Below are 922,746 nucleotides of genomic sequence, written 5' to 3' on the forward strand. Positions count from 1 at the left end.
ATAATATTTAGAATCAATCTAAACTATGATAGACGTGGAAAGACTAAAAGCCATCATGAACGCCCACAAAATGTCGCAGCATGAATTTGCCAGAAGAGTAAATCTTTCCCAGCCCAAAATCTTTAAAGTTCTTAAAGGAGAACAAACCCTGACGAGTGAAGCCGTCGGCGTGTTGATCAATGATTTTGGGATAAGTCCAGGCTGGCTTTTCGGAAGAGAAGGGGATGCCAGTAAGCCCGAATACACGAAGGACATGGTACCCCGCGTGGAATTGCAGCAGAAAGAGCAGAAAATCTATGATCTCGAAAAAGAGCTGATGGATGTATACCGCCAGCTCGCCGAAGAGCGCCGCACGAAATATGGCCAATCCGGATCAATCAGTACCGAGGAATAATCACTAGAATATCCACAGCATGAGGAAAACTATACTCTTCCTACTACTTGGACTCATTACCCACCTGGCATCAGCCCAGTGCAAAGACTACACCGATCAGCTAACCGGAGAGGTCTCCAGGGGCGGCATGATCTGGATCACCCCCCAGGTAGAAGCCATCAATCTGACCTACGTAGGCGACTCGCTTCAGCTAGTCTACATCAATCCCAACATCAGAGACTTCACGATGAGTGTACGACGAGGGCAACGGGCAATACTCAAAACCAGCCGCGGACTTGATACACTATATATTAATAAGGATTACGACAATAGCCCCACCACGGGCCTGGTCGCCACCTATACCATGGACAAAGACCTGAGCCGCTACCAGAACCTATCAATGATCCGGGTCAATGTCGGCAGCACCCACTACGACGTCACCCTCAAACCGCGCCATACCTCCCAGTGGAACCAGCTACTCGGTTGTATACTAACCAAGCCCACCCGTTGAAACCCTTCACAATTACTTCCCAACTGCACCCCAACATATTGAGATACAGTGCCAGGTCATTTTCTTGTCGGCCAACAGAACAAAAATAAAAACCCGCTCTCAGCAATGTGAGCGGGTTTTTGCTTTTCAGACCTCCTTCTCTCCTCGCAGACAGGCTATTGATTTAGTGAATTTTGTTTCCTAATATTACTAAAGGTTTTGCTGTGGTTCTACCTGGGTTCAGCAGGTACTCTATGGGCAGTTAGATAGTACCGCTAAATGATAGCTCATGGAAGCAGATAACTTGATATATGTATTCAGCTATTTATACTTCCGCTAATACATCTGTGATTTTGGTCCCTCCGTTCGTTTATGGCTAGCAGTCAGGAGTACGCGAGTTATTTTCCGATTAATTTTCATCAGGCCAGGCTTCTGCTGATTGCTGCGGACGATAGTCAGAATAGAGCTGATATCAACGCGGCCCTGCAACAGTGCTTACCTGAGGTCAAACTAGTGGTCGTAGAGGATCTTGGGCAGGCCTACCTACTCCTGGCCGATTGGCAGAACAACCAGCAACCATTACCTAAGTTAATCTTATTGGACCTGTTTCAGAACCAGAATCCCTCTCGTAAGCAGTGGATAAAGGAGTTGAAGGAAGGTACAGCTCCCTACCGGAATATACCGGTGATCGTGATCAGCGATTCGGCCGACCAGGCGGATGTGCGGGAGGCTTACGAAATGGGCTGCTCTGCGTATATGCTCAAATCATGTGATGGACCATCCTGGTTTCAGATTTTAGAGTCTATTCGTCGCTATTGGTGGGATGTTGTCATTCTGCCCTTGTCGTAAGCTGGCTTCCTGACTATAACTTATTATATTTAATGTAGTTATAGATTTACTTCAACTACAGGAGCCATGGTCAAATCCCTACTTTTAGCTTTGATATGGATCAAGGCCATATCAATTAGTTCGGCGCAGGATCAGTCTCCGCGCCGCATACCCGCTAATCCTTTTACCGTGGGGACTGAGGCTCCCAGTCTTGTCTTCAACACGATTGATGGTCGTACAATAAGCCTTGATCACATGAAAGGTGAGGTAATAGTGCTCAACTTCTGGAATATTGGGAGCAAAGGGCGTGAAATGGAGCGTGAGAATATGAATAAGATGAGTGAAAAGCTCAAAGGGCAGGGCGTCCGGTTTGTGGCCATCACTATGAACGGAGGCGAGCAACTTAAGTACTGGCTGAATAAATATCCGGTAAAGTACGAGGTACTTGAGAAGGTGGACTTTATGAACTATACCGGCCCCAACCTGTTCAGCTTTACCTGTATGCCTACAACCATTGTTATTGATCGCGACGGCCGGATACGGTACAACCGCTGCGGTGCCATTGCTTCCAAAGAGGAGACTACTGAGTTTGTCGAACTACTTTCTGTCAAGTAGTCATTCCCTTGCCCCTAAAACAACTTCCGGTATTGGGGCCGCTTACAAGTAGAGGTTATCAATAGCTCGTTTAGTAAAATCTTATACATCTTATTTGGGCAGCACACTACCTGCTGTTGAGCAGGTACCAGGTATTTCTATGTTTTTTTATAGAATATTAAATTATAATTTAGTAAGTTGCGAGCAAAAATCACCTACACTATAATATCATAGTAAACCCACTCTTCTGTTGGTTCCAGGAAGTAATCTTTACGTAATTCATCAAGAATAGCAGGGGTTGTTTCATACAAAACAGTAAAGCAGGTTAATACTAATACCCAGATAGACAAAAAAGGGTACTTCCCGTTTGGCCTATCTGTCTACACCCAAGCAGCGCCACTGGTTAAACAACTGGCAAGGACATAGTGAAAGCAATCTGAAGACGGTAATGCCCTCATTGTGGAAGGCCACGATGTGCTCCCCAGATGAGGATATGGGAGTAGAATGTACCAGCTAGTGGTACATTCGCCATGGCTTTGGTGGTTTCTCACAAAAGAGAGCAGCCAAGGAAAAATTTGCATTATACAGTTCATCAACCTGACCAATTGAACTATTATAGTTCACATTAAAGATTATTAATGCCAAATAAGTATAGGTTTGAGGCCGCTTCGGATACCCGGGCGGCCTTTGTTATTTGTGAGTATAACCCACGGCTGACAGCCCTTGTCAAGGAGTTCCGTACGCACGCAGAGATGGATGCGTACGAATCGGATCACCTGACAGTGCAGGTTCGTAGGCAACTCCCAATACTGTTAGAAGTAGTTCATTCTGAAAGTGAAGACCAGGGACTTGTAAAGAAAAACCTGGTTCGCATGGCTGAGTGGTACTACTATACTCACCTTACCAAACAGCGGTAGGCAGGTAAGTACCATAGATCAGTATGCAGGCCAGACAACACTTACAGCACCGGTATAGGCTGACAGAGGTTCTGCCAAGGAATGCCAGCAACGGTTTTCAGGAGGATATTTTTGAAAGCAACAGGAGAGAGAGAAACAAGAGGAGAAAGATATGTTGTAATTAAAAATAGTTACGTTATTACTGAAAATAAGCTACTACAAGTGACGCTCCTGTAGCTGGTAGTAGTACTTTTACTAAATATATAGCCTTACCACAAGGTAGGTACTTACTAAGCTTAATTACTACTACTCACACACGCTTACGGTAAATTACATGTATACGATTACTTTCCAGGAGCAAAAGCAGTTTGAAGAGCTTCTCTTACATATACTTTCTGCATACAACTGTACCTTTAAGGTAGAACTGGACCCTAATAATAACTGGCTGGCATGTATCATAGAGAGTGAAGTAGGGACAGTAACCGATCTGCACCTGACCGCTCCCGCCCTTAGAGAAATACTGACTACCTACGAAGGCCGAAACGATTTTGAGAAAGCGCTGGAAGAGCACCTGAGACGTGACTGCTGAGGGGCTCTAAGGTACTTATTATGGCTTGAAGGATGCTATCTGGAAAGTTAAGCAGGCTCTGGTTACTTCTGGCTTTGTAGTATAGTACACCCACCGGATTTTGCTTTTATTATTGCTATATTATTCTCATCTTGTGTCGAGATTAGTAGACCCTACCATGAGAATACCTCGTTTCCTCATTACTCAGAACCGCTCGGCCCGGAATACAGTACCGTACGTTATCCATTCCCGGAACCCGGCTTGTACAGCCCGCGTCGTTTTATTGAATGAAGAGCCGACGTCCCGATCTAGAAAGCTTCGTATCCAGATCGGAGAGCTTCCTGCCTTTGTGGAGTTAGTAGAAGTGTACCAGGATGCCCCTCAGGAGGAGGTACGGGAGATACTAAAACAAATGGCTAAGTGGCTATACCACCCTTACCTTAAATCCAGGAAGTAGTTAGTGTGCCTGCCAATAGGCCTGATTCGTCGCGCAGGCTATGAGGTAAGTGCTGAATATATACTAGTAGGGTTGGGACGCAGTAAGACCTATGTCTGAGGCACGTTCCTTTATTGATTCCTCTTTCTGACAAAGAGGATTTATCTCATCTGCACCATTCAAAAATCAGGTAAGGCTGCTCACAGGGAGCATTATAAATTTTATTCATCTGAATAAAATTTATGAATCCTGCTGCCATAGCAGCAGTTTGGTGTCATTTTTGTACCTTATTTCTCTGAAATATTGACATAGTAAGATTTACCTGTAACATTACGTAAATTTGACATTACAAAAATCGTTATTACAAATAAGTAGCCATTACTCACCCGACTCTGTCTAATTATCGTATATAATAACCATATCCCCCTACTATCTATGAGTAACTCTTCTATCCTAAATAATACACGCATAATAACCCACTACAAATGGCTACACAAGTAAAAGTTAAAAAGCGCGACCGCGAACGTACCAAAAACAAAATCCTGAAGGCTGTCGGAGAAGTAGTAGAGCAATATGGCACTGAAAAAGTAGGTGTTAACCTGATTGCCCGTACGGCAGGTGTGAATAAAGTCCTTATCTACCGGTATTTTGGAGGTGTGGATGGACTGATGGAACAGTACGTAAAAGCCGGACAGTATGCCTCTACGATGGGCACCGAGTTTATTGAAAACTTCCCTACTCCTGCTCCCGAAGATCGTGGTAAAGCCTGGGCTAAGGCATTTATAACTATGCTGCGTGATCTACGTGCCCGTAAAGCCACCCGTGATCTGCTCAGATGGGAAATCGGAGCGGGCAAATCATCTCTGACAGATGCACGCGACGAAGCAACGGCGAAATGGCTGGAGAAGATCGGGCCTATACCTGGTGTAGAAGATACCAATGCTGTACTGGCTCTGTTGATAGGAGCAGTATATTATTCAACGTTGGCTGCTGACTACCGCGACAAACTAGCAGAAATAGACATACAGTCAGAAGAAGGGTGGGAGCGTATTGAGAAAGCACTGGAATCTATTCTTGTAGGAAACCGCTAATAGGTATATTACTAATAAGTACTTCAATAGCTCCTCCTCCTCCATTTTGGGGGAGGATTTTTTGTATATAGGCGAATAGGAGATTTAGAAACTGGTGAGTGTATATTTGCAGCCTCCAATAGAGAGGTAATAAGGTGATATGAGTGTTCTGAAAAAATTAGCGAGCGAAACAGCAACATACGGTGTCAGTACGATGCTGGGCAGGCTACTAAACTACCTGCTGGTAATTCTGCATACACAATTGTTCAGGCCTGAGCAATTGAGTGTGCAGGTACAACTCTATGCCTATGCGGGTCTGTCGCTGGTTATATACACCTTTGGTATGGAGACGGCTTATTTTCGCTTTGCCAGTAAGGAGGCCGACCGTCAGAGGTACTACAATGTTATCTTGAGTGCGGTTATTCTGGTCAGTGTGTTCTTCTCCGGGCTTATGTTTGTGTTTGCTGAGCAGGTAGCTGAGTTTATACAATACCCGGAAGATGTAATTCTGGTACGGTGGATGTCCATTATTATGGCTACGGATGGTATCGTATCCATTCCTTTTGCAAGGTTACGCCTGGAAAAGAAAGGCAGGAAGTTTGTTGTGGCCCGTGTAGCTAACATATTGATCAATATCGGCCTCAATATTTTCTTCTTGGTTATATGCCGGGACATCTATCAGGAGAAGTACCTGACTTCCCTAAAGCCAGCCATCGACCTTTTTTATGACCCTGCTATAGCCCCCGGCTACATTATACTGGCCAATCTGATTGCTAACCTGGCGTTCTTCTGGCTGCTGCGCAGGGAGTTTCTGGACTTCCGCTTTGTATTTAGTTTTGAAATATTCAAGCCAGTATGGGTGTATGCATTTCCGATTCTGATCATGAACCTGGCGGCCGTAACCAACTACCTTTTTGACCGGATGGCCCTGCAGTACCTGCTACCGGAAGGCTTTTACGCCGGTCGGACTACCAAAGAAGCCATTGGTATATATGGGCAGTGTTTTAAGCTGTCTATCTTCATGAATCTGGCGATTCAGGCTTTCAAATATGCCGCTGAGCCCTTCTTCTTCTCCAAAGCCGAAGACAAAAATGCTCCTCCGGTATTTGCGGAGGTGATGAAGTGGTTTATCATTATCTGCGTAGTGATGTGGGTAGGTATATGCCTGAATTTGGACCTGCTGGCGGAGCTGTTCCTCCGTAAAGAGATCTACCACGAAGGGCTTAACGTAGTGCCCTGGCTCCTGCTGGGCTTTCTGTTCCTGGGTATATACTATAACCTGGCTGCCTGGTTCAAACTAACCGATAAGACCCAGTACGGTACTTATATCACTATTACGGGTGCAGCAAGTACAGCCGCCCTCAACTTCTTTCTGGTGCCTGAGTTAGGCTATTTGGGTTGTGCGATTGCCTTTGCCGGATCGGGCTTTCTGATGATGAGCCTTTGCTACTACTTCGGGCAGAAGTTCTATCCCGTTCCCTATCAGGTAGGCTCGGCTATTGGGTACATTGTCGCGGCTGGTGCACTGATCTATGGGAGCTCTTTATTCACCATCAGCAACCTGTGGATAGCCGTACCCTACCACATGCTACTGTTCGCCGTATTTATGGTAGGGGCTATACTGGTCGAAAAAGACTCTCTTCCTTTACGCTTTCGTCGTATGCTGGGGAGCAGAGCCGACTAAGACAGCCCTTTGGGAGCCTGGTCGCGGAGGAGCTTATTAGCGAAGATAAACTCATTGAGTTCGGGTACGTTGGTATGGGTCAGGGTAGTATTATCGCCTTCCCACAGTTTGAGTCCCTTGTACAGGAATATGACGTTCTTACCAATCTCCATCACGGAATTCATATCATGGGTGATAACCAGCGTAGTGATCTGAAATTCTTCCGTGATTTCCTGAATCAGCTCATCTATCTTCACCGCCGTCAGCGGGTCGAGGCCTGAGTTAGGCTCATCACAAAAGAGGTACTTGGGGTTCATGACTATGGCACGGGCTATACCTACCCGTTTTTTCATACCTCCACTAATCTCAGATGGCATACGGTCACCGGCTTTCTCCAGGCCTACACGCTGCAGACAAAACTGTACCCGCTCCTGCTTTTCGGCTTCGCTTTGATTCGTAAGCATATCCAGCGGAAAGCGTACGTTTTGCTCTACCGTCTTAGAGTCAAATAGGGCACCTCCCTGAAAAAGGACCCCCATCTCACGTCGGATAGCCTGTTTCTCCTCGTCGTCGCAGCGGTAAAAGTCGCGCCCGTCGTACAGGATCTGCCCCCGATCAGGCTTGATCAGGCCAATGATGCACTTCAGCAGCACGCTTTTTCCAGTACCACTTCCCCCGATAATCAGGTTAGTTTCTCCTTTTTTGAGTGTAGCACTTACCCCTTTCAGTACTTCATTACCATTGAAGGCCTTGGCTACATCTTTTAATTCTATCATAATATGGCTATGTCAGTAGTAGTTGGCTCCTGCCTTTTATAGAAAGAGCTGGGCCAGCAAATAGTCAGCTACCAGTATGGCTATACAGCTATTGGTTACAGCCTGGGTACTGGATTGTCCCACTTCCAGGGCTCCTCCTTTGGTATAGTACCCCTGGTAAGAGGAAATAGTTGAGATCAGGAAGCCAAATACAAAAGGCTTCACACACATAAAAAAGATGTTGTAGGGTACGAACGCATCACGAATACCCAACACATAGTCTTTAGGGGTGATTACTCCCGTAAGCGTACCTGCCAGGTAGCCCCCTAGTATGCCCAGAAATGCGGCAAGAATAACCAGCATCGGGAACGTAACCATGGCGGCTACTACTTTGGGAAGTACCAGGTAGGAGGCAGAGTTGATTCCCATTACTTCCAGGGCATCGACCTGCTCGGTAATACGCATGGTACCCAGTTCACCGGCGATATTGGACCCTACCTTACCAGCCAGCACGATACATGTAATAGTTGGTGCCAGCTCCAGAATCTCCATATCCCGCACAATCAGGGCCACTGTAGACACCGGGATGAAGGGACTTACCAGGTTATAGGCCGTCTGGATACAGGAAACCGCACCGATGAAGGTCGAAACAATAGATACTATAAAGACAGAGTTGACACCTATATTGACTGCCTCTTCCATGAAGCGCCGCCAGTAAACAGATAGCTTTTCACGTCGTGTGAACAGATACCCTAAAAAAACAAAGTATTTGCCTATGGTTACCATTGGACCCGTAGATCGGTTTTAAATAAGTATATAATAGATAGATGAGGTGCTTGTCAAAAATGGGAGTTAGTAGTACCGCGTCAGGCTGATTTTGCTATATAAAAATCGAAGATTCTCGGGGATTCTGTATTTATAACCACGCTACTTCAAACTATATCCCATATTTTCGGGAAAATTAGAAAAAAAATAGATCTAAACAGTAAAATGAAACCATTAGCAGTAGTGACGGGCGGCACGAAGGGAATAGGTCGGGCACTGGTAGAACGATTTGTGAGAGGTGGCTTTGATGTAGTTACCTGTGCCAGACATGAGCAGGATCTGGCGGCGTTGCAGAAAGACATAGCCCATTCTGGCAGTGGTCAGGTACTATGTCAGCAGGCCGACCTGTCCCTCCGGAGCGACCTTGATAATTTTATTACTTTTGTGAACTCGCTGGATCGGCCGGTAAATGTGCTGGTCAACAATACGGGTGTATTTATGCCGGGACAGATTCACAACGAGGAAGAGGGAGTGCTGGAGAAAACCATTGAAACCAATGTATACAGTGCTTACCACCTCACCCGGGGCCTGATCCGGAACATGATGGAGCAGAAGAAGGGCCATATATTCACTATGTGCTCAACAGCCAGTATTACTGCTTACCCTAACGGCGGCTCGTACTGCATCTCCAAATTTGCCCTGTATGGAATGACTAAGGTGTTGCGCGAGGAAATGAAGCCGTTTGGTGTGAAAGTAACAGCCATACTGCCTGGTGCTACCCTGACCAACAGCTGGGAAGGTACTGATCTTCCGGAAGAGCGATTTATGAAGGCAGAAGATGTGGCAGAGACCATCTGGGGCGCTTATCACCTGTCGGCTGGCGCGGTGATTGAGGATATTTTAATGCGCCCTCAGCTAGGCGACATTGGCTGAAATAGTGGTGAATGTAGTAGAAATAACTAACTTTCGGACTGAAAATATAAAACTTCCCTACCATACTCTTTTTCTAAATGGAACAATATCTCGGCATAGATGTAGGCGGTACCAACGTTAAAATGGGAATCGTGGACGCCACTGATGGACGAATTTCAAACTTTTACAGCCACGACACCGCCAGCTGGCGTAAGTCAGGCCACTTTATAGAGCGCCTTGGTGATGCTATCTCGCTTCAGCTCAATGAGTACCCTACTGTAAGACGTGTAGGAATTGGCGTTCCCGGCTTGATTACCCGCGATCGTACCACTCTGCTCGAAATTACTGCCATCCCCGAAATAGACGGAATCACAATAGTACCCGATCTGAAGAAGCGCTTCCCTAACCACGAGTTTTATCTGGAGAATGATGCAAATGCGGCCGCGTTGGGTGAGTACTACTTTGGAGAGGACAAGCTACCTGAAGACTATATATTCGTAACCCTGGGTACGGGTATCGGTGGGGCTGCGATCATTGATAAAAAAGTATTTAAAGGTGGAGGAGGTAATGCGATGGAGCCCGGCCACATCCCTTCCAAGCACGGACGGGTACTGGAGCGTAATATTGGTAAGAAAGAGCTGCTGGATATGGCCAATGAAATGCGTAGCAAGTACAGCGGTCAGACTCAACTACCTGCTGATGGTACTATCTCTACCACAGGTCTGGTAGCGGCAGCGGGCGAAGGCGACGAGCTGGCTAAGCAGATATTTGATGAAATGGGCTATATGCTGGGTGAAGGCTTGGTAGCCATGATTCGTATCCTGGATATCACTACCATTCTGATTGGAGGTGGACTGTCGGCTTCTTTTGACTACATCATGCCTTCTGTCAACGAGCGACTGAAGTTCTGGCTCACCCCTTACTATGAGAAGACACTGGTTGTGAAGAAAGCAACTCTGGCCAACGACGCCGGCCTCCTGGGAGCGGCATCTCTTTGCTTCGACTAAGAAAAAATATATCAGCTATACAAAGGCGGCGACAGGTACTTCTCGTATTCCTGTCGCCGCTTTATTTTTAGTACTTATATGCAAGAAGGCTACTACCTAATCCCTATGTAGCTAAATAAAATTCACCTCCGGTGTAAGCCTGATGCCAAACTTAGCTTCTACCGACGCTTGTACCCGCTCAGCCAGTGCTTTGATCTGTTCGCCGGTACCACCGCCGTAGTTGACCAGTACCAATGCCTGTCGGGTATGCACACCTACCTGGCCCTCCCGGAAACCCTTCCAGCCAGCCTGCTCGATCAGCCATCCAGCCGGTACCTTGATCATATCCGGAGCCGTGACGTATCCCGGAAGCTCCGGGTACTCCTGCTTGAGTTGGTCGTACTGCGCTTTGGGTATCTCAGGATTTTTAAAGAAGCTGCCCGCGTTTCCGATTTGGTTAGGGTCAGGGAGCTTACTCTGGCGAATCTTAATTACAGCCTCGCTGATAGCCCGGGTACTTAACTCCTGGACATTCATTTCAGCCAGGGTCTTTTGAATATCTCCGTACGATACCTGAAAAGCAGGTACCTTATTGACCCGGAAGGTCACGGCAGTAATGATATATTGCCCGCGCAGATCACGCTTAAATACACTTTCGCGGTAGCCAAAGTTGCACTCATCGGCTTTGAAGCGGCGAATCTCCGCCGTTTTAATATGTACAGCCTTTAGTTCTTCAAACACTTCTTTGATTTCTACGCCATAGGCGCCGATATTCTGCATGGGAGCTGCTCCAACAGTACCGGGGATTAGCGATAGATTCTCCAGACCTGAGTAGCCGGCTTCTACCGTGTGCAGGACCAGCTCGTGCCATACTTCTCCTGCCCCTACCCGCAGGTACACATGGTCATCGTCCTCTCCGACTACTTCTATACCCTTAATAGCAATCCTGATCACCAGCGCATCTACGTCCTGCGTCAACAACACATTACTACCGCCGCCCAGGATCCACTTGGGCTCCTGCTGCCAGCGAGAGTCCAGCAGGAGCTGACGAAGTTCATCGGCTGAGGTTACTTCTACAAAATACCTGGCTTTGGCTTCGAGTCCGAATGTATTGTAAGGACGTAAGGAAACGTTTTCTAATAACTGCATACACTATGAATACTTTATCGGGGCAAAGGTAAGAATAGGAGCACAACAATATGCCAGCTGGGAATGTTAATCCATTTTTGGTTATGTTTGTACATTAATCTTGAATATGACTGAGGTATGATACGAATTAGATTAATGGTCCTGCTTTTCCTGGGAGTCGGAGTAGTAGGAATGTCTGGTTGTGGCCGCCGGAGTGTAGCCGGAGGATCAGGTAGTGATTATAAGGAAGATCTGTCAAGCGTACGTCCCAAGTACTCGTACGTTGAACCTGCCATTGATAAGAATAAAACTACTCCTGAGCGTAAGGAGCCCGTTCGGAAGCCCTCGGCCAAAGATGATAAACCACTCTATATTAATAAGCGGCTGGAGGCAGTGCTAGATACGATGTATAGCCAGAACAAGGCTATTAAGTACATCAACGGGTATCGTATCCAGCTGTATGTAGGAAATACCCGCGGGGAAGCGGAGGCTGCCAAATCGTACATATACCAGATGTTCCCGGACCTGATTCCCTACGTGTCATACTCGCAGCCTACCTACCGCGTTAAAGCCGGTGATTTTATGTACCGGGCCGATGCTGAGCAGTACCTGGATCAGATACGTCAGCAGTATCCTTCGTCGATTATATTGTCTGATCGGGTAGAGATCAAAAAGGGGCTGCAGATCGGAGCTACCGCTGAGGCTACTAAAGAATAGTAGGTTAGCTGCCACTCACTAAGTTGTGGCTATAATTGCTGGCCGAACGATTAAGTTTGTAATGTTATAAGGGATCACCCACCACTTCTTATTTTACAATGAAGAAAGCGCTTATTACAGGTATTACAGGGCAGGATGGAGCCTACCTGGCTGAGTTACTATTGAGTAAAGGCTATGAGGTACATGGTATCAAACGTCGTACCTCCCTCTTCAATACTCAGCGTATTGATCATATTTACGAAGATCCACACGAAACAGACGTACGCTTTCATCTCCACTATGGTGATTTGAGTGACTCGACCAACATCATTCGTATTATTCAGGAGGTGCAGCCCGATGAGATTTATAACCTCGGTGCTATGTCACACGTACGGGTGAGCTTTGAAGAACCCGAATACACAGCCAACGTAGACGGTATCGGTACGCTTCGTATACTGGAAGCTGTGCGCCTGCTGGGACTTACCGAGAAAACTAAGATTTATCAGGCCTCTACCTCTGAGCTATACGGTCTGGTACAGGAAGTACCTCAGTCAGAGCGGACGCCTTTCTATCCCCGCTCACCCTATGCGGTAGCGAAGCTGTACGGTTACTGGATTACCGTTAACTACCGTGAGGCATATAATATGTTTGCGGTAAATGGTATTCTGTTCAATCACGAATCACCGCTACGTGGCGAAACCTTTGTGACCCGTAAGATTACCCGCGCCGTAGCCCGTATCGCACTTGGCCTGCAGGATAAGACGTATCTGGGAAATCTGGATGCCCGTCGCGACTGGGGACACGCCAAAGACTTTGTAGAAGCTATGTGGCTAATCTTACAGCAGGACGAGCCGGAGGACTATGTTATTGCTACCGGACAAACCACCAGTATCCGTGATTTTGTAAAGATGGCTTTTGCTGAGGTAGGTATTGAGGTAGCGTTTGAAGGAGAAGGTGTCAAAGAAAGAGCAGTTGTTACTAAATGTAACAATCCTCTCTACCAGTTGCCGGTTGGAAAAGAAGTAGTATGTATTGATGAGCGTTACTTCCGTCCTACGGAGGTTGAACTGCTGATTGGCGATCCTACCAAGGCTATGACCAAACTAGGCTGGAAACCTAAGTATGACTTACCAGCTCTGGTTAAAGATATGGTAAGTGCTGACCTTGAGCTGTTCAAGAAAGATCAACTGCTGGAGAGCAGTGGCCACCGTGTCATGAACTACTTTGAATAATATTTCTTTCGAAGTTACTACATACAAAAATAGAGCGGCCCTGATCATATGACCAGGGCCGCTCTATTTTTGTATTACACTGTGGTATTACAGTCGGAATCCGAAAGTAAATACATCACGTGGCGCGTCGATATAAAAGCCTTCAAACTGCACCATAGTATCAGTTTTACCAGACAAAGCCTGCTCCAGCTCTTTTACCGAGCGTACAGCTTTACCGTTCACTTTCGTGATAATAAAACCTTCCTCTACACCAGCGCGGGCTAGTTTACCACCTTCAATGGCCGTTATTTTCACCCCGCCGGCTACGTTATAACGCGACAGACGCTGTACTTCCTGGTCGTTAAGGTTGCCAAAGAGGGCACCTAAAGTACTTACGGCACTGGTTGATTCTTCACGACGGATGACATCTGATCCACCGGTACGGTTACGCAGCGTTACGTTCAGATCTTTTACCTGACCATTACGGTTAACAGTAACAGTTACCTTGTCGCCAGGGCGGTGCAGACCAATTGCCTGCTGCAGTTGAGGAATAGTTCCAACCGGAATATCATCCACTCTAACGATCACGTCACCTTTGGCGATACCTGCGGCTTTGGCAGCGCTATTATCTGTAAAATCACGTACGTATACACCTTCACTTATTTTAACGCCATACTCTTCGGCTTTACGGCTATCCAGATCATCCAGAGCGATACCCAGATAACCACGCTGTACTGCGCCATACTTAATTATGTCGCTGGATACTTTTTTCACAATGCTTGCAGGAACGGCAAAAGCATATCCGGCAAAGCTACCTGTAGGGCTAGCAATAGCAGTATTGATACCTACCAGTTCACCTCTCAGGTTTACCAGCGCACCACCACTATTACCGGGGTTTACTACCGCGTCAGTCTGGATGAATGACTCAAGGGGAGAATCTCCTTCGAAATCACCGCTGTTGCCATACTTACGGGCGTACTCCTGGCTGATAATACCCAGACCACGACCTTTGGCACTCACAATACCTGCTGTTACTGTAGACTCAAGGTTGAAGGGGTTACCTACGGCTACTACCCACTCACCTACCTTAACGGCATCAGAGTTACCAAATATAACCGCTGGTAGGTCCTTACGGTCTACTTTAATTACGGCAATATCAGTAGATGGGTCAGTACCGATTACCTTGGCAGGAATCTTACTTTTGTTGTAAAGGCTCACTTCCAGTTGGTCAGAACCTTCTACTACGTGGTTGTTAGTTACGATATACCCATCAGCGCTAATAATAACACCTGAGCCGGAAGCTTCAGCACGCTGTGGTCCGCGGGGCTGAGCTCTCATTTCATCACCAAAGAATTCACGGAAGAAATCAGGTACTTGAGGCTGGCCACCACGAGCGGCCTGACGTACCATACTTGACTTAATATGAACTACTGTAGGAGTTGCTACTTCTGCTGCATAAGTAAAGTCACCAGGTGTACCGGCAGGTAATCCGGTAGAGGTAAAGCGTGATAAGGTTTCGGCCGGAGATTCTTTAAAAATCACGTCACGCTCACCATCAGAATCTAATAATTTGAAGCCGGCAATAGTTGTAGCACTTGACAGTACCCCAACCAGCGCTATTGCTTTCCAATTTGTTTTCATAGCCATTTCAATGGGTTTTTTATTAATGTATTTACGAAACGCACTAAGGATGGTATTCTATTCCCGGGTACGAGGTATTTAACAATTTTTAACAAAGATATATAACCTGAAAAAGAATTATACCAAATATGAATGAGGCTGTTATCTTTTATAACAAACAGAGGTGGTATCTGTTTCATCTGACACCACCTCCCGTTTTATAATTCGCTCTTTCTAGTCAGCGATTAGATTAATTTATTTCAATCTGACGTACTGGCTTTACCTTGGCTTCTTCCCGCTTAGGAAGCTCAATGTTTAGAATACCATCAACGTAAGAAGCTGCGATTCGCTCGCTGTCGATCGTAGCAGGCAAGGTAAATGTACGCTTGAAAGAAGAGTACTTAAACTCGCGGCGAGTATATTTTTCATTCTTCTCTTCATTATTCTGCTCCTTCTGAGCAGAAATAGTCAGGCGATTGTTGTTCAGGTCCAGCTTAAAGTCGTCTCTCTTAAGGCCAGGAGCGGCAACTTCAATACGGTACCCCTCTGGCTGCTCGATTACATTCACTGCCGGAGCACTTCCGCTATAAGCAGGTGTGAATAACTCATTCATTGCCTCTTTACCAAAAAAGTTTTCAAACAGGGTAGGATAGGCATATCCGTTTTTTACTACTGCGTTCATAGCTATTATCTGTTTTATAATTATTCTGAATAGATTCTGTTTCTATCGAACTACCCTACTAAATATAAAATAGACATACCATTCCAGATATACGGAGATTTGATGACACTTTGTCTTATTATTCTCACAAATAGTTAACAGGACCTGACGATATGTCATGCTCTTACGTCATTTTTCACAGACTCATCTATGATGTAAGATATAGGAGCGCAAAGAGCAGTAACAGAGGGAGCAGTACTACTAATTTATTCTAGGAAGAAATGGATAAAAAAAGGGGGAGGTGTCGATGGGGAATTAATCCCTCAACCTAAGAGGTGGCTTAGTAGAGTATTAGCTACGTTTACAGGAAATAAACAGGTGGTGAGCTAACTACTTAAGTTCAAGTTGCTCGCAGGCTTTTTCAGCAGCCGACTGTTCGGCTTTTTTCTTGGTATAGCCGTTACCTACTGCAAATGGCTCCTCATCTACCAGGAGTCGGGAGATAAACTCGCGGTGGTGGCGGTTACCACGTTCCTCAACAATCTCAAACCTCACCTCTTTTCCTTCACGTTGAGCCCATTCAATGACGAGGCTCTTGAAGTTAACGTTATTCTGAATGATGTTCTCGAGGTCGTAGTGAGCCAGAAGCTTCTTAACTATGAACTTGCGGGTGAAGTTGAAGCCCTTGTCCAGATAGATAGCACCTACAAAAGCTTCCAGAGCATCGCCATACATAGAAGAGCGGGGCGACATACCCCGGCGATTGCCATCGTACTCGATCAGACGGTCCAGACCCAGCTTACGCGAAATCTGATTAAGCGTCTCACGGTTTACGATACGGGAGCGGATTTCAGTCAGAAAGCCTTCGTCTTTGTAGGGGTACTTGGTGAACAGAAACTCCGCGACTACCATGCCCAATACCGAGTCCCCCAGGTACTCCAGACGTTCGTTAGACTCGCGAAAGCCCTGAATAGCTGTTTCTTTAGAAGCAGACGTATGTCTGAAGGCAAGCTGGTAGACACTCAGGTTAGAAGGACGCTCGCCAATTATATGGGCGATAGCCTTCCTGAATTTCTTCTCTTCATCATCGTTAATGGTAGATTTGAAGAGTGAAATGATCGGTTGCAGGACTCGCTTCGCCAAAGGAAACAATTAAAGGATTAGTCTTCCAACTTCTTGAAGATGACAGACGCATTGTGGCCGCCAAACCCAAAGGTATTGCTGAGTGCTATATTAACGGTACGCTGTTGAGCCTTATTGAAAGTAAGGTTCAGACGAGGATTAATCTCTGGGTCGTCCGTAAAGTGGTTGATGGTAGGAGGTACCACCTGATCTTGTATAGCCAGGATACAAGCTGCTGCTTCGATAGCACCGGCTCCACCTAACAAGTGGCCGGTCATGGACTTGGTTGAGCTTATATTGAGGTTATAAGCAGCATCACCAAACATGCGCTCGATAGCTTTTATTTCCTGAGGGTCTCCAATGGGAGTAGAAGTACCATGCGTATTGATGTAATCTACATCTTCAGGCTTGATACCTGCATCCGCGAGGGCATTCTTCATTACCATATAGGCACCATGTCCCTCGGGGTGGGGCGCTGTGATGTGATAGGCATCAGAGGTCATACCGGCACCGATCATCTCAGCGTAGATTTTTGCGCCACGGGCTTTAGCATGCTCGTACTCTTCCAGAATAAGGGCAGCACCACCTTCTCCCAGTACAAATCCATCACGATCCTTATCATAGGGACGTGAGGCTGTTTCGGGAGAGTCATTACGTTCAGAAAGCGCTTTCAGCGCGTTAAAACCGCCCACACCCGCGTTCGTAACGGCTGCTTCGGATCCACCGCTGATACATACATTCATCATACCCAGTCTGATGTAGTTATAGGCATCAATGAGGGCATTGGTAGAAGACGCACAAGCTGAAACGGTAATAAAGGTAGGCCCACGGAAGCCGTAGCGGATCGAGATTACACCGGAAGCACTATCTGCGATCATTTTGGGGATAAAGAAAGGGTTGAAACGTGGGTTTCGGCCGCCTTCGCTGAAGTTTATCACTTCATCTTCGAAGGTTTTCAGTCCACCAATACCCGAGCCCCATATAACACCTGCTTTATCCAGATCCAGTTTTTCCAGATCAAAGCCGGCATCTTTCATCGCCTCATCGGCGGCAATAACTGCGTATTGGGTGAAGGGGTCCATTTTACGAGCCTCCTGCCGGGGAATGTAGTCATTCAGATCAAGTCCCTTTACCTCACAGGCAAAGCGGGTCCTAAACTTTTCGGCATCGAACCGGGTAATAGGTGCTGCGCCACTGACGCCGGCAACCAGATTCTTCCAAAAAGTCTGAACATCATTTCCTACTGGCGTAAGTGCGCCTAATCCGGTAACTACAACTCGCTTGAAACTCATAAAATGGACAAAATGGGGAAGATAATACGATTAGTATAAGCTTGAGTTACTTCACGTTTTCTTCCAGATAGGTAATAGCCTGACCTACCGTACCGATATTTTCGGCTTGGTCGTCAGGAATAGAGATGTTGAATTCTTTCTCAAATTCCATGATCAACTCAACGGTATCCAGAGAGTCTGCTCCTAAGTCGTTTGTGAAGCTGGCCTCGGGCGTTACCTCCGACTCTTCTACGCCGAGTTTCTCGACGATAATCTGCTTAACTCTTTCTGCGATTTCTGACATTTTGTAAACGCTTTTTGGTTAAAAACGCCACAAAGAAAGATATTTCAAATCACTTTGTCAAACAATTTTTAATACACAGGGGTAGCTATCCTGGCAGCCTATACAAAAAAAATAGCAGTATATCAGTTGCTTACAAAATAATGATTGGCTCTAAAAGTAGATTTGATTCAGAACAACTCAGAGAACCTTACCTTTGGAAAAATTTTTAATTATTACCGAATTCAGAAGCCTATGCTGCGTATTACGAAACTTCAACATACCGATTCTACCAACTTTTTCCTGATGGCAGGTCCCTGCGCCGTAGAGGGGCGGGATATGGCTCTGCGTATTGCTGAACAAATCGTAGCTATAACGGACCGGCTGAAGATACCTTATATATTTAAGGGGTCTTACCGAAAGGCCAACCGTACCAAGGTGGATTCTTTTACAGGGATTGGGGACGAAAAAGCACTCAGTATACTCAAAGAAGTAAGCGATACCTTCGGGGTACCTACCGTTACCGATATCCATGAAGCACACGAAGCCGCCATGGCTGCCGAGTATGTGGATGTACTACAGATTCCAGCCTTCCTGTGCCGCCAGACCGACTTGCTGATAGCTGCCGCCCAGACGGGAAAGGTGGTAAATGTGAAGAAAGGGCAGTTTTTGTCGGGGGCTTCTATGAAATTCGCGGTAGAGAAAATAGGAGCTACTAACTCCGAGGCTCAGGTGATACTCACCGATAGAGGCAACATGTTCGGCTACGGTGACCTGGTTGTAGACTACCGCAACCTGCCCGAGATGCAATCATTCGGTGTACCGGTGGTGATGGATTGTACCCACTCGCTGCAACAACCTAACCAGAGCAGCGGCGTAACGGGTGGTAAGCCTAAACTCATCGAAACTATTGCCAAAGCGGCCATTGCCGTAGGAGCCGATGGGCTATTTATGGAGACGCACTATAATCCATCCGAAGCCAAATCAGACGCGGCCAACATGCTCCCGCTGGATCAACTGGAAGATCTGCTGGAGCGGCTGCTGCGCGTAAGGGAAGCGGTACTATCCTAGACGTTACAATCTGATTGGAGGGAGCCCGGAAGGCTCCTTCACTTTTGATACCAATAGTCCCATATCCACAACTACTGAGTAGCTTATCTATGAAGTTATTTTTCAAATTCTTTTTCTTACTTCTAATTTTCCTACACGGAGCCTTTGGTGTACGTGCACAATATGCTACAGATACGGCTAGCACCACTGTTCGGCCCCGTGAATTTGTTATTCCGGCTGCTTTGATGACATCAGGGCTGATCGTACAGGGCAATATCAGCCGACAGCTGCAGCGTCAGATCATAAACAGGTACCCAAGCTACGCTACCAGAGCAGACGACTTTCTGGCGGTGACGCCGGCAGCGTTTAGCCTGGGACTGGGAGCGGCAGGAGTTAAAGGAAAGCATCCTTTTGGCGAGCAGATTATACTGGCCATAGTGTCAGGAGTACTGGCACAGGGTATCACTACTACTTTTAAGGTACTATCTAAGTACCCCCGGCCCGATAAGGATGGATTTGATTCCTTTGCTTCCGGGCATACTACGGCAGCTTTTACCGGGGCCACGCTGCTGCACCAGGAGTATGGCCACCGGAGCGTGTGGTACAGTGTAGGAGGATACGGAGTGGCTACATCTGTCGCAACACTTCGCATGCTTAATAACCGTCACTGGCTGTCGGATGTACTGTTTGGAGCCGGAGTAGGGATAGGTACTACCAAAGCCATGTACTTGCTATATCCGGCAGTGAAGAGAAAGGTGCTTGAAAAGAGGCGGAAAAGATAGTAGCTTGAAACTTCATTATCTAAATTATACCTCTGCCCATGAAACCTTCCGGAATCAGAACTGTCATCTACGCCGCGCCGGACCTAGACAGTGCCCGCGACTGGTACGCCCGCGCCTTTGAGCAGGAGCCTTACTTCAACGAGCCCTTTTATGTAGGCTTTGACATCAATCACTTTGAGCTGGGGCTGGACCCCAACATACCCTTTCAGGAAGGAAGCACCGTGGCCTACTGGGAGGTGGCAGATATCAGGGCTGATTTTGCCAAACTACTGGAAATTGGAGCCACCGCTTTCGACGAACCTCACGATGTAGGTGGCGGCATCATAGTAGGTACGATCATTGACCCGTTTGGGAATAAAATAGGTCTGATCCAGATGCCCGGATGAGCTACTGCCACTATATCAATCATAACGCATCGGATAGTGCCGATTACCTCCTGCACAAGCACTATCACGATCAGCAATACGGCTTCCCGATTGAGGATGACGATGAGTTGTTTGGGAGGCTGCTGTTAGAAATCAACCAGGCAGGCCTGAGTTGGACGCTTATGCTGCGGAAGCAGGAGGGATTTCGCAGGGCTTACAGTAATTTCAGAATACATGAAGTGGCTGCGTATGGTGAAGAGGATGTCGCCCGTCTACTGGCTGATCCGGGTGTAATTCGTAATCGCCTGAAGGTACAGGCGGCTATTCATAATGCCCGTGTTATCCAGGATATGCAGCAGGAGCACGGTTCGTTCAAAGCCTGGCTGGATCACCACCACCCGGCTACGAAGGAGCAGTGGATCAAGCTATTCAAAAAGAAGTTTCGGTTTGTAGGTGGAGAAATTGTCAATGAATTTCTGATGAGTACAGGATACTTGCCCGGCGCACATAGCGCCGACTGCCCCGTATACCATGAAGTACTAGCTACCAAGCCCCGCTGGCGTGCATGTGTAGAATCATAAAAAGATTGGGCTCATGCACAAAGTACATGAGCCCAATCTTTTTAAATATTAAGAAGCTAACTACTAAAAGCTAATACCTAATAGCTATCTGATCTCAAAACTAGCTAGATTTACAAACTCAAGTACTCGGTTATTTACATCCTGCTCGGTCAGATTGACGATACGCTCGGTACCGAATTTCTCTACGCAGAATGACGCCATGGCCGAACCGTAAATGATAGCCCGCTTCATATTATCAAAGGAGATGTCGTCGGTGCTGGCCAGGTACCCAATAAATCCACCCGCGAAAGTATCACCGGCTCCGGTAGGGTCGAATACTTCTTCCAGAGGCAGAGCGGGAGCAAAGAAGATACGGTCGCCCTGGAAAAGCAGAGCACCGTGCTCACCCTTCTTGATGATGAGTGTCTTTGGGCCCATCTCCATGATCTTGGCGGCTGCTTTACGGAGTGAGTATTCTTTTGAAAGCAGACGAGCTTCCTCGTCATTAATCGTAAGTACATCTACCATACCCAGTACCTGAATCAGATCATCCCACGCTACATCCATCCAGAAGTTCATAGTATCCAGCATGATGAGCTTGGGGCGCTTGTTCAGGCGCTCTATCACCATACGCTGAATGGCCGGAGCCGTATTGCCCAGCATCAGGTACTCACAGTTCTGATAAGCTTCGGGAATAGCAGGGTCAAAATGCTCCATTACGTTTAGCTGAATATCCATGGTATCCCGGGTATTCATATCGGTATGGTACTTGCCCGACCAGAAGAATGTCTTCTCATCCTGCTTAATCTGTAGCCCTTCGGTACTGACACCATGTGTCTGCAACAGGTCTATCATATCCTGAGGGAAGTCGCCTCCCACTACAGCTACCAGGTTGTTTTCCTTGGTGAAGTACGAAGCCGCCAGTGTGATATAAGTGGCAGCTCCTCCAATTATTTTGTCAGTTTTTCCAAATGGTGTTTCAAGGGCATCAAACGCCACGGATCCTACGGTAAGAAGACTCATTGTATATTTTTAAAATTAGAATAGTAACTAAGATTAGTACAGACTAGATGATCGGATGACGGCTAAATTCTTTGGTACGGTCAAACAGGTAGCGGTAGGTTAGATGTGTTTTATGCGGTACTCCTCCGAGCATCTTCGCAAAGTTGATCATCTTAGGATTAAAGTCACCGATCCAGTTCAGCTCAAGGTCTTTGTACTGGTAGTCGGTGTTCCAGGCTATTTTGGAATATGCCAGCGCAATGGCCGACTCAATCCCCTTCCTCTGAAATTCCGGTACCACGCCAAAAATCACCCCAAACGCTTTATGGTTAGTCTTCATCAGCTTGTGGTACATAAACTTGAGCTTCCCGATCCAGTCGAGCTTCCCATTGACATGCTTGAAGATCTGGTTCAGCTCCGGCAGCATGATAAAGAAAGCTACAGGCTCATCCTCGTAGTACCCAAACCACATCAGGTCCTCTTCCAGGATGGGCTTCATCCGGTTGATCAACTGCCGCGATTTTTCAGGAGTCATCTCCCCAACGCCCAGGTGCTTTGCCCAGGCTTTATTATAGATAGTCCTGAAGTCCTCCGCGTACTTGGCCAGATCATTTTTCCTGATATGTCTGAAGTCGTAGCCGGGGGTATTGAATATTTTTTCAGCGCGGGCAAATACGGCCGGATGCAACAGCGGACGAACCCGGTTCTCCTCCATCGGTAAGTAATAGGTATACTGCTCAAAGTAGGTCTGAAAGCCGTAGTCTTCAAAGAACGAGCGGTAGTAAGGCATATGATACCCCATGCCGTAGGTAGGTTCCTTGTCGTAACCATCAACGAGAAGCCCCCAGTGGCGGTCACGCTCACCGAAGTTGATAGGTCCGTCCATGGCTTCCATTCCCCGTTCGGCCAGCCACTTGCGGCATGTTTCAAACAGCAGGTACGCTACGTCGCGGTTATTGGCGCATTCAAAAAAGCCCATACCACCCGTAGGCTGATCGTTACCTTTTTCGGCCAGCTTGCGATTGTAAAAAGCTGCTACGCGCCCGACGGTCTGGCCACTGCCGTCTACCGCCAGCCAGCGTGCCGCCTCTCCGTCCTGAAATAACTTATTTTTATTAGGTTCAAAAACCTCTTCAATGTCTTTGTCAAGCGGACGTATCCAGTAGGGATTGTTGCGGTAAATCCGGACGGGGAGCTGGAGAAACTCACTGCGCAGGTAAGCATCATTTCCTACTTCTACTATTTCCATAGTGGTATATACAGGCCAGGACGGGTGTCCGATAGCGGTTCGTTTTCAGAATAATAGGTGCGAATATAGCGAAAACTGCCGAATAGGGCGGCAGGTCGCTGGGTTAGCCACTATTTTTAGAGGTCAATCCTAACAAATGATTAGTTTTGCAAAATAGAACCAGTTAGAACTACGCATGAGTGAACAGCCTCTGAAGCTATATAATACGCTTACCCGTCAGAAAGAACTTTTCGAACCCCTGTCTCCTCCTTATGTTGGGATGTATGTCTGCGGACCCACCGTATATAATAATGTACACCTGGGCAACGTCCGCACCTTCCTGACCTTTGACACCCTATTCAGGTACCTTACCCATATAGGCTATAAAGTACGCTACGTCCGTAACATTACCGACGTGGGGCACCTGGTGGGTGATGGCGACGAAGGCGAAGATAAAATAGGCCGGATGGCCAAGCTGGAAAAGGTAGAGCCCATGGAGATCGTGCAGCGCTATACTAATGATTTCCATCAGGTAACGGCTACCTTCAACCTACTACCACCCAGCATTGAACCTACCGCAACCGGGCACCTCATCGAGCAGATCGAAGCGGTTAAAAAACTAATTGATTCCGGGTTGGCTTACGAGTCAAACGGATCGGTGTACTTTGATATCTTGAAGTACAACGAGGCCGGGAACAGCTACGGCAAGCTCTCGGGCCGGGTACTCGAAGACCTGCTCAACGAAACGCGCGAGCTGGACGGACAGGCAGAAAAGCGCAATCCCCTCGACTTTGCGATCTGGAAGAATGCTTCACCCGAGCATATCATGCAGTGGAACTCTCCCTGGGGACGCGGCTTTCCGGGCTGGCACCTCGAGTGTACCTGTATGAGTACTAAGTACCTGGGCAGCCAGTTTGATATACATGGGGGCGGTATGGACCTCAAATTCCCTCACCACGAGTGTGAGATTGCGCAGGGTACCGGCCTGACCGGCCACGATCCCGTGCGCTACTGGATGCACTCTAATATGCTGACCGTAAACGGGCAGAAAATGTCCAAGTCTCTGGGCAACTCATTCCTGCCGCACGAACTGTTTACGGGAAGTCATCCGTTGCTGGCGCAGGCTTTTAGCCCCATGACGGTACGTTTCTTCATGCTGCAGAGTCAGTACCGGAGTACATTGGACTTTTCGAACGATGCGCTCAAAGCAGCTCAGAAAGGCTATAAAAGACTGGTGAATGGCTACCGGGTACTCAAGCTTCAGGAATTTGGAGAAGAGGAAGGCGTAGCTATTGACGAAAAGAAGAAAGCTGATGTAGAGAGCTCCATCCGTGGCTTCTACGAAGCTATGAATGATGATATCAATACGGCTGTGGCTATTGCTCACCTGTTCAATCTGCTCAAGTATGCCAACATGCTTTACCTCAACCAGCTGAAGTCAGCGGCTTTGGGGAGAGAGACCTTTGATCTGCTGAAAGAGAAGTTTGTGGTTTTCTTCGAAGATGTACTGGGTCTGCAGGAAGAGAGGACGGCCGGCGATGCTGTCCTGACCGGGATGTTGAGTCTGTACCGTGAGTACAAAGCCGCTCAGGAATACGAAAAAGTGGATGAGATTCGTACTTATTTTAAAAACCAGGGCCTTGTGATCCGCGATATGAAGCACCGCATCGACTGGGCTTACGAAGAATAATTACACTGCTATGCGTCGTAACCGCCAATCCCTCTTTGCACTGATCCTGCTGGGCATTTTTGTCCTGGCCGGTATCGGATATGTAGTTGTACCATTCCTTAACGACAGGAAGTCCGGAGCTGAGACGTCTGCTAGTAGCGGCACGGCTGATACCGGAAGTAGTACACCTGTCTTCACCAAAGAGGGAGAAGTTGTTTTTATGAGTGGTGGAGCAGCCATAAAGAAAATAGATGTAGAGATTGCGGACAATGAGGCCGATCGGGCCAAAGGGCTGATGTACCGCTCGTACATGCCTGATTCGGTAGGGATGTTATTTATCTTTGAGCAATCAGAGCCGCAGTCGTTCTGGATGAAAAATACTATTCTTCCCCTGGATATTCTCTACGTCAACGAAAACAAAGAAATAGTTTATATTCATAAGAATACAACTCCCTACTCCGAACAAGGCCTGCCTTCGTACGATAATGCGCAGTATGTGGTAGAGGTTAATGGTGGCTTCACCGACCGCTACGGTATCAAAGTAGGCGATTCCATTACTTTCTAAGAAGTTATATGAATTTCAACACTATTGCAGGCTTACTGCTGGTTGCAACACTTGGTACCAATTTGGGTTGTACTAAAAAAGATTCTTCAGAACAGACAACCGAACAACAAACTACCGCTCTTGTGCAGGCTCCTGCCTTCAATGCTGATTCTGCCTACGCTTTCGTTGAGAAGCAGGTGGCTTTTGGGCCCCGTGTACCTAACACATCGGCACACAAGCAGACCGGAGACTACCTGGTAGCAACGCTAAAGCAGTACGGCTGGCAGGTGACGGAGCAGCCTTTTACGGCTACGACTTACGATGGTAAGAAGCTCAATGCCCGCAATATTATCGGTAGTTATAATCCGCAGGCTGCTAAGCGGATCATGCTGGCTTCGCACTGGGATTCGCGTCCGTTTGCTGATGAGGATTCTACCGCTCGTACCAAACCTGTACCGGCTGCCAACGACGGAGCCAGTGGGGTAGGTGTACTGCTGGAAGTAGCTCGGGTACTTAGCCAGAGTAGTAATAAAGCGGATGTAGGAGTGGATATCGTATTCTTTGATGCTGAAGACTGGGGAAACTCCCAGGAGGCGAAGGATAAACTCGGAGGATTTTGTTTAGGATCACAGTACTGGGCAGCCAACAGGCACGTGCCCGGCTACACGGCTTACTTCGGCATACTCCTGGATATGGTAGGAGCCAAAGGCGCTACCTTCCCCAAAGAAGGATTCTCAATGCAGTACGGTGCGGAGGTGGTCAATCAGGTATGGAATACAGCCAGCCAGCTTGGATACAACCAGTACTTTATTGATCAGCGTGGACCCGCTATTACGGATGATCATGTGCCCGTTAACGAAACAGCCCGCTTTCCTATGATTGATATTATTCATCTGCGGGTAAATAACCTGAGCCGCACTTTCTTTGACGACTGGCATACAACGGAGGATGATATGGATAATATTGACCGTAATACCCTCAAAGCCGTGGGGCAGACGCTGGTACAGGTAATCTATCAGGAAGCCCAGCCTATTCAATAAGCAATAGCAGAAGTATGAGATTTATACTAAAAGTCGCATTAGTCAGTTTTAGCGTATGGCTTGTGGCCTGTACTTCGGCACCCGAGAAACTGGGTAGTTTGGATCTGGTGAAGTGGCGGCAGGATCGGGGAGCATGTAAAGGGGACCGTGCAACGCTGGTCAATGCCTTTAAGGCAGAGCAGAAAGTACTCGTTGGTAAGTTTGCTAATGAAGTAGGTGAGTTACTGGGGCGGCCAGATATTCATCAGCTGGGGGGACGTAATCAGAAGTTCTATGTGTATTTCCTTGAGAAAGGTACCCACTGTGACGACATTACCAAAAAGTCTTATTCTCCCAAGGTAATTCTACGCTTCAATGCCGTCGGCTTACTTACTGAAATAACTTATCAGAGCCAACCGCTGGAGTAGCCTCTTCCCTTAGACATAGAACTTCTTTCGTATAATCATTTCTTCTACTACATCAGGTACCATGTAGCGTATCGAGCGGCCCTGACGGATGCAGTCCCGGATGTAGGTAGCCGAGATATCTAACAGAGGAGCAGGCACAAAGCGTACTGCCGGATGCTCAACAAAGGCATGAGGAGCTGCTTGCGGACGTGGATATACGTAAAGCCCTACGTACTCAAGTATTTTGTCGTGATTTTTCCAGTTGGGAAATTGGGCCAGATTATCCTCGCCCATGATTAGCCTGAAGGTGTGCTGGGGGTACTTTTCGAGCAGGCGTACCAGCGTATCTATAGTATAGCTGGGGCGCGGCATATGAAATTCGGCATCGGTGGCCTTAAGGCGCGTATTGTCCGAAATTGCCCGCTCTACCATATCGAAGCGGTCAAATTCGTGCAACAGACTCTTGTTCTTTTTAAAGGGGTTTTGCGGACTTACTACAAACCATACCTGCTCAAGGTCTGTTGCAGTAGCCATAGTATTTGCTATGATCAGATGCCCTACATGTATTGGGTTGAAGGATCCAAAGAATAAGCCGATGTTCATGACCAAACGTCTTCTGAAGGAGCTACAAACTCTTTCACAATACTTTCAGCCCTCTGTAAGGCTTCTTCCAGGTTATCATTGACAAGCACCCGATCAAACTCATGCTCAAAGCTTTGTTCGTATCTAACCTTAGCCAGGCGTGTAGCCATGGTTTGTTCGGTTTCGGTACCACGACTGTTGAGGCGCCGCCGGATCTCATCTTCTGAGCTAACCTTGACAAACACGGCAAGTGCCTTGTCTCCGTAGGCTTCCTTGAGCTTTAGCCCGCCTTTTACGTCTACATCAAACAGTACATGCTTCCCTTCGCTCCAGAGTCGCTCAATTTCGGATTTGAGCGTGCCGTAGTAATTACCGGCGTATACTTCCTCCCATTCAGCAAAATCATTATCTGCTATATGCTTCCTGAACTCCTGAGCTGATAGGAAGTAGTAGTCCCGCCCGTGTACTTCGTAGTCCCGCCGGGGCCGGGTACAAGCAGATACAGAAAAAGCGAGCTTTGTAGAGTACTTAGCCAGAAGGTGTCTGACTATTGTAGTTTTACCTGAACCTGAAGGTGCAGAAAATATGATAAGCTTTCCTTCCACCTTTACTAATCAACTGTTTACTTTTGCCTTTATAGCGGCTACTAAATCGTTAGGGCAAGGCTTGCGTGTTACTTTGCTGTGTAACGCTTCCTTTATACATTTCTCGAGGTGGTACGTTTGGATGCATGGCATGCATTTATCCATATTTAACCTGAAATGTTCTTTTTCACTCTCGGTTGCTTCGCCATCAAGAATAGCTTGAATCTTTTTAATACATTCAGCATGATGCTCACAATGTTGCTTCATTGGCTGTTCTTGCTTTTCTCCCTCAGCAGAAGGCCTGTTAGATGGTGCATTCATCACAAAATCGTTCTCGTGAAATTAGTTACAAGTGGTATGGTTGTACCCTGATAACCACAGTGGTCCATGAAAAAGTTTCATGAGTTAAGCGTCATAACCCATTGAACTCGCATAATTTTTTAATTTTTCCTTCAAAAGGTTACGTGCCCGGTGCAGACGTGAGCGTACGGTACCTATTGGGATGTCAAGTATCTTGGCCATTTCCTCGTACGTGAATCCTTCGATATCACAAAGGATGATGACCGTACGGAAGTCAACAGGTAGGGCATTGAGAGCTGTAGCTACCTCATCGCCGATTAAGTCCTGCACGGCATCAGCCCGCAGGTCGACGGTATAAGTAACATCAGCGGCCTCTTCCGAATTATAGGTAGTTTCAACCTCCTGGTAATCAACTTTTGACGGCTCCTTACTTTTCTTGCGGTAGTCGTTAATAAAGCTGTTTTTCAGGATTCGAAATAACCAGGCCTTTGCATTAGTACCCTGTTCAAATGAGGAAATAAAACGGAATGCCTTTAGATAAGTATCCTGTACAAGGTCATTTGCATCGTCCTCATCGGTCGTAAGACGAAAGGCGAAGTTGTACATTGAATCTATATGTGGCATGAACTCGCGATTGAATATCTCATATCGCTGGTCGTCCGTGTATCCTTCTTTTATTATTGCTTCTGACATGACAACTGACATAAGTATGCTGAACTACAAATTTTAGCACAGTCCCAGACACCAACAACCAGTATTTGATGAACGGCATCCGGATAAAATCAGTAGCGATTTATCGTATGACTGTATCTGGAGGGTTTTTATGAACAAACCAATTATTATATAAATGGTTTTGATATATGTGTACTTGTTCCCGTAACTGCCTAAAATTTCGCTCCAGTACCTACTAAAGCCGTCAATTTGTCAGGCAAGAGTCTTTCGGCGGCGGGAAAATAGCTGAATAAGCAGTATAACTACGGTTGTAAAAAGGCTACTGGCAATTATTCGTAACAAAGTGTAGAGCACCATGCCGAAGTGGCTCATTTCAATAAAGAATAAGGCACTGTGGTGAATGAGAACCAGAAGAAAGAGAAAAGAGATATAAGACCCCAGACCTAATGACTGGATGCTGATATCCGTACGGTCAGCACCTTTGGACTCAAACATCAGCTTGATCAGTAGGGGGCGCAGGTATACTGCCAGCAGAGTGGCGGCGGCATGCATTCCTATGGTATTATAAAATACATCAACAATAATACCGGTAGCAAAGCCCAGAAGCAGTAGTAATGTCCGGTTGGCTTCGGTAGGCAGCAGGATCACTCCGGCGATGTACACAAAGCAGAACGCATAATCAAATAGTACCAGATTGCGCATGACCAGGATCTGTAAGGCCATGTACAGCAAGTACCATATAGAATACTGTATTATTTCGCGTAAACTCATTTGCGCTCGTCTTCTATGCGTTTCTGAAGGATATCCTGCTCGGGACGCAGACGGTTCTGTACCACGTAAACATAGGACAGGTTTCGGAAGTCTGTGGCCAGCTGCAGATCAATATCAAAGAAAGTCTGGTCGGGCAGGACAGTCATACCTTGCACAGTACCCACCATGATACCCGGAGGAAATACGGAGTTAAAGTTGGATGTTACGGCTGTATCGCCCTTCTGAACCGGCCGGTAACGTGAGATATCCTGCAGTTTTATCACTTCCGGATTTTTTCCGTCCCATTTGGCGGTACCTATTTCATTGCTACGTACCAGACGGGACGATACCATGAATTGAGAGTGGAGAATGGACGTAACAACAGAGAAGTGTGCCGAACAGAAACGTACCTTCCCTACTACGCCCGTAGCCGATATAACACCCATACCGGGGCGTATTCCCTCGGCGGTACCTTTATCGATAGTGATATAGTTATTGGCCCGGTTGATTTCGTTGTTTACTACTTTAGCCACTCTAAACGTAAAGCGGCTGGCAAATAAGGAGTCTGGCTGATATCCGGCAGGAGCATCGCTTGACCGCTGTTGCTGCAGCTCAGCCACCATAGCGTTCAAACGCACATTTTCCTCGGCCAGGTGCGTATTTACATCCTTTAGGTTAGCAAAGTCACGTACTGAGTTAGAGAAGCCCAGTACCTGTGCTACATAGTAATTAGATGTATTGAAGTACGTAGCTCCCCAATACGAGTTATTCTGGACGATCAGCCAAAAACTGAATACTTCCAGTAACACGAATAGTATAAAATTCCGGTTCCGGGAGAGGAACTCAACAAGTTGAAACATGGGCGAAAGGAGCTCACAAGAAGCAGCCAACCAGGTAGTAGTACTAGCTGGTTGGCTGTGCACATTCCGTTACTAGGTAATCAATACAGGCTTGTACAGCTCAAGGTTTTTCAGAACCTCACCGGTACCACGTACTACTGCCTTAAGAGGCTCTTCGGCTACGTGGATAGGAAGCTTGGTCTTGGCCGCAAGGCGCTTGTCCAGACCATGAATCATGGCACCGCCACCTGTTAAGTGAATACCGTTTTTATAAATATCAGCAGATAACTCTGGTGGGGATATCTCCAGCGCTTTCATAACTGCCTCTTCAATCTTGGAAATAGACTTATCCAGGGCGTAGGCAATCTCGCTGTAAGTTACCTTAATCTCTTTGGGAATACCCGTCATCAGGTCACGACCACGGATCTCGTAATCGTCTGGTGGTGACTCGAGTTCAGGTAAGGATGAACCAATGGCTATTTTGATCATTTCGGCCGAACGCTCTCCAATCAGCAAGTTGTGCTCGCGGCGCATGTAATCAACAATATCACGCGTAAACACATCGCCGGCAATGCGTACCGACTGCTCACAAACAATACCTGAAAGAGCGATCACAGCAATCTCGGTAGTACCGCCACCGATGTCCACGATCATTACTCCATTAGGCTGGGTGATGTCGATACCGATACCGATTGCCGCTGCAATAGGCTCATGTACCATGTATACTTCCTTGGCACCGGCATGTTCGGCTGAGTCCTTAACGGCCCGCTTTTCAACCTCGGTAATGCCGGAAGGAATACAAATCACCATTCGGTGTGAGGCTGAAAAGAAACGACTTCCAGAATCGATCATTTTGATCATACCCCGGATCATCATTTCGGCAGCGGTAAAGTCGGCAATTACACCGTCTTTGAGGGGACGAATGGTTTTTATATTTTCATTGGTCTTTTCATGCATCTGCATCGCCGTGTGGCCAATCGCCAGTACCTTTCCACTAGTCTTGTCAATGGCGATGATGGAGGGCTCGTCTACCACCACGGTGTCTTTGTGAATGATAAGGGTATTGGCAGTACCCAAATCAATAGCGATATCGCTAGTCAAAAAATCAAACAATCCCATGTTTACGCTGATAAAAAATACACTTGCTTGGATTTCAGGATTGCAAAATTAAATATTATTAACCACAAACAAAGGTATTTCAATAAAATCCATAAATGGATGGAAATCAGCTATTATAAGCATCTGTAAAAGGAGGCATGTAACAGATTTTCTAAATACTCTTTACCTTTGCTCAACTATGGGAATAAGATCGCTCTTGAGCCGGCCATTGGCTCAATATATCGTACAGCAACAACAGGAATGGATATCCCGCAGCGTGGAGGTACAGGACCAATGGCGCCAGGCGCTGGTGAAGAAGGCTGCTAACACGCGTTTCGGTAAGGACCACTTCTTCCGGAATATACATAGCTATGAGGACTATAAGCAGGCCGTACCGATACGGGACTACGAAGATCTGAAACCGTACGTTGAGCATATACTGGCCGGAGAGTCGGATGTACTGTGGCCGGATAAGCCTCTGTACTTCGCCAAAACGTCCGGTACTACCTCAGGTACTAAGTACATTCCTATTACGCACGATTCTATCTCCAATCATATTGATTCAGCCCGAAATGCGCTGCTTACTTATATTCATGAAACAGGTAAGTCAGGATTTCTGGACAAGAAACTGATCTTTCTGTCGGGAAGTCCGGTTTTGGATAAGAAGGCAGGTATCCATACGGGAAGGCTGTCGGGAATATCTAATCATCACGTGCCGGGCTACCTGCGTACCAACCAGATGCCCAGCTACGAAACCAACTGCATTGAAGACTGGGAGACCAAGCTGGACCGCATCATAGACGAAACCATCGACCAGCGGATGTCGCTCATCTCGGGGATACCTCCCTGGGTGCAGATGTACTTTGATCGGATTATGGCCCGCACCGGCAAAAAGATCAAGGATGTGTTCCCGGACTTTTCGTTGTTCGTATACGGTGGTGTGAACTTCGAGCCCTACCGGGCCAAACTGTTCGAATCTATAGGGAAACCTGTTGATTCAATTGAACTGTATCCGGCTTCGGAAGGCTTCCTGGCTTATCAGGACTCTCAGCACGAGGAAGGAATGCTGTTGCTGCTGAATACAGGTATATTTTTTGAGTTTATTCCCGCCGAAAATTACTTTGACGAAAATCCAAAACGGTTATCCATTGGTGAAGTGGAGGTCGGTAAGAACTACGCTGTGGTAATCAACTCCAACGCAGGTCTGTGGGGGTACTCGATCGGAGATACCGTTAAGTTCGTATCTACTAATCCATACCGGGTTATTGTATCGGGGCGGATCAAGCATTTTATATCAGCTTTTGGTGAGCACGTAATCGGTGAAGAAGTAGAGAAGGCCTTACGCTATGCCATGGAACGGCATCCAGAAACGGAAGTAGTTGAGTTTACCGTAGCTCCCATGGTAACGCCCCCCGAAGGCGGGCTTCCCTACCACGAGTGGCTCATCGAGTTTGCAACGCCACCTCAGGACCCAGAGGCTTTTGCCAATGATCTGGACCGGAGACTGATGGAGCTGAATGTATACTACGATGACCTGATCACGGGCAATATTCTGAGACGGCTGGTGATTACGCCGCTTCCAAAGAATGCCTTCATTGATCATATGCGTTCGCAGGGAAAGCTGGGGGGGCAGAATAAGGTACCCCGACTGTCTAATGATCGCAAGATTGCAGATAGCCTACGCTCGTTACTAAATAAATAGAGCTACCTTCAAGGTCGCTACAACAAGATAGCTAAAATAATGACTCCCAAAAAAATAGCCTTACTAGGCTCCACCGGATCGATAGGTACTCAGGCGCTGGAAGTAGTGGATGCGAATCCTGATGCTTTTTCGGTTGAGGTACTTACGGCGCAGAACAACGCCGATTTGCTGATCGAACAGGCTGCGCGTTATCGTCCGCGTGAGGTGGTGATCTGTAATGAAGAGCTGTACCAGCAGGTGGCTTCGGCATTGGCACCGCTAGGTATCAAGGTACATGCTGGATTTGCTGCGCTGGCATCAGTAGTGGAGGCTGATTTTATAGATACTGTTCTGACGGCCCTGGTAGGATACTCGGGCTTGTTACCTACCATCAATGCCATTAAAGCAGGTAAACATATAGCGCTGGCCAACAAAGAAACCCTGGTAGTAGCCGGTGAAATGATCACAGGGCTGGCTCGCGAGCACCAGGTGAATATTTATCCGGTCGATTCGGAGCATTCTGCCATATTCCAGTGTTTAACGGGGGAGGAGCAGAATCCTATTGAAAAAATAATACTGACCGCCTCAGGTGGTCCATTCCGTGGGAAAACGCGTGACTTTCTGGCTACGGTAACCAAAGCGCAGGCTTTGAAACACCCCAACTGGAGCATGGGCGCCAAGATCACCATCGATTCAGCAACGCTGATGAATAAGGGACTGGAGGTAATCGAGGCCAAATGGCTGTTTGACCTGCGGCCGGATCAGATTGACGTGGTAGTACATCCGCAGAGTATCATCCACTCGATGGTGCAGTTCGAAGACGGAAGTATTAAAGCGCAGATGGGCTTACCCGACATGCGGCTTCCAATCCAGTATGCCCTTAGCTATCCTGATCGTTTGAAGGCAGATTTTCCTCGTTTTAGTTTTGCCAAGTACCCTGCCCTCACCTTTGAACAACCTGATATGGATACATTCCGTAATCTGAGACTGGCCTTCAAGGCGCTGGAGAGGGGAGGTAATGCAGCCTGTGTCATCAATGCAGCCAACGAGGTAGCGGTAGCAGCCTTCCTCAATGATGAGATAGGCTTCCTGAACATATCATCTATTATCGAAGCTTGTGCTGATAAAGTCACGTTTGTAGCTAAGCCATCCTATGATGATTACGTGCAAACGGACGAAGAAACCCGTCGAATAGCGACTGAACTGGTACGGGGAACCTATGAGTACAAATGATCTCCTGAAATACGCATCAGTAGCACTGGCCAGTGCGCTTAAGTTTTTAGGCGGGCCACTTACGGGAGTGGCCCTGGGCCTTCACTGGCTTGAAACGGCCCTCTGTACCCTTATAGGTATGATGTTCAGTGTAGTGGTAGTCACCTACGTAGGTACCGCCATTCAGCTCCTTTTGAAACGCTGGCGCAAAAAGCCAAGTCGCCGCTTTAGCTCGTCAAGCCGTATGGCGGTCCGTGTATGGAAGCGTTTTGGTATTATCGGTATTGCCATCATGACGCCCCTGCTATTCACTCCCATTGGCGGTACCATCATAGCCGTAGCCTTTCGGGTACCCCGGCCGAGCATCTTTTTATGGATGTTTATCAGTGGCTCCGCCTGGGCCGTCATATTTTCCTACCTGACCTACCGGCTCGTGTTTTATCAAGTCTGGTTTAAGTAAAAGATTACCTACCGGCTCACTACCTGCTGGGGCGCTTTGGATTTTTTCATGAAGTCACCACGAGAGAAGTACTTCTCAATGAGGCAGTACATCAGTATAAAGAAGTAGCGGCTTCCCATTTCTTTGATCTTCAGCTTCGACTCACCGTACTTACGGTTGGTCCAGCTATTAGGTACTACGGCAAAGTTATAGCCCCGTACCATGGCTTTGAGAGGAAGCTCAATGGTAAGGTTAAAGTGCGGGGAAAGAAAAGGTTTGAGGCCTTCGATCGTTTCGCGCTTGTACAGCTTAAAGGCATTAGTGGTATCGTTGTAGTTGATACCCATCATCATCCTGACTATAAAGTTGGCAACACGGTTGATTACCTTCTTAGTTTGAGGGTAGTCAACTACTTTTCCACCCTTCTCCCAGCGACTTCCAAAGACACAGTCGTAGTCGCCATCCAGCATTTTGTAGTAAAACTTCACCAGATCTTCCGGATCATCGGACATATCGGCCATGAATACTGCTACGCAGTCCCCCGTAAAGCGCTCCAGTCCATAACGTACCGCATAGCCAAATCCGTTAGGCCCCATATTGGTATAGTACACTAAGGTCGGAATCTCAATGCTGAGTTCGTCCAGTACCCGCAACGTACCATCTTTTGAGTTGTCGTTGGTGACGCATATCTCGTGAGGAATGTTGTACTTCTTTAGAGTACCATACAGGGTACGAATGGTATCCGGTATGGATTCCTCTTCATTATAGGCCGGAATAACAACACTAAGTTTCATTTGAGTATAGACTATGTTGGTACAGGTTGGATATATCACTTACTAAAACCAGAGACAATATACTTATTATCAACGTAAACTTTTTAATTTACTTATTGTTCGAGCTTCCTAAATCGCTGTAGGTTACGCTGGCTAGCCGAAGCAACAGTGCTCTTATAGCGTCCGACAGGTCAGTTATTTACATTCATAAACATTACTTACTAAGTATTCAATAAGTAGGGGTTGAGACTTGTCCAGGAGCTGCCAATCAGCAAAGCAATCTATTGGGCAGAAAGTTCAACTCGTGAGGCTAAAAGTGGTCTTAGCTATATCTGGTGTGGTTTATAGTATAAAGCTTTTAACAAAGACGGCGTATTATAGTATGTCAATGCTATTGTTACGTTGTAGTTGAAGGACTAACTTTTACGTATTCTTTTTTATTGCGTAGTTCCGCGTAGGCGGTGTGGTAGTAATGCAAAGAAGCTATAAACCCGCATGATCCACTTAGGCAAGATATAGTCGCGTACAATCTCTCTTGTCTCCGAGAAACTTGGTTTCTTGAGAGAAAGATAATAAAAAGCTAATCCTGCTTTTCGGAAGTAGCTGTCTTTGTACTGCTTCGCATCAAGTAGCATGCGATAGTAGCGGGCTATGTTGAGCTTTAGAGTACGGTCATGCTTATACCCGGTCTCTTTATTGATCCCACTGTACATCATGATGCGGTTGCGCAGAAAACGCTCATCCCAATAGTAGTCTCTAAAACTGGCTCCTCCGGTGTTTTTACGGTACACTGACATAATGTATGGGAGGTATCCGATAGGGCCAAACTTGGTAAGTATGATATAGCGGGGTATATCACCGCTGCTGGATTTGAGGAACCAGTCAGGATAATGCATCAGACCATTACGAAACATTACCGCCGAAGTAGCCATAAACCAGATTTCCTGTTCACCAATCAGATCATCCGCTTCAATAACTGGCTTTTGATCTGGTGGATTCAATTCTTCAGTGGGGGTACCATCCTCATACGTTATATAGGCATTATGAAAGCAGGCAGAATAGGTAGGATGAGCATCCATAAAATCTGCCTGCCTCTGTAGCTTTTGAGGATCAGTCCAGTAGTCATCGCCGTCCATGTGGGCGATGTACTGTCCTTGAGCTAGTTTGAGCGTTTCAATAGTGTTGAATAAACCATTCTGCCCAAGATTTTTGGTATGAAACACGGGTTTGACTTTATCCGGATACTTCTTTTGATATTCCAAAATAATATCACGGGTGCCGTCATTAGAGTAGTCGTCACCTACCAGAATCTCGTATTCGAAATCTGTAATCTGATTGACCGCACTTTCTATAGCTTCCCCAATAAAAGCGGCTTGATTATAGGTTAGTATAGTGACGCTGACCTTAGGCATGCTCAATCTTGTCTCCATTTCATGTTTTAGAATCACTAGGCATCACAGTATGTCAGGACGGTGTCGTCAACAACTGCTCGTCTGGCTGTTGTTAGTCCTCCCAAACGGCGTAAGCAAAGCCCGATGTACCAAATCCGTTACCATTGTATAGCAGGTGCTTCTTGCCGTTATGCTTAAAGCAGTGCGCATAGTTGATCATCTGATAATCGAAGTCTTCGGGGTTATCCGATTTTCCTATTCCGACCAGGTTGTCTTTACGCTCCCAGTTAATACCATCTGCTGACTCAGCATAACCCAGGCGGTAGCTCTGGTTACGGTCGGTGCGGTAGTCGAGGGTATGGCGATATGAATAGAACAACTTAAAGATGCCATCCTCTCTGAACACACTTGGACGACCTACGGCATGTAAAAAATCATCAAAATCTATGGCCGGAACCTCATTCGTGTCCCAGTGTATACCATCCTCAGAAGTAGCTGAATGCAAGCGGTAGAAGGGCTCTGGGTATCCGTGTATATATTCGCACTTCTGACCAGAAATATACCACATCCGCCAGGTACCATCGTCTTCACGCATGACCGAAGGCTGTGCTGCCCAGATTGGGTTCACAGTGCTCCGGTCTATGATGGGGCCTCTGAACATTTTTTTGAAAGTCAGTCCGCCATCGTGACTCACGGCTAATCCTACGGATAGTCTGTATGAGTTTCTGGTGAGGGACCATCCGGTGTAGTAAAGCCAGATGTCTCCGTTGGGCATATCTACAAACCAGGCAGGCATAGCTCCTGTTTCGTCGTACTCCCCCGGGCCTCCTACATCCAGTACCGGCTTATCATGAACGTATAAAATCTTGGTTGGATCATTGTAATCTACGTCAATGAAAGTTGGTCTTGATTGTACCTTGTCATCACGTGATGAGAAATAGATTCTCAAGAAATCCTTATGCTTATAGGCGAATGGAACTTGTGCATGCGAACGGCTGTGAGCCATGCTTCCGTCTGGCTTATAAACTACTCCTTTTTTAATCCAGGGCATTTTACAGATTCGATTTTAGAGACCTCAAAATTAGTTTTTAATTCTAAAATACCTTTAATAGACAGGCAACTATTTGCTGTGAAAGGCAAACTTCAAGTTAACAATAATGTACAATATATGTTTCGTGCCCAATAGGTTGGCTGAGCTACATCAGGGGGCTTAGAAAGTATGGTGCTAAAAAAGTATAGATCAAAGATGTGGCTGATGGTGAGTACATTGGTCGCTACATTAGGTATTGATAAAGATTTTTCGTCGTGGGCAAAAAAATACGGATTCACTACCTCCTGCGCGAAGTAAGCCACGTACGGGTATTCAATATTACTGATATTTAAGAGTCGCAGCAGAAAGGCAAAGATGAGCGGGCCCGCCAGCGTCTTTGTCTAAACTCTCGGTTTTCTTAGAACAGGGAAGTGAGCAGGGGCAGTACTTAAATAAGCAGATCTGTCTGGAATAAACTCAAGATCATACGATATATTATTTATCTCTTAATTACTTCGCAGATAAACTCGCTTAATAGATAAAAGTATGTAATAAGAGATTGATTAACAGTAAGATTTACCCTATTGTCTCCAGGATAGCTTCAAGGTAGGTACGATCATTACTCAGGCGGGGTACTTTATTCTGACCACCCAGCTTATTACGCTGTCCCATCCAGGTATAGAAGGTGCCGGGGGCTACAAAGTGAATGAGGGGTGGGAGCAGGGCCATATCCTGGTAACGCTTAGCATCGTAGTCGGAATTGACATGGCGGAGCGTTTCGTCCAGTACCTGGGCAAACAGCTCCCGGCTGCCGGGCTCCTTGGAAAACTCAATGATCCACTCGTGACGACCGCGTGAACCATCACCCATATACACCGGGCCGGCCGTAAAATCACTGACTATAGCACCCGTACGGTTGCAGGCTTCGGTAATGGCTGCCTCCGCATTCTCCACAATTACTTCCTCACCGAAGGCATTGATAAAATGCTTGGTCCGGCCGCTTACCTTGATTCGGAAGGGGTACTTTGATGTAAATTTGACCGTATCACCGATGATGTATCGCCAGAGCCCAGCGTTTGTGGAGATGACCAGCGCGTAGTTTTTGTCCAGTTCGACCTCATCCAGGGTGAGGGTACGAGGGTACTTATTACCCAATTCTTCCATGGGCATAAACTCGTAAAATATACCATAGTCCAGCATCAGGAGCATTTCGCCGACGCGGCTCAGGTCGTCCTGAATGGCTATAAAACCTTCTGAGGCATTATACGTTTCGAGGTAGGTGACCTGATTGGATGGGAAGTATTTGGTCATAAACAGCTCCCGGTAGGGATGAAAGGCCACGGCTCCGTGCACAAATACCTCAAAATCCGGCCACACATCGAGCATCGAGCTAGCTCCTTTGCGCTTCATGATGCGGTCTAGTAACACAATAGTCCAGGTAGGTACTCCCAGAATACTGGTAACATTCTCTTCTGAACAGATCTCAGCCATTCTGTCCAGCTTCTCCTCCCACTTGTCCATCAGTGCTACCTCCAGCGGGGGCGTACGCAGAAACTGAGCCCAGGTAGGCAGATTCTGCATAATGACGGCCGATACATCCCCTGCCTGCGTATTGGGGTTGTAGGGATTGGGGTGCAAAGTACCTCCAATTGATAATCCTTTTCCTTCATATACCTGGGTGTTGGGGCGGTTGTGGATCAGTAGAGTCATCATATCCTTTCCTCCCATGTAGTGACAGTCTTCCAGTGCCTCGGGCGTAACGGGTAAGTACTTGCTTCGGGCATTGGTAGTACCTGATGATTTGGAGAACCACTCTGCCTGGGTTGGCCACAGGACATTAGGCTCACCTTTTAGTACACGCTCCAGATAGGGAAAAATATCTTCATACGTAGAAACAGGTACCTGTTCACGGTATTCACGAATGGTTTTTATCTGTGCATACTGGTACTGCTGCCCCCATTCGGTATAGCGGGCGGTGTGAAGCAAGTCAGAAAAAATAGCCAGCTGCGTTTCGACTGGATTGGTCATGAAATGCTCAATGCGTTCTATACGGCGCTTTAAAAACCAAACCGTTACGTCATTTACTAATTTCATAGCTAAGGATAATTAGGATTAGGATATTGTTCTGTAGAGCAAAGTTAGTGATTTCCTTCGAGGTGACCGAAGTGGTTAAAATAGTCAGAAATCAAGCTAATAATTAATAAGTACCTGAAAGCAGGAATGGCTTCTAATTACCAAAATAAAGCCATACTAATGTACGCTTTACCCGCTGGAATGGCATAACACAACTAGGAGGAAGATAAATAAGCGGGCTGCAAGATTGAATAATGGGGGAGAAAGGATCCAGAAAGACTACTACTGGCTAGTTTAAAAAATTAGCTGCAATGTAGTTATTGCCGGATCAGGAGCCTCTGAAAATGCTGGTGTGGAGGAGCGTCCGGTGGCTTTGGTGATGCAGGAGATCCTAAAATGAGCTCCGTAACTGGTGGGTGAGCTAGAAGTATCAGATAATAAAAAAGCCTTTGAGCAGTAAGGATTAGATAGTTGTATGGTTGGTCGATAGTAGAAAATCAAGCTGATTGTACTACATATACGTATTCTCAACACATACTCCTAATCCTATCCTTTAGCTCAAAGGCTATAAGATTTTGTTTTTATGCTCTTCGGGTACTAAACCGTCTGTAAAGCCAGAGGAGAAGAACAGCTCCCAAAATTGCAATGATCAGGCTACCAAAGTTGAAGCCATCTACGGTACCAAATCCAAATAGAGATGAGACAAATCCACCCAGAATGGCACCACCGATACCAATCAGAATAGTAACAATAAATCCTCCCGGATCTTTACCGGGGTGTATGGCCTTAGCTATAAATCCTGCCACAAGACCTACTAATATCCAAGTCAGAATGCCCATAATAGTTAATGTGTTTTAGTGTCTGAATATATGTTTTGTTGTAGGTAATAAAAAAAGCATGCCATCCAGCTTTACTGGATGGCATGCTTAAACAAACACTATGGCAGATGCAGATCAATGCACAGGTAGTTCCTCAAACATATTACCCCCACCGGCTTTTTCGTCAATTGTTGAGTACACATCAGCACCGGCTTTAATAGTAGGGGCGTCTTCACCTACCCCCTGACGGGCTACACGGCTCCCCAGTATCTGGAAAAGTGTCTCGCCTAGTAGTGGATCACGGGCATCGCCATAGGGATATAGCAGCACACCTTCTGACTTTTCGAAATCAGGCTTAAATCCATTAGTATACTCAGACTGCCGCCGGCTGTTGAAAGATTTGGAAACTATGGGCTGAATTCCCCACTTGATCTTTTTCTTATCATCGCTAAGGGTAATTGAGCCTACATTTTTACCCGTAGTACGCAGTCCTACTACTACCACGTCCATATAGGGCTTAAGGCCATTGATAAGTAGCTCACTGGCTGAGGCCGTATTACCCGAAGTCAGAACGAATATCCGGTTAAGAGTACCTCCTACATTCTGGCTCTTGTTCAAAAACTTATCAGCAAAGAAGTTCTTGCCGTATTCCTTTTCCAGTTCGGGTGTGATGACTTTATTATATTCCTTATAGGCAAATACTTCAGTAGAATTAACCCCCCTACCGATAAGGCTAGCTAGATTGGTTGCTGAGCTTACATAGCCTCCGCGGTTATAGCGTAGGTCAAGGACCAGCTCGTTGATACCCTGAGACTTGAAGTTGGCAAAGATATTATCTAGCTGCTGATCGTATGATTTGGTTGTAGAGCCATTGGGGCCGGGTATAAACTGATGATACACCACATAGCCGATGCGCTTGGAACCTTGTGTAAATACGGTATCGAAGTGTACAGGATTAGCCTGTAGTACAGCGGGAGTTACGTCACGATTTTCGGGGCTATCGACCACACGACCTGATCCATCAAGAGCACCTACCGTGAAGGTCTTCTTGCCATCGCCGGTATAGAGTAAGTTATAATAGTTGGAAACAGTAAGCTTCTGGTCATTAACCTTTGTAAAGTAGTCTCCCCGCTTAAAGCCTGCTTTTGCAGCAGAGGTGTTGGGATGAGTATAGGTAACTACTCCAAATACCTCATCGCTGCCGCTGGCGTAGCGTACAATCCGAAATTCCATACCCGTAGATTTGGTCTCGCCACTCAGAGATGCTTTCAATTCATCGGCACTTTCCTGAATCCAGGAAAAACGGTCGCCATCGGGGCGGTTAACAGCGTCAAACCGGTATAGGATTGATTCGAAGAAAGCTTGGGTACCTTGTTCGTAATTAGGAGCAGTGGGGAGTTTGTCATTCCAGTAGTACCAGGTCTTCATATTATCATATACCCACTCGTTCACTTCCCGGTCAGTAGAGGTGCCTGTGGGATCTATACTATTTTCCCGGCAGGATACAAGCAGGCTGACACTGGCGAACAACACCAATAAACTCTTAATTCTCATTATAGTTGCGGTTGTTGATTAGGTTAGATTTACGTGCTTACAGCTAACGACGGTAACCTTGTTTTAGTACAAATCGTTCCGGATCGTATTGCAGCTCCCGGTAGCTGGCCAGGGAGCAATTATATTTTTATCAAATAACAGCCTTCCCGGTGTCTTTTTACTTAAAAATAAGATAAAGGATAGCATTTTAAGTCGCTCTGAACTTTTCCTTTTCTTTCACACAAGACAATCCTGCCTCTAGCCGTTGTACTTACGAATATATGCATTTTTCGGATCACTAAAAGCAAGGTGTTGAGGATGAAAAATTTTGTGTGGCTAGGTTGTATGTGCCTGATCGGGAGCTCGCTGTCCCTGGATGTAGCGGCACAAGACGACAACAACCCTCGGGAAACTTTTGTGTGCAACTATGTAGATGGGGGGCGGTTGAAGAGTCCTCAGGAAATCTGCAACTATTTATCCTTTACTTCTAACCGCCACGCCGAACGGGTGGTGGAGCGAATTCTGCAGCCGGTAGGTCTTACCCGTAACTTTGTGGTAGTAGAGTGTCCCGAGAGCGACAACTGCTTTGCTACCGTAGTAGATGGTAAGCGCTTTATTATCTACGACGGTAAGTTTATGAAGCAGATCGAAAGTATCACCAACACCGACTGGTCTGCCATCAGTATAGTCGCGCACGAGATCGGGCACCACCTGCAGGGCCATACAATTGACGGAATGGGAAGCCGCCCCAGCAAAGAACTGGAAGCCGACCGGTTTTCCGGATTTGTGCTGCATCAGTTGGGAGCTTCACTGGATGAATCACTGATAGCCATTCGTACCCTATCGGGTCATGAAAACACAGATACCCACCCGGGACGTCAGGTTCGGGTAGATGCTATCCGGCAGGGCTGGGGTGAAGCCGAAAAAATGTATCCTCGTTGGAATAAGTCAAATGGGGGCGTAGCTTCTACTCCTGCACCTTCTCGCCCGGCTCCTGTATATCAGCCTTCGTCACGTCCGGCTCGGGAAAAAGAAGAAGTAATAGAAACAGATATTACCGTCAGAGCTCCGGCAGCACGCGTCAAAGGCTGCGCCTCGGGTGACTGTACCGACGGGATGGGTATTATGGTTCGGGAGAATCAGGAGCGTTACGAAGGGGAATTTATGAACGGTAAAAAGCATGGCGTGGGGATTCAGTATTACCCCGACGGTATGGTCAGATATAAAGGAGAGTTTGTGAGTGATGCCCGCTCTGGACGTGGTACCTACTACTTCTCTAATGGAGACAAGTACATAGGCTACTTCCAGAACAACGTCCCCCACGGCAAAGGAAGCTACTATTATACTGACGGGGAAAGATTCTCCGGTACTTTCAAGAGTGGAGTCAGGGATGGATATGGTGTCCTGTACCGTGCCAATGGTACCCGCCAAGCAGGGTACTACCAGGATGATAAACGAGTCAGGTAATAGGAGCTATCGCTGGTAAGTATTTAGTGTATTCTATAAATAGATTGGGGTGGAAAGCCAGCTTTCCACCCCAATCTATTTATTATTAACCTTCGAAGGTCAGAAAAGCTTCTTCGATTATAGTGCAGGCCTGGTTCATCTGCGCTTCGTTGATAACCAGAGGCGGAGCAAAGCGGATCTTATTGCCGTGCGTAGGCTTGCAGAGCAGCCCCTGCTCCATCATGGTGAGGCAAAGTTGCATGGCCGTAGGGCTTTCTTCGGTATCATTGATTACAATGGCATTGAGCAGCCCTTTTCCCCGCACCTGTTCGATCAGGTTGCATTGTTGTTGAAGAGCCTCCATTCGGTCCCGGAAGATCTGCCCCATCTGCTGTGCATTTTCGGCCAGGTGCTCGTCCTCTACTACCCGGAGGGCTTCTATGGTTACCGCACAGGCCAATGGATTCCCGCCGTAGGTAGATCCGTGCTCGCCGGGGCGTATCGTCATCATGATCTCATCATTGGCCAGCGCCGCCGATACGGGCATAGTACCTCCCGAAAGCGCCTTGCCCAGTACCAGTATGTCGGGTTTTACGTCTTCCCAGTCGCAGGCCAGTCGCTTGCCCGTGCGTCCGATACCGGTCTGTACCTCGTCGGCAATGAATAGTACATTATATTTAGTACATAGCTCCCGTACCCCTTTCAGGTACCCTTTATCAGGTACCAGTACTCCTGCTTCACCCTGTATAGGCTCCACCATGTAGCCAGCTATGTGCGGATCTTTTCTGAACAGGTCTTCCAGAGCATTCAGGTCATTGTAAGGTACTAGCTCATAGCCCGGCAAAAATGGTCCGTAATCATTGGTACTGGAAGGGTCCGTGGAGGACGAGATCGCTGCCAGTGTACGTCCCCAGAAGTTACCTTCGGCGTATACGGTTTTAGCCTGATCCTGCGGGATGCCTTTTACTTTGTAGGCCCACTTGCGCGTTAGTTTCAGAGCCGTTTCGCCACCTTCTACGCCGGAGTTCATCATCAGTACCTTATCGTAGCCAAAGTACTCGCAAAGGAATTTTTCGCATTCGCCCAGGCGATCATTATAAAAGGCACGGGAGGTAAGAGTGAGCCGCTGGGCCTGGTCGATCATCGCCTGCACAATGCGGGGGTGACAGTGGCCCTGGCTTACAGCGCTGTATGCCGACAGGAAGTCCAGGTACTGCTTGCCTTCTACATCCCAGACATACACACCTTCTCCCTTACTCAGTACAACGGGCATAGGCTTATAGTTATGGGCGCCATATCTGGCCTCCATTTCTATGGCCCCCTGGGCTGTGGCTCCTGGTGTGGTAGTTTCAGTAGAGTGTATCATAATACTATCAGATTATATCGGATGAAGCGTATCAAACAAAGATAATAAACACGCTGTTGGAAGGTTAAAATTATAAAAAACCCACATTCAGACCTAATGCATAAGAAGGGTGGTAAATCTGGTAAAACCTCTTTGGCCCAACGTAAGGGACTCTCTGAGGAAGATTATTATTTAAACGATAGTGGCTTGATGGTATTTACGGAACAGTATCATCTAAAGCGCGGCTATTGCTGTAAGAATGGCTGCCGGCACTGCCCTTATGGATTTACTACCAGGGTGGCTGGTGGGGCGGTAAAGCCTGAAAGTGAATAATATTCAGGTATTTTTTGAGAGATAAGCTTGCTGGTTTAGGAAGTTTTGCTGATATTTGCAGCCTCATTTGCAAAAGTTGAAAGAATCATGGCTAAGGTTTGTCAAATTACTGGAAAAAGAACACGTGTAGGTAACAACGTATCGCACGCTAATAATAAGACGAAGCGTAAGTTTTACCCTAACTTGCAGAAGAAGCGCTTTTTCATTCCTTCTACGGGTGAATGGGTTACTCTGAAAGTATCTACGTCGGCTCTTCGCACTATCAACAAGAATGGTGTTGAGGCTGTTATCAAGAAAGCTTACGAAAAAGGTACGCTTACTTTCTAAGACATTGTATCGCGATACAACGAATTTGTTAACGTGTTGCTAAAGGCTTCTCCTACTCGGTGAAGCCTTTTCATTTTTGCCTCCTTCCGTTTTTTCTCGCCTCTTTCCGCTCAGCCCCACTTTTAGCTGTTCATCATTTTTTTGTACCGAACCATTCACGGTATGCGTTGTTTTGCTTTGTATACTAATGAGAAAAATTCAATTCTATGAGATGTTGGCTGCGTTTACTCCTCTCTTCTTTTCTCCTCTTATGCATAGGTACAGCAGGTAAGGCACAGGATAAAGTTACGGTTAGTGGGTATGCTAAGGATGCTTCTAACGGCGAAGGCCTGATCGGGGTATCGGTATATGTACGTGAGGCGGGCACTGGGGTTGTCACCAATCCCTATGGTTTTTATTCACTGACCCTGCCTAGTGGCTCCTATACCCTGGTGTTCAGCTATATCGGGTACAATAAAGTAGAAAGAACAGTCACTCTCACTACCGACCAGCGTCTTGATGTAGAGATGTCAGAGGAAAGCAAGCAGTTGCAGGAGGTAGTAATATCAACCCGGAAGGAGGATGAGAATGTAAGGAGTATAGAAATGTCGGTAAACCGGGTAGAGATGAAAACCATCCGGCAGATGCCCGCCCTGCTGGGGGAAGTGGACCTGATCCGAAGTATCCAATTACTACCGGGTGTGACTACCGTGGGTGAAGGAGCATCGGGTTTCAATGTGCGCGGTGGAGATATCTCTCAGAATCTGGTCCTGCTCGACGAAGCTCCTGTCTACAATTCCTCCCACCTGTTTGGCTTCTTTTCGGTATTCAACCCGGATGTGGTCAAGGATGTCAAACTGATCAAAGGTGGTATACCGGCTCAGTACGGGGGCAGAATCTCGTCCATTCTGGATGTGCGGATGAAGGAAGGAAACTCTAAAAAACGTGAGATTAACGGAGGAATAGGAACTATCTTCTCCCGACTGACCTATGAGCAGCCCTTCATGCAGGGGCGCGGATCATTCATTGTGGCGGCGCGTCGCTCTTATATAGATGTATTGGCTAAGCCTTTCCTGAATAAAGACCTGAAAGGGGCTCGCTTTAACTTCTATGACCTGACCGCCAAAGCCAACTACCGTCTCAATGATAAGAATACCTTCTATGCCTCCGGCTACTTCGGGCGCGATGTATTCGGGGCTGATTTTGGTTTTGGCTGGGGCAATGGTACCGCCACTGCCCGCTGGAACCACATATTTTCGAACAAGCTATTCCTGAACCTGACCGGCTACTATAGCAACTACGACTACGCGCTGGAGTCAAGCCGGGATGAGAATAACCCCGACCGGTTTACCTGGAACTCCAAGATCATCAGTAAGAGCGTCAAGCCGGACTTTACCTACTACCTGACGCCCAACAACCAGATTACCTTTGGGGGCCAGTATATCCACTATGACTCCCGCCCTGGTGCGGCTATAGCGATTTCGGCGGGTGAGCGACGTGATATTAGCCTCGACCCCCGCTATGGCGACGAGTCAGCTCTGTACATAGGTAATGAGCAGAAGGTAGCCGACTGGCTGTCGCTGCAGTATGGCATACGCTACTCCCTCTACCGCTACCTGGGACCAGGACAAGCGTATGACTACCGGGAGATTGTGAAAGGTGAGCGGAAATTTCCGGTACTGCCGGGTGAGCAGTATGAAAAGGGAGAGGTGATACAGCAGTATGGCAACTGGGAGCCCCGCTTCTCAATGAACATAGGTTTATCATCCACGGCTTCGATCAAAGCCAGCTATAACCGCACGGCCCAGTACCTGCACCTGCTCTCCAATACCGCCGCCAGCTCTCCGTTGGATGTATGGACGCTGAGTACCCGCAACATCCGCCCCGAACTGGCCGATCAGGTAGCGCTGGGCTGGTTCCAGAACTTCCGGGACAATACTTTTGAGGCGTCCGTAGAAGTCTACTACAAGACCCTGCTGAATCAGATCGATTACGTCCGCAACTCTGATCTGCTGCTCAACCGTTACGTCGAGGGTGACCTGCTCTTTGGTGAGGGACGGGCCTACGGAGCGGAGTTCTACGTCAAAAAGAACAAAGGCCGTCTGACCGGCTGGCTCAGCTATACACTGGCACGTACAGAGCGCCTGATTGAAGGAGTCAACAATGACGACTGGTTCCCCGCCCGATTTGATAAGCCCCACAACTTTACCGCGGTGGGTATATTCGGGCTGAACGACCGCTGGACCCTTTCTTCCAACTTTACCTATACGTCCGGGACACCCGCTACCTTCCCGACCAACCGCTTTGTCTGGAACGGATGGGCCCTGCCTTACAATACCTACAATGCCCGTAACAACAACCGCATTCCGGCCTACCACCGATTAGACCTGGCGGCTACGCTGAAGGCACGTCGAAAGTTATTCGGAAAGGGTGAAGGAGAGTGGGTATTCTCAGTATACAACGTGTACAATCGCCGCAATCCTTTTTCGGTATATGTACAGCAGAAAGAAGATATGCCTCAGGTCACAGAAGCGATACGCTACTCTGTAATAGGTACCGTAGTACCCGCTGTGACCTATAATTTTAAGTTTTAACCTCTATTTGAAATAATACTATGTCTACTCCTCAAACTATAACCGTACTGGGGGCCACTGGACGTACGGGTATCTGGATCGCGAAGGAAGCGCTGGCGCAGGGATACAAGGTACAGGCCATTGTCCGTAAGCCAGATGCATGGAGGGTACGGCACGAGAACCTAACAGTAATAGAAGGCTCACCCAGCGACGAGCAGGTACTTCGTAAAGCCCTAGCGGGTAGTGATGCCATACTTAGTGCACTAAATATTTCCCGTAAGACCGATTTTCCCTGGTCGGCGCTCCGGTCGCCGGAGGACCTGCTTTCATCTACTGCCCGGAAACTGGTTCGTGTTTGTCAGGAGTTGAAGGTCAAACGTCTGATAGTTACCACCGCCTGGGGGGTAGCCGAAACTAAGAAAGACATACCCGGCTGGTTTCGGTTCCTGATTGATAACAGTAACATAGGAGTACCCTACCGGGACCATGAGCGGCAGGAGGAGGTTATCGAAAAGTCAGGTCTGGACTGGACCCTCGTCCGCCCCGTTGGTCTTACAAATGGTACTGGGGAACAGGAAGTGAAAGTAGTACTAGACTCTACCTCCCGACCTAACCTTACCATCAGCCGCCGGACAGTAGCGCTATTTATGCTGGAGTGCCTGGCGGAAGGGCGATACGTAAAGCAAAAGCCGATAATTTCTTCAAACTAGGAGTAATAGAATATGAAAACGAGACGTAGCTATATTTCATTCGTATACCTGGTAGTACTACTGGCGACGAGTACGTGGCTGGTCAGTTGTGAAGATGTGATAGATCTGGAGGTAGAGAATGGGCCTCAGCTACTCGCGGTAGATGGCTGGATCACCAATCAACCGGGCCCGCAGCGCATCCGCCTGACGCTGGCATCGGGGTACTTTGATAATAACGAGCCTCAGCCCGCCCTGAATGCAGAGGTGACCATAACCGATGATCTGGGTAAGGTATTTACCTTTGAAGATATCAACAACAACGGCGTATATGAGTGGAAGCCTCAGCAGATTGATACGCTCAATGCTTTGACTTTAGATACACTGGGTCATATAGGGCGGAGCTACACACTGCGTGTGAAGTACGCGGGCGAAGAGTATACGGCTACCAGCACTATCAGGCCCGTACCGGTTATTGACTCCCTGGTGTATCAGTTTGAAAGCTTGCCTTTCACGCCACCTAATGGCCCGAAGGAAGGCTATATTGCGGAGTTTTACGCCCGTGATTTTGCAGGCGTAGGGGATACCTATTGGATCAAAGCCCTGCGGGGAGGAGGCTTGTACGCTGATGATCCCGAAAATATTACACTGGCCTTTGACGCGGCATTTTCACCCGGTTCTGTATCGGACGGATTGGTGTTCATACTGCCTCTCCGACGCGCTATCAACGTTAATCAACTCTTTTCGGCCGGCGATACGGTGGGGGTTGAGCTGCATAGTATTACACCCGAGAGTTACTACTTCTTACAGCAGGTACGGCAGGAGTCATCCAACGGAGGCATATTTGCTACGCCACCGGCTAATATTTTTACCAATATCCGTAATCGTAATCCCAACGGACAGAAAGCGCTGGGCTTTTTTGGAGCTTCTGCCATCAGCCGCGCCGAAACTATTATAGATCCGGCGAAAGCGCGCCCGGAGGAGTAGAGTACTGAGTAAGTCAGTGAATGAGTGATTAAGTGAAAGGCCGAATAGGAAGGTGGAGTGGCAAAAGAGTGAAACGTATTCTAAAATTAGCGTGAGGTACCCTATAGCAAATACGAGGAATCTCACTGATATCCTGCCATCGACATTCACTCATCCACTCATTCATCCAATCAAGCACAACTAACTTAAAACTGATACATCACCTGTGCTTTCACATCACTACGGGTACTGCCTTGTATTTCGTTAAGGCCGGAGCTAATAACGTCAATATTGGAGTAGCGGGTTTGGGACCAGCGGAGCCACACCCGCAGGTGCTTGTTAAGTACATACCGCGCCATGAGGTAGTGACGGGTGCCCTGGTTGTAATAGGCGGGTAGCGAGAAAGCATACAGCACATCCTTCTCATATACATACTGGCGGCTGTCGTACCCATCGGTGGAGAAGACAGCTACACGAGCACTCAATTCGAGCTGCCGCCACCGCCAGGTTACGTCCTGTAGTACTGTGACACCTCGTGAGCGGGAGGTACCCTGATAGATAAAGTCCCCACCCTGCACCCGCGTACGCACGCTGTATTTCAGAGGTACTTCGTATTCAAAATTGATCAGAGCCGTACGGCGAATGGTGGTAGCAAGCGGACGCATAGGCTGTTCGCTGCTGCCAGGCAGGTTGCGCTGCTTGTGCTCCTCATGCAGGAGCGCGTAGGTACGCAGTCGGCGGTTGGGCATCCACTGCGCGTGCAGGAAATAGTCATAGCCGTCTGAAGGAGCATTGATCAGGTACTTGAGCCAGGGGAAGCGAAAACGATCGTAAAACCCGCTGAACTGCCAGCGACGACTGGGCGAGTACCTGAGTCCCCAGTAAGTACCCGTTTCGTTGATGGGTCGGGTAGCCTCACCGAATGAGTTGCCGTAGAAGGTGTGAAAGTGCCGGTCGTAGTGGCGGAGCAGGAGGGTAAAGTCCAGTGTCTTGCCCAGAGCAGCTATTAAGCCACCAATCCCCCCAACACCCCCGCTCGTGGATCGTGCCCCCTCACCGAAGAAGTGAATATTCTGCCAGCGGTAGTCGCCGTGTATACCTACCACCAGATTTTCTTTTCCGGTAAATTCAAACCGATTATAAGGAACATTACGTCGCTGGAGATCAGCTCCGAAAGTAGTATGCAGAGCCGTAATACCTACCTGTCCCCGTTGCGAAGGAGCGCGGTACAGAGCATGAAAACCCAGATTCTGCTCCGGGATAATACCCTGCCGGGCCTGCTCAGCGGGCGTTCGGTGCAGTCCGGCTGTTTGTAAAGACGATACCAACAGTTGGCCCGGCAACACGTTATCAGGATTAAGGCTGGCGTCGCGGCGTACGCCCGAGTAAAAGGCCGTAAAGTCGATGGTACGGGTCAGTGCGTAGGTAGCGGCAATCCCCCGAAAGAAGCCTGCCTCCAGTACCGAGGTGTAGGGGCGTAGCCCGAGGGTACTACGGTAGGTAGTCCGGATCACCTCTGCTCCTTTTCCCAGCGAAAAGCCCGCTGCCACCACCATGCCCTGTCCGGCCTGCATCTGAAAATCCCCCACAATAAGGTTCTTGAGCCGCCCCCGGTTCATGATTTGGGCGTGAAAGGAAGTAAAGTCGGGACCGAACACCTGCCGGTCGGGCTGCCAGCGTACTAATTCACCGGCGTCTTTCTCCATGGTAAAGCCAATGCTGTAAGCGCCGGTACGGGCATAGCGGTAGCGGGCGTACCACTGCATAGGACCACCCACGTAGCGGGTCAGGGAGCGTGAAGAGGTATCAACAGCGGTAAAGCCACGCTGGGTTTCGAGAAGCCGCTCCGTGCGAAGCATCAGGAAGTGCTGCGTAGGATTTTGAAGGCTCTGCCTGAAGGGGAGGCCCGTTTCCTGCACAATTACAAACGGCAGCAGGCGTCGGATAGTAGGCAGGTCGAAACCCGGTATGGCCTGTAATTCATACAGCGACAGGAGCGGCCCTAACTTAGCGCGGTAGTCGAAGAAGGCGTTGAGCTGCTCCTGCGACAGCAGATAAGTAGCCGCCAGTTCATCACGGGTGACGGTATTGAGATTGCGCGGGTTGGTGTAAAGCTGGAAAAGAGCTTCGTATAGCTCTTCGTAGTTGGCCTCATCGGTAGGTACCGGGAAAAGCTCCTGAATAAAGGCGTTAATATCGATTTCAGGACGGGGAGGTTCCTGAGCGAATATCGGAGAGGATATCAAAACAAAGAGCCATACCATCTGGCGTAGGGTAGTAACTATCGCGGATGGTATGGCTCTTTTAAAATCCATATCGGTTCAGCTAGCGTCAGAAGGCCTTCAGACTTAGATCCAGGCTCTTGATCTGGTGCGTCAGGGCTCCGCTCGATATACCATCTACACCGGTTTCGGCTACGGCTCTTAGGGTCGTCTCATTGATATTGCCCGACGCCTCGGTCTCGAACCGGTCACCAATGCGGCGTACTGCTTCGCGCATATCATCCAGCGAGAAGTTGTCCAGCATGATGATATCGACTCCCCCTACGCGCAGTATCTCGTCTACCTCGCCCAGGTTACGCGCTTCTACCTCTATTTTGAGGGTTTTTCCAGTTTTCTGAATATAGGTACGGGCGTTGCTGATAGCCGCTTCAATACCTCCGGCGTAGTCTACGTGGTTGTCCTTGATCATGATCATGTCGTAGAGGCCCATGCGGTGGTTAACGGCCCCACCTATACGGGTTGCCATTTTTTCGAAGGCTCTGAAATTGGGAGTAGTCTTCCGGGTATCCAGCAGCTTGACGGGCAGATCGGCAATGAGGTCTACCATGTGTCGGGTAGAGGTAGCTATGCCACTCATGCGCTGCATAATATTGAGTACCAGTCGCTCGGCCTGAAGGATAGAACGCGCGCTGCCTTCAACGGTCAGTACCACATCTCCCACCTTTATCGAGGCACCGTCCTGCAGTTGTACATCTATATCAAGAGTAGCGTCTACTTCTTTGAAAATAGTCAGCGCTACTTCTACTCCCGCCAGTATACCGTCCTGCTTGACCAGCAGGCGAGCCCGCTTGGAGGCCTCAGCAGGTACACAGGACAATGAGGTATGGTCACCATCGCCAATGTCTTCTAGCAGCGCCAGTTTAATAAGATCTAGTAAATTATGAGGATTTGTTTCCATGTCGCCGAAAATACTGTGTACTTATGAAACGACCAAACCTCTATTTTCGTTACAGGGTACATAGAAGGTGCTCATTTGTAGAAGATAACATCTTGATCCTGTATAATGTGTATTTAGATAGTTTCAATATTTTCTTCTTATAATACCACTAATATCTACCAAACATTTGGTTATCTGATTTTTTGGAATGAACTTTGCGCCCTCAAACGTAAACCGACTGCCTGACAGTGCATAAGAAGCAACGACATATCACCCAATTTGTGAGCTGGTTCATGGCCACAATACTGCTTATGGTAGCAGTAGGGGGTAAGTCATGGTCAGTATCGCAGGAGGGAAAGCATAAGGTGGCCCTGGAGCAGAAGGCTACCGCAGCGGATGAGAGTCGCTCTGATGCCGCTAAGGTGAGTGAACTATCGCTGGATGCGGTAGTGATACCGGCGGCTTCTTTTGATTTTGCACAAGCTATTTACTTGCTTCCACCGCCTACCTGGCATTTTGTGGAAGTTGCTACGGCAATACCGGCTTCTTTCAGTGAGCCGTTTTATCTGTTCTCTTACTTTCGAAAAGTCTTTGGGCATCATATTGCCATCAATGCTCCCTAAGCCCGTAACTCACGGACTTCCTTCGCGGAAATACTCTTATCATCAGTAGATACATCGTTCTGTAGCGTATGTCATTGACATAGCGCCAGGGCATAAGTATCACCTATTTCTTCTTATGTAATTATCTTAATCTATCTGTATAACAAATGCGTAACAAAACCGGAATAATCGGATTGACGATAGTAGTGGCTTTGATCTGCCTTTACTACCTGTCATTTACTTTTGTAGCTCGGAACTACAAGCAGAACGCTGAGGCGTATGCTACCGACGCTCAGGGTAAAGTTGATTTCAGCAAAAAACAACGCTACATTGACTCACTATGGCGGGAAGATGTATACCTGGGCCATACGCTTCAGGAAGTAATGGAGCGTGAGTTGGGCCTTGGCCTTGACCTGCAGGGAGGTATGCACGTAGTACTCGAAGTATCACCTACGGATATCGTGAGTGGACTGGCAGGTGGTAACGCCCGTAGCGCGCAGTTCCAACAGGCTCTGAAAAAAGCCAATGAGGCTCAGAAAACCAGCCAGAGTAGCTTTGTAGACCTATTTGTGGATTCTTACAAAGAGATAGCTCCTAACGCTCGTCTGGCCAGTGTGTTTGCTAACAGTGCTAACCGTGGCAAGATCAGCAGCAGCTCATCAGATGCCGAAGTAATCAATATGCTCAATACCGAAGTGGAAGGAGCAATTGATCGTGCTTTCGAAATCATTCAGGCACGTGTGGATAAATTTGGGGTAGCTAACCCTAACCTGCAGCGTCTGCCCGGTACTAACCGTATTTTGGTTGAGCTACCCGGTGTAGATAATCCTGAGCGGGTTCGTCGTCTGCTTTCAGGAGCAGCCAAGCTTGAGTTTACCGAAGTATATACTATTCAGGAGATTGCTCCTGCTATTGATCAGCTAGCCGTATACCTGGCTCGTGAGGATGCTTCTAACAAAGTATCTCCTAACAAAGCAGCAGCAACTACTACTGATACTACCAAGCAAAATGCAGCCAGCAGCCTTGAGGCGCAGCTTGCTCAGAAGAGTGATACTGCTCAGGCCGATACATCAGCTCTGGCCAGCCAGACTGCTGCTCTAACCAACTTGTTTGTACCCCTTCCGCAGGGACTGGGTGTATATCTGAAAGATACAGCTCGTGCCGGTGAGATACTCCGTCGTCCCGAAGTACGTGCCATGTTCCCTAACGATATCGTATTTGCCTGGGAGCGTAAAGGTATGGAAGCTACGAATGGTCAGGAGATCCTGCCTCTGTATTTTGTAAAGAAGCCTAATGGTAAGGCTCCTATGGAAGGTGAAGTGATCGTTGACGCCACCAGTGACTACGATGACCGTGGCCGTCCGGAAGTAACTATGCGTATGAATGGTGAAGGTGCCCGTAAATGGCGTACTCTGACTGCCAACAACATCGGTCGTCCTGTAGCTATTCTTCTGGATAACCTGGTGTACACTGCCCCTACAGTACAAGGTGAGATTCCTAATGGTAACTCCAGCATTAGCGGTAGCTTCACCGTAGAAGAGACCAAGGATATGGCTAACGTACTGAAAGCCGGTAAACTACCTGCTCCTACCAACATTGTAGAGGAAGCCGTGGTAGGTTCAACGCTTGGTTCGGAGTCTGTTACAGCCGGTATCCTTTCTTCACTGGTAGGTTTGGTCGTAGTATTGGTATTCATGGTGGTGTATTATAGCCGTGCCGGTTGGATCGCTGATATTGCTCTGTTCGTTAACTTGTTCTTCCTGATGGGCGTAATGGCCTCACTGGGTGCTGTACTTACACTTTCTGGTATCGCGGGTATCGTACTAACCATTGGTATGGCGGTAGATGCCAACGTACTTATCTATGAGGGTATCAAAGCAGAGATGGAAGCCGGTAAGCCGTTCCGCCAGGCCGTTACAGATGGTTTCAAAGGGGCATTATCTGCCATCATTGACTCGAACGTAACTACCCTGCTGACAGGTGTGATCCTGTTTGTATTCGGTACAGGTCTGGTACTGGGCTTTGCAACTACGCTCGTGATAGGTCTGATAACCTCACTGTTTGCGGCCATCTTCATTACCCGACTGCTGCTGGAGTACCAGGTGAACAAAGGAAAGACATTCACTTTCACTTCATCTCTGACCAAAAACTGGTTCAAGGATACCAACTTTGACTTTGTGTCACAGCGTCGTAAGTTCTACATTATATCTTCGGCTATTATAGCTATTGGTATTGCCTCGTTTATTTTCAAAGGCTTCGGTCTGGGTATTGACTTCAAGGGAGGTCGTTCGTATGTAGTACGTTTCGAGCAGAATGTGAATACGGACGATGTACGTCAGAGCATGACTGCTGCTCTTGGCGAAGCTCCGGAAGTAAAAACCTTTGGTGGATTCAACCAGGTTAAAGTTACGACTGACTACCTGATCGAAGAGACTACTCCCGAAGCGGATGAGCAGGCTAAGGCCAAAATCATCGCTGGTATTTCAGGAGTAAAAGGTAACAGTGGTGAGATCGTAAGCTCTTCAAAGGTAGGACCTACCATGGCATACGATACTATGATCTCGGCTATTTGGGCCATATTGCTGGCGGTAGCGGTTAACTTCGGATATATCTTCCTGCGTTTCCGCCGGTTAGCGTTCAGCTACGGAGCCGTAGCAGCCCTTGCTCATGACGTAATCGTGCTGTTGGCTATCTTCTCGCTCTTCAATGGTCTGCTGCCTTTCTCACTGGATATTGATCAGGCATTCATTGGTTCTATCCTGACTATCATGGGTTACTCCATGAACGATACGGTGGTAATTTTTGACCGTATCCGTGACTATCTCAATGACAAGGGAGGCAAGCGTGAGAGCATTCCAACGATCATTAACAATGCATTGAATAGTACTCTGAGCCGTACGGCTGTAACGGGTATCTCTACCATGCTGGTGTTGGTGGTGCTCCTGATCTTTGGTGGTGAAGTGATCCGCGGATTTACGTTCTCTATGCTGATCGGGGTTATCGTTGGTACTTATTCTTCACTGTTCATTGCAGCGCCTATCGTAGTGGATACTCTACAGCGTGACCAACTGAAGGAAGCTGCCGCAGCTCCGGTAGTACCCGTTGAGACAGCTCCTGCCGGTAAAAAAGCGAAGACTGCTAAGGCATAATTCATACAAATAGAAAAAGGGAAAAGTATCTACTTTTCCCTTTTTCTATTTGTACCAATCCTGCATTAACCAATTTTACATTTGTTTTATTATTCATTGACACTAAAAATTAAGTATCTCTCTTCTTTTTACTATGGCAAATCAACTTTGGATAAGAAAACCTCTGGCGAGATTACAGGAGGAGTCATCCGATGAAGGAAATCAACTGAAACGCTCGCTTGGGGCATCTAGTCTGGTTGCACTTGGGATCGGCGCTATCATAGGGGCCGGTCTTTTTTCACTCACAGGTATTGCCGCTGCCGAACATGCCGGTCCGGCCGTAACCATATCATTTGTACTGGCGGCTGTTGGTTGTGCCTTTGCCGGTCTTTGCTACGCTGAATTTGCTTCAATGATTCCCATAGCCGGGAGCGCCTATACGTATTCTTATACTACCATGGGAGAGTTCGTAGCCTGGATCATAGGCTGGGACCTGGTACTTGAATATGCCCTGGGTGCTGCTACGGTGGCGGTGAGCTGGTCGAGGTACCTGCTCGAGTTTCTGAATGGCTTTGGTATACATCTGCCGGTTGAGTTGGTATGTTCGCCGTTTGAAAAAGTAAAACTCAGTGATGGTACCATTATCGAAGGTGGTGTGATCAACCTGCCGGCTATTCTGATTGTATGGTTGCTGTCGCTGCTGCTCATCAGAGGTACACAGGGGTCTGCCCTAATGAATAACATACTGGTGGTGGTGAAAGTAGCTGTGGTACTTGTTTTTATTGCCCTGGGCTGGAGCCACATTGATCCTGCTAACTATACGCCTTATATTCCGGCTAATACGGGTGAATACGAGCACTTCGGCTGGACGGGTATTGCTACCGGAGCCGCGGTGGTATTCTTCGCCTTTATTGGTTTTGACGCGGTGTCTACAGCAGCGCAGGAGGCTAAGAATCCTCAGCGTGATATGCCCATTGGTATTCTGGGTTCACTAGCCGTTTGTACTATTCTGTACGTACTGTTTGCCCACGTAATGACGGGTCTTGTTAACTACAAGCTATTTGCGAACGATGCCAAGCCGGCTGCTACTGCTTTTGCCCAAACCGGCTATGACTTCCTGCAGAATGGTCTTATCGTTGCTATTCTGGCGGGATATACCTCCGTAATGCTGGTGATGCTACTGGGCCAGAGCCGGGTATTCTATACCATGAGTAAGGATGGACTGCTTCCCAAGTTCTTTAGCGAAGTACACCACAAGTTCAGCACGCCCTGGAAAACCAACATCTTCTTCATGTTGTTCGTAAGTGTTTTTGCTGGTTTTGTGCCGGTTAGCGATCTGGGTCATATGGTAAGTATAGGTACCTTGTTTGCCTTCTGCCTGGTGTGTGCGGGCGTATGGATGCTGCGTCGTAAGATGCCTGATGCTCCCCGTTCGTTCAAGGCGCCTCTGGTTCCTTTCGTACCTTTAGCGGGTATTGTTGTGTGCTTGTATCTGATGTACTCGCTTCCAATAGAAAGCTGGTACCGACTGGCTATCTGGCTGGGAATTGGTCTGGCCATTTACTTTGGCTATGGCAAGAAAAACAGCCTTATGGGCAAAGAATATAACCAGAACCAATAGGTAAAAGTCATTAAAAAATAAAAAAGCCCGCAAGTACTTCACTTGCGGGCTTTTTTATTGCTTCTGATTGCAATTTATAGTAGTTTATGCCTTAATTGGCCAAATATTATTTTACAGATCTACCATAATACTATTCCTTTTTTAAATGCCTTTATGACAAGAAAGCCTCTACTGTTGACCATCCTGGGCTGCTTAAGCAGCGTTTCTCCTCTGTTCGCACAAGACTCTGGAGGCCTGGATAAGAAAATTAATGATGTAGTACAACCCGCCACTGACTTTGTAAGTAGTATTGTTTTTTATCCTATTCAATTAGGAGATACGGAGGCTACTAACATGCCGTTGGTGATTATCTTCCTGCTTCTGTCGGCTATCCTGTTCACCGTCTATTTTAAGTTCATTAATGTTCGGGGGCTACGTACTTCCATCGAGACCGTGCAGGGCAAGTACAGTGACCCAACTAATGCTGGTGAAGTATCACATTTCCAGGCACTGACAGCCGCGGTATCGGGCACCGTAGGCCTGGGTAATATTGCGGGGGTGGCCATTGCCATATCGCTGGGTGGTCCGGGAGCTACTTTCTGGATGATTCTGGCTGGTTTTCTGGGTATGTCCTCTAAGTTTGTCGAATGTACGCTGGGGGTAAAGTTTCGTGAGATAGGGCCAGATGGTAAAGTATACGGTGGACCTATGTACTACCTGACCAAGGGACTCAAAGAGCGGGGGCAGGAGAAGCTGGGTAAAGTACTGGCTGTGTTTTTTGCTATTATGTGCGTAGGTGGTTCTTTTGGGGGAGGCAACATGTTCCAGGCTAATCAGGCCGCCAGCCAGTTTCTGAACATGGTCGGCAGTACATCCAGCTCGGCGGGTACTGTGTTCGGGGTTGTAATGGCTGCTATGGTTGCACTGGTGATTATTGGCGGAATCAAGCGCATTGGCTCCATCACTGAGAAGATAGTACCTTTTATGTGTGGTATTTATATCCTGGCAGGGCTGGTGGTGATAGCCGTTAATATATCTAACCTACCCGAAACGCTAACTATGATATTTACCCAAGCTTTTAGTCCGGTAGCTGTATCGGGTGGTCTGGTAGGCGTACTGGTACAAGGTTTTCGGAGGGCAGCTTTTTCCAACGAAGCAGGGGTCGGTTCTGCGGCTATTGCCCACTCGGCCGTTAAGACTGACTACGCCGCCAGTGAGGGGCTGGTAGCCCTGCTGGAGCCTTTTATCGATACCGTTATCATTTGTACGATGACGGCTGTGGTCGTTGTTATCACCGGCGATTACGATAATGCAGGCAATATGGGTGGAGTAGAAATGACTTCGGAGTCATTTGCTACGGTAATTCCCTGGTTTCCGTACGTGTTGACTTTTACGGTAATACTATTCGCTTTCTCTACTATGATCTCCTGGTCATACTATGGGCTGCAGGCCTGGCTGTTCCTCTTTGGAAAGAACCGTTTCAATGATATTCTCTACAAGGTTATCTTCTGCCTGTTCGTAGTCGTTGGTGCGGCAGCCAGCTTAAGTGCCGTAACTGATTTCTCAGATGCTATGATCTTTGCTATGTCAGTTCCTAACCTAATAGGCTTGTTCTTCCTGCTGCCGGTTGTAAGGTCCGAAGTAACCAGATATATGGCCTTTATTAAAGGAGGTACCTGGAAAAAGTAGCCTGTTACTTTTTTGACTTTCGGGGACGAGGCATCTCGTCTATACCCAGGGTGGTCAGGTGTGGGTTGATGATTCGCTTTGTAATGGTGAGTTGAAAGTACCTGACTCCCTCGGCGCTGAAGGTCTGGGCATAGAGGTTGCGTAGCTTCAGGTCACGATATACGGAGGAGTAACTAACCTGTACCGGCCAGCCCTGTGCTCCCAGTACTATGCGTATGGTATCCACTGCCCGCTTAAGATTAGAGAAGTACGTATAGGTAGGTTCAGTTGAGTTGAAAGGGTTCGTCAGGATCATCGTCTCGACTTTTACTTCATAGATAGGTTGCTGACGCGCGGCCATAGTACATCAGTGATTTGAACTATTTATTGAAATTATAGGCCATTTCCGTAAATGCCTCTTTGTCTGATAAGTTATATATTTATTTTGGAAAACTACGTCACTATTTTTCTCAGGCGCAACTTTTTGTGCAGGTGCCGCGTTTTATAGATGTTACGATTCAACAAGGAGATCCGGCCCTTATACAGAGGAGCCGGATCTTTTGCTTTTGCCCCTATTATAAAGTACGCTCTACTACCTTTCCGTGCTGCAAGCTGAGGGTCTTTGTTACGCAGCCAGGAATCTCATGCGGGTAGTGCGATACATAGATCAGTGTCCGTTCCGGACTGCCTGCTACGGCATCTACAACCGCTTTAAACTTCTCGACAGCGGCTATGTCAAGCCCCTGACAGGGCTCATCCAGGATGAGCAGGGGAGGATTCTTGACAAGAGCTCGAGCCAGCAGCGTAAGCCGTTGTTCTCCTTTGGATAGTTTGCTGAATGAACGGTTTAGCAAGTCTTCCACGCCCAGTAGCTGGGCCGTGCGGTGTACCTGCTCAGTTTGTTCGGGAACTAATTGACGAAAATAAACGCCCGTTGCATCAAAAAATCCTGATGCGATAGTTTTGAAAACAGGTGTATCCGTGGGAAAATACAGATGGAGTTCCGGTGATACATGACCAATCTGCTGCTTAATATCCCAGATCGATTTGCCTTTGCCCCCGCGCTTCTGATCAAATAGGTCATAATCGTTAGCAAAGCGTTGCGGATGATCGGCGGTCAGAATACTTAGTAGAGTAGACTTGCCCGATCCATTAGGGCCACTGAGCGCCCATTTCTCCCCTTTCTTTACATCCCAGTTTACCCCATCCAGTACCGCTTGCCTGTCGTATACTACGCGTATGTTGCGGAGGCTGAAAGCATAGTCAAAGTCAGTAAAGCCCGGAGGTCCAAAGGCCGCTATCGGTTCCTGGGTAGGAGTAGCCACTGGGTCAGTTGCTGGGAGCTCTGTTCGGCTGGAAAGCCACTCAGATAAAGGAAGAGCTTTACTAACAGTCCCATTATCTAGTTCCAGTACGTGAGTAATATAGTCTGGGAGTTCAGAGGGAGGGGTAGCCAGTACAATAGTAACACCATCTGCTGATAGTTGAGACAAGGCTTCCCTGAGTACCTGACGCGAATGAACATCCAGTCCGACAAAAGGGTGGTCAAGCAGGAGAATATCCGGGTGTTTGAGCAGAGAGCGGGCCAGTAGCATGCGGCGGGTTTCGCCGTTGGAAAGGGTAATGAACGGATGGTCCAGGAGGGAAGTCAGATGCAGTAGCTGCGTAACCTGCTCAAAGCGCGCAGCGTCAATGTCTACCTCGGGCAAGTTTACTGACTGTTCATTTACAGTACCTATGGGTTTAAGTCGGCCCGTTAGTACTTCACGTACAGTGGGTGCCACCTCCGCCTCGTACGCCTGAAAGCGCTGCTGGTAGTACTGAGCCGCTGCCCGTACGATACGATTGAATGAATAATCGTTGGCTACAAACTCGATAGTCCCCTGTCGTCGTAGGGTGCCCCGGGCGGTGGCCCAGCGGCCAGCCAGGGTTTCGAGTAAGGTGGTTTTGCCGGAGCCATTGCTACCTACTACAGCCCACTGCTCGCCCGGCTTCACCTGCCACCGCAGGTCGTGTAGTACCGGCGAATCATACTTCCTGACCGAAACATCAGTAAGAGAAAAGATTTCCATCAGCTATCAAAAGTAAAAAATGAGGCCGCACTCTGATCAGAGGCGGCCTCACTGGTTAAATCATTACTGGTCGTATATGCTTAGCGGTACATGACCGAATTTACAGCATCAATGGTACGCTTTACGTTGGGAAGAACTTCTTCGATCAGCGTAGGAGCGTATGGTAGGGGTACATCCCGGTTGGTAACTCTAATGACCGGTGCATCCATAAAGTCAAACGCATAGCGCTGAATCCAGTAGGCAAGCTCAGACGAGATAGACGCCAGCGGCCACGCTTCTTCTACGATTACGCAACGGTTGGTCTTCTTGATTGACTGGATAACTGTTTCGTAGTCAATAGGACGAACCGTACGAAGGTCAACTACTTCGGCTTCGATACCCTGCTTGGCTAGTTCCTGAACCGCCGGCATTACTACGCGGGGTACCATTTTACCAAACGAAATGATGGTTACATCTTTTCCGGACTTCTTAATATCTGCTTTACCAATGGGGATCAGGTACTCCTCATCAGGGATAGCCATTTTATCACCGTACATCAGCTCTGACTCCATAAAAATAACCGGATCATCGTCGCGGATAGATGACTTTAGGAGACCTTTGGCATCGTATGGGTTAGATGGAACAACCACTTTCAGACCAGGAGTATTGGCGTACCAGTTCTCAAAGTTCTGAGAGTGCTGTGCACCCAGCTGGCCCGCGTTACCGGTAGGTCCTCTGAATACCATAGGTACTGAATATTGACCTGCCGACATAGAAAGCATCTTCGCGGCACTATTGATGATCTGATCAATGGCTACCAGCGAGAAGTTGAATGTCATGAACTCTACAATGGGGCGAAGACCGTTGGCGGCGGCTCCTACACCAATACCAGCAAAGCCAAGCTCGGCGATGGGGGTATCAATCACGCGCTCCGGCCCAAACTCATCAAGCATACCCTGGCTGGCTTTATAAGCACCATTATATTCGGCTACTTCTTCACCCAGCAGGAATACCCGCTCATCGCGGCGCATTTCTTCTGACATGGCGTCCCGAATGGCGTCTCTGAATGCTATTTCTTTCATCAGAATTGGTTTCTGTGTAATGATTACGTAAAAAACAGGGTAAAATTAGAGAAACACGACCAATTCTCAAATTGTAATTGGTGCATAATCAATGAAAGACAGGGAGCAGCGGTCAGGAAGCAACAAAAAAACAGCGGCTGTACAGGAGTACTGTACAAATTTCCGGGAGATCCGGCTGATTTTTAATTGAGATTAAGACCAAAGGCTAAGCCAAACCAGGGCTTGTTTTCGTAGATCCAGTGCTGACGGTTGCGGTCCAGGAGGTTGTCCCAGCCCAGGGCTAAGCCGATCGTAACATTGTCAACGCCAAGAATACCCGAAAAGCCATTGGACCAGATGAAGCCATCGTATTCAAGGGTGATGGCATCGTTGGTTACAGTAGGGTTCATGGCGGTACCTCCCAGGCCCGTAAAGGCCCCAAACGAAAACCCATAGTGGGTAGTATGGCGAAGAAAGTGCCTGATGGGGCTATCGTGGTACTTAAGGTGGTAGATGTCGTTACGGTAGCCAAAGTAGACGGCTCCGTTCAGGTTGGTGTTGAACTGGCGCGGGACGCCATGTACCGGTGGACGGTACTTAAAAGGAATAGTCAGAAAGTCAACGTCAAAGCTGTGGTTGCGCAGGTACAGGTTAGTAGGTGGGTTTTCGGATCTTTGGCGGGGAAAGGCTTGTTTGCTCTGCCGGACTGTATCAACCTGATAAGTATTTTCTGCTTTTCTTAGGGGATAGACATATACTACCTCCTCCTCATTATCTACATATACGCGCTCACGTGACTGGGTCATGTAATAACCATTAGCCAATTGGTACTTGGATGTTTCGCGGTAGGTGCCACAACCCAGCAGCCCTGTCAGACTAAAAGCGAGTAGTAATCCGAGAGCTGTTTTCATGACCGGATCCTTACAGGATGTTGAGACGGTTCATGAGTTCATTTTTGTTGGCTCGGCTGATGGGGATTACCTTATCAGCAATGACCAGCGTATTTTCTTCTATATCAATGATCCGGCTCAGATTGACGATAAAGGTGCGGTGTACCCGCATAAACCGACGCGGGTCCAGCTTCTCTTCCAGGTTTTTCATGGTAGTATGTACTATATGGGTCTGGGAAGCCATACGGATCTTTACATAGTCGCCGGTGTTCTCTATGTACAGAATATCATCAAATGATAGCCGGACAAACCGGCCGTCGGTACGTACATAGATGTCGTTGGTGGCAGGTGCCGAGGTAGGTGAAGTCTTCGAAGCCTCAATGATTTTATCTACAGCCTGATTGAACCGGGGTAAAGTAATGGGTTTCTTGAGGTAATCCGCTACCTGGTATTGAAAGGCGTCAAAGGCATATTCGGTCTTGGAAGTAGTCAGGACTACCTGTGGAGTATACGGGAGCATATCCAGAAGCTGCAGGCCGGTTAGCTCGGGCATCTCCACGTCCAGGAAGAGTAAATCAATAGTTTGGGCTTCTAAAATAGCCAAAGCCTCCTGAGCACTGGCACATACGTCAGTGATGTGCAGTTCAGGTCGCTTTGAACACAGGCGTTCCAGCGACTGACGAGCCATTGACTCGTCGTCTACAATCAAACAATTAATTTTCATCCTGAAGACTTTTTAGATGAGTATGGGCTACCTGAACAGCTGGCAAAACCTGAGCCAATTTATTATGAATTATGTCAATAATTGCAGTAGCGTCCTCTAAATTCTGCGAATCTTCCAGCTTTTCAAATAAGTGCTCCAGTTGAGTGACTCCTACCATACTGAAGGTAGGCTTGATTTTATGGCATATTTGGCGGAAATCAGGCCAGTTCTGCTGCTCCGCGACCTGCTTCAGTCCATTAACCTGGGGGATAATCTCCGTCAGGAAGAGATCAAACATCATTGTTGCATAATCAACATCATCAGCATATAACTCTTGCAATATATTCTTATCAAGGGCAGCAGGAAACTGTATTGTAGTCATGTTACGGAGCTTTTCGGGAGCAAAGTACAAAAATGATTTATGAAAGAACAACGCCCCTGATACGATATCTTTTGTACAGGCAAAATTGGCAGCATTATTGCTTCAATACAGTTGCATAGTAAGAATCATGAGAGATGGCCTGATAAAAATGATAGGATTGAGGCAGGAGATAGTAGTAAAAAAGAATATTTAGGGAGGGGAGTGACAGAGAGATTACCAGCAATGTGCATTAAATCTCAAATAGCTGCTCCATACTAGGAATACTAGTCCGGTGTATTTGTTGCTCCACACCACTCCTAAGACAACAGCGTATTCATAATATGCCAACTTAGTTAATGACAACTATGGCTCTTGGCTTGCGTCATGTTTTTCATGCTCTACTGATACTGGTGCTTGTACTGGCACTAGCAGTAGTAATTGCTAAGGGGCAACTGCTGGCAGTTGTAGCCTTGCTGGCCTTACCGATTGCCGTAGGCTATACCGTATGTGTATTCAGGCAGCCTGTGGTAGGGCTATATTCCGTACTGGTTGTTTCTTTCATTGCGATAGGCCTTACCCGCTATGTACCGGCACCGATAGGGCTTGCGGTAGATGCTCTGCTCATTCTGACACTGCTGGCTGAGTTCTTTCACCGCTTCGAAACCCGTCAGTGGCCTTCATTACGCCGTAATCCCGTATTAGTGGCGATCTCTGTATGGGCCCTCTACTGTCTGCTACAGATAGCTAATCCCGAAGCCCGTAGTATGGCCGCTTGGTTTTATGCTATGCGTGGAGTAGCCCTGTACCTGATCCTGACGGTGTGGCTGGTGATGGAGCTGATGAACGATGAAAAGCATTTTGAGAGGTTCATTATGATTTGGTTTGGGTGGTCCTGCGTGGCTGCCCTGTATGGTATAAAGCAGTTCCTTTTTGGAGTAGATGCTGCGGAGCAGGCCTGGCTTAACGCCGGCAACGCCTCCACTCACGTACTCCATGGGCGGCTGCGGGTCTTCTCTTTTTATTCGGATGCGGGACAGTATGGAGCGGCGATGGCACACGCGGGTCTGGCAGGCCTGATTATGGCGTTAGGCAGCTTCTCCCCCAGAAAGCGTCTGTTCTACCTGGCAACGTGCCTGTTGTGCTTTTATGGAATGCTGATTTCCGGTACCAGAGGAGCCTTATTCGTGCCTTTGACGGGCTTTACCGCCTATTTGTTCCTGGCGCGCAACTTCAAACTCCTGGTTGTAGGAGGCCTGGCCGGCGCTTTAGTATTCGGGATGCTAAAGTTTACCTATATAGGTCAGGATAATTATCAGATACAGCGCATGCGGAGCGCTCTTGATCCAAACGATCCGTCGCTGCTGGTCAGGCTCGAAAATCAAAAGAAACTGAGTACCTATCTGGCCTCTCGCCCCTTGGGAGGAGGAATAGGCTCTGCCGGGTACTGGGGGTTGCGGTTCAGCCCCAATACGCTGCTGGCTCAGACGCCTACTGATAGCTGGTATGTGAAGATCTGGGCGGAGACGGGTATCGTCGGTCTGGTACTGCACCTGGCAATGCTGCTATTTTTCCTGGGCTACTTCTTTCTCAGGATCTGGAATATGCCCCATGCCCCCATACGTCAGCAGCTTATGGCGCTATACGCGGGAGTTACAGGTATTACCGCAGCCAGCTATGGTAATCAGGTACTGGGGCAGATCCCGACGGGTACCGTGATGTATATGAGTATCGCTTTCCTGTATTTATTAACGAGACGCCGTACTGATACCCAAAAAAATACGCAGGGACAGCCCCTGCTCTTACAGCATTTTAAGCATTGAAAAGACTAAAGCTATTATCTACTATACTTTATGAATCCCCCAAAAAGCCTATTGATCATAGATGATGAACCAAGTACCAGTAAAGTACTAGAGCATTTTCTGCGGAAAGATTTTCAGGTTGTTACCAAAAGCGATGGGATGGAGGGAATGGCCTGGCTAGAAGAAGGCTATAAAGTAGACATGATCATCGCCGACCTGAATATGCCCAACCTGAACGGAAAGGAATTTGTCAGGGTGGTTAGGGCTAGTAATCTGTACAACGATATTCCTATCATTATTCTGTCAGGAACAGATGATAGTAGTGAACGGATTCAGTGTCTCAATTTGGGGGCTGATGATTTTATGCTCAAACCATTCAACCCAATGGAAGTGGTGGCGAAAGTCAACGCCATTTTAAGACGTATCAATCGCTATTCATACTAATGCTCATGGAGACAAGTACTGCCCTTTCAGCATCCAAAGCAGAAATTACTGTTATGCCTGCTTTATTAAGAGTAGTGTACCTTAATAAAGATTACGAGCAAAGCATAAAGTTTATTGAACGCTTCGGTGACAAGCTGCAGATCGAGTACTTTGACAATATGCAGGAGGCTCTGAAGATGCTCGAAGACCATTACCCGGCCGATGCGGTGATTGCCAGCCTGGATGCCGGTGGAAAACCCCTGCTGGAAGCCATCCATAACAGTCCCTGGCTGCGGAAAATACCTACTATTTTGACCGTCACGAAAATTACACCTCATGTGATCGAGGAAGCCAGGAGGATGAAGGTGGACGATGTATTTCCGAGCAATTTTGACCGGGGCGACCTGATGATCCGCCTTCATTACTTTGTGAAGCGGCAGCACTATGCCGCCATGAAAGCTTCGGAAAAAGTATCCGTACTGCACGTGCAAACGCCCCTGTGGAAGCGGGTACTGGATGTCACAGTAACTGGTACGGCTCTGCTGGCCCTTTTACCCTTGCTATTGCTCGTTGCTATCCTTATCAAGCTGGATTCAAGGGGGCCGGTTGTGTATAAGTCAAAGCGGGTAGGAGCCGGCTACAAGATATTCGAACTGTACAAGTTCCGGACCATGCGTACCGATGCGGATCAGCTCATCAAGAAGATGGCTTCGCTGAATATGTACAACAAGGAGGATCAAAAAGCCGCCCGAAACGGAGTAACACTCTGTGATCAATGTATAGGGAGCGGTACCTGTAGTAATCTGCTGTTTCTGGACGGAGAGCAGGTATGTGAAAAACAGTACCATCAGGAGAAGGAAGCCAAGGTTGCCTTCATGAAATTTCAGAATGACCCGCGTATTACCCGTATTGGTCGGTTTTTGCGTAATACCAGTCTGGATGAACTGCCTCAGTTGTACAACATCTTTCGTGGTGATATGTCGCTGGTCGGCAACCGGCCACTGCCACTTTACGAAGCCGAAAAGCTTACCACTGATGAGCACATCCTCCGGTTTGCGGGACCGGCAGGGCTTACCGGGCTCTGGCAGGTAACCAAGCGGGGCAAGGGCCAACAGGAGATGTCCGAAGAAGAGCGTATCAAGCTGGACATTACCTATGTACAGAACTTCTCCTTCTGGATGGATATGAATATCATCCTTAAGACTGTCCCGGCCTTACTTCAATCCGAAAATGTATGAGAGGGATCAGGGGTATTATTGTATGGGCGGTAGTGCTGGTAGGAAGCCTGACCGGCACTACCGCCTGGGCCCAGACTGCCGCCGATGAGTCTGCCGGACAGTTGATCACGCTACCTCCTCTCAAGAAAGTAGTAGATATGGCCATTCTGCATTCGCCTGCCGTACGTATGCAGGATGCCAGCATGAACAAAAGCCTGTATAATATAGAGAATAAAAAGCGTCAGTGGATGGATGCGATGGGAGTAGATCTGCAGCTGGGGTTAGGAAATCAGGCTCTGATCATGCTGCAGCCTACGGGTACCATTGATGCGTATCGCAACTTCAACAACGGGTATAGGGCGGCTTTCAACGTACGTGTATCAGCTTTTGACTTATTGGGACGTAAAAGCGAAGTCAGGATGGCGGAATACGAAAGTAAGGAAGCCATGGAAAAAAAGGAGGTAACGGAGCAGGAGGTCGAGTTGGCAGTTATCACCAGGTACTACGCCGTACAGACCGCACAAAACCTGCTTAGGATCAAGAGTGAAGCCAAACAGACTACTCAGCTAAACCGCCAGATGGCAGAGAAGGAATTCGGAGAAGGCGGCATCGCGATTGCTGAGCTTTCACGTGTCATAGAAATATCATCCAAAGCAGCGGCCGAATATGAAGTGGCCAAGCAGTATTTATATGAAAATATAAAAGCCTTGGAAGCCCTGACTGGGCAGAGGCTATACTAATATATCATGTCTTTACTTAGGTTCTTACGACTTATTCTGGATCACAAGTGGCTGTTGGTACTATTTCCGGCATCTCTGGCGATAGCGGTATTCTTTATGACCCGCCATACAAAGCGAGAGTTTGCTGCCAATACTCTAATCTATACTGGTCTGGCGTCAGGGTATACTCTTGAGTCCGGAGATGAACAGCGTATCGACTACCTAACCGTTAATAATGCCTTTGATAACCTTATCAACACCATCAAGGCACGCACCAACCTAGAAGAGGTAGGCATCAGGCTACTGGCTACCCACCTGATGATGAGATCGCCGGACCGGGGTATCGCCAACGATGAAACCATTAGCCATCTTTACGAGGTACTTCCCGGGCGAGTCATAAAAGAGGTAGTAGACTACAACTCACTGGATAAGACAGTGGAGAATATCTACCGTTACTCCCTGATCCCTAAAAATGTCATTGCCGAAGAGCTGCTCAACAAGAAAGATGGACCTTACAGTGTACGCGGAATAGCGTCTAACCTGATTGTGGCACGTGAGGGAACAAGTGACATGGTGAAGATCACCTACATCGCGAATGATCCTGCCGTAGTAAAGCGGACGCTGGAACTGATTACATCGGTTTTCATGCGCAGGTACCGCGACATGAAAGTAAGCGAAACCAGTAACGTAGTCACCTACTTTGAGGAACAACTTCGAAAAGCTACCGAAAAGCTGGTCGGCTCGGAAGATAAGCTGAAAGAATACGCCAGCCAGAATAACATCATTAACTATGATGAACAAACCCGTAATGTATCGACTAAGGAGCATGAGATAGACTCAGAAATACAGAAGGTAAGTACGGAGCTGCAGGCTTCAAAGGCGGCTCTCAAACACCTGGAGGATAAGCTGAGTATCCGGCAGGATATTGCCCTTAGAAATCAGGCCATGAATTCGATTCGGGATACGCTGGCGGTTCTGAACTCACGATTGGCCATGCTGGAGATGCAGCCCGAAAGCAGCCAGGCTGATGCTCAGAAGCTCAGGGCTCAGATCGCACAGTATGAGCAGCGGGCTCGTACCAGTATCACAGACCTGTATGATGTCAGTAACACCAAAGACGGGGTACCGGGCAAGCTGATGTTTGGTGACTGGATCGATGCCTTTGTGAGTGTGGATAAAAATGAAGCACGACTGCTGGTGCTGAGCGATATCAAGCGTAACCACGGGCAGCATTATAAGGCGCTGGCGCCGGTGGGATCGGGATTGAGCCGCCTGGAGAGAGAAATTAATGTAGCCGAAAAGGAATACCTCGAAATCCTCCACGGCCTGAACGTAAGTAAGCTTAGGGAACAAAACCTGCTGCTGTCTATTAATCTGAAAGTTATAGATCCTCCTAAGTTTCCGGCACAGCCCGAGCCATCCAAGCGTTTGATACTGGTTATGGCCTCGTTCCTGGTTGGATTTATGTTGGTAATCAGCTATATTGTCGGGAAAGAATACTTTGACTGGTCTCTGAAAAGACCTACCCGTGCCGAGAAGTTGATAGGGATTCCGTTTGTAGGAGGTATGCCTTTGGTAGATCATTCTAAAAATTATATTCATTACGGCACCATTGAAGAACGTACACTCAATCAGTGCGTATCGAGGATCAGGCGCATGGCTATGGTTACGAAGCAGCATCCGGTGTGGATATTGGTCTTCAGTGTTAAAGAAGGAACGGGTAAGAGTCACTTTGCGCGAAAGCTGCAAAGAAAGTTGATGCAGGAAGGCAGCCCGGCACTTTGGCTGAATCCGGATAGACATTCTAATAGTGTAGCAGGAGAGTACGCGTACAAATGGGGGCCTGATCTGGGTGATCTGGATGCGTTGAAGAGCAACGTACCCACAACAGACTGGGAGCAGGTAGAGTTTGTACTTGTTGAGCTGCCAGCTCTGCTTAATTCACCCTTGCTGACGCGATGGGTGCAGCAGGCTGGTTTTTCATTACTGGTTGCCGATGCTACTGCCGTATGGGATACTTCGGACCAATACGCGCTACAAAACTATCTGGATACATCATCTGCGCCGGTAGGTCTATTGCTCAACCAGGTCAAACACGATCAAATGGATGAGTTGATTGGCGATATACCCCGCGATCGTTCTTCTATTCGGCAGTGGCTGAAGAATCTGCTGATCCCAAGGTCAGTGATTCATCATAACTCTGAAAAAATTAGTAGCGTTCAATTACATGTAAGTACTTCTGGTATGTTATCACCACACGAATCTCAAGATCCTAATTCAACAAATTCAGAGCAGACAAATCCTGACGATACGGCTGATATTTCGCAGAGGAGACGTAACCGGCGTCGTAAACAGGCACAAAAGAGCTGGCTGCTTAGAGGAGCCATGTTTATAGGTATTATTGTAGGTGTAGCATTGATATGGTGGATGATTTCACCTAATGCCAAGGGACAAAGCTTCTGGCTGTATTGGTTTGCTAATTCCTCACAAACGACCCAAGAGACTACTGGAAGTGTTCCTTCAATAGATGACTCTCTTTCGCTCAGTGGGCTGGCTCCAGCGGATAATGCTCCGCTACCGGTAGAGCCTGATTCCGCTACGATAACTCAGGATGGGTGGGAGACTGTACTTGCACCCGCACCCGTTGAAAGTAAACCTATGGAGGTAAAACCGGAGAATCCAGTGGTTAGTAAAGTAACTCCAGAGAGTCCGGCGGTTAGTGAGGTAACACCCAAAACAACGCCGAAAGAAGCTCCTAAGGTAATACCCAAAGCAGCCCCCAAAGTAGAGGAAGTCGTGGCCGAAACGGCTCCGGCAGCCAATACCAGGACCGTATACTATGTGCAGGCGGGTAGTTTCAAAAGTCGCAGTAATGCCGTTTATCGTCAGCGGGACCTTAAGGGAGGTGGATACCGTGCCCAAATTCATGATCCCCAGCAGGCGGGAGGAAATTATACAGTAACTGCAGGTCCTTATCAAAATTTTAAGGTAGCTCAGGACGAGGCTGAATCAATTGGCTTCATTCTTGAGATAAAAACTTCTGTAATCAAAAAACAGGAGTAGTACCTATGGCCGCCTATGACATTGTTTGTGTAGCGTTCCCTGCCTGGGAGGGCAACTATGTCAAGAGTACCGTCAAATTAATGGAGGAGCTGGCGAAGCGGCACCGCATATTGTATGTCGATTACCAGTATACCTGGAAAGATACCCTCATGGGCCTGTTGAAATCAACTCCGGTACCCGTGTCCCGGATGCTGGGGGTGTCCAGCCGGCTTAGGGAAATACAGGTAGGAGATGCCACGGTTCACGTTCTGACGCCTCCACCGGTACTGCCGGTTAATTTCCTGAAAAGCACAAAGCTCTACGATACGATACAGAGGTTGAATGCAGGGATAGTACAGCGAGCTATCAGAAAGGCTTACAGTACATTGAATGTCACAAATCCGGTGGTGATCAATGCTTTTAATCCGGCTATGGGAGTACCTCTCACTGGTAAATTGAACGAGCGGTCTCTGATCTACTACTGCTACGATGAAATCAGTGCCTGCGCCTGGGCCAAAGACCATGGGGCCAGATCAGAGGTACAGTTTTCGGAGCTGGTAGATGCTATAGTTGTCTCGTCGGAAGGACTGTTAAAGACTAAACAGAGGTACGGCAAACCAGCTTTTATAGTCAATAATGGTGTGGACTTCAATGAATTTCAGAAGGGCTATATTCCCATTGCTGATAAACCTACTTCCAACGTACTAGGCTATGTAGGCAGCATTGACAGTCGACTGGATTATAATTTGCTGATTAAACTCGCTCAGAAGCTACAAGACCAGAAGCTGCTCATGGTCGGGCGTATCGTTTACGACAAGCCTCACGTAGAGTCAGCCATACAGGTACTAAGTACCCTGCCTAATGTGCTTTTTACCGGAGCAAAGGCTCCACGCGAGCTACCCCATATGCTGGCTCAGTTCAACATAGGATTGATACCCTTTGTAAAGAATGAGCAGACTGAAGCCATATACCCGATGAAGATTAACGAGTATCTGGCCGCCGGTTTGCCTGTAGTAAGTACCGATTTTGCTCCGCTCACGGCATTTAAAGAGGTAGTGGCTGTCACTGCCACCGGGGAAGATTTCATAGCGGCCGTTCAGGAAGCACTGCAGAATAAGTCCGAAAAGGATGAGCAGAAACGTATAGAGCTGGCCCGGCAGCACTCGTGGCAGGAGCGTGCGAATGAGCTGGAAGCTATCATTGACAAAGTAGTCCACACACAAATAGGGAGACAGAAGCCCGCTCTTAGCTCAGCAGGGCAACTGTAATAGACCGCCATTAAGATACCAACCCTTAACTCTATTTCTATTCTTGGCATTACAACGTCTGCTCCGTAATCCCCGCCTGCTTTCTCTGGTCGGAGTGGGGGTCAGTGCGGCCTCTGGCTTTCTGGGGGTGATGGTACTGGCCCGCACCCTTACACCGGGTGAGTTAGGAATCTGGATCCTGTACCTGGCTGTATGGACATTCCTGGATATGCTCAGGTCAGGGCTTGTGCACACGGCCCTGGTACGCTTCTACGCCGCCTCTCAGGACAGCCGGTATACCGGCGCGGCCTGGGCTATCAGTGGTGCTTTTACCATACTGGTGAGTACATTATTGGGGGGAGCTGGTATAGTAGGACTAGAGCTTTCGGATGAATGGCGCCTGGTACTACCACAGCTACCCTGGCTGTTGCTGGCTACCTGGCCTTACAGTGTGGCACTCTGGCAGCGACAGGCCGAAAACCGTTTTGATCATATACTCCGGCTGCGGCTGGGCTTTACGCTACCTTTCCTGGTATTTATCTCATTGGGCTTCTGGCAGAAATGGTCGCTCGAAAGTATCGCCTGGGTGCAGACCGTACTGTATGTACTAGTTTCCATGGTTGCCGTTGCAGCCGGATGGACGCACTGGCAGTCACTAAGAACTTTCGGAAAGCAGCAGGTACGTGAGCTATGGAGCTTTGGACGGTACACCATCGGTACGTTGCTCTGTACTAATCTCCTCAAGAGCTCCGATACCTTCCTGCTGGGCTACTATCTGTCTTCGGCCGTGGTGGCGGCCTATAATCTTCCCTACAAGCTGATCGAGATTGTCGAGATACCGTTGCGTAGCGTCATGGCTACCTTATTGCCGCAGCTTTCGCAACTGCAGTACGGTGATAAACAGAGTATGACGAAAGCCAAAGCGCTATTCTTCAAAGAACTCAAGCTACTGACGCTGGTATTGGTGCCGGTCAGCATGGTGTGCTTTATTATGGCTGAGCCGATGGTGGTACTGATAGGAGGAGAAGCCTATCGAGATTCTGCTGTTTTACTGCAGGTATTTGCGGTGTACAGCCTTTTTCTGCCTGCCGACCGGCTCATAGGCGTTACGCTGGATAGCCTGGGACGGCCCCGCTTTAATACCATCAAGGTGGTACTGATGGCGGTATTCAACATTATTGGAGATATAGTAGTCCTGCACTTTTGGGCTGATCCGATACTTGTGGCTGTCGTAACCATTGGTACTGTGGTGCTGGGAGTCGTGTTTGGTGGAGTGGTACTAAGAAATGTTTTTAATAGTGAAGTGTCCGTGACAGAAGCCGAAAGCAGAGTGCTGTCGGCTACCTCGTAGTTACATTGCCCGTTACGTTTATATGCACCCTCTGGTATCTATCATTACTGTCAACTACGATCAGCCGCAGGTCACGGCGGAGCTGCTCCGTAGCCTGCGCCAAATTACCTACCCCAACGTGGAGGTATGGGTGGTGGACAACGCCAGCCCCCGGCAGGGCGTGGATGAGCTGATACCTCTTTTTCCGGAGGTACGCTTTCTTAAAAGTACTACGAATCTGGGTTTTGCGGGAGGGAATAACCTGGCCGTACATCAGGCTAGGGGTAAGTACCTGCTCTTTCTGAACAACGACACTGAGGTACCCCCAGGGTTTCTGGAACCGCTGGTTGAGCGGATGGAAGCTGACCCGCGTATAGGGATGGTCAGCCCTAAGATCAAGTACTACTACGAGGACAACCTGATCCAGTATGCCGGCAGTACCGAAATCAACCCACTGACAGGGCGGGGGCATTTTATAGGGCACCGTCAAAAGGATGACGGAAGCTTCTCCAGGAGCGGCCAGACTGCCTATATACACGGAGCGGCTATGCTGGTTTCGCGGGCGGTTATAGAGAAGACCGGCCTCATGGACGATACCTACTTCCTGTACTATGAGGAGCTGGACTGGTGCGCCCGGGCTCGTCGCGATGGCTTTGGTGTGTGGTACGTAGCCGAGTCAGAGATCTTACATAAAGAGTCAGTTTCGACGGGGAAGCAGAGTGCGCTGAAGGTATACTACCAGACCCGAAACCGGATCTTATTCATCCGGCGCAACTCCCGTAGCTGGCAGCGGCTGGCCGGACTGGCCTTTTTTTCCTGCATTGCTACTCCCAAAAATACCCTTACCTACCTGCTCAAAAAGCGCTGGGACTACCTCCTGGCTTTCTGGCGCGGCATTACCTGGAACTTAACCCACTAATATATTTTATTGATTAAGATGGAAATCCTGACTCTATTTCTTTATGTACTCCTGAGCATAACTGCCGTGGCAGCTATCTATCAGTTTGTATTCGCGGTAGCCGGTTTGTTCCGTAAGCCGGCCTCTTACCACCCGGCGGCTACCCAGCGACTACGACGGATGGCCGTCTTTCTGCCAGCCTACCGTGAAGACGCGGTTATTCTGGACTCTGCCGTGAGGGCGCTGGATCAGTGCTACTCCAAGGGGCTATTTGATGTAGTAGTCATAGCCGACTCACTGAAGCCGGAGACCGTAGCAACATTGCGGAAACTGCCTATCAAGCTAGTAGAGGTGGTATTTGAGGTATCTACCAAATCCAAGGCCCTCAATGCGGCCATGCAACAGTTGGGCGATGAGTATGAAGTGGCGGTGATACTGGATGCTGACAATATCATAGCCCCCGACTTTCTGAGCCGTATCAACCAGGCAATGGAGCGCGGCTGGCTGGTGGTGCAGGGGCATCGTACGGCCAAGAATACCAATACAAGTACCGCCGTACTGGACGCTATCAGCGAAGAGATCAATAACCATATCCTGCGCAAGGGACACCGGGTACTGGGGCTTTCATCGGCCCTGATCGGCTCGGGTATGGCCTTCGACTATAAACTGTTTAAAGAGGTGATGGGGCAGATCCATACCCTCGGCGGATTTGACAAAGAGCTGGAGATGCGACTACTGAGGCAGCGGGTACGGATCGAGTACCTGGACGATGCCATTTGCTACGACGAGAAAGTGCAGAATCCGGCGGTTTTTGAGAAGCAGCGTACTCGCTGGATCGCTGCCCAGTTTAAGTACGTGCGCCTCAACTTCGTGCCGGGTGTACAGCACCTGCTGCGTGGTAACATCGACTACTTTGATAAAGTATTTCAGAATATGCTTCCCCCGCGCATCATGCTGTTGGGAATGGTGGTACTGGCTACCTGCTTTACCTGGCCCATCTGGGGGGCTAGTACCGTGACCTGGTTTGCAACCATTCAGCTGGTGATGGTGGCTGCTACCTTCTATATTTCCACACCGTCGGAGCTACGGCAAAAACTCGGCTGGCGTGAGTTCTCACAGGTACCAGCCTTGTTCTTACGATTTGTGAGAGCGATTCTGAAAATGGGAGAAGCGCAGAAGAAGTTCCTTCATACGCCCCACGGGACCGAGTAACGCTACTCGGCCCGTCGTACTTTTTCCCAGATACCCGAAGTGGTACCCTGTCGGTAGCGCATGTACCCTAGAATGGCGCACCAGTTCATAAATGAGAAGTAGTAGGGGACAAATAAGAGCTTTACCCGGATTTTACGGCTTTCGAGCGCGTTACCAACCAGCGCAGCGGCATAAAAGCATACCTGCGCTACTAACAGTAGTTGGTAGGTGGAAGCAGGTATGAGCCCTCCCTCTGGCAGCAGAGCCAGCGGAATATTCAGGAGAAGAATCAGGGGGAGGCAGAATGGCGCTACTGCCCAGCGCATGGCCCGATGCGATACGTACTGGAACGTAAGCCAGCCATGGCGGAATATATTGAGCAGATGCGTGAGTCGACTGATGGCCTGAAAACCTCCCGCGGCGATACGTACTTTGCGCTTCTGTTCGTCGGAGATGGAAAACGAAGGTCGCTCGATGGCATAGGCTTCGGGTTCGTAGATGACACGGTAGCCGTCTCCCGCTATACGTAGAGATATTACAAAGTCATCCAGCAGGGTATCCTTCTCCACGTGCCCATACAGGCTGGTACGTACTGCGAACAGTTCCCCCGCCGCACCTACTACGCTGTACAGCTCCGTATCCAGCTTTTTGAGGAACGACTCATACTTCCAATACAAGCCTTCGCCGGCACCGGCAGCCGCCTCGCTACTCAGTACTTCAATGCGTTTTTCACCGGCTACGGCTCCTACCTGCGGGTCTTTGAAGTGCCGCACCAGGTTACGGATCGCCTGTGGGTTAAGTGTAGTGTTGGCATCGGTGAAGATAACCAGCGGGGTAGTGACCTGCGGCATAGCCATGTTCATAGCTTCAATCTTGCCCCGGCGCTCGTTCCCCCCCAGTACCCTCAGATTAGCATATTCCTGTTGTTGAGCTTCCAGTAGCTCGGTAGTGCCGTCGGTAGAGCCCTCCGTAACAAAGAGGAGTCGTAGGCGGTCAGTCGGGTAGTCCAGGGCCAGGGAGTTCTGGAGTTTGGCTTCGATATAGGCTCGTTCGTTATAGGCCGGTACTACCAGGGTTACCTCCGGGAGGTAGTCCGGATCGTTCATTTGGGGTTGACTGATGCCAAGGGCTTTCCGGATCTTTACCAGCAGCCACACCACTATACCATAGCCAATATACGTGTAGCCGACCAGACCAATGCCCAGCCAGAAGAGGGTTTCAAGAAAGAGTTTCATGCGTGAGGTTCTAACTTTTTGATTACCTTGGCGGGAACACCACCCACCATTGTATAAGGGGGTACATCTTTGGTTACGACGGCACCGGCCGCTACTACGGCTCCTTCACCGATCCGGACACCTTTGAGTACCATGCAGCGCGTAGCCAGCCACACGTTATCTTCCAGTATGATGGCTTCGGGAGTAGGTTCTTCATCCCGGTTAACCGTACCATGGAAGTCATTGTCCATTAATATGACCTGATTCGCGATCTGGCAGTTGCGGCCAATCTGGATCAGGTGCCGGGCTGAAAGGATGGTACCGGTATTGATAAAAGTACCTTCTCCGACAATGATCCTGGCGTTCCGGCCAGCCGAGATCTGGGTAGTACCTATGTGTGACCATATCTTGACGCCATTCTGGATAATGATTTCGCCTTTACCCTCGACACGAGGAAAACCTCGCACGGTGACGTACTTGCCTACCTGGGTGCAGTTTCGTAATGAGAAGCGGGCGTTCAGAAGCCGGGTGACACCACTGCTAAGGCGCTTAACGAAGGCAGCAGGTACCCAGTCATCGGGGTTTTCGAGGCGAACGCGATAGAGTTCCAGACGTAAACGTTCAATCATGAGGAGGTCGTATTTGTTCGTAGATGTTCAGCATTGAGCGGGCGGTTTGCTCCCAGGTAAACAAGGCCGGGCGTTTCAGCCCTTCACCTATCATTTTCTGTCGGAGGGGCAGGTCCAGCAGGGCTTTTTTCATCGCCGCCGTTATGTCATCCGCATTGGTGGGATCAACCAGTATGGCAGCGTCGCCCGCTACTTCGGGCATAGAGGTCACGTTGGAGGTAACTACGGGTACTCCGCAGGTCATGGCTTCCAGGATAGGCAGGCCAAAACCTTCATTCAGGGAGGGGTATAGAAATACCTCGCTCTGATGGTACACCGCAGCGATATCCTGCTCCGAGATGTAGCCCGTTAGTACCAGGTGGGATAGCAGGTCTTTTCTGCCTATGGTATTCAGAATAGCCTCTACCACCGCGGAGGAAGTATCGGCGATGACCAGCTTCACATCCGAAATAGAATCGCTCAATTGGGCAAAAGCCTTGAGTACGGTAGGCATGTTCTTCTTAGGGTCAGTGTTACCCAGGAAGAAGAAAAACCGGTCCGGAAGTTTGAACCGCTCTTTTACCCGTAGCTGCTCATCCATGTTAGGGGGAGTCGAAAACCGGTTACTGACCCCGTTATATACTACCTCTACGGCTTGGGTGGGTAGTTGTAAGGTTTTTATGATCCGCTCTTTCTCGTAGTGCGACACCGTGACTACCTTCTGGCACTTCTTTACGACCTGCGGTACCAGCCAGCGACGGTACATATTGCCGAAGCGCTGGTAGGCCGTTTGGGTATTAGGACCCTGGATCTTATCCATAAAGATAAGGTCGTGCAGGGTCAGGATCAGGGGGACGCGCGGCCACAGGGGCGCTGTATTAGCCGTACAGTGCAGTACATCTATCCGGTGACGTTGGGCATACATAGGTAGCTGAACCTGCTCCCAGGTAGCATAGTTAGTCCCCGGAATGGTAACCACCTTGCAATTGGATGAATCGGTAAGACAGATATGCTCATCCGGTTTTACAAAAACAACGTATTCGTGAGGAGTATCCAGGCGTTGCAGGGCTTTGACAAGCTCCAACGCCACTATATCCATCCCGTGTTTATTGGGTCTGAACAGTCTCTGCGCTTCGATACCAATTTTCATTTATTGCTATGCGTGGGTTAGTTCGTAAGGTATACCTGGCACTTATAGCAAAAACCGGGCCTGCATAGCTACTCCGGAGAGAGTACTGCTAGAGGTGGTAGCAGCAGTAACTGCTCTTTGACTACATGATACTCCCCAGGCGCGCTACTTCTTCTTCCAGGATAGGTTTCATGCGCTGAAGCTCGGCGGAAATTTCCTGATAAAGTGTCGGCAGTGAAGAGCGATCTGCTTCAAAGCGGGCGATGCGTTCAAATGCCTCCACCTTAGGGTGGAGCCACGTAAGCCCTACCATTGAGAATGAAGGCTTCAGCCGATGGGCTATTTCGCCGATCTCACCGTATTGGCCCGTTGTAAGCAGGCTGCTTATGTCCTCCCAGCGAGGAACCGAATCTGTCAAAAACGTTTCCAGCATGATATTGACGATAACAGCATCGTCACCATAAATCTGCTGTAGATAATCGACATCAAGAGAGGGATGGAGGTTGAGCATAATATATTCGGAAATAATCAGTATTGTGTGTAGTTATTCAAATACAGAAGGTCAGGACTAAATAGTATAGTATAACTGGTTATCAGGGGAGAACCAATGGATAAGGGCGGTGTGGTGTGATAAGTAAAACTGCATTAAAATAATTAGCTGGAATAAACTCTTACTATTCGTTACAACAAATTGGGACGCTGGTCGATCCAGGGCTGAGCCTGCTCAAGCTGGGCCGCCAGACGAAACATCAAACTTTCTTCCCCCATACGTCCGGTAAACATGACACCTACCGGTAGGTTGTTCTGCGTCCGGTGCATCGGTACAGACATGGACGGCTGCCCGGTCATATTGGCCAGGGTAGTATAAGGTATATAGCTGAAAGTACGCTCAGCTACCTGCTCTATTACTTTGGAGCCTTTCAGAAAGCGGTACCCACCGGTGGTCTGTAACAGCTTAAGCATGATATTCTCCTGGGCGCTGTTTTGCAGTTCACCAATTCGGATCGGTGGACGAGCCATCACAGACGTCAGTAGCAGGTCATACTGCTGATGGAAGGTAGCCATTGTACGCGAAAGCTCATTCCACCTGTACTGAGCATGCGCGTAATCAGCGGCTGTGTATACTTCCCCCAGCTTTGCTATTAACCACGTATTCATTTCTACATCCTCTTTTTGGATAGGCCGGCCCAGCCATTTACTTAAATGGCGAAGGGCGGCGGAAGTCTCTCCCACGAATACAGGCAAAAATGCTTCCAAAAACATCTCCGGCTCGAAAGGAATTGGAACTTCTTCTACTTCGTGACCAAGAGACATCAGTAATCGGGCTGCTTTTTCGACGGCACGTACACAATCGGCATCCAATTTATGCCACGACAGGGGGTGCTGGGTGCTGAACCCAATGCGGAGTTTTTCGGGCGCAGCCTCCACTTCCTGTAAGTAAGGTCGCTCCGGAGCCTGAACTACGTACGGGTCGCCGGGGAAATAGCCACTCAGCAAGTCGAGCAGCAGAGCGCTATCGCGTACGGTACGGGTCACACAGCCACTGACTACGGCTCCGCCCCATGCTTCACCCACCTGCGGCCCCAGCGATATACGACCCCGGGTGGGCTTGAGCCCGAATAGGCCGCAGCAGGAGGCCGGAATACGGATGGACCCACCACCGTCGGAGGCAGTGGCCGCTGGTACAATACCGGCGGCTACCGCGGCGGCCGATCCACCACTGGAACCACCCGTAGAGTAGTCGAGATTCCAGGGATTATGGGAGGGTCCGAAGGCGGTAGGTTCGGTAAATGGATTTAGTCCGAATTCGGGAGTGTTGGTCTTGCCAAAAAAAACCAGTCCGGCGGTCCGGCAGCGCTCTACATAGTAGCTGTCTACACTGGATACGTATTTGAAGTAGGCTTTGTTGCCGGAGCGCATGGGAGTACCCGCCCATTCCAGCGCCAGGTCTTTGAGGAGGAAGGGGACCCCGCGTAGTGGAGCTTCAGCCGGTAGCTCATCAATCATTTTGTACCCTTCGTTATACAGCGGGTGAATGATGGCATTGATCTTAGGATTGACTTTTTCGGCAATAGCCAGAGCCATATCAAGTAGCTCGCGGGGTGTTACCGCCCCCTGTCGAACCAGCCCGGCCAGGCCAATCGCATCATATTTCAGGTACTCGGCTGCTGTCATAGGTGTTGATGAAGTAAGGGTAAAGGATAAAGCGGCTGTTACCGCAGCGGAGCCGAAGCTACCGCTATCTTGGAGTCGGCCGTACCGTAGTACAGCCACCAGCGACCTTTATAGGGAACGAGCGCTTCCAGGAACGTAACGTTGTTGACCTGACCGGTGATCTCGTAAGCCTTGTCCGGCTTCATGAAATAACTTTTGGTACGATCAATCAGCTTGTCAGGCTCTTCCGCATTGAAGAGGAACTGTCCGGCGGTGTAGGTACCTTCGGGCAGGTTAACACGGCCTTTGCTGGCATCATACATACTGTTATAGATCAGTACAATCCCCTTTGGAGTCAGCAGGGCCGGTGGGCCGGGCTCGAGCAGGCGGTTGTCAAACTGGTCGGGTCGTACTTCGGCTACGGCTTTGAGTGACTGGCCGCTCCTGGTGAGGGGGTACCAGTTGATGAGGTCGTCGGAGATAGCTATATATAACTGCGGCTGATCGCCCCAGTACATCCAGTATTTACCGTTGATCTGGGTAGCTACTAATTTGCTGCCCACGCGCCGGCATACGATGGAACCTGACTTGGACCAGTAGTCTTCACCGCCGCCTTTGATGTGGTTTTTGAACACTGGGCCGTACTTGTGCCAGGTGAGCAGGTCGCGGGAGGTAGCTACGCAGAGGCGGGCTTTTTCGCCATCGTAGGCGGTGTAGGTCATGACATAAGTACCATCGGGAGCTTCCACTACGCGCGGGTCCTCTACGCCACCTTCCCATTCGTATTTTTTATAGGCATCGTTGTCCGGATAAAAGACTGGGTTGGGCAAGCGGGTGAAGTGGACGCCGTCGGTGCTGGTAGCCAGGCCGATGCGGGAGGTACCATTATGCTTGCCTACAGTATCTTCGGCCCGGTACAGCATGTGTATCTTACCATTCCGGACTACCGCGGCCGGGTTGAATACATCTTTCTGTTCCCAGTGGACCGTTTCACCCCGCACGGGGCAGTCGAAGGTAGTAGTGGCGCGGGGTGTGAGTACCGGATTAGCCTTATCATGCTTCCGGAATGTACCAATGGTCCACGACTGAGCGTAGGAGCCAGCAGTACCCAAACACAGGAAAGACAGCACCAGCAAACAGATGTAACGTATTCTCATAGCAGTGGTTTGTGGTAGTTTTAATATGTACTATTAGTGCCCTAAGGCTTTTTGAGATAGACTATAAATACATTTCGTATATCACTACGAGGGTCCTCTTTGGTAGGTGTAACAATACCCTCTACACCCGGATGGCTTGGTAGCAGAAAGCTTAGTCCATACTCCTTGCCCGTCATCAGAAAGTCCGGCAGAACTACCTTGTAGGTACGCTGCCGATCAAGGGGAACTCCGGCTACCTGCCAGGTACCTGTACGCTCATCATAGCTGGCATTATGGTGATGCAGAAACCCACCGTTGCCCCGGCTATTTCGACCTGCCTCAAGTACCTGCTGTAGTAGTTCGCCCGTCATAAGTACCTGCGATATACCTCCTCCGAATGGCAATATACGTACGATATCGTACTGAGAGATAGTACCCTCCAGTACATCATCTACCCGCACCGAACCTCCATTAAACAGGGCCAGGTCACTTCCCGGGAAAGCCTCATACATGCTGCTGGCAATGGCGCTGGTGAGGGCAGAGTGCTCGCTTCGGACGGTGGCTTCGCGTCCGTCCCAGGGTACCTGGGTGGTATACACGATTTCGTCGGGCGCAAAGCCCAGCTCCTGAAAGCTCTGTGCGGCTATCTGCTGCCACTTGGACACTAAGGCCGCGGTGCGGGGTTCTTCCGGTACGGAACTATCAATAGTTTTCAGAACAGACTTTACCCTGGCGCGCTTTTGCTTCGGATTGACACGCAGCTGGTGAATGTACACCGTTTTGGCGTTGGCGTCGGCCTTGGCAATTGTGACCGGACCTACCTTCTCCTTCATGTGATCGTGGTCGTGACCTCCCATAATAAGGGTAAGGCCCGGGAGTTGCTCGGCCAGGCGACGGTCATCGGCCATTTCCAGGTGAGTCAGGGCTACTACCACGTCGCAACGGTTTTTCAGGTCCTCATACTCACGGCGTGCTACCTCAAAGGGATCACTTACTGCGACAAAATCCTTCTGCACCGGTAGACACAGGGCAAACATACCCACCCTCACTTTGCCGTTATCCAGAATGACCGAGGTAGGGAAAGCGGCGCCATCCTTAGAAAAAGGTACGGTCTGGTCCCCTTTCTGTAGCTGCATATTGGCAATCACCCACCGGAACCTTGACTCTTCAATGCGCTTATTGAGTACGATGGGGGCCTCTTCGTCGTAGTCAAATTCGTGATTTCCGAAGGTGACATACTCCACTCCCGCGCTGTTCATAACCTCCACCATCTGCTTGCCACGGATGCGCTCACCTTCATGACGAAGGGTACCTATGACCGAAGGACTCAGAAAGTCGCCGGAATGGACAAAGAAGGTACTTTCGGGGTGCTTCCGGCGTAGTTGCTGATTGACATGAGCTACCCGGGCCATTCCTCCTGATTTACCATGATCCAGCGGAGCTATTTCATAGACATCATTAATGTGAAGAAAAGTGATGGTACGGCCCGACTGGCAGGAGGTAAGGAATGCAAACAGGATTCCGGTGGACAGAAGCTTCCACTTATTCATATTGTATCTACGATGGGCTTTCATGGTTATTCTTCCTCTTCAAGTATGTACAGAGTAGCCAGCCATCGTTCCCGCTGGCGTGTGGCCCGGGCGTCGTCCAGTACGTTGAGCTGGACATTGCCGTTACTGAAGGTGGTCATCTGCAGTCCGACAAAAGCCAGGGCTTCGTTGAGGCGGGTCTCCAGCGGAGTGTTGGTATGTATACACTCCTGCCAGTACCAGTCCAGCGGCTGCTCGGCTACCTCTTCTACTACGGCCTTGTAGTCTTCCAGGGTATATCCGACGTAGGGCTTGCCGAAGCGTTGCCACAGCAAACGCATCACGTCGTCCAGCGATCGCTCGTGGTTATGTTTTTTGCGCAGGTACAGGTCCAGGATCAGGGCCACCAGCGCTCCCTTATGATATACGGATACCTTACGTTTGGGGATACCTTTCTCATAGCCATCCAGCCACAGGTCCAGCGATGACTCGATCAGCGACTGAGAGGCTCCGGCGCTATGCTCGAAGTGGCGCTTCATGTATACCTGCAGCTCTTTGAAGTACGCCTCATCATCAAACACCCCGGAGCGCCTCAAGAACAGGTCGCCGTAGTAGGTAGTACAGCCTTCGGCTACAAAGCAGGTCGGGAAGTAGTTTTCTTTCGTGAAATCATAGGGCAGGAGCTCAGCAGGCCGGATCCGAATAATATTCCAGGTATGGAAAAGCTCGTGCGAGCTTACCCCCAGCAGGTCGGTGTACAGGCCTTCGCCCTCATCATCGGGGCCGAGTACAATCATGGTAGAGCTGTGGTGCTCCACGCCGTGGTAGAACGCTGTGGGCAGTATAAGGTTCAGGAAGTGAAACTCCTTCTCCGGAAATTCACCCATGGTAGCAATCTGCTCGCGGGAGAAGCGGGCAAAGTCGGTGCGAATACGTCGCCAGTTAGGTCGCAGGTTGCCGTACATCCACACGTGGAAGTGGATACTACCCTCTTCGTATACTTCGTGCTGAAGGGAGCCCGAAGCCAGCAGAGGGCTATCGACCAGCTGGTAGTAGTCTAAGGCCTCTAAGGTATGCTTTTGTACCTCCGGTAAGCCACAGGCTATTTCGTATTCAGGGGGAAGCGCCAGTTCTATCCGGCATGGCTCGGTAATACGCCCTTCGGTGTAAAGGCAGAAATTGATAAAGTTTAGATACCAGAGGTCTTCGTCCACGTAGCTGCTACCGGCATTCTGGATATTGGCGTAAAAATTGTATCGGATTACAACCTCCTGCTCTCCCGCGGTATCTATCAGCCAGCGGTCTTTGGTAACTTTGCGGAATGACCGCAATTGGCCCGAACCGCCCTGTACTTCCAGGCGTTGTATATATTTAGCAAAATTCTGAATCTCGTAGCGACCGGGGCGCCAGGCAGGAAGTTGTACTTCAATTGACTCGCTTTGTATGTCAGAGACTGTGTAACTTATCTCTAAAAAACGAGAGGCCGGGTCGGCTACGGAAATTTGGTATAGCATGGGCAGGTGTGCTGAAAGGTGGCCGTCGTAACTAGCTACGGTGCGGCTTACAAACCAAAAAGTTAATTTTAAACGTTATTACTAATCAGTAAAAATAGCAATCCTATTTAAAATGAAAAGATTTATCCTCTTATTAATAGTAATCTTCGCCTTTGGAGCAACCAGTCAGGAGGCTCTGGCCCAGATCGATGAATACTTCAAAGTAGATAGTACCCGCAACGAACAACCCCGTCGCCCTACTGATACATCAGTACCCTCCACCAGAGATAATGATCAGGTACCTAATGAGGTACTACCTATCAGCGAGCGTATCCGCCTGGGCGGAAGCTTCGGGCTGGGCTTTGGTACTGTCACCAATATTAACCTATCACCCATGGCCGGTCTTCAGCTCACCGAAAAACTGGTAGGAGGTGTCGGTGTTACCTATATGTGGCTGTACTCCCGCCGCCTGGGTGTCAATAACAACTACTACGGAGGCCGTACCTTCCTGATGTACTCTGTTCTGCCCATGGTGACCCTGCAGGCAGAGTACGAGGGAATGAACGTTGAGTACTATAATCCCGCCGAAAGACGAAACCAGCGCATGTGGATCGGATCGCCCCTGCTGGGAGGTGCCTATACCCAGCCGCTCGGAGGCCGTTACACCAAGGCCGTACACATGACGCTGCTCTATAACCTCAACTACCAGAATCAGCTGAATCCTTACACCGGACGGAATATTTCCCCCTATACCAGTCCGTTTGTATTCCGAATTACATTCCTTTAAGCTACAGCCGGAGCTTAGTACCTGATTCAGGTCTATGAATTAGCCTTACGGGTTCCGTACCTTTGGCCTTTATTTTAAAGTACTACTACTATAACTATGGAGAATCCGGTTTTGATTTTTGGCGCAGGAAGCATCGGCAACCAGGTCTACGATATTTTTCGTCGTAATGGTGTGCTGATCTATGGCTTCCTGGATGATAACAAAGAATTACAGGGGAAAGAAATAGGGGAGGCAAGCGTATTGGGTGACACTGACGACGGTGGCTTCCTGAAGGTAATTGGCTCCAAGTGTGAAGCCTTCGTGGCGATCGGGGAGCGTACCGTACGCGAGCAGCTGGTAGGTATGCTTAACGAAAGGCGCAAAACCATGCCCGTTAATGCAATCCATGACCGGGCTATAGTATCGGAACTGGCCTCGCTGGGGCACGGCAATCTGATAGCCGCGCAGGTATCAGTGGCTGCCCAGGCCCACATTGGTCACCACTGCCAGATCCAGACGGGAGCCATCCTGGATACGTTCGTAGAGGTAGGTGATTTTGTAAACATAGGCGCGGGAGCCGTTATTAATGACCGCGTGACCATCGGGGACGGAGCTTTCATCGGCTCAGGAGCGATTATTGTAGCCGGAATAAAGATCGGGAAGAATGCCCGGATCGGGGCCGGATCGGTCGTGATTGAGAACGTAGCCGATGGCGCCACCGTATTCGGTAACCCGGCTAAAAAATTTTAGTACAAAAGATTTAGGAAACAGTAAGACAATAAATTAGCCTCAAGCTTTTTAATTATTCTTAAAGCCATTATCTTTGCAGTCCTTTTTGGGAAAGTAGTGAAAGAGCTATCTAAATATAACATAGACATATACGGTCTGGAAGACAAACGGTATGTCTACGACTTCGAGTCCGGCGATGCGTTTTTTGAAGAAATGCAGCAGGATGTCATACAGCACGGAACATTTCGGGCTCAGGTGACGCTGGACAAGTCGGCCACAATGGTGCAGCTACAGTTTGAAATCAACGGAAGCGTAGAGTTAACCTGTGACCGCACCCTGGATCCGTTCGATGAACCCATCGATACTCAGGGACGCATGATTCTTAAATTCGGGGACCATGACGAGGAGCTTACGGAGGAGATAGAGATTATCAACCGTAATACCAATCGCATCAATGTAGCCCGTTATATTTTTGATTTCATTGTGCTGTCTCTGCCTATGAAACGACTCCATCCGAGCATACGCAACGAGGAGGAAGGCGATGAGGAAGATGAGTTCGAAGCACTGGTGTACACTTCACACAGTGATAACGAGCCTGACGAAGAGGAGATTACTCCTGACGATGAAAAGGAGGGGGATATCGACCCGCGTTGGGAAGCATTGAGAAAATTAAGAGGAAAGTAACTATAAACGAACAATCATAAATTAGAGTATAGATCATGGCACATCCGAAACGGAGACATTCAAAGACCCGCCGCGATACACGCAGAGCGCATGACTCACTGAGTGGTAAGCAACTAAGTGTAGATTCCACTACCGGTGAAATCCACCAGCTACACCGCGCTCACGTACACGAGGGTAACCTTTACTACCGCGGTAAAATGGTAGTAGAAAATTACGCTAAGACGGTCTAATTCCGTATGTTAGCACCTATGAATTTCGCAGCAGCCGTATAAAAGTTGTTGCGAAATTCTTTTTTACTCCAACGCAACTGCTAATTTTACACCCACGATTTCCTTTTTTTAGCTTATTAAAAGAGTGTAAATGAAAATTGCAGTAGATGCTATGGGTGGCGATTTTGCCCCGCAAGCAATAGTAGAAGGGGTAATAATGGCTACTTCCGAACTACCTTCCGACGCACGTATTGTGCTGGTTGGTCGGGAAGGCATTATCCGCGAGATTTTCCAGAAGCATAACTTTGATTCACCAGTGGTGGAGATTGTCCACACGGAGGATGTAATAGAAATGGGCGAGCACCCCACGAAGGCGCTCTCACAGAAACCCAATTCCAGCATTGGAGTTGGGTTTAAGCTTTTGAAGGAGAAGGCTGTTGATATTTTCTGTAGTGCCGGTAATACCGGAGCTATGACGGTTGGAGCCTTGTTCAGCATACGGGCCATCGAAGGAATCATTCGTCCGGCCATCGCGGGCTATGTACCTCAGATCAGCGGCAGCCATACCATTATGCTGGATATTGGTGCCAATGCCGACTGCAAGCCCGAGACCCTAGCTCAGTTCGGTGAGATCGGCTCACTATACGCCCAGTATACCCTGAAGCTAGATCGGCCTCGCGTAGCCCTGATGAACATTGGCGAAGAGGAGCAGAAAGGCTCTCTGATAGCACAGGCTGCTTATCAATTGCTGAAAGACAACAAACGCATCAACTTTATTGGAAATATTGAAGGCAAAGACCTCTTTGTTGACAAAGCTGATGTCATCGTAACGGATGGCTTTACGGGGAATGCTTTATACAAGCTTGGAGAGTCACTATACGACCTTTCCAAAAAGCGTGGCTTCCAGGATGACTTTATTGATAAGACCAACTACGAAGCCATTGGCGGTAGCCCGATCATTGGTGTCAACGGAAACGTCATGATTGCTCACGGAGTATCATCACCCTTAGCCATTAAGAACATGATATCATGGGCTTATAAACAGGTTAAGGCCAATGCGTATGTACATATTACCCAGGCTCTGGCCTAAGAGTAGCCCAGAATATAGAGGGCTGTTTCGTCTGCTGCGGTACAAGTCCCACCACACCCTAAAAAATATTGTTGCCTAAGATAGTGATTGCGGTTGCTGTCTGCCTACTTGTAAGACAAGCGATAAATTAGTTTGATGAGGTGCCCAGGTACCTGATCATATTCTCAAAGCCCAACTGGGTTTTGTAAAAGAATGTTAAATACCATGACCCACGTAAAAGCCTCTATTACAGGCGTACACGGATACGTTCCTGACTACATCCTGACTAATGCCGAGTTAGAACAAATGGTTGAGACCAATGACGAGTGGATCGTCAGCAGGACGGGGATCAAAGAGAGACGTATTCTGAAAGGGGAAGGCCTGGGTAGTTCACATATGGGAGCTGAGGCCGTCAAAGGTCTGCTTGCCAAAACCAATACCCGACCCGAAGAAATCGATCTGTTGATTTGTGCTACTACTACACCTGACTTTGTGTTTCCGTGTACCGCTAATCTCATATGCGATATGGTCGGAATACGCCAGATCGGGAGTTTTGATATTCAGGCTGCCTGTTCAGGATTTCTTTATGCCCTGACCATTGGTTCACAGTTTATCGAAACGGGTAAATATAAGAAAGTAGTGGTAGTGGGCGCCGATAAGATGTCGGCCATTACTGACTATACCGACCGTACAACCTGTATCCTGTTTGGTGACGGAGCCGGAGCGGTACTGCTTGAGCCCGATGAAGATGGCTTCGGAGTACTTGACTCTATCATCAGATCAGATGGCGTTGGGCAGCCTTACCTGCACCAGAAAGCCGGAGGTAGCCGCTACCCACCCACCCACGAGACGATCGAGAAGCGCTGGCACTACGCCTACCAGGATGGTCCGCAGGTATTTAAGTTTGCGGTGAAGAACATGGCCGATGTATCCGCCGAGATCATGGAACGTAACCAGCTGCGGGGCGATGATGTAGCCTGGCTGGTCCCTCACCAGGCCAACCGCCGTATCATTGAGGCTACGGCCAACCGCATGGGAGTCGGTATGAATAAGGTAATGATGAACATCCATAAATACGGCAACACGACCGCCGCTACCATACCGTTGTGTCTGTGGGATTACGAGTCACAGCTTCATAAAGGAGACAATTTGGTACTCGCAGCCTTTGGAGGCGGTTTTACCTGGGGATCGGCCTATGTAAAGTGGGCGTATGGAGCATAGTGTACTGCCGATACAGGGAAAATAATTGAACAATTACACAGAAGAAAGCATTTGAATAGGGATAGTTTGCTTATTATCAGCTAATTCAAACATTTTACAAACTACATTACTTATTAACTACTAGCATGGCATCGACTGCAGATATCCGTAATGGATTAGTGATTGAATTCAATAATGATCTGTATCAGATTATTGACTTTCAACACGTAAAGCCTGGTAAAGGTAACGCGTTCGTACGTACAAAGCTCAAGAGCCTTACCTCCGGCAAGGTGTTGGATAATACTTTCTCATCGGGAGCTACTATTAACCCGGTACGGGTGGAGCGTCATAAATTTCAGTTTCTGTACAAGGATGAAGTGGGCTACAACTTCATGAACTCTGAGACCTTCGAGCAGATACTGCTGGACGAGAAACTGGTAGACGGAGCCAATCTGATGAAGGAGGGACAGGAAGTTGAAATCCTTATGAATACCGAAAATGATACTCCGCTTACCTGCGAACTACCCGCTTTTGTGGAGCTGGAAGTAACATACGCTGAGCCGGGGGTACGTGGTGATACCGCCAACTCTCCCAAAAAACCGGTGGAAGTAGAAACCGGAGCTACCATCATGGTACCTTTGTTCATCGAGCAGGGGCAGCGGATCAAAGTAGATACTCGTACTCTTGATTACGTTGAAAGGGTAAAATAAGGATACAGTAGCAAAGGAGACTGGATGACATTCGTACTATTTCTGATGCTTCCTTTGCTTGTTCTTGTCACAAATGGTTTAAAATAAGACTACATGGAAACCAACGAAATTCAGAAACTCATTGACTTCATTGCTCAGTCAGGGCTTGATGAAGTGAACATCGAAACAGCTGATTTAAAAATAAAAGTGAAGCGCTACGGTACGCCGGTAGTCGCTAGTGCCGCTCCTGCTCAGGTTTCTTCTGCGCCAGTAGCATCTGTGGCTGCTGCCGCACCAGCCGCTGCTCCTGCTCCTGTTGCTGCTGCGCCTGCCGCGTCAGACGAGTCAAAATATATCACTATCAAGTCGCCCATGATTGGTACTTTCTACCGTGCATCCAGCCCCGAAGCACCTGCTCTGGTAAATATTGGGGATGAGGTTAAGCCCGGTAAGCCCGTGTGTATCATCGAGGCGATGAAACTATTTAATGAGATTGAGTCAGAAGTAGGTGGCCGTATCGTGAAGGTACTGGTTGAGAACGCTACACCGGTAGAGTTCGATCAGCCGCTGTTCCTGGTAGAGCCAGTCTGATCGCTGAGCCTTACTCCCGCCGCTGAAAGGCCCGGATGGGAAACAGGAATAAGTAAAACAATTGGTCATTGATCAATGGTAACTGTTAATAGAAATAACCGTGTTTAAGAAAATACTCATAGCCAACCGAGGCGAAATAGCCCTGCGTATTATCCGGACGTGCCGCGAAATGGGCATCAAAACGGTAGCGGTCTATTCTACCGCTGACCGCGACAGCCTACACGTTCGCTTTGCTGATGAGGCGGTATGTATCGGACCGCCCGTAAGCCGACAGTCTTACCTTAATATCCCTAATATCATATCAGCGGCCGAAGTGACTGGAGCCGATGCCATTCACCCTGGCTACGGATTCTTGTCTGAGAATGCTGAATTCTCTCAGATTTGCGCAGACTACGGCATCAAGTTTATCGGTGCTACCGCTGCCCAGATCAACAGCATGGGTGATAAAGCTACGGCCAAGGCTACCATGCGTGCCGCCGGAGTACCCGTTGTACCCGGTTCAGAAGGTCTGCTTGACTCGATCGAGCAGGGTAAAAAGCTGGCAGTCGATATGGGCTACCCGGTTATCCTGAAAGCTACTGCCGGTGGTGGCGGACGCGGTATGCGTATCGTAAACAAGCCTGAGGAGTTTGAGAAGGCCTGGAATGATGCCCGTACCGAGTCAGGAGCTGCCTTTGGTAATGATGCGCTTTATCTCGAAAAGTTTGTAGAAGAGCCCCGTCACATTGAGATCCAGATTGTAGGTGATCAGTACGGAAAAGTGTGCCACCTGTCGGAGCGTGACTGCTCCATCCAGCGTCGTCACCAGAAGCTGGTAGAAGAAACTCCCTCACCGATCATTACACCCGAACTACGGGAACAGATGGGTGAAGCGGCTGTAAAAGGAGCTCAGTTTATTGGCTACGAAGGAGCCGGTACTATCGAGTTCCTGGTAGATAAGCACGGTAACTTCTACTTTATGGAGATGAATACCCGTATCCAGGTAGAGCACCCCATCACCGAAGAGGTTACTGATTTCGACCTGATTAAGGAGCAGATCAAAGTAGCGGCTGGTGAGCCTATCTCGGGCCGTAATTATACGCCAAAGCTGTTCTCCATGGAGTGCCGTATCAACGCCGAAGATCCGGCGAATGGTTTCCGTCCCAGCCCCGGTAAGATCACTAACCTACACTTCCCCGGGGGGCACGGTGTCAGGATAGATAGCCACGTATACAGCGGCTACACCATCCCGCCTAACTACGACTCTATGATCGCTAAACTGATCGTAACGGGACAGTCGCGGGAGGAAGTAGTAACCCGTATGAAGCGTGCCCTGCAGGAGTTTGTAATTGAAGGAATCAAGACTACGATTCCTTTCCATATCAAGCTTATGGACGACCCAGGCTTCCGCTCTGGCAACTTCACGACTAAGTTCTTAGAAAGTTTTGATTTCAGCGGATTGTAATCGTACAAGATTCACCTATATAGTAAGCCGGACCCTGAGGGGCCGGCTTTTTTTGTAGTTATATCATAAAGTGAATAAGCTGGACCCGATGTGAGGTAGCCTGGGTGCAGGAGGGGGATCAACTATACAGCAGGCGCGGGTGGTATGGGTAAAATAGCAAATGGACTCGCTTTACTATCCAATGTGAGGCGCCACAGTCTCCCTCCCTAAAACCTTTCTTTCTTAATGAACGTACTGCACTGGACGGATTATGTCGTCTTCTTTTTGTATTTCATAGGCGTAAGTACCTATGGCTATTGGGTATACAAACGTAAAAAGAGTAGTGAGGTAAATACTAAAGATTTTTTTCTGGCGGAAGGCTCCCTGACCTGGTGGGCTATTGGAGCTTCGCTGATTGCTTCTAATATCTCGGCAGAGCATTTTATTGGGATGTCAGGCTCGGGCTTTGCCATGGGACTGGCCATATCATCCTATGAATGGATGTCGGCGGCAGCGTTGGTCGTAGTGGCGGTATTCTTTATACCCGTATACCTCCGCAACAAGATCTACACCATGCCGCAACTCCTGTCGCAGCGCTACAACGATACAGTGAGTACCATTATGGCCGTCTTCTGGCTGTTGCTCTACATCTTCGTTAACCTTACTTCTATTCTTTACCTAGGAGCGCTGGCCGTAGAAACCATTTCAGGTATTCCATTCCTGTACTGTATGGTGGGGCTGGCGCTGTTTGCCATTTTTATTACACTGGGAGGTATGAAAGTAATCGGCTATACCGATGTAGTACAGGTAGTCGTACTGGTACTAGGCGGGCTGGTCGTGACTTACCTGGCGCTGGATATGGTATCCGACGAATTTGGCGGCGGCGGTGCACTCGATGGTTTAGGTATACTCCGGCAGGAAGCCGACACGCATTTTCACATGATCTTTGATGAGCGCCACAAGTACTACTACGAGTTGCCCGGCCTGTCTATCCTGATTGGCGGAATGTGGATCAATAACCTGAACTACTGGGGCTGTAACCAGTACATCATCCAGCGTGCACTGGGAGCCGATCTGCCCACGGCCCGGGCGGGTATCCTGTTTGCAGCATTTCTTAAGATTTTCATCCCCATCATTGTTGTAATTCCGGGTATAGCTGCTTATGTGCTATATCAAAATGGGTACTTCCAGCAGGAGATGCTGGATACCGCTGGCCTGGTGAAGCCCGACCACGCGTACCCTACCCTGATGAACCTTCTGCCCAGGGGTCTTAAAGGCCTTGCGTTTGCGGCTTTGACGGCGGCTATTGTAGCCTCGCTGGCGGGTAAGTGTAACAGTATCTCCACTATTTTTAGCCTGGATATTTACCATAAGTTCTTTGATAAAGGGGCTTCTGATCGAAAGATCGTGTGGGTAGGACGTCTGGCTGTTTGGGGAGCTTTTGCTATTGCCCTACTGATCACCCCGCAGCTCCGGCACCTGGAGCAGGCTTACCAATTTATTCAGGAGTACTCCAACTACATCACGCCGGGTGCATTTGCCCTTTTCTTTCTGGGGATTTTCTGGAAGAAGACGACCTCCCTGGCAGCTATGTGGGCGGCTTTCCTGACGCTACCGCTCTCGATCCTGTTCAAATCAATGCCTTTTCTGCTTGACACGCTAGTTGGAATTCAGATCAATCCTATACCATTCCTGGACCGTACACTGTGGGTATTCTGTATTCTGGTAGTGCTCATGGTAGCTATATCACTTCTCATAAAAGAAGATCAGGCAGATAGAAAAGCGTTGGAAGTGAAGCCTAGTATGTTCAGGGTCTCCCCCTCATTCGTAGTACTATCTATCCTGATCGGAGGGATACTTACGGCTCTGTATACGGTGTTCTGGTAGGTAGTACCTACAATCTGGCTAGGCTATGTTTCGTGAAAGGTAATATCAGATTACTACCATTTTTTCGTTAGTAGTGTATAGCGTAGGGGTAACCCCTCCTTCGATTGTCTTAGAAACATAACTAACATAACTTGCCATGAAAAACCTGCGATCTATATCCTTGTGGGCTATCTTGTTACTACTGGGAAGCTTTGCCACTTCCTGTGTGTATCATAATCGCCCACCACGCCGTTACGACTATGGGTATCGTATGCCACCGCCACCTCCACGGGTTATAGTGGTACATCCGGGCCCACCGCCACCCCGTGTAGTATACCGGGACCATCCTGGTAACCATGGCCGTCGGAATGGTCACTACAAGCAAGGGCGCTATGATAACGGACGCCGTAACTATGAGTACGACGAAAGACAGCTTCGTAGCAACCGGAATTACAATCAAAACCGTCGCTATGATGAGAGTGCCCGCCGTGACCGCTCACGTGGCCCGCGCTGATAGAATCAGAAGTAACAGTCTATTTTTGGATTGATAGTCTTATAAACGGCTGCCTTCCCGGCAGCCGTTTATATATTTTTACAGCTTACCTTACCGAATGATGCAGCTGATCATGTATGCAGAACATTTTCTGTCTGATCCGGTTATTTAGGTTCAGTAAGTCTACTGTCATCCAAGCTTTTGTATATATTTACAGAATCAACAGCATTATCGGCTTATCCCTATGAAAACTTCCGAAATAAACGAAAACGAACCGCTGCAAAGCCTTGACCAGTGGGAGGATGATCTTCTGGAACGCTATCCGGAGCCTTTCACCAAAGCCAAAGAAGAGTACCGTAACTACGATACGCCGGAGCGGGACACGGTGCGGGAATTCTATAGACTCAACCACCGCTACCAGACCTATGACTTTGTACTGGAAAAGGAGCGGGAGTTTCTGAAGTTTGACAAGAAGGAAATGCCTGTATGGGCTGCTTTTGACTTCCTGAATACACTGGTGGATGATTCGGACCCAGATACCGATCTGGATCAGCTTCAGCACCTGCTGCAGACTTCCGAGGCTATACGTGCGGACGGCCATCCCGACTGGTTTGTACTGGTAGGTCTGGTACATGACCTCGGTAAAGTACTGTGTCTCTTTGGCGAGCCCCAGTGGGCCGTGGTTGGTGATACCTTCCCGGTAGGTTGTGCGCACTCTGACAAGATCGTATACCCTGAATACTTCAAAGACAACCCCGATACCTACGACGAGCGCTACAACACCAAGTACGGTGTGTACGAGCCGAACTGTGGTCTGCGCAATGTACATATGTCGTGGGGACATGACGAGTACATCTATCAGATGATGAAGGATTATATCCCTGAAGAGGGACTGTACATGCTGCGTTACCACTCATTCTACTCACAGCACCGCGAGCACGCTTATGAGCACCTGATGGATGAGCACGATCACGAGATGTTTAAGTGGGTAGATAAGTTTAACCCGTATGACCTGTACTCTAAATCGCCCGTTGCCCCCAACTGGCAGGAGCTGCGTCCTTACTACGAGAATCTGGTAGCTAAGTACCTGCCTGCTACACTGCGTTTCTAAGTAGGTAGCTGTTAGGCAGTAGCATATAGATATTTCAAAGTCTTTACAAACAAGAGCGGCTCACTGGTACTACCAGTGAGCCGCTCTTGTTTGTACCGTACTATTATTTAGAGAGAAGTACCTGCGCCGCTTGCAAATAAGCTACTTAGCCTTTTTGTTTGCAGGTTGTAAGTACTATCCCCTCTCATCTTGCTATGCTTGCTGTTTCCATTGTTATATATCTGCTGCTCAACCTGGGTATAGGTATGTGGGCTTCGCGCCGGGTATCAACGACCAGGGATTTTATTCTGGCCGGGCGGAGCCTACCGCTGGTGCTGGCCGCCTCCGCCACCTTCGCCACCTGGTTCGGCTCAGAAACGATCATGGGAGCACCGGGAGAATTTATCAAGAATGGGGTACTGGGCATCATTGAAGATCCCTTTGGGGCGGCTCTGTGTCTGTTTCTGGTGGGTATTTTCTTTGCGCGCCGTTTCTACCAGATGAATATCATCACCTTCTGCGATTTCTTTCGGTTGCGGTTCGGTAGACCTGCTGAGTTGCTTTCGGCTATTCTGATTATTCCCTCTTATTTTAGCTGGATAGCCGCACAACTTATAGCCATGGGTATAGTCCTGAAGGTAGTACTTGGCTGGCCCCTTACCGAATGTATTCTACTGAGTTCGGTGGTCGTAATCCTGTACACCCTGATGGGAGGGATGTGGTCTATATCTATTACGGACTTCGTGCAGACCATGATGATCATTGCCGGGCTCGTATTTGTGTCGGTAGTACTGTATCAGAAAGCGGGTGGGTTCACTCCCATTGTTAACCAGATGCCCGACGGCTTCTTTCGCTTCTACCCCGACTGGACATTCAAAAGTTCGGTAGAGTACTTCGCCGCCTGGATTACCATTGGATTGGGCTCCATACCGCAGCAGGATGTATTTCAGCGGGTGATGGCGGCCAGGTCGGCCGATGTGTCGGTGAAGGCGTCGTTGCTGTCGTCCTTTATGTACCTGACCATCGCGCTGCTCCCCCTGTTCATTGGACTTTGCGGACACCTGCTGTACCCCGAGCTAGAGAAGCAGGACTCTCAGATGATCATCCCGAACATGGTGCTGCTGCATACCGGGCTGCCCTTACAGATCCTGTTCTTTGGAGCCCTGGTATCAGCCATTCTCAGTACTACCAGTAGTGCCATACTGGCTCCGGCGGCGGTATTAGGTGAAAATATTGTCAAGTTCTTCCGCCCCGACCTGTCCGACCGTCAGTTGCTGCTGGTAATAAGGGTAGGTATTCTGGCTATTACAGTGATTTGTATTGTGATGGCTACGACGCGTGAAAGCATCTTTGAACTGGTCAGTGAGTCATCGGCTTTTAGCCTGGTGTCCCTGTTTGTACCCTTAGCAGCCGGACTGTACTGGCAACGGGCTAATCAGCTGGGTTGTATCTTATCCATGAGTGTAGGGCTGGTGGTGTGGCTGGCGTGTATGTGGCTGGAAACCGAGTACCCGCCTATGATCTACGGATTGCTAGCTAGTATAGTAGGTATGGTCGCAGGGATTGCTTTCGGCAATTCGGCGGTGAAGTATGATCCGCTGGTGGAGAATAAGGAGGCATTACATTAGCTTTTTGGGTACAGGTTCTTTTATCATAAACCTTAATGGAAAAAGAACCTCATCCTTTGTGGTCTGTTACCCGCCGTGGCTTTATGAAGTCGTCGGTAGGCTTGGCCGTTGCTCCGTTCTTTGGAGCCAAATCCAATCCAGTAGAGGTGTCTCTGCTCTTATCCCCAACTCCTATGTCCCTTCCTGATAGTTCACAAAGTATTATTGGTAACTACGGTAGCTGGGCCGCCGGACTGCGAGCTAATCCGCCTAAGCTATCTCTGCGGGCTACGCCTAAAATGAAGCTGAGCGCCTGGAAAAAGGAAGCTTTGCCCAAGGTAAAAGAACTGGTGGCGAGTCCACCGATCAACCAGGTACCTGCTATGACAGTGGGGAAGAGATATGTGTACGATGGACTGGAAATTGAAGAGTTGACGTGGCAGCTACCCTACGGCCGACCTACCAAAGCGTTACTTCTGAAACCCGAGGGAACTCAAAAACCTCTGCCAGCCATTCTGGCCCTGCACGATCATAGCGGTGAAAAGTACTACGGTTATGCAAAGATCACCCGCACCTCCGACCAGCAGGACCCCCACATGCGCGAGCATCAGGCGGGCTACTACCAGGGCAGAGCCTGGGCCAATGAAGTAGCTAAACGCGGTTATGTGGTGCTGGTGCCGGATGCCTTTCTGTTTGGCAGTCGCCGGGCCTACTACGAAGATGTTGCGGGCATCAGCTGGGGAATGCCTAAAACCGGGGCGAAAAGCGACGCGGAGATTACCACTCAGGAAGAGATAGATGCCTACAACGCCTGGTCGTCTGCCCACGAGCACGTGGTATCCAAATCTTTGTTTTGTGCCGGAACTACCTGGCCTGGCGTAGTACTAGCCGAAGATCAGGTGGCGCTGATGGTACTGAGCCAGCGGCCTGATGTGGACCCAAAACGGCTAGGTTGCGCAGGACTATCGGGAGGCGGCCTGCGCACGGTGTATCTGGCGGGCCTTGACGATCGTATCAAATGCGCGGTGTGTGTGGGTTTTATGTCTACTTGGAATGATTTCCTGCTCAACAAGGCCTACACGCATACCTGGATGACGTACACCCCGCTACTACCCAACTACCTGGAGTTTCCGGAGATACTCGGACTGCGTGCACCTCTGCCCGTGATGGTGCAAAGCAACAATCAGGACCGGCTATTTACAGGGGCCGAAATGAAGAAAGCTGATGCTATTCTGCGGGAAGTATATACCCTTGCCGGTGCGGGAGATGCCTATCAGGGCCGGTTCTACGAAGGAGACCATAAATTCGATGTGGCTATGCAAACTGATGCTTTCGCGTGGTTTGATAAGTGGCTACGTGGATGAAGATAGATCAGTGCCCTTGGGTTTAGGGAACCAAAAGAAAAGTTAATGAAGGTAACTCCAACAAGAGCGGAAAGCTGTTGTTTAGGTAATTGGTTATATTTGTAAAAAGCTCGGTAATGGATAAAGTACTTGAACGCATTACATTAAATCCTGCTGTTTGTAATGGTAAGCCTACGCTTCGGAACATGCGTTTTACCGTGTCGCAGCTATTGGAGCTATTAGCCGCGGGTATGACGGAGGCGGAGATCCTGGCGGACTATCCTTATCTGGAAAAAGAGGATATTCAAGCCTGCCTTCTGTACGCTTCTCACATTGCGGATGCCCGTACTATTGTTCCGGTACAGGATAAAGCGGCGTAAACAGGTATATGTTACGCTTCATTGTTGATACATAGTTGCCACCTGTTCTAGCTACTTTTCTACGCAGAAAAGGCTTTGATGCTACTCACACCACAGATTACCCTCAGGCCCAGTATCTCGCTGATCAGGAAATAAGGCAGATAGCAACTGAAGAAGGTAGGGTTATTGTCACCAAAGATGATGACTTTCTGGACTATTACTGGGCGAAAGGAGCACCGCCTAAGGTTCTTAAACTTTCAATTGGGAACATCAGGAACAATGACTTAATTGATTTACTCGAAGCTAATTTACAAACTATCAATAAGCTTTTTCAAGAGGACGCAAATGTTGTTGTCTTTGGCCGTAACAGCTTGATAAGCTACTAAGAGTACTATTCAATATCCCCATTCCCAAGCTGTTCTTTCGCTGCCGCCAGTTTGTAACTGGTGGCTTAGGTAATAAATGAAGTCTAAGACTGGCACAATAACTTAATGGCTCATGCGCCAGAAGTAGGAAAATCATCGTGGCTATTCAAGTAAAAGACTTATAGGATTATTTACCACCAGTTGCAAACTGGCGGTAACGGAGAACTCATTTGAGATAAAAGTAAGGGAGCCTTCGCTCCCTATTAAATTATCCCCCCACCAGCACGACCTTGCTAGTACCGTCAATACCTTTCTCCACCTGAATCTGTACCGGAATCCGGTCTTTCATTTCGTGGCGGTGCGAGATGACGCCCACGATTTTCTGGCTGTCGCTTTGGAGCCTTTCGAGCGTGGCGAGGGCGATCTCTAACGAGTCGGGATCGAGGGTACCGAAGCCTTCGTCAATGAACAGGCTCTCAATACGCACATTACGGGAGGCAAGATCAGATAGCGCTAACGCCAGAGCCAGGCTAATCGTAAAGGTTTCACCTCCGGAGAGGGTAGTGACGGCGCGAGGTGTATTGCCCTGGTAGGTGTCCAGTACAAATAGGCTGTCGGCGTCGTTGTGGGGCTTGTCCAGGATATAGCGGTCTGACAGCAGGCGGAGCCGCAGGTTGGCCAGCCCAATCAGGTTGCTGAGGGTCAGGCTCTGGGCGTAGTTGCTGAAAGCATTTCCGGTGGCGTCACCAATGTACTTTTTGAGCAATTCCCACTTACGACGCTGGCGGCGCAGTACATCCAGTTCGCTCTGCAGGTGGGCAAAGCGCTTGATGTTATGTTCGTTGTTACGGAGTTGTTCGGCGTAGGTAGCCGCCTCACCCAAGTACTGATCACGAAGCTTGCGGTACTTTTCTACATTAGTTGCCAGGTCCTCGGCCGCTACGTCAGATACCTTGCGCAATTTATTTTTAGCCGTCAGATCTTCATGAAGTGTTTTCTCCTGTGTGTCCAGCTGCTTGCTTCTATCGTTCAATCCCTCAAACTGCTGCTTCAGGCGCTGGTACTCCTGGGGCGGCAGCATACGTGAACTGGCCTCCTCTATCGTAGCGATACCTACCTCCTGCAGACTGGTCAGTAGGGTACTCAGTAGTACCTGTACGGCCTGTTCCGTTTCTGCAGTCTGTGTCTGGTTGGTGAGGGCGGCTTCTTCGGTAGTGCGGGTAGCATTATCCCAGGTCATCCAGCGGTGCCGGAGGCGGTTGGCATCGGCCTGTACATCTTCGCCGGCGTAGCGCTTTCTGAGTACTTCCTGCTGCTTACTGACCTGCTCACGGTAATGAACGAGCTGCGTGAAGTGCTGCTGCATACGTAAGATGGTTTCGGCGGTTTCGCGCGCCTGCACCCATGCCCGTATCCGGGATTTTTTGATATCAGCTTGCTCCCGTTGCTCTTTGATCTGTACTTCTATCGCTTCCGGATCAGCCTTGGTTGTTATGTTCAGGTTGGTTAGGTACTCATTGACCTTTGCATCAGCCTCCTTGTACTGCTCCCGTAAGGCGAGTAGTTCCGGTGTCAGCGTTGCTACCTGATCCTGGGCTGCCTTTAAGGTGGCAGCCAGCTCTCTTTCCCGCTTTTGCAGCTCCTTTTGCTCCTGTTCGGTCGCTTTGATACTCTCCTGCAGGTGGAGCAGGTTATTGACGTACTCATGCACGAAGGGGTGATGGGTAGAGCCGCATAGAGGGCACTCTTCTCCTTCTTTCAGCTGCTTACGTTGCTCATCCAAGCGGTCGCGGGTGAGTTCGCGGTCGCGTTGTTCACGGAGCTGCGTGATCTTTTTGGAGATCTTTTCCAGTTCTTCTCCCAGTTGCGCCAATTTCGGAATAGCCTCCTGTACAGTTTGCTGGGCCTGCGCCAACTTTGTCTTCCGGCTGCTGCCTTCCTCACCTACCGACCGGCGGCGCACCAGTGCATTGGTAAGCTCAATCATTTCTTTTTCCTGCTCATTCAGCACATGGAGTTCCGTATCCGCATCGAAGCCGGTAGGAAAGTAGGCCAATACTGCCTGCTGCTTACTTTCTTCGGCGGCCAGTATGGTCTGAGACTCTTCAATGTTGCGGAAGGGGAGCTTCTGGATAAAGGGAAAACGTGAACCGGCCACCTCATTCTGCAGGATGGTCATGAGCGGTGAGGCTTGCGCCCGTAGCTCTTTTATCTTAGTAGTGAGAGCCTGAATCTGGTTCTCAAAAGTATCAACTTCTTTAAGAAAAGCGTCCTGTACTACCGCTACACCCACCATACCGGCTGCTTCCTCCAGCAGCTTTATACGCTCGGCGGCTAACTGCTCACGCCGTACTGCCAGTTCCCTAGCCTGTTGCCGGAGCTTATCGAGTGTCTGCTGCTTTTCCCGTAGCAGGCTCAAGTCACCCGCAAAAGTACTTACGGACTCATGCTGACGCAGGCGCTCTACCGTAGAGGCAAAGGCTTCAATCTGTTGTTGTAAGGCTACTTTCTCCTGGCCCAGCTTTTCCAGCCGGACCGTCAGGCTCTGACACTCTTCCCACAGCCGCTTCTCCCCATTCCAGTACTCAAACTGACCTTCGGCCACGGCTTTCTCCTGATCGGCCAGCTTACGTTTCTGTTCCAGCTCCCCGATCTGTTCTTTCGAGAGGAGTTGTACACCGTTCATTTCGGCCTCTTTCAGGCGAAGTTTCTCTCCCCACGTCTTGTCCTTTTCGAAGGCAGCAGCACCCAGCGAGCGGTAGATGTGGGTACCCGTAATATCTTCTAAAAGCTTTCCGCGGGTATTCCTGTCCGCTTTCAGGAACTCCGCAAAGCTTCCCTGCGCGAGGATAATGGATTTGATAAACTGCTCGTACTTCAGACCGATGATCTGAGCGTTGATGTCCGGGTAGTCTGTGAGCTTCTTTACGTCCAGGAGCTTACCCTCCGGTAGTTCCGCGATTTCCATCTGGTAGTTGTTCCAGTTACCGTTGCGGTTCTTAGCAATGGACCAGCGGGAGCGGTACTGCTTGCCCCGGGCCTCGTACTCTACTTCGGCGTAGGCTTCGCTTTTAGGCTCCTCGGCGGCTTTCATATTCACTACCGAACCCTGCTTATCTATTTCTGTCTTGGAGATAGTCCGGCCCAGGCGAGGTACTTCATTGTACAACGCCAGCGTGATCACATCCAGCAGGGTAGACTTACCCGCACCCGTCGGACCGGATATGATGAACAGACCAGTTGATGACAAGGGTGAACCCGAGAAATCAATGGCCGGATGCTCGCCGTAAAAGGAATTTATATTCTTAAATCGTATGCGGAGGATTTTCATACTCGGTGGATTATGCCTGTTTACAGTTCGCCCCGTACGTCTTCCAGCAGCTCGTCAAATGCTTCGAGCAGGAGTGAGCGCGTATCGTCGTCAAGTTCTTCGCTTTCGAGGCGGCGGGTGAATACATCCCGTGGAGTCAGGTCTTCGATATCAGTACCTACGGTAAATAGCTCGTCAGCCTCTTTGATGCGGTTCTCGAACGTCAGACGTGGCTTAATGATCCGGAAAGGAGCTTTCTCAAACTCCCGCACCAGCATATCAAACCGGACGCTCTTCTGAGGGTCAAAAGCAGGCTCAACGACATTCAGCTCCAGCAGAGACTCGAGGTTGGTAGAAGGGGTATAAGCTTCCAGGGCCGACCATACCTCGTCCACGGTACCCGTAAAGGTGCGTAGTTCCCGGTGTCTGGGCGTAGGTAGGGCCTCCACACCAGTAAGCTTACCATCCGTAAGGGTAAGTTCGAGTACGTATTTGATATCACTGCGCTCACTGAAGCTAAGCGGGAGTGGCGATCCGGAATAGCGTACAGTATCAGTAAGCTTCTGGGGCTTGTGGATGTGGCCAAGAGCCATGTAGCTGAATCCTTCCGGAAAATGATCACAGCCAAAAGCGGCTAGTCCGCCAATAGCGTGTATTTCGCGTTCGCTGTCGGACATGGTAGCCCCACTTACGTACAGGTGACCCATACCCAGGAGCGTAAGGTCGCGGCACCCGGCTTGGTGCAGGTCTATGAACTGCTGGTAGTGGCCCCGGATGCCTTGCCGGATGGCCTCGGCCCGGTCATCGTAGCTCTGGCCCGATACTGAGCGGCGCAGGTCTATATCACGCAGGTAAGGTACCGCGGCGATGGCTACGTTCATATCCGGGAAGAGCAACAGTGCATCGGAACAGTCGTCGGTGGCGCAGCCCACGACACTAATGTCCATCTGGCGAAGGATTTCGCGCGGTGCATTAAGTACCCCAGGCGAATCATGGTTTCCGCCCGTGATGACTACCCTACACTTACAGCCGATCAGCCGCTGCAAAAAGCTATAATAGAGACTAAGAGCGGCATTGGACGGGAAGGCCGTGTCAAACACATCTCCTGATACCAGTAGCATCTCAATGCCCCGCTCCTCGATGAGGTCGCCCAGCCAGTTCAGAAACAGCCGGTGATCTTCATCCAGCGCGTATTTATGTAGCTGCTTGCCAATGTGCCAGTCAGCCGTATGTAGTATTTTCATTTTTTCTCTCTCACTTAAATTACTCCCCTCCAGGAGCGGCCGCCCCTACCAGAAGAAAGTACCGCTACACCCTTTTCTCACTAATCTTCGGAAGGTCTCACACCTTATATCAATTAGCGAACTACTTTTCGTTTTTCACTAAGGAAGCTACTCTCTCGTCCCTGCGCCATGTTTCACAATCCACGAGAGCCATTTGCCCTGGGCCTTCATAACCTGTTCAATAAGGTCACGAACGGCGCCACAGCCACCATTGCGGGGAGATACATAATCCGATATGGCAATGATTTCGTCCACGGCATCGGCCGGGCAGGCGCTAAGTACCCCCTGCTCCATCACTTCCATATCCGGTATATCATCGCCCATGTATACAATTTCGTCTTCGGACAGATTATTATCCTGAAGGTACTTCTGATAAATAGCCAGCTTGCCATCCGGTGAAGCCCCGATAAAAATGTCTTTCACCCCCAGGTACTCCAGCCGGCGGCGTACGCCTACCTGGTTTTGAGCGGAGATGATGGCCACCCGGTAGCCTAGCTTAACGGCCCGGTTGACGCCGTAGCCATCCCGGACGTTGAAGGTACGTGGTTGTTCGCCACTTTCCAGAGCCAGGATACTACCGTCCGTAAATACGCCGTCAATATCAAAAATAAATGTAGTTATACGCTGAAAACGGTCTGTCAGTGGGGGATTCATAAATAATGGCAGGAATTAGTATTTCAATAAATAGTAGTATATCGGCCAGAAGCCGGAGCTTTATTTTTTTCGGTTCCACACGAAATTAACGTTATTTTTGGTTTTTACCGTACTCCGAATGATTATCTGCTGCTTTGTATGGATATAAAGAAACTAGCCGACCAGTATCATGCCGAGATCCTGCAAAACATACTGCCCTTCTGGGAGAAGTATGCCTTTGACAGCCTGTACGGAGGTGTATACGAAGCGGTAGCCGAAAACGGAGAGGTACTATCAACGGATAAACCTATCAAGGCCCAGGCTGAGGCGATATGGGCGTTTTCGTGGGCTTATAAAACCATCGAGCCACGTACCAAATGGCTGGAACTGGCCGGAGCAACCGCTGAATTTCTGCTAGAAAAAGGGAGAGATAAGAAGGGAAACTGGTACCAGATGCTCGATCGGCGGGGCAGCCCCATCTCAACGGGGAGCGATTACACGGTTCCGCTCTATGTAGTGATGGCTATGGGTCAACTATTCAAAGCTACGGGCGAGGCCCACTTTGTGGAGGTAGCACAGAAGACCCTTATTCAGACGCTCAAACGGAGGGATGCCTCTCTCAAAAAACTGGTTAATGACCCTGATAAGCAGCGATACTTTAAGCCGATAGCTGAGCCGGCACTCATTGGGCACGTACTTCTGGAAGTCGAAAGTTACATGGATCGGAAGTGGTACAAGAATGCCCTCAATAATCTGATCAGAGAGCTTACGGATGATTTTTACGATAAGCGTACGGACGTACTACTGGATCAGGTGACTCCCGAAGGACATTTTTGGGATTGTCCCGAAGGCAGACTCATCGTACCGGGACACGTATTTGAAGTAGCCGGTATACTGATGGAGCTGGCCGATCGGGCGCGGAACCGCAAGCTACTCAATCAGATGCTGGATCTGGTGGAGCTGACCATACAGGCTGCCTGGGATGAGGTATACGGTGGAATATATAATAAAATGGACCTGAAAAGCCAGCCTTCGCTCTATTCCGACTGGCATAACAAGCGAGCCTGGGTGCACCAGGAGGCCCTGCAGACTTTACTAAAAGCCCACCTGCTGTCAGCCCGGAAAGGCTACCTGCAGAACTTCGAAAAAGTACACAAGTACGTCTGGGAACGCTTCCCTGATGCGACCAATGGGGAGTGGTACGATGAACTGGACCGGGAAGGGCAACCCATACTCCGGCACAAGATTACCCCGCAAAAAGGATGCTTCTACACCATCAGAAACCTGGCCGGAACCAGTCAGTTGCTGCGGTTAGCCGCTGATGCCAAACCGGCCCGTCCCCGTGTTCATTCAGATTCAAAATGACGCTGGCGTATGCTTTCGGTCAACTGGCGGTATAGGCTAGCCCAGGCCGGATTGAGCTCCTGCAGGTATTCGAGGTGCTGGCCGGTAATGGCCCAGTCACCGCGTCGGGCGGGACCCGTCTGCACCAGAGCCGGATCTACGGTATGGAGCGCCTTGTTGATGGTTTCGCTGATCAGTGGCTTCATGATCTCAAAGTCCAGCTGCTCGCGGCCCAGCAGGTCATGCGCAATACTCATCAGGTGATTGGTGAAATTACAGGCAAAGACCGCCGCTATGTGCAGGATACGACGTTCGTAGGAGTCGATACGATAGACCTGCGGACTGACACTATTGGCTAGTGCCATTAACTGGCCTTCCACATCGGGCTCAGTGGCCTCTACGCAGAAGGTTACCTGGCTGTAATCAAGTTCTACTTCTTTGGTGAAGGTTTGTAAAGGATAGAGTACCCCCGTACGCACTGGTACATCGCTGTATATGCCTACCAGCCGCTGCAGCTCAGCCAGTGACTGAGTACCTGAAGTATGCACGACCATCGCATTCTCAGGAAATACGATCCGTTCAATGATTTCCGCGAGGGCGTCATCCGAGGTAGCGATGACGAGCAGGTCCGCGTCACTTTCAGCAAAGTTCAGATCAGGCTGTATGTCGGCATCGTATAAAACAGAGGTAAGCTTACGGGCATTTTGCGGATCTCGGCTATACACTTCGATAATAACGTGTCCGGCATTTTCAAAGGCCTGCGCCAGATGCCAGGCTACATTACCGGCTCCCACAAAGGAAATATTCATGAAAGTAAAGTTTTGTCCAAATACTACCAGAGCTGATTGTTGCTGGGCAAGTTAGGACAACTGAACGGATGTAGCTTATTTCACGTATATATTTTTAATGGAACTGTGCCATCTGGTGAAGCAGTAAGTAGTATAACTGCAGTCTTTTACACTGCTGTTTAAGAGGAAAAATAGTTACCTCTATATAATATATGTACAAAATTTAATTAGATACGTATAATATTGACTAAAATAAGTTACCGTAGTGGAAAATAGTTGCATAGTTTTCGGCATTTGTATACTTATCAACAGATAGGATGAGTTTTGCACATAAAAGTACTATACATCTGATACATAAATGGCAGAAATGGTTAATAGTTGCGTAGTTTTTAAAATCAATACCGTTTAATCAACTTATAGATACTTTGTACCCACCGATCATAGATGTAATTATACCAGCATTCAATGAAGAAAATGCAGTTGGTAATGTGGTAAAAGACCTGCCCCGTTCAAGGGTTCGGGAAGTAGTCGTTGTAGATAATAACTCCCGCGATGACACCCGCCGGGCGGCCGAAGAAGCCGGGGCTACTGTGCTGGACGAGCCCCGCCAGGGTTACGGCTACGCCTGCCTGAAAGGGATTGAGTACCTCCGCAATAAGCCTACTCCACCGGATGTTGTCGTTTTCATTGATGCCGACTACTCCGATCACCCTGAAGAGCTCCCGCTGCTGGTAGACTATCTCACTACAAATAATCTGGACATGGTGATAGGCTCACGGGCTTTGGGCAAGCGGGAGCCGGGCTCTATGACGCCTCAGCAGGTATTTGGCAACTGGCTCGCGACTACCCTGATCAGTCGGTTGTACGGAGTCCATTACACTGATCTGGGGCCTTTCCGGGCAGTACGTTATACTGGGCTACTGGAAATGGACATGCAGGATACAACCTACGGCTGGACGGTAGAAATGCAGCTTAAGGCAGCAAAGATGGGCTTCCGCACGGGAGAGGTACCCGTTACCTACCGCCGCCGGATCGGGCACTCCAAGATATCTGGTACCGTTAAAGGTACCCTACTTGCCGGATATAAAATATTGAGCTGGATATTTAAGTATAGGTGATAATTTTCAGTACTTTAGTACTATATCATCCACCCGGTTCAACTCATGAATAAACATCTACACTATGCCTTTTTGGGAGCCCTTGCAGGGATGCTCACAGTAATCAACTCCTATGGACAGGACTGCAAATCTACCTTACGGGTTGAAGGAGCCACTACCTTCTGCGAGGGCGACAGTATTCGCCTGCTTACTTCCGCTAAGCCCAATACTACCTTTCGCTGGCTGCACAATGGTACACCGCTGCCATTACAAACCGATACGGTACTAAGCGTAAAACAGGCGGGTGAGTACAAGCTTGAATCATCCATTCGTGAGGGATCCTGGAAAGTAGTGCAGGAGAAGCTTACAAATTTTAATCTGTATTCGGCGGCTTTTGATGGTGAAGAACTATGGGTGACCGGCGGAGAAAACGTCCTGAGCCTGTATACCTATCCGGCTACATCTACCCATGTAGCACTAGGCATCAAAGCAGATGGCTCGGTTTACAAGCGGGAGGAAACGCATCCCAAGGCGCCCTACTACAAGATCAAATTTGCGGAGGTAAGGAGCCAGGACAGCCGAAAACTCCCTTTCGGATGGCGATTAGGAGACCGGGTGGGCGAGGTAACCAATGACGGAGGGGCTACCTGGCAACCTATTTCTTTCAGCGGAGTTATTAATACCGGCCTAATTGATTTCTCTGATGGTTATTTAAAAGATCCCGCTAATGGTGTTTTAGTGGGCAAATTATACAGTCATAAAATTGCCGGATCGTCGCAACTGGTCATGCGCTTCCAGAATAATCAGGCAATCCCGGTTGAGATATTCTCAAATGGCGTCAGAGGAGGCTATGGGAACGTACCTTATGAGGAGCATATCAGTGGTCTTTTCTTTGCGAATGATAATATTGGCTATGTGGTGTCCGGCAAGGGAGGCATTGCCCGCACTACCAATGGTGGCCTTACCTGGGCTGTCGTAAGAGACAGAAAGACCGATAGCAAGCCATTGAATGGTGTTTACTTTGCCAGCCCGTCGGTGGGTTGGGTAGTTGGAAGCAACGGACTTATCTACAAAACTACCGACGCAGGAGAGACCTGGGAGGATCAGTCGGTAGCGGAGCCTTATACCTTTACCCAAGTCCATTTTGTAGATCATGACCGGGGGTATACTATTGGGTTTGAGGGTACTGATTATATGAACTTGAATGGAATACTGCTGGAAACAGCCAACGGAGGTAAGTCTTGGACTCGGGTAACCCTGCCTGAGCAGCCTCCGTTCAACGACATTCTGTTTACTGATCCGGACCACGGCTGGATTATCGGTAATAATGGTACCGTCTTACAATATTCAGCTTCGTACTGCACTTCGGAATCTGATCCTGTTACTGTTGTAGTAAATCCTCGGCCAGCTCAGCCTACCATTACCGCCAACGCAGATATGAAGCTGGTATCTAGTGCTACTTCGGGGAATCAGTGGTACTTCAATGGCACAGCCATCACCGGAGCTACGGCTGCTGAATATACCCCTGCCCAGTCCGGACGCTATACCGTACAAACCAATCAGACAGGATGCAGCAGTGCTATGTCCGAAGCTTTTGAATTTGTAGTCACGGCTACCGATCCGGCTATGACGGGTTCAGTTATTGTCTATCCCAATCCGACTAGCGATCAGTTGCATGTATCTCTGAAAGATCTGACCGGTGCTGTGCATATAGAGCTAATAAGTCCGGATGGACGAATGGTTGGACAGAAGCAGGTATCTTCTACAAATCAACAAAGTGTTATACCTTTGGAGCTGAAAGGACTGGCTCCGGGAGCTTATGTGGTTAGGGTTCGGAGTTCTGCCTTTACTAAAACCAGTAAGGTGATTCTGAACCAATAGTTATTTTGTCCGAAATCCTGTCCTACATCGTTCTTGCTCTGTACCTACTGCCCATGCTGTTTATCTTCGGATATAGCCTGACGCAGCTGAATCTGGTCATTTTGTACTGGAAAGAGAAGAAAGAAAAGGTAAAAAAGGAGGAGGGGAAAGGAGAAGAGGTGATAGATTGGCCGAAGGTGACGGTACAGTTGCCGGTGTACAATGAGCGCTACGTAGTAGAGCGGCTGATTGATGCCATCGTGGCTTTTGATTATCCGCGTGATCGGCTGGAGATTCAGGTACTTGACGATTCTACGGACGATACTACCGAGATCATAGCCCGTAAAGCCGCCCACTTCCAGGCGCAGGGTTTTTGGATACAACATATTCGGCGTCCTGAACGTACCGGCTACAAAGCGGGTGCCCTGGGCTATGGCCTTGAAAGGGCTCAGGGTGAGTTTATCGCCATTTTTGATGCTGACTTTCTGCCACCCGCTGATTTCCTGCAAAGAACAGTACCTTACTTTCAAAACTCTGAGGTAGGCGTAGTCCAGTCGCGCTGGGGACACCTTAACGAAGACTATTCCCTCATTACCCAGATGCAGTCCTTCGGGCTGGATGCCCACTTCACCATCGAACAGGTAGGCCGCAATACGGGGGGGCATTTTATCAACTTCAACGGTACCGCCGGGATCTGGCGCAAAGCTACCATCGGAGATGCCGGAGGATGGTCGGCCGATACCCTTACCGAAGACCTGGACCTGAGCTACCGCGCCCAGCGGCGAGGATGGCGGTTTGTGTACCTGGAGGACCTGGTGTCGCCGGCTGAGCTACCCGTAACCATGACTGCCGTCAAGTCGCAGCAGTACCGCTGGACCAAGGGAGCCGCCGAGTGCGTCCGCAAGAATCTGCTCCCAGTATGGAAGGACCGTACGCTCCCGCTGGCTACCAAATTGCACGGGTCGTTTCACCTGCTGAATAGCGCCGTATTTATCTGTACTCTGCTGATCGCTCTGCTGAGCGTGCCGATGCTGTGGCTGGGAGTACCCTGGGGCTGGCTGGCCTTCTTTCAGGTGAGTATGGTTATACTGGCTACATTCTACTGGACGGCTTTTCAGAAGAAGTCCGGCATCTGGGACTTTATTTTTCTGTTTCCGACCTTCCTGGCCATTATGCTCGGACTTTCCCTGCACAATGCGGTGGCCGTTATGGAGGGCTATTTAGGAAAAAAATCTCCTTTTGTACGTACGCCTAAGTTTAACGTGCGTAACCGCCGGGACCGCTGGCAGAGCAACGCCTATAACGTCCGGCGCATACCGCCCCTGACCTGGATGGAAATGGTACTGGTACTTTACTTTGCCGTAGGCTTAGTATATGGGCTAACGACAGGGCAGTACGGGGCGGTAGGCTTTCACCTGTTGCTGGTGCTGGGGTACAGCTTTGTTGCTTTCTACTCAGTACGTCATTCCCTCGTAAAGCCATGAGCCGCTACGGGCAGTGGAGTTGGATTGTAGGTTCCCTGATTGGCCACGCGTGGCTGGCCTATGCTACCCCCCGTACCGATACCTCGCAGCTACTGCTCCTCTGGTGCGGGTTGTTTCTGTTGTACGCTTTCCTGTTGAGCAAGCGGGTGGAAAAAGACTTTCTGCTTTTAGTAGGAGCGGCACTCTTGTTTCGGCTGGTATGGATGTTTGCCATGGCCGTGCTTTCGGACGATGTGTACCGCTTTATCTGGGATGGCCGACTCCTGTCGCACGGCTATAATCCTTTTCTGTACCTGCCTTCTCAGATTATAGATACGGGTTGGGCGCAGGAGGTAGGGCTGGGGCAGGAGCTTTTTCAGAAACTAAATTCTCCTGACTACTATACCGTTTATCCGCCCCTGTTGCAGGGTTGGTTTGCGGTAGCTACATGTCTGGGAGAGAGTACCTACTGGGCTACGGTTTGGTTAAAGGTACCTCTACTACTGGCAGAAGCCGGTTCGCTGTGGCTACTTTATCAACTGGTAAAGGAGAAGGATGAAAAGAAAGCCCGCTGGGCGATACTGCTGTATGGCTTGAACCCATTGGTTATAGCGGAATTGACGGGAAATATCCACTATGAAGGGTTGACCATTTTCTTTCTGCTGGCGTGCTTCTACTTTTGGAACAAGCAGCGACTCTATCTTTCGGCTGTTATGCTGGCGCTGGCGGTAGGGGCAAAGTTGCTGCCGCTCATCTTCCTGCCCCTGCTGATCAGTCGGCTGAAATTTAGGGAACAGCTAATGTATGTAGCGATAGTAGGTACTTGTGTGCTGCTTCCGTTCCTGCCTTTCCTGGATTGGGCCATCTGGTACAACATGTCCGATAGCCTCGGGCTGTACTTCCAGCGCTTCGAGTTCAATGCCGGGCTGTACTACCTGCTCCGGGCCCTAGGTACCTGGCTGGTCGGCTATAATCCAATAGGTACGCTGGGGCCGGTGCTATCACTGATAAGCCTTTCGACCATTCTTTTTCTATCCTTCTATCGGAAGCTCCCCTTTTCCTTCTACGAGCGGGCCCTGTTGATCCTGACGGTGTACTTGTTGTGTGCCACTACGGTTCATCCGTGGTACGTAGTACCCCTGGTAGCGCTGGGCGGACTGACCCAATTCAGGTATCCGGTCGTGTGGTCGGTGCTACTGCCTTTGACGTACATCTCTTACGGCAACGTCCCTTTTTCCGAAAGCCTATGGGTCGTAGCGGTTGAGTACCTGGTGGTGGGGGGATGGCTGGTAGCGGAGCTTTTGAGGCGAAAAAGTGGAAGAGCAATGGTGTGAGGGAGGTCAAGATTCGGTTCTATCAATAAACCTGGATCGGCGTCTGATGATTCACTGGAATGGGTTGACAATTAACCAGGCAACGTACCAACAACATCAACGGATAGACAACATCAAACCAACCCGGTATATTCGATAGGTACATCCCTAGTAAGATAAACCCAGCCGTGATACCAAAATAAGTGGCTCTACCTTTCGACGTTGTAGTGGTACCAGTAGCCCAGTAAACCAGCGGTACATGAAGCGGCAGTAAGTACAGTAGCGTTGGGTTCCAGGCCGTAACGCCATCATCCCGTATGAGCCAAAGTACAACTAGAAACCAGCCAACAAATCCCGACACACCGAATAAGAGCCAATCTAACCAGCGATCAACTCTTCTCCCCCTGAGATACCGCCCAATCGTAAACCCTATAACGAGAATACTGAGTAGTGTAAATACAACGTCTGGCTCAGCAACGAAGGGAACCGGCTGACGAACCACTTTTTCGGCTGCAAACAGCGTTGGTTCACTTTGCACAAGCGGTACCACCTGACCATTCGCCTGCCTGATCGTAGCGTGACGCAGCTGGTCAGACAGCTGATCGGGCAGATACATGGCCTGCCAGCCATCTGTCTGCTCATCGGATGGATAACCCAGAGCCAGGTTCATACCCAACTGATACCAGGGCTTCCCAGTTAGATAATCATTCATCCAATCCCGGTACGACTTACCCGTCATGCGGGAGCGGGATGGTATGGTCAGACTATCCCCACAGGCCTGAGCAATCATGTCGCGGGGGCGTGTAGCACAATTATCGTAGTAAAATTTATAGCGGTAGTACCGGTTTTGGGGCAGATAGTTTTCTTCCAAAGCGGCAAATAGTTGCTGGCGTTGGGAAGGAGAAAGATTCAGCGCCTGCTCCTGTATGCTGCGGTTGGCCTGCTGGTAGTAGTAGGCCACCCTATTGATATTGTGAATATCTATATAGTAGAGCAGAGTACCCTGTATGAATTTAAGTATAAACCAGTCGGCTCTGTAATTAAACCCACCATAGCTGTAGTTCTGATCAATACCAAAGATGGGATCAACAATACGTATTTCGGTATGGCCAAAAGCGGACGATATATCATCATCGCCGGGGCCGTAGGTGATCAGGCTGACCCGAGCCGCAGGAGAAAGTTGCTGACTGAATGAATGATGATTTCCCAACCCCAAAACACCGACTACTAGCGAGAGGTAGAATAGCGATTGTGCGATACCTTGTCTACTGGGCTTTGACACTATACTAGTTATGTTACCGCCGCTTTGTGATCGGGTTGACGTTTGACCTTCTGTGTCCGTAAAGCTATATGGATGATTAATGACTCTATCTTTTCCAGTCCAGCGAATGGTAGGCATATCATTTATTTTAAACAGGAACGGTTGCTTCTACCTTTAATTGGAGGGATTACCTTCTTTTTTCTGTCCTGCTTTCTTCCTTCACCGCTCATTTATTCCCCGAAAATTCTGGGTTTGGTTTCATCATCTGAGCATTTACCTCTCTGCCCCAGCTATGTAGTTTGTTAGTAAGCGTAGCGGCTAGTTGAGGCTCCTGAGTAAGGAGGTTATTACGTTCGCCGGGATCAGCTTTCAGGTTGAATAGCTCCTGTGAATGGTCTTCAAAGTACTCTATGAGCTTGTAGTCGCCTTCCCGGATGGCCCAGCCGGGACGACCACCCTGGTTGCTGTAGTGCGGGTAGTGCCAGTAAAGTGGGCGTTGTGGGAAAGTTCGTTGCTGGAGCAGCGGCACCAGGCTTTTGCCGTCAGTAGTACTGGTATTTTTTATTCCAGCCATATCCATGAGGGTAGGGTAGAGGTCGGTAAGTGTAACCGGTACCTGAGATACGTAAGGCTTTTGGCGGCCTTTTGGTAATAACACCAAGAGTGGTACCCGGATACCGCCTTCGTAGAGGTACCCCTTACCGTCCCGTAGCGGATAGTTGGAGGTAGCGGGCGTATTGGGACCTTCCTCCACCGACAAACCGCCATTATCCGATGTAAATATCACCACCGTATTCTGGTCCAGCCCCAACTCTTCCAGTTTCCGCAGTACCCGCCCCACGCTCTGGTCCATGCTTTCGATCATGGCGGCATAAATATGATTCCGCTGGGTACCTTCGGTGGGTACTTTTTGCTGGTACTTAGCGATCAAATCCTGCTTAGCCCGCATCGGAATGTGTACAGCGTAGTGCGCCAGGTACAGCAGGAATGGTCGGGCCTCGCCAGGTCGGGCCTCGTTCGGCTTGTCTTTTTGCTGAGTCAAAAACTGCTCGGCCTCATCGGTAAGGCGGTCGGTGAGGTACTCACCGTCAGTACCCTGCTCGAGGCCGAGCATTTGTTCTTGGCCGGTCTGGCGGTGCCGGTAGGGATAGAAGTAGTTGATGGGGCTACCGCTGTGGTTGCCGGCAATGTTGCTATCGAAGCCCTGCTGCTGCGGTCCATAGCCTTCGCCGCCCAGGTGCCACTTGCCAATATGCGCTGTGGTATAGCCTGCTTCCTTAAGTACCTCTGGTAGGGTAGTAGCGTTGAGTGGTAATTCGGGCAGGAGCTGCGCCCGGAGCATTTTCTGCGAAGGCCGGTCGGTGCGGCCGGGTAGCCAGTCGGTAATCTGCAGGCGGGCCGGGTGCTGGCCGGTCAGGAGCGAAGCGCGGGTTGGAGAGCATACCGGTGAGGGCGCATAGGCCTGCTTAAACTGTACCGAGCGGGCTGCCATCCGGTCCAGGTTTGGGGTCTGGTAGTAGGTACTGCCGTTGAAGCCCACATCGGCCCAGCCCAGATCATCCATCAGGATAATGACGAAGTTCGGTTTCTGGGTGTTCCTGGACGTAGTAGTTCCTGTTTTTGTGCCGGAGCGCTGGCAGCCGAAGTGGATAAACAAAAATAGACCTAGCAGTACCAGGAGGCAGGTTTGTGGCTTAGGGTTCATACAAAGAAATGGTAAATAGCAGGCTCCATTAGATAAAGCAAAACCCACTAACTATTTAACGTTAGTGGGTTTTGCTTTACATCCGTGTACACTACATGGTAAACGGCTTTTCAATCTTCACCTACTAGGAGTAGCTGTTACTTCTGAGCAGTAATCTTTTTTTCGATCTGGCTGGGAGCGGGTGAAAGATTAGAGGCGTGTTTTTTTACCATCTCCTCTATTTCCTTAATCACCTCCGGGTGTGCATCGGCCAGATTGTACTTCTCCGAAGGGTCATGCTGTAAATTATACAGCTGGGGCTTTTCCAGCTTTTCTACCTTGGCCGGATACCCAGCCGGGTTGTTGCTGTAGTAGTACAGCTTGTAGTCACCTTTCCGGGCGGCAAATAGTTTTGACCCGTGGTAGTAGTACATATCATTGCGTGGATTACCTCCCTGCCCGTGCAGAACGGTAGTCAGGTCGTAGCCATCATACACCCGGTCGGTGGGTAGTGTAGCTCCGGCCAGCTTACTGATAGTAGGCAGCAGGTCGAGGGTACTTCCCATACCGGATACTACCGCTGGTTTTACCTTACCGGGGCCCCAGAAGATAGCCGGTACCCGTACCCCACCTTCGTAGCTGGTTCCCTTGGCACCGTAGAGAAGTCCGGCCGAACCGGCGTGTTCGTTGAATATAGCCCAGGGACCGTTGTCAGACGTAAAGACCACGTACGTGTTCTTGTCAAGTCCCTGCTGCCGCAAGGTATTCAGAATCTGGCCTACGCTCCAGTCAATTTCCTCGATAACATCACCGTACAGTCCCCGCTCGCTCTTGCCCAGGAAGTCCTTGGAGGCGAAAAGGGGCACGTGCGGCAGCGAGTGCGCCAGGTACAGGAAGAAAGGCTTGTTTTTATTCGACTTGATGTACTTAACCGCCTCCTCTGTATAACGTTTGGTAATGGTGTTCTGATCGGCGGGCCGTTCAATTTCCTGTGTATTACGCATCAGAGGTACCTGAAAGTATTCAAACTTAGGGTTCAGGAAGGCTGCCTTGTACTCTACGTCATTCACCCGATCCATATCGTTGCTGTACGGAATACCGTAGTAGGAGTCGAAGCCGTGGCTGGTGGGCAGGTACTGGGGCAGGTGGCCCAGGTGCCACTTACCAATGGCGGCCGTACTGTAGCCTCGCCCTTTAAGTACTTTGGCAATGGTATTCTCACTTTGTGGCAGACCCGCGTCTGAATCCGGGAATAACACCCGACGGGTATCGCTGTACATACCGGTCCGGATCGGATAACGGCCCGTCAGCAGGCCAGCCCGCGAAGGAGTACATACGTTGGCGGCTACGTAGAAGTTGGTCCATTTCTGTCCTTCAACGGCCATCCGGTCAATGTTTGGTGTTTTGATGGAGGGATGGCCGTAGCACCCCAAATCACCATAGCCCTGGTCATCGGTAAAGATGATGATAAAGTTGGGTTTGGCGGAGGTTTTTTGAGCCGTTGCCTCGTTATACCCGGATATTGATAATAAAAACAGAGTAGCTGCCCAAAGTGAGTACAGCCCCATATTGAACTGTCTGGTAATGCTTACGTAGTTCATAGTCTTTAATTTTAATAATTAAGGGAAATAATAGTACGGTTTTCAGGTACTGGCTGGCTTTTGCCAGGGTACCCGGCCTGCGTTCTGAATATGCAGCATCAGCAGGCTATTCAGCTTTTTGTAGATTTCGGGGTGTTCTTTAATTACATTTCGGGTCTCCATGGGGTCGTCCTTCAGGTTGTACAGTTCCATGGGTTGAAAAGGTTTGTTTTTCAGTAGTTTCCAGTCACCCAGCCGTAGCGCATAGCTACACTGACCAGCGTAGTCGGTACCACCTTCCCGGCGGGTAAAGTAGAGTGGGCGCTCGGCTTCATTCATCTTCTCTCCCAGCAGCGTTTTCTGAAAGCTGCGTCCCTGTATCGGATGAGTACTTTTAACACCGGCTATTTCCAGTAAGGTGGGATAGATATCCATGGATAAGTTAACCTGGTCAGATACCGTACCGGCCTTTACCTTTCCCGGCCACACAATGCTGGTAGGTACCCGCAGTCCGCCTTCGTACATGCTCTGCTTGCCGTCACGGGTTGGGCCGTTGTTGGCCAGGCTGGGCAGGTGGCCACCGTTGTCGCTGGTGAAGATAATGATGGTATTGTCGTACTGCCCACTCTCTTTCAACGCTTTTATAACCTGCCCAATACCATCGTCCATGTGTTCAATAAAGGCGACCAGCTCAGCTCGCTTTTCTGGCAGGCTGGGCTCCCGCTGCTTTACTTTATCCAGCCACTCTTTGGGCGGCTTCACCGGAAAGTGCGGCGCGTTGTACGCCAGGTACAGGAAGAAAGGGCGGCTGTCCTTTGCCTGCTTCCTGACATAATCCACCGACCACTGCGTAAACAGATCCGTAGCGTGCCCCTGCGGGTCAATCGTCTGCCTGTCCTTCCGCATGTAGTTGATGTCGTGCCGGCGGTGCGTCAGGTAGTCGTCCATCATGTCGCCCAGCCAGCCGTGGAAGTAGTCAAAGCCGTGGTCGTTGGGTAGGTTAGGAGACTCAAGGCCCAGGTGCCATTTGCCAATAATCGCCGTATGGTAACCCGCTTTTTTGAGCATGGCCGGAAGAAGTTTGGCCTTTGGGTCCAGGTACCCCCAGCTATCCTGCGGATAAGTGCGGATTACCCCGGGTACGCCTACATAATCCTGATAGCGGCCCGACAGCAGAGCTGCCCGGGTGGGAGAGCATACAGTACTATTGGCGTAAAAATTATCAAACCGCATTCCCTCCCGCGTGAGCTGATCTATGTTAGGGGTTCGCAGATCTTTGGTGCCGTAGTAGGATACATCATGGTAGCCCTGGTCGTCGGTCAGGATAACTAAGATATTGGGAGCGGTGGCTTTGGAAGTATCAGTACCTGTATAAAAGGCACAGATTACCGCTACCAAAGCGGTCAGCAATCCGGTTAAAAAGAGTCTGCTACCTTTGATTCGCTTGTTCATATAAGAGCGTAAGCTGTTTAACAGTATAAAGGGGCATTTAGAGGAAAACTCTTCAAATGCCCCTTTACTAGCCTTAATAACCCGTATTCTGCTCTAAGTTAGCATTGGCATTGAGTTCAGTGATGGGCAGAGGGAACAGCACGTGGAAAGGCTGCGCATTTTTCCCTTTGGCTTTGGCATTAGAAATAAATTTCCCGTGGCGGATTAGATCCTCCCGGCGTTTCATCTCCGTGTAGAACTCCCATTCTCTTTCCTGAAGAATCTGGTCGCGCAGAGCTTCTTTGGTGAAGTTACCCAGGGCCAGTGGTGCGGCTCCCGCTCTGGTCCGAACCTTATTAATCAGGTCAATAGCCTCCTGGGTGGGGCCATTCAGCTCGTTCAGTGCCTCCGCCCGGGCCAATAGAATATCCGCGTAGCGTACCACCGGAATATCATTGCCCTGTACAGCGCCTGCCGCGTTGGGGTCAAATTCATATTTGCCTGATAGCGACTGATTAATACCCAACAGCTTGGTGTACTTACCTGATGTGTTGGTATACTCCGTCACTATCAGATTCCTGCGTGTATCACCGGCTCCAAATGAGTTGACAAAGTTGTCAAAGAAGTACGAGCGGGCGGCAAAAACCTGCTGGTTAGGCTGGGGCAGGGGGTAGTCGGTAGGGAACGTAAGGGCTACCAGGTTGTGGCCAGCCTGGGCCGAGGCCGGAATTACCCACAGCATCTCGGCGTTACCTTCGTTGGCCAGCGCAAACACATCCTTATAATTAGGCACCAGGGAGTACTTGTTCAGGTCCATGATCTGCTTGGTGATGTCCGCGGTTTTTTGCCACTGCTTTGTATTCAGGTAGAACTTTGCCAGTAGTCCCAGGGCCGCTCCTTTGGTCGCTCTGCCAAACTGAGCTTGTGAAAGGGGCAAAACTGCGGCTACTTCCAGAAATTCCTTCTCGAGGAAGGTCTTCATCTCCTCGTCGGTAACCCGGGGCAATTTAAAATCAGTTAGCGTGGACGTTAAGTACAAGGGGACGGGTCCAAACCAGTCGTACAGTTGATTATAAGCGACGGCACGCACAAACCGGGCTTCGGCGTTAAGCTGCTTATCTAAGGCAGAAGCATCCGTGGCGCTGGTATTATCAATCACGATATTGGCATCGCGAATGGCTCCATACAGGCTTCCCCAGGCATCGCTAAAGTACTGGTGGTTGCTGTCCCAGGTAAAGTTGGTCAGCGGTGTCAGGAGTGCTTCAATACTGCCACCCTGGTTCCAGACTTCCTGCGAAGTGTGGGCCGACAGGAACAGGTAGTTATGACCCCGCATCTGCACATTGCCGTAGGCTGAGGTGAGTACAGCCTGCTTGCCAGTAGTTGTATTGAGAAAGTTACCAGGGGTCAGTTCAGAATAGACGTTTTCTTCTAATATACTTTCACAGCCAGCGCCTTGTAGGAGTAGTACCAGCAGGAGTGCTTTTAAGCTATTTCGTTTCATATAGTATCTGAATTTTACAATGGATCAATTAAAAACCTACATTAACGCCCAGCATCCAGGTACGCGCCAGTGGGTAACCGTTATAGTCTACCCGCACGTTGCTCCGGCCGAAGGCATTGGCCTCAGGATCAAAACCTACGTAGTTGGTGAAGGTAGCCAGGTTCTGCCCCACGACGTATATACGAGCTGACTGTATGAATTTCAGCCTTTCGACGGGCAGATTATAACCTACTGAGAGGTTACGCAGACGTATGTATGACGCATCCTGTAGGGCCAACGTACTTACCTTACCTCCACCGTAGGCCGAGGGCTGTACCCCCGAAGGCCATTTAGCGGTCGGGTTCTCAGGTGTCCAGCGATCGAGTGCCTGCTCTGCAATACGATTCCGGCGGGCATTGTTGGGGTACATGCTTTCCAGTACGTTTATATTCAGCATATCAGCCCCCTGCTGTCCTTGGAAGAAGAAGTCCAGCTGGAACCGCTTATAGGTGATGTTATTGCTGAGACCAAACGTAAAGTCGGGGAAGGGATTGCCTATAATCTGCTGATCCAGAGGCGTGATCTTGTTGTCTCCATTTACATCCCTGAATATAGGGTAGCCGGGTTTAGAGCCAGGCTGAGCCGATCCGGCGATGTTATCATCCTGCTGGAAAATTCCCGTTATTTCGTAGCCATAGTAGGAAAACGCCGGATATCCTACCGTAACGATGGCGGTAGGCCCAATGGATTCGATATTGCCGGTAATGATATTTGTTACATCACCCAGGTCGGTTATTTTGTTTCGGATAGCGGCGAAGTTCAGGGTGGTACTCCACGAAAACTGACCCTTCTTTACGTTGGTAGAGGTAAGCATTACTTCTACTCCCTTGTTCTGCATCTTACCTACGTTTGATAGTATTGAGTTGAAGCCCGTAGCCCGTGGGAGGGGCAGATCAATCAGCATATCCCGTGTATTCTTGATGAAGTAGTCAACGGTAGCGCTGATACGTCCCTGCAGGATACTGGCGTCAATACCAATGTTGGTCTGCTCGGTTGATTCCCATTTCAGGTCAGGATTGGCTATACGCGAAGGCCTGGTTCCTACATTAACCGCATTATTGAATACCGCAGTAGCTCCGGTCGTATAAGTAGTCAGCGACGCGTAGTTGTTGATCTCCTGGTTTCCGGTTAGCCCCCAGCTGGCCCGTAGTTTCAGGTCGTAGAAGAAGCTTGGTAAAAAGCCTTCTTCGCTCAACCTCCATCCCAAAGCCACCGAAGGGAAGTAGCCGAACTTGTTGTTCTCTCCAAAGCGGGAGGAACCGTCAGCCCGCAGAGAAGCCGTAAACAGGTACTTATCATTGAGGGTATAGTTGACCCGGCTCAGGTAGGATAGTATGCTGTTGTCTTCCTGACCGCTAAACAGGTTGTCGTTGTTGGTATCACCCAGGCCCAGGTTATTGGTGGAGAGGGCATCGGAGGGGAAGCCTCTGATAATACCAGAGAAGGACGTATTGTTAAAGTACTGGTAGGTCACCCCGCCCAGCAGGTTAAGCGTGCTCTTTTCGTTTAGCTGCTTGTTGTAGTTCATGGTATATTCCAATAGGGCGTTGGAACGCTCCATGGTAGCAATGTTGGCTATACCCTTGGCCGAAAGTCCGTTGAGGGTTTTGGTGGAGTTGAACAGGTCGCGGCGGGAGGTCTGACGATCTGAGCCGAAGTTCAGTTTGGCATCCAGTCCGGGCAGGATAGTGTACTTTACGAAGATGCTACCCATAGTGCGGTTGGTGACGCTGCTACTGGTCAACCCTTCGATCAGGCTTACCGGGTTGTTGATGGTCAGGTTCTTGGACTGTGAAAACCGGCCGTCCTCTGCAAAGATGGGTTCCGTGGGATCATACAGCAGGGCGGAGTTAATAGGTCCGGCGTTTTCGTTGTTGTTAACACCATCGATGCTATTAGCGTCTTTAACAAGGCTGGTATTAAGGTTGACGCCGATTACAGCCCGCTCGCCCAGTTTTCTTTCCAGATTTACACGCGCTATGTACTTCTTTATTCCTGATCGCTTCACGACCCCTTCCTGATTGAAGTAGTTGAGCGAAGAGAAGAACGTAGTTTTGTCATCCCCGCCGGATACGGATATATTATGACTGTTGAGCGGGGCCCGCTGGTATACCTGATCCTGCCAGTCAGTACCGGCTCCTATCTGAGCAATATCAGCATCCGTAAATACCGGTGCTTTGCCTTCGTCCTTCGCCAGGTCATTCATGAATTTGATGTACTGACTGGCGTTGAGTACCTCCATCTTGTTAGGGACGGTCTGAATACCGGTATTGAAATCGTAGTTGACCCCTATCTTCCCTTTGTTGCCTTTCTTGGTGGTGATCAGGATCACTCCATTGGCACCTCTGGACCCGTAGATAGCGGTAGCTGAGGCGTCTTTCAGGATTTCGATGGAAGCAATGTCGTTGGGATTAATGGAGTTCAACGGGTTACGGGGGTTGTTGTTGGTACCGGTCCCGGCCCCACCGCTGGAGGCCGAGAGTAAAGAGCCATTATCAATAGGTAGTCCGTCAATGACATACAAGGGTTCACTGCCCGCGTTGAGTGAGTTAGCCCCCCGGATTCGGATAGATACCCCGCCGCCGGGCTCTGAGCTGGTCTGGTTGATCTGGACGCCCGCCGAGCGGCCCAGCATCATCTGATCTACGGAGGCGTTGGCACCAGGGTTAAAGTCTTTATCCTTTAAGGATGAAACGGATCCGGTGAGGTCACTCTTCTTTTGGGTACCGTAGCCCACTACTACCACCTCTTCCAGCGCCCGTTCGTCGGATTTCATCCGGATATCAAGCACCGACTGATTTCCTACGGGTACTTCCTGGGGAGCGTATCCCACAAAGGAGAAAATGAGCGTAGCACCATTATCAGGAACGGCCAGGCCAAATTTACCGTCGGCATCGGTGGTGGTACCGCGCTGGGTTCCTTTGAGCACAACGCTCACACCCGGAAGGGCGGCTCCTGCCTCATCGTGAACAGTACCTGAGATATTTCTTTCAGCAACTGCACTGACGTTAGGGGCGTTCAGGTTTCTCCGGTCTGTGGCTATGCCTCTTCTGGCGGCACCCTCTATTGACCTGTTGTCGGTTTCGGGGATGGTTTCCTGAAATCGGGCATCGGCCTCAGCCTTGTTTGTCGACTTTCGGTTTTCGATGATCAGGTAAGAGTTGCTGTTTACCTTTTTGTACTGCAGACCGGATGGCTTTAGTATCCTTTCCAGATTCTTTTCCAGATTCTGACCTTTGATAATAGTATTGGGAGGAATGGTGAGACCTTCCACTACTTTTAATTCAAACAGGATATCAACCTGGTACTGGTTCTTTAGCTCATTGAGTGCGTCTTTTAGCTTAAGGCTATTTGCCTTATTAGCTGTCTGTGACTCTTGCTGTACGTGTCGGGCCATGGCCATGGTTTGGCAGAAACCGGGTTGCTGCCAAAAAGGCAAAGCAATCATGATCAGCCCCAGGACTGGGGCCTTGCGTAACGTTTTAGTCATATTGATTGGATTGGGTAGTTGTTCTTTGCTATTTACTTATCAGCTAGTTGAACGTGATTACCTTGTCTGACTACATCTATATCAAGAAGTTCAGAAATGGATTGTAAAAGCTCATCAATATTATTGGCCTTGAATGACCCCATAATGACTCTTTCTGACAGAGCCTGTCCTTTTATCTCTACTTCCAGGCCATAGTTTTCCTGTAACAGATAGGCTACTTCTTCAAGCGTAGTTTCCTCAAAAACAAAGCGCTTTTCCTCCCATTCCGAGCTGGTTTGCGCCTGCTGGGTAGTTTTAAGTTCAACCCGGTTCTTTCGGTCTATGGTTACCAGGTCGCCGGGCTTCATCATGACCTCCTTTTGTTTGTTCGCCTCCTGATAGCGGACCTGTACTTTCCCTTTCTTCAGTACTACCTTTGAATTGTGCTGGCGGGCGTACATCGTGAACTCTGTGCCCAGTACTACTACCTCAAAATCTTTGGGCGTTTTGACTACGAACTTCTGGTGTTCTGCTGTGTGAGTTATCGAAAAGTTCGCTTCACCTACCAGGTATACTTCACGGTTGTGCTGACCAAACCCGAAGCGTGGTACCCGAAGAGAGGAGTTTGTATTTAACTTGACGAGGCTGCCGTCAGAGAGGGTAATTGTTTTTATCTCACCATAGGCTGTCCGGTAGGTTGTATAGAGTATATTGTCTTTGAACATCCATCCTCCCATACCGAGCAGGATCAGGGTTGTAGCGGCCACTAGCCATCGCGACCAGAGCGGACGTGCTACTGTAGGCTCATCAACAGGAGCATCTTCCTCAGTACTTTCAATAGGATGTGGATGGGAAGCTAAATAAGTGGAGAACTGCTCAAGGATCTGATCAGTGGGAGCTATGTACTGAGGGTACTTGTTTTCCCATTCTTCCAGCCATTCGTAGTACTGTTCTTCGTTGGCTTCTGTTCGTAACCAATCTTCGATCATCTCCCGCTGAAGGGGAGACGCTTTACGAGCGAAATGATCAAAAATGAGTTCTTTTGTTATATTCGTTTTCATTGATTATTCTAGCTATTTAAACATAAGACACAATTTGTAGACAAGTCCCTTAGTCTTATGATAGTGGAATGTGTGGCTTACAGTAATGGAAGTAGTTTTTAGCAGTTAGGCCAGAAGCAGGAGAAGTACCGATACCATCCAATGGTCTTTTAGCCCCAGTCTTATCGTAGTAAGTGCTTTATGCATATGCACTTCCACAGTCTTGACCGATATACCCAGTTCGTCCGCTATTTCTTTGTACTTGTAACCTTCAAAACGACTCAGCAGAAAAACCTTACGACATTGGGCCGGCAGAGATTCAACACTGGCTTCTACGCGGGCAAGTACCTCTTCAAATTGTGTAATGTGATCAGGTCGCTGGCTCCGGGATGACTCCTGGCTTTCAGCCATCTCTATTCCTTCCAGCTTCTGAAATTCAAGCCTCAGGTAATTGAAAGCCTCATTTCTGACACACCGGAAGAGATAAAACCGGTAGGAGGTCGTAACTGCCTCGAAGGCTTTGGTTTTCCAGAATTTAAAGAAAACTTCACTAACCAGATCTTCGGCTATTTCCTTAGAGTAAACATAACGGACAGCATGGCTGCACAGCGCTTTGTGGTAGCGCCTGAAAAGCAGTTCACACCCTTTTTGTGGGCATTCCTCAAATGCCTTTCGAATGAAGATCTCTGAATTATTCCAAAGTCTTTTTTCTACTTCACCGTGCTCATTCTGTGTGTCTTGGACCAGCAACTGCCCGTTCGTGGAAGGAGTAGTCTCGGAAGTTTCTACGGGTACAACTGCTTGCATAACCTACGCCTGTCTTGTAAATAGATTCTCTATAAGTAGAGACAACTTCTATAAAAATTACCCTTAGTAGTTTTTAAATATTTCACTAATAATTTTTGCTTTACCAAGTTGGCCTTTATGGTACCTGATGAGGTACAGGCTAATGAATATCTTATTATTCAGGCCCTTTTTGCCTAGAGATTAGTTTGTTTTTTGTCCATCCTGCCTGCTTTATAATTACCATGAGCGGTTTTTTTTCCAGTACCCGACTAAATTCCAGATCGGTAAAGTCATAGTAAATCTGCTTGTTTTTTAAAATTACAAAAGTGCCGGGAAAGGGTACGTCCTCGTCAATTCCTGCAATTTTATCCCAGACGGCATCAAAGGGAGAGTAAAGTCCAAAAAGCTGCGCAATTCGATTATTAGCATCGTGAAGCATGGTAAAGGGCAGATTTTCCTCCCCAACTCTATTTTTTATCTGGTCCAGATTCTCAGTAGTAAATACCAGGATATTGCCTCCCGATTCACGAATGTCCCTGAATACGTCTTTCAAGCTTTCCAGGTGTCTCTGTCCGTAACTTTTCCAGTCTGGGCTATAAAAACTAATCACCAACGGGCCGGAATTGACCATCCCATGCAAGTGAGTACCCAGGGACTCGTCGAATGCGCAGGTGAAGTTTTGCCATATCCCCTGTTCAACCGAAAGCCTTATATTCGGGACAGAGTCGGTCTGAGTGAGTGGATTTACCTTTCTTTGATTTTTGTTGGTGGTGCTAACGGAATAATCACCACCAATCCTATTATTCATTGTCTTCATTTGAATAGATTTAACTAGGTAAATGACTGCAACATTTCTTTTTCAAATAAAAAGTAGAAGCACCGCTTCCAAGCTTAGTAGTAGGTAGTCGGCCACCAATAATCGCTTTCCAATTTCCGGGTTCAACTTCTGGTAATGCCTGCCCCGGCCCACACTTTCTAGCACCAGCTTCGTACTTCCTTTGATTCCTGCCTGCTTTTTCAAATATATATAAATCTATATAGTCTATAAAATAAGTATACTTAAAGATTTAAAGAATAAATTCTTTTCTTTTCTTAGTGCAAAAAAGGCTAAGGAAAATTTAATATTTCAGAAGATATTCCGGCCCTGAAATCCAGACAAAGTACTAGGATTTCTTGGGAGTCAGTTCCAAAAATTTACTAATTGATATTTTGAGGCATTTATTACCAAACGAAAAAGCCCCAAGTCGGTAAAGTTCAGACCCATACTTATCAAAACAGTAATATTCCCTGCGGATACACTTTTGTTCCTAAATTCTCTTCCATGATCCCTCAACTTGACCCTCCTAAAACAATTACTGGACAACTACGCTATCTGGGTCCTGGCTTTATTATGTCGGCGGCTATAGTGGGTTCCGGCGAGCTGATCGCTACGACTACGCTGGGTGCCAAGGCGGGATTTGTGACGTTCTGGGTGATTATTGTGAGTTGTCTGGTGAAGGTGGCTCTGCAGCTGGAATTCGGCAAGAATGCTATCTACACGGGTACCTTTACGATGTACAATTTTAACCGGTTACCCGGTGCCCGCTGGCGGGGTACCCACTGGAGCCTGTGGCTGTGGCTGTCGCTGCAGGGGCTGAAGCTGTTGCAGGTAGGTGGTATCGTGGGCGGCGTGGCCATCGTACTGAACATGGCTTTTCCGGGCGTATCCGTCAATATATGGGCGCTGCTTTCAGCTCTGATCACGGCCCTGCTGGTGTACCGGGGTTACTATAAGCCCATTGAGAAAGGTTCGCTGGTGATGATCGTGCTGTTTTCGACGGTTGTGCTGGTTTCGCTGGCACTCCTTCAGGGTACCGCCTTTGCGATACGGTGGGAGGATATTCAGGAAGGAATCAGTTTTAATTTACCGCCCGAAGCCGTAGCGGTGGCCTTTGGTGCATTTGGGATTACGGGGGTAGGCGGCGACGAGATCATGTACTACAACTACTGGTGCATCGAGAAAGGCTACGCCGCCTACACCGGCCCCAACGACGGGAGTGCCGCCTGGGCCGAGCGCGCCAAAGGCTGGATCCGGGTTATGTACCTGGATGCTATCCTGTCGATGGTGGTATATACCGTTGTGACAGCGGCATTTTACCTGTTAGGCGCAGCCGTGTTGCACCGCAGCGGTGAAGTACCCGAAGGCTACCGGATGATTGGCGTATTGTCACGAATATTTACTGAAACGCTAGGCCCCTGGGCCGAAACGCTGTTTTTGGTAGGTGCTTTTACGGCTCTATACTCCACGCTATTTACGGCTACAGCCAGTTGGGCGCGGGTATATGGTGATGCCTTCGGGCAACTGGGCTGGCTTCGCTTTGAAACCGTTGAAGAACGTCGCCGTTCCATCGCTATCTTTTCCTGGATCTTCCCCTTTGCGTGGTGCGTTTTCTTCCTGTTCTTCCAGTCACCCGTCATGATGGTCATCCTGGGTGGTATTGCTACCTCAGTCCTCCTGATCCTGATTGTGTGGGTGGCGTGGGTGTACCGTTACCGCGAGTTACCAAAGGCTCTAGTGCCTTCGCGGCTGTATGATGTATTTTTCTGGATCAGCGTGGCCTCTATTTTGGTCGTAAGTGGCTATGGCGTATGGCAAGTGATGAGGTAGTAAATACTATTGCTTATGGGTGGGGGGAGTAATTTCTACTTTCCAGAAGGCGTTAATCAGGTCATTAATCGAACGGGATTTGGCCACATCTTTCAGAATAGCCTTCCATTCGTGTAATAAGATAACAACCAGATTTTGTGAAGCAATAGGCGTTGTTAAGCCATACACAGGAGGCTCCGATTCCTCCTCAAATGTGCCGAACATTCTATCCCAAATAATAAATATAGAACCGTAATTTTTGTCTATATAGATAGGCTGTGAGCCATGATGGGCTCTGTGATGAGAAGGTGTAACGAAGATGTACTCAACCACTTTTCCTAGTTTACCTACTAGTTCGGTATGGCAGAAGAAGCTATAAATGCTTGAAAGAGAGCCCAACGAAATGATAATCAATGGATGGAAACCTAAAATAGGTAACCAGGCATCAAATAGAAAAGAGCCGGTCAGGGTAACGAATATGGACGTTCTGAAATTAGTGGAAAGGCGAAATTCTTCGGAAGAGTGATGTACTACATGAGCTGCCCAAAACCAGCGAATGGTATGAGAGAAACGGTGCATACAGTATTTGCAGAAGTCGTACAGAATAAGCGCTATAAGCCATACCCAGACATCATACTGGAAGGTGTATATACGATGCTCGTAAACGAAAAAATAAACCCCCAATACCAGAATTTTTGTAAAGCCGCTTACGCCTATACTTAAAGCGAAAATAGCCAGGTTATTTCTGGTGTCTTTTGAAAATAACTCTTTTTTATGCTCTTTAAATAAGAAATAGTTTTCGACGAAAATAAAAAGAACATAGAGAGGTAATGCATATCGTAGTATGTGGAATGGAGGTACAAGCATACAGGATCGTCGAGTTTTATTTTCTTCCTTCTAAGAAAAGAGAGGGTTCAAAAGCATAATCTCCGTGTGTAGACTGATCAAAGTTGTACTTGCTCCAGTCAGTAATATCAGAGGTATTATAGTCTTTGATTTGAATGGCTTCAAAACTGGCTTCAGACATGAGCTGACTCAGTGAAACATTATCGTACACCCAAGCTTCGCGCTCCTGCCACCAGTAAAGAGGCGTTTTGGTTAGTCGTACCAATAGCTTACGAAGGGCAGCCCCTAGGATTTTTTTAATCCAGAATCCAAAGCTAGCGCGCTGGCCGTTGAAGTAGGTACGCTTCCATCCATTGTCCTTATAAATCTCTACTTTGGGGTCAAATATGTAGTCCATCGTATCTCCAAACAGATATTTTAGCTGAGAGTTGTCTCTGTATCCACTGTTGTACGCTTCGGCCATTCGCCCTCCTGATTTGGTCCGGGCTAGTTGGTCAACTAAGGTAAGACTCCCCCAATAATACGCCATATAGTTCTTAATAGAGTTGTCGGCTGTATAAGCTTCAAGGTTCCGCAAATACTCTTTTGCCTTCAACACTAAGTCAGGTGTTGAAAGGCGGCAAATACCTCCGGGCTTCAAAACCCGGTGCAACTCTTTCAGGAAAAATATATTTTCCTCAATAGTTAAATGTTCGCAGACATGGTAAGCATAAATAGATGTAAAGCTATTATCAGCAAAAGGAAGTGGACTCCGTAGTGTAGAATTGATTAGTTGTGGCTCGTCAGGGTAGGGTAACCTTGCGAATCGAACAACAAACCAATCTTTTACTAAGCTTCTTTTAATGGGATTGTCCAAAAAACCTTCCATACGAAACAGAAGTAGCTTTTCAGAAAACGGAGTCAATAATTTTGACATATCCTTACAAAATCTGAGGTGAATTTTTTTAAGTTATTAGTATAGTTCTCGTATAAACCTTCCTCATTAGGACTAGCGACTTTGGAGTTTAAGACTGACCAGTTCTGGATAATTTTATTGGCCAGGTCTTTGGCAGAATGAGGATCAAAAAAGATCATGTTTCTGTTTTGATGCTCATGATGCATCGGGATATCTGATAGAAAAATGGTTTTATCCAATGAGCGACAATCTTCCACAAGGGCGCTCCAGCCTTCAAAGAATGAAGGCTGCACCACCGCCATCGCCGCCCGCATCAATTGTACCTGATCTTGCCGTGGTATAAGTCCAAGTTCGTAAATGTATGGCTGAAGGTTCGCTTGAGTTATATAGTTCCGTAGAGTCTGTGCATAAGAGGGAAAGCGCGGGTCTGAGGGGAGCCCGGTACACACCAGAGATATATCTTTAACTCCCATTTTGAGTAGCAGCTCCAGGGCCTGGAAGACCACAAGATGGTTTTTGTGTTTCCACCATTGACTCGGAAGGATCAGAAACTTGGGAGGCAGGTTGTACTTAGCCAGATAGGGTTGCACATCCACCTTATTCCAGTCTTTGCCGAGCCACATGGTAAATGGCAGGACTCTTATTTTAGAGGCTACTTCGGGAACTAACCTGATTGCATCCCTCCGGCTATGTTCATTGCTCACGACAAGTACGTCAGCTAAGGCGGCTATTTTCTTAAGCTGACGATAGCGATAGCGTATATCATAGGCACTGAAATACTCAGGAAAGTGGACCTGTTGGAAATCGGCAACCCAACAGATTTGCCGTACGGGAGAGTTTTTGACTAATAATTCATTGGCAGGAAAGATACTATCAATGCTTTGCTCAACGAACCATTTTTGTAAACGATCCTGAGGCCAGTGGAACTGGAGCTTTTGGAGTTTTTTTAAAAATTGATATGATTTATAGGCAAGCGGCCAGGACTTTCCGTAGTAAAAGTCGAAGTACTTAATCGTCTTCAGATACCCCTGAACTTCTTTATAATCTGATTGCTGATGGAAGTCCTGATGTAAGAATAAATGAAACTCCATCTTTTGGTCAGCATCCAGGAGGTTATTGCCCATAATAAGGCTTTGGCTGTACTGCACACCAGCTATCCACGACTTATTCCCATTACCTATCAGACCAACTTTATTCATGCATTAAGGGAGTAGTAAAGGAAGCCCCTGTTGTATGGCCCATTTGCCGGAACGTATACATTATCCAAAGTGCTGTCCTGACCAACTTATTAAGTAGGGTACCAATAAACATGCCATAGAGCTTGATCCTTATAGCCTCGCATTCAGCCCAGGCTAAATCAGGATTTTTCCCCGAAAAACCAGTTTCATTGAAATTGGCAATAATAGTAGGAACAGTTTTGAGACGGTACCTTTTTAGGAATAGATTTAAGGTAAGTTCGTAATCAGAGGCTATTATGTACTTTTCATCATAGGTGAAGCGATCGAAGACTGTCCGATGATAAAAAGTAGCCTGATGATGTAAACTATGAAAAAGCCACTGAGTATGGGGGCGAGGCCAAAACTTCTTACCGGAAGGTTGATTGATAACAGCTCCTGATATGTAATCATACTTTTGATGATTCAACAGCGGAGCTATCTGTTCTAATACGTAAGGAGTATACAAAGAGTCATCACAGCCTATGAAATACAGCCAGTCCCCCGTTGCCATTTTAATGCCTTCGTTGAGTGCGGCATAGATCTTGACTCCTTTTATTTGTTTTAGCTGGGTAACTACATTAGCGTTTTGAGCCAATAGGTCAAGAGTCTTGTCAGTACTTCCTCCTTCAATAATGATCAGTTCATAATGGAGATAGGATTGCGTAGCAACACTTTGTAAAAAGTGATGAAGCGTTTTTTCTCCATTCAAAACTGTAACTATAATCGAAATAAAGGGGGGCTTAGTCATATTATCTACAAAGTAAATACATATTGGCCTTTCTTTTTTGATCATGTTTTCGTTTTGAATAGAGCTTTGGGGTATTTACTTACAAGCCTTCAAACCCAGAAGCAAAAGCAAGCTCAGTGGTACACCTTACTGATTCCTATTAGCCTGACAATCAAACAAGTTCTGAATGCAAAGCGCAAGCAGAATTAAGGTGGGTGTGTAGCAGTTGCCTTATGAGGCTCTAGTGCCTTCGCGGCTGTATGATGTATTTTTCTGGATCAGCGTGGCGTCTATTCTGCTGGTAAGTTCATATGGGGTGTGGCAGGTAGTATGATAGTTTGTATAAGCTGATAAAAGAGTTGTACTTTAATTTGAGTGGTATATTATTCAGCTATAAATAAATGCTTTTTTGCCTCCATTAGTAGATGCTCTCTCTACGAATCATATCAGTATAGTACTGTAAAAGAAGCCCAAAGGAAGCTTCTCCCGGGTTCTTGCTTTACTTTTTTAAATATACTGAGGTAAATTAGTATAATAAGGGATTAAAATATAATTTAGTGCTGACTGTCAGATAACCAGGCCTGGACTTCTGCTTTTGCCTACCCACTGAACTTCTCAAAAGTACCCGCATCTTACGTATTGCCACAAATCCTGTGGATTTCTTGATTCAATTTCATTAAAACGACATTGTGCAGCAGTCACATACGTCGCTTTACGTAACGCCACGCCCTACGCGACAGGTTGGTCATTACACGCTATCGTAATGGCCTATGCTGTACTTTTTGTTAGCTCCCTATTAAGTCTGTTATCATTTTAACCCTTTATTTATGCGTAGAAAGAGGATTGTTATCCCACTCTTACTTAGCTTAAGTGTACCTGGCTTAGCGATAAGTCAAAGCTTAAGCCCGGAAGTAATTGCAGTTGGCGGAAGTATTGATAAGAATGAAAACCTGTCACTTGAGTGGACCTTAGGGGAGTCGGCCGTAGAGACGGTTGGGCTGCCGGAACGCTTCTATACACAAGGTTTTCATCAACCCATGCTCCTGGTTGAGGCGTTACCTGATGAGGCCGTATCCCTTCATCGTGTTGAGGTATATCCTAATCCGGTCAGCTCAATACTGACTGTAAAGATTGAGTCAGGAGAAAGTGTGTCTGCTCCACTAAAGCTAAGCCTGATTGACGTGACTGGTACATCGTTACTGAATAAGGCCGCCAGCGCTCCTACCGAAACCCTGCAACTAGACCTTAAACAGGCCCCTGCCGGTATGTATATGCTTCAGGTCATTACTGCCGAAGGCCAACCTGTCCGGGTGTTCAAAATCGTCAAGCAATAATAAGTCGTAACTCCACACTCTTAATTTCTATTTATATGAAAAAGATATATGTACTTGTTATCTGGTGCTTATTGTTAAGTCCGTTAGTAAATGCGCAGACAGTGCCGAGGGGCATGAAATACCAGGCAGTGGCTCGTAATCTAACGGGTGGTGTGCTAGCCAGTAAGCCCATTTCTTTAAAAATAAATTTATCGAGCCGAAAGAATAACGTATCAACTGTTCATTACAGCGAAACACATTCTGTTACAACAAATCAGTTTGGCCTATTCACCCTGAACATTGGGGAAGGTGTGGCTATCAACAAAGTAGCTTTTGACCAAATCCCCTGGAGCAGTGAAGATATTTGGCTGGAAGTAGCTATAAAGGAAGATGGGCAACAAAGTTTTACGGCCATTAGCAATAGCAAACTATTAGCAGTCCCCTATGCCTTTCATGCCGGAACGGCCTCATCACTCGCCGGTAATGGCTCCAGTGCGGCCCGTACCGCTGCTGGTCCGGGCGAAGGGGTTCCGGGGCAAGTATGGAGTCTGTTTGGTAACTCCAGGACCGATGCGAATAAAGATCGGTTTGGAACAACAGACTATGTAGATCTGGTAATGATCACAAATAATACTGAGCGCCTCAGAATTACCAAAGATGGTGATATTAACATTGCCAATAGTCTGAAAGTAGGTAAAGACGTAGAAGTAGGTAATGATCTGACCGTAAAGATGAATACGTACCTCAATACGGTAGGTGGATCAACAATCAATAATGGACCATTTACAGTAAATAAGTTGAGTCCGACCTATCTGACCGGCATCTTAACGGTAGATAAGGCTACTACCCTCAAAAGTACTCTGGATGTAGACGGAGCTACCCATCTGAAAAATACTTTAGAAGTTGACCTAGGGACAGACCTAAACAGTACTCTTAACACCGACGGAGCTACTACCCTAAGAAACACGCTGTCTGTCGATGGGGCTACTGACCTGAATAGTACTCTTAATGCCGATGGTGCTACTACTCTTAAAAATACTTTGTCTGTCGACGGAGCTACTGATTTAAACAGTACACTGAATGCTGATGGGGCCACCACTTTAAAAAGTACCTTAACTGTCGATGGGACTTCCGTACTTAACAATACTTTAGGGGTAAATGGCCAAGTCACGATCACAGCGAATTTAGCAAACGCTCAGGATAGTTATGATGACTATCCGCTACGGGTAACAGGTAACGAGCAAGGTATCGTTGTAAAGTTATCCAGCTCGAAGCCCGACCGGGGCAATAACTACATTACCTTCATGAATGGGGGAGGAACGCCAACGGGTCGTATCGAAGGGTTTGGCGGTATAGGTACTCAGCTCCGTAGTGCTGTGAATGGAATCATTGGTGAAGGTAGTGATGATGCTTCGCAGGACCGTGATCAGGATGTACCAGCTAACATACCCGGAGGCGCCGCCGACTATTTTGGTACTAATTATGCTTTTGGCGCCTACCAGTTAACCTTAAGCTTAATTGATAATATCATCAGATTAACCACCAATGCAGTAGCATGCGCCGTTGGTATTGGTATTGCGGGTGACTGTGATGATGTATTCTGGAGCTCAGTAGATGTTATTGTGGGAGGGTTGCAGCTGGGAGGCTATATAGCTTATAATGAAGTTACAGATGCGGCTGGTGTAGGTTATGAATCCGGTGGTGCTGATTATGCTGAATGGTTGCATAAGGCTAATGTCAAAGAAGCACTTACCTATGGAGATGTTGTTGGTATTCAGGGGGGAGAAATTTCTAAGAGTTTTGTTGAAGCCGAGAAATTTATGGTAGTGTCTCATAAGCCCGCTGTAATTGGAGGTATGCCCGAAGCCGGCAAAGAGAATGAATATACCAAAGTAGCATTTATGGGGCAGGTACCTGTAAAGGTGGTTGGCCGGGTGTGTAAAGGTGACTACATCCTTCCATCGGGTAATGGTGACGGAATGGCCACTGCTATTGCACCAGCCGACATGAAAGCCAGAGATTACGGACGTATAATCGGGATTGCCTGGGCTGAATCTGATTCAAGAAAAGTATTCAACTATATCAACACGGCGGTAGGTATCAACTCGAACGATATGTCCGGTATGATCGAACAGATGCAGAGTTTACTTAATGCAATGCAGACAGCCCTCCAGAAAGCTGTTCCGGAGTATAAGCCGTTGTTCTATGCAGTAGATCAGAAATCAATGCTGGCATCGGTTGATTATACCAAAGCAGCCTCACTACAGGAAACGGTAGGGAAAAATGTAAATCGTGGTCAGTACGCAACCTTGAAGGATGCTATGCAGGGAGCCAAGGAGTATGCGGGCACACAGGGCTTTGATCTGAGTCAGTATCCTTTGATGAGTGAGTTCTTTGATAATCCCACTCCCGAAATGGCTAAGAAAGTACAGGATCATTATATGAGAGCGCTGGTAAAAGCACAGGATCTATTGGCTGCTATGGAGAAAAGAAAAGCAGCAACTGGTAGATAGCGTACTACGCTCTGCCCTTAGTTACAGGTTTATTTGATTTACCCGCTGGGAATAGGATAGCCTTACTCCAGCGGGTAAGTTTTTGCATTTGGGTAATGGATAAGTTTAATTCTGCTATTGTACCCATTTAAATAAGTAACGAATCTGACTACTTCACCCGCCCGTACTGCTTCATCAGCTCCAGTACCTTCTGCTTGGGAAGCGCCTCCACTTTATGTCCCTGCGTACCGGTGGTCGTTTCGGCCATGAAGAGCGAGTTAATGATGGCTTCTTCGGTAGCCTCAATGGCCGCCAGGAACAGGGGCGACACGTAGTCATTGTGCAGGAGCGTGATAGGGGCAGTAGGCTGGTTAGCTTCGTGGGGAATACGGTAGGCTGTGGAGAAGGCAATGACGTAGTCGCCGCTACCGTTGGAAGCAATACCACCCGTACGGGCCAGACCCATGAATACCCGCTTAGCCAGTCGCTTGAGGTTGCGGGCGTCAAGAGGGGCATCGGTAGCTACCACCATCATGCAGGAGCCATCTGACGACTTATCCAATGATTCTTTAAACGAATATTTACCCAACTCTTCCCCCACGGGTACTCCATCAATCTGCAATACTCCGCCAAAGTTGGTCTGTACCAGTACTCCTACGGTATAGCCACCGAGTTTTTCGGGGAGCTTGCGGGAAGAGGTACCTATGCCTCCTTTCCAGCCGAAGCAAACCGTACCGGTACCAGCGCCGACGTTGCCTTCGGCCACGGCGCCACTCTGGGCTTTTTGTAGCGCTTCCAATACATGCTCTTTCCGGATTTGGCGTCCGCGTATATCGTTGAGGTAGCCATCGTTTGTTTCCCCCACTACCGGATTCACCGACCGTACCTGCTGATTGCCAGCCCCATTAAGCGTCCAGTCGATGAGGGCATCGGTGGCGGTAGGTACACTTAGAGTATTGGTAAGTACTAGGGGCGTTTCGAGAGTACCTAGTTCTTCGACCTGTGTGTAGCCAGCGAGTTTACCGAAGCCATTCCCGATGTAGATGGCGGTAGGTACCTTCTGCTGGAACAGGTTACTCTCGTGCGGTAGAATGGCTGTGACGCCGGTGCGTACATCCGCGCCCTGAATCAGCGTTACCTGCCCGACTTTCACTCCTGCTACATCCGTAATGGCATTATGTGTACCCACAGGAAGTACCCCGATCTTGATGCCCAGCTCACGGGGGCGTTTCTGACTGAAAGTGGATTGGGTGGACAATAGACCGAAAGCAAGAGTGAGTAGTACTAATTTCATGAAAGGCTTTGATTTAGAAATTCACCTTTCAAACTACATATTTTTCAGGAAGATTGTGGCTGGCACTGTTCACAAAAGTAGGTGGTTCGCCCTCCCACCTTACTCTGTGATACAGGCGTATGGCAGCGGGGACACTGCCGGTGCTGCCCGGCATCCTCGTAAGGGGAGGTGTCCCACGCCCGGGCATGGATAATATACGAAGGTGGAAAATCAGCGTAGCGAGCCTCCTTCTCAATAGCGGTACGCAGTACATCCTGAATGGCGGCGTGCAGGGCTTCTACCTCCTGTTCGGATAGTTGATTCGCTGGTTTTTCGGGATGAATACTGGCCTGAAACAGTAGCTCGTCCGCAATCCAGTTGCCCACACCCGCCGCTACCTGCTGGTCGAGCAGAGCAGACTTGATGGCTGTTTTGCGAGCGGCTAACACAATGGCCAGATCCTCTACGGTCATTTCAAGAGCGTCTTTCCCTATTTTCTTCTCTCGCAGGTAGGTCTCAATATCATTGACCAGCCCCATGCGCTCAAACTTGCGCGGACAGATAAAGCCCAGGTTATACCCACCCTTGAAGTAGATTACAATACGGGCGTGGCGCGGGCGCTCCAGCGACTGGTGGTAGTACTCCAGGTCGCCAGTCATGCCAAAGTGCATGTGCAGGATTACCCCCGGCCGGTCGGTCAGTACAAATAGGTTCTTGCCCACCCGGCGGGTACCGGTAAAGGACCCTCCGCGCAAGGCTTCGAGCAGTACCAGCGGATCAGTCGTAAGAAGTCGGGTATCCTCTACATCCATATCCTCAATGGGCTGATGGAACGAGGTCGCTTCCAGGTAGCGGCGGTATCCTTCTACTTCGGGTAGTTCGGGCATAGAGGCAATAGTTAACTTTTCGCTTGTGTAACCCCCTGTTGGCTCAAATGGTTTGTCAGGCAAAGGCCAGTGGGTAGAGTCGCTGCTGCTCGCGCAGGAGAGCCTGATAAGCCAGCATACCAGCCACCATAAATAACCAGCTCAGCCAGCAAAGTAGCGGAATGAGCAGGAGCCAGCCTCCCGGGAGCGTAGGTAGCAGCAGTTTATAGCTGATAAAAAAGCTTTGGTAGGAATTGAAAAAGAGCACCGCCTGGAGCAGACGGTAGTACTGGATCATAGAGAGCTTGTATCCTTTCTGGGGTTGGCTTTTGTAAAAATAAACCGTGGCCGCCACACCCGCCGCTCCGGCTAAAGAGCCGTTAAGGGTCAGAAAGGTGGAGGCATCAAGATAGTCAAAAGCCACGCACAGGAGCAGGGCTCCCAGGCCTGAGCTGATCAGGAGCGGCAACCGGAACAACTCTTTCAGGTGCTTCCACCACACCCTTCGATCACGGCGAGCCAGAGCTTCTTTCTTTTGTTCCATTACTACGGTAAACCCAAAAATCCCGAACCGGGCGTATACTTTCTGTAGGGCCGCCTCAAACGAAACGGTCGGCTCGGTGGCCATCTGCTGCTCCACCTCACTGGCCAGGTGGTCTACCAGCTCAAGCTGCAGGTCGTAGTAGTCGACATTTTTCTTCTTTACAAAGTTGAACAGCGTGTCAATCTGCGCGTCGGTTAGGGGAGTGGGAGTATGCATGGTAGTACCTGTTTATACGTAGGATCTTCTATATAACTACTACTAATTTTAGATGATCAGCTTATTAGCCCAGCGATAGCTTCGCCCCCAATAGGAGTTGCATGTGCTTCACAAATTCTTCCAGCTCGGCAATCCGGCTTTCGGTCTCCGTTTGTCCTTTGGGCGTAATGGCGTAGTACTTCCTCATACGGTTTCCGACGGGTACTACTTCGGCCGTCAATAACCCATCCGCTTCCAGCTTGTGCAGAGCCGGGTACAGCGCACCCTCGTTAAGGACTACCTCATTGGTGGTGAGCTCCTTTACTTTCTGCGTCAGTTCGTAGCCGTACATGCGGCCATTCTCTTTTAAGAGCTTTAGCAGTACGGTACTTAGGCTACCTTTGTAGAGTTGGGAGTTGTTCATGGTGCTTCTTTTGGGTATACTACGAAGGTAAATATATACCTAAGTTTGTTATGCATCAATAGTTGAGGTAAATTTTTCGCTATGACCTTCTCTGTTACATAACATGGCTGATCCAGTAATTTTTCACTAATTTTGCGCACCAAATTGCCTATCAAAGAGTTAACACTTTTCATAACTATCTAAGAATTACAATGCTACTTAGCGAACAGGAGCTACTTCGTCGCCAAAAACGCGAGGAACTAATGAAGCTGGGGATAGATCCCTACCCCGCCGAGGAATTTGAAGTCAACGTCACGGCTGCCGATATTCATAAAAACTATGACAATAATAAGTTAGACTATAAAAGTGTAACTATTGCCGGACGTCTCATGGGTTTTCGGATTATGGGTAGCGCCTCGTTCGCTGAGCTTCAGGACAACACAGGTCGTATTCAGCTGTACTTCCGCCGCGACGATCTCTGCCCTGACGAAGACAAGACTCTCTATAATACGGTATTCAAAAAACTGCTCGACATCGGTGATATCATCGGAGCGAAAGGTTTTGTATTTACCACCCAGACCGGCGAGGTATCCATCCACGTACAGGAGTTTAAGATCCTGACCAAGTCGCTGCGCCCACTACCCGTAGTGAAGCGCGACGACGAAGGAAACGTATACGATGGCTTCACCGACCCTGAGCTGCGCTACCGCCAGCGCTACGTAGACCTGATCGTAAACCCTGAGGTGCGGGATATATTCGTAAAGCGGGCGCGTATCATTACTACTATGCGCCACTACTTTGACTCCAAAGGTTGGCTGGAGGTAGAGACTCCTGTACTGCAGTCTATCCACGGGGGAGCGGCGGCGCGTCCTTTCAAGACCCACCACAATGCCCTGGATGAGGACCTGTACCTGCGTATCGCTACAGAACTTCACCTCAAGCGTCTGATTGTAGGTGGATTTGATGGCGTGTACGAGTTTGGTAAGCTGTTCCGGAACGAAGGGATGGACCGTACTCACAACCCAGAGTTTACAACGGTAGAGCTTTATGTTGCTTATAAAGATTACCACTGGATGATGGCCATGACCGAGCAGGTACTGGAGCAGGTAGCTCTTGCCGTCAATGGTACTACCAAAGCGACTTTCGGTGATAAAGAGCTGGATTTTGCTGGTCCGTACCCACGTCTGAGCATTACCGAAGCCATCGAAAAATTCACCGGTGTCAACGTGGAAGCGCAGGACCTGGCGTCGCTGCAGGCGCAGTGCCGGGCATGGGGTATGGAGATAGATGACACCATGGGCAAAGGCAAGCTCATAGATGAGATATTCGGAGAGAAGGTAGAGGAGCACATCATCCAGCCTACTTTTATCATTGACCACCCCGTAGAGATGTCCCCGCTGACCAAGAAGCACCGCAGCAAGGCGGGCCGGGTTGAGCGATTTGAGCTGTTTGTTAACGGAAGGGAGATTGCCAATGCCTACTCGGAGCTGAATGATCCTATTGATCAGCGCGAGCGCTTTGAGGATCAGCTACGCCTGAAAGAGCGTGGTGATGATGAGGCCATGGAAATGGACGATGACTTCCTGCGGGCACTTGAGTATGGTATGCCTCCTACCGCCGGTATCGGTATCGGTATCGACCGCCTGACCATGCTCCTGACCAACAATTCCAGCATTCAGGAAGTACTCTTCTTCCCGCAGATGCGCGCCGAGAAGAAGCCTGAGATGGCTACGGATGCTGACTACGAAGCAGCCGGAGTACCCAAGGTATGGATTCCTGCCCTGCAAAAAATGGGTCTGATGACCATTGAGCAGCTCAAAGGTGCTAATCCTAATAAGGTATTTAATGATCTGGGAGGATTACGCAAGAAGCTAAAGATAGAGGCCCCTATGCCTAAGAAAGAAGAAGTAGAAGGCTGGATCAGTTAAGAACTCATTGAGTAAGATTACCAACAAAAAAACCGCAGCAAAGCCGCGGTTTTTTTGTTTTCACTGCCAGAAAAAAGAAATAGTTATATCTTTCTTACTTGAACGGCATTAAGTCCTTTTTTACCTTCTACAACCTCGAATTCAACGCGGTCGTTTTCACGGATGGTGAGACCTCCCAGGCCAGTCACGTGAACGAAGATGTCCCTGTTTGTGTCGTCTTCAACGATGAAGCCATACCCTTTGGCTTCGTTGAAAAATTTTACAGTACCTGTCTGCATGATAATAAAAAATGAAAAAATTAAAAAATAATAAAAAGGTTAAGAATTGTAAAAGCCAGCTCCAAGGGTAGAAGCAAACACAATTACCCGGGTATTGAGATAGATTGGCGAATGCTACCAATATAAATCAATAAGGTTGTTTGATACTTTTTTGTCAGCCAAAGAAGTAAACATTTTACAGATTCTTCAAGCGCAAAGAAACAAAAATTGTTTGGATTCCAACTATTTTGCCAAAACAATTTGATTTAACGGAAGTTATAGTCCGTGTAATTAATAAGTATTTACCACGAAAAGCGTTAGGAGGTAATTTGCTACCGTCAATTTAACTTATTAATTTGGAACTCTAATCAGAGCAACAAGGGTATGAACCGGATTCGCTATTACGTAGAAGACCAGATTTTTGGTGTGTGCGCTCGACTTGGTGAGAAGCTTAGCATTTCGGCCAGCAGCATAAGATTATACTTCATCTATGCCACCTTCCTTGCCTTTGGGTCTCCTATTATCATTTACCTGGTGCTAGCCTTCTGGCTGGAACTGCGCAAGCACTGGCGCCGACACAACAGCCCTACGATTTGGGAGCTATAGGGAAGCCCTTCTTGTACAGCTGAGGAAGTTCAGGAAAGGTATACCTCTTATTCATAAAGTACTCCCATACTACGCTACGGTAGTACAGAGGCGCCCTGTAGGTAGTTCTTTTTAACCCTTTGGATAAGTCATGCACCATGCCGTAGAAGGCAAAGTGCGCCCGCACTATAGCCCACACGTCCGGCCAGGCACCGGTAGCCATAAATCGTACGCTCGAAATCCCGTCCAGTACCAGCCGCATGAATATGGTTTTCCAGCGCCGGCCTATGGGCAGGTTCTTGTAGAGCATGATCAGGTTATTGCGGTAGTTGAGGAAGGTCTTGCGCGGGTTTGACTTGTGCAGCGTACCGCCTCCGACGTGAAATACCTTAGAATAGCCGCAGTACGTAATGCGGTAGCCCATGTTCAGCAGTCGCCAGCAAAGATCTATTTCTTCCATATGAGCAAAGAACCGCTCATCAAAACCTCCCGCCTGGTGGAAGGTATCAGCCCGCATAAATAAGCAGGCTCCGGTAGCCCAGAAGATATCCGAAGTATCGTTGTACTGGCCGTGATCCTCTTCGCGAGTATCAAAGATGCGTCCCCGGCAGAAGGGGTAGCCAAGGTAGTCCATATAACCACCGGCGGCACCCGCGTATTCAAAGTGGGTGCGTAGGTCATAGGCCCGTATCTTGGGCTGACAGGCCGCGATCTGCGGGTCCGATTTCATGTAGGCAATCACGGGCTCTATCCAGCCCGGAGTAACTTCTACATCTGAGTTGAGCAGGACGTAGTAAGAAGCATCTATAGCCTTCAATGCATGGTTATAGCCTCCGGCGTACCCTTTATTATCTGTAATTTGAAGTAAGTGTACCTCCGGATGGTGCGCGCGCAGCCATTCCATAGAGCCATCGGTGGAGGCATTGTCAGCTACCCACACCTCGTGTCCGGAGGAGTGGGTAAGCACGGTGGGTAAAAATTGTTCTAAGTAATGTTTCCCGTTGTAATTCAGGATAACAATAGCAACCTGTGACATTCAGACGGCACTTATTTCATAAAGCCTCCCAGATCCAGACCCGGTATATTGGGCAGGACCCCTTCGGTAGCTTTCTGCAAATGCTCTTTCACTTTAGGTTCTATATTGTCCAGTGCTTTATTAACGGCTGCCACTACCAGATCCTGAAGCATCTCTTTATCATCCGGCTTGATGAGATCGTTATCAATTTCCAGGGATACTACTTTTTTATGGCCGTTCACGGTCACGCGTACCACACCAGCGCCTGACTCGGCCGATTCGGTAATAGTACCGAGTTGCTCCTGAGCTTCTTTCATCCGAGCCTGCAGGTCTTTCATCTTGCCCATCAAGCCCATCATATCACCCATATTTCCGAACATCGTACTTCAGTTTAAATTTTAATAATGCTAGTATCAAAGCACAAAGATAAGGCATTTAGCGCAGAAGCAGAAAGCTTCCGGACTTTACGAAGGGTTTGGAAGTGCTGTCTTTGATCTCAACCCGGTAAATATAATTTCCTTCGGGAGCACGTTCACCATTAATCAATCCATCCCAGCCCTGGGAGGAGTCAGTGGAGCTATATACTACTTCGCCCCAGCGGTTGTAGATCAGCATCTGGAAAGAGTCAAAGAAGATACCTTTCGCCTGGAACACATCATTCTTTCCATCTCCGTTGGGAGAGAAGGCATCGGGCAGAAACAGAGCTGCTTCCTGCCGAAAGAATACCTGGTTGGAGTAGCTGATGAAACTTCCGTTGCGTGAGTGTACCCGTACCTGGTAGTTATACTCCTGCTCGTCCGGGCTGTCAAGCTGAGGGTTATAGCTGGTATTTGTACCTACGTCAATTCCCTGTGCTGGCCCCGAGTCGCTGATTTTGACAACAAAGTAGTTTCCAACCTGGTCTGTAAAGGGCTTATCGCCAGTCCAGCGTATTAGGGTACCAGTATGCTGCAGCCATACCGTACAAATTGGTTCGGTAGGGGTAGAGCGGTTGCCGCATGCATTCTCATACGTGATACGATAGCAGTAGGAGCGTTCGGAAGTCTTGGCTGTGGCGTCGGTGTAACGGTTGCTATTGGTCAGAGCTACCAGTTCCTGAAAGGCACCACTGCCGCTTTCAGCCCGTTCAATGATCACTTTGTAGGAAGTGGTAGCCCCTGTAGCCGGTGGGAGTACCAGAATAGAAACACTCCCATTCTGTTCGACACTCACAAAGGCCTGGGTAATAGGAGCAGGACTCTCGTTAGATACAGCTGTTACCTCTATCGGTGCTGATATAGACACTACCTGGGCAGTCCGGGTGATGACCTGGTATCGGTAAGTTTCGCCGCATTGTACATTAGTATCGGCGAAGGAGAGGCTATCAACTTTATTATAAGTTTTTATAACACTTCCATTACGTAGTACCTGATACTCTGTAAAGCCGGCAGTAACCGGATACTTTGACCAGTTCAGTATATTACGTTGGTTTTGGGGAGTAGCAGTCAGGCTGGTAGTCCAGGCTTGATTAGACTCTTTGCTATTCCCGCAGATATCTGTTGTTTTGATTTGAAAAGAGTACACCTGATTAGGATCAAGGGAAGGTACTACCATCTGCTGGCTCCCGTCTGAACTGCTTTTGAAGCCTGTACCTTCGTAGGCCCCGCCGCCGGACTTGACCATGACTTCTGACTCAGCTCCTTTTACTCCCGTATAGGTCACCGCCACATTACCGCCGATACGACTCTCTACCTGGCTTATTGCGGATTGATTGAGTTTTGTGTCAACAAGGTTGACTGTGATGTCGCTGCTTCTTCCGCCGTTACAGCCACCCCCAAAATAAACACCGCGAGCCCTGATCTGACGCGGACCTGTACCCGTGTAGGTATGTTCGGTTTCCAGAGGTTGCCCTTTATTGATATACTGGACGCCGGAGCCGTCGCGCCAGTCTACCTCAATCTGATCATACTGTCTGGCTATACTGTCATCAACTACAGTTAATTTGACTTTGCCATCCGCGCAGGCTGTAGCCTGTATAGTAAGGGGAGTCGTGTCAAGTACCTTTACCTGTTTACAAGCTGTAAATCCTGCGTTGATTGTACTACTTCCAGCTTGTAAAATGGTATAGGTTCCAGGCTTCGTATAAGTATGTGTAAGTGATCTAGTTGAAGCAGGCAAGTTGCCTCCCTGATAGTTATAGGCCCATTGCAGAAGTGAAGGATTAGAACCTTTAACTGTATCTTCAACAACTACGGTAAGCGGTGCACAGCCCTCCGTGGGTGTTACTATAAAGCCTCCTCCTCCGAGCTCACATAGTTGCGCCTGCCCCTCTAGCGATATAAGGAGTCCGGTCAATAAAAAGAGACCGAACAATAAATACCGCCCCAATACGTGTGTTTTTTGTAGAATTTGCCTCACAATCCAGAGAAAAACGGTTGATTTCCTGACAGAAAGAGCGGGCAAGAAACGTATTGCCCCAAAGCTTTGTTTATTAACTAATCAAAATTAAGAGTTTCGGAGCTAACCCTGTACCTTTACCGCTTAAACGTGATTTTTTGCTTAACTATTTTCCATCAACCTGACTAATGAGCAACAATAATACCAAAATTCCCCTTGATTCCATAGAGGATGCTATCAGAGATGTGCAAGCGGGAAAGATCATCATTGTTGTTGACGATGAAGATCGTGAAAACGAAGGAGATATGATCTGCGCTGCCGAGATGGTAACGCCCGAAATTATAAATTTTATGGCACGCGAAGGGCGAGGGCTCATCTGTGTGGCGCTTACTGAGGAACGCTGTAATGAGCTTGAGCTGGAAATGATGGTTGGTAAGAACACCGCCACGCATGAAACGGCCTTTACCGTATCCGTAGACCTGCTCGGTAACGGATGTACCACGGGTATATCGGCCAGCGACCGCTCCAAAACTATACAAGCTCTGGTCAACCCTAACACCCGACCTGAAGATCTGGGACGTCCCGGACATATATTCCCACTCAAAGCCAAGCAGGGCGGAGTACTTCGCCGTACAGGACATACCGAAGCTGCCGTGGACTTTGCCCGTCTGGCCGGACTGGCTCCGTCGGGGGCGCTGGTAGAGGTGCTGAATGAGGATGGCTCTATGGCCCGCCTGCCCGAGCTACGGCAGTTAGCAGACCGGCTGGGAATGAAGCTGGTTAGTATCAAGGACCTGATCGAGTACCGCCTGCAGAAAGAAACGCTCATCAAGCGTGAGATTGGTGTTGATATGCCTACCGACTGGGGACACTTTGATCTGATCGCTTACCGTCAGCTCAATACAGACGATCTGCACCTGGCCCTTGTCAAGGGTACCTGGGAGAAAGACGAACCTGTACTGGTGCGGGTACATTCATCCTGCGTTACGGGCGACATATTTGGCTCGTGTCGGTGCGACTGCGGCGGGCAGCTACACGCCGCCATGGAAATGGTAGATAAGGCCGGCAAAGGTGTAGTACTGTATATGAATCAGGAGGGCCGGGGCATTGGTCTGATCAATAAACTTAAAGCGTACAAGCTACAGGAAATGGGCCGGGATACTGTTGAGGCTAACCTGGAGCTGGGTTTTCAGATGGATGAGCGTGACTACGGAGTAGGTGCTCAAATCCTGCGTGACCTGGGTATCACTAAGATCAAACTGATCTCTAACAACCCCAAGAAACGCGTTGGTCTGATGGGTTACGGACTGGAAATCGTAGATTCTATCTCCATCGAGATCGCCTCAAACCCCCACAATGAGCGCTACCTGCGGACAAAGCGTGATAAAATGGGACATGTACTGAAAAACCTGACTATACTCAAAGAATGATTCCCGTACTAGTGGCTACCACCGACGAAGACCTGCTCAAATGCCGTCGGGCGGTGCAGGCGCTTCGCCCCAAACTTTCTGATGAAGCCTATGATGAGGCTATTCGTAGTACCCTGGCTGATAACCGGCAGATGATATTTGTAGAAGAAGGGAAGGAGGCTGGCTCTCCGGAGGCAGCAGCGGTGGCCGTGTTCGAAACAGGCTATAACCTGTTCAGAGGAAAGTACATATATATTGATGATCTGTCGACGCTGCCTGAGTACCGGGGCAAAGGCTACGCTGGAACCCTGCTGGACTGGATACTGGACTACGCACAGCGCGAGGGATATGACGAGGTACATCTGGATTCCGGAGTGAGCGAAGCCCGTACCGATGCGCACCGCCTGTACCTCAACAAGCGGTTTCAGGTCACGAGCCTTCACTTTGTTTTAAAGTCCTGATTTATACTATCCTGGTCATTTATTTTGAGCCTGTTGGAGTAGCCACTCCAACAGGCTTTTTTTGTGTCTGTATAAATTTACTGGTCCTCAACGTACCACTTCACGCAACCCTTCCTTACATTCGGTCGTATATCTTCATAAAAGCATTAAAACATGCCCGAGTACAACTCCGCTGTTCTTCTTGAACTGCTCGACGGCTGTTTGCACGGAAACCGTCGTAGTCAGGAATTGCTCTATCGGCAGTTCTACGGCTATGCTATGGGGATTTGCCTCCGGTATACCCACAATCGTGAAGAGGCCAGGGAGGTACTGAACGATGGGTTTCTGAAGGTATTCACAAAGCTGGAAAAGTTTGATTCAGAGCGTTCTTTCAAAGCCTGGCTAAGCCGGATCATGATTAATACAGCCCTCGATAACTACCGCCGGGAAGCACGACAGCAGACGTTGCACGATGATGTACAACTAGCTGAGGTATCCATTGACGAGACGGCCATTAGCCAGCTGGCGCACGAGGAGCTGATTGGCATGATTCAGCAACTGCCACCAGCCTATCGGATGACCTTCAGTATGGCGGTTATAGATGGGTATACGCACGAGGAAATTGCTGATAAGCTGGGTATTACGGTAGGAGGTTCCAAATCGAATCTTTCGCGGGCCCGTGAAAAGTTAAAGGTGATGTTATCAAAAAAAAATGCAGATGATTATGAACGAGTGGCCAGATGACCGCCTGGATGAGCTCTTCAGAAAATCTGCTGAGGAGCTTAATCCTTCCTTTGATTCCGCCGATTGGGAAAACCTGCGCGAACGATTGGATGCGGGTACCAAACCAGCTACGTCAGGGTGGCGCCAAAAGTGGTGGCCCTGGGGAGCGGTAGTACTACTGCTACTACTAACAGGTGGTGGACTCGGTATCTACTACCGGGGAAATACTACTATGGATAAGGACCCGAAGGACAAGCTGGCGACCACCCCTACTAGCCCGGCAGAAGCTGTGCAGGGAGGTGGTGATAAAGCTACTAGCGAAATTACTACTGGGGAAGTGCATCAAAAGCCGGAGGATGTGCGTAATGCAAAGCATGATCCAACGGAACTAGAACCGAAAGTATCCGAAAAGTCCCGAGGTACTGTAGGACAGGAAAAGGCAACATCCCGGAAGATATTGCCCCGGAGTCAGCCGGACGCAAGCGGAGTGCGTCTACGATCCAGCCTGGCTGGTAGGAAGGAGGGCTACGGGGCACCTCATTGGAACAGGAAGGAAACGGCTGCTGAATCAACTCCTTCGGTCAGCAGCCCTGCTGCACCATCAGGAAACAGCGAAGCGGCACGTAAAGCGCCTGCTGGGGAGGCAGGCATCGGTGCAGGTACTTTCAGGGAGGTGAATGGAGTCACTCCGGCGGAGCAGAAGGAAGCTGTCTATGCAGAGCCCCTGCTTCCCCGTCTGGACTTCCGGAGCGCTACTTCTCTTACTCTACCATCCATTAGCTATACCGACTCGGGGCAGGTGGCTGAGCCGTTGGTTGTGAGGCCGGCCTCTGCTCCGAAGTGGGCTGTCAGGCTGGGGGTATCGCCGGATATGAGTTCGGTGGGGCTAACGGGTTTTACGAATCCCGGTCCGGCTACCTCTTTACTGGTTGAGTATGCCGTAATGGATCGATTGTACGTACAGTCAGGTGTAATCCGGAGCCTGAAAACCTACCGGGCGCTACCGGGGCAGTACCAGTGGCCAGCCTACTGGACGCAGTACATCAAGCCCATTAGTGTGGATGGTGACTGTAAGGTACTGGAAGTACCACTGAACCTACGGTATGATATGGCACGGGGGACAAGGTCTACCTGGTTTGCCGGGGCAGGCGTATCATCCTACCACATGCAGAACGAAGTATACAAGTATAATTACGAGCGTCCGGACCCGAGTATTAAACGGTGGCGCTGGGAAGGCCAGACAGGATGGTACTGGCTGAGCCACCTCAACGCTTCGGCCGGGTACGAGTACCGCTTCTCTAACCGGTTGTCGCTGTTGGCTGAGCCGTACGTAAGGGTGCCGTTGCGCCGGGTCGGATACGGTAAGGTCAATCTGTTTACGGCGGGAGTATGGATGTCGGTGCGCTATGTACCCTCATTCATAAAGTAGAAACCTTAATACCAATAAGTTTAGTTTCAACATAACTAGCAGCTATAAAAATGAAAATTAAAGAAGAAAAAGAAACCCTGAAAAGAGGCGAGTTCTTACGCAGTCTGGGACTGAGTACATCGGCATTGATGGCTTTTTATTGCATGGGTACTCTGACAGCGTGCAGCTCGGGAGAAGACGATCCTCAGCCCACCGGGAACAACAACAACGGCGGGACGGGGAGTACCTCAGGCCTTACGGGCAATGCTACGGGTAGTAATATCAACTTCACACTTGATCTGACCAGCAGCAACTACAGCAAGCTAAAGACAGAAGGGGAGTATGTCTTGGCCGGAGACGTTATGGTAGCACTGGCCTCGGGTAATAAGTACGTAGCCTTGTCAAAAAGATGTACACATGAGGGGGCCAATGTACAGTACCGTCTGTCTCAGAACGACGTCTTTTGTAACAACCACGGATCAGTTTTTAATCTGGATGGTACTGTTAAGCAAAGCCCTGCTCCGTCGCCGCTGAAGGCGTATAAAACCGAGCTGAGCCAGAATGGTAATTCGCTTCGCATATACGAATAACAGTACGATCATGACTTTACTCCGCATTATACCTTTTTTGTTAATACCCCTACTGGGCAGAGCGCAGGATGATCTGCTGGGCGAGCTTGAAAAACAGGCTGAGCAGCCGACGGTTCCGGTAGTGGCTACTTTCAAGTCTACCCGGATCATCAACGGGCATTCGGTAGAAACCGTCAAGCGCAACCACATGGACTTCCGGATCTCGCACCGCTTCGGTCGGCTGAACTCCGGGGCCTACGAACTGTTTGGCCTGGATCAGGCTACGATACGCCTGGGGCTTGAATACGGTGTTACCGATAACCTGATGATTGGCATCGGGCGTAGTTCGGAGCAGAAAGCCTATGACTTTTTTGGAAAGTACCGTGTCCTCCGCCAGACTACCGGCGCCCGTACCGTACCCGTATCAGTTACCTTGTTTGGTAGTACGGTCATCCGTACCATCCGATCCTTTATACCCGGTGAGCAGGAGCGCTCTTTTCAGGATAAGCTCACCTACACCGGACAGGTACTCATAGCCCGGAAGTTCAGCGAGCGGCTCTCCCTCCAGCTTACCCCCACCTACCTATACCGTAATCAGCCCGAACTGGCTGCCGACGATCAGCTCTTGCTGGCGGTAGGTATCGGTGGGCGCTACAAGATCAGTAAGCGGGTATCGCTCAACGGCGAGTACTTCTGGGCTCTTCGTGATGAGAGTAGTGATGCTTTGCCCTACTACAACTCCCTGGCCGTTGGCTTTGACATCGAAACGGGCGGGCATGTATTCCAACTGCACTTTACCAATTCGCTGGGGATGATTGAGAAGCAGTTTATCGGCGAAACAGTAGGTACCTGGGGTAAGGGAGATATTCACTATGGATTCAACATATCACGTACGTTCAGCCTGGATAGGAAAAGCAAACGAGCTGCAACGGACTGGTAGAGACCTACTACTATGAACAGGTACTTATTTACATACATACTTTTACTGCTGATTGGCCTTACTGTCTCCGGAACTGTGCGGGCTCAGAGCAAGCTGTACGCTACCGCTACGGGCCAGACCAGCTTTTTTTCCGAGACACCCGCTGAGAATATCACTGCCGTCAATAAAAAGACGCAGGCGATCCTGAATACCTCAACGGGTGAACTGGCTATCCGGATGAATATGCGGGACTTTGACTTTCCCAATGAGTTGATGGAGGAGCACTTCAACGAAAACTACATAGAGTCGGAGAAGTACCCCACGGCCACCTTTCGGGGTAAGGTAGACCAGACGGTAGACTATACTCAAAATGGTACCCATGAGGTTACTGCAACGGGAGCATTCACCGTTCACGGTGTCACCCAAAACCGCACTCTGAAAGGGCAACTCGTTGTGAAAGACAAAGCCATCAGCATCAGCTCAGATTTTGAGGTAGCCCTGGCCGATCACAAAATAGAAGTACCTAAGATCGTATTCATGAAGATAGCCCAGGTAATACAGGTGAAGGCCCGCTACCAGCTTACACCTTACAACCGATAGCAGGCATTATAAGCAGGGGCATAACCCCACAAAAAAGCAGCTACTCCTGAAAAAAGTAGCTGCTTTTTTTTATCAATGGAAACGTAAGCCTCTATAAGTATTGATGAGGTAAAAGTTCTGGGTTGTGGCTATAAGCTGATGTGTACGTCGTACAGCACCGGCGTTACCGGCCCTTTAGCTACCTTCCTGACCACAGGTAACGATACATTCGACACGGAAGCAGATACTAGCCAGCCAAGACATTGCCGCTGCTAACAAGCCAGCGCACTCCCACCAGCCTTACTCAGAAAGAACAGGCAGATAGAAGTGCGCAGGCGTTAACTCCGCTATGAAAGGCTTAATTGACTTTCAGCAGTCGTACGGTTCGAGTCTGACTAGCCGTGCTCACCCGCAGCAGGTACACACCTGGGCTAGCACCTACAGGCAACACCACCCGCTGCTGGGGCTCGGCCTGCTCTACCTGCTGCTGATCCACCACATGCCCCTGCAGGCTCACCAGCACTACTCGCAGGGCTTGCCCGGTGGCTCCGCTGATCAGGACTTCTACCTGGCGGCCACTGACCGGGTTGCCCAGCACCAGCACCTGCAGCTCATCCTGACCTGGCTCGGCCTGACTTGGCTCGGCGCTCAGTCGAGCGTTGGCAGGCGAGGGGCTACAGGTGCCGAGCTGATCACCATGCGCCAGGTGATCCTGCATGCCCCGCTCATCCACACACAACATTTTTCCATTGTGACACACCAGGTATTTGGCTTTTTTGCCGTTCAGCGGCTCGCAGTCGTAGATGTCCAAAACGCCGTCGTTATCATCATCCTCATCACAAGTGTCGCCTTGCCCATCCCGGTCAAAGTCGGCCTGGTTGGCATTGGCCAGCAGAGAGCAGTTGTCCTGGGCATCCGCTACACCATCACCATCATCATCCGTATCGCACACGTTGCCTTGGCCATCACTATCCGTGTCGAGTTGATCGGCATTGGCGGCTAGAGGACAGTTATCTTGAGAGTCGGGCACACCATCACCGTCGCTGTCCGGCACACAAATATTTAGTAAAACACCCAAATTGTTGTTGGAATTTGCCACCACCAGATCAGGCTTACCATCGCCATTGTAGTCGCCGGTTGATAGACCAAGTGGCTGGTCGCCATCGGAGGGAAACGTGGTAGCAATTGAAAAGGTGCCATCACCATTGCCCAGCAGCACACCCACATTGTCAAAGGATAGATTTGTCGCCGCCAGATCAGGCTTTCCATCGCCGTTGAAGTCGCCGGTTGATATACCATATGGCTGACCACCACCGGTGGGGTAGGTGACGGCAGATGCAAAGGTGCCATCGCCATTGCCCAGGAAGATGCCAACTCTGTCAGAGGACAGATTTGCCACCACCAGATCTAGTTTACCATCACCATTGAAGTCGCCGGTTGTAACGTCCCTGGGAGCACCACCACCGGTGGGATAGGTGACGGCAGATGCAAAGGTGCCATCGCCATTGCCGGGCAGGATGCTAACATCATTAGAGACTCCATTCGTCACCGCCAGATCAGGCTTTCCATCGCCGTTGAAGTCGCCGGTGGCGATACCAAATGGCACGTCGCCACCGGAGAGGAAGGTGGTGGCAGCCGCAAAGGTGCCATTGCCATTGCCCAGCAGCACACCCACATTGTCGGAGGATAGATTTGTCACCGCCAGATCGAGTTTACCATCGCCGTTGAAGTCGCCAGTTGATATACCAAGTGGCTCGTTTCCACCGGAGAGGAAGGTGGTGGCAGCCGCAAAGGTGCCATTGCCATTGCCCAGCAGCACACCCACATTGTCGGAGTTAAAATTTGCCACCGCCAGATCGAGTTTACCATCGCCGTTGAAGTCGCCGGTTGTAATATCATATGGCGCACCTCCTCCAGAGGGGAAGGTGTTGGCAGCCGCGAAGGTGCCATCACCACTGCCCAGCAGTACACCAACATTGTTGGAGCCAGCGTTCGTTACTGCTAAATCGGGTTTGCCATCGCTGTTGAAGTCCCCCGTGATTACATAATTAAGGTTATCACCGCCGGAGCTATAAGGTACTGCCGGTGTAAAGCTTGGGGTAGAGCAGCCACTGCTTTGGGCACTCACATTCAGAACACCGGCTACAAGCACTGGCAGTATACATACGGCCCGGGAGCAGGATACTAGCCAGCCAGAACATTGCCGCTGCGAATTTAGGCGGATGAACGAGCTGGGGGAGAGCTCGAGGATTCGCTGAGCGAATGAAGTAAAAAGTAGATACATAGGCAGTTTGCTGAGTGGTTTAAGAGACGATACAACAGCAGCACAAGAGTACGGCTTTCAGCGTCAAACAAGGTGGAGAAATGTTCCGAAAAGGTGGATAATTGTTCAGTCTCTGGCCGAATAGCGAAAGTTACCGGGAGGCGTACCGAATTCTTCTGAAAATACCCGGCTGAAATATTTAGGATCATCGAAGCCTACGGCATAAGCTACTTCGGAAACATTGAGAGCAGTAGTAGATAACAGCTCCTGAGCTTTGCGTAAGCGTAACGTGCGGAGGTACCGGTTCATGGACAGTCCGGTCAGGGCTGTCATCTTTTTATGAAGAGTAGTTCGGCTCATACCCATTAGCCGGCATATGTCGTCTACCGAAAACTCCGCGTTATCCAGGTGCGCTTCTACAGTATTACGCAACTTAACCACAAACTCATCTTCCAGTGGCTCGTCCGCCCCAGCAGGGGGGGAGGTATCCAAGGCAGTACCCAGAGCCAGTTGGCTGTAGTAGATCTGCATCAGGCGCCGGGTCTGGATCAGGTTACCTAACACCAGCAGTAACTCTTCCCGTAAAAATGGTTTGACAAGGTAGGCATCGGCTCCGCGCCGTAGTCCGGTGATACGGTCGTCCACGGCTGCTTTGGCAGTCAACAGTACAATGGGGATATGACTTGTTTGCTCGTCGTTTTTCAGCGTATAACATAACTCGTACCCATCCTTGCGGGGCATCATGACATCACTTAACACCAGGTCCGGCATTTTTTCCAGCGCTTGGTCAATGCCTGCCTGCCCGTCTTCAGCCCAGATTACCTCGTAGTGAGCGCCAATGCAGACCTGGATATAGGCAGCTACATCGTAATTATCCTCCACCAGCAGCAATACTGGCCGATTACCGGAAGCGGCCTGATCCGGCTCACTCCACTGATCCTGGTCCGGCCTGGACAGGTCCGGCTTGGATAAGTCCGGCTTGGATAAGTCTGAACTGTGTAGATCCAGGTTAACTGGTACCGGAGTCAACAACTGCTCCTGAGCCAGCTGTGCCTGACACGTAAAGGGTATACTGACTACAAATTCGGCTCCCTGGTCTTGTCTATCTATTCCCTCCTCGTTTAGTCCGGAGCCATCCACGCCGGACCTATCCAGGCCTGACCGGTTTCGAACAGCCAGACCGCCCCGCATGAGCAACACCAGTTCACGTACCAGAGACAGCCCTATTCCGGTACCATTAGCCTGAGATGCCAGCTGATTATCCGCCTGAAAAAAACGGCCAAATACCTTGGGCTGAGTGGCTGGTTCAATACCGGGGCCGGTATCGCTTACGCTGAACTGAACCCATTGCTTATCCAAACAGGTGGTTGGGGTAATTTCCTCATAGTATCCTAAGGGGCTTAAGGGCTGCCAGTTATCCAGAAGCCTTAGCCGGTAGTAAATATGCCCACCTCTGGGTGTAAACTTCAGGGAGTTGGACAGCAGGTTGGAAAGAATATCCTGAAGCTTATCCCGATCAAAATCAGCTACGCAGGTATCTACCTCCAGATGACAATGCAGTTGGATATCCTTTGCTCTGGCCACCGACTGAAAAGATTCAACAATGTAGCGGGTAAAGCATACCAGATCGGCACGCACTAGGTTCAGATGCATCTCCCCGGCTTCAATTTTGGAGAGGTCCAGTATCTGGTTGATCAGCCTTAGCAGATTAGCACCGTTGCGTTCGATCAATGCGGCTGCATTCTGTAGCCGTGGCAACTGGGCCTCTTGCTTATAGCCTTTGAGCTCGGCCGCCATACCCAATATGACCGTGAGAGGCGTGCGAAACTCATGGGAAATATTAGTGAAAAAGTGGGAGCGGGCTTCGTTGAGCCGCATCAGATCCTGAGCCTGCTTCTCAATGATTTCTTTATCCTGTTCAATGCGGGTAGTGGCTTGCCTGACCTGGACTCCTAGCCGTATTTGTTCCACCTGATGTTGCCAGATGCGCCATCTCAACCAGGCCCATATGCTGGCTCCTACCAGCAGTACCATGATCATCAGGAACCAGGGGCGCAGGTAGATCGGCCGTACCACCACCAGCTCTATGTCAAGCGTATTATCCGACCATTGCCCGTCAGCCGCCTGTGCTTTTATCAGTAATTGATGTTTGCCGAAGGGCAGATTGTTCAGCCTTAAACTGGGTTCCGTCTGGTAAGTCCATTCTTTATTAATGCCCTTGAATTGATAGGCATACACGTTCTTTTCCGCATTAGCATAGTTCAGCAGGGCAAAGTCCAGTTCACTCGAGAGGTCATCAGGCTCTATGGTAATGGTGTTCGAAGTGATTACATCATCCGTCCTGTCTACGATTTTATCCTCTGCATGGTTGTATTGGCGTAATGATGTAATGCGCAGGGGCAACTCAGCTTCTGGCTTCTGCTTTTGAAAGTCATGCGGATTGAATGCCGTAATCCCATTCAACCCCCCAAAGTAGATCCGTCCGTTCTTGTCCTGATAGTGCGCAATCCGGTTGAACTCGTTATGGGTAATGCCATCCTCCACAAAGTACGATCGGGTGGTAAACCGCACCGGGTCAAACTGCATGATGCCATAGTCGCTGCTCATCCAGAGGTGGCCGCGCTCATCGGGGTACACGGCGTAGATATTATCATTGGATAAGCCCTCGCTGCGCCGGAACTGACGGTACTGGTTTTGCCGGCGGTCCCACCGGACCAGCCCGGCATTGGCGGTAGCCAGCCAGTAGATACCTTGGGTATCCTGGTAGAAATGCTGGTAGCTTTCGGCCGGTAGATAAAAACCACTCCCTCCCCCGCTCCAGTAGCGCGCCGTTATACCTTTTTCCGATTTGATCGTGTATAAGCCGGTGTTGGCGCAAATCCAGATGGTACCTTGCCGGTCAGGAGCAATGTGTAGTATATGGGCCTGCGCCAGTTCAGTAAATTGGTTGTACTTTATAAAAGGTTGTAGCTGTCCCTGTTTAGCCTCATACAGCATAAGCCCTCTGCGACCACCCAATAACCAACGCTCCCGGCCAAACGGGTGAAGGGTCCAGGCACCCGACCCCTTGGGTAAATCGGTAGTGGTATGCGTAGCGGTAGACGGTTTATAACGAACCAGCTGATCAGCAATGCCGCCATAGAGCGTACCCTGTCCATCATGGGTTAGCCCATAAGCGGAAGCAAACGCATCACCATTCGTAGTAAATATTTCGGGTACATACACCTTTTTGGGTACTTCGCCCAGGCGTTGGGAGGTATACAGGCCCATGTTCTCCATGTTGGCGAATACCTTATCGCCTAGTACGGTAATACCCCGAATGGCCGCAACGTTTTTACCCTTATTGTTTTCCTGATAGAATAACCGGGCAAAATGGTTTTCGGCTAGTTTGACCTGGTATACGCCAAAGCCGGTACCTAGCCAGAACAGGCCGTTCCGGTCACGGAAAAAGCTTCTGTTTTCAATCTGTTCACCCGACGTCTGACCTTTGATGGTCAATACGACTCCTTTGGTGGAATCTCGCAAACTCATACCATCCCAAACTAATCCGGTACGGTCAAAGGCATAGCAGACCGGAAAAATGTATTGATTCAATGATTTGAGTAGTGGGTACGGCCACTCGCGGCGATGACCTGACTCATCTATGCTATAAAACTTATTAGGTACCCGCTTGGCCGGATCAGCGGCATGATAGAAAAATTCAATACCGGCATTACGCTGCCCGAAGCAGATAATAATGGATGCCTCGGAATGGGAATACTGATTTACAATATGTCCATCCGGCGTGAGTTCAAGCAGATGCTGGTCATCCGCAATGGCCCAGACAGTATTACGGGCGGTGACCTGAAATACGGCCAGCCGCTTAAACTGTGATAAGGGTACATACCGCAACCCGGATTTGGGATGGTACGAAATAAGAACCGCCGGCTGGTAGTCCGTAAAGAATATGGTACCGTTGGCACTGCTGAGCAGGCGCTGTGGAGTATCAAATGAGGTGGAGGGGCGCTGTTTTCCGAATTTTTTTTCGAACGAAACTGCCTCATTGGTTACAGGATTAAAAAGCGTAATATGAGACTGACCATAGGGCCCCAGGAGCCACAAGTACCCGTCTGCATCCTGGACGATAGACTGGATATCGTCAAAGCCAAGTCCGTTCCGTTCTTTGGTGTAGCCCGTAAACTTCAGACCATCGAAGCGGTTGAGGCCAAACTTAGTACCAAACCACATGAAGCCCTGCTTATCCTGAAAAATAGCATTGACCTCCCGGTGGGACAATCCATCTTCCGGACCATAGCGTTTTACTGAAGCAGTATATTGCTGAGCTTTTGCGAGCAAGCATAGGTAGAGGAGTATGCTCAGTGTCAGACTTAAACTTCTCACAGATTCATATGGTGTGTGGACATCGCTCAAAGCAATGCGAAGCTGCCATTAGTGCCACAGTTCGGTGTTGCTTTTACTGAATAGTGTATATAAGTAGATCCGTGAATACTTATATCTATCATCACGCAATATATTTAGTAAAGTAAAATCCTCAACCAGGGTACCTTTGATCATCGCCCTGCTGTGTATTAATACCTGTGGTTCGGATATCTGCTTTATTTACAGTTTAAATACACTACTTTGTCTAACAAAGTAGTGTATTTATATCTTAAAGCTACATTCCCAACCTACCTTGCCATGGATATTATACAGGAGCTTATACATAACGAAAATCTGGCCTCAGTACCGGAGCCGCAACTGCAGTGGCTGGTGGATCAGGGTGAAGTGATACATCTTCAGGATGGAGATTACCTTTTCAAAAAAGATGATCCGATTGATCATCTTCTGGTCGTACTGGAAGGACATTTTAGGTTGTACTTTGTGCAGAACAACGAACAGCGCCTGCTTGAAGACAATGGGAAAGGATATGTAGGTGGCCTGCTGCCGTACTCACGTCTGGAAAAAGCCAATGGCAATGCCATAGCCGTAGGTAATACGACGCTTCTACGACTGCACCGGAGCCAGTTCAGAGAGATGATTGAGAAGCAGGATAAACTGGTAGAAGTACTGGTGCATCTGATGCTCAACCGGGTCCGTAACTTCACGAAGGTACAGCAGCAAAACGAAAAGATGATTTCGCTTGGCAAGCTTTCGGCTGGACTGGCGCACGAGCTCAACAACCCCGCTTCAGCGGTGGTACGCAGTGCTACGGCGCTCAAAAAGCAGCTGGGTATAGTACCGGAGAAGCTTAAAGCTGTACTGGCCCTTCAGCTGACTCCGGAGCAGGTGGAGCAGGTAAGCAAGGTGCTGTTGGGAAAGATGAATGGTGAACCGCAACAACGGCAGCTAAGCCTTATGGAGAAGTCAACCCGTGAGGATGAGCTGGCCGACTGGCTGGAAGAGCATGGTGTGGAGAATGGGTTCGAGATAGCCGAGATTCTGGTAGAATACAACTTTACAACTCAGGACCTGGACGTAATCAGTACCAACCTGTCCGATCAGAACCTGACTTCGGTGCTGGACTGGATGAGTAATGTACTGGCCTCAACGCGACTAGTCACAGAAATAGCGGAAGCTTCGGAAAGAATTGCTAATCTGGTAGGCTCTATCAAGGAGTACTCACATATGGATGGCGGAGCGGACAAAAAGAGAGTATCTTTGAAGGACGGACTTAACAGTACCCTGCGCATCCTGCAGCATAAGCTCAAAAGCAAAAAACTAAACGTACAGCTTAACCTGCCGGACGACCTGCCAGAGATATGTGTATATCCCGGTGAGCTAAACCAGGTGTGGACTAATCTCATTGATAATGCGATTGATGCCTCACCGGAGGGCGGACAGATCCATGTGGAAGCGGTACCGGACCGGCAGTATATCACTATTAACATCATTGACAACGGCAGTGGTATCCCCGAAGAAATGACCGGCAGGATATTCGATCCGTTTTTTACGACTAAAGACATAGGGAAAGGTACCGGACTGGGACTGGAAATTGTACAGAGCATTGTGCAGCAGCACAAGGGCCAGGTGAAAGTACATTCAGAGCCCGGCCGGACGGAGTTCAGCGTGTGTCTGCCCATAGAATAACAAGCGAAAATATCGTATACGATCCTTCTAACCCATACTATTACTTCAACTTGATTCATGAAGAAACCCATCATACTGGCCGTAGATGACGATGAGCAGGTACTGCGGGCACTCACGCGGGACTTACAGGGCGCCTACCGGAAGGATTATAAAATAATGAGTACAGCATCAGCCAATGAAGCCCTGGCCACGCTGAAAGAGCTGAAACAGGGTAATGAAGCAGTAGCTCTGTTTATATCAGACCAGCGAATGCCCGAAATGCTGGGAGTAGATTACCTGACCGAAGCAAGAAAATATTTCCCGAATGCGAAGCGGGTCTTGCTAACGGCTTATTCAGATACGGATGCCGCCATCAAGGCTATCAATAAAGTACAGCTGGACTACTACCTGATGAAGCCCTGGGACCCGCCCGAAGAGAAAATGTTTCCGGTGCTGAACGGACTGCTGGACGACTGGCAGCTTACGTACATACCCGAGTTTGAGGGTATAAAAGTAGTAGGCTACCAGTTTTCGCCGAAGTCACACGAAGTCAAAGATTTTCTTTCGGCGAATCTGCTTCCTTACCAGTGGCTTGACCTTGAGATTAACCAAAAAGGCAAAGATCTTTTGGAGAAACATAATCTGAAGCCCAAGGAAGCGCCCTATGTGTTTCTGGAAGATGGTACTTACCTGACACAGCCGGATCGGCGCCAGATTGCCGAAAAACTGGGCCTGAGCCAGGAAGCCCCCAGCGAACTATACGATGTAGTGATCATCGGAGCCGGGCCGGCCGGACTGTCAGCGGCAGTATACGGAGGCTCGGAAGGACTCAAAACCCTGCTCATCGAACGGAGAGCTCCGGGTGGGCAGGCGGGTACGAGTTCGCGCATTGAGAACTACCTTGGATTTCCATCGGGGCTGAGCGGGGCCGAGCTCTCACAGCGAGCCATCACTCAGGCTACGCGCTTCGGAGTAGATTTTCTGTCGCCGGAAGAGGTAGTTGATATTCAGGCAAAAGGAAACTATAAAATATTAACGCTGGGGAGTGGAGGCCAGATCAATACCAAGAGTGTCATCATCTCGACCGGGGTAGATTATCGCAGGCTGGACTCAAAGGGCGTGGATAGTTTTACCGGAGCCGGTGTGTATTACGGTGCTGCTACGACCGAAGCCCGGGGGTGTAGTGATCGCCAGGTATTTGTAGTAGGTGGAGGCAACTCAGCCGGACAGGGAGCTATGTACCTGTCACAGTTTGCTACCAAAGTACATATAGTAATACATAAGGCTGATCTGACCTCTTCCATGTCGCATTACCTGATTGATCAGATCAATTCTACTCCCAACATTGAGATCATAGCAGATTCAGAAATAGTAGAGGCTAAGGGGGAGGAGCAACTGGCGGAACTGGTTATTGAGAACATTAAGTCGAAGGAAATAAAGACGTATCAGGCCAACGCGCTGTTCATATTTATCGGCGCCAGACCCTACACCGACTGGATCACAACCGATATGCAGAAAACGGAGGATGGCTTTATTATTACCGGTCGGGATCTGGTAAACCGACCGGATTTTGGAAAGATCTGGAAAAAGAAGCGGGAGCCTTTCCCCCTCGAAACCTGCATAACGGGCATATTTGCCGCCGGTGACGTCCGTGCCGATGCCATGAACCGGGTCGCTTCGGCCGTAGGCGAGGGAGCTATGGCTATCAGCTTTGTACACAAGTACCTGGCAGAGGTGTAGATCTTAAGTAGCGATAGTATTATAAACGTCCACCAGTGCCTCTGACGGTTGCTGGTGGATGTTTTTGTATATATTCATTACCGTTAAAGTGTGAAGTACTATTACCGTTCAATCGGTAAGTAGCTCTACGGGTAGAGCTACTGCTGGGCGTGTTTTCTTATTTGCCAATTTACTTCTACCTTTCTGCCATTGTACCACATCAGATTTAATCAGGCAGCTCTACTCACATGATTATCTACGAATCCAACAAAAACTTTCTGCGCGATATTACCCACCTTACCCGTAGCTGGACCATGCAACGTGTCATGCGGGCTGCTTTGGGAGTAGGGGCCGTTACGGCTGTGTTTACCGTAGCTTTCGAGGAGATCTGGCCCATGGAGATCAATGTACCTTCGAGTATATTTTCGCTGTTGGGTATCGTATTGAGTATCCTGCTGGTTTTTCGGACCAATACCGCCTACGACCGCTGGTGGGAAGGGCGTAAGCAGTGGGGAGCTTTGGTGAACAACTGCCGCAACCTGGCCGTAGCGGTACAGACGACTCTGCCCCCAGAAGAGGTCAAGGCACGATTTGAGATAGCGGTACTGATCTCTAATTTCTGCATTACCCTTAAGGAACACCTCAGGACGGGGGCTAAGGTAGAGGAGCTGATTTTTGTTAGTCACGATGAAATCGAAAAGTACAGTCAGCGTACCCACTTACCCAGCTATATCGCATCGCTAATCCACCAGAAGGTCCAGGATTACTACCGCAGTGAGACCATTACCGGAACAGATATGCGTAATATGAAGCCTCACCTGCAGGCCCTGCTGGATGTAGCCGGAGCGTGTGAGCGCATCAAGAAAACGCCCATTCCCTTCTCATACAGCGTATACATTAAGCTGTTGATACTGGGGTACTCTCTCATGCTGCCCTTCGGGCTGATCCGTGACTTTGGGTACTTTACTATTCCACTGGTCACCTTTATATTCTTCACCTTCATTGGTATCGAAATGATGGCTGCCGAAATTGAAGATCCTTTTGGACTGGATTGTAACGACCTGCCTACGGGCGACATCGCGCATACCATCAGGAACAACGTATTCGAGATTCTGGAAGTTACGCACGTTCACCAGCCTGAGCGGGAAGAAAAGCTGTATCAGAAAGTTTTCTGAACTGGTCCATAGCAAGTATATCTTTGTCCCACTCATACAACCTCACGATTATGTATACAATACAACAGCTACTTGACAACAATCAGGAGTGGGTGGCCGAGCAGCTACAATTGGATGCTTCGTACTTTGAAAAAATGGCACAGGGCCAGCAGCCAAAGTTCCTTTGGATCGGGTGCTCGGATAGCCGTGTTCCGCCCGACCAGATCACCAAGACTTCCCCCGGCGATATATTTGTACACCGCAACATTGCCAATCTGGTTGTACAGACCGATATGAATATGCTGAGTGTACTGCAGTATGCCGTGGATGTACTGCATGTAGAGCACGTTATTGTGTGCGGGCACTACGGCTGTGGTGGCGTAAAAGCAGCTATGGGCAATGAGCAGCTAGGCCTGATCGACAACTGGCTGCGGCAGATCAAAGACACCCAGAACTACTACTGGAAACAACTGGCAGAACTGGACGAGCCCACGCGTTTTGACCGGCTGGTCGAGCTGAACGTCATTGAGCAGGTATATAATCTAGGTAAGACCAATACCATCCAGAATGCCTGGGCCCGCCAGGCAGGCCCCTACCTGCACGGGTGGGTGTATGACCTGAATACAGGTCTCATCAAGACACAGACCCACTCCATCAGCAGCGAAGAAGCGCTGAGAGAGGTCTGTAAGTTCGAGATGGGAGTAGTGGGATACTACTAGTTTCCAGGTTTTTAGATTCAAAATACAACTTAAAGGGAAGGCCTTAGGCCTTCCCTTTTTCTATAGTACCTATCTAATTATAAGAATCTTTATTGCTGTTGCATAAACAGCCGAACTGTACGGTTAAACCAGGCTCCGCTTTCCTGAAAGGGGCAGTGACCACCTTCGTAAAGAGCCGTCGTAGCATTGGGAAACCGGAAGGAGGTGTAGTGCTCAGGACCCACGGCATAGTCTTGCAACCCGGCTATGACCAGTACAGGTACTTTGATTTTGGGGGTGAGAGCTGTAAAGTCCTGTTGATATTCGGTGTAGTCCCAGACCTTGTTGCCATAGTCAAAGTTGAACGGGCGACCTATGTCCAGCGTAATGGAGTCACTATGTACCTTGGCTTCGGGCGTGGCAAACATCAGTTTATACCACACGCCCTTCTCACGTAGCTTTCCATGTACCTTTCCGAGCCGCTCCATCTTATCGATGGAGGTATCAGTGTATATGTTGTCCGTAAGGCCCAGTTCCCGGATGCCAAAGTTGATATGGCTGTTGATAGAGTAGGGTAGGTTGAGAGTGCAATTGATGTAGATAGACGAACTTACACGCTGGGGATAATGGAGGGTATAGCTGGTCATGAGTATACCGGCGAATGAATGTCCCATCATTGACCATTTGGAATAGCCCAGGTAGCGACGTAGTTCTTCCAGGTCTTTCTCAAGCCGTGCCAGTGAGTAGTTGTTGTTTTTAGCGCTTTCTGACCGGCCACTTCCCCGCTGGTCAAAGTAGATCATCTGCATAAATTGCTCTACCTGACTCCCCTCTGATTTTTCGAAGTAGTGGCTGGTGGAACCGGGGCCTCCGTGGATAAAAACACATGGTTTGCCCTGTCCGGCTACCCGGACAAATAGTTTGACACTGTCAGAAGTGGTGAAGTAGAACTCGCGCTCCGGCACAGCCTGTGCAAACGCCTGTGATGCAATGGCAACCAGAGCCCAGACATAAATACTGATCTGTTTTTTCATGACTATCTCCTTTGAATTAATATGCTTCAAAGTTGATAGCTTGACCGGTCTTACGAAAACGGAAGTAGTTGAAGTAGCGATTTAGGCCGACAAAGTCGCCTTACAGGGTAACAGAAATTTTAGGAGTGTTATTACTATTCAAGCAAGCGTCAGTGATTAAGCTGAATGATGAAACAGTAGAAACAGAAACAGGTAAATCCACAGTACATCTATAAAGTGCCAGTACGTAGTAAGCAGCTTCATCTTGAGCCGGTTCGGCGGATTGACGCTGTACACAAAGGCATCTATATAAGTCATATTCTTCAAAGAGTCCCAGAAGGTAATTCCTAAGAATGCCAAACCACCTACTATATGTAGAATGTGAAGTCCTGAAAGAAGGTATACAAAAGAACCCGAAACACTTTCCTGCAGCCCTATGCCTTGCCCGATCATTTGAAACCAGCCCCAAACCTGCATAAATACAAAGGCAACCCCCAGCGTGAGCGTGGCACCAAGACAGGTGCGGTATATAGGGAATTTTTCGCGTTGGAAAGCGCGGTGTGCTTCGTGCATGGTCACGCTACTCAGCAGGATAGCAAAAGTACTGATCCAGAATACGCCCGGCAGAGTTACCTGCTGCCAGTCTGGACCTACTTTGCGTATGATATAAATGGCCAGTAGGGTAGTGAATATTAGTACACTTCCTCCTATACCCAACCACAACATAAATTGAAGTGGTTCGCGTCGCTTGGTAAAAGGATTCTCAGGGCTGCGGGTCGTTGGTTTTATAGGCATGATTCGTAAAAGCTTTCTATGGTCGGCATACTATTAAAAACGAAAAATATTTTTTTCTAATGTAAAAAAGTATGCCTGTTGCACCGATAAACTACTATTCAAAAACAATTTATACCACTTTCAGAATCAGGAGAGTTCTCCTTGCCAAACGGAGTAGGAGCTGAAATTGTTCGAGAATTGGGGCTCATTCCCAAAAATTCCATAGACTGTGGAACCGGAGCCACTCATGCTGGCATATAATGCCCCCAACTCGTATAACTGATCTTTGAGGTGAGGTAATTCGGGGTATATCGGGAATAGCGACGCCTCAAAATCATTCACTACAGTAGTACGCCACTCGCTGATGGGTTGTTGCAGAAGCTGCCGCAAATCAGTAGCGGGCTGAGCTGGTTTTACGCCAGCGTAGGCCTCAGCGGTAGAGATGTGTAGCCCCGGGTTGACCAGCACGATCCACTTTCCTGTTAGGCGTAGGTCTATGTCTTCAAACTGGTCGCCTTTGCCGTAGCAGTACTTGGGCTGGTTCTCGATAAAGAAAGCGCAGTCGCTACCCAGCGTGCGGGCGTAGTCTTGCTGCTGCGCGATGGTGAGCTTCAGGTCGAAGAGCCCATTTAATGCCCGGATGGTAAAAGCGGCATCCGCCGACCCGCCACCGAGTCCCGCTCCGATGGGGATAGCCTTGAGCAGGTGTATATCTACGGGCGGTAGTGAGTAGTCGCGAGCCAGAAGATGGTAAGCCTTTACGCATAAATTATTGAGCGCTGTCTCCGGAGTGGTAGCTCCCGGAGTGGTAGCTCCCGGTATGGGCAATCCCGACGACTGGAACGAAAGGCTCTCAGAAGGACGTATTTCGAGGGCGTCGGCCCAGCCCACCGGGTAGAAGCACGATTCAATATTATGAAATCCGTCAGGGCGTTTTTCGGTAATATGAAGGCCAATGTTGATTTTGGCGTTGGGAAATACAACCATTAGTACGATATATGTTACACCACAAATATCGAAAAATATACGAAAGCCCTTTTCATCTATGGAAAGGGCTTTTATGAAACGGTAATGTAGAGAGTTCTAGCGGATAAAAAGTACTTTGAACTCCGTCCGACGATTTCGCTGGTGCTCTTCCTCGGTACATAGTATGCCGTCCTTGCACTGGTTGAGCAGATCTGATTCGCCGTAGCCTTTGGAGGTCATACGGTTACGTGCTATACCCTTGGATGCCATATAGATGAGGGCTGCCCGGGCGCGACGCTCCGATAGGTACTGGTTAAACTGGGCGTTGCCCTGGCTGTCGGTATGCGAGCCTATCTCTATGCGGAGCGAGGGGTACTTGCGCATGGTGGCCACCATTTTGTCCAGTTCGCGGGCGGCATCGGGCCGGATTTCCCACTTGCCTGAGTCGTAATAGATATTATCCAGCGTCACCACATCCCCTACCTTCAGCATTTTCAGATCAGCCGCTACCAGTTTGGACTCCGACATTTCGGTGATTTTTTTAATCGCACTCTTATTGGTACCATACAGTGCCTTAGAGGCTTCCAGCTGATACTCGCAGCCTACTTTCAGAGAAAACTCAAAACGTCCGTCAGGACCCGTCACCGTTTGCATGACGGTACGATCACACCTATTCCGCAGAGTGATCTTTACTCCCTCGATGGCCTTCTTGTCGGTATGGCCGGTAACAGTACCGCGCAGGGTAGGAGTAGCAACTCTATCAGTGGCATTGGCCAGACCACCGGACATAGTGGCTGGCATGACCTCTACAGTATCGACCTGGTAGGGCAGGAGAGCGTATTCCAGGCGGGAGGATTTATCATCCGTAAATCCTGATGTAACAAAGCCCAGGGTACCTGCCAGGTAGCCCTCCCGCGTAACCTCAAACATAAAGTTATTATTTGCCTCCAGACAGACGTTTACTTCACCGTTGGCATTGGTAAATAATTCCTGCTGGTCATGGCCTTCACCCCTTGCTTTCACTACTACCAGGGCGCTATCCAGCGGAGCAAATGTATTCTCATCAATGATCTTTAAGGTAAGGTTACGGCAGCCATTGGCAGAGCCCTCCTTGATGAACCGAAAGATATCGTCATCCCCGCGCAGGCGGTTGCTGCTCAGGTAGCCCGTACTACGATTGCCATCCGTAATCAGTCCGAAGTCATCGGCCGGAGAGTTAAGAGGAGCTTCCAGATGTACAACCGGCCCCGCCACCGCTCCATTGAGTATAGGTACATAGTAGATGTCCAGGCCTCCCAGCCCGGGTTTACGACCACTGGAGGCGAAGTACAGGTTCCCGTTATCATCCACAAAGGGAAACATTTCGTCCCGGTTGGTATTGAGCTGTTTGCCCAGGTTCTGGGGCTTCGACCAGCCGTTCTTCTCCCGGCGCGACACGTAGATATCAGTACCTCCCAACCCTCCGGGGCGATCAGAGGCAAAAAACAGAACGTTCCCGTCACGGCTGAGGGAGGGATGCCCGGTGGAGTACTCGTCGTTATTGAAGGGAAGTTCCTGCACATTCGACCAGCCACCATCTTTGAGATCCGCTGAGTAAAGCTTGAGCTTGGTTACGTTGTCGCTGCTCTTTCTGGAGCGGCCATCACTGTAGTTATTCCGGGTAAAGATGATCTGGCTCCCATCCGCCGAAAAAGTCACAGGGCCTTCGTGGTACTTAGTATTTAGCTCCTTACTGAACACTTCTGCGCTGGCGGTCGTGCTGGTACGGGAGCTTTCCAGCCCCAGGCCCTCCGAAAACTCAAAGGGAGCATACGTACCTACCGTACGAGAGTCATTGGAAGTGGGTCGGGTATAGTTGTCGCGGCCCAGTGCACGCCCGTTTGTATTTGTCGGGGCAGCGGTATTGTTCAGAGGCTTTTCTTTTCCATCGGCTCCGAGCAGACTTACTGCCTGTAAGTCGGCCCGGCGGGGCATGAAGTAGAGGTCGAGGTACCCCTTGTTAGGGGTTGAAGCCCCTCCTGCTCCGCGTCCTGCTATATATACTAATCCTTCCCCAAAGTAAGCGGGGCTGAATTCAGATCCTGTGGAGTTGATGGTAAGGTTTTCGAGCCGGTAGGTAGCCTTTTCGGCCTTGCCAGCTACTGCTACCCGGGTTCCGGTACCGCTGCTGCTACCAGTGGCTACCTTATCCTTTTGTTCCTGGTAGGTAGCATATACCTTCTGGGCTTCGTCGAGCTTTCCGTTATAGCCAAGTGCCTGCGCGTAGTACAAGTAAGCCTGCTGGTGTCTGGGGCTAGGAGTACCTGCTTCCAGAAACTGCTTAAATATAGTTTCGGCCTTGGGCATGTCGCCCACCTCTTTGTAAGAGTACCCCAGATTGTACAGAATATCTCTGCGGTTGTCAGTGTTTATCGAATCATTACGCAGCAATTGTACATAGCTATTGATAGCACGACCGTACAGCTGCGAGTAAAAACTCCGGTCAGCCTGCTGCTTCTGTAAGATAACCTGTGCCAGTATTCCCCTCCCCTCTAACAGCATACAGACCAGCAATACCCAACATAGGGGTTTTTTCAGGCAATAATATGCATAGTAATATGGAGGCATAAATTGGTTTGGTGTCGAATATATTTATTCTGATCTTGTGATGGATACAGTCTTGTTTGTGTGCCAAAGCTAAGACGCGCCGCGTAGCTGTACAATTAGCCAGGACACATTTTTTGGATGGATACAATCCGTCAGCACACTATTGATTACTATTACAGAGGCAAGGGGAGCAATTGTGAAGGGTAAGATACGGCTACTATTATCCTCGGTTGAGGGTAGCATAACATCTACAAAGCCAGTAAGTAATTTACCGGCGGTAGTAAGAAAAGATGTATTACGTATCGAATGTATATGTGTGTTCATAAAATTACGGTACTGAGAACTCCCCCTTATCAGCGACGTACTTTAATACGATGTTATGCATGCCGAACGAAATCTATGCCAACCATCTTCAAACCTCTATTCATGCACGATAGTGATATAAATTATTAAAAAATTTATACACTTGGCTTAAGAGGCTACTTTATAGTTTAGAAGTTCCGGATACTAACCGAGCCACACAAATCATGCCACCTTAGGGACAGGTAAACTTCTTGCTGCATATATGGCCAGGTACCTGATAGTAAAGCCTTAATATACTGAAATACGACAATTAGCTTGTAACTGGCTGGTATGTTTTAAAGAAGACACTACTCCTAAAGAGCAATCTTCCATTTTACCACCGCCACTCCTGACCAAGAACCAGCTCCTGCTTTAGACCCTGTGTAATCAGATAGTCACGTGTTTCCTGAGTATTGAGACGTTTGGCCGGAAGTGAATTGGCATTGGCCAGCGCGTACAGGTACATGGAGGCATAGCGAACTGTATTCTCCAGTTGCTGCTTATCTACCAGGTCAAAGCTATCACAGTCGGCATGGTAGCACTGCAGTACCGAAGGAGATAAGGTACCCGATAGCCCTGCCACCGGTATGCCTTCCAGCATAAAGGGCTGGTGATCGCTGTGCAGGCCCGCGCGGTTGAGGTACTGGTTGGGATAGTCTTCATTGACTTTGGTAATAGCCGTACCTACGCGCTGAAAAAACTCGCTCATATCATCCCTGCCAAAAGCGTTGACTCCCTTGGGATCATTGGTCATATCGAGGTTCATCATGTAACGTACCTTCGCGGTTTCTCCGGTACGGTTTAGCTCCCGTACAAAGTGCTTGGAGCCCAGCAGCCCCTGCTCTTCACCCATGAACATCACAAACTGTATGGTACGGTCGGGCTTTATCTTGAGGGCTTTGAAAGTACGGGCAATATCCAGCACCGCAAAAGAGCCGATGCCGTTATCAATGGCTCCCGTAGAAAGATCCCAGGAGTCGAGGTGACCACCAATAATTACTTTTTCATTTGACTTCCCTTTCAGTGTAGCCACCACGTTACGTGCCTTGATGGTCTTAGAGAAGTTACGCATATCGATATTGGCCTGCAGTGGACCTTCTTCCTGCATCCAGGCGCGAAGCTCACGGCCACTGTCATTTGAGATAGATACGGCCGGTATGGGTATAAGCTCACCGGTTACGGAGGCGGTACCCGTCAGCAGGATCTTGCCCGGAGCCTGATTGACCATGATGATACCCTTGGCTCCGTATTTGATCGCTAGCGCGGTTTTCTCGGAGCGGTGCAGGTTTTTCTTGTCCGTAACGCCTACCAGACCTATGTTGGCCAGCGCTACCTTGCCCTTTACCTTAGTTTTTAGAGTTTCAAAATCTTCTTCCAGACCATTGCCCACATCCACGATTTCACCATGCAGAGAGGCTTCAACGGGCGAATGAGCCAGAGCTACTACGGCTACATCACGAAAGTTATCACTGCTCTTAGGTACTATGCTAAGCGTAACAGTATCCCGCATCCAGGAAACTACCTCGAAAGGCTGGTACTTTACATCGCTGAATCCATAGCTTTTAAGAAGATTATAGGCGTACTCTTCGGCCTTGCGACCATTGTTACTCCCCGTCAGACGGTGCCCGATGCGTGAAGTAGCTTCTTCCAGTGTGTGGTATGCCTTGCTGTTCTTCCTCACCTCTGTATCGATCCGCGAAAAAGCTTTTTCCCATTCGCTGTCTTCGGTTCGGAAGGAGACTAACACAACGCATAAGCTACCGGCAACGGCAGCTAATAATCGTTTTTTCATGATTAGTAAATCAATCGACAAGTTCAGGTAACTTACTATGATATAGACTGGTTGTATAAACAAAGATCAGTAGCTAAGAGTGCCTTATTCAACGTAAGTCGGGGCTGGAAAGTACAATTACGAAACTAAATTAGGTAAGATTTTTATTTATTGTATATCCTCAGGAACCAAAACAGACAGAAACCCGGAAAAATTATAACATGACTTACTTCAACACTAGCCCTACACCTCCGCAAGCTACTAAGATAGAAAAGGTTATGACTCTGCACGGCGATTCACGCACCGATACCTACTATTGGTTGCGTGAGCGTGATAAGCCGGAGGTAGTAGCCCATCTGGAGGCCGAAAACCAATATACGGAGGAGGTACTGGCTCCTCTGAAAGCATTTCGGGAGAAATTATTCCACGAGATGAAGGGGCGAATCAAGGAAAAAGATGAGTCAGTACCCGTCCGTGACGGCAACTACTGGTACTACTCGCGATACGAGGAAGGAGCTGAATATCCCTTCTACTGCCGGAAGTACCAGAGCCTGGATGCTCCCGAAGAAATCATGCTGGACCTCAACCAGCAGGCCGCTGGTCAGGGATACTATCAGGCTACTTTTCCCGAAATAAGTGACAACGAAACCATCGCGGCCATTGGGGAAGATACCGTAAGCCGCCGACTCTATACGCTGCGCTTCCGCAACCTCACTACCGGCGAATGGTATCCCGATGTAATACCCAACACCGAAGGCGGCAACTACGCATGGGCTGCTGATAACAAGACCCTGTTTTATATCCGTAAGGACGTAGATACGCTGCTTGGGTACCAGATCTGGCGGCACGAGCTGGGTACTGATGTGCGCGACGACGTACTGCTGTACGAAGAGGCCGACGACCAGTACTACCTGGGTCTGTACCGGATGAAGTCCAAAAAGTACATAGCCCTGGTGGCTGACCACAATGGCGTAGCTACCGAGTACCACCTGCTACGGGCCGACCAGCCAGCTGGTATCTTTGAGGTAGCGATCCCCCGCCGCCGCGGTCATGAGTACTCAATAGAGCACTACCAGGATACTTTTTACATCGTGACGAACCACAACGGCGCCGAGAACTTCAAACTGGTAAAAGCACCCGAAGGGAAAATTAGCGATACGGAGCAGTGGCAGGAGGTACTCTCGCACCGGCCCGACGTGTACCTGGAAGGCATTGAGGTATTCCGAAAGTACCTGGTGGTACAGGAGAGAAAGGAAGGGCTGCTGCATATCCGTATCATGGACCAGCAGTTAGGTGAGGAGCATTTCCTCGACTTTGGCGAGTCAGCCTATACGGCTTATGCAGGTGGTAATCCCGAGTTTGAGACAGAGGTACTGCGCTACGGCTACACCTCCCTCACAACGCCCAACTCCACCTACGACTACGACATGGAGAGCCGGACCAAGACCTTGCTTAAAGAGCAGGAGGTAGTAGGCAACTTTGATAAGAGTAACTATGTGACCGAGCGCCTGTACGCTCCCGCCCGCGATGGTGCTCAGGTACCTATCTCCATCGTGTACCGCAAAGACTTCGCGCATAATGGGCAGGGGCCACTGCTGCAGTACGCCTATGGCTCTTATGGGGCATCTATGGACCCCATGTTCAGTTCAGCGCGCCTGAGCCTGCTCGATAGAGGCTTTGCCTTTGCCATCTGCCACATCCGGGGCGGACAGGAAATGGGCCGCGCCTGGTACGAAAACGGCCGCCTGCTGCGCAAGATGAACACCTTCTACGACTTTATCGACTGCTCTAAGTACCTGATCAGCGAAGGCTGGACCTCACCCGCAGGGCTCTTTGCCATGGGTGGAAGTGCCGGAGGGTTGTTGATGGGTGCTGTGGCTAACCTGGCTCCCGAGCTATACAAAAGCATGGTAGCGCAGGTACCCTTTGTGGATGTGGTGACCACTATGCTCGACGAAACCATCCCGCTCACCACCGGTGAGTACGAAGAGTGGGGGAACCCGAACGAGAAGCCCTTCTATGATATTATGAAGTCCTACTCGCCCTATGATAATGTCGAGCCAAAGGCGTACCCGCATATGCTGGTAACGACGGGCTTCCACGACTCACAGGTACAGTACTGGGAGCCGGCCAAATGGGTAGCCAAACTGCGTGAACTCAAAACGGATGACCACCTGATCCTGCTGCACTGTGACATGGAAACCGGTCACGGCGGCGCATCGGGACGGTTCAAGCGCCTGCACGACATCGCGCTGGAGTATACCTTTGTGCTGGCTCTGGCGGGTAAGGCGGAGTAGAGGCTAATGACAACGGTCTGCCTGGGTGCCCAGGCAGACCGTTGTCCAGGTTTACAATGTAGGGGGTGTCCTTATATCGGTTGTGTTATATTTGCCAGTATTCGGCTCGTAGTCGCGCTTCGTAAGTCCATATAAGATCAATGAATAGTAAGTAGCACCTTTCAGTATATGCTCCTTTAATTCACCCTCCTTGGTCATTCCACATTTTACCATCACTCTACCGGAAGCCGGATTCTGATCCAGATGACATGATGTTACCTTATTCAATCCCAATGTGTCAAAACCAAAATGTATGAGTGATTGGGTCGCTTCTGTTGTGTACCCTTTGTTCCAAAAGGGTTCTGCAAGCCAGTACCCGATTTCAGCCCTTCTGAACCGGCTCTCTATGGTCAATCCGATGCCACCTATAAATTCAGTTTGTGGCTTTTCTCTGACTCCGAAATACAGGTGTGTACCACTCCTGAAGCCCTGATTCGCCTGATTTATCCAGTAGATAGCATCTTTTTCAGTGTACGGAGAAGGTATATTGAGGGTATAGGCAGTTATACGCTCATTCGCCGCATACTTCACAATAGAAGGAATATCATCTGCTCTAAGTTCGGTCAGCATCAGTCTTTCTGTTTCTATCGTTGGGAATTGTTCCATGGTTGATTCGGGTTTACAAACAATAGCATGAATGATATGACGAGCCAAAGGAAGAGTAATACTAAGGCGATTTGTGAAGAAATTTAATAAGTAACTAGCCGTGGGGCTGGTGTAGCATGCATATTTGCAGCCAGGAAGCAGCCGGTGGATAGCGTTGAGTGGCTTACAGCAGGCTGGCTCCATTTCTATTTTTTAGAGTAACTTTTTTGATGGAACAACTAATCAATGCAATCAATGGAATAATCTGGAGCAATGCTCTGATTATTTTGTGTCTGGGAACGGGGATCTACTTTTCAGTACTTACGCGTTTTTTACAGCTCCGCTATGTGGGACAAATGGTGAAACTGTTATTTGGAGGCAAGTCATCACAAAAAGGAGTCAGTTCATTTCAGGCTTTTTCACTGGCGGTGGCCGGTCGGGTTGGAACCGGTAATATAGCTGGCGTAGCTACGGCCATTGCCATGGGCGGGCCCGGTGCTATATTCTGGATGTGGATCGTAGCCTTTCTGGGTAGTGCCTCCGCGTTTGTAGAGGCGGTCCTGGCTCAGATCTACAAAGAGGTGAAGGACGGGCAGTACCGGGGCGGCCCGGCTTTCTATATCGACAAAGGGTTGGGTATTAAGTGGTACGCTACGCTGTTTGCTGTCGTGACGGCGGTTAGTTCAGCGGCCTTCTTTCCCGGCGTTCAGAGCAACACCATCGCTTCCAGCATGGAGAATGCTTTTAACATTCCGGCCATATATACAGGCGTGGCAGTTACCATACTGGTGGCTTTGATCATATTCGGTGGGGTAAAGCGAATCAGCAAAACAGCTGAGATCATTGTTCCGTTTATGGCCTTTGCCTACATCCTGATGGCAGTTGTCATTATCCTGATCAACATCAATGAAGTACCCGAAGTATTTGGTCTGATCATTCGTTCTGCTTTTGATTTGGAACCAGCCTTCGCGGGTATATTCGGTATGGCTATATCATGGGGTGTCAAGCGGGGGATCTACTCCAATGAAGCTGGATTAGGTACTGCTCCGCACGCTGCCGCCGCCGCGGAGGCCTCCTACCCGGCCAAGCAAGGGCTGATCCAGGCCTTTTCTGTCTATATCGATACGCTGTTTGTATGTACGGCCACGGGGCTGATGATCCTCTTTACGGACCAGTATAATGTCGTCAATCCCGAAGGAGGTTTTCTGGTAGAGAATATGGCCGGAGTACCCGCCGGAACCGGCTATACTCAGAATGCCGTCAGTATCCACTTTCCCAGCCTGGGACCGGGCTTCATTGCCATTTCCTTATTCCTTTTTGCCCTTACCACCATTGTAGCCTACTACTACATAGCCGAAACCAACCTGAGTTTTCTGGTAAAAGAAAGTACTATGGGCTGGAAGTTGACCGTGATGCGCCTGCTGCTGCTGGGAGCGGTATTTTATGGCTCCATAAAAACGGCCGAAGCGGCCTGGGCATTGGGTGATATGGGAGTAGGTCTGGTGGCCTGGTTGAACATCATTGCTATCATACTACTTAGGAAACCCGCTCTACTGGCGCTCAAAGACTACCAAACCCAGCTAAAAGCGGGTGTAGATCCTGTATTTGATCCGGAGCGATTGGGTATTAAAGGCTCAGTAGAGTGGACTACCGTGGAGAAAGAAAAGAACGTAGTATAGTACTAGTGACTCTAGGTTTGAAGGGGGCAACATTCTTCCGCAAACATATCCTGATAAGCCTTGTTAAATGGCAGATGTAGCGTCACATCTGCCATTTTTATTTAATAATAGTTTCAAAATGAAAATATTTCGCTGCACCTGCGGCAATAAGCTGTTTTTTGAGAACTCGGTGTGCCTGTCCTGTAAGCGGGAGGTGGGCTGGTGTCCGGTTTGTAAGGGGATGCACGCCATGGAGCCCGATGGAGCGGGCGGGTACCGATGCACCAATCCCGAGTGCCGGTCCAGCGTAATCAAATGCTTCAACTACGCTACCCACTATGTCTGCAACCGCATGGTAGAAAATCCCGGTCAGCTACCAACGCAGCTGCCGTTGTGCGATTACTGTCAGCTCACGGAGACCATCCCTGACCTGTCGGTGGAGGGGAATCGGGCCAAATGGTACGAACTGGAAGTAGCCAAGAGGCGCCTGCTGTACCTGCTTGACCAACTGGGCCTGCCCTATGGCTCCAAAGGGGAACCCTTCAAACTACCCTTGTCTTTCGACTTCAAGGAAGACATCGAGCCTGTTAAAGAGGGGCGGGGCAACGTCAGGAAAGGTGAAAAAGTATTTACCGGCCACGCCAACGGCAAGATCACCATCAACCTTCGGGAAGCCGATTCGGTAGAGCGTGAAAAGCAACGCGTAGCCTTTGGCGAAACCCAGCGTACCCTGATCGGGCATTTTCGGCACGAGGTCGGGCATTACTATTGGCAACTACTGGTACAGGGCAAGGATGAAGAAGCCTATAAGGCGCTGTTTGGTGATCATGAATCACCCACGTACAGTGAGGCTCTTGACTATTACTACAAAAATGGCCCTAAGCCCAACTGGCAGGAGAGCTACATCAGTGCCTATGCGACCATGCACTCCTGGGAAGACTTCGCCGAGACCTGGGGCGCCTATATGGATATGATCGCCGTACTGGATACGGCTGACAACACTGAACTGCTGGAACTACCCGGTGAAGACCTGCCGAATACGCAACTGGACGAATTGCTGGTCCGCTGCGTGGACCTGAGTATCAGAGTCAATGAAGTAAATCGCTCCATGGGCCTTCCCGACCTACTACCCGAAACCTACACACCCCCGGTGGTAGATAAGTTGCGCTTTATCCATCGGTTGATTAAGAAGAATAGGAAGAAGAAGTGATACTCATTAGGGCCTGGCTGCCTGAAGCGGGTGTTGTTGTGGATAAGTCCTTTCTGTTAGACAGTCTTTTTTCAACACGATCATGTCATAGACTACCTTTACCCACACCAGGATACAAGGAAAGGCTTTAAGTGTGTAAGGTACTACGAACTCTTCGCGCAGGTACCTGGGAAAAACATCGGTAGGAGACAAAGTGGTCAGCACAAAGGCACATGCAAATAGAATAATAGTCAGCGTATCCTTTTTAGCGGTAACAAACCACAGGGCCACCCCTGTCATGGCGATAATGAACGTGGGCGACTCTGCTTTATGATTGAATATCACGATCCAGATCAGGATAGAGCAGAGTGCCAGGTACCTGAATGTGTAGTTCTGGTATTCCCGGTACCTGATCAGGGGAAGCAGGAATAGGAGTACCCCCACTAAAACAATAAGATTTTTATTTACCTCCATACCGAACCAGCTATTCCACCAACCCATTACTGAGTAGCCGTACGAACTGGAGTGGTCGTGGGAAAGCATATTCCAGTAGCTCTGGAATAACCTGATGTACTGCTCATAGCTTACAAAGGCCAGCGGAATCAGAAAGAGGACTACGGCCCACAGGGAAGTATAGAGGGCTAGTTTTTCCTTCCTGGGATAGAAGAGAAACAGGGCAAATCCTACTACTCCGAAGAGTTTGATGAAGGCCGAGAAGACAATGCATAAGGTAGCCCACAGGTACTTCTTGTCTTCCAATAGGCCAAAGGCTAACACTAGTAACCCCGCTATCAATCCATTTGACTGCGAGTTTTGGATGGATGTCAGTAACTCAAGCAGGACAATGACTAGTAGCAGTCCCTTTTCAACATCACGTAGGTGAGGTAAGCGATATACCGCAAAGAGTAAGACGAGTACATTCGCCAGGTTCCACAGGCTCAGGCCCGCCCAATCAGGAAACAGGGCAAACAAGCCGAACAAGGCAGAAAAAGTAGGGGTGTATTTATATAGGTCCCAATGCTCCTGGGGGTACAGAATATATAGGTCCTGATTGTTTAGTAAGTGATAAAACGACTGCTCGAAAATCCTGTAATTGTTGTATGAGGTATAGTGGGTGCCACTATCATCAAATGTTTTTGTCCCGGATAGGAGGGCTTGTATACTTGCGGCTAAGGCAATGGTGATGTATAGTATTAGAAGGCTCCTTTGGTTTGATAAAGCTTTTGTAGCCCAGTCTTTCATTCTACCTTTTATAATCACTCTTCGTTAATATGCAGAAGTATTACGAAGAGCGAGTGGATATTACTCTTTTTCTGCTCAAAACTATTCAGGTAGTACGTAATGTCTTAGTTAAATGGCTGAATTTTATTTACCGGTAGTTACTATTTATTCAAATTTGAAAGCAGGAGAGGGGGCAGAAGTACTAATAGGTAACTAGGAGTATAGGAATAAATGAGGCAGGAGAGCCGTACAGGATACGGCTGAATATCAATGGTAACAAAATAAACCACCTTGAAAGGTACCTTGAGAATCAGCGCCTAGTACAGGCGCTTTTCATAGCTTTCCTTTAAGGCAGTAGAGATTTGGGCTTCGGTAAGTTTTGGATCTTTGATATGAGCTGCCAGAATAGATGCCGGTTTGGGAAGACGATCCTTTTCTAACCAGCTGGAAGAGTCCCAAAGCTGCGCACGTTTAAACGATTTAGCGCAATGGATATAGCATTCTTCCACTTCTATACCTATACCAACGGTGGGAATAGTACCATGGGATTCAAGCAGCGCCATGATTCCCTTGTCTTTGATAACTTTTGCTTTACCGTTGACTCTTAAGGTCTCTTCAAGCCCTGGAATTATAAATATCAAACCGACCTGTGGGTTATCTATAATGTTGCCTAAGGTGTCAAATCTTTTATTGCCGGGGCGCTCAGGTATGACCAACCTTTTTTCGTCCAGTACTAGTACAAAACCAGCTTTATCTCCGCGTGGCGAAACATCACAGCGTCCAGATGCGTCACTTGTAGCAACAAAGAGCATGGGAGACCTAGAAATAAATTCCTGACAGTGCGTATCTATATAGGAAATCACTTTATTCCTGACTACCTCACTGGGTACTCCGAGTAGTGAGTGTAGTTCATCCCTGGATGCTACCACGTCTTCAAACTTATCTGGTTTCATACCTTCCTTACTAATTTGATGTTTTCCTGCTATATCGCTCTCAAAAATAGATGAATAACCAAAATATCCAAGGCGGTTAATAATCCTGCTATTCAGTAGCTGTTGTTCTGGTCCTCATTTGCATTATGGCCCGCCAGGGTTGTACCTTTGCTCTCCATGTTCCTATAATCCCCATTACTATGTATTTTATTGGTTTTGACGTTGGTAGCTCGTCCGTAAAAGCCTGCCTCCTCGATGCTGACACGGGAACAACCGTGGCCTCGGCATTTTACCCTGAGACCGAAATGGCTCTGTCGTCACCCCAGCCCGGATTTGCTGAGCAGCATCCCGATCAGTGGTGGAAAAATGCCTGTCTGGCGTCGCAGGCAGTGATGCAGAAGGCTATGGTACCGGCCGAAGAGGTAAAAGCCATTGGTATATCCTACCAGATGCACGGCCTGGTAGTAGTGGATAAAGACTTGAATGTACTGCGTCCCTCCATCATCTGGTGTGATAGCCGGGCCGTGGGCATAGGCAATAAGGCATTTCAGGACCTGGGCGCGGAGGTAGTACTGCCGCACTTGCTCAATTCGCCCGGTAACTTTACGGCTTCCAAGCTGGCCTGGGTCAAGGAAAATGAACCTGACATCTACGCCAAAGTCCATAAGTTTATGCTTCCCGGCGACTACCTGGCGGCTCGTATGACCGGTGAGGTCGTGACTACACCATCGGGTCTGTCAGAAGGAGTACTCTGGGATTTTCTGGATGAGCAGCCTGCCGGCTTCCTGCTGGACTACTTCGGTTTCAGTACTGATATGATTCCTACCGTAGTACCTACCTTCAGCAACCAGGGCGAACTAACGGCTGAGGCCGCCGAAGCACTCGGACTGGCTGCCGGTACTCCCGTTGCATACCGCGCCGGTGACCAACCCAACAATGCTTTTTCGCTTAACGTACTCGAGCCCGGTGAAGTAGCCGCTACGGCTGGTACTTCGGGGGTAGTATACGGGGTAAGCGACCAGACCAAATATGACTCCAAGTCACGGGTTAATACCTTCCTGCACGTCAACCATATGCTGGGCAGCCCACGCTATGGGGTACTCCTGTGCGTGAATGGTACCGGTATCCTCAATAGCTGGCTCCGCAATACGCTGCTGCAGGGTACTATATCCTACTCCAAAATGAACGAACTGGCCGCGCAGGCCCCTATCGGTGCCGACGGGCTGGTGTGCCTGCCTTTCGGAAACGGAGCCGAGCGTGAGCTGGAAAATAAAGACTTGGGAGCTGCCTTCCGGGGATTACAGTTCAATCGCCACGGCATGAACCACTGGATCAGAGCTTCGCAGGAGGGAATTGTATTTGCACTGTACTACGGGATGCGCGTGATGGAAACCCTTGGGGTGTCGCTGAAGCGGGTACGGGCCGGAGAAGCTAACATGTTCCTGAGCCCGATCTTCCGTGAAACCTTCGCTAACGTATCGGGAGCTACCATAGAACTATACAATACCGACGGAGCGCAGGGCGCAGCCCGGGCGGCTGGCCTGGGGGTAGGCTACTACAAGAGCCGTGAAGATGCCTTCACCGGGCTTACCGCCGTGCAGACCATTGAGCCGGATGCGTCCCGGCAGGTGGCTACCCGGGAGGCATTTGCCCGATGGACGGCCGCTCTGGAAGAAGGTAAGAGATAAAAAAGAAGAGGCAGCCCTAAGGCTGCCTCTCTTGCAATATAGTCTATTCAGATTCTGTTAGTTCAGCTTCTTGACGTCAATCTTACGGATGACGTCTTTCTTGTTGAAAAGAATCCGCCATACCGCAAAGGGTATAGCCTGCTGATTGTAGCAAGACTTACTAATAATATTATCGGCCGGAACGGGTGAATTGTATACAAACAGAGTATCGTTGAGGCGCTGGATATTGTCCGACTGGGGGAGGTTCTTTTCGGTATTGTAGAGGTAGGCGTCGAGCAGCTCCCGCTCCTTGGCCGTATAGGCCGGATTCTTTATATCATCCAGGCCAAGCAACTGTACCTGTACACCATACTCTTTTTTGAGGGCAGCCAGTACCGGTAACTGCTGTAAGTTACTTCCACACAGTTCGGCGGCTTTTTCAGGATTGCTGGTAAGGGAGTCGGTCAGGGCCTTCTGCGAAATAGCTGCGATCTGTCGTCCCCATTGGTCCACAGTCGAAATCAACTGCACGTCAGTAATCCGTTTGATCTTCGAATTCCTGATTTCCTCACTAAGTTCCTTGGTATTGCCTACGCGGTTCTCTATGTTACAGCTTGTAACGATCAGTAGCAGAAGTATATAGAAATATCGGGTCATAGTTAGTAAGTGTAAGTAGTAAAGCCGGTGTAAATCTCGTAAACGAAACGATATATATCCTAATGGAGTTCATATAGTATATCAGTACCCACACAGGTACATCACTGTAAATTACGTATCTTTGCGGTGCCGCTCAGGTGGCATTGCCTGATAGACAGGAAATGATATTCAAGGACTATGCAAGATAAATTAGAAGCATTAAAAGAGCGATTTGAAGAAGTATCGCAGCAAATTATACAGCCCGAAGTTGTTTCGGACGCCAAGCGTTATTCCAAGTTGAGTAAAGAGTATAAAGACCTGGAAAAAATAGTAGTACAATACCAGGCTTATCAAAAACTGCTAAAAGATATAGCAGGAGCCAAAGAACTCATCTCAACTGAAAAGGACGAGGATCTGCGTGAAATGGCAAAAGAGGAGCTCAATGAGCTGCAGCCGCAGAAGGAAGTAATGGAAGCGGCGCTGAAGGATATGCTGATTCCTAAAGATCCCAACGACAGCCGCAACATCATTCTGGAAATAAGAGGAGGTACCGGTGGGGACGAAGCGGCTATATTTGCGGGCGATCTGTTCCGGATGTACCAGCGCTTCTGCGAGCAGATGGGCTGGAGGCTATCAGTGATGGACTATACCGAAGGTACCAACGGGGGCTACAAGGAAATTATAAGTAAGGTAGAAGGGGAAGACGTATACGGTAAACTTAAATTTGAATCGGGTGTACATCGTGTGCAGCGGGTACCGGCTACAGAGTCACAGGGACGTATTCATACGTCAGCAGCCACGGTAGCGGTGCTGCCTGAGGCCGAAGAGGTAGATGTGGAAATTAATATGAACGATGTCCGGGTAGATACCTTCAACTCATCCGGAGCGGGTGGACAGTCCGTAAACACTACGTATTCGGCGGTTCGACTCACGCACATTCCATCGGGCTTGGTTGTGAGCTGTCAGGATGAGCGTTCGCAGCTTAAGAACAAGGATAAAGCCCTGGGCGTACTGCGCTCACGTCTGTACGAAATTGAACTTAAAAAGCAGAATGACGCCATTAGTTCACACCGTAAGTCGATGATAGGAAGTGGCGACCGTTCCGATAAGATCCGTACCTACAACTATCCTCAAAGCCGCGTAACAGATCACCGCATTGGCTATACAGTTCATAACCTGCCAACTGTTATGGAGGGGGATATTGGCGACTTTATCGATCAGTTACGCATAGCCGAAAACGCCGAGCGTATGCAGGAGGGAGAGGCTGTATAAGTCAGGTCTTAGCTTTCAATATAAAAAGAGCCCCTGCCGCACATGCGGCAGGGGCTTATCTGTTTCTTATAGCCTTTGTTACTTGTACAGCTTCGGATAGGTCTCGGCTTTGTACTTGTCGAAAGGTACCTTCTGATAGTGATTATCGCCAATGAAGGTAATGACCTCGTGAAATTCCTTTGTTTTAAGGTAGCCTGGTAGCGGCTGGATCATCTGCATTTTTTCATCCAGGAAAACCGTCGTAGGGTAGCTGGGCTGGTTGTTGGTCAGGCTCAGGGCCAGCTGGTGTACCCCGCTTTTGCCCTGTGATACATACACAAATTTCTGCTGCCCCAGAGTAACGGGCTCGCGCTGCTCGGCGTTGAACTTTACGGGGTAGTAGTTCTTATTAATATACTCAGCCACTTTGGCGTTAGAGTAGGTTTCGCGATCCATCACCTTGCACCAGCCGCACCAGTCGGTATACACATCCACCAGGATCTTGCGGGGCTCTTTCTGCATACGGGCGTACGCCTGCTCCATGGTCAGCCACTGCACCTTGTCGGCTTTGGGCGAAGTAGTATCAGGGCGCAGCGCCAGCAGCGAAGTAAATAGTATACTGGCCAGTACAGCCAGGGTAGCTTGTCGTTTCATAACGGATGAGGATCTTGTTGATTAACTTTTATTCAGAACTTATTTCAAACAAGAAACGTGCCCTGATTACATTTAGTGGCTCACAAGCGTCTTAAGCTTTTTGCTGATGGTGAAATAAAAGGTAGTCCCCTCTGAGCTGGATTTCAGCCATATTTTTCCCCGGTGGCGCTCTACGATGCGCTTACAGATCGCCAGTCCGATACCCGTTCCCGAAAACTCGTCCTTCTTGTGGAGGCGCTGGAAGATGACAAATATCTTCTCAAAATAAGCTTCTTCGATACCAATTCCGTTGTCCTTCACAAAGAAGACCCAGTTGCTGGTCTCTTCGTGACAACCTACTTCCACCACCGGCTTCTCGCTGGCGTTGTACTTCAGACCATTACCGATCAGATTCTGAAACAGGGCAAACATCATCGAGTCTTCCCCTTTGATCATAGGCAGATCGTGGACAACTACCTCCGCGCCTTTTTCAAGGATCGTCTTCTGAAAGGCCTCAATTACGCTGCTGACCAAGGTATTACAGTTGATAGAACGCACTTCCGTATTGATATTACCGAGGCGTGCGTACTGGAGCAGGTCCTGAATCAGGTTTTTCATCCGATCCGCAGCGCGCTTAACGGTCGTGATGTACCGTCGTCCGTTTTCATCCAGGCGGTCGCTGTACTTTCTCTCCAGCAATTCCAGAAACATGTTGACCGTGCGCAGGGGCTCCTGCAGGTCGTGCGATGCCACGTAGGCAAAGCGCTCCAGTTCCGCGTTGGATACAGCCAGGGCCTCGGCTCGTCTGGCTAGTTTTTCGTTCGCCTCCTGGAGTAGCTGTTCGGTTTGTTTAAGACCGGTGATATCCCTTCCTTCCGGAATAAGCAGAATAACATTTCCCTTGTCATCCCACACGGGTTTCAGGGAGAAGTCTATGATCATCCGCTGGTCATCTTTACCCGATATCTCTATTTCACGACGTACAAATTCGCCTCTTGCGGCTTTCTGAACATCCTCCCGCACCTCTTTTTGCAGCTCCGGCGAATAAGCAAACCAGGGAGCTTGCCAGAAAGGTTTTCCTTTGGTCTCTTCCGCCGTAGCCCCCACAAAGACCAGAGCAGCTTGATTTGTCTCTATGAGCGCCCCGTTGGGTTCTAGCAACCCAATGAACTGGTACATGGAGTTGAAGATGGCAACAAAGCGTTGGGAGGTTTTCTTCTCGGCCTTCTCTATACGCTTACGTTCAGAAATGTCAGTGGTAGTACCTACCATCCGGATAGCTTGTCCGCTGGCATCACGTTCTACCACGCTGCCCCGGTTCAGTACCCAGCGGTAGCTACCATCTCTTTTACGGATACGGTGCTCGGTCCGGTAGTTCTGCGTCTGTCCGGCCATATGTTTTTCCAGGGCTTCGTATACGGACTGTTTATCATCCGGATGAATCAGGTCACTCCAGAAGCTGAAGTCAGAGTGGGTTTCATGGCTGTCCAGTCCCAGCAGTTGCCGGTGCTGCGGCGACATGTATATTTCGGGTACCTGAGGCTTCCAGTCCCACACCCCTATGCCGGAACCTTCCAGTGCCAGGTGCCAGCGCTGCTCAGTATCTTTAATGGCTCGTTCCGCTATTTTTAGCTCTGTAATATCGCTGAATGATACTACTACGGCGGTGGGAATACTACCTCCCTGTTCAAAAACCGGCTCTGAGTTGATACTAATCCAGCTAAGGCTGCCATCAGCTTTATAGATGCCCATTACAACGCCCCGCAGGGACTTTCCAGACTGGAGGGTAATAGCGGAAGGATGGGTGTCGAAAGGAAACGGAGAGCCGTCTTCGTGGATACATCGCCATTGCGGATCGATAGGTGCGCGGCCCATGAGCTGCTCAACTGTAATACCCAGGATACGCTCAACAGCCGGATTGCAAAGGATGATATCTGTATGAGTATGTACAATCATTCCCTCAGCCAGGGTACCCAGAAACGTATTGTACTGCTCCTGCTGACGGAGGAGTGACTCTCCTATGATCTTCGGATCGGAAATAATGCTGAAATGAAAGTTGTAGCCGTGTACTTCTTCCTTCCGTTTAAGGTTGTAGAATTTACCGCTAAGTAGCATAATGCTGCCATCGGGCAGGTGATAGCTGACTTGGCCTTCCCAGTTACCACTTTGCTGAAGCAGGTGAAATATTTCCAGTACATTGGATTCAACACTATGGATCTGTATTGTCTGCCGAATGCTTCTGCCTATAACTTCTTCTTCCTGATTAAGGTGTAATATTCTGATAGCAGCCGGATTCAGACTACTTATAACAAAGTCTGCGTCCGTCGAGATAATTCCTTCCGAAGCGTTGAGGTAGAAACACTCGTAAACGTCGTTCATGCCAAACGAAAATAAATAGTATTATGTAAAATATACAACTACGATAGCTGACACATAGTTTGATGAGGCTGGAGGTTCTCTCCGCTTACGACACGATACGATGTAAAGAATATAACGGTACAGTTATGCCAATGTATCAGCGGCTTTCTTCCACTACGGATTGTCCTGATGAGCCATCGCCACTGGTCCAGTGCCAGGTTTCGTGCAGGCGGATCCGGCCATCGGGCAGGAGCTCAGGTACGGAGCGGCATACTCCGGTCATCAACTCTCCGCTGCTATTGAGGTGGTGGTAGCGCATATCCAGAATGCCCTGTGGGTCAGCTTTGGCTATAAGTGAGCCTTTTATGACACTGCCTCCTGCGTATTCAGCCCATACAAGATCTCCCTGCTGATGATAGTAGAAAATGGTTTGGCTATCGACGTCACCATTGTCGGTATTAGAGCTGGAACGGAAAGTTTTCTGATCGTAATGAATCATAAGTAGTTGTGGAGATTCCTACGTAAATTAAGGAAAAATGATCGTAATACTACTATGAAAGTTAAACACGCGATACCTCTGATCAGAATTTTTGATGAAGCCAAGGCTCGCGCCTTCTACGTAGACTGGCTGGGGTTCAATGTTGATTGGGAGCATCGATTTGAAGAGGGAGCACCCCTGTACATGCAGGTATCTCATCCCGCCGGGATCATGCTCCACCTGACCGAGCACCACGGCGACTGCACCCCGGGCACTAAGGTATTCGTTGATTGTGAAGGGTTGGAGGAGTATCACCAGTTGCTGATAGCCAAACAATACCGGTACAATCGTCCCGGCCTGGAGCAGGCGTTCTGGAATGCTCTCATTATGGAAGTAGTTGATCCTTTTGGGAATAAGCTCCTGTTCAGTCAGTCGATGGAGTAGTAGTTTTTACTCTTATGAAGAAGATGACAGGGGCTTTAAATAATGAAAGAGGCCCGCAAGCCTCTTTCAGAATCATCTTCTCTTTTAACGCGTAGCCAGTGGATCTGGTTTTCCGTCGGGATCACCATTAACGCTTCCACGTGTTTGAACTGAGCCCAGTAGTAGAATACCACATACGTGTGGAGCAGCCATAGAAGTACCGCTGATGGTATTGTAGCCTCCGCCTTTCCAGGTAGAAAGAATACTTACCCCCGGTGCACAATAGTCGATAGGTGGGTTACCGAAGTTTGAGAAAGAAGCGAATGCATCCGCAGAATTATGAGCCGAAACCGTATAGACATTGGTATGATTTACCCGGGCTGGAGAGGCTGTATTAGCATCAGCTGAGCTGTTACCGGCGGCAATGGCAAACTTAATACCCTTCCGCACTAAGTACAGCATTATCCAGAGCGCTTGAAATTCCGCCGCCCAAGCTCATGTTAGCAACGTCACCCGGCTTTGCATTGGTTGCTACATATTCAACACCAGCAATAACGCCTGAGTTGGAACCACTACCGCTAGAGCTGAGTACTTTTACAGGTACTACTGTGGCACCCGCCGCTACCCCCACTACTCCTATGTTGTTGTTGAGAGCGGCTACAGTACCCGCTACGTGCGTGCCGTGGCCGTTGCCATCATCAGGCGTATTATCTCTGCCCGATGTAAATACTGACATACCACGCATTTGGTCTACATTCAAATCCGCATGATCAAGGTCTATACCGGTATCGATAATCCAGGCAGTCTTGCCAGTACCGTCGCCAGCACCGCCTACTTTGGTGATACCCCAGGGGGTAGTTTGAGCAGGCTGGGTAGAACCGCCACCGGGCTTACCACCTTTCTGTACAATCGTGACCTCATAGTCTTCTTCAATGTAGGCTACGGCCCCATCTTCAGACAGGGCTCGCAGCTGGGCAGGATTAAGCCTGGCTGAAAAGCCTTGTATAGCATTTGAATACACATAGCCCAGGTTGGCTTCGTCGGCTCCGTGCTTTTTCAGCAGGCCAAGGGCCTTGCCTTTCATCTGGGCACCTAAGCCTCTGATGGCGGCATCTTCCTTTAACACTACTACATACTGTCCTGGTATAGGAGCTACTCCCTGACGGGCAGAGCGAAGCGTATTCGGCTCGGGAGTGGACTCTTGATCGCTATAGGGCTGACTACACCCAATAAGCAAGCCGATAAGGCTCGCAGCAAGGATACTCTTTTTCATTGTACTGTTGATTAAGATGGATAATTAAGGGAATTTGTATTTTCTAGTTACCATTTTTTTATTCAATAATCCAATTTCTGGTTACAAAAGAAGGTGCCACTTAGTAACCGGTCAGAGCGGTAGTAGTAATGATGTAGAAAATGAAAATTTGGAGCAGGTGAGTACTCACACTACCTCTGTGAAGCAACCATCCAGACTACTTCCGTAGCGATACCATGACCCCTCCGCTGATGATCAATACGATACCTATGATCGTAGGCAGATCGGGAAAAGGGTCGCCCAGCCACAGGCCCAGTATAGAAGAGAATACAATGTTGGAGTAACCAATGGCGGCAACGCGACCGGCTTTGTCGTAGGTAAAGGCTTCGGTCAGGAATACCTGTCCTCCTACTGCTATGAGTCCCAGGGCGAATAGGGCCACCCACTGTACCACGGAAGTAGGCCAGTGAAAGGTACCAAGCAGGAAGTCAAAAGAGGTATCAGGGTAGTAGGCGCCAAGGATCATGGAGATAATGGGCATCACGATACCAGACAGCATAAAGGAGAGGATAATGGCGCGGGTATCGTAGTACTGGCTCAGTTGTCGTATAGCCAGGTACGCGATAGAGGTCAGCAAGGCGTTGCTCAAGCCGATGGCGTGGTTGCGGAGGGGCATAGTCAGGTCGGGCCTGAATACAAAAAGGACGCCGCCCAGTCCCACTGCAATGGCGGCCCATTCGCGGTAGGTAAGGGTTTCGCCTACGACCAGCCACGACAGCAGGGCCAGAAATATGGGATACGTATATTGATAGGTTGTAGCCGCCCCCAGCCCCAGCGTTTGTACAGCGTAGAAGAATAAGTACAGCGATAGAGTACCTATAACTCCCCGAAAGATGAGCAGCCCGAGCCGGCCGCCTTTTTGATTAAGTGGTCGCTTGATAACACTGGCTCCGACAAATACGACTCCTACAATATTACGGAACAGTACCAACTGAACTGTGTGAAAGTCAGCGCTGAGCCACTTGGCTATCGCGCCCACTACCCCAAAGCATACCACCGCTCCCAGCATGTACACTATGCCTTTTTGGGAAACACCGGTAGTAGGAATGTCGGAATGTACAGTAGACAAAACAAGAGGTTTTGGGCAAAGGTAATGGATTTCGGTTGATTGCGGATTTGGTACTTCCAACCGCGCTACGTACCTTTGGCCCAGATTTTGGTGCCTGATGCCTCTTCAGAGGGGCTTCCAAGGCTTAATAGGGAATACCCGTGCAAAACGGGAGCTGTCCCCGCAACTGTAAGTCTCACACTAATACCACAGCTGGTTCTATACCCTCATAGCCACTGTCCCTTTCAATGGGGACGGGAAGGCCGGAGCCAGCGAGACAAGCCAGGAGACCTGCCAAGATCAATCCGCAATCACGGTTTTCGGAGGAAAGGCCACGATAGCGTACAATTAGCTAATTCCTTATTTATTCACCACCGCTGGTAGCCCGTTGCTGCCACGGAGTAGATTTGTTTAGCGTGTATAACGTACGACTGGTTCGGGTATATTTAGTGCTGTGGGTAGTACCTCTACTACTGATGGCTCCACAAGGCTATGCGCAGCGTAGCATGCTGGCGGATTCTATTTCGTTAGAAGCTGTTACGGTACATGGTTCTGCTCCTGAGCGCTTCATGGCGGGGCTGAAGGTACAGCGGCTGGACTCTATCACCATACAGCAGTTCCGGTTTCAGCCACTGACAGACTTACTGACTTTCACCACGCCGCTGGCTTTCAGAAATTATGGACCAGGGCAGTTGACGACGGTATCTTTTCGGGGTACTTCTTCCAACCATACCGCTCTCCTCTGGAATGGCATCAACATCAACCAGCCTACCCTGGGGCAGACCGATTTTTCCACCATACCCGTAGCTGGTTTTGATCGCCTTTCGGTGCAGTACGGCTCATCGGCCAGTGTGGTAGGTACCGATGCCGTAGGAGGGAGTATCCTATTGGGAAGTGCTCCACAGACCGAGCCAGGGCTATCGCTGATGGCAGGGCGGCAGCAGGGAAGCTTTGCCAATCAGCAGACACAACTGGGAGCCCGCTACGGCGTGCGCCTAAATAATTCCTGGACCTTTTCCGGAAAAACGCTGCTCTACGACGGGCAGATGAATAATGACTATCCCGACCGGCAACGCCGCGGGTACGCCCTCGAGGCTACGACCACGGCTCAGCAGGGACTGGTACAGGACCTTTTCTTTCATAATACTAAGGGGCATCGGCTATCGGCGCACCTGTGGGTGACGGATAACCAATTTACTCTTACCCCCGAAAACCTCAGCTCGCGCGAACTGACCCGCACCCAGTCCCGACGTACCATGGTACAGTACGAAGCTGGTGCCTGGACCCTGCGCTCTGCCTGGATTCGCGATATCATTGACTTTGGCCGGGGCGACTTCTCCGATATGAGTCATTCCGAAACCGACCGCTTTGCCAACCGTCTGGAGCGGGAGTTTCAGTGGAATCTGGGGCAGCCTGCTTCTTCTCTGACGCTACGTATAGGAGGAGAGTGGTCACACTACCGCACCCGGGTGGATGGCTACGTATTGCCCGTTATTACGGAAGACCGTGGTGACCTGTTCGCGCTGATGCGCTGGCAGGCTACGCGTCGCTGGCTCGTATCGGCCAATCTGCGGCAGGCTTTTGTGACCCGCTTCGACCCTCCGTTTACGCCTTCGGTAGGAACCGAGTACTTTGTATCGGAGAGTGCTAAGCATCTGCTGACAGCGAGAGGCTCCGTGGGGCGTAGCTACCGGGTACCTACACTGAATGAGCGCTACTGGAAAAACTTAGGGAACCCAGACATCCGCCCGGAGAGCGGACTGAACAAGGAAGCCGGTGCCGAGCTGAGACTCTCTCCTAACGCGATCCATACCTTTACCACCTCCCTCACCGCCTACCACAACCGCGTAGACGACTGGACCTACTGGAATCCGGACCGGAACTACCGGGTCGAGAACCTGCAGCTGGTAGTAGCGCGGGGGCTGGAAGCCCAGGCAGGCTGGCAGGGAAGCTGGGGCCAGCTGACAGCTGGGAGCCGGGCTATCTATGCCCTGACTCGTACTTCGCAGGAGCGGGTATATGATGTGTATGCGGTTGACATAATTGGCAAGCAACTTGTATATGTACCTATCCATAGTGGTACGCTTACTATCTATCTGCAGCGGGGACGCAGCCGCCTGACGGGACAGCTACAGGCAGGTAGCAGGCGCTACTACACTTTCGATAATACCAAGTACTTGCCTGGCTACATACTGGCCAACCTGCTGGCGGAGACTACCCTTAAGTGGGGAACCTGGCAGGGACGTCTGCAGGGACAGGTACACAATGTATTGGATACTTTTTATCTCAACGTAAAGCGCAACGCCATGCCGGGGCGACATTTTTCTATTAATCTTTTATTAACGTACAATTCTAAGTAACATGAACAAGCTAGTACTAAGGGTATTGGGAGTGGGGTTATTGGCCGGAATAAGCTGGTCCTGTCAGGAAAGAGATCCTGAACCACAGCAGGCCTACGATAACGGAGTATTTGTACTGAATGCCGGTAACTTTACGGATAACAACGGAAGTATATCCTTCTTTAACCGTGAAAAAACAACGGCCGAGGGAGACATATTCTTTAAAGAGAATGGTGCCGCCCTTACCGGTGGTGTACAGGGCTACGCCGAAGGAGGAGGTTATGGGCTGATCCTGGTGGATAACAGTACCGCCGGACAGGACAAGGTAGAGATCGTAAACAGCGGTACCTTCAAGCGGGAAGCTACTCTGGCGGCACCTGATATCGAGAACCCCCGTTCGGTAGTGGTAGTGAACGCTACTAAGGCGTATGTAGCATGCTGGGATGCTACCGGCGATTTCTCTAACTTCTACAAAAATCCCGGCTACATAGCAGTAGTGGATCTTGTTACGAAGAAGGTGACCAAGAAAATTGCGGTAAACAAGGGTGCCGAGCGTATGGTGCAGGTAGGCAATGATGTGTACCTGGGCTACGTAGGTGACGCCAATAGCATTACCGTAATAGATGCGGGTACTGATGCCATTAAGCGGAGTATTCAGGTAGGAACGGCACCTAACCCAATTGCGGTAGATGCCAATGGTAAAATATGGGTGTCGTCGGGCAAAGAGGTGGTACGTATCAACCCCCAGTCCAATGCCGTCGAAACAACTCTGAAAGTAGGTAGCGATCTTAGAAAGTCGGCCAGCCACTTTGCCATGAGCCCTGATCGTCAGAATATCTATTTTTTGTATTCCTTCTACGATGCAGCGGATGGTTATAAGCAAAAAGGTGAAGTATACCGCTTCAGCATCAACGATACCAGCATCAGTGCTACGCAGCCTTTTGCAAATCGTGTGTTCAGTGGCTTATCAGTAGATCCCATGCAGGGATTGATCTACGCAGGAGTGACGCCTTCCTTTAAGCAGTCAGGCTATGTACTGAGGTACCGTACAGACGGATCGGTGGTAGATTCAGTTAAAGTGGAGATAGCTCCGTCAGGATTCTATTTCAAGCAGAAATAAAGTGGGCTAAAGATATTGCGTCCGGTTGGGGTAGTACATTCAGTGAATGGATTACATCCACCGGGCGCCCACACCAGCAGGGCTTATTTGAAGAAACCCTGTGGATCAGGAAGCTTCTCGCGGAGCAGGTCTACAAACTGTAGGTTAATGAGCGAGAAGTTGAGCTTGCGGCCGTTGTGCAGGTGTTCCCACGATTTATCAAAGTTGCCCCGGTAGTACTCGATCAGCGCTAGGTTATAGTACGTTTGGGCGTAGGTAGAGTCCAGTACGGCGGCGTGCTTCAGTACCCGGTCGGCCTCATTCAGGTCTTCTACCTCACTGACCAGAGCATAATGCTTCAGCTCTACGGTCGAAAGATCAACCAGCAGCGCTACATTGTCCGGTGATAAATCTACTCCTCTCCGAAGCATTCGCTCGGCATCCACCAGTTTATCTTTCTGATAGCATACCACTCCCAGTCCCCAGTAGGCGTCAATATTCTTATCGTTCAGGAGGTAAGCCAGGTTGAAGCGGTAGGTAGCCGTATCAAGCTGGCCTTCCTGGAGGTATTCCCAGCCACGCGTAGCAAAAAAGGTGCTGGCCTCATCGCGACTGGCAAACATCTTGTCACACTCGCTGAGGAACCTGATTTCTTCGTCGATCTGAGCGGATGTCTTGCCCATTTCTCCAAACAGGGGCAGCACGTGGCGTTCAGCCAGGGTCAGGGAGCGGGTTTGGGACACATTGGTGTCGGGGGTATGTCCGTTCCGGGCTAGTTGAACAGTCTGTGCTACTACGCCAAGAGGCAATAGACAAGCCAGTAATATACCAATGTAAACCTTCATTGAGAGTTGTGAAACAGAACCATGCATTTCCGATGAAACGCTTCCCGATAAGCTATTATTGTATATAGTCAACAGCAGTGCCCAATCAGTAACTTACCCGTGAGCCAGCTACCCAAGGTAAACAGAATTAAGTAATTAGCGGCTACCTGTACGGCTAATATTATCTAGCGGCGCGATCCTCTCTTAGGCCCGCCTTTCGAACTGTTTCCGCCTTTCCCCCCGCTTTTCTTATTGGGAGTAGTATGGTATTGTTTTTTCTTCTCATGAAAAGCCCCCTTGAAGGTGGGATCTTCGCGCTTTTTCTGATTATCTATCTCACGGAGCATATTCTGACGTTCTTCCATTGGAGTAGAGCCTATCTCTACCTCATCCGGGAGCGGTTCACGGGGAATCTCCATCCGTATCAATTTCTCTATTTTTCGGATGTGGTACTCATCAGCCATGGTCATGAAGGTGATGGCTTCGCCAGTACGGTTGGCCCGCCCCGTACGCCCGATCCGGTGTACATAGTCTTCGTAGATAAGAGGTACATCAAAGTTTACCACATGGCTCACCTCCGTCACATCTATACCCCGCGAGGCGACGTCGGTAGCTACCAGTACCCGTACATTACCTTCCTTGAAGGCCTCCATGGCATTAATGCGGGTATTCTGACCTTTATTTGCGTGGATAACCCGTATAGCGCCTTCGGCTACGACTTTACGTTCCAGAAACTTGAATATGTTATCGGCTATTTCCTTGCTGCGGGTAAAGATCAGGACCCGGCTAAATCGCTCCTCATCCTGTAGCAGATGGGTCAGCAGGTTGATCTTGGTCCGGCTGTTAGGTACTTCGTAAAGGCGCTGTGTCACCATCTCGGCCGTGGTAGCCGAAGGCGTCACCTCCACCCGCATCGGAAACTCCAGAAACTCATGCGACAGGCGTTCGACTCTTTCGGAAAAGGTAGCCGAAAAAAGCAGGTTCTGGCGCTTGGTCGGTATCACTTCCAGGATGCTCCGGATCTGTGGCATAAAGCCCATATCCATCATCTTGTCAGCTTCGTCAAGTACCATAGTATTGATATGCTTCAGTACAATCTCTCCTTTGAGGTAGATGTCCAGAAACCGGCGCGGGGTACTTACCAGTATATCTACTCCCTGCTGCACTCCCTCAATCTGTGACTTAGGCCCTAGCCCTCCGTAGAGGGAAACGGTACGGATATCGGTATAGCGGCTTAGTTGGGCGATGGTCTCGGCTATCTGCATCACCAGTTCACGGGTAGGGGCCAGTATGAGTGCCCGTGGGTGCTGTCCCTGGGCGTACTTGATCTTCATCAGGATGGGCAGCACAAAGGCTGCCGTTTTGCCGGTACCGGTTTGAGCAATACCTAGTACATCATGACCCGCCTGGGCAAGCGGCATGGCCTGCTCCTGAATAGGGGTAGGCTGGGTATAGCCAGCTTCCTCAATGGCGTTGAGGAGCTGACGGTTGAGTTTGAACTGCTCAAAGGGGTTGGTTGATGTTTCTTCCATACCACAAAGGTACGAAAACTAAACGAGGTCTGGGGCTTATGCCGTCCCGGAGGTCTCTACCTGGTCCGGTACATACTCCAGTATATCCCCCGGCTGACAATCCAGCGCGGCACAGATGGCTTCCAGTGTTGAAAAACGTATGGCTTTGGCCTTGCCCGTTTTCAGAATAGACAGATTAGCCATGGTGATATCTACCTTCTCAGCCAGCTCAGTCAGGGACATCTTGCGACGGGCCATCATTACATCTACATTGACTACTATGGCCATCGCTATATTGTCAGTTCGTTTTCCTGCTGCAGTTCAACACCCCGCCTGAATACCTGCGCAATGATGTATACGATACCAGCAGCTAGTAGGTAGGCGCCGTTGATGTTGAAGGTTATAAGGTCTTTCCCGATTTCCCCCATAGCGTTCACCACTTCGGGCATGCGCTTGTTGAGGTAGTGATTAAAGCTCTTATTAATAAAACTAATGATCCATATAGAGAGCAAGACGTAGCTGATAGCTAAAAGCTTATTGGCTACGGTAATTGTGAATGGACTACTCAAATTCATCTCTGACAGTAGGTCCTTTACTTTTTGCCATAGCTGAGCGTAAAGAACATGGACTGTCAATGTGGAGCTGGCAAGTAGTAGAAGTACACCTACGTGGGGGGCAGGTAGGTCAGGCAAGCTTTCGCTGAGGGAAAACGCTATCATCAATCCTGCCGCTACGACTGCCTGAACAATAGCTCCAATAAATACTATCCATACCACTACACGTAGTAGGTTTAATACGCCTTCTGTTCTCATAGCTTTTTTGAAGTTGATGTTGGTGTAGCAAATGTCGATAATTATTTATTGATTATCAATAAATAATTATCGACATTTTTAATAAAAAGACCAGTACAGATACCTGTTATAGATTCAGTACTGGCATTTATTGTATATCAGCCTATTGTATGAGATACTTACATATCCGCCGTCAGCCCCTCTACCATCTGGGCCGAACCTGTGTAGAAAGGAGATCGCTGGTGCATGGAGTCCGGTTCTACGTCCAGGATGTTACGGTAGCCGTTGGTGGCTTTGGCACCGGCCTGCTCGGCTATGAAAGCCAGCGGGTAGCACTCGTAAAGCAGGCGAAGCTTGCCCTGCGGATCTTTGCGGGTAGAGGGGTACAGATAAATGCCTCCTTTGAGCATATTGCGGTGGAAGTCAGCTACCAGTGAGCCAATATAGCGGGCCGAATAGCCATCTCTGCGGCTGTCGGTAATAAATTGCTGCACGGCGTTATCGTAGCTGTTGTAGTAGGCATCGTTGATGGAGTAAATACTACCCTGTACGGGGCAGCAGATATCTTTGTGCGAGAGGATATATTCACCCAATGACTGATCGTAGGTAAAGCCATTGACCCCGCAACCCGTCGAGTATACTAACATGGTAGAGGAGCCGTAGAGGATATAGCCGGCCGCTACCTGCTTACGTCCTCCCTGTTTGAAGTCCTCGACCGTGGCCTGACTACCTACGGGAGTAACACGCCGGTAGATGGAGAAGATAGTACCTATTGACACATTCACATCGATGTTGGAGGAGCCGTCCAGCGGGTCCATGGCTACAACGTACTTGCCATGATCATTGCCGGTGTAGATAATATCCTCATCCTCCTCGGATATAATGGCGCATACCTCTCCACCATTCTTGAGCGCCCTGATAAATCGTACATTGGCCACAACATCCAGCTTTTGCTGGTGCTCACCCTGTACGTTGGCGGTACCGTTGGCCCCCGTTACATCCACCAGTCCGGCTTTGTTGACCTCCCGGTTGATGATCTTCCCGGCCAGAGCTATGTCACGCAGCAGTTGTGACAGTTCGCCGGTAGCGTAAGGGAAGGCGCTCTGGCTGCGCATAATAAAGCGGTCGAGGGTGACTCCTACCGGTAGTACGAGTTCTTGTGTGGACTTTACGCTCATGTGGATCAGGATTAGATATAGGTATGAAGTAAAGACGAGAAGCAGCAGCCTGACACCTACGGGAAGTGTACTATTTTGAGCAAACGGTAGAGTAGAAGCCGGTAGCTACAGATCAGAAGCGGTCCAGAACGCGCTCCACAGCGCTCAGGTAGCTCTTACCGAACAGGTTGACGTGTACCAGCAGGGGGTAAAGATTATAGATAGGGATGCGCTCCTCAAAGCCCTCTTCCATCGGAAATACATCGTAGTAGGATTCGTAAAACGCGGGATCAAAGCCACCAAAGAGAGACGTAAAGGCGATCTCGGCTTCGCGCAGCCCGTAGTGAGTAGCCGGATCTACCAGACATACATAGCCATGCTGGTCCACGATGACATTGCCCGACCACAGATCACCATGTACCAGGGCCGGACGCTCGCGCGGTAGTATACCGGGTAAGGCTTCGTACAGGGCCTGAAACTTATCGTACTGCTTTTGAGAAATGAGGTTGTTGTACAGAGCCAGCCCCGCCTGTGGCTTGAGCCGTTGCTCTATAAAGAAGGTGACGCCGTCGCTGTGGAGTGCATTATTCTGGGGCAGGGAGCCTATGTAGTTGTCAAAGTGGAGTCCAAAATGCCTCTGGGTGTGGGAGTGTAGCAGCGCCAGCGACTGTCCAAAGCCCTCCCAGTAGTTGTGCTGGATATAGCCCGACTGGATGAATTCAAGGATCAGATACGATTTGTCGCCCCGATGGCCGTGCCCGATTACCCGCGGCACGGTGAGTACATCCGCGTCCAGCAGTAGATTAAGTCCCATGGCCTCGGCCACAAACATGTCTTCCTTCTCTGCCGTATTCCACTTGACAAAGTACGAGCCTTCGGAAGTCATGAGCTGCACCGACATATTGATGCTGCCGCCTGATACCAGCCGCACATCCAGTAGTTCGGGGGCGCTGCCGAAGGTCTCATAGAGTACACCTGCCAAAAATTGTACTTCCTCGTCGCCGGTATGCATGGGTTATTCCAGGTCAGAAAGTTTATCTACTATCTTAGAGTCCTATGAAGCGAACTATAACTTCTATGTACTACTTTGATAAGTGATAAATCTACAAGATAAACTCTAATTTCCAATAGCTGGCCCCTTTTATCAATATTTTGCTGATTCGCTCACCCTGATTTATAATCCAGGTATATTCTTAGCAAGTGTCGCCTTGAAAACGCATAAATGATGCAACGCCAGCGGGCAACCGTCCCAATATAAAAGCGGGGTTAGCTGGTGCTTCTTAATTTAACCATAGATGAAAGGGTAGTGTATATTTTACTCTAACAGGTTTGCCATTAGAGTAGCCCGGTGTCCAAACAGGGGAGCTTTCGAAAACCCTCTTGGCCTCCGCTGTGATATCATCTACTGCTTTCTTTTTCAATATTTCATCAGATCTCTTTCTATAGAAACGCATTTTTTCAAAGTCAAGAGAATCAACGGATAGCTTTCCAGTCGAGTCGATTAAAAATTTGATCATAACAGTACCTTGGTAATGAGTTTTTTCTGCTGATTCTGGATATTTAAAGTTTTTACTAATGTAGGCAAAGAGTGCTTTATAGCCACCAGGAAACTCTGGCTGTACTTCATGTACAGTATGGGCAGAATCTGCTTTTGTAACCTGGGCCATTGTTGAAGTACCAAAGATGATTAGAAGCAAACTTATAAAGAGCCGTAGCTTATTCATTATGGATAGAGGGTATGTTTTTATGAAGCAGAAATATACTAAAAAAGCGTTGGTAGCCTAGTCGGTGCTACCAACGCTTTTTTAGTATATCATAATGGTAATTATCCCAGTCGCACCAGTGCTTCCTTGATGGTAGCGATTTTGGCGTCGGCTTGCTTCTGACGTTCTTTGCTCTACGACATCAACTCGCTCACCCTGATTTGCAATCAGGACGGTCCCCCGCTGGGGTGTATTCTGATCGCGTTTATAACGCAGCTTGGCACGTGTCGCGTTGAAAATGCTAAAAGATCAACGCCAGCGGGCGACCGTCCCAGTTATAAATTGGGGTTAGCGGTTTTATTCAAAAGGGTATTTGATGTTGGCTGGAAGCGGTTCTACTACCATTTTCATCCATTGCCCATCTACTTTGATAACGACAATATTATTGTCTTTGTCGTAGAACATGGTACCGTTACCACTTCCTTTCAGCTCTTTAAAGTTGACATATTTAGCGTCTTCGGTGTACTCTCGTTCGGCATCAGCCTTTACTTCCTCGGTACGGAGATCCTCTTTGCCTATATTACCCAGCGTGAGAGCGTTGGTGAGGCGTAGAGAGCCGTAGAAAATAGCCTTATCGCGTCCAAACAGAAATGAATGTTGACGCACGTCAGAGCCAAGTTTAAACCAATTGTAGGCACTTTCAGAGTGGTCGTACACCGTACTGTAATAGTAGGCTTCCGCTACGGGACGACCCTCCTCCGTATGCTTTATTGACCAGCATAGTAATGCGCGATTTATCGTCGCGGGCGTAACCCTCAAATACATGGTACCCCCAGCGCTTGCGGTTGCGTTCATTTTCATTACCGCGTACCTGAATCATGTACGGAGTACTTAGAATGCCGTCAATGGTCGTGTACATGGGGGTAAGTTGCGGATTAAAGCCGAAGTGGTAGCCACGGTCACGCCAGCGGTGCCAGGTCGTGTCAATATCTGATGATAGTTCCAGCCGCTTCTGCTCCGATTCTTCTGAACCCGGAATAAGTTTGAAGTACGCTGGAAAAGGGGAGGTACTCTGTGCATTGGCTAGCGTAGCCAGGCAGAGTAAGAGGAGGATAAAGGGAAGTTTCATGGGAAATGCAAGTAGGTTTGATACCTTATTGCTAAAGTAAAAAAAGCGGAGACAGTTACTCGTCTCCGCTCTAAGGTATTCATAAACAGTGTCTATCCCAGCCTCACCAGTGCTTCCTTAATAGTAGCAATCTTGGCTTCGGCGTCGGCTTGCTTCTGACGTTCTTTCTCTACGACATCGCCTTTGGCATTTTGTACGAAGCGCTCGTTCGATAGCTTCTTCTGTACTGAGGCCAGGAAGCCTTCGGTATATTCCAGCTCTTTGAGCAGGTTTTCGCGCTCGGCTTCTACGTCTATTTCACCCGCCAGGTTGATGAAGAACTCATCCGACCGCACCAGGAACGACATACCTTCGGCCTGCTCCGATACATACTCAATAGCCGCTACGTTGGCTAGCTTACGCAGCAAGCCTTCCAGTGACTGATATAGATCGGGTGTTTCGGTACGGATAGCAAGCGGCAGTTCTACTTTAGGGCTGAGGCCTTTGGTGTTACGCAGGTTCCGGATGGCCGAAACGACTTCTGATAGTATTTCGAACTGGTTGATCAGGGTAGTATCAATCGCTCCCGGCTGCGGGTACTCAGCTACGCAGATAGAGTCATTCTGGCCGCGTTCGCGGATATTCTGCCAGATCTCCTCCGTAATAAATGGCATGAACGGATGCGTCAGGCGCATCAGACGGTCAAAGAAGTCAAGGGTAGCTTCGTAGGTAGCCGGATCAATCGGCTGCTCGTACTCAGGCTTGATCATCTCGAGGTACTGCGAGCAGAAATCGTCCCAGATCAGTTTGTACACCGCGTTCAGAGCATCCGACATCCTGAACTTATCAAACAGGTCATGTACTTCGGCGAGTGTCTGGTTCAGCTTGGACTCAAACCACTGCGTAGCCAGCTGTGACGCCGGGTTTTGCGCCTCTTCGGATACCGTCCAGCCTTTTACCAGACGGAAAGCGTTCCATACCTTGTTACAGAAGTTACGGCCCTGCTCTACCAGCTTCTCATCGTACAGCAGGTCATTACCGGCCGGTGAGCTGAATAGCATACCCGTCCTGACACCGTCGGCACCGTACTGGGCTATGAGGTCCAGTGGGTCGGGTGAGTTACCCAGCGACTTGGACATCTTGCGGCCCTGCTTGTCACGCACGATACCCGTCAGGTACACATTCTTGAATGGGTACGTGTTGCGGTACTCGTAACCGGCAATGATCATACGTGCAACCCAGAAGAACAGGATTTCGGGAGCGGTCACCAGGTCGTTGGTAGGGTAGTAGTAGTTAATCTCTTCGTTGTCGGGGTTATTGATCCCGTCGAATACCGATATAGGCCACAGCCACGACGAAAACCAGGTATCCAGCACGTCGGGGTCCTGCTCGAGGTCAGCCTCCGTAAGGGCAAATAGCAGCAGCTCGTGCTGTGCCTTACGCAGGGCTTCGCGCTTGTTGCGGGCCACGATCACGGTACCATCTTTGAGGTAGAAGGCCGGGATACGGTGGCCCCACCACAGCTGGCGGCTGATGTTCCAGTCACGGACGTTCTCCATCCAGTGGCGGTAGGTGTTCTTGAACTTCGGCGGAAGCAGTTGTACCGTGTCGTTCATTACGTTCTCGAAGGCTGGCTGCGATATTCGCTTCATCTTCAGGAACCACTGCTCCGACAGCCGGGGCTCTATCACCGCGTTGGTACGTTCCGAGTGCCCTACGTTCGACTTGTACTCTTCTACTTTCTCTATATTTCCTGCTTCTTCCAGCAGCTTGATGATTTTCTTACGGGCTATAAAGCGATCCTCTCCTACCAGGATCTGCGCCTTCTCATTCAGGGTACCATCTTCGTTGAGCAGGTCTATGGTGGGCAGGTTGTGCTTCTTACCCAATTCGTAGTCGTTCTGGTCGTGGGCGGGTGTTACTTTCAAGCAACCGGTACCAAATTCTACCTCTACATACTCGTCGGCAATGATCGGGATGGCCCGGTTGATCAGGGGGATCAGGGCTTTCTTGCCTACCAGATGCTGGTAACGCTCGTCGGTCGGATTTACGCAGATGGCTACGTCGGCCATGATGGTTTCGGGACGAACCGTAGCGATGGTTACGTACTGGCCTTCCTCGCCCTCGATGGCGTAGCGGATGTACACCAGTTTCTGCATCACCTCCTTCATGAGTACCTCCTCGTCCGACACGGTAGTACGGGCCTGGGGGTCCCAGTTCACCATGCGGTGACCCCGGTAGATATCGCCCTTGTTGTACAGGTCTACGAATACATCGATAACGGCATCATACAGGCTGGGCTCCATCGTAAAGCGGGTGCGATCCCAGTCGCAGGAGGCACCGAGCTTACGCAGCTGCTGCAATATGATACCGCCGTACTTGTGTGTCCACTCCCAGCAGTACTCCAGAAACTCCTCACGGGTCAGGTCACTCTTGTTGATCCCCTTTTCACGGAGCATGGCTACCACCTTGGCTTCCGTCGCGATGGAAGCATGGTCGGTACCGGCTACCCAGCAGGCTTCCTTGCCCTCCATACGGGCCTTACGCGTCAGAATATCCTGAATGGTGTTGTTGAGCATGTGTCCCATGTGGAGTACCCCCGTTACGTTCGGCGGCGGGATCACGATGGTATAAGGCTCCTTGTCCGGATTGGGCTTGGAGTTGAAGTACCGGTTTTCGATCCAGTAGCTGTACCACTTATCTTCTATCTCCTGGGGAGAGTACGTCTTTGAAATCATATGGGTTGACTATATCCTGAAACTACTTAAACAGAGCCATCGGCAGAGCGAATCGGCTTGTTTTAAGGCGCAAAGATAAAGAAAAGAGAGACGTAATGGGGAAGTTTGTAGGGGGAAGTTGGAGGTATTCAGCAGATGAGTAGGAGAAGCCTAAGCTATTTATTCCGTGGACTTGCAAGTACATAAAGTACCTGTTCCAACGTCACACTTGGGAAGTCTTCTAAAAACTCTTCCAATAAAATTCCTTTCTCCAGATGCCAGATAAGTGTTTCTACCGGTACACGGGTACCAGCGAAAACAGGCTGTCCACTCTGGATTTTAGGGTCTATCGTGATGTACTTTTTCAAATCCTCCATAGCCAGTTAATAATACTTCTCTTGAAGATATACTTTCACCTCTTGAAGATATCTTCTTCGTAACGTTGGGTTTGTTTTGTGGCAGTTAACTACCAAGTCTTTTCAAACTTCCAACCTAGTTTTATAAGCCCTATAACTTTTCTCCAACTTGTATATTCTCTTACTGCATCATTCGTTAGTGAACTAGTCTAGAGATTCTATTTTACTGTTGTTCATCGTTTTAACTTCGAGTTCAATAATCAGAACTGCAACAAGTTTGAGGGGAGTTCAATCATTAGGGATTTATCTGTCTCTACTTCATCAACTCGATGGTTATATATAGTTATAAGCTTTTTAAAGCTGTTGGTGAGATTATCTTTATTAAAGTCACTAATCTCATCAATATTTTCAGAAACGAAAGATTCTATGGATTCAACAGCTATCTGCTGTTCGCTAACTTGCTCGGCATTTTGTCGCGTGCCAATGAGCTTATTATCAGGTACAAGTAAAAATGGCTTGAGGCCTTGTGAGATGTTATGTTTGCATTTTTCATAAACAGCTGGCATTGGTGCAACAGTAATATGAAAAGCCGTATGGCCAATCAGGAAATCACCAGGGCGTTGAGTTTGCATATCGGCTGTACTCGCTGATTCATTAGAAACATTTATGTTAGGAAAGCGAAGTTGAAGTTTAGCACCTACCAAGTGCTGCGCGATAAATCCTGCCTTGCCTTCGGCGACCGCTGTCTGTAGTAAACTATGAATAACATGCCAAGTGGAATGTGAAGGATTGAATGTTAACTTTATCTTTTGTCTATTATGGAAATCCTTCACTCTATCCACAAGAAAAGATTGCATAAAGTATAAATATTCATTCCTTTCTTCTTTATCTTTATCTTCAAGATTTAACTCTTTAAGCATTTCAAGCAGTGCTTTAACCTCAGCAGGTCCACCTCGATTAGTTCTCCCACCCTCTTTAGCGAAGGGACGCTCTTCTCCAAAAGCTTTTAATATGCTAGCCACAGCAGCGCCACTTGCGCCTTTAATTTGCATTCCACCATCTGCAATATGGGCACTAAAGTTTAAATTATAGTCTGTTATCAAGCGATTCAATACAACTAATGCTGTTGCGATACTACCATTCGCAGGGCCATTATTTGCTTTTACTACTTTTAAAGATTGATACCATTTAATAAATTCTTCAGGAGGCTGCTGCATATTGATCTAATCGAGAAGCTTTTTTATTCAAAATTTTTGAGAGTTCAACGTTAAGGTAATTTTCTGCAATCCAACTAATGACAGGTACACAAACAGCATCTCCAAAGCCAAATAATGCTTCTGTTACTGTTCCTGAAATATTGAAGTTATCTACACCCATTAATCTTGCACATTCTTTTGGGGTCAAAAGACGTACATTCACATCTCCCTTTCCTACTTGAAGTAGAATTTGCCTTGCGCTACCACCTTTAGGAGTTCGTAGGCAACCAGCAATGCCATCAAAACGAATTTCAGCCATTGATTTTCCATCTCTTACTCTTCTGAAGGCAGTATAATATTCATAATAACATTTTTCTTTCTGCTCAAGTATCTTAGAAAGATGACGTTCAAAGGTTTGGTTTAGTAAGTATTCGACTCTTTCTGTATTAAACCATAAGGATGAACTCTTAGGTATATCTTCAACTATATCAGCTATACTCAACCTCAGAACAGGTAGCTTAGGCAAGTCAAAGTTTATATCCCAATTTATCTCAGGATGGTTAAATATAAAGTTTCTAAGCTTTACGGGCCTTAATTCCGTTTCAGGGAAAAAAAGTTTTACAGGAACAGGTGGAGAACTCAGTAGCTTTCCTATAATAAAAAGACGAATGCGGCTTTGTGGTACAAAATGAACTGCATCTATAATAAATGTATCAACAGCATAACCTAAGTCGTTGAGAGCTAATAAAGCATCTCTGAAATCTCTCCCGTCATGAGACGTTAGGAAACCAGTAACATTTTCTAGTAATACTAGCGGTGGCTTCTTACTGCCCATACCTTGTAATATTTCTATAAACCCCCAAAAAGCTGATGAATGTTCTCCCTTCAAGCCAGCTCTACGTCCTGCTAAGGAAAGGTCAGTACAGGGAAATGATGCTGTTGCTAAATCTGTTTGTGGTATTATTGCTGGAGAAACCTTATGAATGTCCTCTAATATAAAATGGTTTTCTGGGTCTTGAAAGTGATTCTGGTAAAGTTTCTGTTTGACCGGATCAATATCGTTGGCAAGAGCAACTGTCCAACCGGCTTGTTCAAGTCCCGCACGCATCAAACCAATTCCCGCAAAATATTCAGCCACTGTCTTTTGTTGTGATAAGTCGTTCATTACCAAGTTATAGTTTGCCAATTAAAGATGCTTGTATTTGGCAGTTAGTTGCCTAACACAAAACTAAGAAAGTAGACACTTGATTCAATAGTTCATAGGAAATACTTTCAATTCATTGGAAGTATTCACTCTTGCCCTGCAACTCCCAAACCCATAACTTTCGGACAGATAAGCTTTTGATCTCCTTAACCATGAAAAGATTTCTCCTTTGGACGGGTGGCCTGGTGGCTATCCTGGCGGTGGGCTACGCGGCTGGCCCCGACATCCCCGACGCTACGCTTGACCCCACCCTGCCTACGGTGACGCAGGACCTGCCCCGGCTGGAAGCCGAAATAGCCAGCACTGAAGCGGCCATCCCTGACCTCAAAGCCGATAACGAAGCCCGCATTATCTGGGCTGATAGTACTAAAAAAGAGAAGACGCCCTACAGCATCGTATACATCCACGGCTTCGGGGCCAGCTGGGCCGAGGGCGACCCGGTGCATAGGGAGCTTTCCAAACGCTACGACGCGAACCTGTACCTGGCCCGCCTGCACGGAGCCGGTAGCGGTGATCCGGATGCTTTCAATGACCTGACGCCCGAGAACTTCGTAGCCGGTGCCAAGCACGCCCTGGCCGTAGGCAAAGCTTTGGGAGACAGCGTCATCGTGATAGGTACTTCGGCGGGTGGCCTGCTGACGGTGTACCTGGCGGCCAACCACCCGGAGCTGAAAGGAATAGTACTGTACTCACCCTGCATGGCGGTATATAATGGAGCTCTGGCCCTGACGACCCGCCCCTGGGGCCGACAAATCATGCACAATGTACTGGGCGAACGGCGCGAGAACTCCTACCAGCCCGACCGGGCAGCTTACTGGCTCACCAGCTACCATACCAATGGGTTGCTTACCCTGCAGCAGGTGATGGATGCGGTGTCGCGGCCGGAGGTGTATGCTCAGGTGAAGGTACCTACCCTGCTGGCCTACTACTACAAGAACGACGACGAGCAGGATAAGGTGGTATCGGTGGCGGCTATGCGGGAGATGTTTCCGCTGCTGGGGACGCCCGACCACCTAAAGGTGGAGAAGGCGCTACCTACAACAGGTAATCACGTAATTGCCTCTCACTTTACATCTAAGGACCTGGATGCGGTGCGGCAGGTAACACAGCAGTTTTTTGAAGACAAATTACATGTCAAACCCATCGCTAAGCCATGAAGGTCACCTTACAGGAGGCTCTTTCGCGGCTGACGCCAGCGCAGCGGTTTGCTCAGGTAATGCAGCATGGTACTATGTCGGTAGAGTTGTATGTACCTGATAAAATAGACCCACAGCAGCCTCACGCTCAGGATGAATTGTACGTGGTTATTAGTGGAACGGGGCAGTTCCTGAATGGGGAGGAGATCTATCCGTTCGGGCCGGGCGATGTCATTTTTGTACCAGCAGGACGGGTACACCGCTTCTTTAATTTTACAGAGGATTTTCAGACGTGGGTAATTTTCTATGGCCCGGAAGGGGGAGAGAAGCCTAAATCGTAGCTTTACCTCCTAAAATTACTTTACTTTGCAGCCGCTTACAGTACCAGAGATCCTCTGGCGGGTTGGCAGACAAACATTGAAAATCAATCAAAACTATGGCTTACGGTTTACTGAAAGGAAAAAGAGGTATTATATCGGGTGCTTTGGACGAAAACTCCATTGCCTGGAAAGTAGCGCTGAAAGCGAAAGAAGAAGGAGCTACCTTTACCCTTACCAACGCTCCTATCGCTATGCGTATGGGCGCTATCAACAAGCTGGCTGAGACGTGCGAAGCACAGATCATTCCGGCTGATGCTACCTCGGTTGAAGACCTCGAAAAACTATATAATGGCTCTATCGAAGCCCTGGGTGGTAAGATCGACTTCGTTCTGCACTCCATCGGGATGAGCCCCAATATCCGTAAAGGAAAAGAGTACGGCGACCTCAATTATGACTGGTACATGAAGAGCCTGGACGTGTCGGCGCTGTCGCTGCACAAGTTCCTGCAGGTAGCCGAGAAACTCGACGCTATCAATGAGTGGGGCTCGGTAGTAGGCCTTTCGTATATCGCAGCTCAGCGTACCTATCCTTTCTATACCGATATGGCCGAGGCTAAGGCTATGCTCGAAAGTATTGCCCGCAGCTACGGCTACCGCTACGGCAAAGCCAGGAAAGTACGGGTGAATACTATTTCGCAGTCACCTACCAAAACCACTGCCGGCTCCGGTATCGGTGGATTTAGCTCGTTCTACGACTTTGCTGATAAAATGAGTCCACTCGGAAACGCGTCGGCCGAAGATTGCGCCAGCTACGTAATTTCCCTGTTCTCGGACCTGACCCGCATGGTGACCATGCAGAACCTGTTCCACGACGGAGGCTACTCTACCACGGGTATCTCCGAAGAACTGATGCAGATGATTCAGCAGCAGCAACAACAATAGTAGCTTACTGTATTAGTAACAGCTATTTGTTGAATACCGCTGCCTGATTAAGATACATATCTTTGCTCCAAATCCCTCCTGTGGCCGCCTGGTCTGGAGGGATTTTTTTGTACTTGCCATGAGCGGAGCAAAAGGTATGGTGGCAGAAACAAGCTATTAATAATGAACAGGTTGTCCAGCCGGGGTTTAATTAGCTGAACTTATATACGCCATCCCGGAGGTAATAATTCAACTACTTGACCGTTAGTGCCGTTGTATGTTGCTAAGAAACTACTTAGCTTCGTTGAGCCATTGAAGAAAAATTAACCTTAAACAGATCCTGCCACTACCAATGCACTATTCACTTAATCCGAAGCATCTCTTACTTTGGGGAATGTTGCTAGTACTATCAGCTTGCGGAGGCGAAACGGACCAAACCCAAACGGCCGTACCCGATGCACCTACTCACACGCTGGTTTTTTTAGATAAAACACAAAGTGTCAATGTGAATAAAGACTTTGTGAATGAGAAGTACCGGCAGGCGCTTGCGGAGATAGTGGAACAGAATATGCGCAATAAGGGAGATAAGCTGGAAGTGTATTTTATTCACGAAAATACCTCTAAGGCTCGTGCGCTGTCCCTAACGGTGCGGGCAGAGAAAGAAAATATGGAGAGTGCCAATGCCACCGACCGTGAAGCCATCGAAACCAGTTTCAATATGGCACTGCAGCGGGAGAAGGGCATATACCTGCGTCAGGCCCTAGCTAAGTTGAACCAGCAGAATGGCGGAGGTTCCAACCAGTGGACTGATATTTGGGCCAGCCTGCCCATTATAGCCAAGGCTGCCGAGGGGGGAGCCAATGTACAGGTATACTACTTCAGTGATATGATCGAGAGCGTACGTGGCACCGGTCGCCGTGACTTCCATACAACTCCGCCGGCTTCGGATGCTCAGGCTGAGGAATGGGCCAAAGAAGATGTAAAGCAACTGGAGCAGTACGCTATTGGCAGTCCGCTGGTAACGGTTATTTCTCCCTTCGAACCTACCGCGTCTACCCGCGAGAACAACCCCCACGTAACACACTACTGGCAGACGCTCTTCCAGGAACTGGGAGGCGTATCTATTGAGGAGCAGTAGGTTTTACAGGCGGTAGGCAATAAGCTTTAAGCCATAATCTTTCTTTTTACCACAGAGGTACACGGAGAAAGAGATACTCTGTGAAACTCGGTGCTAAAACTATATTTTACTCTGTGTTTTAAAAATACAGCACTACCCGTCGCCAATTAAAATTCTCTCAATCTCTCATTCACCACTAGCCCTTCTTCCCCACTACCTGGTACCTGCCTGGGATGGCGCGGTAGCCAATAACTTTGTAGGGAGAGAGTCCGGCGGAACGGTACCAGCTTTGGATTTCCTCAATGGACCAGTTGCCGGAGGCGCTGGTAAGGCCAAAAAACAGGTCAGTACTGCTACCTACCAGCTCGGGTTTGGCCGAGGGATCGGGACGGATAAATTCGTTGATGATAAAGATACCTCCCGGCCGGAGCGCCTGCTGTACTTTGGCAGCTACTGTCTGATTTTGCTCCACGGTGAGGTGATGCGCTACGCTTGACATTAGTACTATGTCGTAGGCTTCCTTTTCCAGCTCATCTGTAGTAACGTTTCCAACCCGATGTACGACCCGATCACCCATACCTTGTTTGGCCAGTAAGGGAGCGGCTTTCTCCACGGCTCCCGGCAGGTCCAGTATGGTTGAACTGAGCTTGGGGTACTTACGACAGGCAGCTACGGAGTGCAATCCGTGTGAGCCGCCGATGTCCAGCATACGGGTAGCCCCACGGGGCATGGGTACTCTCCTAGCAAACTCTTCGGCCTCCGAGATAGCACCGCTCCACATCGCCGACTGGTACAGTTCCCACTGTTCGGAACCAAAGCTGCTGTGAAAGTCGATGCCCTTGCCAGTTTCGAGGTACTCGCCCATTCCTTCCAGCCACGACCACACGATGCGGTTGTTAAAGAGCATGAAGCCGTGCAGAGAGCTTGTGCTCTCTTCCAGTATCCACTTCTCGGTGATGGAGGTAAGGGTATAGTGGCCTTCTTTGAATGTGAAGTACCCTACGGCAGCCAGTACGCCCATTAGTTGTTGGGTAGCTCCTGCATGCAGGCTGCAGGCTTGAGCTACCGCTTCGGCGGTGGTATGTCCGTTGGCTACAGCCTTAAATATACCTCTATCGGTAGCCTCCAATACGGCTTTGCTCACTACTGGAAATATCTGGGCGTGCAGCAGAGGTATAGGTACCAGATTGGCCTGCAGGGCTATCCATTCCAGTATATTATCAGGAGAAACTTTCAGTTGCATCAGCCGGCCCAGTTTTCACGGTCGAGGCTGCGGTACTGGATTGCTTCGGCCAGGTGTTCTATTTTGATATCATCACTACCAGCTAGATCGGCAATGGTACGGGATACTTTCAGGATACGGTCGTACGCCCGCGCCGAGAGGCCCAGTCGGTCCATGGCGGTACGCAGCAGGGCTTTGCCTACTTCACCCACGTCACAAATTTCCTTCACCATCTCAGGGGGCATCATAGCGTTAGAGTATGTTTCCTTGTGGTCTTTAAATCGCTCAGTCTGTCGGTCCCGCGCCTTAATCACGCGCTCCCGGATCTGTTCGCTGCTTTCGGAGCGGCGGGTAGAGGCTATCTGATCAAATGACACAGGCGTTACCTCCACGTGCAGGTCAATACGGTCCAGCAGTGGTCCGCTGATCTTATTGAGGTACTTCTGTACTACCCCCGGACCGCAGACGCACTCCTTATCGGGGTGGTTGTAGTAGCCGCAGGGGCAGGGATTCATACTGGCAATGAGCATGAAGTTGGCCGGAAATTCAACCGCCATCTTAGCCCGCGAGATACTTACTCTACGCTCTTCCAGCGGCTGCCGCATCACCTCCAGTACGGTGCGCTTAAACTCAGGCAGCTCGTCCAGAAAGAGAACTCCATTATGAGCCAATGATATCTCGCCGGGCTGAGGGAAGCTTCCTCCACCCACCAGGGCAGCGTCACTGATGGAGTGGTGTGGTGCCCGAAAGGGACGGCGGGATACCAGCGTAGCGCGGGTACCCAACTTACCGGCCACAGAGTGAATTTTAGTTGTTTCGAGCGCTTCTACCAGCGTCAGCGGGGGCAGGATGGAGGGCAGCCGCTTGGCCAGCATGGTCTTGCCCGCACCCGGCGGACCAATCATGATAGCGTTATGACCACCGGCGGCAGCTATTTCCAGAGCACGTTTTATATTTTCCTGACCCTGTACGTGGGAAAAGTCAGCGTCGTAGTCGTTTTGACTGTTGAAGAACATGTCGCGGGTATCCACGACCAGGGGAGTAATATCTCGTTTGCCTTCGAAAAACTCTACCGCCTCCTGCATGGTCTCGACGGGCAGGACGTCCAGGTTATTAACAATGGCGGCTTCCTGTGCATTCTCGGCAGGTAGCATAAAGCCTTTCAGGCCTTGTCGCCGCGCTTCTATGGCAATGGGCAATACGCCCTTGATAGGCCGCAGCTTGCCGTCCAGCGATAGTTCCCCCATGATGACGTAGTCCTCGAGGTTGCGCTTAGTGACGATCTGCTCTGAAGACTGTAGCACGCAGAGCGCGATGGGCAGGTCATAGGCGGAACCTTCCTTACGGATATCGGCCGGTGCCAGATTGACAACTACCTTCTGCCGGGGCATGCGGTAGTCAAAGAATTTCAAGGAAGCCTCCACGCGCTGTTCGCTTTCCTTGACAGCGCTGTCGGGCAACCCCACCATAAAAAATCGTAGCCCCTGGGTCACCGTTACTTCGATGGTGATCATGGTGGCATTGACTCCGTATACGGCACTACCAAATGTTTTGGCAAGCATGCAGTTAATATTTTATAGAAAGTACTGGCGGTTCAACACAAAGATAACACAGCTACCTGATAGGCAGTGGTTATCGGTCAGCCAGGATATAGTATGATACAAGTACTAACACCGGAATGGCAGTGTTGTTTTGAGCCTGCTCATAAAACCGGCCGTAGCGCGTTGTACAGCTACTACTATGCTAGTCGGCGGGTAGTATTACATAAAAAGTCGACCCCAGATCCGGGATGGAGCTGACGTAGATCTCACCACCGTGGTTGTGGGCTACTTTTTTGCACAGGGCCAGACCTATACCCGTACCCGAGTAGGTATCACGGGAGTGCAGGCGCTTAAATATTGTGAATACTTTCTCGGTATATCGCGTGTCAAAGCCGATACCATTGTCCTCTATACTGATCGTGTAGTAGGAGTGCTTCGGGTTCAGGTAGGGATACTCCCCAATGCTGGTGCTGCAGGTATTGGAAACACTAATGGTAACTCTAGGAGGAATGTTGTCCTTACTGTACTTCAGCGCGTTATTGATCAGGTTGTAAAACAGCTGCCGCATCTGTAAGGGGATGGCCTTAATAGTAGGAAGATCCTCGCAAACGATGCTGGCCCCTTTTTCGGTGATGATCAGTTCCAGATCTTCTTTGACAGCCGCAAGTACCTTGTTCAGATCTACCTTCCTGAATGAGTTCTCCCACTTTCTGACGCTGGAGTAATCCAGCAAGTCATCAATGAGCGCTTTCATTCGGCCGGTTGCTTCATGTATTTTCTTTAGGTAAGACTCCGGATTTATAGTGTCCGGATTCTGTAAAAGATCACTGAAGAACTGAATCTTCCGGATGGGCTCCTTGAGGTCGTGACTGGCTATGTAGGCAAACTGCTCCAGTTCGTCATTGGAGCGCTTTAGATCTATGTTGGCTTTGGTGAGCTCACGGGTTCGTTCCTGTACGCTTTGTTCCAGCTGTTGTGACAGGGTTTTCTGATCGTGTATATCCGTAGAAGTACCCAGCCAGTACAGTACTTCATCTTTTTCGTTCTTGATGGGGACGGCTCTCGCTATATGCCAGCGGTACATGCCATCATACCTGCGGTACATGGACTCTGCCTCATACTGTACTTTATGTTCCAGAGAATAATTCCATTTTTTAAAAACCTCCTCTTCGGTATCTGGCGGCATCGTATTCGCCCATCCTCTTCCCATTGATTCCTCTCTGGTCTGTCCGGTATATTCGTACCAGCGACTATTCAGGTAGTTTAACTGTCCGTCGGGGCCGGCTGTCCAGGCCACGATAGGCAGCGCTTCCAGCATGGATTTGATCCGCTGTTCTTCCTGCTTTCGTTCCGTTATATCTATGCACGAGCCGGCATAACCGCCAAAACTACCGTCAGACTTGTACCAGGGACGACCAGTAGCATAGCACCAAATGAGTTCGCCCCTACGATTTCTGATTCTGAAGTCTGACTCGTACAAGGCCTGAGTTGATATAGCGCTCAATAACCTGGAATAAGTTCTGGCTCTGTCTTCTTCTACAATACAGCGAGCCCAGCCTTCGCCTGCTTGTTGCTCCAGCGGTACCCCTGTCCAGTCTATCCAGGTTTGGTTGACAAAGGTGTTGTGTCCGTGCTCCTCGGTCATCCATAGCGTTACGGGGGATACTGAGGCTATGGTCTCCAGTACCAGTTGATTCTCCTCGGACTTTCTTTGAATAAGTACCTGATCCGTGGCTTCAAATCCAAAAATGATGACGCCGATGATTTTGCCTTCAACTGTGTAGGGATTATAAATAAAGTTGAAGTACTTGGTCGTCAACTGACCGTCATTATTCCAGTCGGCTACGCCGGGAAACTCTTTGAATTGTGCAGGTACGCCAGTTTCATAAACTTGATACAACCCATCAAAAAATCCCTGCCCTTCCAGCTCTGGGACGGCCTCGAGGGGTGATTTGCCAATGAGTTGTCTCCCATCAAAAAGTTTAGAAAACAGGGGGTTACTCAATGTGCATTTAAGCTCTGGACCTTCCAATATGCAAATCATCGCCGGAGCTTGCATAAAGAGGTTACTTACAGTAGGATCGGCAGTAGGGGTATCTGAGGAGGCTAAATCCCGATTTTCAAGCATTACTATAATGGTGGTATTAACGACGAGGCAAATTAAAGAAGTTTAGTGATAGTTTTGGTAACTAAGCAGGGGAAGTCGAATGCCATTTAGTTAATGGCAATAGTGAATTGTCTGCCAGAGCAATACGGGCAGTAAGCAGAGGAAATAGCAGTACTTGTGGCTGAGTATGAGGCTATGAAAGGGGTACTTCTTCTAAAATTTTAATCGGTTTTACGCTCTCTTGTTTCTACTATTAAAAGGTAGATGTATATGAACAAAAATAGCTAGGCAATCAGTGGCTTCACTACTTTGCCGTGTACATCAGTAAGCCGGTAACGGCGTCCCTGGTGCTTAAATACCAGCCGCTCGTGATCGACCCCCAGCAGATGCATAACCGTGGCCTGAAAATCATGTACGTGTACCGGATCTTTGACTACATTATAACCAAAATCATCGGTTTCGCCGTACACAAAGCCTTTCTTTATACCCGCTCCGGCCATCCATACGGTGAAGCTACGGGGGTGGTGATCGCGACCGTAGTTGTCTTTGGTAAGCTTTCCTTGTGAGTAAGAGCCCCGTCCAAATTCCCCTCCCCAGATCACCAGCGTTTCGTCCAGCAGGCCACGCTGTTTCAGGTCCATAATGAGGGCTGCCGAGGCCTGGTCCACGCTTTTAGCCATCACTTTTATATCATTGGGAAGATTTCCGTGCTGGTCCCAACCCTGGTGGTACAACTGCACAAACTTTACATCTTTCTCGATCAGTTTACGAGCCAGCAGGCAGTTGGCGGCGAAGGTACCCGGCTTGCGTGACTCCTCCCCGTACATATCGAATATATAGTCTGGCTCCTGCGAAATATCCATGGTCTCAGGTACGGCAGTTTGCATACGGTAGGCCATTTCGTACTGCTGCACGCGGTAGTTGATCTCCGGGTCGAGGATATGCTCGTACTGGTCCTGGTGTAGTTTGGCCAGGTAGTCGAGCATACGGCGGCGGCTGGTTTTGTCGATACCATCCGGATTACTGAGGTAAAATACCGGATCTGGCCCTGAGCGGAATACTACTCCCTGATGTACCGACGGCAGAAATCCGTTGCTCCACAGCTTGGCGTAGAGAGGTTGGTCCCCGCCGCGCCCCTTGGAGAGCAGTACCACGAAGGAAGGCATATTCTGGTTGTCGGAGCCCAGACCATAGCTGATCCAAGAGCCCCAGGAAGGGCGGCCTCCCTGCTGGCTACCCGTTTGGAAGAAGGTGACAGCCGGGTCATGGTTGATGGCTTCGGTATGCAGAGAGCGCACAAAAGTGGCTTCGTCAGCAATGGTAGAAATATGCGGTAGCAGCTCGCTGATCCACATCCGGCTATGGCCGTACTGCTCAAACTTATACTTAGAGGCCGCCAGTGGAAAAGAGCTTTGACCAGCGGTCATACCGGTAAGGCGCTGTCCCTGTCGTATAGACTCAGGCAGATCCTGTCCCCACATTTGTTCCAGCTTGGGCTTATAGTCAAACAGCTCGAGCTGGGAGGGAGCTCCGCTCTGGAACAGGTAGATCACCCGCTTGGCTTTGGGAGCAAAGTGAGGCTGACCCAGTGGTGTATTCTCCTCGGCGGGCAGCGCACCTTTCTTGGCAAACGAGCTGTCAGCATTCAGGATTGACGACATAGCCGCTGCCCCCAAGCCCAGACTGGTACGTGACAGGAAATTACGGCGGCTTAGCTGCTCGTGTACGTGGTTTTCAAGTTCTTTATAAAAGCTCATAGGTAGCTTTCAGGTAGTAGCTGTTAGTAGTTAGCCATCAGCTAGTGAAAATTTCTGATTTGTATACTTTGTCTTATAGGTACTTATATTTCAGCTTAAGTACCTATGATTATATCTTTTGGACATCAAGTTGGATGGGAGCAGATCAATACATGTTGAGATTCTGCACTCGACAATCGAAATCACCAAGACTATCGCTTGATCACAAACTCGTCAAAGTTCATAATAGTACTGGCTACAATGGCGTTGGTAGCCAGCTCGGCAGGATCTAGTTTACGGTCCCAGGCGTATTCTCCTACTCCTAATAGCTTTTGTGCCCGGCCCTTGTTTTTCTGAAAGTCCTGATACTCTTCAACATAAAGCTGCTTGAGCAGGTTCAATTCGCTGGGGCGGGGCGGGCGGCTGGTCAGGGCTTTGTATGCATAAGTAATACGTTCATCGGGCGTCTGTCCCTGACGTACCATCTGCTCGGCCAATACGCGGGAGGCCTCCACAAACTGCGGGTCATTCATGGTAACCAGGGCCTGCAGGGGCGTACTGGTCTTTTGTCGTTTTACTACGCAGAAGTGCCGCTCCGCCGCGTCGAAGTTCAGCATCATGGGCGGAGGCGAGCTACGCTTCCAGATGGTATACAGGCTGCGACGGTATATGCTATCGCCTTGCTGCTGCTTGTACTGTACGGCATTGCGTGTAGCCAGCGCCTCCCACAAGCCATCGGGTTGGTAGGGGTACGCGCTTTCACCACCTATTCTGGGTGTAAGCAGTCCGCTCGCGGCTAAGGCATTATCACGTATTTGCTCGGCGCTCATGCGGTAGCTGGGGCCACGGGCGTAGAGACGGTTGTCAGGGTCCAGATCACGCAGTTTCTGATCCACTTTGGACGACTGCCGGTAGGTAGCTGACATGACGATCATCTTCTGGAACTGCTTCTGATCCCAACCCATCTCGCGGAAGCGCATCGCTAGCCAGTCTAGCAGTTGAGGATGGGTAGGCAGGTCGCCCTGGTTGCCGAAGTCATCGGTGGAAGTGACCAGCCCCTGCCCGAAGTACTGCTGCCAGAAACGGTTGACGGTGACGCGGGCAAAGAGGGGATGATCTTCATGCAAGAGCCAGCGGGCCAGCCCCAGACGGTTGCGGGGGTACTCTTTCGGTATCTTGAAAAACTGGTCTGGTGTATCAGCCGTCACTTCCTTGTCGGGAGCATCGTAGGCACCGCGCTTCAGGATAAAGGTCTTGCGGGGGTACTTACGCTCCTTCATCACCATCACGTCCAGTTGCGTATTCAGCAACTCGGTTTCTTCCCCGATTAGCTGCCGGCTCTTTGCCAGTTTGTCCTGATAAGGCTTGTCAAAGTGGGTAAGGTAGTAGCTAAGCAGGGCGGATTGCTGCGCAGGTGTGCGCCTGGCGTCAGGAGTTTTAAGTGCTGTCAGTACTTCGTTGCGCTGGGTATATAGCCCCTGCATCTCCAATGAGGTAAGGGAGCGGGCGTATATTTTCAGCTCATCTACTTCGAAGTTCTTGGTAAATTGGTCCGATAGTCGGCCAATCATGAGGTTATCCACGTACCAGTTCGACTTGTTCTTGCCGTACAGGAGACTCTGGTTCAGACCATCGTTATGTACCGTTACCCGCACCGGATTGCCGTTGACATACAGTTTAACACCCCGGGCTTTGCTGAGGCCGTCGTAGGTAAAGGCGAGCTGCGTCCATTTATTCAGGGGAAATTTCTCCGTGGTCTGCAATTCAATGGCATTCTCGGGCCACACGTGGCTGATCAGGAGCCTCAGGCGTCCGTCCGGCAGGCGGAATACATTCCAGCCCCGGTAGCCATTAAAGACCCCATTGGATTTATGAATAAGGGAGCCATGAACGGAAGGATCGTGCAGGTTAAACCACACACTGACGCTGAACGGCTGGTGGCGCTCGAAGAAGGCGAAGTCGCGGCCGAAGTTAACGGCATTCTCCCCGTAGATGTACCGGGCCTTACCAAATCGGCCGGGACGTGAAGCTTTGGCGGAAATAGTCGTATCGCCCTCAGCGCGGGCGGTATGCTTGGCATTGACTCTATTTTGGAACAGGCTACCCGTAGGCTCGTCAAACGTAAAGTGGCCTATGAGTCCTGATGTATCGGGTACCAGGGCTGCTTCAGGTTGTGCTTCTGCCTGGCGGAGCCACGCCTGGTAGCGTTGCTGATAAGTGGGTTGTGCACTTTCCAGCCCCTTTTTCTCGGTGGAAAGGGAGGTACGGATAAAGTTCAGCTTGGCCTCCGCCTCGGGTGTAGGTATGGTAATGCTGGGACTGGCTTCACCGTTGTAGGGAATCTGACCGTTCTCGTTGTTCTGGTTGAAGAAGGCGTAGAGCGAGAAGAAGTCTTTCTGACTGATGGGGTCGTACTTATGATCATGGCAACGGGCGCACTCCACAGTCATCCCCAGGAATACCTTCCCGAAGGTACCCACCCGGTCGGCTACGTACTCCGTCCGGTACTCTTCGGGTACTATACCACCCTCCTGACTCTGCTGGTGCATTCGGTTAAAGGCAGTCGCAAGAATTTGCTCCCGGTTAGGTTTGGGGAGCAGGTCGCCGGCGAGCTGCCAGGTCACAAACTGGTCGTAGGGCAGGTTCTGGTTGTAGGCGTTGATGACCCAGTCGCGGTAGGGCCAGGCTGTGCGCATACCGTCATCCTGATAGCCGTGGGTATCGGCGTAGCGGGCGGCATCTAGCCAGGGCGCCGCCATGTGTTCGCCGTAGTGGGGTGAAGCCAGCAGCCGATCCACCACCTTCTCATAGGCATTGGGAGAGGTATCTTTTATGAATTCATCCACCTGCTGCGTGGTAGGAGGTAACCCCGTCAGGTCCATGTGTACCCTTCTCAGCAGGGTAGTCTTGTCTGCTTCGGGGGCGGGAGAGAGCTTCTGCTCTTCGAGCTTATTCAGGATAAAGCGGTCAATCTCGTTTCTAGCCCACTGCTCATTCTTTACTTTGGGGAGCCCGGGCTTCTCGATCTTGGTGAAGGCCCAGTGTGGCTTATACTCGGCTCCCTGCTCGATCCAGCGAATAAGGGTGGCCTTCTCCTGGGGTGAGAGCGACAGGTGCGAGTCGGGCGTAGGCATCATTACCTCCGGATCAGCCGAGAGTATGCGGTGTACCAGCTCGCTGCTGCCTGGGCTACCGGGCTTGATGGCGCGACGTCCGCTCTCGCACTCCTTGTTCAGAGCGGCTTCTTCTACGTCCAGCCGTAGGTCTGCTTTCTGCTTACTCTGGTCAGGACCGTGGCAGGCAAAGCAGCGGTCGGAGAGGATAGGCTTGACGTGGTAGGTGTAGTCGACCTGCTCGGGTACCTCCTGCATGGCCAGGACTACCTCTTCGGGCAGCTCTACCTTCTCCCCGCAGGAAGCCAGCAGCCAGCTACACAAGCTTAAACCAGTCAATATTTTAGCCCAGGTACTACGCATCAGGAGTTATTTACAGTCACATCTTCAATAGGTTAAAAGAACAAGGGCTTGAAATTTTAACCTATTGAAGTAGAAAAAGAATATTCTGCCTGGACATTAGCGCTTTGTTACGGCTTCATCCATATTCATGATGGTACTACATACTACCGTCAGGGCAGCCAGTTGGGGGGGATTTTTGGTAGAGGGAGCCGGATAATCACCTACCTTGACTAAAGATAGGGCGCGGGCAGGAGTGGCCTGAAACGCCCTATATTCTTCTGTATATAGATCTTTGAGTAATAACAGCTCGCGGGGGCGGGGCGGGCGGCTCAATACAGATTTATAAGCATATGTGATCTGAGCAGAGATATCACCTGATGACTTTACCAGGTTCTGTGCCAGTACCCGCGCCGCTTCTACGTACTGCGGATCATTCATGGTAACCAGAGCCTGTAAAGGGGTACTTGTCTTTTGCCGTTTTACAATGCAGGCGTGGCGCTCGGGTACGTCAAAGATCACCATGGATGGATGCGGTGCCGTACGTTTCCAGATGGTGTACAGACTGCGGCGGTACAACTTGCTACCGCTATCCTGTGGGTACGGCGGCGAAGAAACCGAGGCGGCCAGGGCTTCCCATACTCCCTTAGGCTGGTAAGGATGTACACTTTGTCCACCTATCGTAGGTACTAGCAGTCCACTGGCGGCTAAGGCATTGTCACGGATCTGCTCGGCGCTCATGCGATAACTGGGGCCACGGGCGTAGAGGCGATTGTCTGAGTCCAAGTCACGCAGCTTCTGATCTACTTTGGACGACTGTCGGTAGGTAGCCGACATGACGATCATCTTCTGGAACTGCTTCTGGTCCCAATCCATCTCGCGGAAGCGTACTGAGAGCCAGTCCAGCAGTTGAGGGTGGGTAGGCAGGTCGCCTTGATTGCCGAAGTCATCGGTGGAGGTGACTAGTCCCTGCCCGAAGTACTGCTGCCACAAGCGGTTGACGGTCACGCGGGCAAAGAGTGGGTGATCTTCGTGCAGGAGCCAGCGGGCCAGCCCCAGACGGTTGCGAGGGTACTCCTTTGGTATCTTGAAAAACTGGTCCGGGGTATCACGCTCTACTTTGGCTCCGGGAGCATCGTAGGCTCCCCGATTGAGGATGAAAGCAGGCTTGGGAGCGGCCATTTCTTTCATGATCATGACTTCATCGCAGGCGTCGTACAGGGCAGTCTCTTCCTCCCTAAGGGTACGTATCTGCTGGCGTACCTTATGGGCGACAGGATCGGCCGTAGCCAGGAAGTACTCTACTAGACCCGGCTGAGCGGGAGTTGCCAGCGATTTGGGGAGGAGTGGCTGATTAGTAATCTCGCTCTTTACTTCAAGTGGAGTAAGGGCACGGTTATACAGCCGGAGTTCATCTACCCAAAAATCTGACATGGAGTCACGGAACTTGGCCCCGATCATGAAAGGCATGGTAATTCCGAAGCCGTTGGTATGTCCGGGACCGTAGATCATGCTCCTCTTCAGACCATCAGCCCGTATCCGTACCGGAGCCTGCTTCCCATTCAGATAAATGTGCGTACGCCGGGCGGAGCCGGAGCCATCGTAGGTAACGGTGAGGTAGAGCCACTGGTTGAGGGGAAGCTTCTGGATAGTTTGCAGATCAATGGCGTTGTCGGGGTAGTTGTGCGTCAGGTGGAGGCTCAGCGTACCGTCCGGATTCATTAAACATTCGTAGCCCCGGTCGCCATTATCCAAGCCATTGGAGCGGGCGAAAATCGGTCCCCGTATTCCCTGCCTGCGCAGGTTGATCCACAGGCTAACCGAGAAAGGATCGTGCCTTTCGAAGTAGGCAAAGTCTTTCCCCAGGTCAATATTTCCCTCCCCGTTTACGGCCCGTCCCTTACCGAATTTGCCGGGGATGATTTGGGGTAGTTTTTCTTTATCACCCGTTACCGTGGCGGGGCGCTCCGGATTAGCTTTATTGTAGAAAGTACTTAAGCTATCTTCGTCAAAGGAGTAGCTACCAATCAGGCCAACGGGTTTGTCTATTGGCTTGGGATTAGTCTGTGATTGCTGAACCCAGGCTTTGTAACGTTGCTGTACGGCCGGATGGGTAGGAGCAATTTCCTCTTCCAGAGTCGCTATCTGTTTTTTCAGAGCAGCCAGTTTCTGTTCGGTGGCCGGAGTGGTCAGTATTACTGTGGGGCTCGATTCACCCAAATAAGGTACTTGTCCGGCTTCATTAATATTATTAAAAAAGGCAAAGAGTGAGTAGTAGTCTTTCTGGCTAATGGGGTCGTACTTATGGTCGTGGCAGCGGGCGCACTCGACAGTCATTCCTAGGAATACCTTCCCGAAGGTACCCACCCGGTCGGCTACGTACTCCGTCCGGTATTCTTCCTCCACGATGCCTCCTTCCTGGTTCTGGGGGTGTAGCCGATTAAAAGCCGTAGCAATGAGTTGCTGCTGCGTTGGTCTGGGGAGCAGGTCGCCCGCCAGTTGCCAGGTTACGAACTGGTCGTAGGGCAGGTTCTGGTTGTAAGCTTTGATGACCCAGTCGCGGTAGGGCCAGGCTGTGCGCATCACATCCAGTTGGTAGCCGTGGGTATCAGCGTAGCGGGCAGCATCCAGCCAGGTTGCCGCCATGTGCTCGCCGTAGTGGGGTGAAGCCAGCAGCCGATCCACCACCTTCTCATAGGCATTGGGAGAGGTATCTTTTATGAATTCATCCACCTGCTGCGTGGTAGGAGGTAACCCCGTCAGGTCCATGTGTACCCTTCGCAGCAGGGTAGTTTTGTCTGCTTCGGGGGCGGGAGAGAGCTTCTGCTCTTCGAGCTTATTCAGGATAAAGCGGTCAACACCATTCTTTACCCACTGCTCGTTCTTTACTTTGGGGAGCCCGGGCTTCTCGATCTTGGTGAAGGCCCAGTGCGGCTTGTACTCGGCTCCCTGCTCGATCCAGCGGATAAGGGTGGCCTTCTCCTGCGGTGAGAGCGATAGGTGCGAGTCGGGCGTAGGCATCATTACCTCCGGATCAGCCGAGAGTATGCGGTGTACCAGCTCGCTGCTGCCTGGGCTACCGGGCTTGATGGCGCGACGTCCGCTCTCGCACTCCTTGTTCAGAGCGGCTTCTTCTACGTCCAGCCGTAGGTCTGCTTTCTGCTTACTCTGGTCAGGGCCGTGGCAGGCAAAGCAGCGGTCGGAGAGGATAGGCTTGACGTGGTAGGTGTAGTCGACCTGCTCGGGTACCTCCTGCATGGCCAGGACTACCTCTTCGGGCAGCTCCACTTTCTCCCCGCAGGAAGCCAGTAGCCAGCTACACAAGCTTAATCCGACAAGTACCTTGTACCAGTAAGCCATACCCGAATAGTTAGGGAGAAATACTATGAAAAGAGGTAGGTGTCAGTAATTTAATGAGTAGGCGTAGATGAATCGTAAGAAAATATAAAAGGCTCCCCGGTTGGAGAGCCTCAAAGTATCATGTACTACATCAGGATCGGCCTTTTAACAGCAGCCACCTCCGTCATAGAAGTAGGTAGAGTCAGAAATAAAGATATCATCGCGGCCTAGCTGAGCCAGATTGTTAGCCGTTTTGTCGCAGACAGCTAGCGGCTGGTTCGGTAACAGGACATGGCCTTTGTGGTCATCGAAGCACTCCTCGTTGCCGAAGTAGATAGCAGTTCTGCCGGTAAAGACACAGGGGCCGTCGGCAGGCATAGGATCTTTGATCGCACATACCTCCACCGACTCAATATAGATCAGCTCCTGGGTGGGGTAATGGTTAGGCGACAGGATCCGGTAAGGTCGCTTGGCTCGTATCTCTACCGTTCCGAAGCCGATGTCGGTAATCATCTGGATGTACTCCCGGAGCGGAATGGAACCTGTAAGGCAAAGGGCGCGGAGGCGGTTGTCATTTCGGAGTTCGTCCGACATGTACTGCTCACAAACCGGGTCCGACATCACCAGCTTGCCGTGGGGCTTAAGTACCCGGTACATTTCCTGCAGAGCCTGCTTGAGGTCATCCGCTTTGAAGATGTTGAAGAGGCAGTTCTGAGCGGCTACGTCCACGCTTTCATCCTCAACGGGGAGGTCCAGCGCGCTGCCTTTGCGGATGTCGACGTACTCTCGGTTGAACCACTCATTCTGCTGCTCGGCCTCGAGTAGGTTGGTCCGGCAGGCTTCAATCATTTCGTCCACCACATCTACCCCAATCACACCACTAGGCTTACGGGTGAAGTATGAGAATTGGAAAACCTCCATACCCCCTCCTACACCTACGTACAGGACTGTGGGATTGTTGACCAAGTCACGCGGATTGACGGTACTTCCGCAGCCGTAGTTCATGTCCAGCATGATCTTGGGCATGGATAGGCCCGGCAGTTGCCAGACAGGAGTAGTGGTACAGCACAGACCTACGTCCGGTTTTTCGGCAGCCTGCTTATATACATCAATCGTCGTTTCTAAATAAGACATACAGATAAGTAAATATAAATCAGGCGGTAGTGCCACCGCAGCTGGAACCCGCACCGGCGGTACAGCCGTAGCAGTGCTGGTGTAAGACTATCTCGCGGTTATTAAGAGCGTCAGCACTAAAAAGACTGATGTGCTGAGGCATACGACTATCTACCGGCAGGTCCAGCATCTGGTTAAAATCGCAGTCGAACAGATAGCCATCCCAGCTAACCGAAATGGTATTTCGGCACATGACACCGCGGGCCGCCGCCGGATTGAACGCATTAATCAGCTTTTCCATATAGCCATCGAAATTGCCCGACGAAAACAGGTAGTCGAGGTAGCGGCTTACAGGAATGTTGGTAATGGCAAAGAGGTCATTGAATTCAATCTCAAATTCATCTCTGAGTACCCGCTTAAACTGCCGCTTCAGCCCTTCCTGCGAACCGGGCAGGAAGGCTCCGGCCGGATTGTATACCAGATTCAGGATAAGACCGGTACCTTCTACACCATAACCTACCTCGTTAAGCATTTTCAGGGCACGCACCGAATCCTTGAATACTCCGGTACCGCGCTGACGGTCGGTCTTGTCGGCATTATAGAACGGCAGAGAACTGACAACTTCCACCCCGTGGTCGCGGTAGAACTCGGGCAGGTCGTGGTACTTGGGATTGGCGACGATAATAGTCAGGTTACAGCGTACGATCACGTGCTTTCCTAATTTATGACATTCTTCCACAAACCACCGGAAGTGGGGGTTCATCTCAGGAGCGCCGCCCGTGAGGTCTACGGTAGGAATGTCGGAAGCCGCCAGGGCCGCCAGACACTGCTCCATAGTTTCGCGGGTCATGATCTCTTTACGATCCGGACCGGCATCTACATGGCAGTGTTTGCACACCTGGTTGCACATCTTTCCTACATTGATCTGTAAGATCTCGACACCAGTTGCCTGCAAGGGGAAAAGGCCTGCCTGTTCCATCTTCTGCTGAAAGAGAGGCAAGGCCAGCCGGTCGCGCACACCCTCCTCAAGCAGGTCGAGCTGGGTGGAAGTACTGGCAAGTTCGTGTTGTAACGCGTGTAAGCTTTTCATATAAGTCGTTTAGAAAGAGAGACCGGTGATCGTAGTAGCAGTTCGGCTACCGAATCACATAGATAACTCCTTCGCTTTATTCATCATTTGTACGCCATGTACCAGCGAAGCACCTCCCCGAATGGCGGCGGCTACGTGTACGGCTTCCATCATTTCCTGCTCTGAGCAGCCTTTTTCCATGGTATCTACAGTATAGGCATCTATACAATAGGGACACTGCACGGTATGGGCTACGGCCAGGGCAATGAGCGATTTTTCACGGGCGGTCAGGGCGCCTTCGGCAAATACCTCACCGTAGTAGTCAAAGAACTTCTTGGCTAAGGTTTCCTGAAACTCGCCGATCTTCCCGAATTTCTTAAGATCTTCGGCGTTATAATATGGATTCATACGTGGGGTTTTGGATGGTTACAGATTTATACTCAATTATTTATTGAGTACTGCTTTTAAACATACGTTAAATCCATTTGTTTTGATCAACAGTTTCTGAAAAATCTTCCACTACTTGTTTTACTACTTTACCCGATTCCTTGTCAGGCTGGCTTTACCCATCTTTCTGCGTCGACTATGCGTGGTAGGGCAAAGGGCCGTTCCTTCGCGTGGTCCTGTACTACTGGCTTCCAATCATCCCGATTCTTTTTTTGATGCCGTAGTAGTTGGCTCTCTATTGCCACAACCTATTCATACGCTGACGAGGGGAGACGTTTTCCGTAAGCCCAAAGTAGCCTTCTGGCTCCGACAGATTCACCTGATCCCGGTATTCAGAGGGTCGGAAGGCAGGCAGTATGTACAGAATAATCGAGATACTTTTGATGAAAGCCTGCAGGTGATGCAGTCGGGTGAAGCGGTACTGGTATTCTCTGAGGGGCTTTGTATAAACGAATGGCGGCTACGACCGCTCGGGAAAGGTACCGCTCGTATGGCGTATCAGTCCTGGTACGGAGCCGGCAACCTGACTGATTTGGTGGTGGTACCGGTAGGCCTAACCTATGAGCATTACCGAGGAACCGGAAAGCGGGTGAAGGTCAACTTTGGTGACCCCATTCTTCCTCATCACTTGGATACTGCCCCGGCAGACTATGAGAAATGGCTGCGGGAGTTTAACAACATACTGGCTGATCGGATCAGACAGGGAATGCTTGAGCTTCCGGCCGAACTGACCGATGACGAACAGATACAGCATCTACATACTTACTTCGCCGACTGCCCCAGACCTGCTGCCAACGCTTTTACCCGACTGGTAGGTAGTATAGGCCGTGCTATTCATCGGCCTCTGTACAGGTACTTCAGCCGACGAGTCGCTACACGCACTGCCGGTACTGTCTTTTATGACTCCGTCCTGTTTGGACTGCTGCTCTATCTGTACCCAGTATTGGTCCTGCTGTTGGCCTTGATTGTAGGACTTGTAGCAGGGGGTATATGGGGGCTTGCGGTGTTTATCGGGCTACCCTTATTGGCCTGGGCAGGTAATCGCTATCGCTAATAAAGTACTAGTCACGGACCCGGCTCAGGCTCATCATGCGGAGCATCCAGTTGGGGAGCGGCTTTTGGTGCTTTCTCTTCTGAAGGTCCAGGTACCAGCCTACTTTTTTCAGGATGGGGAGCTTGTGTGTTTCTACCAGCTCAATGAGTGTACCGTCCGGATCCTCTACATAAGCAAACCGTCCTGCTGCTGATTCCATACCGAAAGAGTTCTCACTATCCACCGTAAATTGGTTGCCCCTGCTGGTGAGCATACTCTTGAGCGAATCCATATTCAGGGTATCAAAGCAGACATGAATGTAGCCACAGTCGCCCCAGTAACGGTCCGCAAAAAGACGGCTGGGCTCCCGGTCCAGGGCCTGAATAAGCTCTATCTGTACATTGCCTAGTAGTTGGCTGAAAGCTCCGTGTCTGGTCACGTTCTTACGAAGCAGTACCCGTCTGAAACGCTGACCGGCTACCGAGGCGGGTAGGTCAGGAAATACGCCCACTTGGTCATAGACTACTTCGCAGGGGGCCAGCAGTGCATTATAGAAGTGCAGGGATGCATCCATATCAGATACTCCGATCACCACGCCCGCTACACCTCCGGTAGGTTGTCCGTTCTTGTGAAACCAGGAAGAGTCTTCGGTGACCTGAAATACATTTCCATAGGGATCCTGTCCCCAGAATCCTTCTCCTTCGGGTAATGTACCATAGGCCGATACCAGGGCATGGGGCTGCTGACTGACCCAGTCGTAGGCACGCCGGGCGGAGGGAGCTTTGAACCGGATCGCAAAAATGCCCAAATCACCGGGCTGGGGCTGGAAAGTGCAGTGCTGTGGAGAACGGCTTGTAAACTGCCATATCTCCAACCCGCCGCCTCCGGCCATGTTGAGAGCCATCAGGGCCCGGCGGCTCTGTACCTGTCCTCCCGTGTAGCGGGTCATTAGCCGGGCTTCGGAGTAGTCGTCGAATACCGGTACATCAAAGCCCAGTACCCGTCGGTACCATTGCCAGGCCTGCGCGACATCCGTTACGCCTAGGCCCACCTGCTGTATTCCGGATATATAAGGAGTAGTCATTGTAGCGTCAATAGAGGTGAATAATGCTTCTTTCATTGTTGTGGATAAATATAGGGTAGCCTTTCACCTTTTTAGTTGTACGCCATACTTCTCCGTTTGGATAATAGACTTGTAAAGCCGGACTAGCTTCTCTGTTTTTACACCGGAGAAGTACCCTAAGAAAACCACTGTATTAGCCAGATTGACACGAAAGTAGCTATTGTGGTCGTACTTCCGAGCCGATACTATCACATCCTTCGGAATTATTTTGAACTTGTACCGGCGCCGTGCCCGCAGGATAAACTCGTAGTCCTCCATAACGCAGTGATCTTCGCGGTAGCCTCCCAGTTCTTCAAAGGTGGTCTTGGGTATAAACAAGGTCTGATCGCCGCCCCGGCACCAGATCCGGTCAAAGCGGGTACAGTAGGCATTGAATTTAAGAATAGGAGGCTTATCGGCATCAAACTGGTAGCGGTAGCAGCCTAGCTGATACCCTTCGGTCAGAGCCTGCCGGATATCCTGCACATAGTCCGGATGGACCCGTACATCAGCATGGACAAAGTAGAGTATATCACCCTTAGCCGCTCTGGCTCCGGCATTCATCTGGCAGGCACGTCCGGGCTTGGGTGATACGACCACTAGGGCTCCGGCCTGCTGTGCTAGTTCCCGCGTACGATCTTTACTAGGGGCGTCGGCCACAATGATCTCAGCCAGGCTGTTGCCACCATACCGTAGGAGGTCAGTCACCAGGCGTTCTATGTTGTCCTCCTCATTATAAGTAGGTATAATAATGCTTATTCGCATAGCATACTATTAGGTAAAGGCTAGTAAAGAATGTACGTCACCGGTACCGCTAAGGATGATTGTACCGGTATAAAAGCAGAAAAATTTAGAAAAATCACTATGTGCCGCCAGCACTGGTAATCTATTTCTTAACGGGCATCGTATCTTTGATTCTCCTTATGTTTCATGGTTTTGTCTACGAATATGAATAACCAAGTACAAATAGCTCCTGTTACTGAAAGTCTCCCCTATTTTTTTAGCCAGACCGATTACTCTAAAGTAGTGGTTATAGCCGACGCTCAAACGCGCCGTCATTGCTATCCGCTGGTGAAGCCCCTGCTGCCGGCACACACGCTGATAACCGTCCCAAGCGGTGAGGCGCATAAGAATCTGACTACCTGTGAGCAGATCTGGGATACGATGACAAAGGCTGAGCTGGACCGGCACGCTCTGGTGCTGAACGTAGGAGGTGGCGTAATAGGGGATATGGGGGGCTTTTGTGCGGCTGTATATAAGCGAGGGATTGACTTTGTGCAGATTCCTACCACGCTGCTGTCGCAGGTGGATGCCAGTGTTGGTGGAAAGCTGGGTATTGATTTTCAGGGCTTTAAAAATCACCTGGGTGTGTTTAATATACCTCGTATTGTACTTATTGACCCTATTTTTCTACAAACACTTCCCCCACAGGAACTTAGGTCTGGGTTTGCCGAAATAATAAAACACTGCCTAATTGCTGATGCGGCCAAGTGGGAAGAGATACGGCATAGAGATCTGAGCGAGCAAAACTGGTCTGATCTGATAGCCCATTCGGTCGAAGTAAAAAGTGGGGTAGTAGAGCAGGACCCTACGGAGAAAGGTCTGCGTAAGATACTGAACTTTGGACATACCCTGGGTCATGCCGTTGAAACGCACTTTCTGGGCAAATCCAAAGAACAGAGATTGCTGCACGGGGAAGCCATAGCCGTAGGTATGATCATGGAAAGCCACATCGCCTTCCGTAAAAAGATGATTGATCGTCAATTACTTAATCAGATCGAAGAGTTTATTTTCTCGATTTATGGCAAGGTTTTTATACAGTCAGAGGATGTAGATACAATTATTGCCCTGACCCGGCAGGATAAGAAAAACCGGGGCAAAGAAATCAGGTTCTCCTTACTAGATGGAGTCGGTAGCTGCGCGTTTGACATACCAGTGAGTTCAGCCGATATGCGCCATGCCCTTGCTTATTACGCAGGGTAGCATATTCAGCACAACTAGGGTGGTTAAGATATTGATTATTAAGATATAATATTCTATATTTCCTTTTTATATGTTCTATCCCTAAACTCAATTGAATAGTATGATAAAGTATATTTCTCTGCTTACTGTTGCTTTGTTTGCTTTAGTCATAGCAGGTTGTTCGTTAAATCGTAAAGTATTTGTTGAGCATGACTACAGCTACGAAACAAACTTTAAAGATTATTCCTCGTATACCTTCCTAGAGTGTGAACGGGACACCAACAATCTATGTACTGAAATATACGAGGCCATCCGCCGCCAGATGCAGGCGCGGGGGTACAAACTAACCGCCGACAAGCCGACCCTGTTGGTTAACTACGGTATCTTTTACGACAACCTGCGGTACCAGGGGTACATGCAGCCGGTGATCAAGAACTGGGTGGATACCGAAAACGATGGCTTCCGCTACGAGCCTATTAAGTACGCACTGGATAAAGGTACTTTGATCATATCCCTTATTGATGCTGAATCCGACCAGGTAGTGTGGAGAGGGTATGCTTCGGGAATCTTGAAAGGAGGCGAATCCAACCCTAATAACTACTACCGACATGTAGTACGGCGCATTTTTGATCAATATCCCCTATTTGCCAAAGGATATGATCCCCGCCGGTACGCTGAGGATATTGGAAGATGATACATTGCTCTACTATATAAAAAAAAGCCTGCTTCGAAGCAGGCTTTTTTATGGTTGCGAAGAGGTAGAGGTAAGTACCCTAAATATTTCTTCCAGCGATTCGCCCCGCTGCCTCAGTGTAGCCAACGGACTGTCCGCTACGATGCGGCCGCGGTTGATGATAATGACGCGGTCGCAGAGAGCTTCCACCTCCTGCATAATGTGGGTGGAGAAAAGCACGGTTTTATTCTGCCCGGCTGTACGGATCAGGTTACGTATCTCAAGGATCTGATTCGGGTCCAGCCCCGTAGTAGGTTCGTCAAGGATCAGCACCGCAGGGTCGTGCAACAGCGCCTGTGCCAGACCTACCCGCTGGCGGTATCCCTTGGAGAGCTGTCCTATCTTTTTATGTTTTTCAACATCCAGGCCGCACAGTTGTATGACTTCATCTACCCGGGTCGGGAGTGTACTTGCCGGCATTCCGTAGAGATTTCCCACAAAGAGCAGAAACTCCCGTACGTACATATCCAGATAGAGCGGATTGTGCTCAGGCAGGTACCCTAGCGTACGCCGGGCAGGCATAGGATTAGCGACTACATCATGCCCTGCCACTTCGGCTCGTCCGTCGGTAGGAGTCAGGTAACCGGTAAGTATTTTCATAGTAGTTGACTTGCCGGCTCCGTTAGGACCCAGAAAGCCTACGATCTCGCCCGGACGTAGTTCAAAGCTAATGCTATCAATAGCCCGTTGCGCACCATACTGCTTGGTAAGTTTGGAAACCAGAATAGACATTCGCTCTTTATATAATGTACAACTCGAAGATATAACGGCTATTGTAGTAGCAGAGTTATCTGTCCTATGATTAAAGTAGATTTTCCAACCAGGCTTCTACCGTTGGTCCGGATAGGGTAAAGAGCAGTCCCGGCAGGATACCCAGCAGGAACGCCAGTATCGCCAGGGGCAGTAGTAAACCTATTTCCAGAGCAGTCAGGTCAGAAAGCACTGAAGAAGACTCCTGATCGTGACGGTACCAGAGCTGGCCAAAGTACATACGTTGGTAGGTCCATAGAAAATAGGCTGCCGCCAGTACAATGCCCAGCGTAGACAGAGCAGGAATCCATACGGGTAAGTAGTCCGCCCGGAAGGCGCCCATCAGGGTGAATAATTCTCCGATAAATCCGGAGAACCCCGGAAGACCTAGTGAGGCAAAGAAGGCAACACCAGTCAGTACCGTATAGCGGGGCATAGGTCCGATGAGGCCGCGGTAGTGGTCAATGCGGCGGTCGTGGGTACGGTCATAGATAACCCCTACGAGTAGGAACAGCATAGCCGAAAGTACCCCGTGGCTCACCATCTGGTAAATAGCACCATTGATACCCTCTGGAGTCAGCGAAGCTATACCCAACAGCACAAATCCCATGTGTGAAACCGAGGAGTAGGCTATCATCTTTTTGTAGTCGTACTGCGCCAGGGCATTGAAACCACCGTATACAATAGATATCATTCCTAGTATGCCCAGTGGGGCAGCACTGTACAAAGCTTCGGCCGGAAAGAAGCCATCTACGATGCGGATAAAACCGTACCCACCAATTTTGAGCAGGATACCCGCCAGTACCACCGATACGGGAGTAGGAGCCTCCACGTGGGCGTCAGGGAGCCAGGTGTGTACGGGTACTACGGGCAGCTTTACTGCAAATCCGATAAACAAGAGCCAGAATGCCAGCAAGCGTATGGGGGCTCCCATCAGGTACAAGCTGGAGTCAGGGCTCAGCATGGACTGAGGGAGGTAATTAGTCGCGTCAGCCAGGTACTCAAACCTGAAGGTATGTACCGCATTAGAGGGGGCTATACGACCTGAAGCCAGAAACTCGCGGAGCATAAACAGATGATCGGAGTTAACCGCACTTGCATCGGCTGCCAGTCCGGCAGCTACCGCCGTTTCGACTGGATCAATAGCCGACAGGTATAGCCCAATCATGACCACCAGAATCAGCAACGAGCCCAGGAAGGTATAGATAAAGAACTTAATAGCTGCGTACTCACGCCGTGGACCTCCCCACAGACCAATGAGGAAGTACATCGGCAGCAGCATGAATTCGAAGAACAGGTAAAACAGGAACAGGTCCTGCGCCAGGAAGCACCCTACTACACTACTACTCAGCAGCAGGTACAAGGGGAAGTAGGCGCGTGGCCGCTTGTCAATGTTCCACGAGCTGATGGCTCCTATCAGTAGTACTACCAGCGCCAGTAGGATCAGGGGCATGCTAATACCATCTACACCCAGAGCGTAATCTATGGATACGATTCCTAAGGTACCCAGCGGGAGGGTAATCCAATCTACGGACTCAGTGAGCTGCAGGCCGGGTAGGGAAGGGTTGAAAGACATATACACCAGTACACCCACCAGTAGCTCCAGGACCAGTGTACCTGCTGTAATGGCACGAATATCCCGGGAGCGATGCGAAGGCCATACAACGGCCACTAAGGCGCCGATCAGTGGTATGACTATTAGTAGGGTGAGCAGATATTCACTCATAGAATATTAAATCAACAGTTGTTTTTAGGGTAGTAAGAGGCAGTACATGCTCCTACACTACCAGTATCCAGAGTAACAGCAGGAACACGCCTACTACTGTTACCACAAAATAAGATTGTATTTTACCATTCTGGAGCATCCGTACCAGCTGCCCCGCCGAGCGGGTTGTATAGACGGTCAGGTGCACACCGCCGTCGGCTATGTATCGGTCAATCCAGCTTATTAAATGGGCTAACACTACTGACGCCCTGGCTATGAAATCAACCACTGCATCCAGCAGCCGCACTTCTACCTTATATAGAAACTGCCCGAATCGCAGCATGGGTACCAGGAAGAACTGGTACTGCGAGTTTTCTTCATTATAATCAGCCAGTAGATTACTAGTCTGGAATATACTCTGCCGATCTGTCGGGTTGGTAGAGGTGTTGCCAATAAAGCCACCTCCGGAGGTAGCCTGTCGGTAGGCTAGGAGAATCCCGGCAGCGGTTACCGCAACAGATAGTACAGGAATGGCGAGAGAGTGGTGCTCAGCAAAGGCATTAAGACTTGAGATGAACCAGCCGGAGTCCGCGTCGAGCGGATTCAACGAAAACCATATAAATAGTGATAGTACCGCCAGTAGTGCCATAGGTACCCACATAGTAGCAGGCGACTCATGGGGATGTACAGTGGGATTTTTATCAAATCGGGGCTGGTCAAAGAACACCAGCCACACCTGACGTGTCATGTAGTAGGCCGTCATTCCGGCGGCTAGTACCGCTAGTATGGGTACGATATAAGCAAGAGTACCATGATGACTGGCCCAGGCAAAAGCCCGGATAAATATGGCATCTTTAGAGAGGAAGCCTGAGAAGAAGGGCAAGCCCGCCAGAGCCGCTGCACATACTACAAAGCAGACGAACGTAATGGGAAGTACCTTCTGCAATCCACCCATGTTCCGCATATCCTGCGGGTCAAAATCAGAGGTATTTCCATCAGCCGGAGTCATGGCATGAATCACCGATCCTGACGACAGGAAGAGGCCAGCCTTGAAAAAAGCGTGGGTAGTCAGGTGAAACAGGGCGATCTGCCAGCTACCAAGCCCAACGGCTAGTACCATCAGTCCCAACTGGGAAATGGTAGAGTAGGCCAGTACCCGCTTGATATCCCACGCTCCGGTAGCCCTTATGGCTCCATGCAACATAGTAATAGTACCGATGATAGCAATGACAAGCTGGGCAGTAGGAGTAAGCAGGAAAGCAATACGGGCCAGCAGGAATATACCCGCCGCGACCATAGTAGCCGCGTGTATAAGCGCCGAAACGGGAGTAGGCCCTTCCATGGCATCAGGTAGCCAGGCCGACAGCGGAAACTGCGCTGACTTACCCACGCATCCTCCAAACAAACAAAGGCCTATACCCGTCAGCAGTCCTATGGGTAGATCTGTGATGGCTAGCGCCACAGCATCAAAGTCGGTGGTACCGGTATAGTACATCAGCAACAATATCCCTGTAAGGAAAGCAGCGTCACCAATACGATTAAGTATAAAGGCCTTCTTGGCTGCCCATACCGTCCGGGGGCGGTGGTACCAGAATCCGATGAGCAGGTACGAAGCAAGCCCCACCAGCTCCCAGAATATGTACATGACAAGCAGGCTACCCGACAGGATAATCCCGATCATGGAGAATATAAACAGCTGCAGAAAAGCAAAGTAACGATACAGGCTGCGCTCGTGACTTAGGTAGGTTGTGGAGTAGAGCTGCACCAGCAGGGCCACAAAATGGACCAGTAGCAGCATCAGCCACGTCAGGGAGTCATAGCGGACAGGTAGCTGCAGGGTAAAACTACCCATCTGGATCCAGTTGAATCGCAAAGTAGCTATACCAGATGGATCAGCATATACGATACTTATCAGTAGACCAAGTGCGGTTATAACGATAGCCAGCACGCCCGCCATACGGTTGACACGACGTCCACCGGCCCATAGCCCCACAAAAGTAAGGAAGGGTAATCCCAGAAGCAGTAGTGTACTTAGTGTATAGGAGGATGCAGGCATGAAGCGGACTAAAATTTGACTCGGCAAATATCCTTAATTCAGCGCCTATTTCAAACCCGCTTAGATGTCTTTCTCAACATCGTCAGACTGCACCTCGCCGTGCAGAATATCCAACAGCCCCTTTACCTCATACACGGTACGGTTGTAGGAGTTGCTGAGAAGGATTATAACGAAGTCATCTTCTTTGTTCATCCACATGATGGTATTGTAGCCTTTCCACCATCCGGTATGGTACATATATCGTGTCTTTTGCTGCTCATCCAGGTGTAGGCGGAAGCCGTAGCCGTAGTTTCGGAAGCCAAATTTTTCAAAGCTGCGCGGGGTGAAGGCTTCTTCAAGGGTTTTCTTACTGATCAGACAGCCCGCCATTAATCCTTTGTAGAATCGGTACAGGTCCTGAGTAGTGGAGTATACTCCTTTATCTCCTACCACTTCGTCATAGTAATCTTTCGGAATGACCTGCCCGTGCTGATGCCCTACGGTACGTAGTTGGGTAGAGTCGGCAGGCCTCGTAATCAGAAAGGTGCGATTCATCTCCAGCGGCCCGAATATGTGCTTATGCAGGTAATCGCTGAACGCCATACTGGATACCTTTTCAACAATGGCAGCGAGTACCATATAGTTGGTATTGCTGTAGCTGAATGAACGCTCCGGAATATTATACCGCTGGGGAGTAGGCTTTACGGTAGCGAACCACCGCATTATTTCGATGTTTGCAGGATACTTGCGCCCATGCCGCACACTATCCATGAAGGAGTAGGCATAGTTGGGTAGGCCGCTGCGGTGGCTGAGCAATGAACTGATTTTTATTCCTTTATAAGGAAAGTTTGGAAAGAAGCGCTGGATGGTATCCTCCAGGCTGATCTTGCCCGCTTCCTTCAGCTTAAGTACTGCAATAGCCGTAAAAGGCTTGGACAAGGACGCCAGCTGAAACGTATGATCACTGCTTAGGGAGTCTTTGGCGCGCAAATGAGCATAACCAAAAGAGTTCTGATACAGGATAACTCCCTTTTGGGCTACCAGCACATTACCATTAAAGCCGGCCAGCCGTTTCTTCCTGAAGATTTCTGCAATCTTTACAGCTTTTTCCTCTGCATTGATCTGCTTCCGTATATCCGCTTCCTGCTCAGGTGTAAGTGGACTACCGATACATTCAGTTAGCCAGTCTTTGGATTCTTTAACTTTACTATGTTGGGTTTTCTGTTCGCAGCCAAAGGTTGCTATAACCATTGCAGCCCATACAACCACCCATTGCAATTTCTTCATCACTTTATTAATCACCGGCTACTAAGCCTTCAGGAGTCCACAAAAGTAGGCGTACAGTTACTTTTTTCCTAACGTACGAGTACTTTGGTATGTTGCCTGTGACCATTCTGTTCTAGTGAAAGTAAATACAATCCCATCGGTAGCGGTTGTTGAGGTAGTAGCTCCACCACATCGCCACCTGGGTTGTGGGCCCGGAATGAAATTTCCTGTCCCAGCAAGTTAGTCAGCCTTAGCGATGATACATCAGTTCCGTACGTACGTAGCCGGATTACCTGCGATGTAGCCGGATTAGGACTTACCAGTACCATCGGCACACCAGGCCGTACAATGGCATCAACTACCTTTGAATACTCATATGTACCGTCGTTATCTACCTGCCGCAGCCGATAGTAATTAGCGCCGGGCTGCGGGCTATTATCAATAAAGGTATACTGGTTGCGGCTCTGGGCCTCACCGGCCGCCGCTATACGTCCGATATCATCAAACTCTTTCAGATCGGTACTCCGCTGTACGATAAACTCCTTGCTGTTGCGCTCCCAGGCAGTTTCCCAGGCCAGCTCTACCTGATTGCCCGTTGGCTGGGCACGGAAAGATATCAGGTCAACGGGAAGTATTCCACTCACATCACGGATCAGGAAGTCCGAAAGACGGATAATACCTGCTCCTGCCTGAAACCGGAATGAAAAATCAGAAAGTGCTACCTCCGAACCCGATATACGGGCATAGTTGCGGAGAAAGCGGTCATTATTTATCCAAAGGTCAAAAGATTTGGGATTGAGAATATCTTTTGTACCTAATGGCGTCAGATAGGGGAGTGGAGTACTCTCATTATTCATTACCCAGGTAATAAGTACAGAGCCACTGTAAGTACCGCTGTTAACAGCATTGGTTCCCGTCCTACGGAAAGAAAACCTGTTGTTGCCAAGAAAGTTGACCGAAAACTTGGCAAAAATATTCTGATCGTTAGGAATGGAGTTGTCGGTACTTGACAGATTTTGCCCTACATTGAACGTAGCCACCGTACTTGTTAGGGAGGTATCGAGTGGAACAGACATCCTTACCTGATAATACATGGTAGTAGGCACTGGAGATAAATTTGTAGAGCGAACAATTCTGCCACTACCTGAGCCGGCCGAGCCTGTACGCTCAAACTCCACATAGCCTTGTCCGGAGTTTAACCTTAGAATAGCGCCATTTTGAACATAGATAGCGTCAAACTGAGTGGAGTTGGGGGTACCGGAAGTATAAGGCCCCGGACCCGTAAAATTCTGCTGAAAGAGGATGTTTTGGGCAAAGGCAGCGGGTACAACTAGTAGCAGCCCGGCAATACCTGCCAGACATAGAGTACGAATGTAGGTGTGGTATAGGTGTTGCATTGTACTGGACGCTTTTGCTGTTATAAATAGAAGCTACTCGTATAACTCAACTCTACAAAGATAGTTATCAGAAACTTACACTTTCTTTGACTACTTCCAGGTCACTAAAAAAGCAGTCCAGTTGCTAGCTTTTACTTATTATTTTTTTGGCCATACCTACTGTATTGATCAGTGCCAGCCATGATTTTCTTTTTAGGGTATCCAGCGTATTGGCTACGGGTACATAGGTACTGAAGTTCAGAGGGCCATATGTATTATTGATATACTCCCTGGCTCTTTCTTCTGCCTGCCAGTAGGTGTCTGACTTAAAATAAGCACTGGTACCACTCCCCGAGCTCTCGAAGGGGGCATGTTGGGCGTAGTTTTCCAGGGTCAGATGCTTGAACTTGTAACCCCGCTTCACCATATCATGCGACCAGATCGTACCGGTATCGCTCCCATGCCATACCCCACCAAAGCAGCCAATAGGTCCATTAGGTAAGGTTTCCTTCCGATATTTCTCTACGTCTATCATGGCGCAGAACTCGTTAAGGCGACATTCCGGCAGGATATGTACCCTTCCATTGCGTATAACGTTCAACTGAATATCCTTGCGGGGAGTGCTGTGGCTTTCGGTAAGAGCTATGGCTTCTTCCATGGTCGGTATATACTGATCATAGCGTTCGGGGCCACATACATTTGCCCAACTTGGGCCAGCTGGGCAGCTCCAGCACTGACCTACGGGCCCCACACCAACCAGCTCCTTAGGACCCTTTTCGAATATGTTCAGCATATCTCCGATCATGTCGCCATGAAACAGAAGGTCATTGTGCATCAGACACAGGTACTTCTTATCGGTTACCTCCAGAGCATACTGATACATGATGCTTTGCCTGAATCGGGTATCCGTTTTGGCTCGTTCGTAATCCATAACACCAGCCCCGAGTGCATGGTAAGGGTAGTGAACAACTAGGTTGACGTCATCATTTTTGAAGTAATCTATCACTTTAAAAATGCCGATATAGTCATCATGAGGTTGCAGTCGCTGACGGGATAAATAAATCTTGTCAATGTGCTGTCTGCTGTGCTTTAATAAAGACTTAATTGTAACTATTGCCTGATAGGGCTTACCATAAAATGCAATACTAACATCTACTTTAACACTCATTTGGGGCTCTCAATATGTAAAGGATGAAACTGCATTCAGCATAACTAAATACATCCTGCTTGGTTGAAGTTTAACGTAAGTTTTTAGTGTGCGCAGGTAATAAGGCTCTATATGACAGTACTTAATGCGTTGCAAAAACAGCAGCAGTTTATACAGCCGTTCTAATACAAAGTTAGAAAGCTTATCACAGGAGCAAAACAGTAACTGGTAAATTGAGATTTTAAATTTAACTCTTGAGCCTATTATACTGTCTCAACTACTTAACTATAGGGAGAGTCGCAACCGGGAAATAGCCAGAAAGATGCTGGTAATCTCGCCTGAATAAGAATACTAATGGCTGTTTTACAATTAACGAACAGAGAAAGAACCTTCACCAACCCTGAATCCTTCGGAGAATAGCTCTACTGTATACGTTCCTGATGGGAACGGTGTATTCCGGTCGTACATGATACTTACATCCTGATTGTTATTGGTATAGTTGACCTGCTTACTGACTGTATAGGTCTCCTCACCTCCATTGATCTCGAATGTACCGGATCCCGTAGCGACATCGGAAAGTACAGCACCCTGCGGATTAAGAACGCGCATATATATAGTCTTCGGCTCCTGCTGAGTAAGAGGGTTCTTTTCCAAAATAAAATCAACTCGTACTTTATCAATCCGGCGTGAGCGTACATTTTCGCCTTCGCGTACCTTGCCTTTGGATGAAATAGCGTACACCTTCACGTTACGCGCCCGTAGCGCCGAAGCCATCGTCACTTTTTCTTCCAGCTCCCGGTTTTTACCTACTACGTCCTGTAAAGAATCACTTAATACCTGCCGCTCCTGGACAAGAACAGTCGTTTTGGTAACTAGTGAGTCATTGCGGCTTATTAGTTGTTGATTTTCTTCCCTAAGTTGGGCAAGTTCCTGGTCTTTCCTCGTCAGAAATGCCTCATACTCTTTTACCTTCTGGCTCATAGAGGCATTACCCCGACGTAGTGCAGCCCTATCTGCTTCCAGTTGGGACTTCATTTTCTGCAATTCTTCTACATCTCCCCCCAAGCCTTCTACTTCAGCTATGCGGGCATCCAACTGTTTGGAAATAGAATCCAATTTGATCTCGGCGGTAGCCAATTCGGTCACACGTGTCTCAAGATCCTGCTCCTGCTTGACAGTAATGTTGCGCTCATGATAGTACAAATATCCAAAAACGGCGGCCAGTACTGTCATCAAGATCAAACCCACCAGCAAGCCGGTACTGCTTCTGTTCTCCATGTGAAGTGTGGTTAGGTGAAAAAACTATTTACTACCCTCGTCTAACGAAGAAAATACCATTCCTTGTCTGTATCCTGGCTACTGATAGGTGATCGTAACTATGTAAATATAGTATTTGGCTGGTTATGAATCTATTTTTAAAACAGGTCGCTATAAATATCTAATATGTATTAAGTATAGTAAGAGATGGTAGCGTATGAAATTATAGTTAGTAATCACCTCCGGCGCCACCTCCCCCGAAGCTTCCTCCCCCGAAGCCACCAAAGCCGCCTCCACTGCCTCCCCAGTTGCCGGAGTGACTGCCTCCGCCTGAGTAAGTCGTGTAGGGCCAGAAAATGGGTCCACCGCCCCTGCCGCTGCGATACCCTCTGCCGCCGCCTCCCCGTCCGCCCTTGCTACGGGAGATGATAATCATAATAATGATGAAGACAATAACAAAGATCATGAAGCCGGATGGCCCCTCCTCACCTTGACTTGCCGAAGGATCCGCTTTATACTCCCCGCTGGCGTACTTGATGATGGTATCAATACCCTGGTCCAGGCCCTGGTAGTACTGCTCGTTCCTAAACTGGGGGATAATTACATCAGATATGATACGATTGGCAATGGCGTCAGGTATGGCTCCCTCCAGGCCGTAGCCCGTAGCTATAAATACCTTTCTATCCTTAGGAGCCCACAGTAGTACAATACCATTGTTTTTGTCCTTTTCGCCCACGCCCCACTCACGGCCCAGTTTGAAAGCATAGTCTGCTATGGGGTATTGGCCGGTGGTAGGTACTATCACTAGTGCAATTTGAGAGGAGGTGGAGTCGTCGTAAGCTACCAGCTTACGTTCCAGAGCGGCTCTTTGGTCCGCACTTAATGCGTTGGCAAAGTCATTGACCAGTCGGGGAGGGGTAGGCCTGGCCGGTATGTCCTGTGCTAATGCGCCAAGTGCAACGGCCAGCGTTATTATAAAAGAAAGAAGTAGTTTTTTCATGACGTAGCTTTACCCAAACGATATATCATCGGGTAGTTCGTTAATGTCGTCCGATTGGTACGGGAAGTAGGTTTTAAGCTGTATACCTGCCTCCTGTATTCCTTTGCATAATCCTTCCGTAAACTCCCCCCGCGAGAAGTGGTGGCGGAGCAGTTCTTTGGTACTGTCCCAGAAGCCATGGGGGACTTTCTCGTAGATCCCCTTATCACCGATCACAGCAAACTTGTGGTCTTCGTAGGCAAGATAGAAGAGTACCCCATTCTTGAGGGTCGTTTTCTGCATTCCCAGCTCTTCAAATACTTCCTTGGCTCTCTCAATAGGAAGGCCATCCGGGCAGTATTTTTCAATGTGTACCTTGATCTCTCCCGAAGTCCTGTTCTCAGCCTGCTTGATAGCGGCCACAATCTGTTGCTGGTCTTCCGGCCCTAAGAAATCCTGTTCGCTGGACATACCTTTTGCGGATATAGTGAATAGAACAAAACGCCACCTACCCCAGCCAGAGGTAGTGTGGCGTTTCACAAAAATAGGTTAGAATTGTACCGATGGAGCGGTTTGAGCGGCCTGCGAGGCTTCGAAATAGCCTTTTTGCTGAAACCCGAACACACCGGCAAACATGGCCGCCGGGAAGGTACGTACCGACTGATTGTAATCCCTTACTACGGTATTAAAGTCGTTACGGGCTACCGTTATTCGGTTTTCGGTCCCTTCGAGCTGAGCCTGCAGGTCCCGGAAGTTCTGATTCGCTTTCAGGTCCGGATAGCGCTCTACTGTTACCAGTAGCCTTGATAGTGAGCCACTCAGCTGTTCCTGAGCCTGCTGGAATTTCTGCACGTTCTCCGGAGTCAGTTGATCTGCCGAGAGGTTGATAGAAGTAGCCTTAGCACGAGCTTCTATCACTCCCTGAAGCGTACTTTTTTCAAAGTCAGCGGCTCCTTTTACTGTATTCACCAGATTAGGAATCAGATCGGCCCGGCGCTGGTACTGGCTCTGTACCCTGGCCCAGGCTTCATTTACATTTTCATCTTTATTTACCAAACCATTATAGGTACTACAGCCAAAGAACCCGAAAACAAGGACCAGGGCTATAATGATAATTAGTGCTCTTGACATAGTTATTAAATTGTAAAAGTGTATGATTTGATTCAAAGGTATCCAATATCAGACCAGCGCGACAGTGAATCTACATCATCGGTCTTCGGATGGCTTCAACCACTTATCGGCATGGATGATTGGCAAGGGGTACTCAGCGCCCAACGTAACTCCATATTGTTGCTGCTCATCTGGGGTAAGCTGCCACACACACTGCACCTTTTCGGCAGGTACAGCGGCTAGTTCGGGTAGCCAGTGTTTTACATATGCCCCCTCTGGATCGTAGTAGGTAGCCTGCGAGAGGATGTTGAAGTAGCGGTTGAGGCGTGGGTCATTGCCTACACCCGCTACGTAGTTCCAGTTGCACCAGTTGCTGCATACATCATAATCTACCAGCTGGCTCTCAAAGTACTGCGCGCCCCAGGTCCAGTCAATGCCCAGATCCTTAGCCAGAAAGCTGGCCACATTCTGCCGCCCCCGGTTAGACATGTACCCCGTAGCCTGTAGCTCACGCATATTGGCATCTATAAAAGGTATACCCGTCTGGCCTGTCTTCCATTTCTCAAACAGCTCCCGGTTATGGCTCCATTTTGCATTTACATCATGCTTGATACCCGATGGTTTAAAGATACGGGTGCCGTGCCGTAACGCTACAAAGTGGAAGAAGTCACGCCAGATCAGCTCGAATATGAGCCAGTAGGTCGACTCATTGGCTACACGCTCTGCTTCGTACCGCCGAACCTCTTCATAGATATAGCGGGGAGACAGGCACCCCAGTGACAGCCACACCGAGAACTTTGATGAGTAATCAAGACCCAGCATACCATTGCGTGTTTCCTTGTAGGTACGCAGTCGGTCCTCATCCCACACATAGGTTCTCAGACGCTGCAGGCCGGCGTCTTCGCCGCCTTCAAAGACCGGAGCCTGCTGACTATTATCGCTGTTTATTTCTGCCTCTGAAAAGCCAAGCTCCGCCAGGTCCGGCAGGTCACCCGGTACATAGTCAGCCGGTAGCTTTATATTGGTAGGATGAGCGAACGGAGGCCGTACCTGACATTGCTCCTCAACCGTCTTCCGGAAGTCAGTGAATAGGTCCGGTAGTCGGGAGATCCAGAAGGGCAGGTCACGCGGGTGGTAAAGAGTAGCCGTCCAGATCAGTTCAAAGTCCACATTAATGACTTTGAGCCGCTTGCTGAGGGATGATTCTACCGTCGTTTCTTCCAGCGCTATTTCTTTGCTAGTAAATACCTCCTGAGCATCGTACTGCTCAGCCAGTTCAGAAATTAGTTTCTCCGGCTCGCCCACTCTGATCAGCAGTTCTCCGCCTTTTGATCGTATGTTTTTACGCAGGTTATCCACTGACTCAAGCAGGAAGCGTGTTCTGAATAAACCTGTTTTCCGAAAGCCTAATTCAGTTTCAACAAAAATTCTGGGATCAAATACATACACCGGTACCACTTCGTCTGCCTCCTGAGTGGCACGCAGAAAGGCCTCATTATCGTGAAGACGCAGGTCGTTTCGAAACCAGTAAATAATACGTTTAGCCATTTGACTTAATAATTCTTATAAAATAGTATAACTCCCTTAACAGAGTTTTGTGCACAAAAAAAGCGGGGTGAATCCATTCACCCCGCAAAAGTATCTAAATCAGGAAAGACTAGTAGCTCAATATGGTAAACTCTGTGCGACGGTTGCGCTGATGTTCTTCCTCGGTCCTGGCGTTCTGGACAATAAGCTGCCGCTCTCCGTACCCTCTTGCCGTCAGGCGATCGGCGTCTATGCCTTTGGAAACTATATAGTTAACTGCTGACTCGGCCCGCTGCTGCGATAGAGTCATGTTGTAGGCATCCGTAGCGCGGGCATCAGTATGTGAGCTAAGCTCAATTTTCATAGACGGATTATCTCTCAGGATTTCTACGAGCTTATCCAGTTCCTGCGCCGCGTCAGGTCTGATATTATACTTGTTTAGATCGTAGTAGATGTTGTCAAGTACAAAAGTTTTGTTCAGCTCCAGGCTATCCAGCCGTACTGTCACCCGATAGGTAGTATCCGTTACTACTTTGTTGAGGAAGATCGGCGGGATAGACCGTCCATCCATGGAGAACGGCGTCCGTCGACTGATGTAGCCTTTGCGCTCTACCAGTAGTACATACTCTTTGCCTTCTTCTAGTTTATAATCTCCAAATTTACCCCGGTCACCCGTTACCAGACGTCCTAACTCTACGTCGGCACTATCGGCCAGGATACGTACCGTAGCTGAGTCAATAGGGTTAGCTTTGGGAGAATTGGACAGTACCTCACCTGCCAGGAAGTAGCGTACTACTTTTAACTGGCCATTGATACGTGTAGGATCATTCTGAGCAATGACAGTGGTATCAGGCTGATCTTCTGTAGGTGCTGAGAAATAGTAGATATCATCATCTCCCTTACCGCCTTCGCGGTTAGAGGTAAAGAAGCCGTTGTCGGTACCTTCATGGAATACCAATCCAAAATCATCCTGCGGAGTATTAAAAGGCACCCCCAGGTTGTCTACTGAGATCACGCCCTGCGAGCGGGTCGCAACAAAGAGATCCAGCTTGCCCAGGCCAGGGTGCCCGTCCGAAGCAAAGTATAGTTTACCATCAGCCGCCACGTAGGGGAACATATCATCACCGGCCGTATTGATGTCTTTACCCATGTTGACTGGCTTGCTGAAGCGGCCGGAGGCATCCATGTTGGTACGGTAGATATCGGCCCCGCCTGCCCCGCCCGCCCGGTCAGAAGCGAAGTAAAGCGTTTTGCCATCACGTGAGAAAGCGGGTGAGCCATCCCAGGCCAGTGAGTCATTGACCGGTAAGTAGCGTGGCTCGCTCCATTGCCCATTTACCAGGCGACTCATGTACAGGTCCACGTTCATGGTACCCTTGCGCTTGCCGCTGTTCCCTCTGGCAAATACCATCGTCTTGCCATCAGGGGTAAAAGTAGGGGAGCTTTCGTTGGCATCTTCGGCAAATATGTTGCTGCTAAAGAGGGTAGGGCTACCTCCTGATTCGCTGGGTGCTTCGCCTATTTTGATTTTGTACAGGCCCAGCATAGGCTGGCCGTTGTTCTTATATACTTTCTCTTTTTTGGAAGCCGACACCAGTAGTTCATCACCAAGTATAGCCGACGAGAACTCCGAGCCCGGCGTATTGATAGGCAGGTTTTCCAACTTTGCCTCCATCTTTTTCTGCCCGATACGATCCGTGATCTTCAGCGTTTCGATCTCACGTAGGGCACGATCCTGTAGATTTTTCTTGGCATTGGTATTCTGTGCGAACTGCGCGAACTGCTCTCGGGCCTCATCATACTGCCCTGCAGCTTTCAGAGCATAGCCGTAGTGAAACCTTGCATCCGGATCAGTCAGGCCAGCCTGCAGAGCCTTCTGGTAGAAAGGAATGGCCTCGCGGCTACGGTTGGAAAGCCGGTACGATTCCGCAATCAGGTAGTTGGTCTGGACGGGTTCGTAATTGGCGGAAGCAGCCCGCTGGAAATCTTTAATGGCAAGATCATACTCACCATTCTCAAATTTCTTAACGCCCTGCTTATATGCTTGCATGGTAGGGTTGCAAGCTACCATAAAAACACTCAGTGTAAGGACAATAGCCCATGGAGTGTAGAGGCACCGCAATATATTCATAGTGGTAGGTAAAAAAGCGTCTTCTAAGTCTGCTGTATTTGTTAATTACTGATTGACAATACTAATAAAACAACCTCTGTAAAGAAAATTCTACAATCGACTAACGTTAATTTTTAGATTTTATTGATCTTACAGATAGTCTTACTGCCGAAAATGCAGGAGCCGACCTATAAAAGATCGGCTCTTCTCCGCACATACCACCATAAGTATAGTCAATTGCTTTATTACTCTCCCTGTCCCAGTGAGTAGCCGGGCTGACCATCAAAGGTATAGAGGTTCTCTGTTTTGATAAAGTCAAACCCTTGCTCGTGCAGAAGGCTAAGCAGCTTAAGAGTAGCTTCTTTGGATACTTCTCCGCTGTTATCGCTCACAAAACGGCACCGCCAGTGGTCAGTACAGAATGTCTCAGGCATACCTTCAGGATATACCTTTACCCCCCGGTTGGTGATCATTTTGAGCCGGAGCGGAGAGTCAGATAAGGACGATAGTGCGTCACCCAGTTCGTTGGCAGTACCTTTTTTCCAATCCAGAAATACATCTACCCCTACCAGTTCTTTTTTCTGAGCTGGAGGTATGCCAGGCGTAATATGAATAGGACGAGGAGCCGAGGCATAGCTAACCGCTTTAAAGTGCTGTGGCTGCTGGCCTAGCCGCTCAATGACGGCATCCGCAAACTCTTTAGTACCTACCCGCTGCTTGCTCACCCCTTCCTGATAGATATCGCCGGTATGAATACCTTCCTCGATAGTACGAAGCCAGGCATTGTGTACTTTGGCAGCTACTTCGCCCTGCCCGATATGTACCAGCATCATAATGGCACCATTGATCAGTCCGGATGGATTGGCAATGCCCCGTCCGGCTATATCCGGGGCTGATCCGTGGATGGCCTCAAACATGGCACACTGATCGCCCACGTTAGCCGATCCACCCATACCCACCGAGCCCGCTATCTGAGCGGCTATATCTGATATGATATCACCATAGAGGTTCAGAGTAACGATTACCCCAAAACGTTCGGGCTCGTCGGCCAGTAGCGCCGACCCGATGTCTATGATCCAGTGTTCGCTCTGTATATCTGAGTACTCTTTGGCTATCTCATCAAAGACCTTCCGGAACAGTCCGTCGGTCATTTTCATGATATTGTCCTTGGTAAAGCAGGTAACCTTCTTGCGGTTGTAAGCCCGGGCGTATTCAAACGCATAGCGGATGATTTTTTCACATCCGGGACGGGAGATCAGCTTCAGACACTGGAATACCTGGTCGGTCTGGCGGTGCTCGATACCGGTATACAGGTCTTCTTCATTTTCCCTGATTATGACCAGATCCAGCGCCGGGTGCTTGGTATCTACGTAGGGATAATAGGCCTGGCAGGGACGTACATTGGCAAACAGGCCCAGTGAGGTACGGGCCGTTACATTAAGACTTTTAAAGCCACCACCCTGTGGAGTAGTGATGGGGGCCTTTAGGAATACCTGGGTCCGGCGCAGCGACTCCCAGTCGCTGGGTTGTATGCCAGTTTTGGTACCGCTTTTATATACTTTCTCACCAATTTCAATGACTTCGGGTTCTATCTGAGCACCGGCTGCGTCCAGAATACGTAGCGTAGCATCCATGATTTCGGGTCCGATGCCGTCGCCGTAAGCCACGGTGATAGGGGTTTTGGTGGTAGACATAAGTAGTTTTATAAGGTTTTAATGGGAGTGATGACTGTATGGAACACCGTCAAAAAGTACGGGGCTAATAGTATAACTACTAAAATAGCGTGAGCGTTATGAAAAAAACTAAAACTAACCATTTGTAAATCAGTAGTTGTTTTTATAATTTTGCAGTCCGATTTTTTTCGGAAAAACTATATAAATGATAAACGATTAGTTGATTAACTATTCAAAATCAAGCTATTAAATGCCTACTATTTCACAATTAGTCCGTAAAGGGAGAGAGAAAATGACATGGAAATCCAAGTCTCCGGCTTTGGATTCCTGCCCTCAGCGTCGTGGAGTATGTACTCGTGTGTACACCACAACGCCCAAGAAGCCAAACTCGGCTCTACGTAAAGTAGCCCGTGTGCGTCTTACTAACCAAAAAGAAGTAAACGCCTACATTCCGGGTGAAGGTCACAACCTACAGGAGCACTCTATCGTGCTGATCCGTGGAGGTCGTGTAAAAGATCTACCAGGGGTACGTTACCACATCGTACGTGGTGCGCTCGATACTGCCGGTGTAAATGGTCGTAAGCAGCGTCGTTCTAAGTACGGTGCTAAGCGTCCTAAGCCAGGTCAACCAGCAGCAGCGCCAACAAAAGGCGGTAAGAAGAAATAATCAAAAAGTAACTCTCTCTACTTTTTAGAAATTAACATTCTGATAAAAGGGAAGTAATGCCGAAGCTGAGTAGGCGTGAATGAGTTGCAAAACGAAACCTCGTGCAAACAATCTTATTACAATGAGAAAGGCAAAACCAAAGAAAAGATATATCCTTCCTGACCCTAAGTTCCGGGAAGTACAGGTTACTAAGTTTGTTAACAACCTGATGCTGCAGGGTAAGAAGAGCATCGCCTTCACTATTTTCTATGATGCTCTTGAGATCGTAGAAAAGAAGACCACTGAAAACGGTCTGGAGATTTGGCGTAAAGCGCTTAACAACGTGACTCCTTCTGTAGAGGTAAAGAGCCGTCGTGTAGGTGGTGCTACTTTCCAGGTACCTACTGAAGTGCGTCCTGAGCGTAAGCAGGCTCTTGGTATGAAGTGGTTGATCGGTTACGCTCGTAAGCGTGGTGAAAAAACCATGGTAGACCGTCTGGCTGCTGAGATCATCGCTGCTTCTAAGGGTGAAGGTGCCGCTGTAAAGAAGAAGGATGACACACACCGTATGGCTGAAGCTAATAAGGCGTTCTCGCACTTCCGCTTCTAATCAACGGTATTGTTGGCCTCTAAAGCAAGAGGGCCTGCACATTGTGCGGGCCCTCTTGCTTTAGAGGCCAATGTTCGTGGTAAGTGGTGAAAGCCCTTCGCTACACTTGTCTTTGATCGCAGGTAGATATTACCTATTAGAAAGAGAAATGAAACTCATCAGGTGCGAAGTGTGGTTATAGGATGCAAGTGTGGGATGTGATAACTACCACAAAATATTAAGAGGTAGGTAGTTGCATGTAGGAGAGGGAAAGTTAAGTTCTTTGTAAACGGGTGCTGCTTTATGGTCAGGCAAGCTCTTGCCGAGCATTAGCAGAATTGGATTATTCTCTGCTACAAAAAGGAAGCTCTTTAAAAATATCTACAAAAATTACTGGAGCTAAGTTGTTTTTACATAATTACTTCACTACTTTTGCGGTCTGTTTTTGAGTGGCATAAACCGCCAAATCAATTAGTGGCATCGCCCACATATCAGAATAGAAAATCAGCTTAAATATATAGTCACATTATCATGGCACGTGATTTAAAGTTCACAAGAAATATTGGAATTGCCGCACACATTGATGCCGGTAAGACAACAACAACCGAGCGTATCCTGTATTACGCAGGGGTAAGCCATAAAATCGGAGAAGTACACGATGGGGCTGCCACTATGGACTGGATGGAGCAGGAGCAGGAGCGTGGTATTACTATCACTTCGGCGGCTACTACTGTTAGCTGGCCTTACCGTGACAACACGTACCACATCAACATCATTGATACTCCGGGCCACGTGGACTTTACCGTAGAGGTAAACCGTTCGCTTCGCGTTCTGGATGGTCTTGTGTTCCTGTTTAGTGCAGTAGATGGTGTAGAGCCTCAGTCTGAGACTAACTGGCGTCTGGCCAACAACTATAACGTAGCTCGTATCGGTTTCGTTAACAAAATGGACCGTGCAGGTGCTGACTTCCTTAACGTGTGTAAGCAGGTGAAGGAAATGCTTGGTAGCTACGCAGTTCCCCTACAGTTGCCAATCGGCTCCGAAGAGAACTTCAAAGGAGTAGTTGATCTGGTTAACTTCCGTGGTATCCAGTGGAACGAAGAGGATAAGGGAATGACCTTTACTGAGGTACCTATTCCTGATGATATGATCGAAGAAGCTACTGAGTGGCGTGAGAAACTGCTCGAAGCGGTAGCCGAATTCGACGAGACCCTGATGGAGAAATATTTCGAAGATCCAGAGTCTATTTCAGAAGATGAGATACTGGCGGCTCTTCGTCAGGCTACCATCAGCATGAAGATTGTTCCTATGCTTTGTGGTTCTTCTTTCAAGAACAAAGGTGTTCAGACTATGCTGGACTATGTGATGGCCATTCTGCCTTCACCATTGGACAGAGACAACATCAAAGGAACTGATCCACGTACCGGAAACGAAGTAGTTCGTAAGCCTTCAGGAACTGAGCCTTTCGCTGCTCTTGCGTTTAAGATTGCTACTGACCCTTATGTAGGTCGTCTTTGCTTTATCCGTTCGTACTCAGGAGTACTTGAGTCAGGTTCTTATGTACTGAACAACCGTTCAGGCAACAAAGAGCGTATCTCTCGTATCTTCCAGATGCACGCTAACAAGCAGAATCAGATTGATCGTCTGGAAGCAGGTGATATCGGTGCGGTAGTAGGTTTCAAGGATATCAAGACTGGTGATACACTGTCTGATGAGAAGAATCCTATCGTACTCGAGTCAATGGTATTCCCTGAGCCTGTAATTGGTTACGCTATCGAGCCTAAGAAAACAGCTGATCAGGATAAATTTGGTAATGCTATCTCTAAGCTTATCGAAGAAGATCCAACGCTTCAGGTTAATACAGATGAAGAAACCGGCCAGACCATCATCCGTGGTATGGGTGAGCTTCACCTGGAAATCATCATCGACCGTATGCGTCGTGAATTTAAAGTAGAAGTAAATCAGGGTGCTCCTCAGGTGGCTTACAAAGAAGCTCTTACCAAGAACTTCGAGCACCGAGAAGTATATAAGAAGCAGACTGGTGGTCGTGGTAAGTTTGCCGATATCGTATTCGAAATCGGACCACGTGATGACCAGGAGGAAGATGGCAAGGAGAAGCAAGGCTTACAGTTCGACAATAAGATTGTAGGTGGTGTTATCCCTCGTGAATTTATTCCTTCTATCCAAAAAGGATTTGATGAGGCTATGAAGAATGGTCCTCTGGCAGGTTACCCAATCGACTCTATGAAGGTTCGTCTCTTCCACGGATCATTCCACGATGTTGACTCGGATGCCTTCTCTTTTGAAATGGCTGCCCGTATCGGTTTCAAAGAAGCTGCTCGTAACGCTGGTCCTAAACTGCTGGAACCTATCATGGCAGTAGACGTAGTTACACCAGAAGAGTATACCGGTCCTATCACAGGTGACCTTAACCGTCGTCGTGGTGTGATGAAAGGTATGGATACCAAAGCTGGCTCACAGGTAATCAAAGCAGATGTACCTCTGTCGGAACTGTTTGGTTATGTAACTGACCTGCGTACCATCACATCTGGACGTGCAACAGCTTCACTGACTTTTGCTCACTATGACTTTGTACCACAAAACATTGCCGAAGCAGTGATTGCCAAGGTAAAGGGTACAGCTAAAGCATAATTCAAAAAGATAAGAGTAGGTAGCCTATTGTTACCTACTCTTTATATAAACCTACTGCACTAACGGAGTAAATGGTTCTTTCGTTAGTGAAGGCAAGTCGAGTACAGGCCAACAGAGTGTCAAGAACCAGCAAAAACAAAAAGTAATGAATCAAAAAATTCGCATTAAGCTTAAATCTTTCGACCATAATCTGGTTGATAAGTCAGCCGAGAAAATCGTTAAGGCTGTAAAGGCTACAGGAGCTGTAGTTAGTGGTCCAATCCCTCTTCCAACTGAGAAGGAGATCTTCACTGTACTACGTTCACCCCACGTTAACAAGAAGTCACGGGAGCAGTTCCAGCTTTGTACGTACAAGCGTCTGGTTGATATCTTCTCAACTAGCGCCAAGACTGTAGATGCCCTGATGAAGCTTGAGCTTCCCAGTGGTGTTGATGTAGAGATCAAAGTATAATTACTCGGCGTTAGAGCCGACGACATATGGGTATTATCGGGTGAAGGTCCGGATTCCACTGGAAACCACATCTGAGTTCATTTCCGCTAAAAGCATCTGCCAGTCAGAAAATAGTAGCTTTTACGGTACAAAATGAGGTCAGGTGTATAATACGCCTGACCTTTTTTGCTGATACTCAAAATAATAAACGGAATGGGTTTGGATGCTAAATTGCAAATTTCTAACTTTGCACTCCGTTTTTAAAAATAGGTTAATTCCTGCTATTCTAAAACACAATAAAATGTCTGGTTTAATAGGTAAAAAAATCGGAATGACCAGTTTGTACAATGCTGACGGGCAGGCTCTGGCATGTACTGTTATTCAAGCTGGTCCTTGTGTAGTAACACAAGTAAGATCCGAAGAAAAAGATGGCTATTCTGCGCTGCAGCTAGGCTTTGGTGAGAAGAAAGAAAAGAACACCACCAAACCCATGCTCGGTCACTTCAAGAAGGCTAACACAACTCCCAAGCAAAAGCTGGTTGAGTTCAAGTATTTTGAGGAAGAGCACGAACTGGGCAAAGCCTTAACTATACAGGACATTTTCATCGAAGGTGAATTTGTTGATGTAGTAGGTACTGCTAAGGGACGCGGATTTCAAGGCGTTGTAAAGCGTCATGGATTTGCGGGAGTAGGTGGCCAGACTCACGGTCAGCACAACCGTGCACGTCACCCAGGTTCAATTGGTGCTTGTTCGTTCCCATCACGAGTATTCAAAGGCATTCGTATGGCCGGTCGTATGGGTAACAATCGTGTAAAGATTCAGAACCTGCGTATTCTGAAACTTATTCCGGAGCAAAACCTCCTAGTAGTAAGCGGCTCCGTGCCAGGTTCAAAGAATTCATTTGTAATCATTGAGAAATAATACTGATGGAACTGTCTGTATTAAATATAAAAGGAGAGGATAGCGGTAAAAAAGTGACGTTGTCGGAGGATATCTTTGGTATCGAGCCCAACGAGCATGCTATCTACCTAGATGTAAAGCAGTATCTGGCTAACCAGCGTCAGGGTACTCATAAAGCCAAAGAGCGTGCTGAAGTAAGCTACTCCACACGTAAAATCAAACGTCAGAAAGGTACGGGTGGAGCTCGTGCCGGTAGCATAAAGTCACCCGTGTTCGTTGGTGGTGGTCGTATATTCGGTCCCCGTCCTCGTGACTACGGTTTCAAAGTGAATAAGAAAGTAAAGACACTAGCTCGTATTTCAGCTCTGGCTGCTAAGGCGAAAGGTGATTCTATCTCTGTAATTGAGGCTTTCTCATTTGATGCTCCCAAGACAAAGTCATTCCTGAATGTTTTGAACGCGTTGTCTCTGACAAACACCAAGACACTGTTGATTTTGCCTGATGTTGATAACAATGTGTATCTGTCTAGTCGTAACATTCCTAAGACGAAAGTTGCCACAGCTGATACGGTCAATACATATGACCTCATGAACGCTGAGCGCCTGATCATAAGCGAGCCAGCACTGTCTAAATTGGAAACCCTTTTGAACAAATAAGCAATGAGTGTACTGAAGCGTCCGATCATAACCGAGAAGGTAACCGCTCAGGGTGGTCAAGGAAAATACGCCTTCGAGGTAGCCAAAGATGCCAATAAGGTAGAAATCAAAAAGGCTATCGAGAAAATGTACGGGGTTTCCGTAGAGAGTGTACGCACGATGCGTTGCATTGGGAAAGCTAAATCTCGTATGTCGGGAGGAAAGTTTATCAGCGGAAAAACGTCAACCTTTAAGAAAGCTATCGTAACGGTAGCTGAAGGCGAGCTGATCGATATCTACGGCGAAGCCTAAAACTAAGTTGACTGATTCACAACATTGATGAGCAAGTAAAGCAATGGCAGTTAAAAAATTAAAACCAACAAGCCCAGGTCAGCGCTTCCGCGTAGCTCCTTCTTTCGAAGAGATCACTGCGGTAAAGCCTGAAAGGAGCCTTCTAGAGCCACTTAAGAAATCAGGTGGCCGTAATAACCAGGGCCGTCGTACCATGCGGTACATCGGTGGTGGACATAAGCAGAGGTATCGTGTTATTGATTTCAAAAGAAATCGTATGGATGCTCCTGCCACAGTAGCAACAATTGAATACGATCCTAACCGTTCAGCCCGTATTGCACTGGTGCAGTACGAAGATGGTGAGAAACGCTATATTATTGCTCCTAACGGTCTAAACGTAGGACAAGTAATCGTAGCTGGTAAAGCAGTAGCTCCCGAAGTAGGAAATGCTCTTCCACTAGCTTCCATGCCTATCGGTACAATTGTACATAATATTGAACTTACGCCTGGTAAAGGTGCTCAGTTTGCCCGTAGTGCAGGTACTTATGCACAGCTGGTAGCTCGCGAAGGAAAATATGCTGTATTGAAAATGCCTTCTGGCGAGATGCGCATGATCCTTTCGGCTTGTATGGCTACCGTTGGAACAGTTTCTAATGCTAACCATATGAACGTTAGCATTGGTAAAGCTGGTCGTAAGCGCTGGTTAGGACGTCGTCCTCGTGTAAGAGGTGTTGCTATGAACCCTGTCGATCACCCTATGGGTGGTGGTGAAGGACGTGCATCAGGTGGACACCCACGTTCTAGAAACGGTCTCTTGGCTAAGGGTAAGAAGACTCGTAACAAGAATAAGCACTCTGAGAAACTGATTATTAGCAGACGTAAAAAATAAAATAGGTAAATGGCACGCTCATTAAAAAAAGGTCCCTATATAGATTTTCGTCTGGAAAATAAGATTCAGACGATGAACGATTCGAACAAGAAGTCTGTAATCAAGACATGGTCTCGTCGTTCAATGATCTCCCCTGACTTTATTGGTCATACATTCGCCGTTCATAACGGCAATAAGTTCATCCCTGTTTATGTAACTGAAAACATGGTTGGGCATAAACTGGGTGAATTTGCACCTACGCGTAACTTCCGTGGTCACACGGCAAAAAAGGATAAAGGTAAGAGATAATTAATGTAGACCGTTGGCTTAGGGTCTTTTAGATACAGAGGCTGACGAATACCTGAAAAGAACATGGAAGCAAGAGCAATACTACGAAATGTACCTACCTCACCTCGTAAAATGAGATTGGTAGCTGACATGATTCGCGGTCAGAAGGTCAGCAAAGCTCTGGCCATCTTAAAGTTTCAGCCCCAGGCTGCCTCCTCTACTCTGCACAAAGTACTACTCTCAGCAGTAGCTAACTGGCAGCAGGGCAATGAGGATGCCAAGATTGAGGATGCTGATCTGTACGTAAAAACTGTATTTGTAGATGGTGGACGTATGCTAAAGCGCCTACGCCCTGCCCCCCAGGGTAGAGCCCATCGTATCCGTAAGCGTTCTAATCATATCACAATCGTGATTGATGATGCATCTGCTTTTACGATTACTGCAGACAGTGAAGAAAATAATACCGAATCATAAGTAAACGATCTATATACGAATGGGACAGAAGGTTAACCCGGTAGGTCTAAGACTTGGCATTGTTAGAGGTTGGGAATCGAGCTGGTATGGTGGAAAAGATTTCTCTGACAAACTTGTTGAAGACGAAAAAATCCGCAAATACATCCAGGCTCGTATTCCGAAAGGAGCTATCTCACGGGTAGTTATCGAGCGTACCCTCAAGCGTATCACACTGACTATTCACACTGCCCGTCCGGGTATCGTGATCGGTAAAGGTGGTGCCGAAGTGGATAAAATCAAAGAAGAGCTTAAGAAGATCACTGGTAAAGATGTTCAGATCAACATTTATGAGATCAAACGTCCGGAGATCGATGCCAAACTGATCGGCGAAACTATCGCTCAGCAGCTGGAAGCTCGTATTTCTTACCGCCGTGCTATGAAGCAGTCTATCGCTTCAGCAATGCGTGTAGGAGCACAAGGAATTAAACTACGTCTTTCTGGTCGTTTGGGTGGTGCTGAAATGGCACGTACTGAAGAATACAAAGAAGGTCGTATTCCTCTGCACACTCTTCGTGCTGACATTGATTATGCTATCTCAGAAGCTCAGACTGTATACGGTAAAATCGGTATCAAGGTATGGGTATTCAAAGGAGAGCTATACGGCAAGCGTGATCTGACTCCAAGCGCAGCTGCACCAGCTAACAGTGAGCGTAGCGAACGTGGTGGCGAAAGAAGAGGCGGCCGTGGCGGCGACAACGAAAGAGGTGGTGATCGTGGTGGTGATCGTCGTAAGAGAAGCAGATCTAATAATAAGAAGAAGTAATCAGCAATGGATTTTCTGGCGCGTGAGCGTCGGTATAAATAAATAAAACCATGTTACAGCCGAAAAGAACCAAATTTCGCAAGCAGCAAAAGGGTAAAGGAGCGTCTCAGGGTATCGCATCACGCGGACACGAGATCACTTTTGGCTCCTTTGCTATCAAGGCGCTCGAACCGGGTTGGCTGACTGCCCGTCAGATTGAGGCAGCTCGTATTTCAGTAACCCGTGCTATGAAGCGGGAAGGACAGGTGTGGATTCGGGTATTCCCTGATAAGCCTATCACCAAAAAGCCTGCCGAAGTTCGTATGGGTAAAGGTAAAGGTGCACCCGAATATTGGGTAGCTGTGGTGAAGCCAGGTACTATCTTATTCGAAGCAACCGGCGTTAGCCTGGATACAGCCAATGAAGCACTTCGTCTGGCAGCTCAGAAACTGCCAATCAAGACAAAGTTCATTGTGCGCCGCGATTATCAGGAATAGGCCCAGTGCAACTGCGTATTCTGAACCATACATAATTGAATAAAGCAATGACTAATAAGGAAATACAAGCTCTTTCAGCTGATCAGTTGAAAGAGCAGATAGCCCAGGAAAAAGAGCGCTTGCTACGGTTGAAGTTCGCTCATGCGATTTCTCCGGTTGAGAATCCAATCCGGATTCGGTCTTCGCGTAAGCAGATTGCGAGGCTCATGACGGAGCTGTCGGCCAAGTCAAACCAACAGCAACAATAGTAAAGTAGCTAAGAAATCATGGAGGCATCAAACAGAAATTTGCGTAAAGAAAGAGTTGGCCGCGTTGTGAGCAACAAGATGGAGAAATCTTGTGTGATCACCGTAGAACGTAAGGTTAAGCACCCCATGTACGGTAAGTTTATGAGCAAGACTAGCAAACTTATGGTACATGATGAGAACAATCAGGCCGGTATCGGTGATACGATCCGTGTTATGGAAACCCGTCCGCTTAGCAAGAATAAGCGTTGGAGATTAATTGAAATCCTTGAAAGAGCGAAGTAATCATGGTACAGCAAGAATCTAGACTGTCCGTAGCTGACAATAGCGGCGCCAAAGAAGTACTCGTAATCCGAGTACTTGGTGGAACCGGCAAGCGTTATGCTTCGGTTGGCGATAAGATCGTCGTTACAGTAAAATCAGCACTTTCTTCCAGCAATATGAAGAAAGGTACAGTATCCAAAGCCGTAGTCGTACGCACTAAGAAAGAAGTACGTCGCAAGGATGGCACTTACATCCGCTTTGAGGATAATGCTGCCGTTCTTCTGAACAATAATGACGAACCTCGCGGTACCCGTATCTTTGGGCCGGTAGCTCGTGAATTGCGTGAGAAGCAGTTCATGAAGATCGTATCACTGGCACCTGAAGTACTTTAATACGCCAGTGAACCGTAGTTCTTTGAACCGATAAAGAATACAAAAATGGAAAAGAAGAATACCAAGAAGCCCAAGTTGCATATTCGTACGGGCGATACCGTGAAGGTAATTGCTGGAAACGAGAAAGGTAAAACGGGTCGTGTTACGTCTGTATTGGTTGAGAAGCAGCGTGCTCTGGTGGAAGGTGTCAATATGATCACTAAACACAAGAAGCCTAATGCTCAGAACCCACAGGGTAGCATCGAGAAGATCGAAGGCGCTATTCACATCAGTAATCTGATGGTAGTAGATTCGGCTACTGGCGAAGCAACTCGTACCGGCCGCAAGTTGAATGATAAAGGCAAACTCCAGCGCTTCTCTAAGAAGTCAGGAAACCTTATCTAGTAGAATAGCTGTTATAACAGCATTGATTTTTAACTATATAAAGTAAGGTGGGTCGGAAATCCACCCTAACTGAAAAGCTTCTAATGGCAACTCCAAGATTAAAAGAAAAATACCACGCCGAAGTGGTATCTCAACTGAGAGATAAATTTCAGTACAAGTCAGTAATGCAGGTACCCCGCCTGACTAAGATTGTTATCAATAAGGGTATTGGTGCGGCAGTTGCTGATAAGAAACTAGTCGATACAGGAGTAGAAGAATTGTCTTTGATCACAGGTCAGAAGGCAATTGCTACCATCTCTAAGAAGGCTGTATCTAACTTCAAACTTCGCGAGAACATGCCAATCGGCGCCAAAGTGACTCTTCGCGGAGATCGTATGTACGAATTCCTTGATCGCTTGACTGCTATTGCCATGCCTCGTGTGCGTGACTTCCGTGGAATTAGCGACAAAGGGTTTGATGGACGCGGTAACTACACATTTGGTGTAAAAGAGCAGATTATCTTCCCTGAGATCAGCATTGAGAAAGTCAATAAGATCTCTGGTATGGATATCACCTTTGTTACCTCTACTAATTCTGATGAAGAAAGCTACGAGCTGCTGAAAGCACTTGGTATGCCCTTCACCAATGCGAATAATAAGAATCAGTCGTAAGAAAAGATATTCACTGACAAATGGCAAAAGAATCAGTAAAAGCACGGGAAAGAAAAAGACAAAGACTAGTGGCTAAGTACGCTGACAAGCGTGCTAAATTGAAAGAAGCCGGAGACTGGGTTGGTCTTGATAAATTGCCCCGTAACTCTTCGCCGGTACGTTTACACAACCGCTGTAAGCTAACTGGCCGCCCCCGCGGATACATGCGCAGATTCGGTATCTCACGTGTTACCTTCCGCGAAATGGCTTCGGATGGTAAAATTCCGGGTGTAACTAAGGCAAGTTGGTAAGACCCTTTCAAATCTGATTTCAATTACTTAACTTTGCACGCCTTTTTGAGGGGTGCTTAAACAAGTCACTAAAATGGTAACGGATCCCATAGCAGACTATCTGACTAGAATCAGAAACGCCATAAAGGCGAAGCACCGGGTTGTAGAGATACCTGCTTCCAACATAAAGAAAGAAATTACAAAAGTACTGTTTGACAAAGGATATATCCAGAGTTATAAGTTTGATGAAGTTGGTCCTCAGGGCAGCATCAAAATAGCTCTTAAATATAATCCGGTCACCAAGCAGTCAGCTATAGTAAAGCTTCAGCGTGTGAGTAAGCCAGGTCTTCGTAAGTACTCTGGTGCAACCACTGTCCCTCGCGTATTGAGTGGCCTTGGTACAGTAATCCTTTCAACATCGAAAGGTGTAATGACTGATAAAGAGGCACGCTCACTCAACGTTGGTGGTGAGGTACTGTGCTTTGTATACTAAAATAATAAAGCCCTAAGGCAATGTCACGAATAGGAAAGAAAATCATAGAACTACCCGCAGGTGTATCAGTAGCAGTTGCTGATGACAATGTGGTGTCGGTGAAAGGCCCTAAAGGAACACTTACTCAGGCAGTAGATCCTGAGATGATGGTGGAAATCGAGGGTAATGTGGTAAAGGTATCACGTCCAACTGAGCAGAAGCGTCATAAAGCCCTGCACGGACTGTACCGTTCACTAATCAACAATATGGTGATTGGTGTAAGCACCGGATATAAGAGAGAGCTTGAGATCATTGGAGTAGGTTATAAGGCTAGTGTTGCTAACAATATCCTTGAACTTAACCTGGGTTACTCTCACAACATATTTATGGCTGTGCCTGATGAGATCAAAGTGGCAGCTGTTACCGAAAAAGGTCAGAACCCAAAAGTTATTCTAGAGGGTATTGATAAAGAATTGATTGGGGTAGTCGCTGCTAAAATAAAGTCACTTCGTAAAGTTGAGCCTTACAAGGGTAAAGGTATTCGTTTCACAGGTGAAGTGGTACGCCGCAAAGCTGGTAAGTCAGCATCTAAGAAATAAGGTCGGCTTACAGTATAAATTATTTTTAATACTATTAGATAGAATAATAAAATGGCGACTGCAAAAACAGACAGAAGACAACGCCTCAAATATCATATTCGCAAGAAAGTGCAGGGTACATCTGAGCGTCCACGCTTGACTGTATTCCGGTCTAACACTAACATCTATGCGCAGATCATTGATGATGAGCAAGGCGTAACTTTAGCAAGCGCTTCTTCGCTGGAACTAGGCGAGAAGAAATGGAATACGAACGTTGAAGCTGCGCAGGAAGTGGGTAAGAAGATTGCCGAAAAGGCACAGTCTGCAGGTGTAGCAGCGGTTGTATTTGACCGTAATGGTTACCTGTACCACGGAAAAGTTAAAGCATTGGCCGAAGGAGCCCGTGAGGGTGGTCTCAAATTCTAAGATAGAAGAAAGATGTCTAATCATACAAGACCTGCGAAGGTTAACGAATCAGAACTGAAAGAGCGTGTGGTTGCTATTAACCGCGTTGCCAAAGTAGTAAAAGGTGGCCGCCGTTTTAGTTTCTCTGCCATTGTAGTGGTAGGAGATGGAAAAGGTGTAGTAGGCTACGGACTTGGCAAAGCCAATGAAGTAACAGACGCTATCGCTAAGGGTATTGATGACGCTAAGAAAAACTTGGTACAAGTACCTTTGTTGAAAACAACCGTACCTCATGAGATGGAGGGTAAGTTCAGCGGTGGTTATGTACTGATCAAGCCAGCTGCGCCTGGTACAGGTGTAATCGCTGGTGGTGCTATGCGTGCCGTGTTAGAGGCTGCTGGTATACATGACGTATTAGCTAAATCAAAAGGCTCTTCTAACCCCCACAACGTGGTTAAGGCTACCGTAGATGCTCTTTTGAAGATGCGTGCACCTCATCAGATAGCATTCCAACGCGGTGTGAAGTTGGAGAAAGTGTTTAACGGGTAAAACCAGGTCAACAATAGGTTCGGCCTCTAATCACAAGAAACCATGTCAAAAGTACGTATAACCCAGATCAAGAGTACCATTGATCGTCCTGAAACACAGAAGCGGACTATTAAAGCACTTGGCTTGGGAAAGATCAACCGCTCGGTTGAAAAAGAAAATTCTGATGCCATTGCGGGTATGATCCGTAAGGTGAATCACTTGGTCAAAGTAGAAGAAATTTAAAAAGTATTACAACTATGAATCTTAGTTCATTAAAACCGGCAGCTGGTTCTGTTCGTGATAGAAAGCGGGTAGGTCGCGGAACGGGTTCTGGAAGAGGAGGTACCTCAACGCGTGGTCATAAAGGTGCTCAGTCGCGTTCAGGTTACAGCCAGAAGCGTGCTTTTGAAGGTGGTCAGATGCCCATCCAGCGCCGTCTTCCAAAGTTCGGTTTCAATAATATCAATCGTGTTGAGTACAAAGCAATAAACTTGGATGCTATTCAGGCCCTGGTTGAGAAAACAGGTGCTACTGTAGTAGATGTCGAGTTGTTGCGTAACAATGGTCTGATTAGCAAGAAAGACCTTGTTAAAGTTCTTAATCGCGGCGAAATCAGTGCAGCTGTAGAAGTACAGGCTCACGGATTTTCAGGTTCCGCTGTTAAGGCTATCGAAAAGGCTGGAGGAAAAGCAATAAAATTGTAATCCTGTTAGTAACTCACTAACTTTATAGTTTGATTAACTACAGGTAATACAAGCCTCGCAACATGAAACGATTTATCGATACGATTAAAAATATCTTTTCAATAGAGGAGTTGAGAACACGTATTCTCAACACTCTTTTGTTTATAACGATATTCCGTTTGGGGTCATTTGTCGTGCTTCCTGGTGTTGAACCGGATCGCATGAATTTTGCCTCTCAGGGACTATTGGGACTACTTGACACCTTCGTAGGAGGAGCGTTCAGTAAGGCATCCGTGTTTGCATTGGGTATCATGCCTTATATCTCTGCATCAATTGCTATACAGCTTTTGACCATGGCGCTTCCTTACTTCCAGAAGATGCAGAAAGAAGGAGAGTCCGGGCGTAAAAAACTAAATCAGATTACTCGTGTACTGACTATTGTTGTAACGCTTGCACAAGGACTTACCTATCTTAATACTACAGTACCTGACGAGGCTCTTCTTGTTTCAAGAGGTATATTTACAGTATCCTCTATCTTCGTCCTTATTGCCGGAACGATGTTTTGCGTATGGTTGGGTGAACGTATCACAGATAAAGGAGTAGGTAACGGTATTTCGATGCTAATCATGATCGGTATTGTATCCCGTTTTCCTGGTGCTATCATTCAAGAGTTCTCATCAAGAGGAAGTGGCCAGATCCTGATATTCGTATTAGAGATAGTAGCTCTTTATTTTGTTATCATGGGGGCCGTAATGCTTACACAAGCAGTACGCCGGGTACCTATTCAGTACGCTAAACAAGTCGTAGGTAATCGTGTCATGGGCGGTCAACGCCAGTACTTGCCATTGAAGGTGAATGCTGCCGGTGTGATGCCGATCATCTTTGCTCAGGCTTTGATGTTCATCCCATCACTGATAGCTAGCCTTTTTGCTGAGCAGAGCGACTTTGCCAGTAACGTAGCTACCATTTTTGCTAATTACACAACTTGGCAGTATAACCTGTTGTTTGCTTCTCTGATTATTATTTTCACATTCTTCTATACCGCTATCTCAGTGAATCCACAACAGATAGCAGATGATATGAAGCGTGGGGGGGGATTTATTCCAGGTGTTAAGCCCGGACAGCAGACCTCAGACTATATTAGTTCGATTCTGGATCGTATAACATTCCCGGGCGCTATTATGCTGGCGGTGGTATCTATACTACCTGCAGTTGCAAGCCTACTAGGTATGACCACGGAGTTTGCACAATTCTTTGGCGGTACTTCTCTGCTCATTATGGTGGGTGTTGTACTGGATACTCTTCAGCAGATTGAAAGTTACTTATTAATGCGCCGTTACGAAGGCTTGATGAAGTCAGGTCGGGTGAAAGGCAGAACTGAAAGTGTAGCAGTATAATAGAGATGGTCTACCTGAAAACTGATCAGGAAATAGATTTAATAAAGAAGAGCGCCCAGGTGCTGGGGAAAACCCACGCCGAAGTTGCAAAATGGATTAAGCCAGGTGTTACTACCAGACAGCTTGATAAAGTTGCAGAAGAGTTTATCCGAAATAATGCAGGTATTCCTTCCTTCAAAGGATACAATAAGTTTCCAGCCTCCTTGTGTATATCTGTTAATGAAACAGTAGTTCATGGAATTCCTGGGGCGTACGAGCTGCGAGATGGTGATATAGTATCCATCGACTGCGGCGTAAAGCTAAATGGCTTTCATAGTGACAGTGCCTATACATACCCGGTGGGAGAAATCTCACAGGAGATTATGGATCTGTTGATAAGAACTAAGAAGTCATTGTACCTTGGAATTGAAAAGGCTATCGATGGATTACGCATAGGTGATGTAGGCTTTGCCATTCAAAACTATGTTGAAGGACATGGATACTCAGTAGTAAGGGAGCTGGTAGGGCATGGTGTAGGTAAAAATCTGCATGAAAGTCCCGAAGTACCTAACTATGGTAAGCAAGGTAAGGGAACAAAATTAAAGGAAGGAATGGTTATAGCCATTGAGCCTATGATCAACCTGGGTCACAAAGCAGTTGTACAGGAGCGGGATGGCTGGACCATCCGTACTTCTGACCGAAAGCCTTCGGCCCATTTTGAACATACGGTAGCTGTACGGAAAGGTAAGGCAGAAATTCTGACTACGTTTGAATACATAGAAGAAGTTACCGCTAATACCAGTTTAATGGTAAACGCATAAGATCGATAGATTCATAAACACGAATGGCAAAACAAGCATCCATAGAGCAAGACGGAGTTATAGTAGAAGCATTGTCTAACGCAATGTTTCGTGTACAGTTAGAGAATAAACATGAAGTAATAGCGCATATCTCAGGAAAGATGAGAATGCACTATATCAAGATTCTGCCTGGTGATCGCGTGAAGCTGGAGATGTCTCCTTATGATCTGTCCAAAGCACGTATAGTATATCGCTACAAGTAGGTTTGTCTGCGAGAAATCGCACAACGTTTTACTCGATAATTATATATATACAATGAAAGTTAAAGCATCTGTAAAAAAGCGCAGCGCAGACTGCAAAGTGATCCGCCGTAAAGGTAAGGTCTATGTAATTAACAAAAAGAATCCTCGGTACAAACAAAGACAAGGATAATTTATTATGGCACGTATTGCAGGAGTTGATATTCCCGACAGGAAAAGGGGTGAAATAGCCCTCACGTACATTTATGGCATTGGCCGTAGCGCTGCTCGTAGAATCTTGGATAAGGCTGGCATTGACGCTGATAAAAAAGTGTTGGATTGGTCAGATGATGAGTCAGGAGCAGTTCGTTCAATCATCGCTACTGAATTTAAAGTAGAGGGTGCATTGAAGTCAGAAGTTCAGTTGAGCATTAAGCGCTTAATGGATATTGCTTCTTATCGTGGACTTCGTCACCGGAAAGGTCTTCCGTTGCGCGGACAGAGAACTAAGAACAACTCACGTACTCGTAAGGGTAAGCGTAAGACTGTTGCGAACAAGAAGAAGGCTACGAAATAATAACTAAGATGCGGATCGTGTCCGCATCTTGATCTAGAGCAATAGCAAAATGGCACAGAATAATAAAAGAAAAGACAAAGCTAAAAAAAGAGTAGTGGTGGTTGAGCCAACCGGCCAGGTCCACATCAAAGCTACTTTTAACAACATCATCATCTCTATTACAAACAGCAACGGTCAGGTTATATCCTGGGCATCTGCGGGTAAAATGGGCTTCCGTGGCTCTAAGAAAAATACTCCTTATGCTGCACAAACTGCTGCTCAGAACTGCGCTCAGGTTGCTTTCGACCTTGGTATGCGTAAGGCTGAAGTGTTTGTAAAAGGTCCGGGTTCAGGACGTGAGTCAGCGATTCGTACAATCCAGAATACAGGTATCGAGGTAACATCTATCAGAGATATTACTCCACTACCTCACAATGGATGTCGTCCTCCCAAGCGTAGAAGAGTTTAATTTTAATCTTTTAGTTGATGTTCAATTCGTAATTTGGGAACTGGGGTTATGGAATTGGCAGCGACAGTACAATCAAATAAATAATAATGGCACGTTATACAGGTCCCAAGGCAAAAATCTCAAGACGCTACGGTGAGCCCATCATGGGGCCCAGCAAGGCACTTTCAAAAAAGAATTACCCTCCAGGCATGCATGGGCGCGGACGCCGTTCTAAGAAGTCCGAATATGCATTGCAATTGATGGAGAAGCAAAAAGTGAAATACATTTACGGAATTCTGGAAAGACAATTCCGTAACTTGTTCCAGCGCGCTACTGTAAAGGAAGGCATTACCGGTGAAAACTTGCTGAAGTACTGCGAAGCCCGCCTTGACAATACAGTATACCGCCTGGGTATAGCTCCTACTCGTCGTGCGGCTCGTCAGCTAGTTACCCATAAGCACGTTATGGTAGATGGCGAGATTGTAAACATCCCTTCATATTCCCTACGTCCTGGTCAGACTATATCAGTACGTGAGAAGTCTAAGTCTCTGGAAGCTGTGACTGATAGCCTTGCTGGTCATACTTCAAAAAGATACACTTGGCTGGAGTGGGATGGATCGCAAATGACAGGTAAGTTTGTAACTTATCCTGAGCGCGACCAGATCCCTGAGAACATCAGCGAGCAGCTCATCGTCGAGTTGTACTCGAAGTAATAATAACCTTCATCTACATACGCCCCGGCTTGTCCGGGGCATCCTTATACCCATACTTTGGGGAAACGTTTGCGATCGCAAAGGTAACGATGGCCTGATCAACCATCATTTACTACAAATAAAGGAGCAAAGACTATGTCAATATTAGCTTTCCAAATGCCTGATAAAGTCGTGATGGAAAAAGCCGACGACTTTCACGGGTTGTTTGAGTTTAAGCCATTGGAGAAAGGCTATGGCGTGACCATTGGAAATGCGTTGCGTCGTATTCTACTTTCTTCACTGGAAGGATACGCCATTACGAGCGTGAAGTTCCCCGGTGTACTTCACGAGTTTTCAACCATTGAAGGTATCGTTGAGGATGTTACTGAAATCATCCTGAACCTGAAAATGGTACGATTCAAAAAAGTATCCGATTTAGTAGAAAACCGTATCGTAGTTAATCTGAAAAATGTTTCAGTTATAACTGCCGGCGATATAGGTAAATTTACCAGTTCATTCGAAGTACTTAACCCTGACCAAGTGATTTGTCACATTGATGATCAGAAAGAGTTCGAAATGGAACTGATTCTTGATAAAGGTAGAGGGTATGTACCTGCTGATGAGCCTCGCGCTACCGAACTTCCCTTCGGTCATATCGCTATGGACTCTATCTATACCCCAATCAAAAATGTAAAGTACAGCGTTGAAAATACGCGTGTAGAACAGCGTACTGACTACGAACGCTTGCTGATAGATATCCAGACAGACGGATCTATTCACCCTGAGGACGCTTTGAAAGGAGCGGCCAATATCCTGATTCAGCACTTCATGCTATTCTCAGATCAGACAATGACTTTTGAGAAGCAGAAGGCTGAGGAAGATAACCAGGTGGATGAAGAGATGCTACGTATGCGTAAGCTTCTCAAGACGTCTCTGTCGGAGCTTGACCTCTCGGTACGTGCTTACAACTGTCTTAAGTCAGCCGATGTGAAAACATTGGGCGATCTGGTGAAGCTGGAAATTTCTGATATGATGAAGTTCCGCAACTTTGGTAAGAAATCTCTTACGGAGCTGGAACAACTTGTATCAGAAAAAGGTCTTACCTTCGGCATGGATGTAGCAAAGTACCGTCTGGAGGAGGATTGATAAAATAAATTAGTTTAAAAGAGTTACCATTCTTGAGCGCGGTCAAACGCTGCTCGAATCGGACCGCCGAAGAGGCCAAACAAACAAAAAAATGAGACACGGAAAAAAAGACAACCATCTGGGGAGGACTGCATCGCACAAGCGTGCTATGATGGCAAACATGGCTTCTTCATTGATTTTGCACAAGCGCATCGAAACTACGCTTGCAAAAGCAAAAGAATTAAGAAAATATGTTGAGCCATTGCTGACTCGTTCAAAAGATGATTCAACGCACAACCGTCGGGTAGTATTCTCTTATCTGAACGATAAGGAGACTGTAAAGGAACTATTCAGTGTAGTTTCTGACAAGGTTGCCAACCGTCCAGGTGGTTATACCCGCATCATCAAATTGGGTACTCGTCAGGGTGATGCCGCAGAAATGTGTATGATGGAGCTGGTTGATTTCAACGAGACTCTTCTGCAGGCTGAAACTGAAAAAGCTACTAAGACACGTCGTAGTCGTCGTGGTGGTAAGAAAGCTGAGGGGAATGCACCCGTAGCTGAGGCGGCCCCTGCCGCTCCGGCCCCCGCTGCACCAGCAGCCGAGGAAGCAGCACCCGCTGATGATGTGAAACCGGTTTCTGATGAAACAGAAGAAACCGAAAAGTAAGAATGAACGATAAGTAGTTATAAGGGGTTAAACGTTTGACGTTTAACCCCTTTTTTTGGACATAATTCATTAATTTTGAGCCTGAATCAGAAGGCGGTTCATTACATTCCTTCTTTTAAACTTTAAAGCATAACATGAATCAAACAAAAGAAGCTCTGCTACTTCTCGAAGATGGAACGGCATATCGCGGTCTGGCTCTTGGTAAAAGAGGCACTACCGGAGGTGAAATTTGCTTTAACACAGGTATGACCGGTTACCAGGAGATTTACACGGATCCTTCCTACTACGGACAAATCATTGTAAACACTACTTCCCATATCGGAAACTATGGGGTGCAGCTGGAATCGGAGGAAGAGTCTGATAATATCAAGATTAGTGGGATGGTGTGTAATACCTTCTCAAACGTCTTCTCTCGACACACAGCAGACTTTTCTTTGCAGGAGTACTTTGAAAGAGCGAATGTGGTAGGTATCAGTAATGTGGATACGCGCCACCTGGTACGTCATGTTCGTGAAAAGGGTGTCATGAATGCTATTATTTCATCTGAAATACTGAATGAAAAAGAACTGATGGAAGAACTTCATAAGATACCTTCGATGGAAGGTCTTGAATTATCTTCCGAAATCAGTACATCTGAGCCCTATTATGTAGGAGAGGAAGCCGGAAGCCGCTGGCGTGTAGCTGTAATGGACTATGGAATCAAAAGGAGCATCCTGAAGAACCTGACGCAGCGTGGTTGCTACTGCAAGGTATTCCCGGCACAAACTCCTTTCTCAGAAGTGATGTCCTGGAATCCGGATGGGTTTTTCATTTCCAATGGCCCGGGTGATCCGGCTGCTATGGTGTATGCCGTAGATACAGTACGTCAAATGGTAGATACGCACAAGCCACTGTTTGGTATATGTCTGGGACATCAGTTGCTGGCGCAGGCAAGTGGAATCTCTACCTATAAGATGCACAACGGACACCGCGGACTAAACCACCCGGTTAAGAACCTGATCACGGGGCTGTGTGAGATTACTTCACAGAACCATGGATTTGCAGTAGATCCGGACGAGATCAAACAGCATCCCGATGTAGAGGTAACGCACATGAACCTGAATGACAATACCATTGAAGGTATTCGTCGGAAAGATCGGCCAGCTTTCTCGGTGCAATACCACCCGGAAGCAGCGCCTGGTCCTCACGACTCAAGATATCTGTTTGATGAATTTGCACGGTTGCTGACCGAGGCTGAATAAACATTTTGTTATCATAAATAAAAGAGACCTGGCCGAATTTTCGGCCAGGTCTCTTTCTATGTTACGATCAAAGGCTTAATAAAATCTGCCTGAGTTTAGTTTGTAAGAATATATATCATTATACACTTAATCAAATCCAATATTAATTGGTATCGTGTATTTCACTCTGACTGGCTTTCCGTTTTGCGTGCCCGGTTTCCAGTCGGGCATTTTTGCAAACAAGCTTTCTATCATTGCGGTAAGATCTGCTTTTGCCTGTGCCTTTAACGTTTCAACCGCTTTTTCACTGTAAAAGCTCATCTTTTCAAAGTTTAAAGAATCAGCCACTACCTTACCATTCTGGTCAATGATGAAGTTGATAGTGACTTTTCCATGATATAATGATTTGCTAACCGATTTAGGGTATTTGAGGTGCTTATTAAGGTACTTGAAAAATGCCTGAACACCACCAGGAAATTCAGGCTGTACTTCAATAACGGATGAGTCGGGAGCTGATAAAACCACTTGCGCGCTAAGCGAGTAACTATAAAGTAATAAACTCAGGCAGAACAGAAAGCAGACTTTGGACATAGATATACTTTTCGGATAAGAATAAGTCAGCAAGTATATCTAAAAGTTGTTTAGGATAAAATCTTAAAGGTTCGCTTCAATAACCTCTCGAAACTCTGACTCAGGCATAAGGCCTATGCCACGCCAGAGCAGCTTCCCATTCTTGTAAAGCAGAAACACCGGTATTTCATCTACGCCTAGTTGATGAGCCAGGGCTTTATTCTGGTCGTAGTTAATGGTTTCGATCAAAGCTTTGCCTTCGTACTCCTTGGTCAGCTTCTTGATCGAAGGCATCATCTTCTGACAGGGAGCGCACCAGGGAGCAAAGAAGTCTATCAGTACAGGTTTATCCGAAGAGATTAGCTTTGTAAAAGCCTCCTGGCTAATGGCATCTTTGGATGATGAACCTTTAGAATCAGCAACTACTTCTTTACCGGCCGATGACCATTTGAGATAGCCGCCCTGCATATCATACACCTCCTTGAATCCCTGCTCCACTAGCTTCTGCGCGGCACCGGCACTACGTCCACCCGACAGGCAGTACACGTACACAGGCTTCGATTTATCCAGGTTTTTGATCTCTTTCGCAAAGGCTTCGTTTCGGTAGTCCATATTGATGGCCTGGGGCAGATGCCCCTGTTGGTATTCAGCTGGAGTGCGTACATCTACCAGCTGCGCCTGTGGAACGGTGTTGAGCTTCTGGCTAAATTGTTCTACTTCCAGCTTGGTTTGTGCGTAGGCGGCCGAAGTAACAGAAAGCAGTAGAGCAAAAAAGATTATTTTATTTTTCATAAAAAGGGCGATATATAACCTTACATTTTTTTCAAAGTAGCATTGTCTGGGCGGTTCCCGAATTTTTGCGTTATTTTGTGCTGTTAAATTAACCATTAATTCAATCAAACCCAACGCTGCACATGAGTACTATCCAGTCAGTACATGCAAGACAAATCCTGGATTCAAGAGGAAATCCTACCGTAGAAGTGGATGTTCGTACCGAGAATGGCTTTGTGGGCCGGGCTGCTGTACCTTCGGGTGCTTCTACCGGAAAACACGAGGCTGTCGAACTACGTGATGATGACGCTAACGTATACGTAGGTAAAGGGGTTTTGAAGGCCGTAGAAAACGTAAATGATATTATATATCCTGAACTGATAGGTATATCGGTATATGAGCAGAATCTGGTTGATAAGATCATGCTCGAGCTGGATGGTACACCTAACAAAAGTAAGCTGGGAGCCAACGCTATTCTGGGGGTATCTATGGCCATAGCCAAAGCTGCCGCTCAGGAAGCCGGTATGTCGCTTTTCCGTTATGTAGGTGGTACTAATGCCAATACGCTGCCCGTACCTATGATGAACATCCTGAACGGAGGGAGCCACGCTGATAACTCGATCGACTTCCAGGAGTTTATGATCATGCCGGCTAAGGCTGATACTTTCTCTCAGTCACTACGTATGGGTGTGGAAGTATTCCATAACCTTAAGAAGGTACTGAAGAGCAAAGGCTATTCTACTAACGTAGGTGACGAAGGTGGATTTGCTCCTAACATTAAATCAAACGAAGAAGCTATCGAGATCGTAATCCAGTCGATCGAGAAAGCAGGTTACAAGCCAGGCGAAGAAATCTTCATCGCTATGGATGCCGCTACTTCTGAGTTCTATGAGGATGGTATGTACCACTTCAAGAAGTCAGACGGTCGTAAGTTAAGCTCGGCTGAAATGGCTGGTTACTGGGCTGAGTGGGTGAACAAGTACCCCATCATCTCGATCGAAGACGGTATGGACGAGGATGACTGGGATGGCTGGAAGTCACTGACTGAGCAGGTTGGCAACAAGTGTCAGCTGGTAGGTGATGACTTGTTCGTAACGAACGTAACTCGTCTGCAGCAGGGTATCGATCAGCAAATCGCCAATTCAATCCTGATCAAGGTAAATCAGATTGGCTCACTGACCGAAACTATCAATGCCGTAAACCTGGCGAAGCGCAACAGCTATAAGAGTGTGATGTCGCACCGCTCGGGTGAAACTGAGGATGCTACTATCGCTGACCTGGCCGTAGCTCTGAACACGGGTCAGATCAAGACTGGTTCGGCTTCCCGCTCAGACCGTATGGCTAAGTACAACCAGCTACTGCGTATTGAGGAAGAACTAGGCGAGACAGCTTACTTCCCTGGCCTGAAGTTCTAATTATTCTGAATGTATTTTCATAAACCGGAGCCTGGTGCTCCGGTTTTGTCCATTATAGCTATGAACAATACACCAACAAGTAACAGATGGTACAACTGGCTGCTTAGTCTGCGTCAGTTCTATACAGGTAGCTTTGTGATCTGGCTGATCTGGATTGTATTCATAGACAATAATAACGTGCGGGTAGTGTGGTCGAACTACTGGAAGATGAAAGATCTCGAACATGAAAAAGAGTACTACCAGGAAAAGATTACCGAAGTAAAGAAAGAGAGGGATGAGGTATTTGGCAGCCGTAAGCTACTCGAAAAGTGGGCCAGAGAAAAGTACCTGATGCGTAAGCCCACCGAAGATGTATATGTGATTGTGGATGAGAAAAATCAGCCTATTGAGAGCCGTAAAAGTGAGTAGTTTAGAGTAATTTTGGCTATCAAAACGGTTCTAATAGTCCCCTCTACCTAACCAAAACATTTCAGTGATCAATATACTATTTGTCTGTTTAGGAAATATCTGCCGTTCGCCTATTGCGGAGGGCGTATTCAGAGATCTGGTTGAGAAGCGGGAACTACAGGATAAAATAAAGTGTGACTCAGCCGGAACGTCATCGTACCATATTGGTGACCAGCCCGACCGGCGCATGTCTCAGATCGCCCGGCAGCGGGGCCTACAGCTCACCCACTGCGCCCGTAAGCTAAGCGGCGACGACTTCTACCAGTTTGACTACATACTGGCAATGGATGAAACCAATTTTGAGGACATCCGTAACATTAGCTACCGTAGCAGCGGGTTTTACTTCCCTGACGGGCAGCTGTACCTATACCGGGAGTTTGATCATCTGGCTAACGGAGAACTAACGGTACCGGACCCCTACTACGAAGACATTGCAGCATTTGAAGATGTATATGATATAGTGGAGCGCTGCGGCCATAACTTCCTCGATTTTTTAGTAGAAAAGCATCAATTACATACATGAGCAAGAAAGTAATACTAATCATAATGGACGGGTGGGGAATCGCCACCCAAACCGAGCGTTCGGCTGTCGACGCCGCTAACGTACCTTTTTACCGGAGTATCCTCAAGAAGTACCCACACAGCAAGCTGGCCGCCAGTGGACTGGCCGTGGGCTTGCCCGATGGACAAATGGGTAACTCCGAGGTAGGTCATACCAACCTGGGCGCGGGTCGGGTAGTATATCAGGACCTGGTGAAGGTAAACAAAGCCGTAGAAGAAGGTACACTGGCACAGGAGCCCGTACTGACCGAAGCGCTGGAATACGCTAAGACAAACAATAAAAAAGTACACTTTATAGGTCTGGTATCGGGTGGTGGCGTACACTCCCACATAGATCACGTCAAAGGTCTTTGCAGCATAGCACAGCGGGCGGGACTTTCGCAGGTATATGTACATGCCTTCACCGATGGTCGCGATACCGATCCACGTAGTGGTCTGGGTTTCCTTACGGAACTAGAGCAGCATCTGTCCAACACTACCGGCCAGATCGCCAGCATTACAGGGCGCTACTACGCCATGGACCGTGATAAGCGCTGGGAGCGCGTAAAACTGGCCTACGACGCCATGGTACGTGGTACCGGTCGTCCTGTACCCGGTAGCAAGCTGCTTGAGGCCGTGAAGGAGTCGTATGAAAAAGGGGTAACCGACGAGTTTATCGATCCTATCATAGCTGTTAAGGAAGATGGCTCTCCCGTAGCGCTTATCGAAGAAGGTGACGTAGTACTTTGCTTCAACTTCCGTACCGACCGTGGCCGCGAGATTACGCAGGCACTTACGCAGCAGGATTTCGTGGAGCAGAACATGCACAAGTTAGACCTACGCTATATCACCATGACCAACTACGACGATACGTTTAAGGGAGTCAACGTGATTTTTGATAAGGATAATCTTAACAATACGTTGGGTGAAGTACTCGAGCGGGCTGGTAAGAAGCAGATTCGTATCGCCGAGACGGAGAAGTACCCCCACGTAACGTTCTTCTTCTCGGGTGGTCGTGAGCAGCCTTTCGAAGGAGAAAGCCGTCTGCTGTGTCCTTCTCCCAAAGTAGCTACGTATGATTTGCAGCCTGAGATGTCGGCTTATGACATTCGGGATTCCATCATACCTGAGCTGGAGAAGGAAGAAGTAGACTTCGTGTGTCTGAACTTCGCTAATCCGGACATGGTAGGTCACACGGGAGTATTTGAGGCAGCTATTAAGGCTTGCGAAACCGTCGACGCTTGTACCCAGGCCGTAGTGACAACCGGCCTTAATCATGGCTATACATCCATCATCATCGCTGATCATGGTAACTCCGACTACATGATCAACGATGACGGTAGCCCCAATACCGCTCACTCCCTCAACCTGGTACCCTGCATCCTGGTGGATAAGGAGTATACTAAACCTATCAAAGATGGTAAGTTGGCGGATATAGCCCCTACTATACTGGCCCTGATGGAACTTGAGAAGCCCGCTGAAATGACCGGCGAAAGCTTGTTATAAACTATAGTCATCTAACGCTTGTTAGCCATGTCAGAGAGCCACAGCAGGCTCTCTGACTTTTTTATTTTGACCATGAAAAAAAGAACTACTCTCTTCCTGTTTCTTATTCTATCTACCGTCTTAGCCTGTCAGTCACCCGGTCCTACTCAGCAGCAACCCAATCTGTACTATGACGTAGCCGGATTCATCACCGGGCAGGTGCAGTTGCTTGCCCAGCAGAGCCCGTCGGTAAAGAAGACCATGATGGTAAACGGCGAAGAGGAGGTGCGTACTACTCAGGAGGTGGATTGGGATCAGGAGCTGGAGTTGTTTCTTCAGACGGATCTTAATAAGCCTGCCTATCGACTTAGCTATATTACATCCCGCCCTGACTCACTTACTTATGAGTATAAGATACGGCCCGACGAAGACCTGCCAGTCAGGTACCTGCGTGTAAAGTTGGATGCTCCGGGAGGTAAGCCGGAAGAAATACAGGCCAGACTACTGACTGAGAATAAATTGTATCAGTCCGAGAAGAACCTATTGTTACGTAGCGGAGCCGTTGGGGGTACCTGGCGCGTCAAGTCTTACCAGATCCAGGGGTACCAGGAGCTCGCTATCAGTGACCGGAAGCCCTTCGCCATCCGGGGCGAAATCAACTAATTACACGTCTAGTACCTATCATAACCTTACCTTTTTACTATGCATCATAGATCTTTTCTATCCACCTCACTATGCCTGCTCATGGCATTCAGCTCCTTTGCTCAGCAAAAAAAGGATCTCCCTGTATTTAATCTGACCAAAGAAGTAGCCGAGGCACACCTGCGTTTTCTGGCGTCAGATGAACTTATGGGGCGCCGTACCGGCGAAATGGGCAACCGCGTAGCAGCCCGGTACCTGGCCGAGCAATTCCGCAAGTACGGAGCTACCCCCGTACCCGGACAAAGTACTTTTTATCAGACGGTACCATTGGAACGAATTGGTGCCAGTGGAAAAGGGGAGCTGGTTGTGAATAACGAACCATTGCGTAACAACGAAGATTGGATGCTGATAGCGGGAGATGCCGCTAGCCTGTCGGCTCCCGTAGTGTACGCCGGTTATGGACTAGAAGATACTGCCAAAGGGTGGGAAGACTACAAAGGGGTGGATGTGAAAGGTAAGATAGTACTGGTGCAGAGCGGCTCTCCCGATAATCAGACTCCCGCTGAAATCATCGCCAGCTCTAATCGAAAGCGCCAGATAGCCGGGGAGAAGGGAGCCGTAGCACTCATTGAGCTTTTTACTGTGCCTATTCCCTGGAACATCGTTACCCGTAACTTTACCCGGGATCAGATCAGTTTGGCTCAGGGTAACGAAGGGGCTACCAGGACTTCTCTGCCGCATGTATGGGTAAATGGTAAAGAAGCCAGGCTGACACGATTATTGCGTGCTGCCAATACTACTGCCCAATTGAGTACCGAAGGACGTAAGAGCGAGCGGATCGTGAGCCATAATGTGGCAGCTTATATACAGGGAAGCGATCCTAAGCTCAGAGATGAGTATATCATCCTATCGGCGCATTATGACCACGTTGGTGTAGGTAAGCAGGGAGGGCAGCCGTACACGGCTGAGGATAGTATATTTAACGGTGCCCGTGACAATGCCTTCGGCTGCGTAGCGCTGTTGTCGTCGGCAGAAGCTTTGGCTAAAAATCCGCCAAAGCGCTCTGTATTGATACTCGCAGTTACCGGTGAGGAACTAGGATTGCTCGGAAGTCGTTATTATGCAAGCAACTCATTATTAGCACTTAATAAATGTATCTTTAACCTTAACTCTGATGGAGCCGGCTATAATGACACCAGTATAGTATCTGTAATAGGCTTAGATCGTACCGGAGCCAAAGCTGAGATTGAAGCCGCGGCAAAAGTATTTGGACTGGATGTAGTGGCAGATCCTTCACCGGAGCAAGGTTTATTTGATCGCTCAGACAACGTCAATTTTGCTATCAAAGGCATTCCCTCTCCAACATTTACACCCGGTTTTAGAAAATTTGATCAGGATATTATGAAGAACTATCACCAGGTGTCAGACAACCCGGAAACCGTTGATTTTGGCTATCTATTGAAGTTTTCGCAGGCATATACCTATGCCGCTCGACTCATAGCGGATCGTACTACAGCTCCTCAATGGACGGCAGGAGATAAGTACGAGGAAGCAGCCAAGAAATTATACGTTAAATAAATGGCAAACTTTTTTTACAATAATGTACAATAAAGGGCCGTTCCTTCACCGTAACCAACCAGCAAAGGCTTGTGAGAGAAACATGTACGCTTTTTTATTCTTTTTTCAACCTAAACAATTTGTAGTATGCAGAACGAACAAAAGAAAAAGCAGAGTGCGGCTTGGGCGGTGGTAGCTATCTTGGCTATTGCGACAAGTATATTTGGCTATTTGTTTGTACAACAAAAGCAGGAGTTAACACAACAAGAAACGGAAATCGTATCAAGAGCCAAGGAATTGGCATCCACACAAACCAAACTTGACTCAGTGTCAAGAGCATTAGACGCTAAAATTGCCGAAGTAGAAAGACTAGGTGGTGATGTGGAAGAGTTGACAAGAATGAGAGCTCAGCTGGAAGCAGACAAAGCTTCATTCCAGAAAAGTAACCGTAACGAAACCAGAAAGTACCTGGCTAAGATCAAAGAGTACGAGAAGTACCTGAACGAGAAAGATGTTGAGATTGCTCAGCTACGTGAGGAGAACCAGATGCTGATGGCGTCTAATGACTCTCTGAATACGCAGGTAGGATCACTTCGCTCGGAGCGTGAAATGCTGGTACAGCGTCAGACAGAATTGGCTGATACTGTAAACATCTTTACTGCTCAGAATCGTGAACTGACTGAGAAGGTAAATCAAGCTGCGGCTCTGAAGGCCCAGAACCTGAAAGTACTTGCTGTAACTTCCAAGGGTAAGACTAAGGACAACGACGCTTACAAAGCTAAGCGCGTAGACAAAATCAAACTGGTATTTGATCTGCCTGAAAATGCACTGACCCGTCAGGAGCCTAAGGATATCTACGTTCGTGTATTGGATCCGGAAGGAGCTGTACTGTCAGATGATGCAACTGGATCAGGTGAAATCAGTGTAGACGGTCAGGACACTAAGTTTACAGCTCGTCAGACTGTACCATTCACCAACAACAATCAGCGTGTTGAGATGGTCTATGACTATGCTTCACAGTTCCGTCCCGGAAAATATAGCGTAGAGCTGTATGCTGAAGGATACCGTATCGGTGGAGGTAATTTTGTAATCCGCTAATATATTTGGTTAATTAACTCCTTAAAAAAGCAGGCCTCATTGGGGCCTGCTTTTTTATATATACCGATTGTGTGTGGCTGTAATAGGCGTCCCTTGGAATACTACCTATTAGCAGTTTGTGCCTGTATGACGTTCACAAGTTGCTGGAGCTTCTGTCGCTGCTCTTCATCTGTGGCTGGGTAGCTCATGTCCAGTTTTTTCATCTCCTCTACGATAATCTTCCCAACCAACAGGCGCATATTTTTCTTGTCGTCAGCCGGTATGACGTACCAGGGAGCCACTTCCGTACCGGTCGCATTGATACAATCCTCATAGGCCTGCTGATATTTGTCCCACTGTTCCCGCTCAGTTACGTCGCCTTCCTCAAACTTCCAGTTCTTTAAAGGGGTACGGATACGGCTGATCAGACGGTCGGCTTGTTCCTGAAACGAAACGTTCAGGAAGAACTTTATAGTCCGGATACCATTGTGGTAGAGGTAGGTCTCCAGGTTGACCATATCTTGGTAGCGGTGCTGCCATACTTTGTCCAGATCTTTGGTTAGTTCGGCAGGAATACGCTGGTGCCTGGTAATGATTTCGGGGTGTACCTTCGCTACCAGTACCTCTTCATAGTAACTCCGATTAAATACTGCAATCATACCACGCTGAGGGAGGAGCAGATTTGATCTCCACATATAATCGTGGTCAAGCTCATGCTCAGTAGGGCGCTTGAACGAATGTACTTTTACACCCATCGGATTTACGCCTGTTAGTACGTGCTTGATCGTACTATCTTTACCGGCGGCATCCATCGCCTGAAAAATCAGCAACAGTCCGTACCTGTCGTGAGCGTACATCACACTTTGTAGCTCATCCAGTTCCTCCACGTATGATCTTAGGAGCTGCTGATACTGCTGTTTATCCTCATAGATATCTTTAAGGCGTGTCTGGGTATCCTGGATAGCAAAAGAACGGGTGCCATCGTACCTGAAAAGGTCAGAGCTGGGTATGTTCATAATTGGTTGGTGTGGATTTAAGTTCTTCTAATAACACTACTGGAATGACAGCCTGGTAAGCTTAGGAGCGCTCGCGCAGGAAGGCTGCTAGCTGGGCAAAGGCTCTGGCCCGGTGGCTGAGTTTTCCTTTTTCTTCCAGAGTCATCTCCGCAAATGTGCGATCATGCCCTTCCGGAACAAATACCGGATCGTAGCCAAAGCCATTGGTACCTCGCTTTTCGGAGATAATGGTACCTTCCACGGCCCCTTCGAACTGGTAAAACTGCCCATCCAGTGTCAGCGTTATTACTGTAACAAATCGTGCCTGCCGATCCGGCTTGTCAGCCAGGCGCTCCAGTAGTAGCTGTATATTATCTTCGGCATTACGCTGCGGACCTGCATAGCGGGCTGAGTATACGCCCGGTTCCCGGTCTAGAGCATATACTTCCAGGCCGGTATCATCGGCAAAGTTATTAACCTGATAGCGCTGCCAGATGTACTCTGCCTTTTCGTGTGAGTTTTCGGCTATGGTTTCATGTGTTTCAGGAATATCATCGTGGTAACCTATATCCTGCAGCGTAAGCAGCCGGAAGTTATCTCCGAGCAGGGCCTGTATTTCAGTAAGTTTATGGGTATTATTAGTGGCAAAGCAGAGTTCCATAAAAGAGGTCTTGTATAGGTAGGTATAAAAAAACGGCCATTCCAAAATTGGAACAGCCGTCGTAGGTAATGTGTTTAAGCCTATTTTTTCTTACGCAGTACTTCTACCTCAAAATGCAGCGGAGCATAAGGTGGTATACTAGGGCTTTTGCCCTGCGGGCCATAACCGAGGCTGGAAGGGAACAGCAGGTTGGCCTTCTCACCCACCCGTAGCTTCTTCAGACCTTCGGTGAAACCCTGAACAACACTATTGCTGCTAAGGGTAACATCCATTGTATCTGACTGAAATATGGTGTTATCCGTAAAACGGCCAGTATACTTCACCGAGTAGGTAGCTGTTTCGTTGAGTAGTGCGGAGTCGGGACGAGCAGTCAGTAGTCCAAACCGGAGGCCGCTCTCAGTGGGAGCTGCAGCCTGTATGCCATACTTAGTCATATAGTCATTCAGTTGCTCTGTCTCAGTACGGATACTTACTACCTTTATATCCAGACGATAAGGGGTATAGGCAGGTAGTGTAAGTGAACCTGAGGTACCTATGCCCAGGTTGTAAGGCACAAAAAGGGTGATAGAGTCGCCTTCTTTGGCAACCTGGTTAAACAGGATTACCATCGCCTGGTCGTTCAGCAGCGACAGGTTGTTCGTCGAGCCAATAGTAGTGGTCAGCCTCGAAGCGCCATACGTAGCCTTTTTAGGAACGCTGCTTACGCTGCTGTCTACTACCATGCCATCCAGGCGCGAAAGCACGTACTGTACCTGCAGCTCATCACCTACGGCGGCTTTCTGCCCGCTCGTACCTGTTGATACAACGCGGTAGTACAGCCCTTCATCCGTGCGTTGAGCCGTAATCCCATTCTGTGACAGGTACGCCTTTATCTCACGGTCGTTTTGCTCCTTCTTCTCGTTATTGAAAATCTCAGATTGCTCCTGACACGCAAACAGGGTAGCGCAGAAGATAGCTCCCAGCGCTACTACCCATCCAAGTTTATTTTTAATTTTCTTCATCCTTAAGGCATATTATTACCTGGTGCTGCTTTTGAGAAGTCTACAAGTTCAACATCAAATACCAGTACTGAATTTGGTGGAATAGCTCCGGGAGCACCTTCCTGACCATAAGCCAGACCTGATGGAACGATCAGGGTGCGCTTGCCCCCCTTCTTCATGGACATGATACCTTCTTCCCAACCCGGAATGACCATACCAACTCCAACGCGGAAGTCGATGGGTTGACCACCAGTCTGAGGGTTATCGCGGGAGCTGTCAAATACTTTACCATCTAACAGCTTACCGGTGTAGTGTACTTTTACTACATCGCCTTGGCCCGGAGTAGCGCCTGTACCTTCCTGCTGTACTATATAACGCAGTCCTGACTCAGTTTTTTGTACTTTACCCTGCAGATTATTTTTGGCCACATATTCCTCAATTACTTTTTCATCTACACCTTTCTGCTTGGCACCCTGTGCAGCCTGCTCTTTCTGAAATTCTTCTGAAGTCTGAACATCCATCACCTTAACGGTAAAGCCCAAATCAGAGCCCTTCTTGATCATAGGAGGCATAGGCTGCTGCATCTTGGTAAAAAGTGAGTCAGCATTTACATAAAAAGTAGCACTGTCACCTTTAGCCAGCATAGCCAGTCCTTCTTCAAAGCTACCTTTAAAAGGCGCCTGCTGAAGTACCAGTTTAACGGGAGCTGACTCCTTATAGGTATCACGTAGTACCGAGTCCTCACTGTTCTTCAGGACAAGATGGAAGGTCATTATATCACCCAGTTTGGCTTGGCGGGCGTCGTCATTGTGCTCGTGGAGCTGGTACTTAAGGCCGTTTTCTGTTACCTGCGTGCGGTATTGGTTGCAGGAGGCGGCCAGGATACCTACACCTAGCGCAAAACCGATTGTTCTGAAATTCATTGGTTTGTAATTTATAAAAAAGGTATTGTTGAATGTTTGTTTATACTCTTGATTGGATATTAACTCCTATAACGTAAAGTTTTAACTTTTTGTGTCTTAATGCCAGATTTAGAGTACGCTATCAAGCTGCTCCTGATAATCGGGCAGTACAGCCAGGAAGCGCTGTATGGTTTCGGCCAGCGATAGTGAAGTCCGTCCACCGGAGGCATTCCTATGGCCACCGCCGTTGAAGTGAGCGTGTGCCAGATCACGTACTGAAAAATCTCCCGCCGAGCGAAAAGAAATCTTTACTTCGCCCTTACGCTCTACAAACAGGGCAGTCATGACTACACCTTCTACCTGTAAGCCGTAGTTGACGAGGCCATCGGTATCCCCCACGCTGGAAGAGTACAGCTCCAGATCAGCCGCAGTAAGTGTCATATATGAAGTACGGTACTCGGGCAGGACGTGAATCTTTGACAGAACATGGCCCAGCAACTGTAGCCTTGACAGGGGAGAGCTATCGTAGATCAGACGGTGGACCCGGTTGATCTCAAAGCCGGTACGCATCATGTCGGCTACGGCCAGATGTACTTCCGGAGTAGTACTGGCGTGTCTGAACGAGCCGGTGTCGGTCATTATACCGGCGTACAGGCACTCGGCGATAGGAATATCCCGTTCATCCTGAAACAGGCTCGGGTCTAGTTCTTTAATTACTTTATAGATGAGTTGGGCAGTAGCCGCCGCTTTGGTATCCCACACCATCAGGTCAGCAAATTGCTCCGGTTCGAGGTGATGGTCTACCAGTAGCTTGGTAGCACTGGCCTCCTGCACTACTTTACCCAGATCCTTAAGTCGTGACAGAGCCGAAAAATCAAGGCAGCAGATAAGGGTAGCGTTTGCTATATGTTGCTGACAGATCTTACGTGATGCCGCACCTTCCTCATAGACCAGTACGGTTTCGATGCCCGGGAGCCAGCGCAGATTAGCCGGGTAGTCGGTAGGGCTGATGACAGTAACCTGGTGCCCTTGCCTCCGCAGAAAGAGCGCCCATCCCAGAGATGAACCGAGCGCGTCAGCGTCAGGGTCGCGGTGCATCGTAATGATGATGCGCTGAGGTTGGGATAAAAGATCGCGTAACGCGGCTATCGCTTGATTCACTGTGATTGTATTATAAATATAGAAAAGCTCCAGAAAGCGCACAAAATTAACAAAAGTGTTGAGATTTGGATAAGATTGCGCTTCGGTCGCTGATAGTCAACTATTTATTTATAAGAGTCAAATTGCCGCCAAACAGGATACTGGTGAGGGTATTATAATAGAATTGACTTATTTTTACGCGCAAATAAAATTATAGATTTACTATGTCAGGTAACAAAACCTTCACAATGATCAAGCCCGATGCCGTAGCTGACGGCCATACCGGAGCTATCATCAAAATGATTGAAGAGGCAGGATTCAAAGTTGTAGCAATGAAGAAAACCCAGCTAACCAGTGAGCAGGCTGGCCAGTTTTATGCCGTACACAAGGAGCGCCCTTTTTACGCTGACTTGTGTCGCTACATGTCGTCCGGTGCCATTGTACCCATGATTCTTGAAAAGTCAAACGCCGTAGCCGACTTCCGGACACTGATCGGTGCTACTGATCCGGCCAAGGCAGATGAGGGCACGGTACGTAAGCTATATGCCAAATCTATTGAGGCCAATGCTATCCACGGCTCCGATTCGGACGAAAACGCAGCTATCGAAGGAAGCTTTTTCTTCGCCGGTACCGAGCAGTACTAATCCCGCCAGTATCTTATTACAACAGAAAGCCCCGAGCCACACCTGGCCCGGGGCTTTCTGTTAGTAGTATCTTGATTATTTATTAGCAAGTTCATTCAGCTTCTGCGGAGTGACAAGTTCCAGCAGGCTCTCACGGATCAGATCAGGACGATCCCACAGAATAGAGTGCCCGATTCCTTCTAGTGGAACCAGCTTCAGTGAGGCGGCATTAATAAGTCGTTTCTGAGCATACTCTGCGTTAGAGAAGTAGATCAGCCCGTCGGCTTTGCCATGTAATAGTATAATCTTGGACTGGATTCTGTCCCAGCCATCCTGAATATCTTCCAGAGCTTTCAGGTGATTGAGCTTTTCATCGTTAGCTACCAGGATGAGCGTTGGAAAAAACCACCTGAACAATGGATTGGCAATCGCATAGCTGATAGGGTAGATATATTCCTGACCGGGAGCCAGCGACGAGGACACAAACAAGATACCGGACACTTTCTCCGGGTTATTCATGGCGAGCTTGGCTACTACTGCTCCTCCGTACGAGGAGGCAGCCAGTACCACCTTACGCCCCTGGGCCGCATAGCGATCTATGACGGGCTGTAAATACCGGGCCTGATCAGATATGGATATAACCGATTTGCCAAAATCAGAGTAGCCATAGCCGGGACGATCTACGCCAACCAGCATGGTACGCCGCAACAGGGCAGTATCTTCATAAAATCTGGTAAAAAAACTTAATGAACTGGGAGCGCCGTGTATCATGATGGTAACAGGCAAGGTATCTGCCCCAAACTCTACATAACGAACCGTCCGGTCCTCAAACTTATATCGATGAATCTCTGGCTTAATGGATAAGGTGGTAAAATGATTTTTTATATCTTCATCACTGATCCTATAATCAATATGCTGAGCTAACCACCACATAACCACAAGCGACACCATCAGGAGCGCCATTGACCATTTCACCCACAGGCGATGATATTTCATAGATGTCATAAGTACAGTTTCCGTCTTCCGTTACACATAGCTTTTGTTCTTCAGCTAACAAAAAAAACGAAGCACAGGTTACCATGCTTCGTTGAAAAAGTACAATTATTTACCTTATGGTAACAATAAGCGATCTATAACATGTATTACCCCATTTTGGGCCAAAATATCAGCCCTGGTTACGTTAGCAGGCTGTTCCATATTTCCCGGGCCTGATACTTTCAGGCCGTTGGTGGTTTCTACCCGTATCTGCTTGTTGGAAGCGGTGGTAAGTGAGCCGGTAGCTAGGTTTGTCGAGAACAGGCGACCCGGTACCACATGGTACATGATGAGAGAGGTCAGAGCCGTCGGACCTGCGGCCTGCAGAGCCGCCGCTGAGGGAAAACCCGCATCGATAAAGGCCTGATTGGTCGGTACAAAAACAGTATAGGATGAAGCATCCGATGTGAGCTTAGTCAAAATATCGGGGTTAGAAGTAGCCGCACGTGTAATAGCTGCTACCAGGAAGCTATATTCGTCGTTTCCCTGTAAAATATTCATCAGACTACGGTTTGCCGGTACGATCAGCCGGTCTATGACATGGATAATGCCATTAGCGGCTTTTATATCCATATCTATCACTTTGGCTCCATTAATCGATGTCCCGCTACCCGTTTTAGTGATAAACGCTTTGTTGTTGGCTAATGTCGGTAATTCCTGATTGGTACCCGTACCCAGGTCCTCGGATTTGATCGCCGAAGCCATGATGTGGTATTCCAGTATTTGCCTTACTGCCGCAGCCGGGAGAGCCTGTATGGCGGCGGCATCCGGGTATCCCGACGCATGAAAAGCACTGTCGTTAGGTGCAAAAACAGTGAGGGTACTGGTTCGGAGGGCATCGCTTAACCCGGCGTACTTTATCGCTGCATAAAGAATACTAAAATCTTCATTTTCAAAAAAAACATCAGTTACTGTCTTTGGCTTCACATCCTGGTCCGCCTCCTTACATCCTGCTATACTAATCAGGAAAACCAGGGCTACCAGTTTGGATGTATGTTGCAGTAAGTAGTTTAATTTTTGCATAGTCGATAAAGTAAGTTTTGTGTCAGATGACTCTTATTCTCCAATCGAAAACGAATGTAGCCGCTTAATTGGTGGATTTGAGCCGGATTAATTATACACTATATGCGAAGGTATAGGATTTTAATGAGTCTTTGGAATCGAAAAGTACATCTGATATAGATAGGAAAGAGCATTCTACTAAAAAAGCGGAGCCCCGATGAGGGCTCCGCTTAGTATGAATCTAATGAGTAACCTATTGAGCAGGTGTAGCAGGCGGAGCTGCTGGCATCAATACCCGATCTATAATGTGTACGATACCATTGGTAGCCATCATGTTGGCCTGAGTTACGGTAGCTGCCATTGAGTTGTTACCACTTCCAGTAATACGTACGCCGTTGCTGACATCAACTACGAAGGGAGTCGTGGCGGCCGTAGTCACATTACCGTTAGCCAGGTTAGTTGAGAATACCCGGCCCGGTACTACATGATACAGAATAACGGACGACAGAGTAGCCGGACTAGCTGCCTGTATGTCAGCCATTGTGGCGAATCCTGCATCCATGAACGCCTGGTTAGTAGGGGCAAACACAGTGAAGGCTGAGTTGGTAGAAGCCAGTGCCGTCATAACCGCCGGATTGGCCGAAGCAGCGCGGGTTGCGGCTGCTACCAGGTAGCTGAGGTTGTTGTTGTTCTGCACCAGTTGCATCAGGTTCTGGGTCGCTGGCATCAGTACCCGATCTATGATGTGGATAATGCCGTTATCAGCCGCGATGTCGGCTTGTACGACACGGGCTCCGTTTACAGACACACCGCTCGTGTTCTTGGTCACGTAGACCATGCCGTTACCCAGTGTTGCAAACTCCTGGTTATCTCCATTCTGTATGCTGCTGGAGGTGTTACGGGTGTTGATTACGTGGTACTGCAGTATATCTTTTACTGTATTGGCAGGTAAAGATGTAATAGCAGCGGCATCAGCATAACCCGAGGCGCGGAAGGCATCATCATTTGGTGCAAAAAGCGTTATAGTGCCAGTACGTAGGGGTTCCATCAGACCAGCATGTTGCAGAGCAGCTTCCAGAATTGTAAAGTTGTTGTCTCCCTGAATGATATCAGTCACCGTTTGTGGTGTTACATCATTGTCATCATCATCATTTTTACATCCTGCTGCGCTGAGTAGAAGAGCCACAGCTACCATAGAGGTAGCCCATCTCATCCAAAAATTCACCTTTTTCATACCTTGAAATGGATTTGAGTTGTTATATGTATATTAACAACCCATAAACTGGTTAGGAAGAGGAATGTTCTACCTTTGATTAGAGTCTATTCAGTAACTAACAATAATAAGTACTTATGAAAGATTGCAAATGGTTGTATGTTTGTGTCATGCTGCTCCTGGCTGGCACTATTTCTGTTGTGGCGGGTACTACCGATGGCCCTGGCAAAAAACGCGTAAAACTTTTCAACGGTAAAAATTTATCGGGCTGGAAGGTGATCGGAACAGAGAAGTGGTACGTTGATAACGGGGAGCTGGTATGTGAAAGCGGACCTGATAAGGGGTACGGATATCTGGCTACTGATAAGCCGTATAAGAATTTTGATATGACGGCGCAGTTTAAACAAGAGTCCGAAGGCAATAGTGGCATCTTTTTTCGTTCTAACTTCGAAGGAACCAAAGTATCGGGCTGGCAGGTTGAGGTAGCTCCACCTAACCACGATACGGGCGGTATTTATGAATCATACGGCCGTGAATGGCTGGTAAAGATTCCTGAAGAGAAGGAAGATATCCTTAAGTATGGCGAATGGAACACAATGCGTATCCGGGTAGAAGGTGATCACGTACAGACCTGGCTGAATGGTCAGCCTATGGTAGATTTGACGGATGAGAAGATAGGACGCGGAGAAGGCTCCATCGCCTTGCAGATTCATGACGGAGGAGGTATAAAGGTACGGTGGAAAAATCTGGTATTAGAAGAACTTTAAAAAGGCTTTAAACAACTGTTTTGCCACATAGAATACATATAAGACTCTTATTGATGGGGTGGTGCTGGCTGTATGCTTTGGTAGCATACAGCCAGTCTATGCAGGTACAGCGTATAACCGTTAAGGATGGTCTGTCGCAGAGTTCCCCCTACCATATATTTAAAGACTCAAGAGGTTTTCTATGGCTGGGAACTCTGGATGGCGTCAACCGGTTTGATGGAAACCGCTTCCGGATCTATAAGCCCGACGCCGGCAATAAATATTCGTTTCATGGAGTAAATGTATCCGGTATCGTTGAAGATAAAAACGGCGATATCTGGATAGGCTCCGAAGAAGGTCTTAACCGCTACGACCGCAAATCAGACCGGTTTTTTCTGGTCCGTACTTCCCGCCAGAAAAAGCGTACCTCTCCCTTTTATGCGGATGAAAAAGAGCTCTGGTTCTCCCAGGAAGGCGATGGTATAATGGCCTATGAGTTCAAGACCAACCGCCTGCGGCGTATAGGCTCTTACGCCTACCTGAGCCGTGACTTTGACTATGTCGACTGGACCACCCGCTCTCCCTTCGGGGATGTGTGGATGCTGGCTCCCAAGGGTGTGGTACGGTTCGATATCCGCAGCAAGACGTACCACTACTACTTCAATAACTCTTCCCGCAATGAGTACGGTCAGCCTTTGAATGTGTACTCTCTTATAGTGGATAAGCATAATGTAGCCTGGCTGGGTACTGACCACGGCCTGGTACGTTTTGACCATCAGCGAAAGAAGCACGAGGTGTTTGAATGGGCTTCAGAAGAGGAACAACTGGGGGTAGTATTTAGTATTTCGGAAGATCATAATGATCAACTGTGGCTGGGGACGCAGCGCAATGGCCTGTGGACATACGACAAAAGCACCAAACGATTCAAAGAGTTTCAGTACCGGCCTAACCTACCGGAGAGCCTCAGGAAATTCGAGTTCTACCGGGTGTATGTTGATAATACCGGTATCATATGGGCCAACTCCGATCCCGATGGACTTCTTAAAATAGTCCCTAATGCCTCCATGTTTGGGTACCTGGGCCAGTCCAATCCCGGACAGCCCCAGCGCAACCTGAGCGATCCGTCGGTACGAAGCATCGGCGAGGATGGGCACGGGCGGATCTGGATTGGTACCGAAGGAGGTCTGGATATTTTTGACCGAAAAAGTGGTTTGATCCGGGAGCGATACTTCACCAATGACCATAATATTCTTAAGTACATATTCCGTGATAGCAAGCAGCGCATGTGGATAGGTACTTATGGCGGTATTATGCAGTTTGATGAGGAGACCAAGCAGTTCAAAAAGCATCTGTTCGACTCTGACAGCAGTAGCCGTACCTATGTGCGTAATATAGTAGAACTGCCTAATAAGAAATTTCTGATTGGTACCCCCCTGGGAATGTGGCTGTTTGATCCGGTGACGGAGGCCTACGAGCGGGTTCCACTGCTGAAAGACCGGAATATATTTGCTACCTACCTGGACAGGCAGGGAACACTATGGCTAAGCTCGTATTTTGAAGGCCTGTATGGGTATCGTATCAGCAAGGGTAAATGGCAGAAAGTATACGAAGGTTTACATGATTTTAATATCAATGCGATCCAGGAAGATGCCCGTAATAATGTGCTCTGGATTGCTACCGAAAAAGGGCTTGTAGCTTTTGATAAATCCAAGAAGGACTACCGCCTCTATAGCGAAAAGGATGGGCTGGCCAATACCTACATCTATGGTCTGCTGGTTTGTGATGATAATCAGATATTCCTGAGTACCAATCATGGTATATCCAGTCTGGATATACCTACGGGTGTTTTCTGTAACTACAACCTATCAGATGGTCTGCAGGGGTACGAGTACAATGGGAATGCGTTTATGATGTCGTCCCGGAACGAGTGCTACTTTGGAGGGGTCAATGGTGTGAATTACTTCTATCCCAGCCAATTCAGAAAGCTGTCGTACCGACCTCACGTGTATTTTCATAATTTCCGAGTAAATGAAGAGCCTTTCGAAGCCAACGGCTACATCAACGAAAAGAACATCATCTACCTTCAGCACGATCAGAATACGTTCTCGCTGGAGTTTGCTTCCATAGATTACTATAGCAATGGCCGCAACTTCTACCAGTACTACCTAGAAAACCAGGACGAAGGCTGGGTCAACGCCGGTGACCGCAACTATGTACGTTATGCCAATCTGTCACCGGGAAGGTACCTGTTGAGAGTCAAAGCGGCTAATCGGGACCGGGTCTGGAACGGGCAGGAGCGACAGCTTCTTATTGTGATCAAACCTCCTTTCTGGCGTACCTGGTGGTTTTCGGCTTTTTATCTGCTACTAGTAGGGGGAGGTACTTACCTGATCGTACAGGGACGCCTGCGACACCTGAACCGCCAGCAGCAGGAGCGTCTCAAGATAGTACTGGAAGCTCAGGAGCAGGAGCGTAAAAATATAGCGCAGGACCTACACGACGAGGTAGGCTCGCGGCTGGCTACCCTAAAACTCTACCTTTCGTCACTTACCAACTTCTTAAAGGATAATACTGAAGCGCAGCGCATCAAGCAGGAAGCCTTTGATATCATCACTATTTCGATGATTGACATCCGGCGTCTGCTGCGCGAGCTAAATCCCAAGACCCTCGAGCAATACGGGTACGCGGCCGCCGTGGAGGAACTGATCGGTAAGATCAACGCTTCGGATCAGGTACGGGTTTCGTTTGAATGCCGGAACCTACCGGAAGATCTGCCCAAGGATATGCAGATGGGATTGTACCGTATCACGCAGGAGCTCCTCAACAATACACTCAAGCACGCCAATGCTACCGAAGTCGTTATTTCCGTAGTTCCTTCGGGTAGTACTATTTCGTTCTTCTATAGCGACAACGGTAAAGGCTTTGATTTTGCGAAGGCCAGCAAGGGCCTGGGACTTGGAAACATCGAGTCGCGGGTGACTGTACTGGGTGGTAAGATCGCCTGGTTCTCCTCACCGGGCAGTGGCCTGGAAGTCACTATCGAGATTCCTAATGTACCCATCCGAAGAGGGGCCGCTCTCAATGGGGAGGAGCGTGTACCTGGTACACCATAATACCCGGCAAGTTTGCACGTATCAATAAGTAACGGCCTGTACAGGTTTCTAACCCGTACAGGCCTGTTGCGTCTACACGTATTATCAGTCTATTTTCCGCCGAAAATCTGGAACCTCCCTATCTATTATCTACTAGAGGTATTCCGTTAAACGCGTTCTTTCAGCCACTATCCAGTATAATTATAGGTTTTATCTAATAGTATATATGAATATATCTGTATATAATTAATTCAGTTAAAATTTGGGAGTAATATAGATAACGTATCAACTTTTATTGGAATCGTGGAAAAATTCCGGATTATGTAGTCAAGTTGTCTATACATCTTACCCTTATACGCATTCATGCAGAACTCTCATTACCAGAAGCTGTATATAAATCTAAAGAGTCAGATTCAAAGCGGACAATATAAAGAGGGAGACTTGCTTCCCTCCGAAAATGAGCTGGGCTGCCAGCACAAGATTGCTCGTATGACTGTGCGAAGGGCGCTTACTGAGCTGGCCAGAGAAGGGTATATCCGTAAGGTGAAAGGGAAAGGGAGTATTGTCAGTGCTACCCGGAAGTCGCTGGGACTGCTTTCCTTCAAAGGTTTTTCGGAGGTGGTTGGAGCCGAGCACCAGGTAAAGACCATGATGCTGCGTATTCCTACATCAGCCGTGTGGCCTGAACGATTTTTTTATGCACTGAATGAAGAAGAAGCAAAAGCAGGGTGTATCTCATTCGAGCGGGTGCGCTTTGTAAACGAAGAGCCCATCATGATCGAGTATACCTACCTGCCGCACTCGGGCTTGCACGAGTTCTGTGAAAAGCCCTTTGTCGATGGGTCGTTGTTCAAAACACTAAGCCTGAATCACCAGATCGAGATTACCAATATTGAGCAGGACATACGGGCGGTATCGGCTGACGAAGTCACGGCTTTTCTGCTGAAGGTCAAGCCACTAACGCCTCTCGTACAGATTTACCGCCGCTACCATACCAGCCGCCCCGACTACTATATCTATAGTCATCTGTACTGCAATACTGAGCAGTACACCATCAGTAATTTTCAGTAATACACCTTCATCATTTATATCAACAGCCCGCATGGGCTCCTATTATGAGCATTATCAACGAACTAGCCAAAATGATTGATCACTCCCTGCTGCACCCTACCATGACCGATGCGGACCTCCGCCAGGGTTGTGACATAGCGCGCCAGTATGGGGTAGCATCCGTATGTATAAAACCCTATGCGGTGGCAGCGGCAGCCGAATGGTTATCCGGGTCGGATGTACTTGTGGGTACGGTTATTGGCTTTCCGCAGGGCAATAGCCTCGTTAGTATCAAAGTGGCGGAGGCGCTTCAGGCTTGCCGCGATGGCGCTACCGAGATAGACATGGTCGTGAACATAGGCAAGGTACTGCAGGAGGACTGGGACTACGTGCGGCAGGAGATCAAAGCTGTTACCGATGCCTGCCATGCCGAAGGGGCTATCGTGAAAGTGATTTTTGAAAACGACTATCTACCTAACGATACCTATAAGATCAGACTATGTGAAATATGCAGCGAGGTAGGGGCGGATTTTGTCAAGACCTCTACCGGCTACGGATTCGTGAAAGGCACCGACGGGAAATACTCCTATGAAGGAGCTACAGAACACGATCTGAAGCTGATGCGCCAGCACAGTGCGCCCCAGGTACAGGTAAAAGCCGCCGGAGGGGTACGTACGCTGGATGACCTGCTGAAAGTGCGGGAGTGGGGAGTTACCCGTATCGGAGCCACTGCTACCATCGCTATCATCGAAGAAGCCAGGAACCGCTTCGGCGGCGGAAGTACCGTAGCCAGCCCGGTAGTATCAAACGATACGTCGGGCTACTGACCCCATTCATTCTCCAAATCCTGAAATTCACTCTGCCGTTCGCGGCGGTTCGTCTGAATTGACTACCCGGGAGGCTTCATAGCTAATAGTTTTGTGTCAACCACATAAAGCTATTAGCCATGAAGCCTCTTTACTTTTTACTATTCTTACTCACCACTACGGCTCAGGCCCAGACACTCCTCAGCGGCAAGGTCACCGACCGTAAGGGTCACGCGCTACCTGGTGCCAACGTGTTTCTGAAAGGTACCTACGATGGAACGTCCACGGATACACTAGGTAGATTTAGCTTTGAGACCTTTGAGAAAGATACGGCTACGCTGGCTGTCAGCTACATGGGCTATGAGTCCTTTGAGAGAAAGCTTCTGCTGGATCAGAAAGAGGTAGTACTGACCGCAAAGCTGGAAGAGCTGGCCAATGAGCTGAATACCGTAGTCATTACGGCGGGCGCCTTTGAAGCCTCGGATGAAAAGCGGATGGCCATGCTCAAACCACTGGATATTGTAACTACCGCCGGAGCCGCCGCCGACATTACGGGAGCCATGCAGCTACTGCCGGGGGCACAGCGGGTAGGGGAGCAGGAGGGACTCTTTGTACGGGGAGGTTCGGGTCTGGAGACCAAGGTAGTCATAGACGGGATGATCGTACAGAATCCATTCTTCAGCTCAGTACCTGATGTGCAGCAACGGGGGCGATTTAATCCGTTTATGTTCAAAGGTACTTCGTTCAGTACAGGGGGGTACTCAGCTCAATATGGGCAAGCGTTGTCGTCGGTGCTGCTGCTGAATACCACTGACAAAACCAGCGGCAATGGACTGGGTGTAAGCCTCAACCTGGCTAGTGCGGGCCTCAACTACGACCATGCTACCGAGAAGCAGTCGGTGTCGGTGGTAGGGTACTATGGTAATCTTAAGCCGCTCTTCGCGCTGGTGCGGCAGAATATCGAATGGCTGCACGAACCGGAGTTTGTAGGCTCGTCGCTGACCTACCGATTCAAAACTTCCCAGACGGGCCTGCTGAAAGTATACGGTATGTACTCCGATAGCCGCATGAGCATGAACTCGGTAGTGCCGGGCGGTGAGGGTATCAAGAACCGCCTCGACCTGCACAACCGCAATGCCTTCACCACCAGTACCTACACCGATAGCTGGGCGGAAGGTAAGTGGTTACTCAATTCAGGCTTCTCGTACAGCCGCAACAGCGACAACATGGCCTTTGATGGCTTGGGTATGGATCGGCTCGACGAGCGTACTCAGGCACGGGCGGTACTGACCCGGCTCTTATCAGGAAATAACTCAGTACTATTCGGGGCCGAGATTCATGCCATCAACTTGCAGAACGGCTTTGGTGGTACTAGTTACTCCTTGCATGACCGCTACACGGCGGCTTTTGCCGAAACCGAAATCTACCTGAGTCGCCAGATGGCCGGACGTGTGGGGGTACGGACGGAGTACTCCTCCCTGCTCAACCGCTTCAACCTGGCGCCCCGACTCTCGCTAGCCTACAAGACAGGTACCTATAGCCAGGTATCATTGGCGGCGGGGCAGTTTTACCAGAATCCCGACTACCGCTACCTGTATCGGAACCCCGACCTGAACTTCGAACGCGCCGACCACCTTATCCTGAACTATCAGGTGATGAAGAAGGGCCGTACCTTCCGGGTAGAGACTTTCTACAAAAACTACGCACAACTGGTACGTGAGTACACGGGGCAGCCTTTTGACACCAACCCCTACCGCTTCCCCTGGGGGAGTACCAACAACGCCGGCTACGGCTATGCACAAGGCTTTGACCTGTTCTGGCGCGATCAAAAGACTGTAAAGAGCCTTGACTACTGGGTTACGTACAGCTACGTAGATACCCGACGCCTGTTCCAGCAGTACCAGGTACTGGCTACGCCTACTTTTGCCTCCAACCATAACGTGAGCCTGGTGGCGAAGCGGTGGTTCGACCAGCTCAAAACCAGCGTAGGGATGACCTATGCCTACACCAGCGGCCGTCCGTACTACAACCCCAATCACGAGCGCTTCCTGACCGATAAGACCCCGGCGGTACATAACCTGAGCTTCACAGCCAGCAAGCTAACCAGCATCCGGGGCAATTTTGCGGTACTGTACGTGGCCGTTGATAATCTGCTCAATACCCGCAACGTATTTACCTACCGCTACACCGCCGATGGCCGGACCCCGAATGGATATTCGCGCTACGCCGTAGGTCCGCAGAGCTATCGCAGCTTCTTCGTAGGTATGCAGGTATTCCTGTCGAAGAAGGCGGTGGTGAAGAAGGAAGATTTGTAATAATCAAGAATTGATAATTATGAATGAAGAATGTTTTTTTCTCAACAAGCTACCATCTGTATTGATATAGAAAAGTCCAAAAACTAACAGCTACTAACTAACAACTACCACCTATCTACTAACAACCAAACAAACCATTGCCATGAAGACAATCTTTATTTCTGCCCTTACCCTGGTACTATCCATGACGCAACTATTTGCTCAGAGCGACAAGTACACCCAGGCCATGACTACCACCGTAGACGCCCTTAACCAACAAGAGGGAAAGCAGCCTGATATGGCGGCTTATCAGGAGTTGGCCAATCGTTTTGAACGTATCGCGACGGCAGAACCCAAAGAGTGGCTCCCGCGCTACCACGCCGCCTATTGCTACACTATGCTGGGCGTCATGGGAGATGATGCGACGCAAAAAGAGCAACGACTGGATAAAGCCGAGGCAATGCTGAAGGAAGTGGAAACGCTGGACGGACAGCCGGACGATGAAGTAGAGGTACTTAAAGCGTTTGTAGCGCAGGGACGGCTGGCCATTGATCCTATGTCGCGCTGGCAGACCTACGGAGCTGTATTTGGGGAACATTTGGCAGCTGCTAAGGCTGCTAACGCCGACAATCCACGCATCTATGTACTAGAGGGTACCAGTTTGTTCTACACGCCGGAGCAGTTTGGCGGTGGAAAGAAAGTGGCAAAGCCTCTGTTTGAAAAAGCACTGGAAAAATTCGCTACCTTTAAATCACCAGGTGCGACCTACCCACAGTGGGGGAAGGGGCAGGCTGAGTGGATGGCAGCTCAGTGTAATCAGTAGATAGTACTTTGTATAAACAGGCAGGTAGTGGCCGTCCGATGGCAAGAGATATATCGGGCGGCCCTAAACCAGTACAGATATGAATCGCCAGGAACTGCTTGACAAGCAGAAACAAACAAAAGGGGCACTACGAGTACGGGGTACCTCTATGAATGATCAGGATTTCAGCTACATGGACCTGTCCGGGTCTGACTTTAGCTTTGCTAGTCTCAACCGGGCCAACTTTGAAGGCAGTAACTTACAGAATGCTGTGTTTAAGTTTTCTTCTTTGAAAGGGGCCAATTTCCGGAATGCCGACCTGACCAATGCAGATCTGAGCTGTAGCAATCTGGTAGGAGCAGACATGACCGGAGCCCGGATTGGTGGAGCCAACTTTAGCTTTTCGGCCAAGAGTAGCAGTAGCTCTACCTGGCGTGAGCTGAGTCTGACGGGACTGCTACAGAGCCAAACCTGGATGGCTACGGTGCTGGCTATCCTGATGGGAGCAGTTATCGTCTACGGTGTAAGTGGTATTGTCTACTTTACCAATCAGATGTTGACCGCATCGGACCCGCTGGTGATGCGGTTGAATCAGTGGGTAGTTATGAACAACATCCTGGCCGGTGTTATGACAGTAGTAGTCACCCAGATGGTATCGCCCTGGCTCGAAACTACGTTCAGGCATTCCTACGTACAACACATCATTCTATCGTTGATCATACTGATTTCCTACCTTAGTCTGACCAGCGCCTTTTACTTCTGGCAGGGGCGGGCTATATTTTCAAGGGCTGAAATCACATCGGTTAGTCAGTTTCGTAACGCTCCCTGGTATGTATACACATTTGGTCCTCTGCTGGTGTCCAATATCTTCTACTACCTGGGCCGGCAGGGCCGGCAGCTTACCCAAAAGATCACGGAGCAGGAGTATCAGCTACTCAACCTCGAAAAACTGAAAACTCGTGCGGAGCTGGATGCGTTGCAGGCCCGGATTAGTCCGCACTTTTTGTACAATTCACTCAACAGTATAGCCAGTCTGGTACACGAAGATCCGGATAAAGCCGAAGAGATGACCCTGCTGCTCTCCAAGCTATTCAGGTACACAACAGGGCGCAAAAACAACGACTACTTTGATACAGTCACCCAGGAGCTGGAGATGGTCCGGACGTACCTGCAGGTAGAGCAGGTGCGCTTTGGCGACCGGCTTCAGTACAAGGTGGAGGTGGCCAGTCCGGAACTGAATGAGTTGAATATTCCCAAGTTTATACTGCAGCCCCTGGTCGAAAATGCGATCAAACATGGTATTTCCAAGCTAGCGGATCAGGGTTGTATCGTGGTGCGTATTTATGAGTCGGGGGGCTGGCTGCAGCTGTGTGTGCAGGACAACGGTCCCCAGTTTTCTGAAGCCATGGGCGGAGGCTACGGCATCCGGAGTATTCAGGATAAACTGAAGCTACTCTACGGAGACGATGCCCGGCTAGAGCTGCATAATCAGCCTGTTAAATACGTTGCCATTGGTATCCGCATGTTGCGCCTACAACAGGGGTCGGCTCCTGCTGCTTAATCCAGATTATCAGTACAATTATTATTTCACTCACTATGCAATTTCCTCTACGAACCATACTTATTGATGACGAGCAACTAGCCCTGAATCGCCTGCGCCGATTACTGGAAAAACACCCGGATGTATTTCAAATAATAGCTGAGGCCCGTAACGGAGCCGAGGGACTGGTGATCCTGGAAGAGCATCGGCCCGATATTATCTTTCTGGATATTGAAATGCCGCTCCTGAATGGCTTTGAGATGCTGTCCAGGGTAACTACCATGCCCATGGTGATATTCGCTACCGCTTATGACCAGTATGCTATCCGTGCCTTTGAAGAAAATTCAGTTGACTACCTGCTGAAGCCCATCGAGAACGAACGCCTCCTGAAGACCATTGACAAGCTACGTAGCCTGGTAATTAATGGCCAGCAAAGTCAGGTTCAGAACCCTTACGCTGATAACCTCCTGCGTCTGCTAGAGCAGATGAAGCCAAAGAAAGAGCTGTTTTCCCTATCGGTCAAAACGGGCGATAAGATCCTGCTGGTACCTCTGAGCGAAATCACGCATTTTGAGGCGGAGGACAAATATGTGTTCCTGAATACCCTAACCGGGCAGAAATATTTATTGAACTATACCCTGACTACTCTGGAAGAAAAGCTGCCCAATCATTTTGTGCGGGTAAGCCGGTCGGGTATTGTCAATACACATCATATTGGTGAAATTCAAAAGTATTTCAGTGGCAAATATCTGATACTGATGCGTGACCGCAAGTCTTCACAGCTGCAGACAGGTAGTACCTATAGCGATAGCATCCGCCATCTTATTGATTTATAATACGATTGATAGTACGTATTCCGCAGGAGATACTTTGAAGAGGGCTTACTTATTCCTAAATTGCGCCCCTGTTTTTAGTTGGCTACTCCTCCTCTTTTGATAACCGCTGGCTCACATGCTTCGGGTAATTGCATAAATTGGATTTATCCGGAGGAGTCAACTAGGCGCAGATGCAATCATATCTATGCTATCAATTGTTAAAAAAAGTTAAAAGAGGCCTGCGGAATGAAAGAACTGATTGACCAGAGCAATCTACCAAAGCACATAGCCGTTATCATGGACGGTAACGGACGGTGGGCGCAGAAGCAGGGCGCGGCACGCATATTCGGTCATCGCAACGCTATCAAAGCGGTACGTGAAGTAGCGGAAGGATGTGCCGAACTTGGAGTGGGATATCTGACACTCTACGCATTTTCAACCGAGAACTGGGCACGTCCCCGAATAGAAGTACAGGCCCTTATGGAGCTTCTGGTACATACCATCCGAGATGAACTTCCCACATTGCAAAAAAATAATATACGCCTGGACTCAATAGGCGACCTGGACAGCCTGCCTGCTGGCTGCCGTCGCGAACTTTCCGAAGCTATCGAAAAGACCCGTAGCAATACTGGTCTGAACCTGATACTGGCGCTGGGATACAGCGGCAAATGGGACATAGTACAGGCCGTTCAACAGCTGGCACACGAGGTAAAATCTGGTCAATTACAACCCGAAGACATTAGTGAGGGTCTTGTAAATGAGCGGCTTGCTACGCAGGGGCGTCCTGACGTAGACCTTATGCTACGTACCGGCGGCGATCATCGTATCAGTAACTTCCTGCTGTGGCAGCTGGCTTATGCTGAGTTGTACATCTATGATGATGTTTTCTGGCCCGATTTCCGCAAGAAACACCTGTATGAGGCTATTGTGTCTTACCAGCAGAGAGAGCGGCGGTTTGGCAAGACTAGCGAACAGGTTAAAGTGGGTGGTGTTAAATAATTCGATATGAACCTCTTCAGATCTTTTACCAAAAATTTTGATTGCTTCGGCATCCGCACCGGCTCAGCTCTGGTAGCGCTACTACTAGGCCTGACACTTTCAGCCGAGGCACAACGCATCGGTCTGGGTAGTGGTAACACCAACGCCCCTCGGTCTACTACCGAACTGGACTATGCTAATCCCAAAGAGTACGAAATAGCGGAAGTAACGGTATCGGGTACTCAATTCCTGGATCCTAACTCCATGATCTCGATCTCTGGCCTTAAGGCCGGTGATAAGATACGTATTCCGGGTCCGGCCGTTACATCATCCATTCGTCGGATGATGGATTTTGGTACGCTGGATGATGTCGAAATCATGTACACCAAGATTGAGGGCGATAAAGTATGGCTGAACATTGATATCAAAGAGCGTCCCCGTCTGTACAAGGTGACCTTCTCGGGCATCCGAAAAGGAGAGCAGACCACGCTGAACGATAAGGTAAAGCTGATAAAGGGGCGGGTAATTACACCGACTATCATCAAGAACACACAGCTGGTGATTAAGAAGTTCTTTATGGATAAAGGCTTCTATAACACGTCAGTAAAGGTGGTACAAATACCTGATTCTTCACGCGGACAGGCTACTCTAAATTTTATTGTAGATAAGGGTAAAAAGGTAAAGATTGAAGAAATTAATATTGAAGGTAACGAGGCCATCTCTGACGGGAAGCTGAAGCGTAAGCTAAAAGGTACTAAGGAGAAGAAACTGTGGCACGTATTTACACCTTCTAAGTTTATACCTAAGAAATACGACGAAGATAAGGATAAGCTGATAGCCTTCTATCGTAAAAACGGGTACCGTGATGCGACCATTGAGTTTGATACGGTAAAGCGTGACGGTGAAGATCTGCGCATAGCGATGCGAATTGACGAAGGTCCTAAGTACTACTACCGCAATATCACATGGGATGGTAACTATCTGCACAAAGATGAGCGGCTAAGTACTATACTTGGACTCAAAAAAGGAGATGTATATAATCCGGAAGAACTTGATAAGAAGATTAACGGGATACCCGGTGCCGATGTAAGCTCGCTGTACATGGACGATGGCTACCTGTACTTCAGCGCCAGACCCATTGAGAAAGCTGTTGAAGGCGACTCTATCGATATTGAGATGCGTATTTTCGAAGGAAAGCAGGCTACAATTAACCGCATCATCCTGAATGGAAATACCAAGACCAGCGACCGGGTAGTACTTCGCGAACTATTCACCCTGCCGGGACAGAAGTTCAGCAAGACCGAGCTGATTAACACCCAGCGTCAGCTGTCTCAGATGGGCTATTTTGACCCTGAAAAAATTCAGATCAACCCTGTTCCGAACCAGGCTGATGGTACCGTGGATATTGAATATACCGTAGAAGAGAAGCCCTCTGACCAGATCGAGCTCTCAGGTGGTTGGGGAGGTTATATCGGATTTGTAGGTACCCTGGGACTCGTGTTTAACAACTTCTCCCTGCGTAATATACCTAACCGCTCTACCTGGCGGCCCCTGCCTTCGGGTGATGGTCAAAAACTAGCTGTTCGCTTCCAGGCCAATGGTCGTCAGTTCCAGACCTACTCACTCTCGTTCAGCGAGCCGTGGTTTGGTGGTCGTAAGCCCATCAACTTGGGGGTAGCGCTAACGCGTACCGTATACCGCATTACCGATTATGCACAGATGTACCGGAGGGTATCGGCCAGAGATCAAAGCTTCATTGGATCGTACTACAACAATGGTATTACTTTCTCGCTGGGGCGTCGTCTGAAGGAGCCGGATCGTTTCCTGGTACTAAGCCATTCACTGTCGTTGCAGCGTTACCGTCTGGACAGCCTTGACTTCTTTAACATAGGCTACAGAAATGGTATCTCTAACAACATTACATTCAATACTACGCTGTCGCGTAATACCCTAAGCGACTTCCAATATCCTCGTAGCGGATCATCGTTCTCACTAAGCGCTACCCTGACGCCTCCTTATTCGGTATTCCGTCAGAAGGAGTTCAGCGATTCGCAGGATCGCTTCAAACTAGTAGAGTACCACAAGTGGATGTTCGACGCCAGCTGGTACGCAACTATCACGGGTAAGCTGGTAGTAAGTGCCCGCGCTCATATGGGCTTCCTGGGTAGCTATGGTAGTAAAGTAGGCCTTAGCCCCTTCGGACGGTTTATTGTAGGTGGATCCGGTCTGGCCGGACAGGGATCATTCGCACTGGCTGATCAGGACATCATCGGTCTCCGTGGATACGAAGACCGCAAGGTAGGCCCGCTGAGCCCTAACGGAACTTTGACCGGCGGCGGCGGTGTTGTATACAATAAGTTCGTTATGGAAATGCGCTATCCCGTTTCGCTCAATCCACAGGCTACCATCTTTGTGTTGAGCTTCCTTGAAGGAGGTAATAACTGGGGTAACTACCGTGACTACAATCCTTTCGACATCAAACGTTCGGCCGGGGTGGGTGCACGTATATTTATGCCAGCTTTTGGTTTGTTAGGTATCGACTGGGGATACGGTTTCGACCGGATTCAGGGCTCGCAGACCCGCAGTGGAGGGCAGTTCCATTTCACAATTGGTCAGCAAATCCGATAATAATGGGCAGGAGTGTTCGTTATAGTGTGCAAAAAATCAGCCCCTTCGCATGAACAAGTTCCTAATTTTAGTAGTTTTGTCGTCCATTTTACCGGTAACGGCTCAGGCTCAGAAGATTGGGTATGTAGATATGGAGTTTGTGACCAGCAAAATGCCGGAATACCAGCAAGCACAAGCCGAAATCAACCAGTTTTCGGAAAAGTGGGCGAAGGAAATTCAGGAAAAGTTTACGGAAGTAGACAGGTTGCAACGAGCCTACATGGCTGAGGAAGTACTACTGACTGACGAACTCAAGCGGAAGCGTCAGAACGAAATTCGGGAAAAAGAACTCGAAGCCCGCGAGTACAACAACAAGGTATTCGGCATGAATGGCATGCTGTTTGAGAAAAAAAAGGAACTCATGAAACCGGTACTCGAACGAGTGCAGCGGGCAGTGGATAAGGTAAGTGCCCAGCGGCGTCTTGACTTTCTGTTCGACAAGTCCAGTGACTTTGTGATGATCTATACTAATCCCAAGCACGATTATACAGATTATATCATGGAGGAGTTAGGAATTGACATGAAGCCCGCAGCAGCCACAACCAGTCAGACAGTGGCGCAACCTGTAAAAAAATAGTACTATATACAACCAGAAAACCAAAATAGTTATATACCAATGAAAAACAAATTGTTTGCTTTGTTGGCGGTATTTGCCCTAGCTAGCACCCCTCTCCTGGCTCAGACTACCGCATCGACAACTCCTACCAAAATAGGATACACTAACGTGGATTTTATCCTAGGTAAGTTGCCCGACAGCAAGAAAATCCAGAACGAACTAGAAGTAACCAAAGCTCAGCTAGACAAAGCTCTTTCTGATAAATATAAGGAGTTCCAGGATAAACTTGACGTATATAACAAGACTGCCGGTAACATGACCGATGTGATCCGGGCTGATAAGGAGAAAGAATTGCAGAATCTGCAGAGCTCTATCCAGGACTTCCAGCGTAACTCAGAGCAGTCTCTTCAGACCAAGTACCAGCAACTGCTAGAGCCAGTACTTGGCAAGATCAACACCGCTATTCAGGAAGTAGGTAAAGATAATGGTTACCTGTACATCCTGAACTCGGATGCCGGAGCTAACACGACTCCTATCCTGCTGTACGTTGGTTCAGAAGATAATAACGTAACTGATCTGGTACTGAAAAGACTTGGCGTTGATCCTAAAGCTGTTGAGCAGCCTGCTGCTGCTAAACCAGCAACACCAGCGAATGCTACTAAGGTTAATACACCGGCTCCTAAGAAATAATCAGGACAGGTTCCTAACTTGCAGAGCGGGGCTATGTAGCCCCGCTCTTTTTGTTTATGAAGCATTGGACAAATAGTTCTAAGATTCTCTGACAGATTACCTGTGGACGTTGTTGTTACTAATACAAATTGCACTGTAGTCGTTCCAGTAGATATTGTTAGCACCTTGGGAAGGTTGAATAGTATACTAGTTATATTACTACCTAGTACTTCTCTACGATATTATTTTGGAGCCTTCTCGTGGAAAATTGCAATTAGTGCTTGTGGAGTGAGATAGGGTAGTTTGAAAATTAAAATAGCACAATACTAGCTTTGATGGATACGGGATTCACTAATTTTGCGTTACAACAAGGTATCCCCGCGTATAGACACATATTGAAATATACATGTATTTACTTAGGAGATTAAGCTGCTGGCTTATTGCACTGCTTGCCACAGCTCCCGCTTTCGCACAGGACTCAATTACTAATGTATCCGGTACTGAGCCCTTACAACTGATACTTCCTACTAAACCTGACTGGAGTATTGTGGAGGAGGGACAGGATGTGACTTTTCAGCTTACTACCCGGGGCGGAAAGTCTGATACGGTCTATTATAGCATCGTAAAAGGGCGTCAGGAAGGAATGATTTTTGATACCCTGGGTAAATTTGCCTGGAAGCCTTCCTTCGATATCGCAGATCGTATTAATACTGTAAAGACCATTCCGGTTGTTTTTGAGGCGCATACTACCGCCGGAGAAAGTGTCACACAGCAGGTAAATTTTAAGGTCGTGCATGTCAACCGTCCGCCTGAGGTTGATGAGATTCGCCCATTCTATGTACAGTACAGCAATCAGAACACGTACCAGATTGATATGAACGCGGTGCGTGATGCTGATAATGATCCCATCGTAATCATACCGGTTGCGGAGCAGATGCCCGAAGGAATGAGGGTGTCGGCTTCAGGCGAGGTAGTTTGGGCTCCTTCTCAAAGGCAGTTCAATATCCTTAGGAATGGTGGTCCTCGCTTCATCGAATTTTACGTCGAAGATCAGCCTTCGAAGGCTCGTACTAAAGGCCGGTTAAAGCTGGAGATTACGCAGATGGACCTCGAGCCCGAGATTACAGCCGTACCTAAGGACCTGGTTATTAAAAGCAAGGAGAATAGTACCATCAATATTAAGTTCTTCCTTTCTGATCCGAATGGTGATGAAGATATCACAGCTTTTGATTTTATATCTGATAACCGCGGCGTACCATCCAAAGCACTGGTCAAAAATACCCCAACCAGCTATGAGTTTATCTGGGAGCCAGGCTATGACTTTGTAAAAGACCCGTTCGACTCGCTTGCTTTTGATATTACATTTTATGTGCTGGATAAGGCCAAGAACCGTAAGGAGAGAAAGTATCGGTTTGTAATTCAGAATACTGTGAATGAAGGCCAGCGCGATAAATACCTGTATACATTGTACCGCCAGTCCCTGGTCAATGCCTGGGGGCTTCTGGAGCAGATGAAAGAGAAAGAGGAGGAGCTTAAAAGAGGCTACCGCCGCGCTAAAAAGGGAAAGCAGAACCGCTCCGTAGTAAATGCCTCACTGGGGGCTGCTACGGGTCTGGCACCGGTCATAGTGAGCCCGAATAACCCGGAGTCCCAGATGGTGCAACGACGAATATCTACCATAGGTGGTACTACCGTTATGACCATTGGTACCCTTGAAGCCACTGAGGTAATCGGGAAGTCCACCAAAGACCTGCTGGATCGCTTCAACTACGTGATGGAGAAGAAGAGTGACCTGCAGTACAAGGGTGATATATTCGCTCGTGAATACGCACTCAAATCAGCTCGACGTAATCCGGATTTTATCCGTAAGCTGGATGAATTCCGGGCTGTAATGAACCTGAGAGGACTGGTAGCTCTGGAGCTGGACGCCAACTGGGAAAACAAAAAGGAAGCCACTGACAAAGCTATAAAGAGGGCCTTCAAGGACTTCTCTCCTCTGGATGAAGACCAGCAGTAAGTAGCACAACAAGAATTTCAACAACAGGCAGTTGTTATAAAAAAAGGAAGCGTTAAACGCTTCCTTTTTCATTTTCATCCGTGGTAGTATCTGGATCTCCCGAACTAGCGGTGGGATACTCAGTATCGGGAGTTATGATGTTATAATTAACAGTACTGTCTCTTTCTTCTTCCGGTTGTGTAGCGACTACCTCTATGTCGTCAACGGGTTTAGATTCGTCACGATGTTCATCCTCTTCGTGTGGGGGAGATGTGAAGAAATGGCTCTGGAAGATCAGTATAAAACAAACACCTACGAATATACAGGCATCAGCTATGTTGAAAATAGGCGTAGAGTAGTACTGCCCACCCCAAAGAGGTACCCAATCCGGAATAAATCCTTCCCAGAAGTCAACAAAAACCATGTCAATAACCTGTCCGTGGAACCACGGAGTAGGAGACCCATAGGGAGCATTGCCTAGAAAAACACCATAAAAGGTACTATCTATCACGTTACCGACGGCCCCCGCCAGGATCATGGACAGGGCCCATAGCAGGCCAGAAGCCGCGCCACGGTAAGCCAGGTGTACCAGGTACCAGCCTATGGCACCCATTGCTACCAGACGGAAAAGTGTCAGAAACAATTTGCCGTACTCATGGCCAAGCTGCATTCCGAATGCCATCCCTGGATTGAGTACATAATGTAGTTTAAGCCAATCCCCAATCAAACTGATCTGGCCCGAGAAGCCCGGCTCCATATTGTAATGTACCAGTAACTTGGATGCTTGATCTATGCCGATCAGTAATACGCTGAAAAGTAGGTATTTAATGGGGTTTTTGGAGTGGTTCATTCTGCACGGGTTGAAAAAATTTCTTCCTTAGCACCACCCAATAGTAGGCTAAGGAAGAAAGTGAGATGCAAAAATAAGCTTTTTTCCAGGCTTACATAGTACTTATGCCACGGCGTTTGATTTCGCTCTTTACCAGAAGGTACTCTCGGCTACTCTGACCGGCAATAGACTTGTTTTCCTGAGCGCGGCGGAACAGATAAGGCATCACAGCATCAATAGGTCCGTAGGGCACATATTTGGCTACGTTATAGCCTGCTTTGGCCATATTGAAGGAGATATTGTCGCTCATACCCTGCAACTGTGCAAACCACACGCGCTGGTCATTTTGTGCTATACCCCTTTTCTTCATTTTGCTGGCACAGCATAGCGAGCTGAACTCATTGTGGGTACCCAGGCAGACAGCAATATGCTCAATGTGCTCCAGACAGAAGTCGACCGAAGCATTGAAATCATTATCGGTTGCTGCTTTATTCTTATGAACCGGATCACAATATTGATTTTCACGGGCGCGCACGCGCTCCTTCTCTATATAGGCACCACGTACCAGCTTAGCCCCCAGGTAGTATCCCTTGTCACGGGCAGTGAGGTAGGCATTTTTAAGCTGTCCAAGGGTTTCATGGCGGTACAACTGGAAGGTATTGTAAACGATGGGTTGCTGACGGTTGTACTTACCCATCATTTCGTAAGCCAGCTTATCGATCACATCCTGAATCCAGCTCTCTTCAGCATCGATAAAGATACGAACGCCCTTGTTACAGGCACGGGAGCAAAGGCTGTTGACCCGTGAACGAATCCGCTCGAAAGCCTCCTGTTCACTGGTAGTGAGTTCGGCCTTCTGCTGTACTTTTTCCAGTAGCTCAGTAGAGCCGATACCGGTCACTTTAAATACCGTAAAGGGAATGTGCTCGGACACAGCCGCTTTATCAATAGTACGTAGTATCTCGGCGGTAGTTGCTTCGAACGATTCTTCACTGTCTTCACCCTCCACCGAATAGTCCAGGATAGTGCCTATACCTGACTGAGCCAGAGCCGAAATTGTTTTTTCGCAATCGGTAATGGTCTCACCACCACAGAATTGTTCAAAAATGGTGTTCCGAATAAGATTTTTTACAGGTAAGCGTAACTCTAGAGCTAACTTTATAAAAAAAGTACCTAAATTTACAAGCCATGCCTGATTCATCATGGCAAAGAGCCAGTAGGTTTTGCGGAGTTTCGAATCAGATTGGGATGCGAAGGCTACGGAAGTGTCTTCAAATAATACAGGTGAAATGTCTTGTTGCGCTATTGAAGCCATTTTTATGTTTTAGCAGGTTTACTTAGTTCTTATAACAACGTCATTTTACCTCTATAACATACTCAGAAACAAAACAGTTTGTCATTGATAGAGGTGGTTTAGTTGTTGGGGCAACAAAATTAGTGAAACCCATGAATACCCTTGACACCCTCCCGGATAATTATAGTATTTTTTATTTTTATAATAGGTTAAGTTGTTGATTATGAATGCTTCGTTAGACATCCTACCGCTCAGTAGCTGGATCAATACCGACGGTAAGCCCTTGGTGATTGCCGGACCGTGCAGTGCCGAAACAGAGGAACAAGTTTTAGAAACCGCAACCCAGATCAAAGAAGAAGGTTTTGCGCACGTAATCCGGGCCGGTGTCTGGAAACCACGTACGCGTCCGGGAAGTTTTGAAGGTATGGGTGAAGCCGCTCTGCCCTGGCTGCAGTCGGTTAAGAAGGAGACAGGTTTGCCTGTAGCCGTAGAGGTAGCTACTCCACAGCACGTGGAGCTGGCGCTGAAATACGGCGTTGATATACTATGGATCGGAGCCCGTACAACGGTTAACCCCTTCAACGTACAGGAGCTGGCCGATGCCCTGAAAGGTGTGGATGTACCCGTGCTGATCAAAAACCCTGTGAATCCTGACTTACAACTATGGGTGGGTGCTTTCGAGCGTCTCAACCAGGCTGGTGTACGTAAGCTGGGAGCTATTCACCGTGGTTTCTCTAACGCACAGGAGACGAAGTTCCGTAACTCGCCCATGTGGCAGATCGCTATTGAGCTGAAGACACTCTTCCCTCAGTTGCCTGTTGTCGGTGACCCTAGCCATATGGCCGGTAAGCGTGCTTACCTGTTTGAGCTGGCTCAGCGTGCACTTGACCTGAACTACGATGGTTTGATCATCGAGTCACACCGTGACCCTGATAAGGCGTGGTCGGATGCTGCACAGCAGCTGACACCTGCCGCTCTGGGCGAAATGCTCCACGAACTGCACGTTCGTCGTGAGTCGTATGGTAGCGAATACCAGAGCCAGCTTGAGATCATCCGTGGCAAAATCGATCACCTGGATCGTGAGCTATTAGAGAATCTGGCAGCTCGTATGTCTTTGATTGAAAAACTAGCCGAATACAAGCGTGACAATAACGTAGCGGCTTACCAGGTAGATCGTTTCCGGGAGGTACTAAAAACTCGTGAAGAGTGGGGCAAGAGCCTTAACCTGTACCCAACGCTGGTAGACGAGCTATTCAAACTGGTACATATGGAATCCATTCGGAAGCAAACCGAAGTAATGAACCAAGTTAGCGCGTAACATACGCTGATGTAGTATAAAAAAGCTGCTTTCGAAAGAAGGCAGCTTTTTTTGTTTTTAGCGCCTAACCACCATCGGTATAGTAGTATAAAAGTGCGAAGCAGGTTAAAATATCAGTATTATAATAAGTAAGGAAGAGAGGGTAAGCGTCTTGCTTATACATAATTTAGACCAAGCCTATGAAGCGTATTATCTTCCTCTTACTACTCGTCATTGGCGAGGTATCAGCTCAGACATTTCAGAATCCGCTCCTGCCTTCCGGCCCTGACCCGTGGAGTATCTACAAGGATGGGTACTACTACTACATGCATACGATGGGAAACCGGCTGGTACTTTGGAAAACCGATAACCTGGCCCGACTACCCGAGGCCGAGCAGAAGACAATCTGGACACCACCCCCGACGGGGCCGTACTCCAAACAGATCTGGGCTCCTGAAATCCATTATCTAAGGGGCAACTGGTACATTTACTTCGCAGCGGATGACGGCAAGAACGAAAACCACCGGCTGTGGGTACTTGAGAACACCTCACCTGACCCCATGCAGGGCGAATGGACGCTCAAAGGCAAGCTTGCTGACCCCGGCGATCACTGGGCCATTGATGGCTCTGTATTTGAGCATCAGGGGCAACTCTACCTGGTATGGTCGGGCTGGGAGGGGTACCAGAACGGGCGTCAGGATATTTACATCAGTAAGATGAAAGATCCCTGGACTATGCAGGGGGAGCGGGTGAGAATAGCTACACCTACCTTTGACTGGGAACGGCACGGTACCATTAATGACTGGCAGAAAAAGAACGAGCCGCCCGTGGTACTGGTCAACGAAGGGCCACAGGTACTAGTCCGCGGCAGCAAGGTACACATCATCTACTCGGCCAGTGGCTGCTGGACCGACCACTACTCTCTGGGCCGGATCACAGCCCCGGCTACCAGCGACCTGCTGGCCCCGGCTTCGTGGAAGAAGCATCCCCAGCCCGTATTTCAGCAGTCGGCCGAGAATGGCGTATACGGTACCGGTCATAACTCCTTCTTTACATCACCTGATGGCAGAGAGGACTGGATCCTGTACCACGCCAACTCCGAACCGGGTCAAGGCTGTGGGAGGTTACGCTCTCCCAGAGCTCAGAAGTTTGAATGGGATGCTGACGATAATCCGGTATTTGGTAAACCTGTTCCTGCCGGTACCAGGCTGCCAGTACCAGCGGTAGGTGCTAGATAGTTTACTGATCCTAGAATTCAAAGAAGGGAGGCTCGATGCCATTTAAGCGTAGGTACACCAGTGCCTGCGCCCGGTGGTGAGCCGTATGCATAAAAGCTCTTAACAAGAAGTCGCGTCCGGTATGCTTCTGCCAGTACTCGTGGGTACCATAGCCGGTTTGGTCCAGTTGATGGTCGCTGAGCTTTTCGATGATGGCAGTACATTGGTCATTACAGGTAAGGTAGTAGTCTCGTAAAGTGGCCTTGCTGGTAGTGTCAGGCTCCTTGACTGGAGCTTGATTAACGATAGAGCCGATGAAGAAGGTATTCCAGTGGGCGGTGTGGCTAAACAGCTTTCCAAACGACATCTGGTCGGGAGTAGGTTTATAGTCAAGACTAGCTTCCGGCATCTTATCAAGTACCTTCAGACTATAATCCCGGGTGGCTTGCCACCGGTGAAGAAAATCATCCCGGAAGGTACTACTGGCCGAGGAAGATGTGAAGCCCAACGCTGGTAATGAAGCCAGCAAGGTACTACCCGTTATTGTTTGTAATGCTTCTTTTCGATTCATCAGTTGACTGCCGGTTGAGTAATAAGAGTGACCTGTAATGAAAGGTAGTACAAGCCTATATCTACCAGCAGGAGGGTTCGGAACTGGGGAAAGATGTGGAATATGTTCTCGAGAAAAACAGATAAGAGAAGGCTTACCCGATGACAAAGCACTTACACAGGGATGGCGCTATATGAGCTATCGGCATCTGTTTTAGGATGGTACATAACCATTAGGGGGAGAAGTGAGTTTGTTATGAAATGGGTACCAAATAGACTGGCCCACTATTTTTTATACTCCTAACACTACATTAACTACTAATACCTATGGACCAAACCGAACGTAAGCACCAGATAGTCGAAGCCTGCAAAGCCAGTATTAATGATAAAATAGCCGTGATCAGCGAAGACCTAAACAGGTTGCGCGATTCAGCCAGCACAAGCTATGACAATGAAGCCAACAACCAGTGGGAGGGGAACGAAGATGAAATGATGAATGATGTAGGTGATCTCCAGTCTCACCTGGATTACCTGGTCGAAACGGCAGGCCTTTTTAATCGGGTTGATTTTGGAAAGGAGTATGATACAGTAGAGCCGGGAGCTGTTGTGATTACAGATCAGAGAAATTTTTTAGTAGGTGTAGCCGGTGAGTTTAAGTGTGAAGGCGAAGACTTTATCGGTATTGTAGCTGCCGCACCCATTTATGCCGAAATGAAAGACAGAAAGTCGGGAGAAACCTTTTCCATGAACCAGGTCACCTATACCATCCAGGAAATATTCTGACTTCTGGAGGCCATTTACACATGTTTGGCTTTTTCACCCAGATTAAAACAACGACGGCAACGTGCTTCGTAATGGTCAGTTTCACCTAAGAGTACCCGTTGCTGAGAGGGGGAAAGCCGGTAGGAGTGGGACGCAACATCGCCACAAATCACACAGATGGCATGTACTTTGGTTACGTATTCGGCTATAGCCATTAGGTTAGGCATACAGCCAAAGGGGCGGCCCTGAAAATCCATATCCAATCCGGCTATGATGACACGCTTACCATTATCGGCCAGGTTAGTACAAATATCTACAATGGAATTATCGAAGAATTGTGCTTCATCCAGCCCGACTACGTCGCAGTTGCCCGCCAGCAGCAGGATCTCGGAAGCAGTCTGTACGGGGGTGGAGCGTATGGAGTTTTCATTGTGTGAAACTATGTCCTCCTCGTGGTAACGCTTATCAATGGCCGGCTTGAATATCTCTACTTTCTGTCGCGCAATTTTAGCCCGATTGAGCCGACGTATAAGCTCTTCAGTCTTCCCCGAAAACATTGATCCACAAATCACTTCTATCCAGCCTGTACGAGGGTGCAGAATTTCTTTTTTACGCGAAGGTTCAATGAACATTTTAGTATATTGGTGCGTCGGTCGGTGCCGGTTACTTTTGTTATATTTACAACTGCAAAGCAAACACATTTTCTTTACATCATCCCCCTTAACAGCCTTTTAAATCGTTATGTCAAATACACTGAATCAAGCGGCTTTGAAGCAGTACGTAAATCAGTTTACGTCAAAAGTCCTTTCTGACTTTTACTCCCGCAAGAGTGTCATCAGTGGCCCGGAGCTGTTGAAACTCACGCCATTAAAGCAAGTGAATCTGGGTATTGTGAGCCGCCTGTTCGACCAGTGGAAAGCCGATGCCAATGCCTTCCGTAGCCCCTATTTTGATTTTGAAAATGCAGAAGTAAAAAAAGCCCTCGAAGATTTTATGAACACGGTGTCACAGCATATGGCCGTGAACCGTGAGGGGCTAGAGCCGCTGCTAACCGAGTCGGTACAGGAGGCGCTTATGCTCCTGCTGGACCCGGAGGCTTATTTTGACGGTAAGCTACGAGCCATGCCTGACTTTGTTTTTACGCAGGAGCAAGCCCAGCGAATGGTAAAGTACACCCACATTCACGGCGGTATAGCCAAGTCCCTGGCTCTGCGGTTGACTGATAATGGTTCCACCTTTGTGTATTCAAATATCGCACTGCGCTGGCTTACTGATATCCTGAGCAACGGATCAGCCCTTGATGCGAAAGAGCCCTACGTGCAGCAGTTCTCAGAAGTAGTAGAGCTTGATATCCAAAAGATAGTAAAGGCGCCTGCGCCGGTTAAAGTGCCTGTAGCGGCGGCTCCCGCCGCACCTGTTGAAAAAAAGGAAAGATCATTCTTTGACTCCATCCTGACCGATACCAGTAGTGCTTCGGCTCCACGGGCTGCGACACCAGTTGCTAGTGCTGAAGCGGGTGCTGTAGCGTCGCCTCAGATTCTGCGTGACCGCAGTGAATCGATACCTGCTCCCAGCGGACCTATGCGTACTACCACCGCAGCGGATGATTCCCTGAACAACCGCTTCAAGGTAGAGATTCCAAAGGCTTCTGATGAAAACACGTACGGCAATGTGCCCATCAAAGTAGAGAGTATAGCCAAGAGTATACCTCTGGGGCAGCGGTTCATGTTCGTAAGCCAGTTGTTCAAGGGCAGTACTGATGCCTTTGAAGATGCTATCCGTGAGCTGGATCAGGCTTCCAGCTTTGACGAGGCCCACGATATGATCGTATATAAGTTTGCGTCAATCTACCGGTGGAATACCGACAGCGAAGCCATCAACGACCTACTTACAATTGTAAAAAGGAAGTTCAGCTAAAAATAGAGTAAGCTACTAATTGATCGCCCTTGGTATACAGTAGCAACTTATACAGACTAAGCAGGAGACTACTACCTCTGCTGATACTATGCGCACCGCCGGCCCTCGCCGGCGGTGATGCTTTTCCTATCGGTGCGCGATCGTGGGGTATGGCTAACGCTGTAGTGGCTCAATCTGATAGGTACTCTGTAGTCAATAATATAGCCGGATTGGCCGGTGTACGCGACGCTTCCCTTTTCTCTTCCTACCATACCTACTACGGCTTTGACGGGATAGGTACTATTGCCTTTGGGGCTGTGATGCCCATCAGCCGTGATCTTACGACCGGACTCTCCGTTCAACGGTTTGGTGATAAGCTATATAATGAATTAGCATTCGGAATAGGAGCCGGTCACCGCATCAACCGGATTAGTCTGGGTCTTAAGATAAGCTACGTACAAATAGCGGTCAATGCTCCTTCTCTGGCCCTAAGTCGTAAAGCGTTGTTGGTAGAAATGGGTGGAATCATGCAGCTCACCTCTAAGCTGGACTTTGGGGTACATATGTACAACGTAGTCCAGGGGAGCTTTACGGGTGAATCAAGTGAACAACTACCAACAGTACTACGAGCCGGACTGGCTTATAAGCCTATATCGGCACTTCGCCTGAGTGGGGAGTTAGTAAAGGATACCGCTCTGCCCACATCGTTTCGGGCCGGCCTCGAGTATGAGATAGTTTCCAGCCTCTTCGTACGCACGGGCATAGCTACCAAGCCCAATACCAATCACTTCGGGCTAGGGTACGCTGCCAATGGGTTCAATATAGATTACGCCGTACATACTCACCCACAGCTTGGCTGGTCACACCACGTTACCGTAGCTTACAGCTTCGCCCCAAAGTCAGAAGCCGAGTAGCTAAGGGTACTAAGCCTTAGGGGCAACTACTGCTTCCACCATAGTGATATACTGCGCTATACCCTCTTCGATCTCATGCACGTAGATAAACTCATCGGCTGTATGCGAGCGCTCCGAATGGCCGGGACCCATCTTGAGCGAAGGACAGTCCAGCAGGGCCTGATCAGAAGTAGTGGGGGAGCCGTAGGTATTGCGGCCCAGCGCTACGCCCGCCTGTACAATGGCATGTTCAACCGGTATACTTGAGGGGCGGAGCCGGATTGAGCGCGGCTGAATCTCAGACTGAATATTTTCCTTAATGGTCTCCACGATTTCTTCCAGCGTGTACTGGTCTGTCACTCTAATGTCAACTGTGAAGGTACAGGCATCGGGTACTACATTGTGCTGGGTACCAGCGTTGATAATGGTTACCGACATCTTGATAGGCCCCAGCGTAGGAGACACCTTTGGGAAGCGGTAGTTGGTCAGCCAGTTGATATCCTTGATTGCTTTATAGATGGCGTTATCCCCTTCTTCGCGGGCAGCGTGACCCGACTTGCCACGAGCGATGCAATCGATTACCAGCAGTCCCTTCTCAGCCACAGCCAGGTGCATCTGGGTAGGCTCACCTACAATGGCAAATTCGATGGGTGGTAGCTCAGGAACTACTATTTCCAGGCCTTCTTTGCCCGATATCTCCTCTTCGGCGGTAGCCGCCAGAGCAATGTTATAGGTAAGGTCAGAGCGGTCGTAGAAATGGCAGAAGGTCGCAATTAGTGATACCAGGCATCCGCCGGCATCATTGCTACCAAGACCGTAAAGCTTCCCATCTTTTTCAACGGGCTCAAACGGATCAAGCGTCCAGGATTTATTGGGCTTGACAGTATCGTGATGGGAGTTGAGCAGCAGCGTAGGCTTGGCCGGATCGAAATGCTGGTTCAGCGCCCAGATGTTATTCTTCTTACGCTGAAAAGGGATCTGCTTTTTCTTAAGAAACTCCTCAATAACCAGCGCAGTATTGTCTTCTTCGCGGCTGAAAGAGGGAGTTGCAATCAGGTTTTTCAGTAGTTCGGTCGCCTCTTGGGCGATGTTCTGCACGTATTCAGTATCTGTTGATAAAGCCATAGGGGCATTCTTTATTTTCCATATGCTATGCGCCAAAGGTACAAAAATTGTGCAAAACGACCGTATTCCCTGCTACTTAGCCAGCGTTGAGGTAGTGGTACTTGTACAATTCTTTTTATATTCACCTACCTGAATACCATCTCTGAATCACTATGGAAAAGTCATCCCTGCTACTATATGGTGCTAACGGCTACACCGGCCAACTCATTGTAGATATTTGTCATGAGTATGGTATAGTACCCATCCTGGCAGCGCGGCGTGAGGAGGCCATCCGTCCCCTGGCTGAGCACATAGGTACTCAGTACCGGGTCGTGGAACTGTCGGATCAGGAGGAGTTGCGGAGAGCACTGGCCGATGTAAAGGTAGTACTGCATGCAGCGGGACCTTTCAAATTTACAGCCCGTCCTATGATCGAGGCTTGCTTGGCTACGCAGACGCACTACCTGGACATTACCGGTGAGATAGAGGTATTCGAACTGGCTAAACAATACGATGAGGCGGCCCGTAAAGCTGGAGTTATGGTACTGCCGGGTGCCGGGTTTGATGTAGTACCTACTGATTGCCTGGCTCTATACCTCAAAAAGCAACTACCGGATGCTACCCACCTCAAACTGGCCTTTGAAACCGTAGGTGGTGGCTTATCACACGGTACGGCCAGTACTATGGTAGAGGGTTTGGGTGTAGGAGGAGCCGTACGTGAGAATGGCAAGATAGTAAGCAAAAAGCTGGGGCATAAAAGTATGTGGTTAGAGATCAATGGGCGGAAGCGCTTCTTCATGACCATTCCCTGGGGCGACGTATCTACCGCCTACCATACCACGGGTATTCCTAATATAGAAACTTACACCGGTATCTCACCTAAGGTACATAACCTGCTACGGTTTCAGGGGCTGTACAACTGGCTGCTAGGTTCAGCTCTTGTAAAAAAGATAGCGAAGAGCCGAGTAGACAAGATTACCGGCCCTACCGAAGCCATGCGTCGGCTGGCTAGTAGCCATGTGTGGGGTGAGGTAATTAATGCCTCCGGAAACCGTAGGATCGCTCAATTAACCTGTCCCGAAGGCTATACGCTCACCGCTCATAGTAGTCTTATTATAGCTAAGAAAGTACTAGATGGAAACTTTAAAGCTGGTTATCAGACACCGGCTTCGGCCTATGGTGAAGATCTAGTACTTGAAGTACCGGGCGTGGAGCGGGTGGGGTAGTATATTAGCCAAAAGGTCTGATTTTTTGTTATTGTAGTAATCATTTATGATATACCTATGCAACTGCCTTCTATACTTTCCAGTAACACAGCAGAGCTATCCGGACTTGTAAACAGTATCGGGTAGATAAGTTATATGCATTCGGATCAGTACTTACTGAACAATTCCAGGAGGAAACTAGTGATTTAGACCTACTAGTAGAACTGGAATCCATGTCTCCCGTTGAGAATGGTGAAACATTACTGAAACTATGGGAGGCATTGGAAAATCTATTTCAAAGGAAAGTTGACCTTTTAACTGAACAGCCTATAAAGAATGAGTACCTGAGAGAGAATATCAATAGGACAAAACGACTCATTTATGACAGAAGAAGTGAAAAAATACTTATATGATGTTCTGTTGGCTATTGAGCAGTTTCTGGTAGGTATTGAAAAGTTTGAGGATTATCAGAATGATTTAAAAACTAAAAGTGCCGTAGAAAGACAACTTTCCATTGTAGGGGGAGCTGTTAATAAATATGGTAAGGCAAGTACTGAGAAATTGTCCCATTCAGAACAAATAGTAGCTGTACGTAACCGACTTATTCATGCTTACGACGCGATTGATGATACTATTATCTGGGTAATCGTACAGAAGTACTTACTTATTTTGAAATCAGAGGTTAAAGAAAAGTTGAGCAGGTAGTTACATACAATATCACCCCGCCGCGATGATCAGCCCCAGCCCTATCAGGTAGCAGATCAGCATGAGGTTGAGGAGCGTAGAGGTCCCCTTAGGGGCATTTCGGAATTCTTTCCAGATGTAGATACCCCATATAGCAGCCACTACTGTGGCACCCTGGCCCAAACCGTAGGAGATAGCAGGACCTGCTTCGCCCGAAGCGATAATATTAAATGACATCCCGATGCACCAGATCACACCACCGGCTATACCGGTGAGGTGGCTGCGGACGTTGCCGCGGAAGTAGTCGGCATAGGATACGGGCTCTCCGGTGAAAGGGCGGTACATGAGCAGGGTATTGAACAGAAAGTTGCTCAGCAAAATACCTACAGCGAAGAACACTACCGCTGTATAAGGACTTAGCTTGCCCGGCAGGGGTTGGTTGAAATCCGGGAACATAGCCTGCGCCACGTACTTATAGAAGAATCCCATCAGCAAGCCTGCCACGACCGCCAGTACCAGCCCTTTGGTAGATACGCCCGGCGTGGATACGCCCTGAGTAGTACTCGACAGTTTGCGGTAGGCGCTGGCGTTGAGTAGAATGGCTGCCACTACCAAAGCCACGCCGCCAAACAGGAGCGTAGCATTGCCGACGGGCTGGTCGAGGTAGTTGACTATTACTCCCACGACCAAAGCCAGACCGATACCCACCGGAAAAGCAACCGACATACCCGCGATAGAGATAGCCGCCACCAGCAGGATATTGGCCGCGTTAAATAAGACCCCTCCCCATATGGCCGAGCCTATACTGGAACCATCCGCCTGTTGGACGTCAGGAATAAAGCTACGGCCGCCGTCGCCGGTACTTCCGAATGTGAAAGCAAACAGGAGCGCCAGCAGCAGGATACCCAACACATAGTCCCAGTAGAAGAGCTCGAAGCGCCAGTGTCCGGCGGCCAGTTTTTGAGTGTTGGCCCAGGAGCCCCAGCAGAGCATGGTTACAAAACAGAAAATTATAGCGGTAGTGTAGGTTTCGACGATGAACATAGGGAGGAGTTGGAGGAGCTAGGGTGTTGCTTTATCAGAAAGAAGACAGATTAGACTAGTTACGAAACTTCATGCCGATAGGGCATTGAGCTCTGTGCCCCCAACCGTGTAACCGAGAGAGCGGCGGCTTTACAGGCAAAGGCTACGGAATCCCGCAAGGATACCCCTTCGGCTAAGCCTACGGCCAGAGCACCGTTGAAGCAGTCACCGGCGGCGGTAGAGTCGATGGCCTTTACGGCTACTCCCTCTACGATACCTTCAAATTCACCGCTTAGTATATACGCACCCCTGGCGCCCAGCGTAATCACGACATGTGACACACCCATATCCTGCAAGGCACGAGCGGCTTTGCCTACACTCTCTTCGGTGACGGGGATACCCGTCAGTAGTTCGGCTTCGGTTTCGTTGGGGGTAATCAGGTAGAGGTGGGAGAGCAGGTCAGTGGCTAACCTCTGAGCGGGAGCGGGATTCAGGATCACCCGTAGTCCGCGCTGCGCGCTCCTCCGAATGGCATACTCTACGGTAGCCAGAGGTATTTCCAGCTGGAGGAGTACTATGTCATTGGGCGAGCAGGCATCAATAGCGGCTTCTACTTCGTCGGGTTGAAGATTACCGTTGGCACCGGGGGCGACTACAATGCAATTTTCGCCCTGATCATCCACGGTAATGAGAGCAACTCCCGACGGACCATCATCTTTGACAATAGCCGCTGTATCTATACCTTCCTTTCGAAATCCTTCCACAGCTTGTTCACCAAAGAGGTCATTCCCAACCTTAGCCACCAGCCGGACCGAGGCACCCAAGCGGGCAGCGGCTACGGCCTGGTTAGCTCCCTTTCCACCGGGATTCATCAAAAAAGTACCACCAATAACGGTTTCGCCGGGAGCAGGAAGCTTCTGAGTCTTTACGACCATGTCCGTGTTGGAGCTTCCTATCAGTAGGATGTTCATGTATATGTATGTTACAACCAGTATCGTATACTACTAGTGGTAAGCACGCTTAGGAGTTATTCTAATGCAACGGGTACAAAAAAAGCCCTTCACCACCAGGGCAAAGGGCTTTGACTAGCTGTACTTTTCTAGCGCGATACCAGCATTGATGATTGCTTCAGATAGCCTTCCCAGTTATCTATCTCTTCCAACACCTCAGGGCCTGGCATACTACCATTGTACATCAACTCCTGTAGAGCTGCTATATCGGCATCATGCTCCAGGCCCAGCACCGCCTTGATCTGATTATCTTTTATATAATACGCCAGAAATCGATCCTGCTGGAGGCTACCGCTGATCAGGACATCATCATAGTCCTCCACGTAGCCTACATACCGCAGATTGCGTCCCTGCTGATTGGTCCAGAAGAATGGAACTGTATCGTACAACTGACCGGCTCCGGCCATATTCTTACCCGCTATGCGACCTTGTTGTCCTGCTACTTTCCAGTGCTCAATCCGGCAGTGACCCGTCCCAAAAGGTACATAAGCAATATCTCCGGCTGCATATAGTGTATTAGTTATACGTAGGAATGAATCTACTTTGACACCTCCATCCTTTTCACGCTCTATACCTTTCAGAAAATCCAAAGCTGGCTTCACCCCAATACCAACCAGTACCAGATCGGCCGGTAGGGTATCGCCGTTATCAAGCACCACTTCATTTATTATATCTTCACCATTCAGCTTCATCACCTTTCGTTCCAGCCGGAACTTCACGCCTGCCTCTTCGTGCCACTGCTGTATACGCTTACCTACTTCCCGTCCCCAAATTTTCTGGAAAGGAGTAATATCCGGAGAAACAACGGTTACGTCACAGCCTCTTTTACCCAGGCTCATGGCTCCTTCCAGTCCGATAAATGAGCCTCCTACTATTACTACCCGGGTACCTTCGTTCGCCGCATTTCGTAGCTGACGACTATCTTTTAGCGAGCGCAACAGAAACACGTTGGGCTTATCAGCTCCCTCCAAACGAAGATTGCAGGTTTCACCACCGGTACAGAGCAGGGCTTTATCGTAGGTAAGTTGGCTGCCATTGTCAAAGTCAATTTGTCGGACAAATGGATTCAGGCTTTTAACACAATGATCTTTCAAAAGCTCTATGCCGTACTTTTCGTAAAAGTCAGCAGTACGCAGGGGCATCTGCTCGTCCGAGGCTTTGCCCTGCAGGTACATCTTACTGACGTTGGTACGGTCGTAAGGAGCCTCACTTTCGGCTGTAATCATGATGATTCGCCCCCGGTAGCCGGCTTCGCGCATACCTTCGGCGGCATACTGTGCAGCGACGCCACCACCTACAATAGCATATATATCTTTATTCTTTGGATCGCGCAGGGTAAGTGGATTGGGCTTACAGTCCGGCAGATCACCCTCGGGTACATACACATATACATCATCTCCACGTACCTCCACTTTGTAGGTAGGCAGACCATCCAGGCCGGGGGCTTCCAGATTTATTCCGGAATGGACATCGAAGCAGGCGTGGTGCCAGGGGCAGACCAATCGGTTCCCATTAAGAGCTCCCTTGACCAGAGGGGCACCGTAGTGGGTACATTTTGGGGACAAGGCGTAGAACGCGCCTTCATTACGGATAAGCAGGACTTTCGCACCGCCAGCTTGTACTTCCTCCTTGTGCTCGTCGGGCCATTCACTGACTTTGGCCACCCAGTATTCTCTTTTTTCCATAGGGGTAGGTTGGGTTGAATACAGCAATGCTTATAACAAAAATGTTAAAAACCGTACTTCAAAAAGAGGAGGAGGAGAAACAGAGGTGGTTACAAAAAATCAAATTTAGCAATAATTTAATACATTTACTGGCTTGTATCAAATTTATGTAGGATAGATTGTGATTTGATAATGAATGAGATATAGTTAGTGAAGGAGACTCGGGAGGTAGGTTAGCTGTGTAACTAGTGGCGCTTTTGTGGAAATCGCACCCTTGCAATTACAGCCCCAGCTACACCTACACAGGCTAGTACTTGAAAAAAATAGAGAGTATATAAGGAGTTGGAAGCTCTCCCTATCAAACCATGTATAAATCAGATAGGGAGAGCTTATAAGTACCTACCAGCGGGTCTGGCCGGAGCCAACTACTACCCATTTTTCGGTAACCAGTTTTTCGAGAGCAAAGGGACCACGCGCGTGTAGCTTTTGGGTAGAGATCCCAATTTCGGCTCCCAAACCAAATTCACCACCGTCTGTAAATCGGGTAGAAGCATTGGCATATACCGCGGCGGCATCCACCTCATTAAGGAACTTCTCAATAGACGCCGCATCACGTGATATAATAGCTTCGGAGTGGCGTGAGGAATACTGCTGAATGTGGGAAATAGCTTCCGAAAGGCCATCAACTACCTTAATGGAGCATTTATAGTCCAGAAACTCCCGGCCAAAATCATCTGATGTAGCCTTCTGCAGGAGAGGGTATTCAGCAGCTTTAAGTACCTGATACGATTCCTCGTCTGCAAATACTTTGACGTTCCACTTAGTGAACTCTTCTTTCAGTGTAGGTAAGAAGGCTTCGGCTACAGCTCTATCCACTACTACGGTGTCCAGCGAGTTGCATACCGAAGGGCGCGATACCTTGGCATTGACCACTATGTCACGAGCCATTTCAAGATCGGCAGTACTCTCTACGTAGGTATGGCATACGCCGGCCCCGGTTTCGATGGTAGGTACCAGCGAGTTCTGGCGAACGTATTGGATCAGGCCTTCGGAGCCACGTGGGATAATAATATCTACATAGCGAGTGGCTGAGAGCAGTTCGGCTACAAACTTACGATCAGTAGGAAGTAAGGCTACGGCAGCGGCGTCAACGCCAAATTCAGCAAGTACCTCATGAATAATACCAACCAGACACTCATTGGAGTACTGGGCCTCCTTACCTCCTTTGAGTACACAGGCGTTACCGGAGCGTAGGCACAGCGAGGCTACGTCAATAGTCACGTTGGGACGTGACTCATAGATCACACCTACTACTCCCAGCGGAACGGCTATCTTTTTCAGCTGAAGTCCTTGGGGCAGGGTACGTTCCAGTAACAACTGACCGGTAGGATCGGGTAGGGCTGCTACGTCACGCAGGCTCTGCGCCAGTCCCTGAATACGTTTTTCGTTCAGGAGCAGGCGGTCCTTCTTCGGATCACTGTCATCCATGCGCTCCAGGTCTTTCTGGTTTTCGGCGATGATACGTGCCTGATTGGCCAGTACCCGGTCCGCCAGGGTGGTGAGCAGGTCTGCCCGTTGGGCGTCTGAAAGGTTACGAACGGCCGCTGAGGCCTGTTTGGTAGCTTGTAGTAGGGATATGATTGATTCCATCAGAGTAGTACGATATCGCTGGCGTTAGCCACTTCAAAATTCTGAGTTTTCAAATTGTTTATGATAGCCTGTGACGTCTCACGGGCACGGGCTACGGCTATCATCTCGTTTTCAGGAGTGAATAGTTCTATGATCTCGCCGGCCTCAAATTCACCTACTACTTCCAGTACTCCTACGGCCAGCAGGCTTTTCCGCTTTACCAGCGCCTGGGCAGCTCCTTCGTCGATGCGGAGCTTTCCGGCTACCAGACCGCCGCTGCCCAGCCAGCGCTTGCGGGCCGACAGGGTACTTTTCTGCGGGGTGAATACGGTACCGGTCTCTCCCCCTAAGGCTCGGAGTATGCCATCCTTTTCGCCCATACCGAATATCACCACCCGGATACCCATACGGGTAGCCAGTTTGGCAAAGGTGAGTTTAGAGGCCATTCCCCCCAGTCCCAGGGCTGATTTGTCAGTCCTGACAAAGCGGAATACATCATTCACGTCAGGTACCTCACGCACCATCTGTCCGGCTTCGTCCAGCAGGCCGCCTACGGAGGTACATAGCATCAGGGCTTCGGCTCCGAAGCCAGCCGCTATAAGCGTAGCCAGTTCGTCATTGTCCGAAAACTTCAACTCTCGGTCGCTCACCACGTCATTCTCATTGACAATGGGAATAATACCGTTGCTCCAGAGTTCGTCGTAGGTTTCCTTGAGTTGCAGGAACTGATGGCGGTTAGCGAAGTGCTGACGCTCGCAGAGGCTCTGGGCGATGGCTATACCGTAAGGGGTGAATTGGCTGGCGTAGATACCTACCAGCAGTGGATTGCCCACCGAGGCGGCGGCTTTACGTTGGGTGATGGTACCTTTATAATCCTGTATATAAGCTTTGCCTGCCCCTACGGCTCCCGACGATACCAGGATCAGGCGGTAGTCCTTGTGAAGCAGGGATACCTGGCGGGCTACTTCCGCAATGATGGCCAGATCAGGCTCACCGGATGGACGGGTGATGGAAGCAGTACCAAACTTAATAACGAGGATAGGCTTTGCCACAACTATACGAGCTATTTAACTGAAAATTCCCCAAAAATAGGCTATTTCAGCAGCAAACTATATAAAGTAGCTATTTTTACTAGGATTGTTGCCGCAGGAACAGATGCTCCACATCCGGCTCAATAAAGCGGGCTTTGGTAGAGACGGCCTTTCGCAGCCGGCTCATGTAGTCAGCTTTGGGTATCTCGATAGCGCCAAACCGGCGTACATTGTCGTTAATAAACTGGGTATCCAGCAGTTGAAAGCGTTGCTGTCGCAGAACTTCTATCAGATAATGGAAGGCTACCTTAGAGGCATTACTGACGGTATAGAACATGGATTCGCCAAAGAAAGCAGCCCCTATAGCCACCCCGTACAAGCCTCCTACCAACTCTCCATTCAGGTAGGTTTCTATACTATGAGCAAATCCCATCTTATGCAGTTCAGTATAGGCATCAATAATATCCTCAGATATCCAGGTACCCTCTTCATCGGATCGGGGAGCCGCACAGTGAGTCATCACTCCTCGAAAATCGGTGTTGATCCTGACTTCAAATATCCGTTTGTTAAGGACAGGACGAAGTGACTTGGGGGAGCTGTAGGTATCAATAGGTATAATAGCCCTCGGGTCCGGCGCGTACCAGTATATGGTATCGTCGGCATCTGCCATGGGAAATATTCCATTGATATACCCGTATATAAGATCGTCAGCGGATAGTTGATTCATCAAAAGTTGACACCTCCATTGTTGTTACTCCCCTGCTTGCTGACTTCTATGTACTCGTGAAGACGTGGGTATTGCAGAGGGAAATATCACCACACCACTGTGTAACTAGTAGGCGATGGAGAATTTTTATGGTCCTGCTACCGGGACAGTAGCTTTCTAAACAAAGTTACACCATTTGGCCGAGATTTAACTCTTGTACTTCATGTATCTGATTATCAATATTGTGAGCCTGGATTGTAACCTGGATAAAGGAACTGGTCCAGTATCAATAAGTATATATGGGTATAATTGTTTAGACCTGATATTGTAAGATCCACTGAACCAGAAAAATATATTTGCTGTTTCTTTGTGTGAATATCTATTTTTTATAAAATTTGCACTGTTTTTCAGCAGAAGCTATCAATGAACAACCACGGCGCATATACTTTCTTTCATACTACGCCCTTCAGGTTTAGGTCCGGGAGGACCATATAATTCTGTTTTACCTACGTGGTAAACATCTCTCTGCCCCCATTCTTTTTTTAATGTTATTAATTTCAAAAACCTCATCAGGTATTTGATGTGATGACCCGGTCGCGTTGCGTATGGAGGGTATCATTTTTTCAGAACTAACAACCATGAAGAATAAAGAACTATCCGGCAGCCAATTCGTAGTTCAGGTTGCTAATGAAAATCATCTGCATTTCGCCGAAACCATTTGTGCCGAAATGGAGGAAAGTGCCAAGAAGCGTGGCACTGGTATAGCCAAGCGCTCTCCGGTGTATCTGATGGAAAAAATGGTAGAAGGGAAGGCCATCATCGCTACTACCACTGGTGGTATATGGGTAGGCTTCTGCTACATTGAGACCTGGGAGCACGGCAAGTTTGTCGCTAACTCCGGTTTGATCGTACACCCTGACTATCGTAATAGTGGTATAGCCAAATCTATCAAAGCCAAGGCCTTTGAACTGTCGCGTAAGAAGTACCCCAATGCGAAGATCATCGGTATTACTACCAGCCTGGCGGTGATGAAGATCAACTCTGACCTGGGTTATGAGCCTGTTACGTTCAGTGAACTACCTGCCGATGACGCTTTCTGGAAGGGATGCGCCAGCTGTATTAACTACGATGTACTTACACGTACCGATCGTAAGCACTGCCTGTGTACTGGTATGATGTTCAATCCTGAAGAGGCTAAAAAGAACGAGAAGGAGCAAACCTGGAACTTCCTGAAGGAGTCCAAACTGTATGAGCGCTGGATGCGTATCAAGCAGCTTGTGCTGTTACGAAGGGAGGAGAGGGCCAAAAAGAAGAATACCGACGCGATGCTGGTACCTTAGGGTACTGTTGTACATAAGATTTATTTCAGTACATAAAAAACCTCGCTCGGCAGTTTCGAACAAGTCCGTAGCGAGGTTTTTTACATTTATAGCCCATCTCAATAAATCAAGTTAACCATATATTACCATCGAAGTAAAATGTCACAACCAAAAGTAGTATTAGCATTCAGTGGAGGTTTGGATACCTCGTTTTGTGTGAAGTACCTCGCCGAAGACAAAGGCTATGAAGTACACTCTGTACTGGTAGATACCGGTGGATTCTCGGACGAAGAACTAAGGACCATTGAAGCTAATGCCTATGCGCTGGGTGTAAAGCAGCACGCTACGATCGACAAGACGAAAGACTACTACGAGCAGTGCATCCGCTACCTGATCTTTGGTAATGTCCTTAAGAATAATACCTATCCGCTATCTGTAAGCGCCGAACGGATTTTTCAGGCGGTGGCCGTAGCTGAGTACGCTAAGGAAATCGGGGCCAAAGCTATCGCTCATGGTAGTACGGGTGCCGGTAACGATCAGGTTCGTTTTGATATGGCATTCCGCATTATTACTCCTGATGCCGAGATCATCACTCCTATCCGTGATCTGAAACTGTCACGCGAGGCGGAGATCGAGTACCTGACCAATAAAGGCGTACAGCGTGAGTGGCACAAGGCAGCGTATAGCATTAACAAAGGACTTTGGGGAACATCAGTAGGTGGTAAAGAAACGCTGACTTCGGAGAAGTACCTGCCCGAAGAGGCATGGCCTACGCAGGTTACGAAAACTGAGCCGGAGACTATAACACTTGAGTTTGAAAAAGGTGAACTGGTAGGTGTAGCCGGAGAGAAGTTTGAAAATCCGGTACAGGCTATCCAGAAACTGTCGGCCCTGGCTCAGCCTTACGGTATTGGACGTGACATTCACGTAGGTGACACCATCATCGGTATCAAAGGCCGCGTAGGATTTGAAGCAGCCGCTCCTCTGATCATCCTTAAAGCCCACCATACCCTCGAAAAACACGTACTGACCGAGCAGCAATTATACTGGAAAGAGCAACTGGCCAACTGGTACGGCGGTCTTCTCCATAAAGGTCAGTTTGTAGAGCCGGTAATGCGCAACATCGAAACCTTCTTAACCGATACCCAAAGCCACGTAACTGGTAAAGTACACGTGCACCTGGCTCCGTACCGCTTCCACGTTGAGGGTATCGAATCGGTCTACGACCTGATGTCGTCAGTATTCGGTAGCTACGGCGAGATGAACAACGCCTGGACCGGCGACGACGTACGCGGCTTCTCTAAGGTAGCTTCCAACCAGGCTATGATCTTTCAGAAAGTTACTGAACTAGCCGATAAGAAGTAATGGCACAGGTACATATAGGAATAATAGGCGCGGCTGGCTACACGGGAGGAGAACTGCTCCGTATCCTGATTAACCACCCCCACGCCACTATCGCTTTTGCTCATAGTAAGAGCCAGGCCGGTAAGCCGGTATATGCTACCCATACCGACCTGATCGGGGATACAGATTTGGTCTTTTCGGGAGAGGAAATCTCTGCATTGCTGGGTCAGGAAGGGCTTGATGTGATTTTCCTGTGCTCAGGACATGGCGAGTCCAAAAAGTTTCTGGACGAGCACCAGGTCCCTGACTCAGTTAAGATTATTGACCTGAGTACCGACTTCCGCGATGAGTCTGAGGGCTTTGTGTACGGTCTGCCTGAGTTGCAGCGCGATACCATCCAGCAGGCTAACCGTATTGCCAATCCGGGCTGCTTTGCGACCAGTATTGAGCTGGCGCTATTGCCTCTGGCAAGTGCAGGTTTGTTGAAAGAGGCGGTACATGTAAGTGCAATCACGGGTAGTACCGGAGCCGGTCAGGCCCTGAGTACGACTACGCACTTCAGCTGGCGCAACAACAATATGTCAATCTATAAGGCTTTTACGCACCAGCACCTGAAAGAGATCAGGATGAGTCTGACGAAGCTGCAGAAAGGTTTTGGTGAAGCCATTAACTTCATCCCCTACCGCGGCGACTTCACCCGGGGGATTATGGCTAATGTCTATACTCCCTACGAAGGTACTCTTGAGGAAGCCCTGGAACTGTACGGCAGCTACTACGCTTCACACCCGTTTACGCACGTAAGTGTGGCAGCGATTGACCTGAAGCAGGTAGTGAATACCAACAAAGGGTTGATCCATGTAGAGAAACACGACGGGCAGCTACTGATCACTAGCGCTATTGATAACCTTACCAAAGGGGCGTCGGGACAAGCCGTTCAGAATATGAACCTGCTCTTCGGCCTACCCGAAGATGCGGGCCTAAGACTGAAGGCACCAGCATTCTAGTAGAGCTTGTGAGTAAAAACTCCATATTGAAGTACTCATCGACTCATAAAGTTATTTACCACGGCCGGAGGCACTCCTCCGGCCGCTCATAAACTTCAAAGATATGTCACAGCTATTCAATGTATACCCTCTTTACGATATAGAGCCGGTTAAGGCCCGGGGCAGCTACCTGTGGGACTCCAACGGTACTAAGTACCTGGACCTGTACGGTGGTCATGCGGTTATTTCCGTCGGGCACTGCCATCCCTACTACGTCGATATGCTGACGAAGCAGCTCAATGCCATCAGCTTCTACTCCAATTCTGTAAAGATATCCCTGCAGGAGCAGCTGGCTGAAAAGCTGGGAGCGCTTTCCGGTTATCCCGACTATCAGCTTTTTCTGTGTAATTCCGGCGCTGAAGCCAATGAAAATGCGCTGAAGCTGGCTTCTTTCCACAACGGCCGGACGAAGATAGTAGCTTTCAAAAAGGCTTTCCACGGACGTACTTCCGGAGCTGTTGCAGTAACAGATAATCCTTCTATCGTAGCCCCTATCAACTTCAACGAGCACGTCTCATTCCTGCCTTTCAACGATGTAGAGTCGGCCGAAGCGGGTATTACTGATGAAACCTGTGCGGTGATCGTAGAAGGTATACAGGGTGTAGGTGGTATTCAGGTATGTACGGATGAATTCCTGCAGGCACTCCGTCGCAAGTGTGACGAAACCGGAGCTATTCTGATTCTGGATAGCGTGCAGTGTGGCTACGGACGTACGGGTAAGTTCTTCTCGCACCAGTTCAGCGGCATCCATCCTGATCTTATTACCATGGCTAAAGGCATGGGCAATGGCTTCCCAATCGGTGGAGTACTTATCTCTCCTAAATTCAAAGCGAGCTACGGCCTGTTAGGTACTACTTTCGGCGGTAACCATCTGGCCTGCGCTGCAGGAGTAGCGGTACTGGATATTATGAAAGAGGAAGGGCTGCTCGAGAATGCCGCTCAGATGGGCGAGTACCTGTTTAAGGGCATACGTGAGGTGGGAGGATATAAGGAACTGCGCGGACGTGGCCTGATGATCGGTATTGAATACGACTTTCCTGTCAAGGCTCTGCGTGACAAGTTGCTCTTTGAGCACAAGATGTTCACCGGAGTAGCGGGAGCCAACACTATTCGTCTATTGCCTTCTCTGGCTATTGGCAGAGAAGAGGCCGATGCTTTCCTGGAAGCACTGGCGATAGAAGTGAAGCAAGTGGCGAATGTTGGCTAATAACGAGCATATTCGTTGACAGATAAACGCTTGTATAAGAAGAGTAAAGGTACAGTGGTAGGGTTAGGTACCTATCTTCTACTGCTGTACTTTATGGCTTATTCTTTCCTTCTGCCAAAACCGTAGGAGCCAATCCTGGTTCAAAACCTAACTAACTCGACAATACGAAATCGAAATTCGACAATACAGATGAAGAACTTTCTCTCTATCCACGACGTAGAAGACCTCAACAATCTTATTACCGGGGGTATTATTGCTAAACGCAATCCCTTTGCCGACCAACTGCTGGGCAAGAACAAAACTATCGGATTGTTGTTCTTTAACTCGAGCCTGCGTACCCGCCTGAGTACTCAGAAGGCCGCTCAGAACCTGGGGCTGAATGTCATGATGATGAACGTAGGGCAGGATAGCTGGGGACTGGAACTGGAAGAGGGAGTAGTAATGAATGGCGATAAGGCTGAGCATGTCAAGGAAGCGGCTGCCGTAATTGGACGCTACTGCGATATCATTGCTATACGGTCTTTTGCTGAATTGAAGGATCGGGAGAAGGATTACGCCGAGCATATATTTCAACAGTTTAAGAAGTACTCCGGAAGGCCTGTTGTGAATCTGGAATCAGCTACACGCCATCCTCTGCAGTCACTGGCTGACTGTATCACGATCGAGGAGTTCAGAACAAAGCAGCGCCCTAAGGTTGTACTGACGTGGCTGCCTCACTTCAAGCCCCTGCCGCAAGCGGTAGCCAATTCGTTCTGTGAGTGGATGAACCACATGGATGTAGAGCTGGTTGTAACGCACCCGGAAGGCTATGATCTGGCACCCGAGTTTGTAGGCAAGGCGCAGGTGATCTATGATCAGAAAAAAGCCCTGGAAGGCGCAGATTTTGTATATGGTAAAAACTGGTCATCGTATCAGCACTATGGACAGGTACTTACGCAGGACTACTCCTGGATGATTGATGAGGCCAAAATGGCGCTGACGGATAATGGTAAGTTTATGCACTGTCTGCCCGTACGCCGTAATATGAAAGTAGCCGATGAGATACTGGATGGCCATCGTTCACTGGTCATTGACCAGGCGGCTAACCGAGAATGGTCAGCGCAGGCAGTATTGAAAGAAATACTGGTAGGACAACTGGAAGAGTAGTAATGTAAACACAGGCGTATGGGTATACACATCGGAACATCAGGCTGGAGTTATGATCATTGGCAAGGTGTGCTATATCCTGAAAATACGCCCGTCGCAAAGCGTCTTCACTACTACATTCAACATTTTCAGACGGTAGAGCTCAATAGTAGCTACTACCACTGGCCCCGCGAGCAGACCTTTGCCGGCTGGCGGGAGCGTCTTCCGGAGGGGTTTCAGCTAACGGTCAAAGCGCCGCGTGGGCTTACCCATGCCAAAAAGCTGTACGGACCTGAGCAGTGGATTGAACGCTTCAAGAACTGTTGGCATACGTTGGGTGAGAAGCGTGCTATCTTTCTGGTACAGCTTTCCCCCTACTTTGGCTATGACTATGACCGGTTGGCTTACTTTCTGGAAAAGATGCCCAAATGGATCAAGCTCACGGTAGAGTTCAGGCACCCTAGCTGGCATCAGGAGTCTATCTTCAATCTACTGGAACAGCATCAGGCCGCTTACTGTATTATGAGTGGGGCTAAGCTGCCCTGCATCCTGCGCGCTACGGCTCCTTTTGTATACATACGCATGCACGGCCCTGATACCGAATGGCTGTACGGAGGCTCGTACTCTGACAATGATCTGCGCTGGTGGGCAGATCGTTGCCGGGAGTGGGAGGCCAGCGGGAAAGATGTGTACGTTTACTTCAATAATGACGGGGGAGGCAATGCCGTCCGTAATGCGTTTACGCTACGGTCTTTTGTAGGTAGATAACTTAACTTTGCTGCCTCCGGGCGTCTCTGGCGTGGGATGCCTGCTGTACCATCAGGAATTCCACCACATTTTCTGGGTCAATAGCACCTACAATCTGTCCACTTCTCCTGATCAGAGCGAAGCCCTTCTTCTGGCTTTGCATCATCTGCCATGCTTCTTCCAGAGGCATTTTATCCTCCAGATACAGGATATCAGGATCCATTACATCAGATAGAAAAGCACCATTACCTTTCTGGGCCAATCCTTTAATAATGGCCTCGCGGGTCAGGGTACCTACCGGTTCCTTGAAGGCATCAAGTACTAGAAAGTTACGGTTCTGGCTGTCGAGAAGCAGCCGGACAGCGTCTTCTACCAAGTCGCTCTGATGCATGGTAGGGTACTCCGTCATACTTACTTCCCCAACCGTATGCCCCTGAAACATACTGGTAGTCTGTACATGCGTCGACTCCTGCTGAGCCCCCAGGAAGATAAATAAGCCTATAAAGATCAGGAATGGATTGCCAAAGAATCCCAGAACGACAAAGCCAATGGCCAGTATCTGCCCAATAGAAGCCGCGATGCGGGTAGCTTTACTACGGTCCATTCGGAAGGAAAGGAGTGCCCGAAGTACCCGTCCCCCATCCATCGGAAAGGCGGGTATCAAATTAAATAACGCCAGCCAGCCATTGATGGCCAGGAGGTTGATCAGGAAGTTGCTTTCATTGATGGTAACCATCCTGGTGAGCTCATCTGTATTTTCGGGAAAACGAACAAAAGGAAGCAGAACGAGCATAATCAGCAGGTTGACGGCAGGGCCCGCCAGGGCTACTGCCAGCTCCTCCGAGGGCTTCTCCGGAATTCTCTCCAGACTGGCTACTCCACCAATGGGAAGCAGGATAATATCGCTGGTGGGTATACCATACCGACGGGCAGTAAGGGCGTGGCCTAGTTCGTGTAGTATGACACACACAAATATGGCCAGAGTAAAAGTTACAATCCAGATGGTTTCGGTAGTGCCCCGGCTTATGTTCGAAAATATGATCCACAGCAACAGAATGGCGAAGGTCCAGTGGATGGACAAACGAATACCGGCAATACGACCCAGCTGAAGTGAATATTTCATATATAGAAATCTAAGTTGCTCTTACAGTTGTGTATAGTACTATAAATAACTAGAAACCGGAAGATTAGTTAGATCATCCCGCTTCCCAGCCCCAGGCTACCTGTTGGTATCTTTACTAACAAAAATCTAATCAGGCTTTAAAAAAATATGCCCCGCCGGGTAAGGCGGGGCATACAGGAATGCTTTATTGTCTACATAGTATCCGCTACTTCGGCATTGTCCAGGATGTAGTTCATCTGATAGATATCGTCAGCATTGAGCTTGAGAGTACCCTTAAAGGTCAGACGCTCGTCTGTTTTGAACTTGCGGGGATTCTTCTTGAATTTCAATGTCATTACAGATTCAGGACCGGCTCCACCGCAGAAGAAGCAGGCGCTATACGGAAACGCCGACAGTACATATAGGTTAGCATCCAGATCTACCGGAAGTACATAGCCGGTGATGGATACTTCTTTACCGCTAAGTTTCTGTACACCAGGCCCAAAGGTGGGGTACAGCATATATACCTGCTCAGCTTCGTACCATTTCTTCTTGAAGGTTACATCACGTAGCGTTTCCCATGAGAGTTTTACGGGAGCGCTCGACGGCGTGAAGGCCATAAGTGACACAACGAGCAGGGGGAATACGATCCAGCTAAGTAGTTTCATTTTGATCAGTTTTTAGGTTGAAAGTCTTTTACTCTGAGTGTAACTCGGTCAGCAAGCGACTTTTATCTTAGTATAACAAATTTATAACGAATACAGTACAAGATGCAAGATAGTTCATCTAATATATGTCTTAGTCCTGCGCCAGCGTACGGGAAATACTCAGTCGATATACGCCCAGAGAAGGTAAAGCTGCCGCCAGAACGCCAATAGCCAGTGCACCTGCCAGGAGCAACAGTTCTTCGGGCAGTAACATCATACCGCTGAATGAATAGTGAAAGTCCTGCTCCGCCGCCTGACTAAACAGCCACAAGCCTAGACGACTCAGTAGTACCCCCGCCACGTAGCCTAGCAGCGCCAGGATCAGCCCTTCCAGCAGTAGCATCCTGAAGAGCATAGCCCGGGTAGCACCCATGGACAGCATCAGGGCCATTTCGTATTTACGTTCCTTGAGAGAATTATACAGAGATATAAATACACTGGCCCCGGCAATAAGAATAATAACAACCGCCAGAGCCCGGAGTGTATCAATGCCTACGCCCATCAAAGAAAACAGACGGTTGATTTCGATACTGGGCAAGGCTGCCTGCATGGGAGTATTGGCGTTGACCTGGCGGGGCAGTGCCAGCATCCCCATCGGGCTACGAAACTGGATAAGGGCACTTGTTACTTCTTTTTCATGAGGTATGGCTTCTTCGTCGTGATCGGTTTCCCCCTCCTCGGTACTATGTGTAGGCTCTTCGGCATGGTCATGGATGGCCCAGACACTGCTCAGGTCAGTCAGGATGAGCTGGTCTACGACTGATCCGTTGGGCTCAAATACGCCTACTACTTTGTACTTTGTATCGCCGTGTTCATCGCCTTCTTCATCCAATCCGTGCGCGCTGGCAAACGTGTCACCTACTTTCATACCGGTGGCCTGGGCTACTTTGCTCCCCAGGGTTACTTCCAGCGGCTGCACAAATAGCTTACCTTCGCCGACGGTGGCCTCGTAATGCTCTATGTACTTAGGTGTGGTACCTACTATGCGGTACCCCTGGTAGTTGTCTCCCATCGAGAGCGGTATGACTGTTTTGACGAAGGGGTTCATCTTGAGCTTATTCACCTCCGACAGTGGTACGTTGCCGGTAGGCGCATCAATCTGGTAGATACTCGAAAGAATAAGCTGTAGCGGGCTGCCCTTGGCGCCTACTACCATGTCTATGCCTCTGATATTGCGCCGGAACTGCTCATCGAGTTGCTTGTTGAGCAGTAGTAGCAGCGAAATCATCCCAATTCCAAGCGTAAGCAGTAGTACACTCAGAAAGCTGTTGAGTTTTTTATCTTTTATGTTAGCCCAGCTAATCTTTATGAGATTCATGGTTATAGAGAAATCTGATTGGAAAATTCATCTTTCAGGCGTTGGTCGTGCGTTACTACTATGAGGCTGGCACCGATCTGGGCGGAGTGCGCTTTGAGTAGGTTCACCACCCTTTGGCAGTTTTCGTCGTCCAGATTGGAAGTAGGCTCATCGGCCAATATGACCGCCGGATTATTCATCAAAGCCCGGGCTATACTGACACGCTGCTGCTCTCCCTGGCTAAGTTCGTGGGTCTTTTTGGGAAGATGTTCGCTGAAGCCCAACTGATCGGCCAAGTAGGCGGCCTTATCCCGATCCTGGTTGCGCCCGGCCAGGTAGTTAGATAGCAGGAGGTTTTCTAGTACCGTCAATGAGCTGACAAAATGAGCCCGTTGGTAGATAATACCGATTTTATTGGCCCGTACCGTAGCAGTTTGCTTAGGTGATAAGCTATGAATAGAATGACCATCTATAATGATATCACCTGTTGCAGGAGTAAGTAACAAGGCCAGGATATGCAGCAGGGTAGTCTTGCCCCGTCCCGACTGCCCTAAAATAAGTAGTGCTTCTCCGTCGTTGCAAAGAATGTCCGGGAAGTTGAATTTTTTGTGAGGGGAGTATGAAAAAGAAAGGTCTTTACTGGTGATCATACGTTAGTTTGGGCTGCTTTTTCACAAAGTAAATAACTTTTGCTTGCTAATAGTCCCACCTACAGCATTGGTATCCTAACTTTACCCGGATCAAACTAGCAGCATATGAAATCTAACCTATTACTTTGCCTGCTAATGGGCTGGACCGGATTGGCCCTGGCCCAAAGCAATACATCTATGCAACCTATTATCGATGAAGTACGTCAGCAGTATGCACCGGACCGGCGGGTAGCCGTATTCCAGATAGAGGCTGACGATAAAGGAGTACTTACCGGGAAGACCAACCTGCCCGAAGCAAAGAAAGAATTACTGGCTCGTCTACAGAAGGCGAGGTTAACGGCAGAGGATAAAATAGAATCGCTTCCGGCCGAGGTACTGGGCGAGGAGATATACGGAGTAGTTCGGGTATCGGTCGCTAATATCCGGTCACAGTCTCGTGATGCGGCCGAACTGGCTACGCAGGCTCTGCTGGGTATGCCCCTGAAGGTACTGGACAAGGATCGGGGATGGTACCTGGTCCAGACACCGGATCAGTATATTGCCTGGGTAGATTGGGGAGGACTACAACGGATGAATAAATCAGCCTTTGACGCCTGGACGAAAGCTGAAAAAGTAATCTATCTGCGCCCTTATGGCTTCTCTTATGAATCCGCCGATACAGACGGACAGACGGTATCTGACCTGGTAGCGGGCGATGTACTTAAGCTGAAAGCAGAAATCGGTGAGTTTTTTCAGGTGGAATATCCGGACGGACGCACTGCCTATGTACCCAAGGGCGAAGCCAAACGCTATAACGACTGGGTTGCCTCCCTATCCATCTCAGAAGATAAACTGGTCAGTACTGCTAAGCGGATGATGGGTATTCCTTACCTGTGGGGGGGTACATCGTATAAAGGAATGGACTGTAGTGGCTTTACCAAAACCATATATTACCTGAACGGCTGGGTACTACCACGCGATGCATCTCAGCAGGTACACTCGGGAGAACTGGTAGATACGTCGTCCGGATTTGGTACGCTTCGTTCGGGAGATCTGCTCTTCTTCGGTACTAAGGCGGCCGAAGGTACCTCCGAGAAAGTAACCCACGTAGGTATGTGGATTGGGAATAATGAATTTATTCATGCCTCCGGGCAGGTACGTATCAGCAGCCTGGATCCCAAAGCTCCTAACTTTGATGAATTTGAGTTAAACCGCTTTTTACGGGCTAAGCGACTCTTAGGGAATAAGAAGGGAGTAGATAGTTTGAAAGTAAACCAGTAACAGGTAGAACCAAATAGTTTCTTCTGAGTTAACAACAGGTACTGGTGGGAATGGTATAGTAATTGTACTATTTCAATGTTTGCCGATCACTCAATAAATAGAGTGCCACCAAATAAAGTATATACAAAAACGTTGAACAGGAGAGATAGCAACACTAAACCAATTAACTAATCTATTTTTGCCGAAAATAGCTTTATCGTATGAATAACATTTTCGCTAAGGGCCAGCTTTCTGGCTTAAAAGGGATGATCGGCATAGCTCTTCTGGGGTTATTGACGATTACTGACGCGCAGGCGCAGTTTAGAAGAAGCAACTTTATGCCCTACTCAAGTGTAGGGCTGGGTATAGGTACTTCAAGCTACTATGGTGATATGGCCCCCTATGGCCGCCCTTTTGTTTCTACTTTTGAACTCATGCGGTGGCACGTGACTGGTAACTATACCCGCCACTTTACTCCCCGTTTGGCCGGACGGGCTTCTTTCACATGGGCACGTATAGTAGGTGATGATTACACTTTGAATAACTCCGGACCACAATTTGGAAATAGATCTTTTGCCCGAAACCTGCACTTCAGAAACGACTTGAAGGAATTTGCCGTAATTGGTATTTACAAGATTATACCGGATGGCCGTAGTGCTGATCGTCGTCCTTTAGTAAGTCCCTATGTATTTGCAGGTTTGGCGGCGGTGGCTCATAACCCAATGGCTCGTATGCCGGAGGTAGATGGACGTCAGTGGGTGAGACTGCAGCAACTAAATACAGAAGGGCAGGGTAATCCTGGCTTAGACAAACCCTACTCACTGGTACAGCTGGCAATTCCGCTGGGCTTTGGAGTACGTTACAAGATTCATCCCAAATGGGATGTATCGGCTGAGGTAGGCTTCCGCTTTACCACAACTGACTATCTGGATGATGTAGCGGGTAACTATGCTGATCCGGCTCTGCTCAAAGATGAATTAGCACGTAATATGGCCAATCGTTCAGCTGAGCCAATCGCGGCACGTAAAGGAGGCGACCGTAAGGATGGACTTAGTCGATTTCTGCAGGGACCACCATACAATATTGAAACAAATGAGCCTTTCGGAGCCATTCAAGGTACTAACTATGGTGCACCTGGCTCACCCCGTGGTAATAGTCCTACCCTTAACGATACGTATATGTTAGGTACTATCCACATCAACTATATACTGGGAAGTACCATCAAATGTCCACCGTTGAAATAAAAATCTGACTGTTTTGCAAGCAATATATAAGTCAATAGGCACTCGATACCTACAGCTCGCTTGGGCTGTAGGTATCGTACTATTATGCCTGGTAGGAGAGAGAGCTACCGCTCAAAAGATAGAGATAGGGGCTAGTGTAGGAGGACTTAATTATAAAGGTGATATTGCTCCTGATTTCAATTTTAGATTTTTCAGGCCTGGCGGCAGCCTGTTCTTTCGGTATAATCTCAGCCGATCGGTGACGTTCAGAGCTGAGGGACTTTATGGAGGTATAAAGGGGGATGACCAATACTCAGATGATCCATTTCAGCAGGCCCGCAATCTTTCTTTCCGTACCCGTATCACCGAAGCTAATCTGGTTACAGAGTATAACTTCCTTGACTACGTTAACCGCCGATCAGCTATTAACTGGACTCCGTATGTATTCGGTGGAATCGGCTATATGGGTTTCAAGCCTACCCCTCAGACAAGCCCATACAGTACTAAAGGCTGGGTACTTCCTTTCGGAGTAGGCGTAAAGTACCAGATCCGTCGTCCGTGGAACGTAGGATTGGAAGTTGGGACCCGCAAGACCTTTACCGATCACCTTGACAACCTTGGAGGCGAAAATTTATCCGCAAATAAGCTTGATCACGGTGACCCATCCCGTAAGGATACCTACTATTACGTTGGCTTTTCGGTAAGTTATACCTTTTACAGAATCGTTTGCCCTGAGTAAAATACCATGAGAAGACCTCTACTAATTGGGGCTATAGTGGTTGTGGTGTTGGTGGTAGCGTTTATAGCCTTTCGTAGTTACACAAAGTCATTCAGTCCTGAAGCTGTGGCTGAATATAGTCGGGACGGACTTAACATAACAGCAACCTATAGTCGCCCCTCCAAGAAAGGGCGGTTGCTATTCGGACTGGAAAAGGATAATGCCCTGGTTCCTTATGATAAAGTCTGGCGTACTGGAGCTAACGAGGCTACTGTGGTTGAGTTTAATCAGGACGTACTGGTAGCAGGCAAACTAGTAAAAGCCGGTGCTTATTCACTCTGGACTATACCCGGACCCGGTAAATGGAAAGTAATAATTAATAAGGAAACCGGACAGTGGGGAACCAACTACAACGACGGGCAGGATATACTGAGACAGGATATAGATATACGTATACGCCCCGAAGTAGCTGAGCGGTTCACCATTTATTTTGAAGAACAACCCAAGGGAGTTAACATGATTCTCCGATGGGATCAGACCGAAGCCATAGTGCCCATTCAGGCAAACTAATACGGCCACTCACGATAACGAAGGCATAGACCGATTTGGAACATTGAGTTCGAATCGGTTTTTTTGTTGCTTCTCTTAATTGAACCTCCGGCCATGTTTGTAACGGCTATCGAAAAAGTAGATCAGTTTACGCGTCCTATTCACTTTATTGCCCGCTACTACGGTGGCTCTGATATTATCCCGGCTACTGCTACTCTGTTTTTCGTCAATGAAGAAGGCTGTGCTGTTACCTGTAGGCATGTAGCAGAGCAGCTTTTGCAGGCTGATGCCATTTATTCTAATTATCTAAAGTTCAAGTCAGAGCTGCGTCGCCATGAACGGGACCGGGCCATTGATGTACACCGGAAACGGCTGGAAGATCAGTACCGGATCACTTCCGAAACACCCATACGCCTCCGCTCTAACTTTGTCAATGGAGTCTCGGGCTTCAAGAGCTTTACGATCCATCTGCATCCCACGCAGGATCTGGCTATTATTCAGTTCCATGGGTATGAGGCCCGGCATTACCAGGGGTACGCCCAGTTCCTGCGTGATGGCAGGCAGATAAAGCAGGGGAAGTACCTGTGTCGCTTAGGGTACCCATTCCCGGAATTTACCAACTACCGATTCAACCAGGAACTGGATGATATTGAATGGACCAACGAAGGACGTATTAACACACCTAGTTTTCCGGTAGATGGCATCGTGACCCGGCATATAGGCGAAGCCGGTGGAGTAACCGGCATAGAAATGAGTACTCCCGGACTGCGGGGCCAGAGTGGTGGGCCTCTGTTTGACCGGGCCGGAGTTATATACGGCATGCAAAGTGCTACCAGGCACCTACACCTGGGCTTTGATCAGATCAACCGGGAAGTAATTACGGAGGGGGTACGGCGGCGGGTATCCAATTATCCTTTTATGAATGTAGGTCAATGCGTACACGTAGATGTAATTAAGAACTTCCTTCGTGAAAAAGATATCAGGTTTTATGAGGCGGATGGTGAGGCCTTGCCACCCATCTGGTAAATCTGTCGGTACCGTAGCGGACTATATCCTGTAAACCTTCGGAAGAGCCGGTGAAAGTGGGACAAGTTCTGAAAGCCAGAGTCCAGCGCTACTTGCCCTACACTCATAGAACTGGCTATAAGTAGCTGGCGGGCATGCCCTACCCGGAGTTCGTTGAGGTAGGAAAGGTAGGGTTTCTGGGTGCGCTGCCGGAAGTACCTACAGAAGGCTGCTTCACTCAAATGAGCCTCTCTGGCTATTTCCGGAAGACCAATAGGCTCCCTGAAATGCTGCAGAGTATAGTCCAGGATACGGCGCATGCGCTCTGTTTCGGCTTCATTAAGACGAGGTACATAACCGTCGCTGGCTAGTGTACGCATATTCGGAAAAGTAGCTAACTCAGTAAGCAGACGGAGAAGGCCCAGGATCTGATCGGCGGGAGTGGTAGCTGTAGACAGGGAAAGCAGTAGCTCGTTGACCAGACTAAAAGTGGGGTCATCAGATGCAAAAGAAAGCCCCTGAGGTGCCTTTCTCCACAGTGAATTTATCACCGAGAACTCAGGGATCAGACTCAGTGCTGACTCAACCAGCTTCTCCGAAAAATGTATCACGATAGCCTCGCTACCGGGTGGTTCCGGGGCTTTGTAATAGCTGGCATCGCTTCGCCAGAAGTGCGCCAGGTTTGGGCCCAAAAGGATAAGGTCTCCCTCCCTGAAATTCTCAACATTATCTCCTACGAATCGTTGCCCGTGCCCCCTGACTATATACGTAAGCTCATACTCGGGATGGAAATGGTATAGCGCATCAAAATAGGAACATGTGAACCTCTTTACAAGCAAAGATCGCTCATCTCCAATAGATATTTTTTCGAAAGAGGGTTTCATTATGTTAATAATTGATGCGATACAAAGATAATATTATTTAATGAATGTTAAGATGGTACACAAACATGAAAAGTATCAAACTATTCTCCATATATTTATATATGATATTTGTAAAGCAGTGGACAGCCAGACTATGAGTAGATCTGGCGGCTGAAAACTGACATTCCTAAACCCTTTTATACTAGTTTATACATGTTTACCCAAGTCAGTAAGCAGACTCTACTTGACGAACTGGATACTACTTACGCACTACCCCCGGAAGCCGTAGAGTTCTATCGTGAGTATGGATATGTAAAGCTAAAAAACGTGCTGAGCCCGGAGGCGATTGACTACTATGGAAGTCTGATTTCAGATCTGGTATTCCGGCTCAATACTCTCATCAAGCCCATGGAGGAGCGCACTACTTACGAACGTGCTTTTCTTCAGATCATGAATCTGTGGCGGGAGGATGAGGAGGCCAAAGAATTTGTGTTCTCAAAGCGCCTGGCTAAGATCGCGGCTGACCTGATGGAGGTAGAAGGAGTACGACTCTACCATGACCAGGCCCTGTACAAAGAGCCCTCAGGAGGTATTACTCCCTGGCATGCTGACCAATTCTATTGGCCGCTGGCTTCCCCTAAAACCACCACGGTATGGATACCGCTGCAGGCAACGCCCCTACCGATGGGACCGCTGGCTTTTGCCGAAAAGAGTCAGAGTGTGGAGATAGGGCGTGATCTGGAAATAAGTGATGACAGCGAAGCACTTATGACCAGGCAACTGACCCAGTTTAGCCTTAACGAAACTCCCTTTGACCTGGGAGAGGTAAGCTATCATGCCGGATGGCTCTTCCATCGGGCCGGGGCCAACGTATCAGACAGTCCCCGCAAAGTAATGACCATGATCTACATGGATAAAGACCAGATTATCACTAAACCTAAAAATAGCTATCAGGATGCCGACTGGCGAACCTGGCTGGATGCCAGGCCTGTCGGTTCTGTACCTGATAGTGCACTCAATCCGGTACTATTCAGCTACTAGTGTAGCTATTCCTAAGTCCTTAACCCCTTTGCCCTTCGCCCCTCCTACCGAGGGGCGAATTTTTTTTATAAAAAAACGTTTCAAGAATATAGAGATTTATCTTTCCCTCCTCGCTCAGAAGCCAGTGTTACGTCTATTGCGATAACTTTGCGTTCTTTGCGCTCGAATAACATATAGGTAGTTATGAATAACATAAAATATGCTCTGCTGCTAATCAGTATATTGGTGACACACCTGACGCTGGGCCAGGTGCAGAAGCATGCCAAATGGAGCTACAGTCTTTCCAAATCAGAGGTAAAAGCGGGTGAAACTGTTGATCTTATTTTTACCGCTACCATCGATCCTGACTGGTACCTTTACTCGTCTGACCTGGACCCTAACCTGGGTCCTATTCCGGCCACATTCAATCTTAAAGCTCATCCTTCGTATGAACTGGTAGGAAAAGTAAAGCCTATCAAAGCCAAGAAGAAGTTTGACGAGATATGGCAGGGAGATATTACCTACTTTGAAGGAAAGGGGGAATTCCGGCAGACGGTACGTGTACTGCAGGAGAATCCAGTAATTAAGGGAGAGCTAGAATACCTCACCTGCTCTTCCAAGAACGGACTCTGTGTAAATGGCAACGAAGACTTCGCGTTTCAGGGACCGAAAGTAATAACTACCGCCGCGACTGGTGTAAAAGATAAAATAGATGCAGCTACCGGGGCTGCGGTAGCTACCAGAGCACCGGCCACGGTATCAGGTGCCTCGTCGGCTGCATCTCCAGTGGCCGCGTCCACGTCGGTGGCTGATAGTACTTCTCTGGATGTTACACAGGACCCGTCTCTTCCTGCGGCGGTATCTACCTCTACAACCCGTGACTCGAGCTTGGATATTTCATCGAAGTCTCCCCTGATCAGGGAGCCTAGTACTGAGGGGACTTCGGGGGCTGATAACTCACTATGGGCTTTTGCACTGGCGGCCTTTCTGGCCGGACTGGTAGCCCTGCTGACTCCCTGTGTATTTCCGATCATACCCATGACGGTCAGCTTCTTTACCAAGCAGACGGGAGGTAAAGCCAAGGCATTTCTTTACGGTATTTCTATAGTATTGATCTATACCCTGATCGGTACCATCGTTTCGCGGATCAATGGTCCGGCCTTTGCCAACTTCCTGAGTACCCACTGGATTCCTAATGTACTCTTCTTTGCGGTATTCTTTGTATTTGCTCTGTCGTTCCTGGGGTTGTTTGAAATTGTGCTGCCCAGTTCATTTGTAAATAAGATAGACGCTCAATCGGACCGTGGTGGATTGGCGGGTATCTTCTTTATGGCCTTTACTCTGGTGCTGGTATCCTTCTCCTGCACAGGTCCTATTGTGGGTAGCTTACTGGTAGCCTCAGCGGGGGGAGAAGTAGTGAAGCCCATTGTAGGTATGGTGGCGTTTTCGTCCGCTTTTGCTGTACCTTTTACCTTATTTGCTTTATTCCCGCAGTGGCTCAAAAGCCTGCCCAAGTCGGGGGGATGGCTGAATACGGTAAAGGTAGTACTGGGCTTTCTGGAGCTGGCACTGGCGCTTAAGTTTTTGAGTATAGCCGATCAGGTGTACCACTGGCGTCTGCTCGACCGTGAAGTGTTCCTGGCTTTCTGGATCGTTATCTTTGCTATGCTGGGCTTCTACCTGCTGGGCAAGATCCGTACTCCGCACGACTCGGCGGTAGAGCGAGTAAGCGTACCACGAATACTCTTAGCAGTGATTACATTCGCCTTTGTGATCTATATGCTGCCCGGTATGTGGGGAGCTCCGCTCAAAGCCCTGGCGGGCTATCTACCTCCGCAGTCTACCCATGACTTTGATCTGAACAGACGTGGAGGAAGTGAGCTAATCAGAACCTCATCGATGGAGGCGCCTAAGTATGGCGATCTATTTGAATTACCCCATGAGCTGGAGGGATTCTTTGACTACAAGCAAGGCCTGGCTTACGCCAAGAAGGTGAATAAACCAGTCTTTATCGATTTTACGGGCCATGGCTGTGTCAACTGCCGCGAGATGGAAGCCCGGGTGTGGTCAGATCCGGCCGTGTTGCAGCGCCTGCGGGAAGATTACGTGGTGGTAGCGCTGTACGTAGATGATAAAACCGAACTGCCGGAGTCGGAATGGTACACTTCAACCTATGATGGAAAGGTGAAAAAGACCATAGGAGCTCAAAATGCAGATCTGCAAATCGTGAAATATAATAATAACGCCCAGCCACACTACACGCTGGTTGACCACGAAGGTACTCTGCTGGTTCCGCCTAAGAACTATGATCTAAGCGTAGAGAACTTTACGAAGTTTCTGGATAGTGGAAAGAAAGTCTTCTCTCAACCTATCTGATACATTAACAAAAAGGGCGGCCCATTACGAGTCGCCCTTTTTGTTAATAGCCTATTTGCTAAGTGTTTTTACAAGAGTACCTCGGGTTACCCGGTCTTTAAGGCCCAATCCGTTCAGGACCGAAAGGTCGTTTATGTAGTTAGCGGGCGTGTTCAGACTCTGGAGTACCTCCAGTAATGTACCATCACGCGGAGCGGCTTTGATCCGAATACGATCCGGCTTGCGGTTTAGCTTATCAGGGTCTGTCAGATTTCTGAAATTTTCGGCCACTGACTGGAATGTTCTGAAGTTAGAGTTAAACTGGTTCAGGTACGACATTCCGTGCAGGGCATAGATATTACTCCCGTGCTGGATTACCCAGGTTGCAATCTGTACCGTATTGTTAGCATTCTGAGCCTGCTGCTGCTGCTGCTGCCCCTCTTGTGGTGCCTGACGTGATATCAGTACCATAGCCCGGTTGCCGTTGATAGTTGCAGCCTGGTTTTCTACTACCTGCAGGTTAAACTGTTTAACTATATTCTGAGCCGCCTCTTCTACAGTGTTACCCTGCGCCAGCGTAAATAACATCATGGATTTGCCATCCTTAGGTGCCATCTGGAACTGCGAAGGGCTATTTTCGTAAATCCAGGTGCCGGGGATCGGAAACTGAAACTTGAGCTCCGGATGATAGAAGAAGTTATTCTCTACAAATCCCTGCTTGGGGTCATTCCCGTATATCATCCCTTCAATCATACGCAGGTAATCAGCGCGCTCGGCGGTATAATTACCCGGGTGGGCCTTTTGGTACTCAAGAGCCCATTGGTTAACCTTTTTTTCACGGTTAGCCGGATCAGGGTGCGTCGACTGGAAGGTAGGAATACTTTGTCCACTCCGGTCGCTTAGCGTTTTGAGGGTTCCAAAGAAATCAGCCATTTCCGTGGCATCGTAGCCTATCTTACTGGAATATTCTACGCCTAACTTATCCGATTCGGTTTCGTGGGCGCGGCTGTAGCTCAGCATCAGCAGGCCCAGTCCCTGCTGAGCTGCTTCGGCAAGTCCTCCCAGCTCCGGGGCCAGTACCAGTCCCGCAATAAGTCCGATCTGACTAAGTAGTTGACTACTTTGCTGGCGCGCTGAATGGCGGGCAGTAACATGTCCTATTTCGTGCCCGAGTACACCGGCAAACTCAGCCTCATTGTTGAAGTGAGCCATGATACCCCGCGTGAAGTACACATAGCCACCGGGTACGGCGAAGGCATTCACTACAGGTGAGTCAACCACAAAGAACTGGTAGGGTAGGTCAGGCCGGTGCGAAATTTTGGCCATGGCCGTTCCCTTGGCTTTGATAAAGTTCTGTAGCTGCTGATCATCATAGATACCAAAAGTAGCTACTACTGAGGGATGGCTCTGCTTTCCAATGGCTATTTCCTGCTCTGTGGACATGAGTGATATTTCACGTTTGCCCGTTACCGGGTTGCGCGCACAGCCCTGAGCCAGGACCAGGGCTATGGCAAGTGCCAGATATTTTGCTTTGAAGTATTCTTTCATATACCTTCTGGTTAGAATGGATGAGTGAAATCAACAAGCTGCTTCGCGGAGGCAGCTTCTCCCAAAGGTTAAAAAATTATGCCAATGCACCCCCTGCTCTGTCTGCTGTACCAGATGAAGGTGTGTGGCAGGGGCCATAGAATTAAAGGGGAAGGAAGTACTAATACAAGCTATTGGAGCGCCACAAACACAACAGGCTACTCCTCAGAGGAAGCAGCCTGTGTGAAAGGAGGGAATACGAATATCAAAATGGTATTTTATAGCCTAAGGAGACACTTACACCCTGGTTACGAGCATTGGCACGAACGATCGGAGCATCTACCAGCCGGGTAAAGCCGTGCTGATAACGCGCTTCGGCCATCAGTTCACCGGCACCGGCTTTTACACTCAGACCAGCTCCGGCAACAGCGCTGAACTCAAACCGCTGGTAGTTGATCGCATCCAGATTCACGTTGGTACGGACCGGGCGGAATTCCAATATCGCCTGTGGGTGTGTGATCAGTTTGGCATTGGTGGCGTAGCCTACGCTGGGACCGGCAATAGCATACAATTTAGCACCTTCGCCACCGGTTGATAGTTTCAGGAGTACCGGTGTCTCCACGTAGTTGACCCGGTATGTCGATCGTACCCCCAGCGGTACCGGGAAGCCGCCCATGTTCAGACTGGTACCTTCTTTCATCTGAAAGCCTTTTTGCTGGAACAACACTTCCGGGCGGATCGCTACATTATCCGATAGCTCGTATTCGGCAAATACCGCTGAGCTTACACCGGGGGACCACTTGAAGTCGGGGGTAACCGTAGTAAGTAGTTCAGGCTTGGTAACGGTACCCATGTACGCCCCACCTCGCACCCCTACCGACCACTGAGCAGAGGCAAATCCTACTGATAAAAATAGAGCAAGTGAAGTGAGCAAAAACCAACGTGACGTTTTCATAGTAATAGATAGTATTAGATAGATGTTAGGATAATTTTAAAATTTGAAAACGTACAAGTAGGCATAGGCAAAATCGTTTCGGTATATAGTGGTTTGGTTTATAAAGGGACAACTCTAAAATGGATAGCCCTCATGGCATGGTAAAAAAATAGTTTTATGTGCTGGATTTGATCGTTGGACACAAGCGGTCACAAAGAGTTTAATGTCTATGAAAAATATTTCAGGTACTATCCGGTTCAGCGAAGGCAGAGACTTTAATCTGAAAACCTCGTATTATTGTGTCGGAAGAATTTGCTTTTACATTCCTGAATAAAATTCTTAGTATGCTTCCAGAAAAAACTACATACAGTGCCCTGCCTCGTTGGTTAGCCCGGCTTGATTTCCTGGGTATTTTCGAGAAGGATCCTTTTGGCAACTGGATGATAGTGAAGCGTATCCTGATTATGCTAATTGGTTGGTTTACCTACTACCGCTATACGGCAATCAACAAGATACAGATTCAGGGTACCGAGCACCTGCACAACCTGCCCGATCATAATGTACTGTTCCTGGCCAACCACCAGACTTACTTCGCCGATGTTATCGCTTTCTACCATATTTTTTGTGCCGTAAAGTGGGGCTATAAGGATACCATCTCGCCACCTTTTTATTTATTCTCACCACGAGCCCGTAGCTACTACGTGGCCGCCTCTGAGACCATGAAGGAAGGAGGTATTCTGCCCCGTCTGTTTAGTATGGGAGGGGCCATCACCGTCAATCGTTCGTGGCGGGCCAATGGAGAGAATGTAAGGCGGGAGTTGGATAACTCGGCCCAGGACAAGATAGGTATGGGGCTGCACCATGGCTGGGTAGTAAGTTTTCCGCAGGGAACTACCAAGCCCTATGCCCCTGTTCGTAAAGGAACCGCTCACCTGGTCAAAGAGCATCAGCCCATTGTAGTACCTGTTGTGATCAATGGGTTCAGGAGGGCCTTTGATAAGAAAGGGCTCCGGTTTAAAAAAAGGAATACAACACTGACGGTTCATTTCAAGCCGCCTATGTATTTTTCTCCCGATGAAGATGTGGAAAGCATGGTTGCCCGTATTACGGCGGCGATTGAGCAGGAGGTACCCAAGGAAAAGCTGACGTGGCTGCGTGAGGGTGATGAGTAATAGTTATTTTTTCTGCTAAGCCGCTGTCTTCCGTGGGTAGACTGGGCCAGCATCTGCTTTTTATGTAAGTACTTACACGAGCTGTCTGCCATCCGGCAGTAAATGCTTTTATTTCAATGTTTTAAGGGTAAAGTACTTTATTATCATTAATTTAGCTTTTAAAACTAAAATACGTATAACCAATGGCTCTTTACAAGCTGCAAATTAACGGTCGGAGCTATCAGGCTGATGTTGAGCCCGATACCCCACTGCTATGGGTCCTGCGTGACAATCTGGGATTAGTCGGTACCAAGTACGGCTGCGGAATAGCCCAGTGTGGAGCATGTACTGTCCACATCAATGGCGAAGCGACGCGCTCCTGCGTGTTGCCTGTTTCGGCAATCGGTACTTCCAAAGTAGTGACCATCGAAGGTCTCTCTGCCGAAGGTAACCATCCGGTACAGCAAGCCTGGGACGAAGTAGATGTACCCCAATGCGGATACTGCCAGGCTGGTCAGATCATGACCGCGGCTGCTTTCCTTAAGAAGAATCCCAAGCCTAATAACGAAGAGATTGACGCTGCCATGTCCGGCAATATATGCCGTTGTGGAACCTACCACCGCATCCGCGAAGCCGTGAAAGTAGCCTCCAACAAACCTGCCAAATAGCCATGTCCCAACTCCCTAATACAAACAGACGCGATTTTATGAAGCTGGCCGCCTCGGCCGGCGGTGGCCTGTTGCTGGGTTTTAACTGGCTCAGTGCTAATGCTACTCCCCCAGCCGTTGTGGATGAAGCTACTGCCGCGGCTGGTAATCTGGACTTCAACAGCTATCTTTCTATTGCCACTGATGGTACCATTACCATTCTTTCGCCCAATCCTGAAGTAGGGCAGGGGATCAAGACCGCCTTCCCGATCATTGTAGCCGAGGAGCTGGATGTAGACTGGACGAAGGTAAAGGTCGTACAGGCTCCCCTGGATACTACTAAATTTGAGCGGCAGGTAGCCGGAGGAAGTGGTTCTATACCGCACTCGTGGGACCGTTTGCGCCAGGCTGGAGCCACCGCTCGCCTGATGCTGATGGAAGCCGCTGCCAACCGCTGGAAAGTACCGGCTAGTGAGATTACTACTGACAAAGGAGTAGTAATGCACAAAGGATCGGGCCGTAAGCTCAGCTACGGCGAGCTGGCACAGGATGCTGCTAAGCTTACCGCACCCAAGGACGTGAAGCTGAAAGATGCTAAGGATTATAAGCTTATCGGCCAGTCCATCAAGAACGTGGACAACAAGCCTATCCTGACGGGGCAGCCCTTATTTGGAATTGACTTCCATCGAGAAGGTATGCTATACGCGATGGTGCAGCATCCTTCTGCCTTTGGTATGAAGATAAAGTCTGTTGATGCTTCGGCGGCTAAGGCCATGCCGGGTATTGTGGACGTAGTACAATTTAAAAATAATGTGGCCGTAGTAGGTAAGTCGACCTGGCAGGTTAAGAAAGCCCGCGAAGCTTTGAAGGTAGAATACGAGAAAGACGGTGATCTGGAAAGTACATCCGACCACAACCGTATTTTCACGGAGCTGATGGATAGCCCCAATGCTACCGTTCGTCGTAAGGATGGTGACGTGGAGGCTGCTTTTAAGAAAGCGGCTAAGGTAGTGAAGAGTGAATACCAGTGCCCATTCCTGCCGCACAGCCCCATGGAACCCATGAACTTCTTTGCGCACGTACGCCCTGATGGGGTGGAGCTGGTAGGTCCTACCCAGACCCCCGAGCGTGCCCGTAACGAAACGGCTAAGCTGCTGGGCATATCACCCGATAAGGTAACCGTAGAAATGACCCGCATGGGTGGTGGATTTGGTCGCCGCCTGGCTGCTGACTATGTACTTGATGCCGTAGAAGTATCTAATCTGGTAAAAGCGCCGGTGAAGATGATCTGGACCCGCGAAGACGACATGAACGGTGGTAACTACCGTCCATCGGTTCGCTACCGCTTTGAGGCCGCTCTGGATGCCCAGGGCAATATGATCGGCTATAAGCTGCGTGGGGTGGGTATCAACGCCGGTAACCCTACCCGGGAAGACAACTTCCCGTCGGGAGCGGTGGATAACCTGCTGATTGACTCGTTTGATCATAAGTCGCCTATCACAACAGGTCCATGGCGGGCACCTATTACCAACTTCCTGGCCTTCGCGGAGCAGTCGTTCCTGGATGAAGTAGCTCAGGCAGCCGGTAAAGACCCCATACAGTTCCGCCTTGACCTGCTCGAAAAGGCGAAGAAATCGCCAGCTGGTGAAGTAAAGTATGATGCAGACCGCATGATAGCTGTTACCAAACTGGCCGCTGAAAAAGCCGGTTGGGGCAAGAAGAAAGGCGTACATCAGGGCTTTAGCCTGTACTTCTCACACCGCTCGTATGTAGCCCAGATTGGTGAAGTAGCAATGCAGAAAGGAAAGCCGGTAGTCAAAAAGATCTATGCAGCCGCTGACTGTGGGGTGGTGATCAACCAAAGTGGTGCCCGCCAGCAGATCATGGGTGGTATCGTAGATGGTATGGGCCACGCTATGTACGGCAACATGACCTTTAAGAACGGAGCCCCCGAGCAGGAGAACTTCAATACCTATAAGCTGATCCGTCTGAACGAGATCCCTGAGATAGACGTCTTCTTTGTAGATAACGGTATTGCTCCGACGGGATTGGGCGAGCCCGCCCTGCCACCGACCGGTGCTGCCGTAGCCAATGCCTTGTTCAAGGCTACTAACAAGCGTCTGCGTAACCAGCCGTTTGTGGAGGAGGACGCCTATAAGAGCATTCTGTAAATAGTCTTATCAAAAATCATAAGGACCCGGTATCATTTTGATACCGGGTCCTGCTATTTATAGTCATAGTACCTTCACTAGGCATTCTTATTCCAGAATACATCCTTTACTTTCTCCTCTTCCTGTAAGGTAGAGAGCACGTTAAGTATGTGGTTGCGTCTGGTACCACGAACTTTAAGGTACACCGCTGACTCTTCATTTTCCTTCTCCACAGATAGGTTCAATATCTCTATCTTTTCATCTTCCATGATGCGTTTGGCAACTGCCAGGGAATCGGAGCTGGTGGAGGTAAGAATCTTGATGGTCTGGTCCTGGTACTGCTTAAAAAACTTTTCCTGGATGTACTGCATAGCCCAGAGGATAAACACGGCAATGACCGTGGTAAGGACAGCCGCAAAGTACATACCTGAGCCGGTCGCCAAGCCCACCGCCGCTACTGCCCACAAGCCGGAGGCGGTAGTAAGACCCCGCACTTCCTGATTACGAAGAAACATAATAGTACCTGCTCCCAGAAAACCAATGCCGCTGATAACGCCCGATGCGATACGTGAAGGGTCCAGTTCTACATTATCATGGCCTAATTCATCACTAAATCCGTACGTGGATACCAGCATGGCCAGCGTAGCGCCTACACATACCATCATGTGGGTTCGCAGTCCGGCGGCCCAGTCTTTTCGTTCCCTTTCCAGGCCCACAATACCACCCAGTAAAGCGGCTAGCAGGAGACGAGTAGCGATCTCTTCCCAGGAAATTGTGGGTACCATTTTCTTGTTATATTGGTGGATGAGTATTTGTGGAAACAACGCACCAAAACTATACCAGCGGGATTACTATACTTGTCTGCTAAGATTTTAAAATGTTATGGATACGCTCCTGTAGCACCGGGACAACTTCCTCCTCAAACCATGGATTACCGCGTAGCCAGAAGTCGTTGCGAGGGGATGGGTGAGGTAAGGGTATGTACTCCGGGAGGTAATCAGTGTAGTGGTGTACGGTATCAGTCAGGGTAGGCTGTGCGCGCTTGCCGAGGTAGTAACGCTGGGCGTACTGACCGATGAGCAGCGTGAGTTGTACCTGCTTCATCTGTTGCCACAGCGGGGCGTGCCAGCGCGGAGCACATTCCGGGCGCGGTGGCAGATCGCCAGACTTCCCTTTGCCGGGATAGCAAAAGCCCATGGGTACTATGGCAAACGTCTCCTCATTATAAAAAACGCTATCATCTACCCCCAGCCACCCGCGCAGTCGCTCTCCGCTGGCATCGTTCCAGGGTATACTGGTACGATGCACTCGAGTGCCCGGAGCCTGTCCAATTACTACGATCTGAGCCTTTGGATGAGCCACTACTACCGGGTTAGGCCCCAGCTGCAGTACCGGCTGGCAGAGTGTACAGCCCCTGATTTCCTGTAAGAGTTCTTTCATAAGAACATAAGAACGCCACATCAACCTTTTTTATTCATTTTAAAAACAGCTAACCTTATTGTTGGGTATAATGAAGAAAGTAGTTTATTATCCAGCTATTCCAAATTACCTACTAACCATGCAGGCTATACTACTTAAAGAACCCGGCTCCGCCGATCAGCTATACCTGGGCGAGTACCTAACTCCTGAGCCTGGACCAAACGAGATACTGATACGTGTTCAGGCCACAGCACTCAACCGGGCGGATCTGTTACAACGAGAAGGCAAATATCCACCTCCGGCGGGCGCTAGTTCGATCCTGGGGTTGGAAGTGTCCGGTGTGGTAGAAGCAGTAGGAGAAAGTGTCACACGCTGGCAGGTGGGGGACCGGGTATTTGGGCTCATACCGGGTGGAGGATACGCGCAGTACACGGTCATGCACCAGGACATGGCCATGCCTATACCGAGTACCTGGAATTTCGTAGATGCAGCCGCCATACCCGAGGTATACCTAACGGCTTTCCAGGCCCTCGGCTGGATTGCCTACGTACAGCCGGGCGAAACGGTGTTGCTTCATGCCGGAGCCAGTGGCGTGGGAACGGCAGCCATCCAACTGGTACACGCCATGGGAGCCGATGTAATCGTAACGAGCTCTGCCAGTAAGCATGACCTATGCCGGCAACTAGGGGCAAAGCACGCCATAGATTACCACAAAGGCCCTTTTCTAGATGAGTTGTTGTCAGTAACTAACGGTCAGGGGGTTGATGTGATTGTAGATCCCGTAGGAGGCGATTACTTCACCCAGAATATAAAAGCCTTGAAACTCGATGGACGGCTTGTCATGCTAGCCGTGATGGGAGGGGCCAAAGTACCGGAAGTCAACCTAGGGCCTATCCTATTCAAACGATTGCAGATAACAGGATCAACGCTACGCTCCCGCTCGTTGGAGTACCAGATCCAGCTTACGCAGGATTTTATGGACTTCGCCTATAATCGGTTTCAGAGCGGAATGTTAAAACCCGTTATTGATACCGTTTTTAGTTGGCAGGACGTGGCCGAGGCGCATCGCTACATGGAGGCTAACCAGAACACCGGTAAGATCGTACTAAGAGTAGGGTAGGTGTGAATTCCGCAGCCAACGGATTTCTTCATATATTTACCCTTATTAAATATCGATACTAACCTATGTCTGACCTTCACCAGAAAATAAAACTACTTGCTAAGGATTACGTAGCTGATGTGACCGCCAATCGTCACCACCTGCATAGGAACCCCGAGCTCTCATTCAACGAACATAAAACGGCCCGCTTTGTAGCCGATCAGCTTCGGTCGCTGGGCCTCGAGCCGCAGGAAGGTGTAGCAGGTACCGGTGTAGTAGCTCTTATCGAAGGCCGCAACCCGTCGAGCCGAATAGTAGGCCTGCGAGCCGATATGGATGCGTTACCCATTCATGAAGCCAATGATGTACCCTACAAGTCGCAGGTGCCGGGCGTGATGCACGCGTGCGGCCACGATGTACATACCTCCTCCTTGCTGGGGACGGCACGTATTCTGCAGCAACTGCGAGGAGAGTTTGAGGGAACGGTGAAACTGGTATTCCAGCCAGCCGAGGAGAAAGCCCCCGGTGGAGCCTCGTTGATGATAAAAGAAGGCGTACTGGACAATCCCAAGCCGACCAGCATGGTAGGACAGCACGTGGCGCCTAACGTACCGGTAGGTAAGATAGGCTTCCGTGAAGGTATGTACATGGCCAGTACCGACGAGCTGTACCTGACCGTAAAAGGTAAAGGTGGACACGGGGCTATGCCCGATCAACTCATTGATCCGGTACTAATGGCCTCTCATATCATCGTGGCCCTGCAGCAGATCATTAGCCGCCACCGCAAACCAGCCAATCCATCGGTACTTTCTTTTGGTCGTTTTATAGCCGATGGCGTGACCAATGTGATTCCTAACGAGGTGACCATCCAGGGTACCTGGCGGTGTATGGATGAGGAGTGGCGGGAGGAAGGGCTGCGTAAAATGAAAAAGATGGCCGAAGGCATGGCCGATGCTATGGGCGGTAGCTGTGAGTTTGAAGTAGTAAAAGGCTACCCTTTCCTGAAAAACCACCCCGAACTGACCCGCCGTATGAAAGCCGCCGCCGTAGAATACATGGGAGCCGAGAACGTAGTAGATCTGGATCTGTGGATGGCGGGTGAGGACTTTGCCTTCTACTCGCAGGTAGTAGATGCGTGCTTCTACCGGCTGGGGACTCGCAACGAAGCCAGAGGCATTATCTCCGGTGTACATACACCTACATTTGATATCGACGAAGAGGCCTTGGAAATAGGGCCGGGGCTAATGAGTTGGCTGGCTATTCGTGAACTTAACCAACGCTAAGCATGAGTAGACGTTGGATACTCGCCTGGTTTTGCTGTTTGGTAGTTGAGATAACTTTTGGACAGTCGGTACAGGGGCGTGTGGTAAATTACATAACAGGTGCCCCCGTAGCCTATGCCCTGGTGACTAACGATACCCGTAATACAGGTATCTATACCGATACCAGTGGCTTATTTCGCTGGCCAGGTTCATCGGATGGACTGCTCATTTCTGCTCCCGGCTATCAGACTTTACAAATAGAGAAGCTTAACTCTGATACCGCACTGACGGTATCGCTGGTTGAGAAACCCCTCGCGTTAGATCAGATTCCAGCCTCCGCGTCTAGTAAACCTCATGTAGTACAAAAAGGGGCCTGGCGGAAGCGACCAAGTGGGTATCTTAGTTCCTGTGAAGCGAGTCAACCGCGCGAAGTGGCTTTATATGTACCCAATGAGAAAAGTGAAGCCGGAGTTCTAAGAAAGATATCTTTTTACGTTTCTTCCAAAGGGAAGCAGAGAGCGCCAATCCGGGTACGCGTATATAAAAATAACAATGGAATGCCGGGGGAGGACCTGCTGGATGAAAACGTAGTCGTAATGCCCGGGCGGCCCTGGTATCGCTGGAAGGATGTAATAATTGGACGCTATAATTTACCGGTACCCAAAGAGGGCTTCTTTGTGGCTTTAGAATGGTTACACTCGGAAAATAGCCCCTATGAAGGTGTAGACAGTACCGGAACAAAATGCTTCGGGCAGATCTTGGGTACTACCAATGAGTTTGACACGTGCCGGGGGTGGTACCGGACCAATGGCGGTAGCTGGAGCCAGGAGTCCTGTAAAGCCGGAGAAACCGGTAAGACAGCCAGCCCAATGATACGGGTAGAGTGGCTGAGCTACCGGTAGCATCTAGATAAAATCAGTGAGGAAACGGGAGTTCGATACGTTCAGCTCCCGTTTCCTGTATATCTGCCAGACTAGCAGCAGTCGTGGCTGAGATTCCCACTCTCAGACCTGTATTTGTAGGCAATAGCTCCCGGAGGCGAGCGGCTTCGGGTAATAGAGAGCCTTCATCAAGCATTACCTTTATATAGTCGGCACCGGCATCAGATAATGTTTTGAGTAGCCCGGGGAGCGTAGCGTTAGCGACCTGCTTTAATTCAAACCTTACTGTCAGGGGGACTTCCTGCTCGTGCAGCCACTTGGCAAACTTTACGGTCTCGATCTTAATCCACCCCGCCGAAGCCGACTGCCAGGCCGATACGTTAAGGGTAAGTTCGATGGCATTGGCCCCATCTTTTAAGGCGAGTTCTGCCTCTAACTGCTTGGCTTCGGTGCGCTGGTAACCATAGGGGTAACCTACTACCGTGATCAGCTCCGCTGCATGCGCTGGTCCCATGTCTCTTCTTAATTTTTTAGTCCAGAAGGGAGGTACTGCCAGAGCCGCCAGCTTATGTTCATTCACCAGACTTAGTGCCTGGTACATAGTATCAACTGTAGCGGTAGGGCTGAGTACAGCCAGCTCAGTAAAGGACGGATAGTAGCTTGTCATGCAGAAGTAGAGATGTAGTATTCTGATGACACAATAAGCCAATAAAATGTTTGCAGCGGGGGGACAGGTACTGTAACTAAAAAAGCTACAATAAATACGGTATTCATTGTAGCTTTTTAGAGTATTTGAAGGCTTCTACTCAGCAACAGGCTTTTGTGCGAGTGGTGCGTTTTCTCTCTTTTCAGGTATGTAGCTTCTGAAGAAGCTCCCGATCTTTAAGCTCATTACTCCCCAGATAGCTTCTTTAAATATACCGGCAGACATCTTGGATGCCCCTTTGGTACGATCCGTGAAAATGATAGGTACCTCGGTGATGCTGAACCCGTATTTCCAGGCATTGAATTTCATTTCGATCTGGAAAGCATACCCAATAAAGCGGATGCGGTCCAGCTGGATAGTCTGAAGTACACGACTGCGGTAGCAAATAAAGCCGGCAGTAGGGTCCATGATGGGCATGCCCGTAATCATACGAACATAGTAACCGGCAAAGTAAGACATCAGTACACGCCCTATGGGCCAGTTTACTACATTAACGCCTTTGATGTACCGTGATCCAACGGCTATATCGTGCCCCTCTTCGTGACAAGCCTGATACAGGCGTACCAGATCCTCAGGGTTATGTGAGAAGTCGGCATCCATCTCAAACAGGTACTCGTACCCTCTGGCCAGTGCCCACTGAAACCCATGAATGTACGCTGTGCCAAGGCCCAGTTTGCCCTTTCGCTCAAGCATATGCAGTTGTGCAGGGTATTCATGTTGGAGCTCCTTTACTTTCAGGGCTGTACCATCTGGCGAGCCATCGTCTACGATGAGAACATGAAAGAGATGAGATAGCGAAAAAACCTTCCTGATGATGGCTTCGATATTTTCAATCTCATTGTAGGTAGGTATAATGACAATAGAGTTGCTCAAGACTTTCTCGAATATTTTTTAGATTGATAATGGAAAGCGTGGTAATTCCACCGCCATCTGGTCTATTGGAAAAACAGTAGTCGAATGAACCCCAAAAATCTCAAATATTAACAACAATTACAGCTTGATGTTGTTTTTCTTTTCGCGTGCTTCAATGTTTTTTACTACTTTTTCATAGATACGTGTCATATATTGCGGATGAGTGGTATAAAAAGCATAGCTTTCCTTATAGCGAAGCGTATCCACTTTGTGCTTTTTCCATATCTGCTTCTGGAGTTGGTTAAACACCATGGCTGACGAATCCAGCGACTGTAGCTGCAAACGGGACACCCGTGACTCGGCCAGGTGAATATCAGCCAGTATTGCCGCCATTTTATCTTCCGCAATAATATCCTTGGGAGGTTGCTCTTCCGAATCGCACGCCATAAGCATTAGGAGCAGACAAGCCAGTACCTGACGTGGTAAAAAAAGGATTCGACGCATGATCTTTACAAATTAGCTATCTTTGTTTTATACGCTCAACGCTGCAAAGTTGGTGATTCTTTTGCAGAACCTGTATTTATTATGTTCGAACAGTTTTTATCAAAGCTCCGTAGGTACGAGATCCGGATGCGCAAAGCGGTTAACAGCGAGCGTCATGGCAACTTCCATTCGGTGTTTAAAGGGTCGGGGCTTGAGTTTGACGATCTGCGGCTCTACCAGTATGGGGACGATGTACGGACGATCGACTGGAACACCTCAGCCAAAGGGCATGGTACCTATATCAAGATATTTAAGGAAGAGAAAGAACAGACGGTGTTTTTCATGGTGGATGTAAGTGCCTCCCAGGAAGTAGGAGATGCTATACGCCAGAAGATTGATGCGTCTAAGGAGATATGTGGGGTATTGACTTTGGCGGCTATACGGGAAGCCAGCCGGGTAGGGATGCTTTGCTTTACCGACCGAAAAGAAAAGTACATCCGCCCTTCTGATGGGATGAAACATGGGTACAGCCTGATATCAGAACTGTTTAAGCTTCAGCCCGAGTCATCAAAGACAAACCTGTCAGAGGCTATCCTGCTGGCCTTGAATGTACTGAAAAGGCGGAGTCTGGTGTTTCTGATATCTGATTTTATTGATAAGGATTACGAGCATAACCTGAAAGCACTGGCGCGTAAGCATGACCTGATTGTGATTCATGTGCATGATCAGCGGGAAACCAATCTGCCTAAGCTGGGAATTATTCCCGTCTATGATGCGGAGCGTCAGAGTATGGTATGGATCAATACTTCGTCGTCACGTTACCGGGTGGCCATGAGAGATCAGTACGCCAAGCGTCGTCAGGAGCTGGAGCGGCTTTGCCGGCAGAATAAGGCCGATTACCTTTCGTTAAATACCCGTGAAGACTACGTCCCCGCCCTGATACGATTATTCAGGGTAAGACGTTACGTCAAGGGTACATCCCCTAACCATGCCTGAGTGCAAGAGTAGGTCACCCCTCCGTCTTTAACTATACGATTACAGTTTGTTTCTTCTTAGTTACATACATTCCCGGATTCGTCACCTTGCTTTACCAGTGGTAGTTGGTCTGTTCCTGGTACTACTGGCTCAGGTAGTACTAGCGCAATCTGACAGACCCAAGGGAAAGTTTATGACTGATACCATTCGGGTTGGAAAGCCTTTCTTCTATTCACTCAGCTATCGGCATGATCCGGCACAGGAAGTCTTTTTCCCGGATACAACGTTTAATTTTTCTCCTTTTCAGGTACTCGGTCAGGAATACTTCATTACGCAGACGGATGAACGCGGAAGTCTCGACAGTACCGTTTATAAACTCATATCCTTTGAGGTAACACCCATCCAGCTCCTTTCTTTGCCGGTGTTCGTCATGAACAACAGCGATTGTACCGCGGTGTACACAGCTCCCGATACCGTCTTGTTGCGCCTGCTGCCCGAGGTGGTTAAAAACGACAGCCTGGCTCTGCAGGCCGAGACCAAAGTGCTACCTTTGCGCCGGCAGTTCAACTATTCCGTATTTCTAGGGGTAGTAGCCGCAGTGACGGGCATTAGCCTGCTTATATACTGGCTGTTTGGGCGTAGTATCAACCGGCAGTGGCAGATGTTTCAGCTACAGCGGAGGCACCGGGAATTTGTTCGTACCTTCAACCGGCTCAACCGCAACGCACGGGAGCGTAATAGTGTGTCGGACGCCGAAAAGGCCGTAATCGTGTGGAAAAAGTACCTGGAGCGGGTGGAAGAAAAACCCTTCGCTACCTACACCACCCGGGAGATTCTGGATAATATACCGGATGAACCCCTGGCCGATGCCCTGAAAGATATTGATGGTACTATATACGGTCAGGTACGATCAAAAAATATGGATGTGTCCCTACAGGTGCTACGGACGGTTGCCTTGCGGTCGTACCGCCGCCGCCGTCGTGAAATTGCTCAGGTAGGCAAAGAAACAGTGGAAGCATAAATCAGATTATGGAGCAGCAATGGTTTTCACCGGAATGGTTTGGATGGAATACCCTACGGTCTTTTCACTGGGTACATCCCTACTTTCTGTACGCTATTCCGGCCATCCCCCTGTTGCTATGGCTCCGTTACCTGTTTCACCGTAGTGCCAAGCAACACCTGGCCATGCCGTACGAGGCTACGGCTACGTCGGAAGACTGGATTACCCGACTCAGGTATGTCCAGCCGGTGGCCGTAGTGCTGGCTTTGATGCTGGTGCTGGTGTCCCTGGCGCGCCCCCAGGTTATTACCGAACGTATCGATCGCTATTCAGAAGGCATAGACATCATGCTGCTGCTGGACATATCCGACTCTATGCTCGAAAAAGACCTGGAGCCGAATCGGCTGTCGGCGGCTAAGAAGGTAGCCCGAAGCTTTATTGAGGGACGGCTGCACGACCGGATCGGGCTGATCATCTTTGCGGGGGAGGCTTTTTCACTATGCCCGCTTACCACAGATTACCAGCTTCTGTACTCATTCTTGGATGATATCAGCTCGGACATGATTCGTACGGCCGGTACGGCCATAGGTAGTGCGCTGGCCGTAGCTGTAAACCGCATGCGTGATTCAAAAAGTGAAAGTAAGGTAGCCATACTCATCAGCGACGGGGATAATACCTCCGGTAACCTGGACCCGGTGACGGCGGCACGTCTGGCCAAAGCCTTTGGGGTGCGTATCTACACAATTGCGGTGGGTAAAGCGGTTAAGCGTACAGCAAGGGCAGATACGCTCAGAGCTACGTTTAATGACTTTATGGATGAGAGCGAGATGCAGCGAATAGCGGCCGCCGCCGATGGGAAATTTTTCCGGGCAGCGGATACCAATGCGCTTAGGAATGTGTTTGCCCAGATAAATCAGCTGGAAAAGGTGAAGTACCGGGATGTCATGTACCGCGAAGTAAAGGACTACTACCGGGTGTATCTGTACTGGGCGGTGCTGCTGCTGTTGATTGCGCTGGCGACCAAGAGTACTTTTATGGCCAATATACTGGAAGATTGATGTTACGTTCTTACTATAACCAGAATACTCTGGAGGCCGGGCTGGATGAGGTGGGGCGCGGGTGCCTGGCCGGACCAGTAGTAGCCGCGGCTGTCATTCTCCCCTCCGACTACACACATCCCCTCCTGAACGACTCCAAGCAGCTTACAAAAGTACAGCGGGATACTTTGCAGAAAGAGATTAGGCAGGATGCCATAGCCTGGGCGGTTGCGGAGGTATGCAATAATCAGATCGACGAGATCAATATCCTGAAGGCTAGCTTTCTGGCTATGCACCGGGCCGTAGACCAGCTGCATGTACGTCCGGAGCACTTGCTGGTGGATGGTAACCGCTTTGTCCCGTACCCTATGATCCCGCATATCTGCATCATAAAGGGTGACTCGCACTACCTGTCCATAGCGGCAGCCTCAGTCCTGGCCAAAACCTATCGTGATGAATTGATGGAGCGCCTGGCGGTAGAGTACCCGCATTACGGATGGGAGCAGAACGTAGGGTACCCGACACCGCGGCATCGTCGGGCTATACAGGAGCACGGGCCTTGCCCTTACCACCGGATGAGCTTCCGCTTAGTGAAGTAAGCCGGGCTTACTTCACTGCATGCTTCGGCTTTTTGTACAGTGGTACTGTACTGCATGGTTCACCGAACATCAGGCTCTGTGCAACGGGCCGTAGTAGTCGTGAGATCTCGACATAGGCCGAGATGGGTACAGGATGCTTGCTGCAGCCTTTGATCACTACGCGCTTATCACGATAGGCTTCAATATCTATCCGGGCAATGGCATCGTAAAAGAGCTTGTCTTCCAGCGCCTGCAGATCGCCATACACAACTGTATTAGCGTACGGCTCAAGATGCAGAGCCAGGAGCATATAAGCCCAGGTAGGTACTATGGCATCCTCGGTACAGGTAACGGCTACATTCTTGCCCTGGTACTGGCTCCAGTCGTGGTTTTTCAGGAATTCACGAAAATCCTTTTCTCGCAGGATCAGTCCCTGGAAAAGGTTATCTTTCAGATCATACACGACCCGCTCACCCGGATGGTAGTACTCTTCCAGATCCAATGATATAAGGCCGCTATTGGCTACCCGGTTTACAATTTCTTCGGTTTCCATCTTTTATAAATGTTACTTCACTGGTAGTACTATGTGCAGACAGGCACTACCTGTTTTCTAACGTAGAGTCGCTCCGAAATGTTCGCTATTCCTGCGTAGAGGGAGTAGTTACCTTCTTACGCGGCTGAGTAGTTACGAAATCCTTGAGGTAGTAAGGCTCAAAGTTAGCTACATCTTCAAACTGTTCCTGTCGAAAGGCCTCAGTAGCCAGCCATCCAATGGTGCGAGCTGAGGGTTCAATTAAGTCAGATACAAAGCGTACATTGGGATGACTACCCAGTACTGGCTCACACTTAGCCGCTCCATCGCCAAAGAAAACAACAGGATGGTTCTGGAGAAGCTCTGCGAATGAATCAGGTTGAATAATGAGCGCCTGCGTAGGCTGTACGGCCGTAAGCTTTTTGTCATACACCGCGCAGTACACTTCCATACGACGGGCATCAATCATAGGGCATAGTAGTACTTCTTCGGTGTAGAGCGCCCGTAACTGTACCGCCATGGCCTCCAGCGTGTTAATCGCGATCAAGGGCTTGTCCAGCGCGTAGCACAGCCCCTTGGCAGTAGATACCCCCACCCGCAAACCTGTGTAAGAGCCGGGGCCTTTGGCGACGGCTATGGCATCCAGGTCATGCAAGGAAAAGCCGGCATGTTCTACGGCACTGTGCATGAGTGTGGTCAGCATGGACGAAGAGGAGCGGTCGGTATTAAGCTCGTATGACAGCAGGGCTTCTCCATTCTGGTGAAGAGCTACCGAGCAGCCGCGCGTAGAAGTATCTATACTAAGTATAAGCATGGGAATCACGATGTAGAAATAAAAAATTCACAACATGCCCGCTCTAAGGTAGGGGAGCATGTTGTGAATCGGGTATTTGATCGTTACAAAACTACTATTTCTTTCCTTTCAAAAGGCCTTGATAGCGGTTCATATCTTTGAAAAGGTCCAAAGCAGCCTTCATTTCGGCGTCCTTACTGAAAGAAGCCTCTTTCATTCCCTTTTCCAGATAGTAATGCTTCACGATCTCTTCTTCCAGCAAGTTCTTGATCTCTGCCTTACGAAGCTGCAGATCATTCTCTTTGTTATGGCTGAGCTTGGTTCTCAATGACTTCAACTGCTCCTGGATAGCGTCAATAGATTTCTCTTTTTTAGCCGACGCTTCCAGCTCGTTCAGTTCTTTTTCTACCTGCGTAGTATAGTCGTAGTCTTTATCTTTGAGCCACTTGGCGAATTCCTGGTACTCAGCATCTGTCAGGCTAAACTCACGAGCGGGTTTAATGGTAGCATGCTCCGCGTGGTACTTCACCGCGTAGTCAAACAGCAGACGCTTACGAAGCAGCGAGCCAGCCAGGGGCGAATAGCTTTCTTTCTCAACAACGATATCCGGCAGGATACCACCTCCATCGTACACGGCACGTCCGTTGCGGGTTGTAAAGGCTGTCATTAGCGAATCAGGTACCTTACCTACGCTGCCATCCTCGTTGCGGTGGCTGTAGTCAATAGCCTGGATACACCGTCCGCTGGGAATATAGTACTTGGCGGTCGTGATCTTCATCTTGGTGTTGTACGACAGGTCACGGGTAGTCTGTACCAGACCTTTGCCGTACGTACGCTGACCAATTAGCACACCCCGGTCATAGTCCTGAATTACACCGGCTACGATTTCGGCGGCGGAAGCACTGCGGTTATTAGTAAGTACTACGATGGGTATCTCGGTGTCCAGAGCTGGGTTGTAGGCCGAGTAGGTCTTGTTCCACTCAGTCACCTTTCCTTTGGTAGAAACTACCTCTTCACCCTTTGGAATAAATACGTTGGAGATTTCGATGGCCATGTTCAGCAATCCGCCCGGATTTTCACGCAGATCAAGTACCACCTTCTTCATGCCTTTTCCTTTTAGCTCCTGGAAGGCATTACGTACCTCACGGGAAGCCGTAGCGGTAAAATCTTTCAGATCGATATAGCCAACTTCGTCATTGATCATACCGTAGTAAGGTACATTGGTCATCTTGACGATATCGCGGGTTACTGTCAGTTCAATCGGGTTTTTCTGGCCGTAACGCTTTACAAGTAGCTTGGCGCTGCTGCCGGTCTGGCCGCGCAGGAGTTTGCTTGGATCGGATTCGGTACGGGTAGAAAGATCAACGCCATCTATTTTGATAATTTCATCACCAAGCATCAGACCTGCCTTCTGAGCGGGAGTGTCTTCGTACACCATCATGACCACGTGCTTCCCATCAGTAGTACTGACCAGGGCCCCGATGCCATTGTACTTACCGGTAGTCATGGTCATGTAGTCTTCGATATCATCCTCCGCATAGTATACCGTGTATGGGTCGAGCTGCCGCAGCATGGCATCAATACTTGACTTGATCAGGCGATTAGGATTGACATCATCTACGTAGTAGGCGTTCAGTTCCTTGAACAGCGTAGCATAAATATCAAGATTACGAGCTATTTCGAAGAGGCGGTCGTCCTGACGAAACGAAAAAAAGGCTAGCCCCGCAGCCACAGGAGCGGCAAGCCATAGGGAACGGAAGTATTTCTTCATGATACAGTAAATTTCAACTACACAGGTGTGATCAACTACCAACTATTTCGACGTTGCGGACGACTTGCTCATGCGTGTTAATACTTGCCGCATGGCTTTCTCAATAACGTCATAATTTGCTTTTTCTTTTGCAAGATACAAAAAAGCAATGTAAGCCGGACGGGCTGAGGGTGTTAACTCCAGCAAAATAGATTTGTTGAGGCGATAGGCTTCGCGGCAGCGGCGACGGACCAGATTACGGTCGACGGCCTTCTTGAACTGGCGGCGGGAAATAGAGAAGAGGACCTGAGGGAGATCAGGGGGAGAGTCGGGCTCGTAGATATAAAGCACCCGAAAAGGAAAGAGGTAGAACGTGTGCACCTCCGTACTACCTCTTTGAAAGAGCCTGCCAATGGTATGGTGGCTACTTAATCGTTCGTCTTTGCTAAACGTTTGGCTCAAGCCTAATAAACGCTTATTACTGCTTATGACGCTTCTCGTCAGATACTGTTAGCTTCCAACGACCTTTCTTACGACGAGCGGCTACTACTTTGCGACCGTTAGCCGTTGACATCCGATCACGGAAGCCGTGCTTGTTTCTTCTCTTACGATTCGAAGGTTGATACGTACGTTTCATCTCAATTCCTAAATTATAGCGCTATAAAATCTACTGTTCCTAATTTGGGCTTGCAAAGGTAAGAAAACTTATATCGGCAGGCAAGGGACACTCTAATTTTTATCTGTATTCTTTTGATTTGCAACCAGCAAGAGTAAAAGAAGAGGTACTTAACTACTTAAAAACAGCATTAGGAATCACAAACTAAAGCGGCGAATTTTGGGTTTACAATTAGATAGGGGCTTCTCTAACTATGCCCTCAGTTACTCATTGGTCCGTGTATGATGAATCAACCCGAACTTCGCCTTGAAGGTGTTCCGTTTGAAGAACTTGATCCTAAGAAATATATTCTGATAAAAGGAGCTCGCGTCAATAACCTTAAAAATATTGATGTAGCTATACCCCGAAATAAGTTAGTCGTGATTACCGGCTTGTCCGGCTCCGGCAAGTCCTCCCTGGCGTTTGATACCCTGTTTGCCGAAGGGCAACGCATGTACGTAGAGAGCCTTAGCAGCTACGCCCGTCAGTTTTTGGGGCGGATGGAAAAGCCCGAGGTGGAATACATTAAAGGTATTTCGCCGGCTATTGCCATCGAACAGAAGGTCAGTACCCGCAACCCCCGCTCTACGGTAGGTACCACTACCGAAATCTACGATTACCTGAAGCTACTCTTTGCTCGTATCGGTATCACCTACTCGCCCAAGTCGGGACAGATAGTACGCAAAGATACCGTAACTGATGTGGTAGACTATATTCTGAGCCACGAGGAAGGTACCCGCGTCATGGTACTGGCGCCCCTGCTGGTGCGCGATGGTCGTACGCTGGAGAGCGAGCTTAATATTCTCCTCTCAAAGGGATACAACCGGATCGTTGCTAACGGCGAGACTCACTTTATCGAAGAGGTACTCGAAAATTTCTCCTCCCTTGATACCTCAGGCAGGCTGGAAATACTCATAGATCGTGCCGCAGTACAGCATGACGACGAGGATACTCAGTACCGTTTGTCTGACTCAGTGCAGACGGCCTTCTTTGAAGGAGAGGGAGTTTGTTACGTAGAAGTACGGGGAGGCGAGCGGCGCGAGTTTTCGGATAAGTTTGAGCTGGACGGTATCCGCTTTGAGGAGCCGACTGTCAACCTGTTTAGCTTTAATAATCCCTACGGAGCCTGTAAGCGCTGCGAAGGCTTTGGTAAAGTACTGGGTATTGATCCTGATCTGGTAATACCTGATAAAAACCTGTCGGTTTTTGAAGGAGCGGTGGCGCCCTGGCGTACCGAGAAGATGAGCGAGTGGCTGCGTCCGCTGCTTCGCAATGGTATCCGCTTTGATTTTCCCATTCACCGGGCTTATAAAGACCTGTCGCCCGAGTATCAGGAGTTGCTCTGGACCGGTAATGAGTACTTCCGTGGGCTTAACGCTTTCTTTGAAGATATCGAGGGGCAGACGCATAAGATTCAGTACCGTGTTATGCTTTCGCGCTACCGGGGCCGTACGACCTGTCCTGAGTGCCGGGGCTCACGTCTCCGTAAGGATGCCGCCTATGTCAAGGTAGGAGGGGCTTCTATCACTGACCTGGTACTGATGCCCATCAGCCAGGTATCTATATTTTTCAAAAATCTTGAACTGAATGAACACGAGCAGCAGGTAGCCCGCCGAATCCTGATCGAGATAGTGAATCGTCTCGAGTACATGGAGCGCGTAGGATTGGGGTATCTGACGCTCAATCGCCTTACCAATTCCTTATCGGGTGGTGAGTTCCAGCGGATCAAACTGGCTACCTCCCTGGGTAGTGCGCTGGTGGGGTCCATGTATATATTGGATGAACCAAGTATTGGTCTCCACCCACGCGATACTCGCAAGCTGGTAGGCGTACTGGAGTCGCTGCGTGACTTGGGTAATACCGTAATAGTAGTAGAGCACGAAGAGGAGGTAATGCACGCCGCCGATCAGATTATTGATATTGGTCCCGAAGCGGGCTCAGGTGGAGGTCATGTGGTATTTGAAGGTAACTGGGAAGATATAAACAATCTGAAAGAGCTGCCGGCTACGGACGAGCCCAAGTCCTACACGATTGACTTCCTGCTGGAGCGTGATACCATACCCGTCCCAACTTTCAGACGCAAAACTACCCACTTCCTCGAACTGAAAGGAGCCCGAGAGAATAACCTGAAGGATGTGGATGTAAAGTTCCCGCTGGGGGTACTGAACGTCGTAACCGGAGTGAGTGGATCGGGTAAGTCTACCTTAATCCGTAAGATTCTCTACCCGGCTCTGATGCGTGTCAAAGGCGAGTACAGCGAGGACATTGGTAAGTTCAATGAACTGGCCGGTAGTCTGGAGCGGATAGAGGCAGTAGAGATGATAGACCAGAACCCGATCGGTAAATCATCACGCTCTAACCCCGTTACCTATATCAAAGCTTACGATCATATCCGGCAGATGATGGCCGAACAGCCCGTTGCCAAAGCCCGTGCCTACAAGCCTTCTCACTTCTCATTCAACATAGAAGGAGGACGCTGTGAGGTATGTCAGGGGGAAGGTCAGGTGAAGATCGAAATGCAGTTCATGGCGGATATCTACCTGACCTGCGAAGGCTGTGGTGGAAAGCGCTTTAAGCAGGAGATCCTCGAGGTACAGTACAATGGCAAAGATATAGCTGATATTCTGGACATGACGGTGGATGACTCTATCGAGTTCTTCCGGCAGTCGGAGCCTAAGCTAGTCGAAAAGCTCCTGCCGCTGCAGGATGTCGGACTGGGCTATGTACGGCTAGGACAATCTTCTAACACCTTATCAGGGGGAGAGGCGCAGCGGGTGAAGCTGGCTTCGTTCCTGGGGAAAGGAAATGCCAACAAAGGAAAGACCTTATTTATCTTCGACGAACCGACTACGGGTCTGCACTTCCACGATATTAAGAAGCTGCTCAAAGCCATTAACGCGCTGGTTGATCAGGGAGATAGTGTGATCATTATTGAGCATAATATGGAGGTAATCAAGTGTGCCGACTGGATTGTAGATATGGGGCCTGAGGGAGGTGATGCGGGGGGCTATGTAACCTTTGCAGGTACTCCTGAGGAGATGATAAAGCTCGAAGATAACTACACGGCTACCTTCCTGAAAGAGAAGATCTGAGTGAGTTGAAGTGAGAGAATAGGGAGTAAAAGGGTAGTGGAGGGTACTTTTGATAAAAAAAGATTTAATACTATCATACATGAAGCTTTACCGCACTCACCACGGAATACTATTAGAAAAAGAGGACCAGTTCTATCGTCTGCACGAAACGAACTGGGACGCAGTTGTCAACCGGGATAATCTCTACGACTGGCTCATTACCCAGACGGAGAGCCTACTGCTGCTGCCTTTTACCGATGCTTCACCCATGCCCGAGCTGCTGCCTCCTATCGGTACGCAGGAAGTATGGGCTTCTGGAGTAACCTACTACCGGAGTCGTGAGGCCAGGATGGAGGAGTCAGAGAAGGCCGGTGGAGGTAGTTTCTACGACCGGGTGTACGATGCGGATCGGCCGGAGCTATTCTTTAAGTCTACGGCAGCCCGGGTTGTGGGTGACTATGGTACTGTACGCATTCGTCGTGACTCCAGCTGGAATGTGCCCGAGCCTGAGCTAACTCTGTTCGCTACTTCGTCGGGTACGCTGGTAGGCTACACCATCGGGAATGACATGAGCTCACGCAGTATAGAAGGCGAAAACCCACTGTACCTGCCCCAAGCCAAGACCTACGACGGAAGTGCGGCGCTTGGGCCTTGTCTGTATGTAACGAAGGAGCCCCTTGCACAGGATACTCTGATTGAACTGACTATCCTCCGGGGGGGCGAAGAGGCCTTCAGGGGTGAGGTAACGCTGGAACAGATGAAGCGTAAGCCAAACGAACTACTCGGATTCCTCTTCCGTGAGACTACGTTTTCTCAGGGAGCTTACCTGATGACCGGTACCGGTATTATTCCTCCGTCTGACTTTACGCTGGAGCCGGGCGATAAGATACATATTACCATAGAGCCTATCGGTACACTTACCAATACGGTAGGGTAGCCACCTTACTTCTGGGTAGGATTTACGATGTGGTCAGCCAGGTCCAGCCCGAGCTCCCTAATCTCGGCCAGTACCAGTTGCGCCATCTTGCGTGCTCCCAATTCGCTGAAATGAGTATTGTCCACCTTGCCCTGAGGGTAGTTAGGGTGCTCACCCGGGGCAAGGTGCAAATACAACAGTTTAGAGTTCTCCACCCCCATTTCGGTCAGCAGGGACTGGCTTTTCTTATCCAGGTCTATCAGAGGTACTTTATGGGCCTTAGCTACCTTCCTTACCAGCTGTGAGTAGACCGCATGGGTATCTTCCAGTTGCCCCTGCTCGTTGAAACTGCGCCGGGCTACGGGCGTGATAAGCACGGGATGGGCCTTTTTGGCCCGAGCTTCCCGCACAAACCGAATCAGGTTATTCTGAAACTCCTCCTCGGTAGTATAAGTCTTCTTGGTTTTTACCTCATCGTTGTGTCCAAACTGAATTAGTACGTAGTCGCCCGGGCTGAGGTGATCGGCTACGGGTTGCCATCGGTTTTCGGCAATGAAGCTGCCCGTGCTCCGGCCATTCATGGCTCGATTATCTACCGTTACATTCTCTTTAAAAAAGTAAGCAAAGGGCATTCCCCAACCGGTTTCGGGATAGTACCTTTTTTCTTTTATTGAGATGGTGGAGTCTCCGATCAGGTAGACGGTGATGGGCTCTGGCAGCAGCGTATGAGCCGATAGGCCAATTAGAAGAGCGAAAGCAATTATTTTAAGGAAAGGATTTTGGTTCATAAACCACTAAAGTTGGTTCAATTGGAGCGAAACCTTCACGCGCGGTTTCTCAATAAAGCGAAGTTAGCATAGACTGAGAAATCTACTAGCTGATAGCTGTAACGAAATGACCTTTTGCAATTAAAAAAGTCCGCTGATGATTAACCAGCGGACTATAAGAATCTATATTATACAGAGGTATCCTACACGTGCCAGCGTACAAACGCTTCCATCGCTTCGTACTCGGACAGACCAAGGTCGTCATAGAGCTTGGCAGTACCCTGGTTACGCTCTTCGGCGCGCTGCCAGAACTCGCGTGAGTCTTCTCCCTGGAATACAACCCCGTCTTTCTGCGACTGGTGCTTAAAGATACCCATCCGCTTTTTGAGTACCTGGTCAGGACTCATAGGTACGGCCATTTCAATCTCGTCGATATCCCACTCAGCCCAGGCACCGCGGTACAGCCATATCCAGCAGTCCTTCATGTAATCCTTATTCTTCGAACGCTTGAGAGCTGCTTCGATACCATCCCAGCATACCTTATGTGTTCCGTGCGGGTCAGCAAAGTCACCGGCCGCGTAGATCTGATGGGGTTGTACCTCATCGATCAGAGTTTCTATAATCTGAATATCTTCTTCGCCAAGTGGCTTCTTCTGTACGGTACCTGTCTCGTAGAAAGGCAGATCCAGGAAGTGAACATTCTCCATCGGAACACCCACAAAGCGACACGTAGCCTTAGCCTCACCACGGCGGATCAGACCTTTTACGTGACGTACTTCGGGCGTATCAATCTGGCTATCCTTTTTGTGCTTCAGGAACTCCTTAGCATCCTGGAACAACCGGGTTACCTCGTTGCTTTCGATGTCAAAGCGGTCATTGAAGTCAACTACGAAGTCGATAAAGCGAAGCGCTTCGTCGTCGGCTACCGCGATGTTACCCGAAGTTTGGTACGCTACGTGTACATCGTGTCCCTGATCGACCAGGCGCTGGAAGGTACCTCCCATCGAGATGATATCATCATCAGGGTGGGGGCTGAATATAATGACACGCTTTCTGGCTGGTTCTGCCCGCTCCGGACGCTTGGTGTCGTCAGCGTTGGGCTTACCACCGGGCCAGCCGGTAATAGTATGCTGTAGCTGGTTAAATACATTTATATTGATCTCATAGCTGGCACCGTACTGAGCGAGCAGGTCACTCATACCGTTGTCGTTATAGTCCTTATCTATGAGCTTCAGGATAGGCTTATTCAGGGTCCGGGACAGGTGCGTCACGGCTTTCTTGATCATCCGGTTGTCCCACACTACCGTATCTACGGCCCATGGCGATTTGACACGGGTAAGCTCAGAAGCGGCCCGATCGTCCAGAAGGAATGTTACATTTGGATGTGCCTGCAGATAAGAGGCAGGGTTATGCTCGGTAACGGAGCCTTCTACCGCACTTTTGATCATTTGAGCTTTACGCTCACCCCAGGCCAGCAGTACTATACGGCGGGCACTCATGATAGGAGCGACTCCCATCGTGATAGCCTTACGAGGTACCTGAGCCAGTCCACCAAACTCCATAGCCGCAGCGGCACGGGTCGAGTGATCTAGCGTAATAAGGCGGGTGCGTGAGTTAATCAGGGAGCCGGGCTCATTGAAGCCAATGTGACCATTACCCCCGATACCCAACAGCTGGAAGTCAAGTCCACCTACCGAGTTGATCTTGTTTTCGTAGGAGCGGCAGTAGTCCTGTAGCTGGTCCACCGGAATGGTACCATCAGGTATGAAGAAGTTTGCCGGATCAATATCTACGTGGTCGAAGAGTTGCTCCTTCATGAACCGGTGGTAGCTAAAGATTGAATCCGGCTGCATCGGGTAGTACTCGTCCAGGTTAAAGGAGATTACATTCCGGAAGCTCAGTCCTTCTTCACGGTGCATACGTACCAGCTCAGCATAGACAGTCTTAGGAGATGAACCCGTTGCCAGACCCAGCACACAAGGCTTACCTTCGCGCTGCTTTTGACGGATCAGATCGGCTATCTCCCGGGCTACCGCGCTGGAGGCATCCTTCGAGCTGGCAAAAATATGCGTCGGTATTTTCTCGTAGGTAATCGGCTGGCCAATGCGGCTGTCATTCGATCGGGCAGAGGCATTGTTAGCCGTTGGAATTAAGATTGATTCCGAATTTAAGGTTTGTGGCTCCATGAAGATGTTATTTATGAAAGGGCATAGGTGTAATTTGTAGATGTACAAGCAATTTATGCAAAGGTACTACTGAATTTAAGTAATATTTAAAATTTTTTAAAAAATAACTTTCTCTTTAAATAGAAGACAATTTCAACTGTGATAAGATCAATTTTCATGCTTATAATGTACGACAGAGGAAAGATTTATTCAGGTATTTCTTTCCTACTAAATTAGACTGTATTTTTGTGCCTTTATTGCTTACTATCACATTTTTACAGAAATCTCATGTCTACTCTCACGACCGTCGCCCGCGATACGCAGGTATTTGACTTGATCAACCGAGAACTACACCGCCAGGAATCGGGTATAGAACTGATCGCTTCCGAGAACTTTACCTCGAAGCAGGTTATGGAAGCTGCGGGCAGTGTCCTGACTAACAAATATGCCGAAGGTCTCCCCGGCAAGCGCTACTACGGTGGTTGTGAAGTTGTTGATGAAATTGAGCAACTGGCTATTGATCGTATCAAAGAACTCTTCGGAGCTACCTGGGCTAACGTACAGCCACACTCGGGAGCACAGGCCAATACAGCGGTATTCCTGGCGTGCCTGAATCCGGGTGATAAAATTATGGGTTTCAACCTGGCGCACGGTGGTCACCTGACGCACGGTTCACCCGTTAATATCTCAGGAAAGTACTTCCAGCCTATATTCTATGGTGTAGAGCCCGAGACAGGTCTGATCGACTGGGATAAAGTAGAAGAGACTGCTCTGCGTGAGCGCCCGAAACTGCTGATCTGCGGTGCTTCGGCGTACAGCCGTGACTGGGATTACATACGTCTGCGCGCTATTGCTGACCAAATCGGAGCCTTGCTGATGGCTGATATCTCGCACCCGGCCGGTCTGATTGCCAAAGGACTATTAAACGACCCGCTTGAGCACTGTCATATCGTAACTACTACTACGCACAAGACCCTTCGCGGACCTCGCGGTGGTCTGATCATGATGCGTAATGACTTTGAGAATCCTTACGGAATCACCACTCCTAAAGGTCAACTGCGTACCATGTCATCACTGCTTGACTCGGGTGTATTCCCAGGTACACAGGGCGGTCCTTTGGAGCATATTATTGCAGCTAAAGCGGTAGCCTTCGGAGAAGCACTGAGCGACGAATACTACAACTATGCCGTACAGGTGAAGAAGAATGCGCAGGCTATGGCTAAGGCATTTGTAGACAAAGGGTATAAGATCATCTCCGGCGGTACTGATAACCACCTGATGCTGATCGACCTACGTTCTAAGGATCTGACTGGTAAGCTAGCTGAGAACACCCTGATCAAGGCAGATATCACCATCAACAAGAACATGGTACCTTTTGATGACAAATCACCTATGGTAACCTCAGGTATGCGCGTAGGTACGGCTGCCATGACTACCCGCGGACTGCTGGAGACCGATATGGAGCGTATCGTGGATCTGATTGACGTGGTATTGATGAACCATGATAACGACGCCAAACTGGCTCAGGTGAAGCAGGAAGTAAACGAGTGGATGAAGCAATTCCCGCTTTACATCTAATACCAGTAGATACTATAATTTTGAAATAAGTTAAAAAAGGGCGAAGCGGTCAGTTTCGCCCTTTTTTACTCCTGACAGTTGCAATTTGTCCAGATCAAATAAAAATAGCACTGGGGTTTAATCGTTAAAGTAAGATCTGTCGTAGGTACTTATTGGGGTATAAGCAATCATGTAAATGCTTTCATATTTGACCATCTGGGTGTGAAGAACAGCATTTAGATGTATATTCATCTACCTAATGGATTTTTTAACTAATTTCGGCGGTTAATACTATCTCTACTTTCGCATTTAAGAATTAACCGTTCGGCGGTATTATATATTGAAATATGGCTCTTGATCAGGAATTTGAAAAGGAATTAGAAGAAGAAGGCGCTGAAATGACCTTCCTGGAGCACCTGGAGGAATTGAGGTGGCATGTTATCCGTGCTGTCGGTTCGATACTTGTCTTCGCGATAATTGCTTATATCTTCATAAAGGAAATATACCGTTATGTCATTTTGGCTCCCGGTAAGGCTGATTTCTGGACGTACCGGATGCTTTGCAAGCTGGGCGATGCCGTAGGGGTTGAGGGATTATGTATCAAAGCATTGAACTTCAAGATCCAGAGTATCGGGGTGGGAGATCAGTTTACGATGGGTCTTACCTCAGCGGTCATTACCGGTCTGATCTTTGCTTTCCCCTATGCTTTCTGGGAAATATGGCGTTTCATTAAGCCGGGTCTTAAGCCATCCGAAGTCAGGGCATCCCGGGGCGCTGTATTCTATGTTACTTTCCTGTTCTTTTCAGGGGTATTCTTTGGGTATTTTATTGTAACGCCGCTTGCCATCAACTTCCTGGCCAACTACCAGCTCGACGAGTCTATTATTAACGAGTTCAGTATTGGTTCATACATCGGAACAGTAGCCACTCTGACCCTGGCGTGTGGGATTGCTTTCCAGCTGCCGGTAGTGGTATTCGTACTGTCAAAAGTAGGCATGCTTACTCCAAGCTTCATGAGGGAGTACCGCCGCCACTCCTGGATCGTAATCCTGATCGTAGCCGCTATTATTACACCTTCACCGGATATCTACAGCCAGATTCTGGTTGCGCTGCCACTGATGTTCCTGTACGAAGTAAGTATAGTCGTATCAGGCCGCGTAGAAAGAGCCAAGCTGGAGGAGGAGAAGGGGCTTACGAATCTATAAAAATTAGATAGTTGAGATTTAACTACTGAAAGTATTACAGACCTCGGCCAATTGGTCGAGGTCTTCTTTTTGATGATAGGCGCTGATGACTACCCGCATCACTGGCTCATCGTTAGGGCGGGGATAGGGGAAGCAGGCCGACAGGATACCATGGTTGAGCAGATGTTCGTACAGCTTCACGTTACGACTGCAATAGACCGGATAATCATCATACTGAACAAAAAGACCTTCTGAACGGACTTTATCGGAGAAGTAGCGGGCATTGGCTAACAATTGCTGGTGGGCCTTAGGGTACTCCCCCATTTGCAACAATCGGGTGAGAGCGTACATATAAGCCGGAGCACTGGGCGAGCTTCCGGAAAACCAGGGCAGACGGCGTATCTCCTGAACTATTGTATCTTCTGCCAAAATCACTCCGGCCGGAATACCCATAGCCTTGTTAAGCGAGGAAACGACCAGGGTATGTATATTGGGTAGATGAGGCAACAGGCGGAGAATACCACATCCCTGTTCACCCAGTACTCCCAGGCCATGCGAATCGTCTACTACAAGCCAAATTGGTTTATCGGCAGGAAGCTCTTCGAAAATAGAAAAGTCATAGGCCTCGACCCAGGGAGAGCCGATAGAGTCGGTACAGATTACATGTACCTGTTCAGCGGGAGCCTCTTGTATGGCCTGTACGGTATGCTTAGCCCATTCAGTCCAGGAGGCAGCAGCAGAGGGCTGATAGTGGGCTCCCCATAGGGCCGGATGGACGCAGGGAGCGAAGTGGTACCTCGCTGAGGAATCGGAGGTAGGTCCACTGTTTTCCAGGTACTTCATCACCAGTTGCCCGGCCCACATCCCGGATGATACACTTAGCGCTGACGCGGCTCCTGTGAATTGCGCCAGAGCCAGTTCGGCCTCTTCGTACGCAGCAAGGCGTAAAGTATTGTTGCGGGAGCTTCCAAAATGGGTGCCGTAATGCTCAATGCCTTCGTGCAGGTACTTTTGAAAAGTAGGGTTATGTCCCATGCCCAGGTAGTCAGTACCACTAAACCACAAGTAGCGTTTGCCATCTTCCAAGGGTACGGTGCGGCCGGGTAGCTCATGAATCGTAAAGGTCTTATTCATGATGCCTGTGCGGTTAGTCTGGCTCCGGTACCATTTTCGTCGGCGTAGATAATCCGCCCGTAGTCAAACGTGACGCCCTGAGCCGGATCGTTCCCAATGAGTAGTGTACCATCCATATCTACGTAATCTAGCTGGGGGAGCAGATGCGCGATGGCCGATATGCCTACACTAGACTCATTCATACAGCCTACCATCGTTTGCATACCCAGCGCCTTCGCCTGGGCGATCATACGGCGGGCAGGAGTAAGGCCACCACATTTAGTGAGTTTTACATTGACTCCGTGAAATAGCCCCTCACAACGCACTACGTCGCTTTCTACGATACAACTCTCGTCTGCTATAACGGGTAAAGCACTTTCAGTATACACTTGCTTCATGCCTTCGATGTCAGCGGCTGGTAGGGGCTGCTCAATGAATTCTACCCCTAGCTCTTTCAACTCGTGGGAGTACCGGACCGTCTGTTCAGCGGTCCAGGCGCAGTTGGCATCGACCCGAAAGGTAGCCAAAGTATGGCGACGTAGCTCTCGTACTATGTGCAGGTCATCATCCGTACCCAGCTTGATCTTGTACAGGGGCCAGGGCATCTCCTGCATTTTAGCCACCATTTTATCGACGGAGTCAATACCAATGGTATAGTCGGTGATGGGGTTATGATCCGGCTGGAGTCCCCACGATTCGTACAGCTTCATACCTTGCCGCTTGGCAAACAAATCATGGGCGGCCTCGTCCAGTGCACACTGAGCAAAGGGATTGTCTCGCAGGTAGGGGTGTACCTTCTCCCACAGCTCTTCGGGTGTACCCCACGAGTAGCTTTCGATCACGGGCCGTATCTTTTCCAGGGCTTCAATCATGCTCTGGATGGTGATGCCGTAGTACTTGTTGGAGGTAGCTTCGCCAAATCCGGAGAAGGGGCCCTCCCGCAGTTCTACGATCAGGGTTGGCTGCACATCACGGGAGTCATGAGCAATGGTAAAAGTATGCTTGAGCTGTAAGTCAAAGGTATGGAAGAATAGCTGCATGATCCGTTTAGGTGGTGAAGTCAACTCCGCAGAGCGGCCATAGCAAAGGTTGGACAAAGATACTTATCCTGTCAGCGGTTGTTACCTTTTTGATACAAAAACAGGAGGATCAATTACGCATATCCAGCCCCCACGACAGCTTATTGCGGAGCGTATTAAAAAAGCTATCCTCATTCATCTTTACGAGCCGGGCTACAAAGTTGGCTTTGCTGACCTTGATACGGGTACCTTCGTTGACTACCTGCGAGCGGGCATCCAGTGACACCAGAAAGCTGCCACTACGGCTTTTGACATCAAAGCTCAGTACAGCAGTGTCTTCAACTACCATAGGGCGTACGTTCAGATTATGCGGACTGACTGGCGTAACGATGAAGTTCTGGGTCTGAGGTACCAGTACGGGGCCTCCACAGCTGAGGGAGTAGCCAGTAGAGCCGGTAGGGGTAGAGATGATGAGTCCATCGGCCCAGTATGAATTCAAAAACTCACCGTTCATATAGGCATGGACGGTGATCATGGAAGAGGTATCGGTTTTGGTAATGGTAAAGTCGTTCAGTCCGAAGTTGATACTGCCAAAGAGATTTTCATCAGACTCTACGCATACCAGCGAACGGTGGTCCAGCCGGAATAGACCTGCCTCAATAGTAACAATGAGTGAAGGCAGATCAGGCGGGGAAATAGTAGCCAGAAATCCCAGCCGCCCTACGTTGATACCAACAATGGGTATTTCGCGGGCGCCTACATGCGTGACGGCATCAAGTAAAGTACCGTCTCCTCCCAGGCTGAATATAAAATCGGCATCAAATAGCGTGTCAGGTGAATCATACACCTGCGACACTTTATGCGATATCCCTATTTCATCCAGGATGATCCGGTACTCGTCTGAAAGCTGTACGTCAATCTGTCTTGCTGACAAATCATCGAACATTGCCTGAATGAATGGGCGAGCCGATTCGGTGAAGATACGTCCGTGAATAGCTATTTTCATACAACGGAAGGAAGGTGACTCCTTTAGCCATCCGAAAGATAAGGCACAACCTGCCTAATCAAAAAACTTTACGGTATTTTTAGTTGGGCCTACTACGTAGCCAGGTACCTCATGAGCATATCAAGCCGCTCCTGATCTACATTTTCAATTGGGTCATTGGCATGCGCTTCCTTAATGTCATAGCCGAAGCGCTCCAGCGTAGCTACAATAGGGGTAATGTTGGTTCGGTTGAGCTTAAGGGTAAGGCGCGAGTCTTCCGGTGAGGTATAAGTAGTAGACGTTGTATAGTAGCTGCTGATAATCTTGGTACCATTGGATTCGATCAGTCGGCTTATCTCGGACAGTGAGTAATCCCGTTCATTCACTTTCAGAACTAACACGGCTCCCTTCTCCTGCACACCCAGTACATCCGCAAAGCGCCCCAGCAATTCACCTACCAGGATAGTGCCGGCTACAGTATTATCCTCATGTAGAATAGGTATTACTTTCAGACTAAACTGATTGGCCAGGCGGAGTAGCTCATATACATGCTGATCTTCGGTAGCGTATACATCCTGATGCTGTCTGATTACCTCAGATATGAGCTGAGAGTCATCAATCACATCCAGCAATATTTCCTCTGATACAATTCCTCTGTACTCATCTGCTTCTGCTACTATAAGCTGCCTTGTCTCATACTCCTCCATCCAATCCAGCGCCATACTCACTGCATCAGTGAGCTTAAGCGTGGGTACCATCGGATTGATTAGAGTGGCTGCAAGCATACGATTCTTGAGTGTCTTTTTCGAAAACTAAAAAAAAACTGGTTACTATCAAATTTACTTCTAAAAAAGTTTGCCACAAAAAAAGGGCCGCATGCGGCCCTTCGTATTTGGTAGTAGCAGGGTTATGCTACTTCTATTAACGTATGCTTTTTAAGAAATTGTTCCAGGATGCGGTTAAACTTCTCCGGATGCTCCATCATGGGGGCGTGGCAGCACTTGTCTACAAAATGTAGTTCCGAGCCCTTGATGAGCCGGTTGAACTCATGCCCTACGTACGGAGGCGTAATGGTATCATTGAGGCCCCACACGAGCAGGGTAGGTATCTTGATCTTGTCTAGCTCCTTAGACAGGTTGTGGCGCTGGGCCGACTTGGCTATGCCTACTATACTCATACACTTAGCGATACTTGATGTTACTTCAAACACCTCATCGATAAGCTCCTTGGTAGCTACCTGCGGATCATAGAAGGTGTAGGAGACGCGTTCGGCTATGTAGTCGTAGCTGCCACGCTTGGGGAAAGATCCCCCCATTGAGTTCTCAAACAGGCCGGAGCTACCTGTCAGTACCAGGCGTTGTACGTTCTCAGGATTCTTTAGGGTATAAAGTAAGCCTACGTGTCCACCCAGGGAGTTGCCCAGCAGGGTCAGGTTCTTTAGACCCTTGGCGGCCAGAAATTTTTCCAGAAACTCCAGTAGTGCTTCCAGTCCGGCTTTACGGGGAGAAAGTTCATAGATCGGTAGTACCGGTATAATAACACGATAGCGGCTCGAGAAGCCATCAATAACCCCATCCCAGTTACTCAAAGCCCCAAATAACCCGTGTAGCAGCAGGAGATTTTCGCCCTGGCCTTCGTCAATAAATCTAAAATCGCCTTCTACGTGTACTTTATATTTCATTACTATTGATTGGTAAGAAGTTTGTTGACTCACCGGCTGATAGCTTCAGAGCTATACCATTCGATGGTCTCTCTAAAATTGTTGGTCCTGGCTTAGATAACTCCCAACAAGAAGCTTAAACCATAAGTTACTGAAAAAATGTCTTTTTGAACGTACTAAAGACCTAAAGATTGACTCTTTTACCTATATATCCTACAATTCGATGTGCAACTACCTGAGGTCTTAACTTATGTACTATGGCTTTTCGGGGGACACAAAGCTACTTATTTTTTTATGAAAAAGAGTCTACGCTGCTTAAAGTCTTCATTAGAAATTTCTTATAAATATTATATTTTACAAAGCTTATCTCTGTTAATAACATGGAAACGTCCTATCCTGTAGTCATAATAGGGGCCGGTATGGCCGGCCTGACCTGCGCACACTACCTTAGCCAGTCGGGCGTATCCTGCCTGGTACTGGAGGCAGCCGATGCCGTAGGAGGCAGGATCAGGACTGATCTGGTGGATGGATTTCGTCTGGATCGAGGATTTCAGATATTGCTCACTGCCTACCCCGAAACCCAGCGCCTGCTCGATTATTCGGCCCTGCGGTTAGGGAAGTTCAGGTCGGGTGCGGCTATCCGTCATGACAACAACTTCATAGAAATAGCAGATCCCAGACGGGAACCGCAATTTATCTGGGAGAGTATCAAGGCACCGGTAGGATCACTGGTCGATAAAATGCGACTTTTGAAGCTTATGGCGGATGTAGCTGGTACTAACACTACTACCAGGGACTACTTTGAAGGAGATGATCAAACAACCATAGCCTACCTGAAAGAGAAGGGGTGTAGCGACCAGATGATCGATACCTTTTTCCGGCCTTTCTTTGGCGGGATATTTCTGGAAGACGACCTCATCACATCCAGCAACTTTTTCAGGTTTGTCTTCCGGCAATTTTATGATGGGGAAGCGGCCCTGCCGGCCAGCGGTATGCAGGCCATACCTGAGCAGGTGGCCGCCGGGCTACCGGCCGGCTCGCTACGGCTGAATACGCGCGTCAGCGGAATAGATGGGCAGGTCGTTCATCTTGAAAACGGAGAAACCATAAAGGCCGAACACCTGGTACTAGCTACTGATGCCCGATCGGCCGACCGCTTACTTGGTCTGTCGTCCAGCCATGTATTTAATAAAACCGTCTGTACGTACTTTGTCGCTGACCGGTCGCCACATCCTCAGCGACTATTGCTTCTTAACCCGGAAGTGAGTTCGGTAGTACATCATGTAGGTATATTGACGGATGTAGTACCTACCTACGCACCGGAAGGCAAAACGCTTATATCAGTAAGCACTCAGGGGCCTGGACTGGATAGTCCCGGACTGGCTAGTCAGGGACTATCTAATAACGATGTGTCAGAAGGGGCTATTCGTTCGGTACTTAGGAACTGGTTTGGGGACGAAGTACAGGAGTGGCGCTACCTAAAAACATATCATGTAGAGGATGCACTGGTTCGCTACGGAGCCGGAAGCAAACCCGTAGAGCTACGCCTGCGCGAAGGCCTGTACAGATGTGGAGACTATACGGCTTATCCTTCCCTGAATGCAGCTATGCTAACAGGGCGTCAGGTGGCAGAAATGATTGTTACTGGATAAATCCTCTGTATTGTGTCTCCACCAGCTCTCTGAACTGGGGCCAGCGCCTGCGGGCTATGCCTATGGAGCTGCCATCGGTGAGTAGAGCCATCCGCTCTGAGATACAGAGCTTCGCGAGGAAGGCTATATTGATAATGCACCCCTTGTGGATCCTGACAAAGCTGTTGGGTAGGAGTTCCTCGTAGAAACGCAGCGTACGGGAAGTGATACATTGTTTGCCCCCTACGAGAGTGAACACAGTGTAATTGCCTTCGCCTTCCAGACGCACTATGTCCTCAAAGAGGAAAGGTAAGCGGTGGTGCTTACCAGGATAATGAGTAATAGTGTGTGTATAGCTGTTCATAGTGGGTGGGTATGGATATTGCGTGGAAAGATTACATGATGTTCAGAGTGTGGTATGTGTGTCGTAAGGCTTGTTACAAAGGTAGACGTATAGTACTTCGTGTGTCAATACTGTGTTTACGGTATTTTTAGGCAGATCTGGCTACTTATAGTCTCATATTTTCAAGATAATGCTCCGTTTTACAAAAAAAGTCGCCACTGGTATACCGAGTGACGACTTTTAAAGGTACTTGTACTGGCAGGGGCTTAGGCTGCCGTAGCCCCGGATGGCTGGAGATAATTTTCGTTATTTTTAGCGGCCAGCCGCAATCTTTCGGTGGGGCGGAAGCGTTCGCCATGAATAGCTGCCAGGCGGTCGCATTCTTCTACAAAAGTACGCGTACCAATGTAATCTATATACGAAAGGGCTCCTCCGGTGTAGGCCGGAAAGCCCCAGGCCAGAATGGACCCGAGGTCGGCGTCCAGTCGGGTACGGACCACCCCTTCCTCGTAGCACCGTACGGCTTCGAGAGCCTGCCGGTACAGTAGTCGTTTTTTTACTTCTTCCAGTGAGGGCTGATCTGCTGACACCGGAAAATGGTCTGCCAGGCCTGCCCACAAGTGCTTGGCACCTCCTTCGGGATACTCATAGAATCCGGCCCGGCCTTTCTTCCCGGTGCGTCCCATTTCAACGAACTTCCGGCTGATCTGGTAGGCCATATCGGCTTCGGTGATGGCACCATCCTTCACAGCCTGCCCCGAAATCTTGTAAACCAGGTCCAGGGCCACTTCATCCGTGACAGCCAGAGGGCCTACCGGCATACCGGCCAGTTTACCCGCGTTTTCGATCAGTACCGGATTTACCCCCTCTTTCAGCAGTTCCATACCTTCGGACGTATAGGTACTGAAGCAGCGTGAGGTATAGAAGCCCCTCGAATCATTAACAACAATGGGTGTCTTACGAATCTTGCGGGTGAAGTCAATGGCCACGACCAGCGCGTAGTCAGAAGTCTGCTTACCTACAATCAGCTCTACCAGCATCATTTTGTCTACCGGAGAGAAGAAATGTATACCAATAAAATGGGATGGGTTGGCTGAGGCCCCGGCCAGGCCGGTAATGGGAAGGGTAGAGGTATTGGAGCCAAATATACCTCCCTCGGCCAGCATAGGCTCAGCCTCCCTGGTCACCTGTGCTTTTAGCTCCCGATTTTCGAATACTGCCTCTATGATCAGGTCGCATCCCCGCAGGTCGTTGTAGTCAGCCGTAGGCTTGATCAGAGTAAGAATCCCTTCGGCTTTTGCGGCATCCATTTTGCCCCGACTGATGGCTTTGTCAAGGAGTTGTCGGGAATGTTGTTTTCCCTTTTCGGCGGCTTCGGCGTTTATGTCCTTCAGTACTACCTCAATGCCCGCCATAGCCGATACATAAGCAATACCAGCTCCCATCATACCAGCGCCCAGAATACCCAGCTTTTTGACTTCTGTTTTATCAATATTCTTAGGTCGGCTCGCTCCTTTATTGGCCTCATTGAGCCCCAGAAACATCGTACGGATCAGATTGCCGGCTTCTCGGGAAGTGGCCACTTTGACAAAATACCGGGCTTCGATCGTTAAAGCACGGTCTATATTCACCTGCAAGCCTTCGTACACGCAGGACATGATAGCCTGGGTAGCCGGGTAGTTGCCTTTGGATTTATCCATCATCATGGCGGTACCTACCATAAAGGTCTGCATGCCTATTGGACTTTGAATAGTACCGCCGGGTACTTTGTAGTTGTCTTTGCCTACTATGCGTCCCGTTTTTTTATCCACCTGATCCCACGGCTTTACCGGCTGTGGATTAGCGGCAATCCATTCGCGGGCTTTCTCAATCATTTCATCCCGGGTAGCGGCTATGGCGTCTACCATGCCTATACTAAGGGCCTCCTGGGGAGTTGCGTCTTTGCCTTCGAGCATCAGGGGCAGGGCCGCCTGCATTCCGATCATACGGGGAAGGCGTTGGGTGCCGCCTCCGCCGGGTAGCAGGCCCAGCTTCACTTCGGGAAGACCAATCTTGGTTTTAGGGTTATTGAGGGCGATGCGGTAGTGGCAGGCCAGACAAGCCTCATAGCCTCCTCCCAGAGCGGTACCGTTGATAGCCGCAACTATAGGCTTGCCGCAGGTCTCCATTTTGCGGTAGAGGCGGTTGAGGCCGGCAGATACTTCCAGCATTTCCTTGGGATCTTTATCCTGATTCCTGAGAATCATTTTCAGATCAGCCCCGGCTATAAATTCGGGCTTGGAGGAAGTAACAATGATGCCCTCCACTTTGGTGTCATCGTAGGCTTTTTGTAAAGCCGACTCAAACTCAGGAATGGACTCATCATTCAGTACATTCATGGGAGAGGAGGTCATATTCCAGGAGATGATGGCTACACCCCTGTCTATAGCATAGTCAATTGCCATGGTTCGTAGTAGTTGAAGCTGATTGGATTAGTTTACCCGTTCAAAGATGGTAGCGATACCCATACCGCCACCGATGCACAAGGTGGCCAGGCCGACAGCTTTGTCGGTGCGCTCCATTTCATCCAGCAAGGTAGCTGATATGATGGCTCCCGTTGCTCCCAGCGGATGCCCCAGCGCAATGGCTCCACCGTTAGGGTTGATCTTGCTGTGGTCCACGCTGAGCTGCTCCATAAAGTACATGGGTATGGCGGCAAAGGCTTCATTGACCTCAAATACCTCAATATCGCTGATAGACATACCGGCCCGCTTCAATACTTTGCGGGTAGCGGGTACCGGGCCGGTGAGCATGATGGTGGGCTCGGAACCTACCACGGCAAAGGCTCGGATGCGTGCCCGGGGCTTCAGGCCCAACTGCTCGCCGATCTCCCGGCTGCCGATGAGCATACCGGCCGCGCCGTCGACGATCTGGGAGGAGTTACCGGCATGGTGTACATGGTTAATATAGGTCATGTCGGGGTACTTCATCAGAGCCAGCGCATCCAGGCCCATTTGTCCCTGTGCTTCAAAGGCAGGCTTTAGCTTAGCCAGCGACTCGGCGGTAGTATCGGGACGTACCCCTTCATCGTGGTCGAGTAGGGTGATACCGATGTCGTCCTTCACGGGTATCATGGTGCGGGCAAAGCGATTGGCTTTCTGCGCTTCGGCAGCCCGATGGTACGACTCGGCGGCGTAGGTATCGACATCGGTGCGGGAGTATCCGCAGCGGGTAGCGATAATGTCGGCCGATATGCCCTGCGGTACAATCTTGTGGCGGGCTATGATCTGGGGATTCATGAAGATAACTCCTCCGTCGGCCCCCATGGGTACCCGTGACATAGACTCGACACCACCGGCTACGATCAGGTCCGTCTGACCGGACATGACATAGGCGGCTGCCATGTTAATGGCCTCCAGGCCCGAGGAGCAGAAGCGGTTGACCTGTACCCCAGCTACGGTTCCGGCATAATCGGCCTCAATAACGGCAGTACGGGCTATGTCGGCTCCCTGTTCCCCGATAGGCGTCACACAGCCCATAATAATATCATCGACATAGCTAGTATCGAGCTGGTTGCGGTCACGGATCTCCTTCAGTACCGTAGTAAGGAGCTGTATGGGCTGCACATCATGCAGTGAGCCGTCGGACTTGCCCCGGCCCCGGGGCGTTCGAACGGCGTCATAGATATAGGCTTCGGCCATGGTGTTAATTAAGGCTAAATGGGTAGTTGATATAATGTCTTAATGGTATGCAAGCATACTGTCAACAAAAATAACTTTTCCTGGCAAAGGAGCAAGAGAATTGAGTGATTCAGTGAGAGCCAAAGTTATTCAAGAAGTAGCCTGGAGTTGATGGGAACGGTAATCTTTGGCTCTGCCTGATCCAGCTTTTCAAACTCCGAGTTATTGCTGATGTACTCAGGAATGACTGATTTGAGCAGGCTGACCATGGCTTCACGGTCCCCTCTTTTCAGGGCTTCGCGGAGCTCTACCAGCGTATTATTCACCTCCTGAAAGGCGACTGATGGCATACGCGCGATGAGTATCTTAGGATGGTGGGTTGGCAGATTCTGCTCGCTCTGGCACAGCAGTTCCTCGTAGAGTTTCTCGCCGGGGCGCAGGCCGGTGTACTTGATCCTGATGTCTTTATCTATCTCCAGTCCGGATAGCTGCACCATGCGCCGGGCCAGGTCCTGGATACGAACGGGATCACCCATATCAAAGACGAATACTTCGCCACGTACCCCCATGGTGCCCGCTTCCAGTACCAGCTGGCAGGCTTCGGGGATGGTCATAAAGTACCGGATCACGTCTGGATGCGTAACCGTAATGGGCCCTCCGGCCTGAATCTGTTTTTTGAACAGAGGTACCACCGAGCCATTAGACCCCAGTACATTACCAAAGCGCGTAATAACAAAGCGGGTGCCGTCTTTGAAGCGGTCGTTTAGGCTCTGCAGGTACATCTCGGCCAGTCGCTTGGTAGCCCCCATAACATTGGTCGGATTGACAGCTTTGTCGGTGGATACAAATACAAACTTTTCTACATCGTAGGTAGCCGAGAGATCCGCGATCAGCTTGGTACCTAGAGCATTGGTTTTTATAGCCTCGTAAGGGAACCGCTCCATCAGGGGCACGTGCTTGTAGGCAGCGGCATGGAACACAATCTGGGGGCGGTGCAACTCAAACATGCGCTGCATACGCACCTTATCGGTAATATCGGCTACGATACTGACAAGTTCAGTCTGCTCGGGACATGCCTGGTTGAGTTCAAATTCCAGATCATACAGCCCTGACTCCGACTGGTCCAGCATGAGCAACCTGGCGGGGCAGTAGTGCAGGATCTGGCGGGTAAGTTCGCTTCCGATGGAGCCGGCCGCACCGGTAATGAGTATACTCTTACCGGTGATCTGATCCTGAATGTTCTCATTGCTAAGTTGAATTGGCTCCCGTTCCAGCAGGTCCTCAATCCGGATCTTCCGGATTTGTTCGCTGCTAAGGGTACCATTGAGCCACTCCGCTACCGACGGTACTACCCTGACCACAACATCCCGCTGCAGGAAGTACTCCATAATTGCCTTCCGGCGGGCAGGGTTGATGCGCTGAATCGCTACGACTACCTCTACTTCGTTATCAGCTGCTGACATAAACTGCTCGTAGGCCGTTTCCAGATCGTAGACCCGTACCCCTTCCACCGACATTTCGCCCAAAAAGGTATTGTCATCAATAAAGCAAAGGATATTATAGACCTTTCCTGTTTCCCGTAGCAGAGCATCTTTGGTCAGGAGCCCGAGCCGGCCGGCACCGTAAATGATAACATCCTGGGTAGTTCTGCGATGGTTTCTGCTGGATATATCCATGTACATGGACTTCACAAAAAAGCGGCTGGCGATCATCAGGAAGAGGCATATAAAGTACTCGATCAGGAGTACTGAAATGGGTATATACAGTACGTGGTAGCCCGAAAAGAAAGCAGCCGTAGTAGAAAATGACGTCGTGACAAGACTACTGGCCGTAACCGTCCGAAATATCAGGTTCATATCTTCCAGACTGGTATGACGAACTATACCGTGGTAGGACCGGAAGGTGGTAAAGCATACGTAGCGGACGAATATCAGGAAAAGCAGATAGTACTGGTAGACAAGCCAGTCAATGTCAGCAATATCAAAGTTGAAGCGAAGGATGCAGGCAGTTATAAAGGAGAAAGCGACTATTGCCAGGTCAATAGCCAATATCAGCCGGCGGGATACAAACCGGTGGTGGTAACTGTCCAGTACACGCTTAAAGAAATTCTCTATCATAGTGTTGATAAAAAGAACTATTGAAATGACTTCACGATCTTTTTATCACAGATAAATGGGAGAGGGATGCTTAAAATCCGGGCTTGTGTATATACTACCTCTTTGGACGTAGAAAAGTTATAGATTACTGCTGCAACTGTTCATTTATTTTCAGAACAATACGTTCAGGCAGAGGGGCTTTTTGTAATGCGGTGTAATCATAACTAATCACACCCGAGTACCCTTCTGCTACGATTCGTTGCTTCTGATAACTTATCAAAAGATGGTGTAACTCAAATCCGTATTGGTGTATACTACCATTAACAACCCCTGTTGCGACCCGTATCGTATCCGGATATGTCACTGGTGCTTTATACCGGCAACGTACTTCGGACAGGATAGGGCCTACACTCGAATCAAAACCCAGGAAGTCCCAATCTCTAAAAAGTGCAACGCGTCCGCTCTCTATATACCGGATATAGACTACATTATTGAGGTGCTGGGCGGCATCCATTTCTCCCCAGGCAACCGGGATGTCAATCACCGAAGGATACCCTTTATATAGTTCGGATAGCTGATCCATAGTTACTTATAGAGGCTTTTTCTGCAGCAGGTTGATCAGAGCATCTTCCGGATTGGTGAATATATACCGGAAATCCGTACCGCTTATCCGCTGATTTTCTACGTAGCAGCTACCCAGTACCACGGCGGCCATTTCACCAAATACCAGCTTCAGCGCAAAAGCAGGGACGGCCGGAGCCCACTGCGGTTTGTGCAGTGCCTCGCAAATGAGCTGGGTGAGTTGCCGGTTAGTAACCGGCGAGGGAGCCACCCCGTTGTACACGCCTTCCCAGCCAGTATTCTCCATGGCTTCGATAAACATGCGGCATATATCGTCCATGTGTATCCACGACATCCATTGCTCACCTGACCCCAGAGGTGCTCCAAAGCCCCAGCGGGCAGGGGCGGCAATCTGAGGCAGCGCCCCTCCCTTATCACTTAGCACGACACCGGTACGAATCTTTACTGTGCGCACTCCCAGGTCTTTGACGGTATCGGCGGCGGCTTCCCACTGTACCGTCACCTCAGCCATAAAATCACGGCCGGGATGGGAGGTTTCGGTTTGGTGTACATCACCCGTATCGGCCCCATAGTAGCCGATGGCTGAGGAAGAAACAAACGCTTTGGGCTTTACGCCTAGCTGGGCCATGTGCCGGGCCAGTAGTCTGATACTGTCGGTACGGCTGCTGATAATAAGCTTTTTGCGCTCCTGGGTCCAGCGCTGGTCAGCTATACCGGCTCCGGCCAGGTGGATGAGGTAGTCCATGTGGAGCAGTGCTTCCTTGTCCACCTCTCCTTTCTGGATATCCCACTGGTATACTTTAACATTCGGATAGGTATCTGATCCCCGGCTGAGGTAAGCTACCTGGTATCCTCTTTCCAGAAGTAGTTCAGTAAGACGGCGGCCAATCAGACCCGTGCCACCGGTGATAAGTACAGTTTCTGCCATGTATGGTGAAAAATCAAACAGATTATAAACAGGGAATTAATCTAAAGGTTATAAGCGGTATATAAATGTTGAATATGGCTTCTATATGTTTTGAAAAGCCCTGTGGGGTACTTCATCAGGATCCATTTTAGGGAATAAGTGACAGAGTTTTAAGTATAGTGTAGTATATTTAACTTTGATTTCTTTTCTATGCATCTAATCCGCAATCTCTTCTATGGTATCTGACATCCTGCGTCGTAACAATGTAAAAGTGTCTGGAAAGGGTGAGCAGCCTATTATGTTTGCTCACGGCTTTGGCTGTGATCAGCACATGTGGCGCTATATTACATCTGCCTTTGAGCAGGACTATAAGCTAATCCTGTTTGACTTTGTAGGCAGTGGTCAGTCTGATATCAGCGCTTATAATTCGGAAAGATACGCCACTCTGCACGGGTATGCGCAGGATGTGCTGGAAATATGCGAAGCACTGGACCTGAGAGATGTTATTTTTGTGGGACATTCGGTAAGCAGTATGACAGGTATGCTGGCTGCCGTGTCTGAGCCCAGCTATTTCTCACGCATCGTCATGGTAGGGCCATCTCCCTGTTATATCAATGGCGAAGGCTATACAGGTGGTTTTGAAAGACAGGATATCGAAGGCCTGCTGGAAACCATGGAGAAAAACTACATTGGCTGGTCCAATTTCCTGGCGCCCCAGATCATGGGCCACTCCGACCGCCCCGAACTGGGACAGGAACTTACTGATAGCTTCTGCTCTACCGACCCTGTTATAGCGCGTCAGTTTGCCGAAGCCACCTTCTTCTCGGATTATCGCAATGATCTGTCCCGACTTAAGCTGCCTTCTTTGATTATGCAGTGTTCGGAAGATATCATAGCTCCGATGGAAGTAGGTGAATACCTGCACCGGCAACTCCCCAACAGTACCCTTAAAGTAATGAAAGCTACCGGACACTGCCCTCATGTAAGTGCCCCCGACGAAACAATTGATATCATTAAAGAGTATTTGTCCCATACGTGTTAACTTCACAAGGACATAAGCAGCAGATGGATAGTTTACTGGATCAGGCACCGGGAGGTATTTTTTCTTTCACCGATGACAACCTCCTTCAGGATGTAAACGAGTCCTTCTGTGATATGCTGGAGTACAGCAAGGAAGAACTGCATGCCCATGCTATCGAGAAAGTATTTTCTCTCTCCGCCCGTATATTTTACCAGACGCACTTCTTCCTGATGCTCAAAATGCACGGGAAAGCAGAGGAAATATTCCTGAATCTTAAAGCTAAATCCGGGGACCAGGTTCCCGTTCTGCTCAACGCCCGACGTATAGAGCAGAACGGTATGCCGCTCAATGTATGCGTATGTATATGTGTACCTAACCGGGGAAAGTACGAGGCCGAAATCCTGGAGGCCAAAAAGATTGCTGAAAAGGCGCTGAATGAAAATACGGAGCTTGTAAAGGCCAAGGCAGAGCTTCAGAAGCAAGCCGAAGAGCTGGATCATATGTTGCAGGAACTGCAGGAGCGGAACGACGAGCTTATGCAGTTCAGCCACATCATATCACATGATCTGCAGGAGCCGCTGCGTAAGATGATGGTATTTGCGGAGGTACTTACTAACGAACATAGCGAGACTGAATCACCCCGTATAGCCAAAGCCTCAGAGCGTATTACTAAGGTAGCGGCCTACATGAAAGAGGTACTGTATAGTCTGCAGCAGTACGTGTGGCTCAATGAGTCATCAAACATCAGGAAGAGGGTAAATCTGGAAAGGCTGATCCAGGTAACGTACTACCGGGCAGGCGGCATACTGGAGGATAATGCCTTTGACTGCTCATTTGAATTAGATGGTTTGCCTGTGATCCATGGAGATCCGGGGCAGCTGGAGATGCTTTTTGACCATTTGTTTGAAAACGCTGGGAAGTACCGGTCGGCTGACCGGCCTCTGCACGTAACGGTGACGGGGAGCGTAGTCAGACGTAACCGTTTCAAAACCGTGCAGGGCAGGTACAAGTACGTTGACTTTGTCAAAGTACTGTTTACAGATAATGGCATCGGCTTCGAGAAGGAATTTGAGACGTATGTATTTCAACTCTTCAAAAAGTTGGATACAAATACAAGCGGGCTGGGAGTTGGACTGTCTCTTTGTAAGAAGATTGTTCAGAACCACTTCGGCACTATCACGGCTTCTTCTGAACCCGGACTGGGTACTACCTTTACGATTATGCTCCCTGTACTTCCGGACGAAGAGGCCTAAACGGCATCCAGTTTACTGCCGCATTTTTTGCAGTAGACAGCGTCAGGGTCATTCTGAGCATTGCCACAGTTCGGACAGGTACGAGGTTCCTTCTGAAGGTGCAGCAGTTCGTTGGTAACGATACCCGTGGGTACCGCAATGATGGCATAACCGATGAGCATGATCAGAGAGGCAATAATCTTACCCATCACTGTTGCCGGTACTATGTCTCCAAATCCTACGGTCGTCAGCGTGACGATAGCCCAGTAGATACTTAGCGGAATGCTGCTGTATGCGCTTTGCTGATCATTGCCGTTTTCAACCATGTACATGACGGTGCCCAGTATGATTACGATAGAGAGTACCATGCCCAGAAACACCAGGATCTTCTGGTAGCTATTGGCCAGGGCTTTGGTGATGGTTTGCGCGGCTGAGATATAACGGGCCAGCTTCAGGATACGAAATACTCTGAGTACCCTTAGTATCCGGATGGCCAGCAGGAACTGGGTACCTGACACAAACAGACCCAGGAAGGCCGGTAGAATAGACAGCAAGTCAATAATACCCCAGACACCCAATGCATAATTGCGGGTACTCTTCGAGGTCCAGATACGGAGCAGATATTCAATAGTGAATAGTATGGTAAAGAACCAGTCAATCGCGAAGAACTGGGGCTGGTACTGGGCCCGCAACGAAGGTACGCTTTCCAGCATTACTGACAGGACACTAATAACAATGGATATAATCAGGGCTACATCGAAGGTTTTGCCGGCCGGTGTGTCTGATTCAAATATGACGATGTACAGCTTGTCCCGGATGCTTTTCATACAGGTTTGGATGAGGATGAATGCTGAATAGTACCACTTGCTAAGAACCGCGGGTAAATAGCTGCTAAATGAGAAAGTACAGCTTCTACTACCGAACTATTGATACCCTATTCAATGTTTTAATATACTGGATTTAATGGTACTTTTCGGAACAATGACTACTGACGTGGCAGCGTTTGCTTAAAGTACCTGATCATAAGCTTAACCTTCGAAAGGCTATTTATGAATTTTGAACTTGTCTCTGATTATGAGCCTACGGGCGACCAGCCCCAGGCTATACAACAACTGCTGGAAGGAATCAAAAGAGAGGAACGTGCTCAGACGCTGCTGGGGGTAACGGGCTCTGGTAAGACTTTTACCGTAGCCAACGTAGTAGCGCAGCTCAACCGTCCTACGCTGGTACTAAGCCATAACAAGACGCTGGCCGCTCAGCTGTACGGTGAGTTTAAGCAATTCTTCCCTAACAATGCCGTCGAGTACTTCATCAGTTACTACGACTACTACCAGCCTGAGGCCTTTATAGCCACTACCAATACGTACATAGAGAAAGACCTCGCCATCAACGAAGAGATCGACAAGCTCCGGTTATCGACGGTGTCGTCGCTTATGAGTGGACGGCGCGATGTACTGGTGGTAGCGTCGGTATCGTGTATTTATGGTGCCGGTAACCCTCAGGAATACAAAAAGAGCATTGTACGCGTAAGCGTGGGTGACGTGATCAGCCGCAACCAGTTTCTGTTCCGGCTGGTGGAGATCCTGTACAGCCGTACCGAAGTAGAGTTTACCCGTGGTACCTTCCGGGTCAAGGGCGACACGGTGGATGTATACCCCGGTTATGCCGACTTTGCCTACCGCTTTATCTTCTTCGGTGACGAGATTGAAGAAATACAGCGCATTGACCCTTCTAACGGTAAAAAACTGTCCAGCGAACGCCTGATCGCTGTTTTCCCCGCCAACCTGTTCGTAACGGGCCGGGATGTGCTTATGCAGTCGATGAAGGAGATTCAGGATGACCTGGTGGCCCAGATCCGGTATTTTACGAAGGAAGGACGCCTGCTGGAAGCGGAGCGCATCAAGGAGCGGACGGAATTTGACCTGGAGATGATGCGGGAGCTAGGATACTGCTCCGGTATCGAGAACTACTCCCGGTACTTTGATCGCCGCCTGCCGGGGCAGCGACCTTTCTGTCTGCTCGACTACTTCCCCGACGACTACCTGCTGGTGGTAGATGAAAGCCACGTAACCATGCCGCAGATACGCGCCATGTGGGGTGGTGACCGCTCGCGTAAGGAAGCCCTGGTTGACTACGGTTTCCGGCTCCCCTCCGCCATGGACAACCGGCCGCTTACCTTCCAGGAGTTTGAGGATATGGCCAGCCAGACCATCTTTGTTAGTGCTACTCCCTCTGACTACGAGTTACGCCGTACCGACGGAGTAGTGGTGGAACAAATTATCCGTCCGACCGGTCTGCTTGATCCCGAGATTGAAGTACGCCCGAGCCTGAACCAGATCGATGACCTTCTAGATGAGATTAATACGCGCATCAATCGCGAAGAGCGGGTACTGGTGACAACATTGACCAAGCGTATGGCCGAAGAGCTCAGCAAGTACCTCGACCGAGTAGGGATACGCTGCCGCTATATTCACTCCGAAGTAAAGGCACTAGACCGGGTGGAGATTCTGCGCGAACTACGTCTGGGTGTTTTCGACGTACTGGTAGGAGTGAACCTTCTGCGTGAGGGACTTGACCTGCCCGAGGTATCGCTGGTGGCGATCATGGATGCTGATAAGGAAGGCTTCCTGCGGGATATCCGTTCGCTGATCCAGACCATCGGTCGTGCCGCCCGTAATGAGCGGGGCAAGGTACTTATGTACGCTGATAAAATGACGGGATCTATGCAGAAAGCCATTGATGAAACCAACCGTCGTCGTAGCATCCAGATGGAATATAACGAAGAGCACGGCATTACCCCACGTACGGTGCTGAAGTCGAGAGAGGCCATTATGGAGCAGACCAAAGTAGCCGATTCCAAGGTACGTAAGATGTACGTGGAGCCCGAGGAGATCCGTATCGCGGCCGATCCGGTGGTACAGTACATGGGTAAGAATGATCTGCAGCTTATCATTGCCGAGACGCAGCGTAAAATGGAGGCTGCCGCCAAGGATCTGGACTTCCTGCAGGCAGCCCGCTTCCGCGACGAATTGCAGCAACTCAAAGAGCGCCTGAAGCAAAAGGTATAATAGCTAACAGGTATCATACCTGATCAAGCCAGTGGAGGACGATTTATCCAGCTCTCCACTGGCTTATTTTTTAGTGCACCCTTTACTAATTCACCCGCACATTTTTCAGGCTTTTTTTCCTTATCTGCTAATATTTCATTTACATTGCATCGGCTTTAGGGGTGTTCCGTTAAGGAGCTGAGATAATACCCTTTGAACCTGATCCGGGTAATGCTGGCGAAGGGAAAAGTAATGAATATCTTCTCGTGTAATCTTCCATCTCCTGGAAGCTCCTTAGCCATTTATTTTTTCTGAAAAATTAAATGAACTATGAAGGAGCAACTCTGGACCAATGTTCTCGCGGTTCGCGAGCAGTCCCCCCTGGTACACAGCATCACCAACTACGTAGTAATGAACAACACGGCCAACGCCTTGCTGGCCGCAGGTGCTTCCCCCATCATGGCTCATGCCCATCCTGAAATGCAGGATATGGTTTCCATCGTGGGAGCGCTGGTGGTCAATATCGGTACGCTTGACGAGTACTGGGTAGAAAGCATGAAACGGGCCGTGACCAAAGCCGAAGAAGTAGGTACCCCTTGGGTACTTGACCCGGTAGGAGCCGGTGCCACGCCCTACCGTAACAATGTCGTAAACCTGTTGACGACGCAGTTCAAGCCCACCGTCATTCGAGGCAATGCCTCCGAGATCATGTCAGTAGCCAGGGTAAGTGTACAGACCAAAGGCGTGGACAGTACGCATGAAAGCAACGAAGCCCTTGATGCAGCTACCTCCCTGGCCAATACCTTAGATTCCGTGGTATGTATCTCCGGCGCTACCGATCTGATTGTAAGCAAGGAGAGACTGCTGGCTCTTGAAAATGGTCATCCTATGATGGCCCGGGTAACGGGTATGGGATGTACTGCAACCGCACTGATTGGTGCCTTCTGCGCCCTTCCTAAAGTTACTCCCTTTGAAGCGACTGCCTCTGCCATGGCCCTAATGGGCGTAGCCGGAGAACTGGCCGCCGAAAAAGCCACCGGTCCCGGCAGTTTCCAAGTGCATTTTCTGGATGCTCTGTATGCCGTTACAAAAGAGCAGTTTATGGAACGCTTACACGTGAAGCAACATGAGGCGGCCCTTTGATTATTCGCTGTACCTGGTCACCAACGAAGAGGCCTGCCTGGGACGGCCTCTTCTGCAGGTGGTAGAGCAGGCGGTCAAAGGTGGCGTGGATCTGGTTCAGCTACGAGAGAAGCGGCTTTCCCATGCTATTTTCCTTCGTAAAGCCTTGCAGTTAAAAGAGCTGCTGGACCGCTACCGGGTACCCCTGATCATCAATGATAATCTGCTCGTGGCCCAAAGCTGCGGAGCCGCCGGTATCCATGTGGGCAATAGTGACGTGGCTCCCCGTACTATCCGGAATCAGTGGCAGCAGTGCGGGGTACTGGGCTACTCGGTAGAGCAGGAGGATCAGATCCATAATGAACATGCCGAACTGTCGGACTACATAGCGCTGAGTCCTGTTTTTTCAACCGCTACTAAAACCGACACCATTACGGAGTGGGGGCTGGAAGGCATCCGCAGGACCCGGATGCTTACGTCAAAGCCTATCGTGGCCATAGGCAACGTTAATCTGTACAACGCCCGGCAAATCGTGGAAGCCGGGGCCGACTGTCTGGCGGTGGTATCGGCGATCTGCTCGGCGGCTGATCCGGCCCGAGCGGCCGAGGAGCTCAGAAACGTAGTTGAAAAATGTAAAGTAAAGCAGCCATGAAGAGCTATCGTTATCATACCATACTGAGCATAGCCGGCTCAGATAGTGGCGGCGGGGCAGGCATCCAGGCCGATCTGAAGACGTTTTCGGCATTAGGCTGCTTTGGTACCACGGCAATCACGGCCATTACCGTACAAAATACGCTGGGGGTACAGGATGTCCATTGCATACCCGCCGGTATAGTGAGCGGGCAGATCAAAGCCGTCCTGGATGATCTTCAACCTGCGGCTGTCAAGATAGGTATGGTACCCAATCTGGAAGTAGCGGAGGCCATTGTCGAAGCGTTGCGAGAATATCCGGTTCCTGTCATTTTCGATCCGGTGCTTATATCCAGCAGTGGTCACAAGCTCGTAACCGATGAGACCATTGAGGTATACCGGTCAAAGCTGTTGCCCCTCTGTACGCTGATCACGCCTAACATCAGTGAAGCAATGGCCCTGACGGGTACCCCTATCAATGGACTTGACGATATGAAGGTGGCGGCTCGGCAGCTAGTCAGTATGGGCTGCAAGGCAGCACTGATTACCGGTGGTCATCTGACAGGCTCCCACCTGCACGATGTACTGGTGGACCATCAGGGTCTTGAACAGGTATTTACCTCCCAATTTATCCAAAGTACCAATCTGCACGGCACGGGCTGTACGCTGTCTTCGGCGGTGGCTGCCTGGGTAGCACGGGGCCTCTCCCTGGTCGAAGCAGTCCGGGAAGCCATTCAGTACGTGCAGGAGGCCATTGAGCAGGGCAAAGATGTACAGGTAGGCGCAGGAAACGGCCCATTAAATCATTTCTACAATCCACATAAGCTGAACAAATCATGAAACAAGATACCATTCCATCGACCAATGTCTTGTCCTGTGACCCGTTTCCGGGCTCAGAGAAAGTATATGTACAGGGAGAGCTGCATGACATACAGGTAGCCATGCGAAAAATAGAGGTAGGAGATACCCTCCACAAATTCAGTGGTAAGGTAGAAAAGAATAGCCCTGTATATGTATATGATACCAGCGGTCCCTACACCGACGCCAGCGTCACCATTGATGTACGAAAAGGCTTACCTAAGTTGCGGGAGTCATGGATACTGGACCGTAACGATGTCGAGCGTATGGAGCAGATCTCTTCGGATTATGGCCGACAAAGGTTGAATGACCCGAATCTGGATCACCTGCGGTTTGAGCACCGGCACCAGCCTCTGAGAGCTAAGGCCGGAGCCAATGTGACGCAATTGCATTACGCCAGGAAAGGGATTATAACTCCTGAGATGGAGTACATAGCGATTCGCGAAAACCAGGGACTCGAAAAGCTGTACAGTCAGGACAACGAGCTCTGGAAGCAGCACCAGGGCAACAGCTTTGGCGCCAATACACCGAAGAGACTTATTACGCCTGAGTTTGTCAGACAGGAAGTGGCAGCGGGTCGGGCCATCATCCCCAACAACATCAATCACCCGGAGAGCGAACCCATGATCATCGGCCGTAACTTCCTGGTCAAGATCAACGCCAACATCGGTAACTCCGCCGTCACTTCCAGCATAGAAGAAGAGGTAGAAAAAGCCGTCTGGGCCTGCCGCTGGGGCGCTGATACCATCATGGACTTATCAACCGGGAAGAATATTCACGAAACCCGGGAGTGGATCATCCGCAATTCACCCGTCCCTATTGGTACGGTACCCATCTACCAGGCGCTGGAAAAAGTAGGCGGAAAAGCCGAGGAGCTGAACTGGGAGATATTCAGAGATACCCTTATTGAGCAGGCCGAGCAGGGGGTAGACTACTTCACCATTCATGCGGGCGTGCTGCTGCATTATATTCCGCTTACGGCTAAGCGTGTAACGGGTATTGTATCGCGCGGAGGCTCTATCATGGCGAAGTGGTGCCTGGCTCACCACAAGGAAAACTTCCTCTACACCCACTTCGAGGAGATCTGCCAGATCATGAAAGACTATGACGTAGCCTTCTCGCTGGGCGATGGCCTGCGCCCCGGTTCTATTGCCGATGCCAACGATGAGGCGCAGTTTGCCGAGCTGAAGACGCAGGGCGAACTCAACCGCATGGCCTGGAAGTACGACGTGCAGGTCATGAATGAAGGCCCCGGCCACGTACCCATGCACCTGATCAAGGAGAACATGGAGAAGCAGCTGGAGTACTGTCAGGAAGCGCCCTTCTATACGCTGGGGCCCCTGACGACTGACATTGCTCCCGGCTATGACCATATTACCTCCGCCATCGGAGCGGCCATGATTGGCTGGTACGGTACCGCTATGCTGTGCTACGTGACGCCCAAGGAGCACCTGGGACTCCCCAACAAGAAGGATGTAAAGGATGGGGTGATCACCTATAAAATTGCCGCCCACGCGGCTGACCTGGCCAAGGGACATCCGGGAGCACAGTACCGCGACAACGCCCTGAGCAAAGCCCGCTTCGAGTTTCGCTGGGACGACCAGTTCAACCTGTCGCTGGATCCGGATACGGCCCGGGAGTTCCATGACGAGACGTTACCGGCCGAAGGCGCCAAAGTGGCCCACTTCTGCTCGATGTGCGGTCCCCACTTCTGCTCCATGAAGATCACGCAGGAAGTAAGAGCTTACGCCGACGCCATGGGTACCAACGAGGAAGAAGCCCTGCATCAGGGACTGGCTGAGAAAAGCAATGAGTTTCTAGAGAAAGGAAGCGAATTATATCTATAAACAGTAAAATGCTTCGCTGCTGATTAGCAAGCCGCCTCACTGGTTGAGGCGGCTTTTGTAAGATGTATTTATGTACTGAATCAACCAGTAGGAGTACCCACAAGCTACAATTGGAACACAGGGAAAAGGTATCGTACAGAGGAATGGGTAATAAGCAGGCACAGTAGGCTTAAAATGAGTGGGGTTGGTACTCGATCTTTGCCAAAACCTCTCTTTCTTTGTATAAATAATTAGAGTACCTATGTTTTTACTGCAGATAATACTGGCCGCGGGTGCTGTGCAGGGGGCACTTGTGTCTTTTTTGCTGGTCAGACAAAAGAAAAACCAGCTAGCTAACAGGCTGCTGGCGGTCCTCCTTATCGTGGTATCTGCTCAGGCGGTCCTGGTGGGGTTTGATACCCGCGACTTTTTTCTGAGGTTTCCCCATCTGAGTAAGGTGGGCTGGCTGCTGCCAACTCTGTTCGGTCCGTTGATCTACCTGTTTACGGTAAAGGTTTCTAGCGAGAAGCCCCGATTCTGGCTGAAAGACCTGGTGCACTTTATTCCGTTCCTGACGTATTTCATATTGCTATTACCCTACTATCTCAAATCAGCCTCTGAGAAAAGACTGTACCTTACTAATTTTGATAAAGCTTCGCTGGATGATTTTGGTATATTAAATCAGCTAACGAATTTTATCCATATTACCTATGCCATTTTAGCTCTGGTACATATTCATCAGCACAAGAAAAATATCCTCCATAATTTTTCGGAGCTAAAAGAGAAAAAACTTAATTGGTTACAGCAGCTTATTACGTTCATTTTTGCGTTACTGCTATTTTCGGTTGCTGTATTTTATAGTAAGAAATTCAATATTCCTTTTGTCGAAGACGCGTACCATTTTCATTACCTGGGCGTCATTATTTGTATCTACTGGATAGGCTACAAAGCGCTTTCGCAACCCGAGATATTTAATAAAGAATTTGCCCGGACAGATAAACCGGTTATTACTATCGCTACCGCGCCTGAGCCTATTGAAAGTGCGGAGCCTGTCAAATATGAAAAGTCGGGTATACCTGATGAGTTGGCTACTGAATACACAGACAAGTTACTGCTGTACATGGATACCAGTAAGCCTTACCTCAATAACGACTATACCCTTCAGAACCTGTCGGATGATACGGGTATCCCGAAGCACCATCTGTCGCAGGTGATCAATGACAAGCTCGGAAAGAACTTCTTCACCTTTATCAATGAGTACCGGGTACAGGCCGCACAGGAGCTGTTGCTCAACGAGCAATACAAGCACTATACTATTCTGGCGGTAGCGATGGAGGCTGGCTTCAGCTCTAAGGCTACTTTTAACTCCGTTTTTAAGAAAATTACCGGGATTACCCCCTCACAGTTCGTATCGGGGCAAAAAGTAGTGGTCTGAACTTATCGGTTCAGACGATTGAGACCATTTTACCCCCCACTTTTGCAGCAGAGTTAAAAGAAAAAGCCATGAAAATGCTAATGAAACTTTATCTGCTGCTTATGTTCTGTCTGACCCTGCCCTCGTGCATGGGACAGGCTACCGAGCCTCCCACCCAGATACCGACGGAGTATCTGAAAGAGGATTTGAAACTATTTCGTACGGCGCTGGAAGAGGCGCATCCCGGGTTGTATACCCACACGTCAAAGGCGAAGATGGATAGCGCCTTTAATCAGGCTGCCCAATCCATTACCAGGCCTTTTAGTCAACAGGAGTTTTACAAGTTACTGACTCCGATCGTTACCATGATTGGTTGCGGGCATGTGAAGTTTATGGTGAAGAATAAAGAGGATATTAAATTTCCTTTTCACCAGAATACGCTACTCCCGCTCAAACTTTACTTTACTAAGAAGGGAGTCTTTGCCTGGAAGAATTATTCGGGTAGAGAGCTTATGCCCGCTGGTGCTGAAATTATTTCTATCAATAAAAAACCAATTGGCGAAATAGTAAATCAGCTTTTTGATTACGTGACTTTTGCGGATGGAGCTACCGAAACGGGAAAGTACCTTGAGCTGACTAATTATTTTAGTGGCTACTATTCTACCTTTATTGAAGAAACACCTTCGTATGCTGTCGAATATAAAGATGCTGCCGGAAATATAAAAACGGCTCAGTTGGATGGTGCTGAATATGATGTGGTGAATAAAGGTATTCAAAGTGATTTAAAACATCTTCAGGAAAATCAGCTGGCGCTTAAATTCCTGGAAAATGGTACCGCTTTACTTACGCTGAAAACATTCTGGTTTGAAAGTAAGGAATCTAGTTTTGAGAAGTTTTTGGAAGAGTCGTTCAAAGAGATCAACAAGAGAGGTGTAAGCTCGCTGATTATTGATGTCAGAAACAATGAAGGCGGAATGGATAGCTACGGATCGCTCCTGTATTCGTACCTGACCGACAAGCCGTATGACTACTACACCAAGGTCACGACCAACACCAGCAAGAAGTTCAGCTTCTCGGAACACGCCTATACGCCCTGGTTTTTCGGGATTTACAGACAGATACTATCCAAGAAAGATGGCGAGTACCGTTGGAAGTACCACAGCAACCTGAAGCGTCAGAAGCCCCAGAAAGACTCCTATAAGGGCAAAGTCTATGTCCTGACCAATGGGCATAGCTTTTCTGCGACCTCCGAGTTTGCCTCTATTGCCCACTACCATAAGCGGGCTACCTTCATTGGAGAGGAGACCGGCGGTGGATATACTACGAACAACAGTGGATTCTTCGTTATTGTCGACCTTCCGCGTACCAACCTGGTGCTGGGTATTCCGCTGTGGAGGTATCATCAGGCGGTTAACAATCCAGCCCTGCAGCACCGGGGCGTGATACCCGACCATGAGGTAGTGCCTACCATCGCAGACCTGCTGGCCGGAAAAGATCCTGCTCTTGAGACAGCCCTTCAATTAGTAAATCAAGCCCCCGTTAAAATTTCTTCAAACCAATAGTTTAATTACTTATTTAGCCATGAAAAAGTTAGCAATCTCTGCTATCCTGGTAGTACTATGCCTGATAGCCACCCATGTTCTTGCCCAAGACACGACTGTTTATAAACTCCGATTAGAGGTACCCGTTATCGATATGCCTCAAAACAAAGATATCGTCCGGTCGTACCCCTCCATGAACCAGGCTCTGGAGTTAAGTAATGATTTTTATGATCTGGGCTTTTACGGACTTAGTAAAGTAGGTAACGCTATCGTGAAGCCCGTCAAGTGGCAGTCCCGATTCAGCCGGAGGAATGTAGCCAACCAGGCGCTGAACTATGCCTTGGGGCTAGGTTTTGCCAAGTACGGCAGCGAGTTGCCCATCCCTTTGGGTATCTGGGCGCATGAGGAGTTTCACCGGTCGGTACTGGGAGTGAATGGTGTATCGTCTAAGAATGGAAACTGGATCGGGAGCCGCTGGGATGGTACGGTATATGGAGTTAAAGACGAGGAGCTGTCCCACCTGAAATCCACCAATCTGTCAGGACTGCTCTACTCGTACGTAGCCGGCGTACATGCCGAAAACCTGAGTACCCAGACCAACTTCCAGCAGGACTTCTTCTTCCGCCGAGCCGCTTACAAAAATGCGCTGTACCTGTACAATGCCTACTACGTCTACAATTACCTCGCCTTTTCGACCAGTGAAGCTACGGATATGGTGAAGGATGGAGCGCCGGATTTTGAAAATCCTAAGGCGGAGCAAAGGGATTACACGGGTTCCGACTTTACGGCCTGGGCGTATGATATGTTCAACCCGAACAAGCCCTATGAGGACAGAGACAAGTTCCCTAACGGAGAGGGCGTGAACAGACGCGTAGGGTTCAGTGACCTCTCGCCCGAAGCGCAGGATTTCCTGCGGGAACAGAAGAAGCTATCGCTGATCAATTTTATAAATCCTGCAATATTCTTCATCAACCGCATCAACCTGGGCGCCCATTTCTCATTCAACTTCATGGGACAGTACTATCCCACGCACTTCGGTAACGATGTGGCCCTGCTGGTACCTATTCAGATGTACTATGGAAAGTATGTAGTTGGTTTTCATCGGTATTCTAATCGTAACATGACTATGCCGGGTGTAGAGCTGGGCCTCATAGACGGATCCCTGACAAACAGATGGCTGGTATCAGTACACCTGAAGGGATGGATGCAGCCCAAAGACCAGAGCTACTTTGCTACGGAAAGCGTGGCCGGTGGATCACTGGATGTTACTACGAAGTACAGAATCTCAAAGTCAGTCCACCTGAATGGGGCCGTCACTGCTAAAACCGCCGGATGGGCAGCCGGTAACCCCTACCTGGACCAGAACTTCTCGTTTCGGGCTGGCTTGAATGTGAATGTCTTCTAATACTAGAACCTGTAAAAAGAGCGGACAGAGCCGCGGAGGTTGATGATTCATCAATCCTCCACGGCTTTTCCAAACCTCACAGCTAACGAGGTAGTAAGGAAGAAGTTATCATTCACTAAATTATTGCCTCTTTCAAATAGCCTGTCCCGGCTGTTGAGCCAGCGCCCCTCTACCCGCAAAGCCATGTTAGGTAGGGGAGAGTAGTCCAAGTTCAGTGAAATGCCCGTTGTTTTAAACCCATTGGGTGTATCGGTGGAGATGATGATGCCCGTCGGGTCCTGATAGTACTCAGCGCGCAGGGCGGTGGCCCAGCGGTCAGTGAAGGCATAGCGGGCTATTACAACCGGGCTCAACCAGGCATCGTAGGTACTGCTTTGCCTCGTCCTTTGCTGTACTCCTACGTCAAATCCTATAATGAGTCCCAGCCGCGGACTAAGCTGAAATTGCCCGTAAAAGTTATTGAAGTACCGCATCCGCTGCGTAGAATCAGGACTGTCGGTGCCAATGAAGGTGCTCCAGTTCAGGGTTACGGCATCTCCTGCACTGTAATTCACCTGCGTTCCCAACGACAGGAGCGAGTTGCCGGGTAACCGCCGGATGCGTTGCCAGCCGTTAAGTACCAGCGCCGCCAGCTGCCACCTTTCATTGGGCTGATAACTAAGCCGGGCACCGGTCAGGAAGTAGGGGGAGTTTTCGGCCAGGATAGAGCGGGTAAGGGTCCAGTTGTCGAGGGAGACGGCACTCTCAAAACCAATGTGGGAGGGCATCACTCCCGCATCCAGCCACAGGGTACTGGTCGGGTTGAGGGCAATACCGGCATTAGCTTCGAATATATTTTTAAAGGTACCCGGTTCGGCGGCGTAGTTGTCATTGGGGTAGGTACCTGTCTGCAGGGACAGGTTGGCCCGGTACCGGCTGTGCTCCACACTCGCTCTGACAAAGCCCAGGTTGATATTGAATTCGTTGTGCCGGTTGTGGTTGTAGAGGAATGGCTGCCGGTAGCCTGTACGGGGCCTATTGAAGTCATAGGCATAGTAGGCATCCACAAATCCAGAGACAGTAATCCGAGCCGGTTGGTGCAATGTACTATCCGATTGAGCAAAGGTAGATGAGGCAAAGAGTAAGCTGAACAGAAAGATGGGTACTACAAAAGACAACTTTATCATTAGCCTTGGGTTAGCGCATACTGATGGTAGGTAAACCGACTTTAGCTACCAATAGTTATTAGTCCTAAGGATAGGCAGGCCTGCAAATCTAGCAGGTACTTATAGCCCGATGGAGCTTTTCCACAAACTCTTCCTTATTATCAACGTGCAGTAGTATTACGTCACATTCCCTGCTGATACCGTATGCCTTTTCTATAGTTTGTTTTTCGGTAAAGTAAAGGGCTACATTATAACTTTCAACCGCTTTCAGCAGCGCCAGTTGCTCTACCTTTTTATCCGCCTCATTCACCAGATTGGTCGTAAGCTCTACCCGCTGTATCTGCCGCAATTCTATGTCCATATCACCAAACAGACCGTACTTAAGTAACAGCCGGTTGTCCTTTATTTCAAGGTGCCTTCTGCGGAGAGCCCGGAGGTGGCCCAGGATCTGCAGCATACCGTAAAGGCTTAGGCCGGATAGCACCCAAGCCACCGTCGCGTTCCAGCGCGTGAGGAGCAGGTGGGTTATGAAAAGCTCGATAGTAGCCACGAAGAGGATAGAACCCAACAGAGCCGTTACGCCATTCTCCTTGTAGATGGTAAAGCTCTGCTGAGACCGGGGCGCCTTTTTCCAGGCCAGTAGCGCGTAGTAGAGCATGGCTATCTCGGTAGCGAGTACTTTCGCCAGACGCGGGTACCCTACCGCCCGGACCGCACTCTTTTTCAGGATGAGGTAGAAATCCTGACTCTCACCGGTGCTTTGCCGGAAGGTACGTACCGCTTTATGGACATAATAGAAGATAACTGACAGTAGGACCAGCTCCACCATTGGCAGCAGGTAGGTAGTCACCAGCCCCAGGTGGTACTGCTGATGCGCAGGCAGGAGCAGACTGGCCAGTACAATACCCAGTACAAATAGAGGTACCACCGTGATCTTAGGGATGCGCTTATTTCTGATCAGGAATAGGTACACCAGGGGTGCCGACAGGGTCAGGTCGTAGGTAATGCCCATAGCCAAAGCTGGCTGCTGACTCAACAACGGACTTAGCGCCAGCCCCACGGAGAGCAGGATAATCAGGACGGGGGGGGCGTAAATGGGGAGGAGGGAACGTGACAGGTGCATTGCTTATAGATTTTATTCAAATAAACCACTCGATAGGTACTTCATGCCGAAGTTCAACTCAATGGCTGAAGTTATATTCAGCCGTACCTACTGCCTCACGAGGGCTAGGTAGCACCTAAATCTACAAAATTAGTACATGACTTCTAGGTATAAATTTGGTGGTACTCCTCCAGTAGGTCCTTCCCCTCCATAGTACCCTGAGTAGCCAGGGGGAGAAAGCGGGCGAAGAGTTCTTCGCGGTACCAGTTGCGCTCTCGGGTCAGGCGTACGATGTCCTTGTGAGAGGTTCGCTGGTAGGCAAATTGGCGGACAGCGGTGCTGTTTTTCCAGATACTGACGGTAGCCTGCTGCGTAAACGGATTTTCACCGATGCCCTGCGCGTAGAGCAGGTCCGGTGAGCCCTTCAGACCTGCCCGCGCCTGAGGTACATGCCGCCAGAAATCGAGCAACTTGCGGGTGTGGATGGTAGCGCGGGTAAGTACCATCAGCGGATCTTCCGGCGAGGCCACAGCAGGCGTAGATGCGCCCGGCGTAGCGGCGGCCGCCTCTGCGGTAGCAAAGGGGTTAATCCCGTCCCACTGCCCGTGCGACTGTATGGGAGCCATCAGTACGGTGTAGTGCTCGGTGGTATGGGCGGTATAAGGGGCAAAAGAGTCTGATCCAAAAAAGTTGAGGGCAGCATCGGTACTTTCCCAGGAAGCCACCAGCGCGTAGCGGCGCAGATCAGGCAGGGGGCTGAACCCGTGGCGACCACAACCCATCATCCGGCTGAACAGCGCCCCCGGCGGCGGGGATAGGGTAAGGCGGCTCTCACCCATCCGGGCCAGTGCCCAGCGGACATGACGCAGGGGAAAGTGGAGCAAGGTATAGGAGGCGACCGGGCCGCCAAAGGTGGGCTTTCTTAAAAAGCGAAACGCCATGGTATAGCAAATTGGTATCAACTGTACCTCTCCAACTCGTTGTGAAGAAGGAATGTTGCTAAACCCCGTAAAGCTATGCAAACCGGATTAGAGATTGTCGGTAAAGTGCTTCCGCTCCCTCGACTGCTCCGACTTCTCCTGGTTAAAGCTCCTGGACTGGTTGCGGGGAATGGTCAGCGACTGCCAGTCTGCATCCGTGAGTTGTTTGGCGATATACACGATCTGCCCGATGTGGTAGGCGTAGTGCGTCAGGCTCCGGTTAATGGCTTCCAGTACCGTATGGCCTTCGTTCCGGATGTAGATGATGCGTGTCAAATCCTCGGGTTGCAAGGAGTCCAGCGCGGCTTGTACACACTGCCATGCCTCATTCCACATTTGCAGCAGTTCGTCCCTATTGAGCTGATTTACCTCAAATTCGCCATCCCGGTCGCGCCAGTCTTTTTCGCCGTCCGAGGTGAGGAAGTCGGTCCAGCGGGAGAGCATATTGCCCCACAGGTGCTTTACAATAACGGCTATACTATTCGACTCCCCGTTGTACTGCCAGTGGAGTCCCTGATCAGGTACCTGCGCCATTGCTTTCTCACCCGTTGTTTTGTAGTAAAGAAACAGCTTCTTTACGCTGTCGAGGTAGTTGGTTTCCATAGGCTAAATAGTTTTTTACAAGATAGTGAAAAAGCAGATTGACAAAAGACTTTACAATACGGCTTTAAACGCTGTATTTTGTGGAAATAGACCTATTGCCATGATTACCCGACCCTCAAGATCTGATTTTATAATTCGACGCGCTACCGTACTGGATGTAGAGGCGCTGAGCCGGCACCGCAGCCAGATGTGGCTCGCCATGAAAGACATCCGCCCCGAGAGCTACGACGAAATGTACCAGCTGGGGCTGGACTACTTCCGGGAAGCCGTTCCGGCCGGGAGCTACCTGGGCTGGGTAGTGGCTCCCGCCTCCGAGCCGGACACCGTAGTAGGGGGAGGAGGCTTGCTGCTTCGGCGCGTGGCGCCTTTTCCGGATGGGAAGGGCGGTGTTTGCAAGTCGGATAAGCAGGTACATATTCTGAATGTATTCGTGGAGTCCCAGTACCGCCGACTGGGACTGGCGCGGTTCATCATGGAAACCATCCTGGACTGGTGCCGGCAGGAGGAAATTGTATCCGTCACCCTCAACGCATCGAGTGCCGGTAAACCTTTGTACGAGCAACTAGACTTTACGGAGGTACGGAATTTTATGAAGTGGAACAGAGATTAATTTAGACTGGTAATGATCAATCCTGAACAGCTACATCCTGAACTCGTTTTTCAGACCGCCCGGAGCGGTGGAAAAGGGGGGCAGAATGTGAATAAAGTAGAGACTAAGGTAGAACTACGATTTGATATCCCTAACTCGGCCCAACTGAGTGAGGAGGATAAAGCCCTGCTGCTGGAAAAGCTGGCGAATAAAGTGACGCAGGAGGGGGTACTGGTACTTTACCACCAGACGGAGCGCAGTCAGCTGGCTAATAAGGATAAAGTACTACAAAAGTTTGACCGCCTTATCCGGGAAGCCTTTGTCGTACAGAAGAAGCGGAAAGCCACCCGCCCGACTAAGGCATCGGTAGTAGAACGATTACAGGAAAAGCAGCGAAAGTCTACCGTAAAAAGCATGAGAAGGAAGCCGCCGATCGACTAACGTTCGGCGGTTATTGTAGGTAGTAGCTAACAGGCCATTCGCGAGTAGATACAATAGATGCTACAAACTACTATTTTTACCACACCGACGGCCGACACGGAGTAAAGGGAGGAACGTATGGAGGTGCTCAGAATTTCTTTACTCTTCTTTGGATTTGTATTCCTCATAAGTGTTTCTCCCGAACCCATAAGCTAATTACTAACAGCTATCAGCTAATACCTTACTATGATTACCTCCTCTACTCAACCCAGTACTTTACGCACCGTACTAAGCCTTCCTGTCATTGTAGCAGCCCTGGGCTACTTTGTAGATGTATATGATCTGCTCCTATTTAACATCGTGCGGGTACCCAGCCTGCGGGACATGGGCCTGTCGGAAGAGGAGGTGTCGATAGTGGGGGCTCGGGTGTATAACTGGCAGCAGGCAGGGCTGCTGCTCGGAGGCTTCGCCTGGGGCGTGTGGGGTGATAAGATGGGGCGACGCTCGGTCCTGTTTGGCTCCATTCTGATGTATTCCATCGCTAATATTCTCTGTGGCTTTGTGAATAATCCTGAAGTATACGCGCTGCTACGCTTTGTGGCGGGGTTGGGGCTGGCTGGTGAACTGGGAGCGGGTATCACCCTTATTGCCGAGATACTTCCCAAAGAGCTACGCGGCTACGGAGCCTCCGTGGTGGCGGGTGTAGGCTTGCTGGGAGCTATCGCGGCCTTCTTTACCGTATCCCTGTCCGACTGGCGTACGGCCTACTGGATCGGCGGTGGACTAGGTATTGTACTGCTGGCGATGCGGGTGAATGTACTGGAGTCAATACTCTTTGACCGGGTAGAGCAGGGCGTAAAGCGAGGGCAGTGGTGGACGATATTTTCCAAACGCTCGCGGCTGATCCGGTACCTGCGCTGTATGGGCATGGCTCTGCCTACCTACCTCGTCATTGGGATTTACGCCACCTTTGGGAATGAATTTGCCAAGGCGCTGGGGCTGACCGAAGAGGTACAGGCCGGGCGTACGGTACTGTATACCTACATTGGGGTGGTACTGGGTGACTTCTTCAGCGGACTACTGAGCCAGTGGCTGCGCTCACGCCGTAAGGCCATTGGTATCATGATAGCCATGACCTTTGTGGGATGCGTGTGGCTCCTGTACGGAGGTATCCGCTCGGCCGGTACGCTCTATGCCTGCTACGCCTGGCTGGGCTTTTCGATTGGCTATATCGCCATGTTCCTGACTACTACGGCCGAGCAGTTCGGTACCAATCTGCGGGCTACCGTTACGACTTCCGTAGCCAATAATGTGCGCGCTACTGTGCTGCTCACCCTGCCCCTGTACCAGTACCTCAAGCCTTCCTGGGGCGTGATAGAGGCCGGGGCCATGGTGGGAGCCCTTTGCTTTGCATTAGCAATATTCTCGCTCTGGTTCATGGAGGAAACCTACGGCAAGGAGCTGGATTATGTAGAACCGTAATAGTGTAGAGACGCAGCATGCTGCGTCTCTACACCAGTGCCTCCCACAGGATCTCGGCCGGGTGCATGGCGCGGCGGCCCGTACCGTCGTGGATCTGGTGACGACAACTGGTACCCGGCGCGGCAATGATGACTTCCTCGGGCTGCTGACGTACCGTTGGGAACAAGACCAGTTCACCGATCTTCATAGAAACGTCATAGTGCTCCTCTTCGTAGCCAAACGAACCCGCCATCCCGCAACATCCCGATGGGATCAGCTGTACGGTGTAGTTTTCGGGTAGCGAGAGCATCTTCTTGGTAGGTACCAGGCTCGATATCGCTTTCTGCTGGCAGTGACCGTGTAGCTTGATCAGCTTCTTCTCCTGCTTAAATAAGCTTTTGGATATGCGCTTGGCATCCATCTCACGGGCAATGAATTCATCCAGCTGCAGCGTGTTCTTAGCCAAGGCTTTGGCATCCTCAATCAGCTCTTCACTTACCAGGTCGGGGTACTCGTCACGGAAGGTGAGGATGGCCGAAGGTTCGATACCGATCAGCGGACTTTCGAATGATACGACATCTTTGAGCATCCGCACGTTCTTATCCGCGATCTTCTTCGCATCCCGCAGCATACCTTTCGATAGCTGAGGACGTCCCGATGGGCCGTGATCGGGGATAACTACTTCGTAGCCTAGTTTTTCCAGCAGCATGATGGCCTTCTGACCGATCTCTACATCATTGAAGTTCGTAAACTCATCGCAGAACAGGTATACCTGCCGATCTGTCTTTGCCGTTTTCTGGCGCTTGGTATGCCAGCTTTTCAGCGTTGTGCTGTGCAGTAGGGGCATGGTGCGGTCAGGGTGGAAGCCTACTATTTTATTAGCCACCCGACGCAGCGGAGCATTTTTAAAGATCAGGTTATAGCCCCAGGGTACATAGCTGGCGAGGCCGGTCATCTTGGAAAAGTTACCCACCAGCCACGAGCGCATCGGCAGACCGTTGGCATCGTGGTACTGCTGCAGAAACTCCATCTTGAGCTTGGCCGCATCGACGTTGGACGGGCATTCGCCCTTACAGCCCTTACAGGCCAGACACAGGTCGTACACCTGCTTGATCTCGTGGTGGTCGAAGCGGTTTTCCTTGTCTGAGCGGGTCAGCATCTCGCGCAGGATATTGGCCCGGGCGCGGGTGGTGTCCTTTTCGTTACGGGTAGCCATGTAGCTGGGGCACATGGTACCTCCGCTCAGTTGCGTTTTGCGGCAGTCGCCGGAGCCGTTGCACTGCTCGGCGTGCTGCAGTACGTCCTGGTCGGGATAGCGGAAGTAGGTCTTGAACTCGGGTGTCTGCTGGTCAGCCTCGTACCGCAGGAACGTGTCCATAGGCGGAGTATCGACCACCTTACCCGGATTAAATATAGTTTGAGGATCCCAGGCCCGTTTTATTTCTTTAAAAAGCTGGTAATTGTGTTCACCCACCATCTTGGGAATAAATTCACCCCGAAGACGTCCATCCCCGTGCTCACCCGATAAAGAGCCATCGTACTTCTTCACCAGGGCCGCTATCTCTTCCGCAATGAGGCGGAATTGCTGGTGTCCCTCTTTGGTCTTGAGGTTAATGATGGGGCGCAGGTGCAGCTCACCCGAACCGGCATGCGCGTAGTGCACCGCCGACATATTATGTTTTTTAAGAATATCGTTGAAGTCGCGGATGTAGTCCGGCTGGTCGTACACATCCACGGCAGTATCCTCGATCACGGCCACGGCCTTTTCGTCGCCGGGCAGGTTGGCCAGCAGACCCAGACCCGCCTTACGCAGGGTCCATATCTTCTTAGTATCTTCACCGAATAGTAGCGGAAAGTGAAAACCCAGTCCGGCTGCCCGCAATTCGGCTTCCATATCTGCCGCCAATTGCTCTACCTCTTGGGTAGTTTCGCGCGACAGGTCTACTACCAGAATAGCCGGGTACTCGCCAGCATCCGTATTCTTTACGAAGAAGGCATTTTTGCGCTGCTCCGGATTGGCCGCCGCGCATTCCAGTACGTAGCTATCGATCAGCTCCACGGCCTGCGGCTTATATTTCAGCGCAATAATCGTAGCACGTAGTGTTTCATCAATGGTATTGAAGTGAGCACATACCAGTCCCTGCGTCTTGGGAGGTAGGGGTACTATATTGACCTTTATTTCGGTCAGGAAGCAGAGGGTACCCTCCGAACCGGCTATAAGCCGACACATATTGAAGGCAGGGCCGTCGGGAGTAAAAGGCTGACAGTCCAATAGCATATCCAGCGCGTAGCCGGTATTGCGTCGTTCGATGGACCGCTTCGGGAAGTTTCGGCGGATCTCGGCCTGGTTTTCCGGATTAGCCAGTACCTCCACCGTCTTCCGGTAAATCTGCGCTTCCACCCCACGGGTACTCTGCGATTTGGCCCGTAGTTCTTCCGGCGTCATGGGACCGAAGGTCGCTTCGGAGCCATCAGCCAGGATAGCCTTTACCTCCAGCAGGTGCTCACGGGTACTGCCGTAGACTACGGAGTTGGAGCCGCAGGAGTTATTCCCCACCATACCACCAATCATGGCGCGGTTGGCCGTGGAGGTTTCGGGGCCAAAGTACAGGCCGTAGGGCTTCAGGGCCATGTTGAGCTCATCACGTACTACGCCCGGCTCTACCCGTACCCAACGCTCCTCGGCATTAATCTCCAGAATGCGGTTAAACTTACGCGAAACATCTACTACTATACCACTTCCTACCACCTGTCCGGCCAGCGAAGTACCGGCCGTGCGCGGGATCAGAGATATCCTCTTCTGGCTTGCGTAGGCAATGAGTCGTTTCAGATCCTCATGAGTAGAAGGCATAGCCACGGCCAGGGGCATTTCGCGGTAGGCGGAGGCGTCAGTGGCGTACACCGTACGCATGGTACTATCAAAATGGAGTTCACCGTCGAGCTGAGTGGCCAGTTGCTCCAGATCAGCATTTGTAACAGAGGGAAGAGGTGTCATACTTCGTAACTAAGAACCAGAATATCCCCAAAGTTACGCATGGATTGGCTACCTCAGGTAGTAATTCTTATAGAATTTGCATAGGAGGGGTCGGCCATTTTCCGATCTCACATTGTGTAGCCGGGCCGCTGGTAATTAGGGTATGTATGTCCGAAAGATGGCACACCTGATAAGCCGCTACCTTATTAATTTTTTTAGACGTTGTGCAGATGACTGTGTGGCTGGCAATGTGCATCATCTGCCGCTTAAGTCGTGAATCTTCATAGTGACAGACTGTAAGTCCCTCTTTAGGGTGTATGCCTGCTACTCCCATAAAGTACAGATCAGCCTTGAAGTGGCGTAGTTGACTGGAGGTTTCGCTGCCGAGTGTAATCTGGTGGCGCTTGATAACCGAACCGCCCAGCAAGATTACCTCTACCAGTGGGTGGCTGGTCAGGGATATAGCCAGTGGAGGGCTATTGGTTATAACAGTTAGCTCCAGATGATGGGGAATATACCTGGCGATATGTAGGTTTGTTGTACCTCCATCCATCAGGATAGTCTGCCTGCTTCGAAGCAGAGACTGTGCCTTTTCGGCTAGGGGGGTGAAATCAGCGTCAGAACATCCCGGGCTATTAAGTGCCTCAATAGAGAAATAAGAGTTAGCAATGGCACCTCCATGCACTTTTTTCAGAAGTCCCCGTTCTTCCAGCTCAATGATGTCACGCCGGATACTGTCGTAGGAGACATCCAGTTCCTGACTTACAGCAACCAGTGATACCTTCTTGTCCTTATCAAGCTTATCTAAGATCCAGCGTTGACGTTCGTCCTTAAACATGAGAAAAGAATAGGCGAATGAGATTATGTAAATGCAACTATTTCTTCTTTTCTACTTACAAATTTGCATATACTTGCAGTGCTATTGGAGTATTTTTCTATTACTTTGCATTTATTTGCAGCAAGTATCACCATAAAGAGAAAAAATACAACAGTATACTGCCAGTTGCATATTTTTATTGTATCTGTTTGTATTATCAATACATATTATTGTAATTTGCTACATAAAATGTCTATTTAATACAACTAATTCTAGATATTATAATACGTCTTATAATATACGTCTTAAAGAATTAGTACTTACGGTTGAGTAAAGACTCCTTGATGATTTCGATATTCTGTGTGCTACATATACCTATACCTACCTGGTACACTGACCTACGCCATAGAAGCCTGGGCAGATGAACAAAGAACTTGCAGTAGTAAATTTAATTTAACCAACAATCAATCAACCTATGATGAATCAATCCTACACAACTAGTCGTAAACGGCGGGACTTTGTGGGCTTTAACCGTCTCTGGCTAACAGCATTGGCTTTGTTAGTTTCAGTTGGCATGGTGGCGGCTCAGGATGTTACCGTATCAGGAAAAGTAACAGATATCCAGGGCATGGGTATGCCGGGTGTGTCTGTTACGATACAAGGAACAACGCGAGGTGCTAATACCAACGTAGATGGTAGTTATACTATAGCCGCTCCGGCTAATGCAACGCTGGTGTTCAGCTTTGTGGGATACAAAGCGGAGGAGGTACCCATCAACAACCGGTCAACTATAAATGTAACGCTGGCCGAAGATACCAAGGCACTGGAAGAAGTGGTAGTAGTAGGATACGGTACCCAGAAACGTAAAGAGATTTCGGGTACGGTATCAAGCATCAGCAACAAAGAGTTTAACGCGGGTGTAGTGACCAACCCACTCGAAGCTGTGCAGGGTAAAGTAGCCGGTCTGAGCATCAACCAGACAGGTAGTGACCCTAACGCACGCCCTACAGTACGTCTGCGCGGAGTAGGTTCACTGGCTGCCGGTTCGGAGCCATTGTATGTAGTAGATGGTGTACCGGGTGTACCCATTCAGAACATCTCTCCCAACGACATCGAAAGCATTGATGTACTTCGTGATGCTTCTTCGGCTGCTATCTACGGATCACGTGCCTCCAATGGGGTAATTATCGTAACTACCAAGCGGGGTAGAAGTGGTGTGGCGACAGTAGACTACAATGCTTACACAGGTATAAGCACAGTAGCCCGGGCTCCTGATTATATGAATGCAGAAGAGTACCGCGCCGCTGCCCGTGATCTGGGCTTTACGCTGGACGACAGAGGGGCTAATACGAACTGGTTTGAGGAGATTACCCGTACTGCTCCCGTTAATCAGCAGGATCTTGCGTTCTCAGGAGGTACAGATAACTTCAGCTATCGTGCATCACTGGGCTACCTCAATCAGCAGGGGGTAGTGAAGAAGTCAGGTTATGAGCGGGTAAGTGCCCGTATCAACCTGGATCAGACTGCTCTGAACGGTAAGTTAAAGATCGCTACCAGCTTGTCAGCTATCACGGGTAAGCGTGATTTTGTGAATTACGATGCGTTTGCATACGCAATAACCAACCTGCCTACTGACCCGATCTATACAACTGATCCCAATGAGCAGACACCTTCTCAGGCCGGATACTTTGAGCGTCTGGGAGCGTTCTCCATCTTTAACCCGATCGCCGAGCTGAACGAAACTACCCAGTATGCTAAAACATTCGAGTTTCTGGGTAATATCAATATGCGGTATAGCATCACTAAAGACCTTACCTTTGGTGTAAACGGAGCGTTGAAAGGCTACAATCAGAATGTAAGCTACTATAAGAGTCGTGTTCCTAAATCAGGAATCGCGACACAGGGTTTAGCGATCAAAGGTACTAACGTGGGACCTGTTAATGATGCCTTCGGTTTCATGCCTCCTACTGATGATAAGCTGCTGGAATTTACCCTCAACTACAACAAGCAGTTCGGTAACCTGAACTTCGGAGCATTGGGAGGATACTCTTACCAAGATATAACTACCGAAGGTTTCATAGCCCGAAACAACAATTTCATTACGGATGATATCCTGTTTGATAACCTTGGTGCCGGTGCCGGCCTTGCCTTAGGACAGCGTGCCAATGATGCTGTTGGTTCGTACCGCAACAACTACAAGTTGATTTCATTCTTTGGTCGTGTTACTGCCGCATTGAGCGAAAAGTACTTTGCTACTGTGAACATTCGTCAGGATGGTTCGACCAAGTTCGGAGCCAACAACAAGTGGGGACTTTTCCCATCGGCTTCCTTGGGCTGGACACTGAGCGAAGAGGAGTTCCTGAAAGGAAACGAAACACTTAACAATCTTAAGCTTCGTGTTAACTACGGACAGACCGGTAACTCAGAAGGTATTGGTGCATACAGAACGTTAGCTCTGCTGGGACCTGGTGCCAAGTACTATGACAATGGTAACTGGCTGCCCTCGTACCGCCCCGTACAGAACCCTAACCCTGATCTGAAGTGGGAAGTAAACGAGAACTACGGTATGGGTGTTGACTTCGTATTATGGAATTACCGTCTGACGGGTTCACTGGACTACTATGTACGTAATACCCGCGACCTGCTGTACGAAGTAACGGCACCTCTTGAAATCAAACCTCTGTTCCCGACTATTCTTGCCAACGTAGGTTCTATGCGTAACCAGGGGGTGGAACTGTCACTAAACGGTCTGATTGTTGACAAAACCAACTTTAAGTGGGAGGCCGTCCTGGCAGCCGCTACTCTTAAAAATGAAGTAGTGAGTCTATCAAGTGGTATCTTCAATGCTCCTGATCAGATCTTTATTGGTACGGGTCTGGGAGCGGCTACCCGCGGAACTTCTAACGTTAATTTCAACGTGATCCAGGCCGGATCTTCAATTGGAGCTATCTATGGCTATGAAGTAGTTGATATCAACTCTGAAGGCCAGTATGTAATCCGGGCTGCTGATGGAAGTACTTATTCTGCGGTTGATGAATCAGGTGCTTCGCAGCTGAATCAGGCAGACCGTAAAGTAATCGGAAGCCCACTACCTAAGGTTACGGGTTCTCTTACCAATAACTTTACGTACGGTAACTTTAGCCTGAGCATGTTGCTAAACAGCGCATTTGGTAATAAGATCTTTAACGCGGAGCGTATGCAGTACGCACGTGCTACGGGTCGTATTCCTGATGAAAACACGCTGAGAGAAGCAGCTACCTCACCGGTAAAATCTGAGCTTACCGATGGATTTGACTACTTTGTAGAGGACGGCAGCTTTGTTCGTCTGTCTAACTTCCGCCTGGGGTATAACATCCCTGTTAAAGGTGTACTCCGGAATGCCCAGGTGTACGTAGCTGGAAACAATCTTTTTGTACTGACTAAGTTTAAGGGAGTAGATCCTGAGCTTAACACAGGTACCATCAACTCTGGTATCTACACGAAGCAGCAGTTCCCTAAGTCACGTTCATACCAGCTGGGTATAAACCTTTCATTTTAACAACTTGTACTGATAGGCAGCCTGATAAGTCAGGCTGCACATAATAAACAGTTGTAAACAATCGTAAAGAATATCCTAACAATATTATCACTATGAAAAAATCCATTATCTATCTGGCATTGGCAGGCGCTATAACGATGGCATCCTGTACCAATCTAGAAGAGTCGGTTTACGGTGTGGTTCCCAAAGAAGGGTTTGGTGGTACACCGGAGCAATTAGCCGCCCTTCTGGGTCCTGCCTATTCAGGAATACGTAGTTATGCTGATCTTATCCATAATGCCGAAACTACTACCGATGTAATGATTGTACCTACCCGGGGTAGGGACTGGTACGATGGTGGGGACTGGCTGAACTACAACCGCCATACCTGGCCCACTACACATGGTCCGATCAATAACATATGGGGCTGGCTGTACGAAACAGGTATCAACACCATTAACAACCTGATCCCGCAGGTAGATGGCAATACAGACGCTATTGCTGAGCTGCGTGCAGTACGTGCTTTTTACTACCTGATCGCCCTGGATACCTTTGGTAATGTACCCATCATCACAGAAAGCACGACTGGCCAGGTTACTAACAGCACACGCGCACAGGTGTATGCCTTTGTAGAAAAGGAGCTTACCGAAGCACTTCCTAATCTGATAGAAGGAAAAGCCTACGGACGTATCAACAAAATGACAGCGCACGCTCTGTTGGCTAAGCTGTACCTGAATGCGCAGATTTACAAAGGTGCACCGGAGTGGCAAAAAGTAATTGATGAGACTACACTGATCATCAACTCTGGTGAATACGTGCTGGAGCCTAACTTCTTTGACAACTTCTCCGTTCGTAACGAAAACTCTAAGGAGAACATCTGGGCTATTCCATTTGATCGTTTCCAGGCGGGTGGTATGAACATCCCTTACCGTACCCTGCACTACGGAAACAAACTGACTTACGGGCTGGCTGATACTCCATGGAACGGTTTCGCTTCACTGGCTGATTTCTACAATTCATTTGACAACGAAGATGTTCGTAAAAGAATGTTCATCGTTGGTCCTCAGTACGCTGCCGATGGTACTCAACTGCTGACCGATGCCGGTCTTCCGCTGGTATTTACTCCTGAAGTTAGCAAAGATGAATTTGCCTCTTCTGATCCTGAATATCAGGGAGCGGGTGCACGCCTTGGTAAGTATGAGATCCAGCGCAACAACTCCGTAACCGATCAGGACAATGACTGGGCTATGCTGCGTTTAGCGGATATGCACTTGATGCGCGCCGAAGCTAACTTCCGTCTGGGTAAGACGGCAGAGGCTATTGCAGATGTAAACCTTGTACGGGATCGTGCCAATGTGAATCCTTTGACTACACTGACACTGGATGCTATACTGGCAGAACGTGGTCGTGAATTGGCCTGGGAGGGATGGCGTCGCAGTGACCTGATCCGCTTTGGTGAGTTTACCAATGTAGGAGGTGAATTCTCAAGCAAGTTCATGAGGAACCCGGCTCCGCATACTATCCTGTTCCCGATCCCGCAGCAGCGTCTGGATGCGAACCCAGGTCTTAAGCAGAATCCCGGATACAATTAATTGCCAGTATATTATGTGTAGAAAAGGGAGTCTTTTGACTCCCTTTTCTGTTTATAGGAAGCCGCCCCGCCGGGCAACAGTCGGTAAATAGAGCTTAGCAGTGGCTACCTGTAGAAGTTATACCGGCCGATATATACATAAACCTCGTCCCGGCTACGTTTTATGCTCTGCCAAACAACCATAAACTGTTGGTTTTAAATTAATGAGAATGAGTGCAGAATCGTTAATTTTGTATTCTTTCTATTTAAAATAAGAATATGCGTACTATAATCTGGTGTGTTGCTGTCGTAGGACTTGCCCTGACGGGATGTAAACGATCGACTGACGACCAACTATTTGAATCCCTCTCTTCCTCTGTGACCGGTATTGATTTCGAAAATCGAATTCTGGATAAGAAGGAGCTTAACATATTTAACTATCGTAATTTTTATAACGGTGGGGGCGTAGCCATTGGAGATGTAAATGGCGATGGCCTGGCCGATATATTCGTTACTTCCAACTTTGAGCAAAACCGCCTTTACCTGAATCAGGGTAGTACTCCGGGTGAAGAGTGGAAATTTGAAGATGCTACCGAACAGGCTGGCGTGGGAGGTACCAAAGCCTGGTCTACGGGCGCTACCTTTGCCGACGTTAACGGTGACGGCCGCCTGGATATCTATGTATGTAATGCTGGAAATGTGCAGGCGGGTAGCCGGGGTAATGAGCTCTTTATCAATAAGGGAAATAATGCGCAGGGAGTCCCTGTGTTCGAAGAAAAAGCGGCGCAGTATGGCCTGATAGACGGAGGATTCTCTACCCATGCAGCTTTCTTTGACTTCGACCGGGACGGTGATCTGGACATGTACCTGCTCAACAACAGCTTTACCCCCGTTGATAAGCTGGGCTACCAGAACTTCCGGGCCATGCGTGATAAGCTGGGAGGTGATAAGCTATTTAGGAATGATGGCGCTAAATTCACCGACATAAGCGAAGAATCTGGTATCTACGGCAGCCTTATTGGCTTCGGCTTAGGTATTACTATTGGCGACGTCAACCACGACAACTGGCTCGACATCTACATCTCCAATGACTTCTACGAGCGGGACTACCTGTACATCAATCAGCAGGATGGTACTTTTAAGGAGTCCCTCGAAAGCTATATGCCTCACATCAGTCTCTCATCCATGGGGGCGGATATTGCGGATATCAACAACGACGGCAACCTGGACATATTCGTGACGGATATGCTCCCCGAGGACGATGCCCGGCTAAAAACTACCTCTGTTTTTGAGGGACATGAGGTCACTGCACTGAAGCGTGATCGTGATTACTGGCACCAGTACATGCGTAACATGCTGCACCTCAACAATGGCGACGGTACCTTTACCGAAGTAGGCCAGCTGGCTGGGGTACACGCCACCGACTGGAGCTGGGGTGCACTCATCTTCGACATGGACAGCGACGGGCAGAAAGATCTGTTCGTAGCCAATGGTATCGTTAAAAATCTCACCGATCAGGACTACGTGGCCTTTCTGGCCGATCAGAATAACATACAGGCTATGATCGAAGGCCGGATGAAGTTTGATTACCGCGAGTTTGTGAATATGATCAGCTCTACGCCTATTCCTAACTACGCGTTCCGGAATGAGGGAGGATTGAAGTTTGACAACAAAGCCAAAGACTGGGGACTGGGCAAGGCCAGCTTCTCCAACGGAGCGGCCTACGGTGACCTCGACAACGACGGAGACCTGGACTTGGTGGTGAATAATAACAACGAACCACTGAGCGTATTTCGTAACAATTCGGTAGAGCGCTATAAGAAGCACTACCTGCGGGTGAAGCTACAGGGAACAGGAAATAACCCCAACGCGATCGGAGCCAAGGTGTATGTACACCAGCCCCAGGGTACTCAATTCCTTCAGCAGATGCCTAACCGGGGTTTTCAGTCATCTAGCGATCTGACTCTCATCTTCGGTCTTAATGCTACTCCGGCTATCGATTCGGTAACAGTTGTCTGGCCTGACGACCGGATGCAGGTACTCCGTAAGCCCGCGGCTGATACGACGCTGGTACTGCGCTATACCGATGCCAAAGGGACCTGGAAAGCTCCAGTACCATCCAGCAGTCGGGTACTGCCCTTTGCTGATGTGACCGGAGCCACCCGACTGGATTTTGTACATACTGAGAACGAATTCATAGATTACAACCGGGATGGGCTGCTCAAGCAGAAGTACTCTACCCAGGGACCTGCCCTGGCCGTAGGAGATGTCAACGGCGATGGGCTGGATGACGTGTACTTTGGAGGAGCGGTCGGTCAGGTGAGCCAGCTCTATATACAGGGAGCTAACGGTACTTTTGCCAAGGCCCCGGAGGTAGCCTTCCAGGCAGCCAGGGCCTCAGAAGAGGTGGCTGCTCTTTTCTTCGATGCGGATGGGGACAAGGACCTGGACCTGTACGTAGTTATGGGGGGCAATGAGTACCTGACGGACAATCCGCTGCTGCTGGACCGATTCTACCGCAACGATGGCAAGGGAGGCTTTACGTATGAGGCCGATGCGCTTCCGGGTCTTACTACCAGCGGAGCCTGCGTACGGGCAGCCGACTTTGACCGCGATGGCGATCAGGACCTGTTTGTGGGCTCGCGCCTCGTACCGGGTCAGTATGGATACGATCCTCTGAGCCAGCTGCTGGTCAACGATGGCAAAGGCCATTTTACTGATCAGTCACAGACTATCATGGCTCAGTTAAATGACCTGGGTATGGTGACCGACGCACGTTGGGAAGACCTGGATAAGGACTCGTATCCCGATCTTATTATCGTGGGGGACTGGATGCCCATTACTGTTTATAAAAACGAAAAAGGAAAGAAGCTGACCCGCCTCGATGTACCTTCACTGATGAAGAGCAATGGCTGGTGGAACTGCATCTATCCCGAAGATATAGATGGCGATGGCGATGTGGATTTTGTGCTGGGTAACCTGGGGCGGAATACAAAGCTGGTAGCTTCGCCGGACCGGCCGGCTCAGCTATATACCAACGACTTTGACCGAAACGGATCGGTGGAGCAGGTAATAACCTGCTATAACCGTGATGGAAAAAGCTACCCTATGGTACTCAAGCCGGACCTGCAGAAGGTACTACCCGTGATCAAAAAGAAATATGTCAAGCACGCTGACTACGCCGGCAAGGCCATCGAAGAGTTGTTTACTACTGAGCAGATGCGGGGGGTAGTTAAGAAAGCGGTTTATACTCCTAACACAACCCTGCTGATTAACAACGGCGGGCTTAACTTCGAGATGAAGGCGTTGCCCCTGGAAGCCCAGCTTTCACCTATCTTTGGAATCAGCACTGTAGACTACAACGGCGATGGTAGCAAAGACATTCTGCTGGCGGGTAATTTCTACGATGTCCTGCCGGAGCTAGGCCGCTATGACTCTAACTACGGTTTGGTACTGCGTTCAAAAGGCAATCATGAGTTTGAGGCCATGAAACCCAATGATACAGGTTTCCGTTTGAGTGGTCAGATCCGTAGAATGCAGATGGTACGTGGTAGTGGCGGGCAGCGTTGGCTGGTACTCGCCAAAAACAATGACAAAGCGCAGGTTATGACCCTGACGCCACCCTCTGCTGCCCTGGCAGCCAGGAAATAAGATTCTTTCATCTGTGTGATTGATATTGATAATGAGTTTAAGTAGAGTGCTAAATAATCATTTGCGTTTTTTCAAAGGAGCAGCCTTTATTGTGCTACTAAGCCTGTACTCCTGTCAGGAATCCGACCAGCAGGAGTACAGCGGAGAGCCCTTGTTTGTGCGAATGGACCCGAAACAAAGCGGAATCACCTTCGTCAATGAAATCGTCGATAGTCAGCAGTTCAGTATTCTGGATTACCTCTATTTTTACAATGGTGGTGGTATATCGGCTGGTGACGTTAATAATGATGGCCTGACGGACCTGTACTTCGTTTCGAACCGGGGCAAAAACAAGCTGTATCTTAATAAGGGAGGCTGGAAGTTTGAGGAAGTAGCTGAAAAGGCCGGTGTAGCCGGTAAAGCCGACTGGCAAACAGGTGTGACCATGGCTGATATCAATGGCGATGGCTACCTGGACCTTTACGTGTGCGCTGTCAGCAACTACAGGGGACTCACAGGCAGCAACGAGCTGTACATCAACAACGGCGATGGTACCTTTACCGAGCGGGCTAAGGAGTACGGACTGGATTTCCAGGGTTTTGCCACGCAGACCGCCTTTTTTGATTACGATCACGATGGCGACCTCGATGCGTACCTGCTGACCCACGCTGTACATACTTCCCTTTCCTACGGCCGGGTATCTACCCGTGCACTGGAGCGGGATAAGGAAGCCGGTGACTACCTCTTCCGGAATGAAGGTGGAAAGCGCTTTACCGATGTAAGCGAGCAGGCCGGTATCTACGCGGCTCCCATGGGCTATGGCCTGGGTATATCGGTGGGTGACCTCAACAACGATGGCTGGGAGGATATCTACGTAGCCAACGACTTCCATGAAGACGACTACTACTACATAAATAACAAGAACGGAACCTTTACTGAAGCCCTGCGCCAGCACTTTGCCCACACCAGTAAGTTCTCAATGGGTAATGATATGGCTGATGTCAATAACGATGGCTTGCTGGACGTAGTGACCATGGATATGTACCCCGAAGATCCTGCGGTAGAGAAGGCCTCAGCCGGGGAGGACCCGCTGGATGTATATCTGTACAAGCTGCAGTTTGGCTTCTACAACCAGTATACCCGCAATACGCTACAGCTCAATCAGGGAGGGGAGAAGTTTAGTGACGTAGGAGCCATGGCGGGTATCGCCGCTACGGACTGGAGCTGGTCGCCACTCCTGGCCGACTACGACAACGATGGTATCAAGGACCTGTTTGTCACGAACGGCATCGTGCGCCGCCCCAATGACCTGGAGTACCTGAAATTTGTATCAAGCCCGGAAGTATCGTCCAAGTTGATGCAGGGTAAGGCGCTGGACCTGGAAGCTATCACACGCATGCCCGATGGCCGCACCCATAACTACCTTTATAGGGGAACCGATAGCCTGCAGTTTGTGGATCAGTCGCTGAACTGGGGCTTCCACGAAGATAGCTACTCCAACGGAGCCGCTTATGCTGACCTGGATGGGGATGGTGATCTAGATCTGATTACAAATAATATTAACGGTGTAGCCGGTGTGTATCAGAACCGCCAGGAGGCCGTAGCGAAGAATCAGTACCTGAAAATAAAACTGAAAGGCGAAGGGCTTAATACCTTCGGAGTAGGAGCAAAAGTCTACCTAAAAACAGAAGGAGGCTGGCAGTACCAGCACAACATGCCTACACGCGGCTTTATGTCATCGGTAGAGCCTGGTCTGGTGTTTGGTGTAGCCAAGAGTACTACTATTGATTCGGTGGCGGTGGTATGGCCCAATCAGAAGGCTCAGGTCATGACGGCAGTTAAGCCTAACCAGACGCTTACCCTAAGCCAAACCAAAGCCACCGGCAGCTTTACCCCACCGACTAAAAAGCAGCCCCTTTTTCAGGAGGTGACCCAGCAGGTATCTCTGGATTATACCCATAAGGAAAACACCTACTACGACTTCACCCGCGAACCCCTGATGCCTTTCAAGATATCCACCGAAGGACCGGCTATGGCCGTGGGGGATGTCAACGGCGATGGTCTGGATGATATGTACTTTGGCTCTGCAAAGTTTGAAAAATCTGCCTTGTACCTGCAGACGCCCGAAGGAGGATGGGTACCTGCCAGTCAGCAGGTATTCACGGCTGATTCGACTTATGAAGATATAAGAGCCATATTCTTTGATGCGGATGGGGATAAGGACCTCGACCTGTACGTGGTAAGCGGAGGCAATGAGTTCTATGGGCAGAGTCCCGAACTATTCGATCGTCTGTACCGCAACGACGGCAAGGGCAACTTCACCCGCGATACAGCCGCACTACCGGCTATGTACACCAACAAAGGTACCGTGGTAGCCGCCGATGTTGACAAGGATGGCGATATGGACCTATTTGTAGGCGGTAGGGTAGTGGCTTTCAGCTACGGGCGCATACCGGAATCTTACCTCCTCATCAACGACGGCAAGGGTAAGTTTACCGATCAGACGGACGAGCTGGCACCTACGCTACGTAAAGTAGGAATGGTCACCGATGCTACCTGGAGTGACTACGACGGCGATGGCGACCCTGATCTGCTGGTGGTGGGTGACTGGATGCCGGTACGGGTATTTGAAAATCAAAATGGGCAGCTAAGTCTGGCCGAGTCGGGGCTGGAAGGAATGTACGGTTTCTGGCAAACCATCCACAGGGCCGACCTGGATGGCGACGGCGACGAAGACTTCGTCGTGGGTAACATGGGTACTAATACCAAGTTCCGGCGCGGGTGGGATGGTCGCATTCGTATGTACGCGGGCGATTTCCTGAATGTAAACAAGACGGATCAAATCCTGGCTTACGGTGTAGGACCGAACTTCTATCCCGTTCCACTCAAAGACGAGATCGGAAAAGTCGTCCCGTACGTCAACCAGCGATTCCCCAACTACCGTGACTTCTCCGGAAAGACCATTGAAAAGATATTCAAGTCTAACGAACTGAACGCCGCTGAACTTCGCGAAGTCAACACCTTCGAGAGTGTCTGGATTGAGAACCGGGGAAAGGGTACTTTTGCCATGCACCACTTGCCGTACATGGCGCAGATGTCCAAGATATTTGCGATACAGGTGGCTGATGTCAACGAAGACAAGCGCCCCGACCTGCTCCTGGGGGGGAATTTTTATAATGTAAGTACCTACCAGGGGCGCTACGATGCCAGCTACGGATTGGTACTCCTGAATGAGGGCAAAGGGCAGTGGAAAACGGTATTGCCGACTGAAGCAGGTTTTGTACTGGACGGTGAAGTAAGGCAGATCAAGCCGTTGCGTACTTCCTCAGGAACGATGTATGCTGTGGCACGTAACAATGCCAGTCCGATGTTTTTCAGAACAATAAGCAGTACCTACTATGCGCATAAGTAGATAGCTGGTTTTGCCTTGGCATACTGCCAGCCACCTGCCCGCAGATAGAACTAAGGGGTACTATTTCAGAAAAGAAAGAAGACATTGCCTATTATGCCTTTGATTATGAATAAGTAGAGTGCTAGCCTTAGTAGCTTACGAGTAAAGTGATCAGAAGCGAGGCTACTACTTGCATGCAGTTAATGAATCAGTTATCTTTGTAAAAGAATATTTTTTCCTTGTACCTTACCACTTGAAGCAACTCCTATCTATCGGTCTATTACTTCTGTTGCTGCTCAATATTCTGGGGCAGTCGGTGGCGGTATTGTGTATCGAGGAAATGTACAGTACATCGGATAAAGGGAGACTGGGTGACGAATGGGTCGTGCTGAAGGTACCTCTGTCTATTCCCTATGGTACTGCCTGGCAGAATGATGATCCCTCGGGTCTGATCCAGTACAACGGTAACTTCTACAATATCGTAGAGCAGCGGTACGAGAATGACTCCCTCTATACCGTACTACGCTCCAACCTGAGTGCCCGCGAACAGTTTTTTGCCATTGCCGATCAGCTTCAGCAGCAACTGGGACAGGATACTGAGAAAAGCAATCCCGTTGAAAAAACGGCCAAACTACTCTCCGGGGCTTTAAAACATTACTTACCTGCAAAGTACAACGTCACGCTATTCTGGTGGGAATTAGCACCTGAGAACTCATTGGTTCCGGCCACTCAATCGCTTGTGGCTTCGTCCGTTTCTACTCCTCTATCTCCGCCACCGGAGCTGGTCTAACCTATCTTGCTCACAAATCACCACTGATGGGGTAGCCTTTCGGAAGGAGTTTCCGGATTGGGTGCTATGCCTACTGCTAGGTACTATTTGTGAAATCATTCGGTGAATTAACGTTGTCAGGAGAAACCTGTTTGTTCCGCTTCCTGATAAGTACTGGCCCCTGCCAGTATTGCCGATAGTTTTAAAGTAGGTTTTAGACAATTAATAGTAACGTAAACCAATGAAAAAGATCTTCCTCCTGGCAGTAGCTTTTGGGCTGGCTGCTGTAGTAAACGGGTGTAAAAAATCATCTCCACCCGAAGTATATAACAAGATGGCTTCTGATCCGCAGCTGTTTCATAATACCACGGCACAGCTCACCAATGTGATCATACACGATATCTTTAAGCCGCCGGTGGCCAGCCGTATCTATGCCTATTCGTTTCTGGCATCCTACGAAGCAATGGCTCCCAGCGATCCCGAGTACCAGAGTCTGGGTGGACAGCTCAATAATTTTGGGGTTCCTCCCCGGCCCGAAGATGGCAAAGAGTACTGCTACCCGCTGGCTAGTGCCAAGGCCTTTACCGTTGTAGGTCGGGCGCTGACTTTCTCGGGTGATATGTGGGATAAGTACGAAAAGGATTTCTTCAAGAAGTACGAAGAAATGGGCATGCCTGACGATGTATACGAGCGCTCTATTACCTATGGCGAGCTGGTAGCCAAGCACGTGCTGGACTATGCAGCCAAGGATCATTATAAGGAAATCCGTGGCTTCCGTTATACCGTGACCAATGCCCCCGGTACCTGGGTTCCTACCCCTCCTAATTACGCGGATGCCTGCGAACCTATGTGGAACACCGTACGTACGTTCACGCTGGATTCTGCAGGACAGTTCGTGTGTCCTCCACCGGCTAAGTATGATCTCAATGAGAAAAGTGAGTTTGTGAAGCTGACCCGTGAAGTATACGAAATAGGTAAAAATCTGACCGAAGATCAAAGGACTACTGCCTACTTCTGGGATGATAATCCATTCGTGACCAATGTAGTAGGGCACGTGATGTTTGCCAACAAGAAAATGACTCCTCCGGGCCACTGGTTAGCTATTACCCGTCTTGTAGCCCAGGAAAAGAATCTGAACCTGATGGAGTCGGTAGAGGCTTACACACTGGCTGCTATATCTATGTACGATGGATTTATATCGTGTTGGGACGAAAAGTATAAGAGCGTTCGCGTACGCCCCGAAACAGTGATCAACGGCAACTGGGACCCTAACTGGCGTCCTTACCTCGAAACGCCCGCCTTCCCTGAGTATGTGAGTGGACACAGTACTATCTCAGCTTCGTGCGGAACTGTACTGACCAACCTGCTGGGGGATAACGTGGCCTTCACGGATACTACTGAAAAGAAGTACGGTCACGGTGAGAAGTCCTTCAAGTCGTTCAAAGAAGCCTACTGGGATGCTTCGTACAGCCGCATGTACGGGGGGATTCACTACCGGGACGGCGTAGAGGAAGGAACCCACCTGGGCGAGAAAGTAGGCCAGTGGGTCTGGAACAGCGCCATTACCCGCAAGAGTCGGACGGTGATCGCGAAACGGTAGCGTAGGACGTCAAGCCACAAGGAAAGCGCCGGGAACAGTATAATGCTGTTTCCGGCGCTTTTTTAGTAAGTGTACGCCTGGCGCCCGCAAGTGTGTCTCATCTCATCTTCCTGTACCCTATGAAGTACTTCCTTACCCTGCTAGTGCTGGTACTCCTAAGCCTGGGGCTGAAACCAAAGGAGCAAGTATCAGCCCCAAAGCCCAACATCGTGTACATTCTGGCCGATGACATGGGGGCAGGAGATGTATCAGCCTATAATGCACAAGCTCGCTTCCGGACACCCCACCTCGACAGGCTGGCGTCGGAAGGAATGGCCTTTACGGATGCGCACTCGGGCTCGGCAGTATGTACCCCTACGCGCTACGGTATCCTGACTGGCCGGTACGCATGGCGGAGCCGACTAAAAAAGGGTGTAACGTGGAGCTATGACTCGGCTCTCATTGAAGACAAGCGAATGACGGTGGCTCATTTTCTGAAACAAAACGGCTACCACACGGCGAGCGTCGGGAAGTGGCACCTGGGACTCGATTGGGCGGTGGCCTCTGATACCACCCAACCTGTTGATTTTACGAAGCCGGTACAAAAAGGCCCTAACTACTACGGATTTGACTACTCCTTTGTTATTCCGGCCTCACTTGATATTCCTCCGTATGTGTACCTGGAAAACGGCCGGGTAACGACCCAGCCGGACCGGCAAACGGAGAGTAAGACAGCGTTTGGCTGGTGGCGCAAGGGACCGACGGGGGCCGATTTCCGGCACGAGGAGGTACTGGATACCTTTATTGATAAATCCATTGCGTACCTGAGCCAACGTAAATCGGGACCGTTCTTCCTGTACCTGCCGCTGGCGGCACCCCACACGCCCATCCTGCCTACGGGCGAATGGGCCGGAAAGTCCGGCCTGAACGAGTACGGAGATTTCGTGCTGATGGTGGACCACGCTGTAGGCCGGATTCAGCGGGCGCTGGTGGAGAACGGCCTCGACCAGAATACCATCCTGATTTTTACGGCGGATAATGGCTGCGCTCCCTACGCCGGCACGACCGATATGGAAAAAAAAGGTCACTTTTCGAGTAATGGGTACCGGGGCTACAAGGCAGATATATACGAAGGAGGTCATCGGGTGCCCTTTGTGGTGAAGTGGCCGGGAAAAATCAAGCCGGGTACCCGCAGCGACCAGACCATCTGCCTGACCGACCTCATGGCTACCTGCGCAGGAATTCTGAACGAAGAGCTACCGGCTACTGCGGCGGAGGATAGCTACGACTTGAGCCCCATCTGGCTGGGCAAAACCAGCGGAAAGCCCGTGCGCGAGGCCACCGTCCACCACTCCGTAGAAGGGGCCTTTGCTATCCGGCAAGGAAACTGGAAGCTGGTATTGGATCCTGGCTCCGGTGGATGGAGCTACCCCAAGCCGGGGAAGGAGACGCAGGGGCTACCGGCGGTGCAGCTGTATAATGTAGAAAAAGACCCGGCCGAAAAAACCAACCTCTACGCCCAATACCCCCAGAAGGTGACAGAGCTAAAAGCGCTGCTGGCCAGATACATCCGGGCTGGCCGCAGTACCAAAGGGCAGCCGCAGCCCTACGTGCAGGCCGCCACCTGGCCCGGTACAGAGTGGATGTAGAAGGGATGATCGAGTTTCAATTGCAGATTGTCGATTGTTCTTTAGATGAGAATGTACATTTAGGAGAGTACAAAAGATTTTTATTGGCTTAGAAACTGGCCTTAGAGGTGCCTGCCGCTGGGGCCACTGCTTGGCAAGAAATACTTCTTTCCCAAAGTACTATCGCAGATTTTCAATTGTACCTAAATCGACAATCTGCAATTGAAATTCGACATTAAAAACTCTTCCTCCTTCGCCCTAAAAGGCTACTTCGGTACCCCATTTTTCCACTTCACCCTTTCTTAATTTCGGGAGCTGGGGTAGCTGCGCATTTTTGCTACGAAAAGCAGCGCATCCGGTATTTTTTGTCCCCGCCATAGGGGGGGGCGGTCATTGAGCTGTCAGAATAGCAACACTACTTAGCCATGAAAAAACTATTTACCATCCTGCTGGCCGCCTTCGGCTACACCCTGGCGTACGCCCAGGTACCAACCCAAACCATCAAAGGACAAATCCTGGACGCCGAGTCCAGGCAGCCCGTCATCGGGGCCAACGTTATTGTTACGTCACTTACTCCCATCAAGGGAGGTGCTACGGATGTCGACGGTAATTTCAGGATCGAAGCGGTACCCATTGGACGCCATTCTATCAAAATCACCAGCCTGGGCTATGAAGATGCGGTACTGCAGGAGATCGTAGTAGGCTCGGGGAAGGAGGTGGAGCTGAACGTAAAGCTGACGGAGTCACTGAAGGTACTGAATGAGGTAGTCATAAAAGCGCAGAAAGAAAATGGTGATCCACTCAATGACATGACCAGCGTCAGCGCGCGCTCCTTCACCGTGGATCAGGCCAAGCGGTACGCCGCTTCGGTAAATGACCCGGCCCGGATGGCTCTTTCATTTGCTGGTGTAGCTACTAACAACGATGGTAATAACCAGATCATCATCCGGGGGAATAGTCCCAAAGGCCTGCAGTGGCGGATGGAAGGAGTTGAAATTCCTAATCCGAACCACTTCGGAGCTGAGGGCTCTTCCGGTGGGGGAATCAGCGCGTTAAGCGTTAACGTACTGGGCAACTCCGACTTCCTGACCGGTGCATTCCCGGCTGAGTATGGTAACGCTACCTCGGGTATTTTTGACCTGAAGCTTCGTAAGGGCAACAACGAAAAGCGTGAATATGCGATGCAGGCAGGAGTACTGGGTCTGGACTTTGCAGCTGAGGGACCTATTGGTCCTAAGGGAGGAGCCTCCTACTTGGCCAATTACCGCTATTCCACACTTAACCTGCTTGGAAAAATAGGTGTAAAGATAGACGGTGATGCCGTAACTAACTTTCAGGATGCGGCCTTTAAGGTACACCTGCCCAGTAAAGGAAAATCAGTTGTATCGGTGTGGGGAATGGGGGGACTTAGCTCACAGGTAGACGATGTAGAAAGCTTCCGCAGCAACTTCAAGTCTGACCGCGCTATGATGGGCCTTAACTACCTTCGCTATATCAACAGCAAGGCCTACGTAGAGACCATTGTATCTTACTCAGGTACCCGCCAGGGAGAAAATTATTTTAATAAAGAAAAAGAAACAACCTACCAGCAGCAGTTTGTCAACCAGGCTCTGCGCTTGTCGGTGGCGTATAACTATAAGCTCAACTCCCGGCACGCTCTGCGGGTAGGTGCCATAGCCAGCCACCTGCAGTTCAACCTCTTCGATGCCAACGATGCCGAAGGTATCCTGCGTACCCGGATAGATCAGAAGGGCAATACCCAGCTCATACAGGCCTACGGACAGTGGAAGTACCGCGTATCGCCTACAGTAACGCTCAATTCAGGCGTACATGCTATGTTGCTTGCCTTAAACAACGAGTACTCCGTAGAGCCGCGCCTGGGCCTGCGCTGGAACGTGGCACCGCGGCATACTATAAGCTTAGGTACAGGATTGCATAGCCGCACCGAGTCCATCTCTACCTACTTTGCTCAGGTACTGGTGGGGGATAACCGCACAGCGCTGGTTAATAAAGATCTTAAGCTAATGAAGTCGGCGCACCTGGTAGCGGGGTATGAGTTCCGCCCTGTGAGCAGCTGGCGCATCCAGACCGAAACTTACTACCAGCATCACTACCATGTACCTATTGGTCCCGTTGCTACTACCACTCCTTACCTGCTTTACAACTCCCTGCTCAATGCGGTAGATGGCTTCTCGGCTGATTCGCTGATGAGTGATGGCAAAGGGCGCAGCTATGGAGTAGAGCTAACGGTGGAGAAGTTCCTGACGGGAGGTATCTATTTCATGAGTACTACATCGCTATACCAATCGAAGTACACCGGACGCGATGGTGTAGAACGCGACACCCGCTTTAACGGCCGCTTTGTGCAGAATGTCCTGACCGGTAAGGAGTGGAAAGTGGGAACTAACGGAGCAAATATTTTTGCCTTTAATGTGAAAGGACTTTGGGCGGGGGGGAATCGTACTTCACCTATTGATCTGGCTCAGTCCAGAGAAAAGGGAGAGACGGTACGCGACTGGAAGCAGAGCTACGTGGAGCAGCTACCTGACTACTTCCGGACGGATGTACGGGTGAGCTATACCAAAAACCGCCGTAGAACTACCTCTACCATTTCACTGGATATTCAGAACGTATCTAACCGGCTGAATGCGTACGATCGCTACTACGACAGCAAGAACGATCAGGTGAAGCTCATCACGCAGACAGGACTTATTCCGGTACTGAACTACCGGCTTGAATTTTAAAATTAAATGGTTTGGTGAATATAGCAAAGCAGAGAGCTTATCCATCAGGATAAGCTCTCTCTTATTACTAACATGTTCTGGCTCCTAGGCAGTAGCTTCCTGACGGACGTTATCTAAGTTGTAGTGGAGGCCAACATTCTCACGGCGGGCCATAGCCATCTTAAGCACCAGGTACGACACCGTAATCATGTTACGCAGCTCACAGATCGCGACTGACACCTTCGACTCCCGGTACAGTTGTTCGTGCTCCTGATGCAGGAGTTCCAGGCGATCGTAGGCGCGCTTCATACGGCGGTTAGTACGCACGATACCCACGTAGTTGGACATAATACTGTTGAGCTCGCGGGTCATCTCCGTCACCAGGATATTCTCTTCGGGGTGAGTTGTACCGGAGTCATCCCATTCGGGGATGTCGTCAGGGATACGGGCCTGGGCAAAGTGCTCCAGCGTACTGAGGTAGGCGCGATGGCCGAATACCACTGCTTCCAATAGGGAATTGGAGGCTAGTCGATTGCTTCCGTGCAGGCCTGTGCAGGCACATTCACCCACGGCGTACAGGAAGTTAATATTGGTCTGTCCCCACTCATTGACCCTCACACCTCCGCAGAGGTAGTGCTGGGCCGGTACCACCGGAATCATCTCCTTACGCACATCGATACCGATGTTAAGGCAGTACTGCGTGATGTTAGGGAAGTGCTCGAGGAATTTTTCGTAATCAAGATGACGAACGTCCAGGTACACATGTTGCACCCCATTCTTCTTCATCTCCGAGTCAATAGCCCGGGCTACGATATCGCGCGGAGCCAGTGAGAGGCGGTCGTCATAGTACTCCATGAAGGTACTGCCGTCGGCATTCTTGAGGATACCCCCAAAGCCTCGTACGGCTTCCGAAATCAGGAATGAGGGCTTCGTACCGGGCTGGTAGAGGCTGGTCGGGTGAAACTGCACAAACTCCATGTTGTCACAGATACCCTTGGCGCGGTAGGCCATGGCGATACCATCACCGGTAGCGATGGTAGGGTTGGTGGTACTTTGGTAAATATTACCGATACCGCCGGTAGCCAGCACGGTAGTGCGGGCCAGAAATTTCTCAACCCCCGCAGTCTCCCGATTGAGAACATAAGCACCGTAGCACTCAATATCTTCACGGTACCGATATACTGTCTGCCCCAGATGGTGCTGCGTAATCAGCTCTACGGCGTAGTAGTGGGTAAATATCTGAATGGATTGGTGGCGCTTTACTTCCTCCAGTAAAGCGCGCTCTATTTCAGCTCCGGTGATGTCTTTAAAGTGCAGAATACGATGGTCTGAGTGTCCTCCTTCCTTGGCCAGATCATAATCACCGTCAGGTACCTTATCAAAGCGGGTGCCGTAGTCGATCAGCTCCTGAATGCGCTCGGGCGCTTCTGTCACCACGATCTCTACAATATCCCGTTTGTTCATACCATCACCAGCATCCATCGTGTCCAGAATATGCTTCTCAAACGAATCGGACTCGGCCCAAACGGCGGCAATGCCTCCCTGTGCGTACTTCGTATTAGTTTCATCGGCCTGTACTTTGGTAATGATTCCGATAGAGATGGGTTCCTCTTTGGCTTCAAAATGGCGCGCCAGTTTGGCGGCGTAGCTAAGTCCGGCGATACCGGAGCCGATGATCAGGAAATCGAACTGAGGCATAAACAGATGTTTTTATTCTGCTGGTGTCTTGTTAAAGATAGTTCCGTTATTCAGGTTGCTTATTTACAAACTTTAGAGACAATTTAGTCACACGCGGCGGATCATAAATGGTACTCCGCGTTTCCATTACAAAATAATCCTCATACACATTACGCGGGTAGATGTTCCACCCGCCCGTCTTGGTGACTGAATCACGCAGAGCGATCACATTCTGCACCGGATAGGCTTTCCACTGAAAGCGCTGCGTATTGCCCGGTCCCTGAAAGTGACCCTCAAAGGAGCCGTCGGGGCGGAAGCTGAGCCAATCCATATGCGTATCAAATCGCACGCCACTGATATGCGGAATATGCCTGCCTTCTTTGAAAACAGGTACCTCATCCATCGCTATCTCCTGAATATACCACTTGGGTACTGCCAGTAACCGCCTCTGAGCTTCCTGCACATCTTTGGCGGATTTCTGGCAGGCCGCCGTAGTTACCAGTATAAGCAATACGAAAAGGCGTTTCATCCCCATTTATATCCCTTTACTCAGCTCCAGCATGCGGGCCACTGATTCGTAGGCTTTCTTGCGGGTCTCTTCGGGTACCTGGATTTCCGGCTGCTCGTACAGCAGCGCCTTGTATACCTTCTCGAGGGTATTCATCTTCATGTAAGGACACTCTGAGCAGGCACAGGTATTGTTTTCGGTAGCCGGAGCTGGAATCAGCCTCTTATGCGGAACCGCCTCTTTCATCTTATGCAGGATACCCGCTTCGGTAGCTACGATAAAGGTATCGTGCGGAGATTCCTGTACAAATTTGAGGAGTCCGGTGGTAGAGCTGACAAAATCGGCCTGAAGCAGTACATCTTCCTTACACTCCGGGTGCGCGATAAGTAGCGCCTCCGGATTCTCTTCGCGTAGCTTTTGCAGCTTCTCACGGGATATATCTATATGTACAATACAGGCACCATCCCACAGTACCATGTCACGACCTGTTTTTTTGGATACATACCTGCCCAGGTTAGCGTCCGGCGCAAATATGATCTTCTGATCGGGGGGAAGACTCCCAACGATCTGCAGGGCATTGGACGAAGTACATACAATATCCGTCAGCGCCTTGATCTCGGCTGAGCAGTTGATGTAGCTGATCACGAGGTGGTCGGGGTACTGCGCCTTGAAGGCTGCAAACTTATCCGCCGGAGCCGAGTCAGCCAGTGAGCAGCCCGCATTCAGGTCAGGAATAACTACTTTTTTATTGGGACTAAGAATCTTAGCGGTTTCGCCCATAAAGTGCACCCCGCAGAACACGATCATGTCCGCATCAGTAGCGGCAGCCTGCTGCGATAGCCCGAGACTGTCGCCCAGGTAGTCGGCTATATCCTGTATTTCGGCATCTACGTAGTAGTGCGCCAGAATAATAGCGTTTTTTTCTTTTTTGAGGCGGTTTATCTCCTCTACCAGATCAATGTTTTTCGCTACCGCTTCGTTCACGTATCCGTAACGAGCCACCTGCTCCGCTATCTGATTGGTCATTTGATGTTGTGGTTTTGCTTTTTATCTAAAAAACGGAATTCTCAAAGCTTATAAATAAACGTGTAACAGGTACTTATTTGAAAATAACTCCTAGTACATGGCGCTGGTACAACTGGATAAAAGAGCCTGTTCAGCACTGTTTGTCAAACGTATACATAACATAATGCTACTTTTCCTCGTTCAAATCAGCTACTTCAAAGTTGCTTGTTTCATTGATTACAACACAACCATCCGGCGAACAGGCGTAAAAATAACAGCAATTTTGAATGTTAGCTCATTTAGTAGCTGGTAGAGGGGGGATAAAAGTAAAGCCCGATACGGATATCGGGCTTTACTTTTAAGTATGTATGGGGTCTTGAATTACAAGATCCAGCGGAAGAAAGAGTACAGCGTAGCCGATAGGAACATGGTTACCGGCAGGGTCAGTACCCAGGCGATAAGGATATTCCGTACGGTACCGGCCTGGAGGTTCTTGATACCTTTGCTGGCCACCATCGTACCGGCAATCCCGGACGAAAGTACGTGCGTAGTACTTACCGGCAGACCCAGGCCCGATGATACTCCAATGGTACTGGCAGCTACCAGCTCAGCGGAGGCACCCTGAGCATAGGTAAGGTGCTGCTTACCGATCTTCTCACCGATGGTGATTACGATACGCTTCCAGCCTACCATGGTACCAAGGCCCAGTGACAGCGAGATCATCAGTATTACCCAGTCAGGGGCATAGTCCGTAAAGCGACGCAGACCTATTTTATTATCGGTTTGTGCTTTTATCTCACTTGCTTCTGCTGCATTCAGGTTTGCATCACCACTATCTACGATATCCTTTACGTTACGGCTGATCAGGAGTAGGGAACGACGTACTTCCAGACGCTCACCTTCCTTGAATTTATTGTCCTGTATGGGTTCATTCAAATGGCCCTGCAGGCGATCTATTTCCTGCCTGGCTTCTGTCCATCCGGCTCTGTGCTTGGCTGAAAGCTTAGTAGTATCTACTTTGTTAAGAGTAGTTTCGATACTTGTCAGGTTGCTCTGCATCAGGCGGGGATCCATATCATTATCCAAGGCAAAGTATGCCGGCGTAATTCCAATCAGGATCAGCATTACCAATCCTACTCCTTTTTGTCCATCGTTAGAGCCGTGGAAGAAGCTTACCAGCGTACAGGTTAGGATCAGGATACCGCGTATCCAGGTCGGAGGGGGCTGATTTTTCTGAGGCTCGCTGAATACTACGTTACGGAGGGGCTTATCGAGCATACGACGTAGAATAAACATCAGTACTACTGCCAGCGAAAATCCAAACAGGGGAGAAGCCAGCAGCGATATAAATATCTCCTGAGCTTTGGTCCAGTTAACTCCTACACCCGTAGTATTTTCGGGCATAAACGTAAAGGCCAGACCTACCCCCAGGATAGAGCCAATCAGGGTATGTGAGCTCGAACTGGGAAGACCGAAGTACCAGGTACCCAGGTTCCAGACAATAGCACTAAATAGCAGCGCCAGTACCATGGCTATACTATGGTATACATTCTGATCAATGAGCAGTTCGACGGGTAGCAGGTTAATAATACCCATGGCTACGGCTATACCACCAAAGAATACGCCCAGGAAGTTACAAAAGCCCGACCAGACTACGGCTACATTAGGTTTGAGAGAATTCGTGTAGATTACGGTTGCGACGGCGTTGGCTGTGTCATGAAATCCATTCACAAACTCAAAAGCACAAGCAGCAAAAAGACTAAACGCCAGGAGGAGGAAAATGTCGGTCTCTAAGCCAAACATAGAAATAGGGTTAAATATAAAAATTGTGCAAAAGTACTTAAACTTCCTGAGGCCAATGTTAAGAAATTGTTAAGTGATATAAACAAGAAAGGGTCGCCACCGGCGACCCTTTCTCTTAATTCTTATTAGCAAGCTGCCCACAGGCAGCATCAATATCCTTGCCGCGGCTACGTCGGACACTCACAGTCACGCCTTTATTCTCCAGAAAGGCTGCAAACTGATCCAGACGGTCAGCTTCGGTATTACGGAAAGCAGCCTCGGCAATGGGGTTGTATTCGATGATATTTACCCGTGCAGGTACCTTCTTCGTAAACTCCCAAAGCTCTTTGGCATCCTGCAAAGTATCATTGAAGTTATGGAATACAATGTACTCAAAGGTGATGCGGTTGCCGGTTTTTTTATAAAAATAATTCAGTGCTTCCGCCAGGTTTTCAAGCGAGTTTGACTCGTTGATGGGCATGATCTGGTTACGCTTGACGTCATTAGCGGCGTGCAGCGACAAGGCCAGCCGGAAGCGTACTTCGTCATCCCCCAGTTTCTTTATCATTTTGGCAATACCCGCCGTCGATACCGTAATCCGCTTGGGTGACATACCTAAGCCCTGCGGCGAGGTAATGTACTCAATGGACTGAAGTACGTTGGCGTAGTTGAGCAGAGGCTCACCCATACCCATGTACACAATATTAGTAAGCGGAGCACCAAAGCTGCCGTCGGCCTGACGGGCTATCTCTACCACCTGATCGTATATTTCACCGGCTTCGAGGTTGCGCTTGCGCTCCATGTACCCCGTAGCACAAAACTTACAGGTCAACGAACAGCCAACCTGGCTGCTGACACAGGCGGTCATGCGGTCATCGGCCGGTATAAGTACCCCCTCTACCAGGTGCGCATCGTGCAGCCGGAAGGCCGACTTGATGGTACCGTCGTTGCTCTGCTGTTGTTTGGCTGTGGTGAGGGAGTAAATAGCGAAGTGCTCGTCCAGCAGCTCGCGGGTACGTAGCGACAGGTTGGTCATCTCACCGAAGGAGCGTACCGATTTCTTCCACAACCACTCATGGATTTGCTTAGCCCGGAAGCCCTGCTCACCCTGTTCTGTCAGCCACTTTTTCATCTGCTCTACCGTGAGCTTCCGAATATCGGCCTTTTCTTTTACCTCCGTTATCATTATATCAGTATAAATTCAATGCTTGAATATCAATGGGTGAGGGGAGACGCATATGCGCTCTGTCGGTTACTACTCCACTTGTTGCAGGCACCAACACCGAAACCCTTTTAACTGTTCCCTTCCTGGTCGCCCTCCAGGTACTCTCTCTTCCAGTCCCGGATCAGTTGACTTCCGGTGGGCCACCACTCTACGGCTGAGGTGATGACCTGGGGAGCCACGGGGGTAATAAGCGGAAAAATATGGGTGCCTTCGGTACGATGTTCGGGTATTCTCACTCCAATAGTACTTAACAACCAGAAGAATACACTCGTTCCGAAGACCCACGTAAATATACCGACGGAAGCACCCGCCAGACTATCAAAGGTTCCCAGCATGGTGTAGCGGAGGGTGCGGCGGATGGAGTAGCCGAACTGATTCAGCATAAATACCGTAGGGAAAAATATGACCGAGAAGCCAATATAGGGTAGTATACGCCGGGCTGCGGACACACTAATATAAGGGGCCAATATCTCCATACCCAGCCCCAGAAATTTAAAACCAACTACCATGGCTACCACCAGACCTACTACCCCGATGATCTCGATGAGTAGTCCTTTGCGGTAGCCATTGACAGCCCCCCACAGCAGGGGAATCAGGATGAGGACATCCAGAAGCATCATGCCAGCATACTCTTCACTAAGGTGGAAATAGTACGTCCGTCGGCTTGTCCGGCCAGTTCTTTGGTAGCTACACCCATAACCTTACCCATGTCAGAGGGCCCCTTAGCTCCTACACGATCTATGATATCCTGCAGGCGCTCTCTTACTTCCTCTTCGGTAAGCTGCTTGGGCAGAAACTGCTCTATGATAGCCAGTTCGGCCTCTTCCTTCGTCCACAGGTCTTCGCGTCCCTGGGTCTGGTATACCTCGGCGGCTTCTTTGCGTTGCTTGGCGGCTCTGGTCAGGAGTTTGATTTCCTCTTCGGACGATAGATCACCGCCGGTACTTCCTTCCTTGGTTTCTTCCAGCAGGATCAATGACTTGATAGCACGTAAGGTGCGCAGTTTGTCCTGATCTTTGGCCCGCATGGCATCCTTGATACCTGCTTCTACTTGACTTTTGAGTGACATGAGTCTTAGCTAATGTATATGAGTATTTTGGAGGGACAGTAGCCACAGAGATGTATTTTTAGGTTACTCCGGTGAGAGTAGGAGTAAAGAAAAATATTTCTTTGGCAACATCTGTCCGTAAAAGATAACTTTGGGGCAAAGTTACGAAACCCGGCTTTCGGTTCCATCATCTTAGACAGCATTCACCGAATTACTAACCCAACCCACCTTATGACCCGGCTTAGTGTAAATATCAACAAAATAGCAACGCTTCGCAACTCGCGCGGTGGAGACAACCCCAATGTAGTAAGAGCAGCGCTGGACTGCGAAGCATTTGGAGCACAGGGTATTACCGTGCATCCACGCCCCGATGAGCGGCACATTCGCTACCAGGATGTCTATGACCTTAAGGAGGTCGTGACAACGGAGTTTAACATTGAGGGAAATCCGTCCGAAAAGAAGTTTGTGGATCTGGTACTGGCTGTGAAGCCGGCTCAGGTAACCCTGGTACCTGATGCACTGGGCGCTATCACCTCCAATGCCGGCTGGGATACGGTGAATAATAAGGCGTTGCTGACCGAACTGGTGTCGGAGTTTAAGAAGGAGAGTATCCGGGTATCGGTATTTGTGGATGCCGACGAGCGTATGGTAGAGGGCGCCAAACTTTGTGGAGCCGACCGCGTAGAGCTATATACGGAACCCTATGCGCACCATTACTTTGAAGATCGTGAGGCGGCAGTAGCTCCCTTCGTGAAGGCGGCCGAAATGGCGCGTCAGGTCGGGTTGGGCTTGAACGCTGGTCATGACCTGAGCCTGGATAACCTGCGTTATCTGAGAAAGTGCATTCCCTGGATGGACGAAGTATCCATCGGCCACGCGCTGATCTGCGATGCCTTGTATTATGGCCTTGAGAATACAATACAAATGTATTTGCGGGAGTTAGAAGAAGAGGGGTAGAAGGTAGTCTGTTAGCTATTAGGTAGTAGCCGTTAGCTTTTTGCTTATTAATATATGTAAATAGCAGCACAGCAATGCCCTGGTAAAGTACCTGGCATGAGTACAAGCTACTACCGAGGCGACACATGCCTGTATTCATCCAATAACGAACTACTAACATCCCAACACCTATATACCCAAACCAGCTATGCCCCAGGCCTTGTCCCCCCAAGAGTTTCTGAAGAGAGCCGCTACCTTACCGGTAGTGGACGTGCGTTCGCCGGGAGAGTTTGCGCAGGCGCATATTCCGGGGGCGGTGAATATTCCCCTTTTTACCAATGAGGAGCGTGCCGTAGTAGGTACAGCCTATAAGCAGGTGAGCAAGGACGATGCCCTGCTGCGGGGGTTGGAATACGTAGGCCCTAAGATGGCGGACTTTGTACGCCAGTCCAAAGCTCTGGCTCCCGATGGGGAGATACTTGTGCACTGCTGGCGCGGGGGAATGCGCAGTGGCTCCTTCGCGTGGCTGCTGGAAACGGCGGGTATGAAAGTATCTACCTTAGTGGGTGGCTATAAAGCGTATCGAAACCTGGTACTGGATGGCTTTGACCAGCCCCGTCAACTGGTAGTATTAGGTGGAAAAACGGGCAGTGGTAAGACCGAGATTCTGAAAGAACTCCATAAGCTGGGCGAACAGGTACTGGACCTGGAAGCCCTGGCTCATCATAAAGGCTCCTCCTACGGGGCCATCGGGCAGGCTCCGCAGCCTACGTCCGAACAATACGAAAATGATATCTCGGTGCAGTGGCAACAGCTGGACCCGGAGCGCCGGATCTGGATTGAAGACGAAAGCCGTACCGTGGGACGCTGCTTTGTACCCCTGTCTCTCTGGGAGCAAATGCGAGTGGCACCCGTAGCTTTTGTAGACCTACCCAAGGAAGTGCGTATCCAGCGGCTGGTACGCGAGTACGCCTGCTATGACCATAATCTGCTTTTCGAGGCTACCGATCGAATCCGCAAGCGCCTCGGCGGTCAGCATCACCAGGCGGCTATGGCGGCTCTGGAGCAGCACGATTACGCAACCGTAGCTGATATCACCCTGACCTACTACGATAAGGCTTACCTGCACGGCCTTTCCATGCGTGCCAGTGATAGCGTATTCAAGATTGACATTTCCGAAGATAATCCCGCTCAGACTGCCCAACAGCTACTAGCCTGGGCGGAGAAGCTGCATACTACTGTTGCATAAAAATACCTGTGGCACCCCTTTGAGGTGTGCCACAGGTAAAGGTTCACCCGTGTCACGGGTACGAATACATAGGATTAATACCCTACACCCCCTTCTTTCTCGATTAGAATTGCCCGGTACAGCGAGGCAAAAGAGGCTTTGATCCAGATCAGGGCCGGGAATATCCCTACGATAAAGCATATCAACCCTATTAGGAAAATAAAGATAGAGGTGACACCCAGACCAAAGATGCGCCAGCCGTGTCCGCTCGTCAGTTTCCAGCTAGTCTCAACGGCTGCAATGGGATCCAGTTTTTTGTCCATAATAAGGTAGGATACAAACACGAGTCGGCAGGCAACAATAATACCCGGAATGATCAGGGCGATCATACTAATACCAATCAGTGCAGTAACCAGCAGGTGGGCCAGTACGATGTTGAGGTAGTTGTTGAAGCCAGCCAGGATATCTTTTAAGTCTATTTTCTGATTACGTACGGCCTGTACAAACATCAGGTCAGCGCTGTATTCAAATATAGGCAGGAGTAACAACCAGTAGGCCACCCCTATGATCTCGAGCATGATCCGGGTGGAGGTATACTCCTGTTCTTCGTTCTTCTTGATCAGGTCAACGGGAGCGTTGGCAATGGCTATGACTACTATGATCAGCAGCAGGGGCAGAAAGTACTGCTTCGTTTTCTCCCAGCCAAACGATAGGCTGCCGTTCCAGCTAGGTGGTACCAGGGGTGTTACATTTTCCATCTCTTTATGTAGTTTTCTGATGATTAATTAACTGCTCAAATGTAGACAGAGCCTATTTCTGAAAACAGCTACTTAAGTAGTGATTTGCACCCATTTTCAAGAACACTACTTTAGTAGGATGCTATTTGGGGCCAGTATGGATAGTTTTGGGTCCATCAATACTTTTTGATTCGTATGGAGATCAGCCGCATATACATCTGGATTTGTTTTATCTTCTGCATGGCTCTGGCCGCCGGAGGTGTACTCGTTATGTTCCGCCATCGGGAGTACCGGCAGTACGCGGCATTCAGGTACATACAGTACTACCTGATCCTGATGTACACCTTTGGCTTCTATGCTATGTGGAGTCAGGTATGGTTCCGGGTGGTTTTCTTTACATCCGACAGCTATGGTACCCTGGCCCCCGTCGTTGATTTCCTTGTAACGATCAGTACTCCCTTTCTGATCGCCGCAAAGCTGATGCTGGTGCTGTGGGCGATAAGCTTATTAGAGAATAAACGCAATGCGTTTTTCTATCCGGCGGGTATTAGTGTAGTACTGCTTCCGATCTTACTTTATTGGTTTTATAATTCCTCCCAAGGCCAGCCTATCGTCTATCAGCTATATGTCATGCTGGTGTGGGTAGTAGTGGCTTTTATAAGTTCGCTGCTGCTTTTCTCTTCCATCAAGTACTTCGATAGGCCTTCAAAGTTCGTTCTGGTGGCACTGGTAGTGGTTATAGGAGCTATACATGTTCCTGTGTTCCTTAATATAGTCGTACAGCCGGCGTACGAGCTGATATTTATCTTTCTCTTCTTTCTAAGCCACACTGCTCTGGGCGTCTATTTTGGCTACCGGGCCCAGCTGCCACCCGTGCAGGAAGAAGTACCTGTGGAGGCTGCCTCTACGGGACTGGCTACGTTTGAGGTATTTGTAGAACGGTACGGTATCACTGCGCGGGAGGCGGAGGTAGTGCGGGAGATATGCCGGGGCAAAGCCAATAAGGAAATAGCTGACGAACTATTCGTAACGGTACAGACCGTCAAGGACCATACGCACCGGATCTATCAGAAGACCAACGTAAAGAGCCGTACGCAGCTGGCTTCGTTACTGCGTGAGTTTGAGAATTGAGCCAAACATTTTACTCCACTTTTCGATTATCAATTTTACATCTGGTACTACCTCTCCCTGCCTTTCTGACGTCTCCTCTTGTACACCAGAATATGCCGCTTATAAAGATATAGGAGCATTTTAATAAGTATTTATGTTTTATTTACGTTATGACTGCCTACATGTTAGGTAGCGTAGCCTTACTATTTCATTACTAATTTTCTTTTACCTAAATGAAAAAAGCCAATAATCTAATACTGCTGGTACTGCTTTCGGCAAGCCAGTATGTATTTGCCCAAAAGCAATATCAGTTTACGGTGGATCTGACGCAGCCGCAGAACGATGAGTTGACGGTGAACCTGCTCACACCCGCCTTCAAACAGAAAGAAGCCGTATATCATCTGCCCAAAATAGTACCCGGTACCTACTCCATCAATAACTACGGTTCATACGCCAGCAACTTTCAGGCTTTCGATAAGAAAGGCAAAACCCTGAATGTAGAGCGTACCGATAAGAACAGCTGGAAGATCTCAAATGCCAATAAGCTGCACCGGATCACCTACCAGATCGATGATACCTGGGATTCGCCTGAGATCCAGGAGGATGTATTTGAGCCAAGTGGTACCAATATTCAGCAGGATACCAACTTTGTACTGAATCCGTTTGGTTTCTTCGGGTACTTCCAGGGCATGGAGAGGATGCCGTATGAAGTGACTATCACCAAGCCCAACGGTTTTTATGGTTCTACCTCGCTGGTGAATCAGAATAAAAACGCCGCTTCTAATAAGGATGTATTTGTAACGCAGGACTACCACGAGCTGGCCGATGCGCCCATCATGTACAACCGGCCCGATACTGTATGGCTGAAGGTAGGTAATGCGGATATTCTGGTTTCGGTATTCTCACCTAATAATAAGGTATCTACTAAAGACCTGGCGGCCGATATCAAACCGGTACTTGAGGCCCAGAAAGACTACCTGGGAGGTACTCTGCCCATTGATAAGTATGCTTTCGTTATCTATATGTCGGACCGCAAGGATCTGACCCGCTACGGAGCGCTGGAACACTCATTGTCGTCGTTCTACTACCTGCCCGAAACCATGTCAGCCGAGCAGCTTTCTGAAACGATGAAGGATGTAGCCGCGCACGAGTTTTTCCATATCCTGACGCCACTCAACATCCATAGCGAAGAGATTGGTAACTTTGACTATATCAACCCCCGGATGTCGCAGCACCTGTGGCTGTACGAAGGCCTGACGGAGTATGCGGCGCACCATGCGCAGCTGCAGGCGGGTATTATAGATCTGGAAACGTACCTGAACAGACAGGAAGAAAAGATCGAAACCGCCCGTACCCGCTTCAACGACTCGCTTTCATTTACCGAAATGTCACGCAATGTACTGGAGACTTACAAGGACGAGTACAGCAATGTGTACCAGAAAGGGGCCTTAATTGGCTTGGCATTGGACTTGCGGTTGCGCCAGCTATCCAACGGAAAGTACGGAACCAAGGACCTGATGCGTGATCTGGCTAAGACGTACGGAAAGAACAAGTCCTTTAAGGATGAAGAGCTATTTGATAAGATAGCTCAGCTAACCAATCCCGAGATCCGTGACTTCTTCCGTAAGTACGTTGAGGGCGGTGAGCCACTACCTCTGGAGCAGCTGTTTGGAGCTATTGGTATCCAGTTTGATCCAGCTGGTGAGAAGAAAGAAGTGGAGAAAGCCTTTGGTGTCAACTTTGCGCTAGTACCCGGCTCCAAGACCATCATGATCGCCAACGCCAGCAATGCTACGGATCTGGGCCAGCGGCTGGATCTGAAAGCTATGGATCAAATTGTGTCAATCAATGGTCAGCCTTTCAACCTGGATACCTACGCATCGGTACTGCAGAACTACGATGAGCAGTACAAAGCAGGTGATACGGTAACCTTTGTGGTGAAACGTAAGGTAGCGGAGGACGAAGTAAAAGAGGTGACGCTAACGGCTGATCTGCGTGAGACTACTATCACGTACCCTACCCTGGTACCTGAAGCAGACGCTACCGCACAGGAGCTACAGCTTCGTAATTCCTGGATGGGACAGGCAGGTAGGTAATTAGCCATTAGGTATTAGCTGTTAGCTATTAGTTTTCAAAACTGTACCTATCAATAAAAAGAAAGCGAGGGAAGTCTCCTTCCTGCGCTTTCTTTTTTGGATATCCATATACTCGACATTCCGCAATCGCTGCGTCGAATCGTCGAAATTCGAAAATCTTAACTACGGTTTCAGGTACTTACCAAACCAGTCGATGTACCTCTCGAAGCGGTCTTTCTGGTAGCTGGGGACCGTCAGGCCGTGGAACTGGTTGGGATAAATAACCAGTTGCGTGGGTACGCCCAGTGATTTCAGAGCCTGGTACATCTGCTCAGTACCAACGGCCGGTACGTTGAAGTCTTTCTCACCGACCATGTAAAGAGTTGGGGTCTTGATGCGGTCGGCGTGCAGCAGCGGGAATCCTATCTTCAGGTACTTTTCGATGCCTTCCCACGGGCGGCCCAGTTCGTTTTCATTCTGCAGGATGTACTGATCTACCCCGTACATCGACAGCTGGAATGATACACCGGCCCCACTGGCCGCGGCTTTAAAACGGTCAGTAGTGGCTATGACAGCGTTAGTCAGGATACCTCCGTAGCTCCATCCACCTACACCCAGGCGCCCGGGATCAGCAATGCCTTTCTCTACCAGGTAATCCACCGCTCCCAGCAGGTCCATTACTTCCAGGTTACCCCAGTCGGCGCTGATGGCACCGGTATAAGCCAGCCCGCGTCCGTTGCTACCGCGGTAGTTGACCGCCGCTACGGCATAGCCCGCGGAAGCCAGCATCTGGCGGCTGAGATCAAAGCCCCAGTCGTCCTGCGCTACCGGACCACCGTGGATAAACACGATCAGGGGGAGTTTCTTACCGGCAGGAGCATCGTGGGGCAGGAACAGGAGGCTGGATACCTGCGTGCCGTCTTTGCTCCGTGAGGTGAAGGCTTCCACCTTGGCCAGCTGTAGGGGCGCCAGGAAATCATCGTGGTGATAGGTCAGGCGACGAGTCTTGCCTGCTTCCAGGGCGTACAGCTCAGCCGGTACGTGTGGCTCGCTCATAGAAGTCAGCCAGTTGCCGCCGGAATGCTTCTCAAGATCGTAATAAGCGCGCTCACCGCTGGCTAACTTTGTCATTTTGCCAGACTTGATATCAAACTGCGCTATATAGCTTTGACGGTCGTCATCTACCAGGGCTACCAGGGCATGTCCGTCGGGTGTCCAGCGATGATTAGCTACGTCGCGGTCCAGCGTCTGTGAAAGTACCTTGGGTGTACCCCCAGCGGCAGGTACTACCGCCAGGTGCGGCTGTCCGTACATGGTATAGGCTTCGGATGAGGAACGGATGTAGGCAATCTGCTTGCCATCGGGGCTCCAGCGGGGTGAACTATCCGAGCCGGCCCAGGTGGTTAGCTTCCGGGGAGTAGCGCCGGGCCTGGCATCCATTACCCAGATATCGCTATTGACGTTGCGGTCGGGATCTTCGGTACGGTTGCTCACGAAGGCAATCTGCGATCCATTCGGCGACCACACGGCACTTGTCTCGTTGTAGGGGCCGGTAGTAAGGCTATCTATCTTCTTAGTAGCGATATCAAACAGGTACAGGTGGATGGGCTCGCGACGGAGGTACCCTTCTACATCCTGCTTAAACTTGTAGCGATCCGTCACTATAGGGTCGGGTACCTTCTTATTGGTAGAGGTATCGACCAGTTGTTTTACTTCTAGGAGCAGCTTCTTGCCATCCGGTGACCAGGTATAGGCCTGCAGCTCATGTTTGAAGTCGGTAACTTTTTTTGCTTCACCTCCGCGACGATCCATCAGCCATATCTGGCTCTGGTCCAGATCCCCCCGTGATGATACAAATGACAGGTACTTGCCGTCGGGACTCCAGCGAGGCTGCGATTCACCGTCGGGGCTGTGGGTGAGTTGAATAGTTTCCTTGCCGTCCCAGCTCACCATCCACAGGTCAGCGTTACGTTTGTTTTTGGCTGTATCCACCGCTGACACTACGTAAGCTACCCATTTTCCCTCGGGCGATACCTGCGGATCTGAAATGGATTTGAGCCGGTACACATCCGAAGGCCGCAGCTTCCGCTTAGTAGTTTGTTGAGCTGATAACTGAGTACTTACCCCCAGTAACAGCAAAAAAGAGACGAATAATGAAAGTTTTCTCATAGAGATACTCTGATACTTTTTAAGATCAAAACAAACCTTCAATTTGGAGAAAAGTAGAATAGAAAACAAAAAGAGGTGCCCCAAAGGCACCTCCTGCTAGAAAGTCTGTGAAAGAGAGACTATTACCAGCCCGTCCGATACTCGCGCTTAACAAACTGGTTGGCCGGAGCGAAGTTGGTGATCTTCATATTCTTACCATCCCACAGTAGCTTCTGGCGTCCGGGAAAGTTGAAGCCTTTGCCATCGGCCCTGGGCTCACGGTACAGGAATGACCGCACCGCCAGGTTTCCCATCAGTACCGTTTCGGTAAGTGGCCCCGACTGGTCAAATGACGAGCTGGTGTAAGCGCCGTAGCCCTGCTTACAGGCCTTGACCCACTGCTGCTGATGACCCGGCCAGCCGCCTTCTACGAGCGGACGGGTTGGCTTGGGCAGGGTAGCACCTTTAAACTTGGCCTCCGGCCACAGCCGTGGATTAGCGCCAAATAGCTCTGCGCTGACAATACCCTTAGTACCTATAAATAGCATACCGCCATCCGTGTCGCCAAAGACAGTCTGGTAGTCGCAGCCGTCGGGAAGTTGGGGACGAATACCGCCATCATACCAGTTGAGTCGTAGTTCTTCGCCGTTCTTTACCTGCGACGGAAACCGGAGGTGAATGGACGAAGAAGGTGGACAGACATCATCAAAGTAAGCTTCCTGGAAGAAGTCGGCGTAGACGGAGCCCACGCTACACTCGACGGAAGTAGGGTAGCCGAGCTTCATAGCCCGGAAAGGTACATCTATAAAGTGACAGCCCATGTCGCCCAGGGCACCGGTACCAAAGTCCCAGTAGCCGCGCCAGCGGAAGGGCATATAAGCTTCGTGGTAGGGACGCTCGGGAGCAGTACCCAGCCACAGGTTCCAGTCTACTTCTTTGGGTACAGGCTGTGACTCACCCCGATCCTTGGGTGATTTGACTCCCTGCGGCCACACCGGACGATTGGTCCATACCTCTACCGTATGTACGTCCCCAATCATACCGGATTGCACGATGGCTTCGGTTTGCCGGGTACCGTCGCCGCTGCTGCCCTGGTTGCCCATCTGAGTCACTACTTTGTGCTTTTTAGCGGCCTCCGTAAGCATGCGGGCCTCCCATATATCTTTGGTCAGGGGTTTCTCTACGTATACGTGCTTACCCAGTTGCATAGCCGCCATGGCTACCGGGTAGTGCATGTGGTCAGGAGTAGTAACGATAACAGCATCTATATTTTTAGCCTCCTTTTCGAGCATCTGGCGAAAGTCCCGGTAGTAAGGGGCCTTCTGGAACTGGGCCCGGTACTTCTGCGCCTGGCGATCGTCCACGTCACAAAGAGCTACTACATTATCACTGCCGCCGTTGTATGCCTGCTGTATGTTGTAATCGGCCTTGCCTCCGCAGCCTACGGCCGCTATGTTCAGCTTATCACTGGGGGCTACGTAGCCTTTGCCCAGTACATGACGGGGCACGATCATGAAGCCGGCAGCGGCAAGGGTACTGCTCTGTAAAAACTGACGCCGTGACTGCGCCGTTACGTTATCATTTTCCATAAAGAGGTTTGATTAGCTCTATAACCAGACAAAGTACCGGCGGCTCGTAAGTTACTTGCTGTAAAAGCACAACGGCCCCTTACCGGGGCCGTTGTTAAGAAACATTATAATAGAGTAGTGGTCTACTGGCCGCCAAACGTCTGGGCGATCTTCATAGCTATACCCATATCACCCTTAATCTTGAGCTTGCCCATCATCAGAGCTGTCATCGGGTTTAGCTCTCCATCCATAAGCTGGAGGGCATTTTTGGAAGATACTTCAAGGACACAGTCAGCCTCACGATCTTCGTTTGATACGACATTAGGTACCTGTGTGGTATCTATAAACACGGGTCCTTCTTCGGTTTTAAACTTTACGGTTGCATCCAGACCGCTATCATTTCCTACCAGGTTACGTACGCGGTCGGTCAGGATTTGTAAACTCATTCCAGCTTAGTTTTTAGTTAATTTTTGTTAATAACGCATAAAAGTATCGGTGTAGTAATAAAAATCAAATGCTTTTGGTGTTTTCATTGAAAAGGGCAATTTTTGGCCTCTTTTTAAAAAGTAATAGTAATAATTCATGCAAAATAAGACAGATGCTCCTGCTCAGAGGCCTATATTTCTGACGGTGCTGTGTGTACTTACTTTTATCAGTGCTGTTTCGGGCTTGTATACGCAGTCGGAGCGGCTCTGGAGTCCGGGCGTGGTAGCCGATCAGATGCAGCAGATGTTTGAGCAGTTCCGGGAGAATATGGAGACGCAGGGGCAGGACGAAAGTGCAGACATGGTTAATAGCCTGTTTGACGCAGTACTTACACGGCTTGACGCCGATACCATCCGGACCAGTGCGATTATTCTGCTGATCTATGAATCACTGACCCTGTACGGAGCTTACCTGATGTGGGGCCTGCAGAAGCGGGGGTACCACTTTTATGTAGGTGGAGTGGCAGTAGCATTGATAGCTCCTATGCTTCTTATTGGAGGCTGGCTGGGAGTTATAGTAACGTTAGGCGAAACTTTCTTCAGTATTATCTTCTGTGGACTTTATGCATTGAATTTAAAATACATGCATTGAGTTATAGTCTTTTAGCTAGCTGAAGCGTTGTAGGTAACCAGCTAGTTAGCGAAAAGTTTTAAAAAATAGGGTACTTTATTGACATCCATTCATATTAGCTTCTGAACTGGCTTGGATAGTAAGTATAAAAGATTTTATTTTGCGGGTCAAATTTTTGAAATAGTACAATGGCATTAATTAACAAAATCAGAGAGAAATCAGGAGTTGCCGTTACGGTTATCGCAGTCAGCTTGATCCTGTTTATCGTAGGTGGAGACCTGCTGGGCCCTAACACCCTGTTTGGGGGAGGAAACAACCAGACGGTAGGAGAGATTGCTGGTCAGGACATTGACATCAAAGATTTCCAGAATCGGGTGGATGTACTGCGCCAGAATTACGAAGCTCAGACCGGCCGTAGTGCCAATGAGCAGGAATTGGTAGCGTTGCGGGAGCAGGCATGGAACCAGATGATTATCGATATTGCCTATAAAGAGCAGTACGAAAAGCTGGGACTGGCAGTGACCGATGAAGAACTGGTAGATATGGTACAGGGTAACCACATCAGCCCCGCTATTCAGCAGGCTTTTGCTGATCCTACCACCGGCCGATTTGATAAGAATGCGGTCATCAACTATCTCAAAAATTTAAAGAATCTGCCTGTACCTCAGCAGCAGTCATGGACTGCTTTTGAGAAAAGCCTCCGCGAGGATCGTATGCGTCAGAAATACGAGAACCTGATGCGTCTGTCGTCGTACGTAACCAAGGCCGAAGCCGAGAAGGAGTACATAGCTCAGAACGCCAAGGCTTCAATCCGCTACCTGTACGTGCCTTTCTATTCAATCGCTGATACAACCATCAAGGTTACCGATTCGCAGCTTGAGACGTACCTAAACAATCACCGTGATGAGTACAAAGGGGCTGATACCCGTACTGTTCAGTACGTGACGTTCCCGGTACTACCTGCTAAGGATGACAGCTCAGCGCTGTATGCAGATATCAAAGATCTGGCTCGCGGCCTGGCGGCTGCTCAGAATGATTCGGCCTACGCCCGTATGAATTCTGATATTCCTATGCCTACTACCATGTCGTACGCTAACATGTCAGATCAGCTGAAAGAGGCGGTCAATACCATGGTACCAGGTGGTGTATACGGCCCCTACCGTGAAGGCAATACCTACTTTATCTATAAGTACGGTGGTACTACCAAAGATTCATTGTATACAGCCCGCGCCAGCCATATCCTGATTCGCCCTGAAAATCCTTCGGATTCAGCTAAGGCAGCTGCTCGTCAGCGGGCTGAGGCTCTGCTCAACCAGATTCGTGGTGGTGCCAGCTTTGAAGCTCTGGCTGCTACTTCAAGCGCTGATCCGGGTTCGGCACAGCGTGGCGGTGATTTAGGATACTTCCAGAGCAACGGTTCTATGGTGAAGCCTTTTGAGGACGCAGTATTCTCGATGAGTGGTACCGGCCTGGTGAACAGAGTAGTGGAGAGCCAGTTTGGTTTCCATATTATCAAAGTAACTGACGCCAAAACCAACACGCTGTACCGCGTAGCCGCCATCGGGAAGACGATTGCTCCAAGCCAGACTACCCGTGACGAAGCATACCGTAAGGCCGATGAGTTTGCTAACTCGGTAGATACCAAGGCGGAGTTTGATGAAGCCGTTAAGAAAGATAAGTCGCTGGTAGTAGCTACCGCTAACCGTGTACCAGAGACTGCTACTAACATCAATGCTATTCAGAATGCCCGCGAGATTGTACGCTGGACCTTCGATGATAAGACAGATATCGGTGATGTATCGCAGGTGTTTGAGACAGATGAGCAGTACGTAGTAGCCGTAGTAACCGGAAAGACCGATGCCGAGAATGTAAAGGTGGATGACTTCCGTGACGAGCTGACTGCCAAAGTACGTAACCAGCTTAAAGCGGAGCAGATAACTACCAAGCTGAAAGGTGCGAATGGTGACCTGAACGCCATGGCTGCTAAGTACGGGGCCGGTGCACTCGTTGAATCAGCCGAGGACCTGACACTGGCTACCGGCTTCCTTTCCAGCGCGGGATTTGATCCTATCGCATTGGGTAAGGCTTTTGGTTTGAAAGTTGGTCAGAAAACGGGTGTATTCACCGGTGAAAACGGAGTATTCGTAATTGAGCTGACTGGTCGTACCGAAGCGCCTCAGATCGCGGACTACACTTCTTACAAGACGCAGCTTCTGCAGGCTCTTGAAAGCCGCACCAGCTTCCTGCTGAACGAGGCTATCCGCGATAAGGCTAACATCGTAGATCGTCGTGCTCGTTTCTTCTAAGAGACTGTATTAGAGACTACTTATATCAAGAGAAGGCCAGGGTTTCTATCCTGGCCTTCTCTTTTTTTATTTTATTTCTGATTATTGAGTAAAAATTGTCAATTTTACACTTATAACCTGAAATGATATTTTTTAACCACTACTATCAACTACAGATATGAGTATCTTACTTGGTGATCGCGAGTATTTTAAAGGAGTGGGCAAGATAGCCTACGAAGGACCTGAATCAGACAACCCACTGGCTTTCCGTTGGTACGACGAGAATCGTATTGTAGCCGGAAAGAGCATGAAAGAGCACCTGAAGTTTGCTATTGCTTACTGGCATACGTTTGTAGGCTCTGGTTTGGATCCTTTCGGAGGACAAACCCATTTTTATCCATGGGATGAAAAAAACGATGCGATAGATCGGGCTAAAGATAAGGCCGATGCCGCTTTCGAATTTATTACCAAAATGGGCGCGCCCTACTACTGCTTCCACGATGTAGATGTAATAGACTACGCCGACGAAGTACGTACCAACGAGAAGCGTATCCAGACGATGACCGACTACCTGGCTACCAAGCAGAAGGAGTCGGGTGTGAAGCTGCTGTGGGGTACTGCTAACCTGTTCAGCCACCACCGTTACATGAATGGTGCTTCTACCAACCCTGACTTCCAGGTAGTAACCCACGCGGGTGCTCAGGTGAAGATGGCGCTGGATGCTACAATTGCACTGGGTGGTGAGAACTACGTATTCTGGGGTGGTCGTGAGGGCTACATGACCCTGCTGAATACTGATATGAAGCGTGAGCAGGAGCACTTTGCTCAAATGCTGAAAATGGCCGTAGCCTACGCCCGTAAAAATGGATTCAAAGGGAAGTTCTTTATCGAGCCTAAGCCGATGGAGCCTACCAAGCACCAGTATGACTACGATGTAGCTACGGTTGTAGGCTTCCTGCGCCAGTTTGACCTGCTGGATGATTTTGCTATCAACATTGAAGTTAACCACGCTACGCTGGCCGGCCACACATTTGACCATGAGCTACAGGCAGCGGCTGATGCCGGTGTACTGGGCTCTATTGATGCCAACCGCGGTGACTACCAGAACGGTTGGGATACTGACCAGTTCCCGAATGACCTGATGGAGTGGACGCAGGCGATGATGGTGATCCTGAAGGCTGGTGGACTGGCCGGAGGTGGTATCAACTTTGACGCCAAGCGTCGTCGTAACTCTACGGATATGGAGGATGTATTCTATGCCCACATCGGTGGTATGGATACTGTAGCCCGCGCGCTGATCATTGCGGATAAAGTAATCCAGCACGGCGAGTTTGACCGCCTCCGCAAGGAGCGTTACGCGAGCTTCGACAGCGGCAAAGGAGCCGACTATGAAGCTGGTAAGCTGCAGCTCGAAGACCTCTTCAACCTGGCTGTTGAGGGTGGTGAGCCTAAGATGATCTCTGGCCGTCAGGAGTACCTCGAGAACCTGTTGGCTCGGTTTATTTAGTAATTGATAGCTGTTAGGGATTAGCAATTAGCTTTTTTACAGTATCAATGATTTATACAAAAGAAAGCCCTGCCAGCGAAGGCGGGGCTTTCTTATAATATGTACTTCTGGTACTACCGCATACCGGGGCGGGGGAGGACCGGAAGGCTTTCGTTGCCATCTTCACTCACCGCCTGTACCGCAAAGAAGTAGTTGTCTTTGGAGTAGGGCAAGGTCATTCCCAGTTTGTCGGTAAAGAACTTCTTCTGCCAGAAAGGCCAGTGCGTTTCACGCATGAGCACGTAGTAGCCCTTCACTTTTCCGCTTTTAGGAGCCTGCCAGAACAGACTTGTCGTATTGGTCAGGTTTCGGGCTTCCATCGTTACATTTTGGGGCTGGGCCGGAGCCTTCGCCAGATTGGCCAGGTTAGCCAGGTTTAAGGCAGTATTTCTGCGCAGGTACACAAAGTCCATATCCTTGGCATAGTCTCCGTATTCAATGCCATTCTCAGTACGAAGATCCTGGTGCTGATGCTCAAAGTTTTCGTTCATTTCGGTAATACGTACCGCCGCGAAGTCACGGTTAACAAATGGAGTATGATCACCGCCGCGCAGGTAGCGGTCATTGCGGTAGATGAGCCGTACTTCCAGATTATCTACATAGCGCTCGCCGATCTCCTTTACATAGCGGGCCAGCGTGCGAGCTTTGCCATCATTTTCCAATCCATACTGACGAACGTTAGCAGCTCGCTTGTCCGTCTCAAAGCCGGATAGACCTTCGCTGAATACGCGTACGATGGTATTGTTGATGATGCGGGTATCATGGCTGTTGTTGGATCCCATGATGTCATTGTTGAGTAAGGCTTCGAGGTTCCACTTTTCGTCTACCGCGCGCTGAGCCAGGTGCTCGGCTCCGAGCAGACCTTGTTCTTCACCGCTTACGGCCACAAATACAATGGTGGCCGGAAAGCTGTATTTGCTCATCACGCGGGCCAATTCAATAACAGCCGCGGTACCTGAGCCGTCGTCGTTAGCGCCGGGAGCCTTACTTGTACGGTTCATGACGTCAGTCACGCGGCTGTCGATGTGCCCACTTACCATAAATACACGGTCGTCATTGGGATCGGTACCTTTCAGCGTAGCCATCACATTACCCATTTCTACGGGCTTATCGATGCGGCGGCCGTCAGGCTGTAAGGTCCAGGTATCAATGGTAGTGGTCATGCGGCCGCCGGACTGCTTGGCATATTGCTGAAACTTACTCAGTACCCAGCGACGAGCGGCGCCGATGCCCTGTGGACCGGTAGTAGCACTTAGTGTATGACGGGTACCAAAGCTTACCAGTCCATCTATGTGCGCCCGCAGACTGTCTTCCGAGACCTCGGCTACCATCTGGGTAATGGCCGGGTCGCGTTGGACTATGGTTTGGGAGAAGGTATGGGCTACTGGTGAAAGTAAAAGCGAACAAAGAAGAAAGACTTGTTTCATATCAAAAGGTGCCTGTTTGAAATCTTAGAAACCATAAAAATACAAAACTAAGGGTAACATCAGCAGAAAAGTTGGATAGTAAGCGAAAGCATACACTTCGAAGGAAATATAGCGTAGAGACCTGATAGAAAGAGAGAGGTAGCTGGGTGAAAGCAGCAGGTAGATGTAAGCCCATAAGAGTAATAAATGATTTCTGACTGGACACTGCGTGTGCTCAGGTACCTGAGGTACTTCTGAGAAGGAAGAGTCGAAGGTGATGAATGTCAGGATGATAGTGGGGGCGGGTCATAGTAATAGTGCATAGTAGCTACCACTTTTGTTGAAAGTTACATGGTGTAGCTGGTGGTAGAATAATTCTGTTATAGCCAACCTATAAAAGCACAAGCGTATGAGCCAGAGAAAAACCGTTGCCGCTCTTGCTATTTGTATAGCGATAGCCGCCGTCATAGCCGCTACTACAGGTATTGTGTCCAGCCAAGGCCCCGGGCCTTACCAGTACCCATCAATCCGTGGTGAAAGTGTGACCATTTACGGGAAGGGGATCTACCAGCATATGTCAGCCGAGGTGGCTATACAAGGTATTGCTCACGATTATGTTACGCTCTTTATTGGGGTGCCTCTGCTGCTACTTTCGCTCATTTGGGCAGGAAAGAATTCTCTGAAAGGTCGCTTCCTGTTAGCAGGTACTTTGGGGTACTTCTTTGTAACATATTTGTTTTTCTTAACCATGGGTACCTTCAATCAATTATTCCTTGTATACGCATCCCTGCTAGGGCTGTCTTTCTTTGCGCTGGCTCTAACCTTATTATCATTTGAGGTTCCGAAGCTTCCGGCACAGTTCCATGAACGAACACCAGTGAAGTTAGCAGGGGGCTTCCTCATCTTCAGCGCTTTTTCCATTGCGATGCTCTGGTTAAGTATAGTAGTACCTCCCTTGCTGGATGGCAGTATTTATCCCCCGTCACTAGAGCACTATACAACGTTGATTGTACAGGGCCTTGATCTGGGGCTGTTGCTACCGCTGGCTTTTGTATCGGGTATTCTGTTGTTACGTAAGAACCCGTGGGGGTACCTGCTGACACCGGTCTATATAGTTTTCTTATCGATACTGATGACGGCACTTACGGCTAAGATCATAACCATGGGCCTGAACGGGTACAACATTGTACCGGTGGTATTTATAATTCCCACTTTTGCCGCTCTTTCTGTCTGGTGTGCCGTACTACTGCTTAAAAATGTTGCTACCTCCAGCCGTACTAGTCGTATGGAACAGATCCACATGACACAGCCTGCACATTAACATATCAGGACATGAAGCAGCTACTAACTTATTTTGGACTGGCGTACCTGCTTTCGTGGGTAATATGGCTGCCGCTCTATGGGCCTGCTTTGGGGCTGGCCGGGTTACCCATCGTTCCCTATCACCATGCCTTAGGTGGATTGGGGCCCCTGCTGGCGGCTTTCCTGACTACGTGGCTGTATGCCCGGAAGGAGGGAGTAAGGCAACTGCTAGCTCAGTGTATACGAGTGCGGCCTTTAATGTACCTGACTATTGCCTTGCTCAGTCCATTTGTACTGGCTACTATCGCGGCTGTAATGGCCTACTATCTTAACGGAACTACTATACAGCTGAGCGGACTCCTCAGGTCGAAGGAATTCCCGGAGTTTAACCTGCTGACCTTGTTTGTGTACAATCTTTTCTTTTTTGGTTATGGCGAAGAAGTAGGATGGCGGGGCTTTGCCCTGCCCCGGCTTCAGGACCGGATGGGTACTCTTAAAGCCAGCCTAGTGCTAACGGCGTTTTGGGCCTTCTGGCACTTGCCATTGTTTCTGTACCGGCCTGGCTACACTTCTATGGATGTGGCCGGGGCAGTTGGCTGGGTACTTAGTTTGTTGACAGGAAGTATCTTACTGACCTGGCTGTACAATTCGTCCCGGGGGAGTGTGCTCATATGTACCGTTTTTCATTCGACCATTGACATCGCTTTTACGGCTGACATGGCCGATCAGCATATAGTCAGCTACATGGGCTTTTTGATAACTTTATGGGGCATTCTGACAATGAGTTTATCAGCTTTTAGAAGTAAGACTAACCTCATGGCTGTAGCCGCTAGTAAGTAATATATGACCAGAGTATTGATCACAGGCGCCACCGGAAATGTAGGAATAGCCGTCATAGAGGCACTGCATGGGCTGGACCACCAACTGGACCTTTATACAGGAGTCCGGAACCCAGAGGAGGATCAACCGGTCCTGCATAAGTATCGTCATCTTACCGTACAACGATTCGACTTTACTGATCCCCTTACGTATGGCCCAGCCCTGCAGACGTGTGATATCCTGTTTTTGTTAAGGCCTCCGCAGATTTCGGATGTAGAGCAGTATTTTGATCCGCTCATTCAGGCGGCCGTAGTAGCCAGCGTACAGCATATCGTGTTCCTGTCGGTGCAGGGAGTTGAGAACAGTAGCATCATCCCCCACCACAAGATAGAAAAGCTGATAGTTCGGAGTGGTATCCCCTATACCTTTTTGCGGCCGGCTTACTTCATGCAGAATTTTTCCACCACGCTGCATCGCGAACTGGTTACCAACAGGAGAGTATTTCTGCCTGCGGGAAAGGCCAGATTCACACTCATAGATGTGCGTGATATAGGTGCGGTAGCCGCCAAAGTTCTCATGGATCCGGACAGGCACCGTTATCAGGCCTATGACCTTACTGCTGCTGATAAACTCACGTTTGGCGAAATGGCTACTCTGCTAAGCAGCGGGTTAGAGACAACAATTCGCTACGAGTCACCCGGATTGCTGCGCTTTTTCTGGACTAAAAGAAGGGAGGGGATGCCGGTACCGTTTATTCTGGTCATGATTATGCTCCACTACCTGCCCCGCTTTCAGAAAGAGCCGCCCGTAACCCAGTGGGTGGAAGTACTGACGGGTAGATCGCCTGGTACATTTACCCAATACATCAACGACCATAAGCAGGTACTTCTGGGAAAGGCTCAATAGGTCACGGATAGGTACTCTAACATAAAACAGATGATTCCTAGCAAGGGGACTGGCCGTAGCCACCATGCACCGCAGGCAGACTATAACCAGTCCCATTTCTAAGCCACCTATTCCAGATTCAGAGCCGACAGAACAGGTATCGATACCAACTCTACTTCAATGCTTCCTTTTACCTTTAGGTACATTCCGTTGTTGCTGGCGAAGTGCAGAAGCTCCTTTACTGACTGTCGTACTGCTTCCAGTTCCTCGATGCGTTTCAGAGAATGGAAGGCGTCACTCAGTCCGGTTTCGTGGCAGTTAAGTACCTCCAGGTTGTGGTACTTAATTTTGCTGTTTATCAGGTCCAGCAGTACAGTGCCGGCTTCATTGGGAGTGAAGTCCCCATCAATGAGTTTGAAAGAATGCAGGTTGTTCATGATCAGGCAGTTGTTAGATGAGTTGTAATTCGCTGGTTAGTTTCAGGGGCTTGTCCTGATGCTCAATATACTTCCGGACCTCATAGAGTTCCTTCTGGAGCTCCCGGATGCGCGCTTCGCGCATTTTGATGTCTTCTTCACTACTATCTTTCCGGATTTTCTCTTCGTGATACTTGATTTTGACGTTGGTCATCCGGGGGATGAGTTCGGTAGCTTCCCCGCTACCAAACTGTCCATTGATAAGTTGAATCTGCATAGTAGTAGTTAGTTGTTGTTGTTTTATTGTCCCTGCCCCATTGAGAAAGCCTGCTTACCGTCGAAGGCATATAGGTTCTCAGTTTTGATGGTATCTACATGATGCCCCTCGGCTGTAGATAGTAGCTCTATGATGTGCTGCTTGGTCATGGTATAGCCGTTGACAGGCTTGAAGCGGCAGCGCCAGTGGTCAGTGCAGAATGTTTCCTCAAAGCCATCGGGCCATACTTTGATGCCCCGGTTGGTAATCATGCTAAGCTCTACCTGCTGCGGCTGAATACCGGTCAGTTTCTGGGCCAGTTCGTCGGGGTTCAGGCCGGGCCACTGTACAAACACATCTACTCCTACCAGTTCCTTGCGGGCGGGAGCCTTGCGCTGGTACTTGGGGAGCTTCAGGGCCGTGGCATTGGCGTATGATACAGGTTTCAGGGTAGTAGGCTTATGACCTAAGTTAGCAATCACCGCCTGCGCAAACTCCTTCGTTCCTACGCGCTCCTTACTGATACCCTCTTTGTATACATCGTAGGTATGGATGCCATCCTCGATTGTCTTGATCCAGGCGTTTTGTACTTTCTCGGCTACTTCGTTTTGGCCCAGGTGGTTGAGCATCAGGACTGCCCCTTGCAGAAGCCCCGACGGATTGGCCATATTCTGACCCGCACGGCGCGGCGCCGAGCCATGAATGGCCTCAAACATCGCACATTCCTCACCGATGTTGGCCGAGCCCGCCAGCCCCACCGAGCCGGCGATCTGTGCCGCTACATCCGACAGCACGTCGCCATACAGGTTGGGCATTACGATTACATCAAAGTTTTCAGGGGTATCGGCCATTTTGGCGGCACCGATATCAATGATCCAGTGCTCGTTCTCGATGTCGGGGTACTCTTTGGCTATCTCTTCAAATACCTGGTGGAACAGGCCGTCGGTCTGCTTCATGATGTTGTCCTTGGTGAAGCAGGTAACCTTCTTCCGATTATAGGCCCGTGCATATTCAAAGGCGTAGCGGACGATCTTCTCGCAGCCGGGGCGGCTGATGAGCTTCAGGCACTGCACCACCTCGTCGGTCTGCTGGTGCTCGATACCGGCGTACAGGTCCTCCTCATTTTCACGGATAATCACAATGTCCATGTCGGGGTGCTTGGTGTGTACGAAGGGGTGCAGACTGGCACAGGGGCGTACGTTGGAGTACAGACCCAAAAACTTACGCGTAGTTACGTTGAGGCTCTTGTAGCCGCCACCCTGCGGCGTGGTGATAGGTGCCTTCAGAAACACCTTGTTGCGACGGATAGTGTCCCACGACTCCTTAGCGATACCGGAAGTGTTGCCCGCCAGGTATACTTTTTCGCCTACTTCAATCTCCTCGATCTGAAGGTCAGCGCCAGCCGCCAGAATAATGTCCAGAGTGGCATCCATGATTTCGGGACCGATGCCATCACCCTTTGCTACGGTAATTGTTGCCATGTTTACTTACGAGTTGGTATAGAGTGTTTTATTGAACTGCTGCAAAGTTGGTGAGTACTTATCATAAGTTTTTATTTATATTTACTATAGGTACTATAAATAAAATTTATGAATTACACGTTACATCAGCTACAGGTCTTCCTCAAGATCACCCAAACCCAAAGCATCACCAAGGCTGCCGAAGAGTTGTACCTTACGCAACCGGCCGTCTCTATTCAGCTCCGTAACCTGCAGGACCAATTTGAGATACCCCTGACGGAGGTAGTAGGGCGGAAGCTGTATATCACTGATTTTGGGCAGGAGATAGCCGTGGCGGCGGAGAGGATCCTAAACGAAGTACACGCTATCAACTACAAGACGCTGGCCTACAAGGGGCAGCTCACCGGTCGCCTGAAGGTGTCAGTAGTGTCAACGGGTAAGTACGTGATGCCCTACTTTCTGGCGGACTTTCTGAAGCAGCACGAGGGGGTAGAACTGGTCATGGACGTGACTAATAAGTCAAGGGTGATCGAGAGCCTGGAGCGCAACGAGGTGGATTTTTCGCTGGTGTCGGTACTACCGGATAACCTGCCGCTCCAGAACGTCGAGCTCATGCCCAACAAGCTATGCGTAGTAGCCAATACCGAAGCCCAGTACCAGGACCAGCCCTATGACTGGAGCATATTTGAAAACCTGCCGCTGATTTACCGCGAGAAAGGCTCCGGTACCCGCAGTACCATGGAAAAATTCTTTGAGAGTAATGGCATCAAAGTACGGCAAAAGCTGGAGCTGACTTCTAACGAAGCTGTGAAGCAGGCGGTGGTTGCGGGCCTGGGTTGCTCCATCATGCCAATCATCGGGCTAAAAAACGAGCTGCTCAACCGGGACCTGCAGATTATTCCGGTCCGGGACTTTCCGATCAGTACTACCTGGCAACTGGTATGGATGAAGAACAAGAACCTGTCGCCCGTGGCTGACTCTTTACTGAATTACCTGAAGCAGGAGAAGAACCGTATTATTCAGGACAAATTTAAATGGACGGAAAACTATTAAGAGGAGCTTAATGGTATAGAGGCCATACAGAGTGTCAGGAGTGATATTTGTTAACATCTATACTGTTAAAGTTTTGATATTTTAGCGGCGGATAGCTACCGGTAGCTCCACTTTTCCACCTTCTATCCTGATAGTAGCAACCATGAAAACCCTCATTTCTGAGCAATTCGCTCTGAATGGTTTACTGACCATTATTTCACTGACTATAGTATTCCATGTCCTGGTAGTACTTGGAGTAATTCCCTTTCAGATCGTATGGGGAGGCAGGCTACAGGACCAATCGCAGATGCTGGCTTTTGAAGCCGTATCTATGGCTATCAATCTGTTTATACTTGCGGCCGTCTGTGTCAGAGCCGGTATCATCAGGATCTCCGTCAATCCAACTCTACTCAGGATACTGTTCTGGATGATGTTCGGGCTCTTTCTGCTTAACACCGTTGGTAATATTTTTTCGAATAATAGCCTCGAAAGAATGATATTTACGCCCTTAACCCTGATTCTGTCTATTTTCTGCTTTCGGGTAGCCGTGAGCAAAGCTTAGTAATATGTACGCTGCTGATGCAGTAGGAGTGCCTCCTATGAATACAAAAAAAATACAACTGTTTCTGAGTTTGACATTTGGGATTAGCTGGACAGTCGGGCTCATTATGTACCTGTCGGGCGTTGAGTATGGTACTATGCAGTCTACCGTGTTCATTGCCCTATTTTATATGACAGCTCCCGCACTGGCTACTGTCATTACCCAAAAGTTCATATACAAACAGCGGCTGAAAGAATACGGCCTGACGCTGAAAAATACAGTGCCTAAAAATCTTCTGATCGCAATTGTATTTTACCTGGCATATGTCCTGCTGACAATCGGAATTATACTCCTGCTAGGCAACCTGCTAGGGGTAGAGGGGATGGGACAGGTGAGCTTCTCACAAGACGACATACTCGGAAAGATAGCGGAGTCCATGAAAGGCAGTGGCGATATCTCAGAAGTGAAACTACCGCCTCCGGCTGTACTATTTGTAGCGGGGCTACTGGGAGGCATAGTTGCCGGCTTTACGTTCAACCTGCCTTTTACGCTGGGTGAAGAACTGGGCTGGCGCGGCTTGTTCCTGAAAGAAACCCAGTCCATGGGCTTCTGGAAGTCAAATCTGCTCATAGGTACTGTATGGGGAATCTGGCATTTGCCCATAATCCTTATGGGACACAACTACCCCGGGCAGCCCGTAGCCGGTAGTCTGATGATGATCCTGTTTTGTATCGGTCTTTCCCTGCTGCATGCCATTGTACGTGTAAAGGTCAGGACCATCTATGCACCGGCTGCTTTACACGGTATGATCAATGCCGGCGGGCCCTTAACTCTGCTTTTTGTCATCAACAATAATGTACTGATAGGGAGTATTGTCGGGGTGGCTGGTGTCGTTGCCGCTCTGATCATTACCCTCATCTACCTCGGTATTGACCGGCAGTTTGTGGCAGGATACAAAAGCTTATAAAATATGAATGACAGCCAGGCCCTATGACAACTACTACTCATAATCAGGTCGAACAAGTTGGACCCGATGACTACGAAGAGATCGTAGAGGTATGGGAGGCGTCGGTGCGGGCTACCCACGATTTTCTGACGGAGGAGGATATCCAGTACTTCCGGCCGCTTATTCGGAACGAGTACCTGCAGGCCGTCGACTTATACTGCATCAGGAATGAGCAGGGCCGGATAGAGGGCTTCCTGGGTACTGCGGACTATAAAGTCGAGATGCTCTTTCTGAGGCCGGAGACAAGAGGCAAGGGCATAGGCAAGGCGCTGCTCCTTTACGCTATTCATAACCTGTCTATCACAAAAGTAGATGTCAACGAGCAAAACAGGCAGGCCGTAGGCTTCTATGAGCACATGGGCTTTAGAGTAGTAGGGCGCTCGGAGCTAGATGGTACGGGTAAACCTTACCCGATACTATATATGGGGCTTTGATATGTGCTAAAACCTCTGCCGCTACTTATTCTGGTGGTAGTACTTGAGCCTGACTCCAGCTAAAAATGGTCACTCCCTTCTATTTATCCTGGCAAAACCCTGCCTGCATCTTATCTATTAAGTACATCATGGAGTTCAGTTACAGCCAGTCTGGCTCCGGTGGTGGAGGTATTCTGCACATATACCATTTGAGCCAGCATAGGTACAGAGGTAGGTACATCGGATGCTTATCCGGATAAACATTTCATAAGTATATCAGGTAGTTAACTCTGTGAGCTAAGCGGAAGCCTTCTGAGGAAAAGTATCGGCGATTGACTGAAAACAGGTCGGCGATCTGCTTCGTCAGACAAGCTGCTGAAGATCCTGAAAAATAATTCATAACGATTGGTAATTTGAGCAGGTAAACAGATGAAAAAGAAAAAGTTAGGTAACAATGGACCAGAAGTGTCTCAGATAGGATTGGGGCTGATGGGTATGAGTGCATTCTACGGGGATCGGAATGATGAGGAGTCAGTAGCTACCATACACCGGGCTCTGGAGCTGGGAGTCAACTTTTTGGATACGGCCGAACTATATGGCCCCTATACCAATGAAGAGCTCTTGGGAAAGACTATCAAAGGTAAAAGGGAGGGTATCATCATCGCTACCAAATTTGGGGTACAGCTAAGTGCTCAGGGTAGAAAGATCGACGGTAGTCCGGAAACGGTTCGTAAGTCTGCCGAAGGTAGTCTGCGACGGTTGGGCATCGACACCATCGACCTCTACTACCAGCACCGCATGGATCCCAATGTACCTATCGAGGATACCATCGGGGCTATGGCTGACCTGGTCAAAGAAGGAAAGATCCGCTACGTGGGTATCTCGGAGGCCAGCCCTGATCTGATTGAGAGGGCGCACAAGGTACATCCCCTGACGGCAGTACAAACCGAGTACTCATTGTGGACCAGAGATGTCGAGACGGACGGTGTGCTGGAAACGGTGCGGCGGCTAGGCATCGGATTTGTTCCATATAGTCCGCTGGGCAGAGGGTTCCTGACCGGAGCCATCAAGAGTCCGGATGATTTTGAAGAGGGAGATTTCCGTAAGAGCAATCCACGGTTCACGGGCGAAAACTTCCAGAAGAATCTGGACATTGTAAACCGGCTGCAGCAGTTGGCCGGGGACAAAGGATGTACTCCTTCGCAACTGGCACTGGCGTGGGTACTGGCCAAAGGAGATGATCTGGTACCCATACCCGGTACCAAGCGCCGGAAGTACCTGGAGGAGAATGTACAGGCGGTAGATATTACCCTAAGTTCAGAAGAAGTAGCTGAAATTGATGAGATTTTTCCTCTGGATAGTACCGCCGGAGCACGGTACTGATTTTGAGAGAGAAGGTAGGAATCTTATTTCCACATTAATATTGTCTGACTTTAATAAATAACTATATGAAAGTAGTGGTAGTAGGTGCTACTGGCACCATCGGAGGAGCCATCGTCCAGCTCCTGAAGGAAAAAGGACATGAGGTGATAGAGGTCTCCCGCTCTAGCCAGCCTAGTATTGATATAGCGGAGCCTTCCACTATTGATCTTTTCTTTGATCAGGTAGGGGAGGTGGATGCTATTATAAGTGCTGCGGGGAGTGCAGCCTTTGCACCGCTGGACCAACTGACCGAGGATGATATGCAACTGAGCGTAACCAGTAAGTTGCTCGGACAGGTCAATCTGGTGCGTCGGGGTTTGCCTAAGTTGCGCCCTAACGGAGTCGCTATCATTACGGGAGGTTTTCTGGCTTATAAGCCCGCACCTCAAACATCAATGATTGCCATGGTCAATGCCGGTCTTGAGGGTTTTGCAAAAGCAGCCGCGCTGGATATAACTGAGGGACGAAGGGTCCTGGTCGTACATCCACCCTGGGTGGCCGAAACCGCCGTTAAACTGGGGATGGACGCTTCGATCTGGCCGGATGCGGCCAAAACCGCCGAAGCTTATGTGGCAGCCCTGGAAGGAACCCAAAACGGAGAACCCATTTTTGTGGAGGGATATAATCCGGTCGCATCCTGATAGGTACTAGTCATGCCGATAGCCCGCATAGCCGGGCTATCGGCATGAAGAAAGGGACTCAGTCCATCTGATGTGTAAGCGTCCGCTGCTTCTTCCTCTGTTTTCGGGCCTGCTGCGCAATCAATACTATGATGAGGAGCATGGAGAAGGTACTGGGCAGTATCTGGCTGTATGGCTTGTAGTTGGGTAGCACAGTACCCGTAAAGGCGGCAAGCGTGGCGCTGAAGGCAGAAATCATCTTGTAAATATGCTCGTAGATCCACCATTTTTTCAGGCGGGGATAGAGCCAGAAGTATTTTACCAGATCATATAACGTTACGATTGCCAGAGCGCCTAGGGTAGAGTAGATCACTACCGGACTCCAGTTTCCATCCTGCTTTTTAAGTTCCAGCATGAACAATACCCCCAGCGTCAGGGCTATGATGGCCACAATTGCATCGATGAGCGAAGCTTTTTTCTCCTTTAACCGGACGGTTCTCCACCCGGCGTAGCCCACGTAGCCCGACAGCAGGGTGAGCATCAGAAGGAAGTTATTGGAGCGGAAAAACAACCAGCCTACAAAGCCCGTCGTTACTACGGTAGTCAGCAGGTACAGAAAGAGGCGGCCCAGCCGGGCGTGCCGGGGTAGGTACTTAGGAGTAATAAGGGCGGCTCCACCTACTAGCAGAGCTGTGGTTCCGGCCAGCACGTGGATAAAAATGTTTATCTGGTGGATCATAGATAAAGGGCACACTGGTTTGGTTTTATGAGGTGTGGATGCAATAATTGGGAGTAAATTAATGGATGCCAAGCCATTATTGACTAAGTACCTTTGCCTGTGACGAAGTAGTATTGTCACAGGGCCGCCTCGCGTACCCGGATCGTAAATGGAATAGCCCATGAGAGTCAGAGCCTGGTTTGAAAATCCCAAGATCCTGCATCTGGTAGGTATAGCTGCGCTATGGGCGGTACATTTTGTGGCCGACTACTACCATTTTCAGCAGCGGGATGGCTTCCAGCAGACCTCTCCCTACCTGTTTCTGGTGCTGTTGTATGGCTGGATCGTTTTTCACAACCGGGTACTTTTTAGCGGATTATACCTATCAGGTAAGAAGCAGATGTACTTTCTCTACACCTCGCTGGCGCTTGTAGTGAGTTCTTTTAATATGTACGTTATTCTGCGTTATGGATTTGGCGCCCGGAATCCATTTCCCCAGATTATTAACTTCTGGCTGTATACCCTCCTGGGGCTGGGAGTGTACGTCATCTTCAGGTACCTAAAGGAAAGACCAGGTGCGGCGCATCCACAGCCGTTACAGGAGCAGGTACCATTAGAGGATACAGGGTACCTGAGCTGTAGCATTGACGGTGAAAAACAGCGTATTCCGTATCTTGAGATCCGGTACCTCGAGAGCCTCGAGAACTACGTCAAGATTCACACGCTACACAAGATCCACCTGGTGCGTATGTCAATGAAAGAGGCGGAGGAGCGGCTGCCCCGGCCCCGGTTTCTACGCATCAGCCGTTCGCACATTATTAATACCTCGCACATCACCTCTCTGGCACAGGACAGCCTGCAGCTCGGCTCCCATACCTTTCGGATTGGCAAAGTATACAAGAAGTACGTTGAAGATCAGCTAGAGCTGGGCGAAGAGCCGGGAGGCGCGGTTGAGTAGTGCCCCTCCTCCCAGTCTTTAAGATAAATAGGGATCAGGAGATTGTTACAATACTTTAGATTGTTTTTGGTTAAATAGAAGTAACCTTACTATACTTTTTTCGTTTGATAGGCATGGCAGGCACGGCTACAATCAGGATAAGACGAAACGATGAGTCCATCAACAGGTTTATGGCATATGGTATCTACGTGGATGATAAAAAAGTAGGAGCCATCTCCAACGAAGATACGATCCAGGTAAAGGTAACGCCGGGGCAGCATACGATCTACGCCCGGCTGGACTGGTGCTATAGCCCAACCCTGACCTTTACTGTTAAGGAGGGAGATAGCAGGACGTACAATGTCAATAGCCTGAAGAACACCAACCTGCTGATGATTGCCCTCTTCCTGGTCGTGCTGTACAATACGCTACGCTTTCTGTTTGATGTGGATAATCCCCGTTTGATTGTACTGACCTTTCCGGCTATCCTGGTGCTGCTGTATTTTCTGACCCTGGGCCGGAAAAAGTACCTGTCGCTGTCAGAAGATAAAAGTAAGCCCGCTGATAAAGCTGTCGGATCTGATATTAGTTATAAGGCGTAGTGGAGTGAGTAAGGAGTAATGACTACCTGATTAGAACCTGTTTTTCAGAGATAACCTATGCCTCTGTGACTGGCACGGAACTACTTTCAGCATAGTACTGTCGGAGTAGGAGTACTTGATTTAGATCCAGATCGGACTGCTCTTAGCAAAGCCTTCTCCAGGCGAAGTGTAGCATCCTCCAGTGTCCAGTTTAGTTTTACATTTTCATAAGCCGTTTGCCCCATTCTATCTCTTTCAGTAGGGTTATTTATAAAATACATAATCTTGTCTGCTATTTCTTCTTCTGTCAGACATAAAAAACCGGTCTCTCCATCAAGAATTGTCTCACGGATTCCTGCCTGGTTAAGTCCTACTACAGGAGTCATGCAAGCGTTAGCCTCTAGTGGAGCCAACCCAAAGGGCTCGAGTTTGGAGGCATACACCAGGCAAATAGCATTATTTAGTAAGCGCACTAACTCTCTGTCACTAATCATTTCCCTGACCTGCAAATCCACATGCAGACTTTGGGCTAGTGCAAGTACGTAGTTATAGTAGTTATCATTTTTATAGTTGCTTACCCATACCAATCGAGGACGATTTTCTTCGATTTGTGCGATTGCCCTTATGGCTATTTCTGCATTTTTGTGGAATAACAAGCTCCCCAGCCCAATTACATAGTTACCGGTTTGTCGGTCTGGTAATGGCTTAAAAGTAGAAGTATCCACTCCCAGATAGCAGACTTCACCCATTCTGTTATAGGCTCGGGCACAGCTGTCGCTGGAGAAGTAAGAGTTTACAAGAAGTGTATCTACGGATTCAATATTAATTCGTTCTTCGTGTAGCTGTACTCGTGCTGCTCTGGTCTTCCATATATCTTTGAGCCATTCCCACCAATATTTTTTAGTCAGGATAGTATGTTGACCAAGAATTTCTGGAGCTTCCCAGAAACTATATGGATGAGCCTCGAAAAAAAAGCGGTAGGGTTCGCCTAGATATAGTACACGGGGGATATTAACAAAGCGACTTATAAATGGCGCTGCGTAGAAAAAACAGCTATTCGCAAATAATACATCGAAGCCGCCATTATTTATTTCATGGGCACACTGCTGACAGTGAATTTCCATCTCCCTAATATTCACATCCTTTTCAAAAAGTACAGATTTAACTCTATCCTTGATTGGAATGCGATGCATTCTATTTAATGGTACATGATGTATTTTTACAAACTTTGGAAGTACAAGAAACCCATTAATCAAAGGATCAGGTGACCAAATTTCTATATGATGCCCCCTTTCCAAAAGGCCATTCAGGTGATAATACAGAGCTCTCGCTCCACCTCCAAAGGGTAAGTTATGCCAGACAGCTATTCTCAATAGGTGTGTAAGGTTAATATATGGAAATTTTACTGATATTTATTTATTGCTGCCTTTTTGGTTCTATTTACCTGTGATTTTTTGCTTAGATAAGATATATGCTTTATCAATTATTTAAATCGTAAATTTTATTTTTGGCAAGTGTATTTATTATAATTAGTTGATAATGCTACAGGAGTTAATTGCATATGTGCCTGATTTTACTAATTATTAAACTCAGGTAAAATTTGTAAATTATCTGTTGTATGTGCAGATCAAAAGTTCTATCAAGTTCGAACTAATAATGGTGATTTGCATTTTTTTTTATCTAACGGTATAGAATCTTATTTCTATGTTAGAAATACAACTACCTGCTGCCGGTTACTTAATATTTACAGAATCACATCTGCATTCTCTACCAGTTTGAATTGTAGTCAATAATCAGGTAGCTCATCTCATCAAAATGGAAATTTATATACTGAAAGTATCCTTTAGCTTCAATGGCCGGGAGGACAGCCTTTATCCGGTCATACTACGCGATCAACGGGACACTATTCTGGTGGACTGCGGTTACGAGGGCTTTATGCCTTTGATCGAGAAGGCCGCTCAGGTACATGGGCTATCTCTGCGTGACCATACAGGTATACTTATCACTCACCATGATATAGATCATATGGGAGCCCTGGCCGAGATCAAAGCAGCTTATCCATCGGTGAAGGTCTATACTTCAAAGTTGGATGAACCTTACGTTAGTGGAAAAGAAAAATCTTTGCGACTGGTACAGGCCGAAGCTATGTATGATTCGCTACCTGAGGAGCACAAACCGGGAGCCAAGTACTTTCAGGAAATGCTCAAAAACATGAAGCCCGTAGCGGTACATTATGCATTCTCAGAAGATGAGGAGCCTCCCTTTCTGAACGGAATACAGGTCATTCCTACGCCCGGTCATATGCCGGGTCACATTTCTATCTATTTACAGGAAAGCAGGACGCTCATAGCCGCCGATGCGGTAGTAGTGGAAGAAGGAGAACTGGAGATAGCTAATCCTCATTTTACCCTTGACCTGCACGAAGCTGTAAATTCAGTAAAAAAGCTACGGGAGCTGGAAATAGATAGGATAATCTGCTACCACGGAGGAATGGTTACTAGCGATATTGAGCTTAAACTAGCTAAGCTTATTACAAAATATACAAAGTAGCCCAGGGACGAGTGAAGGTAACTACGACCCTAGGCTGAAGTTCAAAAAGTCTGGGTGAGGTAGTACATCCGGGGCGCTTACATTGCCTTCAACTGAGGCTTATCACGCTTCCAGATATCAGTATACTGTTCCTCCTGCTTCTTGAACTGGCCCTGTACGAACGGACAGTAGGTAGTCACCATCAGGTTGTTGTCACGGGCATACTGGGCCATCCCATCAAGGAGCTGCTTGGCCAGTCCCTGGCCCTGTAGCCTCTCGACTACGGCTGTGTGGTAGACGGACATTTCTTCACCTACTATGCCTATGACCATTTCGGCTACTCGTTCATCATTTTCCATGATGACAAATGATCCCTTATCGTTAGGGACAAATTCTGCTTTGCTCATTGCTGGTTCCATTATTGTTTATCTACTCCCCCAAAGCATAGGTACTTGATCTCCATAAAGTAATCCATACCGTACTTGGAGCCTTCGCGGCCAAAACCTGACTCTTTAATACCACCAAAGGGAGCTACTTCGGTAGAGATTAACCCTTCGTTGATACCTACCATGCCGTACTCCAGGGCTTCGGCTACCCGCCAACATCGGTTTATGTCTTTACTGTAAAAGTATGATGCCAGACCATACTCAGTATCATTGGCCATCTGTATGGCCTCCTCCTCACTGCTGAAGCGGAAGATAGGCGCTACCGGACCAAATACCTCTTCCCTGGCAATGATCATATCCTCGGTAGCGTTGGCTAGTACCGTTGGCTGGTAGAATAGTCCTTCCATCCGTTCACCGCCGTAGGCTACCTTAGCTCCTTTTGAAATAGCATCCTCAACATGTTCGGTGACTTTGGTAATGGCTTTCTCACTGATCAGGGGACCAAGCTGTACACTTTTATCTAAGCCATTACCTATTTTTAGCTCACTTACGGCCTTTGAGAACTTCTCCACAAACTCATCGTATACCTGGTCCTGTACCAGTATGCGGTTGACGCACACGCAGGTCTGACCGTTGTGGCGGAACTTGGAAACGATAGCACCCTGTACGGCCGCATCCACATCCGCATCGTCAAAGACAATGAAGGGAGCGTTACCACCCAGCTCCAGCGATAGCTTTTTCAGGGTAGAAGAACACTGGCTCATCAGTACCTTGCCTACGGGCGTGGAGCCGGTAAAGGAAAGCTTACGAATCTTTGGATTCTCGCAGAACTCTTTCCCAACGCCTTTGCTGTCGGTAGTTGTAATCGTATTGTAGACGCCGGGTGGAAAACCAGCCTGCTCAGCCAGAGCTGCGATGGCTAGTCCGGTCAGGGGAGTTTCTGATGGGGGCTTGATCAATACCGGGCTTCCTGCGGCCAGGGCGGGGCCTACTTTGCGGGTAATCATCGCAAGGGGGAAATTCCAGGGAGTGATGGCCGCTACTACCCCGATGGATTGCTTGATAACTACCAGTCGGCGGTCTTTGGTAGGCGGAGGTATAACATCACCGTAGGTACGCTTGGCCTCCTCAGCAAACCATTCAACAAAAGATGCACCGTAATTAACCTCGCCCAGGCTCTCAGTTATGACCTTGCCGGACTCAATGGTCATGATACGGGCCAGTTCTTCCTTGTGCTCTATCATGAGGTCAAACCATCTCCGCATGATGGCGGATCGCTCCTTGGCGGTCAAGTCCCGATAGGCAGGCCAGGCTGCTTCGGCCGCGTCAACAGCACGGCGAACATCTTCAACGCTCATATCTGGTACAGTCGCTACTACTTCACCCGTGGCCGGGTTAGTCACCTCAAAGGTTTTACCACCGGAGGCGCTTACCCACTGGCCGTTTACGTAGGCTTCTGTTTTTATCAGTATACTTTGTTCCATGTAGTTGTAAAAAGGCTGACGGAAAGGTAATCATTTACCGTTACCTGCCGAATATATGTATTAATGTGCCATACCAGTATAATAAAAGTGTGTCGCACCAAAGATGGTACGACACATATAATGGCTGTAATTTCGGAGGCGTTACCACCGAAATTATATAGTCCTACAATGTATGTAAGGGAGTGTGGGGAGCATTCTGCTCCTGTACACTGTTGGGATCTACTCCTCGGTGCTTAGCAGTTGGATCAGGGACAACAAATTCCTCTCCTGTCTCCATCAGGTGCTTAAAGCGACGCATGTCCTGCTTAACCATCTTCTTGAATGCAGGGTTGAAAAGCTTACTCAACGTGTCACCTACGTAGCCTGCCGGTGGCTGATAGCGGATAACAGCGTGTACTTCGGTGCCTTTACCATCAATGGATTCTTTGAACTGAACTTCACCTGCATTATCTACAGCGGTACCCGGTACCGAGCGCCATACGATGCACTCATTCTCGCGGTCTTCGACTATTTCGGCATCCCATTCCAGCTTCGTAATACCTCCGGGTACCGGAGCGATCCAGTGAGAGCGCTTAGAGTCGATCTGAGTGACCTTTTCCAGGTGGTGCATGAACTTGGGCAGGTTTTCAAGCTGACGCCAATACCGATACACTTCTGAACGTGGCTTATTGATGGTGACGCTGCTGGAAAGTTCAATCGAATCCAGACTGGCACCTTCAGATGTGTCACGGCCAATGACATTGTTTACAGGGCAATAGCCGGAAGTACCACGGTAAAGGAGTGCTCCGCCAATCGTAGCAAGAAGAAGGCGTCCCAGACTAGGCTTACGTAAGCCATAGTAGGTAAGCAAAGCTCCCGCTGTGGTAGATATGATACGCTCAGTATCGCCTACATTAACACGGGACGAACCACTGGCGACAGGTTCAATCGTACTCTGGTCCTGAGTGCCAGACATACCTATTTCTGATGTGATCATAATATTGTGATGAGTTGGTTTGGTGAAACAACTCACACCAGGTCAAAAAAATCAGGCCATGGGTAGAAGAAAAAAGGGAGGGAATCTGAGAAAAACAGAGTAGGGGCAGGCGGGCCTGAATACCGGCATTTATGTAAAAGAAGTTACATGAATAATAGGTAGCAGGTTGATAAATAGAAGGTTGTGGAGGAGGAGGAGAGCGTTAGTTCTACTCTACCTGTGGTGCTAGTTGCTCACACCGCAGGTAGAGTAGAGACAGGCATACTTATTTTACAACCTTGAGCTTACCTTGCATCACGATATAGTGGCCGGGGAAAGTACACACGTAGGTGTAATCACCGGCTTGCTTGGGAGCTACAAAGTAAATGGCTTCGCTGGTTTCAGGCTGCAGGATATTGGTATGGAACAGAACGTTGTCCGATACCGGTACATACTGCATTTCTGGGCCTTTAAGCCCCAGGTTTAGAGCCGCTTCTCCTACCTGATTGGCAGTACCTGGCTTGGTAATCACGCAGTTGTGCAGCATGTCATCGTCATTATTGAACACCCACTTTACCCGGCTTCCGGCCTTAACCCGTACCTCCTGCACTTCAAATTTCAGCCCCGGCTTCGTACCTAATGTAATTACCTGGTCTGGACCATTGGTCCAGTCGGCAGGCATTTCGGTCATATGCTTGGCAGCGGAGCCGGCGCTGGCTGTAGCAGCTGGTGCAGCGGTACTGGTCTTAGCGGCAGGCATGGTATGTCCGGCGTGGGCCCCAGTGCTGGCACTGGCAGTCATGACAGGCAGTACCGCTTTCTCTCCGGAAGCAATTTCATTCAGCGTATAGTAGCCAAAGTTGTGGAGAAGCGAAAGACCATCCTTTGACTTTACGCCTTCGGCTTTTAACTCGTGGATATACCCTTTACGCAGGCTGTCGCTATCTACCACCAGGCGAGCCCGCAGGCCATCGTCCGAGAGCAGAATACCTTTTATGGCCATCTGCTTAGCATTGATAATCGGACTACCATAGATGTGGTGGTACTTGTAGTTAAAGCTGTTGAGCTGGTATGAGGCCGGATCAGTAGCGGTGGCTTTGTCTACCGGCATGGTAAAGGTAACTTCGAAGCCATCGGGTGTCGATCGGATCGACTTCATTTCGAACGGAGTCTTACCTGTCCATACCAGACGCTGGATACCAAAGGGAGCAGTACCCGTAGCGGACCAGCCGCGGCTGGTCTGTCCTACAAACATAGAGCCATCCAGTCCCCATACCATCCGGATGATACCGGACATAAAGCCTTCACGGAAGGGGAAACAAGCTCCCTGCCATACACCATTGACCTTTTCCATATCCACCCGCATGATCTTGCTGTGACCCTGGTCACCTACAAACATCTGTCCCTCAAACGGACCAAATGCTCCGCGGGTAGTATCTTCCTTGAAATCGGAGGTAGAGATACCCATCAGCGTATGCGGGAACCATACCGCCGGAGCCTTCAGACCAGGTACTTTCTTGGCTACTTCGTAAAGAGGCTCACCTGTATCGGGTATGTCCTTAGGCTTCAGTTTTACGGGTGAGCCAGGCAAGTCGCTCCAGCGCAGACCGGCCGGGTTACCCACAAAATCACCTTTATCCACATGGGTCATACGACCTGAACCTACCCAGTCACCTTGGTTTTCGGTATAGAAAATGTCGCCTTTGAAAGAACCAAATCCGGCCGGAGAGCGCATACCTGTAGCCCAGGGAGTAAGGCTGCCATCTTCACCCAGCTTGAGCATCCATCCCCGCCACTTCGACTGGCTGGCACCGTGCCCGATCCAGTCGAGGTTGAGGGTAATAACCATATCGCCGTTGGGCATAGGTACGGGGCCGTACGAGTACTGGTGGTAGTTGCCCGACAGGGGCCATTTGGCAAAGCTGTCGTAAATGTCGGCTATACCGTCATTGTTGGTGTCGACCAGCTTGGTTACCTCACCCCGCTGCGTCACCAGGAAGTGGTCACCGCGGTAGTGGAGTCCCAAGGGCTCGTGAAGACCATGTGCAAAACGATTGAACGACGGACGTCCGTTGCCCTTCATGTACGGGTTGCTGATCATCCATACTTCACCCCGACGGGTAGAGGTAGCCAGGCGACCATCCGGTAGCACCGACATTCCCCCTATCTCCAGTTCAATGTTTTCAGGAATGGGCATGGTAATAATGCGGTAGTAGTCGTCCTCGGTGACGGGACGGGCTGTCTGCGCCTGCAAGGCCGCTACACTACCTACGGCCAGAATGGCTGATAATACTATATTTTTCATTTTCACTAGGAGTATATGATCCAAAACGTGGAGTATTAAGAGGATAGGTTACCAGAACATGGTGTAGCTGGTAGAACCATTCACCGGTAGCAGCAACTCCTGCTGCCCACCCGACGTACGAAGTACCGCTTTGGATCGCTTGTCCAGACGCACGTAGTAGTGGTTATCTATTTTATAGAGACCTTTTTCGACCATCTCTATTTGCTTACCGGCACCAGCCAGTGTATACAGGGTACCTCCATTGGGCGTGCCGTCTACATTAATGGTACGTACCAGTCCGTCAGTACCGGGTACTAGGTAGTCATTTACGGTAGCCGAGCCTGCGGCATATCGCATCATCGGGAAGCCTTGGGCATCCAGTCGGTAGCCCAGGAAGTTGATATCTGCTGAGTCGGGCCAGGCCGTATTATCTTTCTTCAGAATGGCGATGCTGCTTTTGCCCGATACGGGTACAGTGAGTCCGGCGGTAAAGAGTAGCTGGGGTTCACCCCGCTCGTACCACATCTCGGTCACATTGGCAAACTGGCCACGCCAGGCCTGCAGCAGGGCACCGCGGTTAAGGTCCATGGTGTAGTGCCAGCCGGCCGGGCTTCCTACCGATACACAGTGAGTACGCTTGTACTTCTCATCTTCGAGTTGAACGAATGAGCGAATCATCTCGGGACGTCCCTCGGCGGCTACGCCCATGTATGGCTTAGGCGCCGGTACCGGTAGTGACGAAAGGGGATGCAGGTCATAGGGACGTACACCGGCTGTTTCGACGCGCAGACCCAGAGCGGCCGGGCGCCAGGGGAAGCGGGAGTAATGTAGCCGGAACTTGTGTGCGCCTTTGTTGAGCTGGATCGAGCCTGAGTGCAGATCCTGCGAAGTACTCTCACCCGGTGCAATTACCTGCTTGCCATCAATGTCCAGCGTCAGGATCGGACCGGTATAGGCTACCGTAAATATATAGATCCCCGATTCCTCCACGTTCATTTCACCCTCATATATAGCATGAAACTCACGCATACCTGTGCCGATCTCCTGGGTCAGGGTATTGGTTTTTTCTTCGCGTACTACTTTTACCGGCTTAGGGTTATTCCACGAATCGTTGTACAGCTTGTACGACATATTCTGCAGAGCCAGGGGCTTACGATCACCCAGAAGCTGGTACCCGATGTTACGGAAGGCTATGGTGCCCTTGGTTACTTCCAGGCCAAGCGCCTGCGGCTCAGCGATGGATTTGGATAGAGGTAGGTACACACTCTGCTGTACTGTCACTCCGTTCAGGGCTAAATTGTTCAGCAAAGCAGAGCCGGCCTGAGTAGGTACAGAGGCGTCGTAGGCTAGTTCCAGCGTTTGCCACAGACCCGGTGCCTTGGCGGCATTCTGGGCAGGAAACTGGCTGATAAAGCCGGACGACTGGGCATTAGGAGTAGGCTGTTGGCGGCTGTCAGCCAGGCGTACCCGCTGGCCACCCGGAAGGTGTACATAACCCTCCGCACCCGGCGAAAGCATAAACTCCAGTCGTAGCTGCAGGTCCTGGGCTTTGACCTGCGTAGTAAGTGGCGAACCGGGGGTTCCTACCAGTACACCACTACCGGACTGAGTTTTGACAGACGAAGCATTGTCAGGATGAATAGTTACCCCTCCTTTGACCGACCAGTTAGATCCCGTTTGTCCAAAAGCACTAAGATCTTTCAGAGAAATGGCGGTGTAGTTGCCTTGTTCTGACTGCGCTGAAACGAACAGGGGGCACGTAAGCAGCAGCAGATAAATAATTCTGGTTAAAGAACGCATTTGTAAATAAGTGTACAGTTTACATTTAAATGCAAGTTAGCAATAATCCCTGACTGATATATCAGTCAGGGATTATTGCTAACGAAAACAGAATAAGTTAAGTATCTACCGGATTGTAGAGAAGTCGGCAGGTTTCATGTATACCGATTCTACCTTTTCGGTTAGCTTGCCGTTGCGCTCCGAGTTATCGCGGGCTTTAACCCAGGTGTGGTCGTTACGGAAGTTGTCAAACGCTTTTTTACCGGCCTCTTCACTAGGGTGCGCCAGGATATAAATCAGGGTATTCTCCTTATCTTGAGGTATCCAGTACCCTATGTTGGTCATGCCGTGCTTGTTAAACAGCTTCACCGTATGATCACGGAAACGAGCCAGCAGATCATCCATTTTGCCGGGGTTGGCTGTGTAGGTACGCAGCTCAAATACCCGCCCCTTCGGATCTACTGAATTGATGTTGATAGCAGGCGAGAAGTCAGCTGTTTTCATGAATATCTGATCTACCTTCTTCACGATCTTCCCGTCTTTCTCGGACTCACTCGCTACTCGCTTCCACTCGGGATCAGAGCCGAAGGCTTTCCAGGAGGCATTGCGGGCTTCCATGTTAGGGTACGAAAGGATATAGATCAGTTTGTTGTCTGTGTTATCAATGGGTACCCAGTAACCGGCGTTGGTCATACCGTGCTTTTCAAAAATTTTGGTAGTGTGGTTGCGGAAGCGGTTAAGCAGGGCATCCAGGCGACCAGGCTCGCAGTAGTAGACACGCATCTCGTACAGGCGCGAATCATCATTTTTGGCTGTGGTCTGGGCGGATGACGGGGTAACGGTAACAGCCAATAAGCACAGGATTGGCAGTAGTAAAGAAGTAAGGACTTTCATAAAAGTGATGGAATAGTTGTAATGGGATTTGCTGTAAAAAGTTTCTCAGGATTAGTCTGTGAACGACTGGTAGCGGGTTGGCTCCGTGCTCACCTACAAAGAAACGGCACAAGTAGATTTTCTACTCATAAAAACCCATCAGACAAATCCAGTTTTTTGTAGAAAGGGAAGATGACCGTGTATCAGTACGGGCATTGGCTAGTCAAGTCTGTCAACTCTAGTTACTTAGACGCACCTGTCACTGCGGTTCATCCTCAGTTTTGGAGTATTCATACCGAATTCCTGCCGCCTGAGCTATTTTAAATTCATATTTTGTAATATACGTAGTTGTTTTGAGGTGATGAAATTGTGGTTTTTTTATAATAAATATTGATAAAGTATTGAAATGAAGCCGTTTGAAAAATAGTTGGAGTAGCTGAAACATTTTGTACTTTTTTGTCGTACTATTTGTAAAATGGTTCCAATGTGAACGAGTAATTTTGATCCCTTTGCTCATCTTCAAAAACATAAAGCCCATGAAACAACGCATTATTACTATCCTGAAAAATTTTGGTGTTGAAGAATCTGCCATCACCGAAGACGCACACTTTATCAAAGACTTGGGGTTTGACAGCCTGGATACTGTAGATCTGATGATGCAACTGGAGCAGGAGTTTGTAATAAGTATCCCTGACGAGGATTATGCCAAGATTACGAACATCCGCAGCCTGATGTCGTATCTGGAAGAGCAACAAGCCGTCACTGTATAAATAATGGTACCGGGGATACAGAAGGGTACGACTTGAGTCGCTACCCTTATTTTTTGCCCCTTTGGGCCGGAGCCGCGGCTATAACGGCTATTTCGATACTGGCGCCAGCCGGTAGGGCGGCAACCCCAACAGTAGTACGGGCTGGGTACTGACCCGTAAAGTACCGGCCATAGATCTCGTTGACTTTACCGAACTGCGCAATATCCTTAATATAGATAGTCGTATTGACTATGTGCGTCAGGTCAAGCCCGGCGGTAGTCAACAGCGTCTTGATATTCTCCATGATCTGAACAGCCTCTGCCTCTACGCCTCCTTCTACCAGTTTTTTTGTTTCGGGATTGAGTCCAATCTGCCCCGCCAGAAACAGCATACCGTTGGCTTCTATCCCCTGACTGTAGGGACCTATCGGAACGGGAGCTTTGTCTGTCTGGATTATTTTATGCTGAGCCAGTACATGGCCTGATACTATAAGAAGACCCATTACCGCCGGAAGTACTATTTTTTTCATACGAGTGATGAGAGGACTAGTTTAGGATAAATGTACGAAAGCAAGATAGTGACTTTTTTAGAAACAACTATTTCTGGCCTTAGTAGCTGAATTGTCTGCATATAACTGCCGGTCTTTTACAGGCATTTCCTACTTTTGCACTCGCAATAAATTACAATTTGATGAAAACAATCCCACTTCACGACTTACACGTTCAACTAGGAGCCAAAATGGTACCTTTTGCGGGTTTTGTAATGCCCGTTCGCTATACATCGGACCTGGACGAGCACCATGCCGTCCGTAACAGTGTAGGCGTGTTTGACGTATCCCACATGGGTGAGTTTGTGCTGCGCGGTCCCCAGGCACTGGATCTGATCCAGAAGGTATCAGCCAACGATGCATCGGTACTCTATGACGGTAAGGTACAGTACAGCTATCTGCCCAACGCGGACGGTGGAGTGGTGGATGACCTGCTCGTGTACCGCCACCATGCGGATGAGTACATGCTAGTGGTGAATGCTTCGAACATAGAGAAAGACTGGGACTGGATCATGAGCCACAATACCGAAGGGGTAGAGATGGAGAATATCTCAGACCAGATGTGTCTGTTTGCGGTGCAGGGGCCTAAGGCTATCGCTACGCTTCAGAAGCTGACCGAGATAGACGTAGCAGCCATGGAGTACTATACCTTCCAGACTGGTTCATTGGGCGGTATTGAGGGAGTGATCCTGTCGGCAACGGGCTATACCGGAGCGGGTGGATTTGAAGTATATGTAGAGAAAGAGAAGGCTCAGGTGATATGGGAGGCCATTTTTGAAGCCGGTGCTGAATTCGGGATCAAGCCCATCGGTTTGGGAGCCCGGGATACGCTGCGCCTCGAAAAAGGTTTTTGTCTGTACGGCAATGATATAAGCGATACCACATCACCCCTCGAAGCCGGACTGGGCTGGGTGACCAAGTTTACCAAGCCATTTATCAACTCTGATGCTCTTAAAGTACAAAAGGAGCAGGGAATAGCCCGTAAACTGGTAGGTTTTGAGATGATAGATCGTGGTATCCCCCGCAGCCACTACGAACTATGTGATGCCGGAGGTAACGTCATTGGTGAAGTCACGTCGGGTACCCAGTCGCCTACGCTTCAGAAAGGGATCGGCATGGGCTATGTGCAGAAGGAGTACAGCCAGCCCGGTGCTGAGCTATTCGTAAAGGTGCGTGAGCGCCTCCTGAAAGCGCAGGTCATAAAACTACCTTTTGTAAAGTAGCGCTTAGCTATTAGCAAGTTGGTTGTTAGGGATTAGCTTACGGTACTCACTAACAACGATATGGTATTATTGTATATATTAATTCAGATATAAGATAAAAGTAAACGGCCTGTAATCCAGAGCAAGTAGCTATGCCTACTTGACACGTAGGGCCCCCATCCTCATGAAACAACTTGATGTTTGCCTGACACCTGACTTGCTGCACCTTCATAAGTTAGATAATTGTATTGTCGTAGTGGCTGATATATTCAGGGCTACCTCCTGCATGGTAACCGGCCTGGCCTACGGTGTAAAAAGTATTACGCCGGTGGCTACTATTGAAGAGTGTAAGCTACTGCAGGAGAAAGGCTACATAGCCGCCGCGGAGCGCAATGCGCAGATGGTAGAAGGTTTTGATCTGGGTAACTCACCGTTCAGCTTCATGAATGAGCGGTTTATCGGAGCCAACATAGCCATGACTACCACCAACGGTACGCTGTCTATTGCCAAAGCCAGACCACTTGCGGTTAAGATCCTGGTGGGAGCATTCCTGAACCTGGGATCACTGGCTAACCAGCTTCGTTCCGAGCCTTATGATGTACTGGTACTATGTGCCGGCTGGAAAGGACGCCCTAATCTGGAAGATACACTGTTTGCCGGCGCTCTGGCTGATGCCCTCAAAAATGAATATATGCTCTTGGAAGATAGTACTATCATGGCTCAGCGGATGTACCAGCAGGGGAAAGATAATCTGCTGTCTTATGTAGCTAACTCCTCGCACGTGCGGCGGTTGCAGCGGCTGGGTATACAGAAAGATATCTCCTATTCACTGCAGACGGACTTGTACGATGTGGTACCGGTACTGAGAGGAAACTCGCTGGTAGCGATGAACTAAGAGAGCTGCGGTATCCATCCAGCATAAATAAGGTAGTAAGAGTTGAAAGGTTGTCGCCTTTTATTCGTTTCAGTGGTTAGTGTTTGTTGTTACCTGGTGTTATGTCAAAAGCTTTTACAAAGGTTATTGTAGGAATATTATTCAGTATGGCTCTGCGGGTACAGGCACAGGAAGTGCCTACTACCCCTCAGTCCGATACTACGCTTTCCCGAACTCCCGGCCGTAACGTAGTTACGCCACTCAATACGAACTCACTCCCCATACTGAACGATACGGTAGTACCTCAGGGACGGAATGTAGTAACGCCGATCCTCTCCAACGGGCTGCCCATACTCGACCCGGATTCTACCCGAGCTACTACTACTCAGGGGGATAGTACCCAGAGTGCAGCTCGTATCCTGACGGGGGACGTGTCGTACCTGTCCGTTTGTGCGGGTAGTACTATACAGGTACCGTTCACGCCTTCCGGTACTTTTAATGCGGATAACTCTTTTCTGGTGCAGCTCATTGACGCCAGTAATAACTTTATAGTCATATCGACTCCTGCCAAGTCGGGGACCCTAAGTGCGGTCATACCGGCCGATAAGAAGGGCGGGCATCAGTATCGCCTGCGGGTGGTTTCAACCAGTCCGGCCATGCTGGGCAACGAAGTACCTATCCGTATTCTCCCGACACCTACGGCCCGACTCGAAACGGCCGATGGATCTATGTCATCGCGTATTATGCCCGGACAGGAAGCCCATCTGCGGGTCAATCTGACGGGAACCGGCCCCTGGTCATTCAGGGTATCGGACGGAACGGTAGTGCGTGAGACGCTAAGCAATCCTTACTATTTCTCCATCAAGCCTGAGCAGGTCCAGGCGTACCGGTTAACGGGCGTAGCCAATGTCTGCGGCAGTGGTACCGTCAATGGGGAGGTAATCGTGAACGTAGATCCTAACCCGGAGCCACGGCTCGCGCTGAAAGATGCCGAAAAAGGATTCCGTGTATGTTCCAACACACCATTCCAGGTATCATTTAGCGCAACCGGAAAATATAAAGCTGGTAATAACTTCGTAGTGCAGATTGCCGATGCCGATGGTGTATTCAGGAATATCTCTCAGGTTGATACCATGGGCCCTATCGTAGCCCAGTTACCGCCTGGTTTCAAGGCCGGACAGTACCGCCTGCGGGTGGCTGCGTCCGCTCCGCAGCTATTCAGTGATACGACCAGCATTTTGGTGGCTGCTCCCACGCATACTGTACTGCAGAGCGACTCCCTGTCGGTAAAAGAAGGAGAGAGCGCTGACCTGACGGTACGTTTTACTGGAGGAGGTCCCTGGTTTGTGCTGTTGTCGGATGGTACCTATGAGAACAATATTCTTACATCACCTCATACCCTTAAGGTAAATCCTGCTAACCCTACCAACTACCAGATTACCTCAGCGGGGGGCTTGTGTGGAGTCGGAAGTTTCTCGGGTAAGGCGCATGTATTTGTGAAGGTACCTCCTTCAACCATCAGTATGGGTAGCCCTTCGCAGAGTATTATTTGTTCGGGAGGGGAAGTGGAAGTACCCTTTACGTATACAGGAAGATTCTACGCAGCCAATAAATTCATTGTCCAGATCGCCGACGAAAGCGGGAACTGGGTGAACCTGCCAACTACCGGAAAAGAAAGCCCGTTGAAGGTAAAGGTAACGCCTTCTTTCATGAGTGATACGATCAGTGCTCAGCGCCTGCGTATCATGGCTACGGCGCCATCAGTAGTGAGCGAGCCGCGCGAGATCAAAGTCATTGCCCCCGATGCAGCCATTGGTGAGGTATCAGGTCGTGGGGTCATAGCAGGGGGAGGTTCTACCCGCATCCGGCTCAAGTTTAAGAACGGTTTACCGCCCTGGTCATTTACCTTATCAGATGGCACTACCGTACAGGGTACCTTCCTGAATCCGTACCTGATCACGGTATCGCCCACTGCCACTGCCGAGTTTACAATAAGCTCGTTGAAAAGTGCCTGTGGGAGTGGAACCAGTATGGGAAGTGCTCTGATTACGGTTGAGAAATAGGACAGGTAGAAATAGCCAAATAAATACCTGATTTTGTACAACATCTGGACATTTAAGTGAGTTTGTACAAAGTATGGAACCACTAAAAGCGTACCTGTCAAGGTACATGTCGTTATCGGATGCCCAGATTGAACTGCTTGTTTCTTACCTTAAAGAAGTGAAGCTAGAGGCAGGGGATTATTTCCTTCGCGAAGGAAATGTCTGCCGGCACATTGGATTTGTGACGGAGGGAGTTCTCCGGGTATTGCATTTTGATCGGGACGATGAAGTAACCCGTTACTTCATTTCCAATGGAAATCTGGCCGTGTTACCGGATAGCTTCCGGCACCAGGCTCCGGCTACTGAAAATATACAGGCTGTTACGGATACTCATATCTGGATCCTTAAGTACGAGGATATGGTAAGTTTATTTGGAGAGATTCCGGCCTGGGGGCGCCTGGTCCAAAGGCTGGTAGAGGAGGTGCAGAGGCAGCGGGCGCTGGGGCGTGTGCTGGCCAGCCAGAATGTGCAGACTCGCCTGAATAACTTTGATGAGGAATATCCTGGGCTGATAGATGTAATACCTGAAAAGATCCTGGCCTCGTACCTCCGGATGAGCCCGCTGGAATTAAAGAAAAGCAGACAGAGTATGATCGGCAATCAGCCATCCAATACGGTCTGATGGATCATGTCTCTGGCTGACCCAAAGTACTTTCTTACTATAACGCATGCTCGTATTTCAGAACGAATGCTCATTGCCGCCGTTGCCCCGCGGCTTTCATCTTATTTCTGACCGCGTACTCAGGGCTTTGCCTGAGATCCGGCAGATCAAAGCCGGACTTCTCCACGTATTTATTCAGCATACCTCAGCCAGCCTGACGATCAACGAAAATGCTGACCCAACGGTACGGCATGACTTTGAGAGCCATTTCAATGTCATGGTACCCGAAAATGCTCCTTACTACCGCCATAATTACGAGGGACCGGACGACATGCCGGCGCATATCAAGGCTTCGCTGCTGGATAGTGCCGTCACTATACCCATTACCAATGGTCGTCTGAACCTGGGTACCTGGCAGGGCATCTACCTGTGCGAGCACCGTGACCACGCCTCCGGCCGCCGCCTGGTACTGACCGCGTATGGCGTATGAGGAGGCTCTTCCTTATACTAACCCTACTATTAACTCTATCCGGTGGCTATGCACAGGATGTACCACTTGGCGCCTGGCGAACCCACTTTAGCTACCTGTCCGCCCATAGTGTAGAGCTGGTGGAGGGGCGCGTCTTCTGCGCTACCTACAACGGCCTTTTCAGTGTCAATCCTTCCGACGATAGTACTGTTGAATATTCTAAAGCCACCGGGCTAAGCGATGTGGGAGTGAGTGCTATGGCGTATGATCCTGCCACACAACTTCTACTGCTGGGGTACCGGAGTGGTAACCTGGACCTGCTGTACCTGGATGAAAAGGCGGAGCCTACCGAAATCCTAAACTGGCCCCTGCTGCGTAACGCGGCTGATCTGCCCGAAAATCGTCGGTTACTGGATATCCAGTTCCACGAGGGACTTGCGTACTTATCTACTGGCTTTGGCGTCGTTGTGCTGGACCCGCAGCGCCGGGAGGTACGCGAGACGTACCGGTACATCGGACCGGCCGGGGCCGAAGTAGCGGTGTATAGCCTCGCCTTTACTTCGGACAGCCTCTACGCTGCTACCTCACAGGGGTTATTGGCTACTAGCTTGGCCCCTACCATCAACCGACAGTTCTTTGGCAACTGGCGATCTGTGCCTACTCCATTTCCCACGCCACGCTCAGTAGCGATAGCCAACGGCTCCGTCTACGCCGGTTTTTCGGGTAGAGGCGTGTACCGGCGGGAAGGCAGTAGCTGGAACCTGGCTTATCCTGGTACTGGCTCGACGGTTATATTACGTTCGGCTGGTGTGAGGCTACTAGCTATGCTGGATGGTCAGGTAGTAGTACTGGCTCCACCGGTTCCGCCTACTGTTTATCAGCACCCTTTGATCGTGAGTCCGCAGGATGCTACTATGGAGGCAGCCGGTACTTTGTGGATAGCCGATCTCAAAAATGGATTACTAGGTAACGCTGGAGGAGCTTTTCGCTCGTACAGCCCCCCTACGGCCGATACCACTATTGCTGTACGGGCTGACTCTTCCGTGCTGGATCGAAACGGGCTCCTGTGGTCGCGCCTGCCTACCTACCTGGGGGGAGGTATTGTAGTGAGTGACCCGGGTACCGGTCGTCAGCGCTATCTCTCTACCTCACCGGGGAATGGTGGTCTGCCCTCGGCTGCGATTACTAGTATAGTACTGGATCGGGATGGCTTGATCTGGTTTGCGAGCGACCGGGGCGTAGGGTACTTTGTGCCGGATGGAGTACTATCCGGCGGACGGATAGATGCCGTACTACCTATCTACGGGCAGCGTCGCCTCCTCTCCAACGAACGGGCTACCGCCCTGGCCGTAGAGCCCGGCAACCGCAAGTGGATCGGTACCCGCAATGGTCTGTACCTGTTCTCTTCCGACGGTACTGATCTGATTCAGCAGTTTACCGCCCAGGACAGCCCCTTGCCGACTGATCAGATACGTGCCTTACGCTTTGCTGATAGTACCGGCTACCTTTACGTCGATACACCCAATGGGATGGTTTCCTATCGGAGCGATGCTAGTTCGCCCGAGCCTACCCTGGCTACCAGTACTGTTACTATTTTCCCGAATCCGGTCAGGCCTGGTTATGAGGGAGTAGTGGGGGTGAAGGGACTGGTCGAAAATACAGTGGTAAAAATTACAGATTTGTCGGGGCGGCTGGTGCACGAAACCCGCTCTCAGGGCGGAACAGCTTCGTGGAATTTAAGGGATTATACAGGCCGCAGAGCGCGCGGAGGCATATATCTTGTACTTCTTATAGCCCCCGATGGAACGGAAAGTGTGGCCGGAAAGTTGGCTGTAGTGGAATAGGTTTTGTCCTAATTCGGAATAATATTCGGTTGAGTATTCAGTACTTTGTAATTTTGCAATTAATCGCGCCCAACTTAGAGGTAGAGCAACAAACTACCTTATTTCATTGCAAACTAAAAACATGACAAGTCAGCAAAAGCCCCCTTTTATTATCGGTATTACAGGAGGTAGTGCGTCAGGAAAGACGTACTTTATGAAGAAGCTTATTGAATCGGTCAACGAAGAGCACATCTGCCGCCTTTCGCAGGATAACTACTATCGCCCGATCAATGAGATTCCGAGGGATGAAAACGGGGTAGAGAACTTTGATCTGCCGGAGGCTATTGACCACCAGTTATTTGCAAAACATATAGCTGAGCTACGGCAGGGAAATACAGTTTACCAAAAGGAGTATACTTTCAATAATCCTCTGCTCGAACCCAAGGTACTGACTTTTAATCCCCTCCCTATCATTATTGTTGAAGGTATCTTTGTGTACTACTATCCGGAGGTAGCCCGGCTGATCGACCTCAAGATATTCGTAGATACCAAAGAGTACGTAAAGATCAAACGGCGTATTATCCGGGACAACAACGAGCGTGGCTACGACCTCGACGATGTACTGTACCGCTGGGAACACCACGTAGCGCCTACCTACGAAAAGTACATAAAGCCCCTGCGCTCCGAAGCCGATATCGTCATCAACAACAACCAACACTTCGACACCGGTCTGGAAGTACTGGTAGCCTATCTGAAGACGAAGGTATAGGTAGCTTAGATTTTAACTAGAAGCGCCTGGTTCCAACGGAGCCAGGCGCTTTTTTTGTATTGCTTTCTGCTGCTATACAGGAAGATCCAGACAGTCTGTAACAGACTCCTTACATCCACAAAAAAGGATCTTCAGAGGCTACGTGGGTTATTTTGAGGTCGGGGAGTTTGGGCTTGAGCCAGTCTATGAAGTACTCCATACCCGGCTCTTCGCTGACGGCGTGGCCCAGTACGATGAGGGAAACATTTTGACCTAATAAGCGGGCGTCGCGGATATACTCTACCGTCTCCCACTCGGGCGCTTCGCCTACTATAAGTACATCGGGCTTTTCGCGCTCAGCCAGGGCCACCTGTCTTTGTCCGCCGATTGCGCCGGGTAGCAGGCCGATGCGCTGGCAGGTCTGATTGGGATCGCCCACCACTCGCAGTTGTGTAATGCCGAGGGATTGCTTCAGGTGCTGCACCAGTTGTTTCAGCGGGACCGACGGGATGGTGAGTATGGGCTGGCCGGCCTTGTAGTAGGACAGCCAGTTGGCCTTCTTGACGACGCCGTAGCTGATGGCGTCGGGAGTGAGCCGGTGAATGTAGTCATGAAAGCGCCAGACCACAATTTTATGTTTATCCAGCAGTTGCTGCTTCTGTTTAACTATATTATTATTCTCTACCCAGTCAGGCTTGTCGAGGTGGTTGTAGAAGGTAGGCTCATGGGCCATGATAAAATTGACTTTCAGTCGGGCGGCTTCCTCAATTACGGCAATGGTCGGAAACATGGTCGTTACGATGCCACTTACTACCTGGCTGCCCTTACCAGACTTAAGCGTATCTACCGTATCTGGAAGAGTGGACAGTTTGCCCTCTTTCAGGATCAGGTCTATCACCTCCTGCACTGTCCAGCTTTTCAGAGGTGACTCAGGGAGCGATGAGGCCATCAGTGGTTTCAGGTCGGCCAGGGCCAGCAAGCCAGCCGACTGGGCCGTACGGGTTATAAACTTTCGGCGGTTGAGAGAATAGGGTTGCTTCATGGGTATAAGGTTAGAATCCTTAGGCTAAACTACTACATTTATTGCTAAGGTCTTAACCAACTCCGGGTTCAATAAAAGACTGAATGCTTACCACCTGGTAAGGTAAAATAATTTTCTTCTCCTGCGTTCTGCGCAGTAACTTTGTAGAAGTGAGTGGCAGTAGTAAGATGGCCTATTGTTCTCACTAAACAGACACCACCCAGTCTATTTTCTGTATTTATTGCTAGTACAGGATTCTTCGTTGCTGTTTGTAGGTACTTTGTGTTGGATGTGATTGTTGACTATATACATGCAGAAATTTATCCTCTTCGCTCTGTTTTCTCTTATTTCTTTGAGTCTGTTTGCACAGACAGTACCCGTGCAGATCAAATTGACTGAACCAACCCGCGAGCCAATCATTGGAGCTACGGTACAGGTACTGAATGCGGCGGACTCGTCGGTGGCTCAGGCTGGCCTTACCGATACACTGGGTACTGTTAGCTTTGTTTTGACTCCGGCTACACCTTACGTGCTGGTAGCTACCTCCATCGGATACCGGGAGTTGCGGAGGCCGCTGACTGTATTAGCGCAGCAGAGGACACTTGCCTTTACTCTGACCGAAGAAAGTCAGCTCCTGCAGGAAGTGCAGGTCACGGCGGCCCGTCCCCTGATGCGGCAGGAGGAGGATAAACTAATCGTAGACCCGGAGCCGATTGTAAGTACCAGTACCAGCACGCTGGAGGTACTCGAAAAAACACCGGGGCTGTTTGTGGATCCGGACGGGAATGTGTACCTGAGCAGTACTACACCGGCCACTATCTATATCAACGGGCGGGAGCAGCGCATGAGTACCGCCGACATTGCCTCCATGCTCAAAAGCCTGCCGCCTAATAGTATAGCGCATATAGAAGTACTACGTACCCCCTCGGCCCGCTACGACGCCAGCGGCAGCGGTGGGGTAGTGAATATAGTACTCAAAAAAGGAGTGAAAATAGGACTGACGGGCTCGGTGAATGCGTCCCTGAACCAGGGGAGCTACGGCAACCAGATGCTGGGCCTGAACCTGAACAACCAGGTAGGGAAGCGGCACGCATACCTCAACCTCAACTATGCCCGCCGCAATACCTACGAGCGGGTAGAGACGGAACGCTTACTTACCAACGGCAGCCGCATCGCTCAGCAGGCTTTTACTACCTTTCCGTCGGATGTTGCCTACGCAGGCTTCGGGTTTGGGTACGAGTTGTCGCCGAAGTGGGAGCTTAACTACGACAGCCGGATCAACTACACCGCTACCAATTCCTCTTCCAGTAACGAAAGCATCATTAGTAAGCCGGATGCAGGTACCTTACTAAGCGACAACACCAACTACCTGCAGAACCACTCGAACGTATTTTCTGTGAGCCAGGGCGTCACATCCAAATACAAAATCAACGAGGAGGGGGCCGAGATCACTACCGACTTTTCGTACGGGTACTTTGAAAATAAAGGGAGTCAGGAATATCAGACCCTCTTTCGGCTCCCGCAGGTGGCGGAGCTGGCGGGCGACGGAGAGTGGACTAACCGTCGCCACGTGTGGTCGGGGCAGGTGGATGCCCGCTACAAACTCCCCAAGCAGATTACGCTGGAAACGGGGCTAAAATCAACCTTTCAGGGTTTCAACAGCGGTACCAACTACTTTATAGAGGTAGATGACCAACGAGAGCAGGATAGATTTCGGACTAATACCTTCACCTACCGTGATAACATTAACGCCGCCTACCTGCAGGGCTCCAAGACTTTTGGTGCCTTCCTGTTAAAAATAGGAGCCCGACTTGAGAATACCATCATGAACGGGTGGCAGCGCATCCCGTCCGATACCTCCTTCCGCATCAACCGCACCGACCTCTTCCCCTACCTTTATTTTAGTCGAAGGGTAGGTAAGATCGCGGGCTACGAGCTGCGTAGCTACCTGGTGATGCGCCGCTCCATCACGCGCCCCACCTACGAGTACCTCAACCCTTTTGCCCGTTTCGTGGACCAGTACCTGTACGAAACCGGCAACCCGGCTCTGCGACCTCAGTTTACCCAAAACTACGAAGTGAATATCAGCGTGGACGAGCGGCCCATTTTTGCCATCGGGCGCAACTATACGCAGGATATTTTTACGAATGTACTCTACCAAGACCCACGTAACCCTGCCGTTGCCTACCGCTCCTATGACAACCTGGGGCGCAACGCCGAAACGTACTTCCGCCTGCTGGGAGCCATCCCGCCCGGTGGGAAGTACTTCTTTGTGCTGGGGCTACAGTATAACTACAACGACTACCGGGGTGAATACGAAAATAGTCCGCTGGAGTTCCAGCGCGGTAGTACCACGTTCTTTACCTACCATCAGCTGAAACTAGGAGCACTGACGACCCTTAGCCTCAACGGTTTTTACCGGATGAAGGGACAGCTCCAGTTCTACGAGCTCAGCAACTTTGGTAATGTGAACCTGAACCTCAACCGGCACCTCATGAACAAGAAGATGCTGTTGAGCCTGAGCATCAGTGATGTGTTCTTTACCAATAAGTACCAGTTTACGCTCAATCAGGGTTCCATAGCTGCCTCGGGTGCCCGCATCAACGATACCCGCCGCGTAGGCCTCAGCCTGCGGTATAACTTCGGTGTGCGTAAAAAAGAGGAACGCTCCGGCATGCCGGATTTCGACTCGCTGGAGCGGAATAGTCGGTAGGGGTAATAATTCTACTTAGGAGATTATGTATTAGATTAGTGCCTAACGCTCTGTACTACAAATAAGCTAGATGTCTGCACTCGAAGAAATTAAAACGCACCTTGATGACCAGCGAAATATACTGCAGGATATAAATATATCTTTTGCTAATATGGAGCGGCTTCGGGAGGAAAAGTATGACTCTGAAAGCAGAGTTAAAAGGTTTGAATTCTTTCAGCATCATTATTATCAGCTGAAGTTCATCTCAGTGATTCAGTTGAGTAAGCTATTCGGATCTAGCCCCAAAAACGATAGAAGAAGCTTTTATGTCTTATTAAGTCTATTAGAGACAAAAGATTTAGATTATCCGGCCCTTTCGGAGGGATTTCAGGTCAAGCCAGACCATATAGTTGGAAATTATGATGATCTTAGAAAGGTAACAGCCCGTAATCGTAAGTGGTTAAAGGAGAATGTGAGTGTCATAAAGAGTATAGTTGATGCGAGGAATCAGGTCTATGCTCACAGTGATCCATCTACTAATATCAAACGTGTACTACTGGAAGATATACACACATTGGTTTTGTTAGCCACAAAGATATATAATGATATAAATTTCCACATCTTCGATACTAATACCCATTTTTTAACTGAATATTGGAGTATTGATTATGTTCTTAAAATTATGGCAGGGCATGAGCAGGCCAGGATGGAGGAAATAGAACGAAAAAGAAATCTTGGTTAACTTCTTAAAGCCTACCCCCCAATTGCAATCATCCTCCGGTTCTGCTCGTACTCAGACCTAGCGTCTTTATTAGTGAATTCGGTATGACCACCGTGGGCGAAGTGCTTTTGCTGGAAGTGGTCGTAAATGATAGCCCGCACATCTTCTCCGCGGCGTAGGGGCTTCAGCAGGTCTACTTCGGAGGTATCGAATAGGCAGTTTTTAAGCTTTCCGTCGGCCGTAAGGCGAATGCGGTTGCAGCTATCGCAGAAATGGTTGGTGATGGTACTGATAATGCCAAAGGTACCTTGTCCACCCTCTACCCGGAAGGTACGGGCGGTATCATTGGGTTCGCCCGGAAGAGGTGCAAATAGAAACTCCTCGCTAACCCGACTAAGCAAATCATTGTAGGTAACAATACGGGAGAAATCCCACTGGTTGCCGTTGAAAGGCATAAACTCAATAAAGCGCACGTGCAGGTTCGGCTCAGTCAGTGTCATGCGCACGAAGTCATTGACTTCTTCTACGTTCACATCCCGCATTACGACCATGTTGAGCTTCACGCTGAAGCCCTCGGCCAACAGCATACGGATGTTGACGAGTGTCTTGGTGAAGTGGTCACGCTTGGTGATGCTGCGGAAGCGCTCCTCGTTCAGCGTATCCAAGCTAATATTCAGCGAGCGAACACCGGCATTCTTTAATGTATCTATATACTGCTCAATAAAGACGGCATTGGTAGTCAGGGTAAGGGAGGTAGGTAGTTTACCCAACGACTCGATGATCTGACCTACGTCTTTTCTGACCAACGGCTCGCCACCCGTCAGGCGTATCTTCTGCACACCCATATCCACAAAGATTCCCGCCAGCGTCTGAATTTCCTCCGCCGACATCAGCCAGGCCGACGGCATAAACTGCATATCCTCCTGCGGCATACAGTAATTGCAGCGCAGGTTGCACTTATCCGTCAGAGATATGCGGAGGTAGTTATGGACGCGTCCGAATTTGTCTACAATGGGTGGGTTCATTTCTTTTTTATCGATTAGTGTCGAGCTCCTTCCATAACGCTAAACACATGTAATACGTGCGGGAACAGGGCATCCATGTTTTCGGTCACACCGCCCGTACTACCGGGCATAGTGATAACAAGGGTATTGCCAACCAGGCCGGCTACAGCCCGCGAGAGCATAGCTGTCGGGATGCGTTGCTGTCCGTACTGGCGGGCCGTCTCGACGATGCCGTCAATGGGTACATCTATTAATTCACCCACGGCTTCGGGCGTTACATCACGGGGCGAAAGGCCGGTACCACCCGTGATCAGCACTAGTCGGTAGCCCAGGTCACACAAGCCTTTAATCTTCTCCTGAATGATAGCCTTATCGTCGGGAATGATGCTGTAATCACTGACTTTAATCTGGAATGGTTCCAGCTTTTCAATGATGCGTCGGCCGGACTTATCTTCTCCAATACCCTGAGCGATGCTATCGGAACATACTACCACGGCAGTTTTGAGGTCGGGCATCGGGGCCTTGCGGTCGCTCTTGCCCCCCTTCTTCTCCAGTAGTTTGATGTGCCGGATCTCTACGCCCTTGTCAATGGGCTTGAGCATATCGTACATAGTCAGCGCTACTACCGATACCCCGTGCATGGCCTCTACCTCTACGCCTGTTTTATAGATTGTCTTAACCGTCATTTCTATCACCACCGTCAGGTCCTCCACCCGGTAAGCCACCGTAGTGGACTCAATGGGCAGCGGATGGCAGTCAGGCAGCATATAAGGGGTTTTCTTCACGGCCAGCAGTCCGGCGGCTTTAGCCATTTCGTACACATCACCTTTAGGTACCGTACGATTCAGAATGGATTCAATGGTTTCGGGCTTGCTCACTTGTACAATGGCCTGAGCCGTGGCAATACGTAGGGTATTGGTTTTATGGGTAATGTCAACCATGTTACTTGTTCTCTTTCCAGGTATATTCGCCTGTTTCGCCTATTAGTTCTTTACCAAAGATAGGTACCTTCGCCTTAATCTCTTCTACCACGTACTCCAGCGCTTCAAAACTGGCCCGTCGGTGGGCGGAGGAAACAAAGACAAACAAGCTCACTTCACCCGTAGGTACTAGGCCAAGGCTGTGGTAAATATGCATGCACACCAGGTCAAATTTGGCAAAAGCGGCTTCACGGATATCATGGAATACCTTCTCGGCCATTTCGGTATAGGCGGTGTATTCAATGCCCGTCACGACACCGCCGTCCTTCTGATCGGCCCGGATCTGTCCCAGGAACAGGGAGTGGGCTCCGATGTTGGTCTTGGACTGGTGCTTGGCTATGGAATCACTTATGAACTGAGGGCTGATGGGCCCATCCACGAATACCTTTTTGGGTGTATGTGTTTTTTCCATTGTCTACAAATGAAGGAATTCTGTATCTGCGTAACTATAAGGTTTAGTACTATCCGCCCGCAAAGGGAGGAAGCAGGGCTACCTCAGCGTTTGTATTAATAGGCATGGCAGAATCAGCGATCTGCTGGTTGACGGCCAACTGAAATTTGCGGTCGCGCAGGACAGGGTACTTTTGTAAAAGCTGTTCGCGGAGCTGCCCTACTGAAAGCGGATCAGTGGCTTCCCAAGTTTCGGAAGGGTGACCGGTGGCTTCGGCAAGCATCCCGAAATAAAGAATACTAATGGTCATTGTAATTGGGCTTTAGGCTGTAAGCAACAGTCTTTATAATGGAATATAACTCTAACGTAAATCAGGGGTCTACAGTTGCCTTTTGTCTATCTAATGATAGCTAACTTACAGATTTATAAGTAATACTAGCAAAAGAACGGCAGTAAATGCACCTCTACCAGGTCACCCGGCTGTACCGTTTGCTGAGTAGAAGGCAGGTGGATCAGTACGTTGGCTACCGCGAAGGAGCGTAGCGCAAATGACTCCTGTCCTTCCAGCGGCGTCACACCGGTGGTAGTAGCGGAGCCCTTCAGCAGTTCATCCCGCTCCCCCTTGAACGAGTAAGGATGGGTGATAGGCAGGCGCACCGTTGGTAGGAAGGCATCAGCCTTGCCGGACAAGCGGCGCAGGGCCGGTAGTACATACTCGTAGTAACATACCAGCGAAGAAGCCGGGTTGCCGGGAAGGGCAAAGAATAAGGTGGTGTCCCTCTTGCCAAACAGCAGCGGCTTGCCGGGGCGCTGGCGCACCTTGTAGAAAATGGTTTCTACGCCTATTTCCTCTAATGATTTACCTACGTAGTCGTATTCACCTACAGATATACCTCCCGTTGCCAGTACAACGTCATTTTGCTCAGTCAGCTCACGCAGGGCCTGGGTCGTAGCCTCGGGGTTGTCGTCTACATACTTGATAGTTATCTGCGTAATGCCCTCCTGACGTAGGGTAGCCGCCAGCATGGTAGAGTTGGATTCATAGACCTGTCCAAAGCGTAGGGGATTTCCCGGCTGCACCAGCTCATCGCCCGTGACCAGTATGCCTACCTTCGGCTTACGGTATACTTCCACCCGCTGCACATTCATGCCCAGCAGGAAACCCACCGAGCCGGGCGTGAGGTAGGTACCTGTGGGTAGGGCGACAGCGCCTTCCCTGACTTGCTGACCTATGGCGCGTACATTCTGTTTTTCAGCTACCGGGTATTCCTTAATAAGTACCGTATCAGCGTTTCGTTCCGTCTTTTCCTGCATGACAACGGCGGTAGCTCCGTCAGGTACGGGGGCACCAGTAAATATCCGTACGGCGGTACCGCGTTCTAAGGTAAGCAGTTCAGGCGCTCCGGCCTGCGACTCCGCTACTACGGGCAGGGCCATCCCTGACTGCACAATATCCTCATGGTGAATGGCGTAGCCATCCATGGAGGACTGACGGAAAAGGGGGAGCGAGAGCGGAGCCTGTACGTCGGCAGCTACTACATAGCCGACGGCTTCGATGACATCGCGCCCCTCCACCGACAGCGGGAACGTATTTTCAATGACCTTTTGTTTTGCTTCCTGAACGGTAACCATTTTCTTGCAAGAAATAAGTGCATATTTAGGAGAGGTACCCACTACTGATGCTCTCTGCCCATGCGAAATTTACGGACCCGGGTCCGTAATGCCTACGAACGATTCTATCATTTTTCGATACCCGCTATGTTTTCACCTCAGGAACAGCAGTTTTATGCCCGTCAGCTATCGCTTCCGGAATTTGGTCATGAAGGTCAGCAACGCCTGAAGCAGGCTCGTGTGCTGGTGATCGGTGCGGGCGGTCTGGGTTGCCCGATCCTGACGTACCTGGCCGCGGCGGGAGTAGGTACGCTGGGAGTAATTGATTTTGATAAGGTAGAAGCCAGCAATCTGCACCGGCAGGTCTTGTTTGGAGTGGATGATATCGGCAAGTCCAAGGCCCTGGCGGCTGCTGTGCATCTGCAGGCTCTAAATCCTTATATAGATATCAAAGCGTATGACGGACAACTGACCAGCGATAACGTGCTGCGCCTGATGGCAGATTACGATATAGTCGTAGATGGATCGGATAACTTTCCTACCCGTTACCTGGTCAACGACGCCTGTCTGCTGCTGGATAAGCCCCTTGTATTTGGCTCTATCTTCAAATTCGAAGGACAGGTGACGGTATTTAACTACCAGGGCGGCCCTACCTACCGCTGCCTGTATCCGGTGCCGCCTGCGGAGAACGAAGTACCCAACTGCGCCGAGATTGGTGTACTGGGTATATTGCCCGGAGTTATTGGTACTTTGCAGGCTACCGAAGTAATCAAGCTCATTACCGGAGCGGGCGAGGTGCTGAGTGGCAGGCTGCTGCTGTACGATGCCTTGAGATCCACCTTCCAGACGTACCGCTTTGAGGCTAATCCGGACGTTCGGGAGCGACGGGGCCTGCAGGCTGACTATGGACTGGCCTGTGCAGTACCTGATCTTGAGATAGAAGAGCTTACCTATCCTGAATTACAGGAACTACTGGAGGGCCCCCAGCCTCCATTCCTGATTGATGTCCGTGAGCCGCACGAGCATGAGCGCTTTCATATCGGTGGGGTCAACTGGCCGCTGAAGTCCCTGCCCCAGTACCTGTCGGACATTCAGCCACACCAGGACATCGTTCTATACTGCCAGTCGGGTATGCGGAGCCGACGGGCGGCTGAGCTGCTTCGTGAAGAATTACCCAATCATACTATTCGTCACTTGCAGGGCGGAGTGGGAGCGGTAGGAGCGTGGGGATAAGCAGTGGTATTGAAGGTAGTTTCTGAGTTATAATTTCATCTATGGGGCCTCTACTCCGGGTGCAGAACTGAGTAGCAGAAGGACTAGTTGACTAGGAGTACATTTGGACAATTCCTTTATGAAGTATAACCATACGATAAGATTTACATCTACTCTTCTTGCATTTTAATTTATTGTTATATATTCGCTTCATAGAAGAGGGGTAAACAGCCTCTTTTCTATGCCCTCCCGACGCTCTCGTTAAAATTTTTTCAGGAAATTTTTCCTCCTCGTACCTTACTGTAAGCTGTTGCTTCGTTTTACCCAACAACCGGGTAATTATTGCTTTTATTCCTTCTATTTCAAGAAAATACGGATTGTATAAAATACATATCTGCATTTTTGGTCTACCCGATTTTGTGCAATTACTGCTACTTGTTACCCCTTGTAAATCAGTTTTTTATTTCCATTGAAACATTTTAATGTGCTATGCCGTTATAAAGCCTGAGTATTAAATTATGTAGAACCAAACAAACCATGCATGCTACGAGTCTTGTTTTTTATGCTTGCTGTTGCGTCTTTTGGAGTAGTTAAGTTTAGTAATCAGAGTGTAGAGAAATTTGTAGAGGAAAAGAAAGAGGTTGTAATTGTAGAGGATGTTGATACTGAGCTTATTGATATCGACTTTTGCGGAGATACCATCCCCCTCAAGCAAGCATTTGTAGCCCACCGCTATCAGCGGACAATCAAGGACTACGACAATCCCACCTTCCGAAGAATGAGAAATCGGGTACAGGGTAACATGAAAGTTATCGAGCCTATTCTTCAACGTTACGGCATTCCTGCCGATCTAAAGTACATTCCCATAGTAGAAAGTACCATGACTGCTTCGGCAGTGTCGCCTAGAGGAGCCGTTGGCTACTGGCAGTTTATGCCTGAAACGGCCCGCGAGTTTGGATTAAAAGTGGATGATAGTGTTGATGAACGCAAAAATCTGATTAAGTCTACCCATGCTGCCTGCAAATACCTGCTCAGGTTACACCGTCAATTAGGTTCCTGGACACTGGTAGCTGCGGCATACAACGCCGGTCCTACCCGTATTCGGCGGCATGTAAACCAACAGCAGAATGAAGATTATTTCAGACTGCGAATGAACCAGGAGACTTCACAGTACGTGTTCAGATTGGTAGCTGCAAAAGAATGGTTTACGAACCCTGACCGCTGCAAAGAGTGGAGAGGTGATGACGTATTCACCAGAGTTGCCAAAATCAATGAAACCAAAAAATTGATAGAAGAAGGTGCCATCGCTCGTAAGGCATTGGCTGCGGCAGGATCGTAAGCCAAACCTTCTTTCTACATTCAAGACGCAATAGTTACAATTAAGAGCCGCCCTTTATGGGACGGCTCTTAATTTTTTGGCCCCTCTACAGAGCCTTTGTGAGTTCTTCAATGGCCTTCTCCAGTTGCGGGTCCAGATCGTTGAGGCGGTCAGTAAAGGTCTGCTTTACATAGATGTCGGGTGTGACTCCTTCTTTCTCTATGTTTTTGCCATCAAGCGTGTAGCATCCCCATGAGGGCAGGCGGTAAAACGACCCATCTACCAGCCCCTTGCCCGAGGTAAAGATAATCCAGCGATAGGTTTCGGTACCGATGACCTTACCCAGCTTGAGTTGTTTAAATCCGGCGGCGGTCATTTCCGCATCGGAGAGCGACTGTTCGTTGATGAGCAGTACAATGGGCTTGGCCGCTACCCCGAAGTTAGGCTGGGGAGTGAGGGCTCCCTCACGGTATTTCCACTGCAGGTAAGGCCGCTGTGACAGGAAGTTAAGTACCAGGTCGTGAACATTACCCCCTGTATTGTAGCGCAAGTCCAGGATCAGAGCGTCCTTTTTGTACCAGTCGCGGGTCATATCAACCACAAAACGCTCGTACTCCTGCTGTCCCATATTCTTCATGTGGACGTAGGCGATGCGCTTTTTACTTTTCTCATCTACGTACTTCTGGTTCCAGTCTATCCACTCGTCGTAGAGGTTGCTACCTAGCGAAGCCTGCGGGTGAATACGCACTGTGTACGATGTGTCGGCGCCTTTTCTTCGTAAGGTAAGCTCTATTTCCTGCTCAAGGGAAGGCTTAGTTAAGTATAGATCACGGTTTTGCTGGGCATCAACGGCAATGCCGTTGACGTGGGTGAGCTGGTCGCCGGTGAGTATCTTTTTGTCAGCCTTGTCGGCGGCGCTCCGCTTTACTATACGCTGTACGGTATAGGGATTCACATCATCAAACAGTATGCCGGTTTCCAGTGTGCTGTTTTTGTAGTATACTTTCTCCTCGGGGCCGTTGGAGTACAAGCCCAGGTGCGAGGCATTCAGCTCGCCCAGCATATCATTAAACAACGTACGGAAGTCATCGCGGTTGGTCAGGTAGGGCAGGAATGTAGCGTAGCGATCACGGATGGCTTTCCAGTCGGTACCGTGGAAGGTTTCATTGTAAAAGTTCTCTTCCACACCGGCCCATGCTTCAAGGAACATCTGGTTAAACTCGGCAGCGAGGCTACGCTGAAACGTGTGGCTGATCTGGATGGACTCCGCCCGACATCCTTCGTAGTTGAACTTTCGGATAGAGCCATTGATCAGCAGATAGTACTTATCATCGGCCTGGGCTACATCAAAGCCGCCTACGCCCTCCTCTACTTTCTCAGTTTTGGGAGATTCGAAAGGCTCGTAGGTAGTGCGCCACAGGCTTTCTTTCCCTTTGTCATGATCCGAAACATAGAATACATATGTCTTGGCATCCTTCTGGATCACCAGGGGCGATCCCTGCGCTCCAAACGAAGGGCTCACCTGCTCCATACGGTCAAGGATATCTTCCAGGTCTATGGCAATGGGCTTAACGGGAGCTTCCTCCGGTTCCTTTTCTTCTTTCTTAGCGTTTTTACCCTTTTTCTTCTCGTCTTCTTTTTTGCCTTTGTCGCTAGTAGCACCTTCTGCCAGTGAGTTCTCTTTCTTAAACAGCTCCTCAAACTTTTCACTCCGGTAAGCATCATCCAGCTTGGTGAGTGCCATGCGGTACACCTTGGGGCTCTGCGCGCCAAACGGGTACGAAGGCCTCATGCGGTCACAGGCAAAGTACAGGTACTTGCCGTCGGGCGACCAGGTAGGTTCTACCTCTGAGATACCGGTTTTGGTCAGGTTAAGGGTTGTGTTGTTCTTGATGTGGTGGATAAAGATGTCCCGTTCGAAATCGCGATAGGCCGTAAACAGGATGTACTCACCGTTGGGGGAGAAGCTGGGAACATCGTTCTGGATACCCCATAGTTCTTCTTTGACTACGGTTTTGTTTTCGAGCGTTTTGAGGTCCAAAATCCTGACTTCGTTGCGACCGCTCAAGTATACCCCCAGGGTGCGTTTTTTATTCAGGCTGAGGTTGCGGTTGCTCTGGCTGTCAGTAGTAAGCTGTTTTTCCTTGCCTTTGCCATCCGCCCTTTGGGTGTACCAGTTGGGGTACCCGCCTACGGTCTGGCTGTAGATAAGCGTTACACTATCGGCCAGCCACTTTACTTCCATCACGCGGGCATCGGAGCGGGTCGGAAGCTGCTTCACATACTTTCCTTCGTGGTCCGATACAAACAGCTCTCCCCGTGATACAAAGGCCAGCTTCTTGTTGTCCGGGGCTACGTCAAAGGCCGTAATCTTGTCCCGGGTACTAAACTCCTGCGCCTTGGGTAGCGTACTGTTCTGTACCATACTTAGCCGTACCGGCTGAGAGGTACGGCTCGCTAAGTCATACTGCCATAGCTGATAGTCTTTCTCAAATATTACTTTATTACCATCAGCACTTACCTGAGGTCGCTTGATGGATTCTTTGAAACTTGTAAGTGGCGTCTTGGTGCCATTTTCGAAGGTGTACAGGTTGTACTGACCGTTGGCTTCATCCGATACAAAGTATATCTTACCGTTGCGGTCTATGGTTGCCCACATATCCTTGCCACGGTAGTCGGTATAGCGCTTGTGTTCTTTTGTCTTCAGGTTGTACGACTGAATATCCGGATTAAATTCGCCCTGGTAGCCTTTTCGCATAGCCTGACTACCACTTTCCCAGGTATCGTTGAAGAACAGCTCTCCGCTGGGGGCTTCGGCTACATTATGGATCCGGTTGAAGTAGTGTTTGAACAGGCGTCGAGGTGTACCACCCTTCAATTCTATGGCGTAGGTAGTCCCCCCATTCTGAACACCCGACTCAAAATAGATGGTCTGTGAGTCCCACGACCACCCTTCTACCAGATCGTACGAGCTGTGATAAGTAAGCTGCCGGACGGGACCTCCCGCTACGGGCATCACGTACACATCGGTATTTCCGTTTTCGTTGCTGGAGAAGGCAATCCACTTGCCATCGGGCGATACGCGTGGCCGGGTTTCGGAGCCTTGCATGGCTGTAAGCCGGGTAGCCGATCCGGTAGCTATATCAGCTTTCCAAAGGTCAGATTCATAGCTGAAGATAGCAGCCTGAGCATCGGGAGTGAGAGTAGGGTAAGAGGTAAAGTGGGCATCTGAGCTTTGGGCCATACTATTGGCAGAAAGCAGCAGAGCCGAAAACAGTAAAGTTTTCTTCATGGCATCTAATGAGAGGAGTGTTTATTGGTCAAAAAGGGCATGGTTACTATATATTCTTTGTAACCAATGCGTAAATTAATTGATAGCTTTCAAATACCAAGCGGGAGTCTTTAACTTTGTAGCGTATTTGGTCTGGCTGATTCTATCAGAGACAGTACCGATACCTTTTATCCATTATCACATAAATATATCGCTATGTTGAAAGCTGAAATGGTCACCGAGAAGGGGACGATGTGGATCGAGTTCTATGAGAAGGACGCACCCAATACCGTTAAGAATTTTGTAGATCTGTCGAAGAAGGGCTTTTACGATGGCCTTACGTTTCACCGGGTTATCCCTGATTTCGTAATTCAGGGCGGTTGCCCTCAGGGTACCGGCCGTGGCGGTCCGGGGTACAATATCCCTTGCGAACTGGACGGTGAGAACCAGTACCACGACCGTGGTGTACTGTCAATGGCTCACGCCGGTCGTAACACAGGTGGATCGCAGTTCTTTATCTGCCACAGCCGCCGTCACACTGCCCACCTTGACCGTAACCATACCTGCTTTGGTAAGGTAGTAGAGGGAGTGGACATCGTTGATGATATCCGTCAGGGTGATAAGATCACAAAGATCACCATCCATGAGGATGAGGCGTAAAGAGCTGTAAAGCTTCTATAAGCAAAAGGGCACGAGCTCAGCTCGTGCCCTTTTGCTTACAGACAATGGATTTATTACCAGAAGTAAGTATACAGGAAGGTAATAAGAGATATCACAACTATCGCTCCGATGGTAAAAGAACGGTGCGTCTTGAACATAGAGGCATCAATAGCAAGTCCTTTGTTCTCGCTAGGTAGGGCATAACCCAGGATTACCATGACGGTCACACAGATCAGGTACACCCAGCCCATACGATCAAGGAAAGGTACCTCTGACCAGTCAGCAAACGGCAGCCAGTTGTTGTGCATACCCAGTGCGATCAGGAACCCACCCACGATGGCGAACATAGCGCCGGCCGAGTTGGTACGCTTCCAGAAGAATCCCATACTGAAGGCGGCGAAGATACCGGGAGAAAGCAGACCGGTCATTTCCTGAATAAACTGGAAACCCCCTTTCTTATCGATACCCATGTACGGAGAGGCCACAATAGCGATCACCATGGCGGCTACTACCACCACACGACCTACCATAACCAGCTGTTTTTCGCTGGCATTCTTGCCGAAGTAGTCTTTGAAAATATCCAGTGTAAAGATAGTCGAGATACTGTTGGCCTTACCAGCCAGCGAGGCCACTACGGCAGCCGTCAGAGCAGCAAACGAAAGACCTTTCAGACCTACGGGCAGTAGGTTGAGTAGCACCGGATAGGCTTTGTCAGCATTGATCAATCCATCTTCACCCAGCATTTCCTGTTGAAACATCCCCTTGCTATACAGCGTATAAGCCGCGATACCAGGTAGTACCACAATGATAGGCATCAGGAGTTTCAGGAACGCTGCGAAAAGAATACCATTACGGGCAGTTTTGATATCGGCACCCAGGGCACGCTGCGTGATGTACTGGTTACAGCCCCAGTAGTTCAGGTTCACGATCCACATACCACCTATAAGTACCGTCAAACCGGGTAACTGCATGTAGTAAGGGTTAGCACGTGGCAGGATCATATGGAAGTGATCGTCGTGGTTTTGCATCATCAGGCTAAATCCCTCCATCATACCGGCCCGTCCGGCGTCATCAGATACCAGGTTGAGGGCCAGGTAAGTAGTAGCCAAACCACCGATCACCAGGAAGAATACCTGAATTACGTCCGTATAACCGATTACCTTCATCCCACCCAGGGTAATGATAATGGCAAAAATCGCCAGGGCTATCATACAGGTATAGAAATCAATGCCCGATATACCTGATACCGCCAGAGCTCCCAGGTACAGGATGGAGGTCAGGTTAACCAGGATGTACAGGGCCAGCCAGAAAATCGCCATGATTAGGCTCACTGACCTATTGTAACGCTGGGTCAGGAACTGAGGCATGGTATATATCTTATTCTTCAGGTAGATAGGCATGAAGAATATAGCTACAATGATCAGGGTAGCGGCGGCCATCCACTCGTAGGTAGAGATAGCCAGACCCATGGTAAAGCCATTCCCTGACATACCGATAAACTGCTCAGCCGATATGTTAGAGGCGATAAGAGAGGCACCAATAGCCCACCAGGTGAGAGATCCTTCGGCAAGGAAGAAGTCAGTAGTAGAGGCTTCGGCTGATTTTTTCTTGTGATAAATCCAGTAGCCATATACGGCTACCACGAGAAAGTAAACTAGGAATACAAGGTAATCGAGGAGCTGTAATTGTTGCATGAGGTTATAAGTAAGTCAACAGGTTTTAAGGTTCTACGGATATCGATTCGAAAGGTACTTTTTTTTAGAAAATTGTGCACTATACATATAGGGCTATTACTCTAAAAAAATACTCTGTTCTATGGCTAAAAGGCGAAATGCTTCCTGTTCATTGAGGATGAAGTGGCGTTTCAGGCAATTTTATCTGGCTGCGTAGTTCGGCGGCCTCTTCCATTTGCTTATACACATCTTCAAACGAATCGCCATCCTCCACTCTGACCGTTAAATTTTTTATTCCGGAGCTACCCACCAGCGCCATCCATCTTGACACCTCCATGCCGGCGGTCATGTAAGCCAGCATCACGTGGCGCTGATTGCCGCTAAAAAATCCCCGCATGGTACTTATTTCTTCCAGTTCCAGAAATTCCTGAGCGCCATTGGTTAGGTACAACCACTCATCCATGTAGTCGAGGTAGCGCTGTATCGAATCGGTGCTATTGACAAAGCGGCGGTCGAGCATCAGGGCCAGGCCTTCGTTGAACCACTGAGGTACTTCAGTAGTAGTGGTCCACCAGCCCAGCCGCGTGAATAGCTCGTCGTGGCACATTTCGTGGCTTACAACGTCTTCGTTCAGGCCAAAGGGGTTCAGGATGATGTAGGAGTCGCCCCAGGGAGTACCCAGGCTGCAGCCGGCGCCTTCGTTGCTGTGGCAGTACTTTTCGTACTGAGCGGGACTGCTGCAAAGTATAAAAGTAGCCTCACCACGGGCCGCTCCCCAGAAGCGGGCCACCCGGGTGCGGGCGCGCTGGATGGTCTGGAACATCTGGCGGCGTTGGGGTTGTGTAATGTCCGGACTAACAAAAAGCTTATCATTGACCTTTTCAAAATCCGAGTACCGGACCGTCTGACAATGGAATACATGAGGATAGATAATGTAGTAGCCTACCAACACCGCTAGCAGCCCTATACCGATCAGTCGTCCAACTCGGGTAAACCAACTTTTTGAAAAGGGGGAGGTCTTCAACAAATCCCGGGTTTTGTAGTTTGTAGTTCAGAGTAAAAGTAGTCTAAGTTTTAAAAATAGAAAGTTAACTTTTTAGTACACCCACCTCTAATCAACAATTTTTTCGATGTCAAGCTGTATCATCATTGGCGCCGGCCTGGCCGGTCTTACCGCTGCCTGCGAACTTACCCGCCACCAGTGGCAGGTCACCCTCCTGGATAAAGGCCGGGGCGTAGGGGGCCGAATGGCTACCCGCCGCATCCACAACACCCGCGCCGACCACGGTGCCCAGTACTTCTCAGCCCGCACGCCGGAGTTCCAGGCGCAGGTGCAGGCCATGCAGGAAGCAGGAGTAGTAAAGGAGTGGTACCTGCCGGGGATCGATCATCATCCACGCTATGTAGGCAGCAGCGGCATGAGCGCCGTGCCCAAGTACATGGCTCAGGAGCTGGATATTCGTACGGGAGAAAAGGTGGTACATGTGGCGGGCGACACCACCGGCTGCACCGTACGTACCGAGGCAGGTACTATATACTCGGCTGAGAAACTTATCATCACCATACCCGCCCCGCAAGTCAAAGTACTACTTGCGGACAGCAGCATCCAACTACTGGCACCTGACCAGTTAGCTCTGGATTCTATTGCGTACCAGCCCTGCCTGGCCGTCATTGCGGAGCTAAACCAGCCAAGCCGGATTCCCGCCCCCGGAGGTATACGATATGAAGAAGGACCTATTTCCTGGATTGCAGATAATCAGCAGAAAGGCATCATCAACGATTCAACTACCGTCACCATCCACGCAAGTCCACAGTATAGCCGGGAGCACCTTGAGGGCGATCTGAATAAAGTAGGAGAGAAGCTGATCGCTGAGCTACACGAGTGGATACCTGCCGAAGCGGTCGAGAGTTTTCAGGTACACCGCTGGCGGTACAGCCTCTGCGATCAGCGCCATCCGGAGCCTTACCTGCGGTGTGATACCCCATTTTCCATGTTGTTGGGTGGAGACGGTTTCGGAATGGGGAATGTGGAGGGAGCCTACCAGTCAGGCTTACAGATGGCGCGGTACCTGGTGGGGGAGGGGAAGAGAAAAAAACTTTCTATGGAATAGCCTGGCTATGTAATGAGCAGGCTACTCCTTCTTTTTAGGCAGTAGCTCGATCAGCTCCTTCTCGCCGTTCAGCAGGTAGTAAGCCACGAACTTCATCGGTTGACTAGCCGAGTAGTTGTCAAAATGGAGAATGGGAGTATCGGCGGGTTCAAAGAAAGCATCACCGGCCCGTAGTACCTGGGCCGGTTGACTTTCTATCTGCAATAAGCAAGTACCTTCTACAATATAGCCCACTCCCGGGCAGGGATGCTTATGGTAAGCTCCTTTTTGTCCACCTTTGAATTACACGGATGCTTATTCCTCTATTCAACAACTATTGAAACCTTCGGGTACAAAATGAGTTAATGGTGGTAAACGCTAACAAAATGAACAAGGGCAAATTACTAGTAGGTGGAGCGCTTCTGGGGGTAGTGGTCATTACGGCTTTGAACTCCTGCCGGAGTATACCACGAGGGGCTACGGCGGTTCAGCCGTTCGATGTGGAGAGGTACCTGGGCAAGTGGTACGAAATAGCCCGGTTTAACTACCGCTTCGAGCGGAACCTGAATAATGTGACGGCCAACTACTCATTAAATCCGGATGGAAGCATCAAGGTACTTAACCGGGGGTATGATCAGAAAGAAGAGGAGTGGGAAGAAGCTACCGGCAAAGCGAAGTTTGTAGCGTCACCGGATAAGGGAAAGCTGAAGGTGACCTTTTTCTGGCCTTTTTATTCAGGTTATAATGTTATTGAAATTGATCCGGAGTACCGGTACGCTCTCGTAGCAGGCAAAGATCTGGACTACCTCTGGTTGCTGTCGCGGGAAACTACCATGCCTGAGGCTGTAAAACAAAGGTACCTCGAAAAGGCCCGCAGCATCGGTTATAATACATCCCGATTGATCTGGGTAGAGCATACTAAGTAGCAATAATTTTATAAGGAGTAGCCGCTCCTACACCCGATCCATTTCTCCGACCAGCGCACCCTCAACTACATGGCGCCACCGCTCCATCAGCGCGGGTACATCTTCCTGCGTGAGTCCGGTGGTAGGTATAGGCTCGTGTACAATGGCGCGTACGATACCCGGGTGCAGGCGCAGGGGTGTTACGTCCGGCAGGAGCAGGTGATTGGTCAGGAGCGTGATAGGTACGATAGGTACCTGCTGCTGAATGGCCATAATGAAGGCTCCTTTCTGGATAGGTAGATGCAGCTTAGGAGGATGTTTGGATACAATACCTCCCTCCGGAAAAATCATCACGCTACGGCCAGAAGCCAGCGTCCTTATGGACTTATTGAGCGAGTAGGCGCGGCTGTGGCCCTTGTCACGGTCTACCTGTATATGCAGCTTCGCAAACATATAGCCGAATAGGGGGACCTTCTTCACCCCGTGCTTCCCCACAAACGCATAGTAATTATCCAGGATAACGCCCATGGTGGCAATGTCAAGGTAGGAGAAGTGGTTGGCGCAGAATACATAGGAACCCCGCGGCTCTGGCCGAAACTGATATTCTATGTCAAACCGGATACCCACCAGCGGAAACAGCAGCTTACCCCACAAACGATTGATGTAGTGCGCATAAGGCTTCCACTCCTCCCTTTGCAGGAAGATATACGTAAAGGGGAACAGCAGCAGAAATATCGTAACGAACCAGAACGCGCACCAGATCGTATATAGCAGCGAAAACAAACGCATGTACTTGTAGCCGGGTATAAGGGTAGAAAGTGCTAATGTAAGCAGATTAAAAAACAAAAATCTCCTCTGGAAGGAGAGGAGATTTTTATAACAGTCCACAGAAGCCCGTGGAGACATGGGCCACGGTGACGGGTAAAGATAACAGCTTACCAGCTATTAGTGCTTGAAGTGGCGGACGCCGGTAGTTACCATGGCTACGCCGTTGGCATTGCAGTACTCGATGGAATCCTTATCGCGGATAGAGCCACCGGGTTGTACTACGGCCGTGATACCTGCTTCTTTGGCTATTTCTACACAGTCGGGGAAGGGGAAGAAAGCATCTGATGCCATCACCGATCCGTTCAGGTCAAAACCGAAAGACTTTGCTTTCTCAATGGCCTGACGCAGGGCATCCACGCGGGAGGTCTGTCCGGTACCGCTGGCCAGGAGCTGGTCTTCTTTGGCCAGTACGATGGTGTTGGATTTGGTATGCTTACACACTTTCATAGCAAACTCCAGCGCACGCAGTTCGTCTGCAGAAGGTGCTTTCTCAGTAACGGTAGTCATCTGAGCGGCGGTTTCGGTAGCCAAGTCTTTATCCTGTACCAGTACTCCGTTCAGGATCGTCTTGAACATTTCACCGGGCAGAGCTACTTCTTTGCGCTGTAGCAGTATACGGTTCTTCTTTGACTTAAGTACTTCCAGCGCTCCTTCTTCGTAGCCCGGTGCAATCAGGATCTCCATGAACAGCTTATTCAGCTCCTCAGCCGTAGCTACATCTACTTTAGTATTAGTAATTACCACTCCACCAAAGGCCGAAACCGGATCACAAGCCAGTGCATTGAGGTAAGCCTGCTGAGCCGTGGCCGCCGTAGCGATACCACAGGCGTTGGTATGTTTGATGATGGCAAAGGTAGGACCCGCTTCGGTAAATTCGTCGATCAGTCCCACACAGGCATCTACGTCTACGAGGTTGTTGTACGAGAGCTCCTTGCCGTGCAGCTTGTCAAACATGGCATCCAGATCACCGTAGTAGGTAGCTTTCTGGTGCGGGTTCTCGCCGTAGCGAAGCGTCTGCGACTGCAGGCCACGGAAGTTATAGATATCCGAGTCGGCTCCCAGGAAGTAGCTGTTGATGGCCATATCGTAGTGCGACGACGTTCCAAACGCCTGCTGGGCGTAGGTGCGGCGGTCTTCCAGGTCGGTAGAGCAGCCTTTCTCTGTAAGCAGGGCCAGTACATCAGCGTATTGGTTGCGGGTAGATACGATCAGAGTATCTTTGAAGTTCTTGGCGGCAGCCCGGATCAGCGAAATACCTCCAATGTCAATCTTCTCGATGATATCTTCCTCACTGGCTCCGGAGGCTACGGTTTCCTCGAAGGGGTACAGGTCTACGATGACCATGTCCAGCGCCGGGATGTTGTACTCAGCAGCCTGCGCTACGTCTCCTTCGTGGTCGCGGCGGTACAGGATCCCTCCGAATACAGCCGGGTGCAGGGTCTTGACGCGGCCTCCGAATATAGAAGGATAGCCCGTCAGCGATTCAACGGCCGTTACCGGAATGCCCATTTCTTCAATGAACGTTTGGGTACCACCAGTAGAGTAGAGATTCACACCATTTTCGTGCAGGAGACGAACAATGGGCTCGAGGCCATCTTTGTAATAAACAGAAATGAGCGCGGATTGAATTTTTTTAGACATTGCGACGCTTCGTTCGTATTTTAGTGAAATAGATCTAGATATTATGATTCAGAGGAGATTGCGTGTGGAAAAGAGCCCTTGCGGCTACTCTCTTTTTAAAATAAGCCGCAAAGATAGTGTAATCCTCAACTAATAGTAACTATTATGCAAACTCTACCTCATACTTCTCAGGTGGCACCCAGCCACAAGGGGCTGCCACTGGTCGGTAATACCTGGCATTTTGTGCGTGATCCGCTGAATTTTCTGCTCGATCTGCAGGGGCAGTACGAGCGGCTGGTCAGGGTCAATGTACTGGGCCGCGACATCACGGTACTGCTGACGGCTGAGGATGCCAAGCACGTCTTACAGGAAAACAACCGCAACTACCACAAGAGCGAAGCCTACAAGATACTGGCGATCTTCCTGGGCAATGGCCTGCTCAACAGCGAGGGTGACTTCTGGCGGAGGCAGCGCAAGCTGGCTCAGCCGGCCTTCTACAAGCAGCGCCTGGCCCTGATGACCGACATGATGGTACACGAAACGCAGGTACTGTTAGCTGAGTGGAAAAAGCATGATCATAGCCAGGCGCGAGATATCACGGCCGATATGCTGAGTTTGACGCTCAATATCGTGACCAAAGCCCTGTTCAGTACCGATGTGGGAGACCGCGTAGCGGGTATATCGGGAGCGCTCAATGACATCATGCACTACTCTGACAATGCACTCAAAAGCTTCGTAAATATCCCTTTGAAGTACCCTACACCCGGTAACCTGCGCTACCTGAACGCGGTAAAAAAGGTGGAGGGACTCATCTACGACATTATCAACAACCGCCGGGACGAAAGCGCCCGCAACCCCGATGTCCGCTACGATGACCTGCTGGATATGCTCCTGCACGCCCGCGACGAAGAAACCGGCGAAGGTATGTCGGATAAGCAGGTACGCGATGAGGTAACTACCATCTTCATGGCCGGGCACGAAACTACCGCCAACGCGCTGTCGTGGGCCTTATACGTACTGGCTCAGCATCCAAAAGTTCAGAAGCGGCTCAGGGAGGAGGTCATACAGGTAGTGGGTGACGAGGGAGTACCTACTTTTGAGTCGGCCCGGCAACTGGGCTATACCCTGCAGGTTGTACAGGAGGTAATGAGGCTCTACCCGCCCGCCTGGATGGTGGGGCGGCGTACGCTGACCCCTGATTACATAGGAGGGTACACAATTAAGCCTGACTCCTACGTGCTGGTAAGCCCTTATGTACTGCATCGCCACCCCAACTACTGGCACCAGCCGGAGGTATTCAACCCCGATCGCTTTGCACCGGAGGCTATCAAAGAGCGTCCTACCTATGCCTATATACCTTTTGGGGGCGGCCCCAGAATGTGCATTGGCAACAATTTCGCTCTGCTTGAGATGCAGGTGGTACTGGCCTTATTAGTACGGGATTTTGATATTCAGCTGCTTTATCCCGGACAACGGGTGGAATCTGAGCCTATGGTCACCTTGCGACCCAAGGCGAGTTTGCGGTTAAAAGTAAGAGGGGTAAGGTAGAGGGGAGTAATTATTTGTTGTCATTGTTTGGTTGCAATGGCTTGAATTTCAATTATATAATTTGTAGATTAGTCTTCTATCTCAGACACTCTCCTCGTACCAGCCCTAAAATAGTGTTTATTAACATAACTCATAGGCTTATGTGTACGGTAGAAAAATTAGTAAAAGACAAGAAAGACCAGCGTGTGTGGTATGTTACTCCGCAGCAAATGGTTATTGAGGCACTTCACCTCATGGCTGAAAAAGGGATAGGTGCCCTGCCAGTTATGGATGGTCAGACTTTGGTGGGAATCTTCTCCGAGCGGGACTATGCCCGAAAGGGAATTATACAGGGACGGAAAGCCAAGAGTACGCCAATTATGGAAGTAATGACTCCAAAGGTGTACACCGTAACGCCTGATTTGGATATTACAGACTGTATGGAGCTTATGACCCAGAAGAAGATCCGGCACCTGCCTGTCATGGAGCAGGGACGTGTTATAGGTATCCTAAGTATAGGTGATATTGTGATGGCGATGATTCAGGAACAGGGAGAGCATATCAACTATCTGGAGCACTATATCATAGGTATATAGAAGGCTTACCGGATAAATACATTGTGTGATAGATTATCAGGCCGGGCTACGTCGTATCCCGGCTTAATTTTTATATACTTGCTCTGATAGTCTAGTTTATACTTTATACTAATACAGCAAATCACACATGAATCTTGATCTTTCTGGTAAAACAGCCCTTGTTTGCGGCAGTACCCAGGGAATAGGCTACGCTTCGGCCGTAGAATTGGCTCTGTTGGGTGCCAATGTTACACTTATAGCCCGGAATGAACAAAAACTAGCGGAGGCTGTCGACACCCTGGATATATCGCGGGGGCAGCTTCATCGTTACGTTGTGGCAGATTTTGCCGATAGCGGGAACGTAAAAGAGGCCATTGATGGATACCTGAGGCTGGTGCCGGATGTACACATACTGGTCAATAATACAGGAGGACCATCGGGAGGATCTATCATTGACGAAGCTCCGGAGAAATTCCTGAAAACCTTTGAGATGCACCTGATCAACAACCAGATCCTGACCCAGGCCGTAGTACCCAGTATGAAACAGGCAGGTTTTGGCCGCATCGTCAATATTATCAGTACATCGGTGAAGCAACCCATAGTGGGGCTGGGCGTATCCAACACCATACGCGGAGCCGTAGCCAACTGGTCCAAGACTCTCTCGCTGGAACTGGGCAAGTATGGTATCACAGTTAATAATGTATTACCGGGTTATACACGTACCAGCCGACTGGATGCGGTACTGGGTATGCGCGCCGAAGCACAAGGCAGAATGGTGGATGAAGTGGCTGCTCATATGGAGTCGGAGATACCGGTGGGCCGCTTCGCGGAGGCTGAAGAAGTGGCGGCTGCGGTGGCCTTTCTGTGTAGTCCGGCGGCAGCCAGCATCAGCGGTATCAATATACCCGTGGACGGTGGCAAAACAGGTAATCTATAAATTCCACCGGCATTAGTAGTAGTACGGCCCCTGGCGATATCGCCAGAGGCCGTAAACTTTATTTGGTAGCTTTTTTCTCTACATGCTCCAGGAAAGTGTCAGGCTCTTCGGTAGGTGCCTGCTCATAGCTTGGTTTGGTCTTGGTCATTAGTGCCAGACCTATACCGAGCACGCCCAGTGCGATCATGGGGTATTTTATCCGATTATCCAATTTGGCTACATAGGGTACCGCCATCATCAGAGCACTTACCCCCAGGTCCATCGCCATGTGAGTTTTCATATCAATGGCCTTTACTGCTCCTGTCTCGTGGTTGGTCATAAGTCCCTGAGCCAGGATACCCGCACCAATTGTTGGCAGCAGCTTATTGGCCGTTCCCTGATTTTTCAGTCGACCATCGGTCATAGCTTTAAGCACCACGGGTGCCGCCATAAGAGCAGCACTGTATACCATATCCATGATACCATGTGCACGTGTTGGAATACGAATCATAAGATGAATCTGTTTAAAAAGTTAATGGTGTGTTATAATAGCTTAGTGCTTGACCTGTTTCTGGTACTACTCAGAAAGTGGTCATGGAAGTAGAGAAAAAGATAATGCCAGCAGGAATTGAGCGACTGATGGGATTAGTGGTTTAGTCACTACTACGGTAGTTGGTTAGCGCCCATACAACCAGAACAACTATCCCAAAGCCTAAGTAGAAGTTCTTTGCCAGGCTTTCCTCAAAATAAAATAGAGAGGCCAGTACGGCCAATATGCCTACTATTAACTCTACATAACCATGAATGGGGAAAGGGACGAGTTTGAACATACCACCTGGAAAGCGGGTCACGAGCGTAAGTACCAGATGTATTCCTCCCAGTACAAACGTGAAGGCCGATAGCGAAGAGTCCCAGCTGTACAAACCTGCCACAGACCAGAGCGAAACAACCAGCAGATAATCAAGAATAGCGTGGAATCGTGGAGATATAACCTTCATATATCATTTTAATAGTGTGAGTTATAGCTTCCTTAACTCGCTGATGAAGGATTTAGTTATCGGAGTGTAGGGTGGGCGAGTTGTAGAAAGGAGTTTTAAAAAAACACCCGCAGATTCTTAGACCTGCGGGTGTCTTCATTAAAAGCTACCTATTACTTATTCATTTTCACCAGCGACTTGTCGTATAGCTTCTGGTGGACCTGGTGGAGCTTTTCCACGGGTACCTTCTGTACCTTCCGGTCATAGGTCATCAGGCCATTTACCTCTACTTCCACGTCGGTAGTCTGGGTGTAGATAGCAGCCGAAAGGCCGTCCTTGATCAGACCGGTTATGTTATCAATAAAGGTTTTGTAGCGGTCAAACATCTCATCGGACGTCTTAAACGTCTGGTAACCCCAGTTGTTTTTCTGCTGCCAGGTGTGCCCTTCAACGGGTAGACCCAGTCCACCGTATTCACCGAGTACCAGTACCTGCTTGGTACCAAACAACTCAGGGTCGGGCATGGCGGGTGCGGGGTAGTTGTGCAGATCGATCATGTGTCCTACCGGGAAGAAGTTACCCCCGCTGGCGCTGTTGACCAGGCGGGTAGGGTCGTACTGCATGGTCCAGTTGGTGATGTCTTTGGTCTTGAACTGTCCCCAGGCTTCATTGAATGGTACCCACACCACGATAGAAGGGAAGTTGTAGTTGGCATCCATGATGGCCTTCCACTCCGTGCGGAATATCTTTTCGGACTCCGGCGTACGATCTTTCTCGGTACCCAGTCCGGCTACCCCCGGGCGGGCTTCCCAGCGGTTGCCCATGTCGCCGCTTGGCATATCCTGCCATACCAGCATACCCATCTTGTCGCAGTAGTAGTACCAGCGGGCAGGCTCTACCTTTACGTGCTTCCGGATCATGTTGAAGCCCATGTCTTTGGTCTTTTCGATGTCAAAGCGAAGTGCCTCGTCGGTAGGAGCCGTATAAAGGCCATCGGGCCACCAACCCTGATCGAGCGGGCCAAACTGGAATACAAACTGGTCGTTGAGCAGCATACGCTGGATACCCTGCGCATCGGGCTTTACGGATATCTTACGCATGCCGAAGTAGCTCTTGACCTCATCTATTACCTTGCCGTTGCGCACCAGCGACACCGTCAGGTCGTATAGGAAAGGATTACTGGGTGACCACAACTTAGGCGAGCTGATTTGCAAAACGGCTTCTGAGCCAGGAGCTACCTCCTGCTGGGCTACCTGAGTGGTACCGTCCATGGCCGTAATCCTAATGAGGTCGTTGGGCTCATCGTTGTGTCCCTGTACGGCTACCGTCAGAGTTTTGTTATCTATATTAGGAATATTTCTGATGTCGGAGATATAGCTGGTAGGTACTGTTTCCAGCCATACGGTCTGCCAGATACCCGTTACAGGGGTGTACCAGATACCGTGCGGATTTTTGATCTGCTTGCCGCGGGGCTGTGGGCCGTCGCTGCTGGGGTCCCACACCCGTACGGCGATCTGCTGATCCCCCTTCACCAGATGAGGCGTAATGTCAATAGAGAACGGATCGTAGCCGCCCTGGTGGGAACCCGCCTTCTTGCCGTTAACGTATACATCGCACTGCCAGTCTACCGCCCCGAAGTGCAGAAGTACGTTCTGGTTTTTGAGCTTGTTTGGAAGCTTAACCGTCCGCTGGTACCACAGCACGCTGTCTTTACCTACGGTGCGGCCCACGCCCGACAGGGCCGACTCTACCGCGTAGGGTACCAGTATTTTTCCTTCAAATGTAGCAGGCTTGGTCTGGTCCTGAGCACCGGCTTTGATAGCGTAGTCCCAGAGTCCGTTCAGGTTTTGCCAGTTGGCACGTACCATTTGCGGACGCGGATATTCAGGAAGCGGAGCCGCCGGATTAACCTGAGTAGCCCAGGTAGTGGATATCTTACCCTCTACCGGTTTCCAGTCCTGCGACTGGGCGGTGGCCAGCTGTATACTGCCAAACAGGATGAGGGCCAATAAGGATCTTTTCATACGCGATACGCAATGTGTTTAGGATGAGGTGACCGGGCCTATGTCCCGTACTCTAAAAAGAAGATTTACCTCATTCCTAACTACAAGCTTCGCGAGATTTATATGAATGGTACTGGTAGCTACCCCCGCAGATCATCCGCATCGAACTTCACCGGCAGTAGATTAGAGATGGATTCGGAGACAATAACACCTCCATCGGGCCGCATCATTAGGAGGCGAATCGGCTGTTTTTGACGGTGTTCGTACTCGAGCAGTGACTGGCGGCAGGCCCCGCAGGGCGATACCGGTTTGTACTCCTCCTGCTGACTGGGCTGGGCCACACCTGGTCCAGCCAGACCGGGCCGGGCCTCGCCGGGCCGGGCTACCACCGCAATCGATTGGATCTGCTTGTCGGGGTAGTTAGCACCTACCCAGTAGATCACCGACTGCTCGGCGCAGGAGCCGGAGGGGAAGGCTGCGTTTTCCTGATTACCGGCTGTAAACACAGTACCGTCTTCGAGCAGGACGGCCGCTCCCACATGGAAGTTGGAGTAAGGAGCGTAGGACTTGCGGGTGGCCTGGCGGGCTGCTTCCATGAGCTGTTGTTCCGCTTCGGGTAGTTCTGATTCGGTAGGATATGAAGTCAGACAAATATTCAGTTGGACTTTATTCACGTACATGCGGATTAGTAGTACTACATAGTAAAAGGGACATTTTAACGACAGATCGTCTGTGAATGTTTAAAGCAACCCGGTTTTGAGAAGGAATCCGGCCCAGTTTATGACAATTGCCAACTCATTGATATATTTAAGCTTGTAAACCCAGATTATTCATGGAAAAAGAAATTACAAAAAAGTACAGCAATGGAGAGGTGACCATTGTGTGGCAGCCGCATAAGTGTATTCATTCAACGCTCTGTTTCCGCGGACTTCCCGGAGTTTTTGATCCGCGCAACCGTCCCTGGGTCACCATCGATGGGGCCGAAACAGAATCGATCGTAGAACAGATTGATAAATGTCCGTCGGGAGCGCTTTCGTACTATATGAACAGTAGTACTCTAGAGCCCATAACCATAGAAAACACGACTCTGGTAGAAGTACTTCCCAAAGGCCCGCTGCTGGTGTACGGTAACCTGAAAGTAAAGGATGCGGTAGGGCAGGAAGCAGATAAAAGCAAGGTAACTGCCTTTTGCCGCTGTGGCCAATCCCACAACAAACCCTACTGCGATGGCAGCCACTTGAAAGTTGATTTTGAAGGCTAACTGCTGGACAATGAAAAGATATATACCCTGGTGTCTGGGACTTTTGATGGCTTGCTCGGGCGATGATCCGGTTGAACCTACGGTATATGATGTACCGAAGGTGGTGGAAAAGTACGTTCAAAGTTTTGTGGAAGAGGGGCAGAAGCGAGGCATAGATATCAAACTGGAAAACCTCATTGTGGAGATCAAGGCTACCGGTGCTACTTCAGGAGATGAGTGCGGTAGTTGTACGCAGGCAGGTACTAATGGTCAGCGCAAGATCACTCTGGTAGAAACCGGTCTTTGCTGGGGAACTACCATCGAACAGAACCGCGAGGCTTTGGTATTTCATGAACTGGGGCACTGCCTGCTCCAGCGCGACCACCGCGACGACCTGCTGCCCGGTGGCGCTCCGGTCAGCCTCATGAATTCCCGGGCCGTAGGCTTCTACGAAGCATGTGCCTACCCCATAGGTAACGAGGACGAATGCGACAAACGCTACCGCCGTACCTACTACCTCGACGAACTCTTCAATGCCAAAGTACCTGCCCCGGACTGGGCCAGGTAACCTCACAAGCGCCTGTGGCTGCTAGTAAGTACCATCGATGCGGGTGCAGATCTGTCAGAGAGTACCCCTTAGTGGAGACAGGTACTAAGGGCGAGTAGCAAGTACTTCCCTTACAGATGTCCACCGGATACCTGGGTAGCGGTTGTTGTCGAGCGGTTCCAGTTTGGCTTGCCCGCTTAGCATATTGCGCAGGTACTGCATCCCCTGCCAGGGTGGGAAAACATCGTCGTTTTTGGGCATGACTGCACGGGTTACTTTGATCATAGTGTCCAGCGTTTGGAGCCCTCCGACGCGAAATAGGCGAAATTCCTTTCCAGTCGCTTCACTGGCCGCTTCTCTTAGTCCGCGGGGGCTAAGTACATCACCAGCAACGCGGAGGTACCGGGGAGTAGTAGCGTCAAGGGCGGCAGCAGCGGTGTACTGAGCCGTATTCTCCGTAGTAGTGAAGTCCAGCGGCTGGTCGGCATTGCCCCAGTAGACCACCCGGTTGAGCGGGAAAAGAATAACCGGTGCCTGGCCAGTCAGCAGGTCGGTAAACATACCGTTAAGAACCGATGTGGCGGCGATGGGTGCCTTATCGAGGCGCTCCCGAAACGCCTGGCGAAGGTCGAGGTTACGGTTAGTCCCGGGAGGTAGCCCGGTGTAGTCAATGGCGTAGTCAGAGGGAATAAAGCGGGGAACACTGGCTTCAACCGCCGCCTGGAGCAAGGCCGTTTGGGCGTCTACAATCACCTCCCGTAGTCCTGACAGCGCCGATACTACGCAGTCGGCACCCATACAAGCGGTAACCAGCCCGGAAGTACTGCTGAAGTCAACCTCAACGATCGAAGCCCCCAGTTGTCGCAACGCTTCAACAGCCTTGCCGGTACTTCCGGGACGGACAATAGCCCTTACCTGGGCTCCCTGTTGAAGTAGTGACCGGGCTATGCGCCCACCCAGATCACCAGTGGCTCCCGCCAGTACTATTGTTTTATTCTCACCAGCTACAGCCATGCTTTTGTTTTATAGTCTGAACCACAACAGTAGGGTGAAGGCAAATGTTAAGGAGGCATACCTAAGGCTTACCGGCAGCCAGGCAGCTGGGATCAGCAACTGACAGCTTACCGGGAGCAGGTCTGGGATAAGAGGCATGGACTGTATCAGTCCAGGCGGAGAGGCACTACTTGTCGCTCTTTTGTTTTAGCAGTTCGTAATCCTGCAGTACCAGTTTGATACTCGCAACCAGCAACTCCGGATCATCGTAGTGGACAAAATGCCCGGCATCGCCACTATAGAACAGCATTCCCTTATCCACTGATTGGACTACATCCATCCACCGGCCCCCCCTGACCCTCATTTTCGATCTGAATTTTGCTATATTTTCCGGAGTGCGGGAATCCTCGGGAGCATCAAACCGGCCACCCGTGATGATATGGACCGGAATATTGGGAAGCGGGCTTTCCGTTATCTCCTTAAATTCCGTTTTTCGCAAGTCAGCCAGTACTATTCCTTCTTCTTTAATTGACGGGGGCGCATCCCGATTTCTGTCTTCCAGGAAAGATACGATTCCTGCGACTTCTTTATCAATGCGGGCCTCATCCCATCCCAAAGGCTTATAGTAGTCCCGCTTATTCTGATGATTTTCGGTAAAATCAGCCGGGTCAATAATGACAAGTCCTGCCAGTACCTCAGGAAAGTATACCGCAAAGCCACGTACATACATACCTCCCAGCGAATGTCCCACCAGTATATAAGGGGGCTTTATTTCTAGCTGGTTAAGTACTTTAATCAGCTTATCGGATACATTTTTGATAGTGGGCATCTCATTATCCGGCTCCGACTCACCTATGCCGGGCCTGTCATACGTAATTAGTGGCGCCAGCTCAGATACCCCTTTCAGCACTCGGTCCCAGTTATCCATAGGAGTACCGTATCCACTTTCAAATACCACTACCGGCTGTCCTTCCTTACGTTTTTCCAGTCCGATGGTATTAATCATTATTCTGGTGCCATCAATGCTGATCGCTCTTTTTTGAGAGTGGGCGCATAGGCTTAGTAAAAGTGCGGCTGTGAGTACTACGAGTTTTTTCATCATTAGCAGTTTTATCCATGTAAGGTCCTACGGCAGTTTTTATCACTAATAGTTCCCATACCGTAGCTGAGGGGCTACTAAATAATGGATTCGTTGTAGGTAGTATACAAGGGTTAAATTATTTAGACAGAACCGCTACGAAATATAGGCATACTCTAAATAAAATGTTTCTTTGCCGTAGATGTTCTTTGGCAATACCAGAGGCAACTGTGTCATTTTACTATACCAATCAACAAACTAACCATTTTAGCGACCATGAAAACCTTTCACCTCTCTATCGACCTCAAATCATTTTTTATGGGTGCCCTTACCCTGGGAGGTATTCTGCTACTGGCCAACTTCACACCTGTCGAGAAAGCTAAACCTGAGTCTGACATTATAGATACCCGTCGTTTCCAGGTTGTAGCCGGTGAGCGAGAAACTATTATCCTGGATACCCAGACCGGACGTTTCATTGTTTCACCGGGTTATATCGGGCAACCCCGCTGGGTGAACGGAGATTTTGAAGAACTACAGAAGCGGGAGAGGAAGTAGGGAAAGTACTTCATCCCTGGGCGGTGGTGGCACCGGCTATGGAGAAGATTATGAAGATATTTGAATCTTATCTATAGTTGAAAAAACAAATAGCCGCCACTTTAAAGTGGCGGCTATTTGTTTAAAAGGTAATTATCTAAAGTCTACTTCAGCATCGGAAACAAACGCTTTAGATCAGCCTCACTAGGGCGGGCGCCGTATTCGCATACTTCAAAGGCTTCGGCGTGTTGTACCTGAGCAGCTTTGTCCTTACCGTACCACTTTTCCAGTGAAGCCCGTACTTCGGGTGTGATCTTGGTGGCGCGGGTTTCGCCCAGCCATTTTTCATGATCCGCTTTGTTGGCAGGTACCTGATCCAGAAAGCCGCCGATCCAGGGGAGCCACTCGTAAAACTGCGACTGGTGGGCATCCATGGCGTGAATCTTCTGCGCGTACACGGGCGTGATATCAACGGCTACATCGGGACGGAACGGGTTAGGCCGCTGGAAGTGATCCTGGAAGTACAGGAAGATCGGGTTCTTCTTCAACGGTGGTGTCTCGGGAGCAACATTCGGAACGGCTACCATATAGGCTGCATCCTGGACGAGTACACCTGTATACCGGTGGTCGGGGTGGTAGTCGTTGGGACGGGGGGCAATCACTACGTCGGCATTCCACTCACGGATCTTCTTGATGATCTGCAGGCGGGTTTTCAGGTCCGGCAGGAGCTGGCCGTCGTGATTGTCGAGTACATCGTAGGTAACGCCAAAGCGCTTACCGGCTTCCTTGGCTTCGGCCAGTCGGCGTTTGGCCAGAGAGGCTCCTTTGTCGGTCTGGTGGCCGGCATCGCCGTTGGTGACGGATACAAACTTGACCGCGTGGCCCATCGAGGACAGGAGCGCGGCTGTACCGCCGCCTTTGATGTCGCAGTCGTCAGGGTGCGCGCCGATCATGATGATGCGGAGTTTTTCTGAAGCGTTCTGAGCCATCACTACGGCTCCGGTACTGAACACAAAAAGGAGTAACAGCATACTTCTGAGCAGTGTGTTTGCCCTCAGTGTCAAAAGTTGATTACATGTAAACATACAGGGTTAGGTTTAGGAGTATTAAATAAAGGGTAATCTCGTGTGAAATAATGAGTTTTAGTTGACATCTCTGGCCATGAATGTTCTGGCCTTGGCTTTTATTTTATCCGCTTCACAGCCGTTGGCTAGGTGGCCGCAGTTGCCGGTGAGCTCAAGTACTTCTGCTTTGAGGTCGTGGGCCACCTGAATAGCCGATAGTGGGTTGACCATGTGGTCCTGTAAAGCTACTATTACGAGTGCTTTGGCCTTAGTATCCCGAATGGCCTTTGCCCGGTCACGGCCTCTAAACACATCGTGCCCCAGCATAGCCCGTAGCTGTGAAGCCCAGTTGTAGGGGTCGTTGTTTTTGACGTATTCGGCTTCTTTGGCCTGCAGGTACTTCTTAAACTCCGGCTCGGTGGGGAGCTTGGTGTAGTAGTACTCGGGTGAAGTAAGATGCATTTCGTGCAGAGCCCCGACGGTCTTCATGGCGTCAGTGCTGTACTTGCCGCGTTCCAGTACGGCCAGTTGGGTGCCCCATAGAAACCGATCATGGGCTGACTGATCGGGAGTACCTACGATGGTTACCACCTTATCCATCATGTTGGGGTAGGTAAAGAGCCACTCAAAGGTCTGCATACCGCCCATAGATATACCGGCTACGGCGTAGAGATGAGGGAGCCTCAGGTGCTTCGTGACCAGCTCATACTCGGCCCTCACCATGTCCCGGATCGAAAACTGGGGGAACTGTGCCCCCGGCTGAGCCTTGCTGTTGGAGGGCGAAGAGGAAACGCCGTTACCCAGCGCATCTACCACGATGGTGAAGAAGCGGGTACTATCAGCTACCTGATCGGGAGCCGCCATAAATAGCTTGTCTACGCTCTTTCCTGTAAACCAGGTAGGTACCAGGATAGTATTGGAGCGATTGGCATTGAGCTTCCCGGCGGTACGGTAGCCGAGGCGGCAGTTTTTGATCACCTGCCCATTTTCAAGTTTAAAATCACCTAAATTATAATAGCGTTGCTGAGGCAGCCGTTGCTGCGCAAAGGTGAAGTGAGTAATTAGTAATGTAACAAGTAACAGGCAACAGGACTTCAGACGCATGATTTGAAATAGTGATACTTCACCTAAAAGTGCACAGGCCCGGTAATACTACTGCCAATACTATGAAATACGGGTTCGGCAACTAACAAAACAGGAGGCCCCATGCGGGGCCTCCTGTACGATTATTGACTACTATCAATCTTTATTTGTCCAGTACCACTACATTCTCTACCAGATAAGAGCCGGTGTCGGTGATGAGGGTATAGCCGGTATCCAATTTACCTGCGTTAGCCTGTATCAGTCCCACTTTCCAGGCCGAAACAGCTCCTGTGGCCGGCTCGTAGCAATATAGTACATCTCCTTTTATCAACTCTTCCACCCTTTTACGGCCAGTTGCAGTCTGGACGGGGTGGCAGGGCGTCGCCTCCAGCAGCAGAGCCGGTACCAGCGGCCAGCTGTTGCGACTCGCGGTCAGTTCATCCACCGGGCGCAGGTACAGTTGGGTAAGGGCAGTGCCCATATTTTCCAGTTTATCTACCTGCCGCACCAGGGTGGTCGTAATCTGCTTGTTGGCGTAGGCTATCACGGTATCACCGGCTTGTACGGTGGAGATGGATTTGGTACTTCCGTCCGCCATTTTGACCGACACATGCTCCGGGAAACAGTACAAATCCGGCTTTGGCAACGCCTCAGACGCTGTATCCGAAGGCATGAGCCGGAGCGCCTGGGGCTGCTCTACCTGAGCCCATGCACTCAGGTAAAGCAATACGATCAGCAGGGTAAGGGTAAAGGTACGCATGGCGCTTTTTATGATTAGTTTAGGTTAATTATTATGCTTTTGAGAGCCTTAAGTAGGCCTTACTTACCATACTTGGTACCGCCGCCGCCGCTATCAGGGCCAGTCCGCTAAACAGCAGGATCACTGGGTTGGCAAAGAAAGTACCGGTAGAAAGAATTCCAAGGATAAGCAGGGTAGAGAATGGCAGCGAGAAGGCCAGCATTAGTACCGCCAGTTCCATGTCAAAGGTACGTTTTTCCTTAGGCAGTGCCTTGGCTTCTTCCTTGGCATGGAAGGCCGAGATATGCGCCAGTGGCCAGAAACTGGCCGAGCTGAGAGGTACCACGATCGCCAGCAGCATCATAGAGGGCTCCGTAATGTGGAACACGTAGATCATGCCCGAGCTGATAACCATGGTAATACCGGCCCGGAAAAGCAGGATGGAGCTAACCAGCCCCTTCTTACCATCTTTCAGCTGTACCGCCAGTCCGATGAACATCAGTACCAGGGGCGTCATCAGGGCGCTGGTCTTATCAAAGATATCCGTCATGATCACAGGCAGGGTGGTGTAGTTAACACCTATGCTCAATAATACAATAGCTATAATGATCAGGAGGTTGATGGGTTCCTGAACCATGCTCAGCAGCAGGCTCTTGATCTTTCCTCCCGTGTTGGTTTCTTCGTCCGTACTGTTCTTGAGGAACATATTCATGGCCAGCAGGTAGAGCGTAATCAGCACAAAAAACTTATTACCTACGTCGGCCAGGGCAGCAATAGCAAGGCTCTTTTCACCCAGAAACTCGGCTATAAACGGGAAACAGGAGAGCCCGGGAGCCAGAGAGGGAATGAGCATCATCAGGGTGCGGCCTGTTGAACTGTTTTTTTCAATTCCGAACATAGAAAAAGCAAGCGGTCCGGAAAAGTACATCAGGAAGTTAAACACCAACGTAACCAGGGGAATGATGAAAAGGGTGGAATCCATTTCAATCTTCATCAGCGAGATAAAGATCGTCGAGGGCAGCGCCACCGAAAGTACAATCTCCTTGATACCGTTAGTCTGTTCTTTATTCTTAAACTTTGATCTGAGTACCAGACCCAAAGCAATCAGTAGCAATAAAGTTATGGTTTTCTGTAAGGCATCGCTCATAGCTGAAATGAGTTAAAGGGGTACTGGAGTATTGAATAAGCAAACTTTGTTATTCAATAGAAAAGATTAGGTTAACAGAAGTAGTAAGCGAAGCCAGAACGCCAGTAGCCTCTGGCTTCGCTTGGGAAAGAGCCGGTAAGCAGCTCCGCAGGTTAGCTTAGTTGGCCCAGGGCACCAACAAACATCTTCATCTCGTCCATGGTACCGATACTTACGCGGCACCAGGGCTTGCCCAGAATTTCAAAAGCTCTCACACCTACGCCCTTTGCTGACATTTTTGTAAGCAATTCCTTACCTGATACACCTACCGGGAAAATGACGAAGTTGGTATAAGACGGGATGTACTTGTAGCCCATCTTGTCCAGGTTGTCGTACAGGTACAGCTTGGCTTCGTGGTTGAGCTTGCGGGTGCTGGTCTGGAAGTTGGCATCGTCAAGGCTGGCGTTGGCTGCCGCAATGGACGTATACGCGATACCCATACCACCGCGGGTGATTTTCTGGATCTGATCCAGCGTAGATGGCAGCGCCGCGATATATCCTACACGCAGACCGGCCATACCCATGATCTTGGAGAAGGTACGGGCCACGATCACATTCTTCTTCTTAGTCAGCAGCGATACCATACTCTCAGTATTGGCACCTACGGCCAGCTCCAGGTACGCCTCATCTACGAATACAGGTACTTTCTCTGATACGCGTGAGCAGAAGTCGAGCAGGTCTTTACCGGCCGTGATGCTACCTACGGGGTTGTTAGGGTTACACACGTACACCAGTTTAGTATCTTTATCGATGGCAGCTTCCATCGCTTTCAGGTCGTGTGACCAGTCTTCCTTACAGGGGATAGCCTTCCAGGTAGCACCGGTTGACTTGGCTACGTTGATCAGCGACATATAAGTTGGATCAGCCGATACGACGTTACCTCCGTTGGCAAACAGGACCAGGGCTACTTTCTCCAGCAGGTCTGACGAACCCGGACCCATCATGATATGGTCTGGCGTCACGCCTTCTTTCTTGGCTATTTTAGCCATCAGGTCAGTCAGTTCTTTCCAGGCGTAGCGGTTACCACCTTCTACCGACTCAGCCACCGCCTTACGTGCCGACATAGGCGGTCCGTAGGGATTCTCGTTGGCGTTGAGTTTTGCTACAATCTTAGGAGCCACTTTTTCGTCCAGAAAGTACTCCCGTACCATCGGGCTGCGGAAGATCCGGTTCTCAGGATCCAGGTTGAGGGGCATATTAGAAAAGGCGCCCATGCTCAAGTGTGGTGCTGCCACTAAGCCACCCAGTGTCATAAGGCCTGACTTCAACAGATTACGGCGATCTATTTTCTGATCCATAATTAGATTGGTTTATTAGGTTTTAAAAAAGTTAGTAGCGAAAGGTACTCAGGGTATGTACATGTGAAACAGGTTGAAAAAGAGTGTCATACCGGCAACTGGGCTATCTCGATAAGCGTAGAGACAGGGTGGTGGCCGGTATGACGGGGGGGACTGAATTACTTAGCCTGGATCTGCGAGAATCGGGTGAAGGCAACTCCTTTATGAGTGCCCGACCAGGAGATCTTTACCGTGTTGCCGGCCTTGGGTGCTGTTAAGCCCAGCTCAGCCCAGGTTTTTTCCAGGGTTACTTCACCGCTGGCATTGGAGGTAACCTCGCCCAGGGGAGCACCCGTACGGAGCGTAATCTTCATCGGAATGTTAGCTACCGGGATGGAATCTATTCCTTTGGTATGGTCAAGGATGTTAGTCTTATCCAGTTCGAGCAGACGTGCCTTCAGGACTACCTTGGCATCGGCAGCCGAATAGGCTACCGTAGGCTCAGCCGCCAGGGGAGCACCGAAGGGAGCTCCTACGATATCTACCAGTACCGGGGCCACTACCCGATCCACAAAGGGGTCTTCTACTTTGCAGGAAGTAACAGCCAGAGCGATGGCAAGGGCACAACCCAGGGTCGAAAGGTATGATATGGTCTTTTTCATAATCTAGATCATTAACTGTGAATTGTAAATAGTTGACTACCTGCTACTTTACTCTGCCCACCATAGCTTGGTCTTCATGTCATTGGCACCACCGTTGAGTGTAATGCCGGCTTCAACATTGGCCTGGTTCAGGGAGAATTCAGAGTTGGGATATACAAAGCGGGTAGGTAGTACACCATCGTTGACAAATACAGCCCGGCTATCAGCTGGCGGGAATACCGGGAAACCGGTGCGACGCTTCTCGGTCCAGGCTTCGATGCCCTGGCCGAACAGAGCGATCCACTTCTGCTCCAGTACCTTCTCTTTGGTCACAGCGCCTACTTTGGTTAGGTAGTCGGCTGGTACGGTCAGGCTATACTGGTTGAATGAAGCCTCGATTCCCTTCTCGAAGTAAGCCTTGGCATCGCCGGTAATGTCGCCATCCAGGGCTGCTTCGGCCAGGATGAAGTTCAACTCAGCGAAGGTCATAACTACCTCAGGCGCGTCGGCCCGTACAAAGTAGTTGCCGATGGTAGAACTAGTAGCCAGATAATTGGTAGCGACCGCGTCGGGCAGGCCATTTGGATGTCCCTGGTATTTTCCTTCCTTATTAGGATTGGCATAAACCGTGATCCGGGTATCACCCAGCGCATTCATCTTGTCTGCCAGCGTAGAGCTGATGTTCCAGTCGGTCCGGCCGTCCTGTACCATTACCTGGTTCCACTCATTGTTGCTTGGTAGTACGGTAGAGGTTTTCAGTGCGGCATTATCGGCGTTGCTGGTAAATATTGGGTACTTAACAGGATCACCCAAAATCTCAGCCATGATAGCGCGTGACTCAGCGGGTTTTTTACCTGCCTGACGGTTAGCAAGGCGCAGCCGCAGGGAGTTGGCAAACTTCTTCCACTTCATGATATCGCCGCCGTACAGAATATCACCCGAAATAGCAGGTCCCGAAGTACTCAGCTTTTCGTTCGCCAGCTTCAGGTCGTTTAGCATACCTGCATACACCTGCTCCATAGAGTCGTACTTCGGTGTATAGATAGGTGATTCGCTGGTACCGGACAGCGCCTCCGAATAAGGAATAGAGCCGTACATATCCGTCAGCAGTGAGAATACCCAGGTACGCATCACCAGCGCTACACCTTCGTAGTTGGCATTAGGGCTTTTTCCATTAGGAGCTGACTGTACAATAATGCGCTGGAAGTTGAGCAAGCCATCGTTAAAGAAGCCCTTCCAGTTATTAGCGACCAGCGCCGGCGATACCTCGTAGTTATCACCCTCGTTAGAGTAAATGTTACGGGTAAAGTGCTGTACGTACAGCTCTGCCGCATCAATATTGATACGCTCGAAGCGGGTGCGGTGTCCCCAGTAACGATCCACAGAAGCCTCAATGCCGGTAGGAAGCAGGTACTGCGCTCCGATAGCCGTAGGGCTGTTGGGGTCGGTGTTCATGGCGTCGAAGTTGTCAGTACAGCTGCTGATCGTCAGCAGACTGGCCAGCGCCATGGCCCATAGGGTTTTATAGTTAGTTAGGCTTTTCATTGGTAAAATCTTTAAAGTTCTGGCGAAATAGCTGTCTTGTCTGGCTGCGCTTAGAAAGAGAAGGAGAGGTTCATACCCAGGCTGCGTGAGCTGGGGAGTTCACCGTAGCCAAATCCCTGCGCGTTGCCACCCTTGGAGTCAAATTCAGGGTCTACATGTGGCGTATTCTTGAAGATCATCAGGACGTTGCGGCCTACGATAGAGACTTTCGCTGACTGTAAATGGACCTTTTTGAGTAGAGCCGCCGGTATGTTGTAGCCCAGTGAAAGCTCACGCAGCTTGACGTAGCTGGCATCAAAGATGGCTGCTTCGTGGTAGTTACGTGGGTTGTTGTAGGCATACAGCTGATTCGCAGTAACAATAATATCATTAGGTACGTAGCTCACATTTCCATCAGCACCGGTAATCGCACGCACCCCTTTTCCGATTACACCTTCCTCACGGCCCAGGGCGGTTTCGGCGTACTGACCCGTCCAGCGACCGGTACCGGTACCTTCATCATAAATGTCGCCACCCATGCGTGCATCTATCAGAGCCGTCAGGGTTAGTCCTTTAAAGTTGAAAGTGTTTAGGAAACCGCCAGTCCAGTCGGGCTGGATATTACCAATAATCTGCTGAGTAGCCTGACGCAGGGGAAGACCGTTGTCGCCGTAGATGACCTGTCCGTCGGGAGAACGCTGAAAAGCAACCCCGTACAGGGTACCATAAGGCTGACCAACTCGGGCTTCGGAGGTCATACCCCGCTGAGAAGCCAGAATGTAGGTAGTCAGACCTTCGGCCAGTTCCTCTACTTTGTTGCGGTTGCGGGCGTAGTTTACAGATACGTCCCAGGTAAAGCCGTTGTCCAGCTTAAGAGGAGTACCTGACAGGCTGATCTCAATTCCTTTGTTGGTGATCTGTCCGGCGTTCAGGATACGACGGTCGTAGCCGCTAGACTTAGAGATTTCGACACCCAGGATCTGGTTGCGGGTTGTCTGTTCGTAGTATGTTACATCCAGACCTACTTTTCCACGCAGGAAGCGCATATCCGCACCAAACTCAAGTCCGGTAGTAATTTCAGGCTTCAGACTGGAGTTAGCAATAGAGACATTTTCGGCAAACTTAGGTAGTGAGCCATTCCACGAGCCGGATGAGGTAAATGTCTGGGCCAGCTGGTACGGATCGGCATCATTACCTACCTGAGCATAGCTGGCGCGTACCTTACCAAAGGTCAGGATATCGCTCTGTACATCGAGCAGGTCCGTCACCACTGCACTCACCGAAGCCGATGGGTAGAAGTACGAGCGGGCGTTGCTGGGGAGGGTACTCGACCAGTCGTTGCGGGCAGTCAGGTCCAGGAACAGCATGTTGCGCCAGCCAAAGTTAGCCGCAGCAAACAAGCTCTGTACTTTTGATTTTTCAATCTTGCTTTCGATGGTGTTACGGCTGGGCACTGAGTTACCCGCGTTATAAATACCGTCTACCACCATTTCGCCTACGTTGAAGTAGTTACGCTTGTAGTAGTTGGTCCGGTCGATGCCACCCACCTGGATGTTCGTGCTGATATCCGGAATAAGCTCTTTATTAAAGGTCAGGATAAAGTCATGGTTAGTTTCCTGCCGGCGTAGTATTTCTTCGTTGAAGCTACCGGGCGTACGATTCCCGTTTCTTACGCGATCAAAGTTGGTTACGTTGATGCGGGTATCACTCCACACATCCGTACCCGAGCGCACCATCAGGCTGAGCGAAGGCAGGATCTTGTAGTTAAGGGCGATGTTACCCAACAGGCGGTCTTTGTCGTTGCCATAGGGCAACTTGCGGGCTGTGTAGTACGGATTCGTAAAGAAGGTATGCTGCCAGTTAGGTGGATCAGTGTCGGCAGGCTTGCCGGCTACTGCGCGCTGGATATGTACATCCTGGTAGTCTTCGTAGTTACGGATCTGCTCCCACGACGTGTGGCGGTGAGCCCAGATAAACTGCTGGCCCGAAGTAAAGCTACGGTTGGTAGACCCCGACTTGATGTATTCGCCGGCCATGGTTACCGTTAGGTTCTTAGCCAGGTTATAGCCGGAGTTAATCCGGAAGTTGGTACGGTGGAAGTCGTTGTAGTACATAATCCCTTTCTGATCCACGCGGGCTAGCGACATACGGAAGAAGCCTTTGTCGTTGCCACCTGAAAGGGCAAGGCTGTTGTTGACGGTCTGGCCGGTAGCCCAGTACTCTTCCCAGTTGTTAGGCTGAGGCGTAAGCGGAGCTACTTCGGTACCTGACCACCAGTGGCGAACCAGGCGGCCGTCCATAGGGGCACCCCAGCTTTCGTCAGTACCAGCCGATCCGGCTAAAGGGTAGCGGGCGTCATATACGGCACGGTATTGCTGGGTCTGCTGAGGGTCAGTGATCGAGCCGCTCCATCCGTCATTGTACCAGGTGCGATAGCCACTGCCACCTCCGTAGGTATTCTGGAAGTCAGGCTTAATCCAGGGGCGCTCAAAGGTCACATTGGAGTTGAAGTTAATACCCAGTCCCTTAGTACCCTGTCCGGTTTTGGTGGTGATAAGGATAACTCCGTTGGCCGCGCGCGATCCGTAAAGAGCCGCTGCGTTGGGCCCCTTCAGTACCGACATTTCCTTGATGTCGTCAGGGTTGATTTCGGAGATACCGCCACCCATCTGGTTGCTGCCGCTCTGCTGCATGGGTACCCCGTCAATAACGACCAGGGGCTGGTTGTTTCCTGAAACCGACGACGCACCACGTATTTGTATGGTAGAGCCACTACCGGGACCACCGTTGGATTGGATGCGCAGACCGGCGATCTTACCGGAAAGTCCGTTGGCTACGTTGGTAGATCGTGATTCGGTAAGGCTGCTTCCTTTAATTTCCTGTACGGTATAACCCAAGGCTTTTTTCTCACGCTCAATACCGAAGGCCGTAACAACTACCTCGGCCAGCTGGCGGGTGTCAGCACTCAGTTTGATGTCAAATTGGGTCTTGCTTCCAATAGGTACTTCCTGCGACAGGTACCCTACAAATGAAAAAACGAGTATGCCGTCGTCAGGGACGGTAATTTTGAAGTTTCCATCAGAGTCAGTGTTGGTACCGACATTGGTGCCCTTATAGATAATAGAAGCACCCGGAAGACCGAGTCCATCCTCGGCGGCTGTAATCTTACCAGTAAGCTGGCGCACCTGGGCCATGCTCAATGTAGTGCAAAGACAGCCCCATATCAAAACGAGTATAGTTTTTCTCATGGGAAGTTTCCGGTTAATGATTAATTAGGTTAGAAAATCGAGAACAGGCTTTGATAAAGGTTATGGCTGCGACAGATTGACACGTTCATGGGCCGCACACATTAGCGTGTAACCGCCACAGCCATAAGCCTACTAGTTTGCTTTTCCGGAAAGCAATACCCTCTTGCGAGGACGATCAGCGCGATGGAGCAGAAATGGTTAGGACAAAAGATTCCCTGCGTCAACGAATGCTGTTCGTCCACGTATTTAGGCTCTGGAGTTTTGAGTTGTTAATGTTGTTACTAATAAGACTCGGAAACGTATGTACGGCTACTTACTCCGTTCATCTTGCCTGGCAAAATGGTACTCACGTTCCGACTCTTTTTATCTACGAATGCTTCAAGTGCGGCTGGAAACATCCGTGGTCTAGGAGTCGCTTATGCTTTAATGACATATCAAAGATATTGTTAAAATGATATGATGCAAAATATTAAAGCGGAAATTTTCAATTTTTGGCAATAAAAAGTGGTGGTGTAGATATTGATCCAAATTTAATTGCACTTAACAAATATTATATTTTGTAAAATCAACTAGAGGCGGTGCGACTGGTAAATATCTGGTCATGAACAGGTGCGGGCGGTATTCCTGCTTGTTCTTTGGTTAATTATATTAAAGTTTTAAACTGTTATATATATGGTTGCTTTACAGCGGTTTAGTAGATATACTGTCAAATGTGTGATAGCTGCTGACTATACCAGCGCATAATTGCAATAGTTGTAGATCTATACAAAAGAGCTTATGTGAGATTTTGGCTTATTTTGATCGAATAAATTGCATTGTGGGTAAAAATAGGTTTTAGTTAATAGTGATTTAGGAAGTAAATCTGCAAATGGGCAAAAAATAGGTTTAAAAGAGCTCTCTCTTCGGACGCTATTTAACTAGGAATAGTACAAATGACTATATGTAATAGTAGATACTAACTACGCATAGTATACGTATGGCTATTACTAACTACTGGTGCTGCGGAGGGCAGTAAGTAAGCTCCTGCTCAATACACCTTACAAGTAGCAATTTCTGAGTTTTTTTGAAGTATATCACCGATAGCCGTGTTCTAGCGCCTACCGATGAGCTGGCTCTGTAGCTTATATCTTTCTTCTGCTTATATCATTAAGAAAAGGTAAATCTGTACTTTAAGTATAGTAGGGGCAGCGTGATTGCTACTACGTCCTGATTGAGGTCTTTATTACTACCTAATAGCTACATGGCAAAGCTGATCGCAACGAACAAATGGATATTCCTTCTGGGGGTAGCAGTGGTGGTACTGCTATCATCTTTTTCGTGGCTGGGGCTATTTGAGGATAAGGTAGACTATAATAAGGATGTAAAGCCCATCCTGAATAAGCACTGCATGGGTTGCCACGGTGGGGTAAAGAAAGCGGGCAATGTGAGTTTCCTGTTTGAGGAGGAGATTATCCAGCCGGGTAAGTCGGGCAAGCGTCCCGTGGTACCCGGTGATGCCGACGGTAGCGAAATGATCCGCCGCATCCTGAGTGATGATCCCGATGAGCGCATGCCCAAGGAGGGGCCACCCCTGACCGAGCAGGAGGTAGAGGTACTAAAGAAATGGATAGATCAGGGAGCCCAATGGGGCAACCACTGGGCCTATGAGCGGATCGAGCGCCCGGAGGTACCAGGAGCCGGTGGACTGCTGGCTAGCCTGAACCTTTTTGGTGATAAGGAGTGGAGTAAAAATGAGATAGACCATTTTGTCCTTCAAAAGCTAAATGATAAAGACCTTACTCCTGCCGATGAAGCTGATCGCGCTACGCTCATCCGGCGGGTGAGTCTGGACCTGACGGGGCTGCCTCCCAAGGAGAAAGAAGTAGCCGACTTTATCAAAGACCCCGCGCCCGATGCCTACCAGAAGGTGGTAGACCGGCTGCTGGTTTCACCGGCCTACGGCGAACGCTGGGCCGCTATGTGGATGGACCTGGCCCGCTACGCCGATACCAAAGGCTACGAACGCGACCCCGGCCGGACCATCTGGCGCTTCCGCGACTATGTCATCAAGTCATTTAATGGGGATAAGCCTTTTGATCAATTTACCATTGAACAGTTAGCGGGCGATCTGTTAAAAGGACCAGAAGGGGTACCTTCGGACGAGCAACTGGTAGCCACCGGATTCCACCGCAACACCATGAACAACGACGAAGGGGGGACGCAGGACGAGGAGTTCAGGGTTGCGGCCCTCATCGACCGCGTCAATACCACCTGGGAGGTATGGCAGGGGACTACCTTCGCCTGCGTGCAGTGTCACAGCCATCCGTACGATCCCATCCGGCACGAAGACTACTATAAGTACATGGCCTTCTTCAACAACACGCGTGATGAAGACGTCACCTCCGATACTCCCACGCTCCGCTTCTATAAAGGTGAAGACTCTGCCCGGGTGGAGCGGGTTAAGGCCTGGATTAATCAGCACAACCCGGCACAGACCCGGCACTTCGCCCAGTTTATGCGGGTGATGGAGCCCAAGATCAACTCCCACGACTTCGATGAATATATTAACTCCTCCCTTCGTGATGCCAAGTACTACGGGGCGCAGCACCAGGGATCGGCGCGTATCAAAGGCGTGACCCTGACGGGCAAGGACCGGATGCTGATAGCCATTGGTACCCGGGCCGAAGGAGCTACAATGACTATTACGCTGGATTCGTTAAGGGGTCCTAAGCTGACACAGATAAAGGTACCTCTGGTAGATACCGTACTAGCGTTGCCCATCCCAAAAGTACAGGGCAGGCACAACCTGTACCTATATTTCAATAGCCCCCAAGCTCCCAAAGACTGGATCAATATCAAGTGGGTTGCGTTCCAGGAGGCGCTGCCGGGAGAAGGCCAGCCAGCCTATACTTCTATCATGGAAGATTATGCCAATGTACTAACTGGTTGGGCTGACAACACACCCATCTTTTGGGAAGCGGAGGGCGATCTGGTACGAAAGACGCACGTATTCGAGCGGGGCAACTGGCTGGTCAAAGGGCCGGAGGTACAGCCCGATGTACCCCAGTCGCTGCTGGCCATGCCCAAAGGGATGCCACGCAACCGGCTGGGGCTGGCGCGCTGGATGGTCAGCCGGGACAATCCGCTGACAGCGCGGGTGGTTGTCAATCGTTTTTGGGAGCAGCTTTTCGGAACGGGTATTGTCGAGACCGTAGAAGACTTCGGCTCGCAGGGCAACGAACCTACCCACCGCGAATTGCTAGACTGGCTGGCGGTATACTTCATGGAGGACGCTGGCTGGAGTACCAAGAAACTACTGCGGCAGATAGTACTGTCCGCTACCTACCGCCAGAGTTCCGTAGCCGATAAAGAAAAATTAGAGGTAGATCCATTTAATACCTGGCTGTCCCGCGGGCCGCGCGTGCGGCTGAGTGCCGAACAGGTACGGGATCAGGCCCTGGCGGCTAGTGGCTTGTTGTCACCTAAGATGTACGGCCCCGGTGTAATGCCCCCGCAGCCGGAAGGCATCTGGCTGTCGCCTTACAATGGGGATAAGTGGAAGCTCAGCGAAGGCGAAGACCGCCGCCGCAGGGCCTTGTATACCTATTGGAAACGTACAGCACCCTATCCGTCGATGGTTACCTTTGATGCGCCCAGCCGGGAGTTTTGCCAGTCGCGGCGCATCCGGACGAACACCCCCCTGCAGGCCCTGGTCACGCTCAATGATCCGGTGTACCTGGAAGCCGCCCAGAAAATGGCCGAAGCCATGCAACTGCGCGGCAAGACACCGGAGCAGCAGCTCAAAGAAGGTTACCGAATGCTTACCTACCAACCCATCGAACCCAAGAGCCTCCATGTACTCCTGAAAGTATACCAGAATTCGCTGGAAGGATATAGGAACAACCCGGCAGAAGTAGACAGTCTGCTCAAATACGGAGAAAAGAAGTCGCCGGAACTGGCGGCCCTGGCGGTGTCGGCCAACGTACTTCTGAATCTGGATAAAGTGGTGACGAAGGAGTAGTTAGCAAACAGAATAGCCTTACACGATATATCCCTTAACTAAACAGGACAATGGAAAAAGAAAAAGAGCAATCACTTTCCCGCCGGGACTTTGTCGGAAAAGCAGCGGCTGCGGCAGCCGGATTTATGATCGTGCCCCGCTTCGTACTGGGAGGCAAAAAACCGGATGGCTCATCGTACCTGCCCCCAAGCGACATGATTTCACTGGGCTTTATCGGTACCGGTAAGCAGGGACGGGGACTTACCAATTCATTCCTGTCTACCGGCGAAGCCCGCATCGTGGCCATCAGCGAAGTATATAAGGATAAAGCCCAACTGACCCTGGATAAGATTAAGGAGTACTACAGCAAGAATACCCAGACAGGTACCTATTCAGAAATACCAGTATATAATGACTTTCGGGAGCTGCTGGCTCGTAAGGATGTAGATGCCGTCGTGATTGCTACCCCCGACCACTGGCACGCGGCCATGGCGGTGCGGGCAGCCCAGGCCGGTAAAGATATCTATTGCGAAAAGCCACTCTCTCTGACCGTTCGCGAAGGCCGGGCTATGGTGGATGCTGCTCGTAAGTACAACCGCGTATTCCAGACAGGTAGTATGCAACGCTCCTGGCCGGAGTTCCGGCAGACAGCCGAGCTGATCCGTAACGGCTACATCGGGGATATCAAAAGTATCAAAGTGAATGTGGGAACTCCTCCGGTACCCTATACCCTTTCGGCCGAGCCCATTCCGCAAGGGCTGGACTGGGCGGCCTGGCTAGGACCCAATCAGCCGGTACCATTCAACTCCGAACTGGCACCGCCGCTTTCTAAGGACGTATTCCCCAACTGGCGCCTCTATAAGGAATTTGGAGGAGGCATGGTGACCGACTGGGGAGCGCACATGTTCGACATTGTACAGTGGGCGCTGGATAAAGATAACAGCGGACCAGTAGAGGTCATACCACCTAATGGCAAGGATGTACAGAACCTGACCTTCCGCTACGACAATGGCATCACCATGACCCATGAGAAGTGGGACTGGAATAACGCCATCCATTTTATAGGAAGTGAAGGAGATCTAAAAGTACAGCGCCGCAAGCTGGAAACCACTCCGGCCTCTTTACAGACAAAAGTAATCGGTGAAAACGAGAAGCATGTCTATAAGAGTGAGAACCACTACAAGGACTTCTTCCAGGCGATGCGCAACCGTAGCAAGCCGGTCTGTGATGTAGAAATCGGCCACCGTACGGCCTCGGTATGTAACATTGCTAATATCGCTTATCAGGTAGGTCGGCCCCTACAGTGGAATCCTAAAAAGGAAACATTTAAGAATGATAAGGAAGCCAATGCTCTCCTGGGTCGTTCCATGAACAGCGAATGGGGGATTGTGATATAAAATTAGGTCAGGCAGAAGGATGAAAGTCCAGAGGTGTCGCCCCTGAGGAGGTAACATTTGTTCAAAGTTAATGCTATCTCCGCAGGGACTTGCCGCAAGTGCCGCTCCTACGGAGCTGTTAGCATACATAATCATTCATATTTCTACTAAAGTGTGGCCCCGCTGGGGCCATTTCCAAAGGAGAAGTCGAGCTTGATAGCAAAAGATGCCGGAATCCCTACAAGCCCCGCTAGGGGCGTCACTTCAGTAGCAACAAGGGAAAAGAAACCATCAAGCCCCAGCGGGGCGACACCTTAGTAGCAGCTGTACATTCAGATTGTATTTGCAGTAAAAGGAAGAGAAAGTCTTGTAAAGGCGACGTGGCGGGAGGCACTGGAAAAATACATTTGTGGTATTGTAGGTGGATTAGGCCAAAAAGTGTTAGCAATCTATTGTATGCCTGACCATACGCACCTGTTTATGAGTATAAAACCGGATGTTAGGCTCTCAGACCTGGTACGCGATGTAAAGGCCGGGTGTAGTAAGTGGATAAATGACAATGGAAATGCTTCTGGGCGATTCGTATGGCAGGAAGGCTATGGAGCATTCAGCTATGCCAAATCCCAAAAAGAGGTGGTAATTCAGTACATCCTTAGCCAGCCAGAGCACCATAGAACCAGAACATTTCGTGAAGAGTACCTCGACTTCCTACACAAGTTTGAGATCGAGTACAACGAGAAGTACCTGTTTGAATGGGTCGAGTAGTAATGGATTTGTGCGCAGGCTTAGGCTTAAGGTATCGCCCCTAACGGGGCTAGACATTCCGCGGCAACATCATTTTTGCTACTAAGGTATGGCCCCTCTGGGGCCTAATAAGATTGGATTAGCTCAAAGCCTCGCTAGAGAGGCCTATTAGTAGCTTTATTGAAAGGAATGATCCGAGTAAGTCCCGTAGAGGCGACACCTCAGTAGTAGCAACAAGGGAGCATAAGCATGTAAGTCCCGTAGGGGCGGCACCTTTATAAATGATTAAGATAACCAAGTAAGAAAGTACCAGCAGAATAGACCATGGAAAAGCTGCTTCAAGAACTTCAGCATACGCACCTGGCCCGACAGACGCGCCGGCACTTTCTGCAATCCTGCGGATTTGGGCTGGGTGCTCTTGGTCTGGGCTCGCTGGTGGGTAGTTGTAGCTCCGGAGGTACTGCCTCGGGTCAGGTTCCTACTGATCCCATGGCCGCCCGCATCCCCCAGTTTGCCCCCAAAGCCAAGCGGGTTATTTACATACACATGGCCGGGGCACCTTCGCAGCTGGAGCTCTTCGACTATAAGCCCGAGCTGGTAAAGTACCACGGGGTAGACTGCCCGGCCGAGTTTCTGGAAGGAAAGAAGTTTGCCTTTATCCAGGGAGTACCCAAGATGCTCGGTCCGCAGGGGCAGTTCCGTCAGTGCGGTCAGTCCGGGGCCCTGGTGTCCGACTACCTGCCCTACCTGCAGACAGTAGCTGATGAGGTCACCTTCCTCAAGGCCATGCATACCGACCAGTTCAACCACGCTCCCGCGCAGCTGCTCATGCATACGGGTAGTGCCCGCCTGGGGCGCCCCAGCCTGGGATCGTGGGCGGTATATGGACTGGGCTCCGAAAATCAAAATCTGCCGGGTTTCATAGTACTGGCCTCCGGTGGCAAGCAACCCGACGCCGGCAAGAGCGTGTGGGGGAGTGGCTTCCTGCCCACAGTATACCAGGGGGTGCAGTGCCGAACCGGTGGTGATCCGGTTCTGTACGTGTCAGACCCCAGCGGTATGAACCGGGATATTCGCAAGCAGACCATCGAGGCCATTAATGAGATCAACCGTCAGACCTACGAAGAAGTACAGGACCCCGAAATCCTGACCCGCATCAGCCAGTACGAAATGGCTTTCCGGATGCAGATGTCGGTGCCGGAGGTGATGGATGTATCCAAAGAGCCTTCTTATCTATTAGATATGTACGGCGTCAAACCCGGCGAGGGCTCCTTTGCCATGAACTGCCTGCTGGCGCGTAAGCTCGTCGAAAGCGGAGTGCGCTTTGTACAACTATTTGACTGGGGTTGGGATACCCATGGTACCAGTGCCGACGGCGCCATTGACGTAGGGTTGCATCAGAAATGTAAGCAATCGGACCAGGCCGTAACAGCGTTGCTCCAGGACCTCAAGATGCGCGGCCTGCTGGACGAAACGCTGGTCGTATGGGGCGGTGAGTTTGGCCGTACCCCCATGCAGGAAAACCGCGATGGGCAAGTTCTGCCCTTCATGGGACGTGACCACCACCTCGAAGCCTTCACCATGTGGATGGCGGGCGGGGGCGTTAAAAAAGGATTCAGCTTTGGCGAAACCGACGAGCTGGGCTACTACGGTGTCAAGGACAAGGTACATGTACATGACTTACAGGCTACTATTCTTCATCTAATGGGCTTTGACCACGAAAAATTCACCTACCCATTCCAGGGGCGCAACTTCCGCCTCACTGACACGGCAGGCAAGGTAGTGAAGCCTGTTCTGGCTTGATTTTGCCTAAATAATACTATGTCTTTAAAAAATTGGTCAAAATCCAGTCATAAGTAGTCAATTCTAGAAAAGTCACTGGTACTTTTTTGTCGTAAAATTGTACTCTACTTTATAAAGTATAAGTAGAGTATCCAGTCACTATGGCTTATAATACAAACTTGTTTGTAATTATATAGAAGTTATGCTTTCCATAATCCTCCTTCAGGCATCAGACTGGGCTCTCTTCTTTGGGCGTTTCCATCCCGTGTTGGTACACCTTCCCATTGGCTTTCTGTTGGTAGCAGCCCTGCTCGAAATCGGAAGGCGTATGGGCAAAGTAGGCGTCAGCGATTCTACTATTACATTCATTTTATTCTGGTCGGCTATTGGAGCCACTTTGGCTTGTATAGCCGGTTATCTGCTATCTCAGGGAGGTGGTTACGAGCAGGAACTCCTCGACGTGCATATGTGGCAGGGAATAGGAGTAGCTGTACTGGCCTGGATAGCCTGGGCAGTTAAATCAGATCTGCTGGGTGAGCGCATACCCATGGCTCCTCTTTTTTATATGCCTGCTTTGCTCATAGGCTCGGCGCTGACGATGGTAGCTGGTCATCACGGTGGCTCACTCACCCACGGCGACGGCTATCTGACCCAATACACACCCGAACCATTTCGCTCACTGGCCGGCATGGCACCCCGAACGGAGCAGGTGACGGAGATCAAGCCTATCGCTGACGTTAATCAGGCTATAGTATATAAGGATATAGTACAGCCCATCCTGAATACCCGTTGTGTGCAATGTCACAGTGCTACAAAGCAGAAAGGTGACCTGCGGATGGATAGCTTTGACCGACTCCTGAAAGGTGGAGAAAACGGACCTGCCCTGGTAGTTGGAAAAAGCACCGATAGTGAAATGCTAAAGCGTTGTCTGCTGCCCCTGGAGGATGATAACCATATGCCTCCCAAAGGTAAGACTCAGCTGACCGAGCAGCAGATCGCCCTCCTATCCTGGTGGATCGATCAGGGAGCGCCTACTGATAAGAAAGTCGCCGACCTGCAGGTAACTGATGCCCTCAAGCCTGCCCTTGCCTCTTTGACTACGGGAGGAACGGGAACAGCGGTCGCTTCAGCTGAGCCTAGCCAGTCACCCGTACTAAGTCTGCAAGTACCTGCGCCGGATGCCGGAGCCGTGGCTTCTCTCAAGAAGACTAACCTGCTGGTGATGCCCCTGGCACAGGATCAGCATCTGGTAGAGATAAGTGCGGTCAATGCGCCCGCCTTCGCTGATGCACAGGCAGCCATGCTTACGCCGCTGGCTGAGCAGATCGTATGGCTGAAGCTGGGAAATACGAAAGTGTCAGACGCCGCTCTGAGCGAAGTAGCCAAGCTCAAAAACCTTAATAAGCTGCATCTGGAGCACACGGCCGTCACCGATGCCGGTCTGGCTAAGCTGAAAGACATGCAGTATCTGGAGTATCTGAACCTGATAGGTACTAAAGTAACGGATAGCGGACTGAAAGCTTTGGCCGGTCTGAAAGGGCTGAAGAGCATTTACGTGTGGCAGTCGCAGGTAACCGATAGCGGCATCGCCGACCTGCGGAAGGCACGTCCTGACCTGGTTATTGTGAATGGGCTTACTGAGGCTGCGGTAGCAGAGTTTCTGAAAGCGGGTGAGGTCGCTAAGTCGGCAGATTTGGCAGAAACCAGCAAGAAGTAGATAAGCAGAAGCAGCAGCCTTTAGTAATTAAATTTATTTGAGATTTTTTGTGGTTAAAATCCAGACAACCTTCTTCTGATGAATAGCTGGCTGTAAAAAGTACATAATCAGGAAGGCAAAGGCAGAATAAGCTATGAATAAAAGTTTTTGTAACTTTTTTAATAATTAGTATGAATTAATTAAATGTTTTTAAATTAGTAGGTAGTTTTCGAACCTGAATGAGTTTTTTAAATCCAGTAACCAATAAAATAGTTTTAATAACCTGAATGACAGATAACACAATTCAACCAGTACCTCTTCAGTAACTAAAAGGAAAAGCAGAACCTAAGTATCTGCCTGATCCAATCATTTGGCTTTCAGCCTCCTCGGAAGAGGCAAACGTTGGGTAAGAGCAGGAGGGACATCTCTTTTGTGGCTTACTTTATTTTCTATCAGCTAGTTACATTTTACAAAATCTAATCAATCATCTATGAAAATTTCTACGCCATGGACAGGCCTCAAAGTCGGAAGGTGTCTATTTGTGCTGTATCTCATGATGGCTTCCGTAATCGGAGCCTTCGCTCAGAGCGTTCCTGTAAAAGGTAAAATCACTGACGAACAAGGAATGGGCTTGCCAGGTGTGAGTGTGGTTGTAAAATCCACAACTACCGGTACCGTTACTGATTCGGATGGTAACTTTACCCTTAATGTACCTAACAGTAACGCTACCCTTGTGTTGTCTTACATCGGTTATCTTTCGCAGGAAGTACCCGTTAACAATCGTAGTACTGTTAATATAACCATGACTACCGACGTAAAATCACTGAGTGAAGTGGTGGTAGTAGGTTACGGTGTACAAAAGAAAGAAACTGTAACGGGTTCGGTAGTATCCGTACAGGGCGATGACCTGGTAAAGTCACCTGCTGTGAACCTTTCTAACTCACTGGCGGGTCGTCTGCCTGGTGTTACGGCCGTTAACCGTTCAGGTGAGCCGGGTTATGATGGTTCTAACATCCGGATTCGTGGTTCCAATACCCTGGGAAACAACAGTGCGCTAATTGTAATCGATGGTATTCCTAACCGGGCCGGTGGTCTGGATCGTCTGAATCCTAACGATATCGAAAGTGTTTCTATTCTGAAAGATGCCGCGGCTGCTATCTACGGATCACGGGCTGCTAACGGAGTTATCCTTATTACTACCAAGCGTGGTAAAACTGGTAAGCCTGAGCTGTCTTACTCTCTGAACCAGGGATGGGCTAACCCAACCCGTGTACCTGAAGTTGCCGATGCTGCTCAGTACACCAGCATGCTCAATGATCTGAACATCTATGAATTACCTGTGTCAGAGTGGGCCGCTGCCAACGAAGCATACAAGACTACCGGTTCATTTACACGTCCTAATGGTACTGTTCGTAACGCGCCTTTCTCACCTGAAGACCTGGCTCTGTACCGTGATGGTTCAGATCCGTGGGGACACCCTAACACTGACTGGTTTGGAGCAACTCTGAAAAGAAACTCTCCGCAGGTACGTCACAACGTACAGCTGAATGGAGGTACAGAGAACGTTAAGTACCTGGCTTCATTAGGATATCAGAATCAGGATGCCTACTACATCAACTCAGCAACTGGTTATAAGCAGTATGACCTTCGTATCAACCTGGATGCTAATATCAATAAGTACGTAAAAGTGAACCTGGGTATAGTAGGTCGCCAGGAAGCCAGAAGGTATCCTACAAAGGGTGCCGGTACTATCTTCCGTATGCTGATGCGTGGTAAGCCACAAGAGCCTGCTTACTGGCCAGATGGCCGTCCCGGTCCTGATATCGAGAACGGTGAAAACCCCGTGGTTATCACTACTAACCTGAGTGGATACGATCGTGATACACGTAACTACGTTCAGACCAACGGATCACTTGAAATCAAAATACCAGGTGTTGAAGGTCTGAAATTTACCGGAACAGCTGCTGTTGATAACATGGCTCGTAACCTTAAGCGTTGGGAGACTCCCTGGACTCTGTACCAGCGTGGAAGCGGCTTCGAAGCCGATGGCGTTACACCTAAGCTGGTTGCCAGTGTACGTGGACCTGCTGATCCTAGACTAAGACTTGAGAACATCAACACGCTCAACATCCTGTTAGGAGGTATATTCTCGTATGATAAAACAATCGGTAACCACAACCTGACGTTACTGGCCGGTACTAACCGTGAAACAGTTGAAGGCGATAACTTCAATGCTTACCGCCGCTACTTTATCTCTACTGCTCTTGATCAAATGTTTGCCGGAGGAGACCTGGAGAGAAATAACGGAGGTGGAGCTTTTGAAAATGGCTCTCGTCTTAACTACTTCGGTCGCGTAGGATACAACTACAAAGAGAAGTACCTGGCTGAATTCCTATGGCGCTTCGATGGTTCGGATATGTTCCCTCAGGCTACTCGCTATGGTTTCTTCCCAGGTATTATGTTGGGTTGGGTAATTTCGGAGGAGGATTTCTGGAAAAATTCAGTACCTGCGGTTAACTTCCTGAAAGTACGTGGATCAATCGGACAGCTGGGTAATGACCAGGTATATCTGCCAAATACAACTGACCTCGCTACCTATCAGTACCTGTCAACGTACGGTTTCCGTAGCTACATACTGAACAATACTGAGACAAAGACTCTGTTTGAAGCGCGTATACCTAACAACAGCATTACCTGGGAGGTAGCTACAAATACTAACCTGGGTCTGGAAGGTCAGTTGTTCAATGGCAAATTGTTTTTCGAAACGGATGTGTTCTATAACAAGCGTACCAACATCCTTTACTACAAAAATGCCTCTGTACCTCAAAGCACAGGTCTGACACTACCTGCCCAGAACATTGGAGAAGTAGCTAACCGTGGTTGGGAATTCAACGTAGGCTACCGTAGCCAGGTTGGAGACCTCAAGTACAACTTCAGCGTAAATGGTGGATATGCTCAAAATAAAATCCTGTTTTGGGATGAGGCTCCTGGAGCTCCTGAGTGGCAGCGTTCTACCGGTAAGCCTATGAATACTTATGTAGTATACAACTATGCCGGTGTATTTAAGGACCAGGCTGAGATAGATGCGAATACTATTGATTATAGTGCTATCGTTAAGACACTGCGTCCTGGTGATATGAAGTATGAGGACTACAACGGAGATGGTAAAATTACACCTGATGACCGTGTTCGTCTGAATAATACCAGCATTCCTTTGTTCCAGGGTGGTATCAATATGGGAGCTCAATACAAGTACTTCGATTTAACTATCCTGTTCCAGGGAGCAGCCGGAGCCAAGCAATATGTAAGCGCGGGCGAGTCTGGAAACATTGGTAACTACCTGCTGGATATTTATGAAAACCGCTGGACTATTGATAATCCTAGCAGCGAACATCCTCGCATTGCCAACCGTAGCGATCAGTACTATTCAAACGGTAATACCTACTGGTTGAGAAGCTCAGACTACATTCGTCTGAAAAACCTCGAAGTAGGTTATACGGTTCCTGCGAATCTGGTTAGCAAGGCAGGTCTGAGCCATGTAAGACTATACTTCAATGGTTTGAACCTTCTGACAATCGATAAGTTCAAGGTATTTGATCCTGAGTCAGATAACTCAACCGGCTACTACTACCCGCAGCAAAAGGTACTTAACGTGGGTCTGACAGCAACGTTCTAATTTTGTGTAAACTGAAAAAGAGATGAATAAATTAAAAGTTATATCCCTAGCGTTTGTCGCAGCCCTGGTGGTCAATACCAGCTGTAACGACGACTTTTTGAACACCCAGCCTCTTAGTGAATTATCTGAATCTGCTGTATGGACTGATGCTGCTTTGACTGAGGCCTTCGTTTCAGAAATATACGCAGGATTTGGTTTAGGGGGCTTTAATGAGCAGATGCTGGCCTCACTGACCGACGAGGCTATCTTTACTCACCCGGGTCGTGGTATCACTACTATCACCGAAGGACGTTCTAACCCCGCTGATATTGGTTGGGTTAACAACACCATCGCCTGGCAGAATATGTACCAGCGTATCAGAGCCACTAACCTGGCCCTGAAAAATCTGGAGGAGCCTAAGTTCAACAACCCTGCTCTGGCCGATCGTTTGAGAGGCGAGACCAAGTTCCTGCGGGCGTACTACTACCACCAGCTGGCACGCTATTACGGTGGAGTACCTCTTATCGATCGTCCTTACGAATTGGGAGAAGCTGATTACAATGCGACTCGCAATACCTGGGCTGAGACAGTTGATTTCATCGTAAAAGATCTGGATGATGCAGCTGCACTTCTGAAAGGAAGAAACATGGCAGCAGGTCGTGCAACTGAGGCAGCCGCTTTGGCTCTTAAGTCAAGAATCTTGACCTACGCCGCTAGTGATCTGCATGACATTCCTACCGCTAAAGCTAAGTCGGACGTTATCGCTAACTTCGCAAAGCCTGAGCTACTAGGCTACATAAGCGGCAGCCGTACTGAGCGCTGGCAGAAGGCGAAGGATGCGTCTAAGGCAGTACTGGATCTGGCCAGCTACGGCTTCATGACCAATCTGACTGCTCCTGTTAGCAAAGAAGAAGGTATTGCTAACTACATGAACATCTCGCTTTCCAGAAATGGAGGCCAGAGAGACCTGATCCTGGGCAGATACTTTATCAATGCCAAGCAGGAAGACGGTGGTCGTCAGGGTCTGTTTAACGGACCTAACGGATACAACAACTGGGCTGGTAACACGCCGGTACAGTTGCTGATCGATGATTACGAGATGATGGATGGTACAGAGTTCAGCTGGAGCAATCCTGCGCACGCTAGCATGCCTTACCAGAATCGTGACCCTCGTTTCTACGCTTCGATACTGTACGATGGAGCTCAGTGGAAGCCTCGTAGTGCGGCCAACTCACCTCGTGACCCCCTCGGACAGATTCAGACCGGAACTTACCAGGTGATAAATGCAGCCGGAGAGAAGGTACCTCATTTTGGTCTGGATACCCGTAAGAGCCCTATTGAAGACTGGAACGGTAGCTACACGGGTTACTATGTTCGTAAGTTTATCGATCCAAACCCAGCGGTTGTAGATCAGAATACCTGGCAGGAGGTGCCCTGGCCGATCCTACGCTATACTGAGGCTATCTTCAACTACGCCGAAGCTTGTATAGCACTAGGTCTGGAAGAAGAAGCTCGTACCTGGCTCAACAAGATACGTTTCCGTGCCGGTATGCCTGCTATAACTGCATCTGGCCAGGCACTGGTGGAGCAATTCAGACAGGAAAAGCGTATTGAGATGGCCTATGAGGAGCAACGCTACCACGATGTTCGCCGCTGGATGATCGCTCCTTCTACACTGGGACGCAAAGCCAATGGTATTAATGTCACGGGTACGCTGAAGCCAGGTAAGACAGTAAGTCTATACAAATACGATCCTACCAGCTATGATTACACTTATAGTGTATTTGAAATAGATCCGGGTAAGGAAAACCGTAGCTGGGCCGATAAACTGTACTTCCTGCCTATCCATCGTGATGAAATGAACCGTAACGCAAATCTGACGCAGAATCCGGGATATGTAACGAACTAACCAATAATAGGTTATAGTACTACGTTAGAAACTATGCTGGTAAAATTCTTACCGGCATAGTTTCTTTTTTTGTTATTTCGCCTCCTGAAAGTATACCCTTTAACTATCTCTATGAACTTGATCAAGTCTGGCCTCCACAGGATTTTGTTGCTGATTGTAGCAGCGGGAGGCTTATTTGCTTGCCAACGGTCATCCTCATCGGAGGGTGATACCGCCGCTGATACCGGAGATCCTCTGTTTGTATTACTACCCGCCGAAAAGACCCACGTTGATTTTAGTAATAACCTGAGCGAGGGCCTTAATACTAATGTACTTATGTATGAGTACTTCTACAATGGTGGTGGTGTCGCTGTGGGAGATTTGAATGGTGATGGGCTGGATGATGTGTACTTTACCGGTAATATGGTACCTAACAAACTGTACCTGAATAAAGGCAAGATGCAGTTTGAGGATGTGACGGCTGCGGCCGGTGTGGCAGGCCGCGAAGAAGGCTGGAAAACCGGTGTGACCATGGCCGATGTCAATGGCGACGGGCAACTGGATATTTATGTTTGCTACTCCGGCAACTACCCGCCTGAAAAGCGAAAGAACCAGTTATTCATTAATCAGGGACCTAACCCACAGGGAGTACCTCAGTTTGCGGAGCAGGCTGAGCAGTATGGCCTCGGCAGTGAAGGTACCAGTACACAGGCTTCTTTTTTTGACTATGACAAGGACGGGGACCTGGATATGTTCCTGCTCAACCACAACCCCAAGTCGCTGCCGATCCTGAACGAAATGGGCACGGCCGAAATGCTGCGTCAGGACGATCCTAACCATGGGGTGCGGCTTTTCCGCAACGACAATATGAAGTTCAAGGATGTAACGCGTGCGGCGGGTATACAGGGTTCGGCCCTTTCGTATGGTCTGGGAGCGGGTATTGCCGACATCAACAGCGATGGATGGCTCGATGTGTACGTCTCCAACGACTACACCATACCTGACTACCTCTACATCAACAACCGCAACGGTACTTTCAGTGATCAGGTAAAGACCAGCATGGGGCACACTTCCCACTTCTCGATGGGAAATGATGTTGCCGATATCAATAATGATGCCCGTCCAGATATCATGACACTCGACATGCTACCTGAGGAAAACCGCCGCCAGAAACTCCTGATGGCTCCGGACAACTACGAGAAGTTTGATCTGAACCTCCGGCTGGGCTTCAACCACCAGTACATGCGCAATATGTTGCACATCAATGATGGCAATGGCTCTTTTCGGGAAGTAGGTCAGCTGGCAGGAGTCTCGAATACAGACTGGAGTTGGGCACCCCTCTTTGCTGACTTTGACAACAACGGCTGGAAAGACCTGTACATTACCAATGGCTACCTTCGCGACTATACCAACATGGACTTCCTGAAGTACATGAGCGATTATATTCAGAATAAGCAGGGAGGCATCCAGCGGCGTGATATACTGGAGCTGGTGTACCAGATTCCTTCCTCCAACCTGACCAACTACGCTTACCAAAATGGACGCGACCTTACATTCAAGAACGTAACCCGGCAGTGGGGGCTTGATAAGGCCTCTAACAGCAATGGCGCGGCCTACACCGATCTGGATAGAGATGGGGACCTGGATCTGGTGGTTAACAACGTCAATGCGGCCGCCTTTATCTACGAAAATCAGGCTGATAAGCAGCTCAAGCATCACTACCTGAAAGTAAAAACCCAGGGAAGTGGTGCCAACACTTATGGAATAGGTGCTCAGGTAACCCTGTATAGTCAGGGCAATCAGCAGTACCTGGAGCAAATGCCTACCCGCGGCTACCAGTCTAATGTTTCACCTGTCCTTCATTTTGGATTGGGTGAAGTAGCAGTGATTGATTCACTCCGGGTCGTATGGCCCAATGGAAAGCAGCAACTCCTGCCCAATGTAAAGGCGGATCAGATGCTGACGCTATCAGAGAAGGATGCTACTCAACCTTACCGCCGTGCGAATACTGGCCCGGCTCTCTTCCAGGAAGTAAAGGCTCCTATCAGCTACACCGATGCGACCCTGCCTGTCAATGATTTCTACCGGCAGCCCCTGCTGGTCAATCCTGTTTCATTCGCCGGGCCGGTATTGGCCAAGGCTGATGTGAATGGTGATGGTCTGGAGGACCTGTTTGTAGGAGGAGGTAAGGGCAAAGCCAACGCTCTGTTTATACAGCAGAAGGGAGGAAGTTTTACCCAGAAGTCTACGTCTGCCTTTGATGCGGATCAGCAACAGCACGCTACCGATGCGACTTTCCTGGATGCCAATGGCGACGGAGCCCCTGACCTATATGTAGGCAATGGTGGCTACGCTGACTATGAGCCGGAAGACCAGCGCCTGCAGGACCGCCTGTACCTTAACGATGGTAAAGGTGGGTATACCCTTAGTGCTGGTGCCCTGCCCGCTATGCTGACCAGCACTGGAGCTGTCACGGTGGGAGATTTCTCCGGAGATGGCAAGCCCGATGTAGTAGTAGGCGGGCGGGTAGTACCCGGTCAGTATCCTACTGTACCTCGCAGCTATCTGCTGGTGAATGACGGTAAAGGCAATTTCCGCGATATGACGGCTAACCTGGCTCCTCAGCTGCAGAAGATCGGTATGGTAACCGACGCGGCTGCTACCGACCTGAACGGTGACCGTAAGCCGGACCTGGTACTGGTGGGTGAATGGATGCCCGTGACGGTACTCATCAACAGCGGCGGCAAGCTGGCCGACAAGACCACTGATTACTTCGACAAATCGTACAGTGGCTGGTGGAACTCGCTGCTCGTAGAGGATCTGAACGGAGATGGCAAAGCCGACCTGGTAGTAGGTAATCAGGGACTCAACTCGCAGGTACGAGCCAGTGATCAGGAGCCTGCTTCGCTATACGCCAAGGACTTTGACAAAAATGGAAAGATAGACCCTATCCTGAGCTTCTATGTTCAGGGCAAAAACTATCCGTATATCACCCGGGATGAACTGGTTGGTCAGATCAGTGGCATGGGGGGGCGTTACCCGGACTATAAGAGCTACGCCGATGTGACGCTGGACGATCTGTTCTCACAGAGTGAACTGCAGGACGCTCTGCATATGCAGGCTAACTATCTGAAGTCGGCCTGTTTCATGAGTACAGCCGGTGGCAAGTACCAACTGGCGGAGCTTCCGCTTGAGGTACAGCTATCACCTGTATTTGCCATTACAACTTTGGATTATGATCAGGATGGGCGGAAAGACCTGCTGCTGGGTGGTAACATCAGCCAGGGACGTCTGCGCCTGGGCAAGTTCGATGCTAACCACGGTGTACTACTCAAAGGCAACGGCAAAGGCCAGTTTACCTACATTCCGCAGTTAGAGTCGGGCTTCCGGCTGACCGGTGATGTACGCAGTATACTCCCAGTAGGAGATAAGCTACTCTTTGGTATTAATCAGCAGGGAGTAAAGGCGTATCAGGTAAGAAAGTCAAACATACTCCAGTAGCCTTATATAATACTTCTTTAACAGCAAAGAGCACGCTCGATCCGGGCGTGCTCTTTGCTGTTAATCTTATTAGTACTTATAACACTTCCAGCTAATAACTAATTAGCTAATCCCTAACGGCTATTTCAGGACTACCTTGGCTACTACCGGTTGGTGGTCTGACGGGTAGCGCTGCTCCTTGGCATCGGTTAGTACACCGTATTTTAGGACATTAAATTGGTTGCTTACGAATATGTAATCGATACGCTTGTCCATGGGAGCGTCAAACTTGAAGGCATTGAAAGTACCTTCGGGACCGTACGGAGGCTGAGCGGACACTTTATAGGTATCGCGCAGGATGGTTTCCATAGCTTGGATTTGCTCGGTTTCGGGTGTAGAATTGAAGTCACCCGTGCAGATAGTGGGCGCATTTTTGGCAATTTCTTTGATTTTCTTCACCATCAGCTTACCTGATTCCTGGCGGGCCTTAACGCCCTGGTGGTCGAAGTGGACGTTGAAGAAGTAGAACTGCTTTTTGGTAACCAGATCCTGAAACTTAGCCCAGGTACAGATACGGTTACAGCAGGTAGCATCCCAGCCTTTACCGGGTACATCCGGCGTTTCGCTCAGCCAGAAGTCGCCTGACTCCAGTACTTTGAAGCGATCTTTCTTGTAGAATATAGCGGAATGCTCACCACCCTGTTTGCCGTCGTCGCGGCCTTTGCCCAGATAGACAAACTCCGACATTTCGGCTACGCCGTCCAACTGGTGGCGGAGGGCCTCCTGCGTACCAAACAGATCAAAGTCATGGAACCGGATCAGGGCCTTTACGCTCTCCTTGCGCTTAGGCCAGGCGTTAACACCATCATTAGGCGTATCATACCGGAGGTTGTAAGTAGCTACCACCATAGGTGTGTTAGCCTGGGCAAGGGCGTTTTGCATCACAAGGGCACACAATAATAAAATAAGGATACTCTTTTTCATGCTTTACCAGCGTTAGGGTCAGGAATAGATAAATATTCGAAAATGTAAAGAAAACGATTCAGGGTACAGCAGCCAAGTTAACTTTTCGTTATGCCCCTACTTCATCTTTTCGGGCTTCTCCCACTCTTTACTCATGGTATAGGGTAGCTTCCATACATTTCCCTTACTATCACCGTAGTACAGTTGGGACTGGCTGAACTTACCCGGGTCACCATCAGCCCAGAAGTAGTAGAAGGGATCCTGACCGTTGACTACCTTCCGGATGTAGTTGTGGTTGCGGGGGCTGTTTTGGGTGAGTTGGCGGCTGCGGGTCCAGGTCCGACCTTTGTCGGTACTCTTCCACATCACTACCTCGCCACCGCTCCCCCAGGGTTGAGGCGTATTCTCGGTAGGGGCTACTACCATCCATTCGTTTTCCTTCACAAAAAGGCTACCCGTATCGTAGTTGTGATCGGAGGTGGTGATAGGATAATTTTCCCACTCAGAGCCATTCCAGTGGATCACCGCCCACTGCCGCAGGCCGTTCTTGGGGCCAGGCTGGTGGCCGGGGCCGGACAGGTACAGCGCGATGGGGTTACCCTTCTCATCGAAGTTGACATCCTTAATGTACACGTTGAGCCCCTGGCTGAAAAACTCTTTGACTAGTACTGGGGAGGCTACGTCCGTGACCGGAATGGCTACCGGCTTACCGTCTACGGTAGTCCAGGTCTTGCCCATATCAGTAGTCTGTAGGTAGTAGATGTTGGTGCGTTGGTCAACGTTGCCGTTGGGGTGCCAGTTGAAGAAGAAAACTACCTTCTCACCGTGCTGACCGCTGATCTGGTAGTGTCCGCCGTTTTGATCCTCGGCGCGTTTCATTCCCACCAGTTTCTGATCTTCCGTCCAGGTGGTACCGTCGGGGCTGGTTTCGAAGTACAACTCCCGAACGCCCGTGTACTTGGTAAAGAGGTTAAGGAAGCCCTTGCCTGCGATGTACTTGGGCTGGGGATACGTCATGATCTCTTCAGTGATCTGCTCAAATCCGTCAATGCTGTAAGGCTGCCGGCTGCGGTACTTAAAGCCGGGACGACTTGTATTACGGCCACTTACAAATACCCACAGGTAGCCCGCGTCGTCCATTGCCAGGCTGGGATTATCGTGCGGGTCTTCCACCCCTTTCTTATCGTATACAACGGTAGGCTTCGATACACTACCCGTGGCGTGGTCGTAGCTGCCGATCATGCAGAGCAGGTATTTGTCGTCGGGGCCGGTAGTACCTCCGTACACAAAGAAGGTTTTGTTGACCTTGGACGCATAGATAGCCAGGGGAATATGCTTGGCCGTATAGGTGCCCAGTCCGCCGGAATACTTATCGCCATACTCCGAGAACTGCCCCAGCGTAAACCAGATGCCCTTGTAACCATCTGCCTTCTGGTTATTACGGTTAGATGAGGTTTCAGGGTTTTGAGCCAACGCAAGGCAGCCCGACAGCAGCAGGGCAAGGCCAGTACACAGTGCTTTCATAGCAGTAGGGTAGAGGAGTAAGTACTATTTAAGCAATTTGCCACATTTCTTTTAGCTTGTTCAGGTCGCGCTTCATGGCAGTATAGATTACTTCTCTGTCCACAGAGGGCGTTTTAGAGCCGTGCTCGGCCCCTCCCAGATCGTACTCGTAGTGCAGTGAGATGGGTACCTGTACACCGTACTGCTTCAGCAGGCGGAAGTAGTTTTTATAATCTACCATTCCTTCGCCCAACGGTACATTTTTTACACCCCATTTACCATTCTGATTAGCCCACACAAAATCCTTTATAGCCAGTATCTTGATGTACGGGTGCAGGAGTCGCAGGCCATTTTCCCACGACAGACCACCCTCCACAGTAGCGTGGCGGATGTCGTACTGTACGCCCATGTGTTCCTTGTTGGCATTCTGCAGGAGCTGAAATATCTCCCAGGTCGAGGCTCCCACCAGCTTACCCGCGTGGTTCTGGTAGCTGCCGATGAGTCCGAGCTTGCTGTTGAGTTGGCTCAGAGCCGTTACCTGCTTCTGTAGTTGCTGAAGGGTGTCCGGCAGGGCCTGCTGATCGTTGTAGCGGTACCAGTTCATGCGGTAGTACTTGATACCCTGCTGGGCGGCAGTCCGGAGTACCGTCTCATCGGTACCTTTGGCATCTTCCACGGCTGTAGTCATCATCAGGGATTGTATACCGGCTTTTTTGATAGCTTCTACCGCCCGCGGCAGATCGGTCTTTACGTTTTCAGGTAGTACATGTCCACCGGGACGTACGGTCAGATCTACACCGTCAAAACCAATTTGTGCCGCCTTCTCCGCCATTTCCTTATAGTCCAGGAATTGCAGGTGCTTGGAGAAGATCAGTACGGGGGGCAGGGCAGCCTGCGGTCCGGCCGCGGAGGCTTCATGGGCCATCGACAGGAATGGAACTGCGCTGGCGGCCAGAGCCGTCTTGCGTATAAAGTCACGTCTTGAATGAAGATCTTGCATTACTCGCTAAGGGTTAGGTTGTATAATGGTAAAAGTAGCAGATGAGGTATCTATAACTACTCTGACCTGGTGAAAGAAAATGGTCCTGCTCACTATGACGACAGGAGCAGGACCATTCACTGAATAGCTACGATAAATGATAAGTTAAGATCAGTAGCCGGGATTCTGCGGAAGCAGGTTCGGATTGACCTGAAGCTCAATACGTGGGAGTGGCATCAGGTAGTCGCGGTTAGGGTCAAAGTTAGGGTGTGGCTCCAGAGAATTAGACCCGGTAAATACCTCCTGTCCTAACTTACGGCGCTTAATATCGTACCAGCGCTTGTATTCAAAGGCCAGCTCCAGGCGGCGCTCTTCCAGCACAGTATTGATAAATTCAGCCTTACTCATACCAGCAGCAGTTACATCCTGGGGGAAGTTGGTCATCTTGCCATTCCAGTTTCTGGCTCTGGCTCGTACTTCGTTAATGTAGCTGATGGCCTCAGCATTAGGCCCACCGTTGATCTCTGCCAGCGCTTCCGCTGCAATAAGCAGTACTTCGGCGTAGCGCATAGCTGCATAGTTATGGTCAGAGTAGCGGCCTTCAGTGTTGGAGTTGCCAGGGAACCGGGTATACTTAGCGATATGCGGGCGTTTGGTATTGGCAAATACAGTATAAGGCTGCAGTACACCACCAATCAGAATAGAATCTTCAAAGCTAACCTCTTTACGATAATCGCGGGAGTCCCAGGTGTTGTATACGGCCATGGAAGGAACCGCTACGCTCCATCCGCTCTTGGGAGCATCAGCTCCGCGGATACCAGTCATTGGGGCTATGATATCATCATTGGCTCCGCCGGCACCGTTCTGCAGACCCAGGAAGTCGATGGCAAAGATATGTTCTTTGAGATTACCTGGCTGAGGAGCTCTGAAAAGATCCTGAAAGTCAGCCACCAGGCCATAGTTGAAGCGATCCTTATTATCGATCACCCACTTGGCTTCTGTATAGGCTTTCTGATAATCGGCCAGGGTGAGGTATAACGAAGCAAGGTATGAAGCAGCGGTACCCTTGGTAGGGCGGCTCCTTACATCGTTAGGATGGTTGTCTGGCAACCATTGTTTAGCAAATTCCAGATCAGCAATAATGTTCTGATAGATAGTGGCAGCAGGTGTTTTGGAGATATCCTTTACCAGATTGGGGTCCGAGATAAAGAGGTCCAGGTAGGGCACATCACCGAACAGACGTACCAGATGGTAGTAGCTGAACGCCCGTACAAAACGCGCCTCCGCAATGAGAGGGTTGATTTCTGCTTCGGGTAAACCTAAGGACTCGGCACCTGCGATGGCTGCATTAGCGGCACTGATTACCTGGTACCACATCGGCCAGAACTGATTCACCATGTTGTTGTTATCATCCATGTTGAAGTCATTGACCTGCTGACGCTCGGCTGGAGTACCACGATCGCCAATGTCGACCATGTCGCTGCGCAGCATAAGGGCCGTAGCAAACTGCCGGCCGTACAACCGCTCGGTAGCGATCCAGCCGTAGGCGCCGAATATGGCAGTTCGTACATCCTGCGGAGTTTTGAACAGGGATTCGGGGGCCAGAATCCCGACCGGTCTCTCTTCCAGGTCCACACAGCTAATCAGTAGCTGTCCGATCAGGGCCAGAAGACAAATTATTGATAGGAGACGCTTCATATTTCTAAGTACTTTTAGTTGTTAAATCATTAAAAACCTACGTTCAAGCCTACGGTGTAGGACTTGGCGTTGGGGTAACTACCGTAGTCAAGACCCAGGTTCCGGTTGCTGTTGGTGGCTCCTTCTGAGGCATAGTTTACCTCCGGATCATAGCCTTCATACTTCGTGAAGGTCAGGATGTTCTGGGCACTGGCATAAATACGAAGCTTGGTCATACCCAGTTTCTTGGTAAGCGTAGCGGGGAAATTATAGCCAATAGCCAGGTTTTTAAGACGGGCGTAGCTGCCATCGTAGATCCAGCGGGTAGATACCCGGCGGGTACGGCCGTTGAAGGCACGGGGCACATCCGTATTGGTATTGGTTGGTGTCCAGCGGTTCAGTGCTACGGTAGTCGCATTGTTAATACCAGACAGCAGATTAAGCTCCATAAGCGTATAGCTCAGGATATCGTTGCCCTGTGAGCCCTGGAAGAACAGATTCAGGTCAAAGCCTTTATAGCTGAAATCATTGTTAAGACCCCAGATAAAGTCAGGGTTAGGATTACCAATGATGGTGCGATCATTGCTGTTGAGTGTACCGTCACCGTCTAAATCTCTGAATTTTTCGCCACCGGCGACCCGCTCAAAGCCACCCCCCTGAAGAAACTCATCTCCTTCCTGATATACCCCATCGTAGATCCAGCCAAAGAAGCTACCCACCGGATATCCTTCCTTCAGAAGGTGAGTATTGCCAAGGCCTACAAGGTGACCGGGAGCAGCACTGTATTGTAGCTCAGTACCACCTGGTAGTTCGAGTACTTTGTTACGGTTCGTAGAGAAGTTAATATCCATGTTCCACTTGAATTCTCCCACCAGGTTTCGTGAGTTCAGGGTAAATTCAAATCCTTTGTTCTCTACCGAACCTACGTTCTGCAGCTGAGTGGCGTAGCCTGAGTACTGAGGCAGCTGCACGCTGAAGAGCAGGTTACTTGTTACCATGCGGTAGTAATCCAGTACCAGGTTGATCCTGTCCTTGAAAAGGCTTATGTCTGCTCCGATGTCAAACTGGGCAGTACTCTCCCAGGTCAGGTCATTGTTAGCAACGGTAGTCGGTCGTACAGCATTAACGGGCAGACCATCGATAATAGTGTAGACATTGGAGAATCGGGCCAGCGTCTGGTAAGGCGCAATGGCCTGATTTCCAGTTATACCGTAGCTTAGGCGCCATTTCCACTGGCTGATCACATTACTGTTTTGCATGAAAGGCTCATTGGACATCTTCCAGGCAAAAGCTCCGGAGGGAAACGTGGCCCATTTGTGATTACGGCTAAAGTTAGATGAACCGTCGCGGCGGATGTTAGCAGTAAACAGGTAGCGATCCATCAGGGAGTAGTTGATCCGGCCGTAGTAAGAGCCAAGCTGCCACTCGGTGAGGCCCGAGTTAGGACTTAGCCATACCGACGATCCGCCCAGATTCCAGTAAGAAACCGCATCCGTAATAAACGACTGCCCCGCGCCACCCCATGATTCGCTGGATGACGTCTGGTAGGAATAACCAGCCATGGCCGAGAAGTCATGTATAGCACCGAATGTCTTATTATAAGTCAGGTAGTTCTCGTTCAGGAGCTGAGTACTCTTTGAGCCATCCACTTCAGCACGACCTCCTACGGTACGTCCGGCGTTGATAGTAGTAGGTGCAAAATAGCCGCTACGGCCGCTGTTGGTGGTGGCACCCATCGTAGTGCGGAACTTCAGGTTTTCCAGAATACCATACTCAGCGAATAAATTACCCTGAATACGATCGTTGGTCGACTCATTCTGTAGCTGCGTGGCTACCGCATAGGGGTTATCAATAGGATCATTTAGTCGTCCTACCGTGAACCGACCCGTCTGAGGGTCGCGGATGGGCAGATCAGGCTCAAATTTGAAAGCAGATGCCACTACCCCGGAAGTAAGACCTCCGGAGCCCTCCTGCGTATAAGCCTGTTGCTTTTCGTTACGCTGGGCAAACAGGTTAAGACCTACCCGTAGGCGTTCGCTGGCTTTTATCTCAATGTTACTTGTTATTGAAAAACGCTTGAATCCTGAATTAAGGATGATACCGCTTTGGTCGTACAGGGCACCGGACAGGTAGTAGTTAACCGCATCGTTACCACCGGAGATAGATAGTTGATGGTTTTGGATACCTCCTCTTCTGAAAATTTCGTCCTGCCAGTCCGTAGTGGCTCCCGGCGATACATAATTAGGACGAACTTCCTGAATATAATCTACAAAATCATTCGGTTTCAGCAGGTCCAGGCGGTTGATTTCGGTCTGTGATGAAACAGAAGTATTAAAATCTATCCGTGGCTTGCCCGACTTACCCCGCTTGGTGGTGATCATGATTACGCCATTGGCTCCCCGTGAGCCATAAATGGCCGTTGCCGAAGCATCTTTGAGTACTTCCAGTGATTCGATATCTTCCGGAGGGGGAATGGCCCCACCTACGAAACCGTCTACTACATAGATAGGATCACTGCTGGCGTTGATGGAGGTACCTCCACGAATACGTACTTTGAATGAAGCGCCGGGCTCACCGTTGTTAGCCTGGATCTGTACTCCGGCTGCACGGCCCTGCATAGCCTGTACGGTTCCCAGTGCCGGATAGGCCGTTAGCTCTTCTGATCCTACGGATGATACCGATCCGGTCAGGTCACTTTTCTTGACGGTACCATATCCTACTACTACCACCTCGCTCAGCGCCTTTACGTCCGCATCGAGCTTTACGTTGACCTGCTGGCGGTTGCCAACTGCAACTTCCTGCGATAAATAGCCGACAAAGCTGAATACCAGCACGGCATTGCCTGCGGGGACATTCACCTGATAAGTACCCGACGCATCGGTGGTAGTACCCTGATTAGTGCCCTTTACGATCACACTTACACCAGGAAGGGGCTCGTTAGTATCGGCACCGGTGATGGTACCTCTGACACTAACTCCCTGTGCGTACGATAGGGCAGGCAGCAATGCCATGCACAGCAGTACGCAAAGTGAGAATAGGATTCCATGTTTGGAATGCAAATGTTTCATCATGCTTTAGCTAGTAATGGGTTGAAAATTTAAAAATTGCTACTTGAGTCAGGTGACTGTCTATAGAACCTACTATAGAATAGTTAAGACAACGACTGCGGGTGCGTACCCGTAAAAAAGTCAAGTAAAACCAGGATAGAGGCTTTCAGATCTAGCCAGGTATGTTTTCGATATAAGATTCTGGTAGATAGACTACTGAACATATCCATAATATCCATTAACACCTAGTCATACCATATAGATTGACTAACAGATCGTTGCTATAACTTACTACCTGATTCGGACTGATAGCACTAATAGAAGTCACCTGCGGTACTATTTTACTTGCTATTTTGTCACTTACTTATAATTTGTTGTACTGATGCATGTTGAATTGATCTGGTGCTGGGGGCGCCTATACATGGGACTAATCAATTTCAGATCTATATTGTTAGATAATTAGTACATGTTGAATAGCTATAAGAAGTCTATAATGCAGGAACATACCATTCACTTACGTGTAAAAGAAGTTATTACAGAAACCTATGATGCCAAAACCCTGGTGCTGGAGACGGTAGACGGAGACCCTTTAAGGTACCGGGCGGGGCAGTTCCTGACGCTGATGCTTGACTACCACGGGCAGCAGGTGCGGCGCTCTTACTCTATGCATACCGCACCGGGTGTAGATCTGTTTCCGGCTATAACCGTCAAGCGCATGGTCAATGGTACTATCTCGCGCTATTGGCTCGACACGGTGAAGGCGGGAGATGTGCTGACGGCTCTGCCTCCCGCCGGACGCTTCACCCTGGATAAGACCGATGGAGCGGCCGACCGCGGCGAGCCGCGTGATATTGTACTGATTGCGGCTGGTAGTGGTATTACTCCTCTGTTCTCCATTCTGAAACAAACCCTGACCGACGAACCCAACAGTACCGTCACTCTGCTTTATGCCAACCGGAGCGAGCGGGAGATTATATTCTATAAGCAGCTCAATGAATGGCAGCAGCGCTTTCCGGAGCGATTGCGGATAGTCCATATCCTGAGCCAGCCCTCCGACGACTGGACCGGGCAGCAGGGGCGACTTAATAACAAATGGATTGAAAGATTTATTAATGGAGCTCTTCGCCATGCACCCGGACGGGCGCGCTTCTTTCTGTGCGGCCCCTTTGAGTTGATGCGTACCATTGAGATCACGCTGCTGTTTATGGGCTTTGGCAAAGAGCAGATTCGCAAGGAGAACTTTGTCATAGACGCGCCCCCCAGGCCTCCCCGCGAGTCTGAGGCACACGATATAAAGCTACAGTTTATGGGGCAGGAGCATCTGCTACACGTACCGGCCTATACTACGGTGCTACAGGCCGCGCTCAACGCGGGCATACCGTTGCCTTACAGCTGTAAAGGAGGACGGTGCTCTGTATGTGCGGGCCTGTGTCGGAGCGGCTCGCTGTACATGAGTATCAACGACGTACTTACTGAGCGTGATTTGGAGCAGGGCTGGGTACTCACCTGCACCGCCTACCCCGAAGATGAGCAGTTGAGGATTGAGATTATCTAAAAGTCTGAATTTGCGGCCGCCGCGCGGTGAATTTTGAGTTATGAATAGGTTAAAAAGCAGAGCCCCAGTAGCTAATGCTACCGGGGCTCTTTGATAGGGGCTGAGTCTATTCAGAATTCATCATTCAGAACTCAAAATTCTTACTGCTCCGTCCACTGTACCTTTTTGGAAGGATAGAAGTCAATACCCATTGCTTTCATGCGGGCGGCGTGCTTACCTAACCTTACTTTATAGGTGTTCCAGTCGCGTACGGTGCTGGGTGACCAGGCCACCTCGGCGATACCGGGCAGACGAGGGAATGCCATGTACTCCAGCTGCTCCATATTGGTCAGGGTTTCGGTCCAGATGGGGGCCTCTACTCCCAGTATGTTGGCTTTGGTCACTCCGGGTACCATGGTAGCGGGGTCCCAGATATAGGCGCTGTCCAGTTCGATGTAAGCAGCCCAGTGCAAACCATACTTACTGGTAGAATCGTACTGCATATCCAGATAAGCCTTGGTAGCTGGCGACATGATAACCTTAGCACCCTGCTGAGCGGCCGACTTAGCGTAATCAGCTTTGGCCCAGAATTGTGCTACTGTGCTGGGTTTCAATTTAGCGTTAGTAACTTCATCCCAGCCGATCATGCGCTTGCCGTGCTTTTGAACGATATCCTGTACCCGATTAATGAAGGGAATGTAATCTTTCATAGGCGTCACGTGCGACTCATCACCACCCATGTGAAGGAATGGCCCCGGTGTAAGCGCAGCCAGTTCACGCACCACGTCATCTATAAACTTATAAGTAATCTCTTTACCGGTGCAAAGCGTACTGAATCCTACTTCCGTGCCGGTATACAGTTCACGGGCTTTATCGTCACAGTTGAGCTCAGGATAAGAGGCCAGGGCGGCATTGGTATGGCCGGGCATATCTATCTCCGGGATGATGGTGATGTAGCGGGACTGCGCATATTGAACCAGATCCTTGTACTGCTCCTGGGTGTAGAAGCCGCCTTTACCACCACCGACCTGCGTGCTGCCCCCGTGGGTAGTCAGCTTGGGCCATGATTTGATCTCGATGCGCCAGCCCTGGTCATCGGCCAGGTGCAGGTGCAGGGCATTCATCTTATAAGCCGCGATGAGATCAATATACCGCTTTACATCCTCTACACTGAAGAAATGACGGGCTACGTCCAGCATGGCTCCCCGGTACTCGTAGGTAGGGAAGTCACGGATTGTACCCGTAGGGATCTGCCAGGGACCAGCCTGTTGGCTATTCATCTCCACCCGGGCCGGCAGGCTCTGGCGCAGCGTCTGAATACCACGGAATACACCGGCTGGTTTATTAGCTACCAGTTGTACGCCGTCGCGGGTAATGGTTAGTTCGTAACCCTCATCGCCCAGGGCGGCATCATTGCGGAGAGACAGGTAGATGTTTCCCTGCTTAGGAGCACGTTGGGTAGTTTGTACATCCATGCCTAATCCCGTAGAGGGATTAAGTATACCAGCCAGATACTGTCCAATGCTCCTCAGTTCCTGGGAGCCTTCCTGTACATAGATGTTGGTATTACTGGTCAATTCAAACGAATTATTAGTAGCCGTTACTGATACCGGCATGGGTATCAGACTCTGCTCCGTCAGCCGCTCGGAAGTAGAAGTACTGGTAGTGGTACCGGTACTTCTACCAGGAGCCTGCGTACGGCACGAAACCGCCGCTGAGGCTATGGCTACGATGGCTACTGCTTTCAGGACCTGCGTCCGTAAGGTAGATTCCATAGGGGTTTAGAAAAATTGTGTTTGTTAATGAATAGATTACTCGGCTTCTTTATAAATACCTAATTCGCTCATCGCCATCCCAACGGGTGACTTCGTGATACGAACACGCACCTTCTGAGCCGTAACAGGAGCCGGAAGCTTTACAATACGCTTCGCACCCACGCTGGTACCCTTGTGTATTTCTTTCCAGGTTTCACCTTCCTGAATATCCACCGCGAAGGCTTCGATACGCTGCCCCAGCTTGATGTGCTCACCCAGTGTGATGATATCAAATTGCCTGGGCTGGTACATATCTATAATCAGATCGGGGGTTTTATAGTCGTCGTCGGTAGCCCAATAGGTGCTTTTGTTCTTATCTACCAGGTTTTTGGTGCCGTAGATGGAATTAAATCCGCGTACGTTTGATGCCCGGATAAAGGCGTTCTGGGCCAGATTAGTAGCAAAGGTTTTCTGTAGCTTATCGCCAAAGGTCTTCAGCGAAGCTACGTCATCTTCGTGCAGTTTACCACGAGTATCCGGCGCCAGTCCCAGATCAAGTCCTGCTCCGCGTCCGACGCTTTTCAGGTACAGGTCAAAGAGCTCCTGGGGTGAGCGCGGCTTTTCCTCAGGGTGGTAAAACCAACCCTTCCGGAGAGGGACGTCACACTCGGCAGGCATCCAGAACTGACCATCACGGTGTCCTACAGGGCTTTCGGGGTAATTGGCCTGCCCGGGTACGGCTACATTTTTGCCAGCCGGAGGCTGAGGTGTAAACGTAGCCCAGTGCGTTTCAGAGGCGATACCTTTTTCATTGCCTACCCAGCGTACATCCCAGCCTATATCACTAAATATATTTGCTGTAGGTTGTAGCTTACGGGTTAGGTTGGTCCAGGTCGAGTCCCAGCCGTAGTAAGTGGTGTTGTCGATGGAGCGCTTTTCGCGGGCGCCCCCGTAGTAGCCGTCACCACCATTGGCACCATCATGCCACGACATAAATAAGGGGCCGTAGTTGGAGTACAGTTCCCGGAGCTGGTCACGGTAGATCTTGATGTACTCAGGGCTGCCGTAGGCCGCGCTGTTGCGGTCCCAGGGCGAGCAGTACACCCCAAACTGCATACCGTGCTTACGAGCTGCCTGCTCAAACTCCCGTACCATATCCCCCTTACCGTCGCGGAAAGGGCTTTTTGAGATATTGTAGTCGGTGGTCTTGGTAGGCCACAGGGCAAAGCCATCGTGGTGCTTTGCTACCAGTACCAGCCCGCGGAGTCCGCCTGCTTTGGCCGCCAGTACGATCTGCTCGGCGTCGAAGTCGGTAGGGTTAAACACCTTCGGATCGGCATCGCCGTAGCCCCATTCCTTATTTTCGTAGGTAGTAGGTGTAAAGTGAATCAGGCCATAGAGCTCCGTGTCGTGCCACTTAAGCTGCCGTTCGGACGGCAACGCGCCGTACGGCTTGGGAGGTACCTGTGCTAGCAGGCTATGCGTAATTAATGCAAAAAGTACTACAAGTTTTTTCATTTTCAAGATTCAAGAGTGCTTCACTATCAGTAAATAAAAGCCTAACGGCCGTGATTTCCTAATGTGAAATCTGTAAAGAATATTAGTTAATCACAAATCCATAGACCGGCTGAGCAGGCGTACCGGCTGGTACTTCTATGGTTCCATTCTTTACCCGTAGCGGTTTTTTAGCCCCCAGCATAGTGATACGTGCCTTGGCAGGAATAGTGATTCCCTCTATCTGCACGCGGGTAGGCAGGGCTTCACCCGGTTCCGCCATATAGAAGGCATACTTAGTATCCCCTTTCTGAGTGAAAGCCCACTTGCCCTGGCGGTAAGGTGCCACGGGCGTAGTGCCATAGATGCCTTCACCGTTGACCTTGATCCAAGTACCGATTTCTTCCAGACGCTGGTACGCTTCGTCGTGCCACTCGCCATCAGGACCGGGAGCTACGTTGAGGAGCAGGTTACCGCCTTTGGCTACGATATCAACCAGGGTATGTACCAGTTGATGCGTCGACTTGAAATTCTCCTTAGGTACGTACGACCAGGAGCTGCCCATCGTCATGCATGACTCCCAGGGGATAGCCAGGTACTCGTCCGGGATCTGCTGCTCGGGAGTTACGTAGTTCTCAAACTCACCGGTTACGGTGCGGTCTACGACCAGCAGGCCGGGCTGGTGGCTTCGGGCCATGCCGGCAATTTTGGCCATATTGATATCCTGATCAAACGGAATCGTCTTCTGCCAGCTAACAGTAGTGTCAATAGTACTCTCCGGGCGTACCCAGCCGCCATCCAGCCACAGGATATCTATCTTGCCGTAATCGGTCATGAGCTCTTCGATCTGGTTGTAGGTGAATTTCTTAAAATTCTCCCACTTCTCAGGGTACTTCTCAGGGTGGTAGGATGGGTTACGATCCTTGGGAGGAAAGTACGACCACCAGTAGTCGTTAGAGTGCCAGTCGGGCTTGGAGAAGTACGCTCCGGTCATGAAGCCTTCGTTCCGGAAGGCCGAGAATATCTCCTTAGCTACGTTGCTGCGTGGGTTGCTGCCAAAGGGCGTATTAGTGATCTTATAGTCGCTCTGCTTGGTATCAAACATCGAGAAGCCGTCGTGGTGCTTCGTCGTGAATACCACGTACTTCATACCGGCGTTCTTCGCGGCTTTGGCCCACTTCTCCGGGTTGAATTTGACCGGGTTGAAGCTCTTGGGCAGGTCTTCGTACGCCTTCTTGTACTCGTACCAGCTATGTGAGTGTGGACCGCGGCGTTCGCACCAGCCTTCATCTTCCGGGCACAGCGACCATGACTCCACGATACCCCACTGGCTGTAAGTACCCCAGTGCATCATTAGGCCAAACTTAACATCCTGCCACTGGTCGAGCTTCTGCTGTACCAGCGGGTCTTTGGGAGGGATGTAGTTGACGTGGTGCTGCTCTGAATGCTGCTGAGCCGCAGCGGGCAGTGCAAGAGCAGAAGCCAGGAGATAGGGGAGTAGTTTTTTCATTATAAATTGGTATTAGAATATAGACTCAGTAACGAAATACCGAGCAAATACTGACATTTTGTTAAAGATTTTAATTTGTAAAGCAATATTATTAAAAATAATAAAGAAATGTTGGATTGCAGATGAAGAAGTTCCTCCTGATCAGTAAAAGTGTGTAAAGGGAAGTTATATTAGCAAAATAGAAAGTTGTAGACCTTATTTGCAGAGGTTTATACGCCGTACCACACCATTTATGACATTACAGAGTTATCTGACTTCGGAAGATACTGAATCAGCCTTTCGCTTTACCATCGGCGCGTCCATTCCTTTGGTGATTGCTAACCTGATGGGGTATCCGCAAGAAGGTATTTTCCTGCTGTTGGGCTCTATGTTTGTACATGGCATAGATATCGCCATTGCACTCCCTAAGAAGGTCGCACTCATGACGCTGTCGGGTGTACTTTCCGCTTTGATCTTCGTCATTTTTACGCAAGTAGCTCACAATCCCTATCTGACGGCTCCTCTCATATTCCTGTTTGTGTTTTCACTGAGTCTGGTGGCCCCGCTTAGCGCCAGTTTCAGTATAGTAGCCCTGCTGCTGAGTCTGTCCATCATGATCGGACTGAGCATGGCCGAAAATATAGGAACCTTATCCGAAGCGCTGGACAGGGCAGGCTATATACTGGCGGGTGTAGCGTGGTACATCCTGTATGCCGTAGTCATGCACTTTCTGCAGCGTCCCCGGCAGCTCAGGCGGCGTATACAGGAGTGTCTGCACCTGACTGCCGAGTACCTGGACATGCAGGCTAAGCTTTTCGAGCCCAACATCGACCTGCAGGAAGTACTTCTTAACCTCTCTCAGAAGCAGGGCGAAGTCGTAGAAGCGCACCAGCAGATCCGGGAGGTTCTGTTGCGCGAGCCCATCAACCTCACCAATCCGGCTACGTACATGGGGCGGGCTACCTTTTTCTTTGCCAATCTGGTGGATATCTTTGAGTTGGCCACGGCTTCTTCCTGGTCTATACACGCGGTGGCGGATCAGTTACCCGGCACAAATACGCTTCCCCTGCTTCGTTCGCTGAATACGTACGCGGTCAACCGGCTCAGGTACCTGGCTGACCAGTGGCAGGGAGGGGCCAAAGAAGACAGCAGCCCCACCGCAGACAGTGAGGCCAGTCAGGCGCTGGCCCGGCTCAATGGCTACCTGGATACCATGAAGATACAGGCGGCTTCGCATCCTACCTCATCGGGTATCTACCGAACCCTGCGTCGGGTACAGGTATACAGTGAGCACCAGTTGACCCTGCTCACCCGCATGCAGGAGATCATGGGGCGGCAGGTGTCGCCGATTGATATGGGACAGACCCAGCTTCGTCAGTTTGCCGACCGCGAGAGCATCAGTCTGGACTTTCTGAGAAATCACCTTAGTCTACAATCCGGCTTTTTTCGCTTTGCCCTCCGAACGGCCCTGACGGCAGTAGTGGCCTATACCCTGGCTGATCTGCTTCAGTTTGGCAACCCTAGCTGGGCCTTACTGACGGTGCTCGTGATACTGAAGCCGGGGTTTAGTCTGTCCAGGCAGCGCTTGTCCCAGCGGGTAATAGGTACCGTGGCAGGGGCTGCGGTGGGCCTAACTATATTCTATGTATTCCGGCCCGGTTTTCAGATAAGCATGCTGATCTTTCTGACCTCCATGTTTATCGCTTTTTCCTTTATCAAGCGGCAGTACGCTATCTCTTCGTTGTTTTTTACGCTATTCATACTATTCTTCTACCGCTACCTGCACCGGGAGCTGCCGACGGCTGCCTGGTACCGGCTGCTCGATACCCTGCTGGCGGCGGCTTTGTGCTGGCTGTCGATCCGGTACGTGTTGCCCTACTGGGAGAAACAGAAACTACCCCAGGCGATCGGCAAAGCTATCCGGGGCAATAGCGATTTTCTGGCTACCATACTGGTTCAGCTGCAGACGGATGGCTTCGATGCTACGAGCTATAAGCTAAGCCGTAAGGACGCTTACGTACAGATGGATGACCTGACTAATGCCTACCGGCTTACCAAAAACGAAATACCTGCGCAGAAAGACTTCCTGACTAGTAGTCAGCAGGTAGTACTGTCGGTGTACTATCAGCTGTCCAGTCTGGTCAATTTGGGTCTATTTTGTAAAAGGCATCCTGGCTATCAGCCCCACGACCCGATCCTGATGAGGTACCTGCACGATATCAGGCAGGAGATGGAGCGTATGGCACGGGAGTTAACAGCTACGTCGGCCGTAAAGCCCGGTCAGAGTTCCATTCTACGAACTGAAGAAATAATAGACTGGCTGGCCCGGCAACGCCGGGAGGTCAACCAACTCATGCGCTCAGACAATCCGGAGTATGCCGCCAAGGTACACGATCTGTTCTGGGGCGAAGGAGTATTTGAACTGATAGAGTTACACCGCAAGCTGGAACGGTTGCTACAGTCAGATACTTTCCGCTGATCATATATTCTATTAGAGGTAACGCTCTACTTTATTACATTTAGGGGATGAAGTATACCCACTGATTATTCTGAATGTAACAGTCAATCAGTTTTCACCGTTAACTACACTATAACACAAAACCTAACCTGAATGAATGTTATGAAACGTCTGCAATACAGTTGGAGCTGGTTACTGCTGGTGATGCTGGTAGTCCCGGCTCTGGCGCAGGACCTGTCCAAACAACCCATTCCCTTTGATCCGCAGGTAAAAGTCGGTAAGCTCAAGAACGGCCTTACCTACTACATACGCAAGAATGCTGAGCCGCAGAATCGTGCTGAGCTTCGCCTGGTGATCAAAGCCGGCTCTATCCTGGAAAACGATGCCCAGCAGGGACTGGCGCACTTCATGGAGCACATGAACTTCAATGGCACCAAAAACTTCCCCAAAAACCAGCTCGTAGACTTCCTGCAGAAGACGGGGGTACGCTTTGGAGCTGACCTCAACGCCTACACCAGCTTTGACGAAACGGTATACATGCTCCCCATCCCGACCGACTCGGCGGGTCTGTTGGAGAAGGGCTTGCAGGTACTTGAAGACTGGGCGCACAACGCCCTGCTGGAAACGGATGATATTAACAAAGAGCGGGGCGTAGTACTGGAAGAGTCGCGCCTGGGACGCGGAGCGCAGCAACGTATGCGCGACGAGTACTTCCCCATGATCCTGGGCAACTCGCGCTATGCCCAGCGGCTCCCCATCGGTAAAGACAGCATTCTTCAGAACTTCAAGCCCGAAACCATCCGGCAATTCTACAAAGATTGGTACCGTCCGGATCTGATGGCGGTCGTGGCCGTGGGGGATTTTGACGTATCGAGAGTGGAGAATCTGATCAAGGAGAAATTCAGCCGGATCGAAGCTCCCAAGACACCTAAGAAGCGCACCGAATATACTATACCGCTGGATGGCTCAACAAAAGTGGCAGTGGTAACGGACCCTGAGTACCCCCAAAACGTAGTACAGGTGATCTATAAGCAGCCCGAGATCAAAGACAAGAACTTGCTGGACATGCGTAATGCCATAGCCCGGTCCCTGTTCAACTCGATGCTGGGAGATCGTATGCAGGAGCTGACTCAGAATGCCAATCCGCCCTTCCTGGTGGGATACAGCAGCTACGGCGACTTCCTGAGCAACCTGGATGCCTTCTCGTCCATCGCGCTGGCCAAAGACCCCGGTGGCGTAGAGAAGGCCCTGACTACCCTGCTGGAAGAAAACGCCCGCGTGCAGAAGTTTGGCTTTACGGCCTCGGAGCTGGATCGCGCCAAAGCATCTTTCCTGAACCAGATCGAACAGGCATACCGGGAGCGTGATAAAACCAAATCGGCTAACTACACCCAGGAGTACATACAGCACTTCCTGGATGGGGAGCCTTCAGTGAGCATCGACTACTACTATGACTTTGTGAAAAAGAACCTGGAAGGCGTAAAGCTGGAAGAGGTGAATTCATTAGCTAAGCGATTCATCACGGATAAAAACCGGGCCGTAGTAATCATGGGACCTGAGTCAGCCAAAGCGCAGCTCCCTACGGAGGCAAAGGTGAAGGAGATACTGGCTACTGCCGGCAAGGATGTAACGGCCTATGTGGATGATGCCGTAGACCAGCCGCTGTTGCCTACCGAGCCCAAAGGTTCGAAGGTAGTTAGTGAGAAGAAGCACCCGAAGCTGGGAGTCACCGAGCTGACCCTGGGCAATGGTGTGAAAGTAATGCTGAAGCCTACGGACTTCAAAAACGACCAGATCCTGTTCGACGCTACGGCTAAGGGAGGTACCTCGCTGTACCCCGACGATATCGAAACGGGCCTGTTTGCCGCTTCGCTGATTGGAGCAGGTGGGGTAGGTAATTACAGCCAGACGCAGCTGCAGAAGTACCTGGCGGGCAAGAGTGTCAACGTGCGGCCTTACATAAGCGAACTGACCGAAGGTATATCCGGCAGCGCCAGTCCCAAGGACCTGGAGTCGGCACTGCAACTGGTGTATGCCTACTTCACGGCTCCCCGTAAGGATACGGAGGTAGTACAGGGTATCCTTACTAACCAGAAGGCCTACCTCGAGAACATGCTCAAGACACCTACTCCCGAGAAGGTATACTCCGATACTCTGACCAGCGTCCTTACTAATAATAATCCGCGCCGCCGTCCCCTGACGCCCGAGCGCATTGATAAGGTTAATCTGGACCGGGCTATGGAGATCTACAAAGATCGCTTTGCTGATGCCTCCGACTTTGTATTCACCTTCGTAGGAGCCTTTAAGGAAGAGGAGATCAGGCCCCTGCTTGAAAAGTACATCGGTGGTCTGCCCGCTACCAGCCGTGATGATTCCTTCAAGCACCCGGGTATATTCCCCCCCAAAGGCCGCATTGAAAAGACCGTATACAAAGGTCTGGAACCCAAGAGTCGTGTGACCATGATATTCAGCGGGGAGTACGAGTACAGCCCCGAGAATAACGTACAGATTGAGGCCCTGCAGGAGGTACTGCAGATCAAACTTATTGAGGCGCTACGCGAAGAGGAAGGTGGAGTATACGGAGTAGGAGTATCCGAAGGTACTGACAAGTTTCCCTCCGGTCGCTACCGCTTCCAGATCGGCTTTGGCTGTGGTCCTGAAAACGTGGATAAACTGGTAAATCGCACCCTGGAAGAGATCAACAAGATCAAGCAGAAGGGGGCAAACCCGCAGGATATTCAGAAGTTCGTGGCCGAAACGAATCGTAAGCTCGAAGTAGACGTACGGACCAACGAATTTTGGCGGGGCTACATATCCAGCAACCTGTTCTACGGCGATGATCTGGATGAGGTATTCAAGCAGCCGGAGCTCCTGAAGCAGGTATCTGCTGCAAGTACCAAAGCTGCCGCTCAGAAGTACCTGGATGAGTCTAACTACATCAAGGTGGTACTGATGCCGGAGAAGAAGTAATAGAGAAAGCCAATTGACAAAAAGCCCCGCGTACCTGTAAGTACTGCGGGGCTTTTTTTATGGGCTGCTCCATCAACAGCAGCGGGCTGATCGTTTGCTAGTCTACCACCTTGTCCAGGGCCCGAACTACCGTATCAGTGGATAATCCTAATCTAAGGTGCCCCACCAGCCCCCGGGCATGTGCCTGCCACGGATAAGCCAGAGGGCCGGATGCCAGGCCGGCCGCGGGCGCCATTAATTCATCCATTACTATAAACAGGCCTAGCCCGTAAAGTAGCCCGTGCGCTTTGTTCAGGCCTTTGACGCGGTGGCGCATAAGTGCATACAGAGCGCCCGGTACAATACCCAGTAGATAGTGGACGGTTTTGCCGGCTATGTACTCCTGCTGGTCATTCATCTTGACCCCGACCGTATTGGCTATCTTGTCGGCTGCCACAAAGGCTACGTATTTATCGTCTATCTGCGCCTCTTTTTCCTGTTTGTACGCATCCCGGTCTTCATGCCTGTACATATACCGCGTCATCCTGTCCATCAGCCATACCGCTACTGCTCCGGCAACAGCCCCTTTCATCAATTCTTTCTGTACACTTGCCATATCTTCTGTTTTTAGTGGAACATGTGATCCATGTATCCTAAAAAAACCATGCGAATAGCAAAAGGTAATGTTTTAATGAAGAGATGGTCTTTGCCTGGGATAGAAGTATCCATAACCAAAGCTTTAAGGTACTTATCCCTGCTACTCCGGATCGGTTACGGATCTGGGAAGTAGTGCAGAAAGTCAAGCTACAACAAGAGGTACTAATGCCGGATAGGAAGCAGGAGTATAGTAGAAAAAAGCTTTACCTACACCTAAGTACTCTGGAGCTTTCTATTTGCCTACGGCTCACGTAGCCACGCCAGGGCTTTTTCCAGGTAGAGTTGCTGATTAGCTTCCAGGACATCAGGTTCTACGGTTTTGCCATATTCCTTACTGGTGCGGTCAGCCATGGTGGCAACCGTAAGAACGAGGGAGGCTCCGTTTAAAAGCGGAAACCTAGCATTGGCGGTAGAAAGACCACAAGTGGGTTTACCAAAACTGCGGGTATTGGGGCGGCCCCTGAAGGCAATCGCTACTGCTTCTCCCGAGCTGGCCGTCAACCGATCGGTCAGTACAGCTACTTTGGGATTAGGTTTATATAGGGTGTAAGGGAACGTCACCTTACTATAATTGGGGTAGTCCTTAGTCCAGGCAAAGGTATTACCATCAGGATCGACAAAATAGCCCAGGGTACCCTCCCCCAAAATAGGCTCTACTCCGGCTAACATAGGCCACATGTTACCCCCTGTGTTGCCTCTCAGGTCTATTATCCAGCCGCGCAGGGTAGGTGAATCGGCGCGTCGTATTTCATTCTGAATTGTCTCTGCATGTCCTTGCGCGTCACTTCCTCCACCACTGAAACCACTGATCTTTATATAGCCGATATCATTACCCAGAGCAGGTAAAGCCGGAGCTTCGTCTGAGCAGCTCTGGCGCCCCGCTCCATAAAGGTAGGAGCCTTTATGGGTAATAAATAGACTGTGAGAATCATCTAGTAGAGTAAGGGCTTGTATGATGGCTGCGTTGACACTGGGCTCATCAATGTTTTGAGCCCCTTTGGCCCGTCCCAAAACCTGAGTTGTAAAGCTATCCCAATCAATCGTCTTCCTATGCAGGGAGTTTGTCTTCATAAGCTGTATAATATTTTTCAGGTAGTTTTCTACAGCAGGGAGAGTAGTAGGTTCGGGAGTAGTCTTACCACAGCTAACTAAAAGATTTAATGCTACAAAAAGACACAAGAATTTATACAAGGTACCAGGGATAGTATTCATATATAGGTGTGGAGTTTAGTGTAGAAAGATCAGACTGTTTAAGTGGACTCTCCTTCGTAAGTAACTGTAATATAGAATATGGTTTATCAATATGTGCCTTCTCCACAGACCTATCAAGCTGATTTTTAATTTATTATTTTAGAAATAAAAAATCAATTCTTTGCCACATCATACTTATTATTTTCACTTTTTGAACACTGCATTCACAGACGTGAATTGGATGAGCATATACTGATTAATAAAAAGTAGGGGCTAGGTATTGCTTCGTACGAAACTTTTCCTACCTTTGGTTGAGTGATCAATAAGAGAGGTATGGAACCCACAAAATCAGAACTGGAAATACTACAGGTACTATGGCAGCACGGTCCATCGACGGTCCGTTTCGTGAATGATAAGTTGAACGAAGAGAAGCGCCAGGTACAGTACTCCTCCACGCTGAAGCTGATGCAGATCATGGCGGAGAAGGGCCTGGTGACCCGCGACGAAAGCAGCATGAAGCACGTATACAGCCCGGCGGAAGAGGAGGGAAAAACTAAAAATAAACTGCTGGACCGCTTTGTAGATTCGATGTACAACGGCTCGGCCACCAGCCTGGTGATGCAACTCTTCGGCAACCGCAATACATCCAAAGAAGAGCTGGATGAGATCAAGGAGTTTCTGAAAAAGCTCGATCAGTAAGTAGCCATATCCTATTTCTATTAGCCATGATTATGAACATTTTTCATCTCCCCCTATCCCAGAAGCTCATCCAGGCGCTGAGCTGGACCTTGCTTCATTCGCTCTGGCAGGGCCTGGTGCTGGCGGTACTAACGGGCGGGGTACTTCTCACGATGAGGAAGGCCCGACCCGCGCTACGGTACAATGTACTGGCAGTTCTGCTGGTAGGTTTTATGGTGGTTAGCGCGGGTACCTTCTGGCTGGAGTATCGCCAAACCTCCGACTCCTTTATCCTCCATTCGTATAAGGTGGAGGGAGGTAGCGTGCAGAGCAGTCAGCAGGCTGCTGTAGCGGCCCTCTGGCTGGACCCGGAGCGCCCGCTGACCCTTCTGATGGACTTCTGTACCCGGCATGCGTCTCTGATCGTAGCCATTTGGTTTGTGGTATTCCTGTTCAAATCACTACAAGCCGCCACCGGACTGTACTACATCCACCGGCTGCGGCACCACAGCATCCACCCGGTAAGTGAAGCCTGGGCGGAGCGGGTAGCTAACCTGGCCCGTACGCTGAAACTCCGTATGCCGGTACTACTGGCCGAGTCGGACCTGGTGACGGTACCGCTGGTAGCGGGTGTAGTGCGGCCCATGATCCTGGTACCGGCGGGCTTCCTGACCAACCTGCCTTACCAGCAGGTGGAGGCCATTCTGCTGCACGAGCTGGCGCACATTCATCGCAAAGACTACCTCGTCAACCTGTTCCAGAGCCTGGCCGAGAATATATACTTCTTTAATCCGGCGGTATTGTGGCTGTCGTACCTGCTCCGCGAAGAGCGGGAGCACTGTTGCGACGACCTGGCCATAGGAGTGACTCAGAATAAGACCTCCTTCGTGGAGGCGCTGGTTCAGTTTCAGGAGTATAAGCTGGCACACCCGGCCCATTCTCTGGCCTTTGCAGGCCGTCGTAACCACCTGCTGGACCGCATCAAGCGAATCATTTACAATAACAATAAACCTTTAGAAGCCATGGAAAAAGTATTTGTAACAGCCAGTTTGCTCACCATCGTCGTTCTGTCGGTGGCCTTTTCACCCACTCCTCCGACCCAGGTACCCCAGCCGGAGACTCCAAAGCCGGTAGTCCGGCTAGTAGTAGCGCCTTCTCCTTCGCTGGCGCCATCCCCTGTGTCTATTCCTTCTCCTCCTCCGGCCCCCGCGGCAGCACCTGTAGTTGTCCCCCCACTCCCCCCAGTTGCACCAGATACTATTCTACCCCAAAAAACAGGAATACACATGGGTAAAGTCCTGTCAACCTATCACATGTCAGTCAATGGGAAGCGGTATGAGATTGTAGAGCAGAACGGAAAAATAACCGGATTGAAAATAGACGGTACTACTATTCCTGAAAGCCAAATTGAATCGTACCAGTCTGAACTGGCGCCTGTGATGGCAGAAGTACGGGAACATCAGAAACAGGCTGAAATACACCGGGCGCAGGCCGAAGTCCATCGTCAGGAAGCTGAAGTACACCGCAAACAAGCCGAAGAGCATCGTAAACAGGCCGATGTAATGCGCCAGGAAGCAGCGGCTATGCGGGAGCAGGCACAAAAGAATCGCAGAGAAGCACAAAGCCTGCAAGCTTCACAAGCAGAAGCCCGGGCTCATGCCGATGAAGCCCGACGCCACGCCGATGAAGCTCGTCGGGAAGCCGAAGTACATCGTCAGCAGGCGGAGGTACACCGGAGGGAGGCTGAGGAGCATCGGAAGAAAGCCGAGGCGCAGCGGGCCGAGTACGAGAAGATGCAGGGGGAATTTATCAATGACCTGATTCAGGAGGGAGTTATCCAGAGTAAATCGAACCTTTCGTACAGGCTAAGCAGTGAGGAACTGGTAGTAAACGGTAAGAAGCAATCCGATGCGCTGCACCAGAAAATGAAGAACAAGTACCTCAAGGAGCTGGGCTTGGAGATGTTCCATAACTGGCAGGGGAAGAGCGGTATTATGTATAGCAGATAGTAAGTAGATTCATTTTCTGTCACCTAGTCCTCACTTGTCAGTAATAAGTGAGGACTATTGGCTATTAGGTTATGCCGCAGTTGCTCGGCTCCGATGAGCGATTGTTATCAGAAAGTGCCTCCGGCACGTGTTTATTCTGGTAGTCTTTTAATTTTTGCTCTAAAACCTCCCTTACCAAAGTGCCATATGGTGTCTATGCTTTCTACAATCTCAAATGATTGAAAGTCTATATTCCCATATAAGCTGTCACCAATCGTGTATTCAGGCTTGTCTAGTGTGAGCTTTTGATATATATTTTTATGTATGGGTTCAGCTGCGTCTTCATCAATTGCATCTGGTTCAAAATATGGTTTTGTAAAAAACTTTCCATCTTTATAAGTGATAGTAAACCCGCGAGATGTATGAAGATCTGCTATTCCAATGTTTATAAGCAGCTTATTGGCTGAGGGCAAGAAGTAAGCCCGGCAGTTATTTATTCTTGAATGAGGAGGGATAGGTATGTTCTTTGTCTGCTCTGAAAAGTAGGTAACGTCGCTGGTCCTCCTGTGCAAAGTAAGTGTATCAAGAAGATCTTCTGCTGAAAGTACTTCCTCTTGTTTATCAAGTTGTTGATAAATGGAGTCTTTGGCTATTTCGGGATTTATACGTACTTCATCCCATTGAACATCATTCTTCTTGCCTGCGCAACCAGTACAGTAAAAGATGACAAACAGAATAAGGGGATACTTTGGGTTTACAACAATTGGTGAATATGCCATAGCTATTGTCCGTATACAGTACTTTTCAAATATAATTACTTCCAGCTTTTCCTCCATTTGAATTCTCAGCTAACCCTAATCTACAATCAGGTTAGCGCAGTTAGAACTACCCAGTTTCCCCACAATCCGTACCTTTGTCAGTTACTACAATAATTAACCTGGTAGCTATACAACATGGCGAGAAAAAAGGCATTTGGACAAACGTGGTGGGGGCAGCAGTGGATTAGTGTACTGGAAAAGATAGACCAGAGCGGGCGGCTGGCGCGGGGACGTACCTACGCCAACGGCGGGGCGGTGCTTTCGCTCGAATTTGATAAGAATACTTTTAAAGCAAAGGTACGAGGTACCCGTCCTATTCCGTACAGGACCAGCTTCCGGATCCAGCCGCTGTCGGCGGCGGATAAAGCCCGGGTAGTAGGCCTGATTACGGAAAATCCACTCTTCCTGACCCAACTCCTCAACCGCCAGCTCCCTGCTGAGCTATACGAAGAATGCCTCAGGAAAGGCATCCACTTTTTTCCGGACAGTTGGGACAGCATAGAATCATCCTGCAATTGTCCCGATTGGACTGATCCCTGCAAGCACCGGGCGGCGGTGCTGTACCTGGTAGCCAACGAGATAGACAAGAATCCCTTCCTGGTCTTTGAGCTGCGCGACTTTGATTTAATTAAAGCGCTGGAAGGACTGGGAATTGTCTCGGCCGAGCAGAAGGATGTAGAAATTCTGGACGTAGCAGACCTGCGCAAGCCCTTCGAAGGGGGCGAAGAGGTGGAATTCCGTCCGGATGAGAGCCTGTACGAAGCGCTGGATTTTTCGGTTTTGCCCGACTGCCAGGAGGGCCTGCTGTCGCTGTTGTCGGATAATCCGCTCTTCTACAAGGGAGGCGATTTTAAGCGGGTACTTGGTACCTTCTACGCCGACACTCAAAAGCAGGCCCGTGAGCTGGCGGTTGCCGACGAGCTACGCGAGCACGACTACGACAAGGACCTCGACGCCATCGAAAGCGGCGAAATTATTCTGGATGAGGCCATGGGATTCCTGCAGGCCAATTTTCGGGATACCAACGAGCGTCTGGTGTTTCAGTTCAATGAGCTGCCTAAGTTCCTCGACTGGCTGCAGCATTTTCCCCATAGTCAGCTGCCACAGCTGTCGCCGCTGCTGCGCGGCTTGTACCTGACCAACCGCTTTGCCAATAAACTACTGGAAGTGGGCGGAATGCTGCCGCAACTCCTGCGGGTGCAGCTCAAAAAAGAAAACTACTTTATACGCTGGATTCCGGCCCTGCTCAACGAACAGGTAGCGCAGGTTGCCCGTCAGGTAGAGGTACTACTGCCCAAAGAATTTCTGTTTTATAAAATCGGTCGCCATGATATTTACGAACCTATCGCAAGCGACTGGCTGCCGATGCTGTGCTCGCTGGTACTTACCGAGCGTGTCCGGCAGTTCAACGACCAATACCACTACAAAGATACCGAGCTGGATGATCTGTTTTTCCGGCGCGACTACGCCCGGTTCAGCGGGTTCGACAGCCGGGAAACACCGGCCGCCATCCAGCTGTGGCTCAACAAATTCTTCATCGCCCAGCGTGACTACGTACCGCTGATTCAGGTGGAGGAAAGCGCGGAGCAGGCGGTTTTCCTGGTCCGCATTCTGGTAGAGGATAAAGCGGCTAACACAAAAGCCCCCGTTCCTTTTGAAACGTTCATGAAGGAGCCCGACTACGTGCCGGTACGGATGGGTGTCCTGCGCGACCTGTCTATGATGGCCGAGCACTTTCCGCAACTCAACCGGCTTATAGCCTCTAAAGGGGCGGAAGAACTGGCGTTCAGTACGGAAGCATTTCCTGATATCCTGCTCAAAGTCCTGCCCACGCTCCGGCTGTTCGGGATCCGAATCCTGCTGCCCCGAGCCCTGCAGAAGCTCGTGCGCCCGCAACTGTCCATGACGCTGGACAGCGAGGACTCGGGCCGGGTAGCGGCCAGTTCGGTCATTGATTTGGAGTCCATGCTGGAGTTTCGCTGGGAGGTAGCCATCGGAGAGGAGCACGTGGATACGCGGGAGTTTGTGGAGTTGATAGAGAATTACCGCGGCCTGGTCAAAATTAAAGACCAGTACGTGTACCTTGACGAAAAGGAAATCCGGTCGCTGATGGACAAGCTTAAAAATCCGCCCAGCCTGGACGCCCAAACCCTGCTGCAAACTGCCCTGACCGAAGAGTACGACGGTACCGGCATCAAGATAACCTATAAAGCCCGAAAGCTCATCCAGCAGCTGACGGCTCCCGAAGCGGTAAGCCTGCCCGATTCGCTGCAGGCCCAGCTACGGCCCTACCAGCAACGGGGCTACGAATGGCTGTACAAGAACGCCCGCATTGGCTTTGGTAGCCTCATCGCCGACGACATGGGCCTGGGTAAGACGCTGCAGGTAATTGCTACCTTACAAAAGTTTAAGGAAGAAGGTGCTTTCAGGAAGTACAAGGGGCTGGTGGTGGTACCTACCACCCTGCTCACCAACTGGAGCCGTGAGATAACCCGCTTCGCCCCCGGCCTCCGGGCCCATGTGTACCACGGCACCGGGCGCAGTCAGGAGGGTTTTAAAGATACGGACCTGGTACTGACTACCTACGGCGTGGTTCGCAGCGAACTGGATACATTTACCAAAACGCCCTGGCCGGTGGTAGTCATTGACGAAGCCCAAAATATCAAGAACCCGGCTACGGCCCAGACAAAGGCCGTCAAGAAGATAAAGGCGGGAGTGCGCATTGCCATGAGTGGAACACCTGTCGAAAACCGCCTGAGCGAGTACTGGAGCATCCTTGATTTTGCGAACAAAGGGTACCTGGGTACTTTAAAGAAATTTAGCAGCGATTTTGCTATTCCCATCGAAATAGACCGCGACCAGCACCGGCTGGACGTGTTCCGGCGTATGACCGAGCCGTTTATCCTGCGTCGCGTCAAGACGGATAAAAAAATCATTCAGGACCTGCCCGACAAGATTGAGATGGACCAGACCTGTACCCTCACCCCCGGGCAGGCAGCCCTGTACCAGAGCGTGGTGGACACGGCCCTGCGCGGAATCGAGGGAGCAAAGGATGGCTTCAACCGCAGCGGCCTGATATTTAAGATGATGACGGCTTTGAAACAAATCTGTAATCATCCGACCCACTACCTGAAGAAAGGCGAGGCCAATCCGGAAGCATCGGGTAAGGCGCTGCTGCTGCTGGACCTGGTACAGCAACTGCTCGAAAACGGGGAAAAGGCGCTGATCTTTACGCAGTACGAGGAGATGGGTACCCTGCTCCAGACCATGCTGCACCACCAGCTAGGCGTAGAAGTACCCTTCCTGCACGGCGGCGTCAGCCGCCAGAACCGCGATGCCATGGTGGAGGACTTCCAGACCAACCGCGCCACGCGCCTGCTGCTGCTCTCGCTTAAGGCGGGGGGCACGGGTCTGAACCTCACAGCGGCCAACAACGTCATCCACTACGATCTGTGGTGGAACCCCGCCGTAGAAGCACAGGCCACCGACCGCGCCTTCCGTATCGGACAAACCCGCAACGTACTGGTCCACCGCCTGCTGACGGAAGGTACCTTTGAGGAGAAAATCAACCAGTTAATTCAGAACAAAAAAGAACTCGCTAACCTGACCGTCGCCAACGGCGAAACCTGGATTGGAGACTTTTCGAATAAGGAACTGAAAGAGCTGGTGCGGCTGGGGTGAATTGTTTCTTTATGATAGGTACAAGTGAGAAATTTTGTACCTGCTCCTCACTCCATACTAATCCCGTTTTTAATCTTGAATAAAAGCTAAATTGTACTTGATATATGTAACGGTTGACATCCAAAAGACTGAAAAAATAAAAGTGCATACTGTATAAAAAAGCAGTCTGCACTTTTACCTGACTTTCTTGTCCACTAGTCTTTTACAAGGGAGCGACCAATTATAAATCTCTATGATTTGAATCTTATTCCTGAGGCACTTTTGCCCGCTCCGTACACAATCCCATCGATCTTTTCATTGTCTTTTTTGGAATCTTTCACAAGCTTATTTACAAACTGAGCTACATCTTCTTCGATGGAATTATTTACCAATCCCCCCGTCAAATAGGATTTCATTTTAATCCCTCCTTTTTTTGAATTTAAAACTTCGTAGTCCTTTAGGGGCTCACTTAGGATATACACCTCAAGACCTTCCACTTTTTGTGCTCTGGCCAATGACTTAAGTTTTGGATCAGGGTTCTTAAACTTTACGGCAACAATTTTTTTGCCTGATGAGTAAATTATCGCATCAAACTCATGTTTGTCTTCCTTAGCCTCCTTAATTGCCCTTCTTACAAATTGAGAAGCCTTTTCACTTACCCCCTCGTTGACCAGGCCGCCGGTGAGAAGCGAGGCAGCTTTCATGCCAGTACCTACATCAAAAACGACATCATAGCTATTTAAAGGTTCATTCATAAAGTAGACTTCTACCCCGTCAATCTTGTTGACTCGGGCCAATCCTTTTTGGTCCTGTGAAAATGATAACGTCCAGGCTGTCAAAAGTAAAAAAAGTAAAACTGATTTTTTCATATAGGATTTACGGTTTCTGGTATGCACAATTGCATACGAGGGTTTGTAAATGTAGCCTATCACTTTTTTAGAAACAATATCTTACTTATAATATTATTTTAAGTTACTTATTGTATAATAATAGTAAGAAATATAGGGTCATCAATCTCTTGTTATTTTTGATTCCATTTAGGTGGAAATAGGGTTACATTGAATTACAGAAATCAGCTTTTATAATTCATAAATTTGTGAATTGAGAAGGGCTGTTTCAACTAGTAACATTGCGAAATGGACTTGATCCTTTCAGTCGCTAGACTGAAAGGATAGAGCTTTATTCGAAAGTATCCTTCGGTGTACTGCCTGCTGCTGAGGGCAAGTAATAAGCTAATTACTCCTCACGGGATGGAATCCTATTACTTAGACATCCCCTGTTATACCGAACGGTGCCTTTCAAACCTGCTCCTCACTCCATAGTGCCTGCCGGGAGCCGGGAGGGCTGGGCCAGATTCAAGTGCTCAATCGCGCTGAGGAAATCCTGTTTCTGAACCAGGTAGATATCTGAGTTTATCGCTCCGGCACCTTCATAGTATTCATCTATATTGCCAACCCGGGTGCCGCCAGCCGCTTTTATAAAGGGAATAGCCGCCCGATTTGTAACGGGTTTGTTAACGGTAGTAGTAAACATGGCCTCGTAGCCGTGCTGGTGGAAAGCTTCATGAAGTAACCGGAAGGCGAGCCGGGGAGCCACTCTCCGGTAGGCCGGCAAAAACGCCAGTTGCTCAAAGTAGCACAACTTTCTGTCTTCAAATTCAGCGATAGGGATTTCCCACGCAGCCAGATCCCGCTTCTGCCAGATTTCCGACGCTTTCACAATAGCATCGGGAAGCAAGATTCCGAACCCGACGACCTCACCTCCTGCTTCGGCCACCAGACAGTGCGCCTGCTCAATGAAGAAGGCATAGGTACTTTCGCTCGTACCCAGCAGGAAGCCTCCGGTAGTAGTCCCTTCACTGGCCGCTGGCATAGGTAGCTGCTCTTTGATGCGCACGAACTGCGCGGCATCCTCAACTCTCGCTTTCCTTATTCTCATGTACATAAACAATTTTAGGCCCTTTCAGCTGATTCAGAATGGCACCGGCCAGGCTATCGGTATTTTGGTTTTGGTGATGGTACTTTTCGGGTAGAGGCGTTCTTTTCGCAGGAAGCTCGTACCAGGGGATGTTCGGATGCTGGTGATGCGTGGCGTGTTCGTTGAAGTTCATCAGGATCCAGGAGAAGAAGGGGACATGGCGCAAAGAGCGTACGTTGAACCGGGTTTCGTTTCCTATGGTAGTGTCGTAGTGGAAAATGTAGACAAACAGGGAAAGTACCCAGGCAAAAGCCAGCATAGGATACCCCAGCGAATACAGGTACACTGTAGTACCTCCCACCAGATAAACAGCCACATGAAAGCCAACTCCCAGCGAAAAAAGCCCAATGGCTTTGAGCTGATCCCGCATGGTCCACCCTTTGAAAGCGGGTGAAATACGTACACTCACCGATGGCGGAATGAACAGAAACAGGATGACGGATACCAGCGAATGAAGAAACCATCCGCCCATAAAAACGCCGATGTACCAGAGCAGGTGGTAAAAGGCCTTGATCAGCCAATTGGGCTTGTGCCGGGTCACGTAAGTATCCAGGGCGGAAGTATGGTGGTCCTTTCGGTTAAATCCGTGGTGAAACATGTGAATTTTCCGGTAGATATTGATGGGCGTCATAATGGGGACCAGGATCAGCCCTCCCCAGAAATCGTTCCTGGCCACGTTATTGGGAAACAGCTTGCGGTGGGAAGCTTCGTGGCCCAGAATGTACAACCGGTAAAACCAGAGCCCCTGCAGCAGGAACAGCGGTAATTGAAAGTACCAGCGTACCCCACTCATGCCCAGGTATACCGAGCAGGCACTCAGCGCCAGAAACACACCAATGGTCTCCACCAACAGGTAGGTGTTAATATACTTTTTGGGAGGGTTGTTCATATGCTTTGTGCTGAGTTGGTTATTAGCTATATCCTGCTGTTGGGCTGATCCGCTACCGTAGACTGTATCCCCACAGACTTTGAAAGCATACCTTCTTAGATATTTACCGCCGCTTCGGCTTCTTACCGAACTTCAAAACAAAATCTACGTACGGAATGGCGATGAAGGCATCCATATCTGCGACGGCGGGTATCCAGAGTCCCAGGTCAATGGATGTCTTTTCGCCGAAGAAGCGCACCCCGCCCGACAGCAGCGCCAGCGGGTCATTGTCTATGCCGTTAAGCACAAACCAGTTTTCGGTGACGAAGCCTACCCTCCGGCCTACCCGCGACATATACGCCAGATTGAGAACGGGGCTAGAGGCGATATCATCATTCGAAAAACCCCAGCCGAGCCCCAGCGTGAAATTCTTTTCGGTGTTGCCAAATGTTACGTTGCCGTAGCCGATGCCGAACAGATCAGTACCAAGCCGGTTGCCGGTAACATAGCCCTGGTTATCATAGGTGTTCCGATTGGAGAAGACGCCCGCACCGATCATACCCGCTCCGAAGGTGACGTTGGAGGTAGAGGGAAAGCTGATTTTAGGCGTGATGAAGAAGACCTGCCAGTCGCGAAAAGTAGGGTTCAGGACCCAGCCACCGCCCATTGAAAATTGGTCTGTAATGCCCACCGCTACGGAATTGATAAAGATGTAGGCATTCTGGTAGTAGCCTTCACCCTTGCTGAGCGGCAGGGCCGAAGGCGCCCAGAAGTACCGGGTACTGTGAGGATTCTGAAACCAGAACTGCCCGTTGCGGTAGTAACCGGCTACCTCCCGGTCGATCTTCTCGATCTTATCACTTGTGATGAATAGCTCGCCCAGGTTATCCGTTCTGATCCGGACACCTTCCTCCGTCTCCGACAGGATTACTCCCCGTAGTACCGTACCATCTTTTAGGTGAATAAGTGAAGGCGTAGCAGCCTCTGTCTTGACCTGCGTACTATCCTGCGCCTGTACCATACCGAAAGGAGATACGACTACGTACCATAAGAGCAAAATGAGGCCAGTGGGAGCAAAGCAGTGCATAGGCAGTCTGATTTACTATAAATATAGCAAACTGAACAGCTGGTAACCAACAGGTTTACGCTTCTTTTTGCACAAAAGCTTACCAATAACCGTCCGGGCTATTTCTCTACTTTTTCGAGTTCATCCTGCTTGTCCTGCGTGAGATCAACCCGCTGGAAGGTACTGGTGGCGGGTAGCTCCATATGGAAAGCGGAGGTATTGTCGATAGACAGCTTCACCTTTCCGAGCGTACAGGTCAATACGTGTCCGCCCCGCGTCTGGTCGCTACTCAGGAAGTGCAGGTGGTAACCGGGTACATTGAGGCCCTTCATGTACGGCGGTGTCCGGAAGCCTACCAGGGTACCTGTTTCGTTTTTGAACTCAAAAATAGGTTGTGTCTTTACTACTTCCACCAGCGGCAGGTAGGGCTTTGACTGCTGGGGAACACTCCGCGCTTTCAGGTACTCAAACTCACCTTCAACCTTGATGGCGTAGAAGATATTTTCGGTCGGGATGAGGCTGTCGATATAGGTACACAACTGCTCGAAGCTGAGTGGCCTGGTAAGTTCTATGACAGTATCCGCCTCAAAATGGGTGACCGAAGCAAACGGAGTACGGGTAGAGTCGGGCATCCGGTACGCCTTTCCGTCCGATCGAATTTTGAATATCGCTCCATCCAGTTGCAGCATTTCGCCATCAAGAGCGTTGAAGGTACCGATGCCAAAGTCGCCGTGCTGACGCAATTCGCCGCAGGTATAGGTACCATCGTAGTCACCGGAAAGGAGTGCGTCAATCGTGGATACCTGGTAAAGTACCTCGTCCTGCTGGCGTGGGGCTTCTTTGGAAAGGCTGGTGCAGCCTGTTAGCACATAATACAGGCCGGCAAGGCAACAGTAAGCGCAAAGGTTTTTCAAGTACAGGAAGGTTGAGGAGGTACTAGTTCAGATACTTTTTCAAGGTACATTTTTTCAGTGATTTGATCCCCCTGGCTACCAGCTCGGCATTGAGTTCACCACCTGGCCGGGAGGTATGGGTGTCGTCTGCCGGGGTAAAGTACTGCTGCTTGACCAGAGTGGGTGGGGTACGGTCGTATTCGGTAGCGACTAGCTCGTACAGGTCTATAAAGTAGGCGCCGTTGGTCTTGGCTACTGCCTGCGCCCATTGCGGATAACTGTCGGTGGGGCGTACGATGCGGCCATTCTCCCAGTTGTTGCGCGGAATGGGGGAGCAGACGATAGGAATGGCTCCCTTGGCCTTGGCCTCGTCAATGTACTTGCGCATGTACCAGCCGTACGAGTGTACTACCTCGTGCTTTTTGGTAATGAGGTTGTCGATCTCCTCCATTTCTTCACCAATGCCCTTGATGGTACCCCGGGCACGGAGGGTGTCGTTGACGGGGCTAGAGTCGTTATGCCCGAATTGGATCAGGAGGTAGTCACCCTTCTTAAGCTCTGAGAGTACCTTGTCCCAGCGGCCTTCGCTGATGAATGTCCGGCTGGACCGGCCTCCGATGGCGTAGTTATGGATCTTGATGCGGGTGGTGTCAAAGTGCTCGTGCAGGAAGCTTCCCCAGCCCCACTGGCCGTTTTCGCCCTTACCCGAGCCAGTCTTGACGGTAGAGTCACCAATCAGGTACAGGTTTACGGGGGCAGGTTTGGTCAGGGCCAGTGCCAGCAGGGACAAACCGAGGATGAAGAGTGAGGATAGTCTTGACTTCATGGTATCAAATAAAATGGATTACTCTTATCCAGACGTAGGAAATGACTGTTGCCCTGTACAGACGGACAACATATAATCATTCGATTGGCAAATTTTGCTATTTCTAAAATAGGCCCACGTTCAAGGTTGATTCACCTCCTAAAAGTTCGTAACTTGAGCTATGGTCTGATTATCAGGCTGGTTTCTTCATCACATCCACACTCACACCATGCATACCACACACCTCAACCTCAGTAATAACAGACACTATTTATGGCTCTCAGGCTTCGTACTGCTGCTTTGTCTTAATGCTTATTCTGCTCTCGCTCAGTCTCCCCAGTCGTTTACCATTCGCGGTCAGCTTGCACAACCCCAGACCGGTCAGGTATACCTATTTGACCAGGCTGATAATCAGGTTAGTTCAGCCCCCATTATGGGAAGTACTTTTACATTGAAAGGGACACAGATGGAGCCAGGTCTGTACAATCTTAAAATTGATGGCAAAACTGATTCTAAACTAGTATTTGTAGAGCCCTCAGCCATACAGATCAGTATGAAGACCGATGGTAGCTACCAGGTAGCTGGCTCAAAGCTACATTCACAGTGGGAGCAGTACCAGAATGAGATCTTAAATTCGGCCAGAAATCAACTGATAAAGCTTTATCAGGAGCGGGCTGTTGCTCAACAAAAAGGCGATACAGTACTGTGTAATCAACTGATGAAGCAGAATGACTCCGTCAGTATCGCTCTTGGAAGGAGTATTAGAGGAGCAGTGACGCAGAAGCCTTACACGTTCTTTAACCTGACCCTTCTGAGAGACGGGAGTTGGGACGATCCGTTTATTACCACTATGCTTGATGAGTTCAGGGGCCAGTTTGCTTCTTACCCTACATTCCAGAAAATGGAAATCGGGCTGAAAGAAAAAGCTTTACAACTACAAAAAGTGGCCATAGGTAATAAGGCCTATAACTTTACACTGCCCGACAGCAGTGGTACCTTGCACAGCCTGGAAGAGGTAAGGAAGGCCAAAAAGCTGGTGCTACTGGACTTCTGGGCGAGTTGGTGTGGCCCATGCATTGCAGAGATTCCAGCGTTGAAACGGCTTCATGAATCCTACGCTAACCAAGGGTTGGAGATTATAAGCATTTCGGTAGATAACGGTCCAAAGCCATGGTTACAGGGGCTTATAAAGCATACTCCAGCTGGTATTCAGTTGTTAGCAGATGGAAAAAACAAGACTATTAGAGCGGAGTATGCAGTGCACAGTATCCCTCAAACTTTTTTGATTGATCAGGAGGGAGTTATCAGAGGGCACAACCTGAGGGGAGAAGCTTTGTCTAACAAAGTAGCAGAACTGCTAGGCAAATAGCCGCCGGTTCTTTAATTAATATACCCCTACTCATCCCGAAAGAGTGCTCCCGGATGAGTAGGGGTATGTTTTATTCAAAGTACATTTATCTCTTGCAATTGCTGCCGAAGCTGCTCCGGCGACTGAAAATGAATAGAAGGGATGCCTAAGGCCTCGGCGGCTTTGATGTTGCGGAAGTTATCATCGATAAAAACGGCATCGCCGGGTTGTAAGCTATACCGATCCAGCAGGACTTGGTAGAACTGCGGGAAAGGCTTGCGCATCTTTTCTTCACCACTTACCACACGTCCGTCAAACCAGTGTAGGAAGTCGTAGCGCTCAAGGGCTATCGGAAATAGCTCGGCACTCCAGTTGGTAAGCGCGTAAAATTTATACTTGCCGGTATTTTTCAGGTCGCGGAAGATATCAACGGTGCCGTGGATAGGGCCACCCAGCATTTCGGTCCAGCGGGTGTAGTAGGCTTCTATATAATCCTTCCATTCCGGATGCCGGTTTACCAGATCTTCCGTGGCTTCTTTGATCAGGCGTCCTCCGTCCTGCTCCTCATTCCAGTCGGAGGTACAGATGTTATCAAAGAAGTACTTCTTCTTCACAGGGTCTGGAATAATCTGATCGAACAAATAATTCGGATTCCAGTCGATCAGTACGTTTCCTAAATCAAATATGATGGCTTTGTAATGGGTCATGTTTATGAAAGCTTCTGTTTATTGAGCTACTAAGTTAAATCAGGGATAGATAGCAGGGGAAGCACCCTTACTGGTCACTGTCGTCCTTCTGATTGGGCCGGTATTTCATTTGCAACCCTACCAGGAAATTTCGAAGTATCTGGTCTTTGCAGGGTTGGTAGTGTGAATTAGTGGGGTTCCGGAAAAAGGCGCTGAGTTCATGTTTACTGATCCGGAAGCCGACCAGATCGAATACCTCCAGCATATCCGTATCGTTCATGCTTAGGGCAATTTTGAGCTTTCGGAGTACCAGGTTATTATTTGTTTTTTTCTCAGCCTGGGGTTCTTCACCGTCTTTCTTACCGCGCTTATCCACGATAAATCCATTCAGGAAGTTAGACAGCCTTACATCCACCAGCCCCTTGTGTTCAGGATCTTCCTCTTTTTTGAGCCAGTCGCTCACCTCGGCCCGGTTGGCTTCGTAGCCACCCAGTTTGAAGAGTCGTATCATCTCCGCATCGTTCAGGTCAAAGGCAAACCGAAGGCGGCGTAGTATGTCGTTGTTATTCATTGCAATGTTAGTTTCAGAAACTGATTGGCGCTAAGGTAAAAGGAAATGAACATTTTCTTGCCCTTCCAGAGGCTGAACTTGCTAACCCTGCTAACACCCTGCTAACCCCGATTTGTAATCGGGTGTTGCATACAATAGCGTTTCAAACGCTAAATGATAACGCCCCGATTGCAAATCGGGGCGAGCTTAAGAGCGGGTATAAATACAAAGAGCCGGCACAAACGCGCCGGCTCTTTGCTAATTCACAACACATACCAACTCAATTTAGTCAGGTTAATCAGGCATTACTACGGTATCAACTACGTGGATCACACCATTGCTCTGATACACATCCTTAATGGTCACGGTAGAGGTTCCCCCTTTTTCATCCGTCAGGACCAGTTTCTTTCCTTTCATCATAGCCGTTAGAGTACCTCCTTCGACAGTTTTGAAAGTAGCTTTGCCATTTCCTTGTTTGATGGCCTCCGCGATGGCTTCTGAGTCCATGCGACCAGGTACTACGTGGTAGGTCAGGATGGTGGTCAGCGTACCTTTATTTTCAGGCTTCACTAATGTCTCCACGGTACCGGCAGGTAGTTTGCCAAAGGCATCATTGGTAGGAGCAAATACGGTGAAAGGACCAGCTCCCTGCAGGGTTTCAACTAGTCCGGCGGCCTTAACGGCTGCTACCAGTGTCGTGTGGTCTTTAGAATTAAGAGCGTTCTCAACGATGGTTTTATTAGGGTACATTTCAGCGCCGCCAACTTTAACGGTACGCATATTTCCCTGGGCAAAAGAAGTCTGTGCGGCAAATAATGCCGCCACAAAAAATGCAACTTTTTTCATGAGTAAAAGAGATTAAGTGTTAGATCTTTTTAGTAGTTAGAATGTTTATGTCTGAACTTACGCCTGATTCTTTTGGAAGGATCGAAATACATTAAAAATATTTTTGATAATGGTGTAGATAATTGATAGTCAAGCGTGTAATAGTTGTATTTTTTATTAATGAAATAGGCGTTGCCAGCTTCGATTCCAAAAAGAGCTGTTAGCTAAAAACTCCTTCTGAAAGAAAGGATAGCTTTATTAATTCATTATTTGGATCTCGTTGTAGTATTTGTTTTGTTCTATTTATTTAAGATGTAAAAATATGCTTTTGAAGAGCTCTATATTTCTATTTTAAAGGGAGGAGTTCGGTCGTAGTGAACGGAACCGCTAATAATAGCGGTCTTGCTAAAGAGCGTGTTGATTGCGACCTGATCCGATAGTACATTTGTAATCACCTTCATCTCAAACCTTTTAGTACTAGCATGAAACAAAACCTTTTAGGAATGACCTTGATAGCAGCCATGATTGTCAACGCCGACGGAACGGCGCAGAAACTGGATTATCCCAAAACCAATAAAGTAGATCACGTAGACGAGTACCACGGGACCAAAGTACCCGATCCCTACCGCTGGCTCGAAGATGACCGCTCGGCCGAAACTGCGGCCTGGGTGAAAGCGCAGAACGAGGTGACATTTGGCTACCTGAACAAGATTCCGTTCAAGCAGGAGATCTACAACGATCTGGAAAAAGCCTACAACTACCCCAAGTACTCAGCCCCCCGCAAGAAGGGCGACTACTTCTATTTCTACAAGAATGACGGTCTGCAGAACCAGTCAGTACTGTACCGCCAGAAGGGCTTAGACGGTACTCCCGAGGTAGTACTGGACCCTAACAAGCTCTCGGCCGACGGTACTACGCGCCTGACGGTGTTCAGCCTGTCCAAGGATGGTGCCTACGCGGTACTGGGCTTCTCGCAGGGCGGCTCGGACTGGCAGGAGTACCAGGTCATGGATATGAAAACCCTCAAGATGCTGTCGGATAAGGTAGAGTGGGTAAAGGTATCCGGGGCAGCCTGGCAGGGCGATGGCTTCTATTACAGCCGCTACCCCAAGCCCGAAGGAAGTGCCCTGGCTGCCAAGAACGAAAACCACCAGGTATTCTTCCATAAGGTGGGTACCCTGCAGTCGGCCGATAAGCTGGTATTTGAAGATCCTAAGAATCCGCAGCGCTTCCATACCGTGAGTACCACCGAAGACGGCCGCTACGCCGCCCTCTATGTAAGTGACCGCGGCAAGGGTAAGGATGGTAACGGACTGTGGGTCATGGAGAAGGGACAGACCCAATTCACCCCCATCGTGAGCGAAATTACTGATTACAGCTACGGTATAGTAGATAACGTAGACGGCGGTTTACTGATCGAAACCAACGCTGACGCGCCCAATGGCAAAGTAGTACTGTACGATACCAAGACAAAGAGCTGGAAGCCCTTCCTGCCCGAGAAGCCTGAGCCGCTGGTAGGGGTGGGTACCGCCGGAGGAAAACTATTTGCGGAATACTCCAAAGACGTAACCAGCCGCGTGTACGTGTATGATATGAAGGGTAAGCAGGAAAACGAGGTAGCTCTGCCCGGACTGGGTGCCGCCAGCGGCTTTGGTGGTGAAAAGGAAGACAAGTTTGTATTCTATACTTACACTTCATTTAACTATCCTCCGACCATCTTCCGCTACGATATTGCCTCGAGGAAGAGCTCGGTATTCCGTGAGCCGGAGGTAAGCTTCAAACCGGCTGATTACGAAACCAAGCAGGTGTTCTATACCTCGAAGGATGGTACCAAGATACCTGCCTTCATCGTGTACAAAAAAGGCCTTAAGCTGGATGGTACCAATCCTACGCTGCTGTACGGCTACGGGGGCTTTAATGTGAGTCTGCCGCCATCATTCAGCCCGACGCGTATTCCATTCCTGGATCAGGGAGGGGTATTCGTACAGGCTAACCTGCGTGGAGGTAGTGAGTACGGTGAGAAGTGGCACGAGCAGGGTATGAAGCTGAAAAAGCAGAATGTATTTGATGACTTCATCGCTGCGGCCGAGTACCTCATCAAAGAAAAATATACCTCACCCGAGCGCCTGGCTATTCAGGGAGGCTCTAACGGTGGCTTGCTGGTAGGTGCCGTGATGAACCAGCGTCCGGAGCTGTTTAAGGTAGCTTTCCCCGCGGTAGGGGTAATGGATATGCTGCGCTTCCACAAGTTTACCATCGGCTGGAACTGGATCGCCGACTACGGTAGCGCTGATAATGCCGATGAATTTAAATACCTGTACGGCTATTCGCCCCTGCACAATATCAAGCAGGGCGGTAAGTACCCTGCAACCCTCATCACCACTGCCGACCATGACGACCGCGTAGTACCGGCGCACTCATTTAAGTACGCGGCTACGCTGCAGGAGAAGGCAGGTGCATCGTCAACCAATCCGCTCCTGATCCGGATCGATACCAACTCCGGCCACGGCGCCAGCAACACCAAGAAAGCCCTGGAAACGGCGGCGGATATCTACGCTTTTATGTTCCATAACATGGGGCTGACCTGGGGAGCTGAGTAAGGTAGAATCGTTAAGCTTTAAAACAAAAGCGCGGGCTGCTCGGCCCGCGCTTTTGTTTTATAACCTATCTGGTAGCGGCTACACTACTAATTTATTTCTCTCCGGTGCGTGGGCTGCTATCACCCGCAGGAGTTCATTCGGATTGAAAGGCTTCACCACGATGTCGTTAAAGCCAATGCTGTATACCCGGCCTTCTACTTCCTGGGCTATGCTGGCGGTAAGGGCTATGATAGGTATTGATTCGCCCCTTTCGCGCAGGAGCCGTGTGGCTTCGTAGCCATCCATCACCGGCATGTGCAGGTCCATCAGGACAAGGTCATGGCGGCTGGGGTCCAGCTTAGTTAGAGCCTCTTTACCGTTGGCGGCTACATCGGAGGTAGCGCCCCATCGCTTCAGGAAGTTCTGGGCTACCAGCACATTCATTTTGTTATCTTCAACAATCAAAATATGTACATCTTCCAATGGTTTTTCTGACAGGGTAGCAGTGGGTACTACTGGTTTGGCAACAGCCTCTACAACGGGAGCCAGCGGGAAGGTCTGGGTGAAATAGAAGGTGGAGCCTACATTTGGTTCGCTGGTCAGGTGGAGGTCTACCTGCTGCAGTTCCAGGATTCTCTTGCTGATGGCCAGTCCGAGTCCCGTACCACTAAATCCCCTCGTCGCCGAAGAGTCTACCTGCGTAAAACGCTCAAATATTTCCTTCTGCTTTTCGGGAGCTATACCAATACCGGTATCCTCTACCGCTATCGTAACAGTAATGTCTTCGTCCGTATGGTCTTCTACCCTCAGGCGTAGTGTGACCGATCCTTTTGGGGTAAATTTAATGGCGTTCTGCACCAGGTTGCTGATCACCTGGGATGTACGCGTGTGGTCTCCGATGACTTTGCGGGTAAGTGCAGGATCAATGACGGCCCTTAACTCAATACCCATGTCATTGGCTGACTTGCTGTAGCCTGAGGCAATGTTACGGGCAATGGTAGCCAGGTCAATAGGACCGGTTGCGAAAGTGATCTTGCCGGCTTCAATCTTATTGAAATCCAGGATGTCATTGACAATAGTCAGCAGGTTATTGGCCGAAAACAGCAGTACATCCAGGTGTTGTTTCTGGTCGGGGCGTGGGTCGTCTCTGAGCATCAGGTGCGTCATCCCGATCACTGAGTTGAGCGGCGTACGAATCTCATGACTCATGGTACTCAGGAACTCGCTTTTGGCTTTCAGGCCTATTTCGGCCGATTCCTTGGCTTTCTTAAGGGCTGAGGCAAACCGGAACGACAGAATCAGTGACTGCAGAAAAAAGAAGCCAATGTACCCCACAAAGAGGAGGAGCTTATTAGGGGTGGCTATTCTGAAATATTCAAGAATAATAACCACAAACACGATCAGAAGCGCTCCTGTACTCATAAGTGCGTACCGGGCACCGGGGCGGTGCTTGCGGGCTGCTACCCAGTATACATAGAATGTGTAGGGAATACCGACGGCCATCAGCACCAGAAACGGAATGACCAAATGGGTAAATAGCGTAGTAGGCAGAAGCAGGGTGGCTACGGCAAAGGTGACGCAGCAGCCCGCTATGAACCGCACCAGGTACTTATTGGTATCTTTTGGATAGAGCTCCCGTGTATACAGCGTAAACATCAGTATACTCAGGAACAGCGAAAGGTACTCAAAGTGTAACGTCAGTGCCCAGTCGAGATGCGGAAACAGATCGTGCAGGGCATACTGTTTGGTACCCACGATCCGGTAGCTGTAAAGGATGGAAAACAGCGAAAAGTAAAGGTTGGGCTTTTCGTGGTGGCCAAACAGGTACAGCCCTAGAAAGAACAAACCACCCATAAACAGGCATCCGGCCAGGAATATATCAAAGGCAAAATTAACCTGATGAGCTGCCTGTAGTGCGGCCAGATAGCCGATGCGAATATGTTTGTAGGGGCCTCCCTTAGCGTGATGAAAATTGGCCACCTGCAGAGTAAGGCGTAATGTATCTGAGTCGGCCGTGATGGGTACTACATGCTGTGACCAGTAGGGAACAGTACTTTCGGGTGAAGTACCGGTTTTCCCGTTATGGGCGATTAGGTGGCCGTTGGCATACAGAGCATAGGACGAATAGGTATCGGGTACAAAGAGTGCCAGCGGTTCACTGGTAGCAGGCAGCAGGACGTCGAGCGAATAGGTAGCATAGCCTTTCGTCGGTAGTGGCTGTTGCTTCCATTGCGTGTGAGCCCACAGCTTAGGCAATCGGACGTATTCATGGTACTCGGTCGGGCTGGCCGAAACGAGCAGCTGGTTCCAGTAAAGCTTCCATTCCCCTTCGAGTTGTATACCCTGATCACTGAATTCAGAATTTCGTAAATCCAGTAGTCCCTGCTCCGCTTCCGGGCTGTTGGCGAGGGCCGGGGCCAGGTCCCCTGGAAGGTAAATAGCCAGCAGTGACAGGCCGATCAATAATTTGAAGGACAGATTTTTAAATATATTACGTAAGAATCGGAAGGTCATAATTAACCATCACCTCTCAAAAACCGGGCCGAATTTGTCGGAAGGATTAGTAGGTAAGTTAATTAGTAAAATGCAGTTTACCTTTTGATAAGTTGTTCTAGTATCTATATGACTATGTTGATTTCTAATCAACAGTCGTAGCAGAAAAATACTATAAAAGCCCCAGTTCCTGCCGGTATCTTTACCGGCAGGAACTGGGGCTAAAAAATTACATTGTCAGCCAATGACTCTTTAACCAGAGTCAGACCTTATTCTGCTCCCCGGCTGCGGCTTGAGCGGGGTGAAGCTTGTCTGCTACCGCTGTCACCTCCATACGATGGAGACGACTGACGTTGCGGCTGTGACTGATAGCTGCCCTGGCTGTTACTGCGGCTACGTGGTGCTGACATTTCAGATCCTGAGCGAGGCGAGTACTGTGGCTGCGTGCGGGTAGCGGGTGCACTGCTTCGGCTACTCTCCCCGTAGTTGCTACGGGCCCGGTTTGATTCAGTAGTTCCGTAGCTGCGGTCGCTATAACTCCGGCTGGACGGGGTAGTCCGTTCGGTGCCATAGCTGCCCGATCGGCTGGTACCGTAGGGAGTACGATCGGCTTCTACTCCACTCTGGCGGCTCCGGCTGGAGTTGCTCCGCTCGGTATAGTCAGGGGTAGGAGTACTACGGGTAGCATCGGACCAGTCGGCACTGCTACGGCTACGGGTAGAGCGTTCGGCTTCGTAGTCGCTATCGGTGCGGTAGCGTCCTGGAGTGGCTTCTTCGCTGCTTCTTCTGGCGCGGCTTGACTCGGTGGCATTGCCGTATTCACGATCAGTTGAATTTCTTTCGATGATCGATGAGTTCTCCCGGTTTGAGCGGGAAGTACGGTCGTTGCTGTACACATCACCCTGGCGGGACTGGATACGTGAGCGGTTGCTGTTGGCGTCAGCACTGTACGTACGGTTGTTGTCCCGGTCATTTTCGTAGCGCGAGCGGCTCGAGCGACTGATCTCATCAGCCCGGTACACAGGTACCGTATTACGTGTTACCCGCTCTATCTCATTGCGACGGGGACCATACACATACGTACGGTTATCGTTGTTGTAGTAGTTGTTGATAATGGTTGTCTGGTTGTATACATTCACCACCCGCGTACGAGGCAGACAGTAGTTGTACAGCCTTGGGCTGGTGATGTATACCTGCGGTACAAATACCCAGTAGTTCATTGGCAGGTTCACCTGCACATTGATATGAATACCCGGACTCAGCGGAGCCCATCCGTAGTAGCCACCACCCGAGCGCCAGTTGACCCAGGCCGGTCCCCATTCATAGTCAGGTACCCAGGCCCAGCCATAGAAGTCGTCGTGGAACCAGCGACCATAGTGGAACGGTGCCCAGCCCCAGTCATAGTCAGACACCCAGGTATTGCCATACTCGGTCACTACCCAGCGCCCATTAGTAGCATAGGGCTGAAAGTCCCCCATAACAGTAGGTGACCATACCGACCCGTACTGCGGGTGGGATATCCAGCGACCATAGGGAGACAGGTCATTATAAAAACTTTGAAAGGATACGCTGACTCCCGGCTGGGCCACTGCCTTATCCCCCATGGCTGACCCTACAGCCATGAAGGCCAGCAGGCACAGCGTACGTACTATATGTGGTATTTTCATGACTTTATTGAATGATAGTTTTTGGGGAAATACTTCCTGATTATTAGATCTATATAACGCTAAAAGGTTTAATCGGAACATAGAAAAATTCTGACCTTTTTGGATTTATTTGGTCAGATGCCAATCCGACCCAACGCAGCCCTTAAAAAGAAGGCATTTGCAGGAGGAAATTCTACTCTGAATACTGTCAAGGCACAGTATTTTATAAACTTGGTAGTAAGCTCTCTGCTGTGTCTTCAGAGCCTGCAATTCTACTTCCTATGGATACCTACATCATTGTTATTACATTAATAGGACTGGCAGCGTTGGGAATGGCCTGGATGCCCTTGTTTACCAGTAAGCTTGGTATATCCTATGCCATCCTCTATGTGCTGTTCGGCGTATTACTGTATCTGTTCCTGGACATGCTTCCTCTTCCTAATCCCATCCGGAAGCAGGACTACACGGTGCGGCTTACTGAGCTGGTAGTCATTATATCGCTGATGGGTACCGGTCTCAAGATTGACCGGCCTTTTTCGTACAAGACCTGGCGGGCGCCACTTCAGCTTATCAGCATCACCATGGTATTAAGTATTAGTCTGATTGCTTTTCTGGGGTGGTGGGCGCTGAATCTTGATGTCGCTTCGGCCATACTACTAGGGGCGGTACTGGCGCCTACCGATCCGGTACTGGCGTCCGATGTGCAGGTGGGACCACCCAATGAGAAACGCAGGGACGATGTCCGGTTTGCACTGACCGCCGAAGCTGGTCTCAACGATGGTATGGCTTTCCCCTTTACCTGGCTGGCTATAACCGTAGCTATGATGAATTCGTCCGGTGAAGGAAGCCTGCTGGGCTGGTTTACGGAAGATCTGCTGTACCGGATTGTTGCGGGTACCATCAGTGGGTACCTTTTAGGTCGTGGATTAGCCTATTTGATTTTTAAGGAATGGAGCTGGACCAAGGAAAAAAAGATTTATGATGAGGACAATGCTTTCATGGCTCTGGCTGCCACGCTGCTTATCTATGGACTGACCGAAATGATCCATGGCTACGGGTTCATCGCGGTGTTTGTAGGAGCGGTAGCCCTCAGACAGGCTGAGCTTAAGCATGATTTTCATACGGAACTTCACTCTTTCACCGATCAGATTGAACGAATACTTGTGGCTATAGTACTGATCCTGTTTGGGGGGAGCCTCATCAGTGGTATACTCGAAGACCTGACCTGGGAGATGGCCTTTTACGGAGTACTGTTTGTTTTTGTGGTACGACCGCTCACGGGCTATCTGGGTATGTTGGGAACGGGCCTGCACCAGAAGCAGAAGTGGGCGATCGCCTTCTTTGGCATCAAGGGGATCGGGTCCTTTTTCTATCTATCTTTTGCCCTGGAAGAAACCGATTTTGTAAATGCCGATGAAGTATGGGCTTTGGTAGCTTTTACCGTGTTAGTGTCGCTGGTGGTACATGGTATTTCGGCAAGTTATGCGATGAAAAGTCTTGAGAAAGAGTTTGCCGAGGATATTCCCGAGGATCACAATTGGGATTCTACTGTTAAATAGTGCAGAATTGGCTATTTTAGTGGATTCTATGCTTTTGATCCCGGTGTTATGAAAAAAATACAAGGCTTTACTGGTACCATGTTTTTGTTTGCCACTTCCTTTCTATTACTTCTAGCGTGTAGCCGTAAGCCTACCCCTGTGAGTAATGTACCTGCCGTGGAGGAGGGGGTCTCGGAAGAACTGGCGAAGCATCGCAAACAGGTACTTAGCCAGATCGCCTACCGGATCAGCCTCGATATACCGGCTCTAAAAGAGGAGCCAATTAATGCTCAGGAGACCATCTCCTTCTACTGGAAGAAGAATCCGGCTCCCCTGCAGATTGATTTCCGGGAGGAGCGGGACCACATCAAACGAGTAGTAGTCAACCAAAAGGAAGTACCAATCCGGTTTGAGAAAGAGCACATCCTGATCCAGCCGGAGTACCTGCAGGACGGCCCCAATACCGTAGATATAGCGTTCATAGCCGGTAACCAATCTCTCAACCGTAACCCTGAGTACCTCTATACCCTGCTGGTACCTGACCGGGCGCGTACGGTGTTCCCTGTTTTTGATCAGCCCAGTCTGAAGGCAACGTATGAACTCTCCCTGACCGTTCCCCACGACTGGCAGGCCGTAGCCAATGCACCTCTGCGTGATACGGTACGTAGTGAGCAGCGCAAAACCTATCATTTCCAGTCATCCGACCTCATCAGTACCTACCTGTTCTCGTTTGTAGCGGGTAAATTTGAGCGGGTGACGCGAACTCTAGGGGGGAGGGAGATGAATTTTTATCACCGCGAAACCGATACTTCCAAAATCCATTACAGCCTAGACTCCATCTTTACCATTCACTCCCGGGCTCTCGATTTTCTGGAAGACTATACCCAGATCCCGTACCCTTTCAGGAAGTTTGATTTTGTGGCTATTCCGGACTTTCAGTACGGCGGTATGGAGCACGTAGGAGCCATTCAGTATAAAGCCTCGGCCCTGTTTCTGGATAAAGGAGCAACCAGAGATCAGAAAATAAGCCGCGCTAATCTGATCGCGCACGAAACCGCCCACATGTGGTTTGGAGATCTGGTGACGATGCAGTGGTTTAACGACGTGTGGATGAAGGAGGTATTTGCCAACTTCATGGCCGATAAGATAGGGGAGGTAACCCTGGAGGACAACAACTACGACCTGCAGTTCCTGGTCAATCATTTCCCGGCGGCCTACGGGGTGGATCGCACGGCAGGAGCTAATCCCATCGGTCAGCCGCTGCGCAACCTCAAGGAAGCAGGTACTCTGTACGGAGGTATTATTTACCACAAGGCTCCTATCATGATGCGCCAGCTGGAGCGGCTGATGGGGGAGGAGGCACTACGGTCAGGGCTGCGGGAGTACCTGAAAGAATACTCCTACGCCAACGCTACCTGGCCCGACCTGATCCGTATCCTGGACCAGCGCACCCCGGCCGATCTGGCCAAATGGAACCACGTATGGGTGAATGAAACCGGCCGCCCCCAGATCGACTATAAACTGGAAGCAAAGAACGGAACGATAACCCGCTTTACCGTCAGCCAAAGGGCCGAAGATGGCTCCGACCGGCTGTGGCCGCAACTTTTTGAAGTAGCCCTCGTATATCCGGATCGGGTAGAGGAACTAACGGTGGATATGAATCAGCGGCAGGTAGTACTCCGTGAAGCGGAGGGGAAAGGAGCGCCGCTGTACGTGCTATTCAACTCTACCGGGCAGGGCTACGGCCTGTTCCCAGTAGATGCGCTGATGCTGTCCCGGCTGTCGGAGCTACGGGAGCCGGTGATGCGGGCCTCGGCCTATATTAACTTCTACGAAAATATGCTCAGCCACCAGGCTGTGACACCCACCAGGCTGGCCGAACTATACCGGAACCTGCTATCCAAAGAGCCCGAGGAGCAAAACCTGCGGCTGCTGACGGGACAGTTGTCGGAGATATTCTGGCAGTACATCCGACCTGAGCATCGAGCCGGACTAGCCAATGCGCTGGAGCAGGAAGCCTGGCAGGCGATGCAGCAGGAAAGGAGTGCCAATAAAAAGAAAGTCCTGTTCAAACTGTACCAGAACATCGCCCTGAGCCAATCGACTGAGCAGCGACTGTACGAGATATGGAAAACGCAGCAGGCCCCTACGGGCGTGACTCTCACCGAAGATGACTATACCTCCCTGGCGCTGGCCCTGGCGGTACGTGACTATCCGGCCGCAGGGATACTGGAGCAGCAGCTAGGGCGCATCAAGAACCCGGACCGTCAGAAAAGGCTGCAGTTCATCATGCCGGCCCTGTCGTCAAAGGCCGCCGAGCGCGATGCGTTTTTTGCTTCGCTCAGTAAAGAGGAAAATCGGGAGCGGGAAGCTAATGTAGTTACGGCGCTGGAGTACCTGCATCATCCCCTGAGGGCGGCTACCTCGGTCAAGTACCTGCCCCAGAGTCTGGAGCTACTGGCCGAAATCCAGCGTACGGGTGATATTTTCTTTCCTGAAAGGTGGCTCAGAGCTACATTGGGAACCTACCAGTCGCCCGAAGCGGCAAAGGCAGTACGGGCTTTCCTGGAGAAGAATCCCACTTACAGTACACGCCTGAAAGCAAAGCTGCAGCAGGCGGCGGATGGGCTGATCAGAGCGGAGAAGCTGGTGTACGGGGAGGAGTAAGGCTACTCCTCATCGTGTATTTCTTTCACCCGACCTACCTCACCCGTTTCCAGACGCACCTTAATACCGTGCGGGTGGTGCGGCGACTTGGTCAGAATATCCTTTACAACGCCCTCGGTGAGGTTACCGCTGCGCTGGTCCTGCTTGAGTACAATAGACACCGCTAAGCCGGGTACTATATTCTTTCGTTCGGTTCCGGAAAGGCCGGGCATACGCTTGCTGAGTTAAATCAGGTTTTGGGAAGTGTGGCAGGTGGGCCGGGCTCCTTGCTGCTATCACTGCCGGTAACCTCCACTGTGATATCCACCTTATCGTCGAGGATCAGGCTAGAACCTCCAACGCCAAAATCCTGACGGTTGATGGTAAATTTACCCTTAAAGGTAACCAGATTACCCTGCTGAACAAAACTGAAAGGTACTTCCACAACTCTGGTGACTCCCCGGATGGTCAGGTCAAACTGGCCCAGGTAGCTATTCTTCCCGACAGCCTTGATCTGCCTGGACTGCATCAGCAGGCGTGGGTACTTATCGGCATAGAGGTAATTGCGGCTCCGGAGCTGGTAGTCGCGCAGGCTCACGCCCGTTTTGATGGTACCTGCACCCAGAGAGGCGGTAATGGTACTTTCGGTGGGGCGGCTGGGATCAAAACGTAGATTGGCCTGCAGATCGGTGAAGGCAGCCGTAACCGGTATACCCGCGTTACGGATCTTACATTTAACCGAGTAGGACTTGACGGACCAGGTAGTGACGGTCACGGGAGTAAAGGCACAGAGCAGGCACAGGAGCCCAAGCGAGAGTAGTCTTATCATGAGAGATTGAGGGGTTAGAATCAGTACTTACTCGTAATGGACATTATCGGGTGTGGTACCTTTCAAGGCTAATGACTACTGGCTAATAAGGACTATAAAACGGGATAAAGTGGTCAGGGGAGGTTAGTCAAAACCAGTAAACCGGTCTGTCTTCCACCTGACCTGATAGATTACTTTATCCCTACTACCTATACAATGGGAATATGAATCTAAACTAAAAAAATAAAAAAAGCAAATAGCTATCATACAGCTATTTGCTTACTATACAGCCAGGGACGCGTTGCCCTGGCAGAAAAGGACTATCCTGCTACTTGGGAGCCATCCGGATAGCGCCGTCCAGCCGGATCACTTCGCCGTTGAGCATGGGATTCTCTACAATGGATTTGGCCAGCAGGGCGTATTCAGCAGGGCGGCCCAATCGGGAAGGAAATGGTACCTGCTGTCCCAGCGAAATACGGGCCTCTTCGGGAAGACTTGCCAGCAGCGGAGTTTCGAACAGCCCCGGCGCAATAGACATGACCCTGATCCCTGTACGCGACAGGTCGCGGGCTATGGGAAGCGTCATACCTACGATACCTCCCTTGCTGGCTGAGTAGGCAGCCTGGCCGATCTGACCGTCAAAAGCGGCTACCGAAGCCGTATTGATAATCACTCCGCGTTCTCCTTCACCATCAGGTTCGTTGGTACTCATCGCGAAGGCCGCCAGCCGGATCACATTGAAAGTACCTACCAGGTTGATGTTGATGACCTTCTGGAATACATCCAGCGCGTGAGGCCCCACGGAGTCACCCACTTTACCGATGGTCTTGCGGGCTTCGGCCACGCCTGCGCAGTTGACCACAATCCGAAGCGGCCCCAGCTCCCGGGCGGTATCAATGGCGCTTTGTACGGCAGCCTCGTCGGTAACGCTGGCTTTGACAAAACGTACTTTCCCGCCCAGTTCACTTTCTAAGGCCAGTCCGCGCTCTTCGTTCAGATCCAGGACTACCACCTGAGCGCCCTGTTCCACAAACAGGCGGGTAGTGGCTTCACCCAGACCCGAAGCTCCACCCGTGACCAGAGCCACTGCATTAATAAATTGCATAGTTTGTAAGGGTTTGTTGATATACTTTTTTAACCGGAGCCGTAGGTAATTGTTAGCTCATCAGAACCCAGCGGCTCTGAAAAATGCTTTCAGTTTGGCTTCGTCTAGCTTTCCGTCGGTACGTACACTGCTGCACAGGTCCAGGCCGAAGGGCTGCACCGTATCCAGCGCTTCCCGTACATTCTCAGCTCTCAAACCTCCTGCCAGAAAAACGGGCACCGCCGACTGCTCCACGATCTGGCGGCTTAGCGACCAGTTATGAATACGTCCGGTACCACCCAGTTCTTTGATAGCTAGCTTGGGGTTGCCCGAGTCCAGCAGCAGGGCATCTACCTCCTGAGCCGCCATCAGGGCCTCCTCTACGGAGCTTTCATCAATGACATGGATAACCTGCACGATCTTCACCGCAGGCAGCGATTGCCGGATGAGCTGGTAGGTACCTTCGGAAACGGCATCAACAAGTTGAATGGTATTGGTATGTACCCGACGCTGGTGGGCTATGATGTCGACGGCGGTCGTTTCGGAGGTGAGCAGGAAGGTAGCAATGGGCGGAGGTACGGTGGGGACGATCTGCGCGATGAGTTCGTCGGTAAGTACTCCCGGTCCGCTGGGCATATGACCCACCAGACCCAGTGCCGAGGCCCCGTACTGTACCGCCAGACGTGCCTCTTCAATACTGCTGATGCAGCAGATTTTTACTTTGGGTAACATGGAATAGATGTGAGTTTAATAGGTATGTGTACCTGTATAGTAGGGTGCAAAGAAGCACCGGCCGGCAAGTAACTACAAAAAACATAGATAGGAAAGTAGTAGTGCCTTAAAATACAAGCCTATGGCGGGTGAACTATGGCGGTAATTTGTTGTTTCTCTAGTTCAGCAGCTGGTACATCTCGTGTACTACGCCCCTATTGTTCTCACTAGTAGCATTAGCATTGAAACCAACCCGATCCAACGACGCCTACGCGGCCCTGCGCTATAACGATTTCCGCTTTTTTATCGCGAATAGTTTCCTGTTCACGGCTACGATCCTGATCCAGGAGGTAATTGTGGGCTACGAGCTATACAAGATGACCCACGACCCGTTGTCGCTGGGGCTGATCGGGTTAGCTGAGGTGATACCCTTTATATGTACCTCGCTCTTCGGTGGACATATCGCTGACCAGTATAATAAAACTACCATTATGCGTATCAGCCTGTCGGTGATCATCCTGGGCTCGGTGGTACTGTATCTCGCCTTTCAGCCGGGGTTTATGGATGACCTTACCTTTCGGGAGCAGATGGTACTGATCTACTCGGTGTTCTTCCTGATCGGGTTTTCCAAGGGCTTTTATTCACCGGCATCATCCTCGCTGAAGCCATTTCTGGTACCTCGGGAGATCTATCATAACTCCTCTACCTGGAGTAGTTCGTTCTGGCAGGCGGGCGCAATTATGGGACCCGCTATTGCCGGTTTTCTATACGCCTACATTGGGCTGGCCAATACGCTGCTGGTTGTAATATGTAGCTTTGTGGTATGTCTGGTGCTGCTTTCTTTTATCAAGACGCTCCCAGCTTTTGTACGTACTACTACGCCGCTGTTCGAAAGTCTCAAAGAGGGCTTCCGCTTTGTATTCCGTACCCGTATAGTCCTGTACGCCATCTCACTGGACTTGTTTTCAGTCTTGTTTGGGGGAGTGGTAGCGATACTACCCGTTTTTGCGGAGGATATCCTGCGTGTCGGTCCGGAGGGGCTAGGGGTACTACGGGCGGCGCCGTCGGTAGGGGCACTGCTCACCATGTTTACTATGGCCTACTTCCCGCCTACGCACAATGCCTGGCGCAACATGCTCATAGCCGTAGGCGGATTCGGGGTATTTACTATTGTTTTTGCGCTGTCGACCCATTTCTGGCTGTCGTGCCTGGCCCTGTTCATGACCGGTGCCTGCGATAGCGTCAGCGTTATAGTCCGGCAGACCATTCTGCAACTGTTCCCTCCCGATGAAATGCGGGGTCGGGTAGCGGCGGTGAATGGTATGTTCGTGAGTTCGTCCAACGAGTTGGGGGCCTTTGAGTCGGGACTGGCGGCCAAGCTGATGGGGACCGTACCCTCGGTAGTGCTGGGCGGTATTTTTACTATCGGAGTCGTGTCATGGATCTACGTTCGCTCGCGGGACCTGTTCTCGGTGAAGCTGACCTGATAGTAAGAGCTGCCTGGGACTAGCTCCTTTTTGTACTTTATTGTTGTTTATGAAGGTTTAGTTGTATTGTTTGGTTACTATACAACCAATTACATAGCAGTGGGTCTTATGAATAATATAACTATTATCATAAGCCATGAAAAATTACATAACACGAAGTACTATACTAGCGGTCTTCCTGCTGGCGATTCTGTTTACCTCCTGCCGAAACGAGGGAGATCCTCAGCCAAATCCACAACCCCAGCCCCAGCTGGGTTCGGTTCTTATTGACGGGAAATCTTACCCGACTGTTACGATTGGAGATCTGACCTGGACAGCTGCTAACCATACCGGTACGGGTGGTGTCGCCTATAATAGCAGCAACGGAAAGCCGGAGTATGGCCGCTACTACACATTTGAAGAAGCCAAAGCGGTACCTCTGCCCGCCGGCTGGCGAATGCCCACAATAGAAGATTACAAGAAACTGGCTCAATCGCAGGGGGTAACATTTACCGGCGACCGGGCTATAAACCAGGACGCTCTCAAGAAACTGGTTTCGGTTACCAACTGGAGGAAAATAGCCGGTACCAATGCCTCCGGCTTCAACGCTTACCCCGGCGGGTACTGTTTTCGGGAGGCAGCACCACAGGATGGCGACATCAGCGAGTACTGGACTGTCGGCGGTCAAACCATGAGTATTATGGAAAGTGCCAACGGTCTTAACCACAATATGTCATTTTACGATAACAGCGACAGTCCCGAGTACCGCTTTAACCTCCGTTTTGTAAAAAACAAGTAGCCCTCTGCTGTTGTGCCTGACATAGGAAGTAGTTTACAGATGCAGGTACCTGCTTAGTCAAGTACCTGCATCTGCCGTAGTATAGCTTTGGTGATGTCAAGGCGGCAAGCGCCAAACCTCCGGTTAGGGGTGCTGCGGGGCTTGATCAGGCGGGTAGCAAAAAAGTATACATTATCCTGCCGCTCCACATAGCCTACCCACCAGCCTGTATCCTTACCGCCGTAGCGGGTCCAGCCGGTTTTGGCCCGGAGGGTATAGTCATTCGTACGCTCCGTCACCATGATCCGTTTGACTATCTCGTAGGTACGTTTGGAGAAGGGCAGCTTCTCTTCGTAAAAGTCACGCAGGAACGTAACCTGATTGGCGGGAGAAATGGCAAAATTGCCAAAATTCCAGAAGTCTGCTCCTTCGCTTCCCGCCAGGTCCTGGTTGCCATAGCCACACCGTTTGAGGTAATCCAGGTAGCGTTCTTTACCTATTTTTTTAGCCAGTTCCACGTACACCCAACCAGCCGATTTTTCAAAAGCTTCCTTAATGGACATATCATGGTAAATGTCGGGACGGTAGCCGTACAGCACAGTATCAGTTTTGCCTACCCAGGGTACTACCTCATTTTCATCCCTGACTACCCCCGTCTCCAGTACGATCAACGAATTGATGATCTTGAATGTTGAGGCAGGTAGCGTAGGTATCTGGCTGTCGGCCTCATTGCTGTAAATCCACTTCTTGTTTTTATAGTCGTAGATAGTGGTGCTCCCCTCAATACCGCACTCACGGAAAGGCTTCTGCAGGTCTACCTGACCGAAGGCTGTCGTTGTAAGCAGCAGACAGAAAAGTACTATTTTGACAAGCATGGCTACGTGGTAATAGAGGTGCAGTACTCTGTTACTTCTTCAGAAACTTCGCCAACTCCACAACCTTATCTGTATTAATGTAGTCGACTCCTAAGTTCATCAGCGTACTCCAGGCTGCGGGCGTATCGGGCGTAGCCCAGAAGCGCAACTTCTTTCCCTGCCGGTGTGCCTGTTCTATAACCTGCTGAAGTTTAATCCGATCCGCTTCCGGTAAGTTGTTCGAACCCGTCCAGCGCGAGTACGTCTGGAGGGACTGGCTGATGAGGCCAATACGTTCAAGCTGCTCAGGAGAGTAGGATATCGTGGGGCGGCCGTCGAAATAGATATAGTCGGGGTACTGGTTAAACTGGGATGGGTTAGGCATGTTCCCGCTGATGACGATCTTGACCGAGCCTTTTGGGGCCAGCAGGTCCGCGTGCGGGGCCAGCTCTTTGATCAGAGCAGCCATGGTTGGCGCAGCGGGAGTCTTGAAGTCGATCAGGAGCTGGAGCTGCTTATTTTTATCCTTGTATATACTGCCACCGTTTTTCTTGATCTGGGCCAGTATCGGGTTGAGGTACAGTGAGCCGAAGGTACGACTCGGAGAGACGTCTTTGAGATCGTGGGCGGTATAAAGTGTGTCGTTTCTAAATATCAGATCGGCCTCTATTGAGCCGTACTGCTGGTTGTATGCCTTCCAGAATGGCTCGTTCTGCTCGTAATCATTGTGGGAGTGAGCTTGGGCGGTGGTGTAGGCCGCAGATTGTTGAGCCAGGGTGGGATTGACGAAAAGCAGAGCTACAAGAGGCAGCAGATTTAAGAGTATAGATTTCATATTGTATGTGGATTAAGTCAAGTTTTAAGAATTATATGTATTAGTTAGGTTCTATTCGTGGCCTGTGGGGGCACGGGCTATGTGACCCAAACGCTCCTCATTAAAAATGTAACAAACAGTTTAACCATTTTAATTAAAAACCAGCCGGAGTACTACCGGTTAGTAACAGGATCCGAATCAAAGGCTGGCTCTATTTCTGTTTTCGGGATTCTCCTGATTTTGATTCCAAATCCGGCAAAGATCAGCGTCATAAAAGGACTGATGATATTAAAAAACGCGTAGGGGAGGTAGTCTAGTGTGGCTACGCCCAGTACTCCGCTCTGATAGGCCCCACAGGTATTCCAGGGAACGAGTGCAGAGGTGACCGTACCTGAGTCCTCCAGCGTGCGGCTCAGATTCTCGGGAGCCAGTCCCTGCTTTTTGTACGCCCTTGCAAACATTTTACCGGGTACCACTATGGCCAGGTACTGATCAGAGGCGGTAAGGTTAAAGAGTATACAGGTAGATACGGTACTGGTAAAAAGTCCAGTGGTAGAATGAGCTACCCGAAGAATGCTCTGAGTGATCTTATTCAAAGCACCGCTGGCCTCCATCGCTCCACCAAAAGCCATGGCACATAGGATCAGCCAGATGGTATTGAGCATGCCGGCCATTCCTCCCGACGAAAAAAGATCATTAAGGGAAGCGTCCTCGGTCTGAATAGCGACGTTTGACGTAAGAGCGGTCATCACTGCTCTGAAAGCAGCTCTGGCGTCCAGCCTATCCGTACCGGCAATGGACAGCAGAAGCTGGTGTTGAAATATAAGGGCAAATACGCCACCCAGTAGCGCCCCAATCAAAAGCGCCGTGATAGGAGGAGTACGGCGGAGGATAAGCCCGATCACAATAACCGGTACCAGAAACAGCCAGGGAGTAATAAAGAACTTGGAATCAATCACCGAAAGAATTCGGGTGGTGCTCTGGGCGCTGGCTGTATCTAGGTTTAGGGTGATAATCACAAAAAAGATAAGAGTAACCACAATGGAAGGAACGGTCGTCAGAGCCATGTACCGGATGTGGGTGTACAGGTCGGTACCAGCCATGGCAGGGGCCAGATTGGTCGTATCGGACAGGGGCGACATTTTATCACCAAAGTAGGCTCCTGATATTACCGCTCCGGCTACGATTCCTTCGGATATGCCCAGGGCACTGCCTATACCCATAAGAGCTATGCCTATGGTAGCGCTGGTTGTCCAGGAACTACCGGTAGCTATCGAGACTATGGAGCATATCACCACACAGGCCGGCAGAAAAACCGAAGGATGCAGGATCTGAATGCCGTAATACACCATCGCCGGAACCACCCCACTCACCAGCCAGGTCCCCGCCAGGGAGCCCACCAGCAGCAGAATGATAATGGCTTCGGTCGTACTTTCGATATTGCTGGCAATCTGAGCGATCACATCTTTATAAGAGATTCCTTTGGTATAGCCTACCAGGGTAGCTACCGCTGCGGCCAGTAGTAAAGCAAACTGATTAGGGCCACCCAGTGAATCTTCAAAAGTAAAAACATTCAAAGCGAGCAGTGCAATCAGAAATATAATAGGAATAAGAGCTTCTGGCAGAGAGATTTCTTTACTATTCATGAAAATTTAAAATTCAATGTGTTCGGCTAAGTTGACTAGTCCTGTACACAGGATAACGTTAGCACCTGTTTTTTCTGGTAATCCTTCCGGATTCTCCTTTTGTATTCAAGTATAATCAAAAAATCCGCTAACACCACGGTTGACCCCGAGCCTTACAGTTCAGGCCGGTGCCTGGTGTATAAATAAAGAGCAGGTGGATAAAAGAAAATGAAGGAGCTTTACATTATCTGTTGAGCCCGAAGTAAGAATAGTGTCTGGATCGGGTACAACTATTTCAGAAACCTGAAACTATCCCTATATTTCGAAATTAATTAAATCACTTCATGGCAAATAATTCCTCTCTCTTTCGTAAAAAGTCAGTAGCTAAAATTCTTAGAGATACCCAGAATGCCGATGCAGGGGCCGGTCTGGAAAAAGTGCTTGGGGTACGTGATCTGGTATCTCTGGGTATTGCGGCCATAGTAGGGGCGGGGATATTCAGTACGATTGGTCTGGCCAGTTTCAACGGAGGTCCGGCCGTATCTCTCTTGTTCGTGTTTACTGCTATTGCCTGCGTATTTACGGCGCTTTCCTACGCGCAGTTTGCCAGTACTGTACCCGTATCGGGTAGTGCCTATACCTATGCCTACGTAACCTTTGGTGAGCTGTTTGCCTGGATTATCGGCTGGGCGCTTATTCTGGAATATGCCGTTTCCAACATGGTAGTAGCCATTTCGTGGTCCGAGTACTTCGTCAGTATGCTGGCCGGATTCGGGCTGCACCTACCGGCCTACCTGACTATTGATCCCGGATCAGCCGCGGAGGCCTTCGCTAAGCTGCAGGCCGTAGGAACAGATGCGCTGACCTTTGCTGAGCGCGAGGCCGCCCGGGCCTACGCGACCGCCCCACAATTCGGAGGTATGCGTATCATTCTGGACCTGCCAGCCGGGCTTATTACGGTACTCGTGACGTCGCTGGTGTACATTGGTATCAAGGAGTCGCGGACGGCCAGTAACATCATGGTGATATTGAAGATAGGGGTCGTACTGCTGGTTATCTTTGCCGGGGCCTTCTACGTGAAGCCGGAAAACTGGCTGCCCTTTGCACCCAATGGAATGAAGGGCGTACTCAGTGGAGTAGCCGCCGTATTCTTCGCCTTTATTGGTTTTGACTCTATCTCTACCACGGCCGAAGAGTGTAAAAATCCGCAGCGTGACCTGCCCAAGGCTATGATCTACTGCCTGCTGATCTGTACAGTCCTGTACGTACTGATTACGCTGGTACTGACGGGAATGGTCAACTACAAAGAACTCAATGTCGACGATCCTTTGGCGTTTGTATTTCAGCGCATCGGTCTGGACTTTATGGCCGGTATTATCTCCGTCAGTGCAGTCATAGCTATTACCAGTGCCCTACTGGTGTACCAGTTGGGGCAGCCCCGGATCTGGATGACCATGAGCCGCGACGGCCTGCTGTGGAAGCGTTTTTCGAAGATTCACCCCAAGTACAAGACGCCCTCTTTCGCGACCATCGTAACGGGTTTCGTAGTGGCGATACCTGCTCTTTTCTTCAAAATGGACTTCTTCGTAGACCTTACCAGCGTAGGTACCTTTTTTGCCTTTATACTGGTATGTGCCGGGGTACTCTACATGGATCATTCGGGTATTTCACGGCAATCGCAGTTTAAGGTACCTTATGTCAATGGGCAGTTTATCGTGGGAGTACTCTTTGTGATTGCTTTTGGATTTACACTTTCGGCCGGTACGCTAGGTCAGTCCGTTGCTGACAAGCCCTTGCTGGGTGTCTTCTGGATTACCTGGCTGGTACTTTCAGTCCTGGCTTTCCGGCATAAATTTTCACTCCTGCCGGTCCTGGGTATCCTTACGAACCTCTACCTGATGACGGAGCTGGGTACTTCCAACTGGCTGATCTTTGTGATCTGGCTGGTGATTGGTCTGGTGATCTATTTCAGCTACGGCTATAAGAAGAGCAAGCTCGCCGAGGGAAATGAATAACCCTAAAGTACCCGTGCCGCGGTTTGGAACCGTGGCACGGGTGTTTGCAAAGTACTTGCTGACTACTTCCGACTTTTCTGGAGCTTAACCTTCACGCTGTACTCTTCTTTGGGAGTGAACCCCTTGGAAAAGTTGGGATAAGGTGCCACCTCCAGTAGCTTGAGTTGGTAGCGGATACCATCTATATTGACGTAGGCGGTATCAGGCATAGTAGTTGCGCAAGCGCCGGAGCATAATTCTATCACCTGGGCTTGGTTAGAAGAAGAACCAATGGGCTTGATTTCTAAATTAACGACAGAGTTACCAGCTTGTATACAAACACCATCTGATGGGCATCTGCTGTCTACTACTTCCCGAAAGGTCAGGGTGGTGGAGGGAGGAAGTAGAGCTGTTTCTTTGTATTTAATTTTCAAGTCTTCATTATTATAAATAGAGACTTCCTGACAGGCGGCTACACCTAGCACAAGCATCCAAACAAGTACTTTACTCTTCATAGAAGCGCATTACATTGCTAGTTACGGCCTTAATATAAGTCATTCAGGGATAATTCTGACATAAGACCAAATCGGCTTTTTACCCGTGCCACGGTTCCAAACCGTGGCACGGGTAACTGGGGTAGCAACAAGTACATTACTGTATAACAGAAAAGCCGCTTCAAAGCGGCTTTCTTGATAGTGTGGCTCTATGATGGTGTGGAAATACAGGTGTGACTAGATATGGTATCGTTACTACATCTTTTCGATGCCTAGCGTAATCGTGTAGTCTTCTTTCTTTACTTCCTTATCAGCCTTGGGTGACGGATTCACCGCTTTCAGTATAAAGCGGTACGACTGTCCTGCCAGGGTATAGTTGAGCGTATCGGCGGTGCGGTAAGGCTTGTTGGGGTAGAGCGTACGGCAATCACCCAGACACATCTGGACCAACTCGGGCTCCGTAGAAGACGAAATACTTGAGGTCAGGGTCAGGTCAACCGTAGCATTTCCTGCCCATACACACTGTACACCCTCCGGACAGCGGCTGTCCTGTACCTCCGAAAACGTCAGCGTAGCTTTGGGAGAATCATTCAGGTTGACGGTCTCCTTATACCGGATTACCTGGTCTCCCTGTTTATCTATTGTTCCATCCTGACAGGCTATGGTACTTATTCCCATCAGTAGTAGTAAGGCTAATTTCTGCATAGTACTCTGTTTTTTATCTTATGATCACTGTACTTCCTTAATGGTTGGAATGTGGCAGAGAAAAATCTCAGTTACCTAGATTATCATAGAAAAAACCGTTCCTTCGTCTACTTTCGAATGAGCAGTGAGCTGTCCACCGTGCTGCTGCAGGATCTGACGGGACAGACTCAGACCAATACCCGATCCGGTCTTTTTGGTGGTGTAGAAGGGGATGAATATCTTCTCGAGTGCTTCCGGTTCAATACCATCGCCGTTGTCCCTGACTTCGATAATAACCGATTGGTTGTCGTTTAAGTAAGCTGTCAGCTCTATAAGGGGATTGGGCTGCTTGCTAAAGGCTTCGAGCGCGTTCTTGACCAGGTTGATAAGTACCTGCTGTAGCTGATCATAGTCGGCCTTTATTGTCAGGTTCTCGGGATTGACATCTACCTGCCACTGTATTCCGGCGGAAGTAAGGTTAGCCTGCAGCAGTTGGGTAACGTCACGCAGTAGCTCACGCACCTCCACCTGAGCCAGATTCGGCTTAGGCAGCGTCGTAAAATCACGGTAGGCATTCACAAACTGCATCATGCCCTGGCTGCGTTTTTCCAGAGTCTGCAGGGCTTCCTTGAGGTCACCTACGGCTTCCTGGTCGGTAGTACTTTTCTCAATATCTTCATTGACAATCAGACGCATGGTACCTACCAGTGACAGGATAGGTGTGAGAGAGTTCATGATCTCGTGGCGCAGTACCCGGGTCAGGTTCTGCCAGGCTTCGACTTCCTTCTGGTTGAGCTCCGTCCGGATGTTCTGCAGGGCTACGATGCGTACCCAGTTGCCCTGTAACTGTATGGCCGTACCCTGTACGGCCAGGGGTTGGTCGTTAGGGGTATTATATAGTTCGCGCACCCCCGTTTCCAGATCAGAAAGGAGCTCATATAAGCGGGGGTGGGTGTCCTGGAGTTCGCTCAATTGTCGCAGCCGGTAGATCCCCAGCATACGCAGCGCCGCATTGTTGATCAGGTTGACCTGTCCGTTTGCGTCAAAAGAGATCAATCCCGTACCGATGTGCTGTACGATAGCGTTGAGGTACTGCAGGTTGGCTTCTTTCTCGGCCCGCGCCTGCCTGAAGGCCCCCAGTACTTCATTAAACTGTTGATTCAGCTCCCGAAAGGTGGGACCCATCTCGTTGTCAGAGCGAAACTTGATAGCAAAATCGGAGTAGCGCACCGACTCCAGAAAGTGTACGAACTTACGGTTGAAAGAAGTAACGTACAGATAGATACTGCGCCCCACCTGCAGGGTAATGAGCCCCAGAATCCAGATGAGTAGCCAGGAGCGGGGCTCCTGTACAAGCAGGTAGCCCAGTCCCATACCACAGAGGATCAGGAGACCTACCCGCCAAAAAATGCCAATAGAAAAATGACGCATAAAAGGGTGCGCAGAGTTAGAGGCTTAGAGTCCGTATTTTTCCATCCTACGGTACAGGGCAGCCCGGCTCAGGCCCAGCTCGCGGGCCGTGTCAGTAATATTGCCGTTATAGCGTTTGAGGGCTTTGACAATCATATTCTTTTCCATTTCTTCCAGATCAAACCCGGTAGCAGCGGCCGGTTCCGGACCTGTATTCTTGAGGAACAAGTCCTCCGGCTGGAGGGCATTGGACTGCGACAGGATCACCGCGCGCTCGATGGCATGCTGCAGCTCACGGATGTTGCCGGGCCAGTTGTACTGCTCCATCTTTTTGACCAGTGCGGCACTCAGTGACGATACCGGACGGCTGTACTTCTTGCGGAACTGCTTGAGGTAGTGCTCGGCCAGCGGAGCAATATCCTGCGGGCGCTCACGGAGGGGAGGTAGTTCCAGTTCGATGGTGTTGATGCGGTAGAGTAAGTCCTGCCGGAACTGGCGTTCGGCTACCATCTTGTCCACGTTCTGGTTGGTAGCGCAGATAAGTCGTACGTCTACCGGTATAGGTTTGTTGGAGCCCACACGCGTGATACGCCGCTCCTGAATCACCGTCAGCATCTTGGCCTGCAGGGGTAGGGGCAGGTTACCAATCTCATCCAGGAATATGGTACCTCCCTGCGCCTCTTCGAAGCGTCCGGGACGGTCGTCCTTGGCGTCGGTAAAGGCTCCCTTTACGTGACCAAACAGCTCACTCTCGAACAGCGACTCACTCAGAGCACCCAGGTCTACGGTCACGAATGGCTTATCGGCGCGCTTAGAGAGCTGGTGAATGTGACGGGCCAGCTGGCTTTTGCCGGTACCATTTTCGCCCAGTACCAGTATGTTCGCATCGGTAGGGGCTACGCGCTCAACGGTATCCAGTACCTGCTGCATGGCCGCGCTACTACCTATGATGGAGGTATCCGATGCTTTCTTTTCTGTTTTCTTTTCTTCCCCGTTACCCGATGTATCCTTACGGCTCTGCAGGGCATTTTCGATGGTAGATAGTAGCTTATCGTTTTCCCAGGGCTTGAGTACAAAGTCAGCCGCGCCGGCTTTCATTGCCCGGACCGCCATCTCTACATCTCCATAGGCCGTAATCATAATGACGGTCGTTTCGGGCGCAATGTCCAGAATCCTGTCCAGCCATTGAAAGCCTTCGCGCCCGCTGCTGACATCACGTGTAAAGTTCATGTCCAGCAGGACGAGGTCGTAGGCTCCGTTGGTAATCAGGAAGGGGAGTCGCTCGGGATTCTTTTCAATATCGGCCTGTTTGACGTGACGTTTGAGTAATAACTTGGCCGCACTGAGTACGTCCACATCATCGTCCATGATAAGGATTTTGGATTGGGAGAGCTGCATGAATGATAGCATGAGTATGGGTTCGGATCAATACGAGCCGCTTTTGGTGCAAGCAGGGAAGTGCAAAAACTATTCCTTATACTTGTTCCGGGACTTAAGCGACTAGCATTAAACAAATTACACAAATGTAGTAAAAAAGGCTTTGTTCGGCATCGAACAAAAGTGTCCGATAATGAACAATTGCAATGGGGGTAGAAAATATGATATAGCTGAAATACAGTAGTTTAGGCAGTTTCCGTTGTTCTGGCACGGGGATTGGGTATGGAGACGTAACAGATTGACAAACTTATTTAGCCATACATAAAGACATTCATAATACAATGGAAATTAAAACACCCCCTTTTGGTACTCCCAAAAACGGCTTCGTCGAGACTAATTCGAATTCTATGGATCGTATAAAGCCCAAGAAGTTTTGGAACAGCCGTCGCATTGGTGGTACAGTGATTGGTGTGCTGCTCGCAAGCTTTATTGTTTACCAGTTCTTCTTTGCCGATAAGCGTAGTAAGCTGAACGTAGAGGTAGACAAGCTGACGGTATCTACGGTTAAGCAGGGCGAATTTGATGAATTCATCGCCGTGACCGGTGTGGTACAACCCCTGAAGACCATCCAGCTTGATGCGATCGTAGGAGGGTACGTGACCCAGAAGCTCGTGGAAGGCGGTAACATGGTGAAGCAGGGCGATGTACTGCTCCGCCTCGAAAACCAGAGCCTGAAGCTAAACTTCTTACAGTCTGAAACCGAAGCCAGCCGCCTCGTAAACGACCTGCAAAATACCCGTCAGCGCCTGAGAGTAGAACGCTTTAACCTGCAGAAGACACTCAGTGAATTAGACTTCCAGATCGACCAGGCTCGTGATGCCCACCGTCGTAACGAACAACTGTTCCGGGATAAAGTAATTCCTGAGGCTGACTATCTGAAAACCAAGCGTGAGTTTGAGCGCCTGACCAAGCAGCGCGAAATTGAGGTGGAATCGCAGAAGTATCAGGAAGAAAACGCTAAGATGCAGATCAGCCAGCTGGAAGGTACTTTGGCTAATACTCAAAAGAACGTAAGCCTGTGGCGCCAGACGCTGGATAACCTGGTAGTGAAAGCACCGGTATCTGGTCTGCTCTCTTCCATGAATGTAGAGGTAGGTTCAAACATTAACCAGGGCCAGAACATCGGTCAGATTGATGACCTGGATGGCTTCAAGATGCGTGTCGGTATCGACGAACACTATATCTCCCGCATCTTTGTAGGACTACGCGGTTCTATGGATTTTGACGGCAAGTCGTTCCCGCTCGAAATCGTAAAAATCTATCCGGAAGTACGCAGCGGACGCTTTGAAGTGGATATGAGCTTTGTAGAAGGCGCTCCCGTCCGGATCAAACGCGGTCAGTCTACGCCGATCCGACTGCAGTTAGGACAACCTTCCAAGGCTACACTGCTACCTGTGGGTGGATTCTTCTCTGACACCGGAGGTAACTGGGTATACGTAGTCAATGGAGATGGTAGCAAGGCCTCACGCCGCAAGATCACCCTGGGCCGTAAAAATCCTGAATACTTCGAAGTACTGGAAGGTCTGGAACCAGGCGAAAAAGTAATCACCTCGTCCTATGAGAATTTCGGAGATAATGAGGTCCTTGAATTTTAAGGAGCTGGTAGCTATTAGTAGTTAGCTGTTAGCATTTAGGAAGATGGTTTAACTTTCTGGATATAGGCGTTGATCATCTTCCTTATTTCAACCAGCTCCGAGTTTAGTGTAAAAAATGCTTCTTCTGAAAGATATTGTAGGTCTTTGGCTAAGATAAGCTGATACGCCAATTCAGAGGAAGAGCCCATAGCTATAACCAGAAAACGTACAAAGTCTGCTTCAGTATTTCTTCCGCAGCCTTCAGCAATATTGGTTGGAATGGATGCCGCAGAACGTCGTATTTGGGAAGTAAGACTATATAGTTTTTCCTTAGGGAAAGTAGCGGAAGCCTTATAAATAGCTGATGTTAAAGCATGACTACGTTGCTAGATCTGTAAATCTTCAAATTTTCGCATAATCTGTATTTATTCAATACGAATCATATAATCTATAAACTAATAGCTAACCCCTAACAGCTAACATCTAAGAAAAGCCATGCTCAGAACTACTAATTTGCAAAAAGTCTTCACCACCGAAGAGGTGGAAACCACCGCCCTGAACGGCATTGATATGGAAATCAAGGATGGTGAGTTTGTAGCCATCATGGGCCCTTCAGGATGTGGTAAATCAACCCTCCTGAATATCCTGGGTCTGCTGGACAACCCTTCTGAAGGTGTCTACGATTTTTACGGCACCGATGTGTCGAAGATGTCGGAACGGCAGCGGGCGCAGATTCGTAAGGGAAACATTGGCTTTGTGTTCCAGAGCTTTAACCTTATTGACGAACTCACCGTATATGAGAACGTCGAGCTACCCCTGCTGTACCTGAAGACGCCTCCCAACGAGCGCAAGGACCGCGTAGAAGCAGCCCTGACCCGCATGAACATGATGCACCGCCGCAACCACTTCCCGCAGCAGCTATCGGGTGGTCAGCAGCAGCGTACGGCCATAGCCCGGGCGGTAGTAGCCACTCCCAAAACCATCCTGGCGGATGAGCCTACGGGTAACCTTGACTCCAAGAATGGTGAAGAGGTAATGAACCTGCTCCGTCAGCTTAATGAAGGTGGTACCACCATCATCATGGTAACGCACTCCCCTTACGACGCTGGCTTTGCCCACCGCATCGTCAATCTCTTCGACGGTAAAATCGTCACCGAGAAGGTACACGTTTAGTAGAGCGGTTAGTTATTAGGTTTTAGCCATTAGCTTTTTCCAATTTGGGAATAGCCTGTATACATAGAAGTCAAAAGAGCTGTTTCTCCATCGATACCAAGATCAAAAAGGGCGGTGTTACCTACACTGCCCTTAAAGAGCTACAAGAGACACCATGGGCGTACCCCCAGCTAATATCTAATAGCTACTAGCTAAAATAGCCATGATCAAGAACTACTTCCGGATAGCGTTTCGTAACCTGTGGCGGAACAAGACCTTCTCGTTCATTACAGTCTTTGGACTGGCAGTAGGTCTTACCTGCTGCCTATTGCTGTTTATGTACGTATCTCACGAGTTGAGCTACGACAATTTTCAGCAGAAGGCGGATCGGATTGTGCGCGTTACGATGGAGTACAGTCTGGATGGTAACGTGGGAAAAGCGCCCGTTACCGGGACCAAGGTAGCTCCTGAGTTTGTCAGAGCTTTTCCGGAAGTAGAAGCAGGGGTCCGGCTGATGAACAGTTCGGCTATTGTACGTCATGGCGATCAGCGATTCAACGAAAAACGGGTTGTTTATGCTGATTCTTCTCTGTTCAGGGTATTCTCTTTTGGCTTACTAAAAGGCAATCCACAGACAGCCCTGGCGGGACCTAACCAGCTGGTATTATCCAAATCCACCGCCCGAAAGTACTTTGGTACCGAAGACCCGCTAGGTAAGGTAGTACGGGTAGATGCCCGACGCGGTGAATCCGACTATACCATAACGGGAGTAGTAGAAGATGCGCCGCTCAACTCACAGATCAAGTACGATATTCTGGCTTCGTTCTCGACGCTGGATGTTTCTAAAAGAGAAGAGTGGTGGTCAGCCAACTACGCTACCTACCTGCTGCTCCGTACGCCGGAGGCACTGGCTGGTCTGAAGGCTAAGGTACCCGGGTATATGAAATCAAAGTCGGCCGAGACAGAAATGGTCGGCAACAACTACCTGTCGTATAACCTTGAACCTCTGCGCCGGGTACACCTGCACTCGGAAGTAGAGGGCAACTTTGAGCCTAACGGCGACCTGCTTTATATCTACATTTTTGGCTCTATAGCGGTACTTATTCTGATCATAGCCTGTGTTAACTACGTCAATCTGGCAACTACCCGGGCGGTAGAGCGGGCGCAGGAAGTAGGAGTCCGAAAGGTGATGGGAGCACTTCCCACGCAGCTATTTGGGCAGTTTATCGGCGAGTCAATTATCATCACGTTTATAGCTTTGCTGCTGGGGCTTCTGCTCTCATCGCTGGCTTTACCTCTATTCAACCAGTTATCCGATCGGCAGTTCTCGTTCAACCAATGGCTGGAGCCTGCCAACCTCCTGGTTGTCGTTGGTATCGGTGTGGTAGTAAGTCTGATTGCAGGCATCTATCCGGCGCTGGTACTGACTCGCTACCAGCCGGTGCGGGTACTTAAGGGACATCTTAAGACCACCGGCGCAGGAAATTTCCGGCGTACGCTCATTGTATTTCAGTTTGCGATCACTGCCTTCCTGATCATCAGCACGTTTGTCGTTCAGAATCAGCTCAAATATATCCAGAATAAGAAACTGGGCTATGACAAGGAGCACGTAGTAATACTACCCGCTGACCGGCAGGTAGGGGAGAAGATTCAAGCCCTTAAAAGTGAATTCAAACAAAATTCCAGCGTACAGCAGGTATCAATGGCGTATGAATCGCCGGTGTTTGTGAAGGGGGGGTACGCGATGCGGCGTTCGGATATGCCCGAGGACCAGTATAAGATGGTAGCGGGACTACCGGTGGACGAAGACTTTGTAAAGACTATGGGGCTGCGCATCCTGGCCGGTAGCGACCTTACGCGGCAGGACATGCAGCTGGCCCCCGTCATGTTTGGCGATACAGCCAATTACTACCATTTTATTATCAACGAAGCGGCGGCCAAAGAACTGGGCTGGACTCCACAGCAAGCCGTAGGGCAGAAAATAGATATGGGGCAGAACCGCAAGGGCGAAGTAAAAGCTGTGGTGGAGAATTTTCATTTTGCCTCGATGCGTGACAAGATAGGTCCGCTGGTCATTTTTCCTGAGGGCTATGGCAATGTAGTACTGGTTAAACTATCAGGTAGTCAACTGACTAACACGCTGCAGTTCATGGAAAACAAGTGGAACACACTGATCCCCAGCCGTCCATTTGAATACGAGTTTCTGGACCAGGAGTTTAATAAACTCTATGCTACTGAAACCCGTACCGGGCGCATTTTCAGTGTATTTGCTTTCTTGTCGATTTTTCTGGCGTGCCTGGGCTTGTTTGGCCTGTCGGCCTATACGACGGCGTTACGTACCAAGGAGATTGGTATTCGTAAAGTACTTGGTGCCTCCATTGGCAGCATCGTGGCGTTGCTCTCGCAGGAGTTTCTGAAGCTGGTACTTATAGCTATTGTGATCGCCTCGCCGCTGGCCTGGTACGCGATGGATCGCTGGCTGCAGGATTTTACCTACCGTATTGATATTCCCTGGTGGACCTTCCTGGTAGCGGGTGTGCTGGCGGTAGGCGTAGCGTTGCTGACGGTAAGCATCCAAAGTATCAAAGCCGCACTTATGAATCCGGTGAAATCTCTAAAAACGGAGTGATCCTTACTACCTAACTACTAGCTCCTCATGCGTAACTCATGCTATTTGGCATCACTTTACAACCGGAAGCAATCCATAGCTCTCCCTTTCATACTAATGGGGCTTCTCCTGGGCATTGCTTCCTGCAATGCGCTAAAATCTGCGCTGACGGTGCAACCGGGTAAGCAGTTTGAGCTGGGAGGCAATCAGAATGGCGCTTTTACGGTGCAGGTAAATAACGTAGGTAATGTACCTGTGACCATTAGCGAACGGAAAGCCAACGGACAAAGTGAGGTGCTGGGTACCTTCAGGCCTGGTGACAGACAAACGGTACGGTTTGAGAGCGGATCGGCGGCCCTTGTCGACAATGCATCTTCCAGGCCAGCGCGTCTTGACCTTGTCGTTACAGGCGATAAGGATTTAAGTATGAAAGAAATTCCAAGAAAATAATTAGTACGCATAAAGGTAGGAAGGACATCAGGGAATTGAGCTGATTCTAATAAATTATAATATAAGAGCAAAAGAAACCTGCTCACGCGTACCCTGATAACAAAGAATGTAGAACAGCCATGATTCAAAACTACTTCAAAATAGCCTGGCGGAACCTGACGAAGCATAAGGTATTTAGCTTCATTAATATCACCGGACTGGCCGTTGGGTTGGCGACGACCATGCTGATCCTGCTCTGGGTAAAGGAAGAGGTGAGTGTAAACCGTTTCCATGCCAACTATGATCGCATCTATAGTGTCATGGAGAACCAGGCAAACGGTGCTGAGGTAGCTACTTTTTCCTCCGTACCCATGCCGGCGGCGGCTACTATAAAGCAGGATATTCCCGAAGTAGAGCAGGCTACCCGTATATCTTGGGGAGAATCCCGGCTCTTTACTGTACAGGACAAAGCATTTGTAGAACCCGGCTTGTACGTTGACCTTGATTTTCTAACCATTTTCAGCTTTCCGCTCTTACAAGGAAGTACCAACCTGGCTTTGAATGAGCCCAATACGATAGTACTATCTGAGAAACTGGCCACCAGGTACTTTGGCAACGAAGACCCGGTTGGTAAGATAATACGGGTAAGTCAGAAGCTGGACTATAAGGTAGTGGGAGTACTAAAAGATGTACCGGCCAACTCGACCCTGAAGTTTGACTGGCTGATGCCCATGACGGACTACATCCGCGACAATCAGATGAACGGAGATTCGTGGGAAAATAACAATATAAGAACAGCTGTCCTGTTAAAGCCTGGTGCGGAGCCGGGGAAGGTAAACGAGAAGATTAAAAACCTGATTGGTCAGCATAACAGCGATAGCAGGAACATTACGCTATTTCTGCACGCCGCATCGGACTGGTACCTGCGCAATGATTTCAAAAACGGTGAATTTACAGGAGGCGGTCGTATTACCTACGTTCGGCTATTCAGTATCGTAGCCATTTTTGTGCTGCTCATTGCCTGTATCAACTTTATGAATCTGTCTACGGCCCGGGCTACTCAGCGCGCCAAAGAGGTAGGGGTACGTAAGGTGGCGGGTGCTGACAAGCACGCGTTAGTCTGGCAGTTCCTGGGCGAATCCATGCTGCTTACCGTTTTTGCCGGCGCTCTGGCGGTGGTAGTGGTAGCTACCGTACTTCCCCTGTTCAATGACCTGCTTTCCAAACAAATCCAAGTTGACTGGCAGAATAGTACCTATATAGGTATCTATCTTGGTACCTTGCTGATTACTAGCTTGCTGGCAGGCCTGTATCCTGCCTTTGTACTATCGGGCTATCAGCCGGTAAGTGTTCTGAAAGGAGGCCGCACCCAACTCGGCGGCGGGACCGTCAGAATCCGGCAGTCGCTAGTGGTGATGCAGTTTACACTGTCAATTTTGCTGATTATAGGTACTATGGTGGTGTACCAGCAGGTCAGCTTTATCCGGAATAAAAACCTAGGCTATAATAAAGATAATGTACTTTGGTTTTCGACCGATGACCTCAACAATAAACGCTACGAGCTGGCTCATTCAGAGTTTGGGAAAGTACCGGGGGTGGAATCTGTAACGGTAGCCAACACAGTATTCAACGGACCCACCAACCGTGAAAACGGCCTCCGCTGGCCGGGTAAAGCGGATGACGATAAAACCCTGTTTGCCGTTATCAACGGCGACCGTGACATGCTACCGACCATGGGCCTGCAACTGAAAGACGGGCGTAATTTTTCAAGTACTTTCGGTACGGATTCAACCAGCATAATCATCAACGAAGAAGCGGCCCGGCGGATGAATTTAAAAGACCCGGTGGGTACGCCTGTTGAGTTCGGTGAAAACTGGAAGGGCACGATCATTGGGGTAGTGAAAGATTTCCATTTGTCTTCAATTCATTCTCCCATTGAGCCTACTGTCATTACCTATCAGCCTCAATATACCTGGGTCACCTTCGTGCGGCTGGATGGTCAAAACGTTCCGGTGGCTTTATCAAAACTGGAAGAGACGTATAAGTCCTTACTGCCGGGCTATCCATTTGAGTACCACTTTTTGGATCAGGAGTTTGATAAAATATACAAGAGTGAAATGCAGATCGGACAACTAGCTAACTGGTTTTCGGTCCTGGCCGTATTTATCTCCTGCCTGGGTCTTTTTGGGCTGGCTTCCTTTACGGTAGAACGCCGTACCAAAGAGATCGGGGTGCGCAAGGTACTGGGAGCATCTATACTCAGTGTATTTACGATGATTTCCCGCGAATTCGTCGTACTGGTGCTGATTGCCTTAGGGCTGGCCGCTTATCCCGCCTGGTACCTCATGAACGACTGGCTGAGTAAGTTTGCCTATCAGGTCGAAATAAGCTGGTGGGTATTTGCCGGAGCTGGGCTGCTCTCGGTAGGTGTCGCGCTATTAACCGTAAGTTTTCAGTCAGTAAAAGCAGCGTTAATGAATCCGGTGAAGTCTTTACGAACAGAATAGAAGAAGGAAAGGTAAGAAAGGCGGCCGCCGCTGCGGAGGAAAGTATCTTTTCTTCCTTCCTCCATTTCTCCTTACCAAGCAACCTTAACCATAAAGCCATGATCAGAAATTACCTCAAAGTCGCCCTGCGAAACCTGTTGAAAAACAAGGTGTACACCTTCATTAACATTTTTGGCCTGGCTGTGGGTATGGCAGTGGCTATCCTTATTGGTCTGTGGATATGGGATGAATTGTCCTTTAACAAGTACCACAAGAACTACGACCGCGTAGCACAGGTCATGCTCAACCAGACCTTTAATGGTAGTACCGGCAGCAGCCGGGCTGTGTCACTACCGCTACGGGGTGAAATTCAGAATAAATACGCGGCTGACTTCAAGCACATAGCCCAGGCTTCCTGGAATTTTGATCATGTGCTGGCCAACGGCGAAACCAAGCTTATCAAGAGCGGTATGTACGCTGAGCCGGATCTGCCCGAGATGCTCTCGCTCCGGATGCTTAAAGGCTCCTACCAGACAGCACTTCGGGAGCCCTCGTCCATTATCCTGTCAGAGTCGGTGGCTAAGGCTCTTTTTGGTGATGAAGAAGCACTGAACAAGATTATTAAAGTTGACAATAAGGCCGACCTGAAAGTAACGGGTATATTTGAAGACCTGCCCTTCAACAACGATTTCCACGAAACCTACTTCTATATGCCCTGGGCCGCCTACGAAGCTGACCAGGAGTGGGTGAAAAACTCGAAGCAGCAGTGGGGCAACCACTCTTTCCAGCTCTACGCTCAGATCAATGATAAAGCTGACTTTGATAAAGTAACGGCCAAGATCAAAGACCTGGAAAAGCCGCACTCGACCCCTCAGGAGAATCCCGAGTACTTCCTGCACCCCATGAGCAAGTGGCACCTGTACTCCGACTTCAAAGAAGGCAAGAATATAGGTGGTCGGATCACCTTTGTGTGGTTGTTCGGTATCATTGGCATCTTTGTGCTGGCGCTAGCCTGTATCAACTTTATGAACCTGAGTACTGCCCGTTCCGAAAAGCGGGCCAAAGAGGTAGGTGTTCGCAAATCCATTGGCTCTCTGCGCGAGCAGTTGATATTCCAGTTTTATAGCGAATCGTTTCTGGTCGTTTTCTTTGCCTTCCTGCTATCCATCATCATGGTGCTGTTGTCGCTGGGCTGGTTCAATGAGGTGGCTGGCAAAGAAGTACGTATCCCGTATGCCAACCCTGTATTCTGGCTGCTGATTCTGCTCTTTACTACCATTACCGGCTTCCTGTCCGGAAGCTATCCTGCTATATACCTGTCGTCGTTCAACCCGCTAAGTGTGCTGAAAGGTACCTTCCGGGTAGGGCGCTGGGCGGCGGTTCCGCGTAAGGTACTTGTGGTCGTGCAGTTTACGGTTTCGATTGTACTCATCATTGGTACCATTGTGGTTTTCAATCAGATTAATCACGCCAAAAACCGGCCGGTAGGGTACACCCGGGAGGGGTTGATCCAGACAAATATCAACAGTGAGCTGTACGGTAAATATGATGTACTGCGGGACGGCCTGCTGAAGTCGGGTGCCGTTGCCGAGATGAGTGTATCGTCCAGTCCGGCTACGGGAGTATGGTCCAATCAGATTGGCTTTGACTGGGAAGGGAAAGATCCCAACTCACTACCACTCTTTGGTACAGTTGCCTGTACCCACGACTTCGGCAAGACCATCGGCTGGAATATTATCGAAGGGCGCGACTTTTCAAGAGAGTACTCTACCGATACTTCGGCGCTGATCCTGAATGAGTCGGCCGTTGCACTCACGGGTCTGAAAGACATAGTGGGCAAAACGATCCGGTGGAATGACACGCCTTATCAGGTAGTGGGGGTGGTAAAGAATATGGTCATGGAGTCGCCCTTTACGCCCATCAAACCCACTATATTTACTATGAACTACGACTGGGCCAACATTATCAATATCAGGCTGCAGCCGGGAGTACCCGTTAAAGAAGCCATCTCTAAGGTAGAGGCAGTATTCAAGATACACAGCCCCAATAGCCCGTTCGACTATAAGTTTACGGATGAGGAATACGATGCCAAGTTCCGGGCCGAAGAGCGTATTGGTAAGCTGGCGGGAGCCTTTGCCGGTCTAGCCATATTCATTAGTTGTCTGGGACTGTTTGGACTGGCTTCATTCACCGCCGAGCAACGTACTAAGGAGATTGGCGTACGTAAGGTACTGGGAGCTTCGGTATTTACGCTTTGGCGACTACTATCAAAGGACTTTACGATACTGGTTATTTTCTCATTCCTGATTGCGGCACCTATCACGTACTACTTCATGTACAACTGGCTGCAGACCTACGAGTACCGCACCGACATCTCGTGGTGGGTCTTTATCCTGTCCGGGCTGGGAGCTATGGTCATTACCCTGCTCACGGTATCCTACCAGAGTATCAGGGCCGCCATGATCAACCCAGTAAAATCATTGAAAACAGAATAATTAAGGAGGAAGGGTAAGAAAGGAGGAAAGTGCCGAAAGTAGATTTTTAATACTACAGTTGCTTTCCTCCTTTTATCCTTCCTCCCCTTCTCCTTTAACAAAAATAGCCATGCTCAAAAACTATCTTAAAATCGCCTGGAGAAATCTGCTGAAGAACAAGGTGTACTCCTTTATCAATATCATGGGGCTCACGGTCGGGATGTCGGCCTGCTTCCTGATATTCATGTATGTCAACTTCGAGTTGAGCTATGATGCTTTTCACTCGAGGGCTGACCGGATCTACCGCCTGGTGACGGACATCAAAACTCCCTCCGAAACCATCAATACCTCAGTTACTTCCTGGGCTTTTGCTCCGGCCATCAAGGCCGATCTGCCCGAAGTAGAGGCATTTGCCCGGGTAAGCAGTGAGAGCCTGCTGGTCCGTAAGGGGGATGTTAAGTTTCAGGAAGAAAATTCAGCCTATGCAGATTCAGCCCTTTTTCAGGTGTTTGATTTTGAGCTGATCAAAGGAGATCCTAAAACTGCCCTGAAAGATCAGTTGAGCATCGTGCTTTCCGAAAAAGCCGCCGTAAAATACTTTGGTAAGGAAGATCCGTTAGGGCAGACCCTACTACTGACGGGTGATGGCCTGGTAGCTACGGTAACGGGCGTGATGAAGGATATCCCTGAGAACTCTCAGGTAAAGGCAGACCTGTTTGTGTCCATGCCAACTTTTACGCAGCGTTTTGCTAAGGGTATTGATGATCAGTGGGGGAATTTCGGAGCTACAACTTACCTGCTTCTCAAGCCCGGTACTACCGGAAGTGCCCTGGAGAAAAAATTACCGGCTTTCCTGGAAAATCGGGCCGGTAAGCTAATGAAGGATAACAAGATGCACTATACGCTGTTTCTGGAGCCACTTCGGGATATATACCTGCACTCCACCCGCGATAGCCAGGGCAACGCCAACAACGTGTATATCTTCTCGGTGGTAGCGATCTTCATCCTCCTGATCGCCTGTATCAACTTCATAAACCTGACCACTGCCCGCTCGGCCGAACGCGCCAAAGAAGTAGGGGTACGTAAGGTAGTGGGTGCGCCGCGTACGCTGCTGGCGCGGCAGTTCTTAGCGGAGTCGATACTACTGTGTATGATAGCCTTTGTGTTGTCAATCCTGGTGTCGGCTCTCCTGATTCCTTTGTTCAATACTCTCGCTGGCAAGACCATCAGTACCGGTATCCTGGCCAGTGGGTGGTATATACTGACGCTGTTTGTGGCGGCTATCGGTATCGGTTTGCTGGCGGGTATCTATCCGGCCCTGGTACTCTCATCGTTTGAGCCGGTGGTGGTTCTGAAAGGGCGCTTCGCTACCAGTACACGGGGTATTCTGCTGCGCAAGGGCTTGGTAGCGGTGCAGTTCGCTATCTCCATTGTCCTGATTATTGCTACGCTGGTGGTATATACCCAGATGAGCTACATGCGCGACCGTGATCTGGGATTCAGCAAGGAGCAGATGCTGATCGTCAATTCGCAGGGTGACCCGGCCAAGAATTCATTCAAAGAGTCTATTGCCAATATACCCGGTGTGATGTCCACTGCTCTTTCGTCCAGCGTACCGGGGAGTGGCAATCCGGGCGCTTACTCCGAAATTGAGAACAAGAGCGGCGACCTGCAGATCGCTAACCTGGACCTGTACTTCGTTGACTTTGACTATATCCCCCATTTTAATCTCAAGATGGCCGCCGGACGTCCTTTCTTAAAAGAGTTCGGGACAGATACAACGCAGGCGATGGTGATGAATGAGGCCGCTATTAAGCTGTTTGGGTACAGTACGCCCGAGGAAGCTATAGGTCGGCGCTTTAAGCAGTGGGGACGCGAAGGAAAAATAGTTGGGGTCATCAAAGACTTCCACTTCCGGTCGCTGCAGGAGAAAATCAAGCCACTGACCATGCGTATTGAACCCGGAGGAAGTAGTCTGGTGTCGGTGAAAGTAGCGGGAGGCAACATACCCGAAACCATTAAGGCCATCGAAGCCAAGTGGAATCAGCTGGTACCTAACCGTCCTTTCAGCTACTACTTCATGGATGAGTTCTTTGACCGGCAGTACCGCAGCGAGGAGCGCTTCGAGAAGCTGTTCTTCTACTTTGCCATCCTGGCCATCTTTATTTCATGTCTGGGTCTGCTGGGGCTGGCTTCGTACAGTACTATGCAGCGTACCAAGGAGATTGGCGTTCGCAAGGTTATGGGAGCTTCGGTAGGTAGTATCGTGGGACTCCTTTCCAAGGATTTCCTAAAGCTGGTACTGATCGCCTTTGTCATAGCTTCACCCATTGCCTGGTACTTCATGTCCGAGTGGTTGCAGAACTTTGAATACCGCACCGATATCCAGTGGTGGGTATTTCTGGCAGCGGCTGTCATGGCCGTTACCATTGCCTTCGCCACGGTCAGTTTCCAGAGTATTAAAGCCGCATTAATGAATCCGGTAAAGTCACTACGCTCGGAGTAGTAAGCCAAAAACCCTATAAAGAGCATAGCGAGCACCCTTGTAGAGACGCAAAAATTTATGTCTCTACAAGGGTTGATATCTGTCAACCTAAACGCTACAATTAAAATATGCTCAGAAATTACTTCAAAATAACGCTTCGAAATCTGTGGCGTAACCCGCTCTACAGTGGGCTGAATGTGGTGGGGCTTACCCTCGGCCTGACCTGTGGACTGCTCATTACGGCCTACGTACTGGACGAACTCAACTACGACCGCTTCCATACCAACGCAGACCAGATCGTACTGCTTCAGCAGTTTGAAGAGTCGGGCATGAGCGGAGGCCAACTGGCGACTGATTTTAAAGAACGTTTTGCGCAGGTAGAACAGGTAGTGCGACTCAAACAGGCGGCTCCTCTGCTGACCACTCCCAGTTTGAGTTCGTACGAGGAGAACTTCTTCTTCGCCGACAGTACTGCCTTTGATGTATTTACGCTGCCGCTGGTACAGGGAAACCCGAAAACGGCTCTGGCTGAACGCTACGGCGTAGTACTGTCTGAAACGATGGCGCAGAAGTACTTTCCAAGGCAGAACCCCCTGGGCCAGACCCTGCGCTATGATAATAAGCATACTTTGCGCGTAACCGGAGTAATGCGTGACCTGCCTGGCAATTCGCATCATAAAATCCATTTTCTTGCTAATTATGCCAACGCCAACGAGCTACTGGGCTGGGACGTAACTACCAACCTCTGGGCCGGTAGTACCTGGACTTACCTGCTGCTTGCGCCCGGTGCCAGTTTGCAAACTCTGGCGGCGCAGTTTCCAGCCTACCTCAAATCCTTGAACGACCCGAATGTGGGCGTTTGGAAACTCAATCTGATTCCGCTGACTGACCTCTACCTGCGTACCAGCCTCATTGCCCCCAACCGCCTGATGTACGTGACCATTTTCTCGGTGGTAGCGCTGCTGATTATGGCCATGGCGGCTTTCAATTATGTTAATCTGGCTACGGCTATTGCGACTAAGCGGGCGCGGGAAGTGGGCATTCGCAAGGTACTTGGTTCTACGTCGGGGCAATTATGGAGCCAGTTTTTTGGCGAAACTGTCCTTTTTGTGGGGATAGCTCTGGTACTTACCGCTCTGGTGGTGCCCCTGGTACTTCCTGCTTTTAACGAGCTGGCCAACAAAAGCCTTAACCTTTCTACCCTTTTCACATCGGTCCGGATGGCCGGGCTACTGCTGGGCCTGACGGTACTTTGCTTTCTGGCTGGAGGGTACCCTGCTTTTGTGCTGTCATCGTTCCGTCCGGCGGCGGTACTGAAAGGCAGCCTGGCCGGATTGCTCGGAGGTACCCGCACGCCTCTTCTGCGGCAGGCGCTCCTGCGGCAGGCGCTGGTGGTGGGGCAATTTGCCGTATCCATTGTAATGATCGTAGCGACGCTGGTGGTATCCAGTCAGCTCCGGTACGTACAAACCAAGAACCTAGGCTACCAGCGCGAGCAGGTACTGGTACTGAATTTGCACGACGCCAGTGTGGAGGCCAAGCTCCGGTTTAAGCAGGAAGTGCAGAAGCTGTCGGGTGTGGTGTCGGCTACGCAGAGTTACAGTGTACCGGGCAGCGGCAGTCTGCGTGGCGAAAAACTGGTAGCGGATTATGCTCCTAAGGGCGTCACCGACCTGACCATCAACCGCCAATCCATTGATGAAAATTTCCTGGAAACCTTTGGTATAAAACTCATTCAGGGACGCAACCTCGACGCTGACCGCCCCGCCGACCGCAAGGTGTTCCTGGTCAACGAAGCGGCTATGAAGTACTTTGGCTGGGACAACATTGAGGGCAAAATGACGGGTTACTATACCTTTGAGTACGACCCGTCGGGCGGCTACCGCGAGGTACCCCAGCGGGGGCAGGTAGTGGGCGTGGTGGCCGACTACCACCAGAAGAATCTGAAAAATACCATTCCGCCCATGATTTTTTCGTTGCTGGACGGCTGGGAAAATCAGGTGTCGGTGAAGCTCGAAGCGGGTAATGTACCGGCAAGCATGGAGCAGGTGGAGCGACTGTGGAAGCAGACATTCCCGGCTACGCCCTTTGACTACGAGTTTCTCGACGACTTTTTCCAGCGTACCTACCGCGCCGATCGTCAGGCCGGGCAGGTTTTTGGACTGTTTGCTGTGTTAGCCGTTTTGATATCCAGCCTGGGCTTATTCGGCTTGGGTACTTTTGCCGCCGAACGCCGCACCAAGGAAATTGGAGTGCGTAAGGTAATGGGAGCCAGCCTGACCAGCATCCTGACACTTTTGTCGGTCGACTTCCTCCGTCTGGTGGTCATTTCCCTGCTTATTGCCACCCCCATTGCCTGGTACGCTATGAGCCGGTGGTTGCAGGATTTTGCTTATAAGACCGACATCCAGTGGTGGATATTTGTAGTGGCAGGAGTCCTGGCCGTAGGTATCGCCCTGCTAACGGTCAGCTATCAGTCCCTGAAAGCTGCGCTGATGAATCCGGTGAAGTCGCTGCGCTCGGAGTAGTTTTAGTTGGTTAAGGGGGCTTTGTTTGGTGAAGGGTTAATAGGTTAAACGGTTAAGGGCGATCTGAACTTATAGTCTATTTCACTCATAAACACCTTTGACCATTCACCCTTTAACCCCTTCAACACGTACCCACCTAAAAACACTCTTCTGTGGAAGACAAGAATTATCAGTCATTTGAGGATTTGCTGGTATGGCAGGAAGGTATAAAGTTGTGTTTGGAGGTGTACAGCTCAATGAGAGACTGTCGCGATTTTGGATTAAAAGATCAAATTCAACGGTCGTCAGTTTCTGTACCTTCCAATGTAACGGAGGGCTTTGAGCGGCAGACAGACAAAAAGTTTGTGCAATATTTGTTTATTGCCAAAGGCTCCTGCGGCGAACTTAGAACACAGCTATACCTGACCACCGAACTAGGCTATTTGGAAAAGCAGAAGGGGACAGCATTGATTCAAAGAGCCAGGAAACTCTCCTCTATGCTTCAAAACCTGATAAAAGTACGAAGACACTAAAAGCCCTTTGTCCTTTCACCTTTTAACCGTTTGATCATTGACCCAAAAAATATGTTAACCAACTACTTCAAAATAGCCTGGCGGAATTTGTGGGGCCAAAAGGTATTCTCCTTTATCAACATCATCGGGCTGACGGTGGGGCTGACCTGCTGTTTCCTGATTGGGCTGTTTGTGCGGCACGAATTGAGCTACGATAAGTTTCAGGAGCGCTTTGACCGTATTTACCGCGTTACGTACCTGCCCCGCTTCGCGGGTCTGGAGCAACCGCTCGCCCTGACCCCCCCGCCGGTATCACCGCTGCTGGCCGAGACCTTCTCGGAAGTAGAAACCTCCGCTCGTATGTTCCGGAGTCCGGCTACGGTAGAAGTAAAGGGCTTGAATAATAAAGTCGCGGCCAAGTATGACGAGGAACAGCTTTTCTTCACCGACCCGGCTATTCTTGATATATTCTCTTTTGAGTTTGTAAAAGGAAATCCAAAGGAGGCGCTGCGGGACAAATTCTCCATAGTACTTACTGAAAAAACCGCGCAGAGGTACTTTGGCGATAAAAACCCGATGGGACAGACCCTCACCTACGAAGGCAAGTACCCAATGAAAGTAGCGGGCATAGTCAAAGACTTCCCTGATAACTCCCACATCCACCCCGAGCTACTGGCGAACTACGAAACCATGTACGCCACCGAGAGCGAGCGGGCGCGTGAAAACCTGCCGTTCAACTGGGTTATTTCTCATTCCTTTACCTACGTACTGCTGCGTCCGGGCCGTTCGCCCGAGCAGGTCAACGGCCGCTTCCCGGCTTTTATCAAAGCCCATGCCGACGCCCAGGTGGCCGATGGCATTGACTACATGCTGGAGCCGATGAAGGATTTTTACCTGCGCACCAAGGCGGACAACACGCCTGAGCCGGTAGGTAGTATGTCCCGGATCTATGTGTTCCTGGGTATTGCGGGGCTGACGCTCCTGATTGCCTGCATCAACTTTATCAATTTATCCACAGCCCGCTCCCTGAAGCGTGCCAAGGAGGTAGGCATCCGGAAGGTACTGGGTAGTCTAAAGCAACAGCTGGTGATGCAGTTTCTGGGGGAATCGCTGCTGCTGAGCGCGCTGGCGCTGGTACTTTCACTGGCCCTGATTGGCATTCTGCTGCCCCTCCTGAACCAGTTAACTGACAAGCAGCTAACTATGCAGTACTTCCTGAACGACGGTCTGCTGGTACTGCTGTTTTTTGGAGTAGCGCTGGGAGCAGGTCTGCTATCAGGCATATATCCCGCCTTTGTGGTGTCTGACTTTAAACCGGTCACGACCCTGAAAGGCAACTTCCTGAGCGGCAAAGCGCGCGGTGGAGTACTGCGGCAGGTACTACTGGGTGTACAGTTTGTGACGTCGGTGGCACTGATCATAGGTACGCTGGTGATGTGGCAGCAGCTGGATTTCCTGCAGAATCAGCCCCTGGGCTTCAACAAAGACTTTATCATTACAGCTAATATCCGCAACCCTAAGATTACGAATGTATTCGCTACTGCCTCCGACAGTAGCTACCAGCGACTGAGTACCTTCCGCGAAAACCTGCTCCGCAACCCGCAGGTAGAAGCGGTGACGCTGTCGAGTCAGCCGTTGGGCAACGGCAGTGTCCGGCGTAACGTAGTACCCGAAGGCCGCACCGCTGAGGATAACCTGTTTGTGTCGGTGCTGGCAGTGGACTACAACTTTGCCGATACCTACGGGCTGCAACTGGTAGCCGGACGGGATTTTTCGGAACAGTACGGAACCGATAAGACCGAAGGGTACCTGATTAACGAAACGGCTGTGAAGGAATTTGGCTGGCCCTCGCCCGAAGCGGCAGTTGGGAAAACACTCAACGTGGAAGGCCGGGCCGGTCGGGTAGTTGGGGTACTTAAAGACTTTCATAACCAGTCGCTGTACGGGCCTATCACCAGCTTTGTAATGAGTATTGTGCAGCCACAGTTGACGCTGGTTTCCATGAAGCTCCGGCCCAACCAGGTAGAGACAACCCTAAAACAGGTACAGGCGGAGTGGGATAAGTACTTTCCCGAAAAAAGCTTCGACTACGAATTTGTGGATCAGAACCTGGCCCAAATTTACGACCGTGAACAGCGACGTAGTACCCTCATCAGCTACTTCGCCGGATTGGCTATTCTGATTTCCTGCCTGGGCCTGTACGGCCTGATATCGCTGGTAACACAGCAGAAAACCCGCGAAATTGGTATCCGCAAGGTGCTGGGCGCGAGTGTGAGCAGCGTAGTACTTATGCTATCGAAAGATTTTGTACTACTGGTCCTGATAGCCATGGTCATTGCATCGCCCATTGCCTGGTACTTTATGGACAAGTGGCTGGCTGAGTTTACCTACAAAATTGATATGGAGTGGTGGATGTTTGTTGCTGCTGGCTTGCTGGTGACGGTGATTGCGCTGCTGACGGTATCATTTCAGTCTGTCAAGGCTGCTTTAATGAATCCAGTGAAGAGTCTAAAGACGGAGTAAGGGTAAGGAAGGTAGCCTGCATTGTGGTCTCCTTCCTGTTCTTATCCTTTAACAAAAATAGCCATGTTGAAAAACTATCTAAAAATCGCCTGGCGGAGCATTGCGCGCAACAAAGTCTTTTCCTTCATCAACGTCACGGGGCTGAGCCTGGGCGTGGCGGCTTGTTTGCTCATTGCCCTTTACATTTTTCACGAAACAAGCTACGATAAGCAGGTACCCAATGCAGAAAATATCTATCGGCTGTATTTTTCATTTCCTATAGATGGGAAAGAGAAAAAAGCAGCCTTTACCTCTGCTAACCTGGCATCTACGCTACTGAGCGACTTTGAAGAAGTGGAGAAAGCAGGCCGATTGCTGGATAATCCACTGTTTTATGGAGCGGGCAGCAACGAGATCAAAATTGAGGGGGAGTCTATGCAGCACCATGAGGAAGGATTCGCCTACGCTGACCAGTCTATCCTGGATATTTTTCAGCTCCCGATGGTAGAGGGTGATCCTACTTCGGCTTTGGCTGCCCCGCGCACTGTCGTTATTTCCGAAAAGAAGGCGAAAAAATATTTTAAAGACGCAAGTCCGATAGGTAAGTCAATCTACCTCAATGGCAATGATAAGGATCCCTTCCTCATCACCGGCGTGATGCGCGACTTGCCCAGTAACTCAAACCTGGACTACGATTTTTTAATTACCTTGAAAGGGGTCGAATTTGGTGAGGGTGAGCAAACGCGGTGGCTTCAGACCAATTATTTCACCTATATTCAGCTCAAACCTGAAACCGAGGCGACGGTAGTAGAAAAGAAAATTTCTGATATAATTCTCTCCAGATACCTCATCCCAGCCTTACAGGACTTCAATGCTTCCCTGGCAAAAACCGTCGAAAAGGAAGCTGCCATATACCTGCAGCCACTGTCCGATATTCACCTTTATTCCAGCAATATCGACGACTACCATACCCGTGGTGACATCCGGTTTGTCTGGTTGTTTGGAGCGGTGGCACTATTCATCCTCCTGATTGCCTGTGTCAACTTTGTCAATCTCTCCACCGCTCAATCAGCCAACCGGGCCAAGGAAGTAGGTTTACGCAAGGTTGTCGGCTCGCAGCGTGGGGCTCTGGTCGGACAGTTCCTGACCGAATCTACGCTTGTTACCGTCATTGCCTTTCTATTTGGCATCGTACTGGCTGCATTGCTGCTTCCCTTCTTCAATACATTAGCGGGCAAAGAGCTCTCCTTTCCCTCGCAGGTGGCCTGGTTCGTACCCGCCGTGCTGGGGTCCGCGCTTTTCATTGGCGTGTTAGCCGGGCTCTATCCGGCTTTCTACCTGTCAAGGTTCAATCCCATAGAGGTACTGAAGGGAAAACTCCGCCGGGGTAGCAAATCGGCAGGCATGCGAGGGGGATTAGTCGTATTTCAGTTTACGGTTTCCATCGTGCTGATCGTAGGAACGCTTATCATCAACAAGCAGATGAATTACATCCTGACTCAGAAAGTGGGTTTTGAACGGGATAAAGTCATTCAGCTGTATGGTACTAATATGCTGGACGATCAGGTAAAGACTTTCAAATCGGAATTGAAACAATTGCCCGGTGTCGCCGACGCCAGCATCAGCGACTTTCTGCCGATCGAAGGGACCAAACGCAATGGTAACACCTTTTACAACGAAGGAAGGGAAAAGGCGGAGCAGGGCGTAACGGGTCAGTCCTGGGATGTGGATGAGGATTATCTGTCAACCCTTGGTATGAAGCTTATTGACGGGCGCAATTTCTCTAAGGATCGCCCGGCTGACACACAAACCACCATCATCAACCAAACGCTGGCTCAAAAGCTGGGGTTAGCAGAGCCGGTCGGCAAAAGACTTTCCCGCTATGGTGAATTATACGAAATCATTGGAGTGGTAGAGGATTTCAACTTCCGCACCATGCAGGATAAAATTGAGCCGTTGGCCCTGTTTTACGGCACCAGCCCCACCATCATCTCAATCAAAGCTACTACCAGCGATATGCCGCAACTCCTGAAAGCGGTAGAAGCTAAGTGGAAGGAGTTCGCACCCGGCCTGGCGTTTCGCTACCAATTTATGGATCAATCCTACGCTACCATGTACGAGAGCGTGCAGCGGGTAGGGCGCATCTTCACCAGCTTTGCTATTCTGGCCATATTCGTAGCTTGTATAGGGTTGTATGCGCTCTCCGCCTTTCTGGTGGAGCAGCGGAGCAAGGAAATGAGCATCCGGAAGGTACTGGGCGCATCGATGCAAAGTATTTTCCAATTGCTTACCCGACACTTTTTAGGTCTGATTGTCATCTCGCTTGTTGTAGCCACTCCATTGGCGTATTTTATGATGGAAAAGTGGCTGGAAGATTACGTGTATCGTACCGATATCGAGTGGTGGGTCTTTGCTGCCGCCGGACTGATGGCTATTCTCATAACGTTGATTACCATCAGCTACCACGCCGCCAAATCGGCCTTGATGGACCCGGTGAAGAGTTTAAAATCGGAGTAAGAGTGAGAAGGGCGGTCTGTCATGCGGCCGCCATTCCAACTTTTTATTCTCAAACTAAAACAGCTCATGCTACAAAATTATCTGCGTATCGCGCTGCGTCAGCTTTGGCGTAACCGACTGTTTAGTCTGCTTACTATCCTGGGCCTGACCGTGGGTCTGGCGGTAAGTATGTTCATAGCTATATACGTGTGGCACGAGCTCCACTACGATCGCTTCCATCCGTTTGCGGAGCGTACCTACCTGACTGTAGCGGTTTCTAAATTTGATGGTAATGATGTAACGACCTATGGTCTGCATGAGTCATTCGGACCTGAGATAAAGCGTCTGTTACCGGAGGTAGAGCAGGTAGTCCGCTATACAGAAGGCTTTGGGGATGTACTGCTACAGTCCGACGCTGAGCACCGGTTCAAGCAGGATAAAGTTGGCTTTGCCGACAGTACTCTACTGACAGCACTGGGCTTTAAGTTAGCCGAGGGCGACTCCCGGACCGCCCTAAGCCGGCCCGGACAGATCGTACTGACCAGAGCCGTGGCGGAGCGGTACTTCGGTGACCAGAATCCGGTTGGTCGCACACTCCTGTATGACAAGCAGTACCCGCTTACGGTATCGGGGGTATTCGAGGAGCTACCTACGAACAGCGTTTTTCAATTCAACGCACTGATTTCCCTCCCTACCTTACCTTCCTTAGGGGCCAATGCAAAGAGAATATTTGAGCTATCAGGATTCCTGGAAACGTATTTAATCCTACGTTCTGGAACAAGCATCAAAGCTCTTGAAAAGAAGCTAAAAAGTATTAGTACCGGTCCTAAGTTCTTATTAGGAGCAAATTATATACTTGACCCGCTGCCCGACCGCCACGTTGACAGCCGGATCGGGTCATCAGACGCCCGAAAGACACTCAACATTTTCCTGACCATCGCGCTGCTCATCCTGGTACTGGCAGTAATCAACTACGTTAGCCTTACCACCTCGCGGGCTACCAAGCGCGCCCGGGAAGTTGGGGTACGCAAGACGGTCGGTGGCCAAAGTGGCGAGCTTATCCGGCAGTTCTTTCTTGAATCTTTCCTGAGTACTACCCTGGCCTTTGCGCTGTCACTTGTATTGCTGCAGGCGCTCTTTCCCTGGACTCAAAACGCCCTCGAGCTTCCCCTTGACAACCGGGTACTTAGCCAGCCTTCGTATTGGCTCTTGCTGGTGCTACTGTGGCTGGGATGCTCGGTGCTGTCGGGGATTTATCCGGCCCTGTTGCTGTCCCGGTTCCGACCGCAGGAAATTCTGAAAGGTACGGTACATTCGGTGAACAGCGGGGCGGGGCTGCGGCGTATCTTTACGACCATCCAGTTTACCGCTTCGGTGGGGCTGCTGATATGCAGTATCGTTATTTATAGCCAGATGCGGCTTATGCGTACCAAAAACATCGGCATAAACCGTGACCAGATCGTTTCGATCAGGATAGATCCGGAAATGGCTGGTCGCTTTCCGGCCCTGCGCGATGACGTACGGCAGTGGGCCGGGGAGAAGAACGTAGCCGTAACCAACACTGCCCTCTATACCTTTAACCTGATGACCTACTTCATGACAGTAAAGGAGACAAAAAAGGAGCTGATGGTAAATGTCTTGGTGGGCGATCAGGCTTTTTTCGACCTGTTAGGCATTGGGTGGGTACACAAGCCCCTAGCCTGGGACCAAAAAGGAGTGACGAAAGAGCTGCTGGTATTTAACGAAACGGTCATGCGGGAAACAGGTATGAAAGGGAACCCCATTGACCAGCCCGACCCATTCGACGGTCAGCCCATTGATGGCATCATGACGGATTTTCATTTGCGGAGCCTGCACGGAGAAGCCAGCCCGGTACGGATGACCATCATGAGCGATACCAGCCGGGCCCTCGTAGCGAACGGCGGACAGATGCTGGTAAAACTACCCTCGCTGACGGATGTACCCGACGCGCTGAGCCAGCTCGAAAAAATATACAATCGGTTTCAGCCGCAATATCCCTTCGACTACTACTTCCTGGATGATGCTTACAACCAGCTCTACCAAAAAGAAATACGGACCGCCCGTCTTATCAATGGCTTTACGGCACTGACGCTGTTGGTAGCAGCTCTGGGGCTCCTGGGACTAATCACATTCACCGTCGAAACCCGTACCAAGGAGATTGGTATCCGTAAGGTACTGGGGGCGAGTATTGAGAGTGTAGTACTGTTGCTGTCCAAGGATTTTATCCTTCTAATCCTGATCGCCATCATCTTTGCTTCGCCGCTGGCGTGGTACTTCATGAATCAATGGCTGGAAGGCTTTGCCTATAAGGTTGACATAGCCTGGTGGATGTATGCCGGAGCGGGCCTGCTGGTAATCGTGATTGCGCTGCTGACGGTATCGTTTCAGTCCGTCAAGGCAGCTCTGATGAATCCGGTGAAGTCACTGCGGTCGGAGTAGAGTAGTATTTACAGTACGTATATTACACCTACTGGTACTCATAGTTCTAGCTTTACAGTTGTTTAGGATTGATTTATAGAAAAAAGGACCTGATGCGTTAGCCCCGGAGGGGCAGCACCTCAGTAGAAGTAAAGGGAACAGTGGCAAGAAGCTCCGTAGGAGCGACATAAAGTGCGACTAATAAAAGGTTGATTATCTATACATTACCTACTTTTACATTTCCTTAACACTCTTTTACGCGGGTTGTTGAGCCTTTGCAAAAGCGGCTGTTACATTTGTCCGGTACACTAAAACATCTATTCAACATGAAAATGAAAACCGGACTCTTATTTCTGGTGGCCTACGGGCTACTGACCAGCCTGACCTACGGGCAGGACAATTTTAAACACTGCACCGCCGCTTTTCTGGGTACCCAACTGGTGGTAAATGAGTACAGCCCCAAAGGCAAGTGCGTACTACCCTCCACTTCGGTAGGTACCCTCACCGTCCAGACCGTTAATTTATCTGCTGACAAAGTCAGTCGGGTAGCTGAGATTCCCTTCAAAGTTGCGATTAGGGATAAGGAGACCCAAACACTGGTGATGTATGCGAAAGAGGATTTTAAGCAGGTTGATATTCGGCAGGTACTCGCCAAATGCAAAAAAGGCGACTCTATTGTGCTACTTTCCGTGGATAACCAGTACGCATTACCTCACAACGAAATCATAATCCAATGAGAAAGCTAATTCTGATACAGGTAGTAGCACTGGCGATTCTGACCAGTAGCTTTGTCTTCTCCAAAAGGGATAACGAAAAGATCAACTACAACCCCATCCGGCTGAACGGCCAGCCGCTGGACTACAACCGCCTTACGCTGGGTAGTCGGGGTACTTTAGCCGTGGTAGTGGCCAATCCTGAAACGGAAGAAGCCATTAAAGTCTCCTTTCGGGTGTACCTGAGACGAGGTACGGCCGTAGTGAGTATAACGGACTCCTATATGGACCAACCGCTGCGTGAGGTGGAGATAGGCAAGGTGCTGGCGCAGGCCCAGGCGGGTGATGAACTGGTGATTGAGCCGACGGAGAAAAGTCAGATAGAGGCGAAGCGGGTGATCCGGGTGAATGGTTTTCCTTTTTGTAACTGGCTGCTGTTGGGAAAAAAGACCGGCGACGGTTGCTGAGGCAGGTACTTATTAGTATGATTTATAAATTGAAATAGGATGGGAAAGGTCGTAGTGGGTACTGTGCTGTTGCTGTCGGTGCTGTTGTTTGCGCAATTTGTAGGACTGGCTCCTGAAGATAATAGGCGGGAGGATGAACGTCAGTTTGCGCAGAAAGCAGACCTGGCCCTGCGGCGCACAGCCCACCACCTGCTATTGGAGAAAGGCGACTCTACCACCCGCATAGCGCCGGTACGCCACGTCAATAAAACGACTTACAGCATTCAGTTAGAAGAATCCTTCGACTATGACCGCATTCCGGGCTTACTTCAGGAGTCACTTACACTTCACCACATCAGCACCGGCTACAATGTCGCCGTGCTGGATTGTGAAAAGGGTGAATTACAACTGGGCTACAACATTATTGACTTTACCAAAGCCGGCGAAGTACCCTGTACCGGCCGGCAACAGGTAGGTGGATGTCACCAGCTGCAGGTAACTTTTGCCGCGCCCTCACCCGAGCCAACGCTCCCAGCCGCAGGTATATGGTGGTCGGGGGCGCTGGGCTTTTTGCTGGCGTCGGTCGGTGGGCTGGTATGGTACCGAAGTACCCGCACAGAAGGCCCGGTTACCGCTCCTTCTTCCTCCGATAAGCAGCGCCCGGCTTGCATACAGATGGGACAAACTCTTTTTTCTCCTGCTGAGCAGTCTTTGGAATTGGCTGGTACCCGTCAGTCGCTCACCTACCGGGAATCGAAGCTGCTGCACCTGTTCGCCACCCATCCCAACCAACTGCTTGAGCGTGACTTTATCCTGAAATCGGTCTGGGAAGACGAGGGCATTACCGTAGGCCGTAGCGTAGACGTGTTTGTGTCTCGGCTGCGCAAGCTTTTACTAGCTGACTCCAGCCTCCGCCTCGTGGCGGTACACGGGGTGGGATACCGGCTGGAAGTACGGCCGGAGGAGGAAGCGTAAAGTACTAAAATCCAGAAAGGGATTTTGCTAATCTTTCTATAAAGCTATTGGTTAGCGGTTATTGCAGAGCGATGCCCAGCTAACAAATAGCTAAAAAACAACGATGACAATCTTTACAATGATAAAATATTTCTTGCAAACGCAAGCTTTTGCTTTTCTCTCGATGATCATTTTTGGCACTTCCTGCAACGGACAAGTCCAAAAAGACCTGCCAAAAGAAAAGGTAAGTGAATCAAAAATAATAGCTGCCGGACAACCCAAACTTATAAAAACCCAGGGCTCACAAAAAAGTGACAATGTAAATAGTAGTTTGCAGGACAAAGCAGGTAACCTTTGGTTTGGCACTACCAAGGAAGGTCTTTATAAGTACGACGGCAAAGCGTTTACACAGTTTACAGTAGCCAATGGACTAATCAGTAATGGGATTAGTAGTATTGTGGAAGATAAGGATGGTAAGCTTTGGATCGGTACTGAAGATGGTCTTTGTCTTTACGATGGTAAAACATTTTCCAAAGTCGAAATCCCTCTACGAAAAAACCTGCCTCCCAACAAGTACCGCAACACGCACAATGTATTCAGTATCATGCAGGACAAAAGTGGAAAGCTATGGTTCGCCACTATTGATGGGGTTTATGTTTATGATGGCAAATCCTTTACCCCGTTTATAATTAAAGAAGACGGAGGTGGTTTTATGAGCAGTAACCACAATGTGGAGTATATTTTAGAGGATAAAGCAGGGAACATATGGTTGGGCGGGCGGAACAACGAAGGGGTGTTCCGTTATAGTGGTAAATCCATAACCAACTTTAAGATAACCGACCAAAAGGAATGGAATTGGGCCTTTCCTGCTTTGCAAGATAAAAACGGTACTATTTGGTTCAACAATTGGTCCGGAGCCTACCGCTTTGATGGTAAATCATTTACCAGGGTTGCTAAAAAGGATGGCTTAACAAACGATATTGTTATTCGAATTATAGAAGACAAAAAGGGAAACCTCTGGTTTGGCTGCGGAAGTACAAGAGGTTTAAGCAACGGTGGCATTTGCCGCTACGACGGCAAAACGTTCACGTGTTTGACCACCGGAGATAGCCGGATTAACAACGATGTCTGGACAATTTTAGAGGATAGAAAAGGTCATTTGTGGGTCGGCACAAGGAATACAGGTTTGTGGAGTTACGATGGAAAACTGTTTACTTATTTTACTGAAAAAGATGAAGAAGTCAATAACTCGTCTTTACTACCTGTTGGAAGGCAGTAGAAAATGAAGTTTGTGCCAGGTACTTTAATGAGAATCTCAACTACTATATAAACTATAAAAGCCATGAAAAATCTCCTCGTAGGGTTAGTCCTCTGCACGCTGGTTCAATGGGTGGCCATCCCCACCGCCAGCGCTCAAAAAAGAACCGAATTGGATTTAACGCAGGTACTCCATTCTAATAATTTCAAGGCCCAGAACCGGCAGGCAACTGCCCTGACCAGTGAATCAAAGAAAGCCATTCACCTGGACGCCAAACCCGGCGCTGGGATCATCTGGCTCAATGACGTAGAGTTTAGCAACGGCGAAATAGAATTTGACGTGCGGGGTAAGGATGTTTTGCAGCAGAGTTTTCCGGGAATAGCCTTCCATGGCAAAGATCTGGAGGCCTACGATGCCATCTACTTCCGGCCTTTCAATTTCCGGGCCGATGACCCCGTCCGCCGCAGCCACAGCGTGCAGTACATATCCATGCCCGGCTACGACTGGCCCAAACTCCGCAGCGAGTTTCCCGATAAGTACGAACAACCTTTGGCCAACGCGCCCGACCCCAACGGCTGGTTCCATGTAAAAGTAGTGGTGGCGTCGCCCAAGGTAAGCGTGTTCGTCAACGGAGCCGAACAGCCCAGCCTGGTGGTGGACAAGCTAAGTACCCGGCAGACGGGCTCCGTGGGGCTATGGGTAGGGAATAACTCAGAAGGTGACTTTGCTAATCTGACCATTACACCGGCCGCTGGTCAATAATAATTCACCCCTGGAAGCGAGTCTAAATTAGCTTTCAGGGGTGATTCCCTAGTTACAATTATCTAAGAGGGAAGACTGAACTACCTGTTGACAAGTACCTCTTCCAGAAAATCCTTTCGGGAGCCGCTGCCGTAGTTGGTCAGAATGACGAAGGTGGCCTGCTGGTCCGGGAAGTAGAATACGTTGGCTTCGGCTCCGATCAGGCTACCATTGTGACCGTAGCCGGTACCCAGTACCGTAGACGGCCACTGATCAATGCCCAGTCCATAGATAGATTCCCCCTGACGGACCGGGAAGGGCGTCATCATTTCTTTCAGAGTGGCCGCACTCACCAGCTTTCCTCCGAAGAGGGCTTCGCTGAAGCGGAACAGATCAGTTGCCGTAGAGACCAGACCCCCATACGCTCCATCGCCATCGGCGCGGTCCAGCGCGGTCACATCCATCAATTGATTATTAGCATAGAAGTCGGCGTAGCCCCGGGCTACGTTGTTATCAACTCGTTTATCTATATAGGTACTCTTCAGGCCCAGCGGTTGGTTGATCCGTTCGTCCAGTACGGTCTGTAGCGTTTTCCCTTCGGTTTTTTCGATGATCTGTCCGAGCAGCAGGTAGTTGGTGTTGCTATAACTGTACCGTTCGCCGGGATTAAAGGCGAGGGCTCGGCCATAAACATATCGCTGCAGTATGTCATCGGCGCTCATGGAGGCGCGTTGAGCCGGATTATTCACCATGTTCAATTGGTAGTACGTGTCTTCATTGACTGGGTCAAAAATGCCGCTGGTGTGGCTGAGCAGGTGCCGCAGGGAGATCTGGTCGGACTGTGGTATTTTTCCTTTTACCTTGGGTAGCAGGTCAACTAGTTTGTCATCCAGCCCCAGTTTGCCCTGTTCTTTCAGGAGCATAATCAGAGTGGCAACGAATGTCTTGGATATACTCCCGGCCCGGAAGGGGGTGGTGGTCTTCACAGGAGTCTGGTGTTCCAGATTAGAGAAGCCCGCTGCACCAGCCCATACGGACTCATTGGATTTCTTTAGGAGTAGCACCGCACCGGGTAAGCGGTTGAACTGCACATAGTCATCCAGGTATTGCTGATACCGGACGTGGTTGGGGTGATTGGTGTAGGTATCGGTAGGAGTGAGGTTAGGCTGCGGGATAAGGTCCTGTTCGCAGGCGCTAAGGCTGATACACACGGCGGCCATGGCCGTCCAAAAATACGTTGTTTTCATGGCTATTGTATTGATACTTGAGTAGGTACTATTTACTTATTAAAATTCAATCGGGCGCCCAGGTGTAGTGCCTGGTGGGGTAGAACAGCGTAGCTGAACGGCATTTCACCGAATACTTCATAGTGGGTGAAGATAGCAGTGTTGTTACGGAAGCGGTAACCAGCACCGAGGCCCAGCGAAGGCATGAACTTAATCTGGTGGGAAGAGGCTTTCTGGTACCCGCCCGTTTCGTTGCGGACGTAGGAGGGAGCCATGGGCTGGAGTAGCATCGCTCCACCCCCAATGGTGGCGTCAGCATAGAGCCCGCCAAAGTACTTACGGTAGCCTAGCTCGGAGTTTAAGAATAGGCCATTTTGTACGCGGGGGTGGTGGTAGTACCCGAGGCTCACCGCCTGAAAAACCTGCGAGCCGGGCCGGTTGCGGTAGTAGAGCTCCGTCCCGATTTTGATACCTACTCCTCCCTTCTGCATTTTGGAGATCGTCGGCAGGCTGATGGACTCAGAAAAGACCGTAACGGTCAGTGGCAGGCCTGATCGGTTGTGCCGTGGGTGGAGGTCCTGTGCTCGTACGAGCGGCGTACTAAGGCATCCGGCCAGAAGTACGCATTTGAAAAGTAGTTTCATAAAACCTTGTTTTTAAGTGAACTGATGGGGCAAAGGTAGCATCAGCAACAAGGCGTGTGGGGTTGGCGAACCCCTACCGGTCAGCCCTGACCGGTGAGCGGCGGGTTAGCGGGAGTGAGTGGTAAGGGGATACTAGGCCCAAAGGAGAGGTATTGGCAATAGTGGCCGGTGGGACACCATCAGGAGGCACCCAGCCACTGGCGGAACTCGGGAACCCGCCTACGACTGACGGCTATCTCTTCGGCAGGGCGGGGATGCAGGTGCAACAGGAGCCGGCCGGAGCCGTCGTTCTCGACCTTCCGGATGGCGACACGGCTGGCGATAAACTGCCGGTTGGTGCGGAAGAAGTCACTGGAAGGAAGTCGCTCGCTGAGCTGCTCGAGGGTGGCATCCACGGTGAACGACTGGTTGTCCACGGTCTTGACGATACTGGTTTCGTTAGATACAAATATATAGGCGACCTGCTCGGTTGCCAGCGGTACAAAGCCCTTCCCCTGATTGACGAGCAACGTTTTCATCTCGGTGCCTCGGCTTTCTGGAGTAGGGGGAGCGGGGCTGGCTTCCATCTCAGCGATCCGAAGCTGCAGCTCCGACACGACCTGTCGGTGGTGGGCCAGCATCCAGTACATGGTATAACCCATGTGCAGTAGCGTTGTAAAAAGCAGCCCGATAGGGACATCATTCGCAATAAGTATACTAAGGGTAGCCTGAGGAGGGCGCTCGATCACAATATCATTATAAATAAAGCTAAACAACGCGATGACCAGAGCGGTACCAATCAAAGCAATACTGCCCTGGATAAACAGACGCTGTAACGTTTGGGTAGCCCAGGAGTACCGCTGATCAAGGTACCGGATGAGGAAGCGGTTGCCCTCCCAGAGGAGCCCGGTCACTCCTGTTATGACCAGTATGTCCTGATAAAACTGAGGATTTTTTAGCAGGTCGCCAACGGGTGAGATATCTCCGATAAGTCGGAAGAAAAAGGCCCATACAGGGATACCTATCAGGCGGGGCCACTTGTCGGGGTAGTGCATGGCAGGAGACAAAAGGTAGCTTCGGAGGGAATAAGCCCGAACCAGGACAAAGATACATGAAATGGAGCCTAAATCCGCCTCAGTGCCCCGTAGAGCCATTTTTTTATTCCCGTTACTTCACCCGCTAATTCAGGAACTTCGGGTCCGGATTCGGTTCTTTCGCCCCTTCTTGGCCAGCGCGGTACTTTTTTTAGGGCCAACTTTGCATCGTTAATCACAAAAACAACAGCCATGAAAAAAGTAAAGTATTTCACCTGGGCCATCGCTTTGCTGGCCCTGATTTCTGCCGCCAGAGCGCAGGATGCTCCTTTGTCCCGCCGCGCACCGGGACTACCCATTAACGTTTCGGTGTTCTCTGAGTCCATCAGTCTGCCCGACTTCAAGGGCTTCTTCCGGAATCCTAATCTGGGGGTACGGGTAGGTACCGAGCTCTACTACCGCAACCGCCCCAACACTCAGGTTTTTCAAACGGTCAACGTAGGCTTCTATCAGCAGAAGGGGCTGCATAATGCCTGGTTTGTCAGTAGTGAGCTGGGCTACCGCAAATTTTTTGGCAACTTCTACGCCGATGCCACTATTGGAGGCGGCTACCTGCACCTGCGTTCGATCCGCACTACTTACGAGCCCACCGGTTCGGGGGATTATGTCAAAGTTTCGCCCGTTCGTAACAAATTTATGCCTACGCTGGGCCTGGGTGCTGGCTATCGCTTCCGCAACCACACCGCCATCTTCGCCCGCTATGAGGTATTTGGTATCATGCCTATCCAGCAGGATGTACCCGTGCTGCCGCACAAAGCCCTGCACGTAGGAGCTCGTTTGAATATTAACCGCTAGTACCCCAATTACAATCAGAATAATTAACAATAGCCATGAAAAAGATAAACTATCAACTGGTGCTGGCCACGCTATGCCTTGGTCTCACCGCCTGTCAACCTGAATTAGCTGTACCCCAAACCTCCGCTCCGGCCCAGGTTGATTACAGTAAGCACCCCCGTCACCAGTTCTTCCAGAGCGAGCTCGATACTTATCGCAAAGTACACAATGCTCCCGGTGCCCTCATGCTCGTCAAATCCGAAGCCAATGGCTTGTGGGTAGGAGCCTCGGGTAAGTCCAACCTCGAGCATGGTACCGATATGCAGGGCACGGAGCGTATCCGTGTGGGCAGTATCACCAAACCCATGACGGCTACCATCATCCTGAAACTAAAAGAGCAGGGCAAGCTTAAGCTAGATGATAAACTGGGGGACTGGCTGCCCCAGACCCAGGGCAATATCCCGAAGGCCGACCAGATCACGCTGCGCCAGCTGCTTAGCCATACCAGTGGCATTCGCAACCTGGGCGATGATAATATTTCTTTCAAGCTGGCACTCGTCAACCGACCGGCCGACGTTGACATGACCCGCCCCGATGAAATCCTGAAGCGGTACGTGTACGGAAAACCGCTGGCCTATGACCCGGGGACCCACTTCCTTTACAGCAATACCGGTTTTATGCTACTGGGCATGATTGCTGAGAAAGCTACGCAAAAGCCTTTAAAGGCGCTGTATCAGGAGTTTATCTTTACTCCTGCCGGCATGAGCGACTCCTACATTGAGAAACGTGATGACCCGCGGGTAGCCCGCTCGTACCTGGACCTCTATGGGGACGGCAAACTGATAGACGTGGGTGACTGGGAGAAAAGCTACGATGACGGTGGGGCTGCCGGTGGAGTAATCACGACCGTTACCGATTTGCTGAAGTTCTCAGAGGCCTTACACGGAGGAAAGCTCCTGAATGAGCAGTCGATCAGTGAGATGAAAGGCTCGGTGAAGCTACCTTCCTGCCCCAACGGCGACTGTGAGTACGGATTGGCCCTTTCGACCTGGAACCTGGAGATAGGTACCGGCTATGGTCACGACGGGGGAGTCGTCGGCATAGATGCCCTCTGGCTCTACTTCCCTGAACGTAAGTCCACCATTATTCTCTTTATCAACCGTAGTATCCCTACCGATAAGCGGATCATAGAGCGGGTACTATAATAGGCAATCCCCGGAAGTGGCCAACTACCGCTCTATCCAGGCCTTAAACTCGGCGGCTTTCTTCTTGCTGACTGTGACCTCCTCGGTATAGGGGGGGAGCAGTTGCAGGACGAAGCCGCCCTGTTCTTTTTGCTGCACCTGCTTAATAGCCTCTATATTGGCGATCATCTGCCGGTTGATCCGGTAAAATTCTACATCGGAAAGCATCTGAGTCAACTGGTCCAGCGTGTGCTCTACCAGGTACTCCTGATTATCGAAAGCTTTCACAAAGCTGTAATCATTCACCTTATAGATGTAAGCGATCTCTTCCGTGGATAGAGGTACCATAGCGCTCCCCTTACTTACTACCAGGTTTTTCTTCCCTACCCGTTCCGGCTCCGGAAACACGATCGGCCGCACCTGGGCATCGGCCAACTGCATCCGCAGCTCACGAAGCTGCGCTTCGTAGGTGTTAATCTGGGTTTTGTAGGTCCTGACAATGTTGATGATGGCGTAGATCAGGTTGATAAACGTGATAAACACCAGGCCCATGGGGACATCTATCACAAAGAGATAGTGAATGTTATAGGACGGCCCACGCTGCATAATGACATTGTTATACAGCATGATAGTACTGATCAGGATCAGGGTAGTCAATCCTAAATTAACAACCGCCTGCAACGTAAAGCGCTGAAATGTGTCATTAAGCCAGGAGTACCGCTCGTCGAAGTAGCGGATCCAGTAGCGGTTGACCTCCCACGTAATGCCCGTGATAACCAGCCCTGCCAGTATATCATAGTAGTAATCAGACTTTTGTAACAGATTATACAGGGGAGTCGGATCTCCGATATGACGGGTCAGTATAGCCAGAAACGGAATGCCCAGTAAGCGCAGCCATTTGTCGGGGTAGTTCATCGGCGAAAGAGGTGTAACCTAATGCATTGAAAAATATATGCAAAAAAAACTAAATTTCTCTGTAACCTCCTCCGACTTACCCGGTTTTCACGTCAAATTCCTAAACCACCAACCAAACGATTGAATTCACTAGCTGACAATGCCCTGATGCTAAAGGTCAAGGCGGGCGACCTGGACAAGATGGGACTGCTCTTTGAGCGGTACCACCGTGAGTTGTTCGGCTACCTGTACCACATGAGCGGCCGCCCTGATGTGAGTGAAGACATCGTACAGACGGTGTTTTACCGGATGCTGAAGTACCGCCATACCTTCACCGGTGAAGGGTCGTTTCGCTCCTGGATGTACCACCTGGCGCGCAACGTACTGGTCGATACGGCGCAGAAGAACAAGCGGATGGCGTACCACCATGATATGGTCGAATACGACGAAAAAATTGGGGGTGACCTGGCGGCTGACGAGCCGCTGCAAAAGGAACAGGAACTGGCCGTACTGCAGGAAGCCCTGTCAGGTCTGAGTCCGGAGCACCGCGAAGTACTGGTACTTAGCCGCTTTCAGGAGCTGAAGTACGAAGAGATAGCCCGTATCCTGGACACTACTGAAGGCGCCATAAAGGTACGGGTGCACCGGGCTATGAATGAGTTAAAAAAGATTTACCTACGAATTGAACAGTAAGAGATACAGCATGAACTGCGATAATGTAAAGGAACAACTGCCTGAATGGCTGAACGAACAGCTCCCGGCTGCTGAAAAGGCCGTGCTGGACGATCACCTGGCCCAGTGCCCTGACTGTCAGCAGGAACTAAGCGCGACGCGGCAACTGTGGCAGCAGATGGGGAAGATCCGGGTACCGGAGCCTCGCCCCGAGCTGCGGATGCAGTTTTATGCCATGCTGGATGAGTTTAAAGAGGAAGAGAAGGTGCAGCAGCGTAGTACCTGGGCGGTATGGGTACAGCAACTGAAACAGTGGTGGGAGCCACAGCAGGCCCTACGCCTGGCGTACAGCCTGCTGCTGCTGGGGGTAGGCGCAATAGCGGGCTACTGGCTGCAGTACCGGCAAACACCCACCATGGCCTACAAACAGCAGATTGACACGCTTTCGACGCAGGTGGAGGAAATGCGCCAGATGATGATGCTCTCACTCCTTGAAAACCCTTCGGCTACCGAACGGCTGCGGGCGGTCAGCTACACCAAAGAAATTACCGACGTGGACGGCCGCGTGATTGATGCCCTGCTCACGACCCTTAACAATGACCCGAACGTAAACGTACGCCTGGTGACGCTGGAGGCCCTGGCCGAGCTGGCCAACGACGCCCGCGTACGCGAAGGACTGGTCCACTCACTCACGAAGCAGGAGTCGCCCCTGGTACAGGTGGCTCTGGCGGATGTGATGGTACAATTGCAGGAGAAGAAATCCATAAAGCCCATGCGGCAACTGCTGCGGCGGGAGGATACCAACGACCTGGTCAAAAGTAAACTGGAGCAGACCATTCGGGATCTTTCCTGATTCGTATAACTATTCTCTAAACCCAGACATTTTATGAAAAAGCTAATATTCCCCCTGCTGTGGGGGCTGGTACTTTGCTGTGCCCAATCCAAAGCGCAAAAGCAGGAGTTCAAAGAGAAAATCAACCGGGAGTTTACCCTGACGGGCAGCGCCGGAGCCAGTACCCTGGCCATTTATAACATCAACGGCTTTATCCGGGTAGAGGGTACTTCGGGCAATCAAGTGACCATTGAGGTGGACAAGGAGCTGACGGCAAAGAGCCAGCAGGAGCTGGAAGAAGGGAAGCAGGAGTTTAAACTGGCTTTTGAACAGGTAGGCGATACCATTTTTGCCTACATTGCCGAACCCTTTGATACCCGACCTAATCGGGAGAGGCGCAACTGGGACCGTGGCAAACTCGACTACGACTTTACGCTGAACTATACGGTAAAAGTACCCCGACAAATGAATCTGAAAGTATCGACCATTAACCGGGGTGACGTAGTGGTGAAAGATGTGGCGGGAGCCCTGCGGGTACGTAATATCAACGGGGGCATTGAGCTGACAAATCCGGTAGGGGTAACCGACGCGCATACCATTAACGGCAATCTGGAAGCTACCTACGCCACCGCACCCGCCGACGCATCGACGTACTACACGCTCAACGGCGACATCAAGGTGAGCTATCCGGCCAATCTTTCGGCGGACCTGCAGTTCAAAACGTTTCAGGGCGAATTTTACACCGACTACCCTCAGACCGAAGTACTACCCACTAGGGTAGTCAAAAACCAGGAGCAGCGGGGCGATAAAACCGTGTACAAGCTGGACCGGAATACTTCCGTCCGTATCGGGAACGGTGGCCGGAGCCTGCGCTTCGAAACCTTCAACGGCAACGTGTACATCAAGAAAAAATCCTAAGTACTTCTTTTCTAAAAACTACGACTTTTAAACAAACCAATCATGAAAAATATAGTAAACCTGCTCATCCTGTTACTCCTGTCGGGCGCTACACCCCTTATAGCCCAGACTGACGCCAAAGAACAACTCACCGTACCCCTCAGTGACCCCAGCAAACCAGGTAACCTGGAAGTAGGGCTGATCAATGGTTCTATTCAAATAGTGGGATATAATGGCAAAGAGGTACTTATTGAGGCGGTAGCCGGTTCGGAGGAAGGAAGCATGAAAATAAAGGAAAAGATCAAGACCAAAGGAAACGGTACCTCATCCGACGATTCGCCGGTCAGTTCGGCGGGTATGCGGCGCATTACACCTACTAACGGTTTTGAGCTGACCGCCGAAGAAAAGGGAAACCGCGTGAAGGTGGAATCCAATAGTTTTACGCGAACCGTGAATCTGACGATCAAAGTACCTCAGAAGTTCTCGCTGAAGGTAAGTACCGTGAACAATGGGACCATCAGCGTCGAGAACGTAAATGGAGAGCTGGAAATGGATAACGTCAACGGTCCCATAGAGCTGACGAATGTAGGCGGTTCGGCGGTGGCTAATACCATCAACGGAGCTATTAAGGCTACTTTTACCAATGTCAACGCCTCGGCTCCCATGGCCTTCTCGACCCTGAACGGCCGCATTGACGTTACATTCCCGGCCTCGGCTAAGGCCAACTTCAAGCTGAAGTCAGACCGGGGCGATATATTCAGCGACTTTGACATGGACATAGACCGAAGCCAGCCCCAGGCCACCCGCTCCAGCCAGTCGGGCATGTACCGCGTAGCCGTCGAAAACTGGGTCAACGGCAAGATCAACGGCGGCGGCCCGGAAATCATGATGAAAAGCATGCAGGGAAATATTTATGTAAGGAAGGCGGGGGCTAAATAAGTGGGGTTGGCGGGTGAAAGTACTTGCCTTCTTTGCTTGCGGAGGTATGTATCTTGAGCCTTGTTAAGTGGCAAGTTATTTGGATAGTAAAAATTAAGGCCTGTTTAAACTAATATAGTCTTTATTATACTTGATTTTATCTAGTTTCAACCTTATATTTTTTAAAAGTAAAATACACGAAACTTTCATATATTAGAAGTAAGTATAAAGCCTATAATGATAATTCCAACCTATACAACCAGGGATGAATAGCAAAAATATATTTAATAATGACTTTTTAGTTGCCCTCTCAAATTGGCAAAGAGGTTGGGCTGAGGATCAAGAAAGAAGAAGGCTAATTGCCGATGAACTAGTAAAACATTGTGAAAATTTGCCCGAAAAGTTTAAGACTGTTGATGGTCCATGCTATAGAAAGAGATTTATACTTGAAGGAGAAGTTACACCAATTTTAATAGGTAATGATTTTTTTTGAAGGCATTGCCAGTTGGACAAAGGAGATGGAGTATGCTAAAAAATTCAAAGGCATAGTTAGATCAAGTACAAAATTTGTGATGTTATTTAAGCATGTGCCAACGCCAAATGAAGTAGTTGTCAACATTATTTCGCTATGGCAAGACACGAAATTTGTAGAAGCAGTTCAGAAATTTAAAGAAGATGATCCTGAAGCATCAAAAGCTTTATTCAACTTTAAAGATTTCCAGTCGGAAATAATTCTCAGATCAACATTGAAAGGAACTGAAATTGAAGACATAGTTGGGGTATCAAGTTCTTTTGAAGCTTTGTGTGACATGGCTGGTATCCCAGAGGAAAAAAGACAGGAGCTATCAATTAAATATGCGAGAGATCCTAATGGGATACCTATTGAATTACCAATCTTTGCCGGTCAAAGACCTACAACAGTAGCAATAACGAAGGCTTTAAATAAGTTTAAGGATTTGCTTGAGGCGGCAAAAGAAACAAACGTCTTTGTTGACTGGAGTAAATCAGCAAAACCACATGAAGAAGATTTAAAACATAAACCTAAATGAAGGCCTTTAGCAACATGCATTGCCAAAAGCGGGGCTGGCACAATACTATTGGTCTGAAGGTAATAATTGAAAATTTCTAATTCTATTAAGCAGTAGTGCAAAGCACCTCGCTTTGGACTATATCAGCTATCATTTTAAAGAGCAACCCAACCTACACGCAAAGACATTCACAAGTACTATAAAGAAAATGGAAACAGATCCAGGTATGGACCAGTCGGCAGTCACTGCTGACGACCTGAGCGCACAGAAGTACTACCACGGTACGAAGGCCGATCTGAAACCGGGGGCGCTGATCGAACCCGGGTTTAATTCAAACTACGGTCAGAGAAAGAAGGCGTCCTACGTATACCTCACGGCCACCCTGGATGCGGCTACCTGGGGAGCCGAACTGGCCCAGGGCGAAGGCCGCGGCCGGATTTATATAGTAGAGCCGACCGGCCCAATTGAAAATGACCCCAACCTGACGGATAAGAAGTACCCCGGTAACCCCACAAAGTCCTACCGCTCCCGTAGTCCGCTTCGGGTTACGGGGGAGATTACGGATTGGCAGGGACACGCTCCCGAACAACTAAACGCGATGAAGGAGCACCTCGAGCGACTCAAGGAACAGGGTATTGAGGCCATTGAGGACTGAGTATAAAAGTGAAACCGGACCCAATAAGTCAATTATTCAGAACAACGAACCACTATTAACGTATGGTAGCTACCGGCGGGTACCTCTTCCCGCTATTTGCTGCTAAACAGGCCACAGCACGCTCTTTGCCGTGCTTTTAGTACATATCTGTTATCCACTTCTATCTTCTAAAGGCAAAGGCAGGATTAGGCCCGGAAGAAAAATTTTATTACTAAAATAAAAAAAACTAATAGAATAGTATTGCTACTAATATATTAGTAGTATATTTGCCTACTAATCCATTAGTAGCAATCTTAATCATTTAGTAGTATAAGATTTAACCTGCCAACACAATGAAACTAGCCAAACGAGAAGAACAGATCATGCACGCCTTCTGGGATTTAGGAAAAGCGTTTATACGGGACATCATCCCTCTGCTCCCTGATCCCAAACCTCATTACAATACTGCAGCTACCATGGTAAAGATCCTGGAAGAGAAGGGGTACCTGGCTCACGAAACCCTGGGGAACATGAACTACTACTATCCGATCATTTCCCGGGAAGAGTACCAGAAGCACGCCATGAAAGATATTGTAAGTCAGTACTTTGACAATTCGTATCCGCGAATGCTTGCCTTTTTTGCCAAAGAGCAAAATCTGACCGAAGAGGAGTTAAAAGAAGTGTTAGAAATCATTCAATCGAAGAAGCAATGATACCTTATATGCTGCATGTAGCCATTATCCTGAGCGGCTGCTTCGTCTTCTATAAAGTACTGCTGCAGAAAGAAACCTTCTTTCTGCTGAATCGCTACGTACTGGTAGGTTGCCTGCTTCTTGCTTTTCTTCTGCCGTTTGCGCCTGTTCCTCAACAGTGGGCTCTCCGGATGGAGGCGACTGTACCAGCCAGCGAGGTGTTGAATAAGGTACCTCTCCCGGATACGCAGCCGGTTGAGCAGGTACAGCAGGAAACGCAGGCCGTGTCTGCTCCGGCACCAGCGCAAACCATCAGCTACGGACAGGTCGTTTCCCTGCTCGGGTGGCTTTACTGGATCGGAGTGGCGGCATTCGGTCTCAATTTCCTGATTCAGCTCGCTATTTTGCTCTTCCGTGCTTACGCTAATCCGGTCGTAAGAGACGGTCGATATCGTATTGTAGAGCTCAGCGGCAACCAGGCTCCCTGTTCATTTGGCAATACCATATTCATCAATCCTGACCAATATGATTGGGAAACCTACGACCAGATTATCCGGCACGAAAAAGTCCATGTTCGGCAGGGACATACGCTGGATCTCCTGCTCGCTGAGGTGATGCTGGTATTTCAGTGGTTCAACCCTTTTGCCTGGCTTTACCGTAAAGAATTGGAAAACAACCTGGAATTTTTGACCGACGACCAGGTACTTCAGCTGGCTGACTGCGAAAAGACCAGCTATCAAATGAGTCTTCTAAAGGTATCAGCTCCTCATTTCCCGCTAAACCTTACCACCAATTATAATCAATCACTTTTAAAAAGAAGAATAGCCATGATGAACGCAAAAAAATCAAATATGAACTCAACCTGGAAGTACCTCTTCCTGATTCCTGTCCTGGTGCTATCGGTGTGCCTGCTCAACGAACCCATCGCTAAGGGAGAGTCAATTACGGTGAATTTTAAACCGGACAACAAGCTGGCAGAGGAAAAAACGGAAGGTACCTGGCTGGTTACCCTGGAAGGAGATCCGGTGACTGTGCAGTTCTTTGACCACTACGGCGATCGGAGTAGCCAATTTCAGCTGAGTGAGTTTGAAGGTTTCTCAGTAAGTCCTTCCAGTACTTTTTCATTGACACGCGAAGCTGGTACCTTACACTTTACGGGAAGCTTTAAAGGAGACAAAGGATCAGGGCATTATGAGTTCGTGGGTAACAAAAGTTTCCGTGACTTAATGAGCAAGGAAGGTATCGGGATCAAAGAAGATGAAGAGCTGATGACGTTCTTTTTGCTGGATATTTCGAACGCCTATGTGCAAATGCTGAAAAGTCACGGCTACACAAAGCTGATGAAGCAGGATCTTACTTCACTGGCCACTTTTGGAGTGGGTAAAACCGGGAATCAGGATAAACTGGATGTGCCGGAGCCAGAGCCGGAAGATACTGATCCACTGGGTGTAATGATTAACTCTAAAATGGTAGGGATTACAGATGAATTTATCAAGGGATTTGAGGATAAGGGGTATAAGAATATACCGCCGGGCACCATGATCAATTTTAAATCAGTAGGTGTGACACCTGAGTATATCGAGAGCTTTGAGAAAGCAGGCTTCAAAGACATACCCTACGGTACCATTATCAATTTTAAGTCAGTAGGGGTAACTCCGGAATACATGAAGAGCTTTGAAGAGGCAGGATTTAAGAATGTACCCTACGGTACTTTTGTGAATCTGAAATCAACCGGTGTAACGTCGCCGAAGGGCTAGTAGATTAGTCTGGAAAGCAAAAAGAAAGCGGTAAATTAAGATCAGACCGGCGTTATCCGGACTATCTAATAGGCTTGATTTTAAGAATCGACACACATCATTGAAAATGTCCACTTTAAGCCATCCTATAACATTTTTAATGCCTTTTGTCATATCTGAACTAAGTCTCTGTAATAACCCTATAGTTTCAATGTCTAATTTTTTACTCATGAGGTTGAAGTATAGCATCATGCTACTTCTTTGTTTGGCGGTAGTGGCTTGCGGGCCTGCGAAACAGGACCCGATCAGCCCCGGAAAGATCACTTTGCGAGTAAATCCTGGAAAGGTCTGCCTTCCTGACCGGCATCCGCAATATCTCAATTTCGATCTTCTGATCACGAACCAGGCCTCTCGTGAGATCAAGGTCAGGAAAGTGAGCGCTGCCGTCCTGGAGGGAGCCGAGGTGATCGAGCAGCGTCAGGTCGCCGCGCAGGAAATGCTCGGCCCGGGCACGACCATTTCCGCCTCTTCAGAGGGCATGCTGTACAATCCGCTCGTGTTCAACTCCCTGAAACCAGGAGTACTCATCCGCTATAAGGTCGAGTTCGAGGGTGAGGGAGTGCCGCCAGTCTCCGTCACGTTCGCTCCGAAGCCCTGCTTCAACAAGACGCGCCTTGTGCTTCCGCTTGCCGGCCGAGTAGCCGTCGGGGATGGCTTCGACCTCTATTCTCATCATCGGCGCCGTGAATATCAGGATCCTGCCTGGAAGGAGCTCGGGGTATTCGACCATCCTGATCGGTTCGGGCTCGATCTGAAGCTGGTCGATGCTGAAGGACGAGAGTTCAAGGGGACCGGTAAGAGGAACGAGGATTTCTTTGCATGGGGCCAGCCGCTGAGGGTGCCGGCGGATGGAACCGTGGTGTCTGTTTACAACGCGCAGCCAGACAACACAGTCATCGGAACAGAAAACCTTTGGACTCCGGGAGATGTTGAAACCGAGCCAATGCAAGGGTTCGGAAATCATGTCCTGATTGACCACGGCGGCGGTGAATTTAGCCTACTCGCCCATGCGCGTGCCGGTAGCGTCATCGTCCGCAAGGGCGATCGGGTCCGGGCGGGGCATATTGTCGCACAAGTAGGAAATTCCGGATCGTCGCTTGGGCCCCACCTTCACTACGAGTTGCGGACTGGCTGGGGCCTCAAAGGGATCACGGGCATGCCCGCATATTTTCACGACGTGACGGTGGTGGGCACTGATGAAACGGGCAACGGCAAGGGCGTGGCGCTGGATAGCGGGGATATCGTGATCGCTCACTGATATTCCATCGCTGAACTTTCGCGACAGCGCTGAACCCGGGGTTCTCTTAGTTATGGACCGCAACCGCGGACGGTAAAGAATTACTCTTAGGATTTTATAATCTTAAAGGCCTCCACTTTTAAAAAGAAGAATAGCCAGTACCAAAACCGATGGATGAAGATCCTTTAAGCGTTATGATCAATTCTAAATCAGTAGGTGTGACGGATGACTATATCAAGAGCTTTGATGCTATGGGGTATAAAAACATCCCGCAGGGTACCATTATCAATTTTAAATCAGTAGGGGTTACTCCTGAATATATGAAGAGCTTTGAAGAAGCAGGTTATAAAGATGTGTCGTACGGCACCTTTGTAAATCTGAAATCGATAGGTGTCGTGCCACCAGATAAAGGACGCTGATCCGGCTATTTTTATCCCGAAACTAAAAAGATCTTAAACCAGATTGCAACGGTGGGTATTTTCTGTTGTCCTTAGGGCACAGCAGGTACCCCCCGCTAATCCAACTACCCGTTTTATCTACTACTCGTACTTGCCATGAAAAAAACTTTACTCTTTGGGCTGGGACTACTATGCCTGTGTCTCTCTCTTTCGCTACCCCTAATCGCTCAGAATACCAGTTCTTTGCCTGCCCAGACTGCCGCCACAGGTACAATCCGGGGAGTACTTACGGACTCACTCACCGGAAATCCCGTTGAATACGCTACTGTGGCCCTGCTGCCTAATGGAAAAACGAAGCCCATCGCCGGTACCATCACGGATGCGCAGGGCCGGTACTCGTTTAGCGGCGTGGAGAAAGGTACCTACGAGCTGGCGATCAGTCTGATTGGCTATGCGACCAAAACCATTCGTGGTATAGCCATAACCGAACAGGTACCTAGCGTGGAGGTAGCTACAACAAAGCTAAGGATGGCGGCCACCAATCTGAAAGAAGTTAACGTACAGGCCATGCGGCCCACCATTACGCAGGAAGCCGACCGCATGGTGATAAGTGTTGAAGGAACCGCCATGGCAGCGGGTAACACAGCCTTTACGGTACTGGCCCGCTCGCCGGGGGTATTTGTCGACGCCGAGGGCAATATTCAGCTCAACGGCCGCAGCGGCGTTACTGTCATGATTGACGGGCGGCTTACCTACCTTTCGGCCCGGGACCTGCGGGCGATGCTGGAAGGCATGTCGGCGGAGAATATCAAGAATATCGAAATTATCACCAATCCTTCGGCCAAGTATGATGCCGAAGGTACCTCGGGTATCCTGAATATTAATCTGAAAAAGAATACGATGCGGGGCATCAACGGCAGCGTGTACGCGGGTTATACCAACAACTTCCAGCAGTACGGCTATACCTACGGTGGCAACATCAACCACAAGAGCGGCAAGTGGAACTCCTTCCTGAACCTGGACGCCGCTCGTAGAGTAGGAGGCCGCGAGGCTACCTTTACCCGCATCTTCTACGGCCAGGACCGCACCACCTACTTCGATCAGGTCGCTACCGGCAACTTTACGGCCGAAGGTCCGCCCTCGGTACGTCTCGGCACCGATTATACCCTCAACGACCGGCATAGCATCGGGTTTACGTCCTACTACGTCACCAACCACGCGGTGTCAGACTTCCTGACGGAGACTTACATCGGCTACGCGCCCGCTACGCCGTCACAGTTTATTGACGCCGATAATATCAGCAGCAATACGTTTACCAGTTTTACCGCTAACCTGCACTACACCGGCAAGCTGGATACCCTGGGTACCACGCTCTCAACCGACCTGGACTTCGCCCGCATCAGCAACCAGGGCGAGGCCAACTTCTACAACTACTTTACCGACCTGACGCTCAACCGGCAGACGCGCGACTTCCTGTACACGAGTACCCCCAACGGGTACAATATCTATTCGGCCAAGATAGATTTTACGCGTCCGTTAAAGCCCGGGCACAAGATGGAGGCAGGAGTGAAGACCAGCCGGGTCATTTCGGACAATGACTTCCGGTTTTTCTTCAACAACGAAGGCCTGGTACTGGACCCGCTCCGGACCAACCACTTCAACTACCGCGAAAGCATCTATGCCGCCTACCTCAACTGGAACGGCAAGCTGAACAAGCGCTTTACGATGCAGGCGGGGCTACGGGCCGAGAATACGCGGTCGCTGGGGGAGTCCTATACGACCGGACAGGTGACGGAGCGCAACTACCTCAACTTTTTTCCCAGCTTATTTTTGCAGCAGCACGTCCGGGACGACTACCAGCTCAGCTATAGCTACAGCCGCCGCCTGACGCGCCCCAACTACGGCAACCTCAACCCCTTCCGCTCGTACCGCGACCCGTATACCTACACCGAGGGCAACCCGTACCTGCGGCCGCAGTACACGCAGTCGTTCGGCCTGAACCAGACTTTTAAGAAAATATATAACCTGAACTTCTACTACAACTACAACCGCGATGTCATGGCTGAGATACCCATTCTGGACGTCGCCAACGCCACCACCATCTACACTACGGGCAATGTGAATGACGGACATAACGTCGGCTTTACGGCGGTGGCTCCGCTCAAAATAGCGAAGTGGTGGGACACGCAGAATACGTCGGTACTCTCGTACAACAAGTTCAGTATGGTGTCTGCCGAAGGGCCGCTGGTGAACGACCAGGTGTTCTTTATGCTGCAGTCCAACCATACCATCCAGCTCCCGCTGGAGGTGCGCATGGAGCTGAACCTGCTGTACCGCGGTCCGGCGGCTTCGGGCCTGTACCACATGGCTGCCATGCACCGGGTGGACGTGGCCTTCAAGCGGAGCTTTATGAGGAAAAAGCTGGACCTGACCGTCAACGCCAACGACCTCTTTAAGGGCTTCCGGTACTACTGGACCACCGACATCGGCGGTAACGTCAACGAGTTTGACCAGTACTTCCGCTGGCGCAGCGTGGGTGCTACCCTCCGTTATAACTTTAGTAAGGGACATAAGGTGGATGTGAAGCGCAGGAACAACAGTCTGGAAGAAATGAACCGCACCTAGGAGCCTGTTCGCAGACGTACAAAAACTGTCCGAAATCGGACAGTTTTGTTGAGGTGATCGAGTGTAAGTGGTTGTTTATCAGGTATTATTATTGGCTGGCACAAGGTTGGTACGGTGTGAGGGACGTAGTAGGTAATATAGGCGCGAAAAGAGGGAAATAACTGCCTCCATTTACCTTCCGCCTTTCCTGCTATCTTTCTTTATCCTTCAACAACAGCCATGATACAAAATTACCTCAAAATAGCCTGGCGTAACCTGCGGAAGCACCAGTTCTACTCCTTCCTGAACATCTTTGGGCTCTCGCTTGGGCTGGCGAGTTGCCTGCTCATTACGCTGTACGTTATAGATGAGTTGAGCTACGACCGGTTCTTCGATAAGGCTGACCGGATTTACCGCATAGATGCGGATATAAAGTTTGGTGGACCGGAGATGAAGCTGGCCGTAGCCCCCGATCCCATGGCTTTTACCATCGAGATAGACTACCCGCAGGTAGAGGCTGCTACGAGACTGCGTGAAAATGGAAGCTACCTGGTCAGACGAACCGGACAAACCGGAAACATAAAGGAAGATAAAGTAACGTTTGCGGACTCTACCTTTTTCGATGTATTCTCAGTACCCATGGTAGCCGGTGATCCTAAAAAGGCCCTGACCGAACCGAATACACTGGTGCTTTCGGAGCGGGCGGCCAGGAAGTACTTTGGCACCGAAAGCCCCCTGGGAAAGACACTCTTGCTGGACAATGAACGGACCTACCGGGTAACGGGCGTTATGACCAATATACCGGATAACTCGCATCTGGCCGATCTGAATATGATGCTCTCGATGGCTTCGCGCGCGGAGAGCCGGGAGAACAGCTGGGGAGCTCATAACTTTGCTACCTACCTGGTACTGCGAGAGGGAGTAGAGGGGGCACAATTTGAGAAGAACTTCGAAACTATAATCGAAAAATATACCGGCCCCTGGATGAAAGGCTTTATGGGGTCTTCACTGGATGACTTAAAAAAGGCCGGCAACTACATCCGCTATTCACTTATACCCATCACTGACATTCACCTGCACTCGGATCGGATGGCGGAGTTGAGCGTCAACGGCAATATCCAGTACGTGTACATATTTTCGGTAGTAGCAATATTCCTGCTCCTGATTGCCTGCGTCAATTTTATGAACCTGGCTACGGCCCGCTCGTCCAACCGGGCGCGTGAGGTGGGAGTGCGTAAGGCTCTGGGGTCGGAGCGTTCTTCGCTGGTAGCCCAGTTTCTGACGGAGGCTCTGCTGCTAAGCTTTGTTTCATTAGGCTTGGCGCTGATTATTGCCTCGTTGGCTATGCCGTTGTTTAACCAGCTGGCCAGCAAGCAGCTGGAGGTACCGGCCATGAGCCTGCCTTTCTGGGGTATACTGCTGCTGACCGGGGGCGCGGTAGGACTACTGGCGGGGAGTTACCCGGCTTTCTTCCTTTCGGGCTTTAAGACCATCAAAGTACTAAAAGGTATTGGGACCGTAGAGGGTCGGGGCGGGCAGCTGCGTAATACGCTGGTTGTGTTTCAGTTCATGATTTCAGTGATGCTGATCATCGGTACCATCGTTATCTACCGACAGCTCAACTACATCCAAACCAAGACGCTGGGGTTCAATAAGGATCAGGTACTGCTGATTGACAACGCCTACGCCCTTGGTACCCAGACGGAAGCCTTCAAACAAGAAGTAGGTAACCTGCCGCAGGTAGAGAGTACCACCATTTCGTACTATATGCCTACGCCCTCCTCCCGCAGCGACAACACCTTCTATCCGGAAGGGCAGCAGCAGGACAAAGGTATGAACATGCAGCACTGGCCCGTAGACCATGACTACGTCAAGACCCTGAACCTTGAGATCGTAGCTGGACGGGATTTTAGCCGTGATTTTCCTTCGGATTCACTTGGAATGCTGGTCAATGAGTCCGCGGTCAAGCTGTTGGGCTTTACCGGCAACCCCATCGGAAAGAAAGTAATGACCCTGTATGGACCAAATCCCGAAGACCAGATCGCCTATACCATTATTGGCGTAGTGAAGAACTTCCACTACGAGTCGCTTCGTAAAAACATAGGTCCGGTGAGTATGATACTGGGACGCAGTCCGGGTATAATCGCGCTGAAATTAAAGACGGATGATGTACAAGCCAGTGTTGCCAGCGTTGAGCAGCTCTGGAAAAAGATGGCTCCGGGGCAGCCGTTTGAGTCCCGTTTTATGGATGAGGATTTTGATAAGGAGTATCGCGCCGAGCAGCGTGTGGGCCAAATATTCATCACTTTCGCGCTGCTGTCTATCCTGATTGGCTGTTTGGGCCTGTTTGGCTTAGCCGCCTTCACCGCCGAGCGCCGCACCAAGGAGATTGGCGTGCGCAAGGTACTTGGTGCCTCAGTAGGCGACATCGTCACCATGCTCTCGCGTGACTTCCTGAAGCTGGTGCTCATAGCCATCGTTATCGCTTCTCCCATAGCCTGGTACGCCATGAATCGCTGGCTCAGTGACTTTGCCTTTAAGGAGGATATCCAGTGGTGGGTATTCGTAGCGGCCGGTTTACTGGCCGCAGGTATAGCCCTGCTAACGGTGAGCTTCCAGAGTATCAAAGCCGCCCTGATGAATCCGGTGAAGTCGTTAAAATCCGAATAAAGCTGAAAGGCAGAAAAGCATGATCAGAAACTACCTTAAAATCGCCTGGCGGAGTCTGCTGAAGCATCCTGCCACGACCAGTATTCACCTGCTGGGACTTACTATCGGGCTTACGACCTGCCTGCTGATTCTGCTGTTTATTCAGAATGAGTGGAGTTATGACCAGCACCACCAGTTGGGAAGCCGTATTTATCGGGTCAACCAGATTCAGACCACTGGCGAAGAGGTAGATCGGTCGGGTACCACACCTTATCCCCTGGCACCGGCCATGCGTCTTGACTTTCCGGACTTGACTACTATTGCCCGCATTCATGCGGGCCGCGAAGTGGCGGTCATGATTTCGAAGGAGAAGATTCTGTTAGAAAAAAAGGTACTGTTCGCGGAGCCAGAACTCTTCGCTATGTTTGATTTTGAGTTGGTGCAAGGCAATAGCCGGGCTACGCTGAGCCAGCCCAACCAGGTCATACTCACAGAAAGTACCGCCCGAAAATATTTTGGAACCACATCGGCGATAGGCAAAACGTTTCGCCTGGACAACCGGGTGACCGTGCAGGTAACCGCCATCATGCGCGATATTCCTTCGCAGTCTAACCTGAATGCGGGTATGGTCGTGTCGTTTGCCACCATGAAGGACTTTTTTAGCATGGATATTGACCAGTGGGGGCTGCGTTCGGGGGGTAGTGTATTTGTAATGCTGCCCGAGGGGAAGACACCCGGACAATACACATCCCGGCTGGCTGCCGCGAGTCAAAAGTACTTTGGTGACCGCAAAGGGGAGAAGAACGAACTACTGCTTCAGCCGTTGCACGATATTCATCTAAATCCTGAAATTAGTGGTAATCGGTTTGCACAGCCAATTTCGCCTGTGTATATGTACGTTTTTGGTGCTGTAGGGCTGTTTGTGCTGCTGATTGCCTGCGTTAACTTCATCAATATGTCTACCGCCCGCGCCATGACCCGTGCCCGTGAAGTAGGAGTGCGTAAGGTAGTGGGGGCAACGCGAGGTCAGTTGGTGCGGCAGTTCCTGAGCGAAGCCTTTTGGCTGGCTGCTTTTTCAGCCCTGCTGGCCCTGCTTTTTAGTTACAGTTTGCTGCCGCACGTTAATGACTTCCTGCAAAAGCAGATTGCCTTCCGTTGGACGGAAGCCGTTGGGCTTTTGTCAGTTCTGGCTTTACTTACTACTATATCGGCAGGTATGTACCCTGCCTTTTTCCTGTCGCGTTTCAAGCCCATGCGGGTGCTTAAGTCAGTCGCCGAACCGGGCCGGGGTGGTCAGGGATGGCTACGCCAGGGCCTGGTTGTATTTCAGTTTACGATTTCGCTGGTGCTGGCGGTCGGGGTACTGATTGTCTACCGGCAGATGAATTACTTTCAGCAGAAAGACCTAGGCTTTAACCGCAACGCCATTGCCGTTGTAGGCATACCACAAACGAACAACCTGGCACCAATTGCGCAGGAGTTGCGGCAGATTCCGGGCGTTGAAAACATCACGTTCGCTCTGGGAGCCCCTACGTCCGGTACCAATTTTGGAACGGATATGAGGCCTGATCCCGCTAATCAGGATAAAAAGATAAGTATTGCCCTTAAAATGGCTGACGCTGATTATCTGGACACCTACGGGCTCAAACTGCTGGCTGGGCGCTTCTTTACCCATAGCGATACATTGGCTATTGCCAGTACAGTGCCGGAGGAGCAGCGGCGGTATGTGTTGGTGGTAAATGAAAATTCAGTAAAGGCGCTGGGGTTTTCACGGCCCGAGCAGGCACTTGGACATAAAATCGGGGTGGGTCTCAATGATATCGAAGCCGAAATCGTAGGAGTAGTGAAAGATTTTCATACCAGCTCCCTTCGTGATCCGATTCAGCCGATGGTCATGATAAACTTCCCCTACTTCTATCGGAGCATAGGCCTGAAGTTGCATACCAGTAACTACAAAAACACGATGGCGGCTGTAGAGAGCGTCTGGCGCAAATTCTATAAGGATGAATATTTCGACGCGGAGTTTCTGGACCAAAGCTTACAGGAGCAGTACGAAGAAGAAATGCGACAGTTTACGCTGCTCCGTATATTTGCCGGTCTGGCCCTGATCATCTGTTGCCTGGGCCTGTGGGGCCTGGCCGCCTTTGTTATTGAGCGGCGTACCAAGGAAATAGGCGTTCGTAAAGTACTGGGAGCTTCCGTAACAAGCCTTATTTCTATGCTCAACCAGGATTTCTTAAAACTGGTGCTGATAGCCATTGTCGTTGCGACACCCATTGCCTGGTATGCCATGGACCAGTGGCTGCAGAACTTCAACTACCGCATTGGCATAGAGTGGTGGATATTTGTGTTGGTTGGCGCGGCTGCCGTGGCCGTCTCCTTTTTGACGGTGAGTTTCCAAAGTATTAAAGCGGCTCTTATGAATCCGGTAAAGTCGCTGCGCTCGGAGTAGTTATGACCTAATGCAGACAGCGTTTGGATGCGTGGTCTGCGCTTAAAAACTTTACTATCATGCTCAGGAACAACCTTAAAATTGCGGTACGGAACCTGCTTCGTAACAAGCCCTTCTTCTTAATCAACACGCTGGGACTGGCCATAGGGATCGCTTCCTGTCTGCTCATTTTGCAGTATGTTACATTCGAGCGGAGTTACGACTCTTTTCATCCTGATATCGACAATATCTACCGCATTGAGTTGGATAGCTACCAGAATGGCAAACTGGCGTTTCGGTCGGCGACGTCGTATCCGGCCATTGCTCCCACTCTGAAAAAGGACTTTCCGGAAGTAGTGGAAACGGCGCGGCTGTACGATGCCAACAGCGAGGTAGTTACCTATAATAATGTCAACTTCCGGGAAGACAACTTTTACTATGCCGACAATTCAGTATTTGATTTTTTTAAAATAGATTTCCTGAGTGGAGACCCTAAAAGCGCTCTAACAGAAAAAAATACGGTGGTGCTGTCACAAACCGTGGCCAACCGGTACTTTGGCAAGGAGGATCCCCTTGGCAAAACTATTAAGCTGGGCCAGGAGCCGTACCTGGTAAAGGGGGTATTTGCGGACTATCCTAAAAACTCCCACCTTGAATTAGACCTGTTGTTTTCGTACCGTACCGAGCCGGATGCCCAAACCAGCTGGGGATGGTACGACTTCTTTACCTACGTCAAACTCCGGCCGGGTACCAATGCGGAGCAGTTTCAGGCCAAGATCCTGAATCTGGTCAAGCAATATAATCCCGATCGGTTCAAAACACCCGGCAATCGCGATGAGCTTCTGCTGCAACCCGTCCGGGATATTCACCTGACCTCGCAACTCAATCAGGAAGCAGAGGCTAACGGAAACGGAAAAGCCGTGACGGTGCTATCCATTATTGCGCTGTTTATCCTGGTTATTGCCTGGATCAACTACATCAATCTGGCCACAGCCCGGTCCATGGATCGCGCCAAAGAGGTTGGAGTCCGGAAGGTAGTTGGAGCGGAGCGACCACAACTGATTCGTCAGTTTCTGCTGGAATCGTTTCTTCTGAATCTGCTGGCGGCGGTGCTGGCCGTGGTTATTGTCCTGGTTAGTGCACCTTATTTCAATCAGCTGACGGGGCGCCCCTTATCCCTGCGGCAATGGTTCCAGCACGATCTGTGGCTACCAGCCGTAGCCGTTTTTTTAGTGGGTACCTTCCTTGCAGGACTATATCCGGCTTTTCTTTTGTCAGGTTTTCAGCCGATTGCGGTGCTGAAAGGAAACGGCACCGTGCCCATCCGCCGGTTATCCTGGCTCAGAAGCCTGGTGGGGGGAGCATCGTTACGGCAGAGCCTGATCGTTTTTCAGTTCGCCGCGTCGGTCATTCTTATCATAGGTACCCTCACCGTCTATCGGCAACTGCAGTACATGCAGGAGCAGGATCTGGGTTTCCAGATAGAACAGAAACTGATTGTGCGCGGGGCTGGTATTCGCGACTCTACCTATGAAGCCCGGGCTAATGCCTTCAAGCAGGAACTGATGCGTACCAACGTGGTGCAAAAAGCCACCGGTTCGGCCTATGTGCCGGGGATCGAGATTCTGTGGACCAACGGCGCCCGGCGGCTGGATCTGCCCGACGCGCCCGGCAATATTTTCTATTTCACTTCCTACGACTATGATTTTGTTGAAGCCTACGGAATTGAAATGGCAGCTGGCCGGAATTTCTCCCGGGCGTTTGGGGAAGACCGCAAGGGCGTATTGCTGAACGAAACCGCTGTGAAACTATTGGATTTCAATAGCCCCGAGGAGGCGTTGGGTAAGAAAATCCGGACTTGGGATACCCTCACGGTGGTAGGTGTAGTGAAGGACTACCACCAGCAGGGGCTGCAAAAAGGTCATTCGCCCATGATGATACGGCTCCTGCCTGACAATGCCAGCTACTTTTCGTTACAATTGAATTCGTACGATAAGCTGGAACAGCAACTGGCGGAAATTAAAGCTGTCTACGCGCAATTTTTCCCTGGCAATCCCTTTGATTATTTTTTTCTGGATTCTTTTTTCAACGAGCAGTACAAAGCGGAGCAACAATTTGGGCGCGTATGTACGCTTTTCGCCTGTCTGGCTATCTTTATTGCCTGCTTGGGGCTGTTTGCGCTGACTACGTTCATGGCCAAACAACGCACCAAGGAAATTGGCATCCGGAAGGTACTGGGAGCCAGCGTTCCCAGTCTGGTAGAACTGCTCTCTCGTGACTTCCTGAAGCTGGTGCTCATTGCCATCATCATAGCCTCACCCATTGCCTGGTATGGCATGAACAACTGGCTGCACGACTTTGCCTACCACATAGGGGTTCCCTGGTGGAGCTTTATTCTGGCGGGTACCACAGCTATAGGCATTGCCCTGCTGACGGTAAGTTTTCAAAGTATTAAAGCGGCCCTGATGAATCCGGTAAAGTCGCTACGCTCGGAGTAGTGTATAATGTAGAATTGAGAATGTATAATGATACATTAATGCTTATTGTAAAGATGTAACATTTTGCGTCTTGAAAAGCCTTTAAGAGCTAACAGCTAATACCGCGCAGCGGACCGTCTAACAGCTAACCATCTAAAACAGCCATGTTCAGAAACTACTTTAAAATAACCTTTAGAAGCCTTTGGAAGAATAAAGGTTATACAACCCTGAACATCGTTGGGTTAGCACTGGGTATGGCCTGTAGTGTTCTGGCGGCCCTTTGGGCGTATGATGAATTGACCTACGACCAGTTTAACGAAAACTACGGGTCAATTTATCAGGTGAACCGAAGCTCTGACCGGGACGGAAAGATATTTGTAAGTCAGAATACACCCTATTCGCTGGCAACCGCTTTAAAGCAAACTTATCCTGATATTAAACACGCCACCCGGGTAGATCGGGATGATGCCCGGCTACTGACTGCGGGCGAGACGAAGGTGTACCGGGAGGTGATTTTTGCTGATCCGGACCTGCTAACGATGTTCTCGTTTCCTTTGGCCGAAGGCTCAGTCGCCACAGCCTTGTCGGACCCGAGATCCATTGTACTGAGTCAGAAAACGGCTACGGCCTTATTTGGGACAAAAAATGCGGTGGGACAAATAATCCGGTTCAATAACGAAGTGGATGTGAAAGTAACGGGTGTCCTGGCCGATATACCTGACAACTCAACTTTCAAATTTGACTGCCTGCTGCCGTATAGCCTCAAAGCTGCTATGGACCCGTGGTTTTTGACGCTGGAAGATGACTGGGACAATAATGTAGTCAGAACCTTCATCCAACTGGCTCCCAATGTCACGGCGGCACAAACTTCTGCAAAGATTGAACGCTTCCTGACTACCAAGGACGAATCGGTCAAGCAGCCCCTGCTGCTGCATGCCATGTCCGACTGGCGCTTACGTAATACGTTTGAAAACGGAAAAGTAGCGGGCGGATTGATTGAGTACGTCTGGATATTCATGTGGGTAGCCGGGTTCGTGTTGCTCATTGCCTGCATCAATTTTATGAATCTATCTACGGCCAGGTCCGAAAAACGCGCCAAAGAAGTGGGTATCCGGAAGGCGATTGGTTCGTCGCGTGGCCGCTTGATTCTGCACTTTCTGGGCGAGTCAAACTGGCTGGCATTTTTCGCTTTTGTACTGGCTGTGATGCTGGTGAGTTTACTACTTCCGTGGTTTAATGAGCTTACGGATAAGAGCATCCAGATTCCTTATACCAATCCGGTGTACTGGCTCATCGGACTGGGTATTACCCTGATTACCGGTATGGCGGCTGGTTTTTATCCGGCTTTCTACCTGTCGTCTTTCCAGCCGGTTCGGGTCCTGAAAAGCGCCGTCCGGATCGGTAAGAATGCCAGTATTCCCCGCAATGTACTGGTTGGGTTGCAGTTCACTATTTCAATCCTGCTCATCATCAGTGTGCTGGTGGTCAGTAAGCAGCTGGATTTCGTTAAAGACCGTTCGGTGGGCTATGACCGCAATAATCTCATCATGGCTGACTTTACGGATGCTCTCAAACAAAATGAAGAGGTACTACGCAGCGAACTACTGAATTCGGGCTATGTCAGTGCTGTGTCGGGTACCCAGGCTCCCATGACCGAAATCAGGAACACGAACGGGGTACGCTATGGCGACGATAAAAATACTTCCCTCGTAACCGTAAGCTCCGACTATGACTACCTGAAGACCTTCGGCATCCGTCTGAAAGCGGGACGCGATTTCTCCCGCGAGTTCGCGACCGACAGTGCGGCCGTGTTGCTGAATGAGTCGGCTGTAAAGGTAATGAACCTGACAGATCCTATAAACGAGCAAATTGAGTTCGGGGGAAAGACCTACCATGTTATCGGGGTTATTGAAGATGTACTAATGGACTCGCCCTACGAGAATGTACGGCCGACGGGCGTATTCTTCAAAGAAGATAGTAGAAACATCATCAACATCCGGTTCCGGGAAGGGGTAAAAGTCAACGAAGCTCTGGCAAGTACCAAGAAGATATTTGAGGACCTGGCTCCGGCTTATCCGTTCGGCTACACCTTTGTGGATGAAGAGTATGCTAAGAAATTTGCCAGCGAAGAGCGCATTGGAAATCTCATCAGCGCCTTCGCCCTGCTAACTATTTTTATCTCCTGCCTCGGCTTGTTTGGGCTAGCCGCTTACACGGCCGAGCGTCGCACCAAGGAAATAGGTGTGCGCAAGGTATTGGGGGCTAGCCTGTCCAGTATAGTTATAATGCTTTCCAGAGAGTACGTGTACCTGATTGGTATAGCGTCCGTGGTTGCTTCGCCCATAGCCTGGTACTTTTTGCAGGGCTGGCTTCAGAACTACACCTACCGCATTGACATACCCTGGTGGATATTCCTGGCATCCGGCCTGCTAGCCGTAACCATTGCGTTGCTGACGGTAAGCTTCCAGAGTATCAAAGCCGCCCTGATGAATCCGGTAAAGAGCCTGAGAAGTGAGTAGAGTATAATGTATAATGAAGAATTGATAATCAGAAGTGTACAAAGGAATTGATTTTGGTTTTAAAAGCGGCCCCAGAGGGGCCAAACCTTAGTAGATAATTAGCGAATTAGAGAGATTTGAGCCCCATAGGGGTGACACCTATCACTAAATGTGCCGCTCCGCAGCGGCGGCCGCCTACAGAGCTTAATTTCCGCTTTTAACGCTTTTTCTACTAAGATACCGCCCCGCCGGGGCCACCGTGGCAGCGGCTGAAATAAAATTTTTTCGTACACTACTAATTAGTATTGAGGGAAGGAATATCGAAGAGCTATAACTTAATCCCTTGCGTCAATGATGACCTATAAAAAGCTACCAGCTAACTACCTAAAACAGCCATGATCAAAAACTACTTCAAAATCGCCCTCAGAAATTTATCTCGTCACCGGGGATTTACGATCCTCAATGTACTGGGCCTAAGTGTAGGCGTGGCGGCCTCGCTGCTGCTATTCATGGTAGTTCGCTACGAACTGAGCTTTGACAAATTCCATACCGACCACGAACGAATCTATCGGGTAATCAGAAAGCAGGTGTACCCGAGTGGGCAGGAAGATCTTTCACCGGGAAATCCGCTGCCGGCTATAGCCGCCCTAAAAGAGGACATACCGCAGTTTGAAAAAGTGGTACCCGTGTTTGGTACCTTCGATCCGCAGGTGACCGTACTGGGCAGCGATCCCAACTCCGCGGATGTCAGCACCAAGTACCTCGAAGAGGACGAGGGCCTGCTGGTTGGGCCGGAGTTCTTTGAGCTATTTAACTACCAGTGGCTGGTGGGTAGCCCACAGGTACTTGCCCAGCCCAACGTGGTTGTACTTTCGCGGAAGTACGCCGAGAAGTACTTCAAGGATTACCAAAAGGCGGTGGGACAGTACCTCAAGATCAACAACATAACTACCATGCGGGTAGGAGGGGTACTGGAAGATGCTCCAGTCACGACGGACTTTCCGCTCAACCTGGTACTCTCGTACGAATCCAAGCGGGCCCGGCCGGATCTGTTTGGATTCGGGCAGTTTGATAGCTGGGGAAGTACCAGCAGCAACGATCAGATATTTGTGCGCTTACCCGAAAAGGTCACAGTAGCCACCGCGAATACCCTACTTGAAAAATTCTCACGCAAGCACTACGATAAGCGGAAGGAGAACGATATCAAAACCCACCTGCTGAGTCCGCTGGCGGATGTACACCACGACGAGCGCCTTGATAATTATAAGGGTAAGGTGGTGCCCCTGCAGCGCATCCAGAATATAGCCATTGTAGGAGCATTGCTACTGCTGATGGCCTGCATCAACTTCATCAACATCTACTCCGCGCTGGCCTCCAAACGTGCCAAAGAAGTAGGCGTACGTAAAGTACTGGGAAGCCAGAAAAACCAGCTGGTCGCGCAGTTTCTGACAGAGACCTTCCTGGTGGTAGCCTTCTCAATGCTTGTAGGAATTATGGTCGCTTACATGGCTTTGCCGCTCCTGGAAAAAATATTCAGTGTTCCGGCTGATGCTGCTCTCTACTTTACCCCTGAGCTTGCCATGTACCTGGTAGGATTTTTAATAGTCATAACCTTGCTTTCCGGCGTATATCCATCCCTGATTCTTTCCTCGTTTTCACCTCTCGACATTTTTCGGAAGCAGATTTCCAAAAGCTGGATGGGCGGACTTTCGGTCCGCCAGAGCCTGATTGTATTTCAGTTTGCCACGGCTCTGGTGCTGATCATAGGCACCGTGATCAACCTGCGGCAAATGGAGTACCTCAGTAAGCTGGACCTGGGCTTTGTAAAGGAAGGGGTGTACAATTTTGCGATGGATACCGAGTACCGCCAGCGGTATCAGTCGTTGCGTAACGAAGTACTGCAGATATCGGGTGTCAGCTCCGTGTCCTTTTCGTCCGATCAGCCCTCCTCGGGGAATAACTGGCAGAGTAATTTTGCCTTCACAAAAACATCGGAGGACGAGGACTTTAGTATTTCCATGAAAATGGCCGACGGTGAGTACTTTGCTACCTACGGTCTGAAGTTCCTGGCGGGTGGTCCCTACGCGGCCAACGATACTCTTACGAAGTATGTAGTCAACGAAACCCTTCTCAAAAAGCTGGGTATCAAAGATCCCGCATCCGTTATTGGCAAGGAGATGCGGGTAGGTGGAGGGAAACCGGCCCCTATTGTGGGCGTGGTGAAGAATTTTCATACCAGTTCGGCCAAAGAAGACATCGATCCTATCGTCATTACTACGAATGAACAATTCTACTGGGCAGGAGGGGTCAAGATCCAGTCGCAAAATCTGGCCCAAACGGTAGAAAAGGTAAAAGCAGTCTATGAGAAAGTTTTTCCGGAAGTACCCTTCAATGGTACTTTTTACGAAGAGAGCATTGAAAACTACTACCGGGCCGAAAAGCAGATGGGACTGCTGTACCGCACCTTTGCGGGACTTACCGTATTCATAGCCTGCCTGGGCCTGTTCGGGCTAGCCGCTTTTACCGCCGAGCAACGTACCAAGGAAATCGGGGTTCGCAAGGTACTGGGTGCCTCGGTCCCCAGCCTGGTGACGCTACTATCCAATAATTTTCTGAAACTGGTTGTCATCGCCATTGTCATTGCCACGCCCGTAGCCTGGTACCTGATGCAGGCCTGGATGGAAGACTTCAAGTACCAGGTAGGTATCGAGTGGTGGGTGTTCGTGCTGGCCGCCCTGCTGGCTCTGACGGTAGCCTTCCTGACGGTCAGTTTTCAGGCTGTTAAGGCTGCCTTGGTCAATCCGGTGAAGTCACTGAAAACGGAGTAAGTAAAACCGCCTGCCGTCAGCGTCTGGTGATACGATCTTTGCGCGCTGCCTGGAGACCCTTCAGGGCCCATACGTTACGGGGGAATATTTCCAGATCTCTTTTGAAAACGGCTTCGGCTTCGGCCTGGCGGTTGGCTTTCAGCAGGACATTACCCAGAGCATGACGCACTGAAAAGAACCAGTCAGGGGGCTCGTTGTAATTCAACTGGTCCTCCAGAGCTACCGCCTCGCGAAGCAGGCTGATACTGGTATCATAGCGCCCCTCGCGGGCCATGATTTCGGCTTTTAGTACCCTACGGGCTATTTCCAGAATGGAGGTCATGGTATTGATATCCCAGATAGTCAACGTGGCTATTGCCGGGTCAGTTGATAGTTTTTCGAGTTGTGCCAGTTCTGCTTTCGCCTTATCTGTCTGTCCTTTTTCCAATAGAGCCAGGCCCCGGGCGTAATGGCGGATGGCAACCGGGTATTTCAGACGCAGCGTGTCGGCCTGGGCCATGCGAAGAACTTCATCCCATAGCGAAAATTTAAGCGCTACGTGATAGGGAATCGTGTAGTAGTGCTGGAGCGTAGCCCACCCGGGCTCGGCCAGGAGTTCCTTGTTGGTAAACTCGGCTACTTTGCGGGCTGCCAGCATAGCTGCCTGACTATCGCCTTCCATGGTGGCAGTGGCTGCCATGAAGTGGTAGTTATGAGGAAAGTAGGCCAGTGGAAAAGCTCCCTGTGCGTGGCAGGAGGTAAGGTAAGAGCTATCTGCCAGTACGGCCTGCTGATTAGCTTTGGTACCTTCGTGGTAATCGCCAGTACGGATGTATATATGCGAGGGCATGTGTAGCAGATGGCTGGCTCCCGGAGCCAACCGGCCAAGTACCGCGGCACTATTCAGCCCCCGTTCCGGGGTGGTAGAGGCCTCTACTGCATGAATGTAAAAGTGGTGCGGGGCGATGTGGTTGGGATCTTGTCTGATCATTTTTTCTAGTGTGGAGACAATCTCAGGAGTCCAGGGTTGGGGATTGCCGTCTTTGTCCCACAGGTCCCAGGGGTGCATATCCATGATGGATTCGACAAAGAGCGCTCCAACTGTTACGTCATCCGGGTAGCGGGTGTAGACTTCTCGCAATGCTTTGGAGTAGGCTTCGTCATAGGGTTTGCGGTCGTCGACGGGTTGGGCAGGGTATCGTTTAGCCAGTGCCATGATCAGGGCCTTCTCCTTCTCCGTAGCAGTTGACGAATATTTCAGGGCCTTTTGAATGGCAGCGTAGGCTCGTTGGTAATTGTCGGGCTCCATACCGGCGTTGTAGTTTGGGCCCAGCACGTAGGCAAAGCCCCAATGAGCCATGGCGGAGGTTGAGTCCAGCCGGGTTGCTTCATGAAATGAACGCGCTGCCTCGGCATGATTAAAACCCACGGCCAGCATCATGCCCTGATTAAAATAGCGCTGTACTTCCTGATTTTGAGTACTGATCGGAAAATGCAGATCTCCTAAACTATCAAAAAGAGGTGCTTTCTTACCGGAAGCGTACCAGGCCTGATCAACGGGCTCAGTACGACAGATAACCTGGGCTATGGATGGGCTGTCAGCCTTTTTTTGTTGGGGCTGACACGCCATAGTCAGGCCAGTGATCAGCCAGGTCAGCCCTAACCAGTGTAGGTGTCTATAGTACATGGGATGCATGATTTAAATTATAGGTTAACTAAGAAGCTGACTGTCAGTAAGGTTACTAAAAATTAGATCCAAGTAAAAGGATAGAAGAAGAAAGTTATTTAGCGGTAAATAGAAAGGTAGAGTACTTGATCTCAGCAGAGATTCTCTTTTGAAATGCGTAGCTACCAGCAGCTCAATAATGACTGTCCGCAAATGGCTGTTAACTGTCCGTTAATGAACATTTATTTAGGGTTAAATTTATTTAATTAACTCATAGTAAGTGGGTTATAATTTTGGCATAGCTTTTTCATACTTCGCGTACGGATGCCTGGGCTAGTATCAGATTTCTCAGGGGACTCCGGACCCGAACTATACCTGAGCCATGATAACCAACTACTTCAAAATAGCCTGGCGGAACCTGTGGAAGCACAGGCTGTTTTCGCTTATCAATGTGTTTGGTCTGGCATCGGGACTAACGGTTTGTCTGCTGGCCATCGCGCACATAAAAGGGGCTTTTGACTACGATAATTTCCATCCCAACCGGGAGCGTACGTACCGGGTACTGACCGATGTAGTTGGCAAGAATAACGATGTTACCAGGTACGCTACCTCGCCCATGCCACTGGGGGAGCTCTTGAAGCAGGAATATACCTTTGTGGAAGAGGCGGCCCGGGTAGTGAAGACCTACGGAGAGTTCTCGGGTAATCACAAGCAGCTTTCCCTGCTATGCTTCGCGGTGGACCCTTCTTTCTTTCAGATATTTGGGTACAAACTGGCGCAGGGGCAGCCCGCTACCGAGCCCAATACGGTAGTACTCACCCGCGAAACGGCCGAGAAATTCTTTGGTACTGCCAACCCCATCGGTAAAACCGTAGAGGACAAAAACCTCGGTATCTTTACCGTCACGGGGGTACTGGACGAGCAACCTGCCCGCTCGCACCTGCAGTTTGATATGCTGCTGTCGCTACAGACACCTTACAAGCCAGAACACCGGACTGCATTCGAAGACTGGCGCCAGTACCAGACCGGCTATACCTACGTACTGCTCAAATCAGGTACTACGGCCGAAGCACTGAATAAAGCACTACCAACCGTACAAAGCCGCGTGACCAAGGGGCTGGCCTTTGCAACGGAGAAAGGGTATAGTTTCCGGGCCCAGCGACTGGCTGATTTTTCTCCTTCCTACGAAGATCTGGTACATGGTACTTACGAACCTCAAATAGGAGGTTTATTAATCGAAATGGGCGTAGGCCTGATTACCCTGCTGCTGGCGGCATTCAACTACATTAACCTTACCCTGGCCCGCTCGCTGAGCCGGGCCCGTGAGGTAGGTATTCGTAAAGTTTCCGGGGCGGTTCGCTGGCAAGTAGTAGGTCAGTTTATGGCCGAGTCGGTGGTGCTGTCGATGCTGGCCCTGGGGCTGGCTATCGTGATGCTGGAACTGGTCAAACCCATGGCTTTTGTGCAGCAATGGCTGGTAGGAGGAGTTAAGTGGGACTGGACTTTGTGGGCCGTTTTCGTCCTGTTCAGCATCGTTGCCGGCTTACTGGCAGGTCTGGTGCCGGCGCGGGTACTATCCGCTTTTGAGCCCGCTCAGGTACTCCGAAGCCAGACCGGGCTGCGGGTAATCCGGGGCATCTCATTACACAAATCATTGATCGTAGTACAGTTTGCCATTTCACTCATTGCCATGATTGGCCTCCTGTCCATGGTGCGACAAATGAACTACATGGCTACGGCTGATTACGGCTTCCGTCGGGAAGGCATCCTGAATATTCCTCTGAACGAAGTACCCGCCCACCGCCTGATGAATGAACTAGACGGCCTGGCGGGGGTGGAGCAGGTAGCGGCTACTTCGGACCTGTTTGGCCATAACGGAGGCGGATACGGCCTCGTTCGGAGGGGCGGTGATTCGGCTGCTACGTTCCAGTTTTCTGTGGATCCTCAGTTTGCTTCTACTTTTGATCTGGATATTATAGCCGGTCAGGGCCTTCCAGCGGGTACCTCAACTCTTTCCGGTCAGGATTCCGTTTCCCGCTTTATACTAATTAACGAACAAGCCGTTAAGGCCTTCCGTCTGGGTACTGCGGCCGAAGCCGTGGGCCAGCAGCTACGGCTCAATGACAGCACCGAAGTACAGGTAGCCGGGGTAGTCAAAGACTTCCGGTTCGCCACTTTTGTCTGGGATATAAAGCCCCTGGTGTTATTTACTCAACCCAGCCAGTTTCGCTACCTCACTATACGGGTAGCGCCCGGGAACGAAGCCGCGGTGCTGGCCGATGTACAGCAGATCTGGAAGCGGCTGGCTCCCTACGCGCCTTTCGAAGGGCAGTGGTACAACGATTTCCTGTACCAGCGGCACTCGCATACTTCAGATGCCAATTTTATGCTCCTGCTGATCGGACTTGCCTTTTCCATTGCCTGCCTGGGACTGCTGGGGATGGTCACCTACACCACCCAGACCCGCACCAAGGAAGTAGGGGTACGGAAAGTAATGGGCGCGGAGGTTATTCAGCTAGTCTGGCTGCTGTCCCGTGATTTTGTGAAGCTATTGGGCATTGCGGCCCTGATCGCCCTGCCGCTCGGGTACCTGGCGGGCTATGCCTTTCTGATCAATTTTGCCTACCACGTTTCCATTGGTTTCGAAACCCTGGGGCTGTGCGTAGGGGTACTGCTGGTATTGGGCAGTGCGACCATTGGGTTTAAAACGTACCGGGCCGCTCTGTCTAACCCAACCGAAAGCTTACGAAGTGAATAATAGTAGATCTAAACCTATATCATAAAGCCAAAGCCCAAATAGCTATGATACAGAATTATTTCAAAATTGCCTGGCGAAATATGGTCCGCAATAAGACCTTCTCCACCATTAACGTGCTGGGGCTGGCGCTGGGAATGGCGAGCAGCCTGCTTATTTTTCTGTGGATACAGGATGAACTCAGTGTAGATGCCTACCATGAAAACGGCCCCCGGCTGTACAACGTCATGGAGCGCCAGATATACGACGGAAGGGTAGAGGCAGGTACGAGTACGCCGGGTTTATTACCCGAAGAATTGAAGAGAAAGTTTCCTGAGATAAAGCACGCCGCCGGCTTTACCTGGGAAGAGCAGCATACATTTGCCGTAAAAAACAGAGTCAATAAGGAAAAAGGACGATTTGCGGGCGCGGACTGGTTCAGCATGTACAGCATTCCGCTGCTGGAAGGTACCGCCGAATCGGCTCTGAACGCTCCCAACAACATAGCCATTTCGCGCCGGATGGCCGAGCATTTCTACGGTAGTCCGGCGGCGGCCATCGGGCAGAGTATCCGGGTGGACAGCAAAGACGACTATCAGGTGGCGGCGGTATTCGAAAACCTACCGGCCAACAGCTCCGAAACCTACGACTACCTGCTCAACTGGCAGGACTTCCTCAAGCGCAACGAATGGGCGAAGGACTGGGGTAACAACGCGCCCCAAACCCGCATTGAGCTCCAGCCGGGAGCCGACGCCAGTCAGCTGGAAGCCAAAATAGAAGACTTCCTCCATGATTATAGCGCAGGTCTGAAGGCAGGTACCTTTGATATTCAACTCTTCCTGCAACCCTATCAGGACGCTTACCTCTACTCTAATTTTGAGCACGGCTACCAGGACGGCGGACGGATCGAGTACGTGAGGCTGTTAAGTATCGTAGCCGTATTTGTACTGCTGATTGCTTGTATCAACTTTATGAATCTGGCAACAGCCCGTTCGGTCAAGCGGGCGCGGGAGGTGGGCGTACGCAAGGTAGTAGGTGCGGTGCGGGGGCTGCTGGTGGGGCAGTTTATTGGCGAAGCGCTGCTACTCACCTCACTGGCCCTGATCGTGGCGTTGATCCTGGTGTGGGGGCTGTTACCTACGTTCAATCAGTTGACCGGAAAACAGATTGTACTGCATCTGACGCAGTCGCGCTTCTGGCTGTTACTGCTATCCGTAACCCTGGTGACCGGGCTGGTGGCCGGCAGCTACCCGGCCTTGTTCCTGTCGTCGCTCCAGCCGTTGAAGGTACTCAAAGGCTCCATTCGCTTTGGCTCCGGCGCGCGTCAGTTTCGGCAGGGGCTGGTGGTATTTCAGTTTATGTTGTCGGTGCTGCTTATCGTAGGTACCCTGGTCGTGTACCGTCAGATGGACTACATCCAGAACAAGAATCTGGGCTATAACCGGGAGAACCTGATCTACCTGCCCGCGGAGGGCGAACTGGTTGGAAAGTACAGCACCTTTAAGCAGGAACTACTCAACCAGCCGGGTATCCAGAGCATCACCTACATGGAGGGTACCCCTACCGAGCGCCACGGAAGTACGAATAACGTTAAGTGGCCGGGGAAGGACCCTAACCTGAGCATTGAGTTCATGTTTTCGAGGGTAGACTACGACTTTACCAAAACCCTGAATGTAAAAGTAAAGGGGCGTGATTTTTCGAAAGAGTTTGGTCAGGACTCTACCAATTTTCTGATCAACGAAACCGCCGCCCGCCGCATTGGTTACGATGACCCCATTGGCAAGCCGCTCACCCTGTGGGGGAAGCCGGGTATCGTTGTAGGTGTCATGGAAGATTTTCATACGGGTTCACTGCATGGACCCATTGAACCGATGATTGCCCTGTTGAATCCTGATGCGGATGGCAAGAATATCCTGGTACGTACCGAGCCCGGCCAAACCAAAGAAGCGATGGCCAGTCTGGAAGCGCTGACCCGAAAGCTGAATCCGGAGTTCCCTTTTACCTACCAGTTTGCTGATGAATCGTACCAGAACCTCTACCGGGCCGAAACGGTATTGGGCAGCCTAGCCAACTACTTCGCCTTCCTGGCCATTTTTATTTCCTGTCTGGGACTGCTGGGGCTGTCAGCCTTTATGGCCGAGCAGCGCACCCGGGAGATTGGCGTCCGGAAGGTACTGGGGGCCAGCCTGGGAAGTGTGGTGGTACTGCTGTCCCGCGATTTCCTGAAACTGGTCTTTGTCGCCATTGTTCTGGCTTGCCCCATCGCCTGGTACTTCATGAACCAGTGGCTGGCTAACTATGAATACAAAATAGCCATAGAATGGTGGATGCTGGCGGGAGCCGGTCTGGTGGCTATGGGCATTGCCCTGCTGACCATCAGTTTCCAGAGCATCAAAGCCGCCCTGATGAATCCGGTGAAGTCGCTACGAAGCGAATAATGTAGAATGAAAGGCCTGGCTTGTAGAGACGTAATCGATAGCGTCTCCACAAGCCATACAAGCTAATAGCTAATTACTAACCCTAACAACCTACCAAGCCATGATCAAGAACTACTTCAAGATAGCCCTCAGAAACCTGGTAAAGCACAAGGCATTCAGCTTTATCAACATCATAGGCGTGGCCATCGGTCTGGCCTGCTTTCTGCTACTGGCCTTATACGTCAGGGATGAGCTGAGCTACGACCGTCACCATGCCAACGCCGACCGCATCTACCGCCTGTCGCGGACGTTCCTGTCCAAGGATGGTACTGAGTCGCTGCGGCTGGGACACGCCGCGCCACCCTTCGGCCCCCTGGTCAAGCAGGACTTTCCGGAGGTGGAAGAGATGGTCCGGTTGCTGGAAACGAGCTGGCTGGTGCGGCACGATGACAAAGTATTCAACGAAGAGGACGCTTTCATGGCGGAGGCGAATGTATTCAAGGTTTTTAGTTTTAATGTACTGAGCGGTAATCCGGATAAGGCACTAGAAAATCCTTACTCCATCATGTTCTCACGGCCCATGGCCGAGAAGTACTTCGGCAAGGAAAATCCGGTGGGTAAAACCGTCCGGCTGGACAACCAGTTTGACTTTACCGTCACGGGTATTTTTGAGCCGCTTCCGTCGCAGTCGCACTTTCACCCCAACTTCCTGCTGTCGTTTTCTACCTTGAACGACGAGCGCGTCTACGGAGCCGAAAGGCTGCGTACCAACTGGGGGAATAACTCTTTTTCGACCTTTCTGCTGCTATCTAAAGGTACTGACCCGCAGAAGCTGGAGCGGGCCTTTCCGGCGTTTCAGGATAGGCACTTACCACAGGATAACGGAGGCAAAGCCTCTTCCTACTCTGTCCTGAACCTGATGAAGTTGACGGATATTCACCTGCACTCCCAGCTCGACTCCGAGATCGAGGCCAACGGCGATATCCAGTACGTGTACCTGTTTTCGGCCATTGCGCTATTTATCCTGTTGATTGCCTGCATCAACTACATGAACCTGGCTACGGCCCGCTCGGCCTCCCGCGCCAAGGAGGTAGGGATGCGCAAGGTAGTAGGCGCGGTGCGTAACCAGCTGATGGGGCAGTTCCTGAGCGAGTCGTTGCTGCTGGTGACGGTATCGGTTCTGATTGCACTGGTACTGGTGATTCTGTTCCTGCCGGTGCTGAATCAGTTTACACAGAAACAACTCTCTTTTGGCGTACTGTTTGACCCGCAGTTTCTGGCTATTATCCTCGGCATTACCCTCCTGACCGGTCTGGCCGCGGGTAGTTATCCGGCCTTCTTCCTGACGTCCTTTCAGCCGACCAGTGTACTCAAAGGTAAGATTGCCTCGGCCATGCGCAACGGGAAACTCCGGCAGACGCTGGTCGTAGCGCAGTTCGCGATTGCAGTAGCACTCATCATCAGTACCGCGGTTGTGTATAATCAGATGCGGTACATCCAGGACTATAAACTGGGCTACTCCAAGGACCAGATCGTACTACTCCCCATGGTAGGAGATACCAGTACCAACTACGAAACCATCAAGCAGGAGCTAAAAAATAATAGTGGGGTGGTAGAAGTAGGAGGTTCATCGCGTATTCCGTCGGGCCGCCTGCTGGACTCCTGGGATGCGTACGTTACGAAGGGCGACTCCATGGCTCAAACTGATATAAATATCAAGGCCCTGACAGTAGACCACGATTTTATTCCGGCCTATCAGATCCAAATGGCTGCGGGGCGTAACTTCTCCCGCGAGTTTACTACCGACGACTCCACCGGTTTTATCCTGAACGAGACGGCTGTAAAACTGCTTGGCTGGAAGGACCCCAGCGAGGCCATTGGCAAAGGGTTCGGCTACGGGCGTGACCGCGGACAGATCATCGGCGTCACCAAAGACTACCACTTCGAATCGCTGCACCAGACGGTAGCACCTATTGCGCTGTTCCTGGAGCCCCAGCGGCTCAACTGGATGTCGGTACACGTAGCGGGTGGGGATATTCAGCAGGCCCTGGGTCATATTGAGGCTACCTGGAAGAAGCACTTCCCCGACCGCCCTTACAGCTACGAATTTCTGGATCAGCGTTTCGGCCGTCTCTATGCCCGCGAGCAGACCCAGCAGGTACTTTTCGGCGTATTTGCCGGGATAGCCATTTTTATCTCCTGCCTCGGATTGTTGGGGCTCTCCATGTTCATGGCCGAGCAGCGCACCAAGGAGATCGGTGTACGTAAGGTACTGGGTGCCTCGGTGGGTAATCTGGTAGCCTTACTTTCCAAAGACTTCATGAAGCTGGTACTCATAGCGATAGTTATCGCTAGTCCGATAGCCTGGTACGCCATGGACCGCTGGCTGCAGGACTTCGCCTACCGCACCGATATCCAGTGGTGGGTATTTGCGCTGGCAGGTATAGTAGCCATCCTCATCGCCCTATTCACCATCAGCTTCCAGAGTATCAAAGCGGCGCTGATGAACCCTATAAAATCCTTACGAACCGAATAAACAACCTAACGCTATGAAAACTCTTGCAACCCTATTCCTAGTGGCTATTAGCTTCACCGCAGTAGCGCAGCAGTACTTATTTCATGAAGAAGTTCATGACGATGGCAAACGCCTCAAGATCAAGGTAGATATTGAAGAAAAAGGGAGGTCAATTCATTACGCCAATACCTTCAACGTGAGTGGGATGAGCAAGGAAGAAAAGGAAGACCTGGTGGCTCGTACCCTTGAATCGGTGAAGGGCCGGAAGGCGCAGGAAGAATTAAGTACCGCTTATGCGCCCCGCCCCGCCAGAGCTGCCACCCGGACTGCGTCAGCTGATTGCCCGGAGGCCCGGAGTACCGTAGCTCATAGAGACGCGCCTGCTACCTGGGCTACCGCGTCGGCTGAGGCGACTACTTCTGCTGCTCCGGTCGTGGAGAAACAGGTACCTTTTCAGAAATCCATTGAAGAAGACCCTGAAGCAAAGCGCATCAAGGTACGCTACGAGTATTTCGAGAATGGGGAAGAGCACATCTTCGAGCGCACCATCAACACCGAAGGACGTACCGAGCGGGAAATCAAGAAGCTCCTGGAAGAGACCGAAAAGAGCCTGGGCCTGACCCAGAAAAGTATGTAAGAGCCCAGGGAATGTATAATGAATAATTAAGAATGTATAATGTAGGAAGCCATACAGCCTACCGCTTAAAGCCGTAACATCTTTTGTCTCTATTTAAGAAGCTAAAAGCTAACGGCTAATAGCTAACTACCTAACCTAGCCATGTTCAGAAACTACTTAAAAATAGCGCTGCGCAACTTTGCGAAGCATAAAGTGTACTCCTTCATTAACCTGGGGGGGCTGACGCTGGCCATTACCTGCTGTCTGCTGCTGGGGATGTACGTCCGGCACGAGTGGAGCTTTGACCGCTTCCACTCCAAAACCGACCGCCTGTACCGCTCCTGGACGAAGGAGGTATATAAGGGTGAGATATTCACCAATACCGTGACCCCCTATGTACTGGGGCCAACACTAAAGGAAACTTATCCGGAAGTAGAGGCCATGAGCCGCGTCCGTACCAGTACCCTTAATGTAAAGAAGGGCAGCGAGGTACTGAGCGAACGTGTACACGAGGTGGATAAGGATTTCTTCCGGATGTTTGATTTTGAATTAGTTGGCTCGGCGGGCAGTAATCCGGTGCAGGATCTGTATTCGGTGGTACTGACGGAGGAGACAGCCAGGAAGTACTTTGGGGATGAGAACCCCATTGGCAAGCAGCTCTTCATGCAGCTCGACAGCGCCATGGAAGCCTATACCGTAACGGCCGTCGCCAAAACGCCTCCTACGCACTCGAGCATCCGCTTTGGGATCATTATCCCAATGGAGAATGCACTGCCGTACCGCTCCGACAAAATGCTGAAAAGCTGGTTCATGATTGATCCCGAAACCTACGTACTGCTGCGCGAGGGGGCGGATGCGGAGAAACTAAAAGCAAAGTTTCCGACTCTGTTGAAGACGGCGCTGGGTGACAAGTACCAGGATAATAACTACGTAATCAACCTGCAGCCCATCCAGGACATTCACCTCAACACCGAGCTGACGGACGGTATCGAATCGACTAGCAACCCGGCCTACTCCTACATTCTGGGAGCCATTGCGATCTTTATCCTGCTGATTGCCTGCATCAACTTCATGACCTTGTCGCTGGGGCGCTCCATTAGCCGGGCGCAGGAGGTAGGGGTACGCAAGGCCATGGGAGCCATGCGGAGCCAGCTCATGAACCAGTTCTGGAGCGAGGCCTTGCTTATGACCCTGTTCGCGGTAATACTGGGCGTGGCTCTGGCCTTTGTACTCACACCTACCTTCAGCAAGCTGGCTAATCAGGCGCTGAGTTTCCGCTTTGACGCGGTTACGGCGCTATTCCTGCTGGGGCTGGTAGGGTTGGTGGGATTGGTAGCGGGTAGCTATCCGTCGCTGGTCCTGTCAGGTTTTCGTCCGGTGGAGGTACTCAAAGGCAAGATCAGCCTGAAAGGAGATGTGAGCCTGTTCAGGAGAGTGCTGGTAGTGGTGCAGTTCAGTCTGTCGATCTTTCTGATTGCAGGTACCGTCCTGCTCAATCAGCAGTTAAATTTCTTACAAGGTACCTCGCTCGGGTACCAGTCGGACCAGACCGTGATCATACCCGTAGGAGTAGGAGGACCGGAAGGACGACAACTAGCCGAGCGGTACAAAAATACGCTAGCCAGTCAGAAAGAGGTGCGGAGTGTTACGGCTTCTGCCTTTCCTTTTGCCGAAGAGGATAGGGGTAGCTGGGGCACGCTGGGCTTTACCGATAACAAGAAGGTGTACCGCGAGTTTCAGTTCAACGCGGTGGACCCGCAGTTTGTACCTACCTATGGCATTAAGCTGGTGCAGGGGCGTAACTTCGATCAGGCCAACACCGCCGATACCTACGGAGGCATCATCGTCAATCAGGCTTTTGTGAAGCAGTTTGGCCTGAAAGACCCGCTGAACGAAAAGATTCCCGGCCGCTTCCATGACCACCGCATCATTGGCGTTACCGAAGACTTCCATTATGCCTCACTGCACTCCAAAGTACAGCCGCTGGTGTTAACGATACGTCCTGACTCACTATTCAAGTATTCCGAAAATGTCATGTTCGGGTCTTCCACCGCGCTGGACCTGTCGGTGCGACTAGCGCCGGGACAGCTCTCGGAGCAGGTAGCCCTACTCGAGCAAACCTGGAAGACCATAGCGCCCAACGAGCCTTTCAACTTTACATTTCTTGACGATAATCTGAATCGGCAGTACGAAGCGGAGCAGCGCCTGAGCCGTATCGTAACCATAGCCTCGTTCATTTCCATTCTGATCGCTTGTCTGGGACTGTTCGGACTGGCTACGCTGGCTGTAGCGCGTCGTACCAAGGAGATCGGTGTGCGCAAGGTACTGGGAGCCTCAGTGTCGGGTATCGTGGGCCTGCTCTCAAAGGATTTCCTGCAGCTGGTACTGGTAGCCATCGTAGTAGCCTCGCCGCTGGCCTGGTATGCCATGGAGCAGTGGTTGCAGGACTTTGCCTACCGCATCGATATCCAGTGGTGGGTATTCGCGCTGGCCGGCGTCGTTGCCGTGCTGGTAGCCTTCCTGACAGTGAGTTTCCAGAGTCTGAAAGCCGCTCTTATGGACCCGGTGAAGTCGCTAAGAAGCGAGTAGAAGGAGGAAGGGAGGAAAGGATAAAAGTAGGAAATACAGTAACGGCCCCAGAGGGGTTGGACCTTAGTAGTACGAAAGAATAAAATTGAGCTTTAGCCCCACTAGGGGCGGCACCTATATTACATAGAGACGCGATAGATAGCGTCTCTATGTACCATAATAAACTAACAGCTACTACCGCGCGGCAGAACGCCTAATAGCTAACACCTGGCAAAGCCTATGATAACCAACTACATCAAAATAGCCTGGCGGAATCTGGTTCGCAACAAGGTGTATAGCTTTATCAATGTGGTAGGGCTGGCGCTGGGGATTGCGGCGTTTCTGCTCATCCTGGAATACATCAGTTTCGAGCGGAGCTACGACAACTTCCACGCGCAGCTGCCCTACATGGTGCGGCTGCTCAATGAGGACGTGAAAGGGCAGACCTGGCCTGAGATAGAGCCAGGCTGGGCGCCGCGTGTCAAAGAGCGCTTCCCGGAGGTAAAGGACTACTGCCGCTTTGAGTTTGGGGTATCGCAGGGCGTTGTCAAAACTGCGGGTAGCGGCGAAGAGCCCATTCGGGAGAAGAACATCGGTTTTGTAGAGGCGAATTTTTTCGGATTCTTTAGCTTTCCTCTCCTGTCTGGTCAGTCTAAAGCGCTGGCGAAGCCAAACGTTGTATTCCTATCGGAGTCGGCGGCCCGGAAGTACTTCGGTACTCAGAACCCAATGGGGGAGGTACTTATGCTATCCAACCAGTTTGGCTCGGCCCCCTTCACGGTGGAAGGCATCTACGAAGACATCCCCCTCAACTCCGACATCCGGTACGACATGGTGTTTTCGCTGGCCACGATGAAAAGCAAGGGTTACATTGAAGGCAACGACTGGGCTTCGCTGGACAACCTGGACTCGCAGTACATCAACACTTTTTTTACCTTAAATGAAGGTGTAGATCCCAAAGATTTTGAAAAGAAACTCACCGCCTTCCGCGACGAGCTGGGGCAGGAGGAAGACGGCGTGAAGTTCCGGCTGCAGCCATTCAGGTACACCCACCTGGCCGAGTCGCTCTCGGATACCCGGCACACCACCGGCAACCTGAAGTACGTGTACATGCTGGGCGTGATCGCGCTCCTCATTATCCTGATTGCCTGGTTCAACTACGTCAACCTCTCTACCGCCCACGCCCTCAAGCGCGCCGGAGAGGTAGGGGTACGTAAGGTCATAGGAGCTACGCAGCGGATGCTGATGGGACAGTTCCTGGGCGAGTCGCTGCTGGTGACGGTACTGGCGCTGGGAGGGGCTATCCTGCTGATCCAGCTTTTGCAGCCCCTGTTCAATGAACTAGTCGGAAAAGAGCTGTCGCTGGGGATGCTCGGCTACACTACTACCTGGTTCGTGGGGCTGGCGGTGCTGGTACTGGGCTCACTAGGGGCTGGGGCCTTTACGGCCTTCCGGTTGTCTGGATTCAATCCGGTAGAGACGCTGAAAGGCAAGCTAACCCGCTCCACGAGCGGAATCCTGCTGCGGAAGTCGCTGGTGGTGGTGCAGTTTACCATATCCATCGTGCTGATACTGGCAACGCTGACCATATACACCCAGCTACGCTACATGAAAAACAAGAAACTGGGTATCAATACGGAGCGGCTACTGGTGGTCAAGGGGCCGGACGTGGGCAAAGACAGCAGCTACGCCAACCGCAGAACGGGCTTTATAAGCGAAATAACCCAGCAAAGCTTCATCAGCGACTACTGCGTGTCGGGCAGCGTACCCAGCAGCTGGTTCAATTTTGCCACCAGCGGCTTCACAAGGCCTGATTTTAGTCCGGGCGACGAGCACAAGAGCTACTCCTTCGCCATCATTGATAGCCGTTACCTGAATACCTACGGCATGACGCTAAAAGCGGGTCGTAACTTTACTCCCGAAGAATGTAAAGTAGACTGGAACCAAAACAGCAAGGTACTCATGAACGAGCGGGCCATCCGGCAGCTAGGCTTTGAGACGCCCGAAGAGGCCGTTCGTACCCGCATCCGGTGGGACGAGCGCGAGCTGGAAATCATCGGCGTCGTGCAGGACTATCACCACACGGGCGTGCAGCGCGCCATCGAGCCTATTATCTTTTACCCCCAAAACAACAACGCCTTCTACACCCTGCGACTTACCGCCGGGGAGCTGCCCGACAAAATAGCGGCCGTAGAGCAGATGTACAGGAGTACGTTTCCGGGTAATCCGTTCGAGTACTTTTTCGTAGATGATAATTTCAACAAGCAATATACCTCAGAGCAGCAGTATGGCAACCTGTTCACAACCGCCTCCCTCTGGGCTATCCTGATTGGTTGTATGGGGCTGTTTGGTCTGGTGGCCTTTACGGTGGAGCAGCGCACCCGGGAGATAGGCATCCGCAAAGTACTCGGCGCCAGTGTAGGCGGCATCGTGGCCCTGCTCTCCAAGGACTTTCTGTGGCTGGTGCTGATTGCCATCGGCATAGCCTCGCCCATCGCGTGGTACCTGATGGAGCAGTGGCTGCAGAACTTCGCCAACCGCATCGACATCGAATGGTGGATTTTTGCGGTAGCCGCCCTGCTGGCTATCCTCATCGCCCTGGCCACAGTCGGCTACCAGTCGGTACGGGCGGCCCTCATGAATCCGGTGAGGTCGCTACGCTCGGAGTAATGTATAATGAAGAATGCAAAATGAATAATTAATAATGGGAGAGGGGCGAGAATAAAGAAGTACCCTTTGCGTCTCAACAAGCCATAAAAAAGCTAACAGCTAATACCTAACCGCTAATACCTAGTTTAGCCATGATCAAAAACTATCTTAAAATCGCCTGGCGGAACATTATCCGTAATAAGACCTTCTCCGCTATTAACATCCTGGGGCTGGCGGTGGGGCTGACTTGCTGTATGCTCCTGCTGCTGTACATCCGGAGCGAGCTGTCGTACGACAAGCACCACGAGCACGCCGACAACCTGTACCTGCTGGGTCTCAAATCGGTGATTGGGCAGAGTGCAGGGAGGGAATTTGCCACCTCGCCGGCACCGTACGCCCCAACGCTGAAGTCGGAGTACCCCGAGATTGAGGAAACGACCCGCCTGTTTGCGCCCGAAAACAAAGCCCTGCTCCAGGTACGTGAGCAGGGAAAACAGATACTTTCTTTATACGAAAGCAGGGGGTATCAGGTTGACTCCAATTTTTTCAACCTGTTTTCTTATGAGTTTGTGGAAGGTAATGCTGCCAGTGCGCTGGCAGACCGCAACTCGGTAGTACTGTCGGAGGAGGTAGCTCAAAAGCTCTTTGGCGCCGGGCCGGTACTTGACAAAACAGTCCGCATCGTTGGTGATTTGGGCCTAGGAGAGGAGTTTAAAGTAACGGGCGTGTACCGCGATGCCAGCGCCCGCTCCCATATCGACGCCCGTTTCTTTGTTCCTATTTACGCCGGTGGCATTGGTAACTTCCTGCGGGAGGGGCAGCTGGACTTTGCCAACAACAACATGTTCATTACCTACCTGCGGTTGCGGCCGGGTACCGAACCTGCCCAACTGATGCAGAAGCTGCCGGCCTTTGTGGAGAAGTACGCCCGGGCCGATCTGAAGCAATACGGCTTTGATGTAGCCCTGCAACTGATATCAGTCAAAGACCTGCACCTGTACGACCAGTTTCAGAGTGTGATTACTCCCACCAATACGACTACCTACCTGTACATTCTGGCTTCCATCGCCATCTTTACCCTCCTGATTGCCTGTATCAACTTTATGAACCTGTCCACGGCACGGTCGGCCCGGCGGGCGGCGGAAGTGGGCGTACGTAAGGTCATGGGGGCGCAGAAATTCGCCCTGGTGCGGCAGTTCCTGGGCGAGTCCATGGTACTGACGCTGCTGGCGCTGGTGATTGCCCTGCTGCTGGTGTTGCTGCTGCTGCCCGTATTCAACCAGTTGACCGATAAACAGCTCCATTTTAATGAACTGCTCCAGCCATCCATTCTCCTGACCTTCCTGGGGCTGGCTCTGCTGACGGGATTCATAGCGGGTAGCTATCCAGCCTTTTACCTGTCGCTGTTCAACCCGGCGTTGGTGCTCAAAGGCAAGTTTACCAATACCCTTTCGGCAGTGGCGTTGCGTCGTAGCCTGGTGGTGTTCCAGTTTGTGGTGTCGGTGGGGCTGGTACTGGCTACCTTCGTTATTCAGGAGCAGATGAAGTACCTGCGTACTACGTCACTGGGCTTTACGCAGGACCAGCAGATAGCCATTCCTTTCCGGTCGGATGAGTCTCGTCAGGCTTACACCGCCTTCCGAAATGAAGTACTCGCCAGTAACCAGGTAGTAGCGGCAGGGGGCGCACAGTCCTACCCGGGCATCTTTAATGGGTCCGACCTGGTGATGCACCGCCCCGACCAGTCGCAGGAGCAGGGACACGACATCAAGATCAACCGCGTCGACTACGAATACATGCAGACGATGGGATTCGAACTGAAGCAGGGGCGGATGTTCTCCCGCGAATTTCCGGGCGATACCAACGACCGGATGGTCGTCAACGAAGCGCTGCTGAAGGAGTTTCAAATCCCGGCGGATAAGGCCATCGGTCAACGGCTGAGCTTCGACTGGGGGGGCGTGTCCTATCCGTTTGAGATTGTGGGGGTGGTGAAAGATTTTCATTACGAAAACCTGCACCAGACCATCCAGCCGTATGCTTTTCTGCTGAATAATGGAGCCAGCATCAACTACCTCATCGTGCACGTCAATACTGATAATATGCAGCAGGTACTCGGCTTTATGGAGCAGAAATGGAAAGCCCTGCGCCCCGACGAACCTTTTGAGTACACCTTCCTGAACGAGGATTTTCAGAAGAACTACCAGGCCGAAGCCCGCACCTCCCGGATCGTCAGCTACTTCACCCTTATTTCCATCCTGATTTCCTGTCTGGGGCTGTTCGGACTGGCGGCCTTTGCGGCGCAGCAGCGTACCAAAGAGATTGGCGTACGGAAAGTCATGGGGGCATCGGTGAGCAGCATCGTTCTGCTACTTTCCAAAGATTTTCTGAAACTGGTCCTGATCGCCATCGTCATCGCTTCGCCCATTGCCTGGTATGCCATGAATCAGTGGCTGTCCGACTTTGCGTATAAGATTGACATTCCGTGGTGGGTGTTCGTGGTATCGGGGGCGCTGGCGGTAGTCATTGCCTTTATCACCATCAGCTACCAGAGTATCAAAGCAGCCTTGATGAATCCGGTGAAGTCGCTGCGCTCGGAGTAGTGTAAAATGAAGAATTAATAATTAAGAATGTGGGAGAGGGGTAACGTAGAGATTTGACCTAACCTCTTGCTTTAATACAGCCTAATTACTAATAGCTATCAACTAGACCTTTCCATGATCTATAACTACCTAAAAATAGCCTGGCGGAACCTGATAAGGGCTAAGGTGTATGCGTTTATCAATATGGCAGGACTGGCTGTGGGGATGGCGGCGGCTGTACTTATTTTTTTGTGGATACAGAGTGAGCTGAGCTACGACCGCTTTTACAGTACAACGGACCGCCTCTATCAGGTGTATAATCGGGACAAGATTGATGGCGAGCCTATGGTCTGGGGTAATACGCCCATACCGCTGGCTCCGACCTTAAAAGCCGAATTCCCTGATGTCGAAGAAACTACGCGGTATCTACCACTCACTCTGCTGCTCTCGGCCAATGGCAAACATATAAATAGGCAAGGCGCATTTGCGGATGCCAGCTTCTTTCACCTGTTTGACTTTCCGTTCCTGGCGGGAAATGGCGATCAGTCTCTGGCGGAAAACAATGGAATAGTCATTACAAAGTCCCTGGCCGAAAGACTTTTTGGTACTACGGATGCTCTGGGTAAAATCGTACAGATAGAGCATAAAGATAACTTTCTGGTGACGGGCATACTGGAAGATCTACCAGGCAATACACAGTTCAATGCTGTAGAGTACTTTCTGCCCTGGAGCCATTTTATGGCTATGGGCTGGGGTTCTGACCATTGGAACTCCAACAACTATTTTACCTACGTATTGCTGAAAGAAAAGGCTAATCCGGATGCCGTTAACGAGAAAATCAAGCATGTCACGGCGAATCGCCTTAAAGGTATACTTCCGGATATTTCCAATCGGAGTATCTTTCTGCATCCGGCCAGCAAATGGAATTTGTATTCCAAAGTGGAAAATGGAGAACTGGTAGGTGGAAAGATTACTACAGTCCGGCTGTTTGGAATCATCGCCATCTTTATCCTACTGATTGCCTGCGTCAATTTTGTGAATCTGAGTACGGCCCGAAGCGATAAGCGCGCGAAGGAAGTAGGCGTACGAAAGGTAGCCGGCGCGAATAAGGCCGCATTAGTCTTCCAATTTATCAGTGAGTCGGTGCTACTGACGTTTTTCTCCGGAATAGTAGCTGCGGTGATAGTACTCACTCTTATTCCCACTTTTAGCAACCTGGTGGGGCAACCCCTATCCCTCAACCTGGAATCAGGGAGCTTCTGGTTATTTGCCGTTGCTTTTGTCTTATTCACCGGACTAGTGGCGGGCCTGTACCCGGCCTTTTTCCTTTCCAACTTTCAGCCCGTGAAAGTAATGAAGGGTACCTACAAAACATCTGGAGCTGTTTTTCCGCTCAGAAAGGGGCTAGTTGTTCTGCAATTTACCTTTGCACTTGTACTCATCGTGGCTACGCTGGTGATTAAGCAGCAACTCGATTACGCCCAGAACCGGGAGAGTGGCTATGATCGGGCTAACCTGCTATACACGGTATTAGCGGGTGAATTGGGAAGCCACTTTGGTACCTTACGGGAAGAGTTGATCAATAGTGGTGCGGCCGTTGCCGTCACCAAGTCATTAGGCCCCATCACTAATATCAATACACGTCAGTGGGGTGTTTCGTGGCCAGGAAGTACCTCTGATGATAAGAATACTGAATTTAATCTATTTGGTGCTGATCAGGATTTTGTACCAACTACGGGAGCTACCCTACTGCTGGGCCGGGAAATCGATGTACGCAAGTACCCGACCGATTCGGCGGCTATAGTACTCAACGAAGCCGCTGTAAAGGCCATGCGGTTGGCGGACCCGATTGGTACTAAAATAAGCTACAATGATCGGGAATGGCAGGTAGTGGGGGTAGTAAAGGATTTTATCTTTGCGTCTCCGTACCAGCCCGTCAACCCCGCTATCATAGAGGGACCAGGTAGTCCGCTCGCGCACCAGTGGACAAACATCCGGCTCAATCCACAGCATAGTACTGCTCAAAACCTGGCTACCATCGAAGGTATTTTCAAAAAGCATAATCCCGGTTATCCTTTTGAATACACGTTTGCGGATGATTCGTATAACGCCAAGTTTGCGGCGGAGCAGCGCACAGGTACTTTGACCAGCCTCTTCACCGGACTGACCATTTTTATTTCCTGCCTGGGGCTGTTCGGATTGGCCGCCTACATGGCTCAGCAACGTACCAAAGAGATCGGAGTGCGCAAGGTACTGGGTGCCACCGTGGGCAGCGTCGTCCGTCTTCTGACCCATGACTTTATGGTACTTATGGCCCTGGCATTTGTCCTGGCTGCACCCGTGGGTTGGTACATTATGGAAAAATGGCTTCAGGAATATGAGTACCGGATAGCTATCGATCTGAAAATATTTATCCTGACTCTATTGTCTTCGCTGCTGATTGTGGTACTCACGGTCAGTTCCCAGGCTATCAAAGCCGCCCTGATGAATCCGGTGAAGTCACTAAGGAGCGAGTAATGTATAATTTAAGAACCAGTAACTAACGAGCTAATATCTAAAACTTAATTACCTAACATAGCCATGATTAAAAACTACTTCAAAATCGCAATTCGTACACTCTGGAAAGGCCGGGGCTTTGCCGCTATCAATGTGGTGGGGCTGTCGGTGGCATTCTGTATCTGTGTTTTTCTGTTCCTGACCGCCTACCGTCAGTTGACTTATGATTCTTTCCATGAAGATGGAGACCGTATTTTTCAGACTTACTTTTTTTCCAATGATCCCGAACGGACTACGCGGTCGGGTGGTATGCCCATGCCACTTACTCCGGCCCTGAAAGAAGAATTCCCCGAGGTGCAGGCCGCTACCCGGGTTCTGACCGGCAGAACCAGCCTTATTACGTATCAGGGAAGGTACTTTGATAAGCTGGTTGGAAAGACGGATCAGGATTTCTTAAAGATCTTTTCGTTTCCCCTGCTCAAAGGCAACCGGGAAACTGCGCTACATAGCCTGAGCAGCATTGTGATCAGCAAGACTTTGGCGGAGGCGGTATTTGGTACCGAAGATCCCATTGGCAAGCAGATGCAGGTGGGCAGCGAAGGCAGCGAAAGAACCTACCTGGTCAGTGCCGTCATGGATGATATACCCGATAATTCCTCTATACAGTGTGATGCGCTGGTCCGGATCGAAAGTACGGCCGAATACCAGAATCAGAAAGATAGCTGGGACTCCCATACGCATCCGGTTTTTGTTAAAGTAGCGCCCGGGGTTGAACAAAGTACACTGGAAGCGCGTCTGAAACCATTTGCCGCCAAGTACTTTCCAGCTTCAATTGAGGCTCTTCAAAAGAAAGGAGCTACCCCCGATGAGCGTGGCGATTTGTTTGCCATCCGGCTGCAGCCACTGTCGGATGTACATTTTAATACCGAAATTTCCGGAGGTAAAGGAGCGCCCATTGCCGTGGTGTATGCTATTATCGGAATCGGACTATTCATACTGCTGATTGCTTCTATCAATTTTATTAATCTCAGTATTGCCCGATCATTTACCCGTCTGCGCGAGATGGGGGTCCGAAAGTCATTGGGAGCTATCAAAGCTCAGCTTTTTATCCAGATCTGGGGCGAGTCCCTGCTGGTGTGTATTATCGGCTTTACGGTTGGCTTTTTGCTGGCACTTAATTTGGTGCCTGCTTTCAATGCTACGTTTGATGCGCGTATCCAGATAGTTCAGCTATTCCAGCCGGGCTTTATAGCTATCATGCTGGGGATTTTTGTATTGGTTTCGCTGGTCGCGGGAGGTTATCCGGCCTGGAAAATGGCGCGCTTCAATCCGGTAGAGGTGTTGAAAGGAAAGATCGCCACCGAACGTCCGGGGATACTGCGCAACTCGCTGATCGTAACCCAATTTGCTATTTCCTGTCTGTTCATATGCTTTACCATAGTAGCTACGCAGCAGATCAATCACCTGCGTCAAAAGCCGCTGGGCTTTCAGAAAGAGCAGGTAGTGAGTATTCCGGTTGGTAACCGGGTCAACGGCCGGCAGGTACTGCAACGCCTGCGCAACCAATTTGCCAATGATCCGGCGGTGCTGTCGGTAACGGGTAGCGGAGTGAATCTGGGGAGGGGTAAAGACCGGGTTTCTTCACGGACTACGCTTGGATTTACCTATAAAGGCAAAGAGGTCGATACCGACTGGCTGCTGGTTGACTATGACTACCTCAAGACACTGAACATAAAGCTGCTGGAAGGGCGGGAGTTCGATCCGGCCTATCCAAGCGATTCGGTCAACCGGGTTATTATTACCGAAAGCATGGCCAGGGCCATTGGCAACAGCAATCCGCTAGGTAGTTATTTTGAAACTGATACTGCAGGTACCCGATTCCAGATCATCGGTCTGGTCCCTGACTTTCAGCTCTACTCCGTGGCTGAGGAAGCCAAGCCCATTACGATGCACTTATCCGCCTCCGAGCCGATCAACTATGTATTTGTAAGGGTGTCGCCCAACCAACTGGTGGGTACCATGGATAAGCTGAAAAACGTGTGGCGTGAAGTAGCGCCGGCCTCCGAATTCATGGGTACTTTCCTGGATGAGAACATCGACAACTGGTACCGCAATGAGCAGTCCCTGACGAGGATTTTCAGCCTGGCCTCCACCATTACCATCATACTATCCTGCCTGGGACTATTTGCTATCGCCCTGCTGGTTATTGAGCAGCGGACCAAGGAGATTGGAATCCGTAAGGTAATGGGCGCCAGTATAAGCAACGTTGTACTCATGCTCACCCGCGACTTTGTCAAGCTGGTCCTGATTGCGCTGGCCATTGCCATTCCGCTGGCCTGGTTTGGTCTGCAACAGTGGCTGAAACAGTACTCCTACCGAATTGAAATAAATGCCTGGGTATTTGTGGGCGTGGCGGTGGCGGCTATCTGTATAGCGCTGGCTACGGTAAGCTACCAGAGTATCAAGGCCGCGCTGATGAATCCGGTGAAGTCGCTACGGAGCGAGTGATATAAAATGTAGAATGTATAATTTAAAATTAATAATGGACTAGCTATGAGAAAGTTACTTGTAATAACCCTGTTGATGGCGGCACTTACCGGTGCTCAGGCCCAAAACAACCAAACCGAAGACCTGGCGGCCGTGAAGCAGGCCTGCTTTAACTACATTGATGCCTTCTACAAAGTAGATACCACGCTGGCGTACCAGAGTATTCATCCGAGCCTGCAGAAGCGGGGCTTCTCGTACAGTATGAAGGATAATAATTACTCCCGGCAGCTGGAGATGCCGTTTCCAGCGCTGATCAGCCTGGCTAAAGTATGGAACAAAGACGGCAATCGTACCAACGCGCAGTCACCGCGGGAGGTGGAGGTATTTGAAATAGCGGATAAGACCGCCTCGGCCAAAGTCAAGGCCGTATGGGGCATTGACTACATTCACCTCATGAAGGAGAATGGTACTTGGTACATCGTGAATGTGTTGTGGCAGTCGCCGCCGAAGTTTACGCAGCAGCCCCGGCAGTAGCCAACTATTACTTCGTGTCCTGAATTATTTGTAGAGTAAACGCAAATCTGACCGTTGCCATTTACGGTACCCCACTAACGGTGGGGTACCAATTGGTTAGAGCTGCGCTGATAGATCCGGTGAGATCACTGCGGAGCGAGTGGTATCAGGCAGAGCCCGTACTACCTAGATCAGACGGGCTCATGCCCTCTGCCCCAAAGTACCCGTTGCCGGATGAAGTAATCCAGGAGCAGGAGCATACAGGTAGCGATTAATGTTAGCGGATAAAGTACGGGTACCCGTGCGATAGCCTGTGTGAAACCGGAGAAAGCGCTCCCGGTTTGTTCCCAAAAGGCAGAAGCAGATGGTTGTAGTTCGGGTGATGGAGATACCAGCAGGTTACCCACCACGAGCAGAGCGAAGCAAGCGGCTATGAGGTACCCTGCTTTTTTGCTGATAATGGGTTCCACTGGCTTGGGGGCTGTCGCTTCTACCTGGGCCATGATGCGCTGGGCCAAAGCGGCAGAAGGCTGCTCCGGAGTAGTTTGCCGCAGCAAAGTGTGCAGGGCTATATCCTGCTCGGCCTCCGCACGGACGGCGCTCATCAGGCGGTCGGTGAAGTCGGTGGCGGGCTGGTCAGGTCCGGCCTGCTGGATTAGTTTTTTGAAATTATCGTTTTCCATGCTTCTTACTAGATTCCTGTTCACAACAAAAAACGTAATTCTTTCTCGAGTATTTTCCGGGCCCGAAACAGCTTCACCTTGATGTTGGCGGCCGTCAGTCCGGTTATTTCTTCAATCTCTCTGATCGTGTTTTCGTTCATATAGAACAACGTAATCACGACCCCTTCCATCTCCGGTAGCTTCTGAATGGCCTGCCTGACGTACTTCTGCCGCTCTTCGTCCTGTAGGTACTCCAGCGGCGGACTGGACGTATCGTCGGTGTAATTTTCGCTCAGGTCGTCGTCCAGAGCCAGGATAAGTACTCCTTGCTTCTGTCGTTTGGAAACCGACGTGCGATACACGATGGTATACAACCAGGTAGAAAACTTGGCCTTGCCCGCAAACTGGTGCAGCTGCTGGTACGCCTTCACAAAGCTTTCCTGCGCTACGTCTTCGGCTTCTTCACTGTTCCGCATGATCTTCAGCGCCAGGGTGTAGGCCATAGCCTTGTAGCGCTCCACCAGGAAAGCAAAAGCCGCCAGATCTCCCTGAAGTACCTTATCAATATATACCTGATCTTCCGTAGCTTTCATTTATTTCGTGAGCAGAGGCGCACTCATAAGACCATGTTTGTTAGGGTCAGGTTACAGCTTCGAGTGAGAAAATTTATTTTTATAAAAAGCTGTAACCACAGCCTGGGTACCCCGGTCTTATAGGTAGTAGACAACAAAAAATATAAAGATACCCATGACACCTACCCTTATTTTTTTAGGAGGTTTTGCCGCAATTTTCGGGATTGTTTACGTGTTTCTGATGACGCGCCACAAAGAACGTATTACTCTGATAGAACGCGGTGTGGAGGCCTCCATTCTAGTTCCGAAAAGTAGGTCTTCCATCTCACCTACGCTGAAGTTCGGAATGCTCTTTGTAGGCATTGGCTCAGGTATTCTGGTAGGTATACCTCTTGGTAATCTGCTGCATGAATTTTACGATACGCCTAAGGCCATTGCTCCCTTAGCTATGGTTTTTCTCCTGGGAGGTCTGAGCCTGATTGTTAATTTTATCATTGAGCGCAAGCTTAAAGACGAGTAGTGTACATTATACTTCGCCTTAAACAGATCTCTTCTCTTTCCCTCTACACTTGTATCTGACCGCTTATCACTAAATTGGAAAGTTTCGGTATGCTACCTTGTTAAACAAAGTACCTTTCTATACATTTATACTAATGAATATATAAACAGGGCTCGAGAGCTGGCCAGCCATTGATAAGCGGAGCCCTGATATAATTGCCTCGGGCAGAACCTGTAAACCCACTTAAAGTACCTTCCCATTGCTCGAAAACTGATCTGTTTTCGCCGGGAGAACTATGTCTTAATACCTAGCAGCCATAAAACTCTATTAGCCATGAAAATTATGTTACAAAGTGTCATGAAGGGATGGTGGGCCGTGTGCACACTCATATTGCTCAGCCACAGTACCTGGGCGCAAAGTACCCCCGGTAGCGCCAGCATTACCGGTAGCGTCTCAGACTCCGCCAGTGGGAAAAAGCTGGATTATATCACCGTTCACCTTATGACCGGCCCAGGTACCCCCGTGAAGGTAGACTATACCAGGGCCGATGGTACCTTTACCTTTACGGGGCTGGCTCCGGACAAGTACGTGGTGTCGGTTGTGGGTATGGGGTACCTTACCAAAACGATGTCCGTAGACCTCACCGATAGTACCCGGCGACGTGTGGAAATCGGCCCGATCCAGCTCAGTCAGGGTGCGGTGGGGCTCAAAGAGGTAACCGTCACGGCTACCAAGCCGATCATCACCCAGGAGGTAGACCGGCTCGCCTACGACATACAGGCCGACCCGGAGAGCAAGGTATTCAGCGCGCTGGAAATGATGCGCAAAGTACCTTTGCTGACGCTGGATGCCGACGACAACATTCTGCTGAAGGGCAACAGTGACTTTAAGATCCTGATCAACGGCAAGCCATCCAGCATGGTGGAACGCAGCTACAAGGATATCCTGCGGGCCATGCCGGCCTCGTCCATTCAGCGTATTGAGGTCATTACTACGCCCCCGGCCAAGTACGATGCCGAAGGACTGGCGGGGATCATTAATATTATTACCAACAAAAAGATTGACAACGGCTACAGTGGTTCGTTAAACGTCAGTGAGCGCTTCCCCGTCGGTGGGCCCGGACTTGGGGGTACCTTTACGGCCAAGCTAGGAAAGTGGAGCATGTCGGCCCTGGGTGGTGCCAGCCTCTATCATACACCCGTTATCCAAACCGCTATTCGCCGTACTACCACCGGTCTGGAGCCGACAAACCTGGTGCAGGAGGGTATCCAGCGCTCGCAAAACCAAAATGCCTACCTGGGCTATGAGCTGAGCTACGAACTGGACAGCCTCAACCTTTTTTCGGGACAGTTTAACATCAACGGCAGCCGCTCGGATGGGCGGATCCAACAGGAAAGCCGGCTGAGGGGACTGGAGGAAGTCCTGCAGGGGTACCGCCTGGATAATACGCTTGACGGCCGGGGCACCGGTATGGACGCGGCCCTGAACTACCAGCGGGGCTTCCGGGCGGATAAGAACCGGCTTCTAACATTTTCGTACCGGTACTTTTCGTACCAGAATGAGCAGCTGAACGCGCTGGCTATAACCGATGCCGTGATGTACTTCCAGCCTGACTATCGGCAGCAGAACGACCAGCGCTTCGCGGAGCAAACGTATCAGGTTGACTATGTGTACCCGGTCAAGAAGCTGAGCATTGAACTAGGGGTTAAGGGCATTCTTCGAACCAACGAAAGTGACTTCCAGCACCGAAATCTAAACTCCGAAACGGGACAATTTGTGATTCAGCCGGGCTTGAGTAACCAATTCAGAAACGAGCAAAATGTCTATGGAGCCTACAATACCTACCAGTATAACTTCAAAAAGTGGAGTGTGAAAGCGGGTGCACGCATTGAGCAGACAGTAATCAATGTCGACTTCCGGTCGTCGGAACTGCGGGTACGTCAGAACTACTTCAACATCATTCCGTCGGTGTCGGTCAATCGGAAGCTGAAAGGTAACAAAGCGCTGAATCTGGGCTATATGCAGCGCATCCAGCGGCCGGGTATTTACCAGCTCAACCCCTTTGTGGACCGCTCAAATCCAAGCTTTGAACGGACCGGTAACCCAAACCTGCGGCCTGCGCTGGTGAACGACGTGCAGCTAGGCTTTAACTGGTCCAAGAAGGTGTCGGTCAATGCAGGGCTGGGCTTTACATTTTTCCGCGATCTTATCTTCCCCGTGTCGGTTTATGACTCTACGACGCAGATCACCCGGACCTCCTATGGCAATACCGGCCGGGCCAAACTACCCAGCGGTAGCCTGAACATCAACTATCCCGTGAGCAAGCGCTGGAACATGAGCCTGAACAGCCGCGCGGCCTATGGCATGGTAGAAGGTCTCGTAAACGGGGTACTTATAAAGAACCAGGGGCTGATGTACAACCTCAATATCTCGACCGGCTATCGGCTGGAAAAAGACTGGCGCGTCAACGCGAACCTGAACGTCAACGGCCCCAGCATAAACCTGCAGGGTACTTCCAATAGCATGATCAGCTCCTCATTTAGCGTGAACAAAGATATAGTCAAAGACAAGCTTTCTTTCTCGGCTTCGGTGAATAACCCTTTCACCAAATTCCGGCGTGACTACCGGGAATCCTTCGGACCGGACTTTGTTCAGAGCAACGAACGCTGGGACTACTTCCGTACCTTCAGTGGTAGCTTCAACTACAAGTTTGGCAAGTTGAAAGAAGGGATCAAGAAGAACAAGCGGGGTATCCGGAACGACGACGTCCAGAACGGAAACTAACGAGGTACCTACTCACTCAGAAAGCCGCGTTCATAGCTGAACAAAACTGTCCGATTTCGGACAGTTTTGTTCAGCTATTTGCATGTAAGTTATTGGTTGTCAGTAGGCTGTTGCGCTGGTATAGCTTTTGTCTATCCCATTGAAATGCCTTTGGTTATGCTCCAAATCTACCTGCCAATTGCGCTCAGAAATCTGTGGCGGCACCGAGGGGTCGCGGGCATTACTATGGGTGGGCTGGCTATTGGTGTAGCGGCCTGTTCGCTGATGGTGCAGTACGTGAGGTTTGAGAAGCGGGCTAAGCTGGCAAAACTGAACGAGAAGTATCTGAGTAAAAGCAGCCTCCGGCTCCGGATGCAACCCCTGACAAACATTCACTTCCATTTTGACTCCATAACGGCCCGTTCTCTAAGCCGGGCCAAAGAAGTGGGCCTGCGCAAAACCATTGGTGCCGGACAAGACCAGCTGATAGGTCAGTTTCTGGCGGAGGCTTTTCTCTATATACCTTCTACCCCTTACCTACAACTGCCATGATACAGAATTATCTGAAAATCGCCTTCCGTAACCTATTGCGGCACCTGAGCTTCTCACTCATCAATATTGTCGGTCTGGCAGTGGGGATAGCGGCCTGTCTGCTGATCCTGCATTACGTCAGCTATGAGCTGAGCTACGATGATTTTCATGCCAAGGGCGACCGGATCTACCGCGTCCGGCAGGACCGCTACAACGATGGCGTGCTGAGTACGCAGTGGGCGGGGGGCGCTTTCGCGGTGGGTAATTCGTTCAAGGATGCTTTCGGAGAGGTAGAAGACTACGTGAAACTGGTAAAGACACGGGCGCTGATAGCCACCAACGGCGACGAGCGGCAGAAGATAGAGAAGACCTACTGGGCCTCGGCCTCTTTCTTTAAAGTTTTTTCGTACCCACTGATACAGGGCGACCCCGCCACGGCCCTGGCCGAACCCAATACGGCGGTGATTACGGAAACAGTAGCCCAGCGGTTGTTTCGAAACGAAAATCCAATGGGTAAGAGCATACAGATTAATCAGAACCAGGTGTATAAGGTAACGGGAGTCATGAAAGACATGCCGGCTAACTCCCACCTGAAAGCGGATATGCTGCGCTCGTACGTGACTTTTGTCAACCAGACCACCCGCGACGGCAATGGCCCCGAGACGGCCTGGCAGTGGGATGGCTGCCTGACCTATGTTCAGCTCCGGCCCGATGCGAATCCCCAGGCTTTGGAGGCGAAGTTTCCTGCCCTGGTAGATAAGCTGGCCGGCGAAGACCACAGGAAGTATAATTCATCAGCGGTGTACCTGCTTCAGCCGCTGAAAGACATCCACCTCTACTCACACTACATGGAAGAGGCCGAACCCAACGGCGATGGTACTACCGTGTACCTCTTGCTGGGGGTAGCCTTCTTCATTGTATTCATTGCCTGGGTCAACTACGTCAATCTGGCTACGGCGCGGGCTATCAACCGGGCCAAAGAAGTAGGCGTACGTAAGGCCGTAGGTTCGCTGCGGAGCCAGCTCATCGGGCAGTTTCTGGCGGAGTCGGCGTTGCTCAACGGACTGGCGGTAGCGCTGGCCCTGGTACTGGTGGCGCTGGTAATACCGCTGTTCAACGAGCTGTCTGGGCAGGAACTGACGCTGTCTCTGCTGGGCAATGCGGAGTTTTGGCTGGCGCTGATGGCATTGTACGTAACCGGAGTGTTCTTCTCTGGTCTGTATCCGGCGTTTGTGTTGTCGGGCTTTCAGCCGATAGCTGTTCTCAAAGGTAAGATAAGTACTTCCGGCCAGGGAATTATACTGCGTAAGTCGCTGGTAGTCATGCAGTTTACCGCTTCGCTGTTTTTGCTTGTGGGTACTTTCGTGGTATTCCGGCAAATCAAGTACATGCGGGAGCAGGCATTGGGTATTAATATAGACCAGACGCTGATCGTCAACCCGCCCATTGTCCGGAATGACTCTACCTATATGAATCAGATGACGGCCTTTAAGCAGGAGCTGCTACGGCAGCCTAGTATAAAGCATATAACTGCCTCAACGGTGGTGCCGGGGCAACCGTCAGACTGGAATGCGGGCGGTATACGCCTGGTGGGAACCGACGAGGCGAAAGGTAAGCAGTACCGCGTCATTGGGGTAGACTACGACTTCCGCAAAGCCTACGATATAAAACTGCTGGCGGGACGCGATTTTTCAAAAGAGTTCGGTTCCGACCCCAAAGCAGTTTTATTCAACAAAATGGCGGCGAAGCATCTGGGCTTCGATCAGCCGGAGCAGGCCATCGGCAAGCAGATCGACTTCTGGGGCCAGACCTTCACCATTGTGGGTGTAACCGATAACTTCCACCAGCAGTCGCTGCGCGATGCCTACGAGCCGCTTATCCTGCGCCTGATACCGGACGTGGGAGGGTACTTTTCGGTCAAGATGGAAACCGGCGATATCAACAATACCATCGAAAAGGTACAGGCCGAATGGAACCGCTTCTTCCCCGGCAATCCATTTGAATATACTTTCCTGGACGACCGTTTTAACGAACAGTACCGCGCCGACCAGCGGTTTGGGCAGGTATTCGGGCTGTTTACGGTACTGGCGATCCTGGTGGCCTGTCTGGGTCTGTTCGGTCTGGCGTCGTTTACCATTGTCCAGCGTACCAAGGAAATCGGCATCCGGAAGGTACTTGGAGCGTCGGTAATGGGAATCCTGCAGTTGTTCTACCGGGAGTTTGCCTTCCTGATTATACTGGCCTTTATTGTGGCTACCCCGCTGGCCTGGTATGCGACCAGTCAGTGGTTACAGACCTACGCTTTCCGAATTACGCCTGACTGGGAATTGTTTGTGTTTCCTTTTGTACTGGTACTGACCATTGCCCTGCTGATCGTTTCGTACCAGACCCTTAAAGCGGCCCTGATGAATCCGGTGCGGTCATTGCGAAGTGAATAAAAGTAAAGCGGCCGGCCGCTATTCATTCTACCGCTACTAAGCAAGATTAATTTTCTTAAACCTCTAAATAAATTAATACGTATGAGTCACATAGCTATCCCGATTCCTCCGCTTCCAGGCAAGCAGGAGATTGAAGTGGAAGTAACCATCAACGGACAGAAGCAGCAACTGCACTACCGCGTGGAGCTATTCTACTGGGATGACTGCAGCAATCCCCAGGGCCACCGCGCCGACTGCATCAGCGAGATGCTGTCGCACCACGACCCCGACTGGACCGTGTACTACATCGGAGCGCCTACCGATGAATTTGTACCCATCACCTTCGTGAAGAAGGAGAGCCGCCGCTTCCTGCAGGGAGCCACGGCTTAGTCGTACGCCTGCACCGGGACGGGAGCCATGGCTGGGGATGTACCTCAGCCATGGCTCCCGTCTTTTTTATAGTACCTGACTCTATTCTGCCTGACTTTACGATTTTTAGCCTCATTTATAATGGGTTGACGTAGCGCTGGGAATAGATTTTTTAGGGGATAATGTAGAAGCGAGAGTACCTAACCAGTCAAAAGTCAGATAGGAGAGATACCATGAAGTACATACTTAAAGCAGTTATAGCCTGTGTTGCATTGACGGGCCTGGTTGGATGTCAAAAGTCGACGGTAAGCGACAGCTGCCGGGAGCAGGCACGTGACGACCGGGTATGCTACCAGGTATATGATCCCGTGTGTGGCTGTAACGGTAAGACGTACTCCAATGACTGTGAGGCCGAGGCCGTCGGTATCACCAGCTTCACCAAAGGACCCTGTAACGGATAGAAGCCATGAGATATTCTTTATTAGTACTACTCCTGTTTGGGCTGCTGATGGCCTGTCAAAATGAGGAAGACATCAACCCTGATGGTACCATCGAAACCAATGCCCAACTGGTAAACAACCTGCCGGTAGACGGGTGCGAGTGGCACTTTATGATCAATCACGGTAGCCACACCACTTTTTACCTTCCTACTAAGGCAACGGCCTTCCGGGTCGAAACCATCATAGCTACCCTGCCGAAAACGGGAGGGGCCATAACCAGCCGGGTCAGGATCAGGTACCGCCCGACCAGTCAGAAGGGGCAGGTACAGTGCGGCTTTGGACGTATAGCCGAGTACGATGAGATAGAAATAATCGAGATTAGAGAAAGATAGTCTTAGAGGGAAGAAGGCAGGTTAGTTGAGGTGGTCCGGGAGGGTCACCTTTTTTATATTCAACGCATGGTGTGGGCCTGGTCATGTACCTGTCCTGTTTGGGCATAATGGCACTTTATAAAGTTAAATCCAACTATCTGACTACTAGCAGCAACAGCAGTGAAATAAGCAGCAGAATATATGTCAGAGTGACCTTTTAAATTTTCTGTAAAAATGTTTGAAATAGATAGTAGGAAATATGCATCAAAAGCTTATTATTGAACTATTAAAAGATTTTGTAGCATTATGGGTAAAGCAATCAAACTTCGCAAAGGCTACGATATTAATCTTGTCGGAAAGGCCGAATACGTCCTCACTCCACTTCCCATGTCCGATGTTGTAGCCATCAAACCAACTGATTTCAAGTCAGTTGTTCCTAAGTTAATGGTAGAAGTAGGGCAGGAGGTGCTGGCAGGCCAGCCTGTGTTTTTTGACAAGGCCAACCCAGCTATAAAAGTAGCCTCACCCGTAAGTGGGGAGGTGGCCGAGATCGTGCGGGGGGAGAAGCGACGAATCCTCGAAATCCGGATCATCCCTGACCGCACTGACCTTCGTTATCTCCCTTATCCACAGGTAGATCCGATTGGACTTTCCCGTGAAGCTATCATTGAGCGCCTGCTTGAGGGAAGCTGCTGGAACTACATCAGACAGCGCCCTTACACGCTGATAGCCAATCCCGAAGACATCCCTAAGGGTATATTTATCTCCTGCTTTGACACCGCTCCCCTGGCTCCGGATATAGAGTACATTCTGGATCAGGAAAAAGAAAGCTTTCAGGCTGGTCTGGCGGCCCTGCAAAAGCTGGCCCCCGGACGGCTGCATATCAGCCTGAGAGGAGGAGCCGATAATAAGATCAGGGAAACGGATCTGGCTGGTATCCCTTCCGAAAACATCCACTACTTCCAGGGCCCGCACCCGGCTGGCAACGTAGGGGTGCAGATTCACCACCTGTCGCCCATCAAAAAGGATGAAGTAGTCTGGTACGTACAGCCGCAGGATGTTGTCATCATAGGCCGACTATTCCGGGAAGGACGGTACCGGGCTGAGCGCGTTGTAGCTCTGACAGGTAGTTGCGTACAGGCGCCCCAGTATTTCCGGGTACTTCCGGGTCAGAAGCTTAGCTCTATCCTGGATGGCCGCCTCAAAGAGGGTAAGCTACGTATCGTACAGGGTAATATCCTGACCGGAGCCACTTCATCCGACGACGATTTCCTGTCCCACTATTGCAATCAGTTGACAGTTGTACCCGAAGGAGACGAGCCGGAGTTTCTGGGCTGGTTACTGCCGGGTGTTGATAAGCTCAGCCTCTCACGCACCTATTTCTCGTGGTTGTTTCCCAAACGTACCTACCAGCTTGATACCAACATGCACGGTGAAGAGCGCGCTTTTGTCATGACGGGCCAATACGATCAGGTGCTCCCTATGGACATTATGCCCGTCATGTTGCTGAAAGCCATTCTGGCCAAAGACATAGAGCGGATGGAGCAGTTGGGTATCTATGAAATAGCGGAGGAAGACTTCGCTTTATGTGAATTTGTGTGTACTTCCAAGATCGAAGTACAGCGTATTATTTCGGAAGGGCTGGAATACGTCCGTACCGAAGGGTAGCTTACTCCCCATACAGTAGCGAACAGTAGTTTGTAGTAGGATTGCTTTGAATCGATAGCTCAGGTTATGGCCCCCATGGGCACAGGACCTGAGAATATAGCTTATCTGGTTTGTAAGTATCAAAAGACCCATCAGGACAGATATGTCCCTGACGGATCTGTAACCTATATCTGAACCTTTAATACTACTCGTGCCGTGAAACCAATCCGTACGCTTGTTGACACTGCAAAGCCGCACTTCCACAAAGGAGGGCGCTTTGAGAAGTTACACCCGGCTTTTGACGCGCTGGAGACTTTCCTGTTTGTACCCGGCCATACCACCCATAACGGAGTACACATTCGTGATGCCATGGATCTTAAACGAGCCATGTTCACGGTAATAGTAGCCCTCACGCCTACCTTATTGTTTGGCATGTGGAACGTGGGCTACCAGCACTACCAGGCGTATGGTATGCAGGTGTCCTTTGTAGATAACTTCCTTTTTGGCGCTCAGAGGGTACTTCCCATTGTCATCGTGTCCTATGCCGTAGGGTTGGGTGTGGAGTTCATCTTTGCGATCCTGCGGGGGCATCAGGTGAGTGAAGGATATCTTGTGACGGGTATGCTCATTCCGCTTATTCTGCCCGTAACCATACCCCTCTGGATGGTGGGACTGGCGGCTATATTCTGTACCGTACTGGGCAAAGAGATCTTCGGTGGTACGGGTATGAACTTCATGAACCCGGCGCTGCTGGCCCGGGCCTTCCTGTTTTTTGCTTTTCCGGCCTACATGACCGGCGACGTCTGGGTGGACCTTACACCCGAGCCGGGTCATGCACTGGTAGATGCCTATTCAGGAGCCACCAGCCTGGTCGCTTTTGATACCAACTGGACGGATATGCCTTCGGCCTGGCGTCAGTTCTGGGGCTTTGAAGCGGGCTCCATCGGCGAAACCAGCACCTTTGCCTGCCTGCTGGGTGCCCTGCTTCTGATTGGTACCGGAGTAGGTAGCTGGAAGATCATCGTGGCCTGTTGTCTGGGGGCCCTGGGCATGGGACTGCTTATGAATGTACTGGCTCCGGCGGATATCGCCAACCATGCCATGCACACACCGGCCTACTACCACCTGCTGATGGGAGGCTTTGCGTTCGGAGCCGTATACATGGCTACCGACCCGGTGAGTGCGGCACATACCGAACGGGGTAAGTGGATCTACGGAATCCTGATCGGCGTCTTTACAGTGGTGCTGCGGGTATTTAATCCGGCTTATCCGGAGGGCGTGATGCTGGCTATTCTGCTGATGAATGTCTTTGCACCACTCATTGATCATGTCGTAGTTGAGCAACACATCAAAACCCGGTCTAAGCGTGCATAGCAATAAATATACACTTATCTACGCGGCCGTGCTGTCGGTACTGACAGCAGTGATACTGGCCGTGACTGCCGAGGGGCTGAAGCCCGCTCAGCAGGCCAACGTTATACTGGACACCAAGGCTAACATCCTGAAAGCCGTCCGCCTCGACCTAACGGAGCGGCAGCAGATCGAGCAGACCTACGAGAGTCGTATCAGAGAGGTAGTACTCAATGTTTCCGGGGAAGAACTGGAGGGAGTAGATGCTAAGGATATCGACATGAAAGAAGAAACGGATAAGGATTGGAAAGAGCGTCGGCTGCCCCTGTACGTGTACACAGCACCGGAAGGGGACAAAAATTATATCATACCCGTGCGGGGTGTAGGGCTGTGGGGGCCAATATGGGGGTACATCTCGCTCGAAGGCGACTTTAATACCATCTACGGAGCCTACTTCGATCACAAGGGCGAAACGCCCGGACTGGGTGCTGAAATAGCCGAAAAGCCCTTCCAGGACCAGTTCCGGGGCAAGAAGATCATGTCGGAGGACGGTCAGTTTGTGTCGGTAAACGTGATCAAAAAGACGGACAAGCTTGAGTACGGTGAGATGTACCGGGTCGATGCCATTTCGGGAGGGACCATCACTTCGCAGGGGACCAACGATATGATCAAAGAAGGGCTGGAGCCGTACCTGACCTATTTCAAAAAGAACAAGAGTAATAACCTTATAAGTGAGTACCGTAAGTGAATCAGTATAGTTAAGCGATTATTCAACAGACCATTGCATGTGTTATGAATGAAGAAGAACAACTGATGAGTGAGGAAGAACAGCTCACCACCGTACGGGAAGAGGCTACCACCGCTACCCCGTCCGTAGTACCGGTTAAGAAAAGAGAAGCTTTATTTTCAAAAAAGAATGTTCAGACCCTTCGGGACCCGCTGGATGACACCAATCCCGTCACCGTGCAGGTCTTGGGTATTTGTTCGGCGCTGGCCGTCACGGTGCAGATGAAGCCCGCCCTGATCATGGCGTTGGGGGTTACGTTTGTGGTAGCCTTCTCCAACCTGATCGTATCCATGCTGCGGCGCACCATACCCACCCGCATTCGGATCATCGTGCAGCTGATTATCGTAGCCATGCTGGTTACCATCGTAGATCAGCTCCTGAAAGCTTATATGTTTGACATCAGCAAGAAGCTATCCGTATTCGTAGGACTCATCATTACCAACTGTATCGTGATGGGGCGTCTGGAAGCCTTTGCGCTGGCCCAACGGCCCTGGCCGGCTTTTCTGGATGGTATTGGCAATGGCCTCGGCTATGGGTTGATACTCCTGGTGGTGGCCTTCTTCCGCGAGCTGTTCGGGGCAGGTACCCTCTTTGGCTTTAAGGTGGTACCTCAGTGGGCTTATGATATGGGCTACGTCAACAACGGCCTGATGGTACTTCCTCCGGCGGCTTTGTTTGTGATCGGGATCTACATCTGGTGGCAGCGCAGCCGTAACCAAAAGCTGATCAACGTGTCCTGAGTAAAGGGTATGAATAAATGGCCTGTGGGGACACAGGCCATGGTGTTGCGATGCTGAAAAGCTATTTGCTTTTAGCTACTCTTCTAACACCTAACCAGCTAATAACTAAATATCTAACAGCTATGTATGAGCTAATTAATATATTTATCAGGGCCATTTTTATCGAGAATGTAATCTTCGCCTTCTTCCTGGGGATGTGTTCGTTCCTGGCCGTGTCCAAGAAGATCAAGACCGCCTTTGGACTGGGGCTGGCAGTTATATTCGTAATGGTACTGACCACCCCGCTCAACTACCTTATCCTGAACTATATGCTGGGAGAAGGAGCCCTGGCCTGGATACATCCGTCACTGGCTTCGGTGGATCTGACCTTCTTAGCCTTTATTCTATTTATCTCCACCATCGCGGGAGCCGTGCAGTTGGTCGAGATGAGCGTGGAGAAGTTTGTGCCGGCGCTTTATGCCTCGTTGGGTATCTTCCTGCCGCTCATTACCGTTAACTGCTCCATCCTGGGTACTTCGCTATTCATGCAGGAGCGTCAGTATACCTTCGCCGAAACCGCCGTTTTCTCCTTAGGAGCGGGCGTTGGGTTCTTTCTGGCCATAGTACTACTGGCAGCCATTCGGGAGCGGCTTCGTTACTCCAACGTTCCCCAGCCTCTGCAGGGTCTGGGCATTGCGATGATTATTACGGCTCTGATGGGCCTGGCATTTTTGAGTTTTTCCGGAATCAAACTCTGACCGCTCATGCTACCCGTACTTACCACCAGTGTACTTGTTTTTATAATCATTATCCTGTTGCTGGCTTTTCTAATCCTGCTGGCTAAGGAACGGTTACTGCCCCAGCGTGATGTAGCTATCATCATCAATGATAACAGGGATACGCCCCTGGTAGTAAAGCCGGGTTCTTCGCTGCTGTCCACGCTGGCGGCGCGTGATATATTTCTTTCCTCGGCCTGTGGGGGAGGAGGTACCTGTGCCATGTGCAAGTGCCAGGTATACGAAGGGGGGGGCGAAGTACTACCTACCGAAACCAACCACCTCAACCGCCGTCAGGTCAAAGAGCGGATACGGCTGGCCTGTCAGGTCAAGGTCAAGGAGGATATGCGCATTGAGGTACCCGCCGAGGTATTCGGGGTGAAGAAGTGGGAGTGTACGGTGGAGTCTAACTACAACGTAGCAACCTTCATCAAGGAGTTCATGGTAAAGCTGCCGGAGGGGGAACACCTGGACTTTAAAGCAGGAGGCTACATCCAGATCGACATACCCGAGACGGTAGTCAACTACAAGGATATGGATATCACGGCGCACCCGCTCTACCACGACTCGCCCTACAAGTTTCAGGAAGACTGGGATAAGTTTGGGTTGTGGCCGCTTAAGATGGTGAATGACGAGCCTATATTCCGGGCCTACTCCATGGCCAATCACCCCGCCGAGGGCAACATCATCAAGCTCACCGTCCGGATCGCTACGCCTCCCTTCGACCGTGCCCGTAACGGGTGGATGGACGTCAACCCGGGGGTAGCTTCTTCCTACATATTCAGTCGGAAGCCCGGTGATAAGGTGACCATATCAGGACCTTACGGAGAATTCTTTATCAAAGAAACAGATCGTGAAATGTTGTATATAGGCGGGGGAGCCGGTATGGCTCCTATGCGCTCGCACCTGTTCCACCTGTTCCATACGCTGAAGACTGAGCGCAAAGTGACCTTCTTCTACGGCGGCCGTACCCGCAAGGAGCTGTTTTACATTGACGAGTTCAGACAGATTGAAAAAGAATTCCCTAACTTTAAGTTTGTCGTAGCCCTGGATGGTCCCCTGCCCGAAGACAACTGGACGGTAAAGAAAGACCTCGACGATCCCGAGGGCGACGGATTCATTGGTTTTGTTCATAACGTGGTTATCAAAGAATTCTTGAGTAAACATCCCGCTCCTGAAGACCTGGAAGTGTACTTCTGCGGTCCGCCGATGATGAACCAGTCAGTCATTAAAATGGCTGATGACTGGGGCATACCATCCGAAAACGTATCCTTTGACGATTTCGGTAGCTAATGCGGTTAAAGTTTGTCTGTGTACTTATGGTTTGGGCGGGTTGGCTGGCGGGATGTCAGTCTACCCGGAAGAGCTATACCCATCTCGAAGGGCAGGCCCAGGGTACTACCTTCCGGATCGTCTACAACGATTCGTTAGCCAGGGACTATTCACATGCCGTGGATAGTATATTCAGGGTGATCGACCACAGCATGTCCCTCTGGGATAGTACCTCGGTGATCAGCGGGTTCAACGCCAATCGCTCCTATGTACGAGCCGATCCCCATTTTGCCACTGTATTCAGGAAGGCACAGGAGGTTTCAGCCAGTACCAGTGGCTACTTCGATGCCACCGTAGGGCCGTTGGTAAAAATCTGGGGATTCAGCTATAAGAAAGGCTTACCCCAACCCGATTCGGCCCGGGTAGATAGTCTGCTCCGATTGGTTGGATATAAGAAGGTCCGGCTGGAGGGAGGGCAGCTACAGAAAGAGACTCCAGCCATGGAGGTAGATTTTAATGCTATCGCTCAGGGTTATACGGTGGATGTGATTGCTGACTTCCTGAAAAGTAAGGGAGTAAAGAACTACCTGGTAGAGATAGGAGGGGAAGTACGGGCCGAGGGACGGAACGAGCGAGACGAAACCTGGCATATAGGTATAGACAAGCCCGTAGATAACAGCGAGGAGGGACGGCCCCTGCAGACGGTCGTACCGCTGAGCGGACGGGCGCTGGCTACCTCAGGTAGCTACAGGAAGTTTGTCGAGCGCGATGGGCGTCGGTACAGCCACGCCATTGACCCGCATACGGGTTTTCCTATTACACATAGCCTACTCAGTATATCAGTGATCGCCGACGACTGCATGACCGCCGACGCTTACGCCACGGCTTTTCTGGTGATGGGGCTGGACAGAGCCTTACCCATTGCGAAGGCGCACAATTTGGAACTCTACGGCATTTATGAAGGCGAGGGTGGTGCCTTGCAGGTGTACAGTAGTCCGGGCTTCGGGGAGAAAGAGTGAGTGCAGAATTATGAATTCTTAATGCTGAATTAGTTTTTAGTAGGGAAATGAAGGACAGGTCTCTACTTAACCTGTAACGCATCCTGCTACTTCGCAGCGCCAGCTTCTAAATTCTCTTCCTGCTTTTCACAGGCTTCTCCGGCCTTGCGGCCACAAACTCCGCAGGTCACTCCATCATTCCGCAGGTAAGGGTTGTTGTTGGCACAGGTTCCCCTGAACTCACCTCCTTTCACAAAGAGGAGTCGCAGGCTGAACAGAAAGAATCCGATCAGCACCAGCACAATCGATACGATCAGGACAGGTACCATAGCTATCTTTTTTAGTAAATATACACGTAATGGACTTCAATAAAAATATAATAATAAATTTCTTATAAAGATTTGTATTAAAGACAGTGAATTAGTATCTTCGATTTATTCTTCTTTCTCCTTACTAACTCAAAATGATGTAGTTATGACCTCAGTCAAAAAACTGTTGGACGGGAAGGCTGTTTCTGCCGTATGGAGCGTAACGCCTGATACTACCGTTATCGACACCCTGCATTTTATGTCTGAGAAGAATATCGGAGCCGTGGTGGTGCTGGATGAGGAAAGGCTGGCGGGTATCTTCTCGGAGCGTGATTATGCCCGCAAGGGAATTATTCAGGGGCGCAAAGCCAAGAGTACACCTATCGGTGAAGTCATGACTGAGCATGTTTTTACGGTTTCGTCGGACATGGGTATTCAGGAGTGTATGAAGCTGTTCAGTGAGAAGAAGATCCGCCACCTGCCCGTTGTGGATCAGGGACGGGTAGTGGGGGTACTCAGCATCGGCGACATTGTTAATTCCATCATGAGTGAGCAGCGGCAGCACATTCAGTTTCTGGAACACTACATTACCAACGCCTGACGTACTTCCGACCTATAGCCACTCACTTTTACACTCTCTTTCGGGCTCCTATTTATCTTCTTTAAGGGTACCACCCGCTGATACAGGTGGTCCTGGTCTTCTTTTGTCTCTACGCAGAGGCCATCTTCCGCCCATGGGCTAAAAAAAATGTTTGGATGGTTTACAACCCCTTTGGCTTATACCGACTCTATGTAGGTGTAAACCAAAGGGAATACACCATCTATGCAACTGATTTCAAAAACTACTTTGTTGGTACTACTGCTTTGGGGTAGCCTCCCCGGATGCCAGGATCAGGATGCAGTAAAGGAATGCCAGGAGCGTCCACGCGACGACCGGGCCTGCTATGAGATATACGCTCCCGTGTGCGGGTGCAACGGCAAGACGTATCCCAACGATTGTGAAGCCTTAGCGGCGGGCATTACCCGCTTTACGGAAGGGCCTTGCAAGCAAGCGGATTAAGGCACCAGCCGGTATAGTTTTTTAATTTTTATTCACCTTTTATTCACCTTAAACCTAAAATCAATTAGCCATTATGAAACTAGTAATCACACTATTTGGTCTGCTGGCGTGGGCAAGCTGTCAGGAAAATGAAATACCTCTTGAAAATGTAGTCGATTCGGAAGCTACCGTAGTGAGCAACCTGGCTGCCGATGGGTGCGACTGGCACATAGAGGTACCGTCGGGTGAGCAGACTTATTACTATGTACCTACTAAAGCCACCGAAGATAAACTGAAGTCAGCTGTGGAGGCTTGGAAAACCGAGAATAGCTACAGCTTTACCCCTATTTCCATTAAGTACCGTGCTACCAGCGGCAAGCAGTCGGTTGAGTGCGGATGGGGCAAGAAGAGCGAATTTACGGAGATAGAGATCCTGGAAGTAAAGAAAAAATAAAAAGTAAATCCTGTTCATCTGCGTACATCAAGTGTCCGGTAACGGGCACTTTTTTGTTTGCTGTAAAAGGTAATTAGCTGATAGTGAGTGCTTATAGGAGGTGGGTATGGTTATTGGGTAAAGTAGATAAAGGAAATATTTCTGAGCAGTGACGCAACCTGCCGACCTGTTATTCCATCCTTAAAAAAACATACCTATAACCATGAAAAACAAAAGTATACTCCTGCTCATCTGGGCGATAGTAATCTCCGCCGCTGTCTATGCCCAGTCCAACGACGAATCACCCTATTCGACTAAAACATTTACCGGCTCGCTCAGCGCCCTGCGCGTAGAGACATCCGGCGGTTCTATCGCGGTGGAAGGTACCAACAGCAACGGCGTCAGGGTTGATATGTATGTGCATCCCAATAACTGGAACGGTCGTAATAACCTGAGCCAGGCCGAAATTGAAGAGCGTCTCAAAGAGTACGACATCGACATCCGGACCGAAGGCAGCACCGTCATTGCGACCGCCAAGCGCCGCAACCGTGACAACAACGACTGGAAGCGGAGCCTTTCTATCGGTTTTAAAGTATATACTCCCCGTAACATGCAGACCAACCTCCGCACCAGCGGCGGTAGCATCCGGATCGCCTCTCTGTCGGGCGAGCAGAATTTTACCACCAGTGGCGGTAGCATCAAGGTACGTGACCTGGATGGTGTCGTGCGTGGTCGTACCTCGGGAGGTAGTATAGAAGTGGATAAATGCTCCAAGGATGTTGAACTCGTAACGAGCGGAGGCAGCATCAAGGCCAACGACCTGAACGGTAAGATCACACTAAGAACTTCCGGGGGCAGCATAGCCCTTAATAACCTGGATGGTGACATTGAGGCTAAGACCAGCGGAGGCAGTATCAAAGGCGATGGGATCAAAGGTGCCCTGAATACGGGTACTTCGGGTGGCTCCATTCGTTTGGCCGGGGTAGCCGCCAGCCTCCGGGCCAGCACCAGCGCCGGTGGTATTGAGGTAGACTTTGATAAACTGGGTGAGTACGTAACCCTGTCTACGTCGGCGGGTAGTGTACGGGTACAAATGCCGCTGGACAAAGGGCTGGATCTGGACTTGCGTGGCAATAAGGTAAATGTACCTCTGAAAAACTTCAGCGGCCACGCCGGTAATGACCGCGTAGAAGGCCGCCTCAATGGAGGTGGTATACCGGTGAAGCTGTCAGCGAGCAGCGGTAGCGTATACATCAATCAGTAGCAACTATTTTTAGCGGGTTTTTAAGGCTTGTTCGCCTTTGAACAAAAGTGTCCGATATCGGACACTTTTGTTTTTGTTGGGTGTAGTAAACGGTTGATTTACAGCGTATAGTGGAGATTGGCATAGCTTTTAGTACTAGTAGGGTACTTGCCGGTGGAATAGTGTAAGTACTTTCCATCTATTAGCCATGACTATTTAATCATCAGGAGAAGCTAAAAGCTGACCACCACTACCTTAATGCCAAAACTGCTATGCTCTTTAACTACTTCAAGATCGCCTGGAGAAACCTGCTGAGAAACCGCGTGTATACCCTGCTCAACGTGGCGGGGCTGTCGCTGGGCCTGGCCTGCGCCCTGCTGGTATTCTGGTTTATACGCTTCCAGACCACCTTCGATGACTACCATTCCAATAGTGAGCGTATCTACCAGGTCACCACCGAATTTAAGTTTGATGGTAGCAGCTACTCACGCGGGGTACCTCCTCCGATGTGGAAGGCCATGCGTACCGAAATGCCTAACCTCACTACTGCCATGTGCGTGGGAGCGTATGACCTGCTACTGGCTACGCTGACCAGCGAAGGTAGACCCGATAAAAAATTTAAGGAAGAAGGCCTGAAGTCAGCCTATGTACAGCCAGAGTACTTCTCCATATTTGACTATACCTGGCTAGTCAATGACGCGAAGCGCGCACTCAGCAAGCCCAACACCATTGTACTGAGCGAGCAGATGGCCGTGAAGTACTTTGGGAAGCAGGACCCCATCGGTAAAATTATCCGGTTGGATAACCAGCTGGATCTGGAGGTGACGGGTATCGTCAGTAATCCCCGCCCCAACAGTGAGCTGCCCTACGAGTTTTTTGTATCCTTTGCTACGCTCGAGGCCAACCCCAAATACCGGTATGGCGGTCCTGATCTGGACCAGTGGGGCGGCGTGAATTCCAATACCTACTGCTTTACTCTGCTCCCCCCCAATAGCAGCGTCACTCAGGTGCGAAAGCAACTGGAGGCGCTCAATAAGAAGTACCACGGCGACGACTACAAGTCCTACTTCCATCACCTGGTACCTTACTCGGAGATGCACCACTCCGAAACCTACTACGGCGCTATGCCCATGAAGTGGATCTATATCATGGGTGCCATCGGGCTATTTCTGATCGTGACAGCCTGCTTCAACTTCATCAATATGGCAACGGCTCAGGCCCTGCGCCGCTCTAAGGAAGTAGGCGTACGGAAGTCCATCGGTGGTACCCATTCGCAGGTATTTGTCCAGTTTCTGACTGAAACTACCCTGATCACGCTGGCGGCGCTGGTCGTAGGCCTTGGACTAGCTACCCTACTCCTGCCCAACATTGGCGAGTGGCTCGACCAGAAGAACGGCTGGCCAACTATCGTAGAATGGTCTGACCCTACCTTATGGGCGTTTATGTCGGGCCTACTGGTGGTAGTGGTGCTGCTGGCCGGCTCCTATCCGGGAATGATCCTGGCCGGCTTCCGGCCGGTACTCGCCCTGAAGGGCTCCGTTACTACCCGCCACATCGGGGGCATGTCGGTACGCCGGGGCCTGATCGTATTTCAGTTTGTGCTGATCCAGTTGCTGGTGATCTGTACCCTGGTGGTGAATAATCAGGTGGACTTCATGCTGAATCAATCCGTCGGTTACGAAACCAAAGGGATTGTGCAGGTACCGATTCCTTCACCCGATAAGGTCAATCAGGCTACTTTCCGTGAGCGGTTGCTGGGTATCCCTGGTGTAGCCGATGCTTCGTTCTGCCTGTTTATGCCTACCGACCAATCCGCTAATACAACGAACTTCCGGTTTGATACCCGGCAAAAGGATGAAGTATGGCAGATCAATACCAAGAATGCCGACCACAACTACATCAATACGTTTGGCCTACAGCTCGTCGCCGGCCAGAACATCCCCGTGAGTGACACTACACGAGGGTACCTGATCAACGAAAAGGTAGTGGAGCGCCTGGGCCTGAAAAGCCCCAACGAAGCTATCGGTAAAACCCTGCGCGTGTGGGGTAAGCCTGCGCCTATATACGGGGTTCTGAAAAACTGGAACAACGCCTCATTCCAGAATGACATTGATCCCGTGGTTATATTTACCTGGAAAGATATCCATTATAGCTGTGGAATAAAGCTGAATACTACCAACCTGCAGCAGAGCATGCAGGACGTAGAGAAGCTGTGGAATGAGTACTTCCCCGACCACCTCTACGAGCAGAAATTCCTGGATGAGCGGATTGCCGAAAGCTATCAGTTAGAAAAAATCATGCTGAAGCTGATCCGGGTCTTCTCGCTGATCGCCATATTTATCGGTTGTCTGGGTCTGTACGGTCTGGTGAAGTTTATGGCTTCGCAAAAGACGAAGGAGATTGGTGTACGTAAGGTACTGGGAGCCAGTCTGGGTAGTATACTGGCGCTCTTTGGCAAGGAAATTGCCATCCTGATCGCCATTGCGTTTCTTATTGCCGCGCCTGCTGGCTGGTACCTGATGAAAGCCTGGCTGGAAGACTATCAGTACAAAATACCCATCGGAGCTGGTATCATGCTGCTGGCTATCGCCCTGACGTTCCTGGTAGCGATCATTACCGCCAGCTACGAATCGCTGAAAGCGGCTCTCATGAATCCGGTAAAATCACTAAAAACTGAATAAAAGGAGAAAGGCGGCCGCAACGGCGGACCGCCGCCGTGCTGGAGGAAAGAAGAAAGTATTTTTTCTTTCCTCCAGCAACCTCCCTTCCTCCTTTCATACCTTTTGTCCTTTACTAAAAATAGCCATGATCAAGAATTATTTAAAAATCGCATTTCGTAACCTGAAGCGGCACAAGGCCTACGCCATTATCAACGTAGCGGGCCTGGCCATGGGCATTGCCTGTGCCATCCTGATCTTCACGCTGGTCAGGTACCACCTGAGCTATGATGCCTTCCACGCCCAGAGCGACCGGATCTACCGGTTCATTTCGGAGTTTCATGGCGAAGAGATCAACTACTCCAGCGGGGTACCTCAACCCCTGGGAAAGGCCTTCCGCAATGACTTGACTTTTGGCGAGAAAGTAGCCCGCGTGGCTGTCTTCGAAAATCAGTTGCTGTCACTACCACAATCGCCCGACAATAAGAAGTTTCAGGAAGAGCAGGGAGTAGCCTACGCCGAGCCTGAATTCTTCGACATCATGAGCTTTCCCCTGGTGCAGGGAGATAAGAAAACCGCTCTTGCCGAACCCAACACAGCGATAGTTACCCAGAAAGTAGCGAATAAGTACTTTGGCAGCGAAAATCCCATCGGCCAGACCATCCGCCTAGACAACCGCTTTGACTATAAGGTGACGGGGGTACTGCAGGACCTGCCTACTACGACCGACCGCCGCCAGGAGATATACCTTTCCTACGCTAACCTGAAAGACCAGAATGCCTGGCTGGCCAGTGATGAAAGCTGGGGTGGTGTATCCAGCGGGGTGAACTGCTTTGTGCTGCTGAAGCCGGGTGTTACCCAAGCTATGGTGGAAAAGGCACTTCCATCTATATCTGATAAGTACTACGATGCCGAAGGCGCCAAGGTGTTTCGGTTTAAGCTGCAGCCCGTCGCCGATATGCACTTTAACCCCGACCTGGGTGGCTACGTAGAGAAGAAAAACCTGTGGGCACTATCACTGGTAGGGCTGTTTCTGATCATTACGGCCTGTGTTAACTTCATCAATCTGGCTACGGCTCAGGCACTCACCCGCGCCCGTGAAATCGGTGTTCGTAAGGTACTTGGTAGCCTGAGGGCGCAGCTGTTCTGGCAGTTCATTTCCGAAACGGCCCTGATCACCGCTTTCGCGACGATGGTTGCTTTTGGACTGGCGCATCTGGCGTTGCCCTTTGCCAACCAGCTCTTCGAGTCCCAGATGACCATTAACCTCCTTCAGGACTACTACCTGATGGGCTTTTTGGCAGTACTGCTGGTCGTGGTAGTGTTCTTCTCTGGTTCGTATCCGGGGCTGATTCTGGCCGGTTTCCAGCCTATGCAGGCGCTGAAAGGCAAGCTGGCGCAAAAACACGTAGGAGGTTTTACGCTGCGTCGGGGTCTGGTAGTTACACAGTTTGCCATATCACAGATACTGATTATTGGGACCATTGTCATAGCCGATCAGATGCGCTACTCGCAGGAGTCAGATCTGGGCTTTAATAAGGATGCCGTAGTAATGCTGCCCGTACCGGTACGGGATCAGGCCAAACTAAGTACTCTGCGCAGTCGGGTGGAGCAGATAGCGGGCGTGAACGAAAGTGCGTATTGCTTCCAGGCGCCGGCGGCCAATGCTAACCTCAATACCGGGATGCGCTACGATACCCGTACCGAGGAGGAGGTATTTTCGATCAACATGAAACTGGCCGATAGCAAGTACCTGTCAACTTTTAATTTACAACTTGTAGCGGGTCGTAACATAGTACCGTCCGATACCGTGCGTGAATTTGTGGTGAACGAAACACTCGTAAAGAAACTGGGAGTGAAGTCGCCGGAGGAAGTGATCGGCAAGCAGCTCAGTGTCAACGGTGGTACCATGACGGCCCCGATCGTAGGGGTAGTGAAGGACTTCTATAACTACTCCTTCCGTACCGACATCAGCCCGGTATGTATCATGTCCGATATTAGCCGCTATCAGAACTACGCCATAAAAGTAAACACTGCTAACCTGCAGCCTACCCTGGCGGCTATCGAAAAGGTATGGAGTGATACCTTCCCCGAGTTCGTCTACAAGCACGAGTTTCTGGATGAGCGCATTGCTGAGTTTTATGCTCTTGACTCCATCATGCTCCAGCTGATCCAGTTCTTTGCCGGCGTAGCCATCTTTATCGGCTGTCTGGGCTTATACGGTCTGATTTCGTTCATGGCGGTACAGAAGACCAAGGAGATAGGGGTGCGCAAAGTGCTGGGCGCCAGCGTAGAAAATATCCTGTGGCTGTTCGGAAAAGAATTCGTTCGTCTGGTCATAATCGCCTTTGTACTGGCGGCTCCGCTGGCCTGGTGGGTCATGAACAAGTGGCTGACGGAGTTTAAGTACAAGATCGAAATAGGGGCAGGCATATTTGCCCTGGCTATTGCGGCTACGCTCCTTATTGCAGCGCTTACCGTAGGCTACCGCTCACTACGGGCCGCCCTTATGAATCCGGTGAGGTCGCTGCGCTCGGAGTAAGGGAGGAGAGGAGAAAAGGAGGAAAGCAGGAAAGTTTAGATTCATTCTCTATTCAGACCTTCCTCCCTATGTAGCGACGCTACGTTTTACAAAAAGCTAAAAACTAATCGCTACTAGCTAACTGCTACAAAGCTATGCTTCAGAACTACCTCAAAATCGCCTGGCGCAACCTGTTGAAAAACAAGGTCAATACTGCGATCAACATCATCGGGCTATCCATCGGGATGGTCTGCTGTATCCTGATTGTGATGTACGTGTCTGATGAGCTGAGCTTTGACCGCTACTGGCCCCAGGGGGAGCGCATCTACCGCATGGCGCTGGAGCGTAAGTACCCCGATCGTGTTACGAAGTACGCCATTATTCCCTCGTCGTACGCGCAGGACGTCAAGCGTGAGCTTCCGGAGGTAGAAGAGGTAGTACGTCTGGTACCTTTTGATGGAGACGGCACCGGAACTCTGATGAAGTACCAGGGACAAGTACTGGAAGAGAAGAATGTACTGGCGGCTGACTCAAGCTTCTTCAAAGTGTTTCAGGTGCCCCTCCTGCAGGGACACCCAGATCAGGTTTTGAGCCGGCCCAATACCGTGGTACTGACAAAGAGTACGGCTGAGCGTATCTTTGGAAAAAAAGATCCGGTGGGCAAAACCCTGGAACTGGTGAATGGGCCACAACTGGAGGTAAGTGGTATAGCCGAAGACCTGCCGGACAATGTCCATTTTAGATTTGATTTTGTAATAAGCTTAAGCGGCTTTCCTTTCGTACAACAGGAAAACTACACCAGTTTTTCGGTACTGACCTACCTCTTGCTGAAACCCAAATCTGATGCCCAGGTAGTGGAAAGCAAGCTACCGGCGCTCGTCGCGAAGTACGCCGCCGGGGAGATACAGCGTAGTTTTGGTTTGTCTTATCAGGAGTATGTCAAGGCCGGCAACGGCTACTACTATTTCCTGCAGCCCGTGCGGAGTATCCACCTGGACTCCAACCTGGAAGCCGAACTCAGGCCCAATGGTAATCGTAAAGTCGTTTATATTTTTTCGGTCATTGCGGTATTTGTCCTCCTTATTGCCTGCATCAATTTTATGAACCTGGCTACGGCGCGTTCGTCGGAGCGGGCTCGTGAGGTAGGTATCCGCAAAGCGCTGGGCTCGCACCGGAGCCAGCTGGCTTCGCAGTTTCTGACCGAGTCGGTTATGATGAGCTTCTTTAGCTTTCTGCTGTCGCTCCTGCTGGTAGGGGTACTGCTGCCTTCCTTCAACAATCTGGCGGGTAAGCAGCTGTCAGCCCAACTTTTGCTCCGTTGGGACATTCTCCCACTCATGCTGTTGCTGGCTCTGCTGATCGGTCTGGTGGCGGGTAGCTATCCGGCGGGGGTACTGTCGTCGTTTGAGCCCATTAAGGTACTGAAGGGTAGATTTATGTCTACCCGGCAGGGACACCTGCTTCGCAACGGGTTGGTAGTGTTTCAGTTTTCTATTTCAATAATTCTCATCATTTGTACGCTGGTTGTGCTGACCCAGCTCAAGTACCTGCAGGACAAAGAACTGGGCTTTACCAAGGAGGCGGTTGTTAATCTGCAGGGGACGGGCTTTCTGGGGCCCAATACCGAGGCCTTCAAGCAGGAACTGGGGCGGATAGCGGGGGTGCAGGCCGTAGGAGGTACCAATGCCACCCCCGGTTCGCAGGGAGGGTTCTTTGGTATTATTTTCCGGCAGGAGGGCCAAACCGAAACCGTAACCGGGCGCGGCACCGTGGTTGATGACAACTACCTGCAGGCCATGAATATAAAGTTGGTGGCCGGACGTTCCTTTTCCAGATCATTCAATGATTCTCTGTCGGTCCTTATTAATGAGGAGGCAATGAAGGAACTGGGCCTAACCGACCCCATTGGTAAAAAGCTTATAAGCGCGACGAATGGGGCTGATGTGACCTATACCATTGTAGGAATCATCAAAAACTTCCACTACCAATCGCTGCACCAGCGTATCGCGCCGCTGTTTGTGCTGAACAACCGCTGGGTTAGCCGCACCGACAACCGGATTGTTATCCGTATCCAATCCGAAGATCCGCAGGCCATTATTGCCCGCACCGAGCAGGTCTGGAAGAAGTACCTGCCTGAGCAGCCTTTTCACTATACTTTCCTGGAGTCAGACTGGGGCGCTCTCTACCGCGCCGAACAAGTATCACAAAGGATATTCAGCCTTTTCTCGTTACTGGCTATTCTCATTGCCTGTATGGGTTTGCTGGGACTGGCTATCTATATTATTCAGCAGCGTACCAAGGAAATCGGCATCCGGAAGGTACTGGGTGCTACGGTGGCCAGTATTGTGACCCTGCTTTCCATGGATTTTATGAAGCTGGTTTTGATAGCGCTTATTATTGCCGCTCCGGTGGCATGGTACGCCATGGATCGCTGGCTGCAGGACTTCGCCTACCGCATTGACATACCCTGGTGGGCCTTTGTACTGGCTGGAGTACTGGCCGTGCTCATTGCCTTCCTGACGGTCAGCTACCAGTCCATCAAAGCCGCCCTGATGAATCCGGTAAAGTCGCTAAGGAGCGAGTAAAAGGAGGAATGGAAGAAAGCAGGAAGGGAGGAAAGTAAAAAATGGAAGAATTGGATGATAAAAGAGTACTTTACGAAAGGTTTTGACTACAAGAAAATAAATATTAAAAATGTATAGACAAGGTAAAAGTGAGAAAAATACGTAGTGGAGAGGTGGACGCTTTTCTCCTTTTGTACCTTACTCCATTCCTCCTTTATTACCCTTTATATTTTAACTAAATAGCCATGATCAAAAATTACATCAAAATTGCCTGGCGGAACCTGATCCGCAACCGTGCCTTTACCGCTATCAATATCGTAGGGCTGGCCCTGGGGCTGGCTACCTGCCTGCTGATCGGCTTGTTCGTCATAAACGAGCTAAGCTATGACCGCTACAACGAGAAGGCCGACCGTATTGTACGGGTGGTATTCAAAGGTACCATGAACGACGAGCAAATGCGGGAGGCAAATGTGATGCCACCGGTAGCGCAGACGCTCAAGGCTGACTACCCCGAGGTGCTGGAGGCTACCCGCCTGCGCAGTGGCGGTACCCCGCGCATAACCTACGGCGATAAAACTTTCAAAGAAGATGCCTTTGCCTACGTAGATTCTAATTTCTTTCAGGTATTCACACTGCCCCTCATCAAGGGAGACGCCCGGACCGCCCTGGTACAGCCCAATACAGTGGTTATTACCTCTAAGGTAGCCCGTAAGTACTTTGGCGATACCGATCCTATGGGCAAGGTACTTACCTTCAAAGAGTCACAGGCGACCTATACCGTTACGGGCGTAATCAATAAAGTACCTGCCAACTCCCATTTTCATAAGGATATATTCGCCTCTATGGCCAGTCTGCCGGAGTCAAGAGAGCCCAATTGGTTAGTTTCAAGTTACTTTACGTACCTGGTACTACCCGAGGGCTACGACTATCGCTTGCTGGAAGCCAAGCTGCCAAAGGTGGTAGAAACGCACCTGGGGGCAGCCCTTGAGAAGATGACAGGGATGAGTATGGCTGATTTTCAGAAGCAGGGCAACAACCTGGGGCTGTACCTACAGCCCCTGACCGACATCCACCTCTACTCGGACCTGGTGCCACAGTCAGAGATGGAACCCGGTGGAGATATCCGGTACGTGTACCTGTTTGGAGCCGTTGCACTGTTTATGCTGCTGCTGGCCTGTATCAATTTCATGAATCTATCTACGGCGGGTGCCTCCAAGCGCGCCAAGGAAGTAGGTATTCGTAAGGTAATGGGGTCTGAGAAGAGCAGGCTGGTGGGACAATTTCTGGTTGAATCCATCCTGCTGACTGGTTTGTCGCTGGTGCTGGGGCTAGGAGTCGCTACACTGGTGTTACCTTTCTTTAATGATCTGTCGGGTAAAGAACTAAACCTGGATCTGCTACAGACACCCTCTACTTTGGTAGGCTTGATCCTGTTCGGCCTGCTGGTAGGGATTTTGGCAGGCAGCTATCCGGCTTTCTTCCTTTCGTCGTACAAGCCCATCTCGATCCTCAAAGGCGGTACCACCGGGCGTGTTGCAAGTCGTGGCAGTATCGGGCTCAGGAGTAGTCTGGTGGTCTTTCAGTTTTGTATCTCCATTATTCTTATCATCGGTACTACGGTTGTGTTCCGGCAGCTCCGCTACATACAGGACACTAAGCTGGGCTACGACAAAGAGCAGGTAGTGGTCCTGGAAGGTACCTGGGCCCTGGGCCAGAACGAAGAGGTACTACGGCAGCAGTTGGTGCGGGATTCGCGGGTAATCAACGCCAGCCGTTCGGGCTTTTTGCCGGCGGGCTCAGATCGGAGTGGCATCCTGACGGTATTCCCGCAGGGCAACGAAGGCAAGCTTACCCGTTTGGCTTACTTTGGTGTGGACTACCAGTATGTACCTACACTGGGTATGAAGGTGGTATCGGGACGTAACTTCTCACCCAGCTTCCCGACTGACTCAGCCGGTGTAATCATCAACGAGGCCGCTGCCAAGCACTTTGGATGGCAAGACAATGCCATTGGCCAGATTCTGACCCATCCCGGCATGCCTGGCTCACCCGATCGTGGCAAAACGTACCACGTTGTTGGCGTAGTAAAAGACTTTCACTACCGGTCGTTGCACGAGAAAATTGCCCCTATGGTGATGGCGCTGGGAGACAACTCAGGCTCTATTATCATAAAAACCAAAGTACAGGACATGGCGGGACTGGTAGCCAACCTCAAAGAGCAGTGGGAGGCATTCAGGACGGAGGAGCCCTTCCAGTACTCGTTCCTGGACGAGACGTACTGGGCTGCGTATGAGGCTGAAATCCGTACGGGCCGTATCCTGGCTATCTTTGCGGGGCTTACCATCTTTGTGGCTTGCCTGGGACTATTTGGGCTGGTGAAGTTCGCGACAGAGCAACGCGTCAAAGAGATTGGTGTACGTAAGGTGCTGGGTGCCAGTGTAGCCAGTATCGTGACCCTGCTTTCTATCGACTTCCTCAAACTGGTATTGATAGCACTGGTCATAGCTACGCCCGTGGCCTGGTACGCGATGGATCTCTGGCTGCAGGACTTTGCCTACAAAACTTCCCTGAGCTGGTGGATGGTGGTGGTAGCGGTAGTAGTGACGGTAGCTATTGCGCTTCTGACTATCAGCTTCCAAAGCATCAGGGCAGCTCTGGTCAATCCGGTAAAGAGCCTGAAGAGTGAGTAATTAGTAATGTATAATTAAAAATGCATAATGATAGCTGAGTGAAGATTCCTTCGTACACTAGTGATTATATATTAGTAGTGTACGAAGGAACTCTCAGTGATAAACAAGCTGCCCTGTAGGGGCGACACCTGATCTTATATGTGCCGCTCCGCAGCGGCGGACGCCTACGGAGCTTCCCGTAAACTTTGGACGCTATTTCTACTAAAGTATCGCCCGGCAGCGGCCGTCCGCCTCTGGGGCCACCGTGGCAGCGGCTGAAATAAAATTCCTTCGTATACTATTGATGTATAATTGAAAATATAATGTACAGAAAGGCTGTAAGCTTACAGCATAAAGCCTACTGCCTACAGCTTTTTTTAAAGCCATGCAACCTTTGCCCTGTATCCACCATCTGTTGAGTAAATCACATTAGATACTTAAAACTCGTAACGCCATGAAGACTCTTTTTTCCTACTTATTTTCGATTGCCCTGGTAGCTATGCTGGCCGTGTCGGCCACGGCTCAGTCTACGCTGTCGGCCAAAGAAATTATCCAGAACGTTGACCGGAAGTACGCGGTCGAGGTGAGTAACAAAACCATCGAAGGTGACCTGGACCTGACGGACCTCTCGAACAAGGAGCTGAAAAAGCGAGGCAACATGGATACCCGGGAGTACAAGAGCCGCGTGGAGGTACCCCTTACTTTCCGTAACTGTACGTTCAAGGGCGATGTACTTGCCTACAAGGTAGTGGACAAAGACGGGAAAAGACGCAGCTTGCTGGGAAGTGTCATGAATAATGATAGTGATAATCAGACGCTCTATACCGCTGACTTCAAGGAAGCTGTCATATTCGAAAATTGTACCTTCGAAGGATTGGCCGAATTTAAGTACTCCGACTTTGCCGAAAATGTATCCTTTGCAGACAGCAAGTTCCGGCATTCGGCTAACTTTAAGTATGCCAAGTTTAACGAAGGCGCCCGTTTTGCCAATGCGAATTTTACGGATTCGGCCAACTTCAAGTACGCCAAGTTTAGTGATGAGGCTAATTTTGCCAATACCCGTATCAACCAGACCGCTGACTTCAAGTACGCTGATTTTCAGGAAGGCGTTTCCTTCAAAGGTACCCATTTCCAGGGCTATGCTGACTTTAAGTACACTGACTTTAAGCGCGAAGGAGATCTGAGCCAGGTGACGTTCAGCCGGGGCAGTGACTTCAAATACGCCAAGGGCAACCGTCATATATCGACCAACAGATAGTACTATCTTACATTTCTGTTTGTGTTTATCTTCCCGTCCGAAAACGTACAAAGGTGTGCGATTTCGGACGGTTTTTTTTATATAAATAGCCGTAAAAGGCTGTATATCAGCAAAGGCAACTTCTGGTATGCAATTTGAAAATATTCAACTATAACCCCCAATACAGACCCTGATGTTACAGTTTCAGAAAATCTCCAAGCACTATCCCGCCGGTTTTGGTAAAGTTTACGTACTGCGTAATATTAATTTAGAGATTAAAGAGGGAGAATTTGTATCCATTATGGGGCCCTCCGGCTCGGGTAAGTCGACGCTGCTGCATATTATGGGACTGCTGGAAGAGCCTTCCGAAGGAGAGTACCTCTTTCTGGACGAGCCCGTGCAGAATCTTTCTGAGAAGAGGCGTACGGATCTGCACCGCAACCACATTGGCTTCGTGTTTCAGGCGTACCACCTCATTGACGAGCTGACTGTATACGAAAACATCGAAACGCCGCTGCTGTACAAGGGCGTAGCCTCGTCGGAGCGCAAGAGCCGGGTTGCCGAGCTGCTCGACCGCTTCAATATAGTAGCCAAGAAAGACCTGTTTCCGCATCAGCTATCGGGCGGACAGCAGCAGTTGGTAGGGGTAGCGCGGGCTATAGTACACCGTCCCAAGGTCATCTTTGCCGATGAGCCGACCGGTAACCTCCACTCGGAGCAGGCCGTCGAGATCATGGAGCTGTTCAAAAAGCTCAACCAGGAAGATGGCGTAACCATCGTGCAGGTGACGCACTCAGAAGCTAACGCTACCTACGGCGACCGTGTAGTACGGCTCAAAGACGGCTGGCTGGCGTAGTGGAGCTGGTTAGGTGTTAGCTTTTAGCTGTTAGTTAAAATAGCACATGACAATCAGAAAATATCTCTGCCAAAGAGAAAGTACAAAGTCACAAAGAAGTATATAAAAAGTTAAAAAAGGCTGGTAAAAGCTAACTACTAACAGCCTAAGAACTAAAAGCTTATTTATTAGCCATGAAATACTTACTACTCTTATTAGGTTTTATTCCAGCCTTTCTGGTGCCTGAGCTTGCCAGGGCGCAGGTCGGTACCTCGCAGGGCGGTGCCTCGCAGGACGCTATGCTTAGCCTGGGCGAGTGTGTCGATATCCTCGCTAAGAATAACCTGACCTACCGCGATGCACAACTGCAGGCCGAGGCAGCCGATGCGATGTGGCGGCAGGTAAAGTCACAGCAGCTACCCTCGCTGGCGCTGGGGGCGAGCCAGAGTGTCAACCTGGGCCGGAGCATCGACCGCTTCACCAACGCCTACATTGATCAGCTCTACAACTCCAACTACGTAGGAGCGGGGCTTGATCTGACCTTGTTCCGGGGCTTCCAGATCCAGAACCAGATCCGCCAGAACCAACTACTGAGAGAGTCGGCCATCGAAAGCCGTACGGCCATTCTGAACGCCCAGACCATCCTGCTGGTACAGGCTTATGTACAGGTACTGGCTACCAGGGCTCTAAACGAAGCGGCTCTACAGCAGGTAGAGGCTTCACAACAGCAGGTAGATCGCGTGCAGAAGCAGGTTAGCGCCGGAGTAGTGGGTGAGAGTGCCCTGTACGAGATCAAGGCGCAGCTGGCCAATGACCGCTTCGACCAGGTCACCGCTCTGAACAACTACCGGGCGGCCCGTCTGACGTTGTTTCAGCTCCTGAACCTGCCGCCCAGCGACAACGTAGAGCTGGAACCGCTGGCCCCGGCTGACCAACCCAATGGAACTATGAATGCGGAGGCGATCTTTGAAGATGCCCAGAAAGTATTTCCGGAGCTACGCGGAGCTGAGCTACGTCGGCAGAGCTTTAAGTACCAGGTAAAGTCCATCAAGGCTGATAACTTTCCTTCGCTCACGCTGTCTTCTAATTTTGGGGCGTTTTATGCCTCCACCAATGCCAGTCTGGATTACTTCCAGCAGCTCAATGCTACCCGTAACGGAGGTCTGAGTGTGGGCCTGAACATTCCTCTCATGGGCCGTTGGGTAACCCGCCCGCGGGTCGCTACGGCCCGGGTACAGGAGCGCATCGCCCAGAACCAATTGGATATTACGCGTCAGCAGCTACGCCAGGCCATTGAGCAGGCGGTGCTGGATGCCAATGCCGCCTCCGACCGCTTCGCCGCTGCCCAAAGCCAGCTCGAATCACTGACTATGAGTTTCTCAGTAGTAGAAAGCCGCCTGAATGCCGGTACGGCCAACATATTTGAATATTCACTGGCTAAGGCCAACCTGGCCCGCGCCCAGGCCAACGCCATTCGCTCACGTTATGAGCACCAGATGCGTCAGCGTCTGCTGCAGTTCTACCGCCAGGGCGGCTGGAACGGCGTGCTGTAAAAATATATACTGTGGGTAGCCTGCTGTGCAACACTCAGGTCACTCCCGTGTCTTTAAAGTTAGAGTATTAGGTTGTGGAAATGTAAATCCCGAAATAGGGCGGCCCTTGGCCGCCCTATTTTTTTGTGGACATGTACTACCTGATGGCTATATGTAACCGTAGATTGATGAATGATTAACTACTCGCTGGCCAATATTTTATTAAATAAATTATTAATAAGGCTTGGTCTTTTCCTACTGGCTATTTCCCTATTTTACCGCCACAACCAACCATACCACCATGATTAAACACACCATTCTGTGGGGGCTCCTGCTGCTTGGCAGCACACTTGCGGCTCCCGTTCATGCCCAACTTAGTAAAGGTACCCGCTACTGGGGCGGTACGATCACTGTCCAGGGGACAACCGGTAATGAGAAGCAGGAGTTAAAAGGGGGAGAAGCACGGGCAAGTACATTTACGATTCAGCCGGAGTTACAGTTTGGCATTTTCAGCAATTCCACGACAATGCTTGGTATTGGAAGCAGGTACTTTCTGAATCCACAAACCCGCAGGGACCTCAACAGCGACTATCAGTACAATTATGTAAATCAATCTATTGCCCTTCTACCATTTATCCGAAAGTACAGGGCACTAAATGACCGCTGGCTGCTGTTTCTGCATTCTGAGCTGGGAGTAGCTTACCAATGGGAGTCTGTGAAGGATTTATGGAACGCAAATGCTAGAAACGATTGGCAGTATGAGCTTGGCCTGAAACCAGGAGCAGTTTACTACTTTCCTCGAACCGGGTGGGCCATAGAGGGGTATGCCAATATTCTGAGCCTTACCGCCCGGTATAAGCCTACCAGCCTGGACCAGCAGCGGTTTTCGCTCACGACCAACTTTGGTACCGCTGCTCCCAACTATATTACCCTCCGAATTTCCCGCTACTCGAACCCTTCCTCCCACTGAGCCATTATGAAAAAGTATACATTCTTTATACTGCTAGGTGTGTGCCTTCTGGCTGGTACCGTCGCCCAGGCCCAATTTCAATCGGGACAGCGCTTCATTAGTGGTACCGCTGACCTGTCCACAAATCGATATAGTGAACAAACTGACTTACAGTATATCTACAGCCACTCCATGCATTTTTCCGTTGGTCGATTTACGCGCGACAACCGGGCGATGGGCTGGTCTTTTTCCAATGCTCTATCCATATATAAGAGCGGGCAGTTTGTGCCAGAGGCCAGAGCTTTGGGGTACTTGTCTTTCGGAATAGGGCGATTTGTAGAGTACTATCAGCCCCTAGGCCGAAAGTTTGCCCTGTACGGTCGTCCTTCAGTGGGGGTGGGATATAACCTTCAAAATCAATTTAGCGTGGCCTCTGCTCCAACTATAGCAGGAAAGTGGGTTCTGTTCAACCAGGTGCAGCGTCATACTTTCTCATTAGATGTAAGTCTAAGTGGGGGTATTATGTGGCGCTTTGCCGAAAAATGGGCTTTACAGGGAAGCGTAGCTGGTATCAGCCCATTAGGTCTTGGTTTTAGCCGGAGCATTGATGATCGCTACGGTCTGGCTCCCAATACCCAAAAGGAAAAAATTAGCCAAACCCAGCTAGGATTTAACCTGCGGACAGAGTTAAATACCGGCTCCATCGGCTTGGGATTAAGGTACTTTTATTAGGAGATGAAGGGAGAGAAGGGATAAATTCCTTTCCTCCCTTTCTCCTTTCTAACCTTTCCTCCTCCCTAAAGCGACTTCCTTCGGATCAGCATAAACGGGTTTTTAACCTTGATGCGTTTGCCGTCAAGGAGCAGGGCGGCGGCGGTGCGGCCCATGGTTTCAAAGTCGGTCGTCATGACGGTGATGCCGTCGGCAAGTACCTCTTTAAGAGTCGTGTCGTTGAATGAGACAATACCTACGTGCTGGCCCAGCTCCAGCCCCGACTGACGTACCTTCTTGATCAGCTCGGCCAGATCAGTTTCTTCCACTACCACGTAGGCCGTGCCGGTACTGATGTTTTCTTCGTAAGCATTCTCCTCAATGCGGAAGTCTTTCTGGTAGTTGATGCAGTAGTGCCGAAATCCCCGTACGATTTCAATCGGGTACTGACCGTCGCTCGGGAATACCAGCACCAGCTCACGGTACTTGGCCAGCAGGTCGTCGGCGCTTTCGAGGGCACGGAATATATCCTTCTCGAAATCCTGATAGATGGCCAGGTACTCCCCCGACAAGTCAGCCAGGTCGCGGTCCAGCAGTACCAGTTCATTCTTGGGGATGCCTTCCAGCAGCTCACGTACATTCACCTTATCAGTACCCTCATAGAAGTGGGGCATCACGACGTAATAGTTGTACTTGCCCCGATTAGCTTCCAGGATCTCCTTAAAGAGCAGCGCGTTATAGTGGTGGATGTATACATCTACCGTGACATCGTTGCCGAGGGCTTTCAGGAAAGCGTAGTACACGATCTTCTTATAGGCACTGAGCTTGTTCATCACCAGCAGCACGCGCACCTTGTTGGACGCCGGGGCCTGCACAAAGTACCCCTTGCCACGCACCGACATGATGATCCCACGGTCTTTGAGCTCGTTGTAGGCTTTTTCGACAGTATCGCGGGCGAGGTAGTGCTCCTCGGCCATTTCGTTGATGGAGGGCAGTTGCTGGTCGCGCTGGAGCTCGCCTTTTTTGATCGCCTCCACCACCGACGAGACTATCTGTTTGTATTTGGGAACGGGTGAGTCCGGATCAATCTGAATCATAGAGCCGCAGGGTTACAGGGTAAAGCTACCAAGGAAGAAATTTGTCCGAAATATTGCAAATTTTATACTCTTTCACAGGAAAGCACAGGACACGAAAGGAAATAAACTAATGGACATTTGGCAAAGCTTAAAAATCAATTCAAATCTGAAAAATTTATGAGCAGCTTGACCATTGCAGAAAATTATCAATACGTCAATAATTACTGGGATGAAGCCCATGCCGCTTCCCTGGCCGGTGACGAAGTAGCCCTCTTACTGTATCGTTCCAACATGCTCGGTCGCGACCTCCGCATTACCAACTACGGAGGAGGTAACACCAGCGTCAAGACGTACGAGAAGGACCCGATCACGGGTGAGCAGGTACCCGTCATGTGGATCAAAGGGTCGGGTGGAGACATCGGTACCCTTACCCGCAAAGGTCTGGCCGGACTGTACCACAACCGTCTGCTGGCGCTGAGAGACCGCTACCGCGGCCTCGAGTTTGAGGACGAAATGGTAGGCTTGTTTGGTTATTGTCTGTTTGATCTGGAGTCAGCTGCTCCTTCTATTGATACTCCCCTGCATGCCTTTGTTCCACATATACACGTAGACCACTTACACCCTGACGCGGTGATCGCCATTGCCGCTTCCAAAGACGGCGAAGCCATTGCCCGCGAGATCTGGGGTAATAAGGTAGAGTGGGTACCCTGGCAGCGTCCGGGCTTCGACCTGGGTCTGAAGATCGGAGAGTGCTTTACCCGTAATCCGGAGGTAGAAGTAATCATCCTGGGTGGCCACGGACTATTTACGTGGGGAGCCACGGCCGAAGAGTGCTACTTCAACAGCCTCAACGCCATCGAGAAAGCTTCTGCGTACCTGAATGCCAACTACGGCAAGAAGCGCCCCGTATTTGGTGGTGCCAAAGTACAGAGCGATGCCCCCGAGGTGCGTAAGTCTAAGGCCGCTGAACTGGCTCCTTACCTGCGCGGCTACTGCTCGCAATTCCGCTCCATGGTAGGTCACTTTACCGACGATGAGCGGGTACTTGAGTTTGTGAATTCCAGCGATCTGTCCCGCCTGGCTTACCTGGGTACCAGCTGCCCCGATCACTTCCTGCGCACCAAGATTCGCCCGCTCGTACTGGACGACATGCGCGCTGATATGAGCAAGGAAGAGCTGCGCGAATACCTAAGCACGAAGTTTGAAGCGTATCGCAAAGACTACGGCTCTTACTACGACCGCAGCAAGCGCTCCAACAGCCCCGCCATGCGTGACCCCAATCCGGTGGTGATCCTGTATCCGGGGGTAGGTATGTTTACCTTCGCCAAAGACAAGCAGACGGCCCGCGTAGCCGCTGAGTTTTATACCAACGCTATCAACGTGATGAAAGGCGCCGAGGCGGTGAGCGAGTACGTAGCGCTGCCCGAGCAGGAGGCCTTTGATATTGAGTACTGGCTGCTCGAAGAGGCTAAGCTGATGCGTATGCCTAAGCCTAAGTCGCTATCCGGCAAGGTTGCCTACGTGACCGGTGGTACCGGTGGTATTGGCCGGGCTATTGCCGAAGAGCTCATGCAACACGGCGCCGTAGCGGTACTGGCCGACCGGAACGAACTGGAAGCAACCGAAGCCGAAGTAGGTAAGTCCTACGGCAAGGACAACGTACGCTCGGTATCTGTAGACGTAACCAACGCCGAGGCCGTGGCCGAGTCGCTGAAGCAGGCGGTACTGGCTTACGGTGGCGTAGATGTAATCATCAACTGCGCGGGTATATCCATCTCCAAGCCGCTGGAAGAAACCACTATGCAGGACTGGGATCGTCTGCAGGATATCCTGGTTAAAGGCCAGTTCCTGGTGTCGCAGCAGGCCGTAGAGATCCTGCGCAAGCAGGAGATTGGTGGTGATATCGTGAATATCGCCAGCAAGAATGCCCTCTTTGCCGGACCTAACAACGTAGGCTACGGTACTGCCAAAGCCGCTCAGCTGCACATGAGCCGTCTGCTGGCGGCCGAGCTGGGTAAAGAAAAGGTACGTGTTAATACCGTAAACCCTGATGCCGTACTGCGCAACAGCAAGATATGGGCGGGCGACTGGGCCGAAGGACGCGCCAAGGCCTACGGTGTTTCAGTAGAGGAACTACCTGCTCTGTACGCCAAGCGTACCATCCTGAACGAGGAGATCCTGCCCGAAGATATCGCCAGGGCCGTACGGGTATTCGTGGACGGTACCCTCAACAAGTCTACCGGTAACGTACTGAACGTGGACGGTGGTTTTGCACCAAGTTTTGTTCGATAAATCAACAACCGGTAAGGGAATATAGCTCACCATGCCCATCAAGCTTCTGATCTGTACCGCCCTAACCGGACTCCTATTACAATCCTGTCATATATCCACAACCACATGCTCAGGGGCCCGCAAAGCCCCTGAGTTTATTAAAGTGGTAGATCAGGAGCGGATGCAGGAGGTGTATGAGGAGATAAAGACTCCCTATAAGTACGGTGTCGTATTCCGGCATCCTGACACTACGAAGGCCATCGATAGTCCAACGATATTCAGGATGAAGGACCGGTGGTGGATGACTTACATCGTGTACGACGGGCAGGGCTACGAAACCTGGCTGGCCTAGAGCGATAACCTGCTGGACTGGCAGACCCGGGGAAAGCTGCTCTCATTCACCCAAAATACCTGGGATGCTAACCAGAAGGCAGGGTACCTGTCGCTGGTGGATGTAGAGTGGGGAGGTACCTACCGATCTGCCCTGTATAAGGGGAGCTACTGGATGTCGTACCTGGGTGGAGCTTCGGAAGGTTATGAGGCCGGTATGCTCGGAGTAGGCATGGCCTATACTGACAACGTAACCCAAGCTAAGGAGTGGCAACGGCTGAAAGAACCGGTACTGTTACCTATTGACCCGGAGGCGCGTGCTTTTGAAAATGATAAGATATTCAAGAGCCTCGTTATTCGCGACAGCAAGCAGCACACGGGCCACCCGTTCGTGATGTACTACAACGCCAAAGCGAAGGAGGGAGGTTACGAAAGCATAGGTATGGCCGTGTCGGACGATATGGTCAATTGGAAGCGGTACGGTCAGGAGCCAGTCATCACACGCCGGAAAGGAATATGCGGTGACGCCCAGATCGCGAAGATCAACGACCTCTATGTCATGTTCTATTTCGGAGCGTTCTGGAAACCCGGCGCCTTTGAGCGATTTGCCTGCTCCTACGACCTGATCCACTGGACCGACTGGGAAGGCAAGGACCTGATCGCTCCCTCAGAAGAGTATGACGAGCAGTACGCCCATAAACCATGGGTCATCAAGTGGCAAGGCACCGTATACCATTTCTACAATGCCGTAGGAAAACAGGGCCGGGTCATCGCTCTCGCCACTTCCAGGGATTTAAGAAAGAAGTAAACAACTTATCATTCATAATTCAGCATTCACTAATTCAGAATTTAAAGAAATGTCCCGCGTAGCTTTTAAGATGTACCTCCACGAAGGAAAGACCGAAGAGTACAAGCGTCGTCACGATGAGCTGTGGCCGGAGCTGCACGAGCTGTTGAAACAGACCAGTATCAGCAACTATTCGATTTTTCTGGATGAGCAGACCAATACCCTGTTTGGCGTCATGGATGTAGCCGATGAGGAGGCCCGGAAGGACCTGCCCCAGCATCCGGTCATGAAAAGGTGGTGGGCTTACATGAAAGACATTATGGACAGCAACCCCGACAACTCGCCGGTGAGCGTCCCGCTGAAAGAGGTATTTTACATGGCCTAGGGCATTTAATGAGTCAAAAGGTATAATCCTAAACCGTTTTTCTTTATTTAGCTATCTGTTTAGTTAACTACCTTATATTAAACTATCCCTAATCCCATGTTAAAAAGATTCGTAGTTCTCCTCCTGGTTAGTGCCGTAGCCTGTCAAAAACCCAGTTACCAATCTATCGGACAGCCCTGGGAGCCCGACTATGCCATTGATCGCTTTGAGAATACTATCAAGAATTACGAGCAGAAGGATGCCGAGCAAAGCCCCGCTCCCGGCGGTATTGTACTGACCGGAAGTTCCAGCTTTGCCCTTTGGAAAGATGCTGAAAAAGACCTGGCTCCGCTGCCCATTATCAACCGGGGATTTGGTGGCTCTACCCTTCCGGAGGTGATCCACTACGTCGACCGGGGCGTGATCAAGTACGATCCCAAAACCATCATAGTGTACTGTGAGAACGATATGTTCGGCAAGAAGGCTAAAACACCCGAGCAGACCCGTGACGCCTACGTGGCCCTGACTCAGAAGATACGGGAGGAGCTACCTGATGTGAAGATGTACTACGTATCCATGAAGCCATCGCCTTCGCGTTGGGACCGAAGGGCGGATGTAAAGAAGGCCAATCAGCTCATCAAAACATTTGTAAAATCTGACCGCAACCACGAGTACATCGATGTATGGCCGGTCATGCTGAAAGACGGACGTCCCGACGGAAGTATCTTTTTGAAAGATAGCCTGCACATGAATGCCGAGGGCTATCGCCGCTGGGTAACGGTACTAAAACCGATTCTGGAAAAGGAGGTGAAGTAATTAATAATTAATAATGTAGAATGTATAATTAAGTGAGTAGCAAAGTCAGAAAAACCGGCGAGAGCTATTAATCTGTAAACTACTAACTAACAGCTAACTACTAATGGCTAACTACTAATAGCTAATCACTACTATGCTACAAAAAGATAAAATACAGGACTATAATCAATCAGTAAGCGCCGACCACGATTTTAAGTGGGGATATCTGGGCGAGAGCCTGGAACGGCAGGGTCAAAACGTAGAGGAGCTCCTTAAGAAAGTAGCCGACTTTCAGGTAGCTATCCCGAGCTGGGCGCTGGGTACCGGCGGTACGCGCTTCGGTCGCTTCCCGATCGGAGGTGAGCCCCGCAACCTTGAGGAGAAGATTGAGGACGTAGGGCTGATCCACGCGCTGAACCGCTCGTCTAACAGTATCTCTCTGCACATCCCCTGGGACATACCCACGGACGCCTCCGCTACGCGGGAGCTGCTGAGCCAGCACGGACTAACTATTGACTCGGTCAACTCTAATACCTTCCAGGACCAGAAAGACCAGCCCGTGTCGTACAAGTTTGGCTCACTCTGCCATACCGACGCGCAGGTACGCAAGCACGCCATTGACCATAACATTGAGGTAGTAGAATATGGCAAAGCCTTGGGTGAAGAGTGTAAAACCCTGACCGTATGGCTGGCCGATGGTTCCAACTTTCCAGGTCAGCACCACCTGCGTCGGGCCTACCAGCGTACCCTGGACTCACTGACGGCTATCTACGAAAGCATGCCTTCCGACTGGACCATGCTGGTAGAGTACAAGCCCTACGAGCCTAACTTCTATTCGATGGTTATCCCTGACTGGGGTACTTCGTACAGCCTGTGTCAGCAGATCGGTGATCGGTCGCAGGTACTGGTGGACCTGGGTCACCACCTGCCCAATACCAACATTGAGCAGATCGTGGGACGCCTGATGCACTTTGGCCGTCTGGGTGGTTTCCACTTCAATGGCTCTATGTACGGCGACGACGACCTCACTACCGGAGCTACCAAGCCGTACCAGCTGTTCCTGATCTTCTGCGAGCTGGTACAGGGCATGAACGACCCGGCTGTGACCAATCCGGCTCTGGCCTGGATGATCGACGCCAGCCACAATACCAAAGACCCCATCGAAGACCTGCTGCAGTCAGTACAGGCGATCAAGATGGCCTACGCTAAGGCCCTGCTCGTTGATACCAAGGCTCTTTTTGAAGCTCAGGAGCAGAATGATGTAGTACGGGCGCAGGAAATACTTGAAACAGCCTTCCAGGCGGATGTAAGGGCACTGGTTGCCGAAGCTCGTCGTCGGGTAGGGGCAGCTATAGATCCGATAGCACTGTACCGTCAGCTGGCGATCCGTGAGCAGCGTATTGAGCAGCGTGGACGCTACGCGGTTGCTACCGGTCTTTAATGATGGCCTATTCACCGCTTGTCAGCAGGTAGATTAGGTATTTGGACGGAAGTCACTATATTGACCCCGGAAACAGGAGTTTAATCAATTAGCAGCAGTTTTAGCACTATATAATGAACGTAACGGCGGTATTCGACATTGGGCGTACCAATAAGAAATGGGTTCTTTTTGACGAAAAGTATCAGCTAGTAGAAGAGTTTAATGAGGCTCTGCCCGAAACAACGGACGAGGATGGCTTCCCCTGCGATGATCTGCCCCTGCTCACCCAGTGGGTCCAGAATCACTGGGAAACCCTCAAAAAGAGGGAGGATATAACCATTAAGGCTATCAATGTGGCTGGCTATGGCGCTACCCTGGTACATCTGGATTCGCAGGACCAGCCCGTTACGCCGCTGTATTCCTACCTGAAGCCCTATCCGCAGGCGTTGTCACAGCAGTTTTTCAGTACCTACGGCGATCCCACCCGGCTGGCGCTGCAGACCGGCTCACCCATCATGGGTATGCTCAACACGGGCCTGCAGATCTACTGGATTAAGTACACCCAGCCGGAGGTTTACAGCCAGATCAAGACTACCCTGCATCTGCCGCAGTACATACTGTTTCTGCTCACGGGCCGCAAGGTGTGTGATTTTACCTCCATTGGCTGCCATACACTGTTGTGGAGTTTTGAGATGATGGACTTCCACGAGTGGACCAAAGCCGAAGGTATTCAGAAAGTACTGGCGCCGATGCTGGCGGCCTCATCTTTTATTACCCGCGATGGCGATAAAGTGATGCAGTCAGGCTTTGGCCTCCATGATAGTTCTTCGGCGCTGATTCCGTACCGGATGGCCTTTAAGAAGCCCTTTATCCTGCTGTCGACCGGTACCTGGTGCATTAACCTGAATCCGTTCATGGCTAAGCCACTTACCTCTGACCAGCTCGAGCGTGATTGCCTGCACTTTATGACTCCAGAAGGAAGTGGCGTTAAAGCTTCACGGGTATTCATGGGTCGGGAGCATGACCACCAGGTCGAGCGGATCGCGAAGTACTTCAAGGTAGAGCCTAACTTCTATAAGAGTATTGCCTTTGACGAGAAGTACCTCAGTATGCCCGCTCCGCCTTTTTATACTGCTCTGATGGAGGGCAATGGTCCTTTCCCCGAGCCTTCGCCGCAGGAGTGGCAGGTAAGTGCCTTCGCTTCGCCCGAGGCCGCCTACCATCACCTTCTCATCGGCCTGACCAATATCCTGGCGGCTTCGCTGCAGCTGATCGGGGTGGATGAGGTACCTACGCTGTACGTGGATGGGGGCTTCTCGAAGAACACTATTTTTGCCCAGCTACTGGCACGTCAGTTCCCCAACCACGAAGTATATACGACTGAGCTTCCTTACGCTACCGCGCTGGGCGCAGCCCTGCACGTCACCCGCCCGCAAAACTTCGAGTTTCCGGGCAAGATCATGAAGGTGGAGGTAAAGTAATAGAGCTTGCTCTGATAAGGTTAAAAATATAAATGCGCTTGTCCTGACATCATATCAGAGCAAGCGCATTTTTTATAGGTTTAAGTACTGTTTTGTTAGATGTAAGCTCTTCGCAGTCGCCCAACAAAGCCGATATTACAATATATGATACTTTGGTGTGAAGCGGCAATTCAGTAAGTTTAGTATCTAAACCAAGTATGCCTACACCATGAAGATAGTCAGTACGCCCGCAATGCTAGCGGCCAATGGACACTACTCCCAATGCATTGAACACAACGGACTGCTCTACCTGTCGGGGCAACTTCCCCGTAATACAATTACAAAAGAGGTTCCGCAGGGAATCGAAGAACAGACTCTTTTAGCTCTGAGCAATGTTAAAGCTGTCCTTAACGAGGCGGGAAGTGCAATCAATAAGATCATTCAGGTCAGGTTATATATTGCAGATATAGCCCTGTGGGATCAGGTGAATGCCGTGTACAGCAACTTTATGGGAAATCATATGCCGGTACGGAGCGTCATCCCGACGAAGGAGCTACACTTTGGAGCCCTGATCGAAGTAGAGGTACTGGCAACCGTATAAGAGAGAGAACTCACTATATGCTATTCCCGCCTGAGCTATCAGACCTTTACTGACAGCACAGGCGGGATGTTTGTTGAATGTAATTGCCCGTTTTTACTTGGCTCTACCGAGTGAACATTATGTGTACTAGTTTACTGATAGTGGAGTTAAAGAGCTAGTTCAAACAGGCAGCAGTCAGGCTCGTTCTGATAATGAGCGGGTAAGCTGGCCGTATTCTTTAGATTTACGATACCAAGAAATCTAAAGCCTGCCTCTGTGTAGTGTTCAATAAGTTTGGTGTTGTTGCCGAGGGTATCAAGCCTGATGTACCGCTTTTGCTTTTCCTCAGCGTGGCTCCTTGCCCAATCTACCATTTTATTAATAAGCCTGTTTCCTCTGAATTGAGGATTGGTAGAAATCCGATGAATATAAATAGCATCCCCCACCTCTTTTTCTTCCCAGATGTCTTTGTCCTCATAGGTGATAACCCAGTTACAGGCAATCTTTTCATCAATGACCAGCTTCCATTGTCGTTGATCGCTGATTTCTGCTTCGATGTATTCTTTGGTGAAGGAGGGCCAGACAACCATGTTTTTAGCTGTCTGAAGATCTCTGGCGGCCTGATACAGATCCAGGATCGTATCGGCATCCATGGCTGAGCAACGGACTATTTCCATTTTTTTGGTAGAATATGAATCTATATGATTTGTACTGTACAGCAGTCCTGAAGGGCTGTACGGTACAAATGTGCTAATTTTAAGGCGCCTGGAAAATCCGGATCTTGCTGTTTTTGCGGTTTGAAATACATTAGCTTTTGACAGAAACTGCCAGTATCCCTTTGCCTTGTTGTTGCCCGGTTCTGCCGAGTGCCTGCTTACGTCTTAGCTTTCCGGGCTTAAAATGAATGTCTAGTGTCTTGATATACATACAGTCTGGAAGCCATTTGCACAGTCTTTGCTATAAGATATTCGGGTACCTGTACCCAATGAAAATGCCTTTCCAGAGAGTAGAATTGGAAAACGGACTAACTTTTTCTGTCATTAATTAGTATAGTACCTGATGAGCAAAAGCCCGCTAATAAAGTTTCTTGGGCTTGGGGACTTATAGTAAAGTTTCGGTGCTCAGGATCTAAATTATATTACACTATGTATGAAATGACCTACTGGTCGTCAGCCAGCCCTGATCTGCGTGATGAAGATATTCCTGTTATTTTAGAGAAGGCCAGAGAATTCAATTCGACTCATAATATTACAGGTTGTCTGCTGTATCATAAGAGAAGATTTGTTCAGATGCTGGAAGGAGAAAAGGAGGTGGTACAGGCACTCTATTCTAAAATCGCTCAGGATCCCAGGCATTCGGACATTTTGCTGTTGGCCGAAGGGTATAAAGACGAAAGAGTTTTTGCGGGCTGGAGTATGGCATACTATCAGCTAAGCAAGGGGGAAGTGCTGGATGAAAAGCTCTTTATTGATAACTTTATTACATTTTCAGATCTGACCAGGAAGTCTACTTTCTCCTCCCTGCTATTTTGGGGGGCGGCTAAGAATCTGTTAGAAAAATAATCCTGTATGGTGCAGCCATCAGGTTTGGCCGCACCATACAGATGTACTTCTACGTCATGTGACGGTGGTTGTCAGTACATTATCTTCTTCACCGAGTTGTCCTCCAGGCTGGATACGTAGTAGGTATGGGCATCGGCCTGCTTGAGGTCTGTAGGCATGTTGAGGCCATCTACGGCTACCGAGCTGCCGGTGCTCGTTACCCGGCGTACCTGACCGGTATTAGGAGCAAAACCACCGGGAAGCGCAAATCGTCCGAATTGCACTACCAGATAACCGGGATCAGTAGTCTTGTTGATATCCACCAGCGCAGTAAATCCTGACTGGTATACCGAAACGTTACCTGACATATCAACCATATAAATAGTAGCAACACCGCTAGGGAAAGGAAAGCCAGTGAGGGTACTGACTAAGAAATGGTCCCCCTCAAAGACAATACCCGTCGGTACGCTCTGAACCATAGGTGGACCAATGGGCGTCGGATTAGAGAAACCGGGTATAATGGCAAATACGCTCCAGACGCCGGCCTGTGTACGACGAATAATAGCGTTAGCTCCGGCATCCGTAAAGTACATATCACCATTGGGCCCCATGGTCATATTATAGAGGTGCGTTTCTCCGGTTTCTTCCGCGAAATTATAATCAAGTATAAATTGAGATTTATCCTCCATTACCAGATCACTGACCATCATGGGGGTGTCTCCCGGTTTGAACATACTGACATTAGCCTTGTACAGGCGGCTGTGTGAGCCCAGGATGTACAGCATGCCATTGGCAAAAAGCAGGTGATTGATGCCATTCAGTTCGCCACTTGGTATGAGTTCCGAATCGAATCCTGTAATCACCGGATGTACCTGTCCATCGGATGTAATCATGGATACTCTTCCGTCGTTCTGACCGGTACCGGCCTCCGCTACCCATACACGTCCTTGCTCATCCGTTTCGATGCCAATGGGGCCAATCAGACCCGTTGCAAACGTAGAAACCTGAACGTTCTGGGGCTCCTGGATACGGTGATCTTCGCAGCCGGTCGTAAGTAGTCCAGCCAGTAAGCAGCTCCATGCAAATACTTTGTTGTTCATACTACTAATGGTTTAAGGTGAACTGGAATGAAAAAAGATCGTGTGCCGGAGGCTATCCCAGGTCAATACGTGACTGGGCTTAACCAGATGGAAAAGCAGGAATAGAATAGATGAAGAGGGTAAATCAGTTACGCCATAATAAGCCCTTACCTGGCATACTACCCGGCCAGGCAGGCACTTTTACTTTTGATGCATCAACCAATAGACAACTTCAGTACTATACGCTGACTTAGAATCGTAATACGAGATACGGGGAAGAAACAGGAACGAAATAAAATATAGTAACTAGTAGCTACTTTGTCAATAAAAATTTATTATACGGTTACATCCTGACTCCGCGCAACGATCACCCTTACTGCGAATGAGTAGATACCAGCCGCAGAATAGCTTTATTTGATTCGCCGGGAAAAACTGTCCCGTGCGCCCTTATTATTAGCTACCTAAACCCGCTTGTATAATGGATTCATCAGTACTTACCGAGAAGAAAAGTATACACGAAAAACGGCGGAAGCGTGGGGTGTTATCCGCTGGTATAGGTGCTTCGGTGCTGGGTACGGGCTTTCTGATTCAGTACATCCTGTACATGAATGACCTGTCTTTCAATACCATTATGTACACCCTTACGATAGTGGGCATTGGCCTGATCTTCTACGCCGCCATTCAGTTTTTTAACTAATGTTCGCATGGCTTGCGCTGGCTCAGGAGCCAGTCGTAAAGTGCCTTGCTTTCGTACTGATCCAGAATGAAATGATCGGCCTCGGGTAGTACAGTGTATCGTACGTTTCCACCCACTGCTTACAGCCGGTTATCAAGTACTTCTTTATAAATGATAAGGCTAACCTCGTCTTTGGCGCCATGTATGGCCCAGACGGGTGTACCTGCCTTTATAATCTTTCCTATAAAAGCTTCACTATTTCAATAGCCCCAAACAGGGATGCACGGCACACCATAAAAGAATTTTTGCCGAAAATAAATGTACTAAGTAGTTACTTATTTAGTAAAAGATTTAATCCTACGGCCTCCAACGTAATTCCTCCTACGTGAGCCTTTTTGTATGTTGAAAAAGAATAGATTATCTAAGGGTTGATTTATATGCCACTTGATAATATTAAATTCTTATTTAATAAAACTCCAATAGTTTTGTTGCTACGAATTATTGTAGTACTGGCTGTAAGTGATTCTACTTTGAAGATAGTAGTGTCACACCTACTCTTAAAATAATGAATGCAAACCCTGTTCTGGATCAACAACCCGAAGTTTCTATTGTAACTCCCAAACTAAATTATTCTAAGTGGGAGCTTTTAGTACCTCTATTAGTGGTTACTTCTTTACTGATCTCATGTATTATTTTGTCACCGAAAAAGTACTACTGGAACGATGAGTTTTACAGTTATCTTTTTCTCGCTGACAAGTCGTTCATGCATATGTGGGGCTCATTCCACGATAAGATTAATAACACACCACCTTTGTATTTCTTTCTGGGATGGCTATGGGATAAAACCTTTGGTTCATCAGAATTATCCCTGCGTTTATTCTCCTCCGTTGGGTTTGGTGTAGCCTGTTTTATTATATGGATTATTTTACGCCGAAACTATTCATTCATCGGAGCTACTGCCGGAGTTTTGATACCATTTTGTGGGTCTACGTTAGTCTTATACCAAAACTCTGAGGCCAGGATGTATGGCTTGTATATAGCTATCAGTTCATTAGCCGTGTTAGTATATGACCGTATTAGCAGAGACGAAAGGCCAGGATATAAGCTGTTAGCTATCAATGCTATAGTTCATGCTGCTTTCATTCAGACCCATCTGCATAGTTTGTTCTTCAGTGGTGCAACTATGGCGTCATTGATCGTTAGTGACTGGTACTTTGGCAGGTATAGACCTAAGGTTTATTTGTCCTTTGTTGCAGGGTGGCTAACGTTTCTGCTCTATTTGCCTTCTTTCCTTATTCAGGCTGATGCGGGAAATCCGAGAAGCTACCTATTTATACCTAATATTAAAGACCTGTTAGATGCGCTTAATTTAGGAGAAACTGAGTCAGGATTATTACCAGGTAATGTGGTAGTAGTTTTGAAGTCATTAGTTTTAATTGCCTTGATATTTATATCTGCTAAATCTTTTTTTGAGCGAATTAATAGATATAAAGTACGGTTAATTCCCGGGCGATCGGAAAGAAAAAAGGTTGCCTCTCTTCTCATTATATCCTACGCTTACCTGGTTGCAACCGTAGCTATCTGGTTAATTTCTCTGTGGATTAAACCTATTTTTATGGATAGGTATTTAATGCCAATTGTATGTAGCTGGTCTATCCTTTTAGCTCATTTCGTTTCTTATTTTATTCAAAATATTACAAGAGTAAAGTCTGCCGGTAAATTAAATAGGGGCTACTCCTACGGTACGGTTATTCTTACTATCTCTATAACACTATTGGTCGCTTACCTGCTAGCAAAGCCAATCCGTTATGCCATAGCAGTACAGCCTGAGAGAGCACCAGGTATAGAGGATAGTAAATTTGGATATAGCGACTTGCCGGTTGTAGTTAATGTATACAGCGGTTATTTTCTTCAGCGGTTACAGTATTCTGCGCAGCGGTCGCGTTACCGCTTCGTTCTGGACTGGCCAAGTGCCGTAGATAGCTCCAGCGGCTTGTTTTCTCCTCAGGAGTATAAGCATTTGGAAGCACTAAGCCGACGGTACCCTGATTTCTTCAAAAACCAGGTGGTTCAAAGTAAAGAGTTCCTGCCTACTGCCAAGCGCTTTCTGGTATTAACCTATCCGGATTACGATAGAGAATGTACTACAGAACCCATCTATGAGAACTTCCAGTGTCCCCGCTGGTTCTCCATGGTCATCCTGTCTAATCCTGACTATAAGGTAACTACGCTTGGGGAGACTGAATCTCATTGGAAGATGCACTTAGTAGAAGCCCGGTGAATCTATTTGAAAAAGCCTACTTATTAAACGACAATATGGAAACAGTTCTATTTCAAATTGACACCGATGAGAATAAAGCCTTAGCTAAGGTGCTGGGACTCCGGGAAGAGTTTCGTGACAACTACTGGAAACATAAGGACCCCATACTGTGGCACCGGCTTCAATGGCGGGCTCAGACATTCCGGCACATGGTGCACCTGCTTCCTGGCCAGACTATCCTGGAATTAGGATGTGGTGAAGGCCTGTTTACCCAGCATTTGTATGAAGTATCGAGAGGAGAAAACCCCATCACCGCAGTATCGTTTACTGATCAGGAGCGACCGGATGACCTACCTGATGATGTAGAGTTTATCAATGGTAGCTCATTGCTTGGATATTTGCGTGGACAGCAGTTTGACTATATCGTTTCAATGGATCTGCTGGATCAGCGAAACTGTGCCTGGCTACTACGGAATATGTATGATTATTTGCTCAAGCCGGGCGGGCAGGTGCTTTTCTTCGAAAGTAATCCGTGGAATGTTGTGCTTCAGATGCGGCGATTAATGAAAGAGGCGCTGCGTTATAAGGACCCCCGTAAACTCCTGAACCGGTCGGAGCTATATGAGCTGATATCTGAGATAGGTTTCATCAGGGTATTTGCCGTATGTAACGATTTTGTTTATGCTCCTTTTAGCCGCAGAATGATCTGGCTGCTGAGGAATCTTTCGATACTGCTGGAGAATATGCCTGTGATCAAAACTTTGGCTGGCTCTATCCTGATTCATGCTCAAAAGCCTCCGAAGCCCATAGAGTTGCCTCTGGCCTCCTTGTGTGAGCATGAGTCTCTGCGTAGTGCTGTGTCCGTCGTAATTCCCTGTCATAATGAAGAGATGAACGTTGAGCCCTTAGTAAGACGACTCAAAGGGCTATATAATGACTATATACATGAAATAATACTGGTGGATGATAATAGCCGGGATCTTACCGCAACAGTTATACAGAGGCTGGCGAATGAGGACCCAAGAATAAAGCCGGTAATCCGGAAACCACCTAATGGGGTGGGGCGAGCTATTACAGATGGGTTCAAGGCAGCGACGGGGCAGTATATTCTGTCCATGGATTGCGACTTTCAGCATCTGTTACCCGAAATCCGTGATATGTTTGATGTAGCCGCCGAAGGACACGATGTGATTATAGGTAGCCGTTTCTCACGTCACAGTGTCTTGTTGAACTATCCTTTTCAGAAAATCCTGGCTAACCGTGGTTTTCATTTATTAGCGAACATCCTGTTGCGCCGCCGCTTTCGGGATGTAACTAATAATCTAAAACTAATCAGGCGCGAAGTAGTCGAAAAGATGGAGCTTACGCAACCTGGGTTTTCGATCAATGCTGAAACAGGGCTACAACCTTATCTGATGGGGTATTCTATAATAGAGGTTCCTATTTCGTGGATTAATCGTACGCCTGATATGGGAGTTTCTTCCTTCAAATTAGTCAAAGTAGGCGGTGGGTACTGGCAGGTGCTGTGGAAAATGTGGAAGAAAAAGGGAGCCTATCGGAAAAGAAAGGAGTCTGGTTCAACTAGAGCAGTAGACACCGGTTCTAACTGATTGGGTGCTGAGCAGGGGCCTGATTTTCAATGCCGCCGTTCAGTTCTTTAATTGATTTGTGGAAGACTTGCGGTGGCTCAGGAACCAGTCGTACAATGCCTTGTTCTTGTACTGATCCAGAATAAAATGATCCGCCTCGGATAGTACGGTGTAGTGTACGTTTCCACCCATAGCTTTCAGCCGGTTGACCAGTACCTCTGTGTTGCTGATCGGAGCAGCCTCGTCTTTGGCGCCATGTACGGCCCAGACCGGCGTACGTGCGAGGCTGTCGGCCCAGCTCTCAATAGTAGACAGCGCACTCATAGGAGCAATAGCCGCAAAGCGGGTGGGGTAGCGGTAGGCCAAGTACCAGGTACCTCGGCCGCCCATGGAGTGGCCGGTCAGGTAGATCCGGCTGGGATCGATGCGGTAGGTAGCTACTATATTATCCAGCAGACTGATCAGGCCTTCGGCATCCGTCCAGATTTCGCCATTGGGGCACTGCGGGGCCAGTACTACAAACGGGAAATGCTTATCGTCCACCAGTAGCGCCGGAAGACCTGTTCGTTTTACTTTATTTAAGTCATTGCCCCGGGCGCTTCCCCCGTGCAGGTACATGATCAGGGGAAGGGGTTGAGCAGACTTCTTGTACTCCTCCGGCAGGTACAGCAGGTAAGGCAGCTCTGCCTTATGCTTTACCACTGCCTGGTGAGTACCTTCCTGAAGCCCGACAGGATGCTGCTTAGAGACAGATTTCTTAGCCTGTGTCTGTCCAAAGCCTGGGGAGTAACTACCGCCCCATGCCAGGAGCAGACCGAGCAGGCGTAGGTATTGAGGTAAAGTGAGCATTAGTATGGCAGGGCTGAATAAAGTAATACTACTAGCCGCTAAGCTACATCAGTTTTAAGCCAAAGTCCAGGAAGTACCCTTTCATCCTTCTGTTTTAGCCCAGTCTGCTAACTATACCTGACCAATAAGTAAAGGATTCTTGGTGTACTGCGTGGGTACTGAGACGATAGGCTCTTCCAGTTGAATACCTTCCCGTCGGCGCCCCACACAACGTACATACCCCAGATAACGCCCCTGATCCGCTTCCAGCGCCTGAATCTCCGGCTGGTTGTCAGGAGCAATAGCCAGGTGCCAGTCCCGCCACAAACGCCAGCCTTCGGGTAGGGTATCAGCCAGTTCGATTTCAAGAATACCCGTGCGTTCCCAGTGATGCCGCCACCAGGCGGTCGAGTGCAGGCACCAGAGTTCGGGTGTCCACCACGCCTGCAGATGCTCCGGTACTACTCCCTCCAGCCCCCGCGTCAGGCCGGCCCCGGCTATCCCTATAAGTCCGCCGGGTTTAACAAAGCGAGCCAGGTAGTTGAGGTACAGATCGTCCGTGCCGTAGTACACAAAAGAATCAATGCTCACAATGGCATCGAAGAATTCCGCCGCGAAGGGCAGGGCGCGCGCATCGGCATGAATAGGGAAAACGCTGTCCTCAACCCCGGCATCCCGGATACGCCGGAGATTTTCGCTGGCGCTGAACCACAGGTCGGTGGCCCAGACCTGCACCCCAAACTCGCGGTGCAGAAAGACTGACGACAGGGCCAGTCCGCAGCCCAGGTCTAGTACCCGCATGCCAGGCTTTAAGCCCATGTCCCGGGTCAGCCATTCGGTCAGCCACAGCGGATTGGCTCCCCCACTCACACCCGCCCTGATCCAGTCAGGATGATAGGCCGACGAGCGGGGGAATCTATTCGAAGCAAAAGGGTTATCCATTTTTTAGACTGCTTTGACCTCCCAGCCCTTGCGATAGGTACGGCGCAGGTACTTATCTGCCTCCGGATTGTTCGTGAATTTCATTTTAGCGGAATCCCATTTCAGTAATTTACCCGGTACCCTGATCGCCACCGTACCCAGCAGTACCGCCTCAGTCATAGGGCCGGACTGTGCAAAATGTGATTCGGTTTTTTCACCACCCAGACAGGCATCTACGAAGTGGTGGTAGTGATTGCGCTCAGTCAGGGTAGGTGTGGTATATTCCTTCACCTTGCCGTTAGGGATGACAACCGGCGTTCCACCGTGGGGAATCAGCAGGGCACCTTCGGTACCAATCAGCATAGCCGACTCGGCCGGGTACTCGCCCCCTTTGTATAAATCCCGTATTTCCTGCGGAGGGTAGAATTCGCCATCAAACCATTCCAGGGTGAGAGTGTCCGATGCAGTAAGGGCATTGCCCGGAAACTGCCAGGTGATATGATTGCCCTGGGGCCAGGTGTCGGCGCGCCGCTCTAGCGACTCCTCCCATGATTTCTGGACCTCGGCCTGTACCGATAGCGGGGCCTTCATGCCCAACCCTTTCCAGACCGCGTCAAAAATATGACAACCTATGTCACCGGACCAGCCCGTACCGAAATCCTGCCAGGTGCGCCAGATGCGCGGGTGGTAAATATCCGGAGCATAGGGGCGTACGGGTGCTGTTCCCAGCCACAGGTCCCAGTTTACGTGGGCCGGTACCTCCTGTCCCTGGGCCGGGCGCGGCCCTACCAGCCGATACTTTTCAACAGCACCGGGACGATTAGAGCACAGGTACGCATGGGTTATTTTTCCCACTACTCCCTGCCTGATCCACTGCACCGCCGTCCGGTCACCAACGGAGGAGGCCACCTGAGTACCTAGCTGGGTGGTTACGCCCGCTTTGATGGCGGCCCGGGTCAGATCACGCACCTCAGCCACGTCATGGCACATGGGTTTCTGGCAGTATACATGTTTTTTGTTGCGAATAGCCTGTAGAGCAATCGGAAAATGGTTATGATCAGGTACACTTACGTTTACCGAATCAATGTTTCCTGCTTCGGCTTTCAGTAGTTCCCGCCAGTCGGTGTAGGTCCGGGCGCCGGGTATAAGCTCTGCGGCCCGTTTCAGATGGTTCTCATCAATATCGCATAGCGCCACTATTTCGACGTTAGCGTGCTTCTTGAATTGCTGTAGATCTCCCCAGCCCATATTTCCTACGCCAATACAGGCGTGCCGGAGTTTGGATGAAGGGCCAGAGGCATGGGCGTTAGAACTGAACAGCATAGGGGTAGCCATCGCCGCGGTGGCCGCCTTGACCAGAAAATCACGGCGTGAATCCTGAGTAGTACTTTTCTTCATTTGGTATAGGGATTTAGGTGATTTCTCGGCCAGGAAAGCTCTATAGCAGGAAGAACCGGTACAACTCCGTAGGGCTGTACGCCAGAGATTCAATACAGACCAGCTATATCAAATAAAAGTACCTGATAGTCAGTCTCTACTTCACTTTCTTCGCATTCAACTCATAGAACCAGAAGTCATCGTTGGGTACTTCAAACTCTATACCCGTTACCTTCTGATTGTTATCGGTGGTGAACTTCACAGTTGCGAATGTAAACCAGGGATGCTCCTTCTTCCAGTGCATCTGGAAGGTATCGTAGTGCCAGTGCGACAGCGTGGAGTTCAGGTTGGGCGTATGCTCAAAACTTATTTCCAGCGCCCCGTTTGCTTCCCGTACCGTGATGTCGCCGTACACGTCGGTGTGGTAGGTACCGGCGTAGGCGCTCAGCGGCTGGGTAGGCTTGGTGTTCAGGATGCGTTTGGCTTTGAGATCAGCGACGCGGGTGTCATTGGCGTAGCTCTGGTTGGTGCGGTCAAGATCTTTTTTGGACCAATCTGTTTCGGGACGACCCAGGAAAGCATCAAAGGTATAGTGGGCCAGGGCGTTGATAGGAGCCTTCAGACCGTTGGTCAGTATTACCACGCCCAGGTTCTGGTCGGGTAGCAGGTTTACCGAAGTAATCATGCCGTCGTAGCCACCCGTATGCGATACGCGAAGGTGACCCTGGTAGTCGCGCAGCCCCCAACCCAGACCATAGCCGGCAAACAGGGTTCCGAAATCATTAGGCTTGGTGAGGTCAATCGGGAAGCTGTTGTGGACCGCCCAAACCATGTTGCGGGTGCGGGGCGTCAGTAGAGTATCTTTGCCGAGGATGCCATTATTGAGGTTGAAGATCATCCATTTATTCAAATCCTCTACGCTCGAGATCAGTCCACCCGTAGCGGCTATCTCCTCCCAACTGGTGTACGGGATGGGCTTGTGCGTAGTGTTGTTGATCAGGGCGTGGGGCGAAGCGGCATTCCCCAGTTTGGCTACCTGATCTACATTTACGATCGTACGGGTCATGCTCAGCGGGTCGAGGATGCGTTCCTTCACATTCTCGTACCACGTTTTACCCGTAACTTTTCTGATGATCTCGCCTGCCGTAATGAACATCACATTGGAGTAGCCGTAGCCCGCCCGGAACGGGTAGGCCATAGGGAGGTACTGAGCCCGGCGGATGATCTGCTCGGACGTAAAATCAGAATTGTACCACACGATATCACCACTGAACGTACCCAGGCCGACACGGTGGCTCAGGATATCGCGGATGGTGGCGTTTTCACCGGCGTAGCGGTCAGACAAGGTAAAGTACGGCAGGTGGTCCTTGACCTTATCGTCCCAGTTGAGCTTGCCCTCCTGTACCAGCATCCCCATCAGGGCTGAGGTAAAAGCCTTGGAGTTGGAAGCAATGGCGTACAGCGTTTTTTCATTGACGGGAGTAGTGGTACCTTGGGTAGCTACACCGTACCCTTTTGCGAATACTACTTTACCATCCTTCACGATACCAATAGACATGCCGGGTACGCCCCAGGCTTTCTGGGCATTGGCAAAGTAGGCATCCAGTTTCTTGAAATCTACCTTCACCGGGGCCTGCGCCAGAGCAGAGGAGGAGGCGACGGTATTGAGGATGAGTACTAAGAGGAGAAGGGGCTGGAACGGTCGAAAAAATAGGGACATGGCTGTTGTATAAAAAGCTTGATGAAGTAATGTAAATAGAGGCCTAAGAGCTGAGCCAAAGGTTAAATATAAAAGAAAAATCTTTGGTGAGTGACTGCATCCGCATTTACCAGCTATTCTAGTATTTTTAGACCCATACACTCATACCGGGTTCTAACAGGCATGGATCACTACGACGCTTTACTGGATCACATCCAGCAGGTAGTCTCCCTCTCCGAGGAGAGTAAGGGCTACGTGCGGGAGGAATTTAAGGTGAAAGAACTCCGGAAGAAGGAGATACTCATACATCAGGGGGATGTTTCGCAGCATATGCGCTTCATCACGAAGGGGTGCTTCAAGTGCTCAAATATAGACGAAAAGGGGAAGGAGCATATTATGTTGTTTGGCATTGAAGGCTGGTGGATCAATGACCTGTACAGCTACTTGACCCAGTTGCCCGCCCGGATTAGCATACAGGCGCTGGAGCCCAGTGTGATCCTGCAGATTCACCGCGATTCGATGGAAGAGCTGCTGCGGAAGGCTCCGGTGATGGAGCGGTTTTTCCGGATCAAGACCCAGAATGCCTACGTGGCCCTGCAGGAACGGACCATGTACAGCATGAGCCAATCGGCCGAGCAACGCTATCTGGACTTCCGCAAAAAGTACCACGATATAGAGCAGCGCGTGCCGCAGTACCTGATTGCAGCGTACCTGGGCATTACGCCCGAGTTCCTGAGTAACATTCGAAAGAAAGGGGTGGAAGGCGCTGTTTCTTAAGGTACATTAATTTTTTTCAGGGAAGACCTCATGACCTTTGTACTATACAAACAAACAAGGTTAGCCCTATGAAAAAGATCATCGCATTTGCCGGAAGTAACAGTGCCCAGTCTATCAACAAGAAGCTTGTAGAAGTAGCCATTAGCAAGCTGCCACAAGATGCAGTACAGCTCATCAACCTGGCGGACATCAAAGTACCTGTCTATGGAATCAATACCGAAGAAGAAGGGGGGATACCGGAGACCATCCGGCAACTCCACGCGGCACTGGCCGAAGCGGACGGATTTATCATCGCTTCGCCCGAGCACAACGGACTGCTACCCGCTTTCTTCAAGAATATAATTGACTGGCTGTCGCGTATTGACCAGAATATCTTTGGCAAAAAGCCTGTGCTGCTCATGAGTACTTCGTCGGGGAGCTACGGAGGCCAGTCTAGTCTGACTATCTTGAAAAATCTCTTCCCGCGCTGGGGAGGACATGTAGTAGGTACCTTCTCGGTAGGTCCTTTTCAGGAGAAGTACGATGAGGCTACGCAAAATCTGACCTATCCGGAAGACCAGCAGTTGGCAGTCGCCCTTGAGTTGCTCACCACCGAAGTATTTGAAGTGGATCCGGTCGCTTAGCAGGCAATAATACTTGAGATTAACAACCTTAATTAACAGTCATGGAAAATACTACCACTCCACTACAGGAACGATTACAGGACCTGGGCGTTTCTGTAGCAGCTCTACCCAGACCGGGTGGCTCATATGTATCGGTTAATGTACGGGGAGCCATTGCCTACGTAGCCATTCAGTTTCCGATCCGGGGGGAGGACTTTCTCTTTCGGGGGCGGCTGGGACAGGAACTTACTACCGACGAAGGTTACGAAGCGGCCGCTCTGGCGGCTACGAATGCCATTGCTCAGGTGGAGAAGTACGTGGGCTTTGATAAGGTACTTGGGCTGAATCATGTGGATATCTACTACCAGTCGTCGGAGGAGTGGGACGATGGTCCACTGGTAGCCAACGGCGCTTCTGACTTATTTTTAAGAGTACTGGAGGAGAAAGGACAGCATACCCGATCTATCTTTGGAGTGCACAAACTACCCCGTAATTTTTGTGTAGGAGTAACCTGTACATTTACCCTTCTGTAGTTACATTAAACCATTTATTAGCCATGAATACAACAACAGCAACAGCCAGGACAGACTGGTATCCCGAACAAAAACTGATCGTAACCCAACTCAGTGGCGATGTGGATCAGGCCGACATTGAGCAGTGGGAGCAGTCGCTGCACCAGGCACTGGCGCAGGTCGAAGACGGAGGTACTTTTAAGATACTGGTAAATCTGTGGGGCTTCAAAGCAGTAGACTTCCCGACCCACAAAAAGTACCGGGAGATAATACCCCTGACGCTGGCCAACTACGGCTGGAAGGTTGGCTACGTAGACCTGTTTGAAGAGGCGGCAGCCATGACGTTTACTACCGAGCGTGGTATACGCTGTACGGGCGCGGCCCATGCCCATCAGGATGCCACCAAGATCGAGAAGTACGAGAGCCTGTTCGGCAGGGACAACGAGCGCTTCTTTACCGATCCCAAACTGGCCGAGGAATGGATCTTAGGTCTGTAACTGTACAACTGCATTGAACACAAGTACCATGAGGCTGCGGGAGTTATACTCCGTAGCCTCATGATTATTTAAAACCTACTACTCCTATGGATACCAAACCACTACTTGACTATCTGCGCAGATATGTAGATCTGGATCAGGAAGAAGAGGCCCTTTTTCTTTCTAAAGTACGACTCAGGAAGTACCTCAAGGGGCAGTATGTGGTACAGCAGGGCGATGTGTGTCTGTACGAGAACTTTGTGCTGTCGGGCTGTCTGAAGTCCTTCCACATGGATCCGGAGGGACATGAGCATATCGTGATGTTTGCCATTGAAGACTGGTGGACGGGCGACCTGGGTAGTTTTCTTAGCCAGACCCCGGCCTCGCTCAACGTGCAGTGCATGGAGAATTGTGAACTGGCTCAGTTGATGCACTCGGACCTGCAGGAGCTGTACCTCCGGGTACCTAAGCTGGAACGGTTCTTCCGCATTATTATTCAGAAAGCCTACGTAGCCTCTCAGCAGCGAGTGGTCCAGAACCTGAGTATGCCCGCCAGGGACAGGTACCTCTTCTTCCGCAAGCAGTACCCCCGCATCGACCAGCGCGTACCGCAGTACATGATTGCCTCCTATCTGGGTATTACACCCGAGTTTCTGAGCAAGATCCGGAGCCAGCTTATCTACGAGCAGTAGCATCTTAATCTAGGTTAATCTCCTTTCTTAACCTACTTCATCGTCTGCTAACCGGTAGTGTATGAACTTTGTAGCATCACAAAAACACAAAGTTTATGAGTCAGTTACTGGAAAAAATCACAGACCTGAATGACCTGGTTTTACAAGGTAAAGCCCTGGAAGCATTCGACAAGTACTACCACGACACGGTAGTGATGCAGGAAAACGAAAACCAGCCAACAGTTGGGAAAGAAGCCAATCGCCTACGGGAAGAAGAATTCTTTTCATCCATTACTGAACTACGTAGTGCCAGACCCTTGAAAGTGACCGTCGGCGAAGGCATCACAATGGTACAGTGGCAGTACGACTATACCCACAAGGACTGGGGCGTCAAAAACTACACGCAGGTATCGGTGCAGGAATGGCAGGATGGGCAGATCATCAAAGAGCAATTCTTCTACGGCAACTAACTCTTCAATCATCATCTATTAGCCATAAAAAATAAACCAATGAAAAAGCTACTATTTAGTACCAATGATTCGAGCGCAGGTCTGATCCTGCGGGTAAGTTTGGGAGCAGTTGTATTTGCACACGGAGCCCAAAAATTACTGGGATGGTTTGGGGGATATGGATTCTCCGGAACCATGGATTTCTTTACCAATACGATGCACCTACCCTGGATCGTAGGCCTGGCCGTAATCCTGCTGGAATCGGTAGGAGCCATAGCCCTGATAGCCGGACTGGCTACCAGACCGCTGGCTCTGGCCTATACCTTTCTTTCGGTAGGTATCATGGTTACCTCACACATCGAATGGGGATTCTTCATGAATTGGTTTGGCAATCAGGGAGGCGAAGGCATTGAGTACTTTCTGCTCTGGCTGGGTATGGCCGCCGCACTGGTTAGCACCGGTAGTGGTACCTTTTCACTAGACCGCCTGCTATTTAGTGGGGAAGAGAACTCTACCCGCCCCGAAGTCACAAAAAGAGTGATCCATGAGGAGGTTGGTATTTGATACCCTCCTGCATGTTACTCAGCTCATTCCAAGACAGAAAAGAGGATAGCCACTGTGGCTATCCTCTTTTCTATGCATTATTTATAATGTATTAGTAGTTAACGAAAGAATTATTGATTCAGCCCCATCGGGGCGACACTTTAGTAGAAATAGCATCAAAAGTTATCAAAAAGCACCGTAGGAGCGGCACAAAGGAGGCTTGGTGTCGCCCCGATGGGGCTTAGATTTCTTTCAGTTGCTAATTTACTACTAAGGTATGAACCCTCTGGGGCCTCTTTTTGACCAAACCAATTCTTTCGTATATTCCTAATCGTGAATTATACTAGCGTCGCATTTTCAATCTGGTTGGGGCTGTCACAAAGCTGAATGTTAGCTTTTCGGATCGGATCAAGGAGGTACCTATTTCGTGGATTAACTGGACACCCGGGGAGTGTCCTTGTTCCGGCTCGTGAAGTTTGGTATTGGCAGGTGCTGTGGCTTAAGAAAAAGAAGTCCGCTTAGCTTTGTCCGCCCGCCCCTGAAAAGAATATATTGGGGTAAAGGCAGGTGGGCCGCAAAGGTATTCTGGACAAAAAATAGTAAATCAGGGTAGTATTTCCCCCACCAATAGCAGCTCAGCTGCGTAGCAGGCATTTTCGGCATATTTAGGTCCCCCTTCCATCACTGTATTCCGTTTCCGCAGGATGGCCTCCTTGTCCGGAGCCGCTGAGGCGATCCGGAACTCCACCCGGTGCTCACCCCCGGCCAGGCGGGGGAGCAGAAAATAGTTGGAGCGGTAGTAGGTGCAGTACTCATCAAAACGGGAAATAAGCGTAAAGGGCGCACCATCGATACTTACTTCATACTGGCCACAGCCGGGGCCCATTACATCATATAGCCCAATCTGGGTACCTTTGAAACGAAAAGAGAGCTTCTCACCCGGCTGATTGGCCTTGATCAACTGACGAAACCGGTGGCGTAACTGATGGGCTACGGTATCATTTTCCGGAGTAAGGACCCGCCATCCTAAGCTCTTCTCCACTTGCGTAGCCGGTAGCATCGCTACCCGTTCGTAATTTTGAGCATCCAGGGGCGGCCCCGGGTTATGCTGCCAGCCCGAATGGGTACTGAGCAGAGCAGGTAATGCTTTTACAAATGCTTTGGCATAGAGCGCGTGGCCGGTTTGGGGGTAAGGGTGTACATTGTCGGGAGAAAAAACCAGTTTATCCGGCCAGTCCTCCGGCTTGCCCCGGTACTCAAGCTTTCCCTGCCGGGCCAGCTCTACTACCTCCAGACCCAGATGTACGGAAGGAATACCGTAGTAGTCCGCTACGCGTTCCATGGCGGAGGCCGAAACGGGCAGCTTTCCCTGTTCGAGTACCGGAGCCATGCTGGCCATGAGGGTATAGACAAAGCAAATATCCGTGTGGGCGTTGCTATTCCACACCTGCCGGATGATTCCCTCCATGGAACGGATAACGTCCTCCGGAGCTTTCTCATTATCATTCACCGCAAACTCCACCAGTACCAGATCAGGACGATGATCCAGCACGTGCTGCTGCAGGCGAAAAGCACCCAAGTCAGACCCCGTTCCGCCAATGGCGGCGTTAATTTCCTGAAAAGATACCGCCGGATACAGTTGCCGGAGCTGGGCCAGTGACTGTTCGCGCCAGCCGCCCTTCGCCTCCGTAATACTTCCTCCAAAGTAGGCTACTTTGACCGGCTCCTTCGCTTCCAGTTTCTGGGCGATATTGGGTAGTCCTCTTCGTACCCGTACGTCACGGGCATCTGCCAGTACATCCATAGAAAGCTGAGCCAGGAGTGGTCCAGAAGCAAGGATGCAGGTAAATACCAGCAGCAATAGTACCCGAAAGTGCTTTTTTATCATAGGTTGCCTGTACTTTTCTGATATCTCTACCGTCCCATTTTCAATCTTGTTTGAGCTGTCACCTCCGGGCTGTCGCGAAGCTGAATATTTACGTTTGCTTCGCGGAATGCACCCCGGTCAATGACCAGAGTAATGGGGTGAATCCCCTGCGGTAGCTCGGCCAGGGTACCCTGCTCCGTAAGCTTCAGGGGCTTTTGGCCCGCCCAGGCAGTTACACCGGCTGTTGAGTTAAGGTCCAGCTGTACTTTGCCCGGCGTCAGTACTTCCACCTCAAACCGTACCAGGCTATACCGCTTGCCCGGCCCAGCTTCTACGACGGATAGTTCATCCACCGGCAGGTCACCGGATACTTTGCTGTACACCGGCTGGTAAGGGACTTTAGAATTGGCTTTTACAAAATATCCCGGCCCATCAGTTCGTAGCTTAGCAGCCAGCTCTTTAGTAGGCGAAACAGTTTCCCAACGGCGCACCAGTCGGGTGTTAGGGACGCGGTATTTACCCGACTCACCCAATTTTGAAAGGAACCCGATCAGGTCCCTGAATTCGTCCTTGTCCAGACCGGCGGTCAGTCCGGCTGGCATCAGTGAACCGGGTACTTTTTCCATAACATCAATCTGAGTCTTCGGTACGGATACCTCCTGTCCTGTCACATCGCGCATCACGATCTCGGAGGCGCCGTTGCTGACCAGGTACCCCATTACTTCGCTACCGTCCTTTTTGGCAATGCGCTGCAGTTCGTAGCCTTCCTTGATGGAGGCTGTAGGGTAGAGAATTGAGCGGATAATGGTTTCGGCTGGGGAACTGGTACCCAGGCTGCTCAGGTCAGGACCAATAAGTCCACCGGCACCACCCAGGGCGTGACAGCTAAAGCAGCTGGTCTTGCGATAAATTGTTTCACCACGATCTGCGTTAGCGGAGGATTTTACTTCCCGGGCCAGGCTCGCTATTTCCTGATCGTTGAGCTGCTGAGGCATACGTTCTACTGGCATGGTACCACCTGATGCTTCCAGCGCCTGCTTCAGGAGCTTTACCTCGTCGCTTTGCTGGCGAGTCCAGGGGATCAGCCCCTGTTGTATCCTTGCCCGGGCTGCTTTGGCCGTTGCTTCCGGAATCCGTTTGGCCATAAGGGCTTCGGCGAACGCCTGTGTCCGCAGCGGCTGTGACATAAAGGCCCGGTATAGCTCAGTCGCATCCGTTTCGGCCGGTAAGGTTTGCATCAGATCTACGGCCATTCGGGCCGCTTCGGCGGCATCCAATGATACCAGCTGAGCTGTCGCCAGTAGCCGTGATTCAACCGGATTCTTAGTCCCGGCCAGCTCGGTCAGTACCTGTCTGGCTTTGTCCTTATTCAGGAGCGTCAGGGCGTTCATCGCCGCCCGCTTCGTGTCTTTATCACCTTTCCTGACTAGATCAACCACTCGGTCCGTCATCGTTTCCAGGTGCCAGAGACCGATCAGACGAATGGCACTGGTTGCTACGGTGGGGTCTTCGTTATCTATAAATCCGGCAAGCCTGATGAGATCACGTTCCGGCTTTACATTCCGCTGGCGGGCTGCGTTTTCCAGAGCCGCCAGTTGGCCAGCTACCTGTTTATTCTGGTTGGCATTACCCTGAACAGCCATGTCGAAAAGTACATTCAGATCAGCCGACTTGCCGTTGCGGGCCAGGGAGTTGAGTACATCCCGGTGGTAGGCTTCGGGTACCTGACCTTTCTGATACAGCTGGGCTAGTTGTGTCATTGCCTCCGGATTATTCACTGACTTCAGGACAAAAGCCGTCTTCTGGGGAGTGCCGAAGAAATCGGGTTCCGTTTTCAGGCGCTTCGTCCACTGGGGCTCCAGCTCACGGGTCGTCTGCCACAGGGCAAAGTCCAGAAACTCATCCATCGGCTGTTCCAGAACGGCCAGTGCTGTACGCGCCGCTTCCGCCGTCTTAACGTCCCGTAGTGCTATTACCGCCTCGAGGCGTACCTGCGGGTGCTTGTCGGCTACCGCTTTGGTCAGCAAAGCCGGTACATTGGCGATCTTGCCGTGCCATAGCTGGAGCGCCCGGATGCCGGCTGCCCGCGCCTGATGCTTTTCGGCATTGAGCAGACTGAGCAGCAGAGGTTCATTTACAGTATCAAGGGCCTGGTAGAGCCACAGGGCTTCCAGAAGCTGGTGTTCGTAGTTAGAGTCTTTCTTGTCCAGGCTGGTCGTCCACTTCTGCAGGGCAGGCACTACTTCGCTGGCTCCGCGAGCTTTCAGGAGTTGCTTGGCCTGTAGGCGCGTCCAGTCTTCCGGTAGTTTCAGGGCGTCCAGTAGTTCCTGGGTACTGGCTTTAGTCAGTTTGGGAGCTTTGACCAGCGGACGGTTCTTGGCTGTAATGCGCCAGATGCGTCCGTGCTCCTGGTCGCGGCGCGGGTCGTGGAAGTCCACCTCCCCGTGCTGGATGATCGGGTTGTACCAGTCAGCTACGTAGATAGCGCCATCCGGACCCAGGTTGATATCCACCGGACGGAACGCTACGTGGTCAGTCCATAGCAGGTCCTCTACCTGCTTGGAAGCGTAGCCGCTGCCCTGTTCTGTTAGCTGAAACCGGTTGATGCGGTTGGCGCGGAAGTCGTTGGTGATCACGCTGCCCTGCCACGACTCCGGCAGGTGCCGTCCCGATATTACTTCCAGTCCGCTGTGCTTAGGCTGTCCCGGATTAAGTCCCCGGATGATCCGCTCGGCTCCCGGAGAGGTTACGAACGTAGCGCCCGGAAAAGCGTAGTTGATACCTTCACCCCCGGCACCATCCGTTAGGAACGACTGTCCCCACCGGTCAAACTGCAACCCCCACGGGTTGACCAGGCCTTTAGCGTACACATCCAGATCCAGGGTCTTGGGTTGTAGCTTCCATACACCTCCTCCTTCCAGTCGTTTGATACCCGATGGGGTTTCGACGTGGCTGTAGATATAGATAGACTGGTTGAAGTACAGCCGTCCTTCCGGTCCCCAGCGAAACGTATGGATGAGGTGGTGCGTGTCCGCGACGCCAAAGCCGGTAAGTACCTGTCGCTTTTTATCCGCTTTGCCATCCCCGTCAGTATCCATGAAGTGCAGGATTTCGGTAGAGTTGGCTACGTACACACCGCCGTCGCCGGGTAGGATGCCGGTGGGAGTGAGAAGGCCTTCGGCAAAGATGGTGGACTTGTCAGCCTTGCCGTCTCCGTCGGTATCTTCCAGTACAAAAACCTTGTCATTGGCCTCTTCACCCGTTTTTAAATGCGGATAGGCGGTACTGCTAACTACCCATAGCCGACCTTCGGCGTCCCAGTTCATCTGAATGGGCTTGGCTACCAGCGGCTCCGCGGCAAAGAGCGTGACCTCAAAGCCATCCGCTATCTTAAATGACTCCAGTTCGCGCTGTACATCCGGATCAGGATTGTCTTTACGGTCGTCCTGATGGGCCGAAGAGGTAATAAGAAGTACGATGGGAATAATGAGAGCCCGGTAAAAGAGCTTCTTTGTGTTAAATGCTGTCATATCTATTGGAGGCGGCTAAGCTGATATACGGGTGATTTGGGCATGCGGCGCAGGGCGATCTGTCCCTCCAGCCAGGTAATGATAAAGCTCAGGTCTTCCAGCGTCTTCACGTGCCGACCCTGCTCATACGAGCGGAACCCGATGATGTACGTATGGTTCTGGGGGCGGTACTGATGGAAATACAGTTCGTTCTTTTTCTGGATCATCTCACGCAGTTGAGCCGCCTGCGTCATGAGTGGCCCCTGGCTGAGAGCCACGCCTTCGGCCCACTGCTTGTCCGAAGCCGTGATCACCTGATTGCCATCGGCGGTAAGGGTGTAGTACCCTTTCTTCAGGCCGATGACCCGAAGTACACGCTCCTGGTCTATACCAGCCTTGCCTTCGGCAGGCAACGGAAGGGGTAGCTGGTGTTCATCCAGCGTAAATTTCAGGTTGGAGTTATCCGTACCTGCGTTGACCAGCTTGGCCGTAGCCGACGTACTGGCTCCTTGTTTGGCAACCTGGATAGTAACGGTTTCCTGACGAGGCGCCAGGCCCAGGCCCTTTTCAAGGGCAGTGGCCAGATGGTAGTAGCCGGCTTCGTTGAGGTGGATACCATTGTCTGATAGGGTTACCTTCTGACTAGCCTCCTGTATAGGCTTGTAGATATCAATGTATCGGGCGCCACGCTCCGTTGCCGCTCGGGCTATGGCCGAGGCGTACAGTTGCAGCATAGCATTACGCTGGGCGGCATTCCGCTTTGTCAGGTTTTCGGGCGAATCGGCGGCGAAAACCGGAATGGGCGATAGCAGAACGGCTTTGGCTCCCAGCTGATCAATCTTATCTAACAGCTTATGCAGGCCCTGCGTAAAACGCGGCAGGCCTTCCTCACCGCCCTCCTGTGCTTCGGTACCTCCGTATCCCACAAAGACAAGCGTGGGCTGGGCTTTGGTGATCTGCTCCATCAGCACCTCATAGGGAGTAGGTGGATTAGTAATAGTGCCCCGGGCGTCTCCAAACACATTATCCCCTGACCAGCCAATGTTCCGGAAAAGGACCTGACGGTCTGGCCAGCGGGTAGTAAGGGCCAGCTCCAGGTACCCATGCTGAAGATCATTCTCGAAGAGGGTGTTGCCGACAAACAAGATCCTTTCGCCATTCTTCGGGGCAAAAGTGGCCGGTTCGGTTCTGCTCGTAGATGAGGTTTGGGCAACTGCCAGCAGAGTAGGGAGCGTCAGGAGCCAGAGGAGGATGTAGCCAAAAGTAGGCGGTACCTTTTTATGTATCATGTATTGGTTTGAAAGCTGGTTGTATACTCTAAAAGACGCTTTCGGGTAAAAAATATCTATGTCTTTGGGAAGAATATAGTTTGAAATGCACTTCATCACCATAAAAAGCAACTGGGTAGAGCTGGGGATAGGATAAGTAGAGATAGTTGTATAGTAGTTACACGCTAATTGATTCTTTATAAGTCAACTATTCGACCCTTATTCCTACCCGTTCCTATGCCTACCTTACGCCTGTTCCTACTGCTTCTGACCGCCCTTGGCGGTGTCTCCCACACCTTCTGTGTCGCACAGCAATCCAATTCCGCGCAGGATAATGTTAAATACGACCGTGACTATGCCCTGGAGGCTACCATGCTGGGGTACTTCGGGAAGGACGGCGCCCGTAACCCCATCCTGAAAGCCAATAAGGGTGACAAGGTACGTATTACCATTACCAACGGGGAGCAGATGACGCACGATATAGCGCTGGAGAAGCTGGGACTTAAAAGTAAGACCATCCAGGAAAAGGGCGCTACTACCAGTATAGCCTTCGTGGCGCAGCAGAGCGATACCTACTTCTGTACCGTACCGGGGCACCGCACGGCGGGCATGGTGGGGAACTTCGAAGTAGTGGAAGGTGCCATTACCGGCAATACCGTAGCCGGACAGGTACCTACCCGTAATGGTCAGCCGCTGAACCTGGATTTTGAAACCGGCTCCCTGAAAGACTGGACAGCCACGGGTGACGCTTTTACAAATGCGTTGTACAACCAGGACCCATCACCGGTGCATGAAAAAGAGATGCGTATCGGGTACGAGGGCCAATACTTCCTGAGCAGCGGCGGTACTGTTAATGCCAGGCAAACGGGTACCCTTACCTCCGCTCCCTTCAAGGTGACGCAGCCCTTTGCCGCCTTCCGCGTGTCAGGTGGTGCCTTACAGGATACCCGCGTGGAACTGGTGCAGGCCGGTACCAACAAGGTAGTCTTCCAGATTACGGGTCAGGGACGGGCTACCCTTCAGCCGGTGGTGGTAGACCTGCAGCCGTACCTGAATCAGGAGATATTTATACGCATCGTTGATAACGAAACGGGGCTTTCACAGATCCCGTACATACCTCACGATAAGTGGGCGCACATCAATTTTGATGATTTCCAGCTGTACCCCAGCCGTCCCGATTTTCCGAACGAACTTAAACCCAAAGACATCATTATCCTGCCACCGCTGGACCCGGTCCTGAACGCTGGTCTTTCGGGCATAAAGGCCGCCGAGGCCATGACGCCACCCAAAGGATTCAAAGTAACGCTGGCTGCCGCCGAGCCGGATGTAGTACGTCCGATCAGCTTTGCCATCGATGCCCGCGGTCGGTTGTGGGTAGTGGAAGCGCATACCTACCCGACTCCGGCCCCCGAAGGACAGGGCCGGGACCGCATCCTGATCATGGAAGATACCAACGGCGACGGTACCCTGGATAGCCGGAAAGTATTTATGGAGGGCCTGAACCTGGTGAGTGGTATTGAGGTAGGCATGGGTGGCGTATGGCTGGGAGCCGCTCCCTACCTGTTGTACATTCCTGTCGATGCCAAAACCGATAAGCCTGCCGGTCCGGTTCAGAAGCTGCTGGACGGCTGGGGTACTCAGGATACGCACGAAGTACTTAACAGCCTGCGCTGGGGACCTGATGGCTGGCTGTACGGTACCCACGGCGTATTTACGAACTCCAACGTAGGTAAGCCCGGAGCACCCGATAGCGAACGTACTAAGATCAACGCCGGAGTGTGGCGGTACCATCCTACGCGGCAGACTTTTGAGGTATTTGCGGAGGGCAGCAGCAACCCCTGGGGCATTGACTTCAACGACTATGGTCACCCGTTCATTACGGTCTGCGTGATCCCGCACATGTACCACGTCATACATGGCGCTCGCTACCAGCGTCAGGCCGGCAAGCACTTCAACCCCTACACCTACGACGACATCAAGACCCACGCCGACCACGTACACTGGGTAGGCGAGCGGGGACCGCACGCGGGTAATTTCCGCTCGGCCTCGGCCGGAGGTGGTCACGCGCACTCGGGAGCCATGATCTACCTGGGCCATAGCTGGCCGCAGGAGTACCGCAACCAAATATTCATGAACAACATCAACGGCTCCCGCCTGAATATTGATAATCCAACCCGTGCCGGCTCGGGCTATATGGTCACCCACCGTCCGGACTTCATGGCTATGAACGATTCGTGGTCGCAGTGGCTGAATTTTAAGTACGACGCCAGCGGCTCGGTATGGGCCATCGACTGGTATGACAAGAACCAGTGCCACAGCCCCAACCCCGATGTACACGACAAAACCATGGGGCGTATCTTTAAGATCTCCCATGAAAATGATAAATGGGTAAAGGTAGATCTGACCAAAGCAACTGACCAGCAACTGGTCAACTACCAGCTGCACCCCAACGAATGGTACGTACGACAGGCCCGGACGATCCTGCAGGAGCGTGGACCAAACAAGAAGGTACATGCCGCTCTGAAAGATATCCTTGCTAAGAATCCGGCCGCCACGCGCAAGCTACGGGCACTCTGGACGCTGCACGTCACCGGCGGACTGACCGACAAAGACCTCCATAGTCTGCTGTCCCACGACAACGAGTACGTACGTAGCTGGGCTATTCAACTCCTGACGGAGGATAAAGTAGTAGCACCCGAGACGCTAAAACAATTCGCTACCATGGCGCAGAAGGATGCCTCCGCGCTGGTACGCCTCTACCTGACTTCCGGCATGCTGCGGCTGGAACCCACTCAGCGCTGGGAGGTGATGGAGGCCCTGGTACAGCGCGCGGAAGACAAGGACGACCACAATCTGCCCCTCATGGCCTGGTACGCCGCCGAACCCCTGGCTACCGTGGACGTGAAGCGCGCCTTACAGTTAGCCGAAAGGGCAAAGTTGCCCAACATACTGACCTACATGAAGAAGCGGGTAGAAGCCATTGGTACCGATGAAGCGAAGAAGGCTTTGAGTGATTTCAATGCCCGTTTGGGTATGGTGGAGCATTCGCACACTAGCCACTAAGCTTATTGTCAATAGGGAGACACACATTACCCTGATGGCCTACTTCTGGAATAGGGCCGTCAGGGTAATTTCTTAGTATTTAACTTGGACGAATTTGGTAGAGACTTAGTATAGGCTTACTCAATGACTTTGGGAGTTACTGAATATCTTTTTGTATACCCATAGACACAGGGTTGAATTTGAAGAAGAGTGAAGAAATATTCAGTGCTCATCTTTTGGCATGTTATTGGCAGGTAGAAATTTGAATAATTAAGCAATTTCTACTCAAGAAACATAAACCCTCATTCACAACTCCTCTATGAAAATTATTGCAAAGCTTCTTCCCTATTTGATCACAGCAATTTCAGTTTCATCATGTGTTACTTCCAAACCAGTCTTACCTCCTGATAACAGTATCCAAAAGCTAAAAATACCAATGTCTATAAAGTCCATTCAAATTGTGGATAGTAGAGACTCTGTATCTATGGGTGACGATATTCAACTACCTTTTATATTAAAGCCAAACCAGCATATTGAGTTTTATCCGAATTTATCCGAAGTACATAAATCCTTGCTTAGTACACTCATCGATGATAATATGGTACAAGAGCCAGGGGAGGGGTTTGAGATACAAGTAGAGCTGCTAGAGGCAATTAAGATATTTTCATCAACCTGGACTTCTGAAAAGGAACAAGTAAAAGCAAAGGTAAGAGTTACTGCATCGAATGGTACAGGCCGTATCTGGTCTGAGGCACAGGGAGAATCTTTCGTAACATCAATTGATGCACAAAATGCGAAGTTTGAGGAGTTGTATAAATTAAATTTGAAGAATGTAACCTATAAAGCATTAGAACTTTTAAAAACATATAAAGCACCAGTAACAGATAGTTAATGCATCCCGAGCTACTCTCCGCCTGAGTGTTGATATCACCGACGAATCGGGTACTTACTAATAAGCTAATTACGCGGAATTTGTTGCTGAAAACACCAGCAACGGCGAATTAATATACAGAGGTCCAAAAAGTAAAAATATGAAAATAGGTTCAACCGTAATACTTATTATGCTTTTACTCATAAGTTTTTTGGTTTTTTCTCAAACCCCGAACAGTTCTCTTGGGACTATTATCTTTAATTTAAAGTTCTCCTCTTTTAGCGAAACTGGGCTTGGTGGAAAAGTTAAAGTTGTCAATATAGCTACTGGAGAAGAGCACTTAGGAAAATCACCTAATGGACTTAATTCCTATATAATAATAGAAGATTTGCCGAAAGGTATCTATAAAGTCGTTGAACTTTTAATCAAAACGGGTTCTGGGCAAATTCATTACTATGATGAATCAAAATTTAACCATCTTGAAGTGACTGGAGGTGAAACTTTATATTTGGGATCATATAAAGTAAAGAAAACATCGCAACTATTAAAATTAAACTACGAATTATTTCATGAAAAGAATATTGACACAGTTAAGATAAATGAGCAGTCGTTGAAAATCAGTGGAATAGAAAACGATATTAATTTTACCCAAAAGCTTTTTAAATACGATACGATATATTTAAATCTTAGACAATAAAGTTCTCCTTGTCGGTGTCAATGTCTATAAATCAGATAATTGTAAATGGGTTACATGCGTAAAAGTTGCTGGTGCAAAACACCAGCAACGGCCGAATGGTCGTCTCGCCTTTGCCGGTATTATCACCAGTAAGTAGGAGATCGCCAATGAGTCGCTCGCATAAAAATTACTGCTGTTCTTCACCAACAACGGCGGAAATTCAGTAGTTATATACAATCTACACCAACCCGATAAGCAATGAATTATTTACAATCAGCCGGAGCAGGATTGGCCGGTGCCTCTGCATTGACCCTGCTCCACGAAACAGTAAGGCAGTTTAATCCGGATGCCCCGCGTATGGATCTGCTGGGGATGCGTACCATAGACAAGTACCTGCGCAAAGCAGATATACAGCCTCCCCGGGGAAAGCCACTGCATACAGCTGCCATGGTGGGCGATATTCTTTCAAATACCTTGTATTATAGCCTGGCAGGCGCTGGAAAAAAAGATACCCTATGGCTGCGCGCCGCAGGATTAGGACTGGCAGCCGGTATCGGAGCTATTGTATTGCCCGGACCTATGGGCATAGGCGATGCCCCCAGTTCCCGCACTCCTCAAACCAAAGCCATGACCATTGCCTGGTATCTGGCCGGAGGGCTGGCTACTGCAGCGGTGCTGCATTGGCTCACCAAGTCAACTAAGCCCAGCTCTTACTAGCCAAACCTGTCTCTTTGAGGCGTCCGCGCCCGCGGTGGTTCGGACTGGTTCTGAGCCCGGAAGCGAAGCGTTGGTTCACCTTAGACGGTAAGGGACTGCGGGCCGGGCGGCCGGAGCCGCAGCATCCAACCGGGCCATAAGCGCGACGAGGTGTGCATTTCAGCACTGGCCCAGCATTCAGAGCAGATCATTAGACAGATTCACTACAACGGAACCAGGGAAAGCGAGCGGCCAGCTATGCGTCAACTATTGCATTCGCCTTTGCTGGTGTTAAAACCGGCAAAGCAGGTACCTGCCAGTGAGCCACTCGCGTAAAAGTTGCAGGTGAAAGGAGCCAGCAACAGAGTAACAACAGTATGCAGCAAAGTTCAATCCTCCATTCTGCTCTATGTCAAAGGAAATCAGACTGATGATTATTCTACAGAACCCACTAGACGGTGTGATGTATGGATTACAGAAGGGGAAAGGTGCCGATTACGAGACAGTGCAGGCCCAACTCGGAAAGGGTCAGGATTTGTCCTTTGAATTTACCATCCAGTTGAAACAAGCAAAAGGCTCGGGTATTTCACTGGGTGGTCCATACGTCCAGGGGCCTGTCGGGAACCGCTTTGTCTACCTCACTAGTGGGAGCTATGCCGGACAAAGTGGAACCCTTTGTAATGGCCGCCTGAAGGTTCCCCTTTCCGAAGCGGACTTCCAGGACTCTTTCTCTGATGATGGTACGTACAGCTGGTCCTGCACAGTGCCTGGTCAAACTAAAGACGGAAAGCCTGTCTTTGCCACTGTGAAGCCCTTCGGCGGATGGTCCAGCCGCAAGCTTTCTGACTGAGCGTGTGCATACCCTAGGAAGTATTGCCGTAAGCAGGGCTGACGGGGCACTAGTAATCTGAAGCACGCCACGGTACCCTGTTATTTTTTTCAAAGCAGGGAGTACCTTATCTTTCCCAACGATTTCAAGCAAATCTCCTCAATACTGATCAGCAGCTTTTACCTACCATTCATGAAACATATATTATTCTTCGCCCTGGCCCTGTTGGCGGTCGTAGCCTGTAGCCGTGTTTCGTTGCCGAGTTCCAACCGAGTCGTCCTGACCGGAGTAGATATGACCAAAAAGCCCGGAGATGATTTCTTTGCCTACGCCAACGGCGTCTGGTACGATAGCGTGCAGATTCCGGCGAGTCAGACGGGTGTGGGCTCGTATTCCTTTCTGAATTACCCGCAGCGCGTGCGGTTGCAGGGGATTCTGGACAGCGTATCGGCCAGTGCCAACGCGCCCGGAAGCATTGGGCAAAAGGTGGGGGATTTTTATGCCTCCGGTATGGACATGGCGGCGATCAATAAACGCGGCTATGAACCCATCAAGCCCCTGCTCGACCGTATTGAGGCGCTGACCGATGTAGCCTCGCTGCTGAAACTGGTGGCGGAAGAGCAGAAAGCAGGGAATGGGTCGCTCATTGGTTTTGGTGTGGGACCTGATAACAAGCAGAGTACCATCAACATAGCCCAGTTTTCTCAGACAGGGATTGGTTTGCCGGACCGTGATTACTATTTCAAGACGGATTCGTCCACCGCCCGAATTCAGCAAGCGTACAAAGACTACCTCATGACCCTGTTTAGATTAACGGGGACCGAAGCATCGGTGGCGGCCAGAAACGCTACCCTGGCCTATGAACTGGAAAAGCAGCTGGCCGCCTCCCATAAAACCAATATTGAACGCCGGGATGTGAAGGCCAACTACAACAAACTGGCCGTCGCTACCCTGGCCCAAAGGCAGTCTGCTCTCCGCTGGCCCACGCTGTTGAATGGTCTGGGCCTGAACGTAGATTCGGTCAATGTGCGGCAGCCAGCCTACTACGACAAGCTGAACACCCTGCTGGAAACGGTTCCGCTCGATAACTGGAAAGTGTACCTCAAATCCCACGCCCTGACCAGCTACGCCAATTTTCTCAGCCAACCCTTTGTGGATGCCACGTTTGCGTACGCCAAAGCGCTGACCGGACAGGCCGTCAAGCAAACCCGGGCCGAAGAAATGACACTGGCGGTAGATCGTTCGATGGGAGATGCCCTGGCCCAGCTGTACGTAAAAAAGTATTTTCCGGAATCGGCTAAGAAGCGGATGGAGGTACTGGTAGCCAATTTGAAAACAGCCTTCGAGGCCCGTATCAACCGCCTGGACTGGATGAGCGATTCGACTAAGGTGAAGGCAAAGGAAAAACTGTATGCCTTCACGGAGAAAATCGGGTACCCTGACAAATGGCGGGACTACTCCAACGTGGATATAAAGCGGGATGCCTATTTTGAAAACCGGCTGTCTGCGGCTAAAAATGAGTACCTCTACAACCTGGTGAAAGTAGGACAGCCGGTGGATCGGACGGTGTGGCTTACCACTCCGCCCACGGTCACGGCCTACAACTATCCTTCGCTCAACGAAATTGTTTTTCCGGCGGGTATCCTGCAACCGCCCTACTTCGATGTAAATGCCGACGATGCGCTGAACTATGGCGGCATCGGCATGGTGATCGGGCACGAAATCACGCACTCGTTCGACGATCAGGGAGCCCAGTATGATAAGTATGGCAATGTAGCCAACTGGTGGACACCGGAAGACTACGCCAAGTTTAAGGCAAGAACCCAGCAGGTAATTGACCAGTACAATCGGTTTACCGTACTCGATTCGGTGCCCGTGAAAGGTGCTCTGACCGTGGGCGAAAACACCGCTGACATTGCCGGGGTGGCCATTGCGTACGACGCCTTCAAGTTGACTGAGCAGGGCAAAAGCAATCAAAAACTCGACGGCTTTACCCCCGATCAGCGTTTCTTCCTCTCCATCGCCCGGATATGGCGCGTCAAAACCAGGGATGAGTTCATGCGCATGTATGTCAACACCAATCCGCACTCACCCGCTAAATGGCGTGTGAACGGACCGCTTATGAATTTTACGCCTTTCTACAAAGCGTTCAACGTGCAACCGGGTGACAAGATGTACAAAGCCGAAAGTGAGCGGATTGTAGTCTGGTAAGGAAAGAGGTGGATCCTGCCCCGTAGGAATCAGGTATTTACTAATGACTCATTCGCGTTAAAGTGGCTGGTGTTTTTACCAGCAACGGCGGAATATAAACTAACGGAACACAGAGTACTACTACATCGCAAAGCCGCAAAACGCCAGGCAAAGTTGTTTTATATCAGCTAAATCAGGGTAGGGTACTGATGGTATCAGTAGGAATAGATGGCTGCAAATCTGGGTGGGTGGCATCTTCAAGTGAAGATCCATGTACATTAGTTTTTAAAAACATAAAGGAGCTTACCCGCTTTTATGGAAAGGATGCATTTTACCTGATAGATATACCTATCGGGCTTCCAAGTTTTAATGTGACCCGGGAATGTGAAAGCATGGCGAGAAAATTATTGGGAATGCCCAGAAGTGCCAGCGTTTTCAATGTTCCATGCAGAGCGGCAGTTTACAGCGAATGCTATGCTGATGCACAGGTAGAAAACAGAAAGCAACTGGGGAAAGGCCTTTCAAAGCAAACCTGGAATATTGTCGCTAAGATAAAGGAGGTAGATGAGTTCCTTGTCAGCAATCCATTTTACAAACAGATCGTACGAGAAGCCCATCCTGAATTATGCTTCTATAGTCTGAACGATGGTTTTGCGATGGTTCACAGTAAGAAAAGTGCTGAAGGAGAGGCAGAGCGGTTGGGCGTACTAGGTATATATAATTCAACTATTCAGGAAGTATTCAATCAATCCTTGTCATTAACTAAGGGTCGTCAAGTGCTGCGCGATGATATCATTGACAGCTTATGCTTGGCAGTCAGCGGGACATTGATTCAGCAGAAGGCAGGGTGGCGAATTCCAGCCGAAGTAAAGTCTGATGATGAAGGAATAGAGATGTCTATGGTATTTGCCTCGGGGACAGCTTCGCCTGCTAATAGGTTTGGCGCAATGGCGGCGGAAGTGCAGCTAAATTGAACTTCAAAAAGAGGTGGAGCTACTAGTCGCTGGCTACTGTGGAAAAATTAAAAACAGGGAAAGATGGCATTTGCGTAAACAAACTAGCCAAATTAGATATTTCTACCTTAGAAAAACGGGTAGGACTACCATGGCCTGTATCCTCGAGCACCACGTATGCCCTTGCGGGTAAGACTGGTACTCAGGGAGGGCGGTGGTAATGACTGGCCGTTGGGTACTTGCGTAGGAGGTACCCCCCGCAGGCGTAGCGGCTAACGGACCGGCTACGAAAACATAACGAATACTGGAACAACCATGAACATAGACTGGCTGCTGGACTATGACCCGGTGCTGCTGGCCCTCGGTGCTACCCTTTTTACGTGGGGCCTGACCGCCCTGGGGGCCTCGTTGGTATTTTTCTTCAAAACCATCAACCGCCGGGTACTTAATCTGATGCTGGGCTTTGCCGCCGGAGTGATGATTGCCGCCAGTTTCTGGTCGCTGCTGGCCCCGGCCATCGCGATGGCCGAAGCGCAAGACTCCGGCCCCAGCTGGGTACCAGCGGTCGTGGGATTTCTGGCCGGGGGAGCTTTCCTGCTGCTGGTGGACAAAACCCTGCCCCACCTCCACAGCCGGCTTACGGTAGATAAATCAGAGGGCATCAAAACCTCCTGGGAAAGGAGCGTGCTGCTGATCCTGGCCATTACGCTGCACAACATCCCCGAGGGCCTGGCGGTAGGTGTTGCCTTTGGAGCCCTGGCTCATTCGTCCAGTGTGGGGGCACTCTCGGGGGCGTTGGTACTGGCCCTGGGCATTGGCCTGCAAAACTTTCCGGAAGGTACCGCGGTGTCGGTGCCCCTGCGGCGGGAGGGTTTCTCCCGGTCCAAAGCCTTTTTTTACGGTCAGCTTTCCGGGCTGGTCGAGCCCGTAGCCGGAGTCCTGGGGGCCTACCTGGTGGTGAGCATCGGGCCTCTGCTGCCCTATGCTCTTTCCTTTGCCGCGGGTGCTATGATTTTTGTGGTCGTGGAGGAGCTCATTCCCGAATCACAGGCCGGCGACCAAACCGACCTGTCTACCATCGGGGCTATGCTTGGCTTCGCAGTTATGATGCTGCTGGATGTGGCCCTGGGCTGATGGGGTTACACAGGCAGAAGTATATAGAAGGTGGAACCTACACCAATTTCGCTGGTAGCCCAGATTGCTCCGTTGTGATTTTCTGTCACTTTTTTGGCAATGGAAAGCCCCACTCCTGTTCCTGAGTATTCCGATTTGCCATGCAGTCGGTGAAAGATTCGGAAGATCCGCTCCGCATAGAGTTGGTCAAATCCGATACCATTATCACGGACTTCTATTAAATGGAAGGCGCCATTTTCCTGATCAACGGGAAGATTAACAGACTTGGATACGTCTGTACCCATGACTTTACGGGATTGTATGGAGATTTCTGGAGGTGTAGCGGGTTTGCTGTACTTGAGCGCATTACTGATCAGGTTGTAAAAAAGCTGCTGCAGCTGGCGTCTGTTTCCTTTTACAGTAGGTAATGAACCCATCCCGATTCTTGCTCCTTTTTCCTCTATGGGAAGTTCCAGGTCAGCAAGTACCTTTTGGACCTTTTCATTCAGATCAACCCATTCCATTTCACGGGGACGCTCATTCACGTGCGAAAACTCCAGCAGGTCATCCACCAGCAACTGCATACGTTCAGCCGCTATTTCAATCCGGTCGATCAGGCCGGTATCTTTTTCATCCAACCCTTGGGTTAGCTTCATTTTTAAACGGCTGGCAAACGTTCTGATTTTCCGGAGCGGCTCTTTCATATCGTGAGACGCCACGTGGGCAAACTCCTCCAGACTTTGATTTGAGCGTTTGAGTTCTTCTACCAACAAGTCCTTTTGTAGCTGTGCTTCTTTGATGGGTGTGACATCCGTAAAGACATGGATGAGGTGGTTCTGGTCCATGCGGGACACACTTATTTCCAGCCATCGTCCGGTTATCTCCAGGAAATGCTGTATTATGAAAGGTTTACCAGTTTCAAGCGTTTGCACGCACATTAGGAAATAGGGGGACTGGAGCATACCGGGATCTATCTCCGTAACCTTTTTGCTTAAGTATATATCTCTGGGAATGCCTGCAATTTGCACAGCGGCATCATTGGCCAGGATAGTGCGGCCATCTACTACCTGGCCCTGTTCGTCACGGATAACTTCGGAAACCGATATACCATTGGAAGAGCCGGACAGTATATTATCAAGCAGTCTTTTTTGCTCTTCTATCTTCTGTGCCGCTTTCTTTTGCTCCAATACATCTGCAAATGTTATCACTACCCCGTTTTCTCCGACTTTCACAGAAGATATGTCAAACCAGGCGTCGAGGCCCTCCCCTTCATACCGTAGGTCAAACCGCGCCGCAACACCCGTTTCTATCACGTTGCAATGCGTAGCAAAAACGCCCGTAGTTACCGCGGTCGGAAACAGTTCCCTCATGGTTTTTCCCAGTACTTCTTCTTCTGTCTTGCCGATCATCTGCTTGTACATTTCATTGATCTGTGTGTAGCGTAGATCCAGGATAGTACCTTCTTCATCTCGTATGGCCTCACACGTAAAAACAGCGCTGAGCGAAGCATTCAGAATATTATTGAGGTAGTCGGTTTGTTGCTGAAGGACGTGTTGTGACTGTTTTAACTCTGTGATGTCACCAAGCATAGCCAGAAAACCATCATCCAGCTTTACTGCATCAACAGAAAGCCACTTTCTGGATCGTTCTACATACTGCTCACGCTGTATAGACGTACCTTTTTCTACCACCTCTACATACCGGTCAAAAGCGTTCGCCGAACCCAGGATCTGCAGTATTCCGCTAAGCGGTAGGGTAGCACCTTCCTCTTCGGTAAGTCCCAATAATCCATTCCGCTGCTCATTATACACCCGTACCTTGAAGTCAAGAATGGCACCCTCACTACTCCGAACCGCATCAAACACGGCTATTCCAATGGGAGAAGCCTTCACAATAGATTCCATGGTGCGGCGGGTTGCCTTTTCTCTTTGTTCGGCCTGCCGTTGGGCTCCGCGGTCACGGGTAATACTAAGTACTCCCTCATTATGGAGGTGCCTTACGGTTTCGTATACCCGATTGGTAGAATGAGTGGTAAAAGTGAATTCTTTCATCTCACCCGTCTGGTATACATCAAGAAAGTGTTTGAAGTTTTCAGGAGCGCCCTTTTCAGTAGGAATTCCATCACGTAAGATATGTAAACCTTTCAGTTCTCCCTTTGGATGACCAATCGCTTCAATCGCTGCTTTATTGGCATATCCTATCTCAAAGTCCTCCACAGCTCCCTCACCGGAAGATACAGGCTTTACCCAGATCAGCGCGTCGGGCACCTGGTATAATATGGATGCCTCAATAGAGGAAGTCTGAAGATCGTTACTGATCATAAGAAAGGGGACGAGATAAAGTTATTTGTAGAATCAGACAAAAGTAATAACAACCATATAAACCCTTTTTGTTATAATCTCCTTTTACTTAGTCTGTGTCTCCACATTCGGAGGGCCGCTCCATCGTGGGTGAGGTCACAGATTGGCAGGGATACTCGCCAGGGCAGCTCAACGCCATGAAAGCGAACCTCGAGCGACTTAAGCAAATGGGTATCGAGTCAATCGAGAACTGATTTATATAGGTAAAAGGGGTAGTGTGAATGCTACTACTTTGCAATATTTTCACCGTTATCCAAAGTATACGTGGAGCAGTTATCGCCAGAGCAGATAGAGAGTTTTATTAATGATGGCTTCGTCAGGGTAGAGCATGCCTTCCCCGAAGCAGTTGCGGAGGAGTGTCGCTCGATATTATGGAAAGCCACAGGATGTAATCCACTCGAACCGGAGAGCTGGACACAGCCCGTAATTCGCATCCATGAACTGGGGCTTGAGCCGTTTCAGAAAGCAGCCAATACAGATCTTCTGCATAACGCCTTTGATCAGTTAGCAGGCAAAGGTAACTGGCTACCCAGAGCAACCCTTGGCTCGTTTCCTATCCGCTTTCCCAGCCTGCAATTGGCCGGGGACACGGGCTGGCACGTAGATGCCAGTTTTCCGGGTGATGATGCGAATGATTATATGAAGTGGCGGGTAAATATTCACTCCAAAGGACGGGCCTTACTCATGCTGTTTCTTTTTTCGGATGTATCTGACCAGGACGCACCCACCCGGATCAGGGTAGGTTCTCATCTGGATGTGGCAAAAGTACTAGCCCCCGAAGGTAAAAGCGGCCTTTCGTTTATAGAGCTGGCCCAGAGGCTCGATGGTCTACCCAAACGTGCAGAGGCATTGGCCACCGGTAAGGCAGGCACGGTGTATCTGTGTCATCCTTTCATTGTACATGCGGCACAGGAGCATCAGGGTACCAGCCCAAAATTTATGGCACAGCCGCCCTTGTTACCAAAGAGGGAATTTGACCTCAGCCGGAGTGAAGAGGAGTTATGTCCCGTTGAAAAAGCTATTCTGAAAGGATTGAGACATTGACAGCTCTGCCGCAAGCGCTCGATTAATAGAATGCTCCCTCTCTTCAATATTCAGCCCAATACCAAAAGAAGCCTGTTAGATTACGCGTAATCTAACAGGCTTCTTTATTTTTCTGCGGTACCCTTCGTATCACAGGGATACTAGTACTGACTAATAACTATTTCTTTTTGCCACCTCCGAATACGACGGTTTGCTCATTGCCATCCACCTGGGTAGTCCAGTCGATCAGCAGGCTTTTTGTTTTTTCATTCTGAGAGTAGCTGAACGTGTTGGTACCATCGCCAGCCGAGTAGATGGTTCCATACTGTTTCAAATCATTGATAACAAAGGAGTCGAACTGCCGGCTCGAAACTTCAACCGAAGTTGTACTTAGCTGTTTTAAAGTTATCTCTCCCTCCGAATAGGTAGAAGTTCCGAGATTTTTTTCACTCTTGACACTCACCGGGCCAACAAAGGTACCGCTTATGGAAGGGTCGGGCGTGTTGTCTTTACAGCTACTAAACGTTACGAGTGCTATCAAAAGCAGAAAGATGTTTTTCATGGGCTACTTAGAATCAATTTTTAATAGTTATGGATTGGACATCGACAAAAAGCATCCGGTGTAGCTTTGCCAGAGTCTACACCTATGATCCCTGTCTTGCTTCAAAGGTTGGATATTTTATCTAAGCAGGGATAGCTAAATTGGATGAATGGTATGAAGTAGTATACCAACTGTTACAAGTCATACCTGAATTGGAAGCCTGCCAGTAGTAGCTAAATGAGGTAACTAGTTTGCCTTTGCCTGTAATGTCACCGGTGCTTCAGGTACTTGCCGATGAGTCACGGGCGGAGAAGTTGCTGGTAAAAAACCAGTAAAGTAGTAGTGAGATCAGGAAGGAATACCTGATCCTATGAAAGTACCAGGATCAGGTATTGGTACGAAATAGATCTACTTTATAAAGGGAGAAATGGCTTCCCACACTGCCGGGAAATTGCAGTAAAAAACCACATGACTACAGCCCGGAATAATGGATAACTGGGATTTCGGGATCATTCTGGACGCGGCTACTACTCCCTCTACTGTGTGGTAGCCATCCCGATCACCACTCATGACCAGTACAGGGCATTTGATCTTTTCAAATGTTTCTCTGCTGATATAATCTTCGTTGTAAAGCACATTCAGCCTGGATAAGCTTTCCCCCCACTTTTCCGGCTGAGGCATAAGTTCCAGTCGTGTTTTGAAGAACTGCCCGCTTTGGCTCATTAGTGATTCAGGTGTATAGTTAGCCTTTTCCTTTCTGCTTCCTTTCGGGTTGTCAGCAGCTCCAATGGCAATAAGTTTCTTCACCAGTTCAGGATGTATAGCAGCGAGTTTGTACCCGCTGTAGGCTCCGTCACTGAAGCCCAGTACTACTACGCTATCCGGGGTGATACTCCGAATGACCTGGTAGGCATCATCTGCCCTTTGCTGGTACGTATAAGGCTCTTTACCATTTTCTGATTTGCCGTGCCCGCGGGTGGCAATACAAATCACCTGGTAGTTCTCTGAGAGTTTTGAGATAAAGGGCGCAAATTCATCAATGTAGCCATACACCCCTCCGTGTAGGAGTACCATGGGAGCTCCTTTGCCGTATACTTCATAGTATAGCCTGGTTCCGTCTTTCAGGGTGTGGTACTTACCGGCTACGGGATTGTTGCCATAGGGTATACTATTTTGTCCTAAGACAGCAGTGGCCCAGGTAGTAAGGAGTACCAGTAAAAGGGTAGTTAGTCTCATGAGTAGCAGGTAGTGATGATGGCTATGATTTTTTAATTGTTACAAACCTTTGTCCGGCGTTATGCCAGCGGTAATTACAACAGGCTCCTTAATGCATTGCCTTTCGTCTCACCAATACCTGTACTTTTCACGGCTAAGCATTCTGAATGCCCGTCTTAGTAGTTCATCAAATAGCATGCCCACCAGTAAAATACCCCCTATAGACCGTCAAAAGGCCTTTTTAATGAATTTGAGCTGGAGAAAACGTTCAGTCCCGAACGATATTTGTTCGTTTCTGAACATGGTAATGGTACATGGGAGCAGCATTTACTGAGGTCCATATTTCTATTGACTAATAGTGGAAGCAGTACCCTCCGCCAGTACTTCCTGCTTGCGCTGACTACAATCACTTTATTCATCAGAGTAGGTAGGCCAGGTTAATTTTTGGCTGATTGTTAGGTAGTTTGAATTTTTGTTCTACATTTGTAGAGTAAACTTTGTACTTGTAGAATATGAGGCTAACCGAAACCGAAGAAGTACTGATGCACCACCTGTGGCAGCTGGAAAAAGCATTCATGAAGGACCTGCTGGATGCCTATCCGGAGCCCAGGCCGGCCCCTACCACGGTAGCTACCTTACTCAAACGGATGATTGATAAAGGCTTCGTCGCCTACCGCGAGTATGGCAACTCGCGGGAGTACTACCCGCTGGTGGCTAAGGAAGAGTACCTGTCACGGCGGATGAAGGGGCTGATCAGCAGTTTTTTTAATGACTCGGCTGGGCAGTTTGCCTCGTTCTTTACCCGCTCGGCTGACCTGTCGGCCTCCGAACTGGAAGATTTGAAAAAGATCATTGATCAGCAACTCAAACAGAAAAAGCCATGATCACGTACCTGGTTAAGTCCGTCCTGTGCTCGGTTCTGCTGCTCCTGTTTTACCGGGTCTTGCTCGAAAAGGAAAAGATGTTCCGGTTCAACCGGGTGTACCTGTTGGGGAGCCTGGTACTTTCGGTAGTACTGCCGCTCGTTCCGCTGGAGATCCTGCTGGAAGAGCCACTTTTTCCGACACCTTCCTCGGTGGAGCCCGTCATTGAGGACGGCAGGCCGGTACCCTACACGGTACAGCTCCTGCCCGAGCCTGTTATTGCGGATAGCTTTCGGTGGGAGTGGATGTGCTGGGCTCTGTACCTGAGCGTAGCCGGATGGCTGCTGGTCCGCTTCGGCTGGAATATCAACCGGCTCCGGAAGTGTATCCGGGAAAATGAAGTACGGGTACAGGAAGGGTTCATACTGGTGTTGCTACGTACTCCTACCGTTCCTCATAGTTTCCTGAACTACATATTCCTGACCCGGGAGGAGTACCTGAGCGGTACCCTGCAAAGGGAGATTCTGGTACATGAGATGGCCCACGTACGCCAGCAGCACAGCCTGGATGTACTGTTTGTAGAGTTGCTGAAAACACTCTTCTGGTTTAACCCTGCCTTCTACTACTACCGCAACGCCATCGCCCTCAATCATGAATTCTTGGCTGATGCATCCGTGCTGGCTGCCTGTCAGGATGTACCCTCTTACCAGCACCTCCTGCTCGAGAAGGTACTGGGGCCGGTTGCTCAGCCCTTTATCAGCAAGTTCAACTATTCATTCACCAAAAAGCGATTCGTCATGATGAACAAGCATACTTCCCGTAGCCGCGCCCTGCTGGCTCAGTTGTCCGTTCTGCCCTTGTTAGTGGTACTGTTTTTCGCATGCAGTGATTTTTCCGTAGCTCAGGTACCACCACCGCCTCCTCCGGTTCCCGCACCGATAGGTCAGTTAAGCTCTGCTGATTTGGTGAAGGAGTATAATGAGTTGGTAGAAAAGTACATAGATAGGGATAAGTTTAACTATGTCAAGATGCCTTCGGCAGCGGATGCGCAGCGAATGGAAGCACTCATCAGTGCCATGAGTAAAGAACAAGTCGCTTCGCTGGAATATATTATCCATACCTCAAAGCCTCTACCCCGAATTACACCCTCGGAGTCAGACTATGAAAAGTACAAAGATTCGAAAATGTATGGTGTGTGGATCAATGAAAAGAAGGTACCTAACAGTGAACTTAATAAGTACGAAGCTTCTGATTTCTCGCAGGTTTTTGTGAGTAAACTCTATCCCAATGCGCAAAAAACCATTGGCTATAAGTACAAGTACCAACTTGATTTGATGACTACGGACTACTATGAAGCCTACCGCAAAGAGACATTGGAGAATCCCAGAAAGTATATTGTTCTTAATAGAAACCGAGATTCAAAGTGAATACTGCCACTAGTAATCTGTGTTTCCCTGACCTGACTACATACACACAGTATTATTTTCTTGTAGCGAGCTGGTGAATTAACTAGCTAATTCACCAGCTCGCTTAATTTTTAAGAAGTATAGGATATGTATCAGTGGAATGAAACGGGTGAAATAGGACCACCTTTAGTAAATATTGAAACCGATCAGAACATCAAAGGCAAGTGAATTTCTTTTTCCTTCGGGTACCTGTACATTTCCGTGCGAAAGCCGTCCCTGAATGTCTACCGTTAAATTCTTTCGCTGCCATAGCTCATAACCGGTACTTAACGATGTTTTGAAACCCCGGCTGTGGTACCTGCCTTCACTTTCATCCTTTACATCATAAAAGACGGGATTATCCATGCCCACACCCATTCCCCCTGTAATCCATAACCTGTCATTGACCCAATATTGGAGGGATGGGAGCAGCCCTTCAAAGCCCCTGAGTCTTTCGCGAGGTGATGTAGCGTTGCCACTGTACCTGTACGTAGTGACTACCCCCTGAAGTAGAAGCGCCGTTCGGCTGGTAAGCATGGAGCCGATTTTCCAGTTATAGGCCACACCAACCTGAGCCTCATTGGGTGTATTCGAAATGGTAGTATGAATAGAGCCCGCTCCGGCTGACACTCCCAATACAAATCCTTTTTTATAGATGGTAGCGTTGTCCTGCCCCAGTGCCTGCTGGAGGAGAGAAGTAATAACAAGACAGAAAATAAGTACAATAGACCTCATCGTATCAAATAGTTATGGGATGATTGATGAGACAAAGGTCCAGGTGCAGAGGTGAAATAAAGTTACCCTGTGGTAATAAATCCGCCCTAGTCAATGTTTTTTCTAATCCGGCTTAAGCTCTGCGTAGTGATACCTAAGTAGGAAGCTATGTGCTTCTGCGGAGTCCGCTGAATGAGCTTAGGCTGCCGGTCCAGTAGTTGCAGGTACCGCTCCGTCGCGTTCTTCATCAGTAGGTCGATCTGCTGGTTTTGTTTCTCTACAAACGAAGTCTCGGCGGCGATCAGGAATAGAAGTTGCCCCATAGGGGTTGCTTTTAATTGGTTGATGTTGCCTTTGGAGAGTCTCAGCATCTCGCTGTTTTCAAGCGAGATGGTTTCGATGGGGGAGGAGAGTCCGGTGTATAGGGACATGGAGTCAGCAAAGAAATCCTCTTCGTACATCAGGTCAAGGCAGACGTAGTTGTTCTCTTTCCAGATAAATACACCGCCGCTTCCTTTCAGTATGAAGTAGCCATACTTTTCAGTACTTCCACCTGCCTTGATCACCTCGTTTTTTCGGAAGCTGACCATCTCACCGTACGAAGCAAATTCCTCCCACGCCGCTAGGGGAGCCTCAAAATATTTATCAAATGAGGATTTTAATCTTTCTGCTAACATGTGCTAAGGTGGAGTACTATCTATAATTAGCTTTTGTCTTACAGCTATCTGCCGAAGAGCTTAGGATAGAAGAAATACGTAGGAAAAAGAATACATACTATTGCTCCTAGTACCAGAAAGACTGCCAGAGGCCGTTCAACCATTTGTTTTGTTTCAAAATCTAATATTAATCCTTTCTCTGATTCGATCTGAAATACTTTTGGCTCCCAATCTTCTAATTGCGATTTCTCTATCCAGACTGTAATTGAATCTGCCTGATTCAGTCTTTTTCTTATGATAGAGTATGGCACATGTCTGTATTCTGAACCAATGTTTTCCGTTATGGTAAACTTTTTTTTAAACTCATACAAGTAAAAGGTCAGTTCTGCCTCTCGACTTTTAGGTTCTGATCTAAATCGCCCTTTACCTAATGTAGTTAATATGTTGATATCGCATGATTCTAAAGTGCCTTTCAGTGGTATTAATGAATTTCTGGGGGTCAAGGAATCTAAAAGGGAGGGTATTGACAAGCAAAGTAATGTGACTCCTAAAACGTACATTCGTATTAGGTAGCTTCTGGTAACGCTATCTTTTATATTAACTGCCAATTTAGTGGGGAGTAGGTTGCAATATCGTTATAAGAAAATAGATATGGATATTCTTGCCATTGGGAAGAGGTTAGGAGGCGGATCGCTAACAACTAATTAGAATATGCAACCGACCCATCAAAATGCGCTGTGACTGTTTTACTATCGCTTACGGTAAATGAAGCCAGGTCAAGGATTTCACGCTTTGATATGGATTTTCTTTGCCGCTCAGATAGTCTGTAAGAAGCTACTTTGAATGGATCGTAAATTACAAAGTCTGGATCAAATGCTTTTTGTAAGGTATTAAGGACTAGATTTTCAATCTTGTTTCTGCTTGCATGGGTATAGAGGGGGCGGGTAGTCCACTCCAAAAGTTCATTGTAAACCAGTACCACCCTGCCATCCACCAGGGAATAATAACTTGGAAACCGCGTAAGCGAACTCTTATCAGATAGTGGGTAGCTGCTGGTAGTTAGGGTGAAAGTAGCTACCACCTCTTTGGCGTGTGTATCTAACTGCTGTAAGGATATAGGTCCGGGAAGAGCGAGTTTGATGCGATCAATGGTAACAAAGCCATAGCCCTTTCCGAAAAGAGCCGAGCTGTCTGATCGTTCCTGAATAAACTTCCTTACTTCCCTATATAGTAAAGGATTAGTTCGGAGGTCAATGAAATGGATCTCTAAGCTGTCTGTACGATTAATGATCTTTCCGGGATGGTAGGGATCTTCTTGAGCCCATGCGCTGAGGCATAGCAGAGCTAATATGGAGGTGAGGAAGAGGTTTTTCATAGAAGTATGATCTATACCATAAACATACTACTCTTTGTCTCCACGAGCCAAAGAACTAGTTGTTTTTACTTGATAGGCTATGCGCGCCTGTAAGGGTAGTAGTTTGCATCTATGGTCTTTCCCTTATAGCTAAACAACTATATACATGCTTGATACTATCAAATGGGGGATCATCGGGTGCGGCGATGTTACGGAAGTCAAAAGTGGCCCCGCCTTCTCCAGGATACTGGATTCGGAACTGGTAGCCGTTATGCGCCGTGACGGCGCCAAAGCCGCTGACTATGCCCAACGGCACGGCGTACCTACCTGGTACGACCAGGCCGATGACCTCCTGAACGACCCGGAGGTGAATGCCATCTACGTGGCTACCCCACCCGATACGCATAAAGAATATACTTTAAAGGCCCTCCGGCTGGGCAAACCCGTATACGTAGAAAAACCCATGGCTCTTAATACCGCCGAGTGCGAAGAGATGGTCAGGGTAAGTAAGGAAACCGGTACTCCTCTCTTCGTTGCCTACTACCGTCGGGCCCTCCCATACTTCCTCAAGATAAAGGAGTTGGTAGAGCAGGGGGTAATAGGGGATGTAAGAATGGTACAGGTTACGGTACATAAGTCTCCCTCCGCGGAAGAAACAGCACCCAGCGCGCAACCTAAGTGGCGGGTACTGCCCGAGGTGTCGGGTGGGGGACACTTCCACGACCTGGCTTCTCATCAATTCGATTTTCTGGAATTTCTGCTGGGATCAATCAGAAAGGCAGAAGGCGTAGCCCGAAATCAGGCCGGGCTCTATCCGGCGGATGATGCCGTGGTGGCTGCCTTTGCGTTCGAATCGGGCGTAGTGGGTACGGGTAGCTGGTGTTTTACAGTTCCCAAAAATCAGCAGAAGGAAGAAACGTATCTGTTGGGCAGCAAAGGGAAGATTACCTTTTCATTCTTTGAGATGGGGAAACTCACCATTGAGACGGAGCAGAATACCGAAGTACTTACCATTGCGGCTCCTGCCCACATTCAGCAACCTCTGATTGAAACGATCGTGGCGGCGCTACGTGGTGAGGGTACTTGTCCGAGTACCGGCGAAACGGGTACACGATCCAGTATGATCCTGGATTGGATTACACAGGTGTAGGTGTATTCTATACATCTGCTAATCAGAAACTTTATCTAGCACAGATATACAATGCGTTTGTGAAAGGCTGGTCTAACACGAAGGAGGTACCATAATAAAAAAGGAAGAGTTTAACCACTCCTCCTTTTTTATAGTCTTCTTTACCTTAAGCTTTTAATAGCTATATACTGTTTTACTATAATTCATGATCTGGCCGTTGTTGTTCCGGATTTTTGTGGTCACTTCCGTTACATAGCCATCTGCATCGTATGTATATACATTTAGCAATTTTTCACCGCCTTCCCAGCCTTCGGCTACTACATTGTTTTTAGAATTATGTTCAAAATACAGGCTAGGCATTTTTATTATTGCGTAGGGGTTAATGTTCAAGTCGTACTGGAAGCTTTTACGTGTTGTTGTGTAACCAGGAATTATAGTTATTTCCTCAACCCGGTTACCACCGACGTACTTGAGCTCTATCCGGGAGCCATTGAGATCAGTGGCGTTCTTACCCATCAACATCACTATGCCTTCACTGGTATACTTATTGGTGTAAATATGGTTTTCAGTAAGGTAATGGTATTTTGATTCAATAATACGCCCCTTATTATCAAATGTATAGGCATTATGAGACCAAACAATGCCATCCTTTTTATAGGTGCTGTTAACCCAAAGTTCGTTACCTTCTTGAAGGAATATATCACTGCTGCCTGAACGTAATACCCCATCGCTGGGATCTGGAGCATAAGCATGTACCTCATTGATGCGGCCCTGATCATCGTAGATAAATTGCTTTTTGGCACTTAACCGGGCAGTCCCATTTACAAAGCTATATTCGCTTACCCATTGCAATTTTTTAGCTTCTTTACGGCCGCCCAGCTGGTAGAGGGAGCCTTCGGTAGCTTCGGCCTTATTCACTATCTTTTCATCAGTGACACCCCACTTTTGCAGCTTCAGGCCGTAGCGTGAGGCCTGTTTAGGGAGGTATATAACCTGTGTACCGGCATTTAGCGTTGTATCTTTTTGTTGTGCCACTCCCCTGGCGTCCCAGGTAGTAATGGTAACAGTAGCGGGAATACTGTCATACACCACATCACCAACGGTTATGACCGCTTTTACGTGGATGGGGAAATAGCCTTCTTCTGGTTGTGGCACAGACACCGGTGGCTTTGGTTGTAACAGGTCATCATTCTTACAGGCCGTCGCTAAAATAGCTACTACTGATAATTGCATGACAGCGCTTGCTAATCTTCTTTTCATTTTTGGGTTTAACTGTTGAATATGGCTAATTGACAGGTGCAAAAATGGGTAATGAGCAAGCAATAAAAGTCTGACTTATCACTGAAGCGTCTTTTTAGCGGTCTGAACCGTAGGTTTTTTTCAATTGAAGAGCTAACGGTGTACGGATAGAAATCTGCATGAGAGGTAAGTGTGCTATAAGAAGAGCACTCAATGTAGGAATTCCTTCTCGTGATCTGTGTACCTACATACCATGGAGATAGATTAAAAATTAGTCATCAAATAAATAGCTAAGGGCTTGCGAGTAGCTTTTTGATTAGCTGCGTTGTTTGAGTATGCGTTAGAATGGTTTCGTGGGTTGATCCTGGTAAGGCTACAAACCAGTCGCTGGAGTCTAAATAGGCTTTGAGCTTATGAGCGGTACTGTTTGGGTTATCGGTACTGATGACGACAACCGGACTTGGCGCTTTTTGTACGTCCTCTTCGGTGGGAAAGACAAAACCATTCACAGACGGGAATGGATAGTAAAGCAGATCAGTAAAACGGTCGCTAAAGTCACCACCGGCTGAGGCCGGATCAATCAGCAGAGTGAATTTAGGTCGGTTTGCAGACGCCAAATGGGCCGCCACCCTGCCTCCTAACGAGTACCCACAAATGACAATATCGGCTTCCCGATACCGATGTTTTAAGGTGTCATAAACCGTCTGGGCATCGCTATAGAAATTGGCTAAGCTGAGAGGGCCTTTACTTTTACCATGCTGCCGATAATCGGTTATTAATACATCATAACCAGATTGCAGAAAAGTAGGAGCCATGTGACCCCAGTTTGCTAATGTTCCCCCATTCCCTTTCCAGAAACAAACTACTCCTTTTGCTTTTGGTACCTTGAAGAGTATGGCATTCAACAGGCCACCCCGTGGAGTTTGGAAATTGAATTCCTCTGTATCCTGTGGGAAGTTGTACTTGAAATCACTCGGAAGCGATGTCGACCTGTACCGGGCGGTCTGTTGATCTTTATTCGCATAAAGCCATACATAGACATCAATATAGCATAGCAAGATTATCAAAAGCCCTGCCCAGAGCCACCTGATTTCTATCTTTTTAGCTGACATTCTCCTTCGATTTAAATAGCATCAAAATTAGAGTGCTGTCTGCTAAGTACCTACTTAATAAAAGTTAAATAGTATTGTGTAATAAGGGGTGTCATAGTTACTGCTGCCACAGACCTTCCTCTCTGGCCTGTGTCTCCACCTTGCGTAGATACACAGCTGAGGTATCTCTCTTAAAAAAAACTCGAACCCGTAGGCCGTGTTCCCACATGCCCTACCCAGTACTCCTCTCTCGCCAGTTTAAAACTACCAAAACCTCCTAAGCCCACACCTCGCACCTCCTGCATGATACGGGCCATATCTGCCTTAATGGCGTCGGGCACATGCAGTAGGCTATTTCTTCTGCTGATACAAAGACCTGGATAGGTTTGATCTCTTCTGGTGTTTTGAAGGGGAACATCCCGGAAATAGGCAGTAGAATGGTTAGAATCATTATTTTTGTATAGATCTCAACTACATAGTGAGGCTTGTATCCTGGCTGCCATCAATCAGACCAAGCCCCAAAGGATGTATCAGCTATTCACCCGAGGGCAATAACAAATCTGAATTATGAAGAAAGAACTGATAAACAAAAAGCAGTCCTCCGATCGCGGTTGCAACTGAAATACGAAAAGCTTTTGAAGGATATTGAGGCAAACAAAGTATTGCAGCAGAATATGGAAGAGGGCATAAAAACCGTCATGCCCCGGATTGAAAACGAACTGAGTCCTCTGATTGACCAAAAAAATAAGCTGTTCAGACAGCGTTTACTTCGCCTTGACGAGTTAGCCACCGAACTGGGCGTTGGAAAACTAAATAAAGACTGGTTTGAACCCTACATGGTGGAACAAACGAGTATCCTGATGCAGCAAAACGGATATGGGGACGCCGAACTAAAAGCTATTTTTGAAAAATACAGCAGAGAACCCCTCCTTCCCAGTGATGACGAACTGGCTGACTACGCCCAAAAGGTTAAAGACGAGTTTGGGATAGAGATGAATATCAAAGAAATGATGGAGAAGGGATTGGAAACCTACTTGCGGGAAAATAAGGACGAGTTTCAACAGAAAATTTCGGAAAAATGGGAGGAGCAGGAGGCCGAAGATATTCGAAACTATGACCCGGCTACTAAACAGAAGGTAAGCAAGCAAGACCGGGTGCTTATGCAGGATGCCAAGACTATATATATGCGCCTAGTAAAGAAGTACCATCCAGACCGCGAACTCGACGAAGCCCTCAAAGTCCGGTATACAGATATAATTCAACAGGTTACGACGGCCTATAAGAGCAATGATTTTCTGACGCTTCTTAAGCTGCAAATCGAACACCTTGATGAAAAAGAGGCCGACGCCACTTTCCTGGCCGAAGATATGCTCAAACGTTACAACAAAATTCTCCAGAAGCAATTGAACGTAATAAAGGAGGAAGTTGATTTTATGAAATACAGCAGTATGGGGCTTTTCGATGAATTTTTTGACCGAAACCATCAGTTTAGTAAAAGTAAGTTTACCCGCTATAAAAAGAAGCTGAAAGAAGAAATTGCCGACATGGAGGAAGACATTCAAGCCTCCTATAAGCGAAAAAAGGGGTGGTTTAAGGAGTGGATCAGGGAAATCAAAATGTACCAGCAGGAGGTACTGATTCAAGAAACCATGCTGCGGTTTTACAGTTTTGAGGAATAAGGTTTACTAAAAAGCAAGTCATCCAATGCGAAGGGCAATGATTCGGTCTTATTTTCAATCGGATTGCCTCAGTCGTACCACCTGCCGGTGAAGGATGTGGTCAGCTGGACTCGCCTTAGTTTGGCGGTTTGGGAACTATCCACTGGCGAGGGTCACGAACTGAGCTGACAGTATGTTCTGGTAAAGCTGTTCCATGGCCCGTGTCTCCCCAGGCCTTTGCGCAATACAGCAAACAACAACCTTAGCTAATCCGGCTCCAGTTGGTCTCGGCGTGGCGGAGGTTGTCCAGGTGTGAGCGGATGGGATCGTGCTGAGGTAGTACCAGTTCCGGGTCCTGGTCGAGGATGGCTTCGGCGGAGGCGCGGGCGGCTTTGAGTATCTCGCCGTCCTTGGCCAGGTCAGCGATGAGGAAGTCCATGATACCACTCTGCTGGGTGCCCGAAAGGTCACCGGGTCCGCGTAGCTCGAGGTCTACCTCGGCTATTTCGAAGCCGTTGTTGGTACGGCACATGGTTTCGAGGCGCTTCTTGGTTTCCTTGCTCAGCTTGAAGTCCGTCATCAGGATACAGTACGACTGCTCAGCTCCCCGGCCTACGCGGCCACGCAACTGGTGGAGCTGCGCCAGTCCGAAGCGCTCGGCATTTTCAATCACCATCACCGACGCGTTGGGTACGTTTACCCCTACTTCTATCACCGTAGTAGCGACCATGATCTTGGTTTCCTGGCGGAGAAAGCGGGCCATTTCGTACTCCTTATCCTTAGGTTTCATTTTGCCGTGCAGGATGCTGAGAGGTACCTCGGGAAAGGAGCGCGATACACTCTCATAGCCATCCATCAGGTCTTTCAGGTCCATCTTCTCCGATTCCTCGATGAGCGGGTAAACGATATATACCTGCCGTCCTTTGGCGATCTCCTCTTTTAGAAATCCGAATAGCGTAGCACGGTGGGCGTCGTAGCGGTGGACGGTCTTGATGGGTTTACGTCCGGCGGGTAGCTCGTCTATGACCGATATATCCAGGTCGCCGTAGAGGGTCATGGCCAGCGTACGTGGGATGGGCGTAGCCGTCATAACCAGTACGTGCGGATTGACGCGCTCATTTTTAGCCCACAGCCGGGCCCGCTGGGCTACCCCGAAGCGATGCTGCTCATCGATGATACAAAGACCGAGGTTCTGGAACTGGACCACATCTTCGAGCAGGGCGTGGGTACCTACGATGATCTGCATAGAGCCGTCCTGCAACTGCTCGTGTATGGCGTCCCGTTCCTTTTTGCGGCTGGAGCCGGTGAGTTTGCCGATGTTGAGGCCTAACAGGTCCGCGAATTCTTTAAGACCATTGTAGTGTTGGTCAGCCAGGATTTCGGTAGGCGCCATCAGGCAGGCCTGCGCACCACTGTCGATAGCCATCAGCATGGTAATAAAGGCTACAATGGTTTTGCCCGAACCCACGTCACCCTGTAGGAGTCGGTTCATCTGCTTACCGGTCTTGAGGTCATCCCGGATTTCACGCAGTACCTTCTTCTGGGCGTTGGTCAGCTCAAAAGGCAGGTGGTTGTCGTAGAAGTCGCGCAGGAGGGCAACGTGCGTGAATATTTGTCCGGGAAACTCATTCTTCTGTAGGAGCTTGTTCTTGATGAGCCGGAGCTGGTTGTAAAAAAGCTCCTCAAACTTGAGACGTCGCTGTGCCTGGGTCAGGTGCGCCTGGCTCTGCGGCAGGTGGATGTTCCAGAGGGCGTCGGCTTTGCCGATGAGCCGGTATTGCTGGCGGAGCGACTCCGGGAGCGTCTCGCGGATGTGGGGCGTCGCTAGCTCGAGCAACGTGCGGATCATCTTGCCAATGGCGCGGCTGTCTACAAACCGTTTGCGGAGCTTGTCCGTGAGCGGGTACACCGGCTGGAAAAAACCTCCGGCCTCGTTCTCGGGAGTAAGCAGTTCTATCTCGGGGTGGGTGATGCTGTACTTACCCCCAAAAAAGGCGGGCTTGCCGTACACGACGTACTCAGCATTGCGGCGCAGGATCTTCTCAAACCAGGTGATGCCCTGAAACCAGACCAGTTCCAGCACACCGGTGCCATCCATAAACTGCCCTACGAGTCGCTTCTTAGCGCCTTCACCTATGATCTCCCAGTCTTTTAGCCGTCCCTTGACCTGAGCGCCCGGAAGTAGCTCAGTTAGTTCGCTGATCCGGTAAAAGCGCGTGCGGTCCTCGTGACGAAACGGGTAGTACTGCAGCAGGTCTCCATAGTTGAAGATGTTGATTTCCTTGTTGATCAGGGTAGCGCGCTGTGGTCCTACACCTTTCAGGAATTCAATTTTAGTGTCGAAGAAGTTGTTACGTTCGGTCATTCGCTTTACGATGCTCCTTCTTCAAAAGTACATAAATCTGCTCAAATAGCGTCTATATCCCGGTAGTTTTAGGTAGTGTTACCGCTCGATTTTATCCTATTGATTATGTGTATGTTTTTAATTTATAAGATTTGATATTGTGCAGGTCAAACAAGTTTTTAGATTTGCGGACGTTTTCTACACGATTATCAACTATCATTCCAATCTACTAGTATGAAAAAGACTATCTTGACTCTGTTCCTTACCCTTGTTGCCTTTGCCTGGGCTACTGCACAGGAGGCTAAACCCAGCCCACGTGTAACTGCCGAAGGCAAAAATGTAAGCGTTATGTACGGACAGCCTTCCAAGCGCGGACGTACCTTGTTTGGTGCAGATGGTAGCGGCAGCCTGGAGCCTTACGGCAAAGTATGGCGGACCGGTGCCAACGAAGCTACCGAGATTACTTTCAAGAAGGATGGAACATTTGGTGGCAAGCCTGTAAAGGCCGGTACCTACACGTTATTCTCTGTGCCAGGTGACAAAGAGTGGACTGTGATCCTGAACAGCGAGCGCAAGCAGTGGGGCGCTTACAACTACGACAAGATCAAAGACAAAGACGTATTGTCAGTAACAGTACCTACCAAGAAGTACAGTAACTCAGCTGAGAAGCTGAATTTTAACGTAAAGGATAATGCGCTGGATTTTCAGTGGGACAATACCGGCTTCTCGGTACCTATGAAGTTCTAAGCGAAATAGTTATTGCTTAATAAAGAGCGCGCCCCGGACCTGATTCGGGGCGCGCTTGTTTTAAAGATCAACAAATTTATTTCTGCTGTTCCAAAAGAATAAGGGCGTCGCGGTTGCGGAGCCACACAGCTTGGCCGAGCTGGCTATTGGCCTGCATAGTTAGGGTAGAGGATACCAGTCCGGTACCCAGAGATATCCAGAAGAACGTCTTGACATTGTTACGGTTGCCGGTCACGAGGGAGTAGATAGAACCGGCCGATCCGGCCAGTGATATCACCGTGGCGATGTTACGCATCCGACGCGAGCGCAGGTACAGCTGCATACCTCCCTGCGATATCACAAACTCCCGCTTAAGCTGCTGATGTCCACTATACAGCGTATTGTTTTTGACGTAACGGTTAGGACCCATCAGGTAGATGGTTTCGCGGTCGTACCACTGGCGTACCCGGGCCATATCGGAGGTTCCTGACTGGATGGTTCCGGACTGGTTAATTTGAGCCTGACTTGTACTATATAGGCACAGAAGCAATGAGAATAGTATACAATAGCGCATAGCAGGGCTTTGAATTTACAGTAGGTACTTAGAGAAAAAAGGCCAGTAGCTTAGGCACAAAAACCAAACTGCCCACTATGACCGCCGACAAGGCTACCATCAGTACCCCACCGGCCGCTAGATCTTTCACCGCTTTGATAGTAGGGTGGTAGTCAGGCGAAACCAGATCTGCCAGTTTTTCGAATGCGGTGTTGAATGCCTCTGCCATCCATACGAGGCCAATGTGGGTGATGATAAGTCCCCATTCGGCAATGGATATCTCAAAAAAGAAGCCGAGCAGAATAACTGCTACGGCTGCCAATAAGTGAATGCGGGCGTTATTCTCATACCTGAACAGACTTACCATACCTTCTCCGGCGTATCTGAAACTCCGTAGGGCTTTTTGTATATCAATGGGACGCTGACTCATGAGTATGTACTTGCATTAGGTATAGCACGCAAAATACAACAACACGGGCACGAATAACAAAGGAGAGAGTAGCTATTTCTTCTTGGTGAAGTCTTTCATCATTGCCCATTCGCGTCCGGCTACTTTAGACTTAAAGGTTTCGAGACAGCCCCGGTCCTGTAAAGTAATGTAGCAGGTCTTGCCATTACGGCCTCCGAAGCAGATGTTGGATACCTTCTTGCCAATGGTCGGAATGGTACGCAGCAGTTTACCCTGCGGGGATACTATGGCTACCTCTCCCTTGCCGTGGCGGGCTATGTATAGGTTTCCTTCCACGTCACAGCGCATACCGTCCATCCCACCATCCTCAAATTTTGTGAGAAGGCGCTTGTTGGACAGAGTACCATCCGGAGCCAGATCAAAGGCCCACACATTGCGCTGTACACTTTCGTTAACGTACAGGGTCTTCTCGTCCGGGCTGACCTCTATGCCGTTAGTCGTACCCATATTTTCCGCCACCAGGCGTGCTTTGCCTTCGGGCGATACGTGCCATACCTGTCCGGTACTTTCTTTCCAGTTGGGGTCGGAGCAGAAGATGTGTCCGCTGCGCGTGATGGCCAGATCATTGGGCTGGTTCATGCGGGGCTCATGTACAAATACCGTCACCTGACGGGTATTGAGGTCGGCTTTAAGAACATTATGACCGGTAAAGTCGGCTATATAGAAGGTCGTGGCATCGCCAAAGCGGATACCGTTGCCGGTACTGCCTTTGGGTAGGGTGATGAAGAAACTGGTGCGTCCACGGGGGCTAATCTGAGCGATGGTACCATCCTGCGCGAAGTTAACGGCATAGATATTTCCATCGGCATCAACCGCGGGACCTTCGCAGTTTTCTGTAAATTCCTCCTCTGCTGTAAACGTTTTAGTGACGGCTTGGGCCATGATGAGGCTCGAACTAAATGATAAAGTCAGTAAAAGGATAGCTAATAGGCGCGTAAGCATTAGATAGCGGGGAGTGGGTTGAATACTGAGATATAGGACTCCAAGGTAACGAGTAATGCCGAAAAGGCAAAAGTCAGGGGTGACTTATTCATAAGAGGTCAGAAGTAAAAAGCCGGAGTGTTGGCTCCGGCTGTATAATATAGTTGATCTTATTTACATTTCCCGCCACTTGATAGCGCACCCAATGGCCTTGGTAGTCGTAATCACGACGGGCTTGCTGACCAGCAGATTAGACACGGCGTCGTCTACATAGCGTTTGGTAACACCCGCCGGATCCTGTGGGTTGTCGTCAATGGTACCCAGATACTGTACCGTAAACTTACCTCCTCCGGCGTGTTTGAGCACAAATACCTGTGGCGTACGGCTAGCGCCGAATGCCTGTGCTACCACCTGCTTTTCATCCGACAGGAAGGGGTAGGTATAGCCCTTCGTACGGGCCCGGTACTGCATCTGATCAAAGTTATCGTCGGGGTAGGAGGCAGGGTCACTGGGATTGATCGCCAGTACCGGATAGCCCTGTGTATTAAACTTGCGGTCCAGTGCTATGATACGCTCTTCGTATGCCTTGGAAAACGGGCAGTGATTACTCTGAAAAACTATGATCACGCCTTTCTGGCTGGTAAAGTCGGAGAGAGAAATCATCCGGCCATCCACGTTTTTGAGGCGGAAGTTATTTACCACGTCACCTACCTGGTAGCCGTCGGGCTGAACAACCCCGGCACTAAAGTCGGGATATAGCCCTCTGGGCAGCAGCTTCGAAGCTGAGGTAACTACCACTGCCGATTTGGCCAGAGCCAACCCGCTCAGAGCTGTTCCGGTGAGCAGGGCAATAGTCAGCCAGAAGGGTACCTTTATTTTACTTCTATTTGTTTCCATTTGATAGGATGTATTAGTATTCAATAAAATAGCTCAGTTCCCGTGCCAACGTTTCGTAATCTAATGCTTTTTCAAAAAACATACGTCGCGGACGGGCCGAATTTATTATCAACGTAGCCGGTAAGGCACCTGACCAGGAGGCATCTACCCGCTCAATCCAACTATTCGCATCCGGTTCATTTAATAGCCAAACCGTGTTCTTAAGTTTCATTTTATTAACAAAAGGAATGACCCGGTCTTCTATATCCTTTGCAAAATCCATGCTAACTAATAAAACCCTGACTTTATGGCGGCCATAGTCCTCCCGAATCTGCTCAAAGTGAGGCAATTCGGCCACGCAGGGACGGCACCAGGTAGCCCAGAAATTTATGATATACGTTGTGTCGGTGGAATTGTTCAGGAGCGTATCCAGAGCAGCCCATTTGACTTTGGGAACAGGTGTGGACAAGAGACCGGCTGTTGCCAGTGTATCGGCAGCCAGAGGCTCCGTTAAGGGCTCCTTTTCGACCGGTGCCTGAGCCAGCGCGGTTGAAAAGGCTGCCACTAAATATACAAACAATAATTTTCTCATTTGAGTGTCACACTGGGTATAGACAGCCCACCTACCTGTTTCCCCTACGCTTCGGCTTCTGTCTTTTCTAAGTACTACGAAAATACGTAAATAGTGGCGGTTAATTGCGCTGAGAATCAAAATATTTGGAAGGTATCATTGCTATTCTATCGGCAGGTAACTATCTTTGCACCTCATTTTGAAAAAATAGTTTAACTAGTTAAGAATCATGTACGCAATCGTAGAGATCGCAGGGCAGCAATTTAAAGTTGAAAAGGGCCGCGAAATCTTCACGCATAGGCTTGAAGGTGACGTGGACGCTGCACTTGTGTTTGACAAAGTCCTCCTGGTAGATAACGGAGGCGATGTACAGATCGGAGCACCTTCAGTAGGTGGAGCTTCGATAAATGCAACCATCGTAGAACACCTCCGTGGTGAGAAGGTGATCGTTTTCAAGAAGAAGCGCCGTAAGGGCTATCGTGTTAGAAACGGACACCGTCAGTACCTGACCCGGATTCGTATCGACGAGATCAAGCTCTAATCAAGGGCGGTGCGTTTGGTCAGTAACGATTGCGTGAAGACCATTTGCCGAGAGTAAAGAGTTAAAATTTTACAAAAACATTATAACTATTCGAACATCATGGCACACAAGAAAGGTGTAGGTAGCTCGAAAAACGGTCGTGAATCAGAAAGCAAACGCCTTGGCGTAAAACTGTTCGGTGGACAGGTTGCCAAAGCGGGTAATATTATCGTGCGTCAGCGTGGTACTAAGCACAACCCAGGTCGTAACGTGGGTGTGGGACGTGACCACACACTGTTCGCTCTGGCTGATGGACACGTAGTTTTCCGTAAGACACGCGACAACAAGTCGTACGTTCACATTGAGCCAATCCAGGCTCAGCCGGTTCAGGCCGAAGCTTAATCCGTAGAATCTTATCGGTGGTACTCGTACTGCCGGTACATACGATACACTGCACAGCCCGCCCTTCCGGCGGGCTGTTGCTTTTTAAAAGGAAAACAGTTTGTGGTAAACCAAAAATTTTTTTTTTATGTTCTGGGAGGGATGGAGTGAATACTTCTCTACTAAATCCCGCTCCTGTCGTAACCCAATAGCTACTATCTAACTACCATGTTAAAGCGACCTGTTTATATCTATACTGAGCTGAGCCCTAATCCCAACTCCATGAAGTTTGTACTGAACTTCATGCTGGCACCTGATGGGCTATCATTTGATTATCCCAACCTGGAGGCTGCGCTGGAAGAAGGAAAAGCTTCTCCACTGGCGGGTGACCTGTTCCAGTTCCCGTACGTTCAGCGCGTGTTTATCGCCAGCAACTTCATTACTATCACCAAAGATGAAGAAACGCTGTGGGAAGAGGTACTTAAGGATACCAAGCAGTTCCTGAAGATATACTTTGAAGAAAACCAGCCGGTATTTGAGCAGCGTACTATCGATAAGAATACGATCATCGTAGACGCCAACGATTCTGAAACCGTACAGAAGATCAAGACCGTACTGGACCAGTACGTGCGTCCGGCGGTAGAGTCCGACGGTGGTGCTATTAGTTTCCACTCGTTCGACGAAGAGTCGGGGGCAGTGAAGGTGTTGCTGCAGGGTTCATGCAGTGGCTGTCCGTCGTCAACCCTTACGCTGAAAGCAGGTATCGAGAACCTGCTGACCCGTATGGTACCTAACGTGAAAGAAGTTGTAGCGGAAGGGGTGTAGCTTTTTAGCTGTTAGGAGTTAGTGATTAGCTTTCTGATAAAATCAATTTATAAAACAAAACGAGGCTGCTCTATTAAGGGCAGCCTCGTTTTGTTTTACCTGAATATTGTGACGCTGCCGCTTCGGGAGGGAATCCGGTCATTAAATTTAATAACATAATAGTAGGTAGCAGCAGGGAGCTCTTTCCCTTCATAAAGGCCATCCCACTCCCCTGGGTATCCTACCGACCGGAATACCCGGCTGCCCCAGCGGTTAAATATCTCAACTTCACAGTCTGGATAGGCAGCTATATCGGCAAGTTGCCAGGTATCATTTACGCCGTCGCCATTGGGAGTGAACCCATTAGGTATGGTGACCAGCGGCAGTACCTCTATCGTGATCTCATCTTCATTATAACATCCATCAGCCGTAGATACCCGCAGGCGGTACGTGGTGGTTGAGGTAGGGGTGGCGGTGGGCTGCGCAATGGTTGGATCGTCCAGCCCTTCGGGCGGGCTCCAGCTATACGTAGCCCCCTCAGTGACGGAACTGCGGATTAATACGCTACTACCCGCCAGTATGGATTTACCACTAGCAAGCTGAACCCGCGGCGCCTGTACTACTTCGGCTGTGCGGGTGGCAGAGCGGGTACAGCCGTTGGTGCTGGTATAAAGGTAGGTAATCAGGTGCAAGCCCGCACCGGCTTTCATAGGTTCAAAAGTAGTACCAGCTACGCCCTTGCCCGAAAATACCCCACCGGCCGGACTCGCTACCAGGGGCACGTTGGCGTTGGCCAGACCACATAGAGCCGGGATAGAATCAAAAGCAATTTTGGGTACCGGATTCATGCGAATAGGCAACGAATCGGATGTACTTGAGCATCCGGTAGCGGTGTCAATCACGTCAACCTTATATATACCACCGGTATGTACATAGAGGGTAGAGGTGATGGGAAACTGGAGAGGTGTGTTGTTGCGGAACCAGACGTAGCTCAGGCCTGAGCTCTGACTGGTCTGCAGGCGCAGGCTGTCGCCTTCACAAAACTCTGTGGCGGTGTGTATGAGCTGCGCATTGGGGCGGTTCTTATAGCTAACCTGTACAGTATCAGAGCCCGTGCAGGTCGAGGTGCTGCTTTTTACCTGTATCACATAGGTGCCTTCCAGCTTTACATCCGCTAGCGTAGTGCTGGTAGCATTGGGTATGGGCTGTCCGTCTCTCTGCCAGCGTACCTGCCAGTCTGGCGCTCCCCCCTGGGCTGTGAGTGTTACGGCTACGCCTTCGCATATACTGGCAGTTGGGCCGGGTTGGATTACAGGCTCAGGCTGGGGACGGTACTTTATCTCAATTTTCTCACCCATCGCCCTGGCAAATCCACAGCGGTTGGCGTAGGTCTTGATGACATTGTAGACTCCTTCCTGGGTGATAGAGATGGATGGCTTGGTACTGCGCTCTAGGTTAACGCCATTGCGCTGCCACTGATACGCCCAGGCCGGATCAGGATCTGCTTCCAGAAATAGGGTATCACCCCGGCAAATACCTACTTCAAGGGCCTCATCACCTTCCTGAGTAGTGTAGCCCGGAGGAGGGGTGAATGTGGTCAGGCTAACCGGTGTAGGGTTCTCGTCGGGGCAGTCGATGACCAGGAGTTGGTAGTCGCGGTGTACCTCGCCAATCTTACGACCTTTTCGGTACTCTTCGGCTACGACTCTGTACACAAAGAGGCCAGCCTGGGTGGGAGTAAGACTAATAGTACCGGTGGCTTGCTCTACCTTCAGCGACGGATTACCGGGTATGACTTTAGAAAGTCCGTATCCGCTTGACCACTCTGCCCGAGGATAAGGACCAGTAGTAGCGGGGGCCACCGGATCAATGGGAAAGGGCGCACGTGTACTGCTGAAAGGTACTTCCAGTCGGTACCGCAGTTCGTCACCGTCGGCATCCGTAGCTCCTCCTTCAAACTGGTACGGATTGTTAAGGCATAGAATCTCCCCATTGGCCGAATTGAAAACCGGAGAGCTGTTAGGAGTCTGTAAGGATGGAAATTCCGCATAGAGTACCATGGAAGCCGAGCCGGCTCCTTTGATATTCGCGACGGAGCTATTAAGGCAGCAGCGTTCCCATGCTATGTAGTAGCCGTCGGTGTCATTGTACTGACTGGCTGTGAGACGGACGTCCGCCGTGAATGTAACAACGTTGATCTCTAAGTTGCGGGAGCGGGCACAGCCCGGATTAGTAAATGCCAGTGGCTCCTTACTGATACGTTTCAGGCGAAGGTCCTGCTGGCGGGCATTGTCTCGCTTGCGAAAGAAAGAAACGGTAACTTCTTCCTGGTCCGGATTGGGGTCACTGCTGTTAGCGTCGTAGTAGAGCACCACACTGACGGTGTAGAGGCCGCTTTGTCCCTGCTTTGGAGAAAAGATCAGGTTTCCACCTAGGATATGGGATGCATGAGCTACCGAAGCGATCAGCCCAAATATGCAGAAGGCTATGAAGCTAATCCACCTATTCCTTTTCGTCATCATCTGCTGGTTATTCGTCTACAGGCGTTCGCAATAATAGTGCCATTTCGGCTTTGTTACTACTACGGATAGTCCGGAGAGGCCTTTTTGACGTGGTTACTTCGTGAACGGTTGGTTACTACCTGGTCACCACTCCCCCTGGGGACATGACTTAATTTCTATAAGACTGCAAGGTTTTTAGCTGGAAGAATTTCAAAAGGTGTATCTTTGGCGACAGATAGTATGCTTGCATACCTACTAGTACATAAGCAAGCAGGTAGCTGATACCGGAACTTAAGACAATTGCAGGCCCATATCAGATCATAAGTGAGCTTTTTGGTATTGTAATTGCAGCCAGCTGGTATATACAGGAGCGAAAAGTAGAGGCTGACAGAGGTAAGAGGCAGCAATCAACGAATATAAAGTGACGGTAGTAGTAGAATACTCTACCAGAGCTCAAGATAAATAACTTCAACAACTAAGAACCAAAACAATGGAAATAGGTCCTGCCAATTGGCGGGACCTTATTTTTTGTGCCCTACTTACTGCATCACCAGCCTTAGTTTCTGGGTCTTGGTTCTGACTTTCAGCCACTCTTCAATCCGCTTTATTTCGGCAGTTGTGGGTCGGCGGCTGAATCGGGCGTAAGCCAGGAAAGCTGTATCGGGCTTCATGGTTTCGAGATTATACACCGGAGAAGACGAAAGTGAAAACTCCGCCAGACCCGGATGCTGTATCTTCAACTCCTTTCCTATATCAGCCGACTGGGAGTTGAGTGTCCGGTAGCGTAGTACTTCGTCTTCCAGCAATGAAATACGCGCATTCTTGTCACGGATCACATCTTCATTCTTGCGGTACAAGTCCTCAAGTATACCCGTCCTGAGCTGCTGGTTTAGCTCCTGGATGCTCTTCGCGTTAAGTTCGTTGTAGTTCTGTCGTATGATCAGGTTTGTTTTGTTGAGGCCGTACACAGGCAGGCGCTGACTCAGGTAGCTGATCCGGGAGCTATCGAGTGTCTGGCCGATACAGGTTACTACGATCCGGGATGTATCGGGCTTGTAGACCAGCTGCTGACTGATGATTTGCGTCGTGCTATAATTCATCTCTCTTTCCAAGAAGTTACGGGCCTTGCGCTCGAACAGGCTGCGCTGTACAACGTTGTAGGCAATCACTACGCTCGGAAGCATGGTCGCAATAGCCACCACCGCCACCGTATACCGTACCCGTAGCCCCGTGCGATCGTCTACGTATTGCTTGGGGGTATACCCCAGGTACCTTACTATCACAACCGTGGCAAGGGTTATAAAAACGCAGTTGATAAAGAACAGATAAAAAGCCCCGAAGAAGAAATTCCATTGGGAAGTGGCCAGGCCGTAGCCAGCCGTACAGAGCGGCGGCATCAGGGCCGTAGCAATGGCCACACCCGGTATGGCATTGCCTTTCTCGGCCCGGGTACTGGCTATAATACCGGCAAATCCTCCGAAAAGCGCGATCATTACATCCCATAGGGTAGGGGTGGTACGGGCAAGTATTTCGGTCTGGGCGTCGCTGAGTGGGGTGATCAAAAAATAAATGGTAGAGGTAATCACGCTGATGACCATCGCAATACTAAGGTTCTTGAGCGCTTTCCGGATAAGCTCCATATCAAAGATTCCGATTCCCAGCCCCAGTCCCATGATTGGACCCATCAGTGGGGATATCAGCATAGCTCCTATGATGACCGCCGTGGAGTTGACATTCAGACCAATAGAGGCGATGAATATAGCACAGATAAGTACCCACAAATTGGTACCTCTAAACACTACACCTTTATTTATGTCTTCTATGGTATGCTCTTCTTCTGCTTTACCTTCGTCGAGGTTAAAGATGTACACCAGGAAGTTTTTAACTTGTCGTACAAAGTCAGGCGTATGGAAATGGGAGGAGGTTTTCTTCATTACTGGTAACAGGAGGGTAGTAGGTCAAAGATAAATGGTATATTTGATTTATACAGGCAACCCTATATCCTTCTAATAAACGTACATCATTTATGGATTTATTTAGTGTTATTGCTATTCTTACCACAGTCTGTGCCTTATTTGCCTACGTTAATTTCCGATTTGTAAAGCTGCCTACCACTATTGGGCTCATGCTCATCGCCTTACTGTTTTCGATCGTCCTGCTGCTGATCGGGCGAATAAGCCCCGAGCTACTGGCAAATATAAAGGGCTGGGTCAGCGGAATAGATTTTTCGGAAGTACTGCTGGAGGTACTCCTGAGTTTCCTGCTGTTTGCGGGGGCGTTGCATACCGATATGGATCTGCTGAGGGAGCAGCGGTGGTCAATTCTAAGCTTTTCCACAATTGGTGTACTACTCTCCACCTTTTTGGTGGCAGGGATGTTCTACTACATACTTAATGCGCTCAACTACAGCGTGCCTTTCATCCATTGCCTGCTGCTGGGTGCACTCATTTCGCCTACCGATCCGATAGCCGTACTGGGTATACTCAAACAAGCCAAAGTACCCAAGAGCCTGGAAATCGTAATTACGGGGGAATCACTCTTTAATGATGGGGTCGGAGTAGTCGTGTTCCTGACCATTCTGCAGATTGCTACCCTGGGAGTCGACGAAGTAACACCCGGCGAAGTAGCGTTGCTATTCGGTGAAGAAGTAGGCGGGGGCCTCTTGCTGGGCCTGGGCCTGGGCTATATTACCTACTACCTGATGCGATCCATCGATCACTACCAGACGGAGGTACTGCTCTCGCTGGCCTTGGTAATGGGTGGGTACGCGCTGGCTACGGCCCTGCACTTCTCAGGTCCCCTGGCGGTAGTCGTAGCGGGCCTTTTTATCGGTAACCGCGGGCGGGCCGAAGCCATGTCCGAAGAAACCGTAGAGTACCTGGATAAATTCTGGGAGCTGGTGGATGAGCTGCTCAACGCGCTGCTGTTCGTCCTGATCGGACTGGAAATCGTAATTATTTCATTCCTGGATGAGTACTGGCTGCCGGGTCTGATTGGTATATTTATTGCCTTGTTGGGGCGCTTCATATCCGTATTGGTACCCGTGCTGATGCTCCGCCGGGCTGTCAACTTTATGCCCCGTACCCCCATGATCATGACCTGGGGAGGGCTACGTGGTGGTATATCCATAGCGTTGGCCCTGTCTCTGCCGGAGGCCATGAATAAGGAGATCATCCTGTCTATTACCTATTGTATAGTCGTATTCTCCATCCTGATACAAGGACTTACTCTGGGGCCTCTGGTAAAGAGGGTGAAGGAGCAGTATGGACTCTAAATCTGGCTTTATTGTAATTCAGCTGGTATAATAATGAAGAAAGCCCGTCATTGCTGTACGGGCTTTCTGATTCAAGAGGAGGAGTTATAACGTAGGAATAGCACTATTAAAAAAGAATGCTGAGGCCACCACCCACATTCAGGAGCCCTACCGGCTGACTGGATGGCAGTACCTCGGTAGTATGCTGCTTGCCAATGGTGACTTCTTTCGCCAGATTTTCATACTTCAGATCAGCCGTTATATAGTGGGCCGAAGCTTGAGCAGCCAGCCAGCGGTTGAGTTTGTAATGGAGCATTAATCCGGCTCCGGCCGCGATAGCCTCCGTATTCTGCGAAGGAGTGATCATGGACAAAGGCAGCTGGGCAAATTCCGTATGTAGTTCGGTACGCGGACTGGTAGCCAGCGAATAACCGCCGGTTAGTTGGGCATCCAGCATAAAGCGCCCCAGGTTAAACGTCAGCATTGGGCCTACCATCAGTGTCTGGAGGGAACAGTCGGAGGCCCTGGCTTCCCAGGTGTTGATCTCTACTCCGGTAGTCGTAGTGGAGGCTAGAAGTACATCCTTACGGATCGTGTTGGTGGTATAGGAGTAGGTTGTGACAACACCCAGGTGGCGTCCCAGCCGGTACCCGACCGAAGCCTGAGCACTCTTACCGTACCCCATCATCTTTTCATTATTTTTGCCAAAAGGGGACAGGGTAGGTATACTATATCCTGCGGTAGTACTTACAAAACCTTTATGTTTAAGCAAAGAGAGTATAAAAGACTGCTGGGCATGCGCAGAGCCTGTCACCAGCGCGGTGACTATCAGACTAAAAAGTAATCGTTTCATTAAGAGTTTATGGGTTTACGAATCAAAACTGGAGCCAACTACCGTGCCAAATTTGTGCAGTCTGTAAGGAGATAGTATGTTAAAAGAGCTAATCACTAAAATTTCTTCTCTGCAATCGGTGGGACAACCCTATTTCCCGCCAGGATTGTTTCCGTCCTACCGTTCCAATTCGCTGATCGGGTACCATCGGCCGGATACAACTATGTTTTTTTCGGCTATCACGGCTTTCACGTTGCAGTCTATAAGGAGTAAAGAAGCGGATACTGCTATCTGGGAGGAGATAGATGCTATTGTGGCCAAAGTAGTGGCTAACTACCCACTGTTTCAGAACAAGGATGGCCTAAAGACCTATAATTTCTGGCAGACGCGTCCCTCAAAGCACTTTCCTAATGGGTACCTGTTCCGGCACTTCGAGCACTTTCGCATACCTGACGACGTAGACGATACCGCCCTGGCGTACCTAACCACGTCACCTACCCCCGAGGAACTACACTGGCTCAAAGAAAAACTCCCCCTGCACGCCAACGGCACCAGGTTGTGGATAAAGAATACCTACCCCGACTACCGCCGTCTGCGGGCCTACTCCACCTGGTTCGGCAAGAACATGTACATTGAATTTGATGCCTGTGTACTTAGTAACCTGCTTTACTGTATATTCAAATACCAGTTGCCTCTCAACCAGCACGACGAAGACAGCCTCACCTATATCCGCTCCGTCATCGAAACAGACCGGTACCTGACTGAGCCCTTCCGCTGTGCTCACCAGTACCCCCGCACGCCCCTGATCATCTACCATGTGGTACGGCTCCTGGCCGCCTTTGATCCTCCCCAGTTGCATTCGGTACGGGATAAGCTGATCCGGGATACTACTGCCCTTTTACAGAAAGCCGATCATCCCATGGATCGGGTTATACTGGCTATTTCGCTGCTACGGCTGGGTGAGCGGCCGGCGCGTATTCCGATAGAAAACTACACCGCAGCAGACTTTAAAGGCTTCTATTTTTTTATAGCCGGGTTGCTGACCGCCTATGAGCATCCGCTGCTGTACCGGCTGGCCATTCACCCGCTCATGCACATGCACTGGATATGCGAGGCCCACAACTGGACGCTCCTGGCCGAGTACCAGTGCCTGTGGGAGACAGGATTATAGCTTGTGGATAAGTAGTTCAATCTAAGTAGTTTGTTGGCTTAAAAAGCATCGGCAGGAAGCTATTGGCTGGGTCTTTAGGGTAGAAGAAGGTACACAACTGCATTTATACATCTGATAAATCAAATCAGACCAATCTATGAAAGCAGTATTAAAAAGAATATTTTGTGCAGTAGCCTTCTTCGCGGCTTCCGCCAGTTCGGTATGGGCTCAGCAGGCCCAACTGGGACTGTTTGAGGGGCAGGCAGATGTAGGAAAAGTGAAATTGAAAGGCTCCGCCAGCTACAACCCCGCTGATCAAACCTACACCCTCACCGGTGCCGGTACCAATATGTGGTTCGGGGCGGATGAGTACTTTATGGTATGGAAAAAGATGAGCGGCGACTTTATCCTCCGGGCCGATGCTGAACTGCTTGGCAAAGGCGTAGATCCGCACCGCAAGGTAGGCTGGATCATTCGGACCAGCCTTGATTCCAACTCTACCCATATCAATGCTGCCGTCCACGGCGATGGACTCACGGCTCTGCAGTACCGCCGTACTAAGGGCGGTAACACCGAGGAAAAGCGCTCGTCACTGACTGGTGCGGAGGTCATTCAACTGGCCCGTAAGGGAAATAAATATATTATGTCCGTAGCGAAGGACGGAGGTACTTTTGTAAGCGAAGAGGTATCTGACCTTGCCCTGGGCGATGAGGTGTACGTGGGGCTGTTTATCTGCTCGCATAACCCTGATGTACTGGAGAAGGGTACTTTCCGCAATGTCCGGATCGCGGTTCCGGCCCGGGACAACTTCGTACCCTACCGCGAGTACATCGGCAGTAACCTCGAGATCATGGACGTGGCTACCGGTCTGCGCCGCATCATCTACCAGTCGCCTGAGTCGCTGCAGGCTCCGAACTGGACACCCGACAATAAGTACCTGCTCTACAACAGCAAGGGACTGATGTACCGCTACGATATGGCTAAGGGTACCCCCACAGTCCTCAATACCGATTTCGTGACGAACAATAATAATGACCACGTACTGTCGTTTGATGGGAAGATGTTGGGCCTCAGCCAGAGCAGCAAGGAAGAAAACAATAAATCCATCGTGTATACGGTACCCGTAACGGGCGGTAAGCCTAAGAAGATCACGCCCATCGGGCACTCGTACCTGCACGGCTGGTCGCCCGACGGCAAGTGGCTTACCTACACCGCCGAGCGTGACGGAGACTTCAATATCTACAAAATACCCTCCAGCGGAGGCAAGCCCGAAGTGCAGCTGACCACCGCCAAAGGCCTTGACGACGGACCCGAGTACAGCCCTGATGGCAAGTATATCTACTTCAACTCCACCCGCAGTGGCCTGATGCAGATCTGGCGTATGACGGCTGATGGCAGTGAGCAGGAGCAGATTACCAATGATGAGTTCAACAACTGGTTTCCGCACCCGTCGCCGGATGGTAAGTGGATGGTGATCCTGTCGTTCCTGAAAGATGTGAAGCCGGACGATCACCCTTTTTACCGCCAGGTGTACCTGCGGCTGATGCCCATGGTGAACGGGAAGCCGGATGTTTCACAGATGAAAGTAGTTGCGTATGTTTACGGTGGACAAGGGACGATCAATACACCCTCATGGTCGCCGGATAGCAAGAAGATCGCCTTTATCAGCAATACCGACCAGATCGATCGCCTGCGGATAGTACCCAAGAAACAGTAGAAACAAGTACCTAACTATATCAATCAACCAAAAATGACATCATTGAATAAAATCTCTCGTAAGGAGTTTCTCAAAGCTGGTTCGCTGGCCGTAGCTTCTACCCTGCTAACCCGTTTTGACTCTTTTGCGAAACCCTCCAAGCCGGTTGGTCTGCAGCTGTACACCCTTCGTAACGAACTGGGTAAGGATGTAGAAGGTACCATCAGTAAGGCGGCCCAAATTGGCTATAAGGAAGTTGAGCTATTCGGATATGGCAACGGTAAATTCTTCGGCAAGACGCCCAAAGAGTTTGCTGCCCTGCTCAAAGACAACGGATTGAGCGCCCCCAGCGGTCACTACATGACGGGAAATACTATGCCTAACATGGTAGGTACTCTGTCGAAAGGATGGGAGCAGGCCGTAGAGGATGCAGCTGCCATCGGTCAGAAGTACATGGTGTGTGCTTTCCTTTTCCCCGAAGAGCGGAAGACGCTGGATCAGTACAAGCAGCACATTGACCTGTTCAATAAAGCGGCCGAGACCTGTAAGAAGAGCGGCATCCAGTTTGCCTACCACAACCACGATTTCGAATTCCAGCCTATCGACGGTCAGGTTCCCTACGACCTGATCCTGAAAGGGACCGATCCTAAGCTGGTGAAAATGGAGCTGGATCTGTACTGGGTTTCTTTTGCAGGTAAAGATCCCGTAGAGCTATTTAAGAAAGATCCGGGTCGCTACCCACTTTGGCATATCAAAGACATGGAAAAGAGCGCCGAGCGTGCCTTTGCCGAAGTAGGAACCGGTTCTATCGACTTCCAGCGCCTGTTCAATGCGCAGAAGACCGCCGGTCTCAAGCATTTCTTCGTTGAGCAGGACGTTGCCAAGAAGAACCCGCCGCTCAAAGCCATCGAGATCAGCTACAACAACCTGACTAAGCTGAAGGTGTAGGTTATAGCTGGTAGCTCTTAGATATCAGCTTTTAGTTTTAGGGCTGCCGTAGTCACTTTGCTACGGCGGCCTTTTTTACCTCACCCCTAACCCCTCTCCTTTGAGGAGAGGGGAATTTTAAAGCCCTTCTTCTGTAGGAGAAGGGTTGGGACGGTTGGCCGCTGCCACGGTGGCCGCTGCCATGAGGTATTTTTTCACGACCTTTGTGCTATGGAAAATAGATTCAATGAACTACCTGAGCGACGTCAGGAACAACTAATGGCTTTTGACCGCTTACTGACGATCATGGATGAGCTCCGCGAGCAGTGCCCCTGGGACCGTAAGCAGACCATGGATAGCCTGCGTCACCTCACCATCGAAGAGACTTACGAGCTATCGGATGCGATACTGGAGAATGATCTACCCGAGGTAAAAAAGGAACTGGGCGACCTGCTCCTGCACATGGTATTCTACGCCAAGATCGGTTCCGAGACGGGTTCCTTTGATATAGCCGATGTACTGCACGGCATCAGCGAAAAATTGATTTCCCGTCATCCGCATATCTACGGTGATTCGGAGGGTGGTACTGTGGTGGCTGATACCGCCGAAAAGGTGAAGCAAAACTGGGAGCAGCTCAAACTCAAAGAAGGAAACCGTTCGGTGCTGTCGGGGGTACCGCAGTCGCTGCCAGCGCTGGTGAAGGCCATGCGTATCCAGGAAAAGGCCCGGGGCGCGGGATTTGATTGGGACGAGCGGCAGCAGGTGTGGGAGAAGGTTGAGGAAGAAATGCAGGAGTTCAAAGCCCATTTCAACGCGGATACCGGCGAAGCCATTGATACCAAAGAAGCCGAGGCTGAGTTTGGCGATTTGCTGTTCTCGCTGGTCAACTACGCCCGCTTTGTCGAAATCAATCCCGAAACGGCACTTGAGCGTACTAATAAGAAGTTTATTAAGCGTTTTCAGTACATGGAGGAACATTCCAAAGCGGACGGTAAAAAGCTGGGTGAGATGACGCTGGCCGAAATGGACGAGTACTGGAACCGGGCCAAGAAAGAACTGTAATCCATGTCTTCTCACCATATTGTACGTGAAAAGCAGGAGCCGGCCCTGATCATTGCCAACGGCGAAGCCTGTAGTGAAGAGCTACTGGGACAACTGCTGGAATGGAGCCCTTTCGTGCTGGTGCTGGATCATGCCATCTACCGGGTACTGGACCTGGGTATCAAGGTAGATGCCTGGTTGGGTGATTTTGACCAGCGTCACGACTTCGAGGCGGTACGTGAACGGCAGCACCCGCTCGAAATAGTTCATACGCCCGATCAGGACAAAACCGACTTGGAAAAAGCTATCGAATACCTGATCGGCCGGGGCTTTCCGGCGGCTAATGTAGTGTGGGCCACCGGCCGCCGCGCCGACCACGCCATCACCAACATGACCAACCTGGTGCGCTACAAGGAACAGATCCGCCTCGTGATGTTCGACAACTACTCCAAAATCTTTCCGCTGGTAGGTACTTTTGAGAAGTGGTACACTGCTGGTACGCCTATTTCACTGATTCCGGTTGGACACGTTAACGGCATCTCGACAACTGGCCTCAAGTACAACCTCCACAACGAATCACTTACCCTTGGCTACCGCTCCGGCAATAGCAACGAGGCCGAAGCCGACGGCTTTGTACGCATCACGGCCCAGGAGGGCGACCTGCTCATCATGGAGTGCTGGGACTAAAATTTTTTTTGTATTTAATATGGTTGATGTAGTTTTATAAAATTACAAAAGTCATGGGGAGGGCGCTGCAAAAGACACATTTAACCTCTTAGGCCTAATTGGCCTAAGAGGTTAAATGTGTCCAGTACCGCTACTTCACTAATCCTCTATCCGTTACTATCAATATCAAAAAAACGTACTATGAAAAAGACCTTTATGGCATTATTTCTTCTATTGGCTACTGTAGCTGTATTTGGGCAAGGAATCCAATATCCTGCGGGAGCTTACATGTCATTTGAAGAAATAAAACAAAAGTCTCCAAGTGTCTCAGTAGAACTTGAAGTTGAAAGGAGAACTAACGGGGATATAAAGATGAATGGAGGAAACGATTATAGGCTTTCTAAATCGGATAATTCAATCCCTAAAAAGTCACTCAAGAAAGATTATTATGGCTATTCAGATGGTGATTCACTTTACATCAACTGTATTCATTATAAGATACAATCCTGGTATACCCCTGTTCTTAGCGATGGTAAATTTTTGGTGATAAAAGGTGGGATTTCAATGGTACCTAAGATTCAAAAAGCACAGTTAAACAACCAGGTTCAGCTTGGTCACATGTTTGGCGCTGTTGGAGGTGCAATTCAAGGTGCGAAATTGGCAATGCTTAGGTTTATTTATATAATTGACAAAGAATCAAATCAAATTACCCCAGTATCATCCCATCTTTTGAAAGAGCTTTTATCTTCCAGTACTGACCTTTTAGGACAATATGAAGCGGAGAAAGAGCATAACGATCAGGAAGTCTTCATAAAATATCTGAAACTTCTGAACGAACAATAAAGATGATAACATAAGCTATAAGCAGGCGGGCATATAGTGACAACTAAAACAGGAGTACATGTACCAATTAAAAAACTGCCTGCGCCAAACTGCTGTCATTAACTTCAACACTTTACTACCATTCCCCCCAGACCCTATACAGCTTTGTCGCTACATCGGTTTGGGGGAGCAGGTGCAGCCAGGAGGCAATGATAATCAGTAGGGCTAACCAGTGCAGGCGCAGTAGCTTATATTGATTCTCATTTGATTGATTTACCATGCAGCCCCATAGTAGTAAGAAAGTAAAAGGCGAAAGCAGCCGGTAACCGGGAGGATCGAAGGGACTAACTAGCCGGAGGGCAAAGAGAAAAACCAGGTAGCCCACAGCCGTCAGCCAGTAGTAGTGTACTGGTGAGGAAGCATCTCGTGGTTCAGGATGCTTTTGCTTCGCTACTTCTTTCGCCATCAGCCCCACCAGGACCACCTGAATCACCGCTCCCATCCAGAAAAGTACATCACCCGACTCAAACGTAGCATCACGCAGCAGGAACAGTTCGTTGAGTAGCCCCTTGCCAAAGAGTAAGAGTACCTGACCGACTGATTCACTACCCGATAGCCGGTCGCCCCCGTACCACTGGCCCGACTGCTGGTAGTTAAGCCACAGGTACCCGCCAAAGCCCAGTGCCCATAGTAGTGATAAAGCCAGAGACTGGTAGCCTCGTCGGCGCTGATGGGTAAAGAGCCAGTAGAGGGCCATACCGGCTGACAATGGTACTATGAATAATCCAGCGTAACGGACCAGCATCAACGCCAGGCCTAGTGCTAACGTAACCGGGAAGCTTCGATTGTCAGCGAAGAAATGGTAGACCCAGAAAAACAGGAGTGTCAGAAAAAGTGGCTCCGACCAGGTGTGCGCCCATAGTTTGACGAATGGGCCCAGCAACAGGAGAGCGCCCATCAGCAGGGCCTTGTGTACCCCCCATTTTTGCTGTACAAAGAAGAGCAGCCCAGCCGACGCGAGTACATTCACCAGCTTGGAAGCCCATAGCACCGGTAGCTGAGTCAGGAAAGCGACAACGGCGATGCCTAGCGGGTAGCCCATGGGAAAGATACCATTCCAGACTAACTGACCCCCTTCTTCGTACACGTGCCCCTGTCCGTCGAGCAAGTATTGAGCCGAGGTCAGGTAATAACCCGAGTCAATAGTAGTGAAGTGGTTGGGGTTGAAAAAGGCTAGTAGCAGCACCAAACCTACCTGTCCCACCCAAAGCAGAGGCAGGAGGTAACGATCGGTATGCAGTACTTTCTGCGTAGATAGTCCTACCATACGCTACTGTTTGATGAGCTTCCCTTTTAGTACTTCGTCCCAGCCTGATCCGGCTACTTCCATGCGGTACAGGTACAGCCCCGGCGGGAGGTTTTGTACGTCCCATAGCAGCTCATTCAGTCCCAGGTGAGGCTCCTGTTCCAGCGTCGCTACCTGTCGTCCGCCTACGTCTGTGATGTGGATGCGCCAGTGCTCAGGGGCCTGCGACCCTTCCAGTTCAATCTGAAACTTCACCCAGAGGAGAGCCGGCACGGGCGATACCGTAGTGCTGACAACGCGGGTCGTATCACTGACCCGGAACGCTACTCTGTAGGGAGCGGCTATGTTGCCAGTTAGGTCAGTAGCTTCCGCGTGCAGAATGTAATTTCCGGGCAGTAGCGGACTGCCCGGCCTTAGCTGTAGGGTATAGTTTTGAGTGGGCGTCTCGGACCATTGGGCCTGGCGGAGCCACAGGCGCTTATAGCCACAGGTAGTACAGTCTCCCTGAAGCCATAGCTGGATATTAGAGGTATCCCGGCGGAGTAGCGTCTTATTTTCATCGAGAACTCGTAAGGTAAATACAGGTTGAGGCGATACGGCTTCCCCAGAGGTAGTACGTCGCCCATCCACCAGCACATCCAGTACCGGAGGCGTATGATCGGGAACTACGGTAAACTGAACATCGGCGGAGTTATTAGAATAGACCTGCTCTTGCTGGCGTAGCTCATTAAAACGGACCTGCACCCGGTTCAGCCCGGCTTTGCCCAGGGTGTTGATTACAGGCTTGATGGATATTGTCGTATTGGCGGGGACAGGAGCGATCGGGTACTGTTGTTCCTCGCTACCGGCAGGACTATGCTGCCGGACCACCACAACCAGCGAATCCCGGAAAGCCATTTCTGTTACATTCTGAAAAAAGATTTCTGGCTGCACCGTCTCCCCTTCGGGTACCTGAGTAGCAGGAGTACTTTTTATGTAGGCAACACCTTCCGGTAGAGCAGAGGAGACTGGTGCCTGTGGATTAAAAATAAAACTACGGGGAAGCGATGGCTGCTCCCCCGCTATGTACACCCGCCAGTAAATGGTTCGGGGGCCTTCACCGGCTATTCTGATAGGTAATAGAGCCTGCACCTCCCGACTCCGTACAGTATCCCGCTGTAAGGAGGTAGACGTAAAAGCAGGAGAAGTATCCCATTCAAACACTACGTTATGACCGGCAGGTTGGTAAGGTACCTGAGCGACTAGGTTGATGGTAGGCGTGCCCATCGTAGCATTAGCGGCCGGTAGCAGCGGCATGGCTCTTCCTTCGGCTATGTAGATATCAGCAGTCAGGCGATTGTTTCTTTTGTCTTCTTCATTGATCCGATTCTGCGGGTCTAGTACCAGTTCCCACTGCTCATCACCTCCCTGGGCATTTTGTAGTCTGGGGACGTACAGCGTAAGGGTATCGTAAATAGCTACGGCCGGGCGAACAAAGGTGTATTCACCGATAGGAGCGTTGTTCCTGATCCGTCTGATTCGCAGGGTATAGGGGGTATCGTTGAAGCGGCCGTGGTTAGATACCACCGCCTGCACCTGTAGGGAATCACTGATGGCGTTGGGAGTACTGCCATTGGGGCTACTGACCTCCAGAGTACCATTCCGCCAGGCGTAGTCTGGGAGCCGGGCCGGGAACAGCCGGATGGCCGGGTCGCCCTGTAGCGTCATTTGCTGTACAGTAGCCCGGGCAAACTCTGACTGATCATCATGTATCATCCTTCGGATCGCCTCCTGTTGTATGGTACCAAACGGCTGACTGACGTACACTGGATCCGCCAGTACCTCATAGAAGGTACTGGTGTAGGCCATCAGGTTGAAGGAGCGGCCATTGTGCGTATGGGCTACAAACAATACGGCCCCCCGTTCGGGAGCATTGACCCAACGGGTACTGGTCGTGGTAGGGCCAAAGTAGAAGTTTCCCAGCGCACAGCCATTCATCAGTACAGCCGGATAGCGGTCTTTGTTGCGGTAACCCAGGGCGTCATTGGTGGGGTCACCCAGCTCAATATCCGTCACATCCAGACTTGAATGACCAAACATCGTCATCAGAGCTACTCCTTCGTTGACGTATTTTTGGAGGTCCAGTTTCTCCACGGGTTCATCTGTTTGTTTGGATAGCGTTTGCACAATGGGGCCGAGGTAGCTGCTATCTACAGTATGTTTGAAATGGTCTACATAGCCACGGAAGCGGGATAGCTCCGGTACGGTGCGTCCGCCGCTCAGGTGCAGGACATTCTTCCGCCAGGGAGCCAGGGCGGGTTGGGCTTCGTGCTGCTTTACTTTTTGCAGATAATCCCACACGGTACGTCCGGTAGAGGCCTGCAGTCGGCCAACGGGTACCAGTGGTACATCGGCGGGGGCGCCATTCAACCCCATACTAAGCGCTATATCTGAGCCGGGCCATCCAGCCGTAGGTACCATGTCTACGGAGCGGGCATTGGCCATGTGCCGGGCCGTTTGCGGGTCGCGTGCCTGTCCTATCAGAAACACATGCTGTAGCTTTCCCTTATCGTGCAGCCAGCTAATGAGGCGGCGGATACCGTGGGGGCCGGGCTCTCCGTAGTTGAACTGGTCAAATACCTGCTGCGCATTAAGTACCAGCGGATGGTACCCACCACCGGCGGCCGAAGCCCGGTAGTCAGCGTAGGCCTGTACCGCGTCCTGTATACCTGTACCCGATACGGGCTGGCGTAGCAGCGGGTGGGAGATGATCAGGTAGTCTGTACGGGCCGCATCTATCGCTTTAAAATTGGCTCGCTGTATGCCCGTTGGAGTCAGAGACTGATGGACTGCCAGTACGGTACTACTACCCGCCAATGGTACCTGTACTTCAGTTGCGGTGGCAGAAGAGGTAAGCAGGCGCGGCTGCGCAGGATTAGAAATATCAACAAAAAGGGGCGAGCCGGAAGCCTTGGCGGTAAGCGTAGTGCTGGTCAGTTCAGCCGGGAAGTCCATCCGCTGCTGAGTGGCAGGTAACTGAGCTACTCGTGGGTATTGAATGGACAGGTACCCGACCGATATCTCCTCCCGCTCTTCCTTCGGGACTACCGATAATACCAAACCCGTAGATGGTACTTCGTTGGCTGGTAAGGTAGTCTTAAAGATCACCGATCCATATTCCTTCCACACGGCTTCTCCCAGCTTGCGTACCGGATTCTGAGCGGTACCTAGCCAGACTTCGGCCAGATGGTTGTGCGCGGTGTGGCTGGTAATTAGTACTTCTACCTGTACCTGTTGAGAAGAAGCTCGATTAAGATCGGTAACGGGAAGAGTGAAGGTTTTCCAGGTGTCGGTCTTGAAAAGGGCGCTGGTCCAGCCTTCGCCGTAGTCGTAGGGGGTAAGGGCCGTGCCATCGTCGTAGCTGCTGCCTTCGGGGTACAGGCGTCCGGCGGGATAGTTCTCTTTAATTACATGTAGCTCCTTCGACAGGTACTCGTTGAGGGTAGGGGCTGGTGGAGCAGTTGGGGTAGCTTTCGCAATACGGCGTCCGGCTATACCATCTGTACGCCAGGTGAGGAAGTAGGCTGCGGTGTCGGAGTAGAGGCTGTAGTGTTTGTGAGGCTGGGCGGCCGGAGTAACGTAGAGGAGTGAATCCAGAGCCCCGTCGTTCTTCTCCCCATAAAATTCAATAAAATCGTTCTCATCCAGGCGTCCGTCGGCTTCGCCGGTTACCTGTATAGCTACTTCCTCGCCACGACGGAACAGCTGCAGCGAGCGGGCCGGTACAGATGCCAGGGAGATGCCCGCCCGCTCTATATCGGCAGGGGAGAGGCGGTACCAGCCGGTCTGGACTACGGGTATACGCAGGTAGGTCTGCTGCGGATTGATCCATTCGTTACCGTAGCGGGGCTGGGCCAGGAGGCTTGCGGTAACAAACAGCAGTAGGGTGATGAAAAGAGACGTGCGTACAAGGTGTGGCATCATAGTCCAAAGTATACGATAATACTAGTCATAGCTATAGTTGGGCCTGACTATTTTGGGTTTCTCCTGATGTACTGGTTCATGGAGAAAGCGTACGCATGACGATCGTCGGCTTCGTGTCGCTGCGAGTCGATTAGTTGCCAATCGTCCCAGTTGATCTCCGGAAAGAAAGCGTCCCCATCTACCTTGGCATGAATAATAGAAAGATACAGCTTATCCACCCGTGGCAGCAGCTCTTCAAACACATTACTTCCGCCCAGTACAAATACTTCCTCCTCCTCTGCCAGCAGGTCAAAGGCTTCTTCCAGACTATGCGCCTGTTCAAAGCTTTCGGGCAGCGACAGGTCGGGCTTGGTACTAAGAATCACGTTGCGGTAGGATGAGTGGAGTCCATCCGGCGAATTGAAACTCTTGCGCCCCATCAGGAAAGGCTTACCGTGCGTTACTTTTTTAAAATTTTCCCATTCGTCCGGCAGGCTCCAGGGTAAATGGTTATCAGAGCCAATGACCCTGTTTTCACTCATAGCTACTATGATGGATAGATTCATATAGGTTGAAGAAGATTCCAGTTAATGTATATATGACTCCAAAAAGCCCTCGTGTGTTAGAAGCAAAATGGCTGCACCTTCTAATTTGCCATTTATCCTTTAATTTCTTCCGTTCATCCCACACCTAAAAATATTTTAACCTAGTACTTTGCATAACAAAGTACCTTTGCATACCTTTGTATTGTCAGTAAGTCAAAAGGCCTTTGACATGCTGACCGCCGGACTACTAAGTGCCGGAGCATCTATTAGCCATGAAAAAAATTTAAAGTTAACATTTTGAAAACGATATGAATATCGAAAATGCTCAAGTGCAGATGCGCAAAGGAATTCTTGAATTCTGCATTCTGCACATCATATCGCGCGGAGAGGTATATGCCTCCGATATGCTGGACGAGCTTACATCGGCCCGCATAATGGTGGTGGAAGGTACCCTGTATCCGTTGCTGACCCGGCTCAAGAACGCCGGCCTTCTCGACTACAAGTGGGTGGAATCTTCATCGGGACCGCCACGTAAATACTACGTCTTGACTGATAGTGGAAAGCAATTTCTGGACTCTATGCAGGAAACCTGGCTTGAACTATCTGACTCGGTGCACACGGTGATCAAACGTACCGCCGAAGTACAAGAAAACTCCTCTCCTAATCCTTCCTGACTATTGATTTCCTAATGATATATTATCATTTCAATCATGAAAAAGACTATCAGCATAAATATTAGTGGTATCATCTTCTACATTGAAGAGGATGGGTACGACAAACTCAGAAATTACCTGAATTCAATACAGAAGTACTTCTCTTCCTTCGCCGACAGCAAGGAAATCCTGTCGGATATTGAAGGACGGATCGCCGAGCGGTTTCTGAACAAACAAAAGAGCGAAAGCAAGCAGGTTATTTCTCTGACCGACGTGGACGAGCTCATTGCCGCCATGGGTACCGTAGCCGACTTTGAGGCTATCGAACAGGCCGAAGACCTGTTGTCAGAGCCTCTGCAGGCTGCATCCGCCGAAGGACACAGCAGCTATCAGCAGACTCATACTTCCTACGAAGCTCCCCGGACCGAAACACAAACGGGCACAGCCAGCGCACCTCGTAAGCTGTACCGTGACCTGAAGCGCAAGCTGATCGGTGGTGTAGCCGCCGGACTGGCCCACTATTTCACCGTGGATCCGCTCTGGGTACGACTAGCCTTTCTGATGGCAGTGATTGGGTTGCCCGCCGGAGCCGGTGCCCTTAATCTGGAAGAAGTATTTGGACCACTCGCGGGTATTGCCGTTATCTTATACATAGCCATGTGGGTAGCGTTTCCGGGTTCGGCTACGCTGGAAGAAGACGCCCAGATCAAGAAATTCTACCGTGATCCGGACCGTAAGGTAGTAGGTGGGGTAGCCGCCGGGGTAGCCTCCTACTTTGGAGTGGACCTGGGAGTAGTACGTTTTCTGTGGGTACTGGCTATATTTCTTTTCGGCTTCGGATTTCTGCTCTACATTATCCTATGGGTAATATCTCCCGTTGCCAAGACGCTTACTGAAAAGATGGAAATGCAGGGGGAGCCTATTACGCTCTCCAACATTGAGACGAATATCAAACGTGGTCTGAACCTGAACGAAACTGCCGGACAGGAAAGTACCCTGACCAGACTGCTGCTTTTTCCCTTTCGTGCCATTGCGATCCTGATCAGCGGACTGGGTAAGATCCTGAAAGGCTTGGGGCCTGTACTACGAATCCTGATCGGGTCACTACTGGTCATGGTGGCCGTAGGTGCACTGATAGGACTCATCATCGCCACCACGGTAGGCTTTGGCATGCGCGATATGCTGCCATTCGGCGATATTCCCCCTATGATGATCCTTCGCGAAGTACCGGGTACCATGGTTCTGTCCCTGGTCTTGCTGACGACGATCCCCTTCATAGTAGTACTATTGCTGGGTCTTACGCTTATTGCCAATCGCCGCATAGCCAGCCCCACGGTATGGCTGACCCTGGCAGGCCTGTGGGTAGTAGGTATCATAGGCACGGCCGTTACCGGAGGTGTATACCAGGCTAACTTTTCACGTCGGGGCGAATTCAGCCAGACCGAATACTATCGGGTACCCAGTGGAGTACTGACCCTGGATGAGCGTGAAAATGACGAAGATGATGACTTTAACTGGGATGTGGACGTAGTACTGGCCGGGTACGAAGGAGTAGATAGCCTGCGCCTGGAGAAGGAAATGCGTGCCCGTGGCCGTAATACGGAAGAAGCCCGCAAAAATGCTTCGGAGCTGCAGTACAATGTAACGCTGCGTGATACGGTACTGCTGTTCGACGAAGAGCCGGTACTGGCTGAGAATAGTCGCTTTCGGGGGCAGGATATGACGGCTACGCTCTTTATCCCGTATGATCGCCCCTTCGCTATGACGCGCTCCTTTTATTACAGCAAGCTGTCCGGCCGGAGCTTTCAGGGCAACCGGTATAACATTCAGTGGCGCGATGATACTGAAAGTCAGTGGCGCACCCTGCGCTGGGTAATGCGTCGTGACTCAGGACTGGTGTGCCTCAACATGCCTGCCGACTGGCTGACCGAGGATGATAGAGGAGGTGATGATGAAGGCTATACCTACAATAGTGATGACGATGACAACAGCGTTAGCCTGGGTGAGCGTGGCAAGTACATCAAGCAGTTTGAGGCCCGTGACTTTGAAGGTGTAGAGCTGGGCGGAGCTTATGCCGTGGATATCCGTCAGGGGCAAGAGTTCAGCGTCAGAGCGGATGGTGAAGAAGAGGATATTGACAATCTTAAAGTATCTGTGCGTGATGGTGTCCTGCATGTGGAGCGCCCTTCAAACTTTAACCTCTTCAACGGACGGTCGCAGCGGGTTGGTCTGGTGATTACCATGCCGGCTCTCAAAACCCTTGATCTGTCAGGTGCCAACAAAACGAGGGTATCGGGCTTTACGGGAGGTACTACTAATTTGAATGTAGAGGTGTCAGGGGCTTCGGTCACCGAGATAGACGTAGCGGTAAGCAAAGTAGATGTTGAAGTAGCGGGTGCCTCTAAAGTTATCCTGAAAGGGAGCGCCAACGAACTCAACGCGGATCTGTCGGGCGCCTGTCGCCTCAACGCCACCGGTATGCAGATAAACTCAGCCGATGTAGAGGCGTCGGGTGCGAGCAGAGCGGAACTGGGAAGAGTACAGAACCTCCGGAAAAGTGCCACCGGAGCCAGCAAGATTGAAGCATATCAGTAAAAAATAGCGGGTACATGCAACCTTAGCGAAGGTTCTGCCATCTATTAAGCAAACAAAACTAATTGGTCATGAAAAAAGCATTATTAATCTGCGTAGTATGGATAGCATCGGTAGCACTGGCTATGGCCGCCGACGAAACCCGTACCTTCAATCTTTCCAACTTTTCAAAACTTTCGATGGGGAGTGCCTACCGCATTCAGGTGAAGCAGGGGAGTTCATTCAGCGTGACGGCTACCGGTGAAAAGCAGGATCTGGATGATCTGGATGCCAAAGTATCAAACGGTACGCTCATGATCCGCTATAAGCAGGAGAAATGGAAAAACCGTCGTGAGCAGGTGCATATCAATATCACCATGCCCTCTCTGGACGCAGTAGACTTCTCGGGAGCCTGCGTAGCCAACGTAACCGGATTTGACAGTAATAAAAATATGGATATTGAAGTTTCCGGCGCTTCCAAAGTAACCATGGATGTAACAGCTCCTAAAGTACAGCTGGAACTGTCAGGGGCTTCAGTACTGACCCTGAATGGTAAAGCCGAAGTGCTGAATGGAGAGTTATCAGGAGCTTCCGTATTCCGGGGAAACAGCTTTCCGGTGCGGGAAGCCAACCTAGGTGCTTCCGGAGCTAGTAAGGCATCGGTAGTGGCCAACTCTTCACTCACGGCCGACGCCAGTGGGGCCAGCAGTATCAGCTATGCCGGTAATGCCAAGGAGGTACGCTCCAATACTTCCGGAGCCAGCTCTATCCGACGTGTGAATTAACTTATTAATACATAGCTTACCAACAGGAAGAGCCGGGGCATGCCCCGGCTCTTCCTGTTGGAGGATAGTCTGCTTCGGTTAATACTGAACCACAAAATATCCCCTCAAATCCTGTATAGCTGTCCGGATGCGTGACTTAATAGTACCCAGCGGCAGACAGAGCTCCTGCGAAACTTCTTCATGGGTATACCCCTGAAAATACACCATGTCCAGCAGTAGTTTCCGCTCAGGGCGTAGCTGACCTACCAGGTCACGCAGGTCGAAGGTGTAAGGTTGGGGCTGGTAGGTAGCAATCTGAACGTAAGTGGAGTCCAGTCCGTCTAACTGATTTCCCCTTCTGTTATCTACACGTAACATATCGATAGCCGTGTTACGGGCAATATTCAACATCCAGGTAAACAGACTTCCTTTTTCACTGTTGTAGGATCTGATATTTTTCCAGATCTTCAGAAATGTCTCCTGCATAGCATCTTCTGCCTTATTTTCATCCCGTATAATTTTACAAATTATACTATACAGACATCCCGAATAGTGATCGTACAAGTATTCAAACGCTTGCCGCTCATTACGTTGCAGTGAGGCTATTAGTTCAGGTTCTGAATAGGAGAATAGTTTTGTAGCCATTGACTCTGAATTTTCTGTAGGTGTGTATATGCTAATCTTAACTTTGTTTCTTTCGCACAGCAATTAGGCACTACATCCTGTAATCTACTGAAGATATAGTTAAGGTGGTTCTGATATATCTTTTTGTCAACTACATGTATAAGTCAGATGTTATGAATAATTAAATAAATCTTAAAAGATTAATATTCAGCTAATTCTGATCTTTTTTTTGTGTCTGGTGGTTACAAGACAGGAGAGGAGCAGTGACAGGTGGATCGGCTACTCAGCCCGTTCTACTTCACTTTTTAGCTTGAGTACCTGCGTACCATCCTCCTGTTCGATCAGAACCGCCGGATCGCTTTGGGTACCGTTGCGTTTTACGGTAGTGCCTTTGATCTTTTTTTCTACCTCCGCTTTACGTAGCTCCTTTATCTTCCCTTCGGCATATCCGTTTCCCCACTTCCAGCGGACTTTAGTACCCTTCCGTATCATATTTGTTAAGGTTTTGTAAGCTCTTGCTATGGTTTATTGGCTACATTTGGCCGGATTATAGGCACTGCCTCAGTCAGCTACCTGTTATATAAGCAGCAGGTAGGCAGATATTATTCTCTATAAAATGCTGCCAGACAATATAATAGCCCTACGGCAGGTAAATCCGCAGGTGTGTGAGTAGAACTATGGGCAGTATGGGAATTAATCCAGATGAGGTGGAGGATTGTGTAACTAAACTTCCACAAAATAGGGTGTCGCTTTTTTAATTTACTATTGCTACTATGCTCAAACCTAAATTTGCCTACGAGTCAGAGGTAACGATGACCGAGATGGTACTTCCCAACGATACCAATACCCTCAACAACCTCATGGGCGGTCGTCTACTGCACTGGATGGATATCTGTGCGGCTATCTCGGCCCAGAAACACTCCAATCGCATCGTCGTGACGGCTTCAGTTGATAACGTGTCTTTCTCCGAACCTATAAAGCTGGGGAATATTGTAACCATGAAGGCCAAGGTAACACGGGCCTTCAATTCTTCCATGGAGGTGTACATAGAGGTATGGGCGGAGGATATACCTGCGGGCAGGCGTATGAGTACCAACCGCGCCTTCTATACCTTCGTAGCCGTAGATCAGAATGGACGCCCCATAGAAGTACCTGAGCTGAAGGCTGAAACCGACGAGGAGAAAGACCTGTACGCTAGTGCCCTGCGTCGACGTCAGCTGCGTCTGGTCCTGGCTGGCCGTATGAATCCGCAGGATGCTACGGAGCTGAAAGCCCTTTTCGAAATGGAGTAGCCTCTATGGAATAGCCCCTATGGAATGTCAGGAGCGGCTGAGGAGCCGCTCTTTAGCCTGTAGGTAGTCATCCCACTCATCTATGTCGGAGAGCGTTTCCAGGAGCTGGTACCGGATGCCTTGCTGCTGGAGTCTGGATACCGTCTGGTCAAGTAGCTCCGGCTGGCTCCATGGCATATCGTTAAACAAGGTTTTGTGGAGCCGGGTCATGCCCAATAGGTAATACCCTCCGTCGGTAGAGGGACCCAGTACTACCTCAGTACTCTGGAGGGCATCCAAGGCTTGTTGCAGGTGATGTGAGCGGAGGTCCAGGCAGTCGCTGCCGATAATAACTACCTGCTCGGCTCCCGCCGCAAACTGCTCCCGAAAGGCCTCCTGCATCCTGAGGCCCAGATCGCCCTCCGTTTGCAGGGCTTTGTTATAGCCATTCCACAGGTCATCATCATTTATAAAATCACCATAGTACACCGTGCGGCGCAGGTCAGCCGGGGGGAGAGCATCCGTGATGCTGCGGGTGTAGTCCAGCAGCTCGCGGTACACTTCTACGGCTTGTGTGTGGCCTACGGTTTTGGCCACCCGGGTTTTAACTTTTCCTTCGATTGGGTTTTTTACAAAAATAATCAGGGCGTTGAGCGGCATATTTTGGTAATTTTGCGGACTGGTAGCTATTAGTAGGTAGTTGTTAGCAATTAGCTCAAATAGCTACCTTATTTCTAACAAGCTGTTTATAAATAGTTTTTAATATAGTAGTGGAAACAACTTCTAAATCTATTTGTAGAACTATTATTGCAACTAAAAATCAACATACTAACTGCTAATACCTAAATTCTAACAGCTCCTATGGCAAAAGAGATCATATTTTCGGAAAAAGCCCCGGCCCCAATCGGCCCCTACAGCCAAGCCGTAAAAGCCAATGGCGTCCTGTACGTATCCGGTCAGATCGCTCTTGAACTGGCTACCGGCGGTGATGTACAAGCCGAAGCCCGCAAGGTAATGGAAAACATCGGACATATCCTGCAGGCTGCCGGACTGGACTACTCCAACATAGTAAAGTCGAGTATTTTTCTGAAGAATATGGATGATTTTGCAGCCATCAATGAGGTATACGGCAGTTTCTTTACCAGTGAGCCTCCTGCCCGTGAAACGGTACAGGTAGCCCGCCTGCCTAAGGATGTCAACGTAGAGATCTCGGTAATAGCCGTTGAGTAACTACCTCCGGTACCGTCCATTCATAACTTACCTTTAAATAAATATAGTAGGATGTTAACTATACGGTTCAGGAATGACCCCCATCTGAGCTAATAACTAACTCCTAATAGCTAACAGCTATAACCAATGAGTCAACCAAACGTTAGAGTACGATTTGCCCCCAGCCCAACCGGAGCGCTACACATAGGTGGTGTCCGGACGGCCCTTTATAACTACCTGTATGCCCGTCAGCAAGGCGGTCAGATGTTGCTCCGGATCGAAGATACCGACCAGAACCGCTACGTACCTGGTGCGGAGGAGTACATTCTGCAAGCACTGGAATGGGTTGGTATTCAAATTGACGAAGGCCCGCAGCAGGGTGGTCCGCACGCGCCGTACCGCCAGTCGGAGCGTAAGGAGATGTACCGCGAGTACGCCGAGCGGCTGATCCGGGAGGGCAAAGCCTACTATGCCTTTGATACCGCCGATGAGCTGGACGCCATGCGTAAGCGCCTGGAAGCGGCCAATGTACCCGCCGCGCAGTACAACGCCATTACGCGCCTGCAGATGAAAAACTCGCTGACGCTCCCGGCCGAAGAAACCAGGCAGCACCTTGAAAGCGGTGAACCCTACGTAATCCGTATCAAGGTACAGCCCAAGGAGGATATTCGCTTCAACGACCTCATCCGGGGCTGGGTAGCGGTACACTCCTCACAGATTGATGATAAGGTACTTCTCAAGTCGGACGGTATGCCTACCTACCACCTGGCCAACATCGTCGATGACCACCTGATGGGCATAACCCACGTGATCCGGGGTGAAGAGTGGCTGCCTTCGGCGCCACTGCACGTACTGCTGTACCGGTACCTGGGTTGGGCCGATACCATGCCGCAGTTTGCGCACCTGCCCCTGCTGCTCAAGCCCGACGGCAACGGTAAGCTGTCCAAGCGCGATGCCGATGCGGGAGGCTTTCCGATATTCCCTTTGGAGTGGACCGACCCTAAGTCCGGCGAGAAAGCACTTGGCTTCCGGGAAGAAGGCTACCTGCCCGAGGCTACGACCAACTTCCTGGCCTTCCTGGGTTGGAATCCGGGTACCGAACAGGAGCTATTCACCATGGACGAACTGATCCAGGCGTTCAGCTTTGACCGGGTACACAAGGCGGGAGCCCGCTTTGACATACAGAAGGGCAACTGGTACAATCAGCAGTACCTCAAGCAGCAGGATGACGCTGCGCTGGCCCGTGAAATCCAGCCGCTATTCACTAGCAAAGGCATCCAGATCACCGACGAGCAGGCTACCAAGATTGTGCACCTGCTCAAAGAGCGCGTCCACTTTGCTAAGGAGATTGTGGATGAGTCGGCCTTCCTGTTTAGTTCGCCCGAGAGCTACGATGAAGCCGTCGTATCCAAGCGCTGGAACGAAGAGGCGTTACGCGCCATCGGTGGTTTTCGCGATGCGCTGAGTACCTACGATGGAGACTTCACCGCTGATAATATCAAGGAGGTACTGCACCATACGCTGGAAAGCCTGGGTATCAAAGCGGGTAAAGTGATGCAGGCCCTGCGCCTGGCCCTCACCGGAGTAGGAGCCGGCCCCGACCTGATGATTACGATGGAGATTCTGGGTAAAGAGGAGGTGATCAAGCGTCTTCAGAACGCCATTGATCGTCTGCCTGCTTAAAGAAAGCTAGTTTAGATTATAGAACAAAGGCCCGGACTTGTCCGGGCCTTTGTCATTAAGAGCCAGGCTCTGTGTAAACTACCTCTGATTATGTAGTAATGAAGAGGATGATCTTGTATAGCAGCCTAATGGAGTCACTTTAAATAGGCAGGGATATAAAATAATTTAATTGATACCTATAATTCATATTTTTGATATTTCATTTCTTCGTTGCACGCCAGATGAGTCGGGAGCTTACATACCAAAGGCATAAGGCTGTACCTGCTATAGGTACCTGCTATAGCTAGATGATACAGTAGTATAACCCACCAAATTAACTGATCTAATTCCCGACTGAACAGCAAGTCGACTATTCCTTTTATGGGAAGGAATAGTAGTACGGACATTAGTATATAAACAATAATCAGGACAGGGAATGAGATAAATGAAATGAGGATGAGTGTAATGGCTTTTCTCTTTGTCTTTTTAAAGAATAGTAAGGGAACGCCAATGATTACTGCCATAATGCACAGCAGCGTATAGAGGATTGCTCCAAGAAAGGGACTAATTATCATAATACAGGGCTTAATGCTACAAAATTGTAAATTCCTAGTCTAATCCTTTCCTATGATGTTCTATCTGAGTCGAAACTCATCTCCATTACAAAAACATGCTAATAGTAGTTGAGAAGGAATTATAAGGCATTTAATCAGTTTCAATGGAAAAATCACGAGCTATTCCCTTATCATCAAACTTGATGATAAGCATTGTAGGATCCATAAGGCCGTCTTCCACCCTATATTTCAGTACTGTATCAGGTTGTGAATGCGTGCGAAAGAATTCATTTATGGCATCTGTTCTTTCATCAGTACTACTATAAATACTTGTATTCAAAATTGAGTCAGGTACAGTCATGCCTTTCGGAAGATTTGGTATTACGCCCTCATAAAAAGGTTTACCTAACAGATTCACAATCCGCTGCCTGCTTAACCCTGGCTGCAAATGATGCTTTACAAATTCATACATCATTTTGGCCCTTGGACTGTAGTTGTACTCTTGCTCTTCCTCATCATTAGAGCAAGCTGTGAGTAATAGGGCTAGTAGTAGTAAGTAGTTAAATAAATATCTTTTCATACAAGGGAGTGGCTGCTGCTGTAAACTAAAGCCAAAATAAGGCCAATGCCAAAGGGAGAGTGGCCGCCTGGGAATAACTGATAGCTGTTGCTGTTGATAATCAGTTCGATTTGTCGCTGGTAGTTAATTATGATTTTATCCAACGGTATGAATTAGGTCTGGGGGGAGGAGAGAGGCCGCAGTGTCTCCTTGTTACTTCAGGGTAGTTAATCGATAGCTGGTACTGCGTCCGCCGGATTCCTCCTTTACCAATACCTCCTGCTCTACCAGTGCCTGTATGTCGCGAAGAGCTGTATCCTGTGAGCACTTAGCGATTTTAGCCCATTTAGAAGTAGTAAGCTTTCCTTCAAACCCATCGAGTAGTTTGTTGAGCATATATTTTTGTCGGCTATTGATTTCTTTCTCTTCCCAGAGAGTCCAGTACCTGGACTTGTTGATAACAGTCGCAAGTACGTCCTCAGTAGCCGTAAGGGCTCTGTCGAAGCAGGTCAGAAACCAGTGCAGCCAACCCGTAATATCAAGATCTCCTTTCTGTGTCTTTTCCAGGATGGTGTAGTAGGCATTACGTTCCTGCCTGATCTGAGCTGACATACTATAAAATCGCTGCGAACTCCCATCCGACCGCGCCAGTAACATATCGGCCAGGGTACGGGCGATACGTCCGTTACCATCTTCGAAAGGGTGAATGGTAACAAACCGCAGGTGCGCTATGGCAGCTTTCAGAACCAGGTCCAGGTTTTGTTCTTCGTTAAACCAGGTAATAAATTGCTCCATTTCCGCAGGAACATATTCCGAAGGTGGAGCCTGAAAATGTACCTTTTCCCTACCCAGCGCTCCGGATACTACCTGCATGGGGCCGGTGGAGTCATCGCGCCATCGGCCTACGTTTATTCTATACATACCGCTCCAGCCGCCCGGAAACAGAGCGGCATGCCAGCCGAACAGACGCTCCTGGTTTATTGGCTCATTGAAACGTTGGGTCGCATCCAGCAGCATTTCGACTACGCCATCTACGTGCCGGTCGGCTGGAATTAGTCCCCCAATGTCCATACCCAGCTTTCGGGCAATGGAGGAACGTACCTGGTCGGGGGCAAGTATTTCTCCCTCAATCTCACTGGTTTTTATGACTTCGAGAGTTAGCGTTTGCAAAACGGCCTCATCCCGTAGCGAAAAGCCCAGACTCTCCATTCGCCCTACTAGCTTTCCCTGCTTATGCCGGACTGCCGCCAAAAGCTGGCCTAAGGCTTGGCAGTCCCATTGGAAAAGTGGCCAGTTTGCTCTCTGGTAGATATACATAGCTATTCACCGTATATTTTGCGGTGAATATAGCTTTTATTCACCGCATAGTCAAAGGCCGGGTTACGATTTATAGATGTCCGTAAACTATACCTTAGCTGTCCTTCGAGCCCACCCATCTGCCGCAGTGGCGACTACCCGATCGCTAATCACTCCTTAGCTTCCCCAACCATCCGCCTACCCAAAATAACCAGGTATAGGTCCGTAGAACCGTTTACTGAAATCGGATTGCCATTCGGCTCGGGGGGATGTACTTTCGTAAAGGGTGGCAGGTTTTTTTTATAGGTAACTACCAACATAGGTACTTACATTTGGGTGAAGTACTTCATTCAGCTTGAAACCACTTAACAGCAACGATTATGGCTAAGAAAAAGCAGAACGATCCTGATAAAAACGAGAACGAAAAGCCAAGGGTGCACAAAGACCTGGAAGGATTTGATATCCAGATCAACACCTTTGGCGAGATCAACACCAGCTACGATATGGATAAGATCAATGAGTTTCTGAACAAAAATGTAGACGACAAGAAACTCCGGGATCGGGACGATATACCCGGCCGCAAAACGCGGAAATCAAAGCGCAAGGCTGATGAGGATGAAGAAGAGTAGGATTTAAATAGAAGTAGCTTCCAGACTATAAACCACTAACCTAGTATACGAATGACCTCACACGAGATTGACTACAAAATAATCGGAGAAGATATCCAGATCGTAGAGATAGAGCTGGACCCTAACGAAACCGTGATCGCCGAAGCCGGTGCCATGCTGTTTATGGAAGATGGCATCCAGTTTGAAACCAAGATGGGCGACGGCTCACAGGCCAACCAGAGTATCCTGGGTAAAGTATTCCAGGCGGGTAGCCGCCTGCTGACGGGTGAGTCGCTGTTTATGACGCACTTTACCAACCGGGGGTACGGCAAGCGGAAGGTAGCCTTTTCGGCGCCCTATCCGGGTACGGTCATGCCCATTGACCTGAGCAAGATCTACGGCAATGAGCTGATCGTGCAGAAGGATGGCTTCCTATGCGCGGCCATGGGTACCAGCATGAAGATCCACTTCAACCAGCGTATCGGTTCGGGTATGTTTGGCGGCGAAGGATTTATCCTGCAGAAGCTCCGTGGCGACGGAATGGCTTTTGTTCACGCGGGTGGGGTAGTGATCGAACGCCAGCTCAACAACGAAACCCTGCGGGTAGATACCGGCTGCGTAGTAGCCTTTGAACCCTCACTAAACTTCGATATTCAGCGCTCAGGTGGCCTCAAATCCATGGTGTTTGGTGGGGAAGGTATGTTCCTGGCCACGCTACGCGGAACCGGCCGCTGCTGGATCCAGTCGATGCCAATCTCCAAACTAATCGATCGCCTGGCCGTGGGTGGAGCCAACTCCCGCAAAGAAAGCGGATCAGTACTGGGTGGACTGGGCAACTTATTTGAAGAGTAATACCAATCCTTGTATTTCCTGACAGAATCCCCGGAGAGTAGTCATGCAGGCTGCTTCCGGGGATTCTGTTTGTTATGCTCTGCTTCTAAATTTTAGGGCTCACCACATCCATACTACCAGGATATGCGTATGTTGTACATAGAATGTTAGACTGTGGGAGAAAAAAAGTAGTTTTATCTCCCGTATTTTAAAAATTTGATTTGCTATCTGAAAAAATACCATGAACAATCTCACTAAATTACTTTTTGGCGCTTTTACGCTATTTCTGATCGCCTGTGGCACCTCGGCCCCTGCGTCGGATTCCGCACCGACCGATGTCAGCCACGCCATCTGGGACCGGCTCCTGAAAAAGCACGTTGATAATAAAGGTATGGTAGATTATGCGGCCTTTAAGCAGGACCGCGCGGAGCTAAAAAAGTACCTGGACCAGCTTAGTAAGAATGCTCCCAACGAAAAGACATGGAGCAAGGATGAGCAGCTGGCTTACTGGATCAACGCTTATAACGCCTATACCATTGACCTGATCCTGGAGCACTACCCCCTGAAAAGCATTAAGGATATAGGGTCAACGATTAAGATTCCTTTCGTTAATACTCCTTGGGATATCAAGTTTATAGAAATAGGAGGGCAGAAACTGGACCTCAACAACATTGAGCACGGCATCATCCGGAAGAAATTTAATGATCCACGTATTCATTTTGCACTGGTGTGCGCGGCGGTATCCTGCCCGCCCCTGCGCAACGAAGCCTTTACGCCCAAAGACCTGGACAAGCAACTCGACGATCAGGGGAAGCGCTTCCTGAACGACCCGAAGAAGAACATAGTCTCTCAGAATAAAGCCAGCCTGTCCAAGATATTTGACTGGTACGGAGGCGACTTCAAAGGCGGCATGTCCCTAAGAGAATGGGTCAACAAGTACGCCAATACTGACCTGAAAGAAGGAGGCTCTATATCCTATATGGATTATAACTGGGCGCTTAATCAGCAATAACCTAAATTTTATCCACATCCATTAGCCCCACATAGGCCTATACAGGTATGGTGTAGGCCTTCTTATATTCACGCGGTGTCTGACCCGTAATGCGCTTAAAATGCCGGTTGAAGTTGGACAAGGTATCAAAGCCGCTTTCGTAGGCAATTTGTGAAATACTCCACTTATCTTCCAGCAGTAGCTTGCAGGACTGCCCGATCCGGATCTCGCTCACAAAGTCGGTAAATGTCTTGTTGGCGCGGGTCTTGAAGTAACGGCAAAAGGCGGCTTCGCTCATACCGGCCAGCGAGGCCACTTCGGTGAGCCGGATCTCCTGCCGGAAGTTCTGCATCACGTAGTCGTGTACCTTCTGCATCCGCTCGGTTTCGGATACTTTATGCGTATTGACATAGCCATAGCTGGTAATAGGAGTGCCTTCCACACTATGTGCCAGTTCGTCGAGCAGGGCCAGGAGCCGAAGTATCCGCTGCAGACCATCTAGGTGGAGCAGCTCCTGCAGTTCGGTCCGGATGCGTTGCCGAGCGGTACCTACGTACTGAATCCCCCGCTTTGACTCTTCCAGAATCTGCCCGATGGGGTGCATTTCGGGGCGGTCAAAAAACTCTTTCCCCAGAAAATCTTCCTGAAAGTACAGGACTATGCCGTGCGTAGTCAGATCGATCCCTTCTTCAAAGTACCAGGCATCGCTGCGCCAGAGGTGAGGTACATTAGGCCCCAGAAACACCGTATCGCCCGGCTCAAAAGGCGTAATAGAGTCACCAATAAACCGGGTACCCGTGCCCTCCATGACCGTAAAGAGCTGGTAGTGGGGGTGAAAGTGCCAGTTGGGGTCAAAATGGCGCTCCCGGAGCTCCTGAACGGTAAATGATCGGACCTGGCTTTCTATGGTTTTGCGTAGCGCGGACTTCATCTGGCTAAATTTTATCTAAAAAATTGGCGATTCTTCTACATAAAGTCAAAATACAGTCAGAACTAATCAATACCAGAAAAGTTTCTGGTATTTTTTTATCGTAAAATTGTACTCTGCTTCTGGTAGCTGTTAGGGGCCGGGTAGTTAGCGTTGGCTTTTACTACTCAATCATGGGTAACAACCTGGCAGTACCATAACTAACTCAGGATAGATGATCTACTGAGATGACGAAGAAAGAGGAGTAATGCACGTAATGACTATCAGATAAAACTTATCAGCTAACCCCTGATACCTACTAGCTACTACTAATGAAATACAGCATGAACCTCCTCCTGTGGGGAACCCAGGTGGATGAAAGTCTCTTTCCTACCCTTGATCTTATAAAAGAAATTGGCTTTGAAGGGGTAGAGGTACCCATCTTTAACCCGAACCCGGATGCCTGGCACAGCTGGCGCAAAAAGCTCGACGATCTGGGCCTGCACCGCGAAGCCGATACTTTCTGCGGCGCCGACACCAACCTGATTAGTCTGGATGTGGCCGTGCGTGACCATGCTCTTGAGTACCTGAAGCGCTGCGTGGACTGTGCCGTTGTACTGGGAGCTAGCAAGCTCATGGGACCTTACCACTCGGCACTGGGATTATTCACCGGAGGCGCGGCCACTACGGATGAGTGGAAGTATGGGGTAGAAGGCATCCAGAAACTGGCTGACTATGCCCAGAATCAGGGTATTGTACTAGGTATGGAGTACCTCAACCGCTTCGAGATGTACCTGACGAGCTGCGGCGACGAGTTGACCCGCTTCGTGGATGAGGTCAACCACCCCAACTGCCAGATCATGTTTGATACCTTCCACGCCAACATCGAAGAGAAAAACATTGGTGACGCCATCCGGAAGATGGGCGACCGCATCGCTTTCATCCAGCTTTCGGAAAATGACCGCTCTACGCCGGGTAAAGGCAATGTAGACTGGGATGGAGTATTCAAGGCCATTGGTGATATCAACTACGACGGCTGGCTAAGCATTGAAGCATTTAGCCAAAAACTACCTGCCGCTAATATCTGGCGTAAGATGTTCGACTCGGAAGAGCAGCTCATGCGTGACGGCCTGGCCTTTATTAAGCAAAAGGTCAGTGAGCACCTATCAGTGGCCAGTGTGTAGATAAGATTGAATGAGGGAATGAGTGAGTGGCTGAGGTACATTGCTCTTTTCACAACCAGATTCGGAATTATTAAAACCTAATAGCTAACAGCTAATACCTATTAACTACTAATGAAAAAGATCAACATAGCCATCGTAGGACTTGGCTTTGGGGCAGAGTTTATCCCCATTTATCAGCGTCACCCCAATGCCAACATGTACGCCATCTGTCAGCGGACCCAGTCAAAACTGGATGCCGTAGGTGACGAATTTGGTGTGGAAGTACGTTACACCGACTACGATGAGCTACTGAAAGACCCTAACGTAGACGCCGTACATATCAACTCACCCATCCCCAACCACGCCGAGCAAACCCTGAAAGCCCTGCGGGCAGGTAAGCACGTAGCCTGTACAGTACCTATGGCTACCTCCGTGGAGGACTGTATGGAGATCGTGAAGGTATGTAAGGAAACGGGCCTGAAGTACATGATGATGGAAACCGTGGTATACGCCCGCGAATTCCTGTTTGCCAAAGAACTATACGAAAAAGGAGAACTTGGTAAGGTTCAGTTCCTGAAAGCAAGCCACCAGCAGGATATGGACGGCTGGCCTGACTACTGGCCGGGTCTGCCTCCCATGCACTACGCTACCCACTGCGTAGGTCCCGTGGCCGGTCTGCTGAAGCTGGAAGCGGAGTACGTATCCTGCTTCGGCTCGGGTACTATCCGTGAAGAGCTGGCCCAGATCCACAACTCACCCTTCGCAGTAGAGTCGGCGCACATCAAGTTCAAGGACAGTGACCTGTCGGCTTATGTGTACCGTTCGTTGTTCGATACGGCCCGCCAGTACCGCGAGAGTTTTGAGGTATACGGCAGCAAGAAGTCTTTCGAGTGGCCTCTGATCGAGGGTGAAGATCCCGTAATCCATACGGCTAAGAAGCCCGAGCACGAAATACCTGAGCGTGTAAAGACACCAGACTACGCCCACCTGCTGCCCGAAGAGATTCGTCAGTTTACCGGGCATGGGGTATACAACCTGGATGACAACGCCCACCTGTCGTTTGTACAGGGAGCCGGTCACGGTGGTTCGCACCCGCACCTGGCGCACGAGTTCCTGACTGCCCTTGTTGAAGACCGCGAGCCATTCCCGAATGCCTGGCAGTCGGCTAACTGGACCAGCGTAGGTATCCTGGCGCACGAGTCGGCTATGCAGGGTGGTAAGCTGATCCAGCTACCTGATTTCAAAAACGCTTAATAGTCCTGAGCAACCGGAACGTATGTTCCGGTTGCTCTATATCCTATATCTCTGATATTCAATATGCTTTGGGCAGGAGAATGTTACCCGGAGATACTTTTGATTTAAGAGAGTGCTTTTAACTCTAGCTACCTGCTCTGCCTTTGGGTAGGGCTTTGGCTCTTAATCCAGTGAATATTAGTACTAACCTCGGCTGAAAGGGCAATAAATAACGGGGCATCAGGGTTGTATCCAGGGCCTTAAAGACTATACACGCCACTATAACTCATTACCTGCTTCCTTACCCAAAAACGGAAGTACACCACCGGCGAATAGCTGGTATTCTTAATGTAAGCAACAGAAAAACCTAGTTCATAATGAAGAAGATTGCTCTATCTTTTGGATTGATGCTAGCCTCCCTGCTCGTAGGGTGTGCGGTGCAGCAATCCGCAAAAACTGGCAGCATGGCCCAGGAGAAAGCAGTGAAGCCGCGGCGTTTGGAGGTTCTATTCCTGGGAGATAACGGTCACCACCGTCCCATTGATAGAGTTCCAGCCATCATGGCGGCACTGGGTGCCAAAGGCATCAACTTTACCTATACCGACCGCCTTCAGGACCTCAATCCTGAAAACCTTAACAAGTACGACGCGCTGATGCTGTACGCCAACTGGGATTCCATTGGCAATCCGCAGGCGCAGGCGCTATTGGATTTCGTAGCTTCCGGCAAGGGATTCCTGCCTATCCACTGCGGCTCGTACTGCTTCCGCAACAACGCCGAAGTAGTAAAGCTGATCGGTGGACAGTTCTGGCGCCATACCTGGGATACTATCCAGCCCGTATGGACCCGGCCTGACCATCCGGCTATCGCGGGTGTAAAGCCTTTCAAAACCGTTGACGAAACCTACCTGCACACTCAGCTTCAGCCTGATAACGTGGTCCTGACGGAGCGGATCATTGGTGCTGACCAGGCCAAAGACAAGCCCGGACAAACGAAGGAGCCTTATACATGGGTACGTACGCACGGAAAAGGTCGCGTATTCTATACAGCCTACGGCCACGATGAGCGTACTTGGGGACAGCCTGAGTTTCATAATCTGATTGAAAAAGGAATCCTGTGGGCGGTGAATGACGAAGCTCGTAAAGCACACGAGGCCCTTAAGCCACAGCCATTTGCCTACCGCGAGGCTAAGCTGCCTAACTACGAGCAGCGTCCCGGTCCTCAGTTGCAGCAGTTGCCTCTCTCACCTGAGGAGTCGGTGAAGCACATCCAGATACCCGTTGACTTTACCCTGGAAGTATTCGCGCACGAGCCGGATGTTGTTCACCCTATCGCGATGTCGTGGGATGAGCGTGGCCGCTTGTACGTACTTATTACCAAAGACTACCCCAACGAGCGCAAGGATACTGGCGGTAGCGACTACATCCTGATCTGTGAAGATACCAACAAGGATGGCAAGGCCGACAAATTCACCCGCTTCGCCGAAGGGCTAAGCGTACCGACAGGTATGGTATTCGCTAATGACGGATTGATTGTATCACAGGCTCCGCACATGCTGTTCCTGAAGGATACCAACGGCGACGATAAGGCGGACGAAAAGAAGATTCTGTTCAGCGGCTTTGGTACCTTCGATACCCACGCCGGACCTTCTAACCTGCACTATGGCTTCGACAACTGGATCTATGGTTCGGTAGGATACTCGGGCTTCAAGGGCAAGTTTGGCGACAAAGATTCACTCAACTTCGGACAGGCGCTGTTCCGTTTCCGTCCCGACGGTTCGGATATGGAACTGATGACGCGTACTTCCAACAATACCTGGGGACTAGGCTTCAACGAAGCTGGTGATCTCTTTGGCTCTACGGCTAACAACTCGCACGGCTGGTACATGGCTATTCCGCACCGCTACTTCGGCGAGAGCCGCGTAGACAACGGTAGCCGCAGCACAGATACGCACAAGGATATGAAGCCTATCACGCCTAAAGTACGTCAGGTGGATGTATTTGGCGGGTTCACGGCGGCGGCTGGTCATAACTTCTATACCGCCCGCGCATTCCCTAAGAAGTACTGGAATACCGTAGCCTTTGTATCAGAGCCTACGGGACACATTCTGCACCAGAACATAATGGTGAAAAATGGTACTGACTACGAAGATACCGATGGCTTCAACCTCCTGGCTGGAGCCGACGAGTGGGTATCCCCTGTATTTGCGGAGGTAGGTCCCGACGGAGCCGTATGGGTAGCTGACTGGTATAGCTTTATTATCCAGCACAACCCAACGCCTAAAGGCTTTGACAATGGTAAGGGTAACGCCTACGACACTGACCTGCGTGACTACACCCACGGACGTCTGTACCGCATCGCGTACAAAGGAGCCCCCGCCTATACCCCGATCATGCTGAGCAAGAGCCGTCCTGAAGAGCTGGTAGCTACGCTGAAAAATACGAATATGTTCTGGCGTCGTCACGCCCAGCGCCTGCTGGTAGAGCGCGGCAACACCGATGTAGTACCGCAGCTGGTGGCTCTGGTAAAAGATAACTCCGTAGACGAAATAGGCTTGAACCCGGCAGCTATCCACGCTCTGTGGACCCTGCAGGGACTGGGAGCGTTGAAAGGACAGGACAACGAAGCCCTGAAAGCGGCTACGGCGGCCCTGAAGCACCCAAGCTCGGCCGTTCGCAAAACGGCTGTACAAGTACTACCTCGCAATGCCGCTACGGCACAAGCTCTGATGCAGGCCAATGCCCTTAGCGATAAGGAGCCTCTGGTAGTACTGAATACGCTGCTGGCCTTTACCGAAACACCGCTGACTCCTGCCATTGAGAAAGCCGTACTGGCCCGGATGGAGCAGTCGACCGAAGCGGATGACCGCTGGATGCCGGATGTATTTGCGGTAGCCATGAATTCCCACGGAGGTAAGCTACGTCAGCAGTACCTGGCTGGCCGTAAAGCCAAGGCTTCTCAGGCAAGCAGCCAGAAAGCTTCGGCCAAGGCAGGTATGGATCACAGCAAGATGGATCACTCTGCTCACCAGGCTAATAAGCCTGCGGCAAGTCTGGTACAAGGCAGTGCTGAGTTGGCTATTACCAACATCACCATTGAGCCAGGCCACCCGTATGTACGTGAGTACGCCCGTGTCGTAGTAGAGATCACCAACCAGGGTAGTGTAGCAGTACCTGCTGATGTAGTACCCGTGGTGAATGTAGAAGTACGCGGCGGCGGATTGAACATCAACTACATCAGCAAGAACCTGAACAAGGGTATCGCTCCGGGTGAGACTATCAAGCTTTCCGAAGGAAATAACGGTCCATGGCGGGCTAACTTCGGCTTTACTGCCGAGCAGGCCGGTAAAGTACAGGTAACAGCCGTGATTGACCTGGATAACGTAGTAGCCGAAAAAGATGAGAACCGCAACAACCGCCTCTCCAAGAGCTTTGACGTACGTCGTCTCGACAAGTTGTCAGACTTTGCTCTCGAGCGCACCGCCCGCAGCTATGCTTCTTACGCCTCGGCTGATTCGGTACTGGCTCTCCTGAATACCGCGCAGGCACTCGATGCCGACGGAAGACTGGCCATAGTGAAAGGAGTAGTAGGAGGCTGGAATGTGAAGCGTAAGGAAGTAGGTACAGAGGCAGCGCGCACCATGCTGGCCAGCCTCAAGAAAGAACTACCTGACGATCTGAGCCAGCGCATGAGCGGCCTTCTGGAATCATTCGGCATAAAAGATGATGTAGCCTCTGACCCGAATACACAGGTGGTACACATCAAGGCCGTACGTGAGGAAATGAAGTTTGACAAAACAGCATTTACGGTAGTGGCTGGCAAGCCCGTGGAAGTGGTTTTCGAAAATCCTGATGCCATGCAGCACAACTTTGTGCTGGGTAAGCCAAAGACGCTGGAAATAATCGGAGCGGCTGCTGACAAGATGATCACGGCTAAGGATGGTGCTGAGAAGAACTACGTGCCTTCTATACCGCAGATCATTGCGGCTACGCCACTGGTAAATCCCGATCAGACCTACCGTTTGAAGTTCATGGCTCCTTCCGAGCCGGGCAGTTACCCATTTGTGTGTACATTCCCTGGTCACTGGCGCCTGATGAAAGGTGTTATGACCGTCACCAAAGAGCAGGCTATGAATACTTCGAAATAGTATAAGTAGTATATAAATTCAATCGTTTGGACAGCTCCCGCTTTCGCTCATTTTGGGTAGAGGCGGGAGTTTTTTTATTTAATTACATATATACACTACGAAACCCCATGAGGAAGCTTTACGCCCTAACTCTGCTGCTTCTTGTAGCCGCGGGTACCCTGAGGGCCCAGTCTACCGCCATACCTGTCCATGATCCGGTGATGATTAAGCAGGATAGCCTGTACTACCTGTTCTGTACGGGCCGTGGCATTGCTGTCTGGTCTTCGCCCGATATGAAAGAGTGGAAGAAGGAAAAACCCGTATTCGAAGAAGCACCGGACTGGGCTGTGAAGGCGGTACCGGGCTTCCAGCGCAACCACATCTGGGCACCGGATATCTCATACCACAATGGTACCTATTACCTGTACTACTCTATATCGTCTTTTGGTAAGAATGGCTCCTGCATTGGTCTTGCCACCAACAAGACCCTGCACCCTGATAGTCCCGACTACCGCTGGATAGACCATGGTAAGGTCGTGGAATCGGTACCCGGCCGGGACAACTGGAACGCCATTGACCCGAACCTGATCCGGGATGAGGAGGGGACGCCGTGGCTGGCTTTTGGCTCTTTCTGGGATGGACTCAAGCTGGTAAAGCTGACGGACAATGCCCGGGCCATTGCTACCGATCCGCAGCGCTGGTATACGCTGGCCAGTCGCAGAGCCAAGAGCCCTACGGACTCCCTTGCTGGGAACACCGCCATTGAAGCCCCATTTATATTCAAGAAGGGCAACTACTACTACCTCTTCGCATCGATAGACTTTTGTTGTAAGGGAGAAAACAGTACCTATAAAATGATTGTCGGGCGCTCAGAGAAGCTAACCGGCCCCTACCTTGACAAAGCCGGAGTTGAAATGACCAAAAGCGGAGGTACCCCGCTCCTGCAGGGCAACAAAGACTGGCATGGTGTAGGGCACAATGCCGTATCTACCTTTGATGGAGCAGACTACCTGATCTTCCACGGGTACGACGCCCAGGACAAGGGGCGCTCCAAGCTACGGATCGAGCAATTAAGCTGGGACGAAGCGCAGTGGCCGGTAGTGAAGTAGCTGATACATAGCTGACTTATGACGTACACTAAGTGTGGATGGGGGCTTGTCAGGAATGTCGGAAGTAATATGTACTTTCGTAACTTTATATGAAAGCTCGTATCCCTTGCTCATGAATCAGCTAACTGATTTTTTCTCTAAATTATTCAGTACCTCCGACTGGCCTCCGCGCTGGTACTGTGGTACCTGGTCAGATTTTCACGGCTGGCTTTATATTATTTCAGATCTTACCATCTGGCTGGCTTACATGTGCATACCTGTTATTTTACTACGATTTGTCATAGTAAAGCGTGGGGTGCCGCTTAGAGGCGTATTTTGGTTATTTGGGGCGTTTATCCTGCTCTGTGGCCTTACCCATTTAATTGATGCCGTCATATTCTGGGTGCCTATTTACCGGATCAGCGCTTTGATTCGTTTTCTGACTGGTGTGGTATCTATCGGGACGGTAATTGCCATGATAAAATACTTTAATGATGCCGTAGGTCTGCGGACTTCCCAGGAGTATGAGTACGAGCTGAAGTACCGCCAGAAAGCCATGCAGGCACTGGAGCGGTCCAATGAAGAGCTGAAGCAGTTTGCTTACGTAGCCTCGCATGACCTGCAGTCGCCTCTGAAAACCATTGAAGGGTACCTGGGACTGCTGGAAAGTAAATACAAATCAGAACTGGATGAGTCAGGACAGAAGATAATACAGACTACCGCTAACTCTGCTCACCGGATGCGTGACCTGATCAATGACTTGCTGGAGTTTTCGCAGGTAGGACTGGGGCAGGATCTGACGAATGTGGATCTGAATAATGTACTGGGCGAAGCACTCGAGGAGATGGAGCAGGAAATAAATGAAAACAAGGCGGATATTACCGTCGGTAAGCTCCCCCAACTGCGGGCTTCACGGACAGATATGAAAAGAGTTTTTCAAAATCTGATATCTAATTCTATAAAGTATAGTCGCAAAGGGATACGTCCCGAAATCCATATATCTGTTCGTGAGAAAGCTTTTGAGTGGGTATTTTCGGTAAGTGACAACGGAATCGGTATTGACGAGTTATACTTTGAAAAAATATTTCAGGTATTCCAAAGGTTACATGCACGCAATGAATACCCCGGTACGGGCGTTGGATTAGCAACGTGCAAAAAGATTGTCGAAACTCATAACGGCAAAATTTGGTTAAATAGTGAACCAGGGAAGGGAAGTACTTTTCATTTCACAATTCCCAAAGACCTTAAAACAATACATGACTACGAATAACAAACTGAGGTGTGTCCTGTTAGTGGATGATGACCCGGACGATAACTTCCTGCATCAGATCGTGATCAAAGAAAGCGGGATGAGTCCAAAGGTAGTAGTCGCTGAAAATGGCGAGGTGGCCTGGCATTATCTGACTACTTCCTGCCAAAAGACTGAATTCGATAAGCCGGATGTGATCTTTCTGGACATTAATATGCCCCGTATGAATGGCTTTGAGTTTTTGTCTTTGTACAAGACGCTGGCGGATGATCTGCGTGCAGGTACTAAAGTAGTCATTCTGTCTACTTCCTCTCATCCGCATGATTACGAAAAGGCTCTGTCCATATTCCCGGAGATACATTACCGGACCAAGCCCCTTACCGAAGAAATGCTCCTGAATATCCTGAACGGAGAGTCTTCGTTTTCAAACGTGTAGGTAAATAAAGAGCATCTAATCATTAACTATATCAAAAAGGAGCCCGCATGCGGGCTCCTTTTTTAGCTTTTATCCTTTACTACCTCCACCGGATCACCTACGCGTATATTCCCTTCGTGTAGTACCCTGGCCGTAATGCCGCCGTGCTGTCGCATGGCATTGTAGCCTCCGGTACCCAGTAGTTCCTCCATACGGCTGCAGGGGTGGCATTCGCCGGTGTATTCCAGTACAGCTTCCCCGATCCGGAATGTCTTATCCTTCAGGGCCAGCAGGTTTATTCCTTTGACGACCAGGTTACGTCGAACCAGCGCCGGGTCCAGGCTGTCCATACCCATGTAAGAGGCAATGGCCAGCAGGTGTTCGGCCTGGATGAGCGTGACCTGGCGCTTGCTATCCGGGCGGCCCTTGTACCGGTCGCCATCCAGACCGGTGCCAATGCGGGCGTAGGTCTGCTCAATGGTATTGACGGGCTGCCGCTGGGCCGGACGCACCCCCATCCAGACTACGCGCCCAGGCTGGGCGTACTGCTGCATGAGCTGGTATAAGGGGGAGGACTCGGGCAGATTGGCCATAGGATTATTTTTTGTGCTGGGCTTCGTAGTGCTGGCGCAGCAGATCATCCCCAAAGTCGTTGGTCAGATCGCGCACTACGGTATGAACATGGTTAGCGTTATCCTGCGTATTGTCAAACTCAATCAGGAGCGTAGGGCCGTGAATACGGTAGTAATGGCCCTGGCCTTTTCCCTTGATGGGTTCGGTATCACCGATCCAGGCGAAGTAGATGTTGTCCATGCCTGCTTTTTTGAGCTGTTCCATTTGCTGATTTTTCAGCGTAACGTGGTAGCGGTTGAGGTAGGTACCAATGAGTTGACGGAATAGCTCCTGCTGCGCAGCGGTCATGTCCTTCATAGCAACGCCCTCAAAGTTTGATAGCTTGCCCGCTGTGCGGTCATTGGCAGTAAACATTTCCCAGGGCGACTTATTACCCAGAATTACCTGTTGCCGCTGTGCGTCGGTCAGTGAGTTTAGGAGCTGAAAGCCCAGATCTTCCTCTTCTTTCAGGACCCGACGGCCTTTCTGAGGCATATCTACCAGCACATGGCCCGGGTTGGAGCCTAAAAAGCTGGGCGTGTAGCTGAGTTGGCCGGTTACGGAAGAGAAGTGCAGCGATATATGGTGGCCTTCGATACGCCAGCTCCAGGGCTCTTTGCCGCCCGGCGTACCAAATACCAGAAACGAGTAGTTCTCGGGGTCGCGGCGGGTGTCATTGGGCGGACGATTCTCTACAACCCGCAGTACATTTTCGAGGTCTATGATTTCATTAACCTTGCGGTAGCCTTCGTCGCTCATCATGACTTTTACCATACCCATAGCCGCGGTACGCTGTTTGTCGGTCATGTGCTTCAGGGCCAGTCCTTTTCGCTCGCGGGGGACAAAGTGCCAGTCAAACCGCAGGGGATCTTCAAAGGCCAGTTGGGTCTGCTTGATCTGACCAGCATCCAGTGTACCCAGAAAAGCTTTGACCGCTTTGGTCATCTGCTGAGTAAGCGTCTCCTTCTTGCTGGGAGTATCCACTCCGGGAATATCCATTCGGGGAGCCGCTTTTACCAGACAGATAGGTGCTACGAGCAGCAGAAGCAGGATGCGTGAAAATAGAGTGACTAAGGTAAGATTGCGCATAGGTCAGGGAAGTTAGGGAAATAACAGCTAGTACCGTGTAGACTAACCACGGTTTAATAAATTAAAGAGTGCGTATCCGGATGTTACGGTACCAGGCTTCGTCACCGTGGTCCTGCAGGGCTATATGGCCCTTGGCATGTGGCTGGGCGTAGGGCCAACTGGCAAATTTACTCTTAGCTACGGTAGCTTTCCAGGCGTCAGAGCCGTATTCGTATTCAACCACTTTCTCACCATTTAGCCAGTGTTCTACGTGTTTATCTTTTACAATAATGCGCCCTTTGTTCCACTGGCCGGCGGGTTTGGCTACCTGTTTGGCGGGAGCGTACATATCATAGTTAGCTCCGGTCTTTTGCTTATCGTTGATCTTTACCATCTTGCCGCCATCGTTGAAAGGCGGGTACCCTTCATCGTCAATGACCTGGTACTCCGGGCCTGAGTAGTAGGTTGGGTTTTTGGCGTCTTCAGTGACTTTATAAATAACTCCACTATTACCCTTGGGAGCTACCCTGAATTCAAACTCCAGTTCAAAATCTTCGTATTGCTCATTTGACACCAGGTCTCCGCTACCGCCGTGGGTCATGAGAGATTCTCCCATCACCATCCAGCCCTTTACCCCGCCATCCTGCTGGTAGCTGTGCCAGCCTTTGAGTGACTTACTGTCGAACAGGCTTTGCCATTTACCGGGCTTCTGCGCCCAGACCGCCCCGTTTAGAAGACAGGCTAAGACCAGTAGATAGTATTGATTCATGAGGTTGATTGATAGGGACATTGTACATAATAATGTATCGTGTCAAAAGGAAGCTTCTGCCTGATTATACTGTTCAGGCTACGCCTGATAGCTGGTGCTGCTGACGCTGGTAAGCTCATGAAAAGCTTAGATTCTGGTTATTTAGTAAGCAATGTCTTAGAAGATTCCGCATCTGAGTACTTATTTCCTCATCGCTGACTTTGCCTTTCTGCCTATACGGGTTGGTTTGATTTTTTTCGGAATTATCGGGAGAATATAAGATATGAAGCGTATGAAAAAGATAACCTTACGAGCAGGAATGTTTATGTTCCTCACTCTGGGAGGGCTATTTACAAGCTGTAACTCAGGAGTAAAAAATGAAAGAGAAGAGCTAGCCGAAGCCCAGCAAGAGGCACTCGAAACAACCGATGAAGCCTATGATGAGCTAAGAAATGCTGATGAAAGAGAAGATATTGCTGAAGTCCGGGATGAACTGAAAGAGGCAAAAGCCAATCTGTCGGAGAAGCAGCGGTCCTATGTAGAGAAGATGCGCGACCGCCAGGAGAAAATCCAGAAACGGCTTTCCATGATGGATTCTAAAATAGCTTCGAGCAGCGGAGATACAAAAGATAAATGGGTTGAGCGACGTACCAAGCTCATGAGAGAGCGGGACCTGCTCCAGGCAAATCTGCTGGAAATGCAGCAACCCATGACCAGCGAGCAAATGGTAAGCGTAGAGAAGCAGATTGATGAGCTATTGAAGGCCATAGATACCGAACTAGCCACGAATACGAAGTAGCTATAAGTAGTATTATAATCTCGAAAGTACAAGTAGTTTCATATATCCACACCTAAGTAGTTAGAGTAGCAGGGGGAGCCATTTGGCTCCCCCTGTTTATTGTAGTAGTACCTTAAGATTAGGTCAGTCGTCGGGAGATCAGCGTCCGGACCAGCTCATAGAAGGGGTAAGGCTGCATGGTACGCCAGTTGTCCAGGTGTAGGGTGCCGCCAAAGTTCAGGTAGTAGTCCAGGCGATAACGCTTCCACTCGTGCTCCACATGGTCACGGAAGCCTACGGCCGCAATCCAGCCATCCTCCACATCCTCAAACCACTCCGCATAGTACTCATCGTCGGACCCGTGGAAGTTCATTATGTTTTCGCCGATCAGGATAAACTGGTTGATACCTGCCGCCACCAATTCGTCTACTACGTTCCGCTTGAAGTACATGATATCGTTGTGGAGAGTATCGTTCCATTCACCAAACAGCTCTATCACCGCAAATCTCCGGTCGTAATCCGCAAAAAGTATCTTTACATACAGCGTTTCGGAGCCAATGGTATCCCAAAGGGGATGTATATAGTACCCATAGATGTCGTTCTCGTAGTAGTTAAGGTTATACTCCCGACCATAGAAGGGCGATCTTCGGTCCCGACTGGATTCATAGTGTTTTTCCCAGTTATAAAAGGGCTCTATTTCTTGCATATTAACATCAATTCTTTTCAGTTAAAGATACAATCGCATAACAAAAAACATTCCCGCCGCGGCGGGAATAGAACCCCGTTTCTTCCTCCTGATTTTTACTTCTGAAACGGGTGTCAAAAAGGGAGCTACTACCTGAGTGATAGCGCAAAGGTACTTGTAGGTCAACCTGTTACCATTCAATAAGATTGTTGGTAACTGAACTGGATATATCTGTATATTTAGGTAGTTATTGAGGAGCTGCTTCCTGAATGCCTGTACCAGAGTGTGGAACAACTAAACCTGTAGATTATGCCAAAGTATATTATTGAACGCGAAGTAGAAGGGGTGGGCAAATCGTCGACCGAGCAGCTGAAAGCTGTTTCAGAGACTTCCTGTGGAGTACTAAACAAGATGGGACCCGAGATCCAGTGGCTGCAAAGCTACGTGACGGGCGATAAGATCTACTGCGTGTACATCGCACCTAACGAAGAGATGATTCGCGAACATGCCCGACAAGGTGGGTTTCCGGCTAACGCGGTAAGTGAGGTAGTGACTATTATTGATCCGACTACTGCCGAGTAAAGCCGGTTCTTCCCTTGGATGAGGAATGACAGCTACTAAGAGCCCAATCAACCGGCCACTCCGGTTGATTGGGCTACGCTATTTCATGGTTATACTACTCCCTGAGCCATCATGGCATCAGCTACTTTTACAAACCCGCCCAGGTTGGCGCCTTTTTCATAGTTGACGTAGCCATCTGCTTCGGTGCCATACTCTACACAGATCTGATGAATATCCCTCATAATTTCTCTGAGCCGGCTGTTTACTTCTTCCCGGCTCCACGAATAGCGCAGAGCGTTCTGCGACATTTCCAGACCGGATACGGCCACCCCGCCGGCATTAGAAGCTTTGCCTGGGGCATATAGTACCTTGGCCTCTCTGAATACCTGAATGGCCTCTGGCGTACATGGCATATTAGCGCCTTCGGCTACACACGTACATCCATTCTGTACAAGGGCTCGGGCATCTTCTTCGTTCAGCTCGTTTTGCGTTGCATCGGGGAAGGCAATATCACAGGAGATGCGCCAGGGACGCTCCCCTTCGAAGTAGTCACACCCGTACTTCCTGGCATACTCACTGATGCGCCCGCGTTTTTTATTTTTCAGCTCCATTATGTAGGCCAGCTTATCGGCATCGATACCCTTAGGGTCATGGATAAACCCGCTGGAGTCGGACAGGGTGACTACCTTAGCCCCGAACTGTATGCACATTTCGGCTGTGTACTGGGCCACATTGCCCGAGCCTGATATGACTACCGTCTTCCCTACTAAGCGTTCTCCCCGGGTTTCGAGCATATCCTCCGCAAAGTACACTACTCCGTAGCCGGTGGCTTCGGGTCGGATGAGGCTGCCGCCCCAAGTGGCCCCTTTGCCGGTAAGTACCCCCGTAAATTCTCCTTTGATGCGCTTGTACTGACCAAACATGTACCCTACCTCCCTGCCGCCTACGCCTATATCTCCGGCCGGTACATCCATGTCAGCCCCTACGTGACGGTACAGCTCGGTCATAAAACTCTGGCAGAACTTCATGATTTCAGTATCTGACTTGCCTTTGGGATCAAAGTCGGAGCCTCCCTTGCCGCCCCCCATGGGCAGGCCGGTAAGACTATTTTTTAAGACCTGCTCAAAAGCCAGGAATTTGAGAATGCTCAGGTTGACAGAGGGATGAAAACGCAGACCGCCCTTGTAGGGACCAATGGCGCTGTTCATCTGTACCCGGTAGCCCCGGTTGATCTGTACCTCGTTATTATCATCCAGCCAGGGTACCCTGAACATCAGCACCCGCTCCGGCTCTACCATCCGTTCCAGTATCTTGGCTTTCTTGTACTTCGGATTTTGTTCTATGTAGGGAATAACCGTCTCGGCCACTTCCTGCACAGCCTGTAAAAATTCCGTTTCGTGCTGGTTCCTGAGCTGTACCTTATCCAGGAACTCTTTCACAAGTGCATCCATTTATAGTCTTACGTTTAAGGAAGTAATCTTCATCCAGAGAGTAGTAGGAGTGGCTCAAAATAAAAGTATTTCCTGCTGTACCTAACGTCCGTCCTATTCAAAACAACTATTCCCAGGCTCCTTTTGATTCGGCTGCTTCTGCATTAGTAACTATTTCTTTACTTACAGCTGGCCAGCTTTGTAATCAGTATGTTGGATAACAGATTTAAAAACTGGTCTTTTTTATCTATACTTACCAGACTATAGCCAGTTGTACAACTAGTAGCCTTTTGCCAGACCATGCCCGAAGGACCCGAGATGGTTTTTCTGAAAGAACAAGTGGAGCCATTAATTGGGCAGGTGGTGGTACAGGCTCAAGGTAGTGACGTAGAGCTACTTCTTGATACCCTTAAAGGGCAGCGCCTGACCAGCCTAAGTACCTTCGGAAAGGAAATATTTCTGGGTTTTACTGACTGTACCATCCGTATTCATCTGGGCTTTTTTGGGAAGTATGCCATCAACGGAGTGGTAAACCGGGCGCTACAACTGGGACTTGAACTGGAGGAGGGAACGATAAACTTTTATGCCTGTAAGTACCGCGTGCTGCGGGAGCCCCTGGATGAGCTGTACGACTGGAGTACTGACATCATGAATCCTCTATTCGATACGGATCAGGCCCTCAGTAAGCTGTACCGCAAGCCTGACCAGCTCATATGTGATGCACTGCTGGACCAGTCTATAGTGGCCGGGGTAGGGAATGGCATCAAGAACGAGGCCCTGTTTCGGCAGCGGATTCATCCGGAAAGCCTGGTGGGAGAGATACCTGAACTGGTACTCAGAAAGCTGGTAGATGAATGTGTCAGGATCAGCTTTGACTACCTGGAGTGGCTACGGGAGAGGACAGAGGCAAGCCATTGGCAGGCGTATATGCGGAAGCAGTGCCCCCGCGACCATATCCCTTTACGGAAGGAAAACATCGGGAGGGCAGGGCGGCCCTGTTACTTCTGTGATAAGTGCCAGCGGCTGTACCTGCCTGGCAATATCTGGTAATGGCTATGCTCTCGGTGGTACATTGATAGTAGCTTACCCAACGACTATAACCCAACACGGCTGTGGCTGCTACCAGAACAGGAGGTCATATAGGAATATCTGAAGTATTGCCTTTCAGAATGATTGTAATACACTAGTTTTATATAGTTTTAGACAATAGTCATAAACATTTATAATATAATCGGTGGTTGTAATTGAAGCACTTGCTTCTGGCACCGAGTAGTACAGGTTAATACCGAATGCTTATATGAGAAAATTATGTACGGGAATCTTTCTTATTTTTATAATACTAATAGCAGCATGCAGACCTACCAGGAATCTTGTGTATTTTGATGATCTGGCTACAAAATATGATTACAAAGCTCCCATACAAAATATACCATCCATTCAGATCAAAACCGGGGACCTGCTAGATATTACGGTGAGTAGCGTCAATCCGGAGTCTAACGCGCTGTTTAATAATGGTATTATCGTGCCGCCGGGTACTCCTTATAATACCACTGCCGTGACTCCCCAGCTCACCAAAGGGTATCTGGTGGATCGGGATGGATTTATAAATTTTCCAGTAGTGGGAAAAGTCGAGTTGGCCGGGCTGACGCGTGAACAGGCCATCGATAAGCTGACTTCCCAGATAAGACTGGTCATAAAAACCCCCATTGTTAACCTGCGTTTTCTGAATTTCAGGGTTACGGTTATTGGCGAAGTCAAGAATCCCTCTACCTTCACGGTAGAGACCGAGAAGCTGAATGTACTGGAAGCACTGGGGCTGGCGGGAGACCTGACCGAATATGCCCGGAGGGACAATGTACTAATCATCAGAGAGACCAATGGGGAGCGGCTGGCTACGCGTTTCGATCTGAACTCTAAGGATATACTGGATTCTCCCTTTTACTATTTGCAGCAGAACGATATTGTATATGTAGAACCATACAGTCATATCAAGATTGCTCAGAGCGAGCCTGGCAACCGGTATATACCCATCTGGGCGGCGGCGATCTCAGCTTTTGCATTCTCCCTGATTACATTCTTTAATAGGTAATAACAGTCAGCTATATGTATGGCCGATAGAGAGGCAACTACTACCCAGGTTCAACCATCGGGGCGTATTGATTTGAAAAAAAGCATGTACCGGTATCTGCGACACTGGTACTACTTCCTTATTGGATTACTTCTGGCACTAGGCATAGGTGTTTTCCTGATGCTGTTTATTACACCCAAGTACCTTATATACAGTACTATTCTGGTTAGAGATATAGACAAAGGTCCCGATTTTCAGGCGGGTAATCCGGCTTTTCAGGATCTGGGCATATTCAACCAGGCCACCAGTATCGATAATGAGATAGAAGCGTTCCGGTCGTTGAGTCTGATGGAGCGAACCCTGAAAGAACTAGCCCTGTATACCAGCTACTACGTGCATGGTATTATTAAGAAAGAAGAGATCTATGGCAGCGACGTGCCGATCAGAGTGGTGGTCAGGAGCCTGAAAAAGTCGGCTTATGACGAAGATATAACCGTAACCATCAGGGATACCACCCGTTTTGATCTGCTGGACTGGTATGGGCAGGCTACGTATCGGTTTGGGCAGCAGATTGTGAAGCCATACGGGACCTTCTCCATCGTCCGGAATCCCAATGCGACCGGCGGTTTTAAAGAAGTCATTGTCCGGTTCAATAACATCCGAAAGCTGGCGGTAGACTATAACGAGGATCTCAAGATAGCCCAGGCCAGTAAGAATGCGGATGTGCTGAACCTAAGCTTACTGCATCCCCTGCCCGAAAAGGGAAAAGATATCATGAGTACACTGATCCAGGTGTATAACGAGGATGAACGGGAAGACCAGAACCGGCTGGCGTTATCAACGGTACAGTTCATTGACGACCGCCTGCGCGAGCTGACGAACGAGCTGACCGAAAACGAGTTGCAGGAGGCACGCTTCAAGATCCAGAACCGGGTGACGGATGTACGCTCGGAGGCCTCGGCCTATCTGGAAGAGTCCAGAAATTATAATCAGCAACTATCCACGCTGAATACCCAGATACAAGTAGTAGAGTCGCTGGAGAGGTACCTGGCGCGGTCGGGCGAGCTGTACGAACTGGTACCCAGTAACCTTAGCATTGAAGACCGGGCCCTGATGGAGCTGATTGAGCGGTTTAATGACCTGCAGCTGGATCGCGAACGGATGCTGCGTACCCAGGAGCCAACCAGCCCGCTGGTTCAGAACATCAATGGCCAACTGGCCACGCTGAGGCAGAGCCTCATCGAAAACCTTAAGATAATCAGAAGAGGCCTGGAGGTATCCCGCAACAACATTGCCTCCCGCGCCCGGGGCTTTCAGTCGCGAATCAGTGAGATACCTAACATAGAGCGGGAACTGAATGACATCAACCGGCAGCAGGGAGTACGGCGGGACCTGTATGTATACCTGCTGCAGAAGCGGGAAGAGTCGGCCCTGTACCTGGCCTCAACGGGATCAAAGATCCGGGTGCTGGACCCACCGGGCGCGACTTTACAGCCCGAGACGCCCAAGAAACCTATCGTGCTGGCGTTGGCTTTATTTGCCGGTCTGGTGATACCCTTCGGGTTGATCATGGCCGGTAGCCTACTGAGTGATCGGGTTAAGCACCAGGAGACGGTGGAACGGCTTACCGCCGCGCCTATCCTGGGTGAGATCAGCCATCACCGGGGCAAAAGACGTGACATATTGGCCCAGAAACCTAAGTCAAAGGTTGCTGAGGAGTTCAGGTTTATCCGGAGCAAGCTCACCGCTATAGCCAATAACAAAGGCAAACAGGTGGTGCTGATTACCTCAGGGATGAACAAGGATGGTAAAACCTTCGTAGGAGTCAACCTGGGTACAAGCCTCAGTATGGCCGGGTACCGGGTGGTGATGCTGGACTTTAACCTCCGGGAAAAAGATGACTTGTTTACCTACCTGGGGCTGCAGCCGGACTTGGGTATTACCGAGTTTGTCAGTACCAAAACCCTGACTGCCGAAAATCTGATCAAGTCATCTCCGGTTTCCCCCGGTTTTTACTTTTACCTGATCGGATCGGGTCGTGTACCTGAGCAGCCCGCCGAACTCATGATGAACCCCCGTATAGGTCAGCTCATAGCGCAGCTGAAAGAAAAGTTCGACTACATCCTGATTGATACACCGGCGATCGGACAGGTAGCCGATGCGTACTCACTGGCACGATATGTGGATGTATGTTTGTACGTTATGCGCTATAACCACACCAAGAGGGAGTACATAGCTACGGCTGATGAAATTTATAAAGAAGGAAGGTTCAACTCGACCATGATTGTGTTGAATGATGCCCGCAGAGAAAATTAATTATTAGTGAAGTATATCATAGTGCTTCCTGCCAATCCCGATAGTGCTGCATGCTAGGTAAAAAGTTAAGCCAGAATTTCGCCATCAATATTGTATCGATGGTGCTGGGTATCCTTAGTTCTATATTTATAGCCCGTATTGGTGGACCGGCCATTCTGGGTAACATCAGCCTGGCTATGTCCTTTCAGGTCCTGATCAAGTCCATCTTTACCCATACGGTCAATAGCGCCCACCTCAAGATGTACAGTGACGACAAAGAGATAGGGCTGAAGAACTTCCTGTTTGTCAACGTATTCTACAACATCATTACGACGCTGCTGGTACTGCTGTTTGTGCTTTGGAACCGGCAGAGCGGGCAGGGTACCTTTACGGAGTTACAGATCAACCTGATCATCATTTTTATCCTGCAGGACTACCTCCTGACGCCTCTTTACATCTACGTGACCGATCAGTCATCGAAGCTCAATATTCTGCGAGCCAACGTGATTGATTTCTCATCCCAGATCCTGATCAATATAGCCAAAATCGTGGCCGTAGTACTGGGCGAATCTGAGATAGGCATAGCCTGGTACATTATGGCGGCCTGTGGAGTCAGTGCCGTGTACCCGCTGGTGCAGCTCATCAAGTCCAGATTTGGGGGCTTTTCGCTGGATGTGTTCAAGAAGTACATCAGGTATTCGCTCAGTATCTCTACCTCAACCATTGCCTACGGCTTTCTGCTGAGCTTTGACAAGGTACTGCTGGGCTTGTATGCCGTTCCGGCCGAGGCCATTGGGTACTACAACGTAGGTAATAGACTAGGTATACTCCTCATGAGCATCGGGGTGAGTGTGGGGGGAATATTCCTGTCGGTCTTCTCGCAGAACATCCACGATAAAAACCATGATAAAACGCTGGAACAGCTATCCAACTACGAGCGATACATTTCCATGCTGTTCTTTCCGGCCATACTTTTCTCTATTCTTTTCGGGCGGGAGATCATTACGCTGGTATTTGGCGAGATATACGTCCGGGCCTATCCGATCCTGATCCTGTCCCTGCTGTTTGCCCTAGTCAAGACGCTCACGATACCTTACCAGAACTATCTCTTTGCCAACAACCAGTTCAGGACCTTCAACCGGGGCTCCATCATTTTTGCGGCTTCTATCGTAGGGGGTACACTCCTGCTCGTGTATCTGGACCTGTTCAATGACCTCACTATTTCGGTAGCGCTGGGGTTGTTGCTGGCCTGTCTGGTGGAGCGGTTTGTTTTTGTGCGGGGAGCCGCCGAGGTAGATCCCCGCGTCCAGTTCATGTTTCATCCGCGTATCCTGCTGGTATTCGGGGCACTGGCCGTGGGTTGGCTTGTAGCCGAGCCATTCATTGATGCAGACCAACTTTACCTGTCCTATGGTATCAGAGCGGCAGTCTTGCTGGTAGCCCTGCCGCTGGGCTTCCTGACGGGTATCTATACCCGGGCGGATGTGCAACTGGTAACGGGATTTGTACAGGAGAAGCTCGGAAAAAAGTCGTAGTAGTTGTTTATAGAGTATACTAATTGCCTGATTACCACATTTGCCATACATACACATATACATAATGAAATACAGTATCATCGTTTGTACCTACAACCGAGCCACCTTCCTCAAAGAGACCATTGATTCCATTCTGCTGCACCTTACTGACCAAAGTAAGTACGAGCTACTGATTGTTGATAACAACTCCTCTGACACGACGGCTGAAGTAGTCAAACAGTACCTGCACATACCCATCGTTCGCTACGTATTCGAGAAGAACCAGGGCTTGTCCTGTGCCCGTAATAGGGGTATTAAAGAGGCGCAGTATCCTATCATTGTATTCGTAGATGACGACATTGACATTGATCCTAACTACCTGTCTGTGCTGGATAAGCTGTACAGCGACCCATCCGTACAGATTGTAGGCGGCAAAGTACTGCCGTATCAGTCACAAGTACCGGAATGGCTGCCCAAAAAGTACTACTACCTGGCCAGTGTCTATGATATGGGCGATACCCCGGCTTATGTTCCCAAACTAATGGGAGCCAATCATACATTCCGCAAAACCGTAGCAGATAAAGTAGGGGAGTATAATGTAAAGATTGGTCCGCTGGGCGATTTCAAACTTGGTGGTGATGAGAATGATTTTCTGCTGAGAGCCCAGAACAAGGGGTACCGCCTTTTCTATCATCCTGACCTGATCGTCTACCACAAGATCCAGAACCGGTTTAACCGGGAGTTTATCATGAAGTACTCCTACAACATAGGGGCGACAGAGGCCAACATTGATTATACCAACCGTAAACCCCTGATGGCCCTGAAGTCTTTAAAGTACATGGTGGACCGAATAGCGGAAGCAATAGGCCTTTCACCCAACGGAAGTACCGAAATCGTAAAAGAGATCCGGAAACAACACAAGCAGGGGTACCTTGACTTCGTCCGGAATACAGTAGGTAAATAAAGTAGTGTCGGATCAATAGGCGTTCTTTTCTCCTTTGATCACATTGTAGGCGGTCAGGAATATGATCTCCAGGTCCAGCACGATGCTCCAGTGCTCAAGGTACCACAGGTCATACTCGACTCTCTTTTTGATATGGCTCAGTTCGGTTATTTCGCCCCGGTAGCCGTTGATCTGAGCCCAGCCGGTTATACCTGGCTTCAGGTAGTGGCGGATCATGTACTGATCCTCCATGGCCTGAAAATCATCGTTGTGCTTAAGCATGTGGGGGCGGGGGCCTACTATACTCATATCACCCCGCAGTACGTTATAAAACTGTGGAAACTCATCAAGGCTCGTCTTCCGGATTATGCGGCCGATGCGGGTGACTCGTTTGTCATTCTTGGTGGCCTGTACGGCTTCCATCTCTTTGTTGATGGTCATACTCCTGAACTTGTAGCACCAGAAGGGCTTGTTGTCCTTACCGCTGCGAAGCTGGGAGAAGAATATAGGCCCTGGCGACTCGAGGTAGATCAGAATACTCAGGATAGGTATCAGCCAGGAAAGAATGAATACCATCACAAAGAGGCTGAACAGGATATCGAATACGCGCTTAATAAACTGGTTGACGGCAGACTGCAGAGGCTCGTTGCGAAGCGTCAGGATCGGCAGATCGTTGTTGATGATATCTACCTGCACGGGCCGGTCGATGATATTCCTGAGATCAGGTACTACCCTGAACCGGATCAGGGCTTTGTCCGCCTGATCCATGATACGGTACACCCGGGCGTTGTCCTCGGGCATAATGGTGGTATAAATTTCGGTTATGTTTTGCTCGCTGGTGAGCCTCATTACATCATCAAGGCCCTTAAAAACCGGGTAGGCAGGTACATCATTTTTTAAGTCTCTGTCGTCTACAAAGCCGACTATTTTAATGTTGAATTCTTCCTTCTCAATGTAGTTTGCTAGTTTTTTAGACACCGCGTTGTACCCCAGTATCAGAATTCTCCTCTTGGAATGAATCGCCTGCTTGACCCATTCGCGAATACCCAAGTAGAGAAGACGATTGATCACCAGGGCAATGACGAAAAGGATAGAACTGAGATAGACCAGACTGGAAGACAAAGGTACCCGGCGTGGCAGGTACAAGTAGAAGAGGATCAGCAGCAGAAAGACCAGGACCGTCTTAACGGTCTTTCTGAGAAAGCCTTTGAAGTTTACTATAGCATCCGTAAAGTACATGCCCCCCAATAGGCTCAGGATAATCCAGAACCAGTTGATGACGCCCCAGTATTGATAGTACCGGTAAAATAGAGCTGATTCTGCATTTTCTTTGAATATGCTCTGAGATATAATATAGCCAACATTTAAAGCGATCAGATCTAATAAAATAAAGAATATCTGTAGAAATCGCTTGTATGAGGTATTCATAGAAATGGATTGTAGTGGGTGTTCAGTAGTCAATATAGTTACTTACTGAACTGTATACTAAATACTATCTTAATAATATTTTCACGGTCAAACATATATAGCTTATAACCGTTAGTGACTTTGTTCCAGGGATTAGACTGTTTTTTAAAACGTTAACTTCTCCTGGTTTTGTTGGGCCGTATCAGGTAATTAACTGATAAGCTGGTAGTATTGAAATAATTTTAAATTAACCTGACGCGTTACTTTTTTGTTGAATATTTTGATAATATAACCCCATGAAACCGGCACCCTTACCCGACAATGAGCAGGAACGTCTGAAGGCGTTACAGCAGTATGATATACTCGATACCCTGCCCGAAGATGTATATGATGACATCACCCGTATCGCTTCGGAGATTTGCGGTACTCCTTACTCGCTGCTCACCCTGGTTGACAAAGACCGCCAGTGGTTTAAGGCCAAGCAGGGCATGGATGTAACCGAAACACCGCGCATACACTTTTGTGCTTATGCAATTATCGATCCAAATAATACGCTGGTAGTACCTGATGCCCGATATGATGAGCGTTTTCATGATAATCCGCTGGTGACAGGCGAGCCGCATCTTGTTTTTTACGCCGGAGTCCCCCTTACCGATAAGGATGGCTATGCCCTTGGTACCCTCTGTGTGCTGGACAACCGGCCGCGGGAGCTGTCAGAGCAAAAGCTGACGGCTCTGAAGGCACTGGCTAAGCTGATCAGTGTCCACTTTGAGCTGCGGAAGACAAAACGTGAACTCCAGAATACGCTTGATCGGCTCCAGAACTTAGGTAGTGGATTAGCTATCGACGAAAAAGATCTGCAGCAGCTACGAACGCTGATTGACCCTATGCTGACTGAGGTAGAAGCCCTGGTAGATGCCAATCCCCGCCCGGACCAGTTACCCCGGTTAGAGCATCTGCAGAAGGTAGCCCAGTCGCTTAAAACGGCGATTGAAGGTACCCCTCCCTCTCCCTCGGAGTAGTCATTATTCATTCCGCGGCCGATACATCACCGGGATAGTACCGTCCGGTACGCTTCAAGCGTTTGCTGGGCAGCATGTTGCCAGGTATAGTTGGTAAGTATATATTCTTTGAGCTGGGGGTGAATAGGCTCCCGCCACGCCCTGAGTACCGCCTCCCGTATTGACTCCACACTGTCAGGCTCGCAGTAGTAGGCCATATCACCAAAGTACTCTTCGGTGTCACCTTTGCGGGTAATTACCAGATTACAGTCCAGTACCCCGGCTTCCAGTGAGCTAAGGCCGGTGGTCTCAAACCAGCTCGGCAGTACGTGCACCCGGGCGGCTTTGTACAGCGTAGCCAGGTTGTGGTGGTTGATATGATCTATAAACTGCACGTTCCCGGCGGCGGCAGCCAGCTCTTTACACTGTTGATAGTAGGCCAGGTGGTTGGGAGAGGGCTTCCCGATGATGGTGAGCTTCAGATCCGTCCCCTGCAGCGCTTTGATGAGGTTGAGCTGATTTTTGCGGCCTTCGATCCGGCCTACGCATAAGACGTGGTCCTGGTAGTTGGGGTCAGGCTGGATGCTGTTGTTAAATAGCGCGGGATCAATGGCATTGACTACTTTCTGGTAGCGCTGGTTGATGCCGTAGATATTGACAAAGCGCTGGTACTCGCTATGGGAGTTGGGCAGGAGCATGGCCGACTGCTTCGCCAGGTAATGGATAGACTGACGCTGTCCGTGACGAATGTAATACGATGACTTGATCTTATCCCCGTTCTTGACGCTGCGGGCCAGGGTTTTGATGTACTCGATCTGGTCTCGGTCAAAGACGCTGTTCATCACCTTCAGCAAGCCCGTCCGGTTGTTCTTCTCGTATTCGTAGTAGTCCACAAAAATCGTAGAAATAACATAGGGTACCTTCGTTTGCTGCACGTGCGGAAGGATATCGTCGGGACGGATAATATTAAAGAAATGCAGGATATCGTAGCTGTCGTAGGCCAGGCTGTCGTTGCTGAGCTTGATATCTACGGTTACTCCCAGTTCCCTGAGGTACTTAGCCGTCATTTCGATCTGGGTCGTGTCTCCACCCGGTGAACTGAACAGCGTACTTCTGGCAATCATCAAAATTTTCATACGGACATTATGGATGTTACTGAATTAGTAGGAACTAGCTAGCTATCGGTACCTACTACTGGTACCTGAGTAGTACAGTACCTGACTACGATGAGCCCTGCAGGTAGCCCAGTGAGTACTGCTGGTTGATTTTGAAATAGGTACGTTGTTTGGGGGCAGAGGTGTAGGAGCCATATACCAGGTAAAGGAAGATCATCACAAAAGCCTTGATGATCTTGATCGCAAATTTAGGTTTGCTCTGCTGCAGATCTATAATCCGCTCGGACCGCCCCAACTGCTTAGAGTAGCTGTACACATACTCCTCGTTGAGCTTGTTGTTGATCTTGTGGTACACGATCAGACCCGGATCGTACCAGATGTCGTAGCCCAGGCTACTGGCTCGGTTGAGGTAATCCACTTCCTCTCCACCCGCCAGTGAGTTGCCCTTGCGGCCCAGCTCAGGATTGTACCAGCCTATCTTTATAGCAGCCTCCCTCCGCATGGCATAGTTGGCTCCCATCAGCTTGGCAGTTGTCTTTTTCTGATCACCCAGGTCAAAGAGGCTTACCAGGTAGTAGTACTGCAGGGGAAGCCAGTGGGGAACATCCACCTGGAAGGGCAGAACTTTTCCTCCGGCAATATGGATAGATGGATCACCGAACAGCTGGTTGCAGCGGTCCAGGTAGCCGGGATGAATACCAATGTCATCATCCAGAAACACCAGTACGTCGTTGCTGGCCTCCCTGATTCCCCGGTTGCGGGCGTGCGAGAGGCCCTGATTCAGCTCTTTGTAGTACTTTAGAACAGGCAGATGCATAAACTGCTCTACGACCTCCTGCGTATGGTCACTGGAATTGTTATCTACGATCAATATCTCATAAGGGTAGCGGTTTCCAAAGCTTTCCCAGATAGATTCAATGGTCTCTTTGAGATAGGAGGCTCGGTTGTAGGTACAAATTATAAGACTATACGTAGGCATGTCGACAGGTTAGGCATGTAAATAAATACAATTCCGGTTGAATCAGAATTGTTCAAAGCCTCTTTTCTCTAAGCTTCTACTGTCATCATTAGAGTATTATTAAAAAGGGCTAAGGCAGCTACTATGGTCTGATTTTTGCTTGTATTTAAGCAGAGAAAATAGGTATCTACAGCCTTTTCTGTCGATACTGCTCACTTCTGATAGCTGAATATAAAGCTTGTTGGTAACAAGCCTTATATTCAGTTCGCTCACACACACGACGCCCCTTTCTATTGCTGCCCGGGGAGCACTCATGCATACTACGTTCTTTTTTGAAAGTAACCTAATGGTACAATAGGTTACCGTTTACTAAGTGCTTCTGTTACTTACCATATGATTTAACTAAGATTACTTTTTATTTTCTAAACGCTTCCCCGTATGAACAAGATGCTACTTAATACAAAAGTTTCAAAGTTGTGGCTGGCCGCCCTGGTTTTGACCGGTGGCTGTCAGAGTCTGACTGAGCCTGTAATAGACACGACCAATTCGGCCGTTGAGTCGCTGCGCTTATCCAAGCGTGTCCTTGGGAAGGCTATGCGAACGGCTTCGGTACCTAGTACCCTAAATTATGATCTGGATGAGAGTACCCTGCTCACTACGGGTTGGCGCAAAGCTTTTGAGGATGACTTTGATGTGACGCCGGCCAGTACCAACTCGAAGTGGGATGTATGGGTAGGGGGCGCCTTCAATAATGAGATGCAGATGTATACAGCGGATACTGAGAACCTGAGCGTAGCGGCAGATCCCGATAAGGCCGGTAATAACCTGCTGGTGATCAAAGCCGTCAAAGAAAAAGTGACCGGGCCTAAGTACCGCCAGGATGTGGATGCCACCCCGACTAACTTTGACTTTACCTCCGCTCGTATAGAGTCTAAGTCTCTGTTTACGCCTACCCGCACCGAAGGACAGGTACGGATGTCAGCCCGTATCAAATTAGCTACCGGCTACGGCATGTGGCCGGCCTTCTGGGCGTACGGCGACAAGTGGCCTACTAACGGTGAAATAGACATACTGGAAGCCCGCGGTCATAAACCTAACGACTACCAGACCAACTACTTCTTTGGCCGTAAAGCTGACCAGAACCTGGTGATGGATCAGGAAACCTACCTGACTACTTCGACCAGCCTGACCGATGGCTGGCACGTGTACGAAGTCATCTGGACCAAGGATGCGCTTACGTTCATGCTGGACGGAGAGGTCGTTGATGTAAAATCCGGCGGTTATGTACCTAATCTATTCGGCAAACTCGAGAAGGTCACGCTCAACCTGGCCGTGGGTGGAAATTTCTTCTGGGAAGAGGGCACCATACCCACCGCCGATCAGATCAACATCGGTGAAACGGATGGCGTAATGCAGGTAGACTGGGTGAAGGTATTTTTGAAGAAGTAAGAGATCCGAACTATGTATAAAAGAAGAAGACGACCTACGGGCGTCTTCTTCTTTTATACATAGTAAGCTATCTGTCTATTCAAACAAAATAAAGTTAAAAGGGGAGGTCTGGGCGGCTGAGTTGTAAATGGCCCGATAAAAAAAGGCCAGCATCATGACCGCTATAGTACCCCCTACTATGGCCTTGGGTAAGCGGTCGGTGGCGCTGCCAAACAGGTAGTAGCACAGAAAGCTCAGGATAAGTACCCGGAAGTTGAGCAGGTAGTCGTTGGTGCGCGCCAGGATGAAGTTGTCGTACACGATCCGGTCCAGAAAAGCCCCCAGGAAGTAGATGTTGTAGTACTTATAGAAGTCCACATTCTTGAAATTACTCTTGAGCTCGTCGCTGTACCATACGATAGCCATGTCCAGAATGAAGAACAGGATACGGGCGGTTCCGGCTCCTACGGCTCCTTCTTCCGTAATCTCATACATGTAGTCCAGGTTTTCGACGTAGTAGCTGTAGCCCATCAGGGATACAATAGGAGAGACAATCTGGAGCGCCAGAGTGAGTATCTGCGAAGCAAAAACCGTCACAAACAGGAGCAGGCCTATCTGTACGTACTTATTCTTGAACCAGTCGAAGCCCAGGAACGGATACAGGGCTACGGCAATGAGGATACTTTTATGAAAACTAAAGCCCAGAAAGCAGTACAAGAGAGCCCGAAGGTACTTTTTCTCCATAGCCAGATTTAAGGCGTAGAAAAAGATAAAGTAGGCCAGGGTCTGCCGCATGATGTTCATACTGCTGAACATGAGCAGGTACGTAAAAAAGAAAAAGATGTACCAGGGGATCAAAAAGGAAAACTTTTTGAGGGCCTGAAAGAAAAACAGGATCTGTAAAAAAGCGAGTACGATAAACAGGAATGCATAGTGGGCCCGCAGGTAGTAGAGGAGGTAGTTGAGCCACTCGTACCCAAACTCGATCTCCCGGGGATAAACGCCCGTTTTCTGAAGTTCCAGATACCACTCCAGATAGGCCTCGTAGTCTATGCCGACGTAGTACCGGCAACCAATGATAAACGAATACAGAACTACCAGCAGTACCAGGTTGGCACCCCAGTACTGGTACGGCTCAGAGGTGATCAGAACGCTTTGTTTTCCATCCGACGTCTGGACAGACGGCAGAGCTAACAGGATCATGCCTACCATCAAAAGCGTATAGAAAACGTATGTACCCGCCATTCGAGTGATTTAATTTTTCTCAAATTACGCCTTTTAAACAACTAAAATAAACTGTGAGTTATCAATTCTACCTTTGGTTTAGTCCTGCCCGTATAAACTGGCACAGTTCTGGCGGTCTACTTTTTTTAAAGAAGACTTAGCATCCGGTTTGGTAAAGTGACTAAAATCATATCTATTTTAACCTAAATTTAATATCTCCAGAGGTAAACTCTCTTTTTCTTTACATCTAACAGTAACCCGCTATGCGATCAGCCCCTAAACCAGATAATGAAGCAGCCAGAGTCAATTCACTCAGACGATACCAGCTATTAGATTCTGTATCGGAAGAAGTATATGATGATATAACCAAAATAGCGTCTGAGATCTGTGGTACTCCTATTTCATTAATAAGTCTGATTGACGAGAACCGCCAGTGGAATAAGTCGACTCGCGGTGTTAAGCTCAAGGAATTTGAACGTGAACTATCTTTTTGTGCTCATGCGATCCTGGAGCCGGAAGAGTTGTTCATTGTGCCTGATACCCATGAGGATGAACGCTTTCATGACAATCCGTTTACTACGGGGGATATGAAGATACAATTTTATGTGGGAATGCCGCTGGTAGATAGTGAAGGGTTGCCGCTGGGAGCCCTTTGTGTGATGGATAGCCGACCACGTACACTGTCCGATGAGAAGCTGATTTCGCTGAAGGCACTGGCCAAGCTGGTACAGGCCCATTTCGAACTGCGACTGGCTAATATACGTCTACAGGAGAGCAACGACCGGCTCATGCTGGCAGTACCTCTGGTAGATACCGTACTGAATGAAATAGATATGCTGGGTAAGGACCTGTCCAACCCCGAGCAGGAAAGTCAGCTGGAAATGCTGAAAGATACCACTACAGCCCTGAAGTCCCTGTTTGTGGAAGAGGAGCTCGAGGTAGAGTAGCCGGGATATAGTCAGGCAATAAGAAGAGACACATTAAATACACATACTTATACCAAAGAGAAACACCCTAATAAGCTTATGATAAAACTTGCGATAATAGGAACAAGAGGAATACCCAATAATTATGGTGGATTTGAACAGGCGGCAGAGTATCTGGCTTTGGGGCTGATCAAGAAGGGTTACGAAGTAACGGTTTACAACTCACATACGCATCCTTACCAGGAAAAGGAATGGAAGGGGGTAAAAATCATACATGCCCAGGACCCGGAGGGAAAAATCGGCACCGTGGGGCAGTTCGTTTATGATTTTAACTGTATCATGGATATCCGCAAGCGGGACTATGATATCATCCTGCAACTAGGATATACCAGTAGTTCAGTATGGGGAAACCTGGTGCCGGACAAGTACATCCTGACCACTAACATGGATGGGTTGGAATGGCGGCGGACCAAGTTTTCAAAACCCGTGCAACAGTTTCTTAAACAAGCCGAAAAACTAGCTGTCAAGCACAGCAACTACCTTATAGCGGACTCCATCGGTATCCAGGATTATCTGCAGGACAAGTACAAAGTCGGGTCTGTGTTTATTCCGTACGGTGCTCATCTGTTTGATGATCCGGACCTGAGCGAGCTACAACCTTACGGCCTGACGCCTTACCAGTACAGCATGCTGATCGCTCGTCTGGAGCCGGAGAATAGTATTGATATAATCCTGAAAGGGGTAGCGGAGTCGGGCGTAGATAAGCCTTTTCTGGTTGTGGGTAAGCACGAGACTAAGTACGGGGCCTATCTCAAGGAAAAGTACGCGGAATTTCCGAACATCCGGTTTGTGGGTGGTATCTATAGCTTGCGTACACTCAACAACCTGCGGTATTACTCCAACCTATATTTCCACGGACATACCGTAGGAGGTACCAATCCATCCCTGCTGGAGGCGATGTCATCCGATAGCCTTATCTGTGCCAACGATAATCCATTCAACCGATACGTACTGGGAGACGATGCGCTCTATTTTACCACGCACACAGAAGTAGCTGAGCACCTGAAGTCAGTGAATAAGTCAGAAGAACGGTACCAGCGTCTGATTGAAGAGAATAGAACGAAGATCGACGAAATATACCGCTGGGACAGAATCATTGAGCAATACGCAAACCACTTTGAAGAAATCTACAATCGGAAGTATCAGTTGAAGAAAGATCTGGCATAATAAACCAGGAGCGGGACCCTACACAGGTCCCGCTCTTTTGGTAACAGAGGTGTGTGATTGGGAATAACACTCCAATCACACACCTCTGCTTATTATGATCCATACGCTACTTGGTCCAACCAGTTCTTGCCTACCGTCACGTTCACCTCCAGAGGTACCACAAACTCAGCGCTGGTTTCCATGATTCTTTTTACTTCAGGGATGAAGAGGTCCAGTTCATCGTCGGCAGCGTCAAACACCAATTCGTCATGTACCTGTAGTACCAGTTTGGATTTGAGCTTGTGCTCATAGATATACCGGTCTACATTAACCATCGCCTCCTTAATAACATCGGCTGCCAGCCCCTGCAGAGGAGCGTTCACAGCCATGCGCTCGGCTACTTTTCGGGTAGTACCATTGCGGGAGTCAATGCCTTCAATGTACCGGATGCGACCATACTGGGTGCGGGTATATCCCCTTTCGCGGGTTTCGGCCAATGATTGATCGAGGTACTCTCTAATGGAGGAGAATTCCTCAAAGTAAGCATCAATGAGCTCCTTCGCTTCTTTCTGGGATATCTTCAGCCGGCTGGAAAGTCCCCAGGGCGTGATGCCGTAGGCGATACCGAAGTTCACGGCCTTGGCCTTGCTCCGCATATCTTTGGTTATTTCGTGTTCATTTACCTTGAATACCCGGCAGGCCGTAGTGGCATGAATGTCCTTACCGGACCGGAAGGCTTCTACCATCACCTCATCGCCACTCATGGAGGCCAGTAGTCGTAGTTCGATCTGGCTATAATCGATACTGACGATGCTGTGGTCAGACTGTGAGGGAACAATGGCCTTGCGTACCTCACGACCCGCTTCGCTCCGGATGGGCAGGTTCTGCAGGTTAGGATCGGTACAGCTGAGCCGGCCGGTACCGGCCACTACCTGCTGAAAAGTAGGGTGGATCTTATTAGTCTTGGGATCTACGTACTTGGGTAGTGCATATACATAGGTAGTAATGATCTTACTGAGCTTCCGGTAGTCCAGCAGGTGGGCGATAAAGGGGTACTTGGGCGCCAGATCCACCAGGAAGGGCTCCGCCGTAGAGATTTGACCGGTCTTGGTTTTTTTGAGTTCGGACGGATCTGCAATCTTCTGCAGGATGTCGGCGGTTTGGGAATTGGAGCCAATGTTGAACTTCCGGCCCGCTGATTCATAAAGCTCTTTTTCCAGGTCTTGCAGTTGCTGGGTTAGCGCCTTATCAATTTCAGTCAGGGCCTGCTCATCCAACGCTATCCCTTGCAGCTCCATCCGGACTATCACGGACTGCAGGGGGGCTTCGATGTTAAGTAGCAGGGGGCGTAGCTTCATCTCCTCTATCCGACTCATAATCTTCTTGTACGCTTCCGGTACAGAGGCGAGGTAGTCGAGCTGGGTGTAAGGTTTGTTGATGATATATGAAGTAACTACGTACTTGTCCCGGATATACGGCCATTCAATCTTGGCGTCGGGCTCGAGCAGGTACGCCGCCAGGGAGAGGTCAATCCAGGGACGACGTAGCAGGATGCCTAGCTGATGTATCCTCTTCAGCAGGGGCTTCAGCTCCCAACCGGTAACAGTGGTACTGCTCTGATCCAGGTGCGAAATTAACTCCTGCCAGTCCTGCTCCCCGAGCTGGACCGCCATTACCTCACTTTTGCCACTGGCTACGAGGAACAGGCAGTCAGGGTGTTGGTCCAGATAACCTACGGCTACCATTTTAGCCTTGCCCAGTTTTTTCTTTGCTTCTTTCAGGTCTATGGGTATTACCGGTATGGCAGCTGATTGGGGCTGGCTACTGCTACTATCCGCGGAGCTGATAAAGCCCTGTTTAGCCAATCGCTCCCTGATGCGGGTAAATTGCAGCTCGTCAAGCAGGGGAAGTAACTTGCTCTCGTCCGGCTCCTGTACATCTACCTCCTCCCAGTCTATATCTACATCCACCTCCCCGGACAGATACGCCAGGTGCTTATTCTCCATGAGCTGGTCCTTCGCTTCCTTAATGGCTTCTTTGACCTTAGCCTGTTTGATAGAGTCCGCCTCTTCGATCAGTTCCTCTACTGAACCATACTCGGCCAGCAGGCTCGCCGCGGTTTTATCACCAATGCCCTTTACGCCTATGATATTATCCACACTATCGCCCCGTAGTGCCAGGAAGTCGGCCATTTTGGTAGGCTCCACACCGTACTTTTCTTTCACTCCGGCAGCATCCAGTGTTTCCATGGCAGCACCCTTGTAAGCCGGCCGGAACAGGAAGATGTGATCCGTGACCAACTGGGCAAAATCCTTGTCCGGGCTTACAATGTATACGGTGTAGCCTTTACCAGCTCCCTCCTTTGCCAGAGCCGCTATGATATCATCGGCCTCATAGCCTTCCTTCTTTACAACCGGAATGTGCAGTGACTCCAGCAGTTGCAGGGCGTAGGGGAAGGCATCGTAAATCTCCGACGGCATTTTCTCGCGGTTAGCTTTGTAGGTAGTTGCTACGGCTACCCGTTCTTTGGCTTTGGAGTCCAGGGCCGCTACTATAGCATCGGGCTTCTCTTCGGTGAGTACCTGAAATATATAGTTAAAAAACACCAGCGGGGTGCGGGTATCGATACCCGTGGTGGTACCAAAGCGTTTGCCCATGGTGGCAAAATGCGCCCGGTACAGCAGAGGCATCACGTCGAGCAGGAAAAGCTTTTTATCGTTTGTGGGCACTGTATCCATAATCTTCTCTGCGGCCGGTAATAAGGTGAGTGGATATGTTAACTAGTAACCTATGAGATTGCTAAAAACTGTGCCTGAGCGGGTAAGAAGGCTGGTGGAGAAGTAGGTAGGTACGGAACTTGTGGTGCTGGCTTGAGTAGAGTTTACAAAAAAGCAGGCCGGCAACTGTTGTAATCCAGCTGCCGGTCTGCTTGTGAGGTTGTAGGATATATTAATGGCTTTCGTTTGTCTCGAAGCCTAGTACGGCTAGTCGTGCCGGTCTGGTGGATACTTTATGCTTTACTACTTCACCGAAATTAGCCAGGTTGATCTGATGTACTTCACCCAAAGTAGGTACTGCAATGTAAGCAAACTTAGACGTAGCTTCCAGTACAGGCTTGACCGCATCGTCGGCTGATACGGCACTGATCACCGAGCCTTCTTTCTTGAGCGTTCCGGGAGTCAGGTCATAAATCCTGAGCTTGCCATCCAAGGTCAGTAGCAGTAAGTTTTTTCCGGCGTAATCCACCTTAGCTTGGAAGGCATCCGTGCCCTCATAAATAGGAGTAATACGATTGGCCGTAATATCGATGAGGTAGGCACCCTTGGTGGCACCGTATCCGATAAATTTATTGGCCCCTTTGGCATAAAGAACAGTACCCAGGCGTACTGCGCCAAAACCCTCGGGGTTAGGAATAACACGCTGCTCTCCGTTTTGCTTTACCACCAGTACTCCACCAACGGTGGCTTCGGGGGTTATAAAACTACCGAATACGGCATTCGCGCCATCCGTAGCATTACCATGTATGCGTGCTACTTCTACGGTAGAGGGATGTACTACTTTGCCACTTTTGTCAATGATCCGTACCCTGTTTACGCTTTCGGTAATGGCATAGGTACCATTGTCAAACTGAGCCATGGCTCCGTGGTGTGGCGGTAGCCCGGCGTTGATCGCACTGAATGTAGCGCCTGCCGTATGGAAGTTGGCTTCATTACCTACGCTAAGTGTACCATCCCCGTCATTGAATATGACCGACTCGGTACCTTTGCTCTTAAAGTGAGCGGGTCTGGCGCCGGTTGAGGTAATAGCAGCCCACTTAGGAGTACCTTTTACATCTACATGGTCACCGTGGTACTCAAGGCCGGTATCAAAAAACTCAACCAGGTTATTACTTCCGTATAGTACGGCTGAGTAACGGCCCGAGGCAGTAGGATACAGGGTAGCCAGCGGAAACTTAGCGTCAATGGTACTGGTCGAGGCATCAGAGGGATTAAGTTGTGTGAGTTGATTGGATTTCTCATCCGCAACCAGTACACGGACATACTTAAATTCCTTTCCGTCATCCAGATTATTGGGTTCCGGATCGGGATCCTGATTACAGGAAGAAATAGCAACCGCTGCTACAAGGCTTAAGACAAGTTTCTGAAATGTGGATTTGTAGGTCATAGGTATTGTTATCGGTTTGTAAATGCAACTATGTTGCAAATGTATATAACAATCTCTTTGTTGCAACTATGTTGCAAATAATTTAACCTATATAGATACAAAAAGCAGGAGGCTAGCCCACTGGGCCAGCCTCCTTAACATTGAATTATATGTTACAGTAGCCTTGTCTTCTAAAGGGGCTTACGGTCCCGCAGCAAGTCCCGGATTTCGGTGAGCAGGAGTTCTTCTTTGGTCGGGGTAGGGGTAGCCGGAGCTGCCTCCTCTTTGCGCTTCATGCTATTGATGGCCTTCACCATTGAGAAGATAGCCAGAGCAATGATTAGGAAGTTGATAATCTTCTGGATAAAGTTGCCGTAGTTGATAGAGGCTCCTTCCCGTACCACAGCACCATTCTCTATCACGGGTTGAGTGAGCTGAATCTTTAATTCACTAAAATCGACTCCACCGGTTAGCACACCAATGGGGGGCATAATAATATCAGCTACTAAGGAGGAAACAATGGCACCAAAAGCGGCACCAATGACAACGGCTACTGCTAAATCAATGACATTGCCTTTAACAGCAAATTGTTTGAACTCAGACATTATGCTCATTTGCTAACTAATTTTTAGTGGTGAATAGTGTTAAATTAAGAAATGAATAGGAAAAGTTCTTTACCAAATTAGCTATTGGGCTGTATAATCCAAAAAGGGTACAGCATGTTTGAGTATATACAGACTTCCAGCTACTGATAGTTGACCATGTTTTGGTAGTTGTATTAAGTTTACAATACCTAACTAGGAGGTAATAAAATAGCTATCTGCCAATGCTTCCAGGAGAAGTACCGGCAGATAGCTATATAAGAGTCTGTAAATATGTTTGCTCTACTTTACTGTAGCACCAATGGCCTTTTTTACAGCCGGCGCCACTACGGTACCTAGTAGCTCAATGGCACGCATTACCTTTTTATGTGGCAGGGTACCTACGCTTATATGCAGCAGGAAGCGGGTATTGCCGAATAGCTCGTACTCCCACAGTATCTTGTCTATCACCTGTTGCGGACTACCCACCAGCAGGGAGCCATCCGGCTCGCGCATCATTTCGTAGTGCTCCCGGTCCATAGGCGACCATCCGCGCTCACGCCCAATCTTGCTCATCACATAGGCATAAGGCTTGTAGAATTCGTCTGCTGCCTTTTGCGAATCATCGGCTATGTAGCCGTGCGAATTAATACCCAGTTGCAGCCTGGCCGGATCATGACCCGCTTGCTTATAGTAATCTTTATACAGCTTCGTAAAAGGAACAAAGCGCTCCGGTCCTCCGCCAATAATAGCCAGGGCCATGGGTACACCATAATTCGCGGCCCGTACGACCGATTCGGGTGTACCGCCTACCGCTACCCAGATCGGCAACTCAGGTTGGTGAGGTCGGGGATATACCCCCCGGTTGTCAATGGCTGGACGGTGCTTGCCCTTCCAGCTGATCTTTTCGCTCTTATTAAGTTGGATGAGCAGCTCCAGCTTCTCAGCAAAGAGGGTATTGTAGTCTTTCATATCGTTGCCAAACAGCGGAAACGACTCAATGAATGAACCACGTCCCGCCATAATCTCGGCACGTCCACCCGAAAGCAGGTCCACGTGGGCAAAGTCCTGGAACACCCGAACGGGATCATCCGAGCTCAGTACCGTTACGGCGCTGGAAAGCTTGATGTTTTTGGTTTTTACGGCGGCAGCAGCCAGTACAACCGCGGGAGAAGAAACCACAAAATCAGGGCGGTGGTGCTCTCCAATAGCGAAGACATCCAGCCCCAGTTGGTCAGATAGTTCGATCTCTTCCATCAGGTTCATCATCCGCTGGTGGGGGCTCAACAGCTTCCCGGTAGCCGGGTCCGGGGTATTTTCAACGAAGGTGGTAATTCCTATTTCCATAATTGATGTAGGTACATGGTTTTTATGGTTAACACCAGGAGGGGGATTTTTGGTTGCAGTTCTTTCTATTTTGATGAAGTGTGGAGGGAAGCATAAACTATGTTTTAGACATAATTCAACTTTTTGGGGCACTGCCAGTTTTTGCCCTCTTCCACCGGGCCCTTCTGATCATTCTTAGCTTTTAATGTATTGCCAGCTTTCGCCCTCACGGCCGGGCGGGCCCCGCCCTCTCAACGCCTCTTAATTTTATTTGGCTCCTATCGGGCCATAAAATAAGGAGGCTTATGAGAGGGCTGTTAGAGAAAAAAGATGCATAATTTAGTAACAATAGCATTTTCAATTTTATAAAATTGTTAGTCGTTACTAATAGGTAGTTTGCCAACTTTCTCAGCTCTTCCCTAAGCCGACCTTAGCATGCGGGCTTTTGTGCGAAAGCCCTGCGCAGGCCCGCAAGGTATAGAGGCGTGGGAAGAGCGGGGCCCGCCCGGCCGTGAGGGCAAGCGATAGCATTACACGGTAGAGTTAGATTTTACCCGCTAGTATAGATTCTAAGTTTTTTCAAAAGAAATCAAACAACCCTAACAACTACCTCCAAATGCTAGACATCGTCATAGAAGCCCGGAAAGCCTCCATAGGGCCGGGCATGGATGTGCGAAGAATACTACCTTTCCGCCTGCGCCGGATGGTAGGCCCTTTTATCTTTATGGACCACGCCGGTCCGGTGGAGATACAGCCACAGACGGCACCGGACATGGATGTACTGCCGCACCCCCACATCGGCCTCTCTACCGTCAGCTACCTGTTTGGCGGGCAGGTCACCCACCGCGATAGCCTGGGCGTAGAGCAGGTGATCCGTCCGGGTGAGGTAAACTGGATGACGGCTGGTAGCGGCATTGCTCATTCCGAACGCTTTGAAGACCCGGCGGCTCTGGCGGGCGGACAACTGGAAATGATCCAGACGTGGGTAGCCCTGCCCGAGCAGGACGAGGAAGCAGCGCCTGCCTTTGATAACTACAAGCCGGAGCAGCTCCCCATCTATACCGATACCGGCGTATGGATGCGGCTGATAGCAGGAGAGGCTTATGGTCTGAAAAACGGGGTGAAGACACACTCCCCCCTATTCTACCTGCATGTTGTGCTGGGCACTGGCGCTCGGTTTGGACTACCTACCGGCCATACCGAACGGGGCTTCTACGTAGCCAAGGGGAGTGTGGAAGTAGCAGGAAGAGCCTATAGTGCCGGGCAGATGCTCGTCTTCACCAAAGGGGTAGATCCTATCATCATAGCCAAAGAGCCCACTACCCTGATGCTACTGGGAGGGGAGCCGCTGGGCGAGCGGTTTATCTGGTGGAACTTCGTCTCCTCCCGCAAGGAACGCATCGAACAGGCCAAGGCCGACTGGAAGGAAGGCCGGATCATCCTGCCACCTAACGACGATCAGGAGTTTGTAGCGCTACCAGAAGACCACTCCCGACCGGCGGGCAATTCTCCGACGGGCAACCCACCGCCGCAGGCCCTTTCCTGATAGAAGAGAAAACAGAATATAAGCGATAAAACGAATACGCCTCCCTTGTCTCAGGGGAGGCGTATTCGTTTTAGGTAGATTGATAATGGTAGTAAAGGCATTCTACCGGCATTTGTTCATAAGCCTTTACCTATAAGATTATCCCCATAAGTACTCCTTAAGCCCTATGTAAGGTACTCGCATAGCCCTAGCCTGTGACTTCAAAAAAAATCTTCATCTGCCGGGCATTTTCTGTTTCCGTGTTTCGCGTTTTAGCGACTAAGGCAGTGGTTATATTAATCACTTCACATTTAACCTTTTACTTCTATGAAAAATTTTCAGGACACACTGGATCATGAGCCCATGGCCGCCACCTCATTACAAGGTGAAGTTATTCAAACAGTTGACGAGGCAGAGATCAAATCCCTTTTTCCGGGCGGGTCAGATCTTTCGGCTCAGAATCTTCATGGGGTCGGATTCACCTACCGGCACGACTGGGGAAATCACAACGGACAGAAAACCTATACGCTCAATATAGGATCTGTCAATGCGAATTCCCGGGTATTTGTATCAGCTACTGAATTTGGGGGAGGCGCTAACGAAGGCTTTATCGGAAATTCCCGTTATACCGTGCATAATGTTGCCGTTCGGAACGGGGCCATTGTGGTAAGGCTTAATGTAGAGTGGAATTCTCCCATCCGGGTGCGCATGGACTACCTGATAGTCAACCCGTAGAGACCGGGTTCCGGTGGCACCTCCGGGTGCCCTATCCATTACTTCTCAGGGACTTCAGTCCCATCAAGTTCAACTCCAAAAAATGTTACTATCATGGCAAAGAAAACCAATGGCTCCTCTGGGGGCTCGTCCTCCAATGGAGTTTCCTCTTCGGTAGAAGAACTCCTGCTCGCCGCAATGGAACGCGGCGACGATAGCCTTGAAACGGGCCGTTATCTGGTAACCTTCAAAGAGGGAGCCAGCGAAGACGGCCTGCGCTCCCTGGGTACTACGCAGGGTATGCGCGTAGCCGACGCCCGTGACTTCGAGGACCAGGCCGCTACGCTGGAAAATGTAGGAGATGCCGATGCGCTGGTATTTCCGGAAATCAACGTAGCGCTGATCGGTGGAGAGGCTGCGCAGGAGCGAAGTATGAATGCTCAGTTCGAGATTGCCAGTGATAGCCCCATTGAGTCCATCGATCCTGAGTACTTTCAGTTTGCTGCCCAGTACGCTCAGTTGGCCGAACCCACCACTACCGGCTCCGCCGAGTTTTTGCGTGGATTTCTGCAGGCTACGGAAATCATCGCTAAGGAGATGCGTATCAACGGGTATGGCAATGGTCACTCGCAGGTAGAGCTCGAAGAAGAGATACAAGTACTTGGTGCTACCTGGGGGCTGAATGCCTGTAAGGTACCTCCTAGTGTCCGTAGTGGGGTGGGCATCAAGGTAGCTGTACTGGACACCGGGTTTGATCTGGGACATCCCGACTTTGCGGGGCGTCCTATTGCGAGCCGGTCCTTTGTCGGTCAGCCGGTACAGGATCTGAATGGACACGGTACCCATTGTACCGGTACTGCCTGCGGTCCCAAGGCCCCGGCGGGTACCACGCCCCGCTATGGTATTGGCTTTCGCTCCTCTATCTTCATTGGTAAAGTACTGACCAACTCAGGATCAGGTACCATGGCCGGAGTACTGGCGGGCATGAACTGGGCTATTGCTAACAAGTGTGCTGTGATCTCGATGTCATTAGGAGCCCCCATAGGTGTGCAGCCAGCCTACACCGCGGCAGGTCAGGCCGCCCTGAACAATAACTGTCTGATCATTGCGGCAGCAGGTAATCACGCTGGGCCGACGGGTGCACCTGCCAACTCTCCTACTGTTATGGCAGTAGCCTCGCTTGATTCCACCCTGAGACCAGCATCTACCTCTGCGTTCGGAAAGATTGATATATCAGGTCCGGGTGTAAATATATTCTCATCCTGGCCTCGTCCTACCCGGTACAGAACCATCAGTGGTACCAGTATGGCTACCCCGCATGTGGCAGGTTGCGCAGCCTTATGGGCTGAGACCTCCCCTAATATGCGGGGTATTACGTTATGGCGCAAGTTAGAGCAGACGGCCAGACGATTCCCACCGTTTTTCCCGCCGTACCCACCTAAACATCCTCGGGTAGGAGCCGGACTTGTGCAAGCTCCCTGAGCCCATGCGAAACAGAACCGTTGCCAGTAGGTACTTTGTTGCCTGCTGGCAACTTTATCTTATGTTTACAAGAGGATTCTTTATTGTCCTGTTATTTCAGGCGCTGGTTGCCGATCAGCAATCAGCGATAACTACTAACACTGCTATGTCTGAAAGCAAAAAATGGATTGTGACCACTACTGGTGAAAGAGACCTGGATGAAGTCCGGCAGGACCTCACCAAAAAGGGCTTTAAAGTGGAGCAGGTACTGGATCAGATCGGCTGCCTGACTGGCTCGGCCAGTGAGGAGGTGGCTCACCAGCTACGATCTATGCCCGGCATTGCTGATGTCTCACCGGATGCGGACATCCAACTACCCCCGGCCGATGATCCTGTAACCTGGTAGCTGGCTTCGGTAGCCCTATCCGATACCGCCGCTACAGGTACCCTCAGGAAGGGGAAAAACACGTTTAAAGAAAGAGTATAAATGCAATGCGCCTCTCCTGAAGCAGGAGAGGCGCATTGCTACCTATGACTTACTGATAGACAACTTCTTTCTCCCGCTGAGGAGACCGAGAAGGTGTAAAAGGAATGTCTTCCTTATAGGCGAATATTGAATTTTGCAAACCAGAACGCCCCGTTGCTACCCATCTGCACCGGGTCCCAGGCTCCACCCGTCTCGGTTACCAGCGGGCTGGACATCGTAGGATACACATTGAAAACATTGGAGCCACCCACCGTCAGCCCCAGGTGCGGACTCAGTCGGTAGCCGAGCGAAACATCCGTTACTACTTTGGGTGCATAGATATCCAGATTATTCTCGTCGTAGTCCCAGTTCGCCAGTTGTACCTCACCGAAGCGGATAGCGCGCACGATAAAGCTCCACTTGTTGATGCCGTAATCCAGCGTCAGGTTGATCTTGGACGGTGGCGCTGACGCCCGCAGAAAGTACTGCTCCCTCAGGTCAAAGTATATATCTTTCTTACCGGCCAGCTTTTCGGTAGTCTGGATATCCGTTTTCGGGTCGAAGTCCAGCCGGTTGAAGTTAGCAGCCAGCGTGGTGCTGAGGCGTCCCCGGCCGATGGGAGCCAGGTGGGCCAGGATAATGTCCATACCCAGTGTGCGGGTGGAGATGGCGTTGGTAAAGAACTGCGCTTTCTCTACCCCCAGCCGCAGCAGGTCTGCTCCGATCACGTCGTCCTGGTCATCAAACTGCCCTGTAAGTACCACCCGGTCCCGGATCTTAACATAGTACCCATCTACAGTCAGGCTCAGATTGCCACCCAGCCGACTGGTAAAGCCCAGACTGGCGTTGGTGGAGGTTTCCTGCTTCAGCGGAGGGATACCCAGCGCCTGCGTCACGGGACTGTTGTTGCGGGCCAGCAGGGCCTGCACTGCCTGTCCGTTGACAAAGTTGGTAAAGGTGGAGTTGAAGTAGATCTGCGCCAGCGACGGAGCCCGAAAACCCGTACTGAGAGTACCACGCAGCGTAAAGGCCGGACTCACCTTTAGGCGGCTCGACAGCTTCCCGTTCAGCGTACTTCCAAAATCACTGTAATTCTCAAATCGCAGGGCCGCACCTACCATGAAAGCCCGGGTAAAGTCAGCCTCGGCGTCGAAGTAGACGCCCACATTGGAGCGGCTCGCCTGTACCTCGTCACCGGGTTGGAAACCCGGGAAGCCCTGCGAACCGGCCGGTTTGGTGATGTCGTAGGCCCGGTAGGAGCCTTCTTCACCGGCAAAGATCTGGTACCACTCCTGGCGGTACTCGGCCCCAAAGGCCAGGTTCAGGCCCTGCAGTTTATCCTTAAAGAAGCGGGTAAAGTTGAGGCTCGTTACATTCTGCTGCAGTTGAAAGCCTCCCGCGTCAAATGCCGTAGGCGACTGCTCGCCCAGCGAAACGTTCAGCGTATTGTTCACTCCGAAGAGAAACCGGTTGGAGCCAAACACATTGCCAAAGTCACCCGCCCAGCCTTTCAGATCAAACCGGATACCGGCCGCCAGTGACCCATCCACAATATCACTGGAAATGATCGGATCAAATCCATTGGGATAAATGGCCGGTAGATTGCGGTCACTATCCGCGAAGCGCGTCCAGGCGTAGGCATCGCCCTTGCGCAGGTTTAACCCACCAAAGGCATACAGCCGGGCGTTGCCGCTGACGGGTATTTCCGAATTGGCATAGAACGACGTGTTCTGGATCTTAGGATCACCGTACTGGCGGCGCTGCAGCTCATCTTCGGGAGAGGTATTGGCCCGGTTGGTATGGTCGCGGAAGTTGTAGTCGGCCGTCAGGTTCAGGAAGCCATCCTTCCCGATCCGCCAGCCGTAGTTGCCGTTGACGTTAAGGTTGCCCCCGTCAAATTTCCTGTCATCGTAGCGGTAGCTGGCCGAGTAGGTCCCGAAGTTGAGGTTCCCCGTAAATTCGTTGACATTAGATTTTAGTACGATGTTGATCACCCCCGCAATGGCGTCTGAGCCGTACTGAGCCGAAGCCCCGTCGCGCAGTACCTCGATCCGCTCGATGGCCGCCGCCGGAATGGCATTAAGGTCAGTGCCGGTATTGCCCCGGCCGCGGGTACCAAATATATTCACCAGCGACGACTGGTGCCGCCGCTTGCCGTTAACCAGTACCAGCGTCTGATCTGGGCCCAGCCCCCGCAGCGTCGCCGGGTCCACGTGGTCAGCACCGTCCGAGCCTGTCTGCCGGTTGGAGTTGAACGATGGTACCGTAAACTGCAGCAGCTGGTTGATGTCCAGTTGGCCCGTTTTGGTCGTCACCTCCCGGATATCAATCACATCAATGGGAGCCGGGGAGTCCGTCACCGACCGGTTCAGGTTGCGTGACCCCACCACATTCACCTGTTGCAGCGTAGTCGTCTCCTCCATCGTGATGGCCAGGCTCGTCCGGCCATTGACCGGTACTTCCATCAGCTGAAAGCCCACAAACGATACCACCAGCACCGGATTGCCTGTCTGGGTAGTGATCCAAAAAGCACCACTGGCATCGGTATTAGTCCCATTGGTAGTGCCTTTCTCCACCACCGAGGCCCCCGCCAGGGCTTCTCCATTGGCATCCCGGACGGTGCCAGTAACTCTTTGCGCATTGGCCAGGTGGGTAAGGCAAAGCATAATAAATAGTAAGAAATTTTTCATAGTACTACTTCATCGTTTAGGTTGGTTATCGGGATGTAATGTAATCAGTCAATGCACCAATGGCTAGTACTTTGCTACCATATATCTTAAACACCTTGTTGGAGAGGGAATGTTTTCGAGAGTTGAGGAGGCAAATACTGTAAGAAAAGTGAAGATGGAATAGCAATGTATAGTCCTTAGAGGAAGTCCAACAACATTAGCCGCAGCCATAATGATATTGACTAACAGTATCGTCTCAGGCAATGCATCTCCAAAATATTCACCAGCGATAACTGGCGTCGCTAATTGTATTAGATAATTAAATTATAAGTAGGGTTATAATACAACTTATAAGTATTGGTAGTAGCTAATGAATAGCGTAAGTTACCGTTGGATAAATTTTGGTAAAAAAACTATATTGAAGTATGTGATTATTGAAGTCTCTTTAATAAATTTATCTCAGTTGCGAAACTTCATCATTAATCGGATACTTAATCAAGTATCATGTGATTTCAATCAGCGGTTAACTCTATTATACCACTTGATCATTAAGGAACTAGGCTTTATGTTGAATTGAGGGACTAGTCTCCTTGCCTTCAATTTTGTTGTTAATGATTTTAAAACTGGCTAATCATGTAAAGAAAATTTACTTGATGAAAGTCAAGAAATAAACAATAGTTATTATACCTACTTATAGGTAAGAAATATTCATCAAAGTTTAACTGGTCGCATTGTTATATATTAGTTCCTTAGATCAGTACCTCTTTTTTTAGTACTTAATCACCAATGTAATAATTCCACTACATGAAAACATATGTAAGGGGTTTGTGTGTTTTTATTATTATTTAAAACTTAAACTATGAATAACTAATAATATACATAAACTTGTATAGCTACTTATGCTTAAAAATCAATTTTTATTTCTGACTCTACTCGTGCTAAACGTTGGAAGATTTTCCTTTGTTCAAGGGCTTTAAACACATGCAGATGGCATCCAAATTATAAAATTGACCCAACTGTTATTTTTTACTCTCCGTAATTGGAATGGTCAAATATTAGTTGATTTGGGTGACCCACATGTTGGTGTATATACAACAGAGTGGCAACCGTGGTCGGTCTGTAATATTGAACTTGATCCAGGAGTTTATTGTATGTGCCTTAAAAATATTAGTGGAAAAGTATCAAAACGATCAATTATGGTTTCTCTAAACTGGCAAACTCAAGTATTCTTTCTAGAAAAGAATAAAGGATTAGACAAGACTGAATAAGCTTAACTCTTCGATGCAAGTGCAATTCTGTCTGAGTTCTCTATTTTCATGACCAAGATAGGCAAAGGCTTCAAAGCTGCTAAAAGGATTTTTTTTGGCGATGATCCAAGCTTTCGATTTAACTGAAATAGCTAGGCAGGCCTTGGTTAAAGGCCGCTATTCACTTTCAGAAGACCATTTGTCATATGCTAGATGAAAAGTTTAACAATCCGATGCTTGGCATATAGTGATGTCACTTATTTCAATAGATGATGAGCAGAGTGAATGGATAATTCTATCAGATGTAGTAAAGGAGCTTCGTGCCTTGTTACAGGATATTCGTCTAAATGTTGTATGGATAATGCTACTTTAGAATAAATATACACCAATTATAATCCATTGCTCTCTTCACTTAAAAGCTTGAAGATATCAAGAAAATGATTTGCAATTTATTTAAAGATTTAGGTATTTAAAAGATAATACTTAATTCCATTGTTAAGTTCATGGAAAAATAAACTTCAACCAATTGTAATTAAGAAGATGACAATACACAAAATTCAATTTGAAGGAACAGTTGATTGGGTAATAATCAACCTGCTTAATGGAGCGCAAGTGGTACTCAATCATGAAGGATGGGACGTTGATTTTAGGACAGAAAGTAATGGGGCAAGGCTTCTTTTGTCCGAAAGCACAATTGCTGTAGAATTTAATTCTTCTTCCAATCCTAATAAGTTTAATTTAGGGCTATTTGTTGAAGTAGGTTCCAATCAACAGCAAATTGACTTAGATATCGAAACAAGTCATTCATTCCAAATTTCCTCGGATGCAGCTCAAATAACTACCGCAAATAATTTTGATAAAGTTTCACTTGGTCTCTCCAATGGCTTTATAATTATTGAAGATACGGTATGGTACAGACACCCAGCTCAAGCCAGCCCTCCAAATGGAAAGCTTAAGGCTGGTACCCGAGTTACGGTGCTGAACCCTGCAGGCAGCTACACAAGAATTCGAACAGATGATGGCTCTGTAACGGGTTATGTTTCGTCAAATGTACTTGCACCTATAGCTGTAAATCCGGGAGACGATCAGGAAGCTTTCGATGAGTTGACGCACCAAGGTATAGTTGAACTTACTTCTTGCGATAAAAACCCTCAACCTTGGACGAACAAGCCTTGGCGAACTGCGGAGAGCCTGAAACAATTACTTGCTCAGGTCAATACACTAGCACCCAACCGAAGTAAAGTTTCTGATGGGACTATTGGCGATATTTCTCATCAAAACCGCACGTCTGATCATAATCCCCATGTGTTAGGTTCTGACGGTAAGGGAATTGTAACAGCAATGGATATAACTCATGACCCGCAGAAGAGATGTGATTGTAACATACTAGCGTCCACTTTAGAAACAAATAGAGATCCACGTGTGAAGTATGTGATTTGGAATAAAAAAATTATGAATTCGGCTGCTATTGGTGGTGCCGATCCTTGGACATGGAGACCTTACACAGGAGCTAATCCACATGATAGGCATATTCATATCTCCGTAAAATGCGATCCAGCTAATTACGACTCAAGAACAGTATGGGCTATTAGTGTCGCGAATGCATTTGAATCTACAGATATCATTGCAGATTAAAGAAATATGGCTATTGAACTTACTCCAGATGTAAAGGTGCGCCGGGATGCTAGCGGTAAAGTTCGCCAGTTATCTCATCCTCGCCAGTATCGCCCTGCCAGTGCTGAATTGTTTTCACTTGATATATCAACACCACTTACTCTCCGTACATTAGCAGAGCAGTACCTGCGTGATACAGCCGCTGTTTTTGATTTCGCCCCTGAAGAGACCGCAAATTTTGCAGCAACTGCTGGAATAAGCTTGACAAACGCGGGAGTCGAGCTGCGGTTTAAGGAAGAGAAAGCAGTAGGAACAGGTGTAACCGTAGCCTATGATCAAACTGTATATGGCTTGCCAATTTGGGATGCAGGTGTTACTGTCCGGGTAGACGGCAAGCAGATGGGCGTAACGGGAGCGCATAAACAGATTGGAAGCTCTTAGCAAATACTCCGAAGACAATCTCCAAAACTATAAAGCTAGGTGGATCACTTATCACTGGGCCATTCTCCTGGACACCACAAGCTGCCGGAGATAACCTGCTATTCGGAGTTAGTGCTGCTGGTGACCGAAGTAATTTGGAGAACATAACGAGCGCACCAATTCTAAACTCAAAGTTGGTTCCACTAGACAACAATATTGCTCAACGATCATTCTGATAATTAATTGGGGGGCAAGGTGTATTCAAATGTTAGCTGGTTATAATAAATATGAATTATGAATGTTGCCAGGTCAGAGCCTTTGACTGGTGTCTGCTCAAATTAGAAATAATGAAAAAGGCTACATTTTTTAAACCGTATTATGTTTAAATATTTTTTTATTTATTAGTGGAGTAAAGTTATTTTAAATATGTATATATATTAGGCCCAAACTCACAGCAAGTAAAAGCTTTATTATTTTAACATATTTAAAGGTTACTGATAATCATAAATATCGACTGTAAGTCCAATGTGCTAAGTTTTATATCACAGTTAAATAGCTGAATGAAACATTGCGATTGCTGGTATACTACAACACTTCTAATGACATAAATTAGCATACAGGTTTTTAATTTACGATATCCACAAGATTACATATGTTGAGTGCTATATTATTGGTTAATAGCAAGAAGTAATGAATAATTAAATAACAAAAATCATAAGAATATGGAAAGAGTAAAAATTGGTTACATGACCGAAAAAGGTTATGTGGAAGAGGAGGTTACCTTTGAGGAATTTTCCTTGGAAGAAGCCGAGTATAATGAGGATCAAGAGTTGAATTGGGAGAAATTAGAGGATGTAATCTCTGCTAATTCCCTCTTTAGGTCTGCCGTAGATATTGCAGCTGACGCTCATAGAGAAACAAAACGGCTTGACATCGCTTCAATTCATAGTTGGCCAGAGTTTAAAACTGATTGGAAAATGACTTGTGTGAAAGTTCTTGGTAAGAAGATTTGTACTAAAACTCCACAGTTATTTACACGAATGTGTCACAGGAAGGTCTATGCTGAACTATCGTATCCGTCTAACTTTACAGACAAAGTTAAAAGTGATATAATTGATTGCGCAGTAATTGCGGCATCAGCAGCAGTAGCAGCAGCAATCGCAACAGGTGCAGCCGGTGCTGCACCAGCTTTTGAAGTTTCATTCAAAGGTTGCGCCTTAGCGAAAATTGGAGATCTAGTTAAAGATGTGAGAATTAATGTTAACTCAGATGCATCTTGTGGTGGGTGGACACCTAGATAGAAGGGTCAAAGATGAGTACTGCAGTTGTAGGTAACCGCTACCTATAACTGCATATTTAATCAAATTATGTTTATATAGAATCCTATTGAATACAAAAACGATAACGCACATAATGCGATTTAGTTAGAGTCGGCTGGAATACTGTTATATCGGTTGTAGTTGCTACAAACAGCATTGCCAGCGTTATGTAAGGTATTGAGCAACTAAGTAAAAGTAAATACTTATTTAAGCTTTATTTCAGTTATTACAGAGATATTGCTGTATACTAGCCTGTATAAGGGGAAGTTTTATTGAAGGTAAACTTCGAATAATATAATGTTTAAACATAAAGGCAAATAACTATTATGGCACAATGTAATATTAGCATTAATTTCAATGAGCCTATAGATCAACTTGTTGAGAAAGCTGAAGACGGTATAACTTCGATAGGTGGTGCATTCATTGGGAATACTAATTCGGGAGAATATTCGATACCTACACCTGTTGGTAATATAATGGGTAATTATACAGTGACAGATAGGTTAATAAACTTTGAAATATCAAAGAAGCCTTTACTGGTTACTTGCAAAAAGATTGAGGATGAGCTTAGAAAATTTATAGGTTCAACATCTACTAATTCCCTTAGCTTTAGTATTTCTAATGTTGGTGCTTTAACAATAAGAAGACCAATATCAATGTCTAGTCTTGAGCTTGTAAGTTCTGCCGAAACAAGGACCTCACAACTAGTTACAGCTACTGTTACTTTATATATTGAAGATGATGAAGCTTGGGGATCAAATGAAACTTGGCGTGGAACAAAAACTAATTCTGTGACTCTATCTACCACCCATTTACCTCAGCAGTTCATGGAGTTTGTAGTGAAGATGGGCGGTGAAATAAGAATAGAGCTATATCTCACTGCTCAGATAGTCAATCCAAATGGAGATGTTATTGTTGATGGCGAGTTTAAAATGTTTGAGGGGACCTCTGAAGACAATAATGATTTAGACGGTCAAAGAACTTTTCAAGTTTTAGCTAACAGTAATTCTCAGAGTTCATACACTTCAAGAGTAAATAATGATGACGAAGGTGGTGACTTTGCGATTGCGCAAATTACTATATCAAATAGTCAACTCACAATTGCTTAATCTGCACCCAATACTGGCTTGATGTTACGGAATAGCTGCTGGTTAATAATTGGGCTGCTAATCAGTGGCTGTTCTAGTGAAACTAATTTGCTGGCTTTAATATAGTAGGACAACTTACCTCTTTCATACGTTAAATGCTACGTAGGATATCATGATCTAGTACAAGTTTTTTCACCTATATATGGTTCTTAGTTCACTGCTGAAATAATTTGCTGATGGTGCCATACTTGTTTAAGTATTAACAATGATATTCTAATTTTCCTGAAATAGAATGGCCATTCTTCTATAAGTTCAAGCTGCAACAGCGTTGTTACTTACATGGGTCATTACACTTATAACTCACCGAAGTTCTATAACATTTATCCTTGATTAACACCGCCTTGCTATTAATCTAAACATGAATTTTTATGTATACTATTGACCCTACAACAGCTCCTGTTTCTGGCCTAAACATGACTGGAAATGGATTGAATTACTCAGTTGACCAGGTTGCCCGTATGCAGAATATTCTAATGCGGAAAGCGACGTATGAACCTGAAAATGTAGAATACGATAAATCTGCCCCTGAGAGAGCTACCTACCCCTCAACAGCTCAAAACTCATTCAGGTCAAGTAACGTTGGAAAAGAAACTACTGCCGAAAATCAAAAGCGAAATGTTAGCGGTAGATATCGTGGCAAATCACCAGGAAGCAATATTGAATTAGAGTTACGTATAGATGTGGACGGTCTCCGGCCAACACGCCGTGTTAGCGGAGACTTCTACCAAACTGTGGGCGGTACCATTACTTATGTAGGCTCTTTCATTGTTACCACACCTACCCTTACAGTTATCACACCAACGCATACATCGGAGCAGGAAAGAGTTATCATAGATGGAGAGGGGATTTTTACGTTCACAACAGGCTCACCCAGGCTCTGGATTACCATCCCGCGAGTTGATGGATTTATGCCTCCCGCTTCAGCAGTTGCTCAATTTATGACTACGGCCGGTGTTCCGGGAGCGCAATATACCTGTGCTTTTGAATCATCGTTTTTCCGGAGGGTTGAGTTTGAAATGGATTTTGTTAAGAGTGTGCAACCATTCAAATCTTATAAAACGGGCGTACTTCCATCAGGTGGTCCAGACCGAACGCTTACCGTAGCGGCCGCGTTTGCGGAAGCAGGTATAGATATGCCTGATCCAGATGGAACTAACGAAGTACCTTTTGATGGGGCAGGTATTGACAGCAAATGGACAAACCGTGAGTTACACACGGCGATGGAAAATCATTTTAGTCGATATCATAATGAGCCAGGATGGCGAGTATGGCTACTTGCCGCCACTCTGCACGAGAATGGCCCTGGCTTACGAGGGATCATGTTTGACAGGGATCAACGGCAGGGTTGCGCCGTTTTTCATGATGTTATTGGTGGCTCTACAGACCAAATTGTTCGGGCTCAACTCAGAACGTACGTCCACGAGTTAGGGCATTGTTTCAATTTATACCACTCACATCATAAAGAGTACATGCAGCCCCCTCAGCCTAACCGTTTGGATGCTTTGTCCTGGATGCATTATCCGGATTATTACCGTTCGGGAGGTTTGACAGGTGCCGCTGCGTACTGGGCGGCCTTCCCTTTTCAATTTGATGACTTAGAATTAATTCACCTCCGGCATGCTTTCCGGAATGATATAATTATGGGCGGGAATCCGTTTGGGTTGGGAGCAGCCGACTTAGACCCACTTTTATTTGCGGATCCAATTGAGGACTTATCAGGCTTACGCCTTTCCATTAAAGCAGCCGAAAGCTACTATTTTGGTGAGCCCATCGTGGTAGAGTTAAAGTTAGAGCTCACTGATATACGAGGAAAGCGGGTAAATACCCGCATCCACCCAAATTATGGTTACGTACAAATAGCTATAAAGAGATCTAATGGAAAAATCCAGATTTATCAGCCTTTGCTTCAGCAATGTGCTGAACCAGAGGTAGAATATATGGATGTCAATATGCCTGCGGCTTATGATAGCGCTTACATTGGCTACGGAAAGAAGGGATTTTATTTTGATGATCCGGGTGCATACGAACTGCGGGCAGTATACCACGCAATGGACGGTTCAAAAGTATTTTCGAATACATTGCGGTTACGCGTAGATGCGCCAATCAACGAGCAAGAGCGTGAGATTGCTAACTTGTTTTTAGGAGAAGACCAAGGCAAGCTTTTGTATTTACTTGGGTCTGACGGTGAAACCTTACAAAAAGGCAATGATGCTTTTGAAGAAATGATTCAAGGGAAACACAAAAGCCATCCAATGGCTATTTACGCCAAACTTGTAAAAGGAATGAATGCCTCCCGGCCATTTAAAAAAATAGAAACAGATCTAAAATCTAAGTTAGTATCCGTTCGGCCAGCAGACTATATGCTTTCTAAAGATCTGCTCTCTGGTGCCTGCGGACAAACAATTGCCGCAGACCCAACGGCAGATTCAATGGCAGAAGTTGGACTGGACAACATAACGCTTAATATGGCTATGCAACGATTGGCTGAAGTTCAAAAGGAACAGGGTGATGTTGCAGGTGCTCAGAGCACTTGCCAGGATATGGTCAACTATTTTTCGAAGCCACATATACCTTCCTTTGTTCAGGACCGTATCAGTAGCCAGGCAGCACCAATTCTTGGAGTTGATTATACTTCTGGAACAGAATCAAAGCCAAAGCGCAGTAAGAAGAAATAATTACTAACTTGTTGTTTTTTGTTTCCATTCCAGAGTAGTTTGTTTGCTGGCGCCAGCAAACAAACTACTCTGGAATTATCTAAATAACCTTTCAGAATGAAACAAGAAGCACAGGAACACCAGCAGAGCGATAAATTTACTGTAACCATTTTTCCACAAAGCTCATGGACCGAACAGACACTTGTAAAGGTGAACAAACCGTTTCCTATTGCTATAAAGATTCGTAATATCTCTTTAGAGCCTATTTGGATAGTAGGAGTCCTCGATGGTTCCGAGGTTGGAGTGCGTTTCCCTCGCTATATTCCTAAAATAGAAGGTCCAGGTTATCAGCAATTGATTCCAGAATGGCCTGAAATGACAGCACCCATAAGAGCTAGTGACTTTATAGAACTGCAACCTGGAGAATCGTTTGACCCTACTCAACCAGCGTCAGGTAGGGCTTACCTGCCATTAATTGCTTTTCGGGATTTTACTCCTACAACAACCGGTACATATCGCATTAGCCTGACCTTATCAACTGATAGTGCTAATGAGAAAGGCTGGTTAGGGAGTTTGCCTAATTTTGACAAAGCACCAGTTTCGTCTTACATTTATAAAGTGCCACACATAACAGTAATCTCAAACCTTTTAACATTTACTGTTTTATAATAAGTTAAGTGTATAGGCTTACATGCCCGATTATTTTATTATACAATATAATAAAGTTATGAATAAAGCACTGGTTGGACTTTTAGATGTATTCTCTATTTATACTAAGTCAAGCGATAGTTCTGTTGGTGTGCTTCGTTTTATAAGAGCTTCATTTATTGTAATAACTCTTATTATATTGTCTTTATTGTTCGCTCATTTTTTTAAAGGTGGCGTAATCTTATGGCTTTCAATCCTAAACTGTTTTGTGATAATATGCGCAACTTCAATTATTGGATATTTATTTGGTTTTTTGTTTGGCATACCAAGGAGTGTACGATTTAAGTTTGATAAAAGTAAAAATACTACATCTGATGCTAGTATCTTATTTGGCGACAATACGAACTTGGAAGAAGTTTCCGACTGGTTGACTAAGATATTAGTTGGTTTAGCATTGGTTGAGTTTAGAGAAATTGCATCTTTATTTGACCGAGTAGCTACAACTATTGCATCGTCTTTCTCAAATGGAGTTCCAAATAATATATATACAACTCTTTCTTACGGAATCCTTAATTCTTATATAGGAATTGGTTTTTTTGCTGGCTATTTCTGGACACGTACCAAATTCGGTACGCTACTAACGATCTCTCGAAAGGAGCAGGAAGACATAGCTAGAAATGCATTCAAAGACATCAATCAAAACTTGTCTAATGTAGAGGATATAGATCTTAAAGCCGAGGTGCAAGAGGCCTTCAATGATATTGGCGATATCAATAAAGACAAGGCCATGCGGCTTAGTGAGTTAAAACGCTTGGTAAGTAATTTGCTTGTGAGGACTCCTGTTTTAGTACCTGATGACACCCAGGCAGGTCGCTGGGGAGGAATGTCGGAAGATAATGGGCGTAGGTTATTTGCCGAAGTAAAACCCTCATCTTACCCAAACCTCTATGATGTTATCATAACTGTAGAGGCTACTAATAATACACAGCTAACCAGTACTGTTGTAGTGCTATTAGATAGTACATTTCCTCAACCAGAAATCTACCTTATGCCTGTTAATAATAAGGCTACTGTAAGGATTGTAGCATATGAGGCTTTCACTGTCGCTGCTCTTTGCGACAATACAATTACAAAGCTAGAGCTAAATCTAAACAAGCAGAAGGGGTATCCTGAATCATTTTATTATGAAGACTGAGGGAATTTATTTAAATTTTGGATCACCTGTTTTAGGTAATAATACTTTATTATGGGCTCGATGTTTTTAGCATGATTATTAGTTTAGTTTATTTCTAATTAGCTAATTTGGGAGAGAAAGTACAATATGAGCCTTAGTGTTCAATAACATTCATCTATGCAATCCATCATCTTCTGCGGCCTTCAGGCTACTGGTAAGACTACTTTTTACCGGGACCAATTCCTGAAGACGCATGTGCGGATCTCGTTGGATATGTTGAATACGAGGAATATGGAGAGCCAGTTTATGGAGCTCTGTCTGCGTACGCAACAGAAGTTTGTGATAGATAATACGAATCTGACGAAGGTGGAGCGGGCTAAGTATATAGAAGCGGCCAAAGCCAGGAAGTTCAGGGTGGTGGGGTACTACTTTGAGTCGAAGGTGGAGGATGCCTTACGGAGAAACAGTACACGAATGGGTAAGGAAAACATTCCTGAAATAGGGATCAGAGGTGCCTACAAGCGGCTAGAAAGGCCGGGTTATGAGGAAGGCTTTGATGAGCTGTACCATGTCCTGATAGGTGAGGAGGGTTTTGTGGTAAGAGAATGGCAGCCAGTTTCTTAACTTTTCTTCATGAAAAATCACTATATCTATCAGGACAATTTAGAGTCGGAACGGCTCACTACCCGCTTCTTAGTCCCGGAAGATGCAGGGGCTTGGATCGAGTTCTGTGAGGACACGGAAGCGGTAGCATATCTTCCAAAATTCGGTCTGGATAGGGCAGAAGAAAAAGCCCTGTATTGGATCAACCGGCAGTTGGGGCGCTACCAGGATCAAAGGTATGGTCTGCAGGCCTTCATCCATAAGGAGACGGGTAAACTCATCGGCCAGTGCGGGCTCCTGCTACAGGAAGTGGATGGGCAGATGGAGCTGGAAGTAGGGTACCATGTCCTGCCCAAGTACTGGGGGCAAGGGTATGCGCCCGAGGCAGCCCGGCTCTTTATCGACTATGTTTTTGATCATAAGTTGGCCCCCTCCATCATTTCCATCATCGACTTCCGAAATACTAAATCACAACGTGTCGCGGAGAAGAACGGCCTGGTCAGGGAACAGCAGACGCGGTGGGCGGATCGGGATGTGTACGTGTATAGACTGATGAAGTAGGTCTGCAAATTGTCGTAAATGCCCCCCTTAATGTCCCGAATGCACCGCCTCGAAGTCGGGTGGGTGAGCTTACTTTGTAGTAACCAAAACACCAGAAACTATGGCTACTACTAAAGCACTCAAAATTACCTACCGGGCTTCCACCGGATTTATCTTTCTTTTTGAAGGCGTCATGCCGGCTCTAACGTCCCATACTGAATTAGCCGTAGAAGGCATCCGGCACCTGGGCTACCCGGACTACTTTCGGGTGATGTTGTCGGTCTTCAAAGTGGCGGGAGCGCTGGCATTGATACTGCCTTTGGTACCGGCGCGGATCAAAGAGTGGGCGTATGCCGGATTTGTATTTACTATGTTGTCCGCCAGCGTGAGTCACTGGGTCGTGGATGGAATGGGGGAGTACAGCCTATTCCCGCTCTTTGTGCTGGCGATCCTGATTATTTCCTACTTCACGTACCACAAGCTGCAATCCCAACGCAAGGATAGTGCTCAATCCCATAGCTACCACCGTTCTGCCGTTTCGGGAGTAGCTCAGTAGCCTCCAAAAAAGCATGAAGAAGATTTAAGTAGTGCGTAGTGCTCCCTCGAGCACTACGCACGGAATCTATTTCTCCTACACAAGCTGCCCCCTAAGCTCCGGACGGGCGTCTTTTGCGTTGGGATTCATAGCTACGATGCTGTTCCTGAACTGGAGGCTTATCGTATCACCCTCGAAGCGGCAGGTTACCAGGTCGTGGTGCGGGGATTCGATGTACCGCCATAGCATCTCAAAGGTGTTGTCATCCTTCCAGGTACCGCTGGCGGCTACGGGGGCGCTGGTAATGTTGCGTACCTTGGTCACCACCAGGTTGGGGGGTGTGCCGGGCAGGGAGGTAATACCCTCTTTCCATTTACCTAGGCCAACGGTGATGGGGTAAGTACCGGTGGCGTCCTTGAAGGTAAGGGTACCGCTATCTTTCCCAAAGTTGAAGGTTACGCTTTGTATGTTCAGTGCATTATCCTCCACCTTGAAGGTCTTACCTGATACTTTAGCGGCCATAGGTGATGTTTTCTGCGCCGGGAGGGGCGGCAGGCTCAGGGCGGCCAGTTTAGTCTTTAGGGCCGTTGCTGATTGGGCATTAGCCGGTAAAGCTTTAGCCTGCATAGCGGGGAGCAAGTGCTCGTAGATGAGGTCCAACTGGCCCTGCATATTGCTGCTCTGGCTGGTAATGGCTATGACAGCATCCTGATCGGGCATGACGATAGTATACTGGCCAAAGGCCCCGTCGCCCCGGTAGGCGTTGTGGCGGCACCGCCAGAACTGGTAGCAGTAGCCCTGCAGCCAGTCGCTCTTCTCCTTGGCGCCGGGGTTGTCGGCTGGTACCGGTTGCTGTATTTTGAAAGTAGTCGCTTCCTCCACCCAGGCGGCAGGAATCAGTTGCTTGCCGTTCCACTGGCCTTTCTGCAGGTACAGCTGTCCAAACTTCGCCAGGTCTTCCGTCCGAACGCGCAGGCCCCAGCCTCCGGTATCAATGCCCTTCGGGTCACGCTCCCAGTCCATTCCCTCAATACCCAGCGGGTCAAACAGCCGGGGCTTCAGGTAGTCCAGGACGCGCTGCCCTGTTACCTTCTGCACAATGGCCGACAGCATGTAGGTAGCGCCGCTGTTGTAGAGGAATTGGGTGCCGGGCTTGTACTTGATAGGCAACGACAGGAACTTCTGTACCCAGTCGTCTTCCGTACGTATTTCAGGCGTAGAATCTTTCTCGTGCCCTACCGACATCGTGAGCAGGTCTTTCACCCGTAGCGCCGCCAGGTTGTCGCTGACCTGTTGAGGTACCTTATCAGGGAAGAAGGAGATTACTTTATCCTCCACCGTCAGCTTACCCTCGTGCACCGCCAGGCCGATGGCTGTGGAGGTGAAGCTCTTGCTCATGGAGTACATCGTGTGCTTCAGGTCGGGGCGGTAGGGGTTCCACCAGCCCTCGGCTACGACCTGTCCGTGCCGCAGGATCATGATACTATGAAACTCGTGCTTGCTGTTGGCTACCGCATCCAGAAAGTTGATGATCCCGGTGGAGTCCATGCCTTGTGCCTCGGGGGAGGCGCTTCTCAGGAGCTTTTTGGTATTGAGGGGGTAGGCGGTTAGGTATTCGGGGAAGCCCCATAGCAGGCTTACACCGGCGGCTCCGGCTCCCAGTTGTTTGATAAATTCTCGGCGGTTGGATGACATAGGTGGTTGATGATATGGTTATAGTGGAGTAGTAGTGTAGAAAGTACAGGGAAGGGGTTAACTACTGAAATGAGGTAGGGCAGTGCTGTATGAGAAGGTGTAGTTCCCACTTTTTCGGGTAATGCTGTCTTTCGCCCTCACGGCCGGGCGTGCCCCGCCCTCTCAACACCGCTAAATTTTACAGCCCTGCCCAAAGCCAGCCGCACAAATGGCTGTAAAATAAGGCGGTTTATGAGAGGGCTGATAGAGCTTACATTGTTCATGTTTAGTAGCAATAGGTGTTAGTTTTCAAAATAGACATATCGATACAGGTAGGCACCCTGCAAAGATTCTCAGCTCTCCCCTAAGCCGACCTTAGCCTGTGGGGCTATGTGCGGCTGGTTTTGCGCAGGCCCGCAGGGTACAGAGGCGTGGGGAGAACGCCCCGCAATGGAATTGGCCCGCCCGGCGGAGGAGGGCAAAAGACAGCATCATCTGGAAAACCGTGAAGAGCCGAAAAAATCAGTGGACGAAGGCTGTATATCACTACACCATAAAAACGAAACCCCGCAGAAGTCGAGAACTGCTGCGGGGCCTGGGAAAATCTATGATGCTACTCTACTGCGCTATAGGAGTGCCGTAGAAGGTTTTGCCCTGGGTATCGACAACGATCTTAGAAACTTTACCCTGATCGTTACGCTCAAACTTCACCATCGCCTGTCCCTCTGCATCGAATGTATCGGCCTTTCCGGCTACGGGTGTGAATACCCCCTGAACAGTATCACTGTGGAAGTGGATCTGGCCGTCCTTGAGCGTCAGGGTTAGTAGTTCAAAGTCCAACCCCTCCATCTTGTACTTACCTACGTAGTCAGACAGGGAAGCGGTAGCGGCCACGTCTTTGGTGGCTTCAAAGATACCATCTGGGATCTGAAGTCTCAGTTTGGCTACCTTACCCTCGGTATTCCGGACAAATGTTACGGTAGCTTCGCCGTTATTTGCGCTGTATGTGTCGGCCTTGCCGCTTACTTCTGTAAAATCACCTTCATACTCACCGGCTACGTAGTGCAGTTTTCCGTTTTGGGTAGTAACGACGATCTTGTCGAAAGGGAGGTCGGCTATCTTATAAGTACCTACATAGTCCTGTAGGTCCGCTACTGATTGAGTAGCTGTAATGGTAGTTGCTGGAAGAGTTCCTGCTGTTACCAGTGCCGGGGCAGAGCAAGATACCAGTAGGGAAAGTATCAAAGTACTTGTTTTCATGGGAATAGATATGTTAGATGATGATGTAAAAATAGAAAAAGGATCAGATCAGAATACAGGGTTAACAAAATAATAATATAAAAGGTAAAAATTGCATTTGGGCGGCAGTAGGAGGAGGAGGAACGTATAGCCCAAAATGAGTCTTCCTGATTAATAATGTTGCTTATAAAGTAGTTACATAACAGGAAAGCCTGCCGGGTACCCGGCAGGCTTTCTAAAACTATGAATTGAATACTAAGAGCTAACGCCTAATAGCTAATATCTAAAAACTAACCAGATATTACAGCTCGCGAACCCAGATGTTACGGAAACCAACGGGGTTGCCGTGGTCTTGCAACAATATAGGACCTTTGCCATGAGGCTGTACCTTAGGTACTCCAATGTACTCAGTGGTACCTTTGATAGCCGTATGGTTCTGTACCAGTACGCCGTTAAGCAGTACAGTTACGTAGGCAGGCTCGGTCATAAGACCATTCTTGTTAAAGCGGGGAGCCGTGTAGATGATGTCGTAGGTCTGCCACTCGCCGGGCTTGCGGCTGGGATTAGCCAACGGGATCGCCTGCTTATATACTGATCCTACCATACCGTTTACATACGTAGGGTTCTGGTAATTGTCCAGTACCTGCAGTTCATAGCGTCCCTGCAGGAAGACCCCGCTGTTGCCGCGGCCCTGACCAGTACCTTCTACCTTATCGGGAGTCTTGAACTCCAGGTGTAGCTGGAAGTCGCCAAACTCCTGCTTGCTACGAGCCGAGAAGCCCTTGGTAGAGTAAAGGACACCGTCAGTTACCGGCCATTTTAGCGGACCTTCGTTGGTGTTTTCCCAGGCAGAAGGCGCGTAGCCTTTGATCGCTACCCACTGGTCAGTATTCTTTCCGTCAAAAAGCACGACAGCGTCCGAAGGAGCGGTGGTACCCGTGGCGTTAGCACCAGGCATCCCCGGAGTGATCACCGGAGGTACTGGTTCCCATATTTCTGACGATTGAGGGTTTTGTTTAACTTGTTCGTTCTGAGCCTGGGCTGTCATAACGGCCATAATACCCATGGCCATCAGAATAATTCTTTTCATGCGAGTGGTTAAAAGTTATAATTAATAAAAAATTTTAAGAAATTGCGCGTTAATACAAAGGGTAAAGCAATAACTATCGTTATTCTAACGAGCAATATTACCCTTTTACCGGGATAAAATTGTAATTTTAAGTCTCTTAATCATAAATCACAAAGTAAATCAAACACATGCAACGATTGAGTAAAACCCTCCTGGGGGCCATGATGCTGGGAGCGGTAGCCTGCCTGAGTAGCGAGTCTGCCCTGGCACAGCAGCCCATTCCCCTCAATGATATGAGTGCATTCCGAACCGAGAGCGACAACTGGCGTATCGTTGGGGATGCTTCCGTAGATATTTCTCAGGTGAACGCGCTCAGCACCACACCGGGAAAAGGAGTATTAGCCTGTATTCACAAGCAGGGCACCTACGGCAACAAGTACGAGTTGTTAACTAACTTCAAGCATGGCGACCTGGATCTTGAGATGGACTTCATGCTGGCCAAGGGATCTAACTCGGGTATTTATCTGCAGGGTAACTACGAAGTACAATTGTTTGACAGCTGGGGAAAGAATACCGCCAAGTACAACGACCTGGGGGGTATCTACGAGCGCTGGGATGATTCCAAGCCCGAAGGCCAGAAAGGCTACGAAGGCTACGCGCCCCGTCTGAATGTATCCAAAGCACCCGGTTTGTGGCAGCACATCAAGATATCCTACCAGGCTCCCCGCTTCGACCAGGCCGGTAAGAAGATCGCCAACGCGGTATTCCTGAAAATAGAAGTGAACGGTATCACCGTACACGAAAACGTGGAAGTAAGCGGCCCTACCCGCGGTGCTCTCTCGGCTGATGTAGCTATGGGCCCCCTGCGTATTCAGGGTGACCACGGTTCGCTGGCTATCCGCAATATCGTGATCAACAACTTTGACAAGAAGCCCGGCGTACTGACCGGCCTCAACTACAAAACCTACTACGGCAACTACTCGCAGGATCTGGATCCGGCAACGCTGAAAGTGGCTGAAACCGGTACCACCGAAGCCCTGACCTGGGATGTGCTGAAAGAGGCTAACAACTACGTATTGGTATATAATGGTACCTACAAGGCTCCTACTACGGGTGACTATACTTTCAAAATGCAGGCGTCGGGTCACAGCTCCCTCAAAATTGATGGAAAGACTGTACTGCCTAACGAGTGGAAGAATACCAACGATTTCCGCGAAGGAACTACCAAGCTAACTGCCGGTGACCACAAAGTAGAGATCTATCTCAACAAGCGTGATGGCTGGCTACGGCCTGTACTGGGTCTGTGGGTAGCGGGTCCTGGATTCCGTGAAGTACCTTACCACACAGTAGGTTCAACCCTGGGTGGCAGCCCTGCCGATCCTATCCTGGTACAAGCTTCCAACAACACCGTACTGCGTAGCTTCATGGATATCCGCAATGCTGAAGGCAAGCGTCAGCGCATTGTACATTCGGTATCAGTAGGTAACCCGGCTAACCTGCACTATACCTACGACCTTGATAAAGGTGCGGTGTTCCAGGTATGGCGTGGAGAGTTCCTGGATGCTACTCCTATGTGGAACGACCGGGGTGATGGTTCGTCACGTCCCCGTGGTAGTGTGACCTCACTGGAAGCGGCTCCTTTCCTGGCTAAGGTATCCGGACAGGCTGAATGGCCTTCTGATACGACCGGAAGCAAGTACCGTCCAAAAGGCTATGAGTTGGATGCTAATGATGCCCCCACTTTCCGCTACGAAGCATTCGGAACCACCGTATCTGACAAGACCACGGTAGTAGACAACAAGTACCTCGAGCGCGAAGTAAAGCTGTCTAATCCTGTAAGTGGACTGATGGCTCGTCTGGCCGAAGGCAAAAACATTGAAAAGGTATCAGATGGTCTGTACGCGGTGAATGACAAAGCCTACTACATTCAGTTGAGCGGTAAGGGTGCCGAGCCGGTAATCCGTAAAAAGGGCAACCGTCAGGAGCTCCTGGTTTCGGCTGAGAAGGGTGAGGTTCGCTATGCCATCCTTTTCTAAGCAACCCATTCCATCAGAAACTGGAATTTGAAATAAACCTATTAGTACAGGCTATCACGTAGAGCGGTAGCCTTCCATATAAAAATAATCATGAAGAAATTAATTCAGATTACCTGTATGATCATGGCGAGCCTGTCGGTGCTGCACGCGCAGGAATCGCCCAAAGAAGAGGATTTCTATAAGATCCTCACCCCTTCTATTCCGGAAGGAATGATTCTGGAAGTAGGAGGTCTTACTACACTACCCAACGGCGCCATGGGTATCTCTACCCGTCGGGGCGAAGTGTGGATCATGGAAAACCCTACCAGCCGCGCCCCCTACTTCCGTAAGTTCGCGTCGGGTCTGCACGAGATTCTGGGTCTGGCCTGGAAGGATGGTGCCCTGTACGCTGCCCAGCGTGGTGAATTGACCAAATTAGTTGATAAAGATGGTGACGGTAAAGCAGATCTGTACGAAACCGTATATGCCTGGCCTGTATCCGGTCACTACCATGAGTACTCGTTCGGTCCCAAGATTGCTCCCGATGGAAGCTTCTTTGTGAGTGGAAACGTGGCCTTTGGTGATGAAGAGTGGTGGCGTGGCGAAAGCCGTGTGCCTAGCCGGGGCTGGATCTTCCGCATTACACCCGAAGGTAAGTATGAGCCGTATGCAACCGGTGTGCGTTCCCCTGCGGGTATCAGTATGCTGGATGGCGAGCTGTTCTATACTGACAACCAAGGCGACTGGATGGGGTCAGGCGGTATCTGGCACGTGAAGAAAGGTAGCTTTATGGGCCACCCTGCCGGACTACGCTGGGCGGGTGAGCCGGGCTCACCCGTGAAGTTGACCGAGAAGCAGTTCTTTGCTGAGCTGGACAACCAGCAGGTAAAAGATGCCAACGGCCGCTATATCAAGCCTGAGAACGACCCTAATCAGAAGAATCCCCGTTTCCTGTTCCAGTTGAAGGAGAAGTATCCCGATATTGTACAGCTTCCTGCTGTATGGTTGCCTTACGGTATTCACGGCGTATCTACCGCTGAGATTATCAAAGACGATACAAAAGGTACATTTGGACCCTTTGCCGGACAGTACTTCGTAGGTGATCAGGGACAAAGCAAGATCATGCGTGTCATCCTGGAGAAAGTAAAAGGTGAGTACCAGGGTGCTGCTATTGATTTCAGGAGCGGATTCCAATCAGGTGTACTGCGTATGTCGTATGCCAAGGATGGCTCTATGTTCGTAGGTGAAACCAACCGTGGTTGGGGATCGGCCGGTGATGCTAACCAGGGCCTGCAGCGCCTGGTATGGAATGGCAAAATGCCTTTCGAAATGTACACTGTAAAGGCGATGCCTGATGGATTTGAAGTAACATTCACCCTGCCTGTTGACCGCAAGTCGGCTGAGGATCTGAATTCATATAATGTTAGCAGCTTTATCTATAAGCACCACGCCGTATACGGTAGTCCTCCGATCAATACCGAGGCAGTACCTATCAAAGGTGTAAAAGTATCGGAAGATGGTAAGAGCGTGCGGATCGTACTGGACGGTATGCGTCAGTACTACATCCACCACCTTGATCTGAGTGGTATCCGTGCTGCGAATAACTACTATTCGCTGGTGCATCCTTCGGCTTACTACACGCTGAACAACATTCCTGATGGAGAAAAGCTGAAAGTAACTGAGCTGAAAACAACCCGCAGTGGAGGAGCCAAAGTAGCTGCCGATACCAAGACTACCATGGAGCACGTATCGCCGGATGCAAAAGGTAAGCCTGCTGCTGCCACTACGGCATCTGCCAAGGCACCTACTTTTGAGCAGGTAAAGCCTATCCTGCAGCGTAACACCTGTCTGGCATGCCACGCGGTAGACAAGAAGGTAGTAGGTCCGGCCTATACTGATATAGCTAAGCGTAAGTACTCGAATGAGAAAATTGTTGAACTGATCTACAAGCCGGAGCCATCTAACTGGCCTGACTACGCTACTCCAATGGCTGCTATGCCTCAGGTACCAAAAGACGAAGCATTGAAGATCGCTGCCTGGATTAACTCACTGAACAAGTAAGCCTACCGGGTATCGAAGATATAATAATAGAAAGCCGTGCCAGTGTATACCGGCACGGCTTTCTGTTGATAGGATTGTCAGATATAGGGATTAGTGTTACATTACAGGTCATAAGCCCTTAACACACTCTACTATGAATCTGCTCGGCAATATTTTATGGCTCATCTTTGGAGGCTTGCTGGTCTTTATTGAATACATGATTTCCGGCCTGCTACTTTGTCTCACCATCATTGGTATTCCCTTTGGGCTTCAGTGCTTCAAGATCGGAATTATGAGTCTGGCACCATTCGGGCGGGAAGTACGTGATGTGCCGGGTAGTACCGGCTGTTTGTCCACGCTGTTCAATATCATCTGGATTGTGGTAGGCGGTATCTGGATCGCGCTCACCCACCTGGTATTCGGCAGTATACTAGCCATTACCATCATAGGCATTCCCTTCGCCCGTCAGCACTTCAAGCTTATGAGCCTGTCATTTACACCCTTTGGGAAGGAGGTAGTGTAGAGAAGAGTTATCAATTATTAGTTCTTACCACAGAGTGAGAAGGAGTTTTTGAAACTCTATGCCCTGAAGTACTTAAAGTAACTCAGTGTTAAAAAAAGAATTTATTGGTACCCCAGCGCCTGTAAGTTGAATAATTCAGCGTACTTACCATCCAGTTGAAGTAGTTCGTCGTGTGAGCCGTACTCCAGCAGTTGTCCGTGTTCCAGGAAGAGAATACGGTCGGCCATGCGTACGGTGGAGAAGCGGTGGGAGATAAGTACCGCCATCTTGCCTTTGATCAACCGGCTGAAGCGTTGGAATACCTCGTGTTCGGCGCGGGCGTCGAGGGCGGAAGTAGGCTCATCCAGTACCACCAGTTGGGCGTCGCGCATGTACGCCCGGGCCAGCGCCACCTTCTGCCATTGTCCACCCGAAAGTTCCTGTCCCTTCTTGAAGCGCTTGCCCAGTACCTGCTGAAAACGGTCCGGCAGGCGATCCACTACTTCCTGCGCCAGACTCTTGCGGGCGGCATCCTCAATCAACTCTTCTTCCCCCCGGCGCTCGATATCACCCACGGCGATATTTTCGGCCACGGTCATTTCATAGCGGATATAGTCCTGAAATATAATCCCAATGTTAGCCCGCAAGTCGGTGAGCTGGTAGTCGGCCAGGTCCACACCATCAAGCAGAATGCGACCTTCCGTTGGTTCGTAGAGCCGGGCCAGTAGCTTGACAAGGGTGGTTTTACCCGCGCCGTTTTCACCCACCAGGGCCAGTTTCTCACCCGGTTGCAGCGTAAACGACAGGTTGCTGACGGCCCATACTTCACTGTCAGGGTACTTGAAGCTTACATTCTCAAACGTAAAGCCTCCTTTGATAGGGCGAGGTACCCTTTGTCCCGCAGTGTTGGCACCGATGGTAGGCGTAATGGCAAAGAAATCAAACAGGTCCTGCAGGTACAGAGCGCTCTCAGCAATACTTGAAAACCGCCCCATAATGCCCTGCAGCATCCCGTGCATCCGCTGGAAGGATCCCGCCAGGAACGTCATGGTACCTACTGTAATGAGGCCGCTGAGGGTTTGCATGATTACGAATACAAAGGCTCCGTAGTAGGCCAGCGTACCCAGTACCGCCAGCAGGTACCCCCACACGGCCCGGCCAATAGCTATCTTACGGTTTTCGTGATAGTACTTATCCGATAAGGTCCGGAAGCGCTCGGTCAGGTAGTTTTCCAGCCCGAATACCTTCACCTCTTTAGCCGTTTCGGCGCTGGCCCCGATGTAGCGCAGGTAGTCGAGCTCGCGGCGTTCGGGCGTCCAGCTGCGGGTCAGGGAGTAGGTACGTTCGTTAAAATGGGTTTCACCAATGAATGATGGAATAACGGCTATAATGAGGATCAGGATCAGCCAGGGGTTGAACGCTATCAGACCTACGCCCAGCAGTACTAAGGTGATGATATCCTGAATCTGAGAGAGCGTTTGCGATAGCAGTACCGTCCGGCTGGTAGTCTGGCGACGGGCGCGCTCGAGCTTATCGTAGAATATCGGATTCTCAAACTGGTACAGGTCCAGCTTCGCCGCGTGATGTACCAGATCTACAGAGGTTTTATTGGCCAGGAGGTCGCCTAGTAAGCTATCGCAGAGGTTAATGGCGCGGTTAAGCAGGTCTGATAGGACCGCCAGCCCCAGCTCCAGACCTACCATGATCCATAGGTAGCGCTGCGAGCCGGCTGGATTGGCCAGCAACCGTATTACTTCATCAATGATTTCCTTTCCTACATATAGTACCGCCAGTGGTATGGCCGATTTCAGGAGGCGGAAGATAATATTCCCAATGGTCAGCGACGAGCTCGTATTCCATACCAGCCGGAAAAAGCGGGGGAGGTTCTGCAAGGCCGAAAAGCGCTTGCGGAAGGATTGGTTATCAGCGGGCTGGGGAGGTTGAGGTTTCACTATACGAATGACGTTGGCTTTATGTCAAAATCATTCTTACAGACAAAAAGTTCTTAAGTAAGCCTGTTTGAGGAGGCATTCATCTGAAAGTGCTCCTTCCACAGGGACGCCTTCCGAAAGACGAATTGGCGACAGGATTATAAGGTGTCGCCCCTAGCGGGGCTTTTTGTGATTTTATGCTTTTTTACTACTGAAGTACCGTCCCTAATGGGACTATGGATTGTGCATGTATCAAATTAAGAAGGAATGTCAACAGACAGGCCGCAGAGCGGCCACACTTCAGTAGAATATATGAGTCTACAAAGAGTTTTGAGCGCCGTAGGTGCGGCACAAACTTTACATATTTATAAAGCTTAGAGGGACGTCACAAAGTACCTTCATGCAGCCAGAGGGGATGATTTGCCGGCTACGGTTTTACTGGCAAATTGTAAGCAGGCAAGCATATCTTCCCGTTCCAGTTCAGGATGGTCTTCCAGGGTTTCTTCTTCTGTCTTGCCAGCCCCTAACATGTCAAGTATAACTTCTACCGGCCAGCGCATCCCTCTTACACAGGGCTTACCATGACAAATTTCTATATCAATCGTTATTCTTGACAGCAAGTTCATGGGTATAGTAGTAAGATGATCTTTATCAAAGATCATCAAAGGGAAAGTTTGCCTCAAAGAATCGAGTTGTCTTTTTCAAGTATGTTAAATCAAAGACTAGTTAATACTTTACCTCACCTTCGCCGCCTTAATACGTATCGTTTTGATTATTTCGGATGTAGTGGCGGTATTACAGCGAATGGTCTCCGTAATAAATAAGCTATCGCCCCGGAAGTACCCTTCGCCGGTCATGGAAGTAACGCCACACTGATCTATCCCCTGGCCCCGGTCGTAGTTAAATCCGTTCTGATTCCCCACTTGGGCTGTAACCCCTTGTCCGCTAGGCATGAGTCCGTTGATGGTGAAATTGCTTCCGGTTTGTTTGCCTATGGTGAGTGACACTTGTACACTATCGCTCCGGGTGGCCTTTGTCTGGTTGGCGTTGGTGAAAATCTTTACTCCCTGATACTCCCCACCGGCCGGAACTGAATAGGAGATAGGAGCAGTATCTGCCTCGTTTTTATTGCAGGAAAAGATAAAGGTGCCGACCGACAACAGACAACTTAGAAAGATCTTCATATGAATTTTAAGATTAAAGGCTTCTCTGAACGTATTATAAATCAAGGAATAGGAAAAAGTGTTCCGATAGAATGCTCTATGATAAGTTAACGATAAGCTGGCGCTTTTGTATATTTCGCACTTATTAAGTGTACCAGATTAGTTAATAAAGTAACAGAAGTCAGGATTATGATCAGAAACGACTGGACTCCAGAGGAAGTGAAGGCCATTTATAATACTCCTTTGCTGGATCTTATTTTCAGAGCCGCCCAGACCCACCGGACCTTCCACGATCCGGCGGAGGTACAGGTGTGTACGCTGCTGTCGGTCAAGACGGGCGGGTGCCCCGAAGACTGTGCCTACTGTCCGCAGGCGGCCCGCTACAATACCGGCGTAGATACCCATAAGCTTATGGATGTGCAGGAGGTACTGCAGCACGCGCAGCGGGCCAGGGAGAGCGGAAGTACCCGCTTCTGCATGGGGGCGGCCTGGCGCGAAGTACGCGACAACCGTGACTTTGACAAGGTACTTGACATGGTGAAGGGGGTAAATGAGCTAGGCATGGAAGTATGCTGTACGCTGGGAATGCTCACCGATACCCAGGCCCAGAAGCTGAAAGAAGCGGGTCTGTACGCCTATAACCATAACCTCGATACCAGCGAGGAATTTTACGACGATATTATCACGACCCGTACCTACAAGGACCGGCTGGAAACACTGGAAAATGTACGGGGCGCTAAGATTTCAGTTTGTTCGGGTGGTATCATTGGCATGGGCGAGACTCATGAGGATCGGATAGGTATGCTGCATACGCTGGCTACCCTGCCTGAACATCCCGAGTCGGTACCGGTCAATGCGCTGGTAGCGGTAGAAGGTACTCCCCTCGAAGATCAGGAGCGGGTACCGGTATGGGATATGATCCGGATGATTGCGACGGCCCGTATCCTGATGCCTAAGGCCATGGTGCGCCTCTCGGCGGGGCGCGTGTACATGAACATGGAGGAGCAGGCGCTTTGCTTTTTGGCGGGAGCTAACTCCATTTTTTCCGGTGATAAGCTCCTGACTACGCCCAACAACGAGTCAGACTTTGACGCTACAATGTTCCAGACGCTGAACATCCGGCCACGTCAGGCTTTCAAAGACAAAGAGGTGATGGCCTAGTACCCGATACACCAGGGAGCGGTTCTCTTCTGCTCCCTGGCAACTACACTAAAGGGCAGAGGGCTCCTGCTACTTCCCAACAATGCTACCGGCTGATTGTCGTAATAGGAAACCAAGTCAGCAGAATCTGGTTATTCAGATGAATAAATAGTAGCTTCGCCAGAGCCAGGCATAAGCACTTATTGGTCCCGATTAATCTCTCTACGTAATATTTACCCTGCTCAGCTATGACTGGTGATCAGCCTCTCCCCAACCCGAGTAAAAATCTGAATGAACGCCTGGATATTGATTTTGCTCTGCAGGCAGCCGGGCTCGGCGTCTGGGAACTGGATCCCGCTACCAACCAGGTCTTTTGGGACGACCGCTGCCGGGAGCTCTTTGGACTGGCGAAGGACAACCTGATTTCCTATGAGCAGGCCATTCAGTATATCCATCCTCAGGATAGGGAACGGGTAAATCAGGCCGTACAGAGGGCTATGACTCCCGGGTCTGACGGAGTGTACGATGTAACCTACTGTACCCTCGGAGCTGATGATGGAAAGGTCCGCTGGGTACGGTTCTATGGCCGGAGCTACTTCACAGAGGCTGGTCAGGTGTACCGCTTTGCCGGGGTGGCCCAGGAGGTAACGCCGCAGGTGACGGCTCGTCAGCAGCAGCAGCAGCAACTGGCCGTGCTGGTAGAGCAGGCGCCCGAGTTTATGGCCATTACCGACATAGATGGACGCATGCAGTACGTGAATCCGTACGGACTGGAGCTGTTTGGGCTAACGCTGGAGCAGGTACAGACTATGCACCTGATGGATTTTGTGCCACCGGAAGAAATGGAGCGGGTCAACGCTGAAATTATTCCCCGGGTGCTGGAAGGGGAATGGGCGGGCGAAGTCACGCTTATGCAACCCCTGACGCAGGTACGCATTCCGGTAACTTGTAATGCTTACCTACTCCTGGAGCCTGTCAGCGGCCAGCCCTATGGTATAGCGGGGATTGTCCGGGATCGGCGCCCCGAACTAAAAGCTCAGCAGCAGCAACTGGAAAACGAAGCCCGGTTCCGTTCCCTGATCGAAGAGGCACCCGTTTCTACCTGTTTATTTGTGGGGCCTGACATGACCATTGAACTGATCAATAAGGTGATGCTTGGCTATTGGGGCCGGGACAGGAGTGTCATTGGCAAACACTTACTGGAGGCGCTGCCCGAATTAAAAGACCACCCGCATATCCGGATTCTGCAGGAAGTATATAAAACCGGTGAAACGTACGAAGCCAAGGAGGTGCGGGTTGACTTTATGGTAGAGAGCGAAGTAAAGACTAAGTACTTCGATCTGATTCATAAGCCGCTCCGCAACGCGGCAGGGGAGGTGTACGGTATTCTGGATATGTCCATGGATGTAACGGAGCAGGTACTGGCCCGGCAGCACATGGAAGAAAGCGAAGCTCGCTTCCGTACCATGGCCGAAGGCGCCGATATCCTGATTGCCGTGAGTAATGAAACCGGTCAAACTACTTACCTGAACCAGAAATGGGCCGAATTGACCGGCCGATCTGTCACTGATCTGCTGGATAGGGGATGGGCTGATTTGGTTCACCCCGAAGACCTGGAGCCTTTTTTACACCTGTACCAGACTTCACTACACCGGCAGGAGTCATTTACGGGTGAATTCCGTATCCTGAACCGGAACGGATCGTACAGCTGGCTACTAGTCAGGTGCCCGGCCCGATTCCGGTCCGATGGTACCTTTACGGGCTATATCAGCTCCAGCATAGATATTACCGAAATCCGACTCGCAGAAGCCGCTTTGCGCGCCAGTGAGCAGCGCTTTCAGGCGGCGGTGGCCGCGGTACAGGGTATCCTGTGGACCAACAGTGCCGAGGGTAGAATGGAGGGTGAGCAGGCGGGCTGGGCCGCTCTTACGGGCCAGAGCTATGAGCAGTACCAGGGCTACGGATGGGCCACGGCCGTGCATCCCGACGATGCTCAGTCTACCGTCGAGGCCTGGAATGAAGCCGTCAGACAGCGCAATACGTTTGTTTTTGAGCATCGGGTGCGGGTCAAGGCCGGACACTGGGAGGTGTTTTCCGTCCGGGCCGTTCCGCTGCTGAACCCCGACGGGTCCATTCGGGAATGGGTGGGGGTACATACCAATGTCACGGAGCAACGGAAAGCCGAGGAGGCGCTTCGGCTTAGCGAAGCCAAACTACGCTCGGTGGTAGAAACCGCACCGGTGGCCATCGGACTGTTTATGGGGCGCGACCTGGTTATTGAACTTCCTAATCAGACCTTTATTGATATTGTGGGCAAGGGACCCGATATAGTGGGCAAGCCGCTGCGCGAGGTAATGCCGGAACTGATTACCGAAAACCAACCCTTCCTGAATATCCTGGATGAGGTATATACGACGGGTAAGCAGTTCAGCAGCTATGGGTCGCAGGTGCAGATTGTGAAGCAGGGGGTCATGACCTACAACTACTACAACCTTACCTATACCCCGCTGTTCAACGAGGCTGGTGAGGTATACGCTATTCTGGATATTGCGGTAGATGTGACGGGACAGATAAAAGCCCAGCAGGAGCTACAGCAGCAAAAGGCCTACCTGCAGAATGCCCTCGACATTGCTGACTTGGGTACCTTTTATATAGATGTAGCGACCGATGAGGGCCGCTATACGGATAACATCCGACAGTGGTTTGGCCTGGACTCATTGTCGGAGCCAATGAAAGTCATACTAAGCAAGGTACATCCGGATGATCAGTCCTTGGTGGTCCGGGCGCTGGATGGTTCGAAGCAGTCGGAGGAGGTAGACCGCCATGATATTACCTACCGGATTGCCGATGCCACCGGCAAAACAACCCGGTACCTGCGTAGTATCGGGAAAACCTTATTTAAAGAGGGACAGCCCTACGCCATTCAGGGAATTATCCAGGATGTAACGCCCCAGATTCAGGCCCGGCAGACGATTGAAGAACGCGAAGCCGCTCTCCGGGTAGCCATTGAGCTGGCGCAGCTGGGAACCTGGGAGCTGGATGTGGCCACCGGGCGGGTCACCTACTCCGACCGAATCCAGTCGTGGTTTGGGTTTGATGGTACTGCCGAAGGCCTTGACACCGTGTACAATCCAATCCACGAAAAAGACCGGAGCCAGGTAGAGGCCGCTATCCGGCGGGCCCTAGAGCCTGGGTCGGATGGGATGTATGACGAGGAATATACCCTGATGAACCGGCTCACCGGGCAGGAGCGTATTATACATGCGCAGGGTATTGCGTTGTTTGATGCCAAGAAGAATCCTATTAAACTCACTGGTACGGCTCAGGATATTACCCCTCAGCGTACCTTGCAGCTATCGCTTGAACAACAGGTGCAGCAGCGTACCCGGGAGCTGGAAGCCGCCAACGAAAAACTGGCCGCTACGAATGAGGAGTACGCTGCTCTCAACCGAAAGCTGGAAGAAACCAATACCCACCTGCTTCGTTCCAACGAGAACCTCCAGCAGTTTGCCTACGTCGCCAGTCATGACCTGCAGGAGCCTCTGCGCAAGATTCAGCAGTTTGGCGACCTGATTCAGAACCGATACGGGCAAGCCCTGGGCGACGGGGCCGGGTACATAGTACGTATGCAGGCCTCGGCGGGCCGAATGTCTACCCTCATCGAAGACCTGCTGGACTACTCCCGCATATCTAACAGGCGGGAAACGAGTGCGGTCGTACCTTTGGGTGATGTGGTGAGCCGGGTGCTGTCTACTCTGGATTGGACGATTCAGGAAACTCAAGCCCAGATGATCGTGGAGCCACTCCCCAACATCCTGGGCGACGCCTCGCAGCTGAATCAGCTGTTCCAGAACCTACTATCTAATGCTCTGAAATTTCGCCGGGTGGATGGGACCACTGGGCACTCGGGTAGGATGGAGGCTCCCCAAATCCAGGTGCGCGCGGCGCAGGTACTCGCCACTGACCTACCGGAAAGCGTAAAGCCCGCCCGCGCGGCCACTACCTACCATCGCATTGATGTAGTTGATAATGGCGTTGGTTTTGATGAGAAGTACGTAGATCGCATTTTTCAGGTATTTCAGCGGCTGCACGGCAAGAGTCAGTACCCCGGTACGGGTATTGGGCTGGCGATCTGCGAAAAAGTAGCGGCCAACCATGGAGGAGCCATTACGGCCACCAGTAAGCCGGGGCAGGGCTCAGTATTTAGTGTGTATTTTCCAGCCTTCAAATAGACTTTAAAGCAATACTTGTAAAATTCAAACTATTTGCTTCTGCCAAGCCAGGTACGTACGCACTTTGGTAGATGCCTCTTCATAAACGATAAAAGACCGTCCGTGGACGGTCTTTTATCGTAATTTATTCAGGGAATGATAGGCCTACAACTCCCCCAGCGCCTTAATCAGATCCTCTACCTGCTCGGTAGAAGTGGCGGGAAAGTTGGCGATGCGTACCTGCGTAGCTTTATGCTCGCCGTAGCCGCTGCCGAGTACCAGTCCTTTGGCTTTTAGGGTAGAGATAATTTCTGAAGAAGGCTGTTTGGTGTTAGCTACTACCACCGTTTGCGAACGATGTTTGGACTCCTGCACAAACGGCTCAAAGCCCTCGTGCTGCTCAATGAACTTATAGATCAGTTTAGCTTTTTGCTCCGTTTCCTTTCTGATAGCCTCAACGCCTATCTTGTTCATATCTTCGGCTATCTTGCCTAACAGATATATACCCATCACGTTAGGAGTAGCGGGAGTCTCGTGGTTCTGGGCGTTTTTCCAGAGTGTAGGCAGGTCGTGGTGGGCGCCGATGGTGAGGTTATCGTACTTGCGCAGGCGCTCCGCTTTCTGCAGGCACTTCTCGTTCACAATCCACACACCAAGCCCGGAGGGTAGTCCGAAGGCCTTCTGTACTGAGAAGAAAGCAGTATCAATCAGGCTGTAGTCCAGGTCGGGATAGGGGGCTGAGGACACCATATCTACGGCGATCAGCTTGTCCGGATTGCTGCGCTTGATCTTATGTATATCCGATACACGCATCTGCACCCCCGAACTGGTTTCGTTGTGGGCGAGGCCAATCAGTTCGGCGTACTCGGGTACTTCTACCTCCGAAGCATCGAATCCCTGCCCCATGGGCTTCTCAAGCTTGTGGGCGAACTTGTGCAGGGCCTGGGCGTACTGGAAAAACTTCTTGGAGAAAGAGCCATTGACCAGGTGGTAGCTCTCGTGTTCTACGCAGTTGAGCAGGATACGCTCCCATGCTTCCGAAGCCGATCCCAGAAACAGGATTGCGTGCGTAGCGGGTACATTCAGAAGAGTACGGAGCTGCTCTACGGTATGCTGGTGGAGCGCGCGGTACTGCTGACTACGATGGGAGATAGACCCTAGCTGCTGTTCTACAAAGGTCTGCAGATGTTGCTCAAAGCTGGGGTAAAGCTGGGCCGGGCCAGGCGTGTAAAAGGTATATTTCATAGGAGAAGACAGAGTCAAATAAAAAGGCAATACGCAGAAGTAGACTGTTACAAACTAGCTTCTGCGTATTGCCTCAAAGTTTATTCTATAAACTATTAATAAAGCATCCGGAAGCGGATCGTACCGTCAATCTCTTTGAGTTCTTTGATAAACTCTTCGGAGTAATTCTTGGCAATATCCACGATTACATAGCCAATGCTTTCGTTGGTCTTCAGGTACTGACCTGTGATGTTGATATTGTTGTTGGCAAATATGCTGTTCAGCTTGGCCAGTACACCCGGTACGTTGGCGTGTATGTGCAGCAGACGGTGCGAGTTGCCTAGTTTGGGTAGCTGTACTTCCGGGAAGTTCACGCTGGCGTAGGTACTACCGTTGTTCATGTACTCGAGCAGTTTGCTGGGTACGAAGTGACCAATATTCACCTGAGCTTCTTCGGTACTACCTCCGATGTGCGGAGACAGGATTACGTTATCCAGACCGCGCAATTCGCTTACGAACTCCTCATCGTTGGTCTTGGGCTCCTTAGGAAATACATCCACACCGGCACCCGCTACTTTACCACTCTTAACGGCCTCTACCAGCGCCTTAATATCGACGACGTGACCGCGGGCCAGATTCATAAATATTACGCCATCCTTCATCATATCAAACTCGCGCTTGCCGATGAGGTTAGCATTCTCCTTACGACCATCTACGTGCATGCTTATTACGTCAGATATCTGAAGAAGTTCTTCCAGGGTACGTACCTTGCGGGCGTTACCGATAGCTAGTTTATCTACTACATCGTAGAAGTATACCTCCATACCCAGCGCTTCGGCAACTATCGATAGCTGAGTACCTATATTGCCGTAACCTATCATGCCCAGTTTCTTACCACGTACTTCAAAGCTGCCGTTGGCCGACTTATCCCACACGCCCTGGTGCATCTGGTTGCTCTTAGGCACAATGTTACGGATCAGCATGATCATCTCACCAATAGCCAACTCTACTACTGAGCGGGTATTGCTATAAGGAGCGTTGAAGACAGCTACACCACGTTCGGTAGCGGCTTCCAGATCTATCTGGTTGGTACCGATACAGAATGCACCGATCGCCATTAATTTATTAGCATTCTCAAGTACACGACGGGTGATCTGTGTCTTGGAGCGGATACCGATGATAGATACATCCTTGATACGCTCACACAGCTCGTCCTCGTCAAGGGCGCCTTTCACGAACTCTACCTTGAAGCCTTCTTCCTCAAAAGCCTGAACCGCTACGGGGTGTACGTTCTCCAGCAAGAGTACCTTGATACGGCTCTTGGGGTACGACTGGCTGCGGTTGATCTTGTTGTGGAACAGGAATTCGTCCAGGGAAGCCGCTACGTGATCAGCCACCTGTACCACGCGCTGGCGCTGTACGTTTTCGGTGAAAGCGTAGAAACGGTTAGCCAGCCCTGATTCGCGAAGTTCGTAGTCAGTATAGCCATCGCCGATTACGTACACATCACCGGACAGGTTCAGGGTACGCAGCAGCTTGATCTTACCACCGTCGGTTGACAGCACGTTGGCTTCATCAATCCCTACTATGGTGCCTTCATTATCAAACAAGAACTCATTGGCGTACACATGGTCTTCACGTACTCCCATCTCGGTTACGATGGGGACGATGAATTCTCTGAATCCGCTTGAAATTATATATATCTGATCTGCATACTCCGTCAGGAACTGCTTGTTGCGCTGGAATGAGTCGGATATCTTGGTACGCAGAAAATCAACGAGGATATCAATGTGCTGGCGGTTGGCCGACAGCAGCTCAATGCGGCGGCGCAGGCCTTCCGCAAACGACATCTCACCATTCATGCCCTTTTCGGTCAGGTCCCGAATTTGGTCTACGATACGCACGCGGTCAGGGTGTCCGGCCAGGGCAATGCTTGCCAGTTCGTCCAGTCCTTCCACTTTGGTGAAAGTACTATCAAAATCAATGATAAAGTACGTGGGGTTGATTGTTTGAGTCAACATGAAGCGGCAGGTGACAGATTTGCAATAGTATATTTTCTATAAGTCAAGTGATTAGTTTTAACCACTCTTCCTACAAAATTACAAATCTGTTAACTACCTCACTAATAAAAAAAAGCTCGTTTGTGCATAACTTGTTATTATTCAAGTAATACGCAAATTAATTCAAAAAACGGGCTCCTCCTGCAGGAATTTCAAGGCTCTCCACTCTGACCAGTAGGCACCATCGGTGAGTTGAGCGGGTCTAAAGCCACAATGGCCGCCGTCAGGAGTAAGCTCCAGCCACACGTTAGGATGATCCGCGATGAGCTGCTGTGGCAGGGAGTCCGGCGGTATGAGCGGGTCGTTTAGTGCGTTGACAATCAGAGTAGGTATAGTGATATCCTGTACATAATTCTTGGCGCTGGAGCGGGCGTAGTAGTCATCGGCGCTCTCGAAGCCGTGTATGGTAGCGGTAAAGATGTGGTCAAAGTCGTAGAAGCTCTTGACGAGCTGGTACTGGCTGGCGTCGATATGCTCGGGAAAGTGGAGGCCCTTCTGCTCTACCTTGGGCTTCAGGGTACGCAGGAACCGCTGCAGGTAGATGCGGTTTTCCCGCTTTTCGATGGCGCGGCTACAGGCCAGCAGGTCCATTGGTACACTGAATACTACCACTTTCTGTATGGCCGGATTTATGAATTTTTCCTGTTCGCCCGCATATTTGAGCGTAAGGTTGCCACCCAGGCTGAACCCCATCAGGTATAGCTCGTCGTATCCCTTGTTAAGCGCGTACTGTACTACCAGGTCCAGATCATCGGTAGCGCCACTGTGGTAGAATCGGGCCTGCTGATTCATTTCGCCGCTACAGCTCCGGTAGTTCCAGGCCAGGCAGTCGTAGCCGTGGCGGATCAGTAAGCGTACCATACCGAGTACATACTGCCGGGTACTGTTTCCCTCCAACCCGTGTGAAAGTATCACCAGGGGAGCTTTTTTCCCTACCGCCGCCTTTCCTCCTTCAGAAACAGCCCAATCCAGATCCAGGAAGTCCTGATCTGGTGTGGTAATGCGCTCACGCTGGTAAGGTACATCGTTGATCTTTCGGAAAAGAGCCGGATAAATACTTTGGAAATGCCCGTTGGGCAGCCAGAACGGGGCGATAGGAGTGTTGGTATGAACTAGGGGCATGCAGAAACAGCTATTAGACAAAGGTACTTAACTTTTAAACATACACGGAGAGGCCGAGGTTCATCACCAGGTATTTTCGGATGCAGGACAACTCTTATGCAGGGAGCCTGAGAAAAGCGGGAGCGGTTTTCCAACCAATAGGCAGTCTGGCAGGTCTTACTTCTAAACGTAAAATCATGAAAAAGTTAAGCCTGCTACTAAGCTTTGTACTACTTATTAGCTGCGAAAAGGAAGAGTTAAGTACAGTTGAAAGATCAATAGTAGGGAAGTGGCAGTTGGTGGAGTATTGCGTAAGTCCCGGCTCGGGGGAGTGTAATGCCCAAATGGCCACGGCTATCTATACACAGACTGTTGAGTTCAGAGAGGATGGCAGCTTTATAGAAAAGATACCGGAGCGGCAGAAGTTCTGGACCCCCATCATGAGCTCAGGGCAGTACCGGATACTCGAAGGTAAGGGCAAGATCGAATTTCAGTTTGATGTTTCGTCCAGCAGGACGCCCGTCGGAGTGGACTACCAACTTTCTGGTAATCGCATGACGCTGCTACCGGGTTGCTTCGAAGGGTGCCGGTATACCTACGAAAAAGTCAGATAACGGTCCGGTCGCTAGTTGTGGCGTTTCATTTCAGCCCTGCGCATAGGCATGGAGTCAATCAGTCCCATCAACTTATCCATGCTAACCGGATGCTCGCTTTGAAGTTTTAAGTCGCCATCCTTGCCAATGAGCCACACTCCGAATGCCTCCGGTTTGCTCTGGAACTGGCGGATGAGGTATCCCTGATCTTTCATACTCAGGCGATCTTTCACGCATTCGATCACTACTATATCCCGATCCGTCAGTTCAGCGGGCTGACTGGTCAGTATATCCTTCTGTGCCCTAAGTAGGTCTGACTCCTCTTCGGGCGCGTATACCAGCACGATTCTGTTCTTCCAGATCATGCGTTCGATGCGGCTCTGGAGTGAAGGTGCCTCCTGCCCAGCCCATACCATCATTATCAGCGCTATCCACATAGTTAAGCAGTTATAGTTGCTTAACCGTGTGTGGAGCGGATGGTTTCAGCTATTCAAACAAATCCTCGGAGCGGTCCAGCATCAGGATCGACGACTGCGGTACAATAACGTACTTTTCGCCATCGTATTCGAGATCTATGGCATTGCGCTGAAGGAATATAGCCACGTCTCCTTCTTTGGCCTGCAGGGGCATGTACTTTACTTTCTCCTCGGTTTCTTTCCAGGGTTCGTCCTCAGCGGGTACCGGTATGGGATACCCGGGGCCTACTTTTATTACATATCCGGTTTGTACCTGTTCCCGCTCAGTAACGGTGGGAGGGAGGTAAAGGCCACTATTAGTACGGTCGTTAGGGCTCTTGGGGCGTATAAGTACCCTGTCCCCAACAATGATGAGGCGTCTCAGTCGGTTATCGGCAGTAACTTCAAACATAGTAGTATCTATTAAGTAAGAAAGCATCCTGATGCGGGCATCAGTAGCTGTCCAGGTTTGGTATCTGTAAAACTCTCTGATTGGCTTCGTGCAAAAAACGTGCACGAATCGCTATTGTGCCAAAATGACAGCCGTCAGAACTGGAAGTAGATAAACTGATTAGATGTAAATACGCCCAGGAAGTAGCACAGGAAGGAAATAAGCCCAAACAGAATGAAGAACGCAGCGGTGTTGCGGGTGGGAATAAAAAGGTAATAGTGCTCCTTGACCAGCAGAAATACGATCAGAAAGGCGCAGAACCACATTTCAACACTATTGAAGGGCGAACGCAGGGGCGCATCCCACGAAAGTGTCAGTATTTTTTCGAGGATCATGAAAGCCTGACTGACAGGGGCCTTATCGTTTCGGAAAAATACCCACGTCAGCATCACCAGTACAAAGGTAAATAAGAGATTAGCCGCCGTGATGGCAGGATTCTTAGGTAGCTGAATACCCGCTTGCTTCATCCACTTATCCTTCAGGCCACCCAGTACAGAGTACAGACCGTGCAAGCTACCCCAGATCACGTAGTTCCAGCTGGCTCCGTGCCACAAGCCACTGACCAGAAACACCGTAAAGAGATTCATCTGGCGACGGGTTTCGCCCCGCCGGTTGCCTCCTAGTGGAATGTACAGGTAATCCCGGAACCAGGTAGAGAGCGATATGTGCCAGCGTCCCCAGAAGTCCGAGATAGAAGTAGCCTCGTAGGGGCGGTGAAAGTTTTCCATGAGCGTAAAGCCCATCACCCGTGACGCTCCGATAGCAATATCCGAATAACCCGAAAAATCGCAGTAGATCTGGAAGGTAAAGAATAGCGTAGCCACCAGCAGCGTAAGCCCGTTATGGTCTTCAGCGTTGTTATAGGCGTAGTCCACCATCAGGGCCAGCCGGTCAGCAATAACTACCTTCTTGAACATCCCGAAGGCCATCTGCATCAGACCTGCCTTGACATTCTCAAAATCGTACTTGAAGTAGGAGTGGTACTGGAAGAGCATGTTCTGCGGGCGCTCAATGGGACCGGCCACCAACTGCGGGTAGAACATGACGTAAAGGGAATAAATACCGAAATGACGCTCCGCGGTCTGGTTTCCCCGGTATACCTCAATAGTATAGCTCATAGCCTGGAACGTGTGGAACGACAGACCGATAGGCAGAATAATATTGCCTACGCCATTGACCATCCATTCAGCTACGCGGTGGGGCAGCAGGCCGTCCAGTGGTGGTACTATGGCCCTGAATCCAACTGTATTGAGTATGCCGTTAAGGCTTTCGCCCAGGAAGTCGTAGTACTTAAAGAAGGCCAGTATACCTATATTGGATATGAGGCTCAGCACCAGCAGAGCCTTTTTTTGCTTTTGATCCTGTGCTTTTTCAATCCAGATTCCCGCGTAGTAGTCAATGACGATGGTGCCAAACAGGATCAGGATATAGATCGGCTTGAACACCATGTAAAAGTAGCAACTGGCTGCCAGTAGTAGCACCCAACGGCCACGCCACGACAGGCTGTAATAAGCCAGGGTGACGACAATAAAGAAAATCAGGAACTGGAGAGAATTAAAAAGCATTGGGTCAGATGTACTCGCGGTTTACTATTTCTTCTTTGACAATAAAGAGCGGACGACCTTTGGACTGGAAGAAGATCCTAAGCACATATTCTCCAATAATTCCTAATGCCAGTAACTGCACACCGCTAAAAAGGATGACTACAAAAAGTAAAGCGGTGAAACCTTCGATTACAGGATTAAAGAACAGCTTCTTGATCACTACAAAAATAAGGTAGACCAATGATATCAGTATAGCTACCGCACCGGTATTGGTCATAAACTTGATGGGGAATTCACTGAAATTGAATATCCCGTTGTAAGCCAGCCGGAACAACTGCTTGAGTGAATACTTTGACTCACCCGCTACGCGCTCATCCCGCTCGTACTCAAAGCCGACCTGCTTAAAACCAATCCAGGTGCGCATACCCCGCAGGTAACGACTTTCTTCGGGCATCTTGATCAGCACATCGGCTACGCGGCGGCTAATGAGGGAAAAATCACCGCTGTCGAGCGGGATTTCGATGTACGATATAGATTTGAGCAGACGATAAAACAGATAGTAGCCGGTACGTTTGGCCATATTCTCCTTCCGCTTACGACGAACGGCATATACGACATCGTTGCCAGCTTTCAGGAGTTTATAAAATTCAGGAAGCAGTTCGGGGGGATCCTGTAAGTCTCCGTCAATAATAAATAGGCCTTCACTCCCCCGGGCTCTGGCTATACCCGCCGAAAGTGCCAGTTGATGGCCGTGGTTTCTGGAAAGGAATACGCAATGATATCTTGGATCGGTCAGGGCTACCTGACGCATCATGAGTGCTGTATTGTCCCGGCTGCCATCATCTATTAATACTACCTCAATAGAAATAGGACAACTGTCCATCAGGGCATTGAGCCTTTCTACTAAATGAGGGAACGATTCAGATTCGTTATATAATGGTGCTACAATGGATATTTGAGGAGTTTCCAAGTCTTTTACGTTTTATAAACGATTTCAGCAAAAATACATCTTTCAGCCTATATTGTTTTAAATCCTTGTTCTTCGGTGATGGTAATGGTCTTGATTATACCACTTTCTACCTGTCCGTCGCCTACCCTAAGTACTCCTAGTTCGTACTCTCCGGGAGTGATAAGTGAGTAGGGAATGATCAATGCGCGCCCATTGTCAAAAAGTCGGAATATATTCCGGCCCCGATACAGATTCTGATCTATTTTGAATACGTATAATTCTTTGCCCTTTCTCAAAAATGCGTAGGAACCGGTATTATAGCCGGCCGTATACGGAGTACCGGGTTCAATGACAAGCAGTGCCTCCGGAGTAGTCTGTACATCTACTTTAAGGGATGCCGGCAACGCCCCCTTCACGGTACGCATCTGGTCGTAGTAGGGTTTAAATTCGTCCGGGTACGTATAGATACCACGGGCTGTTACATCCTCCATCAGCGCCTCTACGTATTCGCCGGTAGGTGTACCCGGGAAGTGCCCCAACCCAAAGGAGTGATGTTCCTGGTTGAATACATTGACCAGTAGAGACTTCCGGCGTTCCACTATAGTCGGGAAGTAGTGCAGCAGGCTCATACCCCAGATAAAAATACCAAGCCCCAGCATAGTACGGAAGCCCCAGGTCCTCCACTTGTCCTTCGAGGTGGCTCCCAGGTAAGCCAGGTACCCTACTATCAGAAATACCGCCGGGTAAAGTTTATAATTACTCACGACCATAACTTCGAAGCCAAAACGGGGCCTCAGAAAACCAATGATTGAGGCATTGGCCAGGATGTACACCAGGACCCCAAAGGAAAAGTAGGTAATCTGTTGCTGATGGCTGATGGTCGCCTGCATACGCTCGGTGAAGCGGGGCATCCGAGCCGGCCAGCGGAAAGTCTGGCGTACCCACGGGAGGAGTAGTCCCAGTAGCCAGGGTACTATCCATAGCATGGACAGCAGCCCCATCAGAATGGGCAGCGCCGTACGGATCTGGATAGGACGCTCAAAAAAGAAGTCGAACAAGCCACCCAGAAAGGCAAAGAAGCCAAGGAACGACAGGTGGGGATGATTTTTGAAGTATTCGATACTGGCCTCGTTTCCCATGGTAGTCATACCCAGGAAGTACATCCAAATGGCTAAGCCACCCGCTACGATCCAGATGGCTAACTGCCGCCACTGTGACCACAGCAGCAGGATAGCAGCTCCACCCACCCATACAAAGATCCCGTTGCTCATGGCGAAGTTGGCACAGAAGCCGGCCAGGATGGCCCAGCCAAACCTGTTCCGGACCAGCAGGTACATGGTGAGGCAGACAAAAAATACGACTGGCTGGTGCTGCAGGCTACATATTGCCCACAGGAATATAAGGTGGTACTGGATCTGAAACAGCAGGAACGGAACCGGGAGGAAGTACTTGAGCGGGAGCTGGCTGCTCATGAAAACCTTCCAGAACAAGGCGAAGGTACCAAAGGTAAATAACGCGCCTACTATGTGCAGGTAAGTGAAGTGGAGGGTACCGGTGATCCAATAGTACATGACGGTCAGCAGCTTTCCGAATACCATCCGGTGCTCGTTGTTGGGCTGGAAGAGCAACTTTACTTTCTCACTAATGCTATCACTCAGGATCCATTTGTGTAGCAGGTCCGGGAAAGGCTCGAAGTCGTCAAACCAGGGTACATTAACCGAATAATGCAGCAGTACGTACACCCAGAAAATAACCGGCAACGCGGCAATGACTCCCAGCCCTAACTTTTTAGTAGAATTCACTTTACGTTGGTTTCGTCTTTTACGTAGATGTCCTTCTTACCATAGTAGCTGGACAAGCACTTGTTCCACAGATAAGTTGAGTCCTCCCGAATATCCTCCACGAATAGGGTAGAGGGCTGGGCATGCAGAGGGGGCAGAGAAACCACTGAATCAGGGGAGGCTTCAATCAACTCGTATCGATGGTACATCTCCTGATTGAAAGCGGCTGCCTTCCCACTTAGCCAGTCTTTGTATAGTAATCTAGTGTTGGTACTGCGATAAAAAGCCCAAAGTATAGAAAGTCCCAGAGCGGCGAATAGTACCATATAGGACCAGGAGGGGATACTGGAAGGGGTATCGAACCGGCGCTGCAGTAAGTCAGTCAGGATGCCTAGGTTATAAAACCACCCGATAAGGTAAAACAGGTACACGCAGTTGATAATACGGGGAGCTGGATTACCAATGCCATAGTAGGCTGGAAAAAGCTGTATTACCAATATGCCAAACCACACCAGCAGGGAGTACCAGAGCGGTACCTGGAAGTACGTTCGGGCCTGGGGGCTCATCCGGTACAGGATCAGGACCCAGGCCAGTGAGAACAAAAGCAGCGGCAGACTAATCCATTCAATAGAAAGCGTCGCCAGTTTTTGAAAAGAGGAGGTAATCGAGAGAGGAATATTACCACTGAGGGTATCGCCTCCCATGCGTACTTTGTTGCCAGGCGCTCTGGCGTAGAGGTAACAGGAAACTAAGGCTACCAAGGCAGTAAATACCATAAGCAGGTCCCACTTCCGCTGGATGAGCAGGCGGTATCCCCACCATGCCGCTATCAGTCCGCCTAGTATTACAAGGTTGGTTTCGCTGCTGCCAACGATGGCAAATACCAGAAAGCCTATCAGCACACCGGTCGCGATCTGGATAGGCCGGTTTTCCATACGGTACCACCGGAGTACTACCACAATCCAGCAAAGCGTAAGAATATTAGGGATGGTATAGGTCACAAATCCGGCCATCCAGTAAAAAGCTTCGGCTATACTGGCCAGATTGAGGATGTACAAAAAGAAGATAACTCCCGCAAAACCAGCATGGGCCAGCCGGGAAAGGGTCGGCGTAAGCTCGCGGGCTAGCAGGTACAGGGAGACTGCCAGGCCTGCTAATAGTAGTAGTGGCAGTACCTTGAAGCCTTCCACCCAATAAAACAGGAGTGGATTGGTATGATTGAGCAGGATACCGAAGTACCGTCCCGACCAGCCAATGTAGTACCAATTCATCGCTTCCAGCCAGCCGTACTGAAACACTGTATCAATATAGCAGTAGTCATCGGCCGCAGAGGGATGATTGTAGAGCGACAGTACGATCAGGGGCAACAGAACGGTAACCAGCAGGACAATATTCAGCCAGTTACCGGCAATGCGGTATTTCTTATACAGGTTATTCATTCACTACTTTCTCAATGATATAGCGTGGGCGGGCTTTTACTTCTTCGTATATCTTTCCTATGTACTCGCCGATGAGGCTAAGCGCTATCATATTAAATCCGCTGAAAAATGTAATAGGCAGGATGGTGGAGGTCCAGCCTGGAATGGTTTCACCCACTAGGTAAGCTACCACAATATACGTTACGATAGCCATGGCCAGCATGAAGTTCAGTACGCCAAAGTACAGGACCAGGCGCATCGGGAAGTTTGTAAAAGATGTAATACCATTCCAGGCAAAGAGCAGCATCTTGCTCAGGGGGTACTTGGTTTCGCCGGCGGTACGCTCCAGACGTTTGTAGAACACCTTGTTGCTCTTGAAACCAATCATCGGAATGATCCCGCGCAGAAACAGGTTCACTTCCCGGAAGTGCCCCAGCTCCTGCAGGATGCGGCGGTCCATCAGGCGAAAATCAGCGTGGTTAAATACCACGGGTACGCCCATTTTTTGCATTACCTTATAGAAACCTTCGGCCGTTGAGCGCTTAAACCAACTGTCGGAGCTGCGGTCATCGCGCACTCCGTATACGACCATGGCACCTTCCTGGTAGCGCTGGATCATAGCCGTAATGGCATTGATGTCATCCTGTAGGTCCGCATCAATGGTTACAAAGCAGTCAAAGTGATCTATATGGTGCTCCAGGCCGGCCAGGATGGCGCTCTGGTGACCAAAGTTACGTGATAGCTTTACCCCGATAATATCCGCATCCTTCAGGCTGAGTTCTTCTATGATCTCCCACGTGCGGTCCCGGCTTCCATCATTTACAAAACATATCTTGCTATCGGGGGTAATGAGCCCCTGTTGTTTGATATCAGCGTAATAAGCTTTAAGGGTACTGTAGGTATAATGTAAGATGGCTTCTTCGTTATAACACGGAATCACTAACAGCAAGTGAGCTGGTTTCATAGATATGCTAAGTTGTGCGAGGCAAAAATATAAACTTATCGGTTTTTCTGTACCTTAGATTGCCAATTGATTAATACCGGATAGGATATTACCGCTAGCAATATAACTAACGTTCCTACATAAAAACCAGTAGTCATTCGTTCTTTTTCCCCAAAGATCAGAAAGGCCAGCGCTATTCCATATACGGGTTCAAGATTGACCGTTAGGTTAACCATATACGCCGAAAACTGTTTCATCAGATGCGTACCCATGGAGTAGGCGTACACCGTACATACCCACGCCAGTATTAGTATCCATAGCCAGTCGCTAGCCTTGGGCCACAACGAGATACCCTGATTCCATTCCATGGATTGGAACAGCAAAACAAATACCAAAGAACATACACTGGCACCAATCATTTCGTAAAAGGTAATGACAAAGGCATCGTGCCGGCGCACCAGGTGGCTGTTGAATACCGTAAAGAGTGAGGCCAGAAAAGCGGAACCCAGCGCCAGGATCAGACCCAGTGCGTGGTCAAACTCAAACCTGAATACAATATAAAGCCCCACTACCGCTACCAAACCTAAGCCTACTTCGACCGGACGAATGCGCTGCCGGTTAATAGCGGGCTCAACCAGACTTGTCCAAAGCGAAGTCGTGGACATCCCCGCCAAGCATACCGAGGCCGTGGCTATCCGGGCTGAGGCAAAAAACAGGATCCAGTGCAGTGAGAGCAGGAAGCCCACCAGTAGCATACGCACGGCGTCGGAAGCAGGGATGCGAAACTTTTTCTTTCGGATGTAGAGTACTGCCGCCAGGCCTACCGCTGCCAGTACCGTACGATACAGTACCAGTACAGTTGGTGAAACCGATACAAGCAGCCCCAAAATAGCCGTAAATCCCCAGATGAGTACCAGAAAATGCAACTGCAGGTACGACCGCAGGGGAGGTGATGCCGGTTGACTCATCGGGGTAGGGTCTTGAAAAGAACCAATCCAATGACCGAGAATACAATATTAGGTAGCCACACGGCAAAAAGCGTATTGATGTTACCGGCCTCGGCCACTCCCTTGGATAAGAGGAAGAACAGAATATAAATAAATGCCAGCAGGAAGCCCATCGCTATCTGCCAGCCTACTCCCCGACGACTTTTACGCGCTGATACAATTACGCCAATTGCTGTCAGAATTAGAATGGCGAAAGGCTGCGTAAAACGGGTGTACTTCTCGATCAGATATACTTCCACCCCGTCGGCGCCCCGGCTCTGCAGCAGCTCGATGTAGCTGTTAAGCTCAGGCAGAGTAAATGTCTCGAAGAGGTGGTAGTTGCTCTCAAAGTCCTTCGGACTCAGGTTGATTGTCGTATCAATCTCTGTGCCGTGGGTGAGTTTTTCCTGTAGGCTGTCAAGCGTCCGGATGCGGTAGTCATGGATCGTCCACTTCTTTTTTTCGGGCTGCCATACGATACGGTCTGCCGAGAGTTTCTGTACCAGTTTATTATCACGGATGGTTTCGAGTGTAAACTTATTACCCGTTTTGGTGGCTACGTTGTAGCTTTCAAGGTAAGCGTATACTTCGGGGGCTATCTTGATGTGGACGTTACGGCCATCATAGAAGAATTCATCCTTGACGTACTGCTGTTCAAACGCGTTACGCACCTTGTTGGCTTTGGGAAGTACCCAGCCCACCAGATAAAACGTCAGGAGCCCCAGCACGGTAGCCCCCATAAAGTAGGGGAGCAGCAGGCGACCAAAACTAATACCCGTACTCAGCATGGCCACGATCTCGGTGCGGGCGGCGATGCGGGAGGTAAAAAAAACCGTAGCTATGAACACCATCAGCGGACTGATGTAGTTGGCCCAGTAGGGGATCAGGTTGAGGTAGTAATCAAAAAGGATAGCCCGGGCGGGAGCTTGCTTGTTGATGAAGTTATCTATCTTCTCAGTATAGTCAATTACACAGATAATCAGTACGATCACCATGGCCACAAACACGTACGTCAGCAGGAAGTTCTTGAGCAGATAGCGATCCAGTATTTTAAGTTTCATAGGGGCAGACAGGCCTTACAGGCGTTGTACTAGTACATTTTTGGACACTTCCTGGCTTATAAATAAAGTGCGCTGGTTATTGATCTGGATCAGGGCAGATTTATCAAATTCATTGACTTCTTTAATTTCAATCTCACAGCCCAGGGTAAGGCCGGAGCGGTCGAGGTGCTGCAGAAAAGGCGTTGTATGCTCTAGTACCCCCATCATCAGGGCTTTGTTACCCATGGCTATATCCGAAAGTTTCATGTAATCGGGTACGGGCATATTGCCTTTGGCGTCGGGTATGGGGTCGCCGTGCGGGTCAAACTGCGGGTGGTCCAGAAAAGCATCCAGCCGCTCTACCAGCCTGTCTGACGGGATATGTTCCAGTTCTTCGGCAATGTCGTGTACTTCATCCCAGCCAAATCCCAGCTTCTCTACCAGAAATACCTCCCACAGCCGGTGCTTTCGTATCACTTTCAGCGCCACCTTCTGACCCTGCTCCGTAAGGCGTACCCCCTGGTACTTCTTGTAGTGGATCAGCCCTTTGTCGGCTAGTTTGCGAAGCATATCCGTAACCGAGGCCGCCCGGGTAGCCGTACTTTCTGCCAGCGCATTGGTACTTACCTCCAGATCCTCCCGCCCCGACAGGTTATGGATAATTTTCAGATAGTTTTCTTCTGTGAACGAATTCTGCATTGCTTGCCAACTCCGGTTGCGAAGGATTTTCAACTCTAATAACGCAAAAGTACGATTTACTTATTATAATTAAAAAAATTTAGGCTAGTCTAAAAATGTATTTAAACTTATTTCTATATTTGCTTTCAGATGGTACGAACTTATTTTAAGATAGTTAGTTAAACCTACTGAATATGGATAATGGATTACTCTCACATATGCCCCTAATTAACAAGGATCAGCCCTCACGATTGGGGGCGAGCCGGCAGGGGCTTCCTTCGCTTCCTGAGGTTCATGCCTCTATTGAAGTACCCGAAGGAGCTGGTTTTTGGAAAAAAATGAGGGCCTTTATAGGGCCCGGACTAATGGTAGCCGTAGGGTACATGGACCCCGGTAACTGGGCTACTGATATCGAAGGCGGATCAAGATTTGGTTATACGCTGCTTTCAGTTATTCTGATCTCTAATGTATTCGCTATGCTGCTGCAGCACCTGGCCCTGAAGCTGGGTATCGCTACGGGACGTGATCTGGCGCAGGCATGCCGCGATTACTATTCGCGACCCGTAGCTTTTGGGCTGTGGGTACTGTGTGAGATCGCTATTGCGGCTACGGACTTGGCCGAGGTAATCGGCTCGGCTATCGCGCTCAATCTGCTGTTTGGCATGCCTCTGCCGATGGGCGTAGTTCTGACCGGCTTTGATGTATTGCTGATCCTGTACTTCCAGCATAAGGGATTCAGGGTACTTGAGAGTATTGTAGGCGGGCTTATTGCCATTATTCTGGTGAGCTTCCTGTACGAAATGTTTATTTCGCAACCTTCTATGTCAGGTATTCTGGGTGGATTGGTGCCACAAACGCAGATCGTAACGGATTCGTCCATGCTGTACGTTGCTATTGGTATCCTGGGAGCGACTGTTATGCCGCATAACCTGTACCTCCACTCAAGTATCATCCAGACCCGGGCCTATAAGCAGGACGAAGTTAGCAAGAAGAGTGCTATTAAGTTTGCTACCATTGACTCTACAGTATCGCTGGCCGTAGCTTTTGTTATCAATGCTTCTATTCTCATCCTGGCAGCGGCGGCTTTCCATGGCAATGGCCACTTCGGCGTGGCTGATATTACCGATGCTTACCACCTGCTGGACCCTCTGCTGGGTGTGAAGCTGGCAAGTATATTCTTTGCGGTGGCGCTACTTGCATCCGGTCAGAACTCTACCCTAACGGGTACCCTGGCTGGTCAGATCGTGATGGAAGGCTTCCTGAACCTGCGCCTGAAGCCGTGGCTGCGCCGACTGATTACGCGGCTTATAGCCATCGTACCGGCACTGGTCGTAGCCATACTGTACGGCGAGCGTGGTGCTACGGAGCTGCTGGTGCTGAGCCAGGTGATCCTGTCGCTGCAACTGAGCTTTGCGGTAGTACCTCTGGTAATGTTTACCAGTAACAAAGGCCTGATGGGACGCTTTGCCAACAGCCGTGCATTGACCGCCCTGAGCTGGGTCATCGCTCTGATCATCATGATACTGAACGGATACCTGTTGCTGGATACCTTCATATAGCGCTCCCAGGGCCATATCCGTAAAATTCATACGCTAGGGGATGCGATCTTTGCAGGGGGTTTTATAACTTTCGCTGTTTTTCAGGGAGAATATAAAATGGATACCCACAAACATACCGACAGAATTTCATTAGCGGGGTCATTAGTTGCATTAGGTATTATCTATGGTGATATCGGGACCTCTCCCCTTTATGTAATGCAGGCTATCATTGGTGAGTCAGGTATAACTGATGAGATTGTATACGGAGCTTTATCGTGCATAATCTGGACACTTACCCTTCAAACCACGGTTAAATACGTAACACTGATCCTCCGGGCCGACAACCGGGGTGAGGGAGGAATCTTTGCTCTGTATGCCCTCGTACGGCGTCATGCCAAGTGGCTTACTATTCCGGCTATTATAGGAGGTAGTACCTTGCTGGCTGATGGAGTTATTACACCGCCTATATCCGTATCGTCAGCTATAGAAGGTCTTAAAATTCTCTATCCAACCATTGAGACGATCCCCATTGTCATCACTATTATCACTATTCTTTTTCTGGTTCAGGCTTTTGGTACTCAAATAGTCGGGAGAGCTTTTGGTCCTATCATGATCGTTTGGTTCTCTATGCTGGCTGTATTAGGTCTGAATCAGATTACTCAGCATCCTGAGGTATTAAAGTCCTTCAATCCCTACTATGCCTACTTATTACTAGCTGAGCATCCGGGTGGGATCTGGTTATTAGGGTCCGTATTTCTGTGTACTACCGGAGCGGAGGCTTTATACTCCGATATGGGGCACTGCGGAAGAGGGAATATTCGCGCTACCTGGATATTTGTAAAAATTGCTCTTTTACTCAACTACCTTGGGCAGGGAGCCTGGTTGATTGTACATGCCGGAGAATTGCTACATGGTCGTAAGCCTTTCTACGAAATCATGCCTAGCTGGTGGCTACTGCCCGGTATTGCCATTGCTACCTCGGCGGCTATTATTGCCAGTCAGGCTATGCTCACCGGATCGTTTACACTTATTTCGGAGGCGATTCGACTTAACTTCTGGCCTAAGGTAAGACTAATCTATCCTACCAATGAAAAAGGACAGTTGTACGTACCCAGTATCAACTGGCTGATCTGGGCCGGTTGTGTGGGAGTTGTGCTGTACTTTAAGGAGTCAGCTAACATGGAAGCCGCCTATGGACTGGCTGTAAACATGACTATGATCATGACTACCTTCCTGATGACCTACTACCTGTATGTACATCGGGTAAATATGTGGTGGGTAATAGGGTTTCTGGTTCTATACCTGTCTATTGAGCTTTCATTCTTGGGAGCCAATCTCCTTAAATTTACCCATGGAGGCTGGGTGTCGCTGCTGGTAGGTAGCCTTGTAGCCGTAATTATGACGGTATGGCTGAGAGCTTTCTATATTAAGTTGCGACTGACCGAGTACGTCAAGCTGGACGATTATCTACCGGCTCTGCGGGAGCTAAGCAATGATATAAGTATCCCTAAGTACACGACGCACCTGGTATTCATGTCCAATGCCTCCCGGGTATCAGAAATTGAGACTAAGATTATCTACTCCATCTTTCAGAAGCGTCCCAAGCGGGCGGATATCTACTGGTTTGTGCACGTAGAGACCACCGACGATCCCTATACTATGGAGTATAAGGTGAATGTGATTGAGGAGGATGACGTGATCAAAGTGACTTTCCGACTCGGGTTCCGGGTGGAGCAGCGGATCAACATGTTCTTCCGTCGGGTAATTGAGGACATGGTGAAGAATAAAGAGGTGGACATTACCAGCCGTTACGAATCCCTGAACCGGCATAACATCACGGGCGACTTCCGCTTTGTGGTACTTGAACGCTTCCTGTCCGTCGAAAACGATCTGCCTTTATTTGAGCAGATGGTCATGAAGGCTTATTTCGCCATTAAGACTATCACTACATCCGAAGATAAGTGGTTTGGGCTGGAAAGTAGTTCGGTAAAAGTGGAGAAGGTACCGCTGGTAATCCGTCCGATCGAAAACGTCAAGTTAAAGCGGGTATATAGCTAACAGCTTTCATCCTTCCATCTAAAAGATAAGCCACCGGTTCCAATGAGCCGGTGGCTTTTTTATCGCTGTTTTTATAACCCTGACTGCCCTTCGGTTGTAGTAGTTATACAGTTTCACATCTTCATTAGTCAAAACTGAGAACTCAATGGCAGCTGAAACCTATGAGCACAATACGTCAGGATCAGATTGGCTGGCTAAGTATCTGCCCCTGGTCCTGTCGATCAGTATAATAGGGGGAGGAGTACTTTGCTACTTTCTTATTCCGGATTTTCAACAGTTCTGTCAGGAGGCCTGGCAGGTACTTACCAGTAGCGATCAGGCTCGTATCGCTAAGTGGATCAACCAGTTTGGCTTCTGGGGACCGCTGTTGCTACTCGTCCTGTTCATTGTCCAGATGCTGGCCTTTGTACTGCCGTCCTGGCTGCTGATCCTGGTTTGTACGGTTGCCTACGGCCCCTGGTGGGGGAGTGGGCTGGCCCTGATAGGCATCCTGTTCGCTTCTACGGTGGCTTATTTTATTGGTAAAATGCTGAATGAACATACGCTTCTGGCGTTACTGGGCGAGAAGTCTGAGCGCAAGATGCGTGCCTACCTCGAAAGCTACGGGCTGGGTACTGTCATCGTATTCAGGCTAGCCCCCTTTCTTTCCAACGATACCATCAGCTTTGTAGCCGGACTCACCCGCATGAACTTCTGGCGTTTCATGATGGGAACAGCCATCGGCATCAGTCCGCTGATTATACTAATGGCTTACCTGGGTGGAGATATAAATCGTCTGAAGCAAGGCCTGATCTGGGCGAGTGTGGTCTGTATCATAGGATTTTTTGCGTATGTATGGTGGGATAAGACTAAGGGCCCCGAGTCACGTAGCCGCGCGCAGGAGTAACTATCACTGGATGTGACGGAGAGAGCGTGTGTAGTAGAAGCCTCTGAATGGCCACTTTATCATGTAGCTAAATTATTCTATCACATAAAAACAAACTGAGACATGAAGTACAGAAGGCTAGGGAAAACTGAATTTAGAGTATCCGAAATCAGCCTGGGTACCTGGCAGGTCGGAGGGAAATGGGGAGAGGAGTTTAGCCACGAAAGAGCGGATGAGATACTGAATACGGCCGTAGATGCCGGTATAAACTTCATAGACACGGCCGATGTATACGGTGGGGGCGAGAGCGAAAAAGCAGTAGGTCGTCTGGTGCGTAACCGCTCGGAGCAGATCTACGTCGCTACCAAATGCGGCCGTCAGCTCAGCCCTCACGTCAATGACTCGTATACGCCTGATGCGCTGAGGAAGTTTGTAGAAGGCAGTCTCAAAAATATGAATCTCGAACGGCTGGATCTGATTCAGCTCCACTGTCCGCCCACCGAAGTATACTACCGGCCTGAGATATTCGAGCTGTTTGAGCGCCTGAAAGACGAGGGAAAGATTGATCAGATAGGAGTAAGCGTCGAGAAAGTAGAGGAGGCGCTGAAAGCTATTGAATACCCCAACGTCGCGACGGTTCAGATTATATTTAACATGTTTCGTCAGCGGCCCGCGGAGCTGTTTTTCGGAGAGGCCAGTCGACGCGATGTAGGTATCATCGTGCGGGTACCTCTGGCGAGTGGATTGCTGACCGGAAAGTTTGACGAACAAACAACATTTGACAAAGGAGACCACCGCAACTTCAACCGCAACGGCGACGCTTTTGATAAGGGAGAGACTTTCTCAGGAATAGATTACCAGACGGGGGTAGAGGCCGCCCGCGAGCTTCAGGAGGTATTCCCTGCTTACGAGAATCTGGCTCCGATAGCGCTTCGCTGGATCCTGAACTTCAATGAGGTAAGCTGTATTATCCCGGGGGCTTCACATCCGGGGCAGGTAGTCTCTAACCTGCACGCCCAGGAGATACCCATGCTTTCGTCGGCTCAGCTGGCAGCCGTTCAGGATATCTACGAGCGCCGAATCAAAAACAGAGTACATCACCTGTGGTAGGAGTTTAGAATCATTTAGAAAGCGTCATGTGGGGAGGCCGTGTTGCGACACAGCCTCCCTCTGTTTTGTAGGACCGGGGCATCCTGTCACAGCATTTGCCGAGGCTGTTACAAGGTGCTTACATACCCTAATTGTACTGTATGAGCTTCGGTAGAGATCTGTCCACCTAAAAAAACAATGTGTATACCAGCGTGTTAATAAAATGACCCACACACGAATTAGGAGGATGAATGAATTTTTAGAAATCGTAGGAATAGTAGTCGTGATATGGACTTTTATAGAAGGCCTCTGGACGACCATATGGGTAGACGGAAACTCCGGCCCCCTCACCTCCAGGCTAACGTCCTGGTTCTGGAAGATGCTGCGCCTGGTGGTAGGTAATCGTAATCATAAGCTGCTGAGCCTGGCGGGGCCTCTTGTGCTGTTTGGTACAGTTGCCGTGTATATTTTGCTGATCTGGCTGGGCTGGACGCTTATTTTTTATGCTCAGTCCGATGCCATCGTCAACAGTTCTACTACGGCTTTACCTGATTTTTCGGATGTACTCTGGTACATCGCCTACACCATGTTTACGGTAGGGAACGGAGGGTTTATTCCCAATGGTAACACCTGGCAGGTACTGAGCGCCTTTGTAGCCTTTAGCGGCATGGCTATGGTTACTCTTATGATTACCTATCTACTGCAGGTAGTGGCCGCTGTGGCCCAGAAAAGAGCCCTGGCTAGTCAGATTACGGGTGTAGGGCAGACTGCCGAGGAGTTTGTAATAAAGCAGTGGGATAAGGACAGCTTCGGGGCTATTGAGCTGCAGCTTAGCTCACTGTCACAGCAATTGGCTCAGATCACCGAACAGCATCTCTCATTCCCTATTCTGCACTTTTACCACGCTGCCCGGGTCGAAAAGTCCTTGAATGTGGCCGTAGCCATTCTTGACGATGCGCTTTCCCTGATTGAGTTGGGGGTGGATGAGAAGTACCATCCTCCTCAGACCATTCTTTCCTCGACCCGTAAGTCCGTAGATAGTTTTCTTACGACGTTGCAGTCTGCTTTTATTCAGACGGCCGATGAAGAGCCCCAGCGGCCTGATCTGGGACGCCTCCGTGAGGCAGGCCTGCCGGTGGTAGACGAAAAGCAGTTTGAAGACAGGATGGCTAACCTAACCCAAAGGAGAAAGCTCCTCCTTGGATTTATTAATAACGGAGCCTGGCACTGGCCAGCCCCTAACAAATAAAGCTATGGACAAGACTGTATTTTTCTGGAGCGGTTGGGAGCCCATTCTGCGGATTGTGGTGGTAGGTACCATTACGTATCTGTGCATTGTGCTGCTGCTGCGCGTTTCGGGTAAACGAACACTGGCCAGCATGAATGCCTTTGACTTTATTATCACTGTTACGATGGGCTCGGCTTTCGGGCGTGTCCTTACGGCTAAGGGAGTATCGGTATCGGAGGCGGTCGTCACATTTTTGCTGCTGGTCTCGCTACAGTACATTTTTTCGTTTCTCGAAGTACGGTCTGACTTCTTCTCCCGACTCATTACTTCGCAGCCTACTCTATTGTACCACGGAGGTAGTATACTGGAAAAAAACATGCGTAAAGAACGCATTAGAAAAGAGGAGTTATTGGGAGCCGTAAGAAAGAAAGGATGTAGCGGACTCGAAGAGGTAAATACTGTAATTCTGGAAGCGGACGGTTCTTTTTCGGTTATAAAAAAGTCAGGTGATGAGGCTAAGTCTATTCAGGGAGTGACGACTTAAACCAAGAGGGGCAGGTACATGTACCTGCCCCTCTTGGTTTAAGTGGCGGCTATTCATCCCACAACTCGGCGGTGGTGGTGTAGTAAGCACCCTCTCTAACCCAGGTACTGCCGTTGACATACCGGAAGTGGCGGTCGAGTTCTGAGATCTGAGCCATATCATCATCGTCCAGTTCAACGGAGGCTGCCTCCAGATTCTGATGCAAACGCTCAGGGCTCACTGATTTGGGTATAACCGAAGTACCCCGGATAACTGCCCAGCTAATCAGAACCTGCGCTGGTGAGCAGCCGTGTTTCTCGGCGATAGAGGCAACGGTTTCATCCTTTAGCAGGACTGGATCATCAGCCTTTACCAGGTGTACTGGACGGTCGCTGGACCCGAGGGGAGAGTAGGCCGTTATATGAATATTTACATTCTTACAGTAGTTCAGCAGTACATTCTGCTGTAGGTACGGATGCATCTCCACCTGGTTCATTTCAGGGTGTATGCGAGCTGTTGTCAGCAGATTCTTGATCTTTTCCATGCTGAAGTTCGACACGCCTATATGGCGGGCCAGTCCCTGATCCACGCATTGCTCCATACCTTCCCAGGTTTCGGCAAGAGAGACTTCATCGAGACTCAGAAAATCTTCCACGCTACCCGGAAAACCAACACCTTCCTTCAGAGCCACCGGCCAGTGAATAATGTACAGGTCAAGGTAGTCCAGGTTGAGGTCCTTCAGGGTTTTCTGCAAGGCCGGTACTACCTGATCCTTGCGGTGCGAATTGTTCCATAGCTTGGAGGTTACCCACAGGTCCTCGCGCTTTACGAGACCCGACTCAATGGCATCTTTGAATGCCTGGCCTATTTCCGCTTCATTTCCATAAATAGCCGCACAATCAATGTGACGATACCCGATCCGGATGGCTTCCATCACCGCTTTGTACACTTCGCCTTCTTTAGATTTCCAGGTACCCAGTCCGATAGCTGGCATGGTATCGCCATTCTTGAATGGTAGTGTTTTCATAAGGTAGGGATAGTAGTTAAAATTAGTTTGTGGAATGATGTAATTAGTCGTGTCATGACAGCAGCGTCCTCAACCGGACAATCTGGTATATTAGTACCTTGCTCTATTGAAAGACCTTTTCTTAAGAAAAGAACGGGTAGAGCCGGCAGCACCGGAAGGCTTGAGCTGCCACCAGAGCATCCCCTCTTTCTCCAGGTACTGCTCAAAGTTCAGTTTCTGAAGGGTTCGCTGGGAGGCTATGTTATCTTTCTCCGTCTCGGCCACTACACACGTGACCCTTGGCTGCTCAAAAGCCCAATAGACCAATCCACGGAGTGCTTCGGTCATGTAGCCTCTGTTCTGGAAGTCGTCATAGATGCCATACCCAACCTCGATTTCACCCGCTTCGTTGGGTTCGCCTTTGAAGCAGAGATCTCCCACAATCACATTCTCTTCTTTGTGAATGATGGTCCAGAGGGTAAAGAAAACCTGAATTTTGAACAGACCATCAATGGTAGGAAGTAGCATGACTTCCAGCGCTTCTTTCAAAGCCGGTGGCACCTCACGCGGAATTGGCTTTACGCCCAGGTCTGCTTCCAGTGAATAATCCGTAAGGGTGTACTTCTTGAGCTGTCGCTGCGTCAGGGGGACTATATAAAACTGTTCAGTTTCTACTACAGGTGTTGTCATATGTCTAGATAGGTGTGTGGATTCAAAATTATAGATTGTATTCTTTTAAACTATCCGAAAGGCCCAAAATGAACTTGACGGGTTGTGGATATAGCAGGTTAAATATCTGTACCACTGATAGACTGCTAATCTACTATTAATTAAAGTATGTGTTGACTTATGCTAAGTGATATAGGCAAAAAAGAGTGATTGTATTTTTACAATTTATCTAAAATCATAACTTTGAGCACCGTAGTATAGTTATAGGACTCGGACATTCTCTCATTCAACTCAAAATCCATGAAAATACTCATTACCGGAGGAGCCGGGTTCGTGGGGTCATCGTTAGCCATTTCGCTCAAAATTAATTATCCTGATTATCAAGTATTCGCGCTGGACAACCTCAAACGCAGAGGGTCAGAGCTCAACCTAAGCCGTCTGAAGCAGCACGGTGTGGAGTTTCTGCACGGTGATATACGGAGTAAAGAGGATTTTGATGCCCTGCCTGCTGTGGACAAAGTTATTGAAGCTTCGGCAGAGCCATCGGTATTAGCCGGATTGGACGGTACACCCGACTACCTGATCAATACCAACTTATTTGGAACGGTCAACTGCCTCAACTACGCGCTTAAACACAAAGCTGACTTTATATTCCTGTCTACCAGCCGTGTGTATCCAATCAAGACTATTGAGACACTGAATTTTGTGGAGGAAGAGACACGCTTTGCGTTATCCGACGATCAGCCGGTACCGGGCGTATCATCCAAAGGTATCGCCGAGAACTTCCCTCTCGACGGAGCCCGTTCCCTCTATGGTACTACCAAGCTGGCTTCGGAACTCCTGATTCAGGAATACAATGAATTCTACGGCCTTAAGACCGTGATTAACCGCTGCGGCGTATTGACCGGCCCCTGGCAAATGGGTAAGGTGGATCAGGGGGTGATGGTACTCTGGATAGCCAAGCACTACTTTGAGCAGCAGCTGGGGTACTTTGGGTACGGTGGTACCGGTAAGCAGATTCGCGACATGCTGCACATCGACGACCTATATCGCCTCATCGACTGGCAGTTGCACAACCTCGATAAAGTAAATGGCGAGATCCTGAACGCTGGAGGTGGCCTTGAGAGCAGTGCTTCGCTACAGGAGCTGACCAAAATCTGTCAGGAGGTAACCGGCAAGACCATACCTATCAAGTCTGTTGCTGAAACCCGTACTGCCGACATCCGTCTGTACGTGACTGATAATACCAAGGTTACCGCCATGACTGGTTGGAAGCCTGAAATCGGTATCCGTAAGATCGTGGAGGACATTGCCGCCTGGCTGGCCGAGAACGAAAAGGACCTGGCACCAATTCTAAAATAGTTAATTTGACCTATAAGCTTTGAAGGGCAGTGTATCAGAAGATTTTTCAGGATACACTGCCCTTTTAGTCTTAATTCCTAGACTGTGCAGGCCATAGCGTTGCTTTTTTGGTTATATAAGTACACCCATCTACGGAATGCGCTATGAAGATTATTGAATGCCCCCGGGATGCCTGGCAGGGATACCACCCATTCATACCTACTGAACAGAAAGTTGAGTACCTTAACACTTTGCTTCGGGTTGGCTTTGACACCATTGACTTTGGGAGCTTTGTGTCAGCTAAGGCTATGCCTCAGGTGAGTGATACGGAGGTAGTAATCAGGCAGCTTGACTTATCTGGCACCAGCACCCGTTTGTTAGCCATTGTTGCCAACGAGCGGGGAGCACAGCAGGCCTGTCAGTATGAGCAGATCAGCTACCTGGGGTATCCTTTTTCTATTTCCGAAACATTTCAGCTACGCAATACCAACGCTACCATTGAGGAGTCAGTGGGTAGGGTAGAAGCTATTCAGAAATTGTGCCGGCAACACGGCAAAGAACTGGTGATCTATATATCCATGGGTTTTGGTAATCCCTATGGCGACCCCTGGAATGCCGGTATAGCCCTCCATTGGGTTGAGCAGCTTGCTGCCTTGGGTGTGCGCATATTTTCTCTGGCTGATACGGTGGGCGTAGCTTCTACGGATAATATTAAGACTATATTCAGTCAGCTTGTTACTTCCCGTCAGGATCTGGAGTTCGGTGCCCATTTTCATACAACACCCGCTGGATGGTACGATAAGGTAGCTGCCGCCTACCAGGCCGGCTGCCGCCGGTTCG

Annotated in this window: 776 protein-coding genes, 4 pseudogenes and 2 riboswitches (1 of these 782 running past the window's edge); of the genes and pseudogenes, 439 read left to right on the forward strand and 341 right to left on the reverse strand. The window is 49.6% G+C overall.

The window, feature by feature from the left end:
• The first annotated feature begins 25 nt into the window (after positions 1-25).
• From JUB14_RS01610 to JUB14_RS01650, 9 genes are all read left to right on the forward strand, one after another.
• Positions 26-394 (forward strand): helix-turn-helix domain-containing protein, encoded by a 369-nt coding sequence (locus JUB14_RS01610; protein WP_207503904.1) that lies wholly within the window; start codon positions 26-28, stop codon positions 392-394.
• Between the two features lie 19 nt (positions 395-413).
• The gene (locus JUB14_RS01615) at positions 414-884 is read left to right on the forward strand and encodes a hypothetical protein (RefSeq protein ID WP_207503906.1); all 471 of its coding nucleotides are present in this window, start codon (positions 414-416) and stop codon (positions 882-884) included.
• 351 nt (positions 885-1,235) lie between these two features.
• Positions 1,236-1,712 carry a response regulator gene (locus tag JUB14_RS01620; RefSeq protein ID WP_207503908.1) on the forward strand — a complete coding sequence of 159 codons (477 nt, stop codon included), beginning with the start codon at positions 1,236-1,238 and terminating at the stop codon, positions 1,710-1,712.
• Positions 1,713-1,778: 66 nt separating this feature from the next.
• The gene (locus JUB14_RS01625; protein WP_207503910.1) at positions 1,779-2,306 is read left to right on the forward strand and encodes a peroxiredoxin family protein; all 528 of its coding nucleotides are present in this window, start codon (positions 1,779-1,781) and stop codon (positions 2,304-2,306) included.
• A gap of 617 nt (positions 2,307-2,923) precedes the next feature.
• Positions 2,924-3,202, forward strand: coding sequence for a hypothetical protein (locus JUB14_RS01630; RefSeq protein WP_207503912.1), 279 nt, complete (start codon positions 2,924-2,926; stop codon positions 3,200-3,202).
• 313 nt (positions 3,203-3,515) lie between these two features.
• On the forward strand, positions 3,516-3,770 hold the full coding sequence (locus JUB14_RS01635; RefSeq protein WP_207503915.1) for a hypothetical protein: 255 nt from the start codon (positions 3,516-3,518) through the stop codon (positions 3,768-3,770).
• A 157-nt stretch (positions 3,771-3,927) separates the two neighbouring features.
• Positions 3,928-4,206 (forward strand): hypothetical protein, encoded by a 279-nt coding sequence (locus JUB14_RS01640; RefSeq protein ID WP_207503916.1) that lies wholly within the window; start codon positions 3,928-3,930, stop codon positions 4,204-4,206.
• 464 nt (positions 4,207-4,670) lie between these two features.
• The gene (locus tag JUB14_RS01645) at positions 4,671-5,276 is read left to right on the forward strand and encodes a TetR/AcrR family transcriptional regulator (protein ID WP_207503918.1); all 606 of its coding nucleotides are present in this window, start codon (positions 4,671-4,673) and stop codon (positions 5,274-5,276) included.
• Positions 5,277-5,415: 139 nt separating this feature from the next.
• Positions 5,416-6,939: an oligosaccharide flippase family protein gene (locus JUB14_RS01650; RefSeq protein ID WP_207503920.1), complete on the forward strand. Its 1,524-nt coding sequence runs from the start codon at positions 5,416-5,418 to the stop codon at positions 6,937-6,939.
• Here the strand turns inward: JUB14_RS01650 and JUB14_RS01655 are convergent.
• Entirely contained in the window at positions 6,936-7,694 is a 759-nt protein-coding gene (locus JUB14_RS01655) for an ABC transporter ATP-binding protein (RefSeq protein ID WP_207503922.1), read from the reverse strand. The two genes, JUB14_RS01650 and JUB14_RS01655, sit on opposite strands and share 4 nt — an antisense overlap.
• A gap of 36 nt (positions 7,695-7,730) precedes the next feature.
• Positions 7,731-8,459: an MlaE family ABC transporter permease gene (locus JUB14_RS01660; protein WP_207503924.1), complete on the reverse strand. Its 729-nt coding sequence runs from the start codon at positions 8,457-8,459 to the stop codon at positions 7,731-7,733.
• A gap of 204 nt (positions 8,460-8,663) precedes the next feature.
• Here JUB14_RS01660 and JUB14_RS01665 point away from each other — a divergent pair, with 204 nt between their 5' ends.
• Together JUB14_RS01665 and JUB14_RS01670 are read left to right on the forward strand one after the other, a co-directional pair.
• Positions 8,664-9,371: an SDR family oxidoreductase gene (locus JUB14_RS01665; RefSeq protein ID WP_207503926.1), complete on the forward strand. Its 708-nt coding sequence runs from the start codon at positions 8,664-8,666 to the stop codon at positions 9,369-9,371.
• Between the two features lie 77 nt (positions 9,372-9,448).
• Positions 9,449-10,357 carry an ROK family protein gene (locus JUB14_RS01670; protein WP_207503928.1) on the forward strand — a complete coding sequence of 303 codons (909 nt, stop codon included), beginning with the start codon at positions 9,449-9,451 and terminating at the stop codon, positions 10,355-10,357.
• 111 nt (positions 10,358-10,468) lie between these two features.
• Here JUB14_RS01670 and murB read toward each other — a convergent pair whose 3' ends face one another.
• Complete coding sequence (gene murB, locus JUB14_RS01675) at positions 10,469-11,485, reverse strand: UDP-N-acetylmuramate dehydrogenase (protein WP_207503930.1); 1,017 nt, start codon at positions 11,483-11,485, stop codon at positions 10,469-10,471.
• Between the two features lie 117 nt (positions 11,486-11,602).
• On the opposite strand from murB, the gene JUB14_RS01680 reads away from it, so the two are divergent.
• Positions 11,603-12,181: an SPOR domain-containing protein gene (locus tag JUB14_RS01680; protein WP_207503932.1), complete on the forward strand. Its 579-nt coding sequence runs from the start codon at positions 11,603-11,605 to the stop codon at positions 12,179-12,181.
• Between the two features lie 98 nt (positions 12,182-12,279).
• Positions 12,280-13,392 carry a GDP-mannose 4,6-dehydratase gene (gene gmd / locus JUB14_RS01685; protein WP_207503933.1) on the forward strand — a complete coding sequence of 371 codons (1,113 nt, stop codon included), beginning with the start codon at positions 12,280-12,282 and terminating at the stop codon, positions 13,390-13,392.
• Positions 13,393-13,479: 87 nt separating this feature from the next.
• On the opposite strand, the gene JUB14_RS01690 is transcribed toward gmd, so the two are convergent.
• The 5 genes from JUB14_RS01690 to JUB14_RS01710 all read right to left on the reverse strand — a co-directional run bounded on the left by JUB14_RS01690 (position 13,480) and on the right by JUB14_RS01710 (position 18,349).
• Positions 13,480-15,012, reverse strand: coding sequence for a Do family serine endopeptidase (locus tag JUB14_RS01690; RefSeq protein WP_207503935.1), 1,533 nt, complete (start codon positions 15,010-15,012; stop codon positions 13,480-13,482).
• A gap of 229 nt (positions 15,013-15,241) precedes the next feature.
• On the reverse strand, positions 15,242-15,673 hold the full coding sequence (locus JUB14_RS01695) for an Hsp20/alpha crystallin family protein (protein ID WP_207503937.1): 432 nt from the start codon (positions 15,671-15,673) through the stop codon (positions 15,242-15,244).
• Between the two features lie 369 nt (positions 15,674-16,042).
• Positions 16,043-16,795 (reverse strand): ribonuclease III, encoded by a 753-nt coding sequence (gene rnc / locus JUB14_RS01700; protein WP_207503940.1) that lies wholly within the window; start codon positions 16,793-16,795, stop codon positions 16,043-16,045.
• Positions 16,796-16,812: 17 nt separating this feature from the next.
• Positions 16,813-18,066 (reverse strand): beta-ketoacyl-ACP synthase II, encoded by a 1,254-nt coding sequence (gene fabF / locus JUB14_RS01705; RefSeq protein ID WP_207503941.1) that lies wholly within the window; start codon positions 18,064-18,066, stop codon positions 16,813-16,815.
• A 46-nt stretch (positions 18,067-18,112) separates the two neighbouring features.
• On the reverse strand, positions 18,113-18,349 hold the full coding sequence (locus tag JUB14_RS01710) for an acyl carrier protein (RefSeq protein WP_207503943.1): 237 nt from the start codon (positions 18,347-18,349) through the stop codon (positions 18,113-18,115).
• A gap of 231 nt (positions 18,350-18,580) precedes the next feature.
• Here JUB14_RS01710 and kdsA point away from each other — a divergent pair, with 231 nt between their 5' ends.
• From kdsA to JUB14_RS01730, 4 genes are all read left to right on the forward strand, one after another.
• Positions 18,581-19,396, forward strand: a complete 816-nt coding sequence (gene kdsA / locus JUB14_RS01715; RefSeq protein ID WP_207503945.1) for a 3-deoxy-8-phosphooctulonate synthase — start codon at positions 18,581-18,583, stop codon at positions 19,394-19,396.
• Positions 19,397-19,485: 89 nt separating this feature from the next.
• A complete protein-coding gene (locus JUB14_RS01720) occupies positions 19,486-20,157 on the forward strand; it encodes a phosphatase PAP2 family protein (protein WP_207503947.1) in 672 nt (223 codons plus the stop codon).
• Between the two features lie 38 nt (positions 20,158-20,195).
• The gene (locus JUB14_RS01725) at positions 20,196-20,543 is read left to right on the forward strand and encodes a VOC family protein (RefSeq protein WP_207503949.1); all 348 of its coding nucleotides are present in this window, start codon (positions 20,196-20,198) and stop codon (positions 20,541-20,543) included.
• The gene (locus tag JUB14_RS01730) at positions 20,540-21,103 is read left to right on the forward strand and encodes a DNA-3-methyladenine glycosylase I (RefSeq protein WP_207503951.1); all 564 of its coding nucleotides are present in this window, start codon (positions 20,540-20,542) and stop codon (positions 21,101-21,103) included. The genes JUB14_RS01725 and JUB14_RS01730 overlap by 4 nt, the downstream gene beginning before the upstream one ends.
• A gap of 84 nt (positions 21,104-21,187) precedes the next feature.
• On the opposite strand, the gene JUB14_RS01735 is transcribed toward JUB14_RS01730, so the two are convergent.
• Positions 21,188-22,105: a PfkB family carbohydrate kinase gene (locus JUB14_RS01735; protein WP_207503952.1), complete on the reverse strand. Its 918-nt coding sequence runs from the start codon at positions 22,103-22,105 to the stop codon at positions 21,188-21,190.
• 43 nt (positions 22,106-22,148) lie between these two features.
• Complete coding sequence (locus JUB14_RS01740) at positions 22,149-23,333, reverse strand: hypothetical protein (RefSeq protein WP_207503954.1); 1,185 nt, start codon at positions 23,331-23,333, stop codon at positions 22,149-22,151.
• A gap of 175 nt (positions 23,334-23,508) precedes the next feature.
• On the opposite strand from JUB14_RS01740, the gene cysS reads away from it, so the two are divergent.
• Genes cysS through JUB14_RS01760 form a run of 4 tightly spaced genes read left to right on the forward strand, consistent with a single transcriptional unit; the run spans position 23,509 to position 26,972 of the window.
• Positions 23,509-25,002 (forward strand): cysteine--tRNA ligase, encoded by a 1,494-nt coding sequence (cysS, locus tag JUB14_RS01745; protein ID WP_207503956.1) that lies wholly within the window; start codon positions 23,509-23,511, stop codon positions 25,000-25,002.
• Between the two features lie 10 nt (positions 25,003-25,012).
• Positions 25,013-25,546, forward strand: coding sequence for a DUF192 domain-containing protein (locus tag JUB14_RS01750; protein ID WP_207503958.1), 534 nt, complete (start codon positions 25,013-25,015; stop codon positions 25,544-25,546).
• Between the two features lie 8 nt (positions 25,547-25,554).
• The gene (locus JUB14_RS01755) at positions 25,555-26,565 is read left to right on the forward strand and encodes a M28 family peptidase (protein ID WP_207503960.1); all 1,011 of its coding nucleotides are present in this window, start codon (positions 25,555-25,557) and stop codon (positions 26,563-26,565) included.
• Between the two features lie 14 nt (positions 26,566-26,579).
• Positions 26,580-26,972 carry a hypothetical protein gene (locus tag JUB14_RS01760; RefSeq protein WP_229367468.1) on the forward strand — a complete coding sequence of 131 codons (393 nt, stop codon included), beginning with the start codon at positions 26,580-26,582 and terminating at the stop codon, positions 26,970-26,972.
• A gap of 9 nt (positions 26,973-26,981) precedes the next feature.
• Here the strand turns inward: JUB14_RS01760 and nadD are convergent, their stop codons facing one another.
• The 7 genes from nadD to JUB14_RS01795 all read right to left on the reverse strand — a co-directional run bounded on the left by nadD (position 26,982) and on the right by JUB14_RS01795 (position 31,797).
• Positions 26,982-27,554: a nicotinate (nicotinamide) nucleotide adenylyltransferase gene (gene nadD / locus JUB14_RS01765; protein WP_207503962.1), complete on the reverse strand. Its 573-nt coding sequence runs from the start codon at positions 27,552-27,554 to the stop codon at positions 26,982-26,984.
• Positions 27,551-28,138 carry a guanylate kinase gene (gene gmk / locus JUB14_RS01770; RefSeq protein ID WP_207503965.1) on the reverse strand — a complete coding sequence of 196 codons (588 nt, stop codon included), beginning with the start codon at positions 28,136-28,138 and terminating at the stop codon, positions 27,551-27,553. The genes nadD and gmk overlap by 4 nt, the downstream gene beginning before the upstream one ends.
• 9 nt (positions 28,139-28,147) lie before the next feature.
• A complete protein-coding gene (locus tag JUB14_RS01775; RefSeq protein ID WP_229367469.1) occupies positions 28,148-28,438 on the reverse strand; it encodes a hypothetical protein in 291 nt (96 codons plus the stop codon).
• 84 nt (positions 28,439-28,522) lie between these two features.
• Positions 28,523-29,122, reverse strand: a complete 600-nt coding sequence (locus JUB14_RS01780; protein ID WP_207503967.1) for a sigma-70 family RNA polymerase sigma factor — start codon at positions 29,120-29,122, stop codon at positions 28,523-28,525.
• Between the two features lie 219 nt (positions 29,123-29,341).
• Complete coding sequence (locus tag JUB14_RS01785) at positions 29,342-29,812, reverse strand: hypothetical protein (RefSeq protein WP_229367471.1); 471 nt, start codon at positions 29,810-29,812, stop codon at positions 29,342-29,344.
• 44 nt (positions 29,813-29,856) lie between these two features.
• Positions 29,857-30,699 carry a rod shape-determining protein MreC gene (gene mreC, locus JUB14_RS01790; RefSeq protein ID WP_207503971.1) on the reverse strand — a complete coding sequence of 281 codons (843 nt, stop codon included), beginning with the start codon at positions 30,697-30,699 and terminating at the stop codon, positions 29,857-29,859.
• A gap of 72 nt (positions 30,700-30,771) precedes the next feature.
• On the reverse strand, positions 30,772-31,797 hold the full coding sequence (locus tag JUB14_RS01795; protein WP_207503973.1) for a rod shape-determining protein: 1,026 nt from the start codon (positions 31,795-31,797) through the stop codon (positions 30,772-30,774).
• Positions 31,798-31,975: 178 nt separating this feature from the next.
• Here JUB14_RS01795 and JUB14_RS01800 point away from each other — a divergent pair, with 178 nt between their 5' ends.
• Genes JUB14_RS01800 through JUB14_RS01810 form a run of 3 tightly spaced genes read left to right on the forward strand, consistent with a single transcriptional unit; the run spans position 31,976 to position 35,129 of the window.
• Positions 31,976-33,478 (forward strand): GH3 auxin-responsive promoter family protein, encoded by a 1,503-nt coding sequence (locus JUB14_RS01800; RefSeq protein ID WP_207503975.1) that lies wholly within the window; start codon positions 31,976-31,978, stop codon positions 33,476-33,478.
• A gap of 39 nt (positions 33,479-33,517) precedes the next feature.
• Positions 33,518-34,690, forward strand: coding sequence for a 1-deoxy-D-xylulose-5-phosphate reductoisomerase (locus JUB14_RS01805; protein ID WP_207503977.1), 1,173 nt, complete (start codon positions 33,518-33,520; stop codon positions 34,688-34,690).
• Positions 34,677-35,129 carry a hypothetical protein gene (locus JUB14_RS01810; protein ID WP_207503979.1) on the forward strand — a complete coding sequence of 151 codons (453 nt, stop codon included), beginning with the start codon at positions 34,677-34,679 and terminating at the stop codon, positions 35,127-35,129. The genes JUB14_RS01805 and JUB14_RS01810 overlap by 14 nt, the downstream gene beginning before the upstream one ends.
• 8 nt (positions 35,130-35,137) lie before the next feature.
• On the opposite strand, the gene JUB14_RS01815 is transcribed toward JUB14_RS01810, so the two are convergent.
• The 6 genes from JUB14_RS01815 to JUB14_RS01840 form a co-directional block, all read right to left on the reverse strand.
• A complete protein-coding gene (locus JUB14_RS01815; protein ID WP_207503981.1) occupies positions 35,138-35,902 on the reverse strand; it encodes a glycosyltransferase family 2 protein in 765 nt (254 codons plus the stop codon).
• A 416-nt stretch (positions 35,903-36,318) separates the two neighbouring features.
• On the reverse strand, positions 36,319-37,311 hold the full coding sequence (locus JUB14_RS01820; protein ID WP_229367472.1) for a glycosyltransferase family 2 protein: 993 nt from the start codon (positions 37,309-37,311) through the stop codon (positions 36,319-36,321).
• A gap of 73 nt (positions 37,312-37,384) precedes the next feature.
• The gene (locus JUB14_RS01825) at positions 37,385-38,323 is read right to left on the reverse strand and encodes a glycoside hydrolase family protein (RefSeq protein WP_207503983.1); all 939 of its coding nucleotides are present in this window, start codon (positions 38,321-38,323) and stop codon (positions 37,385-37,387) included.
• 555 nt (positions 38,324-38,878) lie between these two features.
• Positions 38,879-40,396, reverse strand: a complete 1,518-nt coding sequence (locus JUB14_RS01830) for a GH3 auxin-responsive promoter family protein (RefSeq protein WP_207503985.1) — start codon at positions 40,394-40,396, stop codon at positions 38,879-38,881.
• 560 nt (positions 40,397-40,956) lie between these two features.
• Entirely contained in the window at positions 40,957-41,214 is a 258-nt protein-coding gene (locus JUB14_RS01835) for a GlsB/YeaQ/YmgE family stress response membrane protein (RefSeq protein ID WP_207503987.1), read from the reverse strand.
• Positions 41,215-41,328: 114 nt separating this feature from the next.
• Positions 41,329-42,747, reverse strand: coding sequence for a S41 family peptidase (locus JUB14_RS01840; RefSeq protein WP_207503989.1), 1,419 nt, complete (start codon positions 42,745-42,747; stop codon positions 41,329-41,331).
• Between the two features lie 297 nt (positions 42,748-43,044).
• Between JUB14_RS01840 and JUB14_RS01845 the strand changes: the two genes are divergently transcribed.
• On the forward strand, positions 43,045-44,193 hold the full coding sequence (locus JUB14_RS01845; protein ID WP_229367473.1) for a hypothetical protein: 1,149 nt from the start codon (positions 43,045-43,047) through the stop codon (positions 44,191-44,193).
• 85 nt (positions 44,194-44,278) lie between these two features.
• Here the strand turns inward: JUB14_RS01845 and rocD are convergent, their stop codons facing one another.
• Positions 44,279-45,538 (reverse strand): ornithine--oxo-acid transaminase, encoded by a 1,260-nt coding sequence (gene rocD, locus JUB14_RS01850; protein ID WP_207503991.1) that lies wholly within the window; start codon positions 45,536-45,538, stop codon positions 44,279-44,281.
• Between the two features lie 96 nt (positions 45,539-45,634).
• Between rocD and JUB14_RS27855 the strand changes: the two genes are divergently transcribed.
• The 5 genes from JUB14_RS27855 (at position 45,635) to JUB14_RS01875 (ending at position 50,402) form a co-directional block, all read left to right on the forward strand.
• Complete coding sequence (locus JUB14_RS27855; protein ID WP_207503993.1) at positions 45,635-45,850, forward strand: C1orf53 family protein; 216 nt, start codon at positions 45,635-45,637, stop codon at positions 45,848-45,850.
• An 87-nt stretch (positions 45,851-45,937) separates the two neighbouring features.
• Positions 45,938-46,177, forward strand: coding sequence for a 50S ribosomal protein L28 (gene rpmB, locus JUB14_RS01860; RefSeq protein ID WP_207503995.1), 240 nt, complete (start codon positions 45,938-45,940; stop codon positions 46,175-46,177).
• 206 nt (positions 46,178-46,383) lie between these two features.
• Positions 46,384-48,750 (forward strand): TonB-dependent receptor, encoded by a 2,367-nt coding sequence (locus JUB14_RS01865; protein WP_207503997.1) that lies wholly within the window; start codon positions 46,384-46,386, stop codon positions 48,748-48,750.
• Between the two features lie 20 nt (positions 48,751-48,770).
• On the forward strand, positions 48,771-49,439 hold the full coding sequence (locus tag JUB14_RS01870; protein WP_207503999.1) for an NAD(P)-dependent oxidoreductase: 669 nt from the start codon (positions 48,771-48,773) through the stop codon (positions 49,437-49,439).
• 12 nt (positions 49,440-49,451) lie between these two features.
• A complete protein-coding gene (locus JUB14_RS01875; RefSeq protein ID WP_207504001.1) occupies positions 49,452-50,402 on the forward strand; it encodes a DUF4249 domain-containing protein in 951 nt (316 codons plus the stop codon).
• Between the two features lie 185 nt (positions 50,403-50,587).
• Here the strand turns inward: JUB14_RS01875 and JUB14_RS01880 are convergent, their stop codons facing one another.
• Entirely contained in the window at positions 50,588-52,696 is a 2,109-nt protein-coding gene (locus JUB14_RS01880; protein ID WP_229367475.1) for a ComEA family DNA-binding protein, read from the reverse strand.
• Between the two features lie 16 nt (positions 52,697-52,712).
• Entirely contained in the window at positions 52,713-53,561 is an 849-nt protein-coding gene (nadC, locus tag JUB14_RS01885) for a carboxylating nicotinate-nucleotide diphosphorylase (RefSeq protein WP_207504003.1), read from the reverse strand.
• Positions 53,562-53,833: 272 nt separating this feature from the next.
• On the opposite strand from nadC, the gene JUB14_RS01890 reads away from it, so the two are divergent.
• From JUB14_RS01890 to JUB14_RS01905, 4 genes are all read left to right on the forward strand, one after another.
• Positions 53,834-54,163: a hypothetical protein gene (locus JUB14_RS01890; protein ID WP_207504005.1), complete on the forward strand. Its 330-nt coding sequence runs from the start codon at positions 53,834-53,836 to the stop codon at positions 54,161-54,163.
• Between the two features lie 146 nt (positions 54,164-54,309).
• Positions 54,310-57,291 carry a protein translocase subunit SecDF gene (gene secDF, locus JUB14_RS01895; RefSeq protein WP_207504007.1) on the forward strand — a complete coding sequence of 994 codons (2,982 nt, stop codon included), beginning with the start codon at positions 54,310-54,312 and terminating at the stop codon, positions 57,289-57,291.
• A gap of 133 nt (positions 57,292-57,424) precedes the next feature.
• Positions 57,425-58,891, forward strand: a complete 1,467-nt coding sequence (locus JUB14_RS01900) for an amino acid permease (protein ID WP_207504009.1) — start codon at positions 57,425-57,427, stop codon at positions 58,889-58,891.
• Positions 58,892-59,044: 153 nt separating this feature from the next.
• On the forward strand, positions 59,045-60,559 hold the full coding sequence (locus JUB14_RS01905; RefSeq protein WP_207504011.1) for an alanine/glycine:cation symporter family protein: 1,515 nt from the start codon (positions 59,045-59,047) through the stop codon (positions 60,557-60,559).
• Between the two features lie 4 nt (positions 60,560-60,563).
• Here JUB14_RS01905 and JUB14_RS01910 read toward each other — a convergent pair whose 3' ends face one another.
• The 6 genes from JUB14_RS01910 to JUB14_RS01935 form a co-directional block, all read right to left on the reverse strand.
• Positions 60,564-60,899 carry a hypothetical protein gene (locus JUB14_RS01910; RefSeq protein WP_207504013.1) on the reverse strand — a complete coding sequence of 112 codons (336 nt, stop codon included), beginning with the start codon at positions 60,897-60,899 and terminating at the stop codon, positions 60,564-60,566.
• A gap of 214 nt (positions 60,900-61,113) precedes the next feature.
• Positions 61,114-62,610, reverse strand: a complete 1,497-nt coding sequence (locus tag JUB14_RS01915; RefSeq protein ID WP_207504015.1) for an ATP-binding cassette domain-containing protein — start codon at positions 62,608-62,610, stop codon at positions 61,114-61,116.
• A gap of 80 nt (positions 62,611-62,690) precedes the next feature.
• Positions 62,691-63,671: a pyruvate dehydrogenase complex E1 component subunit beta gene (locus tag JUB14_RS01920; RefSeq protein WP_207504017.1), complete on the reverse strand. Its 981-nt coding sequence runs from the start codon at positions 63,669-63,671 to the stop codon at positions 62,691-62,693.
• Between the two features lie 182 nt (positions 63,672-63,853).
• Complete coding sequence (locus JUB14_RS01925) at positions 63,854-64,561, reverse strand: hypothetical protein (RefSeq protein WP_207504019.1); 708 nt, start codon at positions 64,559-64,561, stop codon at positions 63,854-63,856.
• Between the two features lie 10 nt (positions 64,562-64,571).
• Positions 64,572-65,264 (reverse strand): LytR/AlgR family response regulator transcription factor, encoded by a 693-nt coding sequence (locus JUB14_RS01930; protein ID WP_207504021.1) that lies wholly within the window; start codon positions 65,262-65,264, stop codon positions 64,572-64,574.
• Positions 65,254-65,625, reverse strand: coding sequence for an Hpt domain-containing protein (locus JUB14_RS01935; protein ID WP_207504023.1), 372 nt, complete (start codon positions 65,623-65,625; stop codon positions 65,254-65,256). Before JUB14_RS01935 ends, JUB14_RS01930 begins: the two co-directional genes overlap by 11 nt.
• Positions 65,626-65,969: 344 nt before the next feature.
• Between JUB14_RS01935 and JUB14_RS01940 the strand changes: the two genes are divergently transcribed.
• The 9 genes from JUB14_RS01940 to JUB14_RS01980 are packed head-to-tail and all read left to right on the forward strand — an operon-like array spanning position 65,970 to position 77,491.
• Complete coding sequence (locus JUB14_RS01940; protein WP_229367477.1) at positions 65,970-67,424, forward strand: O-antigen ligase family protein; 1,455 nt, start codon at positions 65,970-65,972, stop codon at positions 67,422-67,424.
• Positions 67,425-67,454: 30 nt separating this feature from the next.
• Complete coding sequence (locus JUB14_RS01945) at positions 67,455-67,847, forward strand: response regulator transcription factor (RefSeq protein WP_207504027.1); 393 nt, start codon at positions 67,455-67,457, stop codon at positions 67,845-67,847.
• Positions 67,848-67,852: 5 nt separating this feature from the next.
• Positions 67,853-69,064: a sugar transferase gene (locus JUB14_RS01950; protein ID WP_207504029.1), complete on the forward strand. Its 1,212-nt coding sequence runs from the start codon at positions 67,853-67,855 to the stop codon at positions 69,062-69,064.
• On the forward strand, positions 69,061-69,783 hold the full coding sequence (locus JUB14_RS01955) for a TolC family protein (protein WP_207504031.1): 723 nt from the start codon (positions 69,061-69,063) through the stop codon (positions 69,781-69,783). The genes JUB14_RS01950 and JUB14_RS01955 overlap by 4 nt, the downstream gene beginning before the upstream one ends.
• A gap of 6 nt (positions 69,784-69,789) precedes the next feature.
• On the forward strand, positions 69,790-72,825 hold the full coding sequence (locus JUB14_RS01960; RefSeq protein ID WP_207504033.1) for an SPOR domain-containing protein: 3,036 nt from the start codon (positions 69,790-69,792) through the stop codon (positions 72,823-72,825).
• A gap of 5 nt (positions 72,826-72,830) precedes the next feature.
• A complete protein-coding gene (locus tag JUB14_RS01965; protein ID WP_207504036.1) occupies positions 72,831-74,072 on the forward strand; it encodes a glycosyltransferase in 1,242 nt (413 codons plus the stop codon).
• A gap of 43 nt (positions 74,073-74,115) precedes the next feature.
• On the forward strand, positions 74,116-75,402 hold the full coding sequence (locus JUB14_RS01970; RefSeq protein ID WP_207504038.1) for an oligosaccharide flippase family protein: 1,287 nt from the start codon (positions 74,116-74,118) through the stop codon (positions 75,400-75,402).
• A gap of 22 nt (positions 75,403-75,424) precedes the next feature.
• The gene (locus JUB14_RS01975; RefSeq protein ID WP_207504040.1) at positions 75,425-76,300 is read left to right on the forward strand and encodes a glycosyltransferase family 2 protein; all 876 of its coding nucleotides are present in this window, start codon (positions 75,425-75,427) and stop codon (positions 76,298-76,300) included.
• An 18-nt stretch (positions 76,301-76,318) separates the two neighbouring features.
• Complete coding sequence (locus JUB14_RS01980; RefSeq protein WP_207504042.1) at positions 76,319-77,491, forward strand: glycosyltransferase family 2 protein; 1,173 nt, start codon at positions 76,319-76,321, stop codon at positions 77,489-77,491.
• 2 nt (positions 77,492-77,493) lie between these two features.
• Here JUB14_RS01980 and JUB14_RS01985 read toward each other — a convergent pair whose 3' ends face one another.
• The 8 genes from JUB14_RS01985 to JUB14_RS02020 all read right to left on the reverse strand — a co-directional run bounded on the left by JUB14_RS01985 (position 77,494) and on the right by JUB14_RS02020 (position 86,754).
• Positions 77,494-78,705, reverse strand: coding sequence for a glycosyltransferase family 2 protein (locus JUB14_RS01985; protein WP_207504044.1), 1,212 nt, complete (start codon positions 78,703-78,705; stop codon positions 77,494-77,496).
• Positions 78,702-79,205: an acyltransferase gene (locus tag JUB14_RS01990; protein ID WP_445515041.1), complete on the reverse strand. Its 504-nt coding sequence runs from the start codon at positions 79,203-79,205 to the stop codon at positions 78,702-78,704. Before JUB14_RS01990 ends, JUB14_RS01985 begins: the two co-directional genes overlap by 4 nt.
• Positions 79,206-79,305: 100 nt before the next feature.
• Positions 79,306-80,442, reverse strand: coding sequence for a glycosyltransferase family 4 protein (locus tag JUB14_RS01995; protein ID WP_207504048.1), 1,137 nt, complete (start codon positions 80,440-80,442; stop codon positions 79,306-79,308).
• 121 nt (positions 80,443-80,563) lie between these two features.
• A complete protein-coding gene (locus tag JUB14_RS02000; protein WP_207504050.1) occupies positions 80,564-80,932 on the reverse strand; it encodes an Hpt domain-containing protein in 369 nt (122 codons plus the stop codon).
• Between the two features lie 170 nt (positions 80,933-81,102).
• The gene (locus JUB14_RS02005) at positions 81,103-82,596 is read right to left on the reverse strand and encodes an amidase (RefSeq protein ID WP_207504052.1); all 1,494 of its coding nucleotides are present in this window, start codon (positions 82,594-82,596) and stop codon (positions 81,103-81,105) included.
• A 38-nt stretch (positions 82,597-82,634) separates the two neighbouring features.
• Positions 82,635-83,732: a glycoside hydrolase family 130 protein gene (locus JUB14_RS02010; protein ID WP_207504055.1), complete on the reverse strand. Its 1,098-nt coding sequence runs from the start codon at positions 83,730-83,732 to the stop codon at positions 82,635-82,637.
• Between the two features lie 41 nt (positions 83,733-83,773).
• Positions 83,774-85,285, reverse strand: a complete 1,512-nt coding sequence (locus JUB14_RS02015; protein WP_207504057.1) for a bifunctional metallophosphatase/5'-nucleotidase — start codon at positions 85,283-85,285, stop codon at positions 83,774-83,776.
• 2 nt (positions 85,286-85,287) lie between these two features.
• Positions 85,288-86,754 carry a M61 family metallopeptidase gene (locus JUB14_RS02020; RefSeq protein WP_207504059.1) on the reverse strand — a complete coding sequence of 489 codons (1,467 nt, stop codon included), beginning with the start codon at positions 86,752-86,754 and terminating at the stop codon, positions 85,288-85,290.
• A 112-nt stretch (positions 86,755-86,866) separates the two neighbouring features.
• Here JUB14_RS02020 and JUB14_RS02025 point away from each other — a divergent pair, with 112 nt between their 5' ends.
• From JUB14_RS02025 to JUB14_RS02100, 16 genes are all read left to right on the forward strand, one after another.
• Entirely contained in the window at positions 86,867-87,520 is a 654-nt protein-coding gene (locus tag JUB14_RS02025; RefSeq protein ID WP_207504061.1) for a hypothetical protein, read from the forward strand.
• A 96-nt stretch (positions 87,521-87,616) separates the two neighbouring features.
• Complete coding sequence (locus tag JUB14_RS02030; protein WP_207504063.1) at positions 87,617-88,249, forward strand: NeuD/PglB/VioB family sugar acetyltransferase; 633 nt, start codon at positions 87,617-87,619, stop codon at positions 88,247-88,249.
• Between the two features lie 96 nt (positions 88,250-88,345).
• Complete coding sequence (locus JUB14_RS02035) at positions 88,346-88,912, forward strand: YceD family protein (protein ID WP_310586058.1); 567 nt, start codon at positions 88,346-88,348, stop codon at positions 88,910-88,912.
• Between the two features lie 35 nt (positions 88,913-88,947).
• Positions 88,948-89,142, forward strand: coding sequence for a 50S ribosomal protein L32 (gene rpmF / locus JUB14_RS02040; protein ID WP_207504064.1), 195 nt, complete (start codon positions 88,948-88,950; stop codon positions 89,140-89,142).
• A 130-nt stretch (positions 89,143-89,272) separates the two neighbouring features.
• On the forward strand, positions 89,273-90,211 hold the full coding sequence (gene plsX, locus JUB14_RS02045) for a phosphate acyltransferase PlsX (RefSeq protein WP_207504066.1): 939 nt from the start codon (positions 89,273-89,275) through the stop codon (positions 90,209-90,211).
• A 204-nt stretch (positions 90,212-90,415) separates the two neighbouring features.
• Positions 90,416-91,411, forward strand: a complete 996-nt coding sequence (locus JUB14_RS02050; RefSeq protein ID WP_207504068.1) for a beta-ketoacyl-ACP synthase III — start codon at positions 90,416-90,418, stop codon at positions 91,409-91,411.
• A 125-nt stretch (positions 91,412-91,536) separates the two neighbouring features.
• The gene (efp, locus tag JUB14_RS02055; protein WP_207504070.1) at positions 91,537-92,100 is read left to right on the forward strand and encodes an elongation factor P; all 564 of its coding nucleotides are present in this window, start codon (positions 91,537-91,539) and stop codon (positions 92,098-92,100) included.
• Positions 92,101-92,193: 93 nt separating this feature from the next.
• The gene (accB, locus tag JUB14_RS02060; protein ID WP_207504072.1) at positions 92,194-92,670 is read left to right on the forward strand and encodes an acetyl-CoA carboxylase biotin carboxyl carrier protein; all 477 of its coding nucleotides are present in this window, start codon (positions 92,194-92,196) and stop codon (positions 92,668-92,670) included.
• A gap of 100 nt (positions 92,671-92,770) precedes the next feature.
• A complete protein-coding gene (gene accC, locus JUB14_RS02065; protein WP_207504074.1) occupies positions 92,771-94,114 on the forward strand; it encodes an acetyl-CoA carboxylase biotin carboxylase subunit in 1,344 nt (447 codons plus the stop codon).
• Between the two features lie 225 nt (positions 94,115-94,339).
• On the forward strand, positions 94,340-95,980 hold the full coding sequence (locus tag JUB14_RS02070) for a sodium:solute symporter family transporter (RefSeq protein ID WP_207504075.1): 1,641 nt from the start codon (positions 94,340-94,342) through the stop codon (positions 95,978-95,980).
• A gap of 136 nt (positions 95,981-96,116) precedes the next feature.
• On the forward strand, positions 96,117-96,473 hold the full coding sequence (locus tag JUB14_RS02075) for a hypothetical protein (protein ID WP_207504076.1): 357 nt from the start codon (positions 96,117-96,119) through the stop codon (positions 96,471-96,473).
• Between the two features lie 223 nt (positions 96,474-96,696).
• Complete coding sequence (locus JUB14_RS02080; protein ID WP_207504077.1) at positions 96,697-97,563, forward strand: inositol oxygenase family protein; 867 nt, start codon at positions 96,697-96,699, stop codon at positions 97,561-97,563.
• A 194-nt stretch (positions 97,564-97,757) separates the two neighbouring features.
• Positions 97,758-99,170, forward strand: a complete 1,413-nt coding sequence (locus JUB14_RS02085) for a high affinity choline transporter 1 (protein WP_207504078.1) — start codon at positions 97,758-97,760, stop codon at positions 99,168-99,170.
• Between the two features lie 35 nt (positions 99,171-99,205).
• Positions 99,206-100,513, forward strand: a complete 1,308-nt coding sequence (locus tag JUB14_RS02090) for a dienelactone hydrolase family protein (protein WP_207504079.1) — start codon at positions 99,206-99,208, stop codon at positions 100,511-100,513.
• A 116-nt stretch (positions 100,514-100,629) separates the two neighbouring features.
• Positions 100,630-100,872 (forward strand): DUF433 domain-containing protein, encoded by a 243-nt coding sequence (locus JUB14_RS02095; RefSeq protein ID WP_207504080.1) that lies wholly within the window; start codon positions 100,630-100,632, stop codon positions 100,870-100,872.
• 35 nt (positions 100,873-100,907) lie between these two features.
• Positions 100,908-101,237: a DUF5615 family PIN-like protein gene (locus JUB14_RS02100; RefSeq protein ID WP_229367479.1), complete on the forward strand. Its 330-nt coding sequence runs from the start codon at positions 100,908-100,910 to the stop codon at positions 101,235-101,237.
• Between the two features lie 247 nt (positions 101,238-101,484).
• On the opposite strand, the gene JUB14_RS02105 is transcribed toward JUB14_RS02100, so the two are convergent.
• The 3 genes from JUB14_RS02105 to JUB14_RS02115 all read right to left on the reverse strand — a co-directional run bounded on the left by JUB14_RS02105 (position 101,485) and on the right by JUB14_RS02115 (position 106,463).
• Positions 101,485-104,547 (reverse strand): AAA family ATPase, encoded by a 3,063-nt coding sequence (locus tag JUB14_RS02105; protein WP_207504082.1) that lies wholly within the window; start codon positions 104,545-104,547, stop codon positions 101,485-101,487.
• Between the two features lie 20 nt (positions 104,548-104,567).
• Positions 104,568-105,770, reverse strand: a complete 1,203-nt coding sequence (locus tag JUB14_RS02110; protein WP_207504084.1) for an exonuclease SbcCD subunit D C-terminal domain-containing protein — start codon at positions 105,768-105,770, stop codon at positions 104,568-104,570.
• Positions 105,771-105,917: 147 nt separating this feature from the next.
• Positions 105,918-106,463 carry a KdsC family phosphatase gene (locus JUB14_RS02115; RefSeq protein ID WP_207504086.1) on the reverse strand — a complete coding sequence of 182 codons (546 nt, stop codon included), beginning with the start codon at positions 106,461-106,463 and terminating at the stop codon, positions 105,918-105,920.
• A gap of 138 nt (positions 106,464-106,601) precedes the next feature.
• Between JUB14_RS02115 and JUB14_RS02120 the strand changes: the two genes are divergently transcribed.
• Positions 106,602-107,807: an AGE family epimerase/isomerase gene (locus JUB14_RS02120; protein WP_207504088.1), complete on the forward strand. Its 1,206-nt coding sequence runs from the start codon at positions 106,602-106,604 to the stop codon at positions 107,805-107,807.
• Here JUB14_RS02120 and JUB14_RS02125 read toward each other — a convergent pair.
• Positions 107,789-108,595: a Rossmann-like and DUF2520 domain-containing protein gene (locus tag JUB14_RS02125; protein WP_207504091.1), complete on the reverse strand. Its 807-nt coding sequence runs from the start codon at positions 108,593-108,595 to the stop codon at positions 107,789-107,791. The genes JUB14_RS02120 and JUB14_RS02125 overlap by 19 nt on opposite strands.
• Positions 108,596-108,990: 395 nt before the next feature.
• Between JUB14_RS02125 and JUB14_RS02130 the strand changes: the two genes are divergently transcribed.
• From JUB14_RS02130 to JUB14_RS02145, 4 genes are read left to right on the forward strand one after another with little or no spacing between them, the layout of a single operon-like run.
• Positions 108,991-109,692, forward strand: coding sequence for a glycosyltransferase family 2 protein (locus JUB14_RS02130; protein ID WP_374757802.1), 702 nt, complete (start codon positions 108,991-108,993; stop codon positions 109,690-109,692).
• 45 nt (positions 109,693-109,737) lie between these two features.
• Positions 109,738-111,552 (forward strand): WD40/YVTN/BNR-like repeat-containing protein, encoded by a 1,815-nt coding sequence (locus JUB14_RS02135; protein ID WP_207504095.1) that lies wholly within the window; start codon positions 109,738-109,740, stop codon positions 111,550-111,552.
• A gap of 5 nt (positions 111,553-111,557) precedes the next feature.
• Positions 111,558-113,015: a cellulose synthase family protein gene (locus JUB14_RS02140; RefSeq protein WP_310586059.1), complete on the forward strand. Its 1,458-nt coding sequence runs from the start codon at positions 111,558-111,560 to the stop codon at positions 113,013-113,015.
• Complete coding sequence (locus JUB14_RS02145) at positions 113,012-114,328, forward strand: MptA/MptB family glycosyltransferase (protein WP_207504097.1); 1,317 nt, start codon at positions 113,012-113,014, stop codon at positions 114,326-114,328. The genes JUB14_RS02140 and JUB14_RS02145 overlap by 4 nt, the downstream gene beginning before the upstream one ends.
• 22 nt (positions 114,329-114,350) lie before the next feature.
• Here JUB14_RS02145 and JUB14_RS02150 read toward each other — a convergent pair whose 3' ends face one another.
• The 9 genes from JUB14_RS02150 to JUB14_RS02190 all read right to left on the reverse strand — a co-directional run bounded on the left by JUB14_RS02150 (position 114,351) and on the right by JUB14_RS02190 (position 127,918).
• On the reverse strand, positions 114,351-115,589 hold the full coding sequence (locus JUB14_RS02150) for a lipoprotein N-acyltransferase Lnb domain-containing protein (RefSeq protein WP_310586060.1): 1,239 nt from the start codon (positions 115,587-115,589) through the stop codon (positions 114,351-114,353).
• Between the two features lie 205 nt (positions 115,590-115,794).
• Entirely contained in the window at positions 115,795-117,273 is a 1,479-nt protein-coding gene (locus JUB14_RS02155) for a sulfatase (RefSeq protein ID WP_207504101.1), read from the reverse strand.
• A gap of 137 nt (positions 117,274-117,410) precedes the next feature.
• Entirely contained in the window at positions 117,411-118,853 is a 1,443-nt protein-coding gene (locus JUB14_RS02160; protein ID WP_229367481.1) for a sulfatase family protein, read from the reverse strand.
• 42 nt (positions 118,854-118,895) lie between these two features.
• A complete protein-coding gene (locus tag JUB14_RS02165) occupies positions 118,896-120,284 on the reverse strand; it encodes a sulfatase family protein (RefSeq protein WP_207504103.1) in 1,389 nt (462 codons plus the stop codon).
• A gap of 73 nt (positions 120,285-120,357) precedes the next feature.
• The gene (locus tag JUB14_RS02170; protein ID WP_207504104.1) at positions 120,358-121,767 is read right to left on the reverse strand and encodes a RagB/SusD family nutrient uptake outer membrane protein; all 1,410 of its coding nucleotides are present in this window, start codon (positions 121,765-121,767) and stop codon (positions 120,358-120,360) included.
• 28 nt (positions 121,768-121,795) lie between these two features.
• Positions 121,796-125,296: a SusC/RagA family TonB-linked outer membrane protein gene (locus JUB14_RS02175; RefSeq protein ID WP_207504106.1), complete on the reverse strand. Its 3,501-nt coding sequence runs from the start codon at positions 125,294-125,296 to the stop codon at positions 121,796-121,798.
• 32 nt (positions 125,297-125,328) lie between these two features.
• On the reverse strand, positions 125,329-126,336 hold the full coding sequence (locus JUB14_RS02180; RefSeq protein ID WP_207504108.1) for a FecR family protein: 1,008 nt from the start codon (positions 126,334-126,336) through the stop codon (positions 125,329-125,331).
• Between the two features lie 105 nt (positions 126,337-126,441).
• Positions 126,442-127,122, reverse strand: a complete 681-nt coding sequence (locus JUB14_RS02185) for an RNA polymerase sigma-70 factor (RefSeq protein WP_207504110.1) — start codon at positions 127,120-127,122, stop codon at positions 126,442-126,444.
• 154 nt (positions 127,123-127,276) lie between these two features.
• The gene (locus tag JUB14_RS02190) at positions 127,277-127,918 is read right to left on the reverse strand and encodes a redoxin domain-containing protein (RefSeq protein ID WP_207504112.1); all 642 of its coding nucleotides are present in this window, start codon (positions 127,916-127,918) and stop codon (positions 127,277-127,279) included.
• Positions 127,919-128,422: 504 nt separating this feature from the next.
• Here JUB14_RS02190 and JUB14_RS02195 point away from each other — a divergent pair.
• On the forward strand, positions 128,423-129,748 hold the full coding sequence (locus JUB14_RS02195) for an Nramp family divalent metal transporter (RefSeq protein ID WP_207504114.1): 1,326 nt from the start codon (positions 128,423-128,425) through the stop codon (positions 129,746-129,748).
• 6 nt (positions 129,749-129,754) lie between these two features.
• Here the strand turns inward: JUB14_RS02195 and JUB14_RS02200 are convergent, their stop codons facing one another.
• The 5 genes and pseudogenes from JUB14_RS02200 to JUB14_RS02215 all read right to left on the reverse strand — a co-directional run bounded on the left by JUB14_RS02200 (position 129,755) and on the right by JUB14_RS02215 (position 133,478).
• Positions 129,755-130,594 carry a sterol desaturase family protein gene (locus JUB14_RS02200; protein ID WP_207504115.1) on the reverse strand — a complete coding sequence of 280 codons (840 nt, stop codon included), beginning with the start codon at positions 130,592-130,594 and terminating at the stop codon, positions 129,755-129,757.
• A 16-nt stretch (positions 130,595-130,610) separates the two neighbouring features.
• Positions 130,611-131,102, reverse strand: coding sequence for a hypothetical protein (locus JUB14_RS27635; protein ID WP_229367483.1), 492 nt, complete (start codon positions 131,100-131,102; stop codon positions 130,611-130,613).
• A 102-nt stretch (positions 131,103-131,204) separates the two neighbouring features.
• Positions 131,205-131,489 (reverse strand): annotated as a pseudogene (locus JUB14_RS28070) (methyltransferase domain-containing protein); the annotation flags it as partial.
• Entirely contained in the window at positions 131,474-132,667 is a 1,194-nt protein-coding gene (locus JUB14_RS02210; protein WP_207504120.1) for a glycosyltransferase family 4 protein, read from the reverse strand. The pseudogene JUB14_RS28070 and the gene JUB14_RS02210, both read right to left, overlap by 16 nt.
• Positions 132,660-133,478, reverse strand: coding sequence for a glycosyltransferase (locus JUB14_RS02215; protein WP_207504122.1), 819 nt, complete (start codon positions 133,476-133,478; stop codon positions 132,660-132,662). The genes JUB14_RS02210 and JUB14_RS02215 overlap by 8 nt, the downstream gene beginning before the upstream one ends.
• 761 nt (positions 133,479-134,239) lie before the next feature.
• Between JUB14_RS02215 and JUB14_RS02220 the strand changes: the two genes are divergently transcribed.
• Both JUB14_RS02220 and JUB14_RS02225 read left to right on the forward strand, forming a co-directional pair.
• Positions 134,240-134,746: a T9SS type A sorting domain-containing protein gene (locus JUB14_RS02220; protein WP_207504124.1), complete on the forward strand. Its 507-nt coding sequence runs from the start codon at positions 134,240-134,242 to the stop codon at positions 134,744-134,746.
• A 113-nt stretch (positions 134,747-134,859) separates the two neighbouring features.
• Positions 134,860-137,238: a DUF8740 domain-containing protein gene (locus JUB14_RS02225; RefSeq protein WP_207504126.1), complete on the forward strand. Its 2,379-nt coding sequence runs from the start codon at positions 134,860-134,862 to the stop codon at positions 137,236-137,238.
• A 148-nt stretch (positions 137,239-137,386) separates the two neighbouring features.
• On the opposite strand, the gene JUB14_RS02230 is transcribed toward JUB14_RS02225, so the two are convergent.
• The 4 genes from JUB14_RS02230 to JUB14_RS02245 all read right to left on the reverse strand — a co-directional run bounded on the left by JUB14_RS02230 (position 137,387) and on the right by JUB14_RS02245 (position 140,519).
• A complete protein-coding gene (locus tag JUB14_RS02230) occupies positions 137,387-138,511 on the reverse strand; it encodes a DmpA family aminopeptidase (RefSeq protein ID WP_207504128.1) in 1,125 nt (374 codons plus the stop codon).
• Positions 138,512-138,555: 44 nt separating this feature from the next.
• A complete protein-coding gene (mutM, locus tag JUB14_RS02235) occupies positions 138,556-139,377 on the reverse strand; it encodes a DNA-formamidopyrimidine glycosylase (RefSeq protein ID WP_207504130.1) in 822 nt (273 codons plus the stop codon).
• 55 nt (positions 139,378-139,432) lie between these two features.
• Complete coding sequence (locus JUB14_RS02240) at positions 139,433-140,116, reverse strand: hypothetical protein (protein WP_207504132.1); 684 nt, start codon at positions 140,114-140,116, stop codon at positions 139,433-139,435.
• A 64-nt stretch (positions 140,117-140,180) separates the two neighbouring features.
• Entirely contained in the window at positions 140,181-140,519 is a 339-nt protein-coding gene (locus JUB14_RS02245) for a PadR family transcriptional regulator (RefSeq protein WP_207504134.1), read from the reverse strand.
• A gap of 191 nt (positions 140,520-140,710) precedes the next feature.
• Between JUB14_RS02245 and lysS the strand changes: the two genes are divergently transcribed.
• Complete coding sequence (gene lysS / locus JUB14_RS02250) at positions 140,711-142,426, forward strand: lysine--tRNA ligase (protein ID WP_207504136.1); 1,716 nt, start codon at positions 140,711-140,713, stop codon at positions 142,424-142,426.
• 83 nt (positions 142,427-142,509) lie between these two features.
• Here lysS and JUB14_RS02255 read toward each other — a convergent pair whose 3' ends face one another.
• A complete protein-coding gene (locus tag JUB14_RS02255) occupies positions 142,510-142,704 on the reverse strand; it encodes a cold-shock protein (RefSeq protein ID WP_132119342.1) in 195 nt (64 codons plus the stop codon).
• Positions 142,705-143,067: 363 nt separating this feature from the next.
• On the opposite strand from JUB14_RS02255, the gene JUB14_RS02260 reads away from it, so the two are divergent.
• The gene (locus JUB14_RS02260; RefSeq protein WP_207504138.1) at positions 143,068-143,289 is read left to right on the forward strand and encodes a PspC domain-containing protein; all 222 of its coding nucleotides are present in this window, start codon (positions 143,068-143,070) and stop codon (positions 143,287-143,289) included.
• Here the strand turns inward: JUB14_RS02260 and JUB14_RS02265 are convergent.
• Genes JUB14_RS02265 through JUB14_RS02275 form a run of 3 tightly spaced genes read right to left on the reverse strand, consistent with a single transcriptional unit; the run spans position 143,270 to position 146,617 of the window.
• Entirely contained in the window at positions 143,270-144,304 is a 1,035-nt protein-coding gene (locus JUB14_RS02265) for a glycosyltransferase family 2 protein (RefSeq protein ID WP_207504140.1), read from the reverse strand. The two genes, JUB14_RS02260 and JUB14_RS02265, sit on opposite strands and share 20 nt — an antisense overlap.
• 11 nt (positions 144,305-144,315) lie before the next feature.
• Entirely contained in the window at positions 144,316-144,663 is a 348-nt protein-coding gene (locus tag JUB14_RS02270; protein ID WP_207504143.1) for a YbaB/EbfC family nucleoid-associated protein, read from the reverse strand.
• Positions 144,664-144,718: 55 nt separating this feature from the next.
• On the reverse strand, positions 144,719-146,617 hold the full coding sequence (locus JUB14_RS02275) for a T9SS type B sorting domain-containing protein (RefSeq protein WP_207504144.1): 1,899 nt from the start codon (positions 146,615-146,617) through the stop codon (positions 144,719-144,721).
• A 230-nt stretch (positions 146,618-146,847) separates the two neighbouring features.
• On the opposite strand from JUB14_RS02275, the gene JUB14_RS02280 reads away from it, so the two are divergent.
• The 7 genes from JUB14_RS02280 to JUB14_RS02310 all read left to right on the forward strand — a co-directional run bounded on the left by JUB14_RS02280 (position 146,848) and on the right by JUB14_RS02310 (position 152,727).
• A complete protein-coding gene (locus JUB14_RS02280) occupies positions 146,848-148,089 on the forward strand; it encodes a bifunctional 3,4-dihydroxy-2-butanone-4-phosphate synthase/GTP cyclohydrolase II (protein WP_207504145.1) in 1,242 nt (413 codons plus the stop codon).
• Positions 148,086-148,529, forward strand: coding sequence for a GNAT family N-acetyltransferase (locus tag JUB14_RS02285; protein WP_207504146.1), 444 nt, complete (start codon positions 148,086-148,088; stop codon positions 148,527-148,529). The genes JUB14_RS02280 and JUB14_RS02285 overlap by 4 nt, the downstream gene beginning before the upstream one ends.
• Positions 148,530-148,682: 153 nt before the next feature.
• Positions 148,683-149,252: an RNA polymerase sigma factor gene (locus tag JUB14_RS02290; RefSeq protein WP_207504147.1), complete on the forward strand. Its 570-nt coding sequence runs from the start codon at positions 148,683-148,685 to the stop codon at positions 149,250-149,252.
• Positions 149,233-150,660, forward strand: coding sequence for a hypothetical protein (locus JUB14_RS02295; protein WP_207504148.1), 1,428 nt, complete (start codon positions 149,233-149,235; stop codon positions 150,658-150,660). Before JUB14_RS02290 ends, JUB14_RS02295 begins: the two co-directional genes overlap by 20 nt.
• Before the next feature lie 50 nt (positions 150,661-150,710).
• Positions 150,711-151,229, forward strand: a complete 519-nt coding sequence (locus tag JUB14_RS02300; protein WP_207504149.1) for a QcrA and Rieske domain-containing protein — start codon at positions 150,711-150,713, stop codon at positions 151,227-151,229.
• Positions 151,230-151,239: 10 nt separating this feature from the next.
• A complete protein-coding gene (locus tag JUB14_RS02305; protein ID WP_207504150.1) occupies positions 151,240-152,148 on the forward strand; it encodes a DUF5777 family beta-barrel protein in 909 nt (302 codons plus the stop codon).
• A 12-nt stretch (positions 152,149-152,160) separates the two neighbouring features.
• Positions 152,161-152,727 (forward strand): YceI family protein, encoded by a 567-nt coding sequence (locus tag JUB14_RS02310; protein WP_207504151.1) that lies wholly within the window; start codon positions 152,161-152,163, stop codon positions 152,725-152,727.
• Positions 152,728-153,064: 337 nt separating this feature from the next.
• Here the strand turns inward: JUB14_RS02310 and JUB14_RS02315 are convergent, their stop codons facing one another.
• Both JUB14_RS02315 and JUB14_RS02320 read right to left on the reverse strand, forming a co-directional pair.
• A complete protein-coding gene (locus tag JUB14_RS02315) occupies positions 153,065-154,990 on the reverse strand; it encodes an FG-GAP-like repeat-containing protein (RefSeq protein ID WP_207504152.1) in 1,926 nt (641 codons plus the stop codon).
• A gap of 105 nt (positions 154,991-155,095) precedes the next feature.
• Positions 155,096-159,304 (reverse strand): hybrid sensor histidine kinase/response regulator transcription factor, encoded by a 4,209-nt coding sequence (locus tag JUB14_RS02320; RefSeq protein ID WP_229367484.1) that lies wholly within the window; start codon positions 159,302-159,304, stop codon positions 155,096-155,098.
• Between the two features lie 342 nt (positions 159,305-159,646).
• Between JUB14_RS02320 and JUB14_RS02325 the strand changes: the two genes are divergently transcribed.
• The 4 genes from JUB14_RS02325 to can all read left to right on the forward strand — a co-directional run bounded on the left by JUB14_RS02325 (position 159,647) and on the right by can (position 164,606).
• Positions 159,647-161,035: an ATP-binding protein gene (locus JUB14_RS02325; protein ID WP_207504154.1), complete on the forward strand. Its 1,389-nt coding sequence runs from the start codon at positions 159,647-159,649 to the stop codon at positions 161,033-161,035.
• A gap of 57 nt (positions 161,036-161,092) precedes the next feature.
• On the forward strand, positions 161,093-162,754 hold the full coding sequence (locus JUB14_RS02330) for an NAD(P)/FAD-dependent oxidoreductase (protein ID WP_207504155.1): 1,662 nt from the start codon (positions 161,093-161,095) through the stop codon (positions 162,752-162,754).
• Positions 162,755-162,981: 227 nt separating this feature from the next.
• On the forward strand, positions 162,982-163,908 hold the full coding sequence (locus JUB14_RS02335; RefSeq protein ID WP_207504156.1) for a bestrophin family protein: 927 nt from the start codon (positions 162,982-162,984) through the stop codon (positions 163,906-163,908).
• 50 nt (positions 163,909-163,958) lie between these two features.
• Entirely contained in the window at positions 163,959-164,606 is a 648-nt protein-coding gene (gene can / locus JUB14_RS02340) for a carbonate dehydratase (RefSeq protein ID WP_207504157.1), read from the forward strand.
• An 89-nt stretch (positions 164,607-164,695) separates the two neighbouring features.
• Here the strand turns inward: can and JUB14_RS02345 are convergent, their stop codons facing one another.
• From JUB14_RS02345 to JUB14_RS02365, 5 genes are all read right to left on the reverse strand, one after another.
• On the reverse strand, positions 164,696-165,619 hold the full coding sequence (locus JUB14_RS02345; protein ID WP_207504158.1) for an alpha/beta fold hydrolase: 924 nt from the start codon (positions 165,617-165,619) through the stop codon (positions 164,696-164,698).
• Between the two features lie 156 nt (positions 165,620-165,775).
• Positions 165,776-166,393: a cytochrome c oxidase subunit 3 gene (locus JUB14_RS02350; RefSeq protein WP_207504159.1), complete on the reverse strand. Its 618-nt coding sequence runs from the start codon at positions 166,391-166,393 to the stop codon at positions 165,776-165,778.
• Positions 166,394-166,519: 126 nt separating this feature from the next.
• Positions 166,520-167,359 carry a 4-(cytidine 5'-diphospho)-2-C-methyl-D-erythritol kinase gene (gene ispE, locus JUB14_RS02355; protein ID WP_207504160.1) on the reverse strand — a complete coding sequence of 280 codons (840 nt, stop codon included), beginning with the start codon at positions 167,357-167,359 and terminating at the stop codon, positions 166,520-166,522.
• Positions 167,360-167,455: 96 nt separating this feature from the next.
• Complete coding sequence (locus JUB14_RS02360) at positions 167,456-169,879, reverse strand: OmpA family protein (protein WP_207504161.1); 2,424 nt, start codon at positions 169,877-169,879, stop codon at positions 167,456-167,458.
• 721 nt (positions 169,880-170,600) lie between these two features.
• Entirely contained in the window at positions 170,601-172,058 is a 1,458-nt protein-coding gene (locus JUB14_RS02365) for a M28 family peptidase (RefSeq protein ID WP_207504162.1), read from the reverse strand.
• A gap of 200 nt (positions 172,059-172,258) precedes the next feature.
• Between JUB14_RS02365 and JUB14_RS02370 the strand changes: the two genes are divergently transcribed.
• Complete coding sequence (locus JUB14_RS02370; protein WP_207504163.1) at positions 172,259-174,334, forward strand: S9 family peptidase; 2,076 nt, start codon at positions 172,259-172,261, stop codon at positions 174,332-174,334.
• A 51-nt stretch (positions 174,335-174,385) separates the two neighbouring features.
• On the opposite strand, the gene JUB14_RS02375 is transcribed toward JUB14_RS02370, so the two are convergent.
• Positions 174,386-174,979, reverse strand: coding sequence for a GNAT family N-acetyltransferase (locus JUB14_RS02375; RefSeq protein WP_207504164.1), 594 nt, complete (start codon positions 174,977-174,979; stop codon positions 174,386-174,388).
• A gap of 209 nt (positions 174,980-175,188) precedes the next feature.
• On the opposite strand from JUB14_RS02375, the gene JUB14_RS02380 reads away from it, so the two are divergent.
• Both JUB14_RS02380 and JUB14_RS02385 read left to right on the forward strand, forming a co-directional pair.
• Positions 175,189-176,637 carry an alanine/glycine:cation symporter family protein gene (locus tag JUB14_RS02380; RefSeq protein WP_207504165.1) on the forward strand — a complete coding sequence of 483 codons (1,449 nt, stop codon included), beginning with the start codon at positions 175,189-175,191 and terminating at the stop codon, positions 176,635-176,637.
• A gap of 118 nt (positions 176,638-176,755) precedes the next feature.
• Positions 176,756-177,826 carry a zinc-binding metallopeptidase family protein gene (locus JUB14_RS02385; RefSeq protein ID WP_207504166.1) on the forward strand — a complete coding sequence of 357 codons (1,071 nt, stop codon included), beginning with the start codon at positions 176,756-176,758 and terminating at the stop codon, positions 177,824-177,826.
• A gap of 6 nt (positions 177,827-177,832) precedes the next feature.
• Here JUB14_RS02385 and JUB14_RS02390 read toward each other — a convergent pair whose 3' ends face one another.
• Both JUB14_RS02390 and JUB14_RS02395 read right to left on the reverse strand, forming a co-directional pair.
• A complete protein-coding gene (locus JUB14_RS02390) occupies positions 177,833-179,047 on the reverse strand; it encodes a glycosyltransferase family 87 protein (protein WP_207504167.1) in 1,215 nt (404 codons plus the stop codon).
• A 296-nt stretch (positions 179,048-179,343) separates the two neighbouring features.
• Positions 179,344-179,979: an MSMEG_1061 family FMN-dependent PPOX-type flavoprotein gene (locus JUB14_RS02395; protein ID WP_207504168.1), complete on the reverse strand. Its 636-nt coding sequence runs from the start codon at positions 179,977-179,979 to the stop codon at positions 179,344-179,346.
• A gap of 179 nt (positions 179,980-180,158) precedes the next feature.
• Here JUB14_RS02395 and JUB14_RS02400 point away from each other — a divergent pair, with 179 nt between their 5' ends.
• On the forward strand, positions 180,159-181,646 hold the full coding sequence (locus tag JUB14_RS02400) for a xylulokinase (RefSeq protein ID WP_207504169.1): 1,488 nt from the start codon (positions 180,159-180,161) through the stop codon (positions 181,644-181,646).
• Positions 181,647-181,703: 57 nt separating this feature from the next.
• Here the strand turns inward: JUB14_RS02400 and JUB14_RS02405 are convergent, their stop codons facing one another.
• Complete coding sequence (locus JUB14_RS02405; RefSeq protein ID WP_207504170.1) at positions 181,704-182,282, reverse strand: hypothetical protein; 579 nt, start codon at positions 182,280-182,282, stop codon at positions 181,704-181,706.
• A 177-nt stretch (positions 182,283-182,459) separates the two neighbouring features.
• Between JUB14_RS02405 and prfA the strand changes: the two genes are divergently transcribed.
• Positions 182,460-183,533 carry a peptide chain release factor 1 gene (gene prfA, locus JUB14_RS02410; protein ID WP_207504171.1) on the forward strand — a complete coding sequence of 358 codons (1,074 nt, stop codon included), beginning with the start codon at positions 182,460-182,462 and terminating at the stop codon, positions 183,531-183,533.
• A 78-nt stretch (positions 183,534-183,611) separates the two neighbouring features.
• On the opposite strand, the gene JUB14_RS02415 is transcribed toward prfA, so the two are convergent.
• From JUB14_RS02415 to JUB14_RS02425, 3 genes are all read right to left on the reverse strand, one after another.
• A complete protein-coding gene (locus JUB14_RS02415) occupies positions 183,612-184,166 on the reverse strand; it encodes a thioredoxin family protein (protein WP_207504172.1) in 555 nt (184 codons plus the stop codon).
• 72 nt (positions 184,167-184,238) lie between these two features.
• Complete coding sequence (locus JUB14_RS02420) at positions 184,239-186,524, reverse strand: PAS domain S-box protein (RefSeq protein WP_207504173.1); 2,286 nt, start codon at positions 186,522-186,524, stop codon at positions 184,239-184,241.
• 136 nt (positions 186,525-186,660) lie between these two features.
• The gene (locus JUB14_RS02425; RefSeq protein ID WP_207504174.1) at positions 186,661-187,002 is read right to left on the reverse strand and encodes an avidin-fold protein; all 342 of its coding nucleotides are present in this window, start codon (positions 187,000-187,002) and stop codon (positions 186,661-186,663) included.
• Between the two features lie 54 nt (positions 187,003-187,056).
• Between JUB14_RS02425 and JUB14_RS02430 the strand changes: the two genes are divergently transcribed.
• Positions 187,057-187,425 (forward strand): glyoxalase superfamily protein, encoded by a 369-nt coding sequence (locus JUB14_RS02430; protein ID WP_207504175.1) that lies wholly within the window; start codon positions 187,057-187,059, stop codon positions 187,423-187,425.
• A gap of 84 nt (positions 187,426-187,509) precedes the next feature.
• Here JUB14_RS02430 and JUB14_RS02435 read toward each other — a convergent pair.
• Together JUB14_RS02435 and JUB14_RS02440 are read right to left on the reverse strand one after the other, a co-directional pair.
• Positions 187,510-188,677 (reverse strand): annotated as a pseudogene (locus JUB14_RS02435) (S8 family serine peptidase).
• A gap of 196 nt (positions 188,678-188,873) precedes the next feature.
• Entirely contained in the window at positions 188,874-189,785 is a 912-nt protein-coding gene (locus tag JUB14_RS02440; RefSeq protein ID WP_229367486.1) for a DMT family transporter, read from the reverse strand.
• A 71-nt stretch (positions 189,786-189,856) separates the two neighbouring features.
• Positions 189,857-190,077: riboswitch (cobalamin riboswitch) on the forward strand.
• A 103-nt stretch (positions 190,078-190,180) separates the two neighbouring features.
• Between JUB14_RS02440 and JUB14_RS02445 the strand changes: the two genes are divergently transcribed.
• Complete coding sequence (locus tag JUB14_RS02445; RefSeq protein WP_310586063.1) at positions 190,181-192,124, forward strand: TonB-dependent receptor plug domain-containing protein; 1,944 nt, start codon at positions 190,181-190,183, stop codon at positions 192,122-192,124.
• A 1-nt stretch (position 192,125) separates the two neighbouring features.
• A complete protein-coding gene (locus JUB14_RS02450) occupies positions 192,126-193,223 on the forward strand; it encodes a YncE family protein (protein WP_207504176.1) in 1,098 nt (365 codons plus the stop codon).
• An 83-nt stretch (positions 193,224-193,306) separates the two neighbouring features.
• Here the strand turns inward: JUB14_RS02450 and JUB14_RS02455 are convergent, their stop codons facing one another.
• The 13 genes from JUB14_RS02455 to JUB14_RS02510 all read right to left on the reverse strand — a co-directional run bounded on the left by JUB14_RS02455 (position 193,307) and on the right by JUB14_RS02510 (position 205,730).
• A complete protein-coding gene (locus tag JUB14_RS02455) occupies positions 193,307-194,047 on the reverse strand; it encodes a tetratricopeptide repeat protein (RefSeq protein ID WP_207504177.1) in 741 nt (246 codons plus the stop codon).
• A gap of 164 nt (positions 194,048-194,211) precedes the next feature.
• Complete coding sequence (locus tag JUB14_RS02460; protein ID WP_207504178.1) at positions 194,212-195,558, reverse strand: DEAD/DEAH box helicase; 1,347 nt, start codon at positions 195,556-195,558, stop codon at positions 194,212-194,214.
• Between the two features lie 36 nt (positions 195,559-195,594).
• Positions 195,595-195,825, reverse strand: a complete 231-nt coding sequence (locus tag JUB14_RS02465; RefSeq protein ID WP_207504179.1) for a helix-turn-helix domain-containing protein — start codon at positions 195,823-195,825, stop codon at positions 195,595-195,597.
• Positions 195,826-195,827: 2 nt separating this feature from the next.
• On the reverse strand, positions 195,828-196,349 hold the full coding sequence (locus JUB14_RS02470; protein WP_207504180.1) for a DUF2975 domain-containing protein: 522 nt from the start codon (positions 196,347-196,349) through the stop codon (positions 195,828-195,830).
• A 158-nt stretch (positions 196,350-196,507) separates the two neighbouring features.
• Positions 196,508-197,506 (reverse strand): class 1 fructose-bisphosphatase, encoded by a 999-nt coding sequence (fbp, locus tag JUB14_RS02475; protein WP_207504181.1) that lies wholly within the window; start codon positions 197,504-197,506, stop codon positions 196,508-196,510.
• Positions 197,507-197,618: 112 nt separating this feature from the next.
• Positions 197,619-198,497: a fructosamine kinase family protein gene (locus JUB14_RS02480; RefSeq protein WP_207504182.1), complete on the reverse strand. Its 879-nt coding sequence runs from the start codon at positions 198,495-198,497 to the stop codon at positions 197,619-197,621.
• A gap of 268 nt (positions 198,498-198,765) precedes the next feature.
• Entirely contained in the window at positions 198,766-199,209 is a 444-nt protein-coding gene (locus JUB14_RS02485) for an energy transducer TonB (protein ID WP_207504183.1), read from the reverse strand.
• A gap of 336 nt (positions 199,210-199,545) precedes the next feature.
• Positions 199,546-199,854 (reverse strand): hypothetical protein, encoded by a 309-nt coding sequence (locus tag JUB14_RS27640; protein WP_229367487.1) that lies wholly within the window; start codon positions 199,852-199,854, stop codon positions 199,546-199,548.
• Between the two features lie 34 nt (positions 199,855-199,888).
• Entirely contained in the window at positions 199,889-200,317 is a 429-nt protein-coding gene (locus tag JUB14_RS27645) for a hypothetical protein (RefSeq protein ID WP_229367488.1), read from the reverse strand.
• A 92-nt stretch (positions 200,318-200,409) separates the two neighbouring features.
• A complete protein-coding gene (locus tag JUB14_RS02495; protein WP_207504184.1) occupies positions 200,410-203,034 on the reverse strand; it encodes a valine--tRNA ligase in 2,625 nt (874 codons plus the stop codon).
• A 155-nt stretch (positions 203,035-203,189) separates the two neighbouring features.
• Positions 203,190-203,390: a DUF433 domain-containing protein gene (locus tag JUB14_RS02500; protein ID WP_207504185.1), complete on the reverse strand. Its 201-nt coding sequence runs from the start codon at positions 203,388-203,390 to the stop codon at positions 203,190-203,192.
• Between the two features lie 239 nt (positions 203,391-203,629).
• On the reverse strand, positions 203,630-204,586 hold the full coding sequence (locus JUB14_RS02505; protein WP_207504186.1) for a DUF4928 family protein: 957 nt from the start codon (positions 204,584-204,586) through the stop codon (positions 203,630-203,632).
• The gene (locus JUB14_RS02510) at positions 204,570-205,730 is read right to left on the reverse strand and encodes a DNA cytosine methyltransferase (protein ID WP_207504187.1); all 1,161 of its coding nucleotides are present in this window, start codon (positions 205,728-205,730) and stop codon (positions 204,570-204,572) included. The genes JUB14_RS02505 and JUB14_RS02510 overlap by 17 nt, the downstream gene beginning before the upstream one ends.
• Positions 205,731-205,921: 191 nt before the next feature.
• Here JUB14_RS02510 and JUB14_RS02515 point away from each other — a divergent pair, with 191 nt between their 5' ends.
• The 4 genes from JUB14_RS02515 (at position 205,922) to JUB14_RS02530 (ending at position 209,283) form a co-directional block, all read left to right on the forward strand.
• On the forward strand, positions 205,922-206,926 hold the full coding sequence (locus tag JUB14_RS02515; RefSeq protein ID WP_207504188.1) for an alpha/beta hydrolase: 1,005 nt from the start codon (positions 205,922-205,924) through the stop codon (positions 206,924-206,926).
• On the forward strand, positions 206,923-207,246 hold the full coding sequence (locus JUB14_RS02520; protein ID WP_207504189.1) for a cupin domain-containing protein: 324 nt from the start codon (positions 206,923-206,925) through the stop codon (positions 207,244-207,246). The genes JUB14_RS02515 and JUB14_RS02520 overlap by 4 nt, the downstream gene beginning before the upstream one ends.
• Before the next feature lie 95 nt (positions 207,247-207,341).
• Complete coding sequence (locus JUB14_RS02525) at positions 207,342-208,166, forward strand: enoyl-ACP reductase FabI (protein WP_207504190.1); 825 nt, start codon at positions 207,342-207,344, stop codon at positions 208,164-208,166.
• 331 nt (positions 208,167-208,497) lie between these two features.
• The gene (locus JUB14_RS02530) at positions 208,498-209,283 is read left to right on the forward strand and encodes a hypothetical protein (protein ID WP_207504191.1); all 786 of its coding nucleotides are present in this window, start codon (positions 208,498-208,500) and stop codon (positions 209,281-209,283) included.
• A gap of 175 nt (positions 209,284-209,458) precedes the next feature.
• Here the strand turns inward: JUB14_RS02530 and JUB14_RS02535 are convergent, their stop codons facing one another.
• The 9 genes from JUB14_RS02535 to JUB14_RS02575 all read right to left on the reverse strand — a co-directional run bounded on the left by JUB14_RS02535 (position 209,459) and on the right by JUB14_RS02575 (position 225,249).
• Positions 209,459-210,505 carry a class I SAM-dependent methyltransferase gene (locus JUB14_RS02535; protein WP_207504192.1) on the reverse strand — a complete coding sequence of 349 codons (1,047 nt, stop codon included), beginning with the start codon at positions 210,503-210,505 and terminating at the stop codon, positions 209,459-209,461.
• Positions 210,505-212,046: a YifB family Mg chelatase-like AAA ATPase gene (locus JUB14_RS02540; protein ID WP_207504193.1), complete on the reverse strand. Its 1,542-nt coding sequence runs from the start codon at positions 212,044-212,046 to the stop codon at positions 210,505-210,507. Before JUB14_RS02540 ends, JUB14_RS02535 begins: the two co-directional genes overlap by 1 nt.
• Positions 212,047-212,227: 181 nt before the next feature.
• On the reverse strand, positions 212,228-214,153 hold the full coding sequence (locus tag JUB14_RS02545; RefSeq protein ID WP_207504194.1) for a PAS domain-containing sensor histidine kinase: 1,926 nt from the start codon (positions 214,151-214,153) through the stop codon (positions 212,228-212,230).
• 263 nt (positions 214,154-214,416) lie between these two features.
• Positions 214,417-215,889 carry a DUF1501 domain-containing protein gene (locus tag JUB14_RS02550; RefSeq protein WP_207504195.1) on the reverse strand — a complete coding sequence of 491 codons (1,473 nt, stop codon included), beginning with the start codon at positions 215,887-215,889 and terminating at the stop codon, positions 214,417-214,419.
• Between the two features lie 191 nt (positions 215,890-216,080).
• Positions 216,081-219,344 carry a DUF1553 domain-containing protein gene (locus JUB14_RS02555; RefSeq protein WP_207504196.1) on the reverse strand — a complete coding sequence of 1,088 codons (3,264 nt, stop codon included), beginning with the start codon at positions 219,342-219,344 and terminating at the stop codon, positions 216,081-216,083.
• 96 nt (positions 219,345-219,440) lie between these two features.
• Entirely contained in the window at positions 219,441-222,680 is a 3,240-nt protein-coding gene (locus JUB14_RS02560) for a DUF1553 domain-containing protein (protein WP_207504197.1), read from the reverse strand.
• A gap of 144 nt (positions 222,681-222,824) precedes the next feature.
• Positions 222,825-223,793, reverse strand: a complete 969-nt coding sequence (gene arsM / locus JUB14_RS02565) for an arsenosugar biosynthesis arsenite methyltransferase ArsM (RefSeq protein WP_207504198.1) — start codon at positions 223,791-223,793, stop codon at positions 222,825-222,827.
• Between the two features lie 19 nt (positions 223,794-223,812).
• A complete protein-coding gene (gene arsS, locus JUB14_RS02570; protein ID WP_207504199.1) occupies positions 223,813-224,862 on the reverse strand; it encodes an arsenosugar biosynthesis radical SAM (seleno)protein ArsS in 1,050 nt (349 codons plus the stop codon).
• Between the two features lie 54 nt (positions 224,863-224,916).
• Entirely contained in the window at positions 224,917-225,249 is a 333-nt protein-coding gene (locus JUB14_RS02575) for an arsenosugar biosynthesis-associated peroxidase-like protein (protein WP_207504200.1), read from the reverse strand.
• A 115-nt stretch (positions 225,250-225,364) separates the two neighbouring features.
• Between JUB14_RS02575 and JUB14_RS02580 the strand changes: the two genes are divergently transcribed.
• Entirely contained in the window at positions 225,365-226,342 is a 978-nt protein-coding gene (locus tag JUB14_RS02580) for a 1-acyl-sn-glycerol-3-phosphate acyltransferase (protein WP_207504201.1), read from the forward strand.
• 7 nt (positions 226,343-226,349) lie between these two features.
• Here the strand turns inward: JUB14_RS02580 and JUB14_RS02585 are convergent, their stop codons facing one another.
• Both JUB14_RS02585 and JUB14_RS02590 read right to left on the reverse strand, forming a co-directional pair.
• Positions 226,350-227,441 carry a VOC family protein gene (locus JUB14_RS02585; RefSeq protein ID WP_229367492.1) on the reverse strand — a complete coding sequence of 364 codons (1,092 nt, stop codon included), beginning with the start codon at positions 227,439-227,441 and terminating at the stop codon, positions 226,350-226,352.
• 27 nt (positions 227,442-227,468) lie between these two features.
• Positions 227,469-228,188 carry a TIGR04283 family arsenosugar biosynthesis glycosyltransferase gene (locus JUB14_RS02590; RefSeq protein WP_207504202.1) on the reverse strand — a complete coding sequence of 240 codons (720 nt, stop codon included), beginning with the start codon at positions 228,186-228,188 and terminating at the stop codon, positions 227,469-227,471.
• A gap of 183 nt (positions 228,189-228,371) precedes the next feature.
• Between JUB14_RS02590 and aroB the strand changes: the two genes are divergently transcribed.
• Positions 228,372-229,406, forward strand: a complete 1,035-nt coding sequence (aroB, locus tag JUB14_RS02595) for a 3-dehydroquinate synthase (RefSeq protein WP_207504203.1) — start codon at positions 228,372-228,374, stop codon at positions 229,404-229,406.
• Between the two features lie 100 nt (positions 229,407-229,506).
• Complete coding sequence (locus JUB14_RS02600) at positions 229,507-230,079, forward strand: DUF4136 domain-containing protein (protein ID WP_207504204.1); 573 nt, start codon at positions 229,507-229,509, stop codon at positions 230,077-230,079.
• A gap of 48 nt (positions 230,080-230,127) precedes the next feature.
• On the opposite strand, the gene JUB14_RS02605 is transcribed toward JUB14_RS02600, so the two are convergent.
• From JUB14_RS02605 to JUB14_RS02665, 13 genes are all read right to left on the reverse strand, one after another.
• Positions 230,128-230,850 (reverse strand): ATP-binding cassette domain-containing protein, encoded by a 723-nt coding sequence (locus tag JUB14_RS02605; RefSeq protein ID WP_207504205.1) that lies wholly within the window; start codon positions 230,848-230,850, stop codon positions 230,128-230,130.
• Between the two features lie 70 nt (positions 230,851-230,920).
• Positions 230,921-232,594, reverse strand: coding sequence for a complex I subunit 4 family protein (locus tag JUB14_RS02610; RefSeq protein WP_207504206.1), 1,674 nt, complete (start codon positions 232,592-232,594; stop codon positions 230,921-230,923).
• Between the two features lie 52 nt (positions 232,595-232,646).
• Positions 232,647-234,629, reverse strand: coding sequence for an NADH-quinone oxidoreductase subunit L (gene nuoL, locus JUB14_RS02615; protein ID WP_207504207.1), 1,983 nt, complete (start codon positions 234,627-234,629; stop codon positions 232,647-232,649).
• Between the two features lie 60 nt (positions 234,630-234,689).
• On the reverse strand, positions 234,690-235,895 hold the full coding sequence (locus JUB14_RS02620) for a serine hydrolase domain-containing protein (RefSeq protein WP_207504208.1): 1,206 nt from the start codon (positions 235,893-235,895) through the stop codon (positions 234,690-234,692).
• A gap of 68 nt (positions 235,896-235,963) precedes the next feature.
• Positions 235,964-237,271, reverse strand: coding sequence for a T9SS type A sorting domain-containing protein (locus JUB14_RS02625; protein ID WP_207504209.1), 1,308 nt, complete (start codon positions 237,269-237,271; stop codon positions 235,964-235,966).
• 124 nt (positions 237,272-237,395) lie between these two features.
• Complete coding sequence (locus JUB14_RS02630) at positions 237,396-238,418, reverse strand: hypothetical protein (RefSeq protein WP_207504210.1); 1,023 nt, start codon at positions 238,416-238,418, stop codon at positions 237,396-237,398.
• 348 nt (positions 238,419-238,766) lie between these two features.
• Positions 238,767-239,675 carry a DUF8428 domain-containing protein gene (locus JUB14_RS02635; protein WP_207504211.1) on the reverse strand — a complete coding sequence of 303 codons (909 nt, stop codon included), beginning with the start codon at positions 239,673-239,675 and terminating at the stop codon, positions 238,767-238,769.
• A gap of 208 nt (positions 239,676-239,883) precedes the next feature.
• Complete coding sequence (locus tag JUB14_RS02640; protein WP_207504212.1) at positions 239,884-240,654, reverse strand: TPM domain-containing protein; 771 nt, start codon at positions 240,652-240,654, stop codon at positions 239,884-239,886.
• A gap of 9 nt (positions 240,655-240,663) precedes the next feature.
• Positions 240,664-241,104 carry a TPM domain-containing protein gene (locus tag JUB14_RS02645; protein WP_207504213.1) on the reverse strand — a complete coding sequence of 147 codons (441 nt, stop codon included), beginning with the start codon at positions 241,102-241,104 and terminating at the stop codon, positions 240,664-240,666.
• Between the two features lie 78 nt (positions 241,105-241,182).
• On the reverse strand, positions 241,183-241,764 hold the full coding sequence (locus tag JUB14_RS02650) for a LemA family protein (RefSeq protein WP_207504214.1): 582 nt from the start codon (positions 241,762-241,764) through the stop codon (positions 241,183-241,185).
• 75 nt (positions 241,765-241,839) lie between these two features.
• Positions 241,840-243,291, reverse strand: a complete 1,452-nt coding sequence (locus tag JUB14_RS02655) for a DASH family cryptochrome (protein ID WP_207504215.1) — start codon at positions 243,289-243,291, stop codon at positions 241,840-241,842.
• 109 nt (positions 243,292-243,400) lie between these two features.
• Positions 243,401-245,401 carry a CHU_0125 family OmpA-like outer membrane integrity protein gene (locus tag JUB14_RS02660; protein WP_510187062.1) on the reverse strand — a complete coding sequence of 667 codons (2,001 nt, stop codon included), beginning with the start codon at positions 245,399-245,401 and terminating at the stop codon, positions 243,401-243,403.
• 224 nt (positions 245,402-245,625) lie between these two features.
• On the reverse strand, positions 245,626-247,074 hold the full coding sequence (locus JUB14_RS02665) for an NADP-dependent isocitrate dehydrogenase (protein WP_207504217.1): 1,449 nt from the start codon (positions 247,072-247,074) through the stop codon (positions 245,626-245,628).
• Positions 247,075-247,303: 229 nt separating this feature from the next.
• Here JUB14_RS02665 and rpsL point away from each other — a divergent pair, with 229 nt between their 5' ends.
• The 34 genes from rpsL to carA all read left to right on the forward strand — a co-directional run bounded on the left by rpsL (position 247,304) and on the right by carA (position 268,122).
• Entirely contained in the window at positions 247,304-247,720 is a 417-nt protein-coding gene (gene rpsL / locus JUB14_RS02670; protein WP_207504218.1) for a 30S ribosomal protein S12, read from the forward strand.
• 121 nt (positions 247,721-247,841) lie between these two features.
• On the forward strand, positions 247,842-248,309 hold the full coding sequence (rpsG, locus tag JUB14_RS02675; RefSeq protein WP_207504219.1) for a 30S ribosomal protein S7: 468 nt from the start codon (positions 247,842-247,844) through the stop codon (positions 248,307-248,309).
• A gap of 510 nt (positions 248,310-248,819) precedes the next feature.
• Complete coding sequence (gene fusA / locus JUB14_RS02680) at positions 248,820-250,940, forward strand: elongation factor G (RefSeq protein WP_207504220.1); 2,121 nt, start codon at positions 248,820-248,822, stop codon at positions 250,938-250,940.
• A gap of 145 nt (positions 250,941-251,085) precedes the next feature.
• The gene (gene rpsJ / locus JUB14_RS02685) at positions 251,086-251,391 is read left to right on the forward strand and encodes a 30S ribosomal protein S10 (protein ID WP_132113290.1); all 306 of its coding nucleotides are present in this window, start codon (positions 251,086-251,088) and stop codon (positions 251,389-251,391) included.
• Positions 251,392-251,671: 280 nt separating this feature from the next.
• Positions 251,672-252,292 carry a 50S ribosomal protein L3 gene (rplC, locus tag JUB14_RS02690; RefSeq protein ID WP_207504221.1) on the forward strand — a complete coding sequence of 207 codons (621 nt, stop codon included), beginning with the start codon at positions 251,672-251,674 and terminating at the stop codon, positions 252,290-252,292.
• A 5-nt stretch (positions 252,293-252,297) separates the two neighbouring features.
• The gene (rplD, locus tag JUB14_RS02695; RefSeq protein WP_207504222.1) at positions 252,298-252,927 is read left to right on the forward strand and encodes a 50S ribosomal protein L4; all 630 of its coding nucleotides are present in this window, start codon (positions 252,298-252,300) and stop codon (positions 252,925-252,927) included.
• A 3-nt stretch (positions 252,928-252,930) separates the two neighbouring features.
• Positions 252,931-253,218 carry a 50S ribosomal protein L23 gene (rplW, locus tag JUB14_RS02700; protein ID WP_207504223.1) on the forward strand — a complete coding sequence of 96 codons (288 nt, stop codon included), beginning with the start codon at positions 252,931-252,933 and terminating at the stop codon, positions 253,216-253,218.
• A gap of 43 nt (positions 253,219-253,261) precedes the next feature.
• A complete protein-coding gene (rplB, locus tag JUB14_RS02705; RefSeq protein ID WP_207504224.1) occupies positions 253,262-254,086 on the forward strand; it encodes a 50S ribosomal protein L2 in 825 nt (274 codons plus the stop codon).
• A 9-nt stretch (positions 254,087-254,095) separates the two neighbouring features.
• Positions 254,096-254,374, forward strand: a complete 279-nt coding sequence (gene rpsS, locus JUB14_RS02710) for a 30S ribosomal protein S19 (RefSeq protein ID WP_207504225.1) — start codon at positions 254,096-254,098, stop codon at positions 254,372-254,374.
• A 63-nt stretch (positions 254,375-254,437) separates the two neighbouring features.
• Positions 254,438-254,827, forward strand: coding sequence for a 50S ribosomal protein L22 (gene rplV, locus JUB14_RS02715; protein ID WP_207504226.1), 390 nt, complete (start codon positions 254,438-254,440; stop codon positions 254,825-254,827).
• Positions 254,828-254,846: 19 nt separating this feature from the next.
• Positions 254,847-255,629 carry a 30S ribosomal protein S3 gene (gene rpsC, locus JUB14_RS02720; protein ID WP_207504227.1) on the forward strand — a complete coding sequence of 261 codons (783 nt, stop codon included), beginning with the start codon at positions 254,847-254,849 and terminating at the stop codon, positions 255,627-255,629.
• 50 nt (positions 255,630-255,679) lie between these two features.
• Positions 255,680-256,105: a 50S ribosomal protein L16 gene (rplP, locus tag JUB14_RS02725; RefSeq protein ID WP_207504228.1), complete on the forward strand. Its 426-nt coding sequence runs from the start codon at positions 255,680-255,682 to the stop codon at positions 256,103-256,105.
• Between the two features lie 47 nt (positions 256,106-256,152).
• Complete coding sequence (gene rpmC, locus JUB14_RS02730; protein ID WP_207504229.1) at positions 256,153-256,353, forward strand: 50S ribosomal protein L29; 201 nt, start codon at positions 256,153-256,155, stop codon at positions 256,351-256,353.
• 18 nt (positions 256,354-256,371) lie between these two features.
• On the forward strand, positions 256,372-256,635 hold the full coding sequence (gene rpsQ, locus JUB14_RS02735; protein ID WP_207504230.1) for a 30S ribosomal protein S17: 264 nt from the start codon (positions 256,372-256,374) through the stop codon (positions 256,633-256,635).
• A 2-nt stretch (positions 256,636-256,637) separates the two neighbouring features.
• Complete coding sequence (gene rplN / locus JUB14_RS02740) at positions 256,638-257,006, forward strand: 50S ribosomal protein L14 (RefSeq protein WP_026631237.1); 369 nt, start codon at positions 256,638-256,640, stop codon at positions 257,004-257,006.
• A gap of 45 nt (positions 257,007-257,051) precedes the next feature.
• Positions 257,052-257,390 (forward strand): 50S ribosomal protein L24, encoded by a 339-nt coding sequence (rplX, locus tag JUB14_RS02745; RefSeq protein ID WP_207504231.1) that lies wholly within the window; start codon positions 257,052-257,054, stop codon positions 257,388-257,390.
• An 83-nt stretch (positions 257,391-257,473) separates the two neighbouring features.
• Entirely contained in the window at positions 257,474-258,040 is a 567-nt protein-coding gene (gene rplE / locus JUB14_RS02750; protein WP_207504232.1) for a 50S ribosomal protein L5, read from the forward strand.
• A 20-nt stretch (positions 258,041-258,060) separates the two neighbouring features.
• Complete coding sequence (gene rpsN, locus JUB14_RS02755; RefSeq protein ID WP_207504233.1) at positions 258,061-258,330, forward strand: 30S ribosomal protein S14; 270 nt, start codon at positions 258,061-258,063, stop codon at positions 258,328-258,330.
• Positions 258,331-258,403: 73 nt separating this feature from the next.
• Positions 258,404-258,802, forward strand: coding sequence for a 30S ribosomal protein S8 (rpsH, locus tag JUB14_RS02760; RefSeq protein ID WP_207504234.1), 399 nt, complete (start codon positions 258,404-258,406; stop codon positions 258,800-258,802).
• A gap of 20 nt (positions 258,803-258,822) precedes the next feature.
• Positions 258,823-259,380: a 50S ribosomal protein L6 gene (rplF, locus tag JUB14_RS02765; RefSeq protein WP_207504235.1), complete on the forward strand. Its 558-nt coding sequence runs from the start codon at positions 258,823-258,825 to the stop codon at positions 259,378-259,380.
• Positions 259,381-259,431: 51 nt separating this feature from the next.
• Positions 259,432-259,785: a 50S ribosomal protein L18 gene (gene rplR / locus JUB14_RS02770; RefSeq protein WP_207504236.1), complete on the forward strand. Its 354-nt coding sequence runs from the start codon at positions 259,432-259,434 to the stop codon at positions 259,783-259,785.
• A 12-nt stretch (positions 259,786-259,797) separates the two neighbouring features.
• The gene (rpsE, locus tag JUB14_RS02775; RefSeq protein ID WP_207504237.1) at positions 259,798-260,313 is read left to right on the forward strand and encodes a 30S ribosomal protein S5; all 516 of its coding nucleotides are present in this window, start codon (positions 259,798-259,800) and stop codon (positions 260,311-260,313) included.
• A gap of 42 nt (positions 260,314-260,355) precedes the next feature.
• A complete protein-coding gene (gene rpmD, locus JUB14_RS02780; RefSeq protein ID WP_207504238.1) occupies positions 260,356-260,535 on the forward strand; it encodes a 50S ribosomal protein L30 in 180 nt (59 codons plus the stop codon).
• A gap of 14 nt (positions 260,536-260,549) precedes the next feature.
• A complete protein-coding gene (rplO, locus tag JUB14_RS02785) occupies positions 260,550-260,996 on the forward strand; it encodes a 50S ribosomal protein L15 (protein WP_207504239.1) in 447 nt (148 codons plus the stop codon).
• A gap of 62 nt (positions 260,997-261,058) precedes the next feature.
• Positions 261,059-262,372, forward strand: coding sequence for a preprotein translocase subunit SecY (gene secY, locus JUB14_RS02790; protein ID WP_207504240.1), 1,314 nt, complete (start codon positions 261,059-261,061; stop codon positions 262,370-262,372).
• A gap of 5 nt (positions 262,373-262,377) precedes the next feature.
• Entirely contained in the window at positions 262,378-263,172 is a 795-nt protein-coding gene (gene map / locus JUB14_RS02795; RefSeq protein WP_207504241.1) for a type I methionyl aminopeptidase, read from the forward strand.
• 23 nt (positions 263,173-263,195) lie between these two features.
• Entirely contained in the window at positions 263,196-263,414 is a 219-nt protein-coding gene (gene infA, locus JUB14_RS02800; protein WP_207504242.1) for a translation initiation factor IF-1, read from the forward strand.
• Positions 263,415-263,466: 52 nt separating this feature from the next.
• Positions 263,467-263,583, forward strand: a complete 117-nt coding sequence (gene ykgO / locus JUB14_RS02805) for a type B 50S ribosomal protein L36 (protein ID WP_207504243.1) — start codon at positions 263,467-263,469, stop codon at positions 263,581-263,583.
• A gap of 6 nt (positions 263,584-263,589) precedes the next feature.
• A complete protein-coding gene (gene rpsM, locus JUB14_RS02810) occupies positions 263,590-263,967 on the forward strand; it encodes a 30S ribosomal protein S13 (protein ID WP_207504244.1) in 378 nt (125 codons plus the stop codon).
• Between the two features lie 49 nt (positions 263,968-264,016).
• Positions 264,017-264,415 carry a 30S ribosomal protein S11 gene (rpsK, locus tag JUB14_RS02815; protein WP_207504245.1) on the forward strand — a complete coding sequence of 133 codons (399 nt, stop codon included), beginning with the start codon at positions 264,017-264,019 and terminating at the stop codon, positions 264,413-264,415.
• Positions 264,416-264,501: 86 nt separating this feature from the next.
• Positions 264,502-265,107, forward strand: coding sequence for a 30S ribosomal protein S4 (gene rpsD / locus JUB14_RS02820; RefSeq protein WP_207504246.1), 606 nt, complete (start codon positions 264,502-264,504; stop codon positions 265,105-265,107).
• 135 nt (positions 265,108-265,242) lie between these two features.
• Complete coding sequence (locus tag JUB14_RS02825) at positions 265,243-266,232, forward strand: DNA-directed RNA polymerase subunit alpha (RefSeq protein WP_207504247.1); 990 nt, start codon at positions 265,243-265,245, stop codon at positions 266,230-266,232.
• 91 nt (positions 266,233-266,323) lie between these two features.
• Entirely contained in the window at positions 266,324-266,881 is a 558-nt protein-coding gene (gene rplQ, locus JUB14_RS02830) for a 50S ribosomal protein L17 (RefSeq protein WP_207504248.1), read from the forward strand.
• Positions 266,882-267,015: 134 nt separating this feature from the next.
• A complete protein-coding gene (gene carA, locus JUB14_RS02835; protein ID WP_207504249.1) occupies positions 267,016-268,122 on the forward strand; it encodes a glutamine-hydrolyzing carbamoyl-phosphate synthase small subunit in 1,107 nt (368 codons plus the stop codon).
• Between the two features lie 126 nt (positions 268,123-268,248).
• Here carA and JUB14_RS02840 read toward each other — a convergent pair whose 3' ends face one another.
• Both JUB14_RS02840 and JUB14_RS02845 read right to left on the reverse strand, forming a co-directional pair.
• Positions 268,249-268,692, reverse strand: coding sequence for an energy transducer TonB (locus JUB14_RS02840; RefSeq protein WP_207504250.1), 444 nt, complete (start codon positions 268,690-268,692; stop codon positions 268,249-268,251).
• 63 nt (positions 268,693-268,755) lie between these two features.
• Positions 268,756-269,463: a rhodanese-like domain-containing protein gene (locus tag JUB14_RS02845; protein WP_207504251.1), complete on the reverse strand. Its 708-nt coding sequence runs from the start codon at positions 269,461-269,463 to the stop codon at positions 268,756-268,758.
• Between the two features lie 122 nt (positions 269,464-269,585).
• On the opposite strand from JUB14_RS02845, the gene eno reads away from it, so the two are divergent.
• From eno to JUB14_RS02880, 7 genes are all read left to right on the forward strand, one after another.
• On the forward strand, positions 269,586-270,857 hold the full coding sequence (gene eno, locus JUB14_RS02850; protein WP_207504252.1) for a phosphopyruvate hydratase: 1,272 nt from the start codon (positions 269,586-269,588) through the stop codon (positions 270,855-270,857).
• 60 nt (positions 270,858-270,917) lie between these two features.
• On the forward strand, positions 270,918-271,265 hold the full coding sequence (locus JUB14_RS02855) for an FtsB family cell division protein (protein ID WP_207504253.1): 348 nt from the start codon (positions 270,918-270,920) through the stop codon (positions 271,263-271,265).
• A 64-nt stretch (positions 271,266-271,329) separates the two neighbouring features.
• On the forward strand, positions 271,330-271,827 hold the full coding sequence (locus JUB14_RS02860) for a low molecular weight protein-tyrosine-phosphatase (RefSeq protein ID WP_207504254.1): 498 nt from the start codon (positions 271,330-271,332) through the stop codon (positions 271,825-271,827).
• Positions 271,824-273,350 (forward strand): 2,3-bisphosphoglycerate-independent phosphoglycerate mutase, encoded by a 1,527-nt coding sequence (gene gpmI, locus JUB14_RS02865; RefSeq protein ID WP_207504255.1) that lies wholly within the window; start codon positions 271,824-271,826, stop codon positions 273,348-273,350. Before JUB14_RS02860 ends, gpmI begins: the two co-directional genes overlap by 4 nt.
• A 72-nt stretch (positions 273,351-273,422) precedes the next feature.
• Entirely contained in the window at positions 273,423-273,992 is a 570-nt protein-coding gene (locus JUB14_RS02870) for a hypothetical protein (protein WP_229367494.1), read from the forward strand.
• A 39-nt stretch (positions 273,993-274,031) separates the two neighbouring features.
• Positions 274,032-275,549 (forward strand): M28 family peptidase, encoded by a 1,518-nt coding sequence (locus tag JUB14_RS02875; RefSeq protein ID WP_207504256.1) that lies wholly within the window; start codon positions 274,032-274,034, stop codon positions 275,547-275,549.
• A gap of 126 nt (positions 275,550-275,675) precedes the next feature.
• Positions 275,676-276,626, forward strand: coding sequence for a DUF8428 domain-containing protein (locus JUB14_RS02880; RefSeq protein WP_207504257.1), 951 nt, complete (start codon positions 275,676-275,678; stop codon positions 276,624-276,626).
• Positions 276,627-276,727: 101 nt separating this feature from the next.
• Here JUB14_RS02880 and JUB14_RS02885 read toward each other — a convergent pair whose 3' ends face one another.
• The 5 genes from JUB14_RS02885 to JUB14_RS02905 all read right to left on the reverse strand — a co-directional run bounded on the left by JUB14_RS02885 (position 276,728) and on the right by JUB14_RS02905 (position 281,304).
• Complete coding sequence (locus JUB14_RS02885; RefSeq protein WP_207504258.1) at positions 276,728-277,621, reverse strand: PPK2 family polyphosphate kinase; 894 nt, start codon at positions 277,619-277,621, stop codon at positions 276,728-276,730.
• A gap of 61 nt (positions 277,622-277,682) precedes the next feature.
• Positions 277,683-278,261 carry a non-canonical purine NTP diphosphatase gene (locus JUB14_RS02890; protein ID WP_207504259.1) on the reverse strand — a complete coding sequence of 193 codons (579 nt, stop codon included), beginning with the start codon at positions 278,259-278,261 and terminating at the stop codon, positions 277,683-277,685.
• A gap of 80 nt (positions 278,262-278,341) precedes the next feature.
• Positions 278,342-279,262, reverse strand: a complete 921-nt coding sequence (locus JUB14_RS02895; RefSeq protein WP_207504260.1) for an FKBP-type peptidyl-prolyl cis-trans isomerase — start codon at positions 279,260-279,262, stop codon at positions 278,342-278,344.
• A 2-nt stretch (positions 279,263-279,264) separates the two neighbouring features.
• Positions 279,265-280,164, reverse strand: a complete 900-nt coding sequence (locus tag JUB14_RS02900; protein ID WP_207504261.1) for an FKBP-type peptidyl-prolyl cis-trans isomerase — start codon at positions 280,162-280,164, stop codon at positions 279,265-279,267.
• A 108-nt stretch (positions 280,165-280,272) separates the two neighbouring features.
• Positions 280,273-281,304 carry a DHH family phosphoesterase gene (locus tag JUB14_RS02905; protein WP_207504262.1) on the reverse strand — a complete coding sequence of 344 codons (1,032 nt, stop codon included), beginning with the start codon at positions 281,302-281,304 and terminating at the stop codon, positions 280,273-280,275.
• A 203-nt stretch (positions 281,305-281,507) separates the two neighbouring features.
• On the opposite strand from JUB14_RS02905, the gene JUB14_RS02910 reads away from it, so the two are divergent.
• The gene (locus JUB14_RS02910; RefSeq protein ID WP_207504263.1) at positions 281,508-281,927 is read left to right on the forward strand and encodes a nucleoside-diphosphate kinase; all 420 of its coding nucleotides are present in this window, start codon (positions 281,508-281,510) and stop codon (positions 281,925-281,927) included.
• A gap of 75 nt (positions 281,928-282,002) precedes the next feature.
• On the opposite strand, the gene JUB14_RS02915 is transcribed toward JUB14_RS02910, so the two are convergent.
• The 3 genes from JUB14_RS02915 to JUB14_RS02925 all read right to left on the reverse strand — a co-directional run bounded on the left by JUB14_RS02915 (position 282,003) and on the right by JUB14_RS02925 (position 285,177).
• Positions 282,003-282,902: an alpha/beta fold hydrolase gene (locus JUB14_RS02915; RefSeq protein ID WP_207504264.1), complete on the reverse strand. Its 900-nt coding sequence runs from the start codon at positions 282,900-282,902 to the stop codon at positions 282,003-282,005.
• A gap of 114 nt (positions 282,903-283,016) precedes the next feature.
• Complete coding sequence (locus tag JUB14_RS02920; RefSeq protein ID WP_207504265.1) at positions 283,017-283,964, reverse strand: fasciclin domain-containing protein; 948 nt, start codon at positions 283,962-283,964, stop codon at positions 283,017-283,019.
• Positions 283,965-284,196: 232 nt separating this feature from the next.
• Positions 284,197-285,177 carry a fasciclin domain-containing protein gene (locus JUB14_RS02925; protein WP_207504266.1) on the reverse strand — a complete coding sequence of 327 codons (981 nt, stop codon included), beginning with the start codon at positions 285,175-285,177 and terminating at the stop codon, positions 284,197-284,199.
• A 149-nt stretch (positions 285,178-285,326) separates the two neighbouring features.
• On the opposite strand from JUB14_RS02925, the gene JUB14_RS02930 reads away from it, so the two are divergent.
• The 13 genes from JUB14_RS02930 (at position 285,327) to JUB14_RS02990 (ending at position 303,188) form a co-directional block, all read left to right on the forward strand.
• Complete coding sequence (locus tag JUB14_RS02930) at positions 285,327-285,923, forward strand: 3-keto-disaccharide hydrolase (protein ID WP_229367659.1); 597 nt, start codon at positions 285,327-285,329, stop codon at positions 285,921-285,923.
• Positions 285,924-286,021: 98 nt separating this feature from the next.
• The gene (locus tag JUB14_RS02935; RefSeq protein WP_207504268.1) at positions 286,022-289,015 is read left to right on the forward strand and encodes a ligand-binding sensor domain-containing protein; all 2,994 of its coding nucleotides are present in this window, start codon (positions 286,022-286,024) and stop codon (positions 289,013-289,015) included.
• 342 nt (positions 289,016-289,357) lie between these two features.
• Positions 289,358-290,065 (forward strand): GntR family transcriptional regulator, encoded by a 708-nt coding sequence (locus tag JUB14_RS02940; RefSeq protein ID WP_207504269.1) that lies wholly within the window; start codon positions 289,358-289,360, stop codon positions 290,063-290,065.
• A gap of 44 nt (positions 290,066-290,109) precedes the next feature.
• Positions 290,110-290,871: a deoxyribose-phosphate aldolase gene (deoC, locus tag JUB14_RS02945; protein WP_207504270.1), complete on the forward strand. Its 762-nt coding sequence runs from the start codon at positions 290,110-290,112 to the stop codon at positions 290,869-290,871.
• Between the two features lie 119 nt (positions 290,872-290,990).
• Positions 290,991-293,165 carry a TonB-dependent receptor gene (locus JUB14_RS02950; RefSeq protein WP_207504271.1) on the forward strand — a complete coding sequence of 725 codons (2,175 nt, stop codon included), beginning with the start codon at positions 290,991-290,993 and terminating at the stop codon, positions 293,163-293,165.
• A gap of 142 nt (positions 293,166-293,307) precedes the next feature.
• Positions 293,308-293,967, forward strand: coding sequence for a hypothetical protein (locus JUB14_RS02955; RefSeq protein WP_207504272.1), 660 nt, complete (start codon positions 293,308-293,310; stop codon positions 293,965-293,967).
• A gap of 79 nt (positions 293,968-294,046) precedes the next feature.
• Complete coding sequence (locus JUB14_RS02960; RefSeq protein WP_207504273.1) at positions 294,047-295,507, forward strand: histidine kinase; 1,461 nt, start codon at positions 294,047-294,049, stop codon at positions 295,505-295,507.
• 35 nt (positions 295,508-295,542) lie between these two features.
• Positions 295,543-296,322 carry a LytR/AlgR family response regulator transcription factor gene (locus JUB14_RS02965; RefSeq protein WP_207504274.1) on the forward strand — a complete coding sequence of 260 codons (780 nt, stop codon included), beginning with the start codon at positions 295,543-295,545 and terminating at the stop codon, positions 296,320-296,322.
• Positions 296,323-296,547: 225 nt separating this feature from the next.
• A complete protein-coding gene (gene uppS / locus JUB14_RS02970; RefSeq protein WP_207504275.1) occupies positions 296,548-297,300 on the forward strand; it encodes an undecaprenyl pyrophosphate synthase in 753 nt (250 codons plus the stop codon).
• A gap of 6 nt (positions 297,301-297,306) precedes the next feature.
• Positions 297,307-299,907, forward strand: a complete 2,601-nt coding sequence (gene bamA / locus JUB14_RS02975) for an outer membrane protein assembly factor BamA (RefSeq protein ID WP_207504276.1) — start codon at positions 297,307-297,309, stop codon at positions 299,905-299,907.
• Positions 299,908-299,956: 49 nt separating this feature from the next.
• Positions 299,957-300,523 (forward strand): OmpH/Skp family outer membrane protein, encoded by a 567-nt coding sequence (locus tag JUB14_RS02980; RefSeq protein WP_207504277.1) that lies wholly within the window; start codon positions 299,957-299,959, stop codon positions 300,521-300,523.
• Positions 300,524-300,562: 39 nt separating this feature from the next.
• On the forward strand, positions 300,563-301,192 hold the full coding sequence (locus JUB14_RS02985) for an OmpH/Skp family outer membrane protein (protein WP_207504278.1): 630 nt from the start codon (positions 300,563-300,565) through the stop codon (positions 301,190-301,192).
• A gap of 385 nt (positions 301,193-301,577) precedes the next feature.
• Positions 301,578-303,188: a hypothetical protein gene (locus JUB14_RS02990; protein ID WP_207504279.1), complete on the forward strand. Its 1,611-nt coding sequence runs from the start codon at positions 301,578-301,580 to the stop codon at positions 303,186-303,188.
• Positions 303,189-303,240: 52 nt separating this feature from the next.
• Here the strand turns inward: JUB14_RS02990 and JUB14_RS02995 are convergent, their stop codons facing one another.
• Together JUB14_RS02995 and JUB14_RS03000 are read right to left on the reverse strand one after the other, a co-directional pair.
• Positions 303,241-304,017 (reverse strand): lipoprotein signal peptidase, encoded by a 777-nt coding sequence (locus JUB14_RS02995; protein ID WP_207504280.1) that lies wholly within the window; start codon positions 304,015-304,017, stop codon positions 303,241-303,243.
• 91 nt (positions 304,018-304,108) lie between these two features.
• Complete coding sequence (locus JUB14_RS03000) at positions 304,109-305,311, reverse strand: proline dehydrogenase family protein (RefSeq protein WP_207504281.1); 1,203 nt, start codon at positions 305,309-305,311, stop codon at positions 304,109-304,111.
• A gap of 202 nt (positions 305,312-305,513) precedes the next feature.
• Between JUB14_RS03000 and JUB14_RS03005 the strand changes: the two genes are divergently transcribed.
• Together JUB14_RS03005 and JUB14_RS03010 are read left to right on the forward strand one after the other, a co-directional pair.
• Positions 305,514-306,608, forward strand: coding sequence for a chorismate mutase (locus JUB14_RS03005; protein WP_207504282.1), 1,095 nt, complete (start codon positions 305,514-305,516; stop codon positions 306,606-306,608).
• Positions 306,609-306,787: 179 nt separating this feature from the next.
• Positions 306,788-307,825, forward strand: a complete 1,038-nt coding sequence (locus JUB14_RS03010) for a glycoside hydrolase family 43 protein (RefSeq protein ID WP_207504283.1) — start codon at positions 306,788-306,790, stop codon at positions 307,823-307,825.
• Between the two features lie 10 nt (positions 307,826-307,835).
• On the opposite strand, the gene JUB14_RS03015 is transcribed toward JUB14_RS03010, so the two are convergent.
• On the reverse strand, positions 307,836-308,375 hold the full coding sequence (locus JUB14_RS03015; protein WP_207504284.1) for a DinB family protein: 540 nt from the start codon (positions 308,373-308,375) through the stop codon (positions 307,836-307,838).
• A gap of 305 nt (positions 308,376-308,680) precedes the next feature.
• Here JUB14_RS03015 and JUB14_RS03020 point away from each other — a divergent pair, with 305 nt between their 5' ends.
• Complete coding sequence (locus tag JUB14_RS03020) at positions 308,681-309,136, forward strand: hypothetical protein (RefSeq protein WP_207504285.1); 456 nt, start codon at positions 308,681-308,683, stop codon at positions 309,134-309,136.
• 14 nt (positions 309,137-309,150) lie between these two features.
• On the opposite strand, the gene JUB14_RS03025 is transcribed toward JUB14_RS03020, so the two are convergent.
• Positions 309,151-309,747 (reverse strand): thymidine kinase, encoded by a 597-nt coding sequence (locus JUB14_RS03025; protein ID WP_207504286.1) that lies wholly within the window; start codon positions 309,745-309,747, stop codon positions 309,151-309,153.
• A 109-nt stretch (positions 309,748-309,856) separates the two neighbouring features.
• Between JUB14_RS03025 and JUB14_RS03030 the strand changes: the two genes are divergently transcribed.
• Together JUB14_RS03030 and JUB14_RS03035 are read left to right on the forward strand one after the other, a co-directional pair.
• The gene (locus JUB14_RS03030; protein ID WP_207504287.1) at positions 309,857-311,032 is read left to right on the forward strand and encodes a DUF8457 domain-containing protein; all 1,176 of its coding nucleotides are present in this window, start codon (positions 309,857-309,859) and stop codon (positions 311,030-311,032) included.
• Positions 311,033-311,181: 149 nt separating this feature from the next.
• Positions 311,182-311,925, forward strand: coding sequence for a PorV/PorQ family protein (locus JUB14_RS03035; RefSeq protein ID WP_207504288.1), 744 nt, complete (start codon positions 311,182-311,184; stop codon positions 311,923-311,925).
• A 9-nt stretch (positions 311,926-311,934) separates the two neighbouring features.
• Here the strand turns inward: JUB14_RS03035 and JUB14_RS03040 are convergent, their stop codons facing one another.
• Positions 311,935-313,029, reverse strand: coding sequence for a M20 family metallo-hydrolase (locus JUB14_RS03040; RefSeq protein WP_207504289.1), 1,095 nt, complete (start codon positions 313,027-313,029; stop codon positions 311,935-311,937).
• 152 nt (positions 313,030-313,181) lie between these two features.
• On the opposite strand from JUB14_RS03040, the gene JUB14_RS03045 reads away from it, so the two are divergent.
• The 3 genes from JUB14_RS03045 to JUB14_RS03055 all read left to right on the forward strand — a co-directional run bounded on the left by JUB14_RS03045 (position 313,182) and on the right by JUB14_RS03055 (position 314,918).
• Positions 313,182-314,234 (forward strand): saccharopine dehydrogenase family protein, encoded by a 1,053-nt coding sequence (locus JUB14_RS03045; protein WP_207504290.1) that lies wholly within the window; start codon positions 313,182-313,184, stop codon positions 314,232-314,234.
• A gap of 98 nt (positions 314,235-314,332) precedes the next feature.
• Positions 314,333-314,626, forward strand: a complete 294-nt coding sequence (locus JUB14_RS28075; RefSeq protein WP_207505915.1) for a nucleotidyltransferase family protein — start codon at positions 314,333-314,335, stop codon at positions 314,624-314,626.
• Entirely contained in the window at positions 314,595-314,918 is a 324-nt protein-coding gene (locus JUB14_RS03055) for a HepT-like ribonuclease domain-containing protein (RefSeq protein WP_207504291.1), read from the forward strand. Before JUB14_RS28075 ends, JUB14_RS03055 begins: the two co-directional genes overlap by 32 nt.
• Before the next feature lie 12 nt (positions 314,919-314,930).
• Here the strand turns inward: JUB14_RS03055 and JUB14_RS03060 are convergent, their stop codons facing one another.
• The 6 genes from JUB14_RS03060 to aat form a co-directional block, all read right to left on the reverse strand.
• The gene (locus tag JUB14_RS03060; RefSeq protein ID WP_207504292.1) at positions 314,931-315,941 is read right to left on the reverse strand and encodes a GRP family sugar transporter; all 1,011 of its coding nucleotides are present in this window, start codon (positions 315,939-315,941) and stop codon (positions 314,931-314,933) included.
• A 59-nt stretch (positions 315,942-316,000) separates the two neighbouring features.
• Positions 316,001-316,891: a ribokinase gene (gene rbsK, locus JUB14_RS03065; RefSeq protein WP_229367496.1), complete on the reverse strand. Its 891-nt coding sequence runs from the start codon at positions 316,889-316,891 to the stop codon at positions 316,001-316,003.
• 128 nt (positions 316,892-317,019) lie between these two features.
• Complete coding sequence (locus tag JUB14_RS03070; RefSeq protein WP_207504293.1) at positions 317,020-318,615, reverse strand: FAD-dependent oxidoreductase; 1,596 nt, start codon at positions 318,613-318,615, stop codon at positions 317,020-317,022.
• Positions 318,616-318,993: 378 nt separating this feature from the next.
• Positions 318,994-320,244, reverse strand: a complete 1,251-nt coding sequence (locus tag JUB14_RS03075; protein WP_207504294.1) for a glutamate-5-semialdehyde dehydrogenase — start codon at positions 320,242-320,244, stop codon at positions 318,994-318,996.
• Entirely contained in the window at positions 320,244-321,275 is a 1,032-nt protein-coding gene (gene proB / locus JUB14_RS03080; protein WP_207504295.1) for a glutamate 5-kinase, read from the reverse strand. Before proB ends, JUB14_RS03075 begins: the two co-directional genes overlap by 1 nt.
• 79 nt (positions 321,276-321,354) lie before the next feature.
• Positions 321,355-321,981, reverse strand: coding sequence for a leucyl/phenylalanyl-tRNA--protein transferase (aat, locus tag JUB14_RS03085; RefSeq protein WP_207504296.1), 627 nt, complete (start codon positions 321,979-321,981; stop codon positions 321,355-321,357).
• A 617-nt stretch (positions 321,982-322,598) separates the two neighbouring features.
• On the opposite strand from aat, the gene JUB14_RS03090 reads away from it, so the two are divergent.
• The 6 genes from JUB14_RS03090 (at position 322,599) to JUB14_RS03115 (ending at position 328,766) form a co-directional block, all read left to right on the forward strand.
• Positions 322,599-323,300: a GNAT family N-acetyltransferase gene (locus JUB14_RS03090; protein WP_207504297.1), complete on the forward strand. Its 702-nt coding sequence runs from the start codon at positions 322,599-322,601 to the stop codon at positions 323,298-323,300.
• Between the two features lie 138 nt (positions 323,301-323,438).
• On the forward strand, positions 323,439-324,644 hold the full coding sequence (gene argG, locus JUB14_RS03095) for an argininosuccinate synthase (RefSeq protein WP_207504298.1): 1,206 nt from the start codon (positions 323,439-323,441) through the stop codon (positions 324,642-324,644).
• Positions 324,644-325,627, forward strand: a complete 984-nt coding sequence (gene argC, locus JUB14_RS03100; protein WP_207504299.1) for an N-acetyl-gamma-glutamyl-phosphate reductase — start codon at positions 324,644-324,646, stop codon at positions 325,625-325,627. Before argG ends, argC begins: the two co-directional genes overlap by 1 nt.
• 103 nt (positions 325,628-325,730) lie before the next feature.
• Entirely contained in the window at positions 325,731-326,873 is a 1,143-nt protein-coding gene (locus JUB14_RS03105; protein WP_207504300.1) for an aspartate aminotransferase family protein, read from the forward strand.
• 189 nt (positions 326,874-327,062) lie between these two features.
• Entirely contained in the window at positions 327,063-328,019 is a 957-nt protein-coding gene (locus JUB14_RS03110) for an N-acetylornithine carbamoyltransferase (protein ID WP_207504301.1), read from the forward strand.
• Between the two features lie 18 nt (positions 328,020-328,037).
• On the forward strand, positions 328,038-328,766 hold the full coding sequence (locus JUB14_RS03115; protein ID WP_207504302.1) for a DUF72 domain-containing protein: 729 nt from the start codon (positions 328,038-328,040) through the stop codon (positions 328,764-328,766).
• A 1-nt stretch (position 328,767) separates the two neighbouring features.
• Here the strand turns inward: JUB14_RS03115 and JUB14_RS03120 are convergent, their stop codons facing one another.
• The 4 genes from JUB14_RS03120 to JUB14_RS03135 form a co-directional block, all read right to left on the reverse strand.
• Positions 328,768-329,868: a site-2 protease family protein gene (locus JUB14_RS03120; RefSeq protein ID WP_207504303.1), complete on the reverse strand. Its 1,101-nt coding sequence runs from the start codon at positions 329,866-329,868 to the stop codon at positions 328,768-328,770.
• A 191-nt stretch (positions 329,869-330,059) separates the two neighbouring features.
• A complete protein-coding gene (locus JUB14_RS03125; RefSeq protein ID WP_207504304.1) occupies positions 330,060-330,515 on the reverse strand; it encodes a DUF3299 domain-containing protein in 456 nt (151 codons plus the stop codon).
• A 130-nt stretch (positions 330,516-330,645) separates the two neighbouring features.
• On the reverse strand, positions 330,646-331,872 hold the full coding sequence (locus JUB14_RS03130; RefSeq protein WP_207504305.1) for an ABC transporter permease: 1,227 nt from the start codon (positions 331,870-331,872) through the stop codon (positions 330,646-330,648).
• 2 nt (positions 331,873-331,874) lie between these two features.
• Positions 331,875-332,501: an ABC transporter ATP-binding protein gene (locus tag JUB14_RS03135; RefSeq protein WP_207504306.1), complete on the reverse strand. Its 627-nt coding sequence runs from the start codon at positions 332,499-332,501 to the stop codon at positions 331,875-331,877.
• Between the two features lie 105 nt (positions 332,502-332,606).
• On the opposite strand from JUB14_RS03135, the gene JUB14_RS03140 reads away from it, so the two are divergent.
• The 5 genes from JUB14_RS03140 (at position 332,607) to JUB14_RS03160 (ending at position 337,256) form a co-directional block, all read left to right on the forward strand.
• Entirely contained in the window at positions 332,607-333,761 is a 1,155-nt protein-coding gene (locus JUB14_RS03140; RefSeq protein WP_207504307.1) for a C40 family peptidase, read from the forward strand.
• A 200-nt stretch (positions 333,762-333,961) separates the two neighbouring features.
• Positions 333,962-334,984 carry an outer membrane beta-barrel protein gene (locus tag JUB14_RS03145; protein ID WP_207504308.1) on the forward strand — a complete coding sequence of 341 codons (1,023 nt, stop codon included), beginning with the start codon at positions 333,962-333,964 and terminating at the stop codon, positions 334,982-334,984.
• Positions 334,985-334,997: 13 nt separating this feature from the next.
• Positions 334,998-335,702, forward strand: a complete 705-nt coding sequence (porG, locus tag JUB14_RS03150; protein WP_229367498.1) for a type IX secretion system protein PorG — start codon at positions 334,998-335,000, stop codon at positions 335,700-335,702.
• Positions 335,703-335,708: 6 nt separating this feature from the next.
• Positions 335,709-336,251 carry a DUF2911 domain-containing protein gene (locus tag JUB14_RS03155; RefSeq protein WP_207504309.1) on the forward strand — a complete coding sequence of 181 codons (543 nt, stop codon included), beginning with the start codon at positions 335,709-335,711 and terminating at the stop codon, positions 336,249-336,251.
• Positions 336,252-336,344: 93 nt separating this feature from the next.
• Positions 336,345-337,256 carry a trypsin-like peptidase domain-containing protein gene (locus tag JUB14_RS03160; protein WP_207504310.1) on the forward strand — a complete coding sequence of 304 codons (912 nt, stop codon included), beginning with the start codon at positions 336,345-336,347 and terminating at the stop codon, positions 337,254-337,256.
• Here the strand turns inward: JUB14_RS03160 and JUB14_RS03165 are convergent.
• The gene (locus JUB14_RS03165; RefSeq protein ID WP_207504311.1) at positions 337,217-338,119 is read right to left on the reverse strand and encodes a helix-turn-helix domain-containing protein; all 903 of its coding nucleotides are present in this window, start codon (positions 338,117-338,119) and stop codon (positions 337,217-337,219) included. The two genes, JUB14_RS03160 and JUB14_RS03165, sit on opposite strands and share 40 nt — an antisense overlap.
• 192 nt (positions 338,120-338,311) lie before the next feature.
• On the opposite strand from JUB14_RS03165, the gene JUB14_RS03170 reads away from it, so the two are divergent.
• Positions 338,312-339,139 carry a phytanoyl-CoA dioxygenase family protein gene (locus JUB14_RS03170; RefSeq protein ID WP_207504312.1) on the forward strand — a complete coding sequence of 276 codons (828 nt, stop codon included), beginning with the start codon at positions 338,312-338,314 and terminating at the stop codon, positions 339,137-339,139.
• A gap of 183 nt (positions 339,140-339,322) precedes the next feature.
• Entirely contained in the window at positions 339,323-341,494 is a 2,172-nt protein-coding gene (locus tag JUB14_RS03175) for a protein-disulfide reductase DsbD family protein (protein WP_207504313.1), read from the forward strand.
• 51 nt (positions 341,495-341,545) lie between these two features.
• Here the strand turns inward: JUB14_RS03175 and JUB14_RS03180 are convergent, their stop codons facing one another.
• Positions 341,546-343,021, reverse strand: coding sequence for a M48 family metalloprotease (locus JUB14_RS03180; RefSeq protein WP_207504314.1), 1,476 nt, complete (start codon positions 343,019-343,021; stop codon positions 341,546-341,548).
• Between the two features lie 244 nt (positions 343,022-343,265).
• Complete coding sequence (locus JUB14_RS03185) at positions 343,266-343,955, reverse strand: porin family protein (protein ID WP_207504315.1); 690 nt, start codon at positions 343,953-343,955, stop codon at positions 343,266-343,268.
• Positions 343,956-344,278: 323 nt separating this feature from the next.
• Between JUB14_RS03185 and JUB14_RS03190 the strand changes: the two genes are divergently transcribed.
• The 3 genes from JUB14_RS03190 (at position 344,279) to JUB14_RS03200 (ending at position 347,903) form a co-directional block, all read left to right on the forward strand.
• Entirely contained in the window at positions 344,279-345,106 is an 828-nt protein-coding gene (locus JUB14_RS03190) for a lysophospholipid acyltransferase family protein (RefSeq protein ID WP_207504316.1), read from the forward strand.
• 182 nt (positions 345,107-345,288) lie between these two features.
• Complete coding sequence (locus JUB14_RS03195) at positions 345,289-345,753, forward strand: (2Fe-2S)-binding protein (RefSeq protein WP_207504317.1); 465 nt, start codon at positions 345,289-345,291, stop codon at positions 345,751-345,753.
• Positions 345,754-345,755: 2 nt separating this feature from the next.
• Complete coding sequence (locus tag JUB14_RS03200) at positions 345,756-347,903, forward strand: xanthine dehydrogenase family protein molybdopterin-binding subunit (protein WP_207504318.1); 2,148 nt, start codon at positions 345,756-345,758, stop codon at positions 347,901-347,903.
• A 77-nt stretch (positions 347,904-347,980) separates the two neighbouring features.
• Here JUB14_RS03200 and JUB14_RS03205 read toward each other — a convergent pair whose 3' ends face one another.
• Positions 347,981-348,667, reverse strand: a complete 687-nt coding sequence (locus tag JUB14_RS03205; protein ID WP_207504319.1) for an MgtC/SapB family protein — start codon at positions 348,665-348,667, stop codon at positions 347,981-347,983.
• A gap of 79 nt (positions 348,668-348,746) precedes the next feature.
• Positions 348,747-349,322 carry a uracil-DNA glycosylase family protein gene (locus JUB14_RS03210; protein WP_207504320.1) on the reverse strand — a complete coding sequence of 192 codons (576 nt, stop codon included), beginning with the start codon at positions 349,320-349,322 and terminating at the stop codon, positions 348,747-348,749.
• A gap of 118 nt (positions 349,323-349,440) precedes the next feature.
• On the opposite strand from JUB14_RS03210, the gene JUB14_RS03215 reads away from it, so the two are divergent.
• From JUB14_RS03215 to JUB14_RS03225, 3 genes are all read left to right on the forward strand, one after another.
• Positions 349,441-350,421, forward strand: a complete 981-nt coding sequence (locus JUB14_RS03215; protein ID WP_207504321.1) for an NAD(P)H-quinone oxidoreductase — start codon at positions 349,441-349,443, stop codon at positions 350,419-350,421.
• 65 nt (positions 350,422-350,486) lie between these two features.
• Positions 350,487-351,683 (forward strand): M20 metallopeptidase family protein, encoded by a 1,197-nt coding sequence (locus JUB14_RS03220; protein ID WP_207504322.1) that lies wholly within the window; start codon positions 350,487-350,489, stop codon positions 351,681-351,683.
• Between the two features lie 2 nt (positions 351,684-351,685).
• Positions 351,686-352,564 carry a carboxypeptidase-like regulatory domain-containing protein gene (locus JUB14_RS03225; RefSeq protein ID WP_207504323.1) on the forward strand — a complete coding sequence of 293 codons (879 nt, stop codon included), beginning with the start codon at positions 351,686-351,688 and terminating at the stop codon, positions 352,562-352,564.
• Positions 352,565-352,577: 13 nt separating this feature from the next.
• Here JUB14_RS03225 and JUB14_RS03230 read toward each other — a convergent pair whose 3' ends face one another.
• The 3 genes from JUB14_RS03230 to JUB14_RS03240 form a co-directional block, all read right to left on the reverse strand.
• Positions 352,578-353,210 (reverse strand): deoxyribose-phosphate aldolase, encoded by a 633-nt coding sequence (locus JUB14_RS03230; protein WP_207504324.1) that lies wholly within the window; start codon positions 353,208-353,210, stop codon positions 352,578-352,580.
• A gap of 135 nt (positions 353,211-353,345) precedes the next feature.
• Positions 353,346-354,122 carry a polyprenol monophosphomannose synthase gene (locus JUB14_RS03235; RefSeq protein WP_207504325.1) on the reverse strand — a complete coding sequence of 259 codons (777 nt, stop codon included), beginning with the start codon at positions 354,120-354,122 and terminating at the stop codon, positions 353,346-353,348.
• A gap of 117 nt (positions 354,123-354,239) precedes the next feature.
• Positions 354,240-354,605, reverse strand: coding sequence for a DUF4296 domain-containing protein (locus JUB14_RS03240; RefSeq protein ID WP_207504326.1), 366 nt, complete (start codon positions 354,603-354,605; stop codon positions 354,240-354,242).
• Between the two features lie 81 nt (positions 354,606-354,686).
• On the opposite strand from JUB14_RS03240, the gene JUB14_RS03245 reads away from it, so the two are divergent.
• The 4 genes from JUB14_RS03245 (at position 354,687) to rnhB (ending at position 358,195) form a co-directional block, all read left to right on the forward strand.
• Positions 354,687-355,580, forward strand: a complete 894-nt coding sequence (locus JUB14_RS03245; protein WP_207504327.1) for a DUF58 domain-containing protein — start codon at positions 354,687-354,689, stop codon at positions 355,578-355,580.
• Positions 355,581-355,677: 97 nt separating this feature from the next.
• A complete protein-coding gene (locus JUB14_RS03250; protein WP_310586064.1) occupies positions 355,678-356,580 on the forward strand; it encodes a hypothetical protein in 903 nt (300 codons plus the stop codon).
• A gap of 8 nt (positions 356,581-356,588) precedes the next feature.
• A complete protein-coding gene (locus JUB14_RS03255) occupies positions 356,589-357,617 on the forward strand; it encodes a vWA domain-containing protein (RefSeq protein ID WP_207504328.1) in 1,029 nt (342 codons plus the stop codon).
• Entirely contained in the window at positions 357,617-358,195 is a 579-nt protein-coding gene (gene rnhB, locus JUB14_RS03260) for a ribonuclease HII (protein ID WP_207504329.1), read from the forward strand. The genes JUB14_RS03255 and rnhB overlap by 1 nt, the downstream gene beginning before the upstream one ends.
• Before the next feature lie 7 nt (positions 358,196-358,202).
• Here rnhB and JUB14_RS03265 read toward each other — a convergent pair whose 3' ends face one another.
• The 5 genes from JUB14_RS03265 to rpmH all read right to left on the reverse strand — a co-directional run bounded on the left by JUB14_RS03265 (position 358,203) and on the right by rpmH (position 361,886).
• A complete protein-coding gene (locus JUB14_RS03265) occupies positions 358,203-358,727 on the reverse strand; it encodes a DUF2480 family protein (RefSeq protein WP_207504330.1) in 525 nt (174 codons plus the stop codon).
• Positions 358,728-358,812: 85 nt separating this feature from the next.
• Positions 358,813-359,520: a tRNA (adenosine(37)-N6)-threonylcarbamoyltransferase complex dimerization subunit type 1 TsaB gene (gene tsaB / locus JUB14_RS03270; protein WP_207504331.1), complete on the reverse strand. Its 708-nt coding sequence runs from the start codon at positions 359,518-359,520 to the stop codon at positions 358,813-358,815.
• Between the two features lie 94 nt (positions 359,521-359,614).
• Positions 359,615-361,270, reverse strand: coding sequence for a S41 family peptidase (locus JUB14_RS03275; RefSeq protein WP_207504332.1), 1,656 nt, complete (start codon positions 361,268-361,270; stop codon positions 359,615-359,617).
• A 42-nt stretch (positions 361,271-361,312) separates the two neighbouring features.
• Positions 361,313-361,711: a ribonuclease P protein component gene (locus JUB14_RS03280; RefSeq protein ID WP_207504333.1), complete on the reverse strand. Its 399-nt coding sequence runs from the start codon at positions 361,709-361,711 to the stop codon at positions 361,313-361,315.
• Positions 361,712-361,727: 16 nt separating this feature from the next.
• Positions 361,728-361,886, reverse strand: a complete 159-nt coding sequence (gene rpmH / locus JUB14_RS03285) for a 50S ribosomal protein L34 (RefSeq protein WP_207504334.1) — start codon at positions 361,884-361,886, stop codon at positions 361,728-361,730.
• A gap of 260 nt (positions 361,887-362,146) precedes the next feature.
• Here rpmH and uvrA point away from each other — a divergent pair, with 260 nt between their 5' ends.
• Both uvrA and JUB14_RS03295 read left to right on the forward strand, forming a co-directional pair.
• Positions 362,147-364,996 carry an excinuclease ABC subunit UvrA gene (gene uvrA, locus JUB14_RS03290; RefSeq protein ID WP_445515039.1) on the forward strand — a complete coding sequence of 950 codons (2,850 nt, stop codon included), beginning with the start codon at positions 362,147-362,149 and terminating at the stop codon, positions 364,994-364,996.
• 79 nt (positions 364,997-365,075) lie between these two features.
• The gene (locus JUB14_RS03295; RefSeq protein WP_207504335.1) at positions 365,076-365,912 is read left to right on the forward strand and encodes a fumarylacetoacetate hydrolase family protein; all 837 of its coding nucleotides are present in this window, start codon (positions 365,076-365,078) and stop codon (positions 365,910-365,912) included.
• A gap of 5 nt (positions 365,913-365,917) precedes the next feature.
• Here JUB14_RS03295 and JUB14_RS03300 read toward each other — a convergent pair whose 3' ends face one another.
• Positions 365,918-366,679, reverse strand: coding sequence for a rhamnogalacturonan acetylesterase (locus tag JUB14_RS03300; protein WP_207504336.1), 762 nt, complete (start codon positions 366,677-366,679; stop codon positions 365,918-365,920).
• A gap of 182 nt (positions 366,680-366,861) precedes the next feature.
• Positions 366,862-368,844 carry a glucosamine-6-phosphate deaminase gene (nagB, locus tag JUB14_RS03305; protein WP_207504337.1) on the reverse strand — a complete coding sequence of 661 codons (1,983 nt, stop codon included), beginning with the start codon at positions 368,842-368,844 and terminating at the stop codon, positions 366,862-366,864.
• 267 nt (positions 368,845-369,111) lie between these two features.
• Here nagB and glyA point away from each other — a divergent pair, with 267 nt between their 5' ends.
• Together glyA and tatC are read left to right on the forward strand one after the other, a co-directional pair.
• Positions 369,112-370,401 carry a serine hydroxymethyltransferase gene (gene glyA, locus JUB14_RS03310; protein WP_207504338.1) on the forward strand — a complete coding sequence of 430 codons (1,290 nt, stop codon included), beginning with the start codon at positions 369,112-369,114 and terminating at the stop codon, positions 370,399-370,401.
• A 326-nt stretch (positions 370,402-370,727) separates the two neighbouring features.
• Positions 370,728-371,585: a twin-arginine translocase subunit TatC gene (gene tatC / locus JUB14_RS03315; protein WP_207504339.1), complete on the forward strand. Its 858-nt coding sequence runs from the start codon at positions 370,728-370,730 to the stop codon at positions 371,583-371,585.
• Positions 371,586-371,603: 18 nt separating this feature from the next.
• On the opposite strand, the gene JUB14_RS03320 is transcribed toward tatC, so the two are convergent.
• The 5 genes from JUB14_RS03320 to JUB14_RS03340 form a co-directional block, all read right to left on the reverse strand.
• Complete coding sequence (locus JUB14_RS03320; RefSeq protein WP_207504340.1) at positions 371,604-372,698, reverse strand: aminotransferase class I/II-fold pyridoxal phosphate-dependent enzyme; 1,095 nt, start codon at positions 372,696-372,698, stop codon at positions 371,604-371,606.
• Entirely contained in the window at positions 372,695-373,717 is a 1,023-nt protein-coding gene (locus JUB14_RS03325; RefSeq protein ID WP_207504341.1) for a dipeptide epimerase, read from the reverse strand. The genes JUB14_RS03320 and JUB14_RS03325 overlap by 4 nt, the downstream gene beginning before the upstream one ends.
• Before the next feature lie 109 nt (positions 373,718-373,826).
• Positions 373,827-374,702 carry an NAD kinase gene (locus JUB14_RS03330; protein ID WP_207504342.1) on the reverse strand — a complete coding sequence of 292 codons (876 nt, stop codon included), beginning with the start codon at positions 374,700-374,702 and terminating at the stop codon, positions 373,827-373,829.
• 92 nt (positions 374,703-374,794) lie between these two features.
• The gene (locus JUB14_RS03335; RefSeq protein ID WP_207504343.1) at positions 374,795-375,466 is read right to left on the reverse strand and encodes a CBS domain-containing protein; all 672 of its coding nucleotides are present in this window, start codon (positions 375,464-375,466) and stop codon (positions 374,795-374,797) included.
• A gap of 122 nt (positions 375,467-375,588) precedes the next feature.
• Positions 375,589-376,362, reverse strand: coding sequence for an alpha/beta fold hydrolase (locus JUB14_RS03340; RefSeq protein WP_207504344.1), 774 nt, complete (start codon positions 376,360-376,362; stop codon positions 375,589-375,591).
• 359 nt (positions 376,363-376,721) lie between these two features.
• On the opposite strand from JUB14_RS03340, the gene JUB14_RS03345 reads away from it, so the two are divergent.
• A complete protein-coding gene (locus JUB14_RS03345; RefSeq protein WP_207504345.1) occupies positions 376,722-377,993 on the forward strand; it encodes a protoporphyrinogen/coproporphyrinogen oxidase in 1,272 nt (423 codons plus the stop codon).
• Here the strand turns inward: JUB14_RS03345 and JUB14_RS03350 are convergent.
• From JUB14_RS03350 to JUB14_RS03375, 6 genes are all read right to left on the reverse strand, one after another.
• Positions 377,983-378,336, reverse strand: coding sequence for a LytR/AlgR family response regulator transcription factor (locus JUB14_RS03350; RefSeq protein WP_207504346.1), 354 nt, complete (start codon positions 378,334-378,336; stop codon positions 377,983-377,985). The genes JUB14_RS03345 and JUB14_RS03350 overlap by 11 nt on opposite strands.
• Before the next feature lie 245 nt (positions 378,337-378,581).
• Positions 378,582-380,759 (reverse strand): 3-hydroxyacyl-CoA dehydrogenase NAD-binding domain-containing protein, encoded by a 2,178-nt coding sequence (locus JUB14_RS03355; protein ID WP_207504347.1) that lies wholly within the window; start codon positions 380,757-380,759, stop codon positions 378,582-378,584.
• A 27-nt stretch (positions 380,760-380,786) separates the two neighbouring features.
• Entirely contained in the window at positions 380,787-381,995 is a 1,209-nt protein-coding gene (locus JUB14_RS03360) for an acetyl-CoA C-acetyltransferase (protein ID WP_207504348.1), read from the reverse strand.
• Positions 381,996-382,120: 125 nt separating this feature from the next.
• Entirely contained in the window at positions 382,121-384,091 is a 1,971-nt protein-coding gene (locus JUB14_RS03365) for a polysaccharide biosynthesis protein (RefSeq protein ID WP_207504349.1), read from the reverse strand.
• A gap of 124 nt (positions 384,092-384,215) precedes the next feature.
• Positions 384,216-384,653, reverse strand: a complete 438-nt coding sequence (locus tag JUB14_RS03370; RefSeq protein WP_207504350.1) for an acyl-CoA thioesterase — start codon at positions 384,651-384,653, stop codon at positions 384,216-384,218.
• 6 nt (positions 384,654-384,659) lie between these two features.
• Entirely contained in the window at positions 384,660-385,580 is a 921-nt protein-coding gene (locus JUB14_RS03375; protein ID WP_207504351.1) for a TIGR01777 family oxidoreductase, read from the reverse strand.
• 214 nt (positions 385,581-385,794) lie between these two features.
• Here JUB14_RS03375 and JUB14_RS03380 point away from each other — a divergent pair, with 214 nt between their 5' ends.
• A complete protein-coding gene (locus JUB14_RS03380; RefSeq protein WP_207504352.1) occupies positions 385,795-386,601 on the forward strand; it encodes an alpha/beta fold hydrolase in 807 nt (268 codons plus the stop codon).
• 23 nt (positions 386,602-386,624) lie between these two features.
• A complete protein-coding gene (locus JUB14_RS03385; RefSeq protein ID WP_207504353.1) occupies positions 386,625-387,833 on the forward strand; it encodes a PAS domain-containing sensor histidine kinase in 1,209 nt (402 codons plus the stop codon).
• Here the strand turns inward: JUB14_RS03385 and JUB14_RS03390 are convergent.
• Entirely contained in the window at positions 387,830-388,639 is an 810-nt protein-coding gene (locus JUB14_RS03390; protein ID WP_207504354.1) for an ion transporter, read from the reverse strand. The two genes, JUB14_RS03385 and JUB14_RS03390, sit on opposite strands and share 4 nt — an antisense overlap.
• Positions 388,640-388,861: 222 nt before the next feature.
• On the opposite strand from JUB14_RS03390, the gene uvrB reads away from it, so the two are divergent.
• The 8 genes from uvrB to JUB14_RS03430 all read left to right on the forward strand — a co-directional run bounded on the left by uvrB (position 388,862) and on the right by JUB14_RS03430 (position 399,655).
• A complete protein-coding gene (gene uvrB / locus JUB14_RS03395) occupies positions 388,862-390,880 on the forward strand; it encodes an excinuclease ABC subunit UvrB (RefSeq protein WP_207504355.1) in 2,019 nt (672 codons plus the stop codon).
• Between the two features lie 147 nt (positions 390,881-391,027).
• Positions 391,028-391,122: riboswitch (TPP riboswitch) on the forward strand.
• Positions 391,123-391,189: 67 nt separating this feature from the next.
• Positions 391,190-392,002: a hydroxyethylthiazole kinase gene (gene thiM / locus JUB14_RS03400; RefSeq protein WP_207504356.1), complete on the forward strand. Its 813-nt coding sequence runs from the start codon at positions 391,190-391,192 to the stop codon at positions 392,000-392,002.
• Complete coding sequence (gene thiE, locus JUB14_RS03405; protein ID WP_207504357.1) at positions 391,986-392,633, forward strand: thiamine phosphate synthase; 648 nt, start codon at positions 391,986-391,988, stop codon at positions 392,631-392,633. Before thiM ends, thiE begins: the two co-directional genes overlap by 17 nt.
• Complete coding sequence (gene thiD, locus JUB14_RS03410; protein WP_207504358.1) at positions 392,630-393,451, forward strand: bifunctional hydroxymethylpyrimidine kinase/phosphomethylpyrimidine kinase; 822 nt, start codon at positions 392,630-392,632, stop codon at positions 393,449-393,451. Before thiE ends, thiD begins: the two co-directional genes overlap by 4 nt.
• On the forward strand, positions 393,448-395,316 hold the full coding sequence (gene thiC, locus JUB14_RS03415) for a phosphomethylpyrimidine synthase ThiC (RefSeq protein ID WP_207504359.1): 1,869 nt from the start codon (positions 393,448-393,450) through the stop codon (positions 395,314-395,316). Before thiD ends, thiC begins: the two co-directional genes overlap by 4 nt.
• Positions 395,317-395,557: 241 nt before the next feature.
• Positions 395,558-396,730 carry a helix-turn-helix domain-containing protein gene (locus JUB14_RS03420; RefSeq protein ID WP_207504360.1) on the forward strand — a complete coding sequence of 391 codons (1,173 nt, stop codon included), beginning with the start codon at positions 395,558-395,560 and terminating at the stop codon, positions 396,728-396,730.
• Between the two features lie 80 nt (positions 396,731-396,810).
• Positions 396,811-398,271, forward strand: a complete 1,461-nt coding sequence (locus JUB14_RS03425; RefSeq protein ID WP_207504361.1) for a S41 family peptidase — start codon at positions 396,811-396,813, stop codon at positions 398,269-398,271.
• A 19-nt stretch (positions 398,272-398,290) separates the two neighbouring features.
• Positions 398,291-399,655, forward strand: coding sequence for a hypothetical protein (locus tag JUB14_RS03430; protein WP_207504362.1), 1,365 nt, complete (start codon positions 398,291-398,293; stop codon positions 399,653-399,655).
• Positions 399,656-399,705: 50 nt separating this feature from the next.
• Here the strand turns inward: JUB14_RS03430 and JUB14_RS03435 are convergent, their stop codons facing one another.
• The 4 genes from JUB14_RS03435 to JUB14_RS03450 form a co-directional block, all read right to left on the reverse strand.
• Entirely contained in the window at positions 399,706-400,821 is a 1,116-nt protein-coding gene (locus tag JUB14_RS03435; RefSeq protein WP_207504363.1) for a porin, read from the reverse strand.
• Between the two features lie 88 nt (positions 400,822-400,909).
• Complete coding sequence (locus tag JUB14_RS03440; protein WP_207504364.1) at positions 400,910-401,923, reverse strand: hypothetical protein; 1,014 nt, start codon at positions 401,921-401,923, stop codon at positions 400,910-400,912.
• Between the two features lie 143 nt (positions 401,924-402,066).
• Positions 402,067-402,843: a hypothetical protein gene (locus JUB14_RS03445; protein WP_207504365.1), complete on the reverse strand. Its 777-nt coding sequence runs from the start codon at positions 402,841-402,843 to the stop codon at positions 402,067-402,069.
• Between the two features lie 87 nt (positions 402,844-402,930).
• Positions 402,931-403,485: a DUF1572 family protein gene (locus JUB14_RS03450; protein WP_207504366.1), complete on the reverse strand. Its 555-nt coding sequence runs from the start codon at positions 403,483-403,485 to the stop codon at positions 402,931-402,933.
• Between the two features lie 100 nt (positions 403,486-403,585).
• On the opposite strand from JUB14_RS03450, the gene JUB14_RS03455 reads away from it, so the two are divergent.
• From JUB14_RS03455 to JUB14_RS03465, 3 genes are all read left to right on the forward strand, one after another.
• On the forward strand, positions 403,586-404,095 hold the full coding sequence (locus tag JUB14_RS03455) for a GNAT family N-acetyltransferase (RefSeq protein ID WP_207504367.1): 510 nt from the start codon (positions 403,586-403,588) through the stop codon (positions 404,093-404,095).
• 12 nt (positions 404,096-404,107) lie between these two features.
• A complete protein-coding gene (gene arfB, locus JUB14_RS03460) occupies positions 404,108-404,515 on the forward strand; it encodes an alternative ribosome rescue aminoacyl-tRNA hydrolase ArfB (RefSeq protein ID WP_207504368.1) in 408 nt (135 codons plus the stop codon).
• A gap of 225 nt (positions 404,516-404,740) precedes the next feature.
• Complete coding sequence (locus JUB14_RS03465) at positions 404,741-405,976, forward strand: MFS transporter (protein WP_207504369.1); 1,236 nt, start codon at positions 404,741-404,743, stop codon at positions 405,974-405,976.
• Positions 405,977-406,004: 28 nt separating this feature from the next.
• Here JUB14_RS03465 and JUB14_RS03470 read toward each other — a convergent pair whose 3' ends face one another.
• Together JUB14_RS03470 and JUB14_RS03475 are read right to left on the reverse strand one after the other, a co-directional pair.
• Positions 406,005-408,950 (reverse strand): FAD-binding and (Fe-S)-binding domain-containing protein, encoded by a 2,946-nt coding sequence (locus tag JUB14_RS03470; protein WP_207504370.1) that lies wholly within the window; start codon positions 408,948-408,950, stop codon positions 406,005-406,007.
• Between the two features lie 67 nt (positions 408,951-409,017).
• Positions 409,018-409,767: a DeoR/GlpR family DNA-binding transcription regulator gene (locus JUB14_RS03475; protein WP_207504371.1), complete on the reverse strand. Its 750-nt coding sequence runs from the start codon at positions 409,765-409,767 to the stop codon at positions 409,018-409,020.
• 454 nt (positions 409,768-410,221) lie between these two features.
• Here JUB14_RS03475 and JUB14_RS03480 point away from each other — a divergent pair, with 454 nt between their 5' ends.
• The 8 genes from JUB14_RS03480 (at position 410,222) to JUB14_RS03515 (ending at position 428,574) form a co-directional block, all read left to right on the forward strand.
• Positions 410,222-413,284 carry a SusC/RagA family TonB-linked outer membrane protein gene (locus JUB14_RS03480; protein ID WP_207504372.1) on the forward strand — a complete coding sequence of 1,021 codons (3,063 nt, stop codon included), beginning with the start codon at positions 410,222-410,224 and terminating at the stop codon, positions 413,282-413,284.
• A 92-nt stretch (positions 413,285-413,376) separates the two neighbouring features.
• Positions 413,377-414,855, forward strand: a complete 1,479-nt coding sequence (locus tag JUB14_RS03485) for a RagB/SusD family nutrient uptake outer membrane protein (RefSeq protein ID WP_207504373.1) — start codon at positions 413,377-413,379, stop codon at positions 414,853-414,855.
• 257 nt (positions 414,856-415,112) lie between these two features.
• The gene (locus tag JUB14_RS03490) at positions 415,113-418,484 is read left to right on the forward strand and encodes a VCBS repeat-containing protein (RefSeq protein WP_207504374.1); all 3,372 of its coding nucleotides are present in this window, start codon (positions 415,113-415,115) and stop codon (positions 418,482-418,484) included.
• Positions 418,485-418,545: 61 nt separating this feature from the next.
• Positions 418,546-421,875 (forward strand): VCBS repeat-containing protein, encoded by a 3,330-nt coding sequence (locus JUB14_RS03495; protein ID WP_229367500.1) that lies wholly within the window; start codon positions 418,546-418,548, stop codon positions 421,873-421,875.
• 232 nt (positions 421,876-422,107) lie between these two features.
• Positions 422,108-422,644, forward strand: coding sequence for a hypothetical protein (locus JUB14_RS03500; RefSeq protein ID WP_207504376.1), 537 nt, complete (start codon positions 422,108-422,110; stop codon positions 422,642-422,644).
• Between the two features lie 220 nt (positions 422,645-422,864).
• Entirely contained in the window at positions 422,865-424,223 is a 1,359-nt protein-coding gene (locus tag JUB14_RS03505; protein WP_207504377.1) for a vanadium-dependent haloperoxidase, read from the forward strand.
• A gap of 92 nt (positions 424,224-424,315) precedes the next feature.
• Positions 424,316-425,851, forward strand: a complete 1,536-nt coding sequence (locus JUB14_RS03510; RefSeq protein ID WP_310586065.1) for a sulfatase family protein — start codon at positions 424,316-424,318, stop codon at positions 425,849-425,851.
• 404 nt (positions 425,852-426,255) lie between these two features.
• Positions 426,256-428,574 carry a TonB-dependent receptor gene (locus tag JUB14_RS03515; protein WP_207504378.1) on the forward strand — a complete coding sequence of 773 codons (2,319 nt, stop codon included), beginning with the start codon at positions 426,256-426,258 and terminating at the stop codon, positions 428,572-428,574.
• An 84-nt stretch (positions 428,575-428,658) separates the two neighbouring features.
• On the opposite strand, the gene nadB is transcribed toward JUB14_RS03515, so the two are convergent.
• From nadB to JUB14_RS03550, 7 genes are all read right to left on the reverse strand, one after another.
• Entirely contained in the window at positions 428,659-430,251 is a 1,593-nt protein-coding gene (gene nadB, locus JUB14_RS03520) for an L-aspartate oxidase (RefSeq protein ID WP_207504379.1), read from the reverse strand.
• Between the two features lie 46 nt (positions 430,252-430,297).
• The gene (locus JUB14_RS03525; protein WP_207504380.1) at positions 430,298-430,759 is read right to left on the reverse strand and encodes a hypothetical protein; all 462 of its coding nucleotides are present in this window, start codon (positions 430,757-430,759) and stop codon (positions 430,298-430,300) included.
• A 6-nt stretch (positions 430,760-430,765) separates the two neighbouring features.
• Positions 430,766-431,764 (reverse strand): quinolinate synthase NadA, encoded by a 999-nt coding sequence (gene nadA / locus JUB14_RS03530; RefSeq protein ID WP_207504381.1) that lies wholly within the window; start codon positions 431,762-431,764, stop codon positions 430,766-430,768.
• A 360-nt stretch (positions 431,765-432,124) separates the two neighbouring features.
• Positions 432,125-433,546, reverse strand: coding sequence for an inorganic phosphate transporter (locus tag JUB14_RS03535; RefSeq protein WP_207504382.1), 1,422 nt, complete (start codon positions 433,544-433,546; stop codon positions 432,125-432,127).
• Positions 433,547-433,661: 115 nt separating this feature from the next.
• Positions 433,662-434,711 (reverse strand): dual-specificity RNA methyltransferase RlmN, encoded by a 1,050-nt coding sequence (gene rlmN / locus JUB14_RS03540; RefSeq protein WP_207504383.1) that lies wholly within the window; start codon positions 434,709-434,711, stop codon positions 433,662-433,664.
• A 107-nt stretch (positions 434,712-434,818) separates the two neighbouring features.
• Entirely contained in the window at positions 434,819-435,370 is a 552-nt protein-coding gene (locus JUB14_RS03545) for a CvpA family protein (RefSeq protein WP_207504384.1), read from the reverse strand.
• The gene (locus JUB14_RS03550; RefSeq protein WP_207504385.1) at positions 435,367-435,819 is read right to left on the reverse strand and encodes a GatB/YqeY domain-containing protein; all 453 of its coding nucleotides are present in this window, start codon (positions 435,817-435,819) and stop codon (positions 435,367-435,369) included. The genes JUB14_RS03545 and JUB14_RS03550 overlap by 4 nt, the downstream gene beginning before the upstream one ends.
• A gap of 210 nt (positions 435,820-436,029) precedes the next feature.
• Between JUB14_RS03550 and JUB14_RS03555 the strand changes: the two genes are divergently transcribed.
• Together JUB14_RS03555 and mnmH are read left to right on the forward strand one after the other, a co-directional pair.
• The gene (locus JUB14_RS03555) at positions 436,030-436,755 is read left to right on the forward strand and encodes a pyridoxine 5'-phosphate synthase (protein WP_207504386.1); all 726 of its coding nucleotides are present in this window, start codon (positions 436,030-436,032) and stop codon (positions 436,753-436,755) included.
• Positions 436,756-436,942: 187 nt separating this feature from the next.
• Positions 436,943-437,983, forward strand: a complete 1,041-nt coding sequence (gene mnmH, locus JUB14_RS03560; RefSeq protein ID WP_207504387.1) for a tRNA 2-selenouridine(34) synthase MnmH — start codon at positions 436,943-436,945, stop codon at positions 437,981-437,983.
• A 74-nt stretch (positions 437,984-438,057) separates the two neighbouring features.
• On the opposite strand, the gene JUB14_RS03565 is transcribed toward mnmH, so the two are convergent.
• Positions 438,058-438,720, reverse strand: coding sequence for a hypothetical protein (locus tag JUB14_RS03565; RefSeq protein WP_207504388.1), 663 nt, complete (start codon positions 438,718-438,720; stop codon positions 438,058-438,060).
• 174 nt (positions 438,721-438,894) lie between these two features.
• On the opposite strand from JUB14_RS03565, the gene JUB14_RS27990 reads away from it, so the two are divergent.
• Together JUB14_RS27990 and JUB14_RS03575 are read left to right on the forward strand one after the other, a co-directional pair.
• Positions 438,895-439,830: a helix-turn-helix transcriptional regulator gene (locus tag JUB14_RS27990; protein WP_207504389.1), complete on the forward strand. Its 936-nt coding sequence runs from the start codon at positions 438,895-438,897 to the stop codon at positions 439,828-439,830.
• Between the two features lie 212 nt (positions 439,831-440,042).
• Positions 440,043-441,905, forward strand: a complete 1,863-nt coding sequence (locus JUB14_RS03575; protein WP_207504390.1) for a M61 family metallopeptidase — start codon at positions 440,043-440,045, stop codon at positions 441,903-441,905.
• 162 nt (positions 441,906-442,067) lie between these two features.
• Here JUB14_RS03575 and JUB14_RS03580 read toward each other — a convergent pair whose 3' ends face one another.
• The 3 genes from JUB14_RS03580 to JUB14_RS03590 form a co-directional block, all read right to left on the reverse strand.
• Entirely contained in the window at positions 442,068-444,053 is a 1,986-nt protein-coding gene (locus JUB14_RS03580; protein WP_207504391.1) for a S9 family peptidase, read from the reverse strand.
• A gap of 122 nt (positions 444,054-444,175) precedes the next feature.
• The gene (locus tag JUB14_RS03585) at positions 444,176-445,621 is read right to left on the reverse strand and encodes a Gfo/Idh/MocA family protein (RefSeq protein ID WP_207504392.1); all 1,446 of its coding nucleotides are present in this window, start codon (positions 445,619-445,621) and stop codon (positions 444,176-444,178) included.
• 122 nt (positions 445,622-445,743) lie between these two features.
• Positions 445,744-446,046: an SCP2 sterol-binding domain-containing protein gene (locus JUB14_RS03590; protein ID WP_207504393.1), complete on the reverse strand. Its 303-nt coding sequence runs from the start codon at positions 446,044-446,046 to the stop codon at positions 445,744-445,746.
• A gap of 136 nt (positions 446,047-446,182) precedes the next feature.
• Here JUB14_RS03590 and JUB14_RS03595 point away from each other — a divergent pair, with 136 nt between their 5' ends.
• The 3 genes from JUB14_RS03595 to xylA all read left to right on the forward strand — a co-directional run bounded on the left by JUB14_RS03595 (position 446,183) and on the right by xylA (position 450,448).
• Positions 446,183-446,677 (forward strand): hypothetical protein, encoded by a 495-nt coding sequence (locus tag JUB14_RS03595; protein ID WP_229367502.1) that lies wholly within the window; start codon positions 446,183-446,185, stop codon positions 446,675-446,677.
• A gap of 167 nt (positions 446,678-446,844) precedes the next feature.
• Positions 446,845-448,962, forward strand: a complete 2,118-nt coding sequence (locus JUB14_RS03600) for a peptidylprolyl isomerase (protein ID WP_207504394.1) — start codon at positions 446,845-446,847, stop codon at positions 448,960-448,962.
• Positions 448,963-449,119: 157 nt separating this feature from the next.
• Positions 449,120-450,448: a xylose isomerase gene (gene xylA / locus JUB14_RS03605; protein WP_207504395.1), complete on the forward strand. Its 1,329-nt coding sequence runs from the start codon at positions 449,120-449,122 to the stop codon at positions 450,446-450,448.
• Positions 450,449-450,561: 113 nt separating this feature from the next.
• Here xylA and JUB14_RS03610 read toward each other — a convergent pair whose 3' ends face one another.
• Complete coding sequence (locus JUB14_RS03610; protein ID WP_207504396.1) at positions 450,562-451,914, reverse strand: M20/M25/M40 family metallo-hydrolase; 1,353 nt, start codon at positions 451,912-451,914, stop codon at positions 450,562-450,564.
• A 388-nt stretch (positions 451,915-452,302) separates the two neighbouring features.
• Here JUB14_RS03610 and JUB14_RS03615 point away from each other — a divergent pair, with 388 nt between their 5' ends.
• Genes JUB14_RS03615 through JUB14_RS03625 form a run of 3 tightly spaced genes read left to right on the forward strand, consistent with a single transcriptional unit; the run spans position 452,303 to position 454,920 of the window.
• Positions 452,303-453,214 (forward strand): hypothetical protein, encoded by a 912-nt coding sequence (locus JUB14_RS03615; RefSeq protein WP_207504397.1) that lies wholly within the window; start codon positions 452,303-452,305, stop codon positions 453,212-453,214.
• Positions 453,215-453,225: 11 nt separating this feature from the next.
• Entirely contained in the window at positions 453,226-454,035 is an 810-nt protein-coding gene (locus JUB14_RS03620; RefSeq protein ID WP_207504398.1) for a CPBP family intramembrane glutamic endopeptidase, read from the forward strand.
• A 3-nt stretch (positions 454,036-454,038) separates the two neighbouring features.
• A complete protein-coding gene (locus JUB14_RS03625; RefSeq protein WP_207504399.1) occupies positions 454,039-454,920 on the forward strand; it encodes an NmrA family NAD(P)-binding protein in 882 nt (293 codons plus the stop codon).
• Between the two features lie 107 nt (positions 454,921-455,027).
• Here JUB14_RS03625 and JUB14_RS03630 read toward each other — a convergent pair whose 3' ends face one another.
• Genes JUB14_RS03630 through JUB14_RS03640 form a run of 3 tightly spaced genes read right to left on the reverse strand, consistent with a single transcriptional unit; the run spans position 455,028 to position 457,052 of the window.
• Positions 455,028-455,336 carry a hypothetical protein gene (locus JUB14_RS03630; RefSeq protein ID WP_207504400.1) on the reverse strand — a complete coding sequence of 103 codons (309 nt, stop codon included), beginning with the start codon at positions 455,334-455,336 and terminating at the stop codon, positions 455,028-455,030.
• A gap of 13 nt (positions 455,337-455,349) precedes the next feature.
• Positions 455,350-455,592 (reverse strand): hypothetical protein, encoded by a 243-nt coding sequence (locus JUB14_RS03635; RefSeq protein ID WP_207504401.1) that lies wholly within the window; start codon positions 455,590-455,592, stop codon positions 455,350-455,352.
• Positions 455,593-455,615: 23 nt separating this feature from the next.
• A complete protein-coding gene (locus JUB14_RS03640) occupies positions 455,616-457,052 on the reverse strand; it encodes an NADP-dependent isocitrate dehydrogenase (protein WP_207504402.1) in 1,437 nt (478 codons plus the stop codon).
• A gap of 108 nt (positions 457,053-457,160) precedes the next feature.
• Between JUB14_RS03640 and JUB14_RS03645 the strand changes: the two genes are divergently transcribed.
• From JUB14_RS03645 to JUB14_RS03670, 6 genes are all read left to right on the forward strand, one after another.
• Positions 457,161-458,084: a LysR family transcriptional regulator gene (locus tag JUB14_RS03645; protein ID WP_207504403.1), complete on the forward strand. Its 924-nt coding sequence runs from the start codon at positions 457,161-457,163 to the stop codon at positions 458,082-458,084.
• Between the two features lie 142 nt (positions 458,085-458,226).
• A complete protein-coding gene (locus JUB14_RS03650) occupies positions 458,227-458,625 on the forward strand; it encodes a hypothetical protein (RefSeq protein ID WP_207504404.1) in 399 nt (132 codons plus the stop codon).
• A gap of 37 nt (positions 458,626-458,662) precedes the next feature.
• Complete coding sequence (locus tag JUB14_RS03655) at positions 458,663-459,571, forward strand: CPBP family intramembrane glutamic endopeptidase (RefSeq protein ID WP_207504405.1); 909 nt, start codon at positions 458,663-458,665, stop codon at positions 459,569-459,571.
• Positions 459,572-459,594: 23 nt separating this feature from the next.
• Entirely contained in the window at positions 459,595-460,044 is a 450-nt protein-coding gene (locus JUB14_RS03660; RefSeq protein WP_207504406.1) for a GNAT family N-acetyltransferase, read from the forward strand.
• A gap of 408 nt (positions 460,045-460,452) precedes the next feature.
• Positions 460,453-461,406: an aldo/keto reductase gene (locus JUB14_RS03665; RefSeq protein WP_207504407.1), complete on the forward strand. Its 954-nt coding sequence runs from the start codon at positions 460,453-460,455 to the stop codon at positions 461,404-461,406.
• Positions 461,407-461,471: 65 nt separating this feature from the next.
• Positions 461,472-462,086 (forward strand): short chain dehydrogenase, encoded by a 615-nt coding sequence (locus tag JUB14_RS03670; protein WP_207504408.1) that lies wholly within the window; start codon positions 461,472-461,474, stop codon positions 462,084-462,086.
• A 58-nt stretch (positions 462,087-462,144) separates the two neighbouring features.
• On the opposite strand, the gene JUB14_RS03675 is transcribed toward JUB14_RS03670, so the two are convergent.
• Entirely contained in the window at positions 462,145-462,804 is a 660-nt protein-coding gene (locus tag JUB14_RS03675; RefSeq protein ID WP_207504409.1) for a DUF2306 domain-containing protein, read from the reverse strand.
• 160 nt (positions 462,805-462,964) lie between these two features.
• Between JUB14_RS03675 and JUB14_RS03680 the strand changes: the two genes are divergently transcribed.
• On the forward strand, positions 462,965-463,741 hold the full coding sequence (locus JUB14_RS03680; RefSeq protein ID WP_207504410.1) for a LytR/AlgR family response regulator transcription factor: 777 nt from the start codon (positions 462,965-462,967) through the stop codon (positions 463,739-463,741).
• A 113-nt stretch (positions 463,742-463,854) separates the two neighbouring features.
• Complete coding sequence (locus JUB14_RS03685) at positions 463,855-464,322, forward strand: hypothetical protein (protein ID WP_207504411.1); 468 nt, start codon at positions 463,855-463,857, stop codon at positions 464,320-464,322.
• Positions 464,323-464,408: 86 nt separating this feature from the next.
• Here the strand turns inward: JUB14_RS03685 and JUB14_RS03690 are convergent, their stop codons facing one another.
• Complete coding sequence (locus JUB14_RS03690; RefSeq protein ID WP_207504412.1) at positions 464,409-465,674, reverse strand: glycosyltransferase family 4 protein; 1,266 nt, start codon at positions 465,672-465,674, stop codon at positions 464,409-464,411.
• 442 nt (positions 465,675-466,116) lie between these two features.
• On the opposite strand from JUB14_RS03690, the gene JUB14_RS03695 reads away from it, so the two are divergent.
• Positions 466,117-466,851 carry an MBL fold metallo-hydrolase gene (locus JUB14_RS03695; protein ID WP_207504413.1) on the forward strand — a complete coding sequence of 245 codons (735 nt, stop codon included), beginning with the start codon at positions 466,117-466,119 and terminating at the stop codon, positions 466,849-466,851.
• Between the two features lie 77 nt (positions 466,852-466,928).
• Here the strand turns inward: JUB14_RS03695 and JUB14_RS03700 are convergent, their stop codons facing one another.
• The 6 genes from JUB14_RS03700 to JUB14_RS03725 all read right to left on the reverse strand — a co-directional run bounded on the left by JUB14_RS03700 (position 466,929) and on the right by JUB14_RS03725 (position 474,612).
• Complete coding sequence (locus tag JUB14_RS03700) at positions 466,929-467,237, reverse strand: GNAT family N-acetyltransferase (RefSeq protein ID WP_207504414.1); 309 nt, start codon at positions 467,235-467,237, stop codon at positions 466,929-466,931.
• Positions 467,238-467,248: 11 nt separating this feature from the next.
• On the reverse strand, positions 467,249-468,700 hold the full coding sequence (locus JUB14_RS03705; RefSeq protein WP_207504415.1) for an NAD-dependent succinate-semialdehyde dehydrogenase: 1,452 nt from the start codon (positions 468,698-468,700) through the stop codon (positions 467,249-467,251).
• A 163-nt stretch (positions 468,701-468,863) separates the two neighbouring features.
• Positions 468,864-469,676: an SRPBCC family protein gene (locus JUB14_RS03710; protein WP_207504416.1), complete on the reverse strand. Its 813-nt coding sequence runs from the start codon at positions 469,674-469,676 to the stop codon at positions 468,864-468,866.
• A gap of 265 nt (positions 469,677-469,941) precedes the next feature.
• Positions 469,942-471,960, reverse strand: a complete 2,019-nt coding sequence (locus JUB14_RS03715) for a plastocyanin/azurin family copper-binding protein (protein ID WP_207504417.1) — start codon at positions 471,958-471,960, stop codon at positions 469,942-469,944.
• Between the two features lie 48 nt (positions 471,961-472,008).
• Positions 472,009-473,739: a 3-keto-alpha-glucoside-1,2-lyase-like domain-containing protein gene (locus JUB14_RS03720; protein WP_207504418.1), complete on the reverse strand. Its 1,731-nt coding sequence runs from the start codon at positions 473,737-473,739 to the stop codon at positions 472,009-472,011.
• Between the two features lie 105 nt (positions 473,740-473,844).
• Positions 473,845-474,612, reverse strand: a complete 768-nt coding sequence (locus JUB14_RS03725) for an NIPSNAP family protein (protein WP_207504419.1) — start codon at positions 474,610-474,612, stop codon at positions 473,845-473,847.
• 515 nt (positions 474,613-475,127) lie between these two features.
• On the opposite strand from JUB14_RS03725, the gene acpP reads away from it, so the two are divergent.
• On the forward strand, positions 475,128-475,361 hold the full coding sequence (gene acpP / locus JUB14_RS03730) for an acyl carrier protein (RefSeq protein WP_207504420.1): 234 nt from the start codon (positions 475,128-475,130) through the stop codon (positions 475,359-475,361).
• Between the two features lie 46 nt (positions 475,362-475,407).
• Here acpP and JUB14_RS03735 read toward each other — a convergent pair whose 3' ends face one another.
• Positions 475,408-475,869 carry a RidA family protein gene (locus JUB14_RS03735; RefSeq protein WP_207504421.1) on the reverse strand — a complete coding sequence of 154 codons (462 nt, stop codon included), beginning with the start codon at positions 475,867-475,869 and terminating at the stop codon, positions 475,408-475,410.
• A 161-nt stretch (positions 475,870-476,030) separates the two neighbouring features.
• On the opposite strand from JUB14_RS03735, the gene gcvT reads away from it, so the two are divergent.
• The 7 genes from gcvT to udk all read left to right on the forward strand — a co-directional run bounded on the left by gcvT (position 476,031) and on the right by udk (position 483,727).
• Complete coding sequence (gene gcvT / locus JUB14_RS03740) at positions 476,031-477,110, forward strand: glycine cleavage system aminomethyltransferase GcvT (protein ID WP_207504422.1); 1,080 nt, start codon at positions 476,031-476,033, stop codon at positions 477,108-477,110.
• Positions 477,111-477,273: 163 nt separating this feature from the next.
• Entirely contained in the window at positions 477,274-477,984 is a 711-nt protein-coding gene (locus tag JUB14_RS03745; RefSeq protein ID WP_207504423.1) for a 2-phosphosulfolactate phosphatase, read from the forward strand.
• A gap of 101 nt (positions 477,985-478,085) precedes the next feature.
• Positions 478,086-480,026 (forward strand): hypothetical protein, encoded by a 1,941-nt coding sequence (locus JUB14_RS03750; RefSeq protein ID WP_207504424.1) that lies wholly within the window; start codon positions 478,086-478,088, stop codon positions 480,024-480,026.
• Between the two features lie 73 nt (positions 480,027-480,099).
• The gene (locus JUB14_RS03755; protein ID WP_207504425.1) at positions 480,100-480,687 is read left to right on the forward strand and encodes a Crp/Fnr family transcriptional regulator; all 588 of its coding nucleotides are present in this window, start codon (positions 480,100-480,102) and stop codon (positions 480,685-480,687) included.
• Between the two features lie 46 nt (positions 480,688-480,733).
• Positions 480,734-481,156, forward strand: a complete 423-nt coding sequence (locus JUB14_RS03760; protein WP_207504426.1) for a secondary thiamine-phosphate synthase enzyme YjbQ — start codon at positions 480,734-480,736, stop codon at positions 481,154-481,156.
• Positions 481,153-482,979 carry a PorZ beta-propeller-like domain-containing protein gene (locus JUB14_RS03765; RefSeq protein WP_207504427.1) on the forward strand — a complete coding sequence of 609 codons (1,827 nt, stop codon included), beginning with the start codon at positions 481,153-481,155 and terminating at the stop codon, positions 482,977-482,979. Before JUB14_RS03760 ends, JUB14_RS03765 begins: the two co-directional genes overlap by 4 nt.
• A gap of 121 nt (positions 482,980-483,100) precedes the next feature.
• Positions 483,101-483,727 (forward strand): uridine kinase, encoded by a 627-nt coding sequence (gene udk, locus JUB14_RS03770; RefSeq protein WP_207504428.1) that lies wholly within the window; start codon positions 483,101-483,103, stop codon positions 483,725-483,727.
• 109 nt (positions 483,728-483,836) lie between these two features.
• On the opposite strand, the gene JUB14_RS03775 is transcribed toward udk, so the two are convergent.
• Positions 483,837-484,748, reverse strand: coding sequence for a Nif3-like dinuclear metal center hexameric protein (locus JUB14_RS03775; protein WP_229367504.1), 912 nt, complete (start codon positions 484,746-484,748; stop codon positions 483,837-483,839).
• A gap of 289 nt (positions 484,749-485,037) precedes the next feature.
• On the opposite strand from JUB14_RS03775, the gene JUB14_RS03780 reads away from it, so the two are divergent.
• Together JUB14_RS03780 and JUB14_RS03785 are read left to right on the forward strand one after the other, a co-directional pair.
• Complete coding sequence (locus JUB14_RS03780; RefSeq protein WP_207504429.1) at positions 485,038-487,440, forward strand: TonB-dependent receptor; 2,403 nt, start codon at positions 485,038-485,040, stop codon at positions 487,438-487,440.
• 70 nt (positions 487,441-487,510) lie between these two features.
• Entirely contained in the window at positions 487,511-488,161 is a 651-nt protein-coding gene (locus JUB14_RS03785; RefSeq protein WP_207504430.1) for a hypothetical protein, read from the forward strand.
• Positions 488,162-488,172: 11 nt separating this feature from the next.
• Here JUB14_RS03785 and moaA read toward each other — a convergent pair whose 3' ends face one another.
• The 5 genes from moaA to JUB14_RS03810 form a co-directional block, all read right to left on the reverse strand.
• The gene (moaA, locus tag JUB14_RS03790; RefSeq protein WP_207504431.1) at positions 488,173-489,165 is read right to left on the reverse strand and encodes a GTP 3',8-cyclase MoaA; all 993 of its coding nucleotides are present in this window, start codon (positions 489,163-489,165) and stop codon (positions 488,173-488,175) included.
• 14 nt (positions 489,166-489,179) lie between these two features.
• Positions 489,180-490,085, reverse strand: a complete 906-nt coding sequence (moaCB, locus tag JUB14_RS03795; RefSeq protein ID WP_207504432.1) for a bifunctional molybdenum cofactor biosynthesis protein MoaC/MoaB — start codon at positions 490,083-490,085, stop codon at positions 489,180-489,182.
• A gap of 1 nt (position 490,086) precedes the next feature.
• Positions 490,087-490,536, reverse strand: a complete 450-nt coding sequence (locus tag JUB14_RS03800; RefSeq protein ID WP_207504433.1) for a molybdenum cofactor biosynthesis protein MoaE — start codon at positions 490,534-490,536, stop codon at positions 490,087-490,089.
• A gap of 49 nt (positions 490,537-490,585) precedes the next feature.
• Positions 490,586-490,825, reverse strand: coding sequence for a MoaD/ThiS family protein (locus tag JUB14_RS03805; RefSeq protein ID WP_207504434.1), 240 nt, complete (start codon positions 490,823-490,825; stop codon positions 490,586-490,588).
• Positions 490,826-490,950: 125 nt separating this feature from the next.
• Positions 490,951-492,147, reverse strand: a complete 1,197-nt coding sequence (locus tag JUB14_RS03810; RefSeq protein WP_207504435.1) for a molybdopterin molybdotransferase MoeA — start codon at positions 492,145-492,147, stop codon at positions 490,951-490,953.
• A 60-nt stretch (positions 492,148-492,207) separates the two neighbouring features.
• On the opposite strand from JUB14_RS03810, the gene moeB reads away from it, so the two are divergent.
• Positions 492,208-493,359, forward strand: a complete 1,152-nt coding sequence (gene moeB, locus JUB14_RS03815) for a HesA/MoeB/ThiF family protein (protein ID WP_229367506.1) — start codon at positions 492,208-492,210, stop codon at positions 493,357-493,359.
• Positions 493,360-493,879: 520 nt separating this feature from the next.
• Positions 493,880-494,677 carry a lytic transglycosylase domain-containing protein gene (locus JUB14_RS03820; protein ID WP_229367508.1) on the forward strand — a complete coding sequence of 266 codons (798 nt, stop codon included), beginning with the start codon at positions 493,880-493,882 and terminating at the stop codon, positions 494,675-494,677.
• An 85-nt stretch (positions 494,678-494,762) separates the two neighbouring features.
• Here JUB14_RS03820 and JUB14_RS03825 read toward each other — a convergent pair whose 3' ends face one another.
• Positions 494,763-497,948, reverse strand: coding sequence for a S41 family peptidase (locus JUB14_RS03825; RefSeq protein ID WP_207504436.1), 3,186 nt, complete (start codon positions 497,946-497,948; stop codon positions 494,763-494,765).
• Between the two features lie 195 nt (positions 497,949-498,143).
• On the opposite strand from JUB14_RS03825, the gene JUB14_RS03830 reads away from it, so the two are divergent.
• Entirely contained in the window at positions 498,144-498,587 is a 444-nt protein-coding gene (locus tag JUB14_RS03830; RefSeq protein WP_207504437.1) for a peptidylprolyl isomerase, read from the forward strand.
• Positions 498,588-498,661: 74 nt separating this feature from the next.
• On the opposite strand, the gene JUB14_RS03835 is transcribed toward JUB14_RS03830, so the two are convergent.
• Together JUB14_RS03835 and JUB14_RS03840 are read right to left on the reverse strand one after the other, a co-directional pair.
• Positions 498,662-500,281: a sodium:solute symporter family transporter gene (locus tag JUB14_RS03835; protein WP_207504438.1), complete on the reverse strand. Its 1,620-nt coding sequence runs from the start codon at positions 500,279-500,281 to the stop codon at positions 498,662-498,664.
• A 148-nt stretch (positions 500,282-500,429) separates the two neighbouring features.
• Positions 500,430-501,284 (reverse strand): hypothetical protein, encoded by an 855-nt coding sequence (locus JUB14_RS03840; protein WP_207504439.1) that lies wholly within the window; start codon positions 501,282-501,284, stop codon positions 500,430-500,432.
• A 106-nt stretch (positions 501,285-501,390) separates the two neighbouring features.
• On the opposite strand from JUB14_RS03840, the gene JUB14_RS03845 reads away from it, so the two are divergent.
• Complete coding sequence (locus JUB14_RS03845; protein ID WP_207504440.1) at positions 501,391-502,371, forward strand: NAD(P)/FAD-dependent oxidoreductase; 981 nt, start codon at positions 501,391-501,393, stop codon at positions 502,369-502,371.
• A 21-nt stretch (positions 502,372-502,392) separates the two neighbouring features.
• Here JUB14_RS03845 and JUB14_RS03850 read toward each other — a convergent pair.
• A pseudogene (locus tag JUB14_RS03850) lies at positions 502,393-502,638 on the reverse strand (cupin domain-containing protein); the annotation flags it as partial.
• Between the two features lie 98 nt (positions 502,639-502,736).
• Here JUB14_RS03850 and JUB14_RS03855 point away from each other — a divergent pair.
• Complete coding sequence (locus tag JUB14_RS03855; protein WP_207504442.1) at positions 502,737-503,276, forward strand: lipocalin family protein; 540 nt, start codon at positions 502,737-502,739, stop codon at positions 503,274-503,276.
• A 27-nt stretch (positions 503,277-503,303) separates the two neighbouring features.
• Here JUB14_RS03855 and JUB14_RS03860 read toward each other — a convergent pair whose 3' ends face one another.
• Positions 503,304-504,044, reverse strand: coding sequence for a lysophospholipid acyltransferase family protein (locus JUB14_RS03860; protein WP_207504443.1), 741 nt, complete (start codon positions 504,042-504,044; stop codon positions 503,304-503,306).
• Between the two features lie 156 nt (positions 504,045-504,200).
• On the reverse strand, positions 504,201-505,724 hold the full coding sequence (gene purH, locus JUB14_RS03865) for a bifunctional phosphoribosylaminoimidazolecarboxamide formyltransferase/IMP cyclohydrolase (protein WP_207504444.1): 1,524 nt from the start codon (positions 505,722-505,724) through the stop codon (positions 504,201-504,203).
• Between the two features lie 144 nt (positions 505,725-505,868).
• Between purH and JUB14_RS03870 the strand changes: the two genes are divergently transcribed.
• The 3 genes from JUB14_RS03870 to JUB14_RS03880 all read left to right on the forward strand — a co-directional run bounded on the left by JUB14_RS03870 (position 505,869) and on the right by JUB14_RS03880 (position 508,742).
• Positions 505,869-507,251 carry a cytochrome P450 gene (locus tag JUB14_RS03870; RefSeq protein ID WP_207504445.1) on the forward strand — a complete coding sequence of 461 codons (1,383 nt, stop codon included), beginning with the start codon at positions 505,869-505,871 and terminating at the stop codon, positions 507,249-507,251.
• A gap of 140 nt (positions 507,252-507,391) precedes the next feature.
• Positions 507,392-507,826 carry a CBS domain-containing protein gene (locus JUB14_RS03875; RefSeq protein WP_207504446.1) on the forward strand — a complete coding sequence of 145 codons (435 nt, stop codon included), beginning with the start codon at positions 507,392-507,394 and terminating at the stop codon, positions 507,824-507,826.
• Positions 507,827-507,953: 127 nt separating this feature from the next.
• Positions 507,954-508,742: an SDR family oxidoreductase gene (locus JUB14_RS03880; RefSeq protein ID WP_207504447.1), complete on the forward strand. Its 789-nt coding sequence runs from the start codon at positions 507,954-507,956 to the stop codon at positions 508,740-508,742.
• 58 nt (positions 508,743-508,800) lie between these two features.
• Here JUB14_RS03880 and JUB14_RS03885 read toward each other — a convergent pair whose 3' ends face one another.
• From JUB14_RS03885 to JUB14_RS03900, 4 genes are all read right to left on the reverse strand, one after another.
• Entirely contained in the window at positions 508,801-509,232 is a 432-nt protein-coding gene (locus JUB14_RS03885; protein ID WP_207504448.1) for a hypothetical protein, read from the reverse strand.
• A 142-nt stretch (positions 509,233-509,374) separates the two neighbouring features.
• Positions 509,375-509,719, reverse strand: coding sequence for a hypothetical protein (locus JUB14_RS03890; protein ID WP_207504449.1), 345 nt, complete (start codon positions 509,717-509,719; stop codon positions 509,375-509,377).
• 152 nt (positions 509,720-509,871) lie between these two features.
• Complete coding sequence (locus JUB14_RS03895) at positions 509,872-511,722, reverse strand: glycoside hydrolase family 2 protein (protein ID WP_207504450.1); 1,851 nt, start codon at positions 511,720-511,722, stop codon at positions 509,872-509,874.
• 119 nt (positions 511,723-511,841) lie between these two features.
• The gene (locus JUB14_RS03900; protein WP_310586066.1) at positions 511,842-512,375 is read right to left on the reverse strand and encodes a cytidine deaminase family protein; all 534 of its coding nucleotides are present in this window, start codon (positions 512,373-512,375) and stop codon (positions 511,842-511,844) included.
• Positions 512,376-512,533: 158 nt separating this feature from the next.
• Here JUB14_RS03900 and JUB14_RS03905 point away from each other — a divergent pair, with 158 nt between their 5' ends.
• On the forward strand, positions 512,534-512,962 hold the full coding sequence (locus JUB14_RS03905) for a (4Fe-4S)-binding protein (protein WP_207504452.1): 429 nt from the start codon (positions 512,534-512,536) through the stop codon (positions 512,960-512,962).
• A gap of 10 nt (positions 512,963-512,972) precedes the next feature.
• The gene (locus JUB14_RS03910; protein WP_207504453.1) at positions 512,973-513,509 is read left to right on the forward strand and encodes a hypothetical protein; all 537 of its coding nucleotides are present in this window, start codon (positions 512,973-512,975) and stop codon (positions 513,507-513,509) included.
• 84 nt (positions 513,510-513,593) lie between these two features.
• On the opposite strand, the gene JUB14_RS03915 is transcribed toward JUB14_RS03910, so the two are convergent.
• Complete coding sequence (locus JUB14_RS03915; RefSeq protein ID WP_207504454.1) at positions 513,594-514,502, reverse strand: NmrA family NAD(P)-binding protein; 909 nt, start codon at positions 514,500-514,502, stop codon at positions 513,594-513,596.
• Positions 514,503-514,668: 166 nt separating this feature from the next.
• Positions 514,669-515,583 carry an alpha/beta fold hydrolase gene (locus JUB14_RS03920; protein ID WP_207504455.1) on the reverse strand — a complete coding sequence of 305 codons (915 nt, stop codon included), beginning with the start codon at positions 515,581-515,583 and terminating at the stop codon, positions 514,669-514,671.
• Between the two features lie 252 nt (positions 515,584-515,835).
• On the opposite strand from JUB14_RS03920, the gene JUB14_RS03925 reads away from it, so the two are divergent.
• On the forward strand, positions 515,836-516,114 hold the full coding sequence (locus JUB14_RS03925) for a hypothetical protein (RefSeq protein WP_207504456.1): 279 nt from the start codon (positions 515,836-515,838) through the stop codon (positions 516,112-516,114).
• A 143-nt stretch (positions 516,115-516,257) separates the two neighbouring features.
• Here the strand turns inward: JUB14_RS03925 and JUB14_RS03930 are convergent, their stop codons facing one another.
• The 8 genes from JUB14_RS03930 to JUB14_RS03965 all read right to left on the reverse strand — a co-directional run bounded on the left by JUB14_RS03930 (position 516,258) and on the right by JUB14_RS03965 (position 526,855).
• A complete protein-coding gene (locus JUB14_RS03930) occupies positions 516,258-517,124 on the reverse strand; it encodes a PIG-L deacetylase family protein (protein WP_207504457.1) in 867 nt (288 codons plus the stop codon).
• A gap of 111 nt (positions 517,125-517,235) precedes the next feature.
• On the reverse strand, positions 517,236-518,261 hold the full coding sequence (locus tag JUB14_RS03935) for an alpha/beta fold hydrolase (RefSeq protein WP_207504458.1): 1,026 nt from the start codon (positions 518,259-518,261) through the stop codon (positions 517,236-517,238).
• A 142-nt stretch (positions 518,262-518,403) separates the two neighbouring features.
• The gene (locus tag JUB14_RS03940) at positions 518,404-519,000 is read right to left on the reverse strand and encodes a hypothetical protein (RefSeq protein ID WP_207504459.1); all 597 of its coding nucleotides are present in this window, start codon (positions 518,998-519,000) and stop codon (positions 518,404-518,406) included.
• A 31-nt stretch (positions 519,001-519,031) separates the two neighbouring features.
• A complete protein-coding gene (locus JUB14_RS03945) occupies positions 519,032-520,126 on the reverse strand; it encodes an AEC family transporter (protein ID WP_207504460.1) in 1,095 nt (364 codons plus the stop codon).
• 152 nt (positions 520,127-520,278) lie between these two features.
• Positions 520,279-521,463, reverse strand: coding sequence for a pyridoxal phosphate-dependent aminotransferase (locus JUB14_RS03950; protein WP_207504461.1), 1,185 nt, complete (start codon positions 521,461-521,463; stop codon positions 520,279-520,281).
• A 158-nt stretch (positions 521,464-521,621) separates the two neighbouring features.
• Positions 521,622-522,104 (reverse strand): hypothetical protein, encoded by a 483-nt coding sequence (locus JUB14_RS03955; protein ID WP_207504462.1) that lies wholly within the window; start codon positions 522,102-522,104, stop codon positions 521,622-521,624.
• A 48-nt stretch (positions 522,105-522,152) separates the two neighbouring features.
• Positions 522,153-523,628, reverse strand: coding sequence for a SusD/RagB family nutrient-binding outer membrane lipoprotein (locus tag JUB14_RS03960; protein WP_207504463.1), 1,476 nt, complete (start codon positions 523,626-523,628; stop codon positions 522,153-522,155).
• Positions 523,629-523,678: 50 nt separating this feature from the next.
• On the reverse strand, positions 523,679-526,855 hold the full coding sequence (locus JUB14_RS03965) for a SusC/RagA family TonB-linked outer membrane protein (RefSeq protein ID WP_207504464.1): 3,177 nt from the start codon (positions 526,853-526,855) through the stop codon (positions 523,679-523,681).
• A gap of 1,240 nt (positions 526,856-528,095) precedes the next feature.
• Here JUB14_RS03965 and JUB14_RS03970 point away from each other — a divergent pair.
• From JUB14_RS03970 to JUB14_RS04005, 8 genes are all read left to right on the forward strand, one after another.
• Entirely contained in the window at positions 528,096-530,855 is a 2,760-nt protein-coding gene (locus JUB14_RS03970) for a DUF1553 domain-containing protein (protein ID WP_207504465.1), read from the forward strand.
• A 50-nt stretch (positions 530,856-530,905) separates the two neighbouring features.
• Positions 530,906-532,231: a Gfo/Idh/MocA family protein gene (locus tag JUB14_RS03975; RefSeq protein ID WP_207504466.1), complete on the forward strand. Its 1,326-nt coding sequence runs from the start codon at positions 530,906-530,908 to the stop codon at positions 532,229-532,231.
• A gap of 303 nt (positions 532,232-532,534) precedes the next feature.
• Entirely contained in the window at positions 532,535-532,975 is a 441-nt protein-coding gene (gene tnpA / locus JUB14_RS03980; protein WP_207505925.1) for an IS200/IS605 family transposase, read from the forward strand.
• A gap of 303 nt (positions 532,976-533,278) precedes the next feature.
• Positions 533,279-534,757, forward strand: a complete 1,479-nt coding sequence (locus JUB14_RS03985) for a DUF1501 domain-containing protein (protein WP_207504467.1) — start codon at positions 533,279-533,281, stop codon at positions 534,755-534,757.
• A gap of 181 nt (positions 534,758-534,938) precedes the next feature.
• Positions 534,939-536,453: a c-type cytochrome domain-containing protein gene (locus JUB14_RS03990; RefSeq protein ID WP_207504468.1), complete on the forward strand. Its 1,515-nt coding sequence runs from the start codon at positions 534,939-534,941 to the stop codon at positions 536,451-536,453.
• A gap of 469 nt (positions 536,454-536,922) precedes the next feature.
• Positions 536,923-540,108, forward strand: a complete 3,186-nt coding sequence (locus JUB14_RS03995; RefSeq protein WP_207504469.1) for a SusC/RagA family TonB-linked outer membrane protein — start codon at positions 536,923-536,925, stop codon at positions 540,106-540,108.
• Positions 540,109-540,130: 22 nt separating this feature from the next.
• A complete protein-coding gene (locus JUB14_RS04000; RefSeq protein ID WP_207504470.1) occupies positions 540,131-541,996 on the forward strand; it encodes a RagB/SusD family nutrient uptake outer membrane protein in 1,866 nt (621 codons plus the stop codon).
• A gap of 111 nt (positions 541,997-542,107) precedes the next feature.
• A complete protein-coding gene (locus JUB14_RS04005; RefSeq protein WP_207504471.1) occupies positions 542,108-545,476 on the forward strand; it encodes a VCBS repeat-containing protein in 3,369 nt (1,122 codons plus the stop codon).
• 120 nt (positions 545,477-545,596) lie between these two features.
• On the opposite strand, the gene JUB14_RS04010 is transcribed toward JUB14_RS04005, so the two are convergent.
• From JUB14_RS04010 to JUB14_RS04030, 5 genes are all read right to left on the reverse strand, one after another.
• Positions 545,597-546,439, reverse strand: coding sequence for an endonuclease/exonuclease/phosphatase family protein (locus JUB14_RS04010; RefSeq protein ID WP_207504472.1), 843 nt, complete (start codon positions 546,437-546,439; stop codon positions 545,597-545,599).
• A 96-nt stretch (positions 546,440-546,535) separates the two neighbouring features.
• Positions 546,536-547,942 carry a BNR-4 repeat-containing protein gene (locus JUB14_RS04015; RefSeq protein WP_207504473.1) on the reverse strand — a complete coding sequence of 469 codons (1,407 nt, stop codon included), beginning with the start codon at positions 547,940-547,942 and terminating at the stop codon, positions 546,536-546,538.
• A gap of 28 nt (positions 547,943-547,970) precedes the next feature.
• Positions 547,971-548,921, reverse strand: coding sequence for a sugar phosphate isomerase/epimerase family protein (locus JUB14_RS04020; protein WP_207504474.1), 951 nt, complete (start codon positions 548,919-548,921; stop codon positions 547,971-547,973).
• Between the two features lie 150 nt (positions 548,922-549,071).
• Positions 549,072-550,598, reverse strand: coding sequence for a RagB/SusD family nutrient uptake outer membrane protein (locus JUB14_RS04025; RefSeq protein ID WP_207504475.1), 1,527 nt, complete (start codon positions 550,596-550,598; stop codon positions 549,072-549,074).
• Positions 550,599-550,627: 29 nt separating this feature from the next.
• Entirely contained in the window at positions 550,628-553,588 is a 2,961-nt protein-coding gene (locus JUB14_RS04030) for a SusC/RagA family TonB-linked outer membrane protein (RefSeq protein ID WP_229367511.1), read from the reverse strand.
• A gap of 502 nt (positions 553,589-554,090) precedes the next feature.
• Here JUB14_RS04030 and JUB14_RS04035 point away from each other — a divergent pair.
• Positions 554,091-555,179: a ferredoxin--NADP reductase gene (locus JUB14_RS04035; protein WP_229367512.1), complete on the forward strand. Its 1,089-nt coding sequence runs from the start codon at positions 554,091-554,093 to the stop codon at positions 555,177-555,179.
• Positions 555,180-555,319: 140 nt separating this feature from the next.
• Here JUB14_RS04035 and JUB14_RS04040 read toward each other — a convergent pair whose 3' ends face one another.
• The 3 genes from JUB14_RS04040 to JUB14_RS04050 form a co-directional block, all read right to left on the reverse strand.
• Positions 555,320-556,933: a beta-N-acetylhexosaminidase gene (locus JUB14_RS04040; RefSeq protein WP_229367514.1), complete on the reverse strand. Its 1,614-nt coding sequence runs from the start codon at positions 556,931-556,933 to the stop codon at positions 555,320-555,322.
• A gap of 36 nt (positions 556,934-556,969) precedes the next feature.
• Positions 556,970-558,430, reverse strand: coding sequence for an alpha-L-fucosidase (locus JUB14_RS04045; RefSeq protein ID WP_207504477.1), 1,461 nt, complete (start codon positions 558,428-558,430; stop codon positions 556,970-556,972).
• Positions 558,431-558,512: 82 nt separating this feature from the next.
• Positions 558,513-559,916 (reverse strand): alpha-L-fucosidase, encoded by a 1,404-nt coding sequence (locus JUB14_RS04050; protein WP_207504478.1) that lies wholly within the window; start codon positions 559,914-559,916, stop codon positions 558,513-558,515.
• A 232-nt stretch (positions 559,917-560,148) separates the two neighbouring features.
• On the opposite strand from JUB14_RS04050, the gene JUB14_RS04055 reads away from it, so the two are divergent.
• On the forward strand, positions 560,149-562,374 hold the full coding sequence (locus tag JUB14_RS04055; protein ID WP_207504479.1) for an FUSC family protein: 2,226 nt from the start codon (positions 560,149-560,151) through the stop codon (positions 562,372-562,374).
• A 183-nt stretch (positions 562,375-562,557) separates the two neighbouring features.
• Positions 562,558-565,323 (forward strand): M16 family metallopeptidase, encoded by a 2,766-nt coding sequence (locus tag JUB14_RS04060; RefSeq protein ID WP_374757803.1) that lies wholly within the window; start codon positions 562,558-562,560, stop codon positions 565,321-565,323.
• 97 nt (positions 565,324-565,420) lie between these two features.
• Here JUB14_RS04060 and JUB14_RS04065 read toward each other — a convergent pair whose 3' ends face one another.
• Together JUB14_RS04065 and JUB14_RS04070 are read right to left on the reverse strand one after the other, a co-directional pair.
• Positions 565,421-565,918, reverse strand: coding sequence for a DUF1440 domain-containing protein (locus JUB14_RS04065; protein ID WP_207504481.1), 498 nt, complete (start codon positions 565,916-565,918; stop codon positions 565,421-565,423).
• A gap of 281 nt (positions 565,919-566,199) precedes the next feature.
• Positions 566,200-567,030 (reverse strand): S41 family peptidase, encoded by an 831-nt coding sequence (locus tag JUB14_RS04070; protein WP_207504482.1) that lies wholly within the window; start codon positions 567,028-567,030, stop codon positions 566,200-566,202.
• A 453-nt stretch (positions 567,031-567,483) separates the two neighbouring features.
• On the opposite strand from JUB14_RS04070, the gene JUB14_RS04075 reads away from it, so the two are divergent.
• Together JUB14_RS04075 and JUB14_RS04080 are read left to right on the forward strand one after the other, a co-directional pair.
• Complete coding sequence (locus JUB14_RS04075; protein WP_207504483.1) at positions 567,484-567,849, forward strand: BlaI/MecI/CopY family transcriptional regulator; 366 nt, start codon at positions 567,484-567,486, stop codon at positions 567,847-567,849.
• Between the two features lie 32 nt (positions 567,850-567,881).
• On the forward strand, positions 567,882-569,837 hold the full coding sequence (locus tag JUB14_RS04080; RefSeq protein WP_207504484.1) for a M56 family metallopeptidase: 1,956 nt from the start codon (positions 567,882-567,884) through the stop codon (positions 569,835-569,837).
• A 131-nt stretch (positions 569,838-569,968) separates the two neighbouring features.
• Here the strand turns inward: JUB14_RS04080 and JUB14_RS04085 are convergent, their stop codons facing one another.
• Complete coding sequence (locus JUB14_RS04085; protein ID WP_207504485.1) at positions 569,969-570,652, reverse strand: hypothetical protein; 684 nt, start codon at positions 570,650-570,652, stop codon at positions 569,969-569,971.
• Positions 570,653-570,769: 117 nt separating this feature from the next.
• Between JUB14_RS04085 and JUB14_RS04090 the strand changes: the two genes are divergently transcribed.
• Positions 570,770-574,315 (forward strand): DEAD/DEAH box helicase, encoded by a 3,546-nt coding sequence (locus JUB14_RS04090; RefSeq protein WP_207504486.1) that lies wholly within the window; start codon positions 570,770-570,772, stop codon positions 574,313-574,315.
• Positions 574,316-574,545: 230 nt separating this feature from the next.
• Here JUB14_RS04090 and JUB14_RS04095 read toward each other — a convergent pair whose 3' ends face one another.
• The 6 genes from JUB14_RS04095 to JUB14_RS04120 form a co-directional block, all read right to left on the reverse strand.
• The gene (locus tag JUB14_RS04095) at positions 574,546-575,163 is read right to left on the reverse strand and encodes a hypothetical protein (protein ID WP_207504487.1); all 618 of its coding nucleotides are present in this window, start codon (positions 575,161-575,163) and stop codon (positions 574,546-574,548) included.
• A gap of 442 nt (positions 575,164-575,605) precedes the next feature.
• Positions 575,606-576,232, reverse strand: a complete 627-nt coding sequence (locus JUB14_RS04100) for a GNAT family N-acetyltransferase (RefSeq protein ID WP_207504488.1) — start codon at positions 576,230-576,232, stop codon at positions 575,606-575,608.
• Positions 576,207-577,160 carry a fatty acid desaturase family protein gene (locus tag JUB14_RS04105; protein ID WP_207504489.1) on the reverse strand — a complete coding sequence of 318 codons (954 nt, stop codon included), beginning with the start codon at positions 577,158-577,160 and terminating at the stop codon, positions 576,207-576,209. The genes JUB14_RS04100 and JUB14_RS04105 overlap by 26 nt, the downstream gene beginning before the upstream one ends.
• A 103-nt stretch (positions 577,161-577,263) precedes the next feature.
• Positions 577,264-578,226 (reverse strand): hypothetical protein, encoded by a 963-nt coding sequence (locus JUB14_RS04110; protein WP_207504490.1) that lies wholly within the window; start codon positions 578,224-578,226, stop codon positions 577,264-577,266.
• A 98-nt stretch (positions 578,227-578,324) separates the two neighbouring features.
• Positions 578,325-579,119 carry an acetolactate decarboxylase gene (gene budA, locus JUB14_RS04115; protein ID WP_207504491.1) on the reverse strand — a complete coding sequence of 265 codons (795 nt, stop codon included), beginning with the start codon at positions 579,117-579,119 and terminating at the stop codon, positions 578,325-578,327.
• A 22-nt stretch (positions 579,120-579,141) separates the two neighbouring features.
• Positions 579,142-579,924 (reverse strand): rhamnogalacturonan acetylesterase, encoded by a 783-nt coding sequence (locus JUB14_RS04120; protein WP_207504492.1) that lies wholly within the window; start codon positions 579,922-579,924, stop codon positions 579,142-579,144.
• Positions 579,925-580,132: 208 nt separating this feature from the next.
• Between JUB14_RS04120 and JUB14_RS04125 the strand changes: the two genes are divergently transcribed.
• Positions 580,133-581,272, forward strand: coding sequence for a TlpA disulfide reductase family protein (locus JUB14_RS04125; RefSeq protein ID WP_207504493.1), 1,140 nt, complete (start codon positions 580,133-580,135; stop codon positions 581,270-581,272).
• A gap of 74 nt (positions 581,273-581,346) precedes the next feature.
• Here JUB14_RS04125 and JUB14_RS04130 read toward each other — a convergent pair whose 3' ends face one another.
• The 3 genes from JUB14_RS04130 to JUB14_RS04140 form a co-directional block, all read right to left on the reverse strand.
• On the reverse strand, positions 581,347-581,958 hold the full coding sequence (locus JUB14_RS04130; protein ID WP_207504494.1) for an HAD family hydrolase: 612 nt from the start codon (positions 581,956-581,958) through the stop codon (positions 581,347-581,349).
• A 67-nt stretch (positions 581,959-582,025) separates the two neighbouring features.
• On the reverse strand, positions 582,026-582,508 hold the full coding sequence (locus JUB14_RS04135) for a YehS family protein (protein ID WP_207504495.1): 483 nt from the start codon (positions 582,506-582,508) through the stop codon (positions 582,026-582,028).
• Positions 582,509-582,781: 273 nt separating this feature from the next.
• Complete coding sequence (locus tag JUB14_RS04140) at positions 582,782-583,333, reverse strand: fasciclin domain-containing protein (RefSeq protein WP_207504496.1); 552 nt, start codon at positions 583,331-583,333, stop codon at positions 582,782-582,784.
• A 482-nt stretch (positions 583,334-583,815) separates the two neighbouring features.
• On the opposite strand from JUB14_RS04140, the gene JUB14_RS04145 reads away from it, so the two are divergent.
• The gene (locus JUB14_RS04145) at positions 583,816-585,912 is read left to right on the forward strand and encodes a prolyl oligopeptidase family serine peptidase (RefSeq protein ID WP_207505928.1); all 2,097 of its coding nucleotides are present in this window, start codon (positions 583,816-583,818) and stop codon (positions 585,910-585,912) included.
• A 78-nt stretch (positions 585,913-585,990) separates the two neighbouring features.
• Here the strand turns inward: JUB14_RS04145 and JUB14_RS04150 are convergent, their stop codons facing one another.
• A complete protein-coding gene (locus tag JUB14_RS04150; protein ID WP_207504497.1) occupies positions 585,991-588,405 on the reverse strand; it encodes an ATP-binding protein in 2,415 nt (804 codons plus the stop codon).
• Positions 588,406-588,653: 248 nt separating this feature from the next.
• Positions 588,654-590,051, reverse strand: a complete 1,398-nt coding sequence (locus JUB14_RS04155) for a DUF6600 domain-containing protein (protein WP_207504498.1) — start codon at positions 590,049-590,051, stop codon at positions 588,654-588,656.
• Between the two features lie 260 nt (positions 590,052-590,311).
• Here JUB14_RS04155 and JUB14_RS04160 point away from each other — a divergent pair, with 260 nt between their 5' ends.
• Positions 590,312-591,589, forward strand: coding sequence for a cation:proton antiporter (locus tag JUB14_RS04160; protein WP_207504499.1), 1,278 nt, complete (start codon positions 590,312-590,314; stop codon positions 591,587-591,589).
• A 48-nt stretch (positions 591,590-591,637) separates the two neighbouring features.
• A complete protein-coding gene (locus JUB14_RS04165) occupies positions 591,638-594,235 on the forward strand; it encodes a M1 family metallopeptidase (protein ID WP_229367515.1) in 2,598 nt (865 codons plus the stop codon).
• Between the two features lie 2 nt (positions 594,236-594,237).
• On the opposite strand, the gene JUB14_RS04170 is transcribed toward JUB14_RS04165, so the two are convergent.
• From JUB14_RS04170 to JUB14_RS04185, 4 genes are all read right to left on the reverse strand, one after another.
• The gene (locus JUB14_RS04170; protein WP_207504500.1) at positions 594,238-594,447 is read right to left on the reverse strand and encodes a YwbE family protein; all 210 of its coding nucleotides are present in this window, start codon (positions 594,445-594,447) and stop codon (positions 594,238-594,240) included.
• Positions 594,448-594,464: 17 nt separating this feature from the next.
• Positions 594,465-595,043 carry a YceI family protein gene (locus JUB14_RS04175; RefSeq protein WP_207504501.1) on the reverse strand — a complete coding sequence of 193 codons (579 nt, stop codon included), beginning with the start codon at positions 595,041-595,043 and terminating at the stop codon, positions 594,465-594,467.
• Between the two features lie 307 nt (positions 595,044-595,350).
• Positions 595,351-596,127, reverse strand: a complete 777-nt coding sequence (locus JUB14_RS04180) for a 3-hydroxyacyl-CoA dehydrogenase (protein ID WP_207504502.1) — start codon at positions 596,125-596,127, stop codon at positions 595,351-595,353.
• 60 nt (positions 596,128-596,187) lie between these two features.
• The gene (locus JUB14_RS04185; protein WP_207504503.1) at positions 596,188-596,838 is read right to left on the reverse strand and encodes a phosphoribosylanthranilate isomerase; all 651 of its coding nucleotides are present in this window, start codon (positions 596,836-596,838) and stop codon (positions 596,188-596,190) included.
• 221 nt (positions 596,839-597,059) lie between these two features.
• On the opposite strand from JUB14_RS04185, the gene JUB14_RS04190 reads away from it, so the two are divergent.
• Positions 597,060-598,304 (forward strand): MFS transporter, encoded by a 1,245-nt coding sequence (locus JUB14_RS04190; RefSeq protein WP_207504504.1) that lies wholly within the window; start codon positions 597,060-597,062, stop codon positions 598,302-598,304.
• A 136-nt stretch (positions 598,305-598,440) separates the two neighbouring features.
• Complete coding sequence (locus JUB14_RS04195) at positions 598,441-599,082, forward strand: FISUMP domain-containing protein (RefSeq protein WP_207504505.1); 642 nt, start codon at positions 598,441-598,443, stop codon at positions 599,080-599,082.
• A 53-nt stretch (positions 599,083-599,135) separates the two neighbouring features.
• On the opposite strand, the gene JUB14_RS04200 is transcribed toward JUB14_RS04195, so the two are convergent.
• The 3 genes from JUB14_RS04200 to nhaC form a co-directional block, all read right to left on the reverse strand.
• Positions 599,136-599,936 carry a penicillin-binding transpeptidase domain-containing protein gene (locus JUB14_RS04200; protein WP_207504506.1) on the reverse strand — a complete coding sequence of 267 codons (801 nt, stop codon included), beginning with the start codon at positions 599,934-599,936 and terminating at the stop codon, positions 599,136-599,138.
• 31 nt (positions 599,937-599,967) lie between these two features.
• Positions 599,968-600,750, reverse strand: a complete 783-nt coding sequence (locus JUB14_RS04205; RefSeq protein WP_207504507.1) for a phosphatidylinositol-specific phospholipase C/glycerophosphodiester phosphodiesterase family protein — start codon at positions 600,748-600,750, stop codon at positions 599,968-599,970.
• Positions 600,751-600,902: 152 nt separating this feature from the next.
• A complete protein-coding gene (gene nhaC, locus JUB14_RS04210; protein ID WP_207504508.1) occupies positions 600,903-602,375 on the reverse strand; it encodes a Na+/H+ antiporter NhaC in 1,473 nt (490 codons plus the stop codon).
• A 323-nt stretch (positions 602,376-602,698) separates the two neighbouring features.
• On the opposite strand from nhaC, the gene JUB14_RS04215 reads away from it, so the two are divergent.
• The gene (locus tag JUB14_RS04215) at positions 602,699-604,369 is read left to right on the forward strand and encodes an amino acid permease (RefSeq protein ID WP_207504509.1); all 1,671 of its coding nucleotides are present in this window, start codon (positions 602,699-602,701) and stop codon (positions 604,367-604,369) included.
• A gap of 62 nt (positions 604,370-604,431) precedes the next feature.
• Here the strand turns inward: JUB14_RS04215 and JUB14_RS04220 are convergent, their stop codons facing one another.
• The 4 genes from JUB14_RS04220 to JUB14_RS04235 form a co-directional block, all read right to left on the reverse strand.
• Complete coding sequence (locus tag JUB14_RS04220; RefSeq protein ID WP_207504510.1) at positions 604,432-604,863, reverse strand: hypothetical protein; 432 nt, start codon at positions 604,861-604,863, stop codon at positions 604,432-604,434.
• A 234-nt stretch (positions 604,864-605,097) separates the two neighbouring features.
• Positions 605,098-605,547, reverse strand: coding sequence for a hypothetical protein (locus tag JUB14_RS04225; RefSeq protein ID WP_207504511.1), 450 nt, complete (start codon positions 605,545-605,547; stop codon positions 605,098-605,100).
• Positions 605,548-605,622: 75 nt separating this feature from the next.
• On the reverse strand, positions 605,623-606,957 hold the full coding sequence (locus JUB14_RS04230) for a sensor histidine kinase (RefSeq protein ID WP_207504512.1): 1,335 nt from the start codon (positions 606,955-606,957) through the stop codon (positions 605,623-605,625).
• Between the two features lie 24 nt (positions 606,958-606,981).
• Positions 606,982-608,346 (reverse strand): sigma-54-dependent transcriptional regulator, encoded by a 1,365-nt coding sequence (locus JUB14_RS04235; protein ID WP_229367516.1) that lies wholly within the window; start codon positions 608,344-608,346, stop codon positions 606,982-606,984.
• A gap of 374 nt (positions 608,347-608,720) precedes the next feature.
• Between JUB14_RS04235 and JUB14_RS04240 the strand changes: the two genes are divergently transcribed.
• Complete coding sequence (locus JUB14_RS04240; RefSeq protein ID WP_207505931.1) at positions 608,721-609,968, forward strand: efflux RND transporter periplasmic adaptor subunit; 1,248 nt, start codon at positions 608,721-608,723, stop codon at positions 609,966-609,968.
• A 35-nt stretch (positions 609,969-610,003) separates the two neighbouring features.
• On the opposite strand, the pseudogene JUB14_RS04245 reads toward JUB14_RS04240, so the two are convergent.
• A pseudogene (locus tag JUB14_RS04245) lies at positions 610,004-610,321 on the reverse strand (four helix bundle protein); the annotation flags it as partial.
• A gap of 121 nt (positions 610,322-610,442) precedes the next feature.
• On the opposite strand from JUB14_RS04245, the gene JUB14_RS04250 reads away from it, so the two are divergent.
• From JUB14_RS04250 to JUB14_RS04325, 16 genes are all read left to right on the forward strand, one after another.
• Positions 610,443-611,120: an ABC transporter ATP-binding protein gene (locus JUB14_RS04250; protein ID WP_207504513.1), complete on the forward strand. Its 678-nt coding sequence runs from the start codon at positions 610,443-610,445 to the stop codon at positions 611,118-611,120.
• Between the two features lie 202 nt (positions 611,121-611,322).
• Positions 611,323-613,728 carry an ABC transporter permease gene (locus JUB14_RS04255; RefSeq protein WP_207504514.1) on the forward strand — a complete coding sequence of 802 codons (2,406 nt, stop codon included), beginning with the start codon at positions 611,323-611,325 and terminating at the stop codon, positions 613,726-613,728.
• Between the two features lie 45 nt (positions 613,729-613,773).
• On the forward strand, positions 613,774-614,157 hold the full coding sequence (locus JUB14_RS04260) for a hypothetical protein (protein ID WP_207504515.1): 384 nt from the start codon (positions 613,774-613,776) through the stop codon (positions 614,155-614,157).
• 119 nt (positions 614,158-614,276) lie between these two features.
• On the forward strand, positions 614,277-616,643 hold the full coding sequence (locus JUB14_RS04265; RefSeq protein ID WP_207504516.1) for an ABC transporter permease: 2,367 nt from the start codon (positions 614,277-614,279) through the stop codon (positions 616,641-616,643).
• A 98-nt stretch (positions 616,644-616,741) separates the two neighbouring features.
• The gene (locus tag JUB14_RS04270; RefSeq protein WP_207504517.1) at positions 616,742-619,117 is read left to right on the forward strand and encodes an ABC transporter permease; all 2,376 of its coding nucleotides are present in this window, start codon (positions 616,742-616,744) and stop codon (positions 619,115-619,117) included.
• 109 nt (positions 619,118-619,226) lie between these two features.
• Positions 619,227-621,602 (forward strand): ABC transporter permease, encoded by a 2,376-nt coding sequence (locus tag JUB14_RS04275; protein WP_207504518.1) that lies wholly within the window; start codon positions 619,227-619,229, stop codon positions 621,600-621,602.
• A gap of 107 nt (positions 621,603-621,709) precedes the next feature.
• Positions 621,710-624,109 (forward strand): ABC transporter permease, encoded by a 2,400-nt coding sequence (locus JUB14_RS04280; RefSeq protein WP_207504519.1) that lies wholly within the window; start codon positions 621,710-621,712, stop codon positions 624,107-624,109.
• A gap of 152 nt (positions 624,110-624,261) precedes the next feature.
• Positions 624,262-624,621 (forward strand): four helix bundle protein, encoded by a 360-nt coding sequence (locus JUB14_RS04285; protein ID WP_207504520.1) that lies wholly within the window; start codon positions 624,262-624,264, stop codon positions 624,619-624,621.
• Between the two features lie 51 nt (positions 624,622-624,672).
• Entirely contained in the window at positions 624,673-627,123 is a 2,451-nt protein-coding gene (locus JUB14_RS04290) for an ABC transporter permease (protein ID WP_207504521.1), read from the forward strand.
• A gap of 63 nt (positions 627,124-627,186) precedes the next feature.
• A complete protein-coding gene (locus JUB14_RS04295; protein ID WP_207504522.1) occupies positions 627,187-629,619 on the forward strand; it encodes an ABC transporter permease in 2,433 nt (810 codons plus the stop codon).
• 66 nt (positions 629,620-629,685) lie between these two features.
• The gene (locus JUB14_RS04300) at positions 629,686-632,058 is read left to right on the forward strand and encodes an ABC transporter permease (protein WP_207504523.1); all 2,373 of its coding nucleotides are present in this window, start codon (positions 629,686-629,688) and stop codon (positions 632,056-632,058) included.
• Positions 632,059-632,363: 305 nt separating this feature from the next.
• Positions 632,364-632,774, forward strand: coding sequence for a hypothetical protein (locus tag JUB14_RS04305; RefSeq protein WP_207504524.1), 411 nt, complete (start codon positions 632,364-632,366; stop codon positions 632,772-632,774).
• Complete coding sequence (locus JUB14_RS04310; protein ID WP_207504525.1) at positions 632,771-633,217, forward strand: hypothetical protein; 447 nt, start codon at positions 632,771-632,773, stop codon at positions 633,215-633,217. Before JUB14_RS04305 ends, JUB14_RS04310 begins: the two co-directional genes overlap by 4 nt.
• A gap of 39 nt (positions 633,218-633,256) precedes the next feature.
• Positions 633,257-634,171, forward strand: a complete 915-nt coding sequence (locus JUB14_RS04315) for a winged helix-turn-helix domain-containing protein (RefSeq protein WP_207504526.1) — start codon at positions 633,257-633,259, stop codon at positions 634,169-634,171.
• Between the two features lie 118 nt (positions 634,172-634,289).
• Positions 634,290-635,429 carry a ligand-binding sensor domain-containing protein gene (locus JUB14_RS04320; protein WP_207504527.1) on the forward strand — a complete coding sequence of 380 codons (1,140 nt, stop codon included), beginning with the start codon at positions 634,290-634,292 and terminating at the stop codon, positions 635,427-635,429.
• A 63-nt stretch (positions 635,430-635,492) separates the two neighbouring features.
• The gene (locus tag JUB14_RS04325; protein ID WP_229367517.1) at positions 635,493-636,170 is read left to right on the forward strand and encodes a 3-keto-alpha-glucoside-1,2-lyase-like domain-containing protein; all 678 of its coding nucleotides are present in this window, start codon (positions 635,493-635,495) and stop codon (positions 636,168-636,170) included.
• Between the two features lie 80 nt (positions 636,171-636,250).
• Here JUB14_RS04325 and JUB14_RS04330 read toward each other — a convergent pair whose 3' ends face one another.
• The 3 genes from JUB14_RS04330 to JUB14_RS04340 all read right to left on the reverse strand — a co-directional run bounded on the left by JUB14_RS04330 (position 636,251) and on the right by JUB14_RS04340 (position 639,053).
• Complete coding sequence (locus tag JUB14_RS04330) at positions 636,251-637,396, reverse strand: serine hydrolase domain-containing protein (RefSeq protein ID WP_207504528.1); 1,146 nt, start codon at positions 637,394-637,396, stop codon at positions 636,251-636,253.
• Positions 637,397-637,428: 32 nt separating this feature from the next.
• The gene (locus JUB14_RS04335; RefSeq protein WP_207504529.1) at positions 637,429-638,019 is read right to left on the reverse strand and encodes a hypothetical protein; all 591 of its coding nucleotides are present in this window, start codon (positions 638,017-638,019) and stop codon (positions 637,429-637,431) included.
• A gap of 179 nt (positions 638,020-638,198) precedes the next feature.
• Positions 638,199-639,053, reverse strand: a complete 855-nt coding sequence (locus tag JUB14_RS04340) for a LytR/AlgR family response regulator transcription factor (RefSeq protein ID WP_207504530.1) — start codon at positions 639,051-639,053, stop codon at positions 638,199-638,201.
• Positions 639,054-639,284: 231 nt separating this feature from the next.
• Here JUB14_RS04340 and JUB14_RS04345 point away from each other — a divergent pair, with 231 nt between their 5' ends.
• Both JUB14_RS04345 and JUB14_RS04350 read left to right on the forward strand, forming a co-directional pair.
• Positions 639,285-639,887, forward strand: coding sequence for a hypothetical protein (locus JUB14_RS04345; RefSeq protein WP_207504531.1), 603 nt, complete (start codon positions 639,285-639,287; stop codon positions 639,885-639,887).
• 35 nt (positions 639,888-639,922) lie between these two features.
• Positions 639,923-641,071 (forward strand): serine hydrolase domain-containing protein, encoded by a 1,149-nt coding sequence (locus JUB14_RS04350; protein WP_207504532.1) that lies wholly within the window; start codon positions 639,923-639,925, stop codon positions 641,069-641,071.
• Positions 641,072-641,095: 24 nt separating this feature from the next.
• Here JUB14_RS04350 and JUB14_RS04355 read toward each other — a convergent pair whose 3' ends face one another.
• Entirely contained in the window at positions 641,096-641,965 is an 870-nt protein-coding gene (locus JUB14_RS04355; protein ID WP_207504533.1) for a LytR/AlgR family response regulator transcription factor, read from the reverse strand.
• 147 nt (positions 641,966-642,112) lie between these two features.
• Between JUB14_RS04355 and JUB14_RS04360 the strand changes: the two genes are divergently transcribed.
• The 17 genes from JUB14_RS04360 (at position 642,113) to JUB14_RS04440 (ending at position 666,535) form a co-directional block, all read left to right on the forward strand.
• Positions 642,113-642,637, forward strand: coding sequence for an RNA polymerase sigma factor (locus JUB14_RS04360; RefSeq protein WP_207505934.1), 525 nt, complete (start codon positions 642,113-642,115; stop codon positions 642,635-642,637).
• Between the two features lie 10 nt (positions 642,638-642,647).
• On the forward strand, positions 642,648-643,469 hold the full coding sequence (locus tag JUB14_RS04365; RefSeq protein ID WP_207504534.1) for a HEAT repeat domain-containing protein: 822 nt from the start codon (positions 642,648-642,650) through the stop codon (positions 643,467-643,469).
• A gap of 33 nt (positions 643,470-643,502) precedes the next feature.
• Positions 643,503-644,366: a DUF4097 family beta strand repeat-containing protein gene (locus JUB14_RS04370; protein ID WP_207504535.1), complete on the forward strand. Its 864-nt coding sequence runs from the start codon at positions 643,503-643,505 to the stop codon at positions 644,364-644,366.
• Between the two features lie 42 nt (positions 644,367-644,408).
• The gene (locus tag JUB14_RS04375; protein WP_207504536.1) at positions 644,409-645,284 is read left to right on the forward strand and encodes a DUF4097 family beta strand repeat-containing protein; all 876 of its coding nucleotides are present in this window, start codon (positions 644,409-644,411) and stop codon (positions 645,282-645,284) included.
• Between the two features lie 244 nt (positions 645,285-645,528).
• Positions 645,529-645,756: a hypothetical protein gene (locus JUB14_RS04380; protein ID WP_207504537.1), complete on the forward strand. Its 228-nt coding sequence runs from the start codon at positions 645,529-645,531 to the stop codon at positions 645,754-645,756.
• Positions 645,743-646,312 carry a hypothetical protein gene (locus JUB14_RS04385; RefSeq protein WP_207504538.1) on the forward strand — a complete coding sequence of 190 codons (570 nt, stop codon included), beginning with the start codon at positions 645,743-645,745 and terminating at the stop codon, positions 646,310-646,312. The genes JUB14_RS04380 and JUB14_RS04385 overlap by 14 nt, the downstream gene beginning before the upstream one ends.
• Before the next feature lie 205 nt (positions 646,313-646,517).
• Positions 646,518-646,946 carry an NAD(+)--rifampin ADP-ribosyltransferase gene (gene arr, locus JUB14_RS04390; protein ID WP_374757804.1) on the forward strand — a complete coding sequence of 143 codons (429 nt, stop codon included), beginning with the start codon at positions 646,518-646,520 and terminating at the stop codon, positions 646,944-646,946.
• 332 nt (positions 646,947-647,278) lie between these two features.
• The gene (locus JUB14_RS04395) at positions 647,279-647,638 is read left to right on the forward strand and encodes a BlaI/MecI/CopY family transcriptional regulator (protein ID WP_207504540.1); all 360 of its coding nucleotides are present in this window, start codon (positions 647,279-647,281) and stop codon (positions 647,636-647,638) included.
• Positions 647,635-649,374 (forward strand): M56 family metallopeptidase, encoded by a 1,740-nt coding sequence (locus JUB14_RS04400; protein ID WP_207504541.1) that lies wholly within the window; start codon positions 647,635-647,637, stop codon positions 649,372-649,374. Before JUB14_RS04395 ends, JUB14_RS04400 begins: the two co-directional genes overlap by 4 nt.
• 190 nt (positions 649,375-649,564) lie before the next feature.
• The gene (locus tag JUB14_RS04405) at positions 649,565-650,671 is read left to right on the forward strand and encodes a M23 family metallopeptidase (protein ID WP_207504542.1); all 1,107 of its coding nucleotides are present in this window, start codon (positions 649,565-649,567) and stop codon (positions 650,669-650,671) included.
• Positions 650,672-650,844: 173 nt separating this feature from the next.
• Positions 650,845-651,069: a hypothetical protein gene (locus JUB14_RS04410; protein WP_207504543.1), complete on the forward strand. Its 225-nt coding sequence runs from the start codon at positions 650,845-650,847 to the stop codon at positions 651,067-651,069.
• Positions 651,070-651,204: 135 nt separating this feature from the next.
• Positions 651,205-653,673 carry a TonB-dependent receptor gene (locus JUB14_RS04415; protein WP_207504544.1) on the forward strand — a complete coding sequence of 823 codons (2,469 nt, stop codon included), beginning with the start codon at positions 651,205-651,207 and terminating at the stop codon, positions 653,671-653,673.
• A 219-nt stretch (positions 653,674-653,892) separates the two neighbouring features.
• A complete protein-coding gene (locus tag JUB14_RS04420; protein WP_207504545.1) occupies positions 653,893-656,322 on the forward strand; it encodes an ABC transporter permease in 2,430 nt (809 codons plus the stop codon).
• 19 nt (positions 656,323-656,341) lie between these two features.
• Positions 656,342-658,753: an ABC transporter permease gene (locus JUB14_RS04425; RefSeq protein ID WP_207504546.1), complete on the forward strand. Its 2,412-nt coding sequence runs from the start codon at positions 656,342-656,344 to the stop codon at positions 658,751-658,753.
• A 59-nt stretch (positions 658,754-658,812) separates the two neighbouring features.
• Positions 658,813-661,230, forward strand: coding sequence for an ABC transporter permease (locus tag JUB14_RS04430; protein WP_207504547.1), 2,418 nt, complete (start codon positions 658,813-658,815; stop codon positions 661,228-661,230).
• A gap of 143 nt (positions 661,231-661,373) precedes the next feature.
• Positions 661,374-663,728, forward strand: a complete 2,355-nt coding sequence (locus JUB14_RS04435; protein ID WP_207504548.1) for an ABC transporter permease — start codon at positions 661,374-661,376, stop codon at positions 663,726-663,728.
• Positions 663,729-664,102: 374 nt separating this feature from the next.
• Entirely contained in the window at positions 664,103-666,535 is a 2,433-nt protein-coding gene (locus JUB14_RS04440; RefSeq protein WP_207504549.1) for an ABC transporter permease, read from the forward strand.
• Between the two features lie 16 nt (positions 666,536-666,551).
• Here the strand turns inward: JUB14_RS04440 and JUB14_RS04445 are convergent, their stop codons facing one another.
• A complete protein-coding gene (locus tag JUB14_RS04445; protein ID WP_207504550.1) occupies positions 666,552-668,201 on the reverse strand; it encodes a tetratricopeptide repeat protein in 1,650 nt (549 codons plus the stop codon).
• 361 nt (positions 668,202-668,562) lie between these two features.
• On the opposite strand from JUB14_RS04445, the gene JUB14_RS04450 reads away from it, so the two are divergent.
• The 10 genes from JUB14_RS04450 (at position 668,563) to JUB14_RS04495 (ending at position 689,775) form a co-directional block, all read left to right on the forward strand.
• A complete protein-coding gene (locus tag JUB14_RS04450; RefSeq protein WP_207504551.1) occupies positions 668,563-670,938 on the forward strand; it encodes an ABC transporter permease in 2,376 nt (791 codons plus the stop codon).
• Between the two features lie 44 nt (positions 670,939-670,982).
• Positions 670,983-673,352 (forward strand): ABC transporter permease, encoded by a 2,370-nt coding sequence (locus tag JUB14_RS04455; protein WP_207504552.1) that lies wholly within the window; start codon positions 670,983-670,985, stop codon positions 673,350-673,352.
• A 100-nt stretch (positions 673,353-673,452) separates the two neighbouring features.
• Complete coding sequence (locus tag JUB14_RS04460) at positions 673,453-675,867, forward strand: ABC transporter permease (protein WP_207504553.1); 2,415 nt, start codon at positions 673,453-673,455, stop codon at positions 675,865-675,867.
• A gap of 13 nt (positions 675,868-675,880) precedes the next feature.
• Positions 675,881-676,483, forward strand: coding sequence for a hypothetical protein (locus JUB14_RS04465; protein WP_207504554.1), 603 nt, complete (start codon positions 675,881-675,883; stop codon positions 676,481-676,483).
• A gap of 141 nt (positions 676,484-676,624) precedes the next feature.
• A complete protein-coding gene (locus JUB14_RS04470; RefSeq protein ID WP_207504555.1) occupies positions 676,625-679,051 on the forward strand; it encodes an ABC transporter permease in 2,427 nt (808 codons plus the stop codon).
• 219 nt (positions 679,052-679,270) lie between these two features.
• Positions 679,271-681,700, forward strand: a complete 2,430-nt coding sequence (locus JUB14_RS04475) for an ABC transporter permease (RefSeq protein WP_207504556.1) — start codon at positions 679,271-679,273, stop codon at positions 681,698-681,700.
• Between the two features lie 131 nt (positions 681,701-681,831).
• Positions 681,832-684,279, forward strand: coding sequence for an ABC transporter permease (locus JUB14_RS04480; RefSeq protein ID WP_207504557.1), 2,448 nt, complete (start codon positions 681,832-681,834; stop codon positions 684,277-684,279).
• A gap of 114 nt (positions 684,280-684,393) precedes the next feature.
• Positions 684,394-686,775 carry an ABC transporter permease gene (locus JUB14_RS04485; protein WP_207504558.1) on the forward strand — a complete coding sequence of 794 codons (2,382 nt, stop codon included), beginning with the start codon at positions 684,394-684,396 and terminating at the stop codon, positions 686,773-686,775.
• 63 nt (positions 686,776-686,838) lie between these two features.
• The gene (locus JUB14_RS04490) at positions 686,839-689,262 is read left to right on the forward strand and encodes an ABC transporter permease (RefSeq protein WP_207504559.1); all 2,424 of its coding nucleotides are present in this window, start codon (positions 686,839-686,841) and stop codon (positions 689,260-689,262) included.
• A gap of 45 nt (positions 689,263-689,307) precedes the next feature.
• Positions 689,308-689,775, forward strand: a complete 468-nt coding sequence (locus JUB14_RS04495) for a nuclear transport factor 2 family protein (RefSeq protein WP_207504560.1) — start codon at positions 689,308-689,310, stop codon at positions 689,773-689,775.
• Between the two features lie 170 nt (positions 689,776-689,945).
• On the opposite strand, the gene JUB14_RS04500 is transcribed toward JUB14_RS04495, so the two are convergent.
• Together JUB14_RS04500 and JUB14_RS04505 are read right to left on the reverse strand one after the other, a co-directional pair.
• Complete coding sequence (locus JUB14_RS04500; protein WP_207504561.1) at positions 689,946-690,437, reverse strand: hypothetical protein; 492 nt, start codon at positions 690,435-690,437, stop codon at positions 689,946-689,948.
• 20 nt (positions 690,438-690,457) lie between these two features.
• Positions 690,458-691,009: an RNA polymerase sigma factor gene (locus JUB14_RS04505; protein ID WP_207504562.1), complete on the reverse strand. Its 552-nt coding sequence runs from the start codon at positions 691,007-691,009 to the stop codon at positions 690,458-690,460.
• A 154-nt stretch (positions 691,010-691,163) separates the two neighbouring features.
• On the opposite strand from JUB14_RS04505, the gene JUB14_RS04510 reads away from it, so the two are divergent.
• From JUB14_RS04510 to JUB14_RS04575, 14 genes are all read left to right on the forward strand, one after another.
• Complete coding sequence (locus tag JUB14_RS04510; RefSeq protein ID WP_207504563.1) at positions 691,164-691,508, forward strand: DUF6249 domain-containing protein; 345 nt, start codon at positions 691,164-691,166, stop codon at positions 691,506-691,508.
• A 312-nt stretch (positions 691,509-691,820) separates the two neighbouring features.
• The gene (locus JUB14_RS04515; RefSeq protein ID WP_229367518.1) at positions 691,821-694,271 is read left to right on the forward strand and encodes an outer membrane beta-barrel family protein; all 2,451 of its coding nucleotides are present in this window, start codon (positions 691,821-691,823) and stop codon (positions 694,269-694,271) included.
• Positions 694,272-694,427: 156 nt separating this feature from the next.
• Positions 694,428-694,802, forward strand: a complete 375-nt coding sequence (locus JUB14_RS04520) for an ABC transporter permease (RefSeq protein ID WP_207504564.1) — start codon at positions 694,428-694,430, stop codon at positions 694,800-694,802.
• Positions 694,799-697,219: an ABC transporter permease gene (locus JUB14_RS04525; protein WP_207504565.1), complete on the forward strand. Its 2,421-nt coding sequence runs from the start codon at positions 694,799-694,801 to the stop codon at positions 697,217-697,219. Before JUB14_RS04520 ends, JUB14_RS04525 begins: the two co-directional genes overlap by 4 nt.
• A gap of 81 nt (positions 697,220-697,300) precedes the next feature.
• Positions 697,301-697,588, forward strand: coding sequence for a hypothetical protein (locus JUB14_RS04530; protein WP_207504566.1), 288 nt, complete (start codon positions 697,301-697,303; stop codon positions 697,586-697,588).
• Positions 697,589-697,800: 212 nt separating this feature from the next.
• Positions 697,801-698,028: a Kazal-type serine protease inhibitor family protein gene (locus JUB14_RS04535; protein WP_207504567.1), complete on the forward strand. Its 228-nt coding sequence runs from the start codon at positions 697,801-697,803 to the stop codon at positions 698,026-698,028.
• Between the two features lie 5 nt (positions 698,029-698,033).
• Positions 698,034-698,399 carry a hypothetical protein gene (locus JUB14_RS04540; RefSeq protein ID WP_207504568.1) on the forward strand — a complete coding sequence of 122 codons (366 nt, stop codon included), beginning with the start codon at positions 698,034-698,036 and terminating at the stop codon, positions 698,397-698,399.
• Between the two features lie 285 nt (positions 698,400-698,684).
• Entirely contained in the window at positions 698,685-700,046 is a 1,362-nt protein-coding gene (locus JUB14_RS04545; RefSeq protein WP_207504569.1) for a Na(+)-translocating NADH-quinone reductase subunit A, read from the forward strand.
• A gap of 195 nt (positions 700,047-700,241) precedes the next feature.
• Positions 700,242-701,399, forward strand: a complete 1,158-nt coding sequence (locus JUB14_RS04550) for an NADH:ubiquinone reductase (Na(+)-transporting) subunit B (protein WP_207504570.1) — start codon at positions 700,242-700,244, stop codon at positions 701,397-701,399.
• Complete coding sequence (nqrC, locus tag JUB14_RS04555) at positions 701,392-702,123, forward strand: NADH:ubiquinone reductase (Na(+)-transporting) subunit C (RefSeq protein ID WP_207504571.1); 732 nt, start codon at positions 701,392-701,394, stop codon at positions 702,121-702,123. Before JUB14_RS04550 ends, nqrC begins: the two co-directional genes overlap by 8 nt.
• A gap of 65 nt (positions 702,124-702,188) precedes the next feature.
• Complete coding sequence (locus JUB14_RS04560; protein ID WP_207505936.1) at positions 702,189-702,902, forward strand: NADH:ubiquinone reductase (Na(+)-transporting) subunit D; 714 nt, start codon at positions 702,189-702,191, stop codon at positions 702,900-702,902.
• Between the two features lie 122 nt (positions 702,903-703,024).
• A complete protein-coding gene (nqrE, locus tag JUB14_RS04565) occupies positions 703,025-703,639 on the forward strand; it encodes an NADH:ubiquinone reductase (Na(+)-transporting) subunit E (protein WP_207504572.1) in 615 nt (204 codons plus the stop codon).
• Positions 703,640-703,645: 6 nt separating this feature from the next.
• Positions 703,646-704,950, forward strand: a complete 1,305-nt coding sequence (nqrF, locus tag JUB14_RS04570) for an NADH:ubiquinone reductase (Na(+)-transporting) subunit F (RefSeq protein WP_207504573.1) — start codon at positions 703,646-703,648, stop codon at positions 704,948-704,950.
• Complete coding sequence (locus JUB14_RS04575) at positions 704,950-705,948, forward strand: FAD:protein FMN transferase (protein ID WP_207504574.1); 999 nt, start codon at positions 704,950-704,952, stop codon at positions 705,946-705,948. The genes nqrF and JUB14_RS04575 overlap by 1 nt, the downstream gene beginning before the upstream one ends.
• Positions 705,949-706,034: 86 nt before the next feature.
• On the opposite strand, the gene JUB14_RS04580 is transcribed toward JUB14_RS04575, so the two are convergent.
• Positions 706,035-706,256: a hypothetical protein gene (locus JUB14_RS04580; protein WP_207504575.1), complete on the reverse strand. Its 222-nt coding sequence runs from the start codon at positions 706,254-706,256 to the stop codon at positions 706,035-706,037.
• A 145-nt stretch (positions 706,257-706,401) separates the two neighbouring features.
• Between JUB14_RS04580 and JUB14_RS04585 the strand changes: the two genes are divergently transcribed.
• From JUB14_RS04585 to JUB14_RS04645, 13 genes are all read left to right on the forward strand, one after another.
• Positions 706,402-706,836 (forward strand): CBS domain-containing protein, encoded by a 435-nt coding sequence (locus tag JUB14_RS04585; RefSeq protein WP_207504576.1) that lies wholly within the window; start codon positions 706,402-706,404, stop codon positions 706,834-706,836.
• Between the two features lie 222 nt (positions 706,837-707,058).
• Positions 707,059-707,295, forward strand: a complete 237-nt coding sequence (locus tag JUB14_RS04590; protein WP_207504577.1) for a Kazal-type serine protease inhibitor family protein — start codon at positions 707,059-707,061, stop codon at positions 707,293-707,295.
• Between the two features lie 73 nt (positions 707,296-707,368).
• Entirely contained in the window at positions 707,369-707,728 is a 360-nt protein-coding gene (locus tag JUB14_RS04595; protein ID WP_207504578.1) for a hypothetical protein, read from the forward strand.
• A 202-nt stretch (positions 707,729-707,930) separates the two neighbouring features.
• Positions 707,931-708,971 (forward strand): DUF4097 family beta strand repeat-containing protein, encoded by a 1,041-nt coding sequence (locus JUB14_RS04600; RefSeq protein ID WP_207504579.1) that lies wholly within the window; start codon positions 707,931-707,933, stop codon positions 708,969-708,971.
• Between the two features lie 251 nt (positions 708,972-709,222).
• Entirely contained in the window at positions 709,223-711,631 is a 2,409-nt protein-coding gene (locus tag JUB14_RS04605) for an ABC transporter permease (protein ID WP_207504580.1), read from the forward strand.
• Positions 711,632-711,755: 124 nt separating this feature from the next.
• The gene (locus JUB14_RS04610) at positions 711,756-714,149 is read left to right on the forward strand and encodes an ABC transporter permease (protein WP_207504581.1); all 2,394 of its coding nucleotides are present in this window, start codon (positions 711,756-711,758) and stop codon (positions 714,147-714,149) included.
• Positions 714,150-714,283: 134 nt separating this feature from the next.
• The gene (locus JUB14_RS04615) at positions 714,284-716,713 is read left to right on the forward strand and encodes an ABC transporter permease (protein ID WP_207504582.1); all 2,430 of its coding nucleotides are present in this window, start codon (positions 714,284-714,286) and stop codon (positions 716,711-716,713) included.
• Between the two features lie 224 nt (positions 716,714-716,937).
• Complete coding sequence (locus JUB14_RS04620) at positions 716,938-719,382, forward strand: ABC transporter permease (RefSeq protein WP_207504583.1); 2,445 nt, start codon at positions 716,938-716,940, stop codon at positions 719,380-719,382.
• Between the two features lie 433 nt (positions 719,383-719,815).
• Positions 719,816-720,619 carry a pentapeptide repeat-containing protein gene (locus JUB14_RS04625; RefSeq protein WP_207504584.1) on the forward strand — a complete coding sequence of 268 codons (804 nt, stop codon included), beginning with the start codon at positions 719,816-719,818 and terminating at the stop codon, positions 720,617-720,619.
• A 172-nt stretch (positions 720,620-720,791) separates the two neighbouring features.
• Positions 720,792-721,454 carry an ABC transporter ATP-binding protein gene (locus tag JUB14_RS04630; protein WP_207504585.1) on the forward strand — a complete coding sequence of 221 codons (663 nt, stop codon included), beginning with the start codon at positions 720,792-720,794 and terminating at the stop codon, positions 721,452-721,454.
• A 173-nt stretch (positions 721,455-721,627) separates the two neighbouring features.
• Positions 721,628-722,986 carry a TolC family protein gene (locus JUB14_RS04635; RefSeq protein ID WP_229367524.1) on the forward strand — a complete coding sequence of 453 codons (1,359 nt, stop codon included), beginning with the start codon at positions 721,628-721,630 and terminating at the stop codon, positions 722,984-722,986.
• Between the two features lie 280 nt (positions 722,987-723,266).
• Positions 723,267-723,935, forward strand: a complete 669-nt coding sequence (locus tag JUB14_RS04640) for a hypothetical protein (RefSeq protein ID WP_207504586.1) — start codon at positions 723,267-723,269, stop codon at positions 723,933-723,935.
• 6 nt (positions 723,936-723,941) lie between these two features.
• Complete coding sequence (locus JUB14_RS04645; protein ID WP_207504587.1) at positions 723,942-724,646, forward strand: hypothetical protein; 705 nt, start codon at positions 723,942-723,944, stop codon at positions 724,644-724,646.
• A gap of 65 nt (positions 724,647-724,711) precedes the next feature.
• Here the strand turns inward: JUB14_RS04645 and JUB14_RS04650 are convergent, their stop codons facing one another.
• Complete coding sequence (locus JUB14_RS04650) at positions 724,712-725,722, reverse strand: GntR family transcriptional regulator (protein ID WP_207504588.1); 1,011 nt, start codon at positions 725,720-725,722, stop codon at positions 724,712-724,714.
• A 156-nt stretch (positions 725,723-725,878) separates the two neighbouring features.
• Here JUB14_RS04650 and JUB14_RS04655 point away from each other — a divergent pair, with 156 nt between their 5' ends.
• The 8 genes from JUB14_RS04655 (at position 725,879) to JUB14_RS04685 (ending at position 733,729) form a co-directional block, all read left to right on the forward strand.
• Positions 725,879-727,993, forward strand: a complete 2,115-nt coding sequence (locus tag JUB14_RS04655; RefSeq protein WP_207504589.1) for a bifunctional rhamnulose-1-phosphate aldolase/short-chain dehydrogenase — start codon at positions 725,879-725,881, stop codon at positions 727,991-727,993.
• Positions 727,994-728,024: 31 nt separating this feature from the next.
• Positions 728,025-728,324 carry a hypothetical protein gene (locus tag JUB14_RS27655; RefSeq protein ID WP_229367525.1) on the forward strand — a complete coding sequence of 100 codons (300 nt, stop codon included), beginning with the start codon at positions 728,025-728,027 and terminating at the stop codon, positions 728,322-728,324.
• A gap of 96 nt (positions 728,325-728,420) precedes the next feature.
• Positions 728,421-729,110, forward strand: a complete 690-nt coding sequence (locus tag JUB14_RS04660) for a glycoside hydrolase family protein (protein WP_229367526.1) — start codon at positions 728,421-728,423, stop codon at positions 729,108-729,110.
• 49 nt (positions 729,111-729,159) lie between these two features.
• On the forward strand, positions 729,160-729,474 hold the full coding sequence (rhaM, locus tag JUB14_RS04665) for an L-rhamnose mutarotase (protein ID WP_207504590.1): 315 nt from the start codon (positions 729,160-729,162) through the stop codon (positions 729,472-729,474).
• A 96-nt stretch (positions 729,475-729,570) separates the two neighbouring features.
• Complete coding sequence (locus JUB14_RS04670) at positions 729,571-730,269, forward strand: GDSL-type esterase/lipase family protein (protein ID WP_207504591.1); 699 nt, start codon at positions 729,571-729,573, stop codon at positions 730,267-730,269.
• A gap of 133 nt (positions 730,270-730,402) precedes the next feature.
• On the forward strand, positions 730,403-731,689 hold the full coding sequence (locus tag JUB14_RS04675; protein WP_207504592.1) for a sugar isomerase: 1,287 nt from the start codon (positions 730,403-730,405) through the stop codon (positions 731,687-731,689).
• Between the two features lie 113 nt (positions 731,690-731,802).
• A complete protein-coding gene (locus JUB14_RS04680; RefSeq protein ID WP_207504593.1) occupies positions 731,803-733,149 on the forward strand; it encodes an FGGY-family carbohydrate kinase in 1,347 nt (448 codons plus the stop codon).
• Between the two features lie 208 nt (positions 733,150-733,357).
• Positions 733,358-733,729 (forward strand): RidA family protein, encoded by a 372-nt coding sequence (locus JUB14_RS04685; RefSeq protein ID WP_207504594.1) that lies wholly within the window; start codon positions 733,358-733,360, stop codon positions 733,727-733,729.
• 146 nt (positions 733,730-733,875) lie between these two features.
• Here JUB14_RS04685 and JUB14_RS04690 read toward each other — a convergent pair whose 3' ends face one another.
• Positions 733,876-734,385, reverse strand: a complete 510-nt coding sequence (locus JUB14_RS04690) for a GNAT family N-acetyltransferase (RefSeq protein ID WP_207504595.1) — start codon at positions 734,383-734,385, stop codon at positions 733,876-733,878.
• 468 nt (positions 734,386-734,853) lie between these two features.
• Here JUB14_RS04690 and JUB14_RS04695 point away from each other — a divergent pair, with 468 nt between their 5' ends.
• Positions 734,854-735,270 (forward strand): BLUF domain-containing protein, encoded by a 417-nt coding sequence (locus JUB14_RS04695; RefSeq protein ID WP_207504596.1) that lies wholly within the window; start codon positions 734,854-734,856, stop codon positions 735,268-735,270.
• Between the two features lie 71 nt (positions 735,271-735,341).
• On the opposite strand, the gene JUB14_RS04700 is transcribed toward JUB14_RS04695, so the two are convergent.
• The gene (locus tag JUB14_RS04700; RefSeq protein ID WP_207504597.1) at positions 735,342-736,349 is read right to left on the reverse strand and encodes a ScyD/ScyE family protein; all 1,008 of its coding nucleotides are present in this window, start codon (positions 736,347-736,349) and stop codon (positions 735,342-735,344) included.
• A 457-nt stretch (positions 736,350-736,806) separates the two neighbouring features.
• Here JUB14_RS04700 and JUB14_RS04705 point away from each other — a divergent pair, with 457 nt between their 5' ends.
• From JUB14_RS04705 to JUB14_RS04715, 3 genes are all read left to right on the forward strand, one after another.
• Complete coding sequence (locus JUB14_RS04705) at positions 736,807-737,025, forward strand: hypothetical protein (protein WP_207504598.1); 219 nt, start codon at positions 736,807-736,809, stop codon at positions 737,023-737,025.
• 544 nt (positions 737,026-737,569) lie between these two features.
• Positions 737,570-739,285, forward strand: a complete 1,716-nt coding sequence (locus tag JUB14_RS04710) for a glycosyltransferase family protein (protein WP_207504599.1) — start codon at positions 737,570-737,572, stop codon at positions 739,283-739,285.
• A gap of 35 nt (positions 739,286-739,320) precedes the next feature.
• Entirely contained in the window at positions 739,321-740,874 is a 1,554-nt protein-coding gene (locus tag JUB14_RS04715; protein ID WP_207504600.1) for a bifunctional class I SAM-dependent methyltransferase/glycosyltransferase family 2 protein, read from the forward strand.
• A 39-nt stretch (positions 740,875-740,913) separates the two neighbouring features.
• On the opposite strand, the gene JUB14_RS04720 is transcribed toward JUB14_RS04715, so the two are convergent.
• The 4 genes from JUB14_RS04720 to JUB14_RS04735 all read right to left on the reverse strand — a co-directional run bounded on the left by JUB14_RS04720 (position 740,914) and on the right by JUB14_RS04735 (position 745,699).
• Positions 740,914-741,702 carry a carboxylesterase family protein gene (locus tag JUB14_RS04720; protein ID WP_207504601.1) on the reverse strand — a complete coding sequence of 263 codons (789 nt, stop codon included), beginning with the start codon at positions 741,700-741,702 and terminating at the stop codon, positions 740,914-740,916.
• A 111-nt stretch (positions 741,703-741,813) separates the two neighbouring features.
• Positions 741,814-742,623, reverse strand: coding sequence for an SAM-dependent methyltransferase (locus tag JUB14_RS04725; RefSeq protein WP_207504602.1), 810 nt, complete (start codon positions 742,621-742,623; stop codon positions 741,814-741,816).
• Positions 742,624-742,626: 3 nt separating this feature from the next.
• Positions 742,627-744,000, reverse strand: a complete 1,374-nt coding sequence (locus tag JUB14_RS04730; RefSeq protein WP_207504603.1) for a Gfo/Idh/MocA family protein — start codon at positions 743,998-744,000, stop codon at positions 742,627-742,629.
• Positions 744,001-744,136: 136 nt separating this feature from the next.
• Positions 744,137-745,699, reverse strand: a complete 1,563-nt coding sequence (locus tag JUB14_RS04735) for a serine hydrolase (RefSeq protein WP_207504604.1) — start codon at positions 745,697-745,699, stop codon at positions 744,137-744,139.
• A gap of 162 nt (positions 745,700-745,861) precedes the next feature.
• On the opposite strand from JUB14_RS04735, the gene JUB14_RS04740 reads away from it, so the two are divergent.
• From JUB14_RS04740 to JUB14_RS04770, 7 genes are all read left to right on the forward strand, one after another.
• Positions 745,862-746,455 carry a Crp/Fnr family transcriptional regulator gene (locus JUB14_RS04740; RefSeq protein ID WP_207504605.1) on the forward strand — a complete coding sequence of 198 codons (594 nt, stop codon included), beginning with the start codon at positions 745,862-745,864 and terminating at the stop codon, positions 746,453-746,455.
• A 68-nt stretch (positions 746,456-746,523) separates the two neighbouring features.
• A complete protein-coding gene (locus tag JUB14_RS04745; protein WP_207504606.1) occupies positions 746,524-747,078 on the forward strand; it encodes an NADPH-dependent FMN reductase in 555 nt (184 codons plus the stop codon).
• Positions 747,079-747,119: 41 nt separating this feature from the next.
• Positions 747,120-747,590 (forward strand): RidA family protein, encoded by a 471-nt coding sequence (locus JUB14_RS04750; RefSeq protein WP_207504607.1) that lies wholly within the window; start codon positions 747,120-747,122, stop codon positions 747,588-747,590.
• Positions 747,591-747,613: 23 nt separating this feature from the next.
• Positions 747,614-748,066, forward strand: coding sequence for a hypothetical protein (locus JUB14_RS04755; protein ID WP_207504608.1), 453 nt, complete (start codon positions 747,614-747,616; stop codon positions 748,064-748,066).
• Positions 748,067-748,152: 86 nt separating this feature from the next.
• The gene (locus JUB14_RS04760; protein ID WP_207504609.1) at positions 748,153-748,737 is read left to right on the forward strand and encodes a Crp/Fnr family transcriptional regulator; all 585 of its coding nucleotides are present in this window, start codon (positions 748,153-748,155) and stop codon (positions 748,735-748,737) included.
• A 95-nt stretch (positions 748,738-748,832) separates the two neighbouring features.
• Positions 748,833-749,186, forward strand: coding sequence for a SnoaL-like domain-containing protein (locus JUB14_RS04765; RefSeq protein WP_207504610.1), 354 nt, complete (start codon positions 748,833-748,835; stop codon positions 749,184-749,186).
• A 39-nt stretch (positions 749,187-749,225) separates the two neighbouring features.
• Positions 749,226-749,729, forward strand: a complete 504-nt coding sequence (locus JUB14_RS04770; protein WP_207504611.1) for a DoxX family protein — start codon at positions 749,226-749,228, stop codon at positions 749,727-749,729.
• 583 nt (positions 749,730-750,312) lie between these two features.
• Here JUB14_RS04770 and JUB14_RS04775 read toward each other — a convergent pair.
• The 3 genes from JUB14_RS04775 to JUB14_RS04785 are packed head-to-tail and all read right to left on the reverse strand — an operon-like array spanning position 750,313 to position 756,373.
• Entirely contained in the window at positions 750,313-751,596 is a 1,284-nt protein-coding gene (locus JUB14_RS04775) for an SGNH/GDSL hydrolase family protein (protein WP_207504612.1), read from the reverse strand.
• A 26-nt stretch (positions 751,597-751,622) separates the two neighbouring features.
• On the reverse strand, positions 751,623-755,105 hold the full coding sequence (locus JUB14_RS04780) for a PVC-type heme-binding CxxCH protein (RefSeq protein ID WP_207504613.1): 3,483 nt from the start codon (positions 755,103-755,105) through the stop codon (positions 751,623-751,625).
• Positions 755,106-755,107: 2 nt separating this feature from the next.
• Positions 755,108-756,373 (reverse strand): GDSL-type esterase/lipase family protein, encoded by a 1,266-nt coding sequence (locus JUB14_RS04785; RefSeq protein WP_207504614.1) that lies wholly within the window; start codon positions 756,371-756,373, stop codon positions 755,108-755,110.
• 216 nt (positions 756,374-756,589) lie between these two features.
• Between JUB14_RS04785 and JUB14_RS04790 the strand changes: the two genes are divergently transcribed.
• The 8 genes from JUB14_RS04790 (at position 756,590) to JUB14_RS04825 (ending at position 766,743) form a co-directional block, all read left to right on the forward strand.
• On the forward strand, positions 756,590-759,415 hold the full coding sequence (locus tag JUB14_RS04790; RefSeq protein WP_207504615.1) for a PVC-type heme-binding CxxCH protein: 2,826 nt from the start codon (positions 756,590-756,592) through the stop codon (positions 759,413-759,415).
• 298 nt (positions 759,416-759,713) lie between these two features.
• Positions 759,714-760,286 (forward strand): hypothetical protein, encoded by a 573-nt coding sequence (locus JUB14_RS04795; RefSeq protein WP_207504616.1) that lies wholly within the window; start codon positions 759,714-759,716, stop codon positions 760,284-760,286.
• A gap of 139 nt (positions 760,287-760,425) precedes the next feature.
• Entirely contained in the window at positions 760,426-760,962 is a 537-nt protein-coding gene (locus tag JUB14_RS04800) for a hypothetical protein (RefSeq protein ID WP_207504617.1), read from the forward strand.
• Positions 760,963-761,199: 237 nt separating this feature from the next.
• Positions 761,200-761,658 carry a hypothetical protein gene (locus JUB14_RS04805; protein ID WP_207504618.1) on the forward strand — a complete coding sequence of 153 codons (459 nt, stop codon included), beginning with the start codon at positions 761,200-761,202 and terminating at the stop codon, positions 761,656-761,658.
• A gap of 388 nt (positions 761,659-762,046) precedes the next feature.
• On the forward strand, positions 762,047-762,487 hold the full coding sequence (locus tag JUB14_RS04810) for a DUF5990 family protein (RefSeq protein WP_207504619.1): 441 nt from the start codon (positions 762,047-762,049) through the stop codon (positions 762,485-762,487).
• A gap of 171 nt (positions 762,488-762,658) precedes the next feature.
• Positions 762,659-764,677, forward strand: coding sequence for a M13 family metallopeptidase (locus JUB14_RS04815; RefSeq protein WP_207504620.1), 2,019 nt, complete (start codon positions 762,659-762,661; stop codon positions 764,675-764,677).
• Positions 764,678-764,865: 188 nt separating this feature from the next.
• Positions 764,866-765,630: a DUF429 domain-containing protein gene (locus JUB14_RS04820; protein WP_207504621.1), complete on the forward strand. Its 765-nt coding sequence runs from the start codon at positions 764,866-764,868 to the stop codon at positions 765,628-765,630.
• 294 nt (positions 765,631-765,924) lie between these two features.
• Entirely contained in the window at positions 765,925-766,743 is an 819-nt protein-coding gene (locus JUB14_RS04825; RefSeq protein ID WP_207504622.1) for a ZIP family metal transporter, read from the forward strand.
• 5 nt (positions 766,744-766,748) lie between these two features.
• Here the strand turns inward: JUB14_RS04825 and JUB14_RS04830 are convergent, their stop codons facing one another.
• Positions 766,749-769,043 (reverse strand): PAS domain-containing sensor histidine kinase, encoded by a 2,295-nt coding sequence (locus JUB14_RS04830; RefSeq protein WP_207504623.1) that lies wholly within the window; start codon positions 769,041-769,043, stop codon positions 766,749-766,751.
• Positions 769,044-769,138: 95 nt separating this feature from the next.
• Here JUB14_RS04830 and JUB14_RS04835 point away from each other — a divergent pair, with 95 nt between their 5' ends.
• Positions 769,139-769,276 carry a hypothetical protein gene (locus JUB14_RS04835; protein WP_207504624.1) on the forward strand — a complete coding sequence of 46 codons (138 nt, stop codon included), beginning with the start codon at positions 769,139-769,141 and terminating at the stop codon, positions 769,274-769,276.
• A gap of 70 nt (positions 769,277-769,346) precedes the next feature.
• A complete protein-coding gene (locus JUB14_RS04840) occupies positions 769,347-770,126 on the forward strand; it encodes a phytanoyl-CoA dioxygenase family protein (RefSeq protein ID WP_207504625.1) in 780 nt (259 codons plus the stop codon).
• 157 nt (positions 770,127-770,283) lie between these two features.
• On the opposite strand, the gene JUB14_RS04845 is transcribed toward JUB14_RS04840, so the two are convergent.
• Together JUB14_RS04845 and JUB14_RS04850 are read right to left on the reverse strand one after the other, a co-directional pair.
• The gene (locus tag JUB14_RS04845) at positions 770,284-770,667 is read right to left on the reverse strand and encodes a hypothetical protein (protein WP_207504626.1); all 384 of its coding nucleotides are present in this window, start codon (positions 770,665-770,667) and stop codon (positions 770,284-770,286) included.
• Positions 770,668-771,054: 387 nt separating this feature from the next.
• Positions 771,055-771,882 (reverse strand): alpha/beta fold hydrolase, encoded by an 828-nt coding sequence (locus JUB14_RS04850; RefSeq protein WP_207504627.1) that lies wholly within the window; start codon positions 771,880-771,882, stop codon positions 771,055-771,057.
• Between the two features lie 491 nt (positions 771,883-772,373).
• Between JUB14_RS04850 and JUB14_RS04855 the strand changes: the two genes are divergently transcribed.
• Complete coding sequence (locus JUB14_RS04855; RefSeq protein ID WP_207504628.1) at positions 772,374-772,745, forward strand: BlaI/MecI/CopY family transcriptional regulator; 372 nt, start codon at positions 772,374-772,376, stop codon at positions 772,743-772,745.
• Positions 772,742-774,151 (forward strand): M56 family metallopeptidase, encoded by a 1,410-nt coding sequence (locus tag JUB14_RS04860; protein ID WP_207504629.1) that lies wholly within the window; start codon positions 772,742-772,744, stop codon positions 774,149-774,151. The genes JUB14_RS04855 and JUB14_RS04860 overlap by 4 nt, the downstream gene beginning before the upstream one ends.
• Before the next feature lie 165 nt (positions 774,152-774,316).
• Here JUB14_RS04860 and JUB14_RS04865 read toward each other — a convergent pair whose 3' ends face one another.
• From JUB14_RS04865 to JUB14_RS04875, 3 genes are all read right to left on the reverse strand, one after another.
• Positions 774,317-774,904, reverse strand: a complete 588-nt coding sequence (locus tag JUB14_RS04865) for a hypothetical protein (RefSeq protein WP_207504630.1) — start codon at positions 774,902-774,904, stop codon at positions 774,317-774,319.
• Between the two features lie 86 nt (positions 774,905-774,990).
• On the reverse strand, positions 774,991-775,560 hold the full coding sequence (locus JUB14_RS04870) for a Crp/Fnr family transcriptional regulator (RefSeq protein ID WP_207504631.1): 570 nt from the start codon (positions 775,558-775,560) through the stop codon (positions 774,991-774,993).
• Between the two features lie 679 nt (positions 775,561-776,239).
• On the reverse strand, positions 776,240-776,914 hold the full coding sequence (locus tag JUB14_RS04875; protein WP_207504632.1) for a hypothetical protein: 675 nt from the start codon (positions 776,912-776,914) through the stop codon (positions 776,240-776,242).
• 145 nt (positions 776,915-777,059) lie between these two features.
• Between JUB14_RS04875 and JUB14_RS04880 the strand changes: the two genes are divergently transcribed.
• Positions 777,060-778,043: a Gfo/Idh/MocA family protein gene (locus tag JUB14_RS04880; protein ID WP_207504633.1), complete on the forward strand. Its 984-nt coding sequence runs from the start codon at positions 777,060-777,062 to the stop codon at positions 778,041-778,043.
• Positions 778,044-778,196: 153 nt separating this feature from the next.
• On the opposite strand, the gene JUB14_RS04885 is transcribed toward JUB14_RS04880, so the two are convergent.
• The 3 genes from JUB14_RS04885 to JUB14_RS04895 form a co-directional block, all read right to left on the reverse strand.
• Positions 778,197-779,345: an RHS repeat domain-containing protein gene (locus JUB14_RS04885; protein WP_207504634.1), complete on the reverse strand. Its 1,149-nt coding sequence runs from the start codon at positions 779,343-779,345 to the stop codon at positions 778,197-778,199.
• 206 nt (positions 779,346-779,551) lie between these two features.
• Positions 779,552-780,373, reverse strand: a complete 822-nt coding sequence (locus JUB14_RS04890; protein ID WP_207504635.1) for an alpha/beta hydrolase — start codon at positions 780,371-780,373, stop codon at positions 779,552-779,554.
• 170 nt (positions 780,374-780,543) lie between these two features.
• Complete coding sequence (locus JUB14_RS04895) at positions 780,544-780,693, reverse strand: hypothetical protein (RefSeq protein ID WP_207504636.1); 150 nt, start codon at positions 780,691-780,693, stop codon at positions 780,544-780,546.
• Positions 780,694-780,987: 294 nt separating this feature from the next.
• Here JUB14_RS04895 and JUB14_RS04900 point away from each other — a divergent pair, with 294 nt between their 5' ends.
• Complete coding sequence (locus JUB14_RS04900; protein ID WP_207504637.1) at positions 780,988-782,031, forward strand: hypothetical protein; 1,044 nt, start codon at positions 780,988-780,990, stop codon at positions 782,029-782,031.
• A 241-nt stretch (positions 782,032-782,272) separates the two neighbouring features.
• Here the strand turns inward: JUB14_RS04900 and recG are convergent, their stop codons facing one another.
• Positions 782,273-784,375, reverse strand: coding sequence for an ATP-dependent DNA helicase RecG (recG, locus tag JUB14_RS04905; protein ID WP_207504638.1), 2,103 nt, complete (start codon positions 784,373-784,375; stop codon positions 782,273-782,275).
• Between the two features lie 213 nt (positions 784,376-784,588).
• On the opposite strand from recG, the gene JUB14_RS04910 reads away from it, so the two are divergent.
• Positions 784,589-785,101 (forward strand): DUF2911 domain-containing protein, encoded by a 513-nt coding sequence (locus JUB14_RS04910; RefSeq protein ID WP_207504639.1) that lies wholly within the window; start codon positions 784,589-784,591, stop codon positions 785,099-785,101.
• A 76-nt stretch (positions 785,102-785,177) separates the two neighbouring features.
• Here JUB14_RS04910 and JUB14_RS04915 read toward each other — a convergent pair whose 3' ends face one another.
• The 5 genes from JUB14_RS04915 to JUB14_RS04935 all read right to left on the reverse strand — a co-directional run bounded on the left by JUB14_RS04915 (position 785,178) and on the right by JUB14_RS04935 (position 788,491).
• Positions 785,178-785,654, reverse strand: a complete 477-nt coding sequence (locus JUB14_RS04915) for a hypothetical protein (RefSeq protein ID WP_207504640.1) — start codon at positions 785,652-785,654, stop codon at positions 785,178-785,180.
• Positions 785,655-785,682: 28 nt separating this feature from the next.
• A complete protein-coding gene (locus JUB14_RS04920; protein ID WP_207504641.1) occupies positions 785,683-786,063 on the reverse strand; it encodes a diacylglycerol kinase family protein in 381 nt (126 codons plus the stop codon).
• A gap of 72 nt (positions 786,064-786,135) precedes the next feature.
• Entirely contained in the window at positions 786,136-786,984 is an 849-nt protein-coding gene (locus JUB14_RS04925; protein WP_229367527.1) for an SMP-30/gluconolactonase/LRE family protein, read from the reverse strand.
• A gap of 213 nt (positions 786,985-787,197) precedes the next feature.
• Positions 787,198-787,920, reverse strand: a complete 723-nt coding sequence (locus tag JUB14_RS04930) for a thioredoxin family protein (RefSeq protein ID WP_207504643.1) — start codon at positions 787,918-787,920, stop codon at positions 787,198-787,200.
• A gap of 13 nt (positions 787,921-787,933) precedes the next feature.
• Positions 787,934-788,491 carry a TlpA disulfide reductase family protein gene (locus tag JUB14_RS04935; RefSeq protein WP_207504644.1) on the reverse strand — a complete coding sequence of 186 codons (558 nt, stop codon included), beginning with the start codon at positions 788,489-788,491 and terminating at the stop codon, positions 787,934-787,936.
• Positions 788,492-788,699: 208 nt separating this feature from the next.
• On the opposite strand from JUB14_RS04935, the gene rplU reads away from it, so the two are divergent.
• The 3 genes from rplU to JUB14_RS04950 all read left to right on the forward strand — a co-directional run bounded on the left by rplU (position 788,700) and on the right by JUB14_RS04950 (position 790,196).
• A complete protein-coding gene (gene rplU / locus JUB14_RS04940) occupies positions 788,700-789,011 on the forward strand; it encodes a 50S ribosomal protein L21 (RefSeq protein ID WP_207504645.1) in 312 nt (103 codons plus the stop codon).
• Positions 789,012-789,110: 99 nt separating this feature from the next.
• Complete coding sequence (rpmA, locus tag JUB14_RS04945) at positions 789,111-789,392, forward strand: 50S ribosomal protein L27 (RefSeq protein WP_207504646.1); 282 nt, start codon at positions 789,111-789,113, stop codon at positions 789,390-789,392.
• Positions 789,393-789,599: 207 nt separating this feature from the next.
• Positions 789,600-790,196 (forward strand): NifU family protein, encoded by a 597-nt coding sequence (locus JUB14_RS04950; protein WP_207504647.1) that lies wholly within the window; start codon positions 789,600-789,602, stop codon positions 790,194-790,196.
• 95 nt (positions 790,197-790,291) lie between these two features.
• Here JUB14_RS04950 and JUB14_RS04955 read toward each other — a convergent pair whose 3' ends face one another.
• The gene (locus tag JUB14_RS04955) at positions 790,292-792,697 is read right to left on the reverse strand and encodes a T9SS type B sorting domain-containing protein (protein WP_207504648.1); all 2,406 of its coding nucleotides are present in this window, start codon (positions 792,695-792,697) and stop codon (positions 790,292-790,294) included.
• A gap of 518 nt (positions 792,698-793,215) precedes the next feature.
• Entirely contained in the window at positions 793,216-794,610 is a 1,395-nt protein-coding gene (locus JUB14_RS04960) for a TIGR00341 family protein (protein WP_207504649.1), read from the reverse strand.
• A 92-nt stretch (positions 794,611-794,702) separates the two neighbouring features.
• On the opposite strand from JUB14_RS04960, the gene JUB14_RS04965 reads away from it, so the two are divergent.
• A complete protein-coding gene (locus JUB14_RS04965; RefSeq protein ID WP_207504650.1) occupies positions 794,703-795,950 on the forward strand; it encodes a cation:proton antiporter in 1,248 nt (415 codons plus the stop codon).
• 106 nt (positions 795,951-796,056) lie between these two features.
• Here JUB14_RS04965 and JUB14_RS04970 read toward each other — a convergent pair whose 3' ends face one another.
• The gene (locus tag JUB14_RS04970; RefSeq protein ID WP_207504651.1) at positions 796,057-796,782 is read right to left on the reverse strand and encodes a hypothetical protein; all 726 of its coding nucleotides are present in this window, start codon (positions 796,780-796,782) and stop codon (positions 796,057-796,059) included.
• A 76-nt stretch (positions 796,783-796,858) separates the two neighbouring features.
• Between JUB14_RS04970 and JUB14_RS04975 the strand changes: the two genes are divergently transcribed.
• From JUB14_RS04975 to JUB14_RS05000, 6 genes are all read left to right on the forward strand, one after another.
• Positions 796,859-797,932, forward strand: coding sequence for a hypothetical protein (locus tag JUB14_RS04975; RefSeq protein ID WP_207504652.1), 1,074 nt, complete (start codon positions 796,859-796,861; stop codon positions 797,930-797,932).
• Between the two features lie 136 nt (positions 797,933-798,068).
• Positions 798,069-799,628, forward strand: a complete 1,560-nt coding sequence (locus JUB14_RS04980; protein ID WP_207504653.1) for a TolB family protein — start codon at positions 798,069-798,071, stop codon at positions 799,626-799,628.
• A gap of 33 nt (positions 799,629-799,661) precedes the next feature.
• A complete protein-coding gene (locus JUB14_RS04985; protein ID WP_207504654.1) occupies positions 799,662-800,555 on the forward strand; it encodes a sugar phosphate isomerase/epimerase family protein in 894 nt (297 codons plus the stop codon).
• 210 nt (positions 800,556-800,765) lie between these two features.
• On the forward strand, positions 800,766-801,596 hold the full coding sequence (gene mazG / locus JUB14_RS04990) for a nucleoside triphosphate pyrophosphohydrolase (protein WP_207504655.1): 831 nt from the start codon (positions 800,766-800,768) through the stop codon (positions 801,594-801,596).
• A gap of 3 nt (positions 801,597-801,599) precedes the next feature.
• Positions 801,600-802,262: a thiamine diphosphokinase gene (locus JUB14_RS04995; RefSeq protein WP_207504656.1), complete on the forward strand. Its 663-nt coding sequence runs from the start codon at positions 801,600-801,602 to the stop codon at positions 802,260-802,262.
• Positions 802,263-802,442: 180 nt separating this feature from the next.
• Positions 802,443-803,084: a DUF6563 family protein gene (locus tag JUB14_RS05000; RefSeq protein ID WP_207504657.1), complete on the forward strand. Its 642-nt coding sequence runs from the start codon at positions 802,443-802,445 to the stop codon at positions 803,082-803,084.
• 115 nt (positions 803,085-803,199) lie between these two features.
• On the opposite strand, the gene JUB14_RS05005 is transcribed toward JUB14_RS05000, so the two are convergent.
• From JUB14_RS05005 to JUB14_RS05015, 3 genes are read right to left on the reverse strand one after another with little or no spacing between them, the layout of a single operon-like run.
• A complete protein-coding gene (locus tag JUB14_RS05005; RefSeq protein WP_207504658.1) occupies positions 803,200-804,390 on the reverse strand; it encodes a hypothetical protein in 1,191 nt (396 codons plus the stop codon).
• Between the two features lie 3 nt (positions 804,391-804,393).
• On the reverse strand, positions 804,394-808,332 hold the full coding sequence (porU2, locus tag JUB14_RS05010) for a putative type IX secretion system sortase PorU2 (protein WP_207504660.1): 3,939 nt from the start codon (positions 808,330-808,332) through the stop codon (positions 804,394-804,396).
• Positions 808,333-808,379: 47 nt separating this feature from the next.
• Positions 808,380-808,877: a dihydrofolate reductase gene (locus JUB14_RS05015; protein WP_207504661.1), complete on the reverse strand. Its 498-nt coding sequence runs from the start codon at positions 808,875-808,877 to the stop codon at positions 808,380-808,382.
• 287 nt (positions 808,878-809,164) lie between these two features.
• Between JUB14_RS05015 and JUB14_RS05020 the strand changes: the two genes are divergently transcribed.
• The 3 genes from JUB14_RS05020 (at position 809,165) to JUB14_RS05030 (ending at position 812,865) form a co-directional block, all read left to right on the forward strand.
• On the forward strand, positions 809,165-809,530 hold the full coding sequence (locus JUB14_RS05020; RefSeq protein ID WP_207504663.1) for a PadR family transcriptional regulator: 366 nt from the start codon (positions 809,165-809,167) through the stop codon (positions 809,528-809,530).
• 36 nt (positions 809,531-809,566) lie between these two features.
• Positions 809,567-812,104 (forward strand): PspC domain-containing protein, encoded by a 2,538-nt coding sequence (locus JUB14_RS05025; RefSeq protein WP_207504665.1) that lies wholly within the window; start codon positions 809,567-809,569, stop codon positions 812,102-812,104.
• A gap of 68 nt (positions 812,105-812,172) precedes the next feature.
• Positions 812,173-812,865, forward strand: a complete 693-nt coding sequence (locus tag JUB14_RS05030) for a head GIN domain-containing protein (protein ID WP_207504668.1) — start codon at positions 812,173-812,175, stop codon at positions 812,863-812,865.
• Positions 812,866-812,943: 78 nt separating this feature from the next.
• Here JUB14_RS05030 and JUB14_RS05035 read toward each other — a convergent pair whose 3' ends face one another.
• Both JUB14_RS05035 and JUB14_RS05040 read right to left on the reverse strand, forming a co-directional pair.
• Complete coding sequence (locus JUB14_RS05035; RefSeq protein WP_207504669.1) at positions 812,944-813,489, reverse strand: RNA polymerase sigma factor; 546 nt, start codon at positions 813,487-813,489, stop codon at positions 812,944-812,946.
• 258 nt (positions 813,490-813,747) lie between these two features.
• Complete coding sequence (locus JUB14_RS05040) at positions 813,748-813,960, reverse strand: hypervirulence associated TUDOR domain-containing protein (RefSeq protein ID WP_207504671.1); 213 nt, start codon at positions 813,958-813,960, stop codon at positions 813,748-813,750.
• Between the two features lie 281 nt (positions 813,961-814,241).
• Here JUB14_RS05040 and JUB14_RS05045 point away from each other — a divergent pair, with 281 nt between their 5' ends.
• Entirely contained in the window at positions 814,242-814,760 is a 519-nt protein-coding gene (locus JUB14_RS05045; RefSeq protein ID WP_207504673.1) for an acyl-CoA thioesterase, read from the forward strand.
• A 27-nt stretch (positions 814,761-814,787) separates the two neighbouring features.
• Here the strand turns inward: JUB14_RS05045 and JUB14_RS05050 are convergent, their stop codons facing one another.
• On the reverse strand, positions 814,788-815,399 hold the full coding sequence (locus JUB14_RS05050) for a TIGR04282 family arsenosugar biosynthesis glycosyltransferase (protein WP_207504679.1): 612 nt from the start codon (positions 815,397-815,399) through the stop codon (positions 814,788-814,790).
• Positions 815,400-815,600: 201 nt separating this feature from the next.
• Here JUB14_RS05050 and JUB14_RS05055 point away from each other — a divergent pair, with 201 nt between their 5' ends.
• Together JUB14_RS05055 and gltX are read left to right on the forward strand one after the other, a co-directional pair.
• The gene (locus JUB14_RS05055) at positions 815,601-815,969 is read left to right on the forward strand and encodes a RidA family protein (RefSeq protein ID WP_207504681.1); all 369 of its coding nucleotides are present in this window, start codon (positions 815,601-815,603) and stop codon (positions 815,967-815,969) included.
• Positions 815,970-816,095: 126 nt separating this feature from the next.
• Positions 816,096-817,631 (forward strand): glutamate--tRNA ligase, encoded by a 1,536-nt coding sequence (gltX, locus tag JUB14_RS05060; RefSeq protein WP_207504683.1) that lies wholly within the window; start codon positions 816,096-816,098, stop codon positions 817,629-817,631.
• Positions 817,632-818,315: 684 nt separating this feature from the next.
• Here the strand turns inward: gltX and JUB14_RS05065 are convergent.
• Positions 818,316-818,744, reverse strand: coding sequence for a hypothetical protein (locus JUB14_RS05065; protein WP_207504685.1), 429 nt, complete (start codon positions 818,742-818,744; stop codon positions 818,316-818,318).
• Between the two features lie 192 nt (positions 818,745-818,936).
• Positions 818,937-820,040 (reverse strand): Fic family protein, encoded by a 1,104-nt coding sequence (locus JUB14_RS05070; protein ID WP_207504687.1) that lies wholly within the window; start codon positions 820,038-820,040, stop codon positions 818,937-818,939.
• 359 nt (positions 820,041-820,399) lie between these two features.
• Here JUB14_RS05070 and JUB14_RS05075 point away from each other — a divergent pair, with 359 nt between their 5' ends.
• The 3 genes from JUB14_RS05075 to JUB14_RS05085 all read left to right on the forward strand — a co-directional run bounded on the left by JUB14_RS05075 (position 820,400) and on the right by JUB14_RS05085 (position 822,470).
• Positions 820,400-820,648, forward strand: a complete 249-nt coding sequence (locus JUB14_RS05075) for a hypothetical protein (RefSeq protein WP_207504689.1) — start codon at positions 820,400-820,402, stop codon at positions 820,646-820,648.
• A 51-nt stretch (positions 820,649-820,699) separates the two neighbouring features.
• Complete coding sequence (locus JUB14_RS05080) at positions 820,700-821,479, forward strand: TIGR00266 family protein (protein WP_207504691.1); 780 nt, start codon at positions 820,700-820,702, stop codon at positions 821,477-821,479.
• A 220-nt stretch (positions 821,480-821,699) separates the two neighbouring features.
• Entirely contained in the window at positions 821,700-822,470 is a 771-nt protein-coding gene (locus JUB14_RS05085) for a DUF547 domain-containing protein (RefSeq protein ID WP_207504693.1), read from the forward strand.
• 37 nt (positions 822,471-822,507) lie between these two features.
• On the opposite strand, the gene JUB14_RS05090 is transcribed toward JUB14_RS05085, so the two are convergent.
• Positions 822,508-823,380, reverse strand: coding sequence for an AraC family transcriptional regulator (locus JUB14_RS05090; protein WP_207504695.1), 873 nt, complete (start codon positions 823,378-823,380; stop codon positions 822,508-822,510).
• Between the two features lie 308 nt (positions 823,381-823,688).
• Here JUB14_RS05090 and JUB14_RS05095 point away from each other — a divergent pair, with 308 nt between their 5' ends.
• The 6 genes from JUB14_RS05095 (at position 823,689) to JUB14_RS05120 (ending at position 832,649) form a co-directional block, all read left to right on the forward strand.
• Positions 823,689-824,540, forward strand: a complete 852-nt coding sequence (locus JUB14_RS05095) for a sugar phosphate isomerase/epimerase family protein (protein WP_207504697.1) — start codon at positions 823,689-823,691, stop codon at positions 824,538-824,540.
• Positions 824,541-824,651: 111 nt separating this feature from the next.
• On the forward strand, positions 824,652-825,773 hold the full coding sequence (locus tag JUB14_RS05100) for a Gfo/Idh/MocA family oxidoreductase (protein ID WP_207504699.1): 1,122 nt from the start codon (positions 824,652-824,654) through the stop codon (positions 825,771-825,773).
• A 356-nt stretch (positions 825,774-826,129) separates the two neighbouring features.
• Positions 826,130-829,897 (forward strand): PVC-type heme-binding CxxCH protein, encoded by a 3,768-nt coding sequence (locus tag JUB14_RS05105; RefSeq protein WP_207504701.1) that lies wholly within the window; start codon positions 826,130-826,132, stop codon positions 829,895-829,897.
• 107 nt (positions 829,898-830,004) lie between these two features.
• A complete protein-coding gene (locus JUB14_RS05110) occupies positions 830,005-830,985 on the forward strand; it encodes an arabinan endo-1,5-alpha-L-arabinosidase (protein WP_207504703.1) in 981 nt (326 codons plus the stop codon).
• 112 nt (positions 830,986-831,097) lie between these two features.
• Positions 831,098-832,234 (forward strand): sensor histidine kinase, encoded by a 1,137-nt coding sequence (locus JUB14_RS05115; RefSeq protein ID WP_207504705.1) that lies wholly within the window; start codon positions 831,098-831,100, stop codon positions 832,232-832,234.
• Positions 832,221-832,649, forward strand: coding sequence for a response regulator (locus JUB14_RS05120; RefSeq protein WP_207504707.1), 429 nt, complete (start codon positions 832,221-832,223; stop codon positions 832,647-832,649). The genes JUB14_RS05115 and JUB14_RS05120 overlap by 14 nt, the downstream gene beginning before the upstream one ends.
• 62 nt (positions 832,650-832,711) lie before the next feature.
• Here JUB14_RS05120 and JUB14_RS05125 read toward each other — a convergent pair whose 3' ends face one another.
• The 3 genes from JUB14_RS05125 to JUB14_RS05135 all read right to left on the reverse strand — a co-directional run bounded on the left by JUB14_RS05125 (position 832,712) and on the right by JUB14_RS05135 (position 835,077).
• Positions 832,712-833,221 carry an MOSC domain-containing protein gene (locus JUB14_RS05125; protein WP_207504709.1) on the reverse strand — a complete coding sequence of 170 codons (510 nt, stop codon included), beginning with the start codon at positions 833,219-833,221 and terminating at the stop codon, positions 832,712-832,714.
• Between the two features lie 4 nt (positions 833,222-833,225).
• Positions 833,226-834,329: a DUF3500 domain-containing protein gene (locus tag JUB14_RS05130; RefSeq protein ID WP_229367528.1), complete on the reverse strand. Its 1,104-nt coding sequence runs from the start codon at positions 834,327-834,329 to the stop codon at positions 833,226-833,228.
• Positions 834,330-834,390: 61 nt separating this feature from the next.
• A complete protein-coding gene (locus JUB14_RS05135) occupies positions 834,391-835,077 on the reverse strand; it encodes a 3-keto-disaccharide hydrolase (RefSeq protein ID WP_207504711.1) in 687 nt (228 codons plus the stop codon).
• Between the two features lie 271 nt (positions 835,078-835,348).
• Here JUB14_RS05135 and JUB14_RS05140 point away from each other — a divergent pair, with 271 nt between their 5' ends.
• On the forward strand, positions 835,349-835,855 hold the full coding sequence (locus tag JUB14_RS05140) for a hypothetical protein (RefSeq protein WP_207504713.1): 507 nt from the start codon (positions 835,349-835,351) through the stop codon (positions 835,853-835,855).
• Positions 835,856-835,973: 118 nt separating this feature from the next.
• Here JUB14_RS05140 and JUB14_RS05145 read toward each other — a convergent pair whose 3' ends face one another.
• Positions 835,974-836,540 (reverse strand): hypothetical protein, encoded by a 567-nt coding sequence (locus JUB14_RS05145; RefSeq protein ID WP_207504714.1) that lies wholly within the window; start codon positions 836,538-836,540, stop codon positions 835,974-835,976.
• Between the two features lie 288 nt (positions 836,541-836,828).
• Between JUB14_RS05145 and JUB14_RS05150 the strand changes: the two genes are divergently transcribed.
• On the forward strand, positions 836,829-837,101 hold the full coding sequence (locus JUB14_RS05150; protein WP_207504716.1) for a DUF4242 domain-containing protein: 273 nt from the start codon (positions 836,829-836,831) through the stop codon (positions 837,099-837,101).
• Between the two features lie 89 nt (positions 837,102-837,190).
• Here JUB14_RS05150 and gdhA read toward each other — a convergent pair whose 3' ends face one another.
• On the reverse strand, positions 837,191-838,531 hold the full coding sequence (gdhA, locus tag JUB14_RS05155) for an NADP-specific glutamate dehydrogenase (RefSeq protein ID WP_207504718.1): 1,341 nt from the start codon (positions 838,529-838,531) through the stop codon (positions 837,191-837,193).
• A 279-nt stretch (positions 838,532-838,810) separates the two neighbouring features.
• On the opposite strand from gdhA, the gene JUB14_RS05160 reads away from it, so the two are divergent.
• From JUB14_RS05160 to JUB14_RS05180, 5 genes are all read left to right on the forward strand, one after another.
• A complete protein-coding gene (locus tag JUB14_RS05160; protein ID WP_207504719.1) occupies positions 838,811-839,560 on the forward strand; it encodes a DNA-formamidopyrimidine glycosylase family protein in 750 nt (249 codons plus the stop codon).
• 322 nt (positions 839,561-839,882) lie between these two features.
• Positions 839,883-840,599 (forward strand): polysaccharide biosynthesis/export family protein, encoded by a 717-nt coding sequence (locus JUB14_RS05165; protein ID WP_207504721.1) that lies wholly within the window; start codon positions 839,883-839,885, stop codon positions 840,597-840,599.
• Between the two features lie 18 nt (positions 840,600-840,617).
• Positions 840,618-842,894: a GumC family protein gene (locus JUB14_RS05170; protein WP_207504723.1), complete on the forward strand. Its 2,277-nt coding sequence runs from the start codon at positions 840,618-840,620 to the stop codon at positions 842,892-842,894.
• Positions 842,895-842,944: 50 nt separating this feature from the next.
• Positions 842,945-844,408, forward strand: a complete 1,464-nt coding sequence (locus JUB14_RS05175) for a lipopolysaccharide biosynthesis protein (protein ID WP_207504724.1) — start codon at positions 842,945-842,947, stop codon at positions 844,406-844,408.
• 64 nt (positions 844,409-844,472) lie between these two features.
• Positions 844,473-845,351 (forward strand): glycosyltransferase family 2 protein, encoded by an 879-nt coding sequence (locus JUB14_RS05180; RefSeq protein WP_207504726.1) that lies wholly within the window; start codon positions 844,473-844,475, stop codon positions 845,349-845,351.
• Positions 845,352-845,363: 12 nt separating this feature from the next.
• On the opposite strand, the gene JUB14_RS05185 is transcribed toward JUB14_RS05180, so the two are convergent.
• Positions 845,364-846,758, reverse strand: coding sequence for an undecaprenyl-phosphate glucose phosphotransferase (locus JUB14_RS05185; protein WP_207504729.1), 1,395 nt, complete (start codon positions 846,756-846,758; stop codon positions 845,364-845,366).
• Between the two features lie 275 nt (positions 846,759-847,033).
• Here JUB14_RS05185 and JUB14_RS05190 point away from each other — a divergent pair, with 275 nt between their 5' ends.
• Positions 847,034-847,759 carry a GAF domain-containing protein gene (locus tag JUB14_RS05190; protein ID WP_207504731.1) on the forward strand — a complete coding sequence of 242 codons (726 nt, stop codon included), beginning with the start codon at positions 847,034-847,036 and terminating at the stop codon, positions 847,757-847,759.
• 26 nt (positions 847,760-847,785) lie between these two features.
• Here JUB14_RS05190 and JUB14_RS05195 read toward each other — a convergent pair whose 3' ends face one another.
• Together JUB14_RS05195 and JUB14_RS05200 are read right to left on the reverse strand one after the other, a co-directional pair.
• Positions 847,786-848,874 carry a glycosyltransferase family 4 protein gene (locus JUB14_RS05195; protein ID WP_207504733.1) on the reverse strand — a complete coding sequence of 363 codons (1,089 nt, stop codon included), beginning with the start codon at positions 848,872-848,874 and terminating at the stop codon, positions 847,786-847,788.
• 85 nt (positions 848,875-848,959) lie between these two features.
• Positions 848,960-849,832, reverse strand: a complete 873-nt coding sequence (locus tag JUB14_RS05200; RefSeq protein WP_207504740.1) for a glycosyltransferase family 2 protein — start codon at positions 849,830-849,832, stop codon at positions 848,960-848,962.
• A 417-nt stretch (positions 849,833-850,249) separates the two neighbouring features.
• Here JUB14_RS05200 and JUB14_RS05205 point away from each other — a divergent pair, with 417 nt between their 5' ends.
• Complete coding sequence (locus JUB14_RS05205) at positions 850,250-851,260, forward strand: glycoside hydrolase family 16 protein (protein ID WP_207504741.1); 1,011 nt, start codon at positions 850,250-850,252, stop codon at positions 851,258-851,260.
• A gap of 75 nt (positions 851,261-851,335) precedes the next feature.
• Here the strand turns inward: JUB14_RS05205 and JUB14_RS05210 are convergent, their stop codons facing one another.
• On the reverse strand, positions 851,336-852,484 hold the full coding sequence (locus JUB14_RS05210; RefSeq protein WP_207504743.1) for an EpsG family protein: 1,149 nt from the start codon (positions 852,482-852,484) through the stop codon (positions 851,336-851,338).
• A 242-nt stretch (positions 852,485-852,726) separates the two neighbouring features.
• Between JUB14_RS05210 and JUB14_RS05215 the strand changes: the two genes are divergently transcribed.
• Both JUB14_RS05215 and JUB14_RS05220 read left to right on the forward strand, forming a co-directional pair.
• The gene (locus JUB14_RS05215; protein ID WP_207504745.1) at positions 852,727-853,410 is read left to right on the forward strand and encodes a GAF domain-containing protein; all 684 of its coding nucleotides are present in this window, start codon (positions 852,727-852,729) and stop codon (positions 853,408-853,410) included.
• Positions 853,411-853,488: 78 nt separating this feature from the next.
• On the forward strand, positions 853,489-854,616 hold the full coding sequence (locus JUB14_RS05220; RefSeq protein WP_207504746.1) for a DUF1972 domain-containing protein: 1,128 nt from the start codon (positions 853,489-853,491) through the stop codon (positions 854,614-854,616).
• A 92-nt stretch (positions 854,617-854,708) separates the two neighbouring features.
• On the opposite strand, the gene polA is transcribed toward JUB14_RS05220, so the two are convergent.
• From polA to JUB14_RS05240, 4 genes are all read right to left on the reverse strand, one after another.
• The gene (gene polA / locus JUB14_RS05225) at positions 854,709-857,333 is read right to left on the reverse strand and encodes a DNA polymerase I (RefSeq protein WP_207504748.1); all 2,625 of its coding nucleotides are present in this window, start codon (positions 857,331-857,333) and stop codon (positions 854,709-854,711) included.
• 211 nt (positions 857,334-857,544) lie between these two features.
• Entirely contained in the window at positions 857,545-858,759 is a 1,215-nt protein-coding gene (locus JUB14_RS05230) for a hypothetical protein (RefSeq protein WP_207504750.1), read from the reverse strand.
• 170 nt (positions 858,760-858,929) lie between these two features.
• Positions 858,930-859,352: a large-conductance mechanosensitive channel protein MscL gene (mscL, locus tag JUB14_RS05235; protein ID WP_207504752.1), complete on the reverse strand. Its 423-nt coding sequence runs from the start codon at positions 859,350-859,352 to the stop codon at positions 858,930-858,932.
• A gap of 270 nt (positions 859,353-859,622) precedes the next feature.
• Entirely contained in the window at positions 859,623-860,666 is a 1,044-nt protein-coding gene (locus JUB14_RS05240) for an LLM class flavin-dependent oxidoreductase (RefSeq protein WP_207504754.1), read from the reverse strand.
• Between the two features lie 595 nt (positions 860,667-861,261).
• On the opposite strand from JUB14_RS05240, the gene JUB14_RS05245 reads away from it, so the two are divergent.
• The 4 genes from JUB14_RS05245 (at position 861,262) to JUB14_RS05260 (ending at position 864,751) form a co-directional block, all read left to right on the forward strand.
• Positions 861,262-862,191 carry a pirin family protein gene (locus tag JUB14_RS05245; protein WP_207504756.1) on the forward strand — a complete coding sequence of 310 codons (930 nt, stop codon included), beginning with the start codon at positions 861,262-861,264 and terminating at the stop codon, positions 862,189-862,191.
• Positions 862,192-862,497: 306 nt separating this feature from the next.
• The gene (locus JUB14_RS05250) at positions 862,498-862,905 is read left to right on the forward strand and encodes a hypothetical protein (protein WP_207504758.1); all 408 of its coding nucleotides are present in this window, start codon (positions 862,498-862,500) and stop codon (positions 862,903-862,905) included.
• 93 nt (positions 862,906-862,998) lie between these two features.
• Positions 862,999-864,366, forward strand: a complete 1,368-nt coding sequence (locus tag JUB14_RS05255; protein ID WP_207504760.1) for a S8 family serine peptidase — start codon at positions 862,999-863,001, stop codon at positions 864,364-864,366.
• A gap of 61 nt (positions 864,367-864,427) precedes the next feature.
• The gene (locus tag JUB14_RS05260; protein WP_207504762.1) at positions 864,428-864,751 is read left to right on the forward strand and encodes a hypothetical protein; all 324 of its coding nucleotides are present in this window, start codon (positions 864,428-864,430) and stop codon (positions 864,749-864,751) included.
• A 194-nt stretch (positions 864,752-864,945) separates the two neighbouring features.
• On the opposite strand, the gene JUB14_RS05265 is transcribed toward JUB14_RS05260, so the two are convergent.
• Positions 864,946-867,501: a TonB-dependent receptor gene (locus tag JUB14_RS05265; RefSeq protein ID WP_207504764.1), complete on the reverse strand. Its 2,556-nt coding sequence runs from the start codon at positions 867,499-867,501 to the stop codon at positions 864,946-864,948.
• Between the two features lie 1,718 nt (positions 867,502-869,219).
• Between JUB14_RS05265 and JUB14_RS05270 the strand changes: the two genes are divergently transcribed.
• The 10 genes from JUB14_RS05270 to JUB14_RS05315 all read left to right on the forward strand — a co-directional run bounded on the left by JUB14_RS05270 (position 869,220) and on the right by JUB14_RS05315 (position 879,403).
• The gene (locus tag JUB14_RS05270) at positions 869,220-870,362 is read left to right on the forward strand and encodes an SH3 domain-containing protein (RefSeq protein ID WP_207504766.1); all 1,143 of its coding nucleotides are present in this window, start codon (positions 869,220-869,222) and stop codon (positions 870,360-870,362) included.
• A 6-nt stretch (positions 870,363-870,368) separates the two neighbouring features.
• Complete coding sequence (locus JUB14_RS05275; RefSeq protein ID WP_207504768.1) at positions 870,369-870,782, forward strand: hypothetical protein; 414 nt, start codon at positions 870,369-870,371, stop codon at positions 870,780-870,782.
• Between the two features lie 701 nt (positions 870,783-871,483).
• The gene (locus tag JUB14_RS05280) at positions 871,484-872,062 is read left to right on the forward strand and encodes a hypothetical protein (RefSeq protein WP_207504770.1); all 579 of its coding nucleotides are present in this window, start codon (positions 871,484-871,486) and stop codon (positions 872,060-872,062) included.
• A 344-nt stretch (positions 872,063-872,406) separates the two neighbouring features.
• On the forward strand, positions 872,407-873,189 hold the full coding sequence (locus JUB14_RS05285) for a hypothetical protein (RefSeq protein WP_207504772.1): 783 nt from the start codon (positions 872,407-872,409) through the stop codon (positions 873,187-873,189).
• 407 nt (positions 873,190-873,596) lie between these two features.
• On the forward strand, positions 873,597-875,903 hold the full coding sequence (locus JUB14_RS05290) for a hypothetical protein (RefSeq protein WP_207504774.1): 2,307 nt from the start codon (positions 873,597-873,599) through the stop codon (positions 875,901-875,903).
• A 96-nt stretch (positions 875,904-875,999) separates the two neighbouring features.
• The gene (locus JUB14_RS05295) at positions 876,000-876,551 is read left to right on the forward strand and encodes a hypothetical protein (RefSeq protein ID WP_207504776.1); all 552 of its coding nucleotides are present in this window, start codon (positions 876,000-876,002) and stop codon (positions 876,549-876,551) included.
• A 58-nt stretch (positions 876,552-876,609) separates the two neighbouring features.
• Positions 876,610-877,725 carry a pYEATS domain-containing protein gene (locus JUB14_RS05300; protein ID WP_207504778.1) on the forward strand — a complete coding sequence of 372 codons (1,116 nt, stop codon included), beginning with the start codon at positions 876,610-876,612 and terminating at the stop codon, positions 877,723-877,725.
• 156 nt (positions 877,726-877,881) lie between these two features.
• Positions 877,882-878,328 (forward strand): AAA family ATPase, encoded by a 447-nt coding sequence (locus JUB14_RS05305; RefSeq protein WP_207504780.1) that lies wholly within the window; start codon positions 877,882-877,884, stop codon positions 878,326-878,328.
• 9 nt (positions 878,329-878,337) lie between these two features.
• A complete protein-coding gene (locus JUB14_RS05310) occupies positions 878,338-878,868 on the forward strand; it encodes a GNAT family N-acetyltransferase (protein WP_207504781.1) in 531 nt (176 codons plus the stop codon).
• 100 nt (positions 878,869-878,968) lie between these two features.
• Complete coding sequence (locus tag JUB14_RS05315) at positions 878,969-879,403, forward strand: DoxX family protein (protein ID WP_207504783.1); 435 nt, start codon at positions 878,969-878,971, stop codon at positions 879,401-879,403.
• Between the two features lie 75 nt (positions 879,404-879,478).
• Here JUB14_RS05315 and JUB14_RS05320 read toward each other — a convergent pair whose 3' ends face one another.
• The 3 genes from JUB14_RS05320 to JUB14_RS05330 all read right to left on the reverse strand — a co-directional run bounded on the left by JUB14_RS05320 (position 879,479) and on the right by JUB14_RS05330 (position 883,385).
• Complete coding sequence (locus JUB14_RS05320) at positions 879,479-881,077, reverse strand: serine hydrolase domain-containing protein (protein WP_207504785.1); 1,599 nt, start codon at positions 881,075-881,077, stop codon at positions 879,479-879,481.
• Positions 881,078-881,674: 597 nt separating this feature from the next.
• Positions 881,675-882,316 carry a DUF3471 domain-containing protein gene (locus JUB14_RS05325; RefSeq protein WP_207504787.1) on the reverse strand — a complete coding sequence of 214 codons (642 nt, stop codon included), beginning with the start codon at positions 882,314-882,316 and terminating at the stop codon, positions 881,675-881,677.
• A gap of 280 nt (positions 882,317-882,596) precedes the next feature.
• Complete coding sequence (locus JUB14_RS05330) at positions 882,597-883,385, reverse strand: 3-keto-disaccharide hydrolase (protein WP_207504789.1); 789 nt, start codon at positions 883,383-883,385, stop codon at positions 882,597-882,599.
• 167 nt (positions 883,386-883,552) lie between these two features.
• On the opposite strand from JUB14_RS05330, the gene JUB14_RS05335 reads away from it, so the two are divergent.
• The 3 genes from JUB14_RS05335 (at position 883,553) to JUB14_RS05345 (ending at position 887,942) form a co-directional block, all read left to right on the forward strand.
• Complete coding sequence (locus tag JUB14_RS05335; RefSeq protein WP_229367531.1) at positions 883,553-885,400, forward strand: 3-keto-alpha-glucoside-1,2-lyase-like domain-containing protein; 1,848 nt, start codon at positions 883,553-883,555, stop codon at positions 885,398-885,400.
• A 90-nt stretch (positions 885,401-885,490) separates the two neighbouring features.
• Positions 885,491-887,440 (forward strand): c-type cytochrome, encoded by a 1,950-nt coding sequence (locus JUB14_RS05340; protein ID WP_207504791.1) that lies wholly within the window; start codon positions 885,491-885,493, stop codon positions 887,438-887,440.
• A gap of 133 nt (positions 887,441-887,573) precedes the next feature.
• Positions 887,574-887,942 (forward strand): YccF domain-containing protein, encoded by a 369-nt coding sequence (locus tag JUB14_RS05345; RefSeq protein WP_207504793.1) that lies wholly within the window; start codon positions 887,574-887,576, stop codon positions 887,940-887,942.
• 101 nt (positions 887,943-888,043) lie between these two features.
• On the opposite strand, the gene JUB14_RS05350 is transcribed toward JUB14_RS05345, so the two are convergent.
• The 3 genes from JUB14_RS05350 to JUB14_RS05360 all read right to left on the reverse strand — a co-directional run bounded on the left by JUB14_RS05350 (position 888,044) and on the right by JUB14_RS05360 (position 891,036).
• Positions 888,044-889,873 (reverse strand): ABC transporter ATP-binding protein, encoded by a 1,830-nt coding sequence (locus JUB14_RS05350; protein ID WP_310586100.1) that lies wholly within the window; start codon positions 889,871-889,873, stop codon positions 888,044-888,046.
• A gap of 377 nt (positions 889,874-890,250) precedes the next feature.
• Positions 890,251-890,514 carry a DUF433 domain-containing protein gene (locus tag JUB14_RS05355; protein WP_229367534.1) on the reverse strand — a complete coding sequence of 88 codons (264 nt, stop codon included), beginning with the start codon at positions 890,512-890,514 and terminating at the stop codon, positions 890,251-890,253.
• Positions 890,515-890,586: 72 nt separating this feature from the next.
• Positions 890,587-891,036, reverse strand: coding sequence for a hypothetical protein (locus JUB14_RS05360; protein ID WP_207504795.1), 450 nt, complete (start codon positions 891,034-891,036; stop codon positions 890,587-890,589).
• A 168-nt stretch (positions 891,037-891,204) separates the two neighbouring features.
• On the opposite strand from JUB14_RS05360, the gene bioB reads away from it, so the two are divergent.
• Together bioB and JUB14_RS27660 are read left to right on the forward strand one after the other, a co-directional pair.
• Positions 891,205-892,176, forward strand: coding sequence for a biotin synthase BioB (bioB, locus tag JUB14_RS05365; RefSeq protein ID WP_207504796.1), 972 nt, complete (start codon positions 891,205-891,207; stop codon positions 892,174-892,176).
• 227 nt (positions 892,177-892,403) lie between these two features.
• Entirely contained in the window at positions 892,404-896,387 is a 3,984-nt protein-coding gene (locus JUB14_RS27660) for a PAS domain S-box protein (protein ID WP_229367536.1), read from the forward strand.
• Between the two features lie 144 nt (positions 896,388-896,531).
• Here JUB14_RS27660 and JUB14_RS05395 read toward each other — a convergent pair whose 3' ends face one another.
• The 3 genes from JUB14_RS05395 to JUB14_RS05405 form a co-directional block, all read right to left on the reverse strand.
• Positions 896,532-897,611: an aminotransferase class V-fold PLP-dependent enzyme gene (locus JUB14_RS05395; RefSeq protein ID WP_207504798.1), complete on the reverse strand. Its 1,080-nt coding sequence runs from the start codon at positions 897,609-897,611 to the stop codon at positions 896,532-896,534.
• Between the two features lie 95 nt (positions 897,612-897,706).
• A complete protein-coding gene (serA, locus tag JUB14_RS05400; RefSeq protein ID WP_207504800.1) occupies positions 897,707-899,611 on the reverse strand; it encodes a phosphoglycerate dehydrogenase in 1,905 nt (634 codons plus the stop codon).
• A gap of 162 nt (positions 899,612-899,773) precedes the next feature.
• Positions 899,774-900,772, reverse strand: a complete 999-nt coding sequence (locus tag JUB14_RS05405; protein ID WP_207504801.1) for a YheT family hydrolase — start codon at positions 900,770-900,772, stop codon at positions 899,774-899,776.
• Between the two features lie 176 nt (positions 900,773-900,948).
• Between JUB14_RS05405 and JUB14_RS05410 the strand changes: the two genes are divergently transcribed.
• Entirely contained in the window at positions 900,949-901,365 is a 417-nt protein-coding gene (locus tag JUB14_RS05410) for a lipocalin family protein (RefSeq protein ID WP_207504803.1), read from the forward strand.
• A gap of 11 nt (positions 901,366-901,376) precedes the next feature.
• On the opposite strand, the gene JUB14_RS05415 is transcribed toward JUB14_RS05410, so the two are convergent.
• From JUB14_RS05415 to JUB14_RS05460, 10 genes are all read right to left on the reverse strand, one after another.
• Positions 901,377-901,781: a DUF4174 domain-containing protein gene (locus tag JUB14_RS05415; RefSeq protein ID WP_207504805.1), complete on the reverse strand. Its 405-nt coding sequence runs from the start codon at positions 901,779-901,781 to the stop codon at positions 901,377-901,379.
• 49 nt (positions 901,782-901,830) lie between these two features.
• Positions 901,831-902,211 (reverse strand): co-chaperone GroES, encoded by a 381-nt coding sequence (locus JUB14_RS05420; RefSeq protein ID WP_207504807.1) that lies wholly within the window; start codon positions 902,209-902,211, stop codon positions 901,831-901,833.
• Positions 902,212-902,345: 134 nt separating this feature from the next.
• The gene (locus tag JUB14_RS05425) at positions 902,346-903,815 is read right to left on the reverse strand and encodes an MBOAT family O-acyltransferase (protein ID WP_207504809.1); all 1,470 of its coding nucleotides are present in this window, start codon (positions 903,813-903,815) and stop codon (positions 902,346-902,348) included.
• 4 nt (positions 903,816-903,819) lie between these two features.
• The gene (locus JUB14_RS05430) at positions 903,820-904,764 is read right to left on the reverse strand and encodes a glycosyltransferase family 2 protein (RefSeq protein WP_207504811.1); all 945 of its coding nucleotides are present in this window, start codon (positions 904,762-904,764) and stop codon (positions 903,820-903,822) included.
• Between the two features lie 47 nt (positions 904,765-904,811).
• Entirely contained in the window at positions 904,812-906,545 is a 1,734-nt protein-coding gene (locus JUB14_RS05435) for a glycosyltransferase family protein (protein ID WP_207504813.1), read from the reverse strand.
• Positions 906,542-907,963 carry a DUF6056 family protein gene (locus JUB14_RS05440; protein ID WP_207504815.1) on the reverse strand — a complete coding sequence of 474 codons (1,422 nt, stop codon included), beginning with the start codon at positions 907,961-907,963 and terminating at the stop codon, positions 906,542-906,544. Before JUB14_RS05440 ends, JUB14_RS05435 begins: the two co-directional genes overlap by 4 nt.
• A complete protein-coding gene (locus JUB14_RS05445; protein ID WP_207504817.1) occupies positions 907,956-908,906 on the reverse strand; it encodes a glycosyltransferase family 2 protein in 951 nt (316 codons plus the stop codon). Before JUB14_RS05445 ends, JUB14_RS05440 begins: the two co-directional genes overlap by 8 nt.
• Positions 908,907-908,941: 35 nt before the next feature.
• The gene (locus JUB14_RS05450; RefSeq protein ID WP_207504819.1) at positions 908,942-909,853 is read right to left on the reverse strand and encodes a DMT family transporter; all 912 of its coding nucleotides are present in this window, start codon (positions 909,851-909,853) and stop codon (positions 908,942-908,944) included.
• Complete coding sequence (locus JUB14_RS05455) at positions 909,850-910,932, reverse strand: LptF/LptG family permease (RefSeq protein WP_207504820.1); 1,083 nt, start codon at positions 910,930-910,932, stop codon at positions 909,850-909,852. The genes JUB14_RS05450 and JUB14_RS05455 overlap by 4 nt, the downstream gene beginning before the upstream one ends.
• A gap of 15 nt (positions 910,933-910,947) precedes the next feature.
• Positions 910,948-911,610, reverse strand: coding sequence for a metal-dependent transcriptional regulator (locus JUB14_RS05460; protein ID WP_207504822.1), 663 nt, complete (start codon positions 911,608-911,610; stop codon positions 910,948-910,950).
• A 197-nt stretch (positions 911,611-911,807) separates the two neighbouring features.
• Between JUB14_RS05460 and JUB14_RS05465 the strand changes: the two genes are divergently transcribed.
• The 6 genes from JUB14_RS05465 (at position 911,808) to JUB14_RS05490 (ending at position 918,911) form a co-directional block, all read left to right on the forward strand.
• On the forward strand, positions 911,808-913,148 hold the full coding sequence (locus tag JUB14_RS05465) for an Nramp family divalent metal transporter (RefSeq protein WP_207504831.1): 1,341 nt from the start codon (positions 911,808-911,810) through the stop codon (positions 913,146-913,148).
• 96 nt (positions 913,149-913,244) lie between these two features.
• A complete protein-coding gene (locus tag JUB14_RS05470; RefSeq protein WP_207504833.1) occupies positions 913,245-915,185 on the forward strand; it encodes a KUP/HAK/KT family potassium transporter in 1,941 nt (646 codons plus the stop codon).
• 145 nt (positions 915,186-915,330) lie between these two features.
• Entirely contained in the window at positions 915,331-916,071 is a 741-nt protein-coding gene (locus JUB14_RS05475; protein ID WP_207504835.1) for a TVP38/TMEM64 family protein, read from the forward strand.
• A 102-nt stretch (positions 916,072-916,173) separates the two neighbouring features.
• Positions 916,174-917,160, forward strand: coding sequence for an aldo/keto reductase (locus tag JUB14_RS05480; RefSeq protein WP_207504837.1), 987 nt, complete (start codon positions 916,174-916,176; stop codon positions 917,158-917,160).
• Between the two features lie 226 nt (positions 917,161-917,386).
• Positions 917,387-918,388, forward strand: a complete 1,002-nt coding sequence (locus tag JUB14_RS05485; protein WP_207504838.1) for a potassium channel family protein — start codon at positions 917,387-917,389, stop codon at positions 918,386-918,388.
• A gap of 4 nt (positions 918,389-918,392) precedes the next feature.
• Positions 918,393-918,911 (forward strand): DUF421 domain-containing protein, encoded by a 519-nt coding sequence (locus tag JUB14_RS05490; protein ID WP_207504840.1) that lies wholly within the window; start codon positions 918,393-918,395, stop codon positions 918,909-918,911.
• 49 nt (positions 918,912-918,960) lie between these two features.
• Here JUB14_RS05490 and JUB14_RS05495 read toward each other — a convergent pair whose 3' ends face one another.
• Positions 918,961-919,917: an aldo/keto reductase gene (locus JUB14_RS05495; protein ID WP_207504842.1), complete on the reverse strand. Its 957-nt coding sequence runs from the start codon at positions 919,915-919,917 to the stop codon at positions 918,961-918,963.
• Between the two features lie 90 nt (positions 919,918-920,007).
• Positions 920,008-920,586, reverse strand: coding sequence for a GNAT family N-acetyltransferase (locus tag JUB14_RS05500; protein ID WP_207504844.1), 579 nt, complete (start codon positions 920,584-920,586; stop codon positions 920,008-920,010).
• Positions 920,587-920,865: 279 nt separating this feature from the next.
• Between JUB14_RS05500 and JUB14_RS05505 the strand changes: the two genes are divergently transcribed.
• Together JUB14_RS05505 and JUB14_RS05510 are read left to right on the forward strand one after the other, a co-directional pair.
• Complete coding sequence (locus JUB14_RS05505; RefSeq protein ID WP_207504846.1) at positions 920,866-921,927, forward strand: NAD-dependent epimerase/dehydratase family protein; 1,062 nt, start codon at positions 920,866-920,868, stop codon at positions 921,925-921,927.
• Positions 921,928-922,070: 143 nt separating this feature from the next.
• Positions 922,071-922,746, forward strand: partial view of a hydroxymethylglutaryl-CoA lyase gene (locus tag JUB14_RS05510; RefSeq protein WP_207504848.1) — the 5' portion only. Its footprint extends 173 nt past the window's final position; only the first 676 of its 849 coding nucleotides appear in the window; it begins with the start codon at positions 922,071-922,073; its stop codon lies beyond the right edge, outside the window.

The organism is Telluribacter humicola, assembly GCF_017355935.1.
GTDB classification, from domain to species: Bacteria; Bacteroidota; Bacteroidia; order Cytophagales; family Spirosomataceae; genus Telluribacter; species Telluribacter humicola.

What these genes read in the sequence shown, in the direction of transcription:
- JUB14_RS01635 (WP_207503915.1), top strand. Translation starts at nt 3,516, where the DNA reads ATGTATACGATTACTTTCCAGGAGCAAAAGCAGTTTGAAGAGCTTCTC.
- JUB14_RS02420 (WP_207504173.1), bottom strand. Translation starts at nt 186,524, where the DNA reads ATGAACGACGTTTACGAGTGTTTCTACCTCAACGCTTCGGAAGGAATT.
- JUB14_RS03930 (WP_207504457.1), bottom strand. Translation starts at nt 517,124, where the DNA reads ATGCTGTTACTCCTTTTTGTGTTCAGTACCGGAGCCGTAGTGATGGCT.
- JUB14_RS04010 (WP_207504472.1), bottom strand. Translation starts at nt 546,439, where the DNA reads ATGAAAAAGAGTATCCTTATTTTATTATTGTGTGCCCTTGTGATGCAA.
- JUB14_RS04280 (WP_207504519.1), top strand. Translation starts at nt 621,710, where the DNA reads ATGCTCAGAAATTACTTCAAAATAACGCTTCGAAATCTGTGGCGTAAC.
- JUB14_RS03230 (WP_207504324.1), bottom strand. Translation starts at nt 353,210, where the DNA reads ATGACAAGCTACTATCCGTCCTTTACTGAGCTGGCTGTACTCAGCCCT.
- rplF (WP_207504235.1), top strand. Translation starts at nt 258,823, where the DNA reads ATGTCACGAATAGGAAAGAAAATCATAGAACTACCCGCAGGTGTATCA.
- JUB14_RS02245 (WP_207504134.1), bottom strand. Translation starts at nt 140,519, where the DNA reads ATGAACAACTCCCAACTCTACAAAGGTAGCCTAAGTACCGTACTGCTA.
- JUB14_RS04920 (WP_207504641.1), bottom strand. Translation starts at nt 786,063, where the DNA reads ATGAGTCAGCGTCCCATTGATATACAAAAAGCCCTACGGAGTTTCAGA.
- JUB14_RS01995 (WP_207504048.1), bottom strand. Translation starts at nt 80,442, where the DNA reads ATGAAAATTGGTATCGAAGCGCAGAGACTGTTCAGACCCAATAAACAC.
- JUB14_RS03995 (WP_207504469.1), top strand. Translation starts at nt 536,923, where the DNA reads ATGAAAATTTCTACGCCATGGACAGGCCTCAAAGTCGGAAGGTGTCTA.
- JUB14_RS04195 (WP_207504505.1), top strand. Translation starts at nt 598,441, where the DNA reads ATGAAAAATTACATAACACGAAGTACTATACTAGCGGTCTTCCTGCTG.
- rplC (WP_207504221.1), top strand. Translation starts at nt 251,672, where the DNA reads ATGTCTGGTTTAATAGGTAAAAAAATCGGAATGACCAGTTTGTACAAT.
- JUB14_RS04485 (WP_207504558.1), top strand. Translation starts at nt 684,394, where the DNA reads ATGATCTATAACTACCTAAAAATAGCCTGGCGGAACCTGATAAGGGCT.
- thiD (WP_207504358.1), top strand. Translation starts at nt 392,630, where the DNA reads ATGAAGAGCTATCGTTATCATACCATACTGAGCATAGCCGGCTCAGAT.
- rbsK (WP_229367496.1), bottom strand. Translation starts at nt 316,891, where the DNA reads ATGAACATCCTACTGATAGGAAGCTCCAACACGGACATGGTCGTAAAG.
- JUB14_RS01870 (WP_207503999.1), top strand. Translation starts at nt 48,771, where the DNA reads ATGTCTACTCCTCAAACTATAACCGTACTGGGGGCCACTGGACGTACG.
- JUB14_RS04490 (WP_207504559.1), top strand. Translation starts at nt 686,839, where the DNA reads ATGATTAAAAACTACTTCAAAATCGCAATTCGTACACTCTGGAAAGGC.
- JUB14_RS05245 (WP_207504756.1), top strand. Translation starts at nt 861,262, where the DNA reads ATGCTAGACATCGTCATAGAAGCCCGGAAAGCCTCCATAGGGCCGGGC.
- JUB14_RS05025 (WP_207504665.1), top strand. Translation starts at nt 809,567, where the DNA reads ATGAAAAAGACTATCAGCATAAATATTAGTGGTATCATCTTCTACATT.
- JUB14_RS01825 (WP_207503983.1), bottom strand. Translation starts at nt 38,323, where the DNA reads ATGCCCTGGATTAAAAAAGGAGTAGTTTATAAGCCAGACGGAAGCATG.
- JUB14_RS04525 (WP_207504565.1), top strand. Translation starts at nt 694,799, where the DNA reads ATGATACAGAATTATCTGAAAATCGCCTTCCGTAACCTATTGCGGCAC.
- JUB14_RS02845 (WP_207504251.1), bottom strand. Translation starts at nt 269,463, where the DNA reads ATGAAAAATAAAATAATCTTTTTTGCTCTACTGCTTTCTGTTACTTCG.
- JUB14_RS02900 (WP_207504261.1), bottom strand. Translation starts at nt 280,164, where the DNA reads ATGAATTTCAGAACAATCGGTTTTGCGCTAGGTGTAGGTATCCTGGCC.
- JUB14_RS04730 (WP_207504603.1), bottom strand. Translation starts at nt 744,000, where the DNA reads ATGAAGAAAAGTACTACTCAGGATTCACGCCGTGATTTTCTGGTCAAG.
- JUB14_RS04640 (WP_207504586.1), top strand. Translation starts at nt 723,267, where the DNA reads ATGATTAAACACACCATTCTGTGGGGGCTCCTGCTGCTTGGCAGCACA.
- JUB14_RS03220 (WP_207504322.1), top strand. Translation starts at nt 350,487, where the DNA reads ATGTCTGACCTTCACCAGAAAATAAAACTACTTGCTAAGGATTACGTA.
- JUB14_RS04790 (WP_207504615.1), top strand. Translation starts at nt 756,590, where the DNA reads ATGCCTACCTTACGCCTGTTCCTACTGCTTCTGACCGCCCTTGGCGGT.
- JUB14_RS03055 (WP_207504291.1), top strand. Translation starts at nt 314,595, where the DNA reads ATGACAGAAGAAGTGAAAAAATACTTATATGATGTTCTGTTGGCTATT.
- JUB14_RS03750 (WP_207504424.1), top strand. Translation starts at nt 478,086, where the DNA reads ATGTCAAAAGCTTTTACAAAGGTTATTGTAGGAATATTATTCAGTATG.
- JUB14_RS02620 (WP_207504208.1), bottom strand. Translation starts at nt 235,895, where the DNA reads ATGAAGAAATTGCAATGGGTGGTTGTATGGGCTGCAATGGTTATAGCA.
- JUB14_RS03710 (WP_207504416.1), bottom strand. Translation starts at nt 469,676, where the DNA reads ATGATCACATCAGAAATAGGTATGTCTGGCACTCAGGACCAGAGTACG.
- JUB14_RS04630 (WP_207504585.1), top strand. Translation starts at nt 720,792, where the DNA reads ATGTTACAGTTTCAGAAAATCTCCAAGCACTATCCCGCCGGTTTTGGT.
- JUB14_RS03800 (WP_207504433.1), bottom strand. Translation starts at nt 490,536, where the DNA reads ATGGAAAAAACACATACACCCAAAAAGGTATTCGTGGATGGGCCCATC.
- ykgO (WP_207504243.1), top strand. Translation starts at nt 263,467, where the DNA reads ATGAAAGTTAAAGCATCTGTAAAAAAGCGCAGCGCAGACTGCAAAGTG.
- JUB14_RS02470 (WP_207504180.1), bottom strand. Translation starts at nt 196,349, where the DNA reads ATGAGAACAGAAGGCGTATTAAACCTACTACGTGTAGTGGTATGGATA.
- JUB14_RS04545 (WP_207504569.1), top strand. Translation starts at nt 698,685, where the DNA reads ATGGGTAAAGCAATCAAACTTCGCAAAGGCTACGATATTAATCTTGTC.
- JUB14_RS01645 (WP_207503918.1), top strand. Translation starts at nt 4,671, where the DNA reads ATGGCTACACAAGTAAAAGTTAAAAAGCGCGACCGCGAACGTACCAAA.
- rplE (WP_207504232.1), top strand. Translation starts at nt 257,474, where the DNA reads ATGGCAACTCCAAGATTAAAAGAAAAATACCACGCCGAAGTGGTATCT.
- JUB14_RS05150 (WP_207504716.1), top strand. Translation starts at nt 836,829, where the DNA reads ATGCCAAAGTATATTATTGAACGCGAAGTAGAAGGGGTGGGCAAATCG.
- gcvT (WP_207504422.1), top strand. Translation starts at nt 476,031, where the DNA reads ATGAAAACAATCCCACTTCACGACTTACACGTTCAACTAGGAGCCAAA.
- JUB14_RS03670 (WP_207504408.1), top strand. Translation starts at nt 461,472, where the DNA reads ATGAAAGTAGTGGTAGTAGGTGCTACTGGCACCATCGGAGGAGCCATC.
- rnhB (WP_207504329.1), top strand. Translation starts at nt 357,617, where the DNA reads ATGTTACGTTCTTACTATAACCAGAATACTCTGGAGGCCGGGCTGGAT.
- JUB14_RS02265 (WP_207504140.1), bottom strand. Translation starts at nt 144,304, where the DNA reads ATGTCACAGGTTGCTATTGTTATCCTGAATTACAACGGGAAACATTAC.
- fusA (WP_207504220.1), top strand. Translation starts at nt 248,820, where the DNA reads ATGGCACGTGATTTAAAGTTCACAAGAAATATTGGAATTGCCGCACAC.
- JUB14_RS05455 (WP_207504820.1), bottom strand. Translation starts at nt 910,932, where the DNA reads ATGAAACTTAAAATACTGGATCGCTATCTGCTCAAGAACTTCCTGCTG.
- JUB14_RS04755 (WP_207504608.1), top strand. Translation starts at nt 747,614, where the DNA reads ATGAATACAACAACAGCAACAGCCAGGACAGACTGGTATCCCGAACAA.
- JUB14_RS02560 (WP_207504197.1), bottom strand. Translation starts at nt 222,680, where the DNA reads ATGGCTTACTGGTACAAGGTACTTGTCGGATTAAGCTTGTGTAGCTGG.
- JUB14_RS05450 (WP_207504819.1), bottom strand. Translation starts at nt 909,853, where the DNA reads ATGAGTCAACCGGCATCACCTCCCCTGCGGTCGTACCTGCAGTTGCAT.
- nuoL (WP_207504207.1), bottom strand. Translation starts at nt 234,629, where the DNA reads ATGCCTGCATCCTCCTATACACTAAGTACACTACTGCTTCTGGGATTA.
- JUB14_RS03635 (WP_207504401.1), bottom strand. Translation starts at nt 455,592, where the DNA reads ATGCAGATTCAACTTATCAATGGACAGTTTGGTAGCGGGGAAGCTACC.
- JUB14_RS03300 (WP_207504336.1), bottom strand. Translation starts at nt 366,679, where the DNA reads ATGAACCAAAATCCTTTCCTTAAAATAATTGCTTTCGCTCTTCTAATT.
- JUB14_RS01660 (WP_207503924.1), bottom strand. Translation starts at nt 8,459, where the DNA reads ATGGTAACCATAGGCAAATACTTTGTTTTTTTAGGGTATCTGTTCACA.
- JUB14_RS04330 (WP_207504528.1), bottom strand. Translation starts at nt 637,396, where the DNA reads ATGAAAACAACGTATTTTTGGACGGCCATGGCCGCCGTGTGTATCAGC.
- JUB14_RS03420 (WP_207504360.1), top strand. Translation starts at nt 395,558, where the DNA reads ATGTTTTTACTGCAGATAATACTGGCCGCGGGTGCTGTGCAGGGGGCA.
- JUB14_RS02380 (WP_207504165.1), top strand. Translation starts at nt 175,189, where the DNA reads ATGGAACAACTAATCAATGCAATCAATGGAATAATCTGGAGCAATGCT.
- JUB14_RS01725 (WP_207503949.1), top strand. Translation starts at nt 20,196, where the DNA reads ATGAAACCTTCCGGAATCAGAACTGTCATCTACGCCGCGCCGGACCTA.
- JUB14_RS04765 (WP_207504610.1), top strand. Translation starts at nt 748,833, where the DNA reads ATGAGTCAGTTACTGGAAAAAATCACAGACCTGAATGACCTGGTTTTA.
- thiE (WP_207504357.1), top strand. Translation starts at nt 391,986, where the DNA reads ATGAGGCGGCCCTTTGATTATTCGCTGTACCTGGTCACCAACGAAGAG.
- JUB14_RS04820 (WP_207504621.1), top strand. Translation starts at nt 764,866, where the DNA reads ATGGTATCAGTAGGAATAGATGGCTGCAAATCTGGGTGGGTGGCATCT.
- JUB14_RS01785 (WP_229367471.1), bottom strand. Translation starts at nt 29,812, where the DNA reads ATGGCCTTACAGATCCTGGTCATGCGCAATCTGGTACTATTTGATTAT.
- JUB14_RS03225 (WP_207504323.1), top strand. Translation starts at nt 351,686, where the DNA reads ATGAGTAGACGTTGGATACTCGCCTGGTTTTGCTGTTTGGTAGTTGAG.
- JUB14_RS02050 (WP_207504068.1), top strand. Translation starts at nt 90,416, where the DNA reads ATGACCCACGTAAAAGCCTCTATTACAGGCGTACACGGATACGTTCCT.
- JUB14_RS01975 (WP_207504040.1), top strand. Translation starts at nt 75,425, where the DNA reads ATGCACCCTCTGGTATCTATCATTACTGTCAACTACGATCAGCCGCAG.
- JUB14_RS04300 (WP_207504523.1), top strand. Translation starts at nt 629,686, where the DNA reads ATGCTACAAAATTATCTGCGTATCGCGCTGCGTCAGCTTTGGCGTAAC.
- JUB14_RS03190 (WP_207504316.1), top strand. Translation starts at nt 344,279, where the DNA reads ATGCTTCCAGAAAAAACTACATACAGTGCCCTGCCTCGTTGGTTAGCC.
- JUB14_RS02175 (WP_207504106.1), bottom strand. Translation starts at nt 125,296, where the DNA reads ATGACTAAAACGTTACGCAAGGCCCCAGTCCTGGGGCTGATCATGATT.
- JUB14_RS04805 (WP_207504618.1), top strand. Translation starts at nt 761,200, where the DNA reads ATGAATTATTTACAATCAGCCGGAGCAGGATTGGCCGGTGCCTCTGCA.
- JUB14_RS03760 (WP_207504426.1), top strand. Translation starts at nt 480,734, where the DNA reads ATGCTCGTATTTCAGAACGAATGCTCATTGCCGCCGTTGCCCCGCGGC.
- JUB14_RS02390 (WP_207504167.1), bottom strand. Translation starts at nt 179,047, where the DNA reads ATGAAAGACTGGGCTACAAAAGCTTTATCAAACCAAAGGAGCCTTCTA.
- JUB14_RS02950 (WP_207504271.1), top strand. Translation starts at nt 290,991, where the DNA reads ATGAAGCCTCTTTACTTTTTACTATTCTTACTCACCACTACGGCTCAG.
- JUB14_RS02665 (WP_207504217.1), bottom strand. Translation starts at nt 247,074, where the DNA reads ATGTCTACCACCAAAACCCCTATCACCGTGGCTTACGGCGACGGCATC.
- JUB14_RS02600 (WP_207504204.1), top strand. Translation starts at nt 229,507, where the DNA reads ATGATAAAGTATATTTCTCTGCTTACTGTTGCTTTGTTTGCTTTAGTC.
- JUB14_RS02520 (WP_207504189.1), top strand. Translation starts at nt 206,923, where the DNA reads ATGAAGGTCACCTTACAGGAGGCTCTTTCGCGGCTGACGCCAGCGCAG.
- JUB14_RS05065 (WP_207504685.1), bottom strand. Translation starts at nt 818,744, where the DNA reads ATGAAAAGATATTTATTTAACTACTTACTACTACTAGCCCTATTACTC.
- murB (WP_207503930.1), bottom strand. Translation starts at nt 11,485, where the DNA reads ATGCAGTTATTAGAAAACGTTTCCTTACGTCCTTACAATACATTCGGA.
- JUB14_RS04400 (WP_207504541.1), top strand. Translation starts at nt 647,635, where the DNA reads ATGATACCTTATATGCTGCATGTAGCCATTATCCTGAGCGGCTGCTTC.
- JUB14_RS01875 (WP_207504001.1), top strand. Translation starts at nt 49,452, where the DNA reads ATGAAAACGAGACGTAGCTATATTTCATTCGTATACCTGGTAGTACTA.
- JUB14_RS04135 (WP_207504495.1), bottom strand. Translation starts at nt 582,508, where the DNA reads ATGAATAACAACGACATACTACGCCGCCTTCGGTTTGCCTTTGACCTG.
- JUB14_RS02655 (WP_207504215.1), bottom strand. Translation starts at nt 243,291, where the DNA reads ATGGCTAAACGTATTATTTACTGGTTTCGAAACGACCTGCGTCTTCAC.
- rplR (WP_207504236.1), top strand. Translation starts at nt 259,432, where the DNA reads ATGGCGACTGCAAAAACAGACAGAAGACAACGCCTCAAATATCATATT.
- JUB14_RS03765 (WP_207504427.1), top strand. Translation starts at nt 481,153, where the DNA reads ATGAGGAGGCTCTTCCTTATACTAACCCTACTATTAACTCTATCCGGT.
- JUB14_RS02310 (WP_207504151.1), top strand. Translation starts at nt 152,161, where the DNA reads ATGAACAGGTACTTATTTACATACATACTTTTACTGCTGATTGGCCTT.
- JUB14_RS03525 (WP_207504380.1), bottom strand. Translation starts at nt 430,759, where the DNA reads ATGAAACGCCTTTTCGTATTGCTTATACTGGTAACTACGGCGGCCTGC.
- JUB14_RS04825 (WP_207504622.1), top strand. Translation starts at nt 765,925, where the DNA reads ATGAACATAGACTGGCTGCTGGACTATGACCCGGTGCTGCTGGCCCTC.
- JUB14_RS04255 (WP_207504514.1), top strand. Translation starts at nt 611,323, where the DNA reads ATGATCAAGAACTACTTCCGGATAGCGTTTCGTAACCTGTGGCGGAAC.
- JUB14_RS05405 (WP_207504801.1), bottom strand. Translation starts at nt 900,772, where the DNA reads ATGCCCCTAGTTCATACCAACACTCCTATCGCCCCGTTCTGGCTGCCC.
- JUB14_RS05410 (WP_207504803.1), top strand. Translation starts at nt 900,949, where the DNA reads ATGAAAAAGTTAAGCCTGCTACTAAGCTTTGTACTACTTATTAGCTGC.
- JUB14_RS01655 (WP_207503922.1), bottom strand. Translation starts at nt 7,694, where the DNA reads ATGATAGAATTAAAAGATGTAGCCAAGGCCTTCAATGGTAATGAAGTA.
- JUB14_RS03060 (WP_207504292.1), bottom strand. Translation starts at nt 315,941, where the DNA reads ATGTTCATCGTCGAAACCTACACTACCGCTATAATTTTCTGTTTTGTA.
- JUB14_RS03390 (WP_207504354.1), bottom strand. Translation starts at nt 388,639, where the DNA reads ATGAAAAGCATCCGGGACAAGCTGTACATCGTCATATTTGAATCAGAC.
- acpP (WP_207504420.1), top strand. Translation starts at nt 475,128, where the DNA reads ATGAAACAACGCATTATTACTATCCTGAAAAATTTTGGTGTTGAAGAA.
- JUB14_RS04930 (WP_207504643.1), bottom strand. Translation starts at nt 787,920, where the DNA reads ATGGAAACAAATAGAAGTAAAATAAAGGTACCCTTCTGGCTGACTATT.
- JUB14_RS05175 (WP_207504724.1), top strand. Translation starts at nt 842,945, where the DNA reads ATGCTAGGTAAAAAGTTAAGCCAGAATTTCGCCATCAATATTGTATCG.
- JUB14_RS02260 (WP_207504138.1), top strand. Translation starts at nt 143,068, where the DNA reads ATGAACCGGATTCGCTATTACGTAGAAGACCAGATTTTTGGTGTGTGC.
- JUB14_RS03130 (WP_207504305.1), bottom strand. Translation starts at nt 331,872, where the DNA reads ATGAATCTCATAAAGATTAGCTGGGCTAACATAAAAGATAAAAAACTC.
- JUB14_RS01835 (WP_207503987.1), bottom strand. Translation starts at nt 41,214, where the DNA reads ATGGGCATTCTGACTTGGATATTAGTAGGTCTTGTGGCAGGATTTATA.
- JUB14_RS02990 (WP_207504279.1), top strand. Translation starts at nt 301,578, where the DNA reads ATGTATTTACTTAGGAGATTAAGCTGCTGGCTTATTGCACTGCTTGCC.
- JUB14_RS04655 (WP_207504589.1), top strand. Translation starts at nt 725,879, where the DNA reads ATGAGCAGCTTGACCATTGCAGAAAATTATCAATACGTCAATAATTAC.
- JUB14_RS04720 (WP_207504601.1), bottom strand. Translation starts at nt 741,702, where the DNA reads ATGCTCACTTTACCTCAATACCTACGCCTGCTCGGTCTGCTCCTGGCA.
- JUB14_RS03000 (WP_207504281.1), bottom strand. Translation starts at nt 305,311, where the DNA reads ATGGCTTCAATAGCGCAACAAGACATTTCACCTGTATTATTTGAAGAC.
- JUB14_RS03665 (WP_207504407.1), top strand. Translation starts at nt 460,453, where the DNA reads ATGAAAAAGAAAAAGTTAGGTAACAATGGACCAGAAGTGTCTCAGATA.
- prfA (WP_207504171.1), top strand. Translation starts at nt 182,460, where the DNA reads ATGCAAGATAAATTAGAAGCATTAAAAGAGCGATTTGAAGAAGTATCG.
- JUB14_RS04600 (WP_207504579.1), top strand. Translation starts at nt 707,931, where the DNA reads ATGAAAAACAAAAGTATACTCCTGCTCATCTGGGCGATAGTAATCTCC.
- JUB14_RS05215 (WP_207504745.1), top strand. Translation starts at nt 852,727, where the DNA reads ATGCGATCAGCCCCTAAACCAGATAATGAAGCAGCCAGAGTCAATTCA.
- JUB14_RS05080 (WP_207504691.1), top strand. Translation starts at nt 820,700, where the DNA reads ATGACCTCACACGAGATTGACTACAAAATAATCGGAGAAGATATCCAG.
- JUB14_RS03905 (WP_207504452.1), top strand. Translation starts at nt 512,534, where the DNA reads ATGGAAAAAGAAATTACAAAAAAGTACAGCAATGGAGAGGTGACCATT.
- JUB14_RS04500 (WP_207504561.1), bottom strand. Translation starts at nt 690,437, where the DNA reads ATGGAAAACGATAATTTCAAAAAACTAATCCAGCAGGCCGGACCTGAC.
- JUB14_RS04700 (WP_207504597.1), bottom strand. Translation starts at nt 736,349, where the DNA reads ATGAACAACAAAGTATTTGCATGGAGCTGCTTACTGGCTGGACTACTT.
- JUB14_RS04000 (WP_207504470.1), top strand. Translation starts at nt 540,131, where the DNA reads ATGAATAAATTAAAAGTTATATCCCTAGCGTTTGTCGCAGCCCTGGTG.
- JUB14_RS01740 (WP_207503954.1), bottom strand. Translation starts at nt 23,333, where the DNA reads ATGGAAATAGTAGAAGTAGGAAATGATGCTTACCTGCGCAGTGAGTTT.
- JUB14_RS02610 (WP_207504206.1), bottom strand. Translation starts at nt 232,594, where the DNA reads ATGAGTGAATATCTGCTCACCCTACTAATAGTCATACCACTGATCGGC.
- JUB14_RS02375 (WP_207504164.1), bottom strand. Translation starts at nt 174,979, where the DNA reads ATGGAACAATTCCCAACGATAGAAACAGAAAGACTGATGCTGACCGAA.
- JUB14_RS04110 (WP_207504490.1), bottom strand. Translation starts at nt 578,226, where the DNA reads ATGCACTGCTTTGCTCCCACTGGCCTCATTTTGCTCTTATGGTACGTA.
- JUB14_RS03695 (WP_207504413.1), top strand. Translation starts at nt 466,117, where the DNA reads ATGGAAATTTATATACTGAAAGTATCCTTTAGCTTCAATGGCCGGGAG.
- JUB14_RS04625 (WP_207504584.1), top strand. Translation starts at nt 719,816, where the DNA reads ATGAAGACTCTTTTTTCCTACTTATTTTCGATTGCCCTGGTAGCTATG.
- JUB14_RS03780 (WP_207504429.1), top strand. Translation starts at nt 485,038, where the DNA reads ATGCAGAAATTTATCCTCTTCGCTCTGTTTTCTCTTATTTCTTTGAGT.
- JUB14_RS04910 (WP_207504639.1), top strand. Translation starts at nt 784,589, where the DNA reads ATGAAAAAGACTATCTTGACTCTGTTCCTTACCCTTGTTGCCTTTGCC.
- JUB14_RS05360 (WP_207504795.1), bottom strand. Translation starts at nt 891,036, where the DNA reads ATGAAGATCTTTCTAAGTTGTCTGTTGTCGGTCGGCACCTTTATCTTT.
- JUB14_RS03565 (WP_207504388.1), bottom strand. Translation starts at nt 438,720, where the DNA reads ATGGAAAATGTAACACCCCTGGTACCACCTAGCTGGAACGGCAGCCTA.
- JUB14_RS02315 (WP_207504152.1), bottom strand. Translation starts at nt 154,990, where the DNA reads ATGTATCTACTTTTTACTTCATTCGCTCAGCGAATCCTCGAGCTCTCC.
- JUB14_RS01880 (WP_229367475.1), bottom strand. Translation starts at nt 52,696, where the DNA reads ATGGATTTTAAAAGAGCCATACCATCCGCGATAGTTACTACCCTACGC.
- JUB14_RS04305 (WP_207504524.1), top strand. Translation starts at nt 632,364, where the DNA reads ATGAAAATGAAAACCGGACTCTTATTTCTGGTGGCCTACGGGCTACTG.
- JUB14_RS01640 (WP_207503916.1), top strand. Translation starts at nt 3,928, where the DNA reads ATGAGAATACCTCGTTTCCTCATTACTCAGAACCGCTCGGCCCGGAAT.
- nagB (WP_207504337.1), bottom strand. Translation starts at nt 368,844, where the DNA reads ATGGAGCCACAAACCTTAAATTCGGAATCAATCTTAATTCCAACGGCT.
- JUB14_RS01915 (WP_207504015.1), bottom strand. Translation starts at nt 62,610, where the DNA reads ATGGAAATCTTTTCTCTTACTGATGTTTCGGTCAGGAAGTATGATTCG.
- moeB (WP_229367506.1), top strand. Translation starts at nt 492,208, where the DNA reads ATGCGAAATTTACGGACCCGGGTCCGTAATGCCTACGAACGATTCTAT.
- JUB14_RS02020 (WP_207504059.1), bottom strand. Translation starts at nt 86,754, where the DNA reads ATGCTATACCAAATTTCCGTAGCCGACCCGGCCTCTCGTTTTTTAGAG.
- rpsM (WP_207504244.1), top strand. Translation starts at nt 263,590, where the DNA reads ATGGCACGTATTGCAGGAGTTGATATTCCCGACAGGAAAAGGGGTGAA.
- JUB14_RS03610 (WP_207504396.1), bottom strand. Translation starts at nt 451,914, where the DNA reads ATGAAACAAGTCTTTCTTCTTTGTTCGCTTTTACTTTCACCAGTAGCC.
- rpsL (WP_207504218.1), top strand. Translation starts at nt 247,304, where the DNA reads ATGCCTACTATTTCACAATTAGTCCGTAAAGGGAGAGAGAAAATGACA.
- JUB14_RS01795 (WP_207503973.1), bottom strand. Translation starts at nt 31,797, where the DNA reads ATGGGATTGTTTGATTTTTTGACTAGCGATATCGCTATTGATTTGGGT.
- JUB14_RS03340 (WP_207504344.1), bottom strand. Translation starts at nt 376,362, where the DNA reads ATGAAATATAAAGTACACGTAGAAGGCGATTTTAGATTTATTGACGAA.
- JUB14_RS01830 (WP_207503985.1), bottom strand. Translation starts at nt 40,396, where the DNA reads ATGAAATTAGTAAATGACGTAACGGTTTGGTTTTTAAAGCGCCGTATA.
- JUB14_RS04935 (WP_207504644.1), bottom strand. Translation starts at nt 788,491, where the DNA reads ATGAGAAAATTATTGTTTGTATATTTAGTGGCAGCCTTTTCAACCGCG.
- mreC (WP_207503971.1), bottom strand. Translation starts at nt 30,699, where the DNA reads ATGTTTCAACTTGTTGAGTTCCTCTCCCGGAACCGGAATTTTATACTA.
- gmd (WP_207503933.1), top strand. Translation starts at nt 12,280, where the DNA reads ATGAAGAAAGCGCTTATTACAGGTATTACAGGGCAGGATGGAGCCTAC.
- JUB14_RS03110 (WP_207504301.1), top strand. Translation starts at nt 327,063, where the DNA reads ATGAAGAACTTTCTCTCTATCCACGACGTAGAAGACCTCAACAATCTT.
- JUB14_RS05325 (WP_207504787.1), bottom strand. Translation starts at nt 882,316, where the DNA reads ATGAAAACAAGTACTTTGATACTTTCCCTACTGGTATCTTGCTCTGCC.
- JUB14_RS04785 (WP_207504614.1), bottom strand. Translation starts at nt 756,373, where the DNA reads ATGATACATAAAAAGGTACCGCCTACTTTTGGCTACATCCTCCTCTGG.
- tatC (WP_207504339.1), top strand. Translation starts at nt 370,728, where the DNA reads ATGGCTCTTGATCAGGAATTTGAAAAGGAATTAGAAGAAGAAGGCGCT.
- cysS (WP_207503956.1), top strand. Translation starts at nt 23,509, where the DNA reads ATGAGTGAACAGCCTCTGAAGCTATATAATACGCTTACCCGTCAGAAA.
- JUB14_RS02385 (WP_207504166.1), top strand. Translation starts at nt 176,756, where the DNA reads ATGAAAATATTTCGCTGCACCTGCGGCAATAAGCTGTTTTTTGAGAAC.
- JUB14_RS01695 (WP_207503937.1), bottom strand. Translation starts at nt 15,673, where the DNA reads ATGAACGCAGTAGTAAAAAACGGATATGCCTATCCTACCCTGTTTGAA.
- JUB14_RS03625 (WP_207504399.1), top strand. Translation starts at nt 454,039, where the DNA reads ATGACCAGAGTATTGATCACAGGCGCCACCGGAAATGTAGGAATAGCC.
- JUB14_RS04445 (WP_207504550.1), bottom strand. Translation starts at nt 668,201, where the DNA reads ATGTACTATAGACACCTACACTGGTTAGGGCTGACCTGGCTGATCACT.
- JUB14_RS04185 (WP_207504503.1), bottom strand. Translation starts at nt 596,838, where the DNA reads ATGTTACCCAAAGTAAAAATCTGCTGCATCAGCAGTATTGAAGAGGCA.
- JUB14_RS01800 (WP_207503975.1), top strand. Translation starts at nt 31,976, where the DNA reads ATGGGAATAAGATCGCTCTTGAGCCGGCCATTGGCTCAATATATCGTA.
- JUB14_RS03120 (WP_207504303.1), bottom strand. Translation starts at nt 329,868, where the DNA reads ATGAAATATTCACTTCAGCTGGGTCGTATTGCCGGTATTCGTTTGTCC.
- JUB14_RS01815 (WP_207503981.1), bottom strand. Translation starts at nt 35,902, where the DNA reads ATGAAACTTAGTGTTGTTATTCCGGCCTATAATGAAGAGGAATCCATA.
- JUB14_RS05040 (WP_207504671.1), bottom strand. Translation starts at nt 813,960, where the DNA reads ATGATACGGAAGGGTACTAAAGTCCGCTGGAAGTGGGGAAACGGATAT.
- JUB14_RS04925 (WP_229367527.1), bottom strand. Translation starts at nt 786,984, where the DNA reads ATGGCCCAAGCCGTCACTAAAACGTTTACAGCAGAGGAGGAATTTACA.
- JUB14_RS02605 (WP_207504205.1), bottom strand. Translation starts at nt 230,850, where the DNA reads ATGTCTATTCTGGTTTCCAAACTTACCAAGCAGTATGGTGCGCAACGG.
- JUB14_RS03350 (WP_207504346.1), bottom strand. Translation starts at nt 378,336, where the DNA reads ATGAACAGCTATACACACACTATTACTCATTATCCTGGTAAGCACCAC.
- JUB14_RS04120 (WP_207504492.1), bottom strand. Translation starts at nt 579,924, where the DNA reads ATGAAGTCAAGACTATCCTCACTCTTCATCCTCGGTTTGTCCCTGCTG.
- JUB14_RS05495 (WP_207504842.1), bottom strand. Translation starts at nt 919,917, where the DNA reads ATGAAAACACTACCATTCAAGAATGGCGATACCATGCCAGCTATCGGA.
- mscL (WP_207504752.1), bottom strand. Translation starts at nt 859,352, where the DNA reads ATGAGCATAATGTCTGAGTTCAAACAATTTGCTGTTAAAGGCAATGTC.
- rpsG (WP_207504219.1), top strand. Translation starts at nt 247,842, where the DNA reads ATGAGAAAGGCAAAACCAAAGAAAAGATATATCCTTCCTGACCCTAAG.
- nadA (WP_207504381.1), bottom strand. Translation starts at nt 431,764, where the DNA reads ATGACCAATCAGATAGCGGAGCAGGTGGCTCGTTACGGATACGTGAAC.
- JUB14_RS03590 (WP_207504393.1), bottom strand. Translation starts at nt 446,046, where the DNA reads ATGAGTTTACAAATCCTGACCGACCGCGTACGTAACCTGGTAGGAAAT.
- purH (WP_207504444.1), bottom strand. Translation starts at nt 505,724, where the DNA reads ATGTCTAAAAAAATTCAATCCGCGCTCATTTCTGTTTATTACAAAGAT.
- JUB14_RS01980 (WP_207504042.1), top strand. Translation starts at nt 76,319, where the DNA reads ATGGAAATCCTGACTCTATTTCTTTATGTACTCCTGAGCATAACTGCC.
- JUB14_RS03440 (WP_207504364.1), bottom strand. Translation starts at nt 401,923, where the DNA reads ATGCACCTGTCACGTTCCCTCCTCCCCATTTACGCCCCCCCCGTCCTG.
- JUB14_RS04240 (WP_207505931.1), top strand. Translation starts at nt 608,721, where the DNA reads ATGGATCGTATAAAGCCCAAGAAGTTTTGGAACAGCCGTCGCATTGGT.
- JUB14_RS05470 (WP_207504833.1), top strand. Translation starts at nt 913,245, where the DNA reads ATGGATACCCACAAACATACCGACAGAATTTCATTAGCGGGGTCATTA.
- JUB14_RS03860 (WP_207504443.1), bottom strand. Translation starts at nt 504,044, where the DNA reads ATGCGTTTGTTTTCGCTGCTATATACGATCTGGTGCGCGTTCTGGTTC.
- JUB14_RS04350 (WP_207504532.1), top strand. Translation starts at nt 639,923, where the DNA reads ATGAAAAAGATAAACTATCAACTGGTGCTGGCCACGCTATGCCTTGGT.
- JUB14_RS05305 (WP_207504780.1), top strand. Translation starts at nt 877,882, where the DNA reads ATGCAATCCATCATCTTCTGCGGCCTTCAGGCTACTGGTAAGACTACT.
- argG (WP_207504298.1), top strand. Translation starts at nt 323,439, where the DNA reads ATGTCACAACCAAAAGTAGTATTAGCATTCAGTGGAGGTTTGGATACC.
- rpsD (WP_207504246.1), top strand. Translation starts at nt 264,502, where the DNA reads ATGGCACGTTATACAGGTCCCAAGGCAAAAATCTCAAGACGCTACGGT.
- JUB14_RS03320 (WP_207504340.1), bottom strand. Translation starts at nt 372,698, where the DNA reads ATGAATAAGACCTTTACGATTCATGAGCTACCCGGCCGCACCGTACCC.
- rplV (WP_207504226.1), top strand. Translation starts at nt 254,438, where the DNA reads ATGGAAGCAAGAGCAATACTACGAAATGTACCTACCTCACCTCGTAAA.
- JUB14_RS04130 (WP_207504494.1), bottom strand. Translation starts at nt 581,958, where the DNA reads ATGACCCATTACAAAGCCATCATATTTGATTTAGGAAACGTACTGATC.
- JUB14_RS01960 (WP_207504033.1), top strand. Translation starts at nt 69,790, where the DNA reads ATGTCTTTACTTAGGTTCTTACGACTTATTCTGGATCACAAGTGGCTG.
- JUB14_RS04890 (WP_207504635.1), bottom strand. Translation starts at nt 780,373, where the DNA reads ATGTCAGCTAAAAAGATAGAAATCAGGTGGCTCTGGGCAGGGCTTTTG.
- JUB14_RS03445 (WP_207504365.1), bottom strand. Translation starts at nt 402,843, where the DNA reads ATGGCGTTTCGCTTTTTAAGAAAGCCCACCTTTGGCGGCCCGGTCGCC.
- JUB14_RS04870 (WP_207504631.1), bottom strand. Translation starts at nt 775,560, where the DNA reads ATGTTAGCAGAAAGATTAAAATCCTCATTTGATAAATATTTTGAGGCT.
- thiC (WP_207504359.1), top strand. Translation starts at nt 393,448, where the DNA reads ATGAAACAAGATACCATTCCATCGACCAATGTCTTGTCCTGTGACCCG.
- JUB14_RS03020 (WP_207504285.1), top strand. Translation starts at nt 308,681, where the DNA reads ATGGACCAAACCGAACGTAAGCACCAGATAGTCGAAGCCTGCAAAGCC.
- JUB14_RS04435 (WP_207504548.1), top strand. Translation starts at nt 661,374, where the DNA reads ATGTTCAGAAACTACTTTAAAATAACCTTTAGAAGCCTTTGGAAGAAT.
- JUB14_RS04040 (WP_229367514.1), bottom strand. Translation starts at nt 556,933, where the DNA reads ATGGAATCTACCTTACGGACGCAGGTCCTGAAAGCAGTAGCCATCGTA.
- JUB14_RS04055 (WP_207504479.1), top strand. Translation starts at nt 560,149, where the DNA reads ATGACATTACAGAGTTATCTGACTTCGGAAGATACTGAATCAGCCTTT.
- JUB14_RS03155 (WP_207504309.1), top strand. Translation starts at nt 335,709, where the DNA reads ATGAGAAGACCTCTACTAATTGGGGCTATAGTGGTTGTGGTGTTGGTG.
- JUB14_RS04165 (WP_229367515.1), top strand. Translation starts at nt 591,638, where the DNA reads ATGAAAAAAATACAAGGCTTTACTGGTACCATGTTTTTGTTTGCCACT.
- JUB14_RS05020 (WP_207504663.1), top strand. Translation starts at nt 809,165, where the DNA reads ATGAATATCGAAAATGCTCAAGTGCAGATGCGCAAAGGAATTCTTGAA.
- JUB14_RS01920 (WP_207504017.1), bottom strand. Translation starts at nt 63,671, where the DNA reads ATGAAAGAAATAGCATTCAGAGACGCCATTCGGGACGCCATGTCAGAA.
- JUB14_RS02515 (WP_207504188.1), top strand. Translation starts at nt 205,922, where the DNA reads ATGAAAAGATTTCTCCTTTGGACGGGTGGCCTGGTGGCTATCCTGGCG.
- rpsQ (WP_207504230.1), top strand. Translation starts at nt 256,372, where the DNA reads ATGGAGGCATCAAACAGAAATTTGCGTAAAGAAAGAGTTGGCCGCGTT.
- JUB14_RS03030 (WP_207504287.1), top strand. Translation starts at nt 309,857, where the DNA reads ATGTCAAATACACTGAATCAAGCGGCTTTGAAGCAGTACGTAAATCAG.
- JUB14_RS01775 (WP_229367469.1), bottom strand. Translation starts at nt 28,438, where the DNA reads ATGAATGCACCATCTAACAGGCCTTCTGCTGAGGGAGAAAAGCAAGAA.
- JUB14_RS02095 (WP_207504080.1), top strand. Translation starts at nt 100,630, where the DNA reads ATGGATAAAGTACTTGAACGCATTACATTAAATCCTGCTGTTTGTAAT.
- JUB14_RS04150 (WP_207504497.1), bottom strand. Translation starts at nt 588,405, where the DNA reads ATGACCTTCCGATTCTTACGTAATATATTTAAAAATCTGTCCTTCAAA.
- JUB14_RS04450 (WP_207504551.1), top strand. Translation starts at nt 668,563, where the DNA reads ATGATAACCAACTACTTCAAAATAGCCTGGCGGAACCTGTGGAAGCAC.
- JUB14_RS03330 (WP_207504342.1), bottom strand. Translation starts at nt 374,702, where the DNA reads ATGAAAATAGCTATTCACGGACGTATCTTCACCGAATCGGCTCGCCCA.
- JUB14_RS02550 (WP_207504195.1), bottom strand. Translation starts at nt 215,889, where the DNA reads ATGAGCTTTTATAAAGAACTTGAAAACCACGTACACGAGCAGCTAAGC.
- JUB14_RS01750 (WP_207503958.1), top strand. Translation starts at nt 25,013, where the DNA reads ATGCGTCGTAACCGCCAATCCCTCTTTGCACTGATCCTGCTGGGCATT.
- JUB14_RS04995 (WP_207504656.1), top strand. Translation starts at nt 801,600, where the DNA reads ATGTCTTCTCACCATATTGTACGTGAAAAGCAGGAGCCGGCCCTGATC.
- JUB14_RS02965 (WP_207504274.1), top strand. Translation starts at nt 295,543, where the DNA reads ATGCAATTTCCTCTACGAACCATACTTATTGATGACGAGCAACTAGCC.
- JUB14_RS02895 (WP_207504260.1), bottom strand. Translation starts at nt 279,262, where the DNA reads ATGAAGAAAATTAAAAATAAACTTGGATGGGTAGTAGCGCTGGGAGCT.
- JUB14_RS05280 (WP_207504770.1), top strand. Translation starts at nt 871,484, where the DNA reads ATGGAAAGAGTAAAAATTGGTTACATGACCGAAAAAGGTTATGTGGAA.
- JUB14_RS02345 (WP_207504158.1), bottom strand. Translation starts at nt 165,619, where the DNA reads ATGAAAAAACAGATCAGTATTTATGTCTGGGCTCTGGTTGCCATTGCA.
- argC (WP_207504299.1), top strand. Translation starts at nt 324,644, where the DNA reads ATGGCACAGGTACATATAGGAATAATAGGCGCGGCTGGCTACACGGGA.
- JUB14_RS03025 (WP_207504286.1), bottom strand. Translation starts at nt 309,747, where the DNA reads ATGTTCATTGAACCTTCGCGTAAAAAAGAAATTCTGCACCCTCGTACA.
- JUB14_RS04515 (WP_229367518.1), top strand. Translation starts at nt 691,821, where the DNA reads ATGAAAATTATGTTACAAAGTGTCATGAAGGGATGGTGGGCCGTGTGC.
- JUB14_RS01945 (WP_207504027.1), top strand. Translation starts at nt 67,455, where the DNA reads ATGAATCCCCCAAAAAGCCTATTGATCATAGATGATGAACCAAGTACC.
- JUB14_RS03370 (WP_207504350.1), bottom strand. Translation starts at nt 384,653, where the DNA reads ATGGATCAGCTATCCGAACTATATAAAGGGTATCCTTCGGTGATTGAC.
- JUB14_RS05095 (WP_207504697.1), top strand. Translation starts at nt 823,689, where the DNA reads ATGAAATACAGCATGAACCTCCTCCTGTGGGGAACCCAGGTGGATGAA.
- JUB14_RS05260 (WP_207504762.1), top strand. Translation starts at nt 864,428, where the DNA reads ATGTTTACAAGAGGATTCTTTATTGTCCTGTTATTTCAGGCGCTGGTT.
- aroB (WP_207504203.1), top strand. Translation starts at nt 228,372, where the DNA reads ATGAATAACCAAGTACAAATAGCTCCTGTTACTGAAAGTCTCCCCTAT.
- fbp (WP_207504181.1), bottom strand. Translation starts at nt 197,506, where the DNA reads ATGAGCGTAAAGTCCACACAAGAACTCGTACTACCGGTAGGAGTCACC.
- JUB14_RS02155 (WP_207504101.1), bottom strand. Translation starts at nt 117,273, where the DNA reads ATGAACCCTAAGCCACAAACCTGCCTCCTGGTACTGCTAGGTCTATTT.
- JUB14_RS04405 (WP_207504542.1), top strand. Translation starts at nt 649,565, where the DNA reads ATGTCTAATTTTTTACTCATGAGGTTGAAGTATAGCATCATGCTACTT.
- JUB14_RS04560 (WP_207505936.1), top strand. Translation starts at nt 702,189, where the DNA reads ATGAGTGAGGAAGAACAGCTCACCACCGTACGGGAAGAGGCTACCACC.
- JUB14_RS03675 (WP_207504409.1), bottom strand. Translation starts at nt 462,804, where the DNA reads ATGATCCACCAGATAAACATTTTTATCCACGTGCTGGCCGGAACCACA.
- JUB14_RS03490 (WP_207504374.1), top strand. Translation starts at nt 415,113, where the DNA reads ATGCGTACTATAATCTGGTGTGTTGCTGTCGTAGGACTTGCCCTGACG.
- JUB14_RS04505 (WP_207504562.1), bottom strand. Translation starts at nt 691,009, where the DNA reads ATGAAAGCTACGGAAGATCAGGTATATATTGATAAGGTACTTCAGGGA.
- JUB14_RS03005 (WP_207504282.1), top strand. Translation starts at nt 305,514, where the DNA reads ATGAATGCTTCGTTAGACATCCTACCGCTCAGTAGCTGGATCAATACC.
- JUB14_RS05295 (WP_207504776.1), top strand. Translation starts at nt 876,000, where the DNA reads ATGAAACAAGAAGCACAGGAACACCAGCAGAGCGATAAATTTACTGTA.
- JUB14_RS05125 (WP_207504709.1), bottom strand. Translation starts at nt 833,221, where the DNA reads ATGGCCAATCTGCCCGAGTCCTCCCCCTTATACCAGCTCATGCAGCAG.
- JUB14_RS04955 (WP_207504648.1), bottom strand. Translation starts at nt 792,697, where the DNA reads ATGATGACGAAAAGGAATAGGTGGATTAGCTTCATAGCCTTCTGCATA.
- JUB14_RS05345 (WP_207504793.1), top strand. Translation starts at nt 887,574, where the DNA reads ATGAATCTGCTCGGCAATATTTTATGGCTCATCTTTGGAGGCTTGCTG.
- JUB14_RS04740 (WP_207504605.1), top strand. Translation starts at nt 745,862, where the DNA reads ATGGATCACTACGACGCTTTACTGGATCACATCCAGCAGGTAGTCTCC.
- JUB14_RS02630 (WP_207504210.1), bottom strand. Translation starts at nt 238,418, where the DNA reads ATGAGTGTTAAAGTAGATGTTAGTATTGCATTTTATGGTAAGCCCTAT.
- JUB14_RS02365 (WP_207504162.1), bottom strand. Translation starts at nt 172,058, where the DNA reads ATGAAAAAACGATTATTAGCTGCCGTTGCCGGTAGCTTATGCGTTGTG.
- JUB14_RS05490 (WP_207504840.1), top strand. Translation starts at nt 918,393, where the DNA reads ATGGACAAGACTGTATTTTTCTGGAGCGGTTGGGAGCCCATTCTGCGG.
- can (WP_207504157.1), top strand. Translation starts at nt 163,959, where the DNA reads ATGTATACAATACAACAGCTACTTGACAACAATCAGGAGTGGGTGGCC.
- JUB14_RS04310 (WP_207504525.1), top strand. Translation starts at nt 632,771, where the DNA reads ATGAGAAAGCTAATTCTGATACAGGTAGTAGCACTGGCGATTCTGACC.
- JUB14_RS01690 (WP_207503935.1), bottom strand. Translation starts at nt 15,012, where the DNA reads ATGAAAACAAATTGGAAAGCAATAGCGCTGGTTGGGGTACTGTCAAGT.
- JUB14_RS04060 (WP_374757803.1), top strand. Translation starts at nt 562,558, where the DNA reads ATGCTGGTAGTCCCGGCTCTGGCGCAGGACCTGTCCAAACAACCCATT.
- nhaC (WP_207504508.1), bottom strand. Translation starts at nt 602,375, where the DNA reads ATGAATAGTAAAGAAATCTCTCTGCCAGAAGCTCTTATTCCTATTATA.
- JUB14_RS27855 (WP_207503993.1), top strand. Translation starts at nt 45,635, where the DNA reads ATGCATAAGAAGGGTGGTAAATCTGGTAAAACCTCTTTGGCCCAACGT.
- JUB14_RS03735 (WP_207504421.1), bottom strand. Translation starts at nt 475,869, where the DNA reads ATGAAAAAAATAGTACTTCCGGCGGTAATGGGTCTTCTTATAGTATCA.
- efp (WP_207504070.1), top strand. Translation starts at nt 91,537, where the DNA reads ATGGCATCGACTGCAGATATCCGTAATGGATTAGTGATTGAATTCAAT.
- JUB14_RS02465 (WP_207504179.1), bottom strand. Translation starts at nt 195,825, where the DNA reads ATGGCCATAGTAGTCAATGTAGATGTAATGATGGCCCGTCGCAAGATG.
- JUB14_RS03160 (WP_207504310.1), top strand. Translation starts at nt 336,345, where the DNA reads ATGTTTGTAACGGCTATCGAAAAAGTAGATCAGTTTACGCGTCCTATT.
- serA (WP_207504800.1), bottom strand. Translation starts at nt 899,611, where the DNA reads ATGTTGACTCAAACAATCAACCCCACGTACTTTATCATTGATTTTGAT.
- JUB14_RS03855 (WP_207504442.1), top strand. Translation starts at nt 502,737, where the DNA reads ATGAACAAGGGCAAATTACTAGTAGGTGGAGCGCTTCTGGGGGTAGTG.
- rplD (WP_207504222.1), top strand. Translation starts at nt 252,298, where the DNA reads ATGGAACTGTCTGTATTAAATATAAAAGGAGAGGATAGCGGTAAAAAA.
- JUB14_RS03385 (WP_207504353.1), top strand. Translation starts at nt 386,625, where the DNA reads ATGGATAGTTTACTGGATCAGGCACCGGGAGGTATTTTTTCTTTCACC.
- JUB14_RS01955 (WP_207504031.1), top strand. Translation starts at nt 69,061, where the DNA reads ATGAGAGGGATCAGGGGTATTATTGTATGGGCGGTAGTGCTGGTAGGA.
- JUB14_RS01735 (WP_207503952.1), bottom strand. Translation starts at nt 22,105, where the DNA reads ATGAGTCTTCTTACCGTAGGATCCGTGGCGTTTGATGCCCTTGAAACA.
- udk (WP_207504428.1), top strand. Translation starts at nt 483,101, where the DNA reads ATGACAAGTCAGCAAAAGCCCCCTTTTATTATCGGTATTACAGGAGGT.
- JUB14_RS02295 (WP_207504148.1), top strand. Translation starts at nt 149,233, where the DNA reads ATGAACGAGTGGCCAGATGACCGCCTGGATGAGCTCTTCAGAAAATCT.
- JUB14_RS05120 (WP_207504707.1), top strand. Translation starts at nt 832,221, where the DNA reads ATGACTACGAATAACAAACTGAGGTGTGTCCTGTTAGTGGATGATGAC.
- JUB14_RS03425 (WP_207504361.1), top strand. Translation starts at nt 396,811, where the DNA reads ATGAAACTTTATCTGCTGCTTATGTTCTGTCTGACCCTGCCCTCGTGC.
- rplU (WP_207504645.1), top strand. Translation starts at nt 788,700, where the DNA reads ATGTACGCAATCGTAGAGATCGCAGGGCAGCAATTTAAAGTTGAAAAG.
- JUB14_RS04875 (WP_207504632.1), bottom strand. Translation starts at nt 776,914, where the DNA reads ATGAAAAACCTCTTCCTCACCTCCATATTAGCTCTGCTATGCCTCAGC.
- JUB14_RS05415 (WP_207504805.1), bottom strand. Translation starts at nt 901,781, where the DNA reads ATGTGGATAGCGCTGATAATGATGGTATGGGCTGGGCAGGAGGCACCT.
- JUB14_RS02545 (WP_207504194.1), bottom strand. Translation starts at nt 214,153, where the DNA reads ATGCTTGAAAATCGGGATTTAGCCTCCTCAGATACCCCTACTGCCGAT.
- JUB14_RS03135 (WP_207504306.1), bottom strand. Translation starts at nt 332,501, where the DNA reads ATGATCACCAGTAAAGACCTTTCTTTTTCATACTCCCCTCACAAAAAA.
- JUB14_RS03435 (WP_207504363.1), bottom strand. Translation starts at nt 400,821, where the DNA reads ATGATAAAGTTGTCTTTTGTAGTACCCATCTTTCTGTTCAGCTTACTC.
- arsS (WP_207504199.1), bottom strand. Translation starts at nt 224,862, where the DNA reads ATGAAAAGCTTACACGCGTTACAACACGAACTTGCCAGTACTTCCACC.
- JUB14_RS04440 (WP_207504549.1), top strand. Translation starts at nt 664,103, where the DNA reads ATGATCAAAAACTACTTCAAAATCGCCCTCAGAAATTTATCTCGTCAC.
- JUB14_RS02915 (WP_207504264.1), bottom strand. Translation starts at nt 282,902, where the DNA reads ATGAAATATCATCGCCTGTGGGTGAAATGGTCAATGGCGCTCCTGATG.
- JUB14_RS04680 (WP_207504593.1), top strand. Translation starts at nt 731,803, where the DNA reads ATGAACGTAACGGCGGTATTCGACATTGGGCGTACCAATAAGAAATGG.
- JUB14_RS02240 (WP_207504132.1), bottom strand. Translation starts at nt 140,116, where the DNA reads ATGCATACTCCCACTCCCCTAACCGACGCGCAGATTGACACGCTGTTC.
- JUB14_RS03645 (WP_207504403.1), top strand. Translation starts at nt 457,161, where the DNA reads ATGAATTACACGTTACATCAGCTACAGGTCTTCCTCAAGATCACCCAA.
- JUB14_RS02210 (WP_207504120.1), bottom strand. Translation starts at nt 132,667, where the DNA reads ATGAATAAAGTTGGTCTGATAGGTAATGGGAATAAGTCGTGGATAGCT.
- JUB14_RS03145 (WP_207504308.1), top strand. Translation starts at nt 333,962, where the DNA reads ATGAATAACATTTTCGCTAAGGGCCAGCTTTCTGGCTTAAAAGGGATG.
- plsX (WP_207504066.1), top strand. Translation starts at nt 89,273, where the DNA reads ATGAAAATTGCAGTAGATGCTATGGGTGGCGATTTTGCCCCGCAAGCA.
- JUB14_RS04340 (WP_207504530.1), bottom strand. Translation starts at nt 639,053, where the DNA reads ATGCACTACCCCGACAAGTGGCCCCGCCTGATAGGTATCCCTGTATGG.
- JUB14_RS02870 (WP_229367494.1), top strand. Translation starts at nt 273,423, where the DNA reads ATGAAAAAAAGAACTACTCTCTTCCTGTTTCTTATTCTATCTACCGTC.
- JUB14_RS03485 (WP_207504373.1), top strand. Translation starts at nt 413,377, where the DNA reads ATGAAAAAATCCATTATCTATCTGGCATTGGCAGGCGCTATAACGATG.
- JUB14_RS05440 (WP_207504815.1), bottom strand. Translation starts at nt 907,963, where the DNA reads ATGAATAACCTGTATAAGAAATACCGCATTGCCGGTAACTGGCTGAAT.
- fabF (WP_207503941.1), bottom strand. Translation starts at nt 18,066, where the DNA reads ATGAGTTTCAAGCGAGTTGTAGTTACCGGATTAGGCGCACTTACGCCA.
- JUB14_RS04030 (WP_229367511.1), bottom strand. Translation starts at nt 553,588, where the DNA reads ATGGCATTGCTGCCTGCCCTATCGTACGCACAGGGAGTTAGTGTCAGA.
- nadC (WP_207504003.1), bottom strand. Translation starts at nt 53,561, where the DNA reads ATGGAAACAAATCCTCATAATTTACTAGATCTTATTAAACTGGCGCTG.
- JUB14_RS04575 (WP_207504574.1), top strand. Translation starts at nt 704,950, where the DNA reads ATGCGGTTAAAGTTTGTCTGTGTACTTATGGTTTGGGCGGGTTGGCTG.
- JUB14_RS05105 (WP_207504701.1), top strand. Translation starts at nt 826,130, where the DNA reads ATGAAGAAGATTGCTCTATCTTTTGGATTGATGCTAGCCTCCCTGCTC.
- JUB14_RS05395 (WP_207504798.1), bottom strand. Translation starts at nt 897,611, where the DNA reads ATGAAATATACCTTTTACACGCCTGGCCCGGCCCAGCTTTACCCCAGC.
- JUB14_RS04475 (WP_207504556.1), top strand. Translation starts at nt 679,271, where the DNA reads ATGATAACCAACTACATCAAAATAGCCTGGCGGAATCTGGTTCGCAAC.
- JUB14_RS04735 (WP_207504604.1), bottom strand. Translation starts at nt 745,699, where the DNA reads ATGTCCCTATTTTTTCGACCGTTCCAGCCCCTTCTCCTCTTAGTACTC.
- JUB14_RS04745 (WP_207504606.1), top strand. Translation starts at nt 746,524, where the DNA reads ATGAAAAAGATCATCGCATTTGCCGGAAGTAACAGTGCCCAGTCTATC.
- JUB14_RS02185 (WP_207504110.1), bottom strand. Translation starts at nt 127,122, where the DNA reads ATGCAAGCAGTTGTACCCGTAGAAACTTCCGAGACTACTCCTTCCACG.
- JUB14_RS04370 (WP_207504535.1), top strand. Translation starts at nt 643,503, where the DNA reads ATGAAAAAGCTAATATTCCCCCTGCTGTGGGGGCTGGTACTTTGCTGT.
- JUB14_RS05355 (WP_229367534.1), bottom strand. Translation starts at nt 890,514, where the DNA reads ATGATCTTTGATAAAGATCATCTTACTACTATACCCATGAACTTGCTG.
- JUB14_RS02085 (WP_207504078.1), top strand. Translation starts at nt 97,758, where the DNA reads ATGCTTGCTGTTTCCATTGTTATATATCTGCTGCTCAACCTGGGTATA.
- JUB14_RS02255 (WP_132119342.1), bottom strand. Translation starts at nt 142,704, where the DNA reads ATGCAGACAGGTACTGTAAAATTTTTCAACGAAGCCAAAGGGTATGGC.
- JUB14_RS04975 (WP_207504652.1), top strand. Translation starts at nt 796,859, where the DNA reads ATGTTAAAAGAGCTAATCACTAAAATTTCTTCTCTGCAATCGGTGGGA.
- JUB14_RS04275 (WP_207504518.1), top strand. Translation starts at nt 619,227, where the DNA reads ATGCTCAAAAACTATCTTAAAATCGCCTGGAGAAATCTGCTGAAGAAC.
- JUB14_RS02880 (WP_207504257.1), top strand. Translation starts at nt 275,676, where the DNA reads ATGCAGAACGAACAAAAGAAAAAGCAGAGTGCGGCTTGGGCGGTGGTA.
- JUB14_RS05275 (WP_207504768.1), top strand. Translation starts at nt 870,369, where the DNA reads ATGGCTATTGAACTTACTCCAGATGTAAAGGTGCGCCGGGATGCTAGC.
- JUB14_RS04480 (WP_207504557.1), top strand. Translation starts at nt 681,832, where the DNA reads ATGATCAAAAACTATCTTAAAATCGCCTGGCGGAACATTATCCGTAAT.
- JUB14_RS03210 (WP_207504320.1), bottom strand. Translation starts at nt 349,322, where the DNA reads ATGAAAGAACTCTTACAGGAAATCAGGGGCTGTACACTCTGCCAGCCG.
- JUB14_RS05035 (WP_207504669.1), bottom strand. Translation starts at nt 813,489, where the DNA reads ATGGCTACAAAACTATTCTCCTATTCAGAACCTGAACTAATAGCCTCA.
- JUB14_RS02180 (WP_207504108.1), bottom strand. Translation starts at nt 126,336, where the DNA reads ATGAAAACGAATATAACAAAAGAACTCATTTTTGATCATTTCGCTCGT.
- JUB14_RS05050 (WP_207504679.1), bottom strand. Translation starts at nt 815,399, where the DNA reads ATGCCGCTCAACGCCCTGATTATTTTTGTAAAAAACCCAATCGAAGGA.
- JUB14_RS04335 (WP_207504529.1), bottom strand. Translation starts at nt 638,019, where the DNA reads ATGAAACTACTTTTCAAATGCGTACTTCTGGCCGGATGCCTTAGTACG.
- JUB14_RS05030 (WP_207504668.1), top strand. Translation starts at nt 812,173, where the DNA reads ATGAAAAAAGCATTATTAATCTGCGTAGTATGGATAGCATCGGTAGCA.
- JUB14_RS01630 (WP_207503912.1), top strand. Translation starts at nt 2,924, where the DNA reads ATGCCAAATAAGTATAGGTTTGAGGCCGCTTCGGATACCCGGGCGGCC.
- JUB14_RS04690 (WP_207504595.1), bottom strand. Translation starts at nt 734,385, where the DNA reads ATGGAAATAGTCCGTTGCTCAGCCATGGATGCCGATACGATCCTGGAT.
- JUB14_RS03550 (WP_207504385.1), bottom strand. Translation starts at nt 435,819, where the DNA reads ATGTCACTCAAAAGTCAAGTAGAAGCAGGTATCAAGGATGCCATGCGG.
- JUB14_RS04025 (WP_207504475.1), bottom strand. Translation starts at nt 550,598, where the DNA reads ATGAAGCGTCTCCTATCAATAATTTGTCTTCTGGCCCTGATCGGACAG.
- JUB14_RS02940 (WP_207504269.1), top strand. Translation starts at nt 289,358, where the DNA reads ATGCAGAACTCTCATTACCAGAAGCTGTATATAAATCTAAAGAGTCAG.
- JUB14_RS01680 (WP_207503932.1), top strand. Translation starts at nt 11,603, where the DNA reads ATGATACGAATTAGATTAATGGTCCTGCTTTTCCTGGGAGTCGGAGTA.
- JUB14_RS03575 (WP_207504390.1), top strand. Translation starts at nt 440,043, where the DNA reads ATGAAAAAAGCCAATAATCTAATACTGCTGGTACTGCTTTCGGCAAGC.
- rpmA (WP_207504646.1), top strand. Translation starts at nt 789,111, where the DNA reads ATGGCACACAAGAAAGGTGTAGGTAGCTCGAAAAACGGTCGTGAATCA.
- JUB14_RS02525 (WP_207504190.1), top strand. Translation starts at nt 207,342, where the DNA reads ATGGCTTACGGTTTACTGAAAGGAAAAAGAGGTATTATATCGGGTGCT.
- porU2 (WP_207504660.1), bottom strand. Translation starts at nt 808,332, where the DNA reads ATGATGCCACACCTTGTACGCACGTCTCTTTTCATCACCCTACTGCTG.
- JUB14_RS04070 (WP_207504482.1), bottom strand. Translation starts at nt 567,030, where the DNA reads ATGAAGACAAACTCCCTGCATAGGAAGACGATTGATTGGGATAGCTTT.
- JUB14_RS04810 (WP_207504619.1), top strand. Translation starts at nt 762,047, where the DNA reads ATGTCAAAGGAAATCAGACTGATGATTATTCTACAGAACCCACTAGAC.
- JUB14_RS04085 (WP_207504485.1), bottom strand. Translation starts at nt 570,652, where the DNA reads ATGGAGGAAAAGCTGGAAGTAATTATATTTGAAAAGTACTGTATACGG.
- JUB14_RS03470 (WP_207504370.1), bottom strand. Translation starts at nt 408,950, where the DNA reads ATGACACCTCTTCCCTCTGTTACAAATGCTGATCTGGAGCAACTGGCC.
- JUB14_RS03785 (WP_207504430.1), top strand. Translation starts at nt 487,511, where the DNA reads ATGTCTGCACTCGAAGAAATTAAAACGCACCTTGATGACCAGCGAAAT.
- JUB14_RS03455 (WP_207504367.1), top strand. Translation starts at nt 403,586, where the DNA reads ATGATTACCCGACCCTCAAGATCTGATTTTATAATTCGACGCGCTACC.
- rplQ (WP_207504248.1), top strand. Translation starts at nt 266,324, where the DNA reads ATGAGACACGGAAAAAAAGACAACCATCTGGGGAGGACTGCATCGCAC.
- mutM (WP_207504130.1), bottom strand. Translation starts at nt 139,377, where the DNA reads ATGCCCGAACTACCCGAAGTAGAAGGATACCGCCGCTACCTGGAAGCG.
- JUB14_RS04860 (WP_207504629.1), top strand. Translation starts at nt 772,742, where the DNA reads ATGATCACGTACCTGGTTAAGTCCGTCCTGTGCTCGGTTCTGCTGCTC.
- JUB14_RS04035 (WP_229367512.1), top strand. Translation starts at nt 554,091, where the DNA reads ATGTTGAATAGCTATAAGAAGTCTATAATGCAGGAACATACCATTCAC.
- JUB14_RS05190 (WP_207504731.1), top strand. Translation starts at nt 847,034, where the DNA reads ATGAAACCGGCACCCTTACCCGACAATGAGCAGGAACGTCTGAAGGCG.
- JUB14_RS04715 (WP_207504600.1), top strand. Translation starts at nt 739,321, where the DNA reads ATGGAAACAGTTCTATTTCAAATTGACACCGATGAGAATAAAGCCTTA.
- accB (WP_207504072.1), top strand. Translation starts at nt 92,194, where the DNA reads ATGGAAACCAACGAAATTCAGAAACTCATTGACTTCATTGCTCAGTCA.
- JUB14_RS01620 (WP_207503908.1), top strand. Translation starts at nt 1,236, where the DNA reads ATGGCTAGCAGTCAGGAGTACGCGAGTTATTTTCCGATTAATTTTCAT.
- JUB14_RS04465 (WP_207504554.1), top strand. Translation starts at nt 675,881, where the DNA reads ATGAAAACTCTTGCAACCCTATTCCTAGTGGCTATTAGCTTCACCGCA.
- JUB14_RS04295 (WP_207504522.1), top strand. Translation starts at nt 627,187, where the DNA reads ATGTTGAAAAACTATCTAAAAATCGCCTGGCGGAGCATTGCGCGCAAC.
- JUB14_RS02225 (WP_207504126.1), top strand. Translation starts at nt 134,860, where the DNA reads ATGAAATACCAGGCAGTGGCTCGTAATCTAACGGGTGGTGTGCTAGCC.
- JUB14_RS05045 (WP_207504673.1), top strand. Translation starts at nt 814,242, where the DNA reads ATGCTCAAACCTAAATTTGCCTACGAGTCAGAGGTAACGATGACCGAG.
- JUB14_RS05135 (WP_207504711.1), bottom strand. Translation starts at nt 835,077, where the DNA reads ATGAATCAATACTATCTACTGGTCTTAGCCTGTCTTCTAAACGGGGCG.
- JUB14_RS04005 (WP_207504471.1), top strand. Translation starts at nt 542,108, where the DNA reads ATGAACTTGATCAAGTCTGGCCTCCACAGGATTTTGTTGCTGATTGTA.
- JUB14_RS02910 (WP_207504263.1), top strand. Translation starts at nt 281,508, where the DNA reads ATGTCAGGTAACAAAACCTTCACAATGATCAAGCCCGATGCCGTAGCT.
- JUB14_RS01780 (WP_207503967.1), bottom strand. Translation starts at nt 29,122, where the DNA reads ATGTCAGTTGTCATGTCAGAAGCAATAATAAAAGAAGGATACACGGAC.
- JUB14_RS05445 (WP_207504817.1), bottom strand. Translation starts at nt 908,906, where the DNA reads ATGAAACCAGCTCACTTGCTGTTAGTGATTCCGTGTTATAACGAAGAA.
- JUB14_RS03090 (WP_207504297.1), top strand. Translation starts at nt 322,599, where the DNA reads ATGAAGAATAAAGAACTATCCGGCAGCCAATTCGTAGTTCAGGTTGCT.
- JUB14_RS05460 (WP_207504822.1), bottom strand. Translation starts at nt 911,610, where the DNA reads ATGCAGAATTCGTTCACAGAAGAAAACTATCTGAAAATTATCCATAAC.
- JUB14_RS01865 (WP_207503997.1), top strand. Translation starts at nt 46,384, where the DNA reads ATGAGATGTTGGCTGCGTTTACTCCTCTCTTCTTTTCTCCTCTTATGC.
- JUB14_RS03970 (WP_207504465.1), top strand. Translation starts at nt 528,096, where the DNA reads ATGGCAAAGCTGATCGCAACGAACAAATGGATATTCCTTCTGGGGGTA.
- JUB14_RS05115 (WP_207504705.1), top strand. Translation starts at nt 831,098, where the DNA reads ATGAATCAGCTAACTGATTTTTTCTCTAAATTATTCAGTACCTCCGAC.
- JUB14_RS02200 (WP_207504115.1), bottom strand. Translation starts at nt 130,594, where the DNA reads ATGCTTGTACCTCCATTCCACATACTACGATATGCATTACCTCTCTAT.
- rpsH (WP_207504234.1), top strand. Translation starts at nt 258,404, where the DNA reads ATGGTAACGGATCCCATAGCAGACTATCTGACTAGAATCAGAAACGCC.
- JUB14_RS04180 (WP_207504502.1), bottom strand. Translation starts at nt 596,127, where the DNA reads ATGCAATTTATTAATGCAGTGGCTCTGGTCACGGGTGGAGCTTCGGGT.
- JUB14_RS04160 (WP_207504499.1), top strand. Translation starts at nt 590,312, where the DNA reads ATGGATACCTACATCATTGTTATTACATTAATAGGACTGGCAGCGTTG.
- JUB14_RS03515 (WP_207504378.1), top strand. Translation starts at nt 426,256, where the DNA reads ATGAAAAAACTATTTACCATCCTGCTGGCCGCCTTCGGCTACACCCTG.
- JUB14_RS02925 (WP_207504266.1), bottom strand. Translation starts at nt 285,177, where the DNA reads ATGAAAAAGGTGAATTTTTGGATGAGATGGGCTACCTCTATGGTAGCT.
- JUB14_RS03885 (WP_207504448.1), bottom strand. Translation starts at nt 509,232, where the DNA reads ATGATTCGTATTCCAACACGTGCACATGGTATCATGGATATGGTATAC.
- infA (WP_207504242.1), top strand. Translation starts at nt 263,196, where the DNA reads ATGGCAAAACAAGCATCCATAGAGCAAGACGGAGTTATAGTAGAAGCA.
- JUB14_RS02395 (WP_207504168.1), bottom strand. Translation starts at nt 179,979, where the DNA reads ATGAAACCAGATAAGTTTGAAGACGTGGTAGCATCCAGGGATGAACTA.
- thiM (WP_207504356.1), top strand. Translation starts at nt 391,190, where the DNA reads ATGAAGGAGCAACTCTGGACCAATGTTCTCGCGGTTCGCGAGCAGTCC.
- JUB14_RS05145 (WP_207504714.1), bottom strand. Translation starts at nt 836,540, where the DNA reads ATGCAAGAAATAGAGCCCTTTTATAACTGGGAAAAACACTATGAATCC.
- JUB14_RS04155 (WP_207504498.1), bottom strand. Translation starts at nt 590,051, where the DNA reads ATGAAAATACCACATATAGTACGTACGCTGTGCCTGCTGGCCTTCATG.
- JUB14_RS01665 (WP_207503926.1), top strand. Translation starts at nt 8,664, where the DNA reads ATGAAACCATTAGCAGTAGTGACGGGCGGCACGAAGGGAATAGGTCGG.
- JUB14_RS02645 (WP_207504213.1), bottom strand. Translation starts at nt 241,104, where the DNA reads ATGTCCAGCGAACAGGATTTCTTAGGGCCGGAAGACCAGCAACAGATT.
- JUB14_RS05200 (WP_207504740.1), bottom strand. Translation starts at nt 849,832, where the DNA reads ATGCCTACGTATAGTCTTATAATTTGTACCTACAACCGAGCCTCCTAT.
- JUB14_RS02360 (WP_207504161.1), bottom strand. Translation starts at nt 169,879, where the DNA reads ATGCTGTTAGAGGGGAGGGGAATACTGGCACAGGTTATCTTACAGAAG.
- bamA (WP_207504276.1), top strand. Translation starts at nt 297,307, where the DNA reads ATGAACCTCTTCAGATCTTTTACCAAAAATTTTGATTGCTTCGGCATC.
- JUB14_RS03680 (WP_207504410.1), top strand. Translation starts at nt 462,965, where the DNA reads ATGAGAGTCAGAGCCTGGTTTGAAAATCCCAAGATCCTGCATCTGGTA.
- JUB14_RS04880 (WP_207504633.1), top strand. Translation starts at nt 777,060, where the DNA reads ATGCTTGATACTATCAAATGGGGGATCATCGGGTGCGGCGATGTTACG.
- JUB14_RS03870 (WP_207504445.1), top strand. Translation starts at nt 505,869, where the DNA reads ATGCAAACTCTACCTCATACTTCTCAGGTGGCACCCAGCCACAAGGGG.
- JUB14_RS02920 (WP_207504265.1), bottom strand. Translation starts at nt 283,964, where the DNA reads ATGCAAAAATTAAACTACTTACTGCAACATACATCCAAACTGGTAGCC.
- rhaM (WP_207504590.1), top strand. Translation starts at nt 729,160, where the DNA reads ATGTCCCGCGTAGCTTTTAAGATGTACCTCCACGAAGGAAAGACCGAA.
- nqrF (WP_207504573.1), top strand. Translation starts at nt 703,646, where the DNA reads ATGCTACCCGTACTTACCACCAGTGTACTTGTTTTTATAATCATTATC.
- JUB14_RS01710 (WP_207503943.1), bottom strand. Translation starts at nt 18,349, where the DNA reads ATGTCAGAAATCGCAGAAAGAGTTAAGCAGATTATCGTCGAGAAACTC.
- rpsN (WP_207504233.1), top strand. Translation starts at nt 258,061, where the DNA reads ATGGCAAAAGAATCAGTAAAAGCACGGGAAAGAAAAAGACAAAGACTA.
- JUB14_RS03745 (WP_207504423.1), top strand. Translation starts at nt 477,274, where the DNA reads ATGAAACAACTTGATGTTTGCCTGACACCTGACTTGCTGCACCTTCAT.
- JUB14_RS04315 (WP_207504526.1), top strand. Translation starts at nt 633,257, where the DNA reads ATGGGAAAGGTCGTAGTGGGTACTGTGCTGTTGCTGTCGGTGCTGTTG.
- JUB14_RS03325 (WP_207504341.1), bottom strand. Translation starts at nt 373,717, where the DNA reads ATGCAGCTATTCTTCCATACCTTTGACTTACAGCTCAAGCATACTTTT.
- JUB14_RS02635 (WP_207504211.1), bottom strand. Translation starts at nt 239,675, where the DNA reads ATGGAGAACAGAAGCAGTACCGGCTTGCTGGTGGGTTTGATCTTGATG.
- JUB14_RS03890 (WP_207504449.1), bottom strand. Translation starts at nt 509,719, where the DNA reads ATGAAGGTTATATCTCCACGATTCCACGCTATTCTTGATTATCTGCTG.
- JUB14_RS05070 (WP_207504687.1), bottom strand. Translation starts at nt 820,040, where the DNA reads ATGTATATCTACCAGAGAGCAAACTGGCCACTTTTCCAATGGGACTGC.
- JUB14_RS05475 (WP_207504835.1), top strand. Translation starts at nt 915,331, where the DNA reads ATGGCAGCTGAAACCTATGAGCACAATACGTCAGGATCAGATTGGCTG.
- JUB14_RS04045 (WP_207504477.1), bottom strand. Translation starts at nt 558,430, where the DNA reads ATGAAAAAACTTGTAGTACTTTTTGCATTAATTACGCATAGCCTGCTA.
- JUB14_RS03295 (WP_207504335.1), top strand. Translation starts at nt 365,076, where the DNA reads ATGAAGCTTTACCGCACTCACCACGGAATACTATTAGAAAAAGAGGAC.
- JUB14_RS05160 (WP_207504719.1), top strand. Translation starts at nt 838,811, where the DNA reads ATGCCCGAAGGACCCGAGATGGTTTTTCTGAAAGAACAAGTGGAGCCA.
- JUB14_RS02480 (WP_207504182.1), bottom strand. Translation starts at nt 198,497, where the DNA reads ATGCATACCGGCGACGAGGAAGTACAATTTTTGGCAGGTGTACTCTAT.
- carA (WP_207504249.1), top strand. Translation starts at nt 267,016, where the DNA reads ATGAATCAAACAAAAGAAGCTCTGCTACTTCTCGAAGATGGAACGGCA.
- JUB14_RS04580 (WP_207504575.1), bottom strand. Translation starts at nt 706,256, where the DNA reads ATGGTACCTGTCCTGATCGTATCGATTGTGCTGGTGCTGATCGGATTC.
- JUB14_RS02505 (WP_207504186.1), bottom strand. Translation starts at nt 204,586, where the DNA reads ATGCAGCAGCCTCCTGAAGAATTTATTAAATGGTATCAATCTTTAAAA.
- JUB14_RS01905 (WP_207504011.1), top strand. Translation starts at nt 59,045, where the DNA reads ATGACAAGAAAGCCTCTACTGTTGACCATCCTGGGCTGCTTAAGCAGC.
- JUB14_RS03545 (WP_207504384.1), bottom strand. Translation starts at nt 435,370, where the DNA reads ATGATGCTTCTGGATGTCCTCATCCTGATTCCCCTGCTGTGGGGGGCT.
- JUB14_RS04200 (WP_207504506.1), bottom strand. Translation starts at nt 599,936, where the DNA reads ATGCTTGTCAAAATAGTACTTTTCTGTCTGCTGCTTACAACGACAGCC.
- JUB14_RS04725 (WP_207504602.1), bottom strand. Translation starts at nt 742,623, where the DNA reads ATGGATAACCCTTTTGCTTCGAATAGATTCCCCCGCTCGTCGGCCTAT.
- JUB14_RS05485 (WP_207504838.1), top strand. Translation starts at nt 917,387, where the DNA reads ATGAATGAATTTTTAGAAATCGTAGGAATAGTAGTCGTGATATGGACT.
- JUB14_RS02000 (WP_207504050.1), bottom strand. Translation starts at nt 80,932, where the DNA reads ATGCTCAACCTCCATCCCTCTCTTGATGTCGATTATCTACAGCAGATT.
- JUB14_RS01965 (WP_207504036.1), top strand. Translation starts at nt 72,831, where the DNA reads ATGGCCGCCTATGACATTGTTTGTGTAGCGTTCCCTGCCTGGGAGGGC.
- JUB14_RS03655 (WP_207504405.1), top strand. Translation starts at nt 458,663, where the DNA reads ATGAATACAAAAAAAATACAACTGTTTCTGAGTTTGACATTTGGGATT.
- JUB14_RS03380 (WP_207504352.1), top strand. Translation starts at nt 385,795, where the DNA reads ATGGTATCTGACATCCTGCGTCGTAACAATGTAAAAGTGTCTGGAAAG.
- JUB14_RS03820 (WP_229367508.1), top strand. Translation starts at nt 493,880, where the DNA reads ATGCTACGAGTCTTGTTTTTTATGCTTGCTGTTGCGTCTTTTGGAGTA.
- JUB14_RS02855 (WP_207504253.1), top strand. Translation starts at nt 270,918, where the DNA reads ATGAACAATACACCAACAAGTAACAGATGGTACAACTGGCTGCTTAGT.
- JUB14_RS03585 (WP_207504392.1), bottom strand. Translation starts at nt 445,621, where the DNA reads ATGGAAAATGATAACGTAACGGCGCAGTCACGGCGTCAGTTTTTACAG.
- JUB14_RS02455 (WP_207504177.1), bottom strand. Translation starts at nt 194,047, where the DNA reads ATGAAGGTTTACATTGGTATATTACTGGCTTGTCTATTGCCTCTTGGC.
- JUB14_RS05220 (WP_207504746.1), top strand. Translation starts at nt 853,489, where the DNA reads ATGATAAAACTTGCGATAATAGGAACAAGAGGAATACCCAATAATTAT.
- JUB14_RS03825 (WP_207504436.1), bottom strand. Translation starts at nt 497,948, where the DNA reads ATGAAGAAAACTTTACTGTTTTCGGCTCTGCTGCTTTCTGCCAATAGT.
- JUB14_RS02995 (WP_207504280.1), bottom strand. Translation starts at nt 304,017, where the DNA reads ATGAACCACTCCAAAAACCCCATTAAATACCTACTTTTCAGCGTATTA.
- JUB14_RS27660 (WP_229367536.1), top strand. Translation starts at nt 892,404, where the DNA reads ATGACTGGTGATCAGCCTCTCCCCAACCCGAGTAAAAATCTGAATGAA.
- JUB14_RS04970 (WP_207504651.1), bottom strand. Translation starts at nt 796,782, where the DNA reads ATGAAACGATTACTTTTTAGTCTGATAGTCACCGCGCTGGTGACAGGC.
- JUB14_RS02495 (WP_207504184.1), bottom strand. Translation starts at nt 203,034, where the DNA reads ATGATTTCAAAGACGTACTCTCCCCAGGAGATAGAAGATAAGTGGTAC.
- JUB14_RS04775 (WP_207504612.1), bottom strand. Translation starts at nt 751,596, where the DNA reads ATGATAAAAAAGCACTTTCGGGTACTATTGCTGCTGGTATTTACCTGC.
- JUB14_RS04850 (WP_207504627.1), bottom strand. Translation starts at nt 771,882, where the DNA reads ATGAGACTAACTACCCTTTTACTGGTACTCCTTACTACCTGGGCCACT.
- JUB14_RS04140 (WP_207504496.1), bottom strand. Translation starts at nt 583,333, where the DNA reads ATGAAAAAAGTTGCATTTTTTGTGGCGGCATTATTTGCCGCACAGACT.
- uvrB (WP_207504355.1), top strand. Translation starts at nt 388,862, where the DNA reads ATGAATTTTGAACTTGTCTCTGATTATGAGCCTACGGGCGACCAGCCC.
- JUB14_RS02985 (WP_207504278.1), top strand. Translation starts at nt 300,563, where the DNA reads ATGAAAAACAAATTGTTTGCTTTGTTGGCGGTATTTGCCCTAGCTAGC.
- JUB14_RS01610 (WP_207503904.1), top strand. Translation starts at nt 26, where the DNA reads ATGATAGACGTGGAAAGACTAAAAGCCATCATGAACGCCCACAAAATG.
- moaCB (WP_207504432.1), bottom strand. Translation starts at nt 490,085, where the DNA reads ATGGTTGACATTACCCATAAAACCAATACCCTACGTATTGCCACGGCT.
- JUB14_RS03360 (WP_207504348.1), bottom strand. Translation starts at nt 381,995, where the DNA reads ATGGCCGAAGCCTATATCTATGACGCCGTTCGAACGCCCCGGGGCCGG.
- recG (WP_207504638.1), bottom strand. Translation starts at nt 784,375, where the DNA reads ATGACCGAACGTAACAACTTCTTCGACACTAAAATTGAATTCCTGAAA.
- JUB14_RS02955 (WP_207504272.1), top strand. Translation starts at nt 293,308, where the DNA reads ATGAAGACAATCTTTATTTCTGCCCTTACCCTGGTACTATCCATGACG.
- JUB14_RS02930 (WP_229367659.1), top strand. Translation starts at nt 285,327, where the DNA reads ATGCTGCTCCTGGCTGGCACTATTTCTGTTGTGGCGGGTACTACCGAT.
- JUB14_RS04965 (WP_207504650.1), top strand. Translation starts at nt 794,703, where the DNA reads ATGGATTTATTTAGTGTTATTGCTATTCTTACCACAGTCTGTGCCTTA.
- JUB14_RS02510 (WP_207504187.1), bottom strand. Translation starts at nt 205,730, where the DNA reads ATGAACGACTTATCACAACAAAAGACAGTGGCTGAATATTTTGCGGGA.
- JUB14_RS02170 (WP_207504104.1), bottom strand. Translation starts at nt 121,767, where the DNA reads ATGAAACGAAATAGCTTAAAAGCACTCCTGCTGGTACTACTCCTACAA.
- JUB14_RS02300 (WP_207504149.1), top strand. Translation starts at nt 150,711, where the DNA reads ATGAAAATTAAAGAAGAAAAAGAAACCCTGAAAAGAGGCGAGTTCTTA.
- JUB14_RS04125 (WP_207504493.1), top strand. Translation starts at nt 580,133, where the DNA reads ATGCATACCACACACCTCAACCTCAGTAATAACAGACACTATTTATGG.
- JUB14_RS03045 (WP_207504290.1), top strand. Translation starts at nt 313,182, where the DNA reads ATGGAAAAGTCATCCCTGCTACTATATGGTGCTAACGGCTACACCGGC.
- JUB14_RS02425 (WP_207504174.1), bottom strand. Translation starts at nt 187,002, where the DNA reads ATGATTCATTACGATCAGAAAACTTTCCGTTCCAGCTCTAATACCGAC.
- JUB14_RS03205 (WP_207504319.1), bottom strand. Translation starts at nt 348,667, where the DNA reads ATGGTACCCACAATTTCCTGGGAAGAGATCGCTACTCGTCTCCTGCTA.
- JUB14_RS01810 (WP_207503979.1), top strand. Translation starts at nt 34,677, where the DNA reads ATGAGTACAAATGATCTCCTGAAATACGCATCAGTAGCACTGGCCAGT.
- JUB14_RS03620 (WP_207504398.1), top strand. Translation starts at nt 453,226, where the DNA reads ATGAAGCAGCTACTAACTTATTTTGGACTGGCGTACCTGCTTTCGTGG.
- JUB14_RS04235 (WP_229367516.1), bottom strand. Translation starts at nt 608,346, where the DNA reads ATGCTATCATTCATGCAGCTCTCCCAATCCAAAATCCTTATCATGGAC.
- JUB14_RS05055 (WP_207504681.1), top strand. Translation starts at nt 815,601, where the DNA reads ATGGCAAAAGAGATCATATTTTCGGAAAAAGCCCCGGCCCCAATCGGC.
- JUB14_RS02145 (WP_207504097.1), top strand. Translation starts at nt 113,012, where the DNA reads ATGAGCCGCTACGGGCAGTGGAGTTGGATTGTAGGTTCCCTGATTGGC.
- kdsA (WP_207503945.1), top strand. Translation starts at nt 18,581, where the DNA reads ATGCTGCGTATTACGAAACTTCAACATACCGATTCTACCAACTTTTTC.
- JUB14_RS03615 (WP_207504397.1), top strand. Translation starts at nt 452,303, where the DNA reads ATGAGCCAGAGAAAAACCGTTGCCGCTCTTGCTATTTGTATAGCGATA.
- JUB14_RS02585 (WP_229367492.1), bottom strand. Translation starts at nt 227,441, where the DNA reads ATGAAAGAAGCATTATTCACCTCTATTGACGCTACAATGACTACTCCT.
- JUB14_RS04270 (WP_207504517.1), top strand. Translation starts at nt 616,742, where the DNA reads ATGATCAGAAATTACCTCAAAGTCGCCCTGCGAAACCTGTTGAAAAAC.
- JUB14_RS04710 (WP_207504599.1), top strand. Translation starts at nt 737,570, where the DNA reads ATGAATGCAAACCCTGTTCTGGATCAACAACCCGAAGTTTCTATTGTA.
- JUB14_RS03555 (WP_207504386.1), top strand. Translation starts at nt 436,030, where the DNA reads ATGACCCGGCTTAGTGTAAATATCAACAAAATAGCAACGCTTCGCAAC.
- JUB14_RS05110 (WP_207504703.1), top strand. Translation starts at nt 830,005, where the DNA reads ATGAGGAAGCTTTACGCCCTAACTCTGCTGCTTCTTGTAGCCGCGGGT.
- JUB14_RS04510 (WP_207504563.1), top strand. Translation starts at nt 691,164, where the DNA reads ATGACACCTACCCTTATTTTTTTAGGAGGTTTTGCCGCAATTTTCGGG.
- JUB14_RS03805 (WP_207504434.1), bottom strand. Translation starts at nt 490,825, where the DNA reads ATGACCATTAGTATTCTTTATTTCGGGATGCTTGCCGAAGCCACCGGT.
- JUB14_RS03240 (WP_207504326.1), bottom strand. Translation starts at nt 354,605, where the DNA reads ATGCGTCGAATCCTTTTTTTACCACGTCAGGTACTGGCTTGTCTGCTC.
- JUB14_RS03125 (WP_207504304.1), bottom strand. Translation starts at nt 330,515, where the DNA reads ATGAAACTACTTAGCTGGATCGTATTCCCCCTGCTCGTTGTGTCACTT.
- JUB14_RS02135 (WP_207504095.1), top strand. Translation starts at nt 109,738, where the DNA reads ATGAATAAACATCTACACTATGCCTTTTTGGGAGCCCTTGCAGGGATG.
- rplP (WP_207504228.1), top strand. Translation starts at nt 255,680, where the DNA reads ATGTTACAGCCGAAAAGAACCAAATTTCGCAAGCAGCAAAAGGGTAAA.
- JUB14_RS04590 (WP_207504577.1), top strand. Translation starts at nt 707,059, where the DNA reads ATGCAACTGATTTCAAAAACTACTTTGTTGGTACTACTGCTTTGGGGT.
- arsM (WP_207504198.1), bottom strand. Translation starts at nt 223,793, where the DNA reads ATGTCTTATTTAGAAACGACGATTGATGTATATAAGCAGGCTGCCGAA.
- JUB14_RS03600 (WP_207504394.1), top strand. Translation starts at nt 446,845, where the DNA reads ATGGCATTAATTAACAAAATCAGAGAGAAATCAGGAGTTGCCGTTACG.
- JUB14_RS04615 (WP_207504582.1), top strand. Translation starts at nt 714,284, where the DNA reads ATGCTTCAGAACTACCTCAAAATCGCCTGGCGCAACCTGTTGAAAAAC.
- rpsJ (WP_132113290.1), top strand. Translation starts at nt 251,086, where the DNA reads ATGAATCAAAAAATTCGCATTAAGCTTAAATCTTTCGACCATAATCTG.
- JUB14_RS03375 (WP_207504351.1), bottom strand. Translation starts at nt 385,580, where the DNA reads ATGGCAGAAACTGTACTTATCACCGGTGGCACGGGTCTGATTGGCCGC.
- JUB14_RS04145 (WP_207505928.1), top strand. Translation starts at nt 583,816, where the DNA reads ATGACCTTGATAGCAGCCATGATTGTCAACGCCGACGGAACGGCGCAG.
- JUB14_RS04100 (WP_207504488.1), bottom strand. Translation starts at nt 576,232, where the DNA reads ATGAGAATAAGGAAAGCGAGAGTTGAGGATGCCGCGCAGTTCGTGCGC.
- JUB14_RS02005 (WP_207504052.1), bottom strand. Translation starts at nt 82,596, where the DNA reads ATGACAGCAGCCGAGTACCTGAAATATGATGCGATTGGCCTGGCCGGG.
- JUB14_RS02280 (WP_207504145.1), top strand. Translation starts at nt 146,848, where the DNA reads ATGAGCAACAATAATACCAAAATTCCCCTTGATTCCATAGAGGATGCT.
- JUB14_RS03945 (WP_207504460.1), bottom strand. Translation starts at nt 520,126, where the DNA reads ATGAGCGATGCCTTACAGAAAACCATAACTTTATTGCTACTGATTGCT.
- JUB14_RS04395 (WP_207504540.1), top strand. Translation starts at nt 647,279, where the DNA reads ATGAAACTAGCCAAACGAGAAGAACAGATCATGCACGCCTTCTGGGAT.
- JUB14_RS04980 (WP_207504653.1), top strand. Translation starts at nt 798,069, where the DNA reads ATGAAAGCAGTATTAAAAAGAATATTTTGTGCAGTAGCCTTCTTCGCG.
- moaA (WP_207504431.1), bottom strand. Translation starts at nt 489,165, where the DNA reads ATGAACCCACCCATTGTAGACAAATTCGGACGCGTCCATAACTACCTC.
- gpmI (WP_207504255.1), top strand. Translation starts at nt 271,824, where the DNA reads ATGAGCAAGAAAGTAATACTAATCATAATGGACGGGTGGGGAATCGCC.
- JUB14_RS02890 (WP_207504259.1), bottom strand. Translation starts at nt 278,261, where the DNA reads ATGGAACTCTGCTTTGCCACTAATAATACCCATAAACTTACTGAAATA.
- JUB14_RS05420 (WP_207504807.1), bottom strand. Translation starts at nt 902,211, where the DNA reads ATGTTTGAAGTTACTGCCGATAACCGACTGAGACGCCTCATCATTGTT.
- JUB14_RS02530 (WP_207504191.1), top strand. Translation starts at nt 208,498, where the DNA reads ATGCACTATTCACTTAATCCGAAGCATCTCTTACTTTGGGGAATGTTG.
- JUB14_RS02405 (WP_207504170.1), bottom strand. Translation starts at nt 182,282, where the DNA reads ATGACCCGATATTTCTATATACTTCTGCTACTGATCGTTACAAGCTGT.
- JUB14_RS04960 (WP_207504649.1), bottom strand. Translation starts at nt 794,610, where the DNA reads ATGAAGAAAACCTCCTCCCATTTCCATACGCCTGACTTTGTACGACAA.
- rplB (WP_207504224.1), top strand. Translation starts at nt 253,262, where the DNA reads ATGGCAGTTAAAAAATTAAAACCAACAAGCCCAGGTCAGCGCTTCCGC.
- JUB14_RS03835 (WP_207504438.1), bottom strand. Translation starts at nt 500,281, where the DNA reads ATGCAACAATTACAGCTCCTCGATTACCTTGTATTCCTAGTTTACTTT.
- JUB14_RS03255 (WP_207504328.1), top strand. Translation starts at nt 356,589, where the DNA reads ATGGAGCAGCAATGGTTTTCACCGGAATGGTTTGGATGGAATACCCTA.
- JUB14_RS01950 (WP_207504029.1), top strand. Translation starts at nt 67,853, where the DNA reads ATGGAGACAAGTACTGCCCTTTCAGCATCCAAAGCAGAAATTACTGTT.
- gltX (WP_207504683.1), top strand. Translation starts at nt 816,096, where the DNA reads ATGAGTCAACCAAACGTTAGAGTACGATTTGCCCCCAGCCCAACCGGA.
- JUB14_RS02415 (WP_207504172.1), bottom strand. Translation starts at nt 184,166, where the DNA reads ATGAAACGACAAGCTACCCTGGCTGTACTGGCCAGTATACTATTTACT.
- JUB14_RS05480 (WP_207504837.1), top strand. Translation starts at nt 916,174, where the DNA reads ATGAAGTACAGAAGGCTAGGGAAAACTGAATTTAGAGTATCCGAAATC.
- JUB14_RS04345 (WP_207504531.1), top strand. Translation starts at nt 639,285, where the DNA reads ATGAAAAAAGTAAAGTATTTCACCTGGGCCATCGCTTTGCTGGCCCTG.
- lysS (WP_207504136.1), top strand. Translation starts at nt 140,711, where the DNA reads ATGCTACTTAGCGAACAGGAGCTACTTCGTCGCCAAAAACGCGAGGAA.
- rlmN (WP_207504383.1), bottom strand. Translation starts at nt 434,711, where the DNA reads ATGATAACGGAGGTAAAAGAAAAGGCCGATATTCGGAAGCTCACGGTA.
- JUB14_RS02935 (WP_207504268.1), top strand. Translation starts at nt 286,022, where the DNA reads ATGCAGGTACAGCGTATAACCGTTAAGGATGGTCTGTCGCAGAGTTCC.
- JUB14_RS03040 (WP_207504289.1), bottom strand. Translation starts at nt 313,029, where the DNA reads ATGGCTTTATCAACAGATACTGAATACGTGCAGAACATCGCCCAAGAG.
- JUB14_RS05505 (WP_207504846.1), top strand. Translation starts at nt 920,866, where the DNA reads ATGAAAATACTCATTACCGGAGGAGCCGGGTTCGTGGGGTCATCGTTA.
- JUB14_RS01805 (WP_207503977.1), top strand. Translation starts at nt 33,518, where the DNA reads ATGACTCCCAAAAAAATAGCCTTACTAGGCTCCACCGGATCGATAGGT.
- uppS (WP_207504275.1), top strand. Translation starts at nt 296,548, where the DNA reads ATGAAAGAACTGATTGACCAGAGCAATCTACCAAAGCACATAGCCGTT.
- JUB14_RS05230 (WP_207504750.1), bottom strand. Translation starts at nt 858,759, where the DNA reads ATGACCTACAAATCCACATTTCAGAAACTTGTCTTAAGCCTTGTAGCA.
- bioB (WP_207504796.1), top strand. Translation starts at nt 891,205, where the DNA reads ATGATCAGAAACGACTGGACTCCAGAGGAAGTGAAGGCCATTTATAAT.
- rplW (WP_207504223.1), top strand. Translation starts at nt 252,931, where the DNA reads ATGAGTGTACTGAAGCGTCCGATCATAACCGAGAAGGTAACCGCTCAG.
- arr (WP_374757804.1), top strand. Translation starts at nt 646,518, where the DNA reads ATGGACCAGTCGGCAGTCACTGCTGACGACCTGAGCGCACAGAAGTAC.
- JUB14_RS03430 (WP_207504362.1), top strand. Translation starts at nt 398,291, where the DNA reads ATGAAAAAGTTAGCAATCTCTGCTATCCTGGTAGTACTATGCCTGATA.
- JUB14_RS02370 (WP_207504163.1), top strand. Translation starts at nt 172,259, where the DNA reads ATGACTTACTTCAACACTAGCCCTACACCTCCGCAAGCTACTAAGATA.
- JUB14_RS03450 (WP_207504366.1), bottom strand. Translation starts at nt 403,485, where the DNA reads ATGGAAACCAACTACCTCGACAGCGTAAAGAAGCTGTTTCTTTACTAC.
- JUB14_RS03480 (WP_207504372.1), top strand. Translation starts at nt 410,222, where the DNA reads ATGATGAATCAATCCTACACAACTAGTCGTAAACGGCGGGACTTTGTG.
- JUB14_RS03960 (WP_207504463.1), bottom strand. Translation starts at nt 523,628, where the DNA reads ATGAAAAGCCTAACTAACTATAAAACCCTATGGGCCATGGCGCTGGCC.
- JUB14_RS03845 (WP_207504440.1), top strand. Translation starts at nt 501,391, where the DNA reads ATGTCAAGCTGTATCATCATTGGCGCCGGCCTGGCCGGTCTTACCGCT.
- JUB14_RS02590 (WP_207504202.1), bottom strand. Translation starts at nt 228,188, where the DNA reads ATGCGAATAAGCATTATTATACCTACTTATAATGAGGAGGACAACATA.
- JUB14_RS03070 (WP_207504293.1), bottom strand. Translation starts at nt 318,615, where the DNA reads ATGGAAAAAAGAGAATACTGGGTGGCCAAAGTCAGTGAATGGCCCGAC.
- JUB14_RS04020 (WP_207504474.1), bottom strand. Translation starts at nt 548,921, where the DNA reads ATGCAAGATCTTCATTCAAGACGTGACTTTATACGCAAGACGGCTCTG.
- JUB14_RS05205 (WP_207504741.1), top strand. Translation starts at nt 850,250, where the DNA reads ATGAACAAGATGCTACTTAATACAAAAGTTTCAAAGTTGTGGCTGGCC.
- JUB14_RS04695 (WP_207504596.1), top strand. Translation starts at nt 734,854, where the DNA reads ATGTATGAAATGACCTACTGGTCGTCAGCCAGCCCTGATCTGCGTGAT.
- JUB14_RS02080 (WP_207504077.1), top strand. Translation starts at nt 96,697, where the DNA reads ATGAAAACTTCCGAAATAAACGAAAACGAACCGCTGCAAAGCCTTGAC.
- JUB14_RS03170 (WP_207504312.1), top strand. Translation starts at nt 338,312, where the DNA reads ATGTTTACCCAAGTCAGTAAGCAGACTCTACTTGACGAACTGGATACT.
- JUB14_RS01820 (WP_229367472.1), bottom strand. Translation starts at nt 37,311, where the DNA reads ATGGAGACAAGATTGAGCATGCCTAAGGTCAGCGTCACTATACTAACC.
- JUB14_RS03465 (WP_207504369.1), top strand. Translation starts at nt 404,741, where the DNA reads ATGATTACCTCCTCTACTCAACCCAGTACTTTACGCACCGTACTAAGC.
- JUB14_RS05500 (WP_207504844.1), bottom strand. Translation starts at nt 920,586, where the DNA reads ATGACAACACCTGTAGTAGAAACTGAACAGTTTTATATAGTCCCCCTG.
- JUB14_RS04360 (WP_207505934.1), top strand. Translation starts at nt 642,113, where the DNA reads ATGCTAAAGGTCAAGGCGGGCGACCTGGACAAGATGGGACTGCTCTTT.
- JUB14_RS01890 (WP_207504005.1), top strand. Translation starts at nt 53,834, where the DNA reads ATGGCCACAATACTGCTTATGGTAGCAGTAGGGGGTAAGTCATGGTCA.
- JUB14_RS03720 (WP_207504418.1), bottom strand. Translation starts at nt 473,739, where the DNA reads ATGCGTTCTTTAACCAGAATTATTTATCTGCTGCTGCTTACGTGCCCC.
- JUB14_RS04830 (WP_207504623.1), bottom strand. Translation starts at nt 769,043, where the DNA reads ATGATCAGTAACGATCTTCAGACTTCCTCTATTGAGGCATCCATATTA.
- JUB14_RS05075 (WP_207504689.1), top strand. Translation starts at nt 820,400, where the DNA reads ATGGCTAAGAAAAAGCAGAACGATCCTGATAAAAACGAGAACGAAAAG.
- JUB14_RS02010 (WP_207504055.1), bottom strand. Translation starts at nt 83,732, where the DNA reads ATGAGAATACGTTACATCTGTTTGCTGGTGCTGTCTTTCCTGTGTTTG.
- JUB14_RS05340 (WP_207504791.1), top strand. Translation starts at nt 885,491, where the DNA reads ATGAAGAAATTAATTCAGATTACCTGTATGATCATGGCGAGCCTGTCG.
- JUB14_RS04520 (WP_207504564.1), top strand. Translation starts at nt 694,428, where the DNA reads ATGCTCCAAATCTACCTGCCAATTGCGCTCAGAAATCTGTGGCGGCAC.
- JUB14_RS03355 (WP_207504347.1), bottom strand. Translation starts at nt 380,759, where the DNA reads ATGGCAATTGACTATGCTATAGACAGGGGTGTAGCCATCATCTCCTGG.
- JUB14_RS03775 (WP_229367504.1), bottom strand. Translation starts at nt 484,748, where the DNA reads ATGAAGCAACCCTATTCTCTCAACCGCCGAAAGTTTATAACCCGTACG.
- JUB14_RS03115 (WP_207504302.1), top strand. Translation starts at nt 328,038, where the DNA reads ATGGGTATACACATCGGAACATCAGGCTGGAGTTATGATCATTGGCAA.
- rocD (WP_207503991.1), bottom strand. Translation starts at nt 45,538, where the DNA reads ATGATACACTCTACTGAAACTACCACACCAGGAGCCACAGCCCAGGGG.
- JUB14_RS03955 (WP_207504462.1), bottom strand. Translation starts at nt 522,104, where the DNA reads ATGAAAAAGACCATATCATACCTTTCGACCCTGGGTTGTGCCCTTGCC.
- JUB14_RS01845 (WP_229367473.1), top strand. Translation starts at nt 43,045, where the DNA reads ATGAAAAATTTTGTGTGGCTAGGTTGTATGTGCCTGATCGGGAGCTCG.
- JUB14_RS03895 (WP_207504450.1), bottom strand. Translation starts at nt 511,722, where the DNA reads ATGAAAAGATCCTTATTGGCCCTCATCCTGTTTGGCAGTATACAGCTG.
- JUB14_RS04215 (WP_207504509.1), top strand. Translation starts at nt 602,699, where the DNA reads ATGGCAAATAATTCCTCTCTCTTTCGTAAAAAGTCAGTAGCTAAAATT.
- JUB14_RS04230 (WP_207504512.1), bottom strand. Translation starts at nt 606,957, where the DNA reads ATGCGTCATTTTTCTATTGGCATTTTTTGGCGGGTAGGTCTCCTGATC.
- JUB14_RS04670 (WP_207504591.1), top strand. Translation starts at nt 729,571, where the DNA reads ATGTTAAAAAGATTCGTAGTTCTCCTCCTGGTTAGTGCCGTAGCCTGT.
- JUB14_RS04865 (WP_207504630.1), bottom strand. Translation starts at nt 774,904, where the DNA reads ATGAGGTCTATTGTACTTATTTTCTGTCTTGTTATTACTTCTCTCCTC.
- JUB14_RS03705 (WP_207504415.1), bottom strand. Translation starts at nt 468,700, where the DNA reads ATGGAACAAAGTATACTGATAAAAACAGAAGCCTACGTAAACGGCCAG.
- JUB14_RS27990 (WP_207504389.1), top strand. Translation starts at nt 438,895, where the DNA reads ATGGAGATCAGCCGCATATACATCTGGATTTGTTTTATCTTCTGCATG.
- JUB14_RS04175 (WP_207504501.1), bottom strand. Translation starts at nt 595,043, where the DNA reads ATGATAAGACTACTCTCGCTTGGGCTCCTGTGCCTGCTCTGTGCCTTT.
- JUB14_RS03185 (WP_207504315.1), bottom strand. Translation starts at nt 343,955, where the DNA reads ATGAAAACGTCACGTTGGTTTTTGCTCACTTCACTTGCTCTATTTTTA.
- JUB14_RS04815 (WP_207504620.1), top strand. Translation starts at nt 762,659, where the DNA reads ATGAAACATATATTATTCTTCGCCCTGGCCCTGTTGGCGGTCGTAGCC.
- JUB14_RS05335 (WP_229367531.1), top strand. Translation starts at nt 883,553, where the DNA reads ATGCAACGATTGAGTAAAACCCTCCTGGGGGCCATGATGCTGGGAGCG.
- JUB14_RS03975 (WP_207504466.1), top strand. Translation starts at nt 530,906, where the DNA reads ATGGAAAAAGAAAAAGAGCAATCACTTTCCCGCCGGGACTTTGTCGGA.
- JUB14_RS01910 (WP_207504013.1), bottom strand. Translation starts at nt 60,899, where the DNA reads ATGGCCGCGCGTCAGCAACCTATCTATGAAGTAAAAGTCGAGACGATG.
- JUB14_RS03105 (WP_207504300.1), top strand. Translation starts at nt 325,731, where the DNA reads ATGTCACAGCTATTCAATGTATACCCTCTTTACGATATAGAGCCGGTT.
- JUB14_RS04770 (WP_207504611.1), top strand. Translation starts at nt 749,226, where the DNA reads ATGAAAAAGCTACTATTTAGTACCAATGATTCGAGCGCAGGTCTGATC.
- JUB14_RS03595 (WP_229367502.1), top strand. Translation starts at nt 446,183, where the DNA reads ATGCAAAATAAGACAGATGCTCCTGCTCAGAGGCCTATATTTCTGACG.
- JUB14_RS05185 (WP_207504729.1), bottom strand. Translation starts at nt 846,758, where the DNA reads ATGAATACCTCATACAAGCGATTTCTACAGATATTCTTTATTTTATTA.
- JUB14_RS02025 (WP_207504061.1), top strand. Translation starts at nt 86,867, where the DNA reads ATGAAAAGATTTATCCTCTTATTAATAGTAATCTTCGCCTTTGGAGCA.
- JUB14_RS03935 (WP_207504458.1), bottom strand. Translation starts at nt 518,261, where the DNA reads ATGCGTCTGAAGTCCTGTTGCCTGTTACTTGTTACATTACTAATTACT.
- JUB14_RS01840 (WP_207503989.1), bottom strand. Translation starts at nt 42,747, where the DNA reads ATGAGAATTAAGAGTTTATTGGTGTTGTTCGCCAGTGTCAGCCTGCTT.
- JUB14_RS03925 (WP_207504456.1), top strand. Translation starts at nt 515,836, where the DNA reads ATGAAAACCTTTCACCTCTCTATCGACCTCAAATCATTTTTTATGGGT.
- tsaB (WP_207504331.1), bottom strand. Translation starts at nt 359,520, where the DNA reads ATGCTTATACTTAGTATAGATACTTCTACGCGCGGCTGCTCGGTAGCT.
- JUB14_RS04415 (WP_207504544.1), top strand. Translation starts at nt 651,205, where the DNA reads ATGAAAAAAACTTTACTCTTTGGGCTGGGACTACTATGCCTGTGTCTC.
- JUB14_RS01670 (WP_207503928.1), top strand. Translation starts at nt 9,449, where the DNA reads ATGGAACAATATCTCGGCATAGATGTAGGCGGTACCAACGTTAAAATG.
- JUB14_RS03245 (WP_207504327.1), top strand. Translation starts at nt 354,687, where the DNA reads ATGTTCGAACAGTTTTTATCAAAGCTCCGTAGGTACGAGATCCGGATG.
- JUB14_RS02540 (WP_207504193.1), bottom strand. Translation starts at nt 212,046, where the DNA reads ATGCTTGCCAAAACATTTGGTAGTGCCGTATACGGAGTCAATGCCACC.
- JUB14_RS05130 (WP_229367528.1), bottom strand. Translation starts at nt 834,329, where the DNA reads ATGCGCAATCTTACCTTAGTCACTCTATTTTCACGCATCCTGCTTCTG.
- JUB14_RS03195 (WP_207504317.1), top strand. Translation starts at nt 345,289, where the DNA reads ATGGCTCTTTACAAGCTGCAAATTAACGGTCGGAGCTATCAGGCTGAT.
- eno (WP_207504252.1), top strand. Translation starts at nt 269,586, where the DNA reads ATGAGTACTATCCAGTCAGTACATGCAAGACAAATCCTGGATTCAAGA.
- JUB14_RS03535 (WP_207504382.1), bottom strand. Translation starts at nt 433,546, where the DNA reads ATGTTTGGCTTAGAGACCGACATTTTCCTCCTCCTGGCGTTTAGTCTT.
- JUB14_RS04095 (WP_207504487.1), bottom strand. Translation starts at nt 575,163, where the DNA reads ATGAAAAAATCAGTTTTACTTTTTTTACTTTTGACAGCCTGGACGTTA.
- nadD (WP_207503962.1), bottom strand. Translation starts at nt 27,554, where the DNA reads ATGAACATCGGCTTATTCTTTGGATCCTTCAACCCAATACATGTAGGG.
- JUB14_RS05250 (WP_207504758.1), top strand. Translation starts at nt 862,498, where the DNA reads ATGAAAAATTTTCAGGACACACTGGATCATGAGCCCATGGCCGCCACC.
- JUB14_RS03915 (WP_207504454.1), bottom strand. Translation starts at nt 514,502, where the DNA reads ATGGCTGTAGCTGGTGAGAATAAAACAATAGTACTGGCGGGAGCCACT.
- JUB14_RS05285 (WP_207504772.1), top strand. Translation starts at nt 872,407, where the DNA reads ATGGCACAATGTAATATTAGCATTAATTTCAATGAGCCTATAGATCAA.
- JUB14_RS03875 (WP_207504446.1), top strand. Translation starts at nt 507,392, where the DNA reads ATGTGTACGGTAGAAAAATTAGTAAAAGACAAGAAAGACCAGCGTGTG.
- rpmF (WP_207504064.1), top strand. Translation starts at nt 88,948, where the DNA reads ATGGCACATCCGAAACGGAGACATTCAAAGACCCGCCGCGATACACGC.
- JUB14_RS04375 (WP_207504536.1), top strand. Translation starts at nt 644,409, where the DNA reads ATGAAAAATATAGTAAACCTGCTCATCCTGTTACTCCTGTCGGGCGCT.
- JUB14_RS04540 (WP_207504568.1), top strand. Translation starts at nt 698,034, where the DNA reads ATGAGATATTCTTTATTAGTACTACTCCTGTTTGGGCTGCTGATGGCC.
- JUB14_RS03215 (WP_207504321.1), top strand. Translation starts at nt 349,441, where the DNA reads ATGCAGGCTATACTACTTAAAGAACCCGGCTCCGCCGATCAGCTATAC.
- JUB14_RS02575 (WP_207504200.1), bottom strand. Translation starts at nt 225,249, where the DNA reads ATGAATCCATATTATAACGCCGAAGATCTTAAGAAATTCGGGAAGATC.
- rplX (WP_207504231.1), top strand. Translation starts at nt 257,052, where the DNA reads ATGGAAAAGAAGAATACCAAGAAGCCCAAGTTGCATATTCGTACGGGC.
- JUB14_RS02650 (WP_207504214.1), bottom strand. Translation starts at nt 241,764, where the DNA reads ATGTCAAGAGCACTAATTATCATTATAGCCCTGGTCCTTGTTTTCGGG.
- JUB14_RS02215 (WP_207504122.1), bottom strand. Translation starts at nt 133,478, where the DNA reads ATGATCAAAAAAGAAAGGCCAATATGTATTTACTTTGTAGATAATATG.
- JUB14_RS05210 (WP_207504743.1), bottom strand. Translation starts at nt 852,484, where the DNA reads ATGGCGGGTACATACGTTTTCTATACGCTTTTGATGGTAGGCATGATC.
- rplO (WP_207504239.1), top strand. Translation starts at nt 260,550, where the DNA reads ATGAATCTTAGTTCATTAAAACCGGCAGCTGGTTCTGTTCGTGATAGA.
- JUB14_RS02485 (WP_207504183.1), bottom strand. Translation starts at nt 199,209, where the DNA reads ATGAATAAGCTACGGCTCTTTATAAGTTTGCTTCTAATCATCTTTGGT.
- JUB14_RS04430 (WP_207504547.1), top strand. Translation starts at nt 658,813, where the DNA reads ATGCTCAGGAACAACCTTAAAATTGCGGTACGGAACCTGCTTCGTAAC.
- rpsC (WP_207504227.1), top strand. Translation starts at nt 254,847, where the DNA reads ATGGGACAGAAGGTTAACCCGGTAGGTCTAAGACTTGGCATTGTTAGA.
- JUB14_RS04950 (WP_207504647.1), top strand. Translation starts at nt 789,600, where the DNA reads ATGTTAAAGCGACCTGTTTATATCTATACTGAGCTGAGCCCTAATCCC.
- JUB14_RS05015 (WP_207504661.1), bottom strand. Translation starts at nt 808,877, where the DNA reads ATGAATCTATCCATCATAGTAGCTATGAGTGAAAACAGGGTCATTGGC.
- rpmH (WP_207504334.1), bottom strand. Translation starts at nt 361,886, where the DNA reads ATGAAACGTACGTATCAACCTTCGAATCGTAAGAGAAGAAACAAGCAC.
- JUB14_RS03965 (WP_207504464.1), bottom strand. Translation starts at nt 526,855, where the DNA reads ATGAGAAAAACTATACTCGTTTTGATATGGGGCTGTCTTTGCACTACA.
- JUB14_RS04205 (WP_207504507.1), bottom strand. Translation starts at nt 600,750, where the DNA reads ATGAAATCTATACTCTTAAATCTGCTGCCTCTTGTAGCTCTGCTTTTC.
- JUB14_RS04635 (WP_229367524.1), top strand. Translation starts at nt 721,628, where the DNA reads ATGAAATACTTACTACTCTTATTAGGTTTTATTCCAGCCTTTCTGGTG.
- JUB14_RS04645 (WP_207504587.1), top strand. Translation starts at nt 723,942, where the DNA reads ATGAAAAAGTATACATTCTTTATACTGCTAGGTGTGTGCCTTCTGGCT.
- JUB14_RS02270 (WP_207504143.1), bottom strand. Translation starts at nt 144,663, where the DNA reads ATGTTCGGAAATATGGGTGATATGATGGGCTTGATGGGCAAGATGAAA.
- JUB14_RS02840 (WP_207504250.1), bottom strand. Translation starts at nt 268,692, where the DNA reads ATGTCCAAAGTCTGCTTTCTGTTCTGCCTGAGTTTATTACTTTATAGT.
- JUB14_RS05315 (WP_207504783.1), top strand. Translation starts at nt 878,969, where the DNA reads ATGGCTACTACTAAAGCACTCAAAATTACCTACCGGGCTTCCACCGGA.
- JUB14_RS05290 (WP_207504774.1), top strand. Translation starts at nt 873,597, where the DNA reads ATGTATACTATTGACCCTACAACAGCTCCTGTTTCTGGCCTAAACATG.
- JUB14_RS04750 (WP_207504607.1), top strand. Translation starts at nt 747,120, where the DNA reads ATGGAAAATACTACCACTCCACTACAGGAACGATTACAGGACCTGGGC.
- JUB14_RS03755 (WP_207504425.1), top strand. Translation starts at nt 480,100, where the DNA reads ATGGAACCACTAAAAGCGTACCTGTCAAGGTACATGTCGTTATCGGAT.
- JUB14_RS05330 (WP_207504789.1), bottom strand. Translation starts at nt 883,385, where the DNA reads ATGAAAAGAATTATTCTGATGGCCATGGGTATTATGGCCGTTATGACA.
- JUB14_RS03725 (WP_207504419.1), bottom strand. Translation starts at nt 474,612, where the DNA reads ATGAAAGTCCTTACTTCTTTACTACTGCCAATCCTGTGCTTATTGGCT.
- JUB14_RS03910 (WP_207504453.1), top strand. Translation starts at nt 512,973, where the DNA reads ATGAAAAGATATATACCCTGGTGTCTGGGACTTTTGATGGCTTGCTCG.
- JUB14_RS03200 (WP_207504318.1), top strand. Translation starts at nt 345,756, where the DNA reads ATGTCCCAACTCCCTAATACAAACAGACGCGATTTTATGAAGCTGGCC.
- deoC (WP_207504270.1), top strand. Translation starts at nt 290,110, where the DNA reads ATGAGCATTATCAACGAACTAGCCAAAATGATTGATCACTCCCTGCTG.
- JUB14_RS04795 (WP_207504616.1), top strand. Translation starts at nt 759,714, where the DNA reads ATGAAAATTATTGCAAAGCTTCTTCCCTATTTGATCACAGCAATTTCA.
- JUB14_RS02030 (WP_207504063.1), top strand. Translation starts at nt 87,617, where the DNA reads ATGGAGAATCCGGTTTTGATTTTTGGCGCAGGAAGCATCGGCAACCAG.
- JUB14_RS04685 (WP_207504594.1), top strand. Translation starts at nt 733,358, where the DNA reads ATGAAGATAGTCAGTACGCCCGCAATGCTAGCGGCCAATGGACACTAC.
- JUB14_RS04250 (WP_207504513.1), top strand. Translation starts at nt 610,443, where the DNA reads ATGCTCAGAACTACTAATTTGCAAAAAGTCTTCACCACCGAAGAGGTG.
- JUB14_RS02825 (WP_207504247.1), top strand. Translation starts at nt 265,243, where the DNA reads ATGTCAATATTAGCTTTCCAAATGCCTGATAAAGTCGTGATGGAAAAA.
- JUB14_RS04495 (WP_207504560.1), top strand. Translation starts at nt 689,308, where the DNA reads ATGAGAAAGTTACTTGTAATAACCCTGTTGATGGCGGCACTTACCGGT.
- JUB14_RS04290 (WP_207504521.1), top strand. Translation starts at nt 624,673, where the DNA reads ATGTTAACCAACTACTTCAAAATAGCCTGGCGGAATTTGTGGGGCCAA.
- xylA (WP_207504395.1), top strand. Translation starts at nt 449,120, where the DNA reads ATGAGTATCTTACTTGGTGATCGCGAGTATTTTAAAGGAGTGGGCAAG.
- JUB14_RS03140 (WP_207504307.1), top strand. Translation starts at nt 332,607, where the DNA reads ATGAAATCTAACCTATTACTTTGCCTGCTAATGGGCTGGACCGGATTG.
- JUB14_RS04090 (WP_207504486.1), top strand. Translation starts at nt 570,770, where the DNA reads ATGGCGAGAAAAAAGGCATTTGGACAAACGTGGTGGGGGCAGCAGTGG.
- JUB14_RS01720 (WP_207503947.1), top strand. Translation starts at nt 19,486, where the DNA reads ATGAAGTTATTTTTCAAATTCTTTTTCTTACTTCTAATTTTCCTACAC.
- JUB14_RS02430 (WP_207504175.1), top strand. Translation starts at nt 187,057, where the DNA reads ATGAAAGTTAAACACGCGATACCTCTGATCAGAATTTTTGATGAAGCC.
- JUB14_RS03580 (WP_207504391.1), bottom strand. Translation starts at nt 444,053, where the DNA reads ATGAGAAAACTTTCATTATTCGTCTCTTTTTTGCTGTTACTGGGGGTA.
- JUB14_RS04620 (WP_207504583.1), top strand. Translation starts at nt 716,938, where the DNA reads ATGATCAAAAATTACATCAAAATTGCCTGGCGGAACCTGATCCGCAAC.
- JUB14_RS02090 (WP_207504079.1), top strand. Translation starts at nt 99,206, where the DNA reads ATGGAAAAAGAACCTCATCCTTTGTGGTCTGTTACCCGCCGTGGCTTT.
- polA (WP_207504748.1), bottom strand. Translation starts at nt 857,333, where the DNA reads ATGGATACAGTGCCCACAAACGATAAAAAGCTTTTCCTGCTCGACGTG.
- JUB14_RS01730 (WP_207503951.1), top strand. Translation starts at nt 20,540, where the DNA reads ATGAGCTACTGCCACTATATCAATCATAACGCATCGGATAGTGCCGAT.
- JUB14_RS02160 (WP_229367481.1), bottom strand. Translation starts at nt 118,853, where the DNA reads ATGAACTACGTAAGCATTACCAGACAGTTCAATATGGGGCTGTACTCA.
- JUB14_RS27655 (WP_229367525.1), top strand. Translation starts at nt 728,025, where the DNA reads ATGCCCATCAAGCTTCTGATCTGTACCGCCCTAACCGGACTCCTATTA.
- JUB14_RS03880 (WP_207504447.1), top strand. Translation starts at nt 507,954, where the DNA reads ATGAATCTTGATCTTTCTGGTAAAACAGCCCTTGTTTGCGGCAGTACC.
- JUB14_RS03010 (WP_207504283.1), top strand. Translation starts at nt 306,788, where the DNA reads ATGAAGCGTATTATCTTCCTCTTACTACTCGTCATTGGCGAGGTATCA.
- JUB14_RS01985 (WP_207504044.1), bottom strand. Translation starts at nt 78,705, where the DNA reads ATGAAACTCTTTCTTGAAACCCTCTTCTGGCTGGGCATTGGTCTGGTC.
- nqrE (WP_207504572.1), top strand. Translation starts at nt 703,025, where the DNA reads ATGTATGAGCTAATTAATATATTTATCAGGGCCATTTTTATCGAGAAT.
- JUB14_RS04855 (WP_207504628.1), top strand. Translation starts at nt 772,374, where the DNA reads ATGAGGCTAACCGAAACCGAAGAAGTACTGATGCACCACCTGTGGCAG.
- JUB14_RS02015 (WP_207504057.1), bottom strand. Translation starts at nt 85,285, where the DNA reads ATGAAAGCCCATCGTAGATACAATATGAATAAGTGGAAGCTTCTGTCC.
- JUB14_RS05300 (WP_207504778.1), top strand. Translation starts at nt 876,610, where the DNA reads ATGAATAAAGCACTGGTTGGACTTTTAGATGTATTCTCTATTTATACT.
- JUB14_RS04265 (WP_207504516.1), top strand. Translation starts at nt 614,277, where the DNA reads ATGATTCAAAACTACTTCAAAATAGCCTGGCGGAACCTGACGAAGCAT.
- JUB14_RS02885 (WP_207504258.1), bottom strand. Translation starts at nt 277,621, where the DNA reads ATGAACATACCCAGCTCTGACCTTTTCAGGTACGATGGCACCCGTTCT.
- JUB14_RS04455 (WP_207504552.1), top strand. Translation starts at nt 670,983, where the DNA reads ATGATACAGAATTATTTCAAAATTGCCTGGCGAAATATGGTCCGCAAT.
- JUB14_RS02195 (WP_207504114.1), top strand. Translation starts at nt 128,423, where the DNA reads ATGATCCCTCAACTTGACCCTCCTAAAACAATTACTGGACAACTACGC.
- JUB14_RS04420 (WP_207504545.1), top strand. Translation starts at nt 653,893, where the DNA reads ATGATACAAAATTACCTCAAAATAGCCTGGCGTAACCTGCGGAAGCAC.
- JUB14_RS02230 (WP_207504128.1), bottom strand. Translation starts at nt 138,511, where the DNA reads ATGAAATTAGTACTACTCACTCTTGCTTTCGGTCTATTGTCCACCCAA.
- JUB14_RS04530 (WP_207504566.1), top strand. Translation starts at nt 697,301, where the DNA reads ATGAGTCACATAGCTATCCCGATTCCTCCGCTTCCAGGCAAGCAGGAG.
- JUB14_RS02400 (WP_207504169.1), top strand. Translation starts at nt 180,159, where the DNA reads ATGTATTTTATTGGTTTTGACGTTGGTAGCTCGTCCGTAAAAGCCTGC.
- JUB14_RS03650 (WP_207504404.1), top strand. Translation starts at nt 458,227, where the DNA reads ATGAAAACCCTCATTTCTGAGCAATTCGCTCTGAATGGTTTACTGACC.
- uvrA (WP_445515039.1), top strand. Translation starts at nt 362,147, where the DNA reads ATGATGAATCAACCCGAACTTCGCCTTGAAGGTGTTCCGTTTGAAGAA.
- JUB14_RS04425 (WP_207504546.1), top strand. Translation starts at nt 656,342, where the DNA reads ATGATCAGAAACTACCTTAAAATCGCCTGGCGGAGTCTGCTGAAGCAT.
- JUB14_RS03660 (WP_207504406.1), top strand. Translation starts at nt 459,595, where the DNA reads ATGACAACTACTACTCATAATCAGGTCGAACAAGTTGGACCCGATGAC.
- JUB14_RS02660 (WP_510187062.1), bottom strand. Translation starts at nt 245,401, where the DNA reads ATGAATATATTGCGGTGCCTCTACACTCCATGGGCTATTGTCCTTACA.
- JUB14_RS03015 (WP_207504284.1), bottom strand. Translation starts at nt 308,375, where the DNA reads ATGAATCGAAAAGAAGCATTACAAACAATAACGGGTAGTACCTTGCTG.
- JUB14_RS05425 (WP_207504809.1), bottom strand. Translation starts at nt 903,815, where the DNA reads ATGCTTTTTAATTCTCTCCAGTTCCTGATTTTCTTTATTGTCGTCACC.
- JUB14_RS02115 (WP_207504086.1), bottom strand. Translation starts at nt 106,463, where the DNA reads ATGAATCCCCCACTGACAGACCGTTTTCAGCGTATAACTACATTTATT.
- JUB14_RS05140 (WP_207504713.1), top strand. Translation starts at nt 835,349, where the DNA reads ATGAAAAAGATAACCTTACGAGCAGGAATGTTTATGTTCCTCACTCTG.
- JUB14_RS05195 (WP_207504733.1), bottom strand. Translation starts at nt 848,874, where the DNA reads ATGAAAATTTTGATGATTGCCAGAAGTACGCTGTTCAGTTCACCGGGT.
- JUB14_RS01935 (WP_207504023.1), bottom strand. Translation starts at nt 65,625, where the DNA reads ATGACTACAATACAGTTTCCTGCTGCCCTTGATAAGAATATATTGCAA.
- aat (WP_207504296.1), bottom strand. Translation starts at nt 321,981, where the DNA reads ATGAATCAACTATCCGCTGACGATCTTATATACGGGTATATCAATGGA.
- JUB14_RS03940 (WP_207504459.1), bottom strand. Translation starts at nt 519,000, where the DNA reads ATGCGTACCTTTACCCTTACCCTGCTGATCGTATTGCTTTACCTGAGT.
- JUB14_RS03180 (WP_207504314.1), bottom strand. Translation starts at nt 343,021, where the DNA reads ATGAAAGAATACTTCAAAGCAAAATATCTGGCACTTGCCATAGCCCTG.
- JUB14_RS03685 (WP_207504411.1), top strand. Translation starts at nt 463,855, where the DNA reads ATGGCAGGCACGGCTACAATCAGGATAAGACGAAACGATGAGTCCATC.
- JUB14_RS03275 (WP_207504332.1), bottom strand. Translation starts at nt 361,270, where the DNA reads ATGAAGAAATACTTCCGTTCCCTATGGCTTGCCGCTCCTGTGGCTGCG.
- JUB14_RS02450 (WP_207504176.1), top strand. Translation starts at nt 192,126, where the DNA reads ATGAACAAGCTAGTACTAAGGGTATTGGGAGTGGGGTTATTGGCCGGA.
- JUB14_RS03475 (WP_207504371.1), bottom strand. Translation starts at nt 409,767, where the DNA reads ATGTTTAAGGACGAACGTCAACGCTGGATCTTAGATAAGCTTGATAAG.
- rpsS (WP_207504225.1), top strand. Translation starts at nt 254,096, where the DNA reads ATGGCACGCTCATTAAAAAAAGGTCCCTATATAGATTTTCGTCTGGAA.
- JUB14_RS02105 (WP_207504082.1), bottom strand. Translation starts at nt 104,547, where the DNA reads ATGAAAATCCTCCGCATACGATTTAAGAATATAAATTCCTTTTACGGC.
- JUB14_RS02500 (WP_207504185.1), bottom strand. Translation starts at nt 203,390, where the DNA reads ATGGAGGATTTGAAAAAGTACATCACGATAGACCCTAAAATCCAGAGT.
- JUB14_RS04080 (WP_207504484.1), top strand. Translation starts at nt 567,882, where the DNA reads ATGAACATTTTTCATCTCCCCCTATCCCAGAAGCTCATCCAGGCGCTG.
- JUB14_RS03365 (WP_207504349.1), bottom strand. Translation starts at nt 384,091, where the DNA reads ATGATAGAGAATTTCTTTAAGCGTGTACTGGACAGTTACCACCACCGG.
- JUB14_RS03920 (WP_207504455.1), bottom strand. Translation starts at nt 515,583, where the DNA reads ATGATGAAAAAACTCGTAGTACTCACAGCCGCACTTTTACTAAGCCTA.
- rpmD (WP_207504238.1), top strand. Translation starts at nt 260,356, where the DNA reads ATGTCAAAAGTACGTATAACCCAGATCAAGAGTACCATTGATCGTCCT.
- JUB14_RS03165 (WP_207504311.1), bottom strand. Translation starts at nt 338,119, where the DNA reads ATGAAACCCTCTTTCGAAAAAATATCTATTGGAGATGAGCGATCTTTG.
- JUB14_RS02290 (WP_207504147.1), top strand. Translation starts at nt 148,683, where the DNA reads ATGCCCGAGTACAACTCCGCTGTTCTTCTTGAACTGCTCGACGGCTGT.
- JUB14_RS05310 (WP_207504781.1), top strand. Translation starts at nt 878,338, where the DNA reads ATGAAAAATCACTATATCTATCAGGACAATTTAGAGTCGGAACGGCTC.
- rpmC (WP_207504229.1), top strand. Translation starts at nt 256,153, where the DNA reads ATGACTAATAAGGAAATACAAGCTCTTTCAGCTGATCAGTTGAAAGAG.
- JUB14_RS02285 (WP_207504146.1), top strand. Translation starts at nt 148,086, where the DNA reads ATGATTCCCGTACTAGTGGCTACCACCGACGAAGACCTGCTCAAATGC.
- JUB14_RS03810 (WP_207504435.1), bottom strand. Translation starts at nt 492,147, where the DNA reads ATGGTTACCGTTCAGGAAGCAAAACAAAAGGTCATTGAAAATACGTTC.
- JUB14_RS04320 (WP_207504527.1), top strand. Translation starts at nt 634,290, where the DNA reads ATGATAAAATATTTCTTGCAAACGCAAGCTTTTGCTTTTCTCTCGATG.
- JUB14_RS01625 (WP_207503910.1), top strand. Translation starts at nt 1,779, where the DNA reads ATGGTCAAATCCCTACTTTTAGCTTTGATATGGATCAAGGCCATATCA.
- JUB14_RS02070 (WP_207504075.1), top strand. Translation starts at nt 94,340, where the DNA reads ATGAACGTACTGCACTGGACGGATTATGTCGTCTTCTTTTTGTATTTC.
- JUB14_RS27645 (WP_229367488.1), bottom strand. Translation starts at nt 200,317, where the DNA reads ATGAAACTTCCCTTTATCCTCCTCTTACTCTGCCTGGCTACGCTAGCC.
- JUB14_RS05005 (WP_207504658.1), bottom strand. Translation starts at nt 804,390, where the DNA reads ATGGTAGGACTATCTACGCAGAAAGTACTGCATACCGATCGTTACCTC.
- JUB14_RS02075 (WP_207504076.1), top strand. Translation starts at nt 96,117, where the DNA reads ATGAAAAACCTGCGATCTATATCCTTGTGGGCTATCTTGTTACTACTG.
- JUB14_RS01615 (WP_207503906.1), top strand. Translation starts at nt 414, where the DNA reads ATGAGGAAAACTATACTCTTCCTACTACTTGGACTCATTACCCACCTG.
- JUB14_RS05265 (WP_207504764.1), bottom strand. Translation starts at nt 867,501, where the DNA reads ATGAAAAATTTCTTACTATTTATTATGCTTTGCCTTACCCACCTGGCC.
- JUB14_RS05170 (WP_207504723.1), top strand. Translation starts at nt 840,618, where the DNA reads ATGGCCGATAGAGAGGCAACTACTACCCAGGTTCAACCATCGGGGCGT.
- JUB14_RS01925 (WP_207504019.1), bottom strand. Translation starts at nt 64,561, where the DNA reads ATGAAAACAGCTCTCGGATTACTACTCGCTTTTAGTCTGACAGGGCTG.
- JUB14_RS05180 (WP_207504726.1), top strand. Translation starts at nt 844,473, where the DNA reads ATGAAATACAGTATCATCGTTTGTACCTACAACCGAGCCACCTTCCTC.
- JUB14_RS02120 (WP_207504088.1), top strand. Translation starts at nt 106,602, where the DNA reads ATGGATATAAAGAAACTAGCCGACCAGTATCATGCCGAGATCCTGCAA.
- JUB14_RS04985 (WP_207504654.1), top strand. Translation starts at nt 799,662, where the DNA reads ATGACATCATTGAATAAAATCTCTCGTAAGGAGTTTCTCAAAGCTGGT.
- JUB14_RS01900 (WP_207504009.1), top strand. Translation starts at nt 57,425, where the DNA reads ATGGCAAATCAACTTTGGATAAGAAAACCTCTGGCGAGATTACAGGAG.
- JUB14_RS04075 (WP_207504483.1), top strand. Translation starts at nt 567,484, where the DNA reads ATGGAACCCACAAAATCAGAACTGGAAATACTACAGGTACTATGGCAG.
- JUB14_RS02875 (WP_207504256.1), top strand. Translation starts at nt 274,032, where the DNA reads ATGCATCATAGATCTTTTCTATCCACCTCACTATGCCTGCTCATGGCA.
- rpmB (WP_207503995.1), top strand. Translation starts at nt 45,938, where the DNA reads ATGGCTAAGGTTTGTCAAATTACTGGAAAAAGAACACGTGTAGGTAAC.
- JUB14_RS04015 (WP_207504473.1), bottom strand. Translation starts at nt 547,942, where the DNA reads ATGAAAGCACTGTGTACTGGCCTTGCCCTGCTGCTGTCGGGCTGCCTT.
- JUB14_RS04595 (WP_207504578.1), top strand. Translation starts at nt 707,369, where the DNA reads ATGAAACTAGTAATCACACTATTTGGTCTGCTGGCGTGGGCAAGCTGT.
- JUB14_RS04470 (WP_207504555.1), top strand. Translation starts at nt 676,625, where the DNA reads ATGTTCAGAAACTACTTAAAAATAGCGCTGCGCAACTTTGCGAAGCAT.
- JUB14_RS02325 (WP_207504154.1), top strand. Translation starts at nt 159,647, where the DNA reads ATGGATATTATACAGGAGCTTATACATAACGAAAATCTGGCCTCAGTA.
- JUB14_RS02125 (WP_207504091.1), bottom strand. Translation starts at nt 108,595, where the DNA reads ATGAATATTTCCTTTGTGGGAGCCGGTAATGTAGCCTGGCATCTGGCG.
- secY (WP_207504240.1), top strand. Translation starts at nt 261,059, where the DNA reads ATGAAACGATTTATCGATACGATTAAAAATATCTTTTCAATAGAGGAG.
- ispE (WP_207504160.1), bottom strand. Translation starts at nt 167,359, where the DNA reads ATGGTTGTATTTCCCAACGCCAAAATCAACATTGGCCTTCATATTACC.
- JUB14_RS04535 (WP_207504567.1), top strand. Translation starts at nt 697,801, where the DNA reads ATGAAGTACATACTTAAAGCAGTTATAGCCTGTGTTGCATTGACGGGC.
- JUB14_RS04675 (WP_207504592.1), top strand. Translation starts at nt 730,403, where the DNA reads ATGCTACAAAAAGATAAAATACAGGACTATAATCAATCAGTAAGCGCC.
- JUB14_RS05090 (WP_207504695.1), bottom strand. Translation starts at nt 823,380, where the DNA reads ATGAAGTCCGCGCTACGCAAAACCATAGAAAGCCAGGTCCGATCATTT.
- JUB14_RS02555 (WP_207504196.1), bottom strand. Translation starts at nt 219,344, where the DNA reads ATGCGTAGTACCTGGGCTAAAATATTGACTGGTTTAAGCTTGTGTAGC.
- JUB14_RS01760 (WP_229367468.1), top strand. Translation starts at nt 26,580, where the DNA reads ATGAGATTTATACTAAAAGTCGCATTAGTCAGTTTTAGCGTATGGCTT.
- JUB14_RS04355 (WP_207504533.1), bottom strand. Translation starts at nt 641,965, where the DNA reads ATGAACTACCCCGACAAATGGCTGCGCTTACTGGGCATTCCGTTTCTG.
- JUB14_RS04915 (WP_207504640.1), bottom strand. Translation starts at nt 785,654, where the DNA reads ATGCGCTATTGTATACTATTCTCATTGCTTCTGTGCCTATATAGTACA.
- JUB14_RS04705 (WP_207504598.1), top strand. Translation starts at nt 736,807, where the DNA reads ATGGATTCATCAGTACTTACCGAGAAGAAAAGTATACACGAAAAACGG.
- rplN (WP_026631237.1), top strand. Translation starts at nt 256,638, where the DNA reads ATGGTACAGCAAGAATCTAGACTGTCCGTAGCTGACAATAGCGGCGCC.
- JUB14_RS02220 (WP_207504124.1), top strand. Translation starts at nt 134,240, where the DNA reads ATGCGTAGAAAGAGGATTGTTATCCCACTCTTACTTAGCTTAAGTGTA.
- glyA (WP_207504338.1), top strand. Translation starts at nt 369,112, where the DNA reads ATGTCTACTCTCACGACCGTCGCCCGCGATACGCAGGTATTTGACTTG.
- JUB14_RS02335 (WP_207504156.1), top strand. Translation starts at nt 162,982, where the DNA reads ATGATTATCTACGAATCCAACAAAAACTTTCTGCGCGATATTACCCAC.
- JUB14_RS03075 (WP_207504294.1), bottom strand. Translation starts at nt 320,244, where the DNA reads ATGGAATCAATCATATCCCTACTACAAGCTACCAAACAGGCCTCAGCG.
- JUB14_RS02330 (WP_207504155.1), top strand. Translation starts at nt 161,093, where the DNA reads ATGAAGAAACCCATCATACTGGCCGTAGATGACGATGAGCAGGTACTG.
- JUB14_RS05240 (WP_207504754.1), bottom strand. Translation starts at nt 860,666, where the DNA reads ATGGAAATAGGAATTACCACCTTCGTTGAAAATACCCCGGACCCGGCT.
- JUB14_RS02460 (WP_207504178.1), bottom strand. Translation starts at nt 195,558, where the DNA reads ATGGAAGAAACATCAACCAACCCCTTTGAGCAGTTCAAACTCAACCGT.
- JUB14_RS02165 (WP_207504103.1), bottom strand. Translation starts at nt 120,284, where the DNA reads ATGAACAAGCGAATCAAAGGTAGCAGACTCTTTTTAACCGGATTGCTG.
- JUB14_RS04780 (WP_207504613.1), bottom strand. Translation starts at nt 755,105, where the DNA reads ATGACAGCATTTAACACAAAGAAGCTCTTTTACCGGGCTCTCATTATT.
- JUB14_RS05100 (WP_207504699.1), top strand. Translation starts at nt 824,652, where the DNA reads ATGAAAAAGATCAACATAGCCATCGTAGGACTTGGCTTTGGGGCAGAG.
- JUB14_RS04065 (WP_207504481.1), bottom strand. Translation starts at nt 565,918, where the DNA reads ATGGCAAGTGTACAGAAAGAATTGATGAAAGGGGCTGTTGCCGGAGCA.
- JUB14_RS05085 (WP_207504693.1), top strand. Translation starts at nt 821,700, where the DNA reads ATGAACAATCTCACTAAATTACTTTTTGGCGCTTTTACGCTATTTCTG.
- JUB14_RS03700 (WP_207504414.1), bottom strand. Translation starts at nt 467,237, where the DNA reads ATGAGCAAAGCAGAATTTGTCCCTAACGATAAGGGATCATTTGTCATC.
- JUB14_RS03265 (WP_207504330.1), bottom strand. Translation starts at nt 358,727, where the DNA reads ATGGAAACCGAAGAAATTGTAAACCGGGTAGCCAATAGCGGCCTTATA.
- rpsE (WP_207504237.1), top strand. Translation starts at nt 259,798, where the DNA reads ATGTCTAATCATACAAGACCTGCGAAGGTTAACGAATCAGAACTGAAA.
- JUB14_RS04585 (WP_207504576.1), top strand. Translation starts at nt 706,402, where the DNA reads ATGACCTCAGTCAAAAAACTGTTGGACGGGAAGGCTGTTTCTGCCGTA.
- secDF (WP_207504007.1), top strand. Translation starts at nt 54,310, where the DNA reads ATGCGTAACAAAACCGGAATAATCGGATTGACGATAGTAGTGGCTTTG.
- JUB14_RS04650 (WP_207504588.1), bottom strand. Translation starts at nt 725,722, where the DNA reads ATGATTCAGATTGATCCGGACTCACCCGTTCCCAAATACAAACAGATA.
- JUB14_RS03505 (WP_207504377.1), top strand. Translation starts at nt 422,865, where the DNA reads ATGAAAAAGATCTTCCTCCTGGCAGTAGCTTTTGGGCTGGCTGCTGTA.
- JUB14_RS02110 (WP_207504084.1), bottom strand. Translation starts at nt 105,770, where the DNA reads ATGAAAATACTACATACGGCTGACTGGCACATTGGCAAGCAGCTACAT.
- JUB14_RS01930 (WP_207504021.1), bottom strand. Translation starts at nt 65,264, where the DNA reads ATGAAAATTAATTGTTTGATTGTAGACGACGAGTCAATGGCTCGTCAG.
- JUB14_RS03630 (WP_207504400.1), bottom strand. Translation starts at nt 455,336, where the DNA reads ATGAACAACCTGCATTCTTTCAAACTCATTGATGGGGACTTCACTCCC.
- gdhA (WP_207504718.1), bottom strand. Translation starts at nt 838,531, where the DNA reads ATGGATGCACTTGTGAAAGAGTTCCTGGATAAGGTACAGCTCAGGAAC.
- JUB14_RS03715 (WP_207504417.1), bottom strand. Translation starts at nt 471,960, where the DNA reads ATGAAAAATATAGTATTATCAGCCATTCTGGCCGTAGGTAGTGTAGCG.
- rpsK (WP_207504245.1), top strand. Translation starts at nt 264,017, where the DNA reads ATGGCACAGAATAATAAAAGAAAAGACAAAGCTAAAAAAAGAGTAGTG.
- arfB (WP_207504368.1), top strand. Translation starts at nt 404,108, where the DNA reads ATGATCAATCCTGAACAGCTACATCCTGAACTCGTTTTTCAGACCGCC.
- JUB14_RS27635 (WP_229367483.1), bottom strand. Translation starts at nt 131,102, where the DNA reads ATGGCGTATTATTGGGGGAGTCTTACCTTAGTTGACCAACTAGCCCGG.
- JUB14_RS05465 (WP_207504831.1), top strand. Translation starts at nt 911,808, where the DNA reads ATGCCCCTAATTAACAAGGATCAGCCCTCACGATTGGGGGCGAGCCGG.
- JUB14_RS04845 (WP_207504626.1), bottom strand. Translation starts at nt 770,667, where the DNA reads ATGAAAAACATCTTTCTGCTTTTGATAGCACTCGTAACGTTTAGTAGC.
- JUB14_RS02960 (WP_207504273.1), top strand. Translation starts at nt 294,047, where the DNA reads ATGAATCGCCAGGAACTGCTTGACAAGCAGAAACAAACAAAAGGGGCA.
- JUB14_RS01650 (WP_207503920.1), top strand. Translation starts at nt 5,416, where the DNA reads ATGAGTGTTCTGAAAAAATTAGCGAGCGAAACAGCAACATACGGTGTC.
- JUB14_RS04605 (WP_207504580.1), top strand. Translation starts at nt 709,223, where the DNA reads ATGCTCTTTAACTACTTCAAGATCGCCTGGAGAAACCTGCTGAGAAAC.
- map (WP_207504241.1), top strand. Translation starts at nt 262,378, where the DNA reads ATGGTCTACCTGAAAACTGATCAGGAAATAGATTTAATAAAGAAGAGC.
- JUB14_RS02980 (WP_207504277.1), top strand. Translation starts at nt 299,957, where the DNA reads ATGAACAAGTTCCTAATTTTAGTAGTTTTGTCGTCCATTTTACCGGTA.
- JUB14_RS04220 (WP_207504510.1), bottom strand. Translation starts at nt 604,863, where the DNA reads ATGAAGAGTAAAGTACTTGTTTGGATGCTTGTGCTAGGTGTAGCCGCC.
- JUB14_RS03640 (WP_207504402.1), bottom strand. Translation starts at nt 457,052, where the DNA reads ATGGCAACAATTACCGTAGCAAAGGGTGATGGCATCGGTCCCGAAATC.
- JUB14_RS04410 (WP_207504543.1), top strand. Translation starts at nt 650,845, where the DNA reads ATGATCAATTCTAAATCAGTAGGTGTGACGGATGACTATATCAAGAGC.
- JUB14_RS03345 (WP_207504345.1), top strand. Translation starts at nt 376,722, where the DNA reads ATGGAAACGTCCTATCCTGTAGTCATAATAGGGGCCGGTATGGCCGGC.
- JUB14_RS04385 (WP_207504538.1), top strand. Translation starts at nt 645,743, where the DNA reads ATGATTTTTTTTGAAGGCATTGCCAGTTGGACAAAGGAGATGGAGTAT.
- JUB14_RS03985 (WP_207504467.1), top strand. Translation starts at nt 533,279, where the DNA reads ATGGAAAAGCTGCTTCAAGAACTTCAGCATACGCACCTGGCCCGACAG.
- JUB14_RS04365 (WP_207504534.1), top strand. Translation starts at nt 642,648, where the DNA reads ATGAACTGCGATAATGTAAAGGAACAACTGCCTGAATGGCTGAACGAA.
- JUB14_RS04050 (WP_207504478.1), bottom strand. Translation starts at nt 559,916, where the DNA reads ATGAAAAAACTACTCCCCTATCTCCTGGCTTCTGCTCTTGCACTGCCC.
- JUB14_RS04325 (WP_229367517.1), top strand. Translation starts at nt 635,493, where the DNA reads ATGAAAAATCTCCTCGTAGGGTTAGTCCTCTGCACGCTGGTTCAATGG.
- JUB14_RS04460 (WP_207504553.1), top strand. Translation starts at nt 673,453, where the DNA reads ATGATCAAGAACTACTTCAAGATAGCCCTCAGAAACCTGGTAAAGCAC.
- JUB14_RS02535 (WP_207504192.1), bottom strand. Translation starts at nt 210,505, where the DNA reads ATGCAACTGAAAGTTTCTCCTGATAATATACTGGAATGGATAGCCCTG.
- JUB14_RS04170 (WP_207504500.1), bottom strand. Translation starts at nt 594,447, where the DNA reads ATGCCCGGCCTTTCCGGAACCGAACGAAAGAATATAGTACCCGGCTTA.
- JUB14_RS04380 (WP_207504537.1), top strand. Translation starts at nt 645,529, where the DNA reads ATGAATAGCAAAAATATATTTAATAATGACTTTTTAGTTGCCCTCTCA.
- JUB14_RS04105 (WP_207504489.1), bottom strand. Translation starts at nt 577,160, where the DNA reads ATGAACAACCCTCCCAAAAAGTATATTAACACCTACCTGTTGGTGGAG.
- JUB14_RS03175 (WP_207504313.1), top strand. Translation starts at nt 339,323, where the DNA reads ATGAATAACATAAAATATGCTCTGCTGCTAATCAGTATATTGGTGACA.
- JUB14_RS05255 (WP_207504760.1), top strand. Translation starts at nt 862,999, where the DNA reads ATGGCAAAGAAAACCAATGGCTCCTCTGGGGGCTCGTCCTCCAATGGA.
- JUB14_RS03990 (WP_207504468.1), top strand. Translation starts at nt 534,939, where the DNA reads ATGCTTTCCATAATCCTCCTTCAGGCATCAGACTGGGCTCTCTTCTTT.
- mazG (WP_207504655.1), top strand. Translation starts at nt 800,766, where the DNA reads ATGGAAAATAGATTCAATGAACTACCTGAGCGACGTCAGGAACAACTA.
- JUB14_RS04800 (WP_207504617.1), top strand. Translation starts at nt 760,426, where the DNA reads ATGAAAATAGGTTCAACCGTAATACTTATTATGCTTTTACTCATAAGT.
- JUB14_RS04610 (WP_207504581.1), top strand. Translation starts at nt 711,756, where the DNA reads ATGATCAAGAATTATTTAAAAATCGCATTTCGTAACCTGAAGCGGCAC.
- JUB14_RS04760 (WP_207504609.1), top strand. Translation starts at nt 748,153, where the DNA reads ATGGATACCAAACCACTACTTGACTATCTGCGCAGATATGTAGATCTG.
- JUB14_RS05320 (WP_207504785.1), bottom strand. Translation starts at nt 881,077, where the DNA reads ATGTCATCCAACCGCCGAGAATTTATCAAACAACTGGGAGCCGGAGCC.
- JUB14_RS02625 (WP_207504209.1), bottom strand. Translation starts at nt 237,271, where the DNA reads ATGCAACACCTATACCACACCTACATTCGTACTCTATGTCTGGCAGGT.
- JUB14_RS03335 (WP_207504343.1), bottom strand. Translation starts at nt 375,466, where the DNA reads ATGCTTGCAGCCACTCTAATCAATCCGATGGTACCCACGCTTAAGCTC.
- JUB14_RS02640 (WP_207504212.1), bottom strand. Translation starts at nt 240,654, where the DNA reads ATGAAAAAACTACTTCTTTCTTTTATAATAACGCTGGCCGTTGCACTT.
- JUB14_RS03035 (WP_207504288.1), top strand. Translation starts at nt 311,182, where the DNA reads ATGGCTAACGCTGTAGTGGCTCAATCTGATAGGTACTCTGTAGTCAAT.
- JUB14_RS05000 (WP_207504657.1), top strand. Translation starts at nt 802,443, where the DNA reads ATGAAAAAGACCTTTATGGCATTATTTCTTCTATTGGCTACTGTAGCT.
- JUB14_RS02190 (WP_207504112.1), bottom strand. Translation starts at nt 127,918, where the DNA reads ATGAAGACAATGAATAATAGGATTGGTGGTGATTATTCCGTTAGCACC.
- JUB14_RS03830 (WP_207504437.1), top strand. Translation starts at nt 498,144, where the DNA reads ATGTTGAAAGCTGAAATGGTCACCGAGAAGGGGACGATGTGGATCGAG.
- JUB14_RS04225 (WP_207504511.1), bottom strand. Translation starts at nt 605,547, where the DNA reads ATGCAGAAATTAGCCTTACTACTACTGATGGGAATAAGTACCATAGCC.
- JUB14_RS03950 (WP_207504461.1), bottom strand. Translation starts at nt 521,463, where the DNA reads ATGGATCAGAAAATAGATCGCCGTAATCTGTTGAAGTCAGGCCTTATG.
- mnmH (WP_207504387.1), top strand. Translation starts at nt 436,943, where the DNA reads ATGCCCCAGGCCTTGTCCCCCCAAGAGTTTCTGAAGAGAGCCGCTACC.
- nadB (WP_207504379.1), bottom strand. Translation starts at nt 430,251, where the DNA reads ATGCCTCAGTTCGATTTCCTGATCATCGGCTCCGGTATCGCCGGACTT.
- JUB14_RS02350 (WP_207504159.1), bottom strand. Translation starts at nt 166,393, where the DNA reads ATGCCTATAAAACCAACGACCCGCAGCCCTGAGAATCCTTTTACCAAG.
- JUB14_RS01755 (WP_207503960.1), top strand. Translation starts at nt 25,555, where the DNA reads ATGAATTTCAACACTATTGCAGGCTTACTGCTGGTTGCAACACTTGGT.
- JUB14_RS01940 (WP_229367477.1), top strand. Translation starts at nt 65,970, where the DNA reads ATGGCTCTTGGCTTGCGTCATGTTTTTCATGCTCTACTGATACTGGTG.
- JUB14_RS02305 (WP_207504150.1), top strand. Translation starts at nt 151,240, where the DNA reads ATGACTTTACTCCGCATTATACCTTTTTTGTTAATACCCCTACTGGGC.